Genomic DNA, 918,007 nt, shown 5'->3' on the forward strand with positions numbered 1-918,007 from the left:
CGTCCGCGAAGGACGTCCCGGTGCAGTCGAAATTCCCAAGGAGATAGTATGAGCGAGCTTGTGGTTTCGCTTTCGGGTGAGCTTATCGAACATGGCCACCGCCTGACGCAGCGTGTCTACTACGAGGATACGGATTTCTCCGGCCTCGTTTATCACGCCCGCTATCTGCATTTTCTCGAGCGCGGACGCACCGATTATCTGCGTTGCCTCGGCTGCGAACAGAGCGCGCTTCTGACCGCTGACGAAGAAGGTCTGGTCTTCGTCGTTCATCGCATGGAGATCGATTTCAAAAGCCCGGCGCGGATGGATGACGTCTTGACGATCACCACCATCACCGAGAAGGCCGGTGGCGCGAAAATGGTGCTCAGTCAGGAAATCCGGCGTGGCGAAACGCTGCTGGTCGCCGCCAAGGTCATCATCGCCGTCATCAATGCCAATGGTCGCCCGAGGCGTCTTCCGGAGACCGTGGCGGAAAAATTCCTGAAGTAATTGGCGACCGCATCCAGTAAATCCATCCCGCGTGGCCCGGCTGTAACACTCCTTTAACCATAATGGTGTCTTACTTTAGCAACTGGCATTTGTGCGGCGCACGCCTTCCTTTCACCAAATTTATTGGCAAGTAAGGCTTACTGGCAAGTATCGGGGTATGGCTAAGGGGTTGGCGGCTGTTGCCGCAGGACTTCGAGCGTTAACACGCGTTTGAATCGCCCGGTCCCGTACCGGGCGTTTGGATCTGGGGATTGGATATTTATGGAACAGGCAGGTTTGGCAGCGGCGACGCACGATGTAAGTCTCTGGGCACTGTTTATGCAGGCGGGCCTCATCGTGAAGCTCGTGATGATCGGACTTATCGCCGCCTCGGTCTGGACGTGGGCGATCGTCTTTGACAAATATGTGAGCTTCGGCAAGGCAAGACGCCAGTTCGACCAGTTCGAACAGGTCTTCTGGTCGGGTCAGTCGCTCGAAGAGCTTTATCGCACGCTGGCGGAACGCCAGAACGGCGGTCTTGCGGCGATTTTCGTTTCCGCCATGCGCGAATGGAAGAAATCCTTCGAGCGCGGCGCACGTTCGCCCATCGGGCTGCAGATGCGTATCGACCGGGCGATGGACGTGACCATGGCGCGTGAAAGCGAACAGTACGAGGCGCGCCTCGGTTCGCTCGCCACCATCGGTTCGGCCGGTCCCTTCATCGGTCTCTTCGGTACGGTTGTGGGTATCATGACCTCGTTCCAAGCGATTGCCGGTTCGAAGTCGACCAACCTTGCGGTCGTGGCGCCGGGTATCGCCGAAGCGCTTCTGGCGACGGCCATCGGCCTTGTCGCGGCTATTCCCGCGGTTATCGCCTACAACAAGTTCACGGCCGACGCGCACAAGCTTTCCGCCCGCATGGAAGGTTTCGCCGACGAGTTCTCCGCGATCCTGTCGCGCCAGATCGATGAAAAACTTCAGACGCGGCAGGCCGCCCAGTAAGCGGCCGCATGCTGTGCAGTAATTTGCCGCAAGGCAAAATGGAGTAAATGATATGGGTATGTCAGCAGGTGGTAGCGGCGGCGGTTCCGGTGGACGCCGGGGGCGCGGCGGACGACGCAGGGGCGGCGCGATCAGCGAGATCAACGTGACGCCGCTGGTCGACGTCATGCTCGTGCTGCTCATCATCTTCATGGTGGCAGCGCCGATGATGACGGTCGGCGTTCCGATCGATCTGCCGCAGACATCCGCCAATGCGCTGAACTCGGACACGCAGCCGATCACCATTTCCGTCAATGCCAATGGCCAGATCCATTTGCAGGAAACGGAAATTCAGGCGGCCGAAGTGGCCGACAAGCTGCAGGCGATCGCCACGACAGGTTATAACGAGCGCATCTTCGTGCGCGCGGATTCCGTTGCCGCTTACGGCGTCGTTGCCGATGTGATGGCGCGTATTCAGGCGGCGGGCTTCAAGAATATCGGCCTTGTGACCCAGCAGAAACAGGACAATTGACGTAAAACGATGAAGGGCAGCCTTACCACATCCGCGATCGTGCATGCGTCGCTTCTGGCTTTCGCCCTCGTATCCCTGGGCTCGCCGGAGCCGCTTGACGTTTCGCAGGCCGAGGCCCTGCCGGTGGAACTGGTGCCCATCGAGGAGCTGAGCCAGATCCAGCAGGGCGACAAGAACGCGCCGAAAGCAGAGAAGTCGGCCCCCGTTCCGACCACGCGTCCGGATATTGTCGAGAACGCCCAGAATGTCGGCAACAACACGGTCGATCTTGACGCGCCGCCGACGCCGACCACCAAGCCTAACGACAATATCAGCGCTGCTGCCCCGCCAAAGCAGGAAAAGCCGCAACCCGTCGTCGACACCAAGGCGAACGAGGTAAAGGAAATCGTCAAGGAAGAAACCTCGGCTCCGAAGCCGCAGGAAATGGCGGCCTTGCCGCAGACCAAGCCCGAGATCGCGCCGCAGCCGAAGACGGAGCCGCCGCCGCAGGAAACCAAGGCCGAGGAGCCGCCGCCCGCGCAGCAGGAACCGGCCGAAATCCCGGTGCCGCAGAACGTGCCGCGTCCGAATTCCCGTCCCGAGCCGCCGAAGCCGGAAGAGCCGAAGCAGGCCGAGACCAAGCCTGCCGAGCAGAAACCCGCGGAAAAACCGGCCGAGACCAAGCCCGATCAGGCGAAGTCCACCGACAAGCCTTCCGACAAGAAGCCCGGCGAGAAGAAGCAGGAGACTGCGAAATCGGCCTCCTCGAAGGAAAGCGATTTTAACGCTGACGATATCGCCGCGCTTTTGAACAAGCAGGCGCCTTCGGGCGGCGGCGCCAAGCGCTCCACCCAGCAGGCTTCGCTTGGCGGCAAGAAGACGACGGGCGGTTCGACGCTCAGCCAGACGGAAATGGATGCGCTGCGTGGCGCGATCCAGAAGAACTGGCAGATCATTCCCGGCATGGCGGATGCCTCGGACGTTCGCGTCCGGGTCACCATGAAGCTCGACCGTGATGGAACCATCATCGGTCGGCCCGAGATCGAGGCGACCGGCGGTTCCGAAGGGACGCGCCGTGCTCTTTCCGGCGGAGCCTATCGCGCCATCATGCGTTCTGCTCCGTTCACCAACCTTCCTGCCGACAAATATGACGCATGGAACGAAGTTGTCGTGAACTTCGATCCCAGTGAATTGCTATGAATGCTGAAAGGCCTGGCAACATGAAGATATTTTCGCCGATCCGGCTGGTGCTCGCTGTCGCGGCCCTCATGTCGGTTTTCTCCGCACCGGCTTTTGCGCGGGTGGAAATCAACATCAACAAGGGCAATGTCGAGCCGCTGCCCATCGCCATCACCGACTTCATGTCGAGCGACGGCATCGGCGCGCAGGTTTCCGCGGTCATTGCCGCCGACCTGCAGCGTTCCGGCCTTTTTGCGCCGGTCAACAAGAACGCCTTTATCGAAAAGATCAGCAATCCGGATCAGCAGCCGCGTTTCGAGGACTGGAAGGTCATCAACGCACAGGCGCTCGTGACCGGCCGTGTCACGCGTGAAAGCGATGGCCGCCTGCGCGCCGAATTCCGCCTGTGGGATACGTTCGCCAATCAGCAGATGACTGGCCAGCAGTTCTTTACCCAGCCTGAAAACTGGCGTCGCGTCGCCCACATCATCGCCGACGCCATCTATGAGCGCATCACCGGTGAAAAGGGCTACTTCGACACCCGCGTCGTTTTCGTCTCTGAAAGCGGCCCGAAGACGGCCCGCAAGCGCCAGCTGTCGATCATGGACCAGGATGGCTTCAACGTCCGTAACCTCACCAACTCGAACGACATCGTCCTGACGCCGCGTTTCTCGCCGAACCGTCAGGAAGTGACCTACATGTCCTTCGAAGGCCAGCAGCCGCGCGTTTATCTGCTGCAGCTGGAAACCGGGCAGCGCGAAGTTGTCGGTAATTTCCCCGGTATGACGTTCTCGCCGCGCTTCTCTCCGGATGGCCAGAAGGTCATCATGAGTCTGCAGCAGGATGGCAACGCCAATATCTATACCATGGACCTGCGCTCTCGCACCACGACGCGGCTGACGAACACGTCGGCGATCGATACGGCGCCGTCCTATTCGCCGGATGGGCAGCGCGTCGCCTTCGAAAGCGACCGTGGCGGCCGCCAGCAGATCTACGTCATGAATGCCGATGGTTCCGGCCAGCAGCGCGTTTCCTTCGGGGATGGTTCCTATTCCACGCCGGTCTGGTCGCCGCGCGGCGATCTGATCGCCTTTACCAAGCAGTCGGGCGGCAAGTTCTCGATCGGCGTGATGAAGACCGACGGTTCGGGCGAGCGCATCCTGACCAGCGGTTTCCACAATGAAGGCCCGACCTGGGCGCCGAACGGCCGCGTGCTGATGTTCTTCCGTCAGAACGCCGGTGCAGGCGGTCCGCAGCTCTATTCGATCGACCTGACGGGCTACAACGAACAGCTCATCAAGACGCCGACTTTCGCTTCGGATCCGGCATGGTCGCCGCTTCTGGACTGATATGACTGCCATGACGGCGCCGGCATGAACCGGCGCCGTCATGTTTTACTTGATGCCATGGGGAAGTGCGCCTCTTTCTTGCCGCAAACTGTTGTGAGGGAGCAAAAAAATGGGACATTTCCTTTCTGTTAACCATAAGCGTTTGCCGGCTATTAACCGCGATCAGTTAGTGTCCGGCAACGTTATTGAAATCCTAAGGAGAGACCGGCGATGAGCCGTACACACATTTCGGCACTCAGCCCCATGCAGAAACTGGCCCGTAACCCGGCTGTCATCGCCATGACGCTCGCGCTCGCCCTCGCAGGTTGCGCGAACAAGAAGAACATGCCGAACAGCGCCGGTGAACTTGGCCTTGGTGGCGCGGGCTCCGCAACGCCGGGCTCCCAGCAGGACTTCACGGTCAATGTCGGCGACCGTATCTTCTTCGACACCGACTCCACCTCGATCCGCGCCGACGCCCAGCAGACCCTGCAGCGCCAGGCTCAGTGGCTCGCCCGTTATCCGAACTACGCCATCACCGTTGAAGGCCATGCCGACGAACGCGGCACGCGCGAATACAACCTGGCGCTCGGCGCCCGTCGTGCGGCTGCAACCCGCGACTTCCTGGCTTCCCAGGGTGTTCCGGCAAACCGCATGAAGACGATCTCCTACGGCAAGGAAAAGCCGGTCGCCGTTTGCGACGACATCTCCTGCTGGTCGCAGAACCGCCGCGCCGTGACGGTTCTCGGTGGCGCGGGCATGTGATTGCCTGACGTTATTGTGATCTTGAATGAAAGGCGGTCTTTGGGCCGCCTTTTGTTTTTTTCATAGTTTGGCCGAAGTTAAGTTGCTTTTTCGGTTGATATGGAAAAAATCCGGCTTGCGCCATTCCGGTGCAAATCAGTTAAGGCAGGACGAATGAGATGAAGAAACTTGTCGTGGCGGGAATGCTGGGGCTTGCAGCCTGCACCGGCTTGAGCGGCATCGCCGTTTCGGGTCCGCTGTTCGGTGCGGGGGGTAGCTTCGGCACGATCAACTCTCAGCAGCAGCCCCCGGTCGTCCGGGTTCAGGCCAATGAAGCCTATCGGGTTCAGCAGCTTGAAGAACAGATCCGGCAGCTCAACGGCCGTATCGAGGAAATGAGCTTCCAGCTTCTGCAGATGCAGGAAACGATCCGCAAGGCGCAGGAAGACAATGAGTTCCGCTTCCAGGAACTGGAGAGCGGAAATGCCGGCGGCAAGGGTGCAAGCCCGACCGCTGCGCCGAAAAAGAAGGCGGAAGCCAGTCCGGTCAATCCGGCCTCACCGCCGACCGACGACGTTGCAACGATCATCGAAACGCCACCCGAGGGTGGCGCTTCCGTTTCTCCGTCTGCTCCCTCCACCGCCCCGGCAGGCGCACCGGGAGAGACGACGCTCGGCTCCATCGAGCTCGATTCCAAGGGAATGCCGGTTGGCGGCACGTTGAATCAGGGCGCTAATAATTCCTCCGGCAGCCTTCCGGGCGTCACCACCGGTAACGGCACCCGCAAGACCGATCCGGTCAATACTGCGGCGCTGACCAGCGAAGGCGATATTTATCAGGCCGCTTACGGCCATGTTCTTTCCGGTGACTACAAGCTGGCGGAACAGGGGTTCCAGCAATATCTGCAGGGTTATCCCAAGGGCACGAAGGCCGCGGATGCGAGCTTCTGGCTGGGCGAGGCGCAATATTCCCAGGGCAAGTTCAATGAGGCCGCAAAAACCTTCCTGAACGGCCATCAGGCCTATGGCAAATCTCCGAAGGCGCCGGAAATGCTGATGAAGCTCGGCATGTCGCTTGCCGCTCTCGACAATACCGAAACCGCCTGCGCCACGCTGCGCGAGGTGCCGAAGCGTTATCCCAATGCTTCCAAGACCGTGCTGAGCAAGGTTGCCAGCGAACAGAAGCGGCTGAGCTGCTGATTTTTCCCTGCGATCGCGGGTATTTCCATGCCGGTTGATGCCCGCATTCTGAACGAAAAGACTGTTGCGCCGCTTGCGGCGGCAAGGTCTTTTGTCAAAAATCTCCATACACCCGTCCATATCCTCGTCGCAATCTCCGGAGGCAGTGATTCCACCGGTCTGTTGCTGGCCGTGCATGAGGCAATGGCGGAGATGGATCGGGACGGCTTGCGCCTTTCCGCCGTCACCGTGGACCATGCGCTGAGAGCGGAATCCGCCGATGAGGCGCGCAAGGTGGCGGCGCTCTGCGCCGAACTCGGCATCACCCACGTTACCCGCCGATGGGACGGCGTCAAACCGGCCTCCGGCCTTTCCGAAGCCTCCCGACTTGCCCGCTACCGCCTGATTACCGATGTCGCCCGTGAGACCGGCGCCGATCTTGTCGTGACGGGACATACTGTCGGCGACCAACGCGAAACCGTGGCGATGCGCGCCGCCCGCAGCGGCGGCTCTGACAATCTCGGTCTCTCCGGCATGGCGGATGCGGTCTTATACGATGGCCGCCACTGGATCATGCGGCCGTTCCTGACGTGTGAGAGGCAGGCGATCCGTGACTATGTGTCCTCCCGCTCCCGCGGCTGGTTTGAGGATCCAAGCAATGAAAACACCCGATATGAGAGAGTGCGTGTGCGGCAGGCGCTTCCCGTCTCTCCCGTCCGGATCGATGCGGAAACCTCTCTCAAAAGACAGGCGCTTTCCGAAACAACGGCGGCTTTCCTGCGCGGTCACACACAGGTTTTCCATGCTGCGCTCGCCAGATTGGCCGGCGATGGCGTCAATCCCGATCTTCCCGAGTTCGGGCATGGGCTGGCGGCGCTGATCGCCACCCTTGGCGGAAGGGCATATTTTCCAGCTGCAAGCAGCATGGAACGCGTTCTGCGGTTTCTTAAAGCGGCTGAAAACGGGCGACTGACGGTCGGTCGCGTCCTGCTCGATCGCCGGCGGGACGGGCTCTATATGTTCCGCGAGCAGCGAAACCTGCCGGAGCTTCACATTGGCGCAAATGACCGGGGGCTGTGGGACGATCGTTTCCTCGTGAAGAACGGATCGGCTTTTCCAGTGCACGTCAAAGCGCGCAGGGCCAGCGATGCTGCGAAAGCGGCCGCGCTTTTTCCGTCAGTACCGGCCGGGGTGGCGAAACAGGCGATGGCGGGGCTGCCGCAAATTGCCGCAGCGGCCGATGAGCCGGATTCGAGGGCGGAGGCCGTCACCATCACGCCGAGGCTCGCACCTTTCGATCTGTTCCTGTCGCGTTTCGACCTTGAGTTGGCGAATGCAATCGCCAATTTATTCGGGCGGACGGCATATCCACAGCCCCCGGTTTAAATCCGGCCTCTTTTTCGTGAATTGCCTTGGAATAGTTTTTACACCAAAACGCATCAGATAATGCGCTTTGCCTTGGCAACGGCAGATGTCGTCCTTATGTTAGGGGCACGTAAGAGCGGGCAGCAGATATGCCCGTGTGAGTTCGGGGAGTTCGATGAACCCAAATTTCAGAAATTTCGCCTTGTGGGCCGTGATTGCCCTCTTGCTGATCGCGTTGTTCAGCATGTTCCAGACGTCGCCGACGCAAACGGGTTCGCGGGAAATTCCGTATTCCCAGTTTCTTCGCGACGTGGATTCCGGGCGAGTTCGCGACGTGACCGTCACCGGTAACCGGGTTCTCGGAACCTACACCGAAAACGGCACGGCCTTTCAGACCTATTCCCCCGTCATCGACGACAGCCTGATGGAGCGCTTGCAGAGCAAGAACGTCACCATCGTGGCGCGTCCCGAAAGCGACGGTTCCTCCGGTTTCCTGAGTTATCTCGGCACGCTTCTGCCGATGTTCCTCATTCTCGGCGTCTGGCTGTTCTTCATGCGGCAGATGCAGGGCGGCTCGCGTGGTGCGATGGGCTTTGGCAAATCCAAGGCCAAGCTTTTGACGGAAGCCCATGGCCGCGTGACGTTCGATGACGTTGCAGGCGTGGACGAAGCCAAGCAGGACCTCGAGGAAATCGTCGAATTCCTGCGCGATCCGCAGAAGTTCCAGCGCCTCGGCGGCAAAATTCCGCGTGGCGTGCTGCTCGTCGGCCCGCCCGGTACGGGTAAGACGCTTCTGGCGCGTTCCGTCGCGGGCGAGGCCAATGTACCCTTCTTCACGATTTCCGGTTCGGATTTCGTGGAAATGTTCGTCGGCGTCGGCGCAAGCCGTGTGCGTGACATGTTCGAGCAGGCCAAGAAGAACGCACCCTGCATCATCTTCATCGACGAAATCGACGCCGTCGGCCGCCATCGCGGCGCCGGTCTTGGCGGCGGTAACGACGAGCGCGAGCAGACGCTGAACCAGCTGCTGGTCGAGATGGACGGTTTCGAGGCGAATGAGGGCATCATCCTCATCGCCGCCACCAACCGTCCCGACGTTCTCGACCCTGCACTTCTGCGTCCCGGCCGTTTCGACCGTCAGGTCGTCGTGCCGAACCCGGATATTGTCGGCCGCGAGCGCATCCTCAAAGTGCATATCCGCAACGTGCCGCTGGCGCCGAATGTCGACCTCAAGGTTCTGGCCCGTGGTACCCCCGGTTTCTCGGGTGCGGACCTGATGAACCTCGTCAACGAAGCCGCCCTGATGGCTGCCCGCCGCAACAAGCGCGTCGTCACCATGCAGGAATTCGAAGACGCCAAGGACAAGATCATGATGGGTGCGGAACGCCGCTCCTCCGCCATGACCGAGGCCGAAAAGAAGCTGACCGCCTATCACGAAGCCGGACACGCCATCACCGCGCTGAAGGTTGCCGTGGCCGATCCGTTGCACAAGGCGACGATCATTCCGCGCGGCCGCGCGCTCGGCATGGTCATGCAGCTGCCGGAAGGCGACCGCTACTCCATGAGCTACAAGTGGATGGTGTCGCGCCTCGTCATCATGATGGGTGGCCGCGTTGCCGAGGAACTGACCTTCGGCAAGGAAAACATCACCTCCGGCGCCTCTTCGGATATCGAGCAGGCCACCAAGCTTGCCCGTGCCATGGTCACGCAATGGGGCTTCTCCGATGCTCTCGGCCAGGTGTCCTATGGTGAAAACCAGCAGGAAGTCTTCCTCGGCCATTCCGTCTCGCAGTCGAAGAATGTTTCCGAGGCGACGGCCCAGACCATCGACACGGAAGTTCGCCGCCTGATCGACGAGGCTTATGGCGAGGCGCGCCGCATCCTGACGGAAAACCACGATGGTTTCGTTGCGATTGCCGAAGGTCTTCTCGAATACGAAACCCTGACGGGCGACGAGATCAAAGCCCTGCTGAAGGGCGAGAAGCCGGCCCGCGACCTGGGTGACGATTCTCCGGGCAGCCGTGGTTCGGCAGTGCCGAAGGCAGGCACCAAGAAGGACGGCCCCAGTGAAGTAAAGGGTGACGCGAAGCAAAGGGCGACGGCGAGGCCGAAGGCGGCATGGAGCCGCAGCCGCATTGATCGTTCGCGCAAGCTAAGAATTGTAAAAGGCCATCCGGGTTTCCGGGTGGCCTTTTCATTTTGGTAACAAGATATAAGCCATTTTTGCGCTAATTTACGTGCTGTTTATCGTGGTTTGTGGCATCTAGCCAAAAACGCTTCCGGCTGTTTTCACCTTTGCCGGAATGCTGGAAAAGATTTGGAGTTCAAATGGCACGCCGTTATTTCGGAACCGATGGTATCCGCGGACAATCGAACGTATTTCCCATGACGCCTGATCTGGCGATGCGTGTGGGCATTGCGGTCGGGACGATCTTCCGCCGTGGCCATCATCGCCATCGCGTGGTCATTGGTAAGGATACGCGTCTTTCCGGTTATATGCTGGAAAACGCGCTGGTCGCCGGCTTCACCGCCGCCGGTCTCGATGTCTTCCTGCTCGGCCCCATTCCGACGCCCGCCGTCGCCATGCTGACCCGCTCGCTGCGCGCCGATATCGGTGTGATGATCTCAGCCTCGCACAACCCCTTCTCCGATAACGGCATCAAGCTTTTCGGACCGGATGGTTACAAGCTTTCCGACGAGCTGGAACTGGAGATCGAGGACCTTCTCGACAAGGATATCTATGCGCAGCTGGCCAAGCCGAGCGAGATCGGCCGCGCCAAGCGCGTGGATGGCGACATCTATCGTTATATCGAATTCGTCAAGCGCACCCTGCCGCGCGATGTGACGCTGAGCGGACTGCGGATCGCCATCGACTGCGCCAATGGCGCGGCGTACAAGGTGGCGCCTGCTGCGCTCTGGGAACTCGGCGCGGAAGTCGTCACCATCGGCAATGAGCCGAACGGCATCAACATCAATCTGGAATGCGGCTCCACCCACCCGGAAGCGCTGCAGAAGAAGGTGCATGAAGTACGGGCCGATATCGGCATCGCGCTCGATGGCGATGCGGACCGCGTCATCATCGTTGACGAGCGCGGCGAGATCGTCGATGGCGACCAGCTGATGGCCGTCATCGCCGATAGCTGGGCTGCCGACAACACGCTGCGCGGCGGCGGTATCGTGGCGACCGTCATGTCGAATCTCGGGCTGGAACGCTTCCTGGGCGACAAGGGCCTTACCCTTGCCCGCACCAAGGTGGGCGACCGCTATGTCGTTGAGCATATGCGTAACCACAATTTCAACGTTGGCGGCGAGCAGTCCGGCCATATCGTGCTGTCGGATTATGGCACGACGGGCGATGGCCTTGTTGCGGCCTTGCAGGTTCTCGCCAAGGTCAAGCGCTCCGGCCTCACGGTCAGCGAAGTCTGCCGCAAGTTCGAGCCGGTGCCGCAGCTTTTGAAGAATGTCCGTATTTCCGGCGGCAAGCCGCTGGAAAACCCTGTCGTGCAGCAGGCGATTGCGGATGCGGAAAGCGCATTGGCCAATAATGGCCGCCTTGTCATCCGCCCCTCGGGTACGGAGCCGCTGATCCGCGTCATGGCGGAGGGCGACGACAGCGCGAAGGTGGAGCAGATCGTCAACGATCTCGTCGGCGTCATCGCCAATGCCCGCTCGGCGGCGTGAGCTTCCACGACAGTAACGCCTGAAAAAGCCGGCTCTGCAGCCGGCTTTTTCTTTGAGTATTTCCTAATAAATATAGTGAATGATCGTGGTTAATCGGGACTTAACCATTTTACGTCAATCTCCATGACTGAACAGTTCACTGGCATCTGCTGCCGAAACCGCACGTGCCTCTTCTGGAGTGGAAGTCATGAAAAACGCCCTGGCCGGATTTCTGGCCGTCCTGTTGACCGGTACCAGCGCCATCGCTGCCGATCTTTATCAAGCCGAGCCCGCACCGGCCTATGTCGAGGCCCCCGAAGTCGAGATCACCCAGGCAAGCGGCTGGTATCTGCGCGGCGACGTCGGTTATTCCTTCAACAAGCTGCGCGGCGCCCATTATTATCAGGGCGGCCCCGGCGGCTATCTCGCGGATTTTGATACCGCGACGATTAAGGACAGCTATGTCATCGGCGCCGGTGTCGGTTATCAGTTCAACAATTATTTCCGCAGTGACGTTACCTTTGACTATATGGGTAAGTCGGATTTCCGCGGCTCCACGAGCGGTTTCTGCGGTTCCGTTCCCGGTCGCTGCGTCTCGGAGGACCTTAGCTCGGTTCGCGCCTATACTCTGATGGCGAATGCCTATGTCGATCTGGGCACCTATGGCCGTGTCACGCCTTATGTCGGTGGCGGTATCGGCGGTTCCTACGTGAAGTGGGACAAGCTGCGCAACACATCCTGCAGCGTCAATGGCCTGGGCTGCGACCCGACCACGGAACATGGCGGCAAGGGCAAGTGGCGCTTCGCTTACGCTCTGATGGCCGGCGCATCCATCGATGTCACCTGTAACCTGAAGGCCGATATCGGCTATCGTTTCCGCCATATCAACAAGGGCGATATGTTCGCTTATGAGAATGGCGGCGGTCCGGGTCGTGACAAGGGCCTTTATTCGCATGAAGTGCGCGTCGGCGGCCGTTATGTCTTCAACGGCTGCGATACCGCGCAATACATGCCGCCCGCCGATATTCCGCTGCAGCCTGCCGTTTATAAATAAACGTCACGCCCCGCTGGTAGTTTCAGATCGTCCGCATCCTCCGGGTGCGGGCGGTTTTGTTTTACCGGCATCTGACACGGGGCATGACGCATATGGACCAAAATTCTTCTGCGTAGCGACATATTCCGCTTGACTGGGATCGGCGAGAGGAATAGCAACGGCGTCAGGACACCTCTCCCTAACGAGAGGCGCCTATCTGAAAGGGTAGTTAAATGACAGATATCGTGAAGCCGGACGTCCGTCCGGGCAATACGCATTTTTCCTCTGGTCCCTGCTCGAAGCGCCCCGGTTGGTCGCTAGATGCTCTCTCCGATGCGCCGCTCGGTCGCTCGCATCGCGCCAAGGTTGGCAAAGCCAAGCTGAAGCAGGCCATCGATCTCACCCGTGAAGTTCTGAACGTTCCTGCCGATTATCGCATCGGTATCGTTCCCGCATCCGACACCGGCGCCGTTGAAATGGCGCTCTGGTCGCTGCTCGGTGAACGCGGCGTCGATATGCTCGCCTGGGAAAGCTTCGGCGCCGGCTGGGTCACCGACGTCGTCAAGCAGCTGAAGCTGAAGGACGTCCGCAAATTCGAGGCCGATTACGGCCTGCTGCCGAACCTTGCCGAAGTCGATTTCGACCGCGACGTGGTTTTCACCTGGAACGGCACCACCTCCGGCGTTCGCGTCCCCAATGCCGATTTCATCCCGGCTGACCGCAAGGGTCTGACCATCTGCGACGCCACTTCGGCGGCCTTCGCACAGGATATGGATTTTACGAAACTCGACGTCGTCACCTTCTCCTGGCAGAAGGTGCTGGGCGGTGAGGGCGGCCATGGCGTCATCATCCTTTCGCCACGCGCTGTCGAGCGTCTCTTGAGCTACGCACCGGCTTGGCCTCTGCCGAAAATCTTCCGCATGGTCTCCGGCGGCAAGCTGATCGAAGGCATCTTCACCGGCGAAACCATCAACACGCCGTCCATGCTCTGCGTTGAAGATTACATCGACGCGCTGCTGTGGGCGAAGAATCTCGGTGGCCTCAAGGCGCTGATCGGCCGTGCCGATGCCAATGCCAAGGTCATTTACGACTTCATCGAAAAGAACGACTGGATCGCCAACCTGGCCGTCAAGCCGGAAACCCGCTCCAACACCTCCGTCTGCCTGAAGATCGTTGATCCCGAGGTGCAGGCGCTGGATGCCGCCGCACAGGCTGATTTCGCCAAGGGCGTTGTCCCCCTGCTCGAAAAGGAAAATGTCGCCCTCGATATCGGCGCTTACCGTGACGCACCGTCCGGCCTGCGCATCTGGGCCGGCGCGACCATCGAGACGGCGGATATGGAAGCCGTCATGCCCTGGCTCGCCTGGGCCTACCAGACGCAGAAGGCAGCACTTTCCAAGGCTGCCGCCTGATTTTGATACCGGCCCTGCGCTGATGCAGGGCCGCACATTCCCCGCTTTCAAAACTGCACCGTTTTTCAAGGAGCCCGTGAACCATGGCACCTCGCGTACTCGTATCCGACGAACTGTCGGAAACCGCCGTCCAGATCTTCCGTGATCGTGGCGTCGAAGTCGATTTCCAGCCGAAGCTCGGCAAGGACAAGGACAAGCTTGCTGAAATCATCGGTAACTACGATGGTCTCGCCATCCGCTCCGCCACCAAGGCGACCGAAAAGCTGATCGAGGCGGCGACCAACCTCAAGGTCATCGGCCGCGCCGGCATCGGCGTCGACAATGTCGATATTCCGGCCGCATCGCGCCGCGGCATCATCGTCATGAACACGCCCTTCGGCAACTCCATCACCACAGCCGAACATGCGATTGCGCTGATGTTCGCCGTCGCCCGCCAGCTTCCGGCCGCTGACAGCTCCACGCAGGCCGGAAAGTGGGAAAAGTCGAAATTCATGGGTGTCGAAATCACCGGCAAGACGCTTGGCGTCATCGGTGCGGGCAACATCGGCTCCATCGTCTGCTCGCGGGCGCTGGGCTTGAAGATGCATGTTCTGGCCTACGACCCCTTCCTGTCGCCAGAGCGTGCGCAGGAAATGGGCGTGACCAAGGTTGAGCTGGACGAGCTTCTGGCCCAGGCCGACTTCATCACCCTGCACGTGCCGATGACCGACAAGACGCGCGGCATCCTCAATGCCGAAAACCTCGCCAAGACCAAGAAGGGCGTGCGTATCGTCAACTGCGCCCGTGGCGGTCTGGTAGATGAAGCGGCCCTTGCCGAAGCCATCAAGTCCGGCCATGTCGCCGGCGCCGGTTTCGACGTGTTCGAAGTCGAGCCCGCCACCGAGAGCCCGCTTTTCGGCCTGCCGAACGTCGTCTGCACGCCGCATCTCGGCGCATCGACCACGGAAGCGCAGGAAAACGTCGCCCTTCAGGTTGCCGAGCAGATGTCGGATTATCTGGTCAAGGGTGCGGTTTCCAACGCCATCAACATGCCGTCGATTACGGCTGAGGAAGCACCGCGCCTGAAGCCCTTCATCCGTCTGGCGGATGTTCTCGGCTCCTTCGTCGGCCAGGTGCAGGAAAGCGCCACCAAGGAAATCGAAATCCTCTATGATGGCGCAACCGCCAGCATGAACACGAAGGCATTGACCAGTGCATTGCTGGCCGGCCTTATCCGCAGCCAGGTTGCGGATGTGAACATGGTTTCGGCCCCGGTCATGATCAAGGAAAAGGGCATCATCCTCTCCGAGGTCAAGCGCGACAAGACCGGCGTTTACGACGGCTACATCAAGCTGACGGTCAAGACGGAAAACCAGATCCGCTCGGTTGCCGGCACGGTGTTCTCGGATGGCAAGCCGCGCTTCATCCAGATCAAGAACATCAACATGGATGCCGATGTCGGATCGCACATGATCTACATCACCAACACCGACGTTCCCGGCATGATCGGCTTCATGGGCACCACGCTCGGCGAGGCTGGCGTCAACATCGCCAACTTCCAGCTCGGCCGTGAAAAGGAAGGCGGCGACGCCATCGCGCTGCTTTATGTTGACGGCCCGGTTTCCGAAGCCGTGCTGGACAAGCTGCGCGCCAACCCGGCGATCCGCCAGGTGAAGCCGCTGACCTTCAACGTCGACTGATCTTATCGTTCCTCCCAAGGGGACAATAAGGCCCGGCGCAGGGGAGACCCTGTGCCGGGTTTTTCGTTTTTCCAGTGTCTGTTTCGTCGCAAAATACGGGCGACTATCGCATTGGTTGCATATCACAAAAAATTTAAGCCAAGTGCTCTAAAAATGATGATCATGAGTTGCTATATCGCCTGCTGACATGCCGCTCATGGGAGGGCGGCCAACAGGAGATAACGATGTTTGCTGCCTTTCGGCGCTTCAAGGGTTTGTTCGCAGTCGCCGCGCTTGGTATCGCGGTGTCTTTCGTGGCGGTTGATATGGCAGAAGCGCGTCGCGCCAGCGGCGGTTTCGGCAGCCGCGGTACGCGGACCTATTCCGCTCCGCCTTCGACCAGCACCGCGCCCGGCCAGACCGCGCCGATCAACCGCAGCATGACGCCCAACACCAATCAGGCAGCGCCGAACGCTGCTCAGCCGGCCCGTCCGGGCGCGCAGGCGCCGCAGCAGAGCCGCGGCCTGTTCGGCGGCATGATGGGTGGTTTGATGGGCGGCCTCCTGATGGGCGGTCTTTTCGGCATGCTGCTGGGTGGCGGTTTTGGCGGTATGGCCGGTTTCTTCGGCATGCTGTTGCAGGTGGCGTTGATCGGTCTTCTGGTCATGCTCGCCATGCGTTTCTTCGCCTCGCGCCGTCAGGGCCAACCCGCTTATGGCTCGGCCGGCGGGTCTCAGCGCACGGATCATTCCGGTTCTTCCTATAATGGCGCTTCGCAGGCGGGTTCTGCCGCTTCCTCGTTCAAGATTCCGAAGATCGGCGCGCTGGCCGGCACTGCGGGCGGTGCAGCCGCCGCTGCCGCAACGGCAAAGCCTGCGCCTCATGCCCCCGCGCCTCATGCCAATGCCATGTCGGAAGGCGATGAAATCGGCATTACCCAGGGCGATCTCGAAACTTTCCAGAAAATGCTGGAAGACGTTCAGGCCGCTTATGCCGCCGAGGATTATGGCACATTGCGCAAGCTGACGACGCCGGAAGCCATGTCTTACCTCGCAGAAGAACTGAGCGACAACGCCACGAGCGGCGTGAAAAACGACGTGCGCGATGTGACGCTGCTACAGGGCGACGTTGCCGAAGCATGGCACGAAGAGGGCCAGGACTATGCAACGGTGGCGATGCGTTACTCCGCCATCGACGTGATGCGCGACCGCACCTCCGGCAAGGTGATCGAAGGTGATGAGCACCAGCCTTCTGAAGCGGTGGAAATGTGGACCTTCGTTCGCCGCCCCGGAAACGACAACTGGCAGGTGGCCGCCATTCAGGCCGCTGCCTGACGAATCGAAGCGTGTTTAACAGATAAAGGCCCGGCGGTTTGGTGACCGCCGGGCCTTTGCTCGTCTCGCTCCCGGAAAGCATGGTTGCGCCGACGCTCGCTCAGCTAGAGGGACAGCAAGATGCGGTCAAAAAACGACTGATAAATTTAACGGGTGATATCTCCCCCGCTCATCGGCGGTGAATTCCGCTTCGCCCTGCTATGCAAGGCTTTGAGCCCTGCCTGTTGCGGCATGTTGCCCGCGCATGGCTCATCCGCTTCACGGAATTGCCTTTTTTTATTCATCCGGCATTCAGTCCCTGCATCCTAACCAGAATGCATACACGTCAATGTGACTTTTCGCGCCGGTTCTAAACCGCTTTGGAAAGGGAACCTCAGGCGCAAAACAGCGTTGACAATCCAATCCCCGGCCCCTCCCAAGCCGGGCTGGGTGGCTGGGCAATGCAGGCCCTGCGAGAACGGAGAGCTATCGAGATGAAACGCTTTGACCTGATCGACGGGATGCGTGGTTACTTCCTCGTCTTCATGCTGATCAACCATCTGGTGTTTGCCGGCGGCTTCTGGCTGGTGGAAATCAATCACCGGCAGTTTGCCTTTGTCGAGGACGCCCAGGGCTTCGTGTTCCTGTCCGGCCTGCTGATCGGCATGGTCTATGCGCGCAAGATGATGAAATACGGCTATGACGCCGGCAAGCAGATGATCTGGAACCGGGCGCTGGAACTCTATCGTTACGCGATGGGTCTCGTCATCGCCGTGCTGTTCTTCCGCATGGTCATCCCACATGCGCCTTACATCTGGTACAACTGGCTTGGCATGACGTCGTTCGACGATCCGCTGCGGCTGGCGGCGATTGCGACATTCCTGTTCCAGCCGACCTTCATGGATATTCTGCCGCAATATATCGTCTACATGATCTTTGCGCCGGTGCTGGTGAAGCTCTGCCTCGACGGCAAGTGGGCCTATGTTATGGCCGGCTCCCTGCTGGTCTGGATGGCCGGCCAGCTTGGCCTGCAGCAGATCGTGACGACCCCGCTCAACGAACTCGTGAAGGGTGCGGACGAGCAGGGCATTCGCGTCAGCTTCAACCTGCTCGGCTGGCAGCTCGTATTCTATTCGGCGCTGGTGATGGGCGCGATGACGGCGCAGAATCGCATTCCGTGGAAGGCGATCTTCTCGCCTGAGCATACGTGGCTGCCGAAGGCGGCACTCGTCATCTGCCTGTTCTTCATGCCGCTGCGCATCGCCACCGCTTGGGGCCTGATGCCGGAATTCATGATGGGCAAATTTTCCACGATGGAAATCCGCGCCGATTTCGGCCCGGTCTATCTCATCAACTTCCTCGCCGTCGGCGTCGGCCTGACCTGGCTGGTGATCGCAGGTCCGAAACACCACCGTCCGCTCGTGCGCTCCATCGCGGAGGGCGTCATCTGGGTGCTGTCGCTAAAGTTCCTGCAATTGCTCGGCCGCCATTCGCTGCAGGTCTATGTCTGGCACGTGGCGATCGTTTATGGCGTCTATTATCTGGATGGCCGCACGGCGGAGCTGTCGCAGCTCAACAAGACGCTGATCGCCTTCACGGCTATCGGATTGCTGGCCCTGCCAGCCCTGTGGCGGGAGCGCGACAAGTGGTTCGGCAGCAGCGGCCAGAAGACGGCCGGCGCCTGACGGCCGGGTCCCAACCTGAATCTGGCGGCTTTGCGGGGCGGTTTTCCGCCCCGTACTTGCGTGCGCGGCCATTCCTTTCTATATGCAGCCCTTAAATCCGCAGGATAGCGAGACAGGACGGCCCCATTGATGGCCAGGTTTCTCGCGGCGGATGACCGACAGGCGGCGGGGCCTTTACCCCCGTTATGACTGACGATGGGAAAAAACGTGAATACGCTCGATTTTGACAAGAGGCCGGAAGATACCCGGATCGTTGTCGCCATGTCCGGTGGCGTCGATTCTTCGGTGGTGGCCGGTATCCTCAAGCGCGAGGGTTATGATGTCCTCGGCATTACCCTCCAGCTCTATGACCACGGTGCTGCCGTGCACCGCGCGGGCTCCTGTTGCGCGGGGCAGGATATCGACGATGCGCGCCGGGTCTGCGAAACGCTCGGCATTCCCCACTATGTGCTGGATTACGAAGCGCGGTTCCGCGAAACCGTCATCAACCCCTTTGCCGAAGCCTATGCGATGGGTGAAACGCCGATCCCCTGCGTGGCCTGCAACCAGACGGTAAAACTCGCCGATCTGCTCGCTACGGCGCAGGAACTCGGCGCCGATGCGCTGGCGACCGGCCATTACATCCGCTCGCGCCCCAATCCCGTTTCCGGTCAGCCGGGGCGGCGTGCGCTTTATCGGCCGATCGACAGCGACCGCGACCAGAGCTGGTTCCTGTTCGCCACGACACAGGAACAGATCGATTATCTGCGCTTTCCGCTCGGCGGCCTCTCCAAGGCCGAGACGCGCGCTCTGGCGGAAGATATGGGGCTTGTCGTCGCCAAGAAGGCTGACAGCCAGGACATCTGTTTCGTGCCGCAGGGCAAATATACCGATATCATCAACAAGCTGAAGCCGAATGCGGCATTGGCGGGTGATATCGTCCATCTCGACGGGCGCGTGCTCGGCCGCCACGATGGTATCGTGCATTACACGATCGGCCAGCGCCGCGGCATTGGTGTCGCAACGGGAGAGCCGCTTTATGTCGTGCATCTCGATGCACGCGGCCGCCGGGTCATCGTTGGCCCGCGCGAAGCGCTGGAAACCCGCCGGGTCTATCTGCGTGACATGAACTGGCTGGGCGACGGCGAGTTGGCGAGCGATGCCGGGCAGGGCTTTGCCTGTTTCGCCAAGGTGCGCTCCACCCGCCCGCCGACGGAAGCGGTGCTACATGCGGACGAAAACGGTATTTATGTGGACCTGATGACCGGGGAGGCCGGTGTCGCTCCCGGTCAGGCCTGCGTGCTTTATTCCGCGCCGGGTGCGGATGCCCGCGTTTACGGCGGCGGTTTCATCGAGCGGTCGGAACGCTCGGCCGAAGCCGAGGCGTCGCTCAAGGCGCTTCTGGAAAAGCCGGTTGCCGCCTGAAACCATTCGCTTTTTGCAGCGATGCGGAAAGCGAATTTTTTGCGCATCTTGCGCTTGACACTTTGGGGAGCGGCACCTTATAAGCCGCTCATCCTGATGGAACGGCCGGTCACATGACTGTCACGTTTCCCCTGTGGCGGGGTAGCTCAGGTGGTTAGAGCAGCGGAATCATAATCCGCGTGTCGGGGGTTCAAGTCCCTCTCCCGCTACCACTTTCCTTCATATGAAAAATCCAGATCGCACCATTCTGCGCCCGTGTTTCATTGCTTTTCCGAGCCGGAAAAACGATTGATTGTACCCTGTAGCGCGTTTTCGGAATTTTGACACGAGAAATCGGAATTTCTTCAAATTCCAGAACCCGTGTCAAAGGACTTTAAAGAGGCTCGTAAGCGGCCATTGACGAGGCCTTGAAGGCAAGACTGAGTTACCCAAACATCGGTTTAAGGGTCGCTGCCGCCGCGGGCTGATAGGTCCACCGCCATTTGTCGGTGAGCGCTCCTGCCAATCGTTTTGCAATCTCGTTTCGAGCAGGTTCGGAGTAGAGCGTCAGCTTGTTGGCGTAGGTCTTCGCGAGTTCGTCCGGCACTGCCGTCAGTGCTTCCGCTAAGAATGTCTCAACATCGTTTTTCTCCACCGCCTGAGCTTCTTCATAGAAGGTATATGTATGGCCGAGATAGCGCGCCACTATAACCGCGACCTCCATTGTTGCGGTGGCTTCTCGGCGGCGTCGAACGCCTGCGCCCCCAAACCCATTCTTGAACGTGCGCGGGACAACCGCCAGCGCTACGCAGATGGCTTTGTCGATATCCTCGGGTCTGTCGGGCATACTTTCCTCCTGAGAAGCTCAAAAAAGAACCCGCTCGCAGCCTACGCCGCAAACGAGTTCTATGTGGCGCTTCAGGGGCTGAAATCAATTGCCGGCTTCAAGCGCAGCAATGCGTTCTGCCAGATTTTTCATGCTCCCGTACTTGGAGATCACGTCACCGTCCGGCGTGATGATGACAAGGTTTTCGGTGTTCTGCGCGTTCGTAACCCTGATGCCACTCGGCCCCGCCTGGACAACCAGATGACCGTCGAAGTACTGGTCGCGGTAAATGGCGGCATCATGTTTTCCGTTCTGCCTGAACGTGATCCTGTTTTGAGGCGATACGATCATTGCAGAATCAGAGAAGGATGAGCCTCGGAAATCTATGCCGAAGGCGGCTTGCTGGTGGCCGACGCCGATAACGGTTCCATCAGCCGAGATGCTCTCCGGAGAAATCGTCAGGCCATTTTGCCAGCGACCTTTGCCGTTGCCTTCCGTCAGGACTTCGAGGGCGTTCGTATTCCGCCCACCGAAACCGACCACCTGAATGCCGACTTTTGAATGGTTCGGGTAGACGCCATCGAGGCCGGCATTAAGAACATCGACTTCAAGGCCGATCAACTGGCTATCCTGCGATTGACCGCCGGAGCGGGCCGAGAAGAAACCGCCCCAAACCCTCGCGTTGTTGACGACCGCTGACGCGTCACCCCAGATGCCCACGGCGTTCGTGTTGGGACGTTTAGAAATGACCTCGCCAATAAAGGTTTGGTAATGCTCAAGCGGCGGCCCATCTTCCAAAAGATGGGAAACACCTGCGTATTGGCCGACAGGCCGGCCACCGAACTGATGGTAACCGTAGGTCGATTGATCCATCACTGAACAGCGTGGATGTGCGCCACCGCACAGGAATTTTCCTGTCGCGTTCGTCTCCAACTCCTGGGCGGTTGCAGCGCTCCCCCAAATTCCGGCGACTACGATGGCGAGTATGCCAAAAAACTTCATTTCATGTGCTCCCTCAGATTGAAAAGTTATCAGCAAATTGCGGGCTGTTGGTCAACCGCAAGTGTATTTCGCGCGCCGCTTCAACGGCGCGTGGTCAAACAATCCGGACGTGATTGACGATGAAAAAGATGAGCCACCCCGCCCCGCCAAGGAGGGCGATGACGCCGCAGATGAGGCCGAAAATGGCTAGGTAGAAAATCGCGGTCATGTCGGGGATCATTCTGCATCTCCTGTCCAGGAGATGGCGGTGATGTCTTCGAGCGTCTCCGCCGCCATGAGCTGTTGCGTCAACGTATCGAGTTTCGTCTGGCAAGCGACGACGTGGGCTTTACCTGCCCGGCCAGCGGCAATGATTTGCGATGCTGTGTGAGCACGAAAAGCCCATACCCCGGAGGCGTCTGCGCACCAGAACGGCGTCGTCCATCCTTCTGGGTTACTCGGAATTAGCGCATCCGTGACACTGCCCATCATGTTCAGTTGAGCCGTCACGTCCGATGGATAGGTATGCACTGACCCAAGGGCATCAGAGTCGTAGTCGCCGACGATGGCAGCACCACAACATGCTTGCAGCGTGGCCAACACGTAATCGCGCGCTTCTTCGAGCGCAGGGGCCGCGTTTAACGCGTCGAGAAGCTCGGCTACTGTCGGCTGGGTCACGTTGAGCGCGTCCAGAGCTTCGTCCCAAAAGGTGATTACAGGCTCATCATCGACGATCGCGAGCGCGACAAGTCCACCGTTTGGCTTTTGGAACGACCAGAAATCCAGATCACCGCCCGCCGCCAGATAACGCTTATAGATGAGTTTCAGCATAGGTAGCCCTCACTGTGTCCGGAGAATAGTCATTGAGGCGGCGGCGATGTTCCCGCTGGTGAAGGTGCCTCCAGAGGAAATGGCTTCAAGGCCGGTGAGGATCAAAGTGTCGCCTGCCGCTACGTCGATTGCTCCCGAACCGGTGATGTAGCTTGTGACGGGTGAGCCAGCGATCAGCGTTTTATCGTCGCCAAACTGGCAAACAGTGATCTGTCCGCCCGTGCCGTTATTCTTGACGATTGAGCCGAGCGAAGAAACGAACTGCCCTGTCGGTGTTCCGGTCACGCTGATCTGCATGCGTCCCGTTATCGTGTAGCGACCAGCCTGTGTGAATGTGAACACGGACCCCGCGATCGTACCGAATTGACTTGCTGAAGCGGACGTTGCCCATGGCACGGCCTGTGCCACGTTGTTCAGCGTCAAGGCTGTGTTCAGTGATGAAACGACGTTCTGGTACCCGCCAACGCCGGTCAGGGTGCTGGGATTAGGGTTGGTCAGAATGGCAGTATTATTAAAGATGATGAACCGAGCGAGCTTGGGGATTTCGCCGCCCGTCAACGCGGTTCCGTCCGCGAGAGTGATTGGGATCGCGCCCAGCCCGTTGATGTTGAGGGTAGCCGCAGCTGTGTTGCTGTTTACTACCCGGAGATTGACGGACATGCCGTCCAAGTAGGCGGGGGAGTTGGCGTCAGCAAAGCCGTCAACACATTGGCGGTGCCACCGGCCACCGCGTAACGCCACTTGTCGGATTGGGCATCAAGCGCCAGCTTTTCGACGTATGTGCCGGCGACACGCTCGAATACGCGACCATCGGGGAGACTGACGCCGTGGCCGTCCGTAGGCGTCATGTAGGTCCAGGCGGAGCCTGTCCATTCCGCAATCTTGCCTACGTTGCCCGCCCAGATGCCGGTCGCGCCGGTCGGGATCAAGTAGGCATCGCCCGCTGCCGGTGCGCCTGGCGCACTCGAAAGCGTCATGGAATTGACCGTGAGCCATCGCCGGCTGCGACTGCCGGACGCAAGCCCAAAGATTTGCAGGGCCTGCCAGAGCTGCGTCCAGTCGCCTTCGCTCGGGACGAGGCCAGCTTCGGTCACGACCTTCAGGATTTCTTCCTGCGCCATGTTGAGCCACAAGGCGGTGACGACGGTGCCTGCCGTTCCGGTCACAAGGTTTTCGTCGCGGAAGCCACGCCGGCCGCCGCCAATATCGATAGTGTCAGCGCCATTGATGCGATCCATCAGGCTTCTCCGTACTTGAAAACAAGGGTGGTATGGGCGGGCTTGTAGCGGCGCAGAACGCACTCAATCGCCGAGACTTCGAACGAACCGAGACGATGGCCGGCACGGCTTGCACCTGCCCGAAACTTCGTGACTGTCACGACGCCTGGAATGTTGACGCGCCAGACAAATTGCGAACCGTCGGGCCGCAACCTTTGGCCCGCACGCAGGACGCCGGCTCGGCTCGGCCAGAATTCCTCAATCGTAATCGTCACGCCGAGGGCGGCGGCAACCGATACGAAATAAGGGATCGACTGCCCGCCTCGTGCCGTCCAGCGCTGGAAGGCGAGCTGGCGGCGCTGCTGCACCGTCAATCCGTCCTTATCGCGCCCGCAAGGGTCTGGACCAAGGCACCGCTCGAAGTCCGAAAGCAGCTTGTCCGCGAGACGCGGATCCGTTTCGTTCATCATCGCTTCGGCAGCAGCTTCCGCGTCTGCGATGGCCTCGGCGATCGCGCCGAGGATGACGCCCATGACGCCGCCGCGATAACGGAGCGCCCAGCCGATCGGCAACTTCGAAAACAGACTTTGAAGGATCGTTGAAGAGGTCCTGGACATGTCTTAAAACCCCCTCAATCCAGCCAGGTGATTTCGGTGGCGATCGGGCATTCCTTGGTGCCGAGCGTGTATCTGGCGGCAGGGATGGTCAGATCGTGCGAATATTCACCATCGGCGGCCGAGATGGCTTCCGAGATACGTGAAGGCTCGATGGTCGCGCCGATCGGGCTTTCGTTCTCCATGTCGTCTTCGTCGCCGATGGTGGCAATGAAGCGATCATAGGCAAGCTGCACCGCTGCCCTGGTCAAAGCGCCATCCGGACGAAGGCGCACGCTCACCGGCACCTCGACCAGCTCGGCCGCAACGGGGATAACGCGGGCGGTGACGGGCCTGACGCCTGTCTGGCTACCCTGAGCGCCGATGTAGTTGCCGATTGCGGTCAGCTCCAGTTCGGTGGGGATGCGGGGCGTGCCGTCGTCATTCTTCAGGGCGATGACAAGGCCCACAGAGCCGCGACCGATCCAGTCCTCTACGACTTTTACGGCGTAGACGCTGACGACGTTGCCCACCCATGACTGATAGTCCTGAGAGGAGCCGCCCATCGGTGGCTCGCGGATGCGCTGAAGATAGCGCACCTGGACTTCTTCCGGCTCTTCGTCATCAGCGCCGCCCGCGAAGGCGGTAGAGACCGTGACCTTCGAAATCTCCGGATATGCGGCAAGCGTCGAAAGCTGGACACCGCTCTCCAGGTTGCCGGCGCTGCCGGCGGTGACCGCTTGGGCCGTGACGGTAACGGTGCCACCGGCAGCGATCGTGCCGCCCGAGGTGGTCACGTATGTGTTGGTGGCCGTCGATGTCAGCACGATGCCCGAGGCCAGAACGGTTCCGGCCACACCTTCGATCGTGACGGAACCGACTGCCTTTGTCGCGGGACGCGGCTCGACGCCCCAGATTGAGGCATGGCGAAGGATCATGGTTTCGTCGTCGGCGCTGTCCGGCATCCACTGCCGCGCCCACCATGCGATATGGTCGTGCGTCTCGCGCACTTCCGGGGCCACCGCGCTCCAGATGACGGCGAACATGCCGCGCGCCGAACGGACGGCGCGGGAAATCGCTTTCACATCCGCTTCGGGGTAAATGCCGAGCAGGATCACTTCAGAGGCGGCAGCAAGGCGGGAAAAGATCGATTTCGCGGCAGGGACAGGCCAGACCATTACGCCACCTTCCGCGTCAGTTCGAGCGTGACATCCTCGACCAGGACACGATAGGCGAGTACGCCATCACGCAGCCACCAAACCTCGATTTCTGCCGGCGTTCCGGTATCGGTCTCGGCCCAGCCGAGGCCTTCGGCGAGGTAATATTCGGCGAGCTGGCGCGTGGTCTCGGTTTCCTTGGCGCGCTCCAGCAACCACATCTTGCAGCCCGCCATGTCGCCGGCAGCGTTGAGACCATCGAGAAGCGCGCCACGGCGTTCGGAGAAGGAAACCGGGGCCAGAAACTGCGACCGGCCTTCCGGCAGTTCATCGTCCGGAGAGGCGCGGCGATCGAGGCCGACCGAAAGCAGGATCGGCGTCACCGGCGTTTCATCGATGACCAGGTTGAATTCGTCATCGAGCACCAGATCGCAGCAGCGCCGCGTGGCGTCATAGGTCAGGGCAAGGTCGAAAAATCCGGTCATGGCGCGAAATTATCGCGCGCGCGCAAGCCTGATCAGGCCCGCCACGGCGGGCGGTCAGCCACCGACAGGCACGTCACTAATGCCACCTCCTGGCACAACACCCGTGTGTTTGTGCGTCTTGTCGATCACGACGCCGTCGTGCTTGATGCTGCCACCATTGACGTTCAGCCCGGTGGCATCCAGCGTCATCGTCACGCCGCTCACCTTGAAGGTGATGGAACTGGCGGCCTGCACCTCGATACCGCCGCTCGCCTTGACGATCATGCGATCGCCGAACTTGTTGCCGATACCGACATCGCCCTTGCTCAAGCCACCGATGCGTTGCGATGGATTGGCGAGTGGCAGGATGACCATATCGCCTTCGTCGCCGCCGATCGCCAGCGCGACACCGACTGCGCCGTCATCGTCGGGAACCGAGAGCAGGCCATAGGGCAGCATGACTTCGAGATCATCGCGCCAGACGCCTTCCGCCACCTCGGCCGAGGCCGTCTGCATCTGGCCATCATCCTTGATGTCTTTCACTGTGACGCGACGGATCAGGCCGCGCACCTTGTTGACGATCTCGCTCATAGGGCCTCCGCCGTGCCGTCCAGCGGGTCGGAACTCTTTTTCGCGGTCTTGCCCTTTCCGGCCTTGTCTGTCCGGCGCTTGCCCACCGGCTCCTTGTCGAAGGCCTCGGCCGAGCAAACGGAAATATCCGTGGTGATTTCGTCTGCCTCGGAATAACGGACAGCGGAAATCAGCAGATCGCGCTCGATGCCGAGGAAGGCATCGGAAACGGGAACCACCTGGTTAACCGTCCAGAGCTGCCCGTTCACCTCGTGGCCCTTGACCGTGTAGGTCTGCTCGTCACCCTCGGCGCGGGACGTGCGATTGCGCCAGTCGGCTTCGTCCTGGGCGCTGACCGCGCCCGCCTTGCTGCGGGCAAGATGGACAACCGGGCGATACCGTCTGATTTCGTCATCATCCGCCCTGCCGGTCGCGACAGTTCCCTTGCGCTCGCGCTCGCGGGCCGAACCATCGCCGTCATCGCGGCTGTCCGCGCCGATCGGCTCGGCCGTGGCATCGAGGGCGGCGGCGCTGCGGGCTTTGCCGGACCGTTCCGACTGGCCGCGCACCACGGTCTTGCTGAAGCGGTTCGCCGTGCTTTCGGTAGCCCGAACCGCCATCACGTTGCCTGGAAGAGTAATCCCATCGGGCGCACGCGTCTTACCCGTTCGGGTGATAACGATGTTGCCGACACCATCCGAAAGGATCAGGACGCTTCGTTGTCTCGAACCTTTCTCGATCGCGGAAAAGGCGGTCTCGCCAAGGTCGATCGAATAACGGTCGAAGGTCTCGCCGGTGTCCACTTCCGTCCGGACCTTCAGGCCGAACGGCTCGGCAATCTTGGAGGCTGCGGCCTCCAGCTTGACGCCCTTCAGCTCGGCGGGACCTTCCGCCAGCGCCGAGCAATCGATTAGATCGCCGGTCTTGTCCCGGCCGGAGATCGTTACGGATGCATTACCGTCGCTGACATCATAGGCCACCTCTTCGACGTGACCGAGCAACACCGTGCGTTTGCCGATCATGATCTTTGCCTGCATCTGGGTTCGAAGACGTGGCAGTTTCGGCATCGAGGCGAAAGGGAACGTCCCTTCGGACGCCTCGCCATCACGAAAGGTGAAGCTGAAGCTGCCGGAAAAGTCCTTCAGGTCGCGGGTGACTTCGCCCGATGTCCACTGATTATAGGCCGTGCCATCGAGAAAAAGCCTGATGCTTTTGGCCATCAACCGCGCTCCAGGAACTCGATGTCGCCGGCCGGCAATTGCGCCGGATGCGATGGATAATTTCGGGCGACAATATCGGCATAAACGGTTTCGAGCAGCGCCGGGGTATCGCCGGACAGATGCTGGGCGACCAGCCATGCGTCGGCATCGCGATTGACCGACAGGCGGCGCACGGACGGCAGGCGGCCGATCACCTCGTTGAGATCGGAGACGATTGCGGCCGTCAGCGATCGCGCAGCAGACGAGAGCGCCGAACTGGCGGCCTGCATCGTGTCGGGCGACTGCTGCTCGACCTGGTCAACGAGCGAGGCGAGCGCCGAGGTCATGGCGGCGCGGTAACGGAGCGCTTCCTGCCGCGACACGAAATCCGCATAGGAGGATTGCTCGGCCGTCGCCGCGAGGAACTGTCCGGCCGCACCGGCCAGCAACAGGGCGTCTATCGCGGAAGGTGCCTTGCCCGCTTCCGTCAGCAGTCCCGATGCGACGGAAAGGCCGGCGCTCATCAGCGCCTGGGCGCTGGGCGTCGCGGCTACCATTGTCGTCGCAGGTGCCACAGCCGGAACTTCGATCGTCTGGGCAATGACAGACGCGGCCGAGCTGGCCCATGTGTCGAATCCAACAGGCGAGGATGGTGACGACGCTTCCAGCGCCGAGCGTATCTGGCTGACGGCCGAGCGTGCGTCTGGACGCGCCGTGATGGAATCGGCGACAGAAGACGTGACGCGCCGGCTGCGAATGGTAGCTGCGGTTCTGGCGCTGGAAATGACCGTCAGCGCGATCGAGGCGGCAAGCGAGGTCACGGCGCTGGTGAAGCTTACGAGCGCCGAGGGCAGAAGGCCACCGGAGAAACCGGATATGGAAGACGACGGCGCGCGCTTGAACCGGGCCGAAACCCGGATAACCCGCAGTTCCCGTTCCGAGAAGCGGATTTGCGCCGGCTCTTCCATGATGACCTGCATCGGGCCAAGCCATGGGTGAATGAGCAATGCAGGACCGGGCGTCTCGAAGGCTTTGGCGAGGAGCTGCGCACGGGTGCGGTAATCGTCACCGACATAAAGCGCCTCGATACTGATGCCAGAGGGACCAACGCCGAAATCGTCATAGGCGGCGGGATCGACACCCGGAAACAGGTATTCGAGAACCCGCCGTCCATGGTCGCTCGACACATCGACGATGGAGAGCGGAATGCCGCGATAAACACCCGGCAGCAATCCTTCAGCGGCATTGAGGCTGTCGAGAAGCATCAGGGCCTCCCGACAGCGCGGCCGGTGTTGACGTTCGGCGACGGCGACGTGACGGTCGTTGTCTGGCCGACAACCTTGCCGGGGCCTTCGACAACAACCTTCGCTTCGGTGTTGACGTTGAGCTGCTGTGGTGCTGCCGGCGCGGTTGGCGACGCCTGTGCCGGCAGGACACCATTCTGGTTGGCGGGCAGCACGCTGTTTCGACCAAAGCGCGTCATGTTGCGCTGGCCCGAAACACCGAGCGCATTCGAGACGCTCTCAATGCTGAGCGCGTTCTGCACTCTCTCTAGCGCCGACGCGACGCTGTTCCAGGCCTCGGCTATGCCTTGGGGCACAAGGGCGCTCCAGTCGATGCCGCGATTGATCGCTTCCACCAGCGAGGCGATACCGTTCACGACCCACTCAATGGCTTTCGCAACGTCTTCCAGGACCATGACGGCCGCCAGCACTGTCTTGCCGGCCAGATCACCGAGGAACGACATGATGCCGGAAAGCATGCCGGTTATCTTGCCGCCTTCGCCGAGGCCGACAAGCTCACGGATTGCTGTTCCGAGACGATAAAAGCCGGTGGCAATGCCGCCGATCGCCCTGACCGCTCCACCGGCCGATTGTCCGATCGGCTCCAGCCAGTTCGCAAAACCGGAGCCGAAATCCCGGATCATTCCCCAGGCGGTGGCAATGCCATTCAACGCGGTATCGAGGACGCGGAACGCGCCGAGCTGAACATCGCTGATCGTCAGGCCGGAGAAATCGAACTGTAGATCGAGGCCGCGCATGAAGCCGGACACGAAGGTCTTCAGGTTCTGCCAGCCCGCCGTCACGTCCTGAAGCGCTCTGCCGAGGCCAGAACGGATGATCGGACCGAAGCGGTTGACGATCGCTGTCCCGACCGTCATGGCGTCGGCGTAGGCCTTGCCCATGCGGGTCCACAGTTGCGACAGGCGCGGCGCGTAGCTTGACCAGTTGCGATAGACGTAGACGCCAGCGGCCGCGATGCCGGCGAGCGCGATGCCCACCGGGCTGAACAGCGCGGCCAGAACCGACAGACCCGCGCCGATCGCGGGCAAGACCACGCCGAGGACACCCAAACCGGCCGCCGCCAGGACAGCCACGCCAGCAAAGGCGAGGCCCTGCTTGACCATGCCGCCTGTCGCCGTGTCCAGCTCACGCAACCATTTAAGGCCATCCATCAGATAGCCATTGATCGCCGGCATCCAGGTGCCGAATGCGAGGCCCACTTCGCGGGACGCCTGCGTGCCGATTTCGCGGAAGATGGTGAGCTGCCGATTGAGGCCCTCCATCTGGGTTTCGAAGTCGCCATCGATGGCGCTGCCGGTGGCCTTGGCCACCTCATCCTTGATCGACTTGTATTCGTCGATGTTGCCAAGCATCGGGATCAGGAAGTCCATCACCTGCATGTCGGAGAACAGCTCGCCAAGTTTGCCAGCGCCATAAATCTTTTCGAGCTGCTCGCGCACGGATGCCAGTGCGTCGGCGTCGGACATGCCGGCATCCTTCGCCTTCCTCATCAGGCCCTGAATTTCCTTGCTGGAGACGCCGGTCAGCTTCGTGATCTTCTGCACCACGGCTTCGATCGGGTTGATGCCTTTCGTAACCGCATCCTGCATCACGCCCTGGATATCGACGCCCATGTCGGCAAAGTTCTTGACCGTGGTCGGCGCAAGCACTTTCGACAGGAAGTTTTTCAGGTTGTTGGCGGCCTCGGCCGGATCGGACGTTCCCTTGCGGGCGATCTGGAGGGCAGTGCCGAGGAAGTTGATGGCCTCGCGGCCGGTCACGCCGAACTTCGCCATCTGCCCGGTGAGCGTCGGGAAATAACGCGACATGTCCTTCAGCTCGAAGGAGCCGAGCTTGCCCGCCGTCACCAGCGCCCCGAGGGCATCATCCAGTTGGTCGGCCGGGAGCTTCAGCGTGGTCAGAAGCGACGTGGCGACGGACGCCATGTCGTTCATCTCGGCATTGGCGGCGGTGGCGGCTCGGCTGATCGATCCGATCGAGCGGTCTACCAGCCCGTTATCGACGCCGGCGGCGATCATCTGCCCCGCGCCTCGTGCAACGGTATCGGAAAGCTGACCGACATCGAGGGCGAGCTGCTCGAATTTCGCTTTTGACTGATCGACGAACGCAAACGCCGCCTGTCCCGTCAGATTTGACGTTCCGGCTATGTCGATCAACTGCTGCTGGAAAGCTGCGGCCTCCTGCATGGGGCCGAGGAAGGAAATGCCGGCAACCGCTGCGCCGACAATACCGATCTTGCGGGCGGCGCTGGAGATGCCGTCAAGCGCGCCTCTAAGGCCGCGTAAAGGCCCGCTCAAGAGGTCCTTGAGGCGGACAATGACATCAAGGTTCATGTTCCGGTTGGCCATGCGCGCGCCGCTCCAATCTGGCGGCAAAATATCGCGCGCACGCGAGCCAATTCAGGCCCGCCTCAACGGGCGGTGCCTGAATTATCCTTGAGCGAGGTCGTTCACATGTTTTCGGTATGCCTGGATGCAGTTCCACCACATCCTTACCTGATCGATCGTCATGTCGCCGATCTCGGCCGCGCTGAAGCCGGAGCCGTCAGCGAGGCCGCCGAGCATTATCGGCCAGTCGTCCGACCACTCGTCAAAAAATGGTTGAGCACCCGGCCGGCGTCGGTGATGTCTTCGAGGTCGAGCTTTTCATAGAGCTTGTCCATGACCATCTGCGACAAACGTGTCGAGCAGGAAAAGGCGACAGACACCTGTTTTGCGTCGGACGCACTGGCGATGCGCTGCTGATCCGCACCGCGCAAACGATGAAAAGTGAGAGCGTCAAACTTGTCCTCCCACGTTTTGCCTTCCTTTTTGCGTCCGATGACCTGTGGATACAGCAGTGGTAGCGTAACCGAGCCATCCGCGTTCTGCACGGCACGCTCCGGAAGTCTGTCCCGTGGGTCAGCGTCTTCATCGACGAAGTCGGAACGTCCGGTCACACCTTCGTCCACAATGTCGGTGGTAGCAGCGGTTCCGATACCGTTCGTTTCGTCCTCGTCCAGGTCAATGGTGATGTTTTTGCTGGTGCCGCCCATCAGAGAATTTCCTCGGGCGCGGATGCCGCCCACTTGAGTTCGATCTTGCCGCCTTCGCCGCCGGTCATCTCGGGAATATCATCCACGAGGAAGGCATCATTGAAGACATACGTCTGGCCGGTGTCGCAAAGCACCTGCAGTTCACCTTCGCCGGGGTCCCAGAGGTTGCCCCAGCGCTGGCCCTTTTCGAGGTTGGTGGTGGCGGTGACCTGCGAACCCTGAAACTCCTGGGCGCGACCGACCTTGCGGCCGTAGGTCACTGCGTTGTTCTTGATGCCGCCGATGCGCAGTTTTGCGCCCTTCTCGACGGGGAGGTTTCGCCCCCGCCAGACAATATCGACGATGCCCAATACTTGTGTCATCGCTTAAAAGCTCCTGTTAAACCTGAAACTCGATCCGGCCGGCAAACACCATGAGGTTGCCGACGATCTCCACCTGCTGCCGGCTTTCCAGCCGGTTGCGGTCATCTGTGGACCGCTCGAAGACGCTTTCCCTGACGGTGCGCTGCACGTCCTCGATCCAGACCTTTTCGCCATAGAGCGAGCACCGGGCCGCCCAGGAGGCCGCCATGCGCTTCGGGGTGACTACCGCCGTGCCGGGGTCCTGGTCATCGTCATGGCGAGAAGCGAATGCGCCGGCGCTTTCGTCATCGACCAGCTTGGAGCGGGGATACATCAGGCCGACATAAGCGGACCAGTCGTAGCGGATACGGCTCATGGTGACGGGCACCATGATATCCAGCCAGGCGCGATCGGCGATGTCGAGCGTCGTCTTCTTGTAGGTCGTGATCATGCGCGAGATCGTGACCGAGCCGTCAGACAGGCAGTCGAAGGTCGAAATGCCGTTGCGCAGCAGCAGATCGTTTTCCTCATCAAGGAACTGATCCGCTTCGTCCGGAGCCTCGACACCGGGCAGCACGAGGGAGCGCAACTGGCGGGCCGGGTCGTTTGTCAGATGGAACGATGCGATACCAAGCGCCGAGGCCGCGATCGCCCAGGACGGCGTCGGGCTTCTCTTCAGGCCGGCGTTCGTCAGGAAAGCCGAGTTGGTGAGATTGCCGAAGGTGGTCAACTGACCATAGGTGCCACCCTTGAACACGAAGCCATGGCAATCGAGCTTCGAGGTCGCGATATACCGGATGCGCAACCACTCGGCTGTTTTGGCAAGGTTGGTCGCATCCGCCCAGGGATGCGTGATCTTGGTTGCCCAGGTGCTGGCGAGAAGGTCGAGCGCCGGCTGCACGTCCGGATTACCGGAACCGCCCGCCATAGCGACGACGGCGCAGGTGAGACCGGCCGGAAGCGGCTGCACTTTCGTATCGACGCGCAGGTCGATCTCATTGCCGACCTCACCGCCGTGGCGGGCCGTGACGGTGACGACGGCTGCGGCGGCCACTGCGGTCGCGACCATGTCGAGATCGGCATTGATGGCAGCGGCAAGTTTTGTCGCCAGCGCTGCCGGCGCGTCGCCGGACAGTGCGGTCATGCGAACCTGCCGGCCACCGATCTTGAAGCGCAGCACGACGGAGCTGCTCGGGGAACCGGCGAAGGTAAAGGTGCCGGTTGCCTTCACGGCGTCCTCATCGTCGGCAAGGCCGATGACAAAAAGCGGCGTGTTGCGGTTCGCCTTCTTGAAGTACGCGACCTGCTCAGCGCCAATCGAACCCCGACCGAAGAGAGCGACGGCCTGATCGGCACGGGTGATTTCCTGAATGACACCGGCGGCAAGCGTTCCGGTGGCAAGCTTGGGACCGATGATGAAGACCTTTTCCGGCCAGGGCAGGATGCCGACATTGCGATAGTTCGGCACGATCTCCATCAGGGTCGCGGGTTCGAGGCGATCGACGGGGATTTCGTTGAAATCCATTACTTGTCTCCTTCAGACTTCTTCGCCGTGGACCTTTTGGTCTCGGTGACGGTTTCGGCCGGTTCCTCGATCTGGGTGAACTGCGGCGGATCGGATGGTGCGGGCGTTTCGAGATCGGCCGTACCTGCGGGTTTCTCGATCAGATCGCTGTCAGCGATACGCCGGCGCGTGAAATGCGTGTTCGGGTCAGGCAAGCCTTCCTTCGGCCATTCGGAGCCGTCCGGAAGGTGGACCGTGCGGCCCTCGGCCGCGATGAGTGTTTTCGTGGTGGCCATGGCCGGGGTTACTCCTGGGGTGGTTGAACTTCGTCGGAGACGGTTTCGGGCGAGCCGTTCACGGACCATGTGACGCCAAGCGCCTCAAAGTCCTCGGGCTGCATCTTTCCGGTCGCAGCGGCGCGGGTTGCGAAGCTGAAGGTGAAATCGAGCTGGGCAATCGCGACATTGTCGTCAGTCCAGCCATCGGCAATGACGCTGTTGATCAGCGTCACATTGGTGACCCCTGATCCTCGAAGCTGACACCCTGAAGCAGGACCGATGCGACATCGACCATGGCATCCATGCCGATGTCGTATTTGTCGCCCTTAAAGCGCGCTTCAAGGCCACTCGAAACGCTGTTTATGAGGATCAGCCGCCAAAGCATGTTGCCCTTCAGCATCCGGCCATTGTCAGGGTCCGGCTTCATGCCCGTCCAGGCAAGGCCGATGAACGGCGACAGTTTGACGACGCGCTTGAACTCACCGAGGCTGAGAACCTGCGGCACGCGCTCGATCGTGAAAGGGTTCTTCGGAAAGGCAATCCGGAGCCGCTCAATGATAAGCGGCTCCTGGTTGCGGATCGGCATCAGGGGAAAGCTGTCCATCAGAAGCCCCGCAACGCGTCGAACGTGACGATGCGGTCACGGTCGGAAATGCGCGGGCCGGAACCGACCGCGTTGCCGCCTGTCGGCGATGCCAGTTGAATGTCCAGGTGCACGATTTCCTTAGCGACATTCTCCAGCCACTTGATGACCTCGGCGCGGCCCTTGGCCATTTCTTCCGAAGGGCTGGACCGTTCGGTATCGGCCAGATCGTAGCGGGCGAGGATGCAGGTCGCGCGCACCACATCCTGCGGCGGGTTTGCGATCGGCGTCAGGTAGCGGCCGCGAATGTAGCTGTTGATCAGCTCGGTGGCGTCGGTCAGCGCGGTGTTGACCTTTTCCACGTCCGGCGTCTCGGCTTCACGGTCTTCCGGATTGGACAGGCGCACGATCTGCACCTCTCCAAAGCGGGCGATCATGTCGGTGACGGCGGCGTACATGGCAAAGTCTCCAGTTGGGGAAAGGGCCGGCCCGAAGGCCAGCCCCGGAACGTCAGTTCGATCAGCAGTAAATCCAGCGGCGGTAGTGCAGAGACTGTCCGCTGGTCAGCCAGCTTTCGCGGTAAATGTCCTTCAGCTTGCCGATTACCTTGAAACTGGAGACCTTCGGCAGGGCGAGACGCGCCCAGAGGAAAGCGGCTGGCTTGAGCCACGGCGTGCACCACGAAGCGCACGAGGTTGAGGGCGAAGACGACAGTGCCCCTGGCAAAGGTCGAAAAGGCCGTGAGGCAGGCGAAGAAAGCGAGGCTGAAATAACGTCGTGTCATGCGGTTTCCTCTTGGGTTGGCGTCAGGGTTTTGCCGCTGTTGCCGATGGCCTCTTGCGAGCCTCGTGCCATCGGAGGGCTTCGGGGCGATCGGTCCGGCGTGCTGATCCGGTCCTCCCGCTCCTCGCGGCGCTCCCGTCAGGGATTACTTCTTCTCTTTGCCGCCCTCCGAGGCGGCGATGGTCTTCGTCATGTCTGCAATCGTCGCGACGTGACCTTTGATCGTTTCGCCGTCTTTTTTGATGTGCGCTTCGAGATCACCAACGCGCTCCTCGGCTTTCTTCAATTTCTTGCCGAGAGCGTCGATCGCATTGTCGTGCTCCGCCTTAGTGTCTGCGAGCTTTTCGGCGACGGCGTCGGAAACAGCCTGGTTAAAGCTGAGCTGAAGCTTCTGGCGCTCGATCTCGACGCGGGCGTTTACCGCCTGCTCAATGTCGGCGCTGGAAACTGCGACTGTGCTGCCGGCGACCTCCTGGACGATGAAGGCGGGGTCGGCGCGAAAAGCTTCAAGCTCGGTATCGGTCCATCTGCCGGGTTCATAGAGTGCCTGAGCAGGATGCTCGACACCGTTGCGGCGGATGCCCGGTTTCGAGCAGATGATCTGGATTTTCGACATGTGTGGTTCCTTGGGCTTCGGGTTTCGGGAAAGCGGCAGTTGCGGCCGTTTTCCGGAAACCCGCCAGCAATCGGGAGGATGACTGCTGGCGGTGCGGTCGAGCGGCGGATCAGCGCCCGGCCGGTTACGCGAGATGCGGGATGACGACGACGCTTGCGGTCTTCGCCCAGACGTTGGTGTCACCACCATTGATCAGGGCAGCTTCGACAATCTTGCGGGCCGTTGCTTCGAGCACAGGCGGCACGAGCAGCTTGACGGGTCGGATCGCCTGTATCTGTCCATCTTTTCTGCGGATGGACTGCATGGCGGTACGGGCAGCATCATAGTTTTCCTGCGTCAGCTCGGCCTTCGACTTGTAGGCGAACTGCCACATGCCGAAACCCGCGTTGCCGCGTGTGTCGGCGCCCCAGATATATTCGGCACGCCAGAAGACGTTCGGGTCTTTTTCGTCGAACATCTGGGTCAGTTTGATCTTCTTACGGTCCTGCCAGATCATCGGCTTGATGACCTGCGTATCGTCGATCAGGTACCAGGCCGGCTGCGCACCCGCGGTATAGTTCGACACCGAAATCTGATTGCCCTGCTCATTGTAGCCGGGATGGTCGGTATCGAAGTAATACTGTCCATCATAGCAAGTGACGGTCTCGCCCTTCTTGAACAGAGGCCAAACGAGAGTATCGGGGAACGATTTGCCGTCCTGGCCGAATTGTGCGGCCATGGGTGTGAATATGCCGACCTGATCGTCTTCGATCTGTTTGCGCTTGATCTTGATCGTTTTCTCGAAGTCGCGGTTAACGATCTGATAGAGAGACGCACCGACATCATGGGCAACACGATCGCCGATCCATTCGCGGAACCCGGGCAAGTCGTCCAGGCGCGGATACTGATTGGCGAAGGTCGTAGACGTGACCGTCATGGCGATGGTCTCGTAAAACGCGGGCGTGGCGGCCATCGCCTGGTTAAAGATGGTCGAAAGCGAGGTGTAGATGCCCCGCAAATTGGAGATCGTGATATCCATCGTGGTTCCTTAGAGGGGCTTGAGCCAGACACCGTCGGCGTCAATGGCATGGAGGATGCCGGCCGGCAGCAACGCGCCAGCAGCGAGCGTGAAGGTGTCATCGGCCGAGGCGTAAACGGTCTTGCCGATATCGGCGGCGGTGGCACCGGCCAGTGTGATGGCAGTGACATCCTTCTTCGCGTTGATCAGGCGGTCACCGGTCGCGCCGTCGCGGTTATCGACGTTTTCTTCCGCGAAACCGATCAGGGCGACGCAGGAGGCATGACCGGCAGGGACGGCCGCGAGCGCGGCGGTCACGCCGATATAGGTGCCGCCGAAGATGCGGACGCCGGCGAGAACGGGATAACCATAGGCATCGCCGTTGCGGGTCTTGCGGCGAATGTCAGCGGTAGCTGCCATGTCACATATCCTTTCCGAAGAGCGCCTTGTGCTCTTTCTTGAAGGCTTCCTGATCGACGCCCATCAGGGCAGCGACGGTAAGCTCATCATTCGTTGCGGTTTCACCCTCGGCGGGCGGCTGACGGCCGCCGAGGCCGCCGGCGTTGAGCGACGGCATAACCTTCAGCTCCGCTTCGACTTCGGTCGGGTTTTTCATGTGGCGGGCGATGAAGTGCTCACGCAGGGACGGCACGATCTGCATCTTGGCGATGGCGGCATCGACGACGGTGGTGGCCTTTTCCTTTGCGGAATCGGTGATCAGCGTTTCGACACGGGTATTGAGCGCCTTGATCTCGTTTTTCAGGGTGGCGTTTTCCTGCTCGATGCCCGAGGCAGGCTTCGTTTTCGCCTGAAGGGCGGTCACCAACGCGTCAGCGCCGACAGTCACTTCGACGCCGGCGACTTCCGCCAGCTTCGACATCAAGGCCGCATGCGCGGTCTGGGCAGAGTGAGCCGCAGTGAGGGCCGCAAGGATCGCGGCCTCATCTGCGGTTTCCGGCAGGCCAAGCGCCTTCCGGAGAGCTTCCAAATCCATGGTGGTCTCCAAATTTTGAGAGTGAAGCGATTTCAGGTTGAGGTTGGGATCGTTGGTCAGCGCCACGCGCAGCAGCTTGTGAACCGCAAAGGGAGCCTTGGCACTGTGGGTGAAAACCGGGGAAATGTAGCCGTAGGCTTTGCCCTGCATCATGGCGAGACCGTCGGGCGTCCACTCGACCTTTGCCCAGACACCATCGTCACGGCGCTCAAGTGCTGTGAGCCAGCCACGGGCAGGCGCGGAAAAACCCTGCTTTGCCGCAAGGTCGGTCGAATGGTTCTCATCGACCGGCAATTTCTTACCCTCGGCATTGAAAGCCGAGATCAGGGCGTCGGCATTGTCCAGGACGTAAGGCCCGCGACCATCCACGCCGGAGAAACGGCCGGTCGGCAGAACATGCAGCCATTCGGGCACTACGGCGGCCGATTGCAGGGCGACAATATGGGTCGAGACCGGCACAGCCGACGCCGAATGAAGTGCAACAACAGTGGTCGAGATCAGGTTTCGCATGGTCCGGATATGCCATGCGGGCAAAATTCAATTCATGCCTGCGCCTGCGGGCGGGCCTGAAGGAAGGAGAATTTCAGCGGGGGAATAGCGGTCCACAAAACCGAAGACGGTTTCGGCGATCATCGCTTCGTCATCCGACGATATACCGAGGAAGGGACGTGCGGGCAAGGTAACACTGTCGGCTTTGATAAGGTTCCCGCCGATCCGGAACCGGAGATGCGTTGCCCGAACCGGCACGATCGTCGCGCCGAACTGGTGAGGGGCAGCGTAAATGACATCGGTGCCAACAAGCACCTCGTCATTGCTTGCCCTGGCATTGATGCTGTTCCGCAGCCGGCCGCTTTCGGTCAGGATGCGGGAATTGCGCTTGTCCTCGGCATATCCCGTGTTCAACGCCTGCCACGCCTGGCCGTCCGGATCGGTCTGGGTGACGAAGCGCATATGGGTCGAGCCGACAAGACCGACGCCGATCGCACGCATGACAGGCGTCGTGTCCGTCATCAGGCCTTCGAGCTGGCGGAAGCCGCGCCGGACTTCCGAATCGAGAACCTGTGCCGTGATCGAGACCGATGCGCCGCTCATGCCGAACGCCTCACTGCCAGCCGGAGCCGAAAGCGTCGGTCAGATCGGAACGGCTGACGCGCTGGAGCGATGTCATGTAAACGGTCTTTCGATCAACCTTCATGACGATATCGACATCGGCGCGGTAGAAGACGCCATCATGTTCGCCGACGAAGGCAGCTCGGCCGCGATTGTCGCGAAGCAGCTTTCCGGACTGGACGAGCTGGCCTGGAATGACGCCGATGGTGTCGGGCGTCAGAGCTTCAGCTACTTGCGCCTGGCTGCGGATGGTGTCAGCCGTCAGGCGGATTTCCGTGCCGGCGGCGACATCGAGGGCGGCACCCGTCGCCTTGTTCGCCGTCGCAACCGGCGTCCAGGCACCATCGGGCCATTTCCCCTTCAGAGCCGATTGAACGAAGGCCGCGACCTGCACCTGGTCGGCGCTAACAGCGACCGGACCAGGTGCGGTTTGCGTCAGCCAGGCAGCGCCGGGATTGTAGGCAAAGGACGGATCGATGCCCCGCGGCTGATCCGTGCCGAGCTGGTCAAGGTTCGGCGGGGTGTCGGGCTTGGATTTGCCGAGGCGACGAAGACCAGGACGAGACACCGGCGTCACGAAGCAACCGCACCGGTAGCCGTTCGGGGATACATTTTCGCCCAGACAGGATCGGTCGCTTCATAGCAGTCGCCATCCCATGCCTTGTGCTCCAGGCGCGGATGCAGTGCGCCGGAATGATTGTACATCCAGTACGGGAACGCTTCGAGCGTCTCCGGGGCCGTCATCTGGGCGTAGCGGCCGGCCGCGTAAGCGGTGCTGAGATTGGTTTCGAAGATCAGGCGGGAGCGCCAGCCGCGTGAACCATTGTATTGCCAGCCATGGCGCGCGACGATCGCGTCGAAGTCGGCGCGGAAATCTTCCAGCGTCAGGCCCTGTTCGGCGGCCTTGATAATCGCCGCCTGAAAATCCTCGACCAGCGCCTTCTTGTTTGCGCCGGCCACCATGAACATCTTCGAATGGGCCGCGTCCCAGACATCACGATGGCTTTCGGTCGGGACTGCGGTTTTCTGGCGAAGGAAGTCGATCGCCTCATCAAACGGCAGATTGATCGCGCCCACCGTCGTCGCCATCAGAGCGACGACCAATGGCTTGAAAATTGAAGGTGGTTTAAAGGCCGTGGAAGCGTTTTTCGGGCCTGAAGCTACGGATGCCGCAAAAAGCCCCCTGAAGCGCGTCAGCGGGCCTCCTGTCATGACTGCCTCTTGAGGTCATCGATGAGCGCGGCCTGACCGATCAGGTGCGCCATCGTCATGCCACGCGCCATGGCTTCCGCGAGCGCATCGGCCGACAGATCGAGATCCGCGAGTTTGCGGGCGGCGTCCCGGAGATCCGTGGCGGAAGACAGGATCTCGCGTACTTCGTCGATCATGCCGTCCATGGCGGCCGCCGCGTCCTTCTCCAGGCGATCGGTGAGCTTGTCGAGCAGGTCCGGTTCCTCGCGGGAATGCGCCGAGGCGAACAGCCGATCGAGGCTTTGCTTTGCGGTCAGCGGTTTTGGCTGTGGCTTGTCCTCGGGAGGAATGACTGTCTCGACACGTCCGCCGACCAGCTCGGCATCCGTCGCAGGCGTGGGAATGCCCAGGCGGTCACGAAGGAAGCTGGCCTCGGCCGTCAGGCCATGCTTGGCGAGCTTGTCGAAAGCCTCTGCAAATTCCTTCAGCGGCACTTCGTCCGGGCGGCCGATGTGGATTTTCGGGTATTCGTCCTGGGGACCGAAGTTGAAAGCGATGATGTTCGGGACGAGCTGCGCATTGAGCGTGTCGGACGCGTCAAGGGCGTCGGAACGCTCAATGTCTTCCTGGACAAGGCGATGCTCTTTGGCAACTGCATGGCCACCGGAAACAGCGTCCGTCGTTGTCGTCTGGCCGAGGATCAGCTTGGAAATCTCGCGATTGTACCAGTCCGCCCGCTTTTCGAACATATCCGTCGAGCTGCTCTTCGAGCCGACCTCGTGAAACTCGATCAGCATCTCGCGGGGAATGATGGCCGCGCAGTCGCCGGCAATTCCGGAGACCGCCCGCCACAAGACATCCTTTTCCTGTTCGGTCGCGCCCCGGCCATATTTGCCGATGCGGATCGGCTGGCCGTAGTTCTGTACGAAGACCGCCCAGTCTTTCACCGTGAAGCTCTTGAACATCCAAAGCCAGACGGCAACGCGGGCGATGCCTGAGCGGATCGTTAAACCGGACTTCGCCTTGGAACGATGGACAACGAACTTGTGCGGAGTGAGCGGCTCACCGGCAACGCCCTCGCGTAGCAGCAAGGTTTCGCCGTCTGTCCGGTCAAACGTGAACCAGCGCTGTGTCCGCCAGACCAGGGCGCGCGGGAGCACCTTGCCGTTCTTGTGGTGCCAGTCTGTCTCCAGGACAGAGATTGCCTTGCCGATTGCATCGAGCATGTCGAAGAGAGCGGAACGCAGCACGCCTGTCTCGATCCAATCCCGCAAGAACTGGGCGTGCTTCTTGTGTTCCTCGCTATCCGACGCGGACGTGACAGTGATTGGTAGCTGCGAGACCGATCGGCGGCGCGTGGCGAGCTGCGCGAGATAATGGCTATCGCGTTCTTCGATGTCTTCGGCCAGCTCGAAATAGGCTTCCACTTCGCCCTGGTCGGCAGCACGGAGAATGGATGCCAGTTTGAGCGGCGTCATGCCATCGGCCGGGTGACCGGAAATCCACTGGCGAACCCCGCCCACCTGTGCGCCGGCAGCTTCTTCCATCAGCTCGGCCGCGCTGACGGCCTTGCCGTCCTGATCCTTCATGGAGTTGGCGAGGTGACGAGAAATCTTCTGCTTCTTCTTTTTCGCCATCAGAGCGATCCTCTCAGGTAGACATTGACGGTCCCGCCTCGGCGGTCATCGTCATGCATCGGCGGGCCACCATTGTGGCCCTGCATCGGATTGTTGGGTTTGCGGTTGGTCTCGTACTCGTAGGCGATGGCCTCCTGGTTGGAAGCAAACCACGCGAGCGCCCCGGCCGGCGCGGTGTCGCCGTGACGATCGTAGCCGTCAGCGCCCTTCGTCGAGTGTTCGTCCGGAACCTTGATGATGCCGTTGACGTAGGCGAGCGCCTGGTGGTCGGCGAGAACATCGGCGTCTTTCGGTAAAAGCAGGCTCTTATCAACAAAGGCCTCGATGTAACCGGGCATATTGGCTGCGTACCATTTGGCAGATGTCATCACCTCGTGGATACATTCCCCCAGCGCTGGCGGGCCTTTTCGGCAAGGTACTGGCCGTTGCCTCGCGCATCGAGCGCGCCCCCGATCAGACGCGGCAGGGCGTCACCGATGTAGAAGAGAATGTCGCGCTGCTGGTCGAACGGAATATTCTTCAGCTCGACAATCAGGCGGGCGCGGCGGATGAGATCGGCTCCGATCTCGAAGACCACGATCGCAGTTTTGTCCCCGGAGCGGGCAAAGTCTTCGCCAAAGCAGTGTTCACGGTCCTTGTCGAGCTTGTCTAAAAGGGGCTTCAAGAGGCCCTCACAGAACTCTTCAGCCTGCTCGGTGCGCTCGAAATCGTCGAGGTTCTTGAACTCGTCCGGTCGGTCCCATCGCACCACGGCCGGCAGATCGGCGGACATGCAGCGCTCGATCAGCACGCGCGTCAACGCGGCCCCTTCCGATTCCGCTGGGATCGCGTCAAGTTCCTGTTTCATCTTGGAAGTGCGCGTGCCATAGGCCGAGCGGATTTTCGCTTCCCAGGCGTTCTCCTTCTCCTGCGACCATTCTTCGCCCTTGATCAGGCAGACGCGTTTGAACAAGCCGTTCTTGACGGCGTCGCCGAAGGTGAAGGTGTGGAAGTTGAAGCCGTTCTTTCCGGCCTCGGCTTCCTTGATCAGTTCATTGAACGGGTTGCTGACGCCGTTGTGCGAGGAAATCACACGGACCTTGCCGCCCCAGATCAGGAGAGCCGCGACAGAATCAATGACGGCGCGCACATCACGATGGAAGGCCGCTTCGTCGATGCAGACCGTGCCCTGAAGACCGCGAATGTTTTCCGGCCGGGAGGAAAGCGCCTCGATGCGGAAGCCGGACTTGAAACGGATGATGTAGCTTGAGATCGCGTTTGTGGTGCCGTCGTCGCGCTGGTCGAAGAAAATGCCGTCTTCGATCGTCAGCAGTTCCTTGGCGACGGTCTTTGCGAAATGCGCGGCATAGCCGATGAACTCCCGGCCCTTCGGCTTGGTGTCCGGAATGTAGAAATAGTTCTGCCCGCCTGCCGATCGCTGGGCCGCCGCTATCAGCGTTGCATCAAGTGCCTCGGCGAAGGTTATGCCGGTTCGGCGACCCTTGGCGCAGCCCTTCAGCAGACTGTCGTCGGCAATCCATTCGGCCTGATGCGCCATAAGGACGCCTTCAGCCAATGGATCGAGATCAGCCGGGATATCGGCACCACGAGGCAATTCGTCCGGCAACTTGGCCGGATCGATCGGAAGCACTGGCGGGTCGGTCCATTTGCCTTGCGGCAAACCGGGCAAGGCTTCAGCCACGCTGTTCCTCCATGCACGCAAGACCGGTCCCTTTGCAGGACCGGCAATCGTTCTTCAGGTCATAGACGGTGCTGGAAATGGTGCCGTCTCGGCGACGGTTAATCCGCTTGATCGCCCGCCCCGTGCCATCGCACCTGGTGCACGGGTCTTTCGGAAGGGTGACGTTCATTCCTGGTCATCCTTCTTCTCGGCGTCAGGAGAGACCTCGGGAACGGATTTCGCCTTCGGGCGCACGCCGAGGAACTCGCGACGGGCGCGTGCGATGGCCTCTTTTGAAATGCCGGGTTCGTTCGAAAGCACGTCGAGCGCCTTTTCCGCCTTGGCTTTCATGTCGGCCTCGATGCGGCGGGCCTTCTCTTCAGCTTCCAGCTTCAGACGGCGGTTCGAAGACGTGACCTGGGCGGCCGAGGCAGCGCGCAGCGCGTTCGCCAGCTCCATGGCACCTTTTGGCGAAATGCCGGCATCACCTGCCGATTGCAGCAGCTCGAAAATCAGCGTCTTGATCGCCTCGGCCGCGATCAGCGTCAGATCGTCGGAGCCGGCCGCGTCCATGCGCTCGGAAATGGTAGCGGCGATTTCGCGGGTCTGTTCAAGCCGGCGCGTCATCTGTGACAGTCGGATGGCGAAGCGATTGAAGGCCGAAAATGACGGGATGTCGAAATCGAGACCGATTTCGCCCTGAAGCGCGATCAGCTTCGTTTTCCACTCGGCATAGATGTCGAGCTGGCTGCGATCACGGTCGGCAAGTTCCTGCGATGCCCAGGAGATCGCATCGCTGCATTCCTCGGGCAGAAGATCGATTGCTGAAAGTCGGCCGCGTGCTTTTGCCATGTCAGGCACCCACGCGCGACGGACGCTTCACGCCCTCAATGGCAGACTGGCGATCGACATGGCGACGGCCGAGATCGGTCAAGGAAGCAATCTTGATGCTGCCAGCGCTGACGACGACAACAGCGCCCATCGTTTCCAGATACTCGATCTGCTGATGCACCCATGGCCGTTCCTGGTTGATGCCAAAATTAGCAAGAACCGGTTCAAGCATGGAGCTGCTCAGGCTCTCATTCACCTGTTCCGCCAAGGCTCTCAAGATGATGAGCCGCGCTTCTTCGCGCATGATTTTCATATAGTCGATACCGATGCTCATTGTTTGCCTGCCGTTTCCACCAGTAGCTGGTTCATTCTTTCGTTCGTGGCTTTGATGGGCTTGAGGGTTTCGTTCAGCGTGTCGAGGCGGCCATTCACCTTCTCCAGGGCAAGCTCCAGGCGGTGCTGGCTCTCCCGATCGGGCAGGTGGCGCATTTCCCCCTCAATCGCCTGGATGCGGCGGTCATGGCTGGTAAGCTTGGTTTCGTGGGCCTCTACGTCTTTGCCCAGGAGCGCGATTTCCTCGCGACCGCTTTTGATGTCGGCCTCAAGCTTTTTTTCGCCGCTGGAGAAAAAGACCTTGAGGTGACCGAGGACAGCGAGACTGGAGAGAACCAGCGTCAGCCAGGGAATGATTTCAGTCGGCGTCATCGGCGGGCCTTTTCAAACTTCGTCTGGCAGACGATGCACCGGGTGGCGGATGGCAATGCGATGCGGCGCTCGCGGGCGATGTCGTTTCCGCAGTCTTCACACTCGAACGTGCCGGCTCCGCGCAGAGAGCGCGAGGCGGCGGCAATCCCCGCCTCGCGCTCCTGTTCGGCCCGTTCGGCGGCCAGATCGAGAGCGGCGTTTCCACCAAAGTTCATCTGGGGGTCTCCACCACCTGTCGAAGACTGACGCCTTGAGCCAGTTCCGGCAGCTTCGACATGATGATCTCGTTCAAAGCCTTTGCGTTGACGCCGAGTTTCTCGATCGCGTCCGGGTTCTTCTCAATGACGTATCTGGCCGCATCCGCGATGATCGCTTCGCTGACCTGCCCGCCGACGTGGATGACGCCGGCTTTGGCCAGAGCGAACCGCACGGCATTGGCCGCCGACTGATGGAGCGCATCGCGCAGTTTGCTTTCGATATCGATGCGCTGCTTTTCGTCCGTGATCTTCAGGAGCGAAATAACGCGGGCGCTGATCCATGTGACCAACACCGGCCCAACGGTCGAGACGAGCAGCACGATAACCGGCTGCATGATCGTCCAAGCCTCATACCAGATCGAAGACGGTGCGATGACCGGGGCAGCGTCCTGGGCGAAGGCCGGCGTCAGAATGAACCAGCTAATGCAGACGAAAGCCACCAGTCCAGCAAGGTAGTAAAACAGCCTGGTCATGATTACCCCTCGACCTTTCTGGCTTCGCGCAAGGCGAGCGTGATGGCGGCATAGGCCTCGGCAACCTTCACGAGGGCGTTTGCAGCAGTGACGGAAGACGGGTCACGGCAAACCACTTCCGCCGCATCCCAGGCGGCTTTCTCCTTGGCGACGACGGAGGGCTTGATGGTGCCGGTGCTGGCAACAACTACGAAAGCACTATGCGCCGTCGCAGCGGCCGAGCAGACCTGCGGCAAATTCTTCTGGATCGCATTGTCGATCGATCCGGTGGACTGGCAGGCCGACAACGCAAGCGTTGCAGCGACTGCGACGAAGACAGACTTGAACATGATGGTCCTTTTGATGATTGGGGGTGGAAACGGCATTTTCGTCAGGCCTCGGTTTTCGAGACAGGGACGCCAGCGCTGGAAAGCTCGACCTTGCCGCCGATCGGCGCATCGGCCGTCTTAGGCCAGCGGACGCCACCAGTGACGAGCCGGCTTTTTTCGATCCGGGTGATCGAAACGGAATTGCTCTGGTTGCCACCTAGGACGTGATAGTGCGTCCGGTCTTCGCCGACATAGAGGCTGACGTGGTGACCACCCTTGCGCTTGAACACAAGGATCGCACCGCGTGCAATTCGGCTTTCGACGCCGAACTTCTTCCAGTTCAAAGCGCCGAGCGGATTGGCGGGAAGCGCTTCTTTCGGAAGAGTGGTGGCGATGAGATTGCCGACGAACAGCCCGCACCACGGAATGTCATCGTCGGTGAAGAAACTCGCAACCCAGCCGCCGAGCTTCTTGGCCCAACCCATGATCGTCGGATTGGATTTCGAGCCAGCGATTTCCTTGAGGCCCATGAAGCGGCGGCCTTCTCGCATCCACACCGGCTCGGCTGGAACCACGACCTTGTCGTGAACAACAAGTGTGCCGTTCGGGTTTTTGCTCTTTACGCCGCGAAGGAGGTTTACGGTCGCAGTATCAGCGCGGCCAGTCTCGTTCAGGCCCGCCGCATGCTGGAAACGCAAGAGCGCCGCAATAACCTCGCGGCCATGGACGCCGTCCGCGACCCCACCATAAGCTCCGGCGACACGCAGGCGATCGATCAGCCATTCGTCAAATGTTTGAGTGGTCAAGAAAAGCCCCGTCATGATGGCAACTGGCGGAGATCGCGCGGGCCGATATTGGGGGCAAATTAGAGTTTGGGCCTGAAACAAATCAGGCCCGCCGTTGCGGGCGGGCCTTTAAAACATTTCCATCTGGCGGGGGTCTGTCTTCCGCCTGGACTTGAGTGGCTCCCGTTTTCGGGCGCGCTGCAAAAGTCTTTCGACACCGCTTTCGGTCAAACCGAGCCTTTTGGCAATATCGCGGTTGCTCATTTCGGCATCGACGTAGCGGCGGGCGCGAAACTCACGTGCCAGAGGCACTCTTATATATCCGCCCGGATATGCTTTGGCTAGACGGTATGCAGCATCAACGCCGATCGTGGAAGAAAGTTCGCTGCGCTCGGGATCGGACGGCACATAAAGCCTGACGCCGGCATGGGCTTCGACCAGGGAGAAGAAGCCGTCTTCGCCAAGTGTCGACAACAGATCAAGGGTGAGGTCTTCGGCCACGGGTAATCCTGTTCGAAATGTTGAGCTGCTCTTCGGTCAGCGCCCGCAGGCGTGCTTCCAGCTCGATACGCCGGTGTGAAAAGCGCGGCAGCTTGGCGATCCTCTCCGCCAGTTGGTCGCGCCGATTCTGAAGAACATCGATCTCCCGCTGGTCCGGCCAGCCAAAGAGCGGCATGCCATTCAGGGGAGCGATGTTCCCGGTCATCACTTTTGAGCCTTCTTCAGTTGGCGAACCTGCGGCCCGAAATAATTCATGACGGATATCCACTCGGCGTCCGTCACATCCCGATAAGCAGCTTTCTGCTTCAGCAGCTCCGTGACGAAAGGCCAGAAATCGTCACGGCCGCTCCCCGGTGAGAGGATCGCCCACTGTGCACGGGCGATCTTGTAGCCGTGCCTCTTTTCGTAAGGCTGGCACGGAACAGGATCGGCCCAGGCGACACCCGCCCGCGCAAGCATCCCCTTCAGCGCCTCGATGACGCTCGCGCCGTCGCTAGCCTTGTGGACGAAACGCATGTCGGAAATGTTCGGCAACTGCCGACCCATGGCGAAAGCTTCAACTGCGCTGTCACGGCGATCGTCGATCACGCCGAGATTGTAGCAGGCGATCCAGAGCGCCCGCATCTTCGGCAGGTATTTGCCGGAAAGCTTGCGCTTGCCGTCGCGGCCGTCCTGGCGAAAACCCGGCAATGACGGCGCCGAAGGCTTCGGCCTGTACCCAAGCCGCCGCAACTCGTCGACAACGGATTTCCGTTGCTGTGTGGTCATCAGGGAAAGCCGGGTCTGGCCGGTCACTCGGGCGTAGATGTCGCGCTGCGCGTCCTCTTCGGTGATACCGAGTTGGCGGAAACCGCCATGTATGGCGCGGATGTGCTGGCTCATTTCGACATCCTCCGTGCCGCATGATCCGCGATGTCGGTAAGGCAGAACTCGGAAGATTTGTCTTCGCCGCCTTCCTCGGTAACGACTAGGACGAACATCTTGCCGTTTTTCGCGTGAACGAAATGGCCGTCCTTCAGAAATGCGTCGATCAGCGCCGTCAGCAACTGATCGGGTTCAAATGTCCTCGGCATTGTAGGCCTCGCTGATTTCGGTGGTGGTGAAGGTGGCTTTGAAAACCGGGATGAAGAAGCGTACATAGACGAACTGGACGGACCAGCCCCGGCGCTGCGCCTTCTCCCAGGTGTCGGGTTTGCGGTATTTGGATGCGATTGCCCTGGCGGCAGTATCGCCCCAAGTTTTCGGCTGAAGCTTTCCCGAGGGAGAGCAAAGCACATAGCCTTTCGAGAAGGCCGCAGGGATTTGGCGCTTACTCGTCATAGGCAACGAACTCCAGCTCGGCCGGATGGCAATTGCTGTAATGATTGTCGCCATGGAAATGCACCTTGACGTAGTGTCGATGCTCGCGGCCTTCCGGCTTGATCTTGCCGTAGCGGGCGGTCACCGTGTGCCGGACGAGCCGGTTCACGGTGATCTCGATGCCATAGTAATTGCGGATGTAATCGTAGCTCACGACAGGAACCTTTCGAGTTCCCGCGCCAATGAGCGCAGAGGGATGAATGGCACCGTGATGCCCAAGTCATGGGCCTGCGGTACGAAGACGCGAAGAAAGAGATCGCCATCGATGAGAACGACATCGCTTTCAGCGGTGGCGAGGCACTCCTGCAAGGCGCGCTCGATTTCGGCGGTGCGGCGGGTGACTGCGGAGACCATCATTTCACCCCATCATCAAGAACGGCATCGACTAGATTGCCGTCAGCGATAGCTATGACGAGATTGGCGATAAGCCGATCGGTGCTGATCTCACGCCTGGCGGCGTGAGGGCGAAGGCGCTGACGAGCAGAGAGCGGGATAAGGTCGGCAACCGTGGAGCCGGTTGCTGAAACCTTCTTTGCCGAACGGTTTCTGGCCCGTTTTGCGCAGCTTTCCAGACCGGAGGCGGCGTTTTCGCTGATGCCAAGTATTTTGGCGATGTCGCTGATCCGTTTTCCCTGCTCGCGCATGGCCAGGACGGCGGCGGTTTTCGTGGCGTAGCCCATGACCTCCGTCATGCCGCACCGCCTTTCGAGGCATAGTAGGCGAGCCTTTCCTCGATGCCCGGCACCAGCCCATTGTTGAGCATGCCGGCAGCCAGGCGCGCATCGCCCATGACCGTGAGCAAGATGGCCGCGATCGCGTGTTCTGTCGTCACCAGTATCTCGGACCGCTTTGCGATCGGGTCGCGTTCGTCGATTATGGCTTTGGCGGCAGCGAGGGCGCGGACGGTATCATTGACGCTCTTGCTCATGCTTCACCGCCTTCCGCCGGAGCGAGATGCTGGAATACAATGGCTTCGATCTCTGTGAGCGGGATGGTGCTGCTGGCGACGGCAATCAGTTCGGACAGGAACCACATGCGCAAATCCTCGCGGCTTGCCGCCAGGCGGGCTTTCTCAGGGTTTTCGCTGATGAGGCTTTTCAGATGCGTCTCAAGCATGGCGAGTTCTGAGATGCCCTCCGCCTTGGCAATGGCGTTCATGACAATGCCGAGGGTGTTTCGCTTCAAGGCGGCACCCTCACTATCGCCGGTCTTTTCATCACGGCGGATGTAGTACTGAAGGGTGTCACGAAACAGCTTCACGAGAACGAGCAGTTCATTGATGTCGGCGCTCGGTATCATGCGCCAGCCTTCGGGAATACGATGCGCCAGTCGATGAAGCTCTTCCAGTTCTTCCGGGCTGATTGTGACCGTGCTCATACCTCACCGCCTTCCGCCATGGAGTTGCGATGCTGCTGGCTGGCAAGCGTGAGAACAGTAGGAACGACCATGTCGAGCCGATCGACCGTGAACCAGCGCCATCTAAGGTGTCCCCAAGAGCTAGAAAACGATTGCGTTCCCGAGTGGTAGCGCCGAACGCAAATCTCGGCTTTGACAATAAGCCCGGTCCGGCCTGCAAGGCACCAACGCTCCATGAAAGCACCAGCCTGTTCCTTGCCGTCCTCGAATTGGTCCATGTCGATGACGCTGGCGAGTTCGGGGAAGCCTTCCAGAATGGCGGTTACATCAGGCAGCTTCGTATTATCGGCAAAATCCTGCAGCCACTCCGGAGGGCTGTCAGGATCGCCAAGGGCTTCGATCATGTAGATCGCAGCCACGCGGGCTTCTGCATCGAGAAGGTTATCGTAGACGTGAAGATCGCTCATATCGCACCTCACGCCTTCGCCAGATCGATGGTGATGGCCTGCCAATCGGCCTCAAGGCTGTCGCGCTTGTAAAAGCGAACATATTCCTTGGAGCCGGTGACACGGATGGCGTCACGGATAGCTTCCATCGCCGTTTTCCAGCGGCTGTCCTCAATCTCCAGCTTCAGCAGCATGAAGACATCGGCACGGTTCACCTGACCTTCCTTTTCGGTGTTGAAGGCGCGGGTGACAATGGACTGGATTTCAGGGCGGCTGTCGGCGCTCCATTCCGTCAAGCACTGGTCGATGAGCTGCTTTGCGATCTGAAGCTCGGGGCCGAAGGTGATGAGATCGGAGACGGCCACCTGAATTTTCATCAGGCCGTCATAGGTCTGATAGGTGCGATTGCCTTTCTTGCCGCCGATCGTCACGCCGTACTCGTACGCCAGAAGCGTATCAAGGGAAGAGAGGTCAGCAGCCGTGTGGCCACGGAACCGGGAAAGCTGCGCGTTGAGATTTTCAGCAAAGGCGATGCACTTGCGAACAGTCTGATCTTCGAGCTTGTACTGATCCTTGACGTTGCCGATCGGATCGAGACCGCCCTTGGCGTTGTGCATGAACTCCCGGCCGTTGACGATGGTGATGCCGGGCTTGTCGTTTTCTTCGAGAATGACTGACTGCATGGGTACAACCTCATAAATTAATGTGAAAGGGGATCAGGCCGCGTCGCCACCGGACGGCGCGGAAGGTGCGGAGGAATTGGAGGGCTTGGGGCGGAACTGGACGACGTTGCCGCCATCCTCGATGTCAGGCCTCATCAACTGAAGCACCTCGGCCGTCACGGCGGTCATGTCGGAAATCAGCTTCAGCCGATCCTCGAAGGCGCGCCGGTTCCATTCCGCGCACGACCAGGCGTTTTCGAGATTGCGGGCATGATCGGCGATCTTGCCAACGCTCATCACCAGCCTCGACGACATGGCGCGGTCGAGGTGGATGTGCCCTTTCTCGGCCAGTTCCGAGTTGAGGCCGCGATAAAGCTCACGCAGGAGATCGGAAACGCAGTCAGGCTTCGCCGTCATTCTTCTTTCCTCCAAAGTTCGGGCGGATGATGTTGCCTTCGGCCTTTTTCAGAAGGCCGGTGAGTTCGCCGGTTGCGAGCTGCTCGGCGGTCTTGGCGAGCAGCTTCCCGGCCTCGCTGTCGCGCAGAATGGAAAGCTCCAGCTCAAGATGGCCGGCCTGCTGTGACAGGGCGCGAAGGGTTTTCAGGACGGTCTGGGCGGATTGCGCATCCAGTTCCAGTTTTTCGTCCGGCTTCATCTTTTGGCTTCCCCGAAGATGCCCGCGAGATAATCCAGGTGAGATTTGAGGGAAGGGTTTTCCGGCGTCATAGGCTGTCTCCCATGTCGCGGTTCTTCCAGGCGGCCTGAAGGTGCTCCAGGCGAACGCCTTCCTCGCCGTCGCCGATGGCGAGCATGGACGCGGCCTTCATGGTGCGGTCGATCTGGCGAAGCGCACCAGGCTTCATGGCAATACCTTTGAGAAAGGTGGCGCAATCGCTGCCATCCTCTACGCCCCAGGCCTTGATGAGCATTTCCGCGTCCGCAACGGGATTGCGAACCGTGCGAACCTGCCGGTCAAAGCGGGAAAGCACCTGCGCACGGCTGGCAACTGAACGACCCTGGTCCTTGATAAAGGCGGTTGCGGTGTCCTCATTGCCGATCAAAGCGACGCCGCAATGGTCATTATCCACGAAGTGACGAAGCTGGTTGATCGCGTCCGGAACCGCGTTCTGTGCCTCATCAACGATCAGCAGTGACCCTTCGCCGACGCGCTTCAGCTTCGCCCCGAGGGCGCGGGCGAACTTTGCGGGATTATGCTCTTGCACCTCCAGAGCTGCGCACAATTCGACCAGCATGCCGTGAACCGTCTTGGTGCTCGGGCTAAGCGTCACCTTGAAGACATGAGGCCGAGTGGCGGCAAAGTGCTGCACGGCAGCGGTTTTGCCAGAGCCTGCGGGCAGGGTGACGCGGACGAAACCGGACGTTACCTGAGCAAACAGAAGAGCGTTGTAAACGTCCATGCCGACCGTCGTGCGCTGGAACGGCGGTGACACGGGCATGATAGCGGCCATGTTCTGGCTGGCGTCGATAGCATCAAGCCAGTTGGCCAACTGCTGATTTACGTTCGCCAGGACGCCGAGGTACTTTCCGCTAAACCAAGGGGAAAACGTGCCGTCCGGAACGCCCGAGCGGCGGGACACTTCGGCTTTCGTCCAACCGTACGTGACGGCGACATCAACGGTGCGCGCTGTCAGCTTGCGCCATTCGGCAACGTCGGAAGCCGGATGCTTGGCGGTAAACTCGATCGTCGGTTGAGACTGTTCCCAGACGGTATTTGTGCTGGTCGTCTTTTTCATATAAAGGTTCCTTTGTTCAATTGTGGGGCGGCCTTTAGGTCGCTCATTTTTTTCGCCCTGTTGGACTGGAACCGTACTCAGTACTTTTCGGCTCTTCTCTTGCGGGCAGGCTTGCCGCCTGCCTCGGTATTCCCCGTGGGGAATTGGATAATTGCGCTTTCCCCGCCCGCCACTCGGGCGAGGCCACGCGCAAAACTGTCTTCGAAATGATCGACGCTGACCGCCTCGACCGGGGCATGTGCAAGGTTGCCGGTGACAAGGCGCGTGACGACTGGACGAACCGGCGTCTGCGGACGCTTCGCAGCCTCGGCCTTGCGGCCCTTTTCCATGATCTCGCCAAGCTGCATCGGTGAGAGCGCCGCATTGCTCTTGGCCACCGCCTGAAGGTTCTTGACGTGCGTCTTGCGTGCCTTCTCCTGGCGACGGGCAGCGCCCGTATCGGCAAAGCCGGTTTTAGCCAGACAGTCGGCGTCACAAAGGAAGCGGCCTTCCGGGTCGTAGACCTTGACCGGCTTGTGCAGGTCGGCCGGATCGAACCGAACCGTCAGCTTCTTGCTGATCCACTCGTTAAGCACGGGGTGCCAGTAGCGGTTACCGTGCATGTGGATCGCGCCGTCCGGCTTGCGGGCCGTTATGGCGACTGCCGAGAGCATCCAGAGCGAACGCTGGGCCATGCTGGCATAACGAACGATGGTGGACGGCTCGGCGATCGACGCATCGAACGTCTGCGCGAAACTGCGGCCGTGGGCGGTTTCCGTGGTGCGGTTCAGCCGGTGGTTATGTTCGTCCACGCACTTCGCGACATGGCGCTGGAGGGTTTCGAGCGGCACGGCGCTATTGCCATAGTTTTCCGGCTTCGCGTCCGGCCGGTTGCCGGTATAGCAACCGGACATGGACGGATGCTTGGAAATTTCCTCGGCGAGATCGCGCCAGGCGCGTTCGATCGGTTTCGACTGACCGGAACGGGGCTTCACGAAATGCGGCTCGATGTCGAGCGTTTTCAGGAGGCCGGCAACATCGTCCTCATTGACCTTGAAGCGATGACGGGTCTTTGCGCCGCCCGAGATCATCTTGCCCGCGAAGGCGCGGCCGTTATCCATATAGATGTGCTCGGGAAGTATGCCGTCATGGTTCTCGATCATCGAACCGATGCAGGTGCGGACAGCCTCCCATGTTTCGGCTTCTGAGAGCGTCCACGAAAGCACCTTGCGTGAATAGACATCCTGAATACCGATCAGGATCACGCGCACCGGCGTCTCCGACCAGGGTGCCCGCACAAACAGGTCGAGCTGGTGACCGTCGGTGTTGACGATTTTCATTGCGTGCAGATGAGCCACGGTGCGCTTCTGCGACGGAAAGAGCTGCTTCGCTTTGTCCTTGCCTTCGCGGGCAATGATCTGCGCTGCCTTCGGCACTTCGGCGTCCAAGCGGCGGCGCAAGGAACGCTCGGAAGGGATCGGTGACAGTTTCTGGTCGCGAGCCACCATCATCATGCGACGATAGCAGGCGCTAAAGGATGGGCGTTCCGGACGCAGGAAGTCGGATTTCAGGATTTTCCACGCCTCGGGGTGGCAGGGAGTGACTTCGGCGGCTTCGCCGCTGGCGCTTCCCGAGAAAGATGGGGCGAGGGCGGCAAGCCAGTCCTGGCGGGAATGGCCTTCAACCATCTTGCGCCACTCGTAATAGGTCGCGGGCACGATATCGGCCCTGCGGGTGACGTGGGCGACGGCATGTTTCATGCTGATGCCGGACGCTCGCAGTTCCTCGACCTCAGTCAGGACGGCAAAGCGGGTCTTGCAGATTGCCTTATGGGCGTCTGAAAGGGCTTCAAAACGGTCCCAAAGCATCTTTGAGAGTTTCGTCGGGCGCGGATCGGTCGGCTCCGCATTGAGAAATGCGAGCTTCGCCTGCGCCACGGGAGGCAGGAAGGAATAATGGTACTCAAAGCCGCCGCCTTGTCCGGCCTTCGGGCGGGCTTTCACGGTGGAACGCACGCCAGAGCGAGCGATAAACAACTCAAGCCCTTGGCGCGTGCTCGGAATACCCGGCAAAGCTGCCTGGGCCAATTCGGCGGATGTGAACCATTCTTTCTTCATTTGCGCACCCGACGAATGTGCACCGGCGTCGCCTGAAGAACTTTCAGTTCCTTGGCGAGCTTCCTCTGCTCCTGGCGAATGCGGGACATTTCCGCGAGGCGGGCTTCGTCACCTTCGAGCAGCAACAGGCCGTCATCGGAAACAACGACATCCCAGAGCCAGAAGGCGTTAGTGGCGCGAACGAAGGCCTTGAAGCGTGGCATGCTGATGTCATGGGCGGTCTTGCTTTCGGCGGTATAGCTGTCGAGAGCCGATTTCGAGACCTTGTCGAGGCCGAGGTAATAGGCCATACGCGCCGCAATCGTGTCGCGGTCGTACTGGCATTCACGGATGGCACGGGCCATTTCGCGTTTCAGGGTCGAACGGAAGCGGTCGATATCGAGGCGTTCCGATGCAGAGCGCACCGGGAAAACCGTCTCCTTGAAGAAGTCCATCTGGTTGGGGTCGCGTTTCGTGCTCATGCTGCCTCCTCGCGGATCGCAGCCATGAGGGCATCTGGCGCGTCAGACATGCCGATGTGCTCAGGGAAGCTATCGCGGGTTTCCTCGCTCGCCTCGTCCCAGGCGGCGATCAGTTTGTTGAGGATGATGGACTGAGAAGCGGCGGGCGGCGTGGCGACCAGAACCGGGGGCTTGGTGAAAGCCAAAACCTTCTTAACATCCGGCGTGTGCTTCAACGCGGCGGCAACGGCGATCTGGTCTTCACGAGGAAGCTTGGCCAAGGTCAAAAGCTGCGACTGGTCGTTTTCGGCCGTGGTGCCACGCACCGCCTGTCTCAGCACCGGATCGAGGTTTTTCCCGATGCTGGTTACCTTTTCATAGGTGCTTTGACCGAAGCCGAAGCGCTCCTTTACACGTTCGGAAAGCTCCCGCCCGCCAGAGAAGACCAAACCGTAATCATTACGGTTTGATTTCTGGTCGCCGCCTCGGGTGATTTTGCCGTGCTTTTCCTCCCAAAGCTCGCGGTACTTCATGACGAAGATGGCGCGATCGAGCGGGTTCAGCTCGTTGCGATACAGGTTCTCGGAGATTTCGAGCAACTGAGCCTCGACGGCATCAGCTTTGACGACAATGGCGTCAATCTCCGTCCAGCCGAGCAACGTTGCGGCGGTGGTGCGATAGCCGCCCGCCACCAGCGTGTAAGGTGTGCCCTTTTTCGCTGGCGTTTTGCGGATCATGATCGGGCTGATCTGCCCGTGTTCAGACATCGAGGCGGCAATTGCCTCGGCATAATCCATATCGATCGGGCGGAGCCGCTCGCCGACAAAGATGCTTGATAGGGTGGCGCGGATGAACTCAGCCATAGGAGGCTTCCTGTCCGGCCGACGCCTCGTAGAGCATTTCCATAAAGGTGTCTTTGGCGCGGGCGGCGATGCGCTCGTAAGCCTTGTCAAAAAGCGGTTCGAAGCGCCGCGCCTCGACGACGCGGACAGCCTGCATGACAGTCCAGCGGGCAACGCCCAGGAGCACGACCAGGCGGCGGCGCGGAACATCGAAATCGACGTGAAGCACGTAGATCGCCATCTGCCGTGCGAGCTTCGCATCGAACATTTCAGCAGGGGGGTGATGATGTGGCGGAGTGGAAGGTGGTTGAAATGCGAACGGCTGGCGCGATAGCTGGCCGCTACCATTGCCTGCAAACGTTCTTCATCGGAATAAGGATTTACCATCGAAACCTCGGAGTTCGTCGCTCGGCGACGGCATTGCGGCAGTTCGATGCCGGGGCGGTGGGGCTGGGTGTTGAGGCCGCCCCGGCATCTGGCGTCGCTCCCTGGGGGTAACAGAGCGACGGTTCGGGAAATCAGCGGGATTTGTTGGCGTCGGAGCGCGCAAGCAGGCGGCAAAGCTCGGGCTGCATGTCCATGGTGAGGCAACCGACAAGCTTATCGTCGATATCTGCATCGCCTTCGCCAAGCAGCAGGTCGACGAGTTTATTTCCAGCCGTCATATGAACATCGGCGTCCATGACTGTGGCGTCAGCTTCTGCCGTCAAAAGCTCTGTCAAAGCCTGCTGCACGACTGTGTCGTCGAGCGTGATCGATTCCGGGCTGTAACCGGCCAACAGCTTCGCTTCGTTGAGGGCATGGGCTGCAACGACAATGGCGCGGGCATTCCGCAGTCGCTCGGCATCCACAGTTTCAAGATCGACGACACAGGCCATGGAAAGAGGCTTTTCTGTTGCCTGGGGCAAAGGCTTGGTGACCGTGGTTGGAGCGGGGCTGAAAACGAGAACGTCGGACGGATGCGGGCGGTCGATCAGGCCGTTTTTGACGCGTTCATGCCAGTGGGCGAACTCGTCAAATGTCGGACCCTCTACATTGCGCTTTTTCACAGCGTTTCCGAAGAAGTGGTAGGCCTCTCTGGTGGACTGCCCACGCTCGACGATGTTATCGAAGGTGGTAATCACAAGGTCTTTCACCCGCGACGGGACACGGTCGAAAAAGGGCACGGCGACGTGATTGCGAACTGCTACGCTCATAGAGCTGCTCCATAGTGTTTGAGGATGGTGATGAGTGCGGCCGAAACGCCCGCGAACGCAGGACTAAAAATCAGCAGGGTTTCGGCCCACCGGCACACTCGGGAGCGGGCCGGAATGAAAATTGGGCTGTCGAAATTGGCATGCGGTTTCGTCATTGTGGGGTGTCTGCTGATCGGCGATTGTCGGGGTGTGGAGCGGTCGAGAGATTGGGTCTGACAGCCGGGGCGAACGAACGCCTTGCACTCGTGCGGTAGGCTAGAGCAGCAATCCCGAACCGTTCCACGCTTCATGCTGCGGCTTGCTCCGCTTCGGCGGCGCGGCGGCCGTTACGGTAATTTTCCGAAGGCTGCGGGCTGAGCCTGCGGCCATCGGGCATGTATCGGGAGAACCAGAGAAGGTGCGGCCGGGTTTTCAGGGCCGCTGCGATTGCGCGTTCACCTGCCGCGTGCGGCTCGTGGACGGCATTGCCGGCTGTGCCGGTGGGCAGGCAATATTTCTTGTCGATCTCGGCAAGCGTGATTTTGGCCACGATGAGCTTGCCTTTAATCCGGGCAATTTCTTCCAGCCGAAGGCGTTCGGCACGGCTCATCTTGCCGCCGTCAGAGACACGGTGCATAAAGGATTCCTTCCAGAAGGGAGGCCCTGACCGGCCTCCTTTTTTGGGGTTATTAATTCTGCGAACACAGAAAGGAATAAATCAGAATTCTGATTTTGTAAATCGGAAATCGGATTTATGCGGTGATTTATTGGCTAGACCTGAGATTCCGTCGAAAACGGCGCTCGGCACGCGACTTCGTGAGTTGCGAAGAAAGCTCGGCGATCCTGAAAGAGACGTGTTTGCGGCCCAGCTCGGCGTCAGCAAAACGACGCTAGGAAATTACGAAAAGGGAGACTCGGAGCCGACCGCTTCGGTGCTGGATTCATATCGCCATAATTTCGGGGCTAATGTCCTCTGGATACTGACGGGCGAAGGCAACATGTTTTCCGAATCTGCAACTGTAACCGAAGGTGTCGATATGGTGGAAATTCCGCTGTACGACGTTCAAGCGGCTGCTGGTTCCGGCCTTATTCCCAAAGACGACGGCCTGCATAATTCCGTTGCTTTTAGCCGCGCTTTCCTTCGAAGCATCGGCGCGAAGCCTGAAAATTGCATCATGTTGGAAGCCAAAGGCGAAAGCATGCTGCCGACTATCCCGGACGGCGCGTTTATGATCGTCGATCAAAGCAAGACCGACATCGTCGATGACCAAGTTTTCGTGTTCCGCGTAGGACCTGGTATCAAGGTGAAGCGGGCAAACTGGCGCATGGACGGCTCGCTAGAACTACGTTCCGATAACGAACAGAATGGTTATCCCAAGGAAATTATCGATGAGGACGTAGCCGATGATCTTTCCGTCATCGGTCAGGTGCTCTCTCTTCTTCGTCGAGCATAATTTAGGAATCACTCAGAGGTGGCATTGACTCATTTTGCAATGAGAACAAAATAGGAACATTAGTAACGCCGAAGATGAGGTAAAGGGTATGGCGCTAGCTGATAAGTTCGTTGTTGTTCCATTCGCGGAGCGGAGACCTGAGATGGTGAATGTGGATTGGAAGCTTGCGCCGAAAAACGCCCGGTGGTGGGCCGTCGATGCCAACGGTGAAGCGCACTGGTTTTGTGAGCCGGACATCGCGGCATTTACTGACTTCTGGTTTTCTGAGCCTATCGGCGCACCTTCATTCGGCTTCGATGGCGACTGGAGAGCGAGCTTAACAGAACGCCCGTCGCGGTTTGGCCTGGTCCGGTAACGCAAAAAGCCGCGTTGCATCTTCACGCAGCGCGGCTTTCCTTTATTGTCATTGATTTCATTGCAAAAATCGGATTTTTTTCGAACGTGCAAGGCAGTTGCATGTTCAATTTGGATTCTGGCCGGTCGTTCTTGCTTATTTAAGAGATTGCCGCGCGAGACCGCCGAATTCTTAAAGGCCGGTTTTCTGGGCTTTAAGGGGTCTTAAAAGACCGATAGGGTGGTTTTTGAAGAGTTGTTGAGGGACGCTCGAATTTTGGCCGTTTCTGCCACGGCGGATCGCAGATCGCGCCGCCAGTCTGTCAAACTTGTTTTTGATTGGTGCTCGCATGCACGCTTGAAAGCCCCTGATTTATAAGGCTTTCTCGCCAGTTCCCGGATATTATCGGATATTCCCAGAGATTCCAGTAAGTGGTGACAAAGTACATTGATCCGATGGTGCCTGCCGGTAAGTTATGCCTAAAAAAAGGGAAACCCGCTTACTGCCAAAATGCAGCCAGCGGGTCTCGACCTCTACCCCCTCCCACAAGGGCGGCTGCACAAAAGCACATTGAATGAATTATGGCAAGATCAAGGCGACCATATTGTTGCTGTTGATGGCCCTGTTCGCCAGTTTAGTGGAGGATGGCAGAGCGTGACCTGTTCCGTGTGCCGCTCGTAAGGGGAGCGATAGGACACGATATTTTCGGTGCAGCGCATTTCTGCGAGATTGGAATAGGTATTTTCGATCCGCTGCGGTTGAGGATGTGTTTTGTGCGGCAAAACCCGTTCCTCACGATAAACCGTCATATCTGCGGCAAAGGATGTGCCTGATATTGACAAGGTGGCGAATGCGGCAATCAAGAGAATTCTTCCAGGATGTGCGGACATGGCTCTTCCCCGCGTTGAACAACGCAGGAGAACGTGCTGTGCACATAAGCTGTTCCAGGGGCACCGGCAAAAAAATGCCCGCTCGTGGCGGGCAATCAGAGGGGAACTGAGGTTAGGAGCCTCGGGTCTGAAACGGACATCTTCCGCATAAGTTCCGCTTGCGGAATAATTTCCGTCACGCTTTGCCGACAGGGGGGGGGCTGGGCAGGCCGAGTTTCAAGCCGCACGACACGGAACGATGCGACGCTCGCGAACAGGGATGCTTCGATAAATATTCTATCTTTAGGAAAATTTGGAGCGGGCGAAGGGATTTGAACCCTCGACCCCAACCTTGGCAAGGTTGTGCTCTACCCCTGAGCTACACCCGCTCAAATCCACCGGTCCGGGGTAGTTCGCTGAACCGTGGGCCGCCAAGCGGCGACGGGCGCTATATCGCTCAATCGATTTTGGAATGCAACAGGGAAATGACAAAAACGCGAAAATTTCTTTGAGAAATGCGACAAGCGGCGGAAATGATTGAGAATTTTTCATCCCGCTGTTTTTTCCTGCGTTGCCAAGCGTCGGTTGCCCGCTTAATCAGGAAACAAGCATAGTGGAATCGGTAGAGGCAGGCGGCAGGATATGACGGAAAATTCCCAGAAGACGGCATCGGAGCTGTTCGAGTTTCTCGACGGACTCGGCATTTCCCACACCACGAAGCAGCACGAACCGGTGTTTACCGTCGCCGAATCCCAGTCGCTGCGCGACCTCATTCCCGGCGGCCATACAAAGAACCTCTTTGTAAAGGACAAGAAGGATCAGTATTTCGTTCTGACCGTTGAGGAAAATGCGGTCGTCGATCTGAAAAGCGTTCACAAGACCATCGGTGCGGCAAGCCGCGTGTCCTTTGGCAGACCGGAAAAGATGCTCGAATATCTCGGCGTCGTGCCGGGCTCGGTAACGGTGTTCGGAGCCATAAACGACACCGACAGGCAGGTCACCTTCGTGCTCGACAGCGGGCTTCTGGAAAACGAGCTGGTCAATGGCCATCCGCTTTCCAACGACCAGACGACAACGATCGCGTCCACGGATCTCATTCGCTTTCTCGAGGCAACCGGACATGCACCGCTTGTCTTGAAAGTCAGCGAGTGAGATACGATCTTTGCTTCAAATAAGACATATGACAGAAGGTTACGGGAGACCGGCATGAGCGGCGAAAATAATCCTTATGGCGGTTCCTATAGCGGGCAGATGACCGCAAGCGCCCATCATAATGGCGAACTGAACGGCGCGGCCTCCGGCCACATCAAGGACACCACGACGGCGGGTTTCTCCAGGGACGTTCTTGAGGAATCGCGTCGCCAGCCGGTTCTGGTGGATTTCTGGGCGCCCTGGTGCGGCCCGTGCAAGCAGCTGACGCCGGTGCTCGAGAAGGTCATCAACGAGGCGAATGGCCGCGTGAAGCTCGTGAAGCTGAATATTGACGACCACCCGTCGATTCCCGGCCAGCTCGGTATCCAGTCCATTCCGGCAATCGTCGCCTTTGCCGACGGCCGGCCGGTGGATGGCTTCATGGGTGCCGTGCCGGAAAGCCAGATCAAGCAGTTCATCGAGAAGATCGCCGGGCCTGACGCGGGCGATCCCAAGGCCGAGATCGAGGCTGTTCTGACGGAGGCGAAGCAGCTTCTGGCGGATGGCGATTTCAACGGCGCGGCGCAGCTTTTCGGCGCCGTCATGCAGGCCGATCCGGAAAATCCGGCCGCGATTGCCGGTATCGCCGAATGCATGATCGCCGCCGGCCAATATGAGCGGGCAAGCGAACTGCTCTCTTCGCTGCCTGCGGAACTCAACGAAGATGCGGGCATTCAACTCGTTTCGAAAAAGATCGCGCAATATGAGGAAGCCCGCAAGATCGGCGACCCGGTCGCGCTGGAGCGCGAGCTGGCGCTCGATCCCGATCGTCACGAGGCGCGGGTGAAGCTTGCCAAGGTGCTGAATGCTCAAGGCCGGCGCGACGAGGCCGCGGACCATCTGCTTTACGTCATGCGCAAGGACCGGACCTTCGACGATGACGGCGCGCGCCGCCAGCTTCTGGAGTTTTTCGAGGCCTGGGGCTTCAAGGACCCGGCAACCGTTGCCGGCCGCAGGAAGCTTTCGGCGATACTGTTTTCGTAATGCGGGCATATCCCGGCCGCGGCGGTTGATCCGCCGGCCGGGCAGCAGTGAACAGGGGGCTTGATTCCCATGCATGTCGGAAATGCGAGATATGTGAAGAACGACGATCTGCCGGAAACCGTGCCGGTCTTTCCATTGCCGGGCGCGCTGCTTCTACCGGAAGGCCATCTTCCACTCAATATTTTCGAGCCTCGATATCTCGCCATGATCGACTGGGCATTGGCCGGCCATCGCATCATCGGCATGGTGCAGCCCGCCCTGCATGTCATCGAGGCGGGGCTTGAGGGCGGTCCGCTAAGCGCCGTCGGCTGCCTCGGCCGCATCACGTCCTTTTCCGAAACCGGCGATGGCCGTTATATCATCTCGCTCACCGGCGTGTGCCGCTTCCGCCTGCTGGAAGAGGTGGAGGCGGGCAAACCCTACCGCAGCTTCCGGCATGCGCCCTTCATCGCCGATCTTTCCGGCGAATATGACGAGGATGCGGTGGACCGCGAAAATCTGCTCCGGGTATTCCGTTCGTTTCTGGATGCCAACCAGCTGGAAGCGGATTGGGAAAGCGTGGAAAGGGCGGGCAATCGCGTTCTCGTCAATTCGCTTTCCATGATGTCTCCCTTCGGACCGGCTGAAAAACAGGCGCTTCTGGAAGCGCCGGACCTGAAGACGCGGGCCGAAACATTGATCGCCATCACCGAGATCGTTCTTGCCCAGGGATCGGGCGAGGGCGGCAACGTGCTGCAATAGGATCGCCGCCATGGACGACAGGATGAGCAATGTCGATCCCAAGCTGCTGGAGCTGCTGGTCTGCCCTTTGACGAAAGGGCGCCTTACCTATGACCGCGCCCGCAATGAACTCGTCTCCGAGAGCGCCAGGCTTGCTTATCCGATCCGCGATGGCGTGCCGATCATGCTGATTTCGGAAGCGCGCAAAATAGAAGACTGACCTTCCCGCTTGCCCGCCTTCACACATTGCGTGTCGCCAATTGACGAAGATGCGTTGACAACCATGCGTGGATTTGACCAGAGTCCCGCCCGACATGTCTGTTGCGGGGAGAAAACTGATGTCGTTGCGCGCGCTCGTCCGGATTTCGCTGGTTGCGGTCTCAACCGCCCTGTTTTTTCCGCCAGCCATGGCGGCGGAACCCTCCCGCAAGGTCGTTACGACCCAAAATGGCGATTATTTCGGCTTCGATCTCAGGACGGAGCAGAATGTCTCGCTGGAGCAATGTGGCGAGATTTGCGTCGGCGATACCGCCTGCAAGGCCTTTACCTACAATCCCAAGGTGAAATGGTGCTTCCTAAAATCGGATTTCAACCAGCTGAACGCCTTCCCCGGCGCGGTTGCCGGCAAGATCGTGGAAGTGGCCGCGGAAGCCGATATCGGTGCGCCGCAGCGCCTGTCCTTCGTGACCGACAGCCTGCAGCAGGAAGCGCGCCGGCTGAAATCCGGCCTTGCGGCAAATGACGGTGAGGGCGAACAGGGTCTGGAAGCCCTCGTGGAGACGGCGCGGCAGCAGGCAGCCGCAGGCAATATTCCCGATGCGGTCACGACCTATAAACAGGCCCTTGCGATCACACCTGACGATGGTGCGCTCTGGGCGGAATTGTCGGAAAAGGCCGCGCAGGTCAGCGATAATTATTCGATAGCGGGACAGGCCGCTTCCGCCGCCATCAACGCTTACCAGCTGAGCCGCACGGTCAGCGCCCGGACCGAGGCCCTGAACCGGCTGGCGAAGGCCTTCGAAAGAACGCAGAATTATCGCGCGGCACTCAATGCCTATAAGGAAAGCCTCGCGCTTACCGACAATGCACAGACCAGGGCGGCCTATGCCGATCTGCGCACGCGTCAGGGTTTCCGCGTCATCAACAATACCGTGGATACGGATAGCGTCAGCCCGCGCGCCTGCGTGCAGTTTTCCGAGCCGCTGGTAAAGAACGGCGTAGACTATTCCTCGTTCATCACGCTGGATGGGGCAGCGCCCAAGGCCATCGAGGCGAAGGGCAGCGAGATTTGCGTGGAAGGCCTGACCCATGGCCAGCGTTACAAGATCGCGTTTCGCGCCGGCCTGCCGTCTTCGGTGGAAGAGCCTCTGGAAAAGCAGGTCGATCTCGATATCTATGTGCGTGACCGCGCCGCCAGCGTGCGCTTCACCGGCGAGAATTTCGTGCTGCCGGGCACGGCCCGCCGCGGCATTCCAATCGTCTCTGTCAATGCCGACAAGGCCGACCTGAAGCTTTATCGCGTCGGCGACCGCAACATCACCTCGCTTCTTTCAAACTCGCAGTTTCTGACGCAGATGGACGGCTACAATGTCGACCGTATCGAAAACGAAATTGGCGAGCTTGTCTGGCAGGGCTCGATCGATATCCAGCCCGATCTCAACAAGGATGTGGTGACGAGCTTCCCGGTGGATGAGGCCCTGCCGGAGCGCAAGCCCGGCATCTATGTGCTGACTGCCGTGCCGCCGGGCACCGCGCCGGAAACATGGGATTCGCGCGCCACGCAATGGTTCCTGGTCTCCGATACCGGCATCACCACCTATGCCGGAACCGATGGTCTGAATGTCTTTGTCCGTGCACTTGGCAGCGCCAAACCGCTGGCAGATGTGGATTTGCAGCTGCTCGCCAAGAATAATGAGGTGCTGGGCACCGCAAAGACGGATGCGGACGGCCGCGCGGTGTTCTCGGCCGGCCTGATGCGCGGCACGGCGGCGCAGGCGCCTGCGATCCTGACCGCGCGCAACGGCGACAAGGACTACGTTTTCCTCGACATGACCCGCGCCGGCTTCGATCTTTCGGATCGCGGCGTGACGGGACGTGCAGCCCCCGGTGCCATCGACGTGTTCAGCTGGACGGAACGCGGCATCTACCGCGCCGGCGAGACTGTGCATGCCGCAGCGCTTGCCCGCGATGTCGACGGCAAGGCAATCGAGGATCTTCCGCTCACTTTCATCTTCTCGCGCCCTGACGGTGTCGAGGACCGGCGCTTCGTCAGCGACGGCAAGGCGCTGGGCGGCCATGCGGTCGATCTGCCGTTGCAGGCAAATGCGATGCGCGGCACCTGGACATTGCGCATCCATACCGATCCGAAAACGCCTGCGATCAGCGAAAAGAGCTTCCTCGTCGATGATTTCGTGCCTGACCGCACCGAGTTCGATCTTTCCAGCAAGGCAAAGCAGATCGACCCCGGCGCGGAAACGGCAATCGACGTCGATGGCCGTTATCTCTATGGCGCGCCCGCTGCCGGCCTGACGCTGGAAGGCGAGGTCGCGATCAAGCCGACGCGCACCAGTGCCGATTTCGAAGGTTATTTCTTCGGTCTGGCCGATGAGGAGAGCGAAGAGGAAAACCGCACTACGCTTGCCGATCTGCCGGTTCTGGACGAAGAGGGCAAGGCGAGCTTCAATGTCGATCTGACCGACCTGCCATCCACAACGCAGCTTCTTTCCGCCAACATCACCGTGCGCATGCAGGAGGCCGGCGGCCGTGCCGTGGAGCGCTCCCTGACGCTGCCCATCAAGGCTGCAGCGCCGGTCATCGGTATCAAACCGCAATTTTCCGGCGATCTCGCCCAGAATTCCGTTGGTCGTTTCCACATCATCAGCGTCAATGCTGACGGTGCCAAACAGGCGATGAATGGTCTGACCTGGAAGCTCATCAAGGTCGAGCGGAACTATCAGTGGTACCGACAGGGCAACTCCTGGCGTTACGAGCCGGTGGAATATACCAAGCAGCAGGAAGCCGGCAGCTTGTCTGTCGATGCCAATGGCGGTGAGATTTCCGTGCCCGTCACCTGGGGCCGTTACCGGCTGGAAGTGGAGGGCGCCGGCAATGGCGCGCCTGTCTCCAGCGTTGAGTTCGATGCCGGTTTTTATGTCGAGGCAAGCTCGACGGAAACGCCGGATGCGCTGGAAATCGCGCTCGACAAACAGAGTTACAAGATCGGCGATACAGCCAAACTCAAGGTTTCGTCGCGTTTTGCCGGTGAGTTGATGGTGACTTCCGGTTCGGAAAAGCTGATTGCCGTTCAGAATGCCGAGATCGGCGAGGATGGCGGCGAGATCGACATTCCCGTCACCGAGGAATGGGGTGCGGGCGCTTATGTGACGGCCACGCTGTTCCGTCCCGGCGATGCGCAGGAAAGCCGTATGCCGATGCGCGCCATCGGCATCAAATGGCTCGCGGTCGATCCGGCCGAGCGCAAACTTGCCGTCACGCTCGGCGCGCCGCAGAAGACGCTGCCGCGCCAGCCGCTTGAAATTCCGATCACCGTTGCCGGTGCCGGCGTTGGCGAAAAGGCCTATGCCATCGTTGCGGCCGTCGATGTCGGCATATTGAACCTTACCCGCTATGAGCCGCCGAAACCGGATGAATGGTATTTCGGTCAGCGCCGGCTGGGGCTGGAAATCCGCGACCTTTATGGCCGCCTGATTGACGGTTCGCTCGGCGCCACCGGCCGGCTGCGCACCGGCGGCGACGGCGGGCAGGCAGCACTTCAGGGCAGCCCGCCCACGGAAAAGCTCGTGGCCTTCTTTGCCGGTCCGGTCGAACTCGATGCAGACGGCAAGGCGACGGTCAGCTTCGATATTCCGCAGTTCAACGGTACTGCCCGCATCATGGCGGTGGCCTGGACGAAGACAGGCGTGGGACACGCCGTCTCCGACGCCATCATTCGCGATCCCGTGGTAGTCACGGCCAGCGCGCCGAAATTCCTCGCACCCGGCGATGTCTCGCAATTGCGGCTCGATATCGCCAATACGGATGGCGAGGCCGGCGACTATCGGCTGGATGTGACCAGCAATACGGCGCTGACGGTTGATCAGGGCGAGATGTCGCAAACTCTCGCGCTTCAGAAAGGCGGCAAGTCTTCGCTGACGGTCCCGCTGACGGGTGAACAGCCCGGCAATGGCGCGATCACTATCAAGGTTTCCAATGCCGCCGGTCTTTCACTGGAGCAGGTTCTGAACGTTCCGGTGCGTCCGGCCGTTCTGCCGGTGACGACGCGGCGCGAAATCAAGATCGCACCCAATAGCAGCCTGACCATCAACGGCGATCTTCTGGCCGACAGCATGCTTCTCGGCTCGTCCGTCGCCGTCAATGTCACGCGCTCGCCCGCCTTCGATATTCCGGCGCTGGTGATGATGCTGGACAAATATCCCTACGGCTGCGCCGAACAGACGACGAGCCGCGCTTTGCCGCTGCTTTACGTTTCGGAACTGACGAAGGATAGCGGCCTTGCAGAAGACCCCGACACCCGCAAGCGCGTGCAGGAGGCGATCTACCGGGTGCTGTCCTTCCAGTCCAGTTCCGGCAGCTTCGGCCTCTGGTCGCCGGGTTATGGCGATCTGTGGCTCGATGCCTATATCAGCGACTTCCTGACAAGGGCGCGTGAGCAGAATTACGATGTTCCCGAACAGGCCATGGTGCAGGCGCTGAACAACCTGCAGAACGGTCTTTCCTATGACAGCAATGTCAAGGATCGCGGCAACGAGATCGCCTATTCGCTTTATGTGCTGGCGCGCAACCGCAGGGCGGCGATCAACGATCTGCGTTATTACGCGGATACGGCGCTTGCCGATTTCCCGACACCGCTCGCCAAGGCGCAGGTTGCCGCCGCCCTCTCGCTTTATGGCGATCAGGCCCGTTCGAAGGCCGTGTTCGGCGCTTCGCTCGACATGGCAAGCCGCACCACCAATGTCAGCTTCTCGCGCGCGGATTACGGCTCCGCCCTGCGTGACGGCGCGGCGACGCTGGCGCTTGCGGCGGAAAGCCGGCCGGTTCCGGCCGTCGTGCCGCAGCTTGCCGGTGCGGTGGCCAAGGAATGGGAAAAGAAGCCCTATACCAGCACCCAGGAACAGGCATGGATGCTGCTTGCCGCCCGCGCCGTCAAAGGCGAGGACAAGGATATCCGTCTCGATGTGAACGGCGATCTGCAGACCGGCGGCTTCGGCAAGCGGATGAGCGGCGATGAATTGCTGGCCGCACCCTTGAAGATCGCCAATGCCTCGGCCGATCCGGTCACGGCCGTCGTCACCACGGTGGCGCCGCCGGCGCAGCCGCTTGCGGCGGGCGGCGAAGGCTTCACCATTACCCGCACCTATTATTCCATGGATGGTGAGGAGGTGAACCCGAGCGAGGTGATCCAGAACGAGCGTTATGTCGTGGTGCTGAATGTGGTGCCGCGAAATAACTGGCAGTCGCGTATTCTGGTAACAGACCTGTTGCCCTCCGGTTTCGAAATCGACAATCCGAGCCTCGTCAATTCGGCAGCGCTTTCGAATTTCGACTGGCTGCCGGAAACGGAAGCGGCGCATACGGAATTCCGCTACGACCGTTTCGTGGCGGCCTTCGACCGCTCCGCCGGCGACAGTTCGGAAATTGCGCTTGCCTATGTGGTCCGCGCCGTTACCCCTGGCACCTACGATCATCCGGCAGCTTCGGTTGAGGATATGTACCGGCCGCAATTTGCCGCCCGCACGGCAACCGGCCGCATGGAGGTGCGCTCGGCAAACCCATGAGGCGGAAGAAGGCGATCATTGTCGGCATCATGACGGCCGCGCTGCTTATGGGCGGCGCGGCCTTCGGTCTTGATGCGCTGGACAAGGCCTATCCGCCGCCGCTGGACGCTGCGCAGCAACGATCCTTCGAGGTTCTGGATCATGACGGCAGGCTGTTGCGCGCTTTTGCGACACCCGATGGCCGCTGGCGGCTGAAAACTACGGCCGCCGAAGTCGACCCACAGTTCCTGCGCATGCTGGTGGCCTATGAAGACCAGCGTTTCTATGAGCATCACGGGGTCGATCCCTGGGCGCTTTTGCGCTCCGCCTGGCAATTGGCCAGCAACGGCCGGATCGTTTCCGGCGCATCGACGCTTTCCATGCAGGTGGCGCGGTTGATCGAGCCGCGCGCCGACCGGTCGTTTTCGGCGAAATTCCTGCAGGCCGCGCGCGCGCTTCAGATCGAGAGACGGCTGAGCAAAGCGGAAATCCTCGATCTCTATCTGAATATCGCGCCTTATGGCGGCAATCTCGAAGGCATTCGCGCCGCAAGCCTCGCCTGGTTCGGCAAGGAACCGGGCCGGCTCGATACGGCGGAAGCAGCGCTTTTGGTGGCGCTGCCGCAATTACCGGAAAAGCGACGTCCGGATCGTTTTCCGGAGGCGGCGAAGCAGGCGCGGGAGCGGGTGCTGCAACGGCTTGCCGTCGAACGCGTGGTGGGTGAGGGGGAGGCGGAACGGTCGGCGCTTGCGAATGTGCCCGCCAACCGGCGGGACCTGCCGGCCTATGCGCCGCATATGGCCGTCGCCGCACGGGTGAAATTCCCGAATACCGCCGAAGTACGCTCCACGCTGAAGCTGCCGATCCAGCGGGAGCTGGAGGGTGTTGCCCGCCATGCGGCGGAAAAGCTCGGCGACAGGGTCTCCGTCGCCATCGTCATGGCCGATGCGCAGAGCGGTGATATTCTGGCGGAAGTGGGTTCGGCGGATTATCTCGATACGGCAAGACGCGGTTTCGTGGAGATGAGCCGGGCCGTTCGCTCGCCGGGCTCCACCCTCAAGCCATTCATCTACGGCCTTGCCTTCGAAGACGGTCTTGTCGGGCAGGAAACCATCATCGAGGATCGCCCGGCCGACTTTTCCGGTTACAGGCCGCGCAATTTCGACATGCATTATCAAGGCGATGTCAGCATCCGGCAGGCGCTGCAACTGTCGCTCAACGTGCCTGCCGTCAAGCTGCTCGATGCCGTCAGCCCCTCGGCGCTGATGGTGCGGTTCCGGCGGGTGGGCGTCAAACTCGTGCTTCCCGCCAATGAAGCGCCGGGGCTTGCCATAGCCCTTGGCGGCGCGGGTATTTCGCTGGTCGATCTGGTGCAGCTCTATGCGGGGCTGGCCGGCGGCGGCGATCCCGTGCGGCTTGGAGACGGCGTCCGCTCGGACCCGGAACGGCTGGAGGGCGACCGGTTGTTCTCTGATGCCGCGATCTGGAACATCTCCGACATCCTCTCCGGCGTGCTGCCGCCGCTCGGCATGAAACAGCGCGGTATCGCCTACAAGACCGGCACCAGCTATGGCTATCGCGATGCCTGGTCGGTGGGTTATGACGGGCGGCATGTGGTCGGCGTCTGGGTCGGCCGGGCCGACAATGGGGCGGTGCCGGGCATTGCCGGTTATGCGACGGCCGCCCCGATCCTGTTCGAGGCTTTCGAAAAATCCGGCGTGGCGATCACGCCGATGCCTGCCGCACCTTCCGGCGTCGCGCGGGTCGCGGTCAGTGACCTCCCCGCCAACCAGCGGCGTTTCACCACGACGGCCAGCGGCCTGCTTTCTGCTTCAAGACGTGAAAGCGCCCCGCGCATCGTTTACCCGCCGGAAGGCGCGCGCGTGGAGCTTTCCGGCCAGTCGGGCATCTCGCCGCTGGTACTGAAGCTGCAGGGCGGGCGCGCACCTTTCCGCTGGCTCGCCAATGGTTTGCCCTTGCCGAACGCGTCCCATCGCCGCAACAGCGAATGGCGGCCGGAAGGCCAGGGATTTTCCACACTCACGGTGATCGACGCCGATGGTCGCGCCTCGAGCGTGCGGGTTTTCGTCGAGTGAATTTCTGCGGCCAGACGGTGCCGCTTTCATCTGGTCTTGTTCAAGAGGAACATAGTCGCGAGGTTGCGGCTCGCGAAGCCGTGGCACCGGGTACTGGCGCCCCTCATGGCCTTGGGTCCGCGAGTGAAATTATGGAAATTTTATTGCCGTATGAAAATTCTGCAATTTTTGTTGCGAATCCAGTTCCATCCCGTTATGTTGAAACTGCAGCCGGAAAATGCCGGCCGCATGGGAGAGACGGGCGCAGCATTGAAGCTGCGCGCAAACGGTGCTGCCGTTTCGGCTGATCGAAAGGACATGACCTCGCTCGAGGCGGATTGTGCTGCTGCATCCGTCAAGGCGAAGTCATGCCCTGGAGATGGCCGGGAAGCGCCGGTTTGGATGGTCGCACACATTCGTCACGTGCGGGAAAAAGAGGAGGAGAAAATCTCATGATCAAAAAAATCGCAATCACAACCGCATTCTGCGCCCTGATGGCAAGTGCCGCCCATGCCGAAAAAATTGGCGTGGCGATGTCGCTGTTCGATGATAATTATCTGACCGTATTGCGTCACAATATCCAGCGCCACGCCAAGGACCTCGGCGTTGAAGTCCAGATGGAAGATGCGCAGGGCGATATCGCCCGGCAGCAGTCGCAGATCGAAAACTTCGTGGCGGCCGGGGTTGATGGCATCATCACCATGCTGGTGGATGCGGATTCCGGCAAGGCCATGTCGAAGATCGCCGATCAGGCGGGCATTCCGCTCGTCTTCGTGAACATGCTTCCGGCCAATATGGAAAAATTCCCGGAAAAGCAGGCATGGGTCGGCTCCAATGAGGAACAGGCCGGTGAATTGCAGGCGACCGAGGTTTGCAAGCTTGCCGGCGGCAAGGGCGAGGCCGTCATTCTGATGGGCCAGCTCGGCACCACGGGCCAGCGCGGCCGTACTGCTGCCGCGGAACGCGTCCTCAAAAGCGATGCCTGCAAGGGCATCAAGGTGCTGGACGCACAGACCGCGAACTGGATGCGCACTCCGGCCATGGATTTGATGGCGAACTGGATCACATCCGGATTGAAGCCCAGCATCGTGCTCGGAAACAATGACGAGATGGCGCTCGGCGCAATCCAGGCGCTCAAATCCTCCGGCATCAGCATGAAAGACGTCGTCGTTGCCGGTGTCGATGCGACGCAGGATGCGCTGGCGGCCATGGAAGCGGGTGACCTCGACGTCACGGTCTATCAGTCCGCCAAGGGTCAGGGCGAAGGATCGCTCGAGACTGTACTGAAAATCGCGCGCGGCGAAAAATTCGAGCAGAAGGTGGATGTGCCCTTCGAACTCGTCACCCCCGCCAATGTCGCTCAATACAAGTCCAGCAACTGATTTGCAGCCGGCGGCCGGGCGTTTCCCCGGTCGCCGGCACGGCAAATCATGGCCTGGCCTGGCCGATGGCCGGATGAAGGACGGGTGAGATATGATTTCCACGACCACCTTAGAGGCGATCGAACGCTTCAAGCAGACTATTGGACCTTATCTTCTCGAAATCGAGGGGGTGCGGAAGGAGTTTCCGGGCGTCGTTGCACTGGATGACGTCCAGTTCCGGCTGCGTCCCGGTTCCGTGCATGCGCTGATGGGCGAAAACGGCGCGGGCAAGTCGACGCTCATGAAGATCATCGCCGGAATTTACAGCCCGGATGCCGGCACCGTTCGGCTGCGGGGGAAGAGGTTCGCCTCAAAAGTCCGCGCGATGCGCTGGAGCGCGGCATCGCCATGATCCATCAGGAACTGGCCCTGATGGACTGGATGACGGTGGCGGAAAATATCTGGATCCGCCGCGAACCGAAAAACCGTCTTGGCCTCATAGATCATGCGCAAATGCTTGCTGAGACAAAGGCGCTGTTTAACCAGCTGAAGATCAATATCGATCCGGCGGCGGAGGTCAGCACGCTGACGGTGGCGCAGCGGCAGATGGTCGAAATCGCCAAGGCCGTCAGTTACCAGTCCAGCGTGCTCATCATGGATGAGCCGACATCGGCGCTGACGGAGTCCGAGGTCGCGCATCTCTTCGATATCATCCGCGACCTGCGGTCACGCAATATCGGCATCGTCTACATCACCCACAAGATGAACGAGCTGTTCGAGATCGCCGACGAGTTTTCGGTGTTCCGCGACGGGCGATATGTCGGAACCCATGCGAGCACCGATGTCACGCGCGACGACATCATAAAAATGATGGTCGGACGCGAGATCACCAACATGTTTCCCAAGCAGGAGGCATCGATCGGCGACGTGGTTCTCGAGGTCCGCGATCTCGGCTTGTCCAGCGTTTTCCGCGGTATTTCCTTCGATCTGCATCGTGGCGAAATCCTCGGCGTGGCGGGGCTGGTGGGATCCGGCCGTTCCAACGTCGCCGAAGCGATTTTCGGAGTGGTGCCGGCGAGCGAAGGGACCATCCGCATCAACGGTGCCCCGGTCACGATCCGCTCGCCGGCGGATGCGATGCGCAGGGGCATGGCGCTGCTGACGGAAGACCGCAAGGCAACCGGCTGTTTTCTGCCGCTTTCGATCCTTGAAAACATGCAGATCGCGGCCCTCCAGAATGGCCATGCGGCGATGGGTTACGTCGATGAGCGCGGTTTGACGGTGCTGTGCAACGACATGAAGAAGGCACTGCGTATCAAGACGCCCGATCTCGACGAGCGGATCGAAAACCTGTCCGGCGGCAACCAGCAGAAGGTGCTGATCGCCCGCTGGCTTCTGACGAAACCGGCAATCCTCATTCTCGACGAGCCGACGCGCGGCATCGATGTCGGCGCCAAGGCGGAAATCCATCGCCTGATTTCCAGTCTGGCGAAGGAAGGTGTCGCCGTCATCATGATCTCGTCGGAACTGCCAGAGGTTCTTGGCATGTCCGACCGGATTGTCGTGATGCATGAGGGGCATATGACCGGGATTCTCGATCGCGCCGAAGCGGACCAAGTCAAAATCATGGAACTGGCGGCCCGCTGAGGCTGCGACGGCGGCAATGCCGGGGAGGAAAAATCATGGATAGCGTACAGACCGAACCGGTCGAACGGAAAAGGCGCAAGCTGCCTCAGGAACTGAATATTCTGACTGTGCTGATCGGCGTCGCACTTGTATTTGAGTTGCTCGGCTGGTTCGTGCAGGGGCAGAGCTTTCTCGGCAGCCCGCAGCGCCTGACGATCATGATCCTGCAGGTCTCCGTCGTCGGCATCATCGCCGTCGGGGTCACCCAGGTCATCATCACCGGCGGCATTGACCTCAGTTCGGGCTCGGTGGTGGCGATGACGGCCATGATCGCCATGAGTTTTGCGCAAAGCAGCGATTTCGCCCGGGCGATCTATCCGGCGCTCACCGATATGCCCGTGGTGGTGCCGCTGGCCGTCGGCCTCGGTCTCGGCCTGATCGCCGGCATTGTCAACGGCATGCTCATCGCGGTGACGGGAATACCGCCCTTCATCGCCACGCTCGGCATGATGGTGACCGCACGCGGCATCGCCAAGTGGTATACGAAGGGGCAGCCGATCTCCTTCCCGACGGAGAGCTTCGCGTCGATCGGCTCGGGCGCATGGCCTGTCGTCATCTTCCTGCTCGTCGCCGTCACCTTCCACATTGCCCTGCGTTATACGCGTTATGGCAAGTTCACCTATGCGATCGGCGCGAACATGCAGGCGGCCCGCGTGTCGGGCATCAATGTCCAGCTGCATCTGGTCAAGGTCTATGCCATTGCCGGCCTGCTCGCTGGCCTCGCCGGCATCGTCACCGCTGCCCGTGCGGAAACGGCGCAGGCCGGCATGGGCATGATGTATGAACTCGACGCTATCGCCGCGGCGGTCATCGGCGGCACATCCCTTTCCGGCGGGCGGGGACGCATTTTCGGCACCGTTATCGGCACGGTGATCCTCGGTCTGATGATGTCGGGCTTCACATTTCTGCGTGTGGATGCTTACTATCAGGAGATCGTCAAGGGACTGATCATCGTCAGCGCGGTCGTTGCTGATGTCTACCGTCAAAAAGCCCGGCTCAGGAAGGGCTGATATCCATGCGCGCGGTGCCCCCGGCAGGGGTGCCGGCGGCAATGCCGGGGAGATGCACTTGAACCTTTTCAACTCTCCTCTGGAACTGGGCGTCACCGTGCTCGCCGTCGTGCTGGTCGGGCTTTCCAAGGGCGGGCTCGGCGGCATGAGCCTGCTTGGCGTGCCGCTGATGGCGCTGGTGATGTCGCCGGTCACGGCGGCCGCCATCCTGCTGCCCATTCTGGTGGTCATGGACATGGTCGGCGTGGCGGCCTGGCGCAAATGGGTCGACTGGCGGATCATGCGCCAGCTTCTGCCGGCAGCCGTTCTCGGCATCGGGCTTGGATGGATGACCGCCGAGATCACCTCGGATGCCGTGGTGCGCCTGATCGTCGGCCTTGTCTCGGCCGTGTTCGTGCTGCGCGTCGTGCTTTCAAGGGGCGTTCTGGTGACGGTTGCGAAGGAGCGGCCGATGGCGGGACGGTTCTGGAGCCTGCTTGCGGGTTACACCAGTTTTGTCGCCCATGCCGGCGCGCCGCCGCTGCAGGTCTACCTGTTGCCGCTTCGTATGGACCCGAAGGTTTTCACCGGCACCAATGTGATGTTCTTTGCCATCACCAATGTGCTGAAACTCGTGCCCTATGCGGCTCTCGGCGGTTTCGGCGCGCAAAATCTCGGCCGGGCCGCCCTGATGGTGCCATTGGCTATCGTCTCTACATGGCTTGGCGCCTGGACGGTCCGCCACATGCGCGCCTCGATCTTTTATCCGCTGACCTATGTGTCCGTGGCGCTGGTGGCGATGAAGCTGATCTGGGACGGCGTGACGGGGCTTTGAGTGTGAGTGCCTAGAGGCCGGTCACCGTCGGAATGCGCGGCGCCGTTTCGTTCTTCTGAACCCGTGCGGCAACGGCGACGGCCAGAGCCTGCGCAAGGCACATCGGCGCGGCCAGAGACCGGGAAAAGCTGTAATCATGCTCGGGGACCGAGAACAGGACTTTGCCGATTTTGCCAGCGGCGACAGGGTACTGTCGGAAATTGCCACCGTTGGCACACCGATCTTTTCCGCCTCCTCGACGATATTCACCACTTCCGTCGCGTAAAATCGGAACGACACCGCGATCAGCACGTCACCGGTCTTCATCGTCCGCGCCATATGGGTGGCGAGGCCGCCGCCGGGATCGAGGAGGATACATTGCTTGCCGAGCATGGTGAGGATGTAACGCAGCAGTTCCGCCACCGGTGCGGAGCGCAGCTGGCCGACGAGATAGACTGTACCGGCGGCCTCGATCAGATCGGCGGCGGTGCCGAGCTGCTCGGCGCTGATGCGTTCGAGCAGGTCCTGAAGGGAGGCGATATCCCTGACGACAAGATCGTGAAGGAAACCGTATTCCGAACGGTCCTCGCGGCTTTGCAATTCATCGTCGAGCGCGCGCACGCGTGCCTCGAAACCCGGAGCCGCCGTCGCCAGCCGTTTCTGGAACAGCGCCTGCAGCTCCTTGAACCCCTTGTAGCCCAGCGACTGCGCAAACCGCACGAAGCTGGAGGCGTGGATGTTGTGCCGCTCTGCAATGGTATTGACCGAATGCACGGCGACTTCATTGGGGTTCTGCGTCAGATAAACGGAGATCCGCTGATAGGTCTTGCTCATCTGATCATGACGATCATGGATGAGGCGGATCAGTTCTTCGTAATCTTTCGGAGGGTCGACGGGCTGCGGTTGTTGCTTCATGGCATGATCTTGCAATATTTATTGCGGTTTTCCAAGAGGCATGAAGGTCCGCAGCCCGCCGTTTAATCCGGGATTTCAGGGAGCGACATCCATCCATTGCCGTGCCGATGACGAGCGCTGGATCGTCTCGACCAGCCGCTGGATGCGCAGGCCGGCGGCGAAGCCGAAAGGCTCTGGTGCCTGTCCCGCGATCGCCCGGAGATAACCCTCGATTTCGATGGCTTTCAGGTCGTTGAAGCCGAGCTGATGGCCGGGCGCGACGCAGAAGCGGCCATAGGGCGCGTGGTCAGGAGATGCCTCTATTTTGCGGAAGCCACGGCGGCCGGCTGGATCGGCGGCGGAATAGAAATGCAGCTCGTTGAACCGCTCCTGCGTGAAACAAAGCGCACCCTTGTCGCCGTAGATCTCAAAATCATGCTGCATCTTGCGGCCGGTGGCGATCCAGTTGCCTTCGACCGAGCCCTGCGCGCCATTGGCGAAACGCAGGAAGGCGCGCCCCACATCGTCCACTTCCACCTTGCGTGTGCCGCCCTTGCCATCCGGCCGCTCGGCAATCAGCGTCACGCAATCTCCCATCACTTCGGTTATCGGGCCGAGCAGGAATTCGGCTGTGGCAAGTGCGTGAGAGCCGATATCCGCAAGTGCACCGCCGCCGGCCGGATCGTGGCGGAAGGTGAAGGCGCCTGCGGCGTCGGCCATATAATCTTCGGCATGCAGACCGCGATAACCGCGTATCTTGCCGAGTTCGCCTGCCGCCACCATTTCCCGCGCCAGCCGCAGCATGGGATTGCAGAGATAGTTGAAGCCCACTTGTGTTTTGACGCCACGGGCAGCCGCGGCAGCGGCCATCTCGCCGGCATCCGCAGCAAGCGGCGCCAGCGGTTTTTCGCAATAGACATGTTTGCCGGCGGCAATCGCGGCAAGCGCCATTTCCTTGTGCAGGGCGTTCGGCGCGGTGATGTCGACGAGGTCGATATCCGGATCGGCGATGATGCTGCGCCAGTCCGCCGTGGAATGGGCGAAGCCGAAATCCGCAGCTGCCCGTGCAGCCGCATCTTCGGTAATGTCGGCAACGGTGTGCAGTTCGATCCGGTAGGGGAGGTCGAAGACCTTCTGGGCAGAGGCGAAACCGAAGACATGGGCTTTGCCCATGAAGCCGGTGCCGATGAGGCCGACGCGTAGAACGGGTTTTTCAGACATGGGCAAATTCCGGATTGACGATGAGGCCGGGATCGATCGTCCCTTTCAGATAATTGACGGCATTCTGGATGGACGCGATGGCCATCCTCTCCCCGCATTCCTTCGTAAGCCCGGCAATATGCGGCGACAGGACGGTATTGAACTGCGACAGCAGCGGGGAGGAGCTTTCCGGCGGCTCGTCGTCGAAGACATCCAGCCCGGCCGCGCCGACATGACCCGAGGCGAGCGCTTCGCTGAGTGCCTTTTCACAAACGACACCGCCACGGGCCGTGTTTGACAGGACGACGCCGGGTTTCATCAGCGCGATTTCCGCGGCCCCGATTGCCGGGCTTGGCCCTTTGGGAATATGCACGGAAATATAGTCGGCCCAGGGCAGGCCCTCTTCCAGCGACACGGGTCTTGTTGGCCCTTCGGGCCATCCCGATTGCAGCAGGTAGGGGTCGTAGGCGCGGATATGCATGCCGAAACCCGAAGCCATTCTGGCGAGATGCCGCCCGATCCGGCCATAACCGAGGATGAGAAGGTTCTTGCCGGATATTTCCTGCTGCTCCAGCCTGTTGCGCCAGCTCCACTGTCCGGCCTCCCGGACAGCGCGGTCGGCGAGTATGGCCCGCTTTGCCGCCGCCAGCAGCAGCATCATCGCATGTTCGGCGACGGAGACGGAGTTGACGTCGCCGACGATGGTGAGTGCGATGTTGCGGCGGTTGAGTTCGGCAAGATCGACGCTATCGTAACCCACCCCATGGCGGGACACCACTTTCAGCCGTCCGGCCCTGGCAATGGTGGCTGCCGAAAGCGGCTGTGTGCGGATGACGATGGCATCCGCTTCTTCGATGAAGGGAGCATAGGAGGCTTCGGAAACATCTTCGATATAGCGGACGGAGAAGCCGAGGGCCGGCAGGTCGCGCAGCATGGCCTCGCCGGAAGGATGAAGTTTTCCGGCCACGAGAAGGTTCGGCATTCAATACCCCCTTTGCCATCGGTTTTTTTGGCGGTCTTTTCCACCAGCCTGCGCCAGGTCGCGGTCGATTCCGTCGCTGCAGCGGCCAGCAGGCGGGAATCGCCTGATACGGTCGTCATGTCGAAACCCCATTCCACCGCGCGTGCCGCGTAATCCGCCGTGCCGCAATGGAGGGCCGCCTTGATGCCGTTGCGGTGGCAGGCATCGAGGATGCGTTTGATGGCGTCGATGACCTCGGGCTCCTCGCGGTCAAAGGCAGGTGTCAGTTGCCCTTTCGAAAGCGAGAAACTGAGATCGGCGGGGCCGACATAAATCCCGTCGAGGCCGGGGGTGGAGGCAATCTCTTCGAGATTGTCCATCGCCTCTGCCGTTTCGATCATCGCAAAGGCGAGGATTTCGTCATTGGCTTCTGCGGCATAATTGCCGCCTGCGGCGTAAACGGCGCGGGTGGGGCCGAAGCTGCGCTCCCCGAGCGGCGGGTAGCGCATGTAACGAACGAATTGCTCGGCCTGCGCCCGGTTGTTGATCATCGGGCAGATGATGCCATAGGCCCCGGCATCCAGAACCTTGGATATCCACGCCGGATCGAGCCAGGGCACCCGCGCCATCAGCACCTTGTCGGAAGCGCGCATTGCCTGGAACATGCCGAGCACGTCCTTGTAGTCGACCGCGCCGTGCTGGATGTCGATGGAGATGGCGTCATAATCCTGCGCCGCCATGATTTCGGCGCTGAACGGGCTGGCAATCGACAGCCAGCCATGCAGCACCGGGCGCCCCTCGGCCCAGATTTCCTTCAACTTGTTTTTCCGCATGATTTTCTCCTGCAAGAATATTCGTCTTCAAAAGACGATCTGGGCGAGTTTGGTTTCGAGATAATCGCTTATCCCCTCGATACCACCCTCACGCCCCATGCCGGAATGGTTGGTGCCGCCGAAAGGCGCTTCGGATGCAGCGAGCGCGAAGCTGTTGATGCCGACCATGCCGGATTTCAGTGCCGCTACCGTTCGCCGTGCCCTGTCCGGAGAACGGGTGAAGGCATAGGCGGAAAGGCCCATGTCGGAGGCGTTGGCCCGCTCCAGAACCTCGTCCTCGGTGCTGAAGCGGGTGATCGCGGCAATCGGACCGAAATTTTCTTCGGCAAAAACCTTCATCGTGTCCGTCACGTCGGTCAGTACGGTGGGCTCGAAAAAGAAACCGTGGTTCAGGTGTGACGGGCGTTTGCCGCCATGGGCGATTTTCGCGCCGGCGCGCACGGCGTCGGCGACTACCGCCTCGATGTCCTCAAGGCGACCGGTATTGATGAGCGGACCCATTCCTGTATCGGTATCAAGCCCGTCGCCAAGCCTGATCTTCGCCGCGCGGGCCACGAAACCATCGACAAAGGCGTCGTGCAGGCTCTCGTGGACGAAGATGCGATCTGGCGTGACGCAGACCTGGCCGCAGTTGGCGAATTTGGTGGGCACGGCAAGATCGAGCGCGGTGTCGAGATCCGCATCGTCATAAATGATGAGGGGCGCATTGCCGCCCAGTTCCATAGAGACCTTCTTCACGGTCTCAGCGGCGTCACGGATCATTTGCTGGCCGACCCGGGTGGAGCCGGTCAGCGACACCTTGCGCACGCGCTTGTCCGCCATGATCGGGCCATAGGTATCGGCGGTCGAGCCGACAACCAGATTGACGGTGCCATCGGGAAAGCCGGCGGCCCTCAGGCAGTCGACCATGACCATGGCGACACCCGGCGTCTGGGATGAGGGGCGCAGCACGACGGGGCATCCGGCGGCGAGCGCCGGGGCAAGCTTGCGGGCCGGAAGGGCGGCCGGAAAATTCCAGGCGGTGAAAGCGCCGACGATGCCGACTGCTTCGCGGGTCACCTCAAATCGACCACCGGGCACCCGGCTGTCGACGATGCGGCCATAGATGCGGCGCGCTTCTTCGGCGAACCAGCGGAACTGGTCGCAGGAAAGCGTCCATTCGCGACCCGCCTGGGCAATCGGTTTGCCGGTCTCCAGCGAGATCATCTTCGCGCCCTCATCGGTACGGCGCAACATTTCGTCGGCTGCCCGGTGCAGCGCTTCTGCACGCGCGAAGCCGCCCATGGCGCGCAGTTTCGGAAGGGCCGCGGCCGCCGCGTCGATCGCATCGCGGGTTTGATCGGCGCTTGCAAGCATCACCTCGCCGAGCGCAGCGCCGGTGACCGGAGAGACGACCTCTCCCGTTGCGGCACCGGCAAGCCAGCGGCCATTGATGAAAAGTCCAAAATTCGCGTACATGGTTTACCCGATCTCGCTTGTGTTGACGGTGCGCCCCTCGGCGACAGAGCGGATCGCCGCTTCGGCCAGAAGCAATGCCAGCCGGCCGTCTTCGAAGCCGACCTCCGGTGCCTTGCCCTGTTCCACCGCATCGACGAAGGCGCTGATTTCCGCTGCGAAAGCATCGGCATAACGGTCAATGAAGAAGTTCATCAGCGGTGCTGCCCGGTCGGTGCCGGTTTCGGTGTGGAGGCGCAGGTGATTGAGCGTCCGGTTTTCGGAAATCGCCATGCCGGCACTTCCGAAGGCTTCCACCCGCTGATCGTAGCCATAAACCGCGCGGCGCGAATTGCTGATCGTGCATTGTTTGCCCGAAGCGGTTTTCAGCACCACGGTCACGGTGTCGTAGTCGTCGCATTTTTCCATCAGCGCCGGGTCGACCAGCCGCGAACCGGTGGCGGAGACTTGGGCGATCTCTTCACCCAGAATGAAGCGGGCCATGTCGAAATCATGGATCGTCATGTCGCGGAAAATGCCGCCCGACATTTCGATATAGGCGGCAGGCGCCATGCCGGGGTCGCGTGAGGTGATGACGACCTGATGCAGGTCGCCTATCGTTCCGTTTTCGATGGCCTCCCGCACGGCGCGGTGTCCGCTGTCAAAACGCCGGACGAAGCCGAGCATGATCGGCACCTTGCTGTCGGCAATTTTTGTTGCGCAGGCGTTGACGCGGTCGAGGGAGAGATCGATGGGTTTCTCGCAGAGAACGGGTTTTCCCGCCGCAACCGCCTTTTCCAAAAGATCCGCATGGGTGGGCGTCGAGGTGGCGATCAGCACGGCATCGACCTCGGGTGAAGCGAAAACCGCCTCCGCCGACTCAAATCTCGGCACATTCAGCTTTTCGGCAATTTCTTTCGCCGAGGGCTCGTATAGATCAAAGACACCAGCCAATGTCGCGCGTGGATGAGCGACGATGTTTTCCGCATGCATGCGGCCGATACGGCCCACGCCAAGCACTGCAATTCTCAGCATTGAAATTTTCCTCCCGAGGCATTTGGCAATAATCATTGCAAAGTACCGAATTTGTCAATATGTATTCCAAAAACATATCAACAACCATCCGCAGGAGGAGGCGAGATGACCGCGAAGACCTTACGCCTGACCATGGCCCAGGCGCTAGTACGTTACCTGTGCAACCAGTTTACCGAGATCGACGGAGAGCGCGTTCCCCTGTTCGCGGGCGTGTTCGCCATTTTCGGGCACGGCAATGTCACATGCCTTTCCGAAGCTCTGGAGACGGTGCAGGACCAGTTGCCGACCTGGCGCGGGCAGAATGAACAATCCATGGCGCTTGCCGCAATCGGCTTTGCCAAGGCAAAGCGGCGCAGGCAGATCATGGTCGCTGCGACTTCGATCGGGCCGGGAGCGCTGAACATGGTGACCGCCGCCGGCGTCGCCATGGCCAACCGGCTGCCCGTTCTCCTCCTTGCGGGCGATACCTTCGCAAGCCGCCTGCCGGACCCGGTTCTGCAGCAGGTCGAGCATTTCGGCGATCCGACACTGACCGTTAATGACGCGTTCAAATCCGTGGTGCGTTACTGGGACAGGATCGTGCTGCCGGAACAATTGCTGCAATCGCTGCCGCAGGCGGTTGCCACCATGCTCGATCCGGCCGATTGCGGCCCGGCCTTTATCGGTCTTGCGCAGGATACGCAGGAAATCGCTTTCGATTATCCGGCAGTCTTTTTTGAACCGAAGGTCTGGAAAATTCCTCGGCCGCGTCCTGACCGTGACGCCGTGGCGACTGCCGCCCGGCTGCTGGCGCAGGCGAAACGTCCGCTCATCATTTCCGGCGGCGGCGTGCGTTATTCGCTGGCGGAAGAACGCCTTGCCGATTTCGCTGCAAAGCGCGGCATTCCCGTTGTCGAAACCATCGCCGGCAAGGGCGCGCTCACCCATCACCATCCGGTCCATGCCGGGCCGATCGGCATCGTCGGATCAACTTCGGCGAATGCGCTGGCTAAAGAGGCGGATGTCGTGCTGGCGATCGGTTCCCGGCTTCAGGATTTCACCACGGGTTCCTGGACGGCTTTCTCCCGCGATGCGCAGTTCATTTCCGTCAACGCCGCCCGCTTCGATGCGGTGAAACACCGGGCGTTTTCCGTGGTTGGCGATGCGCTCGAGACAATCGACGATCTGGACCATGCGCTCGGCGCCTATAAGGCCGATGCCACCCATATGCAGCGGGCCAAAACGCTGTTTGCCGAATGGGATAATCTGCTCAACGAACACCAGCGCATCACCAATGCGCCGGTTCCTTCCTATGCGCAGGTGGTTGGCGTGCTGAACCGGGTTGCGCGGCCCGAAGATACGCTGATTGCGGCGGCGGGCGGAACGCCGGGTGAGGTGACCAAGGGCTGGCGGGTCAAGAACCCGAATACGTTCGATTGCGAATTCGGGTTTTCCTGCATGGGTTATGAGATCGCTGCCGGGCTGGGGCTGCTCCATGGCGCAGGAAGGGCCGGGCGGTGCCGGCGGCGTTCCAATCGTCATGCTGGGGGATGGAACCTACATGATGATGAACTCGGATATCTATTCAGCCGCGCTTACCGGGCACCGGATGATCGTGGTGGTCTGCGATAATGGCGGCTATGCCGTCATCAACCGTCTGCAGCAGGCCAAGGGCGTTCCGGGTTTCAACAATCTGCTGGCAGATTGCCGCGTCAGGGACAGGGAAAATCCGCTGCATGTCGATTTCGTCAAACATGCGGAAGCCATGGGCGCCCATGCGCGCAGGGCCGAAAGCCTTGCCGATCTTGAAGACGCGATGATCTGGGCGCAGGGCAATGATGGCGTGACCGTCATCTCCATCGTTTCCGATGCCTGGAAATGGGTGCCGGGCGATGCCGACTGGGATGTCGGTGTTCCCTCCGTCTCCAGTTTCGAGACCGTGCGTGCCGCCCGCGCCGCGCAGGAAAACATCCGCAAGGCGCAGCGAGTGGGGGTCTGAGATGAAAGCAAGACTTGGTATCGCGCCGATCGCCTGGTGGAATGATGATCTCGCCGAGCTTTCCGATGATGTGAGCCTTCAGGAATGCCTGAGGCAGGCAAGCGAAGCCGGCTTTACCGGAATGGAGACCGGGCGCCGGTTTCCGATGGATATGGTGGAGCTTGGGCCGATCCTCGACCGCTACGGCATATCGGTGTGCGGCGGCTGGTTTTCCGGCCTGCTGCTGGATGGTGACATCGAGGCGGAGAAAGACCGCATCGCGCAGCAGATGGAATTCTTCATCGCCGCCGGTGCGCCCTGCATTGTTTATGGTGAAACGGCGCGCTCCATTCAGGGCGTGCGCTCCGCACCGCTTGCCACGAAGCCCCGGCTCGACGAGGCCGGCATGGCGGCCTATGGCCGCAAGATGTCCGACTTTGCCGACTGGTGCGCGGCGAAGGGCATGCCGATTTCCTATCATCACCATATGGCGGCCGTGGTGGAGACCGAGCCGGAACTTGATCTCTTCATGAAGCACTCCTCCGTGCCCCTGCTGTTTGATGCCGGGCACATGGCCTTTGCGGGCGGCGATGTCATGCGTGTCATCGAAAACCACCACGCGCGCATTACCCATGTCCACACCAAGGATATCCGGCGTGAGGTTGTCGATGGGCTGGACAGGAGCCGGGAGAGTTTCCTCGATGCCGTCATCAAGGGCGCCTTTACCGTGCCGGGTGATGGCAGCCTGGATTTCGGGGCAATCGTCAAGGCGCTGGCGTGGAAAGGTTACGAGGGCTGGTTCGTGGTCGAGGCGGAGCAGGACCCGATCAGGAACCCGCCGCTGGACATGGCCCGAAAGGGGCATAGGGAATTGCTGCGCGTGATGGACGCCGCTGGATATGAGGTCGTGAAATGAACCGTATTGAGGGAAAGATCGCCGTTATTACCGGCGGAACGCAAGGGCTGGGCGCAGCGGTTGCGCAGGTGTTTGCGCAGGCGGGCGCGGCGGGGATCGTCATCGTCGGGCGCGGTGTGGAAAAAGGACAGGCTGTCGCGGATGCCATCACGCAGAAATCAGGCGTGCCGGTTGAGATGGTGGCGGCCGATCTCGGCGATATCGATGATGTCCGTAGCATCATTCCGGCGACGGACAAACGCTTTGGTCGGGTCGATATCCTCGTTAACGCAGCGGGCCTGACGGATCGCGGCAACATGCTCAACACAACGCCCGAGCTTTTCGACCGGATGTTCGCGGTCAACACGCGTGCGCCATTCTTTCTCATTCAGGATGCGGCAAAGGTGATGATCCGCGAGGGGATCGAGGGTCGGGTCGTTAATGTCGGATCAATGTCGGGTCTGACAGGCCAGCCTTTCCTTGCGCCCTATGCGGCGTCAAAGGGCGCGCTTGCCACCGTCACCCGCCATGCCGGCTTTTCGCTGATGCGCCATCGTATCCATGTGAACCAGCTCGATATCGGCTGGATGAACTCCGATCACGAGCGCAAGCTCGTCCTCTCCGAGACCGGCGATCCCGATTTCATCGACCGTGCGGCGGCGGCCAAGCCGTTCGGGCGCATCCTCGATCCGCTCGAAGTGGCCCACGCCATCCTTTGGATGTCCTCCGACGACAGCGGCATGATGACGGGCGCGGTGATCCCCTTCGATCAGTCGGTCTATGGCGGTTACGACGACGCGCCGGTGCCGGCGAAAAAGCTGGAGGAATAAGATGATGCGGACCATCAAGGGGCCGGGTGTCTTTCTGGCGCAGTTCGCGGCCGATGAGGCGCCCTACAATTCGCTTGCCTCGCTGGCGGCGTCGGCCGCGGCCAAGGGCTTCAAGGGCGTGCAGATTCCCACCTGGGATACGCGCCTGATCGACATGAAACAGGCGGCGGAAAGCGATGCCTATTGTGATGATCTGAAGGGTATGCTCGGCGAGCACGGGCTGGAGATCACCGAACTCGCCTCCCACATCACCGGGCAGCTTGTGGCGGTGCACCCCGCCCATGACGCGATCATGGACAGTTTTGCGCCGGAGCATGTGCGCGGCAACCCCGCAAAGCGTCGGGCATGGGCCGAGGAACAACTGCGCTTTGCCGCCCGCGCCTCAAAGCGCCTCGGCATCGATCGCCATGTGACCTTCCCAGGTGCGCTGCTGTGGCCCTATCTTTATCCCTATCCGCAATGGCCGGAAGGGCTGGTGGAGGAAGGCTTTGACGAGCTTGCCCGCCGCTGGACGCCGATCCTCGACGACTTCGACGCCCATGGCGTGGACGTCTGCTATGAAATCCATCCCAGTGAAGACCTGCATGACGGCCACAGCTGGGAAATGTTTCTCGACAAGGTCAAGGAGCATCCCCGGGCGAACCTGATGTATGATCCCTCGCATCTCGTTCTGCAGGGAATGGATTATCTCGCCTTCATCGACCATTACCACGAGCGGATAAAAACCTTCCACGTCAAGGATGCCGAGTTTCGTCCAGACGGAAAATCGGGCGCCTATGGCGGTTATCAGCCATGGTCAAAAAGGGCCGGGCGCTTCCGCAGCCCCGGCGACGGGCAGGTGGATTTCGGGGCGATCTTCACCAAGCTGACGACCAACGGCTTTGATGGCTGGGCGGTGCTGGAGTGGGAATGTTTCGTCAAGAACCCCGAGGACGGGGCGTCGGAAGGTGCGCGTTTCATCGCCGATCACATCATCCGTGTTTCGGACCGCGCCTTTGACGATTTCGTCAAATCCGGCGCGAACCGCAATGCCAACCGCGCCATGCTGGGGCTGGAGGAACTATGACTATCGAAAGACCACTTCGTCTGGGTATGATCGGTGGCGGTCAGGGAGCCTATATCGGCAATATCCATCGTCTTGCCGCACGCCTTGACGGCAAATGGGTGCTTGTGGCCGGGGCCTTTGATGTCGATCCCGAAAGAGGCCGCGCCTTTGCGATCAATGAAGGGCTCGACCCGGCTCGCAGTTATGGCAGCTATCAGGAGCTGATTACCGGCGAAGCTGCCCGTGAGGATCGTGTCGATGCGGTTGCAATCTGCACACCGAATTTCACCCACTATCCGATCGCGAAGGCGCTGATCGAGGCAGGTTTCGACGTGATCTGCGAAAAACCCCTGACCGCGACGCTGGAAGACGCCATCGCGCTGGAAAAACTGTCGCGGGAAAGCGGCCGCTTCGTTGGGGTGACCTACACCTATTCCGGCTATCCGATGGTGCACGAAGCGCGTGCGCGCGTCGCGGCGGGTGAGATCGGCGAGGTTCGCACCGTGCAGGTGGAATATCCGCTGGAATGGATGGCGACGGCCATCGAACAGCAGGGCAATGCCCAGGCGGCATGGCGCACCGACCCGAAGAAGAACGGCCGCGGCGGCTCCATCGGCGATATCGGCACCCATGCCTATCATCTGGCTGGCTTCGTGACCGGGCTTAAACTACAGTCGCTCACCGCCGATCTCGCCACTTTCGTGGCGGGGCGGGCGCTGGATGACAATGCCCATGTGATGATGCGTTATGAGGGCGGCGCGCGGGGGCTCCTGTGGTCGTCGCAGGTGGCGCTCGGCAATTCCAACGGCGTGCGTCTGCGGGTTTTCGGCGCGACCGGTTCGCTGCAATGGTTTCAGGAACAGCCGAACGAACTCGTCTATACGCCGCTTAACGGGCGTGTGCAGACCATCAAGCGGGGCGCGGACGATCTTTCCGAAGATGCGAAGGTTCGAACCCGTACTCCGCCCGGCCACCCGGAGGGATATCTGGAGGCCTTCGCCAACCTCTATGTCGGTTTCGCGGAAGCCATCCGTGCCCGCAAGGCTGGGCGCGAACCGGGTGCGATTGGCCGCAACATTCCGCTTGCCTATGACGGTCTGAAGGGCGTGGCCTTCGTGGAGGCGGTGGTGGACAGCGCCGAGAGCACCGATCCGCGCTGGATTACCCCGGTGGCGGTATAGGCTTGCAGCCAAGGGGATTATACAGCAAATCGACCTTCCGGAGAGGCCATGCCGGTCCGGAAGGTCGTGAATTTCTCTGCCAGGCCCTCCACCGAACCGAGAATGACGAAAGGAGGGGCGGTGTTGCTTTCATAACGGGATGGGGGCAGGGTGCGGCACGGCGCTGGAGGGGTTCGCGTGTCGATCATCATAAGGACCAGACGATTACATCTGCGGAAAGTCGAGAGTGCTGATCTGGCCGCATTGAGCCGGATTTACGCTGACCCGGACTGCATGCAGTTTTATCCCAGCACGAAGTCACCTGCGCAAACCCTCGCCTGGTTTCAGGAACTGGCTTTCGATAGTTATAGCCGGCATGGCTTCGGTCTTTGGGCTGTCGTCGATCCGGTCTCGGAAGAGGTCATCGGCGATTGTGGAATTACGCTGCAGAGGACCCCTGCGGGCCGTGAACCGGAGATAGGGTATCATCTCTGGCGCGGTTTCTGGGGCAAGGGTCTGGCAACCGAAGCGGCCATCGCCTGCCGCGACTATGCCTTTCACAACCTTGGTTTGCCCAGAGTGGTCAGCATCACCACGCCCGAAAACATCCCTTCACAAAGGGTTGCGGAACGGGTGCATGACAGAAAGGAAATTTATCAGAAACGGCTTGGGGAAAGCGAAATTGTCGTAGATCGTTATCTGTATATCAGCGAGAAACGATGATCGGTCACGGTTTCAGGCAGACGATGATTTGGTTCATCTTGCACCGAAGCTGGTCATGATGCCATGTAAGCGGAGGTTTACATTTGAAACTACTGCTGGTCGAAGACGATGCGGAGCTGGCAAAGTGGCTGATAAAGGCGCTGAAGCAGCGCTACGAGTTCATGATCGACTGGGCAGATGACGGAACGGCTGCCGACCAGCGGCTTCGGCAGGAGGAGTTCGACGCCGTCATTCTGGACCTGGGGCTGCCGAAGATGGGCGGACGCGCCGTTCTCTCCGCTATGAGAGTACGCGGCGACAATACTCCGGCTCTCATCCTGACCGCTCGAGATACCCTCAGCGAACGAATAGGCACGCTTCACGAAGGCGCGGATGATTTTCTGGCCAAGCCGTTCGCGATCGAGGAACTGGAGGCTCGGCTGGTCGCGCTGGTGCGCCGAGCCCATGGGCGCAATGTGGGCACCTTTTCCTGCGGTGACCTTACCTATTATTCGGCCGAGCAGCGCTTCACCCTGTGTGGCGATCCGCTCGACCTGACGCCTCGTGAGCACTCGCTCCTTCGTATCCTCGTGCAGCATGCGGGGGAACCCATGTCGAAGCAGAAGATTGTCGACCGGATGTTTTCCTATGATGCCGATATCCAACTGGAGGCAATCGAGGTCATCGCGCATCGACTGCGGAAGAAGCTCTCGAACTCGGTTCAGATCAGAACATTGCGCGGACTGGGATACGTGCTCGAAGCGGGCGCGGCATGAGCAGCGCTGGAAGGTCCGGCAAGCCCGGACGTCCGCTCGCCCTCACGCTCGGTCTCTGGATTGTGCCGGCAATCATTCTGGCAATGGCGTCCACGCTCTGGTTCAGTGCGACGACCGTTCAGGAAATGGCCGATAGCGCCTATGATCGATCGCTTGCGGGGGCAGTCAGGGCGATCGATGCAAACATTTCCACGGAAAGCGGGGGTATCGGGGTTGAGCTTCCTTACAATCTTTTCGAGTTCTTCCAGCTGACGGCGCAGGGGAAGGTCTATTTCAACGTGTCCACGAGCGACGGCCTCGTCCAGATCGGCGATGTCCTCCTGCCAGAAACCCCGAACCTCCTGCCGGGTGAGCTTCGCTTCCATGACGGCGACTATTTCGGCGAGGCAATACGCGTCGGAGCACTCAGCCGGCCGCTCGATCCCGTTAAGCCGGACGGGACGCAGATCACCATTCAGGTTGCGGAGACGAAACTGTCGCGCACCATGTTCCAGAACGAGTTGATCTTCCGCGCCATCCTTCGTGACGTTCTCGTCGTGGTGGTTCTGGGAATGCTTATCGGCATCGGCGTCTTCATGGCGCTGAAACCGCTCAACAGGCTGCGGGAGGCGATCGATGCCCGCGAACCCGACGATCTAAGGCCGCTCGAGATCGCCGATCTACCAAAGGAGGTTCGCCCGGCCGTGGAGGCGATGAATCGGCTGATGGAGAGGAACGTCGAGCAGGCGGAACAGCAACGGCGGTTCCTGGATGATGCCTCGCACCAGCTCAGGACCCCGATGACGATCCTGCGAACCCAGATCGACTACGCGCTGCACCAGGCAAACCCCGATGAAATCCGTATGACGTTGAAGTCGTCGAAGGACGTCCTGGATCGTTCGATCCGAACGACGAACCAGCTTCTCGCGCTCGCCAAGGCCCGGACCTCCCAGGGTACGGAAACATATCCGCAGGTTTCCCTGAACGTTGCCGAGACGGTAGCCGAGAGCGTCAGGATGCTGTGGCCCCGAATCCGCGGCCGTCGCATGGACTGCGCGATAGACGCCCACGACGATGGACTGGTCATCCGCGCCAATGAGGGGCTTCTTCAGGAAGCGATGATGAACGTTTTCGACAATGCGGTCAAATATTCGCCCGAGGGCAGTCTGGTGACGGTGAAGCTCCTGCGCGACGATGGATGGGTTGTTGTGGACATCATGGATGAAGGTCCGGGCATGGAGGAGGACGAACTGACCCATGCGGGAACACGCTTCCGCAGCGGACATCGGGCAGCAAGCGGCAGCGGGCTGGGGCTGGCCATTGCGCTGACCGTCGCCCGCGTCAGCGGTGGCTCGCTGCAGGTCCGGAATAGAAGGGATCGGACTGGCCTCGTGGTTTCCATTCGCCTGCCTCTGGCGACTGAAAGCCAGTTGAAAGCTTGAGAGCGATATACGGGGTGCTTCGCAGATAGGAGGTCTGCGTTACTTTCTGGAGGAACATCAATGACGTTCGCATTTCGCGCCGCTCTCGGCGCCGCCCTTTCCCTTACAGCATTTTCGATTTCTTCGACGATTGCTCATGCCGACCCCAAGAATCCCGAATGCATCGCTCCTGCCCAGCCCGGCGGCGGCTTTGACATTACCTGCAAGCTTGCGCAGGCGACGCTTCAGCAATCGGGTGCGGTGAAGTCCCCCATACGCGTTTCCTATATGCCTGGTGGTATCGGCGCGGTCGCCTATAACGCCATCGTCGGACAGCGCCGTGCGGAGCCGAATGTCATCGTGGCCTTTTCCGCCGGATCGCTTCTTAATCTCGCCCAGGGCAAATTTGGCGCATATTCCGAAAAAGACGTCCGCTGGGTTGCAAGCGTCGGCACCGACTACGGTGCGGTCGTCGTCCAGGAAAGCAGCGAGTACAAGTCGCTGACGGACCTGATGGCAGCGATCAAGAAGGATCCGAAGTCCGTCATCATTGGAGCCGGCGGCACGATCGGCAGCCAGGACTGGATGAAAGCCGCGATGGCCGCCCGCGCGGCAGGTATCGATTACAAAGCCATGCGTTTTGTTGCTTTCGAGGGCGGCGGAGACTGTGCGACCGCCCTTCAGGGTGGACATGTCCATATCTGCATGAACGACGTCGGCGACAGCCAGGCGGCAATCGATGGCGGCGCGCCGCTGAAGTTGCTCGCAATCTTCTCGGAGCAGCGCCTTCCCGGCAAGCTTTCGCCGGTGCCCACTGCCATCGAGCAGGGATTCGACATCAAGTGGCCGATCGTGCGCGGCTTCTATGTCGGCCCCGAGGTCACCGAGGCGGACTACCGATGGTGGGCCGATGCCTTCGCCAAGGCCATGCAGTCTCCCGATTACGCCGCCGAGCTTCAGAAGCGCAACCTGTTTCCTCTTCCGATGACGGGCGAAGCAACGAAGACTTTCGTTGATAAGCAGGTGGCTGCCTACAAGAAGCTTGCCGCCGACTTCGGTCTCGCGACGACCAAATAAGGGCCTGAACAATGATGACCGACCGTCTTCTGGGAGCGACCGCAATTGCGGTCGCAGCGATCATGCTCATGTTCGGATACGGGTTGCAGGCACCCTTTGCTTATGAACCGGTTGGACCTCGCGCATTTCCGATCATCGCGGCAGCGATGATCGGGCTCTGTGGTGTCATCCTGCTTCTTAAGCCGGGTAAATCCGCCGCCGAACCGGTGGGACCCATCGCTGCCATCGCCGCCCTGTCTGGCTGTCTTGCCGGATATGCCCTTCTCTTCCAATCGCTTGGTTTCGTGATTGCGACCACGATCTTCATGATCCCGATTGCGATGATCTTCGGAGCCAAATGGTGGCAGGGCGCGCTGACCGGCGTTGTGCTGGCCGTTTCGTCGTATTTGCTCTTCGACCAGCTTCTGGAGGTTGTTCTTCCTGCTGGTCCATTCGGAGGCATCGTCTGATGGATACTTTCAACTATCTCATGCATGGATTTGGGGTTGCTCTTTCGCCTGCCAACCTCCTTCTTGCCGCCCTTGGCGCCGTCGTCGGGACGATGGTTGGCGTTCTTCCCGGCTTGGGTCCAATCAACGCTGTCGCCATGCTTGTGCCGGTGGTATTTGCCCTCGGATTGCCTCCGGAGGGGTCGTTGATCCTGATGGCGGCGATCTATATCGGCTCCGAATATGGAGGCCGGATCAGCGCCATCCTGTTGAACGTGCCCGGCGAAGCTTCGGCGGTGATGACTGCTCTGGAGGGGTATCCGCTTGCGCGCCAGGGGAAAGCCGGGATCGCGCTCTCCCTCTCGGCCTGGACTTCCTTTGTCGGCTCGGCAATCGCGACTTTGGGCATCGTGGTTGCCGCTCCAATTCTTGCGACATGGGCACTGGCATTCGGACCGGTCGAATATGTCGCCCTCATGGTATTCGCTTTCGCCTGCCTGACGGGCCTTCTTACCGATCAGCCGGTGAAGGCGATGCTTGCGATTGGGCTGGGCCTCGCGATCTCCACGATCGGCATCGATGCCAACTCCGGGGTCTATCGCTACACCTTCGGCTCGCCAAATCTGGTCGATGGTGTCCAGTTCGCCACTGTCGTCATTGGTCTGTTCGCGATCAGTGAGTTGCTGATCATGCTCGACACCATGCACGGGGGCATGACCGTTCGTATCGAGCAATTGGGTCGCTCGCTCTTCAATCGGGCCGAGATGCGTTTCACCAATATGGCTGCGCTTCGCGGATCGCTTATCGGGTTCTTTGTGGGCATTTTGCCGGGTGCCGGAGGTACGGTCGCTTCCGCACTTGCCTATACGACAGAAAAGCGCGTGGTTGAAAAGAACGATCCCGAGGGCAGCCGTTTCGGTCAGGGCGACATGCGCGGCCTTGCATCCGTTGAGGCAGCCAACAACAGCGCTTCCAATTCCAATTTCATTCCCATGCTCACGCTTGGCATCCCCAGTTCCGGTACGACGGCGATCATGCTTGGCGTTCTGACGCTTTATAACCTGACACCGGGCCCGGCGCTTTTCCGTTCGCAACCTGACCTGGTCTGGGGCCTTATCGCTTCGCTCTTCATCGGCAACTTCATCCTTCTGGCGATCAACATTCCGCTCGTTGGTGTTTTCGCCAGGATGCTTTCGGTTCCGGCCTGGGTACTCGTGCCGTTCATCGTCGTCGTCAGCGCGATTGGTGTCTATTCGGGCAAGTCCACGACTTTTGACCTTGTGCTGATGGTGGCCCTCGGGGTTGGTGGGTATGTTCTGCGCCGTCTCGGTGTGCCGATGGCGCCGCTCATCCTCGGTCTCGTGCTCGGCAAGATACTGGAGCAAAGCCTGCGGCGGGCCCTGTCTCTTTCTGCCGGAGACGTCGCCATCCTCTGGTCGAGCCCGATTTCCGTCACCCTGTGGGGGATGGCCGTCGCTGTTCTTCTCGTTCCGCTGCTTTTGCCCAGACTCGCGAAGTGGCGGCAGAAAACATCTCTGCAGATGGATTGATCAGAATGAATTATCTCGTGCCCACGGATCAGGATCGAACATCGGCAGGCGAAAGGTTGCGCCTCCTTTTGCGCGCGCCTGACATCGTCAGAATGCCAGGCGCGCACAATGGCCTTGCGGCTCTCCAGGCAAAAAAGGCGGGCTTCAAGGCGCTGTATCTGTCTGGAGCGGCGATGAGCGCCTCCATGGGGCTCCCCGATCTTGGCATCCTTACGCTGGAGGACGTGCTGTTCTTCACACGCCAGATCGTCAGGGCTTCGGGTCTTCCGCTGCTGGTCGACGGCGATACGGGCTTTGGTGAGGTCCTGAATGTCATGAACACGGTGCATCGTCTCGAAGAGGTCGGCGCGGCGGCCATCCAGATCGAAGATCAGGTGCTGCCGAAGAAATGCGGTCACCTGAATGACAAGAAGCTCGCCACCCCTGCGGACATGGCCGCAAAGATTGCGGCGGCGGCCCGGGCCCGGCGGTCTCTCGTGATCGTCGCACGGACGGACGCAGTGGCTGATGAAGGAATGGAACGGGCGATCGACCGCGCTCGTCTATATGTGAAGGCCGGAGCGGACGCCATCTTTCCTGAGGCTCTGACGACCGAAGCCATGTTCGCCGAGTTCGCAGCCGCTATGGACGGCGTTCCTCTTCTGGCCAATATGACGGAATTCGGTCGCTCTCCCCCATGACGGCCGAAGCGCTGCAGGCGCTCGGCTACCGAATGGTTATCTGGCCAGTCTCGTCGCTCCGGGTCGCCAACAAGGCGCAGCAGGAACTTTATGCCGAGCTTGCCCGTCAGGGAGCCGTGACGGATGCCATCCACAGGATGCAGACCCGCGCCGAACTCTACGATCTGATCGACCTTGCAGGTTATGAAGCGCTTGACGCCAGCATTGTTGCGAGCAGCCTTCCGCAGGCGGAGTAGGCTCAGAAGCGTCACTTGGACGCCAGATGAGCGGCATCGAAACAAGCGGACAAGGAAATGAGCCGTGACTGACCTTTCGCGCGGACCCAGTCGGCTGCGATCGATCGCTTCGCAAAGAAGCACGCAATACCCATTTACTTTTATAATTATATAATGCAGTTTCTCCACGTCATACCCATGGAGGTGGGTTCACGCGATAAGGAGGATCGTCGCAATGCTTCATCTCAGAAAATTTCTCATGGCTGCAACGGTCGCCGCCACTGCCGCGATGTCGGGGGCGAGTGCCACAATGGCTGAGGGCCTCGAGTTCACCATCACCGCTCCGGCCGGCGCCGGTGGCGGGTGGGACTCGGCATCCCGCTCACTCCAGGAAGTCATGATGGCCACGGGCGCCGCAAAGAGCGTGCAGGTCGTCAACGTTCCGGGAGCCGGCGGCACGGTCGGGCTGGCGCAGTTCGTGGGGTCGGCAAAGGGCAGTCCCAAGCAGCTCCTCGTCGCGGGCATTACCCTTGTCGGCGCCAGCATATCGAACAAGTCGCCCGTGGATCTTACGCAGGTCACGCCGGTCGCCCGCTTGACAGGCGATCCGCTCGTCATCGTCGTTCCCAAGGACTCCCCGATCCAAACCATGGATGACCTGCTCAAGGCCATCAAGACTGACGTTGCGAAGGCCATCTGGGTCGGTGGGTCCGCCGGGGGCGCGGACCACATCCTTGCTGCGCTGGTCACGAAAGCCGCTGGCGAAGATCCTGCGAAGATCAACTACGTTGCCTATTCCGGTGGCGGTGAATCTCTGGCGGCCATGCTTGGCGGGCAGGCGACGGCAGGCGTTTCCGGTTACGGTGAATGGGAAGGCCAGATCAAATCCGGCGATCTCCGCGCTCTGGCTATCTCCTATCCCGAGCCTATTGAAGGAATCGAGGCCAAGCCGCTGAAAGCGCAGGGTCTTGATATCGAACTCGTCAACTGGCGCGGAGTTTTCGCCGGTCCCGGCGTCGAGGGCGCTGACCTTGAGGCTATCGAGACTGCCGTAGAGAAGACGGTGAAATCCGAACAGTGGCAGGCCGTTCTCAAGACGCGCGGCTGGACCGACTATTATGCGTCATCAGACGAATTCAAGACGTTCATCGGCTCGGAAACCGAGCGAGTGCACGGCATTCTGAAGTCCATCGGCCTCGCCGACTGATTTCTCCCAAGACCGGGATGCCCCGTCTGCGGCATCCCGGCGACGAGGAAACAATGACCAGCAAATCAGCTTTTATCCACAACCGCCCCGCGGCGGTCATCGCCATCGTGCTTTTCGCTATCGCCGCCGTGACCTACTGGGACGCAAGCCGAATGGTCGTACGGGCCACATACGGAATGAGCGCCACCGCGGCTTCATATTTCGTTGCGATCCTGTTTGCAATTCTGGCGGCCGGCCATTTGGTCAGCGCGTTCAAGCCGAATGATGTCGAGAACGAGGAAGTCGACTGGAAGGCCGTCGGTTGGATCGGTCTCGCCCTGTCGGGACTGATCGTGTCCATCTGGGCGGGGGCGGGTTCATTCTGGGGTCGACGCTGCTTTTCGCCTTCACCGCGCGCGCCTTCGGCCGCAAGGCGTTCGTCACCGATATTTGTCTTGGGGCGATCCTCGGCATCGTCATCTTCCTTCTTTTCAACAAGCTTCTGACGCTCGCGTTGCCCATGGGCCCGCTTGAGCGGCTGTTCTGAGGTCGCCATGGACACCCTCATCTATCTTTTCCAGGGCTTCGCCATTGCCATCGATCCCGCGAACCTCATCTACGCGGCAATCGGGGTCATCATAGGCACGGCGGTCGGCGTGCTTCCCGGTATCGGCCCGGCGCTGACGGTTGCGCTTCTGCTTCCCGTCACTTTCAAACTCGATCCCGGCGGCTCCATCATTATGTTTGCGGGCATCTATTATGGCGGGATGTACGGTGGTTCGACGACCGCGATCCTTCTGAATACGCCCGGGGAAAGCGCGTCAGTGGTGACCGCGCTCGAAGGCAATCAGATGGCGCGCAGGGGAAGGGGCGGTCCGGCGCTCGCCACGGCTGCAATCGGATCCTTCGTCGCGGCCCTGATCGCAACGGTCGGCCTCGCATTCCTTGCGCCCGTCCTCGTTAAAGTCGCGGTCAAGTTTGGCCCGTGGGACTATTTCGGTCTCATGCTGATTGCGTTCGTCACTGTTTCGGCGACGTTCGGATCGTCGCCGCTACGTGGTCTGACGAGCTTGGCGTTTGGCCTCTGGCTCGGTCTTATGGGCATCGACCAGCTTACGGGCCAGGCACGTCTGACCTTCGGCGTTCCTGAACTTCTCGACGGGGTTGAGGTGACGACGCTCGCGGTCGGTTTGTTCGCCATAGGCGAAGCCCTGATCGTGGCTTCCCGGCATCTCTACAAGCCGGAAAAACCGATCCCGGTGAAGGGATCGATCTGGATGACGAAGGAGGACTGGAGCCGGTCGTGGAAGCCCTGGCTGCGCGGAACCTTCATCGGTTTCCCCATCGGCGCGCTGCCGGCGGGCGGCGCAGAAATCCCGACATTCCTCAGCTACAACATCGAAAGGAAGCTATCCCGCAAACCCGAGGAATTCGGCGAAGGCGCGATTGAGGGCGTTGCGGGTCCCGAAGCGGCGAACAATGCCTCCGCGGCAGGAACGCTCGTGCCGTTGCTCACGCTTGGCCTGCCTACGTCCGCGACGGCGGCCGTGATGCTTGCGGGATTCCAGCAATATAACATTCAACCAGGACCGCTCCTTTTCGCTCAGCACGCCGATCTCGTCTGGGGTCTCGTTGCGAGCCTGTTCATCGCCAACGTGATGCTGCTGGTGCTTAATTTACCGCTGGTTGGCCTTTGGGTCAGACTGCTGAAAATCCCGCTTCCATGGCTTTACGCCGGAATTCTGGTCTTCGCGTCAATGGGAACGATTGCGGCGAATCCATCCGTTGTCGAACTGCTCCTGCTGACCGGATTCGGTGTCGTCGGATTCCTCATGCGGCGTTTCGACTATCCGATCGCCCCTGCCGTCGTTGGCCTTATCCTTGGCCCTCTTGCCGACAGTGCATTGCGTCGCTCGCTTCAGATGAGCCTCGGTGATCCGATTGTCTTCTTACAACATCCGAGTTCGGCCATCATGATCGGGATCGCGGTCGTTGCTCTTGTCGCACCCTTCATCTTCCGCGGACTGTCACGTTTCCAGCAGGACGAGGATTGATTGGTGACCGGCGACCCATCGCGCTATGGTAACATGGCGCGATGTTCCGTAAGAGGACATCGCGACCATGCGATGAACAGGACAGGGCGGCGGATGGCTAGGAAAAGCCTGGTACCACAGATCAGCAGCAACATCGTCGAGTATGTGCAGACGAACCGCATGCAACAGGGCCAGCACCTGCCATTGCAGCTGCTGGCTGATACGTTCCGGGTTTCGCGTGCGCCGATCCTGAGCGCTCTCCAGAAACTCGAAGGAGATGGTATCGTCCGGGCCGAACCAAACAGGGGCTACTTCCTTGCCGTCGACGCTGAAAATATCGCGCTTGAAACCGCCAACGACGACGCGGCGGGCGACGAGGCAATCTACTTCCGTATGGCCGAAGACCGTCTGTCGGGCAAGCTTGAAGAGCGCGTCAGCGAAAACGAGTTGATGCGCTTCTACGATGTCCCCAGAACCCGTCTCCTGAAAGTTCTGCACCGCATCGCTGACGAAGGCTGGATCGAGCGACTGCCGGGGAATGGGTGGGCGTTCCGTCAGGCTCTGACGTCCAGACAGAGTTACGAGGATGGATATGCGTTCCGGGCCGTGATCGAGCAGCAGGCGATGCTGTTGCCGACGTTCGAGCCCGACGTCGAGGGCTTGAAGCGCGCCCGCGAGGTCCAGACCGCCTTGCGCGACGGCGGCTTCGAGACCTGGTCGCGTGCCGATATCTTCAAGGCCAACAACGAGTTCCATGAGATGCTCGTCGCATGCTCCCGCAACGAGTTCTTCCTCGACTCCATCAAGCGGATCAACAGGCTTCGCCGCCTCATCGAATATCACATCACCATCGACCGCAGCCGCCTGCCGAAGCAGACGGCGGAACATCTCCATATCCTCGATCTCGTCGAGGACGGGCGACGAAACGAGGCTGCGGCGTTTCTGTTCACCCACATCATGGGCGCGAGCCGCATCAAGACTCCGAAGGTCTGAGGTCCATCAGTCCAGCGCGTTGAAGACGATGCAGACAGGGCTCCCGACCGAGAGCACCTCATCCCTCGCAGACAGGCGACCGGTCATTGCGTCTATGTCGAACGCGGTCACGGTGTCCGAATCCTCGTTTGCCGCGAGGAGGACGCCGTTTGGAAGGATTGTGAAAAATCTCGGTGTCTTTCCGCCGGTCGCCCAATGTCCGGCAAGACGCATGTGGCCGGAGCGGTCCAGTTCGAAGACCACGATGGTGTCGCTGCCGCGATTGCTGGCATAGACGAACCGTCCGTCGCCCGATACCGCGATTTCGGCAGCGCGGCTGTTTCCGGTGAAGGTGTCGGGAAGGGTCGAGAGTATCTGGAAGGGCGAGAGGCGTCCGTTGTCGGGATCGAAACGGTACGCGGTGACAGTTGAGTCGAGCTCGTTGACAACATAGGCGAGGCGGCCGTTGGAGTGGAACGCGATGTGTCTGGGACCCGAGGCCTCCCGCGTGGCGCAGGCGCTCGCTTTCCGCAAGGTTCCGCTCGCCGCGTCGATCTCGTAGATGAGGACGGTGTCGGCACCCTTGTCCGGCACCGCGATCCACCGGCCACTCGGATCGAATTCCACCTGATGAGGCTTGGGCATGGCCTGCTCGACGCGATGCGGGCCGATTTCCCCGGTAACTGCGGCAAGGTCACAGACCTCGCCCAGGGCTCCGTTCTCAAGGCGCGGAAGAAGGACGATGGACGACGTAACGTGATTTGCGATGACGAGGTATCGGTTCGTCGAGTCAAAGGAGAGATCGACCGGATTGCGTCCCCGTGTCGATTGCGTTCCCAGTGGCGTCAGCTTGCCCGTCGACCGTTCGATCGCGAATGACGTCACCCGATCCGAGTCGCCGTGGACGGTGTGCAGGAACTGGCCGGTTCGATCGAATGCCAAGAAGGACGGGTTTTCCATCTCGAGGAGCTGAAGGTGTTCCCACTGCATGCCGTTGCGAAGACGGTACACATTGAGGCCGTTGCCGCGCGCGTTGCGTTGCCGCGTTGTTCGCGCGCCGACATAAACGACCAGGTCGCCGCGATTTTCCATTTCTCAGGTCTCCTCCGTATGGCCCAGAACCTGATAAACCGGTCCTTCAAAAATCGCAATTGCATTTTATAATTATAATATGTAAACAAGGGCCGTGCCTTGGGAGGCAAGCGGCATAAATACCTTTGGGAGGGAGCCATGACGCTCACCGATACGAGCACGCTCGAGAAGACGACCACGCGTAAAGTCTTCTGGAGAATCGTGCCCTACTGTTTCATCCTCTATGTCATTTCCTATCTGGATCGCGCCAATCTCGGATACGCGGCCCTCGAGATGAACAAGGACCTTGCCCTTTCCGCCGAAGCTTTCGGCTTTGCGGGGGAATCTTCTTCATCGGCTATTTCCTGTTCGAGGTTCCGAGCAACGTCGCGCTCCAGAAATACGGTTCGCGCATCTGGATTTCGCGTATTCTGCTCACCTGGGGTGCGGTTGCGGTCCTGACGGGCTTCGTTCAGGAGGCCTGGCAGCTCTATACACTCCGCTTCCTCCTCGGCGTCGCGGAAGCAGGCTTCTTCCCCGGTATCATCATCTATCTCACCTACTGGTTCCGCGCCAAGGAACAGGCAACGACGGTGGCTTTCTTCACCGCCGCCATCCCGGCTTCCTATCTGCTCGGCGCGCCGCTCAGCACCTGGATCATGGACAACGTGAACTGGTTCGGACATGCGGGCTGGCGCTGGATGCTGGTGCTCGAAGGGTTGCCCGCGATCCTGGCCGGCGTCTTCAACTACTTTTACATGACAGATCGCCCGGAGAAGGCGAAGTGGCTGACCGAGGACGAGCGCAACTGGCTCGTCGGCGAGCTTGCCCAAGACCATAACAAACGCAAGAACGTCCAGCATCTTGGGCTGTGGGCGGCGATCTCCAACCCGAAAGTGCTTTTCCTGTCAGCGATCTATTTCATCTATCAGGTCGGCAATCTCGGGATTGGTCTCTGGATGCCCCAGATCATCCAGAGCTTCGGCAAGTCGCTAACGCACACCCAGATCGGCCTCGTCGCCATGATTCCTTATGCGATCGCCACGATCGCGATGGTCCTGTGGTCCAGGAGTTCCGACCGCATGGGCGAACGACAAAAGCACAGTGCCGTACCGCTCCTGATCGGCGGATTCGCGCTGGCCGCTACAGGCCTGACACACGATCCCTATGTCGCGATTGGCCTGATCTCGGTGGCTCTCGCAGGCATCTATGCGTTCAAATCGCCGTTCTGGTCGTTGCCGGGCCTCTTCCTGTCACGTTCGACGGCGGCGGTGTCGATTGCGGCGATCAACTCGATCGGCAACCTCGGTGGATTCGTCGGACCCTACGCGATGGGTTGGGCTAAAACGGCGACAGGCAGCCCCCTCGGCGGCCTTTTGTTTCTGGCGGTGCTTCTCGTGATCTCGTTCTTCATGACATGGTTCATGCGCTTCCCGGCTCCCGACGCCGATGACAGTCCGACCGGACAGTTCCACGCCGGCCGTACGTCCTCCCGAAAAGCCTGAATGGAAAAACAGCATGCGCACCACATTCGACATCAACGGCGTCAGCCACGACATCATCGATCTTCCGGCCGAGGCTGGCGATTGTCTGGTGCGCATGCCTTATATCCATCGCATCCTGCTGGAGAACGTTCTCCGTACGGCAGGTGACGACGCCTTTCGTGCCAAGGACGCTATGCTCGCCTGGCTCGAAACGGGCCAGAGCGATGTCGAAATTCCCTTTCTGCCGAACCGGGTGCTGATGCACGACACGACATGCGGGCCCGCGCTCGTGGATATCGCTGGCATGCGCTCGGCGCTCGCCGAGGCAGGCGGCGATCCGGCCCTGCTCAACCCCGTCGTTCCCGTCGATGTCTCCACCGATCACTCGGTCGCCGTCGATGCTTTCGGGACTTCGGCGGCACTCGCACGCAACATGGAGCGAGAGTACGAGCGCAATGCCGAGCGCTATAGTTTCATGAAATGGGCGACAAACAGCCTTGCCGACTTCCGGGCGCATCCGCCGGGAACCGGGATCATGCATACGCTCAATCTCGAACGGCTTGCGACGGTCGCGACGTCGGTGCAGCGCGACGGCAGGCTGTGGGCCATGCCGGACACGCTGATCGGGACGGACAGTCATACGCCAATGATCAATGGCATTGGCGTGCTGGCCTGGGGTGTCGGCGGGCTGGAGGCGGAAAGCGTTTTCTTCGGCATGCCTGTCGCCCTCCGCGTTCCCGATGTTGTCGGCGTCCGGCTGACGGGCGCGCTCAGGGAGGGCGTTCTTGCAACCGATCTGGCGCTTGTCGTTACCCATCTGCTCCGCCAGATCGACTTGCAGGACAAATTCGTCGAGTTCTACGGCCCGGGCGTCTCGAACCTCACGGCAGGCGACCGTGCGGTCGTTGCTAACATGACGCCCGAGTTCGGGGCGAATAGCGGCTATTTCCCGATCGACCGCCAGTCGATCGATTACCTTCTCACCACCGGGCGCAGGTCGGTACACGCTGCTTTCGTTGAGGCCTATGCGAAACGGGTCGGCATCTGGTTCGATCCGAACGCCAGTCCGCGCTACACGTCCACCCTCGATCTTGACCTGTCCAGCGTCGAACCCAGCCTCGCAGGCCCCCGTCGCCCGCAGGACCGGATTGCAGTCAGCGAAACCCGTAGCGCAATCGCGGGAATGAAAAAGAACGGCGGCGCGCCTTCCGTCGAGGGCGAACCGAACGACGGCTCGGTCGCGATAGCGGCCATCACAAGCTGTACCAATACGTCCGATCCGCGCCTGTTGATCGCTGCCGGACTTCTGGCCCGCAAGGCGAAGGCCTACGGACTTCGCCCTCCGCACTGGGTCAAGACGTCCACCGCGCCCGGCTCGCCGACGGCGGAGCGTTATCTCGTGCGGGCAGGGCTTTTGTCCGATCTCGAATCCGTCGGCTTCGGTATCGTGGGTTACGGCTGTACGACATGTATCGGCAATTCCGGCCCGCTGACCGAGCCGGTCGCGGATGCGATGGCCAAACGTGGCATCCTTCCGGTCGCCGTGCTTTCGGGAAACCGAAACTTCCCCGGGCGCGTCCATCCCCAGCTTGAGGCCGGGTTCCTCGCCTCGCCACCAATGGTCGTGGCCTTCGCGCTCGCCGGGACCGTCGAACTCGATATCATGAACGATCCGATCGGGGTTTCGCAGGACGGCACGCCGGTGACCCTCTCCATGCTGTGGCCGAGCACCGTGGAGATCGACGAAGCCCTGGCTGCCGCATCGAAAATAGAGGACTTCGCGCCCGCCTACGATGCCGCCGAAGCGAGCAAGGCGTGGAAGGAGCTTCCGGCTCCAACGACGACGCTGTTTCCCTGGGACGAGACATCCACCTACATCCGCCGTCCGCCATTTGCGAGTTTCGGCAAGGGAACCAAGCTCGGGACCTATGAGGCGCATCCGATCCTCATTGTTGGCGATGACATCACGACCGACCATATTTCACCGGCCGGCGCGATCCCTGCAAAGGGCGATGCCGGCCGCCATCTGATCGAACGCGGGGAAAATCCCTTCGACCTCAACGTCTTCTCGTCGCGGCGCGGCAACTGGGAAGTGATGATTCGTGGCCTGTTCACCAACAAAACGGTGCGCAATCTTCTCGGCCACGACATTCCCCCGGTTCCACCATCCACGCCGGATCGGGCGATGTCCTGTCACTCTGGGACGCGGCGCAACGATACCAAGCCGAGGGCAGGTCCGTGGTCGTGTTGGCAGGCGAGCGTTATGGGATGGGTTCTTCTCGTGACTGGGCAGCCAAGGGTGTGGCGCTTCTCGGTGTCCGCGCCGTGCTCGCAACCAGCTTTGAGCGCATTCACCGCTGGAACCTGATCGGCATGGGCGTGTTGCCCCTACGGTTACCGCAAGGCGTCAAGCCCGCTGACCTTGGCATCTCGGCCGATGATGTCGTCGTGATTGACGCCGATCCACAGACCATGACACCACGTTGCGATGTGACCGTGACAATACGCAAGGTGGATGGCACTTCGACGACCCTGGATGCCGTGGCGGCAATCGAAACCAGTGCGGAGGTCGGCATTCTTCGGGCAGGCGGCGTGCTGCCGCTCATCCTCAAGCAATTGCTGAACAGGCCGGGTCGGAAGGCATCCGGGCGGGAAACCTGATCGGAGAAGCGAAATGACAGACATCGACATCGTCAACGTGCGACGCGCAATCGCTCCTTCGGGAACGTTGCGGACGACGATAAACGTCGGGAATCCGATCCTCGCAAGCCGGAAAGACGTGCCGGGAGGCGTCGCAGGCGTTTCCGTCGATCTCGCCCGGACGCTGGCGGAGCGTCTGGACGTACCGCTTGAACTTGTCGTTATGGAGTCAGCGGGTGAAGCAGTCACCGCCGTTGAGGAAGGCCGTGCCGATATCGGCTTTTTCGCTCGCGATCCCGCACGCGCGCAGCTGATTGCGTTCACTGCCCCCTACGTGCTGATCGAAGGCTGTTATCTTGTCCGAGACGGCTCGCCGGTCTCCGAAATGAAAGATATTGATGTTGCGGGCCGTAGGGTGGTTGTGGGCAAGGGCAGCGCCTACGACCTGTATCTTACACGAGAACTTCGACACGCCACGATCGAGCGCGCCGCGACGTCCCCCACCGTCGTCCAGCATTTCCTGGAAACGTCAGCCGACGTCGCGGCGGGCGTTCGTCAGCAACTCCAGCAGGACGCGGACCGGTTCGGTGGACTGCGGCTTCTGGCCGGCCGCTTCATGGTGATCGAGCAGGCGATGGGAGTGGCACGGACGCATGGCCCGGTGGCGGAGAGCTATCTGACCGCGTTTGTGGAAAGCGCCAAAGCCGAAGGCCTGGTTACCGACTTCCTGAAAGCGAATGGCGTGGATGCGGTCTCGGTGGCTCCGCTGACAGTTGATGTCATATCATCCTGATCCGCATAAACGCGCCTTGATTGCGCTCCGTTGATTTGTCGCTGCGACGATAGTTTTCCCTGATTTTATTGAGGAATTTTAGAGGACCTCACAAAGGTCGGGGCGAATTGCTCCGATAGGTGTGTCCCGAAACTGAGGTGCTGGAACCGCAGGCAATAAAAAAGCCCGCCGAAGCGGGCCTTACTAACTAAGATTGCGCGTTTTCGCCGAAAGACGACCTTCGTTTTATTGCCAGTGCGCTACGTCCGATCGCCGATAGAATCTCGAGTTTCTACCGGTCGGTTCATAAATGGGTCGCACTCCCTCGGCCTCGAGTTTTTGACGAAGGATTCCGGGAAAGACACCAGCACGGTCCGACAAAAGAGCGAGACAAATATTTTCGGCGATGAAGGCATCCACGGAATGAGCGAGGATGTATTGTTGCTCACGCCGGGTGGCAGGATTGATCCGGGTTTCGGTCCTTAGATAACCGAGGCGCAGCAGTTCGCCGATCGTGCCTCTCGCCGTCCCGATCCGGCGTTCTGTGTCTCGGACATTGAGATGTCTATGACTATCGTTTTGAACGTTGCCATTCAACGATGCCACTTCAGGAATAGAGCGGTTCAAGCAGGCTCTGACTTCCTCCCAATCCACAAGGAGGTTCGAGAGCGTCGTCCGACCGCCTTCGAAATGAAGGCTTTTCAGAGAACCTTCCAAGCCCAATTTGAGGATGCTCTCGGTTTGGCAACCGCATCTTTGCGCTGCTTTATCCAGCCGCACCAGGCCGTCTGTATTTGAACCGTTTAGTGAGCGCCCGAAAAGCGCTTTCTTAAATGCCTCGAATTCGGACCGTTGGACACGCGAAAACACGCGTGCGCCGTCCTTCGGTTGCTCCACGCGGCGCAGAAGTCCGGCATCGAGAATGGCTCGCATGCGGTCATCCCTGATTCCGAGAACCGTCCGGATTTCAACACTGGTCATCGTATCCAGCGCATTGGACAATACCTCGTGGCCCCGACGCGCATCGAAGTAAATCTGGGCGCTCGTCAGCTGTGAGGGTGCAATGAGATTAGCTTCCAGAAGCAGGTCCTGGATACGGTCTTCCATCATGCCATATTCGAGGCCTGCCGATCTGATCGAATGCAGATGGCGTTTTCGGGTGGGCAGCACAAAGGCTTCATCAGGACCGATTGGGAGATTTCTCTCGGCGATGTCCTGAAAAATCTCTGTTACGAGGGAGAATTCAGGCTTCTTGTGATTGCGCATCAGCCAATCTCGCAACGGCCCGAAAAAGGAAGCCATTTCATAGACCATCGGTTTTGATTGTTCGATCGCCTGGCAAATAATCTTCTCAATCAGATCGCGTCCGGCCGAGGCGGAACCAAACCCGCACTCGACGTCGGAATGAGACGCCAGGTCGCAACGATCATATGCGATCCGGTGCATCTTCTGGAAGCGACCGAAATGACGGCAAAGATCGACAGCCACATAGGTTTCAAAATTGTCGAGAAACTCGTTGGCGGGGAGACCGTCGATTCTTGCGACCACGTATCGATCGATTTGAGACGAGGAGGCTGCGCTGGTGTCGACCGCCTCCTCCCTGATCGTTGAAATATTCAGGCGTACGAACGAGGCGAAATCACCTTGCTCTTGCGAGGACGCCGGGGCTTCCTTGATCGCACAAGCATGCTCATGGCAATTCTGTAAGGCGCGTGTCATCCACGCCGCCCGGACGTAGGGCCGTGAAGAAGGACGTCCGCTGCCGTTTTCGAGATCGTCAACGACACATTTCGGGCAGTACCGATGATTTCGTCCCGGTCGCATATCACGGCCCATCAATGCGTGACCCAGCTTCCACGTCGCTCCGGCGGTAACGGACGCGATTGCATACGCTGCGAGACGCGCTTCTTCGACACCTGACCAGTGTGCGAGTAATGCCATCGCTTCGGGATCGCCCGAGGCGATGGCAGTGGCGTTTGTGTCCGTCGTGGCGAGAAACCCCCGCATTGAACGATAGCCATTTGCGTGCGCGAGGCGGGATGCCAGGCTCAGGGGCGTTTCGGTTTTGTGAAACTCGACGGTGACAGGGAGTGCCATGACGCGATACCTTTCTGGCTATTACTTCTTCTTTTTCGAGGGCTGGGCGACGAGGTCCGTCAATGCGTTGCTGCGATCAATGTCGCGCCACCGGGGCGAGGTGATGATGTTGTCGCCGCGAAGACTGCCCGACGCACGGTCGTAGAAACCTGCGAAGTCGCGAGCCGTGAGATTTTTGCGGTTTCGTCCCAGGGCTGCGAAACAAGCCGCTCGCACCATCTCGATCATCGTACCCAACCCACCATCCGTGGAGGCTACCAGGCGTCCCAGGAAGTCGTCGGTCATCAACTCGTCCGCCAGCACAAGACCGCAATGATCGACGGCAATGTCGCACAGAAGCTTTTCGATCAGCGGCTTGTCAGAAGGAAATCGCACCGGCTCGAACCGCATGACCAATGACCTGTTCGCGAGCTGGAGATCGCCGGATACCAGCCTGGCCAGGTCCGGCACGCCGCTGTAGATCGTGTGAAGTGGCCACTCAGGAATGGCAATGAGGCTTTTCAGGCGATCCTGAAGAGACCTTACGGCTGCAGCTGTTGGTGCCCGCAAGAGGTCTTGTGCCTCATCCAGATGCAGAAAGAGGACGCGACGTTCTCTGAGCTGTTGTTTGACTGTCTCGTAAAGTTCATGCTCATTTGCACGATTGCTCGCGGGCAGACCCATTTCGTGAAGGATACGGATTGCCAAATCTTTGGTGGAGCAGGGTTTCGGCACCTCGATACTGATCATTGGACGCACCGTTTCGCCATACTCATTCTGGTACGGCTGAAACGATGGGACCATCGTAAACGCTCGCTCCAGCGAGGTTGACTTCCCACTACCGGACTCGCCGATTACGATGAAGGAGCGCCTTCTCGAGCCGCCGCCGGCAAGGCAATCGAGGGCATGCTCCTCGAATTCTGTCAGGCGCTTCACGAGCTCCAGGCAACGGCCTGTCTCGAAGTAACGGTTGGTTTCCCTCACACGCAGCGCGCGCAGTTCGTTGGTTGCCGTCATCTTAGTACTCCTCATCATAGTAGAAGCCCGAAGCAAGCGCGTCAGAGGCTTGCGTAGTGGTGGGTTCGTTTTCTTTGATTTCTTCGGTCACGGATTTTTCGAGGGCAAACAGGTCGGGCCGCTGGATGACCATGCCGATCCGCAACGGATCGTCGGGCAGTGGGCCTTCGGCGAGGAGTGGAATCTGATCTTCAGAGGGCGCGGCCATCCACGCCCCGAACAGTTCCGCGTCCCAACGGTCGAAGTCTTTTGCGGTCGGTACGCTGGGAGAAAGACCGGCGCGGAGAGTTGCGGCATCACCGATAGCGCGAAGGCGATTGATAGCGTCGTACATCACCGTCATGCCCTGCTCGGCAGCAGTGGCGTAGCTGGCACGCAATTCCTTGCGTGCGGCCATCCATTCGGCGAGCGTTACACTGTCATCGAGACCGACGGTGTTGCGAACGACGAACCAGCCTTTGTCGCCTTTAACGGCGATGTGGGCGGGGCATTCCGGATCGTATTTGATCTCGACGTCGACCTGGTCGAACTTGGTCCGGAGCCGCTGGATTTCGGCATCACAGTAGGTGATGCCGAATACGGTAATACCGTAGTCTGAAATCCGGCGGGTCGTCTTGATGCCGAAAATCTGGAGCATTTCTTCGGCATCTGGCGGGTAGAGGATTTCGTATTCTTTGGAGGCCTCGACCCACGCATTATGCGGGGTGTTGCCGCCAAGGCCAGAATGCGGCTTGTTGTGGTAGATGTCACAGACCGCGAAGATGAAAATCTTGATCAGTTCGTCGACCAGCAATGCGGCATGAACCTGCGGATCGTAATCGCCCTTTTCTACGACCGAAGAGAAAGTCCGGCCCTCGAAATACGGTGCGATTAGCAGACCGATCGAATGGAAAAGGCTTTCGATGAACGGGCGGCAACCAGGATCGCCGGCGGGCGGGCGGGTGCCGTGAATGCGGGCGGCGCGAAGCACCTCGGCGGTTCGTTGTGCGGTGAATTCCGCGCCGTTGTCGGTGTAAATGACCCGGGGCCTGATTTTCCCGATCCATGGCGTCTGGGCGGCCACATAGGACGACAGGTGTCTCTTGTCGGTCATGATCATGCGGATCGTGGCAACGGCGGACACGGCGTTCGGATTCGTGCTTGCCTTGAGCGCGAGAATGTAACGTGTCGCGACGTCGATTGCGGCGCAGAAGCAGATGCGGACGCGAGGAATACGCTCCTGTACTGTTTCCGGAAGGGCGTTCCAGATACCCGTTTCCACGAGAAGCGAGATCAGATCGACGGTGACAAAATCCATCTCGATCCGCTGGCCAGGAGCGACCACGTGGAAACTCCGACGGATCGCCTTGAACTTCTGGATGGCGAACTTCTCGCCGTGACGGCTCGCAATGACGTGGAACTTGTCGAACTTCGCGATCATCGCTTCGAATTTTTTGCGGGATACCTTCCCGATTTTCTTTGGGATCGGGAGGTCGGCATTGTGCTTCTGGAGTTCAGCCAGGTACGAGCGATAGACATGCGCCTTGGTAGGACGGCGGCGATCCAGATAGGCCATCGCCATCTTGTGTGCGAACGCGATCGTTGCTGGTTTCGGGGCGAACAGCTTCGGGCCCGGACCGTGATGCCGGGGAAGAAGCGCCATCACGTCACCGTCGCAATTATGATAGTCGTCGTAGTCGCGTTTGAAGGTTTTAACGCTTGGGCAAGGGAAAATGACGACCTGGCTTCTCTGGTCGGCCCGGCCATCAGCGGCTAGGTCGAACAGCGCGTCGTTGATTTCCCGGTTCCACGCCAGCAGCTTCGGGCCGAGCTTTTTCTCGGACATTGGCAGGAGCTTGCCGATGCGGTCGCATTCCACATCGTATTTGTGGATCAGCTTTTCCCGATGAACGGCGAGATCACGATCTTCGACGTCGAATTCGTCCCATGACTTATCGCCGAAGATGGCACGGATTTTCTGCTGCGCGGGGCTGTTGTAGCCGTAGCGGATCGATGCTTTGTTGCTGTCGAGCGCGGCGTAGATTTCCTGGTGGGAGAGGAAAATCTTATATTCCACATCGCTTTCTGAACGGAGCACATAACCTACGTCGTCGCGACTTACAGGAATGAAGAAGGCGTTCCTCGTCTTGTCATGGTAGCGATCCATTTGACCCATACCGATGAGGGAATGAAGGAATTGACGAGCGGGCAGGGTGCGGGATTCCATGATGGTCCTTTCTCTGATGGATGGAATTTTGATTTGGTTGGGAACGGCTAGGCGCAGGCGCGCAGCCAGGATCGATCATCGATACGGCCCGAGTAGACCGGTGCGATCAGACGGAGATCGATAAGACGCCACACGGCGGTCCGGCGTTTGTCACGTGCACGGACGTCACGCAGGAGGTCACCAAACCGGAACTGGCCCGGCAGACGTTTCACCACATCCACGAGTCTGGCACATTCGGCGTCATCGTGGTGGAGGCGGGAGGTGAGGATGAAGTAGGCATTTTCGAATGCCTCGTGGGTTGCTTCCTCGTTCGTCATCAAGGTGACGGCGTCCGCGACGCGCGGCGTCAACTTTCCGAGTGGGCCGACCCCTGTGATACCGGCGGCGCAGATGCGATCGAGCAAGTCGATCATTTCGGCTCGCTTGCGGGCATACTTCACCGCGACGGCGACCCGTGTGCCGTCGTTGAGAACGATGAGGTAATCGAAGGTGTGCTCACGAAGAACGCCGTCGGCGTCGGTGTATTGGACCTTCGGGTATTGCGACTGAAGTTCTCGAAGGCCAGACAAGGTGTGAAGCACAGAACTGACGCGGTGCTCGAGTTCGCTTTCGTGGTAGACGCCGTTGCCGTTGAAGAACGTATGACCACGTGCGGTTTTCGCCTGTTTGTCGGCGGGCACGCGCAAGGCCAAGCCGAAGTGCGGCTCGTGCCAATACTCCTTGTCCGCTACGCTGACGGCCGGATTGGCGGCTGGGCTATATTCGCAAGCCCCCGGCCAAGGTCGTGCCGGTGTTCTCCGGCGGTTGGGTCATGGACGCAAGGGAAAGGAAGCCGAGTCCCTCGCGTTTCTGGTAAAGGTATTGGGCGACTTTATGGGAGTGACGCATTCCGATCTCCTGCCTCGTATCCTGCGATGATCTCGCTGGCCGAGGTTTCCGGTCGGAAGTCCCCTGGCTCAGAGAGAAGCAAAACCTATAGTGGCTGCTATCGTCATCATGCGTCCTCATTACTGCTCACGCTGTCGGCGAGCGGATATTACGTCGAGGCAGGGCTCATACGCGTCAAACGTTATTGAAAGGTGAATTTTTGTGGCGATTTCTTATAATTGTGGATGCGATGTGATCTAAAATGCTCGGCCGGATCATGGGTGCGGGAGATGACTGTCGTATGTTACTCCACAGTGTATTGCTACACGTAGGCAGTATAATAGCGTCTTGTATGATCTCGCTGTACTTAGCCCGTCGATATAGTAATGGTAATCTGTGTTGTCTGACAGGAAATCGGCGGGGATAAATTTGAGGAATCGACACATTTCGCATTGTATCAGCAATAGACTCGCAATCCTCAATGGCGGCGCGGCACCGAGCGTTGCAACGCTTCCACCTCTCTTACGAATCCCTTGGTACCTATCGGAAACGCCCCTATGACAGGAGATATGCTGTGAGGACTACGTCTGGAGGGCACCTGGCCTATATCGGTAGTCATCCGGATATGAGTCACGAGGATACCGCGTACTTCGTGGCTGCGGCGGAGAAGATCAAGGCGCTTGCAGAAGAGGAACGGGCCCTTGAGTTCCGGCCGGTCAGGACCAATGCACGTTGGATGCGCCTCTGATCCCTGCTCTCTCTTCGACACGACTGACACCAACGAGGATGTGGTAAGGAATTGACACCCATAGGCCTAGACGTAAACGAAATGCGGGACATGGCCATCGCGCTGCATGGTCTTGCTAAGGCCGATCGTGCGTACGTGATGTATTACGATGAGACGAACAATATTCGGCGTCTACACGTACGTCCCGATGGTTTAAATGCTCCAGAGCCGCAATGCTTTGTGATAGGTGGCGTCGCCCATACGCCTCCGGTTCGCTCCCTCAGTTTGGACGAATTGCGCGACACGCTTCGGATTCAGAAATCTGCAGCCGAACTGAAGCTCAAGCACGTAGCAAAGGGCGATTTCTTGGAATTGGTCGATAGTGCGCGGATGGAGACATTCTTAGCATGGATCAAAGACGAAGGCTTCTTTATCCATTTTTCGGTGCTTGATCCGCTGTACTGGTCCATCATCGACGTGGTGGATTCAATCTTAGGGGAGCACGACGAGCCAGCGCTGTTTGTGCATCACATGGGTCTCAAGAATGATCTTTACGCAGTGTTACGACATGATTTCGATCAGACCGTCGCGCTGTTTCAGCGATATTCCTATCCGAACGTCGGGCGGGAGAGACGTCCCGCATTCATTGCTGATCTACTCGATCTCATCCAGGAGCGTGAGGCGCTTTTGATACCCTTTAACTTCATGATGTTGAAGGGCGTCATGCAGATCGCGAAGACGTTGGATAGTTTGCCTTTCCTTGAGGATGTCGAACCGAACGTGCTGATCGATGGTTTCGGCCCGTTCTTCGTCGAGAGGCTTTGCCTCCTCAAAAATGCCAACCATATCCTCGACGTCGAGGATGTCATTCGCGAGCACCTAGCGGGGATCGAATTCTGCGATGGCGACGACGTGCTCACGCACTATCGCTTCGCTGTTTCCGATGACGAACCCGGAATTCAGATCGCGGATATACTCATCGGTCTGATAGGAAAGTTCTTCTCGTTCGTATGCGAAACATCACACGATGAAATCCTAAGAACGCGGGATGGATTGACAGCGCAGCAGAAGCGAACACTGCGGCTGCTTAGCGAGCTCTGCGATCGTTCAGTTTCCGAGAACCCGGTGTTCACGCACTACGTCCTTAGTCTCTCGGACCAACAAAAGGCTTCGGACCTTCTAGGGGATTGATAGTGCGGGGCGGCCGGTTGAACCGCTAACGGACATTGCGGGTGCAGTGACCCAACCGGTTGCGGTTCCAATCGCGTGAAAATCTCGTGTCTCCTCTTCCAGAAACCGACAGACTGATTTCCACCCCACCTCAGTCGTTCGGGGATCGGTCCGTGAATGACCGCAATGGGCCAAGAAGCAGACCGTCACTGGCGGACGTGTTACAGTCCATCGACCGAGCTATGCGCGGAGGCCGACAATCCCGCCGCTGACCGAGCCCATGTGCTTGGCAGATCGAGTCTGATCTGCGGATTCGTGCTCTGGGAACAAGGCAACCCAGCCTATATCGGCCCCGTTGAAACGGTGCTTGCGATCGATAGCAAGCACCCTTTCTGACACCACCGGAACGCGCCTCTCTGATGAGCGCCCGGGCTGTCGCGCTTGCCCGTGATCACAAGTGGCAGGAGGCGGTCAATCTGCATCGCGGCGCGCTGATGATCGTTGAGGCCGACCCGGAAGCGGAGGAGAATGTCGTGCTCGCCGCGATGACCAATCTTGCTTTCTGCCTGCATGAAGCTGCCGAATTCGAAGAGGCGCGCAAGCTCAATGCGGAAACTCTCGAACGAGCCGAGATTGCCTTCGGCAAGGACGATCCGGCGCTGTTGCGCATAATCGACAATCTCGCCCGAAACGAGTTCGTGCTCGAACATCCAGATAGGTCGGTGGACCCTATGCACCGACGGCTGGCAATCGCCGAACAGCATGAAATTCTCGGCGTGATCGGCGCAACGCTACGCGATCTGGCGATTGCTAGCTTTTCGGCGGGTGACCATGCCGGCGCTGAGGATTGTTTCGTCGGCAAGTAGCTTTTGCAGAGCGCAATGGCGATAGTGACGATACCGCCCGTGCTCGCCCTGACTTGGCCGGTCCGTATGAGCGGCTGGGGAAGAATAGCGGGTGTCTCGCAGACGGACATCGGTCGCGTGGATTATTTTTGTCTTTTTATTCGAGCCATTCGTGTTTGAAGTCAGCGATACGCCTCGATCATCGATTTCGTAACATCTTGCGCGAAACAGATCGGTGCATAGCCGCCCGGCTTTGAATATGCACTTCGGTTGCCGCATCTTCGGCCTCTGCGGTCTGTGTTGTAGGGGCAGGCGCATGTGCCGGGATAGTTGGCCAGGGATTCGGCAATGATCCGCTGAATGATGATGGCGGGTGATAGTGTCGGCGGAGGCTTACTCTTTGGCTCCGACGGTTTTGAGATTTCCTCCCGCTTGGGGTTGTCATCCTGCAAAAACTTGGTTGCGACCCATCCTTCTTTTTGAGTCAGAACATCTTTGATCCTGGACCATTGTAAATCCGACTGAAGGAGTTCGACTTTCCGTCCTCTATCCAGTCTATCAATGACTTGAGACTTTGGATTTGGTGCACCACGCAGTGCGACGCCGTTCCCACTGACGAACTTGGTAGTTGTTTTTGCGACAGTCTGCGAGCCGGCCGTCTCGCTCGGCGTGGAAGCGGTGCTTGTAGGGGAAGAGGTCGGTCGTTGGTCGCTCATCGTTGATGGCGGAGCTTTCGGCGCGCTCGCCTCCTCTGAAAAACTCGGCGACGGTGCCGTTCTCCCGCCCTTCGAGGGTGTTTCCCCAAATTTCGAAATGCCGAACAGGATAAGTCCGCAAAGTAGCCAGTAGCGTTTTTTCATAAGAGCCCCCGCGGTATATTGCCGAGGGCTAAAATGCTCCGCAAGTAGCAATGATTGCCACTCTCAACTTAATGGTTAATTTCAGCGACCTGTAGCCGGCAGGTGGTCGCTCTTGGCCTTCGGCGAGCGCGTGCGTGAGCGGGCCGGACGCAGCCAGGTGTTTTTTAAGCTCGGAGGAAGTTCTTCGCCAAACCAAACTCAACGGAGATTTTCTGCGATCGTCCGATAGCACGCGTCGTCTTTACCGACGTCAGTTTTGGTGATTGGTTTCCAAATATCTCGGTCGAAATCGAAGAACTCGACCACACATGTATTGGTGTCGTAGTTCAGCCACTGAGCGGCCACCAGCCTGCTATCGCGGCGAAAGTCCAAACTCAGATACATGTGCTCTTCCCCACCACGGGGAAAGGAACCGGGGCGACCCGTTTGATTGTTGGCGACGATAACGAACGAGCACCCCGTACCGCACCCGATCTGAATAAGGGTATAACGGCCGGCGAAATTTGGTCCTTGCCGCATACCGTCGCGAATACGGGTCCTGAAACTATTGAATTCGCGATCGCGTCCCTTGAAGTCTGGCATGACTGTCTTTCCAGAAAAACGACCTTGGACAGGGTAGCGGGAAAGGTTTGGCCGCTTGAACGTGGGGCTCGAAGCAACGCCTACCGCACCTTCCTGTTTATAGGATGTTGCTTCGCAGACATGCCAGCGCATCTGATAGCCGTATTCCCCTTCACGGCCATAACACCAGCCCACAGTTTGCAGCTTGTCGCTGATGGCTTCGCGCCGCTCACAGGCCACATTTGTTTCCGGCAAGTCACCGCTGCCGCCGCGGCAGGCAGAATTCTGTTCAGCCCACTGGGATATCAGACGTACGGGTTGAGAGACGCCCTTGTCCGTCTGGACAACCTTGCCCGTTTCGGAGAGGATCACACCAGCCCTCTGGTCCCAAACCAGAGAAAACTCGGCGGAACCAGATGAAATCCGATTGCCAACGTCGCGTTTTGTGTACCAGTCAATGATGCCGTCAACCTTGCAGGTTTCCGCGCAGATTACTTTTGTAGAACCTGCCTGCACGCTGTAGGCGCGGACTGGCCATCTAGTCGCGAAGGTCCGTTTCTCGTTAAGGACGGCGGCTTTCGGCGTCGCTTTCCCATAGAAATCGACGGTCTCGGCGTACACCTTTTCCATAAAGGTCAACGCTTCTGCGTTCCTGCGGGACCAAGCGTCATGGTATGCCGTTACGAAGGCTAGTGCTTTTTCCTCGGTTGTCGGTGGAGGGGCTTCGGTGGTTTTTAGGGTTGCAGGCATGGTCGTCGGGGCAGCCTTGGACGCTGCAACGGATTCTGTCAGATCGGCCAGACTTCCCCACGTCACCTTATAGCTTTGCATCTCACTGGCCGTGAGATACCGCATGTCGTCACTGGGAACAGATAGGCTGAGTTGAAGCAATTTCGGGTCGACATCCATCTCGACAAGGTACGTCATGATCTGGGCGGTCAGCGCCTGAATCGCTGCGACCGCAGTATGTCCCTCGATAGTCGTCTCCAAAGAGAAAGAAGACTGGTGCACGCCGATCGCGCCGGGCTCAGCCTGACGGTTCACGCCTCCCACAAAAGCGAGTGCGCAGGCCGAAGCGCATTCGGCAGACCGGAGCTGCAGCGTCGATAGTCCGAGCGACCGGATCATCCTGCCATACGCCATCGCCGTCACAACGTTGCCGCCGTTGCTGTTGAAGGTGATCAGTTTGGCACCGCTCGCAGCTACTTCTCGTGCAAGCTGGTCTGGGTTGTCCGCTGTGGTGAACTCACCTTTCACTAGCAAAACAGGCGAAGAGTCGTCGATTGGAACACGCTCAAGGGTGATTTCCGCGTGTGCGGTTCCGACCCAAGCCATAGACACGATAGTCGCTACCAATAGAATACGCTGAAACACGACTTTTGCCCCCGTTCGCCTCCAGACGCATGCTATCGTGTCAATCACTACGTGCAATATGGAAAACTTACACACTGGGTTCGATGACTGCCTCGAGCAGATCAGGAGAGCCGAAATGCCGACGAAGCACGTCAGGATAGACAAGCAGGCCATCCTCACAGCCGTTGATTTTCATCATCTCAGTGATAAAGGCCTTGCGGAATACGATTCCGAAATAGATGTGATCCGGGCTCTGCTCCCATGTTGGGTCAATTGGGCAGCCATTCCTGTCTACAAGCCAAGCGTGCTGCATGGGGATCGGAATTTTGCCGTTGAACGCATAGCCTTCAGCGTAGAAAACATCATCGCGTTCGCTGGCTAGTTTTGCTGCGTTTGCGAAGCAGTGTCTCTTGGGGCCTCGCTCGAGCCAGCTAGGATCATCCATGGCGGGAGGAAAACGCCGTCCACAGAGCGTGAGTGCTGAGACCGGTCCGAAGACCCGCGCGTTTGCGGCACTTTCACGGAGATCATCGAGCAAGAGCTTTAGCGCCATTTCAGCTTTCGAGCGATGAACGATATTTTCCATTTTTCAAAAATCCCCGAGGCAACGTTCGCAATACGGCCGAAGCAATACGATTAATTGAGTATGGATGTTAAGCAGCAACAAATCTGCACTCGTAACGATGATCCGCCGTTTGAAGTCCGGCATGACAGTTTCCGCAAGCCTGCACGACGATGGTGCGTGACCTGGATAGGCCGGGTCTTCAAAATCCGGACGTAACAAAAAAGCTTGTCGCGGGTCATCTTCCAATCCTGATCTGCCGATTGGGATGGAAATACCTGAAACCCGCATAAAAGTCAGGATTTCCAAGACAAGCTGCGGCTTTGACATATTAGGTCAATTGTCCTAGATGTGTTACATCACTAGGACAATTGACCAAGCATGTCGGTATCATCCACTCGCGAATTGATAGTCGAAAAGGCGGATTCCCTTTTTTACGAAGGCGGGTTCGAGGCCACGTCCTTTGCCGAGATCGCCGCCGCCGTGGGCATATCGCGCGGTAATTTCTATCACCACTTCAAGACCAAGGATGCCATACTGGAGGCCGTGATTGTGCGCCGGATGGAAAGGACGCGGGCCATGCTCGACGGCTGGCAGGCCGAGGGCGAAGGCCCACGCGAGTGCATCATGTCGTTCATTCATATGCTGATCGCCAACCGGGTGAAGATCATTGCCTTCGGCTGTCCGATCGGCACCCTTTCATCTGAACTTGCCAAGCTCGATCACGTCGCGCAGCACCGGGCGGCCGAAATCTTCGGCCTGTTCCGTGACTGGCTTGCCGGGCAGTTCCGGGCACTTGATGCCGGCGACCGGGCCGAGACGCTGGCTCTGCATCTTCTAGCATGGTCGCAGGGGGTGGCGGTCATGGCCACGGCGTTCCGCGACGAGTCTTTCATCCGTAGCGAGGTGGCAGGAATCAAAAACTGGCTGGCGACCTTGCAGGACATTTCCCCATCCAACTGACCAAGGAGCGCCGATGTTTGTCACCTTTCTGAAATTTACCGAGAACCGCGCCGCCGCACCGGACTTCATGGCGGCCCATAACGATTGGATCGCGCAGGGCTTTGCCGATGGTGCGTTTCTCAGCGTCGGCTCGCTTCAGCCCGCAGCCGGGGGCGCGATCCTCGCCAATGGGGAAAGCCGGGCCGATCACGATGCACGTATCGCTGCCGACCCCTTCGTCGCGCAGGGGATCGTGACCGCCGAAACCTACGAGATCGACCCGAAGCGCACTGTTGCCGCGCTGGATTTCGTGAAGTCGCCGGCATGAGCGGAATCGTTCCCGGCCCCGATGGCCGCCCGCGCTGCCGCTGGTGCGCGGCCGTGCCGGAGTTCTTAGCATACCATGACTGTGAATGGGGCTTTCCGGTTGTGGATGACACACGCCTGTTCGAGAAACTTTGCCTTGAGAGTTTTCAATCGGGCTTGAGCTGGCGCACCATCCTCGCCAAGCGCGAGAACTTCCGGGCCGCGTTCGCAGGCTTCGATTTCCGCAAGATGGCGCTGTTTGATGATACTGATGTGGCACGGCTGCTGGCAGATGCCGGTATCATCCGTCATCAAGGCAAGATCGAAGCCGTCATTAACAACGCTCGCCGCGCCTGCGAACTGGTTGAAGCAGAAGGATCGCTGGCGGCGTTTGTCTGGCGGTTTGAACCGGACAACGACGATGAGGAGCCCCAAAGCCGCTCGACCTCGCCGGCTTCCGAGAGGCTGTCCAAGGAGTTGCGCAAGCGCGGCTGGAAATTCGTTGGTCCCACCACGGTCTATGCGTTCATGCAGGCGATGGGGCTGGTCAATGACCATGCAGAGGGATGCATCATGCGGGCGGAAGTCGAGCAGGCACGAAAGGGGATGCGTCGCCATTCTTAGTGGCAAAAATCCTGAAATCCGCACTGGCGAGTTTCAGGATTCACGCGGCTTAGCGCGATGCGACAACAGCAATGCCCGCGCCAACCATGATCCCGCCGGCCGTTCGGTTCACCCGGCGAACGACGACCGGCGTCCTGAGCAGCTTGCGCGCCCGGCCGGCGAGGATCACATGCCCGCCGATCACCACCACCTCAACCGTAAGGATCACGGCCGCCAGCGCTGCGACGTGGCCGGGCGTAAGTGACGCGCCGACGACGCTCGGTAGCAGCGCGACATAGAAAAGCGGCATCTTCGGATTGCCGAGGTTGAGCGCAACGCCGGTCGCGAAGATCGCCAGCAGGCCGCGCCGCTCGGCAACGGGTTGCAGCTCGGGCACAGTCGGGGTGGTATTCCATAGCTTGACACCCATCCAGATCAGGTAGGCCGCACCCGCATAGCGCAGGATCGTCATGACCACACCCATCTCGGCCGCGACGATCGACAGGCCGAAAGCGGCCAAGGTCAGGAAGATGAGGATGCCGACGACCGTTCCGGCTCCATAGGCAATGCCGGATGCCGCCCCGTGCGAAATTGTGCGGGCAACGATCGTCATGTTGTCCGGGCCGGGACTGGCGGCGAACACGAAAAAGGCCGCCGCGAAGGCGAGTAAGGTCGAAAAATCCATGGAACCCGCAAAAGTTATGATTGCTCTCGGGGTTTCAGGATACGCGATTTTCTCTCATGAGAAAGGGGACGCTCAGAAAATTAGGACTCGCGACAGACGACCTGCGTTGCCATGGTCAGGTTAGCTCTTTCAATCCGGCGGGTGTCTCGATGAGCGCCCGGTATCGGACCTCGGGGCCTTGGACGATGACGGGCGAATTCTCGATGTCAAGTTCCCGGTAGAGCGCCGCAATGCGGGTCGGGTCCGGATGCTGAAGGGTGAACGAATGAAGGTGGGCATCCAGATCGGGAATAGAGGCGATATAGCTGGTGTCGCCCCGGTGGTCGATGATCGAAGGGACCGCGCCGCCCAAGGGAAGCGAGCCATCCTTTGGGATAGCAAAATCGAAAGTCGGGCTTTCGGCCGGGAGGGGAACCTTGTCGCCCAAGATCGCGCCGTAGGCTGAAACAACGGCGTCCATCGCATCTGTGTTGGCGACCCACCCGCGCAACCGGCGACCTGCATCCCAATCCGATCTAACCTGTTCCTGATTGTCGAGGCCGAACCAGCGGGCCCGATCTGGCTCTATTCCCTGTGGATCGAGCGCCACGATTTCCAGATAAACGGAATTTCCGAGCTGGAGCCGGTGATTGTGGCTCCCCATATATTCGTGGCGCGTCCCGAAAGGCACGTCGAGGCCAAGGCAGCGTTGAACATGCAAGACTCCTTCGGCCAGCGTCGGGGCGATGACGGTGATGTGGTCCAGCTTCAACAAGTGCAGAAACTCCAATGTCGTAAAATTATCGAAACCCGCGACACCTTTCGCGACCAATTCAATGACCGATCAGCTTTTGTCCAAACATGTGCCCAAAAAGGCCGCTACCGCAGCTGAGACACCAGTGGCCCAATAAGGTGCGCCGAAAGCTTGAGCGAGCCACACACTAAGTCCAGCGACGAGGCCGCCAACAAGAGCTGGAATGAGATTTTTATTTTCCCTCTTCGAGAATGGGCGAATATCCAGAGGCCGCAACAGACAGATACAGATTAAGTCCTGCTTGTAAGCAACTTGATTCCGGCGAAGGTGAAAAATACTCCCAAACCTGCGTCGATCCATCTGCGAGCACGGTCGTAGGCCGTGACAACACGCTTGGTGGAGAACTGAGAGGATGGTGGTTCCGACTACGATAACGAGAGCGGTTGAGGCAGGCGCAGAGTGCGCGAGGCCAAGCGACATGATTGCGATCCATGTCAATGCGGCCTTTGGATTGGTCATCTGGACGATCACGCCGCGCAGAAAATACGTGCGCAGGTTGCCTCCCGCTATTCCGGCCGGGTCCATGATCGGCTTTGACGAAGCGGCCGAGCGAAAAGCTTTGAAGGCCAGCCAGAGCAGATAGAGACCGCCAATGATTTTGATGACCGTCAGCACGGAGGCATAGGCGGCAATCAATGCGGTTAGGCCGATCGCGGTCATGGAGGCCCACAGGAACGATCCCGCAGAGATGCCGAGCGCTAACGCAATGCCCGCTTTGCAGCTGACAGCCATCGATGTGCCGACGACCGAAAGAATATTTGGGCCGGGACTGAACATCCCGAGTGCAAAGGCACCGAACGCCAAACCGATTTCTGGCAAATGCTCCATATGGACACCTCCAAGCTATTTGTCGCGAAAATCCAATGAAAGCGACACTTGTTTTCCTGGCTTCTGCGATGTCGCAGAATAGGGGGGCGGGAGCCGCAATGTCCGGTTCTGGCGCTTCTGCGCCATGACCGCAACCTGCTCAACGGTTAACACCACTAGGCCCTTGACCTCAACTTCGGTTGAGGTCGTACGAATTTGAGGCGGTCGCAGCCCATCGAAGGCGACCACTTCAGAGGAGGACGTCTTGGTCACATATTTTCGCTATTCGAAACCCAAATATTCCTACGGAACACGTCTCATCGGGGCCGTCGTTTTGCAGTTACTCGGCACCGGATTGTTGGCGTTCATCTTTTGTCTGCTGGATGCGCTTACAGCGAAGCCAACGACAACTCTCGGTCAATTTGTGCCATGCTTGGTGGGCGGTGTCGCTGGCTTTCATTTTGTGGCTTTTCGTCGGCCAGCCACGGACGGCCAGCTTAGCCTTATCGCGACATCGTTCTTGGTATTTGGGAGCTTTTATTGGCTTGTGTCCTATTCATTGCCTGACCTTTTACTGGCAAGATTGCTATCTGGGTTTGGAATGGGTGTGGTTGTTGCAGGAACTTTCCGACGTTGCTTTCTTGAAAATCCAGTCGTTCTACGCGTCCGCTAGATGATAGTTGACCCTAACCGTTTTGGAACGTGCGCATTTCGGTTCAATTCACGACCGTAGTCGGTACTTTGCCATCAAGGCAGCTTGAACCCTTTGCGGTCATCGGACCAAGTGGACGGTGTCAGCGAACCGGATCATCGCCCTACTGCGGAAGAAGTCGTCTTGCCGGAGGTGGGTGATGCTTCCACTAGGTGCGGCATAGGAGATAAATCCACAAGCATCTACGGGCACCTTCATCCAGGCCGCGATCACCAAACTCAGCGTGAAGCCGTGGGTGACGACAACTTGAGTTTCGCATTTTCGACCGAGTATTGCGTCGATATAGGGATAGACCCGTATCGCCACATCACGACGTGACTCCGCTCCTTCAATGCTGCCTCGATGATCGAGTCTATCGGTATCGGGTGCGGGTATGTAACGCGCGTCAAGCCATTCCTGTGGCTTCCCTTCAGCCACACCGTAGCTGATCTCGCGTAGCGCCTTTGTCTGCGTTACAGGCCGTCCAAAGCGACTTCCGATGCAATCTGCTGTCTGGTAGGCCCGTTTTAAGTCAGATGAGAAAATCTCAATCTCATCGTCACCGATAAACGTAAACAGTCTCTCAGCCAGTGCGCGGGCGTCTTCTTGTCCCTGCGCCGTAAGACCGGTATCGAACCAGCCTCCGACCTTTCCCTCTATATGGTGGGCAGACTCGGTATGTGTTACGATGAACAAATCTCTCATCTTAATGCCCTAAGAAATCACTTGCCTTCGCGTGTAGCCGAAATTTAGTGGAGGGAACAGCATGTCTCCTGTTGGCGCTGAGCGGCAGACGCGTCTCGGCCCGAAGCTGATTGTCAGGACCGCTTTGCAAGTGTCCGCGATCGGCCCAAATCGGTCATCCGTTACGCCGTGGCCCATTCCATCAATGCGTTTTGGGCATGGAGAAGGAATGCTTTTGCAGAACGGCTGTGACAAATCTTGTGTCGCATCGCCTCGATCGTTACTTCCTGACCTCTTGCAACGGGTGGGCATGGGAGAAATATCGCGTTGTTCTTGCATTCATTCAGAACCGCTGTAGTGATCTGATAGTCGATCAGTTCAGCGTCATGAATATTCGTCGGCCATGAATCTGTGATGATCACGTCCGCCTCGAAGATGTGACGGATATCTTGGCTTACTTCGAAATTAGTGTTGATGAGTGCCGGGTCGGTAACGTGCCACCGCTCGGGATACACCTGAACAACGTTTATCGGCAATGACTTTGAAGCTTCGACCCATGAACGCAAAATATTGGCGTCAGGGGCGATGCCGACGACTTTGAGCGTGTCCAATGAACCTCTGATTTTCCTCACATAGGCCAGATCGCCGAGTGTTTCACATGGATGATTGGACCTCGTCCGCGCGTTGATGACTGGAGCCTGCATGGCTGATGCCGATTCCTTCAAGGTAGCCAGTTCCTTCGTTCTGACGACAAGGAGGTCGAACCAATTGTCGAGGTAGCCAGCGAGGTCAGCAGTAGTTTCTCTGGCATTGAAGCTGATCGGCGGTTGAACCACAATGCCGCCCATCGCCTTTGCGCCGAGATCGAAGGCGGTGGTATTTCGCCATCCGGTATCATCAACGATGAGGCCGATGCGCTTGCCTTTCAAGGTTTGCGGCACGGTGTGGCTATCCCAATCGGTGGCGAGCTTTTCAGCTCTTTCGAGCAGGGTTGTCAGGGTATCGATTGGAAGAGAATGGAATTCGAGAAAATCTCTATTGGCTTGAAAAGTCATATGACACCGATTTCGAGCTTGGTACGATTGCTGGCAAGATCGCCGGCGAAACAGCAGTTCCCAAAGTATTCGGTTTCGCCGTTGGTGCAATGACCGCTCCCGGCCCATTGCAGACATGCTGATCCAGATTCAGCTTCTTCGATTTGCTACGGAGTTGCAGGAAGTAATCCGTAAGATATCTATTTTTTGGACTCAGTCCAATTTCTCGTAGAGCGCGAATCGCATATCACTAATATATCTATGGTTATTGGTGCAGGTTGCGAGCGCTTCTGTGAAACTAAAAAAGCTCCAGATCGAAAATTTCCGATCCCTCAAGAACCTTGAGGTCGATCTCGAAGAGTATCTTTCGATAATTGTTGGCAAGAACAATGTTGGGAAGACCTCGCTTCTAGTCGCATTGGAACGCTTTCTAGGTAGCTCTCAATCCAGTTTCGATTTTGAGGATTTCAATCTGGATTTTCGGCAGCATGTCGCAGCATTGGCCGAGAGCAAGATTCAGCCTGACGACCCATATCCGTTTTGTGGCATCAGGCTTCGCGTCTTCATCGAATATTCGGACGATGACGATTTGGGCAACGTCGGTAACAAGGTGATCATGGACCTCGATCCCGATAACAAGTGGATCGTGTTGGACTTCCTGTACCACCTCTCATCGGAGTATCTCGAAATCTTGCGGCGGGACTTCAAGGCTCACCAAGACAGGAAGAAAGATAAAGCGCAGGACGTTCTCAAATTCCTTCGCGAAAACCACAGAGAGTATTTCAAGGTCGCCAGGCGAAGCGTGCAATTTGATCACCTCGATCAGAAGGTTCAGGAAGACATTTTCGTTGATCTCATCAAGGAATCTATCCGTATCGACGATATCATTTCATTCAAGCGCATCGCGGCGCGTCGTTCGGTTTCAAACAAAGAGACTGACAAGACGCTATCAACGATGTCGTCGAGAATTTACTCAGCAATGTCATCCGACGCGGGAGATGAGGAGGTTTTCGACACGTTCAAGGAGGCGCTCAGCCATACGGACGTCCAGTTAGACACCATCTATGGTAAACTCTTCAAAGAGGTCATCGATGATGTGAGACGATTTGGCGGGATTAAGGAGGGCGATACACAGCTGCAAATTAGGTCGACGTTGCAGCATCGTGAACTGCTTGAAGACAACACAACCGTCATGTACGGGCAGGGAGCAGAACTGCACGTCCTGCCCGAAAGCTACAATGGCTTGGGCTACCTAAACCTGATCAGCATGATCTTCGATATCAAGATCATCCTTAATGAGTTCAAGCGAGGAAATAAGCCGAAACCCGCTGATATCAATCTCCTATTCATTGAAGAGCCTGAAGCCCATACTCATCCGCAGATGCAGGCGGTTTTCATCAAGAATATCAAGAACCTCGTCGGACGGTCCGTTTCAAACGCGGATGGTATTAAGTGTCCTCTCCAGACAATTCTCTCGACGCATTCGGCACACATTGTGGCCGAGTCTGATTTCGACGACATCAAGTATTTCAAGAAGTCCGGTGGAACCACTGTGGCCAAGGGCCTGCGCGACTTGCACGCCATGTACAAGGTTGCCGGGAAAGACGGCCATTACACCTTCCTAAGACAGTATCTGACTCTCCATCGTTCGCAGCTTTTTTTCGCCGACAAGGCGATTCTAGTTGAGGGCGACACAGAGCGAATCCTTCTTCCCGCGATGATGCGCAAAATTGACCAACTCGACGAAGCGACCGCTTTCGCAGACACTGAAATCGCCCCGCTGCCTTTGATGTCGCAGAACATCTCGGTAATAGAGGTCGGTGCACACTCTCAGATTTTTGAAATATTCCTCGACTTCATCGGCGTGAAGACGCTCATCATCACTGACTTGGATTCGGCCGTAGAGCGGCAGCGCATGAAAGACGGCAACCTTGTAACCAACAAGAAAGGGCAGCCAGTTATTGATATCGTTGCCCACCCGGTGGAAGGCGGAACCCACACGACCAATGCTGCCCTAAGATTTTTCTTCGGAGTCGGCTCCGCGCTCACATATTTCCTGGAGCTGGCGCTTGAACACAAGACCGTCAAGAAGAAGCCAGATGCCGTCTGGGCTGCGGACCCCGCTGGCGAAATCATGTGCGCTTACCAGGTTACCGAGACCAACGCAGAGAACGAAACATACTGCGCTCGGAGCTTTGAGGATGCGTTTTTCCACGTCAATCGAGCATTCATGACATCGGCCAGCGCGGTGGCCGATGATGACGACTCGCCGAAGTTTCCAAGTCTCAAACAAGGGGCACTGGCCGAATTCATCGGTGGCGGCAAGCCCGATGTAATGGCTGATAACGGAATTGATAAGAAGCCCTCCTTCGCCATCGAGATACTGCTCAACAGCGAAACGACTAAGCTGACAAAGACAGATAAGGGCGGCCAAGCACGAGATTTCACTCTTGAATTTAGCAACTGGAACATTCCGAAATACATTCACGAAGGTCTAAGATGGATCAAGGCGGGTTGAAGCTGGAGCCTGAGGTCGAGCGTGTTCTCAAACATGTCGCCGACGGCAAGAATTTCCTGCTAAGCGGTGGAGCTGGGAGCGGGAAAACGTACTCCTTGGTCCAGGTCATTGGAGAGCTGCTGCGGACCCAGCCAAGCGCGTCCATTGCTTGTATCACCTATACGAACGCTGCGGTTCGTGAAATCGAGTCACGCGTCGCGGACGAGAGACTGGCCGTCAGCACCATCCATGATTTTCTCTGGGCAGCTATCGGCCCGTTCCAAGCCGAGCTGCGCCTTGTTCTGATCGATTTGATGACTGGAGATAGCCCTCGCATTAAGCCCGGGAGTATCGCTGTTTCCGATGGGATGTATGACGGAAAACCGATTGAATACAAGGAGTTCAGAATACTAGCAGAAGGGATCATTTCCCATGACGAGGTTATCACTCTCGCTCACGGTGTGTTTGAAAAATACCCGAAGATACGAGAAATCCTCCGAGATCGTTATCGGTACATTCTCGTCGATGAATACCAGGACACCTCACCCGACGTCGTCAAAATCCTCCTCGATTTTTTGCCCTTGGCTCACAGGAAAGGCGTCTGCGGCTTCTTCGGTGACAGCATGCAATCGATCTATGATGAAGGTGTTGGATCGATAAAGGATTATGTGGCAGCTGCCTCTGTGATGGAAGTTCAAAAGGTCCAGAATCGCCGAAATCCTCGCCTCGTGTTCGAGCTTGCGAACCGCTTGAGATCAGACGGGATCGTGCAGAAAGAATCTGATGACGAAAATGCTCCGAATATGCATGACGGTGCCGTGAAGGATGGATCAATCCGCTTTTATTACGCGGCGGACGGAGGCGACAAACTCGATGCCGTGCGGAAAACCCTCGGATGGGACTTCAATGAGGTCGCTGGGACCAAAGAGCTGAACCTGACGCACAATTTGATCGCGCCACAGGCGGGGTTTGGCGATCTCATGGAAATCTACGACAAAGACGGGGTGCTCAAATTCCGTGACAGGCTCCTCGATCATATCAAAGGCAACGATGACCTTACCAAGTACGACGCCGACACATTCGGCGAAGTCATGGCCAAGTTCCCGGGAGTGGCTCCGACGCCCGGGATGAGGGATTTTATCGACGCCCATCCAGACTGGCTGACAGATGCAAAAAGCTGTAACTTCCTGGTATTCAGGCGCATGTATGTCGATAAGGACCAACTCGTCGACGACAAAAAGCAAACCGAGGAAGAGGCCGCACGCAAGGGCTCACAACGATGCCCGTTTATCAAGCACATCTTCAAAATCCTAGACGTCGTTCACCTCTATAATCAGCGGAAATTCAATGAATTTCTGAGGCGTACCGAGTTCAAGCTTGGGTCAGCAAAAGACAAGGTGCAGCTTAGGGAATGTATTAACGAAATCGGGGCGATGAGCGACCGTCCGATTATCGAAGTCATAGATTACGCTGAGAAACATGGACTGGTCCGCAAGGATGACGCTCTCACCAATTTTGTGACCCGCAAGCCCTACCTATTCAATCGCGTGTCGCCAATAAAGTGCTCATCGTACCTGGCGCTCTATGAGTATCTCGAAGGCCGAACGACCTACTCAACGCAGCATAAGATCAAAGGACGAGAATTTGATCGCGTTCTCGTCGTTCTCGATTCTGGGGGTGGAACAAGTACAATTTCACCTATCTGTTCGAGGGTGGCGGGACAGCCTCCGTCCGCGAGCGCACGGAAAAGCTGTTCTATGTCTGCTGCACGCGGTCAAAAGACTCGCTCGCAGTGTATTTTCGGGACCCTTCCTTGAAGGTCATAGCAAGAGCGAAAGAGTGGTTCGGTGACGGAAATGTCATCGCCGTTTGATCATTTTGCGGTAGGATGATCATTCACTATGCTGATCAGCTTAACCTCCCATCTTGTTGGAAAGATATCCTGCGTAGATCGGCGCGGCAAATGAGTATCAGTATTTGCGTGCGGCCTTCTTAGCGCGTGTGTCGCTATTCGTGGTATCCGGTCAAAAGCTCTATCTGAACCAAACCAGACATCAAATAGGTTGCAAAATACGCTAGGGGGCCATGACAGCTTCAGCTTGGCAGACGTTTAACTTACAAATTGTCGAAGATTGCCGAGGCCACCGCGACTTCAGTACCCGCCAACCCGACGGAGCAGAACAGGGTCCTTTGATCCGCTGACGTCCGACCGGGTACCTTTTCTGCAACGATATCAGAAAGCTCCACCATCCGATTCTCATTGCCTGAACCATTGAGGAAGAAGGGGAGGTGTAGGCTCGCGTCTGTTCGGAAGAATCTGTCGCTATAGTGCTTGCCATATCCGCGATATCGAGTCCGAGTTCATATCCCTCAAGCGTTTTAGGGCCAACCGTGTTGACATGCACACCGCGCTTCAGATCGGCCGCACGGACAACCGGCTGGTTGCTGGACGTGGCACAGATGACGATATCAGCATCGCTCACGGCCTCATAAACACTGTCTGCTGGCCTTATCTCAATTCCCAGGTCCGCTTCCATTTCCCGCGCGAAAAGGCTTCGCCGGGTTTCATCGCGGCTGTAAACGCGAGCAGAACTGATTTTCCGAACGGCAACTGCAGCTTCAAGCTGGCTTCGCGCCTGGAGCCCGCTACCCAATACCCCTACGACACTGGCGTCGGGTGAACTGAGGTGCCGAATTGCGACGCCCCCTATCGCACCGGTTCTGATCGCGCCAAGGCGTTCCCCGAGGATAAGCCCTTTCAGCCGCCCGTCATCCGCACACCAAACGGCGACGATCTGGGAGTGTTCCGCGCCCTCAAATGTCTCGTATACCCGAAAGCCCGCGAGAGGTTTTTCGCCAAGGGTGCCTCCAACTGTAAAGATCAGATCGCCCCGCCCGGGGAACGAGATATGGTGTCGGGGTGGGGATATTGTTTGGCCAGCAGCGCGATCGCGAAGAATATTTTCTACAGCTTCGATCGCAACGTTCATGAATGAGCCATTCAGAAGGTCACTGTCGCTCAATATTCTTGCCATCATCGAAACTCCAGTTTCAGCCAGTTTGCAACCTGAACCGACCTTGAGGTCAATAGGCATGGTTAGTTTGAATCGCTGCCTTGGCCGGCGTGAAGCCGAAGCCGCCTATTACCTCATGGGAACTGAATTGCCTGACGTAGTGTCGCGATGGCCTCTGCTACAGACGGCCCCTTGATCAGTGGCGGATCAGGCCGTTCACAGAATTCCCGCCATACAAACAATGTGAGCTCCGCGCCGTCAGTTTGCATCTCCTCCGGTCCGTTCGAGAGTTGCTGGAGGAGTCTATAGCGGTGATCCGTCCAGAAGAGGTTTTCGACCCACTCATAGATTGGAATAGCGTGGAAATGGATCGGATACCCAAGGGAATGCCCGTAGCGGCTGATATAAATTTTATTTGCACCCAAGCTCTTCAAGGCATGCTGAACAACCGCGAAGACCCGCCCCATCGAGCTCAGCGCCTCGACGGAAAGATCACTCAAATCGTTCGTGACTTTCGTCGAAGCTATGATGAGATAGCCGGGAAGCGCCGAGTTGACACGATGGTTTATAGACCAATGAGCAGTTTGGGCGATATGAAGGTGCGGTGGAATATCCTGGGTCATCGCATTAATTTATCAGGGTAGCTTGTGGCCGCAACGTCTGGTGTACGGCGCAATCCAGTTGAGAGAAAAGGAGCCGTTTGCCGCTGGTGGAAATGCCGAACACTCACCCGTAGGCCAGCCTGAGCGCAGCCATGTTACCGCTGCTGAGCGCCGCCAAGTTGGCTTCGATTTTCTCGATCGGCCAGTCCCACCAGGCGAGACGATGCAGTTCGTTGATGACTTCGCTGGGATAACGCATTCGGATAATAGATGCCGGATTTCCGCCTACAACTGCATAGGGCGGTACATCTCGGGTAACAACGGAAGCGGCAGCGACAATCGCACCCGTGCCTATGTGAACGCCTGGCATGAAGCCGGTCATCGGGTGGTTCGCCGAACTGGTAATAAAGTAGCTTCCCCTCGCGATCTGCACGAACTTGCCGATTACCAGTCGCTCGCGCACGCCATGACCGAGATATGGGGCCAGGATCAAGGCCGTGTCTTCGGGCTTTCCAGCATGAGTATAATAGCTGAAATCACCGATCTCCATCCGCGGATGATCTATGACGTTCTTCAGATATACGGTGTCCCGATAAACAGCTCCGTCGGGAAGCGTAATCGGATGGATGGCATTTGCGTCGAGAAGAGCCATACAGAACCTTTCGAACGCCAGCCGGTCTGCGCGGCATCCTATTAAACCTCGCGGGGGACTGTCAGGCTATTTTCTCCCGACCGAGAAATCCATCACGGGTTGCGTATCGCTCCGATGAATAGTTTTGATGGCCACCGTCGGGGTTGAACACATCTACCTTCTACGACGTCTCCGTTAGGGCGCTTTTGTGCAAGCAAGCACATGAAAGTCACCATGCGCCGCCCGCAGACCGTGCCGAAAATCTAAACCACCTTCAAGTCGCTATAGTACCCGCGGGCCTTGAGCCTTAGGGTTGCAGGATGGTCGTGCTTCAGCAATGACCACTGTCCATGAACCTTTTCGTATTCGAGGCCAGCATCAGCTTCCTTCCTAAGCTCCTCAAAGGTGTTGATAACCTTTGGATCGCCGGACCTTAGGGCGAGTGGTTCTTAGAACTCAAGCTGGAACTCGAGTTCTGGAATGGCACCGCGTTCCAAGTTCCTTCGCATCGATACGAGTAGTGGTGGGAAATCCATATTCGTCATGCCCGACTCCTAGTAGCCTATGTATTCACCGACAATTGTCGGGCCTTATTTCATCGGCCGCAACTCGTGTTGGGGATGCCTAGCCTGGAGTTCAGCGGTCAGGATCATCGAATATGAGAAAGGAGTGCCATAGGAGCAACGAATGTGGCGATGGGGTCGTCATCTTCTGTCATGCTTCTGCCTTGGAAGATCGTTCATGCCATGCCACAAACCCGGAAAGATCACGGCTTGAACACAAAAAAGGATAGCAAGATGTCCGAGCGAATCCAACGACTGCTTAATAAACCTGATGGCGGTTTAGTTGACGTGCTAGAAGGGCTGATTAGTCAAGTTGTTACCGGAATTGACGAAGGACGCGACACCGCAGGGCAAATAGATGATATTAACAAACTCTCAGGCGGGCAAGATTTCGTCTCCGGAACATTCTTCAAGCTTTACAGTTGGACAAGCGAACGGGAGTTTGCGGAGTTGGCAGCAATGGGACCGCCTCCGCACGTCGCCAACATGGATCAGTCCGATGTAGTCCAGTGTTTATACATTATCAGAAGTGCAGAAGAGCCGTTGGCGAGCTTTTGCCTCAGTATTTTGCAGCGTAGCCTCCCGAACGTGCCAATAACGGACATTATATTCGATCGCGAGAACGACCCGGACGAGGCGGAGCTTGCCGAAGAAATCTTGTCGAAAGCCGTAGCTCCAAACATTATTTGTCTGTGAGCGGCGCTCCGCCGCTTCTCGGAGTGACCTTTCCCCTGACCTTGTCTTAATACTGATGCCATCGGGGCTGTAGCGATCGGCGTATCCGCTTCGCCGCCTTGCTGAGGCTAAGTGGCCAAGAAATTGACTAAAATGGAACAATAAGGAGATTCTAGTTGGCTACCTCAGACTATCACCTTATGCCGCCACCTCCGGCAGGCCGCGACCGCGACCTCTGGCTTCAGCACGCGGCTGGTCTCATTATTTTCGAAGATGTGCGCGGGTATGCCCGCGAACGCGTCGATAGAGGGCTTGATGAAGCCGCTCTCCAAGCCTCGTTCAAGGCTATTGATGATGTGTTGTACGGCCTGATGATGGTAATGGATGGCGTCACTGGCCAACTCACCAATGGTTCAGAGACAGTCCGTCTTACGGTGAACGCGGAACTGGAGTTGAAAGGAGCGCTCATACAAGCGTTGAACCTTCGAGGTGAGGGAGATGGAATGTGTATGGGGTTTCACGGCTGGCTCGAAGGAGACTACGGAGAGCCGTTGCCTGCTGCTCCCGCGAGGTGACGCATCGTAGAGGGCGAAGCGAACGAGGCCAGCCAATAGTTGCTTAGTAAGAGAAACATATGGAGCGAAAGCCAAAACAGCTCATGGTGAAGGCCCTGCGTGTGATTAGGCATGGAATAATGACCGCAAAGGGCTCACAGCAGACTTCAGAGATTTGTTCTCCCCGAATGATTCCACGGGATCAATTCGCCGATCCGGCTCTGCTTGTGGCGGTTGACGATGGAGGTGAGCGCGGCTGTCAGATACCCGGGCGATGGACGCGCCTTCTTCCAGAGGGATGGTGATAGGGCCGACGATGATCTCGGGACGGTTGGGGCGATCATGCCATTTCGGAGCTTGCCTCCAGGAATCTCGTGACCTCTTTCAATAGACCGATGAGCTCTGGCATCGCCAAACAATAATAGACGACAAGGCCGTGGCGTCGCGCTTTAACGACCCCCGCTTCGCGCATTTTTGCGAGATGCTGCGAAAGCGCTGACTGCGATAAATCGACCTGGTGGGCCAACTTCGTCACGCTTTGCTCGCCGCTCGCCAGTTCTAGCACGACCTCGACGCGTTTTGGGTTCGACAGAATGTTGAGCACCTCACCACATCGCTGGAAATATACCGCGTTCTCTAACTCAGCCGCTTTCTGCATATTGGCTCGCCCCCGCAGATTTCCACGGGTTCTATCATAATATTTGCCGGAATAGCCACCTTTTGGAAAGTGCAGGATGGTACCTTTAGGGCGGTCCTGCGGAGGTTGCCAATTCGCATCGTTTCGTTCTCGGCTCATTGAAAATCTTCTTTGGCTTTATCGGTTTCAATATGGATTTCGTAAATGAAGTAAGTTTGTTCTGCATGCCGTGGGTTTGGGCTGGTCGAACCCGTGCATTGTGCACGATCTTATTTATTGCAGATATCTAAGTCCCGGTTTTGTCGCAGTAGAGAGCTTTGAGGTCCCGATCATCCAACCATGACGCCCCACGACCGCTTGCGGTTCAGCTGCCACAAAACCATGAAAGCTATCGTGCTGAGAACTCCAAGCACCGCAAAGACTGTATGGGCCCCGATACCCGCCATGAGCGCAGCCAAGACCGGTGGTGCCAGCGCGTTGATCAGATTCATCGGCAGGGCAATGGTTGCCATTGCGGCGGCATAGTCGGCTTTCTCAAAGAAGACGAGCGGTATCGTGGCTCGGGCAACAGCGAAAGCCCCACTTCCCACGCCAAAGATCACGAGAAACCCAACCACCGACAGGCTGCCCTCACCGCCTGCCCACATTGCGGCAAGACCAACTGGTATCATTGCGCCGGACACGAGGCCGGTGGATAGCCCATCCCATCGTTGCCCACCCAGCAGGTCAATCGCGCGCCCGCCGACTTTGAAGACCCCCAGAAGCGATGCAATCGCGATGGCTTTGGCAAGGTCCATTCCCGTCGCCTGCAAGAGCTGAATACCTACAGCCTCAATGCCAAACGTAACAAAACTGTTCAAAGCGATGGCGGTCACAAGAAGGGCGAAGACAGGACCCTTGTGCGCACTTCTTTTGCTGATGGCCGGTGCGGTCGCTGTTCCAGTTGCCCGGCAGGCCGATTAAAACCAGGGGGCAGATGACCAACGCCATGATACCCGCATAGACGAGAATGGTCGCACGCCACCCAACCAATCCGTCGAGAAAAGCGGTGATGGGCCAGAAAACGCTGCCCGCCAGACCCGTCACCAGCATCAACGTGCCGATAAGGCTCCGCGCCCGATCCTCTGCGTAATCCGCGATATAGGCATAGGCCGATGTCGTCAGGAACATGGAGCCCGCAATCCCGATCAACACCCAAGCTGCCCAGAATACCAACAGGCCCGGAGCCAGCGCGAGCAGGCAGAGCCCGCCCGCGATCATCCCGGCTCCCGCAGCCATGACGGAACGCGGTCCAAACCTGCGAAAGGCACGGCCTGTCCAGGGGGCAGCAAGCCCCATCGCGACGAACATCACAGAGGTCCCGACAAAGATCATCGGCAGCGAGGTTTGGAATTCTGTCGCGACTGTCGTCGCAATCACGGGCAAGACACTCACCATGCCCCAGCCGGTGATTTGGGTCAGCGCAAGAAGGAACAACACAAAGAGATGACGTTGCATTGTTCACTCGTAGAACGCAAGTGTGACGGTCAGATAACAGCGATACCGCATCGGTTGCCGTAGACGGATAGGCAAGGACGGCACCGTGCTAGAACCTTAGTGAGATGGAGTGGAAATGGGCGTCAGGCGGGCTCTTTCGCAACATAGATGCCGCTAAGTCCGCATCCGTGCTTTAACTACTGTCACGACCCTGCCCATGCGCCTAGCGGGCCAGCACTTCCTTCAAACTGGACTGCCGTGGGTTAGTCTACGACGATCGCAACCTTTGACGACCAGAATTCGCCTGGCGCTTGGACGAAAATGGACGTCACGCCACTGATCGATGAGTATTTCTCCCGGAAACGTTCGAAGGACGCCTCCAGCTTCGCGTCGTTGAGCTTCTCAATTATCGCTTTGCTCGACTGCTTACCGACCAACGACCTCACGCCGTCGACGTCCTCCGCGTTCACCGTCATCGGAAAGAAGACACCGACCCACGTGCCCATGAGATCAAGGGACGAGACATAGGCCGTTTTTTCGCTTTTGAGTTCGATGGGCGGTTCGCTGTCGTCCACGACACTGAACATGCCATCGGTCGTTTCCAAGACCCGCGCGAGGTAGCTCAATTGTCTACTCTCGTCGCGCGCTCGAGCCATCGGAAATCCTACGTCCTCCAGATCGGCATGCGACAAGATTTTGCGAACCAGGCCTGCAAGGCTTGTGTACTGGTCAAACTTGTCGAAGGCTCGCGGCGGTTCGTCGACTTCCATGGCGAGCGGTTCGCGATCGTCTGCAAACAAGGTGACACGGAACCTCCCGCGGGCGAGGATGCCGTTGAATAGAAGGTAGTCCTCCCATGTCTTTGCCGTGTGGTGATCGGCCAGAGAGAAGTTATCAGGGTACCTGTAGGTCCATCCGCCGCCGCCAAGGATGATACGACCGAGCGGGGTTTGCGCCGAGAGCCTGATGTTGTCTTCGCTCAAGATTGGCGGGCCTATCATCGCAATGCTAGCTGTGGTCCTCACCGCTGCTTCCGTGACTGTCGACTTGAGTTCGAGCGTACCATGGAGGCTGTGGTGCGGTTCGAAATGCAGGGTGCCGGGACCAGAAGCGTCCTTGACGGGCAGCGGAATCGAAAATCGGTTCTCGAAGAGATTGACGTGGTCGGCGGATAGGGGGAGAGGCCTAGAAACTTGTCCGCGAGATCATCTTCCGACCTCGTCGTCACGCTGAAGTGCATTGTAAATCTCGCTTGGTCGAACCCAAGTTCGTCCAATTGCCGTATCTTTTCCTTTGCATAGTTGGCCATCCCTGCGCCGGGCAGCGCCATCAATGTCCGGGCGAGTTCGGTCTGCGACGCCTCGACCCATGAGGCATTCGGCACCTTGATCGAGATCGAATTCTTATGGGGCTGAACGCGTCCCCTTGTCGACGCGCGCCGCATGCGCTTGAGGATCGACGCGAGCTGGTCATCCAAGAGGTGTATGATCGCCATCGATTTGATGGTGTCGTCAGCCCCAATCCTGAAAACGCATATAATCGCCGGCCTGGTGTCTTTCGTAAGGCGCTCGGCGACCGACATCGAGATGCGTACGGTGCTGTTCTTGGCAAGGATTGTCTTGACCTGAGCGATGATCTGCGTGGGCGCAGGCCGTTTGTCTAAGGATCGCTCGGGCGTCGCAGGCTGCAACGATGTCTCGACGACGAAGTCTTTTCCAGTCTTGTCGGGGAAAACGATGCTACACTTCAGCTTAGCCTTCAAGCAGAGGGCGTTGAAATGCACTTCACCGATCGCCCCGAGTCGATCGAGCTCATCGCCCTCCACCGGCTCGTCGCGTTGTCCATGTTGAAGATGCATTCGGTGCCTCCGAACCTGCCGCGCTGATAGCAACCTGCGATAGATACCTCTGACTAAGACTTACTACTAGCCTTTGCTAGGATTTCCACGCCAAAGATGCCGGCGGCGATTGGAAATTTTACCCGAGTGGAAATCGGAGTTCGTGGCTCGCACGTTGAACAGGCGGTTGCCTAACGGCGGACGAGGGCTTGCAATTCGATGAGTGTTCTTCTGCTGAACCAATCACCGTTTCTCACTGATGTAGAGGTAGCGGTCGACAAAGACGCCGTTTTCCGCGAGCTGTTTCCGATAAACTTCTTTTCTGTCGTGCACTCGTTGCGCGACTTTTGGGATGGTATGTTTTCCGGGCTGGTGATGCTGACCACTCTCGGCAAACCGAGGCTGTGAAATGCATAGTCGCGGCAGGCGATTGCTGCCTCGGTTGCGAAACCGTTTCCCCAGAAATCACGCCATAAATGATAGCCTATTTCTGGCTCGGGACCTGCAGGGGTTTCTTGTTGTGTAATACCACAATCGCCGACGACTTCTCCTGAGGATGCATCGATGACGCACCAAAGGTCGAAGCCGTGCTGATCGTAGCTGTCGAAGGCGAGTTTTTGAAGCCATGTGCGGATTTCTGAGGGTGACTTGGTACCCGGATAAAACCGCATGCATTCCGGGTCGGTGTAAATCCTGCCAAGCGAAACCAGATCGGACTCCTCGATTCTTCGTAGCCACAGTCGTTCCGTCTTTACAAGGAATGACAGGTTGCCCTCCATCTTTTCTGCGGCATTTTACCCTCGTGAACAGACAGCGGTACCGGACAGAGTTTCAAATCGGAACGACCGCAAACTTTCATTTACCACAAGGCGGATTGTCGAATTCCACGCCGCGTATATGTCGTCTTTGCCATTATGTATCCCGTGATAACAACAACCGATGAGGTGACATGATGTCAATCAACTCGGGTCATGCTCGATATTTCTCGCGACCCACACCAACTATCGTCAGCCCGCTGGAGCGGGCTATCCTGCAGCTGGAAAAGATGATCGACGCGCAAAGACTGAGTGCGCTACCGGCACCGTTTGCACTTCACAAAGCCAAACGCATTCTTGAACGATGCCACCAGGGGAGCCCGCTGCCAAGTATTCCCCGTGACTGCCTGCCAAGCTTGGATTGAGCGACCAGACATCGTTTGCGCGGTCCCAAAGCCGTCGACGTCAGTGGCGGTCAAGGCCTGGCTAGTTTGACCATAACGACCTTGGTGTGATCACCGATTCGTTCTACATCCAGTATGCCAGAAGCTTCGGCCAGATCGCTCAGCCTCGCATATCCGTAGTTCCTAGCGTCAAAGTCAGGTGACTGTTTGGCTAGATGCGCACCGACACGAGCGAGGTTCGCACGGCCATCTTCTTCCGCTGATGCGTCGACGGCTTTACGGAGCATCTCCAGGGCTGCTTTGTCCAGCTTGCCGCCGGCGGCTACGCCCTGCGATGCAGGAGCCTTTTCTGGCCCGAGTTTTCCGTCTGACACTGAAGCTTTAGGCTTTGCAGCCGCTTTGGCTTGTGTGATGGCCGGTGCGTCGCCTGCGGTCACTGAACTGAGGACATCGACGTAGATGAATTTGTCGCAGGCCGTGATGAATGGACGAGGCGTCTTGCGTTCGCCGAAACCATATACAGTGATACCTTGCTCTCTGATGCGCGACGCCAACTTGGCAAAGTCACTATCGCTGGAGACTATGCAAAAGCCTGAAAAACGCCCGGTATAGAGCAAGTCCATGGCGTCGATGATCATCGCGCCGTCGGTCGCATTCTTGCCCGTCGTATAAGCAAACTGCTGCACGGGTTGGATAGAATGCTCTAGGAGACACTCTTTCCAGCCATTGAGATTGGGCTTCGTCCAATCTCCGTAAATTCGTCTAACACTAGCGGTTCCGTAGTTGGCGAGTTCGGCCAGAAGGTCCGAGATGATCTTCGGAGACGCATTGTCGCCATCGATTAGTAAAGCTAACGGGTCGGGTGCCATGCGTACACTCTCCTTCGTCGCGAAATCACGACATCCTGATTTTACGATTCTTCGTGCCTTTCCAGGTTGAGAATAGGAAGTAAAAATTTAACCGGGCTTTCAACTTGGATGCTATCCTCGTGGAACCGATTCAGTATTCGTCTCCCTACTGGTATATAACTCTTTCGGCGCACTTGGCGAAGGACTGGGCTTGAGTAGCCTCACCAGGCATCCCTGTTTCTGTTGCGGAGAAATCCATCTCCGCAACGATGGCACTACCGGTGGACGTCAATACGTACGCATATAGGCGGGAATCTTCGGACATTTCTGACGTCATGCCAAAAACGGACGGATTGTCGAACCGAGTGAACGCAGCGTGCCCTGCCGCCTCGTGCGAGCTGATCTCTTTCGCCAAGGTGTTGTCGTCACTCGTTCCCACATATGCCTTTTTCACGGGAATGACGGTTTCAACGTCCTTCTTGTCCGTCTTCGATAGGAAAGATGATAGGAAGTGAATCGGGACCTGTTTTTCTGTTAAAGGAGGGAACCGCAGACCGTAGGTGAGAGCGAGATGGTATCCAAATCCGTCATCATCCCAATAGGCACTGTATTCCAATTCGCAACAAAAGATGCGCTTTGGATCGGACAAGTAAGGCTTCGATCGGAAATCAGTATGAACCGCAGCATTCTTCGCGTTTACAATTTGCGGCTTGACGGCACCTGCTGATGTCGCGGACAAAATACCCAACGCGCTGACGAAAACTGCGGCTTTACATATAGACATTCGATCCCGCAGAAAACGACATCAAATGTCGCCTCAATTTATGGAGATTTTCTCAACGATCATTTCCTAAAGTAGCGTTTTCAAGCGAAGTAGATGTTTGGGTAAACACAGAGGTTTCCAGGGGATGACACGTATAGCCGTCGCAACGTTGGTCGCATTTATGATGTTCGCTACATCAGGTAGCGCAGCATGGTTTGCGCGATTGGACAGCGGAGACCGCCTCGCGATTACGGGAATCGCTACTGACAAAGACGGTGTTTCATCCACCGTCACGTTGACATGCGCCGATGGGCGGTTTGCAGTTGAGGTTTTAACGCGGTCGAACGCACAATTGGTTGATTTGTCCTCTTACTCCGGAACGAAAGTCGCAATCTCATACAAGGTAAGAGGCGGCGAGGTTAAAAAAATGCAAGTCGAAGGCGTTCCTACGCTCGTCGCAGGCGGTATCCTTGGCATCGTCAGCGATTTATCGGTTGAACAATCGAGGGCAGTTTTTGCTTCTATTGCCAGAGGATATCCCCTCGATATTGAGATTGCGCATCCCGACCTGATATATGATGTCGGAAGAAAACATATTGCGGCCGAAAACTTTTCGCAGGCAACAATTGCGATTAGTGACCATTGCCAAGGACTGAAATCGACCGGTTGATTATCCGGACGTCGGTTCCGCCATCTTCTCAGCATGAGCCGTCACGAGCATGGCAATCAAATACACGGTATTCCGCGCTCCGTACCTGATCTTCAAACGCTCGATGCGGTGGTCTACCGTTCGTGGCGACGCCCCCAGCGTTTCGGCGATTTCTTTCGCCGTGGCCCCTTCTGTTAAAGTTGGAAGATCGCCTCGTCGGCGACATCAAGTTTCTCGTGTTGTTGAGGCGGGCTAAGCAGGAACTGGGCGTAGGACGATGAGATGACCCATTGCGGTCTCGCCGTATTTTTCTGCGGTATCAGAATACGATCATAACCAAGGTTGACGCCGAACAGCCGCGTTTTCACCAGTTCCATGGATGACTGCTGCCATTCCATGACATGGCGAAGTCTCCGAATAACTGCGTCCTCCATGTATTTCTGGTCTTTGAAATCCTCGACATAACAGTCGGCGAAAATCCTGTTGATGTTAAAAATACGAGAAGTAAAGCCCGAATGGCGGATGGCTTTCATGTGCCATTTCTTCGGATTGTCGCTTGTTACGGTGAACAGGGTCAGCCGCATCCTGATTGAAAGATGGCCGAGGATATCGTTGTAAACTGCCTCCGGTCTTGCGGCATCCACTGAACGGTGTCTCTTTGGCCATTGTCGAAAATATGAAATCCATAAATTGATGTCTGCCAATAGTCGGATTCCATGATGCCGCACAGGGTATTTTTACCCTGGCCTATCAGTGCCATGTTGACGATGTGCCGAAAAACGAAGTCCTGAATTTCGTCGCAGGGTAAATTCCCCCTCGGAAATTCTCTCATCGGTAAGGCGGCTCCCCGATTGTCCGCGACGGGGCGATTTCGGCCCCATCGTATTATCTACAAGGGGCTGGTTTTGACACATACGCATGAAAACCCGATTCCGTCCGTGGACAGGAACAAAGTCGTAATTTCGGCAGTACTGGCTGCGCTCTCGGTTGCGACAATTTCACTTCCGATCGCCAATCTCAAGGTCATGGGTTTCAGTGGCGGCCTGGCGCTTCCTTCGCCTCATCTTCTTGGCGGCGTCGCATACCTCCTGCCGTTGGCCTTTTTCGCTGGTATCGGCAGCCGACTGGCACCGCAATTGCGACCATATCAACGGGTCGTCGAGATTGCAGCTCCGGCGGTCGCCGTAGGGAGCGCGATCTACGTCATCGCAACGCTGCTGAATGGCATGGATGAGATGACTAACGCGAATAGGCAAATGTCGCAGATGCTGGGCTCAGCGGCCGCGCGTCAGTTTTCGATGTCTGGCGGACTGTCACTGGGCAGCGGTAGCGTTGCACTTGGACTGCTCGTACTCGGCAGCGTGTGGCAGGCCTGGACTGGTCGTCGATAATCGCGAAATCCGCGTTTCTTCTGGAGCATCAAATGAAAAACATCATTTTATCGGCCCTGCTTTTAAGTGCGGCGACGGCGGCTTCCCATGCCGCAGAATTCGACATTAACGGAATGGCGCTCGGCATGAATGCCGATCAGGTTGTCGCCAGGTATCAGGAACTGCGTCCAGACGGCCAATACAGCTTCTCGAAATGGAAGCTTCCGGAAGGCACTGAGTGGGTTGCGAACGGACGGACCTTGTACAATGATCTGAGCCGTCCTGACGACATGGAACACGAACGCATGCAGTTCGCGTTCACTGGCATGGGAAGCGGAAACAAGCTGTTTGCGGTACGTCGGGAGTTGAAATTCAGGCCGTCCGAACGTCCATCTACGGATGCGATCTATGCAGCGGCCGTGCAGAAATACGGCGAACCGTCCTATGTGAACAAAGACGACACCGCCATCTGGGCGGCATGGAAATTCAGCACTGTCAATGCCCCTGCGGAGAAACTCAAGTCATCGCTCAGTTGTATTGGGACAAGCGATTTCCCTGTCGGCCTCAATGACCATACTGCCGGGAAAGCCAGGAAGAGCGCGAGCTTTTGTGGTCTATATATCGAGTTTACAGTCCGAGGAGACCAAACCGGTCTCGCCAACGAACTCGACATGGGCATGATGAACCATCTCAATCTGGTCCAGGATTTTGATGCCGACAATCAGGATGCACGAAAAAGATAGAGGCCGCAAAGGCCAAGAATACAAGCAGCGCTGCGCCTGCACCGAAACTGTGAAGATTTATCGAAGACTCTGCGTGGTGCAGGGTCTTCGATTTTCGGCGGGCCGTTGAATGTGCTCTGACCGACCCGTGGCAGAAACACGATCTTCGCATGATGTCTGAGAGGGGCGGACAGCGACAGATCGGTCTTTTCTCGGCTTGCTGTGGCGTCTATATTGCATTGTATTTTTTCACAGGAGACAACCGTGGATAGAAATCTTGCCGCCGAGTTGGTAGACAGACTAATCGAGGCGGGCTGCGACATTCGTGCGCTCGGCACCGTTGGGTATTCATTGGTTGATCCACTGGATGACAAAGAGGTGTCTGACCGTGTCCATATCATTTTGGAGGACTTCGGGCCTCGTGATCATCTCTTCGGTGACATAATCGCGTATCTGAATACGATCGGACGTGTTCTTCCCCTTGAAACTTCAGACGCTGATCCATTGCCGCAGCCGACGGCGTCCGGGATACGGGGCAGGGCATTCCCGCAATTAGCTAGCAACTGCTGATGCATGCTCGTTATCTGCGATACAGGATCGAACACACCGTTCCCCAAAGGCTGGAAATTTTGCCACTATTCGTTGTAAGTTAACTCGGGCTCGCATAAACCCTAGCAATTGGGATGTTTTCCGGTTGACAGTTGGTATGTGCGGCATTAGGTTCAATTCAACAAAACCCGTCCACACGTGCTTCTCGCGGGAAGTGTTCTCTTCGGAGACGTGCAAAAGGCGGGTTTTTTTGTGGCTAAAATTCCTTTTACGAAACCATCGTTCACTCCGCAGGAGCAGCTTGCGAAGCTAAAAAGCCGTGGACTTATTGTCCTCAACGATAAGCTTGCATTGAGCTACCTTCAGCACGTCGGAGGGTATCGGCTAAAAGGCTACTATTATCACGTACTCGATGCCCAGACAAAGAACTTCCCTGCAAACTACAGCTTTGAAACAATTGCAGAGAGGTATGAGTTTGACAGAAGTGTACGCTATCATGCCTTCGCCGCAATCACGCGTCTGGAGATGGCGATCAGATCAACGATTGCCAACGAATTGAGCCGAGCATACGGTCCACATTGGTTTTTGCGATACGAAATATTCAATCATAATGAAAAGCTGTCACTCGGAAAGCTCGTCCGAAAAATCGAAGATGAAACTCAGCGCTCCAACACCAAAGCCTTCATCGAGCACTATTTCGTCAATCACAGCGAACCTTATCTGCCTCCGAGCTGGGGTGTGACCGAGTGCGTGACATTCGGTCTATGGTCTTTGACATTCAATGCGATTAAAGATCAAAAAGTTCAGAAGTCAATTTCTGTAAAATTCAAGGTTAATCAGACAGAAGTATTTTCGAGTTGGATGCATAGTATTACTGTACTTCGCAACACAGTAGCGCATCACAGCCGCCTTTTAAGGCATAAATTCGCTATTGGGCCTTCAAATTTGAAAGAGAAAAATATTAAGTTCGTTGACGCCAAATCTTTTTATGCAGTGGCGACGGCAATGAATTACCTACAAGAATCGACTGGGCTTCCAAATACGTGGAAAACCGATCTAAAGAACACTTTCAATAATTTTCCCTCGGTCAATATCAACGAAATTGGCTTTCCACCGAACTGGGAGGGAAACGCCGGTTGGTGAGTTCTGGTTACGCGCGAGTTGGTCAAGGGTCTGGGGAAGTAGTTTCTGATTTGTCTGAGTCGGACTCGTGCCCATCATACCAGCCTCTCGATCGTCACCTGGAGATATTCCGCGGTCGTAATTGGACGCCCAGCGCTGTGTAGCGCTGGTAGGATGAAGCTCCGACGGGCGAAGTTTTTGAAAAGCATCGGCACTCATAGCTCACCGCGTCCTATGAGCGCACGAGCAAGCAGTCTGGTGGCAGTTGCTATCGAACTCCGGGCATTCCCTATGTTGAATGAAAATCACGAGGCTTGGTCTACGTTTTAGCGATCAACAGTGGAACTATCGATTTTACACCCGCTCGCGCCTTCATCTTCTCAATGCGGTGTTCCACCGTCCGCGGCGAGAGCTCGATCACGTCGCCGATTTCGCGCGCGGACAACCCTTCACGCAGTAGCTGCACGATAGAAAGATCGATGTCATCGAGACGGACGTCGCGAATGACGGCCGAGATGGAATGGACCTCACCGAGAATGACGCACCATGTCTTTTTCGCTGTTGGCTCGGGTACGACAATGCCACTGGCAACAACTCTCGCATCCTGAATGACGCGGTCGATTTTGCCGATAATCGGGCGTCCATCGGTAATCGCTTTTTGGCAGACCCCGACGATGTGCTGTTTGAGGAGAGGGGCCATCGATAAGTCGCGGAGATTGCCGGCGTTTTGAAGGGCTTTGGAGTCTATCAGGCTCGTGGGAATCCCATATTGGTGGACGAAATCCATGCGCCAGTCGGGCGGCGCGTTCGCCATGTCAACGATAGTCAATACCATGTTGATTTTGAGGAGGTCTTTCACGGAACGCCAGATGGCGTCTGGTAAGACCGATAGTCCGCCTGAATTCTCCAGCCACGCATCTGTCAGTCGCCTCGCCAGATCGGGAAAAGGGACATTTGGCCTCAATAGGCGTCCGTCCAAACGGACAGAAACGAACGGTTTTGTCACGACGGACCGGAGGTTGTCGTTCTACGCGTAATTGCCTCTCATTGTTGAATTTAAGACTTGACCGAGAGACCGAATGCCCCTCCCGCGAAACCGTTCGTTTCTGTCAAGTCGTGATAGCAGGCGAGTGAAATGAGAGGTTTCATCGGTACCATGGCGAGGATCGGTTACGCGCGTGTTTCGACGACCGACCAACATCTTGATTTGCAGAGAAACGCCCTTTGTCTGGCGGGGTGCGAACGTGTATTCGAAGACCACGGCGTTTCAGGAAGTCACCAGCAAAGAGGTGGCCTGTCTTCGATGCTGAAGGTGCTTCGGCGCGGTGATATTCTGGTCGTTTGGAGGCTTGATCGTCTCGGAAGGTCGATCACCCATCTGATTTCCATGGTCGAAACTCTGAAGCGCCGTGGGGTCGGCTTCGTATCCCTGACTGAAAGCATAGATACGTCGTCGGCGGGCGGTCAGTTGATATTCCACATTCTCGCGGCCCTTGCCGAATTCGAGAAGTCGCTGATCCGGGAGCGGACCATCGCTGGCATAGCTGCCGCGAAGGCACGAGGTAAATTGCCTGGGCGACGTCCTGCGCTGACCGAGATGCAATGCAGGGAAATCCTTACTGTGCTGAACGCCGGTGCATCCGTGCGGGAGGTTGCTCGAAAGTACAACGTTCATCCTCGAACGGTTCTTCGGGGATACGCCGGTTGGCGTGAAGCTGAGGTGGCCTGCCCGATTCCCCGGGATTAGAGCATCTGTGGCAATGCAAGTGCGAGCGTAGCCGAAAGAACAATGAACACAACGAGAATGATTAGCTTCATTGCACTCCTCTCTTCCCGCCTCCTCGCTATGGCGGCGAATAGAGCCAATAAAAAGAGAACCAACAAGCTGTAATAGGCCGCTCGAAAAACATTGACGAATTGATCGCCGAATGAGGCGTCTTCCAATGGCCTCGGTTGGAAATCTGCGATCCCAAGAAGAACGATGTAATAAGCGACGAAGATCGATTGAATGATCGGGTTGCGTCCCCAAATCGCGATCACCGATATGGGGGGACCGATAACGGCAAACGATATGATCGCTTGTCCGAGAATGGGGACGGCAGTTATTTGCCAGAACGCGGCAGAATTCTCGACGCCAATCGCAACCCATAAGCAGAGCGCAACAGGCGCGGCGCACAAGACAAAAGCCCATTTCAATTCGTATGATGTAACAGCCATGGACTTCATGGAACGACCTCGCACCTATCGTTGGCAGAAATAGAATCATCAGGTCGCACAGGCCAACAGCCCCATCCGTGCCTATGTCAGTTTGCCTCTATGGTGATGGTGTAGCTTGAGGGGTTGTCCGCATAGGTACGCTACAGATACGTCGCCGCATTCACCTCGTACTCGATGCTGGGTTCACGGGAGAAGGCGGTACTGATCAGAACGCCATCGACGCCCCGGCTACCAACCACGCGCAGATCGAATGTGACATCTGGTTGGTCTACCGCGATCCTGATGCGAGCGGCGTTCGCGAGCGTGAAGGCGAACCATGCGTCCTTCATCGGCCCTTCGCCAGTTCGCCCCTCGAAGGTAAGGAAGCCTTCGACCTTACCCAAATAGGCAGGCTGGTCCGTTGTGCCTGCGGCGACGTAACGAGATTCTGCAAAAGCGGGCATGCCCGCCGGGCCAAGCAGCGCGATGACGACCGACAACAGGCGCAAAACTGGTAGAAGTCTTTTCGGCATAACTCCTTCTCCGAGCAGCCCGCTTCTCCAGAGGTACTCCAGGAAGCCGTTCATGCGCAAAGCACCCCTGCTGGACATGTTTACATCAGCCTTTTAGGGTTCGCTTCGGTCAAGGCCAGTGGCATGTTGCCGTTCAGGCATATTCGGCGAAAAGAGGAGAGTGGGTGCCCTTGAACAGCGTAACGTCAGCAGAGTGGCAGGAATTTGTGACCCAGAGGTCGAGGAAGCTTCCCGACCCCGCCGTGACCGAGGCCCTCTCGAGGTTTCAGCTGGTTCCCGGAGGCCCCCAAAACGAAACCGCGGACGCGTGCATTCATCGCGGCGATCTCACGATTGATGGGGATTTCGTCCCGACTTCATGGATCACTGTGATCGACGGAAACCTGCATGTCAGCGGCAAGGTCTCAACACAGATTGAGGGGGGCGATGGGCATGTTACCCTCGTTGTTTTCGGTGATCTGAACTGCGGCAGCGTCGATAATGACTGGGCCAGCATTATCTTCGTCACCGGAGATGCCGTCGTCAGGGAGTGGGTTTTCGCGTCCAGGGAAGACTCGTCGATGGTAGTCGGTGGCGATTTCAGGACGCCGATTTTTATCGGTGCCGATATCTGGGTATCTGTCGGCGGCTCTGTCGAGATGGAATACGGATACGGGTATGCAGTCGCTCTTGCACGGTTCGCTGATGCCTATGGCGCACCCCAGGTACGGCCGACATATGGTTGGCGCGAGTTGGTAATGAAGCTCGGCTTGGGGCAGGGTCGTATTCGCGAGGAGCAGCTTATGGAATTGCTGGAAGAGCGTTTGCGAACGACAGGAAGCCTGTTGCGCCGGGTGTGAACGCCGGGGCATGATCCTCAACTGGCTGCATCCATCCCGCAACGTTTACTTTCGGACGCGGCGGTCTGATCCCATGGACGATGATGAACCGGAGAAGAAAATGAGGAGCGCAGAGCGAGCAAGTCCGCTTCGGTATCTTGAGATATCGACCATTGGCAGCTTCTGCGCTGCATTTTTGAGTTTCGGGGTGGCCACGGCGATGCCGGCGGACATGACGGCGGAGCGCCTTCTCACTATCTGTGAAGCGCCCACCGTGCAGACCGCGATGACCAAGGGGGACGAACTTGGCTGGCCGCGGCTGACCGATGCGGAAACAGAGGAGTGGCGTCGTAGCTTCGTCGCCCATAATGGCGGTTCGGTGGACGTTGTGGGCTGGCGGCAAGAAAAGGCAGGCGGAGTCGAGTCATTGTCTTTTTGGCTTGCTACTGGTTCGAACGGACACAAAGCATGCGCATATTCCACGCCAAGACCTGCCGGTTTCCTGGATGCGTTATCGGAGAGGCTTGGCGCACCGGATAATCTGGACAAGAATGACGCGATCGAAAGTACGACAGCCTGGTGGAAACGAGATGCGGTCGAGTATTCTTTTGTTCAGGTAGGTTCGTCCGCCGTCATCAATATCGGCTCAAGTCGGTGAGGTCGTAGCGTATACCTCAGGTGACGTCGGCACCAATCAGATCACGTGATGCCCATGTCGTAGGGCTTTTATTCTTGCCATTTAAAATTATGAATCATAACTAATGTATAGCGGAGGTGGGGACATTCCCCTCGGCAGTTATGATCCCAATTGACCGATCGCCACTTTCTGCAGTTTGCCTTTGCCGCAGAGAAGTCGTCTCTCCAGAAATGAGTGGACCGACTGGAGTGGGGCCTTTGTGTCTTTTTGAGAAAAAGCGGCGCACCCAACTGGGCGGGCCGCTTTAAAGCCTTAGCTATTGTCTTCGGTAGGCGCGTCCGGACCATATTTCTTGATCGAGGCGATTGCGTTCTGCGCACTCGCTTTGGAGGAGTAGCCTTCGGTCGCAAAGATCACTTCACTGTTGTATTTGAAGCGAACGCGGAATTCGCCAGCCTTATCTTTATAAATTTCAAACTTATGCGCCATATTGCTTTCCTCCGTGTTGGTGGTGATTCGCACAATTTAAGCGTGCCATTCGTAAAACCCAGCCGCAAGTTCATTGCGCACAATCCTTTCCGGCGCAGGTTTAGGGATATCTGTTTTGGTTCGATCGTTTCAGGATCAAAAACACGATCTCTGCCCCATGCGCGGGGTGTCGAGACTTTTTTGCATTAACCAGAAGACTGACCGATAGCTGCACGACGCTGCGTTGGCCCATAACCTGACACGGAAGGCTGATCTTTCTGTAAGAGGCCTATCACAAGGAGATTGTCGATCTTGGATTCAATGAAAAATTGAGTATGGTAGCGCACCATTTTCACCTCCAGAGGATCAAATGCAGGTTTTAGTACGCGACAACAACGTCGATCAGGCGCTGCGCATTCTCAAGAAGAAGCTTCAGCGCGAAGGCATTTTCCGCGAAATGCGTCTTCGTGAAGCTTTTGAGAAACCATCGATCAAGAAAGCGCGGGAAAAGGCTGAAGCAGTCGGCCGTCAGAGAAAGCTCGCCCGTAAGCAGATGCAGCGCGACGGACTTCTTCCTTCAAAGCCGAAAAAGAGTAGGTGATCGCGGTCGTCAGTAGATAGGCTTTTCGAAAATAGACCGTTTTCTCGCCAACTCCGTGCGTTTTTAAAAGCGTCATGAGGTAAGCGTTTTCTGTCTGGTACCAGACTGAATTATCTCGACATAAAACGGTAAACTGTAAGGGTCGGAAACGCAGGGCGCATTTTGGCCTATCGAAATAAAATCCGTCGGCAGAGAATCTTTGAGACAGGGTATTTTTACCCTCTCAATTTGCCGCGGTTTTAACGCCGATGTCCGAAACCTGTCGGTGAAGCCGCATATGGCTTCGTTGCTACAGATTGCGGACATCGGATTTTGAATGAGCAATATCCTGACAAACGGTTCGGCGATGACGGCGTTGAGTACGCTTCGCGGGATCGGCGCACAGCTCTCCAGTGCATCGCAACAGATGTCATCGGGCCTCCGGGTCTCAACGGCGTCCGATAACGCCGCCTATTGGTCGATTTCGACATCGATGCGCTCTGACGTTGGTGCGATGGAGGCCGTCACCGACAGTCTTGGGCTGGCGATGGGGATCGTCGATACCGCATATGCGGCGATGGAAACCGTGCGGCAGTCCTTCGTCGAGATCAGGAACCTGGCGATCACCGCCAGCGACATGCCGCAACCCGGCATGCAGGACGCGATCAAGCCGACCTTCAGCCTCGACCCCGAATACGCCAAGTCGGACGTCTACAAGATCGACGTCAGGATACAGCAGCTACAGGACCAGGCGAAGGCGGCCATGCCGTCGGCGTCGTTCGCGGGCGTGAACATGATCTACCACGGCAAGAACGAAGACGTGAAGGCAAGCGAACAGGTGTTCTCCTTCGTCATCGGATATGCGGACGGGAAGGTGCAGACGATGGATGTCAGCGCCATGGACACCTTGCTTCTGAACGACGACTTCGGCAGCTACCCGACGACGTATCCGGGTGAGTTCAACCCGGAAAAGACATTGTTCGACGGCAGCGATATCATTGACGCGCCGGGATCGTTCACGCCCGCCGCGATCTACTGGTACAACATCCCGGTATCGAACCCCGTCACGGGCGACCCGGAGGCCTATCCGGTCAATCCCACCTATATCCTCCAGTCGATCGAAAGCCATGTCGTCCGCTTCGGGTCGGACAGGCAGGGTCTATACAGCAACCTCGTCGCCAACATCGACAGCAAAATCCAGCAGCTGACCTCCAAGATGGCCTATGTCGGGTCGGTGCAGTCGGCACTCGACCTGTATGACGAAAGCAACAGGAAGCGGATCAGCACCGCGACACGGGGCATCGGGCGGCTGGTGGACGCCGACATGGAGGTCACAGCGGTGAAGCTGAGAGCACTGGAGACGCAGCAACAACTGGCGATCAATGGGCTACATCTCGCCAATTCCCAACCATCCACGATCCTGCAGCTTTTCGGGTAAGGAAGTTGGAAGCTTTCAGCCTGATGATCATCCCGCCCGGTGTCTGCTTATCGCTCGCGTCATGGAACACGAGAACCTCGCTTTCTAGCTGGCCAGCGTTTGCGCTCCAACGCATTCGAAGCCGCGCATAATTGGTTACGCTAGTTGGACTATTTTGGTCGGCCTGATTTCGTCAGTTACGGGATGTCTGGGGCAAGTGCGGGATGGGCCTTGACATCGCTCGGCGGCGGTGCAAATTTTTAGATATGGGGTAGCGATCACCCCACGAGGCCACGGCCGAAGAATCGCGTCCTTTAAACCCGAGAACCGGAGGGACGCGTTATGCCGTCATTTCTTGAAATTACATCCGAGAAGCTAAACCGCATCATCGGCCTGCCGAACGCGCCGATGATCATCGACGTCCGCAACGACGAAGACTTCGCTACCGATCCCCGCCTCATACCGGGGTCAGTGCGCCGCGATTACCGCGTGGTCACGGAATGGGTCCACGAGCTGAATGGACCGTCCGTCGTTCTTTGCCAGAAAGGCCAGAAGCTTGGCCACGGCGTTGCCGCTCATCTCCGAGCAGCTGGCAAAGTTGCAGAGGTCCTCGAAGGGGATTTGAGGCATGGCGTGAATCAAAGGCAGCTCTTATCCCCGTTGAAAGTCTGCCACCCCGTGACAGCCGCGGGAGGACTGTTTGGGTCACTCGCTCGCGGCCGAAGATCGACAGGATTGCCTGCCCGTGGCTGATCAGGCGTTTCGTCGACCCGTCAGCGGTATTCCTGTTTGTTCCTGCTGCAGAAGTCTCGGCAGTTGCCGACCGGTTCAATGCCACACCCTTCGACATTGAAGAAGTATTCTGGAGTCACCGCGGCGAGCTTTGTACTTTCGATGTCATGGTCGAAGAATTCGGCCTCGGGACCGAACCCATGCTCTGTCTCGCGACGATCGTTCGGGGAGCAGATACATCGAGGCCTGACCTGGCCCCCGAAGTTGCAGGCCTGCTGGCAGCATCGCTCGGCCTCTCTCGCATGTTCAACGACGACCTCGAGCAACTCGAAGCGGGCATGACACTCTATGACGCGTTCTACAGATGGTGCCGTGACGCCACCGACGAAACGCACAACTGGCCAAACCCGAGGAAGGGATGACGACCATGACCGACCTCACGAAGGCCAGCGCGCACGATGACGCAGCAGGGAACGACATCGTTCCGCTCTCCGAAGCGATAAAGGTATGGACGCGTGTGGCGGCGCTGAGCTTCGGCGGCCCCGCTGGCCAGATCGCGGTCATGCACCGTATCGTTGTCGACGAGAAACGTTGGGTGGGTGAACACCGATTCCTCCACGCGCTCAACTACTGCATGCTCCTGCCAGGGCCGGAAGCCCATCAACTCGCCATATACATCGGCTGGCTACTGAACAAGACAAAGGGCGGCATGATTGCTGGCCTTCTGTTCGTGCTGCCTGGTTTCCTCTCGATCCTGGCGCTCAGCTACATCTATGTGATCTTCGGCAACGTAACCGCAATCGAAGGCATGTTCTTCGGGCTGAAATGCGCCGTCCTTGCTGTCGTCGTACAGGCGGTAGTCCGCATCGGCAGCAGAGCGCTCAAGAACAAGGTGATGGTCGCTATAGCTGCGGCGGCCTTCGTCGCGATCTTCTTTCTCCACGTGCCGTTTCCGCTCATCATTATCGCTGCCGGCATTATCGGCTGTTTTGGAGGAAGGGCGGGCTTCGGCGCTTTCAAAGCTGGCGGGGGCCACAAGTCCGGGTCGGGCAAGATACTCGAAGATAGGGATTCTGTCCTCGGTGAGGAAATCCCGGATCACGCCAAGCCTAACCTTTTATGGTCGCTGAAGACTTCAGGTGCTCTGGCGGCGCTCTGGCTCATTCCAGTCGCGGTACTCGTCCTCGTACTCGGTTGGGACAATGTTTTTACGAAGATCGGCCTGTTCTTCAGTCAGATGGCTGTTGTGACGTTCGGCGGGGCCTATGCAGTCCTGGCCTATGTCGCGCAGGCTGCCGTGGAAAACTATGGCTGGCTTCGTCCAGGCGAAATGCTTGATGGTCTCGGCATGGCGGAGACGACTCCCGGTCCCCTCATCATGGTCACGCAGTTCGTCGGGTTTTTGGCTGGTTACCGCGATCCGGGCACGTTGACTCCGTTAACCGCAGCGACCCTCGGCGCGATATTGACGACGTGGGTAACGTTCCTGCCGAGCTTCCTTTGGATTTTCGCCGGAGCGCCGTTTATCGAGAAGATGCGCGGCAACTCGGCGCTCGGCGGCGCAATGTCAGCAATCACTGCGGCTGTGGTTGGCGTTATTCTCAACCTTGCGGTCTGGTTCGGGCTTCACGTGCTATTTTCCGACGTCAGGTCCGCTGCGTTCGGCCCACTCACACTGGACGTACCCGTGCTCGGTTCGCTCATACTGCCATCTCTGGTCCTGACGGTCTTGGCGGCCATCGCCATTTTTAGGCTCAAGCTGTCGGTCATTACGACTTTGGCCATATCGGCCTTGCTTGGGATCGGCTGGACATTGGCGGTGGCGTGAAGCGTCCGCCTTTGTGTCGTCCTTTCTCTGGGGAGACCAAGGCGTTCATTTTACTCTTCGAGGCTATATGAGTGGTGTCCGGGAGAGGCATGTTATCAATGATGGCGTTCGGCCGGAGGCGAGAGCTTCCGGCCGACGTTCGTCATCCAAACTTCACGAGGTTAAGTGCTGGGAGCGGACCGCCTGGAAACTGCACCAGTTTTCCACCGATCGAGACCGCACCGAGGTCAATCCCCGCGAAGCCCAGCTTGGCGATCAGCGCTCCCACTTCGGCCTTCGACCGCGCGTCGTCTCCCGAATAGAAGAGGACGCGGCTGCCACCTTCGGCGCGTGGATCACCAGAGAGCAGATGCGGAGGGAGATGGTTGAACGCCTTTACGACACGAGCGCCCGGCACCAGGCTTGCGAAGACTTCCGTCGACAGCCGGCCATTGAGTTCGGCCGGCTGAAAGAGCGGACGCTCGATCGGGTTGTTGGCGTCGATGACGATGCGGCCGGCCCAATCCGGAACACCCGCCAATGCCTTTGGCAACTTCGACCAAGGCACGGCGACCAGCACGAGATCGGCCTTGGCCGCTTCCTCGATGGTGCCTGCCGTGATGTGTGGCGTCAGTTCGGCTGCGAAGTCCCGAAGCGTCTCGGGACCCCGACTATTGGAGATCATTGCGGCGATACCGTTCCGGGCAAGCGCGCGGGCGAATGCGGAGCCGATCTCGCCGGCTCCGATGATACCGATAGACATGGGGAGTCTCCAGGTTGGATTTATGATCAGGCGGTGAAGCCGCCGTCGGCGACGATGTCAGCACCGGTCACGAAGGCAGCCTCCGGACTGGCGAGATAAGCCACGACGCTCGCAACCTCGTAATCCTTGCCGTAGCGGCCGATCGCCATTCCGGGGCCGACGATCTTCGAGACGGGACCTCCATCCGGATTCATGTCGGTGTCGGTCGGGCCGGGGTGCACGGTGTTCACGGTGATCCCCTTGGGGCCGAGGTCGCGAACGAGGCTGCGGTTGAAGCCGGCGACAGCTCCCTTCGTCAGCGTGTAGAGAGAGGCAGTCGGGAAGGCCGCATAGCGGACCATCGACGAGCCGATATGGATGATCCGTCCGCCCGACTTCATGCGGCGCGCAGCTTCCTGCGTGCCGACGAACACACCCGTCACGTTGACCGCGATCATGCGCTCGTAGTCTTCGAACTTGATGTCCTCGATCGGACCACCGAGTGCGATGCCGGCATTGTTGACGAGGATATCCAGGGAGCCGAAGGTTTCCTCGGTCTTGGCCACGGCGGCCCGAACCGATTCAGGATTTCCGGAGTCGGCATGGATGGCGATCGCACGTCCGCCTGCGGTTTCGATTTCCTTTACGACTGCCGCTGCCTTTTCCGGCGATGCGCTGTAGGTGATGGCTACTGCGGCTCCATCAGCAGCAAGACGCTTTGCGATGGCGGCACCGATCGAACGGGACCCGCCGGTGACGAGAGCGGTCTTGCTGGACAGTTTCAGAGAGGTGTTGGTCATTGCGATAACTCCGTTGCTTGGTTTCGATGGAGTGAATATCGCCCTCTTATTCCTCTTTTATTAGATGCAATTGGCTGTTATTGCTTTCAAGTAATCGTTGAAAGAGGCATCATGGAAACACTGGCAAATCTGGAGTCCTTCGTCCGTAGCGCCGAGTATGGCAGCTTCTCTTCAGCGGCCCGCAGGCTGGGGTTGACGCCAGCGGCCGTAAGTAGGAACGTCGCGGCTCTCGAATCCAACTTGAAGCTCCGGCTCTTTCAGCGCAGCACGCGAAGTCTGACGCTCACGGAGGCTGGCGAGCGCTTCCTTTATTCGGTCCGTGACCACTTGGAGAGCCTTCAAGGTGCGATTGCCGAGGCATCCAGTGAACAAGCGGAGCCGGGAGGCGTGCTGAGGCTCAGCATGAGCCCTACCTTCGGAGTGGAATACATCCTTCCGACCTTGCCCGAGTTCATGCACCGTTACCCGCTAATCAGGCCAGAATGGATGTTCGAGAACCGTCAGGTTGACTTGATCGCCGAGGGCTACGACGCGGCGATCGGTGGCGGATTCTGAGCTGACGCCGGGCATCATCGCAAAAACCCTTGCCTCCGCCCACATCATCGCGGTTGCCTCGCCATCATACATGCAGGACCGCGTTCCGCCTCACGATCCGTCCGGGTTGATCGAGCTGGACGGGATCGTCATGCGTTCATTGCGGACAGGTCGAATTCGGCAATGGCAGATGCGCAACGTCGCGGGCGAAGAGCAGCCGGCGGGGCTGAAGGAGAAGATTGTCGTCAACGACCCGGCCGCAATGCGATCAGCCGCGGTTCTGGGGCTTGGCGTCGCCATGATCGCCAAACCCGATGTATTGCCATACCTTGAGAACGGTGAGCTTATCCGTCTTGTCCCAGCTTGGTACGCGGATGCGGGTCCGATTTCGATCTACTATGCGAACCGAACCTTGCTACCCACCAAAACCCGAGTGTTTATTGATTTCATAGGTGAAGTCTTTCAACGCGAAAGGTGGCCAGAACGGTTTGCAGGTACGTTGGGATAGTCCGCTATTGGCGCAGGTCGCGAGTTATCATCGTGAGCAGCATTCAGTCGGTATATGGGTGCCGCAACAGGCGGTGGTCCTCGCGTTGTTTTCGGCCAGCCAGCGGTCACGCGGTTTGCAACTCGCTGGTCTCGGAATCAGCGAGACATTAAGGACGCCGTCGGTGTCCACAGGTTCTTCCGCGCAAAACAGTTGCATCGGTCGAACGCCGTCGCTGACCTCGAATGTCAGCTTCGCGGAGCCGTCGAGACGGACGTGTTCGGAAACCTTGCGGACGATGGCCGAGAACTTCCCGGCTGTCATATGGGTCCGTTCGCCTTCCTCGATATCCCAAAGCTGCACGAAAATTTCCGACCAGGCTTCCGGATTTGCACCGCAGTCGAGCGCGGAGAACTGGCCAGCTTTGACCTCGGTCACGTGATAGCCAGGCTTCACGGTCTTACCATCGTACAGGAAGACCAATGGCAGGTCCGGTGTCTCTGCCGCCCTGCTTAGTAATTTCCCGAGCGAGATGTCGGTTTTGTCGAAATGGCTATTGTCGATCGTGCTCATTTGTGGATATCCTCTATTTCAACAATTCAAGGATTATTGAAATATGGATGATCGTCAAGCCCTCTCTTCGTTCGCCGCACTCGCACAGGAAACCCGTCTCTCCATCGTGAGGACCCTGGTCGTCGCCGGCCCTGAAGGTCTAGCCGCCGGCGCGATTGCCGAACGAATGGGCGTCTCGCCATCGAATGTCTCGTTCCACCTCAAAGAACTCGAGCGCTCCGGTCTCATCGTCCAGCGCCGGGAGTCGCGTTCGATCCTTTACAGCGCAAGCTACGACACACTGGCCGACCTCGTGACGTTCCTGATGGAAGACTGCTGCGCGGGACATCCCGGTATTCGTGGGTCCGTCGAGCGATCCGCCAGTTGCTGCTCAAACGAAGCATAGGCTGAAGGAATACGTCATTGCATTCGACCAAGGTTCCAGCGCGCATCGTCTCCGCTCTCGGTGTCACGCAGATCATCGGCTACGGCACTCTCTACTATTCCTTCAGCATCCTCGCCCCCGGGATGGCCAAGGATTTCGGCATCAGCGTGGAGCGGGTCTTCGCCATCTTCTCGGTCTCGCTGTTCATCGGCGGGCTGTCTGCTCCCTTCATCGGCAGGCACATGGACAGGATCGGCGCGGCGACCGTGATGACCCTGGGATCGGCATTTGCGGCGTTCACCCTGGCGCTATGCGCGTGGTCACCATCCATGGCACTCTTCGCCCTTGCGATCGTCATGCTGGAGGTGTCCTCCGGGATGGTCCAGTATCAGGCGGCCTTCGCCACACTGGTCGAAAGCGAACCTCGGACGGCCTCCCGTAGCATCACCTATCTGACACTCATCGGTGGCTTTGCCTCCACAATCTTCTGGCCGATTGCTGCCACACTGACCGGATACCTGTCTTGGCGCGAAATCTATCTTGTGTTCGCCGCGCTGAACCTGCTCGTCTGCATGCCGCTGCACTACTGGATCATGCGTGACGTGAGGAACGGCTCCAATACGGGCGAGATACGAACCCGCGAGGTGGTCGTTGGCGCTCTTGAGCCGCAGGCGCGCCGCCGTGGCATGCTGCTGGTCTCCTTCGCCTTCGCGCTGTCGGGCTTCACTCTCGCCGCGATACTTGCCCACATGGTGCCGATGCTCGGCGCGATCGGACTTGGCAGTGCGGCAGTAGTGATCGGTTCCCTGTTCGGTCCGGCACAGGTCATGAGCCGCCTGATCAACATGGTCTTCGGAAAGAGCCTGTCGCCGCCGGCGCTTGCCATTGTGTCCGCGGCGCTTATGGTTGTCGGGGCGGTGATACTCGGGGTGTCAGGTGATTGGCTGCCCGGTGCGGTGGCTTTCGCCATCTGTCTGGGCCTTGGGTCAGGGATCAACAGCATCGCTCAGGGGAGCCTCCCACTCTATCTCTTCGGGTCCGCCGGTTACGGCGCGATCACGGGCAAGATGGCTGCGGCAAGGTTGGCGACTGGCGCAGCCGCACCGTTTGCATTCGCGGCGGCAATGAACCACTTCGGGACAACCATCTCACTTTTCGTGATCGCCGCGCTGGGTACGCTTGGAATCCTCGCGTTCATCGCGGTCGCCTCATCGGTGCGTGGCGACCGCGTTGCCTCATAATGGAAGAGCGTACATAAGAGTCCGCGGATCACCGTCATGAAAGCCAAGCCCCGTGAACACCCCGATCAAATCCACGACGTCACGCAGTCATCCGGCCGCTTTCGGCGGCGGAGCCATCATCAGCGCACTCGGCGGGTTGATCGGGCTTGGAGGCGCGGAATTCCGTCTGCCGCTGCTCATCGGCGCATTCAACTTCGCGGCTCTCGAGGCGGTGATCCTGAACAAAGCAATGAGCCTTGTCGTAGTGTCTTCCGCCCTGCCGTTTCGAGCCGGCACGATCCCTTTCAGCCAGATCGCATCGAATTGGCCGATCGTGCTGAACCTTCTTGCAGGGAGCCTGATCGGTGCTTGGTTCGGCGCAGGATGGGCCACCCGATTGAAATCGGAGACCCTCTACAGGGTGATAGCCCTTCTTCTCGTCGCAATCGCCGTCGTGCTGGTGCTTGGCCACGGCACCTCGGTCGGCCAACCGCTGCTGACGGGAAGCTGGCAGATTGTCGCGGGAATATCCGTCGGCTTCGTGATAGGCATCGTTGCGTCGCTGCTGGGCGTCGCCGGGGGCGAGTTGCTCATTCCGACGTTGGTTCTGCTCTTCGGCGCGGACATCAAGCTCGCCGGGAGCCTTTCACTGGCGGTGAGTCTTCCCACAATGCTGGTGGGCTTTACCCGCTACAGCCGCGACCAGAGCTTTTCGGTTCTGGGCTGCAACAGGGTATTCGTTCTCGTAATGGCCGCGGGATCAATCGTGGGGACGTTTGTGGGCGGCCTACTCCTCGGCATCGTCCCGAATTCTGTCCTTCTTCCCGCGCTCGCCGTGATCTTGTTGCTGTCAGCCGTGAAGGTTTGGCGACACGGCTGACAGCATTCATCCCTAGATCGATTTGAGCTGGACGCGCTTTTCGAGTTCGGCCGCCTGTTCCTTCCGCTCACTGTATCGGTCTGTCAGGTGGGCCGAGGCGTCCCTTGTCAGCAGCGTAAACTTCACCAGCTCCTCGCAGACGTCCACGACGCGGTCGTAATAGGAGGAAGGCTTCATCCTGCCGTCGGCGTCGAACTCCTGGTAGGCCTTGGCGACGGACGACTGGTTCGGGATCGTGATCATCCGCATCCAGCGGCCCAGCACGCGCATCTGGTTCAGCGCGTTGAAGGACTGGCTGCCACCGGAGACTTCCATGATCGCCAGCGTCTTGCCTTGCGTCGGCCGGATCGATCCGAGCGACAAGGGAATCCAGTCGATCTGCGCCTTCATGATGCCCGTCATCGCACCGTGGCGCTCGGGGCTAACCCAAACCTGGCCTTCCGACCATTGCGACAGCTCGCGTAGCTCCTGCACTTTCGGATGGCTGACCGGAGCCTCGTCGGGAAGCGGCAGTCCCCTCGGATCAAACATCCGCACCTCGCACCCCAACCGCTCGAGCAGACGTCTGGCTTCATGCGCGAGCAGCCGGCTGTAGGACACCTCCCGGAGCGAGCCGTAGAGGATTAGCATACGCGGCTTGTGAGTCGAAAACGCTGGACGCAACGCGTCGAGGTCAGTTTGGCGAAGATGCCGCTCCTGCAAAGCGGGAAGGGTCTCAGACAATGCGCTTTCCCTCCTGGTCGAGGACCTGCTCGCCGTCTTCCTTGAAGAACGCTCCCTTGAAGCCATCCGGCAGGATGTCGAGGACGACCTCGGAGGGTCGTGCAAGTTTGGTGCCGAGCGGTGTCACGACGAACGGACGATTGATGAGGATAGGGTTCTTCAGCATGGCGTCGAGCAGCTCATTGTCCGTCAGTTCCAGATCGTCGAGACCCAATTCAGCGTAAGGCGTGCCCTTCTCGCGGATCGCCTGTCGGACTGTCAGCCCAGCATCGGAGATCATCCTTGCCAACTCGTTGCGCGACGGCGGCGTCTTGAGATACTCGATGACGGCCGGTTCGATCCCGGCTGCGCGGATCATCTCCAGCGTGTTGCGGGACGTGCCGCAGGCGGGGTTGTGATAGATGGTGGCGTCCATTGTCATGTCCTTTCAGTGATGGTGTTCCGGGAGACAGCGGGAGCTGCCTCGTACCAGCCCTTGGTGCGGTTCACGGCCCAGACGACCGTGAGCATCACGGGGACCTCGATGAGTACGCCGACGACTGTCGCCAGCGCCGCGCCGGACTGGAAGCCGAACAGGCTGATGGCAGCCGCGACCGCGAGTTCGAAGAAGTTGCTAGCCCCGATCAATGCCGAAGGCCCGGCGACGCAATGGCGCTCCCCCGACATCCGGTTCAGGAGATAGGCCAGCCCGGAGTTAAAGTAGACCTGGATCAGGATCGGGACGGCCAAGAGAGCAATAATTGTCGGCTGCGCGATGATCTGCTCACCCTGGAAGCCGAAGAGGAGAACGAGCGTAGCGAGCAGGGCGACAAGCGAAAGCGGTTGCAGCTTCGCCAGCATGGCGTCCAGCGCCTTCGTCGTGCCGTCGGTGGTCAGCCGCCCTCTCAGGACCTGGGCGATGATGACCGGGACCACGATATAGAGGACGACCGACAGAAGGAGCGTGTCCCAGGGCACGGTGATGGCCGACAGCCCGAGCAGCAGCCCGACAATCGGCGCGAAGGCGACGACCATGATCGCATCGTTGAGGGCGACCTGGGAGAGCGTGAACAGCGGTTCGCCGCGCGTCAGGTTGCTCCAGACGAACACCATCGCGGTACAGGGGGCGGCCGCGAGGATGATCAGGCCAGCGATATAGGAGTCGATCTGGTCGGCCGGCAGATAGGGACGGAAGAGCCATCCGATGAACAGCCATCCCAGCAGCGCCATGGAGAACGGTTTGATGGCCCAGTTGATGAACAGGGTTACACCGATGCCGCGCCAATACGTGCCCACCTGCACCAGCGAGCGGAAATCGATCTTGATGAGCATTGGGATGATCATCAGCCAGATCAGGACGGCGACGGGCAGGTTCACCTTCGCGACCTCAGCCGCACCAATGATCTGGAATACATCGGGCATCAGATGGCCAAGGGCGACGCCAACGACGATGCAGAGGAACACCCAGATGGTCAGATAGCGTTCGAAGGTAGACATCTCATTCGGCCTTTGCGGACTTGGCGGAAGCGCCTTCGAGCGAACCGATCCGGCGGACGTGCTGCTCGAGCGCCAGGCGATCGATGGAAGCCAGAGGCAGATTGATGAAGGCCATGATGCGGTTCTTGAGGAAGCGCGCGGCCTGTGCAAACGCCCGCTGGATTTCGACTTCGGAACCCTCGACGGCTGCGGGGTCTTCGACACCCCAATGTGCAGTCATCGGATGTCCGATCCAGACCGGGCAAGCCTCGCCGTGCGCGCTGTCACAGACGGTAAAGATGAAGTCCATTTCGGGCGCGCCCGGCTGTGCGAAAACGTCCCAGCTCTTCGACGAGAAGCCAGTCGCCGGATAGCCGAGGACGTCCAGTTCCTTCAGGGCATGTGGATTGACTTCGCCCTTAGGCTGGCTGCCCGCGGAAAACGCCTGGAAGCGCCCGCCGCCCTCTTTGTTGAGGATGGATTCGGCGAGAATAGAACGTGCGGAGTTGCCCGTGCACAAGAAGAGCACGTTGTAAGTCTTGTCAGTCATGGTCGTTTTCCGTGGTTAGGTCGGAGTTCTGTTGAATTGCATGATCGTTGCAGATGCCGGGCAGATGCCCGACAACTGACGGGTCGCGAGAACGGCGGGCGGCACATCTGCGCGCTCGACCACAGCGAAGCCAAGGCTTTCGAAGAACGGTGCGGCGGAGGTCGTCGCCAGAAAGACCGCCGAATTTACTTTGACGGCCTTCAGCGTTTCCCTGGTTAGCGATGTTCCAAACGCCTTGCCGCGATGCTCAGGCAATATGACTATCGATCTGAGAAGCACGTCGTCGCCGCACGCCTCGATGCCAGCATAACCAACCGTGCCGCCATCTGATGAAACCGCCCTGAAAAACGAGCGCCCAGTGTCTTCGAGGTCTTCGGTTGGAAGACCGGAAGCCGACAGCGCCAGTTTCAGTTCGAGATCGCTCCCCGTGACTGGCTCCAGCCTAATGTTGCTCATGACACTTGCACCCCGGGAATGCAGCAGGGCGTGAGTTCGGCGATCAGCGGTGCGCAGAGGTCGGTTGAGCCGCCGCAGCAATCTTTTAAAAGGAAGAGAGTCAGATTACGTAGCCCCTCCAGATCGGCTCGATAGATGATCGAGCGGCTTTGCCTCTCATTTGTCACGAGGCCCGCTCGCGTCAGTGTGGCGAGATGAGCGGACATGGTATTTTGCGGAATGTCGAGAAGTCGTGCGAGTTCGCCAGCCGGTACGCCATCTGGCTCATGCCTGACAAGGAGCCGGAATGTATCCATCCTGGTGGATTGTGCGAGGGCAGCAAGCGCCGTAATTGCTGAATCTTTTTCCATATATCTACAATGCTGGATATATGGATTTTTGTCAAGGCCTTTAAACTACGATCTTCTGAAGTGCTTTCGTCTTATATTTTTGCCTAAGTCATTGCTGGAAGTTGACATTATCAAATCTGTTCTCTAATTGTTCACACATGAAAAATCTTACCCGCCTCATACGAATAGGTTGATCTCCGCCCGCCGTGACATTCGCGGCGACGAGCAACTGTGTTTTGTTGAGGTTTTAGAAAATGGGTATCGCACAGCGCGCGAAGTCGCTCCGCGCAAGCCGTCATTCTGCTTCCATCCGTACGCTCTATCCAATGGCCACCGTTAAATGCGATGGCCCCCCAGTCTTCCGATCACAGGCGGCGCGTGATGCTGCCTGCCTGTTTGACGTTAACCCATCAATCACGTCATGGCACTGCATGCCACTCTCGCTCGATTACGGTGGTGGCGTCCACGTCCCTGATTTTGGTATTCTCGACGATGATGGCGGGCGCTTGTTAGTCGATGCGTCCGACAGGGTGATGCTGGTCGACGTAGGCAGGATCGAGGCCGCAGCCCAAAACCATGGCGTCAGATATCGACGTCTGGTGACCGATGAAGTCTACGATGGCCCGCGTCTTCAGAATGCCAAAGACCTGCTTCGGTATGGCGGTACGGTTCTAGCGCTCGGTGACCGTTTGCGATTACTCGCCGTCTTGGAAGAGCACGGCAATCTGACTGTCGCCGAATGCCTGACAGTTTTTACCGAAACCAAGCCAGTTGCCGGACTGGCCCAGATGATCTTGCGCGGTTTCGTCGAAGTCGATCTCGATACGGAATTACTCGGCCCCGAGACAATGGTGCGGCGGATACGGACCTGACCGCCCGTAATCGTCATCATCATTCCCCGTGTTCCGAGGCATACATGCAGTCTTATAGCGATAACCTGATCGCCAATCGCGATCCGTTCCATAGCTCGAAGTACGAGCTTACCCTGCCGACCCATCTAGCCATCATCGCAATGTCGAGATCGATCCGCCAGTTCCTGAAAAGGCGATCGTCGTTCGTCGCGGTTTTCGTCATGCCGCCGAAGGCAGACATCCATGCCTACAAGATGGCCGCGAAATGGTTGCTTGAGGGGACTGTGCCGGTTGGCGGCGAACACGGGAACAACTACGTTCTGTTCGTCGGTGAAGAAACTGAAGTTGCCGACGAGTTCGCTGGCTTCAGGAAATTGAGAGAACTCAAGCGGGCGATCATTCTTCTCCATGACGATGAGCTTCTATCGGATGAGGTCCGCATTGCGGCCGATATCGTTGTTCGTTTGCCGTTACCGGCTCCAAACGATTACCGAATTGCGGGACAGCGAATGGGTTTCGGGACTATCACGAATGCCGATGCCGATTTTTTGGCGAAGCAATCTCCCAAACGGGTCGAACTCGGTTGGCGGCGCGGACGATCCATGGCAGTCAGCATTGGGCGTCTCCGTCGGTATCCACATATCGAAAAAGGAAAGCCCTTCTCCGACCCGTCGTCGGCGGGACCGACACTGCACGACCTGTCCGGATATGGTGAGGCCAAAGCCTGGGGTCTCGAACTTGCCGAGGACATCACGGCATGGAAAGCGGGAGTTCTCACCTGGGATGATGTCGATTGCGGCGTCCTGCTTTCCGGCCCTCCGGGGTCGGGTAAGACATCTTACGCGGCTGCGTTGGCGAGGACCTGCGACGTACCGCTCGTATTGGGTTCCGCAGCCCGTTGGCAGGCAACCGGTCACCTCGGTGATATGCTCAAAGCCATGCGGAAAGCGTTCTCCGAAGCCGCAAGACAGGCACCTTCGATCCTGCTGATTGACGAGTTCGACAGTTTTACCAGCCGCGATGATCGGACCGGTAGCAACGACAACTATCATCGTCAGGTCGTCAACGCGCTCCTGGAATTGTTAGATGGCACCCAGTCGCATGAAGGCGTCATCGTCATCGGCGCAACGAACTATCCAGACATCATTGATCCGGCGCTTCTTCGAGCGGGTCGGCTTGAACGCCACTTTTCCATTTCGCTTCCGGATGAGGACGCGCGTCACGGCATCTTCCGTTTCTATCTCCGGGGAGACCTTGCCGACGAAGTGCTGGATGGTGTCGTGACGGCAAGCGACGGTTGGTCTGGTGCGGACATCGAACGGTGCGTCCGGGATGCACGACGTAACGCGCGACGGACGAAGCGACCAATTGCCCTCGTTGATCTCATCGCCGCAGTGCCGCAAGTGATGCCGGTTCCGTTGGCGGTACAGCGTTGCGTCGCCGCGCACGAGCTCGGCCATGCCATCGTCGGTGTTCTACTGGAGGCCGACGCGCTGGTGTCAGTCTCGATCCAGAGAACCATCCGGGTCGGCAGTCGATCACAATCTCTGGGGCACACGGCGTTCGAGGAGCGACTGTTCAGTCGAAGGACTTCGACGTATTTTCGAAACAAGATCGCCACGCTTCTGGGTGGTATCGCGGCCGAAGAAGTGTTGTTCGGGGAATTCGGTAGTGGTGCTGGTGGCGATCCATCGGCCGACCTCAATCGGGCAACTGATCTAGCGACGATGATGGAAACTAGGTGGGGTCTTGGGAAAACGCTGTCTGTCGAACCTGGCGACAGTCCACGTGAATTGTCTGCATTCCGTCACCGCCGCAAGGCTCTCAGCAAATCAGTCGAGGCGACATTGCAGGTGGAGTTTCGGCGGGCGAAATCCCTGCTCGAAGAACATAGGGATGCCCTTCTCGATCTTCATGTCGGTCTTCTGCGGGAGGGCAGTTTGGCCGCCGCGGTGGTCAGAGCTGCCGTAGAAAGGAGCGAGAGCTTCGGTCTACCTCATAAAGCCAAAACCGCTGGATACGAACTCGGGCAATGAACGCGGCGTCATTCCGTAATCGTCGTCGGGTATCACAGCGTGGCATGGAACGTGCCATTGAACTTCAACGGGGTGAAAAACGCCCGGCAACGGAAAGTACCTGTCTACCAGGACGAAGTCTTTCACATTAAATGTGGCTATAGGCATCTGATGGGCGATCGACAGGGCCGCGAACAGGAGATCATGCCCAATCTTATCCCTCTTCTGCTCCGGGCTAGGGACATAGAGATGGCGAAGCGGACCGACGGTCGTCATTTCGGCATAAAGGTCAGCAGCCTTGGACGTAAGTTCAGCGAACTGGAAGTCCACGGAAAGAATGTCATCGATCCAATTTTGGAGTCGCATTGCTTTTTGTGGATCGTGTTTCAAGGCCAGATGGGCACCTCGCCTCAACTCTGCTATAGCGGGAAACGAGATGGCGAGTGAATCTGCTCCCATGGCTCTCATCCAGGCACGTAACCCTGGCGGAGGTCGTTGCAAACCGGCATTGCTCAGGATGTTCGTATCCATCAGAAAAATGAGGTCTGCCATTTCGAAACCCTCGGATGCAGGTGAAAGCACCAAGGGTCGTAATCGGCATGTGCCGGTTTTTGGTAAAAATTGGGTTGAAAAATATCATAGTCGATAATTGGAGGAAGGGGACGATGTCACGAAACTGGACCATCGATGAGGCATCTGCCGACCTGTCGAGTCTACTTGAAGCGGCACGGACGTCGTCGCAATATATTGTTGCTCCCAATGGCAGGTTTGAGGTGTCGTTCAGGCAAACTGGAGGCAAATCCCTAGATAATATCCTGGATAAGGAAGGGCCGCTGAAACCGGGAGATATCGCACCTCAAGTGTAGTCTAGGCCGAAGGTGCTTGCATAGCATTTTTTCGGGCATCACGCCTTGGTGCCTTCAATATCAGATTTGCGCCGGCGGCCTCTGACATGCTGTGAAAAAGTCAGAGGAATACTGCAAGTTGTTATCGTCTTTCCGGTATTGCTACTAGACGTTCTAAATCGATTGTGCATTCTCACTGGAAGCAGGGGGCATGCCATGACAAATTTGATTTCTGACACAGACCAAAACGCTGAGAATTCGGTTTTCCAGAGCTCGCTTTCAGTTGAGGCCAAGATTGAGCGGGCACGAACTGAATTGCTTGACTTTTCGGCGCGTAATCGCCTGCTGAATGTCCCCGGTTCTCAAAAAGCGCGAAGACCGTCGATATCGTCGACGAGCGTTCCTCTGAGGTCTTCCGTATTCTTGTGAGCGAAGGCAAGGCGATGACCTTTCTCGCAGGCGCAAAGGGCCGCGACTCCAAAAACGGGGAGGGCTCGGAAGACCTGATCGAACTCGCGCTGCCTGAGGACGATGACAGAGATGAGAACGGTCGCCTCGTAAGGCATGGTGACACCAAACTCCAGACAAGGATGACTCCGAACGCGCTTCAGAAGCGCCTCCTCGATCTATATTTCGACGCGAGGACCCTTGAGGAAGAGCAGGGGGTTAACATCCTCTATCTCGGACTCGGCACGTTAAAATGGATCGATCCAAACAACTCCGAGAACATCCGATACGCCCCTCTCATCCTTGTTCCGGTTATGCTGGAGCGCGGCAGCGCAGCCGAGCGGTTCAAACTGAAAGCGCGGCAGGAGGACTATGCTTCCAACTTGTCACTCGAAGGTTTTCTGGATCGCGTCCACAAGATCACGATGCCGGCGTTTGAAGCAACCGATCAATTTTCCTTTGACGATTACGCCGCGCAGGTAGCTGCGGCGATTCCATCTCAAGCCGAATTGGTCTGTCCAACCCGACGACATCGTCCTTGGCTTCTTTTCATTCGCAAAATTTCTGATGTACCGCGACCTCGACCCAAGCCTTTGGCCGCAGAACGCCAAGTTCACCGATCGCCCACTTATCACCTCCCTGGTTTCGAACGGTTTCACCACGGGTGAGGAGTTATTGTCTGAGGACGCGAATATCGACGCGCACATATCTCCGAGTGAGATGACGCACATCGTCGACGCGGATAGTTCACAGACAGCAGCGATCCACGAAGTCCGCAGGGGACGCGACCTCGTTATTCAGGGGCCTCCGGGAACCGGCAAGTCCCAGACCATTGCAAACATTATCGCTGCTGCGGTGGCAGATGGTAAGACTGTCCTCTTCGTGGCTGAAAAGATGGCCGCTCTTGAGGTTGTCAAACGTCGCCTTGATAACGCCGGAGTGGGAGACGCCTGCCTTGAGTTGCATTCGAACAAGGCGAACAAGCGTGCTCTTCTCATGGAGCTTCAGCACACCTGGGAACTGGGTGCTCCCCGGGGCGAGTCCGCGGACGCGCTGAACAGGAGCCTGGTGGACGCGCGTGATAGCCTGAATAGTCACCCCGCGCGTCTCCACGAAAAGTACCAACCGTACGGTCTGACGCCGTTTCAGGTGATTGGGCATCTGTCGCGGTTGCGACGGATCGGAATGCCGCCATCGGACATTGAGCTTGCAGATGCAGTCAACTGGACGCCTGACTATCGCGAGCGGGTTGTCGCGCTGTTGACTGAACTTGCGCAGCGTATCGATGATATCGGGCTTCCTTCGACCCATCCCTGGCACGGCGTCGGCCTGACAGGAATTAATCCTCTCGATCTCGAACGATTAGTCGTGAGATTAAATGACGCCAAAACTTTTTCCGAGCGTGTAAGCGACGGGATGAGATCAGTCACGGATGCGCTGGAAACTGAACCTTCGAAAACCTTCACGGCATTTGCTGCAAGCGTGAAGGTTGCTGAACGCCTAGCAACGAGACCTGAAGCCGCGGACTATGAGGCGCTTGGAAATGGCGTGTGGTTAGATGCGTTACCCGGCGTAGATCGCCTGATCAAAGACGGTGCTGAATATAGCCGGCTCGCCGCGGAAGTTGATAAAACGATGGTTGCAGCCGCTTGGGATGCTGATCCGGCTTCACTAATTAGCATATTCCGGCGTCTACCTTCGGATTTCCCGCAGCCAGGGTTTGGGACCATCGCTCAATTGAACGGGCTAATCCCGCGCTTTTTAAGCGCTGCGATGTCGTTGGGAACGACGCTCGGGGTGAAGGCATCACCGACTCTCGGATCAATTTCACGATTGGTTACGATTGGCGAACGCGTTGCCGAAGCACCTGATGTCAGCCCAGACGCTTTCGTAGCCGCAATCTGGGAACGGGGGTTGGAACAGGCGGGTGATCTCGCCGAGGCGGTAGCAACCTACCGCAATATCCAGACGGAATTGGCGGGAAAAATCGCCGACCAAGCCTGGGATATGGATTTCGGGGCCATCCGCACCGCGGTAGCAATGCACGGGGACCGTCTCCTCAAATTCCTCAGCGGCGATTGGAGAAGAGCGAAGGCGCTGCTAAAAACTGTGATGCCGGAGACGCCGCCCGCAGAAACCGTCCGCATTCTCGATCTCCTTCAGAAGGGTAAAGACGCCCGCAATACGATCAGAGAGGGTGACGGTCTTGGACGCTCGGCATTTGGAGCCGACTGGCGTGGCGAGAAATCTGATCCACGTCCACTTGAGAGCCTGGTCCTTTGGATGAGAAGCCTACGAGGTGTGGGATCGGAAGCTCGGGCGATCGCGGGTAGGCTGACAGATAAATCAGCGGTGGCGTCTCGTTGTGAGCAGGTCCGGGCTTTGCTTGATGAAACCCGTCGAGTGCTTCTTTCTCTTTGGACAGATATGGGGTCGGGTAATGCCGAATTTTTCGGTGGTTCGTCGGACGTCGACGAGATATCTTTGCTCCAGGCCGCGCCTGCAATTACCGATCTGACGAATGCGGATGCGGCGTTTTCGGATTTGCTTCATCTGCCGCTTACCGATGCCGCAGCCCGGGTGAAAGCCCTTGGGACCCTCGCGACGGCGCAGCGTTGCAAGCAAACGCTGGAAACCAGCGGCGTCATTGGCGTCGCTGCGTTCGGATCACTTTGGTCAGGAGCTACGTCAAACTGGCCGAAACTCTCTCAAATCTATGCTTGGTCGACCTCAAACGCTGACATTCGCAGGTTGGCGTCTCGGGTCAATGACCCAAGTTCGATCTACGCTCATGCTAAAGAAGCCTCCGCCCTCGGAAGAGAGTTCCTCGATCGGATGACCGAACTCTTGGCGATTCTGAAATCGGATACCGAGACGCTGTTCGGCGTGGGCGTGGTAGCTGATGCTCCACTTGATGAAATGATCCGAAAGCTAGGCGATTGGATTGCCAACGAGGAGCAGCTTTCGAAGTTTGCGGCGTTTAATGGCCGAGCAAATGAGGCCGCAGAGGCCGGGGTTGCGGAGATCGTTGCTCGTCTGGAGGATGGACGTCTAACAACGGCGAACGTCATTCCGTACTTTGAAATGGCTTACTACGAGGCGTTGCTCAGGGACCAGCACGACAGGACGCCGGAACTCGCGCGTTTCGACGGAGAAGTACACAATCGCCTCGTCGCCGATTTTGCCAACCTTGATCTCGGTCGTATGAAGCACTCGAAGCTGGAGGTCGTCCGCGCCCACCACCGCAAGATTCCTTCTGTCAGCGGTATCGGGCCAGTAGGTGTCCTACGCGGTGAAATGGCCCGCCGTCGAAACCATATGCCGATCCGGCAACTGATGCAGCGGGCGTCTCCCGCAATTCAGGCGCTCAAGCCCGTCTTCATGATGAGCCCGCTTTCCATTGCGCAGTTTCTTCCCCCAGGTGTCATTGAGTTCGACCTTCTCGTGATGGACGAGGCAAGTCAGATACAGCCCGTTGATGCATTGGGTGCTGTTGCGCGTGCGAGACAGGTTGTGGTCGTCGGCGACGAGCGTCAGCTTCCGCCAACGATGTTCTTCTCGAAAATGACATCCGACGGATCGGAACAAGATGACGAAGATGACGGCGCAAAGGTGTCGGATATCGAAAGTATCCTCGGGCTGTTCTCCGCGCGAGGTCTTCCGAGCCGTATGCTGCGGTGGCACTACCGTAGCCGCCACCAATCGCTGATCGCAGTGTCGAACAGCCAGTTCTATGAGAACAAGCTTTTCATCGTACCCAGCCCTTATACGGCGGAGGCCGGTATGGGGCTACGCTTCCACCACGTCCCAGGTGGCGTGTTCGAGGACAGCGTGAACAAGGTCGAGGCGAAGGTGGTTGCCGAAGCTATCATCAGGCATGCGCTCGAGACACCACATCTCTCGTTAGGCGTAGCCGCATTTTCGATAAAGCAGCGTCGAGAAATCCAGGACCAACTGGAACTGCTTCGTCGTCTCAATCCGGAAACGGAGCCCTTTTTTCATTCACATCCGACAGAACCCTTCTTTGTCAAAAACCTCGAGAACGTGCAGGGCGACGAGCGCGACGTCATCCTAATCTCGGTGGCTTACGCGAAGAATGCCCAGGGCTACATGAGCATGCGCTTCGGTCCGCTTGGCGCAGAGGGTGGCGAACGCCGGCTCAACGTGCTCATCAGCCGTGCAAAGCAGCGCTGTGAGGTCTACGCCTCGATTGCGGACGAGGATATCGATCTCGAGCGCGGTAAGGGTAAAGGTGTGTTCGCATTCAAGCTGTTCCTTCACTATGCGCGTACGGGGCGGCTATCAATGGCTGCTCGGGCTGACCGCGGAATGGATAGTGTGTTTGAAGAGCAGGTCATGGCCGCACTTCAGGACAGGGGTTATCAGGTCCATCCGCAAGTCGGTATCGCCGGGTTCTTCATCGATCTGGCGGTTGCAGATGATCAAGTGCCGGGTCGCTATCTTGTGGGGATCGAGTGCGACGGTGCGTCGTATCACAGCGCGCGATCGGCCCGCGAGCGTGACCGCCTACGTCAGGCGGTACTTGAGGACCACGGTTGGAATATTCACCGTATCTGGAGTACCGATTGGTTCCAGCGACCTAAGGCGGAACTCGAACGGCTTATTGAAACAATAGAGCGAGCAAAAGCCGATGCGATTGCGGGAGGTAGTGGTCCGGCAGCGAGGAAGCGTGCTGTGCCTGTTGAGGTCGTTACAATTGATCGAGCGGACGTTACTGAAATAGGGCTGCAGGAGGTGGGTTCGGCTGTAGACGTCAACACTCCCTACGAAGAAGTCTCTTTGTACGTCAATACGTCTTCGGAACTGCATGAAGCCCCTCTGTCGGTGTTAGGGACGCTGGTGAAAAATACGGTAAGAACTGAGAGCCCAATCCACAGCGGTGAAGTCATCACCCGTATCCGCACCGCGTGGGGTCTGCAGCGGGCAGGTGGGCGAATTGAAGCGCATGTCAATCAAGCTATCAAGCTTTTGGTTGACCGTAGAGAAGTCGTTCGGTCCGGTGATTTTCTTCTTGAACCCGATTCCGAAATCAGACTACGTGATCGTAGCTCTGTTTCCTCTGCTAGCCTTCGTCGGCTTGAGTTGCTTCCCCCGATGGAAATCGATCACGGTCTCAAAGCGATTATTGATCAAAGTCTCGGTGGTACCGAGGAGCAGGCAATCAACGCTGTTGCTCGTGGACTCGGCTTCAAGGCGACAAGCGCGCAACTCCGGGAGATCATTCGCGGGCGCATTGAGGTCCTCGTTACACAAGGCGAGCTTGAAATGGGGGATGGAATGTTGGTGCCTGTGCAGAAGAATCTGGCTGGGTGATCGACGACGAATACACGCGTTGGCATTGTAGAAGACGCGACGCAAGTTAGCTCATCGGCGCTCAGCTCTTTGACCGGCTGTCTTGTGCGTATGGCGCATAGGACAAAAAGTGCACAAGCTTTTATTGTCTGATGAGCGACGCTTTGTCTCTTGCAAGGATTTCCGGGAACAATGTTTCCGAAAAAGTTCAAGCACGACGAGTTTAATCCATGTGTTCGGGGAAATCAGAAGAACGTGATGTTGGTCGATATTTCAAAGAGTCTGCTTGCTTGTCATGCCGCTCCCTCTTCGTCACGCCCGCACTACGATGGGTTGAACAAGGCCCCACTGGTGGCCCCGAAGCGCTCTGCTTATTGGACAGTAACGCCGCCAATCAGGGTTTTTGGTACGGCTATGTTTGTCGCCACCCCAAGCGGCTGACTTTTGTCAGTGTCATCGTCTTCACAACTGCATTCGTCGATGCTTTTGAAGATGCCATTCTGTTTGCACGGTTCGATTACTGGGTAAGAAAAAGACTGAAGTACGACCCTTGTTCCGCGGACGGATTTTCCGAAATTTACCGCGAGAACGCAGATTTTGCTGCCGCTGTATCCGCTCTTGAAGAAATGGCACTAGCTAGGCAACTAAATTCTCCACCCGGTGATCCAGATTTAAGGATAGTTGATGTTTTCGGGATGACGTCCTTCAAAGACCAGGACGGTGTTTATCCGATATGTCCATGAAATTGCTGCAACCGGGCGGCTAGCGCGTCCGCAACCCAAACTCCTCTCCCCTCTGCCTGGTGAATGAATGTCTCTTCAGTTACCATTAATCTTGGGGTTCGGGTTTCGCGCCCGCTGTCGGAGAAGTATTTTACCAGTTCGCTAGTACGTGCATGTTCCCAAATCATTTCAGCCGGTCCGCGTGGCTTGACGAAGCCGAAATGGAAGCTGAAGTTTGGGGCCTCAAATTGCGCAAGCGTCATGAGTATGAACGGAACACACCATAAAGGCAGGTCGGAGTACGCCCATATTCTGCGACGGTCTGCGCGCTCGATTATCCGACCAAAGAGTTCTACAGGCAATTGGCCCGGTCCCCCTGCTACTCTGTGCATGAATTGATAGGCTAGCCGGATGTTCGGTTCGGCGAAAAATTGGTCACGTAGTGCTTGTCCGTGGGCTTCGTCAAATCTCCTTGGCGTTACGCCAACGAAACGCCGTGCTTGTCGTCTCGCAGCAGGGCAATCGTCATAGGGGTCAGCCCCGATAGGAAAATTTGGATGATGGAAGCATGACGGGATGCCAGGATTGTGGACCCCATGTGGATCGACTGCCTCTTGACATTGTTCGCAGTACGGCAAAATTCCTTGTTCGCGAAAATTTGGTCCAGCAAGCTGGTGAAACTCATCAGCTGTTACTCGGCGATCCGTTCCGTTGTAGAGGGCGTATTCCATGCTGTCTCCTGTCGCGCTCCCTTAAATTGCAAGAAACATTAAACGCACGTTTAAGAAATTGATCTGCCTCATACTGAATGGCAAATCGCGGTTCGCCGTTGTTCAAAAAAATTACCGGAGACTTCAGGTGATCACGTTGCTATTCCCGCAGCCGTTCGGCTATCGAAACTGTGGGCACCTAAATAATAACACCGCCGGTGTTTTGTTAAGGTTTGCCGGCCATAAACACTTCTCAAGGCGAGCATGCGCTTGCGCGATGCCCGCCTTGAAGATCATCAGCCATTCCAGTGGCTGCTGATCGGATATTGATGACTAAATTGGATTGGGCGGTCTAGCGGTTTGGTTAGGCCGCCCGTCTTTCAGGCGTTTGTCGACCATCCAAAGATTGGCGCAACTGCGTCCTGACCTGTTTCCAATCGACAGCGCGGCATTCAATTGTAGCCGATCTCCAGCTCTCGTCTTTTAGGTCGAATATGCCGGGTAGGCTGAAATAGCGATCAATCTGCAGGAAGGTATCGATTCCAAAGCCTGCAAGCGGAAGCTCGTATGTAATCGCCGCCGCCGCGATTGACACATGGTATCCGAAACCAGGATGTGCTGCCCGCGGTTGAGGGAGCCAAATATTCTTCAGTTCGCGGCACTCGAGCATGGCCGCGACTAATTTTGCCTTCTCCTGCTCTCGGCCAGATACGAGGGGCCAACTGCTGCTGACTGAGGAAAGCCATTCGCGAAGCTCGGCTGCCTTCTGAGGATTCGTCCTTGACGTCCTAAGGATTCCGCGTTGAACGTCAATCAGGGTTTCGGGCGAGAACACGAATGTGTTCGTAGCAATGAATTCCAAGACGTGGGGCTTTTGGCGCGGTTTAGAAACCTCGCTTACAAGGCAGGTCGTTGCCAGATATTTCAATGGCTTGCTCCATTTTTTCGCAGTCAACGTTGACTGCGAAAGCGAAGATGCCCGAAAGAGGCCGGTTAATTATTAACAGTCCGGAATTTTTTGCCGAACTCTTGATTTTTTTGATCACGAAGTGTGGCCGTCGAAGAATGGCGTGCGGGAGGGCTCTGTTCCAGAGATTGGTAAACGAATGATGTCATCCCACACGATTTTATACCGCCTTGGTATCTTGGTCCCATCAACAGCGATTAATTCGCCAATTCATATCGGCCAACGCATCAACGCTTCGCGGCCCGCGTCGGTCAGGCCATAGATGCCTCGGTCAATCCGCTCGAACCAGCCATACACATTCGAGAGCAATATCTTGCCCGCATCGGGGGCGTTCGATCTCACGTCGCGAACGCGAAGCGGCCCTTCGGTCAAGGCTCTCGCACATCCAAGTGCCTGCTGGCGATATGCCGTCATGAGAGGCGTACGCGTGCTACCGCCGAGGACGGGATCACCCCTGCGTCTCTGGTGTTCGCGTACAAGCCGCGAGCGTCGTTTGGGATTTGTCCGCGGCATCGGGGATACCGAACTCACGATGACGTCGACATGGCCGCCTTCCGAGACGGCGAGCATTCCTATCCCCAGCCGTCGGCAAAGATCGCGATAACGCTTGTCTGTTTCCCGTCCTTTACCGCGGGTAGACATTTTCGCTGCGATCCACACCTCGTCCGATATCGATGCTCGATCAACCGCCTGGAGGATCAACTCGAGGTTAAACGCCAGCTTCAGTTCGCAAACCACGATGACGGATGGATCGTCGTCACGTATGCCCACGAGGTCGCAACCCCCGATCTCCCCCTTCACCGTATAGCCGGCCTTTTCAAGAAAGGCTTTCACAGGTTGATAAAGGGAGGTTTCCATGGCGGCACTCAGAAAAGAATCGTCTGCCGACAATACATGGAAGACCACTCGGGATCACCATTCACCTTGGCATCGCCGATTCTGGGCCAAATGGAACGTAGCTAGAGAGGTACTTGGCCGAATTGTGCCCTTTCTCGATTGAGGACAAACCTATCGGAGCATTTCGACCCGACCAAGAGAAATAGCGACACACCTACGGAGCGCAATCACGCCTTGCATTTTCGATAGCAAATAAAACAGGAAAATGGCGTCCACGAGAGGATTCGAACCTCCGACCCCAGGATTCATACCGCTTCGGCTTTCGCCGCCGTCCCGCCGTTTGCCGGCAAGACGTTCGTGGTCTGGACTGTCCCTTCACCATGGACCTTGCGGCCTTTAGGTGCTGCCCATCCAGTCTCTACACCTTCACCGGATTTCTCCGGAGCTTGGCTCGGGATTGGCATGCTGGAAGACCAGCGAAGCTTTCCCCGACTTTGAGCAGATCGATTGCGTCGTTTCCGGGCGCAACCCCCAATTTGTCTTAGGAATCCTGTGCTCTATCCTGCTGAGCTACGTGGACACTGAATTGCTCTTTAACCTGACGATGCCTGCGGATCAACCGCGTTCTTCATCGCGGTCGACCTCTTCCTCGGCTTTCTTCGCGTTGGCCGGCAATCAGCTCGTCAGGCGCTGTTCGGCCAGTTTCACCCAATAGGAAATGCCGTAAGCGATGGCCTCGTCGTTGAAATCATAGCCCGGATTGTGAAGCCCGGCCGAATCGCCGTTGCCGATGAAGATGAAGCAGCCCGGTCTTTCCTTCAGCATGAAGGAGAAATCCTCTCCTGCCATGGAAGGATCGACATCGGGGTCGACATTCGGTTCGCCTGCCACATCGCGCGCCACACGGATGGCGTGGTCGGTCTCGGCGGCGTGGTTGAAGGTCACCGGGCAATAACGCTCATAGACGACTTCCGCTTCCGCACCGTTGGCAAGGGCAATACCTTCCGCCATCTGCTTGATGCGATCCTGCGCCAGATCGCGCACCGTTTCATCGAGGCTGCGCACCGTGCCGGCGATCAATGCCTCGTTGGGGATGATGTTGTGGCTGGAACCGGCCTGAAAGCGGGTGACGGAGACGACCACCGAGCGGATGGGGTCGGCATTGCGCGAGGCGATCATCTGCAGGTTGCCGACGATCTGCGCGCCGATGGTGATGGGATCGACGGTGCGGTGCGGCTGTGCCGCATGGCCGCCACGGCCCTTGACGGTGATCGAAAACTTGTCCGGTGCCGCCATGATGCCGCCCTTGCGGATGGCGAAGGCGCCGAGTGGAATTCCCGGCATGTTGTGCATGCCATAGACCTCGTTGATGCCGAAACGCTCCATCAGCCCGTCCTCCACCATGGCGAGCGCGCCGGCACCCCCTTCTTCCGCCGGCTGGAAGATGACGGCGATGGAGCCGGCGAAGTTGCGGGTCTCGGTGAGATATTTCGCTGCGCCGAGCAGCATGGCGGTGTGGCCGTCATGGCCGCAGGCATGCATCGCGCCTGCTATTTTCGATGCCCAGGGCTTGCCGGTTTCCTCCAGAATGGGGAGAGCGTCCATATCCGCGCGAAAGCCGATGGTACGATTGCCCGGAAGATTGCCCTTGATGATGCCGACCACACCCGTGCGGCCGAGACCGGTCACGATTTCGTCAACGCTGAAAGATTTCAGCTTCTCCGCAACGAAGGCCGCAGTGTTGTCGACATCATACAAAATCTCGGGATTTTCATGCAGGTGACGCCGCCATTCGCTGACTTCCTGCTGAAGTTCGGCGGCTCTGTTCAAAATCGGCATTCGTTCATTCCTGGGTTCATCGGTGCGGCGTGTCGTAAAATCCTATCCTCCGTGGTGGATAGTGCGCCGCATAATTGACGTAATCAATGTACTTTGCCATTGCTAGGACATATATGGTGAATATTGCCATTCCCCGACCGAAGACGGGAATTCGAGGACAAGCCTTGCCACAGACTTTTAAATCGCCAAACGCCGCCAGACGGCTCTCCGCAGCCGTTGCCATCATGACCGCAGGCCTCGTTGCCGCAGCGCCCGTGGCAAATGCCAATCCGAAAATGGTGGTCGATGTCAAAACCGGCAAGGTGATTTCCCATCAGGAAGCCTTCCGCAAGTGGTATCCCGCTTCGCTCACCAAGCTGATGACCGCCTATATCGCCTTTTCGCAGATGAAGGCCGGCAAGATCAGCCCGCAGACGGAAGTGGTGATGAGCAAGAAGGCCGCCGATCAGCCGGCCTCGAAAATGTATTTCAAGCCCGGCCAGAAGCTGACGATGGATAGCGCTTTGAAGCTGCTGCTCATCAAATCCGCCAATGACATCGCCGTGGCGATCGCCGAGACCATCGGCGGCACCAGCGACAATTTCGTGGCGCAGATGAATGCGCAGGCGCAGCGGCTGGGCATGAGCTCCACCCGTTACATCAACGCCAATGGCCTGCCCGGCAAGGGACAATATACAACCGCCCGGGATCTGGCGCTGCTGGCGCTGATCATCAAGCGCGAGTTTCCGGAATATGCCCATTATTTCTCGCTGGAAGGCGTCAGCACCGGCAAGAAGAACTACGCTAACTTTAACATGCTGGTTGGCCGTTTCGATGGCGCGGATGGCATGAAGACCGGCTTCATCTGTGCCTCCGGCTTCAACCAGGTGTCGTCGGCCGTGCGCAATGGCCGCTCTGTCATCACGGTCGTGCTGGGCGCGGACAGCCTTGCCGGACGCACCGATCAGTCGGCCGATCTGTTGCAGATGGGGCTGACTGCGCCCTCGGGCCAAGGCGTTTCGCTCGCCGCGCTGGCGCCCTATGGCGATACCGGCGATGTGAACGATGTCAGCGCCGAAATCTGCAACCCGAAGGCCGCCAAGGTGCGCAGCGAAAGCCGCGACGAGGCTGGCCGCATGGTCATCCATTCGCCTTATGTGCAGGAAATGACCCGCCCGCCGGAATATTCCTTCGCCGGTCTCATTCCGGGCAGTGAGACGGTGGCGGTGAATGCCGCCAAGGGAGCCGGCAAGGGCGAACTGGCGAACGTGCCGATCCCGATCCCGCGCCCGACATTCTGATGATCGATGGCTGCCTTGAGGCTGAGCCTCGCGGTTGCAATGCGCTTTGTGTATTCGCAGGTCGATGACGTTATGATATTACAGTGTCGCTCGCGGCTTCCAGGCGCGGGCGATTTCTTTTAGCTCCATGCGGCTCCGGGTTTCGTGTCGTCCAGTGACCTGCCGGAGCGGCCATCAACACACAGGCAAGTCATGTCTCGCGATCGCATCCCGGTTTCCATCATCACCGGATTTCTCGGCGCCGGAAAATCGACGTTGCTCAACCGGCTCCTCAAGGATCCGGCGATGAGCGACGCGGCGATCATCATCAATGAATTCGGCGATGTCAGCATCGATCACATGCTGGTCGAAAGCGCGGGTGAGGGCATCATCGAGCTGGCGGAGGGCTGCCTCTGCTGCACGGTGCGCGGCGAGCTGGTGGATACGCTGGCGGAACTGATGGACGGCATCCAGACAGGCAAGTTGAAGCCGGTAAAACGGGTGGTGATCGAGACCACGGGCCTTGCCGATCCTGCCCCCGTCATGCAGTCGGTCATGGGCAACCCGGTCATCGCGCAGAATTTCGTGCTGAACGGCATGATTACGGTGGTAGATGCCGTGAACGGCCTTTCCACGCTCGACAATCATCAGGAGGCGGTGAAACAGGCCGCCGTGGCTGACCGTCTGGTGATGACCAAGCGCGCGCTTGCCGATGCCGCCACGATTTCCACGCTGACAGCCCGTCTTCAGGCGCTCAATCCACGTGCGACCATCGAGGATGGCGACAAAACCGAGTGGAGCGCCGCGGGGCTTCTCGACAACGGCCTTTACGATGCCGGCAGCAAGAACGCCGATGTCGGCCGCTGGCTGGGTGAAGAGGCGGCGCACGATCATCACGATCACGATCACGATCATCACGATCACGACCATGGCCACCACCACCATCATGGCGATCACGATCACCATCATCACGATGTGAACCGGCACGATGCGTCTATCCGTTCCTTCTCGATCATTCACGATCAGCCGGTCAGCCCGATGGCGATCGACATGTTCGTAGATCTGCTGCGCTCGGCACATGGTGAAAAGCTCCTGCGCATGAAGGCCATCGTCAAGCTGTCGGACAATCCGGCCCGGCCGCTGGTGCTGCATGGGGTGCAGAATATTTTCCACACGCCGGAGCGCCTTGTAGCCTGGCCGGACCCGGCCGATCAGCGTACGCGCATGGTGCTGATTACGAAGGATTTGCCGGAGGCTTTCGTGCAGGACCTGTTCGCGGCCTTTACAAGCGCACCGGGCATCGACCGGCCGGACAGGCAGGCGATGACGGATAATCCGCTGGCGGTTTCGGGGTTGCGGTTTTAGGGCGTGTCGTGATGGTCTAGGTCGGCGGGTGTGGTTCACCCCCCTCTGTCCTGCCGGACATCTCCCCCTCAAGGGGGGAGATCGACAAGCGGCTTGCTTCGAACATCTTTATCGATGCAGTAGCCCGAAGTGCAGAGCTTGTGAGAAAGCGAGCGGTCGCCACAACTGATCTCCCCCCTTGAGGGGGAGATGCCCGGCAGGGCAGAGGGGGGTAAGCCCGGAGCGTCAGCGTTGAACGCCGGTTACCCGCCTTTCACAATGCGAAACCGATGCCCCTTATCCAGCGCAGTGGTTTCCACCAGCCTATGCCCATCCTCATTGCACATATGGGTAATATCGATCACCGCCAGCGGGTCGGTCGTCTCGACGGTCAGAATATCGCCTGCCTTCAGGGTTGCGAGTTTCTTGCGGCTTCTCAAAACCGGAAGGGGGCACTTAAGCCCCCTCAAATCGTAGACGATCTCGGCCGTGTCGCTCATTCCTTGGCCCAGAACTTCCAGAACGGCTTCTTTTCCGGCGCTTCCGGAGCAGGCGCTGCGGAATAGGCAAGCGGGTTCATGGCCGGAACCGGGATGCTCTGGGCGGCAGCTCCGGTCTGGCCGGCTGCTGCGGGGGTAGCCGAGGCAACCATCGTCGGTGCCGCGGGGGCCGGGTTCGATTGCGGTGCCGTGGCGGGCTGGACAGCCGAAGGACGCGGGCCGCGCAGGGAAGAGGCGGTTGCGGTCGTGGCTGGAGAGGAAGACGTCACCTGCTGCGCCTTCTTCTCCATCAGCGCGGCATATTCCGTTTCCTTCATCAGCTTGCCGGCTTTCAGCGCCGAGCCGGTCGGGGCATAGGCGGGCTCGCGGCCCTTGCGCTTTTCGGCGACCAGCGCCTTGCGCTCGGCTTCGCTCGGGTCGTACCAGGCCATGCCGTCATATTTCTTCATCGCCTTTTCATAGGCGAGATCGTAGGTCTTCTCGTAGCTCGAAAGCGCGCTGACGAGCGCCGGCGGGGTGCTCATGGCCGGGCATTGGGCAGACGCGTTGAAGCTGCCGCCTTCCGTCTGCTGGTTGAAGACATATTTCTTCTCGCAGACATTCACTTCCGGCGGGCGCTTGGTCACTTCGAAATTGTCGTAACCGACCTTCAGCATATTCCAGAATTCGAGATGTTCGCTCTGGCGATGGCGGGCCATGTTTTCCGCCGTCATGCGGAAGGGGAAGGCCTGCAGCTGCACGGTCTTCTGGCCGCCCTTGAAGGCGTCACGGGCAAAACCGTAGATTTCAAGAATCTGCGCATCCGTCATCGAATAACAGCCGGAGGACGAGCAGGCGCCATGGATCATCAGATTGGTGCCGTTGCGGCCATTGGCGGCATCGTAGCGGTTCGGAAAGCCGGTATTGATGGCGAGGTAATATTTCGAGTTCGGATTGAGATGCGCGGGCGTCAGGTTGTAGAAACCTTCCGGCGCCTGCCGGTCGCCTTCCTTCACCTTCGGGCCGAGTTTGCCGGACCATGCGCAAATCTCGTAGCCGGCGATCTTCTCGAAACGGTTGTCGCGCCTGGCTTTCCAGATTTCCAAGGCACCTTCTTCCTTGAAGATGCGGATCATGATCGGCGAGGTGCGGTCCATGCCCCTTTTGTCGATCTCGGCCAGAATGGACGGAGACAGCGGGTAATCGACCTTGTTCTTGACGTGGGAAACGTCGCGTTCAACGGTTTCGAGCGTATCGTTGCAGCCGGCAAGAACGAGCGCGGTGCAGGCAAGAAGTGCAAAATGTGTCAAACGCATGATCTGATCCGAAAGACGATGGCACGAAGCGGCGGCAGTTCTACACCGTCCCGTGTGTATTTTAAATACGGTATTAACCGTTTACATCTTCTTAACTCAAATCGGATCCGCCCCGCGGCCGCCGATACATCTGTTGATGTGACCGGACTATGGCCGAGTTGGGGCGATATTCAAGGAAAATAAGGCCGGAGCCAGATTGTTTCGGCTTTTCTTCGAACCGCCAAAACAATCTGACTCCTTCTTTTGACGCATTTTCCGGACGTAAAACCGCTGCGCACTTTTACTGGAAATGCTCTAGAGGTTCCGGCCGATATCCAGGAATTTCTGGCGGCGTTCGGCGCGCAGCTGTGTGCCCGAACGCTGCGAAAGATCGGCCAGCGCCTTGGCGATCACATCGCCCGTCGCACCGATCACAGTCTCCGGAGCACGGTGCGCGCCGCCGATCGGCTCGGGAATGATTCCATCGATGACGCCGAGCGACTTCAGATCTTCCGAGGTGATCTTCATGTTGGTTGCGGCTTCCTTGGCGCGGGTCGAATCGCGCCAGAGAATGGAGGCGGCGCCTTCCGGCGAGATCACCGAATAGATCGCATGTTCGAGCATATAGACGCGGTTGCCGGTGGCGATCGCGATCGCGCCGCCTGAGCCGCCTTCGCCGATGACGACGGAGACGATCGGCACCTTGACGTTGAGGCACATTTCCGTCGAGCGGGCGATGGCTTCGGCCTGGCCGCGCTCTTCCGCGCCAACGCCGGGATAGGCGCCTGCCGTATCGATGAGGGTGACGACCGGCAGCGAGAAACGGTCGGCCAGTTCCAGCACGCGGATCGCCTTGCGATAACCTTCCGGCCGAGGGCTGCCGAAATTATGCTTCAGGCGGCTTTTGGTGTCGTTGCCCTTTTCCTGGCCGATGATGGCGACGGGCTGACCGTTGAAGCGGCCGAGGCCTGCCTGAATGGCGGCGTCTTCGGCAAACTTGCGGTCGCCGGCCAGCGGCGTGAAATCGGTGAACAGCGCCTTGGCGTAATCGACGAAATGTGGACGCTGCGGATGGCGCGCGACCTGCGTTTTCTGCCAGGCGTTGAGCTTGGAATAGATGTCCTGCATCGCGTCGTTGACGCGCGATTCCAGACGGTTGATCTCCTCCGAGGTGTCTATGCTCTCGTCTTCATCGGCAAGCTTCTTCAGCTCGATGATCTTGCCCTCAAGGTCCGAGATAGGTTTTTCGAAGTCGAGATAATTGTGCATGAGATCCGTTTCCGATCGTTTTGCGCAAGGTTTGACCGGATTATCCGGCGGTTCCGGTCGCTCTAATCAAGGTTTTTGCCCTGTTTGGCAAGGGGGTGATGTGTTTGTACCAGCTCTTGCAAGCGTTCTTCCAGCACATGTGTATAGATTTGTGTCGTGGAAATGTCGGAATGGCCGAGCAGTTCCTGTACCGCGCGCAAATCCGCGCCGTTCTGCAGAAGGTGGCTGGCAAAGGCGTGGCGCAGCACATGCGGCGATATCGCAGACGGGGTCAGGCCCGCACGGATGGCGATGTCCTTGAGGTCGCGGGCAAAGACCTGGCGGGGCAGGTGGCCTTCCTTGCTGCTGGAAGGAAACAGCCAAGGGCTTTCCGGTGTCTCCGGCTTTTCCTGCGAAGCGGCCACCTTGCTTTTTTCCGATGCGAGCGCCTTTCTGGCAGCCTCGTATTTTTCCATCGCCTCGATGGCGGCGCGGGAAAGAAGAACCATGCGGTCCTTGTTGCCCTTGCCGCGTATCATCAGGAAGCGGCCTTCCTGACGCAGCACCTTGACCGGCAGCGAAACAAGCTCACTGACACGCATGCCGGTGGCATAAAGCAGTTCGAGCAGCAGATGCATGCGGATGCGGGCAAGCTGGCCGGGACCGGATGTGGCGGCTTCCTGCGCCGCGAGGCCAAGAAGCCTGTTCACATCGGCGACGCTCATCGTTTTCGGTAAGGCGAGACCTTTCCTCGGCGCATCGATGATGCCGGTCGGGTCGTCGTCGCGCAGCCCTTCCGAATAGAGAAAACGATAGAATTGCCGCATGGTGGAAAGACGTCGCGCCTGTGAGGTTGCGGCAAAGCCCTGAGCGGCAAGATGGGTCAGATAGTCGGAAAGGTCAGGCGTCTGCGCCTGCGTCAGGGACTGGCCGCGCTGACCGAGAAATTCGCGCAGATCGGAAAGATCGCGCTCATAGGAAGACAGCGTGTTGGCGGCTGCCCCGCGTTCGGCGCTCATCATTTCCAGAAAACTTTCCAGCCGCGCGCCGTCGCGCTCCTGCCGGTCCGCTCATGGGGTGCGCCTTGCCGGTTCGGTCGACGGCGGGTTCAGCCGCTCGGAAGGAATGCGCACCGTCACTTCGCGGTCGCGCGGTTTGACGACCATGACGAGCAGCACCATGCCGCCATAGATCAGCCCCGCGATGGTCGCCAGTATCATCGTGAAGCGGAAGAGGGTGGGCATGGCGGCTCCGTGAAGGTGGCGGTCGAAACGTATATGCGGTGCGGCGAAAGCGGCGACAAGATCAAAATGCCCGCTCCGCCCCATGCCGCATGCGGCGATGATTGTGATTCACCGCAATTCAGTCAGCAATTTGGCTTGACGCTTCGTAAACATTTGCAGATATCCATGCCAAACGGGCTTTCAAATCTATGAATGAAACGAATTTATCCGTCCCGGCCACACTCGGGGAGCAAGCGCGGGCAAAGCTCGGACGGCGCAACATCGTCTTCGTCGGGCTGATGGGGGCCGGAAAGTCGGCGGTGGGCCGCATGGTCGCCCAGCAGCTTAAGGTGCCGTTCATCGATACGGATGTCGAAATCGAGCGCGTTTCGCGCATGACGATATCCGAACTTTTCGCCACCTATGGCGAGGAAGAATTCCGGGCGCTGGAAACGCGGGTCATCAAGCGGCTGCTGCGTGGCGGCCCCAAGGTCATCTCCACCGGCGGCGGCGCCTTCATCAACGACAATACCCGCCGGCACATCACGCGCGGCGGCATTTCATTGTGGCTGAAAGCCGATCTCGAGGTGTTGTGGGAGAGGGTCAACAAGCGCGACCACCGCCCGCTTCTCAAGACCGAAAACCCCAAGGCCACGCTGGCGGCCCTGATGGAGAAGCGCTATCCGATCTATGCGGAAGCGGATCTGACCATCGAATCCCGCGATGTCCGCAAGGAAATCATCGTGACAGAAGTGCTGGCCGCCATAGCCGGCATCGAACAGAAAGACTGATCCCCATGACGCCTTCCGAAATCCACGCCGATGAACGTCTCGTCCATGTGCCGCTCGGCGAGCGCGCCTATGACATTCTGATCGGGCCGGGCCTGATCGGCCGGGCGGGCGGCGAGATTTCAGCGCGGCTGAAGGGCCGGCGCGCGGCGATCATCACCGATGAACATATCGCGCCGCTCTACCTCGAAGGGCTGATGGACGGGTTGCAGACGGATGGCATCGAGGCCGTTTCGCTGACCCTGCCGGCCGGCGAAAAGACCAAGAGCTTCGAGCATCTGGTCACTGTGTGCGATGCGGTTCTGGCAGCACGGGTGGAGCGCAACGATGCGGTGATCGCGCTCGGCGGCGGGGTGATCGGCGATCTCGCCGGTTTTGCAGCGGGCATCGTGCGCCGTGGCGTGCGCTTCGTGCAGATACCGACCTCGCTTCTGGCGCAGGTCGATTCCTCCGTCGGCGGCAAGACCGGCATCAACAGCCGCCATGGCAAGAACCTCGTCGGCGTGTTCCACCAGCCCGATCTGGTGCTGGCGGATACGGCGGTGCTGGATACGCTGAGCCCGCGTGAATTCCGCGCCGGTTATGCCGAAGTCGTCAAATATGGCTTGATCGACAAGCCGGATTTCTTCTTCTGGCTGGAAAAGAACTGGGATGAAATCCGCACCGGCGGACCCGCGCGCATCCAGGCGATTGCCACGAGCTGCCAGGCCAAGGCGGACGTGGTGGTGGCCGACGAGAAGGAAAACGGCGTGCGCGCCCTTCTGAACCTCGGTCATACATTCGGCCATGCGCTGGAGGCGGCGACCAATTACGACAGCAAGCGGCTGGTGCATGGCGAAGGCGTCGCCATCGGCATGGTGCTGGCCCACCAGTTCTCCGCCCGTCTCAACCTCGCAAGCCCGGACGATGCCGCCCGCGTCGAGGCGCATCTGAAGGCCGTTGGCCTGCCGACGACGATGAAGGATATTCCCGGCGAGTTGCCGCCGGTCGAAACGCTGATGACGGCAATTGCGCAGGATAAGAAGGTCAAGGGCGGCAAGCTCACCTTCATCCTCACCCACGGCATCGGTCAATCCTTCGTGGCCGATGATGTTGCGGCGTCCGAGGTGCAGTCCTTCCTGTCGGAAAAGCATCCGGGTTAAGGCCGCGAGACAAAGGAAGCCGTGCCTAGAACCGCACCGCTTCCCCGGGCGCTGCCGCCTCTATCGCCAGCGCATGCAGGCCGGCATCGAGTTCCGGCTTCAAAAGCGCGTTGATCGCCCGGTGGCGCTCGACGCGGGACTTGCCGGAAAAGCTTTCCGACACTATCTGAACACGCATATGCGTCTCGCCCGTGCCGGTCATATCCGGCTGGTGACCCGCATGCATCTGGCTTTCATCGACGACCCTAAGTCGCTCCGGTGAAAAGCTTTCCCTGAGCTTGGTTTCTATGCGCTCTCGCAGAGACATTCGAAGGGCTCCAATTCTGTTTGCCGGTCTTTGAAGGGGGCTCCCTAAAAGCCTGTAACATTCCACTTTGTCAATTCTTGTTGTGCGGCTTTTCGCACCCCATAATCAGGGCATCATGAAACTGGATTCGAAATATTTCGATCGCATTCGCACGCGCCGGAAAAGGGAGAGGGAACCTGAGGTTCAGGCCCCGACCTGCCAGTGGGACGGATGCGACAAGCCGGGTATTCACCGGGCACCCGTCGGCCGCAACGCCGAGGGGCAATTCTTCCTGTTCTGTTTTGAGCACGTGAAGGAATACAACAAGGGCTATAATTATTTTTCCGGCCTGTCCGACAGCGAGATCGCCCGTTACCAGAAGGAAGCGATCACCGGCCATCGCCCCACCTGGACGGTGGGCGTCAACAAGACGGCGCGCGACAGCCCGCTGCACTCCACGCTGCGTTCCGGCACGGCGAGCGGGAACGCCCGTATCCGCGATCCTTTCGGCTTCGCCGGCGGTTTTGCAGGGGGCTCCAGGGCAGGCGGCACCCGCATGCAGCAGGACCGAAAATTGAAGACGCTGGAGGCAAAAGCCTTCGATACGCTCGGTCTTTCTTCCACCGCAAAGCAGGAAGACATAAAAAGGCGCTACAAGGAGCTTGTCAAAAAGCACCATCCTGATGCTAATGGTGGCGATCGTGGTTCGGAAGAGCGTTTTCGGGCTGTTGTTCAAGCATATCAATTGTTAAAGCAGTCAGGTTTCTGCTAAGCAAACTTATGTGTTTACCGCCTGATTGATGATGTGGCCGGGTGGCTGCCGCCCGCCTTGGAGACGTGATGAGCAAAATCGACCTTGATATTTCCAACCTGCCCGACACGACGGTGTCCGTGCGGGAGGTTTTCGGCATTGATACGGATCTGCGGGTTCCCGCCTATTCCCAGGGCGACGCCTATGTGCCTGACCTCGATCCCGACTATCTTTTCGATCGCGACACGACGCTTGCGATCCTTGCCGGTTTTGCTCACAACCGACGTGTCATGGTCTCCGGTTTCCACGGCACGGGTAAATCCACCCATATCGAGCAGGTGGCCGCCCGCCTGAACTGGCCCTGCGTGCGCGTCAACCTCGACAGCCATGTCAGCCGTATCGACCTCGTCGGCAAGGACGCCATCGTCCTGAAAGACGGCAAGCAGGTTACCGAATTCAAGGACGGCATTCTGCCCTGGGCCTACCAGCACAATGTCGCGCTCGTCTTCGACGAATATGATGCCGGTCGCCCGGACGTGATGTTCGTCATCCAGCGCGTGCTGGAATCCTCCGGCCGCCTGACCCTGCTCGACCAGAGCCGCGTCATCCGTCCTCACCCCGCCTTCCGCATCTTTGCGACCGCCAACACCATCGGCCTTGGCGATACGACGGGCCTTTACCACGGCACGCAGCAGATCAACCAGGCGCAGATGGACCGCTGGTCCATCGTCACCACGCTGAACTACCTGCCGCATGAGCAGGAAGTGAACATCATCGCCGCCAAGGTGAAGAGCTTCGACAATCCGAAGGGCCGTGAAACCGTCTCCAAGATGGTGCGCGTGGCTGATCTCACCCGTTCGGCTTTCATCAATGGCGATCTCTCCACGGTCATGAGCCCGCGTACCGTCATCACCTGGGCGGAAAATGCGGAAATTTTCGGCGATCTCGCCTTTGCCTTCCGCGTGACCTTCCTCAACAAGTGTGACGAGCTGGAGCGCACGCTGGTGGCCGAGCAGTATCAGCGGGCTTTCGGCGTCGAGCTGAAGGAAAGCGCTGCGAACATAGTTCTCAGCGCCTGATCGTCCCCGGCTTGTCCGGAGAAGATCACCGATGACTTGAAGACGCCGGTGGGGCGCGCGATCTTCTGATCGCGTGCCGCAGGCGCCGACAAATGACAGGAAAGACAATGGCAGGGCGCGGCGACAATTCCAGAGCAAAACCGGGTACGGCGGTCGATACGGAACCGTTGCGTCAGGCGATTGCCGGATGCGTGCGATCCGTCGCCGGCGATGCCGAAGTCGAGGTCGTCTTCGCCAATGAGCGGCCGGGTCTTGCCGGTGAGCGCATGCGCCTGCCGGAAATCTCCAAGAAACCGACCGCGCAGGAAATCGCCATCACCCGCGGCCTTGGCGATTCCATGGCGCTGCGCCTTGCCTGCCATGATGCCGACACCCATGCGGTGATGTCGCCGCAGGGCGCCGAAGCCCGGCTGATCTTCGATGCGGTGGAACAGGCGCGCGTGGAATCCATCGGCGCGCTGCGCATGCCGGGCATGGCTTCCAACATTCATGCCATGAATACGGAAAAATACGCCAAGGCCAACTTCGCCGGCATCAACAACAAGGACGATGCGCCGCTTGCTGAAGCCGTGGCGCTTCTGGTGCGAGAGAAGTTGACCGGGGAGAAGCCGCCGGAAAGCGCCGGCAAGGTTGTCGATCTGTGGCGCGATTTCATCGAGGACAAGGCGGCCGGCGACCTCAAGGATCTCTCCAGCGTCATCACCGACCAGAAGGCGTTTTCGCGACTGGTGCGCAAGATGCTGACCTCCATGCAGATGGCGGAAGATTTCGGCGACGAGGATAACGAGCCCGAGAGCCAGGAAGCGGAATCCAACGAGGACCAGCCGCGCACCAACGAGACCGAAGAAGAACAGGTCGAGGAGGAGGCCGGCTCCGACGCGACGCCCGCCGATGAAAACGAGGCCTCGCAGGAGGAAATGGAAGAAGGCGAGATGGACGGTGCCGAGATGTCGGACGAGGAGATGTCCGACGATCTCGACGAGGATTCCGAAACGCCCGGCGAAACCCGCCGTCCCAACAGCCCCTTCGACGATTTCAACGAGAAGGTCGATTACCGCATCTTCACGCAGGAATTCGACGAGGAAATCCACGCCGAGGAACTGTGCGACGAGGCCGAGCTTGACCGTCTGCGCGCCTTCCTCGACAAGCAGCTCGCTCACCTTCAGGGCGCCGTCGGGCGTCTGGCGAACCGTCTGCAGCGACGCCTGATGGCGCAGCAGAACCGTTCCTGGGACTTCGATCTGGAAGAGGGCTATCTCGATCCGGCCCGCCTCGTCAGGCTCATTATCGATCCCATGCAGCCGCTTTCTTTCAAGAAGGAGCGCGACACCAAGTTCCGCGATACGGTGGTTTCGCTCGTCATCGACAATTCCGGTTCGATGCGCGGCCGTCCCATTACCGTGGCTGCCACCTGCGCCGATATTCTGGCGCGCACGCTGGAGCGCTCGGGCGTGAAGGTGGAGATTCTGGGCTTTACCACCAAGGCGTGGAAGGGCGGACAATCGCGCGAACAATGGCTCGCCAATGGCAAGCCGGCGTCGCCGGGTCGTCTCAACGATCTGCGCCATATTATATACAAGTCGGCGGACGCTCCGTGGCGGCGCGCGCGGCGTAATCTCGGCTTGATGATGCGCGAGGGCCTGCTGAAGGAAAATATCGACGGCGAAGCGCTGATGTGGGCGCATAACCGCCTGATCGGCCGCCCCGAGCAGCGCAAGATCATGATGATGATCTCCGACGGTGCACCGGTGGACGATTCGACCCTGTCGGTCAATCCGGGCAATTATCTGGAGCGGCATCTGCGCGCCGTCATTGAGCAGATCGAAACGCGCTCGCCGGTGGAACTGCTGGCAATCGGTATCGGCCACGACGTGACGCGTTATTATCGCCGCGCAGTGACCATCGTGGATGCGGACGAGTTGGCCGGCGCGATGACCGAGCAGCTTGCGGCGCTCTTCGAGGATACGAGCGGCGCTTCCGGTTCGTCCCGTAGGGTTCGCCGTGCGGGATAAGCGGGGCCGGGCTTCTTCCGCCTGCAAGACGCTTGCGATGGCCGCCATTCTGGCGGCCGCATCGTTATGTCCGGTTTCCATCGGCGCATCCACCATCGATGTGCCGGTGAGCGTGCGTCTGCTTTCCTCTTTCGAGGTCGGCACCAGCGAAAAACGTTTCGGCAAGCTGGAATTTGTCGGGGGCATGGTGATGAGCGCGCCGGAAAAGCTGTTCGGGGCGATATCCTCCATCCGTTTCCGCCCCAATGGGGAGGATTTCGTTGCGGTGCTGGATACCGGCCATTGGCTGACGGGCAGGGTCTTGCGTGACGCTCGCGGTGCTTTATCCGGGTTTGCCGATGCCCGCATCACTCCCATGCTGGACATGAGCGGGCGCGAACCGCCGCGCAAGATGGAGATGGATGCGGAAGGGCTGGCGCTGCGCGACGGCAGGGTTTTCGTCAGTTATGAGCAGCGCCACAGGATCGATATCTATCCCGATCCGGGCTTCGCCACCGCAAAGCCGCTCGACCGCCTGCCATATCTCATCCCTAGCAACGAGTTGCGCCACAATGGCGGCCTGGAGGCTCTCGCGGTATCGCCGGCCGATTCGCCGCTCGCCGGGGCTCTGGTCGTGGTGGCTGAAAAAAGCATCGATACGGACGGCAATCTTCTCGCCGCCATACTGGAAGGTCCACGCAAGGGCACATTCGCCGTTACGCATCATCCGTCATTCGACGTGACGGACGGCGCGTTCCTGCCCGATGGCGACCTGCTGCTTCTCGAGCGCCGCTTCAATTTCGCCGAAGGCGTGGGCATGCGCATCCGCCGCATCCGTGGGGCCGACATCCGGCCGGGCGCTGTGGTGGATGGCGAAATCCTCATGGAAGCCGGCATGGCCTACCAGATCGACAATATGGAAGGCATGGATGTGGTGAAGGGGCCGGACGGCTCCACACGCCTCATCATCGTTTCCGATGACAATCACTCGTTCCTCCAGCGCAACCTGATGCTGGAATTCAAACTGGTGGAGTAAAATCAGGCCTGCTGCTGTGCCGCCTTATAGGCTGCCATCAGGTCCTCGACGGGAATGCCGTCGATCTTCATGCCGGTCATCCGGCATGACGTTATCTGCGCACCGGACAGGTTTGAGTTGCTCAGTTTCAGACCGGAAAAATTGACGTCGTCGATCGACCAGCCGGACATGTTGTTATCCGTGAACGACGCACCTGACAAATTGATATTGTTGAAGCTCGCACCGGAAAGATTGACATTGTCGAAGACCGTGCCGGATAGATTGACGTCGTTGAAGGTTGACCCTGAAAGCGTGGCGCTGGCGGCCTCCACGATGTCTATAACGTCCTTGATCTGCATGTCGACCTGCCTCCGCGCTGTGCCACGGACGACAGACTGCAATGCTGACGGATGGCTTGCAAGCGCGATTTGATCCGCGCTTGCCCGGTCTCAAACGCGGCCGGTTTTTACGGCGCCCGGCATCGGCTTCAGCGTGTTCATCAGCGCGCCGTAGGGCAGGAGCATGACGAGGCCGACGAGAACCTTCACCGAAAGATCACCCAGCGCCCAGGAAATCCAACGGGGCGCTTCCACGGCGAAGACACCGAGAATGGGAGCGTTTTCGATGGCGAAGGCGTCGTTGGGGCCGACGAAGGAGAAGCTTGCGGCAAAGGCGATGGAGAAGAACAGGGCCGTATCCAGCACCGATCCCAGCATGGAGCCGGCGAGCGGCGCATGCCACCAGCGCTGGCGGCGCAGGCGGTTGAAAACGGAAATGTCCAGCAGCTGGCCGATCAGATAGGCGGTGCCGGAAGCGACTGCGATGCGCGGAATGGATGTCCAGAAAGACAGCGTGACCCCGACGACAAAGCCGGCAAGCACGACGCGGCGCGCGATGGAGGGGCCGAACTGGCGGTTGGTCAGGTCCGTGACGAGGAAGGCGATTGGATAGGTGAAGGCGCCCCAGGTCAGAAGGTCGCCGAGATTGACGCCGAACAGCGAGCCGGAAAGCGGGTATTGCACCAGAATATTGGATGCGACAACCACCAGTGTCATCAGCAGGACATAGATAAGCGTAAAGCGCAGATAGGGCATTTTTTTATCCTGGGTGATGCCACCAGTTGGAGCCAAGCATCGGAGGAAAACATCTCAAACGGTTTTCGCAAAACCCGATGCAACTAAAATCTGGAACAAACAAAAGGCTTGAGCGGCAAAGCCATTCAAGCCTTCTGAATTCAGATGATGTCGAAACCGCTATTAAGCAGCTTCGGCCGTCTTCTTGGCGATCTGGCGGCGCAGGAGACGAGCGCGCATGCTCAGTTCGTTTTCGCCGGACTTCAGAAGGAAGGCATCGAGGCCGCCACGGTGTTCAACGGAGCGCAGAGCGGCTGCGGAAACACGCAGGCGGAAACGCTGGCCGAGAGCATCGGAGATCAACGTGACCTGGCAGAGGTTCGGAAGGAACCGGCGCTTGGTCTTGTTGTTGGCGTGGCTGACGTTGTTGCCCGTCTGGACGCCCTTGCCGGTCAATTCGCATACACGGGACATGGGTACACCTATTTCGTTTCGTCTGTTTCACCACTGGCTCGCCACCGGCAAAACCGGGGTGGCAATCCAACTGGCCATGATTGGAAAGTTGCGGTTCTATAGTCAGACGAGACTTAACAGTCAAGCCGCTCGCGATCAAATGAAAGGAAATTCCGGCGTTTTCAACCGGCATCCGCTTTTTTATTGCCACAAGTCAGCGTATATGATCGCCCGATAAGGCCGCTTCCGCGCCTCTTTTAAGGTGATATCGAAATGATTGCCAGAGGAAAAAGCATTTTCGTGGCCGCGACAATAGCGTTAACGGGCGTCTCCCCCTCGCTCGCCGCCGAAGCGCGTCACACAAGCGAATACAGCATCAATCTCGGCATTTTGCCGATTGCCAGGGCAAGTTTTTCGACTCGCATGGACGGACCGAATTATTCGATCTCCGGTTCCTTCAGCGCCGCCGGCCTTGCCAGCATCCTCAAGGATATTTCCGGCAAGACGACCGTTTCCGGCGCCAAGCGCGGCCACCGGCTGCAGGCCAACGAATATTCGCTGGTCTATAAGGACGGCAAGCGGGTGCGCACCTATGACGTTGTCTATCGCAACGGCAACGTCACATCGACGACGGTGAAGCCTGAGCCGAAAGCCCGACCGGACAACTGGGTGGATGTGAAGGACCGCGACCTGCGCTCGGTTCTCGATCCGATCTCCGGCCTCATCATTCCCGCGGGCGGGCGCATCTGCCCCACTCGCCTGCCGATCTATGACGGCGAATCGCGACTCGATCTGGTTTTGAGCTCCAGCGGCACCAAGCCGTTCAAGACCAACGGTTTTAATGGCGACGCCATCGTCTGCAAGGCGCGGTATGTGCCGAAGTCGGGTTACAGGCAGGGGCGCAAGGATATCGAATATCTGAAATCCATTTCCATGGAGATCTGGTTCGCCAAATCGAACAACATGGATGTCTATGCGCCTGTCTATGCAATCATTCCGACTCGGGTGGGGCAGGTTTACATCACCGCCACGAAATACGGCGGCTGAGGCAATTACGGCGCATCACCCGGCGACCAGCCGGGCTCTGCCATAACGAAGCTCGAAAAGGCAAAGCCCGGTGAGACGGTGCAGCCGACGAGCGTGAAGTCGCCGAGGCTTTCGGCCGATTGCCAGCAATTGGCGGGAACGATGACCTGCGGGCGCTCGCCTTCAAGAATGGCGGGGCCGAGCGTGAAGGTCTGCACTTCCCGGCCGTCCTGCGAAAGATGCAATGCGATGGGCGCGCCGGCATAATAATGCCAGACCTCCACCGCATCGGTGACCCGGTGCCAGTGCGAGCGGTCGCCCTTTTCCAGGAGATAATAGATCGCCGTCGAATGGCCGCGCTCACCGCCTGCCTTGTCGCGGAATGTCTGGTGGTAAAAACCGCCCTCGGGATGCGGCTCCAGCCCCAGTTCGCGAATGATCGCCTGCGCCGACATATCCGTTCCCATCAGAAATTGTCCTTGCGTGTGCGGATTTCCGCGAAAACATCGGCATCGGTGGCGCTTTCAAGGCCAAGATATTTGCGAATACCGGCGTCGGCCACCCGCATATAGGGATTGGTCTGTTTTTCGAGCCCGATCGTGGTGGGAATGGTGAATTCATTCGCCTGCCGCGCCTTCTCTATGTGGGCCACGCGCTCGCTCAGCACAGCATTCTCCGGATCGACGGTGAGGGCGAAACGGGCATTCGTCAGTGTATATTCATGGCCGAAATAAACCTTGGTCTCATCCGGCAGCGCCATGAGTTTCTGGAAGGAATGCCACATATCCGCTGCCGGACGTTCGAACAGGCGGCCGCAGCCCATGGCAAACAGCGTATCAGCGGCAAACAGCAGCCCGTCATCGGGCAGATAATAACAGATATGTCCCGCCGTATGGCCGGGCGTGGCGATGACCTGTACGCGACGGCCGGCGAATTCGAATTCGTCGCCATCGGCCTGCGAACGGTCGAGACCGGGGATCGCAACCGCTTCGTCGTAGGGGCCGTGAATTTCGCAGCGGAACTTGTCTTTCAGGGCCAGATTGGCTTCCACATGGTCCTGATGGTGGTGGGTGGTGAAGATATGGGTGAGCTTCCAGCCGTGGCCGTCGAGCGCCTGCAGGATAGGTCCTTCTTCCGGTGCGTCTATGGTGGCCGTCGCGCCGCTTTCGGGATCGTGCAGAAGAACCCCGAAATTGTCGCTGCGGCAAAGAAAGACGTCTATTTCCAAAGGTTTCATCTTATCCTCTCCATTTGCCGGCCAAAACCGGCGCATTCGCCCGCCTGACCTTCTATGTAAGGGCAGACGCCTTGAAGTCCAACCGCCTGATGCTACATTCTCGCCCATGAATACCGATATCGTCGATCTGCGCGAATTCTATCATTCTCCGCTTGGCCGCTCGGCCGAGCAGGCGATCACCATGGCGCTTTCGACGCTGTGGCCGCCTTTGCCGGAAGAGCGGCTGGTCGGCCTTGGTTACGCTGTGCCGTTTCTGGAGCGGTTTCGCCGCGATACGGAGCGCACCTTCGCCTTCATGCCGGCGGGGCAGGGGGCGGTGAACTGGCCGGCGGGCGAGCTGTCCTCCACTGCGCTGGTGTTCGACGAGGAACTGCCGCTGCCCGATGCGTCGATAGACCGGGTCTTGATGGTGCACGCGCTCGAATTTGCCGAAAATCCGCGCGAAAGCCTGAAGGAACTGTGGCGGGTGCTGGCGCCCGGCGGCCGTCTGGTGATCGTGGTGCCGAACCGGCGCGGCGTCTGGGCGCGCATGGAGCACACGCCCTTCGGTTCCGGAAGGCCCTATTCACGCGGACAGCTGACGGCGCTTTTGCGCGAAACCAATTTCACGCCGGGCGCCACCGCCGAGGCGCTGTTCTTCCCGCCCACCACCAGCCGGCCGATACTGAAATTCCGCCGCTATCTCGAACATACCGGCCGCCGGCTGTGGCCGCTTTTTTCTGGCGTCATCGTGGTGGAAGCCCAGAAACGTCTCTATCAGGGATTGCCCGTCACCCAGCGTGCCTCGCGTCGCGTTTTTGTGCCCGTGCTGGCCCCGCAGGGGGTGCCCACCACCCGCACTGCCGCAAGCCAAGGAAAGCCGCGCTGACCCTCGACAAAGCGCCCATTCCGGTCTAATGCCTCCGGCATTGCTTTTGCCGGGTTCTCCGGCGCTTTTCCAAAGGTCGATCAAATGAGTGCAGAGCTTAGCCAACCTGTTCCGCGTCCGGGTATTCTGGATATCGCCGCTTATGTTCCGGGCAAGGAACATGTGGACGGCGTTGCGAAGGTTTATAAGCTCTCCTCCAATGAAACGCCGCTTGGGCCGAGCCCGAAGGCGATAGAGGCTTTCGGCGCAGCTGCCAGCCATCTGGAAATCTATCCGGACGGTCAGGCCATCGCGCTGCGTCAGGCGATTGCCGACGTGCACGGTCTCAACATCGCGAACATCATGTGCGGCAACGGTTCGGACGAGCTTCTCGGCCTGCTTTGCCACGTCTATCTGGGCGCGGGCGATGAGGCGATCATCACCGAACACGGTTTCCTCGTTTACAAGATCCAGATCATGGGCGCGGGTGCCACCCCGGTGACGGTGAAGGAAAAGGATTGTGCGGTGGATGTGGATGCGATCCTCGCCGCCGTGACGCCGAAGACGAAGATGGTTTTCGTCGCCAATCCGGGCAATCCCACCGGCACCTATGTTCCCGTGGCGGAAATCCGCCGCCTGCAGGCCGGCCTGCCGAAACATGTCGTGCTGGTGCTGGATGCGGCCTATGCCGAGTATGTCCGCAAGAACGACTACGAGGCCGGTCTCGAACTGGTCTCAGGCAACCGCAACGTGGTGATGACCCGCACCTTCTCCAAGGTATACGGCCTCGCCGCCCTGCGCGTCGGCTGGATGTATGGCCCTGCCGCTGTTATCGATGCACTGAACCGTGTGCGCGGTCCGTTCAATATGAGCGCGCCGGCTATCGCGGCGGGTGCTGCGGCAATCCGCGATCAGGCCTTCGTAGAGAAGGCCGTGGCGCATAACGCGCTGTGGATGGAAAAGCTGGTCACGACCTTTACCGGCCTCGGCCTCACCGTCACGCCTTCGGTTACCAACTTCATCCTCATCCATTTCCCGGATCAGGACGGCAAGCGCGCGGCGGATGCGGACGAGTTCCTGAGCCGCCGCGGTTATATTCTGCGTGCGGTACGTGGCTACGGTTTCCCGAATGCGCTGAGAATGACCGTCGGCTCGGAAGAGGCCAATCTCGGCGTCATCGCGGCCCTTACCGAGTTCATGGGGCAGGCGTGATGGCTGAGATCATGTTTGAACGCATCGCGCTGATCGGCATCGGCCTGATCGGCTCGTCGATTGCCCGCGATGTCAGGGAACTGGGGCTTGCCCGCCATGTGACCATTTCCACCCGCAGCGAAGACACGCTGAAACGGGCGGAAGAACTGGCGCTTGGCACGGATTACACCGTTTCGGCGGCAGGCGCGGTAAAGGATGCCGATCTCGTCATCGTCTCGGTGCCGGTCGGCGCGTCGGAAAGTGTGGCGCAGCAGATCGCCCCGCATCTGAAGCCGGGCGCCATCGTGACCGATGTCGGCTCCACCAAGGCTTCGGTCATCGCGCAGATGGCGCCGCATATGCCTGACAATGTGCATTTCATTCCCGGCCACCCGCTGGCCGGTACGGAAAAATCCGGCCCGGATGCCGGTTTTGCCGGTCTCTTCCGCGACCGCTGGTGCATCTTCACGCCGCTGCCGGGCACGGATGCCGAGGCTCTGGAAAGGCTGAAGGATTTCTGGCGGGCGCTCGGTTCGCGCGTGGATGAGATGGATGCCGAACACCACGACAAGGTCTTGGCGATCGTGTCGCATCTGCCGCACATCATCGCTTACAATATCGTCGGCACGGCGGATGATCTGGAGACGGTGACCGAATCGGAAGTCATCAAATATTCCGCCTCCGGTTTCCGCGATTTCACCCGTCTCGCCGCCTCCGATCCCACCATGTGGCGCGATGTCTGCCTGCATAACAAGGATGCGATCCTTGAAATGCTGGCGCGGTTTTCCGAAGACTTGGCGTCCCTGCAAAGGGCGATCCGCTGGGGGGAGGGCGACAAGCTGTTCGAGCTGTTTTCCCGCACTCGCGCCATTCGCCGCTCCATCGTTCAGGCCGGTCAGGATGTGGATGCACCCGACTTTGGTCGCCATGCGCTGGATCAGAAGAAATAAATGCCGCTGGCGACAGTCATGGCCGGATTTGATCCGGCCATCAGACCGCTGGTAAAGTGTCAAAGCTTTGCTTTCGTCATCCTTGGGCTTGTCCCAAGGATCTGAACAGATCAACACAAACAATCGGTTGCAGATCCTCGGGACAAGCCCGAGGATGACGTCGAATATGGGGCTAAACGTCAAATAGGCGGGATTTTCCCAAGCGGGATGAACCCGCTGATCGTGGCACGGCCACGGTCCACCACCAGATCGACGGATGCCCTGTCGCCGCCACCGGCGAGCGCGCGGAGCAGCTTGCGGGCCGTATCAATGGTGGATTGCAGCTGCGGGAAGGCCTGCTTGGCATTATCAGACCACGCGCCAAGCTTTTCGATCTCAAGCTTGAACTGGCCGGAGAGATAACCTTCGTTGTCGAATGAGAAGGGGCCGGTGATGCGCATCGTGCGGCCGTCGCCGATATCAGCGACCAGGCGGCGGAGTTCACCGCTTGTGCCGTAAAGGCCGGATTTATCGCTTCCATCCACCATGCCGGCCTTTCCGGCGAGCGTCACATCGAGAATGGCGTCGAGGCGCGGAAGAACCTGTGGCCAGTCCTTGATGACGGTTGCCGCATCGGTGAGCGTAATCGCGCCATCGAGATCGGCACCGTTCTGGCGCAGATGCATTTCCGTCTTGAGGGCATCGAAATCGATGGTCTGGCCGGTGACCGAAGAAACCGCCTGCGCTTTCAGCCCGTCGATGACGAGCGAGCTGCGGTCGATGCCCTTCAGCTTGGTGACGATGCTGGACTGCATGTTCTGCCAGGCGGCCGAAATCGTCAGACCGTGGGCGGAACGGATTTCCGCCGGCGAATCGAGTTCCCAGACGATGTGGCCGGGATTATAGACCTGCGCTGCCGAGCGAAGTTCGCCGAAGGAAGCGGAAACGCCGTTCTCCTTGTCATCCACCGTCACTTTGGAGCAGAAGAGGCCGATGCGGAAGGGATAACCCTTGAAGGCGATATCACCGCATTCGCCGCTGACGCTGCGGGCCTGTGAGGGGGCAATGACGTTCAGAACCGTCTGCCTCAGCCTGTCGGCGGCGTAAAACCAGCCGGCGGTATAAAGTCCGATGACCACGAGGATGGCGATGGCGAGCCAGAGGAATTTTTTGGCGGTGCCGGATTGGCTTGACGCTGCCATATTGATCTCCGATGAACAGACTTCAGACAATTTCGATTTGGCTTGGGATATGGACGATTTTTGGGTCTTTGGCTACGGTTCGTTGATGTGGAACCCCGGCTTCGCCTTTGAAGAGCGGCAGCAGGCGCGGCTGCACGGGTATCGGCGCTCGCTTTGTATCAGTTCCAATTTTTATAGAGGCACCGAAGAAAAGCCCGGTCTCGTTCTCGGCCTGGAGCGCGGCGGCTCCTGCCTTGGCGTCGCTTTCCGCGTGCGCGGACAGGACCGCGAGCCGGTCATGATCTATCTGCGCGAGCGCGAACTGGTGACGAATGTCTATAAGGAGCGGCTGGTTTCCATCGCGCTTTCCGATGGCAGACGCAGCAGCGCGGTGACCTATGTGGCCGATCCCGCGCATGAGCAATATATCGGCGGTCTCGGCGTTGCCGAATCGGCGACCATCGTCGCAGCCGCATCGGGCCGGTCCGGGCCGAATACGGATTATGTCTTCAACACCGTGCAGCATCTGCAGGAAATGGGCATTCGCGACTCCCTGCTGGAGAGCATCGCGAAAAATGTCGGCACGCTCGCCGCTCAGCCGGCGGCGGTTTCCTTGCCCTGAAGTTCGGCGATCCGCTTCACGGCGGTCGGAGGCAGCGGCAAATGCGGGTTGTTGCGCACGGTTTCCAGCAGCAACTCGTCGCTCGCTTTTTCCGTCACGTCGATCAGGCGCTTGAAGAACACGTCGGGATCCAGCCCCGGCTCGATGGCCGGCAGGATACGCACCTTGAAATGGCCGGGATAACGCATGGTGGAACGGCGCGGCCAGAAGAGGCCGGGATGCATGGCGACGGGAATGACCGGAACCTGCAGATCGCGGTAAAGCCTTGCGATGCCGTAACGATATTCGGGTTCGGCGCCCGGCGGGCGGCGCGTCCCTTCGGGATAGATGATGAGTTCGCGACCGGCGGCCATTTCCTCTTTCGCCCGCTCCATCACCTTCAGCATCACCTTGCCGCGTGCGGCGCGGTTGACCGGGATCATGCGCTGTTTCATGGCGTACCAGCCGAACAGCGGAATCCACAAAAGCTCGCGCTTCAGAATATAGACCGGATCGGGAAGATTGGGCAGCAACGCGTAGGTATCCCAGAAAGACTGGTGCTTGGGTGCGAAGATGCAGCCGGTTTCGGGAATGTTTTCCAGCCCTTCCACCTCGAAGGTGGTGCCGACGATGGTTTTCATCAGCCAGTGGTTGGATCGCGCCCAGTTCTTGGGAATTTCATAGGCGATCTTGCGCGGCAGGATGAAATAGATCGGCGTCAGCACGATCATGCGGACAATCAGGTTGAGGTAAAACAGCGTATTGAAAAGAAAAGAGCGCAGCTTGAGCATCAACAGCCTTCCCGGAGCGCAGCCGTTCCGAAGCCTTGGACAGGCCTCGATGCCGGATGCCGATGCCAGACGCCTACACGAAAACAAGGGGCCGCAGCAAGCGCGTTCTCGCCGGTCAGGAAGAAGCGCTTGTCGTCTTTATCCGGGAATGATCTGCGGCGGCCTTGCGCAGACCGTCGCCCTTGCCGAAGCCGGTGAGGTCGCGTCCCGCCGCCGCCACGAACTTCAGATACTCGTAAAGCATGGTTCTCACCACATCCGGCTCCACGAACCAGTTTGTGCGGGCGAGATCGGCGCTGATGACGGGATAGGCGATGAATTGCGTCTGCGGGCTGGCGCTGCGCAATTCATGCAGGCTGCGATGCATATGATAATTATTGGTGACGACGACGATGGAGGAATAGTTGTGGTCGCGTATCCAGCTTGCCGCCTCACTGGCGTTGCCAATCGTGTCTATCGCCTTGTAGCCCATATCCACGCAGCAGGAAAACATGTCGGATGACCCCTGCGTCATCTTGCGGATTTGCGCGCGGGTGGTGGCCGGGTTGACGCCGGAAATCAGAAGCCGCTTGCCCACGCCGTCTCTCAGCAGGCCGACCGCCTGTTCGATACGCTGATAACCGCCAGTAAGCACGATGATGGCATCGCCTCTCGCTCCCTCCGGCGGACGCATGGAGGCGACGGAATCGGCAAACCAAAGGAAACCGCCGGAAAATGCGCCGAGCACAATGACGCAAAGCAGGATGAGGCCGCGAATAAAACGGCGCAGAGGACCGCGCCGCGACAACAGGCCCTTTCTGGCCGGTCGCGCTGTCGTCTGATCCTGGTCCATCCGACTCACAAACATTCCTCCTGAATACTCGCCGATTAAGGCAAGGAACAGGCATTTTTGTCCACCGTCTGCAGGTTACATCCGGCTTGTGACGGTTTCAGTTTTACCGCAGGATTCCGGGGTGTTCTCACGATGCAAGGCCGTCGCTTTTCGATGGATCGGAGCGGACGCGGTCGATATCGTCGATGGTGCGGATGACGGTCACGCGCGCCGTAATGGTGGTCAAAAGCGCGATGATGATCATCGTCATGGCAATGCCGAAATAGCCGCCGAGGCCGACCGAAAACGAGCCGAAAAGCGCGCTCGCCTGATCGCTCTGCGGCGTGGCGACCGTGCTCGATTGCCAGAAACCGGCGACGAGGAAAACCGCCGCGGCCAGTGCACTGCCCGCCGCCGCCCCCTTGAGGCTGATCTTCAGGAAGTGTTTCTGGAATTCGCGCGCCACAAAACTGCTTTCCGCGCCGACGAAATGCAGAACCTCGACGATATGCCGGTTGCCGGAAAGCGCGCCGCGCGTCGCAAACACCACCGTCAGCACCATGGCGGTGAAGACGAGGATAAGAACGCCGACGCCGATCATGACAGTGGTTCTGGCCATGGAGACCAGCCTGTCGACCCAGGTGCGGTGGTCGTCCAGAAATGCCTGCGGAATCTCGGCCTTCAGCATGTCCCGCATCGCCTGGAAATCGGGCGGATTGTTTTCATCGATGGTGATGACGACGAGACGCGGCACCGGCAATTCGGAAAGATCGAGACCGCTGCCGAGCCACGGCTCCAAAAGACGCGATGTCGCCGCATCGTCGAGGATGGTGCCATCCCGCGTGCCGACGAAGGTGAGCGCCAGGTTGCGCGCCTTGAGAGCGCCGCATCCATGTCCAGCCCGTCCTCGGGCTTGATCTGGATGGTGATCTCACGGGAAATCTGGCTCTGCCAGGTGGCGGCGGTGGCGCGCACCATGGAGACGGCGCCCAGCGTCAGGCAGGCGAGAAAGGCCATGATGGCGATGACCACCATCAGCGCGTTGCCCTGAATATTGGAGGGCGGCAGTATGGGCGCCATCGGGCGGATGCGCATGGGCGGGCGCTTCGGCTGCGCCGCTTCCGGCTTCAATTGTTTGCGGTTGATCTCATTCATAGATGTCGAGCCGCCCTTCGGTCAGGATCATCCGGCGCGCATCGATCTGGTCCATCAGGCCGAAATCATGGGTGGCGATGACGACGGCCGTGCCCAGCCGGTTGAGTTCCAGGAAAAGGTTGAGAAGGCGCTTGGCCATCGGTGGATCGACGTTGCCGGTCGGCTCGTCGGCAAGCAGGATTTCGGGTTGGTCCATCAGCGCGCGGGCAATGGCGGCGCGCTGCTTTTCCCCGCCGGAAAGAATGGCCGGCAGCACATTGATGCGCTCGCCGAGCCCCACCCACTTCAGAAGCTCGATCACATCGTTGCGATAGGCGCTTTCTTCCTTGCCGCGCACGCGCAGCGGCAGGGCGACGTTTTCATAGGTCGTCAGGTGATCGAGCAGCCGGAAATCCTGAAACACGATACCAACGCGGCGGCGCAGCATAGGCAACTCGCTGCGCGGAATGCGCGACACATCGCGGTTGAACATGCGGATATTGCCGCGCGTCGGCTGCAGCGACATCAAAAGCAGGCGGAGCAGCGTCGTCTTGCCGGCGCCCGACGGGCCGGTCAGAAACTGGAACGAACCTTTGGGGATATCGAAGGTCATGTCCCTCAGGATCTCGGGTCCCATGCCGTAACGCAACCCGACATTTTCGAAATGGATCAACGGACTTCCAGTCTCTTCGTTTCGTGGTGGTTCGCAAGCCGCTGGCGCGTGGGGTTCGGATGTCGGGGTTTAACCCGGATCCGGCAGCCTGTGCGAGCCGTTTTTGCGAAGCATTAACCAATTAAATTTAAAACTTGGCAGGATTCGTTGCAATGCCCAGTTTTGCGGGCCGGAAAACCTCACCCAAGGAATTCTATGGCTATGTTCCGTTCATCTCGCCGGCAAGCGGCATTCGATTTCGACCTCCTGATGCCGGAAACGCCGGTGCGCCGCACGGCGCGGGCGGCAAATCCCGACCGCGATGTGGTAGACGCTGAATTTGTCACCATCAAGGAAAACCGTTCGCGGCAACCCGGAAACGACAATCGTGGTGCTGCGCGCCGGCAGGCGGCCAAACCACCCGTCACCATCGGTGTGCTTGGCCTTGCCTTCATCGGCTGGCTGGACCGCAGATTGTCCCGTCTTTCGGCTGATGCCTATTCGGCGCTGGTGGCGGGGCTCGCGATTTTCGTCTTCGTCTGCTCGGGCGGTCTTTCGGTGGTCGTGCCGGAAAAGCCGGCTGTTGCCGCTTCGGTGAACCCGCTCGCCATTTCCCATGTCACCGTGACCCCGATGGAGGCGGACGGCATGGATACTCTGCTCATCAACGGCATCGTCGAAAACAATGGCGGCAATCTCGAAGAGGTGCCGGCTCTCCGCGCCGATCTCTTCGCCGCCAAGGGACAGCTGGTGGCCAGCATGGTCATCGAACCGCCGGTGAAAGAGATGCAGCCCGGTTTCAGCCACGGTTTTTCTGCAAAGTTGCGCCATCCCGGTGGAAAAACGCCTGAGATCAAGCTTTCCTTTGTTGAGGCGGGTGCGTCCGAACGCTGACTGTGCTAACGCGTGGTCTTCGTATTTTTACTGAAAGGTAAAATCGGCAAGGCGCAGCACAGGAGAAAGAATGCCCGTCGTCCGTGGAAAAAACATCGAGCCGCTTTATAGCGCCGAGCAGATCGCCGAGCGCAATCGCGATATGGCCAAGCACATTGCCAGCGGCCCGACTAAGGATTTGCTGGTCATTGCCGTGCTCAAGGGATCGTTCATTTTCGCGGCCGATCTTATCCGCGCGCTGCATGACAGCGGCCTTGCTCCCGAAGTCGAATTCATCACGCTGTCGAGCTATGGCGCCGGCACGGTTTCGCAAGGTGTGAGGATCGTCAAGGATATCGACAGCGACGTGAAGGACCGCGATGTCCTCTTGATCGACGATATTCTCGAATCCGGCCGCACGCTGCGTTTCGCCAAGGAACTGCTCTACGAGCGTGGCGCCCGCAACGTCACCATCGCCGTGCTGCTCGACAAGAAGGTCAAGCGCAAGGAAGATCTGGAGGCCGATTATGTCGGTTTCGAATGTCCGGATTATTTCGTCGTGGGTTACGGCATGGATGTCGCTTATGCCTTCCGCGAACTGCCCTTTGTCGGCGTCGTGACCGGCGACGCCTGAGCACTTTTGCCGTGCCGGAACGGCACAGCGCGGAGACGCCTCATTAACCATTCACCCAGCGAAGGGCTGGGTGTTTACCTCTTGAAAAGAGGAGCCTGCGATGTTGCTCACGGCTGGAAATGATGCCCAGGAGCAATGAGTAATGGCGAAGATTCTGATTACCGAAGACGAGGATGCATTGCGGGCTTTCGTCGCTCGCGCGCTGCGTCTCGACGGTCACGAGACCCATGAGGCGGCGGATGGCGAGCAGGGGCTGGAAAAGCTTCAGGAAACCAGTTTCGATCTTCTTCTCTCGGATATCCGCATGCCGGTCATGGATGGCATCGAGCTGGCGCACCGCGCCGCCGAACGCTTCCCGGCGATGCGCATTTTGCTGATGACGGGTTATGCCGAACAGCGCGAACGGGCTGACGATCTTGCGGAGAAGATCGTTGATGTGGTTTCCAAACCCTTTGCGCTTCCGGATATCCGCAAGGCTGTGGCGCGGGCGCTTGCGGCCTGAGTGGTAAGGGCGCAGAGATTTAAAGGGCGGCCGTCGGGCCGCTTTTTTGTTGGTCAGCCCCTGGCTCAGCGCAGTTCCCTACCTCCGTCATTCCGGCCTTGAGCCGGAATCCAGCCAGCCCAAGTCCTTGGTCTGAAAGAACTCTTTCCGCCGCGCAGACGCGCGTCTGTTGGATGCCGGATCAAGTCCGGCATGACGGAAACTTTAGCTTCTGAAACAGGATGTAACGAGGCGCACCATTACCTGTGCGAACCCTCACTGTATATCCAGCAACCGCTCCAGATACCGCCGCTCGATTTCACCGGGCGGATTGTTGCCGAGCTTTTCGCGGATCGCCTCGAGGATTTCGCGGGCGCGCTGCACGTCGATTTCATCCGGCACCTTCACCTGATCGCCGAAATCCGGCCCGGTGGTGCTGCGCGGACGGCCAAGCGGATCACGGCCGTTCTGACCGCCCTGGCCCGCCATGCCTTCCTGACCCTGTCCCGGCTGTTGGCCCTGCTGGCGCATGGCCTGCATGATCTGGCCCATCATGTCCTGCGCGCCCTGGCGCAGCGCATTCAGCGCATTGCCCTGACCTTCGACAGCCTGCTCGCCCTGGCCCTTGCCCAGCGCCTCGCCGGCGCCTTGCATTTCCTGCTGCGCCTTGCCGAAGTTTTCGCCCGGTTCCATGCCGAGATCGCGAAGGCCCTGTTGCAATTCGCCGAGCTGCTTGCCGAGCGCATCCTGCTGCGCCCGCAGGTTTTTCAGCGCCTCGCGCAATTGTTCGGCGGTCATCTGGTCGCTCGGCTGCCCGCCCTGCTGGCCATTTTCGCCCTGTTGACCCTGCTGCCCCTCTTGCGGCGGCTGGCCGTTTTCGCCCATCTGCTGGTCTTCGTTTTCGCCGCCCTGCTGCGGGTCGCCGCGCTGCATGCGGTCGCGCAGCGCCTGATCGAGCTTGAAGGTCTCGTCCATGAGCTTTTGTTGCTGCTGCAGGATTTCGCCCAGCTTGTCGATCTGCTGGCGCATCTTGCTGCTCTGCTGCTGTCCCTGCTGGCCCTGACGCTGCGGGCGGCCGGCCTGCAGATTGTTCATCATGCGCTGCAGCTGCGAAAGCATTTCCTGCGCCGCGTCGCGATTGCCGGAACGGGCGAGGTTCTCGATCTGGTTCATCATGTTTTCCAGATCGCGCTGACGCAGAACGTTCTGCGCCTGCTGGTTCATGTTGGCCTGCGGCGCATTCTGCATGCGCTGCGCAAGCTCGCTCATGAACTGCTGCATGGCTTCGCGCAGTTCCTGCATCAGCTTGGCGATTTCCTCGTCGGAGGCATTGCGCTGAAGCGCGTCGGAAAGCGCAGTCTGTGCATCGCGCAGGCGTCTCTCGGCTTGCGAAAGATCGCCGTCCTCGATGCCGAGCGCGATCTCCCAGAGGTAATCGGCCGTGTCCTTCAGCATTTCCTCATTATAGGCGAGCCGCATGCGGGTCTGGGCCGATTGCAGCAGGAGATAATGCGTCGTGTTGGGAATGGTCTCTTCCGGGCGCAGGCCGACCGCCTCGTTATAGGCGATCGCCTTCGGCATCTGGCGCGTATCAAGCGAGAATATCTGCCGCTGCTCGGCAATGGAGGCGGCGAGTGGTTCGGAGAAATTACGACCCGGCAGCACCATTTCATGTGCGGGGCTGCGGCCGGTCTGGCCAGCGCCGTCAGTCGCCACCAGCGTGATGCGCACGCGTTTTCCCGCCATCGGATGTTCGGTCAGGTTACGGCTGGTCAGGCCCTTGATCTCGCGATTGTTCTGCCGCGGCAGATCGAGTTTGAATTCCGGCGGCGGATAAAGCGCAGTCGCACCTTCCGCAACGCCAATCGGCTCGATGATGGCATGGGCTTCCTTCAGCCCATAATCGTCCTTGGCGGTAAAGCCCACTTCCAGCGCGCCATTGACGGCGCGTCGCGGCATGTTGTCGAAGGCGATGCTGGGCGGCTGGTCGGGGATGACGTTGAACACCCATTGTTCGCCATTGGCGGTAATCATGCCGCTTTCGGTAACATCCATGGCGAAGGTGCGCGGTGCAACGGGCTGATCCGCCGAACGAACCGGTGTTTGAACGGCGATATCGCCGCTTGCGCTATCGGCACGCGCCGCTTCCGGCGCAAGCTTTTGCAGCGCGCCTGCCATTTCCGGCTCGAACGTCACCTCCTCGCCGCCATCCCCGCCGGTCATGCGGATCGTCAGCCTGGAGGATTGCGGCACGGAAACCGTATCGCGGTTGGTTGCATCGCGTCCGGTCAGGAAAATCGGTGCGCGGCCGGTATAGGATGGCGGCGTGACCCAGGCATCGAGGCGGATATCGGGATTGAGCGGACCGACGGCCGGCTGGCTGCGGAAGGCATCGGCAATCGTGCCCGCGCCGTTGGAATAGGAAAAACCGAAGGCGGCTGCCAGAAGAAGGGCGGGAACGGCGCGCAGCGCGAGGCGGTCATAACGGGCGATATCGGGTTTCGGCAGGCCGGCATTCAGTGCGGCGATGCGCTCCGCCATGCGGATCTGGTGTTCTTTCCACAGCGTTCGGGAAAAAGGCGTATCGAAGGCCGGTTCGTCCTCCTGCACGCCAACCGGCTGGTGTGCGAGACCGTTGCGGTCTTCAAGCAGGCGGGATGCATCGTGGTCCGTCGGCCATTTTAGCCGCAGGATTGGCAGGAGAGTGGCGATGAAGGAGAAGACGAGCACGAAAACAACGCCGAGCCGCAGGAAATCCGGCATCTGCCGGTAGAGGCCGAACCACCCAAGCGCCAGAAACACGGCGGCGATGGAGAGCGGCCAGAGCGTTTTCGGCGCAATTTTTTCCGAAAGCAGGACGATTTTCGCGAAGAAGCGCTTGCCGGCAACCCGGCGGGCAAGGTCCGGCCGCTGCGCGAATGCGCCGGTCGGGCGCTTTCTGCCTGTCCTGTCCTCTCCGGCTGTGGTCATCAATCCGTTCTCCCGGTTCTGGCCACGTCGAACGCCATTCCCGGAACGGCGCGCTGTTTATATCACGGGAGCAAGGATAACATTCTTTGTGGCGAAGACGAGGGCGCCCAGGCCCTCACCCCCATTTTTTAGGCAGCTTCGCTTGATTGTGATCGGCTAACCGGTGATGCGGGCGAGATCAATCGAGCCAGGCGGGCACGGAATCGAGCGCGATCAGCTCTTCATAGGTGCCGCGCGGACGGATGACGTGGAACTGGTCATCCTTCACCAGCACTTCCGGCACCAGCAGGCGCGAGTTGTAGGTGCCGGCCTGCACCGCGCCATAAGCACCTGCGGAACTGACGGCGATCAGATCGCCCGGCTGCGGGGCAGCCATCTCCCGGTCCAGCGCCAGATAATCGCCGGTCTCGCAAACCGGGCCGACGATATCGGCCTTGATGCGCGGCGTATTCTCTGCCGGCTGCACCACAGGGCGGATGCCGTGATAGGCCTCATAAAGCGTCGGGCGGATGAGATCGTTCATCGCGCCGTCGACGATCACGAAGGTCTTTTCGCCGCCGTCCTTCACATAGATCACTTCCGTCACCAGAATGCCGGCATTGCCGACGATCAGGCGGCCCGGCTCGGTCACGATCTTGCAGTTGAGGCTCTTCAGCTCGTTCTTGACGATATGGGCATAGGCATCCGGCAGTGGCGGTGGATTATTGTCATCGCGATAGGGAATGCCGAGACCGCCGCCAATATCGACGTGGCTGATCGTGTGGCCGTCGGTGCGCAGCGCCTCGACAAGTTCGCGCAGCAGCCGGAAGGCATCCTCGAAAGGCTGCAATTCGGTGATCTGGCTGCCGATATGCATGTCGATGCCGGTGACTTCGATGCCGGGCAGGGTGGCGGCATGGGCATAGACCGCCCGCGCCCGTTCATAGGAAATGCCGAACTTGTTCTCTTTCTTGCCGGTGGAAATCTTGGCGTGGGTGCGCGCATCCACATCCGGATTGATGCGGAAGGAGACATGCGCCCGCTTGCCCGCTTTCACGGCGCGCAGGTTGAGGACTTCCAGTTCCGGCTCGGATTCGATGTTGAAACAGTAGATGCCGGCTTCCAGCGCATAATCCATTTCCGCCACCGTCTTGCCGACGCCGGAAAACATGATGCGGCTTGCCGGAACGCCGGCTGCGAGTGCGCGGCGCAATTCGCCGCCCGAGACGACGTCGATGCCGGCGCCGAGCTTTGCCAGCGTCTTCAGCACCGCCTGATTGGAATTGGCCTTCATGGCGTAACAGACCATGGCGTCCACATCGGCAAAGGCGCCGGAAAACACCTTGTAGTGGCGCTCCAGCGTCGCAGTCGAATAGACGTAGAATGGCGTGCCGACCGCCTTGGCGATCTCAGGCACGGGCACGTTTTCGGCGTGCAGCACGCCGTCGATATAGCCAAAATGGTTCACAGGCTTTTATCCGTCAGAGAAGCTTGTCGAGAATGAACGGCCGTTCCGCTGTCGCCGGCTTCGTCTCCGTTCCGTCGGCATTGCGCTTGTTGCGCATTTCGACCGGCGTGCTCGGCGGGTCGATGTCGCCCTTACGCCCGCAGGCGCTGAGAGCAAGGCTGACGGCGAGCGTCATGCCGATGGGAACGATGAGTTTACGCGCGGTTTTTGAAAGCATGAGCCTGTCCAAAGGAAATATGTGCCTCTCTGATAACGAAAAACAGGGCGCTTGTGCACCCTGTTTCTTGTGATCGCAGCGTAACGCGATTTTATCAGTTGCGTCCACGCCACCAGGCGATTTGCTTCTTCACTTCGGAAGGGGCCGTGCCGCCGAAGCTCACGCGGCTGGCGACCGATGCCTCGACGGACAGAACGTCGAAAACGCCCTTGGTGATGCCGGGATGGATGGCCTGCAATTCCTCAAGCGAAAGATCGGCGAGATCGCAGCCCTTCTTTTCCGCCAGCGCCACGGCATTGCCGGTCACATGGTGGGCATCACGGAAGGGCAGGCCCGCTTCGCGCACCAGCCAGTCGGCAAGATCGGTGGCGGTGGAATAGCCCGAACCGGCGGCGGCGCGCATGCGGTCCTTGCGCACTTCCAGGTCGCGGATCATGCCGGTCATGGCGGCAATCGCCAGTTCCAGGCTCTCGGCGGCATCGAAAACCTGTTCCTTGTCTTCCTGCATGTCCTTGGAATAGGCGAGCGGCAGGCCCTTCATCACTGTCAGAAGGGCGATCAGCGAGCCGTTGATGCGGCCGGTCTTGGCGCGTACCAGTTCGGCGGCGTCGGGGTTCTTCTTCTGCGGCATGATCGAGGAGCCGGTGGAGAAGGCATCCGACAGGCGGATGAAGCCGAATTGCGGCGTCGACCAGATGACGATTTCTTCGGCGAGGCGCGACAGATGCGTGGCGCAGATGGAGGCGATCGACAGGAATTCCAGCGCGAAATCGCGGTCGGAGACGGTGTCGATGGAATTGCGGGTCGGCTCGCGGAAACCGAGCGCCTTCGCCGTCATATGACGGTCGATGGGATAACCGGTGCCGGCAAGGGCAGCCGCGCCGATCGGGCTTTCATCCATATGTTCGATGGCGTGGCGCACGCGGGCGCGGTCACGGCCGAACATTTCCACATAGGCCATGCAATGATGGCCGAAGGTGACGGGCTGGGCGGTTTGCAGATGGGTGAAGCCCGGCATCACCGTGTCGGCATTTTCTTCGGCGCGATCGAGGAAGGCGGCGATGAGGGCGGTCAGCATACCCTCGGTCTTCTGCAGTTCTTCCTTGACCCACAGGCGGAAATCGAGCGCCACCTGGTCGTTGCGCGAACGGGCGGTGTGCAGGCGGCCGGCGGCGGGGCCGATCAGCGTGGCAAGCCGCGCCTCGATGTTCATGTGAATGTCTTCGAGCTTGCGCGAGAATTCGAAGCTGCCGGCTTCGATCTCTGACAGGATCGTGTTCAGGCCGTGAGTGATCTTGTCTTTATCTTCCTGCGAAATAATGCCTTTTTCCGCCAGCATGGCGGCATGCGCCATAGAGCCGCGGATATCCTGGGCGTAAAGCTTCTTGTCGAAGCCGATGGAGGCATTTATCTCTTCCATGATGGCAGATGGCCCGGAAGCGAAACGCCCGCCCCACATCTGGTTGGAGGATTTCTGATCTGTGCCGTCAGCCATGTTCGCAGTGCCCTGGAGTATTCGATGACAGAAAAAAGGCCGTTCAGGCTTCCTTCCGCCAAGTTGGTTGCAATTGCTGCCGTTGCCGGTGTCTTAAGCGGCGCGGGCGCGGTCTGGTTCAGGCATATTGGGTCTGAGAGCCCGGTTCAAGGGGCAGCGGTGACTGACGCCGGTTTATGTGAGGGGGCGGCGAACCGCATCGCCTCGCTGAAGCCGTTTCTGAAGGGGCAGGTGGCGGCCATGTCGGCCACGGACACGCCGCGCATCATTCCTCTCTCCTTCAAGGGGCCGCAGGCGCAGGACATGACGCTTGCCGATCTCAAGGGCAAGGCGGTTCTTCTCAACCTCTGGGCCACATGGTGCGTACCCTGCCGCGAAGAGATGCCGGCGCTGAACGCGCTTGAAAAGGAAAAGGGCGGTAACGCTTTCGAGGTCGTGGCCGTCAATATCGATACCGGCGCGGATGAAAAACCGAAAGCCTTCATGGATGAATACAAGATCGATGCCCTGAAGCACTACCGCGACAGTTCCATGGGCGTCTTCAACGTTCTGAAAAAGGAAGGTCTCGCTTTCGGCCTGCCGGCAACCCTGCTGCTGGATGAAAACGGCTGCCTGCTTGCGGCCATGAACGGCCCGGCGGCGTGGGACAGCGAGGATGCCAAGGCGCTGGTGACAGCCGCGACTGTAAAATGATGCCGGCGGCTGGATATTGAGGGCTGTGGGGCCGCAACCGCCTTCAAAGCGGGGCCTTTCCAGCGGACGGGCATGTACAGACAAGCCCGTGCCCGCCTCGTATAATGATCCTGGCTTCCGCCATGAAGGGGTGCCGATATGGAGTTGCTTATTCCCCGGCTTGGTCTTGCCCTCGCCATCGGCCTGCTTGTCGGTCTTGAGCGCGGCTGGCGGGAACGCGATGCGCCGGCGGGCAGCCGTACCGCCGGGATCAGGACCTATGGCATTGCCGGTCTGCTGGGTGGCGTCTTCGGCATATTGGCCGCCGAGCAGAACGGTGCCTTCGCCTTCGCGGCGGGTTTTCTGGGTTTCGCATTCAGTTTTTCATGGTTCAAGCTGCGCGAGGCGCGCCATGACAATGATTTCAGTGTCACTGGCGTGGTGGCGGCGCTCTGCGTCTTTGCCCTCGGCGGGCTTGCGGTAACGGCGCAATATCAGGCGGCGGCGGCTGGTGGTGCTGCCCTTGCGGCATTGCTCGCTGGCAGGGAAGTCCTCCACCGCCTGCTGAAACGGCTGACATGGATCGAACTGCGCTCCGCGCTGGTGCTTGCGGTGATGACTGCCGTCGGTCTGTCGATCCTTCCGAACCGGACAATCGATCCGTGGGGTGGCTTCAACCCCTGGGAAATATGGCTGTTCACCGTGCTCAGCGCCACGATTTCCTATTGCGGTTATATTGCCGTGCGCCTCCTCGGCTCAACCCGTGGCCTGCTGGTGACCGGGCTGGCGGGAGCCCTCGTTTCATCGACCGCCGTAACCGCCAGCTTTGGGCAGAAGGCGAAAAGCGGTGAAAACGTGTGGCCTCTCGCCGGTGTAGCGGCGCTGGCCGCGGCCGTATCGCTGCTCCGGGTCCTCGTTATCGTTCTTGCCCTTTCGCTGACGACATTTTCCCTTATCGCACCGGCAGTACTGGCCGCTGCACTTGTTCTCGGGTTGAGCGGCGCTGGCCTGATAAGGCTGCAGGACACGCAGTCCGGACAGGAAATCGACGCAAAGAACCCGTTCGAACTGGTGCCGCTTGCGATTTTCGCCGCCCTCTTTGCCGCGACGAGAACGCTGAATGCCGTTCTTCTCGTCTGGATCGGCACGGGCGGCTTCATCGCCCTCACGGCCTTGTCGGCCATATTCGATGCCGATGTCGCCGTTCTCAGCGCGCTGCGAACCAGCGCACAGAATCTGTCGCCGGATATCGTGGCGAGCGCGATCCTCGCTGCACTCGCCGCCAACGCGGTAGGGCGCGTATTCGTCGCCGCCGTTTCCGGAACGCTCGTTTATTGCGGGTTGCTTACGGCTGCATCCGTCGTCGCCGCCGGCGGCGGAGCGATCATTTACCTGCTCATTGCCTGAGGGTTCAGGTGAAGGGGATCAGCGCGTCGGAACCGGCGTTTCTCCGCGATAGTCGTAGAATCCGCGACCGGATTTGCGGCCGAGCCAGCCGGCCTCGACATATTTGACCAGCAGCGGGCAGGGGCGATACTTGCTGTCGGAAAGGCCGTCATGCAGCACCTGCATGATCGACAAACAGGTGTCGAGACCGATGAAATCGGCAAGCTGCAGCGGTCCCATCGGGTGGTTGGCGCCGAGCCGCATGGCGGTGTCGATGGCTTCCACCGAGCCGACGCCTTCATAAAGCGTATAGATCGCCTCGTTGATCATCGGCAGCAGGATGCGGTTGACGATGAAGGCCGGGAAATCCTCGGCAACGGTGATCGCCTTTTCCAGCGTCCGCACATAATCCTTCGCCGCGTCGAAGGTCTTTTCATTGGTGGCGATGCCGCGCACCAGTTCCACCAGCTTCATGACCGGCACCGGATTCATGAAATGGATGCCCATGAACTGTTCGGGACGGTCGGTGGCGGATGCAAGCCGGGTGATGGAGAGCGACGACGTATTGGTAGCGAGCAGCGCCTCCGGCTTCAGGATCGGGCAGACCTGCGCATAAATCTTGCGCTTGATCTCCTCGTTTTCCGTCGCGGCCTCGATGACGAGGTCCATGGCCGCCAGATCGTTGATGTCGGTCGAACCGCTGATCAGCGCCAGCGCCTGCTTGCGGGCGTCGTCGGAAAGCTTGCCGTTGGTGACCTGGCGGGCGAGATTGCCGTTGATCGTGGCAAGACCGGCCTCGATGCCCTCCTTGGAAAGATCGTAGATATGCACCTTGTAGCCGGCGATGGCGGAGACATGCGCAATGCCGCATCCCATTTGACCGGCTCCAATGACACCGATGTTCTTAAAGGGGGCGGTCATAGGCTGGTCTCCTCTCAGGGATTTTGTCTGCGTTATTGCCGGCGATGTTACGCATATCGCCGAAAAAGAGAAGGCGGCGCGTTTAAAAAACGCGCCGCCTTCAATTTATGCTTAAATTACAGCGATTTTTCGAGTTCGGGCAGCGCCTCGAAGAGATCTGCGACGAGGCCGTAGTCGGCCACCTGGAAGATCGGCGCTTCCTCGTCCTTGTTGATGGCGACGATGACCTTCGAATCCTTCATGCCGGCCAGATGCTGGATGGCGCCCGAGATGCCTGCGGCGATGTAAAGCTGCGGCGCAACCACCTTGCCGGTCTGGCCCACCTGCCAGTCGTTCGGCGCATAACCGGCATCGACGGCCGCACGACTGGCGCCGACGGCGGCACCCAGCTTGTCGGCGACGGGAAGGATGACTTCCTTGAACTTTTCCGACGAACCAAGCGCGCGGCCACCCGAGATGATGATCTTGGCGGATGTCAGTTCCGGACGGTCGGACGACGCCAGGGCATCGGAAACGAAGCTGGAAAGGCCCGGGTTTGCGGCAGCGCCGATGGTTTCGACTGCTGCCGAACCGCCTTCGGCTGCAGCGGCAAAGGCGGTCGGACGCACGGTGATGACCTTCTTCGCATCGGTCGCCTGCACCGTCTGGATGGCGTTGCCGGCATAGATCGGTCGCTTGAAGGTGTCAGCGCTGACGACCTCGATGATTTCCGAGACCTGTGCCACATCGAGAAGCGCCGCAACGCGCGGCGTCACGTTCTTGGCCGAGGCGGTCGCCGGCGCGATGATGACGTCATAGGAAGGCGCGAGCGAGACGATCAGCGCCGCCAGCGGCTCTGCCAGCGCATTGGCATAGGAGGCGTCGTCGGCGAGCAGCACCTTGGATACGCCGGAGAGTTTCGCTGCTGCGTCAGCGGCACCCTTGGCGCCGGAGCCGGCGACCAGCACATGGACGTCACTTCCCTGATCCCTGGCGATCTGGGTTGCCGCCGTCAGCGTCTTGCCCGTCAGGTCGGAAAGGGTTGCGTTGTCGTGTTCTGCCAGAAGAAGAATGGCCATGAGAATATCTCCCTTTTCCGAAACCTTAGAGGACGCCGTCGGCTTTGAGCTTTTCGACCAGCTCGGCAACCGAGCCGACCTTGATGCCGGCCTTGCGGCCTGCCGGCTCTTCGGTCTTCAGCACCTTCAGGCGCGGCGAAACATCGACGCCGAAATCGGCCGGCGCCTTTTTGTCGAGCGGCTTCTTCTTCGCCTTCATGATGTTCGGCAGCGACGCATAACGCGGCTCGTTGAGACGAAGATCGGTGGTGACGACGGCGGGAAGCTTCAGCTCGACCGTCTGCAAACCGCCATCGACTTCACGGGTGACCGCGACCTTGCCGTCGGACGGTACGACCTTGGAGGCGAAGGTGCCCTGGCCCCAGCCGAGAAGGGCGGCCAGCATCTGGCCGGTCTGGTTCGAATCGTCATCGATCGCCTGCTTGCCGACGATGACGAGACCGGGCTGTTCAGCCTCTGCCACGCCCTTCAAAAGCTTGGCAACGGCAAGCGGCTCGACCGTTTCGTCGGTCTCGATCAGGATGGCGCGGTCCGCACCCATGGCAAGCGCCGTGCGCAGCGTTTCTTCCGCCTTGGCCGGGCCGATGGACACGACCACGACCTCTTCGGCCTTGCCGGCTTCCTTCAGACGAAGCGCCTCTTCCACCGAGATTTCGTCGAACGGGTTCATCGACATCTTAACATTCGCAAGCTCAACACCGGAGCCATCCGACTTCACGCGGATCTTCACGTTGTAATCGACGACTCGTTTGACGGGGACAAGAATCTTCATCGGCGGCTTTCCTCAAACTCCTGTCCGCTTTGGCCAGTTGACCGCGCGGACCTCCAAAAACAGGTTGGCGACATGGATAAGCATTTTTCCCGCAATTACAACGGAGCAATCTTCATTATCGCATGCACGCAAGGCATATCTTACGTTGACGTTCACGTAAATACTCTATCTCTTTCGCAAGAGCTCATCTGCTCCCGTCATAGCCCCGTTCGATTTGCGACAACCCCGCCGTTTGCGACGGATTCTTGAACTGTGCCGCCCTCGGCGGAACAATGGTGCGGTCAAACAGGGGAACGCCCCGCCTGCGCATGAAAATCACCATGACTGCGCCCGCCATGATGCCGCCCACATGCGCGCCCCAGGAAACGTTTTCCTCGAGCCCGAGCGCCAGCATCAGGAACTGCTGGCCGATCCACAGCGCCAGCGGAATGAAGGCGGGCAAAGGAAGCGGAATGCGCATGAGAACCAGCACCCAGACGCGCACCCTGGGATGCAGCAGGAAATAGGCCGCGACGACGCCGGAAACCGCACCCGAAGCGCCGATCAGCGGACCTTCGGAGGTGGGGGCGACGAAACCGTGAAACAGCGCGCCGGCGATGGCGCAGGCGATATAGAAGATCAGGAAACGCAAATGGCCGAGCGCATCCTCGACATTATCGCCGAAGACCCAGAGAAACAGCATGTTGCCGGCCAGATGCCAGAAATCGAGATGCAGGAAAGCATAGGTGACAACGGTCAGGTCATCGGGCACGACCTGCAGGGCGGGTTCCAGATAGGCGTAATCGAACACCACCGCCGGAATGAAACCGAGGCCGAGGGCTGCCGCATTGGCCTCAGTATCGCTGGCAAGCACCCCGGTAAACAGCCAGACCAGCACATTGACCACGATCAGGCCGATGGTGACATATTGCAGCCGGATATGTTTGAGGGAATTCGCATCGTGCAGCGGTATGAACATCGAACGCCCTTTGGTTGCGTCATTGAAACGCTTTAGCGGTTCTTGCCGGGAACCCACAATATATCGGCCTTGCCCGCATCATTGGCGAAACGGGCGGCGACGAACAGGAAGTCGGACAGGCGGTTGACATATTTCAGCGCCGCGGGGCTGACGATCTCATTCTCAGTGACGGAAAGTTCCACCATCAGTCTTTCCGCGCGCCGGCAGACGGTGCGGGCCATATGCAGGCTGGCCGCCGCAGCACTGCCGCCCGGCAGCACGAAAGAGGTCAGCGGTTCAAGGGCGGCATTGAGATCGTCGATTTCGTTTTCCAGCCGCGTGACCTGACTTTCGACGATGCGCAGCGGTTCGTAAGAAAGCGGCTCGCCGCTGTCCGGCGTGGCGAGATCGGCGCCGAGATCGAAAAGATCGTTCTGAATACGGAAGAGCATGGCATCCAGCTTTTCCATCTCACCCGTATGCAGCCGCGCGACGCCGATGGCCGAATTGGTTTCGTCCACCGTGCCATAGGCCTCGACGCGAAGATCGTGCTTCAGGCGGCGCGGGCCGGAAACCAGCGCCGTGGTGCCCTTGTCGCCGGTACGGGTGTAGATCTTGTTCAGCTTCACCATGTCAGCGGCCACCGCCGGTGAGCCAGAGGGTGAACATGATCAGCACAATCGCTACAGCCTGCAAAAGCAGGCGAAGCTGCATCAGCTTGTTGGAGCGGTTGGCGTCCTGCCCCTTCAGCATGTTGAAGAGGCCGCGTATCAGCACGATGACGACGAGGCCCATGACGATAAGGGCCAGAACGGTGGTGAAGCCGGACATGCGTTATTACTCCTCCTCAATCGAATCTGCGCAGCAGACGATAGAAAAGTCCGGCAGGCAAGAGCCGTTTCAGCACAAGCCCCTGTTTGGCGGGCACGGTAACGGGATAATGCGGTTTCGGCCTTTTGGCGGTCAGGGCATGTTTCAACACGGCATAAACGGCGTCCGGGCCAAGCTTGTGGCGGTTGACGGGGCCGGAACCATCCATGCGCGCCAGCTGGCGTTTATATTCCGCCGCATGGGCGGAATTTTCGAGATCGATGTGCTCGTTGATATGGGCAAGCGCCGTCGCGGTGAATTTCGAGGTGATCGGCCCCGGTTCGATCAGGCTGACATGGATGCCGCTGCCCTGAAGCTCCATGCGCAGCGTGACGCCCAGCCCCTCAAGGGCGAATTTCGAGGCGGTGTAAGCGCCGCGATAGCGATAAGGCACAAGGCCGAGGATGGAGGAGCAATGCACGATGCGCCCCGCACCTCGGGCGCGCATGAAAGGAATGACCCGCCGCGTCAGATCGTGCCAGCCGAAGACATTGGTTTCGAACTGTGCCCGCAGCGCCTCGACCGGCAAATCCTCCACCGCGCCCGGTTGGCCATAGGCGCCGTTGTTGAACAGCGCATCGATGCGGCCGCCGGTCCGGGCTGCGACGGTGTCCACCAGCGCGGCGATGGTTTCCGGCTTGGTATAATCCATGATCAGGGTCTCGATGCCCTGGTTCTCAAGCGCCGCCATGTCGGCGATGCGCCGCACGGTGGCGAAAACCCGCCAGCCGTCCCGGTGGAGCGCGCCGGCGCAATGGGCGCCGATGCCCGAGGAACATCCGGTGATGATGATGACGGGTTTTTCAGACATGTGCCGCTCCGGGAAACCGACTGTTGCTCTGGCCCGATTGCCCGGCCCGTTAAAATCCTATCGCGCGAAATCCGTGCCCTTCTGGAACCGAAAGGCCAGCTTGCGCGCTGTACAAAGCGAAGCTGATTTCCCATATTCGGCTCGAAGTTACAAATGAAATGCCGATGAATGGAGGTGACATGGTTGCCGCAGTGCGCCTGGCAGGCAAGGTTGCCTTCGATGCCTATTCCCATTTCGCCGAGGATGACGGCTGGGCGATGGCGAGCCATATGGCGCTGTCCATTCTGCTGGCCCTGTTTCCGTTCCTGATCTTCGGCACGGCTCTCGCCGGTTTTCTGGGGGCCGACCAGTTTTCCGAAACGGCGGTGCATCTGATTTTCGACACCTGGCCGGAGGCGATTGCCGGGCCGCTGGCGGCGCAGGTGCAGCAGGTGCTGACCATTCCGCGCGGCGGGCTGCTGACGATTTCGGTGCTGGCGGCCGCCTATTTTGCGTCCAATGGTGTGGAGGCGCTGCGCATTTCATTGAACCGCGCCTATCGTGTCACCGAAACGCGCTGGTGGTATGTCACCCGCCTGCTCAGCCTGCTTTATGTGCTGATCGCCGTCGTGGTCTTTGCCGGCATCAGCATCGTGCTGGTTGCCGTGCCGGTCGCCACCTCTTTTGCCGAGCAGCGGTTTCCGTGGCTGACGGATGTGCTGAACACCATCTCCAGCCTCGGTCTTTACGGCACCATCGTGGTGCTGACGGCGGGGCTGGTGGCGGCGCATCTGTGGCTTCCCGCCGGCAAGCGCCGCATCTGGGATGTCTGGCCCGGCATTCTCCTCACGATGATCTTCTGGGTCATCGGTGCGGCCATCTTCGCCTATTATCTCTCCACCTTCGCCAATTATGCCGCCACCTATGCCGGTCTCGCCTCGGTGATGGTGGTGCTGGTGTTTCTTTATATGGTCGGCGTCATCTTCATGCTCGGCGCGGAGGTGAATGCGGCGCTGATGAAATACAAGGTCCGCCAGATCATCCGCCGCAATATCGGCGGCAACAGCGCGCGTCGCGAGCAGGTTCTAGAGGAGCCCGACAAGCCGGCGGATATCTGAGGGCGCAGCACCTTCCGAACGAAGGGCGGAAAGCCCGGTGCTGCCTTCGCTTTTCGAGAGCTTGCGCCCGTCCGCACCCAAGATCAGCCAGTGATGGTGATAGGCCGGTTGCGGCAGGTCCAGCAGGTGTTGCAACAGCCGGTGAATGGCGGTGGCGTGATAGAGATCCATGCCGCGCACCACATGGGTTATGCCCTGCAGCGCATCGTCCACCACAACGGAAAGATGATAGCTCGACGGCGCGTCGGAACGCGACAGCACCACATCGCCCCAAAGCGCTGGCAGGGCCTCGATCTGTCCCGTCTCGCCATCGCCGCTCTCCTGCCAGAACAGGGGGCTGCCGGCGGCGCGGATCGCCTTTTCCATGTCCAGCCGCCAGGCGTGCGGCCGGCCGGAGGCGAGCAGCGCATCCCGCTCCGCCCCTGGCCTCTCCCGGTCTATGGCCGGGTAAAGTGGCGCGCCATCGGGATCGCGGGGCCAGAGCCCGCCCTCCGCCTCGAAAGTATGAACGATTGCCCTGGTTTCTCCACGACTCAGAAAGGCAGGGTAAGCAAGTCCTGCCTCGATCAGCCTCTCCAGCGCCACACGGTACTCTTCGAAATGCTCCGATTGCCGCCGCGCAGGTTTTTCCCAGTCGAGACCCAGCCAGCCAAGATCGTCATAAATTGCCTGTTCCAGCTCCGGAGTGCAGCGTGTCTGGTCGATATCCTCGATGCGCAGCAGAAAGCGGCCGTCATTTTCCCGCGCCATATCGTGGTTCAGGAAGGCGGAAAGCGCGTGGCCGAGATGCAGCAGACCATTGGGGCTTGGTGCGAAACGGTAAACCGGTTTTTGACGGAGAGGCGAAGGCATGGTTTCTTCTGCCATGTTTTACAGCACCCCGCCAGCGGCTGGCGGCATATGGAATGACGGACATGAAAATCATTACCGGGATGGATGACATCAGCGAAGGGCTGGAGCATCTCGCCCACCTCGATCCGGCTCTCGGCCTCGTCATCGAAAAAGCCGGTCCGCTGGAACTGCGCATTCACGAGCCCGGCTTTTCCGGCCTTGCCCACATCGTCGTCTCGCAGATGGTGTCGCGCGCCAGCGCCAATGCCATATGGGCGCGTATCCTTGCCGGCACCGGCGGCGCGGTCACGGCGGAAAATTATCTCGGCGCATCGGAGGAATTGCGCGCCACCTTCGGCCTTTCGCGCGCCAAGGCGAGGACGCTGGAAGGGCTGGCGCGCGCCGTCACGGAAGGGCAGGTCGATCTTGACGGCGTGGTGCGCAAGGAGGGGCGTGTGGCCCTTTCCGAGCTGGTGGCGCTTCGCGGCATCGGCCCGTGGACGGCGGAGGTCTATCTGATGTTCTGCGGCGGGCACCCGGATATTTTTCCCGTCGGCGATGTGGCGCTGAGATCGGCGGTGGCGCATGCGCTTGCCCTGGAGGTGAGGCCGGAAGCGAAGTGGCTGGCGGAGCGGGCAACAATCTGGTCGCCATGGCGCTCCGTGGCCGCGCGGCTTTTCTGGGGCTACTACGCTAACATCATGCGGCGCGCCATGGTGCCTCTGCCCTGAGCGGGGTCAAAAATCGGCGATACTGTAGGGCAGGGCTCCGCGCGAAAGATGATCGAAATGCAGCTTGCGTTTCAGCGGCGGCACGGCGCGCTGCACGCAATCAACCCTCTCGCAGACCCGACAGGAAATGCCGATGGGTTTGAAGGAGGCCGCATTGCCGAGATCGAGCGTATCGGCATAAACGAAATTCTGCGCATGGGAAATTTCGCAGCCGAGCGCGATGGCATAACGCGGTCTTTCCGTGTTGAAACCGGCGCCGGCCTTTTCGATCTGCGTGGCGATGGAAAGATAGCGCACGCCGTCAGGCGTTTCCGCCAGTTGCCGCACGATCCTGTCGGAGCTTTCGAAGGCCTGATGGATATTCCACAGCGGACAGGCCGCGCCGAAACGGGCAAATTGCAGCCGCGTGGCGCTGTGGCGTTTGGTGATGTTACCGGCGCGGTCGATCTTGGCGAAAAAGATCGGCACGCCTTTCATGCCCGGGCGCTGCAAGGTGCTCAGCCGGTGGGCCACCTGCTCAAGGCTCGCGCCGAAACGCACGGCGAGAAGTTCGAGATCGTGGCGTAGCTCCTGCGCCGCCCGGTGAAATTGCCCATAGGGCAGGATGAGCGCTGCGGCGAAATAATTGTGCAGTCCGATACGACAGATTTCGGCCGCTTCCGTGTTGCGGAAACCGGCGCCGGCCAGCACCCTGTCCACTGTTGAACCGGCGTGAAGCTGGGCGATCTGCAATGCAAGCTGAAAACAGCGGGTCGGCGCGGCCATGTAGGAGCTGAGGGCGAGCGTCTTGCCGGCAGGATCGAAGTGCCGGATCAGACCGCCCGCCGCCTCGGTTCGGGTGATATGGATGCCGTAACGGCTCTTCAGATGCGCGGCCAGAATGCCATAGGTCTCGCCGCCTTCTATCTCCAGTTCTTCCGCCAGCTCCTCGGCCAGAAGATCGATCTCGGCGACGTAATTGTCGACGAAGTGGAAGAAGTCACGCACCTCCTCATAGGGGGTTCTTTCCACCTGCGCTGTGCCGCGGCCCAGCCGGTCATCCAGCTGCACCAGCTGCTCGCTGTTCTGGCGATAGGCCTGATGGGCGCGCAGCAGCGCATGGGCAAAACCCGGCGCGTTCTGGGCAATCAGCTTCAACTCCTGAAGCCCCGGTTCGTAATTCAGGAACAGCGGGTCTTTCAGCGCCTCGCGCACGGCGGAAACCAGCCGGTCGCTTTCACCGGTCGCCAGTTCCGCCATGTCGAGCTGGAATTTTTCCACCAGCGTCACCAGAACGCTGGCCGAAACCGGGCGCTGGTTATTCTCGATCTGGTTCAGGTAGCTCGCGGAGATGCCCAGCCGTTCGGCGAATTGCGCCTGCGTGGCGCGGGCGTTTTCGCGAAGGCCGCGAACCTTGCGGCCGATGAAGAGTTTTTCCGTCGCCATGTTGCAACTTTGCAAAATTAAACATTGCAAATATTTATGGCACGCATACGCGCACGATCAAGGCTTCTTGGCGAATGTTTTCTGGGCTATTGATCGTGGCACAACGCATGGAGGAAACATGCCCGGCATTCTGGAGCAATTGGAAACGCGGCGCGCTGAGGCGCGGCTCGGCGGCGGCGTCAAGCGCATCGAGGCGCAGCATGGCAAGGGCAAGCTGACGGCGCGCGAGCGTATCGACGTGCTCCTGGATGAAGGTTCCTTCGAGGAATACGACATGTACGTCACCCACCGGGCGGTGGATTTCGGCATGGCGGAGCAGAAGGTGGCGGGTGACGGTGTCGTTACCGGCTGGGGCACCATCAATGGCCGTCAGGTCTATGTGTTTTCCCAGGATTTCACCGTTCTTGGCGGTTCGCTCTCGGAAACCCATGCCCAGAAAATCTGCAAGATCATGGATATGGCGGTGCGCAACGGCGCGCCGGTGATCGGCCTCAACGACAGCGGCGGCGCGCGTATTCAGGAAGGCGTGGCCTCGCTCGGCGGTTATGCCGATGTGTTCAAGCGCAATGTCATCGCCTCCGGCGTCGTGCCGCAAATTTCCGTCATCATGGGGCCTTGTGCGGGCGGTGCCGTCTATTCGCCGGCCATGACCGATTTCATCTTCATGGTGCGCGACACCTCTTACATGTTCGTCACCGGGCCGGATGTGGTCAAAACCGTGACCAACGAGATCGTCACGGCTGAGGAACTGGGCGGAGCCTCCACCCACACGAAAAAATCCTCCGTCGCCGATGGCGCTTATGAAAACGACATCGAAACGCTGGAACATGTGCGGCTGCTGTTCGATTTCCTGCCGCTCAACAATCGCGAAAAGCCGCCGGTGCGCCCGTTCCACGATGATCCGGCGCGGCTGGAAGCACGTCTCGATACGCTGATCCCCGATAGTTCCAACAAGCCCTACGACATGAAGGAACTGATCCACGCGCTGGCCGATGAGGGCGATTTCTTCGAGTTGCAGGAGGCCTTTGCCCGCAACATCATCACCGGTTTCATCCGTCTCGAAGGCCAGACGGTGGGCGTCGTGGCCAACCAGCCGATGGTGCTGGCCGGCTGCCTCGATATCGACAGTTCGCGCAAGGCGGCGCGTTTCGTGCGTTTTTGCGATGCCTTCAACATTCCGCTGTTGACGCTGGTGGATGTGCCGGGTTTCCTGCCCGGAACGGCACAGGAATATGGCGGCGTCATCAAGCACGGCGCCAAACTTCTCTTCGCCTATTCGGAGGCGACGGTGCCGATGGTGACGCTGATCACCCGCAAGGCCTATGGCGGCGCTTATGACGTGATGGCCTCGAAACACATCGGCGCGGACGTGAATTATGCCTGGCCAACGGCGGAAATTGCCGTGATGGGCGCGAAGGGGGCGGCGGAAATTCTCTATCGTTCCGAGCTTTCCGATCCGGAAAAGATCGCCGCGCGCACCAAGGAATATGAGGAGCGTTTCGCCAATCCCTTCGTGGCGGCGGAGCGCGGTTTTATCGATGAAGTCATCATGCCGCATTCCTCACGCCGCCGCATCGCCCGCGCCTTCGCGTCGCTGCGTAACAAGAGTGTGGAAACCCGCTGGAAGAAACACGACACCATTCCGCTCTGAGACTGGAAAAATGCTTCGGCCACCTTACTATATGTTTGTTCAGGCGCCCGGATGTCCGGATGTCCTCCCGAAACGCACAAGGACACATTTTCATGGCCGAAAATTCCTCCGCAGATAATTTCCCCGCCGGATATGAGGTGCCCAGGGTCTGGACCTGGGACAAGGGCAATGGCGGCCAGTTCGCCAATATCAACCGTCCGATTGCCGGTCCCACCCATGAAAAGGAACTGCCGGTCGGCAAGCACCCGCTGCAGCTTTATTCGCTGGCGACGCCGAATGGCCAGAAGGTCACCATCATGCTGGAAGAATTGCTGGCCGCCGGCCACAAGGGCGCAGATTATGATGCGTGGCTGATCAAGATCGGCGAAGGCGACCAGTTCGGTTCCGGTTTTGTCGGCGTCAATCCGAATTCTAAGATTCCGGCGCTGATGGATCACTCGACGCCTGAGCCGACGCGCGTTTTCGAAAGCGGCTCCATTCTCGTTTATCTCGCGGAAAAATTCGGCGCTTTCCTGCCGAAGGAGGGCAATGCCCGCACGCAGGCGCTGAACTGGCTGTTCTGGCAGATGGGCTCCGCCCCCTTCCTCGGCGGCGGTTTCGGCCATTTTTATGCCTATGCGCCGGTGAAGATCAAATACGCCATCGACCGCTACGCCATGGAAGTCAAACGCCAGCTCGACGTGCTGGACCGGCATCTGGCTGAAAACCGCTATCTGGCGGGTTCGGAATATACGATCGCCGACATGGCCGTCTGGCCGTGGTACGGCAAGATCGCGCTCGGCCAGGCCTATGGCGATGCCGGTGCTTTCCTTGAGGCGGACGGTTACAAAAACGTCATGCGCTGGACGCTCGAAATCGGCGAACGCCCGGCGGTCAAGCGCGGTGTGATCGTTAACAAGACCTCGGGCGATCCGTCCGAACAATTGCATGAACGCCACGATGCCTCCGACTTCGAGACGAAGACGCAGGATAAGATCGGCAGGGCATAAGGAAAGATTAGAGCGCCAAAAGCGCTCTAACTATTTGAATTCGCGCATTTCCGGACGTAAAAGAAAGGCAGCTTTTACTGGAAATGTTCTGGAAGGACAAAAGATGGCGAACCTGCCCGAAATGACCAAACACAAGGGATTTCCCTCCGGCATGCCGAGCACGGGCGTCCAGTTCACCATCCGCCGCGCCAACCCCAAAGGGGTAACGCCTATCAAGATGATACCCCGCCGGGCGCGCAACGACACCAAGGAGCATCGCATCGATGCCGCCTTCCTGCACTCGCTCTGGCACCATTTCGGTGCCGAGCCTTTCGAACGCGGCAATCTCGACGCCGCCCGCCTCAACCTGCTCTTCGGCCGCGAGGTCGTGCCGGCGGAGAAGAATTTCGATCCACTTTCCTATCAGGCGATGCTGGTGATTGACGAGCGCGTCGCACGGCAGAACTTCCCGGAATCCTTCGAGAATTTCTTCGAGATTTGAGGGCGGGCGGCGACATTTTTCCTGAGGGGGAGGAGGAGCATGATTGTCGACATACTCCATATGGACCTGCAATGGCTGCGACGCTGGCTGGGGCAACGCCGCGGTGGCAGCGCAGGCAGGGCATCCGGCAGTCGTGATCCGAAGCCAAAGATGACGCCGGAAGCCGCCCGGCTCGATCATCGGCAGATGTTGCGTTTCATGGCGCTCAATGCGGCAGTTGGCGTGCTGATCGGCGTCTGCGTCGGTGCAGCGCTGATCTTTCTCGACATTGGCGGTTTGGGCGCGCGCATCGGCCGCGCCGTAAATCCGGTCGTGCCCGTGCTGCTGGTCGTCATGCCCATTGCATCCCTGTTCGGCGCGGCCGCCACCGCCTCGGCAATCCTGATGATGCCCTATGAAAAGAAATTCCGCGACGACGATGACGATGCGAGGGGAGAATAACCGCATGATCAAGAAAATCCTCATCGCCAATCGCGGCGAGATTGCCTGCCGGGTCATCAAGACGGCGAAGAAGATGGGCATCGCCACTGTCGCAGTCTATTCGGATGCGGATGCCAATGCGCTGCATGTGAGACAAGCGGATGAGGCCGTTCATATCGGCCCGGCCCCCTCGTCGCAGTCCTACATCGTCATCGACAGGATTCTTGAGGCAATCGCGAAGACCGGGGCGGATGCTGTTCATCCCGGCTACGGTTTCCTGTCGGAAAACGCTGCCTTCGCCGAGGCGCTGGAAAAGGCGGGTGTCGTCTTCATCGGTCCGCCTGTTGGCGCCATCAAGGCCATGGGTGACAAGATCACCTCCAAGAAACTGGCCGCGGAAGCGGGTGTTTCCACCGTCCCCGGCCATATGGGGCTGATCGAGGATGCGGATGAGGCGGTGAGGATCGCCTCGCAGATCGGTTATCCCGTCATGATCAAGGCGTCGGCCGGTGGCGGCGGCAAGGGCATGCGCATCGCTTTCAACGATGCCGAGGCGCGCGAGGGTTTCCAGTCCTCGAAAAACGAGGCGAAATCCTCCTTTGGCGATGACCGCATCTTCATCGAGAAATTCGTCACCCAGCCGCGCCATATTGAAATTCAGGTGCTGGGCGACAAGCACGGCAACACACTTTATCTGGGTGAGCGCGAATGCTCGATCCAGCGCCGTAACCAGAAAGTCATCGAGGAAGCGCCATCGCCCTTTCTGGACGAAGCCACTCGCAAAGCCATGGGCGAGCAGGCCGTGGCGCTGGCGAGAGCCGTCGGTTACCATTCGGCCGGCACGGTGGAATTCATCGTCGATGGCGAGAGGAATTTCTACTTTCTGGAAATGAACACCCGTCTGCAGGTGGAGCATCCGGTAACGGAACTCATCACCGGCATCGATCTGGTCGAACAGATGATCCGTGTGGCATCAGGTGAAAAGCTCTCCTTCGGACAGGCGGATGTGAAACTGAACGGCTGGGCGATTGAAAGCCGGCTTTATGCCGAAGACCCCTATCGCAACTTCCTGCCCTCCATCGGCCGGCTGACGCGATATCGCCCGCCGCAGGAAGGTGCGCAGGAAAACGGCACCGTCATCCGCAACGATACCGGCGTGTTCGAAGGCGGCGAAATCTCGATGTATTACGATCCGATGATCGCCAAGCTGTGCGCTCTCGGCAAGGATCGTGAAACCGCCATCGACGCCATGGGGCAGGCGCTGGATCGTTTCGAGGTGGAGGGCATCGGCCACAATCTGCCCTTCCTATCGGCTGTCATGCAGCATGAGCGTTTCCGCGCCGGCCGCCTGACGACGGGTTTTATCGCGGAAGAATTTCCGGAAGGGTTTTCCGGCGTGGAACCGGATGAAGCCGCTGCGCGCCAGCTTTCCGCCATCGCCGCCATCATCCATCAGCGGCTACAGAGCCGCGCAGTCGAAATTTCCGGCACCATCGGAAATCACCGCCGCATCGTCGGTCAGGACTGGGTGGTATCGTTTGGCGCATCCCGTCACAGGGTCAGCGTTGAAACCGGCACGGATGGTACGGCGGTCCGTTTTGAAGAGGGGACGGCGCTCACCGTCGATACCGGATGGCTTCCCGGTCAGAGCCTCGGCCTCTTCACGGTCGCGGGTGAGGTTATCGCCGCCAAGGTCGATCTTGCAGGTGCTGCGATCCGCCTGCGCTGGCGCGGCATGGATATTCGTGCCCATGTGCGCAGCCCGCGTGTGGCGGAACTGGCGTTGCTGATGCCGGAAAAATTGCCGCCGGATACATCGAAACTGCTGCTTTGCCCCATGCCGGGCGTCATCACCGGCATTTCGGTGGGTGAGGGCGATGAGGTGGAGGCCGGGCAGGCGCTGGCAACGGTGGAGGCCATGAAGATGGAAAATATTCTGCGCGCAGAAAAACGCGGCCGCGTTGCCAGAGTGGCGGCAAAACCGGGCGACAGCCTCGCGGTGGATGAAGTGATCCTCGAATTCGAGTGATGGCCGCTGCCGTTTTTCGGGAACGCATGCGGGCCGGAGCTGTTTACGGGGTCGGCCCTGCGGGCGGATCGTTCGATTTTTGTCACGATCACCGGCCACAGTGCTAAAATGAAATGCAGAAGGGGAGAGATGCATGTCGGGTGAAAAAACGGTGCGGGATTGGCTGCAGCTTGCCGAAAAAGAGCTGAAGCGTTCACCGGAAACGCTCGTCTGGCACACGCCCGAAGGCATTGAGGTCAAGCCGCTCTATACCGCTGACGATCTGCAAAAGATTTCCCATCTGGACAGCCTGCCGGGCTTTGCACCTTTCACGCGCGGCCCGCGCGCCACCATGTATGCCGGCCGGCCCTGGACCATACGCCAATATGCCGGTTTTTCCACGGCCGAAGCCTCGAACGCCTTTTACCGCAAGGCGCTCGCCGCCGGTCAGCAGGGCGTTTCGGTTGCCTTCGACCTCGCCACCCACCGCGGTTACGATAGCGATCATCCGCGTGTGGAGGGCGATGTCGGCAAGGCGGGCGTGGCGATCGACAGCGTCGAGGACATGAAAATCCTGTTCGATGGCATTCCGCTCGAAAAAGTCTCGGTGTCGATGACCATGAATGGCGCGGTCATTCCGGTGCTCGCCAGTTTCATCGTTGCGGGGGAAGAGCAGGGTGTGCCCCGCGCCGCCCTTTCCGGCACCATTCAGAACGATATCCTCAAGGAGTTCATGGTCCGCAACACCTATATCTATCCGCCGGAACCTTCGATGCGGATCATTGCCGACATCATCGAATATACGGCGAAGGAGATGCCGAAATTCAATTCCATCTCCATTTCCGGCTATCACATGCAGGAAGCGGGCGCGACGCTTACGCAGGAGCTGGCCTTCACGCTGGCGGATGGCCGCGAATATGTGCGGGCGGCGCTGGCCAAGGGACTGAACGTCGATGATTTCGCCGGCCGCCTGTCGTTCTTTTTCGCCATCGGCATGAATTTCTTCATGGAGGCTGCCAAGCTGCGCGCCGCGCGCCTGCTCTGGTCGCGCATCATGGAGGAGTTCAAGCCGCAGAAGGCGTCGTCGCTGATGCTGCGCACCCATTGCCAGACGTCCGGCGTCTCGCTTCAGGAGCAGGACCCTTATAACAATATCGTCCGCACCGCTTTCGAGGCCATGTCCGCCGTGCTGGGCGGCACGCAGTCGCTGCACACCAATTCCTTCGATGAGGCGATTGCCCTGCCGACGGAGTTTTCCGCCCGCATCGCCCGCAATACCCAGCTTATCCTTCAGCACGAAACCGGCGTCACAAAAGTCGTCGATCCGCTGGCCGGCTCCTATTATGTCGAAAGCCTGACTGACGAACTGGCCGAGAAGGCCTGGGTGCTGATCGAGGAGGTCGAGGCGCTTGGCGGCATGACCAAGGCGGTGGCGGAAGGCTTGCCGAAACGGCTGATCGAAGAGGCGGCAACGCGACGGCAGGCGGCGGTGGACAAGGGCGAGGAGGTTATCGTCGGTGTCAACCGTTACCGTCTCGAAAACGAGGAAGATATCGATGTTCTCGATATCGACAACGCCGCCGTGCGGGCCGCACAAATCCGCCGCATCGAAGAAACGCGCCGCCGCCGCGATGGCAAGGACGTGACCGCCGCTTTGGCCGCACTTTCTCAAGTCGCCCGCAGCGGCAAGGGCAATATTCTCGAAGCCGCCGTTGTCGCCGCCCGCGCCCGCGCCACGGTGGGAGAGATTTCCGATGCGCTGCGTGCGGCCTTCGGCGACCATGCCGCTGTGCCGGAGGTGGTGAGCGATATCTACGGCGAGGCCTATAAGGACGAGCCGGAACTTGCCACGCTCGCCGCCCGGCTTTCCGGTGTGGCTGAAAGGATCGGCACCAAGCCGCGCATCATGGTGGCCAAGCTCGGGCAGGACGGGCATGATCGCGGCGCGAAGGTCATCGCCTCCGCCTTTGGCGATATCGGTTTCGATGTGCTGGCCGGGCCCCTGTTCCAGACACCCGTTGAAGCGGCCGATCTCGCCGTCCAGAACAAGGTGCATGTGGTCGGCATGTCGTCGCTCGCCGCCGGTCACAAGACGCTGGCACCGCAGCTGGTCGAGGCACTGAAACAGAAGGGCGCGGAAGATATCGTCGTCGTGGTCGGCGGCGTCATTCCGCGGCAGGATTATCAGTTCCTGCTCGACCACGGTGTCTCGGCGATTTTCGGCCCCGGCACCAATGTCATGGATGCCGCCAACAAAGTTCTCGACCTGCTGGAAGGCATCCGGCGGAACGCGTGAGGGAAAGACGGCCATGTTCGGAAGATTGAATCACGTCGCCATCGCGGTGCCCGATCTTAATACCGCCATTGCCCGATACAGGGCGCTGGGCGCAGATGTCTCGGAACCGCAGTCGCTACCCGAACACGGCGTGACGGTGGTTTTCATTCAGGCTGAGAATACCAAGATCGAGCTTCTTTATCCGCTCGGCGAAAATTCGCCGATTTCCGCTTTTCTCGAGAGAAATCCGGGCGGCGGCACGCATCATCTCTGCTTTGAAGTGCCTGACATTGTCGCGGCCCGCGACGATCTCGTCAAAAAGGGCGTTCGAATTCTGGGTGATGGCGAGCCGAAGATCGGCGCGCATGGCAATCCCGTTCTTTTCCTGCATCCGAAGGATATGGGCGGCGTGCTCTATGAGCTTGAGCAAGTTTCTCAGACATACGGCTGAAACATAAATCTCCTAGAGCATTTCCAGAAAAAGTGGACCCCGGCTTTCCGTCCGGAAATGCTCCAAGAAGCTGACGTCGTGAAGCACCGCTCACGGCGGCGCTTTCACTTGCGTTTACATGGTTCGTTTATTTTCTTTTGACATTCGTTTTGTTTTCGTTTTTATATAATTGTCTTTCCATAAGGGGTTCCTCCCCTGCATTGTCGCGGAGCCTTCATGTCCGGCGAAAACATTTTCGATCTTTTTGTCATCGGCGGCGGCATCAATGGCTGCGGCATTGCCCGCGATGCCGTCGGCAGGGGTTATTCCGTGGCGCTTGCGGAAAAAGGCGATTTCGCTTCCGGCACCTCTTCCGCCGCCACCAAGCTCATCCATGGCGGCCTGCGGTATCTCGAACATTACGAGTTTCGTCTGGTGCGCGAAGCGCTGATGGAGCGGGAAATTCTCTGGGCCATGGCCCCGCATGTCATCTGGCCCATGCGTTTCGTTCTGCCCATCCAGAAAGGCGGCGTGCGCCCGGCCTGGATGGTGCGGCTCGGCCTGTTTCTTTATGACAATCTCGGCGGCCGCAAGCTTCTGCCGGCGACCCGCACGCTCGATCTTCGCAAGGACCCGGCGGGTAAGCCGCTGAAGCCGGCTTTCGCCAGAGCTTTCGAATATTCCGATGGCTGGGTGGATGATGCCCGTTTCGTGGTCCTCAACGCGCGCGATGCGGCCAATCGCGGCGCGACGATCATGAACCGCACGAGGGTCGTCTCCGCACGGCGTGAAGGCGAGCTGTGGCTCATCGAGACGCTGGACGAAAAAACCGGACGGGCGGCGATGCACAGGGCGCGCATGCTGGTGAATGCCGCCGGTCCCTGGGTGGACAAGGTGCTTTCCGGCGTCTTCGGCCGCAACGACGTGCACAATGTCCGGCTCGTGCAGGGCAGCCATATCATCGTGCGCAGGAAGTTTTCCGACCCGCGCGCCTATTTCTTCCAGAACCCGGATAACCGCATCATCTTCGCCATTCCCTATGAGCGCGATTTCACGCTGATCGGCACCACGGACCGCGATTACAAGGGCGATCCGGCCAGGGTTCGCATCTCCGAGGAGGAGATTTCCTATCTCTGCAACGCGGCCAGCGACTATTTCAGCGAACCGGTCCGGCCGGAAGATATCGTCTGGACCTATTCCGGCGTGCGGCCGCTTTTTGATGACGGCGCTTCGAAAGCACAGGAGGCGACACGCGATTATGTGCTGAAGGTTGAAGAGGACGAGGGGAAAGCTCCGCTCCTCAATATTTTCGGGGCAAGCTCACCACCTATCGGCGGCTGGCGGAACATGCGCTGGAAAAGATCGGTGCGGCGATTGGCGAAAAGGGCAAGCCGTGGACGGCGGGTTCCCACCTGCCGGGCGGCGATTTCGGCGCTGCGAGATATGAGACGCAGGTGCGGGCGCTCGTCTCCCGTTATCCCTTCCTTGACGGACGCCATGCGGAGCGGCTTGTCAGAAACTATGGCACCAAGGCGGCGGAACTGTTAGGCAGCGCCACCGATGTCTCTGGCCTCGGCCCGCATTTCGGCGGCACGCTTTATGAATGCGAGGTGCGCTGGCTGGTGGAGCACGAATGGGCCTGCGCGGCCGAGGACATTCTCTGGCGGCGCACGAAACAGGGCCTGCGCCTGAACAAGGACGAGGCTGCCGGTCTTGATGACTTCGTGGCTGTGCTGACGGGCGGCGGGCAAAAGGCCGAAGCCGTGGCGGCGCGGGCCTGAAAATCCGCCGGTTGCCCCGTCAGCTCCGGGAACTCTTCGCCGGCCTCTCCGGGCCGTCAGCGCTCAGGATATAGTCGTCGGCGGCTGAAAGGGCGTGTTCCATATGCCCTTCGAACACCAGTTCCGGCTCGCTGGGCGCTATGGCGATTTTCGGCATGCCGCCGAAACGCACCGCTTGCGATTGCGCCAGACCGTCGCGCAGGCCGCTTTCCAGAAGATCGAAATAGCGGGTGCCGGGGCCAGTGATGAAGACCGGCATATGGCCATGCAGGCTGAAGAGGCGTGAAAGGCCGTTGCCGAGCGCAAGTCCGGCGGTGCGGAAGGCGAACCGCGCCATGCGGGCGCCGGTGCGGGCCGAGGCGGCGATCTTGTCCACCTCGGCGATCGGTACGAATTTCGCCGGTTCCGCCTGCGGCGGGGCTTCGAAAGCAGAACGAAGGATGGCGTAAAACCCGGAATAGGCCTCAATGCAGCCTTTGGTGCCGCAACGGCACAGTGCGCCGTCGGCCAGGTGCAGCATATGGCCGAAATTGGGGGCGCTGACATCGATTGCGCCGCCCGTCGAGCGGGCGATGCCAAGGCCGATGCTGTGGCCGAGCGACAGGGTGACGAGGGCCTCCGGTGCCGGATTTTCTTTTGCCTGCTCCCGCATCCAGATGGCTTTTGCGGCCAGCAGCGTCTCGTTGTTCAGCGTCACACGGATGCGGCCGTCCCCGGAAACCAGCCGCTGGAAATCGATCCTTTCGTCACCGAGAACCGGCGACCAGACAAGCGTTGCAGCTGCTGCATCCACCAGTCCCTTGCTGCTGATCGAGACCTGGAGGATATCGTGCCGGTCGATGCGCGAGCGATCGGCAAGTCTTGCGAGGCCGGCGAGGATCGCGCCGCCGAATGTGCCTTTTTCAGCCGCAATCCTCTGTTCGGTGAAGCGGTCCACCAGCTTGCCGGAATAATCGACCAGTGAATATTGCACGCTGTCGGAAGAGATGATGACGATGGCGACATGGCAGAAAGCGCCGCGCGGGCCGAAGAGAATGCGTGGCCGGCCGCGGCCGGCAGTGGCGAGCTGCTCTTTCCGCAGAATGAGACCGGCCCGCTCAAGCTCGGTGGTGATGGCGGAGACTGTTGCGGAGGCAAGCCCGGTGAAAGACGACATGTCGGTATGGGAAAGGCTGCCATGCAGGCGCAGCGCCGCCATCACCGACAGGCTGTTTTTCTGGCGCACCAGTTCCGTACTTGCAATGGCGGACATGGGCTGGGGCATGCTCCCTGAACGGCCTTTTTCCTGTCGTGCTGATCCACTCTGATGGCGCATGCCAGAGCGAAGATCAAGGCACCCGGATGCTGCCCGCAGCCGTTGTTGACAGCATGGGGAATCTCTGACATTAATTTTCTCGACTGTCGAGAAAATTGTGAAACCACAGAGACCGGCAGCTTTTTCCGGGCGTTTTTCCTGCATGGAGGTGTGGGGCTTCGCCCTTACCGGGAGGACATCATGAATTCTTTTGCCAAGCTTTTGGCGGGTACAGCCGTACTCGTTTCCCTGCATACCGCGGCTATCGCGGCCGATCTCGTCGTCGGCGTTTCCTGGTCGAATTTCCAGGAAGAACGCTGGAAAACGGATGAGGCGGCCATCAAGGCAGCGCTCGACAAGGCCGGCGCGAAATACATCTCCGCCGATGCGCAATCATCCGCCGCAAAGCAGCTGACCGACGTGGAATCGCTGATCTCGCAGGGCGCCAATGCGCTGATCATTCTGGCGCAGGACAGCGACGCGATCGGTCCGGCCGTTGAAAAGGCCGTTGCCGAGGGTATTCCGGTCGTGGGTTATGACCGTCTGATCGAAAACCAGAACGCCTTCTACATCACCTTCGATAACAAGGAAGTCGGCCGTCTGCAGGCTGCCGAAGTCTTCAAGGTGAAGCCCGAAGGCAATTACGTCTTCATCAAGGGCTCTTCTTCCGACCCGAATGCGGACTTCCTGTTCGCCGGCCAGCAGGAAGTGCTGAAGGCGGCCATTGACGGCGGCAAGATCAAGAATGTCGGCGAAGCCTATACGGATGGCTGGAAGCCGGAAAATGCCCAGAAGAACATGGAACAGTTCCTGACCAAGAATAACAACAAGGTCGATGCGGTCGTCGCCTCGAATGACGGCACGGCCGGCGGTGCAATCGCCGCTCTCGCCGCGCAGGGCATGGCCGGTTCGGTTCCCGTTTCCGGTCAGGATGCCGATTTCGCGGCGCTGAACCGCGTCGCGCTCGGCACGCAGACGGTGTCGGTCTGGAAGGACAGCCGTGAACTCGGCAAGGAAGCGGCCGGCATCGCGCTGGAACTGGCCGGCGGCAAGAAGATGACCGAGATCAAGGGTGTCTCCACCTTTGAAGGCGGTCCGAAAAAAGTGAAGATGCAGTCGGTCTTCCTCAAGCCTATCGCCATCACGAAGGACAATCTGAACGTCGTCATCGACGCCGGCTGGATCAAGAAGGAAACGGCCTGCCAGGGTGTGAAGGCCGGAACCGTCAAAGCCTGCGATTGATCGAATAGGTCCCGGTTCGGGCGCTGCGCCATGGTTCATGGCGCGGCGCCTTTAGAGCATTTCCAGGAAAAGTGGGCCCCGGTTTTCCGTTCGGAAATGTGCCAGAACAAAGCGTTGGAGCGTTTTCGCGATTCAGGGAAAAGCGAAAACGCTCCAAGATGTAAGGAGCACCGGCAGTTCATGGCCGATATGACCCAATCCAATTCCACAACGTCGCAAAAGACGGAAAAAGCAGGCTCGATAACGCGCTTCATCAACGCCACCGAGCTGGATACCAGACTGCTCGGCATGGTCGGTGCGCTTCTTCTGATCTGGATCGGATTCCATATCCTGTCCGGCGGGCTGTTCCTGACGCCGCGAAACCTCTGGAACCTTTCCGTGCAGACCGCGTCCGTGGCCGTCATGGCGACCGGCATGGTGCTCGTCATCGTCACCCGCAATATCGACCTTTCGGTCGGGTCGATCCTCGGTTTTTCCGGCATGATCATGGGTGTCATGCAGGCGGAAATCCTGCCGCAGATCCTCGGCTTCGAACATTGGGCGACATGGATCGTCACGCTTATGGTCGGCATTCTCGTCGGTGGTGGCATCGGCATGTTGCAGGGCTCCATCATCGCCTTCCTGAACGTGCCGTCCTTCATCGTCACGCTTGGCGGCCTGCTCGTCTGGCGCGGCGGCACCTGGTTCATCACCAGCGGTCGCACCGTGGCGCCGATGGATTCCACCTTCCGTCTGATGGGCGGCGGCACCAGCGGCTCGATCGGCGCGACATGGAGCTGGATCGCCGCCGTCATCGCCTGCGTCGCCATCATTGCGGCCATCCTGAATTCCCGCCACCAGCGCCGCCGTTTCGGCTTTCCGCTGCGGCCCGTCTGGGCGGAGTATTTTCTGGCCGCGCTCGGCTGCCTTGTCGTCATCGGTTTCGTGGCGGTGGTCAACAGCTACCCATGGCCGGTCAACATCGCCCGCAACTATGCCGATGCCAATGGTATCGCCTGGCCTGAAGGCGGTCTGTTCATTTCGCACGGCATCGCCATTCCGGTGCTGATGGCGCTTGCCGTCGGTGCGGTCATGACCTTCATCGCCACACGGCTGCGTTTCGGGCGTTATGTCTTCGCCATTGGCGGCAATCCGGAAGCGGCGGAACTCGCCGGCATCAAGACCCGCTGGGTCACGGTGAAGATCTTCACGCTGATGGGCGTTCTTTGCGCCATCGCCGCGGCCATCTCGACCGCCCGCCTCAACGCGGCCACCAACGCCCAGGGCGAGCTGGACGAGCTTTACACCATCGCGGCGGCCGTCATCGGCGGCACCTCGCTTGCCGGCGGTGTCGGAACCATAGCGGGCGCGATGCTCGGCGCGCTCGTCATGCAGTCGCTGCAATCCGGCATGGTGCTGGTGGGCATCGATACGCCCTTCCAGCGCATCGTCGTCGGTGTGGTCCTGGTCGTCGCCGTCTGGCTCGACACCATCTACCGCGCCCGCGCCAAGTAAGAACCGAGGAGAACTCCTATGACGGACCAAGTCACGCCCCTCGTGGAAATGCGCAATATTTCCATTTCCTTCGGCGGTATCCATGCGGTGGAAAACGCCTCTGTCGATCTTTTCCCCGGTGAGGTGGTCGCTCTTCTCGGCCACAACGGCGCGGGCAAATCGACCCTTATCAAAATTCTCTCCGGCGCTTACCGGCGCGATGGTGGCGATATTCTCATCAATGGCGAGGATGCCGATATCCGCAATCCCCGCGATGCCAAGAAATACGGCATCGAGACCATCTACCAGACACTGGCCGTGGCCGATAATGTCGATGCGGCGGCCAATCTTTATCTCGGCCGCGAGCTGAAGACGAAATGGGGCACGCTTGACGATGTCGCCATGGAAGCCTCGGCTCGCGAGGTGATGGGGCGTCTCAACCCTAATTTCCGGCGGTTCAAGGAACCGGTGAAGGCACTGTCCGGCGGCCAGCGGCAGTCCGTCGCCATCGCCCGCGCCATTCTGTTCGATGCCCGCATCCTCATCATGGACGAGCCGACGGCAGCACTCGGGCCGCAGGAAACGGCGCAGGTGGGCGATCTCGTCAAGGAGCTGAAACGGCAGGGCATTGGCATCTTCCTCATCAGCCACGATATTCACGATGTCTTCGATCTGGCCGACAGGGTCTTCGTGATGAAGAACGGCAAGGTGGTGGGCCATGCCCGCACGCAGGATGTCACCAAGGACGAGGTGCTTGGCATGATCATTCTGGGCAAGGTGCCGGCCGGTGCGGTGCCGGGGCCGGGTGCGGTCGCGCTCTGAATTTAGTGAAATAAAGATATAAAGATTTCTTTATGTCTATTGACATCGTGACGCCCGTGGTGAGAAATGCGGGTGTCATGGTTCTCCGGGCTTGTTTGTTCGATCCCGGAGCTAAGAGGGAATCCGGTGCGCCGACGATCGGCAAGACCGGAGCTGCCCCCGCAACTGTAAGCGGCGAGCCTTTATCCAACACGTCACTGGGGTAAACCTCGGGAAGACGGACAAAGGCGACGACCCGTAAGCCAGGAGACCTGCCAGGACAAAATAACGTCCACGGGCGGGGTGTCCCGGTGGTTGCTGCAATGGTCCGGCACAGGCCGGGCCTGCACGCGTCCGCTTTACCCATGCCCCCACAACCAAATGGGGTATGACAATGCCAGACAAGACAATTCCAGTCGCATCGCTCGGTTTTCCGAGGATCGGACGCCATCGCGAACTGAAGTTCGCGCTTGAAGGCTTCTGGTCCGGCAAGATTTCCGAGACGGAACTGCTCGAAACCGCCGCCCGGCTGCGTGCCGAAAACTGGGCGTTCCAGCTTGAGAAGGGGATTACTCATATCCCTTCCAACGATTTCTCCCTTTACGATCATGTCCTCGATACGGCCGTGATGGTGGGCGCCATTCCATCCCTCTATGGATGGGCGGGTGGAGATGTTTCCCTCTCCACCTATTTCGCCATGGCGCGCGGCAGCCAGAGCGAAGGGCACGCAGGCTGCGGCCATGGGCATGAAGGACATTCTCATCATGGTCAGGGCGTTCCGGCGCTGGAAATGACCAAATGGTTCGACACCAACTATCACTACATGGTGCCGGAGGTTTCAGAGGATCAGCATTTTGTGCTCACCTCGCAAAAGCCGGTCGACCACTTCCTTGAGGCGAAGGCGCTCGGCATCCATACGCGTCCGGTCATTCTCGGCCCGGTCACGTTCCTGAAGCTCGCCAAGGCGCGCGAGGCAGCCTTCAAGCCTCTCGATCTGCTGGCGAGACTGCTGCCCGTCTATGAAGAGCTGCTGCGTCGCCTGCGCGCGGCCGGTGCTGACTGGGTGCAGATCGATGAGCCGGTCGCCGTGCTGGACCTTTCCGAAGGGGAGCGTCACGCGCTGGCTGTGGCCTATCGCGCTTTGTCGAAGGCCGCGCCGGATCTGAAAATCCTGCTCGCCACCTATTTCGGTGGGCTTGAGGACAATCTCGAAGCCGTCGCAGCGCTTCCGGTCGCGGGCCTTCATATCGATCTGGTGCGAGCGTCCGATGCGCTGGAGACGGTGTTGAAGGCGTTGCCGGAAAATCGCGTCCTGTCGCTGGGCGTCATCAACGGCCGCAACATCTGGCGCGCTGATCTCGCTGCAATCATTACCCGATTGGAACCGGTAATCGCGGCACGCGGTGCGGCGGCGTTTCAGATTGCGCCTTCCTGCTCGCTGCTGCATGTCCCGGTCGATCTCGAACTGGAAACCGGCCTCGATGCCGATCTGAAAAGCTGGCTTTCCTTCGCCACCCAGAAACTCGGCGAACTTGCCACGCTTGGCAGGGCTCTCGGTGAGGGCAAGGCTGCTATCGCGGCGGAACTGGAGGCTGCCTCGAAGGCCGTTGCCGCGCGTGCATCCTCGCCGAAGGTAACGGACGCCGCCGTGCAGAAGCGTATTGCGACGATTGGCGAGGCTGACAGAAAGCGGGTGAGCCCGTTTGCCGAGCGGCAGAAAGTGCAATCGCAGGCCATTGCGCTGCCGCTTTTCCCGACGACGACCATCGGCTCCTTCCCGCAGACGCCGGAGGTGCGCAAGGCCAGATCGGCGCATGCGAAGGGCGCTCTGACCGATGCGCAATATGAAAAATTCCTGCAGAAGGAAACCGAAGCGACCATTCGCTGGCAGGAGGAAATCGGTCTCGACGTTCTTGTGCATGGCGAGTTCGAGCGCAATGACATGGTGCAATATTTCGGCGAACAGCTTTCCGGTTTCGCTTTCACCCAGCATGCCTGGGTGCAGAGTTACGGTTCGCGTTACGTGCGTCCACCCATCATCTTCGGCGATGTGTCGCGCCCGAAAGCGATGACGGTTCGGTGGTGGGAATATTCCCAGTCGCTCACCGACAAACCCGTCAAGGGCATGCTGACCGGGCCGGTGACGATCCTCAACTGGTCCTTCGTCCGCGACGATATCGCCAGAAGCCTGACATGCCGCCAGATCGCGCTTGCCATCCGTGACGAAGTCAACGATCTCGAAGCGGCCGGTGCGCAGATGATCCAGATCGATGAGGCAGCTCTTCGTGAAGGACTGCCGCTTCGGCACCGGGACTGGCAGGATTATCTCGGCTGGGCGGTGGAGTGCTTCCGCATTGGCTCCAGCGGCGTGGGCGACCGCACACAGGTTCACACCCATATGTGCTATTCCGAATTCAACCAGATCATCGATGCCATTGCTGCAATGGACGCCGACGTGATCTCCATCGAGACCTCGCGTTCGAAGATGGAGTTGCTGGATGCGTTTCGGACCTACAAATACCCGAACCAGATCGGTCCCGGCGTTTACGACATCCATTCGCCCCGCGTACCGGCGGTTGGTGAAATGGTCGATCTTCTGGCACTGGCGCGAGAGCGGCTTGACGACCGGCAGCTCTGGATCAATCCGGATTGCGGCCTGAAGACGCGTAAATGGGAAGAGGTGAGGCCGGCCCTGGTCAACATGGTCGCTGCCGCTGCCGAGCTCCGCCGCGCGGTGCTTTGATATGAATGGAGGCCCGGCAAAACCGGGCCTCCATCATGGCTTCCGCCGGGAAAATGTGGGGGAGGGCATATGAATGCCTCTCCGGGAGGATGGAGCCAGCCGGACAGGCAGATGAACGTTTCCGGGCTTACGACTGGAGATCGGTGTGGAAACGCTCAATCCCGGCGGATTTACGCCGTCGCGAAAGCGCTCAATGCAGGTCGGCCTGTGCGAAGGCGCCGACATTCAGCTCTGCGCTTACCGGCGGCAGACCCTGCTGATTGATGTCCTGGGCCAGCGACAACAATGCCATTTCCAGGAAATAGGTCGACATGCCCAGTTCCAGAGATTTCGAGCGCTGGCAAAGATAGGAAACCATCCGCCCGAGCGCCAGAATCTCGTCTGCATTGTCCTGTTCAAGTATAGCTGTGTTAGACGCCGCCATGATTCCCTCTCGACAGTCGACAGTATGAAAACGCGATGATGTTGCGTTGTTCATTTTCGACCACATCGAGCGTCACGCGAGCGTCACACCTGCGTCAATCGTCGTTTTTGTCCGCCGGCGCGGCGGCATTTTCCGCCGCTTCAGTCGCGGCGAGCGATGTCACGAGAGCGACGATGCTTCTGCGCACGGCGGCGCTCTTGATGCGCGAAAAGGCCTGGTTGAGCGAAAAGCCCTCATTCGAAGCCACGAAGGTCTGCATGGCGTTGATCGTGCCAAGGGCCGGATTGGCCGGGTCGCCATCGGGCGTGGCATTGGCGAACAGGGAGCTGACCTCAACGCCGAGAATCGACGCAATGGCCTGCAGACGGGACGCGCCGACACGATTGGCGCCCTTTTCATACTTCTGGACCTGCTGGAAGGTGATGCCCAATCGCCCGGCCAGCGCACTCTGGCTCATGCCGAGCGACTTGCGGCGCATTCTGATTTGTGCGCCGACATGGACGTCGATCGGGCTGGGTAGTTTGGCGTGCATTACAAATTCCTCCGGTTGAGGTTCTTAAATCCGATGATTATCAATTAATATTGTTGAAGGTATACATTCAACACAATTTCCACGGGTATTATGACGCTTTATTGACGAAATTGCACGATTTTTCGTTCATAATCGCGTGTCCGGGCCGCGATTTATTATTTTTGTTGCACAACGCAACGCCCCGTTGCGGCTGGAAAGATGGCTCCATCCGGCCACGCCGATGGCCTGAAAGCCGATTCTGTCCCAAATTTTTCGGTTCATTGCATCGAATTCCTCAAGCGACTCGGTATCGCCGAAATACGGAATCCAGACGAATGGCCGTTTCTGACCGGAACGTATGACATTTTCAAGAAGGACATTGTTGTAAAGTCTGGGCAGGCATTTGTTGGTGTCGATTGTCGGCGAAAGCGGGATGGGATTTCGTTCGATCGCAAAGCCCTGCCGCGCGAGCCAAAGTGCCGAGGCGTCCAGTTTTCGTTTCAGCTCGGTTGCGGCGCGGGCGTTGCATCCGCCATGCGCGACGGGGTCGGCAACGAGCAATAGCGGCCGGCCGCTGCTTCTCAGACCGGTGACGGAAACGAACTGGTCAACGTGGAAGCCGCATTGGTGCATTTTTTTGCCGGCAATTTCCGCTCCGCAAGTTTCCGTTGCTGAAAAATCGGCAGAGGCCGGGACTTTGCCGAGATCTTCCGGCCGGTATCCGAAACTGAAGATGCTTCTGCCGTCGAGAGCCTGAATCTTTCGCCACCGCTGCGAAGGGATGGCCGCATCCCTTCCGATCCCCCTGTCATCATTCAGGCTGGACTGGCCCACCAGCCGAAAATCCGGGCCGACAAGCTGGTTGCCCCCTGCCAAGGCGACATCCGAATGCGTGGTTGCCGCTCCCAGATATTCGGCCAGGCTGACGCCTATGGCCTTCTCCGCCACCAGGACGAATTCTGTCGCGGGATCAACCGCACGCACATGGAACATGTCCTGTATCCATGGATGCGAAACGCTGTCGTTTCCCGCAAGGGGCATTAGCTCGGTGCTGCAGGAGGCTGGCAGGCTGCCGAGCCAGTCTCGTGCTGACCCCAGACTGGCACGATCGATCAGGATAACGGCGGTGATATCCGCAGGCAGGGCCGAGAGCAGATTTCCGATTGGAACGAGCGGTGCAACAATGTCGGCGGCCCTGTTTTCCGCAAAAAAAGAGGCGGGTAATGCGAGCGCAATCGTGCGGATCAGCCCGCCGCAATCGGGCATCAGAGGCAGGGGCCGGATGGCGCTCAAGACGTTTTGTCTCCTGCCGCCCGCCTTGCGGCCAATTGCTGGAAAAACATCGTATTCTGAAGTTTCCATGATGGCGGCGGTGGGGATGGCAACGTTTCGCCCGTAAGCATTGCCAGAAGCCTCATCGCATCGTTTCTTTTGACGGAAATCGCATTGGCCGCGAGGAAATTTGCCGTCTGGGAGCCGAGGCCCGCTTCCGCGGCGATGGCGCGCCATGTCCTGCGGGTAAAATGCAGATTGTTGGCTGCGCGGGTGAGCGCGTCATATTCCTCTGGAGCGACCGTATCGTGACAGGCGGCAAGTGTCGCCTCGGCATCGACCAGCGCGATTGTCAGCGGGCGGTAATCGAGCGCGCCGGGTGCATGGCTCACCGCCACATCGGCATCGGAAAAACGCTGCCCGTCGCGATAGGCCTCGAAAATCTCGCCGATGCCGATCATGCCGAAGGAGGCGCATTCCGCCGCCCGGAGCGCGCCCATGCTGGCGGCGCCGAAAACGCTGACGCCGCTCGACAATGCCCACAGAATTTCCTTGTGCCAGACGGCGGCGCAATCGCCGTAAAGTCCGTCGATCAGCCCGATTGTTCCGACGCCTTGCCGAACCGCATCGAAAATATCGCCGCAGGCGGCCGGACCGCGAAGATCGAGACCGGATATATGTTCGCCTGCGATGCCGTGGATGGACGGGCCTGCAAAAACCACCGGCTTCATCCGAGACCTCCGACGGTCAGCAGGTGATCGAGAGTGCGCTGCGAGATGTGTTGCAGGCCGCCGCCGGCCGGGGCAAGGCCGCTTGCCAGAACCCGCACGACGTGCAGACCGGATACCTCCGTTTCCAGCGGAAAGACATAGATATCCTCGATCCCGCCGGCGAACAGGTGCGTCGCAAGCTGACGCCATGGCGGCGAAGACGCGGCGTCATGTATAAGATCGAGATTGGCGGGCACCCTTTCCATCGGCTGCACGCCGGGGGTCGAAGACCCGGCCGCAACCATATCCCGCTGGTAGCGGAGAGGGGAAAGGTCGTCCCTCGCGCCGCTGATATCCGTCAATCGCGACTGGATCGCCTCCAGCAAGGCTGCAATCGCAGCGCCATGGATATCAGGCCGGCAGGCAGCCCCCGCGGCGCTGCGGGTGGCTGGCCCGTCCTGCGCCTGAAGCGACCGGGGCAGGCTCGCCATCACCACCGGCACGCCAAGCCCATTCGTCATGTCGAAGAAGGACGGCGGCAGGCCGATATCCGACAGATGCTGAACAAGACCGTCGAAGGAAGGATCGACGCCCGCCGGAATGAGGACCGGTCGCGGCGCGATGGCGCGCGTCTCGAAAGTATCGACGAGAAAGCAGGCATCGTTTTCAATGAGTTCGAGCAGGGCATGGAGGACCGCATGGTCATGGTCGAACCCCGCTGCCAGCCCCTGGGAACTCATGCGGAAGGCCTGCCGGTCCCATGGGAAATCCACCCGGAAATCCATGCCGACGAGTTCGTAAGGTGCAAAAACCTGCCCCTGCCGGCGAATGGATGTGCCCTTCACCCAGGCGCGTTCTTTTCGCGGATCGAGCGCGTCGCAATCGACCCTGCCGACGGTTTCGAAGGGAATGAGAGGAGTTCCCTCGTCCCGCATCTCCTGAATGGAGCTGAAGGCGGCGATATGTTTGCGGGTTTCTTCGGCAACCGCGCCTTCGATCGCCTCCATGATCGCCGATAGACGGGCCTGTTCCGCGACAAGCCCCTTGCCCTGCGAGACCGACAGCCCGCGCGAATTGGGCCGGGCCGCGAACCAGACGGGAATACCGATAATATCGAGGCCGGTTACGTCGCCGACACGGGTAATCCCGAACCGCCGAAGCAGTCCGGGATCGAAGAACGAAGCGTCGACATGCCTTGAAGCCGCTATCGCTGATATGGGAGCACCGGCGCCGGTCAAGGCTGCGAGACCGCGATCAGGGCGCCGTGTTGCTGTCGTCGGCAAGGATGGCGTCGAACAGCTCGCCGGTGACGGAGCCGGCCGGACCGACCGCCTTCAAGGCCGCTTCGATCGGCGCCTGTACCATGCGGTTGAAATCCCAGCCGGCGTCGTTCACTTCGCCGATAAAGGCGAAATCGGCTTCGGAAACCACGGCGCCGCCGGAGACGAGGGCTTCGATGCCCTGAATCTGAACCTGGTCCAGTTCCGCTTCCGGCTGACCGTTCTGGCGAACGAGCATGGACTTTGCGGCGGCCGCTACGCGGGCATAACCATCCACGCCGGGATGGCTGGCTTCATAGGCGGCAATCGTCTCATGCGACACGGACGCAACCCTGAGCGGCGCCGTGCGAATGAAGAGAACGCCGAAACCCTTTTTTCCGACAATGAAGAAATGCGAGGACATAGTATCTCCTATTTGATCCCAGCTAATCGAAGTGCGTGATAGAATTTTTCATTCGCTATCGGGTCCCGGTCTGGAGACAGGCTGCTGATCTCCCTCGCCGTCATACCCGGATAGTTTTCCTGAAGCCTGTTGCCGGATTCCCGGGCAGAGGCCAGATCGCCATGCAGCGCGTGGCTTGCGGTGAGGACGCGCAGCGCAGGCTCGTCATTTTCCATCCGCCCGCACAGTTCCACCGCCGTGCCGTAATCCTCGCGCTTGAACGCGATGCTGGCGCCGGCCCACCAGTAGATGTCGGGCGCCAGCGGATTGAGGTCGATGGCCTGCTGAAACTTCTCCCAGGCGATTTCCGCATCGCCGAAATGAGCGAGCGCATCGGCATGCTGGAGCAGGAGGTCGGCCGAATTCGGCGCCAGCGCCTCCGCCTCGAAGAATTTTTCGGCGGAGATGTCGAAGTCCCGCTGGTAGAGCGCCACCACCGCGCACATCCAGTGGCCCACGCCGAGGGCGGGGTCGATCTCGACGGACGAATCGGCCTCCGCCTTGGCGCGGTGCAGGAGATGGGGGTCGTTGCCGCCCAGCATCAGCCATTCCAGCTGCAGGCTCTGTGCCACGCGGGCGCGGGCAACCGCCATGCTGTGGTCGAGATCGACCGCCTTGCGGAACATCGAACGGGCTCTTCTGAGAAGCGGCAGATCGCACTTGCCGCGCAGAAGCTGCTGGCCTTCCAGCAATTGCCGGTAGGCCTCGCCGCTATGGTTGCGGTCGGGCTCCACCTGAAGCCGCTCGATTTCGCGGGCAAGCGCCGCCGCCACCTGTTTGGAGAGCAGCCGGAAGGCGGCGTGGATATGCCGCTCAGTCAGGACCGCTTCCAGTGACCAGACGATTTCACCGCTTGCATCCTCGATCAGCGCAACCGACATGCGGGCTTCGTCGAACACGGTCGAAATGATGCGGTAATCCGCCCGCAGCATGGCGTAGCCGTCATCGGCCCGGTCATGCGCCAGCGCAAAGGTGCTGTGTGGCGAAAGGACGGTGAAGGTTCGGTATCGGACAAGGCTGTTGGCGACATCCTCGACGAAGGCATGCATGACCGGCGAGACCGGCTGCCCGTCGACGCGTGCCGGGCGGACGAACGCGACACGCGGTTTTGCCATCGATTTGCGGCGACTGCCTTCTTCCGGTTCGGCGGGGGCCGTTATCGTGGCGGCCAGACTTTGTATTCTCCGCCTTAGCGCCACGGTTTCCGCTTCCGGCGAACGACCCTCCTGACGAAGCTGTTCCATCAGGAGCTGGTACATGCCCTCGCAGGCGCTGATATTTCCGATCCGCGCATAGGCCGCCATGGCGGCGCGGTAGGTTTCTTCGCGCTCCGGTTCGATCTTGCAGGCGCATTCGGCAAGTCTGGCGATGTCGTTCGAGCTGGCGCGGCCGAACCGCGTCAATTCCTCCAGAAGCTGGGTGTAGCTCGAAAAGAACAGGTCCCTGAGACGGCGGCGCTCCGAAAGCAGCCAGAGATAAAGATGGTCCTGCCCGGCCTCCAGCCCCTCCAGCAACTCGCCGCCGAATTCGAGCAGCGCATTGAGCCGCCGCATCGGGTCTTCGGCCCTTGCGCCGGCAAGGAAGATGGCAAGGTCGGTGCGCTGCGCCAGCTTGCCGGCCTTCAGGTCGTTTCCTTCGGTCAGAAGGATGGCATCGTCCTCATTGGGCAGTTTCTGCAGGCGGAGAATGAGCTGCCGCAAATTGCCGAGAGCTCTTTTCTGCTCGACATTTTCCCACAGCAGCGATGCGGCATGCTGGCGGGAAAGGGACTGGTTCGGCGCAAGGATGAGGGCGGCGGTGAGGGCGAAGCCCTTGGACGGAAAAAATGCCTCCCGCACCGCATCACAGCGCGGGGTGCCAAAAAGCCGGATCGGTATCAGTTCAACGTTCCCAGCCACTTTCGTCCCCTCATGAATCATCATCTAACAACGTGTCCGGGAAATTGAAAGTCATCATAGCGTTCCATTTGACGCTGGTGTGACGCGGCCTGCCTATTGTCGCAGACAGAAGCATGAATGACGGGTGGAAAACAGCGGACATGCGACGGGCAGGCATCGGGAATTTTCGACAGTGATAGCGTTTAACGGAAGCTACATGGCCTTCGAGCCGCGTATCGAGCCTTACCAGCGTGCCGACGATGTCGGTTATGCGGTCAGTGAATTCATGTGGTTCAAGGGCCGTCCGTTCTATCCGGTCTCGGCGCTGGTCCATGCGAAGGTCGCGCATGCCAGGCTGTCGGCGGAAAAGGGCGACGACGAGGACGAGGATAATCTCGATATTCTCTTTCGTATGCCGCTGGTGGCGGGCGGGCACTTTTTCGAGATCGTGCTGCGTTCGAATGAGGGAACGTCCTACGGCGGCTGGGTGTGGGGAGAAGAACTGGAAATCCTGAATGAATTCGTCAACGGCTATCGCGTTCTGGCGGGGAAGTTCGACGACAGGCTCATCCGGTTCGAATATTCCAGGCGGTTTCAGCGCTACCGGACGATTGAGCCGCTGCCGGTGGAAAAATCCGTCTTCCTGATCCAGCGGGAGGCAAAACCTTATGCGGGCAGGCGTGGTCTGCCGGGCGTTCCGGTAGCCTGATTGCGGGGGGCGCCCTTTGGGTCAACGGGCGGAAGGCATGGAGGCGCGTATTGCGGCATGTCCGGTAAAGCGCGGCTTTATCGGAAGTCACCCGGGAATATTTTTATTTTTATTGTGTGGAACATTATGATGCCCAATAGAGGTAAAGTGCGTAACAGGGGGATGTCATCGCAGCTTGTGGCGGTGGATTGCCTTTCCGGCGACGATACGCTTTCCGATGCGGAGAGCGTTGAGGACGAGCCGCGCCCGCTTCTGCGCAGCGACAGGCTCTACGTTGTCAGCGAGCCCGTTTCCCAGACATTGCCCACATCCGCCGTCGGCGATGATCGAGCCGGAAAAGAGGCGTCGGGCAGGACCGAGATTAGAAACAGGGTTGTCGATGCCGATATCAGGGCCGCAAAATGGGCCTGGGCTATATTGGCCATCGCGCATTGCTGGCTGATTTATTTCATGGTGCACAATCTCGGCTAGCAGCTCCCGCCGGAAGACATCCGGTTTCAGCCCGCTGCTGCGCAGAACCATCGCCGCAATTTGGGGCTATTTCGCCGTTTGAGCGGACCCGAGCGTCCGCAACGTGACCCTCCGACAGCCTCCCGCGCATTTCTTCATGCTGCCGCCTGTCCAGCCGCGAAGGCCCGTTCTCCCTGCTGTTTGCCTGCGGAAATGTCATAAAGCTGTAAATGAAGAAACTTAATTGAGTGATCGGTTTCAACGGAAACGGATCACCATGTCCCGGTCGCTTTTTACCAAAACGGCGGCGACCTCGGACTTTCTTACGACATCGCATCGCCCGGGATAGACGACGTCAATATCGACCGCCCGGACCTGTTTGAAGTGGCGTCGCATGTGCGGCGTCCGAACTCCCATGACCTTTCTAGCCCTGGAGATGACGAAGTGAGCAATCTTATAGGTACCGGCTTCAACGCCGGCTCGGATGATGGCGAACTGGCCACCCTCGAAAACGATCTGCGCGCGCTTGCCGAAATTGGTTGCGATACCGTGGAAATCGCCGCAACAAGCCTCGACATGATCGCCGGCGGCCGGATCATCGAGGAGCGCGCCGACCGTTTCGTGTCGCTCGCAAAGCAGTTCGACTTCCGCTACACCGTGCATGGTCTCGTCTCTTCGAATTTCATGGATCCGGTGACATGCCGTTACCAGATCGATGCGGCCAAGGCGCTCGCCGTTCTATGCGACCGTATCGGCGCGGGCATCCTCGTCCAGCATGGCGGTGCCCTGCGTGCCGACCAGATCGCCGAACGGGCCGATGCCGACAGCCGCGAGCGGGAAGCGCTTTTCGAACTGGCGGAATTCTGCAGGCCCTATGGCGTGCGCATCGCCCTTGAGAATATCTTCTCCACCGAACCCGGCCAGTATCGCCAGACGCCGGCCGAAGTGGCAGCGACCGTGAAGGCTGTTGGTCACGACAATCTCGTTGCGTTGATCGACTTCAGCCATGCCTATCTCGAATCCACCTATCGTGGCCTCGATTTCCGCGATGAGCTTCGCGCCATGGCGCCGGTTGCCAGCCATCTGCATGTGCACGATTCCTTCGGTCGCCCGCAGGGCTTCTATCAGCCGTATTTTCCTCAGGAAAATACGGCGCTCGGCATCGGCGATCTGCACATGCCGCTCGGCTGGGGCGATATCGACTGGCAGGACATCTTCTCGGAACTTTCCTTCCTGCCCGATACCGTGCTGATGATGGAAATCGGCCGCCGTTATCGCGCCGAGCAGCCGGCAAGCCTCGAAACGGCGCGGCATCTGATCTCGCTAAATAGCGCCCGCCCCCAGCTCGCGGCCGAGTGATGGGCCTGAACGAGGCGTAAGCCGACGGGTTGATGTTTGAAACACCGGCAGTCCCGATGCGACTGCCGGTGTTTTAATTCATGCTGCCCAGTCGGAGAGCGAATAGGCCCTGATATAATCGATCATCATCTGAGAGCCGTCGCTGAAATCAGCGTCCGATGGCGTTCCCGCCGTGCCGCCGACGGCAAGGTTGACGACCATATACATGGGGTCATGCATATCATCGGGCGTATCCGTCTGCGCCACGGCGACATCGTCGAAATACCAGGTTATGTGCTCGGCATCCCACAACAGGCCGTAAGTGTGAAACCCTTCGGTGCTCGGCACGCTGACATTGTTGATGACCGAGGTCTGTTCACCGGTGGCGTTGGAGTGGGCGGACATGATGAGCGTATTGGGGTTCTGACCGCGCATTTCGATGACATCGAGTTCAGGCGGCCAGGAGCCGTCTTCGGGCAGGAGCCAGAAGGCAGGCCAGGCGCCCCGGTCGGTCGGCATATCGGCGCGGATTTCGAAATAGCCATAGGTCTGGCTGAAGGAGGAATAGGTGTTCAGCATCCCCGAGGTATAATCATAACCTTCGACCTCGTCGGCAATCGATTGCGGGGTCTCCTCGGCGGTAATGGTCAGGACGCCGTTTCCGACGCTGAAAGGGTTGACCTCCGACGTGCCGGCATAGGCCGGGTTGATATACCATTGCGCTTCGCCATTCGTCGTCAGCGAGCTTCCCTTTTCCGGCGCCCACCAATATTTGGCGTCCCAGATGCCCTGATCGCCGCTGCGCAGCGAGAGTGTATCGAATTCATCGGCAAAGGTCTGGGTGAGGGACGATCGGTCGAGGCTGAGTTCGAACTGGTCGGCCTGAAGGTCGTCCATGGTCGTTCCAGCAAGAACGATGGCCTCGCCATTCGAAAAATTGAGCCACAGGTCGCTGCCTTGCTGCGTGGCGCTGCCGACAAGCTGATCGAAAGATGTGATGCCGTAGCCATTGAGCCGGATCGTGTCATTGGCGCTGAAATCCGTGATGAGATCGGTGCCGTTGCCGCTCGTGAAAACAAAGGTGTCGGCCCCGCCGCCGCCGATCAGCACGTCGTTGCCGGCCCCGCCATCGATCGTCTGGCTGCCCGATCCGCCGGTGATGATATTGTCGAGCGAATTGCCGAAGGCATAACGCCCGTCACCCGTTACCCGCAAATTCTCGAAATTGTCGGGCAGGGTGTAACTCATCCAGGTATCGATGGTGTCGATACCTTCCCCGGCATTTTCGGCGGCGCGATTGATGCTCGAATAGAGATAATAAATATCGTCGCCCGTGCCGCCCGCCATGGTCACGTTGACGGAACTGTCGCCCCACATGGAATCATTGCCTGCAGTGCCGGTGAGCAGCGGGCCGGAACCCGTGGCGGAGAAAAATCCCGTGGAACTGCCGCTGTAATAGAGTGTGTCTCCAAGCGCATTCACTACTGTCCGGGCCATGAACCGTCTCCTGTCCGTTAGCGTTGGTGTCTCACTCCTCCTGCTGCACACCCTAACAGGGCAAAAAGCCTCCTGTTAGGCCGAAATATGAGGGGTATGTTCCGTTGCGGTTGCATTCAGCTGTTGAACGGGCGCGTTGTCATGACCCGCTTCCGCCTGTTACATGTCCGTTTTTGAACCGGCGCGGCGCGGTCTTGCCGTGCCCCTGCGGGCGATGGCAGGATTGGGGCATATCGGGAATGGAGTGTCAGGATTGAGTGTAGCCTTTACCAAGGAAGACAGTGCGGAAACCGCAGCCGAAACCGTTCTGCCGGATCGGGTAATCTCGCCGCATCCCAATCTGGTAACGCAGTCCGGGCTGAGGGCGCTGGAAGAGCAGTTGCGGGCGGCGCGCGAAGCCTGCGAGGCGGCCAATGCCATTGAAGACATCAATGAAAGACGACGCATTTCCGCCAGCCCGCTACGCGATCTGCGATATTTCTCCGAGCGGGTTCGCACCGCGCAATTGATGCCTGATCCGCCAGCGGATGGCGTCGTCATTTTCGGCAGCCTGGTGAAGTTCAGCCGCGATGACGGGCGAACGCAACGGTTCCGGATCGTCGGCGAAGATGAGGCTGATCCCGCTGCGGGAACGATGTCCTATGTCTCCCCGGTTGCAAGGGTGCTGATGGGAAAAGCGGCGGGCGATCTCGTCAGTTTGGGCGGGAGGGAGATCGAGATCGTCGATGTCGCCTGAAGCGTCCCGTCAGAACATAGGCGGACTTAGACCCGGCCTGTTGCCGATGAGGCTTCCTTCTTCCCTGTTGCGCGCATTGTCTGTCGTGCCCAGCATCCGCATCATCGTGTTTTTCAGGAAAAGCCTGAAGTCCAGATCAATGGCGGCATAGGCAAGCGCAAGTCCCACATGGGCCATGAAGACGGGGTTGAAATTCAGCTCTTCAAATTGATAGCCGATAATGACGCCGATTGCCGAATAGGCGAAAAAGCCGATTTTCCGTTTCCGGAAAATTGCATAAAAAAGCGCGAAGGCGCTCATGATGCAAAATCCCAACCCGGAAGCATAGGCGGTGGCCATGAAGCCATTATGTGGCGTGCCGATCCTCGATATCCGCGCAAGTTCTTCATATCGCGCGGTAAATCCTATGCCCAAAGGATGCTGGAACATGACCTGAAAGCCACCTGTGATCGTCTCCCACCGCTCATGCAAGTTGTTGCTGCTATTGCTGTCCTCGAGAAAACGTTTCGAAAAGGCCTGTTCCGCAAAGTCGAAAGCGCCGAGCGGCAAAACGGCGGCAATGGCGAGGGCGCACAAGGCAAAACCGAAATAGGTGCTGAGCAGCATTTTGACCGAAAAATTCCGGACGTAGAAATAGAGTCCGATGGCAAGGACGGCAAACACCCCCGAGCGGTTAAGCGTGAGGGTAAAGCTGGCAAGATATACGAGCAGAAACACGGCAAACAGCGCGGGGCGCTTGTGGCGTTCGGCGACATAGGCCACTGCTGCTCCGGCCAGCGCGAAGGCCGGTCCAGCCGTGTTGCCGACGGGCCAGATGCCGCCTGCCTTTTCGACACGCAAAAGTAGCGGGGTTATCTCACCTTTCGCCGCAAGCTCCAGCACGCCCGCCTCATCGAACATGAAGGACAATCCGAGGGAGGCGAGCTGGTCATGGATGACGATGTCCAGGAAAAGCAGGATCGTCACCGCTATGAAGCCCGCAAATATGCCCCAGCAGAACAGTTCGAGCAGGTTTTCCTTGAACAGCATATAGGCAAAGAACAGAAAATAGACCGCATAAAAATAGGTCATCGCCGTCGTATAAAACTCACCATCGCCACGCGCATCGGCAAAGAGCGCCGTGAGGACAAACAGCACCGTTAGCGGCAGAAGATAAAACAGGATGATCGAAGGCGTCAGGCAGCGAATGTAAAGCAGCGCGATGACGGGCAACGTCATCAGTACCAGCATATCGGTAATATTGAGGAAACGCAGGCCAATATTGCTGGTCGCTACATTGCATTGAATGAAGAAACCAATGGCGAAAACGAATGTCGCGAGAAAGATGCCGGGAATATTGATTGTCTTTAAAGGGTAAAGCGGCATAGCCAAAACAAAACCCGGTATAGCAGGTTGGCGCGATGCCGCACGATTTGCTCTTCTTTTCATCCGCGGTCTCTATCTTTTATGAGCGGATTTCGACTGTCCACAGGACAGCGCTACCGCGTGGCAATCAATATAATATGGCGACTATTAGTGGGCTCGATGACGTCGCCGCGCAAGATATTTTATCGTTTCGTCATGAGATCAGATTGCCTTTCGGCAAATCCCCTTCGACCGCGATGATGCGCTGAATGTGAACCGGTTCATTCGAAGTGGGCGCGCTGGTGCCGAATGCCGGAAGGATTCGCAGAAAGAAATTATACCCCGCCGGGTTGATATCGTGGTCTATGGCGATCCCGTTGGCGACCGCCCACATCCAGCCGCTATTGCCGGCGATGTTGGCACCTCCGAATTGCAGGGCGGAGCAAGCGATTGTCCGGATTGAGCCGCCGCTTTTCGTAACCAGAGTTATGTAGGGCAGACGCTGCTTCTCGTTGTTCTTGTAAAGTACAGCGAAAGAAACGGTCCTGCCTATCATCGCTATCGCTTCTGCATTGCGGAGGTAGCGCGTAAGCCCGGCGATCTGGCTGCCATTTGGATAGAGGGCGAGGCTGCTTTCGAAGGACGGGGAGAAGATGATTTCGGTGGCTTTGGTGGCGGAACCTGGTGAAGTCATGCCCCAGCCCGTCGGAACGGAACCAGTCCAATCGGTGAAATCGCCGTTGCCGATGAGATTGGCGGCGGGCAGCTTTGGCCAGCAAGGTGTCTGGAAGCTGTTATCGCGTGCCGATCCCAGATAGGAATCGAACAGGGTCCGGGCAACCAGCCGGGAGCCCGCCTCGTTCGGGTGAATATTGTCCCGATAAAGGGCGGCGTCCTTGCCCTTCGCCAGAAATGCGGCATGCGTATCCACCAGCGTGAGGTTCGGATGGGCTCGGGCCAGGTCGAGGATCGCCTGATAGACCTTGTCGTAACCCGTTCCATCCCGCCACGGGTTCTGAGTGGTGATGAGTTGCGGAGCATTTGGCCACTGCCATTCGGTCATTCCCAGCGGTCCGAGCAGGGTGGATCGTCCGGAGCTCAAAATGCCGCCGGGCGCTTCGAAGGTCTGCATATTGTGACCATGATGCATGATGCAGAGATCGGGGCGGGGAATCTTCAGCGCCGCTGCGCGCTGCTCCGCAAGCATGTAACCCGCCATGCCGCCGGGCAGCGTCGCAAGATAGAGCGTCAGCGTCGCTCCTTTGCCGGCGCGCAACGTAACCGGCGCTGCATAGGTTTTTGGCCCGGTGGCGGCGCTCGTCTCCCATTCCGCCCAGCGGTATAACACAACTGTCGTATCGTGCAGCTCGCCGAGCATCATCGCAAATTGCTGAAATGGTCCGGCTTCGGCATGGGCGGTGCTGTCGCCGTTCACGAAGATCGTGCCATTCTGGCCAGCCGCCAGACGGGCCCGCAAGGGCGAGAACGCTGTCAGGGAAAGACCGATGTCACCCATGTTTCGGGGACGTATGCCGAGCGTTAAGCCGATCATGCGACCACCTCTTCCGTTCGCGCCGTATATATGCATATGTTGTGTTCGGGCGGTGTCATCGTTCGTTCTCCTGGTCTGGCCTCAGAATAGTTCCGCCACGAGGCCCGGGGAAAAATGCCGGGAGCGAAACAGAAAACAGCGCACGGAAACGAGCGTTATGAATTTTTCTTCGATCTCGCTTGAAATGTAAAAATAGAATATTATTCTAATTATTATTGTTATTATGGAATTTTATTACGAATAAAGGTTTTGATGCTGGTGTTTTTATCTAGCGACGCGCGTTTCCACGCAGCTTTCGGTGAAGATATTCCTGTCGCTTCAGGGCAGGTTCGTTCTTTCCGCCGGCCGGCTATTCATGCCCGCAATCACAGACAGATGCATCGTGGGCCCTCTCATCCGGCAGGAGAGACACCATGACATCCGCTCTTTTCGTCAGCCATACCGGGGAGAAGGGCGGCGCCGAACTTTTTCTGACGGACCTCGTCAAGGCGGGCCCACACTCCTGGCGTGCCTGTTTTCTCAGCGGTGGTGCGGCCGCAGATGATCTCGTTGATGCGGGGCGGGCTCCAGTCATGCTGTCCGCCGGAGAAAAAATGCTGTCGATCCGCCGCGATGCGTCCTTTGGCGCCCTGTTGCGCGGAGCGGCCGACGTGATGGCGGTTGCCTGGCAATTGAGCCGGGAGGCGAGACACTATGATGTAATCTGCGCCAACTCGCAAAAGGCGCTTTTTGTCTGTGCCTTGGCCGCGAAGCTCAGCCGCCGGCCGCTCGTCTGGATTTTACACGATATCGTCACCGATCCGGCTTTCAGCGCCACCAACCGCCGCGCTTCGCTGGCATTTGCGCGCCTTTTCGCCAGGCTGGTTGCTGTCAATTCCGAAGAGACGGGCCGGGCTTTCATCGAGGCCGGCGGCGAGGCGGATAAGGTTCGCATCGTTTACAACGGCTTCGACCCGGCGAAAGCAAGGGTTTACGAGCCCGGTAAGGCCGCGCGGCTGCGTGCGGAACTGGGCCTTGGTCCGCAACCGCTTGTCGGCCTTTTTGGCCGGCTGAGCGAATGGAAGGGACAACATGTGTTTCTGGACGCGATTGCGGCGATGGAGGGCGTGCAGGCGGTCATCGTCGGCGGTGCGCTTTTCGGGCAGGAGGCCTATGAGGCGCGCATCCGCGAACAGGCATCCCGTCTCGGTCTCGACGGTCGCGTCCGTTTTCTCGGTTTCCGACCGGATGTGCCGGAACTGATGGCGGCGATGGATGTGGTTGCTCATACCTCGATTGTTGCCGAGCCCTTCGGCCGTGTGGTGGTGGAGGCCATGATGTGCGGGCGTCCGGTTGTCGCCACGCGCGGCGGCGGTGTTACCGAAATCATCCGTGACGGCGAAACCGGCCTTCTCGTGCCGCCGGGGGATGCATCGGCGCTGGCAGCGGCGATCGGCTGTGTCCTGTCGCAACCGGTTCTGGCGGAAAGGCTGGCGCAAAAGGGGCGGGAAGATGTGAGCCAGCGTTTCTCGCTGGAGGAAACCTGCCGCTCCGTTTCCGCGCTGCTGACGGAGGCGGCGTGAGGTTTCGCCCGGCGATCGACAGGAACAGGCAATGCCGGCAGGCGGAAGGGCCAGGATGCGCATTCTCGTAAACATGCCGAGCCAATATGGCGGCAAGGCCTCCGGTGTGGCCCGCGTGACCTTCAGTTTGCTGGAGCGGCTGCTGGAGCAGACGGGTGACGACTATGTTCTGCGCTCTCCCTGGACGCGGGCGCAACTGCCTGAAAACCTGCGCGACAGCCGGTTGCAGCTCATCGAGACTCCACGGCCGCGCGCCATGGTTTTCGATGTGGTGCGTCAGGCCGCGATGCTGCCTGCGCTCTGCCGCCGGCATGGCATCGATGTGCTTTTTAATGCCGATCCTTTCGGAAGTCCCCTCGGCGGCAAACGGCGCCTCACCCTTGTTCATGATCTTTATTTCAAAACCATTCCCGAACAGATCGGCTGGCGGGCGACCCTGACGACCGATTTCATCTTCAAGCTGATGATGGCCGGTTCGGATCAGGTCATCTGCGTATCCGAAGCGACGCGGAAGGATCTGGGGCGTTTTTACCCAGCCGCTGCCGATAAGAGCCTTACCATTCATTCCGACAGCACGCTGAATGTCGATCCCGGGGCTTTCGACACGGTGCCGCCTGTTCCCGGACGCTACATACTGGCGGTTGGAAACGCGACGTCCAATAAGAATTTTGCGCTCCTGGGCAAAGCCTTTGCCATACTCGGTAAAAAATGGCCGGATTTGCAAATCGTGCATGTCGGCCGCGACGAGGCGGAGGAAATCGCCGGCGCGCTGGACGATCCGGAATTGAAGGCCCGGCTGATCCGGCTTTCCGGCATAGATGACCGGCAACTGGCCGAACTTTATCGTCATGCAGCCTGCCTTTGCGTACCCTCCACCTATGAAGGCTTCTGCCTGCCGGTGCTGGAGGCTCAGCAGCTGGGATGCCCGGTCGTCTGCTCCAATCGTTCGGCAACACCGGAGATTGCCGGCGAAGGCGCCCTGATTTTCGATCCGTCGGATGCTCAAAGCCTTGTCGATACGCTTGAGCGACTTTTGGACAATCCGGAACTGGCAGAAAATCTCCGTCAGGCGGGTTATGAAAATCGCAAATTATATTCGTGGCGGAAGGCGGCGGAGAGCTACGCGCGGCTTTTCAAGCAAGGAGCCGCAGCCTGAGGAGGGACGCCGTCGTCAGGGTCATGCGGTCTTGCACACATCCGCATAGAGCTTTTCATAGGCCGCGACGACCCCTTCAGGCTCAACGCCTTGGCGAATTCGCTCCCGGGTTTCAGGTGTTTCCGCAAGCATGGCGGGATTGCGCATCGCCTCTGCCATGCGCGCGGCCAGTTCGGCGGCATTGCCCGGGGCGAACAGGCGTTCCGGCCTGTCCGCGCCGATCTGTTCGCCAACACCCGCAAGATTTGCGCCGATGATGGGTACGCCGCGCAGAATAGCTTCGGCAACGGTGCGGCCGAAGGCCTCCGGCCATAGGGGCGGCACGATGAGGCAATCTATGCCAGCGAAGAAACGATCAGGCTCCACATAGCCCGGAAATTCGACCGGTAGGCCGGCTGCCTTTTGCTGATAGGCCTCGATGCCATCAGGCGCACGGCCTGCCATGACCGTGCGCCAGCCCTGCGGTGGCAAAAGCCGCAACGCTTCGATCAACAAGTCAGCCCCTTTCGCCGCTTCGATGCGGCCCAGATAGCCGAAAACCAGCGGCTCGCCGGGCGCGCGGGCAATGCGCGGTTCTGGCGAATCTGGCGGTGAGATGGCGTTCCAGATCACCGTGCGGCGGTTTTCGGGAACATGGGTGAAAAAGCCGGCCCGCACGTGGCGTTCGACGATATCGCGACCAACGCCGGCGACAGCATCGACCGCGCATTGGCAACGGCGGTGGAGATAGGAAAAGGCACGGCATTTTTTGCTGCTGCCATCGCAGATATGCCCGTCATGAAACAGGGAGCCATTGGTGCACATGCTGGTGAAATCATGCAGCGAATGAACCAGCGGAACGCCGCGCTTGCGGATCATCGGCCAGATCAGCGGCGTCAGTTCCGATAGCGAATGGGTATTGACCACGTCCGGCCGGAAATCATCGATGACACGCGCAAGCCGGTGGACGAGGCGCGGATCCAGCTGCACGGCGATCTTGTAATATTTTCGCTTCCATTCCGGTTGTTGCCCCCAGTCGCCGATAAAGAACGGCGTGGTGTGCCCGAGGCGGTGAATGGTGAAACCGTCGCGTTGTTCCGCTGCCTGCTCTTCACGGGAGATGGTGGCCACTGCGATCGTGTGCCCCTTTTCCGCAAGTCCGCGCGCAAGGTCTTCCACGAATATTTCCGCACCGCCCACCCGATCCGGAGAAAACAGCGAGGTTATCTGCAATATCCGCATGCTCAAATTCCTGCGCCTTTAAGATCACGAAACCTGTTTTGCATCCGTAAAATTCGTTATTGCAGACGCAGCGGCGTTTGTACTGTCTGGTCTGAATGGCCCGGCGCCGGCATCGCAGCGTCTTCTGGAAATTGTCTCCGCCTTTTGCGACCCTCCCGCTCCATTCCGGGCGGGTTCAGGCAAAGCGTAACGACCGGGGCGAGGAAAACGGCATAGGCCATGGCAAAGCCTGGAATTTGCAGCGAAAAATCAAGCGTCGAATGCAGCAGGACGAGCAGCAGCGCGGCAAGCCCGAGATGAGAGGCATAACGATAATTTCTGCGTTTCAGTGCCCCGCGAATGAAAATCACCAGTTGGATGAGCGCAAAAAAAGCGAGATAAAACGGGAAGGCCGCTCCGAGTGTCAGCAATCCCTCGGCGTAGACATTGTGGGCATGGGTGACGACCGCATCCACCCCGCATCGCGCCACATGATAGGGCGCGTAGATTTCCGTAAAGCTTGCAAGGCCCGACCCCTGCGGCCAATTGTCGGCGATGGCGCGCGCGATACCCGGCATGTAGCAGAAGCGCATGTCGTCTTCCAAACGTGTTTCCATGCGAAGCGCCACCCGGCTGGCGAAAAGCGCGAAGAGGGCGATGGCGATTGCGATCAGGAGCGCGGCACGACGTCTCGTCCCGCGCTGCCTGCGCCGGCTGGAGGCCCCATTGCGGCCGGTTCTGGCGGGAGAGTTGAACACAATCAGCAAGATCAGCAAAATCAACGCTGCGAGGCTTGAACCAATGCCGGCACGCGATCCCGTCAACATCAACGCGATGAAACAAAAGCCCGCGAGGACGCCGAGAAAAGCGGCCCGGCGAATGAGCTGTTTCTGCTCCGCCGGCACGGTGAGGCGATTTGCCACGAGCGCCTTTACTCTCGCCCAATCCGGAGCGAGGAGGCTTTTGTGCAATAATGCGGCGAGCGTGAGAAGGATGAGACCGAAGAAGGTCGCGGCGGTATTGCGGTTGATAAAAAGGCCGGTGAGGCTGCCGAGATAGAAACGCTTCTGGATGAAGCCGAGAGCTTCGGGGAAAAGCACGAATTGCACGATGGAAAACAGCGCGAGCCAGCCACCGGCGATTGCAAACCATCGCAGCGTCTTCGCCGCACGCTCGTCGCTATCGAAAAGCACGAGGCCGGCCATGAAGGCGCCGAAGGGCAGGGCGGCGCTCATGAGGCCGAGCCGGTCATCCGCAGGTGTCAGTGAGATTGTGGCGGCTGGCGCAGTCTGCATGAACATGGCGGCGGTGGACCATGCCGGATTGGCGCGCGCGATGCCGGGTATGGAGGATGCCTGCAACAACACCTGAACGATGAGCGCTCCCAACAAAAGGCAGGCTGCCGCGAGTACCTTGCCCGCACCGGCCTTCGGAGGTCCGAACAGGAGGATTGCTGGCACCAGCAGGAGATAGATCGCGGCCGTGACGACGATGCGACTTTCGATTTCCGTTGCGCCCCTGTTGAGAAGCGCCAGCAAAAATATTGCCCAGAATGCGATTATTGCGACCGGCCGGGCATAGTCCCGAACCGCCACCAGTGGGGGCTGCGAGGAGGAGAGCGGTTCTGATCGGGCTTCGGTGAGCGACATATCTTTGGGCTTTGTCGGAATTGTTTGTGGTGGCTATGCCGCGAATATGGACGAGGCTCAGCCGTTTCATCGTTTCAGATCATGACAGCGGCGCAGGGCGTTTTGTGTCTGCCGACGGTGGCTTTGGGCAGACTTCCGCCAGGGTCCATCGCAGGATTTCTCCCTGCCTGCCGCAGACGATGGCCGTATCCGTCTCGCGGGCCGCCTCGGCCTCGGGCAAGGTGTTCTTCGGAAACTGCTGCCACATCGCGAAACGCCCACGGATCAGATTGGCATCGGCAGGCCCATAGAGCTGGGAGAAGTTCATCAGCACGGCGACTTCCATGGGCGAGGCGTTGCGCAGCGAACGAACCATGGCAAGACGCAGCCAGACATCGCCATTTGCGGGAAAACAAAAGAGCGAATGGCGAATAAAGGTCTCGGCAAAACCGAGACGCGCCACGCTGGAATTGGATGCCGGATCGACACCATTTGCATCGAGATCGGCTAGAACGAGCCTTAGTCCGGCTTTGACGATATCCGAACGGCAGATTTTTTCGCTAACGATGGGCTGAAGTTCAGGGACCGTTTCCGCAAGGAGATCAGGCGCGAGGCCATTATTATCGTCGGCGATCCGCGCCAATGCGACAATATCGGAAAAACGCCGGCTTTGCGAAAAGGCCTGCGCGGCGACGGACAGGACAAAGATGGAAATGACGAGGACCGGCACGACCGCGAGGATTTTCCGCAGGCGCATCACGCTGTCACGCCTGGTCATGGTAATATCGTGTATAGCGCGAATGATAATATTCGCTCGAACCATAGGCGCGGTAAAGCTTCAGCTTTTCGGTGTCCACCTTGTTGAGGATGACGCCGAGGCACTTCTTGCGGATATGAACCTCATTCTCCACCGTGTTTCGCACCGCCCTGCGGGCGGTTTTGCCCCATTCGGTGACGAAGATGAAACCGTCTATCCGCCCCGCCATGGCGCGGGCATCGACCACCGGCCCGAGCGGGGGCAGGTCGACGATGATATAGTCGAAAGCATTGCTCGCTTCGGCCAGGAGCTTGTGCATTTGCGCCGAGGTCAGCAGTTCCGAGGAATGAGGGACACGCTGTTTGACCACCGTGGGCAGGAAAGCGAGACGTGTCTTTTCGTCACGAAGCAGCACATCCTGGACGCTGCGGCCCTCCAGCAATACTTCGAGCAGGCCCTCGTTCGCGTGACGCGCCATGGCGCGCGTGGCGCCGGGATTGCGAATATCGGCATCCAGCAACAGGACCCGCGCACCCTGACCGGCGAGCAGTTGAGCCAGATTGATGGAGATCGTGGATTTCCCTTCGCTCGGCAAGGCCGAGACGACACCGACAATCCGCGCCCCGCTTTTGGCTGGAATGCCGAGATCGATGGCAAGCCTGGTGCTGCGCAGGGTTTCGGCGAAGGAGGAGAGCGGATGGTCGACCGCGTAGCGCGCAACGCTGGTGGGGCGCGTCAGGGCCGGATGGCCGCCTTCCTGATCTTCCACTATGGCCTTGTTGTTCTGGATGAGAGGGGTATTGCCGAGGAATTCCAGCCCGAGAACGTCTCGAACCTGTTCCCCGGTGCGGAAAAAACGATCCCGGAATTCGCGGAACACGGCAATGCCGCCGCCGGCTGCGGCGCCCATGATCATGAACAGGGCCAAAATCATGGTTTTATTCGGCTTGCTCGGAATTCTGGGCGGCATCGCCTTGGAAATCACGCGCGCTTCCGTCACGGGGAAGGATTGCTGCTGCATCGCTTCCTGATATCGCTGCAGGAAGGTCTGGTACATATTCTTGTAGGTTTCGGCCTCGCGCTGCAATTCGCGCAGCTGAACCTGTGTCTCGCTGGCCGAGTTGCTGATGTCGGTCGCCTTGGCGACACTTTCGGCGAGCGATTTTTCCCTTGCTTCGGAGACTTCCAGATCGCTTTTGTAACTTTGCGCGATGCGGCTGATTTCCTGGAACATCAACCGCCGGTATTCCTGCATTTCATTGCGCAGACGCACCGCCTGAATGTGGTTGCTGCCGAGCCTGCTGGTAATTTCCGCCTCGGTCTTTGAGGCTTCGAGATATTTTTTGCGCAGATCGTTGGCGACCGAGCTGTCGAGAATATCGGTAACGACCGCATCGACATCGTCGGTGGCGAGAATATGTTCGATGCGTTGCACCCGCGCCCGCGCCCTGGCCGTTTCCGACTGCGCCAAAATCAGCGCGCTGTTGGATTCCGCCAGCTGCTGATCGGAGAGCAGGCCGTCATTGCCGGTCGAGATCAGATTATGTTCGGCGCGAAACTTTTGCACGGCCAGATCGGTTTCGAGCGCCCGCTGGCGCAACTCGGCAATACGGTCGGACAACCAGTCGCTGGCCCGCCGCGTCGCCTCGTATTTGGAATTCAGCTTGTCCACCAGATAGGCCGAGGCCACGGCGTTGACGATCTGCGCCGCGAGAACCGGCGATGTCGAATTATAGGTGAGTTCCAGCGCGTAGGTTCGGCCGATGCGCTTGACGCTGAGGCCGTTGAGCAGCTGGTCCGACAGCGATCTCTTCAGGGTTCCATCGTCAACCACCGCCTCTTTTTTCTTCGCTGGCGAGAACCATTGCGAAACATTGACGAGCGAGCGGACGGTGCCGAATATCGAGCTTAGAAGCGACGCACGCGTTGCCCTGAATTCCTGATTTTCCGTTAGGTTGAGACTATCGACAACGGCAAGCCCGATGGTTTCCGATTGCAGGACCTCTACCTGGCTGAGAATGGAAGCTTCATCCTCTATGACGCCGCCGATCGTCGAAAGCTGTTCGACAATCTGGCTGTTGTTGCGGTCGATCAGCAGGGTCGCCGTCGCCGAATAGATCGGAACGGCCGTTGCGGCAAAAGCGAGGCCGATTGCCCCGGCGACTGCGACGGCGGCGAGCACGATGCGCCACTGCCGGCGGATCATCGCAAGAACGGCGTCGATATCGATAAATTCGGCCGTCAGCCCGCTTTTATCGTAGTCAGCCATCGTCAGGGGATCGTGCCTTTGTAACAACTGTCAGCCTCGCTCTTTTCGGCGGGCGCAGGGCCCGCCAAGTCACGGTTGCATCACAGAACTGGCGGCAGCCTTCCTCACGGGAAAGGCGATAAAGCCAAACTCAAACGGGACTTGTGCTGACAGGCGTGGTGGTGCTGCCGGTCGAGAAGAAATTATTGATCGTGGTGAAGGACGTGCCGCTGCCACCTGTCGTTGCGCCACTGCTGCCGCCGCCGCCTACGGGTGCACTGCCGCCACCCGCCTGAGCGGTTCCATCTGCGGCGCCTGCCGTTCCCGAGCCGCCGATGCTGTTGGCGTTTGCCGGCGAGGAACCGGCGCCACCGATCGGCGAGGCCGCCGCTGCGGCAGCCGCAGGGGCGGCCGGACCGGCAGCCGTTCCCTCGATATTCTCGCTAAAGGCGATCAGCAGATCGGCGGGCACGTTGGCGCCCTTTGTCTGCAACTGGATGGCGGCTGCGAGTATCGTATTGCCGTTCCTCATCGCGGTGGCGTGGGCAAGCGCCAGACCTTCTCCGACGACTTCGGAAAAGTCCTTGTTGCCGACCTTCTGGGCCAGTGCGACGATGGTGGGCAACTGGCCGGAGTCACTCAGGATGAGGGCGGACAGCTGTTCGGAGAACTGCGCCGCGCTGGTGGAAACGGCGATGATCGGAAACCCGCTCGTCACTTTTCCGGTTACGTCGGCCGTTGCCGCATCCGTGCTGGACGCGATGGTGACCAGATCCCTGATCATCCCCTGCGTCGGAGACTGCTTGAACAGTTCCGCTGCGGCAATCGAAACCGTGTCCGGATTGGTGGTGTTGACGCGGCTCAGAAATGCAGCGGTGGTTTCATCGGCGGCCTTGACGGGCGCGCCCGTTGCAGCGCTCTCAACCGAGGGCGCCTGTTGCGGTGCGGTTTCCACGTTCTGTGCGTTTGCGACAGCGGAAAAGAGACCCATGCTGGCAATAAACATCGCACCAACGAGCATCGAGCCGTTACGAATGCGGGGCATCCAACTCTCCAAATCTTTTAAAATACGACTTTAAATACATCCAATGCCGGGCAAGGTTACCCAACATCTAAAATTTCTTTTTAAATCGCACAGCCCAAGCAAAGGATCAAGCGCTAAAATAAACCTGTGGCGGAAACCCTCAGCTATTGTTAACGGCCGCCCTTGCCTTTCTCCGGTTTGTTCATGACACGGCGACTTTCCGTGGCGATGTTATCAGCCGGTCACGCAGCCAGATATTGGCCGGCGTTTCGACAAGGACGTGGAAGGTGTGGGCTATGGCGACGGTGCTGACGACGATGACGAGATAAACGAGGTTGCTCCACTCGGGCGGGAACGTGACGCCGCCGAGCGCAATCTTGAAGCCCCGAAAAATAAACGGGTGCAGCAGGTAAAGCGCATAGGACGAATCGCCGAGTTTTGCCAGCGGCCGTGCGAAACGGGGCAGGGAGATGTTTCTGGTCAAGGTCGCCGCCGCCATCAGCAAAATCGCGCCGCCGCCGAAAACCAGCAGCCGCGAAAAGGAATAACAGCCGGGATCGCACTGGAATCCGATCCTGCTCAGATCGGTCAGCATCCAGATCGCCAAGCCGCACAGGGCCGTTGCAAGCCCGAGCAGGGACGGCAAGCGAACGCCTCGCAGGAAGAGGACAGCAATGAACATGCCTGCGACGAATTCGAGAATGATCGGCTGGAACCAGAAGCTGAACGGCAGGCCGAGATCGAAGGCGGAGCCGATCATGACGGCGGCAAACAGCACGCCGGCTGTCGTGAATACCGCCCGCTCCAGCGGCAGGAAGATGAACGCTGCGAAAACGATGTAAAAGAACATCTCGTAATTCAGCGTCCAGCCGAGATCGATCAGCGGAAACGGATAGGCGTCGCCATAACCCATGCTGTCATAGGGAATAAACAGGTAGGAGGTGAGGATCGACTGTAACGGCGGAAAGGCCTTCGCACTGATAATGGTCACGCTAGCGGCCATGGCAAGCCGCAGGGTCAGCACAAACCAGTAAAGCGGGACGATGCGCAGGAACCGGCGCAGCAGAAACGCGGAACGACCGCCTGTTGCGGCGAAATAGGGTCGGGATGCATAAACGATGACAAAGCCGGAAATGACGAAAAACAGGTCAACACCGCCGCCAAGCCGCAGCAGATGCAGTGGGAAAAGCGTGAATTGCCAGTTCACGTCCGCGTGCAGCGCAACGATCATGGTTGCCGCAACGGCGCGCATCACCTGAAGAACATCAAGACGTTGCGCCCCGGCAGCTGGCGCTTCTTTAAAGTTTTTCATCATCGTCAATCTATAAAAATAAAGATATATTTAGTATTATATTGCGGCCGCTCTCACGGGGCCAGAAGTCCAGTATTCAAGCAGGCTATCATGCAATGGACAGACGCGATACACACAATTTTGCGGTGCGACATTTCCTCCGCGCCATTCAGAAAACTTCCAGAACCGTAAGCTGGTCGCTGACCGAAAGCCGGTATTGTCCGCTTTCCTGCGTGATTGTCTGCTGGCTAACGGAGCCGTCATCGCGGAAACGGTGTGCGATAACCTGACTATGCTGGCTGGCCACCGAAAATGTCGCAACCCGTTCGACGGGCGGGTTTTCGATGCGGGCCGGCCATTGCCAGCCGGAAATTCCAAGCCAGACAGGCACGAGCAAAGCACCGTCCGGTCTTGTAAGGTGAAGGGATAATCTTTGGGAATCGGCAGTGAGGAAATCGAGCCGTCGTTCCTCCGCTTCGGTTTGCCGTTCTGCCCTGCAGAGGGAAAGAAGGGCGCGAACGGCCTCGTAAGCCGGGGTGCGGCTCAGATCGTGGCGCAGGAGGCCGAAGGAGGATTCCGGGTTTGTCTCATCGGCGGCGAAGCTTGAAACCATTTCATAGATGTAGGACCGGCGGATACCGCTGATGAAGCACCAGAGCAGCATGCGCGGCATATAGCGCGCCTTGATGCCTTCTGTGACGGGGAAATGAAATGTCTTGGTTTGCAGCGAGGTATGGTAGCCCATTTCCGTGGCGAGCACCGGCCTGCCGGCCGCTATATGCGCCGAAGCGGCGATGGATTTCGAGAGTGCCCCCGGACCCGTGGTTTCGGGGTGCTCCATCCCGGCATAAGCGTGGATATTGCCGTAGTCGCAGGCATTTTTCAGGTCCAGCGCCAGCGCTCTGTTCGACAGGACATAGCTTGGCGCCGCAATGGGCACCGCATTCAGGCGCGGAACCGAGCGGATGGTGTCGTGCAGTGCCGCCTGATGCTCCGCCGAAATACGCGGAGCATTTTGCGGATCCTTCGTCAGGTTCGGTTCATTGCTGCCCTCGAAAATATCGATACCCGCGTCGCACCAGTTGTAGAAATCCGCCAGCCTGTCGAGCGGCGTGGAAACGTAAGGGTTGAGATTGTCGTAACAGATGATGGTGAGGCGAACGCCCGCCGCCACGATCCGGCGCAGCCGCCGAAAGACGGGGCTGTCGCGATTGTCTCTCGCGGTGATGAGCCCGTCATCGCGCAAATGCCGGACGCCAAGTGCTTCGAGTTCGGGCACGATCCGGTCGAACTGTTCCGGATAGATGCCCGTGGGGCGGGTGAAGTGGCCGCACACCCCTACGCTGTCCAGAAAGGCTTCGGTACCGGCCGAAGCAACCGTCTGCGCCCGTGCGGGAATGGCGTGCAAACCGGAGGCGGCGACCAATGCAAGCGGCGCGGCTGAAAGCAGGTTGCGCCGTGTCAGGCTGCCCATGGCTATCGGCGTTTTTCCATTCATCTGCGCCTCCTGGCATGTCCGGAGAAAATATAAGCAAGACGTCATCACATGGACGTCGCCGTTTAAATGGCGATGATGTCTCTCAACACGTCGAGATCAGAATGTCCTGGAAGTTTTCGGCATCTACAATTGCCCTGAAATCCATGTGTTTGAAATAAAACAGATATTATCAACTGGAATATAATCACGAGCTGCAATGCAACCGATTTCCCCCGATCGCCTGCACTTTAAAGTGGCTAAACCGTAACACGAGACCGGTTCTTTTCGCAACACCGCATGGCTTTTGCCGCGCCGCGAAAAAAATCACTTGAAATAGCGTCGATTCCCGTGCTTTTTGAAAAGTAGATTTTGGTAATTCATATTTTCAAACATTAGTTCTGCTCCGGCTCTTTTATTTTTGCAGATGTCTCACTGGTCTCCTGGAATGAAGGGAGACGAACGAGCCCGGGATGGACGCCATAGATTTTCGATGAAGGAAAACAGAGCGTATCCGCATGAGAATTCTCCATCTTAGCAGCCTTTATCCGCCGCATATCGTTGGTGGATGCGAACGCTCGGTCGAACATCTCGCCGAGGAACTCGTTTCCATGGGACATACGGTCGGCGCCGCCTGTATCGAGCGGCAGGCCGAACCGAAAACCATGCGCAACGGCGTCACCGTCTACCGCATGTTCCACAATAACGATTTCTGGCTCGAGGACTGGCCGCAATATTCGCCGCAGCAGCGGCGCATGCAGAAGCTCAAGCAGCAATGGAATTTCGACGTCGAAAAGCAGTTCGAGGCCGTTCTCGACGATTTCAAACCTGACGTTCTCAACACCCACTCGCTTCTGGATGTGACGACGCTGGTGTGGCGGGCGGCGCATAAGCGCGGCATTCCGATCGTTCACACGATCTGCGAATATGATCTCCTGTGCGGCAACGCCGCCATGTTCAAGGGCGGCAAGCCCTGCGAGCACATCCATCTCGGCTGCCAGGCGGTGAATTTCACCAAGAAATTCACCCAGCGTTATATCGGCGCTGTCGCAAGCGTCGGCACGGAAATCCTCAAGACGCATGTCAATCACGGGCTTTTCCACCACATTCCGGAAAGCCTGCGCCGCGTCATCTTTTATTCCTGCACGGTTCCAGAGGGCGATCCCGTCGCCCGCCGGCAGATCGACCGCACAGGCCGGCCGCTGACCTTCGGTTATATCGGCCGTATCAATACGGAAAAAGGCGTCGGCAACATGGTCGATGCCTTCAAGGAAATCGGTCACGGCAACTGGCGCTGTCTGGTCGCCGGCCATGCGATGGACGATTCCATCGAACGTTTCACGGCTCAGGCCGGCGATCTGCCGATCGAATTCGTCGGCTGGGCGAAACCGAAGGAGTTTCTCGAAGAGATCGACGTGCTCATCGTTCCTTCCTTCTGGGCGGAGCCTTCGCCACGCACGATCTACGAGGCTTATGCCATGGGCGTGCCGGTCATCGGCGCAGCCTCCGGCGGCATTCCGGAGCTGATTGGCGAGACCAACCATGACTGGCTGTTCGAGCCGGGCAACGCCACCGACCTCGCCGCCCGTATCCGCCGCGTGCTGACGCTCTCGCGCGAAGAATTGCCGACGGAAGCGGATTTCGGAAACATCGTTGAGGAATCCACCTCGCGTCGGGTCGGCGAAAACTATGTGAAACTCTATGAGGACGTCCTGACGCGCTACAGGCAAAGCCGAACCCTGCGTGCATCTTAACCGGCAACGGACCCGTTCCGTCGCAGCGGTTTTCTTCGAAGGAGAGAGCATATGGTGGGAAGCAATAAAGGCAGCCTCCGCTTTCACGGCCTGGGCGTCGACTGTTTTGCGGTCGCCACGCCGGGTGATTTGACACGGCCGGTTTTACAGGTGGTGGATTGATGTCCGAAGCTACGTCGATAGGCAATGCTGCCCTGAAAGGCGTGTTCTGGTCCATCGTCCAGAACTGGGGCGGCAAGCTTTTCACCTCCATTCTCTTCATCGTTCTGGCCCGTTTCCTCAGCCCTACCGATTACGGCATGGTCGCTACCGCCGGGCTGGTGCTGATGCTGATCCAGATGGTGTCGGAGTTCGGATTCGCGGATGCGGTCGTGCAGAGACGCAACCTGGAGCCCGGCGACGTCAATCTGCCCTTTTATGCCTCGGTTGCGGTTGCGACGCTGCTGGCCATTGCCGTCTGCGTGTTTTCTCCGGAACTGGAACGCTGGTTCGAGGTCGACGGGCTGGCGCCGGTCATCGTGGCGATCTGCATCTTGCTGCCGCTGAACACGGCTTCGATGTTTCAGGAGGTGAATTATCGCCGCGCACTGGCTTTCAAGCCGCTGGCAATCAGAACCTTCATATCGAACATCGTCGGCGGCGGCGTGGCGATTGTTTTCGCGATCATGGGCATGGGCGTCTGGAGCCTCGTCGTGCAGACCTATGTCGCCACCATCGTCACGCTGATCTGGCTCTGGCGAAAGCCGCACTGGCTGCCGGGCGCCACTCTCAATCCCGGCACTTTCGTCGAACTGCTTCGCTTCGGTTCGTCGGCGCTCGGCCTTCGTATTGTCGATTTCGCGGCCACGCGCCTGATCGATTTCATGATCCTGGGACGCTATGGCGTGGCCGTCTTCGGACTCTACACTGTTGGCAGCAGGCTCTATCAACTTCTGATGCAATTGCTCCAGTCGGCACTTTATGATGTGTCGCTGACAGTGCTTTCGCGCGTCTCGCACGAGCGCGAACGCATGGCGGAACTTTACAAGCAGTTGATCGCAATATCCGCAATTGTCTCGACACCAGCCTTCGTGCTTTTTGCGGCATTGACGCCGGAGATTTGCCGCGTTTTGTTTGGGGCGCAGTGGCAAGGAGCAGATGAGATCGCGAGACCCCTGCTGCTTCTCGGTGCGTTACAATGTGTACAATTTCAAAACGGCCCGTTTCTCTCCGCACGCGGCAGCCCGAACAAGGTATTGATTGCCGGCGCCGTCAAATCGATTGCCACAATTCTGATGATTGTCTTCATACCGACAAGCAGTATCGATGAACTCGTTATTGTTTACGTATTTGGCCAGCTTGCTTCCACGCCCTTTACGTTCTTTTATGTTTCGCGTGAATTGGGCGTGTCGCTCCGAACAATAATGTCTCTGCTTCTGCCGAGTTTTGCCGCCAGCGGTCTTTGCTTTGTCATCGTTCAATGGATGCGTCCTGAAATTGCCGCCCTCAGTTTAGGCGATTTCATGTCTGCAATACTGCTCGGATCCATTTTTATCTTAACTTATTTTTTGCTCATAGCGCTGGTTGCCCGAACGCAGGCGCGGTCGGCCGTTCTTTTCGTCACGAGCAAGGTACTCCCACGGAAGGAAGTGAATGCGTAAGCTCATAAAAAAAATCATCCCCGCACCGCTGCATCGTGAATGGGTGAAGTACAATGAAAGCCGCAATCAGGATGTTGCCATTCGTCACTTCTTTCACACGCTGCAGGAGCAAAAGCGACGGATAAAAAAACTCGCCGCTGGGGATCATATAAATCGGGTTCTGATTGTCGCCTGCGATCCCTATTCCGTTTTTGGCTCTATCGGCGACGATGCCATGATCACCGCGACAGTTCAGCATGCTCGCGCAAGAAATCCTGATGTCGAAGTCGATATATTGGTCGAGGGAACAGGGGCTTCGGATTTGGTTCGTCAGAGGGGATTTAATCCTGTCGATCTCTTTGGCGAAGTTGATTTTTCCGGAGCGCTTCTTAACCACTTTGAAGCGCGGCGATACGATTGCGTCGTAGTGGTTGGGGCAGATGTGATGGATGGATATTATCATCCATTGGTCAGCGCAAAACTCCTGGCAAGTGCTGATTTGGCTGCGGCTGCCGGGATAAAAAATGTCATCCTTGGTTTCAGCTTCAACCAAGCGCCTCATCCCGCTCTGGCCATGTTTTATAGCGCCCTTCATCCCAATGTCTCAATTAATGTGCGCGATCCGGTTTCCTTCAACCGCCTGCAATCCTTCGCCAGGACAAACGCGGTACTGGTTGCCGATTCGGCGTTTAGCCTTGTTGCCTCAGAACCGGATGAAGACACCGTCTCCTGGATCAAGCGGAAACGTGATGAGGGATACCGGGTGATGGGCTTCAACCTGCATCCCATGCTGTTCAAAAATGCTGACAGCAGCCAGGTCGATACCATCATCAAGCGTGGAGCCGAGGCATTGCACTTTGTGGCGGATGCACGACCGGTCTGCTGGCTGCTTATGCCGCATGATTACCGGGAGGGTTTCGGCGACCAATTTTGCCTTCAGGCGATTGCCGGGCAGGTTCCAGATTCACTGGCAGATAGGGTTCGATATCTGAACGGCAAGTGGTCCGCGTCCGTTCTCAAGGGCATTGCGGCGCAACTGGATGGAATTGTCAGTGGGCGCATGCATCTCGCCATAGCAGGGCTGGGTAAAGGCGTTCCGGTCATATGTATCGCCTATCAGGGGAAATTCGAAGGACTATACCAGCATTTCGCCCTATCTTCGTCGGAACTGCTCGCTCCCTCGGCCTTCTATAGCGATGACGGTATCAGGAATGCTTTGATGGAGTTCGTTGACAATGTTGATGACCTCCGCGAGCAGGTCCAGCGGAAATTGCCTGATGTTCTCAGCCTGTCAAAAAACAATTTTCAGATTTTCGAGTCTTTTCCAAAACAGAATCAATCGTTCTCATGAAAGTTGCTTTCGTCTCAGCCATTCCCGCCGTTCCTGCGTCCGAGGGTAATCGCAGCCGGATTCTCCAGCTGACGCGTGCCGTTCGCAGCCTGGGACATGAGGTGCATTTCGTCTATGTTGATACCCCGATTGCCGCCGATTTCGATCCGGCCGCGCATGAAGCGGAATTCGGTTCCGGACGCCTGCATTTCGTATCACGGCAGCGGAGCCGTTTTAAAACACGGCTTATCGGGGATTTGGGTTTCGAAGCTGAAGTGATCGCGTTTCGAGCTGTTCGAAAGGTCCACCGCCTTCTCGGCCGCGACGGCGCCTTCTACAACCATCTGGACGAGTTCTATTACCCGGAAATCGGCCGGCAGGTTCGGGACCTTCAGCGCCGGCTTGGCATCGATGCCGTCATTGTCGAATATGCCTTTCATTCGCGGGCGTTCCTGGGGTTGCCGAAGGGTGTGCTGCGTATTCTCGACACTCATGATTCCTTCGCCGACCGACACAAGGCTTTCATCAATACCGCGAACAAATATGGATACTGGTTCTCCGTTCCGCCGGCGGTGGAGAGCAAGGCCTTCCGCCGTGCGGATGTGGTTGTCGCCATTCAGGAGGAAGAGGAGCGGGCGTTCAGGCAGCGGCTGGGGGTAGAGCCGCCGGTTGTTGCGACCGTCAGCCATATTCTCCATCTCGGTGGAAGGGTGGAAGACTTAACACCGAGCGACTTCTTGTTCCTTGGTTCCGGCAATGACGCCAATATCATTTCCCTGAAAGGGTTCCTGCAAAACGTCATGCCGCTGGTCAGGGCTGCCCGGCCGGATATTCGTCTGGTTCTGGCGGGCGGCATATGCGGCAAGATCGAAGACGGGGAGGGCATTCTCAAGCTCGGTCGCGTGGATAATCTGAAGGACGCCTTCGCGCGCGCGCCGCTCTCCATCAATCCCATCACGCTCGGAACAGGCATCAATATAAAATTGCTCGATGCCCTGGCTGCCGGTGTTCCCACGATCAGCACCCGGACAGGTGTGAGGGGGCTTTCGGAACGATACCGGCGCGGCGTGGTCATTGTGGAGGATAATGACCATCGGGCTTTCGCCAACGCGATCCTGCAGCTCGCCTCCAGCCGCGATCAGCGGCAGGAGTTGGGAAACAGGGCGTTTGAGGATGCCGTTGAATGGAATCGCCAGCAAATGGCGGTCCTCGACGATATTCTGAGTGGCAGGCGAGTTCGTTGAAACCAGACCTTGATGCCGCTATCGGGCCTTTTCTTGGTCGTGCGGTTGGGGCGGCTTTGGGCGTTCGAGTGATCAGGGAAGACCGGATAGTTTTCTCAGGTCGCTATTGATGCGTGATTGCCAGCCCTTGCCCATGGCTTTGTAGTGCTCCACCAAATCAGGATCGAGACGGATCGTAACCGGCGTTTTCGGCGCATCCGTCTTTGGTCTGCCACGGCGCGCAATCTCCCCATCAATACTCTTGGCAAGGTCAGGGAAAACCGCCCCGAACGGTTTGGCTTGCGCCATCTCTTTATCGGTGGCTTCGGGGGCGTCCGGATCGGACGCTATCATTTTCTGAATCTCGGCTTCTTCCTTATTGGTAAGCGGGCGTTTCGAAGAAAACTTTACGGGCATGAGAGCCTCCTTTCCCTGGTGCTGGCTGGCCGCATGGAAATGACGGACAGGGCCTGCGAACCTAGCGGGCTGAACACCACCGCAATGATGATGCGACCCTGAAACTCACCTATAGCCATAAAGCGGTCTTCCTTGGCGGGAAGAACGATAGAGCCTGCAAAGAACTCAATCGTCAGATCGGCAAAATCGAGGCCATGTTTCTCGATATTCGTCAGCCGCTTCGTTTCGTCATAAGTGATTTGCATATTATGTACGTACAATAAATGAGCGACGTATGCAAGATTTTTGTAAGTACAAAAATGCCTGGGTTAGCCTATCAGGTGCAAGCCCGCATCCGAAAGCCTGAGAACGGTAAGCCTGCCCGTGGTGAATGCACCCGTGTCGATGCCGATCCGGTGCGGGCCGGTTTCCGGTTCGGTGACCGGCGTGTGGCCATGGATGACGATGAGGTCCAGCCCGGCCCCCTGCGACAGGAACGGCTCCCTGATCCAGAGCATGTCCTCATCGGTCTGCGCCTCCAGCGGCAATCCCGGTCTCAAGCCGGCATGCACGAAAATATAGGGTCCTATCCGGGCGTAGATCGGCAGGCTGGATAAAAGCTGGCGGTGGGTCTGCGGAATTGCGCCGAGCAGGGCGTCCCTGAATGGCTGCAGTCTCAGGCGGCCCTTTTGCAGGAAATAGTCGATATCGACGCCGTAGGATAAAAGCGTCTGGCGGCCGCCAAAGTCCAGCCAGTGCATATTCTGCTGCGGATTTTCGAGAAAATCATGGAAGAGCTGCTCATGGTTACCGCAAAGCGCAATACGGCGCAGCGGCGCGGGCGGCGGTTGCAGCAAATGGTCGAGAACGCCACGGGAATCGCGCCCGCGATCGACATAGTCACCGAGGAGAACGACCAGCGCGGGTGAGGGGTCGGGTCCCAGATCGGCAAGGATTTTTCGCTCCGCCTGCAACAGCAGGTCGAGGCTGCCATGCACGTCGCCAATGGCATAGATCGCGAAGGAGGCCGACTTGTCGCCAAGGTCAATTCTGCGCCGCCTCCGGTCGTCGCGGGAGGCTGGTTGTTTACGACCGCGAATCCAGTTGAGCACCTTGGGCATAGCTGCCGATACTGTCTCTCCCGCACAAGGTCAAGAGCGTTGAAGGCGGCTGTCACATCACCCGTCAAAGCTGCGTTGACGCGCCAATTCTGTGGGGAAAGAATACCCGCTTTGATGGTCGAAAGATACGTTGCCTTAAACCGGCAATCGAAATGCCTGCCGTCCGAAAGGGCGGCTTCAGCCTGAAACCGTGTTCTAGAGTTTCAGCCAGACACGCGGGTCCTCGTGCGACTGGATCTTGATCCATTTCAGATCCACCGCTTTCCACGGCTTGACGACATTGGTGCGGTTATCCAGCACCAGATCGCCCTGGCTGGTGCTGACGACCAGAACGGCATGTCCTATGCCATCCGTCGTGCGGGCTGTGGCGATGCGCAGGGCGCCCGAAGGCCAGCCGGCGCGCAGGAGGCGTTGCCGCTTGGTCACCGCAAAATCTTCACAGTCGCCGCTTGCCGGGTTCAGTTTCCAGTCGTCTTCGCCATCCTGCTCCCCGACATAGCTTATCGAGGTGTTGATCTCGGCGTTGATGCGCTGGAGTTCCGTGCGCTTCTGCTTGCTCAGTTCCACCGTATCGCGGTCGCCAATCCGGAGGCACTGGTCGGCGGCGCTTTCACAGAATTTCGCAAAGGCAATGGGTGCGATGGTGGGACGGCTCGTGGTCATGAACTGGCCGGGCCGCGATGCGCCGGGCTTCTGGGCAAGGCCACCGAGCTGGACGGCTGATGCCGTTGTCGCAATACCTGCCGCCACGCCGGCAGCGACGGCAAAAATCTTTGCCAGACGGATTGTTCTCTTCGCCATGTCCTTGCCCCTGCACAATTGTCTTGTCTTGTGCCTGGCACCATAGCGACCCATTCTTGCGGGCCGTTTAAGTCGATAGATTGCATTTTAATGAAATCTAATTTTGTGCCGGCGCGCTGAAAACAGCCGGAAAACCGGGTTCGTGCTCACCGGCAGCGGGTTCTGCCCTCGGTGTCGACAATACAGGTTTGCTGCGGGACAGCCCGCCTGAGTTCACGCCGGGTATCGGGGGAGGCGCGACTGGCCGGCGGCCGGTCGTAATTCCGGTAAACTTCGAAATTGCGCCCGCCGATCGTTCCCTGCGCCCCGCCGCGGCCATCCGGCGTCACTTCGAAATTCTGATACTGCTGGGCATGGGCGCTCGCGGAAAGGCAGATCATGGCGGTCAGGACGCCGGCCGCCAGGCCGCCCCGCAATGCTGCCGCTTGCTGCCTGCCCAACCTCATGACCGTTCCTCCATTGACGGAAAGGATGAACGCCGCCGCCGCACATTTGCCATCCCCGGCGCGCATTGATTTTCCAGTCGTCCGTCGGGGGTAATCATATCACCGATAGTGCATCCGGTGTGAGAAGGATTTGTGCCCGGCAAAGGCCCGAATCGCCTTCCTGCAGCATCGGCCAGCGGTGTCACAACGCCAGGAGGTGTCACCGTGCCGCTTGATCGTCAGGAATGCGAAAAAGGCCATTTTACGGCTCAAAAATTAAGCTCTTCGCCGCTGCATTTATAGGCTTCACAATCCTGTAACAACGGACCTAATATACAAGTGCAGATGCCGAATCGCTCAGGAGAAGCCCTTGACGATTGCAGTTTCACCACAGGCCCTGCCGGCGCTCGTTCTGAACGCAGACTACAGGCCACTGAGTTATTATCCCTTGTCGTTATGGTCCTGGCAGGACGCGATCAAGGCCGTCTTTCTAGACCGTGTGAACATCATCGCAGAATATGATCACGCGGTGTCGTCCCCCAGCTTTTCCATGCGGCTGCCGAGCGTCGTCAGCCTCAAGACCTATGTGCAGCCCACCCGCAACCCCGCCTTCACCCGCTTCAACGTTTTCCTTCGGGACAAGTTCGAATGCCAGTATTGCGGCACGCGGGACGAATTGACCTTCGACCATGTGATTCCCCGCGCGCATGGCGGTGAAACCACCTGGCACAATGTCGTTGCGGCGTGCTCTCCCTGCAACCTTAAAAAAGGCAGCAAGCTTCCCAAGCAGGCGGGCATGTTCCCGGCGCAGAAGCCCTTCCAGCCGACGGTTCAGGATCTGCACAATAACGGGCGGCTGTTCCCGCCCAATTATCTGCACGAAAGCTGGATGGACTATCTTTACTGGGATACCGAACTGCAGCCTTGATCTTTTGAGGACTGCAACGCGGTTTTCCGCTTACCGGCTTTTACGGCTCGCGCCAAAAAAGGCGACTGCCGCAAGTGCAACGCTTGCGATGACATTCCAGCCCGCAAAGGAAAGGCCGAGCACCCGCAAGGCAGCGTCGTTGCAGGAAGGTGCCTTGATGGCGTTCAGATTGCCCAGCAGATCGCCGGCATTGGTGGTGATGGAAGGCGCCCCGGTGGCGCAGGTGATCGGCCCTTCCCAGAAACCCCATTCCACACCGGCATGATAAACGCCGAGCCCGGCGCCGATCAGCATTGCCACGCCGATAAGGGCAAGCAGCAGCCGGGTGATCTGGACCGGCAATTTGAAGATGCTGGTCGCAATGGCCAATATGCCCAGCGGAATGGCGTAATAATAGGGATCGCGCTGCAAGAGGCAGAGAGCGCAGGGCGTATAACCGCCAATATGCTGGAAACCGAGGGCGGAGCCGACGGTGAAGATCATTCCCGCCGTGACGCCGAGAGCGGCGAGCGTGCGGCTATTGTCGGCGGTGGTCGCATTGGCCATGTTGTTTTCCTCAAACTTCGCGAAGAAGCAGATATCCCGGACGGGCTTTCAAAAAGGCGGGCGTGATGGCGAAATTAAGTCGCCGGTCCTCACGGGGTGTAACGGGATTCGTCTAATCCAGTCCGCTGCGTCTGGCAAATGAAAGCCTGGTAATACTCGGGGGGTGCGCAAGCAAAGTTTCGTGAGTTTGTCGGCGGCGTGAGGCCATTAGAGAATTCACTGGCACGTGCGGGGCAAAGCCTAGAGAAATCAATGCGCTTTTGGAAATGGTACCCCAAGCCGGGATCGAACCAGCACTCCTTTCGGAACCGCATTTTGAGTGCGGCGCGTCTACCAATTCCGCCATTGGGGCAACGGTGGTAATGCCACGGCGTCTATCATGCTCAAGGCCATGCGTGCAACCCCAAAGCTGACTTATCCTTTTGAATTGCGCGTGTTTGCGCGCGCGGTTTTCCGTCTTTTCCGGGCCGCCGATCAAAATGGTGCAGAGGGTGGCTGTGCCGGATCGCGACACCTGCAGTTGCGGCATTAGGGTAATATTAGGCACCTCTAATAAATTAGAATATACGCAATTACTAATTGAATTATGATGTCAGGGTGGAGTTTCCACGCGGGGCGGGAATGGCCAAACTCATAGGGAGGAAATTATGAGGGCTTTTTCTCGCAATTTGTTACTGTCCGCCTGTCTGATCCTGCCGATCAACGCCCATGCGCTGGATATCGGGATCGGTGGCGAGAATGGGGTTAACGCCAGTGTTGGCGACAATGGCAGTGGTGGGCTCGGGGTCGATGCCTCCGTTGGCGGCAGCAGTGGCGTTAACGCCAGTGCGGATGTCGGCGGCAGGAGCGGCGGCGGGCTGGGTGCGGATGTCAACGCATCGGTCGGCGGCAGCAATGGGGTCAATGCGGATGTCAATGCATCCGTCGGCGGTTCCAGCGGCGTCAATGCGGGTGTGAACGCTTCCGTTGGCGGCTCGGACGGCATCAATGCCAATGTCGGGGCCAATGTGGGCGGCTCGAGCGGTGTCGGTCTCGGCGTCGGCGTCGGTATCGGCGGCTCCGGTTCGACCGGCACGCCCGGAAATCCGGGCGGCAGCACCACCAATCCCGGCGGCTCGGGCACGGTGTCTCCCGGCGCGATGCGCAATGCCCTGCAAGCCTATAACGATATGTCGCGAACCGAGCAGATCAAGCTCGCCCGCCGTTGTGTCGATATTCTGGGCGGCGGATACGATGCGGCGCTGACGCAACTGTGCAAGATGATCAGGACGGCCTCGCGCTGAAGCAGGCTTTGTCCGTGTCAGAAACTTCGAAGGGCGCCGCCGGCGCCCTTCGGATCAATTGCCCTTGCGTCCGAAGGACAGGATTTTCTGCCGCAGGCTGCGGGCGAGATTGCGGGTGTTGCGGTACATGTCCACCTGCGTGGAAACCTGCCGCACGTCCCGGTCGCTGTTCTGGGCAAGTCCGACGACCAGCGTGCCCATTTCCTGACGCTCCTGCCAGAAGCGGCTCATGATCGGATGATCGGGCACGGCGCAGCTGTCGCTGCGCAGAATATTGGCGTCATCCAGATGCCAGTCGGTGAGTTTCTGCACCAGCAGCTTGCCGGGAGAAAATTGCGCATAGCTCTCGTCGAAAGCGGTCTTCCACGTATAGGCCTCGCCCGCCGTGATGAAGACGACCATGGAGGCGATGGCGCTGCCATTGAGATCGATGGTGTGGATACGCACCGCATCCGCTTCGGCCAGATTGGTGATCGCCTCGCGGGCGAAGGCGGCGCGATAACGGTCGTTGACCAGCGCGGTGCGTTTGCGGCCTTTCCAGCCGCTCGCCTCCAGCGCCAGAAACTCCTCCATGCGGTAACGCACGTCCGCTGGCTGCCGGGTAACGGTATAGGAGAGGGGCCCAAGTTTTTCGAGCTGACGCCACTGCCTGTTCATTTCGCGCAAATGGTGCGGCGCAAGGGCGTTTCGCAGATAGGCCTTGCCGTCGAGAAGGCTTTCCAGCATCGGCCGGTAATAATTGCCCGTCGTCGTCACCGGCAGGTTGCGGCTGAGCGCGATGGCTTTGAACATGCGGGCAAACGGCCCTTCCAGCCGGACATCCGGCAGAACCAGAACATTCGGCAGACGCATGTTGCTATCGGAAAGCGCATCGAAAAGATTGTCGAGGGTTTCGGCAGCGCCTTCCGTGTCGACCAGCGGCGTGCCGAGCGGCCCGAATGGATTGGCCCAGACGCGAATGATGGAGGGACCGATGGAAAAGCCCGGCTTTTCCACGGTAAAGGGCATCAGGAAGCGCATGCGGCTTCTGGCGCCATTCTCATCGCGAATGAGGGCGAAGCGCACGGACTTGTCGTCGATGCGCGGCATGGCGGGCGCGAGAAGCCTTCCGGTGAAGAAGACATTCGCCTCCATGACGCGGTTGGACAGAAAGTCGAGTTCTTCCTGCATGTCATAACCGAGCTGACCCGGATAGATGCAGAATTCCCGGCCATCGCGGCCCACGCGTCGGCTGCTGTCGGCCACGGGGCGGTCACGCTCCGCGGACGCCATCAGTGCCGCGATGCGCGGGTCCTGAAAATCCGGATTCTTTGGATCGCTGGACATGCTTATCGTTACACCGCCTTCCCAGTGTTTTGACCCGCCCGGGGATCGTTGAAGGCAAAAAGGACGATCCCGAGTGTGCGGCGAATGGCAATATGCAATAGCACAGCTTCTATGCCCATGGCTATCGCCACCGCTGCCGCGGCCCCTGCCAGACCATAGACCGGAATGAGCGCCATGTTGAGTGCAATGTTGCAACCGAAGATAATAATATAAAGGACGACACACAATTTTTGTTTGCCGGCCATGTTCAGCAATGTTTCCCCCGGGCCGATCAGCGCCTTGGCGAGGAAACCGGCGAAAAGGAAGAACATCAGCTCATAGCCCTGAACGAAGCCGGGGCCGAACAGCGACAGCAGGAACGGGCCGGCCAGAAGCACCACGCTGCCGACACCGAGCGACGGCCAGAAGGCCCAGCGCGCGGCCTGGCTGGCGAAACCGGCGAGCCCCTGCCTGTCATTGGCCGACATCAGGGTGGCCAAACGCGGGGCGGCGGCCGCCTGCACCGAGAAAAACACGAATTGCATCAGCACGATGGTCTTTGCCGCGGCAAAATAGATGCCGACCTGATCCGGCGGCAGGTAAAGCCCGACAATCACCACGTCGGAATTGGTCATCAAAAAACCGATGCCGTCGATCAGGAACATGGGGAAGGCGAACCTTATCCAGTGGCGGAAATGCACCCTGCGGGCCGTGCTGCGGAAATGCCGGTTGAGCCTGCGGTTCATGAAGGCGAAATGGAAAAGCGTGGTGACATAGGTGGCAAGAAGGGCCGTCAGCATGGCCGTCGTTGCGGTTTTTTCCGCGCCAAGACCGATTGCCACCAGCATGAACAGCAGGATCAGCACCGGGCGAACGATATAGGTGGGGCTGAGTGCGGAGACCGCCCAGCCATTGGCGCGTGCGGTGCCGTTCAGCACATCGCCCAGCGCCACCATCGGCAGGGTGAAAAGCGCCAGTGAAACGGGAATGAGATAATAGGAGGCGATGCTTTCGCCGAAGAAATACAGGAAAACGAAACCGAAAATCGCAAGCGCGCTGGCCGAAAGCATGGCGAAGACACGCGCCGTCGAGGTCAGTCCCATGATCTTGTCATGGGCATCCTCCAGGCGATAGCCGGGTAAAAAGCGGATGACGGTGGTGTGAAAACCGAGACAGGAAAGATTGCCGAACAGGATCACCAGAACCCAGACAAAAGCGAACAGGCCATATTCGAATTCACCCATCAGGCGGGCAAGGATGATCTGGGAAATGAAGGCGATACCGGCGCTGACGATACGCACTGCAAACGCAACCAGCGCCATGCGCTGCGCGCGGGAGACCTCATCTCCGCCGGAAAGAACGACGGCGACTTTCGCTACCAGCGGCGAAAGCGTCGCGCGCAGGCCTGCGGGTAAGGCTTTTTCCGCCGTGTTGAGGATAGCCATGATCCACACGCCATCATTTCCAGTTGAATAGGCAGGCCGATCATACGCGCTTCATCCTTAACGAAGGGTTTGGGACGCGCCGGCCTGTGTGCCAATATCGTTCGCCACGCGTGGCTTGCGGATGCCGTTGAACAGGAAAAGGGCGAGCGGACTGAGGCGTATCGCTTGATGCAGCAGATAGGCGACTGCCGTGGTGGCCGCGACGATGATGGTAAATTCCAGGATGGGCGGCAGCGCAATGAGGATGAACAGCGTTCCGAAGGCGTAGATCAGCGGATGATGAAACAGGTAGATGGTGAAGGACGCATCCGTCATGCGTCTGGCAAGCCGGTTCGGCCTGTCGAAATAGCGGCAGGCAAGGTCGATCAACAGACGGCTTGCCGCCACCGCCGCAATTGCCGACACCAGCACCAGCAGGGCCGAATTCGAAAAGGGATATTGCAGGCGCAGGATCACCGCCGTCGCGATGGCGCCCGCCGCGATGACGCCGGTGAGAAGACCCGTCTGGCGAAAGCGGTGAAACAGGGCGCGGTCACGGTGCAGCAGCGCGCCGATGAGGAAGAATGGCAGGTAGCGCGCATAGGGGTCGGAAGCGCGTTCATAGAGAAGAAAAAGGCCGCTTCCGCTCTTTGCCGCAAGCAGGCCGGATCCGTAGATCATCAATTCCCACACAACGGGTACGAGGCAGAGTGCCGCGAAAAACAGGGTGGTATGCCGCTGCCGCAGGCTGCCGAACCAGTCTCTCACATAGGCCAGTGGCGGACGTTCCGCGAGAAACAGCAGGCCGGCAAGCAGGATCGAATAGAAGATGAGGGCCGGCAGGAACCATAGATGCATGATCCACTGTTCGCTCGGGCGCAGCAGGCCGGGCAGGCTCTCAAGCAGTCGGTCGGCCGGGATATCGCCTTTGGCGACGCCGGCCAGTTGCAGCAGGAAAAGCTGCAATGGCCCGAGCAGAAGAATGGCGACGATGAAGGGCACGCCGAGGCGCAGGAAACGCTGCCTCAGCCAGCGCATCTTGCCCTTCTTGCCGATGACCATGGTGGAGAAATAGCCGGCCACCAGAAAGAATGCCGGCATGCGGAAGGTGGAGAGTGCAGCACCTAGCGCGCTCAGAAGCGGGCTGGTGTCGAAATCCTTGATGTCCCATGGCAAAACATGGCTGTAGAGCAGGGAGGCGTGATAGGGAATGCCGAGCAGCATGAGGAGCGCCCTTAGCGGGTCCCAATAATGCTCGTAGTCAGATTTGCCCGGTTGCATTTTTCCCTCGCGCCGCAAACGCGATCCCGTGTGATCAGCAATGACCAGCACGACTATTGGTGGAAAACGCTAATAAACCCTTCACGCCCCGGAGGGTGTGGGCGGAGCCTTTTTCCGGGGCAGGAGATCGAGGACCAGCGCACAGCCCAGAATGATGATCCCGGCGCCGAGGAGTTGGGGAAGTGAAAGCGGCTCATCCAGCACGAGCGCGCCGATGAGCACTGCCACGACGGTCACGGCAAATTCCACGCTGATCGTCCTCGTCGCACCGATGACCGAAACGAGACGGAAATAGGTGATGTAGGTGAGCCCGCTCATCACCACTGCCTGCACCAGAAGATATCCATAGTCGATGAGGCGGGGCGTTCCGGGCAGGGGCACGGCCAGAAGAAGCGGCAATGTCATCAGGCCGCCCGTCAGGAACGAGCCGATGGTGATCTCCCAGGAACCCACGCCCTTGAGATAACGGCTGGCATAATTGCTGCCATAGGCGGCGCAGATGCAGGCGGCAAGGGCGGCGGCACAGCCGATGATGAAGCCGGTCGTGACGGGCACAGCGGGGAAGCCGACAAGCAGCAAGATGCCGGCAAAGCCGATGACGAGACCCGCAAAGCCCTGTTTCGTCAGGCGTTCAAGTCCCCAGACCTGCGAGATGAGCATGGAAAAAAGCGGGATGGTGGCCACCAGAATGGCCGCCATGGCGGTGCCCACCAGCGGCGTCGCATAGGAAAGGCCGATCAACTGTCCCGCAACCGTTGTGGCGCCGACCACGGCAAAGGCACGCCAGCTGGCGGAAAATGCAAGCTTTCGGCGCGCCGCAATCGCGATCAGAAACAGGGTGATGGCGGTGACGAGAGAGCGGAGCGTGACCGCACCGATCCAGCCAAAGGCCTCGACGACATGCAAAAGCAGCAGGAAGGACATTCCCCACGCCAGTGCGAGAAAAACATAAGCGGCAAAGTCGCGAGGGGCCATGAAAGCGTTTTCCGGAAGACGATCAGGCTCCCATATTGGAAATTGCCGATATCCGTCAACAGCGATCGAGGGGTGTAACGAAAATCGCCCGCAACCGAAGGTGCGGGCGATGTCGTTTGTCTGTCAGGAACTGCCTCAGGCCTGTTCGAAAACGCCGTGGCAGTGCTTGTATTTCTTGCCGGAGCCGCAGGGGCACATTTCGTTGCGGCCGATGCGACCCCAGGTGGCGGGGTTTTCCGGATCGCGATCCTCGGCCGGCACGAAGGCGGCGGGCGAGGCCTGCTGGCCCTGCGCCATTTCGTCTTCGCCCGTATTGGGGTCGAGATGATGCGCCGTCATTTCAGGCAGTTCCGGCTGCTGCGGTTCCTGCTGCACCAGTTCCACGCGCATCAGCTGGGCGGTAACGGCCTCGCGCAGATTGGCGAGCAGCGCCTGGAACAGTTCGAAAGCTTCCGCCTTGTATTCCTGCAGCGGGTCGCGCTGGGCATAACCGCGGAAACCGACGACCGAGCGGAGATGGTCGAGGTTGACGATATGTTCGCGCCACAGATGGTCGATCGTCTGGAGAATGACCGAGCGTTCCACATAGGTCATGATCTCGGGGCCGAAACGTTCCGCGCGCTCGGCGGCGTATTTGTCGGCGGCCTCGGTGACGCGCTGGAGAATGTCGTCCTCGGCGATGCCTTCTTCCTTGGCCCATTCCTCCACCGGCAGGTCGAGGTTGAGGAACTGGGCGATGCCGGCCTTCAGGCCTGCAATATCCCACTGTTCGGCATAGGCATTTTCCGGAATATGCTTGGTGACGAGCGTTTCGATCACTTCATGGCGCATATCGGCTGCGGTTTCGCCGATATTGTCGGCTTCCATCAGCTCGAGACGCTGCTCGAAGATCACCTTGCGCTGGTCGTTCAGCACGTCGTCATATTTCAGAAGGTTCTTGCGGGTCTCGAAGTTGCGGGCTTCGACCTTCTTCTGGGCGCGTTCCAGCGCCTTGTTGATCCACGGATGGACGATTGCCTCGCCTTCCTTCAGACCGAGCTTCTGCAGCATCGAGTCCATGCGCTCGGAACCGAAGATGCGCATCAGGTCATCCTGAAGCGAGAGGTAGAATTTCGAACGGCCCGGGTCGCCCTGACGGCCGGAACGGCCGCGCAGCTGGTTGTCGATGCGTCGGCTTTCGTGGCGTTCGGTGGCGATGACGTAAAGACCGCCGGCGGCAAGTGCCTTTTCCTTCAGAACCTTGATCTCGGCGCGGATCGCCTGTTCCTTGGCGTCATGTTCCGGACCCGGTTCGATGCCTTCGAGCTCGCGCTCAAGCCGCATGTCGACGTTGCCGCCGAGCTGGATGTCGGTACCGCGGCCAGCCATGTTGGTGGCGATGGTAACCGCACCCGGAACGCCGGCCTGCGAGACGATATAGGCTTCCTGCTCGTGGTAACGCGCGTTCAGAACCTGGAAATCGGAGAAGCCGGACTGACGCAGGAGATGCGCCAGAAGTTCGGATTTTTCGATGGAGGTCGTGCCCACCAGAACCGGCTGGCCGCGTTCATGCGCCGCCTTGATCTCGGTGATGATCGCCTGGAACTTCTCCTCGCCGGTGCGGTAAACCTCGTCGTCCTCGTCGATACGCTGGATCGGCAGGTTGGTCGGCACTTCGATGACGTCGAGGCCGTAAATGTTGCCGAATTCTTCCGCTTCCGTTGCCGCCGTACCGGTCATGCCGGCCAGCTTTTCGTACATGCGGAAATAATTCTGGAAGGTGACGGAGGAAAGCGTCTGGTTTTCCGGCTGGATCTGCACCTTTTCCTTGGCTTCGAGAGCCTGATGCTGACCTTCGGAATAACGGCGGCCCGGCATCATGCGGCCGGTGAACTCGTCGATGATGACGATTTCGTCGTTACGGACGATATAGTCCTTGTCGCGGGTGAAGAGCTTGTGGGCCTTCAGCGCATTGTTGATGTGGTGAACGATGGCGACGTTTTCGACGTCGTAAAGCGATTCGCCCTTCAGGAGGCCCGCCTGCCGCAGCAGGTTCTCGAGCTTTTCTGTGCCGTCTTCGGAGAAGTTGGCCGAGCGCTGCTTTTCATCGATTTCGTAATCTTCCGGCGTCAGCAGCGGAATGAAGGCGTCGATGGTGTTGTAAAGGTCGGAACGGTCGTCCAGCGGGCCGGAAATGATGAGCGGCGTGCGCGCCTCGTCGACCAGGATCGAGTCGACTTCGTCGACGATCGCGTAGTTGTGGCCGCGCTGAACCATCTGGGCGCGGTCATATTTCATGTTGTCGCGCAGATAGTCGAAGCCGAGTTCGTTATTCGTCGCGTAGGTGATGTCGCAGGCATAGGCCTCGCGGCGCTGGTCGTCGTCCAGCCCGTGGACGATGACGCCGGTCGTCAGGCCGAGGAAGCCATAGAGCCTGCTCATCGTGGCCGCGTCGCGCTTGGCGAGATAGTCGTTGACGGTGACGACATGCACGCCCTTGCCGGCAAGGGCGTTGAGGTAGACCGCAAGCGTCGCCACCAGCGTCTTGCCTTCACCGGTCTTCATTTCGGCGATGGCGCCGCCATGCAGAATCATGCCGCCGGTCAGCTGCACGTCGAACGGGCGCATATGCAGAACGCGGCGCGACGCTTCACGGGCGACGGCGAAAGCCGGGATCAGCAGGTCGTCCAGCGTCTTGCCATCGGCAAGCTGCTGGCGGAACTCAGCGGTCTTGGCCGCCAGCGCTTCGTCGGAGAGCGCCTTGGTGGCTTCTTCCAGCGCATTGATGGCTGCGATCTTGCTTTTATAGGAGCGGACGCGGCGGTCATTTGCCGAACCGAACAACTTGCGGGCTATTCCGCCGAGACTGACCATCTTACTGGCCCTTTCTGAAATTCCGTTTTGCCGGGCGCTTTTCTCCGTCACGCCGATTTCAGCATAAATGACGGACTTCGCCCTTCAACGTATCTGGACGCGAGGTTGCGTGACAGATAAGAGGGGGGGCAAATGATGTCAACGGTTCTGCCCGTTACAGAATGGCCACAATCCGGTGTTTGGAAGTTTTTTCAGAGCCGGAAACCATGTCTGGAGCCGGCATTGTCCCCGAAAGGTTCAAAATGTTGCGCTATAATAAAATTGCGGCTGCGGTGATTGTGGCCACGCTCGGCCTCCAGCTTCCGGCTTTTGCACAGGAAGACAAGGTTGTCGCCAAGGTCGGCGATCTGGAAATCCACCAGTCCGAACTCGACCTCGCCATGAGCAACCTCGACCCGCAGCTCGCGCAGCTTCCCGATGAGCAGAAGAAGGTTGCCGCCCTTTCCGGCGCGATCGACGTCAAGCTTCTGGTGAAGAACGCCAGCGCCGAAGGTCTGGAAAAGACTGAAGATTTCAAGAAGCGCATGGAATTCATCCAGGACCGTGAGCTGCACAACGCCTATTTCCGCAAGCACGTGGTCGATGCCGTTACCGCTGACGAAGTAAAGGCCCGCTACGACAAGGAAGTCGCAGCACTGCCGCAGGAAGAGGAAATCAAGGCCGCGCACATTCTCGTCGCCAGCGAGGACGAAGCGAAAGACATCATCAAGCAGCTTGATTCGGGCAAGGATTTCGCCGCGCTCGCCAAGGAAAAGTCGACCGATTCCAACAAGGATGACGGCGGCGATCTCGGCTGGTTCGGCAAGGGCCGCATGGTGCCGGAATTCGAAGAAGCCGCTTTCGGCCTCGAAAAAGGCGCTTACACCAAGGCTCCGGTGAAGACCCAGTTCGGCTTCCACGTCATCAAGCTCGAAGACAAGCGCATCGCGCCGCCGCCGGCTTTCGAGCAGGTCGAGCCGCAGGTTCGTCAGCTTGTCATGCGTGACAAGTACGTTGCCCTCATCGAGAAGGCCAAGGCTGACCAGAAGATCGAAATCATGGATGAGACGCTGAAGAAGGGCTACGACGAAGCCACGAAGGAACAGCAGGCTCAGCCGCAGCCGCAGCAGTAAGAATTACCCTTGTTATGGGGCGGCTTTAAAGGCCGCCCCGTTTCATCTCTGGCATTTCCATACTTCCCATTTCCAGAATTTCAGGCGCTTCCCATGTCCGTTGCCGTTTCCCCGCTCGCTCCGAAATCCTATCCCGACATGCCTGCGCTGCGCGGCGTTCGCATGGCGACGGCCGCCGCCGGCATCAAGTACAAGAACCGCACCGACGTTCTGCTGATGGTGTTCGACAAGCCGGCAAGCGTCGCCGGCGTCTTCACCAAATCGAAATGCCCTTCCGCCCCGGTCGATTTCTGCCGCGCCAATCTCGGCGGCGGCGTGGCGCGCGCCGTGGTGGTCAATTCCGGCAATGCCAACGCCTTTACCGGCGTCAAGGGCAAGGCCGCGACCGAACTGACGGCGAAATCCGCCGCTGCCGCTGTTGGCTGCTCCGAAAGCGAGGTGTTTCTGGCATCGACAGGCGTGATCGGTGAGCCGCTGGATGCCTCGAAATTTGCCGGCGTTCTCGACGACATGAATGTCAGGGCGGAAGCAGATTTCTGGCAGGAAGCCGCCAAGGCGATCATGACGACCGATACCTATCCCAAGGTTTCGACCCGTACCGCCGAGATCGGCGGCGTGATCGTGACGATCAACGGCATTTCCAAGGGTGCCGGCATGATTGCGCCCGACATGGCGACGATGCTCTCTTTCGTGGTGACGGATGCGGATATCGAGCCCGCCGCCCTGCAGTCGCTGCTGTCTGCCGGTGTTGGCCCGACATTCAATTCCGTGACGGTCGATAGCGACACTTCCACCTCAGATACGTTGATGCTGTTTGCGACAGGTGCTGCCGCCGAAGACGGCCAGGTGAAGGTAACGAGCGCCGATGACGAGCGCCTTGCCGGCTTCCGCACCGCGCTGAACGATCTCCTGAAGGACCTCGCCTTGCAGGTGGTTCGTGACGGCGAAGGCGCGCGCAAGATGGTGGAAGTCACCGTAACAGGCGCGGAAAACGATGCCGCCGCCAAGAAGATTGCCCTCTCCATCGCCAATTCGCCGCTGGTGAAGACCGCGGTTGCGGGCGAAGACGCCAATTGGGGCCGCGTCGTCATGGCTGTCGGCAAGTCGGGCGAAATGGCCGACCGCGACCGCCTTGCCATCTGGTTCGGCGGCGTGCGCGTGGCCGTCAACGGCGAGCGTGACCCGGATTATTCGGAGGCGGAAACCAGCGCGGTGATGCGTCTCGAAGACATTCCGGTGAAGGTGGATATCGGTCTCGGTCAGGGAACGGCCACCGTCTGGACCTGTGACCTGACGAAAGAATATGTTGCGATCAACGGCGACTACCGGAGCTGACCGTTGGAGCCGAAGAGAATGCAGGACAACAAGGCCGTCAATCTGCCGCTGGTTCGCCGTCTGGAAGCCGTCAGCTTCCGGGCATGGCCTGCCTCGTCGGTGATTTATGACGGTAGCTGGCAAATCCGCCTGACGGGTTCGCACCCCTCCAAGCGCATCAACTGCGTGGTGCCGCTCGATCCGTCCGATTACGGAAACAGCGCGGTGCGGCTGGAAAAGGCACGTAAGCGGTTCGAAGATTTCGGCCGACCGCTGGTGGTGCGCGAAACGACGCTGATGCCGCCGCAGCTGAGAGAATTTCTCTCGAATGACGATTGGTCCGTTTTCGAAGAGGTCACGGTCATGACGGCCGATCTCTCCGGAATGGAACTGCCCGAAACGCTGGTCAGTCTGCCGAGCCACGATATCGGCCGTTTTATCGAGGCGAGCATCAAGGTCAGCGATGGCGACCCGGCGCTCCGTCCGGCGATTGCGGAAATCGTCAGCTCCATCAAGCCGGCGCTCGGCCTCTTCATCAATGAGGAAGTGGAAGGCAATCCGCTCGCGACGGTGATCTGCGTGCAGGATAACGATCTCGCCGGCATTCTCTCGCTCGACGTTATAAAATCGCAGCGTAAAAAGGGTCTCGGCACGCAGATCCTGTCATCCGCGTTGCGCTGGGCCAGAATAAGCGGCGCAAAAACCGCCTGGCTGCAGGTGGTTTCCACCAATGCGCCGGCGATCGCCCTTTATCAAAAATTCGGCTTCTCCGAGGCTTATCGTTATCGCTACTGGCGCAAGGGAACCGGCGAATGAGCGAGGCAGGCAAAAAAATCCTGCTGGTCGCCGCCTGCGCCCTTCTCGATCAGGATGGCCGCATTCTTCTGGCGCAGCGTCCGGAAGGCAAGTCGCTTGCGGGTCTGTGGGAATTTCCGGGCGGCAAGGTGGAGCATGGCGAGACGCCGGAGGAAACCCTTGTCCGTGAACTGGACGAGGAGCTGGGCATCAAAACCAAGGTCGCCTGCCTCGCACCGCTGACATTTGCCAGCCATACCTATGAGACCTTTCACCTCCTGATGCCGCTTTACGTGTGCCGCCGTTATGAGGGCATTGCACACGGTCGGGAAGGGCAGGCGATCAAATGGGTGAAGCCGCAGGCCCTGCGCGATTACCCCATGCCGCCGGCCGATGAGCCGCTCATACCCTTCCTGCAGGATCTGCTATAAAATCGGGAAGCCCCCCCGAGGTCCTCGCGTATTATCCCGTCACGGCTTCGTGAAAATGCCCCGTTTGCAGCGCTTTGCCGTGCCAAAACGGGGCTGTGTTAAGAGATCGTTCAGCACCCTCTGGCAGATTGTTAAGCTAAAGAAGCGGTAAACTGCGCGAGACGAGGTTGGTCATGAACGAGGATTTCTGGAAGACGGTGGAAGGTCGTCACTTGTATTCCGACAAATCCCGTCGCACCGGCGTGCTCAATGTAGCGCTGCTTTTCGGCACGGCGGTTATCGCGCTCTCGCTCATCGTCACTCCCATGCTTGCCGGAAAATCCTCCACGCGGGTGGCGCAGTTCCCTGACAATTACGACATGATCAGCACGGGCTCCATCAAGAAGACCGATGTGGGCAAGACCTATTCCATCCGTCGCAGCATCACCCAGCCGATGCCGGAAATGCCCTGCGTGGTCACGGGTTATAGCAACGAGAGCGGTTGCTGATCGTTTACCATCAAAGGTAACGCATTCCTCACATCGCCGACCTAGGATAGAGTTGATTTCAACAGGGTGGATGCCGGTTGTCGCAACGCACCGGATGGCGGATGGGGAATATCCTGTGCTGCATTTTTTTATCGATTTTTGCAAAAGCGAAGACGGCGCCACAGCGGTTGAATACGGCTTGATTGTCGGGCTGATTTCCGCCGCCCTCATCGCTGGCGCAGGCAGCATCAGCAGCAATATCAATGCCGTGTTTCAGTTCATCGTAGACACTTTGGGCGAGTTGAAGTCTTTCGGCTGATCGCTCAGGACAGCTTCACCTCGGTTGTCTTTAAGGCATCGGCAAGCCGCACCTTGGCGGAGCCGGGTTTCAGCGGCTTCTGCTGGCTTTCGTGCGGCGCCCAGCCTGATACATAGATGATGGAAAATGTCGCCCTTATCCGCCCGTCAGGATCGGAATATCGCTCCGCGTAAAGCTCCGCTGCGCGCAGGAAAAAGGCGCGGTTGAGCGGTTTTCTGCTGCGGCTTGCCAGCGGATTGGCCATGCCCATGGCGCGCAGGTCGCGCATCAGCGGGAAGATCGAATCGTAACGCACCGTGTAGCTTTCCGCATCGGTCACGGGGAGCGCAAAGCCGGCGCGCTGCAAAAGCGCGCCGACATCACGCACATCGGCGAAGGGAATGACGCGCGGGCTGGCGCCTCCGGTCAGCTCCGCCTCGGCGGTCAGCAGCACGTCGCGCAGTTCCTGCAGGGTGCCGCTGCCGGGAATGGCGCCGAGAAACAGGCCGTCCGGTTTCAATGCCCGGCGGATCTGGATCAGCGCGCCGGGCGTGTCGTTGGTCAGATGCAGGGCAAGCGGTGAAACGATGAGGTTGGCGGAGGCCTCTTCAAGCGGCAGATGCTCCATGGAAGCGGCTTCGGGAATATTCGCATCCGTCGCAAAAGAGCTCTCGGTTTCGATACGGCGAATGCTATCCACCTTGCCGGTTTCCGCCAGCCGCCGGGCGGTGACGCCGGTGCCGCCGTGAAGTTCGATGGCGGTCTCGAACTGTCGCTCGACGATGGCAAGCCTGTCGGCCAGCTCTTCGGCCGCCATATCGAGAAGAAACAGGGCCTTGTCGTCGCGCCGGTTCCACGCCCGGCGACGGTTTTGTTCGATCAGGGCCTGGTCAAAGAGAATATCCATCGTCTTGCCTGCTCGGCCTCAAACGCCTTCGGGATCGGCGGGCCGTATCGTTGGTCTCATGCCGCCTGGGGCATCGTTTTCCCGGTGTCGGGAGGGAACTATCGCTCTCGCAAAGGCACCCGTTCGGCGGTAAAGTCAACCTCATGGGTGCTGGTGAAAGTCTGTTTTCGGGTTTGCTGTCGAAGTCTGCGGCCGTGCCGGCGGCGGCGGGAGACATGTGGCGTGCGGTCTTTCGTATGGTCTACCCGCCAACCTGCGCGGGCTGCACCCGCATGACCGGCGGCGAGGGCGCCTTATGTGCGGATTGCTGGCGCGATGTGGCCTTTATCGATCGCCCTTTTTGCGAGGTTCTGGGCATTCCCTTCGCGCGGGATCACGGAGACGGTTTCGTGAGCGCGCAGGCGATTGCCGAACCGCCGCCTTTTGACCGGCTGCGCGCCGTCGCAAGCCATGAGGGAACCGCCCGCAAGCTGGTGCACCGGCTGAAATATCAGGACCGGACCGATCTCGCCCGCCTGATGGCGCTGTGGATGCTGAGGGCAAGCGACGGAACGGTGGATGCCTGCGATTGCATCTTGCCCGTTCCATTGCATCGCAACCGTTTCCTGCGCCGCCGCTTCAATCAATCCGCCGAGCTGGCGCGGCATCTGGCCAGGGCCTCCGGCAAGCCCTTGCTTGCCGGCACGCTGCTGCGCGTGAAGCCGACAGAGCGGCAGGTGGGGCTTTCCGCGCTCGCCCGGCGGGACAATGTGCGCGGCGCTTTCGCGCTCGCGCCCGGCCGGGAAACCGATGTCCATGGCAGGCGCGTGGTGCTGGTGGACGACGTCTACACCACCGGCGCGACGGTGGGTGCGGCAAGCCGCGCCCTGCGCAGGGCCGGTGCCGCGGATGTGACGGTTTTGACCTTTGCAATGGCCATTTCCGGGCCTATATGAAACCTGAATGACATGAGTTTATCGTGCGTTTTACCGCACGTTTGCGAGGGCTTTGAAAACATGGCACCGGTGACGATCTATACGCGGGATTTTTGTGGTTATTGCGCGCGCGCCAAGGCGCTGCTGGACAGCAAGGGCGTGGATTATGCCGAATATAACGCCACGACGACACCGGAATACCGGCAGGAAATGATCGAAAAATCGGGCGGAACGACGTTCCCGCAAATCTTCATCAATGGCCAGCATGTGGGCGGCTGCGACGATCTGCACGCGCTGGAGCGCGCCGGTAAACTGGACGCGCTGCTGGCCGCCTGATCGGCCGCGATTCTTGCGGGTATGGAGGATGTGATGAGTTTCAAGGCTGCCGCCATTCAGATGCGCTCCGGCGTCGATCCGGCAAGAAACGCCGCCGATATGGAACGGCTGGTGCGTGCGGCTGCGGCCGAGGGCGCCGTTTATGTGCAGACCCCGGAAATGACGGGCGCGATCCAGAAGGACAGGCAGGCGCTGCGCGCGCAACTGCGTGATGACGATGGCGATATCATCGTTGCGACGGCCGCCCGTCTTGCCCGCGAACTCGGAATTCATGTCCATATCGGTTCCACGGCCATTGCCCGCCCGGATGGCAAGATCGCCAATCGCGGTTTTCTCTTCGCGCCGGATGGTTCGCGCATCTGCAGCTATGACAAGATCCATATGTTCGATGTCGATCTCGACAATGGTGAAAGCTGGCGTGAAAGCGCTGCCTATCAACCCGGCGAAGTGGCGCGCATCGCCGAACTTCCGCTGGCGAAATTCGGCTTCGCAATCTGCTACGACGTCCGTTTCCCGCAGCTTTTCCGCGCGGAAGCGCTGGCAGGTGCGGAGGTTTTGACCGTTCCGGCGGCTTTCACCCGGCAGACGGGGGAGGCCCATTGGGAAATCCTGCTGCGTGCCCGCGCCATCGAAAACGGCGCTTTCGTCATCGCCGCCGCGCAGGCCGGCGTCCATGAGGACGGGCGGGAGACCTTTGGCCATTCCATCATCATCGACCCGTGGGGCAAGGTTCTGGCCGTTGCCGGCGGCGCCGGAGAGGAAATCATCTTCGCCGACATCGACACGTCACTCGTTGCGGCTGCGCGTGGCAAGATTCCCAATCTGCGCAATGCCCGCGAGTTCGGTCTGGACACGGTTATTCCCCTGAAACCTGCCGGAGGTGAAGCGGCGTGATCCGTTATGCGCTGGCCTGTGAAAAGGGCCATGAGTTCGAAGGCTGGTTTGCCGGCAGCGACGATTTCGACGATCAGTTGCAGCGCGGTTTCCTGTCCTGTCCGGTCTGCAATTCCGTGCAGGTCTCAAAGCTGTTGATGGCGCCTTCGGTTTCCACCGCCCGCAAGAAAGACGAACGCCAGACGCTCGCCATGGATACGGCCCGAAAAGAGGCCCTTGCGAAAATCCGCGAGGCCGTTGCCAATATCCGCGCCAATGCGGAAGATGTCGGCGATAAATTTCCCGAAGAAGCCCGCAAGATCCACTATGGCGAAGCGGATGAGCGCGGCATCATCGGCAATGCCTCGGCGCAGGACGCCAAGGCCCTGCTGGACGAGGGTATCGAGATCGCGCCGCTGCCGACACTGCCTGACGACGTCAACTGAACTTCTCTAGGACGACCTCATTCAAATAGCGTCCGGGTTTACCCCTGCGCCGGCCGCTTCGCCAGCATCATGTAGTTGACATCCATATCCGGCGAAAGATTCCAGCGATCCTGCAGCACGTTGTAGAAGACGCCGGTGCGGTGGACGATATCCATGCCGCTCGCCACCAGCGGCCGCTCAAGCTCTTCCGGGCGAACGAGCTTTTCATATTGGTGCGTGCCGCGCGGCAGCCAGCGCAGCACGTTTTCGGCGGCGAAGATCGCCAATGCCCGGGCTTTGAGCGTGCGGTTGATGGTGGCGGCGAACATCAGGCCGCCGGGGCGCACCATTTTCGCGCAGGTGGTGACGAAGAAATCGACATTGGCCACATGCTCGACCACCTCCATGTTGAGGATGACGTCGAAGGTTTCGCCGGCTTCCTGCAACTGCTCGGCGGTCACGGCGCGGTAATCGACGCTGACCCCGCTTTCGCGGGCATGGGTGGAGGCGATGCCGATATTCTTTTCCGAGGGATCGGCGCCCACCACATCCGCGCCCATGCGTGCAACGGGTTCGGAGAGAAGGCCGCCGCCGCAGCCGATATCCAATATGCGCAGCCCTTCCAGCGGGCGGTGCGCCTTCGGGTCGCGGCCGAAATTCTCGCAGATGCGGTTGCGGATATATTCGAGCCGCACCGGATTGAACTTGTGCAGCGGGCGGAACTTGCCGGTCGGGCTCCACCACTCCGCAGCCATCGCGGAGAAGCGATCCACTTCGCTCTGGTCGACGGTCGTCTGTGCGGTTTCGCTCATGGTTCTGCTCCATATTGCTGTTGCATTGAAGTCGGATGATTGCCCCCGAAGTCAAGACCGGCGGTCCATTCCGGCGGCGATTTATCGGGCGCCCATTGCCGCAGGTGGAACTGATGGGGCGTCTCATTTGTTTCATGCTGCGTTCATGCAGAACCGCGTATTTTCCGGTCGTGGCAGTATGCGGAACGCATACTCGTCCATCGAACATGGTGGATGCCGACAAGGGCAAAGCGGGCCTTTGCTTGAGGAGAAAGAAGTGAAGAAAAAACTGTTTGGCGCAATTGCGCTGGTGGCCATGCTCGCCGCGCCGGCACTTGCCGAAGCTGCGACGCGGGGTTTCGCCACCGCGAATGTGAATATGCGCTCCGGCCCGAGCACGGCCTATCCGGCCGTTGTGGTGATCCCGAATGGCGCGCCGCTCACCGTGCACGGCTGCTTGTCCGATACGCCGTGGTGCGATGTCTCGTTCGTGGGCGGCCGCGGCTGGGTGGCCGGGCGTTATATCGCCACGACCTACCGACAGAACCGGGTCTATGTCGAACCGCGCTATTACCGCGATCTCGGCGTGCCGGTGATTACCTTCGAAGTCGGCCGTTATTGGGACCGCTATTATCGCGACCGCGACTTCTACCGCGAGCGCGACCGCTGGCGCCGTCCGCCGCCGTCCGGCGGTTACTGGAACGCCCCGCCTCCGAGTGCCGGCTGGGACCGCCCACGTCCGCGTGACGAGTGGCGTGATGGCCGCCGGGACGACTGGCGTGATGGTCGCCGCGACGAGTGGCGTGATCCCCGTCAGGGTGGCCCGAACGACGGCCGCTGGGAACGTCGCTACGGCGACTGGAATCAGGGTGACAGAAATCAGGACAGGCCGCGTCGCGACGACGACCGCCGCCGCTTCGAAGATGAAAGCCGCGACCGCAACCGCGATGGCCAGCAGAACCAGGATGAAGGCCAGCGCCGCCCAGAGCGTCGCCAGTGGGATGACCCGCGCCGTGCGCCTGCCTCGGAAAATTTCCGCGATGGCTGCCGGATCGGCGATCCGGGTTGTGACCCCCGCTAAACAGACAAAGCCCGGCATGATTGTCGGGCTTTTTCATTTATGGCTTCAACTTGGCTTTACGAGCCGCTACTTCGCGGCGGCAGCCTTGCGGGCACGGGCCTTGGGTTTTGCCGGGGCTTCGGCATCCAGTGCGGCTTCTGCAGCAGCGGCCTTGGGAGCGGCCTTCTTGCGCGTTGCGGGTTTCGTCGCTTCCGATGTCTTCAGCAGCGAAAATTCATGCTTGGCCTGTTCCCAATGGTGCGCGTCGCGCCCATGGGGGTGGCCTTCCTTTTCCCAGAGTGTATATGCCCGTTTACTGATCCATTCGTGTTCCGAAACCTGCATGCTCGTCTCCCGTTGCTGTTTACAGCGCCTATGAGAAGGCGACATTCCGCTTTGGTCCGGCACACGCTCGACAGGAATCAATGCCAGCATTTCCAGGACCCATTACATGCCATGATTTTCCGGGCGTCAAGCAAACATGCTGCATTGCGAAAACGGATTTCCGGCATTTTCTCCCCGTTAAAGCGGTTTGAGCGAAAGACGTTCCCGCAGAACAAGATCACCGTTGCGTGATCGCGCCAGGGCGGCCAAGATGGCCGGATGAATGGGCAGCGGAGGAGGCGGTCTTGGAACAGCGAATGGAAGCGGATGCGCAGGTCATCGTCGAAAAACGGGGAGGGGCAGGCATCATTCGCCTCAACCGCCCGAAGGCCATCAACAGCCTGACCTTGCCGATGGTGCGCGACCTGTTTCAGGCGCTTCAGCGTTTCGAAGAGGATGCCGGTGTTTCCTGCGTGGTTCTTACAGGGGAAGGCGACAGGGGGCTTTGCGCCGGGGGCGATGTCCGCATCATTCACGATCTCGGCAAGGCGGGCGACCCGCAGGTGCTTGATTTCTGGCGGGAAGAATTTCCGCTCAACTATCGCATCGCCCGCTTCGGCAAACCCTATATCGCCCTGATGGACGGCATCGTCATGGGCGGCGGTGTCGGCATTTCAGCCCATGGCAGCCACCGCATCGTCACGGAGCGCACAAAACTCGCCATGCCGGAAACGGGTATCGGTTATTTCCCGGATGTCGGCGGCTCCTGGCTTTTGCCACGGGCGCCGGGCGAATGCGGCACCTGGCTGGGGTTGACGGGCAATGCCGTTACCGCTGCCGATGCCATCTACGCTGGTTTTGCCGACTATCTTGTTCCTTCGGACCGTCTCGACGGGTTGGTCCAAGACCTGTCGCAAGCGGCGGATACAGCCAGCATCGAAACGGTAATCACGGCGCACGCAGTCGAGGCCGGTGAAGGCGTTTTATCCATAAATCGGGATATCATCGATGCGACATTCCGTTTCGACACGGTCGAGGAGATTTTCGAGGCACTTGCGGCGCGCCAGGATGCGTTTTCGCGCGAAACCCTCGAGGTCCTGCAAAAACGCTCCCCCACCAGTCTGAAACTGACCCTGAAGCTGCTGCGCCTCGGCCGGGAAAGCGCGAGCCTCATCGAATGCCTGGAGCGGGAATTTGCCGCCGGTACGGAAATATTGCGCCAGCATGATTTTTACGAAGGCGTGCGCGCGGCGCTGGTCGACAAGGACCGCAATCCCCGCTGGCAACCGGCACGGCTGGAGGAGGTGAGGGAGGAGGACATTGCGCCTTATCTTGCCGCGCATTCCGGCAATCTGTTTCCAGATCATCGTCTTTAGGTCGGCGCAAAAGAAATCCGGCTTCTTGCCGTATATGAAATCATCGCCTGTGGAGCGGACATTCTTTGGGCGAAATTTCCAATCCGCGCGCCCGGAAAGCATGGCTGTTTCTCGCGGGCGTTGCCGCCGCCCGCTATGTTGAGCACCATTCGAATTGCCGGGGGTATTCATGAAACGTCTTCTCATTATCGGTACTGCCATTGCCGCTCTTTTTGCAGGTGCGGCGCAGGCGCAGTCTCCGACCACCATTCTCAACGCATCCTACGATGTCGCCCGCGAAGTTTTTGCGGCCGAGAACGAGGCGTTCATCAAGCTGCATCCGGGCGTCACCGTCGATCAGTCGCATGCCGGCACCTCCAAGCAGGCGCGCGCCATCGTCGAGGGTCTGGAAGCCGATGTCGTCACCTTCAATCAGGTCACCGATGTCGATTTTCTGGTGAAGCAGGGCTTCGTTTCCGCCGACTGGAAGAAGGATTTTGCGAACGACGCATCGCCCTTCTACTCCTTCCCGTCGTTCCTCGTGCGCGCCGGCAATCCCAAGGGTATCAAGGACTGGGACGATCTTGCCCGCGACGATGTGAAGATCGTTTTCCCCAATCCGAAGACCTCGGGTAACGCCCGTTACACCTATCTCGCCGCCACCGCTTACGCCAAGGAGAAGTTCAACGGCGACGACGCGAAGGTTCAGGCATTCGTCAAGAAAATCTTCGACAATACGCCGGTGTTCGACACGGGAGGCCGCGCCGCCACCACCACCTTCGTTGAGCGTGAAATCGGCGACGTGCTTATCACCTTCGAAGCCGAGACGCGCGGCATCGCCAAGCAATATGGCGCAGACAAGGTGGAAGGCGTCGTGCCCTCCGTCAGCCTGCTGGCCGAATTCCCGGTCGCCGTGGTGGACAAGGTCGTCGACAAGCGCGGCTCGCGCGATCTGGCGAAGAGCTACCTCGATTTCCTCTATACCGAGGAAGGCCAGCGCATCGCCGCCGAATTCGGCCACCGTGTCCACAATGAAAAGGTCGTCGGCGAATTCAAGGACAAGTTCCCGGCGATTCGCCTCGTCAACGTCGATGATGTCTTCGGCGGCTGGGACAAAATCCAGAAAGAGCATTTTGCATCCGGCGCGACGCTTGATACGCTTTACGGCAGCCGTTAATCACAGCGATACGCAACAGGTAAAAGACCCGGCGGGAAACCGCCGGGTCGCTTTTTGATGAATGGGGGGCGGGGTTTGAAGCGGAATGTTCTGCCGGGGCTGAAATTGTCCCTTGGCGTTACCCTGACTTACGTTGCCATCATCGTGCTTCTGCCGCTCTCGGCGCTGGTGTTCAAGGCGGCAAGCCTCGGCCCTGCCGAATATTGGTCGATCATCTCCTCGCCGCGCGCCGTGGCCAGTTATCGTGTTACCGTGCTCTGCGCGCTCGCCGCCACGCTGTTCAACGTCATCTTCGGGCTGGCGCTCGCCTGGGTGCTGACGCGTTACCGCTTTCCCGGCTGGCGCATCGTCGACGCCATCGTCGATCTGCCTTTCGCACTGCCGACCGCGGTTGCCGGCATTGCGCTGACGACGCTATTCGCAGGTAATGGCTGGTTCGGCTCGGTGCTTTCGCAATTCGGCATCAAGGTGGCCTACACGCCGCTTGGCATCATGGTGGCGATGGCCTTTACCAGCCTGCCCTTCATCGTGCGTACCGTGCAGCCGGTGCTGGAAGACCTCGATCCGGCGCTTGAGGAAGCGGCGCAATCGCTCGGCGGTTCCGATCTCGAAATTTTCCGCAAGATCATCCTGCCGCTGTTGACGCCGGCGTTGCTCGCCGGTCTGTCGCTCTCCTTCGCCCGCAGCCTCGGCGAATTCGGGGCGATCATCTTCATCGCCGGCAATCAGCCGTTTTCGACGGAAATCACGGCGCTGCTGATCTTCATCCGGCTGGAGGAATATGATTATCAGGCGGCCGCCGCCATCGCCTCCGTTCTGCTCATCACCGCCTTCGTGATGCTGGCGGTAACCAACTATCTGCAGGCGCGCGCGCTTCGTTATACGGTGAGGGGCTGAGAGATGAGCACCGTTTCTTCACATCGCAAACCGCCACGCGTGGGTGACGCGCCCCTCGTTCGCCGCAGCCTGATTTCTTTTGTGCTGGTCATCGGCGCCCTGTTGGTCCTGGCGCCGCTTATCATCATCGGCGTCGAGGCGTTTTCGCAGGGCTGGAAGGCCTATACGGCCACCATCACCCATCCCGACACCCGCCACGCCATCATGCTGACGGTGCTGACCGCGATGATCGCCGTGCCGGTGAATACGGCCTTCGGTGTTGCGGCCGCCTGGGCGATCACCAAGTTCGATTTCCCCGGCCGGCGCTTCCTGCTGGTGCTGATCGAGATACCCTTTTCCATCTCGCCCATCGTCGCGGGTGTCGCCTACCTCTTCGTTTATGGGCTGCAGGGGCTGTTCGGCCCGTTCCTCGATGCACATGACATCAAGATACTTTTTGCGCTGCCCGGCATCGTCATCGCCTCGATGTTCGTCACGGCACCTTTCGTGGCGCGCGAACTTATCCCGCTGATGCAGGCGCAGGGCCGCGATCTGGAGGAGGCGGCGACCTCGCTTGGCGCATCCGGCTGGCGCACTTTCTTTTCGGTCACCTTGCCGAACATCAAATGGGCGCTGCTTTACGGCGTCGTGCTGTGCAACGCCCGCGTGATGGGTGAATTCGGCGCGGTATCGGTCGTATCGGGCAATATTCGCGGCCAGACCAATACTCTGCCGCTGCATATCGAGCTGCTTTACCACGATTACCAGACGGCCGGCGCCTTCGCCTCGGCCTCCATCCTTGCCTTGCTCGCCGTCGTCACCATCATCGCCAAGGTGGCGCTGGAACGGCGCGGCGCGGGGCGCGGGGCCAAGAAGACCAACGGCGATGCCGCCATCGCCACGGAGACCTGATTCCAATGAAAATCCGCCTCGAAAATGTGGTGAAGACCTTCGATACCTTCCGCGCCGTGCGCGATGTTTCGCTGGATATCGAAAGCGGCGAACTTCTGGCGCTGCTCGGTCCTTCAGGCTCCGGCAAGACCACGATTTTGCGCATGGTTGCCGGTCTCGAATATAGCGATGGCGGCCGTATCTTTTTCGGCGACGAGGACGCCACCAATATTCCGGTGCGGGACCGCGGCGTCGGTTTCGTATTCCAGCATTACGCGCTCTTTCCGCATATGACCCTGCATCAAAACATCGCTTTCGGCATGAAGGTTTCGAAGGTGAAGCGGGACAAGGCGGCGATCGATGCCCGCGTCGAGGAGCTTCTGCGGCTGGTAAAGCTCGATGGCCTGGGCGACCGTTTCCCGGCGCAGATTTCCGGCGGCCAGCGGCAGCGCGTGGCGCTGGCGCGTGCGCTTTCGGTCGATCCGAAGGTGCTTCTGCTCGATGAGCCCTTCGGGGCGCTGGACGCCAATGTGCGCCGCGACCTGCGCCGCTGGCTGCGCGAGATTCACGATTCGCTCGGCATCACCACGATTTTCGTGACGCATGACCAGGAAGAGGCGCTCGATCTTGCTGACCGTGTGGTTATTCTCAATCAGGGCGAGATCGTACAGCAGGGCACGCCGAAGGAGGTCTGCCGCCAGCCGAACAGCGCCTTCGTCATGCGCTTTCTGGGCGATGCCAACCGGGTGTCCGGCGTGGCGCGCGGCGGCAAGGTCTATGTCGGCGATAACGAGCTGCCTTTCTCCTACGCGCAAGGCGATGGCGCGGTGGACATCTATGCCCGCCCCGGCGATCTGGAGTGGGAAGATCTGCATGAGGGTATTCCGGCCTCTGTGGCGCGGGTTCTCGACCGCGCGGGCGAGCGGCGGGTGATCGCCAGCACCGATGGCGGCGACCTTCTGGAATTCGACGTGCCGCCGGAAAACGATGTCGCCGCCGGAGACCGCGGTTCCGTCATCATCCGCCGGGCGAAGATTTTCCCGGCGGCTTGAGGCGCTATCAGCCCAGAAGCTCGAAGGCGCTTTCAGCCACAAGCTTGCCGTTGATCGTCAGGTCGACCCTGTGGATGCCCGGATAGTGCTTGCGGGTCGTGAAATCTCGTATGGCGCGGCTGATCAACAGCGCGCATGTCTCGCCGGGCTGAAGTTCGATCTCTTTCCACTTGAAGACTTTCGCGGAGGCGTCGCCGCTCTTCTTCACGTAGTGTACGGCGTAGTCGATCACCAGTTTCTGCGGCCGTTTCGCCGTCGAGGTGAAAGAGGCTGCAATCCGCACCGGATTGCCGAGCGCAACCTTGTCCGGCGTAACCTGAAACGCCGCAAGGGAAATTTCCGCTTCCTCATGCGCGCCGAGATGGGCAAGCGCTGCGGCATCGCCCTTCTTGATCAATGTGCGCAGGGCCTGCCGCGTGATCCAGCGTGTATGCGGATTGTCCTTCGGCCATGTATCGATCAGCGCCAGCACGAAAGCGGGATTGTCCTTGGTGATGTCGTTCAGATGGTTGGCGACGGATTTGCGTACATAAAGCGCCTCGTCGGCTTTCATCGTATCGAGGATTGCGGTGACCGGCGAGGGATCGTCGATCAGGGGTTTGAGCTGGAACGACCATGGCAGGCGGGGCCGGCAGCCTTCGCTCGCCAGCCGCCGCACATGTTCATTCGCGTGCCGTGACCAGGTTTCCATCACGGCAAGGGTTCGGGCCATATCCTTTTGCAGGAAATGCCGGATGGCGAATTCCGAGGAGCCGAAGCGGGTGAAATAATGCAGCGCTTCCATGGAAAGATCGAAATCATCAAGGCCGTAAAGCGCCACATATTCCGGCAGCGAAATGGAGGCGAAACCGTTGCCGATGCCCGGCGCTGCGGCGGTCAGGATTTCGATGTTGCGGGCATAGTCGCCGGGAAGCGTCGCATGCAGGCTCGTCGCCACCTGCCGCATGCGCTGCATGATGCCCAGCGCTTCAAGGTTTTCGGTTGCGAGCGCCAGGAAGGCGGAAACGTCAAATGGCGGATGAACGGCCTTGGTCTCATCGGCGATATGCCGCAGTTTCTCGCGGTTGAAGATTTCCTTCAATGCCGGTGCCGCCGCGTCGCTCATATCGCCCCTCAAAGTTCACTTTTTGTTCTTTTAGGGGATGATGCAGACGAAAGCAAGCAGGACCGGAGCACCGAAAAAACGCTGTGGCCGATTTTGCCTGTTCTCAGATCAATAAGGCCTCTCTTCCGTCATGCCGGACTAGATCCGGCATCCAGCCGACGCGCGTCTGCGCGGCGAATAGAGTCTTTTCAGCCCAGGGACTTGTGCTGGCTGGACCCCGGCTCGAGGCCGGGGTGACGAAGGTGCGGATGCTCCGGGTTCGCCAAAAAAGCGTCAGCTCATCTGGCTGACGAATTTGGTCTCCAGATAGGCCTGAACCGCTTCCGAGCCGCCTTCCGTGCCATAACCGGAATCCTTGATGCCGCCGAAGGGGACTTCCGGAAGCGCAAGGCCGTTGTGGTTGATGGTCAGCATGCCGGCCTCGACCTGCTGGCCAAGCGCGTGGGCGGTCTTGACCGAGCCGGTGAAGGCATAGGATGCAAGGCCGAAGGGCAGGCGGTTCGCCTCGGTGATGGCGTCATCGAAGCTCGAGAAGCGATTGATGATGGCGACCGGGCCGAAGGGTTCGTCATTCATGATTTTGGCGGTGGTCGGCACATTGGCGAGAACCGTCGGCTCGAAGAAATTGCCCTTGTTGCCGATGCGGCGGCCGCCGGTCTTCAATTCTGCACCATGGGAAACGGCGTCGTTGATGAGGCCTTCCAGCGCCGGAATGCGGCGCTCATTGGCGAGCGGCCCCATGATGACGCCGTCTTCCAGCCCGTTGCCGACCTTGATGGCCTTCGTCGCTTCCACGAAACCTTCAAGGAAACGGTCGGCAACGCCGTCCTGCACGAGGAAGCGGGTGGGGGCGACACAGACCTGGCCGGCATTGCGGAACTTGGCAAGCGAGGTGACTTCGATTGCCTTGTCGATATCGGCGTCGTCAAAGATCATCACCGGCGCATGGCCGCCAAGCTCCATCGTGGCGCGCTTCATGTGCTTGCCGGCAAGCGCGGCCAGATGTTTGCCAATGGGAGTGGATCCGGTGAAGGAGATCTTGCGGATGACCGGATGCGGGATCAGATATTCCGAAATCTCGGATGGAACGCCGTAAACGAGGCCGATGACGCCCGCCGGTACGCCGGCATCCACGAAAGCGCGGATCAGTTCAGCCGGTGACGCCGGTGTTTCTTCCGGGGCCTTGACAATGATGGAGCAGCCAGTGGCAAGCGCTGCGGAAAGCTTCCGGACGATCTGGTTGATCGGGAAGTTCCACGGCGTAAACGCCGCGACGGGACCGACCGGCAGCTTGATGGCAAGCTGCGAAACGCCGGTTGCGCGCGCCGGAATGACCTGCCCATAGGTGCGGCGTGCTTCTTCGGCGAACCAGTCGATGGTATCGGCGGCGCCCATGATTTCAGTACCGGATTGCGCCAGCGGCTTGCCCTGTTCGCGGGTCATGATGTAGGCGATCTTGTCCTTGCGCTCGCGCAGGAGATCGGCCGCCCTGCGCATGATCTTCGAGCGCTCGAAAGGCGAGGTGTCGCGCCACACCCTGAAACCGCGCTCGGCGGCGGCAAGCGCCAGATCGAGGTCTTCCTTCTCGGCATGCGCAATCGCGCCGATGATCTCGTCGGTTGCCGGATCGGACACGGCGATCGTCTTGCCGGAAACGGCGTCTCGCCATTCGCCATCAATGAGAAGTTTGATGTCGGGATAGGTGTGCATAGGGGCTACCTTCATGATGCGGCCGATACGGCGAAATGCCGTCCGGCCCGGAGACGTGAACAGAATTTTCCTGGCCGGACGATATCCGGCATCGCGGCTTTCGCTGCGCGGAACATGTGTCTGGATATTTCCGACGGGAGCTTCTGGAATTGTCGGAAACGGAAACGACAGCCTTTATATTAAGGTCCGGGCGGTACGTTTCAACCGTGCGCGCCGGCAATCGCCATGATTTTTCCGTGACGCGGAATTTGCCATTCGTCATTTCAATCCGGCACGCGGACTGGTCTTCGCTTATCCGGCTGCCCCAGGCGAATCAGATGAAGCTGCGCGACCACGGAAAGGCTCTCGCCACAATTCGGCCTTTGTCGCACCTGACGAATTATCGGGAGGGGTCTCCGGAGCTTGTCGCTTGTGTCATAATGGGACGCATGACCTGAAAAAATACAATAAGACGGAAAACTTATCCAAACGGTTTACTCAAAACCTAGAGAAAATACGGATAAAATCTCAGTGAGGATATAACATCCATTCCTGATATATATTGCTAGCGTCGGTTCCCTTAACCTTCAAAGGTTGGCGAAAACCCTCGACCTGAACGTTATCGATGGAGAAAAAGTATGAGTTTCGCCCGGGTACTTCTCAGTGCGTTCTTGTCGCTCGCGTGGCTTTCCTGTGCCGAAGCCGGCGAAATTGCCAAACCGCAAGGAAAACCGATATTAACCATATCCGGAAACATCGCCAATACGAATGGCGAGGGCGCCGCGGTTTTTGATCGTGACATGCTGGAAGCGCTCGGCATGGTGACGGTGGAGACGACGACGCCCTGGCATGATGGCCGCGTCCGTTTCGATGGTGTTTCGCTGGCAAAATTGATGGATGTCGTCGGCGCAAAGGGCACCAGCGTCACGGCGGTCGCTCTTAACGATTATGTCAGCACGATACCGATTGAAGATTTTAAGAAATTTAACGTTATTCTGGCGATCAAGCTGGATGGCAACTACATGACAGTTCGCGAAAAAGGCCCGTTGTTCGTCATCTATCCCTATGACAGCGATCCGGAGCTGCAGAAGCAGACGTATTATTCGCGGTCCGCATGGCAAGTTGCCAAACTGATAGTGGAATAAAGGTGCCGTTTGCGAAAACTTGTGGCGGTGATCATCTGTTGCTTCGTCCTGGCAACGGGCTATATCGCTTTCGTCATTGCCGAGCGGCAGACCGCTCTGCAGAAATTTGCCCGCTACAATGATTCCTGGGCCGTCAGCCAGACCGTAGCCGAATATCTGCGCCTCCAGAACAAACTGGCCGTGTTTGCGCTCAATCCCGGCAAGATCGACCGGGATGAGCTGCAACTGCGTCTGGACATCATGCTGAGCCGCCTTGAGCTTTTGAAGCAGGGCAATCTCGGGGCCTTCATCAATGAAAAACAGCAGTGGCGGGATCTCGTAACCCGCCTCGATGCCGTTCTGGCCCGTCTGGAGCAGCAGGTGAACAACCTCAATCCGGCCGAGGTTCCGGATCTGCTGGCGACGATGAGCGCGCTCGATGCGCCGATGACGACGCTCGCCTCCTCTTCCGTCGCTTATGACGTCAATCTGATCGATACGGCCCATGAGGATGTGCGCAAGCTGCATATCGTTTATACCGCGCTGGCGGGCGGCCTCATCCTGTGCGGTATCGCGCTTGTCATATTGCTGCTTCGCCAGAACGATCTTCTGAACCGTGCGCAGAAAAGCATGCGCGGCCTGACGGACGATCTGCGCGCCGCGACGCTGGAATTGCAGGCGAAGAATGTCCGGCTCGAACACGACGCCTATCACGACGCGCTGACGGGACTGCCGAACCGCGCGCTGTTCCGGCAGGAGCTGATCGAGAGGTTGCGCCGATCCTTCGGCGGGACGGGAACGACAGCCATCCTCCTGCTCGATCTCGACGGGTTCAAGGACGTTAACGATACGCTCGGCCATGATGCCGGCGATGCGCTGCTTCAGGCCGTGGCGCAGCGCCTGTCGGCCATCGGCGGCGATTATGACATGGTCTGCCGCCTGGGCGGCGACGAATTTGCCGTCGTTTCCGACGATCTGAACGAGGATGCCGCCCGCCGTCTTGCCACCAAGCTCATCGACCAGATCAGCCGCACCTACCAGCTGGGGGAGCAGGAGGTCAAAATCGGCACCTGCATCGGCATCGCCATATCGCATGGCGCAGTGGATGCGGATGAATTGTTCAAGCGCGCGGATCTGGCGCTTTACGAGGCGAAAGCCATCGGCCCCGGTCGCGCGAGCGTTTTCAAGGTCCGCATGCAGAAGCAGCTCACCGAGAAGAAATCCTTCGAGGCCGACCTGCAGACCGCGTTGCAGAACGACGAGATGGAGGTCTATTACCAGCCGCAGGTGGCGACGCAGACCCGCAAGCTTTGCGGCTTCGAGGCGCTGCTGCGCTGGAAACATCCGGTGCGCGGCGATGTGCCGCCCAGCGTGTTCATTCCCGTTGCGGAAAGAACGGGCCTCATCCATTCGCTCGGAAAATGGGTAATGGAAACCGCCTGCCGCGAGGCGATGGGCTGGGACGAGGACATGAAGGTGGCGGTCAATCTGTCACCGGTTCAGTTCCACAGCACCAGCCTCATCCAGAACGTTATGGGCGCGCTTGAGAAAAGCGGCCTGGAACCCAGCCGGCTCGAGCTTGAAATCACCGAATCGATCCTTCTCAACAAGAGCGACCAGACGATCAACACGCTGTCGCGCCTGAAGGCCGTCGGCATCAAGATCGCCATGGACGATTTCGGGACAGGCTATTCGTCGCTCGCCAATCTGCGCGGCGTGCCCTTCGACAAGATCAAGATCGACCGCTCGTTCCTGCGCGATATCACCAGCGACCGCGACGCGCTGGCGATCGTTGAATTCGTGGTCGGCGTCGGCCGCAGCCTACGGATGACGACGATTGCGGAAGGTATCGAGACGGAAGAGCAATATGAATGCGTCAGGCGTCTGGGCTGCGATCAGGTTCAGGGATATCTGATCAGCAGACCGTTGCCGGCCAAGGAGCTTGTGGCCTGGAGCTCTGTCTGAGACGCGCCTGTTTTGGCGGCGGCCGTATCTTGAATTTTTACCACGTCATAGTGTTGCTTGCGAAAACCGATACCGGTTGCCGCAACGATGCTGTAGAGCATTCCCGGTCGATATGGGATCATTGCGACGAAGCGGCCGGGTTTTGCGAAAAGGCTTGAGACATGGAAATACTGGACGTGCATGGAGTTGCCCTTCCCCTCTCTTCCGATGAGGTGTCGCCGGTCATCTGGCAGGCGCTGACCGACGGCAGCTATGAGGCGAAAGAGGCTCGCAGCGTCCTGAAAGCCATCAAGCCCGGCGATCGCGTGCTGGAGCTGGGCTCCGGTATCGGCATCATCACCTCGATCATTGCCGGCATCGAGGATGTTTCCGTCTGGGCTTTCGAGGCCAACCCTTCCACCGCGGCGCTGGCAGAGCGGGTGATCAAGGCCAATTGCCGGGGCAATGTCGTGTTTTCGCAGGGGCTTCTCACCGCCGACCAGCCGAGCTCCTATCCTTTTTATGTCCGCAGGGATCTCTGGATGTCGTCCATGGACGAAAACCAGGGGCCCTATGAAAAACGCATCGAAATTTCCTCCGCCAATATCGATGAATTTATCGCCAGCCGGGGCATCACCGCGCTCGTGATGGATATCGAGGGTGCGGAACGCGATCTGCTCGGCAGGGCCGATCTGACCGGCGTGGAGCGGATATTCGTGGAGCTGCATGACCATCTTTACGGTCTCGCCGGCGTTCGCGATATCATGCAGGCGCTGACCGCCAAGGGATATGCCTATGATCCGCGCGGTTCACGCGGGCCCTGTGTCCTGTTCTCGAAGGACGAGAGCCCGAGGGAATACGATCCCGAGGTGGACTGAGGCCGCGCCGAATTCACGGAACCGTCCGCCCGTCATCTCCGTTCTCACACTTGCATGAGGGCGCGGAGCGGGTCGACACGTGTGCCGGATTGGTATCCGGGTCGAGAAGATAATTTCATAAACGGCAATTCATTCCCAATTATTGTTGCAATTGTTGCAAGCGTTATCCTGCGTCATCATCCCTCCATCAAACCGGCGCACAACAGGCTGTGCCGGAGATGCCAACGCAACCGAAGGAGAAACGATCATGGGCTTTGTTAAGACGACAGACGGAACCGAAATCTTCTACAAGGACTGGGGCCCGAAGGATGCCCAGCCGATCATGTTCCACCATGGCTGGCCGCTCTCGTCCGATGACTGGGATGCGCAGATGCTGTTCTTCGTTTCCAAGGGTTTTCGCGTCGTCGCCCATGACCGCCGTGGCCATGGTCGTTCCGCCCAGGTTGCCGACGGTCACGACATGGATCACTACGCCGCCGACGCCTTTGCCGTCGTCGAAGCTCTCGACCTGAAGAATGCCGTCCATATCGGCCATTCCACCGGCGGCGGCGAAGTCGCCCGTTATGTCGCAAAACATGGCGAACCCGCCGGCCGTGTCGCCAAGGCGGTTCTCGTTTCCGCCGTGCCGCCGCTGATGCTCAAGACCGAGGCCAATCCGGAAGGTCTGCCGATGGAGGTTTTTGACGGCTTCCGCTCGTCGCTCGCCGCAAACCGTGCGCAGTTCTTCCGCGATGTGCCGGCCGGCCCCTTCTACGGCTTCAACCGCGATGGTGCGACCGTTCATGAAGGCGTTATCCAGAACTGGTGGCGTCAGGGCATGATGGGCGGCGCAAAGGCCCATTACGACGGCATCAAGGCCTTCTCGGAAACCGACCAGACCGAGGACCTGAAGAATATCAGCGTTCCGACGCTGGTGCTGCATGGTGAAGACGACCAGATCGTGCCGATTGCCGACTCCGCCCTGAAATCGGTGAAGCTGTTGAAAAACGGCACGCTGAAGACCTATCCCGGCTTCTCACACGGCATGTTGACCGTGAATGCCGATGTGCTGAACGCCGATCTTCTGGCCTTCATCAAGGGCTGATCCTTCTGCAAAACCACAATGCGGCCGATCATTCGGCCGCATTTTGCGTTTCGCATCAGGCCATGTGGCCTCGCCAGGCATTGCGGTAAGAAGCGAGACCGGGAATGTCGTGTGGCGTGAAATGGCGCTCGCGACCGGCAAGCGGCTTGATGCCGGTGAGCAGGGCCGCACCGGCGCTGGTGCCCGTGGATCCTTCTACCGCCGTTACTTCGGTCTCTGCAAAGCCGGCGAGCGCCTTCAGATAAAGGGTGTTGCTGGCGAAGGGGCCTTCCACAAGGATCGGACCTTTCCGCCCGATGAGCGAGAGGCTGCAGTCGGTCATCAGCGCCAGATAAAGCGACGTCGCTGCGTGCCGTTCCGCCGCCGTGGCATTTTCATCGCCAATCCAGCGCGCCGCCTTGTCCGGAAAGGGGCCGGAGCCGCTGACGACGCTCGGCAGCAGCATCATGCCGCTGGCAACCACGCTGCCGAGAGCCGCTTCTATCGCTTCGTCTTCCGCTGTCCCGAATTGCTGCGCCAGCATTTCATACTCCCTGCCGCCCATGAAGCGCGACGAGGGAACGGGACGGCCGAAAGCATCGACATTCAGGAGTGTGTCACGGGTGGGATCGAGTGCGCCCGTCGCGCCGCCGATGGCGAAATTCACCACCCAGGTGCCGGTGGAGACGACCGAAAAATCACCGTCCCGGCGCAGAAGATGCGGCAGGAGCGATGCGTTGGAATCGTGGATGCCACAATAGACCGGCATATGCGGTGAAAGACCGGTTTCCAGCGCCAGCGACGGGCGAATTGTTCCCAACACATCGAAAGCGGAGCGAACCGGCGCCATCAATTGTTCGATACCGAGACGCGCGACGAGCGAGGAGAAACTTTTCCGCCGTGGGTTCCAGAGATCGGTATGACAGCCGAGCGAGGTCGTTTCCGTGGCCTGAATGCCCGTCAGCCGTCCCGCCCAATATTGCGCATAGGTGACGATGCTGCGAACTCTGGAGAAGTCGTCCGGAAAGGCCGTTTTCTGGAAATGGATTTGCGCGCCAAGGTTCAGCCCGACGGGAAGCTGCGGTGAGCCGGTCTCGGCAAAATCGGGCCTGATGCCGCGATAGGCTGCCTCAATGGCTGTGGGATAGCCGTGTTCATAATCGAGCACCGGCATGGCGAGATCGCCATTTCCATTGAGAAGTGCTGCCGAAGCGCCATGGGTGGTGATGGAAATCGCATCGAAACCGGGCTTCTGGCCGAAACGCTGAAGCGCGGAGAGAATGAAGCGCCAGAGCATTTCCACATCGTAATGCGGATAAATTCCGTCGCGAAGGACGGGGTTCGCCTGTTTCTCAGCGGCAATCTCCTCGCCGCTGCCGGTGTCGATGACGACGACCTTGGCATTGGTCTTGCCGATATCGATGACCGCGACGCGGCCCGGTCTGATACTCTCGCTCATGGCAGATGGAACACCGTCACCAGATCTTTTGCGACCGGCGAATGATCGGGATTGCTCTCCATGATGTCGGCCATATGCGCCCACCACTTCTTCATCACGGGGTGGTCGGGCAGCGCCGCCATGCCGTGGTTCTTGGGGCGCGTCAGCAAGCCGAACAGGATGTTGGTTTCCGGGTCGAGATGGATGGAGTAATCGCTCACACCCGCCTCATGCAGCAGCGTCACCAGTTCCGGCCATATCTCGTCATGGCGTTTTTTATATTCCGCCTGCTTGCCGGGAAAGAGCTTCATCTTGAAGGCGTGTTTTTCAAGTTCAGGCATGGCTTAACTTCTCATGGCGCGAAGGCGGCGGACGACGATGGGGATGGCGATGGTGACGATCAAAAGCAGGCCGACGAAGATCGACATGACGATACCAGGCACGTTCAGCAGCCCAAGACCAAAGGTGACAAGGCCCATGACGAAGGCAGCGATGACGACGCCGGCAATGGTGCCCGAGCCACCGAGAATGGAGACACCGCCCAGCACCACCATGGTCACCACTTCAAGCTCCCACCCTTGAGCGATGGACGGGCGTGTAGAGCCCAACCGCGAGGTGAGGCAGACGGCGGCGATGCCGCTCATCAGGCCGGTGAGCAGGAAGAGGATGAACTTCACCCGCTCGACGGGAATGCCGGAGAAGCGGGCGGCGAAGGGATTGGTGCCGATGACATAGACCTGCCGGCCGAAATTGGTGGCGTGCAGCAGAATGGCGAAGAGGACAGCCATGACGATGAACAGCACGAATTCGAAGGATATGACCGAGATCACGTAACCCTGGCCGAAATAGGCGAAGTCGGCCGGATATTTGCCATAGGCCTGATCGCCCAGCACCATATAGGAGATGCCGCGAAACAGGCTCATCGTGCCGATGGTGACGACGATGGACGGCAGTTTCAGCCCGGCGACCAGAAAGCCGTTGAAAGCCCCGCACAAAAGCCCGGTGCCGATGCCGATGGCGACGAGGCCGGGCATGCCGACGCCCATCTGCACCGCCGCACCCATGGCGGTGGAGGCAAGCGCAATGATGGCGGCGACGGATAGATCGATTTCACCGGCAATGATCAGCAGCGCCATGGCAAAGGCGATGATCGCCTTTTCGGTGAAATTGAAGGTTGCGTCGGAGAGGTTCCAGGCATTGAGGAAATAGGGCGAGGCGAGCGAATTGGCGATGAAGATCAGGATCGCAACGCCAAGCAGCAGCACTTCCCAGCTGGCCATGACACGGCGCAGCGGCGTACCGAGCTTGTCCGGGATGATGCGTGGGGGCTGTGTCGGTTGCGAGGTCATGCTGCGGCCTCCTTGGCCTGATCGGCTGCGGCCCGGTCGCGCAGGATGATGCGGCCTTTTCGAGCTTCGGCGCGGGCGTTGAAGACGACGGCAAGCACGATCACCACGCCTGATATCGCCATCTGCGCGAAGGGTGAGATGCCGATGACGGGCAGCGCGTTCTTGATGACGCCGAGGAACAGCGCGCCAAGCACGGCGCCGGCGACCGAGCCGATGCCGCCGGCAATGGAGATGCCGCCGATCACGTTTGCCGCGACGCTATCCAGTTCGAAACCGGCTGCGATATCCACATAGGCAACGGCGTAACGCGAGACCCAGAGATAGCTGGCGAGCCCGGCCAGCGCGCCTGAGAGCACGAAGGCGAAAAAGCGCGTGCGGCCGACATCGATGCCCGCATAAACGGCAGCACCGGGGTTGCCGCCTGATGCATAGGTCGAGCGGCCGAAGGAGGTGCGGCTGAGCACTAGCCAGGCACCGGCGATGATGAGGATCGCCACCCATGAAAGAACCGGCATACCGAGGATCACGGTGCGCGGTACATTGAGGAAGGTCGGCGAAAGCTGGTGCGCATTCACCCAGCCACCACCAGAGAGCACGAAGGCCATGCCGCGATAGATGGTGAGCGTGCCGAGCGTGACGACGATGGGCGGAATGCCGAGCCACCAGACCAGTACGCCGTTGAGCGAGCCGAGAAACGCACCGATGCCGACCGCCATGACGATGAGAAGCGGCAGGGGAATGCCGGGAAAGGCGGCATTGGTCATGGCCACGGCCATGCCGGTAAAGGCGAGATTGGCGGCAACCGAAAGATCGATGGATTTGGTGAGAATGACCGCCATCTGGCCAAGCGCCAGAATGATGAGGATGGACGTGTCGTTGAAGATATTGACGAGATTGCCGGGCCGGCTGAAACCGGGCGCGCGCAGCGCAAAACCGGCGATCATGACGATGATGATGCCCGCCAGCAGCCATTCGCGATTTTTGAGTAGACGTTGCATGTGGTTGCCCCTCTCAGGCATTGCCGGTGGCGGCGCGCACCAGCTTTTCCGGAGAAAAATCGGCGCGTTCGAACTGGCCCGCCATCAGGCCTTCGCGCATGACGATGGCGCGGTCGGACATGCCGAGGATTTCGGGAAGTTCGGATGAAATCATGATGATGGAAAGCCCCTCGGCCGCAAGCTCGCTGATGAAGCCATGCACGGCGGCCTTCGAGCCGATATCGATGCCCTTGGTCGGCTCGTCGAGGATGATGACCTTGGGCTGGGTGGCGAGCCACTTGCCGATCACCACCTTCTGCTGGTTGCCGCCCGAAAGCGTGCCAACAGGCACTGAGAGTGCGGCGGCGCGCAGGTCGAGCCGCGAGGCATATTTGCGCGCCAGCGCAAATTCATTGGCGGCGGCGAGAAACCCTTTGCGCGAGGTGCGCGTGAGAGAGGGCAGCGACATGTTCTGATAGATTGGCATGTCCAGCGCCAGCCCGTGGCGGCCGCGCTCTTCCGGCACGTAAACGATGCCGGCGCGGATCGCATCCTCCGGCGAACGAATGGTGAGCGGCTGGCCGTTCAGTGTCACCTCGCCAGAGGCCGGTCGGGTGATGCCGAATAGCGACTGGCAAAGTTCGGAACGACCGGCGCCGATCAGCCCGTAAAGGCCGAGAATCTCGCCTTTGCGCAGCTCAAGCGAAATATCGCGGAATTCCGTCTGGTGCGAATAATCGCGAATCGACAAAACCGTTGGCCCCAGAGTGACGGCTTGCTTGGGGAAGGCGTTCGTCACGTCGCGACCGACCATCAGGCGCACGATCTCATCCTGTGGCGTGGTGGCGAGTGTGCCGGCTCCGACCATTTTCCCGTCGCGGAACACGGCGTAATTCTCCGCGATTTCATAGACTTCATCGAACTTGTGGCTGATGAAGAGGATCGCCTTGCCCTGCCGCTTGAGGTTCTCGACGATGCGGAAGAGATCATCGATCTCCTTGCGGGAAAGCGCAGCCGTCGGTTCGTCCATGATCACGATACGCGCCTCGACTGACAACGCACGGGCGATGGCCACGAGATGGCGCTGGGCAATCGACAGGTCTTTCAACCGGATGGTAGGATCGATGGTGCTTTCGAGCTGTTCCAGCAGAATTCTTGCGCGCTCATTGATGGTTTTCCAGTCGATGAGGCCGAAACGGCCTTTGGGCGCATGGCCGAGGAAGATGTTTTCGCCGACCGAAAGTTCGTCGAACAGCACGGTTTCCTGATGAATGGCGGTGACGCCGGCATCGATGGCATCCTGTGCGCCGTGAAAGGTAACGGCCTTGCCATCGAGAAGGATTTCGCCTTCGTTCGGGCGGTAGATGCCGGTGAGGATTTTGACGAGCGTGGATTTGCCCGCGCCGTTCTCGCCGATCAGCGCGGTGACCTTGCCGGGATAAAGTGCGATATCGACGCCATCCAGCGCCTTCACGCCGGGGAATATCTGGCTGATGCCGCGCATTTCGAGAATGGGCGTAGCGCTGGAAGTCGCTGGGATGTCTATGGTTTGGGTTTCAGCACGCATCATTCCGTCTTACCGGTCAGTTTTGAGTGGAGCGGCGAGGGGCACCCCTCTGTCCTGCCGGGCATCCCCCTCAAGGGGGAGATCGGCAAGCGGATAGCACCCTGCTTTATGGATCGAGCGGGTGCGGCATATCGATCTCCCCCTTGAGGGGGAGATGCCCGGCAGGGCAGAGGGGGTGCCCTCCACGCACTGCCGTCACTTCTCAGATCAGAAAATCTTCGAGAACTGATCGATATTCTTCGCGTCGTAGATGAACGGATCAGCCATCGCCGCTTCGCTGTTTTCGCCAACCTTGATCTTGCCCATGCGGCCGGCTTCGATTTCCGAGCCCGGCTTGCCGTCGGCTTCGCCCTTCACAAGGCGATAGGCGATCTGGGTGGCGGAGTAACCGAGGTCAATCGGGTTCCAGATGGCGAATTCCTTGGTGGCGCCTGATTTGATGGCGCCGGCCATCTCCGACGGCAGGCCAAGGCCGGTCACGAAGACCTGACCGATCTTGCCGGCATCCTTCACGGCCTGCGAGGCGGCGAGAACGCCAACCGTCGTCGGCGCTACGATGACCTTCACATTCGGCTGCGAGGAGAGCAGACCCTGCGCTTCGCGGTAGCTCTTGTCGGCAAGGTCGTCACCGTAAACCGTGGTGACAAGGTTGAGGCCGGGGAAGTCCTTCAGCTGCTTCTTCATCTCATCGATCCAGATATTCTGGTTCGTGGAGGTGGTGGTGGCCGAAAGGATGGCGAAGTCACCCTTGCCGCCTTCCAGATGCGATGCGGCGAGCTGCAGGCACATCTTGCCGATCAGCGCGTTGGAAGAAGGATTGAGCTGGAGAATGCGGCCCTCGGGCGCCACGCCGGAATCCCAGGAAATGACCTTGATGCCGCGCTGTGCCGCCTTTTTCAGTGCGGGAACAACCGCGTCGGGGTCGTTGGCGGAAATGGCGATGGCATCAACGCCCTGCGCGATCAGCGAATTGATGACTTCGATCTGGCCTTCCGCCGTGGTGCTGGTCGGACCGGTATAGATGATCTCGACGCCGCCGAGATCCTTTGCGGCCTCCTGCGCGCCCTTGTTGGCGGCTTCGAAAAAGCCGTTACCGAGTGACTTGACCACCAGCGCTATCTTGACGTCTGCGGCCTCAGCAACGCTGCCAAGCCCCGCGACGGAGAGCGCCGCGCTGAGTGCCAGAACGCTGGTCAATGTTCTGCGTGTAAGTTTCATGTCCCTTTTCCTCCCGTTTTGAACCTTGTTTTTCCCTCCAGCGCTCCTCAAGCGACTGAAGAAGAATTCTCCTCATCCGGCGGACCGGCGGTTTTTCCCGCTGCGACTGCACCGGCGATCAGCAATTCGACGCCGGCATCTTCCACCATCCTTGCCGCTTCGTCCGAAATCCCGTCATCGGTGATGATGGTCGTAACGTTTTCGAGCGGACATAAAATCAGGCTGGATCGTTTTCTGAATTTCGAGGAATCGACCATCACGATCAGTTCTTCCGCCTGCCGCATCAGCTTCTGTTCGCTCTGGATGACCAAAGCGTCGGATTCCATGATGCCAAGCGCGCCCACACCCTGCGCGCCGAGAAAAATCCGTCGCGCATAAAAATTGCGGATCGCGTCGTTCTCGAAAGGCGACAGGATAAGGCTCTGGTCGCGATAGATCGCGCCGCCCGGCACGCTGACACTGCATTTGGAATGCTTGACCAGATGCTCGGCAATCGCGAAGGAATTGGTCATCACCTGCAGGCGGCGCGCCGCCATGTAATGCACCATCTGGAATGTCGTCGTGCCGCCATTCAGGATGATTGCGTCCCCATCATTGCAGAGATCGACCGCCTTGCGCGCAATTGCGCGTTTCTTGTCGATATTGACCGATTCGGACACGCGGAAGGGACGTGCGGCAAGATTGCCGAGCTGCGGCGGATGCACCGCTTCCGCCCCGCCGCGCACGCGCCGCAACTTGCCCTGAACGTGCAAAGACGCAATATCCCGGCGGATTGTCGCTTCCGACGCATCCGTGAGTTCAGCAATATCCTGCACCGTCACGACTGCTTTTTCCTGTGTGGCGCTCAAGATGATGCGATGGCGTTCGCGTTCGTGCATGGGGTCCTCCTGACCGTGATTATTCGCAATCTCTTTACGTTGTCAATCAAGAACGATCAAATTAATCAATATCGCGCTGCAACATGAAAATTTATGATCGTTTTTGATTGACATTGTGCTTTTGGATGCGCGATACCTGCCATCAAAGGAGGCGGGCCGATATCGGCTCCGCGAATGCAGACAGATATTGGGAGGAAGACATGACGGGAACATCCCGCCTTCTCGAAAGCCGTTGGGACGACGCTTACGCCAGGACGCTCGATGAGCCCGGCAAGCTGCTTTATCGCTCCAATCTGCTGGGTGCGGACAAGCGCATCACCAATTACGGCGGCGGCAACACCTCTGCAAAGGTGTTGGAAACCGATCCGCTGACGGGCGAGAAGGTCCGCGTCATGTGGGTCAAAGGCTCCGGCGGTGATGTCGGCACCATCAAGCTCGATGGTTTTGCGACGCTTTATCTCGACAAGCTGGAAGCGCTGAAGGGCATTTATAAGGGTGTTACAGACGAGGACCGCATGGTCGGCTTCCTGCCGCATTGCACCTTCAACCTCAACCCGCGTGCTGCCTCCATCGATACGCCACTGCACGGTTTCGTGCCTTACGATCATGTCGATCACATGCATCCGGATGCGATTATTGCGATTGCCGCCTCCAAAAACTCGAAAGAACTCACGCAGCAGATCTTCGGCGATGACATCGGCTGGCTGCCCTGGCGTCGTCCCGGTTTCCAGCTCGGTCTCGATCTCGAAGCTTTCGTCAAGGCAAATCCTAAGGCCAAGGGCGTCGTGCTGGAAAGTCACGGCCTGTTCACCTGGGATAATGACGCCAAGGCGTGTTACGAGCTGACGCTCGCTATTATCAACAAGGCCATCGAATGGTTTGCGGCCAAGACCGAAGGCAAGACGATTTTTGGCGGCGCGGTGGCGAAGAGCCTGCCCCTTGCCGAACGCCGCGCCATCGCCGCCCGGTTGATGCCGGAAATCCGTGGCCGCATCGGCCGTGAGGAACGCAAGCTCGGCCATTTCGACGATCAGGACGCGGTTCTCGAATTCGTCAACTCGAAAGACCTGAAGCCGCTTGGGAACCTCGGCACATCCTGCCCGGATCACTTCCTGCGCACGAAAATCCGCCCGCTCATCCTCGATCTCGATACGGCGAAGCCGGATGTGGACGCGCTGACGGCGGGTCTCGACAAGGCGCTTGAAGCTTACCGCGCTGATTATAGCCGCTACTACGAGGCCTGCCGCCACGACAATTCGCCGAAGATGCGCGATCCGAACCCGGTGATCTTCCTGATCCCCGGCGTGGGCATGTTGTCCTTCGCCAAGGACAAGGCGACGGCGCGCATTGCCGGCGAATTTTACGTCAACGCCATCAACGTCATGCGTGGTGCTTCCACCGTGTCGGAATATCAGGGTCTTCCCGAGCAGGAAGCCTTCGATATCGAATATTGGCTGCTGGAAGAGGCAAAGCTTCAGCGGATGCCGAAGCCGAAGAGCCTTGCCGGCCGGGTGGCATTTGTCACCGGCGGTGCTGGCGGTATCGGCCGGGCAACGGCGGAAAGGCTGGCGGGCGAGGGCGCCTGCGTTGTGCTGGCCGATATCGACGAGGCGGCGCTGGAGGCTGCCAAGGGCGATTTCGTCAAGCGTTACAGCGCTGACGCGGTGCGCAGCGTGAAGCTGGATGTGACGAAAGAGGATGCCGTCATTGCGGCCTTCGCGGAAGCGAGCGTGGAATTCGGCGGCGTGGATATTCTCGTTTCCAATGCCGGTATCGCTTCCTCCGCACCCGTGGAAGATACGACGCTTGCCATGTGGAACAAGAATATCGACATTCTCGCCACGGGTTATTTCCTCGTTTCGCGGGAAGCATTCCGGCTGCTGCGGCGTCAGAATCTCGGCGGCAATGTGGTGTTCGTTGCATCCAAGAATGGCCTTGCTTCCTCGCCCAATGCGTCCGCCTATTGCACGGCGAAAGCTGCGGAAATTCATCTCGCCCGTTGCCTTGCGCTCGAAGGTGCGGAAGCGGGCATTCGCGTCAACACCGTCAATCCCGATGCCGTGTTGCGTGGTTCGAAAATCTGGAATGGTGAGTGGCGTGAGCAGCGCGCGGCTTCATCCAAGATCGAGGTGACCGATCTGGAGGAACATTACCGCAAACGCTCAATGCTGAAGCTCAACGTCTTCCCAGAAGACATCGCCGAGGCGATCTATTTCCTGGCGTCCGACGCTTCCGCCAAGTCGACCGGCAACATCATTAATGTTGATGCCGGTAACGCGCAGAGTTTTACGCGATAAGGCGTTTGGCGCGTTCTTATTTCCGTCATTCCGGCCTTGAGCCGGTATCCAGCCAGCCCAAGTCCTTGGGCTGAAGGAACTTATCCCGCCGCGCAGACGCGCGTCGACTGGATACCGGCTCAAGGCCGGTATGACGGAGATAAGGTCGATAAGCTAAGCATGCACTGGACCGATTCCCGGGAGGAAAAGATGACCGAGACGAAAATCGCCGCCGATGTGATCGCGGCTGAAAACGAAAAGCGCGCCGGCGCACAGAAAGACGACTATCAGGCGCTGGGCAACCAGCTTGCGCGCCGTAACATCGATATCGATGCCGTTACGGCCAAAGTGGCAGAGTTTTTCGTCGCCGTGCCGTCCTGGGGCGTTGGCACCGGCGGCACCCGTTTTGCCCGTTTTCCCGGCACGGGCGAGCCACGCGGCATTTTCGACAAGCTGGATGATTGCGCTGTCATCAACCAGCTGACACGGGCGACGCCCAATGTTTCCCTGCATATTCCGTGGGACAAGGAAGACCCGAAGCGATTGAAAGCCCATGCCGATGCGCTGGGTCTCGGCTTCGACGCCATGAACTCCAATACGTTTTCGGATGCGCCGGGCCAGAGCCATTCCTACAAATACGGTTCGCTCAGCCACACGGATGCCGCCACGCGCCGTCAGGCCGTCGAGCACAACATCGAATGTATCGAGATCGGTAATGCCATCGGCTCAAAAGCGCTGACGGTGTGGGTGGGCGATGGTTCGAACTTTCCCGGTCAGAGCAATTTCACCAGAAGCTTCGAGCGCTATCTTGCCGGCATGGCCGATATCTACAAGGCGTTGCCGGATGACTGGCGCATCTTTTCCGAACACAAGATGTATGAGCCGGCCTTTTATTCCACCGTCGTGCAGGACTGGGGCACCAATTACCTCATCGCCAATACGCTCGGCGAAAAGGCCTTCTGCCTCGTCGATCTCGGCCACCATGCGCCGAACACCAATATCGAAATGATCGTCGCCCGGCTCATCCAGTTCGGCAAGCTCGGCGGTTTCCATTTTAACGACAGCAAATATGGCGATGACGATCTGGATGCCGGTTCAATCGAGCCATACCGCCTGTTCCTCGTTTTCAACGAGCTGGTGGATGCCGAACATCGCGGCGTGAAGGATTTCCATCCTGCCCATATGATCGACCAGTCGCATAATGTGACGGATCCGATAGAAAGCCTGATCTCCAGCGCCAACGAAATCCGCCGCGCCTATGCGCAGGCGCTGCTGGTGGATCGCGCGGCTCTCGACGGTTACCAGCAGGACAATGATGCGCTGATGGCTTCCGATATGCTGAAGCGGGCCTATCGCACCGATGTCGAACCGATTCTTGCGCAGGCGCGGCAATTGGCGGGCGGCGCTATCGATCCGGTGGCGACTTATCGTGCGAGCGGCTATCGCAAGCAGGTGGCGGCGAAGCGCCCGGCTTCGGTTGGCGGCAGTGGCGGCATTGTATAGGGGCGTTGTTTTTTGGGGACGTCCCCACACTCGTCACCCCGGACTTGATCCGGGGTCCAGGTGCGATCAAGTCATTGATCACGCAAGAGTCTTTCACGGCGCAGACGCGCCGTGGCTGGATGCCGGATCGAGTCCGGCATGACGGAAATAGTGTCACTTCCCCGAAGGCGATTGCCGGTGTACCTGAAACGTATGTTCCGGCCCGGGAAACGCCCCCGAGCGAACTTCATCGGCATAGGCTGCCGCTGCTTCGGAGACCGTTGGGCCAAGATCGGCGAACCGCTTGACGAATTTTGGTTTGAAATCGGAAAACAGGCCGAGCATGTCATCGGAAACGAGCACCTGCCCGTCGCAGGCCGGCGATGCGCCGATGCCAACCGTGGGCGCGGCGAGTTTTTCGGTCAGTTCGCGGGCGAGCGGCTCGACGGTGCCTTCCACGACAATGGCGAAGGCGCCGGCCTGATCCACCGCAATCGCGTCGCGCCAGATTTTTTGCGTTTCCGCATCCGAATGTCCGAGCGAGCGGAAGCCGCCGGCGGTGTGAACCAGCTGCGGCATGAGCCCGACATGGCCGAACACCGGAATGCCGCGCGCCACCAGAAAAGCGATAGTCTCCGCCATTTCCTCGCCGCCTTCCAGCTTCACGCCGTCGCAACCGGTTTCCTGCATCAGCCGCACGGCATTGCGGAAGGCCTGTTCCTTCGATTCCTGATAGGTGCCGAAGGGAAGATCGACGATGACGCATGCTCGGTTGACGCCGCGCATGACGGCGCGGCCATGGGCGATCATCATATCCAGCGTGACGCCGACGGTGGTGTCCATGCCGTAAAGCACCATGCCGAGGGAATCGCCGACCAGGAGCAGATCGCAATGCGGATCGAGCAGGCGGGCAATCGGCGTGGTATAGGCGGTCAGGCAGACGATGCGCGCCTCGCCTTTCATCTGCCGGATGGAGGCCGTCGTCAGCCGCTTGTGTTTTCCATGGGCGCTCATTCGGCCGCCTCCCGTTGATTGATCCTGTCGCGCCCGATGACGCGGTTGTCGAGGAGCCGCGTGCTGCCGAGCCTGACGAACAGCGCCACCAGCACCGGTCCCGCCTGCAATGAAGCAACGGGGGCGAGCGTATCGGGATCGCGCACCGCAACGACTTCCGGTGAGGCCAGCGGCTCGGCGGCGATGAATTTTTCTATCGCGGCTTCGAATGCGGCGGGGTCGTCGAAGCCCTCGCCATAAAGCCGTTCTGCCTCATCAAGTGCCTGCGGCACGATCACGGCGGCGGCACGTTCCGCCTGGCTCAAATAAACGTTACGCGAGGAACAGGCGAGCCCATCCGCCTCACGCACCGTGGCGACGGGAACGACCCTGACCGGCTGGGCGAGGTCCTCGACCATGCGGCGTATCAGCGTTACCTGCTGATAATCCTTCTCTCCGAAATAGGCGGCATCCGGCTGGACGAGATTAAAAAGCTTGGTCACGACGGTCGCAACACCGGCGAAATGCCCCGGCCGCACCGCGCCTTCCAGCTGGCTTCCCAGTTCGGGCACATCCACCACGGTCTGCATCGGGCGCGGATACATCTCGGAGACTTCTGGTGCGAAAAGAATGTCGATGCCCGCCTCTTCCAGCAATGCGCTGTCGCGGGCGAGATCGCGGGGGTAACGGGCCAGATCCTCATTCGCACCGAATTGCAGCGGGTTGACGAAGATCGAAACCACCGTCACGTCGTTTTCCGCCTTGGATTGGGCAACAAGCGTCAGATGGCCGATATGGAGAAAGCCCATGGTCGGCACGAAGCCGATGGTTTTGCCCGCACGGCGAAAGGCGGCGGTGGCATCCCGCAATTCGGCGACGGTTTTTACAAGCTGCATGGGTCTCCTCCGGCTTCCCCAATCGCTGCCCGGCGAAAGGTGCTGGATAGAACTCGATTTGCCGAACGGGGTCAACGGACGCATCGGGATTATATCGATTAACCCTATGACGACTTTCGAGAAAACCGGTGCTCGGACAGATGGCGGCGATCACCCCACCCAGAGCGGTTTTCTTTTTTCGGCAAAGGCCAATCGCCCCTCCCGCGCCTCGTTGCTGCCGCTGATCGTGGCGATGACGCTTTCGGCAAAGGCGAGCCGGTCGCCTGCGGGCATATCGCGCATCTTCAGCAACGCCGCTTTTCCGGCCGCGATGGCGCCCGGCGCATTCTGCCGCAACCGGGCGAGAACATCCTCCACCACGCCATCGAGTTCGTCCGACGGGACAGCCCGGTTGACGAGGCCAAGGCGCTCCGCATCAGCGGCGTTTATCGCGGCGCCGAGATAGGCCATTTCCTGAAGCTGGCTCAGGGGTATCTTCGCCAGAAGCTTTGCCGCCACCATGGCCGGGAAAAGCCCAACGCGGACCTCCGGCAGGCCGAATTCGGCATGGTTGGCGGCATAGGCGAGATCGCAGGCGGCGATGAGGCCCAGCCCGCCGGCCAGAGCCCGACCGTTGATGCGGGCGATGACGGGCCTGTCGCAGCTCTCGATGGCACGCATCACATCGGCAATAGGGTTGGTTCCATCCCGCGAGAGGAACATGCCGCCGGCGCTTTCTTTCAGATCGGCCCCGGAGCAGAAGCTGCGGTCTCCCGCGGCCGTTATCACCACGGCGCGCAGGCCGCCATCACCGGATGCCGTGCGGATGGCCGTCGTCAGGCCGTCCGTCATCGCAGAATTCAAGGCATTGTGTACTTCCGGCCGGTTGAGCGTCAGCCAGAGAACGTCTTTGCGTCTTTCGCTCAGCAACTCGTGCGCCATGCGCGTCACCTTTCCTGTCTTGCCGCAATCAACGCCTTGCCGGCGCGGGCCGCATTCGGTCTGCCGAGATGCCGGCTGATCCAGTCGCCGGTTCTCGCCATCGCCATCAGGTCGATACCAGTTTTAATGCCAAGCCCCTGCAGCAGATAAACGACATCTTCAGTGGCGACGTTGCCGCTGGCGCCCGGCGCAAAGGGGCAGCCGCCCAGCCCGGCCACCGAACTGTCGAAGACAGAGATACCTTCATCCAGCGAGGCCAGAACATTGGCGACGCCCTGCCCATAGGTATCGTGGAAATGCATGGCGAGTTTTTCACGCGGGACGCGGGCAGACACTCGCTTGATGAGATTGCGAATCTGGTCCGCCGTGCCGACGCCGATCGTATCGCCGAGCGAGATTTCGTAACAGCCGAGTGCGATGAGCGCCTCGGCCATCGCCGCCACCTCATCGGGTGCAACCGTACCGTCATAGGGGCAGCCGGCTATGCAGGAGACATAACCGCGCACAAGGATGTTCCGGCCAGCCGCGGCTGATGCGACATCGCGCAGGCGCTCGAGGCTTTCGGCGCGCGAGCAGCCGATATTGTGCTGGCTGAAACCTTCGGATGCGGAGACGAAAACGGCGATTTCTGTCACACCGGCTTCAATGGCGGCCTCGAAACCTTTCATATTGGGAACGAGCGCCGGATAGGCGGTGCCGGGTCGCCTTTCGAGGCCCTGGAACACCTCTTTCGAACCCGCCATTTGCGGCACTTTTTTGGGTGAGACGAAAGCGCCCGCTTCCACCGCCGCCAATCCGGCTGCGGCCAGCCGTTCGATCAGCTCGATCTTGATGGCGGCTGAAACCTCGGCGCTTTCGTTCTGCAAGCCATCACGCGCGCCCACTTCGACAATTTTGACGGTTCGGGGCCAGCTCATCTCAGCCGCCCTCCGGCTCGAAATCCACCAGCACCGCACCGGCCGCGACCATATCGCCCTCGTTGCAATTGATGGCCGTGACGGTGCCTTTCGCGGGCGCACGGATCGTGTGCTCCATTTTCATCGCCTCCATCACCACAAGCGCCTCGCCGGCCTCAACCGCGGCACCGTTGCTGCTCAGCAAGGCGCGGATGACGCCGGGCATGGGTGCTTCCAGACCGCCGGTATGAGTAGCGGAATCCGCGATATCGACGGGATCCGGTTGGCTGATGCGATAATGCTCGCCATCCAGAAAAAGCGCGTAATGGCCATCCTCTGTAAAGAAATGGCCCTGCCTTTTCCTGCCTGCCACGGTCGCTAGGAATTTGCCATCGTCCGAGAGGCCGCCATGGGCGCTGATCGCGCGTCCGTCGATCTCCAGCGAAAAACCATCCGCCTCATGCGTGACGCCGACGCCAAGCGGCTGGTTGTCAAACACGAAATACAGCGTTTCCCGCGCCGGCGCGTTGAGGCGGAAGGCGGCCGTCGTGTTCCACGGGCTATGGGGATCGGCCTGTGAACCCGGGTTTCCGTTTTTTTGCGGCGCAAGCAGCAGGCCAAGCGCGGCCATGGCTATCTCGTTCCCGGCCGTTGCTGCCGGGGCAAACAGCGCCGCCTCGTTACGGGCGATGAAACCGGTATCGAGATCGGCGTTCGCGAAGGCCGCCAGTCCCGCAAGCCGCGTCAGAAAGGCGGCATTGCTGGTGACGCCGCAGATCGCCAGATTTTCGAGCGCCAACCGCAGACGCCGTACCGCCGATTGGCGATCTCGGTCCCAGACGATCAACTTGGCGATCATCGGATCGTAATGCACGGTGATGGCGTCGCCGGCGCGTATGCCGCTGTCGATCCTGACGTGAAGGCCCTGATCGGGAAAAACAAGATGGCTGACGGTGCCGATCGACGGCAAAAAATCATGCGCCGGGTCTTCGGCATAAATCCGCGCCTCGATGGCGTGGCCGTTTATGCTGAGACCGGTCCAGTCTTCCGGCAGGGGCTCTCCGTTGGCGACGCGGATCTGCCATTCGACCAGGTCGAGACCGGTAATATATTCCGTCACCGGATGTTCGACCTGAAGCCTCGTATTCATTTCCATGAAATAGAAGTCGCCGGAAGGGTCGAGCAGGAATTCCACGGTTCCCGCGCCGCGATAATCGATGGCGCGGGCGGCGGCGACCGCCGCTTCATACATGCGCTGGCGAAGCGCATCGGGCAGACCGGGGGCAGGGGCTTCCTCTATGACCTTCTGGTGCCGGCGCTGGATCGAGCAGTCGCGCTCGAAAAGCGAAACACACTTGCCGTGGCCGTCGGCAAAGACCTGCACTTCCACATGGCGCGGCCGTTCAAGGTATTTTTCGATCAGCATGCGGTCATTGCCGAAGGCGGCCAGCGCTTCGCGTTTTGCACCCGCAAGCTCCGCTGCGAAGTCGCGCTTTTGCCGGACGATACGCATGCCCTTGCCGCCGCCGCCGGCTGAGGCCTTGAGCAGCACCGGATAACCGATCGTGTCCGCCTCGCTTGCCAGTCGTTTCTCCGATTGTTCGTCACCGTGATAACCGGGAACGACCGGAACGCCGGCCTCTGCCATCAGCGCCTTTGCCTCGCTTTTTCCACCCATGGCGCGGATTGCCGCTGCTGGCGGGCCAATGAAAACGAGGCCGGCTGCGGCGCAGGCTTCGGCGAAACCGGCATTCTCCGAAAGGAAACCGTAACCCGGATGAATGGCTTGCGCGCCGCAGGCTTTTGCGGCGGCGATGATTTTTTCACCGTCGAGATAGGAGGCTCGCGCGGGTGCTGCGCCGATGGTTATGGCCTCGTCGGCCAGCGTCACATGCATGGCGTCACGGTCTGCATCCGAATAAACGGCAACGGTGCGGATACCCATCTTGGCGGCGGTGCGGATGATGCGGCAGGCGATTTCGCCCCTGTTGGCGATCAGTATTTTCGAGAACATGGTCGCCTCACATCCTGAATATGCCGAAACGGGTGGGTTCTATCGGTGCGTTAAGCGCGGCGGACAGGCCAAGGCCGAGCACGAGGCGGGTATCCTTCGGGTCGATGATGCCATCGTCCCACAGCCTTGCGCTGGCATAATAGGGATGTCCCTCCCGCTCGTATTTTTCCCGGATCGGCTGCTTGAACGCCTCTTCGCCTTCCTGCGACCAGTGGCGGCCATCGGCCTCGATGCCGTCGCGGCGGATTTGCGCCAGAACGGACGCCGCCTGTTCACCGCCCATCACGGAAATGCGGGCATTCGGCCACATCCACAGGAAGCGTGGCGAATAGGCCCGGCCGCACATGCCGTAATTGCCGGCCCCGAAGGAGCCGCCGATGATGACGGTGAATTTCGGCACTTTTGCCGATGCTACGGCGGTGACGAGCTTCGCACCATCCTTGGCGATACCACCGGCTTCATAGGCCTTGCCGACCATGAAGCCGGTGATGTTTTGCAGGAAAACCAGCGGGATGCCGCGCTGGCAGCAGAGCTCGATGAAATGCGCGCCCTTCAGCGCCGATTCCGAAAAAAGGATACCGTTATTGGCGATAATTCCAACGGGATAGCCATGGATATGGGCGAAACCGCAGACGAGCGTCGTGCCGTAGAGCGCCTTGAACTCGTCAAATTCCGAACCATCCACCAGTCGGGCAATGATCTCGCGCACCTCGAAGGGTTTTCGCGTGTCGGCAGGAACAATGCCGTAAAGCTCCTCAGCCGGATAAAGCGGGTCTGCGGGTTCGCGGATATCCAGCTCCACCTGCTTTCGGCGGTTCAGCGTGGAAACGATCCGCCGGGTCAGCGCCAGCGCATGGCGGTCGTCATGGGCATAATGATCGGTGACGCCGGATTGGCGGGAATGCACATCCGCGCCGCCGAGGTCCTCCGCACTTACCACCTCGCCGGTCGCCGCCTTCACCAGCGGCGGGCCGCCGAGAAAGATCGTGCCCTGATTTTTGACGATCACGGACTGGTCGCTCATGGCAGGCACATAGGCCCCGCCCGCCGTGCAGCTGCCCATCACCACGGCGATCTGGGCGATACCTTCCGCCGACATATTGGCCTGATTGTAGAAGATGCGGCCGAAATGATCGCGGTCGGGAAACACCTCGTCCTGATTGGGCAGGTTCGCGCCGCCGGAATCCACGAGGTAAATGCAGGGCAGGCGGTTCTCAGTGGCGATTTCCTGCGCGCGCAGATGTTTCTTCACTGTCAGCGGATAATAGGTGCCGCCTTTTACCGTCGCGTCATTGGCGACGATCACACATTCACGGCCCGAGACCCGGCCGATGCCGGTAACGATGCCGGCGGCGGGAACGGGTTCGTCATAGACCTCGTAAGCTGCAAATTGCGACAATTCCAGAAACGGGCTGCCGGGATCGAGAAGGGCCTCGATGCGGTCACGCGCCAGCAATTTGCCGCGGGAAAGATGCCGTTCGCGGGCCTTTTCGCCGCCGCCTCTGGAGATTTTTTTCGACATGTTGGCGCAGGTCATCGACCAGCCCCGACATGAAATCGACATTGGCAGCAAAGGTGGGGTCGCGGTTCAGACTGGAAGTAAGCTTCATCGCGTCCTCACCCGTTGCCCTTGACCAGTTCGCGGCCGATCAGCATCCGCCGGATTTCACTGGTGCCGGCGCCGATCTCGTAAAGCTTGGCGTCGCGCAGCAAACGTCCGGCCGGGCTTTCATTGACATAGCCGGAGCCGCCGAGAAGCTGGATCGCATCCAGCGCCACCTGTGTCGCCCGCTCGGCGGCAAATAGGATTGCGCCAGCGGCGTCCTGCCTCGTGATGCGGCCATTGTCGCAGGCCCGCGCCACGGCATAGACATAGGCGCGGGATGCATTCATGGACGAGTAGATATCGGCGAGCTTGCCCTGCACCAGCTGGAATTCGCCGATAGCCTTGCCGAATTGTTTGCGCTCGCGGGCATAGGGCAGCACCAGATCGATGGCCGCCTGCATGATACCGACGGGGCCGGCGGCCAGCACGGCTCGCTCATAGTCCAGCCCGCTCATCAGCACCGTCACGCCGTCATTGAGGCGGCCGAGAATGTTCTCTTCCGGCACCTCGCAATCCTCGAACACCAGTTCTGACGTGGGTGAGCCGCGCATGCCGAGCTTGTCGAGTTTCTGGGCCGGGCGAAATCCCTTGAAGCCCTTTTCGATCAGGAAGGCGGTGATGCCGCGCGGGCCGGCGGACATATCCGTCTTGGCGTAGACCACCAGCGTATCGGCCTCGTGGCCATTGGTGATCCACATTTTTGCGCCGTTCAGCACATAGCGATCACCCCTGCGTTCCGCCTTCAGCCGCATGGACACGACATCCGAACCGGCTTCCGTCTCGCTCATGGCGAGTGAACCGACATGTTCACCGGAGACGAGTTTCGGCAGATATCTATGCTTCTGCTCTTGCGTTCCCCAGCGGTGAATCTGGTTGATACAGAGGTTGGAATGAGCGCCGTAGGAAAGGCCGATGGAAGCCGAAGCCCGGCTTATTTCCTCCATCGCCACGCAATGGGCGAGATAACCCATGTCGGCACCGCCGAACTCTTCCGAAACGGTGATGCCGTGCAGGCCGAGCTCACCCATCTCCGGCCAGAGCTTGCGTGGAAAACGGTCGTCCCTGTCGATCTCTGCCGCCAGCGGAGCGATTTTATCATCTGCGAATGCACTTGCGCTGTCGCGCAATGCTGCGATTTCCGGGCCGAGATCGGCATCGAAAATGGCGGCGAGGTTCAAACTCATCGCGTCTCCTCCTCCGGACGGCAGGCCGTCCCTCTTTTCAGCAGTCGGCACCTCCTCCGCGCCGGCAGCTCTTATTTACGGCGTGTCACCCCCGGTGAAGGCGGCGGAACGGCGCACGAATGTCTTGATGGCGAAATTGGACTGGATGCGCGACACGCCGGGAACCGTGGTCAGGAAATCCAGTAGCTCCTGATAATGCGGCAAATCCCGCACCATGGCGTGGATCAGGTAATCGGAACTGCCGCTGGTCTGATAACCGCCCACGACTTCGGGGATAGAAGCGACATGGTGTTCGAAGGTCGTCAGCGCTTCCTTGATCTGCCGTTCCAGCGTGACGGAGATGAAGACGCCCATATTGCCGAGCAGCCGGTTTTCATCGAACACGGCGGTATAGCCACGAATGATGCCTTCCTCTTCCAGCTTGCGTACACGGCGCAGCGTTGGCGTGAAGGAAAGGCCGATGCGGGCCGCCAGATCGCGCCAGCTCACCCGCCCGTCATCGCCGAGCACATGCAGAATCTTGCGGTCGAAACTGTCGAGCTCAATCATGGATCATTTGCTCTATGATATGACTAATTGTTGGATCAAAGATATCGTCAATCAAAAAACTGTCAATCAAAATAGCTTTGAAATGAATTCGAGATAGTGATAGCGTTCACCTCAGTCGCGGTCTGGAGGAGATTGCGATGACGGTCGCTCTCTTAAGTGGGAGAATGGCCAAGGGAGGTGAATTTGGCTGTGCATGACCCTGTCGTGATCGTCGGGGCCGCCCGTACTGCTATGGGTGGGTTCCAGGGCGAATTCAAATCGGTGGCCGCGCCCGATCTCGGTGCGGCGGCGATCCCGCGCGGCTGCTGAGCGGGCTGCGGTTCCGCCTTCTGATATTGACGATGTGCTGATGGGTTGCGTGCTTGCGGCGGGGCAAGGGCAGGCTCCGGCCAGACAGGCGGCCATTGCCGCCGGAATCCCCAACTCGGTTGGTGCGACGACGATCAACAAGATGTGCGGCTCTGGCATGAAAGCGATCATGCTGGCGCATGACCAGATTTCGGCGGGAAGCTCTTCAATCGTGCTTGCGGGCGGCATGGAAAGCATGAGCAACGCGCCCTATCTCTTGGACCGCGCCCGCAACGGCTATCGTCTCGGCCATGGCAAGCTCACCGACCACATGTTTCTGGATGGCCTCGAAGACGCTTATGACAAGGGTCGGCTGATGGGCACTTTCGCTGAAGATTGCGCTGAAGCCTACCAATTCACCCGTGCCATGCAGGACGACTATGCGCTGACCTCGCTGGAGCGCGCCCGGCGTGCCATTGCTGAGGGGGCTTTCGAAGCGGAAATAGCGCCCGTCGTGGATATCTCGGTGGACGAGCAGCCGGGCAAGGCGAAGCCGGAAAAGATCCCGCAACTGAAGCCCGCCTTTCGCGATGGCGGAACGGTGACGGCGGCCAATTCCAGCTCGATTTCCGATGGCGCGGCCGCTCTCGTTCTCATGCGTCGCTCCGAAGCGGAAAGGCGGGGCCTTTCACCGCTGGCGACCATTATCGGCCAAACCTCTTATGCGGATGCACCCGCCGGATATCCAACGGCTCCCATCGGCGCGATGAAAAAGCTGTTCGATAAAACCGGCTGTGCGGCGAAGGATATCGATCTGTTCGAAATCAACGAGGCCTTTGCCGTGGTGGCGATGGCGGCAATGCGCGATCTCGATCTGCCACATGAGAAGGTGAATGTGCATGGCGGCGCCTGTGCGCTCGGCCATCCCATCGGCGCTTCAGGCGCGAGGATCGTCGTCACCCTGCTGGCCGCTTTGCAGCGCCACGGGCTGAAACGGGGCGTGGCCGCCGTCTGCATCGGCGGCGGCGAAGCAACCGCGCTCGGCATAGAGCGACATTAAGGGGAGGCGGCGATGATCCTGAACGAAGCCCAGCAGCAGATCAGGGACATGGCCCGCGATTTCGCCCGCGAGCGGCTCGCCCCTGGGGCTGCTTCGCGTGACCGGGAAAGCCGGTTCCCGAAAGACGAACTGAAAGAGATGGGAGATCTCGGCTTCCTTGGGATGCTTGTCTCCGAGGACTATGGCGGGTCGGAAACCGGTGCCGTTGCCTATGCTTTGGCGGTGGAGGAAGTCGCTGCCGGTGACGGGGCCTGTTCCACCATCATGAGCGTGCACAATTCGGTCGGCTGCGTGCCGATCCTGAAATTCGGGACCGAAGACCAGAAGCAGCGTTTCCTGCCGAAACTGGCTTCCGGCGAATGGATCGGTGGTTTTGCGCTGACCGAACCGCAGGCCGGTTCCGATGCCTCCAACCTCAAGACCCGCGCCCGGCGCGATGGCGACCGCTACATTCTCGACGGCGCAAAGCAGTTCATCACATCAGGCAAGAATGGCGATGTCGTCATCGTCTTTGCCGTTACCGATGCGGCGGCGGGCAAGAAGGGCATCAGCGCGTTCATCGTGCCGACCGATACGCCGGGTTACGAGGTCATAAGGGTCGAAGAAAAGCTCGGCCTGCATTCATCCGACACCTGCCAGATTGCCTTTACCGAGATGGCGGTACCGGCCGAACTGCGGCTGGGCGAAGAGGGGCAGGGGTATCGCATCGCGCTTGCCAATCTGGAAGGTGGGCGCATCGGCATCGCCGCGCAGGCGGTCGGCATGGCGCAGGCCGCCTTCGAGGCGGCGCGGGATTATGCGCGCGAGCGCAAGGCCTTCGGGCAGGCAATCGTGGAGCATCAGGCGGTGGCGTTTCGCCTCGCGGACATGGCGACGCGGATTGAGGCGGCGCGGCAGCTGGTGCTGCATGCGGCGGCGCTGAAGGAAGCGGGTGAGCCCTGTCTTTCGGAGGCCTCGATGGCCAAGCTCTTCGCCTCCGAAATGGCCGAACGCGTCTGCTCGGACGCCATCCAGATTCACGGCGGTTACGGCTACATGGCGGATTATCCGGTGGAGCGGATCTATCGCGATGTGCGCATCTGCCAGATTTACGAGGGGACCAGCGATGTCCAGCGGATGGTAATCGCGCGGAACCTTTGAGAGTTGTTTCGCGGTCTGGAGGAGATCGCGACGGGAGGAGTAGAATGGATATAACCGAAACGCCACGTCTCAGCCTGCATGTTCCCGAACCTGCGGTGCGGCCCGGCGGGGAGCCGGATTTCTCCAATGTGAAAATACCCAAAGCCGGTTCCGTGCCGCGCCCGGAAGTTGACGCCGCGCCGGAAAGCATGCGCGATCTCGCCTATTCGATCATCCGTGTCCTCAATCACCAGGGCGAGGCCGTTGGGCCGTGGGCCGGGCTGCTTTCGGATGAAGACTTGCTGGTGGGCCTCAAAAACATGATGCGGCTTCGGGCTTTCGATGCGCGCATGCTGATGGCGCAGCGGCAGGGCAAGACCTCCTTCTACATGCAGCATCTGGGTGAAGAGGCGGTGAGCTGCGCCTTCCGCAAGGCGCTTTCCAAGGGCGACATGAATTTCCCGACCTATCGGCAGGCAGGGCTGCTGATCGCCGACGATTACCCGCTCGTCACCATGATGAACCAGATCTATTCCAACGAACTGGATCCGCTGCATGGGCGGCAGTTGCCGGTGCTTTATTCCTCGAAGGAGCATGGTTTCTTCACCGTCTCCGGCAATCTCGCCACGCAATATGTGCAGGCGGTCGGCTGGGCGATGGCGTCGGCCATCAAAGGCGATACGAAGATCGCCGCAGCATGGATCGGCGACGGTTCGACGGCGGAGTCGGATTTTCACTCGGCGATGGTCTTTGCCTCCACCTACAAGGCCCCGGTGGTTCTCAATATCGTCAATAACCAATGGGCGATTTCCACCTTTCAGGGCATCGCGCGCGGCGGCTCCGGCACCTTTGCGGCGCGCGGGCTGGGCTTCGGCATTCCCGCACTTCGGGTCGACGGCAATGATTATCTCGCCGTTTATGCCGTGGCGCGCTGGGCGGTGGAACGGGCGCGCCGCAATCTCGGCCCGACGCTGATCGAATATGTGACCTATCGTGTCGGCGCCCATTCCACGTCGGACGATCCGAGCGCTTACCGCCCTAAGACGGAATCCGAGGCATGGCCGCTGGGCGACCCGGTTCTGAGGCTCAAAAAACACCTCATCCTGCGCGGCGTCTGGTCGGAGGAAAGGCACCGGCAGACGGAGGCGGAAATCGCCGATGAGGTGCTTGAGGCGCAGCGCGAGGCAGAAAGCCACGGCACGCTGCATGAGGGCGGCAAACCGCCGAAAAAGGATATTTTCGAAGGCGTTTACGCCGAGATGCCGCCGCATCTCGTCCGCCAGCGCCAGAAGGCAGGATGGTAAGACATGGCAAGAATGACGATGATTGAAGCCGTCCGCAGCGCCATGGATGTGTCCATGGAGCGCAGCGACGATGTCGTGGTGTTCGGGGAGGATGTGGGCTATTTCGGCGGCGTGTTCCGCGCCACGCAGGGGCTGCAGGGAAAATACGGCAAGACCCGCTGTTTCGATGCTCCGATCAGCGAATCCGGCATTGTCGGCACCGCCATCGGCATGGCCGCTTATGGCCTGCGGCCCTGTGTCGAAATCCAGTTCGCCGATTACATGTATCCCGCCTATGACCAGATCACCCAGGAGGCGGCGCGTATCCGCTATCGCTCCAATGGCGATTTCACCTGCCCCATCGTTCTCAGAATGCCGACCGGCGGGGGCATTTTTGGCGGGCAGACGCACAGCCAGAGCCCGGAAGCGCTTTTCACCCATGTCTGCGGGCTGAAGGTGGTGGTCCCTTCCAATCCCTATGATGCCAAGGGACTGCTCATCGCATCCATCGAAGACCCCGACCCGGTGATGTTTCTGGAGCCGAAGCGGCTTTATAACGGCCCCTTCGATGGGCACCATGACCGGCCGGTGACGCCCTGGTCCAAGCACGAGATGGGGGAAGTGCCGGAAGGGCACTACACCATTCCCATCGGCAAGGCGGAGATACGCCGTCCCGGAAACGCTGTCACCGTCATCGCTTATGGCACCATGGTGCATGTGGCGCTGGCGGCGGCGGAAGAGACGGGCGTGGATGCCGAGATCATCGATCTGCGCAGCCTGCTGCCGCTCGATCTCGATACCATCGTGAAGTCCGTCTCCAAGACCGGCCGCTGCGTCATGGTGCATGAGGCGACGCTGACCTCCGGCTTCGGGGCCGAAGTCGTGTCGCTGGTGCAGGAACATTGTTTTTATCACCTTGAGGCCCCCGTCGTCCGCGTTGCGGGCTGGGATACGCCTTATCCCCATGCGCAGGAGTGGGACTATTTTCCGGGACCTGCCCGTGTCGGGCGCGCGCTTGTCGAAGTCATGGAGGCCTGATTATGGCGGAATTTGTTCTCACGATGCCCGATGTCGGTGAAGGTGTGGCGGAAGCCGAACTGGTGGAATGGAACGTCAAACCGGGCGATCTCGTCCATGAGGACATGGTGTTGGCCGCGGTGATGACCGACAAGGCGACGGTGGAAATCCCGTCCCCGGTGGCGGGCGTCGTCACCTGGCTCGCCGTGACGGTTGGAAATACCGTGCCGGTGAAAGCGCCGCTCCTGCGCATCGAAACCGACGTCGCGGCCGCCGCTCCCAATGGCAGCCTGCCGGAAGCGGAAGCGCCGACCCAGATGACGGAAGCGCCTGCCGACATGACGGACACGCCGCCACCTGTTGAAACCCAGCCTGCGGCGCAAGAGGCCGAGGAGGCGCCGCCGGCGCCCTCCGCCGAACCGCATCATAAACCGCTGGCGTCTCCCGCCGTTCGCCAGCGCGCCGACGATCTCGATATCGATCTCACCAAGGTCAAGGGAACGGGGCCGGACGGGCATATCACCCATGCCGATCTCGACGGGTTTTTAACCGTGCGGGGACGGCCGGAACGCCCCGAGCCGATAGCGCCCCACGATAGCGCTGTCGAGGAGGTGAAGGTGACCGGGCTCAGGCGCAAGATTGCCGAGAAGATGGTGCTTTCCGCCTCCCGCATTCCCCACATCACCTATGTCGAGGAAGTCGACGTGACCGATCTGGAGGATTTGCGCGCGACCATGAACGGCAACCGCCGTTCCGGCCAACCGAAGCTCACGATCCTGCCGTTCCTGATGCGCGCGCTGGTGAAAGCCGTTGCCGATCATCCCGGCATGAATGCCACCTTCGATGACGACAAAGGTGTCGTCAGTCACTACGAAGCGGTGCATATCGGCATCGCCACGCAGACGCCGTCGGGCCTCACCGTTCCGGTCGTGCGCCACACGGAAACGCTCGGTCTTTGGGAATGCGCGGACGAAGTCGCACGCGTCGCGGAAGCCGCCCGCACCGGCACGGCGCATCGGGAAGAGTTGATGGGCTCCACCATCACCATCAGTTCGCTGGGAGCCTTGGGCGGTGTGGTCTCGACACCCATCATCAATCACCCGGAGGTGGCGATCATCGGCGTCAACAAGATCATGACGCGTCCGGTCTGGGATGGGACGCGGTTTGTGCCGCGCAAGATGATGAATCTTTCCTCCAGCTTCGATCATCGTGTTGTCGATGGCTGGGATGCGGCGGTCTTCATCCAGGCCGTCAAGGCATTGCTGGAGAAGCCCGCGCTTATTTTCATCGATTGAAGGCGATCCGTGCTCCCTCATCCCTGTGCTCGTCACAGGGATCGAGGGAGCCCAAGTCTTTGGGCTGAAAGGACTCTCTCCACCGCGCAGGCGCGCGTCGACTGGATTCCCGTGACGAGCACAGGAATGAGGGCGTATGCGTGTCATGACCGCATTTCTTAGCCCGCGTTTTCAACCTTCACGGAACTGTTTCGCTGTCGGTATAGGCTTGCGTTCGTCATCTTCGGGTATAGAAGAGAAGAACGAGAAGCATGTTTTCTCATCATGATCATAATGGCGGAAGAGGGCGCTCCGGTGCCCGGCGGTCCGCCCTCCGCCGGCAACCGAATGAAGAAGAAGGTCCTCCCATGCGCACTCCCAAACCCGTTGTCCTGACTATTCTCGATGGCTGGGGGCTGAACGAGGACACATCCAGCAATGCGCCGGTGCTGGCGAATACGCCCACCATGGACCGGCTTTTCTCCACCTGCCCGAATGCGAGGCTCACCACCTTCGGCCCGAATGTCGGCCTGCCCACCGGGCAGATGGGCAATTCGGAAGTGGGCCACACCAATATCGGCGCCGGCCGCATCGTCGCCATGGATCTCGGCCAGATCGATCTGGCCATCGAGGATGGCAGCTTTTTCCGCAATGTGGCGATGCTTGATTTCGCCGCCACGGTGAAGGCGGCGAGCGGCGTGGCGCATCTGATGTGCGTCGTTTCCGATGGCGGCGTCCATGGCCACATCCTCCACGGCCAGGCGGCGGTGAGGCTGATGATCAGCCACGGCCTGAAGGTGGTGGTACACGCCATCACCGACGGCCGCGATGTCGCGCCGCAATCGGCTGAAGATTTTGTGGCGGCGCTGGTGGCAAGCCTGCCGCAGGGGGCAAGCATCGGCACGGTGATCGGCCGCTATTATGCGATGGATCGCGACAATCGCTGGGAGCGCGTCGAGAAAGCCTATGACGCCATGGTTCTGGCGAAAGGCGAACATGCGCGCGATGCGGTGAGCGCCGTTTCCCAGAGCTACAAAAATAACGTCACCGACGAATTCATCCTGCCGACGGTGATCGACGGCTATGAGGGCTTCAAGGCCGGCGACGGCCTGTTCTGCCTGAATTTCCGCGCCGACCGTGCCCGTGAAATCCTGCTCGCCATAGGGGCGGACGATTTCGACGGTTTTTCGCGCGAAAAGCCCGTCCTTTCGGCGCTGCTCGGCATGGTGGAATATTCCACACGGCACAATGATTTCATGACCACGGCCTATCCCAAGCGCGATATCGTCAATACGCTGGGCGAATGGGTGGCGAAGCAGGGGCTCACGCAGTTCCGCCTTGCCGAGACGGAAAAATATCCGCATGTCACCTTCTTCCTGAATGGCGGCAAGGAAGAGCCGGAAGTCGGCGAAGACCGCTTCATGCCGAAATCCCCGAAGGTTGCGACCTACGATCTGCAGCCGGAGATGAGCGCGCCGGAAGTGACGGAAAAATTCGTTGAGGCGATCGGCAAGGGTTACGATCTGATCGTCACCAACTACGCCAACCCCGATATGGTCGGCCATACCGGCGATCTGCAGGCAGCAATCAAGGCCTGTGAAGCGGTGGATCGTGGGCTTGGTGCGGTCGTTGCCGCCCTCGAAAAAGTGGGTGGCGCGATGCTTGTCATTGCCGATCATGGCAATTGCGAAACCATGGTCGACCCGGTGACCGGTGGCCCGCATACGGCGCACACCACCAATCCGGTGCCGGTGATCCTTTTCGGCGGTCCGGAAGGTGCGAAGCTGCATGACGGCATTCTTGCCGATGTCGCGCCCACCCTGCTGCAACTGATGAATGTGCCGCTGCCGCCGGAAATGACGGGCAAAAGCCTGATCGACCTCTAATCACACGCCGTCGCGCGGGAGCGTTCCAGCCCCGCGCGACTGCCCGTTCCCCGCGCGCCGAACGAGCGTTTGCGTTATGGCTGCTTTGAATAGAGGCGGTCGTGGACCAGCATGCCGGCAATCATGGCGCCGACGAAAAGAACGACCGGCATCAGCCCGAGGGTGAGGGCCGATAGTGCCGGGCCGGGGCAGAAACCGGCAAGCCCCCAACCGACACCGAAAATGGCCGAGCCTGTTATGAGCGGCCGGTCGATGCGGGTTTTTGCGGGAAGGCTGAAACCCTCTGCAAGGACCGGTTTGGCGAGACGTCGGCTGAGCAGCACACCCGGCACGGCGACCATCACCGCGCCGCCGAGAACGAATATCAGGCTCGGGTCCCAATGGCCGCCCGCCACGTCGAGAAAACCGGAAACACGAGCCGGATCGACCATGCCGGAGAGCGAAAGGCCGAAGCCGAACAGTGCTCCCGCGACCAATGCCAGGAAAACACGCGCCACGGCTGGATTTTTCATGACAGGGCTCCGGTTACCGTCGCGGCGCAAATGCCAGTGATGAGGAAGGTGGCAGTCGCGGCGATGGAGCGCCGGGAAAATCGCGCCAGCCCCATGATGCCATGGCCGGATGTGCAGCCGGAGCCCATGCGCGTACCGAAACCCACCAGCAGGCCTGCCACGAGGATGAGCGGCCATGGTGAAACTATGGTGACGGCAGGCAGCCGGCCGAATGCGGCGGCATGGATATAAGGCCCGGCGAGCAAGCCGGCGACGAAGGCAAGATCGGCAAGACGCCGCTCCCTGCCGAGCATTTTGCCCATTATCCCGCTGATGCCGGCAATGCGGCCGTTGAAAAGAAACAGCAGAATGCTGGCAAGACCGAGCAGCATGCCACCGAAAAGAGAGGGCCAGTAGGGGCTCACGGGGTCTCCTCCTCCGGCGCGCAGAATATGGTGTAAAGAGCCTCGATCAGTTGCGCCGCTTTCGCTTCACTCAGTTGATAGAAGATTTGCTTGGCGTCGCGCCGGGTTTCGACCACACCGGCTTCCCGCAGGACGCCCAGCTGCTGGGAAAGCGTCGGCTGGCGAATATCCAGCTTGACCTCCAGCTCGCCGACGGAAAATTCCCCCTGCGCCAGCGTGCAAGCGAGCATCAGCCGCGCGGGATGGGCAAGCGTTTTCAGAAGCAGCGCGACCTCGACAGCCCGCTCTTCCATGGCGGGGAGAGGGATTTCTGCAATATGCGCGGGCTTTTCCAGCGCGTTTTCCTTTACCATATGCTGCCCTCCAGCACGTCGAGCGGGAATTTCAGGTAACGCTTGCCATTCGCTTCCGGCTCCGGCAGGCGGCCGCCGCGAATATTGACCTGCAGGGCGTGGAGAATGAGCTTCGGCATCGGCAATGTGCGATCCCGCGCTTCCCTGAGACGGATGAAACCCTCCTCCGTCATGCCGGCAAGATGTGGATTGCTGCGTTTCTGTTCGCCGACCGTGCTTTCCCATTTAGGCGTGCGGCCGCCGGGCTGATAATCGTGGCCGGTGAAAAGCCGTGTTTCGTCGGGAAGGGCGAGAATGTCCTGGATCGTCGTCCAGAGTTCCCTGGCGCTGCCGCCGGGGAAATCGGCGCGCGCGGTGCCTGAATCGGGCATGAAAAGCGTATCGTGCACAAAGGCGGCATTACCGACCACATAGGTGACGGAGGCGAGCGTGTGCCCGGGCGAAAACAGCACGCGCGCTTCAAGGGAGCCGATATTGAACCGGTCGCCCGCCTCGAACAACCGGTCCCATTGCGAGCCGTCGGTTTCGAAATCCGGCCAGTTATATTTCTCCTGCCAGAGCTTTTGTACGCCGGTGACTTTCGCGCCGATCGCCGTCTGCGCGCCGGTCTTCTGCTTCAAGTAATGGGCGGCGGAAAAATGGTCGGCATGCGGATGGGTATCGAGAATCCATTCCACCGACAGGCCCTGGCTCTCCACATATTCCAGAATGGCATCGGCATTCATCGTTCCGGTTGCGCCGGATTTCTCATCGAAATCATAGACCGGGTCGATAATGGCGCAACGCTTGGTCGCCGGATCGGAAACGACATATTGCACGCTCCATGTGCGCGGATCGAAAAATGCCTTGACGTGCGGAACCGCCGCAGCGCGCCGTTCCAGCCAGCGGGTGGCGCCGGAAAGGTCAAAGCCATGCGCCTTGCCGAAAGCCTCGATATCGTCCCTTTCGATGCGCCCATCCAGCGCTTCTCCGAGAACATGAAGGGTGAGCGCGCGGGTGCCGCCCTTGCAATGGGCAAAAACGGGGCCTTCCGCTTCCGCCATTTTCTGTTGGAAGGCGCGGATATCGGCTTCGGTAATGGTAGGGCCGCTAACGGGGATGAAACCATAATCCATGCCCGCCGCGCTGGCGGCGCTTTTTTCCTGCGCATTGCCCGGCTGGCCGGGCTCTTCACCATCAGGCCGGGCGTTGATGATGCTTTTATAACCCTGGGCGGAGAGCGATGGGAAATCGGCGATCATCGGCTGGCCCGCAACTGTCAGACGCTCGTTGATCTTCACGGCATTCATCGGCATCTCCTGTTGTAATAATTTAATATATATTATTATATAATGTATATTGTGTGTTTGCAAGGGCGCGAACCGCCCTCGTTTCCGAATGTCTCCTGCCGTATTTTCAGGAAGGGTTCGGAAGGAAATCCTAGAGACGGGATTTCTTCGTTTTGTGACGGGTGGGTGGAGATTGCCTGTATTTGACATGCAAAAACATGCCTTGCGCCCGAAATATTGGGGCACAAGGCATGTTCGCGAAAACCGGTTCGAATTCAGGCCCGCTTCAGACGGCGAGTCTGCGGCGCGTAGCCTTCCAGCCAAGACAGATGGCTGCAACAAGCAGAACCGTCTGGGCGACCACGAAGGGCGGTTCATTGCCGTTCGGCGCCAGGTTGTTCAGTGTTTCGACCTTCAGAAAAGCCTGAACGATCAACACGAACATATTGAGATAAAGGCTGATCGTGGCGGTGATCGTATAAATGATGCGCGCCCTGCCATTCAGACCGTATCCATAAAGCGCAACCAGTGCGATTGCCAGAACAAGGGTAGAGATGATGCCGACGCCGAGTGCCGGTGTGAAATTTCCGATTGGAAACAGGAAGCCGGTAAGTGTGGTGGCGAGCGTGGTGACGAGGAAAATCGCCATCATGCGGGGCATCCACCGCCCCGCCGCATAAGCGGGCAGGGCGATCAGTCCGGTGGCTATGCCGATGAAGCTTAAGCCCACATGCAATGCCGTGAATTGGGGAATGGTCAGTCCGAGGATCATGATACGTCTCCCTCTATTCGGTTTTGGCTGCACGATACCGGCTGGCGGCAAGTGCATGCGACAGATTGGGCCTTAACGCCGCGCGCGCCGCAAGGAAATTTTCGAGATCGGCCGTATCCGGCAGGGAAGGAATGGTCAGCGCTTCGCCGAGGTCGAGACCTGCAAGAGCCGCATCCACCATCTCGTAAACGTCCATGACCATGGCGGCCGGAATGGCATCGAGCCGTTCCTCTTCCCAGATCGCCGTGCGGGTGATGCCCGGCAGGACGGCCTGAACCCGCACACCGGAGGGCGAAAGCTGCGCCTGCAGTGCCTCGGTGAAGGCAAGCACAAAGGCCTTGGTCGCCGGGTAGACGGCGGTGAATGCCGCCGGCATCAGCGCCGTGACCGAAGTGATGTTGATGATCGTGCCCTTGCCATCGGCGGCAAGACGCGGTGCGATGGCTGCCGCAAGCCGGGTGACGGCAAGAATGTTGAGGTTGATCATCGTCGTCACATAGGCCGGGTCCAGCGCCGTGATCGCGCCCTCGCCGGCAATGCCGGCATTGTTGACGAGGCCGGTAATCCGCCGGTCCTCGCGCAGCCGCACTTCCACCTTTTCCAGGTCTTCCGCCCTGGAAAGATCGGCGGAGAGAACCTCGACCGCGATGCGATGATCCTTTTCCAGCTGTGCGGCGAGCGCCTTCAGCTTTTCGGCACGCCGTGCCACGAGAATGAGATCATGGCCGCGTTTTGCCAGACGTTCGGCATAGACCGCGCCGATGCCGTCGGATGCGCCGGTGATGAGAAATGTATTCTGTGTCATGTCCGTGTCTCCTGTGTGCGGCGATTTCAGGCGTTGATGAAGGCGAGAAGGTCGGCGTTGAACCGGTCCTGATGGGTCTGCGTCAGGCCATGGTCGGCGCCCTCGTAGATTTTGAGGACCGCATGTTTGACGATTTTGACCGTGGAAAGCGCGGAAGCGCCGACCGGCACGATCTGGTCGTCATCGCCGTGCAGAACCAGCGTCGGTTTGTCGAAGGCCTTCAGATCCTGATGGAAATCGCTTTCCGAAAAGGCGCGAATGCTGTCGAGCTGGCCTTTCAGGCCGCCCATCATGCCCTGCCGCCAGAATTCGTCGCGGATGCCCTCGGATATCACCGCACCTTCGCGGTTGTAGCCGTAGAAGGGAATGGTCAGATCCTTGAAGAACTGGCTGCGATTGTCATAGGTGCCCTTGCGAATGCCGTCGAAAACATCGATCGGCAGGCCGATGGCATTGCTTTCCGTCTTCAGCATCAGCGGCGGAACCGCGCCGATGAGGGCGATTTTCGCGACGCGGGCCGTGCCGTGGCGGCCGATATAGCGCGTCACCTCGCCGCCGCCGGTGGAATGACCGACCAGAATGATGTCGTGAAGGTCGAGCTGTTCGATCAGCTCGGCCAGATCGTCGGCATATTGATCCATGGTATTGTTATGCCAGACCTGATCGGAACGGCCGTGGCTGCGGCGGTCATGGGCGATGGTGCGGAAACCGTGATTGGCGAAGAACACCATCTGCGCGTCCCATGTATCGGCGCTGAGCGGCCAGCCATGGGAAAAGATGATGGGCTGGCCGTCTTTCGGGCCCCAGTCCTTGTAGAAAATATGCGTTCCGTCTCTGGTGGTGATCGTTGTCATGGCTCTCTCTCCTGTTGCAGGGAGCTTGCTTGCGTCCCGTGGGAATAGAGATACTCTGGAGGCTGCCGGGGCTGGATTGGCGCTTCTGACAGAAAACGAGCCGAAACTGACAAAACGGGGTGTGGGGAGCATGGCAGGTGTAACGGGAAGCGCGCTGGAAGTGGGGCTGGTCCTCTATCGGGACTGTCAGATCGCCATGGTGCATGGCATCACCGATCTTTTCGCCATCGCTTCGGTATTTTCACAGGATCGCGGCGGGCCGAAATTGCGGGTTAGCCACTGGAGCATGGGCGAGGGCGGTGAATTTTCCCGCTCCTATGACACCGAATCCGGCCGACCCGGGCATCCCGATATCTTCGTTGTACCCGGTCGGTTGACGGGCCCTGCTGAAATCGAGGAAGCCGCGCCTTACGCCCGCTGGCTGCTGGATCGGCACGCGCAGGGGGCGACGCTGGCCGCCAGTTGCGGCGGTTCTTTCATGATTGCAGCCACGGGTCTCCTGTCCGGCCGCCCGGCCACTACCCACTGGCTGTTTGCCGAGCGGTTCCGCGAACGTTTTCCAGACATCCGGCTGGAGATAGACAAGATCGTCATCGAGGATGGCGATATTATCACGGCTGGCGGGTTGATGGCGTGGACCGATCTTGGCCTGCGCATCGTTGACCGACTGCTCGGGCCTTCGGTGATGATCGAGACCGGAAAGTTCCTGCTGATCGACCCTTCTGGGCGTGAACAGCGCCATTACAGCAGCTTCGCCCCGCGGCTGACGCATGGCGATGAGCCTATCCTGAAGGTGCAGCACTGGCTGCAGGCGCGCGCCGGGCGGGCCACGAGCGTTACCGACATGGCCGGCCATGCCGGGCTGGAGGAGCGGACCTTCCTGCGCCGCTTCAAGGCGGCGACCGGCATGAAGCCAATCGAATATGTCCAGCATCTGCGGGTCGGCAAGGCGCGGGAATTGCTGGAATTCACCCGCCGTTCGGTCGATCAGATCGCATGGTCGGTGGGTTATGAGGATTCAGCCGCCTTTCGCCGGGTGTTTCACCGCATTCTGGGCCTCTCACCGGGTGAATATAGAAGCCGCTTTTCCAGCGGTTCGGCCATGGCTGCGGCGTGAGGGCGGCCAGCCGTCCGGCGCGATGCGGAGGCCCGGCCCTTGCAATGTGGCGGGTGTTTGCTAACATGCCAGACAAGTTTGAAACAGGTGGGCCGGAATGGACGTTGAGAGCAGCACGAAGCAGGGGGTATCGCTCGCGGCGAAAATCAGTTCGGCATTGCGGCGGGATCTGTCGGAGGGTGTGTTCCGCCCCGGCGACCGTCTTCCGAGCGAAAGCGAGCTGACGCGTGAATATTCCGTCAGCCGAACCGTGGTGCGCGAGGCCATTGCCATTCTGCGCGCCGATGGCCTTGTTGAAGCCCGCAAGGGCGCGGGCGTTTTCGCCGTCGAAGTAAAGCCGGCCAAGGAACTGCCCTTTAACGATCTGGCTGTGGGGCGAATTTCCTCGGTAATCGAATTGCTGGAATTGCGCACCGTTTTCGAGGTCGAATCCGCCGGGCTTGCGGCATCGCGCCGTTCCGCCGTGCAGGTGGAGGCGATTGTGGATGCGCACCGGCGTGTCGGTGATTGTCTCGCCGCCGGCCTGCCGACGCGGGACGCCGATTTCGAGTTCCATTTGGCCATTGCACAGGCGACGCAGAACAGGCGATTTCCAGAGTTTCTTCAGCTCATTCGCTCCGGCATCATTCCCCGTGGCGAATTGCAGGGTGCGGCACCCGGGTCGCGTCCGAAGGACTACAACCTGCATCTCCAGGAGGAGCATGCGAAAATCGTCGACGCCATCATCGAAGGCGATGCGGATGCCGCCCGCCAATATATGGCGGCGCATCTGCGCGGCAGTCTTGAGCGCTACAAGGTGCTTCTGCGCTCCCGAACTGCCGCGGAGTGATCCTGAAATGGCCCATAGGTCAATGGGTTAAGCGGTCGCCCGTCGATAGAAAGCTAGCGAGGCGGCGAGCGTCAGAAGCGCCCCGCCGCAAACCCGGTCGAGCCACAGGGCTCCGGATTTCCGCAACAGCCTGACCGCCTGCGAGCCGAGCAGGGCATATCCGAGCATCACGATAAAATCGATGCCGGCGAAGATCAGCGCAAGCGCCGCATATTGCTGGAACTGCGGCGCGGCGGGATCGATGAATTGCGGCAGGAAAGCCGAAAAGAACAGATATCCTTTGGGGTTGGTCACCGCCACGAGAAAGCTCTTGAGGAAAATCGAGCGGGCGGAGGCGGCGCCGCTGGCTTCTGCCGATTGAAGGGCGCCATCAAGGGTGCCTTTGGAGCGCAAAAGCATGAGGCCAAGAAACGCAAGATAACAGACGCCCACCCATTTGACGACGCCGAACCAGAATTCGGAGGCCGCGAGCAGGGCGCCCAGTCCCAGCGCAGCCGCGCCGATCAGGACGAAATCCGAGAGAACAGCGCCAGCCATGCCGATCATCGCGCGGCGTATTCCGAATCTCGAGCCATTGGCAAGCGCCAGCAAAACGGTGGGGCCGGGTGTCGCAATGCCGATAAAGGCGACGACGGCAAATGCCAGAAGCGTCATGTCAGCCATATTTTCCTCCCCCTGAAGGCACGGACGTCATCGGCATCATAGCCGGGGAACAGGTATCCGCGCATTCCGCAAGGCGGAGAATACAGGCTTTTGCGGTTGCGGCAACGCAGGCACCTTTCCCAAAGACAAAAATGAAAGCGGGGTGAGCCCGGTCCGAAATTTCCATCCCGGACGCATATTTCGGAACCTCGGCCAATGCGGATTTCGCTGGCATGCGCTTGACAGCTTCCAACACCTGTGACAACTTGCAGATAGTTGTCAGACAGGATTGCGCCTTGGTCACTTGCGCGGTCGATCTCTGGCAAGGGAGGAATCATGTCAAAAAGACGCCTTTCGCTGTATGGCCTGTCCGGCCAGATCGGAAGTATTGCGGTTACGCTGCTTGGATTGCTGCTGCTGACCTTTTTTATCGGCCGCCTGATGCCCGCCGATCCCGTGCGGGCGATCGTCGGCGAGGATGCAACGCGCGAAACCTATGAACAGGTCTATCACGCGCTCGGTTTCGACCGTCCGCTGTGGCAACAGTTCTTCTATTATCTGGGAGACGTGTTCACCGGTGATTTCGGAACCTCGATCCGCACCGGTCGCCCAGTCATCGAGGATATCATCAGGGTCATGCCGGCGACGATGGAGCTTGCGACCTTCGCGATTCTGATCGGCGCCGGCCTCGGCATTCCCATGGGCGTTTATGCCGCCGTCAATAAAGACCGCTGGCAGGATCATCTGGTGCGGGTGCTCAGCCTGTTCGGCCATTCCATGCCGATCTTCTGGACCGGCATGATCGCGCTGATCGTTTTTTACGCGCATCTCGGTCTTGTCGGCGGCGGCGGCCGCATGGATCAGTTCTATATTGGTCTGGTGGAGGAGCGGACCGGCTTCCTGCTGATCGACAGCCTGCTTGCGGGCGATATGGAGGTCTTCTGGTCGGCCATCAACCACCTCATCCTTCCCGCCGCTTTGCTCGGTTATTCCTCCTCGGCCTATATCACCCGCATGACGCGCAGCTTCATGCTGGACCAGCTGGGTCAGGAATATGTGACGACCGCCCGCGTCAAAGGCCTGTCGCAGCGGCAGACGGTGTGGCTGCATGCATTCGGGAATATCCGCGTGCAGCTCGTCACCATTATCGCGCTTGCTTACGGCTCGCTGCTGGAAGGGGCGGTTCTAATCGAGACCGTCTTCGCCTGGCCGGGTTTCGGGCAATATCTCACCAGCAATCTTATCATCGGCGACATGAATGCCGTGATGACCTGCGTTTTGATCGTCGGCGTCATCTTCATCGGGCTCAATCTCCTGTCCGACATTCTCTACCGCTTTTTCGATCCGAGGACCCGCTGATGACGGCCCGTACAGAAACCTCCTTCCGCCTTCCGGTGCCCTTGAACGCGCTGAAGAACATCGTGGTTTTCCTCCTGAAAAGCCCGACATCGGCCTTCGGTCTAGCTGTGCTGCTGCTTCTGGTCATCGCCGCGATTTTCGCGCCCTGGCTTGCGACGCATGACCCCTACGCGCAGGATCTCGCCAACACGCTGAAGGCGCCGGGTAATGGCCATGTTTTCGGCACGGACGAGCTGGGACGCGATATCTACAGCCGCCTTCTCTGGGGCGCACGCATCACGCTCACCATCATCTCGCTGGTCTCGATCATCGTCGGCCCCGTCGGCCTTCTGGTCGGCACGGCTTCCGGTTATCTCGGCGGCAAGTTCGATACGGTGATGATGCGCATCACGGATATTTTCCTATCCTTCCCGAGCCTCATCCTGTCGCTCGCCTTCGTCGCAGCGCTCGGGCCGAGCCTTAACAATGCGATCATCGCGATTGCGCTCACCTCGTGGCCGCCGATTGCGCGCCTTGCCCGTGCCGAAGCCATGACCTTCCGCAAGGCGGATTACATTGCCGCCGCGCGGCTTCAGGGTGCATCGCCGCTGCGCATCATCGTCAAATCGATCATGCCCATGTGCCTGCCCTCGGTCCTCATCCGCCTGACGCTGAACATGGCGACCGTCATCCTCACCGCCGCCGGCCTCGGCTTTCTCGGCCTCGGCGCGCAGCCGCCGCTGCCGGAATGGGGGGCGATGATCGCCACCGGCCGGCGTTACATGCTGGATAGCTGGTGGCTCGTCACCTTCCCCGGCATTGCGATCCTCTCCGTCAGCCTCGCCTTCAACCTTCTGGGAGACGGCCTGCGGGATGCGCTCGATCCGAAGCAGATGAACCGGAGATAGGGCCATGGAAAAACCAATCCTCGACGTCGAAAATCTTCGCATTCGTTATGGCGGCTCACCCATCGAGGCGGTGCGCGGCATCTCCTTCACACTCGGGCGGGAACGGCTCGGCATCGTCGGCGAAAGCGGCTCGGGCAAATCCACCGTCGGCCGCGCCCTGCTGCGCCTTCTGCCATCGGCGACGATCACTGCGGACAAGCTGGATTTCGACGGTCTCGATCTTCTCTCGCTCGATGAGAAGGAGATGCTGAAGGTTCGCGGCCGGCGCATGTCGATGATCCTTCAGGATCCGAAATTCTCCCTCAACCCCATCCGCCGGGTCGGCGATCAGGTGACGGAAACCTATCTGCGCCACTTCAAGGCTTCGAAAGCCGAGGCACGGGAAAAGGCGCTGGCCATGCTCGATGCGGTGAAAATCCGCGATGCCGCCCGGGTTTACGAGCAATATCCGCATGAAATCTCGGGCGGCATGGGCCAGCGTGTCATGATCGCCATGATGCTCCTCGCCGACCCCGACCTCGTCATTGCCGATGAGCCGACCTCGGCGCTGGATGTAACGGTGCGGCTGCAGGTGCTGAATATTCTCGACGGTCTGGTGCGCGATCGCGGTATCGGCCTCATCATGATCAGCCACGATCTCAATCTCGTGCGCAATTTCTGCGACCGGGTGCTCATCATGTATTCCGGCCGGGTGGTGGAAACGCTCGCCGCACGCGATCTCGATCAGGCGCAGCACCCCTATACGCGCGGTCTTCTGGCGGCGCAGCCGCGCATCGGCGGCACGCGTGCGCCGCTTGCGGTTCTGGACCGCCGCCCCGAATGGCTGGAGGAGAACGTATAATGGCCGTTTCCGTTGAAACCCGCGATCTCTCCATCACCTTCGGCAGCGGCCATACGGCGCTGAAAGTGCTGCCTTCGGTGTCATTTCGAGTCGAGCCGGGGGAATGTTTCGGCCTTGTCGGCGAAAGCGGTTCCGGCAAATCCACCGTGCTTCGCTGCGTGTCCATGCTCAACGATTTCTGGACCGGTGACATCCTCATCGACGGCAGGTCGGTACGTGAGATGCCGCTGATCGAGCGGTGCCGCATGCTGCAGATGGTATTTCAGGACCCTTATGGTTCGCTGCATCCCCGCCAGTCGGTGCGCACCGTTCTTTCGGAATCGCTTGCGATCCATAAGCTCGGCGACCGTGAAGAGCGCATGCGCAGGGTCATCACGGATGTCGGCCTGCCCGTCTCCTTTCTGGATCGTTTCCCGCACCAGCTTTCCGGCGGTCAGCGGCAGCGCGTGGCGATTGCCCGGGCGCTGATCCTCGAACCGTCGCTGCTGCTGCTAGACGAGCCGACGTCTGCGCTCGATGTCTCGGTGCAGGCGGAAATCCTCAATCTCCTCCAGCGCCTGCGGGAAGAGCGTGGCTTCACCTATATCATGGTCACCCACGATCTCGCCGTGGTCGATCACATGTGCGACCGCTTCGCGGTGATGCTGCGTGGTGAAATCACCGAAATCCTGCCGCGCGAGGCTATCGCCGGCAATGGCGCGACGCATCCCTATGCGCGCGAACTGATCGGCGCCTCGCTGGAATATGAAGGCGCGTGACGGCTCCAAGACCGTGACCGTCCTCCTCCGGGGCGTCACGAATAATAACATCCTCCTTCCTCGCCCGGCCTCCCTGCCGGGCATTTTTTTGGGATGGCTACGGCGAGGATGGTGGGCCGTCAACTACGCCTAGGCTGCTGACATAGTGCGAGACCCGCTTCCGTCATGCCGGACTAGATCCGGCATCCAGCCACGGCGCGTCTGCGCCGTGAATGGACTCTCTCGCGATCAAGGACTTGATCGCACTAGACCCCGGATCTAGTCCGGGGTGACGGAGTGCGGAGGCGTCGCTTGTGCCTAACACATTGGGTGCGTGGGGCTTTGTTACAGCAAAAAGGCGCGGGGTTAGCCGCGCCTTTTCTTATTCGAGCATACGCAGCGGGCTTACCGCTCCTTGCTCACCTCTTCAAACCGCGAAAGCCAGGGGCTGACGATCATGCCCTTCACGTCACTGCGGAAGGCGGCGGTGTCGATGACTTCGGAGAAGGGCTGAATAGACATGACGATCTCGTCCATATAGCCCTGCAGGTCCTCATAAAGCTTCGTCTGTTTCGCCACGTCGCGCTCGACCAAGGCTGCCTCGATCATCTTGTTCAGCTTCTCATCGAAGAAGCTGGTGCGCCAGCTCTGGTAATTGGTGAGCTTGGCATCGTCGGCATTGTTGGGGTTATAGGCGATGGAGCGCAGATTGTTGTCCGGATGCGGCTGCTGGCCGCCGCCACCGCGGCCGAGCAGCAGTTCAAAGTTGCGCTCGCGCATGGCGCCGTAAATCTGGTCGCCGGAGCCGCTGATCAGCTCGGCCTGAATGCCGGCCTGGGCGAGCGTGTTCTGGATAGCCGTTGCCGCTTTCATGAAGGGGTCTTCCGAAAGCACCCGCAGCGTGGTCTTGAAACCGTTCGGATAACCGGCCTCGGCCAGAAGCGCCTTGGCTTTTTCGATGTCGAGCTTGTAGCCCTGATCCGGCAGCGCACCCATCACGCCGGTGCTGAGGGAGCGCTGATGTAGCTTGCCGTAGTAGGGCATGACCGCCTTGTCGAGACCGTCGTAATCGATCAGGTAACGCAGGGCCTCGCGCACCTTCTTGTTCGCGAATTTCTCATCCTTCATCGAAACGCTGAGGTAATAAAAACCGGAACCGGGTGTGGATTCGATGGTGACGGCCTTGTCGGCTTCGAGCGATTTCAGATCGGGGGCCTGCAGGGAATAGGCAACGTCGATATCGCCTTTTTCCAGCATCAGGCGCTGCGACTGCGATTCCGGCAGATGACGCATCAGAATGCGCTTCATCTTGGCCTTCTCACCCCAATAATCGTCGTTGCGGGTGAGGATGATATATTCGTTGGATTTCCACTGCGTCAGCTTGAAGGGGCCGGAGCCGGCGGAATTCAGCGTCAGCCACGCGCCGCCCAGATCGCCGTCCTTTTCATTCTCAAGCGCCGTCTTGCTGTCGACGATCGAGCCGGGGCCGTTCTGTGCAAGGATCATCAGGAGCAGGTTGGGATCATCGGGCTTCGGGATATTCAGCACGAAGGTCTGGTCGTTTTCGGCGACGAAGAGCTTGTCGGCCTCTTCCAGTTTGAAACCACGGGTTTTCAGGAAGGACGATTGCGCCAGATTACGGGCGAGCAGCCGCTTCAGGCTCCACGCCACGTCCTTGGCCGTCACGGCGTTGCCGGAGGCGAATTTGGCATCGGCGCGCAGATGGAAGCGGATTGATTTCCGATCTTCGGCAATTTCCCAGCGTTCGGCAAGGCGGGGCTGAACGCTGCGATCTTTCGGGGAAAGCACGACCAGCGTGTCATAGACGTTGTTCAGAACCTGGACGGTCTCGCGGCCGGTGATGGCAGCAGGATCGAGGGTCAGGATATTGCTCATGGTTGTGGCGACGATGAGCTGGTCTTTCGGCGTTTCAGCGAAAACACTGAGCGGCATCGCGCCGATCAGCAATGCGCCAAGCGCTGCGGTTGCAAGAAAATGTTTCATCTTTCCTCCCAATACGGCCGGTTCATACGGCCTTTCCACGTTTTGATCCACACGCCCGGTTCCTCCTCGGGCGTCGCAGGATCAGCCAAGAATCTCTCTGACCGGAGCTGCGAGCGCCCGGCCGATTGCCGCCGTTGCCGGCGCGTCCAGATGTACGCCATCGACCGGTGAGGCGCTGGCGACCGACCCGGCATCGAAGAAGGCATGTCCGAGTTCGGCAGCGAGTTTGCGGTAAAGCGGCGCAAGCCTGAGCGATTGCCCTATATCCCGCCCGCCGGCAGGTTCTCCGCCCGGGCCTGTGACGCAGGGCGGCGGGGAAACGATCAGCAGTTTCGGCACGGCCTCGCGCGGTTTGTAAATGAAGGTCTCGACGATCTGCGCCAGCCGTCGCATGCCGGAAACCGCCGCTTCCGCCCTTCCGCCATGCACTGGCTTGATATCGTTGGTGCCGAGCATGACAATGACGAGATCAAGCGGCATGTGGCAGGACAGTGCGATTTCCAGCGCCCGCGCGCCATTGCGGCAGGCCGGACCGGCGTGGTCGTCGTAGCAGGTGGTGCGCCCGCCCAGCCCTTCCGGGTGAACCGTCGCCTTCCCGGAAAGCGCGGCCTCCAGAACCTCCGGCCAGCGGTGTTCGGCAGGGTGCCGCAGACCCGTTGCCGGGTCCGCGCCCCAGGTGAGGCTGTCTCCGAAGGCGAGCACCGTCTTCATCGCCCGTTACCTCACCCGGTTGTTGTCGATGAAGGTAAAATCGATGTCTTCGCCAAGACCCGGACGATCAGGGACATGCACGAAGCCGTCGTTGTCCATCGGGTCGGACAGCGATTTCAGATAATCGTGGCCGTCATCATATTCGAGGAAGGGGTGCAACAGGCCGCGCTCATACCAGCGGCAATTCTTGGTGGCGGCAACAACGTGCAGGTTCATGGCCGTGTTGCCATGCACCTCGCATTCCATGCCGAAGGCTTCAGCCAGATGCATGGTCTTCAGCGCCGGGGTGATGCCGCCGACATCGTTGACGCCGGTGCGCAGAATATCGCAGGCGCCGGATTTGATCCATTCGGCCCGGTGCCAATGCTTGCCGGCCGCACTTTCGGGGCCGACGACCGGAATATCGAGATTGTCGGAGAGCCATTTGTAGGAGGACAGCGATTGCTCATCCATCGGCTCCTCGATCCAGTCGAAGCCGAGTTTTTCGAGGCCACGTCCAAGCGCCAGCGCATCGGTGCGGGAATACCAGTGGAAGGCATCGATCATCAGGCGAATATCGGGGCCAACCGCCTCGCGCACGGCGGCGCAGGCCTTGAGGTCCATCTTCACATCCGGCGCCCAGCTGACCGGGGGCATCCAGGTGTGCAGCTTGATGCCCTTGTAGCCGCGCTTCACCAGCGTTTCGGCAAAGCGACCGTAATCTTCCGGCGTCGCCAGCCCGCCTTCCAGCTCATCGCCGCACATGATGGAGCCATAGGCGAGCACCTTGTCGCGATAGCCGCCGATCAACTTGTATACAGGTTGATTGAGCGAGCGGCCGGCAAGATCCCACAGCGCGCAATCCACGACCGCCAATGTGCGGTCCGTCAGCTGTGCGGCCGATCCGCGCTGCCAGTGGGCAAGGTCCTGCCATAGCCGTTCGCGGTCGCGATGGTCCTCACCGATCAGAACTTTCTTGACGAATTTTTCGATGACATGCGGGCGAACGATCTCCGGCGCGGTGAAGGAATGGCCTTCCTGACCGTCTTCGGTGCGGATGGTCAGCATGGCCTGTTCCACCTGATGCGCCGGACCCGGATGCGCGTGACCGGCACTGTCCGAGTGCCGACGGGTCGTCGTGCGGAAAACACGGACCTCGACGTCGGTGATGATCATAATTCCTCCCTCATGCAGGTATGGCAGCGTTTGCGATTGCTGCAATGTCATACATGTATGCGTTATTTGTCAACATGTATGATAATCTGTATTACATGTTGAGGCCGAAAATCAAGGCCATTTGCGCACGGTGTTGCACAGGTCATCGGTGAGACCGGGCTCCGGAGGGAGATTTTGCGTCTTGGCGGAAGAAAATCTGAAGGGGGCATGAGCGCGGCCTATGCCGAACGGGACTTAATCCATAATTTTAGTAGACTACTGAATCGCGCAATGATCTTTCAACAATGGTCGGGACTATAAACGAACATGCCGTGCCAGCCGTGTCCCTCATCGTGCATTCTGCGTGGGTACGCGTCGCATTGAACGGCTGTCCAGAACGGGGATGGCGGCATTTGCGCTGCTGAGCTTCAACACTCGTTTCCGGATGTACAGCCATGCCACTTTCCCATATCTCCCAATTCGCCTTTCTGGTTCCCGGCAATTATCAGGACGACGATCCGGCACGAGGGCTGGAAGAAACCCTGCAGCTTTTCGAAGCCGGGGAGGCGCTGGGTTATCACAGCGCCTGGGTTCGCCAGCGCCATCTGGAACGGGGCGTGTCCTCGGCGGCCACTTTCCTTGCGGCGGCATCGCAGCGCACGAAACGGATCGGCCTCGGCACTGCTGTCATTCAGCTTGGTTACGAAAATCCCTTCCGGCTGGCGGAAGATCTGGCCACCGTGGATGTGCTGTCACGCGGGCGGCTAAATGTCGGGGTTTCGGTGGGCGCGCCGCCCTTCGCCCATCTTATTTCGGAGTATGTCGATACGGTTCCCGATGCGGATTACAGCCATGCCCGCGCCGAAAAGCTGGCAAGGGCCTTGCGATCTGAGCCGCTGTCCAGCGAGACGGAAGCGGGCAATGCGGCCGGTGCGCAGGTGCCGCGCCTGCGGCCAGTCGCCAGGGGGCTGACGGACCGGCTATGGTATGGCGGCGGATCGCAGAATTCCGCGCGCTGGGCCGGCAAGGCTGGCTTCAATCTCCTGACCGGTAACATCGTCAGCGGCGAAAATACCGATGATTTTCTGACCGCGCAGGCGGCGCTGGTCAGCCGCTTCCGGCAGGAATGGGCGCATGAGCGCCAGCCGCGTGTCGCTCTTGGCCGCGTGATCCTGCCGACGGATAGCGCCAGCGCCGCGACCCGCCGCCGTTATCAGGAATTCGCCGCCGAGCGTGACAAGCGCACGACCACGCCGCATGGCGCGCGCCGCACGCTTTTCCTGCCCGATATCGTCGGCACGACGGACGAGATTCTGGAGAAACTGTCGCGCGATCCCGTTCTTCCGCTTGTCTCGGAATTCCGCCTCGAACTGCCCTATGAATTCCAGCCGGAAGATTACCGCCAGATCGTCACGGATTTCGCCTCCGCCCTGCCGCAGCTTTCCGGCGGGCGGCCGGTTTTGAAAGTGGCGACGGGCCAATAATATGTCCCGTTCCCGCCCTTCCCGCTTCAAGCGGGAAACGGCGGGAGATCGACATTGCGGTAGCGCCAGCGCTGCTATTCAATCTGGATAAGGCAGGCCATAACGGTCGCGGATAGTCGCACCTTCGTATTCGCGCGGGTAAACACCGCGATCCTGCAGCACCGGCACGACCTTTTCGACGAATTCAGCAATATCGTCCGGCGCGCGCGGCGGCTGCAGGGTGTAACCATCCACCGTGCCATCCTGCCAGAGGTCGATAATGCCATCCGCCACCTCTTCCGGCGTGCCGAGCAGCAGCCGGTGGTGCCCCTCGGAGCGGCGCACGGCCTCACGGGCGGTGAGCTTTTCGTGGGTCAGCAGTTCGGAAAGGCCAAGCCCCATGCCAACGGCCCATTGCCGGTTCTGGTCGGGAATGAAGCGCTCGCCATCGAGTTTTATATCCGGGTTGAAGTCGCGCGGATCAATGCCGTTTTCTTTGGCGAAACGCACCAGAAGCCCATCTTCCGAGCCTGTCCCGCTGAAGAGTTCATGCTTGCGCAGCGCTTCTTCCCGGGTCTCGCCGAGAATGACAACGAGGCCGGGCACGATGCGGATGCCGGAGGGATCGCGGCCGAGGGAGACGGCGCGGTCACGGACCTTCTTGCCGAAGGCCTGACCTGCCGGGCGTGACAGGATGTTGCAATAGATGATCTCGCCATGGCGAGCCGCCAGATCGATGCCTCCTTCGGAGGCGCCGGCCTGCGCGATGACGGGATGCCCCTGCGGCCCGCGCGGAACGTTGAGCGGGCCTTTCACATGGAAATATTGCCCCTCATGATCGATGCTTTCGGCGGTCGCCGCATCCCAGAAACGCTCTTCCGGCACCTCGCCTTCGCGGCGCGGGTCCCAGCTCGACCAGAGTTTTTTCGCCACATCGAGAAATTCAGTGGCCTTGGCATATCTCTCGCTGCGCGGCGGCAGCGGATCGTTGCCGAAATTGGCGGCGACATTGGGATTGAAGGAAGAAACGATGTTGACGATCAGCCGGCCGCCGGTGACGAGGTCGATGGATTGCGTCCGTCTGGCGAAATTATAGGGCGAATTATAGGTGGAGGACACCGTCGCCACAAAGCCGATATCCGGCACCTGTGCGGCAAGCGATGTCGAGAGAATGAGTGGATCGATAGTGTGAAACGGGCGGCTTGCCGGGTCGGTCAGCAGTGCCGGGTGGTCGGAAAGGAAAACGGCGTCGAACCGGCCCTTATGGGCCAGTTCCGTCAGCCGGCGATAATAGCCTATGTCGTTGATGTCGTGCCGGTCTCCGCTCCGGTATTTCCAGGCATTGGCGAGGTATCCGGTGGTGTTGATGCCGACATTGAGATTAAGCCGGCGTTTGGTCTTGCTCATGCTGCCACGTTTCTTTCAGGTCTGTTGGATTGCCGGCCTGTATGACCGGCGCAATTGCGGAAAGCGTAACAGCCGGGGGTCCGGTCGCGAGTTAAAAATCCTTGCTGCTTGGAGAAGAAAAACTTTCATCCGTAGCAGCGCCCCAAGCGGCGGTTGAAAGGGAGATAACGGGTGAGGCGGGGTGGGGATGCCACCCAAAGTCTTGCTATTATCGAAAGGATATTCCGTTACTCCGGCGTATCGCTCGTAAAATGGAAACGAATTTCCCCAATCGCGCTTGAAATAGTACACTTTATCTATAGAAAATATTTTATGGCGTGTAGCGTGCCGTCCAGATCGTAATTTCGAGGACGAACGCCATGGCTGATGCCGCTCTTCGCCAGATAACCCAACCCGTAACCGTGTGGTACACACGCTGCCCGGCACCCACACCGCTTTCCATCGCGGCGCAACTGGGCTGGATCGAGGAACGTTTCGGCGCCCATGGCATCTCTGTTTCCTCCATTCGCGATGCGGCCGATCCGGCCATTCGCCAGAGCCATTTCGATCATCGCCTGGACTGGTCCTTCCGTCAGGGCGGCAATATTCCGCCGATCTGGGCGAAATCAGGCGGCCGGAAAACACGGCTGGTGGGGCTGACGAGAACCGACGAGTTTCAGGCCGTCATCGCCTTGCCGGCAAGCGGAATAAGCAAGGGCAGCGACCTGAAGGGACGGCGCATCGGCCTGCCGAAACGGCCGAATGAAACCATCGATTTCCAGCGTGCGACATCCCTGAAGGGCATCGTTTCGGCGCTGACGGTCTCGGGCCTCGCCGTTGCGGATATCGAGCTTGTCGATCTCACGGCGAAAGAGCCGGTGTTGCTCGATCCTTCCGACGACAGGTTCCATGGTCTGCGCCGACGGTTTCCTTATGGCGAGGAGGTTGCAGCGCTGCACCGTGGCCAGATCGATGCATTTTTCGTCAAGGGGGCGGAAGGCGTCACGGTCGCTAATCTGATCGGTGCGCAGGTCGTGGTGTCGACGGGGTTTCACCCCGATCCGAAAATCCGCATCAACAACGGCACGCCGCGCCCCTTGACGGTGGACGCCACCTTTGCCGATGAGCGGCCCGATCTGGTGGCGGAACTGGTGGCCACCGTACAGCGGGTTGCCCAGTGGGCGAATGACAATCCTGCGGAAGCCGTGCGTTTCATCGCCCGTGAGATCGGCGTCAGCGAGGAGGCGGTTCTGGCTGCGAATGGCCCGGATGTGCACCGCAATCTGAGGCTCGATCTCGATCCGGCCGAGCTGGATGCGCTCAGCCACTTCAAGGATTTCCTGCTGGAGTGGAAATTCATCCCCGAAGATTTCGATGTGCAGGACTGGGCCGATCCGCGCGCCCTTTCTCTACAGCAAGATGCTGCGCAACGCAGTGCGGGAAAGTGAGGGCGTCATGGCGGCCACCATTCTTGTGACGGGCGCAACCGGCAAGCTCGGGCAACGGGTCGTCAGCCGTCTTTTGCAGAAAGAGGCGGAGGTTCGGGTGCTGACCCGCAGGCGGGAGGATGCGCTCAAGCTCTGGGGCGACAGGGTCGAGATTGCGGAGGGTAATTTTTCCGATCCGGCCAGCCTTAAAGAAGCCGCGCGGGGAATAGGCAGGGTTTTCCTGCTTTCCCCCATCGGAGAGACGCTGGCGGCGGACCAGAGGGCGGTTATCGATGCCGCTCTCTCCGCCGGTGTATCACGGATCGTGAAAATATCCGGCTCCGACTGGACCATTAGAAATGCCGCGCGCTCCATTTCGGGGGCGGCGCATGCTGAGGTGGAACGGCATCTGGCCGAAAGCGGCATCGCGCATACCGTGCTGCGACCCAATGCCTGGATGCAGGTTGCGCTGGAACCCATCGTCGCCGCACTCCGCAAGGGGGAGGATGTACCCTCCCGCTTCGGCAATGCGGCCGTTTCCTTCATCGATGCCGACGATATTGCCGATGTCGCCGTTCATGCCCTGACATCGAGCGCACCGGTTTCCAGTACTTTCGTGCTGACTGGCGGCGAGGCCCTGACGGCGCTGGAAATCGCCCGCATCGCTGCGCGCATCCTGCATCGTCCCGTTGGAGTTTCGCACAATGCCGCCCCGGCCTTTCCGCCGCATATCGGTGCGTTCGAGCAGAAGGCGATCGGGGAATTCGGGCAGCTCATTCGCGAAAATCTCGCGGCATCCGTCAACGACATTATCCAGCAGACTACCGGCCGATTGCCCCGCAGTGTGGAAGATTATCTGCGCGCCCGGCTGGCGGCTGCCGCCCGCAGGGCGACAATTCCGAAGGAGAAAAGACATGGCGCTGACCGTTCCGCTGCCTGAAGGTCCCGAGCTGAAAGGTCTGGAACTGAAAAGCCCAACCGATTTCGAAGACAGCCCGCTCAGCCGGGCGGTGAAGCAGCCGCTGATGCTGGGCCTGTTCCTTAATCTGCAGGACATCAATTTCTCCAGCCTGCCGACGAGTAACAGCTGGACCTTCGATTATAATGTCGAACTGGTGAAGCGCGCGGAAGAGCTTGGTTTCGAGATCGCCTTCAGTCGCACACAATGGCTGCCGAAGGGCGGTTATGACGGTGAATCCTCGCTCGACAGTTTTATCGCGCTTGGCGCCATGGCGGCCGTCACGAAGAACATTCTGCTGATCTCCACCATCCATGTGCTTTATGGGCCGCTGCATCCGCTCCATCTCGCCAAATATGGTGCGACGCTGGATCATATCGCCAAGGGACGCTGGGGCATCAACATCGTCACCGGCCACCGCGCCATCGAGCATGAAATGTTCGGCTGGCAGCGTATCGACCACGACAAGCGCTACGACATGGCCGGCGAATTGTTCGATGTGCTGCATCGCCTGTGGGGCGAGACCGAGAATTTTTCCTATGAAGGCAAGCTTAATCCCTGGGCGATCAACAATGGCTGGATCACGCCGAAGCCTGCTTTCGGACGCCCGCCGCTGGTGACGGCGACAGGTTCGCCCGCAGGCATCGATTTCGCCGCCCGTCATTCCGATCTGGTTTTCGTCACCTCGCCCGGCGGCGCGCATATAGACAGCGCGCTGGAAACGCTTCCCGATCATGTCGCAAACATTAAAAACCGCGCAAAGGCCTATGGCCGGCAGGTGAAGACGATCATCAATCCGATCATCGTCAGCCGCGATACGGAGAAGGAGGCGACTGCCTATGCGGATGCCATCGAGGGCGGAAAACCGCAGCCCGGCACCCGCGCCTTCGCCACCAATAATTACGACAGCGACGCCCATGCCTGGCGCGGCCGTGGCGATGCGCGCCATAAGCAGGGCCGCAATCTCGGTGGCAATATCGAGATCATCGGTTCGCCCAAGCAGGTGGTTGAGCAGCTTGTCGGTCTGAAAAAGGCCGGGATCGATGGGGTTCAGCTGAATTTCTACGATTTCCGCGAGGACCTCGACTATTTCGCCGAGCGCATTCTGCCTTTGATGAAGGAGGCTGGCCTGAGGCTCTGACACCTCTTCCGCCTCTGCTTTCCAGTTTTGAAGCTTGCACTTCGCAATCGCCGAGATTGCGAGAACGATATTTTTTGCCCTGAGGAGATACCGTGAATATCGCCGTCGATCCCGTCAAAACACCCGCTCCTAAAATCCTGGATCGGATCGGAACCTATGTTCCCGAACTCGTCTCCATCCGCCACGATCTGCACCAGCATCCGGAAATCGGTTTCGAGGAGGTCCGCACCTCCGGCATCGTCGCCGAAAAGCTCGCCTCCTGGGGCATTGAGGTGCATCGCGGTTATGGCACGACCGGCGTGGTCGGCGTGCTGCGCGGCCGCCATGCGGGCAACCGCTCCATTGGGCTTAGGGCCGATATGGACGCCCTGCCGATGCCGGAGGAAACCGGGCTGCCCTATGCGTCGGTCTATCCCGGCAAATTCCACGGCTGCGGGCATGATGTGCACACCACCATCCTGCTCGGCACCGCGCGTTATCTGGCGGAAACCCGCGATTTCACCGGCACGGTGGTGTTCATTTTCCAGCCGGCCGAGGAGGGTCTCGGCGGCGCACGCGCCATGATCGCCGACGGGTTGTTCAAGGACTTCCCCGTCGACGAGATTTACGGGCTGCACAATTCAACCCATGCCGCGCCCAATCATCTGAAGGTTTCGCCCGGCACCATTCTGGCGGGGGCGGATTTCTTCGATATCCGGTTAAGGGGCAGGGGCGCACACGCCGCTCACCCCGATGTTTCGCGTGATCCGGTGCCGGCGACGGGTGAACTGATCCAGGCGCTGCAAACCATCGTCAGCCGCAACGTGCCGCCGACCGATCCTGCCGTCCTGTCGATCACGCGCATCGAGGCGGGATCGGCCTATAACGTCATTCCCGAAACGGCCGCGATTGCCGGCACGGTGCGGGCTTTTTCCGACAGCGTGCGCGAAACCATAAGGGAGCGCATCCGCACGATTTCCGATCACGTTGCCGCAGCGCACGGCCTCACCGCCGAGGTGGATATTCGCGACATATTCTCGGTTCTCACCAATGATGATGCATCGGTGGCGATCGTCGCCGGTGTGGCGCGTGAGGTTCTGGGAGACGAGCGCGTTTCCACCGAGCCCGGCCGCTTCATGGGCAGCGAGGATTTTGCCGATCTCCTGAAACACGCGCCCGGCGCGTTTTTCACCCTCGGCCATTCCGGCACGGTGCCCGCCCATAATCCCGGCTTCATCGTTGACGACGCCATCCTGCCCGTCGGCGCCACTCTGTTTGCCCGGCTGGTGGAAACCCGGCTGAAGCCTGCGTGAAGATTTAAAAACAAGCCTGCAAGAGGAAACATCCATGGATATTACAAGACGTAAGACATTGCTTTTGAGTGCAGCGCTAACCGGGGCCATGCTGTTGCCCTCCCTGCCGGCTCTGGCGGCCGAAACGCCGAAAAAGGGCGGGATCGTCACCCTTGCAGGCCTTGGCGAGCCGACGACGCTGGTGCCGCTTTCCGATTCCAATACGCGCACCCGCGCCATTTCCACGAAAATCCTCGAAGGGCTGGTACGGTTCGACAGCGAATTCAAACCGCACCCCGTTCTGGCCGAAAGCTGGGAAACATCGGCGGATGGGCTGCGCCACACTTTCAAGCTGCGCAAGGGCGTCAAATGGCATGACGGCAAGGATTTCACGTCGCAGGACGTCAAATTTTCCCTGCTGGCCTTCAAGAAGGTCGGTCCACGCGGGCGTATCACCTTCGCCAATATTGCCGATATCGAAACGCCCGATCCGCTGACGGCCGTGGTGGTGCTTTCCAAGCCCGCGCCCTATCTCCTGCGGGCGCTGACGGGTGGCGAAACACCCATCCTGCCGGCCCATGCCTATGCTTCGGAAAATTACAATGAAAGCCCGAACGGTAACGCGCCAGTCGGCACCGGCCCCTTCGTCTTCGAGGAATGGAAACGCGGCAGCTATGTGAAGCTGAAGAAGAACCCGAACTACTGGCAGGCCGATCTTCCCTATCTCGACGGTTTCGTGGCCCGTTTCGTCGCCGATTCGGCTTCCACCACCATTTCCGTGGAAACAGGCGAGGCGGATTATACCGCCGATGTGTCCTACAGCGATCTGGAGCGTCTGCGGCAAAATCCGAAGCTTGCGGTCGAGGTTTATACCGACTCCTATCTCAACAATGCCGCCGTGTTCGAATTCAATCTGGAGAACCCGATCCTCGCCAAAAGGAAGTCCGCCACGCGCTGGCCCATGCCATCGACCGCGATTTCATCAATGACGCCATCTTCTTCGGTACGGCCAAACCGGCCGGGTCGAACATCCCGGCTGTCTTCACCGCCTATAATGACGAAAAGCCTTTCACCTATCCTTTTGATCTCGCCAAAGCGAACGAATTGCTGGACAAGGCTGGTTACCCGAGAGGTGCTGATGGCACCCGTTTTTCACTGCGGCTGGCCTTCCTGCCTTCCGACGTCTTCCGCAAAACCGCCGAATATCTCCGCTCATCCTTCGGCAAACTCGGCGTGAAGGTGGATATTGTCGAAGGCGATCTCGCCACCTTCATCAAGCGGGTCTATACCGAGCGCGGTTTTGACCTGACGGTGAATGGCATCAGCCGGCTGTTCGATCCGACAGCGGGCGTGCAGCGCCTCTATTGGTCCGACGGGATCAAGAAACCCGCGCCCTACGTCAACGCCGCCCACTACAACAATCCAAAGGTGGACGATCTTTTCCGTGCGGCCGCGATTGAGGTGGACGAAACGAAACGGGCGGCGCAGTTCCACGATATCCAGAAAATCACCGGCGACGATCTGCCGAATTTCTCCATCGTCGCTTTGCCGACCGTCATTTTGCGGAATACCAGCCTGAAATCGCTCGTGACGACCATCGATATTGCTTATGGCGATCTGGCGACGGCCTGGAAAGACGAGTGAGTGTTTGTCAAAGGGGCATCCAAGCTCCGTCACCCCGGACTGGATCCGGGGTCCAGCGCGATCAAGTCCTTGATCGCAAGAGACTCTTCTCACGGCGCAGACGCGCCGTGGCTGGATGCCGGATCTAGCCCGGCATGACGGATGAGGGGGTCTGCGATCATCAACATTAACCCGGCAATTCTGCCGGGTTTTTTATTGCCGAAATCCGCCTTCCACCCTGTTTGCACCTTCGCGCGACACGCCCGTTTTCGAGAAAAACTTTGCGCATGAAACAGGTCGGGCGAAACAGCGATACCACCCGTGAAAATTTCGAAAAAATAAGTTTCATCAATAATTTAGCGCAAAGCATTTCTTCGCCGCGAAGCAAGAATTGCTTTCTGGACCGACGCTTTGGCCGCCTGCACTGTGAGCTGGAAATCTCACCCTCATATGATGGATGCCATGGCCAAGGATACGCTTTTTTTGATTGCCCCCGGTTTTGAGGACCCAAAGCACCCCGGTGTCCGCTTCGTCTGCCCGCATTGTAACCAGATCGAAGGCCTGCTTGCCGCCTTTCCTGATCTTGCTGCCGGGATCGATATCCGCCGCGTCGGTTTCCAGCGCCCGCGTGACGCGGTCATCGCCGCCGTGGGAGAGGAAAACCAGTCGCTGCCGTTGTTCGTCTTTGCCGGCGACGCGCCCAGCGACGCTACGGCCAAGGGCGAGACGCACTTCATTCAGGACACCAAACGCATTTTGCAAATCCTCGCCGAGCGCCACGGGTTCCCGCAGCTGCACTGAGTTGCCGCGCCCGCATATCGGATTTTTTTTCGGAGACAGACATGACTATTTCCAGACGCCAGTTTCACAAAATTGCACTCGCTGCCGGGGCGTTCGTCGCGCTTCCGGGCGGTTCCTTTGCCGCTGCCGAAGAACCGGTTTCGGGCGGTACGCTCAAGATCGTCTATTTTCCCGAGCCGACACAGCTTGTGGCGATCAACACCAGCGCCGGCGGCCCGCAATTCATCGGCTCGAAGATTTACGACGGGCTTTTGACTTACGATTACGAGCTTTCGCCCAAGCCGAGCCTCGCCAGGGAATGGAGCGTTTCGGCCGATGGGCTGGAATATGTCTTCCATCTGCAGCCGAAGGCGAAGTTTCACGACGGCAAACCGGTGACATCGGCAGATGTGGAATTTTCCATTCTGCGGCTGAAGGAAGCCCATCCGCGCGGCCGGGCGACGTTCGCGAATGTCGAGAGCGTCGATACCTCCGATCCGCTGGTCGCGAAGGTGAAGCTTTCCAAGCCGGCGCCGGGCCTGATTACCGCGCTTGCCTCCTCGGAATCGCCAATCGTACCGAAGCATATTTTCGAGACCTTCAAGCCGACAGATAATCCGAAACCCGCCCAGATCATCGGCAGCGGCCCGTTCGTGCTGAAGGAATGGGTGCCGGGCAGTCATATCCTGCTGGAGAAAAACGCCGATTATTGGGACGCGCCGCGCCCTCATCTCGACCGCGTCATCATCCGCCTCATCAACGATGCGGGCGCTCGTGCCGCCGCACTGGAAACCGGCGAAGGGGATATTGGCCCCAACCCGGTCGCGCTTGCCGATCTGGAACGGCTGAAATCCATCCCGACGCTGAAGGTGGATGACCGCATCTATGCCTATGCCGGACAGCAGAACCAGCTCGTCATCAACCTTGAGAACGAATATCTCAAAGAGTTGAAGGTCAGGCAGGCCATCGCCCATGCCATCGATGTTCCGGCGCTCATCGATACCGTGCTTTACGGTTATGCCGTGCCGTCGCCGACGCCGATCAGCCCCGGCCTTGCGAAGTTCCACAATCCCGATATCGGTTTTGCCAAGTTCGACGTCGCGCAGGCGGAGAAATTGCTGGATGAGGCAGGCTTCCCGCGCAAGGATGGCGGCAAGCGCTTCAAGCTCCGCGTCACCACCAACCCGTTCAATCCGCAGACCTATTCGGATTTCATCGCGCAGGCGCTGTCGAAAATCGGCATCGAGGCGGATATCCAGAAATTCGATTTCGGCACCTATGTGAAGGTTGTCTATACCGACCGCGCCTGGGACCTTTCGGTGGAATCCCTCTCCAACACTTTCGATCCGACAGCCGGTGTGCAGCGCGTCTACTGGAGCAAGAACTTCAAGATCGGCCTGCCGTTCTCCAATGCCAGCCATTACGCCAATCCGGAGGTGGACCGGCTGCTGGAAGCGGCGGCAGTGGAGCCGGACATCGAAAAGCGTGCGGCCTTCTTCAAGGAATTTCAGGCTGTCGTTGCCAGGGATCTTCCCGTCATCAATCTTGTCTCTCCCATCCAGCCGGTCGTCGGCAGCGTGCGCATCAAGGACTATGCGACCGGCGCAGAGGGGCTGAGCGGCAATCTCGCCAAAGCCTGGGTGACGAAGGAGGCGTGAGCCTCCTTCGGTTTCAAGCCGCATCAGAGCGAATAAGAGGTTATTTCCATGAGCAGAAAATCCGAAAAGCTGGTTCTCAACGCCTTCATCTATCCGGGCGGACATCATGAGGCGGCATGGCGGCATCCGGATTCAGAGCCGCATCGCGTCACCGATATAAAGCTCTATCAGGATATCGCCCGCAAGGCCGAAGCGGCGAAACTGGATGCGATCTTCTTTGCCGATGCGCCGGTGCTGGACGCCAATATCCGCTACGCCGCCCGCCACCGGCTGGAGCCGATCACCATGCTGGCGGCGCTTGCCGCCGTCACCGAAAAGATCGGTTTCATCGCCACGGCCTCCACCACCTATTACGAGCCCTACAATCTCGCGCGGCTGTTTGCGTCCGTCGATCATATCAGCGGCGGCCGGGTTGGCTGGAACATCGTCACGACTTCGGCGGATGCGGCGGCCGGTAACTTCAATCTCCAGAAGCATCCGCCGCATGCCGACCGTTACCGTCAGGCCATTGAGTTCGTCGATGTGGTGACGAAGCTCTGGGACAGCTGGGAAGACGATGCCATCGTCGCCGACAAGGAAAGCGGTCTGTTTGCCGAGACAGACCGCATCCACCCCGCCAATCACGATGGCGAGTTTTATCGGGTGCGGGGCGCGCTCAACGTGCCGCGTTCACCCCAGGGCCGGCCGGTCTATGTGCAGGCAGGCTCCTCGGAGGAGGGCCGTGGTTTTGCGGCTCACTATGCTGAGGCAATCTTTACCGCGCATCAGACTCTGGAGAGTGCGCGGTCTTTTTATTCTGACATCAAGAGACGTGTTGCCGCCACAGGTCGCAATCCCGCCCATGTTAGAATCCTGCCTGGCATCAGCCCCTTTATCGCATCAACCGAGGAGGAGGCGCGCAAACTTGAGGCCTCCTTCAACGATCTCATCCAGCCGGCATTTTCGCTCGGGCAATTGCAGCGCATGACAGGCATAGACCTGTCATCGGCCGATCTTGACCAGCCGCTGCCAATAGAGGCCGTCGAAGCGACACGCGCACAGGCGGATAGCAGCCGCCATCAGCTGGTTCTCGATGTCATAGACCGGGAAAACCCGACGATCCGGCAATTGCTGCACCGGCTTGCCGGCGGGCGCGGCCACAAGGTGATTTCCGGAACGCCGGAACAGGTGGCGGACTGGATAGAGACCTGGTTCCGCGAAGGCGCAGCCGATGGTTTCAACATCATGCCGCCATGGCTGAATGGCGGGTTCGATATCTTCGTGGATGAGGTGGTGCCGATCCTGAAGCGGCGTGGCCTGTTCCGTGAGGATTACGAAGGCGATACGCTGCGCGACCATTATGGCCTGCCACGGCCGGACAATATCTACGCGGCCAGAGAGTTGCAAAGGGAACGCGCCTGAGGTGGGACGGGCGTGTTCAGGCGGCGGCTTCGAGGGAGCGTATATCCTCGCGCAACAGAGCGAGTAGAGATGCGACCTCCGGCAGCCGCCGCCTGTCAGGACTGGTCAGCAGGTGGTAACGGCTTGCGGTCGGCTGCGGTGATCCAAAGGGGGCGATCAGGCGGCCGTTTTTCAGCTCTTCCGAAATCAGCGAGTGGCGCGCGAGGCCGATGCCATGGCCGGATAAGATTGCTTCTATCAGCGCCGTCTGGCGCGTAAAACGTGGGCCTGTAGCCGAAAGCCGGAGCGGAATGCGGCACGCGCGCAGCCAGTTCGCCCATTCGAAGGCGGCGTCCAGGCCATTGCCGCGCAACATCGCAAAGCCGAGATCCCGCAATTGGGCGGGCTCGCCTGCAAGCTCATGGCGGGCTGCGAACTGCGGAGTGCAGACAGCGCTAACGGTATCGGCGAAAAGCGGCTCGTGAAGAAAGCCCGGAATTTGCGCGTGGGTGGCGACGATGGCGCAATCGGCATCAAAATGGGTGAGATCGACGGTTTCACCTTCGATGGATTCGATCGAAAGCTCGACGTCTCCAAGTGCCGGAACGATGCTGCCCAGCCGCGGCGCCAGCCAGCGTGCGGCAAAGCAACCCTCCGCCAGAACCTTCAACTGCGGTCGGGCATTCGAAACCATCAGGTCGGAAAGACTGCCGATCATGGTCTCGAAAGCATCGGCAAGGCCGGGATAAAGCGCGCTGCCGGCATCCGTCAGCAGCAATTCGCCGCGCTGGCGGCTGAAAAGCGGCTGGCCGAGATGGGTTTCTAGAATACGGACCTGTTGGCCGATGGCGGCGGTGGAGACATGCAGTTCCTCCGCCGCCCGCGAAAAGCTCGCATGGCGGGCGGCCACCACAAAGGCGCGCAAGGCGGTCAGCGGCGGCAGGCGGGAAAGTGTGGGCAGGCGAAAAGCTGCCCGGCTCGCGGCGGGAGCGACAAACTCCGTTCTCATTGCTGTTCCTCCTTTGCCGCCTGCATCTTCCGCATGGTCAGAACACCCGGCCTTCCCTGAGATGCGTCGTGGTGCCATTGAGGTAATAGTCACCAATCACCCGCGCCTTATGGGCAAGTGGATTGTGATTGTAGACAGTGCGGATGTTACGCCAGTGACGATCGAAATTCCGGTCGCTCGAGGTCGCCGAGCCGCCGCCGAGTTCATAGAGGTTGGTGGCGACGGTCAGCGAAAGCTGCGAGGCGATGATCTGGGTGCGGGCGGTGGCAAGCGAGCCTTCCAGCAGGGCTGCCTCAATGGCCTCTTCGTCACCATTCGCGAAGGCGGCAGCCGTTCGGTCGAGCGTTCTGGCCGCTTCGCGGATGAGTGTCTTGACGGCGAAAGCGCCGGCGCTGATTTCACCCAGCATCTTCTGCACGAAGGGATCCTGATTGGCGGTTTCCGCAGCGCTGTGAAGCGTGGTGCGTGCCTGGCGCAGAACATATTCCACCCCGTCATTAAGCGCGCCCTGAACGGCGCCGGCGGCAGACGCAGCAAGGTGCAGCTGCCGCATGGCCGAGCTGTGGCGGCCGATCTGGGTGCCGAGCTTGCGGGTTGTCAGCTCATGAGGCAGCACCTCGACATTTTCAAGCAGCACGCCGCCGCTTGCCGTCATGCGCTGGCCCATGCTGTCCCAGTCGTCGAGGATGGTGATGCCAGTACGATCAAGCGGAATGAGCACGCCGATCGGCTGCTCGTCATCGCCAATGGCGCTGAAGGTGCCGAAATCGGCAAAGGCCGTACCGGTCGCATACCATTTGCGGCCGTTCAGCCGGTAGCGGTCGCCATCGGCACTCAGCCGCGTGGTGATTTCGCCGGGGCGTTTGGTGCCCTGTTCGGTGCTGGCGCCCGCAAAGAGCTTGCCGGCAAGGACATGTTCGAGATGCCGCCGGTCCTCCAGCTCGATTGGTGCAAGGGCGAGATTTTCGGTGAAATTGAAATGGCTGCGCAGCGCGTGCGGAATATTGCTGTCGGCTTCGCCGAGGATCATCAGCACTTCGATATAGTCGGCAATCGAGCCGCCCGGTCCGCCCTTGGCTTCGGGGACACGCAGCGTGCCGATCTTTGCCTCCTTGATAAGGGCGAAGATATCGAAGGGCAGTTCCCGCTGGCGCTCGCGGCGGGCGGCATCCCGGGCCGCGATAGCCGCAATGTCCTTTGCCCGGGCCAGGATTTCGCCACGGCTCGGCACGCCGGAATTGTCGGTGGTGATTGTCTGTGGTTTCGGATTGGACATTGCGGTTTTCCCGTGAGCGGATGTGATAGCCTGCGGCACAATCGCGCCGCAGGCATGTTCGTCTGGACGATCAGGCGACCGCGCGCGGCTTGAGCGCCGGGCGATGTGCAGCCTCGAGATTGCGCGGCACGCGGCCTTCGACGGGATGGCTCGGATCGTTGAAGCCGGGTGTGGACGGATGGCCCGTGGTGACGAGGCTGTCGACCAGTGCTTCATCTTCGGCATCGATTTTCACATCGAGGGCGCGGATATAGCCGTTCCAGTGTTCTTCGGTGCGCGGGCCGGTGATGGCGGCGGTGACGAACTTGTTGTTCAGCACCCAGGCGAGCGCGAAATCCGCTGCCGAAACGCCCTTCGATGCGGCATGGGCCGCGACCTTCTGGGCGATTTCAACCGATTCCGGGCGCCATTCCGTTTCCAGAACGCGCTTGTCGCCACGGCCAACGCGGGTATCGGCACCCGGCTGTTCGCCCGGCTGATATTTGCCGGTCAGTACGCCGCGTGCGAGCGGTGAATAGGACACGACGCCAAGGCCGTAATTATGCGCGGCCGGCAGCTGTTCGGCTTCCGCCGTGCGGTTGACGATGTTGTAGAGCGGCTGGCTGGCAACCGGCCGGTCGATGCCGAGCTGGTCGGCCAGATGCGAAATTTCGGCAATGCGCCAGCCGCGGAAGTTCGAAACGCCGAAATAGCGCAGCTTGCCGGCGCGGATGAGATCGGCGATGGCGCGCACCGGCTCTTCCAGCGGCGCATCGAAGACGGCGCGGTGGAAATAGAGGATGTCGATATAGTCGGTGTTGAGGCGGCGCAGCGAATTTTCGACGGTCTCGATCACCCATTTGCGAGAATGGCCGCCAAGGTTCGGGCCCTTGGTATGGGAATTGACGAATTTCGTCGCCAGAACCCAGTGATCGCGCGTGGACTTGATGCCGCGGCCAACGACCTCTTCCGACTTGCCGTCGTGATAGACATCGGCGGTGTCGATGAAGTTGATGCCCTGTTCGCGTGCCTTGTCGATGATGCGGAAGGCCACGTCATCCGGTGTCGGGCCTCCGAACATCATCGTGCCGAGGCTCAGCGGTGAAACTTTCAGCGCGCTGCGTCCGAGATAGCGATAGTCGACCATTATGGTTGCTCCTTTAAGTTATTGGGCATGGTGGCAGGCCACGGCGTGGTTCTTGCCGAAAAGGGTGTAATCCGGCGCTTTTTCGCGACAGAGATCGGTGGCGAGCGGGCAGCGTGTGTGAAACCGGCAGCCGGATGGCGGATCGTGCGGGCTCGGCAGATCGCCGGAAATCGGTGCCGCCTGCTTGCGGCGGGCGGGATCGGGAACGGCAGCGAGAAGGGCGCGAGTATAAGGATGCTTCGGAGAAGCCCAGAGTTCCGATGTCGGGGCGCTTTCGACGATCTTGCCGAGATACATGACCAGCACGCGGTCGGAGAAATAACGCACCACGGACAGATCGTGGGAGACGAAGAGATAGGACAGCGAAAGCCGCTTTTTCATCTCCACCAGAAGATTGAGGATCTGCGCCTGTATCGACAGATCGAGCGCCGAGACCGGCTCGTCGCAGACCACCAGTTCCGGTTCCAGAACCAGTGCGCGGGCAATGCCGATGCGCTGGCGCTGACCGCCGGAAAATTCATGCGGATAACGGTCGAGCGAATCCGCCGGCAGGCCGACCTGCGCGACGATGGCTTCAACAATCTCCCGCTGGCGCGCCCGGTCGCCGATGCCGTGCACTTTCAGCGGCCCGGTAAGGATGGTGCGCACCGTCTGTCGCGGATTGAGGGAGGCGAAGGGATCCTGAAAGATCATCTGGATGCGGCGGCGTATGCCGCGCAGCTGCGAAGGCGTCATGGCCGTGACATCAGCGCCCTTGAAGGTGATCCTGCCGGATGACGGTTCGACCAGACGCATCAGCGACTTGCCGAGCGAGGATTTGCCACAGCCGGATTCGCCCACCAGTGCCACGGTTTCGCCCGCCTCGATATCAAGCGAGACGTCATCGACGGCGCGCACGGTTCCGCGTCCGCCCGAGTAGTGGGTGGAAAGGCTATGCACTGACAAGAGCGTCATTGGACACCTCCTGGGATGTGGGAGCAACGAAGGGGCAGGCGGCGTAGCGGCCTTCCGAAATCGGCCTCAGCGGCGGCACGAACTGCCCGCAGAAACCACGGGCGCTCGGACAGCGTGGCCGGAAGGCGCAACCGCGTTCCCCCGTGGCGGAAACGATGGAGCCCGGAATCTCGATGAGCGGCCCGTCGCGATAATGCTGGCCGTCTTCCGCGCGCGGCGAGGCGGCAAGCAGGCCGCGCGTATAGGGATGGTAGGGGTTGGAGAAAACCGGTTCCGGCAGCCCTTCTTCCACTTTACGGCCGGCATACATGACCATCACCCGGTCCGCCCATTGTGCCACGATGCCGAGATCGTGGGTGATGAGGATGACCGCCATGTTGAGATCGTGGCGCAGATTGTCGAGCAGTTGCAGGATCTGCGCCTGTATCGTCACGTCGAGAGCTGTCGTCGCCTCGTCGGCGATCAGGAGTTTCGGATTGCAGGCAACGCCGATGGCGATCATCACACGCTGGCGCATGCCGCCGGAAAGCTGGTGCGGATAATCATCCACCCGGCGGCCGGCATCGGGAATGTTGACGAGGTCCAGCAGCTCGATTGCGCGTTTGCGGGCCTGATGCCGGTCGATCTTTTCATGGATGCGCAGCACCTCGATGATCTGTTCACCGACCGTCAGGACAGGGTTGAGCGAGGTCATCGGCTCCTGAAAGATCATGCCGATATCCCGGCCGCGAATGCCGCGCCATTGCCGCTCGGAAAGCGGCAGCAGATCGCGGCCCTCGAGCAGAACCCGGCCGCCGGTCTTGGCATGGGAGGGCAGCAGGCCGATCAGGCCAAGCGCCGTCAGGGATTTGCCGGAGCCGCTTTCGCCGACGATCGCCAGCATTTCGCCGGGGCTGACATCGAAACTGACGCCTTTGACCGGTTGGGTTGAGCCGAAGCTGACGGAGAGATCATGGACTTCGATCAGTTTGCTCATCGGCGTTCCTCCGAAAAACGGGGGTTGAGCGCATCGTTGAGGCCATCACTGATGAGGTTCAGCGAAATGACGGTGAAGACGATGGCAAGGCCGGGAAGGGCGGTCAGATACCAGGCGGTGCGGATGACATCGCGGCCGGAACCGATCATCGAACCCCAGGAAACGCGGTTGGGGTCACCAAGGCCCATGAAGGAAAGTGCCGCTTCCATGAGGATCGCACCCGCCACCATGACGGAGGAAGTAACGATGATCGGCGGCAGCGCATTAGGCAGGATTTCCTGAAACACGATGCGGGCATGGCCATAACCCAGGCTGCGCGCGGCGAGCACATAATCCTTTTCGCGGGTGGCGCGGAATTCCGCACGGGTAAGACGCGCAACGAGCGGCCAGGTGATGATGCCGATGGCCGACGTGACCGTGGTGACAGACGGCTGGGCGATGGCGACCAGCACCACCAAGAGCACGAAATTCGGCAAGGTCTGGAAGATTTCGATGAGCTTGACGAGGATATCATCAATGACGCCACCAAAATAACCGGCGAAGGCGCCGACCGCGATGCCGATGGTGAGGCCGATCAGCGTTGCCACGACACCGACGGTGAGCGAAATGCGCGCGCCATGCACGATGCCGGCCAGAACATCCCGGCCCATGGAATCAGTGCCGAGCGGATAGGCCGCGTTCTGGCCCGGCCACAGGAACGGGCGGGCCACCATTTCCAGGGGATCGCCGGGATAGATCAACGGGGCGATCAGTGCGGTGACGATGACGGTGGCGAGAAACAGCAACCCGACGATGGCGTTGGGATTGGTGAGGAAGATTTTCAGTTCGCGCCGCAGTCCACGTCGCGGCACGGAGACGGAGCGGGCAGAAAGCGCATCCGGCGCATGAATATAGGGCCAGGCCTTTTCTTCCGGCTTTTTCGGTTTGGGATTGGTCTCTTCAGCGCCAAGTTCCGCCGTGTTGAGAACCGCTGTCGTGTGGGAGGAATTCATCGGCTTTCTCCGATGCGGGGGTCGAGCCATGCCTGCAAGAGGTCCACGGCCGCATTGACGATGATGACGACGAGGGAGGAGAGAAGCAGAATGCCGAGCAGCACGCTGAAATCCCGCGCCATCACGGCTTCGAAGGCGAGGCGGCCAAGGCCCGGCCAGCTGAAGACGGTTTCAACCACGACGGCGCCGCCGAGTAGTCCGCCAATGTGCATGCCGGCCATGGTGGTGATGGGGATGAGCGCGTTGCGCAGGATGTGGCGCGTGGTGAGCCTGACCGGCGAAACGCCCTTGGCACGCGCCGTGCGCACATAGTCCTGGGATTTCACTTCCAGCATCGCCGCACGGGTGAGGCGGGCATAAATGGCCAGAAAATAAAGCGCCAGCGACAGGGCGGGGAGCACGATGTAACGCAGCCTGTCGAGAAAGGCTGAAAAACCGGTAAGGCTGCTGCCGATGGTGCTGTCACCGCCGGACGGAAGCCAGCCGAGCTTCACCGAAAAGGTCAGGATCAGCATCAGGCCGATCCAGAAACCCGGTACGGAATAAAAGATCAGTGAGCCAATCGAAATGATCCGGTCCGGCAGCTTGCCGGAGAAGAGCGCCATGATGGAGCCGAGGAACACGCCGACGAAGATCGCGATACCAAGGGCTGCGCCCATCAGCGCAAGCGTGCCGGGCAGGCGCTGGCCGATAAGGTCTGCCACAGGCATGCCGTATCGCGGCGAAAAACCAAGGCTGAACTGGGCCAGATTGCCGAGATAGTTCATCAGCTGATGCAGAACCGGCAGATCAAGCCCGAAGCGGGAGCGGATTTCCGCCATGGTCTCGACGGTTGCCGAACCCGCTTCCGCTGCCAGGACATCGGCGGCATCACCCGGCGCCAGCTGCAGCAGGAAGAAGTTCAGGATGACGATACCGAGAACCGTCGGAATGGCCTGAATGGCCACCCGTCTTGCCTGCGATAAAATCCGTTTCGAATTCGACATCGGCTCCAGTCCGTAAGCGTGGGAAACATAAAATCAGCCTCGAAAGGCGTGAGTATTAGTTGACTAATTTTATGGAATTTGTCAAAGAGTAATAGAATTATTTTCTGAAATTTACGGAAATATGCGCCATAAAGAAAAGATAATTCCTAATTATGAGAATGGTTGGTTCTTCATGCCAAACTCACTCTCCTCTGCGGAACAAACTTCTTCCTAAGCGCGACCGTTCAGTTTGCCGGTTTTTCGCCGGTTCAATCAAGGAGAGGGTATCGCATGACTATTTTCAACCAGACGACGCGGCGAGGTTTCCTGCTGGCCTCGGTGGCGCTTGGCGTGGTGTCTTTGCCGGGGCTGAAGCTCCGCGCGGCGGAGCCGGCAAGTGGCGGCACGGCCACCCTGCTCATCTCATCGGAACCGCCGGTGCTGACGACGATCGCGCATACGGCCTATAATTCCGTCTATATATCGCCAAAGGTGACCGAAGGTCTGTTGACCTATGATTTCGATCTCAATCCCAAGCCGCTGCTGGCCAAATCATGGGATGTGAGCGCGGATGGCCTGCGTTACACCTTCAAGCTGAGGCCTGGCGTAAAGTGGCATGACGGCAAGCCCTTCACCTCTGCCGATGTAGCTTTCTCCATCAATACCATCAAGGAAGTGCATCCGCGCGGCCGTAATACATTCCTGAACCTCACAAGCGTCGAGACGCCTGATGAGTTGACGGCTGTTCTGGTTCTTTCCAAACCAGCGCCATACCTCATAACGGCGCTCGCTGCCGCCGAAACGCCCATCGTGCCGAAACATCTCTATGAAGGTACGAAAGTCACCGAAAGCCCGGTCAATCTCGCGCCCCATCGGCACCGGCCCGTTCAAGTTCAAGGAGTGGGTGCGCGGCAGCCATATCGTTTTCGAGCGCAATGCCGATTATTGGGATGCGCCGCGCCCCTATCTCGACAAGCTGATCGTCCGCTTCATTCCCGACGCTTCCGCCCGAGCGATTGCCATTGAAACCGGCGAGATCGATCTGGCCCCCAGCACGCCGGTCGCCTATAGCGATCTCGATCGCCTGAAAGAGCTTCCGAGCCTCGGTTTTGAGACAAACGGCTATCAATATTCGAATTCCGTCAGCCGCGTGGAGTTCAATCTCGAAAAGGATGTGTTCAAGGATGTACGCGTCCGTCGCGCCTTCGCGCATGTGATCGACCGCAACGTCATCTTCAACACCGTTAATTACGGTTACGGCGCGACCATCACCGGGCCGATCAATCCCAAGCTGACGAAATGGTTCGTGGATGATCTGAAAACCTATCCGATCGATCTGAAGGCCGCCGAAGCGCTTCTCGATGAGGCCGGATACAAGCGCGGTGCGGATGGCATCCGTTTCAAGCTCAATCTGGATTACGTGCCCAGCACCGAAGCCTATCCGCGCGGCGCGGATTATATTCGCCAGGCGCTGGCGAAAGTCGGCGTCGACGTGACGGTGCGCACGCAGGATTTCGCCACCTATACCAAGCGCATCTACACGGATCGCGATTTCGATTTTGCCTATGAGGGCATGAGCAATTTCTTCGATCCGACCGTCGGCGTGCAGCGGCTTTATTGGTCGAAGAACTTCAAGAAGGGCGTGCCTTTCTCCAATGGTGCGGCCTACAGCAATCCGAAGGTGGATGCGCTTCTCGAAGCCGCCGCCATCGAGATCGATCCGGACAAGCGCGTTGCGCAATGGAAGGAAATCCAGCAGATCCTCGTAGAGGACGTACCGGCCATCGATATCGTTGCAGCACCAGAAATTACCATCTTCAACAAGCGTATCGCCGATCACACCATCGGCGCCGAAGGTGTGGCGGGAAGCCTCGCCTTCGCGCATATCGCCGCATCCTGATCGTTTCACCAGACCCGGCCCCCTTTGCTGCGGGCCGGGACTTTTCCCTTTCATCGAGGACAAAGCCATGAGCACGTCACTTTCTGAAATCTGGTACACACGCTGCCCGGTGCCCACGCCCGTGGGACTGGCGGCGCAGCTCGGTTATCTCGGACAGACCTTCGAGGAGGTCGGCATATCGCTGAAATCCATCATCGATTCGCCTGACCGTTCCGTTCGTCAGAGCCATTTCAACCACACGCTGGAATGGTCCTTCCGCCACGGCGGCAATGTGCCGCCCATCCGCGCCCGCTCGGAAGGGCGCAATACGCGCCTCATCGGGGTGACGTGGACGGACGAGTTTCAGGCAATCATCACCCTGCCGGAAACCGGTATCCGCTCTGTTGCCGATCTTGTCGGTCGCCGTTTCGGAGTGCCGCGCAGACCGGAAGGCATTGTCGATTTCATGCGCGCGACGGCGCTGAAGGGCATCGTTTCGGCGCTTTCGCTGGAAGGGCTGAAGGTCGAAGATGTCGCGCTAACGGACATCGTCATCAAGGATACGGTGCTGGCCTCGCAGGAAGGGCCGTCGCTATTCGGCCTGAAGCGCCGGCAGTCTTTCGGTGAGGAAATCATCGCGCTGCTGCGGGGCGAGGTCGATGCTATTTTCGTCAAGGGAACGGCCGGTATTGCCGCTGCGAACCTGATCGGTGCGGTGCAGGTGGCGGAGTTCGGTTTTCACCCCGACCCGAAGATACGCATCAATTCCGGTTCTCCCCGCGTATTGACGGTCGACGGACGGCTTGCCGATGAGCGCCCCGATCTGGTGCAGCGGCTGGTTGACGCCATCGCCCGGGCCTCGCTCTGGGCAGAACAGCACCCGGAAGAGACGCGCCGTTTCATCGCGCGCGAGGCCGGCGCGACGGAGGAGCAGGTTCTGGCCGCCAATGGCGCTGAGGTTCACCGCCATCTCGGTCTCGGCCTCGATGCCGACCTTGTCGGTGCCGTCGGCCATTACAAGGACTTCCTGCATCAATGGGGCTTCCTTGAAAACGACTTCGATCTGGGCGACTGGATCGATGACCGTTTCGTCACGCCAAATGAAAGGGCGGTGGCATGAGCGTTGCACTTTCCGCCGTTGCGACCGCACAGGCGCAGCGGCCAGATCCCGTCGCCGTTGCAACCGCGCTGGCCGGGGATTTCAGCCTGACCGCTGCGGACCACGACAAAAGCGGCGAATTCGCCGCCGGTAATTTCGAGGCGCTTTTCAAGTCAGGCCTGCTGGGTCTCGTCACGGCTGAAAAGGATGGCGGCTGGGGCGAAGGCATGGAAACGGCCCATGCCGTCATTACGGCCATTGCCAGGGGCGATCCGTCGACCGCCCTCATCCTCGCCATGCATTACAGCGTTCATGCCGCGATCCGGCGCGGCAGGTGGCCGGCAGCACTTGCGGCAAGGGTACTGGCCGCCAATAGCAGGGAGCCGGCGCTCCTCAACAATGCGCAGGCGGAGCCGGGTGTCGGTTCGCCGGCCCATGGCGGTCTGCCGGAAACGACGGCGCGGATTGAGGGCGATTTTTGGGTGGTCAATGGCCACAAGAGCTTCGTCACCGGCCTGCCGGGCCTGAAATGGGCAATCGTGCTTGCCGTGACGACGGAAGAGACGCCGCGTCTCATCCAGCTTCTGGTTCCTCTCGATGCGGCTGGCATCGCCCAGGAAAAAGCATGGGAGGCGACCGGCATGTACGCCACAGCCAGCCATGATCTGGTGCTGGAAGATGTGAAGGTGCCGCTTGCCGATATCGTCGCCGAACAGCCGGCGGACGAGCCGCTGCGGCGCGATGAAGCGGATGGTTATAATTTCTTCGTGCTGCTGGCTTCCGTTTATCACGGTGTCGCGCTTTCGGCGCGAGACGATCTGTTGCGCCATCTGAATGGCCATGTTCCGGCAAGTCTTGGCGCACCGCTGTCCTCCATCCCCCGCATTCAGGAAGGTCTCGGCCAGATCGAGGTGCTGCTGGCGGCGAACCGCCGCCTCCTTCTCTCCGTCGCCCGCGATGTGGATGCGGGGGAGCGGGTGGGAACCGATGCGCTGGCCGTTCGCCATGTGGTCATCGACAATGCGGTGGCGGTGACGGATCTGGCGCTGGAGCTTGGCGGCAATCGCGGCCTGCGCCGGGATTACGACCTTGAGCGCCATCACCGCGATGCCATCACGGCAAGGGCGCATGCGCCGCAGAGCCATATGATCCGAACGATTCTCGGTCGTCAGAGCATCAAGGCGGCGGGCGGTTGACCGACGAAGCAAAAGGGCGGCCCTGTCCGAGGTGGGCCGCCCATGTTCAAGCCACGCCCATCAATCCCGCAGCAGCGGCAGCAAGCTCTCGCCCTGCCGCTCGATTTCCTTGAGATAGGGCGTGTCGGAAAGCACGAAATGGCTGATGCCCAGCGCACGGTATTTGCGCAGCGACGCGGCGACATCTTCCGCCGAACCGACAAGCCATGTGGTTCCCGCCCCGCCGCCACCGAATTTGCCCGGCGCGGTATAGAGATTGTCGTCCAGCACGTCGCTCTGACGGTGCAAATCCAGCAGGCGGCGCTGGCCGACAGCTACCGCCTGAAGATGGTCGTTCCAGCGTACCCCATTGTTTGCGGCCATTTCGGCAACTTTTGCTTCCGCATCGCGCCATGCCTCGGCCGTGGTGTTTCGCACCAGCGTGGTGATCCGCAGGCCGAATTGCAGGGGCGGCAGATCGCGGCCGAGCTTTTCGCTGAAGTGCCTGAGCCGCTCGATCCTTTCGCGCACGCCGGCGAGCGGTTCTCCCCAGAAAAGCTGCACATCGGCCTCGGTTGCGGCAACCTGCTCGGCCGCTTCGGAAGCGCCGCCGAAATAGAGTTTGGGATGCGGCCGGCCTTCGCGTGCGGCGATGCGCGGCGAAACCGTGGAGTTCGTCACCCGGAAATGATCGCCATTAAAAGTGACGTTTTCTTCGGTCCAGAGCCGCCGCACCAGCCGCATGAATTCTTTCGTGCGGGCATAACGCTGCGCCTGATCGCCTTCTTCATCGCCATAGGCGGCAAGCTCATCCCGGCCGGAAACGATGTTGATCCGAACTCTACCGCCGGAAAGCTGGTCGAGCGTGGCGGCAGCGGATGCGAGGTTGGCGGGCTTCCAGTAGCCGGGACGGATAGCGATCAGCGGCTCGAATGTGGTTGTACGCGCCGCAAGCGCCGCCGCCACCGTAAATGTATCCGGACGTCCCCAGCCGGTGCCGATCAGCGCGCCCTTCCAGCCATGGGTTTCAAGCGCTTTGGCATGGCTCGTCAATGTATCGAGACTATTGTGGTTTTCGCTGACGGCGTCGCCCCGGTGGCCGGGTTTGACGTCATTGGGGATGTACCAGAGAAATTCGCTCGTGCTGCTCACATTATCCGCCTGAATTTTCGTTTTATGGTGCGGTGGAATGGCCCTGCTGACATTTGGCCTTCACCGCTTGTGGCTCCCGGGAGGCGCAAGCCTCCGCAGATGCGAGAATGGCAAAGCGGCGGCGGCCCGGCGAAGCAGCGACGTTTCTTTTGTCGTGCGGCGGAGGAAAAGCTTTCCGTCTGGAAAGCCTATATTGCACATATTTTCTATATAAAAAATTTGAGGAAATGATTCCCTCTGGTCGACATTATCTGCATCGTTGAGAACGCATTTTCTGCATGATTGAATTTGTCTGGATCGATTTTTCGCGAGGCTTCGAAAGGTGAGCAAGGCAATAGTCGACGGAAATCGCGAAATTCACCATGCTTGCGACATACCGCCCACAACCCATGGAGCAGGCATGTGTACCACCTTGATTGTCCCTGGCCTGAATGGTTCGGATGAAGGACATTGGCAGCGGCACTGGTTGCTGGATGATCCCGACTCGCGGCTGGTCGATCAGCATAATTGGCAATGCCCGGTTCTCGAGGACTGGCTCGATCGTCTCGAGGCCGCGCTGGAGACAGTCGAAAGCGCTTATGTCGTCGCCCACAGCCTCGGTTGCCTGCTGGTGGCGAATATGGCGTCTCGCCCCTCGGCCGCCAAGATAAAGGGCGCGCTTCTGGTCGCACCCGCTCATCTCGATCGCGTTGAGGCGATGCATCCCTGTATCGTCCGGTTCGGTGCGTTTCCGCTGCAACCGCTTGCTTTCCCCAGCCTCGTCGTGGGCAGCATGAACGATCCCTATATGGATTGCGAAGAGCTCGCGCACAGTGCGAGCCTGTGGGGGAGCGATCTCATCAATCTCGGCGCCGTCGGGCACATCAATATTGCCAGCGGCTACGGACGATGGCCTGAGGGTTATGCTCTTTTCGAGCGGTTGAAGGCGGATGGCGCATCGGCAACGGCGGTGGCCGGATCGAGATTGCGTAGATTGACTGCCCTGGGCGAAGCACATTTTTGAGGAAATGACTGATCGTTCAGTTCCGTGCCCGATTATCGGCGGCCGGAAACGGATTTTTTCCCACCGCCGCAACCTTAGTCCACATTTGCCGGTGATCCTCCAATTATAGAATAGTAATTTTATGGAAAATATTGACGATTTCGGACGGTCGCCCGAGGATAAGGGGAGTTGAGCAAAGGAGGCGCACATGCCGCAGGGACTTCATGCGTTTACTTTCGATCTGTTCGGTTTGACCCGGCGTCAGCCGCGGGAAGAGGAACAGGTCAGCCTTCATCCTCTGGATCATTCCGGACGCATCAGGCAGGAGAAAAGCGATCTCGAACTCGAACGGGAAGAGATCTGCGAAATGAACTTTGCGATGCTCGGCCTTTATCCGGTCTTCTGACGACCATCAGCGAGGGTGCCTTTTCCCTTCGCAGCGCGGTTTGTCCGGGAGAGAAACTCTCCTCGCCGGATGGAAATTGGAACAAAATTTCTTAAACGCGCCGGGGAATTGGCTACCCTTTCATCATCAAGCGCATTGCCCGAGGGCAGATTGCAAAGGACCTGCCGATGAGCACATCCGATAAACCACTCGATTTTCTGTGGTTCATACCCACCTCAGGCGATGGCAGCTATCTCGGCTCGGATGATCTTTCGCGTCCTGCTGATCCCGGCTATTTTCGGGAAATAGCCCAGGCCGCCGATCGGCTCGGTTATTCAGGCGTGCTCATCCCCACCGGTGTCGCCTGCGAAGAATCCTTCATCCTTGCGGCCAATCTCGCCGCCTATACCGAGAAGCTGAAATTCCTCGTCGCCATCCGTCCGGGCGTCGCTTCGCCCGCTTATTATGCGCGGCTTGCTTCGACGCTCGATCGCGTTTCCCATGGCCGGCTGCTTCTCAACATCGTGGTCGGCGGCAGTGCGCAGGAATTGGCCGGTGACGGCATTTTCCTGCCGCATGACGAGCGTTACGATCACGCCGATGAGTTCTTCCAGGTTTTCAATTCGCTGATCGAAACCGGCAAGGGAAGCCTCGACGGCAAATATATCAAGGCAGTGGACGCAAGACTCGGCCTGCCGCCGGTGCAGGAACCGCGCCCACCGCTTTATTTCGGCGGCTCTTCCGATGCCGGCATCGAGTTTTCCGCCGGTATCACCGACAAATATCTCACCTGGGGCGAACCGCCGGAGCAGGTGGCGGAAAAGATCGCCAAGGTGCGCGCCGTCGCCGCCAAAAAGGGGCGTAAGGTTACCTTCGGCATCCGCCTGCATTTCATCGTGCGTGAAACCGATGAGGAAGCATGGGCCGATGCCGAGCGGCTGATCTCGAAGCTCTCCGACGAAACCATCGCATCCGCTCAGGAAGTCTTCTCCAGGGCTTCGGATTCCGTCGGGCAAGCGAGAATGCAGGCGTTGCACAATGGCCGGCGCGACCGGCTGGAAGTCTCTCCGAATTTGTGGGCGGGCATCGGTCTCGTCCGTTCGGGTGCGGGCACGGCGCTGGTCGGTTCGCCGAAGACGGTGGCGGCGCGGCTCAGGGAATATCAGGCGCTGGGCATCGATACCGTCATCGCCTCGGGTTATCCGCATCTGGAGGAAGCCTATCGGCTATCCGAACTGCTGTTTCCGGAAATCGGGCTCGGCGGACCCCGCAACCAGATACGATCTTCTTTCGGCGCGAAACAGGTTTTCGGTGGCGGCGGTCATGGCGGCAACGTCAAGCTGGTGTCCGGATCCTGATCCTTCGACGGGAGGTGACCTGTGCCTTCCACCTTTTCGGCAGATATCCTTGCAGCGGGACGAAATCAGACGGCAGCACATAAAACATTATTTCTATAGAATATTATCATTATGGAAAACGATGTCTATTTCACCCCCCGCCGCCGCTGCTAGCTATTGAACAATTCAGCTGTTTTCAGGAGCAACCCGATGACATTGCAATATGCGGCCAAGGATCAACAATTCATCAACCTCCGCGACCCGGTCGCCGGCAGGGCGGCGGATGCCGACAGCCTCAAGGCGGCGCTGAGAACGCTGGGCGGCGGCGTCAGTGTGATTACGGCGGGTGAGGGCGACGAGCGAACGGGCGCGACCGTGACCTCGGCCACCGCTTTGTCGGTCGATCCGCCGCGCATTCTGGTGGCGCTCAACCGCTCCTCGTCCACATGGCCGGTGGTGCAGCGTTTCGGTCATCTCGCCGTCAACATCGTCGGGGCGAACCACCAGTTCGTCGCCAATCAGTTTGCCGGCATCGGCGGCCTGAAGGGCCCGGACCGGTATCGCGGTGCGGAATGGACGCGGCTGTCGAGCGGCGCGCCCATTCTCGAAGATGCAGTTGCCGCGATCGATTGCACCATTGAAGAGACGATCGAACGGCACAGCCATGTCATCGTCATCGGCAAGGTGGAGGCGATCCGCATCGGCTCCGGCCATTCGCTGCTCTATCAAAACGGGCGTTATCATTCTCTGGACTGAGCGCCGGTCGTTCGGCGCTTCCACTTTGTCATTCTTTGAGGGAGTTGAGCATGGGATCCGTCACGCCTCTCGGCGAAAGACTTCGTTTCGTTCCTCCACGCCTCGGCGCGGATGTCGATGTGCTGACCGTTGCCCGGACGATCGCCGAAAACTGCGCCGTTGAAAGTCCCGGGCAAATTCATGCGCGGATCGCCCGTTCCGGTCTTCTTGCTCTTTCCGTTCCAACGGAACTGGGCGGGACGGACATCACCAATGATGTTCTCTCGCAGGCGCTCGCCATCATTTCCGCAGCCGATGCGGCGGCGGCGCATGATCTCGTCGAACATTTCACCGCGCTTGAATTCATCAGGAATGCGGGCAGCGAAGACCAGCGCAAGGCGCTCTTCGCCCGTCTCGATCTTGGCGAGACCTTCGCATTGGCGATATCTGCCGCGGATCTGGATCAGGCGGTTACGGTGACGGAAGACGACTACGCCCTGCGGCTTCCCGATGACGTTGCGGGGTCGGTGAGGGGCGACGCGGACTGGATCGTCGTGCCGGCCGTCAACACGGCCGGGCAGCCTTTGCTTGTCGTTCTGCGCAACCGCCCCAATACGTCATGGGAAGGTCTGTTACGCGCCGATCAGGTGGTGTTCCTGGCTCAGGGTGCCGGAAATCTGGCCGTTTCCGTTTCTACCCTTTTGAAAGCGGCCGTGGCTCTGGGGCAAAAGCAGCGTGAACTTTCGGCGCTGCTGATCGACAGGCTGGCCGGCGATGGCGCGGCGCGACCCGTGATAGGCGAGATATTTCTCGCCATCGAGCTCCTGAAGGCGCAGATATCCAGCCTTGCGGCCAATATCGATGCGGCGCAGGTGGGAGCGGAAAACGTCACCTTTCGCTCGGTTCGCAACAATGCCATCACGCTTGAAATCCTGATGGCGCGCCTCGGCCTTGTTGAAGGCGTCAGTGAAGCCGGGCTGATCGCGTCGCTGGACGACGATCTGCGCAGGCAATAGGCAAAGCTCGAATGAATGGCCGTGCGGAACCCTATTCGCCGGCCGGAATGGAGCGGGCGTTCTGCCCATCCTTGGCCACGAATTGTGCGAGTGTCATGTTGTCCAGAATGGTTGCGATAGCGTCACGCACGTCCGTCATCGAAACCCTGACCTGACAGGTCTCCGGATCGTCGCAGTCGTCGCAGGCTTCAAAAGCCGTGCGGCTTGCACAGCGGATGGGGGCCAGGGGGCCGTCCAGCGTGCGGATGACCTGCCCGATCATGATTTCGGATGGCATTTTCGACAGCGAATAACCGCCATTCGGGCCCTTCTTGGAGCGCAGAATGCCGCTATTGCGCAGCTCCAGAAGAATAGTATCCAGGAATTTTTTCGGGATATTGTTGCGGGCCGCAATTTCGGTCACGAAGGCGGTCTCGCCCTGGGGCAATTGCGCCAGATCGACAAGAGCCTTTAATCCGTATTTGCCTTTTTTGGTCAACATCGCATGATCCGAAAAGAGAGTCGGCACGTTTTACGGCGCCGGGCCATATTATTCCTAACTTACTAAGTAGTTTTTAGCGAATTCCGGCGCAAGCCCGTTTCGTCCGGGTTTGGCGCGGAAAACGGCCTGTTGCCGCCTTTTTGGGCCTCCTTCGGCTCTACCGATGGCTTTGCCAGGGCCGGTTCTCGAAAACATCACTGAAAACAATATTTTCTCTGATCGCGCTGCAACGTGGAACGATCATCCTTTATTAGAATATAAAATCGGTAGACAAAGTATGCATCAAAGACACGCGAGGTGATGATGTATACGCTCAGTTTGCTGGACAAGAGCCCGGTTCCAACGGGTGAGGACGCGGCGAGTGCGTTCCGCGACACGATCAATCTTGCCAGACGCGCCGAAGAGCTGGGCTACCGCCGTTTCTGGGTGGCCGAACATCACAATTCGCCGGAGCTTGCCGGTTCCGCGCCGGAAGCGCTGGTTGCGTGGATATTGGCGAAGACCTCCCACATTCGCGTCGGCTCGGGCGGTGTCATGTTGCAGCACTATAGCCCTTACAAGGTCGCCGAGGTTTTCAACGTGCTGTCGTCGCTCGCGCCCGGCCGGGTTGATCTCGGCATCGGCAAGACACCGGGCGGGTTGCCGCTGGCGACGTCGGCCTTGCAGCAGGCCTATGATCCTGCCCGTAAACCGGATTTCGAAACGGCTTTCGGCGAACTCACCACGTTTTTGTCCGGCGCCGCGCCGCAGGGTCACGCACAGGCCGGACTGCAGGCGACACCTGCGCCGCCGGTCGCTGCGGAACGATTCCTGCTCGGCGCCAGCCCCGAAAGCGCAAGGCTTGCGGCTTCAAGAGGGTGGAATTTCGTTTTTGCCGGCCATCTCAATGGCGATGCGGAAGTTCTTCGCCGCAGCCTCTCGGCATTCCGGGAAGAAAGCGGCGGAAGCGCTCCAATCCTTGCCCTGTCGGCTTTTGCGGCCAGCGACCCCGCCCATGCCGCGAGACAGGTGGAAGGTCAGCGCATCTACCGGGTATTCCTCAGCGACGGCAGGGCGTTCAACCTCGGCCGGCGTGAACAGGCGGAGGAATTCGCCCGCCAGTCCGGCGATACCGATTACCGCATCGAAGAGCGCAAGCCCAACGTCCTGCATGGCGGGCCGGAGGATATTCACAAGGCGCTTCGTGCGCTTTCCGAAGAGCACGGCATCGAGGAATTCATCATCGAGCCGCCGCATGTCGGTGCCGATCAGCGGCTTGCCTCGATAGAACTGCTTGCCACGCATCGCCTTTCCCGGGCGGCGTAATTTTCTCTGAGGAGGGAATGACATGACGAGAAAGAAAATCCGTTTCGGCATCATGCTACAGGGCCCCGGCGGGCACATGAATGCCTGGCGGCACCCCAAAAGCCCGGTGGATGCCAGCGTCAATTTCGATTTCTTCAGGAAGACCGCGCTGAAGGCGGAAGCGGCGGGCATCGCCTTCGCTTTCGTGGCGGATGGGCTCTATATCAATGACAAGTCGATCCCGCATTTCCTCAACCGGTTCGAGCCGCTGACGATCCTTTCGGCGCTCGCCTCCGTGACCTCGAAGATCGGTCTCGCCGGCACCGTTTCGACCTCCTATAGCGACCCCTTCACCATTGCCCGTCAGTTCGCCTCGCTCGATCTGCTGAGCGGCGGCCGCGCCGGGTGGAATGCCGTGACGACACCGCTTGAAGGTACGGCGAAGAATTACAGCCGCAACCACCCCGAACATGCGCTGCGTTACGAGATCGCCGATGAATATCTCGAAGTGATCAAGGGCCTGTGGGATAGCTGGGACGATGACGCGTTCCTGCGCAACCGCGAGACGGGACAGTTCTTCGACCGCGCCAAACTCCATACGCTCGGCCACAAGGGCCGCTTCTTCCAGGTGGAAGGCCCGCTCAATATCCAGCGTTCGCCGCAGGGGCAGCCGGTCGTATTCCAGGCCGGTTCCTCCGATGCCGGCATCGGTCTTGCGGGCAAACATGCGGATGCCGTCTTCACCAATTCCGCTTCGCTGGAGGAAAACCAGACCTTCCTCAAGCGTGTAAAACAGAGCGCCGTTGCGCAGGGCCGGTCCGCTGCCGATGTGAAGATTTTCCCCGGCATCGGCCCGATTGTCGGCGAGACGCAGGAAGAAGCGGAGGCGAAATACGACGTCATTCGCGACCTCATCACCATCGAGGATGCGCTCGCTTATCTCGGCCGTTTCTTCGATCATCATGATTTCAGCGCCTATCCGCTGGACGAGCCTTTCCCTGAGCTCGGCGAGATCGGCAAAAACAGTTTCCGCTCCACGACAGATCGCATCAAGCGGCGCGCCAAGGAAAAGAACCAGACGCTGCGCGAGGCGGCGCTGGAGGCAGCGACCCCGCGTGAAGGTTTTATCGGCACACCAGACAAGGTGGCGGACGAAATCATCCGCTGGGTGGAGCACGATGCGGCCGATGGCTTCATTCTGGGCTTCCCGGTGATTGCCGAGGGACTGGACGATTTCATCCGCCTCGTCATCCCGGTGCTGCAACGGCGCGGTTATTTCGATCCGCATCTGGAAGGGGCGACGCTGCGCGACCATCTCGGCCTGCCTTTCAGGGAAAGCGTCTATTCCCGCCGCGAAAACGGGTCGGACAAGGCCATCGCCTGAGCTTGCTGCCGGGCGGAGACGATTGCCGCCCGGTGCAGATTTCAAGACGCGGCGCGTAGCGAGCCGTGCAGGAGACAAAACCATGAATATCCGCATTGACGGCGCGCGTCCGCAGGACGACGCCGAACGGGGAATCCTTGCCTTCATCGACGAGAGCATCGCCATCCGGCATGATCTCCACCGGCATCCCGAGCTTTCGCTCAAGGAAAAACGCACGGCGGCGCTCATCGCCCGCTATCTCTTGTCGTTCGGATATGAGGTGACGGAAGGTGTCGGCGGCCACGGCGTTGTCGCCACGTTGAAACGCGGTCATGGCGACAAGCGCGTCGGCATTCGCGCCGATATCGACGCCCTGCCGATTGTCGAGGATACCGGCCTTGCCTATGCCAGCCAGACGCAGGGCGTCATGCATGCGTGCGGTCACGATGGCCATACGACGATCCTGCTTGCCGCTGCCCGGTATCTTGCCGAAACATCGAGTTTTTCCGGCACGCTGACGCTGATCTTCCAGCCGGCCGAGGAGATCGGCGCCGGGGCAAGGGCGATGATAAAGGACCGGCTTTTCGAGCGGTTTCCGGTCGATGCTGTCTTCGGCCTTCATAATTGGCCGGGTGTCGACACCGGACAGTTTGGCTTCGTCGAAGGCCCCGCCATGGCCTCCGTCGACAAGGCGAAGGTGCGGATCGTCGGCAAGGGCGGGCATGGCGCCGCGCCGCATGAGACGGTCGATCCGGTTCTCGCCTCGGCAAGCTTCGTCACCGCCCTGCAGAGCATCGTTTCGCGCAATGTCGATCCGCGCGAGATGGCGGTGCTGACGGTCGGCTCCATCCATGGCGGAACCGCCTCCAACGTCATTCCCGAAAGCGTCGAGCTTCAGATCACCGCCCGGGCTTTTTCGCCTGCCGTGCGTGACAGGCTGGAGGAGCGGCTCCCGGCGCTGGCCGAAGCGCAGGCCGAGAGCTTCGGCGCGAAGGCAGAGGTCGCCTATTCCCGCGGTTTCCCGCCGGTCATCAACCACACCTCTCAGACGGTCTTCGCCCGCGATGTCGCCAAACGGTATTTCGCCGCCGGGCAGATCGCCGAAGCGTTCCAGCCGCGCACGGCGAGCGAGGATTTCGCCTTCATGCTGCAGGAGCGGCCCGGTTCTTATCTCTTCGTCGGCAATGGCGACAGCGCACCGCTGCACAGCCCCCACTACGATTTCAACGACGCGATCATCGCGCCGGCAGCACGCTTCTGGGTGCGGCTGGCGGAAGCCTATCTCTCCTGACGCGAAAATTAGGACAAGGACATGAGCGACAGTTTTTTCTACACATCGGTCAAGGATCCGCTCGCAACGCCGCTTCTGGAGGAGTTGCTGTTCGAATATGACAGCCGCTACGGCACGTTCTTCAATGCGGAAGGGGCGAAGGCGGAGCTGAACAAATATCCGCCGGAAGCCTTCAGCCCGCCATCGGGCAACTTCCTGCTGCTCCTGCGCGACGGCAAAGCGATCGCCGGCGGCGCCTTCATGCGTTACGACGACGAAACGGCGGAATTCAAACGGGTCTGGACCCATTCCGCCCATCGCCGGCAGGGGCTTGCGAAAATCGTGCTCCGGGAACTGGAGCAGCAGGCGATCCGGCAGGGTTATGGACGCGTCTATCTGACCACCGGCTTCCGTCAGCCGGAAGCGGTCGGTCTTTATCTCACCAATGGTTATCGCGCTTTGTTCGATACCACGGCCGATCCCGAGACGATCCGGTCGTTGCCCTTCGAAAAATGGCTGTCCGAACCCGCACCCGCCTCGGTTCCGGGTGGAGCGCCGATAGCGGCTGTCCGGCCGCAACCCTCTTCCGCCCATCCGTGAAAGGCCTTTTTCCGATGACGATAGCCTCTGATTTTCCGCATGTCGCCGTGAGCGACAAGAAGAGTGAACCGATCACGGGCGGTTACTCCCATTTCCGCATCGTTCCGGCCCGTTACCCGCTGCGGACGGTGGGCACGGTTTTCTCCGTCCTCATCATTGCCGCCGTCGTGCATTCCGTTTTCGGCAACCCGCGCTGGGGCTGGGATGTGTTTGCCGAATGGTTCTTCGCCGAACCGGTGCTGGTCGGTCTCGGTCGGACGCTGCTCCTGACTGCGCTCGGTGCGTTGTTTGGTTTTGTGTTCGGAACCCTGCTGGCCCTTGCCCGTGTTTCCCGTTCGCCGCTGCTGGTCGCCGTCTCCTGGACGTATATCTGGATTTTTCGCTCCATTCCGCTGATCGTGCTTTTGCTGATCCTCAATAATCTCGGCTATCTCTATGAAACCGTGACAATCGGCGTGCCCTACACCGGCATCAATTTCTTTAGCTGGAATACGACACAGCTGATGACGCCCTTTGCAGCGGCCGTTTTGGGGCTGACGCTCAATCAGGCCGCCTTCGCCTCCGAAATCGTTCGCGGCGGAATCCTGTCAGTCGATCAGGGTCAGCTTGAAGCTGCCGCCGCGCTCGGACTTCCGCGCAGGCGGCAGGCGTCCCGCATCGTTCTGCCGCAGGCGATGCGCTCGATCCTGCCCACGGCTTTCAACGATATTATCGGCCTCGCAAAGGGCACGTCGCAGGTCTATATCCTCGCGCTGCCGGAGCTGTTCTATACGATCCAGATCATCTATCGCCGCAATCTGGAAGTGATCCCGCTGCTGATGGTCGCCACCGTATGGTATCTGGTGATCCTGACCGCGCTTTCGATCATTCAGCACCACATCGAGCGGCACTTCTCGCGCGGTGCGCTGCGCAATCCGCCGGCCTCGCTGTTTGCCACGCTCTATCGCACCTTTCTGCCGCGCAAGCCTTTGCCGGAAGCGGTGGAGACGCCAGCGCCCGCCATTGAAAGACCTGAACGACCGGCCGCTGCCAGGACGGGAAGTTTCCAGCTCGGCAATCGTGGCGGTTCGGTCAATATCCACGGCGTTTCCAAGTCCTTCGGAACATTGAAGGTGCTGGACGATGTCACGCTCTCCATTCCGGCAGGCAGCGTCACCACCATTCTCGGCCAGTCGGGCTCCGGCAAGTCCACCTTGCTGCGCTCCATCAATCATCTGGAGCGTGTCGACGACGGCTTCATCGCCATAGACGGGGAACTGGTCGGCTATCGTCAAAAGGACGACACGCTTTATGAACTGAAGGAACGGGAAATCCTAAAGCGCCGCGCTGAAGTGGGCATGGTGTTCCAGAGCTTCAACCTGTTCCCGCATCTGACCGCGCTTGAAAACATCATCGAAGCGCCTATCGCCGTTCGAGGCATTTCGAAAGAACAGGCGGAAGCCGAGGCGCGCGATCTTCTGGCCCGCGTCGGTCTGGCCGAAAAGGCAGGCGCTTATCCCCGCCAGCTTTCCGGCGGGCAGCAGCAGCGCGTGGCGATTGCCCGGGCCTTAGCGCTGCGACCGAAGGTGCTGCTCTTCGACGAGCCGACATCCGCGCTCGACCCGGAGCTGGTCAATGAGGTGCTGGATGTCATCAAGGAGCTGTCCCGCTCCGGCGTCACCCTCATTATCGTCACCCACGAAATCGGCTTTGCCCGCGAGGTCTCCGACAGGGTCGTCTTCATGGAACAGGGCCGCATTCTCGAAACGGGCACGCCGGAGAAGGTGTTCAACAAGCCGGACCATCCGCGCACGGCCGAATTTCTCGCAAAAGTTCTCTAATCAACAACAAAGGAAACACTCACATGGCATTTTCATGGAAATTATTGTCCCTGCTTGCCGGCGGTCTTTTCACCGCCACCGCTGCGCTCATTCCGGCTGCGCATGCGCAGGAGGTCGACCTGTCTCCCGAACAGAAGGGGCGGGTGCGCGTCGAAAAGGTGGAAGAGGCAATCAAGCTTCTGCCCGCCGGCCACAAATTCATCGCCGACGGAAAGCTGACGGTCGCGACCGTTCCCTTCCGCCTGCCGCTGGTGGATTATGCAAGCGACACGAAAACGCCGATCGGCGTGGAGCCGGATATCGCCCAGCTGGTCGCAGACAGTCTCGGCCTTGAGCTGCAGCTTGTGCCCATCGCCTGGGCGGACTGGCCACTCGGTCTTGCATCCGGCAAATATGACGCCGTTACTTCCAACATCACGGTGACGGAAGCCCGCAAGGAAAAGTTCGATTTTTCCAGTTACCGCAACGATCTGCTCGGCTTCTACGTCGGCAATAACAGCAAGGTCACATCAATCGGCAAGCCGGAGGATGTCGCAGGGCTGAAGGTCATCGTCGGGGCCGCCACCAATCAGGAGCAGATCCTGCTGAAATGGATCAAGGACAACAAGGCGAAGGGGCTGGCGGATACCGAGGTGCAATATTATGACGATCAGGCCGTGCTTGACGTCGCCCTGCAATCCGGCCGCGCGGATGCCTATCTCGGCCCCAACGCGACCTCCGCCTTTCAGGCGGCGAGCCAGAAGAAGACGAAGCTTGTCGGCACCTTCTCCGGCGGCTGGCCGGAAGCGGCCGAGATCGCCGTCGCTTCGAAAAAGGACGCAGGCATAGCCGACGCCATCACCGCCGCGCTGAACGCCCAGATCAAGAACGGTAATTACGGCAAGGTTCTCGCCCGCTGGAATCTCGGTTCCGAGGCCATCACCGAATCCCGCACCAATCCGCCCGGCCTGCCCAAGAGCTGAGGCCAGATTTTCCAAAGGCTGAGTTGCCAAAAGCTGAGTTGCCAAAAAGCTGAGTTGAAGGTGGGACATCACTCAGCCGGTAGCGCGGGCCTCCTCCCGTCCGCGCTACCTCCGTCCCGCAGTCATTATTCTATCGGGAAACCACAATGACCTTCACCTCTCGTCTCGCCACGGCCACGCTCGGCGCATTTCTCTCCGTCACCGGTTTTGGGTCGGCTTTCGCAACCGATGTCTTCGACCTGTCGCCGGATCAGCCCGGCCGCATCCGGGTTGAAAAAGACCCCGGCGCGATTGCCGCTGTTCCCAAGGATTTCAAATTCGTTTCGCCGGGCAAACTCACCGTCGCGGTCGCACCCGGTGGACCGCCGCTCGCGACCTATGCGACGGATGCAAAAACGGTGGTCGGTGCAGATCCCGATTATGCGCTTGCGGTGGCTGACAGCCTCGGCCTGGAGCTGGAACTGGTGGCGGTCGCCTGGGCGGACTGGCCGCTGGGGCTCGCCTCCGGCAAATACGATGCGGTGATCTCGAATGTGGGCGTTACCGAGCAGCGCAAGGAAAAGTTCGATTTCTCCACCTATCGTCAGGGCCTGCACGGATTTTTCGTCAAGGCAGACAGCGGCATAACCGCCATCCGCGAGCCGAAGGATGCGGCGGGCCTGAGGATAATCGTCGGCGCCGGCACCAATCAGGAGCGCATTCTGCTGAAATGGAGCGACGAAAACGTCGCCGCCGGATTGAAGCCGATCGAGCTGCAATATTACGATGATGAAGCCACCCGGCTTGTGGCGCTTTCAGCGGGGCGGGCGGATGTGATCGTCCAGCCGCATGCGCAGCTGGTCTTCATCGCCGCGCGCGACAAGACCATCAAGCGTGTCGGGACCCTTTCCGCCGGCTGGCCGGAGCGTTCCGATGTCGCCATCACCACCCGCAAGGGATCGGGACTGGCCGATGCGCTGACGCTTGCCACCAACGACCTGATCAAGAGCGGCGCTTACGCGAAGATTCTGGATCGCTGGCAGCTATCGGAAGAAGCCCTGCCGGAATCGCGGACCAACCCTCCCGGCCTGCCGAAAAGCTGACCGGTCGAACATATGCGGCGGACTGCAATACCCGCAGGCTCAGGCCTTGCGGGTATTGTTTTGTCCGTCAATTCTGTGCGGGAAGGGCGCGGAAAAGCTTTCGCAATTCACCGACGAAGGGTTTGAAGAAACGCGAGAGCGGCCGGGCCGTGTTGGTGGAAACGGCGACATTCATCGTTACTTCAGGCATGAACGGGCGCACCGTCACCCCCTCGAAACTGTTCCAGCGCACCAGACCGTCGACAAGGGCGATGCCGATGCCGCCGCGTACCAGCGGCACGGCACCGACCGATGAGGTGACCTGCACCGAAACGTCACGCACAAGCCCGTCGCGTTCGAAGGCTTCATTAAGCTGCGGGCCGATCTCGTCCGCATGGTTGCCATAGGAAATCAGCGGCCTGCCGGCGAGGTCGCGAGGCGTCACCGTCATCATTTCGGCGAGAGCGTCATCATGCCGCATCACTGCCACGACCGGTACGGAGGCGAGAATTTCGCTACGCACCGTCGGCGCCTGAATGGTGGACAGCGTTACCGCAAAATCGATGTCGCCCAGCAGCAATTGTTCGGCAATCTCTTTTTTGGGCAGAGCGTTGAGGTGGATTTTGACGGTCGGATGCGCCTGCCGGAAGGCAAGCAGCGCCTCGGGCAGCACGGAATAGGTGACCGGCAGGCTGGCCCCGATGCGCAGAAGTCCGAGCTTGCGCTCGCCGATGGTGCGCGTCAGCTTTTTCAGAACTTCAAGTTCGCGAAAAACCCGGTCGGCATCCTCATAGATCAGATGCGCTTCCATCGTCGGCACCAGCCGCCCGCCAATGCGCTCGAACAGCTTGTAACCCAGTTGGCTTTCCAGATGGTGCAGCACCTTGCTGACGCCGGGCTGGGAAACGGCAAGCGAATTGGCGGCCGCCGTCACGGAGCCGTCGCGCATGATGGCGCGGAAAATTTCAAGCTGTCGGGCGTTCATGGAAACCTCCAGCCTCATCTCTTCCATAACCCAAGGTTCTGTTCAAGCGACCATTTGCGATTGGCGGCAAACCTTCTGCCGTGGAAATCTGTGAAGGTGCAGGAGAGGTGCCTGCGAAGATTTCGGGAAAGGAAACGCGGATGCCGGCCAGATTCAGGCGCATTGCCGAAGAGCGACGCGCGGCTTGCCCTGTCCTGGTTGACGGCATGCCGGTCGAGGCGCTGGAGGGCGACACAGTGCTGACGGCGCTGATGCTCTCGCGCGGCTTTGCCCGTTTGTCCGAGTTCGCCGATGGCGAGCGGGCGGGGTTCTGCCTGATGGGCGCCTGTCAGGATTGCTGGGTCTGGACGGGTGAAGGCGAGCGGCTGCGCGCCTGTTCCACCGCCGTACTCCCGGGCATGGATATCAGAACCGAGGTTCCGGAGGGGTTATGGCAGATTTGCGCGTCGTGATCGTTGGCGCCGGCCCCGCCGGTACGCGTGCCGCCGAGGCGTTGGTGCGGGCGGGGCTCCGCCCCGTCGTCATCGATGAGGGAGATCGCAGCGGCGGCCAGATCTATCGCCGCCAGCCGCAAAATTTCCGGCGTTCCTATGCGGCCCTTTACGGCACGGAAGCGGACAAGGCGAGGGCTTTGCACGAGACATTCGACGGGCTTTCGGGCCATATTGATTACCGGCCGCAGACCCTGGCATGGGCAATCCGCGACAATCGCATTCATATTCAGCGCGCCGAGATATCCGAGGCTCTCAATTTCGATGCCCTTATCATCGCATCGGGTGCGACCGACCGCATCATGCCTTTGCCGGGCTGGACGAGACCGGGATGTTTTTCGCTTGGCGCGGCGCAGATTTCCCTGAAGGCGCAGGCCTGCGCGATAGGGCGTCGCGTGGTTTTCATGGGCACCGGGCCACTGCTTTATCTCGTGGCCTATCAATATATGAAGGCAGGCGCGGCCCCCTGGCGGTGCTGGATACCACGCCGTTTTCCACGCAGATCAAGGGTCTGCCGGGGATGATCGCGCGGCCGTCGCAGCTCCTCAAGGGCATGCGGCTCGTTGGGGCGCTCTTGGCCGGCGGGGTAAGGATCGAGCGGGGTATCGTCCCGTTAGAGATTATCGGTGACGCCGAGAGCGGTGTGACCGGTATCCGCTACCGGAATGCCTCCGGTGAGGAAACACGCCTCGCCTGCGATGCGGTCGGTATGGGTTATCATCTGCGGGCGGAAAGCCAGCTTGCCGATCTTGCCGGATGTCGCTTTTCCTTTCATCCGACGATCCGGCAATGGTTGCCGGATGTGGACGATATGGGGCGCAGTTCGGTGCCGAATGTCTATCTGGCGGGCGATGGCGTGCGTATTCTCGGTGCAGATGGCGCGGAAGCCTCCGGCCGGCTTGCCGCCTTCGCGCTTCTTGAGGATCAGGGTTTGAAGCCATCCCGCGCGGAGATCGGCCGCTGCCGAAAGCAATTGAGAGCTGCGAGGCGCTTTGCGCAGGGAATGGCCCGGGCCTTCCCCTGGCCGCACCAGTTGGCGCAGACACTTGCCGACGACACGATCATCTGCCGCTGTGAGGTGGTAACGGCGGGAGAGCTGCGCGCGAGCGTGACCGGCAAGGGCGCAACGGAGGTCAATCGCTCGAAAGCTTTCTCGCGGGCCGGCATGGGCCGGTGCCAGGGGCGGTTCTGCGGGCAGGCAGGACAGGAGATTGTCGCCGCCGCCTCTGGTCTGCCGGTGGAATCGGCGGGACGGTTGCGCGGGCAGGCGCCGGTAAAACCGCTGCCGCTGACGATTGTGAGGGGAGACGATAATGCGTAACGCGCTTGCGGAGGCGGATGTCATTATTGTCGGCGGCGGCATTGTCGGAACCGCCACGGCGTTTTTCCTGCGGCAACGGGGCATCAGCGTCATTCTGCTGGAGCGTTTCCTTGTCGGTCAGCAGGCGAGCGGCACCAATTTCGGCAATGTCCGCCGTCAGGGCCGTTACCTCGGGCAGCTTCCGCTCGCCAACAGATCGCGGGACATCTGGAGCCGTATCCCGCAACTGACCGGTGCGGATGTGGAATTCATGCCCGTCGGCCATATCCGGTTTCTCTGGGCGGAAGAACAGATCGCCACGGTCGAGAAATACCGCGACGATGCCGCACAATATGGTCTGGAGTTGCATATCCTCCCGCGCGAGGTCATCCGGCAGAAATTTCCCTTCATCGGACCGGAAGCGGTTGCCGGATCATGGTCGCCGCATGATGGTCACGCCAATCCGCGCCTCGTCGCGCCCGCCTTCGCCCGTGCGGCGCGGCGGGATGGCGCAACGATCGTGGAAAATTGCGAGGTTCTGACCATCCAAAAGGCCGGCGAGGATTTCCGGGTAACGACGGTGGAAGGGGATTATCGCGCGCCCGTGGTGCTGGTCGCCAGCGGCGCATGGGGCGGCGGGTTTGCCAGCGCTTTGGGAGAGGCGGTGCCGCTGGAGGTTGCCGGCCCGCAAATGGGCGTGACGGAACCCTTGCCATGGTTCATTCATCCGGTCGTTGGCGTCTCCACCAAAATTCCCGGCGAAGTGATCTATATGCGGCAAATCCCGCGTGGAAATGTCATTTTCGGCGGGGTGAAACGATGCGCCGCCGCGCTGGACGAACGCCGGGCGAAATACGATCCCGCCGGGCTCGATGCCCAGCTGCGCCAGCTTCTGCGGCTGGCACCCGCTTTGCGCCATGCCCGGCTGCTCCGCACCTGGTCCGGCGTGGAGGGCTATATGGCCGACGATCTGCCGGTCATGGGAGAAAGTGCCGCAACCTCCGGCCTCTATTACGCTTTCGGCTTCAGCGGCCACGGTTTCCAGATCGGCCCCGGTGTCGGCGACGTGATGGCGGAGCTGATAGCGACCGGAAAGACCACGACGCCGATTGCGGATTTTCACATCAGCCGTTTCCGTAGTGGTCAGCCTGCCGCATCCCATTAAGGGAGGGTCAGAAATCCGCGACCTTGCCCCAGGACGAATTCAGGAAACGGCTGGGGTGATAGGGAGCGGCATCGACGATCGGGTTCGAGCCCGTCACGATATCGGCGATCAGATGGCCGGCGCCCGGCCCTATGCCGAAACCGTGGCCGCTGAAGCCGGCGGCGAGAATGAAGCCGGGCAATTCGCTGGTCTCGCCGATGGCGGGCACGCCATCGGGCGTGCTGTCGATGAAACCGGCCCAGGCGGCGGAAATCTGCGTTTTGCCGAGGGCGGGCAGAAGCTCAAGCGCCCTTCGATGAGTCTCGCGGATGGCGGCGGCATTGGGTTTCGGATCGAGAATACGAACCCGCTCCATCGGTGTCGGCGCATCGAGCCGCCAGCGTTTCAGCGTCTCGTGGCCGCCGCGAATGCCTTCCAGCCCGCCAGGTCGCAGGCTTCGCCAGCGCTTGAGGAACATCGGGATGAATTCACGGGCAAACCGCATCTGCTGCGCCGTCGGGTCGATGCGCCCCAGCCCGCTGATGGCGAGCGTGTAGCCGCCGTCTTTTCTTTTCGTTGCCGAGACGGCGGCGGTGTGCAGCGCATCCGGCAGCCCTTCCGCACCCGGTGTGACGGAGAGGATGGAAGAGCGGACGGAGGCCTGCGGGAAACGAATGCCGAGCTGCCGGCAAAAGGACGACGCCCAGGCCCCGCCGGACATGATGGCGGTTTTGGTGCGGATCGTGCCTTTTTCGGTGACGACGGCGCTGACCCGGCCACCTTCCGTCTCAAGCCCGCGCGCGGCGCAATTCTGATGCACCGTGCCGCCCAGCTTGATGATGGCGCGCGCCACGGCGGGCGCCGCCATGGAAGGATCGGCCGTACCGTCGGTCGGCGAAAATACGCCGCCCTTCCAGCGCTTTCCCGTGGATCGGCCACGTTCGCTCGCTTCATCGGCGCTCAGCATATGGGTCGTCACGCCTGCGGTAATGGCAAAATCGCGCCAGCGCGCCCAGCCGGCAAGCTCGGCCTCATTGTCGCTCAAATAAAACAGCCCGCAGCGGCGAAAACCCGTGTCCTCGCCGCTCTCTGCGCCAAACTCTTCCCAGAGCGCCAGGCTCTTGGTGGAAATCGGCAATTCGCGGGCGTCGCGGTTCTGCTGGCGGCACCAGCCCCAATTGCGGCTGGATTGCTCCGCTCCGATCAGACCCTTTTCGACCAGTGCCACCTTCAGGCCGCGCCGGGCGAGATAATAGGCGGCGAAGACACCGACGATGCCGCCGCCGATAATGACGGCGTCTGCGGATGTCGGCAGTTCCGGCGATGTCGTGATCTGTTGCAGCGGGGCGGGCATGGTCGGACTCCTTGTATTCGTCCTAATTTACCTCAGCCGGCGTGTAAACGCTGCCAGACTCCGCGTCTTGCCGGAATCTCCTGCTGTTGGGCGACGCCTCTGCAACTCTTTATGCTGCATCAAAAAAATATCCCCACGTCGACAGGGCTCGCCCATGTGGTAAGATTTCCTTTGCCGCGCCAGAATTTTATGCCGCGTCTTCAAAAAACAAAAAAGGGGTTCCGCACGTGATGAAACTTGACCGGATCGATATCAAGATCCTTTACGAATTGCAGAAAAACGGTCGCATCACCAATGTCGAGCTGGCGGAGCTTGTCAATCTGTCGCCCAGCCCCTGCCTGATGCGGGTGAAGAAGCTGCAGGCGGAAGGTTATATCGAGGGTTATTCGGCGCAGATCAACATCAACAAGCTCGGCCAGACGCTGACGGTGTTTACGGAAATCACGCTCAAGAACCATCGCCAGATCGATTTCGCCCGCTTCCTCGGCGTTGTCGAAAAGATCGACCAGGTAGTGGAATGCCACCTCGTTTCGGGCGGTTACGACTACCTGCTGAAATTCGTCACCTCTGGCATCGTCGAATATCAGTCGATCATGGAGCGGCTGACCGATATGGACGTGGGCATCGACAAATATTTCAGCTTCGTGGTGCTGAAATCGCCGATCATCAAGTCGCATATGCCGCTGACCAGCCTGTTTCCGCTGTGAGGTGGTGGGAGCGCCTCAGGCATCCGCAGAACCGATGGATTTGGCACGGGTGTTGCTTTCACATTACGTCACAAGTCCGGCATGACGGAGGAGAGGTTCTCATACCTGTTTGGCATTCGACCAGCTCACCTTTTCGAAAACGCCCGCACCAGCTCCGCATCCTGCTGGAGATTGTCGAGCCATGTCGGGTCGAGTTTCGGCACGGAGGAGAACAGCAGTTTCGAATAGGGGTGGGAGGGCGATTTGATCGCTTCCGTCTCCAGATGCTCCACCTTCTGCCCGCCATACATCACGACGATTTCGTCGCAGATGGTCTCCACCACCGAAAGATCGTGGCTGATGAAGATGTAGGAGAGGTTCAGCTCCCGCTGCAGTTCTCCGAGAAGATCGATGATTGCGGCCGCCACCACGGTATCGAGCGCTGAGGTGATTTCATCGCAGATGATGAGCGACGGTTCGGCGGCAAGTGCGCGGGCAAAATTGACGCGTTGCTTCTGCCCGCCGGAAAGGCCGGACGGGTGGCGGTGACGGACCGAGCGCGGCAGCCTCACCATATCGAGAAGCTCATCGATCCGGGCGTCGCGCGCCTTGCCTTTCATGCCGTGATAGAAGGTCAGCGGCCGGCCGAGAATATCCTCGATTGGTTTCGACGGGTTGAGTGCGGTATCGGCATATTGGAACACGATCTGCATACGGCGCAGCTGGTCGCCGGTTCGACGCCGTGCATCCGCATCCAGTTCCCGGCCTTCGAAGATGACATGGCCGCCGGCCGCCGGCAGAATGCCGGCAATGGCGCGCGCCAGCGTCGATTTTCCGCAGCCGGACTCGCCGATGATGCCGAGATTACGGCCGGGATAGACCGAAAGGCTGACGCTATCCACCGCACGCACCAGCGGCATCTTGTCGTCGCCCTTCGTTCCGTAACCGGCGATCAGCTTTTCGATATCCAGCAGCGGCGTTGCCTGCTCATGCTTGGCGGGTGTGATGACACGCGCCTTGTCATGAAAGGCTGTCAGCAGTTCCTTCGTGTAGGGATGCTGGGCATTTTCGAGGATATCCGTGGTCGTACCGGTTTCCTGAACCTCGCCGCCTTTCAGCACCACGATCCGGTCGGCGATCTGGGCGACGACGGCGAGATCGTGCGAAACATAAACGCCGCCTATGCCATTCTTGCGCATTGCCGATTTGAAGGCGCGCAGCACCTCGATCTGGGTCGTGACGTCGAGCGCGGTGGTCGGTTCGTCGAAGATCACCAGTTTCGGATTGCCGATCAGCGCCATTGCGGCGGAGAGGCGCTGGAGCTGGCCGCCGGACACCTGATGCGGGTAACGCTCGCCGATTGTCTCGGGGTTGGGCAACGATAGCGCCTTGAAAAGTTCCACCGCACGTGTCCGTGCTTCCTGCGGCGGCATCAGATGGTGGATGCGGGTGACTTCAATGACCTGGTCGATGATTTTCTGCGCCGGGTTGAAGGCGGCGGCCGCACTTTGCGGCACATAGGCCACTTTCGTACCGCGGACTTTGGCGCGTTCGGCTTCGGAAAGCTGCACCATGTCCTGGCCCGCCACCTTGACGCTGCCGCCGGAAATGCGGCAGCCCGGCCGGGCATAGCCCATCAGGGTCAGCGCGATGGTGGTCTTGCCGGAACCGCTCTCGCCGATCAGCGCGACGATCTCGCCATCGGCGATGTCGATGTCCACGCTCTTGATGATGTCGATACGGCGGCCGGAATCGGTGGTGGCCTCGACTTTCAGTCCACGGATTTCAACGAGATTGCTCATTATTCGCTCCTGTCGCGGATTTTCTGCGGCAGATTGTCGATCAGCAGGTTGACGCTGATCGTCAGGCTGGCAATGGCCAGCGACGGGAAGATGACGGCAGGGGCCGCAAACGGCAGGCCGCCGATGTTCTCACGCACCAGCGCGCCCCAGTCCGCATTCGGCGGCTGCAGGCCGAGGCCGAGGAAGGAAAGGCCCGACAGAAGCAGCACGATGAACACGAAGCGCACGCCAAGATCGGCCAGTACGGGCCGGACGATGTTCGGCAGGATTTCGGAACCGATCAGGTAGAACAGGCTTTCGCCGCGCACCCGGGCGACGGTCACGAAATCCATGGTGTTGACGTTGACGGCGAGCGCCCGGGCGAAACGATAGGCGCCCGGTGTATAGATGACCGAGAGCGTGATGATCAGCACCGGAATGGAAGAGCCGACGGCGGCGACGACCACGAGGCCGAAAAGCTTGCTCGGAATCGAATTCACCGCATCGAGAAACCGGCTGAGCGCCGCATCGAACCAGCCGCCGATGACGGCGGCGCACATGCCGAGCACGACGCCGGAGGTGCAGGCAATGGTGACGGCGGCGAGCGAGATGCCGACCGTGAAACGCGCGCCCATGAGAATGCGGGAAAATACGTCGCGACCGAGATAATCGGAACCGAGCCAAAGATCGGAGGTCATCGGCCCGAAATAATCGAGATCGACGATCTCACCGACCGGATGCGGAATGAGATAGGGCGCGAAGATTGCGACCATGGCCCAGAAAAAAATGACGAGAAAGCCGAAAACGCCGACTGCGTTGATCTTGTAACCCAAACGCGAGGTCCCCGAAGTTGTTTTGATATTCTCGGCCATCAGCGCAGCCTCGGATTGGACATGATGGCGATGATATCCGCCGTCGTGATGAGGAGGAGATAACCGACGCAGAAGATCATCGCGCAGCTCTGGATAAGCGGCAGGTCGCGGGTTGCGACGCCATCGACCATCAGCTTGGCGATGCCGGGATAATTGAAGATCGTCTCGACGATGATGACGCCGCCGACGAGATAGGAAAGCGATAGCGCCACCGCATTGACGATGGGGCCGAGCGCATTGGGAAGCGCATGGCGAAGCACGATGCGCATGCGCGGCGCGCCCTTCAAAAGCGCCATTTCCACATAGGGCGTATCCAGCGTCTCGATGACGGCGGCGCGGCTCATGCGGATCATCTGTGCGGAAACGACGAAGGTCAGCGTGATGACCGGCATGGCATAGACCCGCAGAACATCGAAAAGCGTGTGAACTTCGCTGACCAGCGACAGCGCCGGAAGCCATTTCAGATAGACGGCGAAAAGCAGTACGGCGAGTGTGGCGATCATGAATTCCGGCACCGAAATGACGCCGATGGTCAGCACGGTGACGGCCCGGTCATAAAGCGTTCCGCGCAGCATGGCGGAGCTGATGCCGAGGGTCAGCGCCAGCGGCACGGCGATGATGGTGGTAATGCCGGCAAGCTTCATGGAGTTGACGAAGCGCGGTCCGATAAGGTCGGCAATCGCCATGTTGTTGGCGTAGGACGTGCCGAGTTCGCCCTGCAGCAGGCCGAGAAGCCAGCGGACGAAACGCAGGAGGGCCGGATCGTCGAGATGCATGGCGGTGCGCAGGCCGGCCACGGCCTCCGGCGTCGCCGCCTGACCGAGAAGGATCGTCGCCGTGTCGCCGGGCAGCAGGCTGGTGGCGGAAAAGACGATAAACGACACGATAAGCAGCGTCGTCAGCATGACGACCAGCCGCCTGGCGATAAGGGATAATATCCGGCTGTTCATTCACATGCTCCTGCAACGTGCCTGATTGTGGAGGCTTTCCGCAACGACGGAAAGGCTGCCGGGCGCATTTTCGCGCCCGGCTCCATGGTCTATCAGGCTTCGAGCCAGACGTATTCCGCAAAGGCATAGCCCATCATGCCGCCGAGCGGATTGGCTTCCAGACCCTTGAGCTTGGAGCTGATGGCGTCGACGTTCGAAATATAGGCGGGAATGATGGTCCCGGCTTCGTCGGCGATCATCGTTTCCAGTTCGAAGTAGATCTGCTTGCGCTTGTCCATATCGAGCATGCCGCGCGCTTCCAGCATCATCTTGTCGAACTTCGGCGACTTGTACTGGCTTTCGTTCCACGGTGCGTCGGAAGCGTAGAGCAGGGAGAACAGGATGTCCGGTGTCGGGCGCGGGTTGATGTTGCCGAAATGGACCGGCGCCTTCAGCCAGTAATTGCTCCAGTAACCGTCCGAGGGAACACGCTGCACATCCAGCTTGACGCCGATTTCGGCAGCCGAAGCCTGGATGATCATCGCCATGTCGACCGAAGAGCTTGCCGCATCCGATGCGATGACCGGAATGGACTGGCCGATGAGGCCGGCCTTCTGGAAGTGGAACTTCGCCTTGTCCGGATCAAAGGCCTTCGGCTTGAGGTCCGGATTGTGATAGGGGCTCATCGGCGGAACCGGCTGGTCGTTGCCGACTTCACCGAGACCGCGCAGGGCCGCCTTGACGATCTGCTCGCGATTGACGATCGACTTCATGCCGGCGATGAAATCGACATTGTTGCCCGGTGCCTGGTCGAGACGCATGTTGAGGTTGGTGTAGTTTCCGGATGTCGTCTTGGAAAGAACGACACCGTCCTGCTTGTCGAGCAGGCGCAGCGCACGCGGGTTGATGGAGGCCGCGAGCTGGATATCGCCCGAGAGAAGGGCGTTGACGCGGGCATTGTCGTCCGAAATCGCCATGAATTCGAAGCTGTCGATGTGCGGGCCGCCAGACTTCCAGTAATTGGCGTTCTTGCTCATGATCGAACGCACGCCCGGCTCGAATTTTTCGAGCTTGAAAGCGCCGGTGCCGTTGCCCTTGAAGAAATCCGTGGTGCCATCGGCAACGATCATGAAATGGTGCAGGGCCAGAATGGATGGCAGGTCGGCATTCGCGTTCGCCAGCGTGATTTCGACCGTGCTCTTGTCGAGAGCCTTGAAGCCGGTCATCTGCGCGGCAATCTTGGCGACCTTGGAACCGACGGCCGGATCGAGATGGCGCTTCAGCGAATAGACCACGTCGTCGGCCGTCAGGGCCTTGCCGTCATGGAAGGTGACGCCTGAACGCAGCTTCACCGTCCAGGTCTTGGCGTCCTTCGTTTCGATGGCTTCGGCCAGCTCCAGCTGCGGTGTGCCGGAAACGTCCAGGAAGCTCAAACGGTTGTAGAGCGCGCAGCAACGAACATAGTCCGTCGAAAGCGAGGCCTTCGCCGGATCGAGCGTATCGGCGGTGGAGGAGGACCAGCCGGCAGCTTTCAGCGTGCCGCCGGATACCGGCGTTGCGGCCACGGCGCCAGAGGCGCGGCCGAGGATGGCCGAACCGGCGGAGAGGGCGACGCCGCCCGCCAGCAGCATGTGAAGCAGCTCACGCCGCGTTGCGCCGCGTCGGATCGCCTGTTCAACGGCGGCGTCGTCGGAGCGGGTCCAGTTTGTAATCCTGTCACTCATGGTCTTCCCCTTTTGTATGATTTGTTGAAATGCGTCTGAAGAAATTTCCGGCATGCCACATCCCAGTTCGCGGCACGCCATTGGCGGGGCGGCTCAGCCGCCCGTCTGTTTCACTGCTTCGGCAAGGCCGGCCATGGAGGTGAAGTGGTAGTCCGGCTCGGTAAAGTTTTCCGGCTCGATCGTGCCGCCATATCCTTTCTGGGCGTGGCGACGTTCGATCCAGCAATTGGTCATGCCCAGTTTTCGGGAAATGCCGATATCGTGGTACTGGCTTTGCGCGACGTGCAGAATGTCGTCCTTCGATGCGCCCTCGCTTTCCACAAAGGCGAAGACCTTTTCGAAAAAGGCGGGATCGGGTTTTTCGGTGCCGGTGTCATCCGCCGTGAAAGCGGCATGAAAGGGATTGCCGAGTTCCTTCGAGAAATATTCGAAGGCCCAGCGCTGGGCGTTGGTCATGGCGATGAGGCGATGCGTCTTGGCAAGCTCGGCCATGGCGGCGCGGCTGTCTTCAAAGCCTTTCCAGCTTTTTGCCGCATCGCGCAGACGCTCACCGAATGCGCGTTCCGCCGGCAGGCCGAGTTCGGGAGCGATGATCAGGTATACGCGGACGAGGTCATCGGGAAACAGGTCGGTCGCGTCGGAATAACGGGCCGCGCGGTAGAGCGCGAGTGCCTTTTCACCATCGACCTCCACGCCGTTTTCCGCACCGATTGCGGCCAGCGTCGATTTCAGGCCGCCTTCGAAATCGATGAGGGTCCCCACCACGTCGAAGCTCATATATTTGAAGTCGCTCAGTTTTTTGGGCAATGTCGGTCTCCGCTTTGCCGCCTAAGCCTCTTGGGGAGCCTGCGGCAGATTATTCTGTTCCCGGACGGGATCCTTGCCCCGTTCCCATTTGCGATTACGCCCTTTTTTAAGGCGTTTAGTGCCGTTTGCATTAATAGTTTGGCACTTTCGGCACGCCGGATTCGCCGAAATGGATCGGCTCTTCGGCAGAATATTGCGAATATGCGGTGCATTGCGACATTTCGAGAAGATGCCGCAACGCCACCCGGCTATCGCCTCAGGCCATGGCGGCCCGCACCGCGGGGTCTTCGAGCGTCTGATCGAGGGTCTTCAGCGTCCGCTCGATGATGGCGTCGATCTCGCTGTCGGTGCAGCAGAGCGGCGGCGCGTAACCCAGAATACCGTTCGCAAAGGCGCGCACGATCAGGCCGTTTTCCCAGGCGCGGTCGAAAACCTTGCGTGCGGGGGCCGCGGCGGCCGGCAGCGGGGTCTTTTTGTCCTTGTCGGTCACGAGTTCGACGGCGGCGAGCATGCCGCGCCCGCGGACATCGCCGACCAGCGGATGGTTTCTCAGGCTCTCAAGCCCCGCCATCAGCCTTTGACCGGCGCGGCGGCCGTTTTCCAGCAGTCCGCCCTCGTAAAGTTTCAGCACTTCGAGACCGACGGCGGCGCTGACGGGATGGGCGGAATAGGTGTAGCCATGCCCGATTGCGGCCTCGCCTGCGAAGTCGGCTATTGTATCATAGACGTGGTCCGCCATGAAGACGGCGCCCATCGGCACGTAGCCGGAGGTGAGACCCTTGGCGGTGGTGATGAAGTCCGGCACGATATCCTCGTCGGCACAGGCAAACAGCGGCCCCGTGCGGCCAAAGCCGGTAATGACCTCGTCGGCGACGAAAAGGATGCCATAGGACCGGCAGAGGTCGCGCATGGCCTTGATCCAGCCGGGAGGCGGCACGAGAACCCCGCCGGAACCCTGGATCGGCTCCGCATAGAAGGCGGCGACGCGGTCCGGACCGATGGCCTCGATCTTGTCCTTCAGGATTTGCAGGGAGGATGCGATGATGGCGGCCGTGTCGCTTCCCACCGGGTTACGGTAGGCGTAGTGCGACGGGATTTTGTGCTGCCAGTCGTAGGGCACGCCGAAACCGGCATGGAAAGCCGGCAGCGCGGTGAGGCCCGAACCGGCGGTGGTGGAGCCGTGATAACCCTGTTCGATGGAGATGAACTGGTCGCGCTGCGGCTGGCCCCTGGCATGCCAGTAATAGCGGATGAACCGAATGGTGCTGTCCACCGCATCGGAGCCGCCAAGCGTGAAATAGACGTGGTTGAGATCGCCCGGTGCGCGGTCGGCGAGTTCCGAGGCAAGCCGGATCGCCGGTTCGCTGCCAATGTCGAAATAAGCCGTAGCATAGGGCAATTCCCGCATCTGCTTTGCCGCCGCCTCTACGATGCTGTCATGGCCGTAACCGGCATTGACGCACCACAGGCCGGCAAAACCGTCGATGAGCTGATGGCCGGTAATATCGGTGACGGTGGCGCCGCTTGCCGATTGCAGCACCCGCACGCCCAGCTTCTCATGGCCGCGGAAGGAGGAGACAGGGTGCACCAGATGGGCGCGATCCAGTTCGATCAGTGAATTGCTTAACATGGGGTCTCTCCGGATTCAGCCCAGCGCCTGGCTGGTCAATGCGAATGTTTTCAGTTTTTTGTCGGCGGGGATTTCGGTTTTCGACCGGCGCATGGCGATGCCGCCGCCGACATGGCCAAGACCGCGTTCGGCAAGCCAGGGGGCAAGGCCCGTATCGGCCGTGGTGTCCACACGAAGGAATGCGCCAGGACGCTCAGAAAACACGAATGCGATCAAATCTTTCGCGATTTCAGCATTTTCCGCCACGACCGGGCCGATGACTTCGCCGCGTCCGAAGGCGCGAAGTGCTGCAAAGCCCTTGATGACTCCCTGTTCCTGGACAAGTGCGAAACGCGCCCTGTCGGCAAGTGCTGCAAAGAGGGCCGTGCGATCCGCACCGAAAGCCTGCGCATCGAGCGCGGCGAGTTCGGCCGGATCAATGGTTTCCGCCCAGGTGACACCTTCCGGCCTTTCGGTCGCGGCCGGAATGCCCTGGTGCTGGAGCACCTCGCCGCAGGCGGCGAAGCCCAGCTTTTCATAAAGGGGTAGGCCGTCGGCCGTGGCTACAAGACGGCACTCGCGATTTTCTGCTGCGTCCATCGCAGCGCCCATCAGCTGGCGTCCAAGGCCGCGGCCGCGCATGCTCTCGTCCACGATCACCATATTGACGGTGGCGCAGGTGTCTCCGAGAAGCGTCGCCATGGCGGTTCCGACGACGCGTCCGTTTTCCAGGGCGACGAAACCCTTGCTCAGGGAAAGGACCAGCGCCCAGTCTTCTTTCCGGTGCGGCCAGCCGGCCTGGCGGGAAAGTTCAACGGCCGCGTCGAGGTGGTCCGGTTGAAACGTTTGGATATCGATCAGGCTCGCCTGCATGCCGGAACTCCGTTTTTCTGCTTATTCATTGATAGACCGATGCCGAAAGAAGATTGTCCCGACAAATGGGAAGGTTCGATATGTTTCGCTGTTGCTTTTATCCGCCGCCGCATCTTATGCCGCATCTTGTCCGCACTCGGCCGTAAACCGGGGACCGGCGGCGGCTTCCGGTTTGCCTCGACGCAACTCTCTGCCAAACTGGCGGCTGCATACGCAACAATCTGCTTCCGCGAATGGCAATTGCGGTGCGTCGACCGGGCAAAGGCTTTCTATGATCAATTCATTCCGGCACGGCCGATCCCCAAGCAAGGATGACGACGACATGACCATCTTCCGCCCGAAATACATCTCCTTCGATTGCTACGGCACGCTGATCAATTTCCAGATGGCAGAGGCCGCTCGCGATCTTTATGGCGATCGTCTCGATGAAGCGCAGATGCAGCAGTTCATCAAGAATTTTGCGGCCTATCGTCTGGATGAGATCATGGGCGACTGGAAGCCCTACGCCCAGGTGGTTCACAATTCGCTTTCGCGCAGCTGCAAGCGCAATGGCGTGGCCTTCAAGGATGAAGACGCCACCTTCGTTTACGAGCGCGTTCCGACCTGGGGCCCGCATGCCGATGTTCCGGCCGGCCTTGCCAAGGTTGCGAAGGAAATCCCCCTCGTCATCCTGTCCAACGCCATGAATTCGCAGATCATGTCGAATGTCGAAAAGCTTGGCGCGCCCTTCCACGCGGTTTACACCGCCGAGCAGGCGCAGGCCTACAAACCGCGCTTCAAGGCTTTCGAATATATGTTTGACATGCTGGGCTGCGGTCCGGAAGACATGCTGCATGTTTCCTCCTCGTTCCGTTACGACCTGATGTCGGCTCATGATCTCGGCATCAAGAACAAGGTCTGGGTCAATCGCGGTCACGAGCCCGCCAATCCCTATTACGGTTATGTCGAAATCGCCGATATTTCCGGCCTGGCAGGCGTGGTTGGATTGTAAGGAAAGGTCGGGACCATGAAGTTCGTCTCCTATTGGCACGATACCGCGCCGCAATTTTCAGGTGCCGCGCAAGGTCCCGTCGAAGGTCATTATGATGTCGCTGTCATCGGTGGAGGTTTCACCGGTCTCGGGGCCGCGCGCCAGCTGGCCAAGGCCGGCGCGCGGGTGGTCGTTCTTGAAGGGGAGCGGGTCGGCTGGGGCGCCTCTGGCCGCAATGGCGGGCATCTCAACAATGGTCTTGCCCATTCCTATCTCTCCGCCAAGGCCGAGCTTGGCAAGGAACGTGCGATCGCCCTCTACAGGGCGCTCGATTCCTCCATCGATACGCTGGAGGGGCTGATTGCGGAGGAGGGCATCGATTGCAACTTCCGCCGCTCAGGCAAGCTGAAGCTCGCCTCCAAGCCGCAGCATTTCGAAGGTCTGGCGAAGAATTTCGAGGCGCTGCATGCCGAGGTCGATCCCGATACGGCGCTTCTTTCCGCGGCCGATCTCAAGGCGGAGATTGGTTCGCCCTTTTACGGCGCCATGCTCTCGAAGAAGAGCGCCATGATGCATATGGGCCGCTATGTGGCCGGCCTTGCCGAAGCCGCCAGCCGTCATGGCGCGGTGATCTTCGAAAATGCGGCGGTGACGAAGCACATCCAGAACGGCAGGACCCATGAACTGGAAACCCCGCGCGGCAAGGTGACGGCCGACAATGTTCTGGTGGCGACCGGCGCTTACACGCCGTCCGGCTTCGGTTATTTCCGTCGCCGCATCATCGCCGTCGGCAGTTTCATCATCGCTACACGGCCGCTGACGGATGCCGAGGTTCAGGCCTCGGTTCCGGGTAACCGCACCTATGTCAACTCCATGAATATCGGCAATTATTTCCGGCTCGCGCCGGATAACCGGCTGATCTTCGGCGGCCGTGCACGCTTTTCCGCCACGTCGGACCAGCGTTCGGACGCCAAAAGCGGTGCGATACTGACGGAAAGCCTGCATCGCATCTTCCCGCAGCTTGTCCATGTGCCGATCGATTATTGCTGGGGCGGTCTGGTGGACATGACCAAGGACCGTTATCCGCGCGCCGGTTTCCATGACGGCGTCTGGTACGCCATGGGCTATTCCGGCCACGGTGCGCAGCTTTCCACCCATCTCGGCATGATCATGGCCGACGCCATTCTGGGGCGGCCGGATAACAATCCCCTGAAGGGAATGGAATGGCCGGCGGTGCCGGGTCATTTCGGCAAGCCGTGGTTCCTGCCGCTGGTGGGCTTCTATTACAAGATGCTGGACAAGATTCAGTAGAAGAACTGTTCGTTCTTCCGTCATACCGGTCCCCGGAACAAGCCCGAGGATGATCCGGCATCCAGCCACCGCGCGTCTGCGCGGTGAAAGAGTCTTTACGATCAGTGACTTGATTGCGCTGAACCCCGGACTTGGTCCGGGGTGGCGGAGTGTGAATGCTGTCGCTTTTTCAGTTCCACGCTTCAAAAAGAAGGGCCGCAGAGCGGCCCTTTAGGCGGGGAGAAGGAAGCGGGCTCAGGAAAGCCCGCCAATATGAAACGTCTTGATCTCCAGATATTCCTCGATGCCGACCTGTGCGCCCTCACGGCCGAGGCCGGATTGCTTGACGCCGCCGAAGGGGGCGACTTCGGTGGAGATCGCACCGGTGTTGAGGCCGACCATGCCGAATTCCAGCGCCTCGCCCACGCGCCAGGCGCGTTTCAGGCTTTCGGTATAGAAATAGGCGGCAAGGCCGAAGGGCGTGCCGTTGGCGATGGCTATGGCTTCTTCTTCCGTCTCGAAACGGAAGAGCGGTGCCACCGGCCCGAAGGTTTCTTCGCTTGCCAGCCGCATTCCGGTCGTGGCGCCAGTCAGCACCACGGGGGCGGTATATTGCGGACCTTCCGGCAGATCGTGCGGTCTGGTGATGATCTTCGCGCCCTTGGAAACGGCGTCATCGATATGGGCGCGGATCTTGGCGATGGCCGGCTCGTTGATCATCGGGCCGATGGAAACGCCTGCTTCCGTTCCGGGTCCGACCCGCATGGCGTCGACGCGATCCGCCAGTTTTTTGGCGAAAGCGTCATAAACGCTCGACTGCACGAGAATGCGGTTGGCGCAAACGCAGGTCTGGCCGCCATTGCGGAATTTCGAAACCAGTGCGCCCTCAATGGCGAGATCGAGATCGGCATCGTCGAACACGATGAAGGGCGCATTGCCGCCGAGTTCCAGCGACAGGCGCTTGACGCTGTCGGCAGCGCCGCGCATCAAAAGCGAGCCGACGCGGGTGGAGCCGGTGAAGGAAATTTTCCGAACCGTCTCGTTGGCCATGATTTCATTGCCGATTTCCGTCGGCATGCCGGTGACGATGTTGATGACGCCCGCGGGAATGCCGGCCCGTTCGGCAAGCACGCCGAGCGCCAGGGCCGAATAGGGCGTGAATTCCGAAGGCTTGATGACCACGGTGCAGCCGGCCGCAAGTGCGGGCGCGACCTTGCGGGTGATCATGGCGTTCGGGAAGTTCCACGGCGTGATGATGCCACAGACGCCGACCGGTTCTTTCAGAACCACGATACGCCGATCCGGCGTCGGGGAAGGAATGGTGCTGCCGCCGATACGCCGGGCCTCTTCCGCGAACCATTTGACGAAGGATGCGCCATAGCGGATTTCGCCCTTCGCTTCATCCAGCGGCTTGCCCTGTTCGGTGGTCAGGATCAGGCCGAGATCGTCGACATTGTCGATCATCAGTGCGAACCATTTTTCGAGAAGCGCTGCGCGCTCCGCGTGGGTCTTTTTCTTCCACGGGCCGAAGGCGGCATTGGCGGCTTCGATTGCCGCGCGGGCTTCCGTGCCATCCATATCCGGCACGGTGCCGATGACCGCCTGCGTCGCCGGGTCTATCACGTCGACCACCTTGCCCGATGCCGCCGCCTTCCAGGCGCCGCCGATCAAGCCCGTCTGGCGAAAGAGTTCCTTGTCCTTCAAACCCTGCATCATAATTCTCCGAAATCAGTCGAGCGCCGCGAGAACCGCGGCGGTGATGGCGTCTGTCTTGTCCTTGCCCGGCACAGTGCCGATACCCCGGCCGGTCGCCGTTTCCAGCGCCGCCATGATACGCGCGGCCGCGTCCTTTTCACCGAGATGCTCGAGCATCATCGCGCCGGACCAGATGGCGGCGATGGGGTTGGCGATGCCGAGATGGGCGATATCCGGGGCCGAACCGTGCACCGGCTCGAACATGGACGGCGCGCTGCGGTCAGGATTGATATTGGCGGAGGCGGCAAAGCCGAGACCGCCCTGAATGGCCGCGCCGAGATCGGTCAGAATATCGCCGAAGAGATTGGAGGCGACGACGACATCGAGGCTTTCCGGGGCCATAACCATGCGGGCCGCCATGGCGTCGATGTGATAGCTGGAAACCTCGACGTCCGGATATTCGGCAGCGAGCTTGTGGGTCACCTCGTCCCAGAACACCATCGAATATTTCTGGGCATTGGACTTGGTGATGGAGGCGAGCTTGCCGCGGCGCTTCTGCGCCTGTTCGAAGCCGAAACGCAGGATGCGCTCCACGCCCTTGCGGGTGAAGATCGAGGTTTCGACGGCAACTTCATCGTCGGTGCCCTGGTGCACGCGGCCACCGGCGCCGGAATATTCGCCTTCCGTGTTTTCACGGATGCAGAGAATGTCGAAGCCATCCGCCTTCAAAGGTCCCTGCACACCGGGCAGAAGCCGGTGCGGGCGGATATTGGCATATTGAACGAAAGCCTTGCGGATCGGCAGCAGCAGGCCGTGCAGTGAGACCGAGTCCGGCACTTCCGCCGGCCAGCCGACTGCGCCGAGCAGAATGGCGTCGAAGCCGCGCAGGGTTTCGATGCCGTCCTTGGGCATCATCGCGCCGGTTTCCTTGTAGAAGGCGCAGGACCAGGGGAATTCCGTTCCTTCAAGCGCAAAAGCGGAGCCTTCGGCGGCGGCGTTGAGCACCTGCCATGCGGCGTCCGTCACGCTTTTGCCGATGCCGTCTCCGGGAATGAGTGCGATGCGATGCGTTTTCAAGACATTTCCCCTGTTACAGTCCGATAAGGACGCTTTTGCTCTTGCGGTTGGCGAGATAGGCCTCGCGTCCGAGATCCTTGCCGATGCCGGAGCGTTTGTAACCGCCGGTCGGCAATATGTGGTCGCGCGAGCGGCCATAACGGTTGACCCAGATCGTGCCCGCCTGAATGGCGCGGGACAGGCGCATGACGCGTGAGACGTCATGGCTGAAAAGACCCGCCGCCAGACCGTAGGTCGGATGGTCGGAAAGCGCCAGCGCCTCTTCTTCCGTGCGGAAGGTCTGCAGCGTCAGCACCGGCCCGAAGATTTCCTCGGTGACGGCAGGAGAGGTCTGGTCGACATTGGCGATCAGCGTCGGCTGATAGAAATAGCCGGGGCCATCCATCACTGCGCCGCCGGTCAGGCATTCGCCGCCATGGGCGACCGCCGCCTGCACGATGCCGTCGATGCGCTTGCGCTGCACCTCGGAGATGATCGGCGAATATTGCGTCGTCTCGTCCCAGGTCGGGCCGGGCTTCACCGCCTTCATGCGGGCGATGATGGCAGCGGAAAGGGCGTCCGCTGCACTTTCCTCGACGATGATGCGCGAGCCCGCCACACAGGCCTGCCCGGCATTGGAGAGGATATTGCCGGCGATGGCCGCTGCCGCCTTCTCGATATCGGCATCGGCGAAGACGATTTGCGGGCTCTTGCCGCCGAGTTCCAGCGTCATGGGCTTGATGCCGGTGCGGGCGATATTGGCCATGATGGCGGCGCCCGCGGCCGTGGAGCCGGTGAAGCTGACCTTGGAGATATCAGGGTGTCCGGTGATGGCATTGCCGGTCACGGGCCCGTCGCCCAGCACGATGTTGATGAGACCTGCCGGCAATCCGGCCTTGATCGCCAGCTGCGCCATGAAGATGCTGGAGAAGGGCGTCATTTCAGACGGTTTCAGCACTACGGCATTGCCTGCCGCGAGCGCCGGGCCGAGCTTCCAGCCGGCCATGGAGACGGGGAAATTCCACGGCGTGATGGCGCCGACGACGCCATAGGGTTCGGTCATGATCATGCCGAGGCTCGCATCGTCGGTCGGAACCAGATCGCCGCCTTCCTTGTCGGCAAACTCGGCGAAGAAACGGATCTGTTCGGCGGTGACGGCGATATCGCCGGCGATCAGCTGGCCCACCGGCCGTGTCGAGGAGAGCGCCTCGATTTTCGCCAGCGTCTCGGCTTCCTGTTCGATCAGGTCGGCCCAGCGCTGCAAGACCTTTGTGCGCTCGCGCGGGCGCACGCCGCCCCAGTTGCTGCTCTTCAAGGCGGCCTTGGCAGTCTGCACCGCCTCATCGACCAGCGCCGCATCCGCCTTGGGGCAACCGGCATATTCGATGCCGTCCGATGGGCGGTGCATGTCGATGCCGTTTGCCGCTGGAACCAGCCGGTCGCCGATGAAGTGGCCGATCGGCAGGGTTAAGCTGTCTGGATCGAAGCTGAGCGTCATGTGGAATCCTCTTTGGATATGCCCCAACGCTAATCCCTGATGGCAAGCAGCATCGACCGACTGCGGCGCGGGCGGTGAATGAAAATCCTGTTTTGCCACCGGCAGACAGCGCAATCTTCGGCGGCCGGTATATGCCGCAGGTCAAACGCCGTAGCGGGCGCTTATACGGTCGAAAATCCCGTCCATCCGCTCGCCAAGGGAGCGGGGATCATCGCCCTCGTTTTCAACCGCTTCAAACACCCGGTGTTTCAGGAAGAAGCGCCATCCCACCGGCGATTTTTGCAGGAATTGCGTCAGAAGATCATAACGTTCCCGGGTCCAGACTGCCTCGAAGGCGAGTCGCTCCGGTCCGTAGCTGATGATATCGTCCGTCTTCCGGCGCGGCGCGGCGCGCAGGGCAGCCGTCGCCTCTTCATCGATATCATCACCGTTGAGCACCACCCCATAGTGTCTTGCAGCATTTTCTGCCGAGACCGCACCACGCCGCACATCGCGCAGCACGGCCTGCGGCGGGCGGGTGAAGGGGTCGCCGTAACCGCCGGCTCCCGGCCCGACGACTCGAATGACATCGCCCGGGCCGCAATGGACAATATCGGTATTACCGAGCGAGATTTCGCCCTCGGTATCGGGATTGCGGAGGAAGCGGGAAATCAGCCCCGGATCTGCGCCGTTGACACCCCAGCTCGCCATAACCGAACGGTTGCGGTTGCGAGCCGTGACCACCGTTTCCGGCGACGATATTTCAAACTCCATGACAGCCGAAAGCCCGCCGCGAAAACGCCCCGCCCCGCCGGTGTCGCGTTGCAGCCCATAACGGCGGAAGAGGATCGGTACTTCCGCTTCGCTGATTTCAATCGGCGTGTTGCGCAGAAAACCGGTGGCGCCGCCCGCGCCGTCGCTGCCGTCGCAGAAGGGCGTGCCGCCGCCGCCGCCGCCGACCGGGCCGATGGAGGCCATGACCGGGCGGCCGTTCCTGTCGCTGGTCTTGATGTTCATGATGGCGTTTCCGCCGGGTGAGGCGGCGGGAATAAGCTCCGGCAGCGCCTTTGCAAAAGCGCCGATGGTGACGATCTGCGTCATGGCGCAGGTCAGCGAACGCATGCCGACGGCGGCCGGGCGCTGGCAATTGACGATCGTGCCTTCCGGCAGCACGGCCCGCGCCGGGCGCAGGGTGCCGGCATTCAGGAGCAGGCTGTTGTCGAGCGTATAAAGCACATAGGTCAGGCCGACCATGACGAGTGAATGCCGCTCGCGGCCGCCGGTCGGCATGTTCAGCGACGAGCCGAGCTGCGGGTCGCTGCCGGTATAATCGAGGATGGCTTCGCCGCCGCGGATTTTCAGCGTCAGCGCCACGCGGCATGGCCGGCCGCCAACGGAATCCTCATCGGCATAATCGGCAAAGAAATAGTCGCCATCGGGCACCCGGGTGAGGATTTGCCGGGTCTGCTCTTCCGCATAGTCGAAAATCTGGCGCACACCGTCCAGAAAATCGTCAAAGCCGAAGCGGGCGACAATCTCCTGCATCTTGCGTTCACCGATATTGACGGAGGCGATCTGGGCGTGGAGGTCGCCGATATTCTGTTCCGGCATGCGCACATTGGCCTTCATCATGTCGATGATGAAGGGATCGAGCCTGCCTTTGCGAACGAGCTTGACCGGCGGAATGCGCAGGCCTTCCTGCTCGATTTCGGAAAGCGAGCGAGACAGCGAGGCGGGAACCGCGCCGCCGACATCGGTATTGTGGATGTGCCCGACCACGAAACAGGCAATTTTGCCCTCATGGAAGACCGGTTTCCAGATGTGGATATCCGGAGAGTGGGTGGCGACGAAACCGCTATAGGGATCGTTGGTGATGCAGATATCGCCCTCTTCATATTCCTCGAACATGGAAAGCAGCGGCGCGTAGTCGATGCCGCTATACCAGGGCGCACCGAATTGCCGGGGATTGGCGAAGGCCAGCCCTTCGCGCGTCACCACCTGGCAGGAAAAATCCTCGGTTTCCTTGACGAAGGCGGAATGGGCGGTGCGCATCAGCGTAAAGGCCATGGCATCGGCGGCGGCCGAGCAGAAATTGGCGAGCACCTTGAGATTGCGGCGATCGATGGTCATGGGTCAAAACTCCCGCTTGGTAATGACGAGATTGCCGAAACGATCCACATGGACCGAAAAGCCGGGCGGCACGACGGTGGTGGTATCGTCCTGAAGGACGATGGCGGGGCCGTCGAAATCGTGACCGCTCGCCAGATCGTCACGGTGATAGATCGTCATGTCGTGTTCCATGCCGCCAAACCAGCCTTTCGTGTGAAAGCGCGGTGTTGCGGGGCCAGTGGCCACGCCTGTCTCGCGAAGCGGCGGCTTCGGTGTTTTCCCGGAGACGACGAGCCTCAGATTGACCATCTGCACGGTCGCCCGTTCATCGGAATGACCATAGAGGCGGGCATGTTCTTCGTGAAATGCCCTGTTAATCGCGCTGGCGTCGCCCCTGCCCAGCCATTCCGGCTGCAGCGTGGTTTCGATTTCGTAGGATTGGCCGCGATAGCGCATGTCGGCGGAAAGCCGCATCTCGCAATCACCGTGAAAACCCTGTTCCTTCAGCCAGTTGCGGCCGGTTTCCTGCATTTCGGCGAGAAGGGGGGCGAGATCGGAGGCCTCCCTGTCGTTCACATCGCAATAGGTGGTGCGGATGAAATCGTTCTTCAGATCGGCAATCAGGCCGCCGAGCGCGGAAACGACGCCCGGGGTGGGCGGCACCACCACACCCTTCATATCCAGCTCGCGGGCGAGGAAACAGGCGAGCATCGCGCCGGCGCCGCCGAAAGCGAAGAGGTGAAATTCGCGCGGGTCGATGGCGAAACGGGAGGTGAGGGCGTTCACCTCCGCATACATGCCGGAGACGGCGATATCAACGATATTGCCGGCGAGCGCTTCGACGGAAAGGCCGAGTTTTTCGGCGAGCGGCGAGAGCGCGGCGCGCGATGCAGCGTGATCGACGGTCACCGCGCCATAACCGAGCGGCATATGGCCGATGAGATTGGCGGCTGCCATGGCATCCGTGATCGTCGGGCGGTCGCCGCCGCGTCCGTAACAGGCTGGCCCCGGCGTCGAACCGGCACTTTCCGGCCCTACCTGCAACAGGCCGAGGCTATCCACCCATGCGACCGAGCCACCGCCCTGGCCAACAGAGCTGACGGAAACGGAAGGGACATGAATCTGGAAATCGCCGATCAGCTCGCCGACCCCATATTGGGCCTCGCCGTTCAGGATAACGGCCACATCGGCGCTGGTGCCGCCGATGTCGAGGCTCATCACCCGGTCAAAGCCGCTGGCCTTCGCCAGATAACCCGCGCCGATGACGCCGGAAGCGGTGCCCGACAGGATCATCTGCACACATTCCCGCCGCGCCTGATCGATGCCCATGACGCCGCCATTGGTCTTGGTGATGAGCAGCGGGCAGGCAATGCCTTGCCCGCGCAGCACCGTTTCGAAACGATCGAGGTAATGTGCGACGCGCGGCTGGACATAACCGCTGATGACGGCGGTGACGGTGCGCTCATATTCGCGGATGATCGGCCATGTCTCGGCAGAGGAGACCACCGGCAATTGCGGCGCGATGCGTTCGATCATCGCCTTCACGGCAAGTTCGTTTTCGGGATTGCGGTAGGAATGCAGGAAGGCGAGTACGATACCGTCGCAACCGGCTGCAAGGGCGCCGGCGACGGCCTGCGCCACATTCTCTTCGTTCGGGGCGAGCTTTACCTCGCCGGTCGCCAGCATGCGCTCGGCTATGCCGAAAACCCGTTCCCGCGGGATGAGCGGTTCCGGCCGCACGGAATAGAGATTGTGGATCTGCGGAATTTTCAGGCGTGCAACGCCCAGCACGTCCTCGAAGTTTTCGGTGGTGAACAGCGCGACGTTCTGGCCGTTGCGCTGGATGACTGTGTTGACGCCGACGGTGGTGCCATGGGTGAAATAGGAAACGTCCTTCGCTTCGATGCCGTCGCGCTTTTTCAGCGTATCGAGCGCGAGAAGGATTTCTTCTCCGGGCGCATCGGGGCGGGAAAACACCTTCAAGGTGGAAAGCGAGCCGGTGCCATCGTCGAACACGGCAAAATCCGTAAACGATCCGCCAACATCGACGCCAATGCGATATCCCATCTCTTCCGTCTCCTTTTCCAGTGCGGACGATGCTGTCATCGGGACCGGAAAAGGGCCAAGCATTTATGGGGTAAGGGTCATAGCCCCAGGTTATGAGGATGGCCGATGTGGCCCATAGGGAGGGTTGCTCAACCCTCGCCGGGTTTCGGCACCGTCATGTAATATTCGGGATGAGGCGCTGCGCGATAACCGGCCTTTTCGTAAACGCCATGGGCGTCGCGGGTCGCCAGCATCCAGCTCGATACCGTCGAAAGCTCCGGGTGTTTGCGTATCTCGGTGGCGATCCAGGACGCAAGGCCGCGACCGCGATGATCCTCCACCGTGAAGACATCGCGCAGATAGCCGAAAACGGCATAATCCGTCACCAGACGGGCGAAGGCGGCCATGGAGCCGTCGGGGGCGTAAACGCCGACCGGCAGCGAATGCGAAAGCGCCCGCTTCAGCCGGTCGGCGGTCATTCCCTGCGCCCAGTAGGAATCGCGGGCGAGAAAACCATGGACCAGATCGAAATCCACCCGTGCCGGATCGGTGCTCAGCACATAGCCGTCGCGGGTGATTTCGAAAATGGTCGGTTCCCAGTTCATCCGTTCACCGTAACATAGATCTTGCGGACGGTTTCAATGGTTTTCCACACGCCGACGAAGCCCGGCTTCATGACGAAACTGTCGCCTGCCGTATAACGCAGCGGTGCGCCGCCTTCCGGCGTGATTTCGATGACGCCTTCGAGAATATGGCAGAATTCGAAGGTTTCCCCCTTGATCGAACGGCTTTCGCCCGGCGTCGCTTCCCAGATGCCGGTGTGGACGGTGCCGTTGCGGGCTTCGTCCAGCGGCCAGGTCTTGAAGGACGGATCGCCGGAGATGAGGCGTTCCGGCAGGGCCTTGGAGGCTTTCGGTTCGAAGGCGGGGTGCGTGTCGATGGTCTTGAGAAGCGGCATGGGTGTCCTTTCCTGGAACGGGATGATCAATATCCGCGATTGCGGTCGACGAGGCCGAGCGGCTCGAGGCCGGACTGGTATCGTTTGATGTTCTCGACAACGGTGCGTGCTGCCGAATGCGGCTGGGTGACGCTGGCGATGTGCGGCGTCAGGAGAATTTTCGGATGCGTCCAGAAGGGATGGTTTTCCGGAAGCGGTTCCGGATCGGTGACGTCAATCACGGCGCCCGAAAGCCTGCCGCTGCCCAGCGCATCGATGAGGGCGTCGTGGTCGAGCTGTTTGCCGCGCCCTGCGTGAACCAGCCCCGCACCCTCGGGAAGCAGCGCCAGACGTTCGCCATTCAGAAGTCCCGTCGTTTCGTCGGTCAGCGGCAGCAGGCAAACGAGAATATCGCTGGTCGAAAGGATCGTGGACAATCCGGCTTCGCCATGATGGCAGGTCACACCATCGATCTCGCGCGGTGAACGGCTCCAGCCGGAAAGCGGAAAACCGAAGGGTTTCAGCCGTTCCAGCGCCGCAACGCCCAGCATGCCGAGGCCGAGAACGCCCACCCGGCACTCTTCCGCCTGACGCTGCGGCAGGGCCTTCCAGAGTTGCTGGCGCTGCTGCTTCAAATAGACCGGCAGGTTGCGGTGAAGCGCCAGCACGCCGAGACTTACATATTCCTGCATCATGCGGATGATGCCTTCATCCACCATGCGCACGACTTTTACATGCGCAGGGACGGCATCGATGTGAAACTGATCGACGCCCGCACCGATGGAAAACAGGATTTCGAGATTGCGGTAGCGGCCGATATCCTCCGGCACGGTCCAGGTGATGAGGTATCGAACCGCATCCGGATCGACGCTTTCGGCATCCATCGAAAAGGGCAGTTCCGGCAGGTCGCGGACCAGAGCCTGCCGGAAAATCTCGCCGCGCTTCGCGTCGGAATTGAAGAAGAAAGTCATCTGAAATCCGTGGTTCCGAAGGTTTAAACCGTGCAGCGGTTCGCCAGTGTTTCCAGCATTGACTGGCAGGCCGACAGTTCGCCGTCCGTTATGAATTCGTCCGGCTTGTGGGCGCGGCCGATATCGCCCGGGCCGCAGATGATGGCGTCGACGCCGGCCGCCTGAAAAAGCCCGGCCTCCGTGCCGTAACTGACGGCGGCGATACAGGGCGCGTCGGTCAATTCTTCCAGAAGCTTCACGAGGGGTGCATCGGCGGGAAGGGACAGCGCCGGATAATCGCTCATCGGCGTCCATTCTATGTCGATGCCCTCGGCGGCGAGCGCTTCGACACGGTTGCGCACCGGCTGGAGCAGGGCGACCGGCGATACCCCGGCAATCGCCCGCGCCTCCAGTTCGATGGCGCAGAGATCGGGGATGATGTTGATCGCCTGTCCACCTTTCACCGTGCCGATCTGCAGGGAGGAATAGGGCGGCTCGAACGTCGCTTCGAAGGGACCCTCGGTGAGAACCTGTGCTGTCTCGACCGCCTTTGCCATGATGCCGGTCATCAGATGAATGGCGTTCACGCCCTGATCCGGCCGCGAGGAATGGCCGGAGCGACCGCGAATGGTGATGCGTGCGGCGGCCTTGCCCTTGTGGGCGCGCACGGCGCGCAGATTGCTCGGTTCGCCGATGATCGCGCCCGCCGGTTTTGCGCATAGTTCCGGCAATCGGGCAATGAGATGCGGAACGCCGCGGCAGCCCGCCTCCTCGTCATAGGAAAAGGCGATGTGAACGGGCCGCTTCAGCGCCAGGCGTGAAAATGCCTGTGCTGCGGCGAGAACCGTGGCCAGAAACCCTTTCATGTCGGTGGTTCCGCGTCCGTAAAGACGCTCGCCTTCGGCTCTGAGGGTAAAGGGATCGGAGGACCATTCCGGCTCACCGGCTGGCACCACATCCATATGGCCGGACAGGATGTATCCGCTGGCATCTGTCGGGCCGAAGCTGGCGAAGAGATTGGCGCGGTCGCCCTCAGGGCCGGCAAGCAGCGATACTTTCGCGCCGTGGCTTTCCAGATAATCGGCGATCCATCCGGCGAGGTCGCCATTGGCGGTTCCGACCACCGACGGGAAGCCGACAAGACGCTCCAGAATGTCGATTGCGTTCATGGCTGTCTCCGTCGCTTCAACGCCGAAAAGCTTAGAGCGGCCTGCGGCGTTTATCTGCTGAAATACGGGTGATTTCAGTAGATTGTTGTGTCCTTCCAGCGCTTTCGGAAAATTCCTGCTGACGAGGCTGGTTATCTTTGGATGTCGTGAGCTGGGCTGCCGGGATCAAGGTTCCGCGCCGGAGGGAATGAGAGCCGTTTGTCATGGAGCTGCTCAAAGTCGATAGTTTCGAGTTGCGGACAGTGGATATCGCCGATGTGGAGGCCGATCATCTGCATGCTTTGTCCATGGCTGTCGGATGGCGATATCACGCGAACGAATGGCGTTTCCTGCGGCAGTGCGGCGTCGGGCTTGCCGCGCTTGACGAAATCGATCGCGTTGTCGCAACGGCAATGCTGTTTCCCTATGATGAGGGTTTCGCGACCGTTGGCATGGTCATCGTTTCCCCCCGTTTGCAGGGGCAGGGCGTTGCACCATGGCTGGTGGGCCAACTCATTGCGGGTTACCCTGACGCCGCCCTGCGGTTGAACGCCACGGAAGCCTCGCGACGGCTTTTCGCACGGCTGGGTTTTGCCGGAGATACGGAAAAAGTACATCTCCTGCGCGGCAAGGCGCGCTGCCCTGCCGAGATGCCGACGCTTGGAAGAAAACAGAGAATCGAGCCGCTGTCCGAGGATCATTTGTCCGCCGTGGCGGATCTGGATCGGGTGGCTTTCGGTGTTTCGCGCCGGAGTGTCCTGCAACGCCTTCTCCGGGAAAATACGGGTTACGGCCTGTTCGAGGCCGATCGTCTTGCCGCCTTTGCATTGCGGCGTGCAGCGGGGCGGGGCCATATTGTCGGCCCGGTCGTCGCCGGTGACGAGGCGGATGCGATTGCGCTGGTGAGGCGACATTTTTCCGATCTCGACGATCAGCTTGTCCGTCTCGATGCCGTGCGGGATAGCGGTCTTCTGACCGAGTTCCTGGCGCAATCCGGGCTGGTGGTGATCGAAACGCTCACCACCATGTCGAAAGGCGCGCCGCAACCGGCAGGCTCCGGCTCCGCAAAGATTTTCGCCCTGGCAGGCCCGTCTTTGTGCTGAGGTGCGGCACTATCGCAATTGACGCCCCGCCTCTTGCCCCTTATGTGAGAAAGCGACGGTTCCTGCAGCCGAAAGGCGAAGGGATTAATAGGGAACATGGTGCGGGCGATCTTTTTCGCCCAATGCCGTGGCTGCCCCCGCAACTGTAAGCGGATTGTCGTTCATCCCCGTGACGCTTCAAGGCGTCATGCCACTGTATTCTCCGGAATGCGGGAAGGCAGATGAGTGACGCAAATCCGTGAGCCAGGAGACCTGCCGTCGAAATATAAACCATCGTTACGGGCGGGGAAGCCCGGAGGAGGAGATTGTAATGTTATTTCATAACATTTCGTTTGCGTCCTATTACCGTTCTCCGTACAAGACGTCCCGCTGTTGCTGCGCGTTCTGACGCCTGCTGCTCTGGAATAAGATTTACTTTCGACTGGAGAACACATGTTTCATTCTAGACGCCTGCCGGTCCATGCCGGTTTTCTGGCCGCTGCGCTTGCGGTTTTGCCTGTCGCCGGCGCCAATGCTGCCGAAACCACCTATCCCCTGACGATCAACAGCTGCGGTCAGGAGATCACCTTCAAGCAGGCGCCCGCCCGCACCGTGTCCGTCGGCCAGAGCACGACCGAGGTTCTTTATCTCCTCGGCCTCGCCGACAAGGTGGTCGGCACGGCGCTGTGGATCGGTCCGGTTCTGAAGGGCTACGAGGAGGCCAATGCGAGGGTCGAGCGGCTGGCTGACAATGATCCGAGCTTCGAGGCGGTCATCGGCAAGAAGCCGGACCTCGTGACGACGCAGTTCCAGTGGCAGATCGGCCCGGAAGGCGTTGTCGGAACACCGGCGCAGTTCGCCGAGCTTGGCGTTCCCGTTTATACCTCGCCCGCCGATTGCATGGGCAAGGACAATTCCGGCGGCGGCGACGGCGTGCGCAACACCGTCTTCACCATGGATCTGATCTACCAGGAAATCCGCGATCTCGCCAAAATCTTCAACGTGCAGGATCGCGGTGAAGAGGTCGTTGCGGACCTGAAGAAGCGTGAGGAAGCCGCCCGCGCCAAGATCGCCTCCGCCAACGGCAAGCTTTCGGCCGTCTTCTGGTTCTCCAGCGCCGAGCTGGATATCGATCCCTATGTGGCTGGCCGCAATGGCGCTCCCGGCTACATCATGTCCGCGCTGGGCTTAAAGAACGTCATCGAAAGCGATGAAGAATGGCCGACGGTCGGCTGGGAAACCATCGCCAAGGCAAATCCCTCCATCATCGTCGCCGGCAAGATGGATCGCCGCCGTTTCCCGGCCGATGATGTCGCCGTCAAGTTGAAGTTCCTTGCCACCGATCCCGTGGCCAGCATCATGCCAGCCGTCAAGGAAGGACATGTGTTCGAGATGGATGCGCAGGCGATGAACCCGACCATTCGCACCATTGAAGGCATCGAAACGCTGGCCGAGGCGATTTCGGCCGCCGGCCTCGCCAAGTGAACGGCCTTTCCATCCATCTTGGCAGGGCAGGGCTGGCTTTCGCCGCGCTCGCCCTGCTGCTCGTCGCGCTGATGGCCGGGGCGGCCATCGGCGAGACCGCCATTCCTTTCGACGTCGTGGCGAAAACAATCGCCAACCGCGTCTTCCATGCGGCCTATCCGCTGGAACCGCTGGATGAGGGCATTGTCTGGAGTTACCGCCTCAGCCGCGCGGTCGTCGCCGCCTGTTGCGGCGCTTCTTTGGCGCTGGCCGGGGCGGTGCTGCAATCGCTTTTGCGCAATCCGCTTGCCGATCCTTATATTCTCGGCATTTCCGCCGGCGCCTCCACCGGTGCCGTCGCTGTCGCGCTGCTTGGTTTCGGAGCGGGGTTCCTGACGATGCCGGCCGGTGCGCTTATCGGTGCTTTCGTCGCGTTTTCGCTGGTCAGCCTTCTGGCGGTGCGGGCGGGACACGGCAACAGCGCCATCATTCTGGCGGGCGTGGCCGGGTCGCAGCTGTTTAATGCCATGACCTCTTTCATCGTCACCAAATCCGCCAATGCGGAACAGGCGCGCGGCATCATGTTCTGGCTGCTGGGCAACCTCTCGGGTGTGCGCTGGCCGGATGTCTGGCTGGCGCTTCCGGTCAGCCTTGCTGGACTTGCGGTGTGTCTCTGGTATGCCCGGGCGCTCGATGCCTTCGCCTTCGGCGGTCAGGCGGCTGCCTCGCTCGGCATTCCGGTGCGCTGGGTCTATGCCGTGCTGATCTCCGTTTCGGCGATCATGACGGCCGCGATGGTGTCTCTGGTCGGCTCAATCGGCTTCGTGGGCCTCGTCATTCCGCATGCCGCGCGCATCTTCGTCGGCGTTCGCCACGGTATATTGCTGCCGGTGACGGCGCTGACCGGCGCGGTTTTCATGATCATCGCGGATATTCTCTCGCGCATCGTCATTCCGGGGCAGGTGCTGCCCATCGGCGTCATCACCGCGCTCGTCGGCGCTCCCGCCTTTGCCTTCATCCTTGGGCAGAAGAGGGGGCGTTCATGAAATTATCCGCCCACGACCTGCATTTCCACGCCGGCAATATCGACATCGTGCGCGGCGTTTCACTCGATGTCGGTTCCGGTGAGTTTCTTGGCGTCATCGGACCGAACGGTTCCGGCAAAAGCACGCTGCTTTCCATGCTGGCAGGCATTCGCAAACCACGCCGGGGCCACGTTACGCTCGGGGATGAACCGCTTGCCTCATTGGGACGGCGAGACCTTGCCCGTCGGCTCGCTTTCGTGGAGCAGCAGGCCGAAACCACCGAACGCATCACCGCACGACAGGCGGTGGAGCTTGGGCGCACACCCTATCTCGGGCCGCTTTCCGCCTGGTCGCAGCAGGACGACGCCATTGTTGATGCAGCACTTGCCAATGTCGACATGGCCGACAAGGCGGAGCGCAACTGGCACCATCTTTCCGGCGGCGAACGCCAGCGCCTGCATATCGCCCGCGCGTTGACGCAGGAGCCGCATATCCTGCTTCTGGACGAACCGACCAATCACCTCGACATAGGTCACCAGATCGGCCTGCTCGATCTGGTGCGCCGGCAGGGCCTGACCGTCGTGGCGGCGCTGCACGATCTCAATCACGCCGCCATGTTCTGCGACCGCGTCGCCATCATGCACCGGGGCGAGATGATCGCGGTCGGTCCGCCACGGGAGGTTCTGACACCGGCGAGAATAGCCGCCGTCTTCGGGGTGGAATGTGTCGTCACCACGGATGAGGGTGGCTTTTCCCATATTCGTTTTCTGCCGGCCCACGGGCGGGCCGAGCATCCAAGGAAAGTACTGGCATGATGATGCAACTGCTGACACTCGCAAACGCCGCTGCAAAGACCGGACTGTTTTGTGCCGCTGCCGTAATTGCCGTGGCGTTCACGGGCTTTCCGCTTCAGGCTTCAGCCGAGACCTTCGAGGTGAAAATGCTGAACCGGGGCGAAAAAGGCCCGATGGTATTCGAACCGGATTTTCTCGAAATAGCGCCCGGCGACCGCGTGCGCTTCGTGCCCACCCACAAGAGCCACAATGCCGCGACCATCGATGGCATGATCCCGGAAGGTGTCGAAGGTTTCAAAAGCCGGATCAATGACGAATTCGAGACCGGCTTTGAAAAACCGGGCTTTTACGGCATCAAATGCTCGCCGCATTACGGCATGGGCATGGTCATGCTGATCAAGGTCGGAGAGGCCACCCTGCCGCAGAGCTACCGGACGGTGGACGTGCCGGGTCGGGCGAAGCCAAGGTTCGAGGACCTCTTCGAGCAGGCGGAAAAATGAAGCTGCACTGAGCTCTCATCCGTTATGCCGGACTTGATCCGGCATCCAGCCACGGCGCGTCTCCGCCGCGGGAAGAGTCTTTTGCGATCAAGGACTTGGTCGCACTGGACCCCGGATCTAGTCCGGGGTTACGGAGTTGTCTCCCGGCTTCACCGCACACACGGCATAACGATGCTGCAGCCCGCGCAGAATACCTTTCAGCAGGCTGAAGTTTTTCGCCTGGGCGCGGTGAATGGCCTGAAGCTCCTGATCGATTGCGACAGGTTCGAAGCCGGTCGCACGCAACAGCGCCGCGACATCGCCGGCCCTTGCGCCCTTCGAAAAATAAACGCGGGAAAGAATGCTGTTGAAGGTGTTTTCCGGGTCCGCCGGCTTGTGCGGCTGGTCCGGCTTGACGAGGCCGATGCTTTCGAGGCTGGCCGCCAGTTTCTTCACCAGTTTTTCGCGCCAGCCGGTATTCACGAAATCGCCGTCGACGATCAGAAGCCGTCCGCCCGGTTTCAGAACGCGGAACCATTCGGCAAAGCTTGCCTGCGGGTCCACCAGCGTCCAGACCAGATGACGGGTGATGATGACATCGGCGCTTTCATCCGGCTCCATCGTGTTTTCGGCATCACCGACGAAAAAGCGGATGCTGCGGCCACGGCTTTTCGCTTTTTCACGGGCAAGCGCCAGCATGGTTTCCGACCAGTCCATGCCGGTGACCTGAAAACCGAGATCGTCCATCAGGTGCGAGATGACGCCGGTGCCGCTGGCAAGATCGAGCGCCCTGCGGCCCTCTCCGTGGCCCAGATGTTTCAGGATAAGCGCGTGCCAGGCCTCGCGCTCGTCCTCGGAGAAAATTTCATGTCCGGGGGAAAGGTCGAAAGTCGCGGCGCGGCCGGACCAATAGGATTTGATTTCGTCTCTCAGACTGTCGTTTTTGCCATATTGGATTGTGTCGATCATCGGTCTTCAACTCATGTACCGGTCAGTTAAGAATGGCTCTAAAACATAAATGTTGACTAGTACAGTCAGAAAATAATACAGCCGCGCCAGTCAACACTGGAGAGCAATATCCGATGCGCATCTCAGCCAAATCTGCGGCACTTGCCCTTGGCCTTCTCGTATCCGCCGCATGGCCGGCATTCGCCGAAAAGGTCACCGTCAAGGATGTGACGGGCCGCGATGTCGAGGTGAATGTGCCGGTATCGCACGTCATCCTCGGTGAAGGTCGCCAGATTTATTTCCTGGCTGCGCTCGACAAGGAAAACCCTTTCCAGCACGTGGTTGGCTGGCGCGACGATCTGGCGAAGGCCGACCCGGAAACCTATGCGGCCTATCTCGCCAAGTATCCGGAGATCGCCAAGCTGCCGACTTTCGGCGGCATGAAGGACGGCACCTTCGACATAGAGCAGGCTGTCGCCCTGAAGCCTGACGTGATCCTGATGAATATCGACGCCAAGACGGCGACCGAAGAAGCGGGCTATATCGAAAAGCTCGCCAAGGTCGGCATTCCGCTGGTTTACGTCGATTTCCGTGAAAAGCCGATGGAAAATACCGAGCCGAGCATGCGCCTCATGGGCCAGCTGACGGGCAAGGAAAAGATCGCCGAGGACTTCATCAAGTTCCGCGCCGACTCCATTGCCAAGGTCACCGATACGCTCGAAAAGGCCAATCCGAAGAAGCCCGTCGTGTTCATGGAGCGCGCCGGCGGTTACTCCGACGATTGCTGCATGTCCTTCGGCAACGAGAATTTCGGCAAGATGGTGGAGCTTGCCGGCGGCGTCAACATGGCCAAGGACATCATTCCCGGCACTTTCGGCACCGTCAATCCGGAACAGATCATTGCCTCCAACCCGGAGCAGATCATCATCACCGGCGGCAACTGGAACGGTTATGTTCCGGGCGGCAACTGGGTCGGCGTCGGTTATGGCGCGGATCTGAAGGAAGCCCATCGCAAGCTTGAAAACCTGACCAAGCGCCCGGCTTTCACCGGCGTACAGGCGGTGAAGGACGGTAATGTCCACGCCATCTGGCATCAGTTCTACAACAACCCCTATCAGTTCGTGGCCGTTCAGGAAATCGCCAAGTGGCTGCATCCGGACCTCTTCAAGGACCTCGACCCCGAGGCGACCTTCAAGGAACTGCATTCCCGCTTCCTGCCGCTCGACTACAAGCCCGGCTACTTCGTTTCGCTGAAGGACGCCAAGTAATAAAGGGACGGTGAAGGGGAGCGCCGTCCGACCGATGGATAAAGCCGCAGCCATGCGGCTTTATCGCTTTGTTTTGGAACTCAATGAGGACTTCTCATGCGGCTCAACGCTCTCAGGCATCTTGCGGTGCTGGCTTTCTCCCTTCTCGCCGTGCCGGTTCTGGCGGCCGAGATTACCGATGTCACCGGTCGCAAAGTCGAGCTGGACCTGCCGGCCAGACGCGTCATCGTCGGTGAGGCGCGCCAGGTGCATGTCATTGCCGCGCTCAAGGGCGACAAGACCTTCGACACCATCGTCGGCTGGCGTGACGATCTTCTCAAGAAGGATCCCGACAGCTACGCCGCCTATGTCGAGCGTTTTCCGCAGATCGAGAAACTGCCGCGCTTCGGTTATGTGCCGCAGGGCGATTTCAGCCTGGAAACGGCCATCACCCTTTCGCCCGATGTGATCACCCTCAATCTGGAAGCGGAGAAATCCGCCAAGGAGAGCGGTTTCGAAGAAAAGGCCGCCGCCGCAGGCATCAAGATCATCTATCTCGATTTCCGCATCGATCCTGAAAAGAACAGCGAAGCCTCGGTCGAAATTCTCGGCAAACTCTTCGGCGCCGAAGAGCGGGCGAAGGAATTCATCGCCTATCGCCGTGCCGAAATCGCCCGCGTGACCGACCGGCTCGCCAGCGTCAAGGACTTGAAGCGCCCGAACGTCTTCATCGAACGCGCGCCCGGCATTTCCGGCGAAAACAATTGCTGCCGCACTTTCGGACCGGTCAATTTCGGCGCGATGGTCGATCTCGCCGGCGGCCACAACATTGCCGACGGCATCATCAAGACAACCTTCGGCGACCTCAATCCCGAACAGCTCGTCGTTGCCGATCCTGACCACGTCATTGTCACCGGCTCCAACTGGGCCGCCGAATCCGACATCAACCAGTTCGTTCCTGTCGGACGCGGGGCGGATATGGCTCTCTCCCGTGAGCGACTGGCTAACCTGATGAAGCGCACGCCGTTTCCGGAACTGAAGGCCGTGAAGCAAGGCAATGTCCATGCCGTCTGGCACCAGTTCTATGGCGCGCCCTACGAATTCTTCCCGATCCAGCAATTCGCCAAGTGGTTCCATCCCGATCTCTTCGCCGATCTCGATCCGGAAAAGAATTTTGAGGAGTTTCACCGCAAATTCCTGCCTGTCACCTATAAGCCGGGCTATTTCGCCTCGCTCGAAAAAGGTTTGAACCAATGAGTTCGCTGAATGAAAGCGCGGTTGGCATCAGTGGGCGCGATCAATATCGCGCCCTTGCCGCGCGCAGGATAATCATCCTCTTCGGGCTTTTTATCGCGCTGTGTTTCAGCATGGCCGCCGACATGGCGCTCGGTCCGGCGCGCTATACGCTCTCCGAGGTTCTGGCGACGATTGCCGATCCGGCCGCCGTCGGAAACCAGCTTCGGGTGGTGATCTGGGATATTCGCATGCCGATCGCGCTGATGGCGGTGACCGTCGGAGCGTCGCTTTCGGTCGCGGGTGCGCAGATGCAGACCATCCTGTCGAACCCGCTCGCCAGCCCCTTTACGCTCGGCATTTCGGCGGCGGCAAGTTTCGGTGCGGCGCTGGCGCTGGTTGGCGGCGTGGCGATCTTTCCGGGCGCCGTGCATTACATGGTGCCGATCAACGCCTTCATCATGGCCATGGTCGCGGCTCTCTTCATCCATTTCGCCTCGACGCTTCGCGGGGTGACGGTCGAAACCATCGTGCTGCTCGGCATCGCGCTGGTGTTCACCTTCAATGCGGCGCTGTCGCTGCTCGAATATCTGGCCTCCGAACAGGCGCTTGCCGCCGTGGTTTTCTGGACCATGGGCAGCCTGACGAAGGCGACCTGGGACAAGGTCTATATCACCGCCGCAATCCTCCTCGTCACCGTGCCGCTGTTCATGCGCAACGCCTGGGCGCTGACGGCGCTGAGGCTTGGCGATGACAAGGCGGCCAGCATGGGCATCAATGTCCGGCGGCTGCGGTTGACGACCATGCTGACGGTCAGCCTGCTGGCGGCCATTCCGGTTTCCTTTGTCGGCACAATCGGTTTCGTCGGGTTGGTCGGTCCGCACATCGCCCGCATGGTGGTGGGTGAGGACCAGCGTTTCTTCCTGCCCGGCTCGGTGATCTGCGGTGCGCTGCTTCTGTCGGCAACCTCGGTCATCAGCAAGATTCTCATTCCCGGCGCTATTCTGCCGATCGGCGTCATCACGGCGCTCGTCGGCGTTCCGTTCTTCTTCGCGCTTATTTTCGGCAACAGGAGGCGCGCATGGTAACGCTCGCACTGAAAGATGTCGGCGCCGCCTATGGGCGCATCACGGTTCTCTCCAAGGTCGGCATCGATACGCTGGAAAGCGGCAGTGTGACGGCCGTGATCGGCCCGAATGCCGCCGGCAAGTCCACGCTTTTCAAGCGCATCGCCAGCCTGATTTCCGGTCCCGGACTGGTCGAGCTCTCCGATACGGCCCGCGGTAACCGCGCCATCTGCTACATGCCGCAGGATACCGGCGCCAACGCCGTTCTGACCGTCTACGAATCCGTGCTTCTTTCCGCCAAGCAGGGCGGCGGCTGGCGGGTCCATGACGATGAGCTTTTCGAGATCGACGCCATTCTCAAGGCGCTGAAAATCCATGACCTTGCTTTCCGCGGGCTTGGCGAATTGTCCGGCGGTCAGCGACAGCTTGTTTCGCTGGCGCAGGCGCTGGCGCGCAAGCCGGAAGTGCTGCTGATGGACGAGCCGACGTCTGCGCTCGATCTTCACCGGCAGATCGAGGTTCTGGGCTTCGTTACCGATCTGGCGCAGAAGACCGGCATGATCGTGCTGATCGCCCTGCATGACCTCAACCATGCGCTTCGTTATTGCGCAAATACGATGGTTATCGCGCGTGGTGAAATGGTGGTGAGCGGTAGCACGGAGGCGGTTATAACCCCGGAGATGCTGCGCGATATCTATCGCATCGATGCCCGTATCGAGCCCTGCTCGCAGGGCAGACCCATGGTCATCGTCGACGGGGCCATCTGACAGGTCAAGACTCGGCCGCCTTCGCTGCCGGGTCCGCTCGATGCGGCCCGCACAAATTCTTGATGATAATAGTCATGAAATATCTGTTCGATCCACGGTTTGGATGCTAGAGCTTTGAGCGGCAGAACTGCGCGGCCATTCGGGGGGCGGCAGGTTTCGTCGATCCTTGAAATTTCTCTCGGTTGAGACATGGGCATACGGGAAGATGACAAGCGTTATAACGCTTACGTCGCGCATAGGGTCGACCTGATCAAATACGCCACCCTCATTCTGGGGTCGCGGGCGGATGCGGAGGACGTGGTTCAGGAAGCCTTCCTGAAATTCGTTCCCGAAGCCTCCGGCAATCCTTCCAACCTCAAATCCTATCTCTTCCGCATCGTTCGCAATCTTGCGCTCGACAATCGCCGGCGCAGCCGCCAGGACCTTCGGGAACGGCCGGACGATACGCCGTTCTGGGGCGTGCCGCAGGACAATGGCACGCCTGAGGAGCATGCCCTTTTCTGTGACGAAGTCCGGCAGATGCGGACTATTTTGGCCGGCCTGCCGGTTCAGGCGCGGGTGGCATTGGAAATGCACAGATTCGGTGGTTACAATATGGAAGAGATTGCGCGTCACCTCGGCGTGTCCGTGGCCAGCGCACATCGTCTGATCAAGGGCAGCATTGCCGCGATTACCAAAGAAATGAAGTAAAATAGTCCCGATTGTCCCGCCCCGTGAAAAAAATCTCTTCCTCAAACGTCTTTATAGCAGTGCAGAAGACGACGCTTCTGCTGCGCCCCGCAAAGGAACTGGCCCGGTTCAATGACCATTGATCCAGAGAAAAAAATTGAATTGCCGGCCGGTAAGGCGGAGGAGGCGGCCGACTGGCTGCTGCGCTTGCAGTCTGGCTCGGCGGAACCGCGGCTGAAGGCGGAATTCGAGCAATGGCTGGCGGCAGCGCCGGCAAACCGTCTCGCCTGGGAGCGAACATGCAGGACGTGGCGGAACCTCGGCCTCGTAGAGCCGGAATTTAAGAACCTCTGGGAAGATGCGCCGCATCTGCCCGGCAAGGCCGCGACAAAGCCGCAACGGCGGCGCTGGTCCGTGCGGCATTATGCCGGCGCGGCCGTGGCGGCGGCGTCCCTCTGTCTTGCGGTGCTGTTCGTTCCGGCATTTTTCGTTCGCCTGGAGGCGGACTATCAGACCACCACCGCCGAAAGCCGCACGATCACCCTCGAAGACGGCAGCAAAGTGCAGCTTGCGGCGGCGAGCGCGCTTTCAACGGATTTCACGAATGACCGTCGCAATGTGACGGTGCTGAAGGGGGAAGCCTTTTTCGACGTCGTGCCGGACAAAACGCGTCCCTTCGTCGTGGAGGCAAAAAACGTGACCGTTCAGGTGCTGGGCACGGCTTTCGACGTGGACCTGACGGATGGCGTAACCCAGGTGGCGCTGGCGCATGGTTCCGTGGAAGCGTCCTTCCGCAATGCGCCGCCAACGCGGCTGGTGCCGGGCGAGATGCTGATTGTCGACGCTTCCGGCGCGATCCGCAAAGAGACTGTTTCCGTCGAGGATATTGGCGGCTGGCGAAACGGCGAACTCTATGTGGTCGATGCGACGATAGGCTCGGTCGTGGAGCAGATCCAGCGCTACCATCCGGCGTGGCTGACCATGGCCGACAAGCGGCTTGCGGAGCAGAGGGTGACGGGGTTTTACGATCTGCGCGACCCGGATCGCGCGCTGGAAGCCCTGGTGGAACCTTATAAGGGCAAGGTGCATGCGATTGGCGGCAGCGCCCGTATCATCACCCGCTTCTGAAATATTCCGAAACAAAAAATCATATTTATTTTCAGTAATTTATAAAATTTCTTCCGAAAGCCTGAAAAAAATCGACGAGGCAATCGTCTTTTTGTTGAGTAATCCGGTCAAGATATATCCGGAGCGAAAGACAGGAAGACAAAAGCAATATGCGCCTCCAGACATGCAAGACCGGTTCAGGGGAAAAAGCAGCAAAGCAGGCTCGCAGGGCCGTGCTGCTGGCGACAACGGCGGTCGCCGTTTCATTCGCGACGCCCGTTCTGGCCCAGACCGGAGCGGACACCGCCAATTCCCAGCGTGCAGGCGGCGAGCAGGGGGTGACGCGGCCGTTCAATATTCCCGTCCAGTCGCTGTCATCGGTCGTGGGTGCTTTCGGGCGGCAATCCGGCCTTCAGGTCACGCTGGCCACGCCGGCGGCGGGCAATGTGCGCACCAATGCCGTCACCGGCAGTTTCACGGTGCGGGAGGCGCTGTCACGGTTGTTGGCGGGAACGGGCGTCAATTTCCGTATCGCCGGCAATGGTAGAACCGTCGTCATCGGCACGGGGCAATCGACCGTCGATCTTTCCGCGGCGGAGGGTACGACGGTTCTGGAAACCATTACCCTGACCGGCAAGACCGGGCGCAACTCCATTGCCGGTTCCGGTTATCAGGGGACGCCCGACTGGGTTTATGAAACGCCCGCCAGCGTCAGCGTGGTCGGCCGTGAGGCGATCCAGTCGGCCGGCGTGCGCAACACGCGCGACGTTTTCAACCGGGTTTCCGGTGTTTATGCCGGCGAGGGCAATGGCAGCTTCCCAACCGTTTCGCCCAATGTGCGCGGTTTGCAGGAAAGCGGCCGCGTGGTCGTCTCCATCGATGGCGCGCGGCAGAATGCGCAGCGTGGTGCGGCCTTCGGCGGCGCCACGAGCTACACCGCAAGCGCCGGGCAGGGTTATGTGGATGTCGCTTTCATCCGTGCCGTCGAAATCGAGAAGATAACCAATGCACGGTCGGGTAATGCCGGCTCTCTGGGCGGCAAGGTCGAGTTCCGAACCGTCAGCGCCGACGATCTGATTGCCGAGGGTGAAAACAAGGGCGGGGAAGTGAATGTTTCCCGCGGCACCAATGGTTATGATTTTCAGGGCTCGGTTCTCGGCGCCGTTCGCTCGCCGGATGGTCCTCTATCTTTCGTCGCTGGCTACAGCCGCACGATCATGGATGAATACAAGATCGGAACAAAAGGCGAGGCCCGCAGCACCGCGCTGACGATGAAGGATCTGCTTGGCCGCGACGGCTGGTCGACCTTTTTCAAGGGCGAAGGCGACTTCGGCGACGTGAAGGCCTCGTTGTCCTGGATGCATCAGGAGAATGATTTCGTTCAGGGCGCTTCCACGGTGATCGACCGGGAAAGCGTGCGAAACGACAGCGTCGTCGCAAAGCTGGACTGGGACCCCGAAAGCGAACTCATCGACTTCAAGTCGTCGCTGTGGCTGAACGATAATATGACGCATGAACTGCGGGCGGAACGAGAGAGATACGCGGCCGAAACGAACCTTGACATGGGCCTGCGCAGCTTCGGCGGCAGCCTGGAAAATACCAGTCGCTTTGATACGGCGGCGGGCGCGCTCAGTCTGAACTATGGGGCAGAAGCCTTCCGGGACATTGCCACATCCGTTGCGACAAGCGCCAAAATCGCGGAAAATCCTTCTTTCGCCAGCAGCTACACGTCATTCAGCCCTGCGGGACGGCGGGATGTCGCCAGCCTGTTCCTGAATGGTGAGCTTGAGCCGGCCGAGTGGATCACGCTGAGTGGCGGTGTGCGTTACGACTGGTCGCGCCTGAAAGGATCTGCGACCTATTATAGTGTCAAGGAATCGATAGTAACGACAAGTGTGCCTTGCGACCTTGTTCGCAATCACTATACGGCCCTGGAATACTTCAATCGGGTCTTTCTGCCTGCAAATTCCCCCATATGGGCATCCCGCTATAATGTTTTTCTCGCCAGCATCTGGCCGCGTACATCGGCCAACTGCATGCCGGGCACCGGTATAACCACCAGTACCCCGGTCCCCGAATATCCATCGCACAATGTCGATATCGATCGCACCTACAGCGCCTGGCTGCCCTCCGCCACCATCGAACTGAAACCCGTCGACTGGTTCCGCCCCTATGTGAGCTATTCCCAGAGCCTGCGTCCGCCGACAATTCTCGAGGCTTTTTTCGCTGGAGCGCGTCCGGGCGACAGCCCCGGATACGAATACGCTCCGAACCAGGCCCTGCGTGCGGAAAAAGCGACGACCTACGAAGTCGGCGCGAATATGAGCTTCGACGGCGTGCTGCTGGACGACGATTCCATTCGCATCAAAATGGCCGCCTTTCGCCGCGAGGTGAAGGACTATATCGCGCTCGGTTATCTCGTTACGGATCAAGTCCTCGACCGCACCTATACCAGCTTCGTCAATCTGGACGGCACGACCTATATGCGCGGGCTTGAATTCGAGGGCAATTACGATGCCCGCAGTTTCTGGATCGGCGGCTCGGCAACATTTCTGAAAACAGAATGGCCTGAAAAGACGCAGGTTTTTTCCAACGGCACGACCACCACAACGGGCGAAATCGTTGCCTGGCCGGGCGACGTCGCGCCCAAGGTGAAGCTGACGCTCGATGGCGGCATGCGTTTCTTCGATGAAAAATTCTCGCTGGGCGCAAGGCTCAACCACGTTACGCCGACACAGTCGCGCACGCTGGATACGGAGGGCAATCTGCGCGAGGTGACCGATCCCTACACAACGGTGGATCTCTACGGTTCCTATGCCTTCAACGACAAGGCCACGCTTCGCTTCGCCGTCAACAACCTGACGGACCGAAAATACATTCCGGCAGCCAGCGCCTACACGGCGCCGGGCCGCACCTTTATCGCGACGATGAACGTGAAGTTCTGAACCGTGGAAGAAATTCTCCGGGCTGGGTTGCAGCCCGTCCCGGAGATGAAACGCCTTCGCCACAGGACGAAGGTATCGATATTGGCCAGCAAAGGAGTACACCTATGGCTACCACAATTCAACTGACGCAGTCTTCCTCCGATCTGATCGGCTACCTCAACGGTTGGACGAGCGGTTTCGGTTCGACCTATGGTGCGTTCTACGACGCTCAGACCAGCTCTCTCGCCACCACCACCATCGATCCGAACACGACCTATGAGGCGTGGGGCGATGGCAGCTCCGGTGGCAAGGGCATCGTCATGAGCGGCGCTCTGCAGTACTCCCAGGGCAACCTGACGGGTTCGGTCGACAGCATCGTTCTGGGCACCGGCTACAGCCAGTCCACCAGCGGCATCGCCGTCAGCCAGCAGGAACTGCTGATCGATCCCGACAGCGCCTATTCGCTCGCCGGTGCTCGCGATCTTCTCGATCTCGCCGTCTACCAGCTTGCCCGCTTCGGTTCGCTGGCCGGCTTCTATGATTACTTTGCCGCCACCGGCACGGTGATCGAGGACACGGCTGCCTCCAACACCCTGACCGGCTTTGCCGGCGCAGACACCTTCGTATTCTCCGGCGGCAACGATGTCGTACAGGCCGGCCCGACCGGAACCTACGGCTATCAGGACGGCACGGATACGCTCGATGTCTCCGCCTGGGGCGCAACTTCGGTGGACGATTTGTTGTGGTATAACGATAACGGAAATGCCGTTATCCTTTCGGCCACAGACACGTCCGTCTCCGTCACACTGAATGGCGTCGATGCAAATGTGCTCGACGCATCGGACTTCATTTTCGCCAGCGCATCGGCGCTTGCCGCGTAAAGGAAAATCAGGCTGTGGGCTTTCAAAACCACCAGCAGACGCCGCCGCAGTCCCTCACTGCGGCGGTTGTTTCGCCCCTTAAAAGCACGTTTCTCGGCGTTGCGCTCGTCAGCGGCGTGGTCAATATACTCGCGCTCACGTCGCCGCTCTTCATGCTGCAGGTTTATGACCGGGTTCTGGCAAGCGGCAGCCTGCCGACGCTGGTCGGGATCGCCATTCTCGCGCTTGGCCTTTATGGCTTCCAGTGCCTGCTCGATATTATCCGCGCCCGCGTTCTGATCCGCATCGGTGAAGATTTCGACATGCGTTATTCCGGCAGGGTGCATGATGCGGTGGTCCGCCTGCCGCTCGTCAACCGCATGCCGGGCGACGGTCTCCAGCCGCTGCGCGATCTCGACAATGTGCGCGGTTTTCTCTCCGGCACGGGGCCGACCGCCTTTTTCGATCTGCCGTGGATGCCGCTTTATCTCGGCATATGTTTTCTGTTTCACTTCTGGATCGGTGTGACGGCGCTTGCCGGCGCGATAGTGCTTGTCTCCCTCACGATCCTCACCAATATCTTCTCACAGAAGCCGATCCGCGACACCATGGTCGAGAATATGGCCCGCAACCGGCAGCTGGAGGCCTCGCGCCGCAATGCCGAAGTCGTGCAGGCCATGGGGCTTGGCGGCCGGCTCGGAAAACGCTGGCAAACTTCCAACGAGGCCTATCTTGCCGCCAATCGCAAGGCGGGCGATGTGGCCGGCGGTCTCGGTAATATTGCGAAGTCTTTGCGGGTCGTGCTGCAATCGGCCATTCTGGCGGTCGGCGCTTGGCTCGTCATCAACCAGGAAGCTTCGGGCGGCGTGATGATCGCCAGTTCGATCATGATGGGCCGGGCGCTGGCGCCTGTCGATCTTGCCATTTCCAACTGGAAGTCCTTCGTGGCCGCCCGGCAGAGCTGGGCGCGGCTGAGGGAGCTTTTTGCACAGATGCCGGCCAATGCCGCCGCCATGGCCCTGCCGAAGCCTGAAAAGGAATTGAGGGTCGAAAACGTCACCATCGTTCCGCCGGGAGAAAGAAAACCGACCGTCACCGGGCTTGGCTTCATCGTGACTGCCGGAAACGCGCTCGGCGTCATCGGCCCCTCCGGTTCGGGTAAATCCACGCTCGCGCGCATTCTCACCGGCGCGTGGATGCCGGCGGCCGGCAAGGTGCGGCTGGACGGTGCAAGTTTCGAGCAGTGGGATCGTGAGGCGCTGGGCCGCCATATCGGCTATCTGCCACAGGGCGTGGAGCTGTTCGACGGCACGATCGGTGAAAATATCTCCCGTTTCGAGGATAATCCCGATCCTGACGCCATCATCGCGGCGGCCAGGGCTGCGGGCGCGCATGAACTGATCCTGCGTTTCGAAAAAGGTTATGACAGCGATATCGGCGAGGCGGGTTCGGCGCTTTCCGCCGGGCAGCGCCAGCGCATCGGCCTTGCCCGCGCGCTATACCGCGATCCCTTCATCGTCGTGCTGGACGAACCCAACGCCAATCTCGATGCGGAAGGCGAAGCCGCCGTGGTCAAGGCGATTTCCTCGGTCAAGGCGCGGGGCGGCATTGCCGTCGTCGTCGCCCACCGGCCGAGCGCCATCGGTGCTGTCGATTTCATTCTGATGATGGAAGAGGGACGGATGAAGGCCTTCGGTCCGCGTGACGAGGTGCTTTCGAAGGTACTGCGCGTTCCGCAGGCGCAGGCGGCCAAGGGATTTACCGCATCCGCCCAGACGATCTCGCCGCTGCGCGTCGTCGCCAATACCCAGCCACAGGCGTTGGTGCTGGAAGACGTCCGTGAAGAGAACAGCCAGGAAGGAGATGCGGATGTCAAACATTGACCAGCGCAGCCATGTGTCCCGCTCCATCCGCAAACATCTTGTTGCCGGCCTCGCTGCAGGTGTGGCGCTGCTGGCCGGCGTCGGCGGATGGGCTGCGACGACCAATCTTGCCGGCGCGGTTGTCGCCTCCGGCCATCTGGTGGTGGATTCCTACAGCAAGAAGGTGCAGCATCCGAGCGGCGGTGTCGTCGGCGAAATTCTGGTGAATGAGGGCGACAGGGTAAAGGCCGGCGATGTCGTCATGCGCCTTGATGCGACCCAGACCCGCGCCAATCTCGCCATCGTGACCAAGCGTCTGGATGAGCTGAATGCGCGCATGGCAAGGCTGGAGGCCGAGCGCGACGATCTGCCGGAGCTCGTTTTTCCGCAGGCGCTGATGGCGCGAAAAGACGATGCCGATGTCGCCTCCGCCATGCGCAGCGAGACCAAGCTGTTCGAATTTCGCAAATCCTATCGCGAAGGGCGCAAAGCACAGCTTTCCGAACGCATCACCCAGTTCGAACATGAGATTGAGGGGCTGAAGGCGCAGGAAGTCGCCTATGATAACGGCCTTGCCGTGCTGCAGGCTGAAATCACCTCGCAGAAATCCCTGCGCGAACAGGGTATCGTTTCGGTGCAGAGGCTGAACAGCCTGCAGACGCAGGCCGCGACATTCGGCGGCGAGCGCGGCGAAAAAATCGCCTATCAGGCGCAGACGGCAGGGCGCATCACCGAAACCAGGCTGCAAATCCTGCAGATCGACCAGGAATTGCGCACCGAGGTCGGGCGGGAACTGCGGGAAATACAGGCGCAGATGGGCGAATTCGTCGAGCGCAAGGTTGCCGCCGAAGACGAGCTGAAGCGCATCGATATCGTCGCGCCGCAATCCGGCATGGTGCATGAAATGGCCGTGCACACGGTGGGCGGCGTGGTGACGCCGGCGGATCCGATCATGCTCATCGTGCCTGACGGAGACGAGCTGGCGCTGGAGGTGCAGATCGTGCCCAAGGATATCGATCAGCTTCAGGTGGGGCAAAAGGCCATGCTGCGCATGACCGCCTTCAATCAGCGCGTCACGCCGGAACTGGAAGGCCATGTCAGCCGCATCGCGGCGGATATCACCACCGACCAGCGCAGCGGTCTCTCCTATTATCTGGCGCGGATTTCCGTGCCGGTTTCCGAGCGGCAGAAGCTGAACAATGCGCCGCTGGTGCCGGGCATGCCGGCCGAGGCGTTCATTCAGACCAGCGAAAGGACGGCGCTGTCCTATATCGCCAAGCCGCTGACCGACCAGATCAGCCGCGCCTTCCGTGAGGAGTAGGAATCCGGGTCCGGCTTGCGGACTCTATCCACCTTCGCCAAAACGGAAGGCGGCGAAGCCCTTTTTCTGTGTCGGGATAGCCCAGACGCCGCCCGAAAATGGCGATTGCTTCAGCCGGTCTTCGGACATGTTGTGGCGGTGTGACGTCAGGAAAAGGATGCTGAAATCAGGTCCTCCGAAGCACGGCATGGTGGGGTGCGGCACAGGGGTCGGGATCACATCCGTATGCGTGCCATCGGGTGTGAAAACGTTCAACAGGCCGGCGGAAACGCCCGCGCTGTAATAGGTGCCGCTGCTGTCGAGACAGCCGCCATCGGGTCTTCCCGTCTCTTCCGTCATCCGGGCCACCAGCACGCCCTCATCGAATGTGCCGTTCCTGCTGTCGAATTTTCGCCGGCGTATCCATTTCTGGACGGAATCGCTCTGCCACATGATGGAGCCGTCCGGGGAAAATGCGAGGCCGTTCGGGCATGTCAGGCCGGTCTGCATGCGCTCGGCGCTTTTTTCGGTGATCCGCCAAAGTTCACCATGGGGCTCCATGTCCGCGAGTGGCACATTGTGCATGGTTCCCACCCAGAAGGCGCCGTCGGGGCCGATCCGTCCGTCGTTCAGCCGGCAAGGAATGCCGTCCGGTGACGGCAGGGAGTGGAGAAGGCGTGTTTTGCAGCTCTCCGGATCGAGGATGACAATATCCATGCCGCAGGCGATGACGAGGTCGCCGTTCCGACAGAGACCGAGACTCGAGACGGTATGAGGAAACGCCCATTCGCGGTAAAGGCCGGGCTCGAGCGCTGCGGACCGCACCGTCCTGCCGAGTATATCGCACCAGAAAAGCACCTGTCGCCGCTCATCCCAAACGGGGGATTCCGCAAGTGTGCTCATCGTGTCGCACAGAAGTTTCGCCTGCGACATGGCAAGCGCTTTTTCGGGAGTTGCCGTATTCATGATGCTCGAACCGTTGAAAATGATGGCGCGGAATTATTCGAAATAGTCCTGGTGGTTCTCGAAAACCTGCGAAAGAATGCCGAGAACGCGTCTCAGGTGCTTGCGCAAACCATCGGTCGCACGGGCTTCGTCCCCGGCCTTGATCGCATCGTAAACCGCCTCGTGTTCGGAGAGCAGCCGCGCCATATGCGCCTCGTCGGTGATGGCGAGCGCGCGCAGGCGGTCCAGCCCCGCCTTCTCGCGGATCAACAGCGTCTCCAGCCTCTCAAGCCCCGTCGCGGCGGCAAGCGCGCTGTGGAACTGGTCGTCATGCACACGAAAAGCCTTTCTGTCTCCGCGATGCATGGCTGCGCGCTGGCCGGTGAGGGCGTGTTCGATCTCCTGCTCGGCCTCCGCCGTTATGCCGATCTGGCACAGCCTGCAAACCGCAGCGACCTCCAGCGCCTCGCGGATGAATTGCGCGCTGCGAATGTGCTTTTCCGATAATCTGGAGACATAGGTGCCGCGGCTTGGCAGCGTGACGATCAGGCCGTCATCCCGCAGGCGGCTCAGCGCTTCGCGCACCGGCGTGCGGCTGGAATTGAACAACTGTCCGATCTCGTTCTCCGAAACCGCCTGGCCGGGAAAAAGCTCCCGGGAAAGGATGGCCGATTTCAGCGCGGAATAGATCTGGTCCACGACCGGACGGTTAAGGTCCAGCCGTTCCATTGTCGGCACGGTGCCACCTGTTACGGGAATTTTCGGCATATACCCTCCAGCGTTTTCATAACCGGTATACCGGAACACAAGTGTGTTGACAACCGGCATACCGGTATGCAAATGATCGCTTATTGGGAAGGAGGCTCCCGAAATGCAAAATATCAAGACCTGCGTCATCGTTGGCGCCGGAATGGTGGCGAAGACGCATGTGCTCGCCTGTGCGGCAAGTCCGGAAAAAATTCGCCTGAAAGGTTTGGTCGATGGCGGCTCCGGCCGCGCCAGGGCGCTGGCCGCCGAAGCGTCGAAACATACAGGATATGAGGTCGTCGTTTATTCCTCGGTCGAGGAAGCCGCACGCGATGCGGATGTCGATTTCGCCATCGTCGCGACGCCGCCGAATGCCCGCATCGATATCGTCGGACAGCTCGCAAGGGCGGGCAAACACATCCTGATGGAAAAGCCCGTCGCCCGTAACACGCAGGAAGCCGGTGGCCTTGTCGCTCTCTGTCGTGACGCCGGCGTCAAGCTCGGCATCATCTTCCAGCACCGCATGCGGGCTGCATCGCAAAAAGCCCGTGAGCTTGTTGATGGCGGCACGCTCGGAGCGCTGGGTCTCTGCGAAATTTCCGTGCCGTGGTGGCGTGCGCAATCCTATTATGATGAACCCGGCCGCGGCACACTCGCACGCGACGGCGGCGGTGTTCTGATCTCCCAGGCAATTCACACCATCGATCTGGCGCTCAGCCTCGCCGGGCCGGTCTCGCGCGTTCAGGCCATGGCGGCGACGACGCGGTTTCATCGCATGGAAACCGAGGATTACGTCGCGGCCGGCCTGCGCTTCAAGAATGGCGCCGTCGGCTCGCTGGTGGCAAGTACGGCAAGTTTTCCCGGCGCTCCGGAATCGATTGTCCTGCATTTCGACAATGCCAGCCTGCGGCTCGCCTCGGGCCTCCTGCATGTCGACTGGCGCGATGGCCGGCAGGAGACCTTTGGCGGCGCGGCATCCGGCACGGGCGGCGGGGTCGACCCCATGGCTTTCACGCATGAATGGCATCAGGGCGTCTTCGAAGATTTCGCAGACGCCATCTCCTCAGGGCGCGCCCCGGTCGTCACCGGTGAAGCGGCTCTTTTGTCTCACAGATTGATCGACGCGATCATCAACTCGGCCGACACCGGCAAGGAAGTGGAACTGCAGGATGACTAAAGCAATCAAGTTCGTCGCTCTCGGGATTGAGCACCGGCACATTTTCGGCATGGCCCAGAACATGCTGGATGCCGGCGCAGAATTCGCCGGCTGGTGGACCGAAGGCGAACCCGATGTGGTGGAAGGCTTCGTCAAGCGCTTCCCGGATGTGCCGCGCGCGGCCTCCAAGGAAGCTCTGCTGGCCGATGGCAGCATCGATCTCGTGCTGATCGCCGACATTCCCTCCAAGCGCGCCGATCTCGCCATCGCCGCCATGGAAGCCGGCAAGGACGTCATGTCCGACAAGCCGGGCTGCACCACCTTCGAACAGCTCGACCGCCTTCGCCAGACCGTTGCAAAGACCAAGCGCATCTGGACCGTCGATTTCTCCGAGCGTTTTGAAGTTCCGAGCGTGACCAAGGCGGCCGAACTCGTTGCGCAGGGTGCGATTGGCCGTGTGATCCAGACCGTCGGCCTCGGCCCGCATCGTCTGAACCGCCAGATCCGCCCGAAGTGGTTCTTCGAGCGTGAAGCTTACGGCGGCATCATCACCGATATCGCCAGCCACCAGATCGACCAGTTCATGTTCTTCACCGGTTCGACCGAAGTGGAGATCGTGGCTGCCACCGTTGCCAACTATGCCAACCCGCGCGATCCAGGCTTGCAGGATTTCGGCGAAGTGGTGCTGCGCGGCGACAAGGGCCACGGCTATATCCGCGTCGACTGGTACACGCCCGATGCGCTGCCGACCTGGGGCGACGGCCGCCTCACGATCCTCGGCACCGAGGGTTACATCGAACTGCGTAAATATGTCGATGTCGGCAACAAGGAAGGCACCGACCGTCTCATTCTCGTGAATGGCGACCGCTGCGAATATATCGACGCCTCCGGTGCCGGCCTGCCCTATTTCGGCCGCCTGTGCGACGACATCCGCAACCGCACGGAAACGGCGATGACGCAAGAGCATGTGTTCAAGGTATGCGACCTGTCGTTGCAGGCGCAGGCCAAGGCCGAAGGAGCAAAGGCATGATTGGCGTCGCGATTGTTGGTGCCGGCATCGGCGCCCTGCATCTGAAGGGTTACCAGGCGCTGCCGGAGCGCTTCTCCGTCAAGGCGATCTGCGACCTTGATCTGGAGCGCGCCCGCTCCGTGGCGGGCGAGGATACGTCCATCCGTCTGACGACCGATCTCGATGAGATTCTGGCGGATGAGAGCATCCAGCTCATCGACGTCTGCCTGCCGCCGCACCTGCATTTCCCCGTGACGCTGAAGGCGCATGCGGCGGGCAAGGATGTCGTCTGCGAAAAGCCGCTGGTCCGCTCGCTTGAAGAGGCAAATGCGCTGATCGACTCCGTCCAAAAGACCGGCCGTGGCGTGTTTCCCGTCTTCCAGTACCGTTTCGGACATGCGATGCGGCAGCTGCGTGCGCTCATCGATGCCGGCCTTGCGGGCAAGGCCTTTGTCGCGAGTTCGGAAGTTCACTGGAACCGTGGCGCCAGCTATTACGACATTCCCTGGCGCGGTACGTGGAAGGGCGAGTGCGGTGGCGCGATCCTCGGTCATGCCATTCACGCCCATGATCTTCTTTGCCACGTTCTCGGTCCCGTCGACGAAGTGTTCGCCATGGCCGATACGCGCGTCAACACGATCGAAACCGAAGACTGTGCGGCACTCAGCTTCCGCATGAAAAGCGGTGCGCTGGCGACGAGCTCGGTGACGCTCGGTGCCGCCGAAGATACGTCCCGCCTGCGCTTCTGCTTCGAGGGCTTCACCGCCGAAAGCGGCACGCTGCCCTATCGTCCGGCCGAAGACACATGGCGTTTCATCGCCCGTGCACCGACCACGCAGGACCAGATCGACGCCGTTCTGGCGACGGTCGCCGATGGCGAAAACGGCTTTGCCGGTTTTGTCGAAGCCATTGCCGACGCGATGGAAGGACGCGGCGGTAAGGAAGTGACTGTGAACGATGGCTTGCAGTCCATCGAACTCGTCACCGCCATCTATCGCTCGGTGCGGGAAGGAAAGCCGGTCCGCCTGTCCGACGCCGCAGAAGGCGAATGGATCAAGGGCTGGGCTCCGCGCGCATCCGCCAACGCATAATCATCTAAGGGAGGAAAAGAGATGATCGGTAAATACAGCATGGCATTGGCGCTGGCCATTGGCGCGGCGTCCTTTGCGGGCGCCGCCCAGGCGGCGCAGGAAGTGCGCTTCACCTGCGCTTATGACGGCAACGGCTGCGAAATTCTGAAAGATATTCTCGCGCGTTACGAAAAGCAGCATCCGGACGTGAAGATCGTCACCGACGTCGTGCCCTACAAGGCGCTGCTGGAAGGCCTGCCCGTGCAGCTCGCCGGCGGCAGCGGCCCGGATTTCGCAACCGTGACCGACCTTGGCGGCCTCAATCGCTATTATCTCGATCTCACACCTTATGTGGATGCGAAATATTGGGAAGATAATTTCTCCAACGTGCTGAAATGGTATCGCAGCGGCCCAGACGACAAGGGCATTTACGGCATGCATACCCAGCTCACCATCACCGGCGCCTTCATCAACCGCACTTTGTTCGATCAGGCCAATGTGGCGGTACCCGGCAAGGATGCGACGCTGGATGACTGGGCGAAGGCTGCCAATGCCGTCGCCAAGGCAACCGGCACGCCATACCCGATGGCCATCGACCGTTCCGGCCACCGTATCGCCGGTCCGGCCATTTCCTACGGCGCGAAAATTTTTGATGCGGACGGCAAGCCCATTCTCGTCGATGAAGGTTTCACGACTTTCGTGAAGAAATTCGTGGAATGGAACAAGGACGGCACCATGGCGCGTGACGTCTGGGCCGGGCAGGGCGGCAATACCTATCGCGATGCCGCGCAGGAATTCATCAACGGCCAGCTTGTCTATTATTACTCGGGCAGCTGGCAGACCGCGCGCTTCGACAGCCAGGTCGGCGATGCTTTCGACTGGGAAGTCGTGCCGCAGCCCTGCGGCGGCGCTGCCTGCACCGGCATGCCGGGCGGTACCGGCGTTGTCGGCTTCAAGCAGACCAAGAACCCGAAGATCGTTGCCGATATCCTGAACTTCCTCGCTCAGGACGAGAATTATCTCGACTTCACCGTGCGCACCCGCAACGTTCCGGCCCACAAGGCCGTGGCTGACAAGGGCGTGACCTACACCGGTGCGACGCCTGCGACGCAGAAGGCCATGAACGCCTGGCTGGACCAGATCCCCGGCCTCAGCCCGATTGCCTATACCTATCAGGGTTACAAGAACAATCGCGCCATGTTCAACATCTCCGTCCAGCGCATCACGCAGGCCATCGTCGGTGAAAGCACCGTCGATGAGGCGATGGCCCGCGCGAAGACGGACCTCGAGGAAGCGTTGAAACAGGCGAAGTGATCCATCGCCTTCCGGCGCGGCGCATGCCGCGCCGCGCCGGATCGAAGGAGGACCCTCATGTATAAATTTCTTGCGCCCGTCATGGGCATCGTCGAACTGCCCTTTGCCTTCCTGCAGAAGGTTCTCGGCCACCGGCGGATCGCCTGGGTGTTTCTCACGCCCAACCTGATCCTGTTTGCGGTCTTCGCCTTCCTGCCGATCCTGCTGAACATGGCCTATTCCGTGACCGGCAGCGAACACATATTGCTTTCCGAGCGCCCTTCGGTGGGCGGCGAAAACTTTTCGGTCCTTCTTTCCTGTCAGAATTACCTCGACCCCAATTCCTGTCAGCGCGACCTGTTCTGGCGCTCGGTCTGGAATACGGTTTTCTTCGTCGTGCTGCAGGTTGGTTTCATGGTCGGCTTTTCGCTGATCACGGCCATCGTGCTCAACCGCGATATCCGGGCGCGCGGGTTCTTCCGCGCGGTGTTCTTCTTCCCGGTTTTGCTCTCGCCCGTCGTTGTCGCGCTGATCTGGAAGTGGATTCTTCAGCGTTTCGGCGTTCTCAATGCGGCGATGGAGGGGCTTGGCCTCGGTTCGGTCGATTGGTTGCTCGAAGCCAATCTGGCCTTCGGCTGGTCGGTCTTCCTGTCGGTCTGGGCGCATATGGGTTTCTACACGCTCATTCTTCTGGCCGGCCTGCAGGCGATCCCGCGCGATGTCTATGAGGCGGCGCAGCTTGACAAGGCAAGTCCGTGGCGCATCTTCCGGCGTATCACGCTGCCGCTGCTTGCGCCCACCATGCTCGTCGTTCTCGTCCTGTCGCTCATCAAGGGCGTGCAGACCTTCGATGAAGTCTTTGCCTTCACGGGTGGCGGCCCCGGTTCGGCGACCACCTTCATCATTCAGTTCATCTATCAGACCGGCTTTGCCGGGACGCCCCGCAATTTCGGCCTTGCGGCTGCCGCTTCGCTGCTGCTCGCCGTGGTGCTGGTGGTGCTGACCGCCCTGCAATTCCGGGCAAACAGGAGCAAGGTCGATGGCTAGGATTGGCGCATTTCTGACCCGTACCCGCGGCCGCAACGGCAAGCTGCACTGGACCGACTGGCTGTCCTACGCCTATCTCGGCGTGGCGGTGCTGATGATGTTCGGTCCCGTTGTCTGGCTCGTGCTCTCCTCGTTCAAGACGGAAGCCGATCTCCAGCGTTTCCCGCCGCGCCTCCTGCCCTATACGCAGGAAACCGTGGTGGTGGATGGGCAGGCAGCGCCGCTGCCGGCCTATGTCGACAAGGATGGCCGCAAGTTCGGCATGGTTCGCCGCATCGGCCTCGTGGCCCAGGTGGTCGATCCGGCCAAGCCAGCCGAAGTCCTGAAGATGCCGTTCAACGAGCTGAAACCGGCTGAAAAGGTGGCGCTGGCGACGGAAAACTATTCCGAGCTTTTCCAGCGCTTCAATTTCCCGCTCTATTTCTGGAACTCGACCTTCATCACGGTGACGTCAACCATCATCATGCTGATCGTCAATTCCATGGCGGCCTTCGCGCTCTCGAAATACCAGTTCAAGGGCAGGGGCGTGGTGCTGGCGCTGGTTGTCGGCACGCTGATGATCCCGCAGACGGTCGTGCTGGTGCCGCTGTTTCTCATTACCAGCCAGCTCGGCATGATCAACAGTCTCTGGGGCGTCATCATTCCCGGCGCGGCAACACCGACAGGCGTCTTCCTGCTGCGGCAATATATGCTGACGATCCCGGATGAAATCCTCGATGCGGCGCGCATGGACAAGGCCAGCGAGTGGAAGATCTACTGGCGCATCATCCTGCCGCTTTCGGCACCGGCGCTTGCGGTTCTGGCGATCCTTGCGATCATGTGGCGCTGGAACGACTTCCTCTGGCCGCTGATCGTGCTGACCCGCAACGACAACTTCACCCTGCAGCTGGCGCTCAACTCCTTCCAGGGGGAGATGACGACGGAATGGAGCAATCTTCTGGCCATGACGGTGCTGACACTCGCCCCCATCGCGCTGGTCTTCATGTTCCTGCAAAAATACATCGCCACCGGCATTGCATCGACGGGCGGCAAATAATCCTCAGGGAGGAAACACGACAATGGCAAGTATTCAGCTTCGTCAGGTCAAAAAGACATATGGCGCCCTCGATGTGATCAAGGGTGTCGATCTCGATATCAAACACGGTGAATTCTGCGTTTTCGTCGGCCCTTCCGGCTGCGGCAAGTCGACCCTGCTGCGCATGATCTCGGGTCTCGAGGAGTTGAGCGGCGGCGATATCGTCATCGGCGGCGATGTGGTCAACACCGTGCCGGCGGCGGATCGCGGCCTTGCCATGGTGTTCCAGTCCTATGCCCTTTATCCGCATATGACGGTGCGCGAAAACCTGTCCTTCGGACTTGAGAACATCGGCACCTCCAAGAAGGACATCGCCGACAAGATCTCCCAGGTTTCCAAGATGCTGCAGATCGACCAGCTTCTCGAGCGTCGCCCCAAGGACCTGTCGGGCGGCCAGCGCCAGCGCGTCGCCATCGGCCGTGCCGTCGTGCGCGAGCCGCGTGTGTTCCTTTTCGACGAGCCGCTTTCCAACCTCGATGCGGAACTGCGCGTCGACATGCGCGGCGAGATTTCAAGTCTTCATCGGCGTCTCGGCAATACCATGATCTATGTCACGCATGATCAGGTGGAAGCCATGACCATGGCCGACAAGATCGCCGTTCTGCGCGCCGGCAAGCTCGAGCAATTCGGCGTTCCGCTCGATCTTTATAACCGCCCGGCCAATCTCTTCGTGGCGGGCTTCATCGGCTCGCCTAAGATGAACTTCTTTGCCGGCGAAGTGACCTCGGATGCAACGCCGTCCCTGAAGATCGCAACGGGCGAACTGGTCCCCCTGCCACAGACCGGCTTTTCTTATAAGCCCGGCCAGAAGGTGACGCTCGGCATCCGCCCAAACCATGTGCAGGCGGGTGGCGAAGGTGCACTGACGATGTCTGTGCGCACCGCCGAACAACTGGGCGGCGAGTCCTATCTTTACGGTACTCTCGGGGATGGCACCAGGGTGACGCTGCATCTTTCAGGCCAGACCTCGACATCGGCAGACGAAGTCATCCGTTTGTCGGCGCCGCTGGAACACATTCATCTTTTCGATACGACGAGCGGGCTGACGCTCCGGCAGGACTGACAGCCTTTGGCGCAACCCGCAACGCAGGACCATTGACATGACCGATAAAAAACTCCGTTCCGACCGCTGGTTCGCACCCGATGACCTGCGCAGCTTCGGGCATCGCTCACGCATGATGCAGCTCGGTTATGCGGAGGAGGATTTTGTCGGCAAACCCGTCATCGGTATCCTGAACACCTGGTCGGAGCTGAATACCTGTCACTCGCATTTCCCAGAGCGCGTGCAGGATGTGAAACGCGGCGTGCTGCAGGCTGGCGGCTTCCCCGTCGAAATGCCCTCGCTTTCGGTGGACGAGAGCTTCACCAAGCCGACATCGATGCTTTACCGCAACATGCTGGCCATGGAGACGGAGGAAATGATCCGCTCGCATCCGCTCGACGGCGTGGTGCTGATGGGCGGTTGCGACAAGACGACACCCGGCCTCGTGATGGGCGCGATCTCGGCCGGCGTGCCGATGATCTATCTGCCGGCCGGCCCGATGCTGCGCGGCAACTATGCCGGCAAGGTGCTGGGTTCGGGTTCGGACGCCTGGAAATATTGGGACGAGCGCCGCGCCGGTAACGTCACGGACGAGGAATGGCGCGGCGTGCAGGGAGGCATCGCCCGCTCTGCCGGTGTGTGCATGACCATGGGCACCGCCTCGACCATGACCGCCATCACCGATGCCCTTGGCCTCACCCTGCCGGGAGCTTCCTCCATTCCGGCGGTGGATGCCGAACACCAGCGCATGTCGGCAGGTTGCGGCCGGCGTATCGTGGAAATGGTGGCCGAGGAGCTGACGCCGGACCGTATTCTGACCGCGACCGCGTTTCGCAACGCCGCCATCGTCGCCATGGCGACCGGGTGCTCCACCAATGCCGTCGTGCATCTGATCGCCATGGCGCGCCGCGCCGGTGTGCCGATGACGCTGGACGAGCTCGACGAGCTTGGCCGGATCACGCCGCTCATCGCCAATGTCCGCCCCTCCGGCAAAGACTATCTGATGGAGGACTTCTATTACGCCGGCGGCCTGCGCGCACTGATGAAGCAGCTCGAAAGCCGTCTCGACTGTTCGGCGCTGACCGTGACCGGCCGCAGCATGGGTGAGAACCTCGAAGGCGCGAAGGTCTATAATGACGACGTCATCCGCTCGCTCGATAATCCCGTCTATGCGGAAGGCTCGCTTGCGGTGCTGCGTGGCAATCTTTGCCCGGACGGCGCCGTCATAAAGCCTGCCGCCTGCGATCCGAAATACCATATCCATGAAGGCCCCGCGCTGGTCTTCGACAGCTATCCGGAGATGAAGAAGGCGATTGATGACGAAAACCTCGATGTCACGCCGGATCATGTGCTGGTGCTGCGCAATGCCGGTCCGCTCGGCGGTCCCGGATTTCCGGAATGGGGCATGTTGCCGATCCCCAAGGCGTTGATCAAGAAGGGCCACCGTGACATGGTGCGCATTTCCGATGCCCGCATGTCCGGCACCTCCTATGGCGCCTGCGTACTGCATGTCGCGCCGGAAAGCTTCGTCGGCGGGCCGCTCGCGCTCCTGAAGACCGGCGATATCGTCCGCCTCGATCTGCCGCAGCGTCGCCTCGACATGCTGGTCAGCGAAGAGGAAATCGCCCGCCGCCGCGCCGCCTGGCAGGCTCCCGCACCGCGTTATGAGCGCGGTTATGGTTATCTCTTCTCCAAGCATGTCACCCAGGCCGATCAAGGCTGCGATTTCGACTTCCTGCAGACGGATTTCGGCCGCACCGCCGGCGAGCCCGATATTTTCTGAGGACGCCACATGTTGAAGCGATTGCTCATCACAGGCGCCGGCGGCAAGCTGGGCAGCATGTTGCGCGGACGACTTGGCCATGTCGCCGAGACCATCCGCCTTTCGGATGTCGTCGATCTCGGTGAGGCAGCCCCCCATGAGGAGCTTTTTCGCTGCCGGCTCGAAGACGAAGCGGCGGTTCATGAACTGGTGAAGGGCTGCGACGGCATCGTCCATCTCGGCGGTATTTCGGTGGAAAAGGCTTTTGATCCCATCGAGGCCGCCAATCTTCGCGGCGTCTACAATCTTTACGAAGCGGCGAGACAAAACGGCCTGCCGCGCATTCTCTTCGCCTCCAGCAACCACACGATCGGTTATTACCCGCAGGGACAACAGCTCGAGCCGGAAACGCCTTTCCTGCCGGATGGCCTTTATGGCGTCTCGAAGATTTTCGGTGAGGCGATGGCAAGTCTCTACCACTCCAAATTTGGCCAGGAGACGGCCATCGTCCGTATCGGGTCGTGCGAAGAAAAGCCCACCAACTGGCGGATGCTGTCGACCTGGCTCAGCTACGGCGACTTCGTCTCGCTGATCGAGGCCACCTTCCGCGTGCAGAAACTCGGCTGCCCAGTCATCTGGGGCGTCTCCGCCAATGACGACAGCTGGTGGGACAATTCCCATGTCGATTTTCTCGGCTGGCAGCGCCGAGACAATGCCGCGTGCTACGGCGCGGAAATCGAACGCGATGTGCCACGGCCCGATCCTGAGGCCGCAATCGCAAAATATCAGGGCGGCGTCTTCACAGACGAGCCCATTCACAGGACTTGAAACACACCCATCCGCCCATTGCGAGGAGACAGACATGAACAATGAAACGCGCGAAAAACTGCTGACGATTTCCGTCGCTACGCTGGCGACGGCGCTTTACAAGCGGGGTCTGCGCAACCAGGTCATTCAGGGCGTGCGCCCGCTTGGTTACAAGGGCAAGAACATGGTGGGCCCGGCCTTTACCCTGCGCTACATGCCGGCCCGCGAAGACCGCAACCAGCTCGTCGAATTCCGCAATCCCGCCCATCCGCAGCGCGTCGCCATCGAAACATGCCCGCCGGGCCATGTGCTTGTCATGGACAGCCGCAAGGATGCGACCGCCGCCTCGGCCGGCGATATTCTGGTAACCCGCCTGATGGTTCGCGGCGGCGCCGGCATCGTTTCCGATGGCGGTTTTCGTGACGCCGCCACCATTGCCGAACTGGATATTCCCGCCTACCACACCCGGCCTTCCAGCCCCACTAACCTGACCAAACACGAGGCAATCGAGATCAACGGTCCGATTGGCTGCGGCGATGCGCCGGTCTTTCCGGGCGATATCATTGTTGGTGATGCCGATTGCGTTATCGTCATCCCGGCGGGCATTGCCGACGACGTGGCAACCGAGGCGGTGGAAATGACGGCTTACGAAGATTTCGTGGTGGAGCAGGTCAAGGCGGGCCAGACGATCATCGGGCTTTATCCATGCACCAAGGAAGAGCACCAGACTTCTTTTGCCGAATGGCGCAAGAAGAACAACCGCTGAATTTTACAGCCATCCCAGTGCTTTCGCCGCGCGGATCGCCTCCGCGCGGCGTTTGCAATCCAGCTTGCGGAACAGGTTGCCGAGGTGAAACTTCACCGTCACTTCCGAGATATTGAGCGTCTGGGCGATCTTCTTGTTCGACATGCCGCTGGCCAGCAGTTGCAGCATCTGCGCCTCCCGCTGCGAAAGCCCGCCATGCAGGGCGCGTGCCTGTGGCGAGTTGACCGAGGCGGCGAAAATCGACAGCGCGGCGCGGACATCGGAAGAGGTTTCGATGAAACTGCGGATGCGGCGATTGTTCAGAAGCGGCGACAGGAAGACGCGTTCTTCCGACAGGACGCCATTGCAGCCAAGGCGGGTTGCCGATTCAAGAGCGGTGAGTATATGGGCGCGGGCGGCGGCGTTGTCGCGGCGCTGGTGTGCGGCGTAACTCTGCCAGATTCTCAGCGCGACCTTCTCGCGGTTGGTGACCTTTGGATTGGCGATCATCGCGTCAATCTGCCGGGAGAGATAGGCGCGCGGCGTGAAAAGATGCACCGCATCGCGCAGCCATGCCATGACATAGGCGATTTCGTCCCGCCGCGTCAGCCGGGAAAGGTCTTCATGGGCGCTCTCCACCCAGTTGCGGCCCATCGGCATGCGGATTGCCGAAAGCGTCGCGGCGGCATCCGCCCAGCGGTTGGCGTTCTGATAGGCAATGGCCGTCCTGATCTCCATCATCGCATGGAATTGCAGACCTTCCGAAAGATGAATCCACAGACCATCGAGAAAGCCCGGACGAACGGTCATTGGAAAATGGTCGATCAACACCTGCGAGGCGTAAAACAGGGCAAACTGCATCAGGCTCGGCCAGATTTCGGCAGCGGCGAAGTGATCGAATTCGTGCTCGACGAAATGCAGCAGGTCGCGCGGTTTTCCCGCTTCATAGGCAAGGCAGGCTTCCGCCAGCCGCAACATCCGGAACTCCTGCACGGCATCATGCGGCACCTGTTCCAGCCGTGCACGCGCCTCCTGCGCCGCCCGGCGGGCCAGAAGCGCATCGCCGCTCATCAACCGCAGCACGATCTGGTGCAGATGGATGAAGAATTCCAGCAGGGGCTGCCCGCCCATCTTGCGCAGATAGATCAGAGCGCGGGCGGCGGCGGCCTCGGCCTCACGGAAATTGCGGCGGCGGATTTCGAATTCCAGCAGCGCATTGTAATAGGCCGCCCATTTGCCGTGGTCGTCCATGGGGTAATCGGCCATGAACTCGGCGAGACGGGTTATCACCGCGTCATTGGGCGTCAGGTCCTCGGCAATCATCAGGTTCAGCCGGAAGGTGCGGGCCGCGAAGGAAAACCGCGAGCCACGTGCAAGCACCTTCAGCGGATCGAGGTAATCCGACCCGAGGCTTTTGCCGAGCAGATGGCGCACGCGTTGCAATTCACCCTGTTTCAGCAGCGCGCGAGTGACGGCAAATAGCACGGTCTCATTCGCTGTAATCATATCCTGCGAAAACCGCATGATGATTTCGCGAAAGCGGTCGACGCTGCTCCTGTAGATCAGTTCACGGCCATCGGCGCGCTCGAGGATTTGTGCGGCATGGGTCTCGTAACCGCGGTCCAGCAGCATGGCCATGGCGGCCAGCGAACGCCCTGCCTTTTCGAACGCCGAGGCGACCTCCACGACAGCGCTGCCGGCCTGCAATGTGGCGAGGCGTTCTTTTGCCGCAACCGTCAGAAGCCGTATCAGCGTGCGGTGATTGTCTGGTTTTCCCGTCAGAAAGGGCGGCAGAAGCTTGCTCCAGTCCGCATCGGGGTCTGCGGAGGGATTTTCGAGCCAGAAGGACAGTTCGACCGTCTGGGCAGGGGAAAGATGCGGCAGATAGCTTTCGCGCAGATAGTCGGCGCATAACGTTTCATCCGGCAGGCGCGCCAGCGACAGGAAGGCCGGCCACCCCGCATAATCCTCGAGTGCCAGATGCTTCTGTTCAGGCGGAAGGCTTTCCGCCTCATCCGGCCTGAAGGCCAGTTCGTCCGATCCTATGGTGAGCGAGCCGCGATGCAGGATGTGCCGCGCCATTCCGCTGATCCGCTGGTCCGGCCGGCAGGCGATGACGACGAAACGCACCGATTCCAGAATGGGGGCGGGCATGCGTACCGCCCGTGCAAAGACTGGAACGTCCCACAGCAGGCAGCCATTTGCCGCGTCGTCGCCTTGCGGCTGGTGCGTGCGGCATATCTGCGTTCCCAGTTCTTCTGCGAGCATCTCCAGCAGCACGCTTTTTCCCGCGCCCGCCGGCGCGCGCAGAAATACCACGCCCGCGGTTTCGCTGGCGATGCGGTGGCAGAGGCGGGGCCGGGGCAGGAGTGTCATCGGGAAAGGGATAGGATATCCAGATTTAAAAACCTATACTCATTCTTCAAAAAACTATACCTTTCGGCAATTGTTCAAACCGCCATCTGGTGAAAACTTGTGCTCACGCAACCGATGCACAAGGAACGTTCCACCGATGCAGCAACATCCGCTGGTCGCGATTTTGAACAGGCTCGGCACCTTCGTGCTGGTCATGATCGCCCTGTCCATCATGATTTTCGTGCTCGCTCGCGTGGTGCCGGGCGATCCCGCCCGCATGGCGCTCGGGCCTGCGGCAACGCAGGAACAGGTGGATGCGCTGCGCGGGGAGATGGGCCTCGACAAGCCGCTGGCCGTCCAATATCTCGACTATATCGGCAATGCCCTGCACGGCGATCTTGGTTTTTCGCTGGTGTCGCAGCGCCCCGTCACCACCGATCTGGCGCAGACCGTTCCGGCCACCGTCGAGCTGGTGCTGGTGTCGGTCATCTTCATGTTCGCCATCGCCATCCCGCTTGGCGTCATCACCGCGCACTATCGCGACCGGCCGCTCGATCACATCGGCCGCATCCTGTCGCTCACCGGGGTAACGATCCCGAGCTTTCTTTTCGCCATCACGCTGCAATTGCTGGCCGCCCGGTTTCTCTCCGGCTGGCCGATCATCGGCAGGCTTGACCACGGGCTCGGCTGGCAGGGCGGTCCGACCGGTTTCATTCTTGTCGACGGCATGCTGGCGGGACGTTTCGACGTCGTGCTCGATGCGCTGAAGCATCTCGCACTACCGGCATTTGCGCTTTCCATGGCAGGCATCGGCCAGATCACCCGCATCACGCGCTCCTCGATGATTGAAAACCAGCGCAAGGACCATGTGCTGACCCTGCAAAGCTTCGGCGTGCCGGAGCGGGTCATCATCTTCCGTTACCTGCTGAAGCTCTCTTCCATCGCGCCGCTGACGATCATGGGTCTCGAATTCGCGTCGCTGATCGGCAATGCCTTCGTGATCGAGATGGTCTTCGCCTGGGGCGGTTTTGCCTCCTACGGGTTGAACGCCATCCTGCAGAAAGACCTCAATGCCGTGACTGCCGTGGTGCTGGTGGCCGGCCTGTTCTTCATCGTTGCGAACCTGATCGTGGATGTCCTGATCTCGATCATCGACCCGCGCCTGCGCCGCAAGGAGGCTCGCTGATGGCTGATATGAAAATGCTCGAACCCACCGATCGCGGTTTAAGCGCCGGTTACATGATGTGGTATCGCTTCAGCCGCAATCCGGCAGCGGTCATCGGTTCGCTGATCCTCCTGTCGGTGCTGGTGCTGGCGGTCTTCGCGCCATGGCTCACGCCCTATCCCAAACATATCGGCGCGGTCGTCGATTTCCGCGCCCGCCATATGCCGCCGGATCTGGAACACTGGTTCGGCACCGACAAGGCCGGGCGCGATATCTTTTCCCGCACCATTTTCGGGCTGCGTGTTTCCCTCCTTCTCGTCATCGGCGTGCTCGGCATTTCGGTGCCGGTCGGAACCGTGCTTGGCCTCATCGCCGGTTATTTCGGCGGCTGGACCGAAAAACTCATCAGCGGCTTGACGAACGTGATGCTGGCCATGCCGCCGCTCGTCATGGCGCTTGCGGTCTCCAACCTTCTGGAGCCGACGCTGACGAACGCCATGATCGCGATCACCCTTCTGTGGTGGACCTGGCATGCACGGCTGATCTATTCGGTGTCGAAGTCCATTGCGTCCGAAGACTACATCGAGGCCGCGCGTCTTGCCGGTGCCGGCTCCCTGCACATTCTCTTTCGCGAAATCCTGCCCAATTGCGTCTCGGTCATATCGGTCAAGACGACGCTCGATGCCGCCTTCGTCATCCTGTTCGGCGCGACGCTGAGCTTCCTCGGTTTCGGCGTCAAGCCGCCGACCCCTGATCTTGGATCGATGGTCGCCGACGGGCGCCAGTTCATGCCGGATTTCTGGTGGGAAGTGCTCTGCCCCGGCGCGGCCGTGCTTTACGTGACGCTGGGTTTCAACCTGCTGGGCGACGGCCTGCGCGACATGTTCGACGTGGAAAGCTAAGGCCATGACTGAACCGCTTCTCAAGGTCGAAAACCTCAACGTCACCTTCACCAATTACGGCCGCACCCGACAGGTGTTGCGCGATGTCGCCTTCACGGTTGCCGCCGGTGAGCGCGTGGCGCTGATCGGCGAAACCGGATCGGGCAAGTCCGTCACCGCCAAGGCGATTATCGGTACTTTGCCGAAGAATGCCGCGATCACCTCCGGCGCCATCATCATCGATGGCCGCGACGTGCTTGCCCTGCCGCGCAGAGAACGTGAGGCGCTGAAGGGAACGGCGTTTTCACTGATCATGCAGGACCCGCTATCGTCCTTCAATCCGGTCTTCAAAATCGGCACCCATCTCGATGATGTCATGCGCTTTGCCGACAAACGCGACGGCGTCAACTCGTCGAAGGCAGAGCGCCGCAACCGTATCGCGGCCGTGCTGCGCCGCGTGCAGCTTGCCGATACCGAGCGGGTGATGAATGCCTATCCGTCCGAGCTTTCGGGCGGCATGCGCCAGCGTGTGCTGATCGGGCTTGCCCTGCTGCATCAGCCGAAGCTCCTGATCGCCGATGAGCCCGGCACGGCGCTCGACGTCACAACGCAGGATGAAATCCTCAACCTTATCAACCAGCTGGTTGCCGAAGAAAACATGGCGCTGCTGATGATCACCCACAATCTCGGCGTCGTGCGTAAGGTGGCGGACCGGGTCGTGGTCATGCACCACGGCGATATCGTCGAAACCGGCCCTTGCACGCAAATCCTGCATGCTCCCGCTGCGGATTATACTCGTTCACTGCTGGATGCCGTGCCGCCACTTTATGGCCAGCGCGTCACCGACCTTGCGCAAAGCACGCGGCAGCCGATCATCACCATCGAAGGCCTGAACAAGATTTACGGCAGGCGCAACGGTTATCACGCCGTGCGCGACGTGAACCTGACGCTGAAGCAGGGCGAGGTTTTTGGCCTTGCGGGTGAATCCGGCTCCGGCAAGACCTCGGTTGCGCGCATGATCATGGGCCTTTCGCGCCCCACCTCCGGCAATCTCGTCATTGACGCCCCGACGCCTGAGCGCGGCAAGCGGCTGACGCAGATCGTCTATCAAAATCCGGGTACTTCGCTCAATCCGAAGCGTACCGTCAGGCAGACGCTTTCACTACCGTTGAAATCCATCGGCATGGATGGGCAGGCGCGGGAAAGCCGGATGCAGGACCTGATGGGGCTGGTGCGGCTGCCGCAATCCTATCTCGGCAAATATCCGCACGAGCTTTCCGGCGGGCAGAAGCAGCGCGTGGCGATTGCCCGTGCGCTGGCCGCCGAGCCGAAAATCCTCATTCTCGACGAGCCGACTGCGGCACTCGATGTCTCCGTGCAGAAGACGGTGATCGACCTTCTGCTGCAACTGCGCGAGGAGCTTGGCCTCACCTATCTGATGATCTCGCACGACCTGTCGCTGATGCGCAATTTCTGTTCGCGCATCGCCATCATGCTGCGCGGCGAGATTGTCGAGGAGGGTGTGACGTCGGCGGTCTTTGCCGAGCCAGCCCATCCCTATACCCGCGCCCTGATCGCGGCCATCCCCGTCGTCACCGACGAGGAAGAACGTCTCAAACCCACCGTGACCGAGGAAGAGCGCATGCGCTTCCTCGTAAAAACGACCGATTGATGAAAGAGGAGCCTGACGTGTATCGCGTTGGAATTGACGTCGGCGGCACGAATACCGATGCCGTTGTGTTGCAGGATAAAACCGTTCTGGCGGGGGTGAAGGCCTCCACGACAGAGGATGTGACATCCGGTGTCATCGAAGCCCTTGAAAAGGTCGTCGAGGCATCGGGCATCGACAGGGCACGCATTGGCGCCGTGATGATCGGCACCACGCATTTTACCAATGCGGTGATCGAGCGTCGGCATATGGACGAGGTGGCCGCCATCCGTCTCGGCCTGCCTTCCGGCGCCGGCCTGCCGCCCATGGTCGACTGGCCGGATGATCTCAAGGAAATCGTCGGCAACCACGGTTATCAGGTGCGCGGCGGTTACGAATTCGACGGCCGCGAAATTTCGCCGCTCGATGAGGACGAAATCGTCCGCATCGCCGCCGATATCCGCGCCAAGGGCCTGAAGGCCGCTGCCGTCACCTGTGTTTTCAGCGGCATCAATGATGCGATGGAGCTGCGGGCGAAGGAGATCCTGCAGGAGCGCTGCCCGGGCCTGCCGGTGGTGATGTCCAAGGATATTGGCCGTCACGGTCTGCTTGCGCGTGAAAGTGCTGCAATCATGAATGCCAGCCTGCTATCGCTTGCCGATCGCACCGTTGCGGCTTTCGGCGAGGCGCTGAAGGCTGCGGGCATTACCTGCCCGTTTTATATCACCCAGAACGACGGCACGCTGATGGCGGCGGATGTGGTGCGCGGTTTCCCCGTGCTCACCTTCGCGTCCGGCCCGACGAATTCCATGCGCGGTGCGGCCTTCCTCACCGGCCTCAAGGATGCCGTGGTGGTGGATGTCGGCGGCACCACCTCTGATGTCGGCTCGCTATCGCACGGCTTCCCGCGTCAGGCCTCGACCACGGTGGATATTGGCGGGGTGCGCACCAATTTCCGCATGCCTGACGTCTTCTCCATCGGTCTCGGCGGCGGCTCGCTGGTGGTCAATGGCGACCACGGCCTGACCGTCGGGCCGAAATCCGTCGGTTACCGTGTTCGCCGCGAGGCGCTCTGCTTCGGTGGCTCGACCCTGACGGCGACCGATATCGCGGTTGCCTCCGGCAAGGCCGATGTGGGCGAGAAGGCGCTGGTCGCCAGCCTCGACAAAAAGCTCGTGGATGCGGCGGTCGGCAAGATCAACGACATGCTTGAGGCCTGCGTGGAGCGCAGCCGCATCTCGTCGTCGCCGGTGCCGGTGATTGCCGTTGGTGGCGGCTCCATCCTGATGCCGGATCGGATCGGTGACCTCGAAGTCATCCGGCCTGAGAATTTCGCGGTGGCCAATGCCGTTGGCGCGGCCATTGCGCAGATCAGCGGCGAGACCGACCGGGTCTTTTCGCTGGTGGACGGACGCACGCGCGAGAGCGCGCTGGCCGAGGCGGAAGCGGAGGCCCGCGAAAAGGCGATTGCCGCCGGCGCGATTGCCGAAACGCTTGATGTCATCGAGCGCGAGGACATGCCGCTTGCATACCTGCCCGGCAACGCCACCCGCATTCATGTGAAAGTTGTTGGAGAAATGGGAGCCAATCATGGCTGAGACACGCAAGCTGAAATATGACGAAGCGGCATTGCGGACGCTGACCCGTGAAGATCTCGACGCGCTGGAAATCGGCGCCGGCATTCTCGGCACAGGCGGCGGCGGCAATCCCTATCTTGGCAAGCTTCTGGCGCTGGAAGCCATGAAGGCCGGTTACGAGATGAAGATTCTCGCAACCGACGCCATCGAACCGGACGCGCTCTGCATGTCCATTGGCGGCATCGGCGCGCCTGTCGTTGGCGTCGAGCGCATTCGCGAAGGACGTGAGGGCCTGCGTTGCCTGCGGGCGATGGAGGAGTTGATCCGCACGCCTGTCGACGCCATCGTCTGCGAAGAAATCGGCGGTTCCAATTCCATGAACCCGCTGGTGACGGCGGCGCTGGGCGGCCTGCCGATCCTCGATTGCGACGGCATGGGCCGGGCTTTCCCGGAAATGCAGATGACCACCTTCTCCATCTACGGCCACAGTTCTACGCCATCGGTGATGTGCGATCTGCACGGCAATGCCGTCATCTTCAGCCATGCCGTTTCCGAAGTCTGGCACGAGCGCATGGCGCGCGCCTGCGTCGTCTCGCAGGGCGGCGGCGCAATGCTGGCGACCGCGCCGATGCAGGCGCATTACGTGCACCAGTATGGCATTCCGAAAACCTATACCAAGGCGATTGCCATCGGTGAGGCGGTGATCCGCGCCCGCAAGCAGCAGGAAGACCCGATTGCCGCGGTCTGCGCGCTAGAAGGCGGAAAGCGCATCTTCAACGGCAAGATCACCGATCTGAAGCGCCACCTGCGCGGCGGTTTCGCGGTCGGCGATCTTACGCTCTCCGGCTTCGACGATTGCGCGGGCCAGACGGCGGGCGTCGCCATCCAGAACGAATTCCTGCTGTTTTCCCGTGACGGCAAGGTGGAAGTGACGGTGCCCGACCTGATCGTCCTGCTCGATGTCGATACGGGTTATCCGATCACCACCGAAGTGCTGCGCTACGGCCAGCGTGTGGCCGTCATCGCCATCCCCTGCCACGACCTGCTGCGCAGTGCCCGCGCGCTTGAGGTCGTTGGGCCGGCGGCCTTCGGTTATCCGGACATTCCTTTCTCACCGCTGCCCGTTCCGGTCAGCAAGGCTGCCTAACCATAAGCGGGGCCAATGACCCGCAATAAAGAGGAGAACGATAATGAAAATGCCTGTACTTTCTTCCCGTCTCGCCGCGCTGGCGCTCGGTACGGCGCTTGCGTTGCCGCTTGTTTCTTCCGCAGCCCTTGCGGAAGACAAGGTATCGGTCGCGGTCAACACCATGCAGATATTCAGCTCGCTCGACCCGGCGAAGGTGACTGATTACACCGGCTATATGGCCATCGTGAACATGTATGACGGCCTGACCACGGTGAACGCCAAGGGCGAAATCGTGCCGCATCTGGCGAAATCCTGGGATATTTCGCAAGATGGCCTGACCTACACCTTCCACCTGCGCGACGATGCGAAGTTTCAGGATGGTACGGCGGTGAAGGCTGCCGATCTTGCCTGGTCGATCCAGCGCCTGCTCGGCATCAACAAGGGCCCGTCGAACCTCATCGTCGGCGTTCTGAAGCCCGAAAACGTCACCGCGCCTGACGATGCCACGCTGGTCATGAAGATCGAGCGCCAGTTCTCGCCCTTCATGGCGGCGACGCCCTTGATGATGGCGATGAACAGGACGCTGATCGAAGCCAATGCCAAGCCGGAAGACAAGTGGGGCGAGGCCTATGTCGGCGAACATTCCGCCGGCTCCGGCCCCTACAAGCTCGTCAGCTACAACCGTTCCGCCGACATGGTCATTGCCCGCAATGCCGATTATTTCCTCGGCTGGACCAAGGGCAAGCCGATCGACGAAGTGCGCTTCGTGCAGACCAGCGACGACGCCACCGTCAAGGCGCTGGCGGAAAAGGGTGAACTCGGCCTTTCCTCGCACGGGCTTGGCAACGACACCTATGAATCCATCGGCCGCATGAAGGGTTACAAGCTGATCCAGACTCGCACCGCCGGCGGTTTCGTCATCAAGCTCAATACCAAGGTCTATCCCACCGACGACGTGCACGTTCGCCGCGCCATCGCCTATGCGACGGATTACAAGACGATCCAGGAAGTGATCTATCCGGGCTTCGATATGAAGGGACCGCTCTCAGACGCGTTCAAGGATGCGCATAATGGCGATATCCAGCCCGGCGTCTACGATCTGGATAAAGCCAAGGAAGAACTGGCGAAGTCGAAATATGCCGGCCAGAAGATCACGCTGGTTAACAGCTATGTCGCGTCGCTGGCCTTCGAGGCCGAAGTGGCGCTGCTTCTGCAATCCAGCCTCGAGCAGATCGGCATCACGCTCGATATCAAGCCGGAGCCGTGGAACCGCATCGTCGAGCTGTCCTCCAAGCCCGAAACCACGCCGGCATCGACGCAGGTGAACATCTCTCCGACCTATCCGTCGCCGGACGCGATGTTCTACAACCAGTATCATTCCAAGGCTTCCGGCACCTGGATGTCGATGGAATGGTTGCAGAACGCGGAAATCGACGGCCTGATCGACAAGGTCCGCGCGACCACCGATGTGAACGAGCAGAACGCCACCTACAAGGAACTGCAGACGAAGATCGCCGATCTTCAGCCGGACGTCTGGGCCGTTGCGCCGAACCGCCGTTATGCGGCGAACAAGTGCCTTCAGGGTTACGAGTTCATTCCCATGCAGAGCTGGGACCTGAACTTCTCCAATTTCCATTGGGACTGCAAGGCGGAGTGATCTCCGCCTCATGAAAGCCGGCCCCGCCACAATGGCGGGGTTGGCCAGACTTGGAACTTCAAAGGGAAGGAGCATCGCTTGCGGCCGGAAAGGCTGCGGCATGCCCGAGGATGACGCATGATCCAGGAATTTTCCGAAGACGATATCGAACCTCTGGCCACCGGCGCCTGGATTCTGGGAACGGGGGGCGGCGGCAATCCCTATATCTCGACGCTCAACCTGCGGCGTCTTTATGCCGAGGGCAGGCGGGTGAAGGTCATGGATCCCATGGCGCTCGCCGATGACGATATGGTCGCCGTCGTCTCCAAGATGGGTGCGCCGCTTGTCGGTCAGGAGCGGCTGGGGGATCCTGTCCATCTCGCCCGTGCCGTCGAGGTGATGGAGGATTATCTCGGCAAGCCGTTCCGGGCGATCATGAGCGTTGAAATCGGCGGTTCCAATGCGCTGTCGTCCTTCCTCGCCGCCGCTGTGCTCGACCGGCCGGTCGTTAATGCCGATGCCATGGGACGCGCCTATCCCGAGGCGCAGATGACATCCTTTGCAATCGGCAACCTGCCGATGTTTCCGCTGTCGCTGGTCGATGTGCGCGACAATGAGGTGATCGTGACGCGCGCGGCATCGTGGAAATGGATGGAGCGCATCTCGCGCAAGGTCTGCACCGAAGTCGGCTCCACCGCCGCCACCTGCAAGGCGCCGCGCACCGGCAGGGAAGTGAAGGAATGGGGTATTCACTACACCGTCACCAAGGCGACCGAACTTGGGCGCGCGGTGATGGAGGCGCGTGCGCGCCACGACGATCCGGTTCAGGCAGTTCTTAACCACGAGGGCGGCAAGCAGCTGTTCCGTGGCAAGGTGGTGGATGTGGCGCGTGAGACCACCGGTGGTTTCCTGCGCGGCAGCACGACCATTGAAGGTATCGATGCCGACCGGGGTTCGCGCATGGAACTGGCCTTCCAGAACGAATGGGCGGTCGCCTTCCGCGATGGCCAGCCGGTGGCCATGACGCCCGACCTGCTTTGCCTTCTCGACACTGTCTCGGGCGGCGCCATCGGTACGGAATCGGTGCGTTACGGCCAGCGTGTCACGGTTGTCGCCTTGCCGGCGCCGGAGCTTTTGACGACACCTGCCGGCATCGCCGCCGTTGGCCCGCGCGCCTTCGGTTATGACATTGACTTCAGATCGGTATTCCCATGAAACGCATCGGTATTGACGTTGGCGGCACCAATACGGATGCCGTTCTGATCGATGGAGACACCATCGTCGCTTCCATCAAGGTCCCGACCACGCAGGATGTCCTGTCCGGCGTAAAGGCGGCGCTTGCCCATGTGGCAGGCCATGTCGGCGCGGCGGACCGGCCGATTGATGCGGTGATGATCGGCACGACCCATTTCACCAATGCGGTGGTGGAGCGCGCCCGGCTGGAACGGGTCGCGGCCATCCGCATCGCATTGCCAACAGGTTCTTCACTGCCGCCGATGTGCGATTGGCCGAAGGATCTTCGCGAGGCCGTTGATCCGCTGATCTTCATGGTCCACGGCGGCCATGAATATGACGGCAGTCCGCTGGTGCCCATGGTTCCCGATGAAATTCGCGAAGCGGCGATGAAAATCCGCGATGCGGGTATCACTTCCATCGCCATTTCCGCGACCTTCTCACCGCTGACGACGGAGTGCGAGGTACGGGCGGCGGAAATCGTCCGTTCTGTGATCCCTGATGCACGCATCACGCTTTCCCATACGCTTGGCCGCATCGGGCTTCTGGAGCGAGAAAATGTCGCTCTCCTGAATGCAGCGCTGCAAACGCTCGGCAAGACCACGGTTCAGGCGTTTTCGGATGCGCTGCGCGAAGCAGGCGTGAAGGCGCCGTTCTATCTGACCCAGAATGACGGCACCGTGGCGCTCGCGGATGTGGCCGCCGCCAACCCCGTGCACAGTTTCGCTTCCGGCCCGACCAATTCGATGCGCGGTGCGGCCTTCCTCACCGGGCTTTCCGATGCGATGGTGGTGGATGTCGGCGGCACCACCTCCGATATTGGCTGCCTTGTCGGCGGTTTTCCGCGGGAAGCGAACAATATCGTCCATATTGGCGGGGTGCGCACCCTGTTCCGCATGCCCGATCTTCTGCCGATTGCGCTCGGCGGCGGCACCATCGTCGACCCTGAAACAGGCAAGATCGGCCCACGCTCGGTCGGTTACCGCATCCTGACGGAAGCCCGTGTTTTCGGCGGCGAGACGCTAACGACATCGGATATCGCCGTGGCCGCAGGCCTGATCGAGATGGGTGACCGCGACCGTGTGAAAGACCTCGATCCGGCATTCGTGCAGGCCTCGCTTCAACGCATCCGTGACATGGTGGCCGACAGTTTCGACCAGATGAAAACCTCGGCCGAAGACGTGCCGCTGGTTGCCGTCGGCGGCGGGGCTTTCCTGATCCCCGAGACGGTTCCAGGTGCGTCGGAAGTGCTGCGTGTGGAAAATGCCGGCGTTGCCAATGCGCTGGGCGCGGCGATGGCGCAGGTTTCCGGCGAGGTCGATCAGGTCTTTTCCGGACTGAGCCGGGACGAGGCCCTTGCGAAAGCCGAGATCGAGGCGCGGAACGCAGCCGTTGCTTCCGGCGCGGAGCGGGCGAGCCTCAAGACGCTTGAGGTGGAGGATATCCCGATCGCCTATCTGCCGGGCGGTGCTCGCAGGGTGCGCGTACGGGTCATCGGCGATATCGCCTTTCATTGATGGTAAGAGGCCCTGCCGGAGTAGGATGACGAGGGAGTGAGCACATGACGAAGATCGCACTGGCCATTCATGGTGGTTGCGGCGTGATGCCGGAAGACAGCATGACGTCAGAGGAGTGGGCTGCTGCGCGCGACGATCTGGCGGCGGCACTGCGCGCCGGTTATGGCGTGCTGAAGGCTGGCGGAACCGCGCTTGAGGCGGTCGAGGCGGCGGTCGTCGTCATGGAGGACAGCCCGCATTTTAATGCCGGGCATGGTGCCGCACTCAACGAAAACGGCATTCACGAACTCGATGCATCCATCATGGACGGTGCCACATTGGCGGCGGGCGCGATCAGCGCGTCCCGTGCCATCCGCAACCCGGTGAAGGCGGCGCGTGCGCTGATGGTCGATGAACGTGCCGTCTATCTGACGGGTGAGGCGGCGGACCGCTTTGCCAGGGAAAAGGGGCTAGCCACCGAGCCTCAATCCTACTTCACCACGCAAAAGCGCGTGGAGGCACTGTCGGCGATGAAGCGTCATGCCGCCACAGGTACGGAAGCGACTGAAAACGAAAAGCACGGGACCGTCGGCGCAGTGGCGCTCGATGCGGCGGGGCATCTTGCTGCGGCCACCTCGACCGGCGGTTACACCAACAAGCCGGACGGCCGGGTGGGAGACAGCCCGGTGATCGGCGCCGGCACCTATGCGCGGGATGGCGCCTGTGCAGTTTCCGGGACCGGCAAGGGCGAGTTTTTCATCCGTTATGTCGTCGGCCACGAGATCGCGTCCCGCGTTGCCTATCTTGGGCAGGATCTGGAGACCGCCGCCGGGCAATCTCGTGCACAAGGATCTGGTCCCCTACAATATCGGTGCCGGCCTAGTGGCGATCGATGCCGAAGGCGGCATTGCCGCACCCTATAACACGCCCGGCATGTTCCGTGGCTGGGTGACACCATCGGGCGAGGCACGCGTGGCCACCCATGACACAGTCTATGAGGTGAAATTGTAGGTCGCTGTCGCGGGTAGGATAAAAAACCGGTGACAGGAAGCGCTATCGGCGGCAAAAGGTTTGAACCGTTACCGGCTCGTTTTTCATCCATGGTGCTGGCCTCATGAACATCAAGCAGCTCGAAGTCCTGCGCACGCTTCTTTCCACTGGCTCGACCATTGCCACGGCCAAGGCCATGGGTCTCAGTCAGTCCGGTGTCAGCCGGCTTCTGGCGCAGCTCGAATCGGATCTGTCGCTGACGCTGTTTGCCCGCGACAAAGGGCGGCTCATTCCGACGCCGGAGGCCGCACTTCTTGCCCGTGATGCCGAAAATGTGCTGCTCGCCGTTGATCGCATGTCCGGCCACGCCGAAGATCTGCGCAATGGTGCCGCCGGCCCGGAAATCGTTCGCATTGGCCTGCCGAGCAGCATGTGGGAAAATTTCGCGCCCGCCATGCTGATCGACTATGTCCGGGATTTTCCCGGCGTGCGTATCGAAACCTTCTTCGAGACGACCACCGCCATCAACAAGCTGGTGGGCGAACGGGTAATCGATCTGGGTTTCCTGCGGATGGAAGGCGAGATCGGACCGGGCATCGATGTCGAACGTGTTGCGACCGGCAAAAGCGTTTGCGTGGTCCGGCAGGATCATCCGCTGGCTGAACTCACCGAAATCACCGTTAAGGATCTGCGCAATGTTCCGCTCATCCTGATCGGCCGGCAGCGGCCGAACCGTATGGCGCTCGATCAGGTATTCAAGAAGGCCGGCGTCAAGCCGATGGTGAAGATCGAGACCCATACCAACAGTTCCGCCTGCGCCTATGTGGCGCACGGGCTGGGGGTAACGATCATCAGCAGTTTTTATGCTAACCTCTATCGGCACCTTCCCGTTGTCGCCCGACCATTCGTTCCGCAGGCGACACAGGAATTCGGTCTTGCCCGCGCTTCCGGTGCACCCTTGTCCATCGCGGCGCAGGCACTGAGCGATGCCCTGAAGCGGGAAATCCAGCTTTCGCAAAAAATCGACTGAAAACGGGATTTTGAGCGGAAAATCTCATTGTCCTCATCAGGATAGAACGCGCCGCCATTCTGCATAGGCATATGACATTTACGCATAATATTGCGGGATATTTCTCAATCCGTCATAGTCACCAGCAACGAAACCGATAGAGGCGGGATGTCATTCCCGGCCATCAATCGTGGGGAACCGATGATAAGATTCATACTGAGCCGTCTTTTGATGGCGCTGCCGACGATCGCATTCGTGTCGATCACGGTCTTTGCGCTCATCCGCTTCATTCCGGGCGATCCGGCTGCCCTGATGCTGGGCGACATGGCGCAACCGGAACAGATCGAAGCCATGAGGACCGAACTCGGCCTCGACAAGTCCATGCCGCAACAATTCGTCATCTGGGCCGGCAATGTGGTGCAGGGCGATTTCGGCCGCTCCATCGTTAATGACGAGGCGGTGTTGCCGCTGGTCGTCTCTCGCTTTCTCGTCAGCGCCGAGATCGTCGTGGTCGCCGTGCTGCTCGCCAGCCTGATTGCGGTTCCGGCGGGTGTGATCGCGGCCTGGAAACAGAACAGCCTGACCGATCTTGCGCTGGTGGGAACAGCAACCCTGCTCCTCTCCATCCCGACATTCTGGCTGGGCCTTTTGCTTCTGCTGTTTTTCGGCCTCAAGCTCGGCTGGCTGCCGGTGCTGGGATATGTGTCGATCAGCGATAATCTTGTTGGTGGCATGCTTTATCTCGTCCTGCCCGTCATGACGCTTGTCATCCACGAAATGGGTGTTCTGATCCGCATGGCGCGCGCCTCGACACTGGAAGTTTTGCGGCTGGATTACATCACCCATGCCCGTGCCAAGGGCCTTTCGGAAAGCGCCGTGCTCTGGCGGCACGCCTTCAAGAACGCCTTCGGCCCGACCTGGACGATGATAGGCCTCATCCTCGGCAATCTCCTCGGCGGCATCGCTGTCATCGAAACGGTGTTCACCATTCCCGGCCTCGGACGGCTGATGGTCGACAGTATTTTTGCCCGCGACTATCCGGTCATACAGGGCTGCCTGCTGTTCGTCTCGCTGTCCTATGTGCTGGTCAACCTGTTCGTCGACCTTCTTTATCCCCTCTTCGATCCGCGTGTGGTTGCCGAATGAAAAAGTTCACACTTAACGGGCTTATCGGCGGCTTTCTCATCGCCCTCCTGCTCATCACCGCCGCAACAGGTCTGTTCTGGACCCCCTATGACCCGATGAAGCTCGGTTTTGCCTCGCGTCTGGCCGGCCCAAGCGCCAGCCATCTTCTCGGCACCGACGAATTCGGGCGCGATGTTTTGAGCCGCCTGATGGTCGGCGCGCGCGCCAGCGTCTGGATCGGCTTCCTGACGGTCAGCTTCGCGACGATCTTCGGCACGCTGATCGGCCTTGTCAGCGGTTATGCGCGGGGCTGGGTGGATGGCGTCATCATGGCCATCAACAATGCGCTCTTGGCCTTCCCGGGCATTCTGCTGGCGCTCGGCCTGCTCGCGGTTTTCGGCGCAAGCCAGTATGGCATCATCTTCGCGCTCGGCATCGCCTATACGCCATCCATGGCCCGCGTGGTGCGCGGTGCCGTGCTTTCTCTGCGCGAGCGGGAATTCATCGAGGCGTCGCTGGTGATGGGCAATGGCGAGATCTACACCATGTTCCGCCACATCCTGCCCAATTGCATCGCGCCGATCACGGTTCTTGCCACCTCCATGTTCGGCTGGGCCATCCTGTCGGAAAGCGCGCTCTCCTTCCTCGGCCTTGGCGTGCCGCCGCCGGCGCCCACCTGGGGCAACATGCTGGCCGCCGGCCGTCCCTTCATCCAGCAGGCCGTTTGGCTCGGGCTTTTCCCCGGTCTCTGCATCGCGCTGACGCTGCTTGGCATCAATCTTCTGGGCGATGCCCTTCGCGACAGGCTTGACCCGCGTATGAGAGGTCTCAAATGACTGTTAATACACTTCTCACCGTTCGCGGCCTTTCGCTCGAAGTCGCCAGAACCGGCCATCGGGTGGTCAAGGATGTCTCCTTCGATATTGCTGCGGGCGAAATCTTCGGCATCGTCGGCGAAAGCGGCTCGGGCAAGACGCTTGCCACCCGCGCGCTCATCTCGCTTCTGCCACCGGCCATCGCCGTCACCGGCGGGTCGATCATCTACAAGGGGCAGGATGTCATGTCCCTGCCGGTGAAGGATCTTCGGCGTTTGCGCGGCGCGGAGATCGGCGTGGTGTTTCAGGAGCCGATGACCTCCCTCAACCCATCGATGACGATTGGCCGGCAGCTGGAAGAGGGGCTGATCCTTCACACGAAGTTGTCGCCCGAAGAGCGCCGCGAGAAAATTCTCGACATGCTGCGCCGGGTCGGCATCCGCGATCCCGAAGGTGCGCTGACGGCCTATCCGCACGAGTTTTCCGGCGGCATGCGCCAGCGCATCATGCTGGCCTCTGTCATGCTGCTGAAACCGGCCCTGCTGATTGCCGATGAGCCGACGACGGCGCTTGACGCGGTCATCCAGCGCGATGTCATGGAATTGATGGTGGAACTGACGCGGGCGGAAGGCACCGCCGTTCTCCTCATCAGTCACGATCTGCCGATGGTGGCGCGTTATACCAGCCGCATCGTGGTGATGGAAAAAGGCACGATAGTCGAACAGGGCCGCACCGAGGACCTGCTGGACGCGCCGCAGCACCCCTATACGAAAAAGCTGCTTTCCTCCCTGCCATTCCGTGGTGAGCCGCGCAGCATCGACACCTCCAAGGCGCCAATGGTTTCGGCCCGCGATATCGTTGTGGATTATGCCGGCCGCAAATCGCTGCTGAAAAAAGCCAAACCGAAGCGGGCGCTGCATGGTGTCAGCATCGATATTCATGAGGGCGAGGTCGTGGCGCTCGTCGGCGGTTCCGGTTCCGGCAAAACGACGCTTGGCCGCACCATTGCCGGGCTCGTCAAGGAAAGCGAGGGGCATATCCGCTTTCAGGGCCGCGAGCGCAACGAGGACTGGAAGGATTATCGCCTCAACTGCCAGATGGTGTTTCAGGATCCCTATTCCTCGCTCGATCCGCGCATGACCATTCAGGCGCTGGTGGAGGAGGCATTGCGCCTCGTGCCTGACCTAGACCAGGCCGCCAAGCGCAAGCGGGCGCTGGAAACGCTGGAGGAAGTGGGGCTCGGCGCCGATTTTGCCGCCCGCTACCCGCACGAGCTTTCCGGCGGCCAGCGCCAGCGCGTGGCGATTGCCCGCGCCATTGCCCGCCGTCCGCGGTTCCTGATCGCCGACGAACCGGTCTCGGCGCTCGACGTGACAGTGCGGGCGCAGGTGCTCGATCTCTTTTCCGATTTGCAGAAACGTTACGGCTTTTCCTGCCTGTTCATCAGCCACGATCTTGGCGTGGTGGAGCAGGTGGCCGACCGTGTCGTCGTCATGCAGGACGGCCGCATCATCGAAGAGGGTGACCGCGACACGATTTTCGACAGTCCGAAGGAAGCCTATACGCGCCGGCTGCTCTCGGCCATTCCCGCCCTCGACCAGAATGAAAAGGGCGGCGTGACACTGAAATGGCGTCTGGAAGATGAAGTTTAACAGGAAGATGACAATGACTGTGGCTGCCCAATTAAATGCGATCTGTGATGCACAGCCTTTCGTGACACGCTTCATGGTGCGCAATCTCCTGACCGGTGAAGAGATCGGCCGGGGAGAAAACGAGGAGACGCCATCGGGCAGCACCCGCAAGACGTCGATCATGATGGCCGTTCTCAAGGCCGCCAGCGAAGGGCGGATCGATCTCGACCAGCCCGTTACCTATGAAAAACGGCTGGCGGAAGAGGTCGCGAGCGGCATGTTCCGTTATATGACGCCGGGTATCGTCATTTCGCTACGCGATGCCGTCGCCGGCATGATGGTGCTAAGCGACAATGTCTGCACCAAGATGGTGCTGGAACGGCTGACGCTGGAAGAGGTCGACGGCTATTGCAAGTCGCTCGGCATGGCCAATACCCACCACCGTTTCCTCATCCCGCCGCTGGCGCTGGCGGCCGACCATCCGTTGAAGACAGTTACGACCACCTCGGCGGCGGATCAGGTGCTTCTGCTGCAGACCATTCTCGATGCGCAATCTTCGCCGGAGGCGCAGGCAAAGCTCGGTTGCAGCCCGCAATTGTGCGAGTGGGCCATGCAGACGCTGAAGAACCAGATTCTGCGGTATGGAATTCGCTCCCGCCTGCCTTTCGAGGCCGTGGTGGGCAGCAAGAGTGGCCGCGGCAAGCGTGGGCGCATGGATGCCGGCATCGTCTACAGAAACGGCGCACCGTCCTTCATCATCACCACCTATACCGATGAGGTGCCGCAAACCATGCCTGATGGCACGCCGGGCTATACCATCGCGCTTGAGACGATCGGCCGGCTGGCACAGGCCTGCTGGGAGGGTTTTAATCAATTACAATCAACGACAACAAAGAGGGTAGAACAGTGAAAAAACTTCTTCTCGCAGGCGTTGCCCTGCTGGTAACTGCCAATATCGCGGCGGCCCGCGACATCACCATCGCGCAGAGCTCGGATCTGCGCAGCAACAATCCCGGCGTGAACCGCGACGGCAATACGGACGGGGTTATCCTGCACATCGTCGAAGGCCTCGTCGGTTATAACAATGCCGGCGAGGTGAAGCCGCTTCTCGCCGAAAGCGTCGAGGTTGCGGCTGACGGCCTGACCTATACGTTCAAGCTGCGCAAGGACGTGAAATTCCACAATGGCAAGCCGCTCACCGCAGAGGATGTTGCCTGGAACTGGACACGTTATCTGAAGCCGGAAACAAAATGGACCTGCCTCAACGATTTCGCGGAAGGCGGGGCAGCGCACGTCACCGGCGTCAAGGCCACGGATGCATCCACGGTCGAGATCACGCTTGAAAAACCCTCCGCCGTTTTCCTCGGCCTGATGTCTCGGCCGGAATGCGGTTATACCGGCATGATCTCGCCGGAATCGGTTGCTGCCGACGGCAGTTTCGTCAAGCCGATCGGCACCGGTCCGTTCCAGTGGGACGAATGGAAGAAAGGCGAATATATCCGCCTCGCCAAATTTGCCGATTATGTTTCGCCGGCAAATGACGGTAAGCCTGACGGCATGGTCGGCTCCAAGCGGCCGCTTGCCGATGGCATCAAATTCATGGTCATTCCGGATGCTTCGACGGTGAAGGCGGGCCTTGAATCCGGTGTGCTCGACACGGCCGAGATTTCCCCCGATCTCATTCCGGAATTCAAGACCAATGACAAGATGCAGCTCATCGTTGCCCGCAACAACGGCAAGAACCTGTTCTACATCCAGACCCGCGACAAGGTTCTGAGCAATCCCGGTGTGCGCCGCGCCATGGCGATGGCGCTCGATCTCGATGAACTGGTTGCTGCCGCATCGAACGGCACGGGTGAAGCCAACGGCTCGATGGTCTCGCAGGACTCGGTCTATTTCGACGAGACCCAGAAAAAGCGTCCGGCCTATGACATCGAGGCCGCGAAAAAAGAACTCGAGGCCGCCGGTTACAAGGGCGAGCCGATCTCCATCATCGCCAACAAGCGTGGTAACGTGCCGAGCTTCCCGGCCGCCGTCATGGCGCAGGCCATGATGCAGCAGGCGGGTCTCAACGTGCAGATCGAGGTGCTGGATTATGCCACTCAGGTCGATCGCCGTCGCTCCGGCAATTATCAGGTGATCTCGCAGTCGGTCGCCCCGCGTCTCGATCCGGCGCTGATGTATGCCTTCTATGTCGGCAACAAGGACAAGAACGCCTCCCTGATGTGGGATGATCCGAAGGCGATCGAGCTGATGAAGGCGGCCTATGTCGAGGCCGATCAGACTAAGCGCCAGAAGATTTTCGACGAGTTCCATGAGCTGATGCTGAAGGAAATGCCGGGCATCTTCCTCTACGACATGGTCGATGTCTGGGGTGCCACGAAGAAGCTCAAGGGCCAGCCGGTTTGGCAGTCGAACGCCCGCCTCTGGGAAGTCTCGGTCGACAACTGATCCACTGTTGCCCGCGCCGGAGGCGGACCCCGGCGCGGGCTTTCCATCATAGGGTGCAAGGATTTGGCGGTGCATCCGCCGAAGCGCTTGCGCGTGCCCGTAAAGGGCGGAAATGCGAGGACAAGCCATGAACCGTGATGCCGTGATGTCGATTGCCGCCGAAGTCGAGGCCATGAAGCCCGACTTCACCACCCTAAGCGACAGCATCTGGGATTTTGCCGAGCTTAAATTTGAAGAACGGCAATCCGCTGGCGTTCTGGCCGCCGCGCTTGAGGAAAACGGCTTTGCGGTTCGCCGCGGCGTGGCAGGCATGGAAACGGCGTTCATCGGCGAATTCGGCAACGGCAAGCCGGTCATTGCCTTCCTCGGCGAATTCGATGCGCTGGCCGGCATGAGCCAGGTGGCCGATGTGGCGCGGGTGCAGCCGCGCGAGGCGAACGCCACCGGCCATGGCTGCGGCCATAACCTGCTCGGCGTCGGCTCGCTGATGGGGGCCATCGCGCTCGCCCGGCATCTGAAAGCCAATAATCTGCCCGGCACCGTGCGTTATTACGGTTGCCCCGGTGAAGAGGGCGGTTCGGGCAAAACCTTCATGGTTCGCGCTGGCCTGTTTGATGATGTCGACGCGGCGCTGACCTGGCATCCGGCCCCGTTCAACGGCGTGCGTTCCACCAATAATCTTGCCGTGCTGGAATATTTCTACCGTTTCAAGGGTGTTGCGGCCCATGCTTCCAACGCCGCCCATCTCGGCCGTTCGGCGCTTGATGCCGTCGAACTCATGAATGTCGGCGTCAATTTCCTGCGCGAACACATGCCGCAGGATTGCCGGGTGCATTATGCGATCACCGATACCGGCGGCAAGGCGGCGAATGTGGTGCAGGCGAAGGCCGAAGTGCTTTACCTGATCCGCGCCCCGGAAATGCGCCAGGCGCTCGATCTTGCTGCACGGGTGGACAAGGTGGCGCGCGGCGCGGCGATGATGACCGAGACCGAGGTGGAGATCGTCTTCGATACCGCCTCCACCAATCTCCTGCCCAACATCACGCTGGAAACGGCGATGCATGAAAACATGGTGGCGCTTGGCCCCATCGCCTTCGACGAGGCGGATATCGCCTTCGCCAAACGTATTCAGGACACGTTTACCGACGAGGCGATCAAAAGCAGCATCCGGCTCTACCAGATCAAGGGCGATGTCTTTTCCAACCGGAAGATCGACGGGTCGACACCCCTGCATCTCGGCCTGCGCGATTTCGAGGGCCAGTCGCATTTTCGGGCGGGTTCCACCGATGTCGGCGACGTCAGCTGGGTGACGCCAACCGCACAGTGCTGGACGCCAGCCTGGGCGATCGGAACCAATCCGCATACCTGGCAGGTGGTGGCGCAGGGCAAAAGCCCCGCCGCGCACAAGGCCATGGCGCATGCCGCCAAAGCACTTGCATCGACCGGCGTTGCGCTGATGACCTCGCCGGAACTGCTCGCCAGTGCTAAAAGAGAATGGCAGGAAAAGACCGAGGGCAGCAAATATGTCTGCCCGATTCCCGCCGATGTCATGCCCGGTTCTCATCGATAGAACGTGGCGCACCAACACGCCCATTCTGCTGAACCCGTTCCCTTATTGCGTATTTTCGCCGGTGGAATGGTTCCTCACATGGGCGCGGTAAGCGAAAAGATGTGGCCCGCCGAGGGCCTTGCCAATGGCAGGGTCTGCGGGTCCGGCATTGGAAACGGACCTTCCGCCATATTCTTCGTGATCCTCGGTTTCGCCCCGAGGATCCATGATTTCAACGGCTTATCGATCCTCGCCGGATGGGTGGGGGCAACGTTGAAAAAGCTTCGGCGCGGTTCCCGGCAATCCGCCCCGGAACTCCTTCCTCCTGAAATCCTCCCTAATCACCGCCTTGTGTGCGGCTTCACCGTCCTGCCGCGAAGAAAGCATTGACGTTCGGACCAAAAATGGAATAAATATATCGAACAGACAGAAAATCGGTTTCATTATTCCGTTTTCTGGCTGTGAGGAGGTAGCGGCGGGCTTTCGGGTTCGCCTCCGGCTGGGAGAGGTGGCGCCGGACACCGAGGAGGAGAAAACAATGAAGAAATTTATCATCGGCGCAGCCATGTCTGTGCTTCTGGGCACGGCGGCGCATGCGGAGACTGTAGGCGTCTCGATGGCGCTGTTCGACGACAACTTCCTGACCGTGCTGCGCAACGGCATGCAGGATTATTCCAAGGAACTGAAGGGCGTGACCCTGCAGGTCGAGGACGCCCAGAACGACGTCGCCAAGCAGCAGAGCCAGATCCAGAATTTCATCGCGTCCAAGGTCGATGCGATCATCGTCAACCCGGTTGATACGGATGCGACGGCGGCCATGTCGAAGCTCGCCGCCGACGCCAAGATTCCGCTGGTTTATGTCAACCGCCAGCCGGTGAACGTCGATAGCCTGCCGGACGGCCAGGCATTCGTCGCCTCCGACGAGACGGTGGCCGGCACGCTTGAGGCGAAAGAAGTTTGCCGCCTTCTCGGTGGCAAGGGCAATGCGGTCATCATGATGGGTGAGCTTTCCAACCAGGCGGCGCGCATGCGCACGCAGTCTGCCAAGGACGTTCTGAAGACCGACGAATGCAAGGGCATTTCGGTTGTGGAAGAGCAGACCGCGAACTGGCAGCGCACGCAGGGTTCCGACCTCGTGACCAACTGGCTTTCCAGCGGTATCGAATTCAATGCCGTCATCGCCAACAACGATGAAATGGCGATTGGCGCGATCCAGGCCCTGAAGGCCGCAGGCAAGGACATGAAAAGCTATGTCGTCGCCGGCGTTGACGCCACGCAGGACGCCCTTGCCGCGATGCAGGCGGGCGATCTGGATGTGACGGTGTTCCAGGATGCGGCAGGGCAGGGCAAGGGCGCTCTCGATGCTGCGCTGAAGCTCGTCAAGGGCGACAAGGTGGAGAAGAAGGTCTACATTCCTTTCCAGCTCGTCACGCCTGAAAACGTCAAGGACTACGTGGCCAAGAATTAACGGCCGCCTTCCGGCATCTGCGCCCGTTCAGATCGATATTGGAGGCAGATGCCGGTTTCCGACGGCGCCGAAGACAAGCTTCGGCGCACGGGCGGATTACGATTGAATTTCAGTGAATTCAAAGTGTTGCAGCGCCTTTCATGTCGTGATCGACATGGCGCTGCAAGCCTCCCCGGAGGCAAGGTGCGCCGTCTGGCAAAGCCTGTTTCCGGTCATTTTTGTCTATTGTGGAGGATGAGATGGTCGTCAGTCCATCGACAATGGCCGCCGTGCGCGCCAGCGGAGCCGTGCCGAATGCGGAGTATCTTCTCGCGGCGGAAGGCATACGCAAGGAATTTCCCGGCGTCGTGGCGCTCGATGATGTGCAGTTCAAGCTGAAGCGCGGCACCGTGCATGCGCTGATGGGCGAGAATGGCGCCGGAAAATCGACGCTGATGAAGATCCTGGCTGGCATCTACCAGCCGGACAGTGGCGAAATTCGCTTGAAAGGCGCCGACATACGTCTCGATTCCCCGCTCGATGCGCTGGAAAACGGCATTGCCATGATCCATCAGGAACTGAACCTGATGGCCTATATGACGGTGGCGGAGAACATCTGGATACGCCGCGAGCCGAAGAACCGGCTGGGCCTCATCGACCATGGCGAAATGTATCGCCGCACCGAAACGCTGCTGGAAAGGCTCGGCATCGATCTCGACCCGGAAACCCGCGTCGGCGAGCTTTCGGTGGCAAGTCGCCAGATGGTCGAGATCGCCAAGGCGGTTTCCTATGATTCCGACGTTCTCATCATGGACGAGCCCACATCTGCGCTGACGGAGCGCGAGGTCGAGCATCTCTTCCGCATCATCCGCGATCTTCGGGAACGCGGTATCGGCATCGTCTACATCACCCACAAGATGAACGAGCTGTTCGAGATCGCCGATGAATTTTCGGTTTTCCGCGACGGCAAATATATCGGCACCCACGCCTCGACCGATGTAACGCGTGACGACATCATCCGCATGATGGTGGGTCGTGAAATCACCCAGATGTTCCCGAAGGAAGAGGTTCCGATCGGCGATGTGGTGCTTTCGGTCAAGAATCTCACGCTCGATGGCGTTTTCCATGACATTTCCTTCGAGGTGCGCGCCGGTGAAATTCTCGGCGTTGCGGGCCTCGTCGGATCGGGCCGCTCCAATGTGGCGGAGACGGTGTTCGGTGTAACGCCCGCATCCTCGGGCACGATTGCAATCGACGGCAAGCCGGTATCGATCGACAGTCCGACGAAGGCCATCAGTCACCGCATGGCGTTCCTGACGGAGGATCGCAAGGATACGGGATGCCTGCTGATCCTGAATATTCTGGAGAACATGCAGATCGCCGTCCTGCAGGACAAATATGTCGCCAATGGCTTCGTGCAGGAAAATGCGCTGTCGGATGCCTGCGAGGAGATGTGCCGCAAGCTCCGGGTCAAGACGCCGCATCTTTACGAGCGCATCGAAAACCTGTCGGGCGGCAACCAGCAAAAGGTGCTGATCGGCCGCTGGATGCTGACGAAGCCGCGCATTCTCATTCTGGATGAGCCGACACGCGGCATCGATGTCGGGGCCAAGGCGGAAATTCACAAGCTGGTTTGCGAGATGGCGCGCCAGGGCGTCGCCGTCATCATGATTTCCTCCGAAATGCCGGAGGTTCTGGGTATGAGCGACCGTGTCATGGTCATGCATGAAGGTCGGGTGACAGGCTTCCTTGATAGAAGTGAAGCCACGCAGGTTAAAGTGATGGATCTCGCATCGCGGTGAGGCGCGCCGGGATTTCTCGAGGAGGAATGACTATGAATACGAACGCCGCCGCCAACACAGAGTTGGACGCAAAATCCGGACGCAAGCCGCACCGGCGCATCCCGCCGGAGGCCAATATCTTTTTCGTGCTGATCGGCATCGCGCTGGTTTATGAAATTCTTGGCTGGATTTTCATCGGCCAGAGCTTCCTGATGAACCAGCAGCGCCTGACGATCATGATCCTGCAGGTTTCCGTCATCGGCATCATCGCTGTCGGCGTGACGCAGGTCATCATCACCGGCGGTATCGATCTCTCTTCCGGTTCCGTCGTCGGCCTGACGGCGATGCTGTCCGCCAGCGTGGCGCAATCGTCCACATGGCCGCGGGCGCTTTATCCGGGGTTGACCGATCTGCCCTTCTTCATCCCGCTGGCCGTCGGCATATTGGCTGGCGCCCTTGCGGGCTTCATCAACGGGCAACTCATCGCCCGCACCAAAATTCCGCCCTTCATCGCAACGCTTGGCATGATGGTGACAGCGCGTGGTCTTTCCAAGTGGTATACGAAGGGTCAGCCGATCTCCGGCCTGACGGACGGTTTCAACTTCATCGGCACGGGCATCTGGCCGGTCGTGGTGTTCCTCGTCGTCGCCGTCATCTTCCACGTGGCGCTGCGTTATACCCGCTACGGCAAGTTCACCTACGCCATCGGCGCCAACCAGCAGGCGGCACGCGTGTCCGGTATCAATATCGAGGCGCATCTGATCAAGGTCTATGCCATCGCTGGCCTGCTCGCCGGTCTCGCCGGTGTTGTCACCGCCGCCCGCGCCCAGACGGCGCAGGCCGGAATGGGCGTGATGTATGAACTCGACGCCATTGCCGCAGCCGTCATCGGCGGCACGTCGCTTGCCGGCGGTGCCGGCCGCATCACTGGAACGGTGATCGGCACCATCATCCTCGGCGTGATGACGTCGGGCTTCACCTTCCTCCGGGTGGACGCCTATTACCAGGAAATCGTCAAGGGCCTGATCATCGTGGCCGCGGTCGTTGCCGACGTCTACCGACAGAAGAAACGCGCAAAGCGCTAAATCCTCCTCCCAGACTTGGGGCAGGCCTTCAGGCTTGCCCCTTTTTTGTGTTCCTGTGAGCCGAGGGGGATCAGCTAAGGTTCATGCCTTGCTGTTCCGATAGTCGTGGACAGCCTTGCCGAAGGCCTCGAACAAAGCGCGCGACGGCGCGTCCGTCTCAGCCCAATATTCCGGATGCCATTGCACGCCGACGGCAAATCCCTTGGCGTCGATGACAGAAACGGCCTCGATAGTGCCGTCCGCCGCCGTCGCCTCCACCTGCAGGCGTGGCGCGGTTTCGGCGATTGCCTGCCGGTGCAGCGAATTGATCTGGATTTCGCCCGACATGCCGAGATGCTGCGCGATGCAGGAGCCTTCGCGCACATGCACCGGCTGGCGAATGGCGAAGGACACGTCGCGGTCGTCATGTTCCGGCTTGCGATGGTCCCATATGCCGGGCTGCTCCTGAATTTCGGACGCAAGCGTGCCGCCCAGCGCGACGTTCAGCTCCTGAATGCCGCGGCAGATGGCCAGCATCGGGATGCCGCGTTCGATGGCGCGGCGGATGAGCGGCAGGCTGGTGGCGTCGCGGGCCTGATCGAACGGGCCGTCACTTTCCTGCGCCTCTTTTCCGTAAAGGGCAGGATGGACATTGGTGGCGGAGCCGGACACGAGCAGACCGTCCACCCGGTCGAGAATGGCGTCTACCTCGTTCCCGTCCTCGAAGGCCGGAACAATGAAGGACATGACACCAGCCACTTTCAGCGCGGCGGAAACATATTGGTTTTGCGCCGCGTGCCAGTCGGCACCGGTGAAATGCCGGATGTCGGCAGGGACGGCGATAATGGGTTTTGGCATGGTGGCTCCGGGACGAATCTTCGAAATTTGTGCGACTGCCGGCTGGCCAAGTCAAGCACGCGTTTTGCGTTCTGACGATCGTTTATGCACCTAAAGTATAAGGCGATGCCGGTATATTTCAGTTGAAAATAAAATACGAAGCAGAGTTTCCAAAAATTCCCGAAAAGGCCGGTTTTTCCGCGATTAATTCTTGGTGCGGGTGCTTGTCAGCCGGGCCGTAACCGTGCTTACTTTGCTCCGATGCCTGAACAGCAACGAGGGGAATTCAAAGCTGCGGGCAGCGTTCATATCTGGGAGGATATAGATGGATCGCCGTTCCTTTATGAAAAAAGGTGCGCTTGCGGGAGCTGCCACGGCAGCGCTGGCCGCGCCCGCCATTGCACAGCAGAATACCAAGATCAACTGGCGCCTGACGTCGTCGTTTCCGAAATCGCTCGACACGATCTATGGTGGCGCGGAAGATATTGCCAAGCATGTCGCCGCCGCAACCGACGGCAATTTCACCATCCAGCCCTTTGCCGCCGGTGAAATCGTGCCCGGCCTGCAGGCAGCCGATGCCGTATCGTCCGGCACGGTGGAAATGTGCCACACCTGCTCCTATTATTACGTCGGCAAGGATCCGACCTTCGCCATCGGCACGGCAATACCTTTCGGCCTCAATGCCCGCCTGACCAATTCATGGTTCTATGAAGGCAACGGCAACAAGCTGCTCAACGAGTTTTACGCCAAGCACAATCTCTACGGCATGATTTCGGGTAATACCGGCGCGCAGATGGGCGGCTGGTTCCGCAAGGAAATCAACACCGTTGACGATTTCAAGGGCGTGAAGATGCGCATCGCTGGTCTTGCCGGCAAGGTGGTGGAAAAGCTCGGCGTGGTGCCGCAGCAGATCGCCGGCGGCGATATCTATCCGGCGCTGGAAAAAGGCACCATCGACGCGGCGGAATGGGTCGGCCCTTATGACGACCACAAGCTCGGTTTCCAGAAGGTGGCGAAATATTACTATTATCCCGCTTTCTGGGAAGGTGGCCCGGTCATCCATTCCTTCGTTAATCTGGACAAGTGGAACAGCCTGCCGAAAAACTACCAGACGGCGCTGCAGGACGCCTGCGCCTTCGCCAACACCAGCATGATGGCGAAATACGACGCGAAAAACCCGATCGCCATCAAGCAGCTCGTCTCTGAAGGTGCGGTGCTCAGGCCGTTCAGCCAGGAAATCCTCGAGGCCTGCTACAAGGCCGCGCTGGAAGTCTATGCCAATATTTCGGCCTCCAATCCGGACTTCAAGAAGATTTACGAAGATCAGGTCGCCTTCAAGCGCGAAGGTTATCTGTGGATGCAGCTTGCGGAATACACGTTCGATACTTTCATGATGATCCAGCAGCGTAACGGCAAGCTCTGATTATTCGGTGACGGCGGACCGAGCAAAGGCCCTGGGGATTTCGGTCTCCGGGGTTTTTGTTGTGGGCGCATGCCTTCACGCATCCGACAACAAAGGATGATTTACGATCAATTCCGTTGTGGGCAAAAGCAGTAGGCTCCGGGACCAGCCGGAGTGTCGGCGAGGATTGGCCACGCCGACCTCGGCAAAGGCCTTGCTCTCAACTGTGGAGGTGATGCGATGTGGAAAACGCTGAGCATTGCATTCGTCATTAGAAAAAACCGGACAGGCTGGTCAGTGACTGTCCGGTTCCATTTCTAAAGAGAATAAACGGAAGGCAGGGGCGCAACCCTGTCTTCCACTCCGCGATCATAAGCTTTTCGCCCAGTCCTTACAAGACGCCGATCAAGGCCCGATCTTCGGTGGCTCGCCAAGATTCGGCATGCCCGGCAATCCACCCGGCTGGCTGAAATTGGGCATGGTGTTGCCGCTCTGATTGCCGAAGGCGGGCACTTCGATCTTGATGGAATTCAGATCGACCTCGGGCGCCTTGTCCAGCCAGTAGGTGACGGATTCCGGCCAGAAGATCACGATGGCGACGAGGATGAGCTGCATGCCGAGCCAGGGAATCGCGCCCATGTAGATGTCCGATGTCTTGACCGTGCGCGGCGCGATGGAGCGCAGGTAGAACAGCGCAAATCCGAAGGGTGGGTGCATGAAGCTCGTCTGCATGTTGATGCAGATCAGCACGCCGAACCAGATCAGGTCGATGCCGAGCGACTGGGCGATCGGCGCGAGCATCGGGATGACGATGAAGGCAATCTCGAAGAAATCGAGGAAGAAGGCGAGGAAGAAGATGAAGATGTTGACGAAGATCAGGAAGCCGATGGGGCCGCCCGGAATGCCCGACAGCATATGCTCGATCCAGAGCGAACCATCCATGCCCTGAAAGACGAGGGAGAAGCAGGTGGCGCCGACCAGAATGAACACCACCATGGAGGTGATATGCATGGTGGAATGCATGCCCTGCTTGATGAGATCCCAGGTGAGGCGGCGGTGCGCGGCGGCCAGCGCCATGGCGCCCACGACCCCGAGCGCACCGGCTTCGGTGGGCGTTGCGAGGCCGAGGAAGATGGTGCCGAGCACGAGGAAGATCAGCACGATGGAGGGGATCATGCCTGCCAGCACGCGGAACACCAGCGCCCGGTTGAGTTCTCCCCGCGCTTCCGGCGGCAGCGCCGGCAGGTCCTTCGGCCGCACGACCGACATGAACAGGATGAAGAGCATGAAGATGGCGACCTGCAGGATCGAGGGGCCGATGGCGCCCAGATACATGTCGCCCACGGATTTGCCGAGCTGGTCGGCAAGCACGATCAACACCAGCGAAGGCGGGATAACCTGCGTGATCGTTCCCGATGCGGCGATGACGCCGGTGGCAAGTCTCGGGTTGTAGCCATATTTCAGCATGATCGGCAGCGAGATGACACCCATGGTGATGACCGAGGCGGCAACCGTGCCGGTAATCGCGCCAAGGATCGCGCCGACGATGATGACGGCGTAAGCGAGGCCGCCGGGAATGGCGCCGAACAGTTTGCCCGTCCCTTCAAGCAGATCCTCCGCAAGCCCGCATCGCTCGAGGATCGCGCCCATGAAGGTGAAGAAGGGGATGGCCAGCAGAAGGTCGTTCGAGACGATGCCGAAGATGCGCAGCGGCAGGGCCTGAAGAAAGGCCGGTGAAAAATGCTCCGTGAAGATGCCGATGACACCGAAAACAAGACCGACGGTGGCGAGCGAGAAAGCAACCGGAAATCCGTAAAGCATGAAGATGATCATGCCGAGGAACATCAGTGGCGGAAGAATACCATATTCGAACATGGGAAATATCCTGAAGGTTCAGATCGGTGCGATCATTGCAGCGGTTTTTCGTACTTCGTATCGAGCGCATAAAGCCCGTTAAGGGCGCCTATGCGCTTGATGAGTTCGGAAAAACCCTGAAGAACCAGAAGGGCGAAACCGGAAAAGATAATGAATTTCACCGGCCAGCGGATGAGGCCGCCTGCATTGGAGGACATTTCGCTCTGATGCCAGGATAGCGTGAACATGGGCCAGGAAAGCCAGGCGAGGTAAAAGCAGCCGGGAAGCAGGAACAGCACGATGCCGATAATGTCCACCCAGATGCGGCTGCGTGCTGAGATCGAGCCGTAGATGATGTCGACGCGCACATGTTCGTTCATGCGCAGCGTGTAGGATGCGCCGATCAGCACGATGAAAGCGAACATGTACCACTGGATTTCCAGCCAGCCGTTCGAACTATAATTGAAGGCATAACGGACCATGGCATTGCCGGCGCTGACGAGGCAGCAGATGAGCACGAGATAACCGGCAACCTTGCCCAGAGCCTCGCTTGCAAGGTCTATCAGCGCACTTAGTTTTAAAAGCGATTTCATAACTTTCCCCTCTTCCCTTTTCGGGCCCTTTGCGGGTTTATGGCGGAGAGCAAAGCCCGGCGCCCCTGCTGCGGCCACGCCTCCACGTGCTTCCGCTGCCACAGGTTCCAGAGTTCCTCCCCACAGAATCCCGTGTATGGTCAGGCGGTTCGAAAAGCAACCAAAACCACCATGAAACGGCTTGACGGACCGCCCTTTTCAACCGTTTGCGAAAGAATGTTGCCCTATGACATGTTTTGCCCGGTTGAGCGGCCGCGATGCATGCCGTTGCCGCTCTTTCGCGGAGAACGCATTGCGCTTTTCGGCGACTTCATGTTACCTCTGGCTACGGAGAATCCGGCATGGGCCCGCGATCGTTCGCAGGCAGATTTTCCCGCACGGGACGGGCATGACGGATGGAGCACAAGGGGAAGCGGAATGAGCGAACACCACACGGGTCCTGTCGAAGTCGGCGCCGAGATGAACTATGCCGAGCACGAAAAGACCTATAACGGTTTTCTGGCCTTGACGAAGTACGGCACCATGATGCTGTGCGTGCTGATGCTGGCCATGGTCGCGGGTTTCTTCACCACCGCCGGCTTCCTTGGCGGTCTGGTCGTCTTCGTCGTGCTGTCGGCTGCGGGGTTCTTTTTGCTGCGCTGAACAATCCCGTTCATGAGCGGTTCCTGTTGCGGGGACCGGGCGATGCCGGATAACCGGAAGGGCCAAGCCATGAAGCGTCTGTTATATTGTCTGTTTCTGCTGGTGGCGATAGCGCATCCCGCTTTGCCACGCGATCTCTCACCTGCCGAGCAGGATAGCCTTCGCACGCAGATAGAGCGATTTCAGACGGCTTTGAGCACAAAGGATTTCGATGTCGTCGGCAGGACGGTGCCGCCGAAAGTCTTTGAATTCATCGCAGGCGAAGCGGTTATTACCGTGGAGCAATTGCGTGGCGCTTTGACCGCGCAGATGCAGATGGCGCTCGCGGCGGTCAAAATAACCGAGTTCACCATGGATACGCAGGCGATCAGCCTTGCGCAAACCGTTGATGGAACGCCCTATGCGCTCATTCCGACCAGGACGGTGATGGAAACCGGCGGCCAGACGATCGAGGCGAAATCCCACACGCTGGCGCTGATGGACGGTGCGGACTGGTATTTGCTGCGGGTAAGCGACCAGCAGCAGGTCACGATCCTGCGCAAGGTCTATCCGTCCTTCGCCGAGGTGGTGTTTCCCGACGATTCTATGCAGCCGGTGAAATAGCGCCGTCTTCCCGAACTCAGGAAAAACGTCCCGGCCGGAAAGGATCGACCGAGATTTCCGTGTCCTCACCGCTGGCCAGTTGCGTCACCAGACGGGCGGTTGCTGCCGATTGTGTCAGCCCCAGATGGCCATGGCCGAAGGCATAGATGACGGACGGCGTGGCGCGTGCCGTGCCGATGACGGGAAGACAGTCCGGCATGGACGGGCGGAACCCCATCCATTGTTTCCCGCCTTCCAGTTTGAGGCCGGGCAGGAAGCGTCCTGCTTTCTTCAGCATGGCTTCCGCACGGCGGAAATTCGGCTTCAATTCCAGCCCGCCGAGTTCGACCGCGCCGCCAATGCGGATGCCCGTCGATAGCGGGGTGACCACGAAGCCATGGTCGTTGAAATAAAGCTGGCGCGTCAGGTTGAAAGCCTCGGCGGAAAGCGTGGTGTTGTAACCACGTTCGGTTTCCAGCGGTACGAGGTTGCCAAGCGTCGCGGCAAGTTTTCTCGACCAGGCGCCGCAGGCGATTACCACTTTGTCGGCATCGATCTTGTCGCCATTTTCCAGCGTCACGATCGTACTTTCGCCGACGGCGTCGATGCGTTCGGCCTCGCCCTTGCGCAGGCTGGCGCCGCGGGCGATTACCAGATCGAAAATGGCGCGAGTGAAATCGTAAGGGTCGGAGACCTGCAGGCCATCCGGCGAAAACATGGCATGGCGGAACTGGGGCGCAAGACCCGGCTGCAGTTCCTCGATTTCGGGACGGCCGACGCGCTGAAAGGTGAAGCCGGCGCTTTCCTTTTCGTCCCAGTCCCTGCGGGCAGCATTGAGACTTGCCTCGCTGTCATAAAGATCGAGCGTGCCGGTTTTCGAAACGAGATGCGAAAGTTCCGGCATCGCCGCGACATGGGCCATTTCCACGGCGGCGAGCCGGTTGATGTCGGTGAGTGACTTCAGCCCATGGCGAAAGTTGCGCTCGGCGCTCGCGCGCCAGAAACGCCACAGCCAGGGTGCGATCTTTGCCGCATAGGCGGGCGGCACACTGAGCGGGCCGAGCGGATCGAACAGCCAGCGCGGCGCTTTTTTCATGATGCCGGGAGCCGGAATGGGGATGATTTCAGGGAAGGCCAGAATGCCGGCATTGCCGGAACTCGCGCCCCGGGCAACCTCGCCGCGCTCCAGCAGCACCACCTCGCGTCCGGCATTCTGCAGATAAAGCGCCGCCATGGAACCGATAATGCCGGTGCCGATCACCAGCACATCGCATTTCAGGGTTTTGGTCATCGGCGCTCCTGCAACACAAATCTTTCAACCCCGCATAACAATGAATGCCGCCCCGATGAAAGGCCGTATCGTGTTGCCGGCGCAGAAATATCAGCACTGTGGCAAATAAGCGGTCCGAAATAGACAAGGCGAATATATTCGCGATGAAGCATACCCGCAGTCGATTGAGGCTCCGGATCAATAGTTATAGTTCATTATTAATCGCTATTTAACGGTGTCCGGCTAGTTTCGCGTGCAGGCGGGCCGACCGTTTTTCATCTCTATATTTCGAGGATGGAGCAGGTCTGCATATGGATTACTGTTTGGGGGTTCAAAAAGATGTCTCACTTTTCCAAATTCGGTCTGGACGCTTCCGCAGTGCTTGATGCGCTGAGCCGCTCACAGGCCATCATCGAGTTCGATCTGACCGGCAAGATTTTGAAAGCGAACGATAATTTCTGCAAGGCCGTCGGCTATCAGCAATCCGAAATCGTTGGGCGTACCCACAGCATGTTCCTGTCTCCCGAAGATGCGGCCTCGCCCGAATACAAGAGCTTCTGGGCGAAGCTGTCGCGTGGCGAATACGATCAGGGCCAGTATCGACGTCGGGCCAAGAATGGCGACGAAATCTGGATCGAAGCTTCCTACAATCCGGTGTTCCGTTTCGGTAAACCCTACAAGGTGGTCAAGATTGCAACCGACATCACCTCGATCAAGCGCAAGAGCGCCGAGGATGACGGGAAACTGGCGGCGCTCTCCCGCGCACAGGCCATGATCGAATTTACGCCCGACGGGAAAATCCTCAGCGCCAACGAAAATTTCCTCGCGACGCTCGGTTACACGGCGGAAGACATCATCGGCAAACATCATTCGATGTTCTGCGAACCGGCCTATGCCCAGTCTGAGGACTATCGGGATTTCTGGAAGGAACTCGGAAAAGGCCACTTCTCGACGGGGCAGTTCATGCGCCTTGGCAAGGATGGCAAACGCGTCTTCATTCAGGCCTCCTATAATCCGATCATCGATGATCGGGGCCGCGTCTTCAAGGTGGTGAAATTCGCTTTCGATGTGACGGACCGGATGCATGCGGTCGAGGAACTTGGTGCTGCGCTCGAGCGGCTTTCTCAATGCAACATCCGTATTACGCTGGACAAACCCTTCGTCGGCGAGTTCGAGCGGCTGCGTTGCGATTTCAATAAATCCATCGCTGAATTCCAGAAGACGCTGGAAAACGTTCTCGGCCAGACCGGAGACCTGACCCGCAGCAGCCAGGAAGTCAGCGAAGCCTCCGTCAATCTCGCCGAACGTTCGCGTGAGCAGGCGGTGGCGCTTGAGGAAACTTCGGCAGCACTCGAAGAAATCACCGCGACGGTCCGTTCGTCGACCGACAACATGAAAGAGACGCGCAAGCTCGTTCAGAGCGCGCGGACATCCACCGTGGCTTCCACCGAGGTCGTGGAGCGGACAGTCGATGCCATGCAGCGTATCGAGACCGCCTCGCGGGAAATCAGCCAGATCATCGGTGTGATCGACGAAATCGCCTTCCAGACGAACCTGCTGGCGCTGAATGCCGGCGTGGAAGCCGCGCGCGGGGGCGAAGCGGGCAAGGGTTTTGCCGTCGTGGCGCAGGAAGTGCGGGAGCTGGCGCAGCGTTCCGCCAATGCCGCGAAGGAAATCAAGGCGCTGATCAACAATTCCGGCACCGAGGTTCTGGAAGGCGTCAGGCTGGTGGGCGAAACCGGCGAAGCGCTGAAGCAGATCGACGCGCTGGTCAGGCACATTGACGGCAATGTCGACATGATCGCCAAGGCGGCGGACGAGCAGGCCGTCGGCATCAGCGAGATCAACAAGGCGGTCAACCGGCTCGACCGGATGACGCAGGAGAATGCGGCGATGAGCGCCCGCACCACGGTCATCAGCACGACGCTGGCGCAGGGCGCGGATGCGCTGGCGCAGCTTGTCAGCCTGTTCAAGCTGAACCGCCGTACGGTCCAGCGGGAAGACGGATCGTCCACCCGCCCGGATACTCCGAATACGGCCCGGCGCGACCAGACTTCGGCGCGGGCGGCCGCGTAAAGGAGCGGGCTCAGGCCCGCTTCAGCTTGAGAATGAGATTCTGTGGATGCGGATGCCTTTGAACGGGCATCCGCATGGCTTTTTCACCGCAGCGCCGGCCTTGCGATACCGAGATGGTCGCGCAGCGTCGAGCCCTCGTAGTCCTTGCGGAACAGGCCGCGCTCCTGCAGGAGCGGAACGACCTCGCGGTTGAATTCCTCCAGCCCGCCGGGGAAGAAGGGCGGCATGACGTTGAAACCGTCGGCCGCGCCGTTTTCGAACCATTCCTGCATCCGGTCCGCCACATCCCTGGCCGTGCCCATGACGATATGGTGGCCGCGCCCGGCGGCGACGCGCAGCGCCAGCTCCCGGATTGTCAGCTTTTCGCGGCGCGCCAGTTCGGTCAAAAGTTCGGCGCGGCTGCGCAGCTGGTCGGAAATCGGCAGGTCCGGCAGCGGGCCGTCGAGATCGTAATCAGCGAGGCTATGGCCGATGCGTTCTTCAAGCAGCGGCATTGCGCTCTTGATATCGGTCCAGCGGTTCAGTTCCTTCAGTTTTTCGCCGGCCTCTTCGAAGCTCCTGCCGATGATCGGCATGAAACCGGGCATCACGGCGACACTGGCCGGATCGCGGCCGAATTTTTCCACGCGTGCCTTGAGGCTGGTATAGAAGGCCTGCGCTTCGGAAATCGCCTGCTGGGCGGTGAAGACGATATCGGCGGTGCGGGCGGCGAGATCCTGCCCCGGCCCGGAAGAGCCGGCCTGGATGAGAACCGGGTGGCCCTGCGGCGAGCGCGGAATATTGAGCGGGCCCTTGACCGTGAAATATTTGCCTTCGTGGTTGAGGATATGGACCTTTGCAGGGTCGACATAGCGGCCCGCCTGCTTGTCCTTGACGAAGGCGTCGTCATCCCAGCTGTCCCAGAGGCCGCGAACGACATTCACATATTCTTCCGCCACCGCATAACGTTCGTCATGCTCGGGATGATCCTTGGAAAAATTCGCCGCCGTGCGGGCATAGGATGTGGTGACGATGTTCCACGCCGCGCGGCCGTGGCTCAGATGATCGATCGACGCGAAGGCGCGGGCGGTGTGGTAGGGCTCGCCATAGGTGGTGGAGGCGGTGGCGGCCAGCCCGATCTTGTCGGTGACCATGGCAAGGGCTGCCAGCAGGGTCAACGGCTCGAAACGGGCGATCATCGAGGGGTGGGCGTCGACGCCGCTCGTCAGGCCATCGGCGAGGAATACCATGTCGAATTTCGCCGCTTCGGCCATTTTCGTAACACGGGTGAGCAGATCGAAATTTTCGCTGCCGGCCTCCGCATCGGGGTGACGCCAGCCGGAAACGTGGTGCCCGGCGCCCTGCAGGAAGAGGCCAAGATGCATCTGTCTTTTGCGTGTCGTGGTGGTCATGGGGATCATGCCTTCATGTCGGTCGAGTTATATTTGCGATACCAGAAGCGTTTCGAGCTTCCTGAGGTCGGCTGCGGTTTTCATGGACCGCACCAGTGCCGGAATGCCGGCGAACTTCTCATTGCCGCCGGTCGCGTCGGCAAATTTTTCGGTCGGGTCATCGATGCCAGGAAGGCCGTCGACACGGCGCGACAGCATCGTACCGTCCTTCTTCGTCACATCGATGACCACGAACCGGGTGGTCGGATCGGGCGAGAGGCGGCGGGCGGTCTCGTCATGCCGGCGCGAGACTTTGGCGGATAGGGCAAGCAGGTCGGCGCGCGTCTGGCGCTCATCGAAATGGCCGATGCCGAGCGCCCCATCCACAAGCGCTGCGGCAAAGACGTATTCGGCGCTGAAGCGCGCATCGATGCCGGTCGTGGGCGTGGCCGGTCCAACGAGGGCGGCATCGCCGCCGGGCGGGAAGGTGATGGTGACCGCCTCGACCTCATCCGGTGTCAGACCACTGCTGTTGCGCAGCGCCAGCGCGCCGACGGCAACGGGATGGCTGGCGGTGCAGCAGGGAAAGGCCTTGAGGGTGAGGCCGGGCGAGACGATCTGCCAGGGTGCGCCCCAGCCGGAGAGAACGCGTTTCGGCTGCTCGGCGCCGAAGGCGAAGGCGGAATAAAAACCGATGGGGTTTTCCAGAAAATCCGGCGCGCCCTGGAAACCTGATCGCGCCAGCCGCGCGGCGGTAAGGCCGGCGCGCGTGGCGAGCCCGGCATGCAGCGGCTTGGCGTCATAGCCGAATTGCAGGCGAAGCCCTGCCGATTGCGTGGCGGCGAGGCCGAGCGCAACGGCCGTAGTCTGCGGATCGAATTTCAGGAGATGGGCAATCGCTGCTGCAGCGCCGATGGGGCCGAGCGTGGCGGTGGCGTGGAAGCCGTTTTCGTAATGCCTGGTGCCGAGCGAGAGGCCGAGACGCGCCATGGTCTCAAGCCCAACGATATAGGCGGCGATAAAGGCATCCGCCGTGGAGCCCTCTTCGACCGCGATAGCCAGCAAAGCGGGAACGATGGCGACGGTCGGGTGGCCGCGCACGCTGCCGTGGACATCGTCATAATCAAGCACATGCCCGGCGTGACCGTTGATGAGGGCGGCGGTGAAGGCATCCGTGCGCAGATCATGGCCGATAATGCCCGCCGTGCCTGAAGTGCCGGGTGTAAAGCTGTCGATCAGGATTTTTGTGCTTCTGTCGGCAGCGCCGCCCAGCACGCAGGCGAAAAAATCGATCAGCGCCGTGCGGGCGATGGCCACAGCCTCCTCGTCGCGCAGGGGATCGGAGGCGGCAATCGCTTCGGCAAGATGCAGGGTGAGCTTTTCGTCGGCGGTCATGGCATCATATCCCTTCGCCGTCATTGACCCGCGCGCCCTGTCCGCCGAGACCCTTGACGAAGGCGTTGATGCGCGGATTGGTCGACTTGTAGAAGATGTGCTCCGGCGTGCCCTGATCGACGATCAGGCCATTTTCGGTGAAGACGATATTGTCGCTGATTTCTTCGGCAAAACGCATTTCATGCGTGACGAGAATGCTGGTCATGCCATCATTGACGAGATCGCGGATGACGGCGAGCACTTCGCCCACGGTTTCCGGGTCGAGCGCGGATGTGACCTCATCGAACAACACCAGTTCGGGTCGCATGGCAAGCGCGCGGGCAATCGCCACACGCTGCTGCTGGCCGCCGGAAAGCTGGCCGGGATAGGCATCGACCTTTTGGGAAAGACGGACCTTTTCCAGCAGTTCGCGGGCATGGCGCTCGGCTTCGGCCTTCGGCGTACCGAGAATCTTGATCGGCGCGATGGTGATGTTTTCCATCACCGTCAGATGCGGAAAGAGATTGAACTGCTGGAAGACAATGCCGATGCGCTTGCGCAGCGCGATGCGCTCGGCCTCGGTCTTCAGCTGGTCGACACGGGTGCCGCCGACGGTGATCTTGCCCGATTGCGGAATGAGCAGGCCGTTGATGCAGCGCAGGATGGTGGACTTGCCGGAGCCGGAAGGGCCGATGATGGAGACGGCGTCGCCCTTGTTCACCGTAAGGTCGATGCCCTTCAGGACCTGATTGTCACCGAAGGACAGGTGTATGCCTTCCAGTTCAACCAGAGCTTTTGCGGCGATTTGTGGTGCGGGTGCGGACATGGCTTGTTCCAATCAGCGGGAAGCGAAGCGCCGCTCAAGGCGCTGCGTGAAACGGGAGACGGGATAGCAGAACAGGAAGAACGCCATCAGAACGGTGAGGTAGACCACGACGGTGAAATCGTTGCGCTGCACGGCGGTGCTGGCGTCCGTCGCGGCGTGCAGAAGTTCATGCACGCCGACCAGCGAGGCGAGCGCCGTACCCATGGTGATCGACGCATAGAGGTTCATCCATGGCGGCAGCGAGCGCTTCACGCATTGCGGCAGGATGATCCAGCGCAGTGTCTGGTTGCGCGAAAAGCCCAGCCCCTGTGCCGCTTCCCATTGTGCCGTCGGAATCGACTGGATGGCCCCGCGGGTGATTTCGGCGATATGGGCACTGGCCGGAATGGCGAGACCCACGACGGCCTTGATCCAGTCCGGGAAGGGAATGTAGTTGCCGAAAGCGACGATCTCGAAGGGGAAGATGTAGGTCGCGGCAAAGATCAGCACGAGATGCGGGGCGTTGCGGAATATCTGCACATAGGTGAGTGCCGGCGCACGCACGAGGCGGTAGGGCGCAAGCTCCATGATGCCGAGCAGGACACCTATGAAGGTGCCGATGGCTATCGCAAGGATGCTGATCAGCACGTTCATGGCAAAACCCTTGGCCAGATAGGGCAGCCATTGCAGCAGCACCTGACCGAGCGACGGATCGAGGATCAGCCACAGCACGACGGCAATCAGCACGCCGAGCAGCAGAATGGTGCCGAAGGGCGGCTTCTTTACCGCCTGTGTTGGAGAAACCACCGCACTCATTGACCGAACCCCGGAACCGCAAGACGCCGTTCAAGCCACAGACCGGCCCTTGCGACGATAAAATTGATGATGCTGAAGAAGATCAGGATGACGATCATCAGCTCGACCACATTGTCGCGCTGCGTCCAGATCAGGATCGAGGCATAGGTGATTTCACCCACCGCAATTGCCGAGCCGACCGTGGTGAGCTTCACCAGATTGACGAGGTTGTTGATGATGGAGGGTAGCGCCGTGCGGATGGCCAGCGGAAACTCCACATAGCGTAAAATCTCGAAGGAGCTGAAACCGATCGCACGCGCCGCCTCGATGGTGGTGGCCGGCACCGCCTCGATGCCGCCCCGCAACGCTTCCGCATGGAAAGCGGCAATGTGCAGGCCGGTGATGGCGACGACCCAGAAAAAGGGTGTCAGCGGATTGTTCTGCGCGCCGCCGAGAGCGTTGGAAATCAGCATGTTGAGCACGAGGAAGCCGCACATCAGCTGCACCAGCGTCGGCGTGTTGCGCGTCAGTTCCACATAGGCGCGCACGGGGCCGGCGAGCCAGGTCTTGCCCGATGTCAGCATGGCCGCAAAAATGAAGCCGAAGACGAGGCTGAGCGGCAAAGTGACGGCGACGAGGATCAACGTCATCTTCATGCCATCGAGCCAGATCTGAACCTCGTAACCGCTGTTCAGAAAGTCATAGTTGAGGCCGAGATGCGCGGCCAGTTCTATGAAGCGCGCTGTAAATCCATCCTGCATCGGAAATCCATGCTGTTGTCGCGGGTGCGCCGCCCAGCAGGCGGCCCCAGAATGACCTGTCTTGCTTTAAAGCAGAAAAGAACGGCGGGCGAAACCGACCGTTCCCGATAGTCAGGGGAAATCGCCATGATAGCAGCCGCCCTTGCGTCACGCCGGTCCCCGGAACAAGCCAAGGATTATCCGGCATCCAGCCACGGCGCGTCTGCGCCGTAAAAGTGTCTCTCGCGATCAAGAGCCTGATCACGCTTGACCCCCGGATCCCGTCGGGGTGACGGAGCGAGCGGGTTGCCCGATCCCTTATTGCGCCGAAAGCTTCTTCTGCTGCTCTTCCATATAGCCGATGCTCGGCAGACGGTTGGCCTTGGCGAATTCGAGCATCTTGCCGGAGGCGTGCAGTTCCTTGACGATCTTGTCGAGAGCGGCCTGCGTGTCGCTTTCGCCCTTGCGCAGCCAGATCACGGAATCCGACGGGATGAGGTCGGTAGGGATGAGGATGCCGTAATCTTTCCACTCATCGGCGCGGTCCTGAAGCATCAGGCTCAGCGTGCCGTTGACGTGAACGGAGACGTCGCAATTGCCGCCCTTGAGCGCCAGCAGCGATTCCGGCTGGCTCGGCAGCGCCTTAACCTGCGCGCCATATTGTTCGATCAGCGGCTGGGTGTAGTTGGAGCCTTGCGAAACGCAGGCGATCTTGCCCTTCAGGTCCGGCCAGTCCTTGATGCCACTGTCCTTGCGGCCGATGGCGGCGCCACCCTGGCGGTCATAGGGGGTCGGAACGTAGTCGAGCGTTTTGGCGCGCTCTTCCGTGTATTGCATGTTGGCGATCAGAATATCCACCTTGCCCTGCTGCAGGAACTGCACGCGGTTGGGTGGGGTCACGGTTTCGGTGACCAGTTCGACACCGAGGCCGGCGGCCAGCGCCTTGGCGACGTCGATGTTGAGACCCTTCTGCTCCTGCGTCTTCGGATCGATAAAGCCGAAAGGCGCGCCGGAGAGGATGACGCCGACGGTGAGCTTGCCGCGACCCTTGATCCGGTCAAGCGTTGCATCCGCGTGAGCGGCGGTGGCCATCGAAGCGATGACGACGGTTCCGGCAATGAGTTTTGCGGCAAATTTGGAGAAAGAGAGGGCCATGGGTATTTCCTTTTGATTGTAGGTGGAAACTACATGAGGCACCCGCCAAGAGCGAGAATTGGCATTGCGTGAAAAATAGTATGAATAAAATCCGGTTCCAATAAATCTTTTGGAGGGAAAAATTATCCTAATAATTTGAGATCGTAGAATCTTGTTCTTTGCTTCCGCTATTTTATGTCTGGCCGTGAGGGCGGGAGGATAATCCAGACGCCGTCTGTGGGCCAAATGGCCACAGGGAGAGCGAGCGAATGCCGCTTGTTTCTTCTCCCCGCCGGGGAGAAGTCCGCGGCAGCGGGATGAGGGGGCAAGCTCTCGGTTTATCGCTAACGTCGCCCCCCTCATCCGACCCTTCGGGCCACCTTCTCCCCCTTGGGGAGAAGAAACGTGCTGCAACGTCCCGGCCCGTCTCAACGACCGGCATTATAGGCCGCGATTGCCGCCATGTTGACGATATCGCTGTCCTTCGCGCCCATCGAGGTGATCTGTACCGATTTGTCGAGGCCGACGAGAAGCGGGCCGATGACGGTTGCGCCGCCAAGTTCCTGCAGCATCTTGGTGGAGATGGAGGCGGAATGGATGGCGGGCATGACCAGCACGTTGGCCGGGCCTGAAAGCCGGGCGAAGGGATACTGGCTCTGCATGCGGTGATGGTTCAGCGCCACATCGGCCGACATTTCGCCGTCGACCTCGAAATTGACGTTGCGCCTGTCGAGGATTTTCACCGCCTCGCGCACCTTGTCGGAGCGTTCGCCGGTCGGCTGGCCGAAGGTGGAGTAGGCGAGCATGGCAACGCGCGGCTCATAACCGAAACGGCGGGCGAGGTGGGCTGCTTCTTCGGCGATATCGGCCAGGTCGTCCGCATTCGGCATGTCATGCACGGCGGTATCGGCCACGAAGACGGTGCGGTTGCGCGAGACGACCAGCGATACGCCGATGACGCGATGGCCGGGCTTGGTGTTGATGCAGCGGCGGATATCCTCCAGCGCCGTGGAGTAGTTGCGGGTAACGCCGGTGACCACGGCATCCGCATCGCCCATCGCCACCATGCAGGCGGCGAAATGGTTGCGGTCGTTGTGGACCAGACGCTGTACGTCGCGCAGCAGGAAACCGCCGCGCTGCAGACGCGCATAAAGATAATCGACATAGGCATCGACGCGGCTGGAAAGGCGGGCGTTGGTTATCTCGATGTTGGCGCGATCGAGATCGATGCCGGCGCGTTCCGCGTTGGCCTTGATGATATCGTCACGGCCGAGCAGGATGGCGGTGCCGAGGCCCTGCGCGGTGAAGGAAATCGCCGCGCGCATGACCTGTTCTTCTTCGGCTTCCGCAAAAACGACCCGCTTCGGCGAGCGGCGCACCCGCTCGTAAAGGCGCTGCGTGGTGGAAGCCATCGGGTCGCGGCGGGCGGAAAGCTCGCGGGCATAAGCGTCGAGGTCGGGCAGCTCCCGGCGGGCGACGCCGGTTTCGATGGCGGCTTTCGCCACGGCCACCGGAATGGCCGAGATCAGGCGCGGATCGAAAGGGACCGGAATGATATATTGCGATCCGAAGCGCGGGCGGTTGCCCTGATAGGCGGCGGCCACATCGTCAGGCACATCCTCGCGGGCAAGATCGGCGAGCGCCTGTGCCGCAGCAATCTTCATCGCGTCGTTGATCTGGCTGGCGCGAACATCGAGCGCGCCGCGGAAGATATAGGGAAAGCCGAGGACGTTGTTGACCTGGTTCGGGTAGTCCGAACGTCCGGTCGCCATGATGGCGTCGTCGCGGATGCGCGACACTTCTTCCGGCGTAATTTCCGGGTCCGGATTGGCCATGGCGAAGATGATCGGCTTCGGCGCCATGGAGCGGATCATCTCTTCGCTGAAAGCGCCCTTCTGGGAGAGGCCGAAGACCACATCCGCGCCCTTCATGGCTTCCGCCAGCGTACGATTGTTGGTTTTTACCGCGTGAGCGGATTTCCACTGGTTCATGCCTTCGGTACGGCCCTGATAGATCACGCCCTTGGTATCGCAGAGCGTGATGTTTTCAGGGTTGAACCCCATGGCCTTGATGAGGTCCATACAGGCGATTGCCGCCGCACCCGCGCCGTTGCAGACGAGCTTGGTGGTCTTGAAGTCGCGGCCCGTCAGTTCGATGGCGTTGATGAGGCCGGCAGCGGCGATGATGGCGGTGCCGTGCTGGTCGTCATGGAAGACGGGAATGTCCATCAGCTCGCGCAGGCGGCTTTCGATGATGAAACATTCCGGCGCCTTGATGTCTTCCAGATTAATGCCGCCGAAGGAGGGGCCGAGGTAACGCACGCAGTTGATGAACTCATCGGCGTCTTCGGTATCGACCTCGAGATCGATGGAGTCGACATCGGCGAACCGCTTGAAGAGAACGGACTTACCCTCCATGACCGGCTTGGAGGCGAGCGCGCCGAGATTGCCGAGACCGAGGATGGCCGTGCCGTTGGAGATGACCGCAACCATGTTGCCGCGCGTGGTATAGTCGTAAGCGGTCGCCGGATTTTCGGCGATGGCTTTCACCGGCACGGCCACGCCCGGCGAATAGGCAAGCGACAGATCCCGCTGCGTCGCCATCGGTTTGGTCGGGGTGATTTCCAGTTTCCCCGGTCTGCCTTCCGCGTGGAAATCCAGGGCTTCCTGATCCGTAACCGATGTTCTTGTGCTGGCGGGTTTCGTCGTGTCGGACATGGGCTGAGCGTGCTTTCGTGTCGATAACAGTGTAAAAATATCCGCCGTTGTTATTGTATTTTTCGCGGGCCTGCCAAGCCTTGAATGTTGTTCAGTGCAGCAAATTTAAGCGTGATGAAATTTGCGGCCGATTTAATCGATTAATTCCCGTTGTTCGTGTCAAAGGCTTTGCCGATAGGATTGACGGGCTCGGCTCATCGCTCTGAAAAATGAAGCGCAGGGCTTTGTCCCGGGGTTTTCTTTGCTCTCGGTCACTTTGAGCGGCCATTCCGTGCGGAACCTCGCACTCCCCCTTGCGTTAGGAAAACGGGCCTGCCGGCAAATGCCCCCGCCGTTCACCAAGCTTTCACAAGGCGAATTTATGAGCTTGCGCTTATCCGCCCGTGAACCGATGATGGCGGTATTTCGAAATATGTATATTGTCCGGCGCGCCGGGAAATTTTTAGAGTTGGAAAGGTTTTATTGTGAAGGAACACTCTCGAAAGATCACGCCGGTTCTTCTGGCCGGCGGCGCCGGTTCGCGGCTTTGGCCGGTATCGCGCGATCAGTTGCCCAAGCAGTTTCAGCCGCTGGTCGGCAATCTTTCGACCTATCAGCAGACGCTGCAGCGGGTGGGCGACAAGGGCCTTTATGCCGAGCCGCTGGTGATCACCAACGAGGATTTCCGTTTCTTCGCCCGCCGTCAGGCCGAAGAGATCGATCTGCCGGCAACCGTGGTGCTGGAGCCCGCCCGCCGCGACAGCGCCGCCGCCATGGCCGCCGCCGCCGTGCTGGCCGAGCGCCGGGAGCCCGGATGCCTGGTGCTGGCGCTTGCCGCCGACCATGTTGTGCTCGATGCCGACAAGTTCTCCGACGCCGTGAAACTTGGTGCAAAAGCCGCCGATCAGGGCAATATCGTCGTCTTCGGCCTGGTGCCGACCGAACCGCGCACCTCCTACGGTTATATCAAGCCGGGTGATGCGATCGACGGTGAGGCCGATCTCAGCACTGTCGATGCCTTCGTGGAAAAGCCGGATATGAAGACGGCGATCTCCTATCTGGAAAAGGGTTATCTCTGGAATTCCGGCAACTTCCTGTTCCGCTCCGATGTGATGATCGCCGAACTGAAGGCCTTCGCCCCGGAGATTCTGGCAGCGGTGACGCAGGCGGTCGAGCAATATGAAAGCGACCTCGGCTTCGTGCGCCTGCATCAGGCCAGCTTCGAGGCCTCGCCGAAGAACTCCATCGACTATGCCGTGATCGAGAAGACCAAACGCATGGCGGTGGTGCATGGCCATTTCCGCTGGTCGGATATCGGCAGCTGGGACGCGATCTGGGAAATCGCTGACAAGCGCGGCAACGACAATGCGCTGGAAGGCAACGGCGTCTTCATCGATTCCGAAGGTTGCCTCATCCATTCGACGCAATTGCTGACGACGGTGGTTGGCGCCAAGGACATGGTGGTGGTGGCCACCAAGGATGCGGTTCTGGTGGTGCCGAAAAACCGGGTGCAGGATGTGAAGGGCCTGGTGGAGACGCTGAAGGACGGCGAACATGCACCACAGACGCAAAGCCACAAGCGCGTCTATCGCCCCTGGGGTTATATCGAACACATGTATGTGGACGAGCGTTACCGGGTGGGCCATATCACGGTCGATCCCGGCCACCGCATCTCGTTCCAGAAACACTATCACCGCTCGGAACACTGGATCGTCGTCAAGGGCACGGCGACGGTAACGATTGGCGAGGAAACGAAGTTGCTGACGGAAAACCAGTCGGTCTATATCCCGATCGGCCAGCCGCACCGGCTTGCCAATGAGGGGCAGATCCCGCTCGAACTGGTCGAAATCCAGACCGGAGCCTATATCGGCGAGGATGATGTCATCCGCATCGAGGACGATTATAAAAGGCAATAGAATTGCCGCCAGCTCCGAAGGTTTGGAGTAGGTGAGGCGGATAGTTGTCCGGCTCGCCTTTTCGGCTCAGGCGGTCAGCGCGTTCACGCAATGGGCAAGGGCATGAGACAGCATCGCCGCCTCCAGCCCCCGACGCCAGAACAGCCATCCGAACAGCAGGCCGGGAATGAAATTGGTGAGCAGGACTGCAAGGATCAGCGCCGCCTGCGGCCGAGCGACAATCGCAAACAGAAACGGCAGATGACCGGCGGCGAAGAGTGCCGCCGCCATAAGGATGGCGGCCCACAAAATCACCGGTCGAATCTGTCCCCTTCCGGTCACGCGCCAGAGCGCCCAGGCGAAAAACGACATCAGGCCCCATCGGGTCAATAGCTCTTCCGTGATCCCGCCATAGAGAATCCGGGTCGTCAGCGGGACATTAAAAGCGGTCATTCTTGCCACGGCGGCCGCATCCGCGACCGCTGGCAGGATCGCTGATGAATAGGCGATCATCAGCAGGCCGACGGCAATGCCCACTGTCAGCGAGGGCGGCACCTGTGTTCGCAGCACCGCGCGCGGGTTGTCGCCCGTCAGCCAGCTATCGACCAAGGGGGCGCCAAGCCCGAGTTTTGCGGTCAGAGCCTGACCGGTTGCTACCGCCGCAATGGTCAGTATTGCCGGCTGGATGAGGATCAGCAGGCGTATTCCGAATGAAACTTGCTGTCCCGGTACAAGCTGCTCAAATGTCGCCAATAAAAGCGATGCGACGCCGGTTAATCCGATGACCAAAAGAATATGCCAGCGCTTCATGGTCTCTTCACCTGTTTTACTCGCTGCGAAGTTTTGTAAGCGACTGGCATTGCGTGTGGATTACGCAGCGCAATCCCCTGTGCCGCATACCTATCCGGCGCATTTTCCAATCGTTCGAAATACCTCCTGCGGGCGCTGTGAGATTCGTATTTTAGGCGGTTGCCTAATCAAAAATCTTCGCATACGTTCCAACTGCAACGTTTCAGTGAGGGAGGAGACTCATGCGAATGCGTGTTATTTCTGCGGCCTTTTTGGCCAGCGTGATGATTCCGGCGGGTATCGCCGGGGCCACCGATCTTGAGGTGACCCATTGGTGGACATCGGGCGGCGAAGCCGCAGCGGTGGCCGAACTGGCCAAGGCTTTCGACGCCACCGGCAACAAATGGGTGGATGGCGCGATTGCCGGTTCGGGTGGCACGGCCCGTCCGATCATGATCAGCCGCATCACTGGCGGCGACCCGATGGGCGCGACCCAGTTCAACCACGGCCGTCAGGCGGAAGAGTTGGTGCAGGCAGGCCTGATGCGCGACCTGTCCGATGTTGCCGCAAAGGGCAACTGGAAGGACGTCATCAAGCCGGCAAGCCTGCTCGACAGCTGCACCATCGACGGCAAGATTTACTGCGCGCCGGTCAACATCCATTCCTGGCAATGGCTGTGGCTCTCCAACGAAGCCTTCAAGAAGGCGGGCGTCGAAGTTCCGAAGAACTGGACGGAATTTGTCGCCGCCGCGCCGGCGCTGAAAAAGGCCGGCATCCAGCCGCTCGCGCTCGGTGGGCAGGCATGGCAGGCCAACGGCCTGTTCGACACGCTGACGCTTTCGATCGGTGGCAAGGACCTTTATCAGAAGGTCTATGGCGACAAGGATGCCGAGGCGGCAGCCGGACCCGATATGGCGAAGATTTTCGCGGCTGCCGTCGAGGCGCGCGACATGGCCAAGGGCACCAATGTTCAGGACTGGAACCAGGCCACCAACATGGTCATCACCGGCAAGGCCGGCGGCCAGATCATGGGTGACTGGGCGCAGGGTGAATTCCAGCTGGCCAACCAGAAAGCCGGCACGGATTATTCCTGCCTTCCCGGTCTTGGCCTCAGTGAATATCTCACCACGGGTGGCGACGCCTTTTATTTCCCTGTTTTGAAGGACGAGGCGAAAACCAAGGCGCAGGACGTTCTCGCCGCAACCATCGTCGATCCAAAAACGCAGGTGGCTTTTAACCTGAAGAAAGGCTCGCTGCCGATCCGCGGCGACGTCGATCTGAATGCAGCCAATGACTGCATGAAAAAGGGTCTGGCAATTCTGGCCAAGGGCAATGCCCTGACCAGCACCGACCAGCTGATTTCCGCCGATACGCAGAAACAGAAGGAAGACCTGATGGCGGAATTCTTCGCGGGCTCGATGTCGGCGGAAGACGGGCAGAAGCGCTTCGCGGACATTATCGGTTCGGCGGACTGATTGTGATCTCTCCGGGTGGGAAAGCGGTTCGCCGCTTTCCTTTCCAGCGTCCTGCCTGTGCAACAATCACCAGCACGGGCAGGGGTTTCATGCGGTGAGGCTTTTGCCTGACCGTTGACTGTAACGTTACAGGAGGAGGTAACATGGCAGGTCAAGCGCGCTCGGGGCGCCCCAACCAGCTTTTCCGCAATCTCAATTCCAAGATTGCCTCCATTCCCATGATACTGACCGCCATGGTGATCTTCCTCGGCGGCACGATCTGGACAGTGGTTTATTCCTTCACCAATTCCAAGCTTCTGCCGCGCGCGAGCTTTATCGGTTTCGATCAATATGAGCGTTTGTGGGCAGCACCACGCTGGATCGTGTCCATCCAGAATCTGGCGATCTACGGTGTGCTGTCGCTGATCTTCAGCCTCGTCATCGGCTTCGTGCTGGCGGCGCTGATGGATCAGAAAATTCGTTTCGAAAACACCTTCCGCACCATTTTCCTCTATCCTTTCGCCCTGTCCTTCATCGTCACCGGTCTCGTCTGGCAATGGCTGCTGAACCCGGAATTCGGCATCCAGTCCGTCGTCCGCTCGATGGGCTGGGAAAGTTTCACCTTCGATCCGCTCTATAATTCCCAGATTGTCATCTACGGCATTCTGATCGCGGCGCTCTGGCAGGGCACGGGGCTCGTCATGTGCCTGATGCTGGCGGGCCTTCGCGGCATTGACGAGGACATCTGGAAGGCGGCACGCGTCGACGGCATTCCGATGTGGAAGACCTATATTCTCATCATTATTCCCATGATGCGGCCGGTCTTCATCACCACGCTGGTCATCATCGCCAGCGGCATCGTCAAGGTTTACGATCTGGTGGTGGCTCAGACGAGCGGCGGGCCAGGCATCGCGTCCGAAGTGCCGGCGAAATATGTCTATGACTACATGTTCCAGGCGCAGAATCTGGGGCAGGGCTTTGCCGCCTCGACAATGATGCTCCTGACGGTCGCGATCATCATCATTCCATGGGCCTACCTCGAATTCGGAGGCAAGAAGCGTGGCTAATATCAGCACATTGAACACGGTTGTCGCCGCCAGCGATGCGGTTGCCCCGGACCTTTCCGGCCCGCGCGGCAGGAAGCCGAGGAAAACCTTTTCCCGCCGCAACATCATTCTTTACGGCACGCTCATCGTGGCTGCCGCCTATTACCTGCTACCGCTTTACGTGATGGTCGTCACCTCTCTGAAAGGCATGCCGGAAATCCGGCTCGGCAACATCTTTGCGCCGCCGGTGGAAATCACTTTCGAACCCTGGGTAAAGGCCTGGGCCAATGCCTGCACGGGCTTGAACTGCGACGGGCTTTCACGCGGCTTCTGGAATTCGGTGCGCATCCTCGTGCCTTCGGTGGTGATCTCGATCATCGTCGCCTCTGTCAGCGGCTATGCCATGGCGAACTGGAAGTTCAAGGGATCGGAACTGTTCTTCTCGATCCTCATCATCGGCGCCTTCATTCCCTATCAGGTGATGATCTATCCGATTGTCATCGTGCTGCGCGAACTTGGCATATACGGTACGTTAACCGGTCTCGTCATTGTGCATACCATCTTCGGCATGCCGATCCTGACACTGCTGTTCCGCAATTACTTCGCCTCGCTGCCGGAAGAACTGTTCAAGGCGGCGCGCATCGATGGCGCCAATTTCTGGCAGATCTATTTCCGTATCATGCTGCCCATGTCGCTGCCGATCTTCGTCGTGGCGATGATCCTGCAGGTGACCGGCATCTGGAACGATTTCCTGTTCGGCGTGGTGTTCACGCGGCCGGAATATTACCCGATGACGGTGCAGCTCAATAATATCGTCAACTCCGTGCAGGGCGTGAAGGAATATAACGTCAATATGGCCGCCACCCTTCTCACGGGTGCCGTGCCGCTGATCGTCTATTTCGTCTCCGGCAGGCTTTTCGTCCGCGGCATTGCCGCAGGCGCAGTAAAAGGTTGAGCTATATGAACAAAAGCGTTTCCATCCGCGATCTTTCCCTGTCCTTCGGCGCCGTCACCGTGCTGAAAGACCTCAATCTCGATATTTACGACGGCGAATTCCTCGTGCTGCTCGGCTCTTCCGGCTGCGGCAAGTCGACCCTTCTCAATTGTATCGCCGGCCTTCTGGAGCCGACCGATGGGCAAATCTTCATCAAGGACCGCAACGTCACCTGGGAAGAGCCGAAGGATCGCGGCATTGGCATGGTGTTCCAGTCCTATGCGCTTTATCCGCAGATGACGGTGGAGAAAAACCTGTCCTTCGGCCTTCAGGTCGCCAAGGTGCCGAAAGAGGAAATCGACCGCCGCGTCAAAAGGGCGGCCGGCATCCTCCAGATCGAGCCGCTGTTGAAACGCAAGCCTGCCGAGCTTTCCGGCGGCCAGCGCCAGCGCGTGGCGATCGGCCGGGCACTTGTGCGGGATGTGGATGTGTTCCTGTTCGACGAGCCGCTCTCCAACCTCGACGCCAAGCTGCGCTCGGAACTGCGTGTCGAAATCAAGCGGCTGCACCAGTCGCTGAAGAATACCATGATCTATGTGACGCATGACCAGATCGAGGCGCTGACGCTGGCGGACCGCATCGCCATCATGAAGAGCGGCGTCATCCAGCAGCTCGCCGATCCCGTCACCATTTACAACAAGCCGCGAAACCTCTTCGTCGCCGGTTTCATCGGCTCGCCTTCCATGAATTTCCTGCGCGGCGAGCTGATCGAAAAGGACGGAAAGGTGGTCTTCACCACCAACGGCGTGACTTTCGCGCTGGACGGTTATCATTCGGAGACGCCGTTTGCCGCCGGCCGTGCCGTGGTTCTGGGCGTTCGCCCCGAACATGTGCGCGTCGATGCCGATATCGTCGGCGGTGAAGTGCACGAGGCGATTGTCGATATCGAGGAGCCGATGGGTGCGGACAATCTGATCTGGCTGAAACATGCCGGGCATACCATGTCCGTGCGCGTGGGCGGCCACAGACGGTTTTCGCCGGGCACCAAGGTGCGCCTCGGCCTCGACATGACGATGGCCTCGCTGTTCGACGTGCAAAGCGAGGACCGGCTCTAGAACAGCTTCGATTTACCCCCCACACACAATCCCAAGACCCAGATCTCTATGGAGGAGACAATGACAGAACTCGGTTTCCAGCTTTACAGCGCCCGTAACTTCCAGCCTTTTTCCAACATTCTGAAGAAGCTTTCGGCGGCGGGTTATAAACATGTCGAAGGTTATGGCGCGATGTACGCTTCGCTGGATGACGCCGGTTTGAAGGGCCTGCGCGCCGAACTCGACGCCAATGGCCTTGCCATGCCGACCGGCCATTTCGGCCTCGACCTTCTGGAAGGCGATCCGAAAAAGGCGCTCAATATTGCCAAGGTTCTGGGCGTGGAGGCGATCTATTGCCCTTATCTGATGCCTGACCAGCGCCCGACAGATGCCGCAGGCTGGTTCGCTTTCGGCAAGCGTCTGCAGGAAGCCGGCAAGCCCTTCGTGGATGCCGGGCTGGTTTTCGGTTGGCATAACCATGATTTCGAGTTCAAGACGCTTGGCGACGGTTCCACCCCACAGGAGCAAATCTTTGCCGGTGGCCCGGACCTGAAATGGGAGGCGGATATCGCCTGGATCATTCGCGGCAATGCCGATCCGCTCGCCTGGATCGAGAGCTACGGCAAGCGCATTACTGCGGTACATGTGAAGGATATCGCACCGGCAGGCGAGAATGCGGATGAGGATGGCTGGGCCGATGTCGGCCATGGTACAGTGGACTGGAAGGGCCTTATCGCGGCGCTGAAGGCGAAATCGGCCACCAAACATTTCGTGGTCGAGCACGACAATCCGAAGGATATTGACCGGCTGATCACCCGTTCGATCGCATCTTTCAAAACCTACTAAGTTTCAATTTCGGAGTTTCCATCATGGCCAGGGATCTTGGCGTCGGCATCATCGGATGCGGCAATATCTCGTCTGCTTATTTCTCGCTGGCACCGCTCTTCAAGGGCATCAAGGTGCTTGCCTGCGCCGACCTCAACCGCAATGCTGCGGAGTTGAGGGCGGAAGAATTCGGTGTTGTCGCGCAGTCCATCGAGGAACTGCTTGCCAACAAGGATATCGACGTGGTGGTGAACCTCACCATTCCCGCCGCACATTTTCCGGTGTCGAAAGCCGCCCTCGAGGCGGGCAAGCACGTCTATTCGGAAAAGCCGCTGGTACTTTCGCTGGAGGAAGGCGAGGAGCTGCGGCGCATCGCCCGCGAAAAGAAGCTGTCCGTCGGCTGCGCGCCGGATACTTTCCTCGGCGGCGCGCATCAGCTTGCCCGGCAATATATCGATGACGGCAAGGTCGGGCGCATCACGTCAGGCACCTGCCATGTGATGAGCCCCGGCATGGAGATGTGGCACCCCAATCCGGGCTTCTTCTTCCTGAAGGGCGGCGGGCCGATCCTCGATCTCGGTCCCTATTACGTCGCAAATCTCATCAACCTCATCGGCCCGGTGAAGCGCGTCGGTGCGCTGACCTCGATGGCGAACCCCACCCGTACGGTGACCAGCCAGCCGTTGAACGGCGAAATCATCCCGGTCGAAACGCCGACCAATATCCATGCCCTGCTGGAATTCGTGAACGGCGCGACGATCACGCTTTCGGCCAGCTGGGATGTCTGGTCGCATCGCCACGCCAATATGGAGCTTTACGGCACGGAAGGCTCGATCTACGTGCCGGATCCGAACTTCTTCGGCGGCGTGGTGGAGATGAGCGGTCGCGACAAGAATATCCAGCCGCTGGAAGACTGGGCGCATCCTTTCGGCATCGCCAATCAGGAAAGCCCGAACGGGCCGCGCGCCAATTACCGCACGGCAGGCCTTGCCGATATGGCGATTGCGCTTCTGGAAGGCCGCGATGCCCGCTGCTCGCTCGACCGCTCATTGCACGGCATCGATGTGATGACCTCGATCCTGAAGTCAGGCGAGGAGGGGCGCTTCATCGAGATGAGGACGACCTGCACCCAGCCGGCGGCACTCGGCATCGAGGAGGCGCAGGCGTTATTGCGCTGAACCTGTCGCGTTAAAAAAAGGCCCGGCGCACTGCCAGTTCGCCGGGCCTTTTCCGCTCCGCCATGTTGTGGCGAGCGTCGCGTGTTCATCAGATTTTCATAGGCCGATAAAAAGACCCAGCCAGCGCGCAACGGTCCTGACCATCCAGATCAGGAACACGAAAGGGGCTACGCCAACAGCCGCGACGAGCGCCGCCGAGGCGACAACGAGCGCTGTGGTGAGATTGCGCCTGAACCGGTGGCGTTTTGTGTCGAGAGCCTTATCCATGACGCATTGCGGTGATCAGTCCGCGAATGGTGAGCGTGAGATAAAGCATACCCGCCAGCGCCATCAGGATGCCGGTGCCGAGAGAGCTGAGATTGCTCAGCGAAAACAGAAATGTATCAGCCGCCACCATTGGCAAGACCCTTCAAGAACAGCAGATTTCGCATCGTTCTAGATCGTGCCGGTTTCCCGCTTATGTCCCGTTTGTTTCGTCTTGTTGCTGTGGCGGGGCATTTTCGTGATGGCGTGGCTTTGCGCGATTTTCGCAAGGCTCTTCACAAGCCTGTCGGTTTGGTTTAAAGCCGCTCCCCGTAATCCGGTCGCAGCCCACCCGGTCAAAACAAGGGATCCCAAATTATGAAAACCATCGTCATCTGCTCCGGCGGATTGGACTCCGTTTCGCTTGCGCGTAAAATCGCGGCGGAACACGAACTTCTCGCTCTCGTCTCCTTCGATTATGGCCAGCGCCACAGGAAGGAGCTGGAATACGCGGCCGATTGCGCAAGGCGTCTCGGCGTGCAGCATCATGTCATTGATATCAGAACCATCGGCGCCCATCTCACCGGTTCGGCGCTGACTGACGACGTGGAGGTGCCGGACGGGCACTATGCGGAAGAGACCATGCGCTCCACCGTGGTGCCGAACCGCAACGCCATCATGCTCACCATCGCTTTCGGGCTGGCCGCCGCGCAGCAGGCGGATGCGGTGGCGATTGCCGTCCATGGCGGCGATCACTTCATTTATCCCGATTGCCGGCCGGGCTTTATCGACAGTTTCAACGCCATGCAGGCGCATGCGCTTGAAGGTTATGCCGACGTCAAGCTCTTCGCCCCCTATGTCACCGTTTCCAAGGCGGCGATTGTGACCGATGGCGCGAAATACGGCACGCCGTTTGGCGAAACATGGTCCTGTTACAAGGGCGGCTTGCGCCACTGCGGCCGCTGCGGCACCTGCGTGGAACGGCGCGAGGCCTTTCATCTGGCCGGTGTCACCGATCCGACCGACTATGAGGACCCGGATTTCTGGGTGGCGGCCACCCATGCCTATGCGGCGCAGGAGGTGCGCTGATGTTCCGCATCACCAAGGAGTTTCACTTCTCCGCCTCGCACCAGCTGAAAAGCCTGCCCGCCGACCACCAGTGCAACCGTCTGCACGGCCATAATTACATCGTTGAGGTCGAATTATCGGGCGAAGCCCTGAACGAGCACGGTTTCGTGCGCGACTATCACGAGCTTGCGCCGCTGAAGCACTATATCGACGATCATTTCGATCACCGCCACCTGAACGATGTCCTCGGCCATGACCGGGTGACGGCGGAATATCTTGCAAAACATTTCTACGACTGGTGCAAGGATCGCCTGCCGGAAACCAGCGCCGTGCGGGTGAGCGAAACCGCCAAGACCTGGGCGGAATACCGGCCATGACGGTGGCTGCACACAAGATTGCAGCAAAGGAAACCACAATCCGCATCAGCGAAATCTTCGGCCCGACCATTCAGGGTGAGGGTTTGTTGATTGGTCTGCCAACGGTTTTCGTGCGTACCGGCGGCTGTGATTACCGCTGTTCCTGGTGCGATACGTTGCATGCGGTCGATAGCGACTACCGCGACACGTGGAAACCGCTGTCGGTCGAGGCGATCTGGCAGGAGGTACGGCGGCTTTCCGGTGGTGTGCCGCTGACGGTGTCACTTTCAGGCGGCAATCCGGCCATCCAGCCTCTCGCGGCTCTGATCGCTAGGGGACAGGACGAGGGGTATCGCTTCGCGCTGGAAACGCAGGGCAGCATCGCGAAAGACTGGTTTGCCGATCTCGACCATCTGGTTTTAAGCCCCAAGCCGCCATCAAGCGGCATGGAAACGGACTGGCGGGCTTTCGAGGACTGTCTTGCCGCCGCCGGCGAGGGACCGCAGGTGGCGCTGAAGATCGTGGTGTTCGACGATGCGGATTATGCCTATGCCAAGGCGGCATCCGCGCGCTTCCCGCATCTGCCCGTCTATCTGCAGCCCGGCAACCATACCCCGCCGCCGCCCGATGATGACGATGCGCGTGTGGATATCGACGGGGTGATGGACCGGATGTTGTGGCTGGTGGATAAGGTCAGCGAAGACCGCTGGTTTTCGGCGCGGGTGCTGCCGCAGCTGCATGTGCTGTTGTGGGGGAACAAGCGCGGGGTTTGAGGGAGTTATAAGGTCCCTCCGTCATGCCGGACTTGATCCGGCATCCAGTCACGGCGCGTCTGCGCCGGGAAAAAGTCTTTGCGATCAAAGACTTGATCGCGCTGGACCCCGGATCAAGTCCGGGGTGACGGAGAACGAGGAGCGTTCTTTGCAGCAATCCATGCGGCGGCTTGCGCCGCCGCACTTTCGAAAATCAAGCTGAAACAGCCACCTCACGCCGTTCCCGATCCGCAATGATCGATAGATCGAGCACCTTCTGCAGATTGGCGGCATGGCGGAAATCCGGATCGGCGGGGCCGCCTTCCATGACCGCCTTGGCGAATTTTTCGTAATTCGTCGGCACGGGGTCGACATCGATCGTCTTCCAGATCGCCTTCTCCACATCCTCGCCGATGCAGGCACGCAGGCTGGAATAGTCAGGCGTGTGGATGACTTCCAGCGCACCCTTGTCGCCGTGGATGCGCAGACGGAGTTCGTTGAGATGCCCTGTCGCCCAGCGGCTGGCGTGGATGACGCCCATTGCGCCGTTTTCCAGTTCGGCGGTCATGGTGAAGCTGTCATTGGCGTCGAGGTCGTAGACGCCAATTTTATTGCCTTCATATTTGTCGAAGGTCTTCAGCCGCGTGAAGATGCGTTCCACATCGCTGCCCGCGCCATAAGAGGCGAAGTCGAGAATGTGGATGCCGACATCGCCCAGCACGCCGTTCGAGCCATGCTTGGTGGAAAGCCGCCACAGCCACTTGCTCTCCGTCATCCAGTCGCCCCAGGCCTTGGAAACGAGCCAGCTCTGGAGATAGGAGGCTTCCAGATGCCGCACCTTGCCGATCTTGCCTGCCAGCACCATCTCGCGCGCCGCCTGCAAGGGGGCGACGTTGCGATAGGTTAGGTTGACCATGGCGACGAGGCCGGCTTTTTCGGCGGCATCGGCCATTTCGGCGGCCTTGGCGTAGTTTTCCGCCAGCGGCTTTTCGCAGAAGACATGCTTGCCGGCCGCCAGCAGTTTCAGGCTGGTGGGGTGGTGGATGGCATCCGGCGTGACATTCGCCGCCGCATCGAATTCACCCCAGGCAATGGCGTCATCCAGCGAGGTGAAGGAGAGTGGGATGTTGTGGCGCAGCGCAAAGCCGCGCACCACCACATCGTCCACATCCACCGCCGCGACCAGTTCGACGCCGGGGATTTGCGAGAAATAGGTGGCATGGTTGTTGGCCATGCCGCCGGTTCCGAGAATGAGGAGTCTCATGGCTTTTTACCTGTAACCTGCTTCGCCTGCCTTGTGCAGCTTGGGGCCGCGTTCTTCGATCGGCTCCAGCGCCTTGTCGACGGGAACATTGGGGGCATCGTGAATGCTCTTCAGTGCGCCAACCGGATTATAGGCCCATTTCACTGAGTTGCTGATGACCTTCTGGACATTGGCGTCGTGATAGGTCGGATAGGTCTCGTGGCCGGGGCGGAAATAGAAGATATTGCCGGCGCCCCGACGCCAGGTGAGGCCGGAACGGAAAACTTCGCCGCCCTGGAACCAGGAGATGAACACGGTTTCCAGCGGCTCCGGCACGGAGAACTGCTCGCCGTACATTTCCTCGTTTTCCAGCTCGAAATGCTCAGGCAGGCCGGCTGCAATCGGGTGGCGCGGATTGATGGTCCACAGACGCTCGCGTTCGCCCGCCTCACGCCATTTCAGTGCGCAGGGCGTGCCCATCAGCCGCTTGAACGGCTTGGAGAAGTGGCCGGAATGCAGGACGATGAGGCCCATGCCTTCCCAGACGCGTTTGGCAACACGCTCGACGATCTCGTCCTGCACCGCACCATGGTCCTTGTGGCCCCACCAGACCAGCACATCGGTCTTGTCGAGGCGCTCCTGCGACAGGCCATGTTCCGGCTCCTGCAGCGTGGCGGTGGTGGCATTGATCTCGGGGTTCTGGTTCAGCGCATCGGCGATGGTGTTGTGCATGCCGTTTGGATAGATCGAACGCACCGTCTCATTGATGTGTTCGTGGATATTTTCGCCCCATACAACGGTGTTGATGGTCATTGTCATGCTCCTCGGTGAAAGCCGGGACCTTGGGTGATCCCGGCGAAAGTGAAAAATTCAGGCGGCGCCCCGGGCGGGGTTACGGGCAAGCGCCCGGCCTTCGGCATCAAAACGATGGATCTGCGTCGCATCCGCCACGAGGGCGATACGCTCGCCCGCCTTGCGGTCGGTCACGCCTTCCTCGCGAACGACGACGGGTTCACCCGCGCCGATCTCGACATAGATGAAGCTGTCCGACCCGAGCATTTCGGAATGCACGATCTCACCGCTCCAGCCGCTGCCGTCGGTGGTGATGGTGATGTGCTCCGGGCGGATGCCGATGGTTTTTGCGCCTTCCGTCTCGGCATATTTGCCTGACAGGAAGTTCATCTTCGGCGAGCCGATGAAGCCGGCGACGAAGGTGTTGACCGGACTTTCGTAGAGCTCCAGCGGTGTGCCGATCTGCTCGACCCGGCCGTCACGCAGCACGCAGATGCGGTCGGCAAGCGTCATGGCCTCCACCTGGTCGTGGGTGACGTAGATCATCGTCGTGTCATGCATCGAGCGGTGCAGCTTGGCGATTTCCAGACGCGTGGCAACGCGCAATGCCGCATCGAGGTTGGAAAGCGGCTCGTCGAACAGGAATACCTTCGGATCGCGCACGATGGCGCGGCCGATGGCGACACGCTGGCGTTGGCCGCCGGAAAGCTGCTTTGGCAGGCGCTCCAGATAGGGCGTGAGCTGCAGCATCTCGGCTGCCGCTTCGACGCGCTTCCTGCGCTGTTCCTTGTCCGCGCCTGATAGCTTCATGCCGAAGGCCATGTTTTCGAACACGGTCATGTGCGGATAAAGCGCATAGGACTGGAAGACCATGGCGACGCCGCGCTTGGCGGGCGGCAGGCGGTTCACCGTCTCGCCATCGAAGGAGAGCGTGCCGCCGGAAATTTCCTCCAGCCCGCAGATGAGGCGTAGCAGCGTGGACTTGCCGCAGCCGGAAGGGCCGACGAAGACCATGAACTCGCCGGAGCGGATGTCCATGTCGATGCCCTTGATGACATCGAAGGCACCGAAGGATTTGCGAAGATCGCGCAGTTGAATGGTGGTCATGATGTTTCTCCTAGCCTTTGACGCCGCCGGCGGTGAGGCCGGAGATGATGCGTCGCTGGAAGATCAGAACGAGGACGACGAGCGGGGCGGTGACGATGACGGAGGCCGCCATGATCGTTCCCCAGGGTATTTCGAACTGCGAGCCGCCTGACAGAAGCGCGATGGCGACAGGCACCGTGCGCTGCTCGTTCGATGAGGTGAAGGTGAGCGCGAAGAGGAATTCGTTCCACGCCGCGATGAAGGCGAGAAGCCCTGTGGTGACGAGCGCCGGCCACATCAGCGGCATGAACACCTGGGTGATGATGACCCATGGCGTTGCGCCATCGACGATGGCCGCTTCCTCGATCTCGATCGGCAGGTCGCGCATGAAGGTTGTCAGCACCCAGACCGTGAAGGGCAGGGTGAAGATCATGTAGGAAAAGATCAACGCTAAGGGCGTGTTGAAGATGCCCGCCCAGCGGATCAGTTCGAACAGGCCGGCGAGCACGGCGATCTGCGGAAACATCGAAACCGACAGGATGGTGAGCAGCAGCAGCGCGCGGCCACGGAAGCGGACGCGGGCGAGAGCATAGGACGCCGTTACCGCAAGGAACAGCGAGAGTATGACGACGGAAGATGCGACAAACAGCGAGTTGCCGAGATTGCGCAGGAAAGTGCCGTTGCCGATGACGAAGCTGTAGTTGGTCAGCGAGAAGTCACGCGGCCAATAATTGACCTGGAACAGCGCCGAGCCGGATTTCAGGCTCGTCAGGATCGCGTAATAAAACGGGAATACCGAAATCACCATGATGATGGCGACAAGCGCATAGAAGGCGGTGGTTTTCAGGATGCTTGGCAGGGTCATCGCGCGGCTCCATCGGTGTTGACGCGCCCGAGCCACATGTAGATGACCGTGATCGAGGCGATGATGAGGAACAGCATGGTGGAGGCGGCGGCGCCATAGGAGAACTTGTCGAAATCGAACAGGTTCTCGCGTGCCAGCACCGACATGGTGCGGGTCTGGGCATTATTCGGCGTCAGGATGTAGATGAGGTCGAAGACGCGCATCGCATCCAGCATGCGGAAGATGACGGCGACCATGAGTGCGGGTCGGATCATCGGCAGGGTGACGCGGAAGAACACCTTGACTGGATGAATGCCATCCACCTTGGCCGCCTCATACATGTCCTTCGGCACCATCTGCAGGCCGGCAAGAATGAGCAGCGCCATGAAGGGCGTCGTCTTCCAGATGTCGACGATCAGCACGGCCACCATCGCGGTTTCAGGATTGGCGGTCCAGGCGATCTTGCTGGAGATCAGCCCGAGATTGAGGAACAGATCGTTCAATATGCCGAACTGGTCGTTCAGCATCCACGCCCACATCTGCGCCGAGACGATGGTCGGAATGGCCCAGGGCACGAGAATGGCGGCGCGCACGAGGCCGCGTCCCTTGAATTCGGCATTCAGCACCAGCGCGACGATGAGGCCGAGTACCGTTTCGAGGCTGACGGAGACGACGGTGAATTTCAGCGTATTGAGAACCGCGCCCCACCATGCGGGATCGGCAAGCAGGCCGCGATAGATGGTGCGGCCGCTGCTGAGCGTTATCCAGGTAAGGTAGTTCTTGAGGCCGACGAACTGCGCACCCTCGAGATTGGTGAGCGAAGCGTCGGTGAGGCTGAACCAGACGGTGCGCACCAGCGGCCAGCCGGCCACCAGCGCCAGCACCAGAAATGTGGGAGCAAGAAACAGCCAGGCGGATTTCAGACGTTCCGACTGCAGATCGGAGCCGGTGCCGGCTGCCGCGACCGGTCTTTGAAGGGCGATGTCGTTCATGGGGATATCTCGCGGTTGGGGCGCGGGAAACGATCAGGCTAGACCATCTCCCGCGCGGGCCGGATTACCAGCCGTTGCCTTTGAGATCGGTCAGTTCAACCTCGAGAAGTTCGAGATTTTCCGCTGCTGTGCCGTTGCCGGAGAGCGTGTTGTGCACGGCGCCCCAGAATTTCGCCGAAACCTCGTTATATTTCACCTTCGCCGAGGCGGAAGGACGCGGAACGGCGGTCTCAAAGATCGGCTTCCATGTCGGCATGAAGGGCTGCGCGGCGGCGACATCCTTGTCGTCGTAAAGGGAAGCGATCGTCGGCATGTTGGAGAGCTGGATCGCGCGCATCTTCTGGGTGTCTTTCGACGCCAGGAATTTCACAAGCTGAATGGCGGCTTCCTGATCGTCGGAATATTTCGAAACGGCGAGGTTCCAGCCGCCGAGTGTCGAGGCAGGGGCTTCGCCTTCCGCGCCAGCCGGCAGCGGGGTGACGCCGAACTTGCCCTTGATGGCGCTGTCGTCGCCATTACCCAGTGCATATGCATAAGGCCAGTTGCGCATGAAGACGGAATTACCGGTCTGCCAGACGCCGCGCGCTTCCTCTTCCTTGTATGCAAGCACGCCCTGCGGCGCGATGGTGCCGACCCAGCCCTTGGCGGTTTCGATGGCCGCTGCGGCCTTCTCATTGTTGACGGAGATATCGCCGTTGGTCTCGACAATATGGCCGCCGCCGGCGGAAGCGATCCATTCCAGCGCGTTGCAGGTCAGGCCTTCATAGGCGCTGCCCTGGAAAACGAAGCCCCAGAGATCCTTCTGGCCAGCCTCGCGCTCCTTGTCCTGGATTTCCTTTGCGGTCTCGCTCAGTTCTTTCCAGGTCTTCGGCGGCTGCTTGCCGTATTTTTCCAGAAGGTCCTTGCGATAGAAGAGAGCCGGCGCGTCGGTGAACATCGGCATGGCGACGAGCTTGCCGTCAACCGTCTGCGACGCGACGATGGAGGGGAAATGATCGCCGATGACATCCTTTGTCGCTGCGGTCAGATCCACGAATTGGTCGGCCAGCTGCGGCGCCCAGATCACGTCCGTCTGGTAGACGTCGACATCCTTGTTGCCGGCGGCAAGCCACAGCCGGTACTGGCTGAACTGCTCGCTAGACGATGACGGCATGGTGACGAGATTGACCTTGTGACCGGTCTCTTTCTCGAAGGCGGCGATGCGTTCGCGGAAGAACGCGACGTTCTTGCCGGTCGAATTGGCGGCGATCGAAAGCTCGGCCGCCTCAGCCGAAATAGCGGCGGAAAACGCAGCCCCGCACAGGAACAAAGTCTTCATGGAAATATTCATTGTCAAACTCCTCCGTTGACGCTTCCGATTGTCCTCAAAATTGAAAGCGCTTTTGACTGATGCGAGGCTCTCAAAAGCCGAGCTATCTGTCAATACTCTTTCTAATCCCCGGGAAATCGGCTGTTTTCGCCTGCAATTTTTCGGCGTTTGCTTTTGGGAATGATCAACTGTAAGGTTTCAGGTGGGAGAAAATTGAAATCGTTTTCAATTTTTGTCGGCTTGAAAAATCCGCTGCGACGACGCATGCAGGGGCAAATTGGCAAAAAATTATGAAGCTTAAGGAATTCGCAGAGAAAGTCGGGCTCTCGCCCACCACCGTCAGCCGGGCGCTGGGCGGCTACCCCGAGGTGCGCGAGGAAACGCGCCAGCGGGTGATGGAGGCTGCGCTGAAATACGGCTACCGGCCGAATGCCAATGCCGTCAGGCTGGCGACGGGCAGGGCAGGCGCCATCGGCGTCGTCATGGGCCGTTCGGGCGGCGGGCACTTCTTTTCCGAATTCATGGGTGGCATGGCGACCCGGCTGGAACGGGAAGAGACCGACATTCTCGTCAGCGTCACCGTCGACAATAATCTCGATGAGGAACTGGCGATTTTCAGCCGGCTGGCGGCGAGCGGCCGGGTGGATGGCATTATCGTGCATTCGCCCCGCCCCGAGGATGAGCGTATCGCGCTGCTCAACCGGTTGGGTGTGCCCTTCATCGTGCATGGCCGCTCAAAGACGCCTTTCGAACATGCCTGGCTCGATATCGACAACCACGATGTGACCTATCGTCCGACGATCCATTTTCTGGAGCGCGGACACAGGCGCATCGCCCTTATCAATGGTCCGGTTGGCCGCACCTTCGTGCAGGACCGCGAGCAGGGTTTTCGCGAGGCGCTGGCCACGCACGGCATTACGCCGGATCCGCGCTTCATGATGAATGAGCACTTCAGCGAAGAGACGGCCTTTCGCTTCGCCCGCTCGCTGCTGGAACAGACGCCGCGCCCAACCGCCTTTGTGGCGGGTGCGATGATGACGGCGCAGGGTGTCTATCGCGCCGCGACGCAGATGGGGCTGACGATCGGCAAGGATGTCTCCGTCATCGCCCATGACGACGTGTTTCCTTATCTCACGCCGGAAAGCATGATGCCGCCGCTTTCCACCACCCGCTCGCCCATGCGGATGGCGGGCATGCGGGTGACGGACCTGCTTTTGCAGATCATCGGCGGTCGTCCCGTCCGCGAGGTTCAGGAATTGTGGCCGGTCGAGCTGATCTTGCGGGAATCGGTCGGCCCAGCCTGAACTTCTCGGCATAGCTCACTGATTCCACTCCATTTTGTGAACGTCAGTTGATAACGTTCGCCTTTCGTCATCTATACGTCCGCGCCGTCTCATGTATAATCGGAACAGTCACGGGCGTTATGGAACAGGACCCGGACCGGCGCGTTGAGGGGACGTGTCGAAGGAGGTGGACGGATGTTTGAATTTTTAAAACCGCAACAGCAGACTGTGATCGATGATGTCGAGGCCACCGGCACCTATGCCGATGCGCTGCTCAACGTTCCGAGCCCGGAACTTAACCGTTCAACCGCTCGCGAGCATGGTCATGAAGCCCATTCCCGCGACTATTGCGAAAATCGCGATATTTCCCGCAGCGCGCTCGGTTTCGCCTGAGCCATCGCAAAAACCTTCCTAAAAAACGGAACGGACAGGCCGTGCCCGCGTTTTCCCTGTACGACCCACAGGGCGGCGCAACCGAACCGAAGGGACCTGACCGGTATTTGACCGATAGGCGAATTGGGTGTTGCGCCGCCTGATTGGCGACAGCGCAAACGCGCTGTCCCACGAGATAAAAACGCAGCTTGTGCCCATTGTGGCAAAGCGTGTTTATCAGGAGGCCGCGATGCCAGCCGTTCCCGTTGAGCCCTATCCCGAACCGCCGATGCCCGTGCCGCCGCAGCCGGATATTCCGCCGGTGGAAGAACCGGAACCCGACCGGTTGCCGGACGAGGTGCCGACACCCAACCCCGACGAAAACGACGGGCCGCCGAAGGTGCTCTCGTGTTTCACGCCTCTCCGCTCTCGAATTTCTTGCTGACGAAAGCCGAGCCCTTGAGCCCGAAGCGCCAGGGATATTCCGTCGCGCGGCTGATGCCGATTCGTCTGCCGCTGGTGACGGCGGCGGCCTCTTTCGGCAACCGCAGGAAAAACGGCGCTGCGTTCAACGGCGCGCCGTCCATGTCCCCCGTAATCGCCAGCGCCTGACAGAGCCTGCCCGGACCTGAGCAGAGAAGTTTCGGCTTGTCAGTTCCCCGTCGCAGTTTCATCATGTCTATGCCGGTCAGGGGTTCGATGGCGCGCAGAAGCACGGCTGAACCCGGAGCGCAGACAAAGTTGGCGCACCAGTGAATACCATAGGACCGGTAAACATAAAGACGGCCGGCCGGGCCGAACATTGCCCTGTTGCGCGGGGTCTGCCCGTTGAAACTGTGGGATGCGGGGTCGTCCGGATGATAGGCTTCGGTCTCCACGATGATGCCGCCGGTATTGCCGATGCGGAACTCCGCGCCGATGAGGGCGCGGGCCACATCCAGCGCATCGCGCAGGAAGAAACTCTCCTGCATTTCCGGGCCAAAGGCCTGATTCATCTGGAACCCTTCCGCTCTGCCATCGTTGTGAATTCAGGTTCTAACCGTTTTCCAGCATCGGATTCGTACCGGTGCTTTCCAAGCCGGAGGGCATGTCATGCAACTTTCGACGACCTATGTAAAACGCAATAACGGGGTTATCTCCGTCGAGTTCGTCGGCAACGACGGCGATCAGGTCTCTGTTCGCCTCGCCGACGGTCTTGAAGGGATCGACGATGCCGAGGCCATCAAGCGGGCGAGCGCGGTGATGGTGCAACTGACCGCCTTCGGAACGCGCCATGGTGCGGATGCGCCTTCGCAATTTTCCGCTCTCGGCACCGCGCAGGACGATGCGTCTCAGGGATTGCTGCACGGGCAGGCGAGCGCACGCACCGCGCGGGACCGCGAGATTCTGGAGGAAGAGCTTGAGGAGGGGCTGGAGGACAGCTTTCCGGCGAGTGATCCCGTCTCGGCGACGGTCACGTCCATTGCTTCCCGAAAAGGAGGGCAATGACATTGACCGTTCGTAAAGTTGCTCTGGTAACCGGCGCTGGCTCCGGCATTGGGCGCGCCGCCGCTCTTCATCTGTCGGCGCAGGGGGTCGCGGTCGGTCTGTTGGGCCGCACCGAATCGGAATTGAACGATGTCGCCCGGGAAATAGGCGCCGCATCCGGTTCTTCGAAGGTGCTTATGGCCGATGTGGCGGATGAAGCGGCGATGCGTCACGCGGTCGCAGCGCTGGTTGAGGATTTCGGCCGGCTTGACGTCGTGGTGGCCAATGCCGGCGTCAACGGCGTCTGGGCGCCCATCGATGAGCTGAAACCGTCCGAATGGGACGATACGATCCGCATCAACCTGCGCGGCACCTATCTCACCGTCCATGCCAGCGTGCCGCATCTGAAAGCGGCCGGCGGCGGGTCCATCGTCATCATTTCGTCGATCAATGGCACCCGCACCTTCACCTCGCCCGGTGCTACGGCCTATTCCGTGACGAAGGCCGGGCAATTCGCCATGGCGCAGCAACTGGCGCTGGAGCTGGGGCGTCATCGTATTCGCGTCAATGCGGTGTGTCCGGGCGAAATCGAAACGGCAATCGATGAAAATACCGATATACGCGGGCGGGAAAAAACGGAGGTTCCAGTCCGTTTTCCGGCTGGGGATATTCCGGTAACCGGCGGCGTGGCCGGCACCAGCGATGACGTCGCCGCGCTGATCGGTTTTCTGGCGTCGGATGCGTCCCGCCACATTACCGGCACGCCGGTATGGATCGATGGCGGCCAGGGGCTGCTTCGATAATCGCGGCCGGCACTTTCACTGCCCACCCCATCACGGGCTTGTGTCCTTATGATTAACGAATGGGTAACGTCTGTTCACGAGACTTTGTCCATGAGCGAGGTTGCCGTGTTGTGGCCACCTTCGATAGTTAAGCGTCTGCCGGAAAGGCGGGCAAATCAGGCGGGCAGAACGATCCATGGGCATGCAGGCATTGCTGGATTTCGCGGTTGCGGGGTTGCGGCAAAAGGTAAGGGCAGGGGCAAGAATGGCCGCGATCGTTGCGATCGGTGGCAGCCTTGCCGCGTGCACTTCCATGGGGCTCGACAGCGTCAAGAAAGATCCGCCGAAACTGTCGTCCAAGATGATGGCGCAGATGTCGGCCAAGGGCATGCGCCCGGAAAGCCCTGTCCTCGTTCGCATTTTCAAGCAGGAAAGCGAACTTGAGGTGTGGAAGGTCGATAAGACCGGAAATTACGCGTTGCTCAAGGCCTATCCCATGTGCCGCTGGTCCGGAAAGCTCGGCCCCAAGATGAAGACGGGCGACCGGCAGGCGCCGGAAGGGTTTTATCATGTCTCGGCCGGCATGCTGAACCCGAACTCACAATATTACGTCTCCTTCAATCTCGGTTATCCCAACCGGCTGGAATCGGCGCTCGGTTACACCGGTGAGGCGCTGATGGTGCATGGCGCCTGTTCCTCTTCCGGCTGCTACGCCATGACGGATGCCCAGGTGGGCGAGATTTACGCCATCGTCGCGCGTGCGCTTCAGGGCGGGCAGGACCGTTTTCAGGTGCAGGCCTATCCCTTCCGCATGAGCGCCCGGAATATGGTGGCACATCGGGACGACCCCAACATGCCGTTCTGGAAAACGCTGAAGGAAGGCTACGATTATTTCGAGGTGACGCGCCGGCAGCCGAAGGTTTCCGTCTGCGGCCGTCGTTATGTCTTCAACAGCGAATTTGCCGGAGGCGAACCTGCCGATCCGCTGGCGGCCTGCCCGCCGGCCATCAACCAGCAGGATCCGCTGGTGGCTTCGAAACTGGCCGAAGAGCAACAAAAATTTGCCGCCGCGATGAGTGAGGGAACTTCCAGCCCGCTCAGCGCGTATGTAGACGGCGGCATGCATCCGAGCTTCCGGGCCATTTTGAAATCGAACGGCGCCAAGGCCATGGCATCGCAGGTTTCCGGCACGAAGTACCCTATCAGCCGCCCAGAGGCGGCGCTGGCAGATCCCTTTGCCGGCGTGAGATGACGTAAATGAGGTTTTTCAATTGAACGAGACGACGACGACCCGGCGGGGTTTCCTGCTTGGAGCAGGTGGACTGGCGCTTGCCGGCCTTGCGGGCTGCAACACAACCGCGCGTGAGGCCGCCCGGCCTGCAGCGCCCGCGGACGACCCGATGTATGCCCTGATGTACGGTCCCAAGCCGGACGAGCAGTTCCCGCTGCCGGAAATCCCCTACAAGCGGATTCCGCGTCAGTTCCTGCGGCAGATGGTGGCGAACCCGACGGGTGAACGCCCCGGCGTCATCGTCGTCGATACCGCCAATCATTTTCTCTATCTCACTTATGAGAACAATCAGGCCATGCGTTATGGCGTCGGTCTCGGCCGCGCGGGCTTTGAATGGGCCGGCCGCGGTGTCATTCAGTACAAGCGGCAATGGCCGCGCTGGACGCCGCCCGATGAGATGATCGCGCGCCAGCCGGAACTGGAACCCTATAGCAGCCGCAACGGCGGCATGGAGCCGGGCCTCAAGAACCCGCTCGGCGCGCGCGCGCTCTATATCTTCAAGGATGGTAAGGACACGATCTACCGCCTGCATGGCTCGCCGGAATGGTGGACTATCGGCAAGTCGGTATCCTCTGGCTGCGTGCGCCTGCTGAACCAGGATATCATCGATCTTTATAACCGCGTGCCCGATGGCACGCCGATCGTGGTGACGGCGCTCGGCCCCGCACAGCAGGGCGTGCCGATCGGCCAGGAAGGTGTGCCGGTGGCGCAATATGGCAACGGTGTGATCGGCGACGGCCTCTCGCAACCGATGCAGGCCTACTGACAGGGCACAAAAAAGGCCGCGCTTCCCGGCGCGGCCTTTTTGTTTGCATGGTCTTTACTGCGCGCGCTTCAGCGCATCGCCGAGGATCGAGACGATATCGTCGAAATGGGATTTTTCGGCGATCAGCGGCGGCGAAAGCGCGATGATGTCGCCGGTAACGCGAATGAGCAGGCCGCGCTCGAAGCAATCCACGAAGACATCATAGGCGCGTGCGCCAGCAGCACCGTCGCGCGATTGCAGCTCGATGCCGGCGATGAAGCCGATGGTGCGGATGTCGATGACATTCGGCAGGCCCTTCAGGGAATGGATGGCGTCGTGCCAGACATCCTGCAATTCGGCCGCGCGGGTGAAAAGGCCCTCATCGCGATAGATGTCAAGCGTCGCGATACCCGCGGCGCAGGCGACGGGGTGGCCGGAATAGGTATAGCCGTGGAACAGCTCGATCTGGTTTTCCGGCCCATGCATCAGCGCATCGTGCACCTTGCGGCTGGTGAAGACCGCACCCATCGGGATCGCGCCGTTGGTCAGTCCCTTGGCGGTGGTGACGATATCGGGCGTAACGCCGAAATAGTTGGTGGCGAAGGTGGAGCCCATGCGGCCGAAACCGGTGATGACCTCATCGAAGATCAAGAGGATGCCGTGCTTGTCGCAGATGGCGCGCAGGCGCTCCAGATAACCCTTCGGCGGCACCAGCACGCCGGTGGAGCCGGCGACCGGTTCGACGATGCAGGCGGCGATGGTTTCCGCGCCATGCAGGGCGACCAGCCGTTCCAGATCGTCGGCAAGTTCGGCGCCGTGCTCGGGCTGGCCTTTCACGAAGCTGTTCTTCGCCGGATCATGGGTGTGACGCAGGTGGTCTGCGGGGATTTGCGGGAAAACGCGACGGTTGTTGACGAGGCCGCCCACGGAGATGCCGCCGAAACCGACGCCATGATAACCGCGCTCACGACCGATCAACCGGCTGCGGGTGCCCTGGCCGATGGCGCGCTGGTAGGCGATGGCGATCTTCAGCGCCGTATCGACCGATTCCGACCCGGAGCCCGTATAGAAGACACGGTCCAGTTTCGCACCTTCCGGGCCGGGCGCAATTTCCGCCAGCCGCTCGGCGAATTCAAAGGCAACCGGGTGGCCCATCTGGAAGGAGGGCGCGTAATCCATGGTCGAAAGCTGGTGCTTGACGGCAGACGCGATCTGCTGGCGGCCGTGGCCGGCGTTGACGCACCAAAGGCCAGCCGTGCCGTCGAGAACCTGGCGACCGTCATTGCTGGTGTAATACATGCCTTCGGCGCTCGTCAGCAGGCGGGGATTGGCCTTGAACTGCCGGTTGGCGGTAAAGGGCATCCAGTAGCTGTCAAGCGAGGTGGAATTGGATCGGCTCGGGTTGTCCATGGTGGTCTCCTGTTCGTTGCCGGTGATTGAATGCTATTTTCGCGACTGAACAAGCCCTTTTCTCTCTGTGGCCAAGCCATTGAAAATGCTATAGGCCTGAACGCGAATTTTCGATATTTCGAACAAGGGCAACGGGGGCTCACGCATGTCGGTGGATATAGGCGGGCGTTTGCGCCATTTGCGGCTGCGCCACAATATTTCCCAGCGGGAACTGGCAAGGCGTGCCGGTGTCACCAATTCGACGATTTCTCTGATCGAATCCAACACCTCGAACCCTTCCGTCGGTGCGTTGAAACGCATTCTCGACGGCATACCGATAGGCCTTGCCGAGTTTTTCGCTTTCGAGCCGGAGACGAGCCGCAAGGCTTTTTACCGGGCGGATGAACTGGTTGAAATCGGCAAGGGGCCGATATCCTTCCGGCAGGTGGGTGAGAATGTCTTCGGCCGCAGCCTGCAAATCCTCAAGGAATGTTACCAGCCGGGCGCCGATACCGGCAAGGTTCCGCTGGTTCACGATGGCGAGGAAGGAGGAATCATCCTTTCCGGACGGCTGGAAGTGACGGTCGATGAGGAGAGGCGGGTGCTCGGGCCGGGGGATGCCTATTATTTCGAAAGCCGCAGGCCGCATCGTTTCCGTTGCGTCGGTCCCGTGCCCTGTGAGGTCATCAGCGCCTGCACACCGCCAACCTTCTGATTCCAGCGGTTTTGGAGCTTCGTAACGCTCTTAGAACGGCCAAGTCGGGTCGAGTCGGTAAAAAATGGCCAGCAGCTACGGCAATTTTGCGTGGCTGCCATGACTAGAATGCAGTTTCCTGCCACTCTTTTGCCGTGTTTGCGCCCCTTTAGCGATTTTTCCATCGCTTTTTCTTGGTGGCCTGGCAATGTCAGGCAAAAAAATCCCGGCCGATATGTCAAATTTTATATGCATTGCCACAATCTTGCTGCGATGCAAAAATTTTTTATATTCCGTTACAGGCGTGGCTGTTCTTAACGTTCCTGTCTCATCTCGCCAAGTCATAAGAAACACATAAGAAAAGACTGTCGCCGGCACAAAACCCAATACATGCCGGGGCGGTACCCATGCTCTCAACACATGGCCGTCGGCACATTTGTTGCTTTTTTATGCAACCGTTAATATTGCCCGGACGTTGATCGGCCGCTCGCGCAAGAAATCGCATAGACGGTTATGGCCAATGTGCCTTACAAAAAATCCATTAGCATCAAATTCCGAACACAGACTTGTTATCTCTTTTAGACGGAAAGACGCGCCTCCGGGCACCGACCAATCGCAAAACATAAATGGAGTTCTCTCTATGAAGTCCGCGACCCAATCGGCTGAACAGACACTCAGCAGCTCCGAAGATTTCGATGTCAGTTTCCCTATCGGGGGCATCGCAAAACGCAGCTTCGATATGACATCGGCTGCGCTTGCGCTGCTCATCTTCAGCCCGATATTCCTGTTGATCGCCGCGCTGGTGAAATTGTCTGATCCCGGCCCGATCTTTTATGGCCACCGGCGTGTGGGACATAATGGCCGCTATTTCCATTGCCTGAAATTCAGGACGATGGCGATGAACGGCGATGAGATTCTGCGGCAATATCTTGCCGCCAATCCGGAAGCCGCCGAAGAATGGCACGCCACCCGCAAGCTCAAGAACGACCCGCGTGTTACGGCTGTCGGCGCCGTGCTGCGCAAGCTCTCGCTCGACGAACTGCCGCAGCTGCTCAACATCATCCGCGGCGAAATGAGCGTGGTTGGCCCACGCCCGGTCGTCGATGAGGAGCTGAGCTATTATGAAAGCGCTGCCGCTTATTATCTCAGCACCCGCCCTGGCCTGACCGGCTTGTGGCAGATCAGCGGCCGCAACGACGTATCCTACAAGACCCGCGTCGCTTTCGACACGCACTATGTGCAGAACTGGTCGATGCGGCAGGATGTCTTCATCATCGTCAAGACCATTCCCGCCGTGTGCCTTTCACGCGGAAGCTACTGAAAACCGATATTGAGTTCGGCTTTATCGATCTTCGTTTCGACACGCACCCCGACCGGGATCCCAAGTCCGGTCTTTGGGTGCGTCATTGGTGCTAATCATACCGGCCGCTTTTCGCGGCGCTGTGCAGCCGGCCTTGCCCAGTTGCGCGACGGCCGGATCGCCCGTGTGGCGATCCGCTAACAGGGAGTTTCCCGATGAACGGCTTGTCTGCCGCCCGCCGCCCGTTTGTGGCCTTCGTATTTGCCGCTTCCGTCGCCCTTGCCGCGCCGCTCTCCGCCATGGCTGCGGATGGCGCTCAATATAAGCTCGGTACCGCTGACAAGCTGCGTATCCGCGTTGCCGAATGGCAGCCGGCGGATGGCAGCATCCGCAACTGGGATGTGATCAACGGCGATTATTCCGTCGGCCCATCGGGAGCGCTGTCCCTGCCTTTCATCGGTCAGCTGGATGTTGCGGGCAAGACCCCATCGGAGGTCAGCGAAGAGATTGGAGCCCAGCTTCAGAGCAAGTTCGCCCTTCGCAACCTGCCTTCGGCCTCCGTCGAGATCGCGCAGTTCCGGCCGATCTTCTTAAGTGGCGACGTGCAGACGCCGGGTGAATATCCCTATGCCGCCAATCTCACGGTGCTGAAGGCGGTCAGCCTTGCCGGCGGCCTGCGGCGCTCGGATGCCGGGCAGCGTTTTGCCCGCGACTTCATCAATGCCCGTGGTGACGCCGCCGTCTACGACAATCAGCGTGCAAGGCTGCTCGCCCGTCAGGCGCGGCTGGTCGCCGAGGTCAAGGGTGACGCGACCATCGCCAAGACGCCTGAAATGGAAAAGATCGGCGAGATCGACGTGCTGCTGGCCAGCGAAAGCGCGCTGATGAAATCGCGCACCGAACGTTACACCCTGCAGCTCAAGGCGCTGACGGACCTGCATGCCCTTCTGCAGAGCGAAGTCGAATCCCTGAAGAAGAAATCAGAGACGCAGAATCGTCAGCTCCAGCTTGCCAACGAGGATCGCGACCGCGTCAACCGGCTGAACGAGCAGGGGCTTGCGCTGTCGCAACGGCGCATTTCCGCGGAAGAACGCGCGGCGGAAGTTGAATCCAACCTGCTCGATATCGATACGCAGTCGCTGCGCGCCAAACAGGATATCAACAAGGCGACCCAGGACGAGATCAACCTGCGTAACGACTGGGTGGCGCAGCGCTCCAAGGAATTGCAGGATACGGAAGCGGAACTGGACAAGCTCAATCTGCAGCTCACCACCAGCCGCGAATTGATGTCGGAAGCGCTGGCGCAATCGGCCGAAGCGATCCGTTTTGACCCGTCGGGCAAGTCCGCGACCATCAGTTATGTCGTGGTGCGTGAGGAAAACGGCAAGCCGAAGGAGCTGAAGGTGGATGAAAACGCCATGCTCCAGCCCGGCGATGTCATCAAGGTCTCGTCTGAAATCCTGATGCAGTGAGGTTTCAATGCGGATCGCCAAATCGGCGCTGATCGATCCCGAACGCAATGAGATTTACGGAATGGCGGCGGTTGCGCTGTCGTTCTTCGTATTCGCTTACTCGTCGCGTTTCGGGCAAATCTCGGTTCTGGCCTATTATGGCATGTGGCTGCCGCTGGTGGTGGTCGATTACCGGCGCGTGCTCGGCAATTATCCGCGCTATCTCTGGATATTCGCCTTCGGCATCTTGACGGTTCTGTCCAGCTTCTGGTCGGAAGCGGCGTCTGTGACCATGCGCGCCTCCATCCAGTATATGACGCATATCGTCTGCGCGCTGATCGCCATGCGGGTGATCTCGATCCGGACCCTGACGCGCGGCGCGCTGATCGGCATCGCCGTCGTTCTGCTCTATTCGCTGCTATTCGGCATTTATCTCTTCGATGCGCTGGATGGCACCTATAGTTTCGTCGGCGCTTTCTCTTCCAAGAACCAGCTCGGCTTTTATGCCTCGCTCGGCGTCATTTTCGCCGCCGCATCGGTGCTGGTGCTCAAGCAAAGGGGCATCTGGTTGCCGATTGCCGGCGTCACCGGGCTCCTGTCGGCCTATAGCCTCCTTGCGTCCCAATCGGCCACATCCACTATTACCACGGCGGCGGTGGTCGCGCTCATCATCGGCTTCATTCCCATCGGCATGCTTTCGCCGGCGAACCGAAAGATGACGTTTTTTGTGCTCGGTGGTCTCGGCGCATTGCTGGCGGTCGCTTCCCTGCAATTCGGCCTGCTAGACGCCATTCTTGGCATTTTCGGCAAGGATTCGACGCTGACCGGCCGAACTTATCTCTGGCAGCAGGGCATCGAGGCTGCGAAACAAACGCCGATCCTCGGCGTCGGTTATCAGGGGTTCTGGGTTGCGGGTTTTCCCGATGCCGAACGGCTGTGGAACGATTTCTTCATTACCGGCCGCAGCGGCTTCCATTTCCATAATACCTATATCGAAACCGTGGTGGAAAACGGCTTCGTCGGCATGCTGCTGCTTGGCATGGTGCTTTACGGAACGCTGCTCGGGCATCTGCGCTCGGTGCTGATGCGCAAGAGCGATCCGCAGGGCGTCATCCTGTTTGCGATCTGCGCCCTGTTTGTCGTGCGTTCCTTCGTGGAGATCGACATCATCTTCCCCTACCAGATCGGCTCGTTCATGCTCTATTTCGCAGCCGGTAAACTGTGCCTCCCGGCAAGGGCTGCGGAGGGGAGCGAACCTCACCCGGCAATCGGCATGCGGTTACAAACGAGAGCCTAGAGATAATCCGCAGAGACATGCGGGCTGGCATGGATGAAACTCCACATGTCCTTGCTGACATCGACGATGTCGGCGATGGATTTTTCGAGCTGCCCGATTTCCTTCTCGTCCATGCGCTCCACCTTGCCGTAGCGCACCTGACTGTCATCCTCCACCAGCCGCATGAGCTGCGTGCTGGCGATTTCGCCTTTTTCGTCGAAGGAATAGATGCAGTGATTATATTTGTTGCGCGTCTTCGCTTCCTTCTTCAGCCGCGCCATGATGGAGAGGATGGTCTTGCGATCCTTCGCATCGGTGGAGGGAAGCTTCGCCAGGCGCTCGATCAGATCCATGCGCGCCCGCGTGGTGTTGAGTGTCAGGAAGACGACGATGGCCGCTTCCTTTTCCACTTTCAGGAGATGGACGATCAGATAGATCATCAGGCTTTCCGTGTTGGTCCACACGTAATTCAGCCTGCCGACCAGCAGCAATACATCCGACATCGCCGCCATGCCGCTTCTCCCCGCCCCGACGAAACATATTTGGATATTATATGCCGACCGCTGTGGAAAAGACAGTGTAGGTTACTGATATTTCTTCATCTTTCCTTGAAAGCACGGGACATGCTGTCGGAGATCGGCTTGGTCAGATATTCGAAGAAAGTACGCTCCGAAGTCTGGATCAGCACGTCGGCCGGCATGCCGGGCACGGGGTGGAAATTGTGAACCTTGGCGATCTCCTCGTCGGGTATCTGCACCCGCACGATATAGACGTCCTTGACCTGAAGGCCTGCGTTTTCCTCGATGCTGTCGGCTGAAACGTAAAAGACCTTGCCATTCAGAACCGGTGTGGTGCGGCGGTTGAGCGCCGACAGGCGGATCGCGGCCGTCTGGCCCTCATGCAGCTGGTCGATGGAGGTTCTCAGCACCTGCGCCTCCAGAATAAGGGGCACATGAGCAGGCAGGATCTCCATGATCGGCTTGCCGGTGGTAATAACGCCGCCCGGCGTGTGGTAATAGGCGCGTACCACGGTTCCGTTGACGGGAGAGCGGATGACGGTACGTTCCAGCACTTCGGCGGCGCCGCGCACCTGTTCGCGCACGCTGTCGAGATCGGATTCGGCGGTTTCCAGCGCATCGAGCGCCGCCTGCTTGTTGGCGTTGACGGCAATGACCGCTTCCTGCCGGAACTTGGCGATTTCCGCCTCGCTCTGGTTCATTTCGCCACTCAGGCGGGCGATATCGCCCATGGCGTCGGCGATGGCGCGCTCCAGTGCCAGCATGTCGGTCTTGCGGATGACGCCGTCCTTGGCGAGCCGCTCCTTGGAATCGCGCTCCTGTGTCAAAAGCGCCAATTGCCGGTCGAAGGACTGTTTTTGACCGTCATAGCCCGCATAGCGGAACTCCAGCGACCGGATATTCTTGTCGATCAGGTTCATCTGTTCCTCAAGCTTGATGAGCTTGCTGTGGAACACGATGTTCTGGCTCTGGATGATGGAATTGATATCCGGATCGCCGGCTTCCTTCATGACGATATCCGGCACCTTGAAGCTTTTAGCGCCCTGGGCCTCGGCGCGCAGGCGCACGACGATGGTTTCGAGGCGAAGCCGCCGCAGCTGCAGCATGCGCTCGTTGGCGAGCGCCGTCGTCTTGTCCAGCGTCAGAAGAACGTCGCCTTCCTTGACCGTGTCGCCTTCGCTGACCATCATTTCCTTGATGATGCCGCCCTCCAGATGCTGAACCACCTTGTTGTTGCCGGTGGCGACGAAACTGCCCTGGGCGATGATGGCGGAAGAGAGCGGCGCGGTGCCGGCCCAGAATCCGAACCCGCCGAAGGAGGCGAGCAGCACGGCAAGGCCGATCGAGCTGTGCAGGCGGATCGAGCGCGGCACCTCACTGTACCATTCGAGCTGGCCCTGGGGTTTGACTTCGGCAATGGCGTTTTTCTTTTTGAACATCACGGTTCTCAACCCTCGATCTGCGGGGACTGGTTGGCCTGGCGGCCATTGCCGGAAAGCGCCTTTAACACGTCCATTCTTTCGCCGAACATCGCGACCGATCCATCCTTCAGCACCATGATTTTGTCGACGCATTGAAGCAGCGCCGGCCGCTGGGTGATGGTGACGGTGGTGATGCCCTGTCTTTTGGCGTGCAGCAGCGCCTTGGCCAGCGCCTGTTCGCCCTGCGTATCCAGATTGGAGTTGGGCTCATCCAGCACCACGAATTTCGGATCGCCGAAGAAGGCGCGGGCAAGTGCGATGCGCTGTTTCTGGCCGCCGGAAAGCGGTGCGCCATCGGCGGCGACCACGGTTTCATAACCCTGCGGGAAACCGGCGATCAGCTCGTGCACATCGGCCAGCACCGCCGCCTCATAAATCTGCCGGTCTTCGATATCGTCGCGCATACGGCAGATATTGGCCTTGATGGTGCCGGGGAAAAGCTGCACGTCCTGCGGCAGATAACCGATGCTTTCACCGAATTGTCGCTGGTCCCAGTTGCGCAGATCCATGAGATCGAGGCGCACATTGCCTGACGTCGGTAGAATGGAGCCGACCAGCATCTTGCCGAGTGTCGTCTTGCCGGAGCCGGAATTGCCGATGATGGCGAGCGACTCTCCCTTTTTCAGCGAAAAGGAAATGCCGTTCAAAATCACCTTCTTCTGCGGCGGCGGCACGAAGAGGATGCGCTCGACGTCGAGACGCCCTTCCGGATTGGGAAGGCGCAGACGCGGGAAGTTCAGCGGCGAATTGATGAGAAGCTGCTTGATGCGGCCATAGGAGGCGGCAGATTTGTTGAACTGGTGCCAGCCTTCTATCGCGCCTTCGATGGGCGCCAGCGCCCGGCCGGAAATGATGGAGGCTGCAATCACCATGCCGCCGGTCAGTTCGCCGGATAGCGACAGATGCGCGCCCCAGCCGAGCAGCGCCACCTGGGTAATCATGCGCGCCGCCTTGGAAACGCCGGAGAACATGATGTTGCGATCCTGCGCCGCCACATGCGACTTCAGCGAGCCGGCGGTTTCGCGGCCCCACATTTTCACCGCTTCGGGGATCATGGCGAGCGCATTGATGATCTGCGAATTGCGCGACATGGAATCGAGGTGGAAATTGGCGCGGCTGAGATAACCGGAGGCCTCGGAAAACTGTCTTGCGGTGAAGCGCTGGTTCAGCCAGGCGATGCCGAACAGCACGGCGCAGCAGACCATGATGATGATGCCGAGATGCGGATGGACGAGATAGACCACCACGATGAAGAGCGGCATCAGCGGCGCATCGAGGAAGGCGATGAGCGTGCCGGAGGTGAGGAAGGAGCGCAATTGCTGCAGATCCTGCAAGGTCTGATAGTCCTTGCCGCTGCCATGCAGGGAAGCGCGGGCGGCGGCGGACAGGATCGGCGCGCCAAGCTGCACTTCGAGTTCGACGGCGGTGCGCATCAGGATGAAGCGGCGGATGGCGTCCATGAAGGCCTGCAGCAGAACCGCGCCAAGGACGGCGACCGTCAGCATCACCAGCGTATCCATCGAACGGCTGGTCAGAACCCGGTCGGAAATCTGGAACAGATAAAGCGGGATGGCGAGCAGCAGGACGTTGATGGCGACCGTGAAAAGCATCACCACCACCATGTTGCGCCGCACGGCGGCGATGCCCTTGGCAAGGCTTGCGGCGAAATTGATCGGCTCGCTGCGTTTGTGAAAACCGCTCTGGCTTCCACCGCCGCCGCCACCGCCGCCGCCACCGCCATTGTCCGTCGGCTCCTTGCCGCCGCCGCCCGTCACCGGCCGGCGTTCGTTTTCACGGATCGGTCCGTCATTATTGTCGATGGTCTTGACGAAAGGCAGGTCGGCATTGTCGATCTTGGCCTGCGGTTCCGGCGGGGAGGCGGGTTGCCGGTCCCGTTGAGGTACCGGCCTTTCCGGGGGAACATCCCGCAATTGTTCCGCCTGTTCCGTTTTTGCATGCGGTTGGGAGAGAACCTGTGGGGAGGCGGTCTGTGCAGGGGATGAAATGTCTTTTGCCGTCTGTTCAGCGCCGGATAATTGGCGCAGGTTTTCGACGGCTTCATTGATTGCTGAAATACAGGCGTCCGTCAGTTTGCTGTCTTCCGCGTCCTGATCCAGCGGCAAGTCCAGCGAGCGTCCATCGGCAATGGTTTTTCTAGAAATATGATCCATTTTATATCGGTCCCCTCGGTGATCTCACGGTGTTTGCGGTTCGGCCGTGACGGGACGCGGTTATCGCCCCGCCAGCCAAATCTACGCGGTCACCGCCTGCATGACGTCGGCAGAATGCCCGTTCGACCATGACAGGTCGTGACCGGCATTGATGACGCCATTGGATTCGTTTTCGATGGTGGCGGGATCGTCGTGAAGAAAGGCGATGACCTCGTTTGCCAGTTGGCCTTGCTGGGGTTGCGACGTATCGTTTTCGATGATGCCGCCCTGTATCAGGATGGCATCGGAATAAACGCCGCCGGCGACATAGGTGGTGGAGCCGAAGCTGTCGTAGTCGACGATCTGCGCCAGATTGACCACGGCATTGCTGCCGGTATCGATATGGACGGTGGCGTCCTCGTTATTTTCGAGAACCTTGGCGGCGGCCTGCGTCACATCGTCGGAATCGCCCAGCACGCTCACCTGTTTTATGATGCTGACATCGTAGAGATTGCCGGTGATATAGAGGACGTTCAGACCCTCATAGCCGGCGAAATTGACGTCATGGGCAAGCGCATCCGGCATGTTGGGATCGCGCTCGTTGATGGCGTTCACCGTCTGGTTCATATAGTCCGGCATGGTTTCGAAACGGTCGTTGCTGCCGACATTGTGAATGGCGGCGTCGTTCCACAGCAGGTTGTTGCCGGACTGGATGGTGGCGCCGTCCGGCGCATCGGGGTTGGCGCGCGCCCAGTCATTGTCGTAGAGCACGGCGATCTGGCTGATGATGTTCATGTCCAGCACATTGCCGCCGACGATGATCAGATCGTATTGCATGCCGATGCCGAGGAAATTCGCAATGTTGAGCGCGGCGTTGCCGCCCGTCAGCAGGCTGACGGTGGCGCCCGAGGTCGTTATCGTCATCGTGTCGTTGTCGCTGACGAACTGGTATTGCTCGATCCAGTGGACGAAGGAAACGTCTCCTTCCAGCACGCTGACGCGCCAGGCGGTCGGAAATATCGGCGGTTCGCCGTTTTCCTGACTGCTGTTTTCCGTGTTTTCAGCGCCCGGATAGACGCTGCGCTCGAAGCTGGCGATATTGAAGGCCGCCGTCGCCGCCTGATCTTCCGACCGTGTGAAAACGGAGTCGATCTCGTCCCGGTCGCTATAGATATAGGCCTGGGTGATCGCGTCGATCTGATGATAGTCGCCCATGACGGCGGTTACCGACGTCATGACGCCGGTATTGACCAGCGTAGCGATGTTGGCGACGACATTGGCGCCTGCGGCTACATCGAGGCTGTTGCCGGCAGGGCTGTCCTCATGCAGCGAAACATCGCTCTTTTCCGGCTCTTCCGCCGGCTTGGCGATACCGCGATCGGGCATGTAGTCGTCGAGCATCGGCTTTTCGCTGGCTATCGAGCCGTTGATGTAAAGCCCATGGATGTCGTTGCCGGCCAGAACGAAATCCTGATCCGCACCGGTGCCGAGCGACGTCACGTCGTTTTCGCGGGCATGGTCGATATAGTCGTGCGCGGATTTGGCGAGCGCCTGCAGGGCATCGTAACTGTCGGTGCGCTGGAAACCGGCGAAAGGCGTGAAGGCGGACGCTTCATTGTAGAACTCGACGGTGCGCTCTGTCACGAAGCTGGTGTCGCGCCACGCATAGGGGCCGTCCGTCATGTTCAGATAGTCGTCGTCCTGAAGAATATTGACCTGCGCCACATGCGCGATGACCGAACCGGGACCGGTGTGAACCACCAGTTCATATTCCTCCTCAAAGGAAAGTCGGCCGGGAAAACGGAAATTGACGCCGGAAATATCGACAGGGATGGCATCTGCGAGCCGCTGCATGTCGTGCTCGACCATGCGCGCGAAATGCGGCTGCAGATAATCGAAATCATAATAGCCGGCGCGGTAGTTGACGCCGGGATCGTAGTCCTTGAGCGGAACGTCATAGTTCTTGTCGAGCAGCTTTGCTGCTTCATCGTCCGGCAAACGGTCCGGATCGGAATGCGCCGGGCCTTCGCTGTAGTTGGCTCTCAGACGCGCTTCCTCGATCACCGTGTCGAACAGGCCGATGAAATGCGCGATCATGTCCGAAATCTTGTCGATATGCATTGGAGGTCCCTCCCTGATCATCGCGGCAGAGCCTTAAGGCTGCGGAGGGCACACGTCCTGGAGGCGGTGCTTCGTTTTACGCAACCCCGGTCCTTCAACCGCGAACTGCACCGGCGGGTGCCGGTGCAGCTCTTTTCGTCAAGAGGTGGTTATCAGGAGTGATCCTCACCGACGTCCGATACATGCGAGTTACCGCCTGTGATCGTGACATCAACTGCGTTGGAGAGCATGTTGGCGCCCTGCACCAGTTCCAGATGGAAGCCGGAATTTGCAAGGATTGCCGATGCATCCGCGGTGCTGGTGCCTGCTGCGTCGTCGCCGGCCTTGAGGTCCCATCCCTTGCCGTCGATGCCTTCGGCGCCATAGGCGTCACCGGCATTGGCGCTCAGGTGGTTTTCCGCACCGCCATTCTGCATCTTGATGTCATAGGCCTCATCCTGGTCTGCCAGGTGGTTGGCCTGCACCATGCTGAAGCCGGTGTCGTTGCCATCGCCGTTGAGCGAGCCGTTGAGGATATTGTCGACATCGAGGGTGAAGGAGAAGTCGTCACCCAGATTGAAGGTGAGGTCTCCGCCGGCGATGCCCAGATTGCCGACATCCTTGACGCCCGTGATGTTGCCGAAGTCGTCATCCGACTTGTAGAAACTGTCTGCGGAGTTGAAGCTGTCGGAGGTCGTCGTGGTCTTGGTGGAGGTGTCGTTGTCGGAATAGTTGGACGTTTTGGTGTCCGTATCCGTGATCGTTTTCACATTGGTGTCGTTGTCGCTGTACGACTTGCTTTCATAGCTCCAGTCGTAGTCGACCTTGATATCGGTGTTGGTTTCGGTGCTGGTCTTGGTGGTCGTGTCGTTGTCGCTATAGGACTTGCTGTCATAGCTCCAGTCATAGTCGTTGTCGCGATTGTCACCGTTATTGGCGTCAACATCGATCTTGGCGTCAACATCCACATTGGTGCTGTTGTCGCTGTTGTCGTTGTTGCGGTTTTCACCGTTTGCGGTGCCGACGTTGCTGTCTTCCACCTTGGCGTCATTGGTCGACGTGTTGGCGAAACCCTCGGAAAGCGCGCCGATCTTGGTGATATCGTCGTCGCTGCCGGCAGACTTATGATCATAACCCATTTCGATTTCCTCCGAAAAAGCTCGGAGCAGCTTTCGAAATCCCTCTCATCTCAAACGGGATTTTTTCGCGCTTGCCCCGGGTAGCATGAAGATTGATGTTTTGCAGATGCACTCGGTACGCATCATCTGCGGTTCGGTAGTGGCCCGTGATCGGGCTCTTTTCGTTCAGCCCTTGTGCGCTACTCGGTAAAACGGCGCACAAATCCGTTCCTCGCTCCAGCAGGGGAGCGCGGTGGCTTCGTCTTTTCGCTTGCATGGTTTCTTGAAAAGGGACCGGCGTTTTTCAAACACACGTCAAGGCCGGAGGTGTCTTTCCATCGGTCGTTGTTTCCAGCGACGGTCAGACTGTGCCGCAGAAAAATCGCGCTTCCTAGATATCAATTCGGGTTAAACCCATCGGCGCTTTACCCGAATATATATGTCGCAGGCGGTTGTCGGCGGGTCCATTCGCCGGTTTGGCCTTAAAAAAACGCCGCTTCGTCAGAGCAGGGCGGCTTTTTTCGGGAAACATGGTTTATTTCGGTGGAAAAAGGCCTTTATCCCGAAAAGGAACAGGCTGCAGCGTGCTTTGCCGGCGAGCTATGTAAAGGGATATCAACTAAAAGTTATATTTTCCCGGAAGGCAAAACCACAGCGAAAGCTTTTCCGATGTGTTTGTTTTTGCAGCGGTCACAGAATGAACGATTCTATCCCGGCGTAACCTATTTTGTATGTCAATTGTAAAAAATAACCCGTTTGGGCCATTTATTTACACAGCTTTTCGTATTAGCGTGTGTTAATTAACGGGTAATTAATGATAGTTGACATGGCCTAAAGCGGAGAATCGCCCCCAAGTATTCAGGGGAAAGATAGCCGGCGGACAACAGACTGCACAACCAAAAGAAAGTAATGCGTAAGCGCTTGAGGGAGGCGTCAATGTTCATGGGAACGTCAGATTATGCGGCAAAACAAAAAAACGCCGTTGCTCCTATAAATGGAACTTTATTGGTCATAGCGGATCCGGACCTGTTTTCCGAGTGCCTCATGGAGGCGCTGGGCAAAAAGTTCCCCACATTCGCGGTGGTGAGCGTAAGGTCGTCGGCGGGTATCGAGGACGACTACGGTAACAATGTACGGCTGGTTTTGCCTTATCGGATGTCGGGGGATCGGCTTCATGCCGTTCTTTCGGAGGTTCGGGAAAAACATCCCGATGCGCCGATCGCGCTCGTCGTCGAAACCATCGATAAATTCGAGGAGCCGCTGAAAAGGCTGGTAGGAATGCGCGTCATCGATGGCGTGCTGCCGCTTAATCTCAGGCTCGATGTCTTCATGGCGGCCGTCGATCTGCTCATGAAGGGCGGGGAACATTTTCCTGCTGCTCTTCTCGGCAAGCTCACGCCCTATTCGCCTTCGGTCAACAGCAAGAGCGTTCAAAGCAATGCCGTGATCGCCAACCGCGCCGATGCCCTTGCCGCAAGCAGGAGCGACGTGGCGGCGCTGACGACACGCGAGGTGCAAATCCTCGATCTGCTTTGCAAGGGAACGCAAAACAAGATCATCGCTGATCGGCTGCATCTGTCCGAGAACACCGTCAAGGTTCACGTTCGCAATATCTATAAGAAAATGAACGTGCGCAACCGCACGGAGGCGGCGTCGCGCTTCTTCAGTAAAGATGAAGACACGACGTTCTCCGGCGGCTGGAAGAACTGAGCGTCAGGGCGGCTAGAGCCGTCCGGACGCCAGTTCCCTCCGGTATTTCTCCAGGAGGCTCAGGGCCTCAGGAAGCAGCGGGACTTCTGCCCGAATCCGCTCGGGGAGCAGATGTAGGGAGAGGAGCCCGAGTAGGACTGCCGCGATGCCGCGGGTGTGCCTGAGGCATCGGCAACAAGCGTAACGGCTGCGTTGCCGGTTTTTTGATAACCGTAGGACGCCTTCGCCGGAGCGACCCGGCTCTTGGTCGTGGCGGTATTGGCCGACGCGGTCTTGATGAGAACGGCGTCTTCGACCACGGAGCATGAAGCCGTCGTGAAGGTGAAAGTTACAAGTGCTGCGGCAACAAGCGCGAAGCGACAATGGCGGGCTGCTTTGCCGCTATGGGAATAAGGCATTTCATTCGTCATGTGTGTCCCCTGAAATCGACTGTCTGTCGCATCTCGCCGGGCGGTTTTGTTCCCGGTGGACCGAGCCTTACAAAACCAGGATAGCCCCGACTGGTTGAGCGAAGCTTGCGCTAATGCTCAATAAGAAAGGCATAATAGAGGCATAGTTAAAAAGTATTAAATCAAGAGGCTATTTTGAGTAATTTTGGGTAATCAATTGTAATATTTTGATAAAATGAAGTTGACCTGTTTTCTGCTGCGCCTATCATGAAAGTTGAAATTTATCCGATCGAAATATTAAACCTCCAGAAGAAGTAAAAACCGGAGGATGATATTCAAGATATCGTACAATCGGGAGTTTGATCCAGTTTAGGTGAATCAGCAGCGCTGATTCCTCATGGGGAGGATTGTGTAATGCGTAATTTCGTTCCCAACGAACACGACAACGGTGTCACCATCTACTCCGAATGGAGACCTGGCCAACGCGTTCTCGTTAATGGCGGCGCCGGTTTTCTCGGTTCCCATCTTTGCGAGCGCCTGTTGAGCTGCGGTCACGAGGTGATCTGTCTCGACGATCTTTCGACCGGGCGCACCGCGAATGTGGCGCATTTGCGGGACAATAAGCGGTTTTTGCTGGTCGAGCACGATGTGCGCAAACCCTATGACATCGATGTCTCGCTGATCTTCAACTTCGCTTCACCGGCTTCGCCGCCCGACTATCAGCGCGATCCGGTCGGCACGCTGCTCACCAATGTCCTGGGTGCGGTCAATGTGCTGGAAGTGGCGCGCAGATGCGGTGCAACCGTCGTGCAGTCGTCGACATCGGAAGTCTACGGCGATCCGCACGTTAATCCGCAGCCGGAAACCTATTTCGGCAATGTAAATACAATCGGGCCGCGAGCTTGTTACGATGAAGGGAAGCGCAGCGCCGAAACGCTGTTTTTCGATTATCACCGTAGCTTCGGTGTCGATATCAAGGTGGGACGCATCTTCAACACCTATGGGCCGCGCATGCGACCCGATGACGGACGTGTGGTTTCGAACTTCATCGTTCAGGCTCTGAAGGGTGCCGATATTACCATTTACGGCGATGGCAGCCAGACCCGTTCCTTCTGCTATGTCGATGACCTGATCGACGGTTTCCTGCGCTTTTCGGCCAAGCCGAAGGATTGCACCGGGCCGATCAATATCGGCAACCCGAGCGAAATTCCGGTGCGGCAGCTCGCCGATATCGTCATCCGCATGACGGGCTCCCGTTCGCGCATCGTGCATCTGCCCGCCGCGATCGACGATCCGCAGCAGCGCCGCCCCGATATTTCGCGGGCAAAGGAACTGTTGAGATGGCAGCCGCGCGTGCCGCTCGAAATCGGCCTGGAAAAAACCATCGTCTATTTCGATGCATTGCTGGCCGGCAAGACTGTGGCGGAGGCCGTATGAGATGCCCCGCACAATCCTCGTCACGGGCGGGGCCGGATTCATAGGCAGCCACATCTGCAAGGCGCTGGCCCAATCCGGCTTCAAGCCCATCGCTTACGACAATCTCTCGACGGGTCACGCGGATTCGGTTCGCTGGGGTCCCTTCATCGAGGGCGACATTCTGGATCGTGGCCTTTTGAAAGCCACGCTCAAGGAGTTCTCGCCGGCCTTCGTCATCCATTGCGCCGCCAATGCCTATGTCGGCGAGTCCGTCGAGGATCCACGCAAATATTACCGCAACAATGTCGGCGGCAGTCTTGCGCTGCTGGATGCCTGTCTCGACCAGAATATCGGCGGGCTGGTGTTTTCTTCAAGCTGCGCCACCTATGGCGTGCCGCCGCAATTGCCCATCCGTGAGGAAACGGCGCAAATGCCGGTCAACCCTTACGGACGCACGAAGCTGATCTTCGAAATGGCGCTCGATGATTATGCCGCCGCCTACGGTTTGCGTTTCGTGGCGCTGCGTTATTTCAATGCCGCCGGGGCCGACCCGGACGGCGAGCTTTACGAGCGCCATGAGCCTGAAACCCATCTGATCCCGCGGGCACTGATGGCGGCTGCTGCAAGGCTCCCGCAACTGGATGTCTTCGGGGCGGATTACGACACCAGCGACGGCACCTGCATTCGCGATTACATCCATGTCAGCGATCTGGCCGATGCCCATGTGGCTGCTGTCAATTATCTTGCCGAGGGCGGAGAGACGCTGCGCGTCAATCTCGGTTCCGGTCACGGTACATCGGTCGGCGATATCATCCGGGCGATCCACCGCGTGACGGGGCAGGAAGTTCCGGTCCATTTCGGCGCAAGGCGCGCCGGTGATCCGCCAGCCCTGTTTGCGGATATCAAACGTGCGGAAGAAACGCTCGGCTTTATCCCGAAGCGTTCGGATATCGACACCATCATCCGGACGGCAGGTCCCGGTTTCGGACTGGAGGTGCGGTCATGAAAGCCCATTCCACCCCTTCCGTTCCATCGGCCCGGGCGGTTGCAGTCGCCGGCTATTTGCGGATGCTGCCGGTCTTTGCCGGCTGGAACCGCACGGCCTATCTTCTCGGCATCGGCGGCTGGCTGGTGACGCTCGCTTATTTCTGGATCTGGTGGCTCGATCGCGATCGTGTCATCGACTGGCCTTATTATACCGTCGTTACGATGACGCTCGCGTGGATCACGCTTCTGCCATCCTATTTCATCTTCATCTTTCTGAACGCGAAGGTTGTCGACCGGCGCTCCCCTCTGCCACGGGGCAGGGTGGCGATGGTCGTCACCAAGGCGCCGTCGGAACCTTTCGCGGTGGTGCAGAAGACGCTGTTGGCCATGCTGGAGCAGAAGGGCCTTGAATTCGACGTCTGGCTTGCCGATGAGGCTCCGGATGCGGAAACGCTGAAATGGTGTGGCGCGCATGGCGTTTTCGTTTCCACCCGACAGGGTGTCGCGGAATATCATCGCAAGACCTGGCCGCGGCGCACACGCTGCAAGGAAGGCAATCTCGCTTATTTCTACGATCACTACGGTTACGAGCGTTATGATTTCGTCGCCCAGTTCGATGCGGATCATGTGCCGGAACCGGATTATCTGCGCGAGATCATCCGTCCCTTTGCCGATCCGAAGGTGGGATATGTCTCGGCCCCTAGCATCTGCGACGCCAATGCCGGTGAAAGCTGGGCCGCGCGCGGCAGGCTTTATGCCGAGGCGAGCCTGCATGGCGCGCTGCAATTGGGTTACAATAATGGCTGGGCGCCGCTCTGCATCGGTTCTCATTATGCCGTGCGCACGAAAGCCCTGCGGGAAGTCGGCGGCCTTGGGCCGGAGCTTGCCGAGGATCATTCCACCACGCTTCTGATGAATGCCGGCGGCTGGCGCGGCGTTCACGCCGTCAACGCCATCGCCCATGGCGACGGGCCGGTGACCTTTGCCGATCTCATCGTACAGGAATTCCAGTGGTCGCGTAGCCTGATGACCATTCTGCTGCAATATTCAAGGCGCTACGTACCGAAGCTGCCGCCGCGGCTGAAGTTCCAGTTCCTGTTTTCGCAGCTCTGGTATCCGCTGTTTTCCGGCTTCATGGCGCTGATGTTCGTGCTTCCCGCCGTTGCGCTGATACGCGGCGATGTGCTGGTCAACGCATCCTATCCGGCGTTTCTGGCGCATTTCCTGCCGGTTTCGCTGATCATGATCGTGTTTGCCTTCTTCTGGCGGGCCACGGGCGCATTCCGCCCGCATGATGCGAAGCTCTTCAGCTGGGAGGCCATGGTATTTCTGTTCCTGCGCTGGCCCTGGTCGCTGATGGGCGTGCTGGCGGCGATACGCGACACGATCCGTGGCGATTTCGTCGATTTCCGCATCACCCCCAAGGGCACGCAGGCAAAACCGCCGCTGCCGCTGAGGGTCGTGGCACCCTACATTTTTCTGGCGGCGCTCAGCCTCGTGGCCATGGTTCTGGCGCCGCGGGAAAACGGGGCGGAGGGCTTCTTCGTCTTCGCCGCCATCAATGTGGCGATCTATGCGGGCCTTTCGGTGTTTCTGCTCATCCGCCATGCGATGGAAAACGGCTTGCCAAAGCTGCCGGCATTGCGCGGGGGAGCGACTGCCGCCGCCTGTTCATTGCTGCTGGTGGCGGGCAGTGCCGTACAGCTCAGCTCCCATGCGATCGGCGGGCTGGAGGCCCTGTCGCACGGGCAGCCCTATGTCAGTTTTACCGAAACGCGGTTCACGGTCGCCGGTGCGGGCGTGGAAGGTGCGAGATCGGTGCGTCTGAAACTGCGCATTACCGTACCAGGATTGCGCGGACCGCAGGAAATGCAGGCGGAACCCATCGTGGCGCCGCCGCCGGCGGTGGCGACCGGAGAGATCATGCTGGCCGACAATAGGGTCGGACAATGAAGGAGGAGGCTGTGATGAAAACAACAATAAGCAAATGCGGATTCTCCGCTTTCGTACTCTGTCTTGCGGTGGTCGTGCCAAGCGCGGTCCACGCTGCAGGCGGCACGAAGACGCCGAAACCGCTCAGAACCAGCGAAGTCGTGGACATGTACTTCGACAAGACCTGGAAATGGGAAACGGGCGGTGGACGCTTCATCGCCCAAGACCGCAAGTTCATCGCCGCAACGGAAGAAAAGGGCAAGAAGTCCATCGGTGAAGGCCGCTGGACCGTCGATGCCAACGGCACCCTGTGCATGCGCGCCACCTGGAAAAGCGCGGCAGGAAACGGCAAGGCCGATACCTGCTTCGACCACGGTCGCATTGGCAAGGTGCTCTACCAGCGCAAGCAGGGCGGGCCATGGTACGTGTTCCGGCACAACCCGCCACGCCCTGGCGATGAATTCCTCAAGCTCGTCCGCAAGGACGATGTCACGCCGCAGATCGCCGCTTACGACAAGGCGATGACGGCAACAAGGTAGGGAGTAAGGTGTCATGCAGATAACAAGAAGAAAACTTCTGTTCGCAGGTGGTGCCGCCGCAGCCTTTACCGCCGGCATGTATCCGGTGCTCAAGCTCGACGCGCAGGGTGTCGCCCCCATGACGTCGACGGGCATGAAGACACTTGCCGACAAAAGACCGACATTGCATGCGGACGGCATCCGTTTCGGTGCGTACGATCCGCACGGCGATTTCACGGCCCAGACCGGGGTGGCGACGGAACATCTGTTCCTGCCCTGGGAAGACGTGGATCTCGACAGTCTCGCACTTGCGGATGCCTACGCTCTGGAGCGCAAGCGCAACGTGCTGATCACCGTAGAACCCTGGTCCTGGGACGTTAACTGGCGGCTCACCTCCGACGAGTTGCGCCGCAAAGTGATGAGAGGCGACTACGACCAGAACATGCAGGCGATCGCCGCACGCATGTCGGCGATGAAAAGTCCGCTGATCCTGCGCTGGGGACAGGAAATGGAAGACACGTCCGGCCGCTTCTCGTGGTCGGGCTGGAACCCGCGTGATTACATCACGGCGTATAAGCGCATGGTGGACATGACCCGCAAGGCGGTTCCCAGCGTCAAGGTGATGTGGTCACCGAAAGGTCTGGACGGTCTGCAGGCCTACTACCCCGGTGACAGCTACGCCGATCTGGTGGGCCTCTCGGTCTTCGGTCTCGAGGAGTACGACAAGATCGAATATGGCGGACCGAAGACCTTCACCGATCTGCTGCGCAAGGGCTATGGACTTGTCGAAACCTTCAACAAGCCGGTCTGGGTTGCCGAACTGGGTTATGAAGGCGGCGATTCCTATGTTCGTCCGTGGATGAATGATGTGACGCTGAAACAGGTGGATTTTCCGAAGCTGGAAGAGGTCGTCTATTTTAACGACAAGGATGTTCACCCCTGGCCGCACAATCTCGGCAGACCGGACTGGCGCGTCGTGCGCCCGGCCAAGGTCTGATCTACGCCGAAAACCGGCGAGCGGCGATGCCGCTCGTCCGGTGGCCCGATACTAGTTGGCCGTCGCCAGCACGGCCTCTGCCTCATATATGGCGCAGACGATGTGATAAAACGTGCTTGCCGGCGCCGGTTCGTCGAGCATCGGCCTGTCGGCCGGCCATTTGTCGAACCACAGGCCCTTGACCGGCGTGTCGAGGAAAGGCTGCAGCGCGCCGATGGCGCTGAGACCGGAGGCGAGGTAACGCTGACGCTCCTCGCCGCCCGTGACGCTCGCAAGCCGCACCGAAGCCTTCAGCCATTCCGTCTGCGGCCATAACCGCGCCAGCCCGTCATGCACCGAAAAATCGTCGTAGAGGCTCATCACCGCCACCTTGCGGCGTGGGCAGATGCCGTGTTCTTCGCCGATCTCGAAGAGGCGTTTTGCCTTCCTGATCGCTTCATCATTCCCGCGCAGGCTGCCCCAGCGCACCAGAAGCCAGGCCCATTCGAACTGGTGCCCCGGTTCCATGATCCGGCCTTTGTCGCTGTCATGCGGTGTCCAGTCATGGGCGAAGAATTCGCGCAAGCCGCCATTGCCGCCATCGATGAAGCGGTTAAGCGCAAGATCGGCGATCTCGTCGGCCAGCGCCGACCACGGGCCGTCCGGATCCTGCACTTCCCAGGCCAGCATCGCCTCGAAGAGATGCATGTGCGGATTGGAGCAGAGCGGGGTGCGCGGCGGGTTCGCTTCCTCGAAGCCGGCGACCGGATGTCTGTAGTCGCGTTCGAGGATGGCAAGGATATCGAGCGCCCGGCCGCGCATCTCGTCCCGGCGCTCGGGAAGGCTTGCGGCCGCCTGTGCGGCGGCAAACAGCGCAAAGGCCTGATTGTAGAGATCGAAGGAGGGATCGATCAGCCGGCCCGTCTGGTCGGCAAGGTTGCCGTAAAGGCCGTTTTCAAGGCGGTAGACCTTCTCGAACCAGGAAAGCCCGTGCAGGAGCGCGTCTTTCCACGGTCCCTGCCAGCCGTGCTGGCCGGCAGCGGCGAAACAATAGGCTTGGCGCGGCTGCACGCGGGCGCGGCGGTCATCGGAAAAAACCGGTTTCGCATCCTGGCCGAGACGTTCGTAAAAGCCGCCATCCGGCCGGGCCGAACCCGCCTCCCACCACAGGGGCAGGGCGTCCTCATCCAGCCATTTGCGTAATCTTCCGATCTCTTCGGCAAGCGTCTGCGCGATGCTCGGAAATTGCAATGTCATACGTCAACTCTCTGTTTTTACAGTTGAATAAAAAGCGGACCAATAAAAATACGTCAATATGGAGGCAAGTAGACCATGGGACATATTGCGCTGCAACCGTAAAATTATCGACCTGACAGGAAGCCAACCCCCGGCAGCGTGATTGGTTCCACCTTCTTCCATGGCGAACATGGGGCGGCAATGGTGATTCGCTAGCCATAAAGTGTCAGAAATTACAACGCAAATTTGAGATTGCTTATTCGTAGTCCTCACGTATTTCGTAACAATGGTCTGGTCATTAGTGATTCGGTCTCCTTTTAACCTGGGCGGCGTTGGGGAAATAAAGGGGCGTAAGGCAGTGAATTTTTCTGCCTATACTTCATTGCTGTTCTCCATTGCAGTTCTGTCGGGCTGCAATACTCCCGCGGGCGTCCGGTCCTTCGGGGGACCTCAGGTGCTGTCTCCTTCCGAGGCGCTGGTTTTCCCGCCGCCCGGTGGCCCCGAAATCGTGACCGTGGTCAACCGCACCTATTCCAACGCCGTGGCGCAGCAGGTCATCTTGCGCTCCGAGGCCGCAACGCCCGGGCAGAACTACATCAAGGCGGAGTTTTTTGGCCCGCAACAGGCCGGCGATACCGGTGGCGACGCTCTGGCTTTTTCCGGTTTCAGGGCATCTTCCGTCGCGCGGGAAATCCGCGCCGAGTTTCCGGGCGAAAACATCGCCATGTCGGCAAATTACCTGCAGAACGGTTATGGCGCGTTCTCCTATGCCGCCGGCAGCGGCCGGGGTGACGACACCTGCCTTTATGGCTGGCAGGACATACGCTCGCCGGAAAGCATGCGGCAGGATTTCCGCAATCTCGGGCGCATCAAGGTGCGGCTGCGCCTTTGCCAGTCGGGCGCAAGCGTCGAGCGGCTGCTGGCGGTCATGTATAATTATACGATCACCGGCACCTACGCCTCGCCCAGCTGGAACCCTTACGGCACGCCGCAGGCGGTGGATAAAAATCTCGGGCGTCCGGGCCATCCGGTCTACCCCATAAAAGCGGATGAGCTGCCGATGCGGCCCGGCGGCGAGGTGACCGCCAGCGTGCCGTCCCGGCCCGTTCGCCGCACGGCTGCCGTTGCGCCGCCCGTCCAGCCGGAACCGCAGCCGCTTCCGCCCGTTGCTGCAGTCAGTATCCCGTCGCCCGCATCGGCTGGCGCACCCCTCCAGCCTGTAAGGCCCACGGTGGCGGGCAGGCGCCTGGACGGTGTGCTGGCGGATAGCGGCCGGCAACCGTCGCAGGCCCCGCAGGTATCCATTCCGTCGCCCGCATGTCTGTCCGGTTCGGGGGTGGCGTCAGGATGCAGGTGATCGCCGGAACCAGCGGGAAAGAGCACGCCAAGGCGCAGATCGCAAAAACTCCGGGCCGAAATTCCGGGTGGGGAAGACAACGGAAAGTTTCTGGATGAGCAAGGCCATCACAATCATTGTCTGGTTACTTGTGTCGCTTTGCGTTCTGGCCATCGTCACGATGCCGGTCAGCCTGCAGACGCATCTGGTCGCCACGGCGATTTCGCTCATTCTGCTGGCGACGATCAAGAGCTTCAACGGGCAGGGGGCCTGGCGTCTGGTGGCGCTCGGTTTCGGCACGGCCATCGTGCTGCGCTATGTCTACTGGCGCACCACCAGCACGTTGCCGCCCGTCAACCAGCTCGAGAACTTCATTCCCGGCTTTCTGCTCTATCTGGCGGAAATGTACAGCGTCGTGATGCTGGCGCTCAGCCTCGTCATCGTGTCGATGCCGCTGCCGTCGCGCAAGACGAGGCCCGGTTCACCCGATTACCGGCCGACGGTTGATGTCTTCGTGCCGAGCTATAACGAGGATGCGGAGCTTCTCGCCAATACGCTCGCAGCGGCCAAGAACATGGACTATCCGGCCGACCGGTTCACCGTCTGGCTGCTGGACGATGGCGGCTCGGTGCAGAAGCGCAACGCCAGCAATATCGTCGAGGCGCAGGCGGCGCAACGCCGCCACGAGGAGTTGAAGAAGCTCTGCGAGGACCTCGACGTGCGCTATCTGACGCGCGAGCGCAATGTCCATGCCAAGGCCGGAAATCTCAATAACGGGCTTGCCCATTCGACCGGCGAGCTCGTGACCGTGTTCGACGCCGACCATGCACCTGCCCGCGACTTCCTTCTGGAAACGATTGGCTATTTCGAAGAGGACCTGCGGCTCTTTCTCGTTCAAACGCCGCATTTCTTCGTCAATCCCGATCCCATCGAGCGCAATCTGCGCACCTTCGAGACGATGCCGAGCGAAAACGAGATGTTTTACGGCATCATCCAGCGCGGCCTCGACAAGTGGAACGGCGCATTCTTCTGCGGTTCGGCCGCCGTGTTGCGGCGTGACGCGTTGCAGGATACCGAAGGTTTCAGCGGCGTCAGCATCACGGAAGATTGCGAAACGGCGCTGGCGCTGCATTCGCGTGGCTGGAACAGCATCTATGTCGACAAGCCGCTGATCGCCGGGTTGCAGCCGGCCACCTTCGCAAGCTTCATCGGCCAGCGCAGCCGCTGGGCGCAGGGCATGATGCAGATCCTGATCTTCCGCCAGCCCCTTTTCCGGCGCGGTCTCTCGTTTACGCAGCGCCTCTGCTACATGTCGTCGACGCTGTTCTGGCTGTTTCCGTTCCCGCGCACCATCTTCCTGTTCGCACCGCTGTTTTACCTGTTCTTCGACCTGCAGATTTTCGTGGCCTCGGGCGGCGAGTTTTTGGCCTATACGGCGGCCTATATGCTCGTGAACCTGATGATGCAGAACTATCTCTATGGCAGCTTCCGCTGGCCGTGGATTTCGGAACTTTACGAATATGTGCAGACGGTTCACCTCCTGCCCGCCGTCGTTTCGGTGATTTTCAATCCCGGCAAGCCCACCTTCAAGGTGACGGCGAAGGATGAATCCATTGCCGAGGCGCGGCTTTCGGAAATCAGCCGGCCGTTCTTCGTCATTTTCGCGCTGCTGCTGGTGGCGATGGCCTTCGCCGTATGGCGCATCTACAGCGAGCCTTACAAGGCGGATGTCACGCTCGTGGTCGGCGGCTGGAACCTGCTCAATCTCATCTTCGCGGGCTGTGCGCTCGGTGTCGTTTCCGAGCGTGGCGACAAGTCGGCGTCGCGGCGCATCACGGTCAAACGGCGTTGCGAAGTCAAGCTCGAGGGTAGCGACGCCTGGGTGCCGGCTTCCATCGATAACGTGTCGGTGCATGGCCTGCTGATCAATCTCTTCGACAGCGCGACAAACATCGAAAAAGGCGCGACGGCCATCGTGAAGGTCAAGCCGCATAGCGAGGGCGTGCCGGAAACCATGCCTGTCAACGTGGTGCGAACGGTGAAGGGCGAGGGTTTCGTCTCGATCGGCTGCACCTTCTCGCCGCAACGCGCCGTCGATCACCGCCTGATTGCGGACCTGATCTTCGCCAATTCGGAACAGTGGAGCGAATTCCAGCGGGTGCGTCGCAAGAACCCCGGCCTTATACGCGGCACGGCCATCTTCCTGGCCATATCACTCTTCCAGACGCAGCGCGGCCTTTATTATCTGGTCCGAACGCTTCGGCCTGCTCCCAGAGACGCCAAGCCTGTCGGAGCGGTAAAATGACCGGCCGTAAACCCATCCGGGATTCTCTGGCAATGTTGGTATGGGGGGCCGTCGCCACGGGCGCTATGGCGCAGTCCTCCCCCTTCGACATGTCGCCGGAACGGCCCGCCCAGACGGCTCCGACACCCGTGCCGCCGTCCGCCGTTGCGCCTGCCGCGCCCCGTCAGCAGCCACCTGCCCAGATGCCGGCGCAAAGTCCGGTCCAGACGCCGTCTCAGCCATCCGCCCCGCCGCCATTTGCGGTTCAGCCCGCGCCGCAGCCGCAACAGCGCCCAGCCGTTCCGTTGCCGCCGCCGGTTGCGGCCCCTCCGCGTCAGGAAGGCGCAAGACCCGTTCCCGCAACGGCCCCGTCGCTCAACGCCGACAGCCGCCGCCGATACATCCTGCCCTATGAAAAGCTCAGCCTTTCCGGGGAGATGGACCGGCGGCAATGGAGCATCTATCTGACGCCGGAGCAGGTGAATGCCGCCGTTTCGCTTAATATCGGTTATCAGAACGCCATCGTGGTCGCACCGGAAAGCTCGAATTTTCAGGTCAGCCTGAACAATGTCGTGCTGGATCGGGCGCGTATCGAAGCGCCTGACAGCGAGGGCAATGTCTCCTTGAAGATTCCGCCCGGCGTCCTGCAGGTCGGCTCGAATGTCGTGAGACTGGGCGTACAGCAACGCCATAGAACCGATTGCACGATCCAGTCCACCTACGATCTGTGGACCGATATAGACCCTGCCAATACCTATATCGGCTTTAATGCGGATGTCGCCGGAAGCTTCGCCAATATCGACGATATTCAGGCAACGGGGCCGGATGGCAAGGCGATGACGTCGATCGAGATTGTCGCACCGGCGCTCGGCAATCCGGCATTTGCGGATTCTCTCCTGCGTCTTTCGCAGGCGCTGGCGCTCAGAACCCAGATGCCGAACCAGACGATCCGTTTCGTGGCCGCTCCTTCCACTGAGCGCAAGGCGGGCACGCTGACGGTCTTCGTCGGCACCGCCCGTGAGATTGCGGGAATTGCCGGAACGCTGCCACCCGAGGCCTCGGCAGGCGCTTTCGCCGGCTTTGGCGCCGCCACGCCGGGCGGTCTTTCACCGCTTTTTGTCAGCGGCCCCACCCCGCAGGCGGTGCAGGCGGCAATTGAGACGCTGTTTTCGTCGATATCGCGCACACCCGGTGCCCAGAGAACGACTTTTTCGACCCGCAGCTGGCACGCGCCGGATGTGCCGCTCGTCATGTCGGATCGCCGTATCGCGCTTTCCGAACTTGGTTTCGAAAGCACCGAATTTGGCGGCCGGCGTTTCCGCAACGAATTTTACGTCGGCATGCCAGCCGATTTTTATGCGTCCGCCTATGGTGAGGCGTCGCTTCTTCTCGATGCCGCCTATTCGTCGCAGGTACTGCCGGGCAGCCACGTCGATATCTACGTCAATGACCAGATCGCCTCGACCGTGCCGATTTCCAACGACGGTGGCGGCATTTTCCGGCATCTGCCGATCAGTGTGACGATGCGTCACTTCAAACCCGGGCCGAATAAGGTGACCATCGAGGCGGTGTTGATGACGGCGCAGGATCAGGCCTGCGCGCCCGGCGCGCCTGCCAGCACGACGCCGCGTTTTGCATTGTTCGACACGTCGGAACTCCATATTCCGGACTACGCACAGATCGGCCGCAAGCCGGATCTCGCTGCGATGGCCGGGGCCGGACAGCCCTATCGTACAAGTGGAACTCCTGTTGCCCTGTCGCTCGACCGTTTCGATACCGATACCATGTCCGCGGCAGCCACGCTGATCAGCCGGCTGGCAAGCGTGGCTGGGCATCCCATCGACATCGAGACTGTCGCATCGCCGCTGGTGATCGGTGACCGCGACGCGCTGTTCGTCGGCACGATTTCGCAATTCCCGCAGGCATTGATCGGCCAGTTCAATCTCGTTCCCTCCAGCCAGATATCCTGGAAAATGGGAACCGGCGTTCAGCCGCCCGCCCAGAGCAGCGAGACCCTTTTCAACGACTGGCGCGAGCGGGTGGACGGCGGTGTCTGGGAGGGGCAGGTGTCTTCTCTCGAGGAATGGATGAAGCGGAATTTCGATCTGAGCTCGGATACGCTGCGCTTCCTGCCGGCCGCCGAGCAGCTTTATGCGCCGCCCGGCAATGTCTCATTCATGCTTGCCCAGGGGCTCAGCCCCTCCGGCCAAGGGGTGTGGACGCTTGCCACTGCCCCGACATCGGCGGAACTTCGTGACGGCATGGCGGCGATGACGCGGGAAAACCGCTGGCGCGGTGTCACGGGACGTGTTGCCGCTTACGATGCCGCTGCCGAAAAGCTTGAAACGGTGGAGGTGGAGCGGCCGTATTTTTACGTCACGCGGGCGTTTTCCCTTTCCAACTGGAGGCTGGTCGCCGCCAACTGGCTGTCGTCCAACGTTCTTTCCTATTCGCTGGCGTTCATCGGTTTCGTGTCTCTCCTTGGCCTCGCCACTTTCACGATGCTGCGCATGATGGGACGGCATCGATGAAGAACGGGATCTCGAAACTGGCCGGTATTTTCTTCCTGTCCATGATGACGGTGATTGCCGGTATTTCCGTCAGCCGCGCCGCTTCGGTTTCGCCTGAGGCGTGGTCCGCCTATAAAGGCGCGTTTCTCGATCCCGGCGGCCGTGTCATCGATACCGGCAACGACAATATCAGCCATAGCGAAGGCCAGGGCTACGGCATGTGGCTCGCCGTGCTTGCCGATAACCTGTCCGATTTCGAGCTGATCTGGAGTTTCACGCGCACCGAGCTTTTGGTGCGTGACGACGGGCTTTCCGCCTGGAAATGGGATCCGCGCACCAGACCGCATGTAACCGATATCAACAACGCCACGGATGGCGATATTCTGATCGCCTATGCGCTGGCGCTGGCGGCCGGGCAATGGAACCGGCAGGATTATGCCGAAGCATCCGCAGCCATCGCATCCGCCATTCTCAGGAAGACGGTGGTCCAACGCGGCGGGCGAACACTGCTTCTGCCGGCGGCCAGCGGTTTCGACGAGAATGACCGGGAGGACGGGCCAGTGGTCAATCCTTCCTATCTGATTTTCGAGGCCTTTCCGGTGCTCAATCTTGTTGCGCCATCGCCGCTTTGGAAAGCGCTTGCCGATGACGGTGTGGTGCAGATCGGCACATTCGCTTTCAGCGATAGAAAACTGCCGGCCGACTGGGTATCGGTGAAGACGAAGCCGCAGCCGGCATCGGGTTTCCCGCCGGAATTCGGCTATAATGCGGTGCGCATACCGCTTTATCTCGCAAGGGCGAATATGGGGCCGCCGGAGCTGCTCGCCCGGCTGAAAGGCGGCATGACGCTGGAAAGCGGCGCTGCCGGGACCTTCGATCTGAAGAGCGGAGCGGTCAAGGATGTTCTGTCCGATCCCGGCTATCGCATCATTCCGGCGCTCGCCGGCTGCGTCAGCGGCGGGGCGGCCATTCCCGCCGAACTTAAAAACTTCCAGCCAACACTTTATTATCCTTCCACATTGCATCTTCTGGCATTGTCGTTTCTGGCAGGGAATAACGGGGAATGCCGATGAACAAGCCACTGTCGACCTCGGCTCTCATTCTGCTTCTGATAGCGCTCGCCGCCTTCCACTGGCGCGACAGCATTCTCGGGCGGGTGTCGGACGTGCATACCTCGGCGGTCGGCGACAACCGGGCGGTACAGCGTGTTTTGCCGACGGCGGCCAATCCGGCGCAAATCAACGCTTTCGTCAAGAACCGTGAAATGGCGCAGGTAACACAGCCCGCGATACCGCCGGTCACGGTGCCGGCGACCGATCCCTTGCCGGTGACACAGGCTGGCAGTCAGGCGCCGCAAACGCAGACGGCGCAGGCGCCCGCCCCTCGCGCCAACCAGCCTGCATCGGCCGATATGCCCGAGGTCGATCTGAGTGCGTTGCGCTATTTCGCGGCGAGGGGCGATACGCAGCGTCTTCAGGCCGAAATCGCGCGTCTGCGCACGCTTTATCCTAACTGGACGCCGCCTGCCGATCCTCTCGCCATTCCCGAAAACGGCGATCCGCGGCTCGACGCCATGTGGCAGCTTTATACCGACGGCCGTTATGCCGAAGTGAGGAAGGCGATTGCCGACCGCCAGCAGGCGGAGCCCGGCTGGCAGCCGCCCGACAATCTGACGGGTATGCTTTCCCTTGCCGAAGCGCGCCAGCGGCTCGTCAATGCTTCCGATCTCAAGCAATATGCGACAGTGGTGGATACGGCCGCCAACAATCCCGGCCTGCTGACCTGCGGCGAGGTCGATGTGCTGTGGCGGGTTGCCGATGCCTTCGCCAATACCGACCGGATGGGACGGGCGCGCGACGCCTATCTCTACATCCTCAACAATTGCACGGTCGCCAGCGACAGGCTCGCCACCGTGCAGAAGGCATCCGCGCTCTTGCCGGCGGAAATGATGGACGAGCTGCTGGCCAGGGAAAAACCCGGCGCGGACGGTCAGCTGGAATTCGAGCCGGTCAAGAACGATCTCGCCCGTCAGTTCGTGGCCAAGGCAGGGGAGAAGGAGGGCGTTGCCGTTCCTTCGGCCTATGTGATGCGGCTTCAGCGGCTTGCCGAGACCGACAAGCTTGCAAGCGACGCCCTGCTGCTCGGCTGGTACAATATCCGGCAGAAGAACATGACGGAAGCGGAGAAGTGGTTCCGCAAGGCGCGGGAAGAGGAAGACAGCGCATCTGCCTCGCAGGGGCTGGCGCTGGCGCTGATCGACCGTAACGAGCCGCGTGAGGCCGAGGACGTCATGTATAAATGGCGCAAGGCATCCGACGATGCGCTTGCGACCTATCTCGCCGCAACGGCCAATCTTCTCGCGCTGGAGCCGCCGGTCGTCCTGCCGCCGGAGGTGCTGCAACGTATCGCCGCCGAAACGGTGGTGCGCAAGGACGCGGCGACGGCGCAGCAATTCGGCTGGTACTCGCTTGCCTTCCGGCAGACGCCGCTTGCTTTGCAATGGTTCAGCACGGCCCTTGGCTGGAAACCCGATGATGAGCCATCGGCCTACGGCATGGCGGTCAGCTATCACGATCTTCGCAATCTCGCCGGTCTGCGTGGCATCCAGCAGCAATGGGGAGGCCGTTCGCAACGTATCGCCGATGTCGGAACGGCGCGCATGGTGGACCAGTCCGGGCAGGCGGTTGCTCCCATAACCGCACCGCCGGTTGTCGCACAGGTGACGTCGCCGCCCGTGCAGACCAATGCACCGCAGGGTGAGACGGCGGTGGTCTACAACCCGCCTGTCGTCCAGCAGCCTGAGCCTTCGCGCAAGCAGGCGCGCCGCCCCGCGCAGGTGCAAAGGGAAACCGGCGCCGCATCGCGCCCGCGTTCCTGCGCGGCCTATCCCGATCCGCAACGTCTGCCGCCACAGCAGGCGCTCGATCTCGGCTGGTGCCTGATGGAGACGAACCGGCCGGCGGAGGCTCTCAAAGCTTTCGAATCCGCGATTGAAAGCGGTCAGTCCAATGTCAAAAGCGATGCAGCCTACGGCCAGAGCCTTGCCTATCTGCGTATGGGCTTGACGGACCATGCGGCCGTCTCGGCGACGAAATCGCGTATGGATCGCCCACGCGCGACGGAGTTGCAGGTTTCGATCCTTGCCGATCGAGCGGTTTCCGCATTCGGGTCGAAGCGATATGCCGAAACGCTTCTCCTGCTCGACCAGCGGGCGCGGCTGGCGGATGAGCGCACGGACCTGATGGTGCTGCGCGGTTATTCCTACCTCGCCATGCGCCGTTATGGTGAGGCGGCCCAGATTTTCGAAAGCCTGACGGCTATCGGAAACAAGGATGGCATCCGGGGCCTGGCTGCGGTGCGCGCCGCCCGGCCGAGCAACGGTCCCCAGGGCGGCTGACGGGCGGCTGATCGCGGCTGGATAAAGCGCGGCCGCCGCTATTTCGCGTCGGTGAGGTTGCGGATGATGCGCATGAAGATGCGCGCGCCGGTGCCTATCAGCGCATCCGGAAAGTCGTAATCCGGATTATGCAGGTTGGGATAGTCTTGGCCTGCGCCGAGAAAGAACATCGCCGATGACGAAACGGCGCGAAAGCGGCCGAAATCCTCGGAAGCCCGCATGGGCAGACCCTCCGAACCGTGGGAGATTTTCTCCTCGTCCAGCGCGCGCCGGATATATTCCACAGCGTCGGGTGCATTTTCGCAATGCAGGAAAATATCGTCATAGGAGATGTCGAGCGTCAGCTTCTGTTCGTCCGCCACCTTTTTAGCCAGAGTTTCCGCAGCCTCGCAGAGTTTTTCCATCCGGTCGTCGGTCAGTGTCCGCAGCGTCGCCCAGATTTCTGCATCGGCCGGGGAAATGCCGAAAGCGGCTTCGCCCATCGCGGCATGGGTGATCGTCACCATCGAAAAATCAGGCTCTGGCGGGAAACCGGAGCCGAGTTCGGCCAAGGCGGGCATCAGCTGAGAGATGGCCCGCATGGGCGAAATGCCCTGTTCGGGCGAGGAAGCATGCGCGGTCTTGCCGGAAAGGCGGATTTTGACACCACGCGACGCGCAGTTGACCGGTCCCTCCACGACGCTGACATGGGCGAAAGGCAGGCCCGGCAGGTTGTGGAGTGAAAAGGAGTAATCCGGCTTTATGTGTTCGAAGTGCGGGTCGGCAAGGACGGCGGCGGCGCCCGCGCCGGTTTCTTCCGCCGGCTGGTACAGAAGGATGACGCGGCCGGTCTCCGGGCGCTGCCGGGAAAGGCCGAGCGCCAGCGCTGTCAGAATGGTGGAATGACCGTCGTGGCCGCAAAGATGGCCCTTGCCGTCGGTGCCGGAGCGGTATTCGGCGTCACTCTTTTCGTGAATGGGCAGGGCATCGAGTTCTGAACGGATCAGGATCGCCGGGCCGCTTTTGCCGCTGTCATAGACCGCAGCCACGCCATGGCCGCCGAGATCGGTGAAAAGCTGGTCGGGCCGCGCCTGCTCGAGGAAAGCGCGGATGCGCCGCGCCGTTTCCTTCTCCTCGCCGGAAATTTCCGGATGACGGTGCAGATCATGGCGAAGCTCAATGAGATCGAGCATGTCCTTGTTGGTCAGAAACATCAGAAATCCTTGCAAGTCGTCCGGCCGATTTTTCCTGCCGCAACTTACAGGGCGTTGCCTTTAATGCAAAACCTTTGGCGGGTGCCAGCGTTTGCCCACCGTTTTCGGCTTGATGGCGAGCGTGACGACATCGGCTGGCAGCGAAACCTTGGCTTTTGCCAGTTCCAGCCGGGCAAGGGCTGCACGGGCCTTTTCCGCATATTCCAGATGCGCTGCATCGTCCGAATGATAGTGCTGCAGCCTGTCGAGGATTTCCGCACCTTCCACCGTTCTTTCGGCGGCAATCAGCGCCACGGCGCATTTGTAAAGCGCTTCCCGGTGGAAGGGCGCGCGATTGGTCACCTGGCGGAAGGCCTCGGATGCCTCGTGGTAGTGCTGCTGCGCCAGCCGGGCCTCGCCTATGCGCAGCCAGAGGACGACGGGTTCCTGCCCGGCGGCCAGGAGGCTGAGAAATGCGATTTCGGCCTCCCGGAATTCGCCCCGGTCGAACAACAGATTGGCGAGCCCGAATTGCGCGCCGAGATGGTCCGGCGCCGCAGTCAGCACCTGCGCGAAGGCAATATTGGCGGCCGCCTTCTGGCCGGTCTTATAGAGTTTGAGGGCCTGTTCGTAGACAAAACGGATGCTGCGCGGGTGAAGCGTGCCGCCGAGATTGTCGCCCGAGCGGGTGCGGAACAGCGTGCAGCTCAGCTTCTGCTCCTCCGGCCCGAAGAAATATTTGTAAGGCTCGTTGCCGCGCAGGAAATCATAGGTTTTGAACCCCTGCTCGATTGCCCTGCGAATACAATGGCCATGCAGCACGAGGCCGGGGGAAGGGGTCTTCCAGTTCTCGTCGCGGCCGGTAATGTAGAACAGGACCGATTTCTTCTGGCGGTCGATGATATTGGCGAGCGCGCCGAGCGGCTGTTCGCCGAACCACAGTACCGGCACTTCCAGATCGCCACGGACATAGACATCCATCAACATCTGCCGTGTCGCGCCGATCAGGAGTTCCGTGCGTTCCTTGCCCTTGTGCGGCGCCCAGCGGATGCGCCAGAAATCGAACAGGATATCCATATCCCGCTTGATTGTTTCCCTCGTTGCAAAGGTGATGCGATATTCGTCGCCGCCCTCCACTTTTCTCAGGAAACGCCTCAGCTTCTGCCGGGTCTGGCTGCTCATATGGCTGTCGAGATAGCCGTCGAACGTCTCCGGCAGGGCCACCACCGGGCAGATGCAATTGTTGATGTTGTAGGGGTTGGTCGGCATGTTGTCGCGAAACATGACGAGCGGGCCCTGAAGTGCGCGGATCATCGCCTCGCGGCGTTCCGGCGGGCCGGAGAGATAATCGAGCTTCAGCTCGGTCCAGTTCTGCTGGCGGATATAGGAACAGAAACCGGCGACTGCGTGATTTTCATAGTCCGGCAGGGTGATGAAACCGGTGTAATCCGCCGCCGCATTGCCGGCCATGACGATGCTGTCGTGGAAGCGTCCGGTTTTCTTGTCCGGTTCGGTGACGATGCGCAGCGGGAAAAACGCCACATAGGGCGAGCCTTCCGCCCGTTCGCGCAACGCAAGAATGAACCAGCGCCTGCGGCGCGGCATATAGTCCCTCAGCCACCCCCAGGAGAGGAAATGCCGGGCATGGGGATCGGCCATGAACACCGCATCCCAGTTTTCGCGGATCGCCTCGAAGCCGGCGTCCGTGTCGATGATATCGATGCGCATTCGTCCCCCTCCCAATACTGATCACACATTCGGGAGGCTTCATTTTATGGGTAAACGGTCGGCTTCAAATATTCCCTTCGGGTGAAAGCCGTGCATCAAATGGGATTAGCCCGTCGCCGATCCGCCATCGCTGCGCCGCGACAAAAAAGACCTTGTCAGCCGGTGGCAGCGCTCTAACATGCGGGGCTGAATGCGCGGCAGGCTCAACGGTCCGCATGGCACAGGAGTTCTCATATGGCTGTTCCTTATATGCTTCTGACCGGCGCAAGCCGCGGAATAGGGCACGCCACCGTCAAGCTGTTTCAGGAAAAGGGCTGGAGAATTCTCACCGTATCGCGGCAACCTTTCTCCGAGGAATGCCGTTGGCCGTCGGCGCGGGAGAGCCATATTCAGGCCGATCTCGAGGACCTGTCCCGCATCGACGATCTGGCGGACGAGGTGCGCTCACGCCTGCCGGAGGGAAAGCTTGCGGCGCTTGTCAACAATGCCGGAATTTCGCCGAAGGGCGAAGGCGGTAGCCGTCTCGGTGTCATGGATACGACGGCGGAAATCTGGACGCGGGTGCTGAACGTCAATCTCGTTTCGACGGCGCTGCTTGCCCGCACGCTTTTGCCGGAACTGGAAGCGGCAAAAGGCTCCATCGTCAACGTCACATCGATTGTCGGCTCACGGGTGCATCCTTTTGCCGGCGTAGCCTATGCCACATCGAAGGCGGCGCTCGCGGCGCTGACGCGGGAGCTTGCGCATGAGTTCGGCCCGCGCGGCGTGCGCGCCAATGCGATTGCGCCGGGCGAGATCAACACCGCCATCCTCTCCCCCGGAACGGCGGAGTTGGTGGAAGCCCAGGTGCCGCTCGGGCGGCTCGGCACCACGGCCGAGGTGGCGCAGACCATCTATTTCCTCTGCTCGGAGCAGTCGAGCTACATCAACGGCGCGGAAATTCACATCAATGGCGGCCAGCACGTCTGACACGCCGAGCATCAACCGAAAATGGAGCCTTCATCGATGACCATCCTGCCGAATTCCGTCGAGGCACGCGATATCGCCTATCAGATGCATCCGAACGTCAATCTGCGCAAATTCGAAAAGACCGGCGGTCTGGTGATCGAGAGCGGCGAGGGCATCTATGTCACCGACAGTAGCGGCAAGCGCTATATCGAGGCGATGGCGGGGCTGTGGTCGGTGGCGCTCGGCTTCGGTGAACAGCGGCTGGTGGAAGCGGCGACGAAGCAGATGCAGAAGCTGCCCTATTACCACACCTTTTCCTACAAGACGCACGGCCCGTCGGTCGATCTCGCCGAGTTGCTGATCGAGCTTTCACCGGTGCCGATGTCCAAGGTGCATTTCACTTCCTCCGGCTCCGAGGCCAACGATCTTGTCGCCAAGATGGTCTGGTATCGCTCCAATGCGCTGGGCAGACGAGACAAGAAGAAGATCATCGGCCGCATCAAGGGGTATCATGGCGTGACGATTGCTTCGGCCTCGATCACCGGCCTGCCGCGTAACCATGAAAGTTTCGACCTGCCGCTGGACCGCATGTTGCATACGGCCTGCCCCTCCTATGTGCATTTTGGAAAGGAAGGGGAAAGCGAGGCGGATTTCACCGCGCGTATCCTGAAGGAGCTGGAGGATCTGATCCTCCGCGAAGGCCCGGAAACCATCGCCGCTTTCTGGGGCGAGCCGGTAATGGGCGCCGGCGGTGTTCTCCTGCCGCCGGAAGGTTATTGGGAAGGCGTACAGGCGATCCTGAGGAAATACGATATTCTGCTTGTGGTGGATGAGGTGATCTGCGGCTTCGGTCGCACCGGCAAGATGTTCGCCTGCGAGACCTACGGCATCAAGCCGGATGTGCTTGTCGTCTCCAAGCAGATTTCGTCGTCCTATATGCCGCTTTCGGCGATCATCATGAACGACAATTTTTACCAGCCGATTGCCGATGAATCCGACCGTATCGGCTCCTTCGGCCATGGTTACACCGCCTCTGGCCATCCGGTCGCGACGGCTGTGGGGCTGGAAAACCTGAAGATCATTCAGGAGCGCGATCTGGTCGGTAATGTCGCCCGGCTGGAGGGCAAGTTTCTCGATCATCTGAAGGCGCTGGCCGATCACCCGCTCATTCATTCCTGGCGCGGCATCGGCCTGATCGGCGCGCTGGAGGTGAAACCGTGGGAGGGCATGAAGCCGGGCGATACGACGCTCGCCCTTGCCGCAGCCATCGAGGAGGAGGGTGTCATCACCCGGCCTATCGGCGAATCCATCTGCTTTTGCCCGCCGCTCATCATTACGGCCGAACAGCTGGACGAGCTGTTTGCCGGTGTGAAGCGTGGTCTCGACAAGGTTGCGGCTGCCCGAGGCTGATAACTCTAGCAATTGCGCCGGCCGGTTTATCCGGCCGACCTATCCCCGATAGGCCACAAGCACCGCGCCGCAGGCGATCAGCACCACGCCGAGCCAGTTGGGCAAAGACAGCCTTTCGCCCAGAAACAGCACCGCAAAGACGGCGACAAACACGACGCTCAGTTTGTCGATGGGCGCGACGCGGGCGGCGTCGCCGAGTTTCAGCGCCCGGAAATAACATATCCACGATGCGCCGGTCGCCAGACCGGAGAGCACGAGGAACACCCAGGTTTTTCCCGAGATGGTGGAAGGCTGCTGCCAGTTGCCGGTGATGTAAACCATCAGGCCGGCGGCGGCGAGAATGACGACGGTGCGGATGAGAGTGGCGAAATCGGAATTGATATTTTCGACGCCGACCTTCGCAAAGATGGCGGTGAGCGCCGCAAAGGCCGCCGATAGCAGCGCCCAGAATTGCCAGGCCAGAAACAGGTTCTTCATGCCGCCACTCCGCTTATCGCATTTATTCCGCTTCGGCTCTACCGCATCTTCCGGCCGATAAAAACCCCGTTTGATGGGCGAGAGCCTGAACAATGAAAGCCCGGCGCATCCAGTCGATGCGCCGGGCTTTCCATATGTGCCTGCCCGGAGAAACCGGGACAGGCCGGACCTTGGGAGGTCTTATTATTCGGCGGGCTGCACCGAAGCCGGAAGCTGATCCACATCGGCGATGCCGGTGAACTCTTCCTGGCCGCTCAGCACGCGGGCGAGCTGATCCTGATCCAGTTCGCCTTCCCAGCGGGCGACGACGATGGTGGCAACCGCATTGCCGACGAAGTTGGTGAGGGCGCGGCACTCCGACATGAAACGGTCGATGCCGAGGATCAGCGCCATGCCGGCAACCGGAACCGAAGGCACAACAGAGAGGGTTGCCGCGAGCGTGATGAAGCCCGCGCCGGTGATGCCGGCGGCACCCTTGGAGGAGAGCATGGCCACGAGCAGCAGCAGGATCTGCTCGCCGAAGGAGAGGTGGATACCGGTCGCCTGCGCGATGAAGAGGGCCGCCAGCGTCATGTAGATGTTGGTGCCGTCAAGGTTGAAGGAATAGCCGGTGGGGATGACGAGACCGACGACAGAACGCTTGCAACCAGCCTTTTCCATCTTGCTCATCAGGCCCGGCAGGGCGGCTTCAGAAGATGACGTGCCGAGAACCAGAAGCAGTTCTTCCTTGATGTAGCGGATGAGCGCGACGATGGAGAAGCCGTTGTAACGGCATACCGCACCGAGAACCACGAACACGAACAGGAAGGACGTGACGTAGAAGGTGCCGATCAGCATCGCGAGGTTGGTGACGGACGAGATGCCGTATTTGCCGATGGTGAAGGCCATCGCGCCGAAAGCGCCGATGGGGGCGGCCTTCATCAGGATCGCGACCAGCTTGAAGATCGGATACATCAGGGCGTGCATGAAATCGGTGACCGGCTTGCCCTTTTCGCCGACGATGCCGAGCGCGATACCGAACAGAACCGAGAAGAACAGCACCTGCAGGATATCGCCGCTGGCGAAAGCACCGACGATGGTGGTCGGAATGATGTTCATCAGGAAGCCGGTGATGGTCTGCTCATGGGCCTTGTCGGCGTAGGTCGCGACAGCCTTTGCATCCAGCGTGGCCGGATCGATGTTCATGCCGGCGCCCGGCTGCACGGTGTTGGCGACGATGAGGCCAACAATGAGCGCGAGCGTGGAGAATACGAGGAAGTAGATCATGGCCTTGCCGGCCACGCGACCCACCTTCTTCATGTCGTTCATGCCGGCGATGCCGGTTGCGACGGTGAGGAAGATGACGGGCGCGATGATCATCTTGACGAGGCGGATGAAGCCGTCGCCGAGCGGCTTCAGCTGTTCGCCGAAAGCCGGATAGAAATGGCCGAGCGCGATACCGGCGATGATGGCCACCAGAACCTGGAAATACAGGTGCTTGTAGAATGGCTGCTTGGCGTGGCCTGCGGCCACGGCTGTCGTATCGATCATGTTTTTTCCTCCTCGGCCTCACCCTGCCTTTATTGGCCTCCCGGGATCGCCGTGTCGTTGACGGCTTCGCGCCGATTGCGGAGTCATGTGCAATACGCATGCCAGACTTGCTTATTTGGTGTAACTGGCTGATTTCAAAAGTAGTTTTTATTGGCGCTTCATTGGCCCACATGCATTTGTGCGGAATTCCGGACAAAATCTCTTGCGGTCTGTGCGTAAATCCGCACAATTGTCGCATGACCTATCAGGATCAGGCATCTCATTCCCATGCGAAGCGGCGGGCGCAATGGCTGGCGCTGGCGGGCCTGTGGCTGCTCGTCAGCCTTGGCGTTCTGCTGGTGGCCGATGAGTTCGCCCGCAATCAGGCGCTGCGCATGGCCGGTTCCGAAGCCGCCACGGATGCCGAACTGAAGATCGCGCTCCTGAATGTCGCGCTGGAGCGACCGCGCGCCATTCCGCTTGTCCTCTCCGGAGATCCCGATCTTGCTGCTGCGCTGGATGGCGGCGGTGCTCCTGCCCTCGACCGGTTGAACCGCAAGCTGGAGGGGCTGATTGAAGGCACACAATCCTCGGTGATTTATGTGACCGGGCCGACCGGATTGACCATCGCGTCGAGCAACTGGCGGCAGGACGACAGCTTTGTCGGCTCCAATTATGCTTTCCGCGAATATTTCCAGGCGGCGATGAAGACCGGCATGTCCGAACATTATGCTCTCGGCAATGTCAGCCGTCGGCCGGGTCTCTATATCTCTCGCCGCATCGACGCCGCCGATGGGCGACCGCTTGGCGTCGTCATTGCCAAGGTCGAGTTCAACCGGCTGGAGACAGACTGGAACATCGGCGGCAAGCCAGTCTATGTGGTGGATAGAAATGGCGTCGTGCTGATGACCAGCGTACCGGAATGGCGCTTCAAGACCGTCGCGCCGATCGATGAGGCGCGGCGGAAAATCATTTCCGAAAGCCTGCAATTCGGTAATGAGGCGCTTTCAACGCTGCCGTTTCGGGCGGCGCGGCGCGCGAGTGAGGGTGTTCCGCTCATTCATGTCGATGAGCCTGGGAGGGAGCGCGGCGACTATCTGCGGCTGGAAGTGCCGGTGCCTACCACCTCATGGACGCTGCATTATCTCCAACCCGTCGCGCCGGCGCTGAACGCCGCCATCCGAGAGGGCAGGGTGGTGGCGCTGGCGACGCTGATGCCGCTGATGGCGCTTTCGGGCCTGTGGCTCTGGCGCAGGCACAAGGCGCTTAAGGAAAAGGAAGAGGAGCAGCGCGCCCGCACGGAGCTGGAAATGAAGGTGCAGGAGCGGACCCGCGACCTGACCAAGACCCGCGATCATCTGCAGGCCGAAATCGCCCTGCATGAAAAGACCTCGGGCGAGTTGCGCAATGTGCAGCACGAACTGGTGCAGGCCAACCGCCTTTCCATTCTGGGGCAGGTGGCGGCGGGTGTGGCGCATGAGATCAATCAGCCGGTCGCGACCATCCGCGCCTTTGCCGACAATGCCCGCACGTTGCTGAAGCGCGACCGCATGTCCGAGGCCACCGAAAATCTCGAAAGCATCGCGGCGCTGACCGAGCGTATCGGCACGATTACCGGCGACCTGAAGATATTGGCGCGCAAGGGCCGCACCGCCGCCGAGCCTGTCAGTGTTCGACTGGTTATCGAAGGCGCAGTCATGCTGTTGCGCAGCCGCTTCTCCGGGCAGATGGATGCGCTGGATATCGTTTTGCCGGATCAGGACCTGAAGGTGCTCGGCAGCCGTATCCGGCTGGAGCAAATTCTCATCAACCTTCTGCAAAACGCGCTGGAAGCCACTGAAGAGACTGGGGCGGCCCGTGTCGAAGTGCGTGTGCGCGAGGATGGCGATATGGTCGTGCTTTCCGTCAGCGACAATGGCACGGGCATTCCCGAAGTCATCCGCGCCCAGCTTTTTTCGCCCTTCAATACCTCCAAGGAGAGCGGCCTCGGCCTCGGTCTCGTCATCTCCAACGATATTGCTTCGGATTATGGCGGGCGTATCGAGGTGGCGAGCAGCAAGGCGGGCACATGTTTTTCCGTATTTCTGAAGCGAGCATGACATGACGGTGGACGGAACCATATTCCTGGTGGATGACGACTCCCAGCTGCGCAAGGCGATGGTGCAGACGCTGGAACTCGATGGATTGCCGGTCACGTCGTTTTCCCGCGCAGAACAGGCGCTTGCGGCTTTGAGCGAGGATTTCGACGGCGTCGTCATCACCGATGTGCGCATGCCCGGCATGACCGGGCTGGAATTTTTCGACCATGTCCGCAAGATCGATGCCGATCTGCCGGTCATCCTCATCACCGGCCATGGCGATGTGCCGATGGCCGTCGATGCGCTTCACAATGGCGCTTATGATTTCATCGCCAAGCCATTTCCGGCCGAACGCATGGTGGAAAGCGCCCGTCGGGCGCTGGAAAAGCGCCGCCTCGTGCTGGAAAACCGCGCCCTTCGCCGGGCGGCGGGGCAGGCGGAGGACGATCTGCCGCTGATCGGCCAGACGCCTGCCATGGAACGCCTGCGCACTACGCTGCGGCACATTGCCGATACGGATGTGGATGTGCTGGTGGCGGGCGAGACGGGCAGCGGCAAGGAGGTGGTGGCGACGGCCCTTCACCGCTGGAGCAAGAAGCGCTCAAAGGGCAATTTCGTGGCTTTGAATTGCGGGGCGTTGCCGGAAACGGTGATCGAGAGCGAGCTTTTCGGCCATGAGCCGGGGGCTTTCACCGGCGCACAGAAAAAGCGCGTCGGCCGCATCGAACACTCAAGCGGCGGCACGCTGTTTCTGGACGAAATCGAAAGCATGCCGCTTGCGGTGCAGGTGAAGATGTTGCGTGTGCTGGAAATGCGCGAGGTTTCTCCGCTCGGGTCGAATGAGGAGCGGCCGGTCGATATTCGCGTGGTGGCGGCGGCCAAGGTCGATCTTGGAGATCCGGCCGAGCGCGGCACGTTTCGCGAGGACCTCTATTACCGGCTGAATGTGGTGACGCTGTCCATTCCGCCGCTGCGCGAACGCAAGGCGGATATTCCGCTTTTGTTTTCCCATTTCGTCACCAAGGCCGCCAACCGTTTCAACATGGCGGTGCCGCAGATCAGCGCCGGCATTTCCCGCCGCCTCAACGACCACGACTGGCCGGGCAATGTGCGCGAACTCGGGCATTTCGCCGAAAGGGTGGTGCTGGGGCTGGAGACGGAGGCGGCGACCGCGCCTGCCTTACAATCCACAATCCCCGCCTCCGGCACCTTGCCGGAACGCATGGACGAGATCGAGGCGCGCATCATCCGCGAAACGCTGGAACAATCGAATGGCGACGTGGCGGAAACCATCGCCACGCTCGGCATCGCCCGCAAGACCTTTTACGACAAGCTGCAGCGCCACGGCATCAACCGGGCGGATTATGTGAAGAGCGGCACGGCGTAAGTTGGCGCGGAGCGCGCATGGAAAAGCCGCGGACGGTTCCATCCGCGGCCTGACAATAACGGTAATAACCGTGTTGAAGGTCTTCCCGATCAACCCGCGACGCAGAAATGACGCTGGCCGTCATAATCCGTATAGGTGCCGGTGCGGGTGTTGAAGCTGCGGTAACGCTGCGAGCAATAATCGTACCAGGCGTTGGTCCAGGGCTCGATGGTGCGATAGGTACGGCGCTGGTTGTAGACCGGGCGGCTATCGTAAACCGGCTGGGCGCGATAGACTGGTGCCGGGCGGTAAACCGGCTGCGGTGCTGCGCGGTAATAACGGTAATCCGGCTCTTCATAGACATAGCTCGGCTCGTCGACATAAACGCGCTCATCGTAGGCTGGCGCCGGGCGCGACATTGCGGAGCCGACGGCGACACCGGCGGCAAGGCCGAGCACGCCACCCAGAATGGCAGCATCGCGACGGTCGCGGCGATCCCAGTCGCCAGCGGATGCGCTGTTGAAGGGCACAATGGTGGCGGCGGCGACGGCGACAGCCAGAACGGTTTTAGCTGCAAAGGACGACATGGTGTGTTCTTCCATACAGGTGGCAGGGCGCTGCCAGTTGCAAATTCGATGGTTAAGGAAATACAGCCGGGCTGCTGAACGGGCGCTGAATGAATTGTGGCAGACCGGCGGCGGCCCGCAATTCCTGTTTGCGCGCGACGCACTTCGCGCTAGAACTCAAGAACAAACAGGACGCACCGATGAGCCTTTCCCAGATAACCGTTAATTCCGACACCTCGCATGAAGACCGTGCCCAGGCCATTCGCGATACGCTGCGTGACGCCATTGTCGACCGGCGGCTGGCGCCGGGAACCAAACTGTCGGAATCGGAAGTGGGAACACTGTTCGATGTCAGCCGCACGGTGGTGCGCGCCGCACTTCAGATGCTGGCCTATGAGGGGCTGGTGAAGGCCGAACGCAACCGGGGCGCCTTCGTTTCCAATCCCACGCCGGATGAAGCGCGGCAGGTGTTCGCGTCGCGCCGGTTGATCGAACCCGGCGTCGTGGATGCCGCAATCGAAAAAATCACGCCTGCGGCGGTGAAGCGGCTGCGTGAGCATCTGGTGCAGGAAAGCCGCCACCAGCATGAGCGCGGCCCGAGTGCCAGACGCGCGGAAATCAAGGCATCGGGCGATTTCCACCTGATGCTGGCCTCGCTTGCCGGCAACGCCATTCTGGAAAAATTCATGGACGAGCTGGTCGCCCGCTCGTCGCTGGTCATTGCGCTTTACGGGCGCTCGGGTGTTTCAAGCTGCGGCCACAATGATCACGCCGATCTCCTGGAGGCGCTTGAGGCGAAAGATACGGCAAAGGCGCGTGCGCTGATGTTGCAGCATCTCGACCATATCGAGGCCGATCTTGATCTGCGCATGATGGAAGGTCTGGCGCTGAAGGATGCTCTGGCGCTTTGATCGACCGCCATCCCCGTCGTGGGACGGGGATGGCGGGTTGATTACGTGTCAGGCGGCGTAACGGCTGATCGCCAGATCGTGCGTGTCGATCTCCGGCTTGTTGCCGCTGATGAGATCGGCGAGCACCCGGGCGGAGCCGCAGGACATGGTCCAGCCAAGCGTGCCGTGGCCGGTATTGAGATAAAGATTGCTGTAGCGCGTGGCGCCGATGACAGGCGTGCCATCCGGCGTCATCGGGCGCAGGCCGCACCAGAATTTCGCCTGGGTCTGGTCGCCCGCGCCGCCGAACAGGTCTTCCACTGAGTGGGCCAGCGTTTCCTGCCGCGCTGCCGGCAAATCCTTGCTGAAACCGGCGATTTCCGCCATGCCGCCGGCGCGGATACGTGAGCCGAGGCGGGTAATCGCCACCTTGAACGTTTCGTCCATGACCGTGGAAACGGGCGCGCGCTCCTCTTTAACGATCGGAACCGTGATGGAGTAACCCTTGACCGGGTAAACCGGTAGGGTAAGGCCAAGCTGGCGCACGAACTGCGGCGAATAGCTGCCCAGTGCCGCCACGAAAATATCGGCCTCCACCAGCCCGCGGGTGGTCTCCACAGCCTTGACGCGCCCTGCCTCGACGATGGGGCGCATGATGCCGGTATCGTAAAGGAAGGTGACGCCCGCCTCTTCCGCCATACGGGCAAGTTCGCTGGTGAACATGAAGCAATCGCCGGTTTCATCGCCCGGCAGGCGCAGGCCGCCGACGATCTTCTCCTTCGAAGGAGAAAGACCGGGTTCGATGGCGGCGCAGCCGTCGCGGTCGAGAATCTCGAAAGGCACGCCGCCTGCCGTCAGCACGTCGACATCCTTGCCGATGGCATCGAACTGCTTCTGGGTGCGGAACACCTCCAGCGTGCCCTGCATGCGCTGCTCATATTCGATGCCGGTTTCTTCACGAAGCGCCATCAGGCAATCGCGGCTATATTCGGCAACGCGCACCATGCGGCTCTTGTTGATGGCGTAACGCGCCGAGGTGCAGTTGCGCAGCATCTGGCTCATCCAGCGCCATGCGGCCGGATCGGCCGTCGGGCGGATGATCAGCGGCGCGTGTTTCATGAACAGCCATTTCATCGCCTTGACCGGAATGCCGGGCGCAGCCCAGGGCGAGGAATAGCCGGGGGAAACTTCACCCGCATTGGCGAAGCTGGTTTCCAGTGCCGCGGCCGGCTGGCGGTCGATCACCGTCACCTTGTGCCCGGCTTTGGCCAGATACCAGGCGGATGTCACGCCGACGACGCCGGCTCCGAGGATAGTGACGTTCATGATCGTCTCACTTGTGATTGACTGATGTTGAAGCGGCTGCCGGGGTTTCTCCCGGCTGAATATAAAGGCGTCGATAGCGGCGTCCGAGGCCGGTCAGGATTTCATAGGCGATCGTGTCCGCATCCTCGGCGATGTCTTCCAGCGTCTGCTCAGGCCCGATCATCTGCACAAGGCTGCCCTGGGTCAATGTTCCCTCGGGCAGGGCGGATATGTCGAGAATGATGCTGTCCATCGAAACGCGTCCCGCAATCGGCAGGCGCACGCCGTTATACCACGCCGCGCCGCGATTGCTGAGCGAACGCGGCAGGCCGTCAGCGTAACCGGCGGCGATGGTTGCCAGACGCGTGGGCCCGGCCGCTTCGAAAGAGCCGCCGTAACCAACCAGCGAACCGACGGGAACGGTGCGGGTCTGGATGACGGCCAGATCGAGGCGAACGACCGGCTTCATCGGGTTGGGGCGTGTAACGGACGGCGCGCCGCCATAAAGCGCGATGCCGGGGCGCAGCAGGTGGTTGTGGTAATCATTGCCCAGAAAGATGCCGCCGGAATTCGAAAAGCAGACGGGCGCTTCAGGAAAGGCAATGGCGGCTTTGCGCATCACCGCAAGCTGCGCGGCATTGGAGGCATGGTCCGGTTCATCGGCGCAGGCGAGGTGGCTCATGACGAAGGCGATGTCGATGCCATCCAGCAATTGCGGCCGGGAGGCGAGGATTTCGAGTTCTTCGGGGGAGAGGCCGAGACGGCACATGCCGGTATCGATCTGCACGGCGGCGGTGAGCGCCTTGCCAAGCTTTTTGGCGTGCGTCGACCATTGGGCGATCTGCTCCAGCGAATTCAGAACCGGGGTAACGGCCATGGCAGCGCAGGAGGTCTCGTTGCCGGGCTGAAGACCGTTGAGAACAAAGATCCGCGCTTCTGCCGAAAGCCGCAGCCGCAAGGCCAGCGCTTCATCGATATGGGCGACGAAGAAATTGCGGCAGCCCGCCTCGAACAGGACCTGCGAGACGATATCCGCGCCGAGACCGTATGCATCGGCCTTGACGACCGCTGCCGTCTGCGACGCAGGCGCCATGGCCGCAAGGGTCAGATAATTGTCGCGCAATGCGCCGAGATCGATGGTCAGATGACCGCTTGCACCACCGGCGGCCTGCTGGCGGCTGATCTGCATGTCCATGGTCGTTCACCCTCATTTTTATCCCATGAGGGTATTGCAACGATTGTCGAATTTCTTGGCGATTGTTCGAAGAAAATGCGATAGAATTCACAATGGCGCAATTTTCTTTTGCTGATTGGAATCTTCTATGTCGTCACTCGATGCGACCGACCGCCACATCATCCGCCTGCTTCGGCTCAATGCCCGTATCAGCAATGCGAAACTGGCGGCCGAAGTCGGGCTTTCCGCATCCGCCTGCCTTCGCCGGGTCGATATTCTCGAGCGGGAAGGGATTATCCGCGGATATACGGCGCTGACCAGCGGGCTTGCCGGCGGCGAGGTGATTTCGGTCATCGTGCAGATCACGCTCGACCGCCAGACGGAGGATTTTCTCAACCGTTTCGAAAATGCGGTGCGGCGCTATCCTGAGATCCGCGAATGTTATCTGATGACGGGCGGTTCGGATTATTTTCTGCGCTGCGAGGCGGAAAGTGCTGGCGATTTCGAGCGGATTCACAAGGAAATTCTGTCGAAGCTGCCGGGGGTTTCGCGCATTCATTCGAGTTTTGCGATCCGGAATGTGTTGGCGACGCCGAAGGCGCGGTAGTCGTATTTTGCGAGCGGCAGAATATGCGGCCACCCCCCTCTGTCCTGCCGGACATCTCCCCCTCAAGGGGGAGATCGACAAGCGGCTTGCTCGCCATATTCAGTAGGACAGTTTATCGATAGTAAGACGGTTGCAAGGGAAGGGGCGGTCGCTCCCCCCCGATCTCCCCTTGAGGGGGAGATGTCCGGCAGGACAGAGGGGGTAAACCCCAAACTCCGCCCTCTCATCGCTAACCCCACCATCGATAAAAATGATGCACCGGCCCCCGCCCATGCCCGATGGCAAGGCCCCGCCCGGCATCGAGCGCCCCATTCAGATACTCCTTCGCAAGCCCAACCGCCTCCCGCAACTCACTACCCCTCGCCAGATGAGCCGTAATCGCCGCCGCCAATGTGCAGCCGGTGCCGTGGTCGTTCTTCGTCTCGACCCTCGGCGCGGAAAGCGCCTGCATGGCGCCATCCGCAAACAGGTAATCCGTGCTCTCAGGCCCATCGTCATGGCCGCCCTTGATGAGCACGGCTTTCGCCCCCGCCTTCAGGATCAACTCAGCCTGGCGGGCGATCTCCGTCTCCGTCTTCGCCATCGAAGTCCCGGTCAGCAGCGCCGCTTCCGGCAGGTTCGGCGTAACGATGGTCGCGAGCGGCAGCAAGTCGCGGCGCAATGTCTCGATCGCGTCTTCATGCAGCAAACGGTCGCCTGATGTAGCTACCATGACCGGGTCCAGCACCACCGGCTGCGATTGCCGCCGAAGCCGTTCCGCGATCGCGGCGATGGTTTCGATCCGCGAGACCATGCCGATCTTCACCGCATTGACGGCGAGATCGGAGAATACCGCATCCATCTGCGCGACGATGGTGACGACCGAAATATCCTCCACCGCCGTCACGCCCTTGGTGTTCTGGGCGGTTATGGCGGTGATGACGCTGGCGGCATAGGCGCCGAGCGCGGAGAAGGTCTTGATATCCGCCTGAATACCCGCGCCGCCGCCGCTGTCGGAGCCGGCAATGGTCAATGCAATGGCTGTCATGGCTGTCTCGCTTTCAGCGCCGCATCAATCCTGGAGCGGAAGTCCTTGGTCGCGCTGGCAATATCGCCCGCGCGGAAAATGGCGGAAATGACCGCCACACCATCCGCGCCGGCGGCAATGACGGGTGGCACGCGGGCAAGATCGATGCCGGCGATAGCGCCGACCGGCATATCCGGCTTCCACTCCTTCAGCAGGGCGCGCAGCGTGGTAAAACCGTCGATACCGACCGGCCTGTCCGGATTGACCTTGGAAACGGTTTCGAACACGCCGCCGATGCAGGCGTAGTCGACGGGCATCGAGGCTGCCCGTTCGGCATCGGGGCGGTTCTTGACGGTGAGGCCGATGATCGCCTTTTCGCCGAGAATACGCCTTGCGGTTTTGGCGTCCATGTCGTCGGCGCCGAGATGCACCCCGTCCGCGCCCGATGCGAGCGCCACATCCACCCGATCGTTAATGACCAGCGGCACGCCGGTGCCGGCGATGGCCTGGTGAATGGCATGGGCGTTTTCGATCATCTCCCGCGTCGAGCCGTGCTTGTCGCGATATTGCAGAAGGGTCGCGCCGTTCAGTGCGGCGGCCAGAGCAAGCTCCGGCAGCGGCGCGACATCGCCAAGGCTCGCATCGACCAGTGCGTTGAGGCGGTAATCAACCTTGTTCATGCTCTATCCTCGCGTGAGTTGTGATGTCCTCGCCGGAAATTTCGGAAAGCGCATCCAGAAACGCCGGTTCGAAGGTACCGGGGCCTCTGGCGTGTTTTGCTGCGAGTTCGGCGGAAACGCCGGTGACGGCAAGGGCGGAGGCCGCCGCAGTCAGGGCGTCCTTTTCCACTGCCATGAAGGCGGCGATGACGCCGCCCGAAAGGCACCCTGTTCCCGTCACCTTCGCCATCCACGGATGACCGTTGACGATCCTGATGCTGCGGGCGGCATCGCGCAGATGATCGACCGGCCCGGTCTCAATCCGGACAGCATCCGGCACATCGCCGATCAGGCTCATTTCGGCGCGATTGCCGCGCACGATGGTGGGGGAAAGGGCGATGAGTTCGCGGGTGAATTCCAGCCGTGACGGCGAATAATCGCAATGCACGGGGTCGACGATCCACGGCTTGCCGGATGCATTGGCGATTTCGATCGCCAGCCGGATGACCTTTCGCCGCTCGGCATCCAGCGTGCCGAGATTGACGGTCAGCGCATCCGCCTTGGTGACAAAACTCTCGATCTCCTCGAGCGAGGTGGTCATGGAGGGAATGCCGCCGACGACGGTGATGCCGTCTGCGGTGAATTTCTGCACCACGGTGTTCATCAGGCAATGCACGCGCGGGCGCGTCTGCCGCACGCGCTCCAGAATCTCGGCGGCCTTTGCCGCTGTCGGAAAAGTCGTCGTCATGGCTGCTGCAGCTCCACGGCGATGTCGTCCGCCGCCGGTGCCTGCTTGATCAGCTGCATCTCCTGCATGAAGGCGCCAAAACGGGCATAGCGGGTGCGATCGAGCGCGGCGGGGCGCTTGGCGAAACGCGGCAGCGTGTCGAAGAAGGCCTGCTTGTTCAGCGCATCGTCAAGGTTCGGATAGGCCTTGATGAAAAGCTGCCAGGATTCCTGAGGATGATTGGTAATGAAGATCGCGGCCTGTTCCACGGCGGAGAGGAAACGCGGCAGGCGGTTGTCTTTCGCGAGATCGCGGTGCGTGACGAAGATCAGCTCGTCATAAGCCGGCACGCCGTGTTCCTCCGGAAAGAAAGAGCGGCCTTCATGTCCCTCCAGCTTCATCTGCGTCAGCTCGAAATTGCGGAAGCCGCCCAGCGTGGCATCCACCTTGCCGGCGATCAGCGACGGCGAGAGCGAGAAATTGACGTTGATGAGTTCGATATCATCCTTCGTCAGACCGTCCTTTTCCAGCATGCGCTTCAGCATCGCATCCTCGAAGCCGGAAACGGAAAAGCCGACCTTCTTGCCTTTAAGGTCCTTCAGGCTTTTGATCGGACCATCGGCCAGAACGGTGACAGTGTTGAGCGGGGTTTCGACCAGCGTGCCGAAACGCACGAGCGGAAGGCCGGCATCGTGATCGAGGTAGAGGTTCGGTTGGTAGTGCACGCCGATATCGGCCTGTTTGGCCGAGACGAGACGCGGCACGGCGGAGGGGTCTGCGGGCGGAACCAGTTCCACCTCCAGCCCGGCCTCGGCAAACAGGCCGCGTTCTTTCGCGATTACCATCGGCGCATGATCGGGGTTCACGAACCACTCGAGCAACACGGTCAGCTTGTCTGCCGCATGCGATTGCATGGGTGAAAGCACGCTTGCTGCCGCGACGACGAGGGAAAGAAGAGTTCGTTTCATGGTGCCGAAAGTCTCCGTAAAGATCTGAAAGGAATGGTGTGTTCTGTTTCCTTCGCCCAGGGGGCCAGATTGGCGGTCGCCCGGTCGACGATGAGCCGCAGCAGCACCGCCATGACGGCGAGAATGGCCATGGCGGCGAACATGGTGTCGGTCTGCATGCGGGCATTGGACTGGATCATCACAAACCCGAGCCCGGCCGATGCGCCCACCCATTCGCCGATGACGGCGCCGAGTGGGGCAAGCGGCGCGGCAACCCTCAGGCCGGAAATGAGCGAGGGCAACGCCAGCGGCACGCGCAACCGGGTGAGGATCTGCCAGTGGCTCGCCTCAGTCAGCGAGGCGGCGTCGAGGATGGCGCGATCGGTGCGGTTGAGGCCATCCGTGAAAGCGGAGGCAACGGGGAAGAAGATGATGATCGCCGTCATGACCACTTTCGAAGCCATGCCGAAACCGAACCAGAGGACGAGGATGGGGGCGAGCACGAAGACCGGAAAGGCCTGCAACACCAGAACCATGGGCCAGACGAGGCGGCCGAGGCGCGGGATGGCGGCAATCGTGAAAGCGACGAGAATGCCGGCGGCGATGCCCGCCGCGAGCCCGAGCGCCATTTCACCGAGCGTTACCAGTGCCTGCCCGAACAGGAAGCCGGGCTGGCGCCAGAAAGCGCCGGCAACATCGGCGGGCGACGGCAGGATGTAGCGGGGCGGCGAAAACAGCCATGTTCCCGCCTGCCAGAAAACCAGCAGAAGACCGACACCGTTTAGCGCATGGGTGGCACGCATGAGCCGGACCTCAGATGCAGACGCACCGTGTGCGAAGGGCGGAAGGTTTCAGCATCATCATTCGTCTCCAGATGTGACAATCTCGGAGATCAGGCAAAGCGGAGAAGAGAAAGGGCAGCGCCTACTAGCGCGACAGTTCCGTTCCTACGCCGGCATGACCCGGATCAGGTTCAAGGGTCCGGCTCATCGCCATCTCAGCACCGTTCGGTGCTCCCCTCGGAAGAGTTTGTTTTGTAGGTCAAGTTTCATAAATGTCAACGTCCGACCAGCGATCCGTCGTCAGGCGTGATCTTGAATGCCCGAACGGCCTCGCGCCGCTGCGCATCTCCCATTGGCGTATTAGTTATTGAGGAAATTAGATTTATCGAAAATTAGTTATCTCTTGAAACTGCCTTTCAATATTGTTCGGCTAACTTTCGCTCCGGGGAAAAGTTCCGGGGGCGAATTTGAAGAACATCTGGCAGGATAAATCGGGAAATTTCGGCATTCTCAGCGCCCTGTTGATGGTGCCGTTGATTGGGGCGGCCGGCGTGGCCCTTGATATAACGCGTGGCATGGCCGTCAAATCGGACCTGCAGATGGCGGCGGATGCCGCGGCGCTTGCGGTGGTCGCCGATACGTCGTCGAGCGTTCACAAGGCAAAGGAAATGTCGGGCGACGGTGTCATTTCGCTTGGCACTGATGAAGCCTCCGCATTCTTTGAAAGCAATGAGCGGGCCAATCCCGACTACAAGCTCCTGTCTCTTGACGTGTCGGTGATCAAGCAGGGTAATGCCATCGAATCCTCGGTCAATTTCACGGCATCCGTCGGCACGACGCTTTCACGGATACTCGGAGAGGATCTCATCACCGTTTCGGGCAAGGCGACCGCCAAATACGAGACGGAAACATTCAGCGACTTCTATGTCCTTCTGGATAACACCCCCTCGATGGGCGTTGGCGCGACGCCAACCGACGTTGCCACCATGGTTGCGAATACGAGCGACAAATGTGCTTTCGCCTGTCACATCGTGAAAGACGGGGTGGTGGATAAGAACAGCTATTACTACAAGGCCAAAAGCCTCGGGGTCACAACGCGCATCAATGTGGTGGCGCAGGCCACGGCAAGCCTGATGGATACGGCAAAGTCCATGCGCAAAAGCAGCAATCAATATCGTATGGCGGTTTACTCCTTCGGAGAGAAAGCGGAAGATACGAAGCTGCTCGAAGTCGTGTCGTTGACATCTGATCTGGCGATCGCGAAGAAAAAAGCCGCTGAAGTCGACCTGATGTCGATCCCCAAGCAGGGGTTCAACAACGACCAGCAGACCGATTTCGACCGGGCACTGACCCAGATTGGCGACAGGGTCGGCAGTTCGGGCACCGGTGCAAGTTCGGCCAGCCCCGAAAAGATCATCTTCTTCGTTTCAGACGGCGTCGGCGACAGCTACAAGCCATCCGCCTGCACCAAAAAAACCACCAGCGGCCGCTGTCAGGAACCGATCGATATCAAATATTGCACGAAGCTGAAGGAGAAGGGTTTTCGGATCGCCGTGCTTTATACCACCTATCTGCCGCTGCCGACCAATGACTGGTATAATAGCTGGATCAAACCCTTTCAGCCGGAAATCGGCGCACGCATGCAGCAATGCGCTTCGCCGGGCCTGTTCTTCGAAGTCAGCCCGTCGCAGGGCATCAGCGATGCGATGACCGCCCTTTTCAAAAAGGCCATCACATCACCCCGCCTGACGGGGTGATGGCAGGGACGAACCCACTCGTTTAGCCCTTTGTCAGCCAATGGTGCGAAGCTGTTCAAACAGCGACCGATGGCTGCTATCTGCACGATAGAACACCGCCGGCTCGCCGAGCGGCGCTTCGACGGTGACGTCCTGTCCGCCGGGATAATGCGTGCCGCTCCACAGGTGCACCCATTCACCATCGCCCGGAAGATAGAGCGAGCGTTGTGTTTCACCTGCTTTCCAGACGGGTGCGACAAGCATGTCCGCCCCGTAGAGATAGCAGTCCTGAATGGCATAGGTCTGCCGGTCATTCTCGTAGTGCAGGAAGAGCGGACGCTGCACCGGCAGACCCGTCCTGGCCGCTTCCGCCGAGAGCGATTTCAGATAGGGGGCAAGTGCGACATAGATGGATGTCATGCGGGCGAAATGGGCAAGAACCGCCTCATCCTGATCGATCTGGAGATTGTCGCGCGGCCGGTTGCCCTCATGTGTACGCATGACCGGCGTGAAGGCGGCCATTTCCGTCCAGCGCATGATGAGCTCTGCGGTTCTGACATTGCCGAACAGGCTGGTGTAACCGCCAATGTCGGAATGGTGATAGGCATTGCCCATGAGGCCGGAGGAGAGCGCCCCGCAGATGACGGTGACCAGGCCGTCGTGACGGGAGAAGTCAACCGATTGGTCGCCGCCCCAGATGAGGGGGCAATGGGCCTGCACGCCGGTGAAGCCGGCGCGCATGAAGAACAGCGCTTCGCCGGTCTTGCCGCGGCTTTCGACGGCCTTGGCGTTCACCTCGGCCCAGAGCGTTGGCCAGGCATTGTGCATCAGCTTGGCATCGACGCCGTTGGAAAGGTTGATATCGATCGGCAGATATTCGCCAAAATCGGCCATCCAGCCGGAGAGGCCGAAATCGAGCATGTTCCTGCCGATGATCTCTTCGGCAAACCAGTCGGCGGCGGCCGGATTGGTGAAATCGACCACGCCGCAATCGAATTCGCCGAAATCCACCAGCGCCGTCTTGCCCTCGGCGTCGGCGGCGAAATAACCGGCTTTTTCGGCAACCGGGAAAAGCGGACCATCGACGCAGAGATAGGGGTTTACATAACCCAGGAAGCGGATGCCCTGATCGGCAAGCTCGGCGATCTTCTGGCGCAGATGCGGATAACGCGTATCATTCGCCTGCCAGTCCCAGAACAGGCGCGCGCCGAATGACGTCTGGCGAAGACCCACCCAGTCTTCGCACCAGAGGCCGGACACCTTCGTTCCGGCTGCGCGGATTTTCTCCAGTCTGGCGAAGGAGTTGACGCCATCCTTTAACCCGATGATCGCGCCGCCATAGATCCATTCCGGCAGTTCTGGCTGACGTCCGAACCGCAGCGACAGGGCGGAAACGATATCGGCAAAATGATCGCCGGCGAAGAATTCGATCTTTTCGGGAATGGCCCAGATTTCGATCTCATGGAAATCGCCGTTGCGGAAATCGAAGACCGAATAGGCGCTTGTCTCCACATGGAGGGCGTATCTGCGCGACGACAGGTAAGTCGGCTGCGGATAGTTGGTATTGTAATAATCACCGCCCGCCTTGCCGCTGACATCGGACTTGAAGGTGATTTCGGTGGTCTTGTCGCGGCCGACCCCCGGCTCGGAAGTCCAGAGCGGGAAACGCCGGCCGCGCATGTCGAAATAGGACATCTGTTCGCCGCCGCCCCAGACATGCTCATCCGTTTCCGCAACGACGCGCAGCCAGAGGCGGTTGACGGTGTCATCCAGCGCCGTTAGCCGCATCGCGTTGCCGTCGAGTGTCAGGCGAAGGCGCGGTGCCTGTCCCGGCGCGGATGAGAGCGTGATGCTGTCGCCGTTGACCTCGGCGTGGCGCAGGGCGGTTCGCTCAATGACATAGTCTTCGATATCGAAATTGCCGCGATACATGTCCATTCGCTCCTTGCCGAAACCGGCGAAGAAGGCCGGGTTTTGGGGAGAATGGGAAAGTATGGTGCGGTTGCCGATCGTGAGCGCGAAGCCGTCTTTGGTCGTTTCGAAATGCATGACTTTACCTTTTAGCCCTTGAGACCACCGGCGGTGAGACCCGAGACGACCCGCTCCTGGAAGATGACGATCAGGATCGCGACCGGCACGATACCAACCACCAGCGCCGCCGAAATGACCGGCCAGGGGAAGGCGAATTCACCCTGATAAAGCTGGATGCCGACGGGCAGGGTGCGAAGGGCCGGATTGGAATTGAAGGAAAGCGCCAGCAGGAATTCATCCCAGGCATTAACGAAGGCGAGAATACCTGCGGTGAAAACGCCCGGTGCGCAGAGCGGCACCACCACCTTGAACAGCGCGCCGATGCGGGTGCAGCCATCGATCATGGCGGCGTTTTCGAGATCGCGCGGAATGCTTTCGAAGAAGGAGACCAGCATCAGCGTGCAGACCGGCAGCGAAAGCACGGTGTAGGGCAGGATAAGCGCCGTCCAGCTGTTAAGCAGGTTCAGCGCCCGCATGATTTCGAACAGAGGCACCAGCAGGGTCACCAGCGGGAAGGTGGAAACGGCGATGATGAGCGAGAGGATCAGCGCCCGGTATTTGAGGTTGAGCCGCGCCAGCGCGTAAGCCGCCAGCACCGAGATCAGGATGGTGAGTGCGGTCGAAAGCAGCGCCACCATGAAGCTGTTGAACAGGAAGAGGTGCAGCGGCTGATCGGAAAAGGCCTGCATGTAGTTGGCCAGCGTGGGCGCGTGCGGAAACCAGGTGATCGGCTTTGCCGTCAGTTCCGCTTCCGTCTTCAGCGAGGTGAAGAGGATCCAGATTGCCGGAAACAGGCCGTTGACCAGAAGGATGGAGGCCGCAATGAAGCGCAGCGGCTTGCCGGAGAAGAACGAGGACAGACCGGAATTTGCAACGGTGCTCATGGGATCAGTCCTTCGTCCTGATGATGCGGAGATAAACGGCGGTGACGCACATGGAGAGCGCAAACATCATGACAGCGAGCGCCGAACCGTAGCCGAGATCGAGGAAGGAAACGGTGTTCTGGTGAATGTACATGGCAAGCGTCGTGGTGGATGTGCCGGGGCCGCCGCCGGTCATCATGTAAGGAATATCAAAGGTCTGCAGCGCCGTGATCGTGCGGAAGATGAGGGCAACGACGATCGAGGGCTTGAGAAGCGGCAGGGTGATTTCGAAGAACTGCCGGATTTTACCGGCGCCATCCACATCCGCCGCCTCGTAGAGCGAGCGCGGAATGGTCTGCAGGCCGGCAAGGATCATCAGCGCCATGAAGGAGGATGTCTTCCAGATGATGGTCAGGCAGATGGCCGCAAACGCCCAGTTGGGGGAGTTGAACCAGATGACGCCTTCAAAGCCCAGCCGGTTCAGCACATCATTGACCACGCCATACTCGTAATGGAAGAACCAAGCAAAGATCAGGCCGGCAAAGGAGAGCGGCAGCGCCCAGGGGATGAGCAGCGACAGGCGCATCGGCCATTGCATGGAAAAGGGCAGGTTGGCGAGCAGTGCGAGGCCAAGGCCCATGAACAGTGCGCCGGGCACGGTAATCAGCGTTATCAGAACCGTATTCCAGGTCGTTTCCCAGAAGATCGGGTCATCGAACATCGCCGTGTAGTTTTCAAAGCCGATGAATTCCGCCGGCAGGCCGGATGTCAGCGACAGACTGAAAAACGAGGTATAAACGAGCCGCGCCACCGGATAGACGATGATCAGCGACAGAAGAATGGCGGCAGGCGCCAGCAGAAGCACGGCCAGCGACCGGTCGCCGAGATCGAGCCACCGCGTCCAGCGCGGCAGCTGCTTTTCGTCCACCCGGACCATGGTTCTTTCCGGCATTGTCACACCTGCCACTCCCGCAACTGGATTCACGTCATCGTCTCCCGATCGGACCGGTTCATGTCCGGCCCGTTTATCGCGCCGCCCGGGCGCGTTTATTCCTGTCCGTCGAAGCAGCCGGAAAGGGCATGAAACCATGCCGCTTTCCGGGCTTGAAGCTTAGCGCAACACGCGCCGCAGACGGCTTTCCATCTGCTTTGCGCCGTCCTCCGGCGTCATGACGCCGGCAAGTACGCCGTTGACGGTGGTGCGGATCGTCTCGCTGACCTCGTTGTAACGCGGCGTCACGGGACGGGCCTTGGCGGTTTCAACCACGGGCAGGGCGTCGGCGAACCACGGGATTGCCTTGGTCACGTCGGCATCCTTGTAAAGCGCGGCATAGGTCGGCAGCAGCGTGGCGTTGATGGCCATGAACTTCGACACATCCTGACCGGAGAGATATTCCACCAGCTTCTTGGCTTCATCCTGCTGCTTGGAATAGGCGGAAACGCCGAATTCCCAGCCGCCGAGGCAGGTTGTCTGCTCGCCGCCCTTGACGGCCGGCAGGCGGGCGACGCCAACCTTGTCGTTCACCTGCGATTCCTTGCCCTGGAAATGCGTCCAGGCGTAGGACCAGTTGACGGCGAAGAGAACCTTGCCGGCCTGGAATTCCTTGCGGGTGTCGTCGGTCGCGACTTCGGAAATGTTCTTCTTGGAAATACCTTCATCGACGAAGCTCTTCCAGAGCTTCAGCGAATCCACGGCCGCCTGATTATCGAAGTTCAGCTTGCCGTTTTCGACCAGCGACTTGCCTTCGCTCCAATAGGGCAGGAGGAAGGTGCAGACCGCGCCTTCGATCGCCTTGCCCTGGAAGGACAGGCCCTGAAGCTCGGGGTTCTTTTCACCCTCCATCACCTTCTTGGATGCTTCCTTCAGCTCGTCCCAGGTGGTTGGCGGCTGAATGCCGTATTTGTCCAGCAGGTCCTTGCGGTAATAAAGGAACATGGAGTCGGCGAAGGCGGGCAATGCCACGATCTTGCCGTCCACGGTGTTGGCTTCGGCATAGGTCGGCAGATAGGCGGACATGTCCTTGCCGGAAAAATCGCTGGTCCAGCCGGCGGTGGCGAATTGCGCGGGACGGATGACGTCGAGCATCAGCACGTCGAGGCTGGAATCCTTGGCCGACATCACGGTGTTGAGATATTGCGCCTGCATTTCCGAGGTGTTGCCGCCGGTCTCGATGACAACCTTCACGCCCGGCGTCTTCGCCTCATATTGATCGAGCGCCTTGCGCCAGACGTCCGGCTGATGCTGGCTGGAAACGAAGATTTTCAGTTCGGCATCGGCAAAGGCCTGTCCTGAGAAAGTGAGCATTGTTGCGCAGAGCGCTGCACCCATGAGGGCTTTGCCCCCGATAGCTTTGCCCCCGATAGCTTTGAATGTCATGTGTTCCTCCCGTTATTAAACCCTTGGCCGCAGCGTTTTTCGCCCGGCGATCAGTGAATCGAGCGTTCCGTCGCGGCGTCGAAAAGATGGACCTTGGACGGATCGACGCCGATCTTCAGTTCCTCATTCGGCGCAGGCCGCAGATGCGGCGGCATGCGTGCGGTCAGCGCCGCATCGCCAAGGCTGAAATGGACGAGCGTGTCCGAGCCCAGCGGCTCCACCACCTGCACCTTGACCGCAAGCTGCGTGTCGAAGCCCTCGGCGGGGCCGAAATGTTCCGGACGAATGCCGACGATGACTTCACGCCCTTCGAGCCCCGTTTCGCGGGACGGCCGGATGGCTGCCATCGGCAGGGAATTGCCGTCCGAAAATGCCAGCCGGTCGCCGCTCACCTTGGCGCGGGCGAAATTCATCGCCGGAGCGCCGACGAAGCCGCCGACAAAGACGCTTTCCGGACGGTTATAGACCTCGTCCGGCGTGCCGACCTGCTCGATATCGCCGCCGCGCAGGATAACGATGCGGTCTGCCAGCGTCATGGCCTCCACCTGATCATGGGTAACGTAGATGATGGTCGTGCCGAGCTGCTGATGCAGCCGCTTGATTTCCGTGCGCACCTGTCCGCGCAGCTTGGCGTCGAGGTTGGAAAGCGGCTCATCGAACAGAAACACCTGCGGGCGGCGCACGATGGCGCGACCCATGGCCACGCGCTGACGCTGGCCGCCGGAAAGCTGACCGGGCCGCCGGTCGAGAAGGTGCTCGATGCCAAGCATCTTTGCCGCCTCGTCGATGCTGGCATTGGCCTGCGATGCGCTGACACCGCGCACCTTCAGGCTGAAACCCATGTTCTCGCGCACGGTCTTGTGTGGGTAAAGCGCATAGTCCTGAAACACCATGGCGATGTCACGCTCGCGCGGCGGCAGCCGGTTGACGACGCGGTCGCCGATCTTCACCTCGCCGCCGGTAATGCTTTCAAGCCCCGCGACCATGCGCAGCGTCGTCGATTTGCCGCAGCCGGAAGGGCCGACGAACACGACGAATTCGCCATCGTTGATTTCAAGGTCTATGCCCTTGACGATGCGAAGCGCACCGTAACTCTTGTCCAGCTTGCGCAGGCTGACCGAAGCCATATTTTCCTCCTCACGACCGGCGCGTCCAGAATTCGGATGGACGCCATTGCCGGTATCAACCTTCAAGTTCCACGCATCGCATCGTTGAAAATCGATCCCGATTGTCTGGCGATATCGTGGGATGGCGAAACGCCTGTCTCCCTGAGGACGTGATATTACCTTTCATAAAAAGGAAATCAATAGTGTATCAATTTTATTTCTGACAGAAATCAAAAACTATTAAGTCATTGATTTAAAGAAATATAGTCGCAAAACAACCAGCAGGACAGGTCGCTGCTTGCTTGCCTCCCGTCAAATTTCTCCATCCATCTGGATCACGCGAATTTTGCGCGGTCTCAACGTATGCGTGAAACGTATCGCGCAACGGTATGATCGAACCAGGTCCATGAAACTTCGGCCACCGCACCATCCTGCGCCTGGCTGAGACGCAACACCCGCGGCACCAGCGCGCCTGATTTCTGCCCGAAGACCTCGGGTGTCCATTCCGGTACTTCGCCGAGATCGATGCGATCCTCCGCCTTCGATATCCAGAGCTTGAGGCGGGTGCGGTAATAGAGATAGAGAGATTCCGACATGTTCTCGATGGCGATGGTGTCGACGTAAGAGCCGTCCAGCCAGATTTCTTCGATGGCCGCCGGTTTGCCGGCAATGCGCCGCAGGCGACGAATCCTGTGTCCTTCGGTCGATGTGCCGAAGGCGGGTAGGTCGGCGGGCTTGGCAAGGCGCGCCACATCCAGAACCTCCGCCGTCGGCAGGCCGCCGCCCTCGATCATCTCGAGGCGGAAGAAGGCGTAAACGCTTTGCGGATCGCTGACGGCGCGGATGTAGTTGCCGGAACCCTGCACCCGCTCCAGCAGGCCGCGTTCCTGCAATTCGGCGAGCGACTTGCGGAGCGTGCCGACGGCGATGCCGAGATCAGCCGCCATATCGCGCTCCGGCGCGAGCTTCTCGCCATCGATCAGCCGGCCCGCCGCCACTTCGCGCACCAGCATTTCCGCGATCTGCATATACATTGGCAGGCTGCCGCCAGTGTGTTTCATATGCCGTTTCCTCCCCCGAAACAAAAATTGATACATCATTGATTTACATATTTCTTGATGTTATGCAAGAAAAACGAGAGCGGCCCTGAGGAGGAATTGCATGACCGTCGTACCCGTTACATCCGCTGATCTCGATGCTGCCGAGGTCTCCTGGTTTTCCGCTTTGTGTTCCGATGACTACGCCTATCTTGGCGTGCCGGATGGCAGCCTGCGTTCCAGTTTCGAGCATTGCTCCGATATCGTCAAAAAGGCCGAAGAACTCGGCTTCCGCAACATCCTCTGCCCCTCTTCCTATCAGGTCGGGCAGGATACGCTGAGCTTCGTTGCAGGCTGTGCGCCGATCAGTGACCGCATCAATTTCCTTGCGGCGATCCGCTGCGGCGAGATGCAGCCGATCATGCTGGCGCGCACGGTGGCGACGCTCGATCACATGCTGAAGGGCCGCCTGACGCTCAACGTCATCAGCTCCGATTTTCCCGGAGAAGTGGCCGATAGTGCGTTTCGTTACAAGCGCAGCCACGAGGTCGTTGAGATACTGCGTCAGGCCTGGACGCGCGACACCATCGACCATGACGGTGAAATCTACCAGTTCAAGGGCGTCTCCACCGAGCCGGCAAGACCCTATCAGCAGAATGGCGGACCGCTCCTTTATTTCGGTGGTTACTCGCCGGATGCGCTGGAACTCTGCGGCGCGCAATGTGACGTCTATCTGATGTGGCCGGAAACGAAGGACCAGCTTGCAGACCGCATGCGTGCCGCAAATGAACGCGCCGCCGCCCATGGCCGCACGCTGGATTACGGCCTGCGCGTCCATATGGTGGTGCGCGATACCGAACAGGAAGCCCGCGAATATGCCGAACATCTTGTCTCGAAGCTCGATGACGAATATGGGCAACTGATCCGCAACCGCGCGCATGACAGCGGCTCGCTCGGCGTATCGCATCAGGCGCGTGCCCGCGAACTCGCCGACAAGTTCGGTTATGTCGAACCCAATCTTTGGACCGGCATCGGCCGGGCGCGTTCGGGCTGCGGTGCGGCGCTGGTCGGTTCCACCGACAAGGTGCTTTCGGCGCTGGAGGAATACCAGAAGATGGGCATTCGCGCCTTCATCCTTTCCGGTTATCCGCATCTCGATGAGGCGGAGCACTTCGGCACCAAGGTTCTGCCGCAGATGAAAACCTGCTCCCTGCCGCATGCTTACGGCCGGGTACCTTCTGAAACGCCTGCCACGCCGCTCGGCAACGGGGAACGCCACTGATGGAACGCATCGCTCTTTCCGACAAACTCGAACTCAGCCGCATCGTCTACGGCATGTGGCGCATCGGCGACGATGCCGATACCTCGCCCGCCCATGTGCAGGCCAAGATCGAGGCTTGCCTCGCGCAGGGCATCACGACCATGGATCAGGCCGATATTTACGGCGGATACACGGCGGAAGCCATTCTGGGTGCCGGCCTGAAAGCCGCTCCGGGGCTGCGTGACAGAATAGAAATCGTCACCAAATGCGGCATCGTTGCACCCGCCGGCCGTCACGCCGCCGCCCGCGTCAAACATTACGACACGACGGCCGGCCACATCAACGCCTCGGTCGAGGCGTCGCTTCGCGACATGGGGACGGATCACGTCGACCTGCTGCTCATTCACCGTCCCGATCCGTTGATCGATGCGGAAGAAACCGGCAAGGCGCTCGATGCGCTGGTGGCATCCGGCAAGGTAAAGGCCGTCGGCGTCTCCAACTTCCGCCCGTGGGATTTCTCCCTGCTGCAATCGGCGATGAGCAGCCGGCTCGTGACCAACCAGATCGAGATGAGCCTTCTCGCGACGGATTGTTTTACCAATGGCGATCTCGCTTTCCTGCAGGAAAAGCGCGTTTCTCCGATGGCATGGTCGCCGCTCGGCGGCGGCTCGCTGTTCTCCGGTGCTCATGGCGGCACAATGGCCGCCCTGCAGCGCATCGGCAAAGAGCAGGGCGTTGATGCGACGGCTGTTGCGATCGCCTGGCTGCTGCGCCATCCGGCAAAGATCGTGCCGGTGCTCGGCACCAACAATATCGAGCGTATCAGAACGGCGGCCGATGCGCTTCGCGTGACGATGGACCGCCAGACGTGGTTCGAACTCTACACCCTTGCGATTGGAAAAGAGGTGCCGTGATGACAGTGGCAGAGGCGATCAAAATGCCCAATGAGCATGTATTCGTTCCCGGCGGCGAAAACAGCCGCAGCTTCCGCAATGCGCTCGGCGCTTTCACGACAGGCGTAACGGTGGTGACCGCCACGACGCCGGAAGGGCCGATCGGCATGACGGTCAACAGTTTTGCGTCCGTGTCGCTCGATCCGCCGCTGGTCCTCTGGTCGCCGGCCAAAAGCTCGTCGCGTTATCAGGCTTTCAGCGGCGCCACCCATTTCGCCATCCACGTGCTGAGCGCCGATCAGGATGTGCTGAGCGCCCGCTTCACCCGCAACGGCCGCGCTTTCGACGATCTCGACTGGGAAATGAATGACGAGGGCGTTCCCGTCATTCCCGGCACGCTTGCCCGTTTCGAATGCCGGCAGGCGGCGTCCCACGATGCGGGCGACCACACCATCATCGTTGGCGAGGTGCTGCGCGCCGCCCATCGCGACGGGGACCCGTTGTGCTTTTCGGGCGGAGCCTTTGGCCGATTTTCGCGGCAATAGGAAAATTCGATAGTATTTTATCGGGTGCTTAAAAAGCATATTCTTGTTTAAATATTTCAATTGTTTTACGGAGAACGCCCGGCGTTCTCCGTTTTTCTTTAATTGTCAGTATAGATACGATTTGTTCTGTTTTTTCTGACAATGTTTTCTCAAAATGGGCTAATTGATTTGATCATAAAATGATTCGCCGATCGTGCGTGGTGGAAAGAGAAGCCGGTAGGGGGAGGTTGAATGTCCGGTTGTTTCTGCCGTGACAGGGTAAAACCGCGGAGGGCCGGCTCAAGGGCAACGGTCGCACTCGCGGGCTGGGGAAAACGTTTCTTAAGCCCTTTCGCCCTTGTGCTTTCTTTTGCAATCGCCCCGTCGGTACTGGCCGATACGATAGTCTGGGGAGGTGGTGCAGGGGGTAACTGGTTTATCCCAGGCAACTGGATTTCCTATGGTCGCGTGCCCCTGCCGGATGACAATGTCACCATCGATTCCGCAGGCCCGGCGATCGCCGCCGGGACAAAACCCGAGATTTATCGGTTGTCTGTCGGCCCCAATACCGATGGAACAATGTCGGTCAATGGCGACCTGTCGACATTTTACACCGACTTGGGCGCTCAGCCTGATGTCACCGGCACCCTGCGCTTTTTTTCGGGTGGCAAATGGCAGAATGAGCACGATATTTCGGTGGGCAAAAATGGGCGGGGCGAACTTGTTCTCAGCGGAAGCTCGGCCAAGTCCGGCGGAAATGTCTACGTCGCTGAGAAAGAGACAGCCAATGGCCTGTTCGTGTTGGACAATTCTTCCAGTCTTGAGAATTCCGGCACGGTTTTTGTTGGATATGGCGCTAGCGCGCTTCCGTTCGGTGGCGGGAGTTTGGGAGTGCTGGAAGTGCGGGGCGCAAGCCGTCTTGACACCGGTGCACTGGTGGTTGCCAAGGAGGCCGGCTCCATGGGAACCGTGTCTGTGGAAGGGCGGGGCAGCAGCCTGGCGGTTTCCGGAGACATGGTTGTCGGTGGCGGCGGTGCGGCATCGTTCACCATCGCCGGAGGCGGGACGGTCGCGAGCCGCGGCGATACGATCATCGCTGATCTGCAGTCGTCGAGTATAAGTGGGTTCACGATAGGTGGCGCCGGTTCCTCGCTTAAAACCGAAGGAACACTGGTTGTCGGCAATGAGGGGAACCTAACCATGCTGGTCGGCACGGCGGCGACCGTCACCAGCGGTGCCGCGATCATCGGCCGCCGTTCGGCGGCTATCGTCGTCGTAGCCGATGGCGACACCAAATGGACGACAGGCCATTTGCAGATCGGCGGCAAAACGTTGGATACGACCGGGAGTGGGGCTTCTGGCGCGCTTCAAATCAAGACGGGCGGCACGGTTGAAAGCGCCGCCGCGCGTCTCGGCAACGTTGCGGGCGCGACGGGCGAGGTCACCGTGGATGGCAGCGGCTCGGTCTGGACGGTCGGCAATGGCGGTCTCGATGTTGGCCTTGACGGTAGGGGCTCGCTGACGGTGGCGAACGGCGGGATCGTCAATGCCGCCGACACGGTCATCGCGAGAAATGCCGGTAGCAGCGGCTCCATCGCTGTTTCCGGTTCCGAAAGCGCTTTTAATGCCGGCGGTCTCTATGTGGGCGATGTCGGAGGCGGCTCGCTGAGGGTTCATACGGGCGGCGCTGTCACCAGCGAGAACGGATATGTCGCGACGCGCACCGGTTCGTCTTCTTCCGTGACGGTCGACGGCGGCGGCTCGACCTGGACGGTGGCCAAAGCCCTGGTCGTCGGATACGAGAGCGGTACAGAGGGCGACGTTTCGGTCAGCGCCGGCGCCGGCATCCGGGCAGGGCAGATCAGGTTAGGCTATCTGGCGGGTTCCTCCGGCATAATGACGGTCGATGGCGATGACTCCAACGTCAGCGTTCGGGTCGACAATAATCTCGCCTATTCCGGCTACATGGATATCGGTTATGACGGAGACGGCAGTGTGTCGGTGTTCAACGGTGCATCGCTGGATGCCTACCGGCTTTATGCGGGCACGCGGCCAGGCTCAAGCGGTACATTGTATGTGAACGGCACGGGATCGCATGTCGAGATCAGTGACACTCTTGTCATCGGTTATGACGGCGGCGGCAAAGTGGACGTGACGGGCGGGGCCTCGCTTGCCGCGACTATCATCGACATTGCGTTCCAGGCGGGCTCGACCGGCGTTCTGAACATCGGCGGCGCTGCCGGGCAGTCGGCCTATTCGGCTGGAGAGATCAGGGCCGGGGCGATCGTTTTTGGCGCGGGGGACGGTCGCATCGTTTTCAACCATTCCGAGACGAATTATGTATTATCCGCCGATATTTCCGGGACGGGCCATATCCGCGCCGAAAACGGGGTGACGACGCTCTCCGGGCACAATAGTTATTCCGGCGGCACCATCGTTTCGGGCGGGACGTTGAAAGGCACAGCCACGAGTTTCGGCTCAGGCGAGATCGCCAATAATGCTGAGCTCGTCGTGGATGGAGCGGGCACGCTTTCCAATCTTGTCAGCGGTTCCGGCTCGTTTGAAAAGACGGGTAACGGTAATCTGGTTCTCACCGGAGACAGCAGCTATTCCGGCGGCACGACGGTTTCTGCCGGCACGCTGACGGGAACCGCAAAGAGTTTCGGCCCCGGAGAGATCGTCAACAATGCGCAACTCGTCTTGGACGGGGCCGGCACGCTGTCGAACATCGTCAGCGGTACTGGCGCCCTCGAAAAGACCGGGGGCGGCAATCTGGTCCTGACCGGAAACAGCACCTATACCGGCGTCACCGAAGTTTCGTCGGGCAAACTCAGCGTTAACGGCTCGCTTGCAAGCCCGGTTTCCGTCGGCAGCGGTGCGACGCTCGGTGGTTCCGGCACCATCGGTGGCCTGACCGTCGCTTCCGGCGGCGCGCTTTCGCCCGGTAATTCTATCGGCACGCTCACCTCCACCGGCGATGTAAGATTCCTCAGCGGTGCGCGTTATGCCGTTGAAATCGATGCGGACGGCAACTCCGACAGGCTGGCCGTCAATGGCGCCGTTACCATCGACAGTGATGTCAGTCTCGTCGTCACGCCGCTTTCCAGCCATTCGGCCTATAGTCTCGGCACCCAATATACGATCCTGACAGCGACGAATGGCATTTCCGGCGCATTTTCCGGCATAAGCGAACGCTTCGCCTATTTGACTGTGAGCGTGACGAAGAGCACCGACAACGGGGCAGCTTATCTTTCCTTCACGCGGGCTTCGCCAGAGCCCGGGCTATTTGCCGGCGGGGCTTCGCCCGAGAGCGCGAGTGCAGCCAATGCCGTTGAGGCGCTTGGGGAGGCCTCGCCGCTTTATGAGGCAGCGGTGTTTCTTCAACAGGGTGAAACTCAATCCGCCTTCTCGCAGCTGACCGGCGAACTCCATCCATCGCTTGCAATGGCGTTGATAAACCGCAGCCAGCTGACGCGCGACGTTATTCTCGACAGGATGCGCAGCGCTTTCGACGGTATCGATGCGCGTCAGATCCTCGGAAGGGAATCGCAGACTATCGACGAAGGTTCGCTTGCCTTCTGGTCCAGCGGTTTTGGCTCGCGCGGTCGTCTCGATGGCGATAGCCGCGGTCCTTCGGTCGATATCAGGGGCGGCGGCGGACTTTTCGGCGTCGATGGAGGTTGGGATAACGGCTGGCGCACGGGCCTCGCCGCCGGTTTCGGCCGCGATACAGTCCGCCAGGGCGGCCTTGCCGCCACGGCCGATGCGGACAGCTACTATATGGCCGCCTATGCCGGTGGGTCGGTTGGCCCGGCATCGCTGCGCTTCGGAGCGATCCATGCCTTTCAGGATATTGAAACCCGCCGGGGCATTGCTTTTTCAACCTTGAGGGAAGAACTGACCACGAGCTATGACGCCTCCACCACGCAGGTCTTCGCCGAAGCCGCCTGGCGTTTCGATGTCGATCTCACCCGCATCGAGCCCTACGCCAATATCGGCTACGTGCAGACGCATACCGACGCCTTCAGCGAAAAGAACGGCGTTGCGGCCGTTTCATCCGGTTCCGCAAGTCACAATCAGCTCTATTCGACGCTCGGTGCGCGCGTCAGCCGCGATATTTCCGTTGAAGGCGTGAATGGTCGCGCGACATTCGACCTCGGTTGGCGTCACGCCTATGGCGATCCGGCGGTGGAGAGTATTTTGTCTTGTCAGGGCGGCAGCGCCTTTGCTGTTGCCAGTGCGGCGATGACGCGCGATGCGGCGATATTGAATCTCGGGCTGAGCTACGATCTCAATTCCTCGGCTACCTTGACATTCCGTTATGGCGCGGTTTTTGCAGCCGATGTGCTGGATCAAACCACTGTCGCAGAGCTCGGAGTTCGTTTCTGATGATACACACTCGAAATCGCTTTGCGAAAGCGGCGCTCGCGGTTCTTTTTGCGTCGCCGTCGCGGCAGGCGGCGCGGGCGCGCAAGAGGCAGCGAAGACACCAGCGCCATTGCACGAGGTTCACGGAAGCTGGCAGCTTGCCTGCGCCGCACCCGCCAAAAAAGACGGCGCCGAGGCCGCGCCACCCATAGCGGAAAAGGTGACGCCCCCTGCGCCATCGCGCAGGTCCAGCTTGAGGAAAAAACGCGCAAGCTGGTCGTTTCCGTCGAGTTCCGACTGGACAATGCCGCAACGCCAGACAGGCTTTCCGGCACCATGGTCCTGCCTTTCGGTCTGGCCGTCACCAAGCTTTTCGCGGTGAAATCCGGAAATGTCCGCTTGCAGGAGGTACAGGTCAGCACCTGCCTGCCGGTCGGCTGCATCGTGTCTTTTACGCCTTTCATCGAGCTTGTTTCGGCGCTGAAGGCGGAACAGACCCTGACGGTGGAGGCTCCAGATCTGCAAGGCCGCACGGTGTCGTTTCAATTGCAGGCAAGGGGCTTTGGCGAGGCGCTGAAGCGCCTCGAAAGCCTGCGTTAGAGCCTCTTTGTTTGACATGTTTACGTGAGATGCCTTAGGCGGCAACGGAGTCCGGTTCGCCTGTCCCTTCCGGCTTTTGCGGTTCGGCGTGTTTTTCCGCTATTTTCCGGCGGGAAAACAGCCCGGTGAGGAACCGGCCGAACCGGTCCATTTCCACGAAGATGACAGGCGTGATGAACAGCGTCAGCAATTGCGAGACGATGAGACCGCCGACCACGGCGATGCCGAGCGGCTGGCGCAGTTCCGAACTTGCGCCCGAACCGAGCGCGATGGGCAATGCACCCAGTAGCGCGCAGAATGTCGTCATCATGATCGGCCGGAACCGGCGAACGCAGGCTTCGTGAATGGCGGTTGCCGGCGCTTCCGCCTTTTCGCGCATCAGTTCCACCGCGACATCGATCATCATTATCGCGTTTTTCTTGACGATGCCGATCAGCATCAGCAGACCGATCAGCGCGATGATCGAGAAATCCATGCCCATCACCTTCAGGGCCACCAGCGCGCCGAAGGCGGCGGCCGGCAGGCCGGAAAGAATGGTCAGCGGGTGGATGAAGCTCTCGTAAAGCACGCCGAGAACCACATAGATGGTCAGCACCGCAGCCAGAATAAGAATGCCGGTATTGCCCTGGCTTTGCTGGAAGATCGCCGCCGTGCCGCCATAGCTGGTGAAGACATCCTGCGGCAGGCCTATCGTGCTCTTGATCTGGTCGATCCGGCTTGTGGCATCGGAAAGCGCCACGCCATCCGGCAGGTTGAAGGAGATGGTGGTGGAGACGAGCTGGCCCGTCTGGTTGATAGTAACAGGCGCCTGCGTGCGGGTGAGGGTGGCGAAGTTTGAAAGCGGAACCAGAACGCCCGATTTCGCCGAAAGAATGTTGATATCGCTGAGGAAATCATCATTCCACGGTTTCGAACTGTCGAATTCCACAATCACGTCGTAGCTGTCGCCGGTCGACTGGATCTGTGCCGCCGTATAACCGCCAAAAGACATTTCCAGCGTCTTGCGCAACTGGTCATTGGTGATGCCGAAGGCGGCGGCTTTTTCCGGATCGACGGAAATCGTCGCGGCGATCGCGCCGTTCTGGGCATCTGAGGTGACGGAGGTGAAGGTGTGGTCGCGGCGCATCGCCTCCATCAGCTTGTTCGACCATTCATTGGTCGTGTCGGCATTCAGGCCCTGAACGACGAGCTGGTATTGGCTGGCGGAACTGCGCCCGCCGAAACGCAGGCTCTGCTGCGGATTGATATAGGTGCGGATGCCGGCCACTTTCGATGTGGCCTGCCCCAGTTCTGACAGCACCTGGCTCAGCGGCGCCCGCTCTTCCTTGGGCTTCAGCTCCACGAACATCGAGCCGTTGTTCAGCGGATTGCGTGAATTCCCGCCGACAATGGAGGTGACGTGTACCACGGCCGGATTCTTGCGGATTTGATCGGCGACCTGGGCCTGCAGATCGCGCATCGCCGTATAGGAAATATCCTCACGCGCCTGTGTGGAGACCGAAAGACGGCCAATATCTTCCTGGGGAAAGAAGCTGGAGGGCAGGGTTTCGAAGAGATAGAGCGATGCCGCGACCGAGGCGAGAAACGATGTCAAAACGATGCGGCGATGGGAAAGGCACCAGCCGACGGCGCGGCCATAACCACGAAGCGTGCGCTCGAAACCCGCATCGAACCAGCGGATGATGGCGGGCGGCCGGGAGGAGTGGCCGGAGAGGCGCGAAGCGAGCATTGGCGTCACCGTCAGCGACACCAGCGCCGAGGCCATGATCGCGAGCGTGACGACCATGCCGAACTCGTTGAAGAGCCTGCCGATAACGCCGCCCATCAACAGGATGGGAATGAAGACCGCAACCAGCGAGACGGACATGGAGAGAATGGTGCTGCTGACCTCCGCCGCGCCCTGAAGGGCCGCTTCACGCATGGGCAGGCCTTTTTCATGCAGGCGCAGAATGTTTTCCAGCATGACGATGGCGTCGTCCACCACCAGCCCCACCGAAAGTGTGAGGCCGAGCAGCGAGATATTGTCGATGCTGTAACCAAGAACATACATCATGCCAAAGGCGGTGATGAGAGACAGAGGCACGGCAAGGCCGGGAATGATGGTCGCCGTCAGGTGTCCGGTGAAGAGATAGATGACCGCAACCACCAGCCCGATGGTGAGAAACAGCGTGAACTGAACGTCCGAAATCGCGTCCTTGATGGCGGTCGAGGCGTCATTCATGACGTTGATATTGACCGAAGGCGGCAATTGCTGGTGAAGCGCCGGCAGCTTGGCTTTGATGGCGTCTACTACATCGACCGTATTGGCGTCCGGCTGGCGCTGCACGGCGAGAACGATGGCCTGTTCACCGTCGAACCAGCTGCCTGCATTGGTGTTGTCGATGCTGTCGGTGACATTGGCAATATCGCCGAGATGGATCGGTGCGCCATTATTCGTCGAGACGACCAGCGAGCGGAAGGCGGCCGCATTGGTGCGCTGGGTATCGGCCTCGATCGTCAGGCGCTGATTGTCGTTCTGCAACGCCCCGACGGGCACCTGATTATTCGCCTGGGCGATGGCGGTGGTGACGGTGTCGACGCCAAGCCCTCTTGCCTGAAGCTGGGCCGGATCGAGCCCGATACGCACGGCATAGGTCTGCGCGCCATAGATGCTCACCTGCGCGACGCCCGATATGGTGGAAAGAAGCGGAGAAATGATGTTCTCTGCGATTTCGTCGACCTTGCTGGTCGGCATTTCCTTGCTGTTGACGGCCAGCAGGAGCACCGGCGCATCGGCCGGGTTGGTCTTGCGATAGCTTGGCGTTGTCGTCATGTTGCTTGGCAATTGCCGCTGCGCGCGCGAAATCGCGGCCTGCACATCGGCCGCCGCTGCATCGATATCGCGGTTGAGATCGAACTGCAGCACGATCGAGCTGTTGCCGAGCGTATTGGTGGCGCTGATTTCGCTGACGCCGGGAATGGTCTCGAACTGCTTGACCAGCGGTGTGGTGACCGATGTGGCCATGGTTTGCGGCGAAGCGCCGGAAAGCGACGAGGAAACGTTGATCGTCGGGAAATCCACCTTCGGCAGGGCGGCGACGGGCAGCAGGCGGAAGCCGGCAAGCCCGGCCAGCACCAGGCCGATGGCGAGAAGCGTGGTGGCGACGGGCCGGTTGATGCAAAAATTCGGGATCATTGGCCGCCAACCTTTTCCTGCGGAATATTGGCGGCCAGATTGCCGGCCGCGCCGCCCTTGTCGGAAAATTGCTCGACCACGAACTGACCGTCGGCAAGTTCGGATTGACCCTCGATAATCACATGCTCGCCACCATTCAGGCCGCCTGCGATGGCGGTAAGATCGCCATTCGAGCGGGCGACTTCCACCGGTGTCATATGGGCATGATGCTCGCTATCGACGGTATAGACGAAATTGCCCTTCGGCCCCGGCCGCACGGCGACGGTCGGCACGACGATCATTTCATCGTCCGAAACGAAGTGCGCGGTGACATTGACGGACTGGCCGGGCCATAAAAGACCACGATCGTTCTTGAATTCCGCCTTGGCCAGCACCGTGCCGGAGGTCTGATCCACCGTATTGTCGTAGAACCGCAGTACGCCGCTCATCGGTTCGCCCCCCGTCGCCGCGGGGTCGACATCGACTGCGGTATCCTTCGCCACGCCTTCGCGCAATTGCGGCAGATAGCGCTGTGAAAGCCGGAAACTGACCGAAATCGGATCGTATTTGGTGATCGTCACGATATTGACGCCGGCGCTGAGATAGGCGCCGGGGCTGACGCTGATGTCGCCGAGCCGCCCATCGAAGGGGGCACGTATTTCCATATGTTCAAGCGTCACCTGGTCGGAGGCAAGCGTTGCCTTGTCGGCATCGATCTTGGCGCTGGCGCTATCCCGCGCCGCCCTTGCCTGATCCAGCACCTGCTGGGATTCCGCGCTCTGCTTGACGAGATTGGCGGCGCGCTGGAAGGCGGCCTCCGTCTGCTCCAGCGTTGCCTGATCGGCGGCGATATTGGCCTTGTCCTTGTCGACAGCGGCGCGGGCGATGCGGTCATCCATCTTGAGGATAAGGTCGCCCGCCTTGATATGCTGACCGTCCTTCGCCTCGATTTCCATGACAAGGCCGGCCTGAAGCGGCGCGATATTGGTGATGTCGGCCGCAACCGCCCAGCCCGTCGCCGTTGCATCCATCGGCAGCGTCGCCTTGCCGACGGCGATGGTGCTGACGGTGGGTGGCCCGCCATTGCGCCGCCCTCCACCCTGTCTTTGTCCCTGCTGCCGGGCTGGTTGGCCGCCTTGGGAGGACTGCGCCGCCGTTTCGGCGTCGGCCCTGGGAGACACGTTGGCAAATTGCTTGAGATAGGGGACTTGATCGAGCGGCAGGCGGTCCTTGAAATACCAGGCACCGGCGGTTGCGATGGCAAGAACGCTGAGGGCGGTCCAGAAACGTTTCATCTGACGATTCCGCGTAATGAGAGCGATACATGTTTCCCGAACATGTGCGGTAAGCCTTGGGAGCAGCTTTCCCCCACAAGACACCCAATGCGCTGCGAAATCACCTTAAACTTTTGTAATGGCGGCGACAATGACCGTCGCTATATCCCTTCCCTTTCAGGAGGCAGACGGTTTCGGTTCATGCCCCAGGCAATGCTTGACCATGTTCCCGTTTCGCCGCTGGTTCCGGCCAAGGAAAAAGCCGCCTCGTTTCCGGGGCGGCTTTCGGATGAACGGCGAAAAGCCTCCGATCAGAAGGCCCGGATGGCGTTGCGGGTCGCAAGCACGTCCTCGGCGACATTGCCGGTCGTTGCCGGTACGGAGCCGACGAGATCCAGGAACTTGTAAAGTTCGGTGGCCTGCGAGTTGGTGACATAGATGATGTCGCGATCCTGCATCGGGAACTTCGTGGCGGCGAAGAAGGTCGACGGATCGCGCAGATTGGCGCGGAAAATGACCGGAACGTCCTGTCCGGGGAACTTCGACGTATTGATGCCGAGCTTCACGAGAAGATCGCGCTTGACGATACGATAGACATAGACCTGAGCGGGGTCGGCACGGGAATCCAGCAGTCCGCCCGCTTTGCCGAGTGCATCCGAAAGCTTGAGATCGGCGTCCTCGAACTCGAAACGTCCGTTGAGGCCCGAAGCGCCGAAGGCAAGGTAGGTGCGGCGTTCACGCTCCACCATGATCGTGTCGCCCGGAACCACATAGATGTTTTCCGACGGCGTGCTGACGAGGTGGTTATAGTTGACTCGGGCGGTCTTGCCGCGGCGGATCAGCGTGACATAGGATTCGATATTCGGGGCGCTGAGGCCCTTTGCATAGGAGATGACGTCTAGAACCCGATCGCCTGCTTCCGAAAGCTGAACCTTCGTCGGCTCCTTGACGTCGCCCAGCACGGAAGCCTGTGCGGAGCGGCTGGAAATCTTGGTGATGAGAACCTGCGGTTCGATGGCGCGGTTGGCAAGCCGTTCCTCGATTTCGCTCTGCACATCCTCGACGTTGCGGCCGGTGGCGCGAATCTTGCCAGCATAGGGAACACTGATATTGCCTTCCCGGTCCACGGTCTGGTTCGGCAGGCTGATGAAGTTGCCGGGACGGCTGCCCGCGTCGTTCGGAATGAACAGGCCGCCGGCCTGGCTTTCAAAGATCGCGACCTGCACCACGTCGCCGACACCCATCGGCAACGCCGGAACACCGCCCTTGCCGCCGCCGAAACTGCCGAGCAGGGTGGTGGTTGTGGTGTCGCCGACGTAATTGAGGACGGAGCTGTTGATGTCGAGCAGCGCGTAGTCGACACCGGCGGTTTTCTGCTTGTCCTTGGAGGCGAATTTCACGGAAGCGTTAGATTCGATCGAAGCTGCATCTGGGCCGGAGGCCGCAGTAACGGTGCAACCCGCCAGTGCTGCAGAGGCAAGCAGAATCGAAACATTCAATAAACGCATTTGGTCCTCGAAATGAATTCCGTCCGAAAAGCAGAAATAATCCGGACATCGTATAAGTTTTTAAAAATAAGCACTTCATAAATGACACCGGTAAAGGAAATCCAAACCGGCATTACATCCGTTCAGCGGAATCGCATCCCGGGATGTTTACGTCCCCTATCAGGCATATGCCCAATTTCAGACGATGCTTCAAGTTCATCATCGCTCAACTGCGCCGAAAAATTCCGGGCGCGGCACGATGTTCAAGTCCCTGACGGTGTCAGTATTGTTACGCTTCAATATTCAGTTGGCTGCCATAATCTCTTTGATTGCTGCATTGCGCTAGTGCAGTTTTGTCACGCTTGCGCGGTTTCTTTTGCTGCTGGCTTAGGTGAAGACTAATCAATTGTTTTATGAATGTTTTTATGTGCCCGTCATGCCCGCTCAGCCAGTGCGAAATTCACGGTATCCGCGAATTCCCGCAGGAAACGCTCGCGTGAGAAGCGGGCGGCATTGTTGATGCAGGCGTTCTTGTCGAAGCGGTCGGAATTGTCGACGAACTCCTGTACGGCGGCGCAGATCGCCTCCGGTGTCTGCTCACCGAAATAAAGGCCGGTCGGATGGTTGGAGGCGCCGAGCGGAACGACGGTTTCCAGCACGCCGCCCTTGCCATAGGCGATGACCGGTGTGCCGAGCGCCTGGGATTCGACGGGCACGATGCCGAAATCGTCTTCTGCCGCAAAAACGAAGGCCTTGGCCTCGGCCATGTATTTGTGCAGCTCGTCATTGCCAACGAAACCAAGGATTTCGACATTCGGCGTGGCGATTTCGCGGATGCGTTTCATTTCCGGCCCGTCGCCGATGACGACCAGCCGTTTGTCGGGCATCTTTGCAAAGGCTTCCACGATCAGGTGCACTTTCTTGTAGGGCACGAGCCGCGACGCCGTGACGAAATAGTCACCCTTAAGCTCGGACGGGGAAAGATGGGAGGTGTCCACCGGCGGATAGATCACGGTGGAATCGCGGCCATAACACTTGCGCACCCGGTTACGGATGAATTTGGAGTTGACCGTCATCAGGTCGACGCCGTTGGCGGTGCGGATGTCCCACATGCGGATATAGTGAAGAATGGCGCGTGCGACCCATGAGGTGAAGCCGCGCGTCAGTCTGGTTTCCTTGAGATACTGGTGTTGCAGGTCCCAGGCGTAGCGGATGGGGCTATGGATATAGGAGACGTGAAACTGGCCCGGGCCGGTGATGACGCCCTTGGCGACCGCATAGCTCGAGGAAATAACGAGGTCGTAGCCGCTCAGATCGAACTGTTCGATGGCGAGCGGCATCAGCGGCAGATAGGAGCGATATTTTTTCCGGGCGAAAGGCAGCTTCTGGATGAAGGAGGTGTTGACGGGACGGCCACCGAGAAAACCCCGGTCGCGCTCGCTCATGAAATCGACAAGGCAGTACAGATCCGCGTGAGGATAAATCTCAAGAAGGTTGTGAAGCACTTTTTCGGCCCCGCCTCTGTCGGTGAGCCAGTCATGCACGATTGCCGTCTTCATAATTTCCTCAATAATTTCAACGTAATAAAAATTAATGTTCCGCCATGGAATAAAGTTTGGCGGTGTAGAATATCAGGTCTGTCTGCAGCCCTTGAAAACACGGCTGGCGGCGTCAAATAACGTAACGATTAATAAGAATATGCGGGTATGTCTGTGGTGGCCTAGCGTTAGTCCGCTCTTTAATAGCACTTTGTTCGCAAATGCGAAATATCCAACCTTCTTAATTCCTTTTCTTCCCTTGCAGTCAAAATCCGGTCGTCATTCCCTCTCTCCCAGCCGGAAGAGATGGATGTCACGGCGCGCCGTATTTTCGGCGAAACTCGCGTTTTTTCATTGCCTTAAACGATGCCGCCTTCTTTCGCAAAGACCTGTCTTGCGTTTCGCCGATCATGGAAACCCATCATCGTGCCGCATTGTCATTGACAAGGCGTCTTATCGAGATATTCTGTTATAAAGATGCATATAACATAATAATGGAACACATAAAAGCTGGGAGCTTGACCATGAGACGTAAACTTGCATTTCTCGCCACCGCCGCTTTGATATTGGCGCCCGGTGTAATGATGGCTGCGGAGAAGGGCGGCGTCATCAACGTCGCCACGATCGGCGAGCCGCCGACGCTCGATCCCATGGCGTCTACCGCCGATCTCGTCGGCATCGTCACGCAGCATATTTTCGAAACGCTCTATACCTTCGACAAGGGCTGGAAGGTGACGCCGCTTCTGGCGGAAAGCCTGCCCGAGATCAGTGCGGATGGCAAAACTTACACGATCAAGCTCAGGCAGGGCATCAAGTTCCATGACGGTAGCGACATGACCTCGGAAGATGTCGTCGCCTCGCTCGGCCGCTGGATGAAGGTCGCCTCGCGCGGCAAGCAGGCAGCCGGCTTTATCGACAATATCTCCGCGCCGGATGCCGGAACGGTGACGATCGCCCTCAAGCAGCCCTATGCGCCGCTCGCTTCGCTGCTCGCCTTCAACAATTCCGCAGCCATCATCCTGCCGGCCGAAAAGCAGGCGGAGCCGATGGCCGAATTCATCGGCACCGGCCCCTATATGCTGAAGGAACGCAAGGCGGACCAATATATCCAGCTCGTGCGGTTCGATGGCTACAAATCCCGTGACGGTGAAAGCGATGGTTATGGTGGTGCACGCCATCAATATCTCGATGAAATCCGTTTCGTTCCGGTGCCCGATCCAAATACCCGCGTGGAAGCCGCTGTTTCCGGACAATATGACTATGTCGATTCCATTCCGGTGGAATCCTTCGACAAGGTGAAGTCGTCGTCTGCCTCGCAGCCTTTGATGCTGAAGCCTTTCGGTTATCCGGTCTTCGTATTCAACACGAAGGAGGGGCTTTCTTCCAAGCTGGAGGTCCGCAAGGCGGTGACCGAAGCGCTGAACATGGAAGACATGCTGGCAGCCGCTTTCGGCAGTACGGATTTCTATGCGCTCGATGGCGCCTATTATCCCGATAATTTCTCCTGGCATTCGGAAGAGGGCGTCGAGGGCAATTATAATCTCGGCAATCCGGAAGCCGCCGCCGAAAAGCTGAAGGCGGCTGGCTACAACGGTGAGCCGCTGCGCATCCTCACCAGCCGCCAGTATGAGTTCCATTACAAGATGGCGCAGGTCGCTGCAGAATATCTGAAGCTTGCCGGTTTCAAGGTGGATATGCAGGTTGTGGACTGGGCGACGCTGACGCAGCGCCGCGCCGACCCGAAGCTCTGGGATATCTACATCACCCATAGCCCCTTCCTGCCGGAGCCGGCGCTGATCGGTGCGCTCTCCACCGGCTCGCCAGGCTGGTGGGATACGCCGGCGCGTAAGGCGGCGGTTGACGCCTTCACCTCGGAAGCCGATCCGGACAAGCGTATCGCGCTCTGGGCCAATGTGCAGAAAACGATCTATGCCGAGCTGCCGCTCATCAAGATCGGCGACTTCAATGCCGTGGCGGCCAAGTCCAACAAGCTGGAAGGCGTTGATCCGGCTCCATGGCCTTACTTCTGGAATGCTTCGGTTACGAAATAAGACCGGCACCGCACGCCGTCACCCCGGCCTTGAGCCGGGGTCCAGCGCGGTCAAGTCCTTGATCGCAAGAGACTCTCTCACCACGCGGACGCGTGGTGGCTGGATGCCGGATCAAGTCCGGCATGACGGAAAAATGCGGTCGGCATTTACGTGAACCAACTCAACCGTCGCCTGGTCGCGGCCTATCAAACGCTTCGGAGCCTTGATACGTGATACGGTATATTTTCCAAAGACTTGCAGGAATGATCGTGGTGATGTTCCTCGTCGTCACCATCGTTTTCGTCATCCTGCGCGTCACCCCCGGAGATCCGGCCGCCGTGATGCTGGGGCCGGATGCCTCGGCGCAGGATATTGCCGAGCTGCGCACCCGGCTCGGTCTCGATCAATCGCTTGGCGTGCAATATGTCTATTATATCGGCCAGTTGCTGAAGGGCGATCTCGGCCAGTCGATCTTCCTCAACATGCCGGTTGGATCGGCACTGCTGGACCGGGCGGAGCCGACTTTCTTCCTGACGATCTTTTCGCTGCTGATTGCCAGCGTCATCGCGCTGCCCATCGGCATCTACGCCGCTTACCGGCGTGGTTCCTTCGTGGATCAGGCAGCGACCACCATCGCAATGCTGGCGGCGAGCATTCCGAGCTTCTGGCTCGGCCTCATCCTCATGCAGGTCTTTGCCGTGCGGCTCGATCTGTTTCCGGTTTCGGGTTATGGCGGGCCGGGTGCCAGCTTCATGCAGCGCATGTATCACCTGACCTTGCCGGCAATAGCGCTCGGCCTCGTTTCCTCAGCGCTCATTCTGCGCTTCACCCGCGCCTCGATGCTGGATGTTCTCGGTGACGATTATGTCCGCACCGCCAGAGCCAAGGGCGTCAAGGAGCGCCGGGTGGTGATGAAACATGCGCTGAAGAATGCGCTCATTCCCATTCTCACCGTGCTTGGCCTCACCGCCGCCGTGCTGATTTCCGGTGCAGTGGTAACGGAAACCGTCTTCGGCCTGCCGGGTGTCGGCAATCTTGTCGTCTCAGCCGTGCTGCGGCGGGATTATCCGGTCATTCAGGGCGCGCTTCTCATCATCGCCGGGCTTTACGTGCTCATCAATTTTGCAATCGACATGCTTTATTTGCTGGTCGATCCGAGGGTTCGTTACTGATGGCCGATATTGTTTCCACCACCCCGCCGGCGCGCAACCCGACCATCCTGTTCATTCGGCGTCTCCTGAAGCGCAAGACGGTCGCCGCCGGTCTCATCGTTCTCGTCGTCTTCGTGCTGCTTGCCGTTTTCGCGCCGATGATTGCGCCTTACTCGCCGTCGAAACTGTCGATTGTGAACCGTCTGAAGCCGCCGAGCGAAATTTACTGGTTCGGCACCGACGAGTTCGGCCGCGACGTGTTTTCCCGCACCATCTATGCCGGAAGACTGTCGCTTCTGGTCGGGGCCGCAGTGGTTGCGCTTTCGGCGCTGATCGGCATCACACTCGGCCTGCTTGCCGGTTTCTTCCAGAAGCTGGATACGCCGATTGCGCGCCTGATCGATGCGATGATGGCCTTTCCGGATATTCTGCTGGCGATTGCGCTCGTGGCGGCACTCGGCCCGTCGCTGACCACCGTCATCATCGCGCTTGCCGTCGTTTATTCGCCGCGCCTTGCCCGCATCGTGCGCGCCTCGACGCTGGTGATCCGGGAGTTGCCCTATGTGGAGGCGGCGAAGGCGCTTGGCATTTCCACCTTCCACATCATGACGCGGCATGTGCTGCGCAATCTGGTCTCGCCCATCCTCGTGCAATGCACTTTCCTTTTTGCCAGCGCCATGCTGGCCGAGGCCGGGCTTTCGTTTCTGGGGCTCGGTGTCAGCCCCGAAATTCCCACCTGGGGAACCATGATCTCCGCCGGCCGCCAATATATCGGCCAGGCCGACTGGATGACCTATTTCCCCGGCTTTGCCATCATTCTTTCCGTGCTGTCGCTGCAAATGGTCGGCGACGGGCTGCGGGACATGCTCGACCCAAGACTGCGAAGGGATTTGTAATATGTCGTCCGGCGAACAGGCGAAAGCGCCTCTTCAAGCTCCCATTCTTCTCACCAATGTCAAACCCGTCGGTTTCGGAAAGGGGGCGTCCCAGGCCTCGACCGATATTCTGATCGGTGGCGATGGCAAGATCGCCGCGGTAGGTTCTGCCCTGCAGGCGCCTGCGGATGCACAGCGTATCGATGCCAAGGGCGCCTTCATCTCGCCCGGCTGGGTGGATCTGCACGTGCATATCTGGCACGGCGGCACCGATATCTCCATCCGCCCCTCCGAATGCGGGGCGGAACGCGGCGTCACGACGCTGGTGGATGCCGGTTCGGCGGGCGAGGCGAATTTCCATGGTTTCCGCGAATATATCATCGAGCCCTCGAGAGAGCGCATCAAGGCCTTCCTCAATCTCGGCTCCATCGGCCTTGTTGCCTGCAACCGGGTGCCGGAACTGCGCGACATCAAGGATATCGACCTTGATCGTATCCTCGAATGTTACGCCGAAAACAGCGAGCATATTGTCGGCCTGAAGGTGCGGGCGAGCCATGTCATCACCGGCTCCTGGGGTGTGACGCCGGTCAAGCTCGGCAAGAAGATCGCCAAGATCCTGAAAGTGCCGATGATGGTGCATGTGGGCGAACCGCCCGCACTTTATGACGAGGTGCTGGAAATCCTCGGCCCCGGTGATGTCGTGACCCATTGCTTCAACGGCAAGTCGGGCTCCAGCATCATGGAAGACGAGGACCTGTTCAACCTTGCCGAACGCTGCGCCGGTGAAGGCATCCGACTGGATATCGGCCATGGCGGCGCCTCCTTCTCCTTCAAGGTGGCGGAAGCGGCGATTGCACGCGGCCTGTTGCCGTTCTCGATCTCGACGGATTTGCATGGCCATTCGATGAATTTCCCGGTCTGGGATCTGGCGACGACCATGTCGAAGCTGCTGTCGGTTGATATGCCGTTCGAAAATGTCGTCGAGGCCGTTACCCGCAATCCGGCCTCCGTCATCCGCCTCGATATGGAAAACCGTCTCGATGTTGGCCAGCGCGCCGACTTCACCATTTTCGATCTCGTGGATTCCGATCTGGAAGCGACCGATTCAAATGGCGATGTGGCGCGCCTGACGCGTCTGTTCGAGCCGCGTTACGCGGTCATCGGCACGGAAGCGATTGCCGCCAGCCGTTATATTCCAAGGGCGCGCAAGCTGGTGCGCCACAGCCATGGTTATTCCTGGCGCTGAACCCGAATGGAATGGCGGGGCACGCTCCGCCTTCCCAGACATTACGGGATACCCGTCCCGGCATTATGAGGAATTCGCGTGAAACAGTCTTCGCTTGATGCAGAAGGGCACCTTTCGCCCTATGACCGGCTCGCTGCGCTCGGCATCTCCCTGCCGCCGCCGCCGCCACCAATTGCCAATTTCGTCACCCATGTGGTGGAAGGCAACATGCTTTATCTCTCGGGCCAGGGGCCGCGGGAAGAAAACGGCCATCTCTATGCCGGCAAGGTGGGCGCGGAAATCGGGCTGGAAGAGGCCTATAATCATGCGCGTCTCACCGGCATCAATCTGCTTGCCGTCATGCATGAGGCGCTGGGTGATCTGTCGCGGGTGAAAAAGGTGGTCAAGCTGCTTGGCATGGTCAATGCCGTCAGCGATTTCCGCGATCACCCGAGCGTTATCAATGGCTGCTCCGATCTCTTCATCGATGTGTTCGGCGATGCGGGACAACATGCCCGCTCCGCCGTTGGTTTCGGCTCATTGCCGGGCAACATCACCGTTGAGATCGAAGCCATCGTTGCGCTCAAGGGGTGAGGCCGTTTAATGGTTGCGCCAGCCCATCAGCTTTTCGATCCGTTCTGCCGAGACCCTGACCTGTTCGGTGTAATGGTTTTCGTCCGCCAGCACCTTCTGTTCCGGCAGCACGATGGAAATCGTCGCAACGCATTCGCCCCTGTTATCGCAGATCGGCGAGGCGATGCAGGCGACGGCGTAATCGGATTCGGCGACCTGTATCGACAACCGGTCATGGAAAGCGGCGCCTGCCGATTGCGACAGGGTCTCCGGGTTGATTTCCGCGCGGCCAGTGGGCGAGGTGCGGGCGCAGCGCTTGAACAGTTCGACACGCTCCGCCTCCGGCAAATGACCGACAAGCAGGCGGCCGGATGCCGTCCAGTTCAGGGGAACACGGGTGCCGACGCGCGATGCGACCTGAAAATGGCTCGGACCATCGGCCATGGCAAGCACCAGCATATGGTCGCCATCGCGCCCGCAAAGCTGCACGGTCTCGCCCGCATGGCGGCACAGATCGTGCATTTCGTGGGTGGCGACACCCATGAAATCCAGCGAGCGGGCATAAGCAAGGCCATAATGGTAAAGCCGCGCGCCGAGCCAGATATTGCCATCGGCATTGCGCGCCAGCATGTTCTTTTCGACGAGATCGTCAATGATCACATAGACGGTGGAAAGCGGCGCCTTGATCGCCTTGGCAATCGCGTAAGCGCCGGCTGGCGATCCGGTTTCGTAAAGGTAATCAATAACCTGAAGCGCACGGTCGATGCCGCTGACGCGCGAGCGCTTGGCCGTCTTCGCGTCCGGATTTTCCTCCGTGGGAGACACGGCGGTTGAAGGCATTTCGTCCAGTCTATGGGCGTCCAATTTTGGCTCCTCATCGGTTTTGAGAAGCTATTACATTATTATGGCATATATGTCGATGCCTATCGCATCGCAAAGACAGGAGAAAGACATGACCGAGGATATCAGAAGCAGGATCGGCCTTCGCCCGGTCATCAACGTCTCGGGCACCATGACCTCGCTCGGCGCGTCGATTGTCGTTCCCGAGGCCGTTCAGGCCATGGCGGCCATCCTGCCGCAATTCGTCGAGATCAATGATCTGCAACGCAAGGCGAGCGCGATCATTGCACGGCTGACGGGCGGCGAGGCCGGTTTCGTCACGGCCTCCTGCTCCTCCGGCATCAGCCTTGCGGTGGCGGGTGCGATCACCGGTAACAATCTGCTGGCCATCGAAAAGCTGCCCGATGTCGCGCCTGAGAAGAACGAAGTTCTGGTGCAGATGGGGCATGTGGTGAGCTATGGCGCGCCGGTGGATCAGGCAATCCGCCTCGGCGGCGGCAAGGTGGTGCTGATCGGGCAGGCGACATCGACCCATCGTTTCCACATGGAGAACGCCATCACCGAAAAGACGGCGGCGGCGGTTTATGTCGTCTCGCACCATGTGGTCGATTACGGCCTGCTGCATCTTTCCGAATTCGTCGAGATCGCCCATGCCAAGGGCGTGCCTGTTATCGTCGATGCGGCGTCCGAATATGATCTGGAGCTGTTTCTGGCGACGGGGGCGGATGTCGTGCTCTATTCCGGCCACAAGTTCCTTGGCGGTCCCACTTCCGGCATCGTCGCCGGAAGTAAGGAATTGGTGCGCAATGCTTTCCTCCAGAATATGGGCATCGGCCGAGGCATGAAGGTCGGCAAGGAAAGCATTTACGGCGTCATGGCGGCGCTGGAAGCCTGGGAAAAGCGTGACCATGACGGCATCCGCGAACGCGAAACCGGCTATCTCAATCTCTGGAAAAAGACGCTGGACGGGCGCCCCGGCGTGACGGCGCTGATCGAGCCCGATCCGACCAACAATCCGCTCGATCGGCTTCGCGTCATCATTGATGCCGAAGAAGCCCATATCACGGCATGGGACCTGACGACGGCGCTGGCCAGAGGCAATCCGCCGATCATTGCCCGCGATCACGAGGTGGAACACCGTTATTTCTATCTCGACCCCTGCAACCTGCATCCCGGCCAGGAAACCATCGTGGCTTCTCGCTTAGCGGAAGAGCTGGACAAGGCGCGTGCCTCCAACGAGGTGATCGCCACGCCGTTCGAAGACCGCAGCCGCCACCGCTTCGACGGCATGCTGCGCTGGCCGGACTAATAACGACTGCATATGGAACGAGCGGGTGCCGCGAGCTTCTCTCTCCCCGCCGGGGAGAAGGTCGCGGCAGCGGGATGAGGGGGCAAGGGTGCTGTCAATCGCTGACGTTGCCCCCTCATCCGACCCTTCGGGCCACCTTCTCCCCGGCGGGGAGAAGAAACCCGCGGTAACTGCCCGCCCAAGCATTGCAACCAGAATAAAGAAAAGGGAACGATCATGACCATGCCGCAGGCAGCACCGCTTAGTGCAGAAGATGCCGTGCTTTCCGTCCGCAATCTCACCACGTCCTTTCACGTGGATGGCGGCTGGAAACCCGTGGTGCGTGATATTTCCTTTGATGTCGGGCCGGGCGAGACGGTTGCGATCGTCGGTGAAAGCGGGTCGGGCAAAAGCGTGACATCGCTTTCCATCATGCGGCTGCTGGACCGCGAAAGCAGCAGGGTGCAGGGTGAAATCCTGCTTGGCGGTCGCAACCTGCTCTCGCTTTCCGAAGACGCCATGCGGCGGGTGCGGGGCAATGAGGTGGCGATGATCTTTCAGGAGCCGATGACCAGCCTCAATCCGCTCTTCACCATCGGCGACCAGATTTCCGAGGCTCTGCTGTGCCATCAGCCGATGTCGAAAGCCGATGCGCGGGCCGAGACGATCCGCCTGCTGGAAAAGGTCCGCATACCCTCCGCCGCCTCGCGTTTCGATGAATATCCGCACCGCTTTTCCGGCGGCATGCGCCAGCGCGTGATGATTGCCATGGCGCTTGCGTCCCGGCCGAAGCTCCTGATCGCCGACGAGCCGACGACGGCGCTCGATGTGACCATTCAGGGCCAGATTCTCGACCTCATCAAGACGCTTCAGGAGGAGGAGGGCACCTCCGTCCTGTTCATCACCCATGACATGGGCGTGGTGGCTGAGATTGCCGACCGTACCGTCGTCATGTATCGCGGCGAACAGGTGGAAGTCGGCGCGACGGCGGATATCTTCCATCGCGGCAAACATCCCTATACACGCGCACTCTTGTCTGCCGTTCCGGTTTTGGGTTCCATGACGGGTGAGGAAAGACCGCTCCGGTTTCCCATCGTCAACACCACCACGGGGAAACGCAGGAGCCGGCGCGTCCGGCCGATACTGTTGACGCCAGCGCCCAGCCGGTGCTGAAGGTGGAGGGGCTGACCAAGCGTTTCGACATCCACTCCGGCCTGCTGGGACGCCTCAGCGGCCGCGTCCACGCGGTGGAAAACGTGTCCTTCGATCTGAGGGCCGGGGAGACACTATCGCTGGTGGGCGAAAGCGGCTGCGGCAAGTCGACCACCGGTCGCGCCATCATGCGGCTGATCGAGCCGGATGCCGGTTCGGTGGTGGTGAATGGCGAGAATATTCTCGCCCTCGACAAGATGGGCATGCGCGAAATGCGCAAGACGGTTCAGATGATCTTTCAGGACCCCTTCGCCTCGCTCAACCCGCGCATGACGGTGGGTGCGGCGATTGCCGAACCGTTTCTGGAGCACCGCATGGGCAGCGCCCGCGAAGCGAAGGATGTGGTGGCCGACATGCTGGAAAAGGTCGGCCTCTCGCCGGATATGGCGGCGCGTTACCCGCACGAGTTTTCCGGTGGCCAGCGGCAGCGTATCTGCATTGCCCGCGCGCTGGCGCTGCAGCCAAAGGTCATCGTCGCCGATGAAAGCGTCTCGGCGCTGGATGTCTCGATCAAGGCGCAGGTCATCAACCTGATGCTGGATCTGCAGCAAAGCCTCGATCTTGCCTTCCTGTTCATATCCCATGACATGGCGGTGGTGGAACGCGTCAGCCACCGGGTTGCGGTGATGTATCTCGGCGAGATCGTCGAAATCGGCCCGCGTGCTGCTGTCTTCGACAATCCGCAGCACGACTATACCCGCAAGCTGATGGCCGCCGTGCCGGTGCCGGACCCGGACCGCCGCAACACAAGGCGCGGTGCGGCGAATGACGAGCTGAAAAGCCCGATCCGCGCTGTCGATTATGTCGTCAAGCCGCGTGAATATCGCGAGGTTTCGCCCGGCCATCTCGTCGCCTCTTAAAGTCCCGGCACGTCCGACGTTGCGAAGGGAACGCGATAACCGCGCTTAAAACTTTCCCGCTGTCCAAGCTGGCGATACCACCGCTGTACCGCCGGAAAATCATCGAGATTGATTTTGTGGCGCGCGAAGCGGGAGACCCATGGCCAGATGGCGATATCGGCGATGGAAAAATCTCCCGCCACATATTCCCGCCCCGTTAAACGGTCGTTCAATGTCCGGTAGAGGCGCTCCACATCCGCGGCAAAACGCGTTTCGGCAAAGGGGCCTCTCCGGCATTATAAGTCAGGAAATAATGGGCATAACCGAGGGTGGGGCCGAAATTGGCGGCCTGCCACATCAGCCATTCGGTGACTGTCAGTCGCTCGGCGCCAGAGGCGGGCAGGAACCGGCCTGCCTTTTCGGCGAGATAGAGGAGGATCGCGTTTGATTCCGTCAGGACGGTGCCGTTGTCATTGTCGATGATTGCCGGAATTTTCGAGCCGGGATTGATGCGGATATAATCGGCCGCGAATTGCTCGCCTTTTTCGATGTCGATGGCGTGGCTGCGATAGGGCAGGCCGAGTTCTTCCAGCGCAACCGAGATTTTGAGGCCGTTCGGCGTGATCCAAGTGTACAGGTCGATCATGTCAGTCGAACATCGCCTCATCCAGCGGCAGGGCGCGACGGCCTTTCTTGCCCGTCACATCGGAAAGGTCCTTGTAAAGACCACGCAGGGTCAGAACCAGCTGGATAATGCGTGGGTCGGTGACACGATAGATCACCGCCTTGCCTTCCCGTGTGCCTTCAATGATACCGGCATCGCGCAATTCGGCGAGCTGCTGCGAAAGCGTTGGCTGCTGGATACCAAGTTCGTATTCCAGTGCGGAAACGGACGCTTCCGTTTCCATGAGGTAACAGACGATGGCCAGACGGTTGGCGTTGGCGACAAGCTTCAAAAGCTCGCTCGCTTCCACCACGCTGCGGCAGATGAGATTGGAAACCGGTTTCGTCACAACTACTGGTCCCTGTTTCAGACTATAAAAAAGTAAATTGTATGGTGATAAATTTCAATGGCTTGATGCAGGTCGTTTTTAGTCGGCTGCAGAATTTTTAAAATCTACAGGATTAGTGGATTTCTCTTTCGCTTTCCGACCGAGGATCGCCAAAACGTTCCTCGAAAACACTCTATAAAAAAGTAGATTGATTGCGAAATGAGGTGTCGACATGAAAATCGGGGTCCATCCCAACAATCTGCATTTGCGGCTCGCCCGGCTCTGGCCCGGCGCTTTCGAGCAATTTAATCCGGCATTCGTGACCTATCGCGAAGGACGCGATACGGCGGCTCTGCTGGAAAAGGGCGACATCCATTTCGGTGGCACCGGCTCGACGCCGCCCATTGAAGCGGATGCGCGCGGGCTTTCGGCGGTCTATATCGCCGCTTCCGCGCCGAGGCCCGCCAATGGCGCGATCCTCGTGCGGCGCGACAGCCCGATCCGCTCAACCGCTGATCTCTCGGGAAAGCGAATTTCGCTGATCGATGGATCGTTTCACACCTATCTTCTGGCCCGCAGCCTGGAAGGGGCGGGGCTTAGTCTTGTCGATGTGACGCGGATTGAAAGCGGTGACAGCGACAGCCTGCTCGACCTCGTGGAAGGCCGTGTCGATGCCTGGGTAACGATGTCGCCACGGCTGGAAAAGGCCCTGACCCATGAGGAGATCAGCCTTCTGGTCCGCTGCGGTTCAACCATTCCCAACCGCTCGCTGTTCTGGACGCTGGCGCGTCACAATATAGCGCAGGAGACACGACAGGCGATTGCGGCCGAACTGGACCGCGTCGGTCGCGCCGTCATGGCGGATATCGACAGGGCTGCGGCGCTGCTTGCCGCCGAACCGGGCAGTGAGGGTGATGCGGCATCCTGGGCGAAGGTGCTGCGCTCACGCGATCTTTCCGTGGTGCCCGCCACTGAAAATATCCTTGCCGAACAGCAGGAGGAGGCCGATACGCTTTACAGGCACGGCCATTTTTCTTTACCGGTTCAGACCGGGCAAAGCCCGGCCCCGCAATCAGCCAGCGTCGGAGGCGACAGATGAATGTTTTCTGGTACATGTGCGCACCCGACGGCGCCTATCCCTGGCAGCCGGAAGGCTCCCGCAAGGTTGATCTCGGTTATTACAGGCAGCTGGCACTGGCTTACGATCAGCTGGGTTACACCGGCGCGCTGTTTGCCACCGGCGCGCATGATGTCTGGGTTCTGGCGGGCGCACTGCTCTCCCATACCGAGCGGCTGAAACTGCTGGTCGCCATCCATCCGGGCCTGATCGCGCCGACGCTGCTTGCCAAGATGGCGGCGACGCTTCAGGAGTTTTCGCGCGGCCGCCTGCTGATCAATGTCGTCTCTGGCGATGCGAAAATGCTCGGCGCTTACGGCATGACCATGCCGCATGACGAGCGGTACGATATGGCGGATGAATATCTGCAGATCTGGCACCGGCTTTTCGCCGGCGAGACGGTGGATTTCAAGGGGCGGCATTTCCAGACCGAGGGCGCGAAGCTCGCGCTGCCGGTGGGGCAGGGCATCGAGCCGCCGCCCCTGTGGTTCGGCGGTTCTTCGGACAAGGCCATCGATGTTGCCGCCAAACATGTCGAGACCTACCTCTCCTGGGGTGAAACGCCCGATCAGATCGGCGCGAAGGTCGATCTCGTCAAGGCGCGGGCAGAACAGCTTGGCCGCGAACTGGAATATGGCATTCGGCTCTATGTCATCGTGCGTGATACCGATGAAGAGGCCTGGGCCGCCGCTGCCGACCTTTACGGGCGCATGGATGAGCGCGCGATTGCCGCCAACCAGCGTTTTGTCGGCAAGACCGATTCCGTCGGCCAGCAGCGCATGACGGCGATGCATGGCGGGCAGAAGCCGGAAAACCTGCGCGATCTGGAAATCGCCCCCAATCTCTGGGCCGGCATCGGGCTTGTCCGTCCGGGCCCGGGAACCGCGATTGTCGGTTCGCCGGATACTGTCATCCGCACGCTGGAAGCCTATAAGAAGGCGGGCGTGAACACCTTTATCCTCTCGGGCATGCCATTGCTGGAGGAAGCCTTCCGCTTCGGCGAAAAGGTCCTGCCACGCCTCGATGTATCGCGGGAAGTGTCAGCGGCGAAACAATTCACCTGGTCGACCCTGTTCGACCGCGACCTCTCGGCCAAGGCCTCCTGAGCATGGTGCGGGAGTGGAGAAGAACAACATGACGGCAAGTCCGGCAACAACAATCGCGCAACGGCGCTTCGGTCCACAACGCGTGGCCGAACGGGCGCTTGCCGTTCTGGACAAGGCGCTGGGTGCGGTTGCCGCAGCCATCCTTGCAACGCTTCTTGTGGTTGTGCTGGTCAATGTCGCCCTGCGATATCTGTTCCATACCGGTTTCATCGGCGCGGAAGATCTGGGCATCTGGCTCAATGTGGCGATGATCGCGGTCGGCGCGCCGCTCAGCCTCAAGAGCGCTCTGGCCATGCGGCTGGATGTATTCGTGCGCTTCCTGCCGGAACGTTTTCATGCCGCAACCGAAGTTCTGGCCGATGCCTTTTCCTTTGTCGCAGCCCTCATCCTCGCTTTCGGCGGGGTGGAGATTGCGGCCATGCTGGGTGGCACATCGCCAACGCTCGGTCTGCCGGAATGGGTGCGCTTCGGTTTTCTCGGTGCAGGCGGCGCGCTGATCTTTGTCTATCTGGCGCTTCAACGGGTCGGTGAAGGCAAGGCGCTTGCCGTTCTGCTCTCCGTCGCCATCGCGGTCGTTTCTTATGTGGGCCTGCCGGAACTGTTTATCGATACGAGCCTGCCGCCGAGCCTGTTTCTGGCGCTGACGGCGGCCGTGGGGCTGGTTCTGGCCGCACCGCTTGCCCATGCCTTCCTTGCCGCCGCCTATGTGGCGATTGCCTTTGGCAGCACCTTGCCGGAGCCGGCCATCGTGTCCTCGACGGTGACGGGCATGTCGAAATTCCTGCTGCTGGCCATTCCCTTCTTCCTGCTGGCCGGCAGCCTGCTGACGGAATCAGGCGTCGCCAACCAGCTGGTTCGTTTTGCAGCCTCCATGGTCGGCCACCGGCGGGCAGGGCTGGCGCAGACGACGCTTCTGACCAGCGTGCTGTTTTCCGGCGCATCCGGCTCCTCGGTCGCCAATGCCGCCTTCGGCGCTTCCACCTTCCAGCCGGAACTGGTGAAGCACGGCTATCCGCCGGCGCAGGCGGGCGCGATCATTGCCGCTACCTCGGTGCTGGACAATGTCATTCCGCCTTCCATCGCCTTTCTCATCCTTGCAACGGCCACCAACCTGTCGGTCGGCTCGTTGCTGGTTGGCGGCTTCTTCGCGGGTGGGCTTATGGCAATCTGCCTTGCGGCGGCGATCCATCTCAGCGTGCGCAGCGTCGATACCCTGCCGCGGGCGACAGGCAGCGAACGCTGGCGTTCGGCCGTGGCTGCGATACCTGCCTTCGGGCTTGGCGTCATCGTGGTGGTCGGCATCCGCATCGGCGTCGTCACCACCACGGAAGCTGCGGCCCTTGCCGCCCTCTACACGCTGTTTCTCGGTTTCGGTTACCGGCTGGGCGCGGGCCGCATTTTCGCGACCTTCCGCCAGTCGGCGGGTGAGGCGGCGGCCATCGGTCTTCTGATCGGCACGGCGGGGCCTTTCGCCTTCCTGCTGGCGGTGGACAATGTCTCCGGCCTCGTCACCGATTTTGTGACGCTTCTGGGCGGCAGCAAGATTGCGGTGCTCCTGCTCTCCAACCTCATCCTGCTCGTGGTTGGTCTGGTGCTGGATATTGGTGCTGCCATCCTGCTGTTCGGGCCGATCCTGCTGCCTGCTGCCGTGGCAGCCGGCATTGATCCCATCCATTTCGGCGTCATTCTCGTGGTCAATCTGATGATCCATGGCCTGACACCGCCGCTCGGCATGCTGATCTTCGTGGTCAGCGGCGTCACCCGCATTCCGGCGACAGCACTTTTCCGGGCCGTCGTTCCCTATCTCGTCTCGCTTCTCGTTTCCCTCGCCATTTTGTGCGCTTGGGCCATTTTCTTCTAAATTTGGGGTTTCAATCATGACTATTATCGATCGCCGCAATCTCCTCAAACTCTCCGCCATCGGCGCCGCAACGCTCGCCGCGCCTGCCTTTGTGCGCACGGCAAATGCCAGAACCCGCAGCCTCACCGTTGCCTCGCTGTTTGCCGATGACAAGCCGGAGACGAAAATCTGGGTGAAGATCAGCGAGCTGGTGGAGGCGAAGCTGCCCGGCCGTTTCCGTTTCAACATCGTCAAGAGCGGTGCGCTGGGCGGTGAAAAGGAAGTGGCGGAAAATATCCGCCTGGGCTCGGTTCAGGCGAGCCTTTCGACAGTCTCCTCGCTCTCCGGCTGGGTGCCGGAACTGCAGATACTCGATCTGCCTTTCCTGTTTCGCGATGCCGACCACGTGCGCAAGGTGGTGACGGGCGAGACTGGCACTGATCTGAAGACGAAGCTCGCCGCCCAGCAATTCATCGCCGCCGATTTCATCAATTACGGCGCACGCCATCTTCTGACCAAGGAGCCGGTAACCCGGCCGGAGCAGCTGGAAGGCAAGAAGATCCGCGTCATCCAGAGCCCGCTGCACACCAAGCTGTGGAGCGCCTTCGGCACCACCCCGGTCGGTATCCCGATCACCGAGACCTATAATGCGCTGGCAACCGGCGTGGCTGATGCCATGGATCTCACCAAATCCGCTTATGCCGGCTTCAAGCTTTACGAGGTCGTGCCCTATCTGACGGAAACCGGCCACATCTGGGCTTCAGGCGTCGTCTATTACGGTGCGACCTTCTGGAACCAGCTGGATGACGAAGAGAAGAAGGTTCTCCTGGAAGCATCGAGCGAAGGCGCGCAATATTTCAACCAGCTGATCGTCGAGGACGAAGTAAAGTCCGTCGAGCTTGCGCTTTCGAAGGGCGGCAAGGTGCTGCAGCCGGAAGCACTGGACGAATGGCGCAAGGGCGCGCAGGGCGTCTGGCAGGATTTCTCCGGCATTGTTGGCGGCATCGAGAAGATACAGGCTGTGCAGTCGGCCTGATAATACGGCCCATCAAAATCAGGAAACCCCGTGCGTCCTTCGGGCGCACGGGGTTTCTTTGTTCGGTATCAGTGCGAAGCGCCGGAGCCGCCAACGGCAACGATGGAGTAAGGCTGGCCTTCCACCGCAAGCGTACGGGTTTCCTTCAGGCTTTCCGCATCCACCACGCGCACCAGCGAATGGCGTGGATCGGAAATTGCGACCTGCCCGTCGGCAACGGCGAGACGCGGACGCGGATCGCGCCAATGGCCATCCTTGCTGTAGGGTTCGGTCACCTTCGCCTTGCGGGTGATGGCGCCTTCCAGCACGTCAAGCACATGCAGGTCGCCATCTTCCGTCAGGATATAGGCATTGCGCGGATTGGCGGGGTCGAGGATGAAATCGACGCGCCGGGTCGGCAGTTCCACCAGGCGGAAGGCGTCCTTGCTGTCAGGATCGATCAGGACGACCTTGTCCTCACCGTAGTTTCCAAGGAAAAACTGCATGGATTTGCCGCCGAGCAGCGTGCCGGTATAGGCTTTCGGGAAATCTTCCGGATAGGCCAGCATTTCGAGCTTCGGACCATCCGTGCCGCCCGGCCGGGCAACGAGAATGCCTTCCTTGCAGCCAAAGGCCGCAAGCCGTGCGGATGTCGCCTCGCCGTGCAGATCGGTGCATGTCGCCTGTTCACCAACCTGCTTGCCTTCCCTGTCAAGAGCGCGCAGCCCGATGCGGGGCGGCAGCGTGTCGGGTTTGGTTTCGATCTGCGTGTTGGGTACGGACACCAGAACGTAACGGCCCATCGTCACCGCCACGCCGTGATGCGGGGCGGTCGTATCGATGGTGCGGACCTTTGCCTTGCCGTCCAGCAGGGCTGCCTCATCGATGATTTCAGCCTTGCCGCCACGGTCGTAGAACAGGATGGCATGGTCATCATGCGGCACGACGTGGAACGGGCGTTTGCCTTCGAAGGTAACGGGCAGCAGCGCCGTATCCTCCACATCCAGATCGCGGTGTTCACCGTGGTCGGAAAAGACGATGCCGGTCTTGATCACATGCACGATATCCGAATCTGACTGTGTGGCGAAAACAGTCTTGCCGGAGGCGCTGGCGGTCAGCGCCGCATAGCCCTTCAGGTCGTAGCGTCCGAGTTCCTTGCCGGTTTCGAAATTGATCGCGCGCACCACCGGCTGGGTGTGATCGGCAATGAAGAGACGCCATTCCTTGACGCTGTCGCCGCTTTCTTCCGCCTGCGCCACGCCAGAGGCGAGCGGCAGGGTGAGGGCAAGGCACGTGGCAAGCGCGCTCATGCCAAGGTGCTGTTGAAGGGAAAATCTCATGGTGTTCCTTCCAGACGTTATCATCCCCGTGCGGATACGAACCGCTATCGGTTCTGAAGGATGATTGTAATGTTATTACGTTACGAGATTGCGTATTAGCATTACGTGCGGGGGCGATGTCAACCGATGCCGACGTCCTGGTGCGGAAAAATCTGGATGGGGCCCGTGAGGCGGGGGAGGGAGGCGGGCGACGCTTCAGCGTCAGGCCGTATTTCCCGAATAGCGGTAAAGCCGAATAAAAAGGCAGGCGCATCGCTGCGCCTGCCTCAATCAGTTTTAGCGGATATCGTCAGGCAGAACATCCGAAGGGATGTTCTGGTAGGAAACCGGGCGCATGAAGCGGCGGATCGACATGGTGCCAACAGAGGTTGCGCCGAAGTTCGTCGATGCCGGGTAAGGGCCGCCATGAACCATGGCTTCGGAGACTTCCACGCCGGTCGGGAAACCATTGGCGAGAACGCGGCCGGCCTTGCGCTCAAGGATCGGCAGCAGCTTGCGGCCAAGCTCGGCGTCGCCGGCATCCAGATGCAGGGTTGCGGTCAGCTGGCCTTCGAAGCTCTTTGCGACTTCCAGCATTTCTTCCGGGCTATCGACTGTCACGATGAGGCCGAGCGGTCCGAAGACTTCTTCGGCAAGAGCGTGGTTGGCAACCCAGTCCTTGCCGGAAACCCGGTACAGATAAGGCGTCGCATTGCGCAGGTTGCAGGTGGTGGTCAGCACGTCGCGCACGCCGTGGCCGGCGGCGATACGGTCGCGGCCGTCGCGATAGGCGGCGGCGATACCATCCGTCAGCATGACCTGCGGGCCGACTTCGGAAAGCGCGGCACGTGCGGTTTCAGCAACCGCATCCGCCTGCTCGGAGAGAATGACGGCGATGCCGGGATTGGTGCAGAACTGGCCCGCACCCATGGTCAGCGAACCGGCCCAGCCCTTGGCGATGGCCTCACCGCGAGCGGAAACGGCTTCCGGCAGCAGGAACATCGGGTTCACGGAGCCGAGTTCGCCGAAGAAGGGGATCGGCTCGGGGCGCTGGGCGCACAGATCGAACAGCGCGCGGCCGCCGGCGAGCGAACCGGTGAAACCGACCGCCTTGATGCGCGGATGCTGCACGAGCGCGGAACCGACATCGCGGCGGCCGCCCTGGATCAGCGAGAAGACGCCGGGATGCAGATTGTGCTTCTTGACGGCGGCGAGAACGGCTTCGGCAACGATTTCGCCGGTGCCGGGATGGGCGGAATGGCCCTTGACGACGACGGGGCAGCCGGCGGCCAGAGCAGCAGCGGTATCACCACCGGCCGTGGAAAAGGCGAGCGGGAAGTTCGACGCGCCGAAGACGGCGACGGGGCCGATCGGGCGCTGCATCAGGCGGATATCCGGGCGCGGCAGCGGCTGGCGATCCGGCAGCGCTTCGTCGTGGCGGCGGTCGAGATAGTCACCCTTGCGGATATGCGAGGCAAAAAGGCGGAGCTGGCCAACGGTGCGGCCACGTTCGCCCTGCAGGCGTCCGGCGGGCAGGCCGGTCTCGGACGAGCCGATTTCGGTGATGGCGTCGGCGCGTGCTTCGATCTCATCGGCGATGGTGTCGAGGAATGCGGCGCGCTCTTCGCGGGTGGTGTAGCCGTAGCTCCAGAAGGCTTCTTCCGCAGCTTCACACCGCATTCACCAGATCGACCGTGCCGACCGAAAAATCGAAAGCCTCGCCATGTGCAGGCTCGCTGCGGAATTTTGCTTCCGTTGCGACCCATTCTCCTGCAACCAGATGTTTGCCGTGCGGCTTGAAACTCATTGTGCTCTTCCCTGAAAATCTGATCCTGCGTGGAAAATCCACCCGACACCGCGACGATGGACCGAAAGGCGACAGCACAAACGCCATCAGCCGCGATCCTCGCCCGGTTGCCTTCTGCCTTAGCCCGTGCGGGGCCTGAGCGAAAGGCGGTTTCTCAACTATTTGACCAAAAAGTGTGATTAATTGGGCGGGACGTGAAAATGACGCGCTTCCGTTTACGCGCACGGCGCTCTATTGTGACGCCATGATGACAAATAGACTTCCGAAATATATCGCCTGGTCGGTTTTCCTGCTGATCGTGATCGTTACAATCTGCCCGATCAGCTTTCGTCCGCAAACGCTGACGACGGTGGGCATCGACCGCGCCGCGGCCTTCGCCTTCTGCTCGGCCGCCTTCGTGCTCGCCTATCCGCGTTACTGGCTGGCGATCATCGTGGCAGGCATTGCGGCGGCTTTCGGCATCGAGGCGCTGCAATTCCTGTCGCCCACCCGCCATCCGCATCTGATGGACGCCGCCGTGAAAGCCGCCGGCGTCATCGCCGGCGGGCTAGGGGCTTTTTCCTGGCTTCAGTTCAAGGCGCGATTGACCGCAGGTTCTCTCATCCGTCATTCCGGCCTTGAGCCGGAATCCAGCCAGCCCAAGTCCTTGGGCTGAAAGGAGTCTTTTCGCCGCGCGGACGCACGCCGGCTGGATTCCGGCTCGAGGCCGGAATGACGGATAGGAAGCCGATCAAACGCGGCCTCGCTTTCGCTCAGCGATCACCCTTCGTCAGCCCGAAACGGCTATGCGATAACGTGCGCTCGATACCGCGCAGCTCCGACAGCCCCTTCAGCCGGCCGATGGCGGGATAACCGGGCTGCGCACCGCGCGTCAGATCATCGAGGATTTCCTGACCGTGATCGGGCCGCATCGGAATGGTGTGGTCTTCGCGGCCTTCCGCCCGACGACGGGCTTCTTCAGTAAGCAGCGCGGCGATGACGGCGACCATGTCGGTGCCGCCTTCCAGATGCTCGTCCTCGAAGAAGGAGCAGGGCACGGTATCGGTGTCACGCGTCACATTGCGCAGATGCACGAAATGGATGCGATCGGCAAAACGGCTGGCGATGAAGGGAAGGTCGTTATCCGCCCGTGCGCCAAGCGATCCGGTGCAGAGCGTCACGCCATTGGCGCGACTGTCGACCTTTGAAAGCATGTGGGCATAGTCCGCCTCCGTCGACAGAATACGTGGCAGGCCGAGCAGCGGCCAAGGCGGATCATCACCATGGGCGCAGATGTTGATGCCCACTTCCTCGGCGACCGGTGTCACCTCGGAGAGAAAGTCGATCAGGTTCTGCTGCAGCCTTTCACGGTCGACGCCGTGATAGGAGCGCAGCTTTTCGAGAAGCTGGGCGAGTGTATAACCATCCGCCGAGCCGGGCAGGCCAGCGCCGATATTGCGCCCGAGCGCGGTGATTTTTGCATCCGGCATTTCGGCGAAGCGTTTTGCCGCTTCCTCCAGCAGCCAGTCCGGATAGTCGGCCCTGGCGTCCGGGCGCTTCAGAATGTGAATGTCGAAGGCGGCGAAATCAGGAAGGTCGAAGCGCATCGCCTTTGCGCCGTGCCTGGTTTCCCAGCGCAGATCAGTGCGGGTCCAGTCCAGCACCGGCATGAAATTATAGCAGACGGTGCGGATGCCGGAGGCGGAGAGGCGGCGCAGGGTTTCCTGCCAGTTGGCGATGTGATTTTTCCAATCCCCGGTCTGGGTCTTGATGTCTTCGGAGACGGGCACGCTTTCCACCACATCCCAATAAAGCCCACCGGCCTTGATGGCTTCATGCCGTTTGGTGATTTCATCCACCGGCCAGACATCGCCGGTGGCGATGTGGTGCAGCGCGCTGACGATGCCTTCCGCGCCCGCCTGAGCCGCATCCTGAACCGTGACCTTGTCGACTGGGCCGAACCAGCGCCATGTATGTCTCATCTTTAATCCTCAAATATCAGTCTGCGGAAAATGTTAGTTGCACCTTGCAGGCGGCGGAGCGGTCACCGGCCTGTTCAAAGGCCGCTTTCGCCTCGCCGAGCGGGAAGCTGTGGGAAATGATCGGGCGCACATCGATCCCGCGCGTGGAGATAAGCCCGGCGGCGATGGCGAATTCATCATGGAAACGCTGCGAGCCGCGCCAGAGGATTTCCTTGCCCACCAATGCATTGAGCGGAATGGTGATGTCGCCGGTGACGCCCACCTGTACGATGGTGCCGCGCGGGCGCACGCAGGCAAAGGCGGCGCGAAGTGCGGGCGCTGCGGCGGAGCAATCGAAAATGACGTCGAAATACCCCTTGTTTTCCTGATAGGGCAAAAGCGCCTCAGTGTCTTTTGCGACATTGATGGTGCGGTCGGCACCCATGGCGGGTGCGCGTTCCAGCGCGGCATTGGTGAGATCGGTCGCGACGATGGTGCCGGCGCCGGCATGGCGTGCGGCGGCAATGGTCAGAAGGCCGATGGGACCGGCGCCGGTGACCAGCACCTTCGCACCTGTCAGATCGCCGGCCTGGGCAACTGCATGCAGGCAGACGGCGAGCGGTTCGGTGCAGGCGGCCTCGGCGGGCGAGGTCGCGTCTGAAAATGTTGCGCATTGTTTTGCCGGAACCACCAGCCGGTCGCGGAACATGCCCTGCTCATGCGGCAGGCGCATGGCGCTGCCCATGAAGCGCATCTCGAGGCAATGGATGGGCTCGCCCTTCAGGCAGAAATGGCAATGGCCGCAGGGCTGGGACGGATTGACGGCGACGAGCTGGCCGATGGCGAGCCCGCTGACGCCAGCGCCCAAAGCCGCGATATGGCCGGATGCCTCATGACCGCAGATGATCGGCTCGCGCACCCGCACCGGGCCGAAACCGCCATCCTGATAATAATGCAGATCGGAGCCGCAGATGCCGCCTGCCGCCATGGTGAGCAGCACTTCGCCGGGGCCGGGAGCCACAAGCTCCTGCGTTTCGACGCGGATGTCCTTAACGCCGTGTAGACGTGCCACGCGTGTCTGCATGACGATGCCCTTTCTTTAGGTGGTTGCACTGGACACGACGTTTGAAAATCATTTGACAATCCTGCGTGTGGCTCACCCCCTTTGTCCTGCCGGACATCTCCCCCTCAAGGGGGAGATCGTTCCTTGGCGATGTCTCGCACCTCTCGACGGTCGAGAATGAAGTGGCGAGAAAGCGTCTTGCTGATCTCCCCCTTGAGGGGGAGATGTCCGGCAGGACAGAGGGGGGTGAGCCACACGCGGAATCGTCAATGATTTTCAACCATCGTGTACTGTGTTGAAACCCGCGCGGGAAACCGCGCGGGCGATGATATTGGCGTTAGCGGATCAGGCCCATTTCGGTCGGCAGCCACAGCGTGATGGCGGGAACGAAGGTGATCAGCAGCAGCGCCACGAACAACGGCACCAGCCAGGGCAGAATGGCCATGGTCGTGCGTTCGACGGAGAGTTTCGCCACGCGCGAGAGCACGAACAGCACCATGCCGAGCGGCGGATGCAACAGGCCTATCATCAGGTTGAGCGTGATGATGAGACCGAAATGCACCGGATCGATATTGAACTGCAGCACCAGCGGCAGCAGGATCGGCACGAGGATGGTGATGGCCGCAATCGTATCGAGGAAGCAGCCGACGAACAGCATCAGGAGATTGACCAGCACGAGGAAAATCCACTTGCTGTCGGTGATCGTCAGGATCGCCGCCGACAGAAGCTGCGCCGCCTGGCTGACCGTCAGCAGCCATGCGAAGACCGAGGCCGCCGCGACGATGAAGAGCACCGAAGCGGTCGTCTCAATCGTATCGAAGGTCGATTTCGCCAGCGTTTTGAAGGTCATCGTCCGGTAACGGACAAGCCCGAGGAACAACGACCAGAGGACGGCCGCAACGGCGGCTTCCGTCGGTGTGAACCAGCCCATGGTCATGCCGCCGATCAGGATGACAGGCGTCATCAGCGCCATCACGGCCGAGAAGTCGAAATACCAGTCGCAGGCGAGCAATATCACCAGGACGATCAGGATCGATAGGTTGAGCGACAGGCCAAACGCCGTGAGGATATAGATGCCGAGCGGCACCATCATCACCACGAAAACTTCGATCGACGCGCCGAAGATGGTTCTGAGGCTGAAGGGCGTATCGGAGCCCCAGCCCTTGATATAGGCGAAGACGGCAACCGTGATCATCATCAGAAGCGTCATCACGACGCCCGGAACGATGCCGGCCATGAACAGCGCGCCGATGGAGACATTCGCCATCATGCCATAGATGACGAACGGTAGCGATGGCGGGAAGATCGGGCCGAGCGTTGCGGAGGCGGCGGTGACGCCGACGGCCGCTTCGACCGGGTAACCGTGATCCTTCATAGCCTTGATTTCGATGGTGCCGATACCGGCCGCATCGGCAAGCGCGGTGCCGGACATGCCGGAAAAGATCACCGAGCCGATGATGTTGACCTGTGCAAGGCCGCCCTTCATCCAGCCGACCAGCGCGACGGCAAAGGAATAGATGCGTCCCGTCACACCCGCCGTATTCATCAGGTTGCCGGCGAGAATGAAGAAGGGAACGGCCAGAAGCGGAAAGCTTTCCACACCGGCGATCAGGCGCTGCGCCGCGATGATATCAGGCGCGACATTGTAGAAGACGATGTAGAGCAGCGAGGCCGAGGCCATCGATATCGCGACGGGCAGGCCGATCAGCATCAGGAGAAGAAAGGAGCCGATAAGAAGCAGCATGTGATCAATCCCCCGCGCTCTGGAATTCTTCGGGCCGCTCGAGCACGGAATAACCACGCTGCATATTGGCGATGAAGACCTGCACCGATCGGAAGAACATCAGAACGAAAGCGGCCAGAACCGTGTAGAAAACGATGTTGCGCGGCAACGCCACGGTGACCATCTCCTCATCGGCGACGATTTCCAGATAGCGCCACATCAGCCAGGAGGTGTAGGCGAAGAAGAGGATACGCAGCACATCGACAAGGATCGACATGGCGCGGGCCACCTGTGGCGGCACATAGTGATAAAGCACATCCACCTGGATGTGGCGCGACATGCGCACGCACATGACCGAACCCAAAAAGACGACGCCGATCAGGCAGTTGACGGCAATTTCTTCCGTCCAGGCGTAGCTGTCGTTGAGTACGTAGCGGGTGAAGAACTGAAGGAACACGCAGCCCGTCATCAGCCAGAAGAGGCCGAGCGTGACCCAGTCTTCGAATGAATAGACCTTGAGATCGACCTCCGGCGGCGCCTCGTCGAACGTATGGGCGAGTTCCTCAGGCGTGACCTGAGTATGGATTTCCTGCGACATTGAGATATCCCGTCTGGAGAGAAAGGGCGGTGCGGCAACGGGGCCGCACCGGATCTTGGCTCACTTGACGGCGCGAATGGCTTCCCAGTCGGCCTTGTCGTAACCGAAATCCTCGAACTTCACTTTTTCGAGGACGTTCTTCTCGAAGTCGGCCTTGTCCACCTCGGCCACTGTGAGGCCGCGCTTCTTGAAGTCTTCGACGAGGCTCTTTTCGCGGCTTTCGATGGTCTTGGTGGTGCGCTCGGCTGCCTGCTGCATGATTTCGGTGAAGATTTTCTTGTCTTCATCGGAGAGCTGCGACCACAGGTTCTTCGAAATCACCGTATTGAGGTGGTCGACGATATGGCCGGTCAGGACGATGTTCTTCTGCACTTCGAAGAACTTCTTCGCCTCGATGGTGGTCAGCGGGTTTTCCTGGGCGTCGACCGTGCCGTTCTGGAGAGCCAGATAGACTTCCGCAAAGGCAATCGGGGTGGTGTTGGCGCCGCAGGCGCGCGGCATGGCGAGATAGGCCGGAACGTCGGGAACGCGCATCTTCAGCCCCGCCATGTCGGCGCAGGCGGCAATCGGCTTGTTCGATGTGGTGTGACGCGTGCCGTAATAGCTGACGGCGGCGATGTGGTTGCCGGTCTTGTCTTCATAACCCTTGGCGAGCCGCTTGAAGATATCGCTCTTGGTGTAGGCGATCAGATGGCTCGGGTCGCGAAAGATATAGGGGAAGTAGGTGACGCCGATCGGCTTGAAGTCACGCGCGGCAAAGCTGGAGCCGGAAATGATGATATCGACGGTGCCGATTTTCAGGCCCTGATTGATATCGGCTTCCTTGCCGAGCTGCGAAGCCGGAAAGACATCGATCTTGTAGCGGCCTTCGGTGCGCTTGGCGATCTCTTCCGCAGCCCAGACCGAATCGGTGTGGAACGGTTCGGAGGTCTCGTAGACATGCGCCCATTTCAGCGTGGTCTGCGCCTGCGCCGCCAAGGCGGAAAGCAGGATGGCGGCTGTTGCGCCCATCAAAGTCGACAATCTGATTTTCATTCTTAACTCCTCCCGAATTAAAGCCAGATGTGCTGTTTTTTCCGTTGCCGGTTGCGGCGACGGTCACTCCTCCCCGATCGTTTCCTCCCCGAAACTCTCGGAAAATCTCTTTGCGACAGCGTCAGATGCTGCCGCATCGCCTCGCGGGCGCCTTCCGGATCGTTCGCGGCAATGGCGTCGCGGATGATCCGGTGTTCCTGCACGGCGAGGATCCAGGTATGCGGTCCCTCGAAATAGCTGGCGAGCTTTTCGAAATAGGGCGAAAGGCTGCGCTCGTCGTAGATCAGGCCGGTAAAGCGGTTGAGCGCCGAATTGCCGATGATATCGGCAATGGCGGTGTGGAAGGCGCGGTCGAGATTGAGCGCCTGCGGTGAATTGTCGAGCGCGCCGGCCATTCGTTCGATGATGTCGTCGAGCTTGACGATGCATTCCGGGGTGGCGAGCCTTGCAGCCTCTTCCGCAATCGCACTTTCGATGATGCAGCGCGCCTGCAGGATTTCGAACGGACCATGCGCATCCGGCAGCGGCGGCTTTTCCTTGGCCTGCTTGCCGGCCGCGCTGACATAGACGCCCGAACCCATGCGGATATGGATATGGCCTTCCACTTCCAGAACGATCAGCGCTTCGCGAACCGTCGGGCGGGATACGCCGAAGCGTTCGGCAAGATCCCGTTCCGCCGGCAGGCGCTGGCCTTCGGTCAGTTCCCCGCTTTCGATGAGCAAACGAATTTGTTCCGCAACCAGCCGGTAAAGGCGGCGCGGCTCCAGAGCCACAAACATGATATCCTCCCAGCGCGAAAGTCTCCCCCGTTCGCGCAAGCGGTAAGATGGTCTTACCAATTTTATTAGGACGCATTTATGCGGTGCTGTCAATTGGCCGCTGGTGGAAAATGTGGGGGAGGAGTTTGGGGCGGTTCAGCAGGTCGGGCGTTGTCTTATTCCGGGGCTTTTACCACTCCCGTCATTCCGGCTTGGTGTGGGCATTCAGCCAGCCTGAATCTTTGTGCATAAAAGGATGGTAAAGTTCGCAAACCTTGCCTCCGTCATGCTCGGGCTAGTCCCGAGCATCTGCTACCGGTCAGTTTTACGATAGGTGGTTAGATCCTCGGGACAGGCCCGAGGATGACGTCGTATGTGTTGGCTTGTTAGCCGATAGAAAGTTCGGCTTCTCAGCCTCTATTGCCCGCGAGCCTCAGAGCGCCGTTCTCACCGATGACGACATCCAGCTCACCATATCCGCCTATGGAAAGATGCGGCGTTTCGATGAGATGGGAGTGGGTGGCGTTGATGACGACCACGGTTGCGCCCATGCTTTCCCCGGCCCGAATGCCGGCGGGGGCGTCCTCGAAGACGACACAGTTTTCAGGCGCGACGCCGAGCTTTTCCGCCGCTTTTTTATATCCTTCCGGATCAGGCTTGCCGTTCACCACGTCCTCGGCGCAGATCATCACCGGAGGCGGGGTGAGGCCTGCGGCCGCCAGCCGGCGTTCGGCGAGCGCGCGGGCGGCGGAGGTGACGATGGCCCATTTGCCGGCCGGCAATTTTTCGAGAAATGCCGCAGCTTCGGGAATCTGGAGGATGCCGTCGACATCGTCCATTTCCTTCTGCAGCAGCATCGCCGCCTGTTCCGCGACATCGAGACCGGGAACGGCCTCGCGGCGCACCACTTCCGACGCGCGCATGCCATGGATGCGCTGCAGGAAAGCGTTCGGCTCTATGCCGTTGTCCACGGCCCATTCCCGCCAGACCCGCTCCACCACCGCAATCGAGTTGAGCAATGTTCCATCCATGTCGAACAGGAAGGCCGCATAGTCTTGCGAAAATATCTGGTTCTGCGGCGGGACTTTGCTGTGCATCTCATTCTTCCGTTGAAGCTGTCGGGACGCCTGTCTCTACAGCATCGGCGGAGATAACGGAATCGCTTTTCCACCTTGAAGGCATAATGCGGTCATCTGGCCGAAGGCGGATATTGTCCCGGAATCGGACGTTCGCGTGTTCCGCGACTCGCCGGGTTGGGGTAGGAGAGAAGGCGTGCCCATTCCGCGATGCTGAGCGTCAGGTTGCAGCAAGGATGAGCTGCTATCGTGAGTTCTCACAAGTGCCGGAAACGCGTTAAATCAAAAGGTAATGATGAATTTTGAATGTTTCGCATGAAGTTTTTCGGGGCGGAATTTTCTTAACGAATCCGCCGCTTCAGGGGCGGCGTTAACCATTTGTTAACCATATTCGAGGTACCTAATTGTCAACGATTTGTTTACCAAGATGACCAAAGTGCTAACAGACCAGCGTTCGATCCGTATCAAAGGCCGCTCCTTCCTCGCAGTCGTCCTGTCCCCCGAATCTCCGGTCGATCAATGGCTGGAAAGGCTCGATGATCTTGCCGCCCGTTCGGCGGGCTTCTTTCTGTCGCGTCCGGTGGTTCTGGATGTGTCGGAGCTGTCGCTTGACAAGGCGGGGCTGAAGGAGCTGCTGGCGGCGCTGACGGAGCGCAATGTCGGCATCATGGGTATCGAGGGCGTTCGCCCCTCGATGATCGAGCCGGGCATGCCGCCGTCGCTGAAGGGCGGAAAGCCCGCTTCCGATGTCGAGGTTGAGCCGGTCGCCATCGCTGCCGAGTTGCCGGAGGAAAAGCCGCGCACTGCCGGTGAGGTCAGGGCCGTCGTGCCGTCGCTGGTCATCAACGAGCCGGTTCGCTCCGGCCAGTCGATCATGTTTCCCGAGGGTGACGTGACCGTCATCGGTTCGGTCGCCTCGGGGGCGGAAATCATCGCCGGCGGTTCGGTGCATATTTACGGCGCCCTGCGCGGTCGCGCCATGGCCGGTTCGCTCGGCAATGTTTCGGCGCGCATCTTCTGCCGCAAGCTCGAAGCGGAGCTTCTGGCCATCGACGGCGTCTACAAGGTGGCCGAGGACATTGACGACAAGCTGCGCGGCCAGCCCGTTCAGCTCTGGCTGGAAAACGATACGATCAAGGCCGCAAAGCTAGGCTGATAACAGAGAAACAACACAGGAACAGGAGAGCCATATGGGGAAGGTAGTCGTTGTAACTTCCGGCAAGGGCGGGGTGGGAAAGACCACCTCGACCGCAGCGCTTGGCGCCGCACTGGCGCAGAACAAGGAGAAGGTCGTGGTCGTCGATTTCGATGTCGGCCTGCGCAACCTCGATCTCGTCATGGGTGCTGAACGCCGCGTGGTTTACGATCTCGTCAACGTCATCCAGGGCGATGCCAAGCTGACGCAGGCGCTGATCCGCGACAAGCGCCTCGAGACGCTGTTCCTGCTGCCTGCCTCGCAGACGCGCGACAAGGACAATCTGACGCCGGAAGGTGTCGAATGGGTCATCAACGAGCTGAAGAAGCACTTCGACTGGGTGATCTGCGACAGCCCCGCCGGCATCGAACGCGGCGCGACGCTGGCCATGCGCCATGCGGATGTGGCCGTCGTGGTCACCAATCCGGAAGTCTCCTCGGTGCGCGACAGCGACCGCATCATCGGTCTGCTGGATTCCAAGACGCTGAAGGCCGAACGCGGCGAGCGTATGGAGAAGCACCTGCTTCTGACGCGTTACGACGCTTCCCGCGCCGAGCGTGGCGATATGCTGAAGGTCGACGACGTTCTGGAAATCCTTTCCATTCCGCTGCTCGGCATCATTCCCGAAAGCACGGATGTGCTGCGGGCGTCGAACGTCGGCGCACCGGTCACGCTGGCGGATGCCCGCTGCGCGCCGGCCATGGCCTATTTCGACGCCGCCCGCCGCCTGTCCGGCGAGGATACTCCGGTGGTCATTCCAGGCGAGAAGCGTGGCATCTTCTCCAAGATCTTCGCAAGGAGGGCTGCATGAGCATCTTCAGTCTTTTCCGCAAACAGAAGTCGGCACCGCTTGCGCGCGAACGCCTGCAGGTGCTGCTCGCCCACGAAAGGGCATCCTCCGGCTCCGATCTGGTCGCCATCCTCAGGGAAGAAATTCTCGGCGTCATCGCCAAACATGTGCAGATCGACAATGATCGGGTGCATGTGAAGATGGATCGCGACGAGCATGTCTCGATACTCGAGATCGATGTCGAGATTCCTCTGGGTGCCGATCTGCGCGCCGCGTAAGATGAGTTGCCGCCCATCATCGGACGATGAGGCTGTGGAGTTGAAGGACGTCTCCCCCTCATGCCGGACTTGATCCGGCATCCAGCCACGGCGCGTCTGTGCCGTGAGTAGAGTCTCTCGCGATCAAGGACTTGATCGCGCTGGACCCCGGATCTCGTCCGGGGTGACGGAGTGCGGATGCTGCGGCTTAGCCAAACGCACCCCTCACTAATCTTTCTATTAATCACGTCGCCCCATACCGGGCGGCGTTTTTTATTCCGCCGTCGTATCGACGGGTTTTCGAAACGCCTCGGCCAGATCGCCGGGCAGCGGACGCTTCAGGTTGATGCCGTTCGGCGGGATAGGCGCATTGAACCATTTGTCGTAGATTTTCTCGATTTCGCCGCTCTCATAGATTTGGCCGAGCGCCTCGTTAACGGCGTCGCGGAAGCCGGTATCGCCATGGCGGAGCATCAGGCCATAGGGCTGTGGCGGGGCGAGATATTCATCGGAGATGACGTAGTCTTCCGGCTTGCCGGTCTCGGCAACGAAGGATCGCAGAAGTATATCGTCCATGACGAAGGCGGAGGCACGGTTTTCCGTCACCATGTCGAAACTGCCCTCGGTGCTGTCATTTTGCAGAACCGCGACGTTCAGCCCCAGTTTGCGATTGAGCACATTGAGTTGGGTGATGTTGATGGTTCCCGTCGTCACCACCACCGTTCGCCCGGCGAGATCGGCGACGGTGTTCAGGCCGCTCGATTTCAGCGCCACATAACGGGTGCCGGTGATGAAGTGGCTGTAGGAGAACCACACGGCCTTGCGCCGCTCCTCGGTATTCGTGCTCGCCACGCATTCCATGTCCATCGTGCCGTCATTGAGAAGCATGATGCGGTTGCTGGGCGTGCGCTTGACGAACTCGACCTTCAGTTCCGGCAGGCCGAGCTTCTTCTTGATGGAATCCGCCACTCTCAGGCATAGCTCGATGCTGTAGCCGATAGGCTCCGGCCCGGTGCCGAGATAGGAAAAGGGAATATTGCGATCGGCATAACCGAGCTTGATGGTGCCGGTTCTGGCAATGGTTTCAAGTGTCGGCGGCTGGGCATCCTCGCTCACCGCCTGGGTGGGCAGAAGACTTGAAAAAACGAGCATAAGCCATAATGTCGATCTCTGCATCGCGCATCTCCAGCCAAATAATCCGTCAAAACATTTTCATGAAAATCGATACGGGTTGACGCCTTGCGCTCTCAGTCCTGGTATTCGCTCGGATGTTCGTATGCCTGTTTCAGAGAGGCGGCCATCGGCAGGTTCAGGTTCATGCCGTTTGGGGGAATGGGCTTGGTGAACCATTTTTCATAAAGGCCATGAATGACCGGTCCTGTGAAAATATGCCGAAGGCTTTCATTGACCGCCGCCTTGAAACCCGGGTCGTTGCGCCGGAAAACCAGGCCATAGGGTTCGGGGGCGCTCAGCGTTTCCTCAGAAAGCGCATAGAGGTCCGGATTCTCTGACGTCGCCGCGAGCGCCGCGAGCAATATGCCATCCATGACAAAAGCGGAGGCCTTGCCGGAGACCACGAGTTCGAAGGCCTCCTCATTGGTTTTCGTCGGCATCACCGAGATATTGAGGTTCTTCGCCCGGTTCACGGCATTGAGCTGCTCAATATTGACCGTGCCGGAGGCGGATGTGACGGACCGCCCGGCGAGATCGGCAAGGCTTTTCAGATTGTCCTGCTTGCGGGAGAGAAACTGCGTTGCGGTCATGAAATTGGGATAGGAGAAATCCACGATCTTGCGGCGTTCGCTATTATTGGTCGTGGCCGCGCATTCAATGTCGATCTGGCCGCCGCGGACAAGGATGAAACGGGTCGCGGGTGTCGCCTTGACGTATTCGAGTTCGATCCTGTCGAGCTTCAGTTTCCTGCGAATATCTTCGCTGATCGCCCGACAAAGATCGGTCGAGAAACCGGTGACCTCCCCATTCGGCAATTGATAGGAAAAGGGCGGTTCGGCTTCGCGATAGCCGATGCGGATCTTTGCGGTTTTGGCGATCTGCTGAAGTGTGTCGCCTTCGCCGGCAGCCTGGAGCGGCGTAATGGGAGCAAGACATGTGAGGAAAAGGCAAAATACTGAAAGACGCATTTTATGTCCTCTGGGCCGGCGGCCGGTTTCTCAAATGGCTTTTTGCGGTGGGCAATAGGTTTCCTGTGTCGGTCTACCGATATCGCCGAATTCATCCTTCGCAATTGGAGCGATGACGGCGCGGTTCTTGAGAATGCGGGCAAGCGGCGCGGGCTCGGCAAAATAATAGCCCTGCGCTTCGTCGCAGCCGGAAAGCTTGAGCGCTTCGACCTGCTCCCTGTTTTCAACGCCCTCGGCGGTGACCTTAAGACCGATCTGTTCAGCCATGTCGATGACGGTGTTGACGATGGCGGAACACATGGGATTGGACGGCAGGCCGGAGACGAATTCCCGGTCGATCTTGATCTTGTCGAAGGCGACATGGGTGAGCGTGCTGAGCCCCGCATAACCGGTGCCGAAATCGTCAAGCGCGAGGCGAACGCCCCTTTCCTTCAGCAGTTTCAGGGCTCGGGCGCTGTTGTCGCGCTCCAGCATGACCGTTTCCGTCACTTCCAGTTCAAGCCGTTCCGCCGGGAAGCCGGATGTTTCAAGCGCCCGGTCCACTATCGGGACGATGTCGTCATTGCTGAGCTGAACGGCGGATAGATTGACGGCGAGCCTGATATCCTTCGGCCATGTCATCGCATCCCTGCAGGCCTGCGCCAGAACCCACTCGCCCAACGGCTTGATGAAGTTGTTTTCTTCGGCAAGCGCGATGAAGCGGTCCGGTGCGATGAGGCCAAGCTTGCTGTGCCGCCAGCGGGCCAGCGCTTCATAAGCGACGATGCGACCGCTCTGCAGATTGACAACCGGCTGGTAGTGCAGCTCGAATTCCTGGTTTTCGAGCGCGGATTTCATGTCTATTTCCAGCGCATGCTTATGCTGCGCCGCCATGTCCATGCCGGGCTCATAAAAGACGAAATAACCGCAGCCCATGGATTTCGCCCGGTAAAGACCGAGATCGGCATGTTGCAGAAGCTGCGTTGCAGATGTGCCGTGGCCCGGCGCGCAGGCGATGCCGATGCTGGTGTCGATGCTGATATCGCTGCCTTCGAGACTGAAACTGCGCGAGACGGCATGCACCACCCGCGCCGCCAGCATCGCCGCATCGCTCTCGCAGTCACCGTTTGCCGATTGAATGATCGCGAATTCGTCGCCGCCGAGACGGCTCACCATGTCGTTTTCACCAAGCACGGCGGAAATCCGCGAGGCCACCGCCACAAGCAGGGCATCGCCGGCGGCGTGTCCGAGTGTGTCGTTGACGGCCTTGAAGCGGTCCAGATCGAGCAGCATGACATTGAACGGCTGGCCTGACGCGGCAAGCTGTTCGAGACGGTTTTCGAGCGTCTTCATCAGCAGCACGCGGTTTGGAAGTCCGGTCAGTGCATCGTGGTGGGCCATATGTTCCAGCTGCTGCGCCATATCGCGTATCTGCCGCAGGCGTCCGCGTTCCAGAACCGCCTCGCGCAACGTCTCAATAGCGGTGGCCATGTCGCCGATCTCGTCCCGCCGCTCCTGAAACGGCGTGGCGACATCCGTTTCCTCGCGGGCGATCCGAAGCGTCGCCTGCACCAGCGCCGGGACCGGTTTCAGGAAATGTCGGGCGATGACGGTCACCAGCACGCCGGTAACGGTCAAGACCACGATCAGCGCGGCGAGCGAATTATAGATGAGCTTGCGCTGCGCGCCATAAAGCGCGTCCGAGCCGCCAATGCTGACGGCGACCGCGCCGATGGGTTTCTTCGTTTCCGTGCTGATGATCGGCAGCAGGCCGATATAGTGGCTGGATTCGCCGATGGTCGCAAAACCGGTGGAAAAACGCGCGGCGACCGCATCCCGGGAAAATATGGGATCGGTAGCGAGCGGCTTTTCACCGTCATCGGTGGCGTTGTCGAAAGCCGCCGCGATCTGCCGGAAGCCGGAATCCGCCTCGTCATAACGGAAAAGCCAGACGGCATTCTTGGTCTGTGCGCCGATAAGCGCGAGAACGTCGCTGGGGTTGAAGCCGGTAACGAGAATGGATTCGTCGTCGCCGATGGGCTTGTCGGTCAATATGCCGTTGACCTGCCCGTCGGCATCGGCTGTGACGCTGACATAGGTATAGATGCTGCGAAGCGTGGCGCTGGCGATCTGCGAATTGACGCGGGCCTGATTGAGCCATTGCTCGCTGGCCGCGGCGACGAACATATACCAGCCGACAAGCGCGCCGACGCTGTAGGAAAAGATCACGCCGCCGAGGAATATCAGGGTTATCTTGCTGGCGAGCGAGCGCCGTCGCGAAAACCGGCCTGTTTCCGGCTGCGTTGGTGAGCGAAGCGTGTGGCCCGGTTCAACCTGTCTATCCGTCCCGCGATAGGCAGTCTCTTCCATTCGCGATAGTCCCCCGCGATGTCGCGTTATAATTGTTTTATGGAATTTTATAGGGCATGCGTTTCAATGCTGTCTGCTAAATAATTCAACAAAGTTTAGATGCGATTAAGAATTAATCCGTCTTTTTATAGTCGTAGCTTATATAAGAGATGACGTCCCTGCACCTCAGGTTGAAAAAATCGGAGGTTAGAGGTGAGCCGTCAAGGATAAACTCCAAAATTCTGCTATTTCCGCCATGCTTTCCGATCCAGCATGCCGGTCATCGATAACGCGGCGATTGGCCTTGCCAACTGGCCGATAAACGGCATCTTGCGCGTAACATGCCGTTTTCAGGGAAGATATCATGGCTCATAAAGGCAAAAACATTGCGCAGCTTTCCGTTCTCCTCCAGAGCGGCCATCTCGATCCGCGTGCCCTGGTAGAAGAGACACTGGACGCGGTCGGGAGAGAGGACGATCACGCTATTTTTATCGAGTTGACGGCAGCGCGGGCGATGTCGGAGGCGGAAGCCGCGGCAAAACGCATTGGCGATGGCCGCTCCTGTGGTGTGCTCGATGGTATTCCGGTGGCCTGGAAGGACCTCTTTGACCTTGAAGGCATGGCGACCACGGCGGGGTCGACGGTGCTTGCCAACGATAAGCCTGCATCGCGCGACGCGGATGTGGTGACGGCGTTGAAACAGGCGGGCATGATCTGTATCGGCCGCACCAATATGAGCGAGTTCGCGTTTTCCGGTCTCGGCATCAATCCGCATTACGGTACGCCCCGCAATCCTGCTTCTACGGATGGTCACCGCCTGCCGGGCGGCTCTTCGTCGGGGGCGGGCGTCGCCGTGGCTGCCGGTCTGGTGCCGGTGGCGATCGGCACAGATACCGGCGGATCTGTGCGTATTCCCGCCGCCTTCAACGGCGTGGTGGGTTACAAGGCAAGTCGTGGCCGTTATTCGATGCGCGGCGTTTATCCCTTGGCGAAAAGCCTCGATTCACTCGGCCCGCTCACGCGCACCGTACAGGACGCCGTCTGGGTGGATGCCGCCATGCGCGGCAAGGCGGCTGCCGATCTCACGCGCGCGCCTCTTTCCGGCCTGTCGCTGGTGGTGCCGGAAACGGTCTTTTTCGATGGCATCGAGGATGGCGTCTCAGCCGCTTTCGAGCAGGCGGTGGAACGTCTCGTCCGCGCCGGCGCCTCGATGCGGCGGCAGGCATTCCCGATTTTTTCGGAACTGTTCGATCTTATCAAGGAAAAGGGTGCGCTGGTGACGGCGGAGGCCTTCGCCCTGCACAAGACCCGGCTGGAAGGCGCCGACGCCGCCCGCATGGATCCGCGCGTGGTGGCCAGAGCAGGGCTCGGCGCGAATATTTCCATGCCGGACTATATCGCCATCATCGAGGCGCGCGAACGCATGACGGCAGCGTTTTCCGGCATGATTGGCAGGCAAGAGCTGCTGGTGTCGCCGACATTGCCGCATGTCGCGGCCAAGGTCGCGCCGCTTCTCGAGAGTGACGATGCCTTTTTCGCCATGAACGCGAAGACCCTGCGCAACACCCAGATCGGCAATTTTTTCGATCTCTGCGGTGTTTCGATCCCCTGTGGAACGGGCGATGCGGGCATGCCGGTCGGCCTGCTGCTTTCCGGCCTGCACGGCACGGACGATCATGTTCTCAGCGTGGCGATGACGGCGGAAGAAATCGTTCGGGGTTGAGGGAGATTCATCCCCCTCGGGTTGTCGGCAACGTAAAAATATCCTTCGTCATCCTCGGGCCTGTTCCAAGGATCTGCTCTCTGCTTATTCAACGTGATTAGATCCTCGGTTGAGACGATGCACGGCGGTCACGCAATAAAGTTCTCCCCCTTATTATCAGTTTTCCAAACTTTTTTATCGGTTACCCCGCGGTGCCTGCTTGCGCCCGCCGTCCCGCCTCCTATGTCAGACGGGCTACGAAGGCGTAGCACCCGTTCTGGCGTTTAAGGGGCAGGGCGGGTTGGTCCTCCCAGGGAAAACGAACATGCTTATCGAAAAACTCAACTGGCGTTACGCCACCAAGAAAATGGATCCTTCCAAGGCCGTGTCGGAAGACAAGGTCGAGCGCATTGTCGAGGCGGCGCGGCTTGCCCCCACCTCCAGCGGTCTTCAGCCCTTCGAGGTGATCGTCGTCACCGATCCCGAAGTGCGCGCCAAAATCCGCGAAATCGCCTGGAACCAGGCGCAGGTGACAGACGGCTCGCATCTGCTGGTGTTTGCGGCATGGGACAACTACACCGAAGAGCGGATCAACCATATGTTCGATCTGGTCAACGAAGAACGCGGCATCAAGAATGAAGGCTGGGAAGCCTATCGCCAGATGCTGCTTTCCACTTATCCGCAGCGCGATCAGCAGGTGAATTTCGAGCACGCCGCCCGTCAGGCCTATATCGGCTTCGGTATGGCCGTGGCCCAGGCTGCCTTTGAGGGTGTGGATTCGACTCCGATGGAAGGTTTCGATCCTGCCAAGCTCGATGAAATCCTCGGCCTGCGTGAAAAGGGCCTGCGCTCCGTCACCATCCTGCCGCTCGGTTATCGCCAGCCGGAAGGCGACTGGCTGGTGAGCCTGAAGAAGGTGCGCCGCCCGGCCGATGAATTCGTCAGCCGCGTCTGATTTTACGCCGCTCGCAAAAGCTAAAGCATTTCCAGGAAAAGTGGAATCCGGTTTTCCGTCCGGAAATGCGGCACACAAAGAGCTGGAGCATTTTCGCGATTCGAAGAACGCGAAAATGCTCCAGACTGCCGCAGGGCTGCATACGCGGCTTTGCGGTAGATTTTTTCTCTCTTTTCAGATAATTGAAAAAACATCCCTGTTAAAAGGTGGCGTGTGCGGGCAAGTATGCGCCATCGAATTGCCGATCCCCGGCATTTCTGAGTGAAAGCCTGACGAAATGACCCGGAAAATCAGCTGTCATCGAATGTGCCCGAAGGCTGCATGAAGAGAGCGGTTCAGCACCGCAACAGGATTTTTTGAGACCCGATCCGTCACGCATTCCCAGAGTTTACAATGAGTTTTCCATCCAGCGCGGCATCCCCCGCGCGCCAAGAACAGGCGGTCCCTGAAGGGTCGGCAAAGGAGCCTATGGTCACGTTTGAAGGCGTGACCAAGACCTTTGGCGGCGCCGGCGGCAAGCCTGGTTTCGCAGCCCTTGCCGGTATCGACTACGTGGTGCCGAAAGGCTCCATCACCGGCATTATCGGCCGCTCCGGTGCGGGCAAATCCACGCTCATCCGCCTCGCCAACGGCCTTGAAAAGCCCTCGACCGGCCGCGTGGTCGTCGATGGCGTCGATGTCGCGGCGCTCGATGAAAAGAGCCTGCGCACGCTGCGCCGTTCCGTCGGCATGATCTTCCAGCACTTCAATCTGTTGTCCTCGCGCACCGCTTTCGATAATGTGGCCCTGCCGCTCGAAATCGCCGGCGTGGGCAAGAAGGAGATCGAAACGCGCGTTGCGCCGCTGCTCGATCTCGTCGGCCTTTCGGACAAGGCCAATCGTTATCCGGCGGAACTCTCCGGCGGCCAGAAGCAGCGTGTCGGCATTGCCCGTGCGCTCGCCACCCAGCCGAAGCTGCTCCTTTCCGACGAGGCGACATCCGCGCTCGATCCGGAAACGACGCAATCCATTCTTGAACTGCTGAAGCGCATCAATGCCGAGCTGGGGCTCACGGTGCTGCTCATCACCCACGAGATGGAGGTGGTGAAGACCATCGCCTCGCAGGTGGCGGTCATCGACAGGGGCCTGATCGTGGAAGAAGGCACGACCTTCGACATCTTCACCGCGCCGAAACACGAGACGACCCGCAGCCTGCTGTCGTCCTCGGTCGGCGTGAAGCTGCCGCATTGGGTCACTTCGGGCCTGAAACCGCAGGCGGCGGAAGGCGACCGTGTTCTGGTGCGTCTGGTGTTCTTCGGCGAGACGGCCTTTCAGCCGTTGACGGCGCGCCTCGTCGCCGAAATCGGCCCTGATGTGAACATTCTTGCCGGCACCATCGAGGAAATTTCCGGCCAGCCCTTCGGCTCGCTGGTCGTCTCCTATCCGGCCTCGGCGGATGTCACCGCCCGCGCCAATCGCTTTTATGCTGAGACCGATCTTCACACGGAGGTGCTCGGTTATGTCGCCTGATATGCTGTTCAGCCTTCTTTCCAAGGGCCTGTTGCAGACGCTGCACATGGTCGCCGTTGCCGGCATCGTCGGCTCGCTGATCGGCGTGCCCATGGGTGTTTTCCTTGCCACCAGCGGCAAGGGCGAGCTGTTTCCGGCGCCGATGACCAACCGGATACTCGGCCTCGTCGTGAACGCCGCGCGCTCCACGCCCTTCATCATTCTGGTGGTGGCGATCATTCCCTTCACCCGCCTCGTCGCCGGCACCTCCATCGGCACCAGCGCGGCCATCGTGCCGCTGACGGTCGCAACCGTGCCCTTCATCGCAAGGCTGGTGGAAGCGGCGATCCGCGAGGTGGACAAGGGGCTCATCGAAGCCGCGCGTGCCATGGGTGCGACACCGCTGCAGATCGTGACCAAGGTTCTGCTTGCCGAAGCCAAGCCCGGCATCACGCTGGCGCTTACGCTCACGCTGGTCAGCCTCATCGGTTATTCGGCCATGGTCGGCGCGGTCGGCGGCGGCGGGCTGGGCGATCTCGGCATCCGCTACGGTTACCAGCGCTTCATGCCGGATGTGATGCTGGTCGTGGTTCTGGTGCTGATCGTGCTGGTGCAGCTGGTGCAGAGCGCCGGCGACAGGCTGGCCCGCAGCTTCGACAAGCGGACCCGGAAGAATTAACTGCGTTTATAATAACAACCCAAGGAGACACCCATGAAGAAACTCATTCTCGCGGCCTCGCTCGCCGCTCTCTTCACCGCCGGTCAGGCGCTGGCCGAGACCATCAAGATCGGCGTAACCCCCGCCGAGCACGCGCAGATCATGGAGCAGGTGAAGAAGATCGCGGCCGCCAAGGGTCTCGATATCGATATCGTCGAATTCTCCGACTATGTCGTGCCCAACCAGGCGTTGGCCGATGGCGAGCTGCAGGCCAACTCCTTCCAGCACCAGCCTTACCTCGACAACCAGATCGCTGACCGCAAGTTCGATCTCGTCAGCGTCGGCACCACCATCACCACCCCGATGGGCGTTTATTCGAAGAAGGTGAAGAACCTCGACGAGCTGAAGGACGGCGCAACCGTCGGCATTCCGAACGACCCGACCAATGGCGGCCGCGCGCTGCTGGTTCTCGCTTCCAAGGGCGTGCTCAAGGTCAAGGAAGAAGCCGGCCTCAAGGTAACCCCTGCCGACATCACCGAAAACCCGAAGAACATCCAGATCGTCGAACTCGACGCCGCCCAGCTGCCGCGCTCGCTTGACGATACCGACGCTTCGGTCATCAACACCAACTATGCCACGGCTGCCGGCCTGAACCCGAAGAAGGACGCCATCGCCATCGAAAGCGAAAAGTCCCCTTACGCGAACGTCATCGCCGTTCGTGCGCAGGACAAGGACAAGCCGTGGGTGAAGACGCTGGTTGAATCCTACCAGAGCCCGGAAGTGAAGGCCTTCATTCTGGAAAAGTACAACGGCACGGTCATCCCGTCCTGGTAAGCCGCTCCAGCACTGGATCAGACCGGTATTTAAGGCGAAAACCGCTTACACTTTTCGCCATCCCGGTCTAAAAAATCACGACCTCTCCCGTGCGCGGGGGAGGTTTTTTCTTTTCCGGACGGATGCAAATCCGCCTTCCATGAAAAACCCGGGGCATTTCAGGGAAGGATTTTTCAGCGCCTTTGCCAGACTGTCGTTTTATACCCGTAGTTTTTTGGGGCGGGGCCACAATGCGGCTTAACCGCTTTTGAATGTTTCCTTCGCAAGATGATGCTTTCGAAGGGGATTTTATGCGGATTGCGCCGCGCAACATTGGGGACTATTTGCCGGTCGGGCGCAGAACCGCCGTGGGCGTCGTATTGTCCACCTTCGCGCTGGTGCTTATCATCGTCACCGCGCTGGTTTTATCCGCCTTGAGCCAGGTCCGGGAAAAGGCCAACCTGCTCGACAATGCCCGTTCGCGCGAGACGACGGCGGGCGCCCTCGTCACCTTTCGTGAGCAGCTCGGCGCAACGCTGAACGACTACGCCGCCTGGGACGATGCCGCCGAATATGTCTATGCCCCTGATCGTTTCGACTGGGTGGCAAGCAATTATGGTGAGATGACGGTCAATAACGATCTCTTCGATACGGCCGTGGTCATCGATGAGTACGGCAAGGTCCGCATGGCCTATCAGGACGGCAAGCCGGTGGCATGGAAGCCCGACGCCTATTTTGCCGGCGGCCTCCGGGAAATGATCGAGCGCGTGCGTTCCATGCGTCCCGGTATCACCTCGCAGGTGACCGGTTTCGTCAAGACCCGCGACGGTATCGCCGCCGCGGGGGTTGCGCTCGTGCGGATGAAGTCCGGGGCGCTGCCGCCGGTCGGTACGGAGCGGCGTTACCTGGTTTTCGCCCGTCATCTCAAGCAGGCGACGGTGGACAAGCTTGCGCGCAATTACGTCATCGACGGTCTGGAACTGCAATATGGCGACGGGCTTGCCGCCAACCATGTGGATATCGTCAATCCGCTGGGGGAGGTGCTGGCCCGGCTCGTCTGGCGCTCGCACCTGCCGGGAGACGTCAGCTTTCATGAGGCGCGTCCGGTCGTCTTTACCGCGCTTGGCATTGCCGGCACGTTTTTTCTGGTGCTGCTCATCATCGGTTCGGCCACGCTCGACCGCCTGAAGGCGGATGAGGCGGCGGCGCGGGAGGAGGCGCTGCGCGACCGGCTGAGCGGGCTCAGCAACCGCGCCGGGCTTTTTGCCAAGCTTAACCGCATGGTCGACAAGGGCCGCCATGACAAGACGGATATCAAACTGCTCTATCTCGATCTCGACGGTTTCAAGGAAATCAACGATTCCTACGGCCACGCCGCCGGCGACCGGCTGATCAAGGGCGTGGCCGCGGCGCTCAGAGTGCTGGTGCCGGAAGGCGCGGTGCTGGCGCGGCTCGGCGGCGACGAATTCGCCATCGCCATTCAGGGCAACGACGTCTGGGCCGAAGGCCGCAAACTGTGTCTGGCGCTTCTCGAACTCTTTACCGAGCCTTTCAGCATCGGTGAAAGGGTGGCGAGCATCGGTTGCAGCATCGGCACCTCGGTTTCCCGTGCCGGCGACATAAATGGCGAGGAGCTGCTGCGGCGTGCCGATATGGCCATGTATCAGGCCAAGGAGAACGGGCGCGGGCGTTACGTTTCCTATGAGCTGAAGATGGATGCGCTGCGCGAGGAAAAGCTGCAGCTCGAAGCCGATCTTCGCTCCGCAATTCTGAACGACGAAATACAGGTGGTCTATCAGCCGGTCGTCAGCGCCGCCACGCGCTGTATTACGGGGGTGGAGGCGCTGGCCCGCTGGCAGCGGCCGGGATATGGCTTCGTGCCGCCGGATATCTTCATCGCCGCTGCCGAAACCAGCGGCCTTATCGACCGGCTCGGCCTTCTCGTCCTGCACAAGGCCTGCGAGACGGCGCAGCAATGGCCCTCCATCAAGCTCTCGGTGAATATCTCTCCCGTGCAGTTCCGCAATCCGGCCTTTTCCGGCCATGTGGCGGATATTCTCGACGCGACGCAGACGCCGCCCGAAAGGCTGCGGCTGGAAATGACGGAAGGTTATTTCATCCAGCATCCGGAACGGGCGAGTGCGGCCATCGACAAGCTGAAACAGCTTGGCCTGCATATAGCGCTCGACGATTTCGGCGCCGGCTTCGCCAGCGTCGGTTATCTACGCCGCTTCGGTTTCGACCGGATGAAGATCGACCGTTCGCTGATCATGGCGCTCGACAAGGGCGGCCGGTCGCTGGAAATGCTGCAGGCCACCGTGGCGCTGGCAAAGTCGCTCGATATTCCGGTGACGGCCGAAGGCGTGGAGACGGAAGAGCAGGCGGCCATCCTGCATCTGTGCGGCTGCGATGAATTGCAGGGTTACCTGTTCTCGAAACCGGTAGCGGCGGAAGAGATCACCGCCATGCTGGACGGGCAGGATGCGCCGCTTTTTGCGTTGCGGGCAGGGGCGTGAGGCTGATTACTTCCACCCATTCTTGATCACCTGAAGGTGCGACCCATTTCTTCTCCCCGCCGGGGAGAAGGTGGCCCGAAGGGTCGGATGAGGGGGCGACGTTGCTGGATTTCGGAGAGCTTGCCCCCTCATCCCGCTGCCGCCGACTTCTCCCCGGCGGGGAGAAGAAACACGCGGCACCCGCTCAAACAAACCCCAACCGTTATGCAGTTCGATAGCCGACGGGGATTACCGCCCCAGATGCCGCTCGCCGCGCTTCTTGGCCAGTTCGATCTGCTGCTGCCGGTCGCGGAAGCGCTGGCGGTCCTCTTCGCTGCGGTCTTCGTAGCAGCTCGGGCAGGACACGCCTTCCTCGAATTTGGGGGACAGGCGCACTTCCGGTGTGATCGGATTGCGGCAGGCGTGGCAGAGCTGGTGGTCGCCTTCGGCAAGGCCGTGCACCACCGAGACGCGCTCGTCGAACACGAAGCAGGCGCCCTCCCACAGGCTCTCTTCTTCCGGCACTTCTTCCAGATATTTCAGGATGCCGCCCTTGAGGTGATAGACCTCGTCGAAACCCTGTTCCTTCATGAAGGCGGTTGCCTTTTCGCAGCGAATGCCGCCGGTGCAATACATGGCGATCTTCGGCTTGTTGTGCAGGCCGGGATTGTTCTTCACCCAGTCGGGAAACTCGCGGAAGGTTTTCGTCTGCGGATCGACCGCGCCCTTGAAGACGCCGATGGCGGTCTCGTAATCGTTGCGGGTGTCGATGACGATTGTATCGGGATCGGAGATCAGCTCATTCCAGTCGCGCGCCTCGACATAGGTGCCGACGATGCGGTTCGGATCGATATCCGGCACGCCCATGGTGACGATCTCTTTCTTGAGCTTCACCTTCAGCCGCACGAAAGGCATGTGCGAAGCGCGGCTTTCCTTGTGCTCCAGCGCGGCGAATTCCGGCTGGGCGCGCAGGAAGGAGAGCACGGCGTGAATGCCCGCATCCGGCCCGGCAATGGTGCCGTTGATACCTTCGCCGGCAAGCAGCAGCGTGCCCTTGACGCCGTTTTCCTGGCAGAGCGCAAACAACGGCTCGCGCAGGGTCTCGAACCGCGGCAGGCGGGCGAAATGATAAAGCGCGGCCACAAGGAAATCACCAGAGACTTCCGGGCGGGGGAGAATGGTCGTGTCGGTCATGGGCGCTGAAATACAGCGACGGCGGCCGCAAAGCAATATTTATCGGCGGGTTCGGGTATTTTGAAAATCGTCAAATATCTGCCGGAGTGAGGCAAATGGGAGGCGCTTCGTGCCTCAAATCCGACATTGGCGAAAGCGCAATACCTGTCTTCCGTCATCCTTGGGCCTGTCCCAAGGATCTAATCACGTCGCGCAAAATCGAAACGTTGCAGATCCTCGGGACAGGCCCGAGGATGACGCCGAGCCCGGCGGGACGTTTTCACGCTGTCTCCAGCCTATTTCGCCGCCTGCCGCCACAAGAGGCCGACGATGCGGCTTTCGGTGCGGGCGGATTCGGAGAACACCTCGTTCGCCAGCGCCAGGCCTTCTGTGCGCAGCGCCTGCTGCCTCTCGATGATGGCATCGAGCAGCAGGGCCAGCCGCTCGCCATTGCCGAAACGCTCCGGCTCGCGGTCTGCGACGGCGGCGAGAACCGAGAGATCGTGCTCATGGCCGAGAATATCCACCAACCGCTTGGTATCGGCCCGCTTGGCGCGCATGGCGGAAGGCCATAGCCGGCGCATCAGGCCAAGATGCATCCAATAGGCCTGCCCGGATTTGCGCAATTCATGGAAATGCTCGACGTCGGCCTGCTCGTGACAATCGGTGAGCGCCTTGCGTGCCGTTTTCCTCTGTTTCGCCCAGGCGCTTCTGAGCAGCCGGGCGGTGTCTTTCAACTCATCCGGCAGCGACAGGTCCTCAAGCTTCCTGCGCGCTTCCCCGCAGCCGGCAATGGCGGCGGCAATGGCCTCGTCGAGACCGGCCTCATGTTCTATGGCGTCGTCACGGCGCGCGCGCAGCATCGCGGTGATCGACCGCAGCGCTTCGCCCTGCGCGTCCGAGCGCGCGAAGGCCTCGAGATATTCCGCCGTCTCCACCAGCGCCGTTGCATCGCGCGCAAAGGCGAGGGAGCGGGCGATATCGCGAATACGGGCGTTTTCCTCGCGGCCGAAATCCGGCACCGCCTTGCGGATGAGGCGATAGAGGGCGCGCAGCCGCTTGAACCGCTTGCGGGCGTCGTGCACGGCCTCGTGCGATCCGGACGGCTGGTCGCGAAGGATCGTGACCGTATCGTCGATCAGCTCCAGCCCGGCCCGACGGATTTCATTGTCGAAGGGCTTTTTCGGATCAATTCTGAAGGGCATCTGGCAAGTCTCCGTTCGGACAGTCCATGGCGAGCGACTGGTTGGAGAAGCGCTTGTCTCCGGTGACTTCCCTGCCCAGCCAGGACGGCAGATCGGGATCGGCATTCTCGTCGTTCATTTCCACTTCCGCCACCACCAGCCCGTGATATTTCCCTTCGAAAACATCCACTTCCCAGGTGAAGCCGCCATGATCGACAGTGTGGCGGGTTTTTTCGATCACCACGCCCGGCGCGCTTGCCATCAGCTCCTCGGCGTCCTTGAGGGGTATGGAATATTCATATTCGTCGCGAACAAGCGCGCTTGCGCCGATCTTGATGGTCAGGGTCGCATCGCGCCGGTCGACGATCCTGACCCGGACCGAGCGGTTTTCCATCGAGGCGACATATGCCTGCCGGAAAGCCATGCTATGCGTGACCTCATTGCGCCATTCACCGCCTGCAACAAGAAACTTCCGTTCAATTTCCTTGGCCATGCTGTCTCCGCGAACTGGGGCGCCAGATTATCGCAATATGATAGTGTGATGAAGCGAATTGATTGAAGTATCTGGATAAAAATGCGGCTGGTGCGCCTCGACATGAAAGCCGAGGCAGGCTAATCGGTAGACGGAATTTCAATCGTTTCAATTGCGCAAGGGAGGCTCATCTTGGCCCAGGACTCCGAAAAACTGCTCTCCATCCTCAAGCTCCAGCCGGTCGTGCCGGTGCTGATCGTGGATGACGCCGCTTCCGCCGTGCCGCTTGCGCGCGCTTTGGTCGCAGGCGGCCTGAAGGCGATCGAGATCACCATGCGCACACCGGCGGCGCTCGATGCCATCCGCGCAGTTGCGGCGGAAGTGGAGGGCGCGAATGTCGGCGCCGGCACCATTCTCAATGCCAGGGATTTCGAAGCGGCGGCAGAAGCCGGCTCCACCTTCATCGTCAGCCCCGGCATCAATAAAAGCGTGCTGGAAGCCGCGCGCGGTTCGAAGGTGCCGTTGCTTCCGGGTGCTGCCACCGCCAGCGAAGTCATGGCGCTGCGCGACGAGGGTTACAAGGTGCTGAAGTTCTTCCCGGCCGAACAGGCCGGCGGCGCGCCTTATCTAAAGGCGCTGTCCTCGCCGCTCGCCGGCACCGTCTTCTGCCCGACCGGCAGCGTGTCGCTCAAGAACGCCAATGACTATCTCTCCCTGCCGAACGTCGTCTGCGTCGGCGGCTCCTGGGTTGCCCCGCGCGAACTGGTGGCGACGGGTGACTGGGCGGGCATCACCAAGCTTGCCGCCGAAGCCGCCGCACTGCGCGCCTGATTTGCATTCTGTCAAACCCGTTCACGAAGGCGTGAGCGGGTTTGACATTTGTATTCGGCCCACGGCTTCCTATCTCCCCTGTAGATTTGACCTCTACAGGAGATTTTGATGTTCGACGCCAAGAAGCTTCTTGAACAATTCCTCGGCTCGCAGGTGCCGGGCCTTTCGGGAAGCGTCCGTGACAGAGCCGGGCAGGCCGCCGATATCGCCAAGAATAATCCGCTCAAGGCCGGCGCGCTCGCCGCCGCCATTCTGGGCACCAAGACCGGCCGCAAGCTCGCCGGCAATGTCGCCACCATTGGCGGTGTCGCCGCCATCGCCGGTCTCGGTTACCTCGCCTACAAGAATTACAAGTCCGGCCAGGCGCCTGAAGCCGCGCCGAAACCCGAGCCGGAGCTTCTCGCCCCGCCCGCCGATTCCGCCTTCCACCCGCAATCGCCAGCCCTTTCCAACGATTTTGCGCTGAAGCTCATCCAGGCGATGATCGCCGCCGCCAAGGCGGACGGTCATATCGATGAGAAGGAGCGCGCCAACATCATGGACAAGGTGCAGGTCTCCGGCCTCGATAGCGAAGCCGAGCGTTTCCTCGAAAAGGAACTGGCCGATCCTCTCGACATTGACGCGCTGGTGGCAGCCGCCCGCACGGAAGAGCAGAAGGTGGAGCTTTACACCGCCTCGCGGCTTGCCATCGAGGCTGATACGCGGGCGGAGCGGGGCTATCTCGACCTTCTGGCCGGGCGGCTTGGGCTGCCGGATGCGCTGGTGGACCATATCGAGGCGACGGTGGTGGCGGCGAAGGTTTGAGGTTAGCCTCGGCGGCTGTGGTTCACCCCCCTCTGCCCTGCCGGGCATCTCCCCCTCAAGGGGAGATCGACAAGCGGCGATGTCTCGCCTCTCTCAGCGTTTGCGAATAAAGTGGTGGTAGCGCGTCCTGCCGATCTCCCCCTTGAGGGGGAGATGCCCGGCAGGGCAGAGGGGGGTGAGCCACACCCGCCAGGGCCACCGCATCCTACCCCACATGCACTGTTGTCATCCCGCCCCGCTTGCCCTAATCCTTCTCCCAGCAAATGGGGAAGAGAATGCGCGATCTGAGTGATTTCAAGGGATGTCCGCCGCCGCAGCCGGTGGTGTTGAAGGGCCGTTACGTGACGGCGGAGCCGTTCGATCGCGAAAAACATCTTGCGAGGCTCTGGGCCGCACTTGGCGGTGAGGGCGTGAATGCGCTGCTCAAATATTTCCCGCAAAATGCCTTTCCCGATGCCGACGCCTTTGGCGACTGGCTCATCGGCGCGGGGCAGAAGCTCAACTGGGTCACGCTGGTCTTCGTTGAAAACGCCACCGGCGATATCGTCGGCATGGCGAGCTATATGCGGCCCGATCCCGCCAATGGCGTGGTCGAGGTGGGCTCCGTCGCCCATGGCGCGAAGATGAAGCGCTCGCCTCTTTCCACCGAGGCGCATTACCTGATGGCGAAACATGTTTTCGAGCATCTGGGGTATCGCCGCTACGAGTGGAAATGCCACAATGAAAACGAGCCCTGCAAGATAACGGCGAAGCGTTATGGCTTCACCTTCGAGGGCGTCTTCCGTCAGCATATGATTTCGAAGGGGCAAAATCGCGATACGGCGTGGTTTTCCATGATCGACGGCGAATGGCCGTTGATCGGCAAGGCCTTCGAAGCCTGGCTTTCGCCGGAGAATTTTGCGGCCGATGGCGCGCAGAAGCGCAAGCTTGAGGATATCCGTGCGGAGTTTGCCGATGCCAGTGCCTGAAAACCCGGCGCCTGAAAAGCCGAGCCCCGGCAAGAAGGATTGGTCGCCGGCCATCGCCGCCGCCCTCATCATCGTCGGCTTTGGGCTGGTCTTCTTCGTCATGCCGAAGATCATGCTGTGGCTGGGCGATTATTCGCCCTGGCTTGCCGCTGCCTTCGGCACGGTGGCGGTGCTGTGTTTCTTCCTGCTGTTCTGGCTGCGCGCCCGTTACCAGCGTCGCCGTGACGGTTAGAGCTGAAGCGACGCGCCGAGCAGAAACAGCCCCATGATGAGCACGAACAGCGCACCGGCGATCTCTATCGCATGGCTGATGCCGGCTGCCCTGCGGCTGCCGGGGCCGGCGAAACGCACGGCGAGGCCCTTTGCCGAGACGGCCATGATGGCGAGAGCCGACACCGTTATCGCCGTGCCGAGCGACATGGCGAGGACGGAGAGCACGCCGCCGAGATAAAGCCCGTTCAGAAGCGCGAAGCTCATGACGATGATCGCGCCCGAGCAGGGCCTGAGCCCCACCGCGATGATGGCGGACCATGCCTCGTGCAGGCTGAAGTTCTTGCCCTTCAGCAGCATCGGATCCGGCGCATGGGATTTACCGCAGGCGGCGCAGAGATCGCCCGTGCCGTCATGGTCGTGATCGGCAAAAACCGGCTTGCCCTGAAACCGGAGGCCCGTGCCCATGCCAGTGGTTCTGCCGACTGTCGTTTCACCTGCCGCCGCAAAAACGGCAACAGGCTCGCGCCGGATGCGCAGCGACCAGAGTTTTCGCACCAGCAGCCAGGCGCCGAACAGCGCCACCATGGCGAAGCTGGCGATCTCCATCGCCTGCGTGGCCTTCGTCATGGTAATGGAGGTGCCGCGCAGCACGAGCCAGGCCGCACCGACGAGGCCGATGGCCATCAAACCCTGAATGAGCGCCGAGACGAAAGAAATGAGAATGCCGCGTTTCAGCTGCGTCTCGTTGGCGATCATGTAGGACGAAATGACCGCCTTGCCGTGGCCGGGACCGGCGGCATGGAAAACGCCATAAGCAAAGGAGAGGCCGATCAACGAGCTGAGCGCCCAGCCATCCTCGCGCATGGCCTTCAGCGCGCCGGTCAGTGCCCGATAAAACATCTGCTGGTGCACATTGATCCATTGCATCAGCGGCGCGAAGGGGCCGCCGACGGAAAAGGAAGGCTCGGCCGAGCCGATGCCGAGCGGCGATTGCGCATGGGCCGCACCGGCCACGGCAATGAGGCCGATGGCGACGGCGAAGAGGCCGGCCCTGCGGCTCAGCATGAGATCTCCAGCCGGGTGGCGAAGAGCTTGGTCATGTCGGTGCCGGTCGGATCGTTGAAGAAGGCGTCGGTGAGCGTGCCCTGGTTCTGCGAGATCACCTCGTCGGGATCGGGACGGACGACATGATGCTTGCAGGCATTCAGATCCTTACCCTGCGTGGCGATATCACCGTCCTTGGCGAAGTCGATCGCCGTATACATGGTCGGATCCCAGGCGCCGAAGCTGAGCTTGCCCTTGACGGCCAGAGGCTTGGTCGGCTTCACGGAGAAGAACATCAGGATCTGCTGGTCCTTATAGTCCACGTGAATGGCCTCGGGCTTGGAAAATTCCACCGGTTTTCCATTGGCGGTGATGAAGGTGTAGTAGGAATATTCGGCGAGCGATTCCAGGACGGTATTGCCGATTTCGGCCAGTTCGTCCTTATCGAGCTTCAGGTCGCTGTTCTTGTCGTAATCCATCACCACGCTTGCCGAGAACATCTCGTCGAAACGCCAGATGTTGCGCACTTCCTGAACGGTGCCGTTCGGCCCCTCGACGATTTCCATGCGGGCTTCGGCAAAGATATGCGGATGCGCCGCCGCGGCGACGGGAACGCAGGCAAGGCCGGCCGCGAGGAGCAAAAAGCGTCTGTTCATTATCCGGTCTGTCCTGCCTTCGAATCTGGAAGGTCTGACTCTAGCAGAAATTGGGACCGAATTTCGACCTGATGCGGCTGATCCTTCGCGCGGGCCGGCACTAAATTTCAGAAGGTGCCGCTGAAACGCGAGGTGATGCTGGAGCCGCTATAGGCAAGGTCGGTATCGCGCTCGCCATGCAGCAGGCGGTTGAACTCCACCTCCAGCTTGCTGTTCTTGCCGGTATCGAAGGAGAGCGTCGCGACCAGCCGGCGCTCGCTGGTATCGTAATTATAATAGATCCAGTCCTTGTGGACCCGGTGCAGCGCAAGATCGAGCCCCACTTTTTCGGTGATCCTGCTTTTCACGACGAATTGAAAGCGGCGATGGAATTCGGCAATCGGGTCATCCGGGTCGAAAAGTGCATAGTCCTGCGAAAAGCCCGCGCCGAAGGCGATGCGCTCGGTGGCCTTCACCTCGGCTTCGGCCCGCAGATAGGGGCGGGTGCGTTTTACCTTGTCGCTGATCTCATCGCCGGAAATGGATGTGAAGCCCGCTTCGGCCAGAACCGCGAAACGGTCGGAGAACCTGTAACCATAGGCCAGAGAACCTCGCAGCGTATTGGCCGGGAAACGTTCATATTTTTCCTGCTGCCCCTCGGGCACGGCGATGCGGTCGTAAGCGAGCGTCAGCCCTGCCTCGCCGCCGCCGAGTGATCGTGCATGTTCCGCCTTCAGCGATAAAAGCGCCTCGTTCGCTTCCAGTCGGGTGGGCAGGAAATAGGCCGGGCGGAACCGCGCCTTGCCTTTCATCAGGCTGGCGACACTTGCCGTCAGCGTGTTCTTGCCGCCAAGGGCAAGGATGCCGAGCTGGGAAGACGCCTCCAGCTTGTGATCCAGCTGCCGGTAACCAATGTCTTCTTCCGGCAGGTGCAGGAAAATATCGCCGGCATCGCTGCGGGTGCCGCGCAGCTCAAGGGCCCATTCCAGCTTTTCGGAAAATCGTTTCGTCAGCCCCAGTGCCGCGATGGTGTTATGTTCATTGGCGAAACGATAACGGGGCAGGCGAACCTCTTCCTGCTCGAGCGAATAACGCAGCTCCGCCCCCTCCAGCGCGATCTTGCCATTGAGCCCGAAGCCGGCGCGCAGCGAAATCGCGCTCAGCCGGTTGGTGTCGGCGAAATAATTGCTGTCATAAGCAATGCCGGATTTATAGGTGACATTGTGCTCGTCGGCCTTTTCCCCCGCCCGTGCGCCGCAGGCGCAGGCAAGCCCGAGAACAAGCGCGATATATCCCCCCAGCCGCATGCGCATCTCCGGTCTCTAATTAAGCAATATCTTATATTTGGTTGGTTAATAAAGTTTCCCGCGCCGCTTTACTGCGGCGGCTCAGATGCCGACCGGCATTGTTTGAACAAGGGGCGGGAGCGCGAAGATACGATATGTAAAATTTGATTAAAATCACAAGTATTAGTGTTAATCGTTTATTGTAATATTAGCCTTTGCTTGAATTAGAATCCTCTAAATATACAGTTCAGTTACGCCAGATGGCGTGATCAAACAAAAGAGGAGAGAGAAATGATTGCAAAGTTCGCTTGTGTAGCCGCTATTCTTACTGTCGCTTCCGTTGGTCAGGCCAATGCGGGCGGTCTTCTGGGAGGCATCCTGTCCGGTAATAGCAACAAGGGCGGCGCCCTTGTCGTCGTCTCGCCGAGCATCGATCTCGGTGTCAGCGGCATCCTGTCCAATAACGGGATTCTGAACGGCAACAAGACCGGCATCCTGAACGGTGTGCTGAACGGCAACAAGACGTCCGTCGATGTCATCGACAACAGGAATGACGGCGGCAAAAAGCGCCGCCACTAGCTGAAACGTGGAACGGGATGGCGAAACCATCGGGCTTTTCTCCATCCCGCTCCAACGCAACAGCTCGAAAATCATCAGGGATTTTCGACGAAGACGATGCGCGCAGCGCATAAGCCGGCAATGATCCTCGAGTTGCGTGTGTTTGACGCATGGCGTTTCCGGCAAGAACAAACGGCGCATCGCATGACTGGAAGAGGGCCTCACGGCCCTCTTTTTTGTCCGCGTCGCGATGTGAACGACGCGCACAGAAGTGCAGGATGGCCACTACTCGCGGTGGTTTTTGTGATGTGGTGAGAGCCGTTTTTACATCGCGGCGGCCGACCCGTGAATATCCGCGTTAATTCTAATTTATATTTGGTAAATATTGCAGATGTTAATCGAAATACGTTCCATGCCGGCTATTTTCTCTGCGCTATTTACGCGATTTTAACCACGATGTTCTTCAATCTACGGGTGCGTTAACCCCGTCACGACGCTGCGCTTCCGGTCGCGAAATACTCGCAGCCCGCAGGTGACGGGATGTTATTTTCAAGGAGCTATCGCATGTTGAAACAATCACTTCTCGCGCTCGGCCTGCTCGGCGTTTTCTCCGGCGTGGCCGCTGCCGCCGATGCCGTCAGCGACATTCCGTCCGCGCCGGTCGTCAACGACGTTGCGCCTGCCTTTTCCTGGGATGGTGTTTATGTCGGTGCGTCTGCGGGTTACGGCTGGAACCGGGTTAAGTCGACCACTTTTGGCGTCACCACGAAACATGAATTTGACGGCGGCCGTTTTTCCGGTTTCGCGGGTTATAATTTCGAAGTTGCGCCTTCCGTCATTCTCGGCGTCGAGGGCGATCTCGGTTACGCCTGGGGCGACAAGACCATCGTGACCAGCGAGGTTTCCGCAGGCTTGAACGGCTCCGCACGCCTGCGCGCCGGTTACGCCATCGACCGCGCGCTGATCTATACCGCCGCCGGCTACACTGCGACGGATAGCGAAGTCAAAGCGCCGTTCGGTGAGGACAGCAAGGTTCTGCACGGCTGGACGGTCGGTGCGGGTATCGATTATGCCTTCACTAACAACCTGTTTGGACGCGTCGAATATCGTTACAACGACTTCGGCAAGGCAACCTACCGTACCGGTCCGATCACCTCGACCGGCGATGTCAGCGAACACGTCGTCAAGGTTGGCCTCGGCGTAAAGTTCTGACGGTTATTCCGTTTTCGACAGGGGGCGGCGCAGCGTTGCGACGCCCCACGCGCTCGATGAGGCGATCTGGCATCGATCCAGCGAACGTTCCGCCGAAGATGAAAACGCACATTGCCTTTCAAGGCAGGCTTGAACAGCGGGCCTTTTTGATGTGATGGTGGTCGCCGCCATCCCGTCCCGCCTCCCAGCCTTCAGTCGATTCCCATGCTCCAGAAAAGCACTTTGCCGGGCGCTTTCGATCGTCAGGCCTATTTGATCGCCCTGCTGGTTTTTATTGCCGGCAGCACCAATGCGGCTGTCGTGCCATTTATCGGTTTTTACATCATCCAAGTGCTCGGCCATCCGCCGGCGACCGTCGGTTTTTACAGCGTGACGGCGGCGCTGGCTTCGATTGCCGCCAGCCGTGTTTATGGCGAGCGTGTCGATGCCGGGGTGCGGGTGAGGCCGCTGTTGATGCTTTCCGTGTGCGGCGCTTTTGTCGCGGCGGCTGCGGCGAGTTTCGGGCATCTGGCGCTGCTGGTGGCGATAACGGCGACCGGCATGGGGCTTTCCAATGCCGCCAGCACGCTCATTTTCAGTTACGGCCGATATCATGGCCGGGTGAAGGCGCTGGATACGGTCGCCTATAATGCCTTCCTGCGAACGATGGTGTCGCTGGCATGGATGCTGGTTCCCGCCGCCGCCTATCTGATCTTCGATCTTGCCGGCGCGAAGGCCGTGTTCGTGAATGCCATGCTGATGGCGGTCATCTGGGGCGGGCTTGCCCTTGCGGTCGTGCCGCGCGACCAGACCAGCCCGATGGAGCGGCGACAGGCGGGTGACGACGATACACGGCGCAACCTGCCGCTGCTTCTGGCGGCGGCCGCCAGCTTCTGCATGTCTTTTGCCCATGCTCTCTGCGCCTCGGCCCTGCCGGTGTTTCTGGTGCGGGAGGTCGGCCTGCCGGATTACGTTCCGGGCCTGTCGCTCAGCGCCAAATGCGCCATGGAGGTTCTGTTCATCCTGCTTGCGCCGCGAATGATGCGCCGCTTCAGCGCCCGCCTGCTTCTGGGCGTTTCGGCGGTGATGGCCATCGTCGCCTTCAACGTCATCGCCTCGGTCACCACATTGCCGGCCATGATCGCCGGTGCGGCGCTGGAAGGCGCCTATTACGGCCTTTGCGCCGGCACTTGCCTTACTTTCGTGCAGGGCTTTGCGCGCGGCCGCACGGCCCGGGCGACGGCGCTCTACATGAACTCCATCTTTCTTGCCGCGCTTTTTGCAGTGCCGCTGATGGGATTCGTATCGCAATATGCGAGTTTCGGCGTCTCGATCCGGCTCGCTTCGGTTGGTGCGGGCGCGGCCTTGCTGCTCCTGTTTCTGACGCGGCGGCAGGTGGGGGAGTAGGGTATTGCAGGGGGCGGCAATCTTGCACAAAGGCTTGTCTGGCGGCGATATTTCGGACAACCCTCATTGCTGTGACAAGCACAAGAATGAGGGAAGTGAGATTGGCCACGGTGCAACGTGGGGCTCAGAAGAGGAAAAAGCGCTATGTCCGAGAACAAGGTCAACGCACTTTCGGTCGAGTTCGATCGCTCGAATATGTTTGAGCCGCTTTTGCAGGCTGACCCATCCTTTCGTGAAAAGTGGGAGGCATTCCAGGAGGAATACCGATCTGAGGACGAGTTGCCACTTTACTTGGCACTGTCAGAGCTTGCACGTCATCTAATTCGGGATTTGGAGACGGGTAACACGCATCGATTTGACGCGGTCTTTGATGTTGTCGAACGCTGGCACATCAAGGGCGACCCATATGTTAAAGAGGCGGCTACAATAGGTCTCCTCGAAGATTTACAGAATGGACATTTGCATCGCAAAACTCGCTCTGACGATTTTCGTCCATGGCTGCAGCCGGAAACTCTCGGATGGTGGAATAAGGTCCATGAATTCTGGGCTACAGGAAAGCTGATAATTTGAGGCCTTGGGATCAGGTCATTATGAGTCCGCGCCCTAGCTCGCCACGCGACCGTCCATCCCTCAAGCCGAAATATCGATGATCCCGCAATCCCCCGCTTCGGAGGCGAAGGCGAGCAGCTTGCCCGTGGCGCTCCAGTCCATGCCGGTGATGGCGCCCTTGCCGGGGCGGCGCAGCAGGGCTTCCTTGCCGTCGGCAAGGCGCACGCCGAGGATCATGCCGTCGATGAAGCCGATGGCGAGCACATCTTCCACAGGGTGGAAGGCGACATTGGTGACCATGATGTTGGCGCGGCTGCCGAGTTCTTCCGGGGCCTTGCCCATCGGGCCGTCCTTGCCGGCAAACGGCCAGACGATGGCGGCCGGCGCGCCGGAAGAGGCGAGCCATTTGCCCTTTGCCGACCAGGAGACGGATTTGACCTTGGCGGGATAACCCGTCATGCGCATGTGGCGGGCTTCCATGCCGCCCTTGGTGGCTTCCATCTTCCAGCCGTGCAGGGCATTTTCCTGCATGGTGGTGACGAGGAACTTGCCATCGGGCGAGAAGGTGACGCCGGTATGCGCACCCTTCCATTCCAGATCGACCGGATCGCCGGCGGTCGCCACCCAGTGCAACGTCACACCGTTATAACGGGCAACGGCAATGCGCAGGCCCTTGGGCGCAAACGCGATGGCCTCCACCGTGCGCTCTTCCTTGAATTCCTTGACCGTGCCGTCGGACAGCCGGACGAAGCTGGATTTGCCGACACCATAAGCGACAGCCTTCTGCGGCCCGCCGGCAACGACGCCCACCCATTTGCGCGGCACATTGGCAATTTCGCCGATGCTGCCGTCATGACCGATGCGCAGCACGCGGCCGTCCTCGCCGCCGGAAAGCAGCGTGGCGCTATAGGGATCGCGCACGCAGGTCAGAAGCCCGTCATGCGCCTCAGTCACCTTCTCGCCGCCATCCAGCCGGTGAATGGTGCCGGCGGCGGTGGCAAACAGGGGAATGTCGCCGAGAAAATGGGTCGAGACCACGTGGCCTTCGATATCAAGCGGGGCAACAGTCGGCATGGGGCATCGGTCTTTCGTATCTGTGTCGGATGGGGCGACGATGTCGACCCCGGCGGCAGGCATGGTTCTAAAGCATTTCCGGCAAAAGCGGAACCGCTTTTACGTTAGGACGATTCGTGAAATCAAGGAGATAGAGCGCTTTGTCGTCGAGGAACCACCCTACACGGCAGTTGAAAATCACTGACACTCCTGCGTTCCGGGCTCACCCCCTCTGTCCTGCCGGACATCTCCCCCTCAAGGGGGAGATCGTTCCGTGGCGAGGTTTCGCACCTCTCGACGGTCGAGAATGAAGTGACAAGAGAGCGTCTCGCCGATCTCCCCCTTGAGGGGGAGATGTCCGGCAGGACAGAGGGGGTGAGCCCGGAGCGCCGGAGCGTCAATGATTTTCAACTGCCGCGTAGGATGTCGAAGAACGCACCGCGCGGTTGCGCGTCGGGCGGATGACGGACGCAGCCGCACCCCGGCTCAGGGCCGGGGTGACGGATGGATAAGGATCAGGCCGTCGCGAGGCAGGCGTTGAAGCTCTTTTCCAGCTTTTCACGATCCAGTTCGCGGCCGATGAAGACGAGGCGGCTTTCGCGTTTTTCGTCTTCCTTCCACGGGCGCTGGTGGTCGCCCTCGATGATCATGTGCACGCCCTGCACCACGTAACGTTCCGCATCGCCCTTGAAGGCGATGATGCCCTTGAGGCGCAGGATGTTCGGGCCGTCGGTCTGGGTGACCTTCTGGATCCACGGGAAGAATCGCTCGGGGTTCATCTCGCCGCCGCGCAGCGAGACCGACTGCACCGTCACATCATGGATCGGCGAAACCGCGCCATGGTGGTGATGATCGTGGCCATGGTCATGATCGTGGTGATGATGCCCGTGATCGGGTGGTCATGGTCGTGATGATGGTGATCATGATCGTGGTGGTGATGGTCGCAATCGGGGCCGCAGACGTGGTCGTCATGGCCATGCTCGAGGAAATGCGGATCGTTTTCCAGCGCGCGTTCCAGATTGAAGGCGCCCTGATCGAGAACCCGGGCGAGATCGACGCCGGACCGGGTGGTCTTGTAGATGCGGGCGGAAGGATTGATGGCGCGCACGATATCCTCGATGCGGGCCACTTCCTCCGGCGAAACGAGATCGGTCTTGTTGACGACGACGACATCGGCAAAGGCGATCTGGTCTTCGGCCTCGCGGCTGTCCTTCAGGCGCAGCGGCAGGTGCTTGGCGTCAACCAGGGCAACGACGGCGTCAAGCTCGGTCTTGGCGCGCACGTCGTCATCCATGAAGAAGGTCTGGGCGACGGGAACCGGGTCGGCAAGGCCTGTCGTTTCGACGATGATGCCATCGAAACGGCCGGGGCGGCGCATCAGGCCTTCCACGACGCGGATCAGGTCGCCGCGCACCGTGCAGCACACGCAGCCATTGTTCATTTCGTAGATTTCTTCATCGGACTCGACGATCAGATCGTTGTCGATGCCGATCTCGCCGAATTCATTGACGATGACAGCGTATTTCTTGCCGTGGTTCTCGGAGAGAATGCGGTTGAGAAGCGTCGTTTTGCCGGCGCCGAGATATCCCGTCAGGACGGTGACTGGAATGGGCTTGGCTATAGCTGTTTCGGTCATGGAAAACCCCGCGTGGAGAGAGGCCGTCAGGCCTCAGGAAGATGTGTCGTCGTCCATATAGGCGCGACGTCCTGGCAGTTCAAAGAGATTTTGGCCGAATTCGGCCATGGCACTCAAATTTTGTTATGAAATAACGTTATGTCAAAAGCGTGGATATCTTCAAGCAGTTCGACAAGGCCTTTTACGGCGTGGGAAATCAGCCTTTCGCCCTTTTGCGCGGTGGCAGCGGCGGCGTTTCCGGCAACGCCGTTAGGGTTCAGATCGCTCATCAGCCAGCCGAAGGCATGCGGGCCATAGGCGCGCAGGTGTTTGAAGCGGCTGGCGAAATCGCTCTGGCGGGAGGGAAAGTCTTCGGCCTTCTGCATCGCCACCCGTTCGGGGTGAAGCGCCAGCATGACCGATGTTTCGATATCGCCACCATGAATATCGACCGCCTTGTCTTCCGGCTTCACGATATCCGCCGGTACGCCGAAACGGGTCCAGCTTGTGGCGACCGCCAGCATGCCGAAACGGGCGCGGGCCTCGGTGGCGACGATGGTCATCAGCGGTGAATTGCCGCCATGGGCGTTCAGCATCACGAATTTGCGCACGCCCTTTTTATATTCGGCTTCAGCGATGCCGAGCCAGCGCTCGATGGCCTCATCGTAACGCAAGGTCTTCGTGCCCGGTACATTCATGTGTTCGATGGAATATCCGACCGGTTCCACCGGCAGGAAGGAGACGGGCAGGTGGGCGGGCAGGGCGGCGGCGAGACGGGTGGCGATGCCTTCGGCAATCAGCGTATCGGTCTCGAACGGCAGGTGCGGCCCATGCTGTTCATGCGCGCCGAGCGGCAGCACGGAAATTGCAGCTGTTGCGCGAAGATGCGGGTCTGTTACGTTTTCGTCGTGATAATGCGTGTATGAGTTTGGCATATGGCAGTCCGCGCGTGCATTCGTTAAGGATTTCCAGCAACATATATCGGTTCCGCCACAGGGTAAAAGGCACTCGCATATGAGCAAGGACAAAACCGGGCATAAGGACAAAAGCGCCAAGAAGGAAAAGGGCGGCAAGAAGGTAAAGGACGCCAAAAAGAGGGATGAGAATTTCAACCCCGAGGAACTGGCGCAATCCATCACCCAGGCGGCCCGTTCCATGCGCACGGCGCTGAGCCACAGCCTTGCCGAAAGCGGGCTTTATGCGGGCCAGGACGGCGTTATCCTGGCGCTGGCGCAGGAAGGCAGCCTGACGCCGGGGCAGATCGCCCAGAAACTCGGCGTCAAGGCGCCCACCATGACCCGCACCATCGGCCGCATGGAAGCGCAGGGCTTCGTGGAACGCAGCGGCGATGACGAGGATGGCCGCGTGACGCTGGTGAAGCTGACGGAAGCGGGTTTGAAAAGCGTCGAACACATCAATATTTCCATCGCCAATTGCGGTGCAAGGGCCGTCGAGGGGCTTTCGGCCAAGGATGTGCGCAACATCGTTAAACTCTTGAAGGCGATTGACGCCAATCTTCAATAATTTTTGCTGAAATTTTTAAAAGAACCATCTGTTTTGTGGGTATTCCTTAAACGGGTTGCGGATTTTGTTTAAACTGTTTAATTGCAATTTAAACGGAGCCATCCGTCATTGACACGCGTTTGGGGAGGAATGCCGTGGCCCAAAAGGTCAAACTGTCCACGATTGCCGAAAGCCTCGGTCTTTCGACCGCCACCATTTCTCTTGCATTGCGCGACAGCCCCTTGGTCGCTGCCGATACGCGGGACAAGATCAAGGAACAGGCGCGGGCGCTGGGTTATATTTATAACCGCCGCGCCGCCAGCCTGCGCACCTCGCGTTCCGGCATTGTCGGCGTGGTGTTCCACGATGTGATGAACCCGTTTTACGGCGAAATTCTGAAAGCCATCGAAAGCGAGCTGGATCGCAGCCGCCAGACCTTCATTCTTTCCAACCATTACGATTCGGTGGAAAAACAGCGCACCTTCATTGAAACGCTGCTGCAGCTGGGTTCCGACGGCATCATCATGTCGCCGGCCATCGGCACGCCGATCGAGGACATGACGCTGGCCGAGGAGAACGGCATGCCCGCCATTCTGGTGGCCCGTTCGATGGATGGCGTCGACATGCCGACCTATCGCGGCGACGATAGCTATGGCATTTCACTGGCCACCAATCACCTGATCAGCCTCGGCCACCGCACCATCGCCATGGTTGGCGGCACCGACCAGACATCGACCGGACGCGACCGTTACCAGGGTTACGTCAATGCGCTGCGCAAGGCCGGCATCGAGGTCGATCCGAACCTGCGCATTCCCGGCCCCCGTTCCAAGCAGGGCGGGTTCGAGGCCGCCGTGCATTTCCTCTCACTACCGCAGAAGCCGACTGCCGCCGTCTGCTGGAACGATCTCGTCGCCATCGGTCTCATGAACGGCATTTCCCGCGCCGGTCTGGTGCCGGGTGTGGATATTTCCGTCACCGGCTACGACGATCTGGAGGAAGCGGCGATTGCTACCCCGGCTCTGACCACGGTTTCCAACGGTCAGGCGGAGGTGGGGCGCCTGGGCGGCGCGCGCTGCTGGACAGGCTGGCGGGCAGCCATGAACCTGATGGCATTCACCTCATCAAGCCGGAAATGCGCATCCGGCAATCGACCGGGCCGGTGCGGCCGCGGGTGTGAGTACATCGCCCGGGAGTATGGATGCGGCAGGCTGCATGTTTCTGGTTGTTCGCGATGTTTCCTTCTTCCGTCATTCCGGCCTTGAGCCGGAATCCAGCCACCGCGTGTCTACGCGGTGAAAAGACTCTCTCAGCCCGAGCACTTCGGTTGACTGGATGCCGGATCAAGTCCGGCATGACGGTGAGGGGCGCCACAAAAAATCGGCATGAAACTTCCGTCTGCCCCCATAGCATCCCCTTATTGCCCTTTTCACGGCCGCCGTTGTTTGAAAAGATCGCCGCCCAGAGGAGTGGGATGGCGAAAGGTTCGCCTGAAACCCGCTCCGGCTATTGGAATGTTATCAGGAGGAATATCCGCTCATGTCTGACAAAAAGGCCGTTGTTCTCGTTCCCGGCAAGATAAACCCGCGCGTTCTCGAACGCCTCGAAGGCAAGGTCGAGATCGTGACTGTGCCTGCCGGTGCCGAGCCGGTTCTGCCGGCGGGCGCGGCGGAGCGCGTCAATGCCATCGCCGTTTCCGGCGTCGTCAACGCCAAATGGATCGATGCGCTGCCGAAGCTCGAGATCATCGCCAATTTCGGCGTGGGTTATGATGGCGTCGATGCCAAACATGCCGCCACGCGCAACATCGTGGTGACCAATACGCCCGATGTACTGAACGACGAGGTGGCGGATACGACGATTGCGCTTTTGATCAACACCGTGCGCCGTCTTTATCAGGCCGAGACCTGGCTGCGTGACGGCAAATGGGTTGGCGAAGGCCCGTTCGCGCTCTCGCCGTTTTCGCTGCGCGGCCGCAAGGTCGGTCTCTTTGGCATGGGCCGAATCGGCCAGGAAATCGCCAAGCGGCTGGAGCCTTTCAAGGTGGAGATTGGATACCACACCCGCAGCAAGCGGGATGGCCTCCCTTACACCTATTACGGCTCGCTGAAGGAGATGGCGGAAGCGGTCGATATCCTGATCTGCATCGTGCCGGGCACGCCGGAAACGCACAAGGCGATCAATGCCGAAATCCTGACGGCGCTTGGACCTGACGGTGTGTTCATCAATGTCGGCCGCGGCTCCAGCGTCGATGAGGATGCGTTGCTTGAGACGCTCAAGAGCGGCGCCCTGGGTGCTGCCGGTCTCGATGTGTTCTATGCCGAGCCGAAGGTGCCGGAAGCCTTCCTGTCGCTGCCGAACGTCTCCCTGCTGCCGCATGTCGCCTCCGCCTCGGTTCCGACGCGCAACGCCATGGCCGATCTGGTGGCCGACAATATTCTCGGCTGGTTCAGGGACGGCAAGGTGCTGACGCCGGTTCCGGAGACGCCGGTCAAGGGGTAATCCTTTTCCAGCCTCATCCTCGGGCTTGCCTCACTGCTGTCCGGTTTAAATTTCCAGACAGGCTGCAGTCCCCTTGAAGTCGGTAGTAAAGGGTGCACATTCTCTCGTCGTCATCCTCGGCCTTGTGCCGAGGATCTAATCACGTCGAATAAAATCAAGATGTTGCAGATGCTCGGGACAGGCCCGAGCATGACGAAAGAGGTTAAGCTTTGCGCTCACCTCATGCGCGTCCCTATTCCGCAATCTCCGAGCTTCCCACCCAACGCCCTTCGGCAAATGACCGGGCCATGGCGTGGATGCTGCGCTCGATCTTCAGGCCTTCCTCGAAATCGACGATATGGGCCTTTTTCCCTCGATTGCCGCGATCAGTTCGCGGCATTCGATCACCTTCAGGTCGTTGAAGCCTAGGCCGTGGCCCGGGGCGGGGATGAAGCGGTCATAGGGCTTGTGGTGCGGCGCGGTGAGGATGGTTCTGAAACCCTGCTCTTCCGGGCGTCCATCCGTGGTGTAAAGCTGGAACTCGTTCATCCGCTCCTGATCGAACAGGATCGAGCCCGTGGAGCCATAAATCTGGATGGCAATGCGGCCCTTGCGGCCCCAGGCGGAGCGGTTGGCGATGAGCACGGCGGAAATGCCGCCTTCGAGCTTTAAGAGAACGCTGGCAAGATCGTGCGTCTCGACCGCGCGCTCGCCGCCGCCGGCAAGTGGGCGGGTCTCGTAAGGTTTCACCATGTCCGTGATGGCGCTTTCCGCATGGCCGAACAGGGCGTAGAGCAGTGACAACGGGTGCACGGCGAAATCATCCAGCGCGCCGTAACCGGAAGACGCCTCGCTCTTCCAGTAGAAGGGCTGAGTGGCATCGGCCATGAAGTCCTCGTCCATTTCGGCGCGAACGTGATAGACGTTACCAATCGCGCCTTCGTCGATCAGGCGGCGGATGTGGCGGATGACGGGGTTCTGGATGTAATTGTAGCCCATCGCCGCGGCCTTGCCGGAACGGCGGGCGGCATCGCGCATCTTCACCGCGTCGGCAAAGGCGGGTGCCATCGGCTTTTCGCACCAGACATGCTTGCCGGCCTCAAGGGCGGCAATGGCCATTTCCGGGTGGAAGGCGTTGGGTGTGGTGACCGAGATGACATCGATCTCGGGATTGGACAGCAGGTCGCGCCAGTTGCCCGTCGAGTGGGCAAAACCGAACTCCGCCGCTTTCTTCGCGGCAAGCTCGGGGTTTACTTCCGCGAGCGTCACGAGGCGGGGGCGTTCCACATCGCCGAAGACGCTCGTGACGTTATTCCACGCCAGCGCGTGGCATTTGCCCATGTAACCGGTGCCGATAAGGCCCACGCCAAGAGCGGCCATGCTATTCTCCTCCCGAGATTATTTGAATTAATTCAATTCGTTAATTGCGTTTGTTGTGTGCCAAGACAGTCTCAAGACGTATCTTCGCGCGCTCCCCCATTCCTGTGCCTGTCACAGGAAACCAGCCGACGCGGCTTTCGCGTGACGGAAAGACTCCTTTCAGCCCAAGGACTTGGGCTGGCTGGATCCCTGTGACGAGCACAGGGATGAGGCGGCGGCGGTGTTTGCCTGAACTGCTTACGGATTATCCCGCTTGAAAATCCAGTCGTGATCCGGGTGGTTCTTGAAGCGCCATTTGCGCATCGGCCCGGCCATCACGTTCAGATAATACATCTCATAACCGTAGGGCGCGCCGCAGGGGTGGTGGCCCTTGGGCACCAGCACGACATCGCCGTCCGAAACCGCCATGGTCTCATCGAGCGATCCGTCTTCGGTAAACACGCGCTGGAAGCCGAAACCCTGCGCCGGGTTGAGGCGATGATAATAGGTCTCTTCCAGATAGGTCATGTCGGGGTAGTTATCCTCGTCATGCCGATGTGGCGGATAGGACGACCAGTTGCCCGACGGCGTGAAGACTTCCGTCACCAGCAGGCTGTCGGCCACATCGCGCTCTTCCATGGCGATGGGGAAGATGTAACGTGTATTGGCGCCCTTGCCACGCTCGGTCAGCTGCACGCCGTTCGGGCCGATCTGCTGCGCCTCGCGGCTGCCTTTTTCGCCGGGTGCGGTGCAGACGCCGACGGTGCAATCGGTCGTGGCGGTCAGCGACCATTCGGAGCCGGCGGGCACGTAGACGCAATGCGGCGGCTTGCGCTCGAACACATTCATGCGGTCGCCGAGTTCACCGAAGTCCTTATCCCCCGCGAAGATCGTCGCCTTGCCTTCCACCAGCACGAGGATGACTTCCGTATCGCCGGTATTTTCCGTCGCCGTCTCGCCCGGCTTCAGGCGGTAGAGGCCGAAACCGACATAACCCCAATCCGCGCTTTGGGGCGTGATATCGTGCACCTTGCCGCTTGTCGCGACCGGCTTGCGCAGAAGTGAGGTCATGGTGGTGTTCCTTTTTGGTCAGTCGTTCAATTTATCGGGCGGCTATTCCCGCGTTTCCCTCATCCCTGTGCTTGTCACAGGGATCCAGCCAGCCCAAGTCCTTGGGCTGAGACGAGTCTTCCCGCCGCGCCGACGCGCGTCGGCTGGGTTCCTGTGACAAGCACAGGAATGAGGTAGGAGGGGTTGCACCGGAACATACGATTCTAGGACGTATGGACGAATGCCCCCGCTCAGCTCAAGCAGCCTCGGCCTTATCCAGCCCTGCCTCGCGCGCAAAAGCCTTCAGCGATTTCAGCCCGAGGCTCTGATATTCGAACGGGTTGCGCACATCCGGGTCCTGTTCCGCCTCGATCACCAGCCAGCCGCTGTAACCATGCTCGGCCGCCACCTTCAGAACCGGTGGGAAATTCACGCCGCCTTCGCTGTCGCCCGGCACGGTGAACACACCACGGCGGACGCCTTCGAGGAAGGAAAGCCGGTCATTGCGAACCTGATCGGCAATGACGGGGCGCACGTTCTTGGCATGGATGTGGCCGACACGGCCCATATATTTCTGCGCGACGCGCACGGGATCGCCGCCGCCGAACAGGCAATGGCCGGTATCGAGCAGCAGATGCGTCTTCGGACCGGTATGCTTCATAAGGAGATCGATTTCCTCTTCGCTCTCGACCACCGTTCCCATGTGGTGGTGATAAACGAGGGTGATACCCTGTTCTGCGGCAAAGGCGGCCAGCGCTTCGACACCCGCACCGAATTTCGCCCAGTCCTCGGCCGCAAGGCGCGGACGGTCAACCAGCGCCTTGGTGTCATCGCCATGGATGGCGTTGGAGGTTTCGCAGACGATGATGACCTTCGAGCCCATGGCCTTCAAGAGATCAAGCGCCGGCTGCATCGCCTTCTTTTCGGATTCGATGTCATCGGTCAGAAGGTTCAGCGAATGCCAGCCGGAGACGAAGGAGAGGCCGCGCGGCGAAAGCACGCCCTTCAGGCCTTCCGGCTCCGTCGGGAACTTGTGGCCTTTCTCGATGCCGTCGAAACCGATCTTGGCGGTTTCATCGAGGCATTGTTCGAGGCTGATATGCGCGCCCAGCGTGCGGTCGTCGTCGTTGGACCAGGCAATCGGGTTGGTACCGTAACGGATCATCTTACTGTCTTTCCTTGACATGGTTTTCATAACGGGCGCGGGCCGGGCCGATTTCGGCGCGGTCGGATACTTCAGGCACCGCGACATCCCACCAGTGACCGCCGGCCTGCGGCGTCGGGTAAGGATCGGTATCGATGACGATGACGGTGGTGCGGCTGGAGGCGCGGGCGGCCGCAAGCGCCTCTTCCAGCTCGGTTATGGTGGAAACCTTGCGCGAATCCGCACCCATCGAGCCGGCATGGGCCACGAAATCGATGGCGATGGGGTTGACGTTGGTGTGGGCGTAGAGGTTGTTGAACTCCGCGCCGCCGGTTTCCATCTGCAGGCGGTTGATGCAGCCGTAGCCCCTGTTGTCGGTGATGACGAGCGTGATCTTCACGCCCATGGCAACCGAGGTCGCAAGCTCGGAATTCATCATCATGTAGGAGCCGTCGCCGACCATGACGATCACGTCGCGGTCCGGTTCCGCCATCTTGATGCCGAGGCCGCCGGCGACTTCATAACCCATGCAGGAGAAGCCGTATTCCATGTGATAGGAGAGCGGCAGCCTGGATTTCCACAGCTGGTGAAGCTCACCCGGCATGGTGCCTGCGGCGCACATGACGACGGTATTGTCGCGCGACTGGCGCTGCACCGCGCCGATGACCTGCATGTCTGTCGGCAGGCTGTTGGCATTGTCCTCGCCCGGTGCCGCCGTATCGGCATCGGCCTTTTCGAACCATGCAGCCTTGAGACCGGCATCCGGCGCGGCAAAACGGTGGCTGCCGAGGGCGGCCGACAATTTCTCAAGCCCGATCTTCGCATCCGCTGTCAGGCTGATCGCATCGTGCTTGGCGCTGTCATAGGGCTGGACGTTGAGTGCCAGGATCTTGCGGTTGGGGTTCTTGAACAGTGCCCAGGAGCCGGTGGTGAAATCCTGAAAACGGGTGCCGACGCCGAAGACGAGATCGGCTTTTTCGCTGACGATATTGGCGCTTTCAGCACCGGTGACGCCGACGGGGCCGAAATTCAGATCGTGATCCCATGCAAGCGCCGATTTACCGGCCTGCGTTTCGACGACGGGAATGGAGTGGGTTTCGGCAAAGCGCTTCAGCGTCTCGGTCGCACCGGCAAAATGCACGCCGCCGCCGGCGACGATAACAGGGTTCTTCGCTGCCTTGAGCGCAGCGACCGCCTCTTCGAATTCTACCACGTCCGGCTCAGGACGACGCTGGCGCCAGACCCGCTTTTCGAAGAAACTCTCGGGGTAATCATAGGCTTCCGCCTGCACGTCCTGGCAGAAGGCGAGCGTGACGGGGCCGCAATCGGCCGGGTCCGTCATGGTGCGCATGGCGCGGGGAGCGCTGTCAGCAATTGTTCCGGCCGCATGATGCGGTCGAAATAACGGCTGACCGGGCGGAAGCAGTCATTCACCGTCATGGTGCCATCGCCGAAATCTTCCAGCTGCTGCAGCACCGGGTCCGGGCCGCGATTGGCGAAGACATCGCCGGGGATCAGCAGAACCGGCAGGCGGTTGACATGCGCGAGCGCCGCCGCCGTCACCATGTTTGCCGCACCCGGGCCGATGGAGGAGGTGACCGCCATGGCGCGGCGGCGACGCAGCTGCTTCGAATAGGCAATGGCCGCATGGGCCATGGATTGCTCGTTCTGGCCGCGATAGGTCGGCAGTTCGTCGCGGATGCCATAAAGCGCCTCGCCGATGCCGGCGACATTGCCATGGCCGAAAATGGCCCACATGCCGGCGATATAGGTTTCGCCATGTTCATTCATCTGCGCTGCCAGGTAACGAACCATGGCCTGCGCAGCCGTCAATCTGATTGTCTTCACGCTGCCTCTCCCTTTTTGGCGCGCGCCTCATCCCAAATGCGGCACAGGCTGGTATAGCGCTGCGCCATATCCCTGACCGCTTCCTCATCGGTCATCTTGCCACCGAGCCAGCTGCGGGCGGCATCCGCGAAAATCGTGCGGCCAACGGCGAAACCTTTGACCAGATCGAAACCGGCGGCAAGGCGGAAGCTCTCTTCCAACTCGCTTTGCGGTGCATCGAGACCGAGAACGACGATGCCCCGCACGTAAGGATCGTTGCGATGCACCGCGTCGCAGGCGTTTTTCCACGCAGCACGGGTCTTCATCGGCTCCAGCTTCCACCAGTCGGGATAGACCCCGATCTCGTAAAAGCGCTCGATGATGCGGGCGGCGGTCAAATCGTCGGTTGGGCCGACCTTGGAGGGAATGACCTCCAGCAGCATTTCCAGCCGGTTGCGGCGTGTCGCCTGGAACAGACGCATGACGGTCTCTTCCTGCGTGGCGCGCATCTCATCCGTATCGTCGGGATGATAAAAACACAGAACCTTGACGACATTTTCAAGCGGCCATTCGGAAAGACCGCCGAAATCCTTGCCGAGATCGGGCTCCAGCGTCAGCGGGCGCGAACCTGGCCATTCCACCGGGCGGCCGATCCACAGGCCCGAGCCGCTGGCGGCAAACAGGGCGTCACGGCCGAGACGGCCATCGCAGAGAATGCCGTAACCCGGCCTGTCGCCGGCAACCTGCTGTGCGGCCTGAAGGCAGAGTTTCTTGAAAGCGCCGATCTGCTCGTGCTTGACGCCAAGCTCGTCGGCGATGGCCTCCAGCTGCATGCGGTGGTCAAAGGCGAAGACGCGCATCGTGTCCCAGTCGCCCTTGCGGTTGGTGGACCAGTGCACCTGCTCCAGCGCCTCGTCCTTGCGCAGCGCCTTGTTGCGAATGCCGGCCTTGAAGAAATATTGCAGCTCTTCCCAGCTCGGATAGGCGGGCGTGCAGCCATGGCGGGAGACGGCGAAGGCGCCGCAGGCATTGGCGTATTTCAGCGTCGTCGGCCAGTCTTCGCCGCGCAGCCAGCCGCGAAACAGCCCGGCCATGAAGCCATCGCCGGCACCGAGAACGTTGAAGACCTCGATCGGGAAACCCTCGCCAGTCTCGCCATCATCGAGGCTGGCAGGAATATCGCCGGCGAAAACCGAAGCACCCATCGGGCCGCGCTTGCACACCAGCGTCGCGTTCGAAACCTTGCGCACGGCGTTCAGCGCGGTCAGCGTATCGGTGGAGCCGCCGGCAATGTGGAATTCCTCTTCAGTGCCGACGATCAGGTCGAAGAGATGCAGGGTGGATTGCAGCTTGGCGGTGACCTTCTGCGATTCGACGAAACGGCTCTCGCCATCGCCATGGCCGGCCACACCCCAGAGATTGGGGCGGTAATCGATATCGAGCGCGGTCTTTGCGCCATTTTCGCGGGCGAGTTTCAGTGCCTTCAGCACCGCCGCTTCCGTCTTCGGATGCGACAGATGCGTGCCGGTGGCGCAGATGCAGCCCGCCTCGGCAATGAAGGCGGGATCGATGTCGTCTTCGCTGAGCGCCATGTCGGCGCAGTTTTCGCGATAGAAAATCAGCGGGAACTGGTTCTGGTCGCGAATGCCGAGCAGCACCAGTGCGGTCAGCCGCTCCGGATCGGTTTTAACGCCGCGCACGTCAACGCCTTCGCGCACCAGCTGCTCGCGGATGAAGCGGCCCATATGCTCGTCACCGACACGGGTGATGACGGCGCTGTTGAGCCCAAGGCGTGCAGCGCCGGCTGCGATATTGGTGGGAGAGCCGCCGATATATTTGGCAAAGGAGGCCATGTCCTCCAGACGGCCGCCGACCTGCGAACCATACAGGTCGACAGACGAGCGCCCGATCGTGATGAGATCAAGTTTTTTCAAAAGGTTCCTCCTTAGCACCGCACCTCGGTACGGTCTGCCTCACATGTCTGGAGCGGCATTCAGGCGACGATCGCCCGCATCTTTCGCCATCCCGCTCCGATGAGCCTCCTCCGCTCATTTTCGTTCGTCACGAGACGGACGATTATGGAATGCCCGTTTCATGGATTTGGATCATAAATTCTATTTTTTCCGTTTTCAATAAAAATATTCAGGCTGTTTTGCGAGTTCCCACAGCCACTGCGAGGGTAATAGCCAGACAGAGCGTGGCGGAAAGCGAGCGAAATGCGCCGAAATCGATCTCGGTGACGGTCAGCAGCGTCGCGCCGGATTTCCGGAGCGGATTGACGGCGGAATCGGAGAGCGCCACGACCGGAATACCGTTGGCGCGGGCGTTTTCCGCCAGCTCCAGCGTCTCAGTGGAATAGGGAGAAAAGGTGATAGCGATCAGCGCGTCGTCACGGGAAATGGCGCTAATATTGCCGAGCCCGCCGACCGCACTGTGCAGAACCGCCGGGACCTTCATTTTCTCGAAGGCGTAAGCGAGATAGCTGGCGATGGGGAAAGAGCGCCGCAGACCGATGATATGCACGGTGCGCGCCTTCGCCAGCGCCGAAACCGCCTCGTCAAGCTGGCGGGTATCGACCGATTTCAGCAGCATTTCCAGCGAAGAACGGCCGGCCTCCACGAATTCGGCAAGCAGGCCGGATGCGCTTTCATCGCCCTTCTCACGCAGATGGTCGAGCCGCGTGGCATAATCCGGCCAGCCGCCGACATAGGAATCACGGAACAGCCGCTGCATTTCCGAAAAGCCGGAAAAGCCCATGATCTGGCAGAAACGCATGAAGGCAGAAGGCTGTACGCCCGCCCCTTCCGCCATTTCGGCGACGGTGGAAACGGCGATGCGATCCTGATTGGAGGCGACATAATCGGCGCATTGCCGCAATCGTTTCGGCAAACCCTCCGCGACCTGGAGCAGCCGCTCATCAAAAGCCTTTACGGATTCTGGCGCCTCGATTGCCGTCATTGTCGTTCCTTTGTGCAGACTGAAATCGTGTGCACTTTAACTGCAGTGGAATTTTTATTCCATTGGGTTTTTTTAGGAAGGGCAAATGAGACGGCGGGGGCTTTGTGTGATCGGTCACCCTCCGTCATGCCGGCCTTTAGCCAGAATCCTGTAGGCGCGCATCCGCGCGGCGCGAAGAGTCTTTTCACCCCAAGGACTTGGGGTGGCTGGATACCGGCTCAAGGCCGGTATGACGAGATTATATATATGAACGCGCAACGGCGATGTGTTGGCTCAGTGCAACCCGCCAACCCCAAGATGCGTATCGATAATATCCGGGTTTTCCGCAAGATCGCTCGACGGTCCTTCCCAGACGATGCGGCCGCGTTCCATGATGATGGCGTGGTCGGCGAAGTCGATGGCCATCTGGATGCGCTGTTCGACGAGGAGAATGGTCATTTCGCCCGATTGCGCCAGTTTGGAGAAGGCGGCCATCAGTTCCTCGCAGATGACGGGGGCAAGGCCTTCGAGCGGTTCGTCGAGAAGCAGCACCCGCGGCTGGCCGAGAATCGTGCGGGCGGTGGAGAGCATCTGCTGTTCGCCGCCGGAGAGTTGCGAGCCGAGATTGCGGCGGCGCTCTTTGAGGCGCGGAAACAGCGTGTAGGCTTCCTCGATGGCCGATTTCGGCCGGGTCTTGAGGCCGACGAACAGGTTCTCCTCGACGGTGAGGGTGGGAAACACATCGCGGGTCTGCGGCACGTAGCCGAGGCCGGCTTTGGCGCGGGTGGCACTCGGCAAAGCGGCGATGTCCTGCCCACCGATGCGAATATCGCCGGCAAAGCGTTTCGTCTGGCCGGCCAGCGTGGCGAAGAGGCTGGTCTTGCCGACGCCGTTGCGGCCGAGCACGGCGAAACGCGAGCCCGACGGCACGGAAAGCGACAGGCCCTCGATGACGCGGGTGGGGCCATAACCGGCGGTGAGGTTGACGATTTCAAGCGGCGCTGCGGGCATCGGCGTAACTTCCCAGATAGGCTTGGCGGACTTCCGCATTGCTGGTGACGTCTTCCGGCGAACCATCGAAGATGACGGCGCCTGCGGCGAGCACCACCACACGTTTGGCGAAACGGAAGACCAGATCCATGTCGTGCTCGATCATCAGGATCGCGAGATCGGCCGGCAGTCGGTCGAGCGCCTGTTCGATGCGCGCGGTTTCCGTGGAAGGCACACCGGCGGCCGGTTCGTCGAGCAGCAGGATTTTCGGGCGAAGCGCCATGGCAAGCGCGATCTCGATCAGCCGCTGCTGGCCATAGGCGATTTCGCGCACCTTTGTTTCGGCAAGTGCGAGGAGGCCAAGCGTGCCGAGAATGTCGCGGGCTTCGCTCATCACCGCAGGCATGGCGCGGTAACGGCCGAAAATCCGGCCCGTTTTGCCTTCGCGCTGGAGAATGGCAAGCGCCACATGCTCCTCCGGCGTCATGTCCTGAAACAGCCGGGTAACCTGGAAGGAGCGGACGAGGCCGCGCTTCACCCGCTGGCTGGCGCTGAGGCCGGTCACATCCTCGCCGGCGATGCGCACCGTGCCGGCCGAGGGCTTGATATTGCCGGTGACGAGATTGACGAAGGTGGTCTTGCCGGCGCCATTGGGGCCGATCAGCACCGTGCGGTCTCCCGGCGAAAGCGACAGCGAGACATTGTTGGTGACGACGAGGCCGCCGAAATTCTTCTTGAGGCCGGAGACTTCGAAAATGGCGCTCATTTGCGACCTCCACGGATGCGCGCGATGATCTGTTCACCCGCGCCATAAAGCCCGCGCGGCGCAAAAAGCACGACGGCAATCAGCAGCAGGCCGACAATGGTGAGCCAGTGGAACGGATTGGCGGCCGAAACGACATCTTCGAACCACATGAAGGTGACGGTGCCGATCAACGCACCGTAAAGCGAACCCGCGCCGCCGAGCACCAGCATGACCAGCGCTTCGGCCGAAAGCGTGAAGCTGAGGCTGTCGAGGCCGACGACCTGGGTGGATATGGCGTTGAGCGCACCGCCAATGCCGGCGACGATGCCCGATATGACGAACATCTTCAAAATCGTGCCGTTGACGGCGCCGCCCATGGCCTGAATGCGGATGCTGTCCTGCTTGACGCCGCGGCACAACATGCCGAAGGGTGAGTTGACCACGACCCTGAGGGCGAGGAAGACGACGAGCAGCAGACAGACGCCGTAAATATAGGCGGTGCGGCCGAAAAGATCGAATTCGAAGGTGCCGAACAACGCGTCCGGGGAAACGCCGGCAAGACCGTCGCTGCCGCCCGTCCAGCCCGATGCCTTGTTGGCCGCCTCATGGAACAGGTGGATGACGGCGATGGAAAGAACGAGCTGCGGCAGGCCGTGGGCGCGCAAGAGAACCGTGCCGGAGACCAGCCCGGCCACGCCGCCCGCAGCCGCGCCGATCACGGTCATCAGCAGCGGATCGGTAATCTCGAAATGGGCGGCGGCGATGCCGGCGGCATAGGCGCCAGCACCGAAGAGCGCGGCATGGCCAAGCGTGGCGACGCCGCAATAGCCGGTAACGAGATCGATCGACAGCACGAGCAGCGCAATGGCAATGATGCGGGTCAGAAGCGCCAGATTATCCGGAAACAGGTAATAACCGGCAACAGCGGCGATAAGGATGAGGAGCGGCCCCGCAAGCGTGCGCAGCGGCGAGCGCGCCTTCGGGATCTCTGCCGTTTCAGTCACGTCGTTCATGAGCACCGCCATCTCATTTCGCCCTTCCGAGAAGGCCGCGCGGGAACAGCGTGATGATCACGATGACCGCCAGGTAAAAGAAGAATTCGCCATATTCGGGGGCGAGATACCGCCCGGTCGTATCGATTGCGCCGAGCAGCAGGCAGGCGATCAGCGCGCCGGGAATGGAGCCCGCGCCGCCGACCGAGACTACCACGAGGAAGGTAACCATGTAGCGCAGCGCATAATAGGGTTCGACCGGCAGCAGTTCCGCGCCGATGACGCCGCCCATGGCGGCAAGGCCGACGGCGATGGCGAAGCTGACGGCATAGATGACCTCGGTGCGAACCCCGAGTGCGGCCGCCATTGCGGCATTGTCCACCGCCGCGCGCAGCTTGATGCCGAAGGCGGTCTTTTCGAAGGTGAACCACAGTGCGCCGGCAACAGCCAGACCGCAGGCAATGGCGAAGATGCGGTGGGTGGCGATGGTGCGGAAGCCGAGATCGGTGGGGCCGGCCAGCTGCTGCGGCAAGGGAATGGTCTTCAGCGTTGGGCCGAAGACGAAATTGGCGATACCGATGATGCAGAAGGTGATGCCGATGGTCATCAGCACCTGCGTCAGTTCGGGTGCGCCATAGATGCGGCGATAGAGAAAACGCTCAAGCGGAATGGCGATGACGATGGTGCCGACAATGGCGACGAGGATCGCCACGGCGTAACCGAGGCCAAGGCCGTGGGCGGCATAGGAGGCGAGATAACCCCCGATCATGGCGAAGGCGCCATGCGCCAGATTGACCACCCGCATCAGCCCCATCGTCACTGAAAGGCCGATGGAGATGATGAACAGGACCATGCCATAGGCAAGCGCATCGACAAGGATGCTGAAGACCGTCTGCATGCTGAAAACTCCTCCCGGTGCTGCAATACCCATCCGGGCCGGAACCGGGCCGCGACGGGCGACCCGGAACGTCTTTACGAGCCGCCGTTATTTTGTGGCGGCGAGGCCCGTGTCGCCGGTTATTTCGCGGCGGCGAGGCCCGGATCGCCCTGTTTTTCGAAGGTCTGGACTTCCTTGTTGTAATAATTGCCGTCATCGCCCTTGGCCACTTCGCGCAGATAGATGTTCTGCGTAATGTGGCGGCTTTCCGGATCGATGCTGACAGGGCCGCGCGGGCTTGTCCAGGAAAGACCCTTCACCGCGTCCACCGCCTTTTCCGCATCCTGTTTGCCGCCGGTGGCCTCGATCATCTTGCTGATGACATACATGCCGTCAAAGGCGCCGACGGAAGGGAAGGAGAGCTCCTTCGGATTGCCGATGGCCTTGGCGGCGGCTTCCACGAAGGTCTTGTTCTCAGGCGAATCATGCGAGACGGCGTAATGGAAGGTCGTCTGCATGCCGAGTGCGGCTTCGCCAAGCGCCGGCAGGTCGGATTCCTGCGTCAGATCGCCCGGCGCGAAGAGCTTGACGCCTGCGGATTTCAGGCCGTTATCGTTGAAGGCCTTGACGAAACCGAGCGTGGTCGGGCCCGACGGCAGGAAGGCGAAAACGCCTTGCGCGCCGGAATCCTTCACGCGCTGCATGATCGGGCTGAAATCATTGGTGGAAAGCGGCATGCGAATGCTTTCGACAACCTCGCCGCCGGCGGCGGTAAAGGCCGCCTTGAAGGCGTTCTCGGCATCGACGCCCGGGCCGTAATCGCTGACCAGCGAAATGACCTTCTTCACGCCGCCATCAAAGGCCACCTTGGCGATGGGGGTGGAGGTTTGCCAGGTGGTGAACGAGGTGCGCACCACATAAGGGCTCTTGGTCACGATGGCCGAAGTGGCGGCATTCATGATGACCATCGGCACATTGCCCTGCTTCAGCAAAGGCGTGACGGCCATGGCATCAGGGGTGAAATAGAAGCCGGCGAGATATTGCACGCCTTCCTTCACCACCAGCTCCTGCGCCAGCGCCTTGGACTGCGCCGGATCGGCCTGCGGCACATCGCGATAGACGACTTCTACCGTATCGTCGCCGACCTTGTTGCCGTGAAGCGCGAACCAGGCGTCAATGCCGGCCTTGAAGTTCTTGCCCTGCAGCGCGAAGGGGCCGGAGAACGGACCGACCACGCCTACTTTGATTGTATCGGCATAAGCGGCAGTACTGAAGCAGATGGCCGCGATGGCGGCGGTGATCCGTAATTTCATGATTTCCTCCCAATTGATCCGTGGCTCCCATCCACCGATCCAGACTGCCAGATTGATGAGTGCGGTGGCCAAAGTAAAATGAAATAAGGGGGGTGATAAATAACCTGACGGTTATCAATACCCATCTCACCGGGTTTGTCTTATGCGAGATCGCTCAATAGTGATCATCCCGTGATTCTCAATGTATAGCGCCGCCGCAGCCATCACGACCGGCGTTTTCGCGGCACGTGGTATCGAAATGCTTCCTCATGAAAACCAGCTTTTGTGACATGTTTCGAAAATGACGGTCATACCCGCGCAAGCCTCGTGCCTTAACCAGTTCTAAGGGGATTGTTTGTAGCCTCGCGAAGCATATTGTGAACTTTATTTGGTGTCTGATGGGCGAATATCAAAATAGAGTTGTTGAGTTGATGCGAGATCGCGTTGGCGAAAGTATACTCAACAATAAGATCGAGCGCCGCGAAGCATTTCTTCGCAAGGCGCTGGCGCTGTATCGCGTCATGGGCGGAGACGCGCAAGGCATGCACGCTGCGGTGGAGGATGTGGTCAACCTGCAAAAGCCGAGTGTCGATGTCGCTATTGGCGACGTGATGCATGAACTGGCAGCAATCGGTCACGTTGCCGATCTGGATATTATTCAGGCGGGGTACAACAAGCTTGATGCCGCTAATCTCCATATTCTGAGCAAGGGCAAGAGGCTTTTGCAGAAGCAGCGGGACCAAAAACTCGCTGGCACGGCGGGAAAATAGGCCGCCCATCGAGGGCGGCCGCAATATCAGGCCACTTCCCCGACGAGAATCTCCTGCCAGGCATCATAGGCGGAGAGAACCGTTTCCATCTGCGCGGTGTGGCCGGTGATGAAATCGTTACCGTAGATTGTCTCGTCGGGATATTCGGTGATCAGCGTCATCGGCACGGTGTGGCGGTCGTCGACTGAGGACAGGCACGGGAAACCGTTGATGATGCGGAAACCAGTTTCGCCGGCGTGGATTTCATAAAGAGCGATCTGTCGGTTGTTGTAATCGAGCAGGCCGGGAATGGCGCCGAGATGGCGGGTTACCCGGTCGAGCAGGGCTTCGGCCTGCCTTTCCCAGTCCGCATGGTGGCGGATGATGAGGAAGAAACCCTTCGGCAGCGTCCACATGGCAAAATTGCGCGGTACATAACCGGAAAGCGGCCGGGTCCATTCGTGGGATGGATAACCGTGCAGGTTCACATGCAGGCTGGCGCCGCTCATCTCCTGCGCCCTGAAACGGATAGCCTTCTCATTAAGATGGACGCCCGAATTTTCCCGCGTGCGATATTCGAGATCGTCGCCGAGCGCGGTGTAACGCGCCGCGTGATGCATGTGGCGCGGATTGTCGGCTCTCAGCCGTTGATGCAGGGCGTAGCCGTCAGGATTTTCCAGCGGCGAAATGGTGAAATGCGCGCCCTTGCGTTCTGCGAGTTTGCGGGCGGCGCGGATGGCGCCGACGATGCCTGTGGTCTCATTGGGGTGCTGGCCGCCGCTGATCATCACTGCGGCATCGCTGCCGGCGACATAACGGGCGGCAAGAATACGGCCGGAACGGGAGCGGGCCTCGAAGGCCTCGCCGCCGATTTCTTCAAGCAGTTTCGCGAGCTGGCCTGCCGCAACCGGTTCGCTGGCCGTATCGATCGGCTGTTCACGGCCATCGAGAAAGGCGGTGGTGAGCGTGCGGGCCTCGATGCGGACGGAGACTTCGCCTTCACTTTTCACGATTTCCGGTACGATCTGGCCGGGTTTCAGGCCCCGGTCGCCCAGCGGCCGGCCGGACTTCTTCTGGAAGAACTCCAGGAGCGAGAAATAGAAATCCTCATGCAGCGCCTCGCGCAGGCTGACGACCTCATCGCCAAGGGAAAGCGGCAGATCTTCGGCCGGATGCGCGACACGGATGTTCAGTTCCTCGAAATAGGGCTCTTCATCGCCCCAGCCGTGGTTGGCGACGGCATGGATCGCCGCTTCGAAAAGCCGTTCGTAATCCGTCTCCAACCGCTCACCCACAGCATCGCCCGCAAGCCGGAACCAGCCGGTGGGAGAGACATTGGTTTCGCCGACGATATCGGTATGAACCCGGTTTGGAGCCAAAACCTTCAGGGTTTCCTGCCTGCCGTTGCGGCTCAACGTAACGTCATAGTGGAAGGCGTTGTCGTCGCGGGCGACGAAGTCGATCTTCGCATCGCCCACCAGAGCCGCCAACGGATAGGCTTCCAGCCGGAAACGATTGGCGGGCGCGTTGGCGTGCACCGGGTAACGCACCTCGATGATGTCGACGCCATCAAGATTGATCTCTTCCAGAAAGGTGAAGAGAAGCGGTTTATAGGCGCTGCGGATGCGGGCGCTGACGCCTCTTTTCTTCAGCCGGTTTTCGGCTTCGCGGCGGCTTTTGGCGTCGTCGAAGCTCCATGCCTCGAAAGACTGGCCGGGCTCGGCATTGGCGAGAAGCGCATCCAGCGTGCGTTCGAAAGTCTGGTCGAAAATCTGGCTCATCTGGATTACCTCGAGGTTCTGCCTGTTGGGTCAAGGCTGTCGCGCAGCCAGTCGCCGAGAAGGTTGAGGCCAAGCACAGTCAGCAGGATGGCAAGGCCGGGGAAAACGCTGACCCACCATGCGGTCTGCAGATAGGTGCGGCCATCCGCCAGCATGCCGCCCCAGCTCGGGATGGTCGGATCGACACCGAGGCCGAGGAAGGTGAGGCTGCTTTCCAAGAGGATGTTGTTGGCGACATTCAGCGTCATCAGCACGATGACCGGGCCGATGAGGTTCGGCAGCAGGTGCTGGAGAATGATGCGCCAGTCCTTCACGCCGATGGCGCGGGCGGAAAGGATGAATTCCCGCTCCCGAAGCGTCAGCACCGAGCCGCGCACGAGGCGGGCATATTGCACCCATTGCGATATGATCAGAAGGATGATGGTGTTGGTGAGGCTGCCGCCGACAATGGCGATGAAGGTGATGGCCAAGAGAATGAAGGGCATGGCGAGCTGGATATCGGCAAAGCGCATGACCAGCATATCTGAGACACCGCGATAATAACCGGCGACCAGACCGACCGCGACGCCGAAGATGACCGCGCCGATAACGGATGTGAAACCGACCAGCAGCGAAATCTTGCCGCCGGCGACGACACGGGCGAGCACGTCACGGCCGAGCGGATCGGTGCCGAGCGGATGGGCGGCATTGGCGAAGGGCTTGGCAAGGCGGGCCATCAGGTCGATCTTGTCCGCACCGCCCGGAAACAGCACATCGGAAAAGACGACGGCAAGGCAGATGACTGTCGTGAGGAACGCGCCGAGGACGAATTCGAGATTAGTGAAGCGCGCGAGACGCGAGGTTTTGGCAGCCATCGTCACTTACTCCGTGCGGATGCGCGGATCGACAAGCCCATAGGCGATATCGACCAGAAGGTTGATGCCGACGATCATCAGCGACAGCACGGTGATGACGGCCTGAAGCACGGGATAATCGCGCGCGCCGACCGCATCGAAAGCCAGCGTGCCGAGGCCCGGCCAGTTGAAGACACGTTCGATGACGACGATACCGCCGAGCAGCCCACCGAATTGCAGGCCGAAATAGGTGATGAGCGGAATGGCGCAGTTGCGCAGCGCGTGTTTGTAGAGAACCTTGTTTTCGCTGAGACCCTTGGCACGCGCCACCATGACATATTGCGAGCGCAGCGTATCGAGCATGGCCGTTCGGACAAGGCGGACATTGGTGGCGGTGAGGATGACGCCCATCGTCACGGCGGGCATGATGTAGCTGGCAAAACCGCCCATGCCGCTTGGCGGCAGCCAGCCGAGCGTGATGGAGAATAGGAGCACCAGCATCGTGGCCAGCCAGAAATTCGGGAAGGACAGGCCGACGAGCGAAAAGATGCGGATCACCTGATCGGCCGCCTTGCCGCGCGAGGTCGCCGCCTTGATGCCGAGCGGGATGGAAAGCGCAATCGACACTGCCATGGAGATGAAGGCCAAGAGCAGCGTGGCGGGCAGGGCATCGGCGATGAGGCGCGAGACCGGCGTGCTGCCGGTGAAGCTGCGGCCGAAATCGAGCGTCACGAGGCCCTTCAGGAAACTGAAATATTGCACGAAGAACGGCCGGTCGGTGCCGAGTGCTGCGCGAATGCGCGCCAGATCGTCTTCCGTCATGCTGCCGCCGCCCTGGAACATGGTGACAGCCGGATCACCGGTGAGGCGAATGGCGAAAGAAACGAGAAGGGTGATGGCGATGACGACAAAAATCGCCTGCAGCAATCGCTTGATGAGGAAACCGACCACGTTTTTTACCTTGAAGAGAGACCCGACCTTGCCCGCATTGCGGCGGGCAAGGTGTGTTGATCAGAAAACAGCCTGATTATTCGACGGTCACGTCGGTCAGCTTCAGGCGGTTATCCGGCGGTGCGATGAAACCCTTGACCCGCTTGTTGATGCCGTAAATGGCATTGGTGTTGTAAAGCGGAATTTCCAGCGCGCGGTCGGCGGTATAGCTGCCGATTTCCTTGAGGATTTTTTCGCGCTCGGCACGGTCGGTCAGCGGACGCTGGGATTCCAGCAGCTTGTCCAGCTTCTCGTCCTTGTCGTAAGGGTTCCACTTTTCACCCGAGTGATACATGGAATAGGCCGTGTTGTCGTAATCGAAGGTCCAGCCGCCCCATTTCTGCTGGAACATCGCGCCGGTCTTACCCTGCGGGATGATGTCGTTCAGCAGCACGTTGGTTTCATAGGGCTTGATGGTGGCGGTGATGCCGACCATGGAGAGGTAGCTGGAAATGACCTGCGCCACCTCGTTCATCGTCGCGTCATTGCCGCGGATATCGATCTGCAGCGCCGCACCCGGCTTGACACCCGCTTCCGCGAGCAGCTTTTTCGCACCTTCCGGATCGTAAGGCAGCGGCTTCAGTTCCGGGTCGTAACCGAAGGACAGCGCGCTCTGGAAGCTTGCGATTTCGGATGCCTGGCCGGCAAGGATCGACTTGACGATGGTGCCGCGGTCGACGGCCATGATGATCGCCTTGCGCACCTTCGGATCGGCGGTGATGCCGTCACGGGTGTTGAAGCGCAGCGCATCGACCGTCGGGCCGGGCACGCTGACGATCTCAAGCTTGGAATCGCCTTGGATAACCGGGATCATACCAATCGGAATGGTCGGCGGAATGACGAGATCGACGCGGCCGGCCTGCAATTCGGCAACGGCGGTCGCCGGCTCGGCGATGAAGCGATATTCAAGCTCGGAGAGTTTTGGCGCACCGCCCCAGTAATCCGGGTTGGCTTCGAGCTTGATATTGGTCTTCGGTGCGTAGGAAACGAATTTGAACGCGCCGGTGCCGACGGGGTTGAGGTTGAAATTATCCTCGCCCTTTTCCTGAATATATTTCGGCGGAACGATCATGCCGCCATAACCGGCAAGCTTGGTCAGCAGCACCGGATCCGGCGCTTTCAGCTTCATGTCGACGGTGTAGTCGTCGATGACATCGACACTTTCGATGGCGACATAGTTGGAGCGCTGCGGGCCCTTGGCACCCTGTTCGCCAAGAAGGCGCTCGAAGGTGAACTTGACGGCGGCGGCGTTGAAGGGTTCGCCATTGTGGAACTTGACGTTCTGGCGCAGCTTGAAGCGGATGCGCTTGCCCTCATCCAGCTCTTCCCAGGATTCGGCAAGGCCGGGCACAACCTTCAGGTCCGGGCCGCGATAGGTCAGGCCGTCGAAGATGTTGGTGGCGACAGCCGCCCACTGCACGAGGAAGGTGTCGATCGGATCCCAGCTACCCGGGTCCTGCGGGCTGGAAATGGTCATCTTGCCGGCGGCGAAAGCCGGTGCGGCGGTCAAGGCCGTGGCGGCCATGGCAAGCGCGACGAACGTTGTCGTCATCCCCTTCTTTATCATTGTCATCTACCTGTTCCTCTTCAGATGGTTGCGGTTCTGGTTGTTATTCAGGCGCTCTTCGCGATGAAGTGGCCCGGATTGATTTCCTCATGGGCGAGAATGGCCGGCTCGTCGCCGACACGGCGCACGGGATTGGGTATTTCTCCCTCGATCATGGCGATGCGGCGCTCGATGGTCGGATCGGCAACCGGCACGGCCGACAGCAGGCGGCGGGTATAATCATGCGTCGGCGTTTCGAACACCTGCCGGCGGCTGCCCATTTCCATGATCTGGCCGAGATAAAGCACGGCGACGCGGTGGCTCATCTTTTCCACGACAGCCATGTCATGGCTGATGAAGAGATAAGCGAGGCCACGCTCCGCCTGCAAATCCATGAACAGATTGATGATCTGCGCCTGAATGGAGACGTCGAGCGCCGAGAGCGCCTCATCGGCGATGATGAGCTTGGGATCGGAAGCCAGCGCGCGGGCAATGCAGACGCGCTGGCGCTGGCCGCCGGAAAACTCGTGCGGATAACGCGCGGCATGTTCGGAGCTGAGGCCCACACGCTCCAGCAATTCATCCACGCGCCGCTTTACGGCCTTCTGATCGTTGATCAAACCATGGGTGTTGATCGGCTCGGCAATCGAGAAGCCGACCGTCTTGCGCGGATCGAGCGAGGCGAAGGGGTCCTGGAAGATATATTGCACTTCCTGGCGCATGCGGAAGCGTTCCGCCGCCGACATCTGCGAATAGCTGCGACCATTGAAGGCAATTTCGCCCGACACGGCCGTCTGCAATTGCTGGATGGTGCGGCCGATGGTGGATTTGCCGGACCCGGATTCGCCCACCAGCGCCAGCGTTTCGCCGGCGTGAATATCGAAGCTCACCTTCTGCACGGCGCTGCAACGGTGCGTCGCCTTGCCGAACAGGTTCTTGCGGATATCGAAGCGCACGAACAGGTCCTTGACCGACAGAAGCGGCTTGGCGTCATATTTCGCGGTGTTTTGCACGCGCTCTTCGCCGATCACGACCGGCTGGCCATCCTGCAACACGGTGAGCGGCAGGCGCTTGGGAAACTCTTCGCCTTCCATGCTGCCGAGGCGCGGCACGGCGGAAAGCAGGGCGCGCGTGTAAGGGTGCTGTGGGTTGGCGAAGATGTCCTTTACAGGACCTTCCTCGACCTTCTTGCCCTTCCACATGACGACCACGTCATCGGCCATTTCCGCCACCACGCCCATATCGTGGGTGATGAAGACCATGCCCATGCCGAGCTTCTTCTGCAGATCGCGCATGATGTTGAGGATCTGCGCCTGAATAGTCACATCCAGCGCCGTCGTCGGCTCGTCGGCGATCAAAAGCTTCGGCCGGCAGGCGAGCGCCATGGCGATCATCACGCGCTGGCGCATGCCGCCGGAAAGCTGGTGCGGATACCGTTTCAGAAGCTCGGCCGCATCGGGCAGGCGCACCATTTCGAGCAGCTTCTGTGCTTCCGCCAGTGCCGCCGGCTTGCCCATCTTTTCATGCAGCACGAGCACTTCGCAGATCTGGTCGCCGATGGTGAAGACGGGGTTGAGCGAGGTCATCGGCTCCTGGAAGATCATGGCGATCTCCTTGCCGCGGATCGCGCGCATCTCTTTCTGAGATGCCTTCAGCAAGTCCTTGCCTTCAAACAGGATTTTGCCGGTGGGGTAGGTCGCGCCCATCATGTCGGCAAGGCGCATGGTGGAAAGCGAGGTGACCGATTTTCCCGATCCGGATTCGCCGACAACCGCGACCGTGCGGCCGGGCTCGACGCTGAAGGAGATATCGTCCACGACGCGGCTGTTGCCGAACTCGACGCTCAGGCCTTCGACCGAGAGGAGGGCGTTTGCGGGTGCGGCAGTCATGTCAGCGTCTCCGGCGTGGCCTGCGCGGCAAAGCTGGCGCGGCCATGTGAAAATGAGGAGGGGGAAAATGTCTCGGGCAGGCGCGTGCTGGGCGACGCCATGGGCAAGGACGGGAATGTCGCGAAGAACTGCATGTCTTCAGGCCGCTTTGTCGGCAAAATGCGCGTTGGCCGTCGCCCGCGGACACGGCACATTCGATGTCACCGAAGCGCCGCAGGCAACCTCATCGGTACCGGCCGGATGATTTGCGTCAGCCGCAGATTCGACGATGCGCATGTAACTCTAATTCCCCACCCTTGTTTTGCCGAAAAAGCTAACAAAACCGAACAATCATGTCCAGAGTGTTGAACAATTTTTGTGTACTGCTCTACAAATGCGCAATGTGCATTTTAATTCGGCGCGGGTTCGTCCGGGATGGGGACTAAACAGCGAGCAGAAGTTCGTTGCACCCGCCTCCCTCATCTCCGTGCTTGTCACAGATCCAGTCAGCCCAAGTCCTTGGGCTGAAAAGATTCTTCTCGCCGCGCAGACGCGCATCGGCTGGATCCCTGTGGCAAGCACAGGGATGAGGAAGGGGAAGGTTGGCGGCAGGCTGAAAGGAGCACCCTCCTAGCTCAATGTCACCGGTTTCATGCAGGCTGTTATTCCTTCGGCATGCCGACCGGCGGCGCAAGCCGCCGTTGCGCGGCGATGCGGAAGGGCGCGTTCATCGCGCCATAACCGCCATAGGCTCCGCGTCTTTCGATGATTTCGAAGAAGAAACCCTCGCCGAAGGTGCGGCTGTAGATCTGGAAATATTCACCATTGTCGTCGCGGTCATAAAGAATGCTCGCGGCCCGGAGCGCATCGGAAAACTCCGGCTCCAGCCCGAAACGGGCTTCCAGATCGTCGTAATAATTGCGCGAGATCGGCAGGGCGTGGAAACCGCGTGCCTGCAGGGCTTTTGCGGTGGCGAAGATATCGTCGGTGGCAAACGCGATGTGCTGGATGCTGGTGCCGAAGCCCTCGGCCAGAAATTTGCCGGCGAAAGTCTTGCGATTGTCCGCACCGTTCATGGTCAGGCGGAAATGCGGCGAGGGCACGCTTTCAATCGCCTGGCTGCGCACCAGCCCGCCCGGATCGACCACATCGACCATCGGTGTGCGCCGCGTCGCAAACAGCGAGGTGTAGAATAAAAGCCAGGTCAGCATTTCATCGTAATGCGTTGTTTGCGCAAGATGATCGATCCGCCTCAGGCCGGCATCGCCTTCCGGCGTTCGGCCTTTCGTCGGCACGAATTCATTGTCCCAGATGGAGGAAAGCTCCGGTGAACCGTCGAGGAAATAGATGACGCCGTTGCCCACGCCCTGAATGGCGGGAACGGCGACTTCGCCTGATTTGCGCGGCTCGGCGAAGGTGGGCGCGCCGAGCGCTTCCGCTCGGGCAAGGGCCGCCCCAGCATTATCCACCTTCAGCCCGAAGGCATAGGCATTGGTGCCGTGGATGGAATAGGACGCTCCCGCGAAACTGTCGCCGCCATCGCTTGTATTGATGACGATGCGAATATCGCCCTGCGTATAAAGATCGACATCGCGGTTGCGGTGCCGGGCGGTGTTTTCAAAGCCGAGCGTGGCGAGAAGGGCTTCCAGATTGGGTTTTTCTTCCGGCGCGGTGGTGAATTCGACGAATTCCACCCCTTCCGTCTCCACCCGTTCCGGCATGGCGGGCACATCGATGCGGATGTCGGGTTCGAGACGGCGCACCTGGTCCATCAGGTTGATGAGCGAGCGATGGCCGTCTTCGGCCAGCAGCCGGGCGGAGCCGCCGCGGAACTGGTCGTTGAAGATTTCGAGCGACAGCGGCCCACTATAGCCGGTTGCGGCCACGGCGCGCATGAAATCCACGACCGGCAAATCGCCTTCGCCCGGCATGTTGCGGAAGTGGCGGCTCCAGTAAAGCAGGTCCATGTCGATCAGCGGCGCATCGGCAAGCTGCACGATGAAGATTTTGTCGCCGGGAATGGAGCGGATCGAATTCGGGTCGATCTTGCGCGAGAGCGTGTGGAAACTATCGAGGATGATGCCGACATTGGCGTGATCGGCGCGGCGCACCACCTCCCAGGCATCGCGGTGATCGCTGATATGGCGGCCCCAAGCAAGCGCCTCGTAACCGACGCGCACGCCATGTTTTGCCGCAAGCTCGCCTAGCTGATGGAAATCGGCGGCGGCGCGGTCGATGCCGCCGAGCGAGACCGGCGAGACATTCGAGCAGATCAGCATCAGGTCGGTGCCGAGTTCGCCCATGATGTCGAACTTGCGCTCGGCCCTTTCAAAAGCGCGGCTCCGGTGCGGCTCCGGCATGCCCTCGAAATCGCGGAACGGCTGGAAAAGGGTGATATCCAGCCCGTGATCGGCGGCCAAGGCCTTCACCTCGCGCGGGGAGGCGTCGTAGGTCAGGAAATCGTTTTCGAAAATCTCAACGCCCGAAAACCCCGCTTTGGCGATGGCCGCCAGCTTTTCGGGGAATTCGCCGCTGATCGATACGGTTGCAATGGATGTGCGCATTGGCATGCCGTGTCTTATTGTGTCATAGCTCGCCATATTGCCTTCCTTTTCAGCCTTATGTACTGATTGGTTAATAAAGGGGACGCAGCCAGAGGCCAGCCCCGTCCAGGGAATGAAGCATGAGCAAAAGCACGACCTCCAAAGGCACCCGCGATACCCGGCAGGCGAAGCGCGATCCGGAAGGGGTGCGCCGGGATATTCTTTCCGTCGCAATGGAGGAATTTTCGCAAAACGGCCTGTCTGGCGCCCGCATCGATGAGATTGCGGCGCGCACGCGCACGTCCAAGCGCATGATCTATTATTACTTCGGCGACAAGGAAGGCCTTTACAAACGCGTGCTGGAGGAAGCCTATGCGCAGGTGCGCGGCGGCGAAGGCAGTCTTGAGCTGGATGATCTCGAGCCGGTCGCCGCACTTGAGAAGCTCTGTCGGTTTACCTTCGAGCACCACCGCCGCAACCCCGCTTTCGTGCGGATGGTGATGACGGAAAACATTCACCACGGCAGGCACATCAGGGTTTCCGAAGCGATCCGCAACGTCAACCGACCGGCCATTGAAATCATGCGCCGAATATTGAAGCGCGGGCAGGATGCCGGCGTGTTTCGGCCCGGACTGGACGCTCTTGAACTGCATTGGCAGATCAGTGCACTGTCTTTTTATAACGTCTCGAACACGGAGACATTTTCGTTCAATTTTGGCGACACGCTTTTTAGCGAGGCCGGCCAGGAAGCGCTGTCTGCGCATGTGGCGGAGATGTTGCTGCGCTATGTATTGATGCCCGAGCATATTACGCGGATCGGGAAAGGCGATAGATGAGGTGGCGGAGCGCCACCTCATAACCATCGATGCCGAGGCCGGCGATCACGCCTTCGGCGCGGGTCGAGATATAGGAGTGGTGCCGGAAAACCTCGCGTTTGTGGATGTTGGAAATATGCACCTCGATCACCGGCCCCTCGAAGGCATTGAGCGCATCGAGGATCGCGACCGAGGTGTGGGTAAAGGCGCCGGGATTGATGACAATGCCCGCCGACTTGCCGCGGGCTTCGTGAATCCAGTCGATCAGCTCATATTCCCGGTTGCTCTGGGCAAAAAACAGATCGTGGCCCGCGGTTTCGGCGATCCCACGGCAATTGGCCTCGATATCGGCGAGCGTTTCATAACCATAGATTTCCGGCTGGCGCTGGCCGAGCAGGTTGAGGTTGGGACCGTTCAGAACAGTGAAAAGGCTCATGCGACGCCCTCCGCCATGCACAGCTCGGTGAAATGCGCCGTCATGCGCCCGGCATCCGGCTCGCGGCCGCAGAAGAGGCGGAATGCGCCAACAGCCTGAAACACCGTCATGCCGCCGCCGGGCAGCGTGCGACAGCCCTTTTTCGCCGCCGTCGCCAATAGCTCGGTGACAAGCGGCATATAGACGATATCGGCCACCCAGTGCCGCCGTTCGATGAGATCGGCCGGAACCGGCATGCCGGGATGGGCCGGCATGCCCATCGGCGTGGCGTGGATCAGGCCATCGGCAAAGGGCAGGGAGGCGGCGGGGTCTTTGACGGCAAGCGCGCGGCCCTCGCCGAAGCGGGCATTGAGTTCCCGGGCCAGTTGCTCCGCCCTTGGGAAATCCCGGTCGAAAATGTCGAGACGGGCGATATCGAGCTTCAATGCGGCATGGGCCACCGCAACGCCAGCGCCACCCGCGCCGACCAGAAGCGCCCGGTCACGCCGCGCATCCGGCAGGCCGCGCACGAAGCTTTCGTAAAAGCCGTACCAGTCGGTGTTGTGGCCGATGCGGCGTCCGTCCCGGAAGACGACCGTATTGACTGCGCCCAGCATGCGGGCATCGTCCGACAGTTCGTGCAGGTGCGGAATAACGGCCTGCTTGAAGGGATGGGTGATGTTGGTGCCGGAAAAACCGCGCGCTTCCAGCTCGTCCAGCAGGTCGGGAAGGGCGCTCGGCGGCAGCTTGCGGGCGGTGACATCCACCAGCTCGTAGGAGTAATCGAGGCCGTGAGCCGCCCCTTCGCGCATGTGCAGCGCGGGCGATTTGGAAAGCTGTATATCGGCGCCAATCAGGCCGACCTTGAAGGATGTTTTCTCTGTCATGATCACGTGTCGCTCATCGGACGGTGTGGGAGAGGCGGGATTATCCCCGCCTGTCTTAAGAGCGCGCGAACCTCAGTGGTGGGCGAGAATTTCGCCGAGGAACGTGCGCGTGCGCTGGTGCTTGGGATCGCGGAAGAATTCTTCCGGCGGGCCTTCCTCGATGATCTCGCCTTCCGACATGAAGATCACCCGGTCGGCCACCTGCCGTGCAAAGCCCATTTCATGGGTCACGCAGATCATCGTCATGCCGTCGCGGGCAAGGCCGATCATGGTGTCGAGCACTTCCTTCACCATTTCCGGGTCGAGAGCCGAGGTCGGCTCATCGAACAGCATGGCCTTCGGCTCCATGCACAGCGCCCGGGCGATGGCCGCGCGCTGCTGCTGGCCGCCGGAAAGCTGGGCCGGGTACTTGTCTGCCTGGTTGAGAATGCGCACGCGCTCCAGATATTTGCGCGCCGTCGCCTCCGCATCGGCTTTCGACAGGCCCTTCACCCGCATGGGCGCAAGCGTGCAGTTTTCCATGATGGTCTTGTGCGGGAAGAGATTGAAGCTCTGGAACACCATGCCCACTTCGCGGCGAACCGCATCGATGGCGCGGCTGGAATCCGACAGCGTCGTTCCCTCAACCGTGATCTTGCCCTCCTGGATTTCCTCCAGATGGTTGATACAGCGGATGAGCGTGGATTTGCCCGAACCGGACGGCCCGCAAAGAACGATTTTTTCGCCCTTGCGAACCGTCATGTTGACGTTTTTAAGCGCGTGGAAGGCTCCATACCACTTTCCCACCCCTTCAAGGGCGATCAGCGGAGCCTGAGCGGCGGATTGCGGCATGGAACTTTCCTTCATGCTTTGGCAGCAGTGTTAGTTGACGGTGTAGGGAATGTCGGGAAGCGAAGCCGGGAACTGCGGCACCGGGCGCTTCATCCATTTGGCGTAGACTTTTTCGAGGTCGCCATTGGCCTTGATCTTGTCCAGATAGGCGTTCAGCGCTTCGTTCCAGTCCTTTTCGCCGGGGCGTGTGGCGGCGCTGTTGTAGAGGGTCACGAGGTCGAACTTCACCTCGTAATCCTTGCCGCCGGCAGCCGCGAGACGGTCGCCATAGAACTGGTTACCGCCGATCGCCTCGATCTGGCCCGACAGGATCGCCTGAATGGTGGCGGCATCGTCATCGAAGCGAAGGATATTCGCCTTGGTGCCAGCTCCTGCGGTCAAAGCCGTATCCATCGGGCTGGATTTCGGTGCGCCGACGGTCATTCCGGTCAGATCGTCGAAACCGGCGATCTTCTTGTCCTTTGTGGCATAGACCGACATGACATTATGCGCGTAGGGCTGCGCATATTGCACGTTCTTCGCCCGCTCCGGCGTCATTCCCATCGATGCGAACAGCGCATCGACCTTGCCGGTGCGAAGCGAAGGGATGCGGTTGGCGACGGCAAGCGGCACGAATTCCACCTTCAGCCCCAGATAATCCGCAAATCCCCTTGCGAGATCGGCGTCGTAACCCTCCTGAACGCCGGTGGAATTGATGAAACCCCAGGGCGCATTATCGCCCTGGATACCGATCACGACCTTGCCGCTGGCTTTTGCCTCGTCAAGCGTTCTCGCATCTGCCGCCACCGGAGTCAGAACCGGCAGCAAAGCTGCCGTCAGTCCCGCCGCAAGGGTTGCTCGCCAACCCGTCAGGGTTTTCAAGATTCTCATTGTTTCCTCCTCCCAAAATCCAGACGGAACCCGCCGTTACTTCACGGTGAACGGGATGTCGGGCAGGCTGTCCGGGAAGGCCGGGACTTCGCGCTTCATCCACTTGTCGTAGATCTTGGCGAGCTGGCCGTCGGACTTGATCTTGTCGAGGAAGGCGTTGACGGTTTCGTTCCAGTCCTTTTCGCCGGGGCGGGTGCCGGCGCCGTTGTAAAGCGTCGTCAGGTCGAATTTCGGCTCGTATTTGCCTTCGGCGGCCTTGTTCAGGCGGTCGCCATAAAACTGGTTGCCGCCGACGACCTCGACCTGGCCGGAAATCAGCGCCTGAATATTGGCGGCGTCATCGTCGAAGCGCAGGATATTGGCCTTGGAGCCAGCGCCTGCCGTGATCGAGGTGTCCATGGCGCTCGACTTCGGCACGCCGACAGCGATGCCGGTCAGATCGTCATAGCCGGCGATCTTCTTGTCCTTGGGGCCGTAGACGGAAAGCACGTTGCCGGCATAGGGCTTGGAATATTGAATGGTCTTGGCGCGTTCGGCCGTCATGCCCATGGTTGCGAACAGCAGGTCGACCTTGCCGGTCAGCAAAGCGGGGATGCGGTTGGCCACGGCGAGCGGTACGAATTCAACCTTGACGCCGAGATAATCGGCAAAGGCCTTGCCGATATCGGCGTCGAGACCATCCTGCACACCGCTGGAATTGACGAAGCCCCACGGCGAGTTATCACCCTGAATGCCGATGACGACCTTGCCCTTGGCCTTGGCCTCTTCCACCGTGCCGGCGAAAGCATCGACCGGCGCGACGAAGGGCAGGGCAACCGTTGCCGCGGCAAGCGCGAGCAGGGCGCGACGAGAGAATTTCATGCTGGTGGTTTTCATCTTTTGCTCCTCCTTACAAAGCTGATGAGATGATTTTGACTAGCGGGACGCGGCCTGTAGCCGCTTTTCTACACCGGCGCCCCACAGGGAAAGCGGCCAGCAGATCAGGAAATAGATGACACCGACGAGGGCGAAGACGGTGAGTGGGCGGAACGTCTGGTTGGAGACGATCTGGCCGGCGCGCGACAGCTCGACGAAGCCGACAATGGCCGCAAGCGAGGTGCCCTTGATGAGCTGCACGAGGAAACCGATGGTGGCCGGCAGCGAAATCTTGAAGGCCTGCGGCAAAACCACGTCCTTCATGCGCGAGATGTAATGCAGGCCGAGCGCATTGGCGGCTTCCGTCTGGCCTTTCGGCACCGCCTGGATGCCGCCGCGCCAGATTTCGCCGAGGAAGGCGCTTGCATGCAGCGTAAAAGCGATGGCGACCGCAATCCAGGCATCGACATTGAGGCCCGCAAGCGCCACGCCGTAATAGACCACGAAAAGCTGCATCAGGAGCGGCGTACCCTGAAAGACGGCGATGTAACCGGTGCTGGCGCGCTGGATTGCCGGGCTGTCCGCGACGCGGGCAAGCGCCACGCAAAGGCCGAAGACGCCGCCGCCGATAAAGCCGATGATGGTCAGCGCAAGCGTCCATTTCAGGCCTTGCAGCAGGAAGAAGAGTTCGTTGGGGCCAATGGATGCCATTGTCTTTTCCTCACTTGACCGGATAGCTGAAGGATGCGCGGGAGATGAGCGAGAAAATGCCCATCATCAGCGAGGAAATGACCAGATAAAGCAGCGTGATCGAGAAATAGACCTCGAAGGACCGGAAGGTATCCGCCTCGATCTTCTGCGCCACAGAGGTCAGCTCGTAAGCGGCGATCGAGGTGCAGACCGAGGTGGTCAGCGTCAGCATGATGAACTGGCTGGTGAGCGAGGGATAGACCGCCCGCAGCGCCGGCTTCAGGATGATGTGCCGGAAAATCTGCGCGCGGTGAAGGCCGAGCGCAAGCCCCGCCTCCACCTGCCCCTTGGGAATGGAATCGACCCCGCCGCGAATGATTTCAATCGCATAGGCGCCGCCGTTCAGAGCCAGCGCAATGATGGCGGTTACCGTCGGGTTGAGCTTGATGCCGATCTGCGGCAGGGCGAAGAAGATGAAGAATATCTGCACCAGAAACGGCGTGTTGCGGATTGTTTCCACAAAGCCGATGACGAGGCCGCGCAGCAGCTTGAAGCGCGAGCGGCGGGCGACGACGCCCAGAACGCCGATGACGGTGGCGAGCGACATGCCGGCAATCGCAAGGCCGATCGTTGCCAGACAGGCTAAAAGCAGCTCGGGCAGGCGGTCCATGACCGCCGAAAAATCGAGACTGTAAGACATTCTTCCTCCCAACCCGTTCGGGTCCGGACAGGCGTTTCGCCTTGTCCGCATCGCTTTGGAAACCTTGCGGCGCCAAAGCCCTCCATTTGTCGTTCACTGCCGCTGCAGGCTTCAAAACCCCTGTCGGCGGCAGGCTGTTAGTCTTAATGTTTGTACCAGTTAGTTCATTTTTGTGTCAAGCGGCATGTCCGGTTAAAAAGCAGCTTTCATGCTGTTTTTTCATTCTCTGGATTTTTGAATAAAGCCTTTTTTATCAATGACTAATGCGGAAAATCGCAAGCGCTTTCCACGCGTCGTCATGTTGCCTCCGGCCCGCCGTTCGGCAGCGCCCGGAAACCCTGTCTGCGCACGAAATCGACCGGCCTTGCGGCTAGAGTTTTTCCGCTTTTCCTGGAAATGCTCTAGTTTTCGCCTGTGCCCAGCCTGTCTATCTGCTCGGCCAATCGCTCGGCGATCAGCAGCGAGGCGCCGGTTGCCGTCACCATTTGCGGCAGCGACAGCCATTCCAGCATCCAGCCCGCGCCGGACCTTTCCTGTTCGTGCACGAGCGACTGGTGCAGGGCGGATATCTGCACGGCATTGAAGCGTGCGAGCGTCACCAGCGTTTCGGCATTGACCGGGTTCTGTTTGTGCGGCATGGCCGAGGAGCCGCCGCCGCCGGAGAGGCGGATTTCCGCACCGAGCTCGGCCATCAGCGCAATATCCTGCCCGAACTTGCCAAGCGCGCCGGTGATCAGCGAGAGCAGATTGGCGAATTCGGCGATGCCGTCGCGCTGGCTCTGCCATTGCGGCCTGTCGGCAAGGCCGAGCCGTTTTGCGAGATCGGTACGCACCGCTGCGGCATTGTCGCCAAGCTTTTCCAGCGTACCGGCCGCGCCGCCGAATTGCAGGGCGAAGCCGCTCTGCGTAAAACTTTCGAGCCGCAGCAGGTGGCGTTCCAGCGGCGCAGTCCAGCTCGCCGCCCGGTCGGCGACGGTGATGCCGATGGCGGCCTGCATGCGGGTATATCCCGTCAGCGGGTTGTGGCCGTCGCGGGAGGCAAGGTCTCCCAGCGTATCGATCAGGCGACCCAGCCGGGCGGAGATGATTTCCGCCGCAGCCTTCAGCCGCAACATCAGGCTGGTATCGATGACATCCTGGCTGGTGGCGCCGAAATGCACCCTGTCCGCCGCCTGAGCGGCGACCGCCGCGCGCATCTGCCGGATGAGTTCCGGAACTACGACGCCGTCCTTCGCGACGCCATGGCGAAGCGCGGTCATATCGGCGGCAAAGTCCGAAAGCCGCGAAACGATCGCTTCCGCCGCCTCCTCGGGGATGATGCCGGCCTGCGCTTCCGCCTGCGCCAGCCCCGTCTCGAAACGAATCATGGCGTCGATATCCGCTCTTGCCGAAAACAGCTCGACGATCTCGCTGTCGCCGAAGAGGCCTGATAAAAACGGATGCTCGAAGGGGGAAAGGCTCATCTTCCGTCTCGCTTTCTTTTGCGCATATCGTCGTCGCAAAACCGCTGCACACTTTTGCGCGATATGCGTCAGATATCGAAAAACACGGTTTCGCCTTCGCCCTGAAGGCGGATATCGAAACGATAGACGTTGCCTTCCTCTTTTTTGGCGACAAGCGTGGCGATGCGGCTTTTCTGCTCGATGCGGGCGAGAACCGGGTCGGCGGCATTGGCCTCCTGTTCTTCCGGGAAATACATGCGGGTCTGCAGGCCGATATTGATGCCGCGGGCGACGATCCAGAAGGTGATATGCGGCGCCATCGGCCGGCCGTCGCGGAACGGCACCTTGCCGGGCTTGATGGTTTCGAAGACGAATTCGCCCGTATCCATGTCGCCGGGCGAGCGGCCCCAGCCGATGAAATTCGGATCGGCCTTGCCGCGCGTTTCGCTGGGGCTGTTGTAATAACCGTCGGTATCGGCCTGCCAGATTTCGATCAGCGCGTCCTTCAGCGCCATTCCGGCCCCGTCATAAACCGTGCCGCGCACACTGATGCGCTCACCGCGCGCCTTGTCGTTATAAAGCGGACCGGAACCGAGATCCTTTTCGAACACGCCCTCGATGCCGACGAAATTCGGCGTGCAGCCGATATGCACATAGGGGCCTGCCGTCTGCGAGGCGGTCTCTTTGAAATAATTGAGCGACTGAACCATGGTCAGTTGCCCTCCATGCGGTTTTCGAAAAGGGTCGAGCGGCGGCCGCGCAGCACGATATCGAACTTATAGGCCAGCATGTCCATCGGCAGCGTCGCATTCATGTCCAGCGGCGCGATCAGTCTTCTGATCGCATCCTCATCCGGAATGGTCTTGACGATGGGACATTTCCAGATCAGCGGGTCGCCTTCGAAATACATCTGGGTGATGAGCCGCTGGGCAAAGCCGTGGCCGAAGACCGAGAAATGAATATGGGCCGGCCGCCAGTCATTGACCCCGTTCGGCCAGGGGTAAGCACCCGGCTGGATGGTCTTGAACCAGTAATAACCGTTCTCATCGGTGATCGTGCGGCCAACGCCGCCGAAGTTCGGATCGATGGCGGCGAGGTAGCTTTCCTTCTTGTGGCGGTAGCGGCCGCCGGCATTGGCCTGCCAGAATTCCACCAGCGCGCCATCCACGCCGCGGCCGCGCTCGTCCAGCACCCGGCCGTGCACCAGAATGCGCGGACCGACCGGCATTTCGCCGGGGCGGGCATAGTTGAGGATGAGGTCGTTATCCAGCGGGTTCAGCATGCCATGGCCGAAGACGGGACCGGTGATCTCGCTTTTGGTGCCCTCAAGCGAAATCAGCGCGCGCTGCGGCGAGCGCAGGATCGAGGTCTTGTAGCCGGGCGCATAGGCGAGCGGATGAATATCGCGGTTGCGTGCGAAGAACGGTCCGGTTTCCGGCGGCTGGTTGCTCATTTCATCTCCTCCTCATCGCCAGAATTATAAGTGCCAGAATTATCAGGGGAACTATCGGCTTTCATGCTGGCCAGGGCAAGCTTGGCGATCTTGAAAGCATGGTTGGCGGCGGGCACGCCGGCATAGATCGCCACATGCAGCAGCGCCTCGCGAATATCCGCCTCGGTGGCGCCGGTATTGGCGGTGGCGCGCACATGCATGGCCAGCTCTTCGTCCTGCCCGAGTGCGGCGAGCAGGGCGATGGTCACCATCGAGCGCTCGCGCTTCGTCCAGTGGTTGCCGGACCACACCGTGCCCCAGGCGGCTTCGGTGATGAGCTGCTGGAAAGGCTGGTCGAAACCGGACGTCATGGTCTGCGCCCGGTCGACATGGGCGTCACCGAGCACGGAGCGGCGGGTCTTCATGCCCTGTTCGAAACGTTCGTTCTTGTCGATATGGTCCGCCATCGGTCAATGCTCCGGCAAGGTATTGAGAAAAATGCACGCCGCCTGCGCATAGGTGAGCGGCTGTTCAAGGCAGGGAATATGGCCGCAGCCGGCAATGGTGACGAAGCGGCTTGCGGGAATGAGGCCCGCCAGCGATTGCACCAACGCGGGCGGAGTGGAACCATCCTGATCACCCGCAACACAAAGCGTTGGCACCGCGATGCGCCCGGCGGCTTCGGTGAAATCCGCATCGCGGATGGCGGCGCAGGTTCCGCTATAGCCGGCTTCCGGCTGTTGCGAGAGCATGTTGCGCGCGCCTGCATAGGCGGCATTGTCAGGCTGACGGAAGGCGGGTGTGAACCAGCGCTCCATGACGGGATCGACCAGCGAGACGAGGCCGTCCGCGGCGATCTTGTCGATGCGGGCGTTCCACATCTCGGCGGTGCCGATCCTGTGGGCAGTGTTGCTGAGCACCAGAGCGCGCACCAGGTCGGGACGGCGGGCATAAAGCCCCTGCGCGATCAGGCCGCCCACCGACAGGCCCCAGAGGATCGCGCGCTTCACGCCAAGATGATCGAGGAGTGCGATCAGATCGCCGGCATGATCGTCGATGGAATAGGGAGCATGCCCGACATCGGAAAGCCCGTGGCCGCGCTTGTCGTGCAGCACATAGGCATAATCATCGCCGAGCGCTTCGATCACCGCATCCCAGATGCGAAAATCGGTGCCGAGCGAATTGATGAAGGCGATGACCGGCTTGCCTGTGCCCAGTCCCTTGACGCGGTAATGGATCACGGTCTCGCCGCAGCGCAGAAAATGCATGATGTGCTCCTCCTGCCGGGGATATTGCAAGCGGGTTCCGGTTAAGTAAAATGACATTATCGAAGAAAATCATAACCTGTGGATTATATGAGCGATGGTCGATCAGCGTATCAAGTTCCGGCACCTGCAGACTTTCGTGGAGGTGGCGCGGCAGAAAAGCGTCATCCGCGCTGCGGAAATCCTGCATGTCAGCCAGCCGGCGGTGACGAAGACGATCCGTGAACTGGAAGATATTCTCGGCGTCTCGCTGTTCGACCGGGAAGGGCGCGGCATCCGCATCAGCCGTTATGGCGAGGTGTTCCTGCGCCATGCCGGCGCGACGATGACAGCGCTCAGGCAGGCGGTCGATTCGGTATCGCAGGAGGCGGCGCGCGCTGGTCCGCCGGTGCGGGTCGGCGCTCTGCCCACGGTTTCGGTGAGAATCATGCCGAAGGCGATGGCCGGTTTTCTGGCCGAAAAAACCGGCAGCCCGGTGAAGATTGTCACGGGCGAAAACGCCGTGCTGCTGGAGCAGTTGCGCGTCGGCGATCTCGATCTTGTTGTCGGCCGCCTTGCCGCGCCGCAGAAAATGGCGGGTTTTTCCTTCGAGCATCTCTATTCGGAAAAGGTGCGCTTCGTGGTGCGCGCCGGCCATCCGCTGTTGTCACCCGGCCTTTCGGTGTTCGATCACCTGCATGAATATCCGGTGCTGATGCCGACGCGCCAATCGGTCATCGGCCCTGTCGTCGAGCAGTTTTTGATCGCCAACGGCGTGCCGGCCCTGCCGATCCGCATCGAAACCGTGTCCGACGCTTTCGGCCGCGCCTTCCTGCGCACCAGCGATGCGATCTGGATCATCTCGGAAGGCGTGGTGGCGGCGGATGTGGCGGATGGCATCCTCGCAATCCTGCCCGTCGAGACCGGCGATACCAGCGGCCCGGTGGGGCTGACGGTGAGGGCCGATACGCAGCCCTCGCTGCCACTGTCGCTTCTGATGCAGGCTATTCGCGAGGCGGCGGGAGAGTTGCTGGATGGGAGGGCGGAGGCCGGTTCTTGAGATGAGGGTGAGAGCCGGAAAAGTCTGAGAACCTCTCCTCCGTCATTCCGGCCTTGAGCCGGAATCCAGCCACGGCGCGTTCTGCGCCGTGAAAAGAGTCTTTTGCGATCAATGACTTGATCGCGCTGGACCCCGGATCAGGTCCGGGGTGACGGGTGTGGAAACGGTAGAGATAAAAGCCGCGTGTCTGGGGCAGCCCCTAATAGGGAAGCCCCACATAATTCTCCGCAAGCGCGGTGGAAGCGGCGCGCGATTGCACGAGGTAGTCCAGCTCCGCTTCCTGAATGCGCTGGCCGAAATCCCCCGTATCGGGAAAACGATGCATCATCGTCGTCATCCACCACGAGAAGCGCACGGCCTTCCAGACGCGGGAAAGCGCCTTCTGCGAATAGCCGTCGATGCCGGCCTGCGACCTGTCGCGATAAAACTCGATCAGCGCCTCGCTCAGATAATGCACATCGCTGGCCGCAAGGTTGAGACCCTTGGCGCCCGTCGGCGGCACGATATGGGCGGCGTCTCCGGCCAGAAACAGCCTTCCGAACCGCATCGGTTCACAGACGAAGGACCGGAGCGGCGCGATGGATTTTTCGAATGACGGGCCGGTGACCATCACATCGGCATGGTTTTCCGGCAGGCGACGGCGGATTTCGTCCCAGAAGCGCTCGTCGCTCCAGTCCTCCGGCCGGTCCTCCAGCGAACATTGAATGTAATAACGGCTGCGGGTGTGCGAGCGCATGGAACAGAGCGCAAAGCCGCGCGGATGGTTGGCATAGATGAGTTCGTGGTTGACGGGGGGCACCTCAGCCAGAATGCCGAGCCAGCCGAAAGGATAGACCTTCTCGAATTCCTTGATCGCGCCCTGAGGCACCGATTTGCGGCTCACCCCGTGGAAGCCGTCGCAGCCGGCGATGAAATCGCAATCGATCCGGTGGCTTACGCCGTCTTTCTGATAGGTGACATAGGGGCTTGCGCCATCGAAATCATGCGGTTCGACATTGCCGGCATCGTAGATGGTCACAAGGTTTACCGCTTCGCGGACATCCATCAGGTCATGGGTCACCTCGGTCTGGCCGTAGACCATCACATGGCTGCCGCCGGTCAGGTCGAAGAGATCGATACGGTGGTCGCGACCGTCGAAGGTCAGCGAAAATCCGTCATGCGGCAGGCCTTCCCGGTGCAGGCGTTTGTCCGCGCCGACCTTTTCCATGAGCTGCACCGTGCCTTCTTCCAGCACGCCGGCGCGGACACGGCCGAGAATGTAATCCTTGCTGACCCGGTCGAGAATGACGGTCTCGACGCCTTCTCTGGCCAGAAGCTGGCCAAGCAGAAGCCCCGAGGGGCCGGAGCCGATGATGACGACCTGGGTGCGCATTGTTTCCTCCCGAACTTGTCTCCTATCAAGAAATTGACCAAGGGACGCGGCAAGCTCAATGGACTTTCTGATCGGCAAATTGCACAATCCGACCATTGTGCGGAGGAGCGAAGGAACATGCGGCTTGCTGCGAGTGAGGGTTTGTATGGCGAAGAAGCGGTGCAAGGCACTGATTTTCGCTTTCATTGCGAGACGCTTTTTTCCAGAAGCAGCCTTCACCGCTTTGAAATCGGCCTGCACCGTCACGCTGCCTTTCAGCAAATCTTGTACATTTGGGGTGGCGAGGGCGATGCGCTGCTGGATGGCCGCATCGAGGCGATCCGCCCGCCGGTCGCCATTGTCGTGCCGCCGGGTTTCGAACATGGATTCCGGTTTTCACGCGATATTGGCGGGGTGATCGTTACCGTGCTGCCGGGCGCCCTGCCGGCATCGGTGCAGGCGCTGTTGCTGCGGAATTTCCCGCGGCCTGTCCTGTTGCCGTTGCGGGATTTTACCGATGGCGAACGCCTGCACAGCGGGTTCGAGCAGATTTCCGCAGAATATGAAACACGCGAGACAGGCCGGGATGCGATCATCGAAGGTCAACTGGCCATCGTGACGGCGCTTCTGGCGCGGGCGGCGCGGCCGCTGCTGGAAGGAACCGGCGAAGGTGTTGCGGAGCAGCGTTTCGAACTTTTGCTGTCACTGATTGCCCGCCATATTCGCGAGCCGCAAAAGGCGGAGTTTTATGCGAAAAAGCTCGGTCTTTCCGAGACCCATCTCAACCGTTTGGTCCGCTCCGTTTCCGGCCTCAGCCTGCAGCGGCTGATCGCTAAGCGTCAGATCGAGATTGCCCAACAAGAGCTGATCTTTACCGTTTCCAGCGTGCAGATGATCGCTGAAGGGTTGGGCTTTGCCGATCCGGCTTATTTCAACCGGTTCTTCAAGCGCGAGACCGGCATGACCCCGCGCGCCTGGCGGCTGGCGGAGCAGCGGAAAATGGGGGATTCCGGGGCGCGGCAGGTGCCGCTTCAGACCAGCATTCTTGCCATTTCCCGTTGAACGGCAAGAAGCGCGGGCAGGTATCGCTCCACGAGGTCCTCCATCGAGGCGACCGAGGCGGCAAGCCCGACATTAAGGGCGGCAACCGTCTGGCCGCGCATGGTTTTCAGCGGCACCGCGATGGAGCGAAGGCCGATCTCGACCTCCTGATCGATCAGCGCATAACCGCGATGGCCCGTGGCCTCGATTTCGGCGAGCAGGGCGTCCATCTGGTAATGGTCCTTTCCGTGCGCGCCGCCAGCCGGGAGGCTTCGAGAATGTCGCGCTGCCGCTCGGCCGTCTGCGCCGAAAGGAGAACGCGGCCCATGGAGGTGCAATAGGCGGGCAGGCGCGAACCCGGCATCAGCGCAATCGACATCACCCGCTGCTGCGCGGCGCGGGCCACATAAACGATCTCGGTCTCATCCAGAATGGAGACGGAGGTGCTCTGTCCGATCTCTTCGGAAAGTCGGTCGAGCAGCGGCTGCACGATGCGCGGTAGCGGCATGGTGGCCAGACAGCCGGTGCCAAGGCGCAGCACCTTCGGCGTCACGGTAAAGAACTTGCCGTCATAAGCGGCATAACCGAGTTCCGAAAGCGTCAGCAGGCAACGCCGCGTCGTGGCGCGGTCCAGCCCGGCGATCTCGGCGGCATCGGAAATCGACAGGCGCGGCCGCTCGGCGCTGAAGGCTTCGATGACCCGCAATCCCTTGGCGAGACCGCCCATTATGTCTCTTTCGCTGACGGCCATGCCCAAGCTCCATTTGTGCGATATACGAACAAAAATCATATAACGCACAAAATCCTTGCCGTCGAGGCGATTTCGGCGTTACCTCATGGCCACGCAGCCTTGCCGGTTCCATCCGCTCGGCTGGATGGAGGTTTTAATGGACAAGACAATCAAGAGCGCTAGAGATGCGCTTTCCGGCATCGGTGACGGTGCGACGATCATGATCGGCGGTTTCGGCGGCTCCGGCGCGCCCATCGAGCTGATCCATGCACTGATCGACAAGGGCCCAAAGAACCTGACGGTCATCAACAACAATGCCGGCAACGGCCGCATCGGCATCGCCGCGATGATTGATGCCGGCATGGTCAAAAAGATGATCTGCTCCTTCCCGCGCTCTTCCGATCCGCGCGCCTTTACAGACCGCTATCTGGCCGGTGAAATCGAGCTGGAACTGGTGCCGCAGGGCACGCTCGCCGAGCGCATCCGCGCTGGCGGCGCCGGTATTCCGGCCTTCTACACCCCGACCGGCTTCGGCACGGAACTGGCGCAAGGCAAGGTCATCGCGGAATTCGACGGCCGGTCCTACGTTCAGGAACGCTGGCTGAAGGCGGATTTCGCCATCGTCAAGGCCGAGCTTGGCGATACCTATGGCAACCTCACCTACAACAAGGCGGGCCGCAATTTTAACCCGCTGATGTGCATGGCCGCGAAGACCACCATTGCACAGGTCTCGAAGATCGTCGAAGCTGGTAAGATCGATCCGGAGCATGTCGTCACGCCAGGCATTTTCGTGAACGGCGTCGTGGAAATCCCCGATCCGCAACAGGAAGAAGTCCTCATTCGCGCCGGAGTGGCCTACGCATGACCCAGACCATCGACACCCGCGAAGACATCAAGCTTTCCAACGCCCAGATCGCATGGCGCGCGGCGCAGGACATCGAGGATGGCGCTTACGTCAATCTCGGCATCGGCTTTCCTGAAATGGTGGCGCGTTACCAACCGCCCGGCCGTCAGGCGATCTTTCATACCGAAAACGGCATCCTGAATTTCGGCGAAGCGCCGCCGGAAGGCGAAGAGGACTGGAACCTCATCAATGCCGGCAAGAAGGCCGTGACGCTGAAGCCGGGTGCGGCCTTCTTCCACCATGCCGACAGCTTCGCCATGGTGCGCGGCGGGCATCTGGATGTGGCGATCCTCGGGGCCTACCAGGTGGCGCAGAATGGCGATCTCGCCAATTGGCGTGTCGGCTCCAAGGGCGTGCCGGCCGTCGGCGGCGCCATGGATCTGGTGCATGGCGCCAAGCAGGTCTTCGTCATCACCGAACATGTAACCAAGAATGGCGAACCGAAGCTCGTTGAAAAATGCGCTTTTCCGCTGACCGGCGTCGGCTGCATCACCCGCATTTATACCAGCCATGCTGTCATCGACGTGGTGGATGGCCGTTTCGTGCTGCGTGAAAAACTGCCGGCGATGACCTTCGATGAATTGCAGGCCATGACCGGAGCGCCTTTGGCGGTCGATGGCGAGGTCGCCGATCTCGTCGCCCCGGAACTTTGAGGAAAAACCGATGACCGACGCATTCATCTGCGACTATATCCGCACGCCCATCGGCCGCTTCGGCGGCGCGCTTTCTTCGGTGCGGGCCGACGATCTTGGCGCGGTACCGCTGAAGGCGCTTGTCGAGCGCAACCCGTCCGTCGACTGGGAAGCGGTCGAAGATGTGATCTTCGGCTGCGCCAACCAGGCGGGCGAGGATAACCGCAACGTCGCACGCATGTCGCTGCTGCTTGCCGGCCTGCCGGTTTCGGTGACCGGAACGACGATCAACCGGCTGTGCGGTTCGGGCATGGACGCCCTCATCGCAGCTGCCCGCGCCGTGAAATCGGGCGAGGCGGAATTGATGATCGCCGGCGGCGTGGAAAGCATGAGCCGCGCGCCCTTCGTTCTGCCGAAGGCGGAGAGCGCCTTTTCGCGCAATGCCGAAATCTACGACACCACCATTGGCTGGCGTTTCGTCAACCCGCTGATGAAGGCGCAATATGGCGTCGATTCCATGCCGGAAACCGGCGATAACGTCGCCATTGACTATCATGTCTCCCGCGAGGATCAGGACGCCTTCGCCGTTCGCAGCCAGCAGAAGGCGGCTGACGCGCAGGCCAATGGTCGCCTTGACAGGGAAATCGTGTCCGTGACCATTCCGCAGCGCAAGGGCGATCCGCTGGTGGTATCGAAGGATGAACACCCGCGTGCGACCAGCCTTGAAGCGCTGGCGAAGCTGAAGCCGGTCAACAGGCGCGATGGCGCGACGGTGACGGCGGGCAATGCTTCCGGCGTCAATGACGGCGCGGCCGCACTCATCGTCGCATCGGCGGAGGCCGCGAAGAAATACGGGCTCACGCCGATTGCCCGTATTCTCGGCGGTGCCGCTGCCGGCGTGCCGCCGCGCGTCATGGGCATCGGCCCGGCCCCGGCCTCCGCGAAGCTGCTGGCCCGGCTCGGGCTGAAGCAGGAACAGCTCGACGTGATCGAGCTGAACGAGGCTTTCGCGAGCCAGGGTCTTGCGACGCTGAGGCAGCTCGGCATTGCGGATGATGATGCGCGGGTGAATGCCAATGGCGGCGCCATCGCGCTCGGCCATCCGCTCGGCATGTCCGGTGCCCGCATTGCCGGCACGGCGGCGCTCGAACTTTCGCTGACCGGCAAGCGTCTCGCGCTCGCCACCATGTGCATCGGCGTCGGGCAGGGTATTGCCGTGGCGCTGGAACGGGTCTGACGGGATAGCGGCTTCAGCATCGTGATATCGGTGCTAATGCCGCCGTAAAACGGTATGAATGCCCGCTGCCGCAGCTTCCTTACGTGTGACAGTGGCCATTCAGGTTACTCGGCAGGTGATTTTTTCGCTCTGACACATCCCAGCCCTCCCTCATTCCTGTGCTTGTCACAGGAATCCAGCCGACGCGCGTCTGCGCGGCGGAAAGACTCCTCTCAGCCCAAGGACTTGGGCTGGCTGGATCTCTGTGACAAGCACAGAGATGAGGGGAGGAGGCGTGCTGGGCCAAGCAAGCCGGCCCTGCGATGCAGGCCCCGGTCGATTATTCCCTGATAAAGTACTCCACGCTCTTATCCCTCTGCACATGTTGGATTCCATCATAATCCGTGACATGTTTTGCGAGATATGACAGGAATCTTTCCGTCTATGGAGTGCCCGCATGAAACGACCGACCATCACAGATGTTGCGACAGCCGCCGGCGTCAGCGTCGCCACCGTCGACCGTGTGCTGAACGGGCGTCTGCCGGTGCGGGAGGAAACCTCGCGGCGGGTGTTCGAGGCGGCGGAGAAGATCGGTTTTCACGCCACCAACATCATCCGCCAGCGCATGCTGGCCGACATGCCGTCCTATAGTCTCGGCATCATCCTGCGCAAGGAACGGCACGCCTTCTACCAGACCTTTGCCGACGAGCTGGAGCTTGCGGCGCGTAACGTGAGGGATCGTCATCTCAATCTGCGTATCGAATTTGCCCAGTCGGGCGAGCCGAGCGAGCTTGCGGCCCTTCTAACGGGCATGAAGGGCCGCGTGCAGGCCGTGGCGGCCACCGGGCCGGACCATCACGATGTCACCGCCGCCGTCGAGGCCCTGAAGGCGAAGGGCATTCCGACATTTTCGCTGCTTTCGGATTTCGCGCAGGGGGTGCGGGAAGCTTATCTCGGCGCCAACAACATGAAAGTCGGGCGCACGGCGGCCTGGATGATCTCGCGGCTGGCGCGCAGCAGGGGCAAGGTGCTTTTGCTGCTCGGCGGTCACCGTTTTCACGGTCATTCGCTGCGCGAGACCGGCTTTCGCAGCTATATGCGGGAATATGCGCCGGAATTCGAGGTGATGGATGCGCTGATCACACTGGAAACCCGGCGGCTGACCTATGAGCTGGTGATGGACACCATCGCCAAGCACAAGGATCTGGTTGGCATCTATTGCATCGGCGGCGGCATGGAAGGCGTCATCGAGGCCCTGCAGCAGGAAAACCGGCAGGAGGCCATCGTCTGTCTTGTGAATGAACTGACGCCCGAATCCCGTCAGGCGCTGCTGGAAAAGCGTATCAGCGGCATATTCCAGACGCCGCTCCGTGAGTTATGCGCGGACCTCATCACCACCATGGTTCACAGCATTGAACATGGCATGGCGGAAACGCCGGGACAGCGGTTTGTACCCGCCCATCTGTGGGTTCCTGAAAGCCTTTGATGGTTTGATAGATTCTATCATAAATTCCGCGTCTCTTTCTATCAGCCTTGATGGTTTCGGCTGCCGCTGACCCGTTGACGCCGGGCCGGGACTGGGAAATCTTGCCTGCGTGTGGAGCGGGCAGGAGGCTGATCCACGATAATAACGATGTTTCGGATTGCTTCAGGCTGCGGACTTCTCTTCGCGGCGACGGGTATTTTTTGCCGGCAAACGGTAGCGGCGCGATGGGCGCTGGACCGTGCAACCGGTTCTTTTCAAGGGTTTTGGAGGAGAACGACATGAAAAGACATTTCGCGATTGCAGCGCTCGCCACCATGCTGGCGACGACCGCCTCGGCGGAAACCATCGGCGTTTCGATGGCCCTGTTCGACGATAATTTCCTGACCGTGCTGCGCAACGGCATGATCGATTATTCCAAGGGCATGAGCGGCGTTTCGCTGCAGATCGAGGATGCGCAGAACGATGTCGGCAAGCAGTTGAGCCAGGTGCAGAACTTCGTCGCCGCCGGTGTCGACGCCATCATCGTCAACCCGGTGGATACGGATGCGACCGTGGCGCTTTCGCAGGCTGCCGCTGCCGCCGGCATTCCGCTCGTTTATGTCAACCGCCAGCCAGTCAACCTCGACAGCCTGCCGGAAAAACAGGCCTTCGTTGCCTCCGATGAAAAGCAGTCCGGCACCCTGCAGACGCAGGAAGTCTGCCGCCTGCTGAAGGCCGCCGGCAAGGCGGAAGCGAAGGCGGTGGTGATGATGGGCGAGCTTTCCAACCAGGCGGCCCGCATGCGCACGCAGGATATCAAGGATGTGGTGGCGACGCCCGATTGCAGCTTCATCAAGCTTGTCGAGGAGCAATCCGCCAACTGGTCGCGCACTCAAGGCTCGGACCTGATGACCAACTGGCTTTCGGCCGGGGTGCAGTTCGATGCGGTGATTTCCAACAATGACGAAATGGCGATCGGCGCGATACAGTCGCTGAAGGCGGCCGGCCGATCGATGGATGACGTCATCATCGCCGGCATCGACGCCACGCAGGATGCGCTTGCCGCCATGGCGGCGGGTGAGCTGGATGTGAGCGTTTTCCAGAATGCCGCCGGTCAGGGCAAGGGCGCGGTTGATACGGCGCTGAAACTGGCAAAGGGGGATGCGGTGGACAAGAAGGTTTTCGTACCCTTCGAACTGGTCACACCCGCAAACCTCAAGGACTATCAGGCCAAGAACTGAGACCGTTCGGGCCTGACAATGACGTGATAGACCGAAGATGCTGAAGGCGGGGGGAGGATATTCCGGCTTCAGCGATATCAGTGCGATTGAACCAGCGGAAGTTTTCCGCGGGAGGAAAGACCTTGAAAAACCTGTTGATGGCGACTGCGCTCTGCATTTTCGCAACGCCTGCCCTTGCCGAGACCCGTGTTGCGGTCTCCATGACATCGTTCGACAATCCGTTCCTGACGATTTTGCTTAACGGTATCAGGGCTGAGGCCGGGCGTGACAAGAACATCGAGCTTCTGGTGGAGGACGCCCAGCTCGATCCTTCGAAACAGCTCAATCAGGTGCAGAATTTCATCGCCAACGGTGTCGATGCGATCATCGTCAATGCCGTGGATGGCGATGCCACCACCGCGATCACCAAGGCCGCATCCGCCGCAAAAATCCCGCTCGTTTATGTCAATCACCCGCCGGCAGAACTCGAAACCGGCCTGCCTGATGGGACGGCCTTCGTCGGTTCCAACGAACTCGATTCCGGCACCATGGAGGCGGAAGCCGCCTGCAAGCTGATGGGCGGCAAGGGCAAGGCCGTCATCCTGATGGGACCATTGGAAAACCACGCGGCGCTGGTGCGCACCAAGGATGTCGAAACGGTATTTTCCAAGCCGGAATGCAAGATCGAAATCCTCGAAAAGCAGACGGCGAACTGGAGCCGGACGCAGGCGCAGGACCTCGTTTCCTCCTGGCTGACGGCGGGCATCCAGTTCGATGCCGTGATCGCCAATAATGATGAAATGGCGATCGGCGCCGCGCAGGCGCTCAAGGCAGCGGGTGTTTCCATGAAGGATGTCGTCATCGCCGGCATCGACGCCACGCCCGACGGCCTTGCCGCCATGCAGGCTGGCGATCTCGACATTACCGTCTACCAGAATGCGACGAAGCAGGGCGAAGTCTCGGTTCAGACGGCGGTGAAGGCCGCTGCCGGGCAAAGCACTGAGAAGACGCTTTGGGTGCCCTTCGAACTCGTCACCCCGGAAAACATGACCGCCTACGCCAAATAAGCGGGGGCTTCGGCCCCGGTCCATCTATCACTCCACTGGAAACAGCCATGAAACATACGCTCGATCCCCACATGTTCCGGCACCTTTCGCTGGCCGAGACCTGCCGCAAGGTTGCCGAACTCGGCTATGATTACGTCGAACTTTCACCCCGTCCGGATTTTCTTTCCTGGTGGACCCGACCGAAGGTCTATCCCGAACGCGTCGCCGAATTCAAAAAGGCGCTGAAGGACCATGGTGTCGGCCTTGCGACGCTGCAGCCCATGTATCGCTGGGCAAGCCCCTATCCGGACGAATGGGAGGTGGCGATCGACAACTGGAAACGCGCCATCGAGATTGCGGTCGAGATGGAATGCCCGATGTTCGTTTCGGAATTCGGCCGCGGCGGCTCGCCGGAGCGCAGCCTCAACGACCGTTCCGGCCTGCATCGGCCGGAAACCTGCGAAGCGCAGTTCTTCCGCGCCATGGATATTCTGGTGCCGATCCTTGAGCGGGAAGGTCTGGTACTGTCGCTGGAGGCCCATCCCGAAGACTGGATCGAGGAGATCGCGCCGGCCATCGACATCATCAAGACCATCAATTCCAAGGCGGTAAAGGCCTCCTTCATCGCGCCGCACACGTTCTTTTACGGTCCGGACATGGTGGCAAACCTGCGTGCGACCGAGGGCCATCTGGTGCATGTGCGCCTTGCCGATACCTATGACCACAACAAGTCGTCGCAACTGCGTTACATCGTCAATCCGCCGGGCTCGAAGGTCAGGGTGCACCAGCACACCGATTTCGGCCAGGGCGAGATCGACTGGGAGACCTTCTTTGCGACGCTCGCCGACATGAAATTCGACGGCGTGCTGTCGAACTGCGTCTTTGCCTGGGAAGATCGTGTCGATGAAAGCGCGCGGTTCATGCTCAGCGAAACCCGGCGATACGTCGCCAAATACTGGAAATGAGGTTTTTCAGATGACTGTCAGAATTGGTGTCGTCGGCACCGGCGCAATCGGGCGTGATCATGCCCGCCGTATCAACAAGGTTCTGGGCGGCGCGAAGATCGTTGCGCTGAGCGACGTCAACCGCGCCTCGGCCGAGGCGGTCAAAAACGACATCGCCCCGGATGCCGTTGTTTTCGCCACCGGTGAAGAGCTGATCGTATCGCCGGATGTGGATGCCGTGCTCGTCACCTCCTGGGGTGCCACGCATGAGCAATATGTGCTGGCGGCAATCGCCGCCGGCAAGCCGTGTTTCTGCGAAAAACCGCTGGCGACAACGGCGGAAGGCGCAAGACGCATCGTCGACGCAGAGGTGGCGCATGGCAGGCGGCTGGTGCAGGTGGGCTTCATGCGCCGATATGACGCCGGTTACGTGGCGCTGAAACAGGCCGTCGACAGCAGGATCGGCGCGCCGATCATGGTGCACGCCGCCCACCGCAACCCGGCGGTTCCGGAGCAATATGTCACCCCGATGGCGATCCATGACACGATGATCCACGAGATCGACGTGCTGCGCTGGCTGCTCGACGATGACTATGTTTCGGCGCGGGTTCTCTTTCCCCGTTCGGCGGCCAGAAGCCATGCGCGGCTGAAGGACCCGCAGATCGTCATTCTGGAGACGGCGAAGGGCACGATCATCGACGTCGAAATCTTCGTCAATTGCCATTATGGCTACGATATCCAGTGCCAGGTGGTGGGCGAGGACGGCATTGCCAGCCTGCCGGAGCCGATGTCGGTGCAGACCCGCCTCGGCGCCAAGCTGCAGAACGATATCCTCACCGACTGGAAAGACCGCTTCATCGCCAGCTACGATGTGGAATTGCAGGACTTCATCCATGCGGCGGCGAAGGGCACGGCATCGGGACCCAACTCCTGGGACGGCTACGTGGCCGCCATTACCTCCGACGCCTGCGTGGCCGCGCAGGAAACGGATGGGGTAGCCGTCGCAATCGAACTTCCCACCCGTCCCGCCCTTTATCAGTGAGGTCTTTCATGCGTTTTGCCATCAACCACATCACCGCGCCGAAGCTCTCCCTCGAGGCGTTCTTCGCGACAGCCCGCGAACTCGGCCTTACCGAAGTCGAAATCCGCAACGACCTGCCGAACATCGTCGGCACGGTGGAGCCGGCGGCCGTGAAGGCGGCGGCCGAAAAGGCGGGTGTGACGATCATCTCGATCAATGCGCTTTATCCCTTCAACGTCTGGTCGGGCGACCTGCCTGCGCGGGCCGTCGCGATGGCCGATTATGCGGCGGCGAGCGGCGCGAAAGCGCTGGTCATGTGCCCGCTCAACGACGGTACGCCGGTGTCCTTTGAAGATCTCGTCACGGCACTGAAGGCCATGAAGCCGATCCTCGAGGAACGCGGGCTGACAGGCTTTGTCGAGCCACTCGGCTTCCCGGTCTCCTCGCTGCGCACCAAGGCCGAAGCGATCAGGGCCATCAATGCAGCCGGTGGCGGCGATGTCTACAGGCTGGTGCACGACACCTTCCACCATCACCTTGCGGGCGAGACCGAATTCTTCCCCGAACGCACCGGCCTCGTGCATATTTCCGGCGTGATTGATCCTGCCGTCTCCGTAGCCGACATGCTCGACGCCCACCGCGTTCTGGTGGATGCCGGCGACCGGCTGGAGAATATCGCCCAGATCAGGACGCTTGAGGCGGCCGGCTACAAGGGCCCCTACAGCTTCGAGCCCTTCGCGGCCGAAGTGCACGAGCTGAAGGATCCGGCCGCTGCCGTAAAGAGCAGCATCGACCATATCTCCCAGGCGCTCTGACCGCCTTGCCGCCCGCGGTTCGCTGCGGGCGGCGTTTCTTGCGGGGGATTAAAAACCCAGAGAAATCAATTCCGCATTTACGGATGATGCTGTAGTCTTCGAGCGACGAGAGAGCAGCAAACAGGCACGGGTATTCTTCAGATCGACTGCGTGAGGCAGGCTTTCTGCCCGCACCGTCCGAAGTAGAGTGGTTGAATTTCCCCTTTATGAAAATAGACAGGAAAACGACGCTTAAGGACGTGGCGCGGGAGGCGAATGTTTCGCTGAGCACGGCGTCGCACGCCATCAACGGCACCGCACCCTTGACCACGCAGGTCCGCGAGCGGGTGCTGGAGGCGGCCCGCACGCTCGGTTATCTCGAAAACCGGCGACAGAAGGCGACGATCGCCACCCTGCGCGTCGTACTTCTGGCCATGACCAATGATGCCGCACCGCAGAGCGATCTCAACATGGTCAGCTGGACGATGCTGAACGGCTTCCGGCGCGAATGCGAGCGGCGCGGCATTCGCATCGTTCCCTATGTCAGCGCAACGAGCCGGCTCGACCCGGTTGCGGTGGCGGCGGCGGCGGATGCCGACAATGTCGACGGTATCGTCATCCTGAACGATGACAGGCCGCAACTGGTCGAGGCGCTGTCTGCGCTTGCGCGGCCGGTGGTGCTGATCAATGGCGAGGACCCGGCCATGATCGTCGATACGGTGACCGCCGAGAACCGTTTTGGCGCGCGGCTCGGTATCGAACATCTGCTGTCGCTCGGGCATCGCAATATTCTGCATATCACCTGGAAGGGGCGCACGACGATCCGCCGCCGATATGACGGTTATAGCGACGCGTATCTCGCGGCGGGTCTCACTGTTCCCGCCGATATGGTCATCGAGGTGGAGAGCTACGAGCCCGAATGGGGCGAGGCCGCCATCCGCCGCCTGCTGGCCGAACAGCGGCCGCTCAGAAACGCCACGGCGATTTTCTGCGCTGCCGATAATCTGGCGCTTGGCTGTCTGAAGGCCTTGACGGAAGCCGGAATCCGGGTGCCTGACGATGTTTCGGTATTGGGGTTTGACGATATCATGCCGGCGGCCTTCAGTGCGCCGCCGCTCAGCACCATCCAGTTGCCCGCCGACAGGCTGGGCGGGGCGGCGCTTGCGCTGCTGGAGCAGCGGCTTGTGGCGGCTGATCCGTCGCGTCCGGCGCACCGGCTGGAACTTGGCTGTCGGCTGGTGTTAAGGGGCAGCATCGCGCCGCCGCCGAGGTAGGGTGTTGGAGTGTGGTCTAGTGTTGACCGCTGAACAAACTCCAAACGTTTAATTCTCCCGTCATTCCGGCCTTGAGCCGGAATCCAGCCAGCCCAAGTCCTTGGGCTGAAAAGAATCCTTTCGCCGCGCAGACGCGCGACGGCTGGATCCCGGCTCAAGGCCGGGATGACGGGTGGAGGGGCTTTAATATTCCAATCGTGACGGCCTGCTGTCTCACCGCAACGCTCGTACTCTCCTTACTTCATGCCCGTGCCGGCAATCCCTGTCGTGATGTAGCGCTGCAGGAACAGGAACACGACGGTGACTGGCGCCAGGCTGAGGAAGGTCATGGCGAGGATATAGTGCCATTGCACCGAGAACTCGCCCTGGAAGGCGTTCAGCCCCACCTGCAGCGTGAAGTTTTCGCGGCTGCTGAGAACGATCAGCGGCCAGAGGAAGTCGTTCCAGCGCCAAAGCACCGAAAAGATGGCGAGAACCGCAAGCGCCGGCGCCGTCAGCGGCAGGATGATGCGCCAGAAGATACGGAATTCGCTTGCCGCATCGACGCGGGCCGCCTCGATCAGCTCGTCGGGGATGGTCAGCATATATTGCCGGAGCAGGAACACGCCGGTCGGCGTCGCGACCGTCGGGATGATGACGCCCCAGAGATTGTCGACGAGGCCGACGCCAACGATGACCAGATAGGCCGGCACCATGACGACGGTGAGCGGGATCATCAGGGTGGAGATGATCAGCACGAAGATCGCCTTCTCGCCGCGGAAGCGGTATTTCGACAGCGCGAAGGCGGCCATGGCGTTGACGATCAGCGTCAGGACGGTTGCGACGAAGGTGACGAAGACCGAGTTCTTGAGGAAGGTCAGAAAGCTGAACCGGGTCAGCGGATCGGTGAAGTTCTCCGTCGCGATAGTCAGTTTCTGGACGGGTGTTATTTCCCGCGTATCGACGCTGACCGGCGGGCCGGGATTGGCGGGGTCGACCATCTGGGCTTTCAGGCCGATGCGGCGGACCATGGCCATTTCCCGCTCGATGCCGTCAATGGGGGCTTTCCACAGGCTGAGCGGCTTGTCGTAACCCTGCACTTCCACCTGCACGGCGGCGCGCGGCAGAAGGCTCGGCGGAAACCGGGTGATTTCGGCTTCCGGTTTCAGCGATGACATGGCGGCCCAGACGACCGGGATGAGGACGGCGAGCGTGCCGCCGATGAGCCAGACCCATGACAGGATATCGGTGGGTCCGATCCGGCCGGGACGGCGGGTGCGCGTGAGGAAGGAGACGGCGTTGGACATGGTCAGGACTCCATCTTTTTGCCGAGGCGCAGTTGCACGAGCGTCAGTGCGAGAAGCACAAGGCCCATCAGAACCGATGCGGCTGAAGCCAGGCCGAAGAGCCTGAGATCGCTGCCGAAGGCCATCTGGTAGATATATTGCACCACGAATGTATTGGCCGTGCCCGGCCCGCCGCCATTGGTCAGAACCCATGCCTCGTCAAAGATTTGCACCGAGCGGATCATGAGCAGGATGAGCACGACGAGCAGGTTGGGGCCGAGAAGCGGCAGGGTGATGCGGAAAAGCGTGCGCCGGGGTGAAGCGGCGTCGATGGCGGCGGCCTCATAGAGGTCCTTCGGGATGGCCTGAAGGCCGGCGAGCAGGATGAGCGTATAAAAGCCCATGTGGAACCAGACGGAGACCACCACGACGAAGAAACGCGACCAGCCGACATCCAGCAGGAAGATTTCCGGCGGCACGCCGAGCATCTGGAAAAAGGCGTTGAGCAGGCCGTTGCGGTCGAGGAACCATTTCCAGATGAGGCCGATGACGACCGGCGACAGCAGGACCGGATAAAAGAACATGGCGCGGAAGAAACCGCGCGCGGCAATCGCCCGATTGAGAATGAGGGCGGTGATGAGCGCGACCAGCAGCGTGGCGATGACGTTGAAGCCCACGAACCACAGCGTGTTCCAGATCGCCGTCCAGAACAGCGATTCCCGGCAGCTTCCCGGGTCCATGTAGCTCTGACAATCCAGCAGCTTGCCGAAGTTTTCCAGCCCGACGAAGGGGCGGTCGGTGATGAGAAGTTCGGTGCCGCCGGTGAAGGCGTAACCGACGGCAATGGCAATCGGCAGGAAGGTGAAGATGCCGAAAAGAACGAGGTTCGGCATCAGGAAAATATAGGGCATGCGCCTTTTGCCGATCAGCCGCTCGATGAAGTTGAGAGGCACTTCGGCAATCGCCATCACGGCATCGAGCGCACGGTCGGACAGTCTCGTAAGCGTCGGATTGGCCATGCTAACCCCTCCCTTCGCTGTCGAGGCGCGGCAGCGCCAGGTCGGTGGCGGGATCGAAGACGTGCACCTTTTCCCGCGCCGGCATGATCTTCAGCACCGAGCCGGAAGCGGGGGCGAAATGGCCCGCCTGATGCATGATGATCTGCTCTTTCTCGCCCTGGAGATTGCCGTAGAGATAGGTCTCGGTGCCGAGGCTTTCGTGATACTGCACCTCGAAGGGCAATCCTCGGCGATGGTGAAATGCGAGGGGCGGATGCCCGCGAGAACCGCCTGCCCGGGGCTGACGGCTGCCGGATCGACAAGGCAGGGCAGGGACACGCCGTAGCCGGCGTCGATGGCGATGCCGCCGTCGCTGCCCTTGGTGATGGCGCCCTTCAGCATGTTCATCCGCGGCGAGCCGAGGAAACCGGCGACGAAGAGGTTGCGTGGATTGTCGAAAAGCTCGAGCGGGCTGCCCACCTGCTCGATGCGCCCGGCGCGCAGCACCACGATCTTGTCGGCCATGGTCATGGCTTCCACCTGATCGTGGGTGACGTAGATCATCGTCGTCTTGATATCGCGATGCAGGCGGGTAATTTCGGCGCGTGTCTGCACGCGCAGCGCCGCATCGAGGTTCGACAGCGGCTCGTCGAACAGGAAGATGTCAGGCTCGCGCACGATGGCGCGGCCGATGGCGACGCGCTGGCGCTGGCCGCCGGAAAGCTGCTTCGGCTTGCGGTCGAGATAGGGCTCGATGGCCAGCATCCGCGCCGCCTCGTTGATGCGGCTTTCGATTTCCGCCCGTTTGAAACGCAGGTTTTCCAGGCCGAAGGCAAGGTTCTTGCGCACGCTCATATGTGGATAAAGCGCATAGGACTGGAAGACCATGGCGATCTTGCGCTCGGCCGGCGACAGCGCGCTGACATCGCGCCCGCCAATGCTGATGGTGCCGGAGGTGACGTCCTCGAGACCGGCGATGATGCGCAGCAGCGTCGATTTTCCGCAGCCCGAAGGGCCGACGAAAACGACGAATTCGCCGTTCTCGATCTGAAGATCGATATCATGCAGCACATGAACGGCGCCGAACGCCTTGTTGAGGTTTTCGAGTTTCAGACTTCCCATCACCTGCTCCCTTCGGGCAAGCTCGTCGTCGCGACGATCTCTTGGCTGTTCCAGCCCTTGGGCAAGGGCGTCGTTCTTTTGATGGCGACATCGCGTGCCGCAAATCCTTCCACGCCGGCAAGATAGACCGCCGGCATTCCGCCGGGATAATCCTCCATTCCGACGATCCGGCCCTCAGCATCCTGTGTCCAGGCATTGGCGCGGCCTGCGGCATGGGGGCTTGGCGCGATATCCGCATTTGTGGGGCGCAGATCGTATTGCAGGCCGGTGCCGAGCTTGCCGGGCTGCTGCGACAGCGTGATGCGCTCCAGCCGGACATTGTGAATGCCGGCCTTCGATGTGGCGACGAGGTTGATCGCCCCTTCCATCGAACCGCTCAAGTCTTCCACGACCAGATTGTCGACGCTGCCGGCCTGACGCTCCGGGCGGCGGTCGACGACGGTGACGGTGACCGCTTCGCCCGAACCCCAGAAGCCGCCTGGCGTTTCGTGGCATTCGGCCTCGATCCGTGAAAAACGGATGTTGCGCATCGCACCGCCATCGCGGGAAAACAGGCCGACACCGCGATTGGACTGGACGATTTTGCAATCCTCGAACGCGACATTGGTGAAATCGCCGAAGGATTCCGTGCCGAGCTTCAGCGCGCAGCTCATGCTGGAAACGGTGCAGCGGCGAACTGTGATGTCATCGCAGACACCAACCGCTTTGCCGTCCAGCCCGGCGCTGGTCTTCAGGCAGATGCCGTCATCAGCAGTCGAGATAAAGCAATCCTCGATTAGCGCACGCCGGCAGGCATCCAGCACGATGCCATCCGTATTGGGCAGGCGGCGGTCGTTTTCGATGCGGAGATTGCGGAAATGAAGGTCTTCGCAATCGACCATATGCAGCGTCCACATCGGCGAGCCACTGACGGAGAGGTTTTCAAGGCGCACGTTGCGGCAGCTTTCCAGCACCATCACGCGTGGGCGCTTTTTCGCCGGGATATAGGTGCCCATGGCCTTGTCGTCGCCGACGATGAAGTTTTCACCGCCGGCCTCGATGCGGCCGGGGCCGGTGACGGCGATGTCATGCGCGCCGCTCGCGATGATCATGCCGCGATCGGAGTCTTCGGCAATCACCGAAACCCGGGTGAGGGCATAGGCGTCGTAATCGGAAACGGGGGCAAGCACCGCATCTTCGGCAAGGTGCAGTTCCACGCCGCTTTTGAGATGGAGGCCGGCGCTGACATGACGCCCGGCCGAGAGAGACACGCGCCCGCCGCCTGCGGCTGACACGGTGTCGATAGCCTGCTGGATGGCTGCCGTGGCATCGAGGCCACCCGCCGCGACTGTGATGTCCTGACTGATGTTCATGATGCCTTTGGCCTTTTCAGAAAAACGTCGATCAGGAGCAGCATCGTCAGCGCCTGCCCGTAGGGCGTGGGCAGATTGGGAATGCGGCGGTAGAATTCGAGATCGTGGCCCATCGGCGTGCCGTCGGAAACACCGTGGACGACGCCTTCATCATCGATATTGCCAAGCACCGCCTTCAGTGCGCGTTCCGCATGCGGGCGATTTTCCTCGCCGAGAATGCCGGCTTCGATGCCGCGCAGAATGCCATAGGCGATGCCGGCCGTTGCCGATGTCTCGACCGGCGAGGTCGGATCATCAAGCAGCGTGTGAAACATGCCGTCCTCGCGCTGATATTGCCTGAGCGACCGCACCTGGCTTGCCAGCACATTGGCGAGGAAACGCCTGTCTTTTTCGCCAAGCGTCGGCACCAGTTCGAAGAGTTCGGGAATGGCGACGGTGATCCAGGAATTGCCGCGTGCCCAGAAGGCGTCAGCGAAATTATGGCGTCCGTTGAAGGTCCAGCCGTGATACCAGAGCCCGGTGACGGGGTCCGACAGATAACGCGTATGGATCATGAACTGGTAGACCGCCTCGTCGATCCAGTCCTGACGTTTGCAGACGACGCCGGCGCGGGCGAGGAACAGACATGCCATGAACAGCGTGTCGTCCCACAGTTCGCCCTCATTCAGCCGCTCCTTGACGACATGCTGGAAGCCGCCATCTTCGGTTTTCGGCAATTGATGCACCAGCCAGTCGGCCCAGTCTTCCACCAGCGTCCGGAAATCCGGCCGGTCGACATGTTCGGTGAGGATGACAAGCGGCAGCATCGGGGCGGAACTGTTGATCTGGCGCGGCGGCAGGCCACGTTCGATCTGCCAGCCATACCACGTCACGAGGTCATCCAATGCCTTCCGGTCGTTGGCGGCGAGCGCCCGGCGCAAGAAGCCGTAAAGGCCCACACCCACTTCCCAGTCCCACTCATCGAACTGGATCTTGCCATCGGAACTGCCGCTGACCAGACCTTCCTGAATGCCCTTGAGGCGGCTGAAGGCGGCGGCGACATTGTCGATCGTCGTCCTGAGAGTGTCTTTTTCCATGCTTGGCTGGTTCATCTGTCAAATTCCGCTAGGAGCATTTCCAGTAAAAGCGGGGATCGCTTTTACGTCCGGACAATGCGTTAAAACAAAGAGCTAGAGCGTTTTCGCGTTTCGCAGAAAAGCGGAAAGGCTCTGGGAGTAGAATGGTTGTGCCGCGCCGCCCGATGCGGGGTCGGCACTGTCGAAGGTGATTTCCGGCTGGGGCTGGTCGTGGTCGAAGGCCATGACCTGCCCGCCAATGGTGAATGCGCCGTCCCAGGTCAGGGTAAGCTCAGCTCCGCCCGGCGGCGTGACCGAGAGCAGCCGGCTTTCGGCATCGAAGGTGATCTGCGTGGCGAGGATTTTTTCCCGGAAGCGGGAGAAGGCTTCCATATCCCCGCAGCCGATGATGCCAACCCAGCCGGCGCGGCGGCCGGGCGATCTGACCTCGCGATTGGCGGTGGCGCCGGCAGTGATGGGCTGAAGCCCGTTCGTCGCATAAAGTGCGGCAAAGCCGCGGCCCGAGCGGGTGATGAGCCAGTTGCCTTCCGTCAGCACCTCGTCCAGCCCGTCGCGGCCGAGATAGGCATGGGTCCAGTCATTGCGGTGATCTTGCGTATCGAAGATCAGCATGGCCAGATCGCGATGTTGCGCCACGCGCGGCAGGATGCCGCTCCCCGCCCAGTAGGAGGGGCGCTGGGTGCCCCACGGATCGTCTTCGCCCGGATGATTGACCCAGAGCCGCGCCATCGGGTGGCCGGCGAGTTTGATATCCATGACGTGTTGCTGATGGCCCTTGCGGCCGGTCTTGTGGTCCACCACGGTGGAAAGCTGGGCGGCCTCGTTCTTGAACAGCACGAGCTTGCCGGGCTCCAGCCCCTGCGCATACCGCGCCTCGACCATACGGCCGCTTTCCAGCTGGGAAAGGGCGGTGAGATGTGCCGGCGGCAGATAATCGCCGCAGCAGAACATCGGCAGCGAGGCGACGCCATTGTTCCGCCAGCCCTGACCGAAGGCGACCTGCGCAAAGGGCGCCAGTTCCGTCAGCGGCCCGGCGCGCAGCTCTTTGTCATAGGCTCTGCCTTGAGAGCCGGAGGGAACGCCGCCGAGCGTGTGCAATGCGATCATTTCGAAGATGAGATCGAGCTGATAGCGTGCGCGTGCTGCAAGCTCCGGTCCCGCCCAATGTTCGATGGCGAGAAGGCCGATGAAATCCACCGGATAATAGGCAGCGGAGTTCCACTCGGCCAGCCCGTGCGCCTCGACGCTGTCAAACCAGCGCTCAAGCCGGTCGGCGGCCAGCGCCGCCTGTTCTCTGCCGGTGCGGCCGGAGGCGGTGAAGACGGCATCCGGCAGATACTCGCCGGCCAATAACTGGCTGGTGTGGAAGCAGAGAACATGGTTCTCGCTCCAGAACCACATGACGTCATTGCCGGGTTCGTCCACCCAGTAGCGATAGCCGAGGATCGAGGTGTCGATCCGCGCCCGCATCTCTGCCGGCAGGCGGTCACCATAGGCGCGCACCAGCCACAGCAGCGGGATCATGACGAAATCGGAGCAGTCTTCCCGCCGATCGATGGAATGCAGCGTCGCATCAACGATGCCGCTGATCGTCTCGATGTCATCGCTGCCGGTTGCGACCATCGCCAGCGCGCGGCCGATGCGCCAGGCGCCGAAGCGGGCGCTGAAGGAGAGGGCCGCCTTTTTTCGCTCGCTGATATCGCCGTTGGATGCCTCCGGCGCGATGTCATGTATGAAAGCGGCGTCGATGACGCGGGTTACCGTTCCCGCTCCCGAACCCATGGTGATTTTGACGCCGTGATATCCGTCCGAAATGCCTGTCGTTCCGGGGATCGTCAGCGAGGATTGCCCGGCCTTCAGCGCGGTATCCACTTCCGCAAGCGTGGCGCGCTCATGGCCATGGCTTTTGACGGCGATGTGCACCGGCAGGTCGCTCGCAGGCGCCGCCCCGAAGACCAGTTCGAGGGCCATGCCGGAAAACACGTCCCGCGCCGGGCGAACATCGCGCACCAGCGCGGCGAGACGCTTCGTCTCCTCCCGGTCGAGCGGCACGGGCAGCACGACGGTCAGCGGCACGGCGTCAACGACCTCAAGTTCGAAGAACCAGATGATGTCGCGCTCCGCCAGATCCTCGCAGAGCAGCACCACCTCGTTGTCGCCGGCTGCGAGATCGAGCGTGATGTCACGGCTGCTTTCGACATTGCGGATGAAGGGCTCGAAACGGACCTGTTCGACCCCGCCTACCCAGATGCGAACGCCGCCGCAGGTGCGCAGCCGAAAATGCGCCTGTCTTGCCGCATCGCTGCGGAAGGTGCCCTTCAGCCAACGCTGTACATGGGTGGGAACATGCCAGAAACCGGTGAATTCGACGCGGCGATTGGAGCCCGGCAGGTTCAGGTGCGAAACCGTAAAGCCAGTCTCGGGCGCGATATCGCGGCCGATCATGGTCTGCTGGAAGGCCTTGCGGCAGGGCAGGTCGCCCACATCCACGAAACCGTTGATGAAGCGATAGTTCACGCGATCTTCGGCGGGGGCTGCGGTGCCGGGAAACGACGTCTCCACCAGATCGGAGACGATCCAGGCGGTCACCGTTTCGCCGTTTGCGACGGTATATGTCGGCTGCGACGCGTTCGCCGCAAATGGTCCATCCGTCATAATGGATCGCCTCCCGTCGATCTTTATGAAATTATTTTCACAATTCGATTTTCGCTTTTCCGCGTCGATTTGTGCGATTTATGTAAAACAAACAGCTTGACGTTTATTCTGTCAAGCCGCAAAACATTATAAATCGAATTAAGCAGAGGAGCTTCCGTTCGATTTATGAAAATGTTTTCATTGGGAGGATGAGCATGATGAAATTGTTTTCGGGCGTCAGCGCCCTCGTGGTGGCCTCTGTCGCCGGTCTTGCGACGGCCCAGGCCGAGACCCGCACGATTACTTTCCTTTTTACGGATGACGACCAGGGTTATGTGCAGCGCATGTCGGAACTCAGCAAGGAGTTCGAGACGGCCAATCCGGGTGTGAAGATCAATTTCGTGTCTTCGGGTTATGACGCGGTTTCCAAGCAGCTGCCGGTGCAGCTTGCGGTCGGCGAAGGTCCTGATATCGCCAAGATCACCGACTGGCAGCTTGCGCCCTATTATCTCGACATGCGCCCCTATATGAAGGATGCGGAAGCCTTTGCGAAGCTGCATGGTTCCAGCCTCAACCAGCTCCGCCTGCCGAATGTCAACGATCCGCAGTCGATCAACGGTTACATGGCGTCGCAGACGCTGAACCTGCCCTTTGTCAACAAGACGCTGTTCGAGCAGGCGGGCGAACCCTTGCCCGGCCCGACCGCGAAATTCAGCGAGATCGTCGAGGCTTCCGCCCGTGTCGCCAAGGCGACCGGAGTGCAAATTCCCTTCACCATGGACCGTTCCGGCCACCGCTTCTCCGGCGGCGCCTTCGCTTATGGCGCGACCTATGTGAAGGAAGGCAAGTTCAGCTTCCCGGACGATGCGGCGAAAAAATATATCGCCGATATCTATTCATGGACGCAGAATGGCAGCTTCCCCAAGGAAATGTGGGGTGCGGCCGGCGGTTCGCAGTACAAGAACATGGGTGACGAGTTCGTCAACGGCAATGTCGTGACCTATCTGGCCGGCAACTGGATGGTCAATCCATTCCAGAACAAGATCGGCGACAGTTTCGAATGGACGGCGATCAATGCGCCCTGCGGTGAGGCCGGATGCTACGCCATGCCCGGCGGCACCGCGATTGTCGGCTTCAAGCGCACCAAATATCCCGAAGATGTGGCTCACTTCATCGAATTCCTCGGCTCCGAAAAGGTGCAGCGGGAAATCGCCGAGAATTACGTCATCCTGACCGGCGCGGAGATCGTCGATCCGCAATACAAGCTGAAGAGCGAAGACGCCAAGGCGGCGATGAAGGTCTTCCTCGACAACAAGAAGAACGTGCCGCAGGCGGCTCGCGATTTCGAACGCGCCAAGGGCGGCAGCGCCATGTATCAGCAGATCGTGCAGCGCATGAGCCAGCTCATCGTCGGCGAGTTGACGCTCGACCAGACCTACAAGGTTCTGGAAGATGACGTCGCCAAGATCAACGAGGCTGTCGCGGTCAAGAAATAACGGCCCGACCGTCCGCCTCCGGCGGAATGATGAAGCTCTCGAACGATATGCCCGGAGGGGTGCTCCGGGCATATCGCGCTGTTTCTTTCCGAAGGCGGCGCATTTTCGCTGGAGGAACTGCCGCAGGGAGCCGTTCCCGGCGGCCCATCGAAAAACTGAAATACGCTCCGTTTAAACCTGACGATGAGGCGCGCGGAACGCCGCGCCGCCTGTTTTCGTCACGCGTCACTCGCTGAAAATTATAGGATTCGTCATGGCCAGACTGAAGATGTCGTCTTTCTTTTCCGCACGCTCGAGCCTGCTCGCCTCCGTCGCATTGCTGGTTCTGGTTCCTGGCGCGCAGGCGTTCGATCGCACCGGCCCGGCAGGTGAGGGTTATGCCATCACGGTGCCGGAACCGGCGGCACAATATCCGCTGCCGCTTGCCGACAATTATCGCAACCAGACCGGCAAGAACGAGAAGGGCGAGGCGGTTCGCGCCTATGATGACCGGGACAACCCGATCATCGAAATCCTCTCCGGTTTCAACCGCATCTGGACGCTCGGCGATGAAAAATGGGCGGATGGCGGCGCCAATGGCGATGGCCCGGCGGATTTCAGCCATGTGAAGATCGTCGATCCCACTGTCTGGCAGGAAAACATGCGTTACGTGCTGTCCGTCACCGGAGAGAACCGCACCCGCGCCGCCGCTTTCGAAGCCTATATGAACGACCGGCGTTCGCAGGGTTACAGCGTCATCGACGGCATGGGGCCGCTTGCCGCCTGGTATCGCGAAGGGGCGGGCGCAACGACGACGATCAATCATACGCTTACGGATTTCGACCCGAACGAGGTCATCGCCCGCAAGGAAGACGACAAGGGCACCGAGGCGGGTGCAGCCGATAGCGAGCTGAAGGATTTCGTCGCTTTCATGAAGGTGATACGCGGCCCGGAGGGCACGACGTCGCCGGCGAAATATTTCTATTCCTCACCACGGCCCTGGCGCATGAACGACAAAGGCGAGGTGATCGAGACCGGCAAGGAAACGATTGGCGACCGCAGCTTCGAAAGCCACGACAGCGATCCGGGCGTCATCGTGCCGGCGCTGAAATATGCGCGGGAAAATCGCGGGCGGGGCAAGGATGGCGGTTTTCCGAGCGGGCACACCAATGCCGCCTATCTGGCCGCCATCGCCTATGCCTATGCGGTGCCGGAGCGCTTTTCCGAATTGCTGACGGCTGCCTCCGAACTCGGCGAGAGCCGCATCGTCGCCGGCATGCATTCGCCGCTCGACGTGATCGGCGGCCGCATCACCGCAACCGCCATGGCCGCCGCCATGTTGCAGGACCCCAAAAATGCCGAGGTGAAGAAGGCCGCGCATGCGGCCTTGCAGGCCTATTTCGCCAAACGTCTGCCGCAGGGCCAGTCGCTCATCGATTTCGCCCATGGCGCAAAGCCGGATGTCGACCAATTTGCCGATGCGGCGAAGAACGGGGCGGATTATCGCAGGCGCATGACCTATTCCTTCAGCCGCGACAAGGCCGCAGGCGATGCGCCGATGGTCGTGCCGAAGGGGGCGGAGATCCTGCTGGAGACACGTCTGCCCTATCTCGATGCCGCCCAGCGCCGCGCCGTGCTGTTTTCCACCGGCATCGAGGCCGGTTATCCGCTGCTGGATGACAGCAATGGCTGGGGCCGCATCAATCTGGTCGCTGCGGCCAGCGGTTACGGCGCGTTTGACGGCGATGTCGAGGTGACGATGGATGCCGCTGCCGGCGGGTTCAATGCGGCGGACAGATGGACGAACGATATTGCCGGGGCAGGGCGTCTCGTCAAATCCGGCAGCGGAGTGCTGACGCTTGGCGGCCATAACAGCTATGGCGGCGGCACCATTCTCAGGGAGGGAACGCTGGTGGTGTCGTCCGCCGATGCGCTTGGAACCGGCGGCGTGCTGGTCAGCGGCGGCACGCTTTCGCTTGCGGGAGAGACGGATCTTGTCATCGGCGGCGATTATACGCAGTCGGGCGGCACGCTGGCGGTCGATCCGAAAAAGGCTGCGCTTCGGATCAAGGGCAATGCGGTGCTGGACGGCGCGACGCTGAAGCTCGTTTTCGATGGGGCGCGCCGGCCGCCGGCACGCGGCTCGACGTGATCTCCGCCAACGGTCTGACCGGAACCTTTACCTCGATAGATGCGGGCAATGTGAAGCTGCGGCCGGTCTATACCGGCTCGGCACTGTCGGTGGTGGTCGAATAGGCCGATGCAACAGGCCTGCCGGGCGCGGTTTAAGCCGCCGCGCCCGGGGGCTTCGGTTCAAGAATTCTGCCGTCGCATGAGCAGGAAGATGACCGGTGCGGCGAGCACGGAAACGATAGCGGCAATGATGAAGGAGGCCTGATAGCCGAATTTTTCGGCAATCGCGCCGGCGCCCAGCCCGCCGATCATGCCGACAACGCCATCCATGCACTGGAACAGGGTGAAATCGACCCCGGCCTGCCTGGGGTCGGACCAGCCCATGAAGCAGGCGTAAAGCGCGACGAAGCCGATGGACATGATGCCCGACGAGCTAGCCACCGCAACCGCCATGACGACCCATTGCGAAATATCGCGATGAACGCTGAAATAGGCGAAAAGGCACAACAGCGCCGTCTGCACGAAGATGGCGATGAGCAGGATTCGTGACGCACCGTAGAGGCGTACCAGCGTTCCGCCGAGCAGCGCGCCGGCGAAACCGACGATCATGCTGCCCACGCCATTCAGCGCGCCGATGGTGGCGAGATCGAAGCCGTAATCGACCAGAAACGGGCCGAGCATTGCCAGACCCCATTTCTGCGCGGCGACATAAACGGCCGCGACCAAAAGGCCGGTGCGGACTTCCCGTCGCTTGAGCGCGTTTTTGATCGATGGCAGGTGGTCCCGTGTTTGCGCGACCGTTCTTGCCGCCGGGCCGAACAGGAAGGGAAGTGCGAGCAGGATGACCAGCCCGGCCATGACCAGCGTGGCGCTCGTCCAGCCGGCGCGCTCCACCAGCACCAGAAACAGGCCGGCGCCGATGGCGGATCCGAGATAGGAGCCGCCCACCTGTGCGGCATTGCCCCAGCCATGATGCTCTTCCGCCAGCGTTTCGACCGCGTAGCCGTCGCAGGCGATGTCGACGGTCGCCGTCACAAGCGCGATCACCGACAGGATGGCGATTGCGACGGAAACCGGCGACGGGCCGGTGAAGGCAAGAACCGCGAGGCCGCAGGCGCAGGCGACGATGCCCGTGCCGACGATCATCCGCGACCGGTTCCTGCCGACGGGCGGCAGCCGGTAGCGCTCCACATGCGGCGACCAGAGGAATTTCAGCGCCCATGGCAGAACGACGAGATAAAGCAGGCCGATCTGGTCCAGCGGCAGTCCGGCGGTTCTGAGCACCGCCGGCAGGCCGAGAAAGGTCAGCCCGCCAATCACGCTCTGGCCGACATAAAGCCCGCCGACCGCCACGAAGACGGCGGCCGGCGATGGTTTGGTTGTGGCAGGGTTCTGCTGCAGCATCAGAAGCGATACCGGATGCTGCCGACGACCTTGCGGCCTTCGTCATAATAGCAGAAGCCCGTGGTGCAGACCTGCTTCACCTCGTCGAGAAGGTTGGTGGCATTGATCTGCAGTTTCACGCCTTCCAGCGAGGGCAGGGCCTTGCCAAGATCGTAGCGCAGCGATGCATCGACGAAGGTGCGGGCCTCATTGTCGAGAATGGGTGTGTGCTGGTTGTCGCCGAAGCTCGATCCGACATAACGCAGCCCCGCGCCGATGCCGAGGCCTTCAAGCGCGCCGCTCTGGAACTCGTAATCGGCCCACAGCGAGAAGGTGTGATAGGGCGAGGAATTGAGCTGTTTGCCCACCGTTTCCGACGTCAGTTTGGTGATTTCAACGTCGTTATAGGAATAGGAGCCGATGAGGCTCCAGCCATTGTCGAGCGAGGCCGTGGCTTCGAGTTCCACGCCGCGCGAGCGCAGGTCGAGCTGGCGCAGCAGGTTGATGCCAGACGAGGTCTCGTAGACCGTCGCATTGTCCTGATCGAGATTGAAGAAGGCGGCGCTCAGCAGGGCGTTATATTGCGGCAGGGCATATTTCACGCCGAGTTCATATTGCTTGCCGACCGTCGGCTGCGCCTGGCCCGTTACCGTTCCCGTGGTGATGATGACGCCCGGATTGGCGACGAAGGAGGTGCCGTAGCTGATATAGGGCATCACGCCGCTGTCAAAGACATAACCGAGGCTGGCGCGGCCGGTCGTCTTGGTTTCATCGCCGTCATAGGTGGGAGCCGTTGCGTCTCCGACGGTCTGGGCCTGATATTCGGTATCCAGCCAGTCGTGACGAATGCCGGCCGTCAGGCGCCAGCGGTCGATTTCGACCTGGTCCTGCGCATAGATGCCGAGCGTGTTCATCCGCTGGGTCAGTATCAGCGATACGTCGGGCACATAGGTGAAGGTGTCGGTGAAGGGGCTGGCGCCATTGCCCTGTTTCGAGGTGTAGGACATGTGGCTGAAGTCGATACCGGTCAGCAGCGTATGTTTCGCCGGGCCGGTGTCGAATTCGGTCTTCAGGTAATTGTCGGCGGAGACGCCTTCATTGTCCTCGATGGTGATGCCGGGATAGTTGGCGAAGACCCATTGCTGGTCGGCCGAAAGCCCCGAATAACGCGCCTTGCTGTAGAAGGTGACGTTGTCGTTGATTTCATGCTCGAACTCATAGCCGATACGCCATTGTTTCTGCTCGAAATCATTAAAACGGGAATCGCCGCCATAAACCGGCGTCGCGCCGATCGACTTGCCGTCGCTGCCGTAATTGTTGATGTATCCCCAGGTGCCGCCGGTGGTGCTGTCCATATATTCGCCGAGCAGCGTCAGCCTGGTGCCGGCATCCGGCTGGAAGGTGAAGGCCGGCGCGATGAACAGCCGGTCGTCCTTGATGGCGCTGATTTCGTTGCGGCCGTCGCGGGCCACCCCGGTCAGGCGGTAAAGCATGGTCTTCTCGTCATCGACGGCGCCGGAAAGATCGAAAGCGCCCTGCACGCGTCCGAAGGAGCCATATTGCAGCTCCACCTCGCGCAGCGTCTCTTCGGTCGGGCGTTTCGAAATGATATCGACGATGCCGCCAGAGCTGCTTGCGCCATAGATGGAGGCGGCCGGGCCGCGCAGGATGGAAACCGCTTCCACGCCATAGGGCTCGAGCCGGGCGCTGCCGTTCTGGCTGCTGACCTGCCGCAGGCCGTCGCGGAAGATGCCGGTGGTGCTGAGATCGGTACCGCGCACCTTGAAGGCGTCGAAACGCGGCTCCGCGCCATATTGGCCAATGCGCGCGCCGGGCGTGTAGTTCAGCGCTTCCGAGAGGTTCTGCGGTTTCAGGTCGTCGAGCTGCTTGCGGCTGACGGTGGTGATCGACTGGGCGGTTTCGGCAACCGGCGTATCAGTCTTGGTGGCGGTGCGGCCGGATTTGCCGACATAGCCATTGCTTTCGATGATGCCTCTGGCGCCTTCAAGGCCGGTGCCCTGCACGGTGATCGGCGCAAGCAGGGTGCTGCCGGCGGCAGCCGAACCGCCGCTTTCGCCGGTCTGGCTGGCGGGATCGAAAATGCGGACGGTATTGCCGCCGGCCAATGCATAGTTCAGTCCCGATCCGGCCAGAAGCCCGCTGACGGCCGCCGATATGCTGAGCGTGCCCTTGACGCCGGCCGTGCTGCGGCCACTGGTGATCGCGGAGGGGTAGACCATGCGCAGATTGGCCTGGCGGCCGAAGCTGAGAATGGCGTTTTCCAGCGGCCCAGCGGGAATGGAGACGGTGACGGTGGCGGGTGCGCCGCTTGCGGCGGGCGGTGTCTGCGCGCTGGCGGTCGTGGCGCCCGGACCTGCGGCGACGATACCCCCGATGATCGCCGTCGTCGTCAGCCAGAACCAGCCGCGTGCCTGCTTGCCCAAATTCATGTCATTCCCTCTCACTCGTGATCTCATGCTGCCCGATTAAACGGGTCCTGATTGCCTAGAGTGAAAAGGCGGGCCGACTCCTGACGTCGGATCTGCGAAAAAAGTTATTTTATCGCGAGCGGACGAGAACCAGCATTCCGGAAAGCCGCGATACCGAAACGGGAAGGCTCTCTTCGAGAATGGTGAGCGCCTGATCCGTGTCCTTGAGGTCGAAGATGCCGGAGACGTGCTGCCTCGCCGCCGCCTCATCGAGGATGACGATGCGGCCCCGGCGATATTGCGAGAGAATATCGAGAACCTCGCGCAGCGGCTGGCCGGAAAAGACGAGCTTGCCTTCCCGCCAGGCCATGCTGTTGGCGACATCCTTGCGGGCGCGCACCAGCCGGCCGTCGCCGCCAAGGGTCACAGCCTCTCCGGGCGTGAGCACGGCGATCTCGGCGCCTGTGGTCACTTCCACCCGGCCTTCCTCCACCTGCACCTCCTGCGGCAGCGCGCCATTGCCGGTGCGCACCGAATAATGGGTTCCGAGCGCCTTTGCCGTCAGCGCTCCATCCGCGACGATGAAAGGCCGCTCCGGGTTTTTGGCGACATCGAAATAAGCTTCGCCGCGAAGAAGGGTGATGCGCCGTTCCTTTTGCGAATAATGAACCGCAATCGCCGTATCGGTGTTCAGGCTGATGCGGCTGCCGTCTTCCAGCGAAAGCATGCGTGTTTCGCCGATTTCGGTGTAATAATCCGCCTGCCAGCGGTCCTTCAATCCGCTTTTCTCCGCAAACAGCGCCGCAAGCCCGATGAGGCAGAGACCGGCAACAACCGCCAGCATTGCCCGGCGAGGTCCGCGCCGTTTTCGCTGTTCAACCGGCGCAAGCTCTATATCGCCAAGCTCGCCCCAGAGGCTCTGCATGTCCTCATAGGCGCTGGCATGGGCGGCATCGGCCCGCAGCCAGACATGAAACGCCTCGCGCTCCGCTTCCGTCGCGTCTGCCGATTGCATGCGCGCCACCCACAGCGCGGCCTCTTCGGCCAGAGCCTCATCGGTCAAGCCGTTATCCTTCAGACCGTCCGGGCGCTTGTTCATGTCCTGATCTGCCGTTTGTTGCGTGCTGAGATGTGTTCCTTTTCCCTTATAGAGTGAAAAAGGATGCGAACACCTGATGCCGGTCTACATTTTTATTTGCGCTCGGACCTGACGGCAGTGCAGCAGCGCCTTGATGATGTGTTTTTCCACCATGTTGCGGGAAATGCCGAGACGGACGGCAATTTCGCCATTGGAATGGCCATGCAGGCGGCTGAGCACGAAGACCTGCTGGCAACGCTTGGGCAGTGCCTCGATGGCCCGCGCCATCAAAATAAGGTGCTGCCGCCCGACGACGATCCGCTCCTGCCCCGGCTCTTCGCAGGCGACGGCAAAACCCGCTTCGTAAGGTGCGAATAACGGCCGCTCGCGCGACTGGCGAATGGCGGTCAGGCGGGCGACGGACCGGGCGATCTGGAAAAGATAGGCCTGTGGATTGTCGATCAGCGTCGCATGAGAAACCTCCAGCGCCCGCAGCAGGGTTTCCTGCATGGCGTCGGCAGCGTCTTCCCGGTTCTGCAGGCGCCGGCGGAAAAACCGCATCAGGCGGCTTTCCTCCTCGGCATCGAGAACCTGTAACAGGGCTTTGCTCATCAATCGACCCGGTGGCGTATTGGCCTGGCGCATGAAGCAGCCGGATATGCTGCGTCATGTCGCGATAAACATGATATTTCTAATCATATTTATCGCCTTCGGATGCAAGCTGCCAACCAGTAAAAAACCGGGGGCGAAATCAGGCTCACGTTTCCGTGATGATTGTTGCGGGATTACATCAGGCCGCCTGGGCTGAGTTACAGGAAATAACGCACCCTGAGCGGCAGCAGCGCCGCGCCGAGAGCCGAGGGATCGCCCTTAGCCTCGCCGAGAACCAGCTTCGCCTCCTTTGGCCCGACACCATAACGATGTTCGCGCCGGGAGGGCATGTGCGCGCGTTCGATCATCATCCGGCCAAGCGCATGCGGCAATTGCCCGCCAAAGACGATGGCCTGCGGATCGAGAACCGCGATCAGGCTCGCCACCAGCCTGTCCACCTGCGGCATCGTCTCGGCCAGCCATTCCTCGACGCCTGGCCATGCGTGGTCGAATTGCTGATAGAGCGCTTCGATGGAATGGATGTCGACGCCGTTTTTCTGGAGCGTGGCGATCAGATATTGCAGGGCCGGGCGTTTGGGCGATTCATCCGGGCTGTATATGCCGCTGAATTCGCCGGCATTGCCATGAAAGCCGTGAAACGGCTGGCCACCGAGGATCAACCCGCCGCCGAAACCGTAATTGAAGGACAGATAAGCGAAGGTCTGGCACCAGGAGCCGACACCGCGAAGGCTTTCACCGATCGCGCCGGTGGTGGCATTGTTCTCCAGCCAGACCGGCAGCCGGAACCTCTCTTCGAGGATCGGCTTCAAGTCCATCAGCGACCAGTCGCGCAGGGGCTCCGGCGCATTGAAGGCGCGGTCCTCAGACACGAAGAAGCCGGACATTGAAAAGCCGAGGCCAAGCAGGCGCTCCCGCGGGATGCGATGTTCCGAGAGCAGCCTGTCGAGGGCCAGAGACAAAGCGACAAGCGTCTCCTCCCGGTCCTCCGGAAGCATCTTCAGTTTTTCTTCGACGACCACGTCGCAGCGAAGATCGGCGATACAGATCACCACGGAGTCGGTGTTGATGGAAATGCCAAGCGAATAGGCCGCTTCCGGCACCAGTTCGATGGTGGGGCTCGGCTGGCCGCGCGTGCCCTTGAGCGGCGCGCCGGTTTGCAGAAGCCCACGCTCCAGCAGGCCTTCGATCAGCCGGTGCACAGATTGCTGCGTCAGGTTGGTGTGACCGGTGATCGATGCGCGGGCGATGGGCCCATGGCGGCGCACGATATCCAGAATGAGACGCTCATTCTCGCTGGCAAGCGGCTGGCGATCGAAGGTCTGGTGCGGCGTCTGATCTGTTGTCATGGCCTTTGGATAACGGCTGCGCGAAGCGGCGGCAACATGGGGCATTGGTTTGCGACAGCATTTTTCACTGGACTGTCACAAATATTACACTTAAAGTGTATTAATAAGAGGCCGGTCAACAACGGGTCCTCAGGAGGAACCATTCAATGCGCATGAAATTTCTTGCGATCGCCGCGCTTGCGCTGGCGACGACGGCAGCGCCGTGCCTTTCCGCTGACAGCAATATGAAAAACCTCGACTTCGATCTTTCGAAGGTCACGCGCGACAATTTCTACGACATCGTCGTTCCCGCGGCCAAAGCCGAGGGCTCGGTGACGATGTATAATTTCGCCGGCAGTTTTGCCGATACGTGGAAGGAACTGATCACCCGTTTCGAAGCCAAATACGGTATCAAGGTCGCCTATAGCGACGTGAAGGGCGATCAGGCGAACCAGCAGCTGATCGCGGTGCAGGCGGCAGGGCAGGATTCGCCCGTCGATGCCTATTTCGCCGGTGGCGGCAGCTATCCGCTGCTGTCTGCCAAGGGTGTTGTCGGCAATATTGCGCTGACGAAAATCCTGCCGAACATGGCCAACTACAATCCGGAACTGGCCGAAACCGTCTTCGGCAAGGCGCATGGCGGCAGCTTCCCGCTGGTGCATCTCAACCAGACCGCAATCGGTTACGATTCCGCCTTCGTGAAGGCCGAGGATGTGCCGAAAAGCTTCGAGGATCTTCTCATCTGGGCCGAAAAGAACCCCAAGCGGCTTGGCGTCACCCTGCCGGCCAAGGGCGGCTCGGGCGGCGGTTTCATTTACTCGGTCGCGCTCAATTATCTCACCGGCGACTGCCGTGCAAAACTCACCGACTATAACCAGACGCTGCAGCAGGCCGAGGACTGGGCCATGGAGTCCGAGTGCCTTACGCCTGTCTGGGACTATTACCGCCGTCTTCTGGCCATGGCTGAGCTGACCAATGGCAATGCCGATACGCTCAACCTCATCAACAATCAGCAGCTTTACATGGGCACCGTCTGGGAAGATCAGGTCATGAGCTTCCTCGGCACCAAGCAATTGCCTGACAGTTTCCGCGTCACGCTTCTGGAAAAGGGCCAGGTTGGTTCGGGCGACGCCATGTTCGTGCCCGCCAACGCCAAGAATGTCGCCTCGGCGCTGCTTCTGATCGACATGGCGATGAGTAAGGAATTCCAGCTCTGGAAGCTGGAAAACAAGGCCTCCCGTTCTCCACGCGCCGATGTCACCAACGATCTGATGCCGAAGGCTGTGCAGGAGCATGTGCTGCCCCAGAGCGTATATCCGCGCCTGTCGCTGCCGGCTTTCTGGGACATGTCGACGGCGCTTGCCGAAGCGCTCGATGAAAAAGTCCTCAACCAGTAACGCCATCAGGATGACCGGATCGTGCGGCCGCAAGTGCCATGCTCGGTCCGGATACCCTTGGTCAAAAAATATGAGGGAGGCTCGCCATGAGTGAACTCGAGATCAGCAATATCTGCAAGGACTACGGGGCGAGCCGGGCGCTTCATCCCGTGTCGATCGCCGTGGAGCGGGGCGAATTCGTCACCATTCTTGGGCCCTCGGGTTGCGGCAAGTCCACGCTTTTGCGCATCCTCACCGGCATCAGCCAGCCTTCGGGCGGTGAAATCCGGCTCGGCGGCAAGCGCATCGATCAGGCGCCGCCGGAAGCGCGCGATATCGCCATGGTGTTCCAGTCCTATGCGCTTTTCCCGCATATGTCGGTCGCCAAAAATCTCGGCTTCGGCCTGAAGATGAAGAAGGTCGCGAAGGACGAGCGGGTGCGGCGCATCGCCCATGCGCTTGATATCTGCAATCTCACCGGGCTGGTGGATCGCATGCCCCGGCAATTGTCCGGCGGCCAGCAGCAGCGTGTGGCGCTGGCGCGGGCCATTGTCATGCAGCCAAGCCTGCTTCTGTTCGACGAGCCGCTTTCCAATCTCGATGCCAAACTTCGCGACACACTGCGCCATGAGCTGACCGAGCTTCACCGCCGCATCGGCGCCACCAGCCTTTATGTGACGCATGATCAGGCCGAAGCCATGGCGATGTCGGACCGGATCGTCGTCATGAATGCCGGCCGGGTGGTCGAGATCGGCACGCCGCTCGAGCTTTATCGTGCGCCGAAACACGCCTTTACCGCCGGCTTTCTCGGCCAAACCAATCTTCTGCCGGTCTCCGCCGAGGGCCAGCAGGCGCAATTGCCCTGGGGCCAGTCCGTGACGCTTGACCGGGTTGCCGCCGGCAATGTCCAGATTTCCGTTCGTCCGGAAAATATTCACATCCGCGCCGATCAGGCCGGTGAGGGCACGGTTTCCGCCGTTTCCTTCATGGGCGCCAATGCGCTCTATACGGTCGAGATCGGCGGCCGCCAGATAAGGGTCAGCCAGTCCGGCGCGGAAACCCTGATCGACGCCGGGCAAAGGGTGGCCCTGCAGTTTCCCGGTTCGGTCCATCTTCTCGAGGACAGGATGGCGGGGGAGGCGGCATGATGGCCCGGCTTCTGCGTGACAGGCGCGCCCAGCTTCTGTTCCTGCTTTTGCCGGGTGTTGGGTATCTTCTGGTCTTCTTCGGCGGGCCTCTGCTGTCGGCGCTGATCGGCAGCTTCAGGCAGGAGGATGGCAGCTTCACGCTGATGTTCTATGAGCGGATTTTCACCCGCGCGTCGATGATCCGGGGGCTCACGACCTCCATCTATTACGGTGTCATGCCTGTCATCGTCTCGCTTGCGGCTTCGGTGCCGCTGGCGCTTCTGATCCGCAAGAGCTTTCTCGGACGAAAACTGTTCAGCGGCCTTTACAAGCTGCCGATGGCGGTGCCCGGCATCATCGTTGGTCTGATGGTGATCGTCGTCTTCGAAAGGGGCGGCTTTCTCGACCGGCTGGTCGCGCCGCTGGGGCTCGAATTGCCCAAGCTCGTGCGCGATGACTGGGGCATCGGCGTCATTCTCGCCAGCGTCTGGAAGCAGATACCCTTCATGACGCTGATCATCACCAGCGCCTTTGCGGCCATTCCCGAGGATATACGTTATGCCTCCCGAACGCTTGGCGCTTCGCGGCTGAAGACATTTTTCTTCGTGGAAGTACCGCTCGCCATGCCGGGCATCACGGCCGCCATTCTTCTCACCTTCATCGGTTCCATGGGCTCTTACGCCATTCCGGATATCGTCGGCCCGCCGACGGCCCGGCCGCTTTCGGTGCTGATGGTCAAGGAATTCAATCAGGGTCGGTTTAATCAGGTCTATGCCATGGGCATGGTTCTGAGCCTCTTCGCGGTCTCCGTGCTTATTCTTTATTATTCCCTCACATCCCGCATCGGCCCCGGCCAAAACCGAGGAGACGCATGATGAGTGTTATCACCATCGACCCCGCCATCACTCCCCGCCGCCGCGCCTTCACGCCGGAGGATCGGATTTTTGTCTCGATCGGGCTGTATGGCGCGCTGACGCTCGCCATCGCCGTGCCGCTGGCGTTGATGTTTCTCTGGAGCATTGCCGACGGCTGGTCGCCGCCGCTTGTCGTGCCGAAGGATTATACCACGGCGCGCTGGGCAAGCATCCTGAGCGACGGCAGCCTCATCCGTGCCGCCGTCAACAGCATCGTCATCGCCATCGTCGTCACCTTCCTGACGGCAGTCATAGCTCTTCCGACCGCCTGGGCGATGGCGCGGTTTCCCTTCCGGCTGAAGCGGCTGGTGGAAATCTTCATTCTGGCGCCGATCATTATTCCAGGGCTGGTCGTCGCCGTCGGCATCGGGCAGGTGTTCCTGCTTTTCGGCCTCGCCTATTCGGTAACGGGGGTCATCCTCGTGCAGATCGTCGGCACCCTGCCGCTGATGATCCGCCTGATGACGGCAGCGCTGGAGACCATTCCCGACGATCTCATCCATGCCGCCCGCTCGCTTGGTGCGGGAACGGTCGGCATCGTCCTCCACATCATATTGCCGCTTGCGGTGCCTGGCCTTCTCGCCGGCGGGCTGATGTCCTTCATCGGCAGCTTTGAGGAGTTCGATAAGTCCTTCATCGTCGGCGCGCCCGTTGTCGAGACCCTGCCGATCAAGCTTTACATGTATCTCGATCCCTATTCGATGCAGCTGCCGCTCGCCTCCATCGTCTCCTTCATCCTGCTTCTTCCCGCACTCATCGTCTTCATCATCGCCGGCCGCATCCTGCGCGACGATCTGATGGCGGCGGGCATGGGGAAAATCTGATCCGGGCGCTCAAACCCGGTAATTGCAACCTCCGAAAGTGAAAACCATGCACCAAACCCTTGCAGCCTCCCCTAAGACCTCCAATCCCTGCAATGTCCTCGCGCTCTGCTCGCGCGACAATCCGGCCATCCTCACCATCGCCCATCGCGGCTTCTGGACCGCCACCGCCGAAAACTCGCTCGCCTCCGTCCGCGCTGCGGTTGCCGCTGGCGTCGAGATGATCGAGATAGACACGCAGGCGACGGCCGATGGCCGGCTGGTCGTCATTCATGACGAAACGCTCGACCGCACCACGACGGGCAAGGGGACCGTGAGCGCACTGCCTTTCGAGGTGGTCCGCGCAGCGAAGCTGAAGGCCGGCGCGGGCGGCGATGCGGCTGGCGTGACCGATGAATGCGTGCCGACGCTGGAAGAATTGCTGGAGGAGGCGCGTGGCAGGATCACCGTCAATATCGACACCAAATTCACCCGCGATCTGCCGCAGGTCATGGAAACCGTGCTGCGGCTTGGCGTCGAGGATCAGGTACTGGTGAAAACCGATATCGATCCTGAGGCCGGCCATTTCGAAGTGCCGGAAACCGGCTGGTTCGGCAAAATCCCGCATATGCCGATGTTCCCGGTGAGAAAGGGCAAGTTTGCCGAGGACCTGCGCCGGATCGAAGCCTTGAAGGCGCCGATGATCGAAGTGAAATTTACCGATATCGCCGATCTGGCCGAGGGCCGTGCCGAGATGGAGCGCCAGAATATCCGGCTGTGGATCAACACGCTCGACGTATCCCATTGCCTTGATTTCAACGATACGCGTGCGCTTTCAAATCCCGAAGCCGTCTGGGGTGCCCTCGCCGAGGCCGGTGTCGGGGCGATCCAGACCGATGAAGTCGAAGCCTTCACCGGCTGGCTGAAGGCGGGCGCTGGCGAGACCGGCAGGGCGTGGAAACGATGAGCGAGCGTCTCGACCGCGCCGTCGCAATTATCGAAGAAGCGATGGGCCTTGCCCTTCGCTTTTTCGCGGCGCGCGACGCCATCGCCACCCGGACGAAGGGCTTTCAGGATTTCGTCTCGGAAGCCGATGTCACGGTCGAAAGGTTCGTCCGTGACCGTCTGGCGGAAGCCTTTCCCGGTGAGATGGTGCTGGGCGAAGAAATGGGCGGTGTGGCCGATGACGCCTACTGGATCATCGATCCCATCGACGGCACCGCCAATTTCCTGCGCGGCTCCCCGCTCTGGGGCATCTCGCTCGGCTTCGTGCGGAGCGGCCGACCGGAACTCGGCGTCGTCGCCATGCCGGTCTTTGGTGATATCTACGCGGCGGCGGACGGAACCGGGCTGATGCTGAACGGCAAGCCGCTTGACCGCCATGTACCCTTCGAGGCTGTGCAGGTCATGTCGCTCGGCGACAGCGCCGCTGCCGATGCGGAAGAGGTAGCGGCCCTCAATGTCGGGCTCAGGCATGCGGGCTGGGTGGTGGAATCCATCCGCTCGACATCGATTGGTCTCGCCTTTGCCGCACGCGGTATCTTCGACGGCCATCTGCAGAAGCTGACCACCATGTGGGATATCGCCCGGCGGCACCGTTCTCGCACGGGAGGCGGGTCTCGATGTCCGTATCGGAACGCGCCTCGGTAGCGGCATTCCGTGGGTTGCCGCAGGAACGCCGGCATTGATGGCGGTGACGGAGGGGTTGTGGCCTGAGATCGCAGGAAGAGTGCCGGCGGAACCTGCGTGACCCTTGGTAAAGTCGATGGCAGATGTGCTGAAACATCTGCCATCTGCATATCGCCGGCTGAAACGCCGCAACCGAGCAATGTCCGGTCAGGCCGCTATCGATCGTCAGTTCGCCCGAGACAGCGCAATTGCGTCAGGACCTGCGGGAAAACGAAGCTGGCCGGATGGGTCATGGACGGCGCTCCAGATCGCTTCGGTAACATCGCCTTCGCTGGTCGTCATGGCCGGTTTGGCGAAGCCTTCGAGGATTGGCCCTGCAAAGTCCATGTAATCGTCCGGCAGCAGCTGCTCCAGCGGCAGGATGGCGTTTGTCGTGAAGCGGGTGGTCGGGGCATAGCCCGGCTCCACCAGCTTCACCCGGATGTTGAAATGACCGAGTTCATGCGCAAGCGATCCGGAGAAACCTTGGATAGCCTGCTTGCTGGCGGTGTAGGCGGCGGCGAGCGGGAAGGAGGCGAGCGTGGCGCTGGATGTGACGTTGATGATCGTGCCGGATCGGCGCTTTCGCATCTGCGGGATTATCGCCTGCGTCATTGCCATCAAACCGAAGCTGTTGGTGTCGAAGATCGTGCGGATCGCCGACATTGGCGTCGCCTCAAAAGCGCCGACCATGCCGATGCCGGCATTGTTGACCAGCACGTCGAGCGGACCTGCCGCATCGATCAGCGCCGCGATGCTTTGTTCGTCCGTCACATCCAGCGGCAGGACGCGTAACCGGTCCGTGTCGCCAACGAAGCGGTCGGGATCAGGATGCCGCATGGTCGCAACGACATTCCAGCCGCGCGAAAGGAAGAGCTCGGCGGTTGCCTTGCCATAGCCCGATGAGGTGCCGGTGATGAGGATCGTTCTGGTCATCATAATCTCCATTGTTCGATATGACCGGAGATAGACGATGTGTTCTGGATGATATATGCTCTTAACACCAAAATTTATTATTGATCGTCCGGAGAATGGATCCTCTTAGCGATATCATCGATCTTTTGCGGCCGAGCGCCGCCGTTTCGAAGCCGATTTCCGGACGAGGCCGATGGGGCGTGCGTTATCGCGCCTATGACGCCCCGGGTTTTGCCGTCGTCCTGGCCGGTGCCGCTTGGGTCATGATCGATGGCCGGGAACCGCTGCGGCTGGCGCGTGGCGATTTCCTGCTTTTGCCCTCCACGCCCGCCTTCTCGCTTTGCAGCGATACCGAAGTCGACTGTATTCCGGTCGAACCACAAGATCAGGCGGTGCGGCATGGGGAACAGCAAGGGGAACCCGATTTCGTTGCGCTGGGAGGAAGTTTCACGTTCGAGCGGGTCAATGCGGCGCTGCTGCTTTCGTTGATGCCCGAGCTGATCCATGTGCCGGCGGGTGAGGGCGGAGCATCCCGGCTGGCGCGTCTGATCGAATTGCTGGCGGAAGAATGCACGCGCGAGGATGCGGGCAAGGAACTGATCATCCGGCGCATGCTGGAGGTTTTGCTGGTTGAAGTGCTGCGTCGGCCGAATGCGGGCAACGAGGCAATTCCGGCGGGACTGGTGAAGGGAATGCGTTTGCCGGGGCTTGCCCGCGCATTGTCCGCCATGCACGCCAATATCCGCGCGAACTGGACCGTGGCCGAACTGGCCGGTATCGCCGGCATGTCGCGCTCGGCCTTCGCAGCGCGTTTTCATGAAATGCTCGGCTGCGCGCCGATTGAATATCTGGCGCGATGGCGGATGGCGCTCGCCAGGGACGCGCTGATGCGCGGGGTGAAGTCTCTCGACGATATAGCGGAGGAGATCGGTTATGAATCCGCCAGCGCATTCAGCACCGCTTTCCGCAGGAGAACGGGTGTCGCTCCGGGCAGCTTTGCCCGTGCGAACAGCGACAAACACTGACTGCGCGGATTTTCCCTAGTCGTGCCGGTCACAGCGAGGGCAGGAGCCTTTTCGGACCATCTAGAGGGAATGACGTTGATCCGTGCCGGTATAGGCGCGTTCGCTCCAGAGCAGGGCTTTGCGCAGCCGATCCGATATTGCTTCGGTTATGGCGCCCACGAACAGGATATGGTCTGCGGCATCGATGGAACCGACAAGTTCGCAGTCCATGGACAGAAGCGCATCGGCAAGTCTGGGGCTTCCTGACGGCCAGGCATCCCAGTCTCCGACGCTGAACCGGTCCGGGTGATTTGCCTTGCCCGCAAAGACATCGGCAATCTCTTCCTGTCCTCTGGCCAGTGCCGCAACGGAGAAGCGTCGGCTCGCTGCGATGAGATCGACCATGCGACTGCTGGCGTCGACGGAAATCATCAGAAGCGGCGGTTCTGCGCTGAGCGGCATGAAGGAGGTGATTGTGCGTCCAACCCGCTCTCCGGCGTGACAGGCCGCGGCCACCGCCACGGTGAAGGCGAGGCCGGCCATTGAATCCTTGAATTCACGCGGGGAGATCATCGGAGAGGCGCAAGCTTTCAGCGGAACATGCGCGTGATTGACCACGCCGCCATCGATCAGTCTGAGATTATGAGACATGACGTGCCGGGCTAACCGCCCGCTCCCGGATTTTTCGAAAAAATGGACATTTTTGCCGCAGCGCCATTCATGATGTCGGCATTGTCAGGCGGTGACTTTTTCTGGTGCACGCGCGGCCAGATGTCGGAATAGTGGCGGTTGAGGTCGAGCCAGACATGCAGCCCCGCTTCGGTATCCGGCCGGATCGCGGCGGCGGGACATTCGCCCTCGCAAATCCCGCAGTCGATACATTGATCGGGGTGAATGACGAGCATGTTCTCGCCTTCATAGAAACATTCGACCGGACAGACTTCCACGCAGTCCATGTATTTGCAGGCGATGCAGTTTTCGGTGACGACATAGGGCATTGAGACGCTCGAAGGGAGTTGCAGCCGGACGGCGGCTGTCCGGCTGCGCCTGATCCGGCCGGCCGCCCAGGGCAGCGGGACCGGCCGGATCGGTGGGGCTCAAATCAAAGGCGGGCGGCGACCGCCTGCCAGTTCACCAGATTGTCGAGGAAGTTTTCGAGATAAGCGGGGCGCTTGTTGCGGAAATCGATGTAATAGCTGTGTTCCCACACATCGCAGCCAAGAAGCGCCTTCTGCCCGAAGCAGAGCGGATTGACCCCGTTTTCGGTGCGGGTGATCTTCAGCGAACCGTCGGTATCCACCACCAGCCACGCCCAGCCCGAACCGAACTGGGAGGCGCCGGAGAGGGCGAAATTCTGCTTGAACAGCGCGACCGAGCCGAAGGACTGCGTCAGCGCATCTTCCAGCACCTTGGGGATCGCATGATTTTCCGGCCCCATGATTTCCCAGAAGAGATTGTGGTTCCAGTGCTGGGAGGCATTGTTGAAGATGCCGGATTGCGCCACCGCACCCTTCTCATAGGTGCCCCGGACGATCTCTTCGAGGCTCCTGTTTTCCCATTCGGTGCCGACGATCGCCTTGTTGAGATTATCGACATAGGCCTTGTGGTGAAGATCGTGATGGAACTTCAGCGTCTCCTCGGACATGCCCGAGGGGGCGAGCGCATCATGGGCATAGGGGAGGTCGGGAAGCTGGAAAGCCATGGGGTATCCTTTGTCAACTGTTCGCTCAAGAGCATGGAAAGAGCCTTGCGAAAACAAGGTGACAGTACTTCTAGGACCTCAACCATGGTTCAGGTCAAGAGGTTTTTTTAAGAGTGAAGGAACCGCAATCGGATGCCGGATTTGTCTCGCGATCCGCCGGAAAGCGGCACACATGGATTGCGATCTGACATCGCCGAAAGCTCGCTCGCCGCGCCATCGGCGTTCAATCTTTTTCCAAATGGTTCATGGAGCGGCCGCTCGTCGTTCGTAGTGGCCTTGACACAGTGACATCGCGGTCTAGACGGGTCAGGTGTTCATTTTGGAGTATAGACATGAAAACACTGGCAGCCGTTTCGGCTTTTGTAGGCAAGACCTTTGCCGCCTGGGTCATCCTGTTCGCCGTGCTCGGCTTCTTTTTTCCGGATACGTTCAAGCAGATTGCGCCGTGGATCGTCACGCTTCTGTCGATCATCATGTTCGGGATGGGGCTCACACTTTCGGTCGATGACTTCAGGGAAGTCGTAAAAAGGCCGTTCGATGTGACGATCGGCGTGCTCGGCCAGTTTCTCATCATGCCGCTTCTGGCGGTGCTGCTCACCCGCATCATTCCCATGCCGCCGGAAGTCGCGGCGGGCGTCATTCTGGTCGGCTGCTGCCCGGGCGGCACATCGTCCAATGTCATGACCTATCTCTCCAAGGGCGATGTCGCCTTGTCCGTCGCCTGCACCTCGGTAACCACGCTTGCCGCGCCGCTGGTGACGCCGTTCCTCGTCTGGCTGTTTGCGAGCCAGTTCCTGCCGGTTGACGGCTGGGCGATGTTCCTCAGCATCGTCAAGGTCGTTCTGATTCCGCTCGCCCTCGGCGCCGCCCTGCAGAAGCTGCTGCCCGGTCTCGTCAAGACCGCCGTTCCGGCATTGCCGCTGGTGAGCGTCATCGGCATCGTCCTCATCGTTTCGGCGGTGGTGGGAGGATCCAAGGCGTCCATCGCCCAGTCCGGGCTGATGATTTTTGCCGTCGTCGTCCTGCATAACGGGCTTGGCTATCTCCTCGGTTACCTCGCGGCAAAGGCAACGGGCCTGTCGCTTGCCAAGCGCAAGGCCATTGCGATTGAGGTCGGCATGCAGAATTCCGGCCTTGGCGCTGCACTTGCCACGGCCTATTTTTCGCCTCTCGCCGCGGTTCCGAGCGCCATTTTCAGCGTCTGGCACAATATTTCCGGTGCAATCCTGGCAAACTGGTTCTCGGGCCGGGTGGACGCAGGCTCCGTCAACAAAACCGCCTGAAGCTCCGCATCTGTCAGGCCGCCTGTAGTTCAGGCGGCCTGACCCTGCCTCAGAACGGCATGGTCTGACGTGTTACGGCCGGTGGATTAAGCCGGGCAAAGCCCTCCTGGCGCTGATACGGGAAATGCGGATAGGGAGCAGCCGTCTCGCTGGCCTCGTCCAGCTTCGCTACCTGTGCGGACGTCAGTTCCCATCCCACGGCATCGAGGTTCTGGCGAAGCTGTTCCTCATTGCGCGCGCCGATGATGACCGTGGAAACAGTCGGGCGTCTGAGCAGCCAGTTGAGGGCGACCTGCGGCACCGTCCTGCCGGTTTCTTGCGCGACAGCGTCGAGCGCATCGATCACGCGGTAGAGATGTTCATCATTAACCGGCGGGCCGAAGCTGGCGGTCTCATGCAGGCGGCTGCCTTCGGGCAGCGCCGTGCCGCGGCGGATTTTTCCGGTCAACCGCCCCCAGCCAAGCGGGCTCCAGACCATTGCGCCAAGACCCTGATCCGTGCCGAGCGGCATCAGATCCCACTCGTAATCACGGCCGATCAGGGAATAATAGACCTGATTGACCACATAACGCGGCCAGCCATAACGGTCCGCGACGGCAAGCGATTTCATGATCTGCCAGCCGGAAAAATTCGAGACGCCGGTATATCGCACCTTGCCGGAGCGGACGAGTGTATCGAGCGTCGCCAGCACTTCCTCAACCGGTGTGAAGGCATCGAAGGCATGGAGTTGCAGGATGTCGATATAGTCGGTCTTTAGGCGGCGCAGGGCGTCATCCACCGCGCGCAGCAGACGGAAGCGGGACGAGCCGGCTTCGTTCGGCCCGTCGCCCATCGGCAGGCTGGTCTTGGTCGAGATCAGAACGCTGTCGCGCCTTCCCTTGACGGCTTCGCCGAGCACTTCCTCCGATGCGCCATTGGAATAGACATCGGCGGTATCGAACAGGTTGACGCCGGCTTCCAGACAAATATCGATCAGGCGCCGGGCTTCCGTGGCGTCTGAATTGCCCCAGTTGCTGAATAGCGGGCCGGAGCCGCCGAAGGTTCCGGTGCCGAAACTCAAGACCGGCACTTTCAGGCCGGATTGGCCGAGATGACGATATTCCATGGGGCGTTCCTTTGTTGCTTCGAAATGGTCACGGCTCGGGCTCTGGCGCGCCGCACTCTGTCCATCCCGTCATGATCTGGCAGATGAAGATTGCGATGCGTTTCAATCGCCGTCTGAAGATAGACGCTCGCTCTTCAATGAAATAGAATGCCGAAAATACTATCACTTGTGAGATGAAGTCATCATGGCGCGACTGGAGATCAACCGGGCAGGGGAGATGGAAATCTTCGTGCGGGTCGTCGAACTCGGCGGTTTTTCCCGCGCGGCCGCGGCGGCGAACATGACGCCTTCTGCAGTGAGCAAGCTGATCGCACGGCTGGAAAGCCGCCTGGGCGCGCGCCTGCTCAACCGTTCCACCCGGCAGCTTCAGATAACGCCGGAGGGCTGCGCCTTCTATGAAAGGGCCACCCGCATCCTCGCCGATCTCGAAGAGGCCGAACGCGCCGTGGGTGAGGGCGAGCAGCCTGTCGGCCGCGTGCGGATCAACACCAGCGCTTCTTATGCAACGCATATTCTTGCGCCCATCCTGCCACGGTTTCTGGCGCTTCATCCGGGCATCACGCTCGATATCGTCCAGACGGATGTCGTGGTTGACCTCCTTGCGGAACGCATGGATGTGGCGGTGCGCGCCGGGCCGCTTAAAAGCTCAACTCTCGTTGCCCGGAAACTCGGTGAGACAGGGATGATCATCGCCGCCGCCCCGGCTTATCTGGAGCGTTGCGGCGTGCCGCAAACCATGGCCGATCTGGAAGATCACAATCGGCTCGGATTTGGTTACGCGCGGTCAGTCGACGGGTGGCCGTTGCGGGACGCCGGAAAAACCGTTGTCATTCCGGCGACGGGGCGCGTGCAGGTAAGCGACGGCGAGGGCCTTCGCCGTCTTGCCCTTGCCGGTGTCGGGCTGGTCCGCCTTGCCGCCTTCACCGTGCGGGAGGATATCGCCGCCGGCCGGCTTGTCTCTGTGCTCGATCACCTCGATACGGGTGAGACGGAGATGTTTCATGCCGTTTATGTCGGCCAGCGCGGGCCGCTTCCCGCCCGCATCCGGGCCCTGCTCGATTTTCTCGGCGAGCACGGGCGAGTGAAATGACCTTCCGATGGCATCGGAAGTCGCGGCGGGATGAAGACGGCAGGCGGCTGGAAAAAAGTAGGTCCGGCTGACCGGACGCCTATGGTCTCGGACCGGACAGCGTGAAGGCGCCAACCGATTTCAGCACAATGTGCGTATCGCCGGCAAGTGTGCTCGGTATCGCGCCGCAAAGGCTGCCCGTCGTTACGACATTGCCCGCCTTGAGCATCTCGCCGGTGTTGAATGCCGCATTGGCAAAGGCGACCAGCGGCGCGAGCGGATCGCCATTCGGATGTTTTACCCCGGCGTCGAACAGCGACACCGACCCCTCGGTGACGGTGAGCTGCGGCAGGTTCTCGCCATTTCCGGCAAAGACGTCCACGATGTCCTTATCGACTTCCGGGCCGATGACGAAGCCGTGGTTGGCGAGGCGATCCGCGAGAAAAAGCGGAAACGGCACCTGATTTTTCTCCGCCAGCCTGTAGCGGAGAAGTTCAGCGCCAAGGTGGACCTTGTCGATAAATCCTATCAGGTCGGTCCTCGTCAGCGGCCCCGCCGTCGCCGCAGGAATATCCGCCGAAAGCGTAAAGCAGATCTCGACCTCGATACCTTCTGTGCCGTCATGGGGAAAAGAAGCGGCATTGGCTTCATCGACCCGCACACAATCGAACATGGGCGCCCCGACGGCCTCGCCATCCGGGCGGATAGCCAGTTTCCAGCCGGCAACCGGTTCTGCCCAGCTCTCAGCAAAAGCCCGCTGGACCGCCATAGCCTCTCCAAGCGTAGCAGGAATGAGACCCTCCGCCTGCACCGCCGCCAGAAAAATCTTCGCCCCCTCGCGGCTCGCTGTGATGAAGCTTTTCGCCAGTTTCTCGATTGCGGCCATTGCGTCCATGATCTCCGTTGTTCGCGAACGCCAAAATGTTGTCACGATTTGACGTTCACTGCCAAGGCCATCAATGCAAGGCTGGCTGGATCAACGCCCTCGTAGCGCCCTGCACAGGACATGATCGGGCGGCGAGGATGTTCTGCCTGATCCTGTCTAGATTAAGCGACGTCGGCTTCGAACTGTATGCTGTGAAGCCGCTTGTAAAGGCCATCCGTTGCGAGCAGTTCACGACGGCTTCCCTGCTCCACGACCTCGCCATTATCCATCACCACAATCTTGTCTGCACGGTTGATCGTGGAAAGTCTGTGCGCGATGACGATCGATGTCTTGTTCAATGTCAGACGTTCCAGGGCGTCGCGGACAAGAGCCTCGGATTCCGAATCCAGTGCGCTCGTCGCTTCATCGAGGATTAATATGTCTGCGTCACGCAGCATTGCACGGGCAATCGCGACACGTTGTCTCTGGCCGCCCGACAGGCCCGAACCGTTTTCGCCAAGCTTCGTGTCGTAGCCGTCCGGCATTTTCATGATGAAGTCATGTGCATTCGCAGCCTTGGCAGCCGCGATAATCTCTTCGTCGGTTGCATTGTCCCGGCCGACAGAAATATTGTGCTTAACGGTTCCCGAGAACAGGAACGTTTCCTGACCGACATAGGATACATGTTCACGCAGGCTGGCGAAGGAAACGTCGCGCAAATCCATGCCGTTGATTTCGACCGAGCCGTTTTGTGGATCGTAAAGGCGCATCATCAGATTGATGATGGTGGATTTACCGCTGCCGGAGGGGCCAACCAAGGCGGTCATTTTTCCGCCTTCGAAAAGAATGCTGACGTCCTTCAAGACCGGCTGTTCCGTAATATATTCGAAGCTGACGTTTTTCAGTTCCACATCACCACTCGCCTTGGGAAGTGGCAGAGCATCGTTCTTTTCGGTAAGCGTCAAAGGCGCATCCAGCACCTGGAACATCATGCGAACGCCAATCATGCCGCCTTCAATTTGCACGCGCATACGAGCGAGGCGTTTGGCAGGTTCGTAGGCTAAGAGCAGGGCGGTAATGAAGGCCATCAGATCGCCTGGCGAGCCGCCTTTCTCAAGTACGGTGTAACCCGAAACTGCGATGACCACGGCGATGGCAAGGCCCGAGAGTGTTTCCATGATCGGGCTTGTTGCGGCCTCAAGTTTTGCTATGCCGTTTGAGCGCAGCTCGACATCGGAAACTGCCTTGTCCATGCGTTGGCGCATAAGTTTCTCGAGTGAAAACGCCTTTATCACGCGAACGCCTATGCTCGTTTCCTGTACGACGTTGACAATCTCACCTATGGAAGCAAGCTCTGCTTCCATGATTTTACGCACGCGTTTGAGCACCAATCGAACGCTGAATATTGCTATTGGACCGATGATCATCGAGATGGCGCTCAATAGAAAATTTTGAGCGAACATTACGAAAATCAGACCTAGCAGGGAAAATAGGTCTCGAACGAATGACGTCACGATGGTGTCGATGACGTTACGTGCTGACTGGGCGTTATAGGTTACACGGACGAGCAACTCCGAGGAAGGCATGTTCTGAAAAAAGATACGCCTTGCTTGAGGAGCCTGTCATAGATTTTTCGTTGCTGCTCGGCAACAATACTGTTGCCTGCTTTGCTGAGATAATAGCTTTGGAAGAATGTCGCGATGCCCTTGACGATAAAGATGGCGGCGACCGCAAATGCGATCTCAAGGACGACGTCGAAACCGCGCTTGAGATAAACGCTATTGACGATATCGCGCATGATCCACGCGCTGAGAGATGTCGTGCCAGCAACGACAAACATGGCAGCGATAGCTACGGAATACCAACCAACGTGCTTTTTGAAATTTTCTTTAAAAAGTCGCGTAAGCAACTTCTTGTCGTCGGGCGACAAAAAGATCCTATCACTGAAACATCCTTGATTTGTTTCCTGGGTGTCTGACGGTGCTGAATTGCTGTCCAGTCAATTATCGCTCGCGCAAAACGAAATGATCACGTTTAAATTTAGTGATGGATTTCGCTTTTTTCATGTTGCCTTCGCATATCTGCGACGCCACCGATCCGGCATCCACGCCAAATAGATCGAAGATCAGAGAGTGTCAATGTCCTGCCTCCGTCGTCATTCGCGTTTCCAGCCAGTTTCCAAGAACCCCTTGGATTCATGCACCTGGCTTACATATTCAGCTACCGGGTTGATGTGAACTGTTGCCTTGGGACATCTGGATTGTTCGTGATAATCCAAGGTATGAAGTTCGATTGCCAGGTTATGGGAATCCCTTGATGCATTTAAAGTCTCCAGCTTTTCGTGAAAACCCGAAGGGCCTCTGAAACAGCCCATTCAGACGCGATCTCCAAAACTCAAAGTCAAACGCCGTTGTTCATCGCGTTGTTTCTGCAACGAGCGGTCAATATCGTCTTTTCCCGGGAAAACAGCGCAGGGATTCTACTTTAATCCTTCAACATCTGCCCTGAATTTCCTGGCGCCGATTAGCGATTGATTGATGACTTGATCCATGTCGAGGTATTGATATGTACCGCAGCGACCTATGAAAGTAATGTTTGAAAATTTATTTGATAAGTCTTTGTATTTTAGGTAAAGGCTTTGGAATCTTCCGTCTGCCGTTTTGACGGGGTAATATCTCTCCATGTCGTTTTCAAGATAATCGCATGGTTCTTCGATCGTCTTCGTCACTATTCCAGTGTGTTCGACCAGGTGTTTTGGTAGAAGGTGCCAATAAGTCTCACGGGTATAGCGGCTGTCATCAGTGAAATTCAGGACGCTGACGTCGGTTTGAACCTTTGTATTTGGCAATGCTACAGAGTGAAATTTTATCGATCGGTATGGCAACGCACCGAACCGGCAATCGAAATACTCATCGATTGCCATGCTGTTGAATACATGATCATAAAAAACCTCCATTTCCTTGGTGAAAGAGACGCCGAGAGAAACCTTGATGTTCGGGTGGCTGAATATCTGCTCAAAAATACGTGTATACCCATCTTTGGGCATCAGCTGAAAAGTTGCGTCCGGAAAATAGCGATCCTCATCATCGGTCCGAATAGGAATTCGGCGAACCACGGAATCTGACATATCCTCCAAGTCGAGGTCCCACATTTTTTTTGTATATGGTCGAAAAAAGAGATCAGTCAGGGTCAGGCCAATGTTTTTGTAGAGGTATTCCGCTGCATTGCGTGGTTTGGCAATATTTTCACTCTGCAATTTCAGGAATGCCTCGACTTCGGAACTCGTCGATAGTTGGGTGCCGAAAACGTCGTTGATCGTGCGTCTATTCACTGGTAGCGGCGTGGGGACACCAGATGGCAGGATCGCCTTTACGCGATGCTGATACGGCTCCCAATCTGTAAAAGTAGACAGCCACTTAACAACATCGTCGTTTTTGGTATGAAACAGATGTGGTCCGTAGCGATGCACACGAACACCGTTATCATCAACAAAGTCGTAAGCATTCCCTGCAATATGGCCGCGCCGATCGATAACCTGAACCTGGTGGCCACCTTCCGCAAGGATTCTTGCATACACAGCTCCTGCGAATCCCGCGCCGACGACGAGATAACTTTGCATTTCCTAACCTTTACCGCGTTAATAAGCCCGATGGCGCAATCTATTCGTTTGTGACCATTATTATCCGGACCTTATTTGATCGCCGCGGATACCGTAATCTCGATAAATGTCATGGATCATTTCTTGATAGCGTGAAGCGAACCTCAAGGGCGTGAAGTATTTCTCATAAGCATGATCAAGTGTATCGACCAACCGCTTGGTCGTCTCAAGGTTGTCGTCCAATACGTTAGAAATCTGACGTTTGAGATCGTCAATCGAACCGTCGAAGAGCGCGATGGCATTTTTCGACATTTTCGCCACTGACTTGTTACCGCCAGTCGCCGACGCTACCACCAGCGTCCTCATGCCAATCGCCTCAATCAGCACGAGATCGAAGTAGGTCATTCGATTCGGCAGAACGAAGACGTCGGAAGCCGCCAGGACGTCTCCTGGATAACTGTACCAACCAAGTTCAATCCAGCGCGGATCTTGCGGCGCTTCGATTAAAGGGTTGGGAGCGCCCGCTACCAGGATTGTGACGTCCTCTCTCTCGGCGAGCAATTTCGTCGCCGCCGCGCGAAACACGTCATAACCTTTGACTTCATTGTGGCGACCCATGAAGGAAACCACTTTTCGACCTGACAAACCGAACTTCGCCTTCGCTTGATCGGTGGACACAGATTGACGTGGCAAGCAAGCACCAGTTTCGACATAGCGAATGTCCTTCCCACACATCCAAGCGTCGAATTTCGGGATTGTCGCAAAGTAAGGCTCCATCGCTTCGCGGCTAGGAAACATCCAGATGTCGGCAGCTTGGAATGCGAGTGCCTCGATAAAGCGTACTGCGCGCTCGAACCGATCACACAGGCCTGGGTCGATACTCGGAACCCGATATTGATCGGCCATCTCTTTTCCGTTGGATTCCGGCGTGTGGCTTGTCAGGATCACGGGAATCCCCGTAATGCCGTGCCGCTTGAACGTGCGGATAACCTTATAGGCGAGCGGGCTCGTGTGAAGGTGGACGCTAGCAGGGCGATGGCGCATTAGACGGTCGAATTCAGCCTCTGACAATTCGAAGTTTCCAATTTCTTCGAAGTATCGAATGTGGCTGACCAACTCCTGTTGCGAGGGTTCGCGGCGTGGACCCTGTGGTGGGAAGTGAGACTCTGGATAGCAGTCAATCCAGATATCGAATTCGGGATTAGGCGGCAGTTGGTCCAAGCCGACCCGAAGATGCGCGAGATATCCGGGAGGGCCGCCAAACCGCCTGTCGATGAAATAATCCCAAAAAATTGAATGAAGCAGTCGCATCGTACTTACCTTAGAGTTCTGGAAGCGCCAGAAGGACGGTTTCGTAGATTGGATCGAAAGGGTTTTGATGTTGCGCAATAAAGCGGTATCCGAGGTCGCGCTCCTCTAGGAATGGTTTGATTTCGAACATGTCCTCGGGGCGATGATAAACCGAAATCGATAATATAGGTCGGTGCTTTTCGATCGTGCGCATTGCGCCACGGATGGCGCGTTGTTCAAACCCTTCTATATCGAACTTGATGAAACGTGGAGACACCTGTTCGGACTCGACTATATCGTCAATACTTCTTACACGCACTGTGTTCTGATCCGGAGGCATCATGCTGAATGTTTGGGGATCGAATTCGACAGCGGTAGTGACGGCGCTTTTTCCGCGAAAGATCAACTCCCCCTCACATTCATCCACGCCAGCAAGGATCGGCGTCACGTTGGTGACGCCGTTCAGCGACAGGATATTCATCATGTTTCGAATATTGTCGGGGTTTGGGTCGATCGAAAGGATCTTTCTGAACGCATATTTACGCGCCAGAACCACTGCGGTGTCGCCGATGAACGCACCACAATCGAGTGCGTCGTATCCCGCCATGTAGTCGAGATATTTCCGCTCGAGAGTGCGAAGTCCATGATGGTAATAGAAGACCGGGATTTCCATCGTCTGGCCGCTGGGCATCGCGAAATCCGAGGTATTCTCGGCGAAGTGGCGCAGAATTTTCTTTTGCTCTACGAGATCGGCAGGGCTGTATACGTAATCTCGCCGCAACAGGGCGCCGGCATCCGCGGATGTTCGCGCGAAAGGGATTTTAAAGACGGCGGTCTCCCACAGCCAGCGAAGCACGGCCACGCTCTCGGTATCGAGACCCGCGGTCAGTCTTTCCATCTTCTGGGGCACGACGTCTTTGTTGCTGAAGTAATATTCTTTGAATTTGTCCGCCCATATCCAGCTGTTGCCGTGGAAGAAGAGGGGGATGTCTGATGGTATCCAGGTCGGGTGCCAAGCGTGCATTCCATCGTTTCGCGGCATCAGTTGGCGGTTGGATTCGATATATTCTTCCAGCCGGTTGGCGCTATTCAACAGCCACTTTTCGATGGTTGCCAGGTTGGAAAGGGACGTGGTCAGATCGTTGGAGTTGGATTCGAGGATGTGCTTCGCATGCTCACCTGTTTTTAGGATTTGCTCGGAAAGAGATCTTGTCAGATTGCTTGAACTCGCTTCAAGGACCTGCTTGGCGTACTCGCCCGTTTTGAGGATTTGACCGGAGAGCGACTCGGCCAGATTGTTCGAAATGGATTCAAGAGATTGTTTGGCCTGTTCACCCGCCCCCGATTTTTTTCGGAGAGGGACTTTGTAAGAGTGATGGAGTTGGATTCTAAAAGACGCTCAGCTCGCTCGCTCAGATCAAGAATCTGCAGGTGCCGCTGTGCCAGGGATTGATCTAGAGCTTTCAGATCGGCGTATAGGTTGGCGGTAGCGGCGGGCAGCTTACGAAGGGCTCTAATGTCAGCTACGACTGCAGAAATACCCCGACGTTTTGCCCTAGGCGGGGAAGGCGGAGGTATGGCGGCGTCAGGTGGATGAGCTTCCGCAGATTTATCTGCAGCCGCGACGAGATCGACGATTGCATGGTCCGACGTTAGCGCAAACAGTTTCTGCGTCAGCTTTCCAACAGGAAGTAGACCTCCGAAACATATCTTGCGAACACTTGCCGCATCAGGCCGGCCCTCTGTCGCAATCATTTGCCCGCACTCAAGCGTAACTACATTCTGTAGCGGCTGGAAGGTCCGACGGAACTCGAAGACATGCGGGCCCTTCTCCGCCTGCTCTCCCTGCGTCTGGATAGGATCACAAATCAGGGCAAGCCGTAATGAGATAGGCGCTGGCGTATCCAAATCGACCGACAGCGCCAAATTTGCCAAATCGAGATTTACGGGTGGATCGAATTTTAATTCTACATCGACCCAATGTTCACCGCCTTGTAGTTCACGCCCTTCGAAGGTTTCGGTCCGCAACGCTTTCGCAATCAGCGCGTCCGTTGTCGCTCCCAAAATTTCCTGTGTATGGCGATGCTCGACGAAAATATCGCCATGGAGATATATTTCGTCGACGTCAAACTGTGAAAGTATTTTGCGGGCGCGAGAGAAAAATGCCTCTCCGGCGGGTGTGTTTTCTGATATTTGGCCGAGTTTTTCATAAACAAGTCGTAGTGCGGTCTTTGCCTTCGCGGCGCGCGCGTCCCTCTCGGGGAGAAATTGGTCAAAAATTAGAAAATTTTCCTCGATCGTGTCGAGCACTCCCAATGTGCGGGTGGACTGCTCTGAGGAAAGTTGGCCACGTCGGTTGCGGCGATGTTTGTAAAACGGAATTGGCAAATATATCGCGCGACTGGAATTAAATCCGTAACGGTAGTGAAAGCGGTGATCTTCGGCGAGACGGTTTTCTGGGAAATCAACGCCAAGTTCTGCAATTTTTGCGCGCCGACGCAGACCCAGCCAAGCTGATGGGTACATGTCGGTCAAAATTGTAGGGTGCTTTGCGAGATCAATCACGCCATCAGTGGCGAGTTTTCGAGCTGCGAGAGAATGAAAGGGATGTTCCATACCAAGGTATCGCGACGCTTCCGTGTCATACCCTTCAACAGCTCCGAAAGCATAGTCAGCGTCCTGCGCTTCTATCGCAGAAACGAGAGACTCAATCATGTCATGTGCAATCCAGTCGTCGCTGTCTACAAAGAGGACGTATTCGCCGGTCGCGTGTCTCAAACCTTCATTTCGGCTTCCGCCGAGGCCGGAATCTGTTTCTTGGTGAATGTGACGGATACGGCTATCGCGCAACATCGCGCGCTTTATTATTGTCGCACTATTGTCGGTTGAGCATGAATTTACGCAAATAATCTCTAGATTTTCATAACTCTGCAATTCTATAGAAGAAATGCATTGATCTAGATATAATTCCATATTGTGCACGGGTACAATTACAGAAACGGCTTTTTTCATAAATAATCCGAAAGTAGTTTTTATTATATCTAATTATATGTGCGAAAATAATATTCCGATTTTAGTGGATACGGCAATTTATTTTAGATTTCAATATATTTGTGCAATGTTTCTGCAATTTTTATATATTCTAAATTTAAGATCATGTTTTATATAAAATTATAATAATATAATATTTTAGATTTTTCATTTGTTACTTTGTGGTTTCCTTACGCTTCACGGGGGTGTGGCGATAAATTTTTTATGGTATCTTTTGTTAAGCGGAAAATATCTGCCTTGATTCAAGGCAAAGGATAAAGGAACAATTTATTCGGGTGAGATTTCGGGCGGCGGGTCATTGCCTTTCTACTTAAATGCGAGTAATCCAGCGTCATTTTTTGGGGATTTAAATGATCGAAGATCCACGTCACAGAAATAGAAAATTCGATGGCTCTGACATGGCGAGCTTCGCTAGGGACTATGTTGGAGCGTTCAGTCAGGCGATGGAATCACTGGATTTCGCCGCGCTTGAGCGGGCTGCCGAGGTTGTTTTTTCCGCTGGACGCGATGGCAAGAGGATATATGTCGTTGGCAACGGTGGATCGGCGGCAATCGCGGACCATCTTTGCTGTGATTGGACGAAGGGGACATCCTGCTCAGGTCACTCGACGATCAAAACGCATTCACTGAGTTCAAACGTTGCGCTTTATTCTGCGATCGCAAATGACTACGGCTTCGAAAACGTGTTCTCAACGCAGGTCGATTTTTTTGGCGAGGCTGGTGATGTCTTGATTGCCATCTCTTCTTCCGGAAATAGCGAAAATATTCTTGCGGCTGTGAGGCAAGCTCAGGGCAAGGGTATGTCCGTGATTGGCCTGTCGGGCTTTAGCGGAGGAAAACTTAAGGCCGCGTGCGATATTTCATTGTATGCCGCTGCGGACAATTACGGTGTTGTCGAAGACTGCCATCAGGCTATGATGCATATAATTGCTCAGTTCATTGCAAACCGACGAGACGAAACGAAACCTGTCTAGCCCCAGTCCGTCGGGCGCACAAATGACGATAGCCTCTTCTGGGAGAATGTATGAAAATTCTAGTGACTGGCGGAGCCGGCTTTATTGGCAGCTTCCTTTGCGACTATCTCATAGCGAAAGGGCATCAGGTCACTGCCTATGATGACTTGTCGCTGGGACGCCGCCGAAATATCGAGCATCAGTTAAACGCTGGTGCGTTGGAATTTATCGAGGGCGATATTCTCGATGAAAGCCGCTTTGAAGATGTAGTTAAAGGCGGAAACTTCGAGTGCATTTTTCATATGGCCGCGAATTCCGATATTGCGCGCTCACATGCATCGCCGTCGATAGATCTCAAAAAGACGTTTCTTACCACATTTCAGGTGCTTGAGGCGGCTCGTAAATTTGATATCAAGCAGGTGGTGTTCGCCTCAACGTCGGCAATTTACGGTGAGACAAAGGGCAAGGTCGCCGAGACTTACGGTCCCCTTGTCCCGATTTCACACTACGGCGCCGGTAAATTGGCTTCTGAGGCTTTTATCAGTTCGTATTGTGAGAATTATGGAATAAGGGCCTGGATTACGCGGTTTCCCAATGTTGTTGGTCCAAGGGCGACGCATGGCGCAGTTTATGATTTCGTTCGTAAATTGATTGCTACGCCGGGGCTGCTTACGGTTCTTGGCGACGGAACACAGGTTAAACCATATCTGTATGTCGAGGATCTGGTGCGCGCCATTCTCCTTGTCTGGGAAAAAACCGATCAAAAAATCAATATATATAACGTTGGGGCCGACACTCGTTCAACCGTTGCCGACATCGCCCGAATCGTCATCGAAGAGTCCGGGGACAGAGCTGAAATATCCTATACCGGTGGTGACCGGGGTTGGATCGGGGATGTTCCGAAGTTTGAATATGATACGTCAGCGCTGAACTCGCTGGGCTGGCAGCCGACTATGACGTCTGACGACGCAATTCGCGCCGCAGCGCGGGCGATCTGGAAGGAGCAACGATGAAGGTCGTTGTGCTATGCGGAGGAAAGGGAACAAGACTGGGGCTGGATGGTATACCAAAGCCGATGGTGCCTGTTCGCGGAAAGCCGCTGCTCGAGATCGTAGTTGAAAATATTGCCGCATCTGGTTTTCGTGATTTCATCTTTCTGAACGGTCATCTTGCCTCGGTGATCGAGGATCATTTCGGTGACGGTACACGCTTTGGTGTCAACATCAGCCATGTGACCGAAACCGCGCCGCTTGGGACAGCCGGTTCGTTTCGGCAGATTGCGGCGGATTTGACGGAACCCTTTATCGTCGTCTATGGCGATATCTTGTTTGACATCGACTTTGCCACGTTCGTCGAATTCGCGCTGGAACGCGGTGGTGCAGGGACGTTGTTCGTCCATCCCAATGACCACCCTCATGATAGTGACCTGCTGACGGTGGATCGGTTTGGTCGTATCGTACAGTTTCATCCGAAACCGCACGATGATGAAGGCAGGCTGCCGAATCTTGTCAGTGCCGCGTTGTATGTTCTCTCGCCAACTGCGTTGAACTACATCCCATCGTCTGGCGCTTCCGATTGGGGACGTGATATTTTTTCGGTACTGGCGGAGGCCGAAGCCCTTTATGCCTATCGGAGTTGTGAATACGCGAAGGATGTCGGTACGCCCGAACGAATAAAAAAGGCTGAGCGGCATCTGGCGGATGGGCGCGTGAAACGTCTCAACCGGCTAACGCCGAAACCAGCACTCTTCCTGGACCGCGATGGCGTTATCAATGTCGAACGTGATGGAATTTATTCTGCGCGTGATATGACGCTTATCGATGGCGCCGCACAGGCCATCCGTGCGGCAAATGACGCCGGGATCCCGGTTATCTGCGTCACAAATCAGCCAGGAGTTGCCAAGGGGTTGCTGAGCTGGCAAGAGCTGGATGCTGTCCACGCGGAACTTGATGCTCAATTGGCGGAAGGCGCGGGTGCTTTTATAGACGACTATTTCATCTGTCCTCATCATCCGGAAGCGGGATGGGAAGGTGAAGTTGTGGAGTTAAAGATCGCATGTGACTGCCGTAAACCCTTACCCGGCTTACTGCAACAGGCCGCATCGCGCCACGGTATCGACCTTGGTCGATCCTGGCTAGTCGGTGATCGGTATTGCGATATTGCTGCCGCCAATGCTGTGGGTACGTCTTCTATTTTGGTCCGCAGCGGCCACGACGGTAATGACCGTCATCGTTTTCCGGATATCGAGCCTAGTCGCATCGAAGATGATTTGGCATCGGCCCTACCCAACTTAAAATGGGAATTTTCATGATAATCTCCAGAACCCCCTTAGAATAAGCCTTGTTGGGGGAAGCGATTTGCCAAGCTTTTATCAACAACACGGCGGAGCGGTTTTAAGCTTCTCGATTCGGAAATATATATATTTGGCGATGCATGAGTATTTCGAGCCGAAAGGCTATATTTTGAAGTACTCGCATGTGGAGACGCCCGAAACGGTCGACCAGATTCAGCATCGGATCATCCGACAGGTGTTTTCGGATCTGCAAGTTGATCGAGTGGACCTGAGCTCGAGTGCGGATGTTCCCACTGGAACAGGTATGGGGTCGTCGAGTGCCTTCACGGTAGGACTACTGAATGTGTGTCATGCCTATCAGGGAAGGCATGTGTCCCGCGCGGCACTGGCGGAACAGGCTTGTGCCGTTGAAATCGAGAAGCTTGGCGAACCGATCGGCAAACAAGATCAGTATGGTTGCGCTCTCGGCGGAATTAATTTTATCGAGTTTACACGTGACGGAACGGTTCTGCACGAAGCTGTGCCTTTGTCTGGACAACAGCGCGAGCAACTCGAAAATAACCTGCTGTTGTTTTATCTCGGAGGGACACGTTCGGCGAGCGAAATCCTCGCGCGGCAGAGCAAGAATTCGGCATCGAAGGCGGATGTCATCGAAAACCTGAAATTCATGGCTGATCAGGCTAGACAGCTGCGCGGCGACATCTGCCGTGACGTGGACGTGATTGGCGAATATCTCAAAGAAGGGTGGCGCCGCAAACGTGAACTCGCTCAGGGCATATCGAACCCATTGATTGACAACGCCTACGAGCGAGCTCTCGAAGCGGGCGCCACGGGTGCAAAGCTTCTTGGGGCGGGAGGCTCTGGCTTTCTTCTCGTATATGCGCCGGGGTTCGCGCGTGAAGCGGTTATACAGAGCCTTAGCGAATTCGAACTCCATAACGTATCAATCGACTATGCTGGAGCTTCGATCGCGTATAGTGATTAGAAGGGATATATGAGCGCGATAAAACGGCAGCTGTCGTTTCAGCGATAGAATCAAACTCGTGAGGGGACGCATGAATTCGATATTACCACAGGTTTCCGCTGAAAACCGTTTGAAGTGGCAGGGTTTCGAAAATGGAGTTTCTCCGTTTTTATTCCAGATTCTGGATGATAACCAAAAGCGTCTCTACATGGATTGGTTCAAAGAAACGGCGGACCAAAATCTCGTGGGTGAGACCTCTCAATCCGTCATTAACGCATTGGTAGGGCTGATTTTCGGGAACAAAATCAGCCGGGTCGTTCAATGCGGGCATTACGCTGGATATTCTCTCATCCTGCTAGGCATGCTCGCAAAGAGCTATGCGAGTGGGCTGAAAATTGCGTCAATTGATATTGATCAGTCGGTGACCACCTTTACGGACAAGTGGGTTGAAAAATGTGGACTCACTGGGACGTGCAGGACTTGGGTACGCGATTCCTCCGACAGTTTTGCTGCGAAAGAAGCAAGGGATTTCCTGGGCGACGCGCCCGAGCTCGTTTTCATCGACAGTTCGCATCAGTATCGGCATACGATTGATGAACTTAATCTTTGGGCATCGGAGGTTGCGCCCGGTGGCCTGATCTGCATGCACGATGCCGCGCCATTTGCTAAATACCAAGATCACAGCAACCTCGGAGGCGTGAATAGGGCTCTGGAGGAATGGTGTGCCGACAATCCATCCGTAGAAAAGATTGTGCTTCAGTCAGGCTTGTCAGTCTCACCTGTGTTCAAAGATCCGTGTGGTCTGGCAATCATGCAGATACTCCATCCGGCCGACTTCTCAAGAACACCGGCTCGTAGCGACAAGAGAATGGTGAAGGATACCTCCTTTGCGTTTTCGGATCAGTGGGTGCTAGGAGAGGGCTGGAGTTTTGCGCCGGGCAAGGTTTCGAAGCAGCCTGGAACATCGTCAAGCCTATCTTGTTTTTCTCCGGTAAAAGCTGGTGAGAAGTATAGAGTTACAGCTGAGTTGATAGACGTGAAAGCTGGTGGTTTGCATCCCGGCGCAGGTGGTAGTGACCTTGGCGCATTCTTCTCTTCTGACGGTGCACACGAAGCCGAAATCGTCGCGGGAAACCATAACGCCTTGATCGGACTTCTAGCCTCCGAAGATTTTGACGGAACAGTCGTCAGGATGGATGCCGAGTATTTGGGGACGGAGTGAGAGCGGGGATTGTTTTTTGAAATGCCGCATGCATATCCGCTAATGTTCAATACTCTCGATGATGGAGTGCAAAAACATGTGGGCATTTAGCGGGAACCCTCTCCACTTGCACTGAATATGCGGTCATTAGACTGTAGCGAAATAATAATTGTTGGTTTGGAGTGTGCTGATGGCATTGGAATTTACGGGTGAGCGTATCGTGCCCGGCGCGGAAAACTGCGAGCCGCTTTTTGCAGACAAGATGTATATGGAGCATTCTGCTCGTTATAAGCTAGCGTCGAAGTTCGCAAAGGGCGCCAAAATCCTCGATATTGGTTGTGGTGTGGGATACGGCTCGGCGATCCTGGCCGATGCCGGCGCCCAATCGGTCACCGCTTTTGATTTGTCAGCGGAGGCGATCGAGCATGCCAGGGCTTTTTATGCGCGACCGAACATCAAATTTGAAACCGGTGACGCGACTGCGTTTTCTTATGAAGACAAGTTTGATCTGATTGTCTGCTTTGAACTGATCGAGCATGTTCCCAATCCTGACAAGACCTTTGAGTGCATCATGTCCTGCCTCGCGGAGGACGGCATTCTGGTGATGTCCACGCCGCGGGCCCTTGAAGAGAAAAGAAACGATTTTCATATTCATGAATTCGCTGCTGATGAATTCGAGAGCAAATTTCGTTCTCTTTTCCGCAACGCGCGGTTTTTCCAGCAGAACAATTATATGGGTTCGATCATCGCTTACCAACGGCCAGATGTTTTGGTCGAACCAAATTTCATGCATCCTGCTTTCGATTTGAGCGCTGCCGACTATATCATCGGCGTAGCGACGAATGGCGCCGCTGAAACTATTGCTTCGATTGAGAATATCACCGTTTTGAACAACGAGGACTATGTCAAGCTGCTGGAGCGCGATGTTGATATTCTGCAGCGCCGACGGATCGATCTGGAGGAGCAGGTTAAGCAAGAAGAGCGCTCTATTGCGGAGATGAAGTCGCAGATTGCGCAAAAAGAGCAATCAATGGCAGAGATGAAAGCCAAGTTTGCGCTGCGGCCAACCGAGACGGCATTGATGCAGGACGTCACCCGGCTTTCCGAACGTGTTCAGGACATGCGTTCTTCCTTGAGCTGGAAGGTCACCTCGCCATTTCGAGAGGCGAACAGGTTTTTCCTGCGCACATTTTCCGCCAGATACCGAAAAGAAAGGCGGGCACGAAAGGCGTTGCAGCCCCCCTGTCTGGGTCACTTTCGTCCGATGCCAAGCTTTCGGTTTCAGCCAAGAGCCAGGTCGAGACTGGGCCTGGGCCGGATATAGTTTATGTTATTGGCTGTTGGCCGGGGGAGTCTAAACGGTATCGTGTCTTCAACGCCGTGGAAGCTCTGACAAGCCGGGGTTATCGGGTCGAAGTGCTGCGGGAAGAGCATATGGGCCGTATTGAAGCGCATGGATGGCGTCCTGCTGCTATCGTGTTTTTCCGAACGCCGGAAAGCCATCTAACGGCGTCTTGCATCAGTTACGCAAAGCGCCATTCGATCAAAACGTTTTTTGATATCGATGATTTGGTATTTGAACCTGATCTGGTCGATCAAATCGACGGCTTTCAGCTTCTGCCTGAGTCTGAGCGCGCTACCTACATTGAGGGTGTCCGCCGATATAGAGCATTTTTGCTTGAGACCGATGCCGTTATCGGCTCAACTAAACCGCTGGTCGCTGCGCTTGCCGCCCTCGGTCAGCCGGCATATCTTGTGCCGAATACCTTTAATCGAATTCAGTCGGAAAAAGCAGAGGTATTGCGAGAGAGGAAGAAAGCGGAACGAGATTTTCTGAAGATCGGATATTTTTCAGGTTCACGCACGCACAATCAGGATTTCGCGGTAGCAGCTCCAGCTATTCTCAGGCTTCTTGAAGAGTTTCCGTCACTGCGCCTTCTTGTCGTTGGCGAATTGGATTTGCCATCGGGTTTCGATTCATTCTCTGGGCGCGTCGAGCGGCTCGACTTCATGCCCTATCAAAAAATGCAGGAAGAATTGGCGGATTGCGACATAAACATCGCACCTCTTGTCATCGGGAATCCCTTCAACGAGGCAAAGAGCGAACTTAAATGGTTCGAGGCTGCGCTTCTCGCTGTTCCGTGCGTTGTGTCAAAAACCGAACCTTACGAAATTGCGGTGGCTGACGGAACGACAGGTATGCTCGCCGCCAGTGAGGCCGAATGGTATGAAAAACTGCGGATGCTGATTCAGGACGCTTCGCTTCGGCAGCGGATCGGTGAGGGTGCACGGCAGGCGGCACTGTCCAGTTGGGGCCAGGAAGCTCTTTGTGCAAAACTACTCGACGTTTTGCCGCTGAAGGATGTTTCCCCATCTTCTCAGGCCCTCCCGGTGAACACGGACAGAAAAAAATCGACTGGATCATTCCAGGACTGATTTTGGGCGGTGGAGGTCATCGCAACATCCTCCGCGCGGCTTATTTCCTCGAGCAATTCGGTCACGACGTCGGGCTTATCTTCACCGGTGTCGAAGAAAGCGCGTCGGAAATCCGGGCGCTTCTGCATGAGCATTTCTATCCCTTCCAGGGGCAGATAAAGGTCTATGACGGGATTTTCCGTTACTCGGATGTCCTGTTCGCGACGCACTGGTCTACGGTATATACCGCGCTCGAAGCGCGAGGCATGACCGGGGAAATAATGTATTTCATCCAGGATTTCGAGCCGATGTTCGCCCCGATGGGAACGGAATATATTCTTGCAGAGAACACCTATCGAAAAGGACTTTACGGTATATCGTCGGGACCGTGGTGCGCGCATGTCCTCAGAAAAGACTTTAATGCTGAGGTTGATTTTTTCGAGTTTCCGATCGATAGGAGTGTTTATTTCCCGCGGGAGCGCCAAAAAAGCGAAAAGAATATCATATTCTTCGCTAAGCCGGATATGCCGCGCCGTTGCTACGAGCTAGGGGTGGCGATGCTGTCGGAGTTTCACCGCCTGATGCCGGATGTTGAGATCATTTTCTATGGTGCGCGAAATATAGATGAAAGGCAGCTTGATTTTCCGATTACACTGAAAGGTCTGATGCCAACCATTCATGATCTTGCGCAGGCTTACTCGGATGCTGATTTGGGCGTTGTGTTCTCAACGACAAATCCGAGCCTGGTTCCCTATGAAATGATGGCCTGTGGGACGCCGGTGGTCGATCTTGATCGGGCAGGCAACGAGGTTAACTATGATGGCAGAAATGATATTGCCCTCTTGGCGGATCCTGAGCCGAAGATCATGGCGAGGCAGATGGCGTCACTATTGAAAAACAGGGATGAATTATCTAGCCGGGCTCAAAGAGGACTGGAACTTACGTCACGAATGCCTGACGAACTTGGTATGGCCAAACGTGTGGAAGAACTGGTATTGAACAGGCTTCGCCAAGGTGCCCGTAAGGTCGCTTGATGGTTCAGGCGAAAGCGTAACGAGTACAGCCATCATGTTTTTTCATGATGGCTGTAGCCGCGCGCGACGGAGTTTTGGGATAAAGATTTTGAATTGGCGTCGAAGATGAATGTCTCATCGGAAAGTAATTTGAACGATATGACGTTCGCTATTTCCGAGCCGGGAAAGTATTTCCTTTCGTTGAATTGCCGGAATGTCAATATTTTGATCTTTACCATCGAATCTGACGGTGAGGCGAATAGTTATTACGTAATGCCACGCAGTGAGAAAAATCTGTATTTTCTGCGCTGCAACGCGAAAAACCTCAAGTTGACCGTATCGGCTGACTCACCCTTTACCGGTAAGCTCGTTCGTCGCCGAGGTATCCGGTCATTCGGCATGAGGAAGAAGCAAATCCTCAGCAGTTTTTTGCCCCGTCGCAAGCTGAGAAAAATCGATCTGCGATCGCCGGGTGTTTCAATCCAGGAAATTTCCGGTTTTTCGTTTTTTCAGGACACGAAGGCCCCGGATAATGACGTGGTCCCGGCATTGCGAATTCGCGATAAGGCGGCCGTCACTTTATCGAAGCAAGATTTGAAAGCTTTGCAAGCGGAGATGCTGGCGAGTCTGGCAAAACAGTTTGCACGCAAATTCGATGATTGTCCGGATAGTGGCTTCATCTTCCTATTGAATGGTGAAGGCCTGTCACCGAAAAGCCAAGTCGCGCTTTCTATTTGGGCGAAGGAAGTGATCGGTGATCCTGCGCAGGAATGCGGTCCAGCATGGGATCTCCTGCGATCCAATCCTTCTATTGGTGCAGTATTCGGTATCGCGGATAGCCGTACTATTGTTACGCCTTGGAGCAACGGCAGAAGACTGGAAAAAATGCTCGATGCGCTTGGCATTGACGAAGTTGAAATAGCATCTGCCGGGCGATCGCCAAGATGTATGCTGGTAAGAAAATCATCGCTCGTTGCTCTGAAGGCGCTCAATTTTTCAGGGGAGGATCTGACAAATGGCCTCGTAAATGAGAGGCTGTTGGAACTCGTTCTATTGCCGCTGGTGAAGAGAACAGGTGCTCTCATTGCGGAAATGCCGACAGAAAAATCCTATATTCTGCAATATGAGGGTTTGGACGACGCCAGATTTATCATTCATCGACCACTTGATTCACCTGCCGGCAAGGACATTTGTCTTTTTGTCGGTTTGTTGAACAAGTCTGGAACATTTTCCCCACATGCTCTCCGTTATATGCAGGCTCTTCGTTCTGCGGGTTTGCGTATTTTTGCGTTGGGAGTAGCGACGGGCGATGTTGCCAGCGCTATAGATCCGGGTAACGATATATGTGACGCCTTCGCGGCCAGAGAAAACAGCGGCTACGATTTCGCTTTGTGGGCCACGGCCCTCAGGAGATGCCCTGATTTATGGGATGCGAATTCACTTCTGATGGCAAATGACAGTGTTTTCGTAGCGGAAGACCGTTTGCCCCGTATTATCGAGGAACTCAACCGATCAGTGTTTGATGTTACCGGTTTGACGGGCTGTGAAATGGAAAATTTCCATCTGCAAAGTTTCTTTATCAGGCTGAATCGAACTGCCCTTGAGAATCCGGCCGTAAGAAAATTTTGGGACCAGGTTGTTTCCTGGAAGGACAAATTCAGAATTATTTCGGCCTATGAAGTCGCCATGACAGCAAAATATGAAAGCGCAGGCCTTCGTTGCGGTGCTTTATTTGATCCCGGGCGAACCCTTGGGGGAGGCGTATCAATACATCAATCAATCTATGGCGGGAAATTTTGCAGCAAGGTTATCCTTTTGTGAAGATCCAGTTGCTTAGGGACAATCCCACAAATGAAAACATTTCAGGTTGGAGAGAATTGTTGGCCCAGAACGGCTTTGCTTTGGATGAAATTGTGACGCAGCTGTCAAAGGAAGCACCGCACGCCGTTTCACTTCGAGTAGAGTAAAATCCAGGGCGCAAAAATGGGCGGGCTCGTGGCGATGCAGTGAACCTCTGACATAGCCTCGTAATCCTATTTCGTTCTCATCTGCTCAAATGGCTCTTCGATATCCTTATATAGAATGCAGCCCATTAGAAATCCGATTGCTTTGCCGCGGCGTCTTGCCGAAACGAGCGCTTGTGGGGAGAGAAGCAAAAGAAGCGCTTGAATAAGCGTTGATAAAAAAGGCCACGGTCTTTTGTGTTTTCGACCTGTGTAAATTCGTGATCGCGCCATATGAAATGCTTTAAACCTAGCGACTGCGGGCGATCGGGCTGTGGAATTGCCATTGGCGTGCGTAACGACTGCATCTCGAATAAACATGAGTGGCCCAAATTCCGCGAGTCGGAGAGAGAGATCGTCATCCTCGTGATATAAGAATATGTTGGGGTCGAAGCCGTTTGCTTTTAGAAACAGCTCTCTTGAAACAAAAATTGCGGCTCCACTCAGAACGGGAATAGCACAGTCCACAGGCGGCCAACCTTTTGGCATGTATCGATTGCGCGGTAATAGCCAAGATCGTCTCTTAAAATATTCTGAGCCATCACTATTCTCTATACGGGGATTAAAGGCGGATGCGTCTTTATACCGACGCGCAGCCGACAAAAGTTGATCTAGGCTCCCAGGATGAATTGTTGCATCAGGATTGAGAAAAAGCAGCCAAGGAGTTTTTGCCACTGCAGCGCCGGCATTGCAGCCCGCACCAAACCCCTCGTTCTGTTCGAGGGTTTCTATATGTATGGCGCGTTCGGCGGGAAAGGATGGAAACTGGTTTGTTTTCCCGTTGTCGACGAGAATAATTGGCGTTTCTATAGGGATTGAAGCGACCATTTGTCCGATAACCGCGTCACTCTTGTAACAGACGGATACTACGGTGATGTCGGAAACTGAAGGCTCTTTATGCATCAGATAAATTCTACTGTGTGATGTGTACCGTCGGATTTTACCGCTGGTTGAGCCGTGCCGATCTTATAGCCGGACTGACGGACAAACGCAGAAAACATCCGCTCGAGACTGTGCTGTAACGTTCCGCGTTTCGCACCATTCTCGAAATCGAAGTCTTGAAGACCAATATCGGCCACGCGAATTTTGTGGAAAGCTGTTGGGCGAAACCAGAACATCGTTCCAACGAAGAACTGTATTTCATCAGGTTCCAACAACAGCCCGGTGCGTTTTGAAATTTTTCTTATTTGCTTCAGTTCGCCTTTCAGGTACGGGGCCACTGAACGGTCGGCTTTCGGTAAACTCAGGTTTTTCGGCCCAATAACGCCAAGATCTGGCATGGCTTCAAATAAGTCGAGTATGCGATCCCGCGCGCCATCTCTTATCAGGCTGGAAAATATATAACGGCGAATTCTCTCACCTGACTTTGTCTGCTTCCCATCTTTCAGCGACAATTTTCCATGTATTTTGCAGACAGCATCATATTTATCGAAGCGTCCCTGTCTTAGGAGCTCCATGAACGGCCCGACATCTCTGCCGCGATTTTCCGTAACAACTATAGTGGCATTTGGAAATGTCTTCAAAATTTCTGTCTGAAACTCGATATTGGTTGCCGTAAGACCTACGATCACGTCGCTTCCTGAGCAATCTCCAATTATAATCGTTTTTATCTCAGCCCATGTCTCGACATAGTGCAGATGTACATAAATACAGCTCTGAATTTTTCTCGTATAAATCGGCTGTTTATTTGCTTTGTCGAGAGGCCAGCCGTCGTCGAGCCAGCGCCAGCCATTTTTATCTCTGGAAGCGTCATCGAGGCCATATAGGTGCAGGTATCGATATTCGACGTTCGCAAATGCTGCCTTTTCTCGATCATCAGCATTTCTTCCAAGACATAGTAGCTTTTCCCCGGGTCCGAAGCTTTGGAGCGCATGCCTCTGTGTTGCGAGGAAGATTTTCCACAAATCGAAAGACGTCTTCGTTATTTTAGAAAATGAAATAGGAAACCCTTTAGAGGATTCTTTATTACTCTCTATACTGAATACTATTTTGTGGAGCGGCTTTTTTAAATGTACCTTGTATTGGATATTCCGCGAGCTGAAGTCCAAACGACAGCAACGCTCCACATCATCGAGATCGGCAATTTCAATCGCGCCTAAACCGGATTTGCTGCTGACGCTTATATCATAATAGCCCGGTTCAAGACCCAGCGTTTTTAACTGATACATCGATTGTCGATACCTAAACCCAATTTAAGCACAGCCTGATGCCGCCTATCGATCGACTTCCATTAGCGGGATCATACATTCGCAAGTTTACGCAAGTAAACGCCATAATCGCCCTTGCCGGCTTTTTTCGGCGATTTCGACAAATTGCGCCTTGGAAATGAAGCCCTTGCTCAACGCGATCTCTTCCGGGCATGCAATCTTGAAACCCTGTCGCTTCTCCAGCGTTCGCACGAATTCACCGGCTTCAAGAAGACTCTCCGGCGTGCCAGTATCAAGCCACGCGTAACCGCGCCCCATGATGGATACTTTCAGCTTGCCACGCTCGAGATAGGTTCGATTTACATCCGTAATCTCGTATTCGCCCCGCGCGGACGGTTTGAGATTGGCGGCGATATGGACCACATCAGCATCGTAAAAATAAAGACCGGTGACCGCCCAGTTGGATTTGGGCTTTGCCGGCTTTTCCTCGATGGAGAGGGCGCGCATTTCACTATCGAAATCGACCACACCATAACGTTCGGGATCGTTCACATGATAGGCGAAGACCGTAGCGCCGTCGTTAACGCTCGTACCAGCCTGCAGAAGTTCCGGTAATCCGTGGCCGTAATAAATGTTGTCACCCAGGATAAGGCAGGACGGCGAACCCGCCACGAAGTCCGCGCCGATCATATATGCCTGCGCCAGCCCATCCGGGCTCGGCTGGACCGCATATTCAATGGAAAGACCCCATTTTGAACCATCACCCAGGAGGGACTGGAAAAGAGGCATGTCATGGGGTGTCGAGATAATGAGAATCTCGCGAATGCCGGCCAGCATCAGCGTGGTCAGCGGGTAGTAGATCATCGGCTTGTCGTAGACCGGCAGGATCTGCTTCGAGACCGCCAATGTCATCGGATGCAGGCGCGTGCCACTGCCTCCGGCCAGAATGATGCCCTTCATGGCGTTTCCTTTTTGCTCTGCGCAAGAGCGGTGACGACCGCGCGCGTTGATGTTTGCCAGCTCGGCAGCTTTATGCCGTAAACCTCTTCCAGCTTGCTGCAATCAAGCCGCGAGTTTGCCGGGCGCCGGGCCGGGGTAGGGTATTGCGCTGTCGTGATGTCGTTGACGACAATGGACTTCCCGCCGTTTTCCGCGGAAAGGGCGAATATCTGTTTCGCGAAATTCGCCCAGTTCGTTTCACCGGTGCCAGACAGATGAAACACCCCACGAAGAGGGGCTGAGGAATCTTCCACGAGCTTTCTTGCGATTGTTACGACCGCGGTAGCGATATCGTTGGCCGAAGTAGGGCACCCGAACTGGTCCGCAACGACGTTGATTTCGTCGCGGTTCTCGCTCAGCCGGAGCATGGTCTTGACGAAGTTGTTGCCATACTCCGAATAGACCCATGCGGTCCGCAGAACCACGTAATTGTCGGTGGCCTCCGAAACGGCTCGTTCGCCTTCGAGCTTCGAGCGGCCGTAGACGGAAGTGGGGCCTGTCGGATCATTTTCGACATAAGCGGTGGTCTTGGTGCCGTCGAAAACATAATCCGTAGAAAGATGAATGACGGGAATGCCGATGTCACTTGCCGCTTTTGCGACAGCCCTTGCTCCATCCCGATTAACGGCAAAAGCGACGTCCTGCTCGCTTTCGGCCTTATCGACGGCGGTATAGGCTGCAGCCGATACCACGACATCGGGTTTTACGTTGCGTAGCGCCTTCAAAACAGTTTCAGGCTGCGCGAGGTCGAGTTCCGGCCGACCAAGAGCCACGATCTCCAGCTCGTCACTCGCCAATGCCTGGAGAGCACTGACGACCTGACCATTTTTGCCCGTAACTGCCAGCCGCATTCGCTCAGCCCTTTGTCAGAACGCCGAGGCGTTCTCCGGCGTAGACACCCTCGCGAAGCGGTTGCCACCACCACGCATTGTCGAGATACCATTCCACAGTCTTGCGGATGCCAGTGGCAAAATTTTCTTGCGCTTTCCAGCCGAGTTTGGTTTCGAGCTTGGTCGCATCGATGGCATAGCGGGCATCGTGGCCGGGACGATCCGTCACATATTTGATAAGCTCTGCATAGGGCTTAGATTGCGGGCGCAACTCATCGAGAATGGAGCAGATGCAGTTGACCACATCGATGTTCTTCTGCTCGTTTCTGCCGCCGACATTGTACTTCTCGCCGGCAAGACCTTTCTGGACGATGAGCCACAGGGCGCGGGCATGATCCTCCACATAAAGCCAGTCGCGGATGTTCGCGCCGTTTCCATAGACCGGCAGAGGCTTGCCTTCCAGTGCGTTGAGAATGATCAGCGGAATGAGCTTTTCAGGGAAATGGAACGGTCCGTAGTTGTTGGAGCAATTGGAAATGACGACCGGAAGGCCATAAGTACGCTGCCAGGCCGTGGCAAGATGATCGCTTGCGGCTTTCGAGGCGGAGTATGGCGACGAAGGGTCGTAAGGGGTTGTTTCTTCGAACAGGCCGTTGTCCCCGAGTGAGCCATAAACCTCGTCGGTTGACACGTGGAGCATGCGGAAATTCGCCTTGGCGTCATCCGCAAGACCGCTCCAATATTGCCGCGCCGCCTCCAGCATCGTGAAAGTGCCGTTGATATTGGTTTGAATAAAATCCGCAGCGCCGGTTATGGAGCGATCGACATGGCTTTCGGCGGCCAGATGCATCACGTAATCCGGCTGGAATGTCGCGAATGCGTCGTTCATCGCGATCCGGTCACATATGTCGGCCTGAAGAAAGCGGTGATTGGGTGCATTTTCGATTGGCTTGAGGGACGCCAGATTTCCCGCGTATGTCAGTTTGTCGATAGTGAGAACATCCGCGCCGATCTCGCTCACAAGATAACGTACGAGGGCAGAGCCGATAAATCCGGCGCCGCCGGTAACTAGAACGCGCATCATCAGTTTCCAGTGTTTTGGTAAGTGAAATATCCAGGCAGTTCCGACAGAAGTGGTTGCTTGCCATCCTTCTCGGAAAGGACGCAGCCTTCCAGCTTCGGCCATTTGATACCAATGGCAGGATCATCCCATTTAACGCCGCGGTCGTTGGCTGCACTATAGGGCGCCGTCACTTTGTATGAGATGACTGTGTCGTCAACGAGCGTCATGAAACCGTGGGCAAATCCCGCCGGGACCCATAGCTGCTCGCCATTTTCGGGTGAGAGTTCGACAGCCGCCCATTGTCCGAAGGTGGGCGATCCTGTTCTGATATCCACCGCGACATCCAGCAGCCGGCCCCGAATGCAGCGAACGAGCTTGCCCTGCGCGAAAGGCTCTGTCTGAAAATGAAGCCCTCGTACGGTTCCGGCCTGCGCGGAGAGGGATTCATTGTCCTGCACGAACTCCACATCCGCTACATTTTCGCGAAACCAATTCCTCTTGAAAACTTCGCTGAAGTACCCCCTGCTGTCACCGAAACGAGCCGGAGTTATCTTTTTCAAGCCTGATATCGAGAATGCTTCTAGTTGCACTATGCGGATCCTGTCTGGTCTGCCTACCTAGGGTGATATGGCTTTATCGGTAGGTACAGTCAATAACGCTTTATTGATCGCCCACACAAGAGCGACGGAATCTCCGTCGAACAGTATCCAGAACGCTTGTTTCTAAACCCGCTTATGCGGCCTGATCGACGTCCTCAGCTCCACCAGCCGTTCCAGCGTCTCAAGGCTTCGCTCGGGGCAGGCGGCAGAGAGGGCGAGAGCCATGGTTTCCATGGCGATGAAGGTGGGGGCGTGGAGCGCTACACCTTCGTTTTTGGCGCGGGGCAGGAAGAGGCTGGCGTTGGCGTGTTTTTTGAGCACGCTGTCTTCCTGGCCGAGCAGCATGATGATCGGGATGTCGAGGCGGCCGGCTTCGGCTATGGCGGTCTCGGCTTCGCGGTGGGCGCGGCCGTGCAGGAGCATGATGAGGACGTGGCCGTTTTCAAGCTCGAGCAACTGTTCGGCAAGCGCGATGCCGGTGGCGTTGAGCGCATAGGAATGGACGCCCGAGCGCTGGAACAGCCTTGCGGCATAGGTGGCGATGATGCCGGAGGCGCCGATGCCAAGCACGCCGATGCCGCGCGCTTGCGAGAGAAGCCGCACGGCCGCCGCCATGGCTTCGCGGTTTTCGACGCTTGAGAGCATCTCCAGCGTGTTCTTCTGATTGTCGAGCACGAAATCTATCGCTGCATCGCAGTTGCCGGATATGGATTTTGTCGTCGCCGCCATTTTTTCGACGGGCGAATCCGTCACGCCCAGATAGGCCTCAAGCGTTTCCTTGAGATCGACCAGCCCCTGGAAGCCAAGCGCCTGTATGGCGCGGATGACGGTCGCATCGGATGTATTGGTCTCGAAGCCGATTTCCAGCGCCGATTTGGCGAGAACGGCATGGCGGTGGCCATCAATATATTCGGCAACGGCAAGCAGGCCCGGTGACAGGCGGTCGCGGCGCTTGCGCAGCTGCTCCCCGAAACGGTCGGTGCGCCGAAGCCTTGATGTATGCGTTTCGCCAGCCGGCATGAATTCTTCCGTGAAGCTGAGTTTTCTACTCTTCTTCACGAATTAGCAGCGCGCCAAGCCGGGAGGCAAGCGCTTTTGTCCGTAGTGGTCGTTGCCGTCACTTCTCGTGCGCTGGGCGCACCGTCAAATGCGACTGGACAGCAGCTACCATGAGGCTGAGCGCGGCATAGGAGTTGGAAATCGCTTCCTCGCGCGGCAGGAGGATGTACCGACCGTTGCGGCAGGCCTCGAGAAAATTGCAAAAACCCGGCATTACGGTTTCCATCATGTCGATTTCCGCCTGCGGCGAAGCGCCGGTATCGGAGCGATAGGGATCGAAGATGATATCGGCGTCGAGTTCCGGCAGGCGTTCGGCGCTGATCTCGATACGGTCGCCATCCGGAATGGCGTCGATGATGGCGGGGAAACGAAACCCCGCGTCCCGCAGTACGCGCCCGAGTGCGCGATAGGTGTGGTAGACACTGATCTTGCCGTTGAGTGGCTGGAACACCGAAACCGTTATGGCGCCGGTATCGACCGATGCCTTCAGCGCTTCGATCTGCGCGCGGTAGCGCCGGTCCAGCACGGCCAGACGCGCCTGCGTGCCGGTGAGTTCGGCCAGCACCTTATAAATATGCGGCGCGCCGTCCTTGGTATTGTCAATGGCGACGGTGGGGGCGATCTGCGCCAGTTTTTCAACGGGGGTGGGGCGGTCAGGCTCGGTCAGTATGAGATCGGGCTTGAGGGCGATAATCGCCTCCAGATCGGCATTGATGGAGCCGATATAGGCAATGTCGCTATCGTCGAAATCAACGCCGGTCAGAATGGCGCTGGAGCGCAGATAGGGTTTGCCGTCCGCCCCCGTGCGACCGTGGCTGCCCACCGGCGTCACGCCCAGCTCGATCAGCGGAATGGTGAGGTCTATATCGTGCAGCGTCACGATGCGTTTCGGTTTTGCCGGAATGGAAACGCTGCGGCCGAGGTCGTCGGTAAAGCTTCGGCTGGTCTCTTCGGCCTGGGCCGTGGCTGTGCCGAGGAGAAAAGCGGCGGCCGGGAGAAGGGCGAGAAGTGTTTTGCGCATGGGGGACCTATAGGCGATGCCGGTGAAACCAGAGAAGGGCAAGCAGCGTGGGTGCGCCGACGGCGGAAAGAACGAGGCCGGTCGGCAGCTCCAGAGGTGAAAAGGCGGTTCGGGCGATGGTGTCGGAGGCTGCGACCAGAATTGCGCCTGTCAGGCCTGCACCCATGACAAGCCCCGGATAGGAGCCGCCGGGCAACAGAAGCCGGGCGATATGCGGCCCGATCAGGCCGACAAAACCGATGCTGCCGGTGAAGGAAACGCAGGATGCGGTGAGGGTGACGGCAAGCGTGACATGAAGCACCGAAAGGAGGCGGCTATGGACGCCAAGCGCCGTCGCCGCATGATCGCCGAGCGCCTGCACCTCGGCGGCGCGCGCCGTCAGGAGCAAAAGGCCAAGGGCGATAATGAGGATGACGGAGAGGATTGAAACGGCGGTCCAGCTTGCGCCCTGCAGGTTGCCAGCCATCCAGATCATCGCCGTCTGCAAATTGCGAATATCGAGCGATGCCATGAGGATAAGCAGCAAAGCTGATAAAAACCATGAAAAGCCGATGCCGGTCAGCACGAAGCGCAGGCGCGAGGTTGCGCCGGAGAGCATCAGAACGATTGCGGCACTTGCCATGCCGCCGGCAATACCCGCGACGGGGCGCAACATGACTGGCAGGGACGGCAGCAGGAACAGGCAGCCCAGAACGGCAAGGGATGCGCCTTCGCGCACGCCGAGCAGACCGGGATCGGCAAGGCCGTTGCGGGTCGTGGCCTGCATGATGGCGCCGGCAATGCCGAGCATGGCGCCGGCCACCATTGCAAGCGTCAGACGCGAGAGCCGGAAGTCGAGAACCACGAGTGCTTCGGTCATGGCGGGATCGGTGTTGGTTGCGGTGACAAGCGACCACGGGGCCGAGGCGGGAATATGCTGGCTGCCGGCGGTGAGCGACCACAGGGCGACAAGCAGGAGGCAGAGGAAAAGCGCCAGCAGAATGGTGAGCCGCGACGGCATGACGCGGACGGAAAAACGCCCCAGTCGGAGAACCCGGTAGCGGTTCATTTCAGCACCCTGCGCACCAGCCACAGAAACACCGGCGCGCCGACAAGGCCGGTCATCGCGCCGGTGGGCAGTTCTTTCGGCAGGAGAATGAGGCGGGCGGCGAGATCGGCGGCGATCAGGAGAACCGCGCCGCCGAGTGCAGCGATGGGTATGGCAAGCAGAAGCCGCCCCGTTTTCAGGCGCGCGACGAGTGGCGGCACCACCAGACCGACGAAACCGATGGGACCGACGACGGCGATGGCTGCGCCGCAGAGCAGCGATATGGAGACAAGCGCCAGAATCCGCGTCGAACGGACCGGCACGCCGAGTGCTGTGGCCGCGCTGTCGCCCAGCCCCAGAAGATCGAGTCGGGGAGCGACGGCGAAAGCGAGGAGAAGCGCTATCGCGGCTGCGGGCAGGGCGGCGGCGATGGCTGCCATGGAAACGCCGGCCGTATCGCCCACGAGCCAGAAACGCATCTGCTGCAATGTTTCTTCATTGAGAATGAGGATGGCGGAGGTGAGGGTTCCGGCAAGCGTGGAAAGCGCAATACCGCAAAAGACGAGTTTTGCCGGCGTCAGCCCCGGCCGCCCGGCGGAAGCAAGGAGAAGCACGAGCGAAAAGCTGATGCCCGCGCCGGTCGCCGCCAGCAATGGGCGGAACAGCGGCGTTGCGATCAGCCCGAGCGGCAACACTGTCGCCAGTACGACGGCAAGGCTTGCCCCGGCATTCAAGCCCAGAATATGCGGCTCGCCAAGTGGATTTCGAAGCAGGGTCTGCAGCAAAAGCCCAGCTGTTCCAAGGCAGGCCCCGGCCTGCATTGCAGCCAGCAGACGCGGCAGGCGCAGGCGCATCAAAACCTGCTGATCGAAATTGCGGGCGTCATAAGCGAATATCAGGTCTTGCAGAACGTGCGGCGCGATGGGGCGCGGGCCGGTGGCCATATGCGCCAGCACCAAAAGCAGCATGGTGAGCAGCAGGAGAAGTGCTGCTGCAAGTGTGCGGCCATAGGCTCGCTCTCTAAGGGCAAGGGTGCGTCCGCTGGTTCCGTTGGGCATCATACAGCGCCGGCCCGTCCGGGCAGGGGAAGAAATACCGGCCGCGCTGTCACCGGATGCGTGAGCTGGGCAACTGCCATGTCGAAGACATCGGCAATGATGCCGGCATCGCACGCCGCTGCCGTTTCCAGCCGGTGCCGCAGCTGCCCGTCTTTGAGGAAAATCAGGTGATCGGCATATTGCAGGGCGAGATTGATGTCATGCAGCACCGCCACGATCGTGCGGTTGTGGCGACTGACGAGGCCGGCCAGCATGTCCAGCACCTCAATCTGGTGGTGCAGATCGAGAAAGGTCGTCGGTTCGTCGAAAAGAATTATATCCGTCTGCTGGGCCAGCGCCATGGCGATCCAGGCGCGCTGGCGTTGGCCGCCGGAAAGGCTGTCGACTGCTCTTTCCGCCAGCTCGGACATTCCCGTCACCGAAAGCGCCTCTTCCACCGCGTGGGCGTCTTCCTCACTCCATTGCTTCAGAAATCCCTGATGCGGGTAACGGCCGCGGGAGACGAGATCGAAAACCGAAAGCCCCTCCGGCGTATGGTTCTGCTGCGCCAGCATGCCGAGCTTTTTCGCCACCTCCTTGGTCGGGTGGCGGAAGATATCGCTGCCGTTGAGAAGAATATGGCCCCGCGCGGGCTGGTGCAGGCGGGCAAGCGCGCTGAGAAGCGTGGATTTTCCAGAGCCGTTCGGGCCAAGCAGAACGGTGAAACGGTTCGGTGCGACATCGATGGACATGTCCGCAAGCACCGGCGTGTCGCCATAGGCAAGCTCGATTGCCTGCGCCACAAGGCCTGTATCCGTGCTTATGGGTCTCATGCCGTCGTTCAAATTCGTCACCGTCTGAATGCGTTGCCACCAGAATTATTGATGACTGTAGTAGTCAAGTATATAGCGTTCAAAAATACGGTTTTTGCCGGTCGATTTGAGCAGAAAGCGGCCGTCATGGGTTGAAATGACACGCCAGGAAGCGCGAATGCACCCTTCGGTACCGACGTTTTGCCGCGCTGATGCGGAAATAAAGTTGACTACTACATTCATCAATTGAAAGAGCGGTGCATCGTCGCGATGACGACTTGGGGCAGCCGGGGACAAGACAGGATGCATGACGGTTCGATGATCATTGGGGTGCGCTCGCGGGCGCTGCTGGCGTTTCTTCTGGCCGGGGTCGCCCTGCCTGCTTTCGCGCAGGAGAGTGCGACGCCGAAGAAAAATGCTGATGGAACGACGGTGCTCGAAACCATAACCGTCAATGCCGATGTCAAAAAAGGTGCGCGCGGTTATCAGCCGGTGACGACGGGCACGGCGACACGCACCGAAACGCCGATCCTCGATATTCCGCAATCGGTCAACGTGGTGACGGCCGAGGTGCTGCGTGACCAGCAGGCGCGTTCGCTGGACGAAGCGCTGGCCAATGTCAGCGGCGTCACCCAGGCAAATACGCTGGGCGGTACGCAGGATGCCGTCATCCGCCGTGGTTTCGGTGATAATCGCGACGGCTCCATTCTCGTCAACGGGCTGAAGACGGCCCTGCCGCATTCCTTCAACGATACGGTCGAGCGGGTGGAAGTGCTGAAGGGGCCTGCTTCCACGCTTTACGGCATTCTCGATCCCGGCGGCATGGTGAATGTCGTGACGAAGAAGCCGGAAGACACGTTCACGGCGGAGGCCTATTCGCGCTTTTCCGCCTATGGGGCGGGCAAATACGGCACATCGGGTGGTTTCGATGTGACCGGCCCGATTGCGGGCACGGATTTCTCCTATCGCCTGATCGGCGAGGGGGAAAACAGCGATTACTGGCGTAATTTCGGTGAGAAAAAGAATTGGCTCATCGCACCATCGCTGAAATGGAGCGGCGAGGACACCGATATTACGGTTTCCTATATGCATGAGGATTACAGCGTGCCGTTCGATCGCGGCACGATCTTCGATCCGGCGACCGGCAAGGCGATCAATGTCAGCCGCCGCCTGCGCCTTGATGAAGCCTATAACATCACCGACGGCAAATCCGATCTGGCGAGCATCGCCATAGACCGCCAACTCTCCGATGACTGGAAGCTGTCGCTGAACTACGCCTATAGCCGCAACGAATATTCGGACAATCAGGCGCGCGTGATGGGTTATAATTCCCGCACGGGACAGGTGACGCGACGGGCCGATGCGACTCAATATTCGACGATCTACAATCACGCGCTGCGGGCGGATCTGACGGGCGAGGCTGAGATCGGCGGGCTGCGCAACGACCTGCTGTTCGGCGCGTCTTACGATTACAGCGATACCCTGCGCACCGACATGCTGCGATGCGCGAATTCCACGAATTTCAACATCAACAATCCGGTTTATGGCCGCCTGCCGGTCTGCACAACGGTAAGGGCGGTCGACAGTGACCAGACGGAACAGCTCTCCACCGCCTCGATCTATATGCAGGACGCCCTGCACCTTAACGATCAATGGATCGCGGTCGGCGGTTTGCGTTACCAGTATTACGACATCTATGCCGGCAAGGGCCGTCCCTTCGTCGTCAATACCGAGAAGGATGGCGGCGAGCTCATTCCCAATGCCGGCCTCGTCTACAAGCTCACTCCGAATGCCTCGCTCTATGCCAATGTGGCCAAGACCTTCCGTCCGCAATCATCCATCGGCGCCTATTATGGCGGGCTCGATCCGGAAGAGGGCATTTCTTATGAAGTGGGCGCGAAGTTCGATCTTTTCGCCGGGCTGAACGCCAATATCGCCCTGTTCAATGCCCGCAAGCGCAATGTCGCCTATTCGGAAGATGTCGGCGGCGTCTCGACGGTGAAGGCCGCCGGCCTCGTCCGTTCGCGCGGTGTGGAGGTCGATATTGCCGGCAGCCTGACCGACGATCTCGATGTCATCGCAAGCTATGCCTATACGGATGCGCTCGTGCTCGAAGATCCCACCTATGCCGGCAAGCGCCTGCCGAATGTGGCGCGCCACACCGGCTCGCTCTTCCTTGCCTATGATGTCGGCGAGGTCGGTCCGAACGGCAATACGCTGCGCATCGGCGGCGGTGTGCGGGCGGTGGGTGAGCGCGCCGGCATCAACGACAATTCCTATAATCTGCCGGGCTATGCGGTCTTCGACGCCTTCGCCACCTACACGCTTCAGTTCGAAAAGCCGGTGACGCTGCAGCTCAATCTGAAGAACATTTTCGACAAGACCTATTACACCTCGTCCATCGGCTCCACCAGCTATGCCAATGCCGTGGGTGAGCCCTTCAACGTCAGCCTTACGGCCAGTGTGAAATTCTGACAACGGCGTTCGACCGGAAAATAATCGCCAGTCATGAGAGCGGGGTGAACGCCCCGCTTTTTATTTCCACATGGCGCGCATCCGCGCACCCACATCGATGCGGATCTGCTGCGCGCTGCGCTCCGAAGCGGCAGCCGATACCAGTGGCCAGGTTGCCGTTTCGAAGAATTGCAGCAATGTCGCCGGGATGAAGCGGGTTCTTGCGGCGTAGACATGCCGGTCGCCCTGCTGGCTCTGCCCGCCGGTGAAGAAACGTTGCGGCGTGATCAGCGACAGACTGTCCTTGGCGCGCGTCATGGCGACATAAAGCAGCCGGCGTTCTTCCTCCAGTTCCTGGGTGGTGCCGACCCCGAGATCGGAGGGAATGCAGCCATCGACCACATTCAGGATGAAGACGGAACGCCATTCCTGGCCTTTTGCCGAATGGATGGTGGAGAGGCTGAGATAGTCCTCGTCAAGCAGCGGCACGCCGGCCTGATCGCTGGTGGCGTCCGGCGGATCGAGCGTCAGCTCGGTCAGAAAGCGCTCGCGTGAGGGGTAGCCGCCGGCGATCTGCTCGAGCTGGAGCAAATCGGCCTTGCGGGTGTCCGCATCCTCATGGATGCGTTCCAGATGCGGTTCGTACCACAGCCGCGCCTGCCCGATCTGGCCCGGCCAGTCGTTCGGCGCCTGTCGCAGGCCCACCAGCATTTGCGTGAAGGTCGTCCAGTCGTCGCCGGTCTTCGGCGGAGGCGGAATTTCGGCAAGGGCAAGCAGCGGCTCGGGGTCTGTCGCAATCGCATCGAGAATATTGCCCGCCTTCTTCGGGCCGATGCCGGGCAGCATCTGTAGCAGCCGAAAACCGGCGACGCGGTCGCGCGGGTTCTGCGCGAAACGCAGCACGGCCAGCATGTCCTTCACATGGGCGCTGTCGAGGAATTTCAGGCCGCCGAATTTGACGAAGGGGATGTTGCGGCGGGTCAGTTCCACCTCGAGCGGGCCGCTGTGGCTGGAGGTGCGGAACAGCACGGCCTGCTGTTTCAGCGTCATGCCGGTTTCGCGATTAGCGAGAATCTGGTCGATGATGAAATTCGCCTGCTCGGTCTCGTCCTTTACCGTCACGAGTTTCGGGCGCTCCAGCGACTGCCGCTCGGTCCAGAGGTTCTTGGTGAACCGCTCGCGCGCCAGATCGATGACGCCGTTGGCGGCCGCAAGGATCGGCTGCGTCGAGCGATAGTTGCGGTCAAGCGTGATGATGTCGGCAGCAGGGCTGAAGGACGCCGGAAAATCGAGGATGTTTCGCACCGTCGCTGCCCGGAAGGAATAGATCGATTGCGCATCGTCACCTACCACGGTCAACCCGCGGCCACCGGGTTTGAGCGCCATCAGCACCGAGGCCTGTAGCCGGTTGGTATCCTGATATTCGTCGACCATCACATGGTCGAAGCGGTTGCCGATATCATCAGCAAGGACGGGATCGCTCACCATCTGGGCCCAGTAGAGCAGAAGATCGTCGTAATCGAGCACGTTCTGGACCTGCTTGGCCTCCACATAGGCTGCGAACAGCTCTTTCAGTTCACTCTCCCAGTTGGCGACCCACGGATAATGCTGGCGCAATATCTCCTTGAGCGGCGTCTGGGAATTCACCACGCGCGAATAGATCGCAAGACACGTACCCTTCGTTGGAAAGCGGCTTTCGGTTTTGGAAAAGCCCAGCTCGTGCCGTGCGAGGTTCATCAGGTCGGCGCTATCCTCGCGGTCGTGGATGGTGAAATCGATGTTGAGCCCGATCTGCTCGGCATAGATGCGCAGCAGGCGTGCGCCGATGCCGTGAAACGTGCCGGACCAGGCCAGCGCATCGGTCATGATTGCCGAATTCGCCCCGATAACGTGTTTGCAGATAAGCTCGACCCGCCGCGACATTTCCGTGGCGGCACGTCTGGAAAACGTCATCAGCAGAATGCGGCGGGGATCGGCGCCATTGACGATCAGATGCGCAACACGGTGGGCGAGCGTATTGGTCTTGCCCGAACCGGCCCCGGCAATGATCAGCAGCGGTCCGGCCGTGTGCCCGTCTGCCAGCCCAACGCCATGCTCCACCGCCCTGCGTTGCTGTTCGTTGAGCTTTTCCAGATAGGCAACCGCCATGCCAGCAATCCTTAGATAACCTGCCTGTCCCCACGGGTGAGAACCTTGTTCAGAGATGGCAGTCGTCGGAATGTCCGGCCATTGTCTGCCCTGTCGTCGCAATGATTAGCAAAGACTCAAACAGCAATCCAGAACAAATGCTGAACGCATTGTTCCGGTGGTTTGGACGCAGTCGGTGGTGAGATTTGTCGGCGCAAAAGGTCGCTCGTCCCCTGCCGACGATTGTTGGCTGCCGGGCAGGCGAAATTGCGCCACGGGAGAAGGCGGGGCGACCGTGGATGGGCCGCCCGGTGTTACCGTCGGGCGGTGATCGTTACAGGAAACTGCTTTCGAACAGCTCGCCTGAATAGGCCGAGTGGGTGATGCCCGCTTCAAGATCGGCCTTGGTCAGCTCATCGACAAAATCGCCGTTCTGCATGACCAGCACCCGGTCGCACATATGGGCGATGACCGCGAGGTCGTGGCTGACGAGAACGAAGGTGAGGTCGCGTTCTTCGCGCTGGTCGGCAAGCAGGTTCAGGATTTCCGCCTGGATGGAGACGTCGAGCGCGGATGTCGGCTCGTCGAGCAGCAGGATCGGCGGTTCGAGGATCAGCGCGCGGGCGATTGCCACGCGCTGGCGCTGGCCGCCGGAAAGTTCATGCGGGAAGCGCTCGGCGAAATGTGCGGGCAAGCCCACCTGTTGCAGGGCGGCAGGCACTTTCGACCAGCCATCGCCAAGTCCCATGGCGCGGATCGGTTCGGCGAGCGCCCGGCCGATGCGGTGGCGCGGGTGCAGCGAACCGTAGGGGTCCTGGAACACCATCTGCGCCAGTTTCAGTTCGTCGCGACTGCGGGTCTTGCCGACCGGTTTACCGTTAAAGCTGATGGAGCCGGTCCAGCCGGCCTCCAGCCCCGCCAGCGACCGCAGCAAGGTCGACTTGCCGCAGCCGCTTTCGCCGACGATGCCGAGCGTTTCACCCCTGTTGACCGTGAGGCTGACGCCGCGCACGACGTGATTGCGGTTTTCCTTTGCGCCATAGACGACGTCGAGCTTGTCTACCGTGATCATCGCATAACCTCCGCATCGATGGCCTGACGGTCCAGCACCTTGAGACGCCGCACCGGATTGCGGGGATCGGGCATCGCCGCGATCAGGCCCCGCGTATAGGGATGTCGCGCATCCTCCAGCTTCGTCAGCGTTTCCACGACGCGCCCGCCATACATGACCAGCACGCGTTCGCAGAAGGCCGCGACCATGCGGATGTCATGGCTGATGAGGATCAGGCCGGAATTATTCTCCCGCACCATCTCGTCCAGAAGCAAAAGCACATCCTTGCGGACGCTGACATCGAGGGCCGAGGTCGGTTCGTCGGCAATGACCAGCTTGGGCTTTGCGAGCAGCATCATGGCGATCATCACGCGCTGTCCCATGCCGCCCGATATCTGGTGCGGATAAAGCGCCATCACGCGGTCGGGATCGTTGATGCGCACGCGCAGCAACATGTCCCGTGCTGCACCTCTCGCTGCCTTTCCGGTCAGCGCCAGATGCAGTTCGGCGGCCTCCGCCACCTGCTTTCCGATGGGCAGCACCGGGTTCAGCGAATAACGCGGGTCCTGCATGATAAGCGCCATCTCGCTGCCGCGGATTGCGCCCATCTGCCGCTCGGATTTTTCGAGCAGCGGCTCAGACAGGAAATCCATCCGCTCCGCCGTCACCGTGGCGCTTTTCGGCAGGAGCCGCATGGCGGCCCGGCCGGTGGTGGATTTTCCCGAGCCGGACTCACCGACGATGCCGACCCTTTCGCGCCCGACATCGAAATTGACATTGGACACGGCTGGAATGGTGTTGCGGCCGAAACGGACATTGAGGTCGCGGACAGAAAGGATGGGGGAGCTATCAGGAACGGGCATGACGCGGATCCAGAAGGTCGCGCAGCGTATCGCCGGCGATGTTGAATGCAAGGCTCGTCAGCAGGATGGCAATGCCGGGCATGACGGCGACCCACCAGTAGTCGAGCATGAACTTACGGCCGCTGGAGATCATCGCGCCCCATTCCGGCAGCGGCGGCTGGGCTCCGAGACCGAGGAAGCCGAGTGAAGCGGCCGTCAGGATGATGCCCGCCATGTTCAGCGTCAGGCGAACGATGACCGAGGGAATGCACATCGGCGCAATGTATAGAAACAGGATGCGCAGCGGCGAAGCGCCATAGAGACGCGCGGCGGCGACGTAGTCGGTATTGCGCACGACAAGGGCTTCCGCACGGGCAAGGCGCGCAATCGGCGGCCATGCCGTCAACGAGATGGCGATGATCGCCGTGCCGAGGCCGGCGCCCATGGCGGCCGCAAAGGCAAGCGCCAGCACGAGCGAGGGGAAGGACAGGACGATATCGGTCGCGCGCATGAGGATCGCGTCGGTTCGTCCGCCGAAGAAACCGGCCATCACGCCAATGGCAAGGCCGATAGGGCCGACGATGACCGAGACCGACAGTACCGTCTGGATGGTGATGCGGGTGCCGTAAACAAGCCGGCTGAAAATGTCGCGGCCGAATTCGTCGGTTCCGGCCAGATGTGTCCAGCTGGGAGGCTGGAGCGCGTTTTCGAGCGCCTGGCGCGCAGGATCGTAAGGCGCGATGAGCGGTGCGAAAATGGCGACCAGAACCAGAATGGCCAGAATGGCGAAGCCGAACATTCCAAGCGGTTCGTCCGCGAGCTTTCGAAGTGTCCGCGCGGTGGTAGTCGAGATGCGCGACAGGGCGCTGGGACGGTCAACGGTATTGTTATGCGCGATATCGGTCATCGTGCGGCCTCCCGTGTACGGGGATCGAGCGTGGTGTAGGCCAGATCGGCGAGGAAGTTGAGCAACATGAAAATGAAGCCGATGACGATCGTGGCGGCCAGAATCGCATTCATGTCGCCGATGAGCAGCGCATTCGTCATGTATTGGCCGATGCCGGGCCAGGAGAAGACGATCTCCGTGACCACGGCGCCTTCCAGCAGGTTGCCGTAGGAGATCGCCAGAACGGTGATGAGCTGCACGGCGATGTTGGGCAGCACATGGCGGGTTATGGTGCGTGCGGGGCTGACACCCTTGGCCCGTGCCGCGATGACATAATCCTGGCTGAGCTGTTCGAGGGTGAAAGCCCTCGTCATGCGGGTGATGTAGGCCATGGCCATATAGGCGAGGATGATTGCCGGCAGGATGATGTGTCCAAGCGCGTTCCAGAAGATTTCCGTCTCGCCTGCAAGCAGGCTGTCGACGAGCATCAATCCCGTCTTCGGCTCCACGAGGCCTTCGTAGAAGACGTCGACCCGGCCGGGGCCGGCGACAAGGTTGAGATTCGCGTAGAAAATCACCAGCCCGACGATGCCGAACCAGAAGACCGGTATCGAATGTCCCACCAGCGCAAAAACGCGCGCGAACTTGTCGATGAAGGTGTCGCGGAAGAGGGCGGCGGCGAGACCGAGCGGGACGCCGATGACCGTCGAGATGATGATCGCCAGCGTGGCGAGTTCGAACGTGGCGGGGAAAGCCTGCGCCAGATCGCGGGTCACGGGGTTGCCGGTCAGGATCGCAATGCCGAAATCGCCATGCAGCAGGCCGCGCAGATAAATGAAGAATTGCTGGTAAAGCGGCAGGTCGAGCCCCAGCCGCGCTCGCATGGCCTCATAGGCCTTGGGATCGGCAAGTTCGCCGACGATTGCCCCGACCGGATCGCTCGGCATGACCCGGCCGATGATGAAGGTGATGCAGAGCAGGATGAAGAGGCTGACGATCAGTTGCAGAAAACGATGTCCAAGCCCGCGCAGTGAGATTTCCGTCATTGCTGGCCGCACTTTCCTGTGAGAACGCCGTCAGCGGCCGAGCCATTGCGCACTGCTCGCCACAGACGCGCAATTCTCCTTTGCAAAAACTCTTGATGGTACTTCATCCCAACTCCTCCCTGAGCTAACATGAAAACATATGATGTGCGACCATGTCATAATATGAGTAGCGAAGGGATTCGTATTCTGCAAGAGGGAAGAGTGGCATGATGGGCGACAAAGCGAGGCCGCGGGAGAGGCGGGCACAACAGATCATCGATAATCTCAGCGCAGAAATTCGCAGTGGAAAACTGAAAAACGGTGATCAACTTCCCACCGAACCGGAGCTTGAACGCAGTTACGGCGTGAGCCGCACCGTGGTTCGCGAGGCGATCGCAGATTTGCGTTCCGCCGGCTATGTCGTTCCCATCCAGGGCAAGGGGGTTTTCGTCAGTAATGCCAGTGAATGGGCCGGCGTGAAACTGACGCAATCCGAAGTCGGAACCATTGCGGAAACGCTGGAAATGCTGGAATTCCGGCTTGCGACGGAAGGGGAGGCGGCGGCAATCGCCGCCTATCGCCGCACCGCCCAGCAGGAGGCAGCAATCTCTGCGGCGCACCGGAAAATGGCCCGCGCCATCGATGCGCGTGAAACCACCGTCGATGCCGACTACGAGTTTCACACGGCCATCGCGATCGCCACGAACAACCGCTTTTATCTGGAGGCTCTGCGTCAGTTCGGCTCGCGCTCCATACCGCGCGGGCAGTTCCCGACGCTGCCGGAAACCGGTGACGCGAATTATCTTCGCAAAGTGCAGGCCGAGCACGAGGCAATCCTGCGCGCCATCGTCGAACAGGATCCAGAAGCGGCGCGAAAAGCCATGCGCGAACATATGCTTGCGAGCCAGCGCCGATACAGGTTGCTTTCAGAAGCGCAATAGCATCTCGACACTCATCTTATTTCATGCGATGTCATATGATGACTTGCATGGAGAGAGGAGAGAATCGATGTATGTCGGCACCCAGGTTGCTGCGCGCGATGACGAGGATTTTAAGGTTTGGGCGCAGCTCGGCGTCAAAAATATCAACGCGGATCCGCCCGGAAAGCCCGCGAGCTGGACTTTCGAGGACTTTGAGCGCCACCGGGACAAGGTCGAAAGCTTTGGCCTCGTTCTCGACATGGTGCAGTTGCCGCTGCCGTCGCGGCCCATCGAACAGGCGTCTTATCCCGATATCCTGCTTGCCGGCCCTGACCGTGACCGGCAGATCGATGCCGTCTGCACGATGATAGAGAATATCGCCAGGGCCGGAATCCCTGCGGCGAAATACAATCTCAACCTCATCGGCATTCCGCGCACCGAAATGGAGCGCGGCCGCGGCGGCTCGCTCAACGAGGCCTGGCGCTGGGACAAGGCGGACCATGATGCAGCGCCGGGTCTCGCTGGCGTTCTTTCCGAAGACGAGAACTGGGAACGCATCGATTACTTCCTCGAGCGTGTGGTGCCGGTGGCCGAAAGCAACCGCGTGCGCCTGGCATGCCATCCGCATGATCCCTATACGCCGCCGGGCTACAGGGGCGTCACCCGCGTTCTCGGCACGGTCGAGGGGCTGAAGAAATTCGTGCAGATGCGCGAGAGCCCCTATCATGGCCTGAATTTCTGCCAGGGGTCGATCGGCGAGATGCTCGACAATCCGCGCGAGGAGATCGACGACATCATCAGGTGGTTCGGCAGCCGCGACAAGATCTTCAACGTCCATTTCCGCAATATCAGCGGCGGCAAACTCTCCTTCATGGAGACATTCCCCGATGAGGGCGACATGGACATGGTGCGTTCGCTGAAACTCTATCACGAACTCGGTTATCGCTACATGATCATGCCAGACCATGTGCCGACGATTGCCGGGCGCGATGCCGTCGGTGTCGCTTTCGCCTTCTGCTACGGCTACATCGCTGCGCTGATAGAAGCGCTTGATAACAAACATCTTTGACCGTTCTGGCCCGCGACGCCGCGCTGCGTCGCGGGCTTTTTCACAAACATGAATTACCGATCTGTAGGAGGAGCAGGTATGAGAAAATCATTGATCCGTCTCGCATTCACCACGGCCCTTGGCGCCATGCTGGTGCAGGCAGCGCCAGCCTTGGCCAAAACACCGAATGACCAGCTTGTCATCGGAACCTCGCTGGCTCAGGTGCTGTCGCTTGATCCGCATCAGGCCACCGAAGGAAAAGCCAACGAAATCATGTCCAACCTCTATGACCGTCTGATTTCGGTCGATGGTTCGGGCAAGGTTTCTCCGCAGCTTGCCGAGCGCTGGGAGATAGATGACAAGGGCATCACCTTCCATCTTCGCGAAGCCAATTTCGCCTCAGGCAATCCGGTAACCTCGGCAGACGTCGTCTATTCGCTCAGCCGGCTGTTGAAGATGAACCAGGCGGCCGCAGCCAACCTCAAGCGCGTTGGCTATAATGCCGATAATGTCGACAAGCTGGTGAGCGCGCCGGATGAGAAAACGGTACGCATCGATCTTTCCGGCGAAACCACGTCCGAGCTGCTTCTTTACCGTCTGGCCATGGTCATCGCCAGCGTCGTCGACAGCAAGGAGCTCAAGACGCATGAAAGCAGTGGCGACTGGGGCAATGGCTGGCTGAGAACCAATTCCGCCGGTTCCGGTCCCTTTACGCTCAATCGCTGGTCGCCGAATGAGATCATCATTCTCGAGGCCAACAAGAATTATGTGGCCGGCAGCCCGAAAATGCGCCGCGTCATCGTGCGGCATGTGCCGGAAAGCCAGGTGGAGCGCCTGATGCTGGAGCGTGGCGATATCGACATCGCCAGTGCGCTGACGGCTGCCGACCTTGCAACCTTCAACAACAAGGAAGGCTTTCAGATCCAGCGCGTGCCGACGGGCGGCTTCTACGTCCTGTCCATGAATGCCGGCAAGGAACCTTTGTCCAACCCCAAGGTCCGAGAAGCGATTGCCTATGGCATCGACTACAAGGGCATGGAAAAGACCATCATGGGTCCCTATGGCCGGGCGCGCACGGTGCCGGTGCCGGAAAACTTCGAATACGCCATTCCGAGCCCGGACTGGAAGCTCGATGTGGAGAAGGCGAAAGCTCTCCTCAAGGAGGCCGGTTATGAGAACGGCTTCACGCTTAATCTGAAGACGATCGCGCAGACGCCGCGCATCGATCTCGCCACCGCGATCCAGGCGTCGCTCGGCCAGATCGGCATCAAGGTCAATATCCAGCAGGGTAACGGTTCGGATGTGATTGCCGCCCACCGCGCACGTGATTTCGATCTGCTCATTCCGCAGACCGGCGCCTACATGCCGAATGTGCTGGGCTCGATGGAGCAGTTTTCCAGCAACCCCGACAATTCGCTGGCCGCCAACAACGCCGGCAATTTCGTCTGGCGCTCGGCCTGGGACATTCCGGAACTGACGGCGCTCACGGCAAAGGCTTCGCTGGAGCCGGACGCCAAGAAGCGCGGGGAAATCTACACCCAGATGCAGGAAATGTTCGTCGCCCAGAAGCCGGCCGTGCTGCCGATGTTCGAGAGGTTTGAGCCGATCGTGCTGAATGCGCGCGTGAAGGATTACGTGGGCCATCCCAGCCAGACGACCCGGCTGGAAAAGGTCACGAAGGACTAAGGGCAAACCACAGCCTCTGAAAAACTGTAACGGGCGGTTTTACCGCCCGTTTTTATTCACGGTCAGGCGGCAAGCCCGGCCGAGGCGGTGAATTATCGTCATTATCCCGGAATTTCGGGGGTTTTCTCAAGGAGTTCATCGGGTTAGATCGTCCGATCACTATTCCTTCCGTCGGGCGAGAGTCGTGAACTCCGCTCACCCACCTCCCGAAGAATGCGTTGACGACCATGAACCTTGCACAGATAAAACTTCCGTCGCGGCCGCTAAGCCTCAAACGTGGCGTCATTTCAGTGCCGGCAGCCTATTATTTTTCCATTCCGGTGCTTCTGGTCATCACGGTCGTCATGCTCGTCGCCGAAGGCCCGGGCATATTGCGCGACTATCAGATCAGCAAAGATCCGCTGGAGATTGAAAACGGCGATATCAGCGGCAGCTGCAAGACCCGCAAGGCAATCTTCACGACCTGTGAGGCGGACCTTTCCTATGACCATGCGGGTGTGAGCTACAGGAAGGATGTCGAGGTCATGTTCGTCGATTTCCATTCCGGCGATTATGAAACCGGGCTGGTCATTTCCGCGAAGAACCCGGAACTCGCAACGATTTCGCTGGGTCTCGACATGCTCTGGAACCGCATCATCACGCTCGGCGTGTTCGTCGCCCTGCTCGGTTTCGGCAGTTTGGCGATGCTGTTCACGCTTATACGTGTCCTGCGGGTTCGCCTGCAGCTGCGCAAACCCGCACCGTTGACCGTCATTCCGGTGGCGCTGACGGCGGTTGCCGAAAAACGCAGCCGTCTTTTCGTCACCTATGCCGATACGGTAAGGGACGATAAAACCAAGCGGCAATCCTTCACGCATCTGGAGCGGGGTCGCATTCCCGTTGTCGTCGGCCATACCGGCAAACATGATGTGGCGCTCGCGGTCCTGCATGGAAACAGCGCCTTGCCGGTCCTGCTCGATGATCAGCTGGAACGGATCGACCTTACGGAGCAGGAGCGGGCGGAAGCTCTGACATCGCTTGCCCCCTTGGTCGCGCGTGAGACACAGGAGGCTGCAGCGGCCCAGGCCTCGGCGATAAAGAAAGGACCGGGCCTCCTGCGCAGACTGGGGACTTTCGTTGCCATCGTGGCTGTCATCATCGTCGCGGTTATCGGTTATTGGCTGTGGTACGTCACGAGCGCTCCGTCGCAGTTCAACTCGCCCGGAATGGACATCAACAACATGTTGCCGGCAGCGCTCAACGAGTGGGGTTGCGCCCGTCTGCAGGAGCGTTTCGCCGATGGCCCGGCGCCTTTCGGATGCACCGCAGCCGATTATCGAAGCTGGAAATAAACGGCTTTTCCTTTGGTCCCCGTCGCGCCGCACGCGAAAAACCTTACGGGCCGCCGCGTGCGGCCCGTTCCTTTCTGTACGTTGCAGAACAGATCGTTACATTTATCATTAGTTGCATTAGAGATTTATAAATAAACCACTCCCATAGTGCCACCGTGAGCGGTTCTTCAGAGGCTGGGAGAGTGCGTCATGTTCACGGTTCTGGAATGCGTTGTCGTACAACACGACCGGGCGGTCGTGCTTCTTGCGGCTGTTATCTGCCTGCTTGGCATGTTTGCTTTTTTTCATCTTTTATTGCGTGCGGAGGAAAGTCCGGCTGGCCGCAAGCCCTATTGGGTGCTGGTTGCCGCCTTTGCCGGAGGGCTCAGCGTCTGGGCCACGCATTTCGTCGCCATGCTCGCCTATAAGGGCGCCGTCCCGATCGGTTATGATTTCGCCTTCACGGCTCTTTCGGCGGTTCTTCCGGTTTTCGGTTTCTGGCTGGCGCTCACCAGCCGCTCGCAGGCCGCTTACAGCCCGGTGGTCGTCGGCACGCTGGTCATGCTCTCGGTTGCCGTCATGCATTTCGTCGGCATGGCGGGGATGGATGTCGCCGCCACGATCAGCTATCGGTGGGGGCCGGTGCTGGGTGGTTTTGCGGTTGCCTGGGCGTCTTTTCTCCTCGCCTTTTTCCTTTTTCGCCGCCTCGGCTCCTGGCAGCGCATCGCCGCGCCGGCCGGATCGGCGATCTTCGCGATCTGCGCGCTGCATTTCACGACCATGTCGGCCACGGTGCTTTCGCCGGATCCGTCCGTATCCGGGCCGGACCCCGACAATGTCGCCCGGCTGATCATGATCTGCGCCATTTCCGGCGTCACGTTCCTGATCCTGTCCACCACTGCCGCCGCCGCTCTTGTGGATCGTTACCTTGTCGATCTCAAGGGTCTTGTGGATGCGACGCTCGATGGTCTCGCCGTTGTCCGCGATGGGCGGATCGTGGAGCTTAACACCCGCTTTGCCGGCCTTCTGGGCCGGGAGGAAGCGTCGCTGGTCGGACAAAACCCCGACGATCTCTTCAAGGCCATCGACGGGCAGCCCGCTTATCTGCCGCGCCATGCACCGGTGGAGGCGGTTCGCGAGCTCGCCGGGCAGGCGCAGATATTCGAGCTCGGCGTACGCACTATCGAATATCGCGGCCGACCCTGCGAGGTAATGGCTATCCGTGACCTGACGGAAAAGCGCGAAGCGCAGCGGGAAATCGAATATCTCGCCCGTCACGACGTTCTGACGGGCCTTTCCAATCGCACCATGTTCCAGACCCGTCTTCACCAGCAGATCGAGCATTGCGACGAGGAGGACGAATTCGCGTTGCTGGCGCTCGACCTCGACCGGTTCAAGGCGGTCAACGACATATTCGGCCATGCCGAAGGGGACCGCGTTCTGAAAAAGGTTGCCGCCATTCTCGATGAATGCGCAAGGGCAGGCGATGTGGTCGCCCGTCTCGGCGGCGATGAATTCGTCATCCTGACTGCCCGGCACACCAAAGCGGAAGAGGCGCGCCTGCTGGCCGAGACGATCCTTGGCATGTTTGCGCTGAAGATGAATGTTGCCAACGATCCGACCTCCGTCGGCGTCAGCATCGGCATCGCCGTCTTCCCGCGGGACGGGAAGGACCATGAAAGCATCATGCACGCCGCCGATCTGGCGCTTTACCGCGCCAAGATGGGCGGGCGCGGCATATTGGCCTTCTACGATCCGGTGATGGATCAGGAGGCGCGCGAACGCCGCCAGCTCGAGACGGATCTGCGGCTTGCCATCAATCGCAACGAGTTGCTGTTGAATTATCAGCCGGTCCTTTCGGTCGAATGCGGCCAGGTCGTCGGTTACGAGGCGCTGGTGCGCTGGCAGCACCCGACACGGGGCGTGGTGCCGCCGGATGTCTTCATTCCAATTGCTGAAGAGAGCGGCATCATCATCTCGCTCGGCGAATGGGTGCTGCGCGAGGCCTGCCGTCAGGCGGCCGGCTGGGCGCCGCACCTGAAGATCGCGGTGAACGTTTCGCCATTGCAGTTTTCGCTGGCCAATCTCGGTCATGTCGTCTGCACCGTGCTGATGCAGACCGGACTTTCGCCCAACCGGCTGGAACTGGAAATCACCGAAGCCGCGCTTCTGAAAGACCGCAAGGCGACGTTGATCATCCTCAACCAGTTGAAGGCGCTCGGCGTCGCCATCGTCATGGACGATTTCGGCACGGGTTATTCCTCGCTCAGCAACCTGCAGAGCTTCCCCTTCGACAAGATCAAGATCGACCGCAGCTTCATCGCCGCCATGAGCGACGATGACAATGCCCGCGCCATCGTGCGCGCGGTGATCGGCCTCGGCCGCAGCCTCGATCTGCCGGTGACGGCGGAGGGAATTGAAACGGATGCGCAATATCGCATGGTGGTCGACGAGGGCTGCGCGCAGGCGCAGGGTTACCTGTTCGGCAAACCGGATGTCGCGCCTGCTCAGGTCGTCAGCGCCACCACACGGAAGAAACATTCCGTTTGATAAAAAGAGGTGACGGCGCAGACGCCGTCGCCCCGCCTTTCCCACATCCCATGGAACGAGAGCGACGGCAGATCGTTAGGCTTGCGTATGGCGCGTCCATGCCGCGGTTACCCCGGCGACACCGGCGATCAGCATGACGGGATAGTTCGATTGCCTGTCCTGAACGCGCCTCGGATGCACCTCTATCGATGGGAGAGACCGCGATGACAGACCGCCTCGAGCCTCAGGATCCACGCAGCCAATATCCGCGCCCGCCCTTTTCGACACCGACCCAGGAGATGCCGGGTCTGGTGACGAATATGACGCCTTTCCCCGATCATGGCGAAAAAAGCTACAAGGGCACCGGCAAGCTTGCCGGTCGCAAGGCGCTGATTACCGGCGGCGATTCCGGTATCGGCCGCGCGGTTGCCATCGCCTTTGCGCGGGAAGGCGCGGATGTGGCGATCTCCTATCTTCCGGAAGAAGAATCCGACGCCGAGGAGGTCGTGGCGCTCATCGAGGCGGAGGGCCGCGTGGCGGTCGCGCTGCCCGGCGATATTACCAACGAGGCCTGGTGCCGCGAACTGGTCGAGAAAGCGGCCGGCGATCTCAACGGGCTGGACATTCTGGTCGTCAACGCGGCAAGGCAGCAATATCGAGAAAGCGTCGACGAGTTATCGACAGTCGATTTCGATCTTACCATGAAGACCAATCTGTACGCACTGCACTGGATAGCGCAGGCGGCGGTTCCTCATCTCAAGCCGGGCTCGTCGGTAATCACCACAGCGTCGATACAGGCTTATGAGCCCTCCGCCATCCTGCTGGACTACGCCACCACGAAAGCCGGCATCGTCGCTTATACGAAAGCGCTTGCAAAGCAGCTTATCGAAAAGGGCGTGCGCGCCAATTCCGTCGCCCCCGGCCCGTTCTGGACGGTTCTTCAGCCAAGCGGCGGCCAGCCGGACGAGAAGGTGAGGAATTTCGGCAAGGACAGCGATTTCGGCCGCCCGGGACAGCCGGTGGAACTGGCGCCCGTTTACGTGCTGCTGGCGTCGCAGGATGCAAGCTTCATCAATGGCGAGGTTTATGGTGTGACCGGCGGCAGGGGCATTGCCTGAGGCGATGTCGCCAATTCCGGATGGGCCTTTGAGGATTTCGAAATGAAACGGCAGGCAGAACGTTCAGACAGAAGTTTGAAGAGCTTCGATGTTCGCGACCGGCTCATACTGGCGCTTTATGCGCAGTTGAAGGCGGAGCGGCAGACCCGCGAGGCCATGGAATGGATTATCCGCAATGGCGGGCTGTCGCCGGAGGTGTTGGAAGCCATGGCGTCCGATCCGGTGCCGGTTCTGGCGGAGGCGGACGTGCCCGCCATCGAGCGCATTCTGGCCAAGGGCCGACGCGGAGACATGTCTTCCCGCAGCGATGACGAGGGACGACGGACATGAACCGGAGAGCGAGCTGGAGAGGCCATCTGGCCTTTGCCGATTTCAACTGCGAAGTGGGCCTTTATTCCGCGCTGACCTCGGCGGAGAAAATCTCTTTCAATATCGTCAATCGCAAGACCGGCCACCGCGTCGAGCGGCAATATGTCGACAGCGATACCGGCGACGCGGTTCTCCGCGAGGATCAGGTCAAGGGATACGAGCTGGACAATGGCGACCACATCGTCATCGAGGGAGACGAGATTGCGAAGCTGATGCCGGAAAGCGACAAGGTCATCAGCGTCAGGCATTTCCTGCCCTGTGACGAGATCGACAAGCTTTATTTTGACAAGTCATATTATCTCGCGCCGAGTGGGGAAGGCGGCGAAGAGGCGCTTACGCTTCTTGCCAGGGCAATGGACGACGAGAATGTCGCAGCTCTCGGCGAAGCGGTGCTTTTCCGGCGCAACCGTGTCCTGCTGATCCGTCCGAGCGGTAAGGCTCTCGTCGCTACGACGCTGAACTTCAGCTACGAGGTCCGTTCGCAGACATCCGTCTTCAAGTCGATCCCCGATATCGAGTTCGATGAGGAAATGCTGGAGCTGGCCGGTCACATCATCGAAAAGCGTGCGGGCACATTTGACCCGGCAGACTACAGCGATCGGTATAATGATGCACTCGCAGAACTCGTGAAAGCCAAGATCGAAGGTCGGGAAATCGCCAGGCCGCCGCCGCGCAAGGAAGACAATATCATTGATCTCAAGGAGGCCCTGCGTCGCAGCGCCGGGGCCGAAGCGGGCAGCAGGAAAAGGGCGACGGCAGCGGGCCGCAAGGCCCCGCGGAAAGCGAGCTGATCCATGGGATTGCAGACCTATAACGCCAAGCGCAGTTTCGACAAGACGCCGGAGCCCAAAGGGACGACGGCCGAACAGCAGGGCTCGAGCTTCGTGATACAGAAACACGATGCCCGCCGTCTGCATTATGATTTTCGGCTGGAAATGGACGGGGTGCTGAAAAGCTGGGCGGTGACGCGCGGCCCGAGCCTCGATCCCGAGGACAAGCGCCTTGCCGTGCATGTCGAGGACCATCCGCTCAGCTATGGCGATTTCGAGGGCGTCATCCCGAAAGGACAATATGGCGGCGGCACCGTGATCGTCTGGGATCGCGGCACCTGGCAGCCGATCGGTGACGCACGGAAAGGTTATCGCAAAGGCCATCTGGAATTCGAACTGGAAGGCGAAAAGCTCAAAGGCCGATGGCATCTGGTGCGCATGCATGGAAAGCCCGGAGAAAGCCGGGAGAACTGGCTGTTGATCAAAGGCGATGACGAGGAGGCGAGGCACAAGGGCGGCGCAGATATTCTCGAAGAACGGCCAGAATCCGTAAAGACCGGGCGCAGCGTCGAGGAAGTTGCGGCCAAACCGAAAGATACCTGGAACTCTAAAACAGTATCGAAAAAGACCGTGGCTTCTGCCTCCGGCAGGAAACAGGCGCATGCGCTGCCCAAAGGCGCACGCAAACTGGCCATGCCATCCTTCGTGCCGCCGGCGCTCGCCACGCTTAAGCCGAAACCGCCCAACGGAGATCGCTGGCTGCATGAAATCAAATTTGACGGCTATCGTCTGCAGGCGCGCGTCGATCAGGGCAAGCTTCAACTGCTGACCCGCAGCGGGCTGGACTGGACGGAGAAATTCGGCCGGGCCGTGACAGGAGCTCTCACGGCGCTGCCGGTGGAAACGGTTTTGATCGACGGCGAAATCGTCGTTGAACGCGACAGCGGGGCCTCCGATTTCTCCGCCTTGCAGCAGGATCTGAGCGAAGGGCGCAGCGACCGCTTCGTCTTTTACGCCTTCGACCTTCTTTATCTCGACGGCAGCGATCTGCGCGGTGCGGCATTGAGCGAGCGAAAGGCGCTGCTCGAAAAGCTGCTGCCGGCGGGTGACCCCCATCTCCGTTACAGCCAGCATTTCGAGGAAAGCGGCGCGCTTGTCCTCGACCATGCCTGTCGGCTCAGCCTCGAGGGCGTCATTTCCAAGGTCAAAAACAGCAAATATGTTTCGGGCCGCAAGGGCGAATGGGTAAAATCCAAATGCTCGATGCGACAGGAATTCGTCATCGGCGGTTATACCGTCTCCTCGACATCGGACCACTCCATCGGATCGCTGGCGCTCGGCGTTTATGAAAATGGCAAGCTGCGCCATGTCGGCCGTGTCGGGACGGGTTATACGGGCGAAATAGCGGAGATGCTGCTTGGCCGGCTGAAGCCGCTGGAGCGCAAGGAAAGCCCGTTCGGTGAGAAACTCACCGCGCTTGCCCGCCGCGATCTTCATTTCGTCAAGCCGGAACTGGTCGCTGAAGTGGAGTTTCGTGCGTGGTCTGGAGATGGCAATCTGCGTCACGCCTCCTTCCGGGGGCTGCGCGAAGACAAGCCCGCAGCAGAAATCGAACGCGAGGAGAAGGCCGTGTCCGATACCCAGGGGCCGCAATCGACGATCAAGTTCACCCATCCGGACCGGCTTTATTGGCCGGAGGACGGTGTGACGAAGGAGGGGCTTGCCGATTATTATGCGCAGGTCTGGCGGCACATGGCGCCCTTTGTCGTCAACCGGCCGCTGGCATTGTTGCGCTGCCCGGAGGGCATAGAGGGGCAGCGATTTTTCCAGAAACATGCCTGGCGCGGCATCAACAAGGCCGTGGAGCAGATCCGGGATCCCAAGGACAAGGGCGGCGAACCGCTGATCCGCATCACCGATTTCGATGGCCTGATGGCGCTCGTGCAATCCGCCGCGCTCGAAATCCACCCATGGGGTGCGACCACTGCCAATTGGGAAAAGCCGGACATGATCACCATGGATATAGACCCCGGCGAGGATGTGGCATGGGAAGAGGTGATCGAAGCGGCGCTGGAACTGAAGCGGCGTTTCGAAGAGGCCGGACTTGCCGCTTTCGTGAAGACGTCGGGCGGCAAGGGGTTGCATGTCGTCGCACCCTTGAAGCCGCAGGCGGGCTGGGCCCCGGTCAAGGCCTTCGCCAAGGCCATGGCGGCGGATATGTCGAAGGCCGAGCCGGAGAAATATCTCTCGGTCGCCACCAAGGCGAAACGGCAGGGCCGCATTTTCATCGACTATCTGCGCAATGGCAGGGGCAATACGGCGGTTGCGGCCTATTCGACCCGTGCGCGGCCGGGAGCCGCCATTTCAGCGCCGCTCGAATGGTCGGAACTCACCGCCGAGATCGGCCCGGCCCATTTCACCGTCAACAATATCGGTGCGCGTCTTTCCGCGCTGAAAAAGACCCGTGGGACGGCTTTTTTGCCGCTGCCGAGCCGCTTCCGAAAAAGGCCCGCTGAAGGCATCGAGCCTCAGCTTCTCTTTTCGGAAGCAAGGCTTTTCTTAAGGGCATCCATGATGTTGATGACATTGCCGCCGGTGCGGGCCTTCGTGCCGGTTTTCTTTTGCGAGGAGGAGACCTCCTCGCCCTTGGTCTTCAGCAGGGACTTGATCTTCTTCTGAATGGGGTCCTGCACCAAAGCCGGTTTCCAACCCGTTACCTGTTTGCCGATGCGTTTTTCCATGGCCTCCAGCAGCGGCCTGTCGATCTTCATCTTCGGCTCCAGCGCGTCGATGCTTTCGCGTACCTCTTCGCCGTAATGCAGCGTCCACAGGATGATGCCTTTTCCCGACGGTTCGAGGAGCACAGCCCTTTCACGACGGTAGATTACGAGGCGCGCGATGCCGAAAACATCGTTCACCTTCATGGCCTCGCGAATGACGCTGAAGGCCTCGGTGCCGATCTTGTCTTCCGGGCGCAGAAAATGCGGACGGTCGTACCAGATCCAGTCGATCGATCCTTTCGGCACGAAGGTCTTGATATCGATGGTGCGGGTGCTTTCCAGCGCCACCGCATCGATCTCGTCATCTTCCAGCAGAACGTAATCGTCCTCGGCGCGGGGAAAACCTTTTACCTGGTTTTTGGCGGCGACCGGTCGGTGGGTGATGCTGTCGACATAACGGCTTTCGACGCGGTTGCCGGTTTTGCGATTGAGGATGTGGAAGGTGTATTTGTTGCCTTCCGTCGTCGCGGGCGTCAGCGAGACGGAGGCCGTCACCAGTGACAGCTTGAGATAACCCTTCCAGAAAACCTGTCGTGCCATGTCCGCGATCCGCATTGGTCCCCGGGAACAACAGCCACGGGGTGGCTTTTGTTCCGGGAGGAGCGGCAAATCGGGGCAGGGATGGAGCGTCAGCCGAAGAGAGACGTCAGCCCGTAAACCGCGGCGGAGATCAGCGCAGCCGCCGGCATGGTCACGATCCAGGCGATGACGATATTGCCGGCAAGGCCCCAGCGCACCGCCGAGACGCGGCGGGCCGCGCCGACGCCGACGATGGCGCCGGTGATCGTGTGGGTGGTGGAGACCGGAATGCCGAGCCATGTCGCACCGAACAGCGTCAGCGCACCGCCGGTTTCGGCGCAGAAACCCTGCATCGGGTTCAGCCGGGTGATTTTCGATCCCATCGTGTGGACGATGCGCCAGCCGCCGAACAGCGTGCCGAGCGCCATGGCCGACTGGCAGGAAATCACCACCCAGAAGGGCACGTAGAAGCTCTCGCCGAGATGTCCCTGGCTAAAGAGCAGCACGGCAATGATGCCCATGGTCTTCTGCGCGTCGTTGCCGCCGTGTCCCAGCGAATAAAGCGAGGCGGAGATGAACTGCATGACGCGGAAGGTGCGGTCCACGGCAAACGGCGTCTGCCGCACGAACAGCCAGGAGACGGTGAGCACCAGAAGCAGGGCGAGGAAGAAGCCGATGGCCGGCGACATGAAGATGGCGCCCACGGTCTTCAGCAGGCCCGACCAGACGATGGAATTGAAACCCACCTTCGCAAATCCAGCACCGACGAGCCCGCCGATCAGCGCGTGCGACGAGCTGGAGGGGATGCCGAAGATCCAGGTGACGATGTTCCAGACGATGGCGCCGATCAGCGCCGCGAAGATCACCTGCGGCGATACGATGGCCGGATCGATGATGCCGGTGCCGAGCGTTTCGGCCACATGCAGGCCGAAGAACAGGAAGGCGATGAAGTTGAAGAAGGCCGCCCAGGCGACCGCATATTGCGGGCGCAGCACACGGGTGGAAACGATGGTGGCGATGGAATTGGCGGCATCGTGCAGACCGTTCAGAAAATCGAAGAACAGCGCGATGGCGATAAGGCCGATTAGCAGCGGCAGGGCAAGTGCGACATCCATCAGACGTTCTCGATAACGATGCCGCTGATCTCGTTGGCCACATCCTCGAAACGGTCGACGACCTTTTCGAGTTCGCCGTAGATCTCGCTGCCGATCATATAGGCCATGGCATTGCCGCTTGCGCCGTGGCGGCGGAAGAGGTCCTTGAGACCCTGATCGTGAAGTTCGTCGGAGCGGCCTTCAACGCGGGTCACCTCTTCGGCGATGGATGACAGGCGATGCGCATTCGTGCCGACCTTGTTGAGAAGCGGAATGGCTTCCGCGATGAGGCCGGCGGCGCGCACGATCTCATGCCCCATTTCCTTCATCAGCGGATCGAATTCCGTTTGCTCGAAAAGACGGATGGTCTTGACGGTCTTGTGCATCATGTCGATGGCGTCATCCATCGACTGGATGAGATCCTTGATGTCGCCGCGGTCGAAGGGGGTGATGAAGCTGCGCCTGACGGCGAGCAGCACCTCGCGGGTGATGTCGTCCGCCTGATGTTCGAGGGCGACGATGAGGTCGCAGTTCTTCTCGACGTCGACGCCGCTCAAAAGTTGGTCAAGGGCCTCGGCCGCTTTGATGACGGTTTCGGAATGTTTGCTGAACATGTCGAAGAAACGGTCCTCGCGCGGCATCAGCTTGCGAAAAATACTCATCATGCGAATTGGCCCTCAATGGCGCTTTATTAGTTGTGGGGGGTGATTGTCATAAAACTGTCATAAATGCACGCGGGGCATTGATGCAACCCGGAAAATCAGCACTATCAACGGATATGAAACCCACCAAGAAAAGCCGGAAAACCCGCCCGGCTCGTGCACTGACATTGCTCCAGCAGCTTGCTGCGGTTCCGGAAAAGCTCTTCACCGGCGCTTTCCGGCAGCAATATGCCGCGCTTTGCTTCCGTTATGTCGGCAATGGCGAGGATGTCGAAATCCTCCTTGTCACGTCCCGTACCAGCGGACGCTGGATCATTCCGCGCGGCTGGCCGATGAAACGCAAGAAGCCGCACGAGGCGGCGGCAATCGAGGCGTGGGAGGAGGCGGGCGTGCGCGGCCGGGTGAAAAAGAATGCGGTTGGCCGCTATACCTATCTCAAGATGCTCGACAATGGCGATGTCGTTCCCTGCATGGTCGATGTGTTCCAGATAGAGGTGACGGAGGCGGAAACCAGTTTCAAGGAACGCGGTGAACGCCTGCTGGAATGGGTGCGCCCGGATGAGGCGGCAAGGCGCGTTCGCGATATTGAACTGAAGTCGCTTCTTGTCGATTTTCGTCCGAAGGGCAAAAAGAAGCGCCAGGGCAGCGAGAGGCCGTAACCGCACCCGTCCGGCATCCGCTCCTGTGCCCAGGACTGTAATGCCGCCGCAATGGGCCATCTCCAACCTTGCCTGATGATTGTCGTCAGGTGCCGTTGCATGAAACCATGTCGTCCCGCTCTCCGCTCTTTATTGCGTTATCTCCATCCCATCATCGTCCTCGCCGTGCTTCTGGCGGGGCCGGCCGCCATTCTCCTGCTGAGGTGACGGCAGCCCTATGGATGCAAAGCCGGCCTTTTCAGGCCGGCTGCTTTTGGGAAGGTTGCGCCTGATGGTTCGAATGCCCCGTTTCGTCCGGCGCTTTCGGCAACAGGCGGGCGAAACGCCTGACGATGCTGTCTATATAGGACAGGATGGTCGGCACCACGATCAGGGTCAGCAGCGTGGAACTGATGAGGCCCCCAACCACCGCATGGGCCATCGGCGCACGCTGCGCGCCGCCACCGCTGACGGCCAGACCGAGCGGGATCATGCCGAAGATCATCGCAAGCGTCGTCATGATGATCGGCCGGAAGCGGATGACGCCGGCATTTTCCAGCGCCTCGTTCAGCGAAAGCCCACGCCGCCGCTCGCGATTGGCGAAATCGACCAGCAGGATGCCGTTTTTGGTCACGAGGCCCATCAGCATGATGAAGCCGATCAGCGAGAACATGTTGATCGTACTGCCGGCCACCATCAGCCCGATGAGGACGCCGACAAGCGAAAGCGGCAGGGACGCCATGATGGCGAGCGGTTGCATGAAACTGCCGAATTGCGAGGCGAGCACGATGTAGATGAAGATGACGGCCATGGTAAGCGCCGTGACCATGTGGCCGATGGTCTCCTGCATGGTTTCGGCGTCACCGCCAAAGCGGATGCGATAGCCGTTCGGCAGGTCACGGCCGGCTGTCAGCCCCTGCAACGTCGCCGTCATGTCGCCAAGCGTGCGGCCGGCGATATTGGCCGAAACCAGTATCTCGCGGCGATTGTCGATGCGGCGGATTTCGGCGGGGGCCGGCATGATGCCGATATCGGCGACCTGATCGAGACGCACCATCAGCGGCGCGCCGCTCGCGGCCGTGCGGCCGGTCGCGATCATCAATTCACCGAGACCTGCCGCGTCGGACCGCCGCTCGACGGGCAGGCGGATGACGATATCGTAGCTGTTGCCGTCCGCATCCGTCCATTTCGACACATCCTCGCCGCCGATGAGGGGGGAAAGCGCTGCGGCAAGATCGGAGCGGGCAATGCCGAGATCGCTCGCCGCCGCAGGCTTCAGGCGGACCGAAAGAATGGAGGTCACATCCTTGGCGCTGGAGGTCACATCCACGAGGCCGGGGATTTTCTTCATGTCTTCGACCAGACCGGTGGCGATTTTTTCGAGGACCGCCCGGTCGTCGCCGAGGATGCTGAGCTGCACCGGGCTTTCGCCGCCGCCAAGGCCATTCTGCAGGATCGTGACCTCTATGCCGGGTATGGCTGACAGGCGTTTGCGAACCGGTTCGGCAAGGGAGAGCGGAGTTCGGCTCCGCATGTCGAGCGGCGCCAGCCCCACCAATATGGCGGCGCGATGCTTGCCGGCGGCGCCGCCGGTATTGACGGTGGAATAAAGCGTCTCGACTTCCGGAAATTCCTTCAGCGCCTTTTCGACCTGCCGCACTTTCGTTGTCGTATAGTCCAGTGAGGAGCCGACCGGCGCGGTAATATTGACCTGAAAGCGGCCCTCATCGGCATTCGGAACGAATTCCGTGCCGACCAGCGGCACCATGAACAGGCTGCCGATAAAGATGCCCGACGTGACAAGCAGGGTGACGAGCCGGTGCCGCAGGGTCCAGCCGATGGCCCGGCGATATTGCCCGGCCATCCATTCGAAGCCGCGGTCGAAACGGGCGATCAGGTGGCCTACCGGCCCGCGCTTCGCATCGGGCTGGGCGTCGGGATCGTACCAGACGCTTGATAACATCGGGTCGAGCGTGAAGGCGACGAAGAGCGAAATCAGGACGGCGGCGGAAACGGTGACGCCGAATTCATAGAAAAACCGGCCGACAATGCCGTCCATGAAGGCGACCGGCAGGAAGACTGCCACGATTGTCGCCGTTGTTGCGATTACTGCAACCCCGATTTCATTGGTGCCGTCGAGGGCCGCACGCAGGTGGGATTTGCCCATGTGGAGATGGCGAGTGATGTTTTCGCGCACCACGATGGCGTCATCCACCAGAATACCGATGGAAAGCGTCAGCGCCAGCAGGCTGAGCGTATTGAGCGTGAAGCCGAGGAAATGGATCACTGCGAGCGTGCCGATGATTGCTATCGGCAATGTCAGCCCGGTAATCACTGTGCTGCGCCAGGAATTTAGAAACAGGAAGACGATGGCGACGGCGAGCGCCGCACCTTCGATCAGCGTCGTTTGTACCTGGTTGACGGATTCGCGGATCGGTATCGATGAATCCGTGACGATGCGCAATTGCACGTTCTGCGGGGCAAGCTCGGCATTGAGCGCATCGAGGCGCTTCCTCACATCGGTCGCGACCTGAACCGTATTGGCGTCCTGAACCTTGACGATGTCGATCGCCAGTGCCGTCTGGGCATTATAAAGGGCGCGGTTTTCGGCATCGGCCGCTCCCTCGGAAAGCGTGGCGACATCGCGAAGCGCAATGGCCGCGCCGCCGCGCCTTGCCACGACCATATCCGGCAGCGCCTGCGGCTCCTCGATACGCCCCTGCACCTGGATCGTGCGTTCGGAGACGGGATCGACGACGCTTCCGGCCGGGCTGTTGCTGTTGCCGGTGCGCAGCGCATTCACCACCTCGTTGATGCCGATCCCGAGGGCGCGCATGCGCGTCTCGTCGATTGTCACATCGATCTGCCGTTTGCGGGCGCCGACCAGCGTTGCCTGGCCGACGCCGGCAACCGTCGTCAACTGCCGCACCACCTTCTGGTCGGCAAGGCTGGTGAGGGCGGGCACATCGAGCGACGTCGAACTGATCGCCACCGACAGGATCGGCTCGGCGGCGGGATCGAACCTCGATATGACGGGCTTTTTGGCGTCTTCCGGAAAATTCGCCTCGATGGCGGCGATCTTGTCGCGCACTTCCTGTGCGGCGGCTGAACTGCGCACCTCAAGCTTGAATTTCGCGACGACGACGGAGCGCCCCTCATAGGAGGTGGAGGTGACCTCATCGAGACCGCCAATGGCGTTCAGCGCATCCTCGACCGGCCGTGTCACCTCGGTTTCCACCGTCTCCGGTGTCGCGCCGGGATAAGAGGTGACGACCACGACCACGGGAACGTCGACATTGGGATATTGGTCCAGCCCAAGCCGTTGCAGCGAGAAGGCGCCCATGACCAGAAGCGCGACCATCATCATGGTGGCGAAAACGGGATGGGTAACGGATATGCGGGTCAGGAACATTTCAGCCTGCCTTGTCGACGGTGACGGCCATATCGGGCCGCAATTCGGGAAGCGGCACGGTCAGGATGGTCTCGCCATCCTGCAGCCCGGCGGCAATCTCGATCAGGTTGCCGCCGTTCCAGCGCGCTCCCACCGTGACCGTCTGGCGGCGAAGATGGCCGTCCTGCACCTTGAGCACATGGTAACCGGTCTCATCCTTGCGCAGCGCGATGGCGGGAACGACGAGCGCATCGTTTTTCTCGCGCAGCAGGATGGATCCGCTGGCGAACATTCCGCCCCACAGCCGGCCGTCACGATTGGCAAGCCGCAGATAGACCGCGACGAAACGGGTGCCGTCTTCGGCAACCGGGCTGATGCGGTCGACCGTGCCTTTGACGATCTGACCGCCAAGGCCGTCAATCTCCAGTTCCGCCGTCTGGCCGAGGGCGACGCGCGGAACATCGCGCGTGGCGACAAGAACCTTCGCCTCCAGCACGCTGGTATCGACCAGCGTGAGAAGCTCGCCATCCGCGCCGACACGCGATCCCGCCTCGGCCAGCCGCCGGGTGACGGTGCCGCCGAAGGGCGCGCGGATTTCGGCATTGCGAAGGGCGAGGCGGGCGATATCCGCCTGCGCCGAAAGGCTCTGGAGCCTTGCCGTCTTTACCGCAACATCGCTCTTCGCCTTGTCGAGCTGTTCCGCCGAAGCGATGTTTTTCAGGGCAAGCTGTTCGGTTCTCGTCAGGGCCTGCATTGCCAGCATCAGCTCGGCCTCGGCCGCATCCCGGTCGCTCTGCCGCAGCAAAAGCATCGATTGCAGCTCATCGGTTTCGAAACGCACGAGCAGCTTGCCCGCCTGCACCGTGTCTCCGTCGCGGACATTCATCTCGACTATCTTGCCGGCTTCACGGGCACGGATCACCACGCGGGTGATGGGCTGAAGCTCGCCGCTGATGCCAAGCCGCTCCGCCATCGGGCGCGTGCCGATCTTCGCCGTCTCTGCGGCCGTCAGTTCGAACGGAGTGCCTGCCGGGCTCATCGCGGCAGTCTCGACGAGCCCGTTCACGATGCCTTTGACACGCTCATTCGCATCGACGCTGCCCCGCGCCGGATCGAGAGCGGTGACAACGAGAACGCAACCTGCAAGCGCGATCCCCGCCTTGATGGTTCTCTTCACCCACATGCTGAAATCCTTTCCATACCGGGACCGCAGCTCCGGCGGTCGCATTGCCTCTCTTGAGGCGTATGGCATCTGGATAGGCGTCCATAATTGCAGCAGCATTACCCTTGCGAACGCAGCTGCTTAAACAGCAGGGTCTGATGTTCCATCGCCCTGATTTCATGCCTTTTTCGGAGGGGAAACCGTTATGCGGCGGGTTGGAAATGCTGTGGCGTCTTCTTTGCCGCAATACTGCCGCAACCTTTCTGGCAGACAAGGGAATGCGAAGGGACGGTGACGCATGAGACTTCTGTTGATCGAAGACGAAAAGGCAATGGCGGATGCGCTGACGGCGACGCTCGGCAGGCAGGGCATCGTCATCGACCATACGATGTGGCTCGGCGATGCAATGGAGTTGACGCGCCAGCATGTCTATGACGCCATTCTGCTTGATCGCCGCCTGCCGGACGGGGAGGGGCTTGCCTTCATTCCGCAGCTGCGCCACGCCGGCATCGACACGCCGATCATTCTGTTGACGGCATTGAACGAACCGGAAGACCGCATCGCCGGACTGGATGGCGGCGCCGACGACTATCTCGGCAAGCCGTTTCTCGTCGGTGAGCTGCTGGCGCGGGTGCGTGCGGTTCTGAGAAGGCCGGCAAACCTTGCGCCGGCCGAAATCACAGCCGGCCGCATCGTTATCGATCCGCTCCATCTCAGCGTCACGATCAACTCCGTTCCTTTCGATCTGCCAAGGCGCGAGCTTGCGGTTCTCGTCGCGCTGGCAAAGCGCAAGGGCAAATCCGTGCTGCGTTCCACGCTTGAGGCGGCCGTCTACAATTACGAGGAAGAGATCCAGTCCAATGCGCTCGATGCGCATATATCGCGGCTGCGCAAACGTCTGCTCGATGCCTCCGCAGGCGTTGGCGTCCACAATATTCGCGGCATCGGTTATCTGTTGAAGGAAGAGGCATGAAAGCGCAGGGCATCTCCAACTCGTCCTTGTGGTGGAAATTGAGCTGGCAGCTCAGCGTCGTCGTCTCCGCCATGATTGCCGTGGTCATCATCGGCCTCTGCTTTTACGGCATGACGATGCTTTCGCCAAATATTGCGCTCTGGGACGACCTGTCGGCGACACTTGATGAGTCGCTTTCGCTCGATCCGCAAAAAGGATTGGTCGTTACCGATGGCCCGGCATTGCAGGCCCTGAAGGCGGAGAACTCAACGCTCTGGTTCGTGGCTTCCACGCTGGACGGGCGGGTGGCGAGCTATGGCGCCGTACCCGCCGTTTATGAGGAATTGTCGCCGTATCTGCATTTGCTGACGGATGCCGATATTCGCGGAGGAAAGGGCATCTCCGAGGTCGCCCTGGTTGAAAGCATGGAGACGAAGTGGGGTTCCGTAAGGGTCATGTTCGGCGGAACCACGCATATGAGGGGGCAGTTTCTGACGCTCCTTGCCGGAACCTACAAGATTTACGTTCCCCTCCTGGCTGTCATCTTGCCCGCCGTGTTCTTCTCCGTTCCCCGCATCGTGCGCGAGGCGCTCGCCGGCCTCAGTTCCGTAGTCAAAAAGGCTCCCGAGATCGATCCGCGCCGGCCGGGCTCGAAGCTTCCGGTCGAGGATGTGCCGCGGGAGGTGGTGCCCCTGATCCTTGCCTTCAACGGCATACTCGAACGGCTCGAAGAGCAGTTTCGGGCGCGGCAGCGTTTTCTCATCGATGCGGCGCATGAGCTGAGAACGCCGATTGCGATCATGCAGACCCGGATAGAGGGCTTGCCGGGGCCGGAGCAGCAACGTCTGATGGAGGATGTCGCGCGGCTTGGGGAGACCACCGAACAGCTTCTCGCCTTCGAAAGAAACGATCAGGTGAACGACCGGCGCGAAACGCTGGACCTCGTCGAGACGGTACGCACCGTCGTTGCCGATCTCGCGCCGCTCGCGCTTTCGGCGGGCTACGATATCTCCTTCGAAACGCAGATCGCTCGATATGAAGTACTGGGCAACCCGTTCACCCTGCCGCGCGCCGTCAGCAACATCGTGCGCAACGCCATCGACCATGGCGGGAACAGGGGGATGATCCACGTCTCGATTCTCGCCAGTGGCGAGATCGCGGTTTCCGATGAGGGACAGGGTATAGCCGAAGATCAGCGGGAGCGGATTTTCGAGCCTTTTTATCGCGTTACGCCGCGCAGCACCGGGGCGGGCCTTGGCCTCAGCCTCGTCAAGCAGATCGTCGCCAACCATAACGGGCGAATCTTTCTGGATAGCAGCGCCTTCGGAAGCACCTTCCGGTTACGTTTCTGATCCTGCGTTGCGCGCGATTTCAGGGGCGGACAATTGTAATGTTGCCGCAATTTTCGCTGTCGTACCGTGTGGGGCACAGGATCAACCATCCCAACTGGAGTACGTGCAGTGAAACAACAGTGCAGTCTGTTTGCCCGGGCTTCCGGCGACAGGGCCTCCCGCAGTCGCGGCGTCGCCTTCGCCACCTTGCCCTTTGCCATCATCATGTCCGGCTGCACGTCCGTGCCGCTCAAGGAAGGCGGTACGCTGACCTCTTATGCGCAACTCAGCCCGGTCAAGGGCAAGTTCACCAAATCGCGCACCTTCGTGGATGCCAACGGACTGGCCGGGGTCAAGACCGTCGCCATCGTGCCAACCACTTTCTCCTTCGCGGCCTCGTCGCGGGTCACATCCGAAAAGGACCGTGTCCTTGTTTCGAATGCGCTGGATCGCGCCATCTGCGTGGCGCTCAGCGATAAATACCGGATTGCCGCGCTGGGCCAGCCGGCGGACATGACGGTGCGCACGGTCATCACCGATCTGGTGCCGACCGACAAGACCATGGCCGGGGTATCGACGGCCGTGACGCTCGGCAGCGGCTTCGTCCTGCCGGTCAGCGTGCCGCGTCTTCCATTCGGGCTCGGCGGCCTCGCTGTCGAGGCGGAGGCGGTGGACAGCACCGGCGTCCAGCGCGCCGCAGCCGTCTGGTCCAAGGGCGCGAATTCCATCACGGGCAACGCCCGCGTCTCGGAAATCGGAGATGCCTACGAGCTTGCGGCCGATTTCTCCAACTACTTCTCGCGCATTCTGGTGACAGGCAAGGTCTCCGACGGGCTGAACCTCTCTATCCCCTCCGGCCATCGAATCCGGTCCGCCCTGGGTGGAAAACCGAAATATGTCGAATGCGATGCCTATGGCCGGTCGCGCGGCCTGCAGGGCATGGTGGCTGACAAATTCGGTGCGCCACCCGAATGGACCGACAGACACGCAAAGGCCGCGTCGCGATAGGGGCGGCCGCGAGATTTGTGAATCGCGCGCGTTGCGGCGCGCGCGATCATCCGACCTACGTTCCTATGACGCTATACCAAGTTTCTGTAGGCCGCATTCGCGGACGATTTCGGCGATATGGCTGAATTGCGCCGAGAGCGGATTGCTCTTGCGCCACACGATGCCGATGGTGCGCGACGGGCGCGGTTCCGCCAGCCGGAACACCGAGACCGTGGATTGACGTGTCTCCATATCGACGGCCATCTGCGGAATGAGCGTGACGCCGATGCCGGCGCCGACCATCTGCACGAGGGTGGAGAGCGAGGAACCTTCCATCAGCACGCGCGGCGGTGCATTGGTCGTGCTGCAGAAGGAAAGCGCCTGGTTGCGGAAACAATGGCCTTCTTCGAGCAGCAGCAGGCGCATTTCGCCCAGTTTGTCGGCGCTCGGCACCGGCATGCCCGCATCCTCCATCGGCCGCACCAGAATGAATTCTTCCGAAAACAGCGGAACCTCCTCCAGCGCCGGCTCCGAGACGGGCAGGGCGACGATCGCCATGTCCAGCCGGGCTTCCAGAAGGTCCTCGATGAGTTTCTGCGTCACCGCTTCGCGCGGGCGGGCCTCCAGTCCGGGATAATGCCGCGTGAGTGTCTTGATAATCTGTGGTAAAAGATAGGGCGCGACGGTGGGAATGACGCCGATGCGCAGGCGGCCGCTGAGCGGCCCATGCCGCGCCCGCGCCAGATCCTGCAACTCATCCACCGAACGCAATATCGAGCGGGTGCGTTCGGCGAATTCCTCGCCAAGCGCGGTCAGCCGGATTTGGCGGCTGCTCCGTTCGACGAGCGGCGCGCCGATCAGTTCCTCCAGCTCCCGGATCTGCAGCGACAGCGCCGGCTGGGAAATGGCGCATGCCTCCGCCGCCCGGCCGAAATGGCCGATCTTGGCCAGAGCGTCGAAATAACGGAGATGTTTCATGGAGAGCGCAATCATAAGCTCAGCATATCGCAGCCTTTAGAATATACAATTGGAAATTATGGAACCCGGCTGTTAGTCATCTTCATGACAGAAAGAAGCTGTAGCTGTGAGAGGTTACCAGCGTCGCTGCACGGTTTTTCCATGACCTGCCGCTGGCTCTGGCTCCCACGCTGCACATGTCGAATTGATTATTTCGTTTAATTGTTAAACCCATCGGAGGGCGAAATGGACGCAACTTCAAAACCGGCTGGCAAGTGTCCTGTCATGCATGGAGGCAACACGGCCTCGGGTAAATCGGTAACCGAATGGTGGCCGAATGCGCTGAACCTCGACATTCTGCATCAGCACGATACCAAGACCAATCCGCTCGGCACCTCCTTCAACTATCGCGAAGCCCTGAAGACGCTCGATGTCGAAGCGTTGAAGGCCGATCTGCGCGCCCTGATGACCGACAGCCAGGACTGGTGGCCGGCCGACTGGGGCAGCTATGTGGGCATGATGGCCCGCGTTACCTGGCATGCGGCCGGTTCCTACCGTGTGACTGACGGCCGCGGCGGCGCCAACACCGGCAACCAGCGTTTTGCTCCGCTCAATTCCTGGCCGGACAACGTGAACACCGACAAGGGCCGCCGCCTGCTGTGGCCGATCAAGAAGAAGTACGGCAACAAGATTTCCTGGGCAGACCTTATCGCGCTCGCCGGCACCATTGCCTACGACGTCGCCGGTCTGAAGACCTTCGGTTTCGCTTTCGGCCGCGAAGATATCTGGGCTCCGGAAAAGGACACCTATTGGGGTGACGAAAAGGAATGGCTGGCGCCAAGCGACGGCCGTTACGGCGACGTGAGCAAGCCAGAGACGCTGGAAAACCCGCTTGCCGCCGTGCAGATGGGCCTCATCTACGTCAACCCGGAAGGCGTGAACGGCAAGTCCGATCCGCTGGCGACAGCGGCGCAGATGCGCGAGACCTTTGCCCGCATGGGCATGGACGATGAGGAGACCGTGGCTCTCACCGCCGGCGGCCACACCATCGGCAAGTCGCACGGCAATGGCAGCGCCGCCAACCTCAGCCCCGATCCGGAAGCCGCAGGCCCGGAATATCAGGGTCTTGGCTGGATCAATACCAAGGGCCGCGGCATTGGCCGTGACACCGTGGTATCGGGCATCGAAGGCGCGTGGACCAGCGAGCCGACGAAGTGGGACAACGGCTTCTTCGACATGCTGTTCAAGCATGAGTGGACTTTGACGCACAGCCCCGCCGGTGCATCGCAATGGGCGCCGATCACCATTGCTGAAGAAGACAAGCCTGTCGATGTCGAGGACGCCTCGATCCGCACCATCCCGATGATGACCGATGCCGACATGGCCCTGAAGGTCGACCCGATCTACCGCGAGATTTCGCTGAAGTTCAAGGACGATCAGGACCACTTCTCTGACGTCTTCGCCCGCGCCTGGTTCAAGTTGACCCACCGCGACATGGGACCGAAGTCCCGTTATTTCGGCCCGGATGTTCCGGCTGAAGACCTGATCTGGCAAGACCCGGTTCCGGCAGGCTCCACGAGCTACAATGTCGCTGCCGTCAAGGCCAAGATCGCTGCTTCCGGCCTGCCGATTGCCGATCTGGTTTCGACTGCCTGGGACAGCGCCCGCACTTTCCGCGGCTCGGACAAGCGCGGCGGCGCCAATGGCGCACGTATCCGCCTTGCACCGCAGAAGGACTGGGAAGGCAATGAGCCCGCCCGTCTTTCCCGTGTGCTGTCCGTTCTGGAACAGATCGCCGGTGAAAGCAGCGCGAGCATCGCGGATGTGATCGTCCTGGCCGGCAATTACGGTGTGGAACAGGCGGCGAAAGCGGCTGGTTTCGATATCGCCGTGCCTTTCGCGCCCGGCCGTGGCGACGCTTCCGCCGAACAGACGGATGCCGACAGCTTCGCGCCATTGGAGCCGCTGGCGGATGGTTTCCGTAACTGGATCAAGAAGGACTATGTCGTCAGCCCGGAAGAGCTGCTGCTGGACCGCGCCCAGCTTCTTGGCCTGACCGCGCCGGAACTGACGGTACTCATCGGCGGCCTGCGCGTCATCGGTACCAACTACGCCGGTGTGGCGCATGGCGTGTTCACTGACAAGCCCGGCGCTCTGACGACGGACTTCTTCACCACGCTGACCGACATGGCCTATTCCTGGGTTCCGACCGGTAACAATCTCTATGAGATTCGCGACCGCAGAACGGGTGTGACGAAGTATACCGCGACCCGTGTGGACCTCGTCGTCGGATCGAACTCCATTCTGCGTGCGTATGCGGAAGTTTATGCGCAGGATGACAGCAGGGAGAAATTCGTGCGGGATTTCGTTGCCGCCTGGGCGAAAGTCATGAACGCCGACCGTTTCGACCTTCTGTAAGAAAAATCCGGCTGTTTAAGAATAAACACCTCCCCGGGAAATCGGGGAGGTGTTTTGCGTTATATCGACCGCCAAGGCGCAACGGTTGCCGTGACGGCGAAAGATTGCTGGCCGCCTATAGGCCTCATTATCTTGTTTGCGCAGGACGGTTTCCCTATCGCCGGTCCGAGGACGGAACCGGTTTGCCGGCCGGGGTTTTTCCGGCGTCTGGCGACGGGGCTTTGCCGTCCTTCTCGTTTTCATGCGCGTCCGGCCCAGCCACGATCACGCCACGGCCGTGCTCCTCGCGCTTCTTGTCTGCGAAATCGCCCGGTTCCTTCTTGCTGTCCATGGTAATCTCCGTTGTTGCACTTCTGTCAGGAGTTCAACGGCCGTCATGAGCAGAGGTTCCAGCGCGGTCGCCGCAGCGAATGTTTCATTTTATAACGATCTTTGCTATTAACATGAATTGATAAGTCATGTTATTGGAGCGGAACGCGATGACTGGCGCGATGCGCCCGTCTTTTGATTTCACCCGACCCAGACCCGACAACCGGACGGTACCCGCAGTGAGTTTCTGGCATTCCATGACCTGGCACACGGAAGGGATCAGCGTCACTGCGCCGGTGAAGTGGCGCCAGTTCGACGGGCTGGTCAGTGCTTTCTGGGAAGCGGAAAGCCAGATGGGAGCCAAGGGTTATTATCTGGCCGCCGATCCGCGCATCATGATCTTTTTCAACGATGTCTCATCGCGCATCAGCATGTCCAACCGCAACGGCGAATTTACCAACCATTCCCGGCCGATGACACGGGCGGTTTATGTGCCGGCCGGCGTGCCGATGTGGACGAGCAGCAGCGCCACGCACCGGTTCTCGCATCTCAACCTGCATATTCACAAGGATCGCCTGTTGCGTTTCCTGTCGCCCTCGGTCGGCAGTTCGGCGGCGATGACGGCGCTGCGCCGTCCGGTCGAGATACAGGATATCGGCTCGGTGGAAACCCTTGCCGGCCTGCTTGTCGATGAGCTGGCTGAACCCTCGAAACATGCCGTCTATGCAGAAAGCCTCGTCGGCAGCATCGTTGCCGGCCTGCTGGATATTCCCGGCCCTTCGCCGGAGCAGGCCAATGGCAGGCTGACGCAGGCGCAGTTGAACAAGCTTCTTGCCCAGGTCGAAAAGCGTGGCGACGACCGTATGACGGTTGCCGAGATGGCCGATATTGTCGGGCTTTCGGAAAGCTGGTTCGCCACCGTATTTCGCCAGACCACCGGCAAGACGCCGCTGCAATGGCAATTGGAGCGGCGCATCAATGCTGCCCAGAAACTTCTGCTGGAAGGCGATCTGACGGTGGCCGATATCGCCGCCCAGCTAGGCTTTTCCGATCAGGCCCATCTGACCAAGGCTTTCCGCCAGTCCGTGGGCAACACGCCCGCCGCCTGGCGACGGCTGCACCGGCTGCTTTGATAGCGGGTCGACCCTGCGCCGCCCATGATCAGCGGTTTGGCGCATTCCTCGAGCCTCTCTCCACGTCATCCTCGGGCTTGTCCCGAGGATCTGCCAACTTCAGACTAGATGAAACGTGGTTAGATCCTCGGGACAAGCCCGAGGATGATGTTGGGTGTTAGGAAAATTATGCAATATTTTGAAAAATATTGCTAATATCGGTTTTCACCATGTCTTTCGCAAGGTCACGGAAAACGCCCGGCCGGGATTGTAGAAGTCAGCGCCGAACCCGCCATAAGAGACGTGTTTTTCGTTGAAGACGTTGGAAACATTGACGTCCAGCGAGGCGGTTTCCTGAATCTTGTAGCTGAATGCCGCATCCACGGTCACGCTGCTTCCGGTTTCGACCTTGTTGGCATTGTCGAAATAATAAGCGCCGGTATAGCGGCCGCCGAGACCGAAGGTCATGTCGCCGAAATGGTCGTTGCCCGCAAGCGTGTAGTTGACCCACAATGAAGCCTGATGCTCGGGCACGAATTGCGGCCGGTTGCCAACATTGCCGCCGGTGCCGTTTTCAGTGATTTCCGCGTCGAGATAGGAATAGGCCGCCGTCAGGCTGAGATTGTCGGTCACTTCCGCCTTGGCTTCGAGATCGAGACCGCGCACGCGCACCTCGCCGATGGTCGTGGGCAGGCTGGTGATCGGGCTGGTGACGGTGATGTTGTTCTTCTTCAGATCGTAGATCGACGCGGTGAACAGGGCCGGGAAAGCGTCCGGACGATATTTCACGCCGAGTTCGATCTGCTCGCCGCGTTCGGGCTCCACCGTCAGACCGGATGCCGGCACCACCGATTCGGCATAGCTGATATAAGGCGCGATCTCATTGGTGATCTTGTAGGACACACCGATGCGCTTGGTCAGTTCGCTGATGTCGCCGCTGGCCGAGGTGCCGCGCAGGCGGTTGGTCTGCTCGGTGTCGATCCAGTCGTTGCGCAGGCCGGCGCTGACGATCAGCCTGTCGAAGAAGGTGAACTCCTGCTGGAGATAGATCGCCTTGGTCTTCTGGTCCGTCAGGGAGTCGGCATAGAGCGGCACTGAAGCGGGTGCGCCGGTATAGACCGGGTTCATCCAGTTGATGCTCGGCGCTGCGCCGAAGTAGCTTTTGCTGCCAGAGGTGTAGTCGTTATAAAAGACGCCGACGAGGCTGCGGCTTTCGACATTTTCAAACCGCGTATCGTATTGCAGGCGCGTGTCGATCAGGAAGTTCTCGGTCTCGGTGTCGTTGCCGAAATAGGACCGGTCGGCGATTGTCGAGCCGTTGGTCGGCGTGGACGAGATATAGGCGTAACCGAAGTCCGTATTCGCCTTGCTGTAACGGGCGTTGGAACTAAGCGTCAGGCCGGAGCCGAAATCGTGGTCGAACATCACGCTCAGCGAATTGCGGTTTGTGCCGCGATAATTGTAGTCCGGTTCGCCGAAGAAACGGCTCCGGTCGAAATGCGAGCCGACCGGATGGCCGCCGCCGCCCGGAACGCCATCCTTGTTGAGGTGGTCGTAAACCACGGTAAGGCTGGTGACGTCCGTGGGACGCCATGTCAGGCCGCCCATGAAGAATTTCTCGTCGTCACGGGAATAGTCATATTCCGCATCGGCATTTCTGAGCTTGCCGGTCAGTCGGTAGGACAGCGTGTCGTCGCTGGTGATGTTGTCGCCAAAGTCGAAGCCGGTTTCGGCGCGGCCATAGGAGCCGCCGGTGACATAGGCTTCACCGAAACGGGTGCGTTTCGGCACTTTTGTGGAATAATTCACCGAGCCGCCGGGATCTGAGACGCCAAAGGTGGTGGAATTGCCGCCCTTCAGCACTTCCACGCGCTCATAGGCATAGGTTTCCTCGCGCAGCGCGCCGAAGGGACGGCCAAGCGTCAACCCGTCGCGATAGGTATAAGCGTCGAAACCGCGAATCTTGAAATAGTCGAACCGGTCGTCGGAGCCGTAAAAATCCGTTGTCACACCGGCGGTATATTGCAGCGCTTCTTCCACGGTCTGCACGCCGCGCTGCTGCATTTCCTTGGCGGTGATGACGGAAACGGAAGCAGGTGTGTCGAGAATATCGGTCGCCATCTTGCTGCCGCTCGTGGTGCGGGTGGCGACGATGGACTTCTGGTCATTGTCACCGCTTTCGATGGTGATCCGTTCCAGAACCGTGCTGCTGTTCGTGTTGGCAGCCTCCTGCGCCAGCAAGGCGCCGGGCAGGGTGGCGACAAGCGCCGTGCAGGCAAGCAGCGCCGCATCCTGATAACGACGTCGCGCGGTTTTGCGGTGTCTGCCTTCGGTTTCGATATTCATTGGTATGTTCCAGAAGTTGATGCCCCGATCGCCGCTTCCACGGCCCACTCTCGAAGCGCCCAATAACTTGAGAAAGTTTGTCCGGTATTGTAACTTTTTGCGGTTTTGTACAAAACCCCGGAAATTTCACCGCTGTTGCGACGGCATTTCTTGCCTGGGCTTGACGGAGGCAAGTGAAGCTGAGAGTTCAAGTCCACTTTTGAACTTTTGAGAGCTCGCCAATGCTTCGCCCGTTCCGCTGCCTCATGCCGGTATTTGTGCTTTTCCTGTCGATGATCGCGCCGAATATGGCCTCGGCGGAGGAGACGACCAGCTATCCCGTCGTCATCAAACATGCTTTCGGCACGACCACGATCGCGAAGAAACCGCAGCGGGTCGCGACTGTCGCCTGGGCCAACCATGAGGTGCCGCTGGCGCTCGGCATCGTGCCTGTCGGTTTTGCGGCGGCCAATTTCGGCGATGATGATGGCGATGGCCTGCTGCCATGGGTGGCGAAGCGGCTTGCCGAACTCAACGCGGCAAAGCCGGTGCTGTTCGACGAGGGTGACGGCATCGACTTCGAGGCCGTGGCGGCGACGCAGCCGGATGTCATCCTTGCCGCCTATTCAGGCCTCAGCCAGTCCGACTACGATACGCTGAGCCAGATCGCCCCTGTCGTCGCCTATCCCGTTTCTCCCTGGGCGACGGACTGGCGCGAGATGATCCGGTTGAACAGCGCCGGCCTTGGCATGGTTGCGGAAGGTGAGGCGCTCATCAAACGCATCGAGGGCGAGATTGCGCAGGTCGTTGCCGGCCATCCGCAGCTGAAGGGCAAGTCGGCCATGTTCGTCACCCATCTCGATGCCACCAATCTCAGCGTCGTCAATTTCTATACGGCCAATGACACCAGGGTGAAGTTCTTCGCCGATCTTGGACTTGCCTCGCCGAAAAGCGTCGTGGAAGCCACGAAGCCGGGGCAATTCGCCGCCGGCGTCAGCGCTGAACGTGTCGATGCCTTCGACGATGTCGATATCGTCGTGACCTATGGCAGTGAACCGCTGCTGAACGCCATGCGGGCCGATCCGCTTCTCGCCCGCATGCCGGCCGTCGCCAACGATGCCATCGTCATGCTGGGCCGCGACCCGCTCGGCACCGCCTCCAATCCCACGCCGCTGTCGATTTCGTGGGTGTTGAAGGACTATGCCGATCTTCTGGCAAAGGCTGCGGATAAATCCTTCGGGAAATCGCAGTGACAATGTCTGGACCCGGCAAAGCGACGGCCGTGCTGCTCGCCGGCCGCTCCAACCGCGTGCGAATGGCTTGGCTCGGCGCGGTGCTGGCGCTTCTCGCACTGCTTTGTGCGTTGTCCGTCGCCATCGGCACGCGTGACGTCTCTTTTGCGGATATTGTTGGTGGGCTCAGCGGCCGCGTCGAGACGGTTGCAGAGGCGGCCGTCGCCGTACGCCTGCCGCGCACGCTGCTTGCCCTGCTTTCCGGCGCCGCACTCGGGCTGGCCGGTGCCATCATGCAGGGTGTCACCCGCAATCCGCTTGCAGATCCCGGCATTCTCGGTGTGAACATGGGGGCGTCGCTCGCCGTTGTCATCGGCATCGTCTGGTTCGGCATCGCCTCGGCTCAGGCCTTCATCATGGTCGCGATTGCCGGGGCGGGGGTATCGGCGGTTTTCGTTTATGTTGTCGGCTCGCTCGGCCGAGGCGGGGCGACCCCGCTGAAACTCGCACTTGCGGGTGCCGCCACCTCCGTCGCCTTTTCCTCGCTCGTCATCGCCGTCGTTCTGCCGCGCAGCGATATTGCCGGCGGCATCCGCTCCTGGCAGATCGGCGGCGTCGGAGGGGCGACTTTCGAGCGCATCGAGACCGTGCTGCCCTTTCTGGCCGCCGGTTTCATCATCAGCCTGCTTTCGGCGCGCAAGCTGAATTCTCTGGCGCTCGGAGACGAACTCGCCGCCGGGCTTGGCGAGAATGTTGCGGTGGCCCGAGCCGTGGCCTCCTTCGGCGCCATTCTGCTCTGCGGTGCGGCCACAGCCATCTGCGGGCCGATCGGTTTTGTCGGGCTGGTGGTGCCGCATCTCTGCCGTCTGCTCGTCGGTGTGGACAATCGCTGGCTGCTGCCATTTTCTGCCCTTGGCGGGGCGTGCCTGCTGCTTGCCGCCGATATTGTCGGGCGCATCGTGGCGCGGCCGTCGGAACTCGATGTCGGCGTCGTCACCGCACTTGTCGGCGCGCCTTTCTTCATCTGGATTGTCAGACGCCAGAGGGTGCGTGAATTGTGACCATGTACGCTCCCGTCATCGAAAATCTCGTCTTCAATCGCCATGCCCGCCAGCGCCGGCGTCGCCTTGTCATCGCTGCCCTGTCGGCGCTTCTGATTGCCGCTTTCGCAACAACGCTGATGCTCGGGCAATCCTTCACGCCGCCCGGCGATGTCATTCGCGTTCTGCTGGGGCAGGACATTGCCGGCGTAACTTTCACCGTCGGGCAGTTGCGCCTGCCGCGCGCGCTGCTTTCAATTCTGGCAGGCCTGAGCTTCGGGCTTGGCGGCGTCGCCTTCCAGATCATGCTGCGCAACCCGCTCGCCAGCCCTGACATTATCGGGATCAGTTCCGGGGCGAGTGCGGCAGCCGTTTTCGCCATCGTCGTCCTGCAAATGAACGGGCCGCTGGTCTCAGTCTTCGCCGTCGCGGCCGGTCTTGGCGTTGCGCTTCTCGTCTATCTCCTGTCCTTCCGCAACGGCGTGGCCGGAACGCGGCTGATCCTCGTCGGCATCGGCGTTTCAGCCATGCTGGAAAGCTTCATCGCCTATATCCTCTCCGTCGCGCCGGCATGGACGCTGCAGGAGGCGATGCGTTGGCTGACCGGCAGCGTCAACGGCGCGAAAATCGCCCAGCTGCTGCCGCTCCTCATTGCGCTCATCCTTTTCGGCGGCCTGCTCCTCAGCCGTGCGCGTGATCTGGAAGCGTTGAGACTGGGAGACGATGCCGCTGCAGCGCTTGGTGTGCGGGTGGGGCGAACGCGGATCATCGTCATCATCGCTGCCGTCGGCATGATCGCCTTTGCAACGGCGATCTCGGGTCCCATCGCGTTTGTCGCTTTCCTCTCCGGGCCGATTGCGGCGCGCATCGTCGGCAGCAACGGCTCGCTGCTCCTTCCTGCGGCGCTGGTTGGGGCGGCGCTGGTGCTGGTTGGCGATTATTGCGGCCAGTTCCTGTTGCCGGGCCGTTATCCGGTCGGCGTCGTTACCGGCGCGCTCGGTGCGCCCTATCTGATTTACCTGATCGTGCGGGTCAACCGCAGCGGAGGCTCGTTATGACCGGCCACTCCCTTTCCGTGAACGGCCTGTCGGCCGGCTACGGCGAAAACCTCATCATCGAGGGACTGGATCTCACCGTTCCGCGCGGGAAGATCACCGTCATCGTCGGCGCCAATGCCTGCGGCAAGTCCACCCTGCTGCGCAGCATGTCGCGGCTCATCACGCCGCGCGCCGGCCAGGTGCTGCTCGATGGGAAATCGATCCATCGTCTTGCCTCGCGCGACCTCGCACGGCGCATGGGCCTTTTGCCGCAATCGCCGATAGCGCCGGAGGGCATCGTGGTTGCCGATCTCGTCAGCCGTGGCCGGCACCCGCATCACGGCCTGTTTGCCCGCTGGTCGCGACAGGACGACGAGGCCGTTGCCGCAGCCCTTGTCGCCACCGATACGGTGGAACTGGCCGAGCGGCCGGTGGACGAGCTTTCCGGCGGCCAGCGGCAACGCGTCTGGATCGCCATGGCGCTCGCCCAGCAGACAGACATATTGCTGCTGGATGAACCGACCACCTTCCTCGACATCAGCCACCAGGTCGAGGTGCTGGACCTTCTGACCGACCTCAACCACGCCCGGGAGACCACCATCGTCATGGTGCTGCACGACCTCAATCTAGCAGCCCGTTATGCCGATCATCTCGTGGCCATGAGGGAGGGGAAGCTGCATGTCTTCGGCACGCCGGAGGAAGTATTGACGGAGGAGAATGTCCGCCACGTCTTCGGCATCGAAAGCCGGGTCATCGAAGATCCGACCTCTGGCAAGCCGATGATGCTGCCGATCGGGCGGCATCGGACGTTGGCTGATGCCGTCAGGTGCTGATTATGCCGCCCTGTGTTTGCTAGTGAGCTGAAAACCCAAGGAGTTGAGGACGGCTATCGTCGTTTCAAGCGTCGGATTTCCCGCTTCGCTGAGCGACTTGTAAAGATGCTCTCTGGCAAGTCCGGTTTCACGCGCGACCTGCGTCATGCCTTTTGCGCGCGCGATGACACCAAGCGCATTTGCAATGTATGCCGCATCGTTGGTAGCGAACGCATCCTCCAGAAACACCTCAATGGCTTCATTGCTCCTGAGGTGTTCGGCGGGATCAAAGTTCGTGAATTTCTCACTCATCGTCATCACTCCATTGCGCCGCAATCTGCCTTGCGGCTTTGATATCTTTCTCTTGGGTGCTTTTGTCCCCGCCACAAAGGAGAACGATAATGACATCGCCTGACCTTACGAAATAAACCCGATAGCCTGGCCCATAATGGATGCGCAATTCGCTGATGCCATTGCCAACGGGAGCGACGTCGCCTGCATGACCAAAGGAAAGCCTGTTCAGGCGGGACGTAATCAGAGCCTTGCCCCGTTCATCCTTCAGTTTCCCAAACCATTTTTGAAATGTTGCAGATTGCTTTAGCTGCATTGCAATCGAGATTGTAATTTATAAGTTACAAAATGTGAAGATGGAATATTGAAAACTGAAATCGGATAGGTGAAAGATGTTGCCGGTCTGGCAGCACAGGAAAACTGTCGGACTGCAATGGATAGCAATAAGCCGCTGACGTTACAGCCTTATGCCAAGACGTCACGGCCAGGCCGCATAGGATGGCGGCGGCACGTTCTGCATCCGCATTGCGGCCCGGCGGAAACGTCCCGGAGACGTGCCCTCGTTGCGGGTGAAGAAACGATTGAAATAGCCGGGGTCCTGAAAGCCCAATCGAAAGGCGATTTCAGCAACTTGCAGCGATGAGTTGAGAAGAAGGTCGCGTGCTTCGGATAGCAACTCGCGGTGAATATAGGCTTGCGGCGAAAGCCCCGTGGCCTTGCGCACCGCAAATCCCAGCCGTTCACGGTTCACGCTCATATATCTGGCATAATCGTCCACGCCCCATTGGTCGCGTTTGTGCTGGCTTACCAGCAGGACGAACCGTTCGGTAAGGCTGCCGGGGGTGGAGATGGCGGCGGCAATATCGGCGATGGCGTGCTGGCAGATGCGGATGAGGGTAACGGAGAGCAGGCTGGCGATGATCGTGTCGGAACCGGTTGTTGCGCGGACATTTTCGCTGGCGATGGTCTCGAGATAACCCGCCAGCTCCTGCCGGTCCTTTTCCGCTGGCACCTGCGTCAGAACACGCTGCAATATGTTGCGCACGGCGCTGGCGCTCGTGCCGGTGGGCATCGCATGGGCAAGCCCGATTTCGCTCGTCCTCAGCAGCGATCCACGGCTTCCAGCATTCAGGCGCAGGCGGCCGGCGGGGCCGATGGGCAGCCAGACGAGTCCCGGTGCTACGAGCGGCAGCGTCTTTTCACCTTGGAGAATTTCCGCTTCACCGGCGGAAAGGAGAAGCAGATGGGCGCTGTCCGATTCCAGCCGCAACTCCGATACGCGCAATGACGAGGAGAGGTTGCGTGCGGTTATCTCAGCGCGATTGCCGGCAATCTGGCTTTGCAGCGGCATTCAACCTCCAAAAGTACAATAATGCGCTACACTAGTGCATTTTATATGCGGCTGTCATTGCTAAACTTTGCTCAGCGCAGGGGAAAGCCTTGAGGAGAACGGCAACCCCGATAAGGCGCTTTGGGAGGAACATCATGAATAGTCTGAAGCGCAGAACGCTGTTCTGCCTGCTCTCCGGTGCTGCCCTGTCGGTGGTATCTTTCGGTGTTGCCAATGCGCAGGACCGTACCTCGGTGAAGATCGGTTATGCCGTTTCAAAAAGCGGCGCCAATGCCACAGGTGCTGGCATCACCACCATTCCAAACTACAAATTATGGGTGAAGGAGGTCAACGATGCCGGCGGCCTCACTTTGCCGGATGGCAAGCGCCTGCCGGTGGAAGTGGTCGAATATGACGACCGTTCCTCGGCCGAGGATGCGGTGCGGTTCACCGAGCGTCTGGCCAGCCAGGACAAGGTCGATTTCATTCTGCCGCCCTGGGGCACGGGCTTCAATCTGGCCGTCGCCCCGCTTTATGAGCGCTTCGGTTATCCGCAGCTTGCGGTTACCGGTGTGACCGACAAGGCGCCCGAATTTGCCGCGCGCTGGAAGAAGAGCTTCTGGATGCTGGGCGGCGGCCATGATTATGCCAATGCGCTGGCCGACGTTTTGAAAGCCGCACGCGAGGCCGGCCAGATCAATGACAAGGTCGCGGTGATTTCCGTGGCTGACGGTTTCGGCATCGATCTCATCAAGGCTGCGCGACCGGCGCTGAAGGAAGCGGGTTTCACACTCGCCTACGACAAGACCTATCCGGTTGGCACTTCGGATTTCGCAGCACTTGTGAACGAGGCGGCGGCGAGCGGGGCCGACAGCTTCATCGCCTTTTCCTATCCGCCCGACAGTTTTGCGGTGACGAAACAGGCGCAGACGGCCCGGTTTAACCCGAAGGTTCTTTATGTCGGCGTCGGCGGTGCTTTCCCGATCTTCCCGAAGGTCTCCGATGGCAAGCAGGAAGGCGTGATCAGCATCGGCGGCGTTGATGGCAGCAGCGACAGGATCGAGGATTATTTCAAGCGCCACGAGGCCTTTATCGGCGCCAAGCCGGACAGTTGGGCAAGCGCCATCACCTATGCGAGCCTCGAAATGCTGGCCCAGTCCGTTCAACGCGTCGGCCTCGACAAGGCGGCGGTGGCAAATGAACTTTCGACGGGAAGCTTCGACACCATCATCGGCCCGGTCAAGCTTGAAGACAACCAGCTTCGGCAGCTCTGGTGGGCGGGGCAATGGCAGGGTGACCGCTTTGTGGCGATTGCGCCGGCGGACCGTTCAGGCGTGGCAAAGCCGGTCATTCCGAAGCCGCAATGGTGAGCCTTTGCCGGCCGGGGCCGTGAACCCCGGCCGGCAGGCTTCCGCCATGTTCCAGACTGGAGATACTTCCTTGTTTTTATCCACCCTCATCTTCGGCTTGATGCTGGGAGGGACCTATGCGCTGATTGCGCTTGGACTTTCGCTGCAATATGGCATCGCCCGCATCATGAACCTTGCTTATGGCGAAGTGCTGATTGCGGCTGCCTTCATCGCCTTCGTGCTGTTTTCCAGCTATGGCCTGTCGCCGCTCTGGTCGCTGTTCATCATCGTGCCGCTCGGTTACGCCCTGTCTTTCGCGCTCTACCGGGTCATGATGCGGCCGCTCGTGCGCCGTTCGGGCGGCTCCAGCCGTCTGGAAGTCGATTCCATTCTGGCGACCTTCGGGCTGCTCTTCGTTATCCAGGGCATCATGCTTGTTGCGTTTGGCGGCAACTACCATTCCTATTCCTATCTCGCCGAAGGCATCGACATCTTCGGCACGACCGTGGCGCTCAACCGGCTCTTGTCCTTCGGCCTGTCGGTCGCGATCGGTGGCGGGCTTTATCTGGCGCTCACCCACAGCCGCTGGGGTCTCAACCTGCGGGCGGTGGCGCTTGCGCCCAAATCCGCACCGCTGGTCGGCATCGATGTGAACCGTGTGGCCTCGATCGGCTTTGCCCTTGGCGGCGCACTCGCCGTGGCGGGTGGAGTGATGATCTCGATGTACCAGACCTTTTCCGCCTCCTATGGCGTGGTCTTCACCATGAAGGCGCTTGTCGTTGTCATCATGGGCGGTGTCGGCAATCTGCTTGGTGCGCTGGTGGCCGGCCTGCTGCTCGGCCTCGTGGAAACCTTCGTGCTCGTTTATGTCGATCCCGGCCTCACGCTTGCCGCCACCTATCTGCTTTTCCTCGTGGTGCTGCTCTGGCGTCCGGAAGGCATCTTCGCAAGGAGGGGCAAATGATCCCGCTTCTCATCGGCCTTGCCGCAGCTGCGCTGCTGGCGCTTTCCCCCTTCTTTTTCGATGCCTATGGCGTCGGCGTCATCATCGGCCTTCTCGGTTATGCGACGCTCGCCTCCGCCTGGGCGATGTTTTCCGGCCCGACCCGCTATATTTCGCTCGCCACCGTCGCTTTCTTCGGTGTCGGGGCCTATACGGTCGCGGTGCTGAGCGAGATTTTGCCCTGGCCGCTGGTGCTCCTGTGCGCGGCCCTTGTCGGCGCGTCGCTGGCGCTTGTCGTCGGGCTTTCCACACTGCGCGTCGCCGGCATTTATTTCGTGATCTTTTCCTTTGGCCTTGCCGAACTCATCCGCCAGCTCATCACCTGGTATGAGGTGAATGTGACCGGCACGCTCGGGCGCTATATCTTCCTGCCGCTGGAGCCGCAGCATGTGCTCTGGCAATTGCTGGCGCTGGCTATCATCACCCTTCTGCTGGTGATCCTGATTGACCGCAGCAAGCTCGGACTGGCATTGAAGGCAATCGGTGACGACGAGGTCGTGGCCGCCCATGCGGGCATCAATCTCGCCCGCACCAAGCTGACGCTCTTCGTGCTTTCGGCCACGATCATCACGCTTGTCGGCGCCATTCAGGCCCCGCGCTGGGTCTATATCGAGCCGGCCATCGTCTTTAATCCGCAGGTCTCGTTCCTCACCGTCATCATGGCGTTGCTTGGCGGAGCCACACGCCGCTGGGGACCCATTCTCGGTGCGGTGCCGCTGTTCCTGCTGTTCGAGTGGCTGGGCGCCAACTTCCCCAACCATTTTTCCATCATTCTCGGCGCTCTCTTCATCCTCATCGTCTTCGTGCTGCCGGATGGCGTGCTGGCGGCGCTGGGGAAGCTGCGCAAAAAGGAGAAAGCCGCATGAGCGCCGTTCTCGAAATCACCGATATCCGCAAGACCTTCGGCGGGCTGAAGGCGGTGGATGGCCTTGGCCTCACCATCGAGGCCGGCGAGGTCGTCGGGCTGCTCGGGCCGAACGGCTCCGGCAAGACGACGCTGATGAACCTGATCTCCGGGGCGCTGAAGCCGACGGAAGGGTCGATAAGGCTCAAAGGGCAGGAGATTGCCGGCCGGCGGCCGGATGTGATTGCGCGCGCCGGCGTGGCGCGCACCTTTCAGCTGGTGCGGCTTTTGCCGTCGCTTTCCCTGCTTGAAAACGTTGCCGTATCGGCCATGTTCGGGCCGAAGCGGCTTTCGCGTCCCGAGGCGGAGAAGGTCGCGCGCGCCTGCCTCGAAAGAATAGGTCTTGCCGGGCGCGAAACCATGCCGGCCGGCGATCTCACCTATATCGACCAGAAACGGCTGGAACTGGCGCGTGCGCTGGCGGGTGAACCGAAGCTTCTGCTTCTCGACGAATGGCTTGCGGGCCTCAACCCCACGGAGCTGCAGGAAGGAATAGCGCTGATCCGGCGGCTGGCATCCGAGGGTACGACGATCCTGCTGGTCGAACATATCATGGCCGCCGTGCGCGCACTCTGCCCGCGATCCGTGGTCATGGCGGCCGGTCGCAAGATCGCCGATGGGCCGACGGCCGTGGTGCTTGATGATCCGCAGGTCATTTCCGCCTATCTGGGAGCGGCACATGCTTGAAATAGACGCACTGACAATCCGTTACGGCAAACATCTCGCGGTTGACGGCATATCGCTCAATGTGGCCAAGGGCGAAACGGTGGTGCTGCTTGGCGCCAATGGCGCCGGCAAGTCATCACTGCTGAAAGCGGTCGGCGGCATGGTGGCTCCGGCCTCCGGAGACGTGCGCGTCAACGGTTCGTCGCTTGCCGCTGTTCCCGCCCATCAGATCGTGGAGCGGGGCGTGGCGCTGGTGCCGGAGGGGCGCGGAATTTTCGCGGCGCTGACGGTGGAGGACAATCTCCGTCTCGGGGCCAATCCCCGTCATGCCCGTTCAGCGGAAAAGGCGACACGAGAGCATATTTTTGCACTGTTTCCCCGCCTTGCGGAGCGGCGGCAGCAGCTTGCCGGCACCATGTCCGGCGGCGAACAGCAGATGGTCGCCATCGGGCGGGCTTTGATGTCGGCGCCGGATTATCTGCTGCTGGACGAGCCGAGCCTTGGGCTTGCGCCCATCGTCACGCAGGAACTTTTTGCCGCCCTGGCGGAAATCAAAAAGAGCGGCCTTTCCATTCTGCTTGTGGAGCAGAATGTGCGCGAAAGCCTCGCACTTGCCGATCGCGGTTATTTGCTGGAAGCAGGACGGATCGTCGGGGCAGGCACGGCGCAAGCCCTGTCCGCCGATCCCGCCGTGCAACGGGCGTTTCTCGGCGGCACCACCGCCGCCATTGTCTGAACTCAGGAGAAAGACCATGCAGACTGTCAATCTTTTCATCGGCGGCGATCATTGCCCGGCCGCGAGCGGCAAGCGTTTCGAACGCAGCAACCCCATTACCGGCGATGTGGCGACGAGTGCTGCGGCGGCAACGGTGGAGGACGCCACCCGTGCGGCCGATGCCGCGGCCGCTGCCTTTCCCGTCTGGTCGGCAACGCCGCCCGGTGAACGCCGCCGCCTGCTTCTGGCCGCCGCGCAGGCGCTTCTCGCCGCCGGGCCTGACATTACCCAGGCGATGAAGGAAGAAATTGGCGCAACCGATGCCTGGGCCGGGTTCAACGTCAAACTGGCGAGCGACATGCTGGTGGAGGCGGCAAGCCTGACGACCCAGATCAAGGGCGAGATCATTCCCTCCAACCGTCCGGGAACCATGGCAATGGCATTGCGCCAGCCGGCAGGTGTTGTCCTGTCAATGGCGCCGTGGAATGCGCCTGTTATTCTCGGCGTGCGTTCCATCGCCACGCCACTTGCCTGCGGCAATACGGTTGTCATGAAGACTTCGGAACTCTGCCCGCGCACCCATGCGCTGATCATCGAGGCGGTCGCTTCCGCCGGTCTGCCCAAGGGCGTGCTCAACGCCGTCTCCAATGCACCGGAAGATGCGGCGAAGATCGTCGATACGCTGATCGCGCACCCCGCCGTCAGACGCGTGAACTTCACCGGCTCGACCCGCGTCGGCCGGGTGATTGCCGAAACCGCCGGCCGTTATCTGAAACCCGCTTTGCTGGAGCTTGGCGGCAAGGCGCCGTTCATCGTGCTTGATGACGCCGATATCGATGCGGCTGTCGCGGCTGCTGCCTTCGGCGCCTATATGAACCAGGGCCAGATCTGCATGTCGACGGAGCGCATAATAGTGCTCGACAGCGTTGCCGATACATTTGTCGAAGCCTTTGCCAAAAGGCTTCGAGCCTCACGGCCGGCGATCCGCGTGAGGGCAAAACACCGCTCGGCTCGCTGGTCAGCGCCGAAGCGACATCGCGCATCCGAGCGCTGGTGGATGATGCCGTCTCCAAGGGCGCGCGGCTGGCCGCGGGCGGCGGCGGCAATGGCACGATGGTGGATGCGATCGCCGTCGATGGCGTCACGCCCGGCATGCGGCTTTATGCGGAGGAGAAGCTTCGGTCCCGTCGTCTCCATCATCCGGGCCGGTAGCATCGATGAGGCGGTGAGCATCGCCAACGAAACCGAGTTTGGTCTTTCCGCGGCGATTTTCGGCAGGGATCAGGCAAGGGCGCTTGCCATTGCCGCCCGCATCGAAAGCGGCATTTGCCACATCAACGGCCCGACTGTTCACGATGAGGCGCAGATGCCTTTCGGCGGCGTCAAGGCCTCCGGATACGGCCGTTTTGGCGGCACGGCGGGCATTGCGGAATTCACCGAGCTGCGCTGGGTCACGCTGCAGGACGGGCCGCTGCATTATCCCATCTGAATCGCAAACGGTACGGGCTGGCGGGCGGCGTCATCGCCGCTCGTCGATCAGCCAGCCGGTGAGTTTTCTTACCGCACTGTCGCTGCTTTTCGGCCGCATCAGCCAATAGCCGCGTCCCGGTGCATCAAGGCTCGGGCCGGCCGTCACCAGCACGCCGGCCTCCAGCAACGGATCGACCAGTCCGGCCCAGCCGAGTGCGAAACCCTGTTCGCCAATGGTTGCCTGCACCACCATGGTGTAATTGTTGAAGCTGATATCGCCGCCATCATGCTCTGCGCCGCGATGCACGCCGAAATGCTTGAAATAGGCAGTCCAGTCGAACCAGTGCGCCTGTGACGTGTTTTCGAGGTGGATGAGTTTATGGCGTGAAAAATCAGCGACACCCGCCGGTGCCGGCGTTTCCGCCAGGAGCGCCGGCGAGCAGACCGGTGTGACCTTCTCCGAAAGCAGCAATACCGCTCCTTCGCCCGCCTCCTGCCGCGTGCCGAAAATCACCATTACGTCGCTGTCGTGTTTGCCCTGGCCGAGCGGATCCTGCGTGGCGACGATCTGGATGTTGATGTCGGGGTTGAGCGCGCGAAAACCATGCATGCGCGGGATGAGCCACAGGGACGAGAAGGCATAGTCCGTGTGCAGACGGATGGTCTGCCGCTCCTCCGTCCGGCGAAGCTGCTGCGCCAGAAGGTCGATGGCGTCGACATTGCGAGAGACGATCTCGAACAGCCTCTGACCCTCCGTCGTCAGTTCGATGCCGCGATGTCTGCGCTGCACGAGCGCCACGCCCAGTTCCTCTTCCAGCCGGCGAATTTGATAGCTGACCGCCGGCTGCGTCAGCCGCAGGGATGCAGCCGCCGCCGTCAGGCTGCCGCGGCGGGCAACCTCGGTGAAAATGCGCATCCATCCCAGATCAAGCGGCCGGTCTGACATTAAAATTCCTTATATCAACTATCGAAAAATACCCGCTTCACAGGCAAAAGCAACGTGGTGTTCAATAAACTGGATTGATAAAAGGGGAGCCGCAATGAAAACCATTTCTCATCTGCATCGCATCGCCGCCGGTCTTTTTCTGTCCGTGGCGGCCTTCTCCACCCCGCTTCAGGCGGCCGATGACGCGGCCTGCAAGACCATCCGCCTCAGCGATCCGGGCTGGACCGACATCACCGCCACCAATGGCGTTGCCTCCGTGCTGCTCGATGCCTTGGGCTATGAAGCCGACGTCAAGACGTTGTCGGTGCCCATCGGTTATCAGGCGATGAAGAACGGCGAGATCGACGTTTTCCTTGGCAACTGGATGCCGGCGCAGAAATCCTTCGTGGACGATCTGAATGCCGCCAAGGCGGCCGAGGTGATGACGAAGAACCTCGAGGGTGCAAAGTTCACATTGGCAGTACCGGCCTATATGGCGGAAAAGGGCGTCAAGGATTTTGCCGATCTCGCCAAACATGCTGACGAATTCGAAAGCAAGATTTACGGCATCGAGCCCGGCGCACCGGCCAACCAGAATATTCAGAAGATCATAGACGCCGATGATTTCGGCCTCAAGGGCTGGCAACTCGTCGAATCCGGCGAGCAGGCCATGCTGGCGCAGGTGGAACGGGCGGGCAGGGACAAGAAGGCGGTGGTCTTCCTCGCCTGGGCGCCGCATCCGATGAATGAGAAGATCGATATCGCCTATCTCTCCGGCGGCGACGCCTATTTCGGTCCGAATTTCGGCGGCGCGGAAGTTTATACGCTCGCCCGCACCGGCTGGCCGCAGCAATGCCCGAATGCGGCGACGCTGTTCAAGAACCTGAAATTCGATATCGGCATGGAAAATACCCTGATGGGCTCGATTCTCGGTGGCGAGGATTCGAAGGCGGCGGCAGCGGCCTGGGTGAAGGCCAATCCGCAGGCGCTGGATGGCTGGCTGCAGGGCGTTACCACGCTGGATGGCAAGCCGGGTGCGGACGCCGTCAAAGGCAAGCTTGGTCTCTAAGCCGGAAAGTGGAAATGCCGCGTCCCAATATCCTGATCCTGATGGCCGACCAGTTCAACGGGACTTTTTTTCCCGACGGCCCGGCCGATTTTCTCCACGCACCACATCTTAAAACACTGGCGAAGCGGTCCGTCCGCTTCGCCAACACCTATACGGCAAGCCCGCTCTGCGCGCCGGCCCGCGCCTCCTTCATGTCCGGGCAATTGCCGAGCCGCACGCGGGTTTATGACAATGCCGCCGAATTTGCTTCCGATATTCCGACCTATGCGCACCACCTTCGGGCCGCCGGTTATTACACCGGCCTTTCAGGAAAGATGCATTTCGTCGGCCCGGACCAGCTGCATGGCTTCGAGGAGCGCCTGACGACGGATATCTATCCGGCGGATTTCGGTTGGACGCCTGATTACACCAAGCCCGGCGAGCGCATCGACTGGTGGTATCACAATCTCGGCTCGGTCACCGGCGCAGGCGTCGCCGAAATCACCAATCAGATGGAATATGATGATGAGGTGGCCTACCACGCTACCCGCAAGCTCTACGATCTGTCGCGCCGCCTCGACGACCGGCCGTGGTGCCTGACGGTTAGCTTCACCCACCCGCACGACCCCTATGTGGCGCGGCGCAAATTCTGGGACCTTTACGAGGATTGTCCGGCGCTCGATCCGCAGACACCGGCGATTGCCTTCGACGAGCAGGACCCGCATTCGAAACGGTTGCTGGAAGCCTGCGATCATGAGGCTTTCGATATTTCGGCAGAGCAGATACGCCGTGCACGGCGCGGTTATTTCGCCAATATCTCCTATATCGACGAAAAGGTCGGCGAAATCCTCGACGTGCTGAAGGCGACGCGGATGGAGGAGGACACGATCATCCTCTTTCTGTCCGACCATGGCGATATGCTGGGCGAGCGTGGCCTGTGGTTCAAGATGTGTTTCTTCGAGGGTTCCGCCCGCGTGCCGCTGATGATCACCGCGCCGGGCTGGCAGCCGGCCCTGATCGACACGCCGGTTTCGACGCTGGATGTGACGCCGACGCTCTGCGGTCTGGCGGGGCTCGATATCACCTCGCTCAAACGCTGGACGGACGGCGAAGATCTGGCGGCGCTGGCAGCGGGAACTGGCGAACGCGGTCCGGTGCCAATGGAATATGCCGCCGAAGGCTCGATAGCACCGCTCGTCGCCCTTCGCGACGGCCGCTACAAGCTGTCGGTCTGCGATGCCGATCCGCCGTTGCTCTATGATATCGAGGCGGACCCTGAGGAACGCACGAACCTTGCTGGCGATCCTGTTTTCAGCGCTGTCCTCTCATCGCTTTCCGCTGAAATCGGCCGGCGCTGGCAGCTCCCGGTTTTCGACGCGGCGGTGCGGGAAAGCCAGGCGCGGCGCTGGGTGGTCTACAAGGCGTTGCGCAATGGCGCTTATTACCCGTGGGATTACCAGCCTTTGCAGAAAGCCTCGGAGCGCTACATGCGCAACCACATGGACCTCAACGTGCTGGAGGAAAACCAGCGGTATCCGCGCGGGGAGTGAAGCGGGCAGGGCGGATCAGGCGGGCGTGTGCATCTTCGGAGCGCCGCCTGCCGCCTGTACGGCAAGGCTTCCGGCGGCAACGCCGGCCTCAAGGCAGAGCTTCTCTTCCTCCCGCCGCAGCCATGCATCGATGAAGCCGGCATTGAAGGCATCGCCCGCGCCTGTCGTATCGACCACCGGGACTTTTTTCGCCGCCGCGTGATGGAAACCCGCAGGCGAGAAAGCCCAGGCGCCCTGCGCGCCGCCCTTCAGGGCCACGACGGGAAACGCCCCGGACAAAGCGGCGAGAGCGGCTTCAGGGTCCGCATGGCCCGTGATTGCTTCTGCTTCTTCGAGGTTGGGCAAAAACACGTCGACGCCGGCACAGGCCCTGAGCAGGCCCTTGTCATAGATCAGCGAGGCATCCCAGCTCGGATCGAGTGAGACGGACAGTCCATTATCCTTGGCGCGGGAGATGAGATCGGGGATTTCGTGCAGCGTGGCGAATTCGGCGATGTGCAGATGGCGGGCCTTGTTCCAGGCAAAAGCGGCCTCGAGGGTCGATGGCCGGGCGGCACCGGCGCGGCGCGTCAGGAATGCGCGGTCATGACCAACCACCGTCGCGACCGTGACCTGCGGCCCCGCATCCGCCGAATGTTCCAGAAATTGCAGGTCCACACCGCTCTGCTGCATTTTTTCGCCGATGGCGCGTGAGAAGGTGTCGGTGCCGAGCCTTGCCAGCAGCGCGGCCGTGCGGCCGATATGGGCGAAATGGGCGGCGGCAATGAAAGCTCCGCCGCCGGCGGCGATTTCCATGTCGCTGGCAAACAGCTCCCGGCCGAGCACCGGCAATTCATCAAGCCCCGTGAAAATGAGGTCGCAATAGATCCGGCCGATGCTGATGACGGCTGATTTTTCTGTCGTCATCATGCGCGGCCCAGAAGCTTTTCCGTTTTGGCGTCGAAAAGGTAAAGCGCGCCCGTTTCCGCCCGGCATTGCAGCTGGCTGCCGACGGCGGGAATGGCTTTGCCCCTTGCTGTTGCGACTACGGAGGTGGTCGCCGTATCCAGATGGACCAGCGTTTCCGGGCCGAGCGGCTCCACTGCCGTTACCGTTCCCTCAAGCGAGAAGGCGTTCCGGGTGGCATCGGCTTCTCCAACAAGCAGATCATGGGGACGAATGCCGATCAGCAGTTCGCCCGTGGCCGACGGCGCGACGCTGTTCGTCGTTCTGGCGCCGCGCAACAGGTTCATCGAGGGGCTGCCGATGAAACGCGCGGTAAAGACATCCACCGGCGTCTCATAAAGTTCCGTCGGCGTGCCGACCTGCAGGATATGACCGTCCTTCATCACCACGATCCGGTCCGCCATGGTCATGGCTTCCACCTGATCGTGGGTCACGTATACGGTAGTTGTCTTAAGACGCTGGTGCAAACGTTTGATTTCAATGCGCATCTGCGATCTCAGTTGCGCGTCGAGATTGGAGAGAGGCTCGTCGAAAAGAAAGGCTGCGGGATCGCGCACCATGGCGCGGCCGATGGCGACACGCTGCCGCTGACCACCGGATAGAGCCGCGGGCCGACGATCCAGCAATGCCTCGAGCCCCAGCACCCGCCCGGCTTCTTCGATGCGCCGGTTCTTTTCCGCCTTGTCGAGCTTTGCGGTATAAAGCCCGAAGCCGATATTCTGGCGAACCGTCATATGGGGGTAGATCGCATAGTTCTGGAAGACCATGGCGATGTTGCGCTGTTTCGGTTCTTTCTCGTTGACGACGTTTCCGGCGATTTTCAGCGTGCCGTCGGAAATTTCCTCGAGACCCGCGATCATTCTGAGGGTGGTGGATTTGCCGCAGCCGGAAGGGCCGACGAAAACCACGAATTCGCCGTCTTCAATGGCAAGGTCGATGCCTTTGACCGCCTCCACCTTGCCGTAGCGCTTTACCAGTTGATTGAGTTCGATTGTTGCCATTATCGCGCTCCCGTCAGGGCGGTAAATTTCCCTGCCAGCTCGGCGGCTTTCGCCGCTTCATAGTCGGTGGATCGTTGTGCTTCGGCCTCAAACGCACCGAGCTTGCCGCGATAGGCCGCAATCGCCTCCCGCATCGGTTCGGGGGCGGGGCCGCCAAAGCGGCTGCGAACGGCGACGAAGTGCTCCGGCGAAACGATCTGCCTGAACTTTTCCTCGTCGATGCCGGTTTTGCGCCCCGCCAGTTCCTCGAACGCCTTGAGGAAAGGCTGGTAACCGTCATTCGGCAGATCGCCCTTCAGCGCGACGACGCTTCTGGCGACGGTTGCGGCAATTTCATGGGCCTGCCGGAAAGACAGGTCTTCGATGCGGACGAGCGAATCCGCCAGCTCCGTAATGGTGATGCAGGAACGGCGAATATTCTGCTCGACCCTTTCCGGATCGATGCTGATCTTGCCGACGAGGCTGGCGAGGAGATCGAGCACCCGGCCGGCAGAAGTGAAGGCCTCGTAACCCATGCCCTGGGTTTCACCCTCGCTGTCGTTCATGTCGGTGAAGGGCGTGTTGTGCATCACATCCAGCACGGTCCGCGCCCGGCCGAATGTCTGGCTGGCGAGGTGGCGCAGATGCTCGATGGGGACCGGATTTCGCTTCTGCGGCATGATGGAGGAAATCTGCACCAGCGAATTCGGCACATATATCTGGCCGACTTCGAAGCTCGTCCAGAACTGGAAATCCTGAATGAGCCGGCCGAGATGCAGGAACATCAGTTCGATCGCGCCATAGGTTGCCGTCGTATAGTCGACGGCGGCGATGCAGGAATAGGAATTGCGCAAGGGTGCGGCAAAACCAAGAAGCTCGGCGACACGCGCGCGATCAATCGGGAAACCCGAGGTGGTGATGGCGGCAGCCCCCATCGGCGAAAGATCGACGATACGGCGTGCCTCCGCGAAGCGGTCGATATCCCTGATCAACACCTCGATGGCGGCGGAGAGGTAATGGCCGAAGGTGGTGGGCTGGGCGGGCTGCCCATGCGTATAGGCCACGATCAGCGTGGATTGATTACGCTCAGTGGCATCGATCAGGGCTTTCAGCAGCACGCGGGCCTTGGCGGTGAGCGTATCGATCTTGTCCTTGAGGCCGATCTTGAACAGCGTGTGATCGATATCGTTGCGCGAACGGGCCGTGTGCAGGCGGCCGGCGACATCCACGCCGATGCGGGCTTTCAGTTCCTTTTCGATCAGGAAGAAGAAATCCTCGACCTCGCCGGTATAGACCAGCTCCGATGGCTCGATGGTCCTGTCGATGTCTTCCAGCGCGCCGGCGATCTTCGCCGCCGTGTCCGCATCCAGAATGCCGGTTTCGCGCAGCATGACGAGGTGCGCGCGGTCGATGCGGCGGAACCCGTCCACATGGTGGTTCTTGGCGCCGTCGAACAGCGGGCGCAGCACGGTTTCCTTGTAGATGGGGTCGGGAAACTTGCTGGTATCCGACTGGCGCGGGTTCATATCGGCCATGATATTATCCTTTCAGACCCGCCAGCATCACACCGCGCACGATGTAGCGTTGCAGGACGATGAAGACGATGAGGGTAGGGATGGTCGCAATGGCTGCGCCCGTCATGATCATTTCCCACTGGATCTGCTGTTCCACGGCAAAGCTCGAAAGACCGACGGGCAGGGTGTAGAGTTCCTTGCTTGTCGTGACGATCAGCGGCCAGAAAAAGGCTGTCCAGTTGCCGAGGAAGGTGAAGATCGCGAGTGCGGAGAGCGCCGGCGTCACCAGCGGCAGGGCGACTTTCCACCAGATCTGGAATTCGTTGAGCCCGTCGACCCGCGCTGCCTCGATGAAGTCGTTTGGAACCGTCTCGAAGAACTGCTTCATCAGGAAGGTGCCGAAGGCCGTCATCATGCCGGGGAACATGATGCCCCAGTAGCTGTCGAGCCAGCCCAGCTGGCTGGACATCAGATACCAGGGAATGACCAGCATTTCGGTCGGTATCATCAGCGTCGAGAGGATGGCGAGGAAGATGAAATAACGGCCGCGGAATTCGAATTTCGCCAGCGTATAACCAACGAGACTGTCGAAGAAGCAGTTGGAAACGGTGACGATGACCGCAACCAGCATCGAGTTGAAGAACCACCGCAGGAAACGGCCGTCTGCCATGACGGTGATGTAGTTCGCAAGCGTCGGTGCAGCCGGAATGAGCCTGAGGTCATAGACCTGATCCGCCGTCTTGAACGATGTCGAGAACATGAAGAGCAGCGGCGAGACCATGATGAGGCCGCCGATAAACAATATTGTCCAGGCGATGATGCGGCCGGGGCGGATGCGGGCGTGGGAGAGTGGCGGCGCTTCGCTCATTTCTTTTCCCTCAGGACCCAGAGCTGGATCAGCGATACGACGAGAAGAATGGTGAAAAGAACGACCGTCTGCGCGGCGGCATAACCCATCGCATAGGAATTGAACGCCGTCTGGTAGATCATCAGCACCAGCGGCTTGGTAGAGCCGAGCGGTCCGCCCGGATCATTGGTGGTCATGTTGTAGACCTGGTCGAAGATGCGCAGGAAGCCGATGGAGGAAAACACCACGAGGAAAACGGTGGTGGGTTTCAAAAGCGGCAGCGTGATCTTGCGCAGGATCGCCCATTCGCCGAGCCCGTCTATGCGCGCGGCCTCATAAAATGTCGTCGGAATGGCGCGCAGGCCGGCCATGAAGATGATGATCTGGAAACCGAGGCCCGCCCAGATGGCGGTTATCATGATCGAATAAAGCGCCTGATCGGTGGAGCGGATGAAAGGCTGCTGCGGAATGCCGAGAAGCCCAAGCACGTCGTTGATGATGCCGATGGGCGGCGGCTGATAAAACCAGCGCCAGACCCAGGCCATCGCGGCGGCCGTCGTCAGATAGGGCAGGAAATAGAGCGCGCGGATGAAGCCGTGCAGGATGCGTACCCGGTCGAGATAAAAGGCGATGACGAAAGCCAGAACGAGGCTGATCGGCGTGCCGATGATGAGATAGGTGAAGGTGTTCCTGAAGACTTTCCAGAATTGCGGGTCCTTGAACAGCTTCACATAATTGGCGATGCCGATGAACTTCGCCGGTCGCAGCAAATCCCAGTTGGTCAAGGACAGCCAGAAGGCCTGCAGCGTCGGATAAAAACGAATGACGCTGTAAAACAGGATCGGGATCGCCAGAAAACTCCAGATCCACAAAAGCCGTTTCGTGCGCATGGAAAGGCGATCTCCGAAGGAGCCGCCGGGGCGGCCGGATGCCGCCCCCTGTTGATCGATCGCTGTCATGTCGGACCTGCGGGTTTTAAGGTTTCGCCGCGTCGATGATTTCCTGCTCGGCCTCGGCGGCCTGCTTCACGGAATCCTCGACGGACTGGCCCTCGAGCAGAACACGATTGGTCATGTCGATGGCGTTTTGCCGCTGGGCCGCCTCATCCATGAAGAGCGTCGTATGGGCATATTCCAGACCCTTCAGGAACGGCGCATAGACCGGGTCCTTCAGGTTTTCTTCGGTCAGCGCCGCCGAGCGCCGCGCCGGCAACTCGCCCACCGTCTTAAGCCAGATCGCCATGGCTTCCGGTGAGGAGATATAGGCGAGGAATTTCTTGGAGGCTTCCAGTTCCTCGCCGCTCGTCTTGGCGCTGATACCGTTTGCGAAATAGCTGGCATAGTTGGAGCGGATATTCTTGTCATTGGTGGGAAGCTCGGTCACGCCCCACTCGAAATCCTTGATGGTTCTGAAGGATCCCAGACGGAACGTGCCGTCGATGGTCATGCCAGCCTTGCCGGCGCGGAAGGCGGCCTGGCCTTCATCCATGAAGCCCACCTGACCGATCTTCTTCTCAAGCTGCAGGCTCGTATAGAACTTCAGGGCCTGAACGCCTGCTTCGCTGTTATAGGCGACCTTCTGGTCGTTGTCGGTGTAGGGCTCGCCACCGAACTGGCGGATGAGAACCTCACGCCACCATTGATGGTCCTGTCCGCCCATGTCGAGCGTGGAGCCGGCAACGGTGAGGTTTCCGGCGGCATCGTGCTTGGCGATCTTTTCCGCAGCGGCAACAAATTCATCCAGCGTTTTCGGCGGATTGGCGGGATCGAGGCCGGCTTCGGTGAAGAGCTTCTTGTTGTAGAAGAGCGCCAGCGAGCGCACCGCCGTCGGCAGGCCGTAATAATCGTCGCCGCGCTTCATGGCGCTGACGATGGGGAAAAATTCGCTTTCGATCTTGTCATGCGGGAAAGCATCGGCCGGCAACGGTTGCAAGATGCCGCCGGCTGCGAATTTATCCAGCCAGCCATAGAAGAGCTGCATCACGTCCGGGCCTTTGCCGGAAAGATTGGCGGCGATGACGCGCGTCTGGTAATCGGCGTAAGGGAAGGTCACCTGCTTGACGGTGATGTCAGGATTGGCCTTCTGGAATTCCGCGATCAGCTCGTCCATGGCCTTCACGCGTGTATCGAAGACATATTGCCAATATTCGATTTCAACCGCCTGCGCGGCGTTGAATGCGAATGTGCTGAAACCGGCGACCAAGCCGGCGAACAGAGTTGCCCTGCGCATATAAGCCTCCATTTCCTCCGCCCGGTCTTCCGGATGCGGAGCGATCGTTCCCTTTATCCGCGCTTTCGCGCGCGCTCATCGATTTGCCGGTAGCGGAGTTTCCTCTTCCGCCCCATGCAAGCCTGACCCCCGGTCGCTCTCTACGGTTCTCTGAAGGCGCGCATTTGTCAATAAGATAATTTACTTGAATTATTATATTGCGCTTATCGTCAATTCGACGCTATGAATTTTCCAAGAAACGGGAAGTTGAAGAGATGACGGTGCACACGGTGGACGCTTATCCCGTAGCAATCGGAAAAAATCCTGAGCGGAGCCGCGAACACAACAGGCGAGTCGTGCTCGACATCGTCCGGCGGCACGGGTCGCTCGGCCGCGCCCAGATCGCCAAGATCACACATCTGACACCGCAGGCTGTCGCCAATATCGTCGACGAGCTGATGGGCGAGGAATTGCTGAAGGAACTCGGCCGCCGCCGCATCGGCAGGGGCCAGCCGCCGATCCAGTTCGCCGTCAACCCGGATGGCGGGGCGACCATCGGTGTGGAAATCGCCGCCGACCATATGGTCACGGTCGGCCTCGATCTTGCCGGCGTGTTGCGTACCCATCGTGTTACTCCCCTCAAGGACACGACGCCGGACGCCATATTCAAGACCTTTGCCGCCGAGCACGCTGCCGTTGCTAAAAATCTCGGTTGCAGACTGCTTGGTACCGGGGTTGTCATGCCCGGTCCCTTCGAGATCGATGGCATGACCTCTGTGGGGCCGACAACGCTTTCCGGCTGGGGAGGCATCGATGCCCGGCAGATGCTGGGGGAAGCCTGCGGCCAGCAGGTCGTGGTGGAAAACGATGCGACGGCCGCAGCGGTCGGGGAACGGCTGTTCGGTGCGGGGCTGACCATCCCGAATTTCTGCATGATCTATTTCGGCGTCGGTATCGGCCTCGGCATCATTCAGGATGGATCGCCCTATCGCGGCGCCTTCGGAAATGCCGGGGAAATCGGCCATGTGACAGTCTCGCCAAAGGGAAGGCCTTGCCCCTCCTGCGGGCAGAGAGGGTGCCTCGAAGCCTATGCCTCGGTTTACGTGCTGAAGGAAAAACTTGTCTGCGCCGGTGTCCTGGATACGGAGCTTGACGATCTGGAAGCCCTGTTCAAAGCGGGCAATCCGGTGGTGATGGAATGGATCGAGGAGGCCGCCGCCCATCTGGCGCCGATGGTTGCCATGCTCGAGAATATTCTCGATCCCCAGACGGTCATTCTCGGCGGTGCGCTGCCTGAAATCGTCATCAGCGAAATCATTGCGCGGATGGGGCCTTTGCCAACCTCGGTCGCGAGCCGGCGGCAGCGGGAACTGCCGCGTGTCATCCACGGCAAGTCCGGCCAATTGACCGCCGCACTCGGTGCCGCCGCCTTGCCGCTGTTCGACATCGTCACGCCAAAACTCGAGACATCCATGGGAGCCGCAGCGCAGGCACCCGGCTGAATATTGGAGGAGACCGCCCATGCTTAACCCCCGGGAGCGCATCGAACGGCAGATGGCCGATCCGTGGCTCGTGCGCCTGCACCGCAAGCTGAGCGCGCTGAAATCCACTGTCACCGTCATGCACACCGGCGCGCACCCCGACGACGAGCAGAACGGACTTCTGGCCTATTTCCGCATGGAACTCGGCATGAGGATCATCATCGCCTGCTCGACGCGCGGCGAGGGCGGGCAGAATGCGCTGGGGCCGGAGCGGCTCGGCGCGCTTGGCGTTATCCGGTCGCGCGAGCTGGAGGAGGCCGCTCGCGTCATTGATGCGGACATTAGCTGGCTCGGCCATGGCCCGGCGGATATCATTCACGACTTCGGTTTTTCCAAGGATGGCGACCAGACCTTTAACCGCTGGGGGCAGCAACGCATCGTCGAGCGGCTTGTGCGCGCCTACCGCAAGGAACGCCCGGATATCGTCATTCCGACCTTTCTCGATGTGCCGGGACAGCACGGACACCACCGCGCCATGACGCGGGCGGCAAGGAGCGCCATCGCGCTCGCGGCCGATGCCGCTGCCTATCCCGAGCATTTCGCCGAGGGGTTGAGGCCTTGGAAAGTAGCGAAGTTCTATCTTCCCGCATGGTCGGGCGGCGGCGATACCTATGATGACGAAGTGCCGCCGCCGGAAACGACGCTGACGATCAATGTTCCGGGCAGGGAACAGGCCACCGGTGCGCAATATGACCGCATCGGCGAATGGTCGCGTTATTATCACGCCTCGCAGGGAATGGGGCATTGGCCGCAGCGGGCGCAGGAGGTCTGGCCGCTGCATCTCGAACGCTCGGATGCCGTCGGTGGAGAGGAAAGCTCGATCCTCGACAGGCTGCCGTCTTCACTCACCGACCTTGCGACTTTTCCGGGGCTGGATGCCGGACTGGCAAACGCGCTGGTCAAGGCCGAACAGGCAATAACCGAAGCAATCGCGGCATTTCCCGACAGGCAGCGGATCACGGCGTCACTTCTTGCGGCGGCGGCTCTTTTGCAGACGGTCGATGAAGCCGCAGCTGCGGATTTCATGGAGCTGCACAGGCATCGGATCGCGCGCAAGCGGGCGCAGCTCGACGCCGCTATCCTGACGGCGCTTGGTGTTTTCGAGCGGGCCTATGCCGAGCCGGCGGAGATCGTTCCGGGCGGGACATCGTTTCTTTCCGTGGAGCTTTCAGACAAGGCGGCTGAATTTGATCTCGAGGTCACGCTGGTCCTTCCATCGGGTGTCTCGTCGTCCATTCAGTCGCGTGGTGAGACGCTGGTCTTTTCGCTTGCCGCCGACCAGGATGCTGCAGTTTCGGAGCTTTACCAGCCGGAGTGGAAAGCCTTAGGGGGCAATGGCCATGCCTCTGTGCTGCTTTCCGCAACGGTTGGAGGCAGAAAGGTCTCGGCCGTCTTCGATCTGGAGGAGCCGTTTTTCGTGACGCCCGCGCAGTCGCTGACGATAGCGCCCGATGCCCTTTTGGTGCCGCTTGGACAGGAGCAGGCCGCCTATGTCTTTCAGGCGCATATAAAGGGTGCCGATGCGCCGCTGGCCTTCAGGAATACGGGCGGCTGGAACCTGCGCAAGCGCGGCGGCGACTGGATTGCCGAACGCACTGGCGATGCGAAGGCGGGCCTGGCCCAGATCGAAGCGCTTGTCGGTTCGCAACCCGCTTTCCAGATCACGCCCATCGCTTATCCGCATATCGGCAGGGCAAGGTTTCTGGCGCCTTCCGTTTTGAAAATCCTGTCGCTGGACCTCAAACTGCCCGAGGGGGCGCGGGTCGGTTATGTCGGTGGTGGCGCCGACAGGGTGGGTCTCTGGCTTACGCGCATGGGCCTCGATGTCACCGAACTCGATGCTCAGGCGCTTGCCGGCGACCTGTCGTCCTTCACGACGATCGTTATCGGCATCTTTGCTTTCGGCATCCGCAGGGATCTGGCCGCGGCAACAGAAAAGCTTCATCGTTTCGTTGAAGATGGCGGCCATCTCGTCACGCTCTATCACCGGCCGACCGATGGATGGAACCCGGAGACGACGCCCGTGAGGCGGCTGGAGATCGGCAAGCCTTCCTTGCGCTGGCGTGTAACCGACCCGCGGGCGGAGGTGACGGTGCTGACGCTCGAACATCCGCTGCTTGTCGGCCCCAACAGGATCGATGCCGCCGACTGGGCGGGCTGGGACAAGGAGCGCGGGCTTTATTTCGCCTCGCGCTGGGATGATGTCTATGAGCCATTGCTTGCGATGCATGATGTCGATGAGCAACCGCTCAAGGGCGCGCTGGTCTCCGGTATCATAGGCAAGGGCCGTCACACCCATACCAGCCTCGTGCTGCATCACCAGATGGACAAGCTTGTGCCGGGGGCCTTCCGCCTCATGGCCAATCTTGTGCAGCCGGCGTGAATGGCGACGGAAAGAGCGAAAGTCTGGAAAATCCGCGCGACGCCGATGCCCGCGCGGGCATTGGCTGGCTGCTTATGGATATGGCCCTCGTTTCGGGTGGAATGACCGCGCTCGTCAAGGCGCAGGGCGTTACCTATCCAGCTTTCCAGCTCGTCTTCATAAGGGCGATGATCGGTCTGCTCTTCATTCTGCCGCTCATCTGGCGGCACCGAATGGAAATGGCGCGCGTCCAATATCCCTGGCGCAATATTTTCCGGATTTGCTGCAACGCCATTGCGCTCACCAGCAATTTTATCGCCATCACCCTTCTGCCGCTTGCCACTGTCAACGCTGTCGGTTTTTCGCGGCCGTTGGTGACGATGGCGATGGCTGTTGCCATTTTAGGGGAAAGAGTGAGCCGATATCGCTGGGCGGGGGCATGTCTGGCCTTTGTCGGCGTTCTGATCGTCATCGGGCCGGGCGGCGCGGCATTCAATGCGGGGGTGCTGGTTGTCCTCGTCTCGGTGGTGTTCGGCGCTCTTGCGGTGATCCAGACCCGGGCGCTGCGGCAGGAAAACACCACGGTGATGATGGTGTTCTATACGGTCGGCCTTGCCGTCATCACCGCCGTTCCGGCAATCTGGACATGGAAGCCGGTCGCGCCGCTGGACTGGGGGCCGTTGCTCGCCATCGGCCTCTTGGCGCAACTGGGGCAATATTGCTTCCTGCGGGCCTATCGCATTGCCGATGCCAGTGTCCTTGCACCTGTTGGCTATCTATCGATCCTGTTCGTGACCGCTGTCGGATATTTCCTGTTTGACGAGGTGCCGGAAGCCCGTGTGGTGTTCGGTATCGTCATTATTCTCGTTTCCCTGCAGTCGACTGCCCTTGCGGAATATCTCCTGAAGAGGCTGCGCCGCAAACGGTGACGGGGCGCTCTGCCTCTATTGCGCGAGAAGCCGGAGCCTCACCCAGTTCAGCGCCGCAAGTTTGAAGCGATCGTAGAATGAACGCGCGAAACGTACATAGCGCATGATCCATGCGAGCCAGGGATAGGTGAGGAGCTTTTCCCGGCCGGCGTGATAAATACGCTCGACGATCAGGAATGTCGCGAGATGGGCAAAGACCGTCAGAACCAGCCCCACCTTGACGGCGCCATGGGCAATGAGGACGAGACCGATGATCTTCATGGGTTCGGCGATGGCGAAGGGCACCGCAAGGCAAAGGAGAATGGCAAGACGCGGCAATCGCGCGATCCGGCTTTCCAGTCGCTCGATGAATGTCAGCCCGGATATGGCCCTGATGACAGGCCGGTAGAGCGGGCGGAAAATGCCGTCGAGGATCAGGGCGAAAACGATGATCGCCCGAAGCGGAAAGACGAGGATCGTCCGGATTATGCTCTTCACCTCGGCGGGTCTCCAAAAAGGGCGTAACGCCCATCCTTAATCGCCTGAAACATGTCAAAACGAAGTCGTTTTGTCGTTCAGCTCTGCCGCACGCTCGCATACATGCCGGTGGTGCGGAATTCGCTCGGATTGGTGCCGTAGAGTCGGCGGAAGACCTTGGAGAAATAGTTCGGATCCTCGAAACCGCACAGCACCGACACCTCCTTGATGGGAAGGTTGGCTGCCGAGGTGAGAAGCTTGGCCGCCCGGCGCAGGCGTCGCTGCAGCACGAATTCCGCTGGCGAAAGGCCTTCGCTTGCCGCGAAGATGCGGGAAAAATGCGCGCGGCTCAAGCCTGCCACCGCCGCAAGGTCGCTGACCGAAAGCCGTTCGCCGAGATGGCTGTCTATGTAGCTCAGGACCTGCTGCATGGTGCGATATTCGCCGCCGAAAGAAGGATGAGAACCGAAGACATCGTCATAAAGCGTCATTGCCGCTTCATAAGCGACGGCGGAGGCGGCACCTGGCGTTTCCGCGCCATTGACGAGGCGCGAGCAGCATTCGGCAAGATGATCCACGGTTTCGGGCTGGAGCTTGAGGATAGGGCCGGTGACGGAGAGGATATTGCGGTGAATGCGCAGGGCTTCCTCGCCATTCATGGAAATCCAGAAGAATTCCCACTCCTTGCCTTCTTCCAGCCAGTAGCGGTGATTGTGCGGTATGAGCAGCAGCAGGGTTTCGCCCGGCCTCACCGCATAGTGGCGGTTCTCGTAACGCAGGTTGCCCTGTCCGGCGATGCAATATTGCAGCACGGTAAAAGGCGTCTGGCCGCGTTTGCGCCCGTCCCAGTCGTAATTGCCACTGCGGCGGATTTCATAACCGCTGCTGGTCGGCATGGTGTGCAGCGTCTGGCGGCCGCGCGGCAGCGAGACGGTGCGCATGCCGGGTCCCTGATCGATCAAGTCGCGCAGCACAAAATTACCCATGAAAGCATAATCCTTCTCTGGTCCTTACCGACATTATACGCATAATCCCGATCCGAGGAGACAGCCAGCGGGAACTTGCTGCTGAAAAATTGGGAGTAAGGCCGGTTTTCCGGGATTCTTACGGGTATTTTTCTGCAATGCCATTTTACGATCCTGCGGCCCGTTTCACCCGTTCGATTTGCAACAGAGGTGGCGTTATGAGTTTCAAAATCGCTATTATTGGCGCAGGCAGCGTCGGTTTCACGAAAAAACTGTTCACCGATCTCCTGTGTGTGCCGGAGTTTCGCGATATTGAAGTCGCGCTGACGGATATCAGCCAGCACAATCTGGATATGATCAGGGCGATCCTCGAGAAGATCGTCGAGGCCAATGGTTTCCCCGTCAAGGTGACGGCCGATACCGACCGCAGGCGGGCGCTGGAGGGCGCGAAATATATCATCAGCTGCGTGCGGGTCGGCGGGCTGGAAGCCTATGCGGACGATATCCGCATTCCGCTGAAATACGGCATCGACCAGTGCGTGGGCGATACGATCTGCGCCGGCGGCATTCTCTACGGTCAGCGCAACATTCCCGTCATTCTGGATTTCTGCAAGGATATCCGCGAGGTCGCCGCACCGGGTGCGAAATTCCTGAACTATGCCAACCCCATGGCCATGAATACCTGGGCGGCCATCGAATATGGCAAGGTGGATGCGGTCGGTCTCTGCCACGGCGTGCAGCACGGCGCGGAACAGATCGCCGAAATTCTCGGTGCGAAAAGCGTGTCCGAGCTGGACTACATCTGCTCCGGCATCAACCACCAGACATGGTTCGTCGATCTGAGGCTCAACGGCCGCAAGATCGGCAAGGAAGAGTTGGTCGCCGCCTTCGAGGCGCATCCGGTCTTCTCGCAGCAGGAGAAGCTGCGCATCGACGTGCTGAAGCGGTTCGGCGTCTATTCGACCGAAAGCAACGGCCATCTGTCCGAATATCTGCCGTGGTATCGCAAGCGGCCGGAAGAGATTGCCCGCTGGATCGACATGTCCGACTGGATCCACGGTGAAACCGGCGGTTATCTCCGCCACTCCACCGAAACGCGGAACTGGTTCGAGACGGAATTTCCGCAATTCCTGGCATCCGCCGCCAAGCCCATCGATCCGGCCAAGCGCTCCAATGAACATGCGAGCCACATTCTGGAAGCGCTGGAAACCGGGCGTGTCTATCGCGGTCATTTCAACGTCAAGAACAATGGTGTCATCAGCAATCTGCCAGCCGACGCCATCATCAGATCCCCCGGTTTCGTCGACCGTTTCGGCATCAACATGGTCTCGGGCGTAACGCTGCCGGAAGCTTGTGCGGCCACCTGCATGGCCTCCATCAACGTGCAACGCATGTCTGTCCATGCGGCGGTCAGCGGCGATATCGATCTTTTGAAGCTTGCCATGCTGCATGATCCGCTGGTCGGCGCCGTCGCCACGCCGGAGGAGGTCTGGCAGATGGTGGATGAGATGGTCGTCGCGCAAGCCCGCTGGCTGCCGCAATATGCCCATGCCGTGCCGGAGGCGAAGGAGCGGCTTGCGAAATCCAGCATCAAGACCCGCGACTGGGCCGGTGCCGCCCGCCGCAATGTGCGTTCCATCGAGGAATTGCGGGCCGAAAAATCGGCACTGAAAAAGGCTGTTTGAAGGAAAAGGCTGTTTGAAGGAAAGGCATGGGAACAGGCCGGGCGGCGGAAGGGAGTTCGCCGCCACGGCCAGAACGATCACAGAGGGTGGGCGGTCGAAGAGCTGCCATTTGGGAGGAATGACGATGTTACTTCAACGCAGGATCGGTATCATCTCGGCACTGGGTCTCGGTGTTTCGATGATCGCACTCAATGCGAATGCCTTCGAGACCGCCACGCCGCCCGAGCCGCCACAATTTCCGGCAGAAGGCAAGATCAATTATGTGGCGCGCGACTCGATCCTCGAATTCAAGGCGCTGCCGAGCTACAGCGAGCCTGACTGGGTCAGCGAGAAATTCGAAAAGACCGGCAAGCTGCCGCCCTTGAAAGAGCGCCTGCCGGAAGAACCGCTGGTCTACAAGACCGGCAATATGCCCGACGGTATGGGCGTTTACGGCGATACGATGCGCCATGTGGTGGGCGGCAGGCCCGAGGGCTGGAATTATATTGCCGGCCAGAGCCAGGGCTGGGGCGGCATCGATATCGCCCTTTCCGAATGCCTGACGCGCACCGCACCGCTCTTCCAGGTGGATGCCAAGGATACCGAACCGTTGCCCAATCTGGCGAAAAGCTGGGAATGGTCGGAAGATGGCCACAAGCTGACGATGCATCTCGTCAAGGGCGCCAAGTGGTCAGATGGCGAAGCATTTAACGCCGATGACGTGATGTTCTACTGGGAAGACGCGGTCGTCGACCCCAATGTTTCACCGCTTGGCGGCGGCGCATCGCCCGAGGCTTTCGGTGAGGGAACGACGCTCACGAAGATCGATGATTACACCGTCGAATGGACCTTCAAGGCGGCGTTTCCCAAGCAATATCTCTATACCATGGCCTATCCGAGCTTCTGCCCCGGGCCGTCGCATATCCTGAAACCGCAGCATCCGAAATATTCCAAGAACACCTATAACCAGTTCAAGAACGCTTTCCCGCCGGAATATATGAACATGCCGGTCATGGGGGCATGGGTGCCGGTCGCTTATCGGCCTGATGACATCATCGTGCTCAGGCGCAATCCCTATTACTGGAAGGTCGATGAGAAGGGCCAGCAGCTGCCTTATCTCAACGAGGTGCACTACAAGCTTTCCACCTGGGCTGACCGTGATGTGCAGGCCGTGGCGGGATCGGGCGATTTCTCCAACCTCGAACAGCCAGAGAATTTCGTCGCCTCGCTGAAACGCGCCGCCGATCCCAATGCGCCGGCCCGTCTCGCCTTCGGGCCGCGTCTCATCGGCTATAATCTGCAGATGAATTTTTCCGCCAATGGCTGGGGCAATCCGGACGAGCGCGGGCAGGCCATTCGCGAGCTGAACCGCAACGAGGTGTTCCGTCAGGCCGTCACATCGGCCATCGACCGCAAGGCCGTCGGCGACTCGCTGGTGAAGGGACCGTTCACGGCGATCTATCCGGGCGGCATTTCATCGGGCACCAGCTTCTATGACCGCGCCTCCACGGTCTATTACCCCTTCAACCTCGAGGCCGCCAAGACAGCACTCGCCTCGATAGGCCTGAAGGATACGGATGGCGATGGTTTCCTGAATTTCCCGAAGGAAACGCTGGGCGGCCGCAATGTCGAGATTACCCTTCTCGTCAATAACGGTTACGCGACGGACAAGAGCCTCGCGGAAGGTCTTGTCGGCCAGATGGCGAAACTCGGCCTGCGCGTCGTCATCAACAGCCTCGATTCCAACCAGCGCGATGCCGCCCATTATGGCGGGCAGTTCGACTGGCTGGTGCGGCGCAATTCCACCGAGCTTTCATCCGTGGTGCAGAATACCGAGCAGCTTGCCCCTGTCGGCCCGCGCACCAGCTGGAACCACCGCTCGCCCGAAGGCAAGGAACTCGATCTGATGCCGTTCGAGAAGGAGATGGCCGATCTCGTGCGCAAGTTCATCTCCTCGCAGGACAATGCCGAGCGGGCCGAGCTGATGAAGCAATATCAGAAGGTCTATACGCAGAACCTCTATACGATCGGTCTCACCGAATATCCCGGTGCGCTGATCGTCAACAAGCGGTTCTCGAATGTGCCGCAGGGCACGCCGATCTTCATGTTCAACTGGGCCGAAGACTCCATCATCCGCGAACGCCTTTGGGTCGCGGCCGACAAGCAGGGCAAATACGAACTCTTCCCGCAGCAGCTTCCCGGCAAGCCGGGTGAGGGCGGGCCGATCAACTAAAGCATTTCCAGTAAAAGTGCGTAGCGGTTTTACGTCCGGAAATGCGACGAACTTGAAGAACTCCTCCCGGAGAACACCCGGTACCGGTCGCGCGTGAAGCGCGGCCGGAGGCACCCGGCGGACCGTTATCCATCACGGGCCCGCCCAAACGGAGGAAAACCGTTCGATGCTGAGATTTTTGACGATACGCATAGGCTCCGCCATTCCGGTGTTGTTGATCCTGAGCGTGGTGACCTTCGCCATCATTCAGGCGCCGCCCGGCGATTATGCCGACTACATCCGCTCGCAGTTGATGAACCAGGGCGGCGCGTCCTTCGAACAGGCGGAAGCGCAGGCGCAGGCCTACCGCATCGAACACGGCCTCGATAAGCCGCTCGTCATTCAATATTTCAACTGGATCGGCGGCATCGTCACCCGCGGCGATTTCGGCTACAGCTTCTATTACAACAAGCCGGTCGCCGATGTGGTTGGCGAACGCCTGCCGCGCACCATTGCGCTGGCGCTGGTCTGCCACATCTTTGCATCGGTTCTCGGTATCGCCTTCGGCATATGGGCAGCCACACGGCAATATTCCTGGGTCGACAATCTGCTCTCCACTATCGCCTTCCTTGGTATGACGATCCCGCGTTTCCTGATGGCGCTGATCCTCGTCTACCTTATGGTGTTTCATTTCGACGTGTCCGAGATCGGCAGCTTCTTCTCGCCGCAATATGGCGGTGCGCCATGGTCGTGGGGCAAATTCGTCGATCTGGTCAGCCATGTCTGGCCCGTGGTCGCCATCGCCGTCTTCGGTGGGCTGGCCTATAATATGCGGGTGATGCGCGGCAATCTGCTCGATACGCTGAATGCGCAATATGTCGAGACGGCGCGCGCCAAGGGTCTTTCGGAAGGCGCTGTCATCATGCGCCATGCGGTGCCGAACGCCGTGCACCCACTCGTCATGTATCAGGGCGTGGTGTTGCCATACATGCTGAGCGGCGAGATCGAGACCGCCATCATCTTCGCGCTGCCGACCGTCGGTCCTGCCATTGTCGGCTCCATGGCGGTGGGCGACGTCTATGTCACCGCGACCTTCATGATGGTGCTGGCCGCGACGCTGATCGTCGGCAACATCATCGCCGACATGCTGCTCGCCATGCTCGACCCGCGCGTTCGCGAATTCGGGAGGGCCTGAGATGATGGCGTTTGACGAGATGAAAACCGAAACCGCCGCCCCCGCAAAATCCGACCGTTCCGCCCATGGCAACGAGACCTATCTCGCGCTGGTCTGGCGGCGTCTCAGACGCTCCTTCACCGGCATGGTCGGGCTGGTGCTGGTGGCGCTGCTGATCCTGATCGCCATCTTTGCGGATTTCTTCGCGCCGATGAACCCGCTCGAAACCCATGGCAGCTTTTCGCCGCCGCAGGTGGTTCGCTTCACCGACAAGGATGGCAATATCAGCCTCGCACCGCGTGTCTACGCAACTGCGGAGACGGAAGAGCTTGATCCTGTCACCTTCCAGCCCATCGTCGGGCCGGATTACGAAAATCCCGTCTATCTCGGCTTCTTCGTCAAAGGTGCGGAATACAGGCTGTTGGGCCTTATCCCGATGAGCCGTCACTTCTTTGGCTCGACCGATGGTCAGCCGGTGCATTTTCTCGGCACCGACAAGTTCGGACGCGACGTGCTGTCGCGCGCCATCTATGGCTCGCGCATCTCGCTTGCCATCGCGCTCAGCGTCGTCGCCATCGTCACCGTCATCGGCACCAGTGTCGGTCTGATTTCTGGCTATTTTGGCGGGCCGCTGGATGCCTGGGTGCAGCGTTTCGTGGAAGTGGTGCTGGCGTTTCCGCAATTGCCGCTCTATCTCGCGCTGACGTCGCTCATTCCCGTCACCGCGCCGACCACCGTGTTCCTCGTGTTCGTGGTCGGTGTCATGTCGGCGCTCGGTTGGGCGCAGATGTCGCGAGAGGTGCGCGGCAAGACGCTGGCGCTGGCGCGCATCGATTATGTGCGGGCGGCCATTGCTGTCGGGGCGACCGACCGGCGCATTATCTTCCAGCACATCCTGCCGAATGTGATGAGCCATGTGATCGTTGCCGTCACCCTGCATATTCCGAGCGTCGTGCTGCTCGAATCCTTCCTCGGTTTCCTCGGCTTTGCGGTCAAGCCGCCGCTCATCTCCTGGGGGCTGATGCTGCAGGATACGGCGACCTATTCCGTCATCGGTTCCTATCCCTGGATTCTCGCCCCGGTCGGTTTCGTGCTGGTCACGGTCTTCGCCTTCAACGCGCTGGGCGATGGCCTGCGCGATGCCGTCGATCCCTATTGAGAGGAGCGTAACATGGTTGCTGCTGCACAGAACAACGCTTACGCCCCCGCCATCCGGCTCGATGCCGATGACCGGAACGACGACGCCATCATCGATGCGCGCAACATCGCCGTGACCTTCAGGGTGGAACATGGCACGGTGGAGGCGGTGAAGGACATCTCCTTCCAGCTTTACAGGGGCGAGACGATTGCCATCGTTGGCGAATCCGGTTCGGGAAAATCTGTCACGGCCCGCACGATCATGGGGCTTTTGACGAAGCGGGCGTCCGTTGCGAAATCCGCCACCGTGCGATTCAACGGCGACGACATTCTGAAGTTTTCGAGCCGCCAGCGGCGGGCGCTGCGTGGAAACCGCATCTCGATGATCTTTCAGGAGCCGATGAGTTCGCTGAACCCGATCTATACGATCGGCAGCCAGATCGTCGAGGCGATCCGCGTTCATTCGAAGCTCAGCCGGAAAGAGGCCGAGGCGAGGGCGCTCGATCTTCTGCGGCAGGTGCAGATACCGGAGCCGGAAGCGCGGCTGAAACAATATCCGCATCAGCTTTCCGGCGGCCAGCGGCAGCGTGTGATGATCGCCATGGCGCTCTCCAACGATCCGGATGTGCTGATTGCCGATGAGCCGACCACCGCGCTCGATGTGACGGTGCAGGCGCAAATCCTCAACCTCATCCGCGACCTGCAGAAAAAGCGCGGCATGGCCGTGGTCCTCATCACCCATGACCTGACGATCGTGAAGCAGTTTTCCGATTACGTCTATGTCATGCAGCATGGCGAGATGCGCGAACATAACACCACGGAAAAGCTCTTCGAAGCGCCGCAGCACCCCTATACGAAAAAGCTGCTTGCCTCCGAACCGCATGGCACGGCAAAGCCGCTGCCGGAAAATTCCGGCGTGCTGCTGACGGCAAGCGGCGTACGCGTCTCTTTCATGATGCGTTACGGCGGGCTGTTCAAACCGGAACTGAAGGAACTGATCGCCGTCGACAGTCTGGGGCTAACCCTCAATCGCCACGAGACGCTGGGGCTTGTCGGTGAATCCGGTTCCGGCAAGACGACCTTCGGCCAATCATTGCTGCGGCTGAACGAGCCGGTGGCCGGCGAGGTGATCTTTGATGGCGAGAGGGTCGATGGCCGCTCCCGCGCGCAAATGCGGCCCCTGCGTTCGCGTATGCAGATCGTCTTTCAGGATCCCTTCGCCTCGCTCAATCCGCGCATGACCATCGGCCAGATCATCGAGGAAGGCCTCATCATCAACGGTCTTGGGCGAACCAAGGCCGAAAGGCTGGACCGGGTGCGCGACGCGCTGGAGGCGGCGGGCATGCCCGGCAATATCCTCTCACGTTTCCCGCATGAGTTTTCCGGCGGCCAGCGCCAGCGTATCGCCATTGCCCGTGCGGTGGCGCTGGAGCCGGAATTCATCCTGCTCGACGAGCCAACCTCGGCGCTCGATCTTTCCGTGCAGGCGCAGATCATCGATCTCCTGCGCAAGCTGCAGGATGAGCGGGGCCTAAGCTACCTGTTCATCTCGCACGACCTGAAAGTGGTCCGCGCGCTCTGCCACCGCGTCATCGTCATGCAGCGCGGGCAGATCGTTGAGCAAGGGCCTGTCGAGGATGTGCTGACAAATCCGAAAACCGAATATACTCAGCGGCTTGTGCGGGCCGCCTTCGAAATCGCTTGAATTCCCAATGCTGGAGGTAGACATGGCAAGAGATCCCAAGATCACATTCATCGGCGCAGGCTCCACGGTGTTCATGAAGAACATCATCGGCGACGTGCTGCAGCGTCCGGCCCTTTCAGGCGCCACCATCGCACTGATGGATATCAACCGCGAGAGGCTGGAAGAAAGCGCCATCGTCGTCAACAAACTGATTTCGACGCTTGGGGCGAAGGCGAAAGCCGAGACCTATACGGACCAGAAAAAGGCGCTCGCCGGCGCGGATTTCGTTGTCGTGGCCTTCCAGATCGGCGGTTATGAGCCCTGCACGGTCACCGATTTCGAGGTGCCGCGCAAATATGGCCTGCGTCAGACCATCGCCGATACGCTCGGCGTCGGCGGCATCATGCGCGGCCTGCGGACCGTGCCGCATCTGTGGAAGATTTGCGAGGACATGCTGGCCGTCTGCCCCAACGCCATCATGCTGCAATATGTGAACCCCATGGCGATCAACACCTGGGCGATTGCGGAAAAATATCCGACGATCCGGCAGGTCGGCCTTTGCCATTCCGTGCAGGGCACGGCCATGGAACTCGCCCACGATCTCGATATTCCATATGAGGAAATCCGTTACCGTTCGGCCGGCATCAACCATATGGCGTTCTTCCTGGAGTTCGAACACCGCCAGCCGGATGGCAGCTACAAGAACCTTTATCCCGACCTCGTGCGCGCCTACCGCGAAGGCCGTGCGCCCAAACCCGGCTGGAACCCGCGTTGCCCCAACAAGGTGCGTTACGAGATGCTGACGCGGCTCGGTTATTTCGTCACCGAGAGTTCCGAGCATTTCGCCGAATATACGCCCTATTTCATAAAGGAAGGGCGCGAGGATCTGATCGAGAAATTCGGTATCCCGCTCGATGAATATCCCAAGCGCTGCATCGAGCAGATCGAGCGCTGGAAGGGGCAGGCGGCGGCCTATCGTTCGGCCGAGAAGATCGAGGTCAAGCAATCCAAGGAATATGCCTCCTCCATCATCAACTCGGTCTGGACCGGCGAACCCTCGGTTATTTACGGCAACCAGCGCAACAATGGCTGCATCACCTCGCTGCCATCGGATTGCGCGGCGGAAGTGCCCTGCCTGGTCGATCATAACGGCGTGCAGCCCACCTTCATCGGCGAATTGCCGCCGCAGCTCACCGCCCTGATGCGCACCAACATCAATGTGCAGGAGCTGACGGTGCGGGCGCTGATGAGCGAAAACCGTGAGCACATCTTCCACGCCGCGATGATGGACCCGCACACGGCGGCGGAACTGGATCTCGACCAGATATGGTCACTGGTGGACGATCTGCTGCTGGCCCATCGCGACTGGCTGCCGGAATGGACGCAGGTGGAGGTGAAGCGGGCGCGGGCGGTGTAAGGCGCGGTTACTACGACAAATATTAAGGTACAGGCCCTCTCCTCCGTCATGCCGGACTAGATCCGCATCCAGCCACGGCGCGTCTGCGCCGTGAGAGGATTCTTCCGCGATCAAGGGCTTGATCGCGCTGGACCCCGGATCAGGTCCGGGGTGACGGGGTGCGGATGATGCGGCTTTGCCAAACGAGGCCGTTTCATAGGGCTTTGCAACCCCTGAGGCCTGCCACCATCAGCCGGTTTAGGCGTATGTCTGAAACCCTTAAAGCATTTGACTTGTGTCAAGGCTACAAAACACCTCGACGTCTAAACAGCCCCTGACTCGATCTATTCCCTCTTAAAGAGGAGAAATGTCGGGGCGAATACTAAACGCAATGGTGGCTGGCTTCTTCGGTTTCATCGTATTAGGGTTGAAATTCGAAGGGTTCATGGGGAAGACGGATGTCTAAAAAAGGCTTGCTCGTTGGGCTGGTGATTCTGGTTATTGCCGGTGTCGCCTATTTCTCCTGGTCGAAGCTGAAGGGTGAGGGACTTCCCGCCGGTTTCGTGGCCAGCAACGGCCGGATCGAGGCCGTCGAAATCGATATTTCCACCAAGACCGCCGGTCGTCTTCAGGACATCATGGTGCGTGAGGGTGATTTCGTGAAGGCCGGGCAGGTGCTGGCGCAGATGGACACCGCCCAGCTGGAAGCGAGGAAGCGTCAGGCGGAAGCACAGTTTCGCCGCGCGAAAATAGCAATCGATACGGCCAACAGCCTCGTCGCCCAACGGGAGGCGGAAAAGACCTCGGCGCTGGCGGTGGTGGAACAGCGCAAGGCCCAGCTCGATTCCGCCTCCAAGACCTATGCGCGCTCGAAACAGCTGCTGACCGGCAACGCCGTCTCGCAGCAGATCGTCGATGACAGTGAGGCCGCCGAGCAGTCCGCCCGCGCCACGCTCGCCTCCGCTGAGGCCTCGCTTGCCGCCTCCGATGCCGCAATCAACGCCGCCAAGGCGCAGATCATCGATGCCGAGGCGGCTGTGGATGCCGCGCAGGCCGATATTGAAAGCATCGAAACTGATATCGCCGATGCGACGCTGAAATCGCCCCGCGACGGCCGCGTGCAATATCGGATCGCCCAGCCCGGTGAGGTGCTGTCCGCCGGCGGGCGGGTTCTGAACCTGGTCGATCTCGGCGATGTCTATATGACATTCTTCCTGCCGACGGCCGACGCCGGTCGCACATCCATGGGCTCGGACGTTCGCCTGATACTGGATGCCGCCCCGCAATATACCATTCCGGCGAAGGTTTCCTTCGTCGCCGATGTCGCGCAGTTCACGCCGAAAACGGTTGAAACCGAAGAGGAACGCCAGAAGCTGACATTCCGGGTGAGGGCGCAAATCCCGCAGGAGCTGCTGCAGAAATATATCCAATATGTCAAAACCGGGCTGCCCGGCATGGCCTATGTCCGGCTTGATCCGCAGGCCGCCTGGCCGGAAAACCTCGAACGCAATCTCGTCAAGTGACGGTGGCCACCATGGTCGCGCCTCCCGCAACGAATGACAGGCATGCACCGGTCGCGCGATTGGCCGATGTGCGGTTGACTTTTGGAACCACCATAGCGCTGGCCGATATATCGGTCGAGATCCCCGCCGGGCGGATGATCGGGCTTATCGGGCCTGACGGTGTCGGCAAATCGAGCCTGTTGTCGCTCGTCTCCGGCGCGCGCGCCATCCAGAAAGGCAGGGTGGAGGTTCTGGGCGGGGACATGTCCGATCCGCGCCACCGCGAGGAGACCTGCCCGCGTATCGCCTATATGCCGCAGGGTCTTGGCAAGAACCTTTATCCCACCCTGTCCGTCTTCGAAAATATCGATTTTTTCGGCAGGCTGTTCGGGCAGGGCGGCAGGGAGCGGCAGGCGCGCATCGCCGAATTGCTGAAGAGCACCGGCCTCGAGCCATTCGCCGACCGCCCCGCGATGAAGCTTTCCGGCGGCATGAAGCAGAAACTCGGGCTCTGCTGTGCGCTTATCCACGATCCAGACCTGCTCATTCTCGATGAGCCGACCACGGGCGTCGACCCGTTGTCGCGCCGGCAATTCTGGGAGCTGATCGATTCCATCCGGGCCGGGCGTCCGGGCATGAGCGTCATCGTCGCCACGGCCTATATGGAAGAGGCCGCCGGTTTCGACTGGCTGGTCGCCATGGATGGCGGCAAGATTTTAGCCACCGGCTCGCCTGCCGAACTTCTCGAGCGCACCTCCGCCCCCAATCTCGATGCCGCCTTCATCGCGCTTCTTCCTGAAGATAAGCGCAAGGGTTACCACGAAGTCCATATCGCGCCGCGCAAGGTGGCGGGTGAGGGCGATTATGCCATCGAGGCGTCGCATCTGAGTATGCGTTTCGGCGATTTTACCGCCGTCGACAATGTCAGCTTCAAGATTCCGCGCGGCGAGATTTTCGGCTTTCTCGGCTCGAACGGTTGCGGAAAATCCACCACAATGAAGATGCTGACGGGGCTTCTGGCGGCCAGCGAAGGCGAGGCGAAGCTTTTCGGGCACAAGGTGGATGCCAGCGACATGGCGATCCGTCACCGCGTCGGCTACATGAGCCAGGCCTTCTCGCTCTATTCCGAGCTGACGGTGCGCCAGAACCTCGATCTTCACGCCCGCCTGTTCAAGCTGCCGGAAGAGAGCATTCAACCGCGTATCGCCGAAATGGCCGAGCGTTTCGATCTCGGTGCGGTCATGGAAACCCTGCCGGACGACCTGCCGCTCGGCATCCGGCAAAGACTGTCGCTGGCGGTGGCGATGATCCATTCGCCTGATATTCTCATCCTCGATGAACCGACCTCCGGTGTCGACCCGGTGGCGCGCGACGGGTTCTGGCAAATCCTTGCCGATCTCTCGCGCAACGACAATGTCACCATCTTCATCTCCACCCATTTCATGAACGAGGCGGAGCGCTGCGACCGGATTTCGCTGATGCATGCCGGCAAGGTGCTGATCAGCGATACGCCCGATGCGATTACCAAAAGCCGCAATGCCGCAACGCTCGAAGAGGCTTTCGTCGCTTATCTCGAGGATGCTTCGGGCGTGAAAAAGGCGGAGCCTGCGGCAGCGCCCGTTGCGACAGCGCAGGTGCCGGCGACGCAACATGTTGCACCCAATCGTAAGCGGTTTTTCGATTTCAGGCGCATGTTCAGCTATACCCGCCGTGAGGCGCTGGAACTGCAGCGCGATCCCATTCGCGGCACGCTGGCGGTGCTCGGCAGCGTCATCCTGATGTTCGTTATCGGATACGGTATCAATCTCGATGTCGAGGACCTGACCTTCGCGGTGCTGGACCGTGACGATTCCACCATCAGCCGCGATTACGTGCTCGACATTGCCGGCTCCCGTTATTTCATCGAGAAGGAACCGATCCGCGATTATGCCGATATGGACCGGCGGATGCGTGACGGGGAACTCAGCCTCGCCATTGAAATTCCCCCGGTTTCGGCCGCGACGTGTTGCGCGGCAAGACGGTGGAGGTGGGCGCCTGGATCGACGGCGCCATGCCGCAGCGGGCCGAGACAGTTCGCGGATACGTGCAGGGCATGCACCAGACATGGCTGGCGCGCAAGGCGGCCGAGATTTACGGCAGCGCGGCGACGCAAAGCACATTCAGCATCGAAACGCGTTATCGATACAATCCGGACGTCAAGAGCCTCGTCGCCATGGTGCCGGCGGTCATTCCGCTGCTGCTCATGCTCATTCCCGCCATGCTGGCGGCGCTCAGCGTCGTCAGGGAAAAGGAACTCGGCTCCATCGTCAATCTTTACGTGACGCCGACCACGCGGCTGGAGTTCCTGATCGGCAAGCAGCTTCCTTATGTCGCCCTCGGCATGCTCAATTTCCTGCTTCTGACGGCCTTCGCCATCTTCATCTTCCAGGTGCCCTTCACCGGAAGTTATCTCGCCTATGCGACGGGAGCGCTTCTCTATGTCATCATCGCCACCTCCATCGGCCTTCTCATGTCGTCCTTCATGAAGAGCCAGATCGCGGCGATCTTCGGCACGGCCCTGATGACTCTCATTCCGGCAACGCAATATTCGGGCATGATCGATCCCGTTTCGTCGTTGCAGGGGGCGGGCGCCTTTATCGGCAACATTTATCCCGCCACCTATTTCATGACCATTTCGCGCGGCACCTTCTCCAAGGGGCTGGATTTCGCCGGGCTCTCCGGCTCGTTCCTGCCGCTTCTCATCGCCATTCCGCTGCTTCTCATTGCCGGCGCCGCACTTTTGAGGAAACAGGCGTCATGAAGCTGTTTTCGTCCAACATCTTCCAGCTCGGCATCAAGGAACTGCGCGGCCTCGCGCGTGACGGCATGTTGCTGCTGCTCATCGTCTACGCCTTCACGCTGCAGATCTATACCGGCTCCAGCGCGCTGCCGGAGACGCTGAACAATGCCGCCATCGCCATTGTCGACGAAGATCAGTCGCCGCTTTCCGGGCGCATCAGCACGGCTTTTTATCCGCCCTATTTCTCCCCGCCGAAGCAGATTTCCATTGCGGAAATGGACAAGCGCATGGATGCGGGCCTCGATACCTTCGCGCTCAACATCCCGCCGGATTTCCAGCGCCGGCTGATGGCCGGGCAGCAGCCGGCCATCCAGCTCAATATCGACGCCACCCGCATGAGCCAGGCTTTCAGTGGCGGCGGTTATGTGCAGAGCATCGTGACGAGCGAAGTTCAGGAATATATCAACCGCTATCGCGGTGCGACTTCGGTGCCGGTGGACCTTACCCTGCGATCTCGTTTCAACCCGGAACTGGACAAGTCGTGGTTCGGGTCGATCAACAACATCATCACCGCCATCACCATGCTGTCGATCGTGCTGACGGGGGCGGCGCTCATTCGCGAGCGCGAGCATGGCACGGTCGAGCATCTGCTGGTCATGCCGGTCACGCCGCTGGAAATCATGCTCAGCAAGGTCTGGTCCATGGGCCTTGTCGTGCTGGTGGCCTCGGCATTTTCCCTTTTCGTCGTCGTCAGGGGCCTGCTCGCCATTCCGATCGAAGGCTCGCTCCTGCTCTTCCTGCTCGGCACCGCCTTGCAACTCTTCGCCATGACGTCGATGGGCATCTTTCTTGCGACGGTGGCCGGTTCCATGCCGCAATTCGGCATGCTGCTGATCCTGTTCCTGCTGCCGTTGCAGGTGCTCTCCGGCGCCATGACACCGCGTGAGAGCATGCCTGATATCATCCAGTACATCATGCTTCTCGCACCCAACACCCATTTCGTCATACTGGCGCAATCGGTGCTTTTCAGGGGGGCGGGGCTGGATGTGGTCTGGCCGCAATTGCTGGCGCTGCTGGCCATCGGCTCCGCGCTCTTCGTTTTCGCGCTTCGCCGTTTCAGGCGGTTCCTGCGCTGATTCCGCCTATTTCCGCGCAAGTTGAATTAATTGTGTTCGGTAACGGTATGTTCGCCTTCCGTGAATATGCCTATGAGGACGGCTGGGTAAGCGGGCTTTGTTCAGGAGTAGCAAAATGAATATTGCAGCACGTCTGTCACTGGCAGCCATGATCGCTCTGGCGGCAACGCCATCTCGCGCGTCGGAGGATATGACGTCGGAGACGAGCGAAGCGATATTCGGTTTCGGAGGCGCCCTGACGAAAGAGGACATGCTGAAAAGTGCGGCCCTCATTCCGGTGGAATATGAGCGCAATGCCATTCTTGGCGGCGGTTATCAGTTCTACCCCTACCACATCGGCAACGTGAAACTCGGCGGCGAGATCGGCGTTGCCGCCAGATTCGGCAAGGGCTTTACCGGTGAAGTCTGGGCGGGTCCGGTCGCGCGTTACGAGCAGATCAGGCTCGGAGAACGGCTGTTCATCACGCCAAGCTTTACCGCCGGCCTCAGCCTCGTCACGGATGCACAGCCGGGCCGCGAGCGGGAACAGGAAATCAAGGACGACGGCAATGCCAATGTCCTGTTTTATCTGGGACCGGAAATCAACGTGTCCTTCAGCGAGGATTCCTCGACGGAATTCTTCTGGCGTCTTCACCACCGTTCCGGCGGTGGCAAAACACTGGGCAATATGAAAGGCGCCACAAACGCCAACGTATTCGGCGTCCGCTACAAGTTCTGAGCGGCGGGGGGCGGTTCCAAGCCCGGCGAACCGTCTGAATTTTAGTCACGTTTCTTTTTCGTCGCAAACCGTCACGGGGAACCCTTGCGTCTGGCGCATGGGTGGATTGCCTTATTCTGCCTGTTAATTCGTCATCGAAAAGCGCATATAGGGGGCATCAAAGGACGCCGGAACGAAAACGTTACTGACGTCACCTAAACCTCAGAAAGGGTAATGTCATGAACGTAGCACGCAGCTTCAATAACTGGCGCAAATATCGTCAGACCATCAACGAACTCGGCCGTATGAGCACCCGTGAACTGCACGATCTCGGTATCGATCGCAGCCAGATCACCAGCGTCGCCCGCGCCGCCGTTGGCAGGTAATCAAGGCGATATCGCCGCTTCTGAATGCCCAAACGCCCGCTCCGCGGGCGTTTTTGTTTTGGGGATATGGGATGCTTTTACCGCGAATATCCACCAGATAATCCGGCGATGTCGAAGTCCGAGCCGAAAGGTGGGGTTTTCCCGACGTCAGGCGACGAATATCGCCATGCAGTGAATGCATATCTGTGCTGCAAGCTTGTGCCTGTCAAATACGCAGAAAAATGCTATCTTCCAATCATCGAAAGGGATGTACCTCCTCCCACATCCTTTTGGTAATGCGGGTGATCCTACTCCTCCTCCCAAAGGATTGCCCCGGGGACAGCGGTTTTCCTCCTCCCATATCGCTGTTCATCTTTTCAAAAAGCCTGCCGCACCTCCTCCCGCGGCAGGCTTTTTTGTTTTCAGCATCTTCCTTTTTCTTCAGGGAATATCTCAGTCGAAAGCCATCATGCCGATGGGCGTCACGGCATGGGTGCCTGCGCGTCTGGCAAGGGCGTAGGCAAGGCACTGCTCAACGGCGTCCTGCGGCACGGGCTTGGCGATCACGCCGGCGCCGATGCCGAGGTTGACGACGACTTCGGGGTTTGCCGTCATGAAGATCACCACCACGCCATGATCTTCGGAAAGCCGCCGTCCGATCTCCGGGCCGGTCTGTCCGTCGGCAAGATTGACGTCGACAAAGGCGATATCGGCACGGCTGCCAAGCGCCACGGCGTCTTCCAGCCGGTTGGCGATGCCGATGACATCCGCCTCTTCTTCCGCCTGCAAAATGGAATCCTCTATATCCATGGCGATGAGGAATTCGTCTTCCACGATCAGCACACGCGGCTGTTCCGTGCGGAAACCCGGTTCGTTCTGCAAGACGTCTGCCAACATATGCCTGTCTCCATTCTGTGTGCTCCAGAGCATCGGACCGAAAAGTGCAGCGCAGTTTTCGGGTCTCCGATGCATCCACTAAACCTGGAGTGGGGAGGGCCGGTTCCGTTCTATCTCCCGCCACTCCAGCGCGGTCGGCAAGCAAACACTTCTCGGCGTAACTCGTTCCAAAGTGAGATAAACATAGTGAATGGAGTGTAAACGGCGTGCCTTTTCGGCTATCACCTTTTAAGAGCGAAGCAGTTGATTCGGTTCGGTTTTCATCCGGGGAAGGGGTCGGAGAACGTCGCCGTGGAGCATCTTTCGCCCCCTGGAACACCGTTCTTTCGCCATTATGGGGTGAAAGGCCGGCATGAAAATTCAAAGCGTTACAGCCTCTTTCCCCCATCTGGGAGGAAGCGCTGGAACCTTGCCGATCATTCGCGTGCCGCGGTCAAAAAAACGGCGCGGGACCCTATGAGTTTAGAAAGAGAATAAGACGATGACCCAGTCTCCGCGCGCCACCATTGCCCGCAACACGCCCAATATCGCCGTCGTCGGCGTTGGTGGCGGTGGCGGCAACGCGATCAACAACATGATTGCCGAGGGCATCGGCGGCGTCGATTTCATCGCCGCCAATACGGATGCGCAGGCGCTGAAGAAGACCAACGCGCCGCGGCTCGTGCAGCTCAGCTCCGAACTGACCGGCGGGCTTGGGGCGGGCGCTGATCCCGAGGTCGGCCGGCAGGCGGCGATCGATTCCCTCGATGAGATCATGGATCACCTGAGCGGTTATGACATGTGTTTCATCACCGCCGGCATGGGCGGCGGCACCGGCACGGGCGCTGCCCCGGTCATTGCCGAAGCCTGCCGGGCGAAGAACATCCTGACCGTCGGTGTCGTCACGCTTCCCTTCAGCTTCGAGGGCGCGCGCCGCATGCGGGCTGCCGAATACGGCTTCGCCAACCTGCTCAACACGGCCGATACCGTCATCGTCATCCCCAACCAGAACCTGCTGCGCATTGCCGATGCCGGCACGACCTTCGAAAATGCGCTGAAAACGGCGGACAAGGTTCTGTCGCTTGGCGTGCGCTGCATCACCGATCTCATCCTGCGCGAAGGCCTGGTCAATCTCGATTTCGCCGATGTGCGCTATGTCATGAAGAATGGCGGCCGGGCGCTGATGGGCACGGCGCAGGCCAAGGGCGAAAAGCGCGCCTCGGAAGCGGCGGCCGCAGCCATCGCCAACCCGCTGCTCGGAGAACCGTCGCTGAAGGAAGCGCGGGGCGCTCTTGTTTCCATTTCCGGCGGTAACGATCTGACGCTCTACGAGATCGATGAGGCAATGACGCTGGTGCGCGAGGCGGTCAGCGAAGAGACCGATGTGGTGATGGGCGCTTCCTTCGACCCGACGCTGGACGGCGCTTTCAAGATTTCCGTCGTGGCCACCGGCCTGCGCAACTGAGGCTTGCTTGAGGCGGGACATCGCTGGGCGTTTCTTCTCCCCCTCGGGGAGAAGAGACAAGCGGCTTACTCTTCGCTTTCTTGGGAAGTCGTCCTTCTTTAGTCGGCGATGCCCCATAAACAGCGTTCACGCCACAAATCGCATGTTTGAAGCCGTCGCGGGTAATTTTCGCGACGGCTTTTTGTTGTTTTTGAACAATTATTCCGCCATTCGAAGGGGCGGCAGCGCTGCGCGTCGTTGATTGCGAAAAAATATAATAGTACTCTTTATGTCGACAAGAGGGATTTGATGATGACGGATATAATTGCTTCTGCCGAGCGCAAGCGCGGCTCCGGCGTGAAGATGGTCTATGATCTGCTGCGCGACGAGATTCTCGATCTGGTTCTGCCGCCGGGCAGCCCCATCGATGAGGTGCAGCTTGCCGAAAGGTTCAAGATGTCGCGCACGCCGATCCGCGAGGCGCTGGTGCGGCTTTCGGGCGAGGGGCTGATCGATACGTTGCCGAACCGTTCGACCATGGTGTCGAATATCGATTTCCTCAACATGCACACCTATTTCGATGCGCTGGTGCTGATGTATCGGGTAACGACCCAGCTTGCCGCGCAATATCACCGTCCGGAAGATCTGGCCGGCATCCGCGCCCACAATGCGGAATTCGCCATTGCGGTGGAGGAGCAGGATGCGCTGGCGATGATCTCCACCAATGCCGCACTTCACCTTTCCATCGCCGAAGCCGGACGCAACCCCTATTTCACCAGCCTGTTCAAGCGGCTGCTGGATGAGGGACGGCGCATTCTCCGGCTTTATTACCAGTCCTATGACGATCGTCTGCCGAAGCGTTTCGTCGACGATCATGATGAGATCATCGCGGCGATCGCCGCGCGCGATATCGCTCTTTCCGAAAGGCTGGCCCGCGAGCATGCCGAACAGATCGTGCGGCAGGTGCAGAAACTGCTGGTGCGAAACGAGCGTCTGGAAATAAATCTGTAGCTTGTCGATTTCTTGTCGACAAATAAAATACAAGATAGTAATGTCCCTGTCGAAAGGGTGGCGCGGACGTGCGTCCATTCCCGAAAAACTGTCCCTTAGGAGCTAGTAATGACGGCCAGCATTTTTTCCGGCGTGATTCCCGCCTTGATGACCCCCTGCAAGGATGATCGCACCCCCGATTTCGATGCGCTTGTTCGCAAGGGCAAGGAACTGATCGCCGATGGCATGTCCGCCGTCGTTTATTGCGGCTCCATGGGCGACTGGCCGCTCCTGACGGACGAGCAGCGCATGGAAGGCGTGGAGCGCCTGGTGAAAGCCGGTATTCCGGTCATCGTCGGCACCGGCGCGGTCAACACGGCATCCGCCGTTGCCCATGCCGCCCACGCCCAGAAGGTCGGCGCCAAGGGCCTGATGGTCATTCCCCGCGTCCTGTCGCGCGGTTCGGTCATCGCCGCCCAGAAGGCGCACTTCAAGGCCATCCTCTCGGCTGCACCGGAAATCCCGGCCGTCATCTACAACAGCCCCTATTACGGCTTCGCCACCCGCGCCGATCTCTTCTTCGCGCTGCGCGCCGAGCACAAGAACCTCGTCGGCTTCAAGGAATTCGGCGGCCCGGCGGATATGCGTTATGCGGCCGAGAACATCACCAGCCGCGATGACGACGTGACCCTGATGATCGGCGTCGACACCGCCGTTGTCCACGGCTTCGTCAATTGCGGTGCAACCGGCGCCATCACCGGCATCGGTAATGTCCTGCCGAAGGAAGTCATTCACCTCTGCAAGCTGTCGCAGGCCGCCGCCAAGGGTGACGCGGACGCCCGCGCCCGCGCGCTGGAGCTGGAACAGGCGCTCGCCGTTCTCTCGTCCTTCGATGAAGGCCCGGATCTGGTTCTCTATTTCAAGCACATGATGGTGCTGAAGGGCGACAAGGAGTACACGCTGCACTTCAACGAAACCGACGCCCTGACCGACAGCCAGCGCGGTTATGTCGAGGCGCAGTTCAAGCTGTTCAACAGCTGGTATGCCGACTGGAGCAAGCTTCCGGGCGCTGTGCAGGCCTGCAAGGCTGCCTGAGATATTGCTGGTGTGAAAAAAGGCCCGCAATTGCGGGCCTTTTTGCATGTGATGACGTTTGAGCGTTTCTTGGCTTCGACGTCATCTCCGGACTTGTCCCACGGCTGTCCGGTTTAAATTTCTGCCGGCTACAATCCCCACGATGCTGGTGATGAAGAGTGGATATTCTCTCGGCGTCATCCTCGGCCTTGTGCCGAGGATCTAATCACGGTGAATAAAATCAATACGTTGCAGATCCTCGGGACAGGCCCGAGGATGACGGAGGAGAGGTTTGCGGATTCCGCCGTCAACTCTGCACCGGGCCGCGGGCCTTATGTATATTGTTCTCCGACACGGTCAGGAAACCGCGTCCAGCCCCTTTTCCAGCAGCCGGTCGAGCCCGGCCATTTCGGCGGCGGTAAGCGTGATGCCTTCGCTTGCGGATTTGGCGCGGGCCGCAAAACGGCGACCGGAGGGCAGGCGGGCGCCTTGGCCGATGATAGCGTCGAACAGCACTTCGGCGCGCAGGAAAGGGTCGCCCGGACGGCCCTTGGCGAAAGCTTCGGGTGAAAAGGCGACGATCAATTCTCCATGGGTTGGCGCAAGCGTGGTGGTGCCGAGAAATTCGAGCGCTTCGGGGCTGGTGAGATCGCCGATCATGATGCCGGCGAGAAGCTCGATCATGGTGCCGATGGCCGATCCCTTGTGGCCGCCAAAGGGCAGCATGGAACCGGCAAGGGCCGCCTCCGGGTCGGTCGTCGGCTTGCCGTCGGCATCCAGAGCCCAGCCTTCCGGCAGGGGCTTTCCGGCCCGCCGGTGCAGTTCGATTTCACCGCGGGCCGCAACCGACGTCGCGAAATCGAAGACATAAGGGGAGGTGCCCTTGCGCGGCCAGCCGAAGGCGAAGGGGTTGGTGCCAAGCAGAGGCTTGGTTCCGCCGGTGGGCGCGACGGTGGAATAGCTCGGGCACATGACCAGCCCGGCGAGACCGTTTTCGGTCAGCCCTTCGACTTCCGGCCAGAGCGCCGAGAAATGCGTGCAGTCATTGACGACGAGTGCTGCGATGCCCGAGCGTCTCGCCCGCTCCACCAGAACCGGCAGACCAAGTTCGAAGGCGGGGTTGGCGAAGCCGCCACGGGCATTGACCTTGACGATGGCCGTGCCGTCGTCTTCAGCCACTGCAGGTATCGCATCGGGCTTCACCTTGCCGGCCTTGACGGTGCGGAGCGCGCCTTCGATACGGTAGATGCCGTGGGACTTGCAGGCGTCCCGCTCACCGGCAGTAATGACGCGCGCCAACGCGCCCGACTGTACATCATTCAGCCCGGCCCTCAAAAAAATCGACTCGACCCGCTGGAAAAGTGCCTCAATGGTCAAGGTGGTCGTGTCGCTCATCATAGTCCTCCGATAGGGCTCGCACATTTTGAATACATAAAGTATACAAAGGTGTGAGTATTGCAACGTGTCTTTTCGATGAAGCTCAGTCAGAGCAGAAGGCCACCCTCTCAAACACGAAGATACCTTAAGCCCTCGTTCCTGTGCTTATCACAGGAAACCGGTCGACGCGCGTCTGCGCGTCGGAAAGCCTCTTTCAGCCCAAAGACTTGGGCCGGCTAGATTCCTGTGACAAGCACAGGAATGAGGGATGCTGGATGTTTCGCCCACCTTGTCCGCTCGCCGCGCGCCGGCTGGCCTAATCATCCGCGACACCTCATCAGTTCGCATGCGCAAAAATTCTTTTTGTATACTCATTGTATTTTTATGTTGATTTATCGCTTCCATGGGGAAATAGTGACCGCGCCTTCAACGGCAGACCAATTCTGGGAGCAAATCAAGAATGAAAAAATCGGTCATTTTCGCCGGCCTCTTGGCCGCCACTTCCGCTATCACCCCGGCCAAGGCCGACAAGCTGGACGACATCATCTCGTCCGGTACGCTGCGTTGCGCCGTCGTGCTCGACTTCCCGCCCATGGGCGCGCGTGATGACGCCAACAACCCGATCGGCTTCGACGTCGACTATTGCAACGATCTCGCCAAGGCGCTCGGCGTCACGGCTGAAATCGTCGAAACGCCGTTCCCCGAGCGCATTCCGGCGCTGATGTCCGGCCGCGTCGATGTCGGCGTTGCCTCGACCTCCGATACGCTGGAGCGCGCCAAGACGGTCGGCATGACCGTGCCCTACTTCGCTTTCGAAATGGCCGTTACCGCCAATGACAAGTCGGGCATCAAGTCCTTCGAGGACATGAAGGGCAAGACGGTCGGCGCCACCGCCGGCACATTCGAAGCCATTGCGCTCGAAAAGTCGGTCAAGGAGTGGGGAACCGGCGAGTTCCGTCCTTACCAGACGCAGGCAGACGTGTTCCTCGCGCTCAGCCAGGGCCAGATCGACGCCACCGTTTCCACCTCGACGGTTGCCCAGTCCAACGTCAAGGGCGGCAAGTTCGCCGGCATCTCCGTGGTCGGCAAGGCGCCCTATGACATCGATTATGTCGCGCTCTTCACCAACCGTGACGAATACGGCTTCATCAACTACCTGAACCTCTTCATCAACCAGCAGGTTCGCACCGGCCGTTACGCCGAACTCTACGAAAAATGGGTTGGCGGCGAAGTTCCCTCGCTCACCGTCAACGGCGTTTATCGCTGATCAGGACTTTTCGTAAACGGCGCGGTCACAGAGATCGCGCCGTTGATCGTTTCTGAAAAGGCGGGACGCTTAATGTTCAATTATACATTCCACTGGAATCAGGCGCTGAAGGCTCTGCCGCAGCTTCTGGACGGTGCGGTGGTGACGCTGCAGATCGCCATTCTGTCGATGGTGATCGGTCTTGCCTGCGCCATCGTGCTGACGCTGTTCCGGCTCTCCGGCAACCGCATTCTCGGCGCTTTCGCCTCCGTCTGGGTGGAAATCGCCCGCAACACGCCGGCGCTGTTCCAGATTTACATGGCCCATTTCGGCCTTGGCAATTTCGGCATTCACCTCAGCCCCTATACGGCGCTTCTGGTCGGTATCGCCTTCAACAACGCCGGTTATCTCGCGGAAAATTTCCGTGGCGCGCTAAAGGCCATTCCCGATACGCAGACGCGGTCGGGCCGTTCGCTCGGCATGACCTCGATGCAGACCTTCCGGCTGATCATCATGCCGCAGATGCTGCGCGTGGCGTTCCTGCCTGCCACCAACCAGATGGTTTGGGCAATCCTCATGACCTCGCTCGGTGTCACGGTTGGCATGAATACGGATCTCGCCGGCGTTACGCAGGCGCTCAATGCGCGCTCGTTCCGTACCTTCGAATTTTTCGCGCTCGCCGCGGTCATCTATTATGTGATCGCCAAGATCGTCACGCTCGCCGCCAGACTGCTGGCCGCGCGTCTGTTCCGTTATTGAGAGAGGTGAGCCATGTTTGAAACCGCTCTCACCTGGAGTGATCTCGCCTTCCTGGCCAAGGGTGCCGGCATGACGCTGGCCGTCACCGCCGTCGCCGTCACGGCGGGCACTGTCATGGGGATCATCTTCGGTATCATCCGTTTCCAGTTCGGCCCCTATTGGTCGCTGCCGCTGACCTTCGTGCTGGATATTTTCCGTTCCGTGCCATTGCTCATCCAGCTCGTTCTCGGCAATGCCTTCCAGTCGATCGCCAAGCTCGGCTGGCCGCCCTTCACCACCTCCTGCGTGGTGCTGTCGCTTTATACGGCAGCCTATTGCACCGAGATCGTGCGCGGCGGCATCGATGCCGTGCCGTCCAATACGCGCCGTGCCTGCCGGTCGCTGGGCATGACGTGGTCGCAGGATATGCGCTACATCGTGCTGCCGCTCGCTACCCGCGTGTCGCTGCCCTCATGGATCGGGCTCACGCTCGGTGTCATGAAGGATTCGGCGCTGGTGCTGTGGCTCGGGCTCATCGAGCTTCTGCGCGCATCGCAGATTCTCGTCACCCGCCTGCAGGAACCGCTGACGATCCTGATGATCTGCGGCGCCATCTACTTCCTTATCAGTTTCCCCATCGCCCGTTTCGGCGGGTATCTCGAAAGACGGTGGTCCCCCAATGATTGAGATCGAAAACGTCCGCAAATCCTTCGGCCCGCTGGAGGTTCTGAAAGGGATCAACCTCACCGTCAACAAGGGCGAGGTGGTCACCATCATCGGCGGCTCCGGTTCCGGCAAGTCGACGCTGCTGACCTGCATCAACGGCCTCGAGCCGATCGACAGCGGCAAGATCGTTATCGACGGCACGGAAGTGCATGCGAAGTCCACCGACCTCAACAAGCTGCGCCGCAAGGTCGGCATCGTCTTCCAGCAGTGGAACGCTTTCCCGCATCTGACGGTGCTCGAAAACGTCATGCTCGCGCCGCGCAAGGTTCTTGGCATCTCCAAGGAGCAGGCCGAGGAAATCGCGGTCAAGCAATTGACCCATGTGGGCCTTGCCGAAAAGCTGAAAGTCTATCCGAACCGCATGTCCGGCGGCCAGCAGCAGCGTATGGCGATTGCCCGCGCGCTTGCCATGTCGCCCGAATATATGCTGTTCGACGAAGTCACGTCAGCGCTCGACCCGATGCTGGTGGGCGAAGTGCTCGATACGCTGAAGATGCTGGCGGATGAGGGTATGACGATGATCTGCGTCACCCATGAAATGGCCTTCGCCCGCGATGTCTCGAACCGCGTCGCCTTCTTCCATCAGGGCGTGATGGCGGAAATCGGCACACCGGACCAGCTGTTCGGCGCGCCGCAGCATGCCGAAACCCAGAAGTTCCTGGCGAGCGTGCGGTAATGCCAGCACATGATGTCATCGTCATCGGGGCCGGCGTCGTCGGCCTCTCGGCGGCAATCGCGGCGCAGGGCCGTGGCCTCTCGGTTACGGTCATCGACCGCGAGGGACCGGCGGCGGGCGCGTCCGCCGGCAATGCCGGCGCCTTCGCCTTCACCGATATTCTGCCGCTGGCATCGCCCGGCATTCTCTGGAAGGCGCCGAAGTGGCTTCTCGATCCGCTCGGTCCGCTCAGCGTGCCGCCGGCCTATGCGCTGAAGATCGCGCCATGGATGTTCCGCTTCTGGCGGGCCTGTGCGGCGTCGAAGGTGGAACATTCCACCGCGGCACAGACCGCGCTGATGGATCTCGCCAAGGCCGAGTTGGAGCCGTTCCTGAAAAAGACCAACACCATCGCCATGCTGCGCAAGGAGGGCAATCTCCAGGTCTATGAAAGCGAGGCGGAATTCGAAGCCTCGCTTCCCGGCTGGAAGGCGCGCGAGCGGCACGGCATCGAGTTCCGGCATCTCAATGCCGAACAGATGGCCGAGATACAGCCCGGCATCGCGCCGCGTTTCACCTGCGGCACGTTCACGCCCGGCTGGTATTCCATCGCCGACCCCAAGCTCTACACGCTGGCGCTGGCCGAACATTTCCGCACCATTGGCGGCCGTATCGAATGCCTCGATATCGCTTCGCTCAGGCCGCTGGAAGACGGCGTCGAGGTGGTGAGCCATGACGGCCGCACGCGCAAGGCCGCCAGGGTGGTGCTGGCAGCCGGCGCCTTTTCGCATCGCATCGCCCGTTCGCTCGGGGAAAAAATTCCGCTGGAAACGGAACGGGGGTATAATACAACCCTGCCGTCTGGCGCCTTCGATCTGCGCACGCAGGTGACTTTCGGCGGCCATGGTTTCGTCGTCACGCGGCTTTCCTCCGGCATCCGCGTCGGTGGCGCGGTAGAACTGGGCGGGCTGGAGCTTCCCGCCAATTTCGCCCGTTCCGAGGCGCTGCTGACCAAGGCGAAAGCCTTCCTGCCGGGCCTGAAAACCGAGGGCGGCAAGCAGTGGATGGGCTTTCGCCCCTCGCTGCCGGACAGCCTGCCGGCCATCGGGCAAGCACGGCACACGGCGCGGGTGGTCTATGCTTTCGGCCATGGGCATCTTGGGTTGACGCAATCGGCGGGCACGGCCCGCATCGTCGCCGATCTTCTGACGGGGCAAAAACCCGCCATCGATACAAGGGCATTTTCGCCGCAACGTTTCTGACGGGGATTTCCGATGTCTTCTTCCCTCTCGACAGTAGCCGTTCCTGAAGCCCGCAGCATTTTGGCCGGTTCGGCTGAAGGGAAGGCGATTTCCACCACCGAGGCGCTGAGTTTCTGGGGCGGCGTCGATCCCGCCACCGGCCGGGTCATCGACGTGCACCACCCGCTGCATGGCACCTGTCTCACCGGCGGCGTGCTGTTCATGCCCACCAGCCGCGGTTCCTGCACCGGTTCAGGCGTCTTGCTCGATCTTATCCTGACGGGCCGTGCGCCTTCGGCGCTGGTCTTCTGCGAGGCCGAGGACGTGCTGACGCTGGGCGCGCTGATCGCCGCCGAAATGTTCGGCAAGCCTTTGCCGGTGCTACGTCTTGACGCGGAAAATTTCGCCCGGTTCTCCAAAGCCGTTCATGTCCGTATCGATGAGACGGCCATCGAAGCCGATGGCGTTTCCCTTGCCATCACGCCGCCGGCGACGGCGCATCTCGATCTTGGGGATGACGACCGGGCCATGCTCGAAGGACGCGATGGCGTCGCCGTGCAGCAGGCCATGCGCATCACCGTCGCCATGGCCGCCCAGCAGGGGGCATCGGCGCTTGTCGATGTCACGCAGGGCCATATTGACGGTTGCATCTATGCCAGCCCCGCCAATCTCACCTTCGCGGAAAAAATGGCGGAGATGGGCGCGAAGGTACGGGTGCCGACGACCATGAACGCCATTTCGGTGGACAAGGCGCATTGGCGTTCGCAGGGCATGCCGGAGGATTTCGGCGACCCGGCCGCAAGGCTGGCGGATGCCTATGTGCGCATGGGCTGTCGCCCGACTTTCACCTGTTCGCCTTACCTGCTCGACAGCGCGCCGCAAGCCGGCGACATGATCGCCTGGGCGGAATCGAATGCGGTGATCTTCGCCAATACTGTTCTTGGCGCGCGCACGGCGAAACATCCGGATTTTCTCGATCTCTGCATCGCGCTGACGGGCAGGGCGCCGCTTGCCGGCGTCTATCTGGAGGAAAATCGTCGTCCCCAGCGCATCGTCAATGTGGCGTTGCCGCAGGGCGTGGATGATGCCTTCTGGCCGCTCATCGGTTATCTGGCGGGCAAGGCCGCGCCGGATTGCATTCCGCTGCTGCGCGGCCTTGGCCCTGCGAAGCCGTCACGGGATGATCTAAAGGCGCTTTGCGCCGCTTTCGGCACCACCTCCGCTGCGCCCATGCTTCATATAGAGGGCGTAACGCCGGAAGCCGGTCTTTCGCCTCTCGAAACGGCCGATACCGTTACTGTTTCACCCTCCGATATGGCCGCCGGCTGGTCGCTTCTCAATGAAGGGCCGGAAGAGGTGCAACTTGTCGCCATCGGCAGCCCGCACGCCTCGCTGGAGGAGTGCCAGGCGCTTGCGGCTGAATTTGCCGGCCGCCGGCGTCACGCGGATGTTGCGGTGATCGTCACAGCCGGCCAGCAGGTCATCGATGCGGCCGGGCAGGACGGCACTTTGCAAAGCCTGCGCGACAGCGGCGTGCAGGTGCTGCCTGATCTTTGCTGGTGCTCCATTTCCGAGCCGGTTTTCCCGACGAAGACCCGTGCCCTGATGACCAATTCCGGCAAATACGCTCATTACGGACCCGGCCTCAGCGGCCGCGCCGTGCGCTTCGGCAGCCTTGCCGAGTGCGTTGAAAGCGCGCTGACCGGCCGTGCCCCATCCCTTCTTCCTTCATGGCTTTCCTAAGGAGTTTTGAATGCGCAGTATCAAGACCGTTCATGTCATTTCCGCCCATGCGGAAGGCGAGGTGGGGATGTGATTGTCGGCGGTGTCAGGCCGCCGCCGGGCGAGACGATCTGGGAGCAGAGCCGCTTCATCGCCCGCGATGAGACCCTGCGCAATTTCGTGCTCAACGAGCCGCGCGGCGGCGTGTTCCGGCACGTCAACCTGCTGGTGCCGCCGAAACATCCGGATGCGGATGCCGCCTTCATCATCATGGAACCGGAAGATACGCCGCCCATGTCCGGCTCCAACTCCATCTGCGTTTCCACCGTGCTGCTGGATGGCGGCATCGTGCCGATGCAGGAGCCGGAAACCCATATGCTGCTGGAAGCGCCGGGCGGGCTGGTGAAGGTGCGCGCCGAATGCCGCAACGGCAAGGCCGAGCGCATTTTCGTGCAGAACCTGCCGAGCTTTGCCGCAAAGCTCGATGTCGAACTCGAAGTCGAAGGCCTCGGTACGCTGAAAGTGGACACGGCCTATGGCGGCGACAGCTTCGTCATCGTCGACGCCGAGGCGATGGGCTTTAGCCTGAAGCCGGAAGAGGCGCATGAGATTGCCCGCCTCGGCGTGCGCATCACCAATGCCGCCAACAAGGCTTTGGGCTTCGACCATCCCGAAAACCCGGACTGGCGGCATTTTTCCTTCTGCCTGTTTGCGGGCAAGGTGGAGCGCACGGCCGAAGGCCTCAGGGCAGGGGCGGCCGTCGCCATCCAGCCGGGCAAGGTGGACCGTTCGCCGACCGGCACGGCGCTTTCAGCCCGCATGGCGGTGCTGCATGCGCGCGGCGAGATGAAGGAAGGCGAAACACTGACGGCGGTGTCGCTGATCGGCTCCACCTTCACGGGCCGTATTCTTGGAACCACAACGGTCGGCGACCGTCCGGCCATCCTGCCGGAAATTTCCGGCCGAGGCTGGATCACCGGTATTCACCAGCACATGCTCGATCCGTCCGATCCGTGGCCGGAAGGGTATCGTCTGACGGATACCTGGGGTGCGCGGTAAATAAGGGCGTTACGGGTCGAAAATTTCGCTGGGGTGGGATTTTTAGATATGCCCGGCGGTGCGGCCCGTTTCTTCTCCCCGCCGGGGAGAAGGTGGCCCGAAGGGTCGGATGAGGGGTAACGCCAGCGACAGAATGAGAGCTTGCCCCCTCATCCCGCTGCCGCGGACTTCTCCCCCTCGGGGAGAAGAAACAAGCGACATCCGCTCGTTCCACTATTGCTAAAGCCTTATCCACCCAGCCGTTTCGTCGTCTCCCGCACGATCAGCTCGAACCCGACATCCACCCTTGCGCCCTCGGGAACAATGGCATCCTTTTCCGCCTCCAGTATCGAAAGCAGCAACTCGCCCGCCCTGCGGCCGATCATCTGGGCATCGACGCGGATCGTTGAAATCGCCGGATAACATTGCCGGCCGATATCGAAGTCGCCGAAGCCGAGGATGGAAATGCGGTCAGGGACACTGATTCCCCTTCGATGACATTCCATCAGCGCGCCGACGGCGGAAATATCCGATACGGCGAAGATCGCCTCGACATCTGGGGCCTTGGCCAGCAGCGAGCCGAGGGTCTTTGCCCCGTGGTCATAGGAGACCGGGGCGCTGCCTTCGCGGATGATGAGATCGTCGGCAATGCCTGCTTCCCGCAGGGCCGCGCCGAAACCGAGCAGGCGGCTTTCACCGCGCCAGTCCTTAACATCGCCATCGGCCCTCGAACCGAGCGCGCCGATCCGCTTGAATCCAAGCGATATCAGATGCTTGGCGGCGGTTCTTCCCACTTCGTAATTGGAAAAACCTACCGCATGGTCGATCGGGTGTTCGGGAACGTCCCAGATTTCCACGATCGGGATACCGGCGCGCATCAAAACCTCGCTCGCCATCTTGGTATGCACCGTGCCGGCGACGACAATGGCATCGGGGCGGCGCTCCATCATGGTGCGGATGACGCGTTCTTCCTCCTGCAGATCGTACATGGTGTAGCCGATCAGCAACTGGTAATCGGCGGCGCGCAGCGCATTGGCAAGCCCCTGAGCGCTATCGGCGAAGTTGGAGTTGGTGAGCGTTGGCAGGATGGCGGTGATGAAATTGGTGCGGCGGGAGGATAGCGAACCGGCGATCCGGTCAGGCACATAGCCCAGCTTCTCGATGGCCTTCATCACCTTCTGGCGTGTCTCTTCCGACACCAGGGCGGGATCGGCCAGCACCCGCGAAACGGTCATCTTGGAGACGCCCGCGAGTTTTGAGACGTCGCTCATGGTTGCTTTTTTTGACGTGACTAACGCTGCGGCCAAGGGCGTGCGCTCCACCAAAGCATGTCTCCCTAAATTCGAACCGGTTCAGGACAAGACATACACGAAGACAATAAGGGAAAGCACGCCGTATGATTGCAGATCGATGCGGCGTGCACCGGATTTATGCGACGCGGCTATAGACCAGATGATAAAAGCGCCCGTCGCACATGCTCATCATCTCGTCCGTCAGCACCCGGCCTTCCAACCGGACGGGGGAGACCAGCGCTTCCTCCACCGCCTCCATCGACGGATAGTCGATTTCCTGCACCATGATGATCGAGGCGGCGTCCGGGTCGGTACGCTCGGTGCGCATCACCCGCACGGCCTGCGCATTCGGCATGCGTTTCCAGACCGGCAGCAGTTTCTCCTCGACGATGCGGAAAAACTCCTCCTCCCGGCCGGGGTGAATCCTGCCTTCGAAAATTGCCGAGCGTGTATACATGTTTCCTCCCGAATGATTGCCGACCCAAACAGTTCTGTAGATCGGACTTGCAATGATACCGATAACATGCATTATTGATCCTGCCAAGAACGTGAAGCGGTGTCGACCAGAGGAAAATCGATAACCAGCCGAAAACACTGAATTTCATAGGAGATTCATCTGGTTTTGTGCTTTCGCGCCTTCTTGGGAGGAGTTTTTAGTCAATCGCGTTAAAATGTTATCGAGAACATTTTTCGGTTCGCGCAAGGCCGCTGTTCCATTCTGGGCAGCCACTTATAAGGTTGGAGGAGAAACCATGAGCATATCCAGATTTCTGAAGAACATGACCGTTGCCGTCGGTGTTGCGGCAGCAACGCTCGCCGCAACCACGTCCGCCCATGCCGTCTCGATCAGCGAGATCACGGCGCGCGGCAAGGTCAAGATCGGTGTTCTGACCGGTGCGCCGCCGATGGGCATGGTGGATGAGAAGGGCAATCCTTCCGGTTACGACGTCGATGTCGCCAATCTCATCGGCTCTTACCTGTCGCTGCCGGTGGAACTGGTGCCGCTGACACCGCCCGCCCGCATTCCCGCCCTTCAAACCGGCAAGGTCGACTTCCTTGTTGCGACGCTTGCGCCAACCGGCGAGCGCGCCAAGACCGTCATGTTCACGCAGCCTTACAGCGCCTTCAACATGGACATCATCTCGGGCAAGGACCAGAAGTTCGAAAATCTCGACAGCCTCAAGGGCAAGCGGGTTTCGGTCAATCGCGGTTCCTCGCAGGAGACCGCGCTGCGCAAGGCCAATGTCGAAGGTCTTGAAATCGTCGTTTACGAAGACGATTCCACCAGCGCCCAGGCCCTGCTTGCCGGTCAGGTTGATGCCGTGGCCCTGCCGTCCACGGTTGGCGAAGCCATCATCAAGCAGCGCCCGGAAGCCGGTCTGCAGGTTGGTTTCACCTTCTTCCAGCAGGGCAATTCCATGGCGACCAAGCTTGAGGATTTCGAGCTGCGCCAATGGCTAAACACCTCCATCTACCTCATGAAGATGTCCGGCGATCTCGACCGTATCTCGGTGAAGTGGACCGGCCGTCCGCTGCCGCAATTGCCAAGCTTCTGATTGAGCCTTTCAACGCGCCCGCCGGGAAAATTTTCGGCGGGCCCGGGAAATGTCAACGGAGTGACGCATGTCCTATACATTCCAATTCGGCGCGCTCGCCCAGTATCAGAACGAGATTCTGAACGGCATATGGCTGACGATCAAGCTGTCGGTCCTCTCCATCGTGCTCGGCTGCGCTTTCGGCATTCTTTTGGCCTCGCTGCGGTCCATCAATGGCGGCATCGTCCGCATCATCGTGGACGGTTATGTGGAAGTCATCCGCAATACGCCGTTTCTCGTGCAGCTTTTCATCGTCTATTTCGGTCTGCCGGGTCTCGGCTTCAGGGTAGGGGCGGATACGGCGGCGCTGATCGGCATGACCATCAACCTCGCGGCCTATTCGACCGAGATCATCCGCGCCGGCATCGAGGCGGTGCACAAGTCGCAGATCGAGGCGGGCGAAGCGCTTGGTTTCACCAAGTACCAGATCTATCGCCACGTCATCATCGTGCCCGCCATCGCCAAGGTCTATCCCTCGCTGTGCAGCCAGTTCGTGCTGATGATGCTGGCATCGAGCATATGTTCGGCCATTTCCACCCATGAGCTTGCGGCCGCCGCAGCCTTCGTGGAATCGCAGACCTATCGCTCCTTCGAGGTCTATATCGTCGTCACGCTCATCTATCTTGCGCTGGCGCTTTCGCTGCGGCTCATCCTTGCCCTTGTCGGCATGTGGCTATTTGGCCGCCGCGTCGCCCGCAAGACGATGACCGCCATGCCGGAGGTGCAGTCATGACTCTTCGAACTTTCGGCTGGAACGAATTCGGCTTCCTGCTGACCGCCCTGCAATGGACCGTGCTTCTGACGATCATTGCGCTTATCGGCGGCGGCATCGTCGGCTTCTTCGTGGCGCTCGCCCGCACCTCGAATTTCAAGGCGCTGCGCATTGCCGCCGGCACCTATATCCAGGTGATCCAGGGCATTCCGGTGCTGATGATCCTGTTCCTGTCCTATTACGGCCTCAGCCTTGCCGGACTGGAACTGCCGCCGCTCTTTGCCGCCGGCGCCTCGATGACGATCTATACATCGGGTTACCTCGCGGAAATCTGGCGCGGCTGCATCCAGGCGGTGCCGAAGCAGCAATGGGAAGCGTCGGAATCGCTGGCGCTGACCCGCGCCCAGCAATATCGCTACGTCATCCTGCCGCAGGCGATCCGCATTTCGCTACCGCCGACCGTCGGTTTTGCCGTTCAGGTCGTCAAGAATACGTCCATCGCATCGATCATCGGTTTCGTCGAACTGGCGAGAGCGGGGCAGCTCATCAACAATGCCACGTTCCAGCCGTTCCGCGTCTTCGTCGCCGTGGCCGTGCTTTATTTCGTCGTCTGCTACCCGTTGTCCCAGCTGTCACGTTGGCTGGAAAGGAGGCTTCATGCCGGAAGTAATCGTTGAAAACGTTCACAAGAGCTTTGGCGCTCTGGAAGTCCTCAAAGGCGTGTCGCTGACGGTCGGCCGCGGTGAAGTCTTCGCCCTCATCGGCCGCTCCGGCTCGGGCAAAAGCACGCTGCTGCGCTGCATGAACGGGCTGGAGAAGATCAATTCGGGCCGTATCGAAATCGCTGGTCATGCCATCGGGGAAGATGCCAAGGCGCTGCGCAAGCTGCGCACCGATGTCGGCATCGTCTTCCAGAGCTACAATCTCTTCCCGCACCTGACGGTCGGCGAAAACATCATGCTCGCGCCGCGCATCGTCAAGGATGTGGCGAAATCGGAAACCAAGGATATTGCCCGCGAAGTTCTGCAACTCGTCGGCCTTTCGGAGAAATTCGATTCCTATCCGGATCAGCTTTCCGGCGGACAGCAGCAGCGCGTGGCGATTGCCCGTTCGCTCGCCATGCGGCCGAAGGTGATGCTGTTCGACGAGGTGACCTCGGCGCTCGACCCTGAATTGACCGAGGAAGTGCTGACCGTGATGGAAAACCTCGCCAAAGACGGCATGACCATGATCCTCGTCACCCATGAAATGGCCTTTGCGCGCCGCGTCGCGACCGAAACCATCTTCATGCACAAGGGCAAGATCTGGGAGCAAGGCCGTTCCTCCGAACTCTTCGCCAACCCGCAAACGCCGGAACTCCGGCAATTCGTCAAGGCCGATGTGAAGTAGTTCACCGGCGCAAAGGAAACTTCATGACCACTGAAATCGTGCAATTGTGCCCGCTCATCCCGGCACTGGAAGAAGAACTCGCGCAGCGCTTCACCGTGCATCGCCTGTTCGAGGCTGCTGACAAGGCGGCGTTCCTTGCTGACAAGGGTGCTTCAATCCGCGGCGTCGTCACCGGCGGCCATATCGGCCTGCCGGCGGATATCGGCGCCGCACTTCCCAATCTTGAAATTGTCGCCATCAACGGCGTCGGTTTCGACAAGGTCGATCTGACTGATGCCAAACAACGCGGTTTCCGCGTCTCCAATACGCCTGACGTGCTGACAGCCGATGTTGCCGACCTCGCGCTCGGTCTCGTTCTGGCGCAGGCGCGCAAGCTGCCGCAGGCGGATCAGCATGTGCGCACGGGGCAATGGCTGAAGGGCGATATGGGGCTTTCCACCCGCGTCGCCGGCCGCCGTTACGGTATTTTCGGCCTCGGGCGCATCGGCCAGGCAATCGCAAAGCGGCTCGAAGGCTTTGATGCGCGGATTTCCTATACCGCCAGAAATCGCCGCGATGTCGCTTATAACTATTATGACAGCATCGAGGCGCTGGCCGCCAATTGCGATGTGCTGATCATCGCCGCCGCCGCAACCGCCGAAACGCGCCATATCGTCAATGCGGATGTGTTGAAGGCCCTCGGTTCCCAGGGCGTGCTCGTCAACGTGGCGCGCGGCTCGCTGGTGGATGAAAAGGCGCTTGTCGAGGCGCTTTCGAGCGGCACGATCGGTGGCGCGGCGCTGGATGTCTTCGAGGATGAGCCGCGCGTGCCGGAAGCGCTTTTTGCCTTCGACACCGTCACGCTCGCTCCGCATGTCGGCAGCGGCACGCACCAGACGCGCCGCGCCATGGCTGATCTCGTTCTCGCCAATCTCGATGCCCATTTTGCCGGCAAAGAACTGCCGACGCCGGTGGTGTGACGGGCAACGAATTGCCGCCTGTCGTTTTGACGGCGCAGCTTCGGTTGCGCCGTTTCGATTGAGGCCGGCAGGGCTTCAGGCAGGCTGCTGCAAAAGGCGGGTTTCCCGGCAATCTCCCGCCGTTGTTCATATTTATATAATACGTATAATCCTACTATTCTGCTTCCTTATAAAATGATGAGGCGGAGAGGTGCGTTCCAAAGGCCCGAAGACACCCGAAGAGAACCGGATGTCGCGAAAAAAGCGCGATGTCACGCCATCCGCCACTCCTGACATGAGCGAAAACACCAATCCTTCCGACCGGCACGCGCTTCTGGAAGCGATGATCGACCACGTGCCGGATTTTATCTATGCCAAGGATCTGGAAGGGCGCTTTCTTTTCGCCAATCGCGCCATCGTCACCGAAAACGGCTTTGACACGGTCGAGCAACTGATCGGGCTCACCGACTACGATATTAACGGTGAAGCGGCGCGGCGCGCCGGCATTCCCGATACCGAGGCGCGGGTGATGCGCACCGGCGAACCGGATCTCGGTTACGAGGAACGCGCCATGCGCGGCGATATCGATCGCTGGCTCATGATGTCGCGAGTGCCGCTGAAGGACAAGGCCGGCAACATCATCGGCGTGGTCGGCGCCTCGCGGGATATAACCCAGAAAAAGGCGTCAGAAAGACTGCTTCAGGCGCAGGCGCATATTCTGGAAATGATCGTCGCGGCGGCGCGTATCGAGGATTTTCTCGAGGAGTTCGTCAAGGCCATCGAAAATCTCGCGACCGGACTGGCTTGCGCGGTGCGGGTGTTCGATGCGGCGGAAGGGGAGCCTTCCGTTTATGCCTCGCCGGCACTGGCGCAGCAGGTGGGGCTGGCCGCGCTTGTTTCCAGCGTCAGCGATCCTGAGAGCCTTATCCATCCGGCAGAAAATATTGCGTTTAGTTTCGATATTCCCGCCAGCGAAGGCAAGGCGCATGGTTTCGTCTGGTGCATGCTGGCCGGCCGCCAGCCGGAGGCGGCGTTGGTGGAATTCATCGGCGCGGCAGCGCGCATGGCGGGGCTGGCGATCGACCGCAAAAGGGCGGCGGAACATATCGCCTTCCTGGCGGACCACGATATGCTGACCCGGCTGCCGAACCGACGTTTCCTCGATACGAGACTGCCGGAAATACTGGCGGCTGCGGCAAAGGCGAACCGAAGGGTCGGTATCGGTTTTCTCGATCTCGATAATTTCAAGCAGATCAACGATACGCTCGGCCACAGCATCGGCGATGCGTTGCTGTCGAAAACCGCCGAGCGCATTGCGAAAAGCCTCCGGAAGAACGATCTCGTTCTCAGGGTGGGCGGCGACGAGTTCGTCATCATTCTGGAAGAGCGCAGGGACGATGTCGAAAACCGCCTGCAGCGCATCCGCGCCGCTGTCTCGCAGCCATTGCGTATCGGCAATTACGATATCAAGGTCACATGCAGCATCGGCATGGCCTTTTTCCCGGAACATGGGGAAACCACGGCGGAAATCGTCGCGGCGGCCGATCTCGCCATGTATGAGGCCAAACATACCGGTCGCGACAGCATTGCCACCTTCACCCCGAATATGGCGGATGATCTGAGGAAGAAGTTCACCCGCATCGAGGAATTGCGAAAGGCGGTAAAGAGGGACGAGTTCGTACTGCACTTCCAGCCGCAGGTCGATCTTTTCAGCGGCCGGATCAGCGGCGTGGAGGCGCTGGTGCGCTGGCAGCACCCCACGGAAGGTCTGCTTGGTCCTGCGGAATTCATCGGGCTTGCGGAGGAAACCGGCCTGATCGTCGAACTCGGAGAAAGCATTCTCAAAAAGGCCTGTCGTCAGGCGCAGGCATGGGCCGCGGCCGGCCTGTCGCCCGTCAAAATGGCGGTCAATATCTCTCCGCGGCAGTTTCAGGGCGGGCTGGTGCAGCAGATAAGGTCGGTGCTCAAGGAAACCGGCCTTGCGCCATCCCTGCTGGAAATCGAAATCACCGAGACGCTCATCATTCAGGATGTCGAAACATCGGTGCGGATCATGCGGGCCATCAAACAGATGGGTGTCAGCCTGGCGCTGGATGATTTCGGTATCGGTTACTCCTGCCTCGGCATGCTCAAGACATTCCCGCTGTCCTGCATGAAGATAGACCGCTCGTTTCTCACCCACCTGCCGGAAAAGACCAAGGACAGCGCCATCGTCTCGATCATGATCCAGCTTGCCGGGTCTCTTGGCATCGATGTCATTGCCGAAGGTGTGGAAGCCGGCGAGCAGGCGACATTTCTGCGTGATGCCGGCTGCCCCTACGGTCAGGGTTATTACTTCAGCCGCCCGGTACCGGCAGAGGCGATAGAAGACATGCTGGCGAAGACGACGATATTCGCGACCGGCTTACCCGAAGACCGCCTGTAGACCGCCTCGGGCGACCGGTTGTTTCAGATCGGCCAGATATGGCTTTCCGGGAGAGGCCGGGCGGACGTTTTGCCGCCTGCGTCCTTTCCTGTTCCTCGATGAAAACCACTTTGCTTCTCCATGCCCGCGAGTACTGACGCCTCCCGATCCGGACGGAACGGGAGCGTTTGTTGTTTTTGTGTCTTATAATTTAGTAATTGAAGATAGTATTTAAAAGTAATTAATTCCATTATTTTGAAATAATAATAAGAAATATTATATTTTAAACTATTGAATTGTTGTAATTTTACTACGAGACTGAATTGCGTACTTTGTCTGTATTTGTATTCCGTCGATTTAAATTGCGAGTCTGCCGCAACTTCTGTCATTTGCTGAATCAGCGCAGGGAAGCGGGCGGCAGGGAAAAGACCAGCCCTCAAATTTGCGCATTCGTTGAAAAATTTTTGACTGGAGATTACAAATGAACATCAAGAGCCTTCTGATCGGCTCCGCTGCGGCTCTCGCAGCAGTATCCGGCGCACAGGCCGCTGACGCCATCGTCGCTGCCGAGCCCGAGCCCATGGAATATGTTCGCGTCTGCGACGCTTTCGGCACCGGCTTCTTCTACATCCCCGGCACCGAAACCTGCCTGAAGTTCGACGGTTACATCCGTTTCCAGACCGACTTCGGTCGTGACCAGTCCGGCACGTCCGACTGGGATTCCTTCACCCGCGCCCAGTTCAACGTCGACACGCGTTCGGACACCGAGCTCGGCGCTCTGCGCGGTTACTTCGGTTTCCGTGGCCAGGCCGACCAGGACAGCAGCCGCGCTGTCGTTCTTGACCAGGCTTTCATCGAAATCAGCGGCCTGAAGGTCGGTTTCTACTATAACTGGTGGGATGACGGTCTCTCTGGTGAAGTCGATAACCTCAGCTCGAACCAGACCCGTCTGAATGCTATCCGTTACACCTATGACGCTGGTTCCTTCTACGCTGGTGTTGCCGTTGAAGAACTGGAAGGTGTTATCGCCGGTAACTCGATCACAACATCTGGCAGCACGACGACCATCCAGCGCAACAATCTGGGCGTAAACCAGCTCAACTGGACGACGCAGAACCGCCAGGGCGACAACAATGTCGGCGTCAGCGCCATCATCGGCGCCAAGTTCGGCGGCGTTAAGGCTAACCTGCTCGGCGGTTACGACACCGACGCTGAAAACGGTGCGATCCGTGCGATCATCACCGCTGATGTTGGCCCGGGCACGTTCGGCCTCGCAGGCGTCTGGGCTTCTGGCGCCAACGCATACTACGAAGAGTCCGAGTGGTCCGTTGCTGCTGAATACGCCATCAAGGCGACCAAAGAACTGACCATCACCCCCGGCGTTCAGTACTTCCGTACGCTCGATATCGGCACCGACGGCAAGTTCACTGGCGACCGCGATGCATGGCGCGCTGGTGTAGCAGTTGGCTACAAGATCACTTCCGGCCTCTCCACGCTCGTTTCGGTTAACTACCAGAGCGTTGACGGCAATGAGCGCGTTCGTAGCGGCATCGGCAGCGGCGCTGGCGACCAGTGGACCGGTTTCGTTCGCCTGCAGCGTTCGTTCTAATAGTCTACAAAAAGCATAGTAGGGTTAGACAACTCAGATCCACCCCGTTTCCGAACGGGTGAGTAACTAGCTCCAGTCAAAGTTTCTGACATGATGTCAGGTTTACTCCCCGGACCCCTCCAGGCCGGGGAGTTTTTGCGATTATAGTCGATGCGTGGATGGCGGCTCGTCCATTTGGTTGGAGAATGCGTGCGGGCTTGCTACTCTTCCTTTGCTCCCCCAAATGTCCATGCAGGAAAATCGGCTATCCCGTGATCAGGGCGATTGAGTAATTGTCTGCAATATGAAATATTATTGTATACAATAAGTCAGGTGCTCCCATGGAATTCGATTTTACCGCGCTTGAGCCGCAGAGCCGTTATCGCTTGCTGACCAATTTTATCGGTCCCCGGCCGATAGCGCTTGTCACAACGCGCTCGGCCGCTGGCCACAACAATGCCGCGCCGATGAGCTTTTTCAACGTTTTCTCCCATGATCCGCCGATCGTTGTTCTCGGCATCCAGCCGCGTGTGACGGGCGAGGAGAAGGATACGATGGCCAATATTCGTCGCACCGGCGAATTCGTCATCAACATGGTCGATATGGCTCTGTCCGAACAGATGCTCGTCTGCGGCCTCGGCTTCGACAGCGAAGTTGATGAACTTTCGATTGCCGGACTGACGGCCACGCCCTGCAGCAAGATCGATGCGAGCTTTGCGGCGGAATCGCCCTGCGCCTTCGAATGCCGTGTGGAGCGCCTGATCGATTATCCGCGCCGTACCCTTGTCCTGGGCGAGGTAGTGCACATGCATGTCCACAAGGACTGCCTCGATGCGGAGGGGCGTTATGTCGATCCGGACCGATATCAGCCGATTGCGCGCCTGCATGCCGATAATTACATCAGCTCGGATCGCCAGTTCGTTCTCAAGGCGCCCGCGATGACCGACTTCATTAAGCCGGATGGCGAGTGACGGTTCTTGCGGCTGAAGCGCTGAATACCTTTCGCCTGCCGTCGCAAACTCGAGAAAATGAGAGGGCAGGGCATCGAGGCGGCGATGACGATTGGTCTCGCTTCCAGGCGCTGTGCGGTAGGAGGCGAAACGACGGATGGGTCAATGCCGTCATAAGCTGCGTCCAGTGCGGTTGGAGTGGTTGACCGAACGTCAACGCCCATGACTGCCCGCGCCTGACGGAACCCAGTCTTGCCACCCCGTGCGATTTCAGGAAAACAACGGCATCCATTTGCGGGCTTCCCCGCCTCGTTCTAGTGTTCTCCTGCTCGCACCATCCGCAGGGTCGCGAGCGACGCGGGAGGACGCATGATCGACAAGCTGGAATTTTTCATTGCATTGGCGCGCGCAGGGCATTTTGGCCGCGCGGCGGAGGAGTGCGGCGTTTCCCAACCCAGTCTCTCGGCCGCGATCCGGCAGCTGGAGGACCAGCTTGGTGTCGTTCTTGTGGTGCGTGCGGCGCGTTATCAGGGGCTGACACCGGAGGGCCAGCGTGTTCTGGAATGGGCGCGTCGCATCGTCGCCGATACGCGCACCATGCGTGAGGAAATGCGGGCGGCGCGCAAGGGTCTGGCGGGCCACATCCGCCTTGCGGTCATTCCGACGGCGCTTGCGATGGTGCCGCGATTGACGGAATCCTTTCAGGCCCGGCATCCCGACGTGACCTTTTCCGTGACGTCACGCACCTCGCTTCAGGTCCTGAGCCAGATCGAAAACCTCGAGATCGATGCGGGAATCAGCTATCTCGACAATGAACCCCTTGGCCGAGTGACCACGGTGCCGCTTTATTCGGAGCGATATCACCTGATTGCAGCGGCCGGAACGCCGCTCGCCGATCAGGAAAGCGTTACCTGGAAGCAGGTTTCAGGTCTTAGGTTATGCCTATTGACTTCGGATATGCAGAACCGCCGCATCATCAATAAGCATATGGCTGAAGCGGGCGTAGAGGTGAAACCGACATTGGAGTCCAACTCCATGATTGTGCTGTTTTCGCATATCCGAACCGGACAATGGGCTTCAATAATGCCGCGTAACATAGCGGAATCATTCGGTTTTCCAAAGCAGATCAGAATGATACCGATTACCGAACCGGATGCGGAACATCTGGTGGGGCTGATCGCGACCTATCGCGAACCACACACGCCGCTCGTTTCCGCGCTTCTTCATGAGGCGCGTCAGCGCGCAGCGGCGATGGCTTTTGATAGGAATTTCCTATCGGTTGACGAAAACACATTATTGACCTGATCCGGCCGACCTCGCCATTCTCCCGAACCATGCAGGGGCTGCGCTGACACTGAAACATGTGCCGCTCGCCATACCTGCCCCTGTCGGTTTGGGAGGACTGGCTTATGAATATCCGTGCGGTTGCCGCAGATGAGGCGGCCCGTGTTTCCGCTATCATTGACGAACTTCTCCACCTGGAGGGGCCTTTGCTGCCCATTCTGCATGCGGTGCAGGAAGAATTCGGCTACATACCGGAAAGCGCCAAGCAGATCGTTGCATCCGCGCTGAATATATCGCGCGCCGAGGTCCATGGCGTCGTGACCTTCTATCCTGATTTTCGCGATCATCCGTCCGGCCGGCATGTGCTGAAGCTCTGTCGCGCCGAGGCTTGCCAGTCGATGGGTGGCGAGCCTCTTGCGGACACCATCAAGTCCCGGCTCGGCCTTGACTGGCACGAAACGGCAGCCGACGGTTCCGTCACGCTGGAGCCGGTCTTCTGTCTCGGGCTTTGCGCACAGGCGCCCGCGCTGATGCTGGATGGCGAACTTCACGCACGACTGGACGAGCACTGTCTTGGCGACATTCTGGCGGAGGCGCGCCGATGAGTGTCACCGTTTTTGTTCCGGGCGATTCCGCCGCGCTTGCCGTTGGCGCAGACCGTGTCGCCGAAGCGATCGGCCGCGAGGCGGCCAGCCGCAATCTCGATGTGCATATTGTCCGCAATGGATCGCGCGGCATGCTCTGGCTTGAAGTGCTGGTGGAAGTGCGCACCGAACATGGCCGTATTGCCTACGGGCCGGTCAAGGCCAGCGACGTTGCTTCGCTTTTCGAAGCGGGTTTTCTCACCGGCGGCGAGCATCGTCTCTGTCTCGGGCCGACGAAGGACATCCCGTTCCTGAAAAGCCAGACGCGCCTGACATTTGCCCGCTGCGGCGTTACCGATCCATTGTCGCTTACGGATTACCGCGCCTATCAGGGCTTGAAAGGCCTCGAAAAAGCCGTCGCCATGGCGACGGCCGATATCGTTGCGCAAGTGACCGAAAGCGGCCTGCGCGGACGCGGCGGCGCGGGTTTCCCGACCGGTATCAAATGGAAGACCGTCGCCGATGCGGTGGCCGACCAGAAATATATCGTCTGCAATGCCGATGAGGGCGATAGCGGCACCTTCGCCGACCGCATGATCATGGAGGGCGATCCCTTCGTGCTGATCGAAGGCATGGCGATTGCCGGCCTCGCCGTCGGCGCGACGAAAGGTTTCATCTATACGCGTTCGGAATATCCTTACGCCATCAAGGTCATGGAGCAGGCGATCGAGATCGCCCGCCGCGAAGGCATCATCGGCCCGTCCGTGCTTGGTTCCGGGCGGGCCTTCGATCTCGAAGTGCGCATGGGTGCCGGCGCCTATGTCTGCGGCGAGGAAACCTCGCTTCTGAACAGTCTGGAAGGCAAGCGCGGCACCGTGCGCGCCAAGCCGCCGCTTCCTGCTTTGCAGGGCCTGTTCGGCAGGCCCACCGTCGTCAACAATGTGATTTCGCTCGCCTCCATTCCGGTCATCATGGATCGCGGCGCGGCGTTTTATCGCGATTTCGGCGTCGGCCGCTCGCATGGCACCATCCCCATCCAGCTTGCCGGAAACATCAGGCATGGCGGGCTCTATGAGACCGCCTTCGGCCTGCCGCTCGGGCATCTGGTCAATGATATCGGTGGCGGCACGATCACCGGCCGCCCCGTCAAGGCGGTGCAGGTGGGCGGTCCGCTCGGGGCCTATTTCCCGGTTTCGCTGTTCGATACGATCTTCGACTATGAAGCCTTCACCGCCGCCGGTGGCCTGATCGGCCATGCCGGCATCGTGGTTTTCGACGATACCGCCGATATGCTGCATCAGGCCCGGTTCGCGCTGGAATTCTGCGCCGTCGAAAGCTGCGGCAAGTGCACGCCATGCCGCATCGGCTCCACACGTGGGGTCGAGACGGTGGACAGGATCGCGCTCGGCATCGAGCGGGAGAAAAATACGGCGCTCCTCGCAGACCTCTGCGAAACCATGAAATTCGGTTCGCTCTGTGCGCTCGGCGGCTTCACGCCCTATCCCGTCATGAGCGCACTCCGGCATTTTCCTGATGATTTTGCCCCCACCCCACGTGTTGAAGCGGCGGAGTAAGACCATGGCCCTTGTGACAGAATTCGACTATGGAACCCCCAAATCCCACGCAACGGACATGGTGACGCTCACCATCGACGGCAGGCAGGTGACTGTGCCTGCGGGAACCTCGATCATGCGCGCCTCGCGCGAAGCGGGGATCGATGTTCCAAAACTCTGCGCCACCGACATGGTGGATGCCTTCGGTTCCTGCCGCCTCTGTCTGATCGAGGTGGAGGGTCGCAACGGCACCCCCGCCTCCTGCACCACGCCTGTCGCCCCCGGTCTCGTCGTGCACACGCAGACGGAACGGCTGAAGCAGATCCGCAAGGGCGTGATGGAGCTTTATATCTCCGATCACCCGCTCGACTGTCTGACCTGCGCCGCCAATGGCGATTGCGAGCTGCAGGATATGGCCGGTGCCGTTGGCCTGCGCGATGTGCGTTACGGTTACGAAGGCGACAACCACGTCAAGGCCCGCACCGGCGATGGCGATCTTAACGCGCGCTGGATGCCGAAGGACGAAAGCAATCCCTATTTCACCTACGATCCTTCCAAATGCATCGTCTGCTCGCGTTGCGTGCGCGCCTGTGAGGAAGTGCAGGGCACCTTCGCGCTGACGATCGAAGGGCGCGGTTTCGAAAGCCGTGTGTCGCCCGGCGCGCATGAGGCGTTCCTCGATTCCGATTGCGTTTCCTGCGGCGCCTGCGTGCAGGCCTGTCCGACGGCGACGCTTACTGAAAAATCGGTGATCGAGATTGGCCAGCCGGAGCATTCGCTGGTCACGACCTGCGCCTATTGCGGCGTCGGCTGCTCCTTCAAGGCGGAAATGCGCGGTGAAGAGCTGGTGCGCATGGTGCCGTGGAAGGACGGGCAGGCCAATCGCGGCCATTCCTGCGTCAAGGGCCGTTTCGCTTATGGTTATGCCACCCACAGGGACCGTATTCTCAACCCGATGATCCGCGAAAAGATCAGCGATCCATGGCGGGAAGTCACGTGGGAGGAGGCTTTCTCCCACGTCGCGTCGGAGTTCCGGCGTATTCAGGGCCAATATGGCCGGGAATCCATCGGCGGCATCACCTCGTCCCGCTGCACGAACGAAGAAACCTTCCTCGTCCAGAAACTCATTCGCGCCGGCTTCGGCAACAACAACGTCGATACCTGCGCCCGCGTCTGTCATTCGCCGACCGGCTACGGTCTCGGCCAGGCGTTCGGCACTTCCGCCGGCACGCAGAATTTCGACAGTGTCGAGCAGTCCGATGTGGTGCTGGTGATCGGCGCCAATCCGACCGATGGGCATCCTGTTTTCGGCTCGCGGCTGAAAAAGCGGCTGCGCCAGGGCGCGAAGCTGATCGTCATCGATCCGCGCCGTATCGATCTCGTCCGCACGCCGCATGTGGAGGCGTCTTTCCACCTGCCGCTGAAGCCCGGAACGAATGTCGCGGTGCTGACGGCGCTTGCGCATGTCATCGTCACGGAAGGGCTGTTCAACGAAGCCTTCATCCGTGAGCGCTGCGACTGGTCGGAATTCGAGGATTGGGCCGCTTTCGTCGCCGAACCTCAGCATAGCCCGGAAGAAACCGAAAGCTTCACCGGCGTGCCGGCGGAAGAGGTGCGTGGCGCTGCACGCCTTTATGCCAGGGGTGGCAATGGCGCCATCTATTACGGGCTCGGTGTCACCGAACACAGCCAGGGGTCTACGACGGTCATGGCAATCGCCAATCTGGCCATGGCGACCGGCAATATCGGCCGCCCCGGTGTAGGCGTTAATCCGCTGCGCGGTCAGAACAATGTTCAGGGTTCCTGCGACATGGGGTCTTTCCCGCACGAGCTTCCGGGCTATCGGCATATTTCCGACGATGCCACGCGCGACATCTTCGAAAAACTCTGGGGCGTGAAGCTCAACAACGAGCCGGGGCTGCGTATTCCCAACATGCTCGATGCGGCCGTGGATGGCAGCTTCAAGGGCATCTATATTCAGGGTGAGGACATTCTCCAGTCCGATCCGGACACGAAGCACGTTTCGGCCGGTCTTGCCGCCATGGAATGTGTCGTGGTGCACGATCTCTTCCTGAACGAGACGGCAAATTACGCCCATGTCTTCCTGCCGGGTTCCACCTTCCTCGAAAAGGACGGCACCTTCACCAATGCCGAGCGCCGCATCAACCGCGTGCGCAAGGTCATGTCCCCGAAGAACGGTTATGCCGACTGGGAAGTGACGCAGAAGCTGGCGCAGGCCATGGGGCTTGCATGGAATTACGCGCATCCCTCCGAGATCATGGACGAGATCGCGGCGACGACACCGAGTTTCGCCGGTGTTTCCTACGACTATCTGGAGGAGAAGGGCTCGGTGCAGTGGCCCTGCAACGAGAAATTCCCGGATGGCTCGCCGATCATGCATGTGGACGGTTTCGTGCGCGGCAAGGGCAAGTTCATCCGCACCGAATATGTGGCGACGGACGAACGCACGGGGCCGCGTTTCCCGCTGCTGCTCACCACCGGCCGCATCCTGTCGCAATACAATGTCGGCGCGCAGACACGGCGCACGGAAAACGTCGTCTGGCATGAGGAGGATCGGCTCGAAATCCACCCGCATGATGCCGAACAGCGCGGCGTGAAGGATGGCGACTGGATCAAGCTCGCCAGCCGGTCGGGCGATACGACACTGCGGGCGCTGATCACCGACCGTGTGGCGCCGGGCGTGGTCTATACGACCTTCCACCATCCCGGCACGCAGGCGAACGTCATCACTACCGACTTCTCCGACTGGGCGACCAACTGTCCCGAATACAAGGTGACCGCCGTGCAGGTATCGCCTTCCAACGGGCCGACGGAATGGCAGGAGGAATATGACGCGCTTGGCCGCCGTTCGCGGCGGATCAGCGGCAAGCTCGAAGCGGCGGAATAAGGAGGGCCGGGTGCGCCCGGCCTTGTCACACACAGAGGCGTCGGCCGGCAGCCGGCGCGGGGGAAGAGGTCATGTTGCTCAACCACACCGATGAAAAGCTGGTGAGAATGGCGAACCAGATCGCGACATTCTTTCTGTCGCAGCCGGAAGATATACGCATCGAAGGTGTCGCCACCCACATCAACAAATTCTGGGAACCGCGCATGCGACGCCGGTTCTTCGAGATGGTGGATGCCGGGGCCGGTGATTTTCTGCCGCTTGTGCTTGCCGCTTCGAAGAAGATCAAGCGGCCCGACGATCCGGCGGCCGATGCCGTGGGGCTCGGCGAGGACGCCAAGGGCGCGCCGGGCGGCAAAGGACCAATTGCGGGTGAGTCCCTTTCGGAACCGAGCGTCCCGGAAAGCACAGGGGCTTGAGCGGCGCGACCGCAAAATCACACTTTCGGCCGGACGGGGGACGTTCGGCGATATCGGTGTTCGCCCGGCGGGGCGAACGTGACATGTCCAGACATCCACGAGGGAGGTAATGTCAATGGCAGTAGCAGGTGCGACAGCGGGAGAGGCGGCGCAAGCCGGGTTTTTGGACCGCGAACGAATAATCGCAAGACCGGGTTTCAATCGCTGGCTGGTGCCGCCGGCGGCCCTTGCCATTCATCTATGCATCGGCATGGCCTATGGCTTCAGCGTGTTCTGGCTGCCGCTGTCGAAGGCGCTGCCGACCACGGACCCCAGTTGCTCCAGCCTCACCCTTCTGGGTGCGCTGTTCACCACTGAGTGCAACTGGCGCGTGGCCGATCTCGGCTGGATCTATACGCTTTTCTTCGTTCTTCTCGGCTGCTCGGCGGCCATCTGGGGCGGCTGGCTGGAAAGAGTGGGGCCGCGCAAGGCCGGCTTCGTTTCCGCCTGCTGCTGGTGCGGCGGTATTCTGGTGGCGGCAATCGGCGTCATCACGCACCAGCTGTGGCTGATGTGGCTGGGCGCCGGCGTCATCGGTGGTATCGGTCTCGGCCTTGGCTATATTTCGCCCGTATCGACGCTGATCAAATGGTTCCCGGACCGTCGCGGCATGGCGACTGGCATGGCCATCATGGGATTTGGCGGTGGTGCGATGATCGGTGCGCCGCTTGCCAATCTGCTGATGAACAACTTCAAGACGGATGTTTCGGTCGGCGTCTGGCAGACTTTCGTGGTCATGGCCATGATCTATTTCGTCTTCATGATGGCGGGCGCTTTCGGTTACCGCATTCCGCCGTCGGGCTGGCGTCCGGAAGGCTGGACCGCGCCTTCCGCCAAAAGCGCCATGATAACCCATCGCCATGTGCATCTGCGCGATGCACATAAGACGCCGCAATTCTGGCTCATCTGGGCGGTGCTGTGCCTCAACGTTTCGGCGGGTATCGGCGTCATTGGCATGGCCTCGCCCATGCTGCAGGAAATCTTCGCGGGCTCGCTGATCGGCTTACCCGGCGTTGGCTTTGCGGATCTCGATGCCGGGCAGAAGGCGCAGATTGCGGCGATTGCTGCCGGTTTCACCGGGCTGCTTTCCCTGTTTAACATCGGCGGCCGCTTCTTCTGGGCGTCGATGTCCGACAAGATCGGTCGCAAGAACACTTATTTCTGCTTCTTCATTCTCGGCATCATTCTTTATGCGCTGGCGCCGACGCTTGCGACGATGGGCAACAAGGCGCTCTTCGTTCTGGCCTTCGGTATCATCCTGTCGATGTATGGCGGTGGTTTTGCGACCATTCCCGCTTATCTCGCAGATATTTTCGGCACGCAGTTCGTCGGCGCAATCCACGGCCGCCTGCTGACGGCGTGGGCGACTGCGGGCATCGCCGGTCCGGTCGTCGTCAACTACATTCGCGAAGCGCAGATCGCGGCGGGCGTGGCGCCAGGACCCGCGCTCTACACCAGCACTATGTATATTCTGGCAGGCATGCTGGCGATCGGCCTCGTGGCCAATGCCTTCGTGCGGCCGCTTTCGGACAGGTGGTTCATGTCGGATGCGGAGGTCGCGACGCTGCAGGCAAAGACGGCGGCCGCCAATGCCGGCCCGACAGGCTCCTTCGGCATCGGGCGTGGCGGGCTGGACACCAAGGCGGCACTTGCCTGGGTTGCTGTCGGTATTCCGCTTCTGTGGGGCGTATGGGTTACCGTGAAAAGCAGCCTTGCGCTCTTCGGCTGAGCGTCCATCGGCCCGGAAAGCATATGCCGGCTCATGGCCGGCATATGATCTGATTAAAGCGAAAACGTGCAGCTTGCCGGTATGGCGTCCATCAACGCCAGCTGGCAAGCAGTCCTTCAAGCGTTGCGCGATCTTCTTTGTCCAGACGGGCAAGTCCCGGGGCGCGAACGGGGCCAACCTTCATCCCGAGAATTTCCATGGCTTCCTTCACCACGGTCACGTTGGCGCCGTTGCGATATCGTGTCCGCAGCCGTTCGAACAATTCGATCTTTTCGATGATCTTCCGTGCGGTCGGGAAATCGCCGGCCGTCAGGGCGTCATGAACCTGCAGGGAAAATTGCGGCGCGACATTGACGAGACCGGATGTGAAACCACGCGCGCCAACCGCCGCGAAGGCAGGCGCCCAGCTTTCAGCCAGTCCGCAGACATATAGAGCGCCGTTCGGATCGGAAGCGGCAATCGCGCGCGACAGAAGCATGATGTCGGTCGTCGCGAACTTGATGCCGGCGACATTCGGGTGGCTGGCAAGCCTTACCATGTCATCGACCGAAAAGCCGTCCGCCCGGACATAGGCGACCAACGGCAATTCGCTGCCCTCCGCAAGGCCGATAAAATAGTCGATCTGCGATTGCGGGGCTGCAAAAGGGTCGACCGGCTGATGCGACATGACGGCGGATGCGCCCATTTCTTTTGCCTGACGCGCCATGGAGAGGGCCTCGCGCTGCGAGCGTCCGATCGCCGCCGTAACCGGGGCTTTGCCGCCGACGCCTTTTATTGCAGCCTCATAAACCTTCAGAATTTCCGCGGGCGTCAAGGCGTAGAATTCGCCGGTATTGCCTGCCGCAACGATATTGTGGATGCCTGCCTTTGCGACGCGGGCGTAAACCTCGGCGGTGACACCGGTCTGCACTTCGCCGCTTGCATCGTAAGCCGTTACCGGAACGCCGGAGATACCCTGCAGGGCCTGGCGAAAATCGAATGTCGTCATCAACTGGGTTCCTTAGGATCAAAAGTCATCTTCAGATGGAGAATTTGTGAACGGGCGTGCCGGCGACCGGGGCATCGAATGCGACAACCGTGCCTGCGGTGGTTATTCCGTCCGTCTCGGTGACGAGACTTGTGAGGTAGATCGTCTTGAGGTCGGGACCGCCGAAACAGGGCATGGTCGGCCCCCTGAACGGCAGCCGGTAGACCTCGAACAATTCGCCGTCCGGTGAAAAGCGGTTGAGACGTCCCGCCTGAACGCCGGCGCTCCAGTAACAGCCTTCGCAATCGGTCGCCGCACCGTCCGGCCTGCCTTCATCCGGCGCGAAATCGTGCAGGCGTTCGGCCGTGCCGAGCCTGCCGGTCGCGACATCGAAATCGAATGCCTGATACATGAGGCCGCTGCTGTCGGAATGATACATGCGTCTGCCGTCCGGGCTCCAGGCAAGCCCGTTCGATGTGAACATGTCGCCATCGATGATGCGTTCGATGCCGCCATCCGGGGCGACGCGATAGAGGCGTGCATTGCCTGTCTGTATCGCGGCCTCGTCGCGGGTCCCCACCCAGAAATGGCCGTCCGGGCCAACTTTTCCGTCGTTGAGGCGGCTGTCGGGCCGCCCGTCGTCCGGGTCGCACAGAAGATCGAGCTTGCCGCTCGCGGGATTAAGAAGATGCACGCCGGTCTTGAGGCCCGCCACAATCAACCCATTGTCGCAAAGGCCGAGACAGCCCACCTGGGCGGGCATGTCGTATCTGTCGAGTTTTCCACCGGGATGCAGGCGGAAAATGGCGGGCGCGAGAATATCGACAAACCACAGGTCGCCTGTGCGCTCATCCCAGGCAGGCGATTCGCCGACCTTCAGCGGGGTATCGATCAGGGAACGGAGCTTCGGTTCTATGATATGCGGCTGGCTCACTGGTTCCTCTCCCTCATCCGCCCCTTATGATTCTGTTTTCGACATTGCAGGGTGTGGCTTAACTGCCGACGCCCTGAAACATGCGGGCGCGCGCCTTCAATATGTGGTCTTTCATCGCGTCATGCGCGGCCTGCTCGCGTCGCGCAAAAATCGCTTCCACGATGGCCGTGTGCTCGTTCTGGACTTCGCGCACATGCTGCGGCGTCCGCTTGAGGCTGAGGCTGCGTGTCACCGACTGGCCGATGGCGAAATGGGGTTTGAACCAGATCCGCACCGTGATGTGGAACTGGTTATGGCTCGCCTTCGCGATGGCTTCGTGCAGGGCGAAGTCTTCCTCAGCGCCAAGATCGTTGCGCTCGAGACACTGTTCCAGCGCGGCAATCGCCTGCTCGATCCGCAACCTGTCCGCGGCCTGCCAGTTGCGCGCCGCAAGCTCAGTCGCGGAAGCCTCCAATCCGGCCCTGAACTCAAAAAAACGCTGCACGTCGGCCAGCGAGCCGACCGGCACCTGTTGCAACACGGAAGAATCCGGCTGCTGGCGTACATAGGAGCCGGATCCCTTTTGCGAAACGATAAGCTCGTCGTTCCGAAGCCGCTCCAGCGCTTCCCGCACAACCGGCCGCGATGCGCCGAACAGCGACGCCAGATTCTGTTCCGATGGCAGCCGCTCGTTCACGGGAAACCGCCCGTCCGAAATCATGCCGACGATTTTTTCGTAGATGATGTCGCTCAGCCGAGTCTCGCCTCGAGCGGCGGCAGATGCAGTGTGATTGTCCATCAGCAGCCCTTCCGTTGCAAATCGCTGAAGTTAATGGGTTTCCTGCATTTCAATCGCAACAGAAATACCGGGTTTTTTGTGCGCGAGGGGGCTGTCCTACCGATTTTTTCTTCAAGCCTGATCCTGAAAACCGGCCTACAAATAAAAAAGATGTAAAAATCTGTCAATACTTGTAATCATCTGAAAACGCCAATATGGTCTGCGCCTGCCGATGGAGGATCGGCGTGCTGGCTGGCCGGGAGGGCCGTCGCGGTTCGGTGAAAGCCGTCTCGCTGCCGGTGATTTTTTGGGAGGATTGTCGATGCGCGATGGCGAAGCATTTTCACTGGGCGTAACGCGCCGAACCTTTATGGCGGGTGTTGGCGGCGTCGCCGCCCTTTCCGTCATCGGGACCTCGGCGCGGGCTGCTGCCGGCAAGCAGGCGCCGGAACTGGAGGCGCTGGTAAAGGACGGCAAATTGCCGCCTTTGGCCGAACGCCTGCCGAAAAATCCGATGGTGGTGACGCCGCACGAGAAAATCGGCACCTATGGCGGCACATTGCGTCGTGGCCTGCGCGGTTCGTCGGACCATAACGGCATCCTGCGCATGGTCGGCAATCAGGGGCTGGTTCGCTGGAACATGGATTTCACCGAGGTTCTGCCGAACCTTGCGGTGAAATGGGAAGTCAACGACGATGCCTCGCAATTCACCTTCCATTTGCTGGAGGGCGCAAAATGGTCGGACGGCCACCCCTTCACCGCCGATGACGTGGTGTTCGCCATCGAGGACTGCATCAAGAACAAGGAGCTTTACAGCGCGACGCCAGCGCAGCTTTCCGTGGCCGGCAAGGCGGTCGATGTCGAAAAAGTCGACGATTTCACGGTAAAGTTCAAATTCGCCGCGCCGAATGCGCTTTATCTCGAAAACCTCGCCACGCCGCTCGGCCAGCATCCGACGCTGTTTCCCAAGCACTATTGCAGCAAGTTCCTGCCGAAATACAACACGGCGCTCGATGCCGATGTGAAGGCTGCGGGTGTTTCGAGCTGGACAGAGCTGTTCCGTGCCAAATGCGGCGATATCGAAATTCCGTCCCGCTGGTCGAATGTCGACAAGCCGACGCTTGATCCATGGGTGGTGAAGGAACCTTATTCCGGCGGCGCGACACGCGTGGTCATGACCCGCAACCCTTACTTCTGGCAAGTCGATACCGAAGGCAACCAGTTGCCCTATATCGACGAAATCAATTTCGGCATTTCGCAGGATGTCGAATCGCTGATGCTGAACGTCATTTCCGGCAAGATCGACATTCAGGAGCGCCATATCAGCGTACTCGCCAACAAGCCGACCCTGTCGCAGAACATGAAAAAGGGTGACTATCGCCTGCTGACTTTGGTGCCGTCTGCCGCGCAGCAGTGCCAGATTTACCTGAACATCACCCACAAAGACCCGGCGATGCGCAAGATGTTCGCCGACAAGTCGTTCCGTCAGGCATTGTCCATCGCGCTCAACCGGCAGGAAATCATCGACATCGTCTATTTCGGTCAGAGCGAGGGCTATCAGGCCGGGCCGCGTCCGACACATCCCTGGTACAATGAAAAGCTGGCGCGTCAATTCACCGAATACGATGCCGACAAGGCGAACGAGCTTCTCGACAAGGCCGGTTACGACAAGAAGAACGGCAATGGCATGCGGTTGCGGCCTGACGGCCAGCCCGTTTTCTTCTCTATCGACGTCATCCCGACGCTTTATCCCGATCTGGTCGATGCGCTGGAGCTGGTGAAGGCGCAGTGGGCGCAGATCGGCGTTGACATCAAGGTCAACACCATCGAACGCGCGCTCTATTATACACGCGGCGATGACAACGCCCACGATGCCGCCGTCTGGCCCGGTCCCGGCGGTCTCGATCCGATGCTCGATCCGCGCGATTTCTTCGCCTTCCATCCGCAGGGGTCGCGTTATGCCATTCCGTGGGCGCTCTGGTACACCTCGAATGGCCAGAAGGGCGAAGAGCCGCCGGAAAGCCAGAAGCAGCGCTTCAAGCTGTTCGATGAGGCGCGCTCGACGGCCGACCTTGCCAAGCGCGGCGAGAAGATGAAGCAGATATTCGACATTGCGGCGGAAGAATTCGAGACAATCGGCCTCTGCCTTGCGGTGGGCGGTTTCGGCATCATCCGCAACAATCTGCGCAATGTGCCGGAAACGGAACCCGACAGCTGGACCTGGCCCAATCCCGGCCCGGCGCTGCCGCAACAGTTCACCTTCACAAGCTGACACCGCCACATGGGCGTCGCTGCCGTAACGCGGCGACGCCTCTCAGGTTGTTTCGACCACCCACAGCCGTCTCCTTAGTGGAGGGCGGCGCGTGCGGCACAATGTGATTGCGAGAACGACATGCTGCTTTTTATCGTAAAACGCCTGCTGTGGATGATACCGTCCCTGTTTGCCGTCAGTTTCCTTGCCTTTGTCCTGATCCAGCTGCCGCCCGGCGACTATGTGACGACCTATATCGCCACACTGGCCGCTTCCAACGAAGTCATCGACCACAATACGGCGGCGCAGCTGCGCGAACGTTTCGGCCTCGATGACCCGATGATCGTGCAATATCTGAAATGGATATGGGGCATCGTCAGCCGCGGCGATTTCGGCATTTCGTTCGAGTGGCAGCAGCCGGTTTCAGGGCTTATCTGGGAGCGCATGGCGCTGACGCTGGTTCTGGCCATCGCAAGCCTTCTCGCAACCTGGGCCATCGCGCTTCCCATCGGCGTCTTCTCCGCCGTGCGCAAATATTCGATTGGCGATTATCTCTTCACTGCCTTTTCCTTTTTCGGCCTTTCCATACCCTCGTTCCTGCTGGCGCTGGTGCTGATGTATGTCGCGGCGGTGGAGTTCGGGGCCGATGTCGGCGGGCTGTTTTCCGCGGAATATGAAACGGCGTCCTGGAGCATTGCCAAGATGATCGACCTCATGGCCCATATCTGGCTGCCGGTCGCCATCCTTGCCGTGTCCTCCACCGCAAGCCTCATCCGCGTCATGCGCGCCAATATGCTGGACGAATTGCCCAAGCCCTATGTCACCACGGCGCGGGCGAAGGGATTGTCCGAGTTCAAGCTGCTGACGAAATACCCGCTCAGAATTGCGCTCAACCCGTTCATCTCCACCATCACATGGCTGTTGCCCAATCTCATTTCGGGCTCCGTGGTCGTCGCCATCGTGCTCAATCTGCCGACGGCTGCACCGCTGCTTCTGCAGTCGTTGATGGCGCAGGACATGTATCTCGCCGGCGCTTTCGTGCTGCTGATCTGCGCGCTGACGCTGATCGGATCGCTTATCAGCGACATCCTGCTTGCGCTGGTCGATCCGCGCATCCGGCTCGAATAGGAGGGCGCCATGAGCGATATCACCATGACCACCAATGCCCGGCAGGACCGCGCCGCCGTCGCCTCGCAGTGGCAACTCATCTGGTGGGCCTTCAAGCGCCACAAGCTGGCCATGGCCGCCCTGTTCATCACCATCGCCATGTATATCGTCGCGCTGGTGCCCGGCTTCTTCGCCATCAACGATCCGGTGCTGCAGAATGCCCGCGCCACCTTCCATCCGCCGCAGCGCGTCCATTTCATCGATACGACCGAGGGTTTCTCGCTCGGGCTGCATTATTATCCGCTGAAGCTGACCCGCAATCCTGAAACGCTGGCGGCGGTGTTCGTCGAAGATACGGCTAAGAAAATTCCGGTCCAGCTTTTCGGTCGCGGTTACGAATATTCCGTATTCGGCCTGTTCACCACAAATATCCACCTGCTGGCCTCCACCGATAAAACGCGCCCGCTCTTCCTTTTCGGCGCGGATCGTCTCGGGCGCGATGTCTTCAGCCGCGTGGTACAGGGCGCGCAGGTCTCCCTGTCCATCGGTCTTGTCGGCGTGTTCTTCTCCTTGCTGCTCGGCGTCGTTCTGGGAGGCATTTCAGGATATTACGGCGGCCGCATCGATTTCGTCATGCAGCGAGTGATCGACTTCGTGCTTTCGCTGCCCACCATTCCCATCTGGCTGGCGCTGGCCGCCGCCCTGCCGCAGGGCTGGCCTGCCACGCTTCAATATATGATGATCACCATCATCCTGTCCCTGACCGGCTGGGCGCAGCTTGCCCGCGTCGTGCGCGGCCGGTTCCTCTCGCTCAGAACCGAAGAGTTCGTGGCCGCGGCCCGGCTGGATGGTGTGCCGGAAGGGCGCATCATCTTCCGTCATATGCTGCCGAGTTTTTCGAGCCATATCATCGCCTCGGTCACGCTTGCGGTTCCGGCGATGATCCTTGCGGAAACATCGCTGTCCTTCCTCGGTCTCGGCCTTCAACCGCCGACGATTTCCTGGGGCGTTTTGCTTCGCGAGGCGCAGAATATCCGCTCGATAGCGACAGCACCCTGGCTGTTCCTGCCCGGTGTGGCGGTCGTCATTGCCGTCATGGCGCTCAATCTGCTCGGCGACGGCCTGCGCGACGCAGCCGACCCCTATAACAAGTGAGGGCCCCGGATGAGCGACATTCTCTCCATGAAGCCAGCCAAGCCGCTGCTTGAAGTCCGCAATCTGGTCACCGAATTTCCGGTCAGAAACGGCGTTTTCCGGGCGGTCAACGATCTGTCTTTTTCCATCGATCCCGGCAAGACCCTCTGCGTCGTCGGCGAAAGCGGTTCCGGCAAATCCGTCACCGCCCGTTCGATCCTGCAGATCATCGACAGCCCCGGCCGCATCGCGTCCGGGTCGATCATCCTCAACCGCGCCGACGGCACGTCTCTCGATCTCGCAAAGCTCGATCCGCGCAGCCGGGCCATCCGCTCGGTGCGCGGCGCTAACATCGCGATGATTTTTCAGGAGCCGATGTCGTCGCTTTCACCCGTGCACACGGTCGGCGACCAGATCACCGAGGTCCTGCGCCTGCATCTGAAGATGAGCAAGGCACAGGCGCGGGCCGAGGCCATCGAGCTGTTGCGGCAGGTGGAAATCCCCAATCCTGAAAAGGCGCTGGATCGTTACGCCTTCCAATATTCGGGCGGCATGCGCCAGCGTGCGATGATCGCCATGGCGCTGGCCTGCAAGCCGCAGCTTCTGATCGCCGACGAACCGACGACGGCGCTCGATGTGACGACACAGGCCGAAATCCTCGACCTGATATCGCGACTGCAAAAGGCGCACGGCATGGCGGTGCTGTTCATCACCCACGATATGGGTGTGGTGGCGCAGATTGCCGACGACGTGCTGGTCATGCACCATGGTGTCGCCAAGGAATATGGAACCGTGGATGAGATATTCCACAGCCCGCAGGACGCCTATACCCGCATGTTGATCGGCTCCGTGCTGAAGCTGGAGCAGAAGGCGGAAATCCGGCTTGCCCGGCCTCCGCTCGATCTCACGGCCGCGCCGGTGCTCGAAGTGAATGACCTTTCCATGCATTTCGGCGAGATGAAGGCGCTGGATGGCGTGTCGATCAAGTTATTGCCGGGCGAGACGCTCGGCATCGTCGGCGAAAGCGGTTCCGGCAAGACCACGATGGGCCGCTCCATCATGCGCCTTTACGATCCGACCGGCGGCGCGATGCTCTATCGCCGGGCAGATGGCAGCGTGGTCGATCTGGCCAGGATCGACGGCGCCGAGCTGAAAGCCGCACGGCGTGAGCTGCGCATGGTTTTCCAGGACCCGTTCGGCTCGCTCAATCCGCGCATGACGGTGGCGCAGGTCATCGGCGAGCCCTTGCTGGTCAACGGTATTGCCAGGGGCAGGGAGTTGGATGAGCGTGTCTGCGCCCTGATGGAGCAGGTGGGTCTCGATCCAGCCGGGCGTGAGCGTTACCCGCACGCCTTTTCCGGCGGCCAGCGCCAGCGTATCGGCATCGCTCGCGCCATCACACTGAAGCCGCGCATCATCGTGGCGGATGAGGCGACGTCGGCGCTCGACGTCTCGGTGCGGTTCCAGGTGCTGGATCTTCTGATGCGGCTGCAGGACGAGCTGGGTCTCGCCTATATCTTCATCAGCCACGACATCGGCGTCATCCGCTACATGTGCGACCGCGTCGGGGTGATGTATCGCGGCAAGCTGGTGGAAGTGGGAGACGCCGAAAAAGTCTGCAACGCGCCGGATCATCCCTACACGCAGGCGCTTCTTTCCGCCATTCCGCGCCCGGACCCGCGCGACCGGGACCGCACCCGCAGATTCCGCTACGTCGAACCATCCGAAGTCAAGAACGGGGCCGCCGCGCGATAACGCAGGGCCTGCTGCACGCTGCAATTCATGAGGAAGACTGAAGCATGAAAATCGATCGCATGCGGGTATTCGTCACCCGCGACAAGGACCGCCCCCGTGTCATCGTCGCTCTCGATACCGATGACGGTTTGACCGGCTGGGGTGAATGTTACAATCACGGCCCCGATCTCGCCCTGCCGCCGGTGCTGGATTACCTCTATAGCTTCCTTTCCGGGCAGGACCCGACGCGGGTTGAATATCTCTATAACCTCCTTCTACAGCAGAACCGCTTTCCGCCCGGCGCGCTCGGCCTTTCGGCCATCTCGGCGCTGGACCATTGCCTCTGGGACCTTGCCGCCAAGGCGGCGGGGGTGCCGGTCTACAAACTGCTGGGCGGCGAAGTGCGCGACCGTATCAAGGTCTATGCCGGGGTCTACACGGCTCCGGACGCGCCGGCGGCAAAGGAAGAGTTCGATCGTCTGAATGAAGACTGGGGCTTCACGGCCTTCAAGCTCAGCCCGTGGCGCCTCGACATCCACGCGCATCGCTGGGGCGAGGTGGTGCGCAGTTCGGCCGAATATTTCCGCTCGCTTCGCGAGACCGTGCGGCCCGACTACGACATTGCCTTCGATGCCCATGCCAAGATTTTCGAACCCGCGGCCGCCCGCCAGCTTGGCAACGCGCTTGCCCCTTATGATCCGCTGTTCTTCGAGGAGCCTTTGCGTCCGGAAAACATCGAGATGTGGGGAGACCTGAAACAGGGACTGAACTGCACGCTGGCAACAGGGGAAAGTCTGTATAATCGCAATGAGTTCCTGCGTCTTCTTCAGGTAAAGGGTGCGGATATCATCCAGCCTGATATTTGCGTCGTCGGCGGTATCTCGGAGATGCGCCGCATCGCTACGCTTGCGGAAGCCCATTTTGTCAGCATCGCGCCGCATAACCCGATGGGGCCGCTTGCCACCGCCGTCAATGTGCATTTTTCCGCTGCCCAGCAGAATTTCCGTATTCTCGAATACCGACTGCCGAAAGGGCAATGCTACGTTTATGGCGGTACCGATCTGGAAAAACGCGAGGATGAAACCCGTTATGTCGTCGACCCCTATCTGCCGAAGGACGGATATCTGGAACTGAGGCCGGATCGCCCCGGCTGGGGTGTCGAGATGGATGAAAAAGCCATGCAGGAAGATGGTTATGTTCACTGGCAAAGACGGGTGCCAAAACGGCCTGACGGATCCTATGCCTTTGCCTGAAACGGTTGCGATAAGCTGCGGGCCGCTTTCGGCCCGCCTGCGCCCCGCATGGGGCGGCAGGATGACCCATCTGCACCATGCCGACCACGGCGATATTCTGGTGCCGACGGGTGAGGACGGTTTCGAGCCGCTCAACTGGCCGCGCGCCGGCGCATACCCGCTGTTTCCTTATCACAACCGCCTTTATGGCGGCTCCTTCGTTCATGCCGGCATCCGCCATGACCTCCTGCCACATCCGGCCCTTGCGCCGGATGCCATGCATGGGCCTGCGCACCGGCGCGCATGGGAGATTTCCGATCTGGCTTCCGATCGGGCCGGGCTGGTACTCGACTATGAGGCTGACGGGGAATGGCCATTTTCCTTCCGCGCCGAACAGTCTTTTCTGCTTGAAAACACCGGCCTCACCGTGGACCTGTCGATCACCAATCTGGCGGACGTGCCCGCGCCGATGGCGCTCGGATGGCATCCCTATCTGGCCGCCGGCCTTGGTTGCGACGCGCGCACGGATGCCAGGCTGCAATATCCGCTGGACCCGCAGAACGTGCCGACCGGCCAGCCGGCAGTCCCTCGCCACAACGCCGCCATTCCCGCTGCAACGGGATACACGTTGCATTATACCGACTGGTCAAATGCACATGTGCAATTTGACAGGTTTTCGCTGCGGATCGAGGCCGATCCTATTTTTGGCCATCTCGCCGTTCACCGCATGGACCGCTATCTTTGCCTCGAGCCCGTTTCCATGGCTGCCGGAGCGCTTGGCGTGCCGGAGACGCAGCGGGAAGTGTCTGGTGTCAGGATCATCCCGCCCGGAGAGCGCCTGTCGGGACGCATCCGGCTTTCCATCGGGCCTTGAGGAGCACAGGGCAGGTGAGAACGTCATGCGCCTGCGCCGCACTTCACTTTCAAAAAAACGCCACATGCCCATATTTTGAGCGTGAAAAATCGTCGCTCAAAAATGCGCTTGACGTCGGCAAAATTTCTCACCAAATGAACCAATATCAGATTGGTTCAGACAAATGGTGCGGCGTGGCAGCAGGCCCTAACGACAATTCCAACTACGCCTTGGCGCGGTTGCGTGACTATATTCAGGCGAATCATCTCGCGAGGGATGGGCGTCTGCCGACGGAACGGGCCTTTGCGGAGACTTTTAACGTCGGCCGCCGTTCGATCCGCCGGGCGCTGGAGGTTCTGGAAGCCGAGGGCCTGATCTGGCGGCGGCAGGGGGCCGGAACCTTTGTGGGTGAAAAACCGGACGATTGGTCCGCCCAGGTGACGGAACTGGTCGCCGGCACGGATATCATGGAAATCATGGAAGTGCGCCTGCGCATCGAGCCGCAACTGGCGCAGCTTGCGGCCATGCGCGCCAAACCCGCCGAGGTGGAACGCATGCGCGCCCTCGTCCAGAAGACCGGCCAGAGCACGGATGCCGACGCCAAGGAGTTGTGGGATGGTTCGCTTCACCGCCAGATTGCCCAGAGCGCCGGCAATAAATTGTTCCTGTCCATCTTCGATGTCGTCAACCGCATTCGCCAGGACGATGCATGGCAGTCGATACGGGAACTGGCGCGCCGCAGCGGTACGAACGGCAAGGCTTCCTTCGAGCAGCACATAGCGATCGTCGATGCCATCGCCGACCGCGACCCCGCAAGAGCCGGCGAAGCGATGCGCCAGCACCTTCTTATGCATCAGGAAAGGCTGATCCGCGCCACCTCGCTCGGCTTTCTGGAGGAGAAAACCGGCGAAGAGATCGCCGCCCGCAGCACGGGCGATGCCGATAATCCGCTCACGCCGGCCTCATAAGCAGCAGAGCAGACCTGCCGGCCTTTCAGGACCGGCCAATGAAAAAACAAAGATAACCTGACCAGAGGATAGAACATGAAGAAAATCAAGACATTGACCGCGGCCTTATTGGCCGGTGCATTCCTGTCCACGCCGGCCATTTCGTCCGAATTGCGCATCGGCCTTAACGATGACGCCGACGTTCTCGACCCTGCGCAATCGCGCACCTTCGTCGGGCGTATCGTTTATACCGCCATGTGCGACAAGCTCGTCGACATCTCGCAGGACATGAAGATCGTTCCCCAGCTTGCCACCGAATGGGCCTGGTCCGAGGGCGGCAAGGTGCTGACGATGAAAATCCGCGACGGCGTGAAATTCCACGACGGCGAGACACTGGATGCGGCGGCTGTCGTCGCCACCATCGAGCGCAACATGACCCTGCCGGAATCCCGCCGCAAGAGCGAGCTTTCCTCGGTCGAAAAGGTCGAGGCCACCGGGCCGCTGGACGTCAAATTCACCCTGAAGACACCAGATGTTACGCTGCTGGCGCAGCTTTCCGATCGTGCCGGAATGATCGTTGCGCCGAAGGCGGCCAAGGAACTGGGCGCGAATTTCGGTTCGAAGCCGGTCTGCGCCGGGCCGTTCAAATTCGTCGAGCGCATCCAGCAGGACCGTATCGTGCTCGAGAAATTCGCCGATTATTGGGACAAGGACAAAATTCTGGTCGACAGGGTTGTTTATCTGCCGATCCCCGATACGACGGTGAAGCTTGCCAATCTTCGCTCCGGAGACCTCGATATCGCCGAGCGCATCTCGGCCTCCGATGCCGAGTCCGTCAGGAACGACGCCAATCTGACCTATGCGGATGTCATCGGACCGGGCTACATGGCCATGTATGTCAATATCAACAATGGTTCGCGTGCGGATAATCCGCTCGGCAAGGACAAGCGCCTGCGTCAGGCCTTTTCCTATGCGATAGACCGGGAAGCGATCGGCCAGATCGTCTTCGAGGGCACATCCAAGGCAGGCAATCAGGCTTTCCCGCCCACAAGCCCGTGGTTCAACCAGAACTTGGCCGTGCCGGCGCGCGATATCGACAAGGCCAAGCAACTGATGAAGGAGGCGGGTTACGAAAAGCTCGATATCGAGCTTCAGCACGCCAACAACACAACGCAGACGCAGATGATGCAGGTCATCCAGTCCATGGTGGCCGAGGCCGGCTTCAACGTCACCCTGAAGGCCACGGAATTCGCGACTCTTCTGTCCGAACAGACGGCCGGCAACTACCAGCTCAGCCGTTCCGACTGGTCGGGACGTATCGATCCGGATGGCAATCTGCATCAGTTCGTCACCTGCAAGGGCGGCATCAACGATGTGAAATATTGCAATCCCGAGGTCGACAAGCTGCTGAACGAGGCCCGCGCCTCGACCGAGGATGCGGTGCGCAAGGAAAAATACGATGCCGCAAGCGTCATCCTCAACGATGACATGCCGATCATCTATCTCGGTCACCAGCCCTATGCCTATGCCATTTCCAACAAGGTCAAGGGCTGGGCGCCGTCGCCGGATGGCATGATCCGCCTTCTCGGCGTCTCCAAGGACTGAACGCTTCGGATGCGCCGCACGGCCTTGCCGTGCGGCCCTCACGAATTGGCACGAAAGAGGGCCATGCCATGCCTGTTTATATCGGCAAGCGACTGCTGGTCGCGATCCCGACGCTTCTGATCATCTCCATCTTCGTCTTCTCGCTGCAGAAACTGTTGCCGGGCGATCCGGTGCTCGCCATGGCTGGCGAGGAGCGTGATCCGGCGACGATTGAATTCCTGCGGGAGAAATATCGCCTCAACGACCCTGTGCCGCTGCAATATGTCAACTGGCTGGGCGGCGTCGTGACGGGCGATTTCGGTATTTCTCTGCGCACCAACCAGCCGGTGCTGGAACTGATCGGCCAGAAGCTGCCGGTCACCATTCAGCTGGCTGTCATGGCGATGTTCTTTGCCATGGTCATCGGCATTCCCATCGGCATTCTGGCCGCCGTCAAGAAGAATACGTGGATCGACTACACGGCCAATATCGTGGCGCTTTCCGGCCTCTCCATCCCGAATTTCTGGCTCGGCATCATGCTGATCCTGCTGGTGTCGGTCAAACTCGGCTGGTTGCCGGCATCCGGTTATGAATCGATCTTTGTCGATCCCGTGCGTTCCATTGAAACCATGATCATGCCGGCCTTCGTGCTGGGCAATGCGCTTGCGGCAACGCTGATGCGCCATACGCGTTCGGCGATGGTGGCGGTGCTCAGTTCCGATTATATCCGCACCGCCCGCGCCAAGGGTCTTTCGCCGCGCGAGATCATCCTGTCGCATAGTTTCCGCAACGCGCTTCTGCCCGTCATCACGCTGCTGGCGCTGCTCTTCGGCGAATTGCTGGCCGGGGCGGTGCTGACGGAGCAGATTTTCACCATTCCCGGCTTCGGCAAGATGACGGTCGATGCGGTGTTCACCCGCGATTACGCCGTCGTGCAGGGCATCGTTCTTTGCACCGCCGTCGGCTTCATTCTCATGAATCTTCTGGCCGATATTGCCTATGTCCTGCTCAACCCTCGCCTCAGGGCGACGATCTGAGGCACCGATATCATGACCGTTCTCGATCAAAACCTCTCCGTAGCGGCGACGCGGCAGGAAAGCCGCGCCTGGAAGAAGATGAAGCGCAACAAATCGGCGCTTGTCGGCATGGTTATCGTGCTGTTTTTCGCCGCACTTGCCATCGCCGCGCCGATCCTGCCGATTGCCGATCCGGTGGCGACCAGCTGGTCGGCCATCCGCAAGGCGCCCTCGGCCGCCCATTGGCTCGGCACCGACGATCTCGGCCGCGACATCCTTTCCCGCATGATCTATGGCGCCCGCGCCTCGCTGATGGCGGGCGTCGTCTCGGTGATGATCGCCGTGGTCATCGGCGTGCCTTTTGGCCTGATTTCAGGTTATTTCGGCGGCTGGGTGGATATGATCATATCCCGCATCACCGAAGCGTTGCTGGCCATGCCGTTTCTCATCATGGCGATTGCGCTTGCCGCCTTCCTCGGTCCGAGCCTCACCAATGCGATGATCGCCATCGGCCTTTCCGCCATGCCGATTTTCGTGCGGCTGACGCGCGGGCAGGTGCTGGCGGTCAAGACCGAAGATTATGTCGAAGGCGCAAGGTCCATCGGACTCAACCACATCGATATCATGACGCGTTACATCCTGCCGAATGTCTTCGCCCCCATCATCGTGCAGGCGACCCTGACGGTGGCGACCGCCATCATCGCGGAGGCGAGCCTTTCTTTCCTCGGCCTCGGCCAGCAGGCGCCGGCGCCCTCCTGGGGTTCGATGCTGAATACCGCGAAGAATTTCTTGAGCCAGGCGCCGTGGATGACGATGTGGCCCGGCATCGCCATCTTCCTCGTCGTCATCGGCTTCAATCTTCTGGGCGACGGCCTGCGCGATGCGCTCGATCCGCGCGAAGCATGATCTTTTACAAGGAATATCCGAATGAATGAATTCACCACACGCCCTGAAATCCTTGGCACCTTCGGCGTCGTCACTTCAACCCACTGGATCGCGTCGGCCGTCGGCATGGCGATCCTCGAAAAGGGCGGCAATGCTTTCGACGCCGCCGTCGCCACCGGTTTCGTCCTGCAGATTGTCGAGCCGCATCTGTGCGGTCCGGGCGGAGATATGCCCGCCGTGTTTTATTCGAAGCAGAAGGACAAGGTCGAAGTCATCTGCGCACAGGGCCCGGCCCCGAGCGGTGCGACGATTGAACATTACACGTCGGAAGGGCTGAAGCTGATCCCCGGCGACGGACTGCTCGCCACCGTCATTCCCGGCGCTTTCGATGGCTGGATGCTGATGCTGCGCGACTATGGCACGATGAGCGTGCGCGAGGTGCTGGAACCCGCCATCTATTATGCCGAGCACGGGCATCCGACATTGCCGCGCGTCTCCGCCACCATCAAGGGTCTGGCCGATTTCTTCGAGAAGGAATGGCCGACATCCCATGAGACATGGCTGCCGGGCGGCGCGGCACCCGAGCCTCACGCCAATTTCCGCAATCCGGTTCTGGCCGCAACCTATCAGCGGATCGTCACCGAAGCCGAAGCGTGCTCCGGCCGCGAAAACCAGATCGAGGCGGCACGCGACGCTTTTTATCGGGGTTTCGTTGCGGAAGCTATCGACAGTTACGTGAGGACGGCGGAAGTCATGGATGCCAGCGGCGCACGGCACAAGGGCGTGCTGACGGCGCAGGATATGGCGGACTGGAGCGCGACCGTCGAAGCGCCGCAGACGCTCGACTATCAGGACTGGACGATCGCCAAGACGCCCGCCTGGGGGCAGGGTCCGGTTCTGCTGCAATCGCTTGCGCTTCTGAAAGGCTTCGACATTGCGGCCATGGACCCCTCCGGTCCCGAATTCATCCACACCATCGTCGAAGCCATGAAGCTCGCTTATGCCGACCGCGAGGTCTATTACGGCGATCCTGAATTCGGCCAGATCCCGACGGAATATCTCCTGTCGGAAGGCTACAATGCCGGACGCCGTGCGCTGATAAGCGGCGAGGCCTCGCTGGAGCTGCGCCCCGGTACCGTGCCGGGTTACGAAAAGCAGGTGGACGCGACCATGGCCATGCTGGCCGAGATGAGCGGCACCGGCACGGTCTACGAGCCGACCATGTCGCATCTGACGGAGAAGCGCGGCGACACGGTGCATATCGATGTCATCGACCGTTGGGGGAACATGGTCTCCACCACGCCTTCGGGCGGCTGGCTGCAATCCTCGCCCATCGTGCCCGGCCTCGGTTTTGCGCTCAATTCCCGCGCCCAGATGTTCTGGCTGAAGGAAGGCCTGCCGACCTCGCTTGCACCGGGCAAACGCCCGCGCACCACGCTGACGCCTTCGCTTGCGCTTCATCAGGGGCGTCCCTCCATGGTGTTCGGCACGCCGGGCGGCGATCAACAGGACCAGTGGCAACTGCCCTTCTTCCTGCGATATGCCCATCACGGCAAGAACCTGCAGGCCGCCATCGACATGCCGCTGTTCCACACCGCGCATTTCCCGGGCTCGTTTTATCCGCGCACCAGTTCACCGGGTGAAATCACCGTGGAAAGCACCGTGGGCGAAGCGACCCTGCAGGAGCTTCGCCGTCGCGGGCACCGCGTCACGGTTGCCGATGCATGGTCGGTCGGGCGGCTTACAGCCGCGCGCCGCGATGCGGACGGCCTGCTTCGCGCGGCCGCAACACCGCGGCTGATGCAGGCCTATGCGGTGGGGCGGTGACACCATGGAGACAAAACCCGTCCTTTCCGTCCGTAACCTCACCACCTCCTTCCTCGTCGATGGCGCCTGGAAGAGCGTCGTGCGCAACGTGTCCTTCGATGTCGCGCCCGGCGAAACCGTCGCGATTGTCGGCGAATCCGGCTCCGGTAAATCGGTAACGTCGCTGTCTCTCATGCGCCTGCTTGCCCCGGCCTCCAGCCGGATCGAGGGGGAAGTGCTGCTCAACGGGCGCGATCTTCTTGCGCTTTCCGAAAGAGAAATGCGCGGCGTGCGCGGCAACGATATCTCGATGATCTTTCAGGAGCCGATGACCTCGCTCAATCCGATCTTCACCATCGGCCGCCAGATTTCCGAAGTGCTCATCCGGCACAAGGGGCTTTCGAAGCAGGAGGCGCGGGCGGAGACGGTGCGGCTGCTGGAAAAGGTTCGCATTCCAAACGCCTCCGGTCGTTTCGACGAATATCCGCATCAGTTTTCCGGCGGCATGCGCCAGCGCGTGATGATCGCCATGGCGCTCGCCTCACGGCCGAAACTGCTGATCGCTGACGAGCCGACGACGGCGCTCGACGTCACCATTCAGGGCCAGATACTCGATCTGATCAAGCTGCTGCAGGAAGAGGAGGGCATGTCCGTTCTCTTCATCACCCATGACATGGGCGTCGTGGCCGAAATCGCCGACCGGACGATCGTGATGTATCGCGGCGATGAGGTTGAGACCGGACCGACCGAGGACATCTTCCAGCGTGGCAAACATCCCTATACACGGGCGCTGCTTTCAGCGGTGCCGAAGCTCGGCTCGATGCGCGACCGGCAATGGCCGACACGGTTTCCGGTGCTCGACATGAAAACCGGCCTTTCGAGCGAGCCGCAGGAGGTGGCGGGGACGGTTGCGAGCGGGCAGACGCCGGTTCTGTCGGTCCGAAACCTTGTGACGCGTTTTGCCATCCGCTCCGGCCTGCTGGCACGCCAGACGGGCGCAGTCCATGCGGTGGAAAACGTCTCCTTCGATCTGTTTCAGGGGGAAACGCTGTCGCTGGTGGGTGAATCCGGCTGCGGAAAATCCACCACCGGCCGCTCGATCATGCGGCTTGTGGAGCCGACGGCCGGCGACGTGTCGCTCGACGGTTATGACGTGATGCGGCTCGATACGGTCGGCCTGCGCAATATGCGCAAATCCGTGCAGATGATCTTTCAGGACCCGTTCTCGTCGCTCAATCCGCGCATGACGGTGGGCACGGCGATTTCCGAGCCCTTCATCAAGCACAAGCTGGGAAGCACCAGACAGGCGAAGGAAAAGACGGCAGATCTTCTCGAAAAGGTGGGTCTGTCCGCCGATATGGCCAGCCGCTACCCCCATGAATTTTCGGGCGGCCAGCGCCAGCGCATCGCCATTGCCCGTGCGCTTGCGCTCGATCCGAAGGTTATCGTCGCCGATGAAAGCGTCTCGGCGCTCGATGTTTCGATCAAGGCGCAGGTTTGCAACCTGCTGCTCGACCTGCAACAGAGCCTCAATCTGGCCTTCCTGTTCATCAGCCATGACATGGCGGTGGTGGAACGTGTCAGCCATCGTGTGGCGGTGATGTATCTTGGCGAGATCGTGGAAATCGGCCCGCGTGCGGCGGTTTTCGACAATCCGCAGCATCCCTATACGAAAAAGCTGATGGCCGCCGTGCCGGTGCCCGATCCGGCAAGGCGCGGGATAAGGCGCGGCATATCCAATGACGAGCTAAAAAGCCCGATACGTGCCATGGGATATGAAGCACCAACGCGAAACTACAGGACGGTTTCGCCCGGCCACCTGGTGCAGGTGGCCTGAGACGATTGCTGCGGCATGGATGCTCCGAAGAAGAAGCCGTTATGCGGGGTTCTTGGGCGGAACGCCGCGCAGGTGCTCCATGAGATAGGCATGGGTCGCGGCATTGGCGACGATCAGCGTGCCGGTCTTCTCATAGAACTCCGGTCCGCGGCCCCACCAGTCGGTCACGATGCCGCCAGCCTCCTGCACCAGCAGAATGCCGGCCGCCGTGTCCACGAAGCCCGTTTCCTCGTAATAGCCGGTCAGCCGGCCGCAGGCGACGTAAGCGCAGGAATTGGCGGCGCTGCCGACCACGCGGACCGCGCCGATGGGCGCACGAATGGCGTCGAGGCGCTGATAGGCGCCGGGATAAAGCTGGAGATTGGGCGTGGGCAGGCCCGTGCCGACGCACATCAGGGCGTCATCGGTGCTGGCATTGACCCGCAGGCGCTCGCCGTTGAGATAGGCGCCGTCTCCCTTGATCGCGGTGAACATCTCGTCGGAAACGGGATTGTAGACCAGCCCGCAGATCGTTTCATTGCCGCGGCGAAGCGCGATGGTGATGGTATAGTGCTGGCCGAAGATGAAATTGGTGGTGCCATCGATGGGGTCGACCAGCCAACGGTGATCCTGATCCGCCCCTTCGACGGGCGCGAATTCCTCGCCGGTTAGTCCCCACGGATATTGCCCGAGCAGGCGTTCGCGGATCAACGTTTCGGAATCCCTGTCCGCATCGGAAACGAAGTCCCCCGGTCCCTTGACGCCGATCTCGATCTCGCGGAAGCGCCTGAAATGGTCGAGCGTCAATGCGCCGGCTTCGCGGGCGGTGGCGACCATATGGTCGAGGATGGTGCTGTAATTGACTGTCATCGGCTGAAAACCTCGGCGAGCCCTTCCGGATCGTCGGTGGTGATCTGGTCCACCTTAAGCCGCAGGAGGCGTTTCACCTGTTCTATGGATTGCGGTGTGACGCTGTTGATCGTCCAGGCGTCGACACGGCGGCCGGCGGCATGGATGGGGGCGATGATATCGACGCCGGCATCCTCGGCGGCAAGCACGATCTCGTAGGCGAGGTAGATCATGTCGGCATCGGGTGCTGTGGCAAGGGCGTCTTCGATGAAGCCCAGATAGTTTCCGCTTGCCTTCAGTGCAGCTAGCGTGCCGCGGTGGCAGGGATCATATCCGGTGCGAAGGCCGGGGGTTGAGCCGGCCAGCGTGGCGATGGCGTCGAAATCGCCGCCCGACAGGATCACCGACTTTGCTATTGGCGAAACGCTCGCCCCGAAACCGGCGACCACCTGCGGTGTAAGCGCCTGCCGGTCTTCCTTGAAATCGAGCTGGAGCAGGGCGTCGGGATGAACGGCGCCCTCGGCAAGCAGGGCGCAAAGGTCTTCGAGCAGCATTACCTTCGCATCGATGGGCTGGCCGTCATTGTCGCGCAGGTGGAGCTGACGCAGGGTGGCTGCGGATGTGTCGCGCACCCGGCCGGTGCCGGTGGTCTCCCGCTCCAGCGTCCGGTCATGCAAAACGGCGCAGCCGTGATCGGCATGGATGACGAGATCGACCTCGATGCTTGCACCGAGCCGCATCGCCTCGATGATACGCTCGCCGGTAAAGACCGGATCGTCAGCGCGGCGGCGGGCGCGATGCCATTTGAGCCATGTTCTGTGGCCGTCGCGGTCGATAAGGATCGGCTGGTTCATGTCAGCTCCGGTAGATTGGGCGGTTGTCGCGATAGGCCGTGACGGCACGGGGCGCAATCTGTACGCCCTGTCCCGTCTGGAACATATCCGGGTGGGCGACCATGGATTTGATCCTTGTACCATCGGCAAGATCAAGGTCGACAAGGCCATGGGTCCCGTAATCCGTCACCCGATGCACACTTGCTTCCGGCGTTTCGGAAATCGTCAGGTCGATGGCTTCCGGGCGAACGGCGAGAATGGCCGGTCCGTCGGAGACCGGAAGCGGCAGGGTGAAGTCGGCGCGCATGAAGTTTCCGTCTGAAACCGCGCCCTCTATCAGGTTCATGGTGCCGATGAAGCCGGCGACGAACGGGGTCTGCGGTTCGCGATAGATCACATTCGGCCGGTCGATCTGTTCGGTCTTGCCGTTCGCCATCACGACGATGCGGTCGGCCATGGAAAGCGCCTCGTCCTGCCCGTGGGTGACGAACAGCGTGGTGATGCCGAGACGCTGCTGAATATCGCGGACCTCTTCCCGCAGCCGCTCGCGCAGATGCTGGTCGAGGCTGGCGAAGGGTTCGTCGAGCAGGAGTATTTTCGGTTCGAGAACCAGCGAGCGCGCGAGCGCCACGCGCTGCTGCTGGCCGCCGGAAAGCTGGCCGGTGGCGCGCTCGCCATAACCGGAAAGCCCGACGAGTTCGAGCACGGCCTCCACTTTCTCTCTAATGACGGCAGCCGGCATGCGACGCAGCCTGAGGCCGAAAGCGAGGTTTTTGAAGACGTTCATGTGGCTCCAGAGCGCGTGGCTCTGAAACACCATGCCGGTCGGCCTCCGCTCTGGCGGCAGGTGGGTGACATCTTCGCCATCAATGGTGATCTGCCCGCCCGTCGGCTGCTCGAAACCGCCGACCATGCGCAGCAGCGTCGACTTGCCCGAACCGGAGGGGCCGAGAAGGCAGACGAGTTCACCATCGGCGACATCGAGCGAGAAGCTGTCGACTGCCTTTGTCCCGCCGGAATAGGTTTTCGTGACCTGGCGGATGTGAAGTACGGACATGATGATTTCCTAACCGCCGAAACCGCGGGCGAATGCGCCGCCACCGATGACGCGGCGGGCGAACATGAGGGCAATGAAGGACGGCACCCAGAGCAGCACGGACAGAACCGCGCCATACTGGATGACCATCTGGTTGTTGATGTAGCTGATCATCAGCACCGGCATGGTGCGGATGCCGGGCGCACCGATCAGCCATGCGCCTTCCGTCTCGTAAAAAGTGCCGACAAAACTCAGCAGCACGGCGGCGGCGATGGTCGGTCCCGCCTGCGGCAGCGTAATCGACCAGAAGACCCTGAGCGGACTGGCGCCGACATCGCGGGCCGCCTCTTCCATGCGCCGGTCGACGGCCTGAAATGCCGCCACGGGAATCCAGATCATGAACATCAGCGTGCCGACGAGCTGGATGAGAACGACGCCCCAGAAGGTGCCGATGAGGTTGAGCTGCAGGAAAATGGCGGCGATTGCCACCAGAAGCCCGAATTTCGGGAAGGCGTGGCCGGCAAGGAAGGAAAAGAACAGCAGGTTGCGGCCGGGAAAGCTCATGCGCGCAAAGGCATAGGCGGCGGGAAGGCAGATCGCTGCCGAAAGCAGCGTTACCACCGTCGTCAGCCGCAGGCTCAGCATCAGCGCATTCCACACATCGGCGCGGCCGAGCGTCTGGCCCCAGAAGCGCAAACCGAACTGCTGGGGAATGACGTTGGGAAAACGCCAGACCTCGGTGAATGCCCAGGTGCCCACCACAAGCAGCGGCCCGACGATGGCGACGGTGAGAAGGGTGGCGAAAAATATGCCGGGCCAATCCATGCGGGCTCGCGCCCGCGTCAGCATTGTCATGTCATTTCCCCTGGTTGCGCGCGACCGAACGCACGTAGAACAGGCCGAATGCGATGCAGAAACCGAAAGCGATGACGGCCTGGGTCATGGCGCCGATGGGGTCCTGCACTTCGCGCAGCGTGCGCTGCATGAAGGGGCCGAGCATTTCGGGAGAGGCCGGTCCGAGAAGATAGGGCAGGGTGAAGGAGGAAAAAATGCCGAGCACCGAAAAGGAAAGCGCCACGAGAATGGAATTGGAAATGCGCGGCAGGATGATGTGCCAGAAGACTTGAAGCGCGTTTGCGCCCACATCCCGCGCCGCTTCCACCGACTGGTTGGCGACGCTGCCGAGGCCCGCGAGCAGGATGAGAACGGTCAGCGGAATATTGTCCCAGACAAGACCGATGACCGGCCCCCACGGGGTGAGATAGGGCGTGCGGATTTTCGGCAGGTCGACCGCATTGAGCAATATGTCCACCATGCCGTTGGGCCCGAGAACGCGGATGAAGGCGAAGGCGAGGATGATGGAGGGCACGAACATCGGGAAGATGGCGAGCGCCTGCACATAAGCCGAAAGGCGGCCTTGCGAAAAACGCAGGTAGAGCGCGATCGGCAGGCAGATTACGAGCAGGAGGATCGCGCAGACCATTGTCGTCCACAACGTCACGGCAAGATTGTCGAGGCTGTAGCGGTCCGAGAAAAAGAAGCCGTAGCTCGAAAGATCGAAACTCGTTTCGCCGTTCGCTCCGGTGCGCCAGACGGTGCGGCCGATGGCGTTGATGGCAGGCCAGATGACGAGCCAGATCATCAGGAACACGGGGATGGCGACGAGCAGGAGGCCGACTGGCCTCCTGCCTGCCGTATTGTCGATGAGCGGGCGAACCGCTCCTTCTGCAATCTCGGTCACGACTTGCGGTCGACGTTGGGAGCGACGTTGCGATACCAGCCGTCATTGATGGCGGTTTCCCATTTGCCGGCCGGGAAGGTCGGAATGGTCTGCGGGATGATGTCGGCGAAACGCTTGCGCAGGTCGGCCGACACATGGTCCCAGGAAACGCCGGGGAAACCGCCGAGTTCGGTGAGGATCGCGCCCTGGATTTCTTCCGACAGCACGAAATTGGCGAGCTTCAGGGCAGCATCGCGATTGGCGCCGTTGGCAAGCACCACGGCGCGCGAGAAGTCACCGCAAAGCGCCAGATCCTGAAGCTGGACGAGGCCGGTTTCTTGCGGCAGAACGCCCTGATCGATGGCCTTCAGCACCTGATCGGACCAGACAGGGGTCATGGTGACGACGCCCTGCGAAAGCAGCTGCAGCGACTGCGTGTTGCCGGAGGAATATGCGCCCTTGTCATAGAGCGACGGTGCGATGTCCTTGAGCAGCGCCCATGCCTTGCCGAGAGCCTTGTCGCCGGCTTCCTGGGTGTAATTGTCGACCGTGAAGGCCTTGGGGTCGAGACCGTTGGCCTGATGGATGGCGCGGCGGACGAAGTTACCGCCGGAGCCGCCCTTGTCGGGACGGTTATAGACGAACTGGCCGGGATTGGCCTTGATCCATTTGACGAGCTCGTCCCAGGTCTTCGGTGCATCCGCCGGCTTGAGCTTGCCGGTGTCATAGGCGAGCAGAACCTGGCTGCCGCGATAAGGCAGGCTGTATTCGCTGCGGATGGCGAGCGGATTGACGCGCGAATAGTTGGAGAGGCCGGCTTTCGCCATGTTCACATAGATGCCGGCATCGATGCCGCCGGTGGGCAGCAGCGGATCGGCCGTTTCGAAATAATCGGCCTGCGGATCGGTGCCCGTCTGCTTTGCGGCGATGGCGCGTTCGCCGATGGCGGTGATGCCGGCGCTGTCGCCGGCATCGACGAGGTTGAGCTTCAGCCCGGGATTGGCGGCTTCAAAGGCGGGCTTGATCGTATTGGACCAGAAATCGAGGATATTCGTATCCGAACTGGTGTACCAGTCGATCGTGCCCGGAGCGGCGAAGCTCATGCGCGGTGCAAGGGCGAGACCGGCGGCGGCGCCTGCGGCGGACATCATAAAGGTGCGGCGTTTCATCTATGTCTCCGATGTTTTCGGCGCGAGTGGAACTGCTGAGCGCTGGCCCCGGGAAAGATGGGGAAGGCTCTGGCCGGTCGTTGCACAGCCGTGCATTTTTTGAACGGGCCGGCGGCGGTTCTAATGTCTTTCCATAACGCTTTCGTGACGGTTGCTGCCGACAGGCATTGCCGGCACGCTCTGTCCGGGTGGCCGTTCGAAAGCAGGCCCTACTAAAGGCGTTGCCGGGGAGATAGAGTGATCGCAACAGCATTGGAGGGAGGGGAGCGATGATCGCAGCCTATATCGACGAATTCATCATGTTTTGTGCCGGCCTGTGGATGACATGTGTCGGCTTCGGTTATCTGCCGCTGTCAAAAAACACGGTCAATCAGCCGCCGGTTGTTCGTCACTTCAGGTGGATGGGGCCTTTGCTGATCGTCATCGCGTTTGTTCTGGCCCTTGCCAGCTGACCGAAGAATTTTTCGCAAAGAAAAACCCCGCCGAAGCGGGGTCTCGTCTTACCAGGGCTGACGGCCATACCAGTCGTCGATATCTTTCCTGGCCCGGTCCTTTTCGTAACCGTAGCGCTCCTGAATCTTGCCTTCGAGCTGGTCGCGCTTGCCGTTGATGACGTCGAGGTCGTCGTCGGTGAGTTTGCCCCACTGCTCCTTGACCTTGCCCTTCATCTGCTTCCAGTTGCCTTCAACGCGGTTCCAATCCATTGGTGCTCTCCCATTTTTTGGCTTGCACCGGTAAATGTCCAAAGCTGCGCAGGGTTCCCTCCGGCGGCCGGAATGTTCGGCGCAACTGTGGCCTGCTGCCACGAAAAGATCACGATTCATTCAGCCGCAGTTCACCCGGCCGGGCGCTAAATCCCCTCATCCCACAAGGAGGGAGATAAGATGCGCAAGATGATTCTAACCGCCGGACTAATTCTCGGCGCCCTGTTCGGCACCGGCGCCAACGCCATGCCTGTCGGTCAACCGTCCGCACCTTCGGCATCCCACATTCAAAAGGTGGATTATGCCTGCGGACGCGGGTTCCATTTGACCCCGCGCGGCTATTGCCGTCCGAACGGACCGCGTTATGAGCGCGGCTGGGACCGGCGCGACCGCTGGGAAGCTCGCCGTGAATGGCGCGAGCGTCAGGCCAGACGGGAATGGCGTGAGTGGCGCGACCGCAGAGATTATCGCGACTACCGCGACCGTCGCGATTATTATCGATACTGATCGGGCAAGGCCCTCTCCGCGTCGGGAGGGCCTTTTCCATATGGGCCGGTGAGGTCCGTTCGCCCTTGGGAAGGGTGTGAATACAGCGTCCCTGCTGCAAATCCGCACGGCCTTAGACAGAATTGCATTCAATGTGAGGAAACCCGGACGGCAGTTCGGGGTTAGTGCCGTATCACCGTTCATAAGGAGGATACGATGGACATCACCAGACGCACCATTCTCACCGCCAGCGCAGCAACCGCCGCCGCTGCAATCTTTCCCCGCCCGCACGTCGCGCGTGCCGCGCTGCCCTTGACGCAGCCCAAACTTCCTTTCGCCGAGGCCGATCTCGCGCCAGTGATTTCGGCGAAAACGGTGGGTCTTCATTATGGAAAACACCACAAGGCCTATTACGACAAGCTGAACGCGCTTGCCGCCGGCACGCCCTATGCCGACATGGAGCTGGCGGATATCGTGACGCAATCCGCCAAATCGAAAGAGGCGGCGGACGTCAAGATCTTCAACAATGCCGCACAGGCGTGGAACCATGTTGCCTATTGGGATCAGTTCGTACCGGGCGGGCCGAACCGGCCGACGGGCGATCTCGCCGCTTCGGTAGACGAGACCTTCGGTGGCTATGATGGTTTCATCAAACGCGCGGTCGATGTTTCCGATACGGTCTTTGGCACCGGCTGGGTCTGGTTGACGCGCGGCGACGACGACCGGCTCGCACTGATCGGATATGAGGACGGCAAAAATCCCGTCGCTGTCGGTCGCCCGGCCTATCTCGGCATCGACATATGGGAGCATGCCTATTACGTCGATTATGAAAATCGCAAGGCCGAACATATTCGCGCCGTGCTCGACAAGCTGGTCAACTGGCGGGTCGTCGAAGAGCGCCTGAAATCATAACGATCCTCTTTCTCCTGAAACATGCCGGGAGCGGCCGGCCGCCTGCGGGTTGCCCTGAGGTGCATTTTAGCTACTATGCACCCATGGCGAGGAGGCCATGTTACAGGAGGGTTCATGATTTACCGGTCTTCAAAACGGCGCATGGTGCTGAAACTTGCCGCTGCGGCGGTTTCTTTCGGCATGCTGGGAACGGCTGCGGTCGCGCAGGGCTTCCCCGATCGAACGATTACTCTGGTCGTTCCTTTCGCGGCGGGCGGCTCCACCGATGTGGTCGCGCGTGTTATCGCACAGAAGATGGGTGATGAGCTCGGCCAGCAGATCGTCGTTGAAAATGTCGCCGGGGCCGGCGGCAATCTCGGTGCCGACCGCGTGGCCCGCGCCGATCCCGACGGCTATACGATCCTGATGGGCACGGTTGCCACCCACGCCCTCAACCCGCTTATTCTCAAGACCAAGCCTTACGATCCGGAAAAGGACTTCACGCCGGTTTCGCTGCTCGTGGTGGTGCCGAATGTGCTGGTCGTCAATCCGAAGCTCAACGTCAACAGCGTGGCGGAACTGATTGCTCTCTTGAAGGCCGAGCCGGACAAACACGCCTATGCCTCTTCCGGCAATGGCACCCCGCTGCATCTTTCCGGCGAGCTGTTCAAGAGCATGGCCGGTGTCAGCATGCAGCATGTTCCCAACAAGGGCGCAGGCCCGGCGCTTAACGATCTGCTCGGCAACCAGATTTCCATCATGTTCGACAATCTGCCTTCTTCGTCCGGACATATCAAATCCGGCACGTTGCGGGCGCTCGGCGTCACGACCAAGGAGCGCGCCTCGTCCTTCCCGGATCTGCCGACAATCGCCGAGACGGTGCCGGGTTATGAGACCTACACCTGGAATGCACTCTTTGCGCCTGCCGGCACACCGGCTGAGGTGGTCGACAAGCTGAATGCCGCCGCCAAGAAGGCGCTTGCCGATCCGGGGGTTGCCGCACGCATGGCGGAATTCAGCGCCAAGATCGTCGCCTCTTCGCCGGATGAGCTGAAAACCCACGTTGCGGCGGAAATCGCCAAGTGGGGACCGGTTGTCAAGGATGCGAATGTGCAGATGGACTGACCGGTAACGGCAGATACCATCGCGATTTTCCGCCGCACGTCCTGCCGGTTGCGGACGGAAATAACGACCTGACGAAATCGTGGCCGATGCCGTTATCGCATCGGCCACGATTTATAGTGTCGCACCCAGCCGGTGTGGCGTTTCCGCATCACTCACCAGCCGGTTGCAAAAACCCGCTTGGCAAGCTTCAACCGCTGAGTTACAAATCTCATTACCGCGTCAGATCGAACAAAGGGAGGCGTTGCATGACACCAGCATTCTTCGAAACCCTCCCGCAGGGAATGACCCGACACTAGGTCATATCCATTCGCGGCCCGCCTTGAGCGCGCCCGACATGCGGTTTTACTTCCCCCATAGCCCGATTGATCTGACGGGATCACTTCGTCTCCCGCCCGGGCTGTGCCATCCAACTTCCGTTTTGAGGACCGGTCGCCGATTATAGGGCGCTGGGCTGGTAAAAATGACTCGCAAGAAGCTCGATTTCCGCGCCGATGCCTATCGACATGTGCTCGGCTTTGTTTTCAACCATTGGCGTCATCGGCCGGCGCTGGTGGGTTTCATCATCGTTCTGGTGATTGCCAGCACGCTGGCCGAAGTGATGGTGCCGGTCTTTTCCGGCCAGATCGTCGATGCCATTGCCGATGGCGCCGGGGCCGGCAACGGCGCGGGCAAGGCGCTGCGCGCCTTCGTCATCGTGGTGGCGCTGGGGCTGGTGAGCGTGGTGCTGCGCTGGTTCATCTTCAACGGCATCATCCGGCTGACGCTGAAGATCATGGCGGATGTCGCCAATAACGGCTTCCACAAGGTGCAGCGTTTCTCCACCGACTGGCATGCCAACAGCTTCGCCGGCTCCACGGTCCGCAAGATCACGCGCGGCATGTGGGCGCTGGATTCGCTAAACGACCTGCTGCTCGTCGCGCTTTTGCCTTCTATCGTCATGCTGGTGGGCGCCACCATCGTGCTCGGCAGCTATTGGCCGGTCATGGGCCTGATCGTCGGTCTCGGATCGCTGATCTATATCGGCGTCACCGTCGGCCTTTCCATGGGGTATGTGTCGCCGGCGGCAAGGCTTGCCAATGCCTGGGATACCAGACTTGGCGGCGCGCTGGCAGATGCCATCAGCTGCAATTCGGTGGTCAAGGCCTTTGGTGCCGAGACCCGCGAGGAAACGCGGCTGGGCCATGTGCTGGTGAAGTGGGATAACCGCACGCGCAGGACATGGAAGCGTGGCACGCTGAACGGCACGATCCAGAGCTTCATGATGGTCTCCATGCAGGCCGGCATTCTGGGTACGGGCCTCATCATGTGGCAAAAGGGGCTTGCGACGCCGGGCGACATTACCTTCGTACTGGCGATGTTCTTCGTGTTGCAGGGTTATCTGCGCGATGTGGGGCAGGATATTCGCAACCTGCAACGCGCCGTCAACGACATGGAAGAGCTGGTGCTGCTGGACAAGATGCCGCTCGGCATCGAAGACAGGCCGGATGCAGGGCCGATCAGGATCGGAAAGGGCGAGATCGTCTTCGATCACGTCACCTTCCAGTATGGCGCGCATCCCACGCCGCTCTACGATGACTTTTCGGTCACCATCAAGGCGGGTGAACGGGTGGGTCTGGTCGGCCATTCCGGTTCGGGCAAGACAACCTTCGTCAAGCTCATCCAGCGGCTTTACGACATCAAGTCGGGCGCGATCCGCATCGACGGCCAGAATATCGCCGGGGTCACGCAATCGAGCCTGCGCGGCCAGATCGCCATCGTGCAACAGGAACCCATCCTGTTCCACCGCACGCTGGCGGAAAACATCGCCTATGGCCGGCCGGATGCCACGCGGCGTCAGATCGAGCAGGCGGCGAAACAGGCCAGCGCCCATGATTTCATCATGTCCCTTCCCAAGGGTTATGAGACGATGGTGGGTGAACGCGGTGTCAAGCTGTCCGGCGGTGAGCGTCAGCGTGTCGCCATCGCCCGTGCATTCCTTGCGGATGCGCCGGTGCTGATACTGGACGAGGCCACTTCCAGCCTCGACAGCGAAAGCGAAGTGCAGATCCAGCAGGCGATGGAACGGCTGATGGTCGGCCGCACCACGCTCGTCATCGCCCATCGGCTCTCCACGGTCAGGGCGCTGGACCGGCTGCTGGTGTTCGACAGGGGCAGGATTGTCGAAGAGGGTGACCATCAGGCGCTGATCCGCCTCAATGACGGCATCTACCGTCGGCTGTTCGAACGGCAGGCGCTGGAGCTGACCAAGGGCCTGGTGGCCTGAAAAAAACGAAACGCCGGGGGGTATACTCCCGGCGTTCCCTTCCCGAACATTGACCCCGCGCCACGAACACGCCGCTTTTTTCGCGTAATGGCGTGTTCTGCGCAACACCAACAGGACGGTGAACCATGGATTTCCACCCGATCACAAAGCCGCAACGCCTTGTCATCAGGGGAACCCATATCCATGCCGCATTCCATCACTCTCTCGGACCTCTCGTGGTCGACACCTGACGGTCATCCGCTCTTTTCTAACATAAATCTTCGCTTCGGACCCGAACGCACCGGCCTCGTCGGGCGTAACGGTGTCGGCAAGACGACGCTCCTGAAACTGATCGCCGGCGAACTGTCGCCGTCCGCGGGCGCGGTTTCCGTCTCGGGCAGCGTCAATCTTCTACGCCAGAGCGTGCAGGTCGTGTCCGACGAGACCGTCGCCGACCTGTTCGAAGCGCGTGAGGCGCTGGAGGTGCTTGCCCGTGCGCAGGCGGGAACGGCCACTCTGGAAGAGCTTGAAGACATCGACTGGATGCTGGAGGAGAAAATTGCCGGGGCGCTCGCGCAGGTCGGGTTGGACGCCTTGCCCTCCACGCCGCTTTCGGCGCTGTCCGGCGGACAGCGCACGCGGGCCGCACTTGCGGCTCAAATCCATGCCGCGCCGGATTTCCTGATCCTCGACGAACCGACCAACAATCTCGACCGGGACGGGCGCATTTTCGTTGCCGATTTTCTGGCGGGCTGGCGCGGTGGAGCGATCGTCGTCAGCCATGATCGGGAGCTTCTCGAAACCCTCGATGCGATTGTGGAAATGACCACGCTCGGTGCCACCCGTTATGGCGGCAACTGGAGCCACTACCGCGCACAAAAAGCGCTGGAACTGGCCGCCGCCGAACAGGACTTCGCGAATGCGGAAAAACGTCTGTCCGAGGTAAAACGCAGATCGCAGGAGGCGCTGGAGCGCAAGGCCCGCCGCGATAGCAGGGGTGCTGCAAAAGCGGCGAGGGGAGACATGCCCCGTATCCTTGTCGGTGCGATGAAGAGGCGTGCCGAAAAGACGAGCGGCGACAACGCCAATCTGGCCAGCCGCCTGACGGCCGAGGCGACCGAAGACCTGAAGACGGCGCGTGAGCGGATCGAAATCCTGCAGGGCGTCAGTGTCACATTGCCGCCCAGCGGGCTGCACGCGACAAAAACCGTGCTCAGCCTGCAGAACCTGACCGCGGGGCATCGGGCCGAACACCCCGTGCTTCGCGATCTGTCCTTCGAGATCACCGGGCCGCAACGCGTTGCCGTCACCGGTCCGAACGGGTCTGGAAAAACGACGCTGCTTTCGGTGATCACGGGGGACTTGCCGCCATTCGAAGGCGCGGTGCATGTCGGGGTGAAGTCCGTGTTTCTCGACCAGCAGGTCAGCCTGCTCGATGCGAGCCTGTCAATCCGCGACAACTTCCTTCGGCTTAACCCTAAGGCCGGGGAGAATGCCTGCCGCTCCGCGCTTGCACGCTTCATGTTTCGTGCCGATGCCGCCTTGCAGATCGTTGCAACGCTTTCGGGCGGGCAGATGCTCAGGGCCGGTCTCGCCTGTGTTCTGGGAGGCTCCCAGCCTCCGCAATTGCTGATCCTCGACGAGCCGACCAACCATCTGGATATCGATTCCATCGCGGCGGTGGAGGCTGGCCTTCAGGCCTATGATGGCGCCTTGCTCGTGGCCAGCCACGATGAGGCGTTCCTCGCCGCCATTGGTATCGATCGGCGGCTTGAACTTGGGAAGTCAGAGATGCGTTCGATTTCTCAGTAGTTCACCGTCACGACGACCGTATCGGAGTAGTTTCCCGGCGCTGGCGTGTTCTGCGCCGGGACGCGGCCATAGACGGTCAATGTCTGCAGGCTGCCCGTTCCGGTGCCGGTGGCTATCTCGCCCGCCGCACTTCCCCAGACATTCGTGCGGTTCACATCGCGGTAGAGACCATAGGTTATCGATCCGCCCGCCTGCACCATCTGGCGCGCGGCTGGCGGGCTGTTGCTCAGTCCGCCATTGAGCGCCACACTGTAGTTCAGATTGGTGGTGCAGGTCAGATTGATCGCTCCAGTCGCATTGACTGCCGTGTTCAGCACGCCATGACTGCCGAAATCGATGTTCTGGGCCGAGATGATGCATGTGGGCGCCACTGCGGCCGACACGTTGAACGGCACCTGCGTGGGGTTCTGGTTCACGGAAGAGCAGCTCGGTGCAAGCAGGGTAAAGGTCGTATAGGTGAAGCTCGTTTCCGCGCCGGCGAAGCTGGAAAGATAAAGGCCGCGCGCTGCCGAGGCCTGACCGGCGATGATCCGGCCATAGACCGTGCGGCTCGTGGTGTTGATCAGGAGCGGCAGCGCCATGTCGATTGGCGGAGGCGAGCCGAGTGCGGGCTGCGTGACCGATCCCCATGAGGTTGTCCGCGCCGAGTTCTGGTAAAGCTGGTAATTGAGGATGTTGCTGCCCTGAAGCATGCGACGGATGCCGCCCGACTGCCCGCCGCTTCCGGCATTGATATTGGGGCAGATGCGGATGGAAAGCGCCAGCGACAGGGGGTTGGAGCAGGTGACTGACAATGTCGCCGTCGTGTCCACGGCGCTGCCGCTTGCAAGATTGACGAAGCCGAAATTCATGTCCGACATGCTGAAGGTGCAGCTTTGCGCCAGTACCGGTGAAGCCGGGAGGAAAGCGGCGATGGCAAGGGCGGCACGGGTCAGGACCTTCATTGGATGCTCCTGCATAGGGTTTCGAAAGTTGCGCGTGAGTTGCCAGCAGAGGGGAGGGTGATCTGTGCTTCGCATTCGCCCTTCGTCGGCTGCATGATGCGCAGCCGATGGGTTTCGCTGATATTGTCGAGATAGGCCTGTCCGTCATAACCGACGATGAAATCGCGCTTGCCGTCGATTTTGCCGGTCGATCCGGTTTCGATGAATTCGCCGTTCTCGTCTTTCAGCGTCACCAGCGCTACCTGACCCTCGGTTTCCACCTTGAAATTGACCACCGCGCCGGCCTGTTGCGTCGGCCTGACGGTCTGTTTCGTCCGGTCGATGCGGGCGTCGACCGGAAGATTGCTCGGGTCGAGCGTGATGTTGTTGACGTCATAGGAACGCAGGTTCGGGAGCAATATCTTGCCGCGGCGGTTGGTCTGGCCAATGGGGCGGTTTTCCAAAAGGATATCGACACCGGGCGCGCCCGCATCCACCACGGCGAAAGCGTCATCGATCCGGTTGCCGACAAAGACATCGCCGCCGGCGAGCGCGATCGATCCCTCGATCTGCGCATAGGCCTGCGTCGTGCGGTTGAATTGATCGACGCCGGCCGAAACGCGTGCGGCGCTGCCGCGGTAACTGCCGGAAACGGAAGCGATATCGTTGCCGCCGGTCGAGCCGCGCAGGCGCCAGCCATAACTTCCCTCGGCCTGCTCTTCGGATTTGCCGACCTCGGCCGTCAGCGAATATCCATCCGCATCCGACGACATGCCGGCCGAGCCGGAGACGCCGCCGCCGAACGACCAGGAGAGGCCCGCGAAGATGCCGTAGGATTTGTTGTCCTCGAGATCCTTATAGGCGGTGATGAAGATATTGCCGTTCTCGCCGAACGGCCGCGTGGCGGAAAGGCCGAGCAGCCGGGATCGTCTTTCATCGAAGGTTTCGAGTTCGGTATAGGAGAAATTGAGGCTGGTCTCATCAAAACCGAGCGGGGTGGAAACGGAAATCTGGTCGAGGGCACGCGGCGGCCGCGCGCTCAGCAGCCCGGATACCGTGCGGATATCGGACAGGTCGGCGGAGACGGAGGCCATATCGTGATAATCGCCGAATGTCCTTTGCGACCGCGCGTGAAATTTTACCCCCAGCAATTCCGCTTCGACGCTTGCGGAAAGCTGATAACCGCTTTCCGCGCCAAAGCGGCTCGATGCGCCCGAAACCGCCGCCAATCCCTGCGCTCCAAGGGTGAAGACGCCGCCAAAGCCGATATTGTAGAAATTCTCGCCGCCTTCCGCATGGCCTTCCAGCGTCAGACTGTCCGACACGCCATAACGCAGCGTCGCAGACCCCAGCGGTTTGTCATCGTAATCGAAAGACGAGGTTCCGTAATTGCGCCGGGCAAAGCCAAGCTCGGCCGAAAAATCGATGAGACCCTGCGCCAGCAGGTCCGGTGACGCATAAAAGGGCGTTTCGGACACGGTTTCGCGCCCCAGCGCATCCCGCACCACCAGCCGCGCATTGCCCGCGCCGCTGATGACAGGGAGATTGGTGATCGAGAACGGCCCTTCGGGAACATCCTGCGACAGGCGGCGGACATTGTTGACATAGACGTCGACGGTGGAGGGCACGGCGGCGGAACCGGCGAATTCCGGCATCGGCATGGTGACGATATCCGGCCGCAGGTCGAAATTACGGCGTATCTGCAGGCCGCCCAGCCGTGTCGGGCGTGTCCAGCTCAGCCCGCCGGTGATGAGGTCGCCGGCCCGATAGCTCGTCAGCGTGTCCTCGTCCGAATAGCTCCACGTGGTATCGAGGCGCTGGGTATCGAACTCCGACAGGCGGGACGTGCTCAGAACCTGCGATGAGGACAGCACGCCGAGTGGACCGAAGGCCCTGCTTTCCAAAAGGGCCGAGACACCGTTGAAATCGGCGATATCCGACCATTTGTTGCCGCCGGAGGAACCGTAGATCGTGTAATTCACCAGACCTCCAAAATCGCTCGTGGCCTTTTCCCGGGTCTCTTCGTCTTCTTCCTGCGCAATCTTGCCGGAGGCGTCGATCACCCTGTTCGCCCGCGCCGCCATCGGCAGGGTGAAATGCATGGACTGGCTGCCTTCATCGTAACGCGCCACCACATCCGGCAACCGGGAAACATCGATCCAGCCATCATCGCCGGCAGCGCTCTCAACCGGGGAAATCCCGATATTCGTGAGCTGTTCCGGCTCGATGAGAAACGATCCGGCGTCGTTTTGACGAAATGTGGCGATCAGTTCTGTCGAAACATCGTTGATGTAGACTTCGAGCTGCAACTGTCCCGCTTCTTTTGCGGCAAAAGAGGCCGGTTGCGCCGCAGGGGGAATATCCTGCGCCACGGAGAAACTGCCCGATGAAATGACCGTCAGAGCGGCAATCGTCAAAACGGCGAGATCAGCCGCCCGAGACGCGCGCCGTCGCATTGACGGGGCCGCCTTCGCTGTCTGCCGAAATCTTCAGCGTGCCGCCGCCTTTTTTGCCGCCCGTTGCCGGAACCACAAAGCTTGCGGCGGATCCGCCAAGCACATATCCCACCAGCCCCTGCTGCCGGGCAATCGCCTGCCCGTTGCTGCCGGAAAGCATCAGGTTGGCGATCCTTATCCGCTTTGCGCCCGTGTTGGACACCGAGACCCGGTAGCCATTGCCCTGCGGCGTTACCTTCCAGGCCGGTTCCGCATCGCCTGTGGAGGCGGGTGAGAAGAAAACGGGTATGGAGTGGCGCACCACCAGATTGACCGTGCCGGATTGCGGTCTTCCCGCCGGTGGCAATTCGTCGACGATGACGCGGTAACTCTCTTCGGCTTGAAGCGGCGCCTTGGAAAGCCGGACGATGCGGATGAGGTTTTCCGCGCCTCCCTTCAGTTGCGTCATCGGCGGGCTGGCG

Annotated in this window: 804 protein-coding genes, 4 tRNA genes, 40 pseudogenes and 3 riboswitches (2 of these 851 running past the window's edge); of the genes and pseudogenes, 432 read left to right on the forward strand and 416 right to left on the reverse strand. The window is 59.9% G+C overall.

Features of this window, described 5'->3' with window-relative positions:
• The 18 genes and pseudogenes from O3W47_RS06295 to O3W47_RS06380 form a co-directional block, all read left to right on the forward strand.
• Positions 1 to 52, forward strand: the end of a protein-coding gene (locus O3W47_RS06295) for an NUDIX hydrolase (protein WP_269313249.1). The gene continues 485 nt to the left of window position 1, outside the view; only the last 52 of its 537 coding nucleotides appear in the window; the start codon falls outside the window, past its left edge; the stop codon is at positions 50 to 52.
• Entirely contained in the window at positions 49 to 489 is a 441-nt protein-coding gene (ybgC, locus tag O3W47_RS06300; protein WP_127755575.1) for a tol-pal system-associated acyl-CoA thioesterase, read from the forward strand. Before O3W47_RS06295 ends, ybgC begins: the two co-directional genes overlap by 4 nt.
• A gap of 261 nt (positions 490 to 750) precedes the next feature.
• Positions 751 to 1,470 carry a protein TolQ gene (tolQ, locus tag O3W47_RS06305; RefSeq protein WP_003523238.1) on the forward strand — a complete coding sequence of 240 codons (720 nt, stop codon included), beginning with the start codon at positions 751 to 753 and terminating at the stop codon, positions 1,468 to 1,470.
• 52 nt (positions 1,471 to 1,522) lie between these two features.
• Positions 1,523 to 1,981, forward strand: a complete 459-nt coding sequence (tolR, locus tag O3W47_RS06310) for a protein TolR (RefSeq protein ID WP_003523240.1) — start codon at positions 1,523 to 1,525, stop codon at positions 1,979 to 1,981.
• A 9-nt stretch (positions 1,982 to 1,990) separates the two neighbouring features.
• Positions 1,991 to 3,160, forward strand: a complete 1,170-nt coding sequence (locus O3W47_RS06315; protein ID WP_003523241.1) for a cell envelope integrity protein TolA — start codon at positions 1,991 to 1,993, stop codon at positions 3,158 to 3,160.
• Between the two features lie 20 nt (positions 3,161 to 3,180).
• Positions 3,181 to 4,488 (forward strand): Tol-Pal system beta propeller repeat protein TolB, encoded by a 1,308-nt coding sequence (gene tolB / locus O3W47_RS06320; RefSeq protein ID WP_003523242.1) that lies wholly within the window; start codon positions 3,181 to 3,183, stop codon positions 4,486 to 4,488.
• Between the two features lie 210 nt (positions 4,489 to 4,698).
• Positions 4,699 to 5,232, forward strand: coding sequence for a peptidoglycan-associated lipoprotein Pal (gene pal / locus O3W47_RS06325; RefSeq protein ID WP_003506243.1), 534 nt, complete (start codon positions 4,699 to 4,701; stop codon positions 5,230 to 5,232).
• Between the two features lie 158 nt (positions 5,233 to 5,390).
• A complete protein-coding gene (gene ybgF, locus O3W47_RS06330) occupies positions 5,391 to 6,410 on the forward strand; it encodes a tol-pal system protein YbgF (protein WP_269313250.1) in 1,020 nt (339 codons plus the stop codon).
• Between the two features lie 27 nt (positions 6,411 to 6,437).
• Complete coding sequence (gene tilS, locus O3W47_RS06335; RefSeq protein ID WP_269313251.1) at positions 6,438 to 7,775, forward strand: tRNA lysidine(34) synthetase TilS; 1,338 nt, start codon at positions 6,438 to 6,440, stop codon at positions 7,773 to 7,775.
• A gap of 154 nt (positions 7,776 to 7,929) precedes the next feature.
• Positions 7,930 to 9,893, forward strand: a pseudogene (gene ftsH / locus O3W47_RS06340) (ATP-dependent zinc metalloprotease FtsH).
• A 189-nt stretch (positions 9,894 to 10,082) separates the two neighbouring features.
• Entirely contained in the window at positions 10,083 to 11,435 is a 1,353-nt protein-coding gene (gene glmM, locus O3W47_RS06345) for a phosphoglucosamine mutase (RefSeq protein WP_003523248.1), read from the forward strand.
• A 187-nt stretch (positions 11,436 to 11,622) separates the two neighbouring features.
• Complete coding sequence (locus O3W47_RS06350; RefSeq protein ID WP_080854266.1) at positions 11,623 to 12,468, forward strand: outer membrane protein; 846 nt, start codon at positions 11,623 to 11,625, stop codon at positions 12,466 to 12,468.
• Between the two features lie 212 nt (positions 12,469 to 12,680).
• Complete coding sequence (locus O3W47_RS06355; RefSeq protein WP_269313252.1) at positions 12,681 to 13,859, forward strand: phosphoserine transaminase; 1,179 nt, start codon at positions 12,681 to 12,683, stop codon at positions 13,857 to 13,859.
• A gap of 83 nt (positions 13,860 to 13,942) precedes the next feature.
• Complete coding sequence (serA, locus tag O3W47_RS06360) at positions 13,943 to 15,538, forward strand: phosphoglycerate dehydrogenase (RefSeq protein WP_065656472.1); 1,596 nt, start codon at positions 13,943 to 13,945, stop codon at positions 15,536 to 15,538.
• 224 nt (positions 15,539 to 15,762) lie between these two features.
• On the forward strand, positions 15,763 to 16,851 hold the full coding sequence (locus tag O3W47_RS06365) for a Tim44 domain-containing protein (protein ID WP_269313253.1): 1,089 nt from the start codon (positions 15,763 to 15,765) through the stop codon (positions 16,849 to 16,851).
• A 473-nt stretch (positions 16,852 to 17,324) separates the two neighbouring features.
• Complete coding sequence (locus tag O3W47_RS06370) at positions 17,325 to 18,515, forward strand: OpgC family protein (RefSeq protein WP_080854269.1); 1,191 nt, start codon at positions 17,325 to 17,327, stop codon at positions 18,513 to 18,515.
• 207 nt (positions 18,516 to 18,722) lie between these two features.
• Positions 18,723 to 19,919, forward strand: coding sequence for a tRNA 2-thiouridine(34) synthase MnmA (gene mnmA / locus O3W47_RS06375; RefSeq protein ID WP_269313254.1), 1,197 nt, complete (start codon positions 18,723 to 18,725; stop codon positions 19,917 to 19,919).
• A 135-nt stretch (positions 19,920 to 20,054) separates the two neighbouring features.
• A tRNA-Met gene (locus O3W47_RS06380) sits at positions 20,055 to 20,131 on the forward strand.
• A gap of 212 nt (positions 20,132 to 20,343) precedes the next feature.
• On the opposite strand, the gene O3W47_RS06385 is transcribed toward O3W47_RS06380, so the two are convergent.
• From O3W47_RS06385 to O3W47_RS06670, 58 genes and pseudogenes are all read right to left on the reverse strand, one after another.
• On the reverse strand, positions 20,344 to 20,745 hold the full coding sequence (locus tag O3W47_RS06385) for a hypothetical protein (RefSeq protein ID WP_269313255.1): 402 nt from the start codon (positions 20,743 to 20,745) through the stop codon (positions 20,344 to 20,346).
• 84 nt (positions 20,746 to 20,829) lie between these two features.
• Positions 20,830 to 21,726 carry a hypothetical protein gene (locus O3W47_RS06390; protein WP_269313256.1) on the reverse strand — a complete coding sequence of 299 codons (897 nt, stop codon included), beginning with the start codon at positions 21,724 to 21,726 and terminating at the stop codon, positions 20,830 to 20,832.
• Between the two features lie 94 nt (positions 21,727 to 21,820).
• Positions 21,821 to 21,946 carry a hypothetical protein gene (locus O3W47_RS06395; RefSeq protein WP_269313257.1) on the reverse strand — a complete coding sequence of 42 codons (126 nt, stop codon included), beginning with the start codon at positions 21,944 to 21,946 and terminating at the stop codon, positions 21,821 to 21,823.
• Positions 21,943 to 22,536 (reverse strand): DUF4376 domain-containing protein, encoded by a 594-nt coding sequence (locus O3W47_RS06400; RefSeq protein ID WP_269313258.1) that lies wholly within the window; start codon positions 22,534 to 22,536, stop codon positions 21,943 to 21,945. The genes O3W47_RS06395 and O3W47_RS06400 overlap by 4 nt, the downstream gene beginning before the upstream one ends.
• A 9-nt stretch (positions 22,537 to 22,545) precedes the next feature.
• On the reverse strand, positions 22,546 to 23,196 hold the full coding sequence (locus tag O3W47_RS06405; protein ID WP_269313259.1) for a hypothetical protein: 651 nt from the start codon (positions 23,194 to 23,196) through the stop codon (positions 22,546 to 22,548).
• Positions 23,175 to 23,774, reverse strand: a complete 600-nt coding sequence (locus tag O3W47_RS06410) for a DUF2793 domain-containing protein (RefSeq protein ID WP_269313260.1) — start codon at positions 23,772 to 23,774, stop codon at positions 23,175 to 23,177. The genes O3W47_RS06405 and O3W47_RS06410 overlap by 22 nt, the downstream gene beginning before the upstream one ends.
• Positions 23,774 to 24,370 carry a YmfQ family protein gene (locus O3W47_RS06415; protein ID WP_269313261.1) on the reverse strand — a complete coding sequence of 199 codons (597 nt, stop codon included), beginning with the start codon at positions 24,368 to 24,370 and terminating at the stop codon, positions 23,774 to 23,776. Before O3W47_RS06415 ends, O3W47_RS06410 begins: the two co-directional genes overlap by 1 nt.
• 14 nt (positions 24,371 to 24,384) lie before the next feature.
• Positions 24,385 to 25,524 (reverse strand): baseplate J/gp47 family protein, encoded by a 1,140-nt coding sequence (locus O3W47_RS06420; RefSeq protein WP_269313262.1) that lies wholly within the window; start codon positions 25,522 to 25,524, stop codon positions 24,385 to 24,387.
• Complete coding sequence (locus tag O3W47_RS06425; RefSeq protein WP_269313263.1) at positions 25,524 to 25,988, reverse strand: phage GP46 family protein; 465 nt, start codon at positions 25,986 to 25,988, stop codon at positions 25,524 to 25,526. Before O3W47_RS06425 ends, O3W47_RS06420 begins: the two co-directional genes overlap by 1 nt.
• Positions 25,989 to 26,042: 54 nt before the next feature.
• On the reverse strand, positions 26,043 to 26,558 hold the full coding sequence (locus O3W47_RS06430; RefSeq protein ID WP_269313264.1) for a phage baseplate assembly protein domain-containing protein: 516 nt from the start codon (positions 26,556 to 26,558) through the stop codon (positions 26,043 to 26,045).
• Positions 26,555 to 27,757, reverse strand: a complete 1,203-nt coding sequence (locus O3W47_RS06435; protein ID WP_269313265.1) for a phage baseplate assembly protein — start codon at positions 27,755 to 27,757, stop codon at positions 26,555 to 26,557. Before O3W47_RS06435 ends, O3W47_RS06430 begins: the two co-directional genes overlap by 4 nt.
• Positions 27,757 to 29,001, reverse strand: coding sequence for a DNA circularization N-terminal domain-containing protein (locus O3W47_RS06440; RefSeq protein WP_269313266.1), 1,245 nt, complete (start codon positions 28,999 to 29,001; stop codon positions 27,757 to 27,759). Before O3W47_RS06440 ends, O3W47_RS06435 begins: the two co-directional genes overlap by 1 nt.
• Positions 29,001 to 31,388 carry a phage tail tape measure protein gene (locus tag O3W47_RS06445; RefSeq protein ID WP_269313267.1) on the reverse strand — a complete coding sequence of 796 codons (2,388 nt, stop codon included), beginning with the start codon at positions 31,386 to 31,388 and terminating at the stop codon, positions 29,001 to 29,003. Before O3W47_RS06445 ends, O3W47_RS06440 begins: the two co-directional genes overlap by 1 nt.
• Before the next feature lie 215 nt (positions 31,389 to 31,603).
• The gene (locus O3W47_RS06450; protein WP_269313268.1) at positions 31,604 to 32,074 is read right to left on the reverse strand and encodes a hypothetical protein; all 471 of its coding nucleotides are present in this window, start codon (positions 32,072 to 32,074) and stop codon (positions 31,604 to 31,606) included.
• Entirely contained in the window at positions 32,074 to 32,436 is a 363-nt protein-coding gene (locus O3W47_RS06455) for a phage tail tube protein (RefSeq protein WP_080866977.1), read from the reverse strand. Before O3W47_RS06455 ends, O3W47_RS06450 begins: the two co-directional genes overlap by 1 nt.
• Before the next feature lie 16 nt (positions 32,437 to 32,452).
• Positions 32,453 to 33,940 (reverse strand): phage tail protein, encoded by a 1,488-nt coding sequence (locus tag O3W47_RS06460; protein ID WP_269313269.1) that lies wholly within the window; start codon positions 33,938 to 33,940, stop codon positions 32,453 to 32,455.
• Positions 33,940 to 34,215 (reverse strand): DUF2635 domain-containing protein, encoded by a 276-nt coding sequence (locus tag O3W47_RS06465; protein WP_269313270.1) that lies wholly within the window; start codon positions 34,213 to 34,215, stop codon positions 33,940 to 33,942. Before O3W47_RS06465 ends, O3W47_RS06460 begins: the two co-directional genes overlap by 1 nt.
• An 8-nt stretch (positions 34,216 to 34,223) precedes the next feature.
• Entirely contained in the window at positions 34,224 to 34,430 is a 207-nt protein-coding gene (locus O3W47_RS06470) for a hypothetical protein (RefSeq protein ID WP_269313271.1), read from the reverse strand.
• On the reverse strand, positions 34,427 to 34,801 hold the full coding sequence (locus O3W47_RS06475; protein WP_269313272.1) for a hypothetical protein: 375 nt from the start codon (positions 34,799 to 34,801) through the stop codon (positions 34,427 to 34,429). Before O3W47_RS06475 ends, O3W47_RS06470 begins: the two co-directional genes overlap by 4 nt.
• Positions 34,801 to 35,238, reverse strand: coding sequence for a gp436 family protein (locus O3W47_RS06480; protein ID WP_269313273.1), 438 nt, complete (start codon positions 35,236 to 35,238; stop codon positions 34,801 to 34,803). The genes O3W47_RS06475 and O3W47_RS06480 overlap by 1 nt, the downstream gene beginning before the upstream one ends.
• Positions 35,214 to 35,564, reverse strand: coding sequence for a hypothetical protein (locus O3W47_RS06485; RefSeq protein ID WP_269313274.1), 351 nt, complete (start codon positions 35,562 to 35,564; stop codon positions 35,214 to 35,216). Before O3W47_RS06485 ends, O3W47_RS06480 begins: the two co-directional genes overlap by 25 nt.
• 144 nt (positions 35,565 to 35,708) lie before the next feature.
• A complete protein-coding gene (locus O3W47_RS06490; protein ID WP_142780706.1) occupies positions 35,709 to 36,179 on the reverse strand; it encodes a hypothetical protein in 471 nt (156 codons plus the stop codon).
• 124 nt (positions 36,180 to 36,303) lie between these two features.
• Complete coding sequence (locus O3W47_RS06495; protein WP_080866970.1) at positions 36,304 to 37,197, reverse strand: Mu-like prophage major head subunit gpT family protein; 894 nt, start codon at positions 37,195 to 37,197, stop codon at positions 36,304 to 36,306.
• Between the two features lie 9 nt (positions 37,198 to 37,206).
• Entirely contained in the window at positions 37,207 to 37,596 is a 390-nt protein-coding gene (locus tag O3W47_RS06500) for a hypothetical protein (RefSeq protein ID WP_080866969.1), read from the reverse strand.
• 1 nt (position 37,597) lies between these two features.
• Positions 37,598 to 38,680, reverse strand: coding sequence for a phage protease (locus tag O3W47_RS06505; RefSeq protein WP_269313275.1), 1,083 nt, complete (start codon positions 38,678 to 38,680; stop codon positions 37,598 to 37,600).
• A 27-nt stretch (positions 38,681 to 38,707) separates the two neighbouring features.
• Positions 38,708 to 39,262: a phage virion morphogenesis protein gene (locus tag O3W47_RS06510; protein WP_269313276.1), complete on the reverse strand. Its 555-nt coding sequence runs from the start codon at positions 39,260 to 39,262 to the stop codon at positions 38,708 to 38,710.
• Positions 39,263 to 39,272: 10 nt separating this feature from the next.
• Positions 39,273 to 39,848 (reverse strand): hypothetical protein, encoded by a 576-nt coding sequence (locus O3W47_RS06515; protein ID WP_269313277.1) that lies wholly within the window; start codon positions 39,846 to 39,848, stop codon positions 39,273 to 39,275.
• A gap of 5 nt (positions 39,849 to 39,853) precedes the next feature.
• Positions 39,854 to 40,357 (reverse strand): phage head morphogenesis protein, encoded by a 504-nt coding sequence (locus tag O3W47_RS06520; RefSeq protein WP_269313278.1) that lies wholly within the window; start codon positions 40,355 to 40,357, stop codon positions 39,854 to 39,856.
• A 131-nt stretch (positions 40,358 to 40,488) separates the two neighbouring features.
• Positions 40,489 to 42,108, reverse strand: a complete 1,620-nt coding sequence (locus O3W47_RS06525; protein WP_269313279.1) for a DUF935 domain-containing protein — start codon at positions 42,106 to 42,108, stop codon at positions 40,489 to 40,491.
• Positions 42,108 to 43,645 (reverse strand): annotated as a pseudogene (locus O3W47_RS06530) (hypothetical protein). The gene O3W47_RS06525 and the pseudogene O3W47_RS06530 overlap by 1 nt, the downstream one beginning before the upstream one ends.
• A gap of 309 nt (positions 43,646 to 43,954) precedes the next feature.
• Complete coding sequence (locus tag O3W47_RS06535; protein WP_269313280.1) at positions 43,955 to 44,620, reverse strand: phage protein Gp27 family protein; 666 nt, start codon at positions 44,618 to 44,620, stop codon at positions 43,955 to 43,957.
• 1 nt (position 44,621) lies between these two features.
• Entirely contained in the window at positions 44,622 to 44,933 is a 312-nt protein-coding gene (locus tag O3W47_RS06540; protein WP_051671866.1) for a VpaChn25_0724 family phage protein, read from the reverse strand.
• Complete coding sequence (locus O3W47_RS06545; protein WP_051671865.1) at positions 44,930 to 45,304, reverse strand: DUF2730 family protein; 375 nt, start codon at positions 45,302 to 45,304, stop codon at positions 44,930 to 44,932. The genes O3W47_RS06540 and O3W47_RS06545 overlap by 4 nt, the downstream gene beginning before the upstream one ends.
• Positions 45,301 to 45,519: a TraR/DksA C4-type zinc finger protein gene (locus O3W47_RS06550; RefSeq protein WP_153315214.1), complete on the reverse strand. Its 219-nt coding sequence runs from the start codon at positions 45,517 to 45,519 to the stop codon at positions 45,301 to 45,303. Before O3W47_RS06550 ends, O3W47_RS06545 begins: the two co-directional genes overlap by 4 nt.
• Complete coding sequence (locus tag O3W47_RS06555) at positions 45,516 to 46,034, reverse strand: hypothetical protein (RefSeq protein WP_269313281.1); 519 nt, start codon at positions 46,032 to 46,034, stop codon at positions 45,516 to 45,518. The genes O3W47_RS06550 and O3W47_RS06555 overlap by 4 nt, the downstream gene beginning before the upstream one ends.
• A 2-nt stretch (positions 46,035 to 46,036) precedes the next feature.
• A complete protein-coding gene (locus tag O3W47_RS06560) occupies positions 46,037 to 46,363 on the reverse strand; it encodes a cell wall anchor protein (RefSeq protein ID WP_113076009.1) in 327 nt (108 codons plus the stop codon).
• A 41-nt stretch (positions 46,364 to 46,404) separates the two neighbouring features.
• Positions 46,405 to 47,148, reverse strand: coding sequence for a TIGR02594 family protein (locus O3W47_RS06565; protein ID WP_269313282.1), 744 nt, complete (start codon positions 47,146 to 47,148; stop codon positions 46,405 to 46,407).
• A 108-nt stretch (positions 47,149 to 47,256) separates the two neighbouring features.
• A complete protein-coding gene (locus O3W47_RS06570; RefSeq protein WP_269313283.1) occupies positions 47,257 to 47,628 on the reverse strand; it encodes a sigma factor-like helix-turn-helix DNA-binding protein in 372 nt (123 codons plus the stop codon).
• Positions 47,606 to 47,833 (reverse strand): hypothetical protein, encoded by a 228-nt coding sequence (locus O3W47_RS06575; protein WP_153315220.1) that lies wholly within the window; start codon positions 47,831 to 47,833, stop codon positions 47,606 to 47,608. The genes O3W47_RS06570 and O3W47_RS06575 overlap by 23 nt, the downstream gene beginning before the upstream one ends.
• Complete coding sequence (locus tag O3W47_RS06580; protein ID WP_269313284.1) at positions 47,833 to 48,510, reverse strand: regulatory protein GemA; 678 nt, start codon at positions 48,508 to 48,510, stop codon at positions 47,833 to 47,835. The genes O3W47_RS06575 and O3W47_RS06580 overlap by 1 nt, the downstream gene beginning before the upstream one ends.
• Positions 48,507 to 48,701: a hypothetical protein gene (locus tag O3W47_RS06585; protein WP_269313285.1), complete on the reverse strand. Its 195-nt coding sequence runs from the start codon at positions 48,699 to 48,701 to the stop codon at positions 48,507 to 48,509. Before O3W47_RS06585 ends, O3W47_RS06580 begins: the two co-directional genes overlap by 4 nt.
• Positions 48,685 to 48,948, reverse strand: coding sequence for a hypothetical protein (locus O3W47_RS06590; RefSeq protein ID WP_269313286.1), 264 nt, complete (start codon positions 48,946 to 48,948; stop codon positions 48,685 to 48,687). The genes O3W47_RS06585 and O3W47_RS06590 overlap by 17 nt, the downstream gene beginning before the upstream one ends.
• Positions 48,938 to 49,141: a hypothetical protein gene (locus O3W47_RS06595; RefSeq protein ID WP_269313287.1), complete on the reverse strand. Its 204-nt coding sequence runs from the start codon at positions 49,139 to 49,141 to the stop codon at positions 48,938 to 48,940. Before O3W47_RS06595 ends, O3W47_RS06590 begins: the two co-directional genes overlap by 11 nt.
• Positions 49,138 to 49,344 carry a hypothetical protein gene (locus tag O3W47_RS06600; protein ID WP_269313288.1) on the reverse strand — a complete coding sequence of 69 codons (207 nt, stop codon included), beginning with the start codon at positions 49,342 to 49,344 and terminating at the stop codon, positions 49,138 to 49,140. Before O3W47_RS06600 ends, O3W47_RS06595 begins: the two co-directional genes overlap by 4 nt.
• On the reverse strand, positions 49,341 to 49,679 hold the full coding sequence (locus O3W47_RS06605; protein ID WP_269313289.1) for a hypothetical protein: 339 nt from the start codon (positions 49,677 to 49,679) through the stop codon (positions 49,341 to 49,343). Before O3W47_RS06605 ends, O3W47_RS06600 begins: the two co-directional genes overlap by 4 nt.
• A complete protein-coding gene (locus O3W47_RS06610) occupies positions 49,676 to 49,915 on the reverse strand; it encodes a hypothetical protein (RefSeq protein ID WP_269313290.1) in 240 nt (79 codons plus the stop codon). Before O3W47_RS06610 ends, O3W47_RS06605 begins: the two co-directional genes overlap by 4 nt.
• Entirely contained in the window at positions 49,912 to 50,364 is a 453-nt protein-coding gene (locus tag O3W47_RS06615; RefSeq protein ID WP_269313291.1) for a hypothetical protein, read from the reverse strand. The genes O3W47_RS06610 and O3W47_RS06615 overlap by 4 nt, the downstream gene beginning before the upstream one ends.
• Positions 50,361 to 50,810 carry a hypothetical protein gene (locus tag O3W47_RS06620; protein WP_269313292.1) on the reverse strand — a complete coding sequence of 150 codons (450 nt, stop codon included), beginning with the start codon at positions 50,808 to 50,810 and terminating at the stop codon, positions 50,361 to 50,363. Before O3W47_RS06620 ends, O3W47_RS06615 begins: the two co-directional genes overlap by 4 nt.
• A gap of 8 nt (positions 50,811 to 50,818) precedes the next feature.
• On the reverse strand, positions 50,819 to 51,472 hold the full coding sequence (locus O3W47_RS06625) for a DUF3164 family protein (RefSeq protein ID WP_269313293.1): 654 nt from the start codon (positions 51,470 to 51,472) through the stop codon (positions 50,819 to 50,821).
• 33 nt (positions 51,473 to 51,505) lie between these two features.
• Positions 51,506 to 51,868 carry a hypothetical protein gene (locus O3W47_RS06630; protein WP_269313294.1) on the reverse strand — a complete coding sequence of 121 codons (363 nt, stop codon included), beginning with the start codon at positions 51,866 to 51,868 and terminating at the stop codon, positions 51,506 to 51,508.
• Complete coding sequence (locus tag O3W47_RS06635; protein WP_269313295.1) at positions 51,852 to 52,106, reverse strand: hypothetical protein; 255 nt, start codon at positions 52,104 to 52,106, stop codon at positions 51,852 to 51,854. The genes O3W47_RS06630 and O3W47_RS06635 overlap by 17 nt, the downstream gene beginning before the upstream one ends.
• Before the next feature lie 67 nt (positions 52,107 to 52,173).
• A complete protein-coding gene (locus tag O3W47_RS06640) occupies positions 52,174 to 53,205 on the reverse strand; it encodes an AAA family ATPase (protein ID WP_080866946.1) in 1,032 nt (343 codons plus the stop codon).
• 77 nt (positions 53,206 to 53,282) lie between these two features.
• On the reverse strand, positions 53,283 to 55,220 hold the full coding sequence (locus O3W47_RS06645) for a transposase domain-containing protein (RefSeq protein ID WP_269313296.1): 1,938 nt from the start codon (positions 55,218 to 55,220) through the stop codon (positions 53,283 to 53,285).
• A 77-nt stretch (positions 55,221 to 55,297) separates the two neighbouring features.
• Positions 55,298 to 55,762: a hypothetical protein gene (locus O3W47_RS06650; RefSeq protein ID WP_080819450.1), complete on the reverse strand. Its 465-nt coding sequence runs from the start codon at positions 55,760 to 55,762 to the stop codon at positions 55,298 to 55,300.
• Positions 55,759 to 56,604: a ParB/RepB/Spo0J family partition protein gene (locus tag O3W47_RS06655; RefSeq protein WP_269313297.1), complete on the reverse strand. Its 846-nt coding sequence runs from the start codon at positions 56,602 to 56,604 to the stop codon at positions 55,759 to 55,761. Before O3W47_RS06655 ends, O3W47_RS06650 begins: the two co-directional genes overlap by 4 nt.
• Positions 56,597 to 56,851, reverse strand: coding sequence for a hypothetical protein (locus O3W47_RS06660; protein ID WP_269313298.1), 255 nt, complete (start codon positions 56,849 to 56,851; stop codon positions 56,597 to 56,599). The genes O3W47_RS06655 and O3W47_RS06660 overlap by 8 nt, the downstream gene beginning before the upstream one ends.
• A 250-nt stretch (positions 56,852 to 57,101) precedes the next feature.
• Entirely contained in the window at positions 57,102 to 57,707 is a 606-nt protein-coding gene (locus O3W47_RS06665) for a hypothetical protein (protein WP_269313299.1), read from the reverse strand.
• Positions 57,708 to 58,065: 358 nt separating this feature from the next.
• Complete coding sequence (locus O3W47_RS06670; protein ID WP_035261684.1) at positions 58,066 to 58,395, reverse strand: helix-turn-helix domain-containing protein; 330 nt, start codon at positions 58,393 to 58,395, stop codon at positions 58,066 to 58,068.
• A 130-nt stretch (positions 58,396 to 58,525) separates the two neighbouring features.
• Here O3W47_RS06670 and O3W47_RS06675 point away from each other — a divergent pair, with 130 nt between their 5' ends.
• Together O3W47_RS06675 and O3W47_RS06680 are read left to right on the forward strand one after the other, a co-directional pair.
• A complete protein-coding gene (locus tag O3W47_RS06675) occupies positions 58,526 to 59,212 on the forward strand; it encodes a S24 family peptidase (RefSeq protein ID WP_269313300.1) in 687 nt (228 codons plus the stop codon).
• Between the two features lie 142 nt (positions 59,213 to 59,354).
• Positions 59,355 to 59,567: a hypothetical protein gene (locus tag O3W47_RS06680; protein WP_065656690.1), complete on the forward strand. Its 213-nt coding sequence runs from the start codon at positions 59,355 to 59,357 to the stop codon at positions 59,565 to 59,567.
• Between the two features lie 569 nt (positions 59,568 to 60,136).
• Here O3W47_RS06680 and O3W47_RS06685 read toward each other — a convergent pair.
• Both O3W47_RS06685 and O3W47_RS06690 read right to left on the reverse strand, forming a co-directional pair.
• Positions 60,137 to 60,436 carry a hypothetical protein gene (locus tag O3W47_RS06685; protein WP_127755581.1) on the reverse strand — a complete coding sequence of 100 codons (300 nt, stop codon included), beginning with the start codon at positions 60,434 to 60,436 and terminating at the stop codon, positions 60,137 to 60,139.
• 293 nt (positions 60,437 to 60,729) lie between these two features.
• Positions 60,730 to 60,804: transfer RNA gene (locus tag O3W47_RS06690), tRNA-Gly, on the reverse strand.
• Positions 60,805 to 61,057: 253 nt separating this feature from the next.
• On the opposite strand from O3W47_RS06690, the gene O3W47_RS06695 reads away from it, so the two are divergent.
• The 11 genes and pseudogenes from O3W47_RS06695 (at position 61,058) to O3W47_RS06745 (ending at position 76,030) form a co-directional block, all read left to right on the forward strand.
• On the forward strand, positions 61,058 to 61,567 hold the full coding sequence (locus O3W47_RS06695; RefSeq protein ID WP_137453655.1) for a prolyl-tRNA synthetase associated domain-containing protein: 510 nt from the start codon (positions 61,058 to 61,060) through the stop codon (positions 61,565 to 61,567).
• Positions 61,568 to 61,621: 54 nt separating this feature from the next.
• Positions 61,622 to 62,590, forward strand: coding sequence for a thioredoxin (trxA, locus tag O3W47_RS06700; RefSeq protein ID WP_035261692.1), 969 nt, complete (start codon positions 61,622 to 61,624; stop codon positions 62,588 to 62,590).
• 69 nt (positions 62,591 to 62,659) lie between these two features.
• A complete protein-coding gene (locus tag O3W47_RS06705) occupies positions 62,660 to 63,331 on the forward strand; it encodes an LON peptidase substrate-binding domain-containing protein (protein ID WP_003523264.1) in 672 nt (223 codons plus the stop codon).
• A gap of 10 nt (positions 63,332 to 63,341) precedes the next feature.
• Entirely contained in the window at positions 63,342 to 63,530 is a 189-nt protein-coding gene (locus O3W47_RS06710; protein ID WP_269313301.1) for a Trm112 family protein, read from the forward strand.
• Positions 63,531 to 63,648: 118 nt separating this feature from the next.
• Positions 63,649 to 69,105 (forward strand): alpha-2-macroglobulin family protein, encoded by a 5,457-nt coding sequence (locus O3W47_RS06715; RefSeq protein ID WP_269313302.1) that lies wholly within the window; start codon positions 63,649 to 63,651, stop codon positions 69,103 to 69,105.
• The gene (gene pbpC / locus O3W47_RS06720; protein WP_269313303.1) at positions 69,102 to 71,180 is read left to right on the forward strand and encodes a penicillin-binding protein 1C; all 2,079 of its coding nucleotides are present in this window, start codon (positions 69,102 to 69,104) and stop codon (positions 71,178 to 71,180) included. The genes O3W47_RS06715 and pbpC overlap by 4 nt, the downstream gene beginning before the upstream one ends.
• Before the next feature lie 105 nt (positions 71,181 to 71,285).
• Positions 71,286 to 71,615: a hypothetical protein gene (locus O3W47_RS06725; RefSeq protein ID WP_269313304.1), complete on the forward strand. Its 330-nt coding sequence runs from the start codon at positions 71,286 to 71,288 to the stop codon at positions 71,613 to 71,615.
• Positions 71,615 to 72,541 carry a substrate-binding domain-containing protein gene (locus O3W47_RS06730; RefSeq protein WP_269313720.1) on the forward strand — a complete coding sequence of 309 codons (927 nt, stop codon included), beginning with the start codon at positions 71,615 to 71,617 and terminating at the stop codon, positions 72,539 to 72,541. Before O3W47_RS06725 ends, O3W47_RS06730 begins: the two co-directional genes overlap by 1 nt.
• 91 nt (positions 72,542 to 72,632) lie before the next feature.
• Positions 72,633 to 74,167: pseudogene (locus O3W47_RS06735) on the forward strand (sugar ABC transporter ATP-binding protein).
• 35 nt (positions 74,168 to 74,202) lie between these two features.
• On the forward strand, positions 74,203 to 75,216 hold the full coding sequence (locus O3W47_RS06740; RefSeq protein WP_046799878.1) for an ABC transporter permease: 1,014 nt from the start codon (positions 74,203 to 74,205) through the stop codon (positions 75,214 to 75,216).
• A 58-nt stretch (positions 75,217 to 75,274) separates the two neighbouring features.
• Positions 75,275 to 76,030 (forward strand): sulfite exporter TauE/SafE family protein, encoded by a 756-nt coding sequence (locus O3W47_RS06745; RefSeq protein ID WP_269313305.1) that lies wholly within the window; start codon positions 75,275 to 75,277, stop codon positions 76,028 to 76,030.
• 21 nt (positions 76,031 to 76,051) lie between these two features.
• Here O3W47_RS06745 and O3W47_RS06750 read toward each other — a convergent pair whose 3' ends face one another.
• The 6 genes and pseudogenes from O3W47_RS06750 to iolG form a co-directional block, all read right to left on the reverse strand.
• Entirely contained in the window at positions 76,052 to 76,924 is an 873-nt protein-coding gene (locus O3W47_RS06750) for a MurR/RpiR family transcriptional regulator (protein WP_269313306.1), read from the reverse strand.
• A 75-nt stretch (positions 76,925 to 76,999) separates the two neighbouring features.
• Positions 77,000 to 78,124 carry a Gfo/Idh/MocA family protein gene (locus O3W47_RS06755; protein ID WP_269313307.1) on the reverse strand — a complete coding sequence of 375 codons (1,125 nt, stop codon included), beginning with the start codon at positions 78,122 to 78,124 and terminating at the stop codon, positions 77,000 to 77,002.
• Complete coding sequence (locus O3W47_RS06760) at positions 78,117 to 79,037, reverse strand: hydroxyacid dehydrogenase (RefSeq protein WP_269313308.1); 921 nt, start codon at positions 79,035 to 79,037, stop codon at positions 78,117 to 78,119. The genes O3W47_RS06755 and O3W47_RS06760 overlap by 8 nt, the downstream gene beginning before the upstream one ends.
• A 170-nt stretch (positions 79,038 to 79,207) precedes the next feature.
• Positions 79,208 to 79,897 (reverse strand): annotated as a pseudogene (locus O3W47_RS06765) (HpcH/HpaI aldolase family protein); the annotation flags it as partial.
• 27 nt (positions 79,898 to 79,924) lie between these two features.
• Positions 79,925 to 81,355: an NAD-dependent succinate-semialdehyde dehydrogenase gene (locus O3W47_RS06770; protein WP_269313309.1), complete on the reverse strand. Its 1,431-nt coding sequence runs from the start codon at positions 81,353 to 81,355 to the stop codon at positions 79,925 to 79,927.
• Positions 81,356 to 81,358: 3 nt separating this feature from the next.
• A complete protein-coding gene (gene iolG / locus O3W47_RS06775; protein WP_269313310.1) occupies positions 81,359 to 82,366 on the reverse strand; it encodes an inositol 2-dehydrogenase in 1,008 nt (335 codons plus the stop codon).
• A 105-nt stretch (positions 82,367 to 82,471) separates the two neighbouring features.
• On the opposite strand from iolG, the pseudogene iolD (O3W47_RS06780) reads away from it, so the two are divergent.
• The 16 genes and pseudogenes from iolD (O3W47_RS06780) to O3W47_RS06855 all read left to right on the forward strand — a co-directional run bounded on the left by iolD (O3W47_RS06780) (position 82,472) and on the right by O3W47_RS06855 (position 99,293).
• Positions 82,472 to 84,344 (forward strand): annotated as a pseudogene (gene iolD / locus O3W47_RS06780) (3D-(3,5/4)-trihydroxycyclohexane-1,2-dione acylhydrolase (decyclizing)).
• A 1-nt stretch (position 84,345) separates the two neighbouring features.
• Positions 84,346 to 85,239 (forward strand): myo-inosose-2 dehydratase, encoded by an 894-nt coding sequence (gene iolE / locus O3W47_RS06785; protein WP_269313311.1) that lies wholly within the window; start codon positions 84,346 to 84,348, stop codon positions 85,237 to 85,239.
• Positions 85,236 to 86,048: an SDR family oxidoreductase gene (locus O3W47_RS06790; RefSeq protein WP_137453667.1), complete on the forward strand. Its 813-nt coding sequence runs from the start codon at positions 85,236 to 85,238 to the stop codon at positions 86,046 to 86,048. Before iolE (O3W47_RS06785) ends, O3W47_RS06790 begins: the two co-directional genes overlap by 4 nt.
• A 4-nt stretch (positions 86,049 to 86,052) precedes the next feature.
• The gene (locus tag O3W47_RS06795) at positions 86,053 to 87,114 is read left to right on the forward strand and encodes a sugar phosphate isomerase/epimerase family protein (RefSeq protein ID WP_269313721.1); all 1,062 of its coding nucleotides are present in this window, start codon (positions 86,053 to 86,055) and stop codon (positions 87,112 to 87,114) included.
• Positions 87,111 to 88,274 (forward strand): Gfo/Idh/MocA family protein, encoded by a 1,164-nt coding sequence (locus tag O3W47_RS06800; protein ID WP_269313312.1) that lies wholly within the window; start codon positions 87,111 to 87,113, stop codon positions 88,272 to 88,274. Before O3W47_RS06795 ends, O3W47_RS06800 begins: the two co-directional genes overlap by 4 nt.
• Positions 88,275 to 88,451: 177 nt before the next feature.
• A complete protein-coding gene (locus tag O3W47_RS06805; protein ID WP_137453668.1) occupies positions 88,452 to 88,976 on the forward strand; it encodes a GNAT family N-acetyltransferase in 525 nt (174 codons plus the stop codon).
• An 83-nt stretch (positions 88,977 to 89,059) separates the two neighbouring features.
• Complete coding sequence (locus tag O3W47_RS06810) at positions 89,060 to 89,731, forward strand: response regulator (protein WP_269313313.1); 672 nt, start codon at positions 89,060 to 89,062, stop codon at positions 89,729 to 89,731.
• Positions 89,728 to 91,152, forward strand: coding sequence for a sensor histidine kinase (locus tag O3W47_RS06815; RefSeq protein WP_137453670.1), 1,425 nt, complete (start codon positions 89,728 to 89,730; stop codon positions 91,150 to 91,152). The genes O3W47_RS06810 and O3W47_RS06815 overlap by 4 nt, the downstream gene beginning before the upstream one ends.
• 60 nt (positions 91,153 to 91,212) lie before the next feature.
• Positions 91,213 to 92,208 (forward strand): Bug family tripartite tricarboxylate transporter substrate binding protein, encoded by a 996-nt coding sequence (locus tag O3W47_RS06820; RefSeq protein WP_137453671.1) that lies wholly within the window; start codon positions 91,213 to 91,215, stop codon positions 92,206 to 92,208.
• Between the two features lie 11 nt (positions 92,209 to 92,219).
• Positions 92,220 to 92,657 (forward strand): tripartite tricarboxylate transporter TctB family protein, encoded by a 438-nt coding sequence (locus tag O3W47_RS06825; protein ID WP_137453672.1) that lies wholly within the window; start codon positions 92,220 to 92,222, stop codon positions 92,655 to 92,657.
• Positions 92,657 to 94,186: a tripartite tricarboxylate transporter permease gene (locus tag O3W47_RS06830; RefSeq protein WP_080819423.1), complete on the forward strand. Its 1,530-nt coding sequence runs from the start codon at positions 92,657 to 92,659 to the stop codon at positions 94,184 to 94,186. The genes O3W47_RS06825 and O3W47_RS06830 overlap by 1 nt, the downstream gene beginning before the upstream one ends.
• A gap of 5 nt (positions 94,187 to 94,191) precedes the next feature.
• Positions 94,192 to 95,102: pseudogene (gene prpB, locus O3W47_RS06835) on the forward strand (methylisocitrate lyase).
• Between the two features lie 214 nt (positions 95,103 to 95,316).
• A complete protein-coding gene (locus tag O3W47_RS06840; protein WP_080819421.1) occupies positions 95,317 to 96,288 on the forward strand; it encodes a Bug family tripartite tricarboxylate transporter substrate binding protein in 972 nt (323 codons plus the stop codon).
• A 53-nt stretch (positions 96,289 to 96,341) separates the two neighbouring features.
• Positions 96,342 to 96,773, forward strand: coding sequence for a hypothetical protein (locus O3W47_RS06845; RefSeq protein WP_269313314.1), 432 nt, complete (start codon positions 96,342 to 96,344; stop codon positions 96,771 to 96,773).
• A 48-nt stretch (positions 96,774 to 96,821) separates the two neighbouring features.
• Positions 96,822 to 98,321 carry a tripartite tricarboxylate transporter permease gene (locus O3W47_RS06850; protein ID WP_003520634.1) on the forward strand — a complete coding sequence of 500 codons (1,500 nt, stop codon included), beginning with the start codon at positions 96,822 to 96,824 and terminating at the stop codon, positions 98,319 to 98,321.
• A gap of 93 nt (positions 98,322 to 98,414) precedes the next feature.
• Positions 98,415 to 99,293, forward strand: a complete 879-nt coding sequence (locus tag O3W47_RS06855) for a GntR family transcriptional regulator (RefSeq protein ID WP_262532820.1) — start codon at positions 98,415 to 98,417, stop codon at positions 99,291 to 99,293.
• Positions 99,294 to 99,299: 6 nt separating this feature from the next.
• On the opposite strand, the gene O3W47_RS06860 is transcribed toward O3W47_RS06855, so the two are convergent.
• The gene (locus O3W47_RS06860) at positions 99,300 to 100,364 is read right to left on the reverse strand and encodes a lactonase family protein (RefSeq protein ID WP_269313315.1); all 1,065 of its coding nucleotides are present in this window, start codon (positions 100,362 to 100,364) and stop codon (positions 99,300 to 99,302) included.
• A 138-nt stretch (positions 100,365 to 100,502) separates the two neighbouring features.
• On the opposite strand from O3W47_RS06860, the gene O3W47_RS06865 reads away from it, so the two are divergent.
• From O3W47_RS06865 to O3W47_RS06880, 4 genes and pseudogenes are all read left to right on the forward strand, one after another.
• Entirely contained in the window at positions 100,503 to 100,805 is a 303-nt protein-coding gene (locus O3W47_RS06865; RefSeq protein ID WP_269313316.1) for a hypothetical protein, read from the forward strand.
• Positions 100,709 to 101,848: an MFS transporter gene (locus tag O3W47_RS06870; protein WP_269313722.1), complete on the forward strand. Its 1,140-nt coding sequence runs from the start codon at positions 100,709 to 100,711 to the stop codon at positions 101,846 to 101,848. The genes O3W47_RS06865 and O3W47_RS06870 overlap by 97 nt, the downstream gene beginning before the upstream one ends.
• A gap of 13 nt (positions 101,849 to 101,861) precedes the next feature.
• Positions 101,862 to 104,488, forward strand: a pseudogene (gene acnA, locus O3W47_RS06875) (aconitate hydratase AcnA).
• A 13-nt stretch (positions 104,489 to 104,501) separates the two neighbouring features.
• Positions 104,502 to 105,260, forward strand: coding sequence for a transporter substrate-binding domain-containing protein (locus O3W47_RS06880; protein WP_269313317.1), 759 nt, complete (start codon positions 104,502 to 104,504; stop codon positions 105,258 to 105,260).
• 225 nt (positions 105,261 to 105,485) lie between these two features.
• Here the strand turns inward: O3W47_RS06880 and O3W47_RS06885 are convergent, their stop codons facing one another.
• Genes O3W47_RS06885 through O3W47_RS06900 form a run of 4 tightly spaced genes read right to left on the reverse strand, consistent with a single transcriptional unit; the run spans position 105,486 to position 111,230 of the window.
• Positions 105,486 to 107,336: a TniQ family protein gene (locus tag O3W47_RS06885; RefSeq protein ID WP_269313318.1), complete on the reverse strand. Its 1,851-nt coding sequence runs from the start codon at positions 107,334 to 107,336 to the stop codon at positions 105,486 to 105,488.
• A 21-nt stretch (positions 107,337 to 107,357) separates the two neighbouring features.
• Complete coding sequence (locus O3W47_RS06890) at positions 107,358 to 108,332, reverse strand: ATP-binding protein (RefSeq protein WP_269313319.1); 975 nt, start codon at positions 108,330 to 108,332, stop codon at positions 107,358 to 107,360.
• A 1-nt stretch (position 108,333) separates the two neighbouring features.
• Positions 108,334 to 110,538 (reverse strand): DDE-type integrase/transposase/recombinase, encoded by a 2,205-nt coding sequence (locus tag O3W47_RS06895; RefSeq protein ID WP_269313320.1) that lies wholly within the window; start codon positions 110,536 to 110,538, stop codon positions 108,334 to 108,336.
• A gap of 47 nt (positions 110,539 to 110,585) precedes the next feature.
• On the reverse strand, positions 110,586 to 111,230 hold the full coding sequence (locus O3W47_RS06900) for a hypothetical protein (RefSeq protein WP_269313321.1): 645 nt from the start codon (positions 111,228 to 111,230) through the stop codon (positions 110,586 to 110,588).
• 1,013 nt (positions 111,231 to 112,243) lie between these two features.
• Here O3W47_RS06900 and O3W47_RS06905 point away from each other — a divergent pair.
• Both O3W47_RS06905 and O3W47_RS06910 read left to right on the forward strand, forming a co-directional pair.
• Positions 112,244 to 113,323 (forward strand): DUF3800 domain-containing protein, encoded by a 1,080-nt coding sequence (locus O3W47_RS06905; RefSeq protein ID WP_269313322.1) that lies wholly within the window; start codon positions 112,244 to 112,246, stop codon positions 113,321 to 113,323.
• A gap of 398 nt (positions 113,324 to 113,721) precedes the next feature.
• Positions 113,722 to 114,168 carry a tetratricopeptide repeat protein gene (locus tag O3W47_RS06910; protein WP_269313323.1) on the forward strand — a complete coding sequence of 149 codons (447 nt, stop codon included), beginning with the start codon at positions 113,722 to 113,724 and terminating at the stop codon, positions 114,166 to 114,168.
• A gap of 161 nt (positions 114,169 to 114,329) precedes the next feature.
• Here the strand turns inward: O3W47_RS06910 and O3W47_RS06915 are convergent, their stop codons facing one another.
• From O3W47_RS06915 to O3W47_RS06930, 4 genes are all read right to left on the reverse strand, one after another.
• A complete protein-coding gene (locus O3W47_RS06915; protein ID WP_269313324.1) occupies positions 114,330 to 115,007 on the reverse strand; it encodes an SH3 domain-containing protein in 678 nt (225 codons plus the stop codon).
• Positions 115,008 to 115,205: 198 nt separating this feature from the next.
• A complete protein-coding gene (locus O3W47_RS06920; protein WP_269313325.1) occupies positions 115,206 to 116,942 on the reverse strand; it encodes a hypothetical protein in 1,737 nt (578 codons plus the stop codon).
• 67 nt (positions 116,943 to 117,009) lie between these two features.
• Positions 117,010 to 117,507: a hypothetical protein gene (locus O3W47_RS06925; protein WP_269313326.1), complete on the reverse strand. Its 498-nt coding sequence runs from the start codon at positions 117,505 to 117,507 to the stop codon at positions 117,010 to 117,012.
• A gap of 3 nt (positions 117,508 to 117,510) precedes the next feature.
• Positions 117,511 to 117,813: a hypothetical protein gene (locus tag O3W47_RS06930; protein ID WP_269313327.1), complete on the reverse strand. Its 303-nt coding sequence runs from the start codon at positions 117,811 to 117,813 to the stop codon at positions 117,511 to 117,513.
• A gap of 51 nt (positions 117,814 to 117,864) precedes the next feature.
• Here O3W47_RS06930 and O3W47_RS06935 point away from each other — a divergent pair, with 51 nt between their 5' ends.
• Genes O3W47_RS06935 through O3W47_RS06945 form a run of 3 tightly spaced genes read left to right on the forward strand, consistent with a single transcriptional unit; the run spans position 117,865 to position 119,355 of the window.
• Entirely contained in the window at positions 117,865 to 118,446 is a 582-nt protein-coding gene (locus O3W47_RS06935; RefSeq protein ID WP_269313328.1) for a TetR/AcrR family transcriptional regulator, read from the forward strand.
• A 13-nt stretch (positions 118,447 to 118,459) separates the two neighbouring features.
• Positions 118,460 to 118,753 carry a YciI family protein gene (locus O3W47_RS06940; protein ID WP_269313329.1) on the forward strand — a complete coding sequence of 98 codons (294 nt, stop codon included), beginning with the start codon at positions 118,460 to 118,462 and terminating at the stop codon, positions 118,751 to 118,753.
• Positions 118,750 to 119,355, forward strand: coding sequence for a DNA-3-methyladenine glycosylase I (locus tag O3W47_RS06945; RefSeq protein ID WP_269313330.1), 606 nt, complete (start codon positions 118,750 to 118,752; stop codon positions 119,353 to 119,355). Before O3W47_RS06940 ends, O3W47_RS06945 begins: the two co-directional genes overlap by 4 nt.
• Positions 119,356 to 119,404: 49 nt before the next feature.
• On the opposite strand, the gene O3W47_RS06950 is transcribed toward O3W47_RS06945, so the two are convergent.
• The 5 genes from O3W47_RS06950 to O3W47_RS06970 form a co-directional block, all read right to left on the reverse strand.
• Positions 119,405 to 120,019 (reverse strand): LysE family translocator, encoded by a 615-nt coding sequence (locus O3W47_RS06950; protein ID WP_269313331.1) that lies wholly within the window; start codon positions 120,017 to 120,019, stop codon positions 119,405 to 119,407.
• 115 nt (positions 120,020 to 120,134) lie between these two features.
• Positions 120,135 to 120,773 carry a VOC family protein gene (locus tag O3W47_RS06955; protein WP_269313332.1) on the reverse strand — a complete coding sequence of 213 codons (639 nt, stop codon included), beginning with the start codon at positions 120,771 to 120,773 and terminating at the stop codon, positions 120,135 to 120,137.
• Positions 120,774 to 120,842: 69 nt separating this feature from the next.
• Positions 120,843 to 121,640 (reverse strand): LysE family translocator, encoded by a 798-nt coding sequence (locus tag O3W47_RS06960; protein WP_269313333.1) that lies wholly within the window; start codon positions 121,638 to 121,640, stop codon positions 120,843 to 120,845.
• Positions 121,641 to 122,391: 751 nt separating this feature from the next.
• Positions 122,392 to 123,015: a histidine phosphatase family protein gene (locus O3W47_RS06965; RefSeq protein ID WP_059755673.1), complete on the reverse strand. Its 624-nt coding sequence runs from the start codon at positions 123,013 to 123,015 to the stop codon at positions 122,392 to 122,394.
• 161 nt (positions 123,016 to 123,176) lie between these two features.
• Positions 123,177 to 124,049, reverse strand: a complete 873-nt coding sequence (locus O3W47_RS06970; protein ID WP_059755670.1) for an ornithine carbamoyltransferase — start codon at positions 124,047 to 124,049, stop codon at positions 123,177 to 123,179.
• Positions 124,050 to 124,320: 271 nt separating this feature from the next.
• Between O3W47_RS06970 and O3W47_RS06975 the strand changes: the two genes are divergently transcribed.
• Both O3W47_RS06975 and O3W47_RS06980 read left to right on the forward strand, forming a co-directional pair.
• Positions 124,321 to 126,546, forward strand: a complete 2,226-nt coding sequence (locus tag O3W47_RS06975) for an AAA family ATPase (RefSeq protein WP_269313334.1) — start codon at positions 124,321 to 124,323, stop codon at positions 126,544 to 126,546.
• Complete coding sequence (locus O3W47_RS06980; protein WP_269313335.1) at positions 126,528 to 128,342, forward strand: UvrD-helicase domain-containing protein; 1,815 nt, start codon at positions 126,528 to 126,530, stop codon at positions 128,340 to 128,342. Before O3W47_RS06975 ends, O3W47_RS06980 begins: the two co-directional genes overlap by 19 nt.
• Before the next feature lie 298 nt (positions 128,343 to 128,640).
• Here O3W47_RS06980 and O3W47_RS06985 read toward each other — a convergent pair.
• The 3 genes and pseudogenes from O3W47_RS06985 to O3W47_RS06995 form a co-directional block, all read right to left on the reverse strand.
• Positions 128,641 to 129,560: pseudogene (locus tag O3W47_RS06985) on the reverse strand (ornithine cyclodeaminase family protein).
• A gap of 113 nt (positions 129,561 to 129,673) precedes the next feature.
• Positions 129,674 to 130,162 carry a hypothetical protein gene (locus tag O3W47_RS06990; protein ID WP_059755660.1) on the reverse strand — a complete coding sequence of 163 codons (489 nt, stop codon included), beginning with the start codon at positions 130,160 to 130,162 and terminating at the stop codon, positions 129,674 to 129,676.
• A 103-nt stretch (positions 130,163 to 130,265) separates the two neighbouring features.
• On the reverse strand, positions 130,266 to 130,793 hold the full coding sequence (locus tag O3W47_RS06995; protein WP_269313336.1) for a CatB-related O-acetyltransferase: 528 nt from the start codon (positions 130,791 to 130,793) through the stop codon (positions 130,266 to 130,268).
• A 668-nt stretch (positions 130,794 to 131,461) separates the two neighbouring features.
• On the opposite strand from O3W47_RS06995, the gene O3W47_RS07000 reads away from it, so the two are divergent.
• Positions 131,462 to 132,031, forward strand: coding sequence for a hypothetical protein (locus O3W47_RS07000; protein WP_269313337.1), 570 nt, complete (start codon positions 131,462 to 131,464; stop codon positions 132,029 to 132,031).
• Positions 132,032 to 132,186: 155 nt separating this feature from the next.
• On the forward strand, positions 132,187 to 132,585 hold the full coding sequence (locus O3W47_RS07005) for a hypothetical protein (RefSeq protein WP_269313338.1): 399 nt from the start codon (positions 132,187 to 132,189) through the stop codon (positions 132,583 to 132,585).
• Between the two features lie 319 nt (positions 132,586 to 132,904).
• Here O3W47_RS07005 and O3W47_RS07010 read toward each other — a convergent pair whose 3' ends face one another.
• The 8 genes and pseudogenes from O3W47_RS07010 to O3W47_RS07045 all read right to left on the reverse strand — a co-directional run bounded on the left by O3W47_RS07010 (position 132,905) and on the right by O3W47_RS07045 (position 139,305).
• Positions 132,905 to 133,360 carry an ArsR/SmtB family transcription factor gene (locus O3W47_RS07010; protein ID WP_082710552.1) on the reverse strand — a complete coding sequence of 152 codons (456 nt, stop codon included), beginning with the start codon at positions 133,358 to 133,360 and terminating at the stop codon, positions 132,905 to 132,907.
• A 170-nt stretch (positions 133,361 to 133,530) separates the two neighbouring features.
• Positions 133,531 to 133,998, reverse strand: coding sequence for a hypothetical protein (locus O3W47_RS07015; RefSeq protein WP_269313339.1), 468 nt, complete (start codon positions 133,996 to 133,998; stop codon positions 133,531 to 133,533).
• Positions 133,999 to 134,032: 34 nt separating this feature from the next.
• Positions 134,033 to 134,698, reverse strand: coding sequence for an MFS transporter (locus tag O3W47_RS07020; protein ID WP_269313340.1), 666 nt, complete (start codon positions 134,696 to 134,698; stop codon positions 134,033 to 134,035).
• Between the two features lie 242 nt (positions 134,699 to 134,940).
• Complete coding sequence (locus tag O3W47_RS07025) at positions 134,941 to 135,660, reverse strand: hypothetical protein (protein WP_269313341.1); 720 nt, start codon at positions 135,658 to 135,660, stop codon at positions 134,941 to 134,943.
• 38 nt (positions 135,661 to 135,698) lie between these two features.
• Positions 135,699 to 136,535, reverse strand: a complete 837-nt coding sequence (locus O3W47_RS07030; protein ID WP_269313342.1) for a hypothetical protein — start codon at positions 136,533 to 136,535, stop codon at positions 135,699 to 135,701.
• A 222-nt stretch (positions 136,536 to 136,757) separates the two neighbouring features.
• Positions 136,758 to 137,293, reverse strand: a pseudogene (locus O3W47_RS07035) (GNAT family N-acetyltransferase).
• A gap of 451 nt (positions 137,294 to 137,744) precedes the next feature.
• Positions 137,745 to 138,542, reverse strand: a complete 798-nt coding sequence (locus tag O3W47_RS07040) for an NYN domain-containing protein (protein WP_269313343.1) — start codon at positions 138,540 to 138,542, stop codon at positions 137,745 to 137,747.
• Positions 138,543 to 138,687: 145 nt separating this feature from the next.
• Positions 138,688 to 139,305: a hypothetical protein gene (locus O3W47_RS07045; protein ID WP_269313344.1), complete on the reverse strand. Its 618-nt coding sequence runs from the start codon at positions 139,303 to 139,305 to the stop codon at positions 138,688 to 138,690.
• A gap of 124 nt (positions 139,306 to 139,429) precedes the next feature.
• Here O3W47_RS07045 and O3W47_RS07050 point away from each other — a divergent pair, with 124 nt between their 5' ends.
• A complete protein-coding gene (locus tag O3W47_RS07050; protein ID WP_269313345.1) occupies positions 139,430 to 139,954 on the forward strand; it encodes a hypothetical protein in 525 nt (174 codons plus the stop codon).
• On the opposite strand, the gene O3W47_RS25360 is transcribed toward O3W47_RS07050, so the two are convergent.
• Positions 139,955 to 140,104: a hypothetical protein gene (locus O3W47_RS25360; protein WP_442864616.1), complete on the reverse strand. Its 150-nt coding sequence runs from the start codon at positions 140,102 to 140,104 to the stop codon at positions 139,955 to 139,957.
• A 23-nt stretch (positions 140,105 to 140,127) separates the two neighbouring features.
• On the reverse strand, positions 140,128 to 140,577 hold the full coding sequence (locus O3W47_RS07055; RefSeq protein WP_269313346.1) for a hypothetical protein: 450 nt from the start codon (positions 140,575 to 140,577) through the stop codon (positions 140,128 to 140,130).
• Between the two features lie 261 nt (positions 140,578 to 140,838).
• Here O3W47_RS07055 and O3W47_RS07060 point away from each other — a divergent pair, with 261 nt between their 5' ends.
• From O3W47_RS07060 to O3W47_RS07075, 4 genes are all read left to right on the forward strand, one after another.
• Positions 140,839 to 141,324 (forward strand): hypothetical protein, encoded by a 486-nt coding sequence (locus tag O3W47_RS07060; RefSeq protein ID WP_138983492.1) that lies wholly within the window; start codon positions 140,839 to 140,841, stop codon positions 141,322 to 141,324.
• A 32-nt stretch (positions 141,325 to 141,356) separates the two neighbouring features.
• Entirely contained in the window at positions 141,357 to 142,046 is a 690-nt protein-coding gene (locus O3W47_RS07065) for a hypothetical protein (protein WP_269313347.1), read from the forward strand.
• A gap of 243 nt (positions 142,047 to 142,289) precedes the next feature.
• Positions 142,290 to 142,595 carry a hypothetical protein gene (locus O3W47_RS07070; protein WP_269313348.1) on the forward strand — a complete coding sequence of 102 codons (306 nt, stop codon included), beginning with the start codon at positions 142,290 to 142,292 and terminating at the stop codon, positions 142,593 to 142,595.
• A 210-nt stretch (positions 142,596 to 142,805) separates the two neighbouring features.
• On the forward strand, positions 142,806 to 143,717 hold the full coding sequence (locus O3W47_RS07075) for an Abi family protein (protein WP_269313349.1): 912 nt from the start codon (positions 142,806 to 142,808) through the stop codon (positions 143,715 to 143,717).
• Between the two features lie 298 nt (positions 143,718 to 144,015).
• On the opposite strand, the gene O3W47_RS07080 is transcribed toward O3W47_RS07075, so the two are convergent.
• Positions 144,016 to 144,531 carry an AsnC family protein gene (locus O3W47_RS07080; protein ID WP_269313350.1) on the reverse strand — a complete coding sequence of 172 codons (516 nt, stop codon included), beginning with the start codon at positions 144,529 to 144,531 and terminating at the stop codon, positions 144,016 to 144,018.
• 300 nt (positions 144,532 to 144,831) lie between these two features.
• Here O3W47_RS07080 and O3W47_RS07085 point away from each other — a divergent pair, with 300 nt between their 5' ends.
• Complete coding sequence (locus O3W47_RS07085) at positions 144,832 to 145,443, forward strand: recombinase family protein (RefSeq protein ID WP_269313351.1); 612 nt, start codon at positions 144,832 to 144,834, stop codon at positions 145,441 to 145,443.
• On the opposite strand, the gene O3W47_RS07090 is transcribed toward O3W47_RS07085, so the two are convergent.
• Both O3W47_RS07090 and O3W47_RS07095 read right to left on the reverse strand, forming a co-directional pair.
• The gene (locus O3W47_RS07090; protein ID WP_104679727.1) at positions 145,440 to 145,922 is read right to left on the reverse strand and encodes a hypothetical protein; all 483 of its coding nucleotides are present in this window, start codon (positions 145,920 to 145,922) and stop codon (positions 145,440 to 145,442) included. The two genes, O3W47_RS07085 and O3W47_RS07090, sit on opposite strands and share 4 nt — an antisense overlap.
• Before the next feature lie 131 nt (positions 145,923 to 146,053).
• The gene (locus O3W47_RS07095; protein WP_174016234.1) at positions 146,054 to 146,479 is read right to left on the reverse strand and encodes a hypothetical protein; all 426 of its coding nucleotides are present in this window, start codon (positions 146,477 to 146,479) and stop codon (positions 146,054 to 146,056) included.
• Positions 146,480 to 146,595: 116 nt separating this feature from the next.
• Between O3W47_RS07095 and O3W47_RS07100 the strand changes: the two genes are divergently transcribed.
• Positions 146,596 to 147,264: a hypothetical protein gene (locus O3W47_RS07100; protein WP_269313352.1), complete on the forward strand. Its 669-nt coding sequence runs from the start codon at positions 146,596 to 146,598 to the stop codon at positions 147,262 to 147,264.
• A gap of 73 nt (positions 147,265 to 147,337) precedes the next feature.
• Positions 147,338 to 147,901 carry a hypothetical protein gene (locus tag O3W47_RS07105; RefSeq protein ID WP_269313353.1) on the forward strand — a complete coding sequence of 188 codons (564 nt, stop codon included), beginning with the start codon at positions 147,338 to 147,340 and terminating at the stop codon, positions 147,899 to 147,901.
• Positions 147,902 to 148,192: 291 nt separating this feature from the next.
• On the opposite strand, the gene O3W47_RS07110 is transcribed toward O3W47_RS07105, so the two are convergent.
• A complete protein-coding gene (locus O3W47_RS07110) occupies positions 148,193 to 148,369 on the reverse strand; it encodes a YegP family protein (RefSeq protein ID WP_080707349.1) in 177 nt (58 codons plus the stop codon).
• Between the two features lie 349 nt (positions 148,370 to 148,718).
• Here O3W47_RS07110 and rpsU point away from each other — a divergent pair, with 349 nt between their 5' ends.
• The 4 genes and pseudogenes from rpsU (at position 148,719) to chrA (ending at position 152,905) form a co-directional block, all read left to right on the forward strand.
• A complete protein-coding gene (rpsU, locus tag O3W47_RS07115) occupies positions 148,719 to 148,949 on the forward strand; it encodes a 30S ribosomal protein S21 (RefSeq protein WP_035263866.1) in 231 nt (76 codons plus the stop codon).
• 316 nt (positions 148,950 to 149,265) lie between these two features.
• Positions 149,266 to 150,366 carry a flagellin N-terminal helical domain-containing protein gene (locus O3W47_RS07120; protein ID WP_059755601.1) on the forward strand — a complete coding sequence of 367 codons (1,101 nt, stop codon included), beginning with the start codon at positions 149,266 to 149,268 and terminating at the stop codon, positions 150,364 to 150,366.
• Between the two features lie 321 nt (positions 150,367 to 150,687).
• Positions 150,688 to 151,499, forward strand: a pseudogene (locus O3W47_RS07125) (chromate resistance protein ChrB domain-containing protein).
• A 5-nt stretch (positions 151,500 to 151,504) separates the two neighbouring features.
• Positions 151,505 to 152,905, forward strand: a complete 1,401-nt coding sequence (gene chrA / locus O3W47_RS07130) for a chromate efflux transporter (RefSeq protein WP_059755853.1) — start codon at positions 151,505 to 151,507, stop codon at positions 152,903 to 152,905.
• Between the two features lie 142 nt (positions 152,906 to 153,047).
• Here the strand turns inward: chrA and O3W47_RS07135 are convergent, their stop codons facing one another.
• Together O3W47_RS07135 and O3W47_RS07140 are read right to left on the reverse strand one after the other, a co-directional pair.
• Positions 153,048 to 153,647: an NADPH-dependent F420 reductase gene (locus tag O3W47_RS07135; RefSeq protein ID WP_059755595.1), complete on the reverse strand. Its 600-nt coding sequence runs from the start codon at positions 153,645 to 153,647 to the stop codon at positions 153,048 to 153,050.
• A 26-nt stretch (positions 153,648 to 153,673) separates the two neighbouring features.
• Entirely contained in the window at positions 153,674 to 154,426 is a 753-nt protein-coding gene (locus O3W47_RS07140; RefSeq protein WP_059755594.1) for a 3-oxoacyl-ACP reductase family protein, read from the reverse strand.
• 111 nt (positions 154,427 to 154,537) lie between these two features.
• On the opposite strand from O3W47_RS07140, the pseudogene O3W47_RS07145 reads away from it, so the two are divergent.
• Positions 154,538 to 155,468: pseudogene (locus tag O3W47_RS07145) on the forward strand (LysR family transcriptional regulator).
• A 27-nt stretch (positions 155,469 to 155,495) separates the two neighbouring features.
• Here the strand turns inward: O3W47_RS07145 and O3W47_RS07150 are convergent.
• Positions 155,496 to 156,020, reverse strand: a complete 525-nt coding sequence (locus tag O3W47_RS07150; protein ID WP_059755591.1) for a DUF6428 family protein — start codon at positions 156,018 to 156,020, stop codon at positions 155,496 to 155,498.
• 43 nt (positions 156,021 to 156,063) lie between these two features.
• Here O3W47_RS07150 and O3W47_RS07155 point away from each other — a divergent pair, with 43 nt between their 5' ends.
• Genes O3W47_RS07155 through O3W47_RS07165 form a run of 3 tightly spaced genes read left to right on the forward strand, consistent with a single transcriptional unit; the run spans position 156,064 to position 158,484 of the window.
• Positions 156,064 to 156,405, forward strand: a complete 342-nt coding sequence (locus tag O3W47_RS07155; RefSeq protein WP_035242396.1) for an ArsR/SmtB family transcription factor — start codon at positions 156,064 to 156,066, stop codon at positions 156,403 to 156,405.
• A gap of 17 nt (positions 156,406 to 156,422) precedes the next feature.
• Complete coding sequence (gene arsK, locus O3W47_RS07160) at positions 156,423 to 157,625, forward strand: arsenite efflux MFS transporter ArsK (RefSeq protein ID WP_059755589.1); 1,203 nt, start codon at positions 156,423 to 156,425, stop codon at positions 157,623 to 157,625.
• Positions 157,626 to 157,677: 52 nt separating this feature from the next.
• Positions 157,678 to 158,484 carry a sulfite exporter TauE/SafE family protein gene (locus tag O3W47_RS07165; RefSeq protein WP_059755587.1) on the forward strand — a complete coding sequence of 269 codons (807 nt, stop codon included), beginning with the start codon at positions 157,678 to 157,680 and terminating at the stop codon, positions 158,482 to 158,484.
• Positions 158,485 to 158,496: 12 nt separating this feature from the next.
• Here the strand turns inward: O3W47_RS07165 and arsH are convergent, their stop codons facing one another.
• Genes arsH through O3W47_RS07195 form a run of 6 tightly spaced genes read right to left on the reverse strand, consistent with a single transcriptional unit; the run spans position 158,497 to position 162,018 of the window.
• Entirely contained in the window at positions 158,497 to 159,273 is a 777-nt protein-coding gene (arsH, locus tag O3W47_RS07170) for an arsenical resistance protein ArsH (protein WP_059755584.1), read from the reverse strand.
• Positions 159,200 to 159,622: an arsenate reductase (glutaredoxin) gene (gene arsC, locus O3W47_RS07175; RefSeq protein ID WP_059755583.1), complete on the reverse strand. Its 423-nt coding sequence runs from the start codon at positions 159,620 to 159,622 to the stop codon at positions 159,200 to 159,202. Before arsC ends, arsH begins: the two co-directional genes overlap by 74 nt.
• 2 nt (positions 159,623 to 159,624) lie before the next feature.
• Complete coding sequence (arsB, locus tag O3W47_RS07180) at positions 159,625 to 160,683, reverse strand: ACR3 family arsenite efflux transporter (protein WP_059755581.1); 1,059 nt, start codon at positions 160,681 to 160,683, stop codon at positions 159,625 to 159,627.
• Between the two features lies 1 nt (position 160,684).
• Positions 160,685 to 161,212, reverse strand: coding sequence for an arsenate reductase ArsC (locus O3W47_RS07185; RefSeq protein WP_059755579.1), 528 nt, complete (start codon positions 161,210 to 161,212; stop codon positions 160,685 to 160,687).
• A 15-nt stretch (positions 161,213 to 161,227) separates the two neighbouring features.
• A complete protein-coding gene (gene arsN2, locus O3W47_RS07190; RefSeq protein WP_065656325.1) occupies positions 161,228 to 161,668 on the reverse strand; it encodes an arsenic resistance N-acetyltransferase ArsN2 in 441 nt (146 codons plus the stop codon).
• Positions 161,665 to 162,018: an ArsR/SmtB family transcription factor gene (locus tag O3W47_RS07195; protein WP_059755572.1), complete on the reverse strand. Its 354-nt coding sequence runs from the start codon at positions 162,016 to 162,018 to the stop codon at positions 161,665 to 161,667. The genes arsN2 and O3W47_RS07195 overlap by 4 nt, the downstream gene beginning before the upstream one ends.
• 233 nt (positions 162,019 to 162,251) lie before the next feature.
• Here O3W47_RS07195 and O3W47_RS07200 point away from each other — a divergent pair, with 233 nt between their 5' ends.
• The gene (locus tag O3W47_RS07200) at positions 162,252 to 162,869 is read left to right on the forward strand and encodes a hypothetical protein (protein ID WP_059755570.1); all 618 of its coding nucleotides are present in this window, start codon (positions 162,252 to 162,254) and stop codon (positions 162,867 to 162,869) included.
• A 44-nt stretch (positions 162,870 to 162,913) separates the two neighbouring features.
• Positions 162,914 to 164,884: an AAA family ATPase gene (locus tag O3W47_RS07205; protein ID WP_065656322.1), complete on the forward strand. Its 1,971-nt coding sequence runs from the start codon at positions 162,914 to 162,916 to the stop codon at positions 164,882 to 164,884.
• On the opposite strand, the gene O3W47_RS07210 is transcribed toward O3W47_RS07205, so the two are convergent.
• Positions 164,840 to 165,415 carry a type II toxin-antitoxin system VapC family toxin gene (locus tag O3W47_RS07210; RefSeq protein ID WP_065656321.1) on the reverse strand — a complete coding sequence of 192 codons (576 nt, stop codon included), beginning with the start codon at positions 165,413 to 165,415 and terminating at the stop codon, positions 164,840 to 164,842. The genes O3W47_RS07205 and O3W47_RS07210 overlap by 45 nt on opposite strands.
• A gap of 509 nt (positions 165,416 to 165,924) precedes the next feature.
• Here O3W47_RS07210 and O3W47_RS07220 point away from each other — a divergent pair.
• Positions 165,925 to 171,489, forward strand: a pseudogene (locus O3W47_RS07220) (DUF3320 domain-containing protein).
• 209 nt (positions 171,490 to 171,698) lie between these two features.
• A complete protein-coding gene (locus O3W47_RS07225; RefSeq protein WP_147401530.1) occupies positions 171,699 to 172,211 on the forward strand; it encodes a hypothetical protein in 513 nt (170 codons plus the stop codon).
• Here O3W47_RS07225 and O3W47_RS07230 read toward each other — a convergent pair.
• The 5 genes from O3W47_RS07230 to O3W47_RS07250 all read right to left on the reverse strand — a co-directional run bounded on the left by O3W47_RS07230 (position 172,193) and on the right by O3W47_RS07250 (position 176,543).
• Positions 172,193 to 172,921 carry a hypothetical protein gene (locus O3W47_RS07230; RefSeq protein ID WP_147401532.1) on the reverse strand — a complete coding sequence of 243 codons (729 nt, stop codon included), beginning with the start codon at positions 172,919 to 172,921 and terminating at the stop codon, positions 172,193 to 172,195. The two genes, O3W47_RS07225 and O3W47_RS07230, sit on opposite strands and share 19 nt — an antisense overlap.
• 343 nt (positions 172,922 to 173,264) lie before the next feature.
• Positions 173,265 to 173,828, reverse strand: coding sequence for a hypothetical protein (locus O3W47_RS07235; RefSeq protein ID WP_059755553.1), 564 nt, complete (start codon positions 173,826 to 173,828; stop codon positions 173,265 to 173,267).
• Between the two features lie 249 nt (positions 173,829 to 174,077).
• Entirely contained in the window at positions 174,078 to 174,725 is a 648-nt protein-coding gene (locus tag O3W47_RS07240; protein ID WP_269313356.1) for a DUF2161 domain-containing phosphodiesterase, read from the reverse strand.
• Between the two features lie 245 nt (positions 174,726 to 174,970).
• Positions 174,971 to 175,067 (reverse strand) — tRNA-OTHER (locus O3W47_RS07245).
• Between the two features lie 312 nt (positions 175,068 to 175,379).
• Entirely contained in the window at positions 175,380 to 176,543 is a 1,164-nt protein-coding gene (locus O3W47_RS07250; protein WP_269313357.1) for a M20 aminoacylase family protein, read from the reverse strand.
• A gap of 224 nt (positions 176,544 to 176,767) precedes the next feature.
• Here O3W47_RS07250 and O3W47_RS07255 point away from each other — a divergent pair, with 224 nt between their 5' ends.
• Complete coding sequence (locus O3W47_RS07255) at positions 176,768 to 177,823, forward strand: D-alanyl-D-alanine carboxypeptidase family protein (RefSeq protein WP_174058226.1); 1,056 nt, start codon at positions 176,768 to 176,770, stop codon at positions 177,821 to 177,823.
• Positions 177,824 to 178,015: 192 nt separating this feature from the next.
• Positions 178,016 to 179,167: a CobW family GTP-binding protein gene (locus O3W47_RS07260; protein WP_269313358.1), complete on the forward strand. Its 1,152-nt coding sequence runs from the start codon at positions 178,016 to 178,018 to the stop codon at positions 179,165 to 179,167.
• 242 nt (positions 179,168 to 179,409) lie between these two features.
• On the opposite strand, the gene O3W47_RS07265 is transcribed toward O3W47_RS07260, so the two are convergent.
• The 5 genes from O3W47_RS07265 to O3W47_RS07285 form a co-directional block, all read right to left on the reverse strand.
• Positions 179,410 to 179,646, reverse strand: a complete 237-nt coding sequence (locus O3W47_RS07265) for a sulfurtransferase TusA family protein (RefSeq protein WP_020811686.1) — start codon at positions 179,644 to 179,646, stop codon at positions 179,410 to 179,412.
• On the reverse strand, positions 179,643 to 180,941 hold the full coding sequence (locus O3W47_RS07270) for a L,D-transpeptidase family protein (protein ID WP_269313359.1): 1,299 nt from the start codon (positions 180,939 to 180,941) through the stop codon (positions 179,643 to 179,645). The genes O3W47_RS07265 and O3W47_RS07270 overlap by 4 nt, the downstream gene beginning before the upstream one ends.
• Positions 180,942 to 181,235: 294 nt before the next feature.
• Positions 181,236 to 182,189, reverse strand: coding sequence for an acetyl-CoA carboxylase carboxyltransferase subunit alpha (locus tag O3W47_RS07275; protein WP_262531437.1), 954 nt, complete (start codon positions 182,187 to 182,189; stop codon positions 181,236 to 181,238).
• 62 nt (positions 182,190 to 182,251) lie between these two features.
• Positions 182,252 to 183,190: a site-specific tyrosine recombinase XerD gene (locus O3W47_RS07280; protein ID WP_442864608.1), complete on the reverse strand. Its 939-nt coding sequence runs from the start codon at positions 183,188 to 183,190 to the stop codon at positions 182,252 to 182,254.
• A 48-nt stretch (positions 183,191 to 183,238) separates the two neighbouring features.
• Positions 183,239 to 183,412, reverse strand: a complete 174-nt coding sequence (locus O3W47_RS07285) for a hypothetical protein (RefSeq protein WP_035239639.1) — start codon at positions 183,410 to 183,412, stop codon at positions 183,239 to 183,241.
• A gap of 188 nt (positions 183,413 to 183,600) precedes the next feature.
• Between O3W47_RS07285 and O3W47_RS07290 the strand changes: the two genes are divergently transcribed.
• Together O3W47_RS07290 and aroB are read left to right on the forward strand one after the other, a co-directional pair.
• Positions 183,601 to 184,182: a shikimate kinase gene (locus O3W47_RS07290; RefSeq protein ID WP_080819351.1), complete on the forward strand. Its 582-nt coding sequence runs from the start codon at positions 183,601 to 183,603 to the stop codon at positions 184,180 to 184,182.
• 5 nt (positions 184,183 to 184,187) lie between these two features.
• Positions 184,188 to 185,321 (forward strand): 3-dehydroquinate synthase, encoded by a 1,134-nt coding sequence (gene aroB / locus O3W47_RS07295; protein WP_269313360.1) that lies wholly within the window; start codon positions 184,188 to 184,190, stop codon positions 185,319 to 185,321.
• A gap of 25 nt (positions 185,322 to 185,346) precedes the next feature.
• On the opposite strand, the gene O3W47_RS07300 is transcribed toward aroB, so the two are convergent.
• Complete coding sequence (locus tag O3W47_RS07300; protein WP_003509873.1) at positions 185,347 to 185,628, reverse strand: BolA family protein; 282 nt, start codon at positions 185,626 to 185,628, stop codon at positions 185,347 to 185,349.
• 115 nt (positions 185,629 to 185,743) lie between these two features.
• Between O3W47_RS07300 and O3W47_RS07305 the strand changes: the two genes are divergently transcribed.
• From O3W47_RS07305 to O3W47_RS07320, 4 genes are all read left to right on the forward strand, one after another.
• On the forward strand, positions 185,744 to 186,379 hold the full coding sequence (locus O3W47_RS07305) for a J domain-containing protein (RefSeq protein WP_003523292.1): 636 nt from the start codon (positions 185,744 to 185,746) through the stop codon (positions 186,377 to 186,379).
• A gap of 68 nt (positions 186,380 to 186,447) precedes the next feature.
• On the forward strand, positions 186,448 to 187,437 hold the full coding sequence (gene cobS / locus O3W47_RS07310; protein ID WP_004445672.1) for a cobaltochelatase subunit CobS: 990 nt from the start codon (positions 186,448 to 186,450) through the stop codon (positions 187,435 to 187,437).
• Positions 187,438 to 187,544: 107 nt separating this feature from the next.
• Complete coding sequence (gene cobT / locus O3W47_RS07315; RefSeq protein ID WP_127755896.1) at positions 187,545 to 189,449, forward strand: cobaltochelatase subunit CobT; 1,905 nt, start codon at positions 187,545 to 187,547, stop codon at positions 189,447 to 189,449.
• 37 nt (positions 189,450 to 189,486) lie between these two features.
• Positions 189,487 to 190,464, forward strand: coding sequence for an esterase-like activity of phytase family protein (locus O3W47_RS07320; RefSeq protein WP_269313723.1), 978 nt, complete (start codon positions 189,487 to 189,489; stop codon positions 190,462 to 190,464).
• 2 nt (positions 190,465 to 190,466) lie between these two features.
• On the opposite strand, the gene O3W47_RS07325 is transcribed toward O3W47_RS07320, so the two are convergent.
• From O3W47_RS07325 to rpmB, 3 genes are all read right to left on the reverse strand, one after another.
• Positions 190,467 to 190,802, reverse strand: coding sequence for a pentapeptide repeat-containing protein (locus tag O3W47_RS07325; RefSeq protein ID WP_077985339.1), 336 nt, complete (start codon positions 190,800 to 190,802; stop codon positions 190,467 to 190,469).
• 90 nt (positions 190,803 to 190,892) lie between these two features.
• The gene (locus tag O3W47_RS07330; RefSeq protein ID WP_080857445.1) at positions 190,893 to 191,537 is read right to left on the reverse strand and encodes a queuosine precursor transporter; all 645 of its coding nucleotides are present in this window, start codon (positions 191,535 to 191,537) and stop codon (positions 190,893 to 190,895) included.
• 162 nt (positions 191,538 to 191,699) lie between these two features.
• On the reverse strand, positions 191,700 to 191,990 hold the full coding sequence (gene rpmB / locus O3W47_RS07335; RefSeq protein WP_003509888.1) for a 50S ribosomal protein L28: 291 nt from the start codon (positions 191,988 to 191,990) through the stop codon (positions 191,700 to 191,702).
• Between the two features lie 252 nt (positions 191,991 to 192,242).
• Between rpmB and O3W47_RS07340 the strand changes: the two genes are divergently transcribed.
• Positions 192,243 to 193,016 carry a DUF3108 domain-containing protein gene (locus tag O3W47_RS07340; protein WP_003523301.1) on the forward strand — a complete coding sequence of 258 codons (774 nt, stop codon included), beginning with the start codon at positions 192,243 to 192,245 and terminating at the stop codon, positions 193,014 to 193,016.
• A 5-nt stretch (positions 193,017 to 193,021) separates the two neighbouring features.
• On the opposite strand, the gene O3W47_RS07345 is transcribed toward O3W47_RS07340, so the two are convergent.
• Complete coding sequence (locus O3W47_RS07345) at positions 193,022 to 193,462, reverse strand: cupin domain-containing protein (RefSeq protein WP_164865268.1); 441 nt, start codon at positions 193,460 to 193,462, stop codon at positions 193,022 to 193,024.
• Positions 193,462 to 194,232 (reverse strand): hydroxyacylglutathione hydrolase, encoded by a 771-nt coding sequence (gloB, locus tag O3W47_RS07350; protein ID WP_269313361.1) that lies wholly within the window; start codon positions 194,230 to 194,232, stop codon positions 193,462 to 193,464. Before gloB ends, O3W47_RS07345 begins: the two co-directional genes overlap by 1 nt.
• Before the next feature lie 106 nt (positions 194,233 to 194,338).
• On the opposite strand from gloB, the gene O3W47_RS07355 reads away from it, so the two are divergent.
• The 3 genes from O3W47_RS07355 (at position 194,339) to O3W47_RS07365 (ending at position 197,220) form a co-directional block, all read left to right on the forward strand.
• A complete protein-coding gene (locus O3W47_RS07355) occupies positions 194,339 to 195,100 on the forward strand; it encodes a class I SAM-dependent methyltransferase (RefSeq protein WP_003523306.1) in 762 nt (253 codons plus the stop codon).
• Positions 195,101 to 195,184: 84 nt separating this feature from the next.
• The gene (gene hisC, locus O3W47_RS07360) at positions 195,185 to 196,291 is read left to right on the forward strand and encodes a histidinol-phosphate transaminase (protein ID WP_080857443.1); all 1,107 of its coding nucleotides are present in this window, start codon (positions 195,185 to 195,187) and stop codon (positions 196,289 to 196,291) included.
• Entirely contained in the window at positions 196,291 to 197,220 is a 930-nt protein-coding gene (locus O3W47_RS07365) for a prephenate/arogenate dehydrogenase family protein (RefSeq protein WP_137453747.1), read from the forward strand. Before hisC ends, O3W47_RS07365 begins: the two co-directional genes overlap by 1 nt.
• Before the next feature lie 179 nt (positions 197,221 to 197,399).
• On the opposite strand, the gene O3W47_RS07370 is transcribed toward O3W47_RS07365, so the two are convergent.
• On the reverse strand, positions 197,400 to 198,401 hold the full coding sequence (locus O3W47_RS07370; RefSeq protein WP_269313362.1) for a DUF2125 domain-containing protein: 1,002 nt from the start codon (positions 198,399 to 198,401) through the stop codon (positions 197,400 to 197,402).
• A gap of 49 nt (positions 198,402 to 198,450) precedes the next feature.
• Between O3W47_RS07370 and O3W47_RS07375 the strand changes: the two genes are divergently transcribed.
• Positions 198,451 to 199,002 carry a gamma-glutamylcyclotransferase gene (locus O3W47_RS07375; protein WP_269313363.1) on the forward strand — a complete coding sequence of 184 codons (552 nt, stop codon included), beginning with the start codon at positions 198,451 to 198,453 and terminating at the stop codon, positions 199,000 to 199,002.
• Here the strand turns inward: O3W47_RS07375 and O3W47_RS07380 are convergent.
• The 4 genes and pseudogenes from O3W47_RS07380 to ftsE form a co-directional block, all read right to left on the reverse strand.
• Positions 198,975 to 199,772 (reverse strand): lysophospholipid acyltransferase family protein, encoded by a 798-nt coding sequence (locus tag O3W47_RS07380; protein ID WP_065657055.1) that lies wholly within the window; start codon positions 199,770 to 199,772, stop codon positions 198,975 to 198,977. The genes O3W47_RS07375 and O3W47_RS07380 overlap by 28 nt on opposite strands.
• A 115-nt stretch (positions 199,773 to 199,887) precedes the next feature.
• Positions 199,888 to 200,604: a YdcF family protein gene (locus O3W47_RS07385; protein ID WP_164865301.1), complete on the reverse strand. Its 717-nt coding sequence runs from the start codon at positions 200,602 to 200,604 to the stop codon at positions 199,888 to 199,890.
• A 127-nt stretch (positions 200,605 to 200,731) separates the two neighbouring features.
• A pseudogene (locus tag O3W47_RS07390) lies at positions 200,732 to 201,738 on the reverse strand (cell division protein FtsX).
• Positions 201,731 to 202,390: a cell division ATP-binding protein FtsE gene (ftsE, locus tag O3W47_RS07395; RefSeq protein WP_003497447.1), complete on the reverse strand. Its 660-nt coding sequence runs from the start codon at positions 202,388 to 202,390 to the stop codon at positions 201,731 to 201,733. Before ftsE ends, O3W47_RS07390 begins: the two are co-directional and overlap by 8 nt.
• A 201-nt stretch (positions 202,391 to 202,591) precedes the next feature.
• On the opposite strand from ftsE, the gene O3W47_RS07400 reads away from it, so the two are divergent.
• The 3 genes from O3W47_RS07400 to O3W47_RS07410 all read left to right on the forward strand — a co-directional run bounded on the left by O3W47_RS07400 (position 202,592) and on the right by O3W47_RS07410 (position 204,378).
• Entirely contained in the window at positions 202,592 to 203,263 is a 672-nt protein-coding gene (locus O3W47_RS07400; RefSeq protein ID WP_137453750.1) for a DUF3426 domain-containing protein, read from the forward strand.
• A gap of 70 nt (positions 203,264 to 203,333) precedes the next feature.
• Positions 203,334 to 203,876 (forward strand): hypoxanthine phosphoribosyltransferase, encoded by a 543-nt coding sequence (hpt, locus tag O3W47_RS07405; RefSeq protein WP_077985217.1) that lies wholly within the window; start codon positions 203,334 to 203,336, stop codon positions 203,874 to 203,876.
• 142 nt (positions 203,877 to 204,018) lie between these two features.
• Complete coding sequence (locus tag O3W47_RS07410) at positions 204,019 to 204,378, forward strand: response regulator (protein ID WP_003497441.1); 360 nt, start codon at positions 204,019 to 204,021, stop codon at positions 204,376 to 204,378.
• 255 nt (positions 204,379 to 204,633) lie between these two features.
• Here the strand turns inward: O3W47_RS07410 and O3W47_RS07415 are convergent, their stop codons facing one another.
• The 4 genes from O3W47_RS07415 to argH (O3W47_RS07430) all read right to left on the reverse strand — a co-directional run bounded on the left by O3W47_RS07415 (position 204,634) and on the right by argH (O3W47_RS07430) (position 210,486).
• Positions 204,634 to 207,327 (reverse strand): TIGR02302 family protein, encoded by a 2,694-nt coding sequence (locus O3W47_RS07415; RefSeq protein ID WP_137453751.1) that lies wholly within the window; start codon positions 207,325 to 207,327, stop codon positions 204,634 to 204,636.
• Positions 207,328 to 207,505: 178 nt separating this feature from the next.
• On the reverse strand, positions 207,506 to 208,774 hold the full coding sequence (lysA, locus tag O3W47_RS07420) for a diaminopimelate decarboxylase (RefSeq protein ID WP_137453752.1): 1,269 nt from the start codon (positions 208,772 to 208,774) through the stop codon (positions 207,506 to 207,508).
• A 13-nt stretch (positions 208,775 to 208,787) separates the two neighbouring features.
• A complete protein-coding gene (lptM, locus tag O3W47_RS07425; RefSeq protein ID WP_020809890.1) occupies positions 208,788 to 208,991 on the reverse strand; it encodes an LPS translocon maturation chaperone LptM in 204 nt (67 codons plus the stop codon).
• A gap of 94 nt (positions 208,992 to 209,085) precedes the next feature.
• On the reverse strand, positions 209,086 to 210,486 hold the full coding sequence (argH, locus tag O3W47_RS07430) for an argininosuccinate lyase (RefSeq protein WP_080819341.1): 1,401 nt from the start codon (positions 210,484 to 210,486) through the stop codon (positions 209,086 to 209,088).
• A 24-nt stretch (positions 210,487 to 210,510) separates the two neighbouring features.
• Between argH (O3W47_RS07430) and tlpA the strand changes: the two genes are divergently transcribed.
• Together tlpA and O3W47_RS07440 are read left to right on the forward strand one after the other, a co-directional pair.
• Positions 210,511 to 211,179 carry a thiol:disulfide interchange protein TlpA gene (gene tlpA, locus O3W47_RS07435; RefSeq protein ID WP_137453754.1) on the forward strand — a complete coding sequence of 223 codons (669 nt, stop codon included), beginning with the start codon at positions 210,511 to 210,513 and terminating at the stop codon, positions 211,177 to 211,179.
• A 138-nt stretch (positions 211,180 to 211,317) separates the two neighbouring features.
• Positions 211,318 to 212,565, forward strand: a complete 1,248-nt coding sequence (locus O3W47_RS07440) for an MgtC/SapB family protein (protein ID WP_174024247.1) — start codon at positions 211,318 to 211,320, stop codon at positions 212,563 to 212,565.
• A gap of 18 nt (positions 212,566 to 212,583) precedes the next feature.
• Here the strand turns inward: O3W47_RS07440 and O3W47_RS07445 are convergent, their stop codons facing one another.
• The 7 genes from O3W47_RS07445 to O3W47_RS07475 form a co-directional block, all read right to left on the reverse strand.
• Entirely contained in the window at positions 212,584 to 213,465 is an 882-nt protein-coding gene (locus O3W47_RS07445; RefSeq protein WP_003523331.1) for a 3-hydroxybutyryl-CoA dehydrogenase, read from the reverse strand.
• Between the two features lie 116 nt (positions 213,466 to 213,581).
• Entirely contained in the window at positions 213,582 to 214,523 is a 942-nt protein-coding gene (locus O3W47_RS07450; protein WP_269313364.1) for an electron transfer flavoprotein subunit alpha/FixB family protein, read from the reverse strand.
• Between the two features lie 25 nt (positions 214,524 to 214,548).
• Positions 214,549 to 215,295, reverse strand: coding sequence for an electron transfer flavoprotein subunit beta/FixA family protein (locus tag O3W47_RS07455; RefSeq protein ID WP_003520827.1), 747 nt, complete (start codon positions 215,293 to 215,295; stop codon positions 214,549 to 214,551).
• Between the two features lie 184 nt (positions 215,296 to 215,479).
• Entirely contained in the window at positions 215,480 to 216,253 is a 774-nt protein-coding gene (locus O3W47_RS07460; protein WP_269313365.1) for a rhomboid family intramembrane serine protease, read from the reverse strand.
• A gap of 32 nt (positions 216,254 to 216,285) precedes the next feature.
• The gene (locus O3W47_RS07465; RefSeq protein ID WP_269313366.1) at positions 216,286 to 216,864 is read right to left on the reverse strand and encodes a cob(I)yrinic acid a,c-diamide adenosyltransferase; all 579 of its coding nucleotides are present in this window, start codon (positions 216,862 to 216,864) and stop codon (positions 216,286 to 216,288) included.
• A 1-nt stretch (position 216,865) separates the two neighbouring features.
• On the reverse strand, positions 216,866 to 217,063 hold the full coding sequence (locus O3W47_RS07470) for a twin transmembrane helix small protein (RefSeq protein WP_003520830.1): 198 nt from the start codon (positions 217,061 to 217,063) through the stop codon (positions 216,866 to 216,868).
• Positions 217,064 to 217,079: 16 nt separating this feature from the next.
• Positions 217,080 to 217,913: an SDR family oxidoreductase gene (locus tag O3W47_RS07475; protein ID WP_125144909.1), complete on the reverse strand. Its 834-nt coding sequence runs from the start codon at positions 217,911 to 217,913 to the stop codon at positions 217,080 to 217,082.
• Between the two features lie 179 nt (positions 217,914 to 218,092).
• On the opposite strand from O3W47_RS07475, the gene O3W47_RS07480 reads away from it, so the two are divergent.
• Positions 218,093 to 219,010 (forward strand): YihY/virulence factor BrkB family protein, encoded by a 918-nt coding sequence (locus O3W47_RS07480; RefSeq protein ID WP_080820975.1) that lies wholly within the window; start codon positions 218,093 to 218,095, stop codon positions 219,008 to 219,010.
• On the opposite strand, the gene gluQRS is transcribed toward O3W47_RS07480, so the two are convergent.
• Positions 218,978 to 219,877: a tRNA glutamyl-Q(34) synthetase GluQRS gene (gluQRS, locus tag O3W47_RS07485; RefSeq protein WP_269313367.1), complete on the reverse strand. Its 900-nt coding sequence runs from the start codon at positions 219,875 to 219,877 to the stop codon at positions 218,978 to 218,980. The two genes, O3W47_RS07480 and gluQRS, sit on opposite strands and share 33 nt — an antisense overlap.
• A gap of 38 nt (positions 219,878 to 219,915) precedes the next feature.
• On the opposite strand from gluQRS, the gene O3W47_RS07490 reads away from it, so the two are divergent.
• On the forward strand, positions 219,916 to 220,572 hold the full coding sequence (locus O3W47_RS07490) for a DNA-3-methyladenine glycosylase family protein (RefSeq protein ID WP_170985931.1): 657 nt from the start codon (positions 219,916 to 219,918) through the stop codon (positions 220,570 to 220,572).
• Between the two features lie 6 nt (positions 220,573 to 220,578).
• Here the strand turns inward: O3W47_RS07490 and O3W47_RS07495 are convergent, their stop codons facing one another.
• Positions 220,579 to 221,997, reverse strand: coding sequence for a helix-turn-helix domain-containing protein (locus O3W47_RS07495; protein ID WP_137453761.1), 1,419 nt, complete (start codon positions 221,995 to 221,997; stop codon positions 220,579 to 220,581).
• Positions 221,998 to 222,115: 118 nt separating this feature from the next.
• On the opposite strand from O3W47_RS07495, the gene O3W47_RS07500 reads away from it, so the two are divergent.
• From O3W47_RS07500 to O3W47_RS07535, 8 genes and pseudogenes are all read left to right on the forward strand, one after another.
• Positions 222,116 to 223,648 carry an acyl-CoA carboxylase subunit beta gene (locus O3W47_RS07500; RefSeq protein WP_125144905.1) on the forward strand — a complete coding sequence of 511 codons (1,533 nt, stop codon included), beginning with the start codon at positions 222,116 to 222,118 and terminating at the stop codon, positions 223,646 to 223,648.
• A gap of 92 nt (positions 223,649 to 223,740) precedes the next feature.
• Positions 223,741 to 224,637 carry a glutathione-dependent disulfide-bond oxidoreductase gene (yghU, locus tag O3W47_RS07505; protein ID WP_080819332.1) on the forward strand — a complete coding sequence of 299 codons (897 nt, stop codon included), beginning with the start codon at positions 223,741 to 223,743 and terminating at the stop codon, positions 224,635 to 224,637.
• Positions 224,638 to 224,740: 103 nt separating this feature from the next.
• The gene (locus O3W47_RS07510) at positions 224,741 to 225,118 is read left to right on the forward strand and encodes a hypothetical protein (RefSeq protein ID WP_003520841.1); all 378 of its coding nucleotides are present in this window, start codon (positions 224,741 to 224,743) and stop codon (positions 225,116 to 225,118) included.
• Between the two features lie 39 nt (positions 225,119 to 225,157).
• The gene (locus O3W47_RS07515; protein ID WP_269313368.1) at positions 225,158 to 225,559 is read left to right on the forward strand and encodes a hypothetical protein; all 402 of its coding nucleotides are present in this window, start codon (positions 225,158 to 225,160) and stop codon (positions 225,557 to 225,559) included.
• 4 nt (positions 225,560 to 225,563) lie between these two features.
• The gene (locus O3W47_RS07520; protein WP_269313369.1) at positions 225,564 to 227,567 is read left to right on the forward strand and encodes an acetyl-CoA carboxylase biotin carboxylase subunit; all 2,004 of its coding nucleotides are present in this window, start codon (positions 225,564 to 225,566) and stop codon (positions 227,565 to 227,567) included.
• 133 nt (positions 227,568 to 227,700) lie between these two features.
• Entirely contained in the window at positions 227,701 to 229,842 is a 2,142-nt protein-coding gene (scpA, locus tag O3W47_RS07525) for a methylmalonyl-CoA mutase (protein ID WP_269313370.1), read from the forward strand.
• A gap of 13 nt (positions 229,843 to 229,855) precedes the next feature.
• A complete protein-coding gene (mce, locus tag O3W47_RS07530; RefSeq protein WP_269313371.1) occupies positions 229,856 to 230,272 on the forward strand; it encodes a methylmalonyl-CoA epimerase in 417 nt (138 codons plus the stop codon).
• Positions 230,273 to 230,488: 216 nt separating this feature from the next.
• Positions 230,489 to 232,032: pseudogene (locus tag O3W47_RS07535) on the forward strand (glycerol-3-phosphate dehydrogenase).
• A gap of 19 nt (positions 232,033 to 232,051) precedes the next feature.
• Here the strand turns inward: O3W47_RS07535 and O3W47_RS07540 are convergent.
• On the reverse strand, positions 232,052 to 233,284 hold the full coding sequence (locus O3W47_RS07540) for an ROK family transcriptional regulator (RefSeq protein WP_269313372.1): 1,233 nt from the start codon (positions 233,282 to 233,284) through the stop codon (positions 232,052 to 232,054).
• Between the two features lie 243 nt (positions 233,285 to 233,527).
• Here O3W47_RS07540 and xylF point away from each other — a divergent pair, with 243 nt between their 5' ends.
• From xylF to metE, 4 genes are all read left to right on the forward strand, one after another.
• Complete coding sequence (gene xylF / locus O3W47_RS07545) at positions 233,528 to 234,568, forward strand: D-xylose ABC transporter substrate-binding protein (RefSeq protein ID WP_137453769.1); 1,041 nt, start codon at positions 233,528 to 233,530, stop codon at positions 234,566 to 234,568.
• Positions 234,569 to 234,748: 180 nt separating this feature from the next.
• Positions 234,749 to 236,062 carry a sugar ABC transporter permease gene (locus tag O3W47_RS07550; RefSeq protein ID WP_080820974.1) on the forward strand — a complete coding sequence of 438 codons (1,314 nt, stop codon included), beginning with the start codon at positions 234,749 to 234,751 and terminating at the stop codon, positions 236,060 to 236,062.
• Positions 236,063 to 236,080: 18 nt separating this feature from the next.
• Complete coding sequence (locus O3W47_RS07555; RefSeq protein WP_059753655.1) at positions 236,081 to 236,863, forward strand: ATP-binding cassette domain-containing protein; 783 nt, start codon at positions 236,081 to 236,083, stop codon at positions 236,861 to 236,863.
• A 61-nt stretch (positions 236,864 to 236,924) separates the two neighbouring features.
• Positions 236,925 to 237,136, forward strand: a riboswitch (cobalamin riboswitch).
• A 100-nt stretch (positions 237,137 to 237,236) separates the two neighbouring features.
• Positions 237,237 to 239,585 carry a 5-methyltetrahydropteroyltriglutamate--homocysteine S-methyltransferase gene (gene metE, locus O3W47_RS07560; RefSeq protein ID WP_269313373.1) on the forward strand — a complete coding sequence of 783 codons (2,349 nt, stop codon included), beginning with the start codon at positions 237,237 to 237,239 and terminating at the stop codon, positions 239,583 to 239,585.
• Positions 239,586 to 239,775: 190 nt separating this feature from the next.
• Here metE and O3W47_RS07565 read toward each other — a convergent pair whose 3' ends face one another.
• The 7 genes from O3W47_RS07565 to O3W47_RS07595 all read right to left on the reverse strand — a co-directional run bounded on the left by O3W47_RS07565 (position 239,776) and on the right by O3W47_RS07595 (position 246,146).
• On the reverse strand, positions 239,776 to 240,009 hold the full coding sequence (locus O3W47_RS07565; protein ID WP_269313374.1) for a hypothetical protein: 234 nt from the start codon (positions 240,007 to 240,009) through the stop codon (positions 239,776 to 239,778).
• 94 nt (positions 240,010 to 240,103) lie between these two features.
• The gene (locus O3W47_RS07570; protein WP_003520859.1) at positions 240,104 to 240,541 is read right to left on the reverse strand and encodes a helix-turn-helix domain-containing protein; all 438 of its coding nucleotides are present in this window, start codon (positions 240,539 to 240,541) and stop codon (positions 240,104 to 240,106) included.
• A 126-nt stretch (positions 240,542 to 240,667) separates the two neighbouring features.
• Complete coding sequence (locus O3W47_RS07575; protein WP_269313375.1) at positions 240,668 to 241,813, reverse strand: hypothetical protein; 1,146 nt, start codon at positions 241,811 to 241,813, stop codon at positions 240,668 to 240,670.
• Positions 241,810 to 242,523, reverse strand: coding sequence for a TfuA-like protein (locus tag O3W47_RS07580; RefSeq protein WP_269313376.1), 714 nt, complete (start codon positions 242,521 to 242,523; stop codon positions 241,810 to 241,812). Before O3W47_RS07580 ends, O3W47_RS07575 begins: the two co-directional genes overlap by 4 nt.
• The gene (locus O3W47_RS07585) at positions 242,520 to 243,719 is read right to left on the reverse strand and encodes a YcaO-like family protein (protein WP_269313724.1); all 1,200 of its coding nucleotides are present in this window, start codon (positions 243,717 to 243,719) and stop codon (positions 242,520 to 242,522) included. Before O3W47_RS07585 ends, O3W47_RS07580 begins: the two co-directional genes overlap by 4 nt.
• Before the next feature lie 37 nt (positions 243,720 to 243,756).
• Positions 243,757 to 244,185, reverse strand: a complete 429-nt coding sequence (locus tag O3W47_RS07590; RefSeq protein WP_003520863.1) for a hypothetical protein — start codon at positions 244,183 to 244,185, stop codon at positions 243,757 to 243,759.
• A gap of 8 nt (positions 244,186 to 244,193) precedes the next feature.
• Positions 244,194 to 246,146, reverse strand: coding sequence for a BTAD domain-containing putative transcriptional regulator (locus O3W47_RS07595; RefSeq protein ID WP_170985933.1), 1,953 nt, complete (start codon positions 246,144 to 246,146; stop codon positions 244,194 to 244,196).
• A gap of 172 nt (positions 246,147 to 246,318) precedes the next feature.
• Between O3W47_RS07595 and O3W47_RS07600 the strand changes: the two genes are divergently transcribed.
• The 3 genes from O3W47_RS07600 (at position 246,319) to O3W47_RS07610 (ending at position 248,619) form a co-directional block, all read left to right on the forward strand.
• The gene (locus O3W47_RS07600) at positions 246,319 to 246,810 is read left to right on the forward strand and encodes a hypothetical protein (RefSeq protein WP_003520865.1); all 492 of its coding nucleotides are present in this window, start codon (positions 246,319 to 246,321) and stop codon (positions 246,808 to 246,810) included.
• A 162-nt stretch (positions 246,811 to 246,972) separates the two neighbouring features.
• Positions 246,973 to 247,281, forward strand: coding sequence for a hypothetical protein (locus O3W47_RS07605; protein WP_236774886.1), 309 nt, complete (start codon positions 246,973 to 246,975; stop codon positions 247,279 to 247,281).
• Positions 247,282 to 247,704: 423 nt separating this feature from the next.
• On the forward strand, positions 247,705 to 248,619 hold the full coding sequence (locus tag O3W47_RS07610; RefSeq protein WP_269313377.1) for a TIM barrel protein: 915 nt from the start codon (positions 247,705 to 247,707) through the stop codon (positions 248,617 to 248,619).
• 78 nt (positions 248,620 to 248,697) lie between these two features.
• On the opposite strand, the gene O3W47_RS07615 is transcribed toward O3W47_RS07610, so the two are convergent.
• The gene (locus tag O3W47_RS07615) at positions 248,698 to 250,095 is read right to left on the reverse strand and encodes a family 16 glycosylhydrolase (RefSeq protein ID WP_269313378.1); all 1,398 of its coding nucleotides are present in this window, start codon (positions 250,093 to 250,095) and stop codon (positions 248,698 to 248,700) included.
• A gap of 253 nt (positions 250,096 to 250,348) precedes the next feature.
• On the opposite strand from O3W47_RS07615, the gene greA reads away from it, so the two are divergent.
• Positions 250,349 to 250,831: a transcription elongation factor GreA gene (gene greA, locus O3W47_RS07620; RefSeq protein WP_269313379.1), complete on the forward strand. Its 483-nt coding sequence runs from the start codon at positions 250,349 to 250,351 to the stop codon at positions 250,829 to 250,831.
• A 9-nt stretch (positions 250,832 to 250,840) separates the two neighbouring features.
• Here the strand turns inward: greA and O3W47_RS07625 are convergent, their stop codons facing one another.
• Both O3W47_RS07625 and O3W47_RS07630 read right to left on the reverse strand, forming a co-directional pair.
• On the reverse strand, positions 250,841 to 252,259 hold the full coding sequence (locus O3W47_RS07625) for an O-antigen ligase family protein (RefSeq protein ID WP_162936849.1): 1,419 nt from the start codon (positions 252,257 to 252,259) through the stop codon (positions 250,841 to 250,843).
• Positions 252,260 to 252,389: 130 nt separating this feature from the next.
• Complete coding sequence (locus tag O3W47_RS07630) at positions 252,390 to 253,727, reverse strand: SGNH/GDSL hydrolase family protein (protein ID WP_269313380.1); 1,338 nt, start codon at positions 253,725 to 253,727, stop codon at positions 252,390 to 252,392.
• Between the two features lie 413 nt (positions 253,728 to 254,140).
• Here O3W47_RS07630 and O3W47_RS07635 point away from each other — a divergent pair, with 413 nt between their 5' ends.
• The gene (locus O3W47_RS07635) at positions 254,141 to 255,289 is read left to right on the forward strand and encodes a glycosyltransferase family 4 protein (RefSeq protein ID WP_269313381.1); all 1,149 of its coding nucleotides are present in this window, start codon (positions 254,141 to 254,143) and stop codon (positions 255,287 to 255,289) included.
• A 55-nt stretch (positions 255,290 to 255,344) separates the two neighbouring features.
• Entirely contained in the window at positions 255,345 to 256,445 is a 1,101-nt protein-coding gene (locus O3W47_RS07640) for a glycosyltransferase family 4 protein (RefSeq protein ID WP_269313382.1), read from the forward strand.
• Between the two features lie 21 nt (positions 256,446 to 256,466).
• Here O3W47_RS07640 and O3W47_RS07645 read toward each other — a convergent pair whose 3' ends face one another.
• The 7 genes from O3W47_RS07645 to O3W47_RS07675 all read right to left on the reverse strand — a co-directional run bounded on the left by O3W47_RS07645 (position 256,467) and on the right by O3W47_RS07675 (position 266,091).
• Positions 256,467 to 257,666 (reverse strand): glycosyltransferase family 4 protein, encoded by a 1,200-nt coding sequence (locus O3W47_RS07645; protein WP_269313383.1) that lies wholly within the window; start codon positions 257,664 to 257,666, stop codon positions 256,467 to 256,469.
• Positions 257,667 to 257,722: 56 nt separating this feature from the next.
• The gene (locus tag O3W47_RS07650) at positions 257,723 to 259,294 is read right to left on the reverse strand and encodes an O-antigen ligase family protein (protein WP_137453782.1); all 1,572 of its coding nucleotides are present in this window, start codon (positions 259,292 to 259,294) and stop codon (positions 257,723 to 257,725) included.
• Between the two features lie 79 nt (positions 259,295 to 259,373).
• Positions 259,374 to 260,051 (reverse strand): hypothetical protein, encoded by a 678-nt coding sequence (locus O3W47_RS07655; protein ID WP_162936847.1) that lies wholly within the window; start codon positions 260,049 to 260,051, stop codon positions 259,374 to 259,376.
• The gene (locus O3W47_RS07660; RefSeq protein ID WP_269313384.1) at positions 260,038 to 262,299 is read right to left on the reverse strand and encodes a polysaccharide biosynthesis tyrosine autokinase; all 2,262 of its coding nucleotides are present in this window, start codon (positions 262,297 to 262,299) and stop codon (positions 260,038 to 260,040) included. The genes O3W47_RS07655 and O3W47_RS07660 overlap by 14 nt, the downstream gene beginning before the upstream one ends.
• Before the next feature lie 130 nt (positions 262,300 to 262,429).
• On the reverse strand, positions 262,430 to 263,323 hold the full coding sequence (locus O3W47_RS07665) for a hypothetical protein (protein WP_137453783.1): 894 nt from the start codon (positions 263,321 to 263,323) through the stop codon (positions 262,430 to 262,432).
• Positions 263,324 to 263,504: 181 nt separating this feature from the next.
• Positions 263,505 to 264,617 carry an acyltransferase family protein gene (locus O3W47_RS07670; RefSeq protein WP_269313385.1) on the reverse strand — a complete coding sequence of 371 codons (1,113 nt, stop codon included), beginning with the start codon at positions 264,615 to 264,617 and terminating at the stop codon, positions 263,505 to 263,507.
• A gap of 145 nt (positions 264,618 to 264,762) precedes the next feature.
• Positions 264,763 to 266,091 carry a hypothetical protein gene (locus tag O3W47_RS07675; protein WP_269313386.1) on the reverse strand — a complete coding sequence of 443 codons (1,329 nt, stop codon included), beginning with the start codon at positions 266,089 to 266,091 and terminating at the stop codon, positions 264,763 to 264,765.
• Positions 266,092 to 266,585: 494 nt separating this feature from the next.
• Here O3W47_RS07675 and O3W47_RS07680 point away from each other — a divergent pair, with 494 nt between their 5' ends.
• From O3W47_RS07680 to O3W47_RS07695, 4 genes are all read left to right on the forward strand, one after another.
• On the forward strand, positions 266,586 to 267,821 hold the full coding sequence (locus O3W47_RS07680) for a glycosyltransferase family 4 protein (RefSeq protein WP_137004941.1): 1,236 nt from the start codon (positions 266,586 to 266,588) through the stop codon (positions 267,819 to 267,821).
• 161 nt (positions 267,822 to 267,982) lie between these two features.
• Positions 267,983 to 269,461, forward strand: coding sequence for a lipopolysaccharide biosynthesis protein (locus O3W47_RS07685; RefSeq protein ID WP_331283554.1), 1,479 nt, complete (start codon positions 267,983 to 267,985; stop codon positions 269,459 to 269,461).
• Positions 269,454 to 270,791 (forward strand): polysaccharide pyruvyl transferase family protein, encoded by a 1,338-nt coding sequence (locus tag O3W47_RS07690; RefSeq protein ID WP_269313388.1) that lies wholly within the window; start codon positions 269,454 to 269,456, stop codon positions 270,789 to 270,791. Before O3W47_RS07685 ends, O3W47_RS07690 begins: the two co-directional genes overlap by 8 nt.
• Positions 270,788 to 272,014, forward strand: coding sequence for a glycosyltransferase family 4 protein (locus O3W47_RS07695; protein WP_269313389.1), 1,227 nt, complete (start codon positions 270,788 to 270,790; stop codon positions 272,012 to 272,014). The genes O3W47_RS07690 and O3W47_RS07695 overlap by 4 nt, the downstream gene beginning before the upstream one ends.
• Positions 272,015 to 272,086: 72 nt before the next feature.
• Here O3W47_RS07695 and O3W47_RS07700 read toward each other — a convergent pair whose 3' ends face one another.
• From O3W47_RS07700 to O3W47_RS07720, 5 genes are all read right to left on the reverse strand, one after another.
• Entirely contained in the window at positions 272,087 to 272,410 is a 324-nt protein-coding gene (locus O3W47_RS07700) for a BrnA antitoxin family protein (protein WP_269313390.1), read from the reverse strand.
• The gene (locus tag O3W47_RS07705) at positions 272,401 to 272,655 is read right to left on the reverse strand and encodes a BrnT family toxin (RefSeq protein WP_003520889.1); all 255 of its coding nucleotides are present in this window, start codon (positions 272,653 to 272,655) and stop codon (positions 272,401 to 272,403) included. Before O3W47_RS07705 ends, O3W47_RS07700 begins: the two co-directional genes overlap by 10 nt.
• A gap of 63 nt (positions 272,656 to 272,718) precedes the next feature.
• On the reverse strand, positions 272,719 to 273,510 hold the full coding sequence (locus O3W47_RS07710) for a metallophosphoesterase family protein (RefSeq protein ID WP_269313391.1): 792 nt from the start codon (positions 273,508 to 273,510) through the stop codon (positions 272,719 to 272,721).
• Between the two features lie 195 nt (positions 273,511 to 273,705).
• Positions 273,706 to 274,311, reverse strand: coding sequence for a transglutaminase-like cysteine peptidase (locus O3W47_RS07715; protein ID WP_080819306.1), 606 nt, complete (start codon positions 274,309 to 274,311; stop codon positions 273,706 to 273,708).
• A 146-nt stretch (positions 274,312 to 274,457) separates the two neighbouring features.
• Entirely contained in the window at positions 274,458 to 274,823 is a 366-nt protein-coding gene (locus O3W47_RS07720; RefSeq protein WP_269313392.1) for a hypothetical protein, read from the reverse strand.
• A 283-nt stretch (positions 274,824 to 275,106) separates the two neighbouring features.
• Between O3W47_RS07720 and O3W47_RS07725 the strand changes: the two genes are divergently transcribed.
• Positions 275,107 to 275,664 (forward strand): HNH endonuclease, encoded by a 558-nt coding sequence (locus O3W47_RS07725; RefSeq protein WP_003585610.1) that lies wholly within the window; start codon positions 275,107 to 275,109, stop codon positions 275,662 to 275,664.
• 30 nt (positions 275,665 to 275,694) lie between these two features.
• Here O3W47_RS07725 and O3W47_RS07730 read toward each other — a convergent pair whose 3' ends face one another.
• Both O3W47_RS07730 and O3W47_RS07735 read right to left on the reverse strand, forming a co-directional pair.
• The gene (locus O3W47_RS07730; RefSeq protein WP_035264342.1) at positions 275,695 to 276,210 is read right to left on the reverse strand and encodes a disulfide bond formation protein B; all 516 of its coding nucleotides are present in this window, start codon (positions 276,208 to 276,210) and stop codon (positions 275,695 to 275,697) included.
• A 267-nt stretch (positions 276,211 to 276,477) separates the two neighbouring features.
• Positions 276,478 to 276,562, reverse strand: a tRNA-Leu gene (locus tag O3W47_RS07735).
• A gap of 295 nt (positions 276,563 to 276,857) precedes the next feature.
• On the opposite strand from O3W47_RS07735, the gene uppQ reads away from it, so the two are divergent.
• The gene (gene uppQ / locus O3W47_RS07740) at positions 276,858 to 277,493 is read left to right on the forward strand and encodes a polysaccharide biosynthesis GNAT family N-acetyltransferase UppQ (RefSeq protein WP_080819305.1); all 636 of its coding nucleotides are present in this window, start codon (positions 276,858 to 276,860) and stop codon (positions 277,491 to 277,493) included.
• A 54-nt stretch (positions 277,494 to 277,547) separates the two neighbouring features.
• Here the strand turns inward: uppQ and O3W47_RS07745 are convergent, their stop codons facing one another.
• From O3W47_RS07745 to secA, 5 genes are all read right to left on the reverse strand, one after another.
• Positions 277,548 to 278,819: a GNAT family N-acetyltransferase gene (locus O3W47_RS07745; RefSeq protein ID WP_080819304.1), complete on the reverse strand. Its 1,272-nt coding sequence runs from the start codon at positions 278,817 to 278,819 to the stop codon at positions 277,548 to 277,550.
• A gap of 8 nt (positions 278,820 to 278,827) precedes the next feature.
• Positions 278,828 to 280,243, reverse strand: a complete 1,416-nt coding sequence (gene uppV / locus O3W47_RS07750; RefSeq protein ID WP_137453793.1) for a Wzx-type polysaccharide biosynthesis protein UppV — start codon at positions 280,241 to 280,243, stop codon at positions 278,828 to 278,830.
• A gap of 57 nt (positions 280,244 to 280,300) precedes the next feature.
• Complete coding sequence (gene mdoC / locus O3W47_RS07755; RefSeq protein WP_269313393.1) at positions 280,301 to 281,503, reverse strand: glucans biosynthesis protein MdoC; 1,203 nt, start codon at positions 281,501 to 281,503, stop codon at positions 280,301 to 280,303.
• 81 nt (positions 281,504 to 281,584) lie between these two features.
• Positions 281,585 to 282,478, reverse strand: coding sequence for a DMT family transporter (locus O3W47_RS07760; protein WP_127755664.1), 894 nt, complete (start codon positions 282,476 to 282,478; stop codon positions 281,585 to 281,587).
• Between the two features lie 135 nt (positions 282,479 to 282,613).
• The gene (gene secA / locus O3W47_RS07765) at positions 282,614 to 285,331 is read right to left on the reverse strand and encodes a preprotein translocase subunit SecA (RefSeq protein WP_269313394.1); all 2,718 of its coding nucleotides are present in this window, start codon (positions 285,329 to 285,331) and stop codon (positions 282,614 to 282,616) included.
• Positions 285,332 to 285,573: 242 nt separating this feature from the next.
• Here secA and O3W47_RS07770 point away from each other — a divergent pair, with 242 nt between their 5' ends.
• The 6 genes from O3W47_RS07770 to O3W47_RS07795 all read left to right on the forward strand — a co-directional run bounded on the left by O3W47_RS07770 (position 285,574) and on the right by O3W47_RS07795 (position 289,769).
• Positions 285,574 to 286,443: a peptidylprolyl isomerase gene (locus O3W47_RS07770; RefSeq protein ID WP_080858141.1), complete on the forward strand. Its 870-nt coding sequence runs from the start codon at positions 285,574 to 285,576 to the stop codon at positions 286,441 to 286,443.
• A 93-nt stretch (positions 286,444 to 286,536) separates the two neighbouring features.
• On the forward strand, positions 286,537 to 287,778 hold the full coding sequence (gene argJ, locus O3W47_RS07775) for a bifunctional glutamate N-acetyltransferase/amino-acid acetyltransferase ArgJ (RefSeq protein WP_269313395.1): 1,242 nt from the start codon (positions 286,537 to 286,539) through the stop codon (positions 287,776 to 287,778).
• Positions 287,779 to 287,796: 18 nt separating this feature from the next.
• On the forward strand, positions 287,797 to 288,573 hold the full coding sequence (locus O3W47_RS07780) for a GNAT family N-acetyltransferase (protein ID WP_080819298.1): 777 nt from the start codon (positions 287,797 to 287,799) through the stop codon (positions 288,571 to 288,573).
• Positions 288,570 to 288,983 (forward strand): 8-oxo-dGTP diphosphatase MutT, encoded by a 414-nt coding sequence (gene mutT, locus O3W47_RS07785; RefSeq protein WP_003522547.1) that lies wholly within the window; start codon positions 288,570 to 288,572, stop codon positions 288,981 to 288,983. The genes O3W47_RS07780 and mutT overlap by 4 nt, the downstream gene beginning before the upstream one ends.
• A 173-nt stretch (positions 288,984 to 289,156) precedes the next feature.
• Positions 289,157 to 289,471 (forward strand): hypothetical protein, encoded by a 315-nt coding sequence (locus O3W47_RS07790; protein ID WP_003522548.1) that lies wholly within the window; start codon positions 289,157 to 289,159, stop codon positions 289,469 to 289,471.
• 70 nt (positions 289,472 to 289,541) lie between these two features.
• Positions 289,542 to 289,769: a Flp family type IVb pilin gene (locus O3W47_RS07795; protein WP_269313396.1), complete on the forward strand. Its 228-nt coding sequence runs from the start codon at positions 289,542 to 289,544 to the stop codon at positions 289,767 to 289,769.
• A gap of 4 nt (positions 289,770 to 289,773) precedes the next feature.
• Here O3W47_RS07795 and O3W47_RS07800 read toward each other — a convergent pair whose 3' ends face one another.
• Positions 289,774 to 290,655 carry a methyltransferase domain-containing protein gene (locus O3W47_RS07800; protein WP_127755668.1) on the reverse strand — a complete coding sequence of 294 codons (882 nt, stop codon included), beginning with the start codon at positions 290,653 to 290,655 and terminating at the stop codon, positions 289,774 to 289,776.
• A gap of 143 nt (positions 290,656 to 290,798) precedes the next feature.
• On the opposite strand from O3W47_RS07800, the gene O3W47_RS07805 reads away from it, so the two are divergent.
• From O3W47_RS07805 to O3W47_RS07820, 4 genes are read left to right on the forward strand one after another with little or no spacing between them, the layout of a single operon-like run.
• The gene (locus O3W47_RS07805; protein WP_269313397.1) at positions 290,799 to 291,590 is read left to right on the forward strand and encodes a ComF family protein; all 792 of its coding nucleotides are present in this window, start codon (positions 290,799 to 290,801) and stop codon (positions 291,588 to 291,590) included.
• A 60-nt stretch (positions 291,591 to 291,650) separates the two neighbouring features.
• Positions 291,651 to 291,905 carry a glutaredoxin 3 gene (grxC, locus tag O3W47_RS07810; RefSeq protein WP_003522552.1) on the forward strand — a complete coding sequence of 85 codons (255 nt, stop codon included), beginning with the start codon at positions 291,651 to 291,653 and terminating at the stop codon, positions 291,903 to 291,905.
• 33 nt (positions 291,906 to 291,938) lie between these two features.
• On the forward strand, positions 291,939 to 292,799 hold the full coding sequence (locus O3W47_RS07815) for a carbon-nitrogen hydrolase family protein (protein WP_137453801.1): 861 nt from the start codon (positions 291,939 to 291,941) through the stop codon (positions 292,797 to 292,799).
• Positions 292,796 to 293,224, forward strand: a complete 429-nt coding sequence (locus O3W47_RS07820) for a DUF1178 family protein (protein WP_269313398.1) — start codon at positions 292,796 to 292,798, stop codon at positions 293,222 to 293,224. Before O3W47_RS07815 ends, O3W47_RS07820 begins: the two co-directional genes overlap by 4 nt.
• A 38-nt stretch (positions 293,225 to 293,262) precedes the next feature.
• Here the strand turns inward: O3W47_RS07820 and ubiG are convergent, their stop codons facing one another.
• Positions 293,263 to 294,015: a bifunctional 2-polyprenyl-6-hydroxyphenol methylase/3-demethylubiquinol 3-O-methyltransferase UbiG gene (gene ubiG / locus O3W47_RS07825; RefSeq protein WP_269313399.1), complete on the reverse strand. Its 753-nt coding sequence runs from the start codon at positions 294,013 to 294,015 to the stop codon at positions 293,263 to 293,265.
• 256 nt (positions 294,016 to 294,271) lie between these two features.
• Here ubiG and O3W47_RS07830 point away from each other — a divergent pair, with 256 nt between their 5' ends.
• Complete coding sequence (locus O3W47_RS07830) at positions 294,272 to 295,075, forward strand: SH3 domain-containing protein (protein WP_269313400.1); 804 nt, start codon at positions 294,272 to 294,274, stop codon at positions 295,073 to 295,075.
• A gap of 66 nt (positions 295,076 to 295,141) precedes the next feature.
• On the opposite strand, the gene O3W47_RS07835 is transcribed toward O3W47_RS07830, so the two are convergent.
• A complete protein-coding gene (locus O3W47_RS07835) occupies positions 295,142 to 295,399 on the reverse strand; it encodes a DUF2934 domain-containing protein (RefSeq protein ID WP_137453805.1) in 258 nt (85 codons plus the stop codon).
• Positions 295,400 to 295,695: 296 nt separating this feature from the next.
• Between O3W47_RS07835 and O3W47_RS07840 the strand changes: the two genes are divergently transcribed.
• The 5 genes from O3W47_RS07840 to O3W47_RS07860 all read left to right on the forward strand — a co-directional run bounded on the left by O3W47_RS07840 (position 295,696) and on the right by O3W47_RS07860 (position 300,729).
• On the forward strand, positions 295,696 to 296,754 hold the full coding sequence (locus tag O3W47_RS07840; RefSeq protein WP_137454166.1) for an enoyl-CoA hydratase/isomerase family protein: 1,059 nt from the start codon (positions 295,696 to 295,698) through the stop codon (positions 296,752 to 296,754).
• Positions 296,755 to 296,923: 169 nt separating this feature from the next.
• Complete coding sequence (gene cysP / locus O3W47_RS07845) at positions 296,924 to 297,910, forward strand: thiosulfate ABC transporter substrate-binding protein CysP (RefSeq protein ID WP_035264351.1); 987 nt, start codon at positions 296,924 to 296,926, stop codon at positions 297,908 to 297,910.
• Positions 297,911 to 297,967: 57 nt separating this feature from the next.
• Complete coding sequence (cysT, locus tag O3W47_RS07850) at positions 297,968 to 298,807, forward strand: sulfate ABC transporter permease subunit CysT (RefSeq protein ID WP_078053429.1); 840 nt, start codon at positions 297,968 to 297,970, stop codon at positions 298,805 to 298,807.
• A gap of 3 nt (positions 298,808 to 298,810) precedes the next feature.
• Positions 298,811 to 299,698, forward strand: coding sequence for a sulfate ABC transporter permease subunit CysW (cysW, locus tag O3W47_RS07855; protein WP_269313401.1), 888 nt, complete (start codon positions 298,811 to 298,813; stop codon positions 299,696 to 299,698).
• A gap of 5 nt (positions 299,699 to 299,703) precedes the next feature.
• Positions 299,704 to 300,729, forward strand: a complete 1,026-nt coding sequence (locus O3W47_RS07860) for a sulfate/molybdate ABC transporter ATP-binding protein (RefSeq protein WP_003522562.1) — start codon at positions 299,704 to 299,706, stop codon at positions 300,727 to 300,729.
• Positions 300,730 to 300,736: 7 nt separating this feature from the next.
• On the opposite strand, the gene O3W47_RS07865 is transcribed toward O3W47_RS07860, so the two are convergent.
• Both O3W47_RS07865 and O3W47_RS07870 read right to left on the reverse strand, forming a co-directional pair.
• Positions 300,737 to 301,834 (reverse strand): DNA alkylation repair protein, encoded by a 1,098-nt coding sequence (locus tag O3W47_RS07865; RefSeq protein ID WP_269313402.1) that lies wholly within the window; start codon positions 301,832 to 301,834, stop codon positions 300,737 to 300,739.
• 273 nt (positions 301,835 to 302,107) lie between these two features.
• Positions 302,108 to 303,544 (reverse strand): NAD-dependent succinate-semialdehyde dehydrogenase, encoded by a 1,437-nt coding sequence (locus O3W47_RS07870; protein WP_065657118.1) that lies wholly within the window; start codon positions 303,542 to 303,544, stop codon positions 302,108 to 302,110.
• Between the two features lie 617 nt (positions 303,545 to 304,161).
• Here O3W47_RS07870 and O3W47_RS07875 point away from each other — a divergent pair.
• The 4 genes from O3W47_RS07875 (at position 304,162) to O3W47_RS07890 (ending at position 308,553) form a co-directional block, all read left to right on the forward strand.
• Positions 304,162 to 304,668, forward strand: coding sequence for a molybdopterin-dependent oxidoreductase (locus O3W47_RS07875; protein ID WP_003522565.1), 507 nt, complete (start codon positions 304,162 to 304,164; stop codon positions 304,666 to 304,668).
• Positions 304,669 to 304,689: 21 nt separating this feature from the next.
• On the forward strand, positions 304,690 to 306,612 hold the full coding sequence (locus O3W47_RS07880) for a putative bifunctional diguanylate cyclase/phosphodiesterase (protein WP_233284764.1): 1,923 nt from the start codon (positions 304,690 to 304,692) through the stop codon (positions 306,610 to 306,612).
• 161 nt (positions 306,613 to 306,773) lie between these two features.
• Positions 306,774 to 307,469: an FkbM family methyltransferase gene (locus O3W47_RS07885; RefSeq protein WP_137453811.1), complete on the forward strand. Its 696-nt coding sequence runs from the start codon at positions 306,774 to 306,776 to the stop codon at positions 307,467 to 307,469.
• Positions 307,470 to 307,716: 247 nt separating this feature from the next.
• A complete protein-coding gene (locus tag O3W47_RS07890; protein ID WP_003522568.1) occupies positions 307,717 to 308,553 on the forward strand; it encodes an alpha/beta fold hydrolase in 837 nt (278 codons plus the stop codon).
• 55 nt (positions 308,554 to 308,608) lie between these two features.
• Here O3W47_RS07890 and O3W47_RS07895 read toward each other — a convergent pair whose 3' ends face one another.
• From O3W47_RS07895 to O3W47_RS07925, 7 genes are all read right to left on the reverse strand, one after another.
• On the reverse strand, positions 308,609 to 309,991 hold the full coding sequence (locus O3W47_RS07895) for an FGGY-family carbohydrate kinase (protein WP_137453812.1): 1,383 nt from the start codon (positions 309,989 to 309,991) through the stop codon (positions 308,609 to 308,611).
• Complete coding sequence (gene rhaM / locus O3W47_RS07900; protein WP_127755676.1) at positions 309,988 to 310,311, reverse strand: L-rhamnose mutarotase; 324 nt, start codon at positions 310,309 to 310,311, stop codon at positions 309,988 to 309,990. The genes O3W47_RS07895 and rhaM overlap by 4 nt, the downstream gene beginning before the upstream one ends.
• Positions 310,312 to 310,314: 3 nt before the next feature.
• The gene (locus tag O3W47_RS07905; protein ID WP_137453813.1) at positions 310,315 to 311,319 is read right to left on the reverse strand and encodes an ABC transporter permease; all 1,005 of its coding nucleotides are present in this window, start codon (positions 311,317 to 311,319) and stop codon (positions 310,315 to 310,317) included.
• The gene (locus O3W47_RS07910) at positions 311,316 to 312,317 is read right to left on the reverse strand and encodes an ABC transporter permease (protein WP_137453814.1); all 1,002 of its coding nucleotides are present in this window, start codon (positions 312,315 to 312,317) and stop codon (positions 311,316 to 311,318) included. The genes O3W47_RS07905 and O3W47_RS07910 overlap by 4 nt, the downstream gene beginning before the upstream one ends.
• Positions 312,318 to 312,330: 13 nt before the next feature.
• Entirely contained in the window at positions 312,331 to 313,866 is a 1,536-nt protein-coding gene (locus tag O3W47_RS07915; protein ID WP_170985939.1) for a sugar ABC transporter ATP-binding protein, read from the reverse strand.
• Between the two features lie 204 nt (positions 313,867 to 314,070).
• Positions 314,071 to 315,081, reverse strand: a complete 1,011-nt coding sequence (rhaS, locus tag O3W47_RS07920; protein ID WP_080819280.1) for a rhamnose ABC transporter substrate-binding protein — start codon at positions 315,079 to 315,081, stop codon at positions 314,071 to 314,073.
• Positions 315,082 to 315,128: 47 nt separating this feature from the next.
• A complete protein-coding gene (locus O3W47_RS07925) occupies positions 315,129 to 315,959 on the reverse strand; it encodes a DeoR/GlpR family DNA-binding transcription regulator (RefSeq protein ID WP_065118076.1) in 831 nt (276 codons plus the stop codon).
• Between the two features lie 200 nt (positions 315,960 to 316,159).
• Between O3W47_RS07925 and O3W47_RS07930 the strand changes: the two genes are divergently transcribed.
• Both O3W47_RS07930 and rhaI read left to right on the forward strand, forming a co-directional pair.
• Entirely contained in the window at positions 316,160 to 318,256 is a 2,097-nt protein-coding gene (locus tag O3W47_RS07930; protein WP_269313403.1) for a bifunctional rhamnulose-1-phosphate aldolase/short-chain dehydrogenase, read from the forward strand.
• Between the two features lie 189 nt (positions 318,257 to 318,445).
• Positions 318,446 to 319,738 (forward strand): L-rhamnose catabolism isomerase, encoded by a 1,293-nt coding sequence (gene rhaI / locus O3W47_RS07935; RefSeq protein WP_269313404.1) that lies wholly within the window; start codon positions 318,446 to 318,448, stop codon positions 319,736 to 319,738.
• A gap of 153 nt (positions 319,739 to 319,891) precedes the next feature.
• Here the strand turns inward: rhaI and panB are convergent, their stop codons facing one another.
• The 8 genes and pseudogenes from panB to O3W47_RS07975 form a co-directional block, all read right to left on the reverse strand.
• The gene (gene panB / locus O3W47_RS07940) at positions 319,892 to 320,731 is read right to left on the reverse strand and encodes a 3-methyl-2-oxobutanoate hydroxymethyltransferase (protein ID WP_269313405.1); all 840 of its coding nucleotides are present in this window, start codon (positions 320,729 to 320,731) and stop codon (positions 319,892 to 319,894) included.
• Entirely contained in the window at positions 320,728 to 321,606 is an 879-nt protein-coding gene (gene panC, locus O3W47_RS07945) for a pantoate--beta-alanine ligase (protein ID WP_269313406.1), read from the reverse strand. The genes panB and panC overlap by 4 nt, the downstream gene beginning before the upstream one ends.
• A gap of 150 nt (positions 321,607 to 321,756) precedes the next feature.
• Positions 321,757 to 322,527 (reverse strand): enoyl-CoA hydratase-related protein, encoded by a 771-nt coding sequence (locus tag O3W47_RS07950; RefSeq protein ID WP_269313407.1) that lies wholly within the window; start codon positions 322,525 to 322,527, stop codon positions 321,757 to 321,759.
• Between the two features lie 5 nt (positions 322,528 to 322,532).
• On the reverse strand, positions 322,533 to 323,444 hold the full coding sequence (locus O3W47_RS07955; protein ID WP_269313408.1) for a hydroxymethylglutaryl-CoA lyase: 912 nt from the start codon (positions 323,442 to 323,444) through the stop codon (positions 322,533 to 322,535).
• A gap of 1 nt (position 323,445) precedes the next feature.
• Entirely contained in the window at positions 323,446 to 325,437 is a 1,992-nt protein-coding gene (locus O3W47_RS07960; protein ID WP_269313409.1) for an acetyl/propionyl/methylcrotonyl-CoA carboxylase subunit alpha, read from the reverse strand.
• 7 nt (positions 325,438 to 325,444) lie between these two features.
• Positions 325,445 to 327,047: pseudogene (locus O3W47_RS07965) on the reverse strand (carboxyl transferase domain-containing protein).
• Positions 327,048 to 327,054: 7 nt separating this feature from the next.
• Positions 327,055 to 328,227: an isovaleryl-CoA dehydrogenase gene (locus tag O3W47_RS07970; protein WP_127755687.1), complete on the reverse strand. Its 1,173-nt coding sequence runs from the start codon at positions 328,225 to 328,227 to the stop codon at positions 327,055 to 327,057.
• Positions 328,228 to 328,302: 75 nt separating this feature from the next.
• Entirely contained in the window at positions 328,303 to 328,776 is a 474-nt protein-coding gene (locus tag O3W47_RS07975) for an Lrp/AsnC family transcriptional regulator (RefSeq protein ID WP_003524741.1), read from the reverse strand.
• A gap of 183 nt (positions 328,777 to 328,959) precedes the next feature.
• Here O3W47_RS07975 and O3W47_RS07980 point away from each other — a divergent pair.
• From O3W47_RS07980 to gpmI, 6 genes and pseudogenes are all read left to right on the forward strand, one after another.
• A pseudogene (locus O3W47_RS07980) lies at positions 328,960 to 330,124 on the forward strand (acetyl-CoA C-acyltransferase).
• A gap of 12 nt (positions 330,125 to 330,136) precedes the next feature.
• Positions 330,137 to 331,264 carry an acyl-CoA dehydrogenase family protein gene (locus O3W47_RS07985; RefSeq protein WP_127755689.1) on the forward strand — a complete coding sequence of 376 codons (1,128 nt, stop codon included), beginning with the start codon at positions 330,137 to 330,139 and terminating at the stop codon, positions 331,262 to 331,264.
• A gap of 44 nt (positions 331,265 to 331,308) precedes the next feature.
• Positions 331,309 to 332,547, forward strand: a complete 1,239-nt coding sequence (locus O3W47_RS07990) for a 3-methyl-2-oxobutanoate dehydrogenase (2-methylpropanoyl-transferring) subunit alpha (protein WP_127755690.1) — start codon at positions 331,309 to 331,311, stop codon at positions 332,545 to 332,547.
• Between the two features lie 3 nt (positions 332,548 to 332,550).
• Positions 332,551 to 333,564 (forward strand): alpha-ketoacid dehydrogenase subunit beta, encoded by a 1,014-nt coding sequence (locus tag O3W47_RS07995; protein ID WP_059753514.1) that lies wholly within the window; start codon positions 332,551 to 332,553, stop codon positions 333,562 to 333,564.
• Between the two features lie 2 nt (positions 333,565 to 333,566).
• Positions 333,567 to 334,838 (forward strand): dihydrolipoamide acetyltransferase family protein, encoded by a 1,272-nt coding sequence (locus O3W47_RS08000; protein ID WP_269313410.1) that lies wholly within the window; start codon positions 333,567 to 333,569, stop codon positions 334,836 to 334,838.
• 347 nt (positions 334,839 to 335,185) lie between these two features.
• Positions 335,186 to 336,703, forward strand: coding sequence for a 2,3-bisphosphoglycerate-independent phosphoglycerate mutase (gene gpmI, locus O3W47_RS08005; RefSeq protein ID WP_269313411.1), 1,518 nt, complete (start codon positions 335,186 to 335,188; stop codon positions 336,701 to 336,703).
• Positions 336,704 to 336,777: 74 nt separating this feature from the next.
• On the opposite strand, the gene O3W47_RS08010 is transcribed toward gpmI, so the two are convergent.
• The 7 genes from O3W47_RS08010 to O3W47_RS08040 form a co-directional block, all read right to left on the reverse strand.
• Positions 336,778 to 337,215, reverse strand: coding sequence for a YeeE/YedE family protein (locus tag O3W47_RS08010; RefSeq protein WP_269313412.1), 438 nt, complete (start codon positions 337,213 to 337,215; stop codon positions 336,778 to 336,780).
• Positions 337,212 to 337,619 carry a YeeE/YedE family protein gene (locus O3W47_RS08015; protein ID WP_269313413.1) on the reverse strand — a complete coding sequence of 136 codons (408 nt, stop codon included), beginning with the start codon at positions 337,617 to 337,619 and terminating at the stop codon, positions 337,212 to 337,214. Before O3W47_RS08015 ends, O3W47_RS08010 begins: the two co-directional genes overlap by 4 nt.
• A complete protein-coding gene (gene bigR / locus O3W47_RS08020; RefSeq protein ID WP_137453833.1) occupies positions 337,616 to 337,972 on the reverse strand; it encodes a sulfite-sensing transcriptional repressor BigR in 357 nt (118 codons plus the stop codon). Before bigR ends, O3W47_RS08015 begins: the two co-directional genes overlap by 4 nt.
• The gene (gene blh, locus O3W47_RS08025; RefSeq protein ID WP_269313414.1) at positions 337,966 to 339,261 is read right to left on the reverse strand and encodes a bifunctional sulfur transferase/dioxygenase Blh; all 1,296 of its coding nucleotides are present in this window, start codon (positions 339,259 to 339,261) and stop codon (positions 337,966 to 337,968) included. The genes bigR and blh overlap by 7 nt, the downstream gene beginning before the upstream one ends.
• 265 nt (positions 339,262 to 339,526) lie before the next feature.
• Complete coding sequence (locus O3W47_RS08030; protein WP_003524730.1) at positions 339,527 to 340,012, reverse strand: hypothetical protein; 486 nt, start codon at positions 340,010 to 340,012, stop codon at positions 339,527 to 339,529.
• A gap of 13 nt (positions 340,013 to 340,025) precedes the next feature.
• Positions 340,026 to 340,817: an SDR family NAD(P)-dependent oxidoreductase gene (locus tag O3W47_RS08035; RefSeq protein WP_269313415.1), complete on the reverse strand. Its 792-nt coding sequence runs from the start codon at positions 340,815 to 340,817 to the stop codon at positions 340,026 to 340,028.
• 26 nt (positions 340,818 to 340,843) lie between these two features.
• On the reverse strand, positions 340,844 to 341,671 hold the full coding sequence (locus O3W47_RS08040; RefSeq protein WP_080819259.1) for an alpha/beta fold hydrolase: 828 nt from the start codon (positions 341,669 to 341,671) through the stop codon (positions 340,844 to 340,846).
• Between the two features lie 130 nt (positions 341,672 to 341,801).
• Between O3W47_RS08040 and O3W47_RS08045 the strand changes: the two genes are divergently transcribed.
• The gene (locus O3W47_RS08045) at positions 341,802 to 342,788 is read left to right on the forward strand and encodes a GlxA family transcriptional regulator (RefSeq protein WP_269313416.1); all 987 of its coding nucleotides are present in this window, start codon (positions 341,802 to 341,804) and stop codon (positions 342,786 to 342,788) included.
• Between the two features lie 97 nt (positions 342,789 to 342,885).
• Positions 342,886 to 343,617, forward strand: a complete 732-nt coding sequence (locus tag O3W47_RS08050; RefSeq protein WP_174023079.1) for a FadR/GntR family transcriptional regulator — start codon at positions 342,886 to 342,888, stop codon at positions 343,615 to 343,617.
• A gap of 27 nt (positions 343,618 to 343,644) precedes the next feature.
• On the opposite strand, the gene O3W47_RS08055 is transcribed toward O3W47_RS08050, so the two are convergent.
• Positions 343,645 to 344,280 carry a LysE family translocator gene (locus tag O3W47_RS08055; RefSeq protein WP_269313417.1) on the reverse strand — a complete coding sequence of 212 codons (636 nt, stop codon included), beginning with the start codon at positions 344,278 to 344,280 and terminating at the stop codon, positions 343,645 to 343,647.
• A 315-nt stretch (positions 344,281 to 344,595) separates the two neighbouring features.
• Here O3W47_RS08055 and O3W47_RS08060 point away from each other — a divergent pair, with 315 nt between their 5' ends.
• From O3W47_RS08060 to O3W47_RS08075, 4 genes are read left to right on the forward strand one after another with little or no spacing between them, the layout of a single operon-like run.
• Positions 344,596 to 345,618 (forward strand): ABC transporter permease, encoded by a 1,023-nt coding sequence (locus tag O3W47_RS08060; RefSeq protein WP_020813122.1) that lies wholly within the window; start codon positions 344,596 to 344,598, stop codon positions 345,616 to 345,618.
• The gene (locus O3W47_RS08065; RefSeq protein WP_003524723.1) at positions 345,618 to 346,505 is read left to right on the forward strand and encodes an ABC transporter permease; all 888 of its coding nucleotides are present in this window, start codon (positions 345,618 to 345,620) and stop codon (positions 346,503 to 346,505) included. Before O3W47_RS08060 ends, O3W47_RS08065 begins: the two co-directional genes overlap by 1 nt.
• 4 nt (positions 346,506 to 346,509) lie before the next feature.
• Entirely contained in the window at positions 346,510 to 347,346 is an 837-nt protein-coding gene (locus O3W47_RS08070) for an ABC transporter ATP-binding protein (protein WP_174023081.1), read from the forward strand.
• On the forward strand, positions 347,346 to 348,104 hold the full coding sequence (locus tag O3W47_RS08075; protein ID WP_127755703.1) for an ABC transporter ATP-binding protein: 759 nt from the start codon (positions 347,346 to 347,348) through the stop codon (positions 348,102 to 348,104). The genes O3W47_RS08070 and O3W47_RS08075 overlap by 1 nt, the downstream gene beginning before the upstream one ends.
• Positions 348,105 to 348,488: 384 nt before the next feature.
• On the opposite strand, the gene O3W47_RS08080 is transcribed toward O3W47_RS08075, so the two are convergent.
• The 3 genes from O3W47_RS08080 to O3W47_RS08090 all read right to left on the reverse strand — a co-directional run bounded on the left by O3W47_RS08080 (position 348,489) and on the right by O3W47_RS08090 (position 351,953).
• Positions 348,489 to 350,087, reverse strand: a complete 1,599-nt coding sequence (locus O3W47_RS08080; RefSeq protein ID WP_127755704.1) for an ABC transporter substrate-binding protein — start codon at positions 350,085 to 350,087, stop codon at positions 348,489 to 348,491.
• An 81-nt stretch (positions 350,088 to 350,168) separates the two neighbouring features.
• Positions 350,169 to 350,798, reverse strand: coding sequence for an SGNH/GDSL hydrolase family protein (locus O3W47_RS08085; protein WP_127755705.1), 630 nt, complete (start codon positions 350,796 to 350,798; stop codon positions 350,169 to 350,171).
• 6 nt (positions 350,799 to 350,804) lie between these two features.
• Positions 350,805 to 351,953, reverse strand: a complete 1,149-nt coding sequence (locus O3W47_RS08090) for a mandelate racemase family protein (protein WP_127755706.1) — start codon at positions 351,951 to 351,953, stop codon at positions 350,805 to 350,807.
• A 434-nt stretch (positions 351,954 to 352,387) separates the two neighbouring features.
• Between O3W47_RS08090 and O3W47_RS08095 the strand changes: the two genes are divergently transcribed.
• Positions 352,388 to 353,416, forward strand: coding sequence for an LLM class flavin-dependent oxidoreductase (locus tag O3W47_RS08095; RefSeq protein ID WP_269313418.1), 1,029 nt, complete (start codon positions 352,388 to 352,390; stop codon positions 353,414 to 353,416).
• A gap of 78 nt (positions 353,417 to 353,494) precedes the next feature.
• Here the strand turns inward: O3W47_RS08095 and O3W47_RS08100 are convergent, their stop codons facing one another.
• Positions 353,495 to 354,802 carry an NtaA/DmoA family FMN-dependent monooxygenase gene (locus O3W47_RS08100; protein ID WP_269313419.1) on the reverse strand — a complete coding sequence of 436 codons (1,308 nt, stop codon included), beginning with the start codon at positions 354,800 to 354,802 and terminating at the stop codon, positions 353,495 to 353,497.
• Between the two features lie 359 nt (positions 354,803 to 355,161).
• Here O3W47_RS08100 and O3W47_RS08105 point away from each other — a divergent pair, with 359 nt between their 5' ends.
• The 8 genes and pseudogenes from O3W47_RS08105 to O3W47_RS08140 all read left to right on the forward strand — a co-directional run bounded on the left by O3W47_RS08105 (position 355,162) and on the right by O3W47_RS08140 (position 365,040).
• Complete coding sequence (locus tag O3W47_RS08105; RefSeq protein WP_269313420.1) at positions 355,162 to 356,229, forward strand: ABC transporter substrate-binding protein; 1,068 nt, start codon at positions 355,162 to 355,164, stop codon at positions 356,227 to 356,229.
• A 7-nt stretch (positions 356,230 to 356,236) separates the two neighbouring features.
• Positions 356,237 to 357,132 (forward strand): annotated as a pseudogene (locus O3W47_RS08110) (NmrA family NAD(P)-binding protein).
• Positions 357,123 to 358,307, forward strand: a complete 1,185-nt coding sequence (locus tag O3W47_RS08115) for an LLM class flavin-dependent oxidoreductase (protein ID WP_269313421.1) — start codon at positions 357,123 to 357,125, stop codon at positions 358,305 to 358,307. The pseudogene O3W47_RS08110 and the gene O3W47_RS08115 overlap by 10 nt, the downstream one beginning before the upstream one ends.
• Positions 358,308 to 358,399: 92 nt before the next feature.
• A complete protein-coding gene (locus O3W47_RS08120; RefSeq protein WP_269313422.1) occupies positions 358,400 to 359,599 on the forward strand; it encodes a M20 aminoacylase family protein in 1,200 nt (399 codons plus the stop codon).
• A gap of 34 nt (positions 359,600 to 359,633) precedes the next feature.
• Positions 359,634 to 361,222: pseudogene (locus O3W47_RS08125) on the forward strand (ABC transporter substrate-binding protein).
• A gap of 429 nt (positions 361,223 to 361,651) precedes the next feature.
• Positions 361,652 to 362,002, forward strand: coding sequence for a DUF3088 domain-containing protein (locus O3W47_RS08130; RefSeq protein ID WP_174023088.1), 351 nt, complete (start codon positions 361,652 to 361,654; stop codon positions 362,000 to 362,002).
• 41 nt (positions 362,003 to 362,043) lie between these two features.
• The gene (locus O3W47_RS08135; RefSeq protein WP_262531229.1) at positions 362,044 to 363,639 is read left to right on the forward strand and encodes an ABC transporter substrate-binding protein; all 1,596 of its coding nucleotides are present in this window, start codon (positions 362,044 to 362,046) and stop codon (positions 363,637 to 363,639) included.
• Positions 363,640 to 363,687: 48 nt separating this feature from the next.
• On the forward strand, positions 363,688 to 365,040 hold the full coding sequence (locus tag O3W47_RS08140; protein WP_269313423.1) for an LLM class flavin-dependent oxidoreductase: 1,353 nt from the start codon (positions 363,688 to 363,690) through the stop codon (positions 365,038 to 365,040).
• 16 nt (positions 365,041 to 365,056) lie between these two features.
• On the opposite strand, the gene O3W47_RS08145 is transcribed toward O3W47_RS08140, so the two are convergent.
• The 7 genes from O3W47_RS08145 to O3W47_RS08175 form a co-directional block, all read right to left on the reverse strand.
• A complete protein-coding gene (locus O3W47_RS08145; RefSeq protein ID WP_269313424.1) occupies positions 365,057 to 366,028 on the reverse strand; it encodes a LysR substrate-binding domain-containing protein in 972 nt (323 codons plus the stop codon).
• A 37-nt stretch (positions 366,029 to 366,065) separates the two neighbouring features.
• Positions 366,066 to 367,304, reverse strand: coding sequence for an acyl-CoA dehydrogenase family protein (locus O3W47_RS08150; protein WP_269313425.1), 1,239 nt, complete (start codon positions 367,302 to 367,304; stop codon positions 366,066 to 366,068).
• A gap of 70 nt (positions 367,305 to 367,374) precedes the next feature.
• Positions 367,375 to 368,430, reverse strand: coding sequence for an aldo/keto reductase (locus O3W47_RS08155; RefSeq protein WP_127755717.1), 1,056 nt, complete (start codon positions 368,428 to 368,430; stop codon positions 367,375 to 367,377).
• 18 nt (positions 368,431 to 368,448) lie between these two features.
• Entirely contained in the window at positions 368,449 to 369,384 is a 936-nt protein-coding gene (locus O3W47_RS08160) for an ABC transporter ATP-binding protein (protein ID WP_269313426.1), read from the reverse strand.
• Entirely contained in the window at positions 369,362 to 370,360 is a 999-nt protein-coding gene (locus O3W47_RS08165) for an ABC transporter ATP-binding protein (RefSeq protein WP_269313427.1), read from the reverse strand. The genes O3W47_RS08160 and O3W47_RS08165 overlap by 23 nt, the downstream gene beginning before the upstream one ends.
• Positions 370,357 to 371,352, reverse strand: a complete 996-nt coding sequence (locus O3W47_RS08170) for an ABC transporter permease (protein ID WP_137453854.1) — start codon at positions 371,350 to 371,352, stop codon at positions 370,357 to 370,359. Before O3W47_RS08170 ends, O3W47_RS08165 begins: the two co-directional genes overlap by 4 nt.
• Entirely contained in the window at positions 371,349 to 372,338 is a 990-nt protein-coding gene (locus O3W47_RS08175) for an ABC transporter permease (RefSeq protein WP_135397142.1), read from the reverse strand. Before O3W47_RS08175 ends, O3W47_RS08170 begins: the two co-directional genes overlap by 4 nt.
• A gap of 270 nt (positions 372,339 to 372,608) precedes the next feature.
• On the opposite strand from O3W47_RS08175, the pseudogene O3W47_RS08180 reads away from it, so the two are divergent.
• The 3 genes and pseudogenes from O3W47_RS08180 to O3W47_RS08190 all read left to right on the forward strand — a co-directional run bounded on the left by O3W47_RS08180 (position 372,609) and on the right by O3W47_RS08190 (position 376,491).
• Positions 372,609 to 374,217, forward strand: a pseudogene (locus O3W47_RS08180) (ABC transporter substrate-binding protein).
• A gap of 67 nt (positions 374,218 to 374,284) precedes the next feature.
• Positions 374,285 to 375,316 (forward strand): ABC transporter substrate-binding protein, encoded by a 1,032-nt coding sequence (locus O3W47_RS08185; protein WP_269313428.1) that lies wholly within the window; start codon positions 374,285 to 374,287, stop codon positions 375,314 to 375,316.
• Positions 375,313 to 376,491: an acyl-CoA dehydrogenase family protein gene (locus O3W47_RS08190; RefSeq protein ID WP_269313429.1), complete on the forward strand. Its 1,179-nt coding sequence runs from the start codon at positions 375,313 to 375,315 to the stop codon at positions 376,489 to 376,491. Before O3W47_RS08185 ends, O3W47_RS08190 begins: the two co-directional genes overlap by 4 nt.
• A gap of 60 nt (positions 376,492 to 376,551) precedes the next feature.
• Here the strand turns inward: O3W47_RS08190 and O3W47_RS08195 are convergent, their stop codons facing one another.
• Positions 376,552 to 377,622 (reverse strand): LLM class flavin-dependent oxidoreductase, encoded by a 1,071-nt coding sequence (locus O3W47_RS08195; RefSeq protein ID WP_269313430.1) that lies wholly within the window; start codon positions 377,620 to 377,622, stop codon positions 376,552 to 376,554.
• Positions 377,623 to 378,022: 400 nt separating this feature from the next.
• On the opposite strand from O3W47_RS08195, the gene O3W47_RS08200 reads away from it, so the two are divergent.
• From O3W47_RS08200 to O3W47_RS08220, 5 genes are all read left to right on the forward strand, one after another.
• The gene (locus O3W47_RS08200; RefSeq protein WP_269313431.1) at positions 378,023 to 378,625 is read left to right on the forward strand and encodes an alpha/beta hydrolase; all 603 of its coding nucleotides are present in this window, start codon (positions 378,023 to 378,025) and stop codon (positions 378,623 to 378,625) included.
• A gap of 187 nt (positions 378,626 to 378,812) precedes the next feature.
• Complete coding sequence (locus O3W47_RS08205; RefSeq protein ID WP_003524684.1) at positions 378,813 to 379,010, forward strand: hypothetical protein; 198 nt, start codon at positions 378,813 to 378,815, stop codon at positions 379,008 to 379,010.
• A gap of 167 nt (positions 379,011 to 379,177) precedes the next feature.
• Positions 379,178 to 380,347, forward strand: coding sequence for an FMNH2-dependent alkanesulfonate monooxygenase (gene ssuD / locus O3W47_RS08210; protein WP_269313432.1), 1,170 nt, complete (start codon positions 379,178 to 379,180; stop codon positions 380,345 to 380,347).
• A 189-nt stretch (positions 380,348 to 380,536) separates the two neighbouring features.
• Positions 380,537 to 381,082, forward strand: coding sequence for a flavin reductase family protein (locus tag O3W47_RS08215; RefSeq protein ID WP_149741745.1), 546 nt, complete (start codon positions 380,537 to 380,539; stop codon positions 381,080 to 381,082).
• 50 nt (positions 381,083 to 381,132) lie between these two features.
• Positions 381,133 to 382,077: an acyl-CoA dehydrogenase family protein gene (locus O3W47_RS08220; RefSeq protein WP_080819230.1), complete on the forward strand. Its 945-nt coding sequence runs from the start codon at positions 381,133 to 381,135 to the stop codon at positions 382,075 to 382,077.
• Between the two features lie 31 nt (positions 382,078 to 382,108).
• Here the strand turns inward: O3W47_RS08220 and O3W47_RS08225 are convergent, their stop codons facing one another.
• A complete protein-coding gene (locus O3W47_RS08225) occupies positions 382,109 to 382,558 on the reverse strand; it encodes an RrF2 family transcriptional regulator (RefSeq protein ID WP_127755725.1) in 450 nt (149 codons plus the stop codon).
• A gap of 300 nt (positions 382,559 to 382,858) precedes the next feature.
• Between O3W47_RS08225 and O3W47_RS08230 the strand changes: the two genes are divergently transcribed.
• The 7 genes from O3W47_RS08230 (at position 382,859) to O3W47_RS08260 (ending at position 390,939) form a co-directional block, all read left to right on the forward strand.
• Positions 382,859 to 383,863, forward strand: a complete 1,005-nt coding sequence (locus tag O3W47_RS08230; RefSeq protein ID WP_167857049.1) for an LLM class flavin-dependent oxidoreductase — start codon at positions 382,859 to 382,861, stop codon at positions 383,861 to 383,863.
• Positions 383,864 to 383,885: 22 nt separating this feature from the next.
• The gene (locus O3W47_RS08235) at positions 383,886 to 385,226 is read left to right on the forward strand and encodes an LLM class flavin-dependent oxidoreductase (protein ID WP_269313433.1); all 1,341 of its coding nucleotides are present in this window, start codon (positions 383,886 to 383,888) and stop codon (positions 385,224 to 385,226) included.
• 82 nt (positions 385,227 to 385,308) lie between these two features.
• Entirely contained in the window at positions 385,309 to 386,496 is a 1,188-nt protein-coding gene (locus O3W47_RS08240; RefSeq protein ID WP_269313434.1) for a M20 aminoacylase family protein, read from the forward strand.
• A gap of 21 nt (positions 386,497 to 386,517) precedes the next feature.
• Complete coding sequence (locus tag O3W47_RS08245; RefSeq protein WP_269313435.1) at positions 386,518 to 387,075, forward strand: GNAT family N-acetyltransferase; 558 nt, start codon at positions 386,518 to 386,520, stop codon at positions 387,073 to 387,075.
• 14 nt (positions 387,076 to 387,089) lie between these two features.
• Positions 387,090 to 388,895 (forward strand): amino acid ABC transporter permease/ATP-binding protein, encoded by a 1,806-nt coding sequence (locus O3W47_RS08250; protein ID WP_269313436.1) that lies wholly within the window; start codon positions 387,090 to 387,092, stop codon positions 388,893 to 388,895.
• A gap of 23 nt (positions 388,896 to 388,918) precedes the next feature.
• Complete coding sequence (locus O3W47_RS08255) at positions 388,919 to 389,857, forward strand: ABC transporter substrate-binding protein (protein WP_135397166.1); 939 nt, start codon at positions 388,919 to 388,921, stop codon at positions 389,855 to 389,857.
• A gap of 146 nt (positions 389,858 to 390,003) precedes the next feature.
• A complete protein-coding gene (locus O3W47_RS08260) occupies positions 390,004 to 390,939 on the forward strand; it encodes an ABC transporter substrate-binding protein (RefSeq protein WP_127755731.1) in 936 nt (311 codons plus the stop codon).
• A 67-nt stretch (positions 390,940 to 391,006) separates the two neighbouring features.
• On the opposite strand, the gene O3W47_RS08265 is transcribed toward O3W47_RS08260, so the two are convergent.
• A complete protein-coding gene (locus O3W47_RS08265; protein WP_127755732.1) occupies positions 391,007 to 391,930 on the reverse strand; it encodes a LysR substrate-binding domain-containing protein in 924 nt (307 codons plus the stop codon).
• A 113-nt stretch (positions 391,931 to 392,043) separates the two neighbouring features.
• On the opposite strand from O3W47_RS08265, the gene O3W47_RS08270 reads away from it, so the two are divergent.
• From O3W47_RS08270 to O3W47_RS08280, 3 genes and pseudogenes are all read left to right on the forward strand, one after another.
• Entirely contained in the window at positions 392,044 to 392,355 is a 312-nt protein-coding gene (locus O3W47_RS08270; protein WP_269313437.1) for a (2Fe-2S)-binding protein, read from the forward strand.
• Positions 392,334 to 393,715 (forward strand): annotated as a pseudogene (locus tag O3W47_RS08275) (FAD-dependent oxidoreductase). The gene O3W47_RS08270 and the pseudogene O3W47_RS08275 overlap by 22 nt, the downstream one beginning before the upstream one ends.
• Positions 393,708 to 394,859 (forward strand): NAD(P)/FAD-dependent oxidoreductase, encoded by a 1,152-nt coding sequence (locus tag O3W47_RS08280; RefSeq protein ID WP_269313438.1) that lies wholly within the window; start codon positions 393,708 to 393,710, stop codon positions 394,857 to 394,859. Before O3W47_RS08275 ends, O3W47_RS08280 begins: the two are co-directional and overlap by 8 nt.
• Positions 394,860 to 394,866: 7 nt before the next feature.
• Here the strand turns inward: O3W47_RS08280 and O3W47_RS08285 are convergent, their stop codons facing one another.
• Complete coding sequence (locus O3W47_RS08285) at positions 394,867 to 396,192, reverse strand: NAD(P)/FAD-dependent oxidoreductase (RefSeq protein ID WP_078053492.1); 1,326 nt, start codon at positions 396,190 to 396,192, stop codon at positions 394,867 to 394,869.
• 230 nt (positions 396,193 to 396,422) lie between these two features.
• Here O3W47_RS08285 and O3W47_RS08290 point away from each other — a divergent pair, with 230 nt between their 5' ends.
• Complete coding sequence (locus O3W47_RS08290) at positions 396,423 to 396,899, forward strand: Lrp/AsnC family transcriptional regulator (protein WP_003506856.1); 477 nt, start codon at positions 396,423 to 396,425, stop codon at positions 396,897 to 396,899.
• A 125-nt stretch (positions 396,900 to 397,024) separates the two neighbouring features.
• Here the strand turns inward: O3W47_RS08290 and O3W47_RS08295 are convergent, their stop codons facing one another.
• The 7 genes from O3W47_RS08295 to O3W47_RS08325 all read right to left on the reverse strand — a co-directional run bounded on the left by O3W47_RS08295 (position 397,025) and on the right by O3W47_RS08325 (position 405,473).
• The gene (locus tag O3W47_RS08295) at positions 397,025 to 398,680 is read right to left on the reverse strand and encodes an ABC transporter ATP-binding protein (protein WP_269313439.1); all 1,656 of its coding nucleotides are present in this window, start codon (positions 398,678 to 398,680) and stop codon (positions 397,025 to 397,027) included.
• The gene (locus O3W47_RS08300) at positions 398,680 to 399,531 is read right to left on the reverse strand and encodes an ABC transporter permease (RefSeq protein ID WP_269313440.1); all 852 of its coding nucleotides are present in this window, start codon (positions 399,529 to 399,531) and stop codon (positions 398,680 to 398,682) included. The genes O3W47_RS08295 and O3W47_RS08300 overlap by 1 nt, the downstream gene beginning before the upstream one ends.
• Entirely contained in the window at positions 399,531 to 400,481 is a 951-nt protein-coding gene (locus O3W47_RS08305; protein WP_003524664.1) for an ABC transporter permease, read from the reverse strand. Before O3W47_RS08305 ends, O3W47_RS08300 begins: the two co-directional genes overlap by 1 nt.
• A gap of 92 nt (positions 400,482 to 400,573) precedes the next feature.
• Positions 400,574 to 402,184 carry an ABC transporter substrate-binding protein gene (locus tag O3W47_RS08310; protein WP_269313441.1) on the reverse strand — a complete coding sequence of 537 codons (1,611 nt, stop codon included), beginning with the start codon at positions 402,182 to 402,184 and terminating at the stop codon, positions 400,574 to 400,576.
• Positions 402,185 to 402,277: 93 nt separating this feature from the next.
• Entirely contained in the window at positions 402,278 to 402,991 is a 714-nt protein-coding gene (locus O3W47_RS08315; protein WP_003524662.1) for an HAD-IA family hydrolase, read from the reverse strand.
• A 256-nt stretch (positions 402,992 to 403,247) separates the two neighbouring features.
• Entirely contained in the window at positions 403,248 to 404,621 is a 1,374-nt protein-coding gene (locus tag O3W47_RS08320) for an aspartate aminotransferase family protein (protein WP_269313442.1), read from the reverse strand.
• Between the two features lie 15 nt (positions 404,622 to 404,636).
• Positions 404,637 to 405,473, reverse strand: coding sequence for a GNAT family N-acetyltransferase (locus tag O3W47_RS08325; RefSeq protein WP_269313443.1), 837 nt, complete (start codon positions 405,471 to 405,473; stop codon positions 404,637 to 404,639).
• Between O3W47_RS08325 and O3W47_RS08330 the strand changes: the two genes are divergently transcribed.
• From O3W47_RS08330 to O3W47_RS08340, 3 genes are read left to right on the forward strand one after another with little or no spacing between them, the layout of a single operon-like run.
• Complete coding sequence (locus O3W47_RS08330) at positions 405,438 to 405,788, forward strand: hypothetical protein (protein WP_127755741.1); 351 nt, start codon at positions 405,438 to 405,440, stop codon at positions 405,786 to 405,788. The genes O3W47_RS08325 and O3W47_RS08330 overlap by 36 nt on opposite strands.
• A gap of 7 nt (positions 405,789 to 405,795) precedes the next feature.
• A complete protein-coding gene (locus tag O3W47_RS08335; RefSeq protein WP_035221404.1) occupies positions 405,796 to 406,464 on the forward strand; it encodes a haloacid dehalogenase type II in 669 nt (222 codons plus the stop codon).
• A 15-nt stretch (positions 406,465 to 406,479) separates the two neighbouring features.
• Positions 406,480 to 407,754: an NAD(P)/FAD-dependent oxidoreductase gene (locus O3W47_RS08340; RefSeq protein ID WP_269313444.1), complete on the forward strand. Its 1,275-nt coding sequence runs from the start codon at positions 406,480 to 406,482 to the stop codon at positions 407,752 to 407,754.
• A 234-nt stretch (positions 407,755 to 407,988) separates the two neighbouring features.
• Here the strand turns inward: O3W47_RS08340 and O3W47_RS08345 are convergent, their stop codons facing one another.
• The 9 genes from O3W47_RS08345 to argE all read right to left on the reverse strand — a co-directional run bounded on the left by O3W47_RS08345 (position 407,989) and on the right by argE (position 419,172).
• A complete protein-coding gene (locus O3W47_RS08345; protein WP_269313445.1) occupies positions 407,989 to 409,446 on the reverse strand; it encodes an NAD-dependent succinate-semialdehyde dehydrogenase in 1,458 nt (485 codons plus the stop codon).
• 15 nt (positions 409,447 to 409,461) lie between these two features.
• Entirely contained in the window at positions 409,462 to 410,505 is a 1,044-nt protein-coding gene (locus O3W47_RS08350; protein WP_269313446.1) for a tartrate dehydrogenase, read from the reverse strand.
• Between the two features lie 13 nt (positions 410,506 to 410,518).
• Complete coding sequence (locus O3W47_RS08355; protein WP_269313447.1) at positions 410,519 to 411,982, reverse strand: aldehyde dehydrogenase family protein; 1,464 nt, start codon at positions 411,980 to 411,982, stop codon at positions 410,519 to 410,521.
• 141 nt (positions 411,983 to 412,123) lie between these two features.
• Entirely contained in the window at positions 412,124 to 414,091 is a 1,968-nt protein-coding gene (locus O3W47_RS08360) for a hydantoinase B/oxoprolinase family protein (protein ID WP_269313448.1), read from the reverse strand.
• A gap of 3 nt (positions 414,092 to 414,094) precedes the next feature.
• Complete coding sequence (locus O3W47_RS08365) at positions 414,095 to 416,137, reverse strand: hydantoinase/oxoprolinase family protein (RefSeq protein WP_269313449.1); 2,043 nt, start codon at positions 416,135 to 416,137, stop codon at positions 414,095 to 414,097.
• Positions 416,138 to 416,265: 128 nt separating this feature from the next.
• Complete coding sequence (locus O3W47_RS08370) at positions 416,266 to 416,721, reverse strand: GNAT family N-acetyltransferase (protein WP_080819204.1); 456 nt, start codon at positions 416,719 to 416,721, stop codon at positions 416,266 to 416,268.
• Positions 416,718 to 417,074 (reverse strand): cupin domain-containing protein, encoded by a 357-nt coding sequence (locus O3W47_RS08375; RefSeq protein ID WP_003524651.1) that lies wholly within the window; start codon positions 417,072 to 417,074, stop codon positions 416,718 to 416,720. Before O3W47_RS08375 ends, O3W47_RS08370 begins: the two co-directional genes overlap by 4 nt.
• Positions 417,075 to 417,100: 26 nt before the next feature.
• Complete coding sequence (locus tag O3W47_RS08380) at positions 417,101 to 418,024, reverse strand: 2-hydroxyacid dehydrogenase (protein ID WP_269313450.1); 924 nt, start codon at positions 418,022 to 418,024, stop codon at positions 417,101 to 417,103.
• A 23-nt stretch (positions 418,025 to 418,047) separates the two neighbouring features.
• Positions 418,048 to 419,172: an acetylornithine deacetylase gene (gene argE / locus O3W47_RS08385; protein WP_269313451.1), complete on the reverse strand. Its 1,125-nt coding sequence runs from the start codon at positions 419,170 to 419,172 to the stop codon at positions 418,048 to 418,050.
• 203 nt (positions 419,173 to 419,375) lie between these two features.
• Here argE and O3W47_RS08390 point away from each other — a divergent pair, with 203 nt between their 5' ends.
• From O3W47_RS08390 to O3W47_RS08410, 5 genes are all read left to right on the forward strand, one after another.
• Positions 419,376 to 420,254 (forward strand): GNAT family N-acetyltransferase, encoded by an 879-nt coding sequence (locus O3W47_RS08390; protein ID WP_269313452.1) that lies wholly within the window; start codon positions 419,376 to 419,378, stop codon positions 420,252 to 420,254.
• Positions 420,255 to 420,293: 39 nt separating this feature from the next.
• Positions 420,294 to 420,528: riboswitch (cobalamin riboswitch) on the forward strand.
• 158 nt (positions 420,529 to 420,686) lie between these two features.
• Positions 420,687 to 421,718 carry an ABC transporter substrate-binding protein gene (locus tag O3W47_RS08395; protein WP_137453887.1) on the forward strand — a complete coding sequence of 344 codons (1,032 nt, stop codon included), beginning with the start codon at positions 420,687 to 420,689 and terminating at the stop codon, positions 421,716 to 421,718.
• The gene (locus tag O3W47_RS08400) at positions 421,715 to 422,743 is read left to right on the forward strand and encodes a FecCD family ABC transporter permease (protein WP_080819199.1); all 1,029 of its coding nucleotides are present in this window, start codon (positions 421,715 to 421,717) and stop codon (positions 422,741 to 422,743) included. The genes O3W47_RS08395 and O3W47_RS08400 overlap by 4 nt, the downstream gene beginning before the upstream one ends.
• Positions 422,740 to 423,537 (forward strand): ABC transporter ATP-binding protein, encoded by a 798-nt coding sequence (locus O3W47_RS08405; RefSeq protein WP_080819198.1) that lies wholly within the window; start codon positions 422,740 to 422,742, stop codon positions 423,535 to 423,537. Before O3W47_RS08400 ends, O3W47_RS08405 begins: the two co-directional genes overlap by 4 nt.
• A complete protein-coding gene (locus O3W47_RS08410) occupies positions 423,537 to 424,016 on the forward strand; it encodes a pseudoazurin (RefSeq protein WP_080820958.1) in 480 nt (159 codons plus the stop codon). Before O3W47_RS08405 ends, O3W47_RS08410 begins: the two co-directional genes overlap by 1 nt.
• Before the next feature lie 117 nt (positions 424,017 to 424,133).
• Here the strand turns inward: O3W47_RS08410 and O3W47_RS08415 are convergent, their stop codons facing one another.
• Positions 424,134 to 424,964, reverse strand: a complete 831-nt coding sequence (locus tag O3W47_RS08415; RefSeq protein ID WP_269313453.1) for a class I SAM-dependent methyltransferase — start codon at positions 424,962 to 424,964, stop codon at positions 424,134 to 424,136.
• 113 nt (positions 424,965 to 425,077) lie between these two features.
• Here O3W47_RS08415 and O3W47_RS08420 point away from each other — a divergent pair, with 113 nt between their 5' ends.
• From O3W47_RS08420 to O3W47_RS08465, 10 genes are all read left to right on the forward strand, one after another.
• Complete coding sequence (locus O3W47_RS08420) at positions 425,078 to 426,211, forward strand: ABC transporter substrate-binding protein (RefSeq protein WP_269313454.1); 1,134 nt, start codon at positions 425,078 to 425,080, stop codon at positions 426,209 to 426,211.
• Positions 426,212 to 426,307: 96 nt separating this feature from the next.
• On the forward strand, positions 426,308 to 427,447 hold the full coding sequence (locus O3W47_RS08425; protein ID WP_080854511.1) for an ABC transporter substrate-binding protein: 1,140 nt from the start codon (positions 426,308 to 426,310) through the stop codon (positions 427,445 to 427,447).
• A complete protein-coding gene (locus O3W47_RS08430; protein WP_020813248.1) occupies positions 427,444 to 428,511 on the forward strand; it encodes a FecCD family ABC transporter permease in 1,068 nt (355 codons plus the stop codon). Before O3W47_RS08425 ends, O3W47_RS08430 begins: the two co-directional genes overlap by 4 nt.
• Positions 428,505 to 429,257 carry an ABC transporter ATP-binding protein gene (locus O3W47_RS08435; RefSeq protein ID WP_269313455.1) on the forward strand — a complete coding sequence of 251 codons (753 nt, stop codon included), beginning with the start codon at positions 428,505 to 428,507 and terminating at the stop codon, positions 429,255 to 429,257. The genes O3W47_RS08430 and O3W47_RS08435 overlap by 7 nt, the downstream gene beginning before the upstream one ends.
• A gap of 189 nt (positions 429,258 to 429,446) precedes the next feature.
• On the forward strand, positions 429,447 to 429,947 hold the full coding sequence (locus tag O3W47_RS08440) for an RNA polymerase sigma factor (protein ID WP_003524633.1): 501 nt from the start codon (positions 429,447 to 429,449) through the stop codon (positions 429,945 to 429,947).
• Positions 429,948 to 430,058: 111 nt separating this feature from the next.
• A complete protein-coding gene (locus tag O3W47_RS08445) occupies positions 430,059 to 431,054 on the forward strand; it encodes a FecR family protein (RefSeq protein ID WP_135397214.1) in 996 nt (331 codons plus the stop codon).
• 149 nt (positions 431,055 to 431,203) lie between these two features.
• On the forward strand, positions 431,204 to 433,978 hold the full coding sequence (locus tag O3W47_RS08450; RefSeq protein ID WP_269313456.1) for a TonB-dependent receptor: 2,775 nt from the start codon (positions 431,204 to 431,206) through the stop codon (positions 433,976 to 433,978).
• A gap of 104 nt (positions 433,979 to 434,082) precedes the next feature.
• On the forward strand, positions 434,083 to 434,838 hold the full coding sequence (locus O3W47_RS08455) for a hypothetical protein (RefSeq protein WP_006698641.1): 756 nt from the start codon (positions 434,083 to 434,085) through the stop codon (positions 434,836 to 434,838).
• A 14-nt stretch (positions 434,839 to 434,852) separates the two neighbouring features.
• The gene (locus O3W47_RS08460) at positions 434,853 to 436,700 is read left to right on the forward strand and encodes a type I secretion system permease/ATPase (RefSeq protein WP_269313457.1); all 1,848 of its coding nucleotides are present in this window, start codon (positions 434,853 to 434,855) and stop codon (positions 436,698 to 436,700) included.
• On the forward strand, positions 436,687 to 438,000 hold the full coding sequence (locus O3W47_RS08465) for an HlyD family type I secretion periplasmic adaptor subunit (protein ID WP_135397220.1): 1,314 nt from the start codon (positions 436,687 to 436,689) through the stop codon (positions 437,998 to 438,000). The genes O3W47_RS08460 and O3W47_RS08465 overlap by 14 nt, the downstream gene beginning before the upstream one ends.
• Positions 438,001 to 438,024: 24 nt before the next feature.
• On the opposite strand, the gene O3W47_RS08470 is transcribed toward O3W47_RS08465, so the two are convergent.
• Both O3W47_RS08470 and O3W47_RS08475 read right to left on the reverse strand, forming a co-directional pair.
• Complete coding sequence (locus O3W47_RS08470) at positions 438,025 to 438,945, reverse strand: SMP-30/gluconolactonase/LRE family protein (RefSeq protein ID WP_269313458.1); 921 nt, start codon at positions 438,943 to 438,945, stop codon at positions 438,025 to 438,027.
• A 33-nt stretch (positions 438,946 to 438,978) separates the two neighbouring features.
• Complete coding sequence (locus O3W47_RS08475; RefSeq protein ID WP_035240481.1) at positions 438,979 to 439,692, reverse strand: GntR family transcriptional regulator; 714 nt, start codon at positions 439,690 to 439,692, stop codon at positions 438,979 to 438,981.
• Between the two features lie 103 nt (positions 439,693 to 439,795).
• Here O3W47_RS08475 and O3W47_RS08480 point away from each other — a divergent pair, with 103 nt between their 5' ends.
• Genes O3W47_RS08480 through O3W47_RS08525 form a run of 10 tightly spaced genes read left to right on the forward strand, consistent with a single transcriptional unit; the run spans position 439,796 to position 450,698 of the window.
• The gene (locus O3W47_RS08480) at positions 439,796 to 440,848 is read left to right on the forward strand and encodes a Gfo/Idh/MocA family protein (RefSeq protein ID WP_269313459.1); all 1,053 of its coding nucleotides are present in this window, start codon (positions 439,796 to 439,798) and stop codon (positions 440,846 to 440,848) included.
• The gene (locus O3W47_RS08485; protein ID WP_080854518.1) at positions 440,841 to 441,857 is read left to right on the forward strand and encodes a Gfo/Idh/MocA family protein; all 1,017 of its coding nucleotides are present in this window, start codon (positions 440,841 to 440,843) and stop codon (positions 441,855 to 441,857) included. Before O3W47_RS08480 ends, O3W47_RS08485 begins: the two co-directional genes overlap by 8 nt.
• The gene (locus O3W47_RS08490; RefSeq protein WP_269313460.1) at positions 441,854 to 442,927 is read left to right on the forward strand and encodes a Gfo/Idh/MocA family protein; all 1,074 of its coding nucleotides are present in this window, start codon (positions 441,854 to 441,856) and stop codon (positions 442,925 to 442,927) included. Before O3W47_RS08485 ends, O3W47_RS08490 begins: the two co-directional genes overlap by 4 nt.
• Positions 442,928 to 442,948: 21 nt before the next feature.
• Positions 442,949 to 444,220, forward strand: a complete 1,272-nt coding sequence (locus O3W47_RS08495) for an ABC transporter substrate-binding protein (RefSeq protein ID WP_046801403.1) — start codon at positions 442,949 to 442,951, stop codon at positions 444,218 to 444,220.
• Positions 444,221 to 444,277: 57 nt separating this feature from the next.
• Positions 444,278 to 445,246 carry a carbohydrate ABC transporter permease gene (locus tag O3W47_RS08500; protein WP_110757921.1) on the forward strand — a complete coding sequence of 323 codons (969 nt, stop codon included), beginning with the start codon at positions 444,278 to 444,280 and terminating at the stop codon, positions 445,244 to 445,246.
• On the forward strand, positions 445,239 to 446,282 hold the full coding sequence (locus tag O3W47_RS08505; RefSeq protein WP_127755767.1) for a carbohydrate ABC transporter permease: 1,044 nt from the start codon (positions 445,239 to 445,241) through the stop codon (positions 446,280 to 446,282). The genes O3W47_RS08500 and O3W47_RS08505 overlap by 8 nt, the downstream gene beginning before the upstream one ends.
• Before the next feature lie 22 nt (positions 446,283 to 446,304).
• On the forward strand, positions 446,305 to 447,384 hold the full coding sequence (locus tag O3W47_RS08510; protein ID WP_174023125.1) for an ABC transporter ATP-binding protein: 1,080 nt from the start codon (positions 446,305 to 446,307) through the stop codon (positions 447,382 to 447,384).
• Between the two features lie 37 nt (positions 447,385 to 447,421).
• The gene (gene araD, locus O3W47_RS08515; protein ID WP_135397230.1) at positions 447,422 to 449,146 is read left to right on the forward strand and encodes an L-arabinonate dehydratase; all 1,725 of its coding nucleotides are present in this window, start codon (positions 447,422 to 447,424) and stop codon (positions 449,144 to 449,146) included.
• Positions 449,147 to 449,155: 9 nt separating this feature from the next.
• Positions 449,156 to 449,953 (forward strand): NAD-dependent epimerase/dehydratase family protein, encoded by a 798-nt coding sequence (locus O3W47_RS08520; RefSeq protein ID WP_135397232.1) that lies wholly within the window; start codon positions 449,156 to 449,158, stop codon positions 449,951 to 449,953.
• 34 nt (positions 449,954 to 449,987) lie between these two features.
• Positions 449,988 to 450,698, forward strand: a complete 711-nt coding sequence (locus O3W47_RS08525) for a ribonuclease activity regulator RraA (protein ID WP_127755770.1) — start codon at positions 449,988 to 449,990, stop codon at positions 450,696 to 450,698.
• 3 nt (positions 450,699 to 450,701) lie between these two features.
• On the opposite strand, the gene O3W47_RS08530 is transcribed toward O3W47_RS08525, so the two are convergent.
• Positions 450,702 to 453,053 (reverse strand): helix-turn-helix transcriptional regulator, encoded by a 2,352-nt coding sequence (locus tag O3W47_RS08530; protein WP_269313461.1) that lies wholly within the window; start codon positions 453,051 to 453,053, stop codon positions 450,702 to 450,704.
• Between the two features lie 136 nt (positions 453,054 to 453,189).
• Between O3W47_RS08530 and O3W47_RS08535 the strand changes: the two genes are divergently transcribed.
• The 19 genes and pseudogenes from O3W47_RS08535 (at position 453,190) to O3W47_RS08625 (ending at position 477,680) form a co-directional block, all read left to right on the forward strand.
• Positions 453,190 to 454,218: an ABC transporter permease gene (locus tag O3W47_RS08535; RefSeq protein WP_174023127.1), complete on the forward strand. Its 1,029-nt coding sequence runs from the start codon at positions 453,190 to 453,192 to the stop codon at positions 454,216 to 454,218.
• Positions 454,218 to 455,099: an ABC transporter permease gene (locus O3W47_RS08540; protein ID WP_269313462.1), complete on the forward strand. Its 882-nt coding sequence runs from the start codon at positions 454,218 to 454,220 to the stop codon at positions 455,097 to 455,099. The genes O3W47_RS08535 and O3W47_RS08540 overlap by 1 nt, the downstream gene beginning before the upstream one ends.
• Positions 455,100 to 455,103: 4 nt before the next feature.
• Positions 455,104 to 456,750, forward strand: a complete 1,647-nt coding sequence (gene nikE, locus O3W47_RS08545; RefSeq protein WP_269313463.1) for a nickel ABC transporter ATP-binding protein NikE — start codon at positions 455,104 to 455,106, stop codon at positions 456,748 to 456,750.
• Positions 456,751 to 456,767: 17 nt separating this feature from the next.
• Positions 456,768 to 458,324: a hydantoinase/oxoprolinase family protein gene (locus tag O3W47_RS08550; protein ID WP_269313464.1), complete on the forward strand. Its 1,557-nt coding sequence runs from the start codon at positions 456,768 to 456,770 to the stop codon at positions 458,322 to 458,324.
• Positions 458,317 to 459,450, forward strand: coding sequence for a DUF917 domain-containing protein (locus O3W47_RS08555; RefSeq protein ID WP_059753279.1), 1,134 nt, complete (start codon positions 458,317 to 458,319; stop codon positions 459,448 to 459,450). The genes O3W47_RS08550 and O3W47_RS08555 overlap by 8 nt, the downstream gene beginning before the upstream one ends.
• Positions 459,451 to 459,493: 43 nt before the next feature.
• Entirely contained in the window at positions 459,494 to 461,089 is a 1,596-nt protein-coding gene (locus O3W47_RS08560) for an ABC transporter substrate-binding protein (RefSeq protein ID WP_269313465.1), read from the forward strand.
• A gap of 117 nt (positions 461,090 to 461,206) precedes the next feature.
• Positions 461,207 to 462,283, forward strand: a complete 1,077-nt coding sequence (locus O3W47_RS08565) for a DUF917 domain-containing protein (RefSeq protein ID WP_080819180.1) — start codon at positions 461,207 to 461,209, stop codon at positions 462,281 to 462,283.
• On the forward strand, positions 462,280 to 463,818 hold the full coding sequence (locus tag O3W47_RS08570; RefSeq protein WP_269313466.1) for a hydantoinase/oxoprolinase family protein: 1,539 nt from the start codon (positions 462,280 to 462,282) through the stop codon (positions 463,816 to 463,818). Before O3W47_RS08565 ends, O3W47_RS08570 begins: the two co-directional genes overlap by 4 nt.
• A gap of 44 nt (positions 463,819 to 463,862) precedes the next feature.
• A pseudogene (locus O3W47_RS08575) lies at positions 463,863 to 464,808 on the forward strand (isoaspartyl peptidase/L-asparaginase family protein).
• Between the two features lie 103 nt (positions 464,809 to 464,911).
• Positions 464,912 to 465,817, forward strand: a complete 906-nt coding sequence (locus O3W47_RS08580; protein WP_135397249.1) for a LysR family transcriptional regulator — start codon at positions 464,912 to 464,914, stop codon at positions 465,815 to 465,817.
• Between the two features lie 180 nt (positions 465,818 to 465,997).
• Positions 465,998 to 466,942 carry an ABC transporter permease gene (locus O3W47_RS08585; protein WP_003511005.1) on the forward strand — a complete coding sequence of 315 codons (945 nt, stop codon included), beginning with the start codon at positions 465,998 to 466,000 and terminating at the stop codon, positions 466,940 to 466,942.
• Positions 466,939 to 467,757: an ABC transporter permease gene (locus tag O3W47_RS08590; protein WP_269313467.1), complete on the forward strand. Its 819-nt coding sequence runs from the start codon at positions 466,939 to 466,941 to the stop codon at positions 467,755 to 467,757. Before O3W47_RS08585 ends, O3W47_RS08590 begins: the two co-directional genes overlap by 4 nt.
• Positions 467,754 to 469,388 (forward strand): ABC transporter ATP-binding protein, encoded by a 1,635-nt coding sequence (locus tag O3W47_RS08595; protein ID WP_262531110.1) that lies wholly within the window; start codon positions 467,754 to 467,756, stop codon positions 469,386 to 469,388. The genes O3W47_RS08590 and O3W47_RS08595 overlap by 4 nt, the downstream gene beginning before the upstream one ends.
• Positions 469,389 to 469,401: 13 nt before the next feature.
• Positions 469,402 to 470,277 carry a serine hydrolase gene (locus O3W47_RS08600; protein ID WP_269313468.1) on the forward strand — a complete coding sequence of 292 codons (876 nt, stop codon included), beginning with the start codon at positions 469,402 to 469,404 and terminating at the stop codon, positions 470,275 to 470,277.
• The gene (locus O3W47_RS08605; protein WP_162936834.1) at positions 470,274 to 471,818 is read left to right on the forward strand and encodes an ABC transporter substrate-binding protein; all 1,545 of its coding nucleotides are present in this window, start codon (positions 470,274 to 470,276) and stop codon (positions 471,816 to 471,818) included. Before O3W47_RS08600 ends, O3W47_RS08605 begins: the two co-directional genes overlap by 4 nt.
• 127 nt (positions 471,819 to 471,945) lie before the next feature.
• Positions 471,946 to 473,388: a M20 family metallopeptidase gene (locus O3W47_RS08610; protein ID WP_269313469.1), complete on the forward strand. Its 1,443-nt coding sequence runs from the start codon at positions 471,946 to 471,948 to the stop codon at positions 473,386 to 473,388.
• 517 nt (positions 473,389 to 473,905) lie between these two features.
• Positions 473,906 to 474,835 (forward strand): sugar ABC transporter substrate-binding protein, encoded by a 930-nt coding sequence (locus O3W47_RS08615; protein WP_003524584.1) that lies wholly within the window; start codon positions 473,906 to 473,908, stop codon positions 474,833 to 474,835.
• 239 nt (positions 474,836 to 475,074) lie between these two features.
• On the forward strand, positions 475,075 to 476,616 hold the full coding sequence (locus O3W47_RS08620; protein ID WP_059753249.1) for a sugar ABC transporter ATP-binding protein: 1,542 nt from the start codon (positions 475,075 to 475,077) through the stop codon (positions 476,614 to 476,616).
• 32 nt (positions 476,617 to 476,648) lie between these two features.
• Entirely contained in the window at positions 476,649 to 477,680 is a 1,032-nt protein-coding gene (locus O3W47_RS08625; protein WP_003524582.1) for an ABC transporter permease, read from the forward strand.
• 81 nt (positions 477,681 to 477,761) lie between these two features.
• Here O3W47_RS08625 and O3W47_RS08630 read toward each other — a convergent pair whose 3' ends face one another.
• Positions 477,762 to 478,517, reverse strand: a complete 756-nt coding sequence (locus tag O3W47_RS08630) for a gamma-glutamyl-gamma-aminobutyrate hydrolase family protein (protein ID WP_269313470.1) — start codon at positions 478,515 to 478,517, stop codon at positions 477,762 to 477,764.
• A 304-nt stretch (positions 478,518 to 478,821) separates the two neighbouring features.
• On the opposite strand from O3W47_RS08630, the gene O3W47_RS08635 reads away from it, so the two are divergent.
• Positions 478,822 to 479,919, forward strand: coding sequence for a TRAP transporter substrate-binding protein (locus tag O3W47_RS08635; protein WP_003510333.1), 1,098 nt, complete (start codon positions 478,822 to 478,824; stop codon positions 479,917 to 479,919).
• 384 nt (positions 479,920 to 480,303) lie between these two features.
• On the opposite strand, the gene O3W47_RS08640 is transcribed toward O3W47_RS08635, so the two are convergent.
• Together O3W47_RS08640 and O3W47_RS08645 are read right to left on the reverse strand one after the other, a co-directional pair.
• A complete protein-coding gene (locus tag O3W47_RS08640) occupies positions 480,304 to 481,773 on the reverse strand; it encodes a TRAP transporter large permease (RefSeq protein WP_127755786.1) in 1,470 nt (489 codons plus the stop codon).
• A gap of 32 nt (positions 481,774 to 481,805) precedes the next feature.
• A complete protein-coding gene (locus O3W47_RS08645; protein ID WP_080819169.1) occupies positions 481,806 to 482,345 on the reverse strand; it encodes a TRAP transporter small permease subunit in 540 nt (179 codons plus the stop codon).
• Between the two features lie 417 nt (positions 482,346 to 482,762).
• Here O3W47_RS08645 and O3W47_RS08650 point away from each other — a divergent pair, with 417 nt between their 5' ends.
• Positions 482,763 to 482,987, forward strand: a complete 225-nt coding sequence (locus tag O3W47_RS08650) for an aa3-type cytochrome c oxidase subunit IV (RefSeq protein WP_003524572.1) — start codon at positions 482,763 to 482,765, stop codon at positions 482,985 to 482,987.
• A 69-nt stretch (positions 482,988 to 483,056) separates the two neighbouring features.
• Positions 483,057 to 483,590, forward strand: coding sequence for a hypothetical protein (locus O3W47_RS08655; protein ID WP_269313471.1), 534 nt, complete (start codon positions 483,057 to 483,059; stop codon positions 483,588 to 483,590).
• Between the two features lie 16 nt (positions 483,591 to 483,606).
• On the opposite strand, the gene O3W47_RS08660 is transcribed toward O3W47_RS08655, so the two are convergent.
• Positions 483,607 to 484,860, reverse strand: a complete 1,254-nt coding sequence (locus tag O3W47_RS08660) for an NAD(P)/FAD-dependent oxidoreductase (RefSeq protein WP_269313472.1) — start codon at positions 484,858 to 484,860, stop codon at positions 483,607 to 483,609.
• A gap of 318 nt (positions 484,861 to 485,178) precedes the next feature.
• Here O3W47_RS08660 and O3W47_RS08665 point away from each other — a divergent pair, with 318 nt between their 5' ends.
• Positions 485,179 to 486,915: a methyl-accepting chemotaxis protein gene (locus O3W47_RS08665; protein ID WP_269313473.1), complete on the forward strand. Its 1,737-nt coding sequence runs from the start codon at positions 485,179 to 485,181 to the stop codon at positions 486,913 to 486,915.
• A gap of 83 nt (positions 486,916 to 486,998) precedes the next feature.
• On the opposite strand, the gene O3W47_RS08670 is transcribed toward O3W47_RS08665, so the two are convergent.
• The 7 genes from O3W47_RS08670 to O3W47_RS08700 all read right to left on the reverse strand — a co-directional run bounded on the left by O3W47_RS08670 (position 486,999) and on the right by O3W47_RS08700 (position 495,850).
• Entirely contained in the window at positions 486,999 to 488,315 is a 1,317-nt protein-coding gene (locus O3W47_RS08670) for an LLM class flavin-dependent oxidoreductase (protein WP_175422132.1), read from the reverse strand.
• An 18-nt stretch (positions 488,316 to 488,333) separates the two neighbouring features.
• Positions 488,334 to 489,680: an MmgE/PrpD family protein gene (locus tag O3W47_RS08675; protein ID WP_269313474.1), complete on the reverse strand. Its 1,347-nt coding sequence runs from the start codon at positions 489,678 to 489,680 to the stop codon at positions 488,334 to 488,336.
• 4 nt (positions 489,681 to 489,684) lie between these two features.
• Complete coding sequence (locus tag O3W47_RS08680) at positions 489,685 to 490,485, reverse strand: amino acid ABC transporter ATP-binding protein (protein WP_269313475.1); 801 nt, start codon at positions 490,483 to 490,485, stop codon at positions 489,685 to 489,687.
• Between the two features lie 12 nt (positions 490,486 to 490,497).
• Positions 490,498 to 491,280 carry an amino acid ABC transporter permease gene (locus tag O3W47_RS08685; protein ID WP_080819164.1) on the reverse strand — a complete coding sequence of 261 codons (783 nt, stop codon included), beginning with the start codon at positions 491,278 to 491,280 and terminating at the stop codon, positions 490,498 to 490,500.
• Entirely contained in the window at positions 491,277 to 492,020 is a 744-nt protein-coding gene (locus O3W47_RS08690; RefSeq protein WP_269313476.1) for an amino acid ABC transporter permease, read from the reverse strand. Before O3W47_RS08690 ends, O3W47_RS08685 begins: the two co-directional genes overlap by 4 nt.
• Positions 492,021 to 492,317: 297 nt before the next feature.
• Positions 492,318 to 493,154, reverse strand: a complete 837-nt coding sequence (locus O3W47_RS08695; RefSeq protein ID WP_003524556.1) for a transporter substrate-binding domain-containing protein — start codon at positions 493,152 to 493,154, stop codon at positions 492,318 to 492,320.
• A gap of 407 nt (positions 493,155 to 493,561) precedes the next feature.
• Complete coding sequence (locus O3W47_RS08700) at positions 493,562 to 495,850, reverse strand: NADP-dependent malic enzyme (protein WP_269313477.1); 2,289 nt, start codon at positions 495,848 to 495,850, stop codon at positions 493,562 to 493,564.
• A 464-nt stretch (positions 495,851 to 496,314) separates the two neighbouring features.
• Between O3W47_RS08700 and O3W47_RS08705 the strand changes: the two genes are divergently transcribed.
• Complete coding sequence (locus tag O3W47_RS08705) at positions 496,315 to 497,745, forward strand: mannose-1-phosphate guanylyltransferase/mannose-6-phosphate isomerase (RefSeq protein ID WP_269313478.1); 1,431 nt, start codon at positions 496,315 to 496,317, stop codon at positions 497,743 to 497,745.
• Between the two features lie 66 nt (positions 497,746 to 497,811).
• Here the strand turns inward: O3W47_RS08705 and O3W47_RS08710 are convergent, their stop codons facing one another.
• A complete protein-coding gene (locus O3W47_RS08710) occupies positions 497,812 to 498,534 on the reverse strand; it encodes a CPBP family intramembrane glutamic endopeptidase (protein ID WP_174057798.1) in 723 nt (240 codons plus the stop codon).
• Positions 498,535 to 498,755: 221 nt separating this feature from the next.
• On the opposite strand from O3W47_RS08710, the gene O3W47_RS08715 reads away from it, so the two are divergent.
• From O3W47_RS08715 to O3W47_RS08740, 6 genes are all read left to right on the forward strand, one after another.
• Positions 498,756 to 499,988, forward strand: a complete 1,233-nt coding sequence (locus O3W47_RS08715; RefSeq protein WP_080819160.1) for an ABC transporter substrate-binding protein — start codon at positions 498,756 to 498,758, stop codon at positions 499,986 to 499,988.
• 143 nt (positions 499,989 to 500,131) lie between these two features.
• Positions 500,132 to 501,034: a carbohydrate ABC transporter permease gene (locus O3W47_RS08720; RefSeq protein ID WP_003525111.1), complete on the forward strand. Its 903-nt coding sequence runs from the start codon at positions 500,132 to 500,134 to the stop codon at positions 501,032 to 501,034.
• Entirely contained in the window at positions 501,027 to 501,968 is a 942-nt protein-coding gene (locus O3W47_RS08725) for a carbohydrate ABC transporter permease (protein WP_137453917.1), read from the forward strand. Before O3W47_RS08720 ends, O3W47_RS08725 begins: the two co-directional genes overlap by 8 nt.
• A 5-nt stretch (positions 501,969 to 501,973) precedes the next feature.
• A complete protein-coding gene (locus O3W47_RS08730) occupies positions 501,974 to 503,062 on the forward strand; it encodes an ABC transporter ATP-binding protein (protein ID WP_269313479.1) in 1,089 nt (362 codons plus the stop codon).
• Positions 503,063 to 503,122: 60 nt separating this feature from the next.
• Positions 503,123 to 503,887 carry a sugar phosphate isomerase/epimerase family protein gene (locus O3W47_RS08735; RefSeq protein ID WP_080819158.1) on the forward strand — a complete coding sequence of 255 codons (765 nt, stop codon included), beginning with the start codon at positions 503,123 to 503,125 and terminating at the stop codon, positions 503,885 to 503,887.
• 23 nt (positions 503,888 to 503,910) lie between these two features.
• Positions 503,911 to 505,044, forward strand: coding sequence for a Gfo/Idh/MocA family protein (locus O3W47_RS08740; RefSeq protein ID WP_127755798.1), 1,134 nt, complete (start codon positions 503,911 to 503,913; stop codon positions 505,042 to 505,044).
• Positions 505,045 to 505,140: 96 nt separating this feature from the next.
• Here the strand turns inward: O3W47_RS08740 and O3W47_RS08745 are convergent, their stop codons facing one another.
• Entirely contained in the window at positions 505,141 to 505,311 is a 171-nt protein-coding gene (locus O3W47_RS08745) for a hypothetical protein (protein ID WP_162936831.1), read from the reverse strand.
• The gene (locus O3W47_RS08750) at positions 505,304 to 505,441 is read right to left on the reverse strand and encodes a hypothetical protein (protein ID WP_174057795.1); all 138 of its coding nucleotides are present in this window, start codon (positions 505,439 to 505,441) and stop codon (positions 505,304 to 505,306) included. Before O3W47_RS08750 ends, O3W47_RS08745 begins: the two co-directional genes overlap by 8 nt.
• A 224-nt stretch (positions 505,442 to 505,665) precedes the next feature.
• Between O3W47_RS08750 and queC the strand changes: the two genes are divergently transcribed.
• The 3 genes from queC to queE are packed head-to-tail and all read left to right on the forward strand — an operon-like array spanning position 505,666 to position 507,484.
• Complete coding sequence (gene queC, locus O3W47_RS08755) at positions 505,666 to 506,376, forward strand: 7-cyano-7-deazaguanine synthase QueC (RefSeq protein ID WP_269313480.1); 711 nt, start codon at positions 505,666 to 505,668, stop codon at positions 506,374 to 506,376.
• Positions 506,376 to 506,732, forward strand: coding sequence for a 6-carboxytetrahydropterin synthase QueD (gene queD / locus O3W47_RS08760; RefSeq protein ID WP_269313481.1), 357 nt, complete (start codon positions 506,376 to 506,378; stop codon positions 506,730 to 506,732). Before queC ends, queD begins: the two co-directional genes overlap by 1 nt.
• Positions 506,729 to 507,484: a 7-carboxy-7-deazaguanine synthase QueE gene (queE, locus tag O3W47_RS08765; protein WP_269313482.1), complete on the forward strand. Its 756-nt coding sequence runs from the start codon at positions 506,729 to 506,731 to the stop codon at positions 507,482 to 507,484. The genes queD and queE overlap by 4 nt, the downstream gene beginning before the upstream one ends.
• A gap of 193 nt (positions 507,485 to 507,677) precedes the next feature.
• Here queE and O3W47_RS08770 read toward each other — a convergent pair whose 3' ends face one another.
• From O3W47_RS08770 to O3W47_RS08795, 6 genes are all read right to left on the reverse strand, one after another.
• Positions 507,678 to 508,727, reverse strand: a complete 1,050-nt coding sequence (locus O3W47_RS08770; protein WP_080819153.1) for a Gfo/Idh/MocA family protein — start codon at positions 508,725 to 508,727, stop codon at positions 507,678 to 507,680.
• Positions 508,728 to 508,733: 6 nt separating this feature from the next.
• Positions 508,734 to 509,519 (reverse strand): ThuA domain-containing protein, encoded by a 786-nt coding sequence (locus tag O3W47_RS08775; RefSeq protein ID WP_046801358.1) that lies wholly within the window; start codon positions 509,517 to 509,519, stop codon positions 508,734 to 508,736.
• Positions 509,520 to 509,576: 57 nt separating this feature from the next.
• A complete protein-coding gene (locus O3W47_RS08780; protein ID WP_269313483.1) occupies positions 509,577 to 510,605 on the reverse strand; it encodes an ABC transporter ATP-binding protein in 1,029 nt (342 codons plus the stop codon).
• Positions 510,606 to 510,615: 10 nt separating this feature from the next.
• The gene (locus O3W47_RS08785) at positions 510,616 to 511,449 is read right to left on the reverse strand and encodes a carbohydrate ABC transporter permease (protein WP_003523786.1); all 834 of its coding nucleotides are present in this window, start codon (positions 511,447 to 511,449) and stop codon (positions 510,616 to 510,618) included.
• Positions 511,446 to 512,420, reverse strand: coding sequence for a carbohydrate ABC transporter permease (locus O3W47_RS08790; protein WP_137453925.1), 975 nt, complete (start codon positions 512,418 to 512,420; stop codon positions 511,446 to 511,448). Before O3W47_RS08790 ends, O3W47_RS08785 begins: the two co-directional genes overlap by 4 nt.
• A gap of 64 nt (positions 512,421 to 512,484) precedes the next feature.
• Positions 512,485 to 513,750 (reverse strand): ABC transporter substrate-binding protein, encoded by a 1,266-nt coding sequence (locus tag O3W47_RS08795; RefSeq protein ID WP_080819150.1) that lies wholly within the window; start codon positions 513,748 to 513,750, stop codon positions 512,485 to 512,487.
• A gap of 269 nt (positions 513,751 to 514,019) precedes the next feature.
• Between O3W47_RS08795 and O3W47_RS08800 the strand changes: the two genes are divergently transcribed.
• From O3W47_RS08800 to O3W47_RS08810, 3 genes are all read left to right on the forward strand, one after another.
• A complete protein-coding gene (locus O3W47_RS08800; RefSeq protein ID WP_065656296.1) occupies positions 514,020 to 515,033 on the forward strand; it encodes a substrate-binding domain-containing protein in 1,014 nt (337 codons plus the stop codon).
• A 174-nt stretch (positions 515,034 to 515,207) separates the two neighbouring features.
• Positions 515,208 to 515,405: a hypothetical protein gene (locus O3W47_RS08805; RefSeq protein WP_003523793.1), complete on the forward strand. Its 198-nt coding sequence runs from the start codon at positions 515,208 to 515,210 to the stop codon at positions 515,403 to 515,405.
• Positions 515,406 to 515,634: 229 nt separating this feature from the next.
• Complete coding sequence (locus tag O3W47_RS08810) at positions 515,635 to 515,829, forward strand: hypothetical protein (protein WP_080820950.1); 195 nt, start codon at positions 515,635 to 515,637, stop codon at positions 515,827 to 515,829.
• On the opposite strand, the gene O3W47_RS08815 is transcribed toward O3W47_RS08810, so the two are convergent.
• Positions 515,798 to 516,379: a DNA-3-methyladenine glycosylase gene (locus O3W47_RS08815; protein WP_269313484.1), complete on the reverse strand. Its 582-nt coding sequence runs from the start codon at positions 516,377 to 516,379 to the stop codon at positions 515,798 to 515,800. The genes O3W47_RS08810 and O3W47_RS08815 overlap by 32 nt on opposite strands.
• 97 nt (positions 516,380 to 516,476) lie before the next feature.
• On the opposite strand from O3W47_RS08815, the gene O3W47_RS08820 reads away from it, so the two are divergent.
• The 4 genes from O3W47_RS08820 (at position 516,477) to O3W47_RS08835 (ending at position 519,690) form a co-directional block, all read left to right on the forward strand.
• Positions 516,477 to 516,872: a hypothetical protein gene (locus tag O3W47_RS08820; RefSeq protein ID WP_162936829.1), complete on the forward strand. Its 396-nt coding sequence runs from the start codon at positions 516,477 to 516,479 to the stop codon at positions 516,870 to 516,872.
• A complete protein-coding gene (locus tag O3W47_RS08825; protein WP_269313485.1) occupies positions 516,869 to 517,654 on the forward strand; it encodes an SDR family oxidoreductase in 786 nt (261 codons plus the stop codon). The genes O3W47_RS08820 and O3W47_RS08825 overlap by 4 nt, the downstream gene beginning before the upstream one ends.
• Before the next feature lie 175 nt (positions 517,655 to 517,829).
• Positions 517,830 to 518,885, forward strand: coding sequence for a L,D-transpeptidase family protein (locus O3W47_RS08830; protein WP_162936828.1), 1,056 nt, complete (start codon positions 517,830 to 517,832; stop codon positions 518,883 to 518,885).
• A 19-nt stretch (positions 518,886 to 518,904) separates the two neighbouring features.
• Entirely contained in the window at positions 518,905 to 519,690 is a 786-nt protein-coding gene (locus O3W47_RS08835; RefSeq protein ID WP_059758579.1) for a L,D-transpeptidase, read from the forward strand.
• A 54-nt stretch (positions 519,691 to 519,744) separates the two neighbouring features.
• On the opposite strand, the gene O3W47_RS08840 is transcribed toward O3W47_RS08835, so the two are convergent.
• Positions 519,745 to 521,079 (reverse strand): aspartate aminotransferase family protein, encoded by a 1,335-nt coding sequence (locus tag O3W47_RS08840; protein ID WP_059758580.1) that lies wholly within the window; start codon positions 521,077 to 521,079, stop codon positions 519,745 to 519,747.
• 145 nt (positions 521,080 to 521,224) lie between these two features.
• On the opposite strand from O3W47_RS08840, the gene O3W47_RS08845 reads away from it, so the two are divergent.
• From O3W47_RS08845 to O3W47_RS08860, 4 genes are all read left to right on the forward strand, one after another.
• Positions 521,225 to 521,773 (forward strand): cupin domain-containing protein, encoded by a 549-nt coding sequence (locus tag O3W47_RS08845; protein WP_003523802.1) that lies wholly within the window; start codon positions 521,225 to 521,227, stop codon positions 521,771 to 521,773.
• Positions 521,774 to 522,392: 619 nt separating this feature from the next.
• Positions 522,393 to 523,073 (forward strand): sugar transferase, encoded by a 681-nt coding sequence (locus O3W47_RS08850; protein WP_269313486.1) that lies wholly within the window; start codon positions 522,393 to 522,395, stop codon positions 523,071 to 523,073.
• Between the two features lie 194 nt (positions 523,074 to 523,267).
• Complete coding sequence (locus tag O3W47_RS08855) at positions 523,268 to 524,524, forward strand: polysaccharide biosynthesis/export family protein (RefSeq protein ID WP_065656288.1); 1,257 nt, start codon at positions 523,268 to 523,270, stop codon at positions 524,522 to 524,524.
• A gap of 7 nt (positions 524,525 to 524,531) precedes the next feature.
• Complete coding sequence (locus tag O3W47_RS08860; protein ID WP_003523807.1) at positions 524,532 to 525,800, forward strand: O-antigen ligase family protein; 1,269 nt, start codon at positions 524,532 to 524,534, stop codon at positions 525,798 to 525,800.
• Here the strand turns inward: O3W47_RS08860 and O3W47_RS08865 are convergent.
• From O3W47_RS08865 to O3W47_RS08885, 5 genes are all read right to left on the reverse strand, one after another.
• Complete coding sequence (locus O3W47_RS08865; protein WP_003523808.1) at positions 525,797 to 526,291, reverse strand: hypothetical protein; 495 nt, start codon at positions 526,289 to 526,291, stop codon at positions 525,797 to 525,799. The two genes, O3W47_RS08860 and O3W47_RS08865, sit on opposite strands and share 4 nt — an antisense overlap.
• Before the next feature lie 86 nt (positions 526,292 to 526,377).
• Positions 526,378 to 527,736, reverse strand: coding sequence for an HlyD family type I secretion periplasmic adaptor subunit (locus tag O3W47_RS08870; RefSeq protein ID WP_035262274.1), 1,359 nt, complete (start codon positions 527,734 to 527,736; stop codon positions 526,378 to 526,380).
• A gap of 8 nt (positions 527,737 to 527,744) precedes the next feature.
• Complete coding sequence (locus O3W47_RS08875) at positions 527,745 to 529,949, reverse strand: type I secretion system permease/ATPase (protein WP_269313487.1); 2,205 nt, start codon at positions 529,947 to 529,949, stop codon at positions 527,745 to 527,747.
• An 81-nt stretch (positions 529,950 to 530,030) separates the two neighbouring features.
• On the reverse strand, positions 530,031 to 532,049 hold the full coding sequence (locus tag O3W47_RS08880) for a hypothetical protein (RefSeq protein ID WP_269313488.1): 2,019 nt from the start codon (positions 532,047 to 532,049) through the stop codon (positions 530,031 to 530,033).
• Positions 532,050 to 532,201: 152 nt separating this feature from the next.
• Complete coding sequence (locus tag O3W47_RS08885) at positions 532,202 to 533,167, reverse strand: fibrinogen-binding protein (protein WP_080819143.1); 966 nt, start codon at positions 533,165 to 533,167, stop codon at positions 532,202 to 532,204.
• A 915-nt stretch (positions 533,168 to 534,082) separates the two neighbouring features.
• On the opposite strand from O3W47_RS08885, the gene O3W47_RS08890 reads away from it, so the two are divergent.
• Positions 534,083 to 534,856: a helix-turn-helix domain-containing protein gene (locus O3W47_RS08890; RefSeq protein WP_262531031.1), complete on the forward strand. Its 774-nt coding sequence runs from the start codon at positions 534,083 to 534,085 to the stop codon at positions 534,854 to 534,856.
• Positions 534,857 to 534,915: 59 nt separating this feature from the next.
• Here the strand turns inward: O3W47_RS08890 and O3W47_RS08895 are convergent, their stop codons facing one another.
• Positions 534,916 to 535,266 carry a hypothetical protein gene (locus O3W47_RS08895; RefSeq protein ID WP_080819142.1) on the reverse strand — a complete coding sequence of 117 codons (351 nt, stop codon included), beginning with the start codon at positions 535,264 to 535,266 and terminating at the stop codon, positions 534,916 to 534,918.
• 393 nt (positions 535,267 to 535,659) lie between these two features.
• Here O3W47_RS08895 and O3W47_RS08900 point away from each other — a divergent pair, with 393 nt between their 5' ends.
• From O3W47_RS08900 to O3W47_RS08920, 5 genes are read left to right on the forward strand one after another with little or no spacing between them, the layout of a single operon-like run.
• The gene (locus O3W47_RS08900) at positions 535,660 to 536,682 is read left to right on the forward strand and encodes a UDP-glucuronic acid decarboxylase family protein (RefSeq protein WP_080819141.1); all 1,023 of its coding nucleotides are present in this window, start codon (positions 535,660 to 535,662) and stop codon (positions 536,680 to 536,682) included.
• Position 536,683: 1 nt separating this feature from the next.
• Positions 536,684 to 537,667, forward strand: a complete 984-nt coding sequence (gene galE, locus O3W47_RS08905) for a UDP-glucose 4-epimerase GalE (RefSeq protein ID WP_020811999.1) — start codon at positions 536,684 to 536,686, stop codon at positions 537,665 to 537,667.
• The gene (locus O3W47_RS08910; protein ID WP_269313489.1) at positions 537,664 to 539,601 is read left to right on the forward strand and encodes a glycosyltransferase family 2 protein; all 1,938 of its coding nucleotides are present in this window, start codon (positions 537,664 to 537,666) and stop codon (positions 539,599 to 539,601) included. Before galE ends, O3W47_RS08910 begins: the two co-directional genes overlap by 4 nt.
• Before the next feature lie 14 nt (positions 539,602 to 539,615).
• Positions 539,616 to 540,119 carry a DUF995 domain-containing protein gene (locus O3W47_RS08915; protein WP_003523821.1) on the forward strand — a complete coding sequence of 168 codons (504 nt, stop codon included), beginning with the start codon at positions 539,616 to 539,618 and terminating at the stop codon, positions 540,117 to 540,119.
• A gap of 13 nt (positions 540,120 to 540,132) precedes the next feature.
• Positions 540,133 to 541,095: a glycoside hydrolase family 26 protein gene (locus tag O3W47_RS08920; RefSeq protein WP_269313490.1), complete on the forward strand. Its 963-nt coding sequence runs from the start codon at positions 540,133 to 540,135 to the stop codon at positions 541,093 to 541,095.
• A gap of 51 nt (positions 541,096 to 541,146) precedes the next feature.
• On the opposite strand, the gene O3W47_RS08925 is transcribed toward O3W47_RS08920, so the two are convergent.
• The gene (locus tag O3W47_RS08925; RefSeq protein ID WP_269313491.1) at positions 541,147 to 542,331 is read right to left on the reverse strand and encodes an AGE family epimerase/isomerase; all 1,185 of its coding nucleotides are present in this window, start codon (positions 542,329 to 542,331) and stop codon (positions 541,147 to 541,149) included.
• A 433-nt stretch (positions 542,332 to 542,764) separates the two neighbouring features.
• Between O3W47_RS08925 and bcsN the strand changes: the two genes are divergently transcribed.
• From bcsN to O3W47_RS08950, 5 genes are all read left to right on the forward strand, one after another.
• Positions 542,765 to 543,667 carry a cellulose biosynthesis protein BcsN gene (gene bcsN, locus O3W47_RS08930; protein ID WP_269313492.1) on the forward strand — a complete coding sequence of 301 codons (903 nt, stop codon included), beginning with the start codon at positions 542,765 to 542,767 and terminating at the stop codon, positions 543,665 to 543,667.
• Between the two features lie 94 nt (positions 543,668 to 543,761).
• Complete coding sequence (gene bcsA / locus O3W47_RS08935) at positions 543,762 to 545,951, forward strand: UDP-forming cellulose synthase catalytic subunit (RefSeq protein ID WP_269313493.1); 2,190 nt, start codon at positions 543,762 to 543,764, stop codon at positions 545,949 to 545,951.
• Positions 545,948 to 548,461, forward strand: coding sequence for a cellulose biosynthesis cyclic di-GMP-binding regulatory protein BcsB (locus O3W47_RS08940; protein ID WP_269313494.1), 2,514 nt, complete (start codon positions 545,948 to 545,950; stop codon positions 548,459 to 548,461). Before bcsA ends, O3W47_RS08940 begins: the two co-directional genes overlap by 4 nt.
• Entirely contained in the window at positions 548,458 to 549,513 is a 1,056-nt protein-coding gene (locus tag O3W47_RS08945; RefSeq protein WP_269313495.1) for a glycosyl hydrolase family 8, read from the forward strand. The genes O3W47_RS08940 and O3W47_RS08945 overlap by 4 nt, the downstream gene beginning before the upstream one ends.
• On the forward strand, positions 549,504 to 551,837 hold the full coding sequence (locus O3W47_RS08950) for a cellulose synthase (RefSeq protein WP_269313496.1): 2,334 nt from the start codon (positions 549,504 to 549,506) through the stop codon (positions 551,835 to 551,837). Before O3W47_RS08945 ends, O3W47_RS08950 begins: the two co-directional genes overlap by 10 nt.
• Before the next feature lie 38 nt (positions 551,838 to 551,875).
• Here the strand turns inward: O3W47_RS08950 and O3W47_RS08955 are convergent, their stop codons facing one another.
• Together O3W47_RS08955 and O3W47_RS08960 are read right to left on the reverse strand one after the other, a co-directional pair.
• Positions 551,876 to 553,030: an amidohydrolase gene (locus tag O3W47_RS08955; RefSeq protein WP_269313497.1), complete on the reverse strand. Its 1,155-nt coding sequence runs from the start codon at positions 553,028 to 553,030 to the stop codon at positions 551,876 to 551,878.
• Positions 553,031 to 553,090: 60 nt separating this feature from the next.
• Positions 553,091 to 554,737, reverse strand: a complete 1,647-nt coding sequence (locus tag O3W47_RS08960; protein ID WP_269313498.1) for a GNAT family N-acetyltransferase — start codon at positions 554,735 to 554,737, stop codon at positions 553,091 to 553,093.
• Positions 554,738 to 554,971: 234 nt separating this feature from the next.
• Here O3W47_RS08960 and O3W47_RS08965 point away from each other — a divergent pair, with 234 nt between their 5' ends.
• Positions 554,972 to 555,706 carry an SDR family NAD(P)-dependent oxidoreductase gene (locus O3W47_RS08965; RefSeq protein ID WP_003524050.1) on the forward strand — a complete coding sequence of 245 codons (735 nt, stop codon included), beginning with the start codon at positions 554,972 to 554,974 and terminating at the stop codon, positions 555,704 to 555,706.
• A 36-nt stretch (positions 555,707 to 555,742) separates the two neighbouring features.
• On the forward strand, positions 555,743 to 557,095 hold the full coding sequence (locus O3W47_RS08970; RefSeq protein ID WP_269313499.1) for an aspartate aminotransferase family protein: 1,353 nt from the start codon (positions 555,743 to 555,745) through the stop codon (positions 557,093 to 557,095).
• A 39-nt stretch (positions 557,096 to 557,134) separates the two neighbouring features.
• Here O3W47_RS08970 and O3W47_RS08975 read toward each other — a convergent pair whose 3' ends face one another.
• Positions 557,135 to 557,572, reverse strand: coding sequence for an EamA family transporter (locus O3W47_RS08975; RefSeq protein ID WP_269313500.1), 438 nt, complete (start codon positions 557,570 to 557,572; stop codon positions 557,135 to 557,137).
• A 183-nt stretch (positions 557,573 to 557,755) separates the two neighbouring features.
• Positions 557,756 to 559,102, reverse strand: coding sequence for a dicarboxylate/amino acid:cation symporter (locus tag O3W47_RS08980; protein ID WP_003519920.1), 1,347 nt, complete (start codon positions 559,100 to 559,102; stop codon positions 557,756 to 557,758).
• 236 nt (positions 559,103 to 559,338) lie between these two features.
• On the opposite strand from O3W47_RS08980, the gene O3W47_RS08985 reads away from it, so the two are divergent.
• Both O3W47_RS08985 and O3W47_RS08990 read left to right on the forward strand, forming a co-directional pair.
• Positions 559,339 to 561,180: a sensor histidine kinase gene (locus tag O3W47_RS08985; RefSeq protein ID WP_269313501.1), complete on the forward strand. Its 1,842-nt coding sequence runs from the start codon at positions 559,339 to 559,341 to the stop codon at positions 561,178 to 561,180.
• Between the two features lies 1 nt (position 561,181).
• Complete coding sequence (locus tag O3W47_RS08990) at positions 561,182 to 562,546, forward strand: sigma-54-dependent transcriptional regulator (protein WP_269313502.1); 1,365 nt, start codon at positions 561,182 to 561,184, stop codon at positions 562,544 to 562,546.
• A gap of 89 nt (positions 562,547 to 562,635) precedes the next feature.
• Here the strand turns inward: O3W47_RS08990 and O3W47_RS08995 are convergent, their stop codons facing one another.
• Complete coding sequence (locus tag O3W47_RS08995; RefSeq protein WP_035220876.1) at positions 562,636 to 563,112, reverse strand: BA14K family protein; 477 nt, start codon at positions 563,110 to 563,112, stop codon at positions 562,636 to 562,638.
• 179 nt (positions 563,113 to 563,291) lie between these two features.
• Here O3W47_RS08995 and O3W47_RS09000 point away from each other — a divergent pair, with 179 nt between their 5' ends.
• Complete coding sequence (locus O3W47_RS09000) at positions 563,292 to 564,002, forward strand: GntR family transcriptional regulator (protein WP_269313503.1); 711 nt, start codon at positions 563,292 to 563,294, stop codon at positions 564,000 to 564,002.
• A 48-nt stretch (positions 564,003 to 564,050) separates the two neighbouring features.
• Here the strand turns inward: O3W47_RS09000 and O3W47_RS09005 are convergent, their stop codons facing one another.
• Positions 564,051 to 565,307 carry a D-amino acid dehydrogenase gene (locus O3W47_RS09005; protein ID WP_269313504.1) on the reverse strand — a complete coding sequence of 419 codons (1,257 nt, stop codon included), beginning with the start codon at positions 565,305 to 565,307 and terminating at the stop codon, positions 564,051 to 564,053.
• 7 nt (positions 565,308 to 565,314) lie between these two features.
• On the reverse strand, positions 565,315 to 566,481 hold the full coding sequence (gene alr, locus O3W47_RS09010) for an alanine racemase (RefSeq protein ID WP_269313505.1): 1,167 nt from the start codon (positions 566,479 to 566,481) through the stop codon (positions 565,315 to 565,317).
• Positions 566,482 to 566,608: 127 nt separating this feature from the next.
• On the opposite strand from alr, the gene O3W47_RS09015 reads away from it, so the two are divergent.
• Positions 566,609 to 567,067, forward strand: a complete 459-nt coding sequence (locus O3W47_RS09015) for an Lrp/AsnC family transcriptional regulator (protein WP_003500727.1) — start codon at positions 566,609 to 566,611, stop codon at positions 567,065 to 567,067.
• A 229-nt stretch (positions 567,068 to 567,296) separates the two neighbouring features.
• On the opposite strand, the gene thiD is transcribed toward O3W47_RS09015, so the two are convergent.
• Genes thiD through O3W47_RS09040 form a run of 5 tightly spaced genes read right to left on the reverse strand, consistent with a single transcriptional unit; the run spans position 567,297 to position 571,209 of the window.
• Positions 567,297 to 568,094, reverse strand: coding sequence for a bifunctional hydroxymethylpyrimidine kinase/phosphomethylpyrimidine kinase (gene thiD, locus O3W47_RS09020; RefSeq protein WP_137453941.1), 798 nt, complete (start codon positions 568,092 to 568,094; stop codon positions 567,297 to 567,299).
• Positions 568,091 to 568,753 carry a thiamine phosphate synthase gene (thiE, locus tag O3W47_RS09025; RefSeq protein ID WP_269313506.1) on the reverse strand — a complete coding sequence of 221 codons (663 nt, stop codon included), beginning with the start codon at positions 568,751 to 568,753 and terminating at the stop codon, positions 568,091 to 568,093. The genes thiD and thiE overlap by 4 nt, the downstream gene beginning before the upstream one ends.
• Positions 568,740 to 569,480 (reverse strand): hydroxyethylthiazole kinase, encoded by a 741-nt coding sequence (locus tag O3W47_RS09030; protein WP_269313507.1) that lies wholly within the window; start codon positions 569,478 to 569,480, stop codon positions 568,740 to 568,742. The genes thiE and O3W47_RS09030 overlap by 14 nt, the downstream gene beginning before the upstream one ends.
• A complete protein-coding gene (locus O3W47_RS09035) occupies positions 569,477 to 570,427 on the reverse strand; it encodes an ABC transporter substrate-binding protein (RefSeq protein WP_174023165.1) in 951 nt (316 codons plus the stop codon). The genes O3W47_RS09030 and O3W47_RS09035 overlap by 4 nt, the downstream gene beginning before the upstream one ends.
• On the reverse strand, positions 570,424 to 571,209 hold the full coding sequence (locus tag O3W47_RS09040) for an ABC transporter permease (protein ID WP_080819125.1): 786 nt from the start codon (positions 571,207 to 571,209) through the stop codon (positions 570,424 to 570,426). The genes O3W47_RS09035 and O3W47_RS09040 overlap by 4 nt, the downstream gene beginning before the upstream one ends.
• 124 nt (positions 571,210 to 571,333) lie before the next feature.
• Positions 571,334 to 571,436, reverse strand: a riboswitch (TPP riboswitch).
• A gap of 219 nt (positions 571,437 to 571,655) precedes the next feature.
• Here O3W47_RS09040 and O3W47_RS09045 point away from each other — a divergent pair.
• A complete protein-coding gene (locus tag O3W47_RS09045) occupies positions 571,656 to 572,945 on the forward strand; it encodes a TadE/TadG family type IV pilus assembly protein (protein WP_269313508.1) in 1,290 nt (429 codons plus the stop codon).
• Positions 572,946 to 572,978: 33 nt separating this feature from the next.
• Here the strand turns inward: O3W47_RS09045 and O3W47_RS09050 are convergent, their stop codons facing one another.
• The 6 genes from O3W47_RS09050 to O3W47_RS09075 all read right to left on the reverse strand — a co-directional run bounded on the left by O3W47_RS09050 (position 572,979) and on the right by O3W47_RS09075 (position 580,362).
• The gene (locus O3W47_RS09050) at positions 572,979 to 574,973 is read right to left on the reverse strand and encodes an alpha-glucosidase (protein WP_269313509.1); all 1,995 of its coding nucleotides are present in this window, start codon (positions 574,971 to 574,973) and stop codon (positions 572,979 to 572,981) included.
• A gap of 11 nt (positions 574,974 to 574,984) precedes the next feature.
• On the reverse strand, positions 574,985 to 575,839 hold the full coding sequence (locus O3W47_RS09055) for a carbohydrate ABC transporter permease (protein WP_035220846.1): 855 nt from the start codon (positions 575,837 to 575,839) through the stop codon (positions 574,985 to 574,987).
• Between the two features lie 4 nt (positions 575,840 to 575,843).
• Positions 575,844 to 576,755, reverse strand: coding sequence for a carbohydrate ABC transporter permease (locus O3W47_RS09060; RefSeq protein WP_003519885.1), 912 nt, complete (start codon positions 576,753 to 576,755; stop codon positions 575,844 to 575,846).
• Between the two features lie 174 nt (positions 576,756 to 576,929).
• Entirely contained in the window at positions 576,930 to 578,195 is a 1,266-nt protein-coding gene (locus O3W47_RS09065) for an ABC transporter substrate-binding protein (RefSeq protein WP_135397347.1), read from the reverse strand.
• Between the two features lie 50 nt (positions 578,196 to 578,245).
• Entirely contained in the window at positions 578,246 to 579,322 is a 1,077-nt protein-coding gene (locus O3W47_RS09070; RefSeq protein WP_080819122.1) for an ABC transporter ATP-binding protein, read from the reverse strand.
• A 335-nt stretch (positions 579,323 to 579,657) separates the two neighbouring features.
• The gene (locus O3W47_RS09075) at positions 579,658 to 580,362 is read right to left on the reverse strand and encodes a GntR family transcriptional regulator (RefSeq protein WP_269313510.1); all 705 of its coding nucleotides are present in this window, start codon (positions 580,360 to 580,362) and stop codon (positions 579,658 to 579,660) included.
• Between the two features lie 100 nt (positions 580,363 to 580,462).
• Between O3W47_RS09075 and O3W47_RS09080 the strand changes: the two genes are divergently transcribed.
• From O3W47_RS09080 to O3W47_RS09100, 5 genes are all read left to right on the forward strand, one after another.
• Entirely contained in the window at positions 580,463 to 581,620 is a 1,158-nt protein-coding gene (locus tag O3W47_RS09080) for an LLM class flavin-dependent oxidoreductase (RefSeq protein WP_003519880.1), read from the forward strand.
• Positions 581,620 to 582,513, forward strand: a complete 894-nt coding sequence (locus O3W47_RS09085) for an aldo/keto reductase (RefSeq protein WP_269313511.1) — start codon at positions 581,620 to 581,622, stop codon at positions 582,511 to 582,513. The genes O3W47_RS09080 and O3W47_RS09085 overlap by 1 nt, the downstream gene beginning before the upstream one ends.
• A complete protein-coding gene (locus O3W47_RS09090; protein ID WP_003519878.1) occupies positions 582,513 to 583,037 on the forward strand; it encodes a flavin reductase family protein in 525 nt (174 codons plus the stop codon). Before O3W47_RS09085 ends, O3W47_RS09090 begins: the two co-directional genes overlap by 1 nt.
• A 231-nt stretch (positions 583,038 to 583,268) precedes the next feature.
• Positions 583,269 to 587,405, forward strand: coding sequence for an autotransporter domain-containing protein (locus O3W47_RS09095; RefSeq protein ID WP_269313512.1), 4,137 nt, complete (start codon positions 583,269 to 583,271; stop codon positions 587,403 to 587,405).
• Between the two features lie 48 nt (positions 587,406 to 587,453).
• Entirely contained in the window at positions 587,454 to 587,984 is a 531-nt protein-coding gene (locus O3W47_RS09100) for an invasion associated locus B family protein (RefSeq protein WP_269313513.1), read from the forward strand.
• 34 nt (positions 587,985 to 588,018) lie between these two features.
• On the opposite strand, the gene O3W47_RS09105 is transcribed toward O3W47_RS09100, so the two are convergent.
• The 4 genes from O3W47_RS09105 to O3W47_RS09120 all read right to left on the reverse strand — a co-directional run bounded on the left by O3W47_RS09105 (position 588,019) and on the right by O3W47_RS09120 (position 595,458).
• A complete protein-coding gene (locus O3W47_RS09105; protein ID WP_269313514.1) occupies positions 588,019 to 591,159 on the reverse strand; it encodes an efflux RND transporter permease subunit in 3,141 nt (1,046 codons plus the stop codon).
• Positions 591,156 to 592,433 (reverse strand): efflux RND transporter periplasmic adaptor subunit, encoded by a 1,278-nt coding sequence (locus tag O3W47_RS09110; protein WP_269313515.1) that lies wholly within the window; start codon positions 592,431 to 592,433, stop codon positions 591,156 to 591,158. The genes O3W47_RS09105 and O3W47_RS09110 overlap by 4 nt, the downstream gene beginning before the upstream one ends.
• A gap of 290 nt (positions 592,434 to 592,723) precedes the next feature.
• A complete protein-coding gene (locus O3W47_RS09115) occupies positions 592,724 to 593,920 on the reverse strand; it encodes a polysaccharide biosynthesis/export family protein (RefSeq protein ID WP_003519875.1) in 1,197 nt (398 codons plus the stop codon).
• 413 nt (positions 593,921 to 594,333) lie between these two features.
• Positions 594,334 to 595,458, reverse strand: coding sequence for a glycosyltransferase family 4 protein (locus O3W47_RS09120; protein WP_269313516.1), 1,125 nt, complete (start codon positions 595,456 to 595,458; stop codon positions 594,334 to 594,336).
• Between the two features lie 503 nt (positions 595,459 to 595,961).
• On the opposite strand from O3W47_RS09120, the gene O3W47_RS09125 reads away from it, so the two are divergent.
• From O3W47_RS09125 to O3W47_RS09145, 5 genes are all read left to right on the forward strand, one after another.
• Positions 595,962 to 597,488: an ABC transporter substrate-binding protein gene (locus O3W47_RS09125; protein ID WP_137453956.1), complete on the forward strand. Its 1,527-nt coding sequence runs from the start codon at positions 595,962 to 595,964 to the stop codon at positions 597,486 to 597,488.
• Positions 597,489 to 597,697: 209 nt separating this feature from the next.
• Entirely contained in the window at positions 597,698 to 598,639 is a 942-nt protein-coding gene (locus O3W47_RS09130; RefSeq protein ID WP_162936824.1) for an ABC transporter permease, read from the forward strand.
• On the forward strand, positions 598,639 to 599,514 hold the full coding sequence (locus O3W47_RS09135; protein ID WP_065117645.1) for an ABC transporter permease: 876 nt from the start codon (positions 598,639 to 598,641) through the stop codon (positions 599,512 to 599,514). The genes O3W47_RS09130 and O3W47_RS09135 overlap by 1 nt, the downstream gene beginning before the upstream one ends.
• 1 nt (position 599,515) lies before the next feature.
• A complete protein-coding gene (locus tag O3W47_RS09140; protein ID WP_080819110.1) occupies positions 599,516 to 600,739 on the forward strand; it encodes an amidohydrolase/deacetylase family metallohydrolase in 1,224 nt (407 codons plus the stop codon).
• A gap of 78 nt (positions 600,740 to 600,817) precedes the next feature.
• Positions 600,818 to 601,312: a RidA family protein gene (locus O3W47_RS09145; RefSeq protein ID WP_020011822.1), complete on the forward strand. Its 495-nt coding sequence runs from the start codon at positions 600,818 to 600,820 to the stop codon at positions 601,310 to 601,312.
• A 6-nt stretch (positions 601,313 to 601,318) separates the two neighbouring features.
• On the opposite strand, the gene O3W47_RS09150 is transcribed toward O3W47_RS09145, so the two are convergent.
• On the reverse strand, positions 601,319 to 602,155 hold the full coding sequence (locus O3W47_RS09150; RefSeq protein ID WP_065117648.1) for an IclR family transcriptional regulator: 837 nt from the start codon (positions 602,153 to 602,155) through the stop codon (positions 601,319 to 601,321).
• An 88-nt stretch (positions 602,156 to 602,243) separates the two neighbouring features.
• Here O3W47_RS09150 and O3W47_RS09155 point away from each other — a divergent pair, with 88 nt between their 5' ends.
• Both O3W47_RS09155 and O3W47_RS09160 read left to right on the forward strand, forming a co-directional pair.
• The gene (locus O3W47_RS09155; protein WP_269313517.1) at positions 602,244 to 603,440 is read left to right on the forward strand and encodes an aminotransferase class V-fold PLP-dependent enzyme; all 1,197 of its coding nucleotides are present in this window, start codon (positions 602,244 to 602,246) and stop codon (positions 603,438 to 603,440) included.
• Between the two features lie 216 nt (positions 603,441 to 603,656).
• A pseudogene (locus O3W47_RS09160) lies at positions 603,657 to 605,491 on the forward strand (ABC transporter ATP-binding protein).
• On the opposite strand, the pseudogene O3W47_RS09165 reads toward O3W47_RS09160, so the two are convergent.
• Both O3W47_RS09165 and O3W47_RS09170 read right to left on the reverse strand, forming a co-directional pair.
• Positions 605,488 to 606,116, reverse strand: a pseudogene (locus O3W47_RS09165) (glutathione S-transferase family protein). The pseudogenes O3W47_RS09160 and O3W47_RS09165 overlap by 4 nt on opposite strands.
• A 1-nt stretch (position 606,117) precedes the next feature.
• Positions 606,118 to 606,483 (reverse strand): ArsR/SmtB family transcription factor, encoded by a 366-nt coding sequence (locus tag O3W47_RS09170; RefSeq protein WP_065117652.1) that lies wholly within the window; start codon positions 606,481 to 606,483, stop codon positions 606,118 to 606,120.
• A 211-nt stretch (positions 606,484 to 606,694) separates the two neighbouring features.
• On the opposite strand from O3W47_RS09170, the gene O3W47_RS09175 reads away from it, so the two are divergent.
• Genes O3W47_RS09175 through O3W47_RS09190 form a run of 4 tightly spaced genes read left to right on the forward strand, consistent with a single transcriptional unit; the run spans position 606,695 to position 611,561 of the window.
• On the forward strand, positions 606,695 to 607,561 hold the full coding sequence (locus O3W47_RS09175) for an ABC transporter substrate-binding protein (RefSeq protein WP_269313518.1): 867 nt from the start codon (positions 606,695 to 606,697) through the stop codon (positions 607,559 to 607,561).
• Positions 607,558 to 608,685, forward strand: coding sequence for an LLM class flavin-dependent oxidoreductase (locus O3W47_RS09180; protein WP_065117654.1), 1,128 nt, complete (start codon positions 607,558 to 607,560; stop codon positions 608,683 to 608,685). The genes O3W47_RS09175 and O3W47_RS09180 overlap by 4 nt, the downstream gene beginning before the upstream one ends.
• A gap of 28 nt (positions 608,686 to 608,713) precedes the next feature.
• Positions 608,714 to 610,546 carry a TRAP transporter large permease gene (locus tag O3W47_RS09185; RefSeq protein ID WP_269313519.1) on the forward strand — a complete coding sequence of 611 codons (1,833 nt, stop codon included), beginning with the start codon at positions 608,714 to 608,716 and terminating at the stop codon, positions 610,544 to 610,546.
• Between the two features lie 16 nt (positions 610,547 to 610,562).
• Positions 610,563 to 611,561 (forward strand): TRAP transporter substrate-binding protein, encoded by a 999-nt coding sequence (locus O3W47_RS09190; RefSeq protein WP_065117656.1) that lies wholly within the window; start codon positions 610,563 to 610,565, stop codon positions 611,559 to 611,561.
• Positions 611,562 to 611,629: 68 nt separating this feature from the next.
• Here O3W47_RS09190 and aztD read toward each other — a convergent pair whose 3' ends face one another.
• Together aztD and O3W47_RS09200 are read right to left on the reverse strand one after the other, a co-directional pair.
• The gene (gene aztD, locus O3W47_RS09195) at positions 611,630 to 612,880 is read right to left on the reverse strand and encodes a zinc metallochaperone AztD (RefSeq protein WP_269313520.1); all 1,251 of its coding nucleotides are present in this window, start codon (positions 612,878 to 612,880) and stop codon (positions 611,630 to 611,632) included.
• A 276-nt stretch (positions 612,881 to 613,156) separates the two neighbouring features.
• Positions 613,157 to 614,666 (reverse strand): annotated as a pseudogene (locus O3W47_RS09200) (aldehyde dehydrogenase (NADP(+))).
• Between the two features lie 244 nt (positions 614,667 to 614,910).
• Between O3W47_RS09200 and O3W47_RS09205 the strand changes: the two are divergent.
• Positions 614,911 to 615,261, forward strand: a pseudogene (locus O3W47_RS09205) (antibiotic resistance protein VanZ); the annotation flags it as partial.
• Positions 615,262 to 615,418: 157 nt separating this feature from the next.
• Here the strand turns inward: O3W47_RS09205 and uxuA are convergent.
• The 7 genes and pseudogenes from uxuA to O3W47_RS09240 form a co-directional block, all read right to left on the reverse strand.
• On the reverse strand, positions 615,419 to 616,627 hold the full coding sequence (gene uxuA / locus O3W47_RS09210; protein WP_127755853.1) for a mannonate dehydratase: 1,209 nt from the start codon (positions 616,625 to 616,627) through the stop codon (positions 615,419 to 615,421).
• 16 nt (positions 616,628 to 616,643) lie between these two features.
• Positions 616,644 to 617,690, reverse strand: coding sequence for an L-idonate 5-dehydrogenase (locus O3W47_RS09215; protein ID WP_269313521.1), 1,047 nt, complete (start codon positions 617,688 to 617,690; stop codon positions 616,644 to 616,646).
• 316 nt (positions 617,691 to 618,006) lie between these two features.
• Entirely contained in the window at positions 618,007 to 619,413 is a 1,407-nt protein-coding gene (locus tag O3W47_RS09220) for a TRAP transporter large permease (RefSeq protein ID WP_035220793.1), read from the reverse strand.
• Positions 619,414 to 619,417: 4 nt separating this feature from the next.
• Positions 619,418 to 619,990, reverse strand: coding sequence for a TRAP transporter small permease (locus O3W47_RS09225; RefSeq protein WP_059758143.1), 573 nt, complete (start codon positions 619,988 to 619,990; stop codon positions 619,418 to 619,420).
• 60 nt (positions 619,991 to 620,050) lie between these two features.
• The gene (locus O3W47_RS09230; RefSeq protein WP_269313522.1) at positions 620,051 to 621,025 is read right to left on the reverse strand and encodes a sialic acid TRAP transporter substrate-binding protein SiaP; all 975 of its coding nucleotides are present in this window, start codon (positions 621,023 to 621,025) and stop codon (positions 620,051 to 620,053) included.
• A gap of 63 nt (positions 621,026 to 621,088) precedes the next feature.
• Positions 621,089 to 621,804 (reverse strand): annotated as a pseudogene (locus tag O3W47_RS09235) (FadR/GntR family transcriptional regulator).
• A 389-nt stretch (positions 621,805 to 622,193) separates the two neighbouring features.
• Positions 622,194 to 622,880: an HAD family hydrolase gene (locus tag O3W47_RS09240; protein WP_269313523.1), complete on the reverse strand. Its 687-nt coding sequence runs from the start codon at positions 622,878 to 622,880 to the stop codon at positions 622,194 to 622,196.
• 406 nt (positions 622,881 to 623,286) lie between these two features.
• Here O3W47_RS09240 and minC point away from each other — a divergent pair, with 406 nt between their 5' ends.
• Genes minC through minE form a run of 3 tightly spaced genes read left to right on the forward strand, consistent with a single transcriptional unit; the run spans position 623,287 to position 625,122 of the window.
• Positions 623,287 to 624,015, forward strand: coding sequence for a septum site-determining protein MinC (minC, locus tag O3W47_RS09245; protein ID WP_161987806.1), 729 nt, complete (start codon positions 623,287 to 623,289; stop codon positions 624,013 to 624,015).
• Positions 624,016 to 624,049: 34 nt separating this feature from the next.
• On the forward strand, positions 624,050 to 624,865 hold the full coding sequence (gene minD, locus O3W47_RS09250; protein ID WP_137453968.1) for a septum site-determining protein MinD: 816 nt from the start codon (positions 624,050 to 624,052) through the stop codon (positions 624,863 to 624,865).
• Positions 624,862 to 625,122, forward strand: a complete 261-nt coding sequence (gene minE / locus O3W47_RS09255) for a cell division topological specificity factor MinE (RefSeq protein ID WP_020809474.1) — start codon at positions 624,862 to 624,864, stop codon at positions 625,120 to 625,122. The genes minD and minE overlap by 4 nt, the downstream gene beginning before the upstream one ends.
• 252 nt (positions 625,123 to 625,374) lie before the next feature.
• On the opposite strand, the gene O3W47_RS09260 is transcribed toward minE, so the two are convergent.
• The 3 genes from O3W47_RS09260 to O3W47_RS09270 form a co-directional block, all read right to left on the reverse strand.
• Complete coding sequence (locus O3W47_RS09260; protein ID WP_080819096.1) at positions 625,375 to 626,277, reverse strand: amino acid ABC transporter substrate-binding protein; 903 nt, start codon at positions 626,275 to 626,277, stop codon at positions 625,375 to 625,377.
• A 71-nt stretch (positions 626,278 to 626,348) separates the two neighbouring features.
• Positions 626,349 to 627,242 carry an amino acid ABC transporter substrate-binding protein gene (locus tag O3W47_RS09265; RefSeq protein ID WP_020809472.1) on the reverse strand — a complete coding sequence of 298 codons (894 nt, stop codon included), beginning with the start codon at positions 627,240 to 627,242 and terminating at the stop codon, positions 626,349 to 626,351.
• A gap of 30 nt (positions 627,243 to 627,272) precedes the next feature.
• Positions 627,273 to 629,591, reverse strand: a complete 2,319-nt coding sequence (locus O3W47_RS09270) for an EAL domain-containing protein (RefSeq protein WP_080819094.1) — start codon at positions 629,589 to 629,591, stop codon at positions 627,273 to 627,275.
• Between the two features lie 343 nt (positions 629,592 to 629,934).
• On the opposite strand from O3W47_RS09270, the gene O3W47_RS09275 reads away from it, so the two are divergent.
• The 7 genes from O3W47_RS09275 to O3W47_RS09305 all read left to right on the forward strand — a co-directional run bounded on the left by O3W47_RS09275 (position 629,935) and on the right by O3W47_RS09305 (position 637,702).
• On the forward strand, positions 629,935 to 631,293 hold the full coding sequence (locus O3W47_RS09275; protein ID WP_269313524.1) for an amidase: 1,359 nt from the start codon (positions 629,935 to 629,937) through the stop codon (positions 631,291 to 631,293).
• A gap of 304 nt (positions 631,294 to 631,597) precedes the next feature.
• A complete protein-coding gene (locus O3W47_RS09280; protein WP_127755859.1) occupies positions 631,598 to 632,227 on the forward strand; it encodes an NAD(P)H-dependent oxidoreductase in 630 nt (209 codons plus the stop codon).
• Complete coding sequence (locus O3W47_RS09285; protein ID WP_127755860.1) at positions 632,205 to 632,492, forward strand: hypothetical protein; 288 nt, start codon at positions 632,205 to 632,207, stop codon at positions 632,490 to 632,492. The genes O3W47_RS09280 and O3W47_RS09285 overlap by 23 nt, the downstream gene beginning before the upstream one ends.
• A gap of 203 nt (positions 632,493 to 632,695) precedes the next feature.
• The gene (locus tag O3W47_RS09290) at positions 632,696 to 633,736 is read left to right on the forward strand and encodes a methionine ABC transporter ATP-binding protein (RefSeq protein WP_269313525.1); all 1,041 of its coding nucleotides are present in this window, start codon (positions 632,696 to 632,698) and stop codon (positions 633,734 to 633,736) included.
• On the forward strand, positions 633,726 to 634,394 hold the full coding sequence (locus O3W47_RS09295) for a methionine ABC transporter permease (protein ID WP_004433403.1): 669 nt from the start codon (positions 633,726 to 633,728) through the stop codon (positions 634,392 to 634,394). Before O3W47_RS09290 ends, O3W47_RS09295 begins: the two co-directional genes overlap by 11 nt.
• 33 nt (positions 634,395 to 634,427) lie before the next feature.
• Positions 634,428 to 635,207 carry a MetQ/NlpA family ABC transporter substrate-binding protein gene (locus tag O3W47_RS09300; RefSeq protein WP_004433407.1) on the forward strand — a complete coding sequence of 260 codons (780 nt, stop codon included), beginning with the start codon at positions 634,428 to 634,430 and terminating at the stop codon, positions 635,205 to 635,207.
• Positions 635,208 to 635,458: 251 nt separating this feature from the next.
• Positions 635,459 to 637,702 (forward strand): putative bifunctional diguanylate cyclase/phosphodiesterase, encoded by a 2,244-nt coding sequence (locus O3W47_RS09305; RefSeq protein ID WP_269313526.1) that lies wholly within the window; start codon positions 635,459 to 635,461, stop codon positions 637,700 to 637,702.
• Positions 637,703 to 637,930: 228 nt separating this feature from the next.
• Here the strand turns inward: O3W47_RS09305 and trhO are convergent, their stop codons facing one another.
• The 3 genes from trhO to O3W47_RS09320 all read right to left on the reverse strand — a co-directional run bounded on the left by trhO (position 637,931) and on the right by O3W47_RS09320 (position 640,531).
• A complete protein-coding gene (trhO, locus tag O3W47_RS09310) occupies positions 637,931 to 638,875 on the reverse strand; it encodes an oxygen-dependent tRNA uridine(34) hydroxylase TrhO (RefSeq protein WP_269313527.1) in 945 nt (314 codons plus the stop codon).
• A gap of 275 nt (positions 638,876 to 639,150) precedes the next feature.
• The gene (locus O3W47_RS09315; RefSeq protein WP_269313528.1) at positions 639,151 to 640,059 is read right to left on the reverse strand and encodes a CHAD domain-containing protein; all 909 of its coding nucleotides are present in this window, start codon (positions 640,057 to 640,059) and stop codon (positions 639,151 to 639,153) included.
• Positions 640,043 to 640,531, reverse strand: a complete 489-nt coding sequence (locus O3W47_RS09320) for a CYTH domain-containing protein (RefSeq protein ID WP_004433417.1) — start codon at positions 640,529 to 640,531, stop codon at positions 640,043 to 640,045. Before O3W47_RS09320 ends, O3W47_RS09315 begins: the two co-directional genes overlap by 17 nt.
• A gap of 171 nt (positions 640,532 to 640,702) precedes the next feature.
• Between O3W47_RS09320 and O3W47_RS09325 the strand changes: the two genes are divergently transcribed.
• The 4 genes from O3W47_RS09325 to O3W47_RS09340 all read left to right on the forward strand — a co-directional run bounded on the left by O3W47_RS09325 (position 640,703) and on the right by O3W47_RS09340 (position 643,345).
• Complete coding sequence (locus tag O3W47_RS09325) at positions 640,703 to 641,341, forward strand: 2-dehydro-3-deoxy-phosphogluconate aldolase (protein ID WP_004433419.1); 639 nt, start codon at positions 640,703 to 640,705, stop codon at positions 641,339 to 641,341.
• A 108-nt stretch (positions 641,342 to 641,449) separates the two neighbouring features.
• A complete protein-coding gene (locus O3W47_RS09330) occupies positions 641,450 to 642,145 on the forward strand; it encodes a tellurite resistance TerB family protein (protein WP_004445183.1) in 696 nt (231 codons plus the stop codon).
• Positions 642,146 to 642,420: 275 nt separating this feature from the next.
• Positions 642,421 to 643,113 (forward strand): GNAT family N-acetyltransferase, encoded by a 693-nt coding sequence (locus tag O3W47_RS09335; RefSeq protein ID WP_269313529.1) that lies wholly within the window; start codon positions 642,421 to 642,423, stop codon positions 643,111 to 643,113.
• Entirely contained in the window at positions 643,100 to 643,345 is a 246-nt protein-coding gene (locus tag O3W47_RS09340; protein ID WP_269313530.1) for a hypothetical protein, read from the forward strand. The genes O3W47_RS09335 and O3W47_RS09340 overlap by 14 nt, the downstream gene beginning before the upstream one ends.
• On the opposite strand, the gene O3W47_RS09345 is transcribed toward O3W47_RS09340, so the two are convergent.
• The 3 genes from O3W47_RS09345 to O3W47_RS09355 all read right to left on the reverse strand — a co-directional run bounded on the left by O3W47_RS09345 (position 643,342) and on the right by O3W47_RS09355 (position 646,312).
• Positions 643,342 to 644,391, reverse strand: a complete 1,050-nt coding sequence (locus O3W47_RS09345) for a nickel/cobalt transporter (protein WP_269313531.1) — start codon at positions 644,389 to 644,391, stop codon at positions 643,342 to 643,344. The two genes, O3W47_RS09340 and O3W47_RS09345, sit on opposite strands and share 4 nt — an antisense overlap.
• Positions 644,385 to 645,026 (reverse strand): DUF1007 family protein, encoded by a 642-nt coding sequence (locus O3W47_RS09350; protein ID WP_167857065.1) that lies wholly within the window; start codon positions 645,024 to 645,026, stop codon positions 644,385 to 644,387. Before O3W47_RS09350 ends, O3W47_RS09345 begins: the two co-directional genes overlap by 7 nt.
• A 107-nt stretch (positions 645,027 to 645,133) precedes the next feature.
• Complete coding sequence (locus O3W47_RS09355) at positions 645,134 to 646,312, reverse strand: hypothetical protein (protein ID WP_269313532.1); 1,179 nt, start codon at positions 646,310 to 646,312, stop codon at positions 645,134 to 645,136.
• A 270-nt stretch (positions 646,313 to 646,582) separates the two neighbouring features.
• On the opposite strand from O3W47_RS09355, the gene O3W47_RS09360 reads away from it, so the two are divergent.
• From O3W47_RS09360 to O3W47_RS09375, 4 genes are all read left to right on the forward strand, one after another.
• A complete protein-coding gene (locus O3W47_RS09360) occupies positions 646,583 to 646,870 on the forward strand; it encodes a hypothetical protein (protein WP_080819080.1) in 288 nt (95 codons plus the stop codon).
• A 543-nt stretch (positions 646,871 to 647,413) separates the two neighbouring features.
• Positions 647,414 to 648,061 (forward strand): outer membrane protein, encoded by a 648-nt coding sequence (locus O3W47_RS09365; protein ID WP_269313533.1) that lies wholly within the window; start codon positions 647,414 to 647,416, stop codon positions 648,059 to 648,061.
• 204 nt (positions 648,062 to 648,265) lie between these two features.
• Positions 648,266 to 649,447 (forward strand): MFS transporter, encoded by a 1,182-nt coding sequence (locus O3W47_RS09370; protein WP_269313534.1) that lies wholly within the window; start codon positions 648,266 to 648,268, stop codon positions 649,445 to 649,447.
• 144 nt (positions 649,448 to 649,591) lie between these two features.
• Entirely contained in the window at positions 649,592 to 650,017 is a 426-nt protein-coding gene (locus O3W47_RS09375) for a DUF7674 family protein (protein ID WP_080819077.1), read from the forward strand.
• 60 nt (positions 650,018 to 650,077) lie between these two features.
• On the opposite strand, the gene O3W47_RS09380 is transcribed toward O3W47_RS09375, so the two are convergent.
• The 3 genes and pseudogenes from O3W47_RS09380 to O3W47_RS09390 form a co-directional block, all read right to left on the reverse strand.
• On the reverse strand, positions 650,078 to 651,070 hold the full coding sequence (locus O3W47_RS09380; protein ID WP_004433450.1) for a WD40 repeat domain-containing protein: 993 nt from the start codon (positions 651,068 to 651,070) through the stop codon (positions 650,078 to 650,080).
• Between the two features lie 494 nt (positions 651,071 to 651,564).
• Positions 651,565 to 652,685: pseudogene (locus tag O3W47_RS09385) on the reverse strand (CobW family GTP-binding protein).
• A 113-nt stretch (positions 652,686 to 652,798) separates the two neighbouring features.
• Positions 652,799 to 653,599, reverse strand: coding sequence for a creatininase family protein (locus O3W47_RS09390; protein ID WP_269313535.1), 801 nt, complete (start codon positions 653,597 to 653,599; stop codon positions 652,799 to 652,801).
• A gap of 79 nt (positions 653,600 to 653,678) precedes the next feature.
• On the opposite strand from O3W47_RS09390, the gene O3W47_RS09395 reads away from it, so the two are divergent.
• From O3W47_RS09395 to O3W47_RS09405, 3 genes and pseudogenes are all read left to right on the forward strand, one after another.
• Positions 653,679 to 654,188, forward strand: a complete 510-nt coding sequence (locus O3W47_RS09395; protein WP_135397413.1) for a MarR family winged helix-turn-helix transcriptional regulator — start codon at positions 653,679 to 653,681, stop codon at positions 654,186 to 654,188.
• Between the two features lie 134 nt (positions 654,189 to 654,322).
• A pseudogene (locus O3W47_RS09400) lies at positions 654,323 to 655,344 on the forward strand (LacI family DNA-binding transcriptional regulator).
• 359 nt (positions 655,345 to 655,703) lie between these two features.
• Positions 655,704 to 656,666, forward strand: coding sequence for a 2-hydroxyacid dehydrogenase (locus O3W47_RS09405; RefSeq protein ID WP_269313536.1), 963 nt, complete (start codon positions 655,704 to 655,706; stop codon positions 656,664 to 656,666).
• A gap of 232 nt (positions 656,667 to 656,898) precedes the next feature.
• Here O3W47_RS09405 and O3W47_RS09410 read toward each other — a convergent pair.
• From O3W47_RS09410 to O3W47_RS09460, 11 genes and pseudogenes are all read right to left on the reverse strand, one after another.
• Positions 656,899 to 658,025, reverse strand: a pseudogene (locus tag O3W47_RS09410) (Gfo/Idh/MocA family protein).
• 237 nt (positions 658,026 to 658,262) lie between these two features.
• The gene (gene iolB, locus O3W47_RS09415) at positions 658,263 to 659,075 is read right to left on the reverse strand and encodes a 5-deoxy-glucuronate isomerase (RefSeq protein WP_269313537.1); all 813 of its coding nucleotides are present in this window, start codon (positions 659,073 to 659,075) and stop codon (positions 658,263 to 658,265) included.
• A 235-nt stretch (positions 659,076 to 659,310) separates the two neighbouring features.
• Positions 659,311 to 660,219, reverse strand: coding sequence for a myo-inosose-2 dehydratase (gene iolE / locus O3W47_RS09420; protein ID WP_269313538.1), 909 nt, complete (start codon positions 660,217 to 660,219; stop codon positions 659,311 to 659,313).
• A gap of 1 nt (position 660,220) precedes the next feature.
• Positions 660,221 to 662,046, reverse strand: a pseudogene (iolD, locus tag O3W47_RS09425) (3D-(3,5/4)-trihydroxycyclohexane-1,2-dione acylhydrolase (decyclizing)).
• Complete coding sequence (locus O3W47_RS09430; protein WP_269313539.1) at positions 662,043 to 663,959, reverse strand: bifunctional 5-dehydro-2-deoxygluconokinase/5-dehydro-2-deoxyphosphogluconate aldolase; 1,917 nt, start codon at positions 663,957 to 663,959, stop codon at positions 662,043 to 662,045. The pseudogene iolD (O3W47_RS09425) and the gene O3W47_RS09430 overlap by 4 nt, the downstream one beginning before the upstream one ends.
• Positions 663,960 to 664,167: 208 nt before the next feature.
• Complete coding sequence (locus O3W47_RS09435; RefSeq protein WP_269313540.1) at positions 664,168 to 664,983, reverse strand: MurR/RpiR family transcriptional regulator; 816 nt, start codon at positions 664,981 to 664,983, stop codon at positions 664,168 to 664,170.
• 273 nt (positions 664,984 to 665,256) lie between these two features.
• Entirely contained in the window at positions 665,257 to 665,973 is a 717-nt protein-coding gene (locus tag O3W47_RS09440) for an ABC transporter ATP-binding protein (protein WP_269313541.1), read from the reverse strand.
• Positions 665,954 to 666,718: an ABC transporter ATP-binding protein gene (locus O3W47_RS09445; RefSeq protein WP_020809643.1), complete on the reverse strand. Its 765-nt coding sequence runs from the start codon at positions 666,716 to 666,718 to the stop codon at positions 665,954 to 665,956. The genes O3W47_RS09440 and O3W47_RS09445 overlap by 20 nt, the downstream gene beginning before the upstream one ends.
• Complete coding sequence (locus O3W47_RS09450) at positions 666,715 to 667,722, reverse strand: branched-chain amino acid ABC transporter permease (protein ID WP_269313542.1); 1,008 nt, start codon at positions 667,720 to 667,722, stop codon at positions 666,715 to 666,717. The genes O3W47_RS09445 and O3W47_RS09450 overlap by 4 nt, the downstream gene beginning before the upstream one ends.
• A 1-nt stretch (position 667,723) precedes the next feature.
• Positions 667,724 to 668,587: a branched-chain amino acid ABC transporter permease gene (locus O3W47_RS09455; RefSeq protein ID WP_003519826.1), complete on the reverse strand. Its 864-nt coding sequence runs from the start codon at positions 668,585 to 668,587 to the stop codon at positions 667,724 to 667,726.
• Positions 668,588 to 668,706: 119 nt separating this feature from the next.
• On the reverse strand, positions 668,707 to 669,879 hold the full coding sequence (locus O3W47_RS09460; RefSeq protein ID WP_065655351.1) for an ABC transporter substrate-binding protein: 1,173 nt from the start codon (positions 669,877 to 669,879) through the stop codon (positions 668,707 to 668,709).
• Between the two features lie 377 nt (positions 669,880 to 670,256).
• Between O3W47_RS09460 and O3W47_RS09465 the strand changes: the two genes are divergently transcribed.
• On the forward strand, positions 670,257 to 670,628 hold the full coding sequence (locus O3W47_RS09465) for a hypothetical protein (protein WP_127758275.1): 372 nt from the start codon (positions 670,257 to 670,259) through the stop codon (positions 670,626 to 670,628).
• Positions 670,629 to 670,654: 26 nt separating this feature from the next.
• Here the strand turns inward: O3W47_RS09465 and O3W47_RS09470 are convergent, their stop codons facing one another.
• From O3W47_RS09470 to O3W47_RS09495, 6 genes are all read right to left on the reverse strand, one after another.
• Positions 670,655 to 672,388: a M14 family metallopeptidase gene (locus tag O3W47_RS09470; protein ID WP_269313543.1), complete on the reverse strand. Its 1,734-nt coding sequence runs from the start codon at positions 672,386 to 672,388 to the stop codon at positions 670,655 to 670,657.
• Between the two features lie 5 nt (positions 672,389 to 672,393).
• Positions 672,394 to 673,242, reverse strand: a complete 849-nt coding sequence (locus tag O3W47_RS09475) for an ABC transporter permease (RefSeq protein ID WP_269313544.1) — start codon at positions 673,240 to 673,242, stop codon at positions 672,394 to 672,396.
• A gap of 6 nt (positions 673,243 to 673,248) precedes the next feature.
• Positions 673,249 to 674,172, reverse strand: coding sequence for an ABC transporter permease (locus O3W47_RS09480; protein WP_269313545.1), 924 nt, complete (start codon positions 674,170 to 674,172; stop codon positions 673,249 to 673,251).
• A 76-nt stretch (positions 674,173 to 674,248) separates the two neighbouring features.
• Positions 674,249 to 675,784: an ABC transporter substrate-binding protein gene (locus O3W47_RS09485; protein ID WP_269313546.1), complete on the reverse strand. Its 1,536-nt coding sequence runs from the start codon at positions 675,782 to 675,784 to the stop codon at positions 674,249 to 674,251.
• A 41-nt stretch (positions 675,785 to 675,825) separates the two neighbouring features.
• Positions 675,826 to 677,646 carry an ABC transporter ATP-binding protein gene (locus O3W47_RS09490; RefSeq protein WP_269313547.1) on the reverse strand — a complete coding sequence of 607 codons (1,821 nt, stop codon included), beginning with the start codon at positions 677,644 to 677,646 and terminating at the stop codon, positions 675,826 to 675,828.
• Between the two features lie 641 nt (positions 677,647 to 678,287).
• Positions 678,288 to 680,189: a bifunctional sugar phosphate isomerase/epimerase/4-hydroxyphenylpyruvate dioxygenase family protein gene (locus O3W47_RS09495; protein WP_269313725.1), complete on the reverse strand. Its 1,902-nt coding sequence runs from the start codon at positions 680,187 to 680,189 to the stop codon at positions 678,288 to 678,290.
• A gap of 119 nt (positions 680,190 to 680,308) precedes the next feature.
• Here O3W47_RS09495 and O3W47_RS09500 point away from each other — a divergent pair, with 119 nt between their 5' ends.
• Positions 680,309 to 681,004, forward strand: a complete 696-nt coding sequence (locus O3W47_RS09500) for a TetR/AcrR family transcriptional regulator (RefSeq protein WP_269313548.1) — start codon at positions 680,309 to 680,311, stop codon at positions 681,002 to 681,004.
• Here O3W47_RS09500 and aroQ read toward each other — a convergent pair.
• The 12 genes from aroQ to pcaD form a co-directional block, all read right to left on the reverse strand.
• Positions 680,976 to 681,419: a type II 3-dehydroquinate dehydratase gene (aroQ, locus tag O3W47_RS09505; protein ID WP_269313549.1), complete on the reverse strand. Its 444-nt coding sequence runs from the start codon at positions 681,417 to 681,419 to the stop codon at positions 680,976 to 680,978. The two genes, O3W47_RS09500 and aroQ, sit on opposite strands and share 29 nt — an antisense overlap.
• A complete protein-coding gene (locus O3W47_RS09510; RefSeq protein ID WP_196380409.1) occupies positions 681,416 to 682,285 on the reverse strand; it encodes a shikimate dehydrogenase in 870 nt (289 codons plus the stop codon). Before O3W47_RS09510 ends, aroQ begins: the two co-directional genes overlap by 4 nt.
• 72 nt (positions 682,286 to 682,357) lie before the next feature.
• Positions 682,358 to 683,116, reverse strand: a complete 759-nt coding sequence (locus O3W47_RS09515) for an amino acid ABC transporter ATP-binding protein (RefSeq protein WP_003505500.1) — start codon at positions 683,114 to 683,116, stop codon at positions 682,358 to 682,360.
• Positions 683,117 to 683,146: 30 nt separating this feature from the next.
• Positions 683,147 to 683,986: a transporter substrate-binding domain-containing protein gene (locus O3W47_RS09520; RefSeq protein WP_080853540.1), complete on the reverse strand. Its 840-nt coding sequence runs from the start codon at positions 683,984 to 683,986 to the stop codon at positions 683,147 to 683,149.
• A 36-nt stretch (positions 683,987 to 684,022) separates the two neighbouring features.
• Entirely contained in the window at positions 684,023 to 684,862 is an 840-nt protein-coding gene (locus O3W47_RS09525) for a transporter substrate-binding domain-containing protein (RefSeq protein ID WP_135397449.1), read from the reverse strand.
• A 39-nt stretch (positions 684,863 to 684,901) separates the two neighbouring features.
• On the reverse strand, positions 684,902 to 685,552 hold the full coding sequence (locus O3W47_RS09530) for an amino acid ABC transporter permease (RefSeq protein WP_135397451.1): 651 nt from the start codon (positions 685,550 to 685,552) through the stop codon (positions 684,902 to 684,904).
• Positions 685,553 to 685,562: 10 nt separating this feature from the next.
• The gene (locus tag O3W47_RS09535; protein WP_003519808.1) at positions 685,563 to 686,231 is read right to left on the reverse strand and encodes an amino acid ABC transporter permease; all 669 of its coding nucleotides are present in this window, start codon (positions 686,229 to 686,231) and stop codon (positions 685,563 to 685,565) included.
• 401 nt (positions 686,232 to 686,632) lie between these two features.
• Complete coding sequence (locus O3W47_RS09540; protein WP_269313550.1) at positions 686,633 to 687,694, reverse strand: 3-carboxy-cis,cis-muconate cycloisomerase; 1,062 nt, start codon at positions 687,692 to 687,694, stop codon at positions 686,633 to 686,635.
• 68 nt (positions 687,695 to 687,762) lie between these two features.
• Positions 687,763 to 688,383 (reverse strand): protocatechuate 3,4-dioxygenase subunit alpha, encoded by a 621-nt coding sequence (gene pcaG / locus O3W47_RS09545; protein WP_174023783.1) that lies wholly within the window; start codon positions 688,381 to 688,383, stop codon positions 687,763 to 687,765.
• Between the two features lie 2 nt (positions 688,384 to 688,385).
• A complete protein-coding gene (gene pcaH / locus O3W47_RS09550) occupies positions 688,386 to 689,126 on the reverse strand; it encodes a protocatechuate 3,4-dioxygenase subunit beta (protein ID WP_003505508.1) in 741 nt (246 codons plus the stop codon).
• Positions 689,123 to 689,572 (reverse strand): 4-carboxymuconolactone decarboxylase, encoded by a 450-nt coding sequence (gene pcaC / locus O3W47_RS09555; protein ID WP_269313551.1) that lies wholly within the window; start codon positions 689,570 to 689,572, stop codon positions 689,123 to 689,125. The genes pcaH and pcaC overlap by 4 nt, the downstream gene beginning before the upstream one ends.
• A gap of 3 nt (positions 689,573 to 689,575) precedes the next feature.
• Entirely contained in the window at positions 689,576 to 690,373 is a 798-nt protein-coding gene (gene pcaD, locus O3W47_RS09560) for a 3-oxoadipate enol-lactonase (protein ID WP_269313552.1), read from the reverse strand.
• A gap of 94 nt (positions 690,374 to 690,467) precedes the next feature.
• Here pcaD and pcaQ point away from each other — a divergent pair, with 94 nt between their 5' ends.
• Positions 690,468 to 691,409 (forward strand): pca operon transcription factor PcaQ, encoded by a 942-nt coding sequence (gene pcaQ / locus O3W47_RS09565; RefSeq protein ID WP_080819052.1) that lies wholly within the window; start codon positions 690,468 to 690,470, stop codon positions 691,407 to 691,409.
• A gap of 199 nt (positions 691,410 to 691,608) precedes the next feature.
• Here the strand turns inward: pcaQ and pobA are convergent, their stop codons facing one another.
• Positions 691,609 to 692,781, reverse strand: a complete 1,173-nt coding sequence (gene pobA / locus O3W47_RS09570) for a 4-hydroxybenzoate 3-monooxygenase (RefSeq protein WP_269313553.1) — start codon at positions 692,779 to 692,781, stop codon at positions 691,609 to 691,611.
• A 117-nt stretch (positions 692,782 to 692,898) separates the two neighbouring features.
• On the opposite strand from pobA, the gene O3W47_RS09575 reads away from it, so the two are divergent.
• Entirely contained in the window at positions 692,899 to 693,822 is a 924-nt protein-coding gene (locus O3W47_RS09575) for a helix-turn-helix domain-containing protein (protein ID WP_137453984.1), read from the forward strand.
• Here the strand turns inward: O3W47_RS09575 and O3W47_RS09580 are convergent.
• Positions 693,792 to 694,552: pseudogene (locus O3W47_RS09580) on the reverse strand (IclR family transcriptional regulator). The gene O3W47_RS09575 and the pseudogene O3W47_RS09580 overlap by 31 nt on opposite strands.
• A gap of 136 nt (positions 694,553 to 694,688) precedes the next feature.
• On the opposite strand from O3W47_RS09580, the gene O3W47_RS09585 reads away from it, so the two are divergent.
• The 10 genes from O3W47_RS09585 (at position 694,689) to O3W47_RS09630 (ending at position 705,047) form a co-directional block, all read left to right on the forward strand.
• Positions 694,689 to 695,396, forward strand: coding sequence for a 3-oxoacid CoA-transferase subunit A (locus O3W47_RS09585; RefSeq protein WP_269313555.1), 708 nt, complete (start codon positions 694,689 to 694,691; stop codon positions 695,394 to 695,396).
• Positions 695,393 to 696,088: a CoA transferase subunit B gene (locus tag O3W47_RS09590; RefSeq protein ID WP_059758412.1), complete on the forward strand. Its 696-nt coding sequence runs from the start codon at positions 695,393 to 695,395 to the stop codon at positions 696,086 to 696,088. Before O3W47_RS09585 ends, O3W47_RS09590 begins: the two co-directional genes overlap by 4 nt.
• A gap of 10 nt (positions 696,089 to 696,098) precedes the next feature.
• Positions 696,099 to 697,304, forward strand: a complete 1,206-nt coding sequence (pcaF, locus tag O3W47_RS09595; RefSeq protein WP_269313556.1) for a 3-oxoadipyl-CoA thiolase — start codon at positions 696,099 to 696,101, stop codon at positions 697,302 to 697,304.
• Between the two features lie 436 nt (positions 697,305 to 697,740).
• The gene (locus O3W47_RS09600; protein WP_269313557.1) at positions 697,741 to 698,769 is read left to right on the forward strand and encodes a LacI family DNA-binding transcriptional regulator; all 1,029 of its coding nucleotides are present in this window, start codon (positions 697,741 to 697,743) and stop codon (positions 698,767 to 698,769) included.
• A gap of 278 nt (positions 698,770 to 699,047) precedes the next feature.
• On the forward strand, positions 699,048 to 699,989 hold the full coding sequence (locus tag O3W47_RS09605) for a sugar ABC transporter substrate-binding protein (RefSeq protein WP_080857939.1): 942 nt from the start codon (positions 699,048 to 699,050) through the stop codon (positions 699,987 to 699,989).
• Between the two features lie 137 nt (positions 699,990 to 700,126).
• Positions 700,127 to 701,035, forward strand: coding sequence for a sugar ABC transporter substrate-binding protein (locus O3W47_RS09610; protein ID WP_269313726.1), 909 nt, complete (start codon positions 700,127 to 700,129; stop codon positions 701,033 to 701,035).
• Positions 701,036 to 701,082: 47 nt separating this feature from the next.
• Positions 701,083 to 701,979 carry a sugar phosphate isomerase/epimerase family protein gene (locus tag O3W47_RS09615; RefSeq protein WP_080819044.1) on the forward strand — a complete coding sequence of 299 codons (897 nt, stop codon included), beginning with the start codon at positions 701,083 to 701,085 and terminating at the stop codon, positions 701,977 to 701,979.
• A 10-nt stretch (positions 701,980 to 701,989) separates the two neighbouring features.
• On the forward strand, positions 701,990 to 703,000 hold the full coding sequence (locus O3W47_RS09620; RefSeq protein WP_269313558.1) for a Gfo/Idh/MocA family protein: 1,011 nt from the start codon (positions 701,990 to 701,992) through the stop codon (positions 702,998 to 703,000).
• An 8-nt stretch (positions 703,001 to 703,008) separates the two neighbouring features.
• The gene (locus tag O3W47_RS09625; protein WP_269313559.1) at positions 703,009 to 703,794 is read left to right on the forward strand and encodes a TIM barrel protein; all 786 of its coding nucleotides are present in this window, start codon (positions 703,009 to 703,011) and stop codon (positions 703,792 to 703,794) included.
• Positions 703,795 to 704,000: 206 nt separating this feature from the next.
• Positions 704,001 to 705,047, forward strand: coding sequence for a LacI family DNA-binding transcriptional regulator (locus O3W47_RS09630; protein WP_269313560.1), 1,047 nt, complete (start codon positions 704,001 to 704,003; stop codon positions 705,045 to 705,047).
• 236 nt (positions 705,048 to 705,283) lie between these two features.
• Here the strand turns inward: O3W47_RS09630 and O3W47_RS09635 are convergent, their stop codons facing one another.
• The 6 genes and pseudogenes from O3W47_RS09635 to O3W47_RS09660 form a co-directional block, all read right to left on the reverse strand.
• Complete coding sequence (locus O3W47_RS09635; protein ID WP_269313561.1) at positions 705,284 to 706,333, reverse strand: carbohydrate ABC transporter permease; 1,050 nt, start codon at positions 706,331 to 706,333, stop codon at positions 705,284 to 705,286.
• Between the two features lie 2 nt (positions 706,334 to 706,335).
• Positions 706,336 to 707,331, reverse strand: coding sequence for a carbohydrate ABC transporter permease (locus O3W47_RS09640; RefSeq protein ID WP_269313562.1), 996 nt, complete (start codon positions 707,329 to 707,331; stop codon positions 706,336 to 706,338).
• A 1-nt stretch (position 707,332) separates the two neighbouring features.
• Positions 707,333 to 708,432 (reverse strand): annotated as a pseudogene (locus tag O3W47_RS09645) (ABC transporter ATP-binding protein).
• A complete protein-coding gene (gene pglB, locus O3W47_RS09650; RefSeq protein ID WP_269313563.1) occupies positions 708,432 to 709,784 on the reverse strand; it encodes a polygalacturonase PglB in 1,353 nt (450 codons plus the stop codon). The pseudogene O3W47_RS09645 and the gene pglB overlap by 1 nt, the downstream one beginning before the upstream one ends.
• A complete protein-coding gene (gene bglB / locus O3W47_RS09655; protein ID WP_269313564.1) occupies positions 709,781 to 710,875 on the reverse strand; it encodes a beta-galactosidase BglB in 1,095 nt (364 codons plus the stop codon). The genes pglB and bglB overlap by 4 nt, the downstream gene beginning before the upstream one ends.
• 78 nt (positions 710,876 to 710,953) lie before the next feature.
• A complete protein-coding gene (locus O3W47_RS09660) occupies positions 710,954 to 713,515 on the reverse strand; it encodes a hypothetical protein (RefSeq protein WP_269313565.1) in 2,562 nt (853 codons plus the stop codon).
• Between the two features lie 194 nt (positions 713,516 to 713,709).
• Between O3W47_RS09660 and O3W47_RS09665 the strand changes: the two genes are divergently transcribed.
• Positions 713,710 to 714,990 (forward strand): ABC transporter substrate-binding protein, encoded by a 1,281-nt coding sequence (locus tag O3W47_RS09665; RefSeq protein ID WP_269313566.1) that lies wholly within the window; start codon positions 713,710 to 713,712, stop codon positions 714,988 to 714,990.
• Positions 714,991 to 715,243: 253 nt separating this feature from the next.
• Positions 715,244 to 717,225, forward strand: a pseudogene (locus O3W47_RS09670) (phosphatase PAP2 family protein).
• 57 nt (positions 717,226 to 717,282) lie between these two features.
• Here the strand turns inward: O3W47_RS09670 and O3W47_RS09675 are convergent.
• The 5 genes from O3W47_RS09675 to O3W47_RS09695 form a co-directional block, all read right to left on the reverse strand.
• Positions 717,283 to 718,506, reverse strand: a complete 1,224-nt coding sequence (locus tag O3W47_RS09675) for an MFS transporter (RefSeq protein WP_269313568.1) — start codon at positions 718,504 to 718,506, stop codon at positions 717,283 to 717,285.
• A complete protein-coding gene (locus O3W47_RS09680) occupies positions 718,506 to 720,935 on the reverse strand; it encodes a TonB-dependent siderophore receptor (RefSeq protein WP_269313569.1) in 2,430 nt (809 codons plus the stop codon). Before O3W47_RS09680 ends, O3W47_RS09675 begins: the two co-directional genes overlap by 1 nt.
• 109 nt (positions 720,936 to 721,044) lie before the next feature.
• A complete protein-coding gene (locus tag O3W47_RS09685; RefSeq protein ID WP_269313570.1) occupies positions 721,045 to 722,013 on the reverse strand; it encodes a FecR family protein in 969 nt (322 codons plus the stop codon).
• Positions 722,014 to 722,097: 84 nt separating this feature from the next.
• A complete protein-coding gene (locus O3W47_RS09690) occupies positions 722,098 to 722,604 on the reverse strand; it encodes an RNA polymerase sigma factor (protein ID WP_135397501.1) in 507 nt (168 codons plus the stop codon).
• A 197-nt stretch (positions 722,605 to 722,801) separates the two neighbouring features.
• Positions 722,802 to 723,950 carry an ROK family transcriptional regulator gene (locus tag O3W47_RS09695; RefSeq protein WP_269313571.1) on the reverse strand — a complete coding sequence of 383 codons (1,149 nt, stop codon included), beginning with the start codon at positions 723,948 to 723,950 and terminating at the stop codon, positions 722,802 to 722,804.
• A gap of 146 nt (positions 723,951 to 724,096) precedes the next feature.
• Between O3W47_RS09695 and O3W47_RS09700 the strand changes: the two genes are divergently transcribed.
• From O3W47_RS09700 to O3W47_RS09725, 6 genes and pseudogenes are all read left to right on the forward strand, one after another.
• Positions 724,097 to 725,326 (forward strand): ABC transporter substrate-binding protein, encoded by a 1,230-nt coding sequence (locus tag O3W47_RS09700; RefSeq protein ID WP_269313572.1) that lies wholly within the window; start codon positions 724,097 to 724,099, stop codon positions 725,324 to 725,326.
• Between the two features lie 86 nt (positions 725,327 to 725,412).
• Positions 725,413 to 726,453 carry an ABC transporter ATP-binding protein gene (locus tag O3W47_RS09705; RefSeq protein ID WP_269313573.1) on the forward strand — a complete coding sequence of 347 codons (1,041 nt, stop codon included), beginning with the start codon at positions 725,413 to 725,415 and terminating at the stop codon, positions 726,451 to 726,453.
• On the forward strand, positions 726,453 to 727,307 hold the full coding sequence (locus O3W47_RS09710; RefSeq protein WP_269313727.1) for an ABC transporter permease: 855 nt from the start codon (positions 726,453 to 726,455) through the stop codon (positions 727,305 to 727,307). The genes O3W47_RS09705 and O3W47_RS09710 overlap by 1 nt, the downstream gene beginning before the upstream one ends.
• Positions 727,307 to 728,170 carry an ABC transporter permease gene (locus O3W47_RS09715; RefSeq protein WP_137454009.1) on the forward strand — a complete coding sequence of 288 codons (864 nt, stop codon included), beginning with the start codon at positions 727,307 to 727,309 and terminating at the stop codon, positions 728,168 to 728,170. The genes O3W47_RS09710 and O3W47_RS09715 overlap by 1 nt, the downstream gene beginning before the upstream one ends.
• Before the next feature lie 46 nt (positions 728,171 to 728,216).
• Positions 728,217 to 729,113: a glycerophosphodiester phosphodiesterase family protein gene (locus tag O3W47_RS09720; protein WP_269313574.1), complete on the forward strand. Its 897-nt coding sequence runs from the start codon at positions 728,217 to 728,219 to the stop codon at positions 729,111 to 729,113.
• Positions 729,110 to 729,896: pseudogene (locus tag O3W47_RS09725) on the forward strand (inositol monophosphatase family protein). Before O3W47_RS09720 ends, O3W47_RS09725 begins: the two are co-directional and overlap by 4 nt.
• A 104-nt stretch (positions 729,897 to 730,000) precedes the next feature.
• On the opposite strand, the gene O3W47_RS09730 reads toward O3W47_RS09725, so the two are convergent.
• Positions 730,001 to 730,750 (reverse strand): SDR family oxidoreductase, encoded by a 750-nt coding sequence (locus O3W47_RS09730; RefSeq protein WP_174058781.1) that lies wholly within the window; start codon positions 730,748 to 730,750, stop codon positions 730,001 to 730,003.
• 95 nt (positions 730,751 to 730,845) lie between these two features.
• Here O3W47_RS09730 and O3W47_RS09735 point away from each other — a divergent pair, with 95 nt between their 5' ends.
• Entirely contained in the window at positions 730,846 to 731,754 is a 909-nt protein-coding gene (locus O3W47_RS09735; RefSeq protein WP_269313575.1) for an AraC family transcriptional regulator, read from the forward strand.
• Positions 731,755 to 731,814: 60 nt separating this feature from the next.
• Here O3W47_RS09735 and O3W47_RS09740 read toward each other — a convergent pair whose 3' ends face one another.
• The 3 genes from O3W47_RS09740 to O3W47_RS09750 form a co-directional block, all read right to left on the reverse strand.
• Complete coding sequence (locus O3W47_RS09740; RefSeq protein ID WP_269313576.1) at positions 731,815 to 732,384, reverse strand: flavin reductase family protein; 570 nt, start codon at positions 732,382 to 732,384, stop codon at positions 731,815 to 731,817.
• Between the two features lie 11 nt (positions 732,385 to 732,395).
• The gene (gene fdxA, locus O3W47_RS09745) at positions 732,396 to 732,731 is read right to left on the reverse strand and encodes a ferredoxin FdxA (protein ID WP_080819016.1); all 336 of its coding nucleotides are present in this window, start codon (positions 732,729 to 732,731) and stop codon (positions 732,396 to 732,398) included.
• A 104-nt stretch (positions 732,732 to 732,835) separates the two neighbouring features.
• Complete coding sequence (locus O3W47_RS09750; protein ID WP_065655312.1) at positions 732,836 to 733,435, reverse strand: superoxide dismutase; 600 nt, start codon at positions 733,433 to 733,435, stop codon at positions 732,836 to 732,838.
• A gap of 332 nt (positions 733,436 to 733,767) precedes the next feature.
• Here O3W47_RS09750 and O3W47_RS09755 point away from each other — a divergent pair, with 332 nt between their 5' ends.
• Complete coding sequence (locus O3W47_RS09755; RefSeq protein ID WP_269313577.1) at positions 733,768 to 734,718, forward strand: bile acid:sodium symporter family protein; 951 nt, start codon at positions 733,768 to 733,770, stop codon at positions 734,716 to 734,718.
• Between the two features lie 49 nt (positions 734,719 to 734,767).
• On the opposite strand, the gene O3W47_RS09760 is transcribed toward O3W47_RS09755, so the two are convergent.
• A complete protein-coding gene (locus O3W47_RS09760; RefSeq protein WP_269313578.1) occupies positions 734,768 to 735,823 on the reverse strand; it encodes an aldo/keto reductase in 1,056 nt (351 codons plus the stop codon).
• Between the two features lie 184 nt (positions 735,824 to 736,007).
• Here O3W47_RS09760 and O3W47_RS09765 point away from each other — a divergent pair, with 184 nt between their 5' ends.
• On the forward strand, positions 736,008 to 736,913 hold the full coding sequence (locus tag O3W47_RS09765) for a LysR family transcriptional regulator (RefSeq protein WP_269313579.1): 906 nt from the start codon (positions 736,008 to 736,010) through the stop codon (positions 736,911 to 736,913).
• 79 nt (positions 736,914 to 736,992) lie between these two features.
• Here O3W47_RS09765 and O3W47_RS09770 read toward each other — a convergent pair whose 3' ends face one another.
• The 6 genes and pseudogenes from O3W47_RS09770 to O3W47_RS09795 form a co-directional block, all read right to left on the reverse strand.
• Positions 736,993 to 737,778 carry a 2-keto-4-pentenoate hydratase gene (locus tag O3W47_RS09770; RefSeq protein WP_269313728.1) on the reverse strand — a complete coding sequence of 262 codons (786 nt, stop codon included), beginning with the start codon at positions 737,776 to 737,778 and terminating at the stop codon, positions 736,993 to 736,995.
• Positions 737,779 to 737,939: 161 nt separating this feature from the next.
• Positions 737,940 to 739,555 (reverse strand): annotated as a pseudogene (locus O3W47_RS09775) (ABC transporter ATP-binding protein).
• 681 nt (positions 739,556 to 740,236) lie between these two features.
• Positions 740,237 to 741,376, reverse strand: a complete 1,140-nt coding sequence (locus O3W47_RS09780) for a UDP-galactopyranose mutase (RefSeq protein WP_269313580.1) — start codon at positions 741,374 to 741,376, stop codon at positions 740,237 to 740,239.
• Positions 741,377 to 741,436: 60 nt separating this feature from the next.
• On the reverse strand, positions 741,437 to 742,666 hold the full coding sequence (locus O3W47_RS09785; RefSeq protein WP_269313581.1) for a glycosyltransferase family 4 protein: 1,230 nt from the start codon (positions 742,664 to 742,666) through the stop codon (positions 741,437 to 741,439).
• Between the two features lie 10 nt (positions 742,667 to 742,676).
• Entirely contained in the window at positions 742,677 to 743,738 is a 1,062-nt protein-coding gene (locus O3W47_RS09790; protein WP_269313582.1) for an FkbM family methyltransferase, read from the reverse strand.
• 119 nt (positions 743,739 to 743,857) lie between these two features.
• A complete protein-coding gene (locus O3W47_RS09795; RefSeq protein WP_269313583.1) occupies positions 743,858 to 745,657 on the reverse strand; it encodes a glycosyltransferase family 2 protein in 1,800 nt (599 codons plus the stop codon).
• Between the two features lie 389 nt (positions 745,658 to 746,046).
• On the opposite strand from O3W47_RS09795, the gene O3W47_RS09800 reads away from it, so the two are divergent.
• From O3W47_RS09800 to O3W47_RS09840, 9 genes are all read left to right on the forward strand, one after another.
• A complete protein-coding gene (locus O3W47_RS09800) occupies positions 746,047 to 746,670 on the forward strand; it encodes an SIS domain-containing protein (RefSeq protein ID WP_269313584.1) in 624 nt (207 codons plus the stop codon).
• 50 nt (positions 746,671 to 746,720) lie between these two features.
• The gene (locus O3W47_RS09805) at positions 746,721 to 747,662 is read left to right on the forward strand and encodes an NAD-dependent epimerase/dehydratase family protein (RefSeq protein ID WP_269313585.1); all 942 of its coding nucleotides are present in this window, start codon (positions 746,721 to 746,723) and stop codon (positions 747,660 to 747,662) included.
• A complete protein-coding gene (locus tag O3W47_RS09810) occupies positions 747,659 to 748,960 on the forward strand; it encodes an HAD-IIIA family hydrolase (protein WP_269313586.1) in 1,302 nt (433 codons plus the stop codon). The genes O3W47_RS09805 and O3W47_RS09810 overlap by 4 nt, the downstream gene beginning before the upstream one ends.
• Positions 748,961 to 749,006: 46 nt before the next feature.
• Complete coding sequence (locus O3W47_RS09815; RefSeq protein WP_212304098.1) at positions 749,007 to 749,927, forward strand: GHMP family kinase ATP-binding protein; 921 nt, start codon at positions 749,007 to 749,009, stop codon at positions 749,925 to 749,927.
• A gap of 70 nt (positions 749,928 to 749,997) precedes the next feature.
• Complete coding sequence (locus O3W47_RS09820; protein WP_269313587.1) at positions 749,998 to 751,128, forward strand: class I SAM-dependent methyltransferase; 1,131 nt, start codon at positions 749,998 to 750,000, stop codon at positions 751,126 to 751,128.
• A 169-nt stretch (positions 751,129 to 751,297) separates the two neighbouring features.
• A complete protein-coding gene (locus O3W47_RS09825; RefSeq protein ID WP_269313588.1) occupies positions 751,298 to 752,431 on the forward strand; it encodes a methyltransferase domain-containing protein in 1,134 nt (377 codons plus the stop codon).
• Positions 752,432 to 752,541: 110 nt separating this feature from the next.
• Positions 752,542 to 753,543, forward strand: a complete 1,002-nt coding sequence (locus O3W47_RS09830; protein ID WP_269313589.1) for a glycosyltransferase — start codon at positions 752,542 to 752,544, stop codon at positions 753,541 to 753,543.
• A complete protein-coding gene (locus O3W47_RS09835) occupies positions 753,435 to 754,556 on the forward strand; it encodes a rhamnosyltransferase WsaF family glycosyltransferase (protein WP_269313590.1) in 1,122 nt (373 codons plus the stop codon). The genes O3W47_RS09830 and O3W47_RS09835 overlap by 109 nt, the downstream gene beginning before the upstream one ends.
• 138 nt (positions 754,557 to 754,694) lie before the next feature.
• The gene (locus tag O3W47_RS09840; RefSeq protein ID WP_269313729.1) at positions 754,695 to 756,356 is read left to right on the forward strand and encodes a rhamnan synthesis F family protein; all 1,662 of its coding nucleotides are present in this window, start codon (positions 754,695 to 754,697) and stop codon (positions 756,354 to 756,356) included.
• A gap of 212 nt (positions 756,357 to 756,568) precedes the next feature.
• Here O3W47_RS09840 and O3W47_RS09845 read toward each other — a convergent pair whose 3' ends face one another.
• From O3W47_RS09845 to O3W47_RS09895, 11 genes and pseudogenes are all read right to left on the reverse strand, one after another.
• Positions 756,569 to 757,441, reverse strand: coding sequence for a glycosyltransferase family 2 protein (locus O3W47_RS09845; RefSeq protein WP_269313591.1), 873 nt, complete (start codon positions 757,439 to 757,441; stop codon positions 756,569 to 756,571).
• Positions 757,441 to 758,706 (reverse strand): rhamnan synthesis F family protein, encoded by a 1,266-nt coding sequence (locus tag O3W47_RS09850; RefSeq protein WP_269313592.1) that lies wholly within the window; start codon positions 758,704 to 758,706, stop codon positions 757,441 to 757,443. Before O3W47_RS09850 ends, O3W47_RS09845 begins: the two co-directional genes overlap by 1 nt.
• Before the next feature lie 71 nt (positions 758,707 to 758,777).
• Positions 758,778 to 759,645, reverse strand: a pseudogene (rfbA, locus tag O3W47_RS09855) (glucose-1-phosphate thymidylyltransferase RfbA).
• Complete coding sequence (gene rfbD, locus O3W47_RS09860) at positions 759,642 to 760,535, reverse strand: dTDP-4-dehydrorhamnose reductase (RefSeq protein ID WP_269313593.1); 894 nt, start codon at positions 760,533 to 760,535, stop codon at positions 759,642 to 759,644. The pseudogene rfbA and the gene rfbD overlap by 4 nt, the downstream one beginning before the upstream one ends.
• A 4-nt stretch (positions 760,536 to 760,539) precedes the next feature.
• Complete coding sequence (gene rfbB, locus O3W47_RS09865; RefSeq protein ID WP_269313594.1) at positions 760,540 to 761,595, reverse strand: dTDP-glucose 4,6-dehydratase; 1,056 nt, start codon at positions 761,593 to 761,595, stop codon at positions 760,540 to 760,542.
• Positions 761,596 to 761,597: 2 nt separating this feature from the next.
• The gene (gene rfbC, locus O3W47_RS09870; protein ID WP_269313595.1) at positions 761,598 to 762,167 is read right to left on the reverse strand and encodes a dTDP-4-dehydrorhamnose 3,5-epimerase; all 570 of its coding nucleotides are present in this window, start codon (positions 762,165 to 762,167) and stop codon (positions 761,598 to 761,600) included.
• Between the two features lie 132 nt (positions 762,168 to 762,299).
• Positions 762,300 to 763,196, reverse strand: coding sequence for a MurR/RpiR family transcriptional regulator (locus O3W47_RS09875; protein WP_269313596.1), 897 nt, complete (start codon positions 763,194 to 763,196; stop codon positions 762,300 to 762,302).
• Between the two features lie 97 nt (positions 763,197 to 763,293).
• Complete coding sequence (locus O3W47_RS09880) at positions 763,294 to 764,256, reverse strand: ABC transporter substrate-binding protein (protein WP_269313597.1); 963 nt, start codon at positions 764,254 to 764,256, stop codon at positions 763,294 to 763,296.
• Positions 764,257 to 764,263: 7 nt separating this feature from the next.
• Positions 764,264 to 765,304, reverse strand: a complete 1,041-nt coding sequence (locus tag O3W47_RS09885) for a FecCD family ABC transporter permease (RefSeq protein WP_269313598.1) — start codon at positions 765,302 to 765,304, stop codon at positions 764,264 to 764,266.
• The gene (locus tag O3W47_RS09890; protein ID WP_331283555.1) at positions 765,301 to 766,344 is read right to left on the reverse strand and encodes a FecCD family ABC transporter permease; all 1,044 of its coding nucleotides are present in this window, start codon (positions 766,342 to 766,344) and stop codon (positions 765,301 to 765,303) included. Before O3W47_RS09890 ends, O3W47_RS09885 begins: the two co-directional genes overlap by 4 nt.
• Entirely contained in the window at positions 766,341 to 767,153 is an 813-nt protein-coding gene (locus O3W47_RS09895; RefSeq protein WP_269313600.1) for an ABC transporter ATP-binding protein, read from the reverse strand. The genes O3W47_RS09890 and O3W47_RS09895 overlap by 4 nt, the downstream gene beginning before the upstream one ends.
• Positions 767,154 to 767,435: 282 nt before the next feature.
• Here O3W47_RS09895 and O3W47_RS09900 point away from each other — a divergent pair, with 282 nt between their 5' ends.
• Positions 767,436 to 769,607 carry a TonB-dependent siderophore receptor gene (locus tag O3W47_RS09900; protein ID WP_269313601.1) on the forward strand — a complete coding sequence of 724 codons (2,172 nt, stop codon included), beginning with the start codon at positions 767,436 to 767,438 and terminating at the stop codon, positions 769,605 to 769,607.
• A gap of 60 nt (positions 769,608 to 769,667) precedes the next feature.
• Here O3W47_RS09900 and O3W47_RS09905 read toward each other — a convergent pair whose 3' ends face one another.
• The 5 genes from O3W47_RS09905 to O3W47_RS09925 all read right to left on the reverse strand — a co-directional run bounded on the left by O3W47_RS09905 (position 769,668) and on the right by O3W47_RS09925 (position 775,538).
• Entirely contained in the window at positions 769,668 to 771,734 is a 2,067-nt protein-coding gene (locus O3W47_RS09905; RefSeq protein ID WP_269313602.1) for an ATP-dependent helicase, read from the reverse strand.
• 313 nt (positions 771,735 to 772,047) lie between these two features.
• A complete protein-coding gene (locus O3W47_RS09910; RefSeq protein ID WP_174022960.1) occupies positions 772,048 to 772,785 on the reverse strand; it encodes an ABC transporter ATP-binding protein in 738 nt (245 codons plus the stop codon).
• Positions 772,782 to 773,627 carry an ABC transporter ATP-binding protein gene (locus O3W47_RS09915; RefSeq protein ID WP_269313603.1) on the reverse strand — a complete coding sequence of 282 codons (846 nt, stop codon included), beginning with the start codon at positions 773,625 to 773,627 and terminating at the stop codon, positions 772,782 to 772,784. Before O3W47_RS09915 ends, O3W47_RS09910 begins: the two co-directional genes overlap by 4 nt.
• Positions 773,614 to 774,513 (reverse strand): ABC transporter permease, encoded by a 900-nt coding sequence (locus O3W47_RS09920; RefSeq protein WP_020809292.1) that lies wholly within the window; start codon positions 774,511 to 774,513, stop codon positions 773,614 to 773,616. Before O3W47_RS09920 ends, O3W47_RS09915 begins: the two co-directional genes overlap by 14 nt.
• Positions 774,510 to 775,538, reverse strand: a complete 1,029-nt coding sequence (locus tag O3W47_RS09925) for an ABC transporter permease (protein WP_127757171.1) — start codon at positions 775,536 to 775,538, stop codon at positions 774,510 to 774,512. The genes O3W47_RS09920 and O3W47_RS09925 overlap by 4 nt, the downstream gene beginning before the upstream one ends.
• A 206-nt stretch (positions 775,539 to 775,744) precedes the next feature.
• On the opposite strand from O3W47_RS09925, the gene O3W47_RS09930 reads away from it, so the two are divergent.
• The 9 genes and pseudogenes from O3W47_RS09930 (at position 775,745) to ligD (ending at position 787,783) form a co-directional block, all read left to right on the forward strand.
• A complete protein-coding gene (locus tag O3W47_RS09930) occupies positions 775,745 to 776,458 on the forward strand; it encodes a FadR/GntR family transcriptional regulator (RefSeq protein WP_003521787.1) in 714 nt (237 codons plus the stop codon).
• A 67-nt stretch (positions 776,459 to 776,525) separates the two neighbouring features.
• Positions 776,526 to 777,506, forward strand: a complete 981-nt coding sequence (locus tag O3W47_RS09935) for a mannonate dehydratase (protein WP_003521785.1) — start codon at positions 776,526 to 776,528, stop codon at positions 777,504 to 777,506.
• 78 nt (positions 777,507 to 777,584) lie between these two features.
• Positions 777,585 to 779,171: an ABC transporter substrate-binding protein gene (locus tag O3W47_RS09940; RefSeq protein WP_104679972.1), complete on the forward strand. Its 1,587-nt coding sequence runs from the start codon at positions 777,585 to 777,587 to the stop codon at positions 779,169 to 779,171.
• A 227-nt stretch (positions 779,172 to 779,398) separates the two neighbouring features.
• Positions 779,399 to 780,502, forward strand: a complete 1,104-nt coding sequence (locus O3W47_RS09945) for a hypothetical protein (protein ID WP_104680282.1) — start codon at positions 779,399 to 779,401, stop codon at positions 780,500 to 780,502.
• Between the two features lie 189 nt (positions 780,503 to 780,691).
• Positions 780,692 to 783,031, forward strand: coding sequence for a bifunctional diguanylate cyclase/phosphodiesterase (locus O3W47_RS09950; protein ID WP_269313604.1), 2,340 nt, complete (start codon positions 780,692 to 780,694; stop codon positions 783,029 to 783,031).
• Between the two features lie 203 nt (positions 783,032 to 783,234).
• Positions 783,235 to 784,128: an SDR family oxidoreductase gene (locus O3W47_RS09955; RefSeq protein WP_127757167.1), complete on the forward strand. Its 894-nt coding sequence runs from the start codon at positions 783,235 to 783,237 to the stop codon at positions 784,126 to 784,128.
• Positions 784,129 to 784,170: 42 nt separating this feature from the next.
• Positions 784,171 to 784,458 carry a hypothetical protein gene (locus O3W47_RS09960; protein ID WP_269313605.1) on the forward strand — a complete coding sequence of 96 codons (288 nt, stop codon included), beginning with the start codon at positions 784,171 to 784,173 and terminating at the stop codon, positions 784,456 to 784,458.
• Positions 784,455 to 785,288, forward strand: a complete 834-nt coding sequence (gene ku, locus O3W47_RS09965; RefSeq protein ID WP_104679976.1) for a non-homologous end joining protein Ku — start codon at positions 784,455 to 784,457, stop codon at positions 785,286 to 785,288. Before O3W47_RS09960 ends, ku (O3W47_RS09965) begins: the two co-directional genes overlap by 4 nt.
• 3 nt (positions 785,289 to 785,291) lie before the next feature.
• Positions 785,292 to 787,783 (forward strand): annotated as a pseudogene (gene ligD / locus O3W47_RS09970) (DNA ligase D).
• A gap of 12 nt (positions 787,784 to 787,795) precedes the next feature.
• Here ligD and ku (O3W47_RS09975) read toward each other — a convergent pair.
• From ku (O3W47_RS09975) to O3W47_RS09985, 3 genes are all read right to left on the reverse strand, one after another.
• Positions 787,796 to 788,587, reverse strand: coding sequence for a non-homologous end joining protein Ku (gene ku / locus O3W47_RS09975; RefSeq protein ID WP_269313606.1), 792 nt, complete (start codon positions 788,585 to 788,587; stop codon positions 787,796 to 787,798).
• 89 nt (positions 788,588 to 788,676) lie between these two features.
• The gene (locus tag O3W47_RS09980; protein ID WP_003521775.1) at positions 788,677 to 789,681 is read right to left on the reverse strand and encodes an inorganic phosphate transporter; all 1,005 of its coding nucleotides are present in this window, start codon (positions 789,679 to 789,681) and stop codon (positions 788,677 to 788,679) included.
• Positions 789,681 to 790,325, reverse strand: a complete 645-nt coding sequence (locus O3W47_RS09985) for a DUF47 domain-containing protein (protein ID WP_269313607.1) — start codon at positions 790,323 to 790,325, stop codon at positions 789,681 to 789,683. The genes O3W47_RS09980 and O3W47_RS09985 overlap by 1 nt, the downstream gene beginning before the upstream one ends.
• A 113-nt stretch (positions 790,326 to 790,438) precedes the next feature.
• On the opposite strand from O3W47_RS09985, the gene O3W47_RS09990 reads away from it, so the two are divergent.
• The gene (locus tag O3W47_RS09990) at positions 790,439 to 790,981 is read left to right on the forward strand and encodes an NUDIX hydrolase (protein ID WP_269313608.1); all 543 of its coding nucleotides are present in this window, start codon (positions 790,439 to 790,441) and stop codon (positions 790,979 to 790,981) included.
• 238 nt (positions 790,982 to 791,219) lie between these two features.
• Here the strand turns inward: O3W47_RS09990 and O3W47_RS09995 are convergent, their stop codons facing one another.
• Both O3W47_RS09995 and O3W47_RS10000 read right to left on the reverse strand, forming a co-directional pair.
• Positions 791,220 to 794,372 carry an efflux RND transporter permease subunit gene (locus O3W47_RS09995; RefSeq protein ID WP_269313609.1) on the reverse strand — a complete coding sequence of 1,051 codons (3,153 nt, stop codon included), beginning with the start codon at positions 794,370 to 794,372 and terminating at the stop codon, positions 791,220 to 791,222.
• Between the two features lies 1 nt (position 794,373).
• Positions 794,374 to 795,534, reverse strand: a complete 1,161-nt coding sequence (locus tag O3W47_RS10000) for an efflux RND transporter periplasmic adaptor subunit (protein WP_269313610.1) — start codon at positions 795,532 to 795,534, stop codon at positions 794,374 to 794,376.
• 277 nt (positions 795,535 to 795,811) lie between these two features.
• On the opposite strand from O3W47_RS10000, the gene O3W47_RS10005 reads away from it, so the two are divergent.
• The 3 genes from O3W47_RS10005 to O3W47_RS10015 all read left to right on the forward strand — a co-directional run bounded on the left by O3W47_RS10005 (position 795,812) and on the right by O3W47_RS10015 (position 798,804).
• On the forward strand, positions 795,812 to 796,486 hold the full coding sequence (locus O3W47_RS10005) for a response regulator transcription factor (RefSeq protein WP_059756216.1): 675 nt from the start codon (positions 795,812 to 795,814) through the stop codon (positions 796,484 to 796,486).
• Entirely contained in the window at positions 796,483 to 797,817 is a 1,335-nt protein-coding gene (locus O3W47_RS10010; RefSeq protein WP_174046526.1) for a sensor histidine kinase, read from the forward strand. The genes O3W47_RS10005 and O3W47_RS10010 overlap by 4 nt, the downstream gene beginning before the upstream one ends.
• 108 nt (positions 797,818 to 797,925) lie before the next feature.
• A complete protein-coding gene (locus tag O3W47_RS10015; protein ID WP_137454056.1) occupies positions 797,926 to 798,804 on the forward strand; it encodes a DUF3313 domain-containing protein in 879 nt (292 codons plus the stop codon).
• A 63-nt stretch (positions 798,805 to 798,867) separates the two neighbouring features.
• Here O3W47_RS10015 and O3W47_RS10020 read toward each other — a convergent pair whose 3' ends face one another.
• Positions 798,868 to 799,776, reverse strand: coding sequence for a hydrogen peroxide-inducible genes activator (locus tag O3W47_RS10020; protein WP_269313611.1), 909 nt, complete (start codon positions 799,774 to 799,776; stop codon positions 798,868 to 798,870).
• A gap of 210 nt (positions 799,777 to 799,986) precedes the next feature.
• On the opposite strand from O3W47_RS10020, the gene katG reads away from it, so the two are divergent.
• Positions 799,987 to 802,158 (forward strand): catalase/peroxidase HPI, encoded by a 2,172-nt coding sequence (gene katG, locus O3W47_RS10025; RefSeq protein WP_269313612.1) that lies wholly within the window; start codon positions 799,987 to 799,989, stop codon positions 802,156 to 802,158.
• Positions 802,159 to 802,312: 154 nt separating this feature from the next.
• On the opposite strand, the gene O3W47_RS10030 is transcribed toward katG, so the two are convergent.
• On the reverse strand, positions 802,313 to 802,489 hold the full coding sequence (locus O3W47_RS10030; protein WP_174058825.1) for a hypothetical protein: 177 nt from the start codon (positions 802,487 to 802,489) through the stop codon (positions 802,313 to 802,315).
• A 217-nt stretch (positions 802,490 to 802,706) separates the two neighbouring features.
• Here O3W47_RS10030 and O3W47_RS10035 point away from each other — a divergent pair, with 217 nt between their 5' ends.
• Positions 802,707 to 803,600, forward strand: coding sequence for a helix-turn-helix domain-containing protein (locus O3W47_RS10035; RefSeq protein ID WP_003521761.1), 894 nt, complete (start codon positions 802,707 to 802,709; stop codon positions 803,598 to 803,600).
• 204 nt (positions 803,601 to 803,804) lie between these two features.
• Here O3W47_RS10035 and O3W47_RS10040 read toward each other — a convergent pair whose 3' ends face one another.
• Positions 803,805 to 805,925 carry a TonB-dependent siderophore receptor gene (locus tag O3W47_RS10040; protein WP_269313613.1) on the reverse strand — a complete coding sequence of 707 codons (2,121 nt, stop codon included), beginning with the start codon at positions 805,923 to 805,925 and terminating at the stop codon, positions 803,805 to 803,807.
• 221 nt (positions 805,926 to 806,146) lie between these two features.
• On the opposite strand from O3W47_RS10040, the gene O3W47_RS10045 reads away from it, so the two are divergent.
• Genes O3W47_RS10045 through O3W47_RS10060 form a run of 4 tightly spaced genes read left to right on the forward strand, consistent with a single transcriptional unit; the run spans position 806,147 to position 810,046 of the window.
• Complete coding sequence (locus O3W47_RS10045; protein ID WP_269313614.1) at positions 806,147 to 807,157, forward strand: iron-siderophore ABC transporter substrate-binding protein; 1,011 nt, start codon at positions 806,147 to 806,149, stop codon at positions 807,155 to 807,157.
• Positions 807,158 to 807,159: 2 nt separating this feature from the next.
• Complete coding sequence (locus O3W47_RS10050) at positions 807,160 to 808,197, forward strand: FecCD family ABC transporter permease (protein WP_442864617.1); 1,038 nt, start codon at positions 807,160 to 807,162, stop codon at positions 808,195 to 808,197.
• A 2-nt stretch (positions 808,198 to 808,199) separates the two neighbouring features.
• Positions 808,200 to 809,234: a FecCD family ABC transporter permease gene (locus O3W47_RS10055; protein WP_269313616.1), complete on the forward strand. Its 1,035-nt coding sequence runs from the start codon at positions 808,200 to 808,202 to the stop codon at positions 809,232 to 809,234.
• Positions 809,231 to 810,046 carry an ABC transporter ATP-binding protein gene (locus O3W47_RS10060; protein WP_269313617.1) on the forward strand — a complete coding sequence of 272 codons (816 nt, stop codon included), beginning with the start codon at positions 809,231 to 809,233 and terminating at the stop codon, positions 810,044 to 810,046. The genes O3W47_RS10055 and O3W47_RS10060 overlap by 4 nt, the downstream gene beginning before the upstream one ends.
• Here O3W47_RS10060 and O3W47_RS10065 read toward each other — a convergent pair whose 3' ends face one another.
• The 3 genes from O3W47_RS10065 to O3W47_RS10075 form a co-directional block, all read right to left on the reverse strand.
• Positions 810,047 to 810,337: an addiction module antidote protein gene (locus O3W47_RS10065; protein ID WP_269313618.1), complete on the reverse strand. Its 291-nt coding sequence runs from the start codon at positions 810,335 to 810,337 to the stop codon at positions 810,047 to 810,049.
• The gene (locus tag O3W47_RS10070) at positions 810,330 to 810,632 is read right to left on the reverse strand and encodes a type II toxin-antitoxin system RelE/ParE family toxin (protein WP_269313619.1); all 303 of its coding nucleotides are present in this window, start codon (positions 810,630 to 810,632) and stop codon (positions 810,330 to 810,332) included. The genes O3W47_RS10065 and O3W47_RS10070 overlap by 8 nt, the downstream gene beginning before the upstream one ends.
• 162 nt (positions 810,633 to 810,794) lie before the next feature.
• The gene (locus tag O3W47_RS10075; RefSeq protein ID WP_269313620.1) at positions 810,795 to 811,667 is read right to left on the reverse strand and encodes a helix-turn-helix transcriptional regulator; all 873 of its coding nucleotides are present in this window, start codon (positions 811,665 to 811,667) and stop codon (positions 810,795 to 810,797) included.
• Positions 811,668 to 811,801: 134 nt separating this feature from the next.
• Between O3W47_RS10075 and O3W47_RS10080 the strand changes: the two genes are divergently transcribed.
• From O3W47_RS10080 to O3W47_RS10105, 6 genes and pseudogenes are all read left to right on the forward strand, one after another.
• Positions 811,802 to 813,016, forward strand: a complete 1,215-nt coding sequence (locus tag O3W47_RS10080; protein WP_269313621.1) for an amino acid ABC transporter substrate-binding protein — start codon at positions 811,802 to 811,804, stop codon at positions 813,014 to 813,016.
• A 70-nt stretch (positions 813,017 to 813,086) separates the two neighbouring features.
• On the forward strand, positions 813,087 to 813,959 hold the full coding sequence (locus O3W47_RS10085; RefSeq protein ID WP_262530769.1) for a branched-chain amino acid ABC transporter permease: 873 nt from the start codon (positions 813,087 to 813,089) through the stop codon (positions 813,957 to 813,959).
• Positions 813,956 to 814,864 (forward strand): branched-chain amino acid ABC transporter permease, encoded by a 909-nt coding sequence (locus O3W47_RS10090; protein WP_269313622.1) that lies wholly within the window; start codon positions 813,956 to 813,958, stop codon positions 814,862 to 814,864. The genes O3W47_RS10085 and O3W47_RS10090 overlap by 4 nt, the downstream gene beginning before the upstream one ends.
• On the forward strand, positions 814,861 to 815,589 hold the full coding sequence (locus tag O3W47_RS10095; RefSeq protein ID WP_269313623.1) for an ABC transporter ATP-binding protein: 729 nt from the start codon (positions 814,861 to 814,863) through the stop codon (positions 815,587 to 815,589). The genes O3W47_RS10090 and O3W47_RS10095 overlap by 4 nt, the downstream gene beginning before the upstream one ends.
• Positions 815,582 to 816,304 carry an ABC transporter ATP-binding protein gene (locus O3W47_RS10100; protein WP_269313624.1) on the forward strand — a complete coding sequence of 241 codons (723 nt, stop codon included), beginning with the start codon at positions 815,582 to 815,584 and terminating at the stop codon, positions 816,302 to 816,304. Before O3W47_RS10095 ends, O3W47_RS10100 begins: the two co-directional genes overlap by 8 nt.
• A gap of 16 nt (positions 816,305 to 816,320) precedes the next feature.
• Positions 816,321 to 817,772, forward strand: a pseudogene (locus tag O3W47_RS10105) (aldehyde dehydrogenase).
• A 30-nt stretch (positions 817,773 to 817,802) separates the two neighbouring features.
• Here O3W47_RS10105 and O3W47_RS10110 read toward each other — a convergent pair.
• Positions 817,803 to 818,699, reverse strand: coding sequence for a choline sulfate utilization transcriptional regulator (locus O3W47_RS10110; RefSeq protein ID WP_269313625.1), 897 nt, complete (start codon positions 818,697 to 818,699; stop codon positions 817,803 to 817,805).
• A gap of 94 nt (positions 818,700 to 818,793) precedes the next feature.
• On the opposite strand from O3W47_RS10110, the gene choX reads away from it, so the two are divergent.
• Together choX and betC are read left to right on the forward strand one after the other, a co-directional pair.
• On the forward strand, positions 818,794 to 819,747 hold the full coding sequence (choX, locus tag O3W47_RS10115; RefSeq protein ID WP_269313626.1) for a choline ABC transporter substrate-binding protein: 954 nt from the start codon (positions 818,794 to 818,796) through the stop codon (positions 819,745 to 819,747).
• Between the two features lie 14 nt (positions 819,748 to 819,761).
• Entirely contained in the window at positions 819,762 to 821,276 is a 1,515-nt protein-coding gene (betC, locus tag O3W47_RS10120) for a choline-sulfatase (protein WP_269313627.1), read from the forward strand.
• A gap of 15 nt (positions 821,277 to 821,291) precedes the next feature.
• On the opposite strand, the gene O3W47_RS10125 is transcribed toward betC, so the two are convergent.
• Genes O3W47_RS10125 through O3W47_RS10150 form a run of 6 tightly spaced genes read right to left on the reverse strand, consistent with a single transcriptional unit; the run spans position 821,292 to position 827,803 of the window.
• Positions 821,292 to 822,185 carry a carbohydrate kinase family protein gene (locus O3W47_RS10125; protein WP_269313628.1) on the reverse strand — a complete coding sequence of 298 codons (894 nt, stop codon included), beginning with the start codon at positions 822,183 to 822,185 and terminating at the stop codon, positions 821,292 to 821,294.
• Entirely contained in the window at positions 822,182 to 823,222 is a 1,041-nt protein-coding gene (locus O3W47_RS10130) for an ABC transporter ATP-binding protein (RefSeq protein ID WP_269313629.1), read from the reverse strand. The genes O3W47_RS10125 and O3W47_RS10130 overlap by 4 nt, the downstream gene beginning before the upstream one ends.
• Complete coding sequence (gene argH, locus O3W47_RS10135) at positions 823,222 to 824,736, reverse strand: argininosuccinate lyase (RefSeq protein WP_269313630.1); 1,515 nt, start codon at positions 824,734 to 824,736, stop codon at positions 823,222 to 823,224. Before argH (O3W47_RS10135) ends, O3W47_RS10130 begins: the two co-directional genes overlap by 1 nt.
• 4 nt (positions 824,737 to 824,740) lie before the next feature.
• Entirely contained in the window at positions 824,741 to 825,583 is an 843-nt protein-coding gene (locus O3W47_RS10140) for a carbohydrate ABC transporter permease (protein ID WP_059756272.1), read from the reverse strand.
• On the reverse strand, positions 825,580 to 826,521 hold the full coding sequence (locus O3W47_RS10145) for a carbohydrate ABC transporter permease (RefSeq protein WP_269313631.1): 942 nt from the start codon (positions 826,519 to 826,521) through the stop codon (positions 825,580 to 825,582). Before O3W47_RS10145 ends, O3W47_RS10140 begins: the two co-directional genes overlap by 4 nt.
• Before the next feature lie 16 nt (positions 826,522 to 826,537).
• The gene (locus O3W47_RS10150; protein ID WP_269313632.1) at positions 826,538 to 827,803 is read right to left on the reverse strand and encodes an extracellular solute-binding protein; all 1,266 of its coding nucleotides are present in this window, start codon (positions 827,801 to 827,803) and stop codon (positions 826,538 to 826,540) included.
• A gap of 242 nt (positions 827,804 to 828,045) precedes the next feature.
• On the opposite strand from O3W47_RS10150, the gene O3W47_RS10155 reads away from it, so the two are divergent.
• From O3W47_RS10155 to O3W47_RS10165, 3 genes are read left to right on the forward strand one after another with little or no spacing between them, the layout of a single operon-like run.
• Positions 828,046 to 829,272, forward strand: coding sequence for an ROK family transcriptional regulator (locus O3W47_RS10155; protein WP_269313633.1), 1,227 nt, complete (start codon positions 828,046 to 828,048; stop codon positions 829,270 to 829,272).
• A 19-nt stretch (positions 829,273 to 829,291) separates the two neighbouring features.
• Positions 829,292 to 831,694, forward strand: a complete 2,403-nt coding sequence (locus O3W47_RS10160) for a PIG-L family deacetylase (RefSeq protein ID WP_269313634.1) — start codon at positions 829,292 to 829,294, stop codon at positions 831,692 to 831,694.
• Positions 831,691 to 832,602: a DMT family transporter gene (locus tag O3W47_RS10165; RefSeq protein ID WP_269313635.1), complete on the forward strand. Its 912-nt coding sequence runs from the start codon at positions 831,691 to 831,693 to the stop codon at positions 832,600 to 832,602. Before O3W47_RS10160 ends, O3W47_RS10165 begins: the two co-directional genes overlap by 4 nt.
• A gap of 15 nt (positions 832,603 to 832,617) precedes the next feature.
• Here O3W47_RS10165 and O3W47_RS10170 read toward each other — a convergent pair whose 3' ends face one another.
• Positions 832,618 to 833,079 carry a hypothetical protein gene (locus O3W47_RS10170; RefSeq protein WP_269313636.1) on the reverse strand — a complete coding sequence of 154 codons (462 nt, stop codon included), beginning with the start codon at positions 833,077 to 833,079 and terminating at the stop codon, positions 832,618 to 832,620.
• Positions 833,080 to 833,156: 77 nt separating this feature from the next.
• On the reverse strand, positions 833,157 to 834,044 hold the full coding sequence (locus tag O3W47_RS10175) for an AraC family transcriptional regulator (RefSeq protein ID WP_269313637.1): 888 nt from the start codon (positions 834,042 to 834,044) through the stop codon (positions 833,157 to 833,159).
• 197 nt (positions 834,045 to 834,241) lie between these two features.
• Between O3W47_RS10175 and O3W47_RS10180 the strand changes: the two genes are divergently transcribed.
• From O3W47_RS10180 to O3W47_RS10230, 11 genes and pseudogenes are all read left to right on the forward strand, one after another.
• Entirely contained in the window at positions 834,242 to 835,708 is a 1,467-nt protein-coding gene (locus O3W47_RS10180; RefSeq protein ID WP_269313638.1) for an alpha-glucosidase/alpha-galactosidase, read from the forward strand.
• A gap of 124 nt (positions 835,709 to 835,832) precedes the next feature.
• Positions 835,833 to 837,920, forward strand: a complete 2,088-nt coding sequence (locus O3W47_RS10185; RefSeq protein WP_269313639.1) for an ABC transporter substrate-binding protein — start codon at positions 835,833 to 835,835, stop codon at positions 837,918 to 837,920.
• A gap of 166 nt (positions 837,921 to 838,086) precedes the next feature.
• Positions 838,087 to 839,094, forward strand: a complete 1,008-nt coding sequence (locus O3W47_RS10190; protein ID WP_269313640.1) for an ABC transporter permease — start codon at positions 838,087 to 838,089, stop codon at positions 839,092 to 839,094.
• Between the two features lie 19 nt (positions 839,095 to 839,113).
• Positions 839,114 to 840,232, forward strand: coding sequence for an ABC transporter permease (locus O3W47_RS10195; RefSeq protein WP_442864618.1), 1,119 nt, complete (start codon positions 839,114 to 839,116; stop codon positions 840,230 to 840,232).
• 12 nt (positions 840,233 to 840,244) lie between these two features.
• A complete protein-coding gene (locus O3W47_RS10200; RefSeq protein WP_269313642.1) occupies positions 840,245 to 841,915 on the forward strand; it encodes an ABC transporter ATP-binding protein in 1,671 nt (556 codons plus the stop codon).
• Positions 841,916 to 841,937: 22 nt separating this feature from the next.
• A complete protein-coding gene (locus tag O3W47_RS10205; RefSeq protein ID WP_174022928.1) occupies positions 841,938 to 843,311 on the forward strand; it encodes an alpha-glucosidase/alpha-galactosidase in 1,374 nt (457 codons plus the stop codon).
• A 437-nt stretch (positions 843,312 to 843,748) separates the two neighbouring features.
• A complete protein-coding gene (locus tag O3W47_RS10210) occupies positions 843,749 to 844,813 on the forward strand; it encodes an HlyD family secretion protein (protein WP_269313643.1) in 1,065 nt (354 codons plus the stop codon).
• Between the two features lie 11 nt (positions 844,814 to 844,824).
• Positions 844,825 to 847,592: pseudogene (gene rbbA, locus O3W47_RS10215) on the forward strand (ribosome-associated ATPase/putative transporter RbbA).
• Positions 847,589 to 848,707, forward strand: a complete 1,119-nt coding sequence (locus O3W47_RS10220) for an ABC transporter permease (protein WP_059756311.1) — start codon at positions 847,589 to 847,591, stop codon at positions 848,705 to 848,707. The pseudogene rbbA and the gene O3W47_RS10220 overlap by 4 nt, the downstream one beginning before the upstream one ends.
• A gap of 115 nt (positions 848,708 to 848,822) precedes the next feature.
• The gene (locus tag O3W47_RS10225) at positions 848,823 to 849,425 is read left to right on the forward strand and encodes a hypothetical protein (RefSeq protein WP_269313644.1); all 603 of its coding nucleotides are present in this window, start codon (positions 848,823 to 848,825) and stop codon (positions 849,423 to 849,425) included.
• A 218-nt stretch (positions 849,426 to 849,643) separates the two neighbouring features.
• Positions 849,644 to 849,790: a DUF1127 domain-containing protein gene (locus O3W47_RS10230; protein ID WP_003521716.1), complete on the forward strand. Its 147-nt coding sequence runs from the start codon at positions 849,644 to 849,646 to the stop codon at positions 849,788 to 849,790.
• A gap of 432 nt (positions 849,791 to 850,222) precedes the next feature.
• Here the strand turns inward: O3W47_RS10230 and O3W47_RS10235 are convergent, their stop codons facing one another.
• Entirely contained in the window at positions 850,223 to 850,666 is a 444-nt protein-coding gene (locus tag O3W47_RS10235; protein WP_080818946.1) for a response regulator, read from the reverse strand.
• A gap of 481 nt (positions 850,667 to 851,147) precedes the next feature.
• Between O3W47_RS10235 and ftsZ the strand changes: the two genes are divergently transcribed.
• The 3 genes from ftsZ to O3W47_RS10250 all read left to right on the forward strand — a co-directional run bounded on the left by ftsZ (position 851,148) and on the right by O3W47_RS10250 (position 854,174).
• Positions 851,148 to 852,110 (forward strand): cell division protein FtsZ, encoded by a 963-nt coding sequence (gene ftsZ / locus O3W47_RS10240; RefSeq protein ID WP_003521714.1) that lies wholly within the window; start codon positions 851,148 to 851,150, stop codon positions 852,108 to 852,110.
• Between the two features lie 291 nt (positions 852,111 to 852,401).
• Positions 852,402 to 853,100, forward strand: a complete 699-nt coding sequence (locus O3W47_RS10245; protein WP_080820927.1) for a GntR family transcriptional regulator — start codon at positions 852,402 to 852,404, stop codon at positions 853,098 to 853,100.
• Positions 853,101 to 853,208: 108 nt separating this feature from the next.
• Positions 853,209 to 854,174: a dihydrodipicolinate synthase family protein gene (locus tag O3W47_RS10250; protein WP_080818945.1), complete on the forward strand. Its 966-nt coding sequence runs from the start codon at positions 853,209 to 853,211 to the stop codon at positions 854,172 to 854,174.
• A 336-nt stretch (positions 854,175 to 854,510) separates the two neighbouring features.
• Here the strand turns inward: O3W47_RS10250 and O3W47_RS10255 are convergent, their stop codons facing one another.
• Entirely contained in the window at positions 854,511 to 855,548 is a 1,038-nt protein-coding gene (locus O3W47_RS10255; RefSeq protein WP_269313645.1) for an Ldh family oxidoreductase, read from the reverse strand.
• A gap of 442 nt (positions 855,549 to 855,990) precedes the next feature.
• Between O3W47_RS10255 and O3W47_RS10260 the strand changes: the two genes are divergently transcribed.
• The 7 genes and pseudogenes from O3W47_RS10260 to O3W47_RS10290 all read left to right on the forward strand — a co-directional run bounded on the left by O3W47_RS10260 (position 855,991) and on the right by O3W47_RS10290 (position 862,917).
• Positions 855,991 to 856,797, forward strand: coding sequence for an ABC transporter substrate-binding protein (locus O3W47_RS10260; protein WP_080818943.1), 807 nt, complete (start codon positions 855,991 to 855,993; stop codon positions 856,795 to 856,797).
• A 72-nt stretch (positions 856,798 to 856,869) separates the two neighbouring features.
• On the forward strand, positions 856,870 to 857,535 hold the full coding sequence (locus O3W47_RS10265; protein ID WP_269313646.1) for an amino acid ABC transporter permease: 666 nt from the start codon (positions 856,870 to 856,872) through the stop codon (positions 857,533 to 857,535).
• Between the two features lie 12 nt (positions 857,536 to 857,547).
• On the forward strand, positions 857,548 to 858,201 hold the full coding sequence (locus O3W47_RS10270; protein ID WP_080818941.1) for an amino acid ABC transporter permease: 654 nt from the start codon (positions 857,548 to 857,550) through the stop codon (positions 858,199 to 858,201).
• Positions 858,194 to 858,916, forward strand: coding sequence for an amino acid ABC transporter ATP-binding protein (locus O3W47_RS10275; RefSeq protein ID WP_020811659.1), 723 nt, complete (start codon positions 858,194 to 858,196; stop codon positions 858,914 to 858,916). Before O3W47_RS10270 ends, O3W47_RS10275 begins: the two co-directional genes overlap by 8 nt.
• Positions 858,916 to 860,157 carry an NAD(P)/FAD-dependent oxidoreductase gene (locus tag O3W47_RS10280; RefSeq protein WP_269313647.1) on the forward strand — a complete coding sequence of 414 codons (1,242 nt, stop codon included), beginning with the start codon at positions 858,916 to 858,918 and terminating at the stop codon, positions 860,155 to 860,157. The genes O3W47_RS10275 and O3W47_RS10280 overlap by 1 nt, the downstream gene beginning before the upstream one ends.
• Positions 860,158 to 860,169: 12 nt before the next feature.
• The gene (gene lhpI, locus O3W47_RS10285; RefSeq protein ID WP_269313648.1) at positions 860,170 to 861,879 is read left to right on the forward strand and encodes a cis-3-hydroxy-L-proline dehydratase; all 1,710 of its coding nucleotides are present in this window, start codon (positions 860,170 to 860,172) and stop codon (positions 861,877 to 861,879) included.
• A gap of 10 nt (positions 861,880 to 861,889) precedes the next feature.
• Positions 861,890 to 862,917: pseudogene (locus O3W47_RS10290) on the forward strand (trans-3-hydroxy-L-proline dehydratase).
• A 227-nt stretch (positions 862,918 to 863,144) separates the two neighbouring features.
• Here O3W47_RS10290 and O3W47_RS10295 read toward each other — a convergent pair.
• The gene (locus tag O3W47_RS10295; RefSeq protein ID WP_125146216.1) at positions 863,145 to 864,167 is read right to left on the reverse strand and encodes a LacI family DNA-binding transcriptional regulator; all 1,023 of its coding nucleotides are present in this window, start codon (positions 864,165 to 864,167) and stop codon (positions 863,145 to 863,147) included.
• A 157-nt stretch (positions 864,168 to 864,324) separates the two neighbouring features.
• The gene (locus O3W47_RS10300) at positions 864,325 to 864,645 is read right to left on the reverse strand and encodes a hypothetical protein (protein WP_003505663.1); all 321 of its coding nucleotides are present in this window, start codon (positions 864,643 to 864,645) and stop codon (positions 864,325 to 864,327) included.
• 295 nt (positions 864,646 to 864,940) lie between these two features.
• Between O3W47_RS10300 and O3W47_RS10305 the strand changes: the two genes are divergently transcribed.
• The 6 genes from O3W47_RS10305 (at position 864,941) to O3W47_RS10330 (ending at position 871,247) form a co-directional block, all read left to right on the forward strand.
• On the forward strand, positions 864,941 to 865,744 hold the full coding sequence (locus O3W47_RS10305; RefSeq protein ID WP_020811663.1) for a transporter substrate-binding domain-containing protein: 804 nt from the start codon (positions 864,941 to 864,943) through the stop codon (positions 865,742 to 865,744).
• A 67-nt stretch (positions 865,745 to 865,811) separates the two neighbouring features.
• Positions 865,812 to 866,516, forward strand: coding sequence for an amino acid ABC transporter permease (locus O3W47_RS10310; protein ID WP_003505665.1), 705 nt, complete (start codon positions 865,812 to 865,814; stop codon positions 866,514 to 866,516).
• Positions 866,513 to 867,172, forward strand: a complete 660-nt coding sequence (locus O3W47_RS10315) for an amino acid ABC transporter permease (protein WP_127757127.1) — start codon at positions 866,513 to 866,515, stop codon at positions 867,170 to 867,172. Before O3W47_RS10310 ends, O3W47_RS10315 begins: the two co-directional genes overlap by 4 nt.
• On the forward strand, positions 867,153 to 867,884 hold the full coding sequence (locus O3W47_RS10320; RefSeq protein ID WP_003521699.1) for an amino acid ABC transporter ATP-binding protein: 732 nt from the start codon (positions 867,153 to 867,155) through the stop codon (positions 867,882 to 867,884). Before O3W47_RS10315 ends, O3W47_RS10320 begins: the two co-directional genes overlap by 20 nt.
• Positions 867,885 to 867,907: 23 nt before the next feature.
• Positions 867,908 to 868,843 (forward strand): 2-hydroxyacid dehydrogenase, encoded by a 936-nt coding sequence (locus O3W47_RS10325; RefSeq protein ID WP_269313649.1) that lies wholly within the window; start codon positions 867,908 to 867,910, stop codon positions 868,841 to 868,843.
• Between the two features lie 229 nt (positions 868,844 to 869,072).
• Positions 869,073 to 871,247, forward strand: a complete 2,175-nt coding sequence (locus O3W47_RS10330) for a putative bifunctional diguanylate cyclase/phosphodiesterase (protein ID WP_135397665.1) — start codon at positions 869,073 to 869,075, stop codon at positions 871,245 to 871,247.
• Positions 871,248 to 871,270: 23 nt separating this feature from the next.
• Here O3W47_RS10330 and O3W47_RS10335 read toward each other — a convergent pair whose 3' ends face one another.
• Positions 871,271 to 871,666: a hypothetical protein gene (locus tag O3W47_RS10335; RefSeq protein ID WP_174025084.1), complete on the reverse strand. Its 396-nt coding sequence runs from the start codon at positions 871,664 to 871,666 to the stop codon at positions 871,271 to 871,273.
• Between the two features lie 41 nt (positions 871,667 to 871,707).
• On the opposite strand from O3W47_RS10335, the gene O3W47_RS10340 reads away from it, so the two are divergent.
• The 8 genes from O3W47_RS10340 to O3W47_RS10375 all read left to right on the forward strand — a co-directional run bounded on the left by O3W47_RS10340 (position 871,708) and on the right by O3W47_RS10375 (position 882,277).
• On the forward strand, positions 871,708 to 872,835 hold the full coding sequence (locus O3W47_RS10340; RefSeq protein WP_135397670.1) for a porin: 1,128 nt from the start codon (positions 871,708 to 871,710) through the stop codon (positions 872,833 to 872,835).
• Between the two features lie 320 nt (positions 872,836 to 873,155).
• A complete protein-coding gene (locus O3W47_RS10345) occupies positions 873,156 to 873,785 on the forward strand; it encodes a flavin reductase family protein (RefSeq protein ID WP_020810590.1) in 630 nt (209 codons plus the stop codon).
• 348 nt (positions 873,786 to 874,133) lie between these two features.
• Positions 874,134 to 875,069, forward strand: a complete 936-nt coding sequence (locus O3W47_RS10350; RefSeq protein ID WP_003521693.1) for a LysR family transcriptional regulator — start codon at positions 874,134 to 874,136, stop codon at positions 875,067 to 875,069.
• Positions 875,070 to 875,173: 104 nt separating this feature from the next.
• Positions 875,174 to 875,653: a formate dehydrogenase subunit gamma gene (locus O3W47_RS10355; RefSeq protein ID WP_031233968.1), complete on the forward strand. Its 480-nt coding sequence runs from the start codon at positions 875,174 to 875,176 to the stop codon at positions 875,651 to 875,653.
• Positions 875,650 to 877,206, forward strand: a complete 1,557-nt coding sequence (locus O3W47_RS10360) for a formate dehydrogenase beta subunit (protein ID WP_135397674.1) — start codon at positions 875,650 to 875,652, stop codon at positions 877,204 to 877,206. The genes O3W47_RS10355 and O3W47_RS10360 overlap by 4 nt, the downstream gene beginning before the upstream one ends.
• A gap of 4 nt (positions 877,207 to 877,210) precedes the next feature.
• The gene (gene fdhF, locus O3W47_RS10365; RefSeq protein WP_059756356.1) at positions 877,211 to 880,093 is read left to right on the forward strand and encodes a formate dehydrogenase subunit alpha; all 2,883 of its coding nucleotides are present in this window, start codon (positions 877,211 to 877,213) and stop codon (positions 880,091 to 880,093) included.
• A 71-nt stretch (positions 880,094 to 880,164) separates the two neighbouring features.
• On the forward strand, positions 880,165 to 880,509 hold the full coding sequence (locus tag O3W47_RS10370; RefSeq protein ID WP_127757119.1) for a formate dehydrogenase subunit delta: 345 nt from the start codon (positions 880,165 to 880,167) through the stop codon (positions 880,507 to 880,509).
• Between the two features lie 115 nt (positions 880,510 to 880,624).
• Positions 880,625 to 882,277, forward strand: coding sequence for an OFA family MFS transporter (locus O3W47_RS10375; protein ID WP_262530674.1), 1,653 nt, complete (start codon positions 880,625 to 880,627; stop codon positions 882,275 to 882,277).
• Between the two features lie 91 nt (positions 882,278 to 882,368).
• Here O3W47_RS10375 and O3W47_RS10380 read toward each other — a convergent pair whose 3' ends face one another.
• The 3 genes from O3W47_RS10380 to O3W47_RS10390 are packed head-to-tail and all read right to left on the reverse strand — an operon-like array spanning position 882,369 to position 884,956.
• Complete coding sequence (locus tag O3W47_RS10380) at positions 882,369 to 883,265, reverse strand: dihydrodipicolinate synthase family protein (protein WP_269313650.1); 897 nt, start codon at positions 883,263 to 883,265, stop codon at positions 882,369 to 882,371.
• Positions 883,266 to 883,296: 31 nt separating this feature from the next.
• A complete protein-coding gene (locus tag O3W47_RS10385) occupies positions 883,297 to 884,178 on the reverse strand; it encodes an SMP-30/gluconolactonase/LRE family protein (protein ID WP_269313651.1) in 882 nt (293 codons plus the stop codon).
• Between the two features lie 58 nt (positions 884,179 to 884,236).
• The gene (locus O3W47_RS10390) at positions 884,237 to 884,956 is read right to left on the reverse strand and encodes a FadR/GntR family transcriptional regulator (protein ID WP_174025094.1); all 720 of its coding nucleotides are present in this window, start codon (positions 884,954 to 884,956) and stop codon (positions 884,237 to 884,239) included.
• A gap of 301 nt (positions 884,957 to 885,257) precedes the next feature.
• On the opposite strand from O3W47_RS10390, the gene O3W47_RS10395 reads away from it, so the two are divergent.
• From O3W47_RS10395 to O3W47_RS10450, 12 genes are all read left to right on the forward strand, one after another.
• Complete coding sequence (locus tag O3W47_RS10395; protein WP_035260480.1) at positions 885,258 to 887,207, forward strand: ABC transporter substrate-binding protein; 1,950 nt, start codon at positions 885,258 to 885,260, stop codon at positions 887,205 to 887,207.
• A 120-nt stretch (positions 887,208 to 887,327) separates the two neighbouring features.
• On the forward strand, positions 887,328 to 888,314 hold the full coding sequence (locus O3W47_RS10400) for an ABC transporter permease (RefSeq protein ID WP_269313652.1): 987 nt from the start codon (positions 887,328 to 887,330) through the stop codon (positions 888,312 to 888,314).
• Positions 888,315 to 888,323: 9 nt separating this feature from the next.
• Positions 888,324 to 889,448 (forward strand): ABC transporter permease, encoded by a 1,125-nt coding sequence (locus O3W47_RS10405; RefSeq protein ID WP_137454089.1) that lies wholly within the window; start codon positions 888,324 to 888,326, stop codon positions 889,446 to 889,448.
• Positions 889,449 to 889,457: 9 nt separating this feature from the next.
• Positions 889,458 to 891,182: an ABC transporter ATP-binding protein gene (locus O3W47_RS10410; protein WP_269313653.1), complete on the forward strand. Its 1,725-nt coding sequence runs from the start codon at positions 889,458 to 889,460 to the stop codon at positions 891,180 to 891,182.
• Positions 891,183 to 891,226: 44 nt separating this feature from the next.
• Positions 891,227 to 892,414 (forward strand): galactarate dehydratase, encoded by a 1,188-nt coding sequence (locus O3W47_RS10415; protein ID WP_269313654.1) that lies wholly within the window; start codon positions 891,227 to 891,229, stop codon positions 892,412 to 892,414.
• On the forward strand, positions 892,401 to 893,267 hold the full coding sequence (locus tag O3W47_RS10420) for an aldose epimerase family protein (protein WP_269313655.1): 867 nt from the start codon (positions 892,401 to 892,403) through the stop codon (positions 893,265 to 893,267). Before O3W47_RS10415 ends, O3W47_RS10420 begins: the two co-directional genes overlap by 14 nt.
• A 134-nt stretch (positions 893,268 to 893,401) precedes the next feature.
• Positions 893,402 to 894,214: a FadR/GntR family transcriptional regulator gene (locus O3W47_RS10425; RefSeq protein WP_269313656.1), complete on the forward strand. Its 813-nt coding sequence runs from the start codon at positions 893,402 to 893,404 to the stop codon at positions 894,212 to 894,214.
• A gap of 75 nt (positions 894,215 to 894,289) precedes the next feature.
• Positions 894,290 to 895,798 (forward strand): ABC transporter substrate-binding protein, encoded by a 1,509-nt coding sequence (locus tag O3W47_RS10430; RefSeq protein ID WP_269313657.1) that lies wholly within the window; start codon positions 894,290 to 894,292, stop codon positions 895,796 to 895,798.
• A gap of 68 nt (positions 895,799 to 895,866) precedes the next feature.
• Positions 895,867 to 896,814, forward strand: coding sequence for an ABC transporter permease (locus O3W47_RS10435; RefSeq protein WP_020810606.1), 948 nt, complete (start codon positions 895,867 to 895,869; stop codon positions 896,812 to 896,814).
• Between the two features lie 12 nt (positions 896,815 to 896,826).
• Positions 896,827 to 897,699 (forward strand): ABC transporter permease, encoded by an 873-nt coding sequence (locus O3W47_RS10440; protein ID WP_174058871.1) that lies wholly within the window; start codon positions 896,827 to 896,829, stop codon positions 897,697 to 897,699.
• A 21-nt stretch (positions 897,700 to 897,720) separates the two neighbouring features.
• Positions 897,721 to 899,505, forward strand: a complete 1,785-nt coding sequence (locus O3W47_RS10445) for a gamma-glutamyltransferase family protein (RefSeq protein WP_269313658.1) — start codon at positions 897,721 to 897,723, stop codon at positions 899,503 to 899,505.
• A 4-nt stretch (positions 899,506 to 899,509) separates the two neighbouring features.
• A complete protein-coding gene (locus O3W47_RS10450; RefSeq protein ID WP_269313659.1) occupies positions 899,510 to 901,321 on the forward strand; it encodes an ABC transporter ATP-binding protein in 1,812 nt (603 codons plus the stop codon).
• A gap of 39 nt (positions 901,322 to 901,360) precedes the next feature.
• Here O3W47_RS10450 and O3W47_RS10455 read toward each other — a convergent pair whose 3' ends face one another.
• Genes O3W47_RS10455 through O3W47_RS10480 form a run of 6 tightly spaced genes read right to left on the reverse strand, consistent with a single transcriptional unit; the run spans position 901,361 to position 906,907 of the window.
• Positions 901,361 to 902,170, reverse strand: coding sequence for an inositol monophosphatase family protein (locus tag O3W47_RS10455; RefSeq protein ID WP_269313660.1), 810 nt, complete (start codon positions 902,168 to 902,170; stop codon positions 901,361 to 901,363).
• Positions 902,167 to 903,003 (reverse strand): glycerophosphodiester phosphodiesterase, encoded by an 837-nt coding sequence (locus O3W47_RS10460; protein ID WP_269313661.1) that lies wholly within the window; start codon positions 903,001 to 903,003, stop codon positions 902,167 to 902,169. The genes O3W47_RS10455 and O3W47_RS10460 overlap by 4 nt, the downstream gene beginning before the upstream one ends.
• 1 nt (position 903,004) lies before the next feature.
• Complete coding sequence (locus O3W47_RS10465) at positions 903,005 to 904,039, reverse strand: ABC transporter ATP-binding protein (protein ID WP_269313662.1); 1,035 nt, start codon at positions 904,037 to 904,039, stop codon at positions 903,005 to 903,007.
• 9 nt (positions 904,040 to 904,048) lie between these two features.
• Positions 904,049 to 904,873: an ABC transporter permease gene (locus tag O3W47_RS10470; RefSeq protein WP_269313663.1), complete on the reverse strand. Its 825-nt coding sequence runs from the start codon at positions 904,871 to 904,873 to the stop codon at positions 904,049 to 904,051.
• Between the two features lies 1 nt (position 904,874).
• Positions 904,875 to 905,759 carry an ABC transporter permease gene (locus O3W47_RS10475; protein WP_135397706.1) on the reverse strand — a complete coding sequence of 295 codons (885 nt, stop codon included), beginning with the start codon at positions 905,757 to 905,759 and terminating at the stop codon, positions 904,875 to 904,877.
• A complete protein-coding gene (locus O3W47_RS10480; protein WP_269313664.1) occupies positions 905,756 to 906,907 on the reverse strand; it encodes an extracellular solute-binding protein in 1,152 nt (383 codons plus the stop codon). Before O3W47_RS10480 ends, O3W47_RS10475 begins: the two co-directional genes overlap by 4 nt.
• A gap of 269 nt (positions 906,908 to 907,176) precedes the next feature.
• On the opposite strand from O3W47_RS10480, the gene O3W47_RS10485 reads away from it, so the two are divergent.
• The gene (locus O3W47_RS10485) at positions 907,177 to 907,359 is read left to right on the forward strand and encodes a hypothetical protein (protein WP_020810615.1); all 183 of its coding nucleotides are present in this window, start codon (positions 907,177 to 907,179) and stop codon (positions 907,357 to 907,359) included.
• Positions 907,360 to 907,407: 48 nt separating this feature from the next.
• On the opposite strand, the gene O3W47_RS10490 is transcribed toward O3W47_RS10485, so the two are convergent.
• Positions 907,408 to 907,611: a CsbD family protein gene (locus O3W47_RS10490; RefSeq protein ID WP_080818909.1), complete on the reverse strand. Its 204-nt coding sequence runs from the start codon at positions 907,609 to 907,611 to the stop codon at positions 907,408 to 907,410.
• 180 nt (positions 907,612 to 907,791) lie between these two features.
• On the opposite strand from O3W47_RS10490, the gene O3W47_RS10495 reads away from it, so the two are divergent.
• The 5 genes from O3W47_RS10495 (at position 907,792) to O3W47_RS10515 (ending at position 914,167) form a co-directional block, all read left to right on the forward strand.
• Positions 907,792 to 908,118 (forward strand): GCG_CRPN prefix-to-repeats domain-containing protein, encoded by a 327-nt coding sequence (locus tag O3W47_RS10495; RefSeq protein WP_020810616.1) that lies wholly within the window; start codon positions 907,792 to 907,794, stop codon positions 908,116 to 908,118.
• A gap of 195 nt (positions 908,119 to 908,313) precedes the next feature.
• Positions 908,314 to 909,009: a superoxide dismutase gene (locus O3W47_RS10500; RefSeq protein ID WP_127757101.1), complete on the forward strand. Its 696-nt coding sequence runs from the start codon at positions 908,314 to 908,316 to the stop codon at positions 909,007 to 909,009.
• A gap of 114 nt (positions 909,010 to 909,123) precedes the next feature.
• Positions 909,124 to 910,113: a Bug family tripartite tricarboxylate transporter substrate binding protein gene (locus tag O3W47_RS10505; protein ID WP_269313665.1), complete on the forward strand. Its 990-nt coding sequence runs from the start codon at positions 909,124 to 909,126 to the stop codon at positions 910,111 to 910,113.
• Positions 910,114 to 910,573: 460 nt separating this feature from the next.
• Positions 910,574 to 912,376, forward strand: coding sequence for an ABC transporter ATP-binding protein (locus O3W47_RS10510; RefSeq protein ID WP_269313666.1), 1,803 nt, complete (start codon positions 910,574 to 910,576; stop codon positions 912,374 to 912,376).
• Between the two features lie 183 nt (positions 912,377 to 912,559).
• On the forward strand, positions 912,560 to 914,167 hold the full coding sequence (locus O3W47_RS10515; RefSeq protein WP_269313667.1) for an ABC-F family ATP-binding cassette domain-containing protein: 1,608 nt from the start codon (positions 912,560 to 912,562) through the stop codon (positions 914,165 to 914,167).
• Here the strand turns inward: O3W47_RS10515 and O3W47_RS10520 are convergent.
• The 3 genes in view from O3W47_RS10520 to O3W47_RS10530 are tightly spaced (each overlapping or abutting the next) and all read right to left on the reverse strand, a layout consistent with a single transcriptional unit that may run on beyond the window.
• Complete coding sequence (locus O3W47_RS10520) at positions 914,161 to 915,111, reverse strand: Csu type fimbrial protein (protein WP_135397716.1); 951 nt, start codon at positions 915,109 to 915,111, stop codon at positions 914,161 to 914,163. The two genes, O3W47_RS10515 and O3W47_RS10520, sit on opposite strands and share 7 nt — an antisense overlap.
• The gene (locus tag O3W47_RS10525; RefSeq protein ID WP_262530616.1) at positions 915,108 to 917,546 is read right to left on the reverse strand and encodes a fimbria/pilus outer membrane usher protein; all 2,439 of its coding nucleotides are present in this window, start codon (positions 917,544 to 917,546) and stop codon (positions 915,108 to 915,110) included. The genes O3W47_RS10520 and O3W47_RS10525 overlap by 4 nt, the downstream gene beginning before the upstream one ends.
• Positions 917,518 to 918,007, reverse strand: the 3' portion of a protein-coding gene (locus tag O3W47_RS10530) for a fimbrial biogenesis chaperone (RefSeq protein WP_269313668.1). Its footprint extends 230 nt past the window's final position; 490 of the gene's 720 nt are visible here — the last part of the coding sequence; the start codon falls outside the window, past its right edge — the gene reads right to left on this strand; its stop codon occupies positions 917,518 to 917,520. The genes O3W47_RS10525 and O3W47_RS10530 overlap by 29 nt, the downstream gene beginning before the upstream one ends.

This window comes from Agrobacterium sp. LMR679, assembly GCF_027157905.1.
In the GTDB taxonomy this organism is placed as follows: Bacteria; Pseudomonadota; Alphaproteobacteria; order Rhizobiales; family Rhizobiaceae; genus Agrobacterium; species Agrobacterium leguminum.

Bases quoted from the DNA above. Each gene is read 5' to 3' on its own strand.
- pcaD (WP_269313552.1), bottom strand. From the start codon at position 690,373: ATGCATTTTCTGCGCTGCGGCGAGACCGTGATCCATTACCGCGTCAAG.
- O3W47_RS06450 (WP_269313268.1), bottom strand. From the start codon at position 32,074: ATGGGCGGCACCAGCAAAAACATCACCATTGACCTGGACGAGGACGAA.
- O3W47_RS09540 (WP_269313550.1), bottom strand. From the start codon at position 687,694: ATGAGCCTTTCCCCCTTCGAGCATCCGTTTTTATCAGGCCTCTTCGGC.
- O3W47_RS08995 (WP_035220876.1), bottom strand. From the start codon at position 563,112: ATGTCGTCCTTTGCAGCTAAAACCGTTCTGGCTGTCGCCGTCGCCGCC.
- O3W47_RS08625 (WP_003524582.1), top strand. From the start codon at position 476,649: ATGAATACGAACGCCGCCGCCAACACAGAGTTGGACGCAAAATCCGGA.
- O3W47_RS06485 (WP_269313274.1), bottom strand. From the start codon at position 35,564: ATGACACGACGTTATTTCAGCCTCGCTTTCTTCGCCTGCCTCACGGCC.
- O3W47_RS08675 (WP_269313474.1), bottom strand. From the start codon at position 489,680: ATGACCGCCGACGAAAAGCTCACCCTGCATCTTGCCGAAGCGATTGCC.
- O3W47_RS09155 (WP_269313517.1), top strand. From the start codon at position 602,244: ATGACCGAGGATATCAGAAGCAGGATCGGCCTTCGCCCGGTCATCAAC.
- O3W47_RS08600 (WP_269313468.1), top strand. From the start codon at position 469,402: ATGACTGTGGCTGCCCAATTAAATGCGATCTGTGATGCACAGCCTTTC.
- O3W47_RS08115 (WP_269313421.1), top strand. From the start codon at position 357,123: ATGGCGCTGACCGTTCCGCTGCCTGAAGGTCCCGAGCTGAAAGGTCTG.
- O3W47_RS07915 (WP_170985939.1), bottom strand. From the start codon at position 313,866: ATGATGCGTGCTGAAACCCAAACCATAGACATCCCAGCGACTTCCAGC.
- O3W47_RS09885 (WP_269313598.1), bottom strand. From the start codon at position 765,304: ATGAACCGCTACCGGGTTCTCCGACTGGGGCGTTTTTCCGTCCGCGTC.
- O3W47_RS09520 (WP_080853540.1), bottom strand. From the start codon at position 683,986: ATGAGAATCTTGAAAACCCTGACGGGTTGGCGAGCAACCCTTGCGGCG.
- O3W47_RS08985 (WP_269313501.1), top strand. From the start codon at position 559,339: ATGACCTATCAGGATCAGGCATCTCATTCCCATGCGAAGCGGCGGGCG.
- O3W47_RS08610 (WP_269313469.1), top strand. From the start codon at position 471,946: ATGAACCGTGATGCCGTGATGTCGATTGCCGCCGAAGTCGAGGCCATG.
- O3W47_RS10155 (WP_269313633.1), top strand. From the start codon at position 828,046: ATGACGGTGCACACGGTGGACGCTTATCCCGTAGCAATCGGAAAAAAT.
- O3W47_RS10040 (WP_269313613.1), bottom strand. From the start codon at position 805,925: ATGAATATCGAAACCGAAGGCAGACACCGCAAAACCGCGCGACGTCGT.
- O3W47_RS07690 (WP_269313388.1), top strand. From the start codon at position 269,454: ATGCGTAAGCTCATAAAAAAAATCATCCCCGCACCGCTGCATCGTGAA.
- O3W47_RS08050 (WP_174023079.1), top strand. From the start codon at position 342,886: ATGGACGTTGAGAGCAGCACGAAGCAGGGGGTATCGCTCGCGGCGAAA.
- O3W47_RS09665 (WP_269313566.1), top strand. From the start codon at position 713,710: ATGATGAAATTGTTTTCGGGCGTCAGCGCCCTCGTGGTGGCCTCTGTC.
- O3W47_RS08455 (WP_006698641.1), top strand. From the start codon at position 434,083: ATGGCTACCACAATTCAACTGACGCAGTCTTCCTCCGATCTGATCGGC.
- O3W47_RS07570 (WP_003520859.1), bottom strand. From the start codon at position 240,541: ATGCACGCCAAACTACCCAGCCCGATCGACGTCCATGTCGGCGCACAA.
- O3W47_RS08505 (WP_127755767.1), top strand. From the start codon at position 445,239: ATGGCTAGGATTGGCGCATTTCTGACCCGTACCCGCGGCCGCAACGGC.
- O3W47_RS07225 (WP_147401530.1), top strand. From the start codon at position 171,699: ATGTGTTCGGGGAAATCAGAAGAACGTGATGTTGGTCGATATTTCAAA.
- O3W47_RS06495 (WP_080866970.1), bottom strand. From the start codon at position 37,197: ATGGATATCACGATCTCCAATTTGCGGGGCATCTACACCTCGCTTTCG.
- O3W47_RS10220 (WP_059756311.1), top strand. From the start codon at position 847,589: ATGAAGCTGTTTTCGTCCAACATCTTCCAGCTCGGCATCAAGGAACTG.
- O3W47_RS09280 (WP_127755859.1), top strand. From the start codon at position 631,598: ATGCTTATCGAAAAACTCAACTGGCGTTACGCCACCAAGAAAATGGAT.
- O3W47_RS06725 (WP_269313304.1), top strand. From the start codon at position 71,286: ATGGCCTTGGGTCCGCGAGTGAAATTATGGAAATTTTATTGCCGTATG.
- O3W47_RS08090 (WP_127755706.1), bottom strand. From the start codon at position 351,953: ATGATCATCACCGACGTCGAGGTCCGTGTTTTCCGCACGACGACCCGT.
- O3W47_RS09090 (WP_003519878.1), top strand. From the start codon at position 582,513: ATGACAGTGGCAGAGGCGATCAAAATGCCCAATGAGCATGTATTCGTT.
- O3W47_RS07135 (WP_059755595.1), bottom strand. From the start codon at position 153,647: ATGTCTATCGGTATCATCGGAGCCGGCGAGATCGGCTCCGCATTCGCC.
- O3W47_RS07185 (WP_059755579.1), bottom strand. From the start codon at position 161,212: ATGACTGACAAGACTTACAACGTGCTCTTCTTGTGCACGGGCAACTCC.
- O3W47_RS08155 (WP_127755717.1), bottom strand. From the start codon at position 368,430: ATGGTCGACTATCGCTATCTCGGACGCAGCGCGCTGAAAGTTTCACCG.
- O3W47_RS08045 (WP_269313416.1), top strand. From the start codon at position 341,802: ATGGCAGGTGTAACGGGAAGCGCGCTGGAAGTGGGGCTGGTCCTCTAT.
- O3W47_RS06710 (WP_269313301.1), top strand. From the start codon at position 63,342: ATGGACGACAGGATGAGCAATGTCGATCCCAAGCTGCTGGAGCTGCTG.
- O3W47_RS10175 (WP_269313637.1), bottom strand. From the start codon at position 834,044: ATGGGTAATTTTGTGCTGCGCGACTTGATCGATCAGGGACCCGGCATG.
- scpA (WP_269313370.1), top strand. From the start codon at position 227,701: ATGTCGGGTGAAAAAACGGTGCGGGATTGGCTGCAGCTTGCCGAAAAA.
- O3W47_RS06940 (WP_269313329.1), top strand. From the start codon at position 118,460: ATGTTTGTCACCTTTCTGAAATTTACCGAGAACCGCGCCGCCGCACCG.
- O3W47_RS06460 (WP_269313269.1), bottom strand. From the start codon at position 33,940: ATGGATTTCAACGAAATCCCCGTCGATCGCCTCGAACCCGCGACCCTG.
- O3W47_RS09925 (WP_127757171.1), bottom strand. From the start codon at position 775,538: ATGACGGAAATCTCACTGCGCGGGCTTGGACATCGTTTTCTGCAACTG.
- O3W47_RS06315 (WP_003523241.1), top strand. From the start codon at position 1,991: ATGAAGGGCAGCCTTACCACATCCGCGATCGTGCATGCGTCGCTTCTG.
- O3W47_RS09620 (WP_269313558.1), top strand. From the start codon at position 701,990: ATGACTGTCAGAATTGGTGTCGTCGGCACCGGCGCAATCGGGCGTGAT.
- O3W47_RS07470 (WP_003520830.1), bottom strand. From the start codon at position 217,063: ATGTCCGGCTTCACCACCGTTCTGGCCCTTATCGTCATGGGCCTCGTC.
- O3W47_RS08310 (WP_269313441.1), bottom strand. From the start codon at position 402,184: ATGAGTGACAGGATTACAAACTGGACCCGCTCCGACGACGCCGCCGTT.
- O3W47_RS10400 (WP_269313652.1), top strand. From the start codon at position 887,328: ATGCTGCTTTTTATCGTAAAACGCCTGCTGTGGATGATACCGTCCCTG.
- O3W47_RS10345 (WP_020810590.1), top strand. From the start codon at position 873,156: ATGGAATTCGATTTTACCGCGCTTGAGCCGCAGAGCCGTTATCGCTTG.
- O3W47_RS09490 (WP_269313547.1), bottom strand. From the start codon at position 677,646: ATGACTGCCGCACCCGCAAACGCCCTCCTCTCGGTCGAAGGCCTGAGC.
- O3W47_RS10455 (WP_269313660.1), bottom strand. From the start codon at position 902,170: ATGACAGTCAATTACAGCACCATCCTCGACCATATGGTCGCCACCGCC.
- O3W47_RS07555 (WP_059753655.1), top strand. From the start codon at position 236,081: ATGACGGACCAAGTCACGCCCCTCGTGGAAATGCGCAATATTTCCATT.
- O3W47_RS10440 (WP_174058871.1), top strand. From the start codon at position 896,827: ATGACCGTTCTCGATCAAAACCTCTCCGTAGCGGCGACGCGGCAGGAA.
- pcaC (WP_269313551.1), bottom strand. From the start codon at position 689,572: ATGGCGGACCATATCGACAAGAACGAACGTTTCGAACAGGGCATGAAG.
- O3W47_RS08095 (WP_269313418.1), top strand. From the start codon at position 352,388: ATGCCACTTTCCCATATCTCCCAATTCGCCTTTCTGGTTCCCGGCAAT.
- O3W47_RS06425 (WP_269313263.1), bottom strand. From the start codon at position 25,988: ATGACCGGATTTTTCGACCTTGCCCTGACCTATGACGCCACGCGGCGC.
- panB (WP_269313405.1), bottom strand. From the start codon at position 320,731: ATGAGCGCCCATGGAAAACACAAGCGGCTGACGACGGCCTCCATCCGG.
- O3W47_RS09685 (WP_269313570.1), bottom strand. From the start codon at position 722,013: ATGAACAAGCGCCCGGACGGTCTGAAGGATAACGGCTTGACCGATGAG.
- O3W47_RS06410 (WP_269313260.1), bottom strand. From the start codon at position 23,774: ATGGATCGCATCAATGGCGCTGACACTATCGATATTGGCGGCGGCCGG.
- pglB (WP_269313563.1), bottom strand. From the start codon at position 709,784: ATGAACATCAGTCAGGACATCACAGTCGCGGCGGGTGGCCTCGATGCC.
- O3W47_RS06350 (WP_080854266.1), top strand. From the start codon at position 11,623: ATGAAAAACGCCCTGGCCGGATTTCTGGCCGTCCTGTTGACCGGTACC.
- O3W47_RS08685 (WP_080819164.1), bottom strand. From the start codon at position 491,280: ATGAGTGCGGTGGTTTCTCCAACACAGGCGGTAAAGAAGCCGCCCTTC.
- O3W47_RS10110 (WP_269313625.1), bottom strand. From the start codon at position 818,699: ATGTCAGACCGGCCGCTTGATCTGGGATGGATGCGCATTTTCACCGAG.
- O3W47_RS09755 (WP_269313577.1), top strand. From the start codon at position 733,768: ATGAAAACACTGGCAGCCGTTTCGGCTTTTGTAGGCAAGACCTTTGCC.
- O3W47_RS07970 (WP_127755687.1), bottom strand. From the start codon at position 328,227: ATGAGTTTGAACCTCGCCGCCATTTTCGATGCCGATCTCGGCCCGGAA.
- bigR (WP_137453833.1), bottom strand. From the start codon at position 337,972: ATGGTAAAGGAAAACGCGCTGGAAAAGCCCGCGCATATTGCAGAAATC.
- O3W47_RS08800 (WP_065656296.1), top strand. From the start codon at position 514,020: ATGAAGCTTAAGGAATTCGCAGAGAAAGTCGGGCTCTCGCCCACCACC.
- O3W47_RS10510 (WP_269313666.1), top strand. From the start codon at position 910,574: ATGACTCGCAAGAAGCTCGATTTCCGCGCCGATGCCTATCGACATGTG.
- O3W47_RS10020 (WP_269313611.1), bottom strand. From the start codon at position 799,776: ATGATTGCGCTCTCCATGAAACATCTCCGTTATTTCGACGCTCTGGCC.
- O3W47_RS06490 (WP_142780706.1), bottom strand. From the start codon at position 36,179: ATGTCGAAAATCCAGATCATCTGCTCGAAACCGGGCATCCGCCGCAAC.
- O3W47_RS10225 (WP_269313644.1), top strand. From the start codon at position 848,823: ATGAATATTGCAGCACGTCTGTCACTGGCAGCCATGATCGCTCTGGCG.
- O3W47_RS06445 (WP_269313267.1), bottom strand. From the start codon at position 31,388: ATGGCCAACCGGAACATGAACCTTGATGTCATTGTCCGCCTCAAGGAC.
- O3W47_RS07090 (WP_104679727.1), bottom strand. From the start codon at position 145,922: ATGAAGTCCATGGCTGTTACATCATACGAATTGAAATGGGCTTTTGTC.
- ybgF (WP_269313250.1), top strand. From the start codon at position 5,391: ATGAAGAAACTTGTCGTGGCGGGAATGCTGGGGCTTGCAGCCTGCACC.
- O3W47_RS08585 (WP_003511005.1), top strand. From the start codon at position 465,998: ATGATAAGATTCATACTGAGCCGTCTTTTGATGGCGCTGCCGACGATC.
- O3W47_RS08325 (WP_269313443.1), bottom strand. From the start codon at position 405,473: ATGCAGGCGAGCCTGATCGATATCCAAACGTTTCAACCGGACCACCTC.
- O3W47_RS07510 (WP_003520841.1), top strand. From the start codon at position 224,741: ATGGCGAACCTGCCCGAAATGACCAAACACAAGGGATTTCCCTCCGGC.
- O3W47_RS07205 (WP_065656322.1), top strand. From the start codon at position 162,914: ATGCAGTCTTATAGCGATAACCTGATCGCCAATCGCGATCCGTTCCAT.
- O3W47_RS10045 (WP_269313614.1), top strand. From the start codon at position 806,147: ATGCTTCGCCCGTTCCGCTGCCTCATGCCGGTATTTGTGCTTTTCCTG.
- O3W47_RS07925 (WP_065118076.1), bottom strand. From the start codon at position 315,959: ATGCACGAACGCGAACGCCATCGCATCATCTTGAGCGCCACACAGGAA.
- tilS (WP_269313251.1), top strand. From the start codon at position 6,438: ATGCCGGTTGATGCCCGCATTCTGAACGAAAAGACTGTTGCGCCGCTT.
- O3W47_RS10430 (WP_269313657.1), top strand. From the start codon at position 894,290: ATGAAGAAAATCAAGACATTGACCGCGGCCTTATTGGCCGGTGCATTC.
- O3W47_RS10470 (WP_269313663.1), bottom strand. From the start codon at position 904,873: ATGACAATGCTGACGCGGGCGCGAGCCCGCATGGATTGGCCCGGCATA.
- O3W47_RS09715 (WP_137454009.1), top strand. From the start codon at position 727,307: ATGAGTGTTATCACCATCGACCCCGCCATCACTCCCCGCCGCCGCGCC.
- O3W47_RS09900 (WP_269313601.1), top strand. From the start codon at position 767,436: ATGCATGACGGTTCGATGATCATTGGGGTGCGCTCGCGGGCGCTGCTG.
- O3W47_RS10005 (WP_059756216.1), top strand. From the start codon at position 795,812: ATGAGACTTCTGTTGATCGAAGACGAAAAGGCAATGGCGGATGCGCTG.
- O3W47_RS09000 (WP_269313503.1), top strand. From the start codon at position 563,292: ATGAGCCTTTCCCAGATAACCGTTAATTCCGACACCTCGCATGAAGAC.
- O3W47_RS08700 (WP_269313477.1), bottom strand. From the start codon at position 495,850: ATGTCCGACACGACGAAACCCGCCAGCACAAGAACATCGGTTACGGAT.
- O3W47_RS09960 (WP_269313605.1), top strand. From the start codon at position 784,171: ATGAAACGGCAGGCAGAACGTTCAGACAGAAGTTTGAAGAGCTTCGAT.
- O3W47_RS09525 (WP_135397449.1), bottom strand. From the start codon at position 684,862: ATGAAAACCACCAGCATGAAATTCTCTCGTCGCGCCCTGCTCGCGCTT.
- O3W47_RS08970 (WP_269313499.1), top strand. From the start codon at position 555,743: ATGACCATCCTGCCGAATTCCGTCGAGGCACGCGATATCGCCTATCAG.
- O3W47_RS08440 (WP_003524633.1), top strand. From the start codon at position 429,447: ATGGGCATACGGGAAGATGACAAGCGTTATAACGCTTACGTCGCGCAT.
- O3W47_RS08290 (WP_003506856.1), top strand. From the start codon at position 396,423: ATGAAACTTGACCGGATCGATATCAAGATCCTTTACGAATTGCAGAAA.
- O3W47_RS07140 (WP_059755594.1), bottom strand. From the start codon at position 154,426: ATGACCAACACCTCTCTGAAACTGTCCAGCAAGACCGCTCTCGTCACC.
- O3W47_RS07875 (WP_003522565.1), top strand. From the start codon at position 304,162: ATGAGTTTCGCCCGGGTACTTCTCAGTGCGTTCTTGTCGCTCGCGTGG.
- O3W47_RS06705 (WP_003523264.1), top strand. From the start codon at position 62,660: ATGCATGTCGGAAATGCGAGATATGTGAAGAACGACGATCTGCCGGAA.
- O3W47_RS07605 (WP_236774886.1), top strand. From the start codon at position 246,973: ATGTCATCGCAGCTTGTGGCGGTGGATTGCCTTTCCGGCGACGATACG.
- O3W47_RS06420 (WP_269313262.1), bottom strand. From the start codon at position 25,524: ATGGTCTGGCCTGTCCCTGCCGCGAAATCGATCTTTTCCCGCCTTGCT.
- pcaG (WP_174023783.1), bottom strand. From the start codon at position 688,383: ATGGTTCAGTCGCTCAATTATTTCAAAGAGACCGCCTCGCAGACGGCA.
- nikE (WP_269313463.1), top strand. From the start codon at position 455,104: ATGACTGAACCGCTTCTCAAGGTCGAAAACCTCAACGTCACCTTCACC.
- xylF (WP_137453769.1), top strand. From the start codon at position 233,528: ATGAATTCTTTTGCCAAGCTTTTGGCGGGTACAGCCGTACTCGTTTCC.
- O3W47_RS08750 (WP_174057795.1), bottom strand. From the start codon at position 505,441: ATGGTGGCGGCTGATACATTTCTGTTTTCGCTGAGCAATCTCAGCTCT.
- O3W47_RS10355 (WP_031233968.1), top strand. From the start codon at position 875,174: ATGAATATCCGTGCGGTTGCCGCAGATGAGGCGGCCCGTGTTTCCGCT.
- metE (WP_269313373.1), top strand. From the start codon at position 237,237: ATGCCAGACAAGACAATTCCAGTCGCATCGCTCGGTTTTCCGAGGATC.
- O3W47_RS07995 (WP_059753514.1), top strand. From the start codon at position 332,551: ATGGCAAGAATGACGATGATTGAAGCCGTCCGCAGCGCCATGGATGTG.
- O3W47_RS08785 (WP_003523786.1), bottom strand. From the start codon at position 511,449: ATGACCCTGCCAAGCATCCTGAAAACCACCGCCTTCTATGCGCTTGTC.
- lhpI (WP_269313648.1), top strand. From the start codon at position 860,170: ATGTCTTCTTCCCTCTCGACAGTAGCCGTTCCTGAAGCCCGCAGCATT.
- O3W47_RS07385 (WP_164865301.1), bottom strand. From the start codon at position 200,604: ATGGACCAGGATCAGACGACAGCGCGACCGGCCAGAAAGGGCCTGTTG.
- O3W47_RS09730 (WP_174058781.1), bottom strand. From the start codon at position 730,750: ATGACCAGAACGATCCTCATCACCGGCACCTCATCGGGCTATGGCAAG.
- O3W47_RS10195 (WP_442864618.1), top strand. From the start codon at position 839,114: ATGAAAACCGAAACCGCCGCCCCCGCAAAATCCGACCGTTCCGCCCAT.
- O3W47_RS08655 (WP_269313471.1), top strand. From the start codon at position 483,057: ATGAAGCGTCTGTTATATTGTCTGTTTCTGCTGGTGGCGATAGCGCAT.
- arsC (WP_059755583.1), bottom strand. From the start codon at position 159,622: ATGGACGCCACCATCTATCACAACCCCGCCTGCGGCACGTCCCGCAAC.
- O3W47_RS07260 (WP_269313358.1), top strand. From the start codon at position 178,016: ATGTCTCGCGATCGCATCCCGGTTTCCATCATCACCGGATTTCTCGGC.
- O3W47_RS07105 (WP_269313353.1), top strand. From the start codon at position 147,338: ATGGACGATGATGAACCGGAGAAGAAAATGAGGAGCGCAGAGCGAGCA.
- O3W47_RS10160 (WP_269313634.1), top strand. From the start codon at position 829,292: ATGCTTAACCCCCGGGAGCGCATCGAACGGCAGATGGCCGATCCGTGG.
- O3W47_RS08860 (WP_003523807.1), top strand. From the start codon at position 524,532: ATGCGGATCGCCAAATCGGCGCTGATCGATCCCGAACGCAATGAGATT.
- O3W47_RS08200 (WP_269313431.1), top strand. From the start codon at position 378,023: ATGTGTACCACCTTGATTGTCCCTGGCCTGAATGGTTCGGATGAAGGA.
- O3W47_RS08500 (WP_110757921.1), top strand. From the start codon at position 444,278: ATGTATAAATTTCTTGCGCCCGTCATGGGCATCGTCGAACTGCCCTTT.
- O3W47_RS09120 (WP_269313516.1), bottom strand. From the start codon at position 595,458: ATGAAGACGGCAATCGTGCATGACTGGCTCACCGACAGAGGCGGGGCC.
- minD (WP_137453968.1), top strand. From the start codon at position 624,050: ATGGGGAAGGTAGTCGTTGTAACTTCCGGCAAGGGCGGGGTGGGAAAG.
- O3W47_RS07355 (WP_003523306.1), top strand. From the start codon at position 194,339: ATGAATACCGATATCGTCGATCTGCGCGAATTCTATCATTCTCCGCTT.
- O3W47_RS08845 (WP_003523802.1), top strand. From the start codon at position 521,225: ATGTCGGTGGATATAGGCGGGCGTTTGCGCCATTTGCGGCTGCGCCAC.
- O3W47_RS09590 (WP_059758412.1), top strand. From the start codon at position 695,393: ATGACCCAGACCATCGACACCCGCGAAGACATCAAGCTTTCCAACGCC.
- O3W47_RS08295 (WP_269313439.1), bottom strand. From the start codon at position 398,680: ATGAGCAATCTCGTTGAAATCCGTGGACTGAAAGTCGAGGCCACCACC.
- O3W47_RS10000 (WP_269313610.1), bottom strand. From the start codon at position 795,534: ATGTGGGTGAAGAGAACCATCAAGGCGGGGATCGCGCTTGCAGGTTGC.
- betC (WP_269313627.1), top strand. From the start codon at position 819,762: ATGCCGCGTCCCAATATCCTGATCCTGATGGCCGACCAGTTCAACGGG.
- minE (WP_020809474.1), top strand. From the start codon at position 624,862: ATGAGCATCTTCAGTCTTTTCCGCAAACAGAAGTCGGCACCGCTTGCG.
- cysP (WP_035264351.1), top strand. From the start codon at position 296,924: ATGAAACGTCTTCTCATTATCGGTACTGCCATTGCCGCTCTTTTTGCA.
- O3W47_RS08950 (WP_269313496.1), top strand. From the start codon at position 549,504: ATGCCGATGAACAAGCCACTGTCGACCTCGGCTCTCATTCTGCTTCTG.
- O3W47_RS07665 (WP_137453783.1), bottom strand. From the start codon at position 263,323: ATGCCCCGCATTCGTAACGGCTCGATGCTCGTTGGTGCGATGTTTATT.
- aroB (WP_269313360.1), top strand. From the start codon at position 184,188: ATGACGCCTTCCGAAATCCACGCCGATGAACGTCTCGTCCATGTGCCG.
- O3W47_RS09015 (WP_003500727.1), top strand. From the start codon at position 566,609: ATGTCGTCACTCGATGCGACCGACCGCCACATCATCCGCCTGCTTCGG.
- O3W47_RS10245 (WP_080820927.1), top strand. From the start codon at position 852,402: ATGACGGATATAATTGCTTCTGCCGAGCGCAAGCGCGGCTCCGGCGTG.
- O3W47_RS07680 (WP_137004941.1), top strand. From the start codon at position 266,586: ATGAGAATTCTCCATCTTAGCAGCCTTTATCCGCCGCATATCGTTGGT.
- choX (WP_269313626.1), top strand. From the start codon at position 818,794: ATGAAAACCATTTCTCATCTGCATCGCATCGCCGCCGGTCTTTTTCTG.
- O3W47_RS08105 (WP_269313420.1), top strand. From the start codon at position 355,162: ATGGCTGATGCCGCTCTTCGCCAGATAACCCAACCCGTAACCGTGTGG.
- O3W47_RS07440 (WP_174024247.1), top strand. From the start codon at position 211,318: ATGGAGTTGCTTATTCCCCGGCTTGGTCTTGCCCTCGCCATCGGCCTG.
- O3W47_RS07045 (WP_269313344.1), bottom strand. From the start codon at position 139,305: ATGTCTATATGTAAAGCCGCAGTTTTCGTCAGCGCGTTGGGTATTTTG.
- O3W47_RS08145 (WP_269313424.1), bottom strand. From the start codon at position 366,028: ATGAGAACGGAGTTTGTCGCTCCCGCCGCGAGCCGGGCAGCTTTTCGC.
- O3W47_RS06625 (WP_269313293.1), bottom strand. From the start codon at position 51,472: ATGCAGTCAGTCATTCTCGAAGAAAACGACAAGCCCGGCATCACCATC.
- O3W47_RS06895 (WP_269313320.1), bottom strand. From the start codon at position 110,538: ATGGAATCCCGCACCCTGCCCGCTCGTCAATTCCTTCATTCCCTCATC.
- O3W47_RS09455 (WP_003519826.1), bottom strand. From the start codon at position 668,587: ATGCAGACGGTCTTCAGCATCCTTGTCGATGCGCTTGCCTATGGCATG.
- O3W47_RS10325 (WP_269313649.1), top strand. From the start codon at position 867,908: ATGACCACTGAAATCGTGCAATTGTGCCCGCTCATCCCGGCACTGGAA.
- rpmB (WP_003509888.1), bottom strand. From the start codon at position 191,990: ATGTCCCGTGTATGCGAATTGACCGGCAAGGGCGTCCAGACGGGCAAC.
- O3W47_RS10495 (WP_020810616.1), top strand. From the start codon at position 907,792: ATGCGCAAGATGATTCTAACCGCCGGACTAATTCTCGGCGCCCTGTTC.
- O3W47_RS06905 (WP_269313322.1), top strand. From the start codon at position 112,244: ATGGCCATCGCGCTGCATGGTCTTGCTAAGGCCGATCGTGCGTACGTG.
- O3W47_RS09605 (WP_080857939.1), top strand. From the start codon at position 699,048: ATGAAAAGACATTTCGCGATTGCAGCGCTCGCCACCATGCTGGCGACG.
- O3W47_RS06695 (WP_137453655.1), top strand. From the start codon at position 61,058: ATGACGGAAAATTCCCAGAAGACGGCATCGGAGCTGTTCGAGTTTCTC.
- tolQ (WP_003523238.1), top strand. From the start codon at position 751: ATGGAACAGGCAGGTTTGGCAGCGGCGACGCACGATGTAAGTCTCTGG.
- O3W47_RS06610 (WP_269313290.1), bottom strand. From the start codon at position 49,915: ATGAGCAAGAGCGTCAATGATACCGTCCGCGCCCTCGCTGCCGCCAAA.
- O3W47_RS09445 (WP_020809643.1), bottom strand. From the start codon at position 666,718: ATGAGCGCCATTTTCGAAGTCTCCGGCCTCAAGAAGAATTTCGGCGGC.
- O3W47_RS09840 (WP_269313729.1), top strand. From the start codon at position 754,695: ATGACGTTCGCTATTTCCGAGCCGGGAAAGTATTTCCTTTCGTTGAAT.
- bcsA (WP_269313493.1), top strand. From the start codon at position 543,762: ATGAGCAAGGCCATCACAATCATTGTCTGGTTACTTGTGTCGCTTTGC.
- O3W47_RS08875 (WP_269313487.1), bottom strand. From the start codon at position 529,949: ATGGATCATATTTCTAGAAAAACCATTGCCGATGGACGCTCGCTGGAC.
- O3W47_RS09995 (WP_269313609.1), bottom strand. From the start codon at position 794,372: ATGTTCCTGACCCGCATATCCGTTACCCATCCCGTTTTCGCCACCATG.
- O3W47_RS08815 (WP_269313484.1), bottom strand. From the start codon at position 516,379: ATGAATCAGGCCTTTGGCCCGGAAATGCAGGAGAGTTTCTTCCTGCGC.
- O3W47_RS07860 (WP_003522562.1), top strand. From the start codon at position 299,704: ATGAAAATCCGCCTCGAAAATGTGGTGAAGACCTTCGATACCTTCCGC.
- O3W47_RS10250 (WP_080818945.1), top strand. From the start codon at position 853,209: ATGACGGCCAGCATTTTTTCCGGCGTGATTCCCGCCTTGATGACCCCC.
- O3W47_RS08745 (WP_162936831.1), bottom strand. From the start codon at position 505,311: ATGGATAAGGCTCTCGACACAAAACGCCACCGGTTCAGGCGCAATCTC.
- uppV (WP_137453793.1), bottom strand. From the start codon at position 280,243: ATGGCTATCCTCAACACGGCGGAAAAAGCCTTACCCGCAGGCCTGCGC.
- O3W47_RS07770 (WP_080858141.1), top strand. From the start codon at position 285,574: ATGTTGCGCTATAATAAAATTGCGGCTGCGGTGATTGTGGCCACGCTC.
- O3W47_RS08920 (WP_269313490.1), top strand. From the start codon at position 540,133: ATGCAGATAACAAGAAGAAAACTTCTGTTCGCAGGTGGTGCCGCCGCA.
- O3W47_RS07400 (WP_137453750.1), top strand. From the start codon at position 202,592: ATGTTCCGTTCATCTCGCCGGCAAGCGGCATTCGATTTCGACCTCCTG.
- O3W47_RS09615 (WP_080819044.1), top strand. From the start codon at position 701,083: ATGAAACATACGCTCGATCCCCACATGTTCCGGCACCTTTCGCTGGCC.
- O3W47_RS09640 (WP_269313562.1), bottom strand. From the start codon at position 707,331: ATGGCCAATCCGACGCTTACGAGACTGTCCGACCGTGCGCTCGATGCC.
- O3W47_RS08915 (WP_003523821.1), top strand. From the start codon at position 539,616: ATGAAAACAACAATAAGCAAATGCGGATTCTCCGCTTTCGTACTCTGT.
- O3W47_RS09825 (WP_269313588.1), top strand. From the start codon at position 751,298: ATGGCATTGGAATTTACGGGTGAGCGTATCGTGCCCGGCGCGGAAAAC.
- O3W47_RS10140 (WP_059756272.1), bottom strand. From the start codon at position 825,583: ATGAGCGAAGCGCCGCCACTCTCCCACGCCCGCATCCGCCCCGGCCGC.
- O3W47_RS08880 (WP_269313488.1), bottom strand. From the start codon at position 532,049: ATGCATATCGACAAGATTTCGGACATGATCGCGCATTTCATCGGCCTG.
- O3W47_RS09335 (WP_269313529.1), top strand. From the start codon at position 642,421: ATGCGCGATCTGAGTGATTTCAAGGGATGTCCGCCGCCGCAGCCGGTG.
- O3W47_RS07630 (WP_269313380.1), bottom strand. From the start codon at position 253,727: ATGATCGGCTTAACGCTCGGCATACGTCCCCGAAACATGGGTGACATC.
- O3W47_RS06795 (WP_269313721.1), top strand. From the start codon at position 86,053: ATGCGGACCATCAAGGGGCCGGGTGTCTTTCTGGCGCAGTTCGCGGCC.
- O3W47_RS08805 (WP_003523793.1), top strand. From the start codon at position 515,208: ATGTTTGAATTTTTAAAACCGCAACAGCAGACTGTGATCGATGATGTC.
- O3W47_RS06475 (WP_269313272.1), bottom strand. From the start codon at position 34,801: ATGGACAGCTTTCCCCTGATGCCGATCCGCAACCAGGAGCCGCTTATC.
- O3W47_RS08770 (WP_080819153.1), bottom strand. From the start codon at position 508,727: ATGAGACTCCTCATTCTCGGAACCGGCGGCATGGCCAACAACCATGCC.
- O3W47_RS09600 (WP_269313557.1), top strand. From the start codon at position 697,741: ATGAAACGACCGACCATCACAGATGTTGCGACAGCCGCCGGCGTCAGC.
- O3W47_RS07250 (WP_269313357.1), bottom strand. From the start codon at position 176,543: ATGCCGATTTTGAACAGAGCCGCCGAACTTCAGCAGGAAGTCAGCGAA.
- O3W47_RS10050 (WP_442864617.1), top strand. From the start codon at position 807,160: ATGTCTGGACCCGGCAAAGCGACGGCCGTGCTGCTCGCCGGCCGCTCC.
- O3W47_RS07660 (WP_269313384.1), bottom strand. From the start codon at position 262,299: ATGGCTGACTACGATAAAAGCGGGCTGACGGCCGAATTTATCGATATC.
- O3W47_RS09820 (WP_269313587.1), top strand. From the start codon at position 749,998: ATGAATTCGATATTACCACAGGTTTCCGCTGAAAACCGTTTGAAGTGG.
- O3W47_RS07700 (WP_269313390.1), bottom strand. From the start codon at position 272,410: ATGCCCGTAAAGTTTTCTTCGAAACGCCCGCTTACCAATAAGGAAGAA.
- chrA (WP_059755853.1), top strand. From the start codon at position 151,505: ATGACCGACCTCACGAAGGCCAGCGCGCACGATGACGCAGCAGGGAAC.
- O3W47_RS10295 (WP_125146216.1), bottom strand. From the start codon at position 864,167: ATGAGCGACGTCTCAAAACTCGCGGGCGTCTCCAAGATGACCGTTTCG.
- O3W47_RS10310 (WP_003505665.1), top strand. From the start codon at position 865,812: ATGTCCTATACATTCCAATTCGGCGCGCTCGCCCAGTATCAGAACGAG.
- O3W47_RS09345 (WP_269313531.1), bottom strand. From the start codon at position 644,391: ATGCTGAGCCGCAGGGCCGGCCTCTTCGCCGTCGCCATCGGCCTCATT.
- O3W47_RS08830 (WP_162936828.1), top strand. From the start codon at position 517,830: ATGGGCATGCAGGCATTGCTGGATTTCGCGGTTGCGGGGTTGCGGCAA.
- O3W47_RS09260 (WP_080819096.1), bottom strand. From the start codon at position 626,277: ATGCAGAGATCGACATTATGGCTTATGCTCGTTTTTTCAAGTCTTCTG.
- O3W47_RS09920 (WP_020809292.1), bottom strand. From the start codon at position 774,513: ATGACCGATATCGCGCATAACAATACCGTTGACCGTCCCAGCGCCCTG.
- argE (WP_269313451.1), bottom strand. From the start codon at position 419,172: ATGAACGCAATCGACATTCTGGAGCGTCTTGTCGGCTTCCCGTCGGTG.
- O3W47_RS06990 (WP_059755660.1), bottom strand. From the start codon at position 130,162: ATGACCCAGGATATTCCACCGCACCTTCATATCGCCCAAACTGCTCAT.
- O3W47_RS06740 (WP_046799878.1), top strand. From the start codon at position 74,203: ATGGATAGCGTACAGACCGAACCGGTCGAACGGAAAAGGCGCAAGCTG.
- O3W47_RS07345 (WP_164865268.1), bottom strand. From the start codon at position 193,462: ATGGGAACGGATATGTCGGCGCAGGCGATCATTCGCGAACTGGGGCTG.
- O3W47_RS06915 (WP_269313324.1), bottom strand. From the start codon at position 115,007: ATGAAAAAACGCTACTGGCTACTTTGCGGACTTATCCTGTTCGGCATT.
- O3W47_RS08555 (WP_059753279.1), top strand. From the start codon at position 458,317: ATGGCTGAGACACGCAAGCTGAAATATGACGAAGCGGCATTGCGGACG.
- O3W47_RS06500 (WP_080866969.1), bottom strand. From the start codon at position 37,596: ATGGCAGCTACCGCTGACATTCGCCGCAAGACCCGCAACGGCGATGCC.
- O3W47_RS10465 (WP_269313662.1), bottom strand. From the start codon at position 904,039: ATGTCCGTACTTCACATCCGCCAGGTCACGAAAACCTATTCCGGCGGG.
- O3W47_RS07455 (WP_003520827.1), bottom strand. From the start codon at position 215,295: ATGAAGATTCTTGTCCCCGTCAAACGAGTCGTCGATTACAACGTGAAG.
- O3W47_RS09070 (WP_080819122.1), bottom strand. From the start codon at position 579,322: ATGGCTTCGGTCAGCCTGCGCAAGCTGGACAAGAGTTACGGTGCGCTT.
- O3W47_RS09475 (WP_269313544.1), bottom strand. From the start codon at position 673,242: ATGGCTGCCAAAACCTCGCGTCTCGCGCGCTTCACTAATCTCGAATTC.
- O3W47_RS07120 (WP_059755601.1), top strand. From the start codon at position 149,266: ATGAGCAATATCCTGACAAACGGTTCGGCGATGACGGCGTTGAGTACG.
- O3W47_RS08660 (WP_269313472.1), bottom strand. From the start codon at position 484,860: ATGACCAAAACCCTGAAATGCGATGTGCTGGTGATCGGCACCGGCATT.
- O3W47_RS09805 (WP_269313585.1), top strand. From the start codon at position 746,721: ATGAAAATTCTAGTGACTGGCGGAGCCGGCTTTATTGGCAGCTTCCTT.
- O3W47_RS09585 (WP_269313555.1), top strand. From the start codon at position 694,689: ATGGACAAGACAATCAAGAGCGCTAGAGATGCGCTTTCCGGCATCGGT.
- O3W47_RS07595 (WP_170985933.1), bottom strand. From the start codon at position 246,146: ATGATGATTCATGAGGGGACGAAAGTGGCTGGGAACGTTGAACTGATA.
- O3W47_RS10260 (WP_080818943.1), top strand. From the start codon at position 855,991: ATGAAAAAATCGGTCATTTTCGCCGGCCTCTTGGCCGCCACTTCCGCT.
- O3W47_RS09095 (WP_269313512.1), top strand. From the start codon at position 583,269: ATGTCCGGTTGTTTCTGCCGTGACAGGGTAAAACCGCGGAGGGCCGGC.
- O3W47_RS07270 (WP_269313359.1), bottom strand. From the start codon at position 180,941: ATGCGTTTGACACATTTTGCACTTCTTGCCTGCACCGCGCTCGTTCTT.
- O3W47_RS08075 (WP_127755703.1), top strand. From the start codon at position 347,346: ATGGCCGTTTCCGTTGAAACCCGCGATCTCTCCATCACCTTCGGCAGC.
- galE (WP_020811999.1), top strand. From the start codon at position 536,684: ATGCCCCGCACAATCCTCGTCACGGGCGGGGCCGGATTCATAGGCAGC.
- O3W47_RS06575 (WP_153315220.1), bottom strand. From the start codon at position 47,833: ATGACCGGGAACATCGCTCCCCTGAATGGCATGCCGCTCTTTGGCTGG.
- O3W47_RS10480 (WP_269313664.1), bottom strand. From the start codon at position 906,907: ATGAAACGCCGCACCTTTATGATGTCCGCCGCAGGCGCCGCCGCCGGT.
- O3W47_RS08300 (WP_269313440.1), bottom strand. From the start codon at position 399,531: ATGGCCGAGAATATCAAAACAACTTCGGGGACCTCGCGTTTGGGTTAC.
- O3W47_RS07645 (WP_269313383.1), bottom strand. From the start codon at position 257,666: ATGCGGATATTGCAGATAACCTCGCTGTTTTCTCCGGATCGGGTGGGC.
- tolR (WP_003523240.1), top strand. From the start codon at position 1,523: ATGGGTATGTCAGCAGGTGGTAGCGGCGGCGGTTCCGGTGGACGCCGG.
- O3W47_RS08810 (WP_080820950.1), top strand. From the start codon at position 515,635: ATGCCAGCCGTTCCCGTTGAGCCCTATCCCGAACCGCCGATGCCCGTG.
- O3W47_RS09710 (WP_269313727.1), top strand. From the start codon at position 726,453: ATGGCCCGGCTTCTGCGTGACAGGCGCGCCCAGCTTCTGTTCCTGCTT.
- O3W47_RS08140 (WP_269313423.1), top strand. From the start codon at position 363,688: ATGAGCAGAAAATCCGAAAAGCTGGTTCTCAACGCCTTCATCTATCCG.
- O3W47_RS09930 (WP_003521787.1), top strand. From the start codon at position 775,745: ATGATGGGCGACAAAGCGAGGCCGCGGGAGAGGCGGGCACAACAGATC.
- O3W47_RS08775 (WP_046801358.1), bottom strand. From the start codon at position 509,519: ATGACCATCAACACCGTTGTATGGGGCGAAAATATCCACGAACACATC.
- O3W47_RS09810 (WP_269313586.1), top strand. From the start codon at position 747,659: ATGAAGGTCGTTGTGCTATGCGGAGGAAAGGGAACAAGACTGGGGCTG.
- O3W47_RS07685 (WP_331283554.1), top strand. From the start codon at position 267,983: ATGTCCGAAGCTACGTCGATAGGCAATGCTGCCCTGAAAGGCGTGTTC.
- O3W47_RS07110 (WP_080707349.1), bottom strand. From the start codon at position 148,369: ATGGCGCATAAGTTTGAAATTTATAAAGATAAGGCTGGCGAATTCCGC.
- O3W47_RS10405 (WP_137454089.1), top strand. From the start codon at position 888,324: ATGAGCGATATCACCATGACCACCAATGCCCGGCAGGACCGCGCCGCC.
- O3W47_RS09675 (WP_269313568.1), bottom strand. From the start codon at position 718,506: ATGCTGCAGCAGAACCCTGCCACAACCAAACCATCGCCGGCCGCCGTC.
- O3W47_RS07460 (WP_269313365.1), bottom strand. From the start codon at position 216,253: ATGTTCATACCGCTGCACGATGCGAATTCCCTCAAACATATCCGGCTG.
- O3W47_RS08170 (WP_137453854.1), bottom strand. From the start codon at position 371,352: ATGAATTCCTCCCACACGACAGCGGTTCTCAACACGGCGGAACTTGGC.
- ybgC (WP_127755575.1), top strand. From the start codon at position 49: ATGAGCGAGCTTGTGGTTTCGCTTTCGGGTGAGCTTATCGAACATGGC.
- O3W47_RS06465 (WP_269313270.1), bottom strand. From the start codon at position 34,215: ATGGCCACCACGAAAACACTCATCGCGGCCGAGGGCCGCACGGTCCAC.
- O3W47_RS10080 (WP_269313621.1), top strand. From the start codon at position 811,802: ATGAATAGTCTGAAGCGCAGAACGCTGTTCTGCCTGCTCTCCGGTGCT.
- O3W47_RS07325 (WP_077985339.1), bottom strand. From the start codon at position 190,802: ATGCAGATCAAGGACGTTATAGACATCGTGGAGGCCGCCAGCGCCACG.
- O3W47_RS09140 (WP_080819110.1), top strand. From the start codon at position 599,516: ATGTCGTCCGGCGAACAGGCGAAAGCGCCTCTTCAAGCTCCCATTCTT.
- O3W47_RS07890 (WP_003522568.1), top strand. From the start codon at position 307,717: ATGGGCTTTGTTAAGACGACAGACGGAACCGAAATCTTCTACAAGGAC.
- O3W47_RS07010 (WP_082710552.1), bottom strand. From the start codon at position 133,360: ATGAGCCGAGAACGAAACGATGCGAATTGGCAACCTCCGCAGGACCGC.
- pal (WP_003506243.1), top strand. From the start codon at position 4,699: ATGAGCCGTACACACATTTCGGCACTCAGCCCCATGCAGAAACTGGCC.
- O3W47_RS07490 (WP_170985931.1), top strand. From the start codon at position 219,916: ATGACGGACATGAAAATCATTACCGGGATGGATGACATCAGCGAAGGG.
- O3W47_RS07910 (WP_137453814.1), bottom strand. From the start codon at position 312,317: ATGCAACGTCTACTCAAAAATCGCGAATGGCTGCTGGCGGGCATCATC.
- O3W47_RS08525 (WP_127755770.1), top strand. From the start codon at position 449,988: ATGAACAATGAAACGCGCGAAAAACTGCTGACGATTTCCGTCGCTACG.
- O3W47_RS08030 (WP_003524730.1), bottom strand. From the start codon at position 340,012: ATGATCCTCGGACTGACCATTCCCCAATTCACGGCATTGCATGTGGGC.
- O3W47_RS06390 (WP_269313256.1), bottom strand. From the start codon at position 21,726: ATGAAGTTTTTTGGCATACTCGCCATCGTAGTCGCCGGAATTTGGGGG.
- O3W47_RS07885 (WP_137453811.1), top strand. From the start codon at position 306,774: ATGGAAATACTGGACGTGCATGGAGTTGCCCTTCCCCTCTCTTCCGAT.
- O3W47_RS08925 (WP_269313491.1), bottom strand. From the start codon at position 542,331: ATGACATTGCAATTTCCGAGCATCGCGCAGACGCTTGCCGAAGAGATC.
- O3W47_RS07330 (WP_080857445.1), bottom strand. From the start codon at position 191,537: ATGCCCTATCTGCGCTTTACGCTTATCTATGTCCTGCTGATGACACTG.
- O3W47_RS08235 (WP_269313433.1), top strand. From the start codon at position 383,886: ATGACGAGAAAGAAAATCCGTTTCGGCATCATGCTACAGGGCCCCGGC.
- O3W47_RS06820 (WP_137453671.1), top strand. From the start codon at position 91,213: ATGACGTTCGCATTTCGCGCCGCTCTCGGCGCCGCCCTTTCCCTTACA.
- gloB (WP_269313361.1), bottom strand. From the start codon at position 194,232: ATGAAACCTTTGGAAATAGACGTCTTTCTTTGCCGCAGCGACAATTTC.
- O3W47_RS06480 (WP_269313273.1), bottom strand. From the start codon at position 35,238: ATGTACGCCGCCGTCACCGACATGATCGCCCGCTTTGGAGAGGTGCAG.
- queD (WP_269313481.1), top strand. From the start codon at position 506,376: ATGTTCCGCATCACCAAGGAGTTTCACTTCTCCGCCTCGCACCAGCTG.
- O3W47_RS09575 (WP_137453984.1), top strand. From the start codon at position 692,899: ATGCGGCTTGCTGCGAGTGAGGGTTTGTATGGCGAAGAAGCGGTGCAA.
- O3W47_RS06650 (WP_080819450.1), bottom strand. From the start codon at position 55,762: ATGAGCACGAAACGCGACCCCAACCAGATGGACTTCTTCAAGGAGACG.
- rfbB (WP_269313594.1), bottom strand. From the start codon at position 761,595: ATGCGCGTTCTAGTTACCGGCGGCGCCGGATTTATCGGCTCTGCCCTC.
- O3W47_RS10275 (WP_020811659.1), top strand. From the start codon at position 858,194: ATGATTGAGATCGAAAACGTCCGCAAATCCTTCGGCCCGCTGGAGGTT.
- O3W47_RS06980 (WP_269313335.1), top strand. From the start codon at position 126,528: ATGGATCAAGGCGGGTTGAAGCTGGAGCCTGAGGTCGAGCGTGTTCTC.
- O3W47_RS09705 (WP_269313573.1), top strand. From the start codon at position 725,413: ATGAGTGAACTCGAGATCAGCAATATCTGCAAGGACTACGGGGCGAGC.
- O3W47_RS09695 (WP_269313571.1), bottom strand. From the start codon at position 723,950: ATGACAACAGATCAGACGCCGCACCAGACCTTCGATCGCCAGCCGCTT.
- O3W47_RS07500 (WP_125144905.1), top strand. From the start codon at position 222,116: ATGCCCGGCATTCTGGAGCAATTGGAAACGCGGCGCGCTGAGGCGCGG.
- O3W47_RS08285 (WP_078053492.1), bottom strand. From the start codon at position 396,192: ATGCCCGCCCCGCTGCAACAGATCACGACATCGCCGGAACTGCCGACA.
- O3W47_RS08940 (WP_269313494.1), top strand. From the start codon at position 545,948: ATGACCGGCCGTAAACCCATCCGGGATTCTCTGGCAATGTTGGTATGG.
- O3W47_RS07300 (WP_003509873.1), bottom strand. From the start codon at position 185,628: ATGTCTCTGCGAGAGCGCATAGAAACCAAGCTCAGGGAAAGCTTTTCA.
- O3W47_RS10180 (WP_269313638.1), top strand. From the start codon at position 834,242: ATGAGTTTCAAAATCGCTATTATTGGCGCAGGCAGCGTCGGTTTCACG.
- O3W47_RS10520 (WP_135397716.1), bottom strand. From the start codon at position 915,111: ATGAAGGTCCTGACCCGTGCCGCCCTTGCCATCGCCGCTTTCCTCCCG.
- O3W47_RS09050 (WP_269313509.1), bottom strand. From the start codon at position 574,973: ATGCATTTCGAAACGACCAAAGACGGCTTCGCGCTCACGATCGGCAAC.
- secA (WP_269313394.1), bottom strand. From the start codon at position 285,331: ATGGTCAGTCTCGGCGGAATAGCCCGCAAGTTGTTCGGTTCGGCAAAT.
- O3W47_RS06880 (WP_269313317.1), top strand. From the start codon at position 104,502: ATGACAGACATCGACATCGTCAACGTGCGACGCGCAATCGCTCCTTCG.
- O3W47_RS09340 (WP_269313530.1), top strand. From the start codon at position 643,100: ATGCCAGTGCCTGAAAACCCGGCGCCTGAAAAGCCGAGCCCCGGCAAG.
- ssuD (WP_269313432.1), top strand. From the start codon at position 379,178: ATGAGCACATCCGATAAACCACTCGATTTTCTGTGGTTCATACCCACC.
- O3W47_RS08365 (WP_269313449.1), bottom strand. From the start codon at position 416,137: ATGGGATATCGCATTGGCGTCGATGTTGGCGGATCGTTTACGGATTTT.
- O3W47_RS08150 (WP_269313425.1), bottom strand. From the start codon at position 367,304: ATGTCCAATCCGAAACCACAGACAATCACCACCGACAATTCCGGCGTG.
- argH (WP_080819341.1), bottom strand. From the start codon at position 210,486: ATGGCTGACGGCACAGATCAGAAATCCTCCAACCAGATGTGGGGCGGG.
- O3W47_RS08380 (WP_269313450.1), bottom strand. From the start codon at position 418,024: ATGACTTTCTTCTTCAATTCCGACGCGAAGCGCGGCGAGATTTTCCGG.
- O3W47_RS08000 (WP_269313410.1), top strand. From the start codon at position 333,567: ATGGCGGAATTTGTTCTCACGATGCCCGATGTCGGTGAAGGTGTGGCG.
- O3W47_RS09435 (WP_269313540.1), bottom strand. From the start codon at position 664,983: ATGACGGCAATCGAGGCGCCAGAATCCGTAAAGGCTTTTGATGAGCGG.
- pcaQ (WP_080819052.1), top strand. From the start codon at position 690,468: ATGGTCGATCAGCGTATCAAGTTCCGGCACCTGCAGACTTTCGTGGAG.
- O3W47_RS07290 (WP_080819351.1), top strand. From the start codon at position 183,601: ATGAATGAAACGAATTTATCCGTCCCGGCCACACTCGGGGAGCAAGCG.
- O3W47_RS06430 (WP_269313264.1), bottom strand. From the start codon at position 26,558: ATGAGCGAGATCGTCAACAAGGTGCGCGGCCTGATCCGTCGCGTCACA.
- O3W47_RS06400 (WP_269313258.1), bottom strand. From the start codon at position 22,536: ATGCTGAAACTCATCTATAAGCGTTATCTGGCGGCGGGCGGTGATCTG.
- O3W47_RS08865 (WP_003523808.1), bottom strand. From the start codon at position 526,291: ATGGCGGCGATGTCGGATGTATTGCTGCTGGTCGGCAGGCTGAATTAC.
- O3W47_RS09035 (WP_174023165.1), bottom strand. From the start codon at position 570,427: ATGAAACGAACTCTTCTTTCCCTCGTCGTCGCGGCAGCAAGCGTGCTT.
- O3W47_RS08255 (WP_135397166.1), top strand. From the start codon at position 388,919: ATGGCATTTTCATGGAAATTATTGTCCCTGCTTGCCGGCGGTCTTTTC.
- queC (WP_269313480.1), top strand. From the start codon at position 505,666: ATGAAAACCATCGTCATCTGCTCCGGCGGATTGGACTCCGTTTCGCTT.
- serA (WP_065656472.1), top strand. From the start codon at position 13,943: ATGGCACCTCGCGTACTCGTATCCGACGAACTGTCGGAAACCGCCGTC.
- O3W47_RS07375 (WP_269313363.1), top strand. From the start codon at position 198,451: ATGGACGATTTTTGGGTCTTTGGCTACGGTTCGTTGATGTGGAACCCC.
- O3W47_RS09390 (WP_269313535.1), bottom strand. From the start codon at position 653,599: ATGCCAAACTCATACACGCATTATCACGACGAAAACGTAACAGACCCG.
- O3W47_RS09740 (WP_269313576.1), bottom strand. From the start codon at position 732,384: ATGTCTCATAATCTCAGACTGATCGATGGCGGCGTGGTCAATCACGCG.
- O3W47_RS08595 (WP_262531110.1), top strand. From the start codon at position 467,754: ATGACTGTTAATACACTTCTCACCGTTCGCGGCCTTTCGCTCGAAGTC.
- O3W47_RS08450 (WP_269313456.1), top strand. From the start codon at position 431,204: ATGCGCCTCCAGACATGCAAGACCGGTTCAGGGGAAAAAGCAGCAAAG.
- O3W47_RS09485 (WP_269313546.1), bottom strand. From the start codon at position 675,784: ATGACAATGATAAAGAAGGGGATGACGACAACGTTCGTCGCGCTTGCC.
- O3W47_RS07780 (WP_080819298.1), top strand. From the start codon at position 287,797: ATGCAGGACAACAAGGCCGTCAATCTGCCGCTGGTTCGCCGTCTGGAA.
- O3W47_RS07720 (WP_269313392.1), bottom strand. From the start codon at position 274,823: ATGCGCGCCGGGGATGGCAAATGTGCGGCGGCGGCGTTCATCCTTTCC.
- O3W47_RS06840 (WP_080819421.1), top strand. From the start codon at position 95,317: ATGCTTCATCTCAGAAAATTTCTCATGGCTGCAACGGTCGCCGCCACT.
- O3W47_RS09910 (WP_174022960.1), bottom strand. From the start codon at position 772,785: ATGATCACGGTAGACAAGCTCGACGTCGTCTATGGCGCAAAGGAAAAC.
- O3W47_RS08465 (WP_135397220.1), top strand. From the start codon at position 436,687: ATGTCAAACATTGACCAGCGCAGCCATGTGTCCCGCTCCATCCGCAAA.
- O3W47_RS06750 (WP_269313306.1), bottom strand. From the start codon at position 76,924: ATGAAGCAACAACCGCAGCCCGTCGACCCTCCGAAAGATTACGAAGAA.
- O3W47_RS07955 (WP_269313408.1), bottom strand. From the start codon at position 323,444: ATGAGCTGGCCCCGAACCGTCAAAATTGTCGAAGTGGGCGCGCGTGAT.
- tolB (WP_003523242.1), top strand. From the start codon at position 3,181: ATGAAGATATTTTCGCCGATCCGGCTGGTGCTCGCTGTCGCGGCCCTC.
- O3W47_RS08065 (WP_003524723.1), top strand. From the start codon at position 345,618: ATGACGGCCCGTACAGAAACCTCCTTCCGCCTTCCGGTGCCCTTGAAC.
- O3W47_RS07015 (WP_269313339.1), bottom strand. From the start codon at position 133,998: ATGGACCTTGCCAAAGCCATCGCGATTGCATCGCTTCTGGGGGTCTTC.
- O3W47_RS07815 (WP_137453801.1), top strand. From the start codon at position 291,939: ATGAGTTTCAAGGCTGCCGCCATTCAGATGCGCTCCGGCGTCGATCCG.
- O3W47_RS09085 (WP_269313511.1), top strand. From the start codon at position 581,620: ATGGAACGCATCGCTCTTTCCGACAAACTCGAACTCAGCCGCATCGTC.
- O3W47_RS07195 (WP_059755572.1), bottom strand. From the start codon at position 162,018: ATGGAAAAAGATTCAGCAATTACGGCGCTTGCTGCCCTCGCACAATCC.
- O3W47_RS09370 (WP_269313534.1), top strand. From the start codon at position 648,266: ATGCTCCAGAAAAGCACTTTGCCGGGCGCTTTCGATCGTCAGGCCTAT.
- O3W47_RS06945 (WP_269313330.1), top strand. From the start codon at position 118,750: ATGAGCGGAATCGTTCCCGGCCCCGATGGCCGCCCGCGCTGCCGCTGG.
- O3W47_RS08160 (WP_269313426.1), bottom strand. From the start codon at position 369,384: ATGACGCTCTTGTCAGTGCATAGCCTTTCCACCCACTACTCGGGCGGA.
- O3W47_RS07760 (WP_127755664.1), bottom strand. From the start codon at position 282,478: ATGGCCCCTCGCGACTTTGCCGCTTATGTTTTTCTCGCACTGGCGTGG.
- O3W47_RS06830 (WP_080819423.1), top strand. From the start codon at position 92,657: ATGGATACTTTCAACTATCTCATGCATGGATTTGGGGTTGCTCTTTCG.
- O3W47_RS08560 (WP_269313465.1), top strand. From the start codon at position 459,494: ATGAAAATGCCTGTACTTTCTTCCCGTCTCGCCGCGCTGGCGCTCGGT.
- O3W47_RS09980 (WP_003521775.1), bottom strand. From the start codon at position 789,681: ATGGATGTCGCACTTGCCCTGCCGCTGCTAATCGGCCTTATCGCCATC.
- O3W47_RS06925 (WP_269313326.1), bottom strand. From the start codon at position 117,507: ATGGAAAATATCGTTCATCGCTCGAAAGCTGAAATGGCGCTAAAGCTC.
- O3W47_RS08480 (WP_269313459.1), top strand. From the start codon at position 439,796: ATGCAAAATATCAAGACCTGCGTCATCGTTGGCGCCGGAATGGTGGCG.
- O3W47_RS06455 (WP_080866977.1), bottom strand. From the start codon at position 32,436: ATGACACAAGTATTGGGCATCGTCGATATTGTCTGGCGGGGGCGAAAC.
- O3W47_RS09185 (WP_269313519.1), top strand. From the start codon at position 608,714: ATGACGGCAAGTCCGGCAACAACAATCGCGCAACGGCGCTTCGGTCCA.
- O3W47_RS08430 (WP_020813248.1), top strand. From the start codon at position 427,444: ATGAGTTCGCTGAATGAAAGCGCGGTTGGCATCAGTGGGCGCGATCAA.
- O3W47_RS06440 (WP_269313266.1), bottom strand. From the start codon at position 29,001: ATGCTTCTCGACAGCCTCAATGCCGCTGAAGGATTGCTGCCGGGTGTT.
- O3W47_RS09770 (WP_269313728.1), bottom strand. From the start codon at position 737,778: ATGGCCGCAATCGAGAAACTGGCGAAAAGCTTCATCACAGCGAGCCGC.
- queE (WP_269313482.1), top strand. From the start codon at position 506,729: ATGACGGTGGCTGCACACAAGATTGCAGCAAAGGAAACCACAATCCGC.
- O3W47_RS08040 (WP_080819259.1), bottom strand. From the start codon at position 341,671: ATGACAACGATCACCACCAGAGACGGAACGCATATTTTCTACAAGGAC.
- O3W47_RS08305 (WP_003524664.1), bottom strand. From the start codon at position 400,481: ATGAACAGCCGGATATTATCCCTTATCGCCAGGCGGCTGGTCGTCATG.
- O3W47_RS07835 (WP_137453805.1), bottom strand. From the start codon at position 295,399: ATGCAGGTTTCGGAACACGAATGGATCAGTAAACGGGCATATACACTC.
- O3W47_RS09230 (WP_269313522.1), bottom strand. From the start codon at position 621,025: ATGAAAATCAGATTGTCGACTTTGATGGGCGCAACAGCCGCCATCCTG.
- katG (WP_269313612.1), top strand. From the start codon at position 799,987: ATGGACGCAACTTCAAAACCGGCTGGCAAGTGTCCTGTCATGCATGGA.
- O3W47_RS10485 (WP_020810615.1), top strand. From the start codon at position 907,177: ATGATCGCAGCCTATATCGACGAATTCATCATGTTTTGTGCCGGCCTG.
- O3W47_RS07050 (WP_269313345.1), top strand. From the start codon at position 139,430: ATGACACGTATAGCCGTCGCAACGTTGGTCGCATTTATGATGTTCGCT.
- araD (WP_135397230.1), top strand. From the start codon at position 447,422: ATGACCGATAAAAAACTCCGTTCCGACCGCTGGTTCGCACCCGATGAC.
- O3W47_RS10090 (WP_269313622.1), top strand. From the start codon at position 813,956: ATGATCCCGCTTCTCATCGGCCTTGCCGCAGCTGCGCTGCTGGCGCTT.
- ftsZ (WP_003521714.1), top strand. From the start codon at position 851,148: ATGACCCAGTCTCCGCGCGCCACCATTGCCCGCAACACGCCCAATATC.
- mdoC (WP_269313393.1), bottom strand. From the start codon at position 281,503: ATGCAACCGGGCAAATCTGACTACGAGCATTATTGGGACCCGCTAAGG.
- O3W47_RS10460 (WP_269313661.1), bottom strand. From the start codon at position 903,003: ATGAACCAGCCGATCCTTATCGACCGCGACGGCCACAGAACATGGCTC.
- gluQRS (WP_269313367.1), bottom strand. From the start codon at position 219,877: ATGGCAGAAGAAACCATGCCTTCGCCTCTCCGTCAAAAACCGGTTTAC.
- O3W47_RS08415 (WP_269313453.1), bottom strand. From the start codon at position 424,964: ATGATCGACACAATCCAATATGGCAAAAACGACAGTCTGAGAGACGAA.
- O3W47_RS10435 (WP_020810606.1), top strand. From the start codon at position 895,867: ATGCCTGTTTATATCGGCAAGCGACTGCTGGTCGCGATCCCGACGCTT.
- O3W47_RS08670 (WP_175422132.1), bottom strand. From the start codon at position 488,315: ATGATCCCCATGACCACCACGACACGCAAAAGACAGATGCATCTTGGC.
- O3W47_RS10380 (WP_269313650.1), bottom strand. From the start codon at position 883,265: ATGACGACATTCGATTTTCGCCAGGCCCTGCAGGGTATCTCCGGCGTT.
- O3W47_RS06890 (WP_269313319.1), bottom strand. From the start codon at position 108,332: ATGACGGCAACCAACGAACTGCGCGCGCTGCGTGTGAGGGAAACCAAC.
- argH (WP_269313630.1), bottom strand. From the start codon at position 824,736: ATGGCCGATATGAACCCGCGCCAGTCGGATACCAGCAAGTTTCCCGAC.
- O3W47_RS07800 (WP_127755668.1), bottom strand. From the start codon at position 290,655: ATGGATATTCTCTTTGACCAGGCCCTGATCGAACAAAACCGTCGCCGG.
- O3W47_RS08190 (WP_269313429.1), top strand. From the start codon at position 375,313: ATGAGCGTTGCACTTTCCGCCGTTGCGACCGCACAGGCGCAGCGGCCA.
- O3W47_RS10070 (WP_269313619.1), bottom strand. From the start codon at position 810,632: ATGCAGCTAAAGCAATCTGCAACATTTCAAAAATGGTTTGGGAAACTG.
- O3W47_RS06950 (WP_269313331.1), bottom strand. From the start codon at position 120,019: ATGGATTTTTCGACCTTACTCGCCTTCGCGGCGGCCTTTTTCGTGTTC.
- O3W47_RS07280 (WP_442864608.1), bottom strand. From the start codon at position 183,190: ATGATGAGCGCCGAACGCGGGGCAGCCGCCAACACGCTGTCTTCCTAT.
- O3W47_RS09850 (WP_269313592.1), bottom strand. From the start codon at position 758,706: ATGTATCAGTTAAAAACGCTGGGTCTTGAACCGGGCTATTATGATATA.
- O3W47_RS09240 (WP_269313523.1), bottom strand. From the start codon at position 622,880: ATGCACAGCAAAGTCCCGCCGCAGAACCAGATATTTTCGCAAGACTAT.
- O3W47_RS08355 (WP_269313447.1), bottom strand. From the start codon at position 411,982: ATGACGCTCAGCTTCGATCCAGACAGCTTAACCCTGCCGATCGGCCAC.
- O3W47_RS09515 (WP_003505500.1), bottom strand. From the start codon at position 683,116: ATGCCGCAATCCGCCGCTCAGGCTCCGCTGATCGCCCTTGAAGGGGTG.
- O3W47_RS08395 (WP_137453887.1), top strand. From the start codon at position 420,687: ATGTTTCATTCTAGACGCCTGCCGGTCCATGCCGGTTTTCTGGCCGCT.
- O3W47_RS08495 (WP_046801403.1), top strand. From the start codon at position 442,949: ATGATCGGTAAATACAGCATGGCATTGGCGCTGGCCATTGGCGCGGCG.
- O3W47_RS09350 (WP_167857065.1), bottom strand. From the start codon at position 645,026: ATGAACAGACGCTTTTTGCTCCTCGCGGCCGGCCTTGCCTGCGTTCCC.
- O3W47_RS06815 (WP_137453670.1), top strand. From the start codon at position 89,728: ATGAGCAGCGCTGGAAGGTCCGGCAAGCCCGGACGTCCGCTCGCCCTC.
- O3W47_RS08035 (WP_269313415.1), bottom strand. From the start codon at position 340,817: ATGACACAGAATACATTTCTCATCACCGGCGCATCCGACGGCATCGGC.
- O3W47_RS07020 (WP_269313340.1), bottom strand. From the start codon at position 134,698: ATGCAACGTCATCTCTTTGTGTTGTTCCTTCTTGCGCTGACCCAAATC.
- O3W47_RS07085 (WP_269313351.1), top strand. From the start codon at position 144,832: ATGAGAGGTTTCATCGGTACCATGGCGAGGATCGGTTACGCGCGTGTT.
- O3W47_RS07265 (WP_020811686.1), bottom strand. From the start codon at position 179,646: ATGAGCGACACGGCCGAGATCGTCTACGATTTGAGGGGGCTTAAGTGC.
- O3W47_RS08630 (WP_269313470.1), bottom strand. From the start codon at position 478,517: ATGCCAAAACCCATTATCGCCGTCCCTGCCGACATCCGGCATTTCACC.
- O3W47_RS10505 (WP_269313665.1), top strand. From the start codon at position 909,124: ATGATTTACCGGTCTTCAAAACGGCGCATGGTGCTGAAACTTGCCGCT.
- O3W47_RS09660 (WP_269313565.1), bottom strand. From the start codon at position 713,515: ATGACGGATGGACCATTTGCGGCGAACGCGTCGCAGCCGACATATACC.
- O3W47_RS10305 (WP_020811663.1), top strand. From the start codon at position 864,941: ATGAGCATATCCAGATTTCTGAAGAACATGACCGTTGCCGTCGGTGTT.
- tlpA (WP_137453754.1), top strand. From the start codon at position 210,511: ATGACAGAAAAAAGGCCGTTCAGGCTTCCTTCCGCCAAGTTGGTTGCA.
- O3W47_RS10150 (WP_269313632.1), bottom strand. From the start codon at position 827,803: ATGGAGGCTTATATGCGCAGGGCAACTCTGTTCGCCGGCTTGGTCGCC.
- O3W47_RS08535 (WP_174023127.1), top strand. From the start codon at position 453,190: ATGCAGCAACATCCGCTGGTCGCGATTTTGAACAGGCTCGGCACCTTC.
- O3W47_RS09265 (WP_020809472.1), bottom strand. From the start codon at position 627,242: ATGCGTCTTTCAGTATTTTGCCTTTTCCTCACATGTCTTGCTCCCATT.
- O3W47_RS06355 (WP_269313252.1), top strand. From the start codon at position 12,681: ATGACAGATATCGTGAAGCCGGACGTCCGTCCGGGCAATACGCATTTT.
- O3W47_RS08475 (WP_035240481.1), bottom strand. From the start codon at position 439,692: ATGCCGAAAATTCCCGTAACAGGTGGCACCGTGCCGACAATGGAACGG.
- O3W47_RS07650 (WP_137453782.1), bottom strand. From the start codon at position 259,294: ATGTCGCTCACCGAAGCCCGATCAGAACCGCTCTCCTCCTCGCAGCCC.
- O3W47_RS07905 (WP_137453813.1), bottom strand. From the start codon at position 311,319: ATGACCTCGCAACCGACACAGCCCCCACGCATCATCCCGGACAAGCTC.
- O3W47_RS08445 (WP_135397214.1), top strand. From the start codon at position 430,059: ATGACCATTGATCCAGAGAAAAAAATTGAATTGCCGGCCGGTAAGGCG.
- O3W47_RS10375 (WP_262530674.1), top strand. From the start codon at position 880,625: ATGGCAGTAGCAGGTGCGACAGCGGGAGAGGCGGCGCAAGCCGGGTTT.
- O3W47_RS07870 (WP_065657118.1), bottom strand. From the start codon at position 303,544: ATGCACACCTATCCCGACATCAAACTTCTCATTGATGGCGAATGGCGA.
- O3W47_RS08100 (WP_269313419.1), bottom strand. From the start codon at position 354,802: ATGAGCAAGACCAAACGCCGGCTTAATCTCAATGTCGGCATCAACACC.
- O3W47_RS08070 (WP_174023081.1), top strand. From the start codon at position 346,510: ATGGAAAAACCAATCCTCGACGTCGAAAATCTTCGCATTCGTTATGGC.
- O3W47_RS10360 (WP_135397674.1), top strand. From the start codon at position 875,650: ATGAGTGTCACCGTTTTTGTTCCGGGCGATTCCGCCGCGCTTGCCGTT.
- O3W47_RS10100 (WP_269313624.1), top strand. From the start codon at position 815,582: ATGCTTGAAATAGACGCACTGACAATCCGTTACGGCAAACATCTCGCG.
- O3W47_RS10525 (WP_262530616.1), bottom strand. From the start codon at position 917,546: ATGCGACGGCGCGCGTCTCGGGCGGCTGATCTCGCCGTTTTGACGATT.
- O3W47_RS06535 (WP_269313280.1), bottom strand. From the start codon at position 44,620: ATGGCAAAAGCACGCGGCCGACTTTCAGCAATCGATCTTCTGCCCGAG.
- iolE (WP_269313311.1), top strand. From the start codon at position 84,346: ATGAAAGCAAGACTTGGTATCGCGCCGATCGCCTGGTGGAATGATGAT.
- O3W47_RS09955 (WP_127757167.1), top strand. From the start codon at position 783,235: ATGACAGACCGCCTCGAGCCTCAGGATCCACGCAGCCAATATCCGCGC.
- O3W47_RS10230 (WP_003521716.1), top strand. From the start codon at position 849,644: ATGAACGTAGCACGCAGCTTCAATAACTGGCGCAAATATCGTCAGACC.
- O3W47_RS08715 (WP_080819160.1), top strand. From the start codon at position 498,756: ATGCGAATGCGTGTTATTTCTGCGGCCTTTTTGGCCAGCGTGATGATT.
- O3W47_RS10200 (WP_269313642.1), top strand. From the start codon at position 840,245: ATGGTTGCTGCTGCACAGAACAACGCTTACGCCCCCGCCATCCGGCTC.
- O3W47_RS09175 (WP_269313518.1), top strand. From the start codon at position 606,695: ATGAAAATCGGGGTCCATCCCAACAATCTGCATTTGCGGCTCGCCCGG.
- O3W47_RS09115 (WP_003519875.1), bottom strand. From the start codon at position 593,920: ATGCGTTTATTGAATGTTTCGATTCTGCTTGCCTCTGCAGCACTGGCG.
- O3W47_RS09940 (WP_104679972.1), top strand. From the start codon at position 777,585: ATGAGAAAATCATTGATCCGTCTCGCATTCACCACGGCCCTTGGCGCC.
- O3W47_RS08620 (WP_059753249.1), top strand. From the start codon at position 475,075: ATGGTCGTCAGTCCATCGACAATGGCCGCCGTGCGCGCCAGCGGAGCC.
- O3W47_RS10055 (WP_269313616.1), top strand. From the start codon at position 808,200: ATGTACGCTCCCGTCATCGAAAATCTCGTCTTCAATCGCCATGCCCGC.
- O3W47_RS08960 (WP_269313498.1), bottom strand. From the start codon at position 554,737: ATGCGCATCGATATCATCGACACGGACGCCGGCTTCGAGGCGATCCGC.
- glmM (WP_003523248.1), top strand. From the start codon at position 10,083: ATGGCACGCCGTTATTTCGGAACCGATGGTATCCGCGGACAATCGAAC.
- O3W47_RS08250 (WP_269313436.1), top strand. From the start codon at position 387,090: ATGACGATAGCCTCTGATTTTCCGCATGTCGCCGTGAGCGACAAGAAG.
- pobA (WP_269313553.1), bottom strand. From the start codon at position 692,781: ATGCGCACCCAGGTCGTCATCATCGGCTCCGGCCCCTCGGGGCTTCTG.
- O3W47_RS08080 (WP_127755704.1), bottom strand. From the start codon at position 350,087: ATGAAACATTTTCTTGCAACCGCAGCGCTTGGCGCATTGCTGATCGGC.
- O3W47_RS09365 (WP_269313533.1), top strand. From the start codon at position 647,414: ATGTTGAAACAATCACTTCTCGCGCTCGGCCTGCTCGGCGTTTTCTCC.
- O3W47_RS07155 (WP_035242396.1), top strand. From the start codon at position 156,064: ATGGATGATCGTCAAGCCCTCTCTTCGTTCGCCGCACTCGCACAGGAA.
- O3W47_RS07655 (WP_162936847.1), bottom strand. From the start codon at position 260,051: ATGACCAGGCGTGACAGCGTGATGCGCCTGCGGAAAATCCTCGCGGTC.
- O3W47_RS10190 (WP_269313640.1), top strand. From the start codon at position 838,087: ATGCTGAGATTTTTGACGATACGCATAGGCTCCGCCATTCCGGTGTTG.
- fdhF (WP_059756356.1), top strand. From the start codon at position 877,211: ATGGCCCTTGTGACAGAATTCGACTATGGAACCCCCAAATCCCACGCA.
- O3W47_RS07230 (WP_147401532.1), bottom strand. From the start codon at position 172,921: ATGGAATACGCCCTCTACAACGGAACGGATCGCCGAGTAACAGCTGAT.
- O3W47_RS08965 (WP_003524050.1), top strand. From the start codon at position 554,972: ATGGCTGTTCCTTATATGCTTCTGACCGGCGCAAGCCGCGGAATAGGG.
- O3W47_RS06670 (WP_035261684.1), bottom strand. From the start codon at position 58,395: ATGCACCGTGTCTCTGACGGCGGCAAGATGAGCCGTGCCGAACGCCTT.
- O3W47_RS08390 (WP_269313452.1), top strand. From the start codon at position 419,376: ATGGAGCTGCTCAAAGTCGATAGTTTCGAGTTGCGGACAGTGGATATC.
- O3W47_RS09375 (WP_080819077.1), top strand. From the start codon at position 649,592: ATGTCCGAGAACAAGGTCAACGCACTTTCGGTCGAGTTCGATCGCTCG.
- O3W47_RS06560 (WP_113076009.1), bottom strand. From the start codon at position 46,363: ATGTTCAAGTCTGTCTTCGTCGCAGTCGCTGCAACGCTTGCGTTGTCG.
- O3W47_RS06365 (WP_269313253.1), top strand. From the start codon at position 15,763: ATGTTTGCTGCCTTTCGGCGCTTCAAGGGTTTGTTCGCAGTCGCCGCG.
- O3W47_RS07705 (WP_003520889.1), bottom strand. From the start codon at position 272,655: ATGCAAATCACTTATGACGAAACGAAGCGGCTGACGAATATCGAGAAA.
- O3W47_RS08485 (WP_080854518.1), top strand. From the start codon at position 440,841: ATGACTAAAGCAATCAAGTTCGTCGCTCTCGGGATTGAGCACCGGCAC.
- rhaM (WP_127755676.1), bottom strand. From the start codon at position 310,311: ATGCCTGAACTTGAAAAACACGCCTTCAAGATGAAGCTCTTTCCCGGC.
- O3W47_RS06620 (WP_269313292.1), bottom strand. From the start codon at position 50,810: ATGAGCGATCTTCACGTCTACGATAACCTTCTCGATGCAGAAGCCCGC.
- O3W47_RS07670 (WP_269313385.1), bottom strand. From the start codon at position 264,617: ATGATGAAAAACTTTAAAGAAGCGCCAGCTGCCGGGGCGCAACGTCTT.
- O3W47_RS10210 (WP_269313643.1), top strand. From the start codon at position 843,749: ATGTCTAAAAAAGGCTTGCTCGTTGGGCTGGTGATTCTGGTTATTGCC.
- O3W47_RS06630 (WP_269313294.1), bottom strand. From the start codon at position 51,868: ATGACGGCGAAGCCTGACTGCGTTTCCGATCTCCTGCGTGAGCTTTAT.
- O3W47_RS06370 (WP_080854269.1), top strand. From the start codon at position 17,325: ATGAAACGCTTTGACCTGATCGACGGGATGCGTGGTTACTTCCTCGTC.
- gpmI (WP_269313411.1), top strand. From the start codon at position 335,186: ATGCGCACTCCCAAACCCGTTGTCCTGACTATTCTCGATGGCTGGGGG.
- O3W47_RS06640 (WP_080866946.1), bottom strand. From the start codon at position 53,205: ATGAAAAAGACGACCAGCACAAATACCGTCTGGGAACAGTCTCAACCG.
- O3W47_RS09780 (WP_269313580.1), bottom strand. From the start codon at position 741,376: ATGCAAAGTTATCTCGTCGTCGGCGCGGGATTCGCAGGAGCTGTGTAT.
- O3W47_RS10265 (WP_269313646.1), top strand. From the start codon at position 856,870: ATGTTCAATTATACATTCCACTGGAATCAGGCGCTGAAGGCTCTGCCG.
- pbpC (WP_269313303.1), top strand. From the start codon at position 69,102: ATGAGGCGGAAGAAGGCGATCATTGTCGGCATCATGACGGCCGCGCTG.
- O3W47_RS10255 (WP_269313645.1), bottom strand. From the start codon at position 855,548: ATGAGCGACACGACCACCTTGACCATTGAGGCACTTTTCCAGCGGGTC.
- iolE (WP_269313538.1), bottom strand. From the start codon at position 660,219: ATGATCCGTTACGGTACCAACCCGATTGCCTGGTCCAACGACGACGAC.
- O3W47_RS10395 (WP_035260480.1), top strand. From the start codon at position 885,258: ATGCGCGATGGCGAAGCATTTTCACTGGGCGTAACGCGCCGAACCTTT.
- O3W47_RS06800 (WP_269313312.1), top strand. From the start codon at position 87,111: ATGACTATCGAAAGACCACTTCGTCTGGGTATGATCGGTGGCGGTCAG.
- O3W47_RS08520 (WP_135397232.1), top strand. From the start codon at position 449,156: ATGTTGAAGCGATTGCTCATCACAGGCGCCGGCGGCAAGCTGGGCAGC.
- O3W47_RS09405 (WP_269313536.1), top strand. From the start codon at position 655,704: ATGTCTGACAAAAAGGCCGTTGTTCTCGTTCCCGGCAAGATAAACCCG.
- O3W47_RS06770 (WP_269313309.1), bottom strand. From the start codon at position 81,355: ATGTACGCGAATTTTGGACTTTTCATCAATGGCCGCTGGCTTGCCGGT.
- O3W47_RS08730 (WP_269313479.1), top strand. From the start codon at position 501,974: ATGAACAAAAGCGTTTCCATCCGCGATCTTTCCCTGTCCTTCGGCGCC.
- O3W47_RS08975 (WP_269313500.1), bottom strand. From the start codon at position 557,572: ATGAAGAACCTGTTTCTGGCCTGGCAATTCTGGGCGCTGCTATCGGCG.
- O3W47_RS08490 (WP_269313460.1), top strand. From the start codon at position 441,854: ATGATTGGCGTCGCGATTGTTGGTGCCGGCATCGGCGCCCTGCATCTG.
- O3W47_RS07635 (WP_269313381.1), top strand. From the start codon at position 254,141: ATGACATCCGCTCTTTTCGTCAGCCATACCGGGGAGAAGGGCGGCGCC.
- O3W47_RS06790 (WP_137453667.1), top strand. From the start codon at position 85,236: ATGAACCGTATTGAGGGAAAGATCGCCGTTATTACCGGCGGAACGCAA.
- O3W47_RS09800 (WP_269313584.1), top strand. From the start codon at position 746,047: ATGATCGAAGATCCACGTCACAGAAATAGAAAATTCGATGGCTCTGAC.
- O3W47_RS08265 (WP_127755732.1), bottom strand. From the start codon at position 391,930: ATGGAAGAGATGAGGCTGGAGGTTTCCATGAACGCCCGACAGCTTGAA.
- O3W47_RS07305 (WP_003523292.1), top strand. From the start codon at position 185,744: ATGAAACTGGATTCGAAATATTTCGATCGCATTCGCACGCGCCGGAAA.
- O3W47_RS06540 (WP_051671866.1), bottom strand. From the start codon at position 44,933: ATGAGCATCGGTATCGACTATATGAAAATCATGCGCGAAGAAGCGCGG.
- iolB (WP_269313537.1), bottom strand. From the start codon at position 659,075: ATGACCTCACTTCTGCGCAAGCCGGTCGCGACAAGCGGCAAGGTGCAC.
- blh (WP_269313414.1), bottom strand. From the start codon at position 339,261: ATGAATGCCGTGAAGATCAACGAGCGTCTGACAGTTGCGGGCCAGCCG.
- O3W47_RS08615 (WP_003524584.1), top strand. From the start codon at position 473,906: ATGAAGAAATTTATCATCGGCGCAGCCATGTCTGTGCTTCTGGGCACG.
- O3W47_RS08245 (WP_269313435.1), top strand. From the start codon at position 386,518: ATGAGCGACAGTTTTTTCTACACATCGGTCAAGGATCCGCTCGCAACG.
- O3W47_RS06510 (WP_269313276.1), bottom strand. From the start codon at position 39,262: ATGAGCGGCGCATCGGTCTCGATCACGGCACAGGTTCTCGATTCGGAA.
- O3W47_RS07065 (WP_269313347.1), top strand. From the start codon at position 141,357: ATGAAAAACATCATTTTATCGGCCCTGCTTTTAAGTGCGGCGACGGCG.
- O3W47_RS10340 (WP_135397670.1), top strand. From the start codon at position 871,708: ATGAACATCAAGAGCCTTCTGATCGGCTCCGCTGCGGCTCTCGCAGCA.
- O3W47_RS08360 (WP_269313448.1), bottom strand. From the start codon at position 414,091: ATGACCATCGATCGCCGCAATCTCAAGGTGCTCGCCAATTTCTGCTCG.
- O3W47_RS10125 (WP_269313628.1), bottom strand. From the start codon at position 822,185: ATGATGACGACAGAAAAATCAGCCGTCATCAGCATCGGCCGGATCTAT.
- O3W47_RS06615 (WP_269313291.1), bottom strand. From the start codon at position 50,364: ATGAGCACGGTCACAATCAGCCCGGAAGAACTGGAAGAGCTTCATCGA.
- O3W47_RS10235 (WP_080818946.1), bottom strand. From the start codon at position 850,666: ATGTTGGCAGACGTCTTGCAGAACGAACCGGGTTTCCGCACGGAACAG.
- mce (WP_269313371.1), top strand. From the start codon at position 229,856: ATGTTCGGAAGATTGAATCACGTCGCCATCGCGGTGCCCGATCTTAAT.
- O3W47_RS06545 (WP_051671865.1), bottom strand. From the start codon at position 45,304: ATGACGCCGACTGAAATCATTCCCTGGCTGACGCTGGTTCTCTCCAGT.
- O3W47_RS09360 (WP_080819080.1), top strand. From the start codon at position 646,583: ATGATTGCAAAGTTCGCTTGTGTAGCCGCTATTCTTACTGTCGCTTCC.
- O3W47_RS06965 (WP_059755673.1), bottom strand. From the start codon at position 123,015: ATGAGAGATTTGTTCATCGTAACACATACCGAGTCTGCCCACCATATA.
- alr (WP_269313505.1), bottom strand. From the start codon at position 566,481: ATGGACATGCAGATCAGCCGCCAGCAGGCCGCCGGTGGTGCAAGCGGT.
- O3W47_RS09105 (WP_269313514.1), bottom strand. From the start codon at position 591,159: ATGATCCCGAATTTTTGCATCAACCGGCCCGTCGCCACCACGCTTCTC.
- pcaF (WP_269313556.1), top strand. From the start codon at position 696,099: ATGACCGACGCATTCATCTGCGACTATATCCGCACGCCCATCGGCCGC.
- O3W47_RS07895 (WP_137453812.1), bottom strand. From the start codon at position 309,991: ATGAGCGAGAGTATCAGACCGGGCCGCGTCGCGGTCATCGATATCGGC.
- O3W47_RS06970 (WP_059755670.1), bottom strand. From the start codon at position 124,049: ATGACTTTTCAAGCCAATAGAGATTTTCTCGAATTCCATTCTCTTCCA.
- O3W47_RS09500 (WP_269313548.1), top strand. From the start codon at position 680,309: ATGAGCAAAAGCACGACCTCCAAAGGCACCCGCGATACCCGGCAGGCG.
- O3W47_RS08055 (WP_269313417.1), bottom strand. From the start codon at position 344,280: ATGGCTGACATGACGCTTCTGGCATTTGCCGTCGTCGCCTTTATCGGC.
- cysW (WP_269313401.1), top strand. From the start codon at position 298,811: ATGAGCACCGTTTCTTCACATCGCAAACCGCCACGCGTGGGTGACGCG.
- O3W47_RS09355 (WP_269313532.1), bottom strand. From the start codon at position 646,312: ATGCGGCTGGGGGGATATATCGCGCTTGTTCTCGGGCTTGCCTGCGCC.
- trxA (WP_035261692.1), top strand. From the start codon at position 61,622: ATGAGCGGCGAAAATAATCCTTATGGCGGTTCCTATAGCGGGCAGATG.
- O3W47_RS09495 (WP_269313725.1), bottom strand. From the start codon at position 680,189: ATGCGCACATCCATTGCAACCGTATCGATCAGCGGCGAATTCCCCGAA.
- ubiG (WP_269313399.1), bottom strand. From the start codon at position 294,015: ATGAGCGAAACCGCACAGACGACCGTCGACCAGAGCGAAGTGGATCGC.
- arsN2 (WP_065656325.1), bottom strand. From the start codon at position 161,668: ATGAGCAACATTAGGCTGGAGCCAGTCACGGGGAGCGATCTCGAACTG.
- O3W47_RS07410 (WP_003497441.1), top strand. From the start codon at position 204,019: ATGGCGAAGATTCTGATTACCGAAGACGAGGATGCATTGCGGGCTTTC.
- O3W47_RS07365 (WP_137453747.1), top strand. From the start codon at position 196,291: ATGGCTGAGATCATGTTTGAACGCATCGCGCTGATCGGCATCGGCCTG.
- O3W47_RS09530 (WP_135397451.1), bottom strand. From the start codon at position 685,552: ATGGCATCCATTGGCCCCAACGAACTCTTCTTCCTGCTGCAAGGCCTG.
- O3W47_RS09065 (WP_135397347.1), bottom strand. From the start codon at position 578,195: ATGACATTCAAAGCTATCGGGGGCAAAGCTATCGGGGGCAAAGCCCTC.
- O3W47_RS07320 (WP_269313723.1), top strand. From the start codon at position 189,487: ATGGCCGCCATTCTGGCGGCCGCATCGTTATGTCCGGTTTCCATCGGC.
- O3W47_RS08260 (WP_127755731.1), top strand. From the start codon at position 390,004: ATGACCTTCACCTCTCGTCTCGCCACGGCCACGCTCGGCGCATTTCTC.
- rpsU (WP_035263866.1), top strand. From the start codon at position 148,719: ATGCAGGTTTTAGTACGCGACAACAACGTCGATCAGGCGCTGCGCATT.
- O3W47_RS06860 (WP_269313315.1), bottom strand. From the start codon at position 100,364: ATGGAAAATCGCGGCGACCTGGTCGTTTATGTCGGCGCGCGAACAACG.
- O3W47_RS10350 (WP_003521693.1), top strand. From the start codon at position 874,134: ATGATCGACAAGCTGGAATTTTTCATTGCATTGGCGCGCGCAGGGCAT.
- O3W47_RS08955 (WP_269313497.1), bottom strand. From the start codon at position 553,030: ATGTTTCTGACCAACAAGGACATGCTCGATCTCATTGAGCTTCGCCAT.
- O3W47_RS08060 (WP_020813122.1), top strand. From the start codon at position 344,596: ATGTCAAAAAGACGCCTTTCGCTGTATGGCCTGTCCGGCCAGATCGGA.
- O3W47_RS07515 (WP_269313368.1), top strand. From the start codon at position 225,158: ATGATTGTCGACATACTCCATATGGACCTGCAATGGCTGCGACGCTGG.
- minC (WP_161987806.1), top strand. From the start codon at position 623,287: ATGACCAAAGTGCTAACAGACCAGCGTTCGATCCGTATCAAAGGCCGC.
- O3W47_RS07255 (WP_174058226.1), top strand. From the start codon at position 176,768: ATGACCGCAGGCCTCGTTGCCGCAGCGCCCGTGGCAAATGCCAATCCG.
- O3W47_RS08900 (WP_080819141.1), top strand. From the start codon at position 535,660: ATGCGTAATTTCGTTCCCAACGAACACGACAACGGTGTCACCATCTAC.
- O3W47_RS09795 (WP_269313583.1), bottom strand. From the start codon at position 745,657: ATGAAAAAAGCCGTTTCTGTAATTGTACCCGTGCACAATATGGAATTA.
- O3W47_RS10270 (WP_080818941.1), top strand. From the start codon at position 857,548: ATGTTTGAAACCGCTCTCACCTGGAGTGATCTCGCCTTCCTGGCCAAG.
- O3W47_RS06660 (WP_269313298.1), bottom strand. From the start codon at position 56,851: ATGTTCGATGCGAAGCTCGCACGGCAGATGGCGATCTACGTGCTTCAC.
- O3W47_RS09315 (WP_269313528.1), bottom strand. From the start codon at position 640,059: ATGCCCTTCAGAATTGATCCGAAAAAGCCCTTCGACAATGAAATCCGT.
- uxuA (WP_127755853.1), bottom strand. From the start codon at position 616,627: ATGAGACATACATGGCGCTGGTTCGGCCCAGTCGACAAGGTCACGGTT.
- O3W47_RS07675 (WP_269313386.1), bottom strand. From the start codon at position 266,091: ATGAATGGAAAAACGCCGATAGCCATGGGCAGCCTGACACGGCGCAAC.
- O3W47_RS08650 (WP_003524572.1), top strand. From the start codon at position 482,763: ATGAGCGAACACCACACGGGTCCTGTCGAAGTCGGCGCCGAGATGAAC.
- O3W47_RS09300 (WP_004433407.1), top strand. From the start codon at position 634,428: ATGAAGAAACTCATTCTCGCGGCCTCGCTCGCCGCTCTCTTCACCGCC.
- hisC (WP_080857443.1), top strand. From the start codon at position 195,185: ATGAGTGCAGAGCTTAGCCAACCTGTTCCGCGTCCGGGTATTCTGGAT.
- O3W47_RS09270 (WP_080819094.1), bottom strand. From the start codon at position 629,591: ATGGAAGAGACTGCCTATCGCGGGACGGATAGACAGGTTGAACCGGGC.
- O3W47_RS09470 (WP_269313543.1), bottom strand. From the start codon at position 672,388: ATGAGCCAGATTTTCGACCAGACTTTCGAACGCACGCTGGATGCGCTT.
- O3W47_RS10315 (WP_127757127.1), top strand. From the start codon at position 866,513: ATGACTCTTCGAACTTTCGGCTGGAACGAATTCGGCTTCCTGCTGACC.
- O3W47_RS09990 (WP_269313608.1), top strand. From the start codon at position 790,439: ATGAAACCCACCAAGAAAAGCCGGAAAACCCGCCCGGCTCGTGCACTG.
- O3W47_RS08335 (WP_035221404.1), top strand. From the start codon at position 405,796: ATGACCATCTTCCGCCCGAAATACATCTCCTTCGATTGCTACGGCACG.
- O3W47_RS07475 (WP_125144909.1), bottom strand. From the start codon at position 217,913: ATGTCTGAAAAACCCGTCATCATCATCACCGGATGTTCCTCGGGCATC.
- O3W47_RS07495 (WP_137453761.1), bottom strand. From the start codon at position 221,997: ATGGCGACGGAAAAACTCTTCATCGGCCGCAAGGTTCGCGGCCTTCGC.
- O3W47_RS08980 (WP_003519920.1), bottom strand. From the start codon at position 559,102: ATGATCGATACGACAGCCGTGGCCGCAGGCCACGCCAAGCAGCCATTC.
- O3W47_RS09735 (WP_269313575.1), top strand. From the start codon at position 730,846: ATGGATCCTCTTAGCGATATCATCGATCTTTTGCGGCCGAGCGCCGCC.
- O3W47_RS07285 (WP_035239639.1), bottom strand. From the start codon at position 183,412: ATGCCCACCCTCTTCCGCTTCACGATGATACTGGCGACCATCGCGGGG.
- O3W47_RS07565 (WP_269313374.1), bottom strand. From the start codon at position 240,009: ATGGCGGCGTCTAACACAGCTATACTTGAACAGGACAATGCAGACGAG.
- O3W47_RS07975 (WP_003524741.1), bottom strand. From the start codon at position 328,776: ATGATTGAGCTCGACAGTTTCGACCGCAAGATTCTGCATGTGCTCGGC.
- aztD (WP_269313520.1), bottom strand. From the start codon at position 612,880: ATGAGATTTTCCCTTCAACAGCACCTTGGCATGAGCGCGCTTGCCACG.
- O3W47_RS07540 (WP_269313372.1), bottom strand. From the start codon at position 233,284: ATGTCCGCCATTGCAAGTACGGAACTGGTGCGCCAGAAAAACAGCCTG.
- O3W47_RS08375 (WP_003524651.1), bottom strand. From the start codon at position 417,074: ATGCCGCTTCTCAAGACCATCGACACGCACCCCGCCTTCGAACCGAAA.
- O3W47_RS07030 (WP_269313342.1), bottom strand. From the start codon at position 136,535: ATGCATCTTCAACATGGACAACGCGACGAGCCGGTGGAGGGCGATGAG.
- O3W47_RS10010 (WP_174046526.1), top strand. From the start codon at position 796,483: ATGAAAGCGCAGGGCATCTCCAACTCGTCCTTGTGGTGGAAATTGAGC.
- O3W47_RS08185 (WP_269313428.1), top strand. From the start codon at position 374,285: ATGAGCACGTCACTTTCTGAAATCTGGTACACACGCTGCCCGGTGCCC.
- O3W47_RS10060 (WP_269313617.1), top strand. From the start codon at position 809,231: ATGACCGGCCACTCCCTTTCCGTGAACGGCCTGTCGGCCGGCTACGGC.
- O3W47_RS08720 (WP_003525111.1), top strand. From the start codon at position 500,132: ATGGCAGGTCAAGCGCGCTCGGGGCGCCCCAACCAGCTTTTCCGCAAT.
- argJ (WP_269313395.1), top strand. From the start codon at position 286,537: ATGTCCGTTGCCGTTTCCCCGCTCGCTCCGAAATCCTATCCCGACATG.
- O3W47_RS09690 (WP_135397501.1), bottom strand. From the start codon at position 722,604: ATGAGCAAAGCCCTGTTACAGGTTCTCGATGCCGAGGAGGAAAGCCGC.
- O3W47_RS08240 (WP_269313434.1), top strand. From the start codon at position 385,309: ATGAATATCCGCATTGACGGCGCGCGTCCGCAGGACGACGCCGAACGG.
- O3W47_RS09110 (WP_269313515.1), bottom strand. From the start codon at position 592,433: ATGAAACGTTTCTGGACCGCCCTCAGCGTTCTTGCCATCGCAACCGCC.
- O3W47_RS06555 (WP_269313281.1), bottom strand. From the start codon at position 46,034: ATGACCAGGCTGTTTTACTACCTTGCTGGACTGGTGGCTTTCGTCTGC.
- O3W47_RS08165 (WP_269313427.1), bottom strand. From the start codon at position 370,360: ATGAGCAAACTGATCGAAGTCCATGATCTCTCCGTCAGCTTCGGCTCA.
- O3W47_RS09680 (WP_269313569.1), bottom strand. From the start codon at position 720,935: ATGAATTTGGGCAAGCAGGCACGCGGCTGGTTCTGGCTGACGACGACG.
- O3W47_RS09625 (WP_269313559.1), top strand. From the start codon at position 703,009: ATGCGTTTTGCCATCAACCACATCACCGCGCCGAAGCTCTCCCTCGAG.
- O3W47_RS07200 (WP_059755570.1), top strand. From the start codon at position 162,252: ATGGGTATCGCACAGCGCGCGAAGTCGCTCCGCGCAAGCCGTCATTCT.
- O3W47_RS07275 (WP_262531437.1), bottom strand. From the start codon at position 182,189: ATGCACAATTATCTCGACTTCGAAAAACCTATCTCGGACCTTGAGGGC.
- O3W47_RS08510 (WP_174023125.1), top strand. From the start codon at position 446,305: ATGGCAAGTATTCAGCTTCGTCAGGTCAAAAAGACATATGGCGCCCTC.
- O3W47_RS09450 (WP_269313542.1), bottom strand. From the start codon at position 667,722: ATGGCGGTGCTCATGAACGACGTGACTGAAACGGCAGAGATCCCGAAG.
- O3W47_RS08175 (WP_135397142.1), bottom strand. From the start codon at position 372,338: ATGTCGAATTCGAAACGGATTTTATCGCAGGCAAGACGGGTGGCCATT.
- O3W47_RS06760 (WP_269313308.1), bottom strand. From the start codon at position 79,037: ATGCTGCGCGACCTGCCGGCCCTCGGCTTCTCCGTCCGCTATATCGAA.
- O3W47_RS08010 (WP_269313412.1), bottom strand. From the start codon at position 337,215: ATGAAAAATCCAGCCGTGGCGCGTGTTTTCCTGGCATTGGTCGCGGGA.
- O3W47_RS10410 (WP_269313653.1), top strand. From the start codon at position 889,458: ATGAGCGACATTCTCTCCATGAAGCCAGCCAAGCCGCTGCTTGAAGTC.
- yghU (WP_080819332.1), top strand. From the start codon at position 223,741: ATGGCCGAAAATTCCTCCGCAGATAATTTCCCCGCCGGATATGAGGTG.
- O3W47_RS07950 (WP_269313407.1), bottom strand. From the start codon at position 322,527: ATGGCGCACGAGTTGCTGAGCGAAAGACGCAAAGACGTTCTCTGGCTG.
- O3W47_RS07040 (WP_269313343.1), bottom strand. From the start codon at position 138,542: ATGGCACCCGACCCGTTAGCTTTACTAATCGATGGCGACAATGCGTCT.
- grxC (WP_003522552.1), top strand. From the start codon at position 291,651: ATGGCACCGGTGACGATCTATACGCGGGATTTTTGTGGTTATTGCGCG.
- O3W47_RS08820 (WP_162936829.1), top strand. From the start codon at position 516,477: ATGCAACTTTCGACGACCTATGTAAAACGCAATAACGGGGTTATCTCC.
- O3W47_RS06715 (WP_269313302.1), top strand. From the start codon at position 63,649: ATGTCGTTGCGCGCGCTCGTCCGGATTTCGCTGGTTGCGGTCTCAACC.
- O3W47_RS09890 (WP_331283555.1), bottom strand. From the start codon at position 766,344: ATGATGCCCAACGGAACCAGCGGACGCACCCTTGCCCTTAGAGAGCGA.
- O3W47_RS07415 (WP_137453751.1), bottom strand. From the start codon at position 207,327: ATGACCACAGCCGGAGAGGACAGGACAGGCAGAAAGCGCCCGACCGGC.
- rhaS (WP_080819280.1), bottom strand. From the start codon at position 315,081: ATGAAACTTACACGCAGAACATTGACCAGCGTTCTGGCACTCAGCGCG.
- O3W47_RS08580 (WP_135397249.1), top strand. From the start codon at position 464,912: ATGAACATCAAGCAGCTCGAAGTCCTGCGCACGCTTCTTTCCACTGGC.
- O3W47_RS09750 (WP_065655312.1), bottom strand. From the start codon at position 733,435: ATGGCTTTCCAGCTTCCCGACCTCCCCTATGCCCATGATGCGCTCGCC.
- O3W47_RS08885 (WP_080819143.1), bottom strand. From the start codon at position 533,167: ATGGGTTATGATCATAAGTCTGCCGGCAGCGACGACGATATCACCAAG.
- O3W47_RS10130 (WP_269313629.1), bottom strand. From the start codon at position 823,222: ATGGCAACAATCGAACTCAATCAACTGGTAAAGCGCTACGGCAAGGTG.
- O3W47_RS09950 (WP_269313604.1), top strand. From the start codon at position 780,692: ATGTTCACGGTTCTGGAATGCGTTGTCGTACAACACGACCGGGCGGTC.
- cobS (WP_004445672.1), top strand. From the start codon at position 186,448: ATGAGCAAAATCGACCTTGATATTTCCAACCTGCCCGACACGACGGTG.
- O3W47_RS09395 (WP_135397413.1), top strand. From the start codon at position 653,679: ATGAGCAAGGACAAAACCGGGCATAAGGACAAAAGCGCCAAGAAGGAA.
- O3W47_RS07625 (WP_162936849.1), bottom strand. From the start codon at position 252,259: ATGAAAAGAAGAGCAAATCGTGCGGCATCGCGCCAACCTGCTATACCG.
- O3W47_RS08645 (WP_080819169.1), bottom strand. From the start codon at position 482,345: ATGAAATCGCTTTTAAAACTAAGTGCGCTGATAGACCTTGCAAGCGAG.
- O3W47_RS07730 (WP_035264342.1), bottom strand. From the start codon at position 276,210: ATGGCCAATGCGACCACCGCCGACAATAGCCGCACGCTCGCCGCTCTC.
- O3W47_RS09305 (WP_269313526.1), top strand. From the start codon at position 635,459: ATGTTTCCTTCGCAAGATGATGCTTTCGAAGGGGATTTTATGCGGATT.
- O3W47_RS10330 (WP_135397665.1), top strand. From the start codon at position 869,073: ATGTCGCGAAAAAAGCGCGATGTCACGCCATCCGCCACTCCTGACATG.
- O3W47_RS09275 (WP_269313524.1), top strand. From the start codon at position 629,935: ATGGCTCATAAAGGCAAAAACATTGCGCAGCTTTCCGTTCTCCTCCAG.
- O3W47_RS08280 (WP_269313438.1), top strand. From the start codon at position 393,708: ATGCGTAACGCGCTTGCGGAGGCGGATGTCATTATTGTCGGCGGCGGC.
- O3W47_RS08270 (WP_269313437.1), top strand. From the start codon at position 392,044: ATGCCGGCCAGATTCAGGCGCATTGCCGAAGAGCGACGCGCGGCTTGC.
- O3W47_RS09535 (WP_003519808.1), bottom strand. From the start codon at position 686,231: ATGTCTTACAGTCTCGATTTTTCGGCGGTCATGGACCGCCTGCCCGAG.
- O3W47_RS07580 (WP_269313376.1), bottom strand. From the start codon at position 242,523: ATGAAGCCGGTGGTTTTTGCAGGCCCGTCCATCCACGGCATCGCAGGC.
- O3W47_RS07095 (WP_174016234.1), bottom strand. From the start codon at position 146,479: ATGAACGGCTTCCTGGAGTACCTCTGGAGAAGCGGGCTGCTCGGAGAA.
- O3W47_RS08795 (WP_080819150.1), bottom strand. From the start codon at position 513,750: ATGAATATTTCCATGAAGACTTTGTTCCTGTGCGGGGCTGCGTTTTCC.
- O3W47_RS09785 (WP_269313581.1), bottom strand. From the start codon at position 742,666: ATGCGACTGCTTCATTCAATTTTTTGGGATTATTTCATCGACAGGCGG.
- O3W47_RS08640 (WP_127755786.1), bottom strand. From the start codon at position 481,773: ATGTTCGAATATGGTATTCTTCCGCCACTGATGTTCCTCGGCATGATC.
- O3W47_RS08695 (WP_003524556.1), bottom strand. From the start codon at position 493,154: ATGGCCCTCTCTTTCTCCAAATTTGCCGCAAAACTCATTGCCGGAACC.
- O3W47_RS06600 (WP_269313288.1), bottom strand. From the start codon at position 49,344: ATGATGGTCTCCGCAGTCACCCGCCGCACCGCCGAAATCGAGCGCGCC.
- O3W47_RS08135 (WP_262531229.1), top strand. From the start codon at position 362,044: ATGACTATTTCCAGACGCCAGTTTCACAAAATTGCACTCGCTGCCGGG.
- O3W47_RS09905 (WP_269313602.1), bottom strand. From the start codon at position 771,734: ATGGCGGTTGCCTATCTGGAAAAGCTCAACGAACAGCAACGCAGGGCG.
- panC (WP_269313406.1), bottom strand. From the start codon at position 321,606: ATGCAGCTTGTAAAAACCGTCGCCGAATTGCGGGATGCCACCGCCGCC.
- O3W47_RS08590 (WP_269313467.1), top strand. From the start codon at position 466,939: ATGAAAAAGTTCACACTTAACGGGCTTATCGGCGGCTTTCTCATCGCC.
- O3W47_RS07520 (WP_269313369.1), top strand. From the start codon at position 225,564: ATGATCAAGAAAATCCTCATCGCCAATCGCGGCGAGATTGCCTGCCGG.
- O3W47_RS07695 (WP_269313389.1), top strand. From the start codon at position 270,788: ATGAAAGTTGCTTTCGTCTCAGCCATTCCCGCCGTTCCTGCGTCCGAG.
- O3W47_RS09290 (WP_269313525.1), top strand. From the start codon at position 632,696: ATGGTCACGTTTGAAGGCGTGACCAAGACCTTTGGCGGCGCCGGCGGC.
- O3W47_RS09135 (WP_065117645.1), top strand. From the start codon at position 598,639: ATGGCCGATATTGTTTCCACCACCCCGCCGGCGCGCAACCCGACCATC.
- hpt (WP_077985217.1), top strand. From the start codon at position 203,334: ATGCCCGTCGTCCGTGGAAAAAACATCGAGCCGCTTTATAGCGCCGAG.
- O3W47_RS09295 (WP_004433403.1), top strand. From the start codon at position 633,726: ATGTCGCCTGATATGCTGTTCAGCCTTCTTTCCAAGGGCCTGTTGCAG.
- O3W47_RS10300 (WP_003505663.1), bottom strand. From the start codon at position 864,645: ATGTATACACGCTCGGCAATTTTCGAAGGCAGGATTCACCCCGGCCGG.
- O3W47_RS07795 (WP_269313396.1), top strand. From the start codon at position 289,542: ATGCCGGTTGTCGCAACGCACCGGATGGCGGATGGGGAATATCCTGTG.
- O3W47_RS10065 (WP_269313618.1), bottom strand. From the start codon at position 810,337: ATGAGTGAGAAATTCACGAACTTTGATCCCGCCGAACACCTCAGGAGC.
- O3W47_RS06415 (WP_269313261.1), bottom strand. From the start codon at position 24,370: ATGTCCAGGACCTCTTCAACGATCCTTCAAAGTCTGTTTTCGAAGTTG.
- O3W47_RS09330 (WP_004445183.1), top strand. From the start codon at position 641,450: ATGTTCGACGCCAAGAAGCTTCTTGAACAATTCCTCGGCTCGCAGGTG.
- O3W47_RS08470 (WP_269313458.1), bottom strand. From the start codon at position 438,945: ATGAATACGGCAACTCCCGAAAAAGCGCTTGCCATGTCGCAGGCGAAA.
- O3W47_RS09945 (WP_104680282.1), top strand. From the start codon at position 779,399: ATGAACCTTGCACAGATAAAACTTCCGTCGCGGCCGCTAAGCCTCAAA.
- O3W47_RS07600 (WP_003520865.1), top strand. From the start codon at position 246,319: ATGGCCTTCGAGCCGCGTATCGAGCCTTACCAGCGTGCCGACGATGTC.
- O3W47_RS07450 (WP_269313364.1), bottom strand. From the start codon at position 214,523: ATGGCCATTCTTCTTCTGGCAGAACACGACAACGCAACCCTTTCCGAC.
- O3W47_RS09700 (WP_269313572.1), top strand. From the start codon at position 724,097: ATGCGCATGAAATTTCTTGCGATCGCCGCGCTTGCGCTGGCGACGACG.
- O3W47_RS07930 (WP_269313403.1), top strand. From the start codon at position 316,160: ATGACGGGAACATCCCGCCTTCTCGAAAGCCGTTGGGACGACGCTTAC.
- O3W47_RS08410 (WP_080820958.1), top strand. From the start codon at position 423,537: ATGATGCAACTGCTGACACTCGCAAACGCCGCTGCAAAGACCGGACTG.
- O3W47_RS08565 (WP_080819180.1), top strand. From the start codon at position 461,207: ATGATCCAGGAATTTTCCGAAGACGATATCGAACCTCTGGCCACCGGC.
- O3W47_RS07710 (WP_269313391.1), bottom strand. From the start codon at position 273,510: ATGCCCAAGGTGCTCAACTGGATTCGCGGTCGTAAACAACCAGCCTCC.
- O3W47_RS10450 (WP_269313659.1), top strand. From the start codon at position 899,510: ATGGAGACAAAACCCGTCCTTTCCGTCCGTAACCTCACCACCTCCTTC.
- O3W47_RS06885 (WP_269313318.1), bottom strand. From the start codon at position 107,336: ATGGCACTCCCTGTCACCGTCGAGTTTCACAAAACCGAAACGCCCCTG.
- rhaI (WP_269313404.1), top strand. From the start codon at position 318,446: ATGACCGAGACGAAAATCGCCGCCGATGTGATCGCGGCTGAAAACGAA.
- O3W47_RS09380 (WP_004433450.1), bottom strand. From the start codon at position 651,070: ATGCCGACTGTTGCCCCGCTTGATATCGAAGGCCACGTGGTCTCGACC.
- iolG (WP_269313310.1), bottom strand. From the start codon at position 82,366: ATGCTGAGAATTGCAGTGCTTGGCGTGGGCCGTATCGGCCGCATGCAT.
- O3W47_RS06935 (WP_269313328.1), top strand. From the start codon at position 117,865: ATGTCGGTATCATCCACTCGCGAATTGATAGTCGAAAAGGCGGATTCC.
- O3W47_RS08530 (WP_269313461.1), bottom strand. From the start codon at position 453,053: ATGACACTCCTGCCCCGGCCCCGCCTCTGCCACCGCATCGCCAGCGAA.
- O3W47_RS08910 (WP_269313489.1), top strand. From the start codon at position 537,664: ATGAAAGCCCATTCCACCCCTTCCGTTCCATCGGCCCGGGCGGTTGCA.
- O3W47_RS06680 (WP_065656690.1), top strand. From the start codon at position 59,355: ATGGTGAATGTGGATTGGAAGCTTGCGCCGAAAAACGCCCGGTGGTGG.
- O3W47_RS08570 (WP_269313466.1), top strand. From the start codon at position 462,280: ATGAAACGCATCGGTATTGACGTTGGCGGCACCAATACGGATGCCGTT.
- ku (WP_104679976.1), top strand. From the start codon at position 784,455: ATGAACCGGAGAGCGAGCTGGAGAGGCCATCTGGCCTTTGCCGATTTC.
- O3W47_RS08635 (WP_003510333.1), top strand. From the start codon at position 478,822: ATGGATCGCCGTTCCTTTATGAAAAAAGGTGCGCTTGCGGGAGCTGCC.
- O3W47_RS09440 (WP_269313541.1), bottom strand. From the start codon at position 665,973: ATGCCCGCAGCGCCGCTTGAAATCGTCAACCTCACCGCCGGTTATGGC.
- O3W47_RS10515 (WP_269313667.1), top strand. From the start codon at position 912,560: ATGCCGCATTCCATCACTCTCTCGGACCTCTCGTGGTCGACACCTGAC.
- thiD (WP_137453941.1), bottom strand. From the start codon at position 568,094: ATGACAGCCATTGCATTGACCATTGCCGGCTCCGACAGCGGCGGCGGC.
- O3W47_RS07865 (WP_269313402.1), bottom strand. From the start codon at position 301,834: ATGAGCGACGCGGCGGCACCGGCATTGAAGGAAATCTTCAACCGCGAG.
- O3W47_RS07790 (WP_003522548.1), top strand. From the start codon at position 289,157: ATGAACGAGGATTTCTGGAAGACGGTGGAAGGTCGTCACTTGTATTCC.
- arsH (WP_059755584.1), bottom strand. From the start codon at position 159,273: ATGGCTTCAAGGGAGCGTTCTTCAAGGAAGACGGCGAGCAGGTCCTCG.
- O3W47_RS08890 (WP_262531031.1), top strand. From the start codon at position 534,083: ATGTTCATGGGAACGTCAGATTATGCGGCAAAACAAAAAAACGCCGTT.
- O3W47_RS08665 (WP_269313473.1), top strand. From the start codon at position 485,179: ATGTCTCACTTTTCCAAATTCGGTCTGGACGCTTCCGCAGTGCTTGAT.
- O3W47_RS08790 (WP_137453925.1), bottom strand. From the start codon at position 512,420: ATGAACGACATCGCCCTTCAAAGACCGGTCGCGGCAGCCGGCACCGGC.
- O3W47_RS08735 (WP_080819158.1), top strand. From the start codon at position 503,123: ATGACAGAACTCGGTTTCCAGCTTTACAGCGCCCGTAACTTCCAGCCT.
- O3W47_RS09285 (WP_127755860.1), top strand. From the start codon at position 632,205: ATGAATTCGTCAGCCGCGTCTGATTTTACGCCGCTCGCAAAAGCTAAA.
- O3W47_RS06395 (WP_269313257.1), bottom strand. From the start codon at position 21,946: ATGATCCCCGACATGACCGCGATTTTCTACCTAGCCATTTTCGGCCTC.
- O3W47_RS07480 (WP_080820975.1), top strand. From the start codon at position 218,093: ATGGTTGCCGCAGTGCGCCTGGCAGGCAAGGTTGCCTTCGATGCCTAT.
- O3W47_RS06405 (WP_269313259.1), bottom strand. From the start codon at position 23,196: ATGTCCGTCAATCTCCGGGTAGTAAACAGCAACACAGCTGCGGCTACC.
- O3W47_RS08780 (WP_269313483.1), bottom strand. From the start codon at position 510,605: ATGACCACCATTCAACTGCGCGATCTTCGCAAATCCTTCGGTGCCTTC.
- O3W47_RS06590 (WP_269313286.1), bottom strand. From the start codon at position 48,948: ATGACGAGTAAGCGCCAAATCCCTGCGGCCTTCTCGAAAGGCTATGTG.
- O3W47_RS08435 (WP_269313455.1), top strand. From the start codon at position 428,505: ATGGTAACGCTCGCACTGAAAGATGTCGGCGCCGCCTATGGGCGCATC.
- cysT (WP_078053429.1), top strand. From the start codon at position 297,968: ATGAATGGGGGGCGGGGTTTGAAGCGGAATGTTCTGCCGGGGCTGAAA.
- O3W47_RS07210 (WP_065656321.1), bottom strand. From the start codon at position 165,415: ATGGCAGACCTCATTTTTCTGATGGATACGAACATCCTGAGCAATGCC.
- O3W47_RS09915 (WP_269313603.1), bottom strand. From the start codon at position 773,627: ATGCCCGTTCCTGATAGCTCCCCCATCCTTTCTGTCCGCGACCTCAAT.
- O3W47_RS09985 (WP_269313607.1), bottom strand. From the start codon at position 790,325: ATGATGAGTATTTTTCGCAAGCTGATGCCGCGCGAGGACCGTTTCTTC.
- mutT (WP_003522547.1), top strand. From the start codon at position 288,570: ATGAGCGAGGCAGGCAAAAAAATCCTGCTGGTCGCCGCCTGCGCCCTT.
- O3W47_RS09630 (WP_269313560.1), top strand. From the start codon at position 704,001: ATGAAAATAGACAGGAAAACGACGCTTAAGGACGTGGCGCGGGAGGCG.
- O3W47_RS09180 (WP_065117654.1), top strand. From the start codon at position 607,558: ATGAATGTTTTCTGGTACATGTGCGCACCCGACGGCGCCTATCCCTGG.
- O3W47_RS08850 (WP_269313486.1), top strand. From the start codon at position 522,393: ATGAAGTCCGCGACCCAATCGGCTGAACAGACACTCAGCAGCTCCGAA.
- O3W47_RS09460 (WP_065655351.1), bottom strand. From the start codon at position 669,879: ATGAAATTACGGATCACCGCCGCCATCGCGGCCATCTGCTTCAGTACT.
- O3W47_RS07150 (WP_059755591.1), bottom strand. From the start codon at position 156,020: ATGAGCACGATCGACAATAGCCATTTCGACAAAACCGACATCTCGCTC.
- O3W47_RS10420 (WP_269313655.1), top strand. From the start codon at position 892,401: ATGCCTTTGCCTGAAACGGTTGCGATAAGCTGCGGGCCGCTTTCGGCC.
- O3W47_RS09320 (WP_004433417.1), bottom strand. From the start codon at position 640,531: ATGGCCAAGGAAATTGAACGGAAGTTTCTTGTTGCAGGCGGTGAATGG.
- O3W47_RS08870 (WP_035262274.1), bottom strand. From the start codon at position 527,736: ATGTTCAAAAAGAAAAACGCCATTGCCGAAGTCAAACCCCAGGGCCAG.
- O3W47_RS06550 (WP_153315214.1), bottom strand. From the start codon at position 45,519: ATGAACTTTGGTGGAAACGCCGCTCTCGATCTGGCCGCCGAACGGGCC.
- O3W47_RS08690 (WP_269313476.1), bottom strand. From the start codon at position 492,020: ATGCAGGATGGATTTACAGCGCGCTTCATAGAACTGGCCGCGCATCTC.
- O3W47_RS09055 (WP_035220846.1), bottom strand. From the start codon at position 575,839: ATGAGCACCGTTGCAAATTCCGGTCTGTCCTCGTTCTTCTCCGGCAAG.
- O3W47_RS09075 (WP_269313510.1), bottom strand. From the start codon at position 580,362: ATGAAACACACTGGCGGCAGCCTGCCAATGTATATGCAGATCGCGGAA.
- rfbD (WP_269313593.1), bottom strand. From the start codon at position 760,535: ATGCGGCTGGCAGTTACGGGCAAAAATGGTCAGGTCGTCAGTGCTCTC.
- O3W47_RS10445 (WP_269313658.1), top strand. From the start codon at position 897,721: ATGAATGAATTCACCACACGCCCTGAAATCCTTGGCACCTTCGGCGTC.
- O3W47_RS08370 (WP_080819204.1), bottom strand. From the start codon at position 416,721: ATGAACTGGGAACCGACCATTTTCGAAATCACCCGCGACGGCTATGTG.
- O3W47_RS09845 (WP_269313591.1), bottom strand. From the start codon at position 757,441: ATGCATAAAGAGCCTTCAGTTTCCGACATCACCGTAGTATCCGTCTGT.
- O3W47_RS06525 (WP_269313279.1), bottom strand. From the start codon at position 42,108: ATGGCGAAAAAGAAGAAGCAGAAGATTTCTCGTCACCTCGCCAACTCC.
- O3W47_RS07715 (WP_080819306.1), bottom strand. From the start codon at position 274,311: ATGGCGAAGAGAACAATCCGTCTGGCAAAGATTTTTGCCGTCGCTGCC.
- O3W47_RS10280 (WP_269313647.1), top strand. From the start codon at position 858,916: ATGCCAGCACATGATGTCATCGTCATCGGGGCCGGCGTCGTCGGCCTC.
- O3W47_RS08895 (WP_080819142.1), bottom strand. From the start codon at position 535,266: ATGACGAATGAAATGCCTTATTCCCATAGCGGCAAAGCAGCCCGCCAT.
- O3W47_RS07370 (WP_269313362.1), bottom strand. From the start codon at position 198,401: ATGGCAGCGTCAAGCCAATCCGGCACCGCCAAAAAATTCCTCTGGCTC.
- O3W47_RS10075 (WP_269313620.1), bottom strand. From the start codon at position 811,667: ATGCCGCTGCAAAGCCAGATTGCCGGCAATCGCGCTGAGATAACCGCA.
- O3W47_RS08320 (WP_269313442.1), bottom strand. From the start codon at position 404,621: ATGTTAAGCAATTCACTGATCGAACTGGATCGCGCCCATCTGGTGCAC.
- O3W47_RS06755 (WP_269313307.1), bottom strand. From the start codon at position 78,124: ATGTCTGAAAAACCCGTTCTACGCGTCGGCCTCATCGGCACCGGCTTC.
- O3W47_RS09005 (WP_269313504.1), bottom strand. From the start codon at position 565,307: ATGAACGTCACTATCCTCGGAGCCGGCGTCGTCGGCGTGACATCCGCC.
- O3W47_RS09635 (WP_269313561.1), bottom strand. From the start codon at position 706,333: ATGTCCAACGCCGTCTCCTTCCTCACGCGCACCCGCCGTCCCGGCCGG.
- O3W47_RS09935 (WP_003521785.1), top strand. From the start codon at position 776,526: ATGTATGTCGGCACCCAGGTTGCTGCGCGCGATGACGAGGATTTTAAG.
- O3W47_RS06910 (WP_269313323.1), top strand. From the start codon at position 113,722: ATGAGCGCCCGGGCTGTCGCGCTTGCCCGTGATCACAAGTGGCAGGAG.
- O3W47_RS07960 (WP_269313409.1), bottom strand. From the start codon at position 325,437: ATGTTCTCGAAAATACTGATCGCCAACAGGGGCGAAATCGCCTGCCGC.
- O3W47_RS08855 (WP_065656288.1), top strand. From the start codon at position 523,268: ATGAACGGCTTGTCTGCCGCCCGCCGCCCGTTTGTGGCCTTCGTATTT.
- O3W47_RS06995 (WP_269313336.1), bottom strand. From the start codon at position 130,793: ATGGCTCTTCTCGACGCAAATGCCATCCATCCGATTACGCTTCCCGAC.
- O3W47_RS08990 (WP_269313502.1), top strand. From the start codon at position 561,182: ATGACGGTGGACGGAACCATATTCCTGGTGGATGACGACTCCCAGCTG.
- fdxA (WP_080819016.1), bottom strand. From the start codon at position 732,731: ATGCCCTATGTCGTCACCGAAAACTGCATCGCCTGCAAATACATGGAC.
- O3W47_RS10415 (WP_269313654.1), top strand. From the start codon at position 891,227: ATGAAAATCGATCGCATGCGGGTATTCGTCACCCGCGACAAGGACCGC.
- O3W47_RS06655 (WP_269313297.1), bottom strand. From the start codon at position 56,604: ATGGCTGAGTTCATCCGCGCCACCCTATCAAGCATCTTTGTCGGCGAG.
- pcaH (WP_003505508.1), bottom strand. From the start codon at position 689,126: ATGAGCAACCAGCCGCCGGAAACCGGACCGTTCTTCGCACGCAACCGC.
- O3W47_RS06930 (WP_269313327.1), bottom strand. From the start codon at position 117,813: ATGTCAAAGCCGCAGCTTGTCTTGGAAATCCTGACTTTTATGCGGGTT.
- O3W47_RS08085 (WP_127755705.1), bottom strand. From the start codon at position 350,798: ATGAAGACGGTGCTCGCCTTCGGAGACAGCCTCACCTGGGGCGCGGAC.
- uppQ (WP_080819305.1), top strand. From the start codon at position 276,858: ATGAGGGCTTTTTCTCGCAATTTGTTACTGTCCGCCTGTCTGATCCTG.
- O3W47_RS08215 (WP_149741745.1), top strand. From the start codon at position 380,537: ATGACATTGCAATATGCGGCCAAGGATCAACAATTCATCAACCTCCGC.
- bglB (WP_269313564.1), bottom strand. From the start codon at position 710,875: ATGAACCAGCCAAGCATGGAAAAAGACACTCTCAGGACGACGATCGAC.
- O3W47_RS09040 (WP_080819125.1), bottom strand. From the start codon at position 571,209: ATGCGTGCCACCCATGCGCTAAACGGTGTCGGTCTTCTGCTGGTTTTC.
- O3W47_RS07465 (WP_269313366.1), bottom strand. From the start codon at position 216,864: ATGGTGAAGCTGAACAAGATCTACACCCGTACCGGCGACAAGGGCACC.
- O3W47_RS09190 (WP_065117656.1), top strand. From the start codon at position 610,563: ATGACTATTATCGATCGCCGCAATCTCCTCAAACTCTCCGCCATCGGC.
- O3W47_RS06865 (WP_269313316.1), top strand. From the start codon at position 100,503: ATGACGCTCACCGATACGAGCACGCTCGAGAAGACGACCACGCGTAAA.
- ku (WP_269313606.1), bottom strand. From the start codon at position 788,587: ATGGCACGACAGGTTTTCTGGAAGGGTTATCTCAAGCTGTCACTGGTG.
- O3W47_RS07550 (WP_080820974.1), top strand. From the start codon at position 234,749: ATGGCCGATATGACCCAATCCAATTCCACAACGTCGCAAAAGACGGAA.
- O3W47_RS08205 (WP_003524684.1), top strand. From the start codon at position 378,813: ATGCCGCAGGGACTTCATGCGTTTACTTTCGATCTGTTCGGTTTGACC.
- O3W47_RS06845 (WP_269313314.1), top strand. From the start codon at position 96,342: ATGACCAGCAAATCAGCTTTTATCCACAACCGCCCCGCGGCGGTCATC.
- O3W47_RS08540 (WP_269313462.1), top strand. From the start codon at position 454,218: ATGGCTGATATGAAAATGCTCGAACCCACCGATCGCGGTTTAAGCGCC.
- O3W47_RS09610 (WP_269313726.1), top strand. From the start codon at position 700,127: ATGGCGACTGCGCTCTGCATTTTCGCAACGCCTGCCCTTGCCGAGACC.
- O3W47_RS09465 (WP_127758275.1), top strand. From the start codon at position 670,257: ATGGGCGAATATCAAAATAGAGTTGTTGAGTTGATGCGAGATCGCGTT.
- O3W47_RS07080 (WP_269313350.1), bottom strand. From the start codon at position 144,531: ATGGTATTGACTATCGTTGACATGGCGAACGCGCCGCCCGACTGGCGC.
- O3W47_RS08825 (WP_269313485.1), top strand. From the start codon at position 516,869: ATGACATTGACCGTTCGTAAAGTTGCTCTGGTAACCGGCGCTGGCTCC.
- O3W47_RS06585 (WP_269313285.1), bottom strand. From the start codon at position 48,701: ATGCCGAGGACATTTGAACCCGATCAGTTGCTGACGGCGCTGATCGAC.
- O3W47_RS09895 (WP_269313600.1), bottom strand. From the start codon at position 767,153: ATGAGACCCATAAGCACGGATACAGGCCTTGTGGCGCAGGCAATCGAG.
- O3W47_RS07590 (WP_003520863.1), bottom strand. From the start codon at position 244,185: ATGTCCTCGCATTTCTTCATTGTCGGAAAAAAGGGTTTCGGCGTTCTC.
- O3W47_RS10095 (WP_269313623.1), top strand. From the start codon at position 814,861: ATGAGCGCCGTTCTCGAAATCACCGATATCCGCAAGACCTTCGGCGGG.
- O3W47_RS06605 (WP_269313289.1), bottom strand. From the start codon at position 49,679: ATGACGGAGGTCATGGGCTACGCCACGAAAACCGCCGCCGTCCTGGCC.
- O3W47_RS09510 (WP_196380409.1), bottom strand. From the start codon at position 682,285: ATGACAGAGAAAACATCCTTCAAGGTCGGCCTGATTGGCGCCGATATA.
- O3W47_RS08945 (WP_269313495.1), top strand. From the start codon at position 548,458: ATGAAGAACGGGATCTCGAAACTGGCCGGTATTTTCTTCCTGTCCATG.
- O3W47_RS06850 (WP_003520634.1), top strand. From the start codon at position 96,822: ATGGACACCCTCATCTATCTTTTCCAGGGCTTCGCCATTGCCATCGAT.
- O3W47_RS09830 (WP_269313589.1), top strand. From the start codon at position 752,542: ATGGGCCGTATTGAAGCGCATGGATGGCGTCCTGCTGCTATCGTGTTT.
- thiE (WP_269313506.1), bottom strand. From the start codon at position 568,753: ATGAACAAGGTTGATTACCGCCTCAACGCACTGGTCGATGCGAGCCTT.
- O3W47_RS09225 (WP_059758143.1), bottom strand. From the start codon at position 619,990: ATGTCGCAGGAAATCCATACTCAGGTCACGCCTGAGGAACTCGCCCAT.
- O3W47_RS08345 (WP_269313445.1), bottom strand. From the start codon at position 409,446: ATGCAGGGTTTGAAGGACAAGGAACTCTTTCGCCAGACGGGCTTGATC.
- O3W47_RS07840 (WP_137454166.1), top strand. From the start codon at position 295,696: ATGGAAGCGGATGCGCAGGTCATCGTCGAAAAACGGGGAGGGGCAGGC.
- O3W47_RS09875 (WP_269313596.1), bottom strand. From the start codon at position 763,196: ATGCCGGCTGGCGAAACGCATACATCAAGGCTTCGGCGCACCGACCGT.
- O3W47_RS07380 (WP_065657055.1), bottom strand. From the start codon at position 199,772: ATGCTCAAGCTGCGCTCTTTTCTTTTCAATACGCTGTTTTACCTCAAC.
- O3W47_RS10320 (WP_003521699.1), top strand. From the start codon at position 867,153: ATGCCGGAAGTAATCGTTGAAAACGTTCACAAGAGCTTTGGCGCTCTG.
- O3W47_RS08230 (WP_167857049.1), top strand. From the start codon at position 382,859: ATGATGTATACGCTCAGTTTGCTGGACAAGAGCCCGGTTCCAACGGGT.
- O3W47_RS08130 (WP_174023088.1), top strand. From the start codon at position 361,652: ATGATGGATGCCATGGCCAAGGATACGCTTTTTTTGATTGCCCCCGGT.
- aroQ (WP_269313549.1), bottom strand. From the start codon at position 681,419: ATGAGCCTTTTCACTGTTCTGAACGGTCCCAACCTCAACCTGCTCGGC.
- O3W47_RS08425 (WP_080854511.1), top strand. From the start codon at position 426,308: ATGCGGCTCAACGCTCTCAGGCATCTTGCGGTGCTGGCTTTCTCCCTT.
- O3W47_RS07445 (WP_003523331.1), bottom strand. From the start codon at position 213,465: ATGACCGCCCCCTTTAAGAACATCGGTGTCATTGGAGCCGGTCAAATG.
- O3W47_RS10500 (WP_127757101.1), top strand. From the start codon at position 908,314: ATGGACATCACCAGACGCACCATTCTCACCGCCAGCGCAGCAACCGCC.
- O3W47_RS08420 (WP_269313454.1), top strand. From the start codon at position 425,078: ATGCGCATCTCAGCCAAATCTGCGGCACTTGCCCTTGGCCTTCTCGTA.
- O3W47_RS07615 (WP_269313378.1), bottom strand. From the start codon at position 250,095: ATGGCCCGGACAGTAGTGAATGCGCTTGGAGACACACTCTATTACAGC.
- O3W47_RS09760 (WP_269313578.1), bottom strand. From the start codon at position 735,823: ATGGAATATCGTCATCTCGGCCAATCCGGCCTGAAAGTGCCGGTCTTG.
- O3W47_RS09720 (WP_269313574.1), top strand. From the start codon at position 728,217: ATGCACCAAACCCTTGCAGCCTCCCCTAAGACCTCCAATCCCTGCAAT.
- O3W47_RS08740 (WP_127755798.1), top strand. From the start codon at position 503,911: ATGGCCAGGGATCTTGGCGTCGGCATCATCGGATGCGGCAATATCTCG.
- O3W47_RS07340 (WP_003523301.1), top strand. From the start codon at position 192,243: ATGATTGCCAGAGGAAAAAGCATTTTCGTGGCCGCGACAATAGCGTTA.
- O3W47_RS06505 (WP_269313275.1), bottom strand. From the start codon at position 38,680: ATGCGAAACCTGATCTCGACCACTGTTGTTGCACTTCATTCGGCGTCG.
- O3W47_RS06855 (WP_262532820.1), top strand. From the start codon at position 98,415: ATGGCTAGGAAAAGCCTGGTACCACAGATCAGCAGCAACATCGTCGAG.
- O3W47_RS10425 (WP_269313656.1), top strand. From the start codon at position 893,402: ATGAACCAATATCAGATTGGTTCAGACAAATGGTGCGGCGTGGCAGCA.
- O3W47_RS08840 (WP_059758580.1), bottom strand. From the start codon at position 521,079: ATGGACAACCCGAGCCGATCCAATTCCACCTCGCTTGACAGCTACTGG.
- O3W47_RS09215 (WP_269313521.1), bottom strand. From the start codon at position 617,690: ATGCAGACACGCGTGGCACGTCTACACGGCGTTAAGGACATCCGCGTC.
- O3W47_RS09030 (WP_269313507.1), bottom strand. From the start codon at position 569,480: ATGACGACGACTTTTCCGACAGCGGCAAAGGCCGCCGAGATTCTGGAG.
- O3W47_RS06385 (WP_269313255.1), bottom strand. From the start codon at position 20,745: ATGCCCGACAGACCCGAGGATATCGACAAAGCCATCTGCGTAGCGCTG.
- O3W47_RS08220 (WP_080819230.1), top strand. From the start codon at position 381,133: ATGGGATCCGTCACGCCTCTCGGCGAAAGACTTCGTTTCGTTCCTCCA.
- O3W47_RS06435 (WP_269313265.1), bottom strand. From the start codon at position 27,757: ATGGCCAAAAGCATCAGGCTTTTTCTCGATGGCACGGCCTATAATCAG.
- O3W47_RS10145 (WP_269313631.1), bottom strand. From the start codon at position 826,521: ATGACAGCGATCGATCAACAGGGGGCGGCATCCGGCCGCCCCGGCGGC.
- O3W47_RS09060 (WP_003519885.1), bottom strand. From the start codon at position 576,755: ATGGTCCGGGTGGACGAAAAGCAGCTGCCGCGCTGGACGCGGTGGCTC.
- O3W47_RS06635 (WP_269313295.1), bottom strand. From the start codon at position 52,106: ATGAAGCCGGACGAAAAACTGGAACTGGATGCGCAATCCGCCCAGACC.
- O3W47_RS06825 (WP_137453672.1), top strand. From the start codon at position 92,220: ATGATGACCGACCGTCTTCTGGGAGCGACCGCAATTGCGGTCGCAGCG.
- arsB (WP_059755581.1), bottom strand. From the start codon at position 160,683: ATGTCTACCTTCGAACGCTATCTGACCATCTGGGTGTTCCTCTGCATC.
- O3W47_RS10390 (WP_174025094.1), bottom strand. From the start codon at position 884,956: ATGGACAATCACACTGCATCTGCCGCCGCTCGAGGCGAGACTCGGCTG.
- O3W47_RS08225 (WP_127755725.1), bottom strand. From the start codon at position 382,558: ATGTTGACCAAAAAAGGCAAATACGGATTAAAGGCTCTTGTCGATCTG.
- O3W47_RS07985 (WP_127755689.1), top strand. From the start codon at position 330,137: ATGATCCTGAACGAAGCCCAGCAGCAGATCAGGGACATGGCCCGCGAT.
- O3W47_RS10030 (WP_174058825.1), bottom strand. From the start codon at position 802,489: ATGGACAGCAAGAAGGAACCGGGCGATTTCGCAGACAAGAAGCGCGAG.
- O3W47_RS07805 (WP_269313397.1), top strand. From the start codon at position 290,799: ATGGGTGCTGGTGAAAGTCTGTTTTCGGGTTTGCTGTCGAAGTCTGCG.
- O3W47_RS10205 (WP_174022928.1), top strand. From the start codon at position 841,938: ATGGCAAGAGATCCCAAGATCACATTCATCGGCGCAGGCTCCACGGTG.
- O3W47_RS09765 (WP_269313579.1), top strand. From the start codon at position 736,008: ATGGCGCGACTGGAGATCAACCGGGCAGGGGAGATGGAAATCTTCGTG.
- O3W47_RS07240 (WP_269313356.1), bottom strand. From the start codon at position 174,725: ATGGAAACCTCCCTTTATCAACCTGTGAAAGCCTTTCTTGAAAAGGCC.
- O3W47_RS06685 (WP_127755581.1), bottom strand. From the start codon at position 60,436: ATGTCCGCACATCCTGGAAGAATTCTCTTGATTGCCGCATTCGCCACC.
- O3W47_RS06580 (WP_269313284.1), bottom strand. From the start codon at position 48,510: ATGAGCCAGCACATCCGCGCCATACATGGCGGTTTCCGCCAACTCGGT.
- O3W47_RS07990 (WP_127755690.1), top strand. From the start codon at position 331,309: ATGGATATAACCGAAACGCCACGTCTCAGCCTGCATGTTCCCGAACCT.
- lptM (WP_020809890.1), bottom strand. From the start codon at position 208,991: ATGCTTTCAAAAACCGCGCGTAAACTCATCGTTCCCATCGGCATGACG.
- O3W47_RS08710 (WP_174057798.1), bottom strand. From the start codon at position 498,534: ATGAAGCGCTGGCATATTCTTTTGGTCATCGGATTAACCGGCGTCGCA.
- O3W47_RS09125 (WP_137453956.1), top strand. From the start codon at position 595,962: ATGAGACGTAAACTTGCATTTCTCGCCACCGCCGCTTTGATATTGGCG.
- O3W47_RS10370 (WP_127757119.1), top strand. From the start codon at position 880,165: ATGTTGCTCAACCACACCGATGAAAAGCTGGTGAGAATGGCGAACCAG.
- trhO (WP_269313527.1), bottom strand. From the start codon at position 638,875: ATGACCGACACGACCATTCTCCCCCGCCCGGAAGTCTCTGGTGATTTC.
- O3W47_RS08340 (WP_269313444.1), top strand. From the start codon at position 406,480: ATGAAGTTCGTCTCCTATTGGCACGATACCGCGCCGCAATTTTCAGGT.
- O3W47_RS08680 (WP_269313475.1), bottom strand. From the start codon at position 490,485: ATGTCCGCACCCGCACCACAAATCGCCGCAAAAGCTCTGGTTGAACTG.
- O3W47_RS08405 (WP_080819198.1), top strand. From the start codon at position 422,740: ATGAAATTATCCGCCCACGACCTGCATTTCCACGCCGGCAATATCGAC.
- cobT (WP_127755896.1), top strand. From the start codon at position 187,545: ATGGCAGGGCGCGGCGACAATTCCAGAGCAAAACCGGGTACGGCGGTC.
- O3W47_RS10490 (WP_080818909.1), bottom strand. From the start codon at position 907,611: ATGGATTGGAACCGCGTTGAAGGCAACTGGAAGCAGATGAAGGGCAAG.
- O3W47_RS09080 (WP_003519880.1), top strand. From the start codon at position 580,463: ATGACCGTCGTACCCGTTACATCCGCTGATCTCGATGCTGCCGAGGTC.
- O3W47_RS07745 (WP_080819304.1), bottom strand. From the start codon at position 278,819: ATGTCCAGCGATCCAAAGAATCCGGATTTTCAGGACCCGCGCATCGCG.
- O3W47_RS06960 (WP_269313333.1), bottom strand. From the start codon at position 121,640: ATGGAGCATTTGCCAGAAATCGGTTTGGCGTTCGGTGCCTTTGCACTC.
- O3W47_RS09880 (WP_269313597.1), bottom strand. From the start codon at position 764,256: ATGCGCAAAACACTTCTCGCCCTTCTCCCGGCCGCCGCTTTTCTCCTC.
- O3W47_RS09220 (WP_035220793.1), bottom strand. From the start codon at position 619,413: ATGCTGCTTCTTATCGGCTCCTTTCTTCTCCTGATGCTGATCGGCCTG.
- O3W47_RS10185 (WP_269313639.1), top strand. From the start codon at position 835,833: ATGTTACTTCAACGCAGGATCGGTATCATCTCGGCACTGGGTCTCGGT.
- O3W47_RS07640 (WP_269313382.1), top strand. From the start codon at position 255,345: ATGCGCATTCTCGTAAACATGCCGAGCCAATATGGCGGCAAGGCCTCC.